At 58.8% G+C, this 909,018-nt stretch carries 791 protein-coding genes, 11 tRNA genes, 6 rRNA genes, 1 other RNA gene, 11 pseudogenes and 1 riboswitch (2 of these 821 running past the window's edge); of the genes and pseudogenes, 454 read left to right on the forward strand and 366 right to left on the reverse strand.

The annotated features are described in order from the left end of the window. The 5 genes from ACMXYI_RS10025 to ACMXYI_RS10045 form a co-directional block, all read left to right on the forward strand. Positions 1-157: the final stretch of an NUDIX hydrolase gene (locus ACMXYI_RS10025; RefSeq protein ID WP_008153742.1), read on the forward strand. It extends 401 nt beyond the left edge of the window; only the last 157 of its 558 coding nucleotides appear in the window; its start codon lies off the left edge, out of view; it ends in the stop codon at positions 155-157. Positions 158-333: 176 nt separating this feature from the next. Beyond that, positions 334-705: a translation initiation factor Sui1 gene (locus ACMXYI_RS10030; protein ID WP_415773097.1), complete on the forward strand. Its 372-nt coding sequence runs from the start codon at positions 334-336 to the stop codon at positions 703-705. Positions 706-923: 218 nt separating this feature from the next. Then, the gene (gene speA, locus ACMXYI_RS10035) at positions 924-2,837 is read left to right on the forward strand and encodes an arginine decarboxylase (RefSeq protein WP_415773098.1); all 1,914 of its coding nucleotides are present in this window, start codon (positions 924-926) and stop codon (positions 2,835-2,837) included. 233 nt (positions 2,838-3,070) lie between these two features. Continuing rightward, positions 3,071-4,399 (forward strand): contractile injection system protein, VgrG/Pvc8 family, encoded by a 1,329-nt coding sequence (locus tag ACMXYI_RS10040; RefSeq protein WP_415773099.1) that lies wholly within the window; start codon positions 3,071-3,073, stop codon positions 4,397-4,399. Next, positions 4,396-5,178 carry a DUF4123 domain-containing protein gene (locus ACMXYI_RS10045; protein ID WP_415773100.1) on the forward strand — a complete coding sequence of 261 codons (783 nt, stop codon included), beginning with the start codon at positions 4,396-4,398 and terminating at the stop codon, positions 5,176-5,178. Before ACMXYI_RS10040 ends, ACMXYI_RS10045 begins: the two co-directional genes overlap by 4 nt. Before the next feature lie 108 nt (positions 5,179-5,286). Here the strand turns inward: ACMXYI_RS10045 and ACMXYI_RS10050 are convergent, their stop codons facing one another. Together ACMXYI_RS10050 and ACMXYI_RS10055 are read right to left on the reverse strand one after the other, a co-directional pair. Next, positions 5,287-6,636 carry an MATE family efflux transporter gene (locus ACMXYI_RS10050; protein ID WP_046054514.1) on the reverse strand — a complete coding sequence of 450 codons (1,350 nt, stop codon included), beginning with the start codon at positions 6,634-6,636 and terminating at the stop codon, positions 5,287-5,289. A gap of 80 nt (positions 6,637-6,716) precedes the next feature. Beyond that, positions 6,717-7,010, reverse strand: coding sequence for a hypothetical protein (locus ACMXYI_RS10055; protein WP_415773101.1), 294 nt, complete (start codon positions 7,008-7,010; stop codon positions 6,717-6,719). A gap of 162 nt (positions 7,011-7,172) precedes the next feature. Here ACMXYI_RS10055 and ACMXYI_RS10060 point away from each other — a divergent pair, with 162 nt between their 5' ends. The 4 genes from ACMXYI_RS10060 to ACMXYI_RS10075 are packed head-to-tail and all read left to right on the forward strand — an operon-like array spanning position 7,173 to position 9,469. Then, complete coding sequence (locus tag ACMXYI_RS10060) at positions 7,173-7,475, forward strand: MazG-like family protein (protein ID WP_129438809.1); 303 nt, start codon at positions 7,173-7,175, stop codon at positions 7,473-7,475. After that, positions 7,475-8,224: a methyltransferase gene (locus tag ACMXYI_RS10065; protein WP_129438807.1), complete on the forward strand. Its 750-nt coding sequence runs from the start codon at positions 7,475-7,477 to the stop codon at positions 8,222-8,224. The genes ACMXYI_RS10060 and ACMXYI_RS10065 overlap by 1 nt, the downstream gene beginning before the upstream one ends. Positions 8,225-8,236: 12 nt before the next feature. Next, positions 8,237-8,851 (forward strand): DUF4136 domain-containing protein, encoded by a 615-nt coding sequence (locus ACMXYI_RS10070; protein ID WP_415773102.1) that lies wholly within the window; start codon positions 8,237-8,239, stop codon positions 8,849-8,851. Positions 8,852-8,905: 54 nt separating this feature from the next. Next, the gene (locus ACMXYI_RS10075) at positions 8,906-9,469 is read left to right on the forward strand and encodes a DUF4136 domain-containing protein (RefSeq protein WP_415773103.1); all 564 of its coding nucleotides are present in this window, start codon (positions 8,906-8,908) and stop codon (positions 9,467-9,469) included. Between the two features lie 66 nt (positions 9,470-9,535). Here ACMXYI_RS10075 and ACMXYI_RS10080 read toward each other — a convergent pair whose 3' ends face one another. Together ACMXYI_RS10080 and ACMXYI_RS10085 are read right to left on the reverse strand one after the other, a co-directional pair. Further along, positions 9,536-10,372, reverse strand: coding sequence for an IS3 family transposase (locus ACMXYI_RS10080; protein ID WP_415773104.1), 837 nt, complete (start codon positions 10,370-10,372; stop codon positions 9,536-9,538). Beyond that, entirely contained in the window at positions 10,369-10,674 is a 306-nt protein-coding gene (locus ACMXYI_RS10085; protein ID WP_415772263.1) for a transposase, read from the reverse strand. The genes ACMXYI_RS10080 and ACMXYI_RS10085 overlap by 4 nt, the downstream gene beginning before the upstream one ends. Positions 10,675-10,898: 224 nt before the next feature. Here ACMXYI_RS10085 and ACMXYI_RS10090 point away from each other — a divergent pair, with 224 nt between their 5' ends. Next, positions 10,899-12,881 (forward strand): pilus assembly protein TadG-related protein, encoded by a 1,983-nt coding sequence (locus tag ACMXYI_RS10090; protein WP_415773105.1) that lies wholly within the window; start codon positions 10,899-10,901, stop codon positions 12,879-12,881. On the opposite strand, the gene ACMXYI_RS10095 is transcribed toward ACMXYI_RS10090, so the two are convergent. Together ACMXYI_RS10095 and ACMXYI_RS10100 are read right to left on the reverse strand one after the other, a co-directional pair. Next, positions 12,851-15,604, reverse strand: a complete 2,754-nt coding sequence (locus tag ACMXYI_RS10095) for an ATP-binding protein (protein ID WP_415773106.1) — start codon at positions 15,602-15,604, stop codon at positions 12,851-12,853. The two genes, ACMXYI_RS10090 and ACMXYI_RS10095, sit on opposite strands and share 31 nt — an antisense overlap. Continuing rightward, on the reverse strand, positions 15,601-16,041 hold the full coding sequence (locus tag ACMXYI_RS10100; protein ID WP_415773107.1) for a TadE/TadG family type IV pilus assembly protein: 441 nt from the start codon (positions 16,039-16,041) through the stop codon (positions 15,601-15,603). Before ACMXYI_RS10100 ends, ACMXYI_RS10095 begins: the two co-directional genes overlap by 4 nt. 75 nt (positions 16,042-16,116) lie before the next feature. Between ACMXYI_RS10100 and ACMXYI_RS10105 the strand changes: the two genes are divergently transcribed. Continuing rightward, positions 16,117-16,587 (forward strand): prepilin peptidase, encoded by a 471-nt coding sequence (locus ACMXYI_RS10105; RefSeq protein WP_008156575.1) that lies wholly within the window; start codon positions 16,117-16,119, stop codon positions 16,585-16,587. A gap of 102 nt (positions 16,588-16,689) precedes the next feature. Then, a complete protein-coding gene (locus ACMXYI_RS10110) occupies positions 16,690-17,472 on the forward strand; it encodes a response regulator transcription factor (protein ID WP_415773108.1) in 783 nt (260 codons plus the stop codon). Positions 17,473-17,814: 342 nt separating this feature from the next. Here the strand turns inward: ACMXYI_RS10110 and ACMXYI_RS10115 are convergent, their stop codons facing one another. From ACMXYI_RS10115 to cpaB, 8 genes are read right to left on the reverse strand one after another with little or no spacing between them, the layout of a single operon-like run. Continuing rightward, positions 17,815-18,090 carry a DUF3613 domain-containing protein gene (locus ACMXYI_RS10115; protein ID WP_415773109.1) on the reverse strand — a complete coding sequence of 92 codons (276 nt, stop codon included), beginning with the start codon at positions 18,088-18,090 and terminating at the stop codon, positions 17,815-17,817. Positions 18,091-18,103: 13 nt separating this feature from the next. Continuing rightward, complete coding sequence (locus tag ACMXYI_RS10120; RefSeq protein WP_415773110.1) at positions 18,104-18,814, reverse strand: hypothetical protein; 711 nt, start codon at positions 18,812-18,814, stop codon at positions 18,104-18,106. 10 nt (positions 18,815-18,824) lie between these two features. Beyond that, on the reverse strand, positions 18,825-19,715 hold the full coding sequence (locus tag ACMXYI_RS10125; protein ID WP_415773111.1) for a type II secretion system F family protein: 891 nt from the start codon (positions 19,713-19,715) through the stop codon (positions 18,825-18,827). Next, positions 19,712-20,596, reverse strand: coding sequence for a type II secretion system F family protein (locus ACMXYI_RS10130; protein WP_415773881.1), 885 nt, complete (start codon positions 20,594-20,596; stop codon positions 19,712-19,714). The genes ACMXYI_RS10125 and ACMXYI_RS10130 overlap by 4 nt, the downstream gene beginning before the upstream one ends. A 10-nt stretch (positions 20,597-20,606) precedes the next feature. Continuing rightward, positions 20,607-21,887, reverse strand: a complete 1,281-nt coding sequence (locus ACMXYI_RS10135) for a CpaF family protein (protein ID WP_415773112.1) — start codon at positions 21,885-21,887, stop codon at positions 20,607-20,609. Further along, positions 21,884-23,080 carry an AAA family ATPase gene (locus ACMXYI_RS10140; RefSeq protein WP_415773113.1) on the reverse strand — a complete coding sequence of 399 codons (1,197 nt, stop codon included), beginning with the start codon at positions 23,078-23,080 and terminating at the stop codon, positions 21,884-21,886. The genes ACMXYI_RS10135 and ACMXYI_RS10140 overlap by 4 nt, the downstream gene beginning before the upstream one ends. Continuing rightward, the gene (locus ACMXYI_RS10145) at positions 23,077-24,348 is read right to left on the reverse strand and encodes a type II and III secretion system protein family protein (RefSeq protein WP_415773114.1); all 1,272 of its coding nucleotides are present in this window, start codon (positions 24,346-24,348) and stop codon (positions 23,077-23,079) included. Before ACMXYI_RS10145 ends, ACMXYI_RS10140 begins: the two co-directional genes overlap by 4 nt. Before the next feature lie 21 nt (positions 24,349-24,369). Next, positions 24,370-25,317 (reverse strand): Flp pilus assembly protein CpaB, encoded by a 948-nt coding sequence (gene cpaB, locus ACMXYI_RS10150; protein WP_415773115.1) that lies wholly within the window; start codon positions 25,315-25,317, stop codon positions 24,370-24,372. A 323-nt stretch (positions 25,318-25,640) separates the two neighbouring features. On the opposite strand from cpaB, the gene ACMXYI_RS10155 reads away from it, so the two are divergent. After that, complete coding sequence (locus ACMXYI_RS10155) at positions 25,641-25,838, forward strand: Flp family type IVb pilin (RefSeq protein ID WP_415773116.1); 198 nt, start codon at positions 25,641-25,643, stop codon at positions 25,836-25,838. A gap of 85 nt (positions 25,839-25,923) precedes the next feature. Then, positions 25,924-26,337 (forward strand): response regulator, encoded by a 414-nt coding sequence (locus tag ACMXYI_RS10160; RefSeq protein WP_415773117.1) that lies wholly within the window; start codon positions 25,924-25,926, stop codon positions 26,335-26,337. Between the two features lie 86 nt (positions 26,338-26,423). On the opposite strand, the gene ACMXYI_RS10165 is transcribed toward ACMXYI_RS10160, so the two are convergent. Beyond that, positions 26,424-27,278: a MaoC family dehydratase gene (locus ACMXYI_RS10165; RefSeq protein WP_415773118.1), complete on the reverse strand. Its 855-nt coding sequence runs from the start codon at positions 27,276-27,278 to the stop codon at positions 26,424-26,426. A gap of 2 nt (positions 27,279-27,280) precedes the next feature. Continuing rightward, on the reverse strand, positions 27,281-28,633 hold the full coding sequence (locus ACMXYI_RS10170; RefSeq protein ID WP_415773119.1) for a 3-oxoacyl-ACP reductase: 1,353 nt from the start codon (positions 28,631-28,633) through the stop codon (positions 27,281-27,283). Positions 28,634-28,752: 119 nt separating this feature from the next. On the opposite strand from ACMXYI_RS10170, the gene ACMXYI_RS10175 reads away from it, so the two are divergent. Then, the gene (locus tag ACMXYI_RS10175; protein ID WP_415773120.1) at positions 28,753-30,030 is read left to right on the forward strand and encodes an acetyl-CoA C-acetyltransferase; all 1,278 of its coding nucleotides are present in this window, start codon (positions 28,753-28,755) and stop codon (positions 30,028-30,030) included. Here the strand turns inward: ACMXYI_RS10175 and ACMXYI_RS10180 are convergent. Further along, complete coding sequence (locus ACMXYI_RS10180) at positions 30,017-31,042, reverse strand: bile acid:sodium symporter family protein (RefSeq protein WP_415773121.1); 1,026 nt, start codon at positions 31,040-31,042, stop codon at positions 30,017-30,019. The two genes, ACMXYI_RS10175 and ACMXYI_RS10180, sit on opposite strands and share 14 nt — an antisense overlap. Positions 31,043-31,126: 84 nt before the next feature. Between ACMXYI_RS10180 and ACMXYI_RS10185 the strand changes: the two genes are divergently transcribed. Continuing rightward, a complete protein-coding gene (locus ACMXYI_RS10185) occupies positions 31,127-31,918 on the forward strand; it encodes an AraC family transcriptional regulator (protein WP_415773122.1) in 792 nt (263 codons plus the stop codon). A 115-nt stretch (positions 31,919-32,033) separates the two neighbouring features. Here ACMXYI_RS10185 and ACMXYI_RS10190 read toward each other — a convergent pair whose 3' ends face one another. Next, a complete protein-coding gene (locus ACMXYI_RS10190; protein ID WP_371916927.1) occupies positions 32,034-32,801 on the reverse strand; it encodes a methyl-accepting chemotaxis protein in 768 nt (255 codons plus the stop codon). Between the two features lie 90 nt (positions 32,802-32,891). After that, a pseudogene (locus ACMXYI_RS10195) lies at positions 32,892-33,980 on the reverse strand (cache domain-containing protein); the annotation flags it as partial. Positions 33,981-34,381: 401 nt separating this feature from the next. Here ACMXYI_RS10195 and ACMXYI_RS10200 point away from each other — a divergent pair. Beyond that, the gene (locus tag ACMXYI_RS10200) at positions 34,382-35,275 is read left to right on the forward strand and encodes a PA4780 family RIO1-like protein kinase (protein ID WP_129438758.1); all 894 of its coding nucleotides are present in this window, start codon (positions 34,382-34,384) and stop codon (positions 35,273-35,275) included. A 305-nt stretch (positions 35,276-35,580) separates the two neighbouring features. Beyond that, positions 35,581-36,801: an MFS transporter gene (locus ACMXYI_RS10205; RefSeq protein WP_415773123.1), complete on the forward strand. Its 1,221-nt coding sequence runs from the start codon at positions 35,581-35,583 to the stop codon at positions 36,799-36,801. On the opposite strand, the gene cueR is transcribed toward ACMXYI_RS10205, so the two are convergent. The 3 genes from cueR to ACMXYI_RS10220 form a co-directional block, all read right to left on the reverse strand. Then, positions 36,755-37,168 (reverse strand): Cu(I)-responsive transcriptional regulator, encoded by a 414-nt coding sequence (gene cueR, locus ACMXYI_RS10210; protein ID WP_415773124.1) that lies wholly within the window; start codon positions 37,166-37,168, stop codon positions 36,755-36,757. The two genes, ACMXYI_RS10205 and cueR, sit on opposite strands and share 47 nt — an antisense overlap. Next, the gene (locus ACMXYI_RS10215) at positions 37,165-39,558 is read right to left on the reverse strand and encodes a heavy metal translocating P-type ATPase (RefSeq protein WP_415773125.1); all 2,394 of its coding nucleotides are present in this window, start codon (positions 39,556-39,558) and stop codon (positions 37,165-37,167) included. Before ACMXYI_RS10215 ends, cueR begins: the two co-directional genes overlap by 4 nt. A gap of 214 nt (positions 39,559-39,772) precedes the next feature. Beyond that, positions 39,773-40,156, reverse strand: coding sequence for a hypothetical protein (locus ACMXYI_RS10220; RefSeq protein ID WP_415773126.1), 384 nt, complete (start codon positions 40,154-40,156; stop codon positions 39,773-39,775). A gap of 147 nt (positions 40,157-40,303) precedes the next feature. Here ACMXYI_RS10220 and ACMXYI_RS10225 point away from each other — a divergent pair, with 147 nt between their 5' ends. Beyond that, positions 40,304-40,501: a heavy-metal-associated domain-containing protein gene (locus tag ACMXYI_RS10225; protein ID WP_046044719.1), complete on the forward strand. Its 198-nt coding sequence runs from the start codon at positions 40,304-40,306 to the stop codon at positions 40,499-40,501. 223 nt (positions 40,502-40,724) lie between these two features. After that, a complete protein-coding gene (locus ACMXYI_RS10230) occupies positions 40,725-41,921 on the forward strand; it encodes a multidrug effflux MFS transporter (protein ID WP_415773127.1) in 1,197 nt (398 codons plus the stop codon). Positions 41,922-41,929: 8 nt separating this feature from the next. Here ACMXYI_RS10230 and ACMXYI_RS10235 read toward each other — a convergent pair whose 3' ends face one another. The 3 genes from ACMXYI_RS10235 to ACMXYI_RS10245 all read right to left on the reverse strand — a co-directional run bounded on the left by ACMXYI_RS10235 (position 41,930) and on the right by ACMXYI_RS10245 (position 43,591). Then, the gene (locus ACMXYI_RS10235) at positions 41,930-42,100 is read right to left on the reverse strand and encodes a hypothetical protein (protein WP_415773128.1); all 171 of its coding nucleotides are present in this window, start codon (positions 42,098-42,100) and stop codon (positions 41,930-41,932) included. Positions 42,101-42,251: 151 nt separating this feature from the next. Beyond that, entirely contained in the window at positions 42,252-43,265 is a 1,014-nt protein-coding gene (locus ACMXYI_RS10240) for a zinc-binding alcohol dehydrogenase family protein (RefSeq protein ID WP_415773129.1), read from the reverse strand. A 32-nt stretch (positions 43,266-43,297) separates the two neighbouring features. Beyond that, on the reverse strand, positions 43,298-43,591 hold the full coding sequence (locus ACMXYI_RS10245; RefSeq protein WP_415773130.1) for a putative quinol monooxygenase: 294 nt from the start codon (positions 43,589-43,591) through the stop codon (positions 43,298-43,300). Between the two features lie 119 nt (positions 43,592-43,710). On the opposite strand from ACMXYI_RS10245, the gene ACMXYI_RS10250 reads away from it, so the two are divergent. From ACMXYI_RS10250 to ACMXYI_RS10260, 3 genes are all read left to right on the forward strand, one after another. Then, positions 43,711-44,640: a LysR family transcriptional regulator gene (locus ACMXYI_RS10250; protein ID WP_008156521.1), complete on the forward strand. Its 930-nt coding sequence runs from the start codon at positions 43,711-43,713 to the stop codon at positions 44,638-44,640. Between the two features lie 316 nt (positions 44,641-44,956). Continuing rightward, positions 44,957-45,691, forward strand: a complete 735-nt coding sequence (locus tag ACMXYI_RS10255; RefSeq protein ID WP_415773131.1) for an ArsR/SmtB family transcription factor — start codon at positions 44,957-44,959, stop codon at positions 45,689-45,691. Between the two features lie 127 nt (positions 45,692-45,818). Next, the gene (locus ACMXYI_RS10260) at positions 45,819-47,195 is read left to right on the forward strand and encodes an MFS transporter (protein ID WP_415773132.1); all 1,377 of its coding nucleotides are present in this window, start codon (positions 45,819-45,821) and stop codon (positions 47,193-47,195) included. A gap of 120 nt (positions 47,196-47,315) precedes the next feature. Here ACMXYI_RS10260 and ACMXYI_RS10265 read toward each other — a convergent pair whose 3' ends face one another. The 3 genes from ACMXYI_RS10265 to ACMXYI_RS10275 all read right to left on the reverse strand — a co-directional run bounded on the left by ACMXYI_RS10265 (position 47,316) and on the right by ACMXYI_RS10275 (position 50,574). Beyond that, positions 47,316-48,269, reverse strand: a complete 954-nt coding sequence (locus tag ACMXYI_RS10265; protein ID WP_074873526.1) for an adenosine deaminase — start codon at positions 48,267-48,269, stop codon at positions 47,316-47,318. Between the two features lie 82 nt (positions 48,270-48,351). Further along, the gene (locus ACMXYI_RS10270; RefSeq protein ID WP_415773133.1) at positions 48,352-49,317 is read right to left on the reverse strand and encodes a 2-oxoglutarate and iron-dependent oxygenase domain-containing protein; all 966 of its coding nucleotides are present in this window, start codon (positions 49,315-49,317) and stop codon (positions 48,352-48,354) included. A gap of 174 nt (positions 49,318-49,491) precedes the next feature. Further along, complete coding sequence (locus tag ACMXYI_RS10275) at positions 49,492-50,574, reverse strand: BMP family ABC transporter substrate-binding protein (RefSeq protein WP_415773134.1); 1,083 nt, start codon at positions 50,572-50,574, stop codon at positions 49,492-49,494. Between the two features lie 298 nt (positions 50,575-50,872). Here ACMXYI_RS10275 and ACMXYI_RS10280 point away from each other — a divergent pair, with 298 nt between their 5' ends. Continuing rightward, complete coding sequence (locus ACMXYI_RS10280) at positions 50,873-51,961, forward strand: calcium:proton antiporter (protein ID WP_415773135.1); 1,089 nt, start codon at positions 50,873-50,875, stop codon at positions 51,959-51,961. 123 nt (positions 51,962-52,084) lie between these two features. Here the strand turns inward: ACMXYI_RS10280 and ACMXYI_RS10285 are convergent, their stop codons facing one another. The 3 genes from ACMXYI_RS10285 to ACMXYI_RS10295 all read right to left on the reverse strand — a co-directional run bounded on the left by ACMXYI_RS10285 (position 52,085) and on the right by ACMXYI_RS10295 (position 54,758). Next, positions 52,085-53,443, reverse strand: a complete 1,359-nt coding sequence (locus ACMXYI_RS10285; RefSeq protein WP_415773136.1) for an 8-oxoguanine deaminase — start codon at positions 53,441-53,443, stop codon at positions 52,085-52,087. 252 nt (positions 53,444-53,695) lie between these two features. Beyond that, entirely contained in the window at positions 53,696-54,382 is a 687-nt protein-coding gene (locus ACMXYI_RS10290; protein ID WP_415773137.1) for an SDR family oxidoreductase, read from the reverse strand. A gap of 25 nt (positions 54,383-54,407) precedes the next feature. Continuing rightward, the gene (locus tag ACMXYI_RS10295) at positions 54,408-54,758 is read right to left on the reverse strand and encodes a MerR family transcriptional regulator (RefSeq protein ID WP_129445079.1); all 351 of its coding nucleotides are present in this window, start codon (positions 54,756-54,758) and stop codon (positions 54,408-54,410) included. A gap of 82 nt (positions 54,759-54,840) precedes the next feature. Between ACMXYI_RS10295 and ACMXYI_RS10300 the strand changes: the two genes are divergently transcribed. Next, complete coding sequence (locus ACMXYI_RS10300) at positions 54,841-55,263, forward strand: hypothetical protein (protein WP_415773138.1); 423 nt, start codon at positions 54,841-54,843, stop codon at positions 55,261-55,263. 84 nt (positions 55,264-55,347) lie between these two features. Here the strand turns inward: ACMXYI_RS10300 and ACMXYI_RS10305 are convergent, their stop codons facing one another. The 6 genes from ACMXYI_RS10305 to ACMXYI_RS10330 form a co-directional block, all read right to left on the reverse strand. Next, positions 55,348-56,274, reverse strand: a complete 927-nt coding sequence (locus ACMXYI_RS10305) for an ABC transporter permease (protein ID WP_134418730.1) — start codon at positions 56,272-56,274, stop codon at positions 55,348-55,350. Then, positions 56,274-57,380 carry an ABC transporter permease gene (locus ACMXYI_RS10310; RefSeq protein WP_415773139.1) on the reverse strand — a complete coding sequence of 369 codons (1,107 nt, stop codon included), beginning with the start codon at positions 57,378-57,380 and terminating at the stop codon, positions 56,274-56,276. Before ACMXYI_RS10310 ends, ACMXYI_RS10305 begins: the two co-directional genes overlap by 1 nt. Before the next feature lie 11 nt (positions 57,381-57,391). After that, positions 57,392-58,957 carry an ABC transporter ATP-binding protein gene (locus tag ACMXYI_RS10315; RefSeq protein WP_415773140.1) on the reverse strand — a complete coding sequence of 522 codons (1,566 nt, stop codon included), beginning with the start codon at positions 58,955-58,957 and terminating at the stop codon, positions 57,392-57,394. 531 nt (positions 58,958-59,488) lie between these two features. Beyond that, positions 59,489-60,070, reverse strand: coding sequence for an IMPACT family protein (locus ACMXYI_RS10320; protein WP_415773141.1), 582 nt, complete (start codon positions 60,068-60,070; stop codon positions 59,489-59,491). 7 nt (positions 60,071-60,077) lie between these two features. Continuing rightward, positions 60,078-60,728: a TetR/AcrR family transcriptional regulator gene (locus ACMXYI_RS10325; protein ID WP_102615727.1), complete on the reverse strand. Its 651-nt coding sequence runs from the start codon at positions 60,726-60,728 to the stop codon at positions 60,078-60,080. Positions 60,729-60,813: 85 nt separating this feature from the next. Next, entirely contained in the window at positions 60,814-61,734 is a 921-nt protein-coding gene (locus ACMXYI_RS10330; RefSeq protein WP_415773142.1) for a LysR family transcriptional regulator, read from the reverse strand. A gap of 123 nt (positions 61,735-61,857) precedes the next feature. Here ACMXYI_RS10330 and ACMXYI_RS10335 point away from each other — a divergent pair, with 123 nt between their 5' ends. Further along, positions 61,858-63,207 carry an aspartate aminotransferase family protein gene (locus tag ACMXYI_RS10335; RefSeq protein ID WP_415773143.1) on the forward strand — a complete coding sequence of 450 codons (1,350 nt, stop codon included), beginning with the start codon at positions 61,858-61,860 and terminating at the stop codon, positions 63,205-63,207. Positions 63,208-63,272: 65 nt separating this feature from the next. After that, complete coding sequence (locus tag ACMXYI_RS10340; protein WP_095127264.1) at positions 63,273-64,766, forward strand: CoA-acylating methylmalonate-semialdehyde dehydrogenase; 1,494 nt, start codon at positions 63,273-63,275, stop codon at positions 64,764-64,766. 201 nt (positions 64,767-64,967) lie between these two features. On the opposite strand, the gene ACMXYI_RS10345 is transcribed toward ACMXYI_RS10340, so the two are convergent. Beyond that, positions 64,968-65,360, reverse strand: a complete 393-nt coding sequence (locus ACMXYI_RS10345) for a hypothetical protein (RefSeq protein ID WP_415767976.1) — start codon at positions 65,358-65,360, stop codon at positions 64,968-64,970. 32 nt (positions 65,361-65,392) lie between these two features. Here ACMXYI_RS10345 and ACMXYI_RS10350 point away from each other — a divergent pair. The 11 genes from ACMXYI_RS10350 (at position 65,393) to ACMXYI_RS10400 (ending at position 82,554) form a co-directional block, all read left to right on the forward strand. After that, positions 65,393-66,931, forward strand: a 16S ribosomal RNA gene (locus ACMXYI_RS10350). 161 nt (positions 66,932-67,092) lie between these two features. Then, positions 67,093-67,169, forward strand: a tRNA-Ile gene (locus tag ACMXYI_RS10355). Positions 67,170-67,196: 27 nt separating this feature from the next. Next, positions 67,197-67,272: transfer RNA gene (locus ACMXYI_RS10360), tRNA-Ala, on the forward strand. Positions 67,273-67,524: 252 nt separating this feature from the next. Beyond that, positions 67,525-70,416 (forward strand): 23S ribosomal RNA (locus tag ACMXYI_RS10365). A 156-nt stretch (positions 70,417-70,572) separates the two neighbouring features. Further along, positions 70,573-70,688 (forward strand): 5S ribosomal RNA (rrf, locus tag ACMXYI_RS10370). The 16S, 23S and 5S rRNA genes sit together here with 2 tRNA genes alongside, the layout of an rRNA operon. A gap of 156 nt (positions 70,689-70,844) precedes the next feature. Next, positions 70,845-74,297: an exodeoxyribonuclease V subunit gamma gene (recC, locus tag ACMXYI_RS10375; protein ID WP_415773144.1), complete on the forward strand. Its 3,453-nt coding sequence runs from the start codon at positions 70,845-70,847 to the stop codon at positions 74,295-74,297. After that, positions 74,294-77,980 carry an exodeoxyribonuclease V subunit beta gene (gene recB, locus ACMXYI_RS10380; protein WP_415773145.1) on the forward strand — a complete coding sequence of 1,229 codons (3,687 nt, stop codon included), beginning with the start codon at positions 74,294-74,296 and terminating at the stop codon, positions 77,978-77,980. Before recC ends, recB begins: the two co-directional genes overlap by 4 nt. After that, on the forward strand, positions 77,977-80,085 hold the full coding sequence (gene recD / locus ACMXYI_RS10385) for an exodeoxyribonuclease V subunit alpha (RefSeq protein WP_415773146.1): 2,109 nt from the start codon (positions 77,977-77,979) through the stop codon (positions 80,083-80,085). The genes recB and recD overlap by 4 nt, the downstream gene beginning before the upstream one ends. Positions 80,086-80,204: 119 nt before the next feature. Next, complete coding sequence (locus ACMXYI_RS10390) at positions 80,205-80,780, forward strand: YfiR family protein (RefSeq protein ID WP_415773147.1); 576 nt, start codon at positions 80,205-80,207, stop codon at positions 80,778-80,780. After that, the gene (locus tag ACMXYI_RS10395; protein ID WP_415773148.1) at positions 80,777-82,045 is read left to right on the forward strand and encodes a diguanylate cyclase domain-containing protein; all 1,269 of its coding nucleotides are present in this window, start codon (positions 80,777-80,779) and stop codon (positions 82,043-82,045) included. Before ACMXYI_RS10390 ends, ACMXYI_RS10395 begins: the two co-directional genes overlap by 4 nt. Positions 82,046-82,050: 5 nt before the next feature. Next, positions 82,051-82,554, forward strand: coding sequence for an OmpA family protein (locus ACMXYI_RS10400; protein WP_415773149.1), 504 nt, complete (start codon positions 82,051-82,053; stop codon positions 82,552-82,554). Here ACMXYI_RS10400 and ACMXYI_RS10405 read toward each other — a convergent pair. Next, positions 82,551-83,498, reverse strand: a complete 948-nt coding sequence (locus tag ACMXYI_RS10405; RefSeq protein ID WP_150658678.1) for a LysR family transcriptional regulator — start codon at positions 83,496-83,498, stop codon at positions 82,551-82,553. The two genes, ACMXYI_RS10400 and ACMXYI_RS10405, sit on opposite strands and share 4 nt — an antisense overlap. Positions 83,499-83,661: 163 nt before the next feature. On the opposite strand from ACMXYI_RS10405, the gene ACMXYI_RS10410 reads away from it, so the two are divergent. Together ACMXYI_RS10410 and mmsB are read left to right on the forward strand one after the other, a co-directional pair. Then, positions 83,662-85,188: a CoA-acylating methylmalonate-semialdehyde dehydrogenase gene (locus ACMXYI_RS10410; protein WP_046055588.1), complete on the forward strand. Its 1,527-nt coding sequence runs from the start codon at positions 83,662-83,664 to the stop codon at positions 85,186-85,188. Between the two features lie 10 nt (positions 85,189-85,198). Further along, positions 85,199-86,086: a 3-hydroxyisobutyrate dehydrogenase gene (gene mmsB / locus ACMXYI_RS10415; RefSeq protein ID WP_415773150.1), complete on the forward strand. Its 888-nt coding sequence runs from the start codon at positions 85,199-85,201 to the stop codon at positions 86,084-86,086. A 111-nt stretch (positions 86,087-86,197) separates the two neighbouring features. Here the strand turns inward: mmsB and ACMXYI_RS10420 are convergent, their stop codons facing one another. Beyond that, on the reverse strand, positions 86,198-86,542 hold the full coding sequence (locus ACMXYI_RS10420) for a cupin domain-containing protein (RefSeq protein ID WP_007946320.1): 345 nt from the start codon (positions 86,540-86,542) through the stop codon (positions 86,198-86,200). A 534-nt stretch (positions 86,543-87,076) separates the two neighbouring features. On the opposite strand from ACMXYI_RS10420, the gene ACMXYI_RS10425 reads away from it, so the two are divergent. From ACMXYI_RS10425 to ACMXYI_RS10475, 11 genes are all read left to right on the forward strand, one after another. Beyond that, complete coding sequence (locus tag ACMXYI_RS10425; RefSeq protein WP_415773151.1) at positions 87,077-87,646, forward strand: acyl carrier protein; 570 nt, start codon at positions 87,077-87,079, stop codon at positions 87,644-87,646. A gap of 8 nt (positions 87,647-87,654) precedes the next feature. Next, positions 87,655-88,929, forward strand: coding sequence for a beta-ketoacyl-[acyl-carrier-protein] synthase family protein (locus tag ACMXYI_RS10430; protein WP_415773152.1), 1,275 nt, complete (start codon positions 87,655-87,657; stop codon positions 88,927-88,929). Position 88,930: 1 nt separating this feature from the next. After that, the gene (locus ACMXYI_RS10435) at positions 88,931-89,989 is read left to right on the forward strand and encodes a beta-ketoacyl synthase (RefSeq protein ID WP_415773153.1); all 1,059 of its coding nucleotides are present in this window, start codon (positions 88,931-88,933) and stop codon (positions 89,987-89,989) included. Continuing rightward, positions 89,986-91,281 carry a beta-ketoacyl-[acyl-carrier-protein] synthase family protein gene (locus ACMXYI_RS10440; protein ID WP_415773154.1) on the forward strand — a complete coding sequence of 432 codons (1,296 nt, stop codon included), beginning with the start codon at positions 89,986-89,988 and terminating at the stop codon, positions 91,279-91,281. Before ACMXYI_RS10435 ends, ACMXYI_RS10440 begins: the two co-directional genes overlap by 4 nt. After that, positions 91,278-92,495 (forward strand): beta-ketoacyl synthase N-terminal-like domain-containing protein, encoded by a 1,218-nt coding sequence (locus tag ACMXYI_RS10445; RefSeq protein ID WP_415773155.1) that lies wholly within the window; start codon positions 91,278-91,280, stop codon positions 92,493-92,495. The genes ACMXYI_RS10440 and ACMXYI_RS10445 overlap by 4 nt, the downstream gene beginning before the upstream one ends. Before the next feature lie 46 nt (positions 92,496-92,541). Continuing rightward, positions 92,542-95,412, forward strand: a complete 2,871-nt coding sequence (locus tag ACMXYI_RS10450; protein ID WP_415773156.1) for an aminotransferase class III-fold pyridoxal phosphate-dependent enzyme — start codon at positions 92,542-92,544, stop codon at positions 95,410-95,412. 9 nt (positions 95,413-95,421) lie between these two features. Beyond that, positions 95,422-96,159: a 3-oxoacyl-ACP reductase family protein gene (locus ACMXYI_RS10455; RefSeq protein WP_415773157.1), complete on the forward strand. Its 738-nt coding sequence runs from the start codon at positions 95,422-95,424 to the stop codon at positions 96,157-96,159. Continuing rightward, positions 96,156-96,920, forward strand: coding sequence for an SDR family NAD(P)-dependent oxidoreductase (locus ACMXYI_RS10460; RefSeq protein WP_415773158.1), 765 nt, complete (start codon positions 96,156-96,158; stop codon positions 96,918-96,920). The genes ACMXYI_RS10455 and ACMXYI_RS10460 overlap by 4 nt, the downstream gene beginning before the upstream one ends. Before the next feature lie 2 nt (positions 96,921-96,922). Further along, entirely contained in the window at positions 96,923-98,221 is a 1,299-nt protein-coding gene (locus ACMXYI_RS10465; protein WP_415773159.1) for a hypothetical protein, read from the forward strand. Between the two features lie 69 nt (positions 98,222-98,290). Then, a complete protein-coding gene (locus tag ACMXYI_RS10470) occupies positions 98,291-99,127 on the forward strand; it encodes an outer membrane lipoprotein-sorting protein (protein WP_415773160.1) in 837 nt (278 codons plus the stop codon). A 33-nt stretch (positions 99,128-99,160) separates the two neighbouring features. Then, positions 99,161-101,767, forward strand: a complete 2,607-nt coding sequence (locus tag ACMXYI_RS10475; protein ID WP_415773161.1) for an efflux RND transporter permease subunit — start codon at positions 99,161-99,163, stop codon at positions 101,765-101,767. A 66-nt stretch (positions 101,768-101,833) separates the two neighbouring features. Here the strand turns inward: ACMXYI_RS10475 and ACMXYI_RS10480 are convergent, their stop codons facing one another. The 3 genes from ACMXYI_RS10480 to ACMXYI_RS10490 form a co-directional block, all read right to left on the reverse strand. Further along, a complete protein-coding gene (locus ACMXYI_RS10480) occupies positions 101,834-102,244 on the reverse strand; it encodes a MerR family transcriptional regulator (RefSeq protein ID WP_415773162.1) in 411 nt (136 codons plus the stop codon). Positions 102,245-102,442: 198 nt separating this feature from the next. Beyond that, on the reverse strand, positions 102,443-103,018 hold the full coding sequence (locus ACMXYI_RS10485; protein WP_415773163.1) for an NAD(P)H-dependent oxidoreductase: 576 nt from the start codon (positions 103,016-103,018) through the stop codon (positions 102,443-102,445). 55 nt (positions 103,019-103,073) lie between these two features. Continuing rightward, on the reverse strand, positions 103,074-103,964 hold the full coding sequence (locus ACMXYI_RS10490; protein WP_415773164.1) for a LysR substrate-binding domain-containing protein: 891 nt from the start codon (positions 103,962-103,964) through the stop codon (positions 103,074-103,076). Positions 103,965-104,185: 221 nt separating this feature from the next. On the opposite strand from ACMXYI_RS10490, the gene ACMXYI_RS10495 reads away from it, so the two are divergent. Continuing rightward, entirely contained in the window at positions 104,186-104,950 is a 765-nt protein-coding gene (locus ACMXYI_RS10495; protein ID WP_415773165.1) for a sulfite exporter TauE/SafE family protein, read from the forward strand. Here ACMXYI_RS10495 and ACMXYI_RS10500 read toward each other — a convergent pair. Further along, on the reverse strand, positions 104,940-105,254 hold the full coding sequence (locus ACMXYI_RS10500; protein ID WP_415773166.1) for a putative quinol monooxygenase: 315 nt from the start codon (positions 105,252-105,254) through the stop codon (positions 104,940-104,942). The genes ACMXYI_RS10495 and ACMXYI_RS10500 overlap by 11 nt on opposite strands. A gap of 160 nt (positions 105,255-105,414) precedes the next feature. Between ACMXYI_RS10500 and ACMXYI_RS10505 the strand changes: the two genes are divergently transcribed. From ACMXYI_RS10505 to ACMXYI_RS10545, 9 genes are all read left to right on the forward strand, one after another. Further along, positions 105,415-106,005, forward strand: coding sequence for an NAD(P)H-dependent oxidoreductase (locus ACMXYI_RS10505; protein ID WP_415773167.1), 591 nt, complete (start codon positions 105,415-105,417; stop codon positions 106,003-106,005). 57 nt (positions 106,006-106,062) lie between these two features. After that, the gene (locus tag ACMXYI_RS10510) at positions 106,063-106,974 is read left to right on the forward strand and encodes a LysR substrate-binding domain-containing protein (RefSeq protein WP_415773168.1); all 912 of its coding nucleotides are present in this window, start codon (positions 106,063-106,065) and stop codon (positions 106,972-106,974) included. A gap of 103 nt (positions 106,975-107,077) precedes the next feature. Continuing rightward, the gene (locus ACMXYI_RS10515; protein ID WP_415773169.1) at positions 107,078-107,971 is read left to right on the forward strand and encodes an NAD-dependent epimerase/dehydratase family protein; all 894 of its coding nucleotides are present in this window, start codon (positions 107,078-107,080) and stop codon (positions 107,969-107,971) included. Between the two features lie 208 nt (positions 107,972-108,179). Then, a complete protein-coding gene (locus ACMXYI_RS10520; RefSeq protein ID WP_415773170.1) occupies positions 108,180-109,625 on the forward strand; it encodes a SulP family inorganic anion transporter in 1,446 nt (481 codons plus the stop codon). A gap of 284 nt (positions 109,626-109,909) precedes the next feature. Continuing rightward, positions 109,910-111,259, forward strand: coding sequence for a GntP family permease (locus ACMXYI_RS10525; protein ID WP_008149082.1), 1,350 nt, complete (start codon positions 109,910-109,912; stop codon positions 111,257-111,259). A 15-nt stretch (positions 111,260-111,274) separates the two neighbouring features. Further along, positions 111,275-112,135, forward strand: a complete 861-nt coding sequence (locus tag ACMXYI_RS10530) for a MurR/RpiR family transcriptional regulator (protein ID WP_415773171.1) — start codon at positions 111,275-111,277, stop codon at positions 112,133-112,135. A 1-nt stretch (position 112,136) separates the two neighbouring features. Continuing rightward, the gene (locus ACMXYI_RS10535; protein WP_415773172.1) at positions 112,137-113,594 is read left to right on the forward strand and encodes an N-acyl-D-amino-acid deacylase family protein; all 1,458 of its coding nucleotides are present in this window, start codon (positions 112,137-112,139) and stop codon (positions 113,592-113,594) included. A gap of 120 nt (positions 113,595-113,714) precedes the next feature. Further along, positions 113,715-114,083 carry a glyoxalase superfamily protein gene (locus ACMXYI_RS10540; RefSeq protein ID WP_415773173.1) on the forward strand — a complete coding sequence of 123 codons (369 nt, stop codon included), beginning with the start codon at positions 113,715-113,717 and terminating at the stop codon, positions 114,081-114,083. A 67-nt stretch (positions 114,084-114,150) separates the two neighbouring features. Continuing rightward, positions 114,151-114,348: a FitA-like ribbon-helix-helix domain-containing protein gene (locus ACMXYI_RS10545; RefSeq protein WP_415773174.1), complete on the forward strand. Its 198-nt coding sequence runs from the start codon at positions 114,151-114,153 to the stop codon at positions 114,346-114,348. 213 nt (positions 114,349-114,561) lie between these two features. Here ACMXYI_RS10545 and ACMXYI_RS10550 read toward each other — a convergent pair whose 3' ends face one another. Both ACMXYI_RS10550 and ACMXYI_RS10555 read right to left on the reverse strand, forming a co-directional pair. Next, positions 114,562-115,425 (reverse strand): methyl-accepting chemotaxis protein, encoded by an 864-nt coding sequence (locus ACMXYI_RS10550; protein WP_411741511.1) that lies wholly within the window; start codon positions 115,423-115,425, stop codon positions 114,562-114,564. Then, positions 115,420-116,508, reverse strand: a pseudogene (locus ACMXYI_RS10555) (methyl-accepting chemotaxis protein); the annotation flags it as partial. The pseudogene ACMXYI_RS10555 and the gene ACMXYI_RS10550, both read right to left, overlap by 6 nt. Positions 116,509-116,742: 234 nt before the next feature. Between ACMXYI_RS10555 and ACMXYI_RS10560 the strand changes: the two are divergent. Both ACMXYI_RS10560 and ACMXYI_RS10565 read left to right on the forward strand, forming a co-directional pair. Continuing rightward, positions 116,743-117,414 (forward strand): histidine phosphatase family protein, encoded by a 672-nt coding sequence (locus ACMXYI_RS10560; protein ID WP_415773175.1) that lies wholly within the window; start codon positions 116,743-116,745, stop codon positions 117,412-117,414. Positions 117,415-117,440: 26 nt separating this feature from the next. Continuing rightward, positions 117,441-118,277, forward strand: coding sequence for a phosphatase PAP2 family protein (locus tag ACMXYI_RS10565; protein WP_415773176.1), 837 nt, complete (start codon positions 117,441-117,443; stop codon positions 118,275-118,277). Here ACMXYI_RS10565 and rimJ read toward each other — a convergent pair. The 4 genes from rimJ to ACMXYI_RS10585 form a co-directional block, all read right to left on the reverse strand. After that, positions 118,190-118,792 (reverse strand): ribosomal protein S5-alanine N-acetyltransferase, encoded by a 603-nt coding sequence (rimJ, locus tag ACMXYI_RS10570; RefSeq protein WP_415773177.1) that lies wholly within the window; start codon positions 118,790-118,792, stop codon positions 118,190-118,192. The genes ACMXYI_RS10565 and rimJ overlap by 88 nt on opposite strands. Positions 118,793-118,849: 57 nt before the next feature. Beyond that, on the reverse strand, positions 118,850-119,839 hold the full coding sequence (locus tag ACMXYI_RS10575; RefSeq protein WP_415773178.1) for a sensor histidine kinase: 990 nt from the start codon (positions 119,837-119,839) through the stop codon (positions 118,850-118,852). A gap of 42 nt (positions 119,840-119,881) precedes the next feature. Next, positions 119,882-121,342, reverse strand: a complete 1,461-nt coding sequence (locus ACMXYI_RS10580; RefSeq protein WP_415773179.1) for an RAD55 family ATPase — start codon at positions 121,340-121,342, stop codon at positions 119,882-119,884. 112 nt (positions 121,343-121,454) lie between these two features. Next, a complete protein-coding gene (locus ACMXYI_RS10585; protein WP_415773180.1) occupies positions 121,455-121,772 on the reverse strand; it encodes a hypothetical protein in 318 nt (105 codons plus the stop codon). A gap of 193 nt (positions 121,773-121,965) precedes the next feature. Here ACMXYI_RS10585 and ACMXYI_RS10590 point away from each other — a divergent pair, with 193 nt between their 5' ends. Beyond that, positions 121,966-122,556: a GNAT family N-acetyltransferase gene (locus tag ACMXYI_RS10590; RefSeq protein ID WP_415773181.1), complete on the forward strand. Its 591-nt coding sequence runs from the start codon at positions 121,966-121,968 to the stop codon at positions 122,554-122,556. 94 nt (positions 122,557-122,650) lie between these two features. Here ACMXYI_RS10590 and ACMXYI_RS10595 read toward each other — a convergent pair whose 3' ends face one another. Next, complete coding sequence (locus ACMXYI_RS10595; RefSeq protein ID WP_415773883.1) at positions 122,651-123,379, reverse strand: DUF2252 family protein; 729 nt, start codon at positions 123,377-123,379, stop codon at positions 122,651-122,653. 519 nt (positions 123,380-123,898) lie between these two features. Between ACMXYI_RS10595 and ACMXYI_RS10600 the strand changes: the two genes are divergently transcribed. Together ACMXYI_RS10600 and ACMXYI_RS10605 are read left to right on the forward strand one after the other, a co-directional pair. After that, a complete protein-coding gene (locus ACMXYI_RS10600; RefSeq protein ID WP_415773182.1) occupies positions 123,899-127,177 on the forward strand; it encodes a metallophosphoesterase in 3,279 nt (1,092 codons plus the stop codon). Positions 127,178-127,445: 268 nt separating this feature from the next. After that, positions 127,446-128,476 (forward strand): annotated as a pseudogene (locus tag ACMXYI_RS10605) (IS110 family transposase). A 633-nt stretch (positions 128,477-129,109) separates the two neighbouring features. Here ACMXYI_RS10605 and ACMXYI_RS10610 read toward each other — a convergent pair. Both ACMXYI_RS10610 and ACMXYI_RS10615 read right to left on the reverse strand, forming a co-directional pair. After that, positions 129,110-129,982, reverse strand: coding sequence for a DUF4435 domain-containing protein (locus ACMXYI_RS10610; RefSeq protein ID WP_415773183.1), 873 nt, complete (start codon positions 129,980-129,982; stop codon positions 129,110-129,112). Next, positions 129,975-131,237 (reverse strand): AAA family ATPase, encoded by a 1,263-nt coding sequence (locus tag ACMXYI_RS10615; RefSeq protein ID WP_415773184.1) that lies wholly within the window; start codon positions 131,235-131,237, stop codon positions 129,975-129,977. Before ACMXYI_RS10615 ends, ACMXYI_RS10610 begins: the two co-directional genes overlap by 8 nt. Before the next feature lie 277 nt (positions 131,238-131,514). On the opposite strand from ACMXYI_RS10615, the gene ACMXYI_RS10620 reads away from it, so the two are divergent. Continuing rightward, positions 131,515-132,513, forward strand: coding sequence for a hypothetical protein (locus ACMXYI_RS10620; protein WP_415773185.1), 999 nt, complete (start codon positions 131,515-131,517; stop codon positions 132,511-132,513). A gap of 312 nt (positions 132,514-132,825) precedes the next feature. Here the strand turns inward: ACMXYI_RS10620 and ACMXYI_RS10625 are convergent, their stop codons facing one another. The 15 genes from ACMXYI_RS10625 to ACMXYI_RS10695 form a co-directional block, all read right to left on the reverse strand. Continuing rightward, positions 132,826-133,389 carry a TetR/AcrR family transcriptional regulator gene (locus tag ACMXYI_RS10625; protein WP_218429190.1) on the reverse strand — a complete coding sequence of 188 codons (564 nt, stop codon included), beginning with the start codon at positions 133,387-133,389 and terminating at the stop codon, positions 132,826-132,828. Positions 133,390-133,638: 249 nt separating this feature from the next. Continuing rightward, positions 133,639-134,340, reverse strand: a complete 702-nt coding sequence (locus ACMXYI_RS10630; protein WP_076030804.1) for a glutathione S-transferase family protein — start codon at positions 134,338-134,340, stop codon at positions 133,639-133,641. Between the two features lie 477 nt (positions 134,341-134,817). Then, positions 134,818-135,111 (reverse strand): hypothetical protein, encoded by a 294-nt coding sequence (locus tag ACMXYI_RS10635; protein WP_223542513.1) that lies wholly within the window; start codon positions 135,109-135,111, stop codon positions 134,818-134,820. Beyond that, complete coding sequence (locus ACMXYI_RS10640; protein ID WP_223542512.1) at positions 135,108-136,088, reverse strand: integrase domain-containing protein; 981 nt, start codon at positions 136,086-136,088, stop codon at positions 135,108-135,110. Before ACMXYI_RS10640 ends, ACMXYI_RS10635 begins: the two co-directional genes overlap by 4 nt. Beyond that, entirely contained in the window at positions 136,066-136,425 is a 360-nt protein-coding gene (locus ACMXYI_RS10645; RefSeq protein ID WP_415773186.1) for a hypothetical protein, read from the reverse strand. Before ACMXYI_RS10645 ends, ACMXYI_RS10640 begins: the two co-directional genes overlap by 23 nt. Beyond that, positions 136,409-137,809 carry a YfjI family protein gene (locus ACMXYI_RS10650; RefSeq protein ID WP_415773187.1) on the reverse strand — a complete coding sequence of 467 codons (1,401 nt, stop codon included), beginning with the start codon at positions 137,807-137,809 and terminating at the stop codon, positions 136,409-136,411. Before ACMXYI_RS10650 ends, ACMXYI_RS10645 begins: the two co-directional genes overlap by 17 nt. Before the next feature lie 1,026 nt (positions 137,810-138,835). Continuing rightward, positions 138,836-140,092 carry an integrase domain-containing protein gene (locus ACMXYI_RS10655; RefSeq protein ID WP_046031904.1) on the reverse strand — a complete coding sequence of 419 codons (1,257 nt, stop codon included), beginning with the start codon at positions 140,090-140,092 and terminating at the stop codon, positions 138,836-138,838. Positions 140,093-140,279: 187 nt separating this feature from the next. Beyond that, positions 140,280-140,673: a transfer-messenger RNA gene (ssrA, locus tag ACMXYI_RS10660) on the reverse strand. Between the two features lie 95 nt (positions 140,674-140,768). Further along, positions 140,769-141,047 carry a hypothetical protein gene (locus tag ACMXYI_RS10665; protein WP_415773188.1) on the reverse strand — a complete coding sequence of 93 codons (279 nt, stop codon included), beginning with the start codon at positions 141,045-141,047 and terminating at the stop codon, positions 140,769-140,771. Between the two features lie 330 nt (positions 141,048-141,377). Then, the gene (locus ACMXYI_RS10670; RefSeq protein ID WP_415773189.1) at positions 141,378-141,650 is read right to left on the reverse strand and encodes a hypothetical protein; all 273 of its coding nucleotides are present in this window, start codon (positions 141,648-141,650) and stop codon (positions 141,378-141,380) included. A 119-nt stretch (positions 141,651-141,769) separates the two neighbouring features. Beyond that, the gene (locus tag ACMXYI_RS10675) at positions 141,770-144,589 is read right to left on the reverse strand and encodes an FAD-binding and (Fe-S)-binding domain-containing protein (protein WP_415773190.1); all 2,820 of its coding nucleotides are present in this window, start codon (positions 144,587-144,589) and stop codon (positions 141,770-141,772) included. Then, the gene (locus ACMXYI_RS10680; RefSeq protein WP_415773191.1) at positions 144,586-145,257 is read right to left on the reverse strand and encodes a LutC/YkgG family protein; all 672 of its coding nucleotides are present in this window, start codon (positions 145,255-145,257) and stop codon (positions 144,586-144,588) included. The genes ACMXYI_RS10675 and ACMXYI_RS10680 overlap by 4 nt, the downstream gene beginning before the upstream one ends. Next, positions 145,257-146,711 carry a LutB/LldF family L-lactate oxidation iron-sulfur protein gene (locus ACMXYI_RS10685; protein ID WP_415773192.1) on the reverse strand — a complete coding sequence of 485 codons (1,455 nt, stop codon included), beginning with the start codon at positions 146,709-146,711 and terminating at the stop codon, positions 145,257-145,259. Before ACMXYI_RS10685 ends, ACMXYI_RS10680 begins: the two co-directional genes overlap by 1 nt. Then, complete coding sequence (locus tag ACMXYI_RS10690; RefSeq protein ID WP_111450476.1) at positions 146,708-147,532, reverse strand: (Fe-S)-binding protein; 825 nt, start codon at positions 147,530-147,532, stop codon at positions 146,708-146,710. The genes ACMXYI_RS10685 and ACMXYI_RS10690 overlap by 4 nt, the downstream gene beginning before the upstream one ends. A gap of 151 nt (positions 147,533-147,683) precedes the next feature. Next, complete coding sequence (locus tag ACMXYI_RS10695; RefSeq protein ID WP_415773193.1) at positions 147,684-149,378, reverse strand: lactate permease LctP family transporter; 1,695 nt, start codon at positions 149,376-149,378, stop codon at positions 147,684-147,686. 262 nt (positions 149,379-149,640) lie between these two features. Here ACMXYI_RS10695 and ACMXYI_RS10700 point away from each other — a divergent pair, with 262 nt between their 5' ends. Continuing rightward, the gene (locus ACMXYI_RS10700; RefSeq protein ID WP_008149047.1) at positions 149,641-150,408 is read left to right on the forward strand and encodes a GntR family transcriptional regulator; all 768 of its coding nucleotides are present in this window, start codon (positions 149,641-149,643) and stop codon (positions 150,406-150,408) included. 116 nt (positions 150,409-150,524) lie between these two features. Here ACMXYI_RS10700 and smpB read toward each other — a convergent pair whose 3' ends face one another. Further along, positions 150,525-151,007, reverse strand: a complete 483-nt coding sequence (gene smpB / locus ACMXYI_RS10705) for an SsrA-binding protein SmpB (RefSeq protein ID WP_008149046.1) — start codon at positions 151,005-151,007, stop codon at positions 150,525-150,527. A 118-nt stretch (positions 151,008-151,125) separates the two neighbouring features. On the opposite strand from smpB, the gene ACMXYI_RS10710 reads away from it, so the two are divergent. From ACMXYI_RS10710 to ACMXYI_RS10720, 3 genes are read left to right on the forward strand one after another with little or no spacing between them, the layout of a single operon-like run. Continuing rightward, complete coding sequence (locus ACMXYI_RS10710; protein ID WP_415773194.1) at positions 151,126-152,529, forward strand: sodium-dependent transporter; 1,404 nt, start codon at positions 151,126-151,128, stop codon at positions 152,527-152,529. 7 nt (positions 152,530-152,536) lie between these two features. Continuing rightward, the gene (locus tag ACMXYI_RS10715) at positions 152,537-152,971 is read left to right on the forward strand and encodes a type II toxin-antitoxin system RatA family toxin (protein ID WP_415773195.1); all 435 of its coding nucleotides are present in this window, start codon (positions 152,537-152,539) and stop codon (positions 152,969-152,971) included. Further along, on the forward strand, positions 152,964-153,278 hold the full coding sequence (locus ACMXYI_RS10720; protein WP_415773196.1) for an RnfH family protein: 315 nt from the start codon (positions 152,964-152,966) through the stop codon (positions 153,276-153,278). The genes ACMXYI_RS10715 and ACMXYI_RS10720 overlap by 8 nt, the downstream gene beginning before the upstream one ends. A 61-nt stretch (positions 153,279-153,339) precedes the next feature. On the opposite strand, the gene ACMXYI_RS10725 is transcribed toward ACMXYI_RS10720, so the two are convergent. Beyond that, positions 153,340-153,867: an outer membrane protein assembly factor BamE gene (locus ACMXYI_RS10725; protein WP_008149042.1), complete on the reverse strand. Its 528-nt coding sequence runs from the start codon at positions 153,865-153,867 to the stop codon at positions 153,340-153,342. A gap of 97 nt (positions 153,868-153,964) precedes the next feature. On the opposite strand from ACMXYI_RS10725, the gene fur reads away from it, so the two are divergent. Then, entirely contained in the window at positions 153,965-154,369 is a 405-nt protein-coding gene (gene fur / locus ACMXYI_RS10730; RefSeq protein WP_003197684.1) for a ferric iron uptake transcriptional regulator, read from the forward strand. A gap of 75 nt (positions 154,370-154,444) precedes the next feature. Here fur and recN read toward each other — a convergent pair whose 3' ends face one another. Further along, the gene (recN, locus tag ACMXYI_RS10735) at positions 154,445-156,118 is read right to left on the reverse strand and encodes a DNA repair protein RecN (protein ID WP_415773197.1); all 1,674 of its coding nucleotides are present in this window, start codon (positions 156,116-156,118) and stop codon (positions 154,445-154,447) included. 241 nt (positions 156,119-156,359) lie between these two features. Here recN and grpE point away from each other — a divergent pair, with 241 nt between their 5' ends. The 8 genes from grpE (at position 156,360) to ACMXYI_RS10775 (ending at position 166,827) form a co-directional block, all read left to right on the forward strand. After that, a complete protein-coding gene (gene grpE / locus ACMXYI_RS10740) occupies positions 156,360-156,926 on the forward strand; it encodes a nucleotide exchange factor GrpE (protein WP_033058135.1) in 567 nt (188 codons plus the stop codon). A 102-nt stretch (positions 156,927-157,028) separates the two neighbouring features. Beyond that, complete coding sequence (gene dnaK / locus ACMXYI_RS10745) at positions 157,029-158,945, forward strand: molecular chaperone DnaK (RefSeq protein WP_415773198.1); 1,917 nt, start codon at positions 157,029-157,031, stop codon at positions 158,943-158,945. A 297-nt stretch (positions 158,946-159,242) separates the two neighbouring features. Further along, positions 159,243-160,367, forward strand: a complete 1,125-nt coding sequence (gene dnaJ, locus ACMXYI_RS10750) for a molecular chaperone DnaJ (protein ID WP_008149037.1) — start codon at positions 159,243-159,245, stop codon at positions 160,365-160,367. A gap of 9 nt (positions 160,368-160,376) precedes the next feature. Continuing rightward, positions 160,377-161,183, forward strand: a complete 807-nt coding sequence (gene dapB / locus ACMXYI_RS10755) for a 4-hydroxy-tetrahydrodipicolinate reductase (RefSeq protein WP_415773199.1) — start codon at positions 160,377-160,379, stop codon at positions 161,181-161,183. 259 nt (positions 161,184-161,442) lie between these two features. Beyond that, positions 161,443-162,579: a glutamine-hydrolyzing carbamoyl-phosphate synthase small subunit gene (gene carA / locus ACMXYI_RS10760; RefSeq protein WP_415773200.1), complete on the forward strand. Its 1,137-nt coding sequence runs from the start codon at positions 161,443-161,445 to the stop codon at positions 162,577-162,579. A gap of 120 nt (positions 162,580-162,699) precedes the next feature. Beyond that, positions 162,700-165,921 carry a carbamoyl-phosphate synthase large subunit gene (carB, locus tag ACMXYI_RS10765; protein WP_415773201.1) on the forward strand — a complete coding sequence of 1,074 codons (3,222 nt, stop codon included), beginning with the start codon at positions 162,700-162,702 and terminating at the stop codon, positions 165,919-165,921. Next, positions 165,918-166,394, forward strand: coding sequence for a transcription elongation factor GreA (gene greA / locus ACMXYI_RS10770; RefSeq protein WP_046045786.1), 477 nt, complete (start codon positions 165,918-165,920; stop codon positions 166,392-166,394). The genes carB and greA overlap by 4 nt, the downstream gene beginning before the upstream one ends. 28 nt (positions 166,395-166,422) lie before the next feature. Further along, entirely contained in the window at positions 166,423-166,827 is a 405-nt protein-coding gene (locus tag ACMXYI_RS10775) for an MFS transporter (RefSeq protein WP_415773202.1), read from the forward strand. Between the two features lie 9 nt (positions 166,828-166,836). Here the strand turns inward: ACMXYI_RS10775 and ACMXYI_RS10780 are convergent, their stop codons facing one another. Further along, positions 166,837-167,145: a YhbY family RNA-binding protein gene (locus ACMXYI_RS10780; RefSeq protein WP_008057408.1), complete on the reverse strand. Its 309-nt coding sequence runs from the start codon at positions 167,143-167,145 to the stop codon at positions 166,837-166,839. Between the two features lie 101 nt (positions 167,146-167,246). Between ACMXYI_RS10780 and rlmE the strand changes: the two genes are divergently transcribed. The 17 genes from rlmE (at position 167,247) to ACMXYI_RS10865 (ending at position 183,205) form a co-directional block, all read left to right on the forward strand. Then, the gene (gene rlmE, locus ACMXYI_RS10785; protein WP_007900501.1) at positions 167,247-167,876 is read left to right on the forward strand and encodes a 23S rRNA (uridine(2552)-2'-O)-methyltransferase RlmE; all 630 of its coding nucleotides are present in this window, start codon (positions 167,247-167,249) and stop codon (positions 167,874-167,876) included. Between the two features lie 202 nt (positions 167,877-168,078). Next, positions 168,079-169,992 (forward strand): ATP-dependent zinc metalloprotease FtsH, encoded by a 1,914-nt coding sequence (gene ftsH, locus ACMXYI_RS10790; protein ID WP_033058123.1) that lies wholly within the window; start codon positions 168,079-168,081, stop codon positions 169,990-169,992. An 8-nt stretch (positions 169,993-170,000) separates the two neighbouring features. Further along, a complete protein-coding gene (gene folP, locus ACMXYI_RS10795; protein ID WP_415773203.1) occupies positions 170,001-170,852 on the forward strand; it encodes a dihydropteroate synthase in 852 nt (283 codons plus the stop codon). Between the two features lie 16 nt (positions 170,853-170,868). Beyond that, a complete protein-coding gene (glmM, locus tag ACMXYI_RS10800) occupies positions 170,869-172,206 on the forward strand; it encodes a phosphoglucosamine mutase (protein WP_415773204.1) in 1,338 nt (445 codons plus the stop codon). Between the two features lie 66 nt (positions 172,207-172,272). After that, positions 172,273-173,028, forward strand: a complete 756-nt coding sequence (gene tpiA / locus ACMXYI_RS10805; protein WP_415773205.1) for a triose-phosphate isomerase — start codon at positions 172,273-172,275, stop codon at positions 173,026-173,028. A 4-nt stretch (positions 173,029-173,032) separates the two neighbouring features. Continuing rightward, positions 173,033-173,416 carry a preprotein translocase subunit SecG gene (gene secG / locus ACMXYI_RS10810; protein ID WP_017336473.1) on the forward strand — a complete coding sequence of 128 codons (384 nt, stop codon included), beginning with the start codon at positions 173,033-173,035 and terminating at the stop codon, positions 173,414-173,416. A 22-nt stretch (positions 173,417-173,438) separates the two neighbouring features. Beyond that, positions 173,439-173,524, forward strand: a tRNA-Leu gene (locus tag ACMXYI_RS10815). 96 nt (positions 173,525-173,620) lie between these two features. After that, positions 173,621-173,697 (forward strand) — tRNA-Met (locus ACMXYI_RS10820). A 138-nt stretch (positions 173,698-173,835) separates the two neighbouring features. Then, complete coding sequence (gene rimP / locus ACMXYI_RS10825; RefSeq protein WP_010463487.1) at positions 173,836-174,294, forward strand: ribosome maturation factor RimP; 459 nt, start codon at positions 173,836-173,838, stop codon at positions 174,292-174,294. Between the two features lie 47 nt (positions 174,295-174,341). After that, positions 174,342-175,823, forward strand: a complete 1,482-nt coding sequence (gene nusA / locus ACMXYI_RS10830; RefSeq protein WP_008024459.1) for a transcription termination factor NusA — start codon at positions 174,342-174,344, stop codon at positions 175,821-175,823. A gap of 27 nt (positions 175,824-175,850) precedes the next feature. Continuing rightward, a complete protein-coding gene (infB, locus tag ACMXYI_RS10835) occupies positions 175,851-178,379 on the forward strand; it encodes a translation initiation factor IF-2 (protein WP_415773206.1) in 2,529 nt (842 codons plus the stop codon). Between the two features lie 159 nt (positions 178,380-178,538). Continuing rightward, positions 178,539-178,940 carry a 30S ribosome-binding factor RbfA gene (gene rbfA / locus ACMXYI_RS10840; protein ID WP_008149016.1) on the forward strand — a complete coding sequence of 134 codons (402 nt, stop codon included), beginning with the start codon at positions 178,539-178,541 and terminating at the stop codon, positions 178,938-178,940. Between the two features lie 3 nt (positions 178,941-178,943). Then, positions 178,944-179,861, forward strand: coding sequence for a tRNA pseudouridine(55) synthase TruB (gene truB, locus ACMXYI_RS10845; RefSeq protein WP_008149014.1), 918 nt, complete (start codon positions 178,944-178,946; stop codon positions 179,859-179,861). A 117-nt stretch (positions 179,862-179,978) separates the two neighbouring features. Then, positions 179,979-180,248, forward strand: a complete 270-nt coding sequence (gene rpsO, locus ACMXYI_RS10850; protein WP_003176135.1) for a 30S ribosomal protein S15 — start codon at positions 179,979-179,981, stop codon at positions 180,246-180,248. 197 nt (positions 180,249-180,445) lie between these two features. Then, positions 180,446-182,551, forward strand: a complete 2,106-nt coding sequence (gene pnp / locus ACMXYI_RS10855; RefSeq protein ID WP_010463478.1) for a polyribonucleotide nucleotidyltransferase — start codon at positions 180,446-180,448, stop codon at positions 182,549-182,551. A 139-nt stretch (positions 182,552-182,690) separates the two neighbouring features. Continuing rightward, positions 182,691-182,763, forward strand: a tRNA-Thr gene (locus tag ACMXYI_RS10860). A gap of 136 nt (positions 182,764-182,899) precedes the next feature. Then, positions 182,900-183,205, forward strand: coding sequence for a DUF6388 family protein (locus ACMXYI_RS10865; protein ID WP_046046051.1), 306 nt, complete (start codon positions 182,900-182,902; stop codon positions 183,203-183,205). Between the two features lie 49 nt (positions 183,206-183,254). On the opposite strand, the gene nadC is transcribed toward ACMXYI_RS10865, so the two are convergent. Beyond that, positions 183,255-184,103, reverse strand: coding sequence for a carboxylating nicotinate-nucleotide diphosphorylase (nadC, locus tag ACMXYI_RS10870; RefSeq protein ID WP_415773207.1), 849 nt, complete (start codon positions 184,101-184,103; stop codon positions 183,255-183,257). Between the two features lie 283 nt (positions 184,104-184,386). Between nadC and ACMXYI_RS10875 the strand changes: the two genes are divergently transcribed. The 4 genes from ACMXYI_RS10875 to ACMXYI_RS10890 all read left to right on the forward strand — a co-directional run bounded on the left by ACMXYI_RS10875 (position 184,387) and on the right by ACMXYI_RS10890 (position 190,372). Further along, entirely contained in the window at positions 184,387-186,597 is a 2,211-nt protein-coding gene (locus ACMXYI_RS10875) for a DUF1631 domain-containing protein (protein ID WP_415773208.1), read from the forward strand. A 64-nt stretch (positions 186,598-186,661) separates the two neighbouring features. Further along, on the forward strand, positions 186,662-187,222 hold the full coding sequence (gene ampD / locus ACMXYI_RS10880; protein ID WP_415773209.1) for a 1,6-anhydro-N-acetylmuramyl-L-alanine amidase AmpD: 561 nt from the start codon (positions 186,662-186,664) through the stop codon (positions 187,220-187,222). Beyond that, on the forward strand, positions 187,219-188,055 hold the full coding sequence (gene ampE / locus ACMXYI_RS10885; RefSeq protein WP_415773210.1) for a regulatory signaling modulator protein AmpE: 837 nt from the start codon (positions 187,219-187,221) through the stop codon (positions 188,053-188,055). The genes ampD and ampE overlap by 4 nt, the downstream gene beginning before the upstream one ends. Positions 188,056-188,341: 286 nt before the next feature. After that, the gene (locus ACMXYI_RS10890; protein WP_415773211.1) at positions 188,342-190,372 is read left to right on the forward strand and encodes a methyl-accepting chemotaxis protein; all 2,031 of its coding nucleotides are present in this window, start codon (positions 188,342-188,344) and stop codon (positions 190,370-190,372) included. A 118-nt stretch (positions 190,373-190,490) separates the two neighbouring features. On the opposite strand, the gene ACMXYI_RS10895 is transcribed toward ACMXYI_RS10890, so the two are convergent. Both ACMXYI_RS10895 and cra read right to left on the reverse strand, forming a co-directional pair. Then, positions 190,491-191,270 carry a TatD family hydrolase gene (locus ACMXYI_RS10895; protein ID WP_415773212.1) on the reverse strand — a complete coding sequence of 260 codons (780 nt, stop codon included), beginning with the start codon at positions 191,268-191,270 and terminating at the stop codon, positions 190,491-190,493. A 3-nt stretch (positions 191,271-191,273) separates the two neighbouring features. Continuing rightward, positions 191,274-192,269, reverse strand: a complete 996-nt coding sequence (cra, locus tag ACMXYI_RS10900) for a catabolite repressor/activator (RefSeq protein WP_046045803.1) — start codon at positions 192,267-192,269, stop codon at positions 191,274-191,276. Between the two features lie 288 nt (positions 192,270-192,557). Here cra and ptsP (ACMXYI_RS10905) point away from each other — a divergent pair, with 288 nt between their 5' ends. The 4 genes from ptsP (ACMXYI_RS10905) to ACMXYI_RS10920 all read left to right on the forward strand — a co-directional run bounded on the left by ptsP (ACMXYI_RS10905) (position 192,558) and on the right by ACMXYI_RS10920 (position 199,820). Next, positions 192,558-195,419 (forward strand): phosphoenolpyruvate--protein phosphotransferase, encoded by a 2,862-nt coding sequence (ptsP, locus tag ACMXYI_RS10905; RefSeq protein WP_415773213.1) that lies wholly within the window; start codon positions 192,558-192,560, stop codon positions 195,417-195,419. After that, the gene (gene pfkB / locus ACMXYI_RS10910) at positions 195,419-196,360 is read left to right on the forward strand and encodes a 1-phosphofructokinase (protein WP_415773214.1); all 942 of its coding nucleotides are present in this window, start codon (positions 195,419-195,421) and stop codon (positions 196,358-196,360) included. Before ptsP (ACMXYI_RS10905) ends, pfkB begins: the two co-directional genes overlap by 1 nt. Before the next feature lie 11 nt (positions 196,361-196,371). After that, entirely contained in the window at positions 196,372-198,111 is a 1,740-nt protein-coding gene (locus ACMXYI_RS10915) for a PTS fructose-like transporter subunit IIB (protein WP_415773215.1), read from the forward strand. A gap of 167 nt (positions 198,112-198,278) precedes the next feature. Further along, positions 198,279-199,820 carry an alkaline phosphatase D family protein gene (locus tag ACMXYI_RS10920; RefSeq protein WP_415773216.1) on the forward strand — a complete coding sequence of 514 codons (1,542 nt, stop codon included), beginning with the start codon at positions 198,279-198,281 and terminating at the stop codon, positions 199,818-199,820. A gap of 124 nt (positions 199,821-199,944) precedes the next feature. Here ACMXYI_RS10920 and ACMXYI_RS10925 read toward each other — a convergent pair whose 3' ends face one another. Beyond that, positions 199,945-200,349, reverse strand: coding sequence for an endonuclease domain-containing protein (locus ACMXYI_RS10925; protein WP_415773217.1), 405 nt, complete (start codon positions 200,347-200,349; stop codon positions 199,945-199,947). Positions 200,350-200,537: 188 nt separating this feature from the next. Between ACMXYI_RS10925 and ACMXYI_RS10930 the strand changes: the two genes are divergently transcribed. Next, a complete protein-coding gene (locus ACMXYI_RS10930; RefSeq protein WP_415772263.1) occupies positions 200,538-200,843 on the forward strand; it encodes a transposase in 306 nt (101 codons plus the stop codon). Continuing rightward, positions 200,840-201,676: an IS3 family transposase gene (locus ACMXYI_RS10935; protein WP_415773104.1), complete on the forward strand. Its 837-nt coding sequence runs from the start codon at positions 200,840-200,842 to the stop codon at positions 201,674-201,676. Before ACMXYI_RS10930 ends, ACMXYI_RS10935 begins: the two co-directional genes overlap by 4 nt. Positions 201,677-201,843: 167 nt before the next feature. Here the strand turns inward: ACMXYI_RS10935 and ACMXYI_RS10940 are convergent, their stop codons facing one another. Together ACMXYI_RS10940 and ACMXYI_RS10945 are read right to left on the reverse strand one after the other, a co-directional pair. Then, positions 201,844-204,372: a PepSY domain-containing protein gene (locus tag ACMXYI_RS10940; RefSeq protein WP_415773218.1), complete on the reverse strand. Its 2,529-nt coding sequence runs from the start codon at positions 204,370-204,372 to the stop codon at positions 201,844-201,846. A 132-nt stretch (positions 204,373-204,504) separates the two neighbouring features. After that, a complete protein-coding gene (locus tag ACMXYI_RS10945; RefSeq protein WP_415773219.1) occupies positions 204,505-206,766 on the reverse strand; it encodes a TonB-dependent receptor in 2,262 nt (753 codons plus the stop codon). A gap of 206 nt (positions 206,767-206,972) precedes the next feature. On the opposite strand from ACMXYI_RS10945, the gene ACMXYI_RS10950 reads away from it, so the two are divergent. The 4 genes from ACMXYI_RS10950 to ACMXYI_RS10965 are packed head-to-tail and all read left to right on the forward strand — an operon-like array spanning position 206,973 to position 209,031. Then, positions 206,973-207,653 carry a Fe2+-dependent dioxygenase gene (locus ACMXYI_RS10950; RefSeq protein ID WP_415773220.1) on the forward strand — a complete coding sequence of 227 codons (681 nt, stop codon included), beginning with the start codon at positions 206,973-206,975 and terminating at the stop codon, positions 207,651-207,653. Further along, on the forward strand, positions 207,650-208,435 hold the full coding sequence (locus ACMXYI_RS10955; RefSeq protein WP_415773221.1) for a tetratricopeptide repeat protein: 786 nt from the start codon (positions 207,650-207,652) through the stop codon (positions 208,433-208,435). The genes ACMXYI_RS10950 and ACMXYI_RS10955 overlap by 4 nt, the downstream gene beginning before the upstream one ends. Before the next feature lie 57 nt (positions 208,436-208,492). Next, complete coding sequence (locus ACMXYI_RS10960) at positions 208,493-208,756, forward strand: CopG family ribbon-helix-helix protein (RefSeq protein ID WP_415773222.1); 264 nt, start codon at positions 208,493-208,495, stop codon at positions 208,754-208,756. Next, entirely contained in the window at positions 208,756-209,031 is a 276-nt protein-coding gene (locus ACMXYI_RS10965) for a type II toxin-antitoxin system RelE/ParE family toxin (RefSeq protein WP_415773223.1), read from the forward strand. The genes ACMXYI_RS10960 and ACMXYI_RS10965 overlap by 1 nt, the downstream gene beginning before the upstream one ends. 81 nt (positions 209,032-209,112) lie before the next feature. Here the strand turns inward: ACMXYI_RS10965 and ACMXYI_RS10970 are convergent, their stop codons facing one another. The 5 genes from ACMXYI_RS10970 to ACMXYI_RS10990 form a co-directional block, all read right to left on the reverse strand. Beyond that, on the reverse strand, positions 209,113-210,276 hold the full coding sequence (locus ACMXYI_RS10970; RefSeq protein WP_059403206.1) for a type III PLP-dependent enzyme: 1,164 nt from the start codon (positions 210,274-210,276) through the stop codon (positions 209,113-209,115). A gap of 466 nt (positions 210,277-210,742) precedes the next feature. Continuing rightward, positions 210,743-211,900 (reverse strand): osmoprotectant ABC transporter ATP-binding protein OsmV, encoded by a 1,158-nt coding sequence (locus ACMXYI_RS10975; RefSeq protein WP_415773224.1) that lies wholly within the window; start codon positions 211,898-211,900, stop codon positions 210,743-210,745. After that, complete coding sequence (locus ACMXYI_RS10980) at positions 211,897-212,550, reverse strand: ABC transporter permease (protein WP_008148960.1); 654 nt, start codon at positions 212,548-212,550, stop codon at positions 211,897-211,899. Before ACMXYI_RS10980 ends, ACMXYI_RS10975 begins: the two co-directional genes overlap by 4 nt. Positions 212,551-212,562: 12 nt before the next feature. Further along, a complete protein-coding gene (locus ACMXYI_RS10985; protein WP_415773225.1) occupies positions 212,563-213,456 on the reverse strand; it encodes a glycine betaine ABC transporter substrate-binding protein in 894 nt (297 codons plus the stop codon). A 20-nt stretch (positions 213,457-213,476) separates the two neighbouring features. Then, positions 213,477-214,193 carry an ABC transporter permease gene (locus ACMXYI_RS10990; RefSeq protein ID WP_415773226.1) on the reverse strand — a complete coding sequence of 239 codons (717 nt, stop codon included), beginning with the start codon at positions 214,191-214,193 and terminating at the stop codon, positions 213,477-213,479. A 489-nt stretch (positions 214,194-214,682) separates the two neighbouring features. On the opposite strand from ACMXYI_RS10990, the gene ACMXYI_RS10995 reads away from it, so the two are divergent. From ACMXYI_RS10995 to ACMXYI_RS11015, 5 genes are all read left to right on the forward strand, one after another. Further along, the gene (locus ACMXYI_RS10995; protein ID WP_033058078.1) at positions 214,683-216,266 is read left to right on the forward strand and encodes a peptide chain release factor 3; all 1,584 of its coding nucleotides are present in this window, start codon (positions 214,683-214,685) and stop codon (positions 216,264-216,266) included. Positions 216,267-216,643: 377 nt separating this feature from the next. After that, positions 216,644-218,029, forward strand: coding sequence for a DUF6002 family protein (locus ACMXYI_RS11000; RefSeq protein ID WP_415773227.1), 1,386 nt, complete (start codon positions 216,644-216,646; stop codon positions 218,027-218,029). Between the two features lie 14 nt (positions 218,030-218,043). After that, positions 218,044-219,078 (forward strand): hypothetical protein, encoded by a 1,035-nt coding sequence (locus ACMXYI_RS11005; protein WP_415773228.1) that lies wholly within the window; start codon positions 218,044-218,046, stop codon positions 219,076-219,078. Continuing rightward, complete coding sequence (locus ACMXYI_RS11010) at positions 219,071-220,255, forward strand: MFS transporter (protein WP_415773229.1); 1,185 nt, start codon at positions 219,071-219,073, stop codon at positions 220,253-220,255. Before ACMXYI_RS11005 ends, ACMXYI_RS11010 begins: the two co-directional genes overlap by 8 nt. Before the next feature lie 174 nt (positions 220,256-220,429). Next, positions 220,430-220,675 carry a hypothetical protein gene (locus ACMXYI_RS11015; protein WP_415773230.1) on the forward strand — a complete coding sequence of 82 codons (246 nt, stop codon included), beginning with the start codon at positions 220,430-220,432 and terminating at the stop codon, positions 220,673-220,675. Between the two features lie 107 nt (positions 220,676-220,782). On the opposite strand, the gene ACMXYI_RS11020 is transcribed toward ACMXYI_RS11015, so the two are convergent. From ACMXYI_RS11020 to ACMXYI_RS11060, 9 genes are all read right to left on the reverse strand, one after another. Continuing rightward, entirely contained in the window at positions 220,783-221,763 is a 981-nt protein-coding gene (locus ACMXYI_RS11020; RefSeq protein WP_282375031.1) for a peptide ABC transporter ATP-binding protein, read from the reverse strand. Further along, a complete protein-coding gene (locus ACMXYI_RS11025; RefSeq protein ID WP_129438545.1) occupies positions 221,763-222,731 on the reverse strand; it encodes an ABC transporter ATP-binding protein in 969 nt (322 codons plus the stop codon). The genes ACMXYI_RS11020 and ACMXYI_RS11025 overlap by 1 nt, the downstream gene beginning before the upstream one ends. 10 nt (positions 222,732-222,741) lie before the next feature. Beyond that, positions 222,742-223,653, reverse strand: coding sequence for an ABC transporter permease subunit (locus ACMXYI_RS11030; RefSeq protein ID WP_046052928.1), 912 nt, complete (start codon positions 223,651-223,653; stop codon positions 222,742-222,744). A 13-nt stretch (positions 223,654-223,666) separates the two neighbouring features. Then, the gene (locus ACMXYI_RS11035) at positions 223,667-224,677 is read right to left on the reverse strand and encodes an ABC transporter permease subunit (protein ID WP_008148942.1); all 1,011 of its coding nucleotides are present in this window, start codon (positions 224,675-224,677) and stop codon (positions 223,667-223,669) included. A gap of 72 nt (positions 224,678-224,749) precedes the next feature. Continuing rightward, positions 224,750-226,345, reverse strand: coding sequence for an ABC transporter substrate-binding protein (locus tag ACMXYI_RS11040; protein WP_415773231.1), 1,596 nt, complete (start codon positions 226,343-226,345; stop codon positions 224,750-224,752). A gap of 79 nt (positions 226,346-226,424) precedes the next feature. Then, entirely contained in the window at positions 226,425-227,840 is a 1,416-nt protein-coding gene (locus tag ACMXYI_RS11045) for an OprD family porin (protein WP_415773232.1), read from the reverse strand. Between the two features lie 173 nt (positions 227,841-228,013). Continuing rightward, complete coding sequence (locus ACMXYI_RS11050; RefSeq protein WP_415773233.1) at positions 228,014-229,615, reverse strand: ABC transporter substrate-binding protein; 1,602 nt, start codon at positions 229,613-229,615, stop codon at positions 228,014-228,016. Between the two features lie 312 nt (positions 229,616-229,927). Further along, positions 229,928-231,553, reverse strand: coding sequence for an ABC transporter substrate-binding protein (locus ACMXYI_RS11055; protein ID WP_150658778.1), 1,626 nt, complete (start codon positions 231,551-231,553; stop codon positions 229,928-229,930). Positions 231,554-232,126: 573 nt separating this feature from the next. Continuing rightward, positions 232,127-232,843: an SIMPL domain-containing protein gene (locus ACMXYI_RS11060; protein ID WP_415773234.1), complete on the reverse strand. Its 717-nt coding sequence runs from the start codon at positions 232,841-232,843 to the stop codon at positions 232,127-232,129. A gap of 335 nt (positions 232,844-233,178) precedes the next feature. Between ACMXYI_RS11060 and ACMXYI_RS11065 the strand changes: the two genes are divergently transcribed. From ACMXYI_RS11065 to ACMXYI_RS11080, 4 genes are all read left to right on the forward strand, one after another. After that, the gene (locus ACMXYI_RS11065) at positions 233,179-234,441 is read left to right on the forward strand and encodes an ATP-binding protein (protein ID WP_149630532.1); all 1,263 of its coding nucleotides are present in this window, start codon (positions 233,179-233,181) and stop codon (positions 234,439-234,441) included. Then, positions 234,434-235,000, forward strand: coding sequence for a response regulator transcription factor (locus ACMXYI_RS11070; RefSeq protein WP_008148925.1), 567 nt, complete (start codon positions 234,434-234,436; stop codon positions 234,998-235,000). Before ACMXYI_RS11065 ends, ACMXYI_RS11070 begins: the two co-directional genes overlap by 8 nt. Positions 235,001-235,096: 96 nt before the next feature. Next, a complete protein-coding gene (locus ACMXYI_RS11075; RefSeq protein WP_415773235.1) occupies positions 235,097-236,824 on the forward strand; it encodes an ABC transporter ATP-binding protein/permease in 1,728 nt (575 codons plus the stop codon). A gap of 176 nt (positions 236,825-237,000) precedes the next feature. Continuing rightward, the gene (locus ACMXYI_RS11080; RefSeq protein WP_046045828.1) at positions 237,001-237,750 is read left to right on the forward strand and encodes a FadR/GntR family transcriptional regulator; all 750 of its coding nucleotides are present in this window, start codon (positions 237,001-237,003) and stop codon (positions 237,748-237,750) included. 128 nt (positions 237,751-237,878) lie between these two features. On the opposite strand, the gene ACMXYI_RS11085 is transcribed toward ACMXYI_RS11080, so the two are convergent. Both ACMXYI_RS11085 and ACMXYI_RS11090 read right to left on the reverse strand, forming a co-directional pair. Continuing rightward, the gene (locus tag ACMXYI_RS11085; protein WP_415773236.1) at positions 237,879-238,070 is read right to left on the reverse strand and encodes a hypothetical protein; all 192 of its coding nucleotides are present in this window, start codon (positions 238,068-238,070) and stop codon (positions 237,879-237,881) included. A gap of 14 nt (positions 238,071-238,084) precedes the next feature. Further along, positions 238,085-239,401, reverse strand: a complete 1,317-nt coding sequence (locus ACMXYI_RS11090; protein WP_415773237.1) for a phospholipase — start codon at positions 239,399-239,401, stop codon at positions 238,085-238,087. 240 nt (positions 239,402-239,641) lie between these two features. Here ACMXYI_RS11090 and kdgD point away from each other — a divergent pair, with 240 nt between their 5' ends. From kdgD to garD, 4 genes are all read left to right on the forward strand, one after another. Continuing rightward, positions 239,642-240,553: a 5-dehydro-4-deoxyglucarate dehydratase gene (gene kdgD / locus ACMXYI_RS11095; protein ID WP_046045831.1), complete on the forward strand. Its 912-nt coding sequence runs from the start codon at positions 239,642-239,644 to the stop codon at positions 240,551-240,553. 61 nt (positions 240,554-240,614) lie between these two features. Further along, positions 240,615-242,060 (forward strand): aldehyde dehydrogenase family protein, encoded by a 1,446-nt coding sequence (locus ACMXYI_RS11100; RefSeq protein WP_415773238.1) that lies wholly within the window; start codon positions 240,615-240,617, stop codon positions 242,058-242,060. Between the two features lie 179 nt (positions 242,061-242,239). Further along, positions 242,240-243,604 carry an MFS transporter gene (locus ACMXYI_RS11105; protein WP_415773239.1) on the forward strand — a complete coding sequence of 455 codons (1,365 nt, stop codon included), beginning with the start codon at positions 242,240-242,242 and terminating at the stop codon, positions 243,602-243,604. Between the two features lie 11 nt (positions 243,605-243,615). Further along, entirely contained in the window at positions 243,616-245,169 is a 1,554-nt protein-coding gene (garD, locus tag ACMXYI_RS11110; protein ID WP_415773240.1) for a galactarate dehydratase, read from the forward strand. 121 nt (positions 245,170-245,290) lie between these two features. Here the strand turns inward: garD and ACMXYI_RS11115 are convergent, their stop codons facing one another. Further along, positions 245,291-246,460 carry an IS4 family transposase gene (locus tag ACMXYI_RS11115; protein ID WP_415768078.1) on the reverse strand — a complete coding sequence of 390 codons (1,170 nt, stop codon included), beginning with the start codon at positions 246,458-246,460 and terminating at the stop codon, positions 245,291-245,293. Positions 246,461-246,636: 176 nt separating this feature from the next. Here ACMXYI_RS11115 and ACMXYI_RS11120 point away from each other — a divergent pair, with 176 nt between their 5' ends. Beyond that, entirely contained in the window at positions 246,637-247,578 is a 942-nt protein-coding gene (locus ACMXYI_RS11120) for an AEC family transporter (RefSeq protein ID WP_415773241.1), read from the forward strand. Here the strand turns inward: ACMXYI_RS11120 and ACMXYI_RS11125 are convergent. The 6 genes from ACMXYI_RS11125 to gatC form a co-directional block, all read right to left on the reverse strand. Then, positions 247,575-247,955: a carboxymuconolactone decarboxylase family protein gene (locus tag ACMXYI_RS11125; RefSeq protein WP_223429876.1), complete on the reverse strand. Its 381-nt coding sequence runs from the start codon at positions 247,953-247,955 to the stop codon at positions 247,575-247,577. The two genes, ACMXYI_RS11120 and ACMXYI_RS11125, sit on opposite strands and share 4 nt — an antisense overlap. Next, a complete protein-coding gene (locus ACMXYI_RS11130; RefSeq protein ID WP_415773242.1) occupies positions 247,952-249,007 on the reverse strand; it encodes a calcium/sodium antiporter in 1,056 nt (351 codons plus the stop codon). The genes ACMXYI_RS11125 and ACMXYI_RS11130 overlap by 4 nt, the downstream gene beginning before the upstream one ends. A gap of 50 nt (positions 249,008-249,057) precedes the next feature. Continuing rightward, positions 249,058-249,432 (reverse strand): septal ring lytic transglycosylase RlpA family protein, encoded by a 375-nt coding sequence (locus ACMXYI_RS11135; protein WP_415773243.1) that lies wholly within the window; start codon positions 249,430-249,432, stop codon positions 249,058-249,060. A 148-nt stretch (positions 249,433-249,580) separates the two neighbouring features. Then, positions 249,581-251,026: an Asp-tRNA(Asn)/Glu-tRNA(Gln) amidotransferase subunit GatB gene (gatB, locus tag ACMXYI_RS11140; protein ID WP_095129458.1), complete on the reverse strand. Its 1,446-nt coding sequence runs from the start codon at positions 251,024-251,026 to the stop codon at positions 249,581-249,583. A gap of 10 nt (positions 251,027-251,036) precedes the next feature. Continuing rightward, positions 251,037-252,488 carry an Asp-tRNA(Asn)/Glu-tRNA(Gln) amidotransferase subunit GatA gene (gatA, locus tag ACMXYI_RS11145; protein WP_123365267.1) on the reverse strand — a complete coding sequence of 484 codons (1,452 nt, stop codon included), beginning with the start codon at positions 252,486-252,488 and terminating at the stop codon, positions 251,037-251,039. A gap of 16 nt (positions 252,489-252,504) precedes the next feature. Next, positions 252,505-252,792 carry an Asp-tRNA(Asn)/Glu-tRNA(Gln) amidotransferase subunit GatC gene (gene gatC, locus ACMXYI_RS11150; protein ID WP_008026876.1) on the reverse strand — a complete coding sequence of 96 codons (288 nt, stop codon included), beginning with the start codon at positions 252,790-252,792 and terminating at the stop codon, positions 252,505-252,507. Between the two features lie 214 nt (positions 252,793-253,006). On the opposite strand from gatC, the gene mreB reads away from it, so the two are divergent. The 8 genes from mreB to tldD all read left to right on the forward strand — a co-directional run bounded on the left by mreB (position 253,007) and on the right by tldD (position 264,432). Next, positions 253,007-254,044, forward strand: a complete 1,038-nt coding sequence (gene mreB, locus ACMXYI_RS11155) for a rod shape-determining protein MreB (protein WP_002555108.1) — start codon at positions 253,007-253,009, stop codon at positions 254,042-254,044. Between the two features lie 142 nt (positions 254,045-254,186). Continuing rightward, on the forward strand, positions 254,187-255,353 hold the full coding sequence (mreC, locus tag ACMXYI_RS11160) for a rod shape-determining protein MreC (protein WP_415773884.1): 1,167 nt from the start codon (positions 254,187-254,189) through the stop codon (positions 255,351-255,353). After that, entirely contained in the window at positions 255,353-255,844 is a 492-nt protein-coding gene (gene mreD / locus ACMXYI_RS11165; protein WP_008148886.1) for a rod shape-determining protein MreD, read from the forward strand. The genes mreC and mreD overlap by 1 nt, the downstream gene beginning before the upstream one ends. A 43-nt stretch (positions 255,845-255,887) precedes the next feature. After that, a complete protein-coding gene (locus ACMXYI_RS11170; RefSeq protein WP_415773244.1) occupies positions 255,888-256,484 on the forward strand; it encodes a Maf family protein in 597 nt (198 codons plus the stop codon). Positions 256,485-256,541: 57 nt separating this feature from the next. Beyond that, positions 256,542-257,999 (forward strand): ribonuclease G, encoded by a 1,458-nt coding sequence (gene rng / locus ACMXYI_RS11175; RefSeq protein ID WP_033058026.1) that lies wholly within the window; start codon positions 256,542-256,544, stop codon positions 257,997-257,999. Positions 258,000-258,074: 75 nt separating this feature from the next. After that, complete coding sequence (locus tag ACMXYI_RS11180) at positions 258,075-261,878, forward strand: YhdP family protein (RefSeq protein WP_415773245.1); 3,804 nt, start codon at positions 258,075-258,077, stop codon at positions 261,876-261,878. A gap of 244 nt (positions 261,879-262,122) precedes the next feature. Further along, positions 262,123-262,971, forward strand: coding sequence for a carbon-nitrogen hydrolase family protein (locus ACMXYI_RS11185; protein ID WP_415773246.1), 849 nt, complete (start codon positions 262,123-262,125; stop codon positions 262,969-262,971). 18 nt (positions 262,972-262,989) lie between these two features. Further along, the gene (gene tldD, locus ACMXYI_RS11190; RefSeq protein ID WP_008148876.1) at positions 262,990-264,432 is read left to right on the forward strand and encodes a metalloprotease TldD; all 1,443 of its coding nucleotides are present in this window, start codon (positions 262,990-262,992) and stop codon (positions 264,430-264,432) included. A 49-nt stretch (positions 264,433-264,481) separates the two neighbouring features. Here tldD and yjgA read toward each other — a convergent pair whose 3' ends face one another. Beyond that, on the reverse strand, positions 264,482-265,006 hold the full coding sequence (gene yjgA / locus ACMXYI_RS11195) for a ribosome biogenesis factor YjgA (RefSeq protein ID WP_033058015.1): 525 nt from the start codon (positions 265,004-265,006) through the stop codon (positions 264,482-264,484). Between the two features lie 108 nt (positions 265,007-265,114). On the opposite strand from yjgA, the gene pmbA reads away from it, so the two are divergent. The 6 genes from pmbA (at position 265,115) to ACMXYI_RS11225 (ending at position 270,355) form a co-directional block, all read left to right on the forward strand. Next, a complete protein-coding gene (gene pmbA / locus ACMXYI_RS11200; RefSeq protein WP_415773247.1) occupies positions 265,115-266,461 on the forward strand; it encodes a metalloprotease PmbA in 1,347 nt (448 codons plus the stop codon). Positions 266,462-266,597: 136 nt separating this feature from the next. After that, positions 266,598-267,005: a FagA protein gene (locus tag ACMXYI_RS11205; RefSeq protein WP_415773248.1), complete on the forward strand. Its 408-nt coding sequence runs from the start codon at positions 266,598-266,600 to the stop codon at positions 267,003-267,005. Then, the gene (locus tag ACMXYI_RS11210) at positions 266,986-268,362 is read left to right on the forward strand and encodes a class II fumarate hydratase (protein ID WP_415773249.1); all 1,377 of its coding nucleotides are present in this window, start codon (positions 266,986-266,988) and stop codon (positions 268,360-268,362) included. The genes ACMXYI_RS11205 and ACMXYI_RS11210 overlap by 20 nt, the downstream gene beginning before the upstream one ends. Positions 268,363-268,389: 27 nt before the next feature. After that, positions 268,390-268,818, forward strand: a complete 429-nt coding sequence (locus tag ACMXYI_RS11215; RefSeq protein ID WP_415773250.1) for a hypothetical protein — start codon at positions 268,390-268,392, stop codon at positions 268,816-268,818. Between the two features lies 1 nt (position 268,819). After that, positions 268,820-269,431, forward strand: a complete 612-nt coding sequence (locus tag ACMXYI_RS11220) for a superoxide dismutase (RefSeq protein ID WP_415773251.1) — start codon at positions 268,820-268,822, stop codon at positions 269,429-269,431. Positions 269,432-269,461: 30 nt separating this feature from the next. Beyond that, positions 269,462-270,355: a ZIP family metal transporter gene (locus ACMXYI_RS11225; protein ID WP_415773252.1), complete on the forward strand. Its 894-nt coding sequence runs from the start codon at positions 269,462-269,464 to the stop codon at positions 270,353-270,355. Between the two features lie 33 nt (positions 270,356-270,388). Here the strand turns inward: ACMXYI_RS11225 and ACMXYI_RS11230 are convergent, their stop codons facing one another. The 10 genes from ACMXYI_RS11230 to ACMXYI_RS11275 all read right to left on the reverse strand — a co-directional run bounded on the left by ACMXYI_RS11230 (position 270,389) and on the right by ACMXYI_RS11275 (position 277,416). Then, positions 270,389-270,664 carry an HPr family phosphocarrier protein gene (locus tag ACMXYI_RS11230; protein ID WP_033058002.1) on the reverse strand — a complete coding sequence of 92 codons (276 nt, stop codon included), beginning with the start codon at positions 270,662-270,664 and terminating at the stop codon, positions 270,389-270,391. A 15-nt stretch (positions 270,665-270,679) separates the two neighbouring features. Then, complete coding sequence (rapZ, locus tag ACMXYI_RS11235) at positions 270,680-271,537, reverse strand: RNase adapter RapZ (RefSeq protein WP_149630552.1); 858 nt, start codon at positions 271,535-271,537, stop codon at positions 270,680-270,682. Between the two features lie 2 nt (positions 271,538-271,539). Continuing rightward, complete coding sequence (gene ptsN / locus ACMXYI_RS11240; RefSeq protein ID WP_008150761.1) at positions 271,540-272,004, reverse strand: PTS IIA-like nitrogen regulatory protein PtsN; 465 nt, start codon at positions 272,002-272,004, stop codon at positions 271,540-271,542. A 12-nt stretch (positions 272,005-272,016) separates the two neighbouring features. After that, positions 272,017-272,325, reverse strand: coding sequence for a ribosome hibernation-promoting factor, HPF/YfiA family (gene hpf, locus ACMXYI_RS11245; protein WP_007941242.1), 309 nt, complete (start codon positions 272,323-272,325; stop codon positions 272,017-272,019). 74 nt (positions 272,326-272,399) lie between these two features. Beyond that, the gene (locus tag ACMXYI_RS11250; RefSeq protein WP_046045855.1) at positions 272,400-273,893 is read right to left on the reverse strand and encodes an RNA polymerase factor sigma-54; all 1,494 of its coding nucleotides are present in this window, start codon (positions 273,891-273,893) and stop codon (positions 272,400-272,402) included. Positions 273,894-274,077: 184 nt separating this feature from the next. Beyond that, positions 274,078-274,803, reverse strand: a complete 726-nt coding sequence (gene lptB, locus ACMXYI_RS11255) for an LPS export ABC transporter ATP-binding protein (protein WP_017336541.1) — start codon at positions 274,801-274,803, stop codon at positions 274,078-274,080. Next, a complete protein-coding gene (gene lptA / locus ACMXYI_RS11260; RefSeq protein ID WP_046052886.1) occupies positions 274,803-275,351 on the reverse strand; it encodes a lipopolysaccharide transport periplasmic protein LptA in 549 nt (182 codons plus the stop codon). Before lptA ends, lptB begins: the two co-directional genes overlap by 1 nt. Further along, positions 275,338-275,910 (reverse strand): LPS export ABC transporter periplasmic protein LptC, encoded by a 573-nt coding sequence (lptC, locus tag ACMXYI_RS11265; protein ID WP_150658803.1) that lies wholly within the window; start codon positions 275,908-275,910, stop codon positions 275,338-275,340. Before lptC ends, lptA begins: the two co-directional genes overlap by 14 nt. Before the next feature lie 7 nt (positions 275,911-275,917). Beyond that, positions 275,918-276,442: a KdsC family phosphatase gene (locus tag ACMXYI_RS11270; protein WP_415773253.1), complete on the reverse strand. Its 525-nt coding sequence runs from the start codon at positions 276,440-276,442 to the stop codon at positions 275,918-275,920. After that, positions 276,442-277,416 carry a KpsF/GutQ family sugar-phosphate isomerase gene (locus tag ACMXYI_RS11275; protein ID WP_008150750.1) on the reverse strand — a complete coding sequence of 325 codons (975 nt, stop codon included), beginning with the start codon at positions 277,414-277,416 and terminating at the stop codon, positions 276,442-276,444. The genes ACMXYI_RS11270 and ACMXYI_RS11275 overlap by 1 nt, the downstream gene beginning before the upstream one ends. Positions 277,417-277,691: 275 nt before the next feature. On the opposite strand from ACMXYI_RS11275, the gene ACMXYI_RS11280 reads away from it, so the two are divergent. From ACMXYI_RS11280 to hisC, 10 genes are all read left to right on the forward strand, one after another. After that, positions 277,692-278,501, forward strand: a complete 810-nt coding sequence (locus ACMXYI_RS11280) for an ATP-binding cassette domain-containing protein (protein WP_008150748.1) — start codon at positions 277,692-277,694, stop codon at positions 278,499-278,501. Further along, the gene (gene mlaE / locus ACMXYI_RS11285; RefSeq protein WP_008150745.1) at positions 278,501-279,298 is read left to right on the forward strand and encodes a lipid asymmetry maintenance ABC transporter permease subunit MlaE; all 798 of its coding nucleotides are present in this window, start codon (positions 278,501-278,503) and stop codon (positions 279,296-279,298) included. The genes ACMXYI_RS11280 and mlaE overlap by 1 nt, the downstream gene beginning before the upstream one ends. Further along, positions 279,298-279,765, forward strand: coding sequence for an outer membrane lipid asymmetry maintenance protein MlaD (gene mlaD / locus ACMXYI_RS11290; RefSeq protein ID WP_046045861.1), 468 nt, complete (start codon positions 279,298-279,300; stop codon positions 279,763-279,765). The genes mlaE and mlaD overlap by 1 nt, the downstream gene beginning before the upstream one ends. Positions 279,766-279,776: 11 nt before the next feature. Beyond that, a complete protein-coding gene (locus ACMXYI_RS11295) occupies positions 279,777-280,433 on the forward strand; it encodes an MlaC/ttg2D family ABC transporter substrate-binding protein (RefSeq protein ID WP_415773254.1) in 657 nt (218 codons plus the stop codon). Then, entirely contained in the window at positions 280,430-280,735 is a 306-nt protein-coding gene (locus ACMXYI_RS11300) for an STAS domain-containing protein (protein WP_008150739.1), read from the forward strand. The genes ACMXYI_RS11295 and ACMXYI_RS11300 overlap by 4 nt, the downstream gene beginning before the upstream one ends. Positions 280,736-280,849: 114 nt before the next feature. Then, on the forward strand, positions 280,850-281,089 hold the full coding sequence (locus tag ACMXYI_RS11305) for a BolA family protein (protein WP_046052891.1): 240 nt from the start codon (positions 280,850-280,852) through the stop codon (positions 281,087-281,089). 22 nt (positions 281,090-281,111) lie between these two features. After that, complete coding sequence (gene murA / locus ACMXYI_RS11310) at positions 281,112-282,377, forward strand: UDP-N-acetylglucosamine 1-carboxyvinyltransferase (RefSeq protein ID WP_415773255.1); 1,266 nt, start codon at positions 281,112-281,114, stop codon at positions 282,375-282,377. Between the two features lie 129 nt (positions 282,378-282,506). Beyond that, the gene (gene hisG, locus ACMXYI_RS11315) at positions 282,507-283,142 is read left to right on the forward strand and encodes an ATP phosphoribosyltransferase (protein WP_007901570.1); all 636 of its coding nucleotides are present in this window, start codon (positions 282,507-282,509) and stop codon (positions 283,140-283,142) included. A 126-nt stretch (positions 283,143-283,268) separates the two neighbouring features. After that, positions 283,269-284,594 carry a histidinol dehydrogenase gene (gene hisD / locus ACMXYI_RS11320; protein ID WP_415773256.1) on the forward strand — a complete coding sequence of 442 codons (1,326 nt, stop codon included), beginning with the start codon at positions 283,269-283,271 and terminating at the stop codon, positions 284,592-284,594. A 2-nt stretch (positions 284,595-284,596) separates the two neighbouring features. Then, positions 284,597-285,649, forward strand: coding sequence for a histidinol-phosphate transaminase (gene hisC, locus ACMXYI_RS11325; protein WP_415773257.1), 1,053 nt, complete (start codon positions 284,597-284,599; stop codon positions 285,647-285,649). 140 nt (positions 285,650-285,789) lie between these two features. Here the strand turns inward: hisC and algW are convergent, their stop codons facing one another. Beyond that, positions 285,790-286,950, reverse strand: a complete 1,161-nt coding sequence (gene algW, locus ACMXYI_RS11330) for a Do family serine endopeptidase AlgW (RefSeq protein WP_129438464.1) — start codon at positions 286,948-286,950, stop codon at positions 285,790-285,792. 102 nt (positions 286,951-287,052) lie between these two features. Between algW and ACMXYI_RS11335 the strand changes: the two genes are divergently transcribed. From ACMXYI_RS11335 to cysN, 3 genes are all read left to right on the forward strand, one after another. Then, complete coding sequence (locus ACMXYI_RS11335) at positions 287,053-287,811, forward strand: Nif3-like dinuclear metal center hexameric protein (protein WP_415773258.1); 759 nt, start codon at positions 287,053-287,055, stop codon at positions 287,809-287,811. A 135-nt stretch (positions 287,812-287,946) separates the two neighbouring features. Beyond that, positions 287,947-288,864, forward strand: a complete 918-nt coding sequence (gene cysD, locus ACMXYI_RS11340; protein ID WP_283182974.1) for a sulfate adenylyltransferase subunit CysD — start codon at positions 287,947-287,949, stop codon at positions 288,862-288,864. Between the two features lie 9 nt (positions 288,865-288,873). Beyond that, positions 288,874-290,772 (forward strand): sulfate adenylyltransferase subunit CysN, encoded by a 1,899-nt coding sequence (gene cysN / locus ACMXYI_RS11345; RefSeq protein ID WP_033057957.1) that lies wholly within the window; start codon positions 288,874-288,876, stop codon positions 290,770-290,772. Between the two features lie 177 nt (positions 290,773-290,949). Here the strand turns inward: cysN and ACMXYI_RS11350 are convergent, their stop codons facing one another. The 3 genes from ACMXYI_RS11350 to ACMXYI_RS11360 are packed head-to-tail and all read right to left on the reverse strand — an operon-like array spanning position 290,950 to position 294,354. Next, entirely contained in the window at positions 290,950-291,855 is a 906-nt protein-coding gene (locus ACMXYI_RS11350) for an acyltransferase (RefSeq protein ID WP_415773259.1), read from the reverse strand. Continuing rightward, positions 291,856-293,955: a phosphate acetyltransferase gene (pta, locus tag ACMXYI_RS11355; protein ID WP_095129433.1), complete on the reverse strand. Its 2,100-nt coding sequence runs from the start codon at positions 293,953-293,955 to the stop codon at positions 291,856-291,858. It abuts the gene before it with no gap. 60 nt (positions 293,956-294,015) lie between these two features. Beyond that, positions 294,016-294,354 (reverse strand): DUF3565 domain-containing protein, encoded by a 339-nt coding sequence (locus ACMXYI_RS11360; RefSeq protein WP_415773260.1) that lies wholly within the window; start codon positions 294,352-294,354, stop codon positions 294,016-294,018. On the opposite strand from ACMXYI_RS11360, the gene ACMXYI_RS11365 reads away from it, so the two are divergent. From ACMXYI_RS11365 to ACMXYI_RS11375, 3 genes are all read left to right on the forward strand, one after another. Continuing rightward, a complete protein-coding gene (locus ACMXYI_RS11365; RefSeq protein WP_007901600.1) occupies positions 294,323-294,808 on the forward strand; it encodes an FKBP-type peptidyl-prolyl cis-trans isomerase in 486 nt (161 codons plus the stop codon). The two genes, ACMXYI_RS11360 and ACMXYI_RS11365, sit on opposite strands and share 32 nt — an antisense overlap. A gap of 124 nt (positions 294,809-294,932) precedes the next feature. Beyond that, positions 294,933-295,415: a glutathione peroxidase gene (locus ACMXYI_RS11370; protein WP_415773261.1), complete on the forward strand. Its 483-nt coding sequence runs from the start codon at positions 294,933-294,935 to the stop codon at positions 295,413-295,415. A gap of 156 nt (positions 295,416-295,571) precedes the next feature. Then, positions 295,572-296,675 (forward strand): NADH:flavin oxidoreductase, encoded by a 1,104-nt coding sequence (locus tag ACMXYI_RS11375; protein ID WP_415773262.1) that lies wholly within the window; start codon positions 295,572-295,574, stop codon positions 296,673-296,675. On the opposite strand, the gene ACMXYI_RS11380 is transcribed toward ACMXYI_RS11375, so the two are convergent. Together ACMXYI_RS11380 and cysZ are read right to left on the reverse strand one after the other, a co-directional pair. Then, positions 296,644-297,867, reverse strand: coding sequence for a glycosyltransferase family 4 protein (locus tag ACMXYI_RS11380; RefSeq protein WP_415773263.1), 1,224 nt, complete (start codon positions 297,865-297,867; stop codon positions 296,644-296,646). The two genes, ACMXYI_RS11375 and ACMXYI_RS11380, sit on opposite strands and share 32 nt — an antisense overlap. Positions 297,868-297,907: 40 nt before the next feature. Further along, positions 297,908-298,660, reverse strand: coding sequence for a sulfate transporter CysZ (gene cysZ / locus ACMXYI_RS11385; RefSeq protein ID WP_415757910.1), 753 nt, complete (start codon positions 298,658-298,660; stop codon positions 297,908-297,910). Between the two features lie 316 nt (positions 298,661-298,976). On the opposite strand from cysZ, the gene trxB reads away from it, so the two are divergent. Further along, the gene (trxB, locus tag ACMXYI_RS11390; protein WP_008150707.1) at positions 298,977-299,933 is read left to right on the forward strand and encodes a thioredoxin-disulfide reductase; all 957 of its coding nucleotides are present in this window, start codon (positions 298,977-298,979) and stop codon (positions 299,931-299,933) included. A gap of 226 nt (positions 299,934-300,159) precedes the next feature. Here the strand turns inward: trxB and ACMXYI_RS11395 are convergent, their stop codons facing one another. The 11 genes from ACMXYI_RS11395 to ACMXYI_RS11445 form a co-directional block, all read right to left on the reverse strand. After that, complete coding sequence (locus tag ACMXYI_RS11395) at positions 300,160-301,446, reverse strand: NAD(P)/FAD-dependent oxidoreductase (RefSeq protein ID WP_415773264.1); 1,287 nt, start codon at positions 301,444-301,446, stop codon at positions 300,160-300,162. A 62-nt stretch (positions 301,447-301,508) separates the two neighbouring features. Beyond that, positions 301,509-302,336: a transporter substrate-binding domain-containing protein gene (locus tag ACMXYI_RS11400; protein WP_415773265.1), complete on the reverse strand. Its 828-nt coding sequence runs from the start codon at positions 302,334-302,336 to the stop codon at positions 301,509-301,511. Between the two features lie 46 nt (positions 302,337-302,382). Further along, the gene (locus tag ACMXYI_RS11405) at positions 302,383-303,111 is read right to left on the reverse strand and encodes an amino acid ABC transporter ATP-binding protein (protein WP_415773885.1); all 729 of its coding nucleotides are present in this window, start codon (positions 303,109-303,111) and stop codon (positions 302,383-302,385) included. 60 nt (positions 303,112-303,171) lie between these two features. After that, positions 303,172-304,146: an amino acid ABC transporter permease gene (locus ACMXYI_RS11410; protein WP_415773266.1), complete on the reverse strand. Its 975-nt coding sequence runs from the start codon at positions 304,144-304,146 to the stop codon at positions 303,172-303,174. A 132-nt stretch (positions 304,147-304,278) separates the two neighbouring features. Then, complete coding sequence (locus ACMXYI_RS11415) at positions 304,279-305,529, reverse strand: 2-aminoadipate transaminase (protein ID WP_415773267.1); 1,251 nt, start codon at positions 305,527-305,529, stop codon at positions 304,279-304,281. A gap of 194 nt (positions 305,530-305,723) precedes the next feature. Beyond that, positions 305,724-306,062 (reverse strand): HopJ type III effector protein, encoded by a 339-nt coding sequence (locus ACMXYI_RS11420; protein WP_415773268.1) that lies wholly within the window; start codon positions 306,060-306,062, stop codon positions 305,724-305,726. Then, on the reverse strand, positions 306,055-306,351 hold the full coding sequence (locus tag ACMXYI_RS11425) for a DUF1244 domain-containing protein (protein ID WP_415773269.1): 297 nt from the start codon (positions 306,349-306,351) through the stop codon (positions 306,055-306,057). The genes ACMXYI_RS11420 and ACMXYI_RS11425 overlap by 8 nt, the downstream gene beginning before the upstream one ends. A gap of 67 nt (positions 306,352-306,418) precedes the next feature. Then, complete coding sequence (gene folX / locus ACMXYI_RS11430; protein WP_129438421.1) at positions 306,419-306,790, reverse strand: dihydroneopterin triphosphate 2'-epimerase; 372 nt, start codon at positions 306,788-306,790, stop codon at positions 306,419-306,421. A 2-nt stretch (positions 306,791-306,792) separates the two neighbouring features. After that, positions 306,793-307,353 carry a GTP cyclohydrolase I FolE gene (folE, locus tag ACMXYI_RS11435; protein ID WP_415773270.1) on the reverse strand — a complete coding sequence of 187 codons (561 nt, stop codon included), beginning with the start codon at positions 307,351-307,353 and terminating at the stop codon, positions 306,793-306,795. Positions 307,354-307,375: 22 nt separating this feature from the next. After that, positions 307,376-308,086: a dihydromonapterin reductase gene (gene folM, locus ACMXYI_RS11440; protein ID WP_415773271.1), complete on the reverse strand. Its 711-nt coding sequence runs from the start codon at positions 308,084-308,086 to the stop codon at positions 307,376-307,378. A gap of 72 nt (positions 308,087-308,158) precedes the next feature. Continuing rightward, positions 308,159-308,728 (reverse strand): antibiotic biosynthesis monooxygenase, encoded by a 570-nt coding sequence (locus ACMXYI_RS11445; protein WP_415773272.1) that lies wholly within the window; start codon positions 308,726-308,728, stop codon positions 308,159-308,161. A 211-nt stretch (positions 308,729-308,939) separates the two neighbouring features. On the opposite strand from ACMXYI_RS11445, the gene ACMXYI_RS11450 reads away from it, so the two are divergent. Further along, entirely contained in the window at positions 308,940-309,899 is a 960-nt protein-coding gene (locus ACMXYI_RS11450) for a MerR family transcriptional regulator (protein ID WP_415773273.1), read from the forward strand. A gap of 1 nt (position 309,900) precedes the next feature. Here ACMXYI_RS11450 and ACMXYI_RS11455 read toward each other — a convergent pair whose 3' ends face one another. Beyond that, complete coding sequence (locus tag ACMXYI_RS11455; RefSeq protein ID WP_415773274.1) at positions 309,901-310,506, reverse strand: hypothetical protein; 606 nt, start codon at positions 310,504-310,506, stop codon at positions 309,901-309,903. Positions 310,507-310,560: 54 nt separating this feature from the next. Then, a complete protein-coding gene (locus ACMXYI_RS11460) occupies positions 310,561-311,037 on the reverse strand; it encodes a PAS domain-containing protein (RefSeq protein ID WP_415773275.1) in 477 nt (158 codons plus the stop codon). Between the two features lie 154 nt (positions 311,038-311,191). Between ACMXYI_RS11460 and ACMXYI_RS11465 the strand changes: the two genes are divergently transcribed. Beyond that, on the forward strand, positions 311,192-311,647 hold the full coding sequence (locus tag ACMXYI_RS11465; protein WP_415773276.1) for a flavodoxin: 456 nt from the start codon (positions 311,192-311,194) through the stop codon (positions 311,645-311,647). On the opposite strand, the gene ACMXYI_RS11470 is transcribed toward ACMXYI_RS11465, so the two are convergent. Continuing rightward, a complete protein-coding gene (locus tag ACMXYI_RS11470; RefSeq protein WP_046052913.1) occupies positions 311,628-312,524 on the reverse strand; it encodes a LysR family transcriptional regulator in 897 nt (298 codons plus the stop codon). The genes ACMXYI_RS11465 and ACMXYI_RS11470 overlap by 20 nt on opposite strands. A gap of 96 nt (positions 312,525-312,620) precedes the next feature. Between ACMXYI_RS11470 and ACMXYI_RS11475 the strand changes: the two genes are divergently transcribed. From ACMXYI_RS11475 to ACMXYI_RS11495, 5 genes are all read left to right on the forward strand, one after another. Then, positions 312,621-313,007 carry a CidA/LrgA family protein gene (locus ACMXYI_RS11475; protein WP_415773277.1) on the forward strand — a complete coding sequence of 129 codons (387 nt, stop codon included), beginning with the start codon at positions 312,621-312,623 and terminating at the stop codon, positions 313,005-313,007. Further along, on the forward strand, positions 312,997-313,683 hold the full coding sequence (locus tag ACMXYI_RS11480) for an LrgB family protein (protein ID WP_056743013.1): 687 nt from the start codon (positions 312,997-312,999) through the stop codon (positions 313,681-313,683). The genes ACMXYI_RS11475 and ACMXYI_RS11480 overlap by 11 nt, the downstream gene beginning before the upstream one ends. 147 nt (positions 313,684-313,830) lie before the next feature. Then, positions 313,831-314,613 (forward strand): class II aldolase/adducin family protein, encoded by a 783-nt coding sequence (locus tag ACMXYI_RS11485; protein WP_415773278.1) that lies wholly within the window; start codon positions 313,831-313,833, stop codon positions 314,611-314,613. After that, a complete protein-coding gene (locus ACMXYI_RS11490; protein ID WP_415773279.1) occupies positions 314,613-315,515 on the forward strand; it encodes an alpha/beta fold hydrolase in 903 nt (300 codons plus the stop codon). The genes ACMXYI_RS11485 and ACMXYI_RS11490 overlap by 1 nt, the downstream gene beginning before the upstream one ends. 112 nt (positions 315,516-315,627) lie before the next feature. Then, entirely contained in the window at positions 315,628-316,539 is a 912-nt protein-coding gene (locus ACMXYI_RS11495; RefSeq protein ID WP_046052916.1) for an SDR family oxidoreductase, read from the forward strand. 85 nt (positions 316,540-316,624) lie between these two features. On the opposite strand, the gene ACMXYI_RS11500 is transcribed toward ACMXYI_RS11495, so the two are convergent. Then, entirely contained in the window at positions 316,625-316,891 is a 267-nt protein-coding gene (locus ACMXYI_RS11500) for a bacteriocin immunity protein (RefSeq protein ID WP_415773280.1), read from the reverse strand. Between the two features lies 1 nt (position 316,892). Next, positions 316,893-318,938 carry an S-type pyocin domain-containing protein gene (locus ACMXYI_RS11505; RefSeq protein WP_415773281.1) on the reverse strand — a complete coding sequence of 682 codons (2,046 nt, stop codon included), beginning with the start codon at positions 318,936-318,938 and terminating at the stop codon, positions 316,893-316,895. A gap of 754 nt (positions 318,939-319,692) precedes the next feature. Between ACMXYI_RS11505 and ACMXYI_RS11510 the strand changes: the two genes are divergently transcribed. The 4 genes from ACMXYI_RS11510 to ACMXYI_RS11525 all read left to right on the forward strand — a co-directional run bounded on the left by ACMXYI_RS11510 (position 319,693) and on the right by ACMXYI_RS11525 (position 328,170). Then, complete coding sequence (locus ACMXYI_RS11510) at positions 319,693-321,486, forward strand: DUF1302 domain-containing protein (protein ID WP_415773282.1); 1,794 nt, start codon at positions 319,693-319,695, stop codon at positions 321,484-321,486. Between the two features lie 23 nt (positions 321,487-321,509). Continuing rightward, on the forward strand, positions 321,510-322,877 hold the full coding sequence (locus tag ACMXYI_RS11515; RefSeq protein WP_415773283.1) for a DUF1329 domain-containing protein: 1,368 nt from the start codon (positions 321,510-321,512) through the stop codon (positions 322,875-322,877). 140 nt (positions 322,878-323,017) lie between these two features. Continuing rightward, entirely contained in the window at positions 323,018-325,573 is a 2,556-nt protein-coding gene (locus ACMXYI_RS11520; protein ID WP_415773284.1) for a LuxR C-terminal-related transcriptional regulator, read from the forward strand. Between the two features lie 191 nt (positions 325,574-325,764). After that, positions 325,765-328,170, forward strand: a complete 2,406-nt coding sequence (locus tag ACMXYI_RS11525; RefSeq protein WP_415773285.1) for a dermonecrotic toxin domain-containing protein — start codon at positions 325,765-325,767, stop codon at positions 328,168-328,170. Positions 328,171-328,256: 86 nt separating this feature from the next. Here ACMXYI_RS11525 and ACMXYI_RS11530 read toward each other — a convergent pair whose 3' ends face one another. Then, positions 328,257-329,054 carry an IclR family transcriptional regulator gene (locus ACMXYI_RS11530; protein ID WP_415773286.1) on the reverse strand — a complete coding sequence of 266 codons (798 nt, stop codon included), beginning with the start codon at positions 329,052-329,054 and terminating at the stop codon, positions 328,257-328,259. Positions 329,055-329,218: 164 nt separating this feature from the next. On the opposite strand from ACMXYI_RS11530, the gene hmgA reads away from it, so the two are divergent. From hmgA to maiA, 3 genes are read left to right on the forward strand one after another with little or no spacing between them, the layout of a single operon-like run. After that, on the forward strand, positions 329,219-330,523 hold the full coding sequence (gene hmgA, locus ACMXYI_RS11535) for a homogentisate 1,2-dioxygenase (protein ID WP_415773287.1): 1,305 nt from the start codon (positions 329,219-329,221) through the stop codon (positions 330,521-330,523). A 3-nt stretch (positions 330,524-330,526) separates the two neighbouring features. Next, positions 330,527-331,831 (forward strand): fumarylacetoacetase, encoded by a 1,305-nt coding sequence (gene fahA / locus ACMXYI_RS11540; protein WP_415773288.1) that lies wholly within the window; start codon positions 330,527-330,529, stop codon positions 331,829-331,831. Between the two features lie 12 nt (positions 331,832-331,843). After that, positions 331,844-332,479 (forward strand): maleylacetoacetate isomerase, encoded by a 636-nt coding sequence (maiA, locus tag ACMXYI_RS11545; protein WP_415773289.1) that lies wholly within the window; start codon positions 331,844-331,846, stop codon positions 332,477-332,479. Between the two features lie 126 nt (positions 332,480-332,605). Here maiA and ACMXYI_RS11550 read toward each other — a convergent pair whose 3' ends face one another. Next, complete coding sequence (locus ACMXYI_RS11550; protein ID WP_415773290.1) at positions 332,606-333,409, reverse strand: SirB1 family protein; 804 nt, start codon at positions 333,407-333,409, stop codon at positions 332,606-332,608. A 183-nt stretch (positions 333,410-333,592) separates the two neighbouring features. On the opposite strand from ACMXYI_RS11550, the gene ACMXYI_RS11555 reads away from it, so the two are divergent. The 4 genes from ACMXYI_RS11555 to ACMXYI_RS11570 all read left to right on the forward strand — a co-directional run bounded on the left by ACMXYI_RS11555 (position 333,593) and on the right by ACMXYI_RS11570 (position 337,927). Beyond that, positions 333,593-334,612 carry a Glu/Leu/Phe/Val dehydrogenase family protein gene (locus tag ACMXYI_RS11555; protein ID WP_056743244.1) on the forward strand — a complete coding sequence of 340 codons (1,020 nt, stop codon included), beginning with the start codon at positions 333,593-333,595 and terminating at the stop codon, positions 334,610-334,612. 115 nt (positions 334,613-334,727) lie between these two features. Then, complete coding sequence (pdhA, locus tag ACMXYI_RS11560; RefSeq protein WP_415773291.1) at positions 334,728-335,822, forward strand: pyruvate dehydrogenase (acetyl-transferring) E1 component subunit alpha; 1,095 nt, start codon at positions 334,728-334,730, stop codon at positions 335,820-335,822. After that, positions 335,815-336,801 carry an alpha-ketoacid dehydrogenase subunit beta gene (locus tag ACMXYI_RS11565; RefSeq protein ID WP_415773292.1) on the forward strand — a complete coding sequence of 329 codons (987 nt, stop codon included), beginning with the start codon at positions 335,815-335,817 and terminating at the stop codon, positions 336,799-336,801. Before pdhA ends, ACMXYI_RS11565 begins: the two co-directional genes overlap by 8 nt. Before the next feature lie 16 nt (positions 336,802-336,817). Next, positions 336,818-337,927: a dihydrolipoamide acetyltransferase family protein gene (locus ACMXYI_RS11570; RefSeq protein ID WP_415773293.1), complete on the forward strand. Its 1,110-nt coding sequence runs from the start codon at positions 336,818-336,820 to the stop codon at positions 337,925-337,927. A gap of 162 nt (positions 337,928-338,089) precedes the next feature. Here the strand turns inward: ACMXYI_RS11570 and ACMXYI_RS11575 are convergent. Beyond that, a pseudogene (locus tag ACMXYI_RS11575) lies at positions 338,090-338,344 on the reverse strand (YebG family protein); the annotation flags it as partial. A gap of 278 nt (positions 338,345-338,622) precedes the next feature. On the opposite strand from ACMXYI_RS11575, the gene ACMXYI_RS11580 reads away from it, so the two are divergent. Further along, positions 338,623-339,123 carry a phosphate-starvation-inducible protein PsiE gene (locus ACMXYI_RS11580; protein ID WP_415773294.1) on the forward strand — a complete coding sequence of 167 codons (501 nt, stop codon included), beginning with the start codon at positions 338,623-338,625 and terminating at the stop codon, positions 339,121-339,123. Here the strand turns inward: ACMXYI_RS11580 and ACMXYI_RS11585 are convergent. The 3 genes from ACMXYI_RS11585 to ACMXYI_RS11595 all read right to left on the reverse strand — a co-directional run bounded on the left by ACMXYI_RS11585 (position 339,120) and on the right by ACMXYI_RS11595 (position 342,395). After that, positions 339,120-339,437 carry a DUF3509 domain-containing protein gene (locus ACMXYI_RS11585; protein ID WP_415773295.1) on the reverse strand — a complete coding sequence of 106 codons (318 nt, stop codon included), beginning with the start codon at positions 339,435-339,437 and terminating at the stop codon, positions 339,120-339,122. The two genes, ACMXYI_RS11580 and ACMXYI_RS11585, sit on opposite strands and share 4 nt — an antisense overlap. Before the next feature lie 217 nt (positions 339,438-339,654). Further along, positions 339,655-340,956 carry an HAAAP family serine/threonine permease gene (locus tag ACMXYI_RS11590; protein ID WP_415773296.1) on the reverse strand — a complete coding sequence of 434 codons (1,302 nt, stop codon included), beginning with the start codon at positions 340,954-340,956 and terminating at the stop codon, positions 339,655-339,657. A gap of 62 nt (positions 340,957-341,018) precedes the next feature. Then, complete coding sequence (locus tag ACMXYI_RS11595) at positions 341,019-342,395, reverse strand: L-serine ammonia-lyase (RefSeq protein ID WP_415773297.1); 1,377 nt, start codon at positions 342,393-342,395, stop codon at positions 341,019-341,021. A 135-nt stretch (positions 342,396-342,530) separates the two neighbouring features. Here ACMXYI_RS11595 and ACMXYI_RS11600 point away from each other — a divergent pair, with 135 nt between their 5' ends. From ACMXYI_RS11600 to ACMXYI_RS11635, 8 genes are all read left to right on the forward strand, one after another. Then, positions 342,531-343,478, forward strand: a complete 948-nt coding sequence (locus tag ACMXYI_RS11600) for a LysR substrate-binding domain-containing protein (RefSeq protein WP_008150625.1) — start codon at positions 342,531-342,533, stop codon at positions 343,476-343,478. Between the two features lie 213 nt (positions 343,479-343,691). Further along, complete coding sequence (locus ACMXYI_RS11605; protein WP_008150614.1) at positions 343,692-344,099, forward strand: HPF/RaiA family ribosome-associated protein; 408 nt, start codon at positions 343,692-343,694, stop codon at positions 344,097-344,099. Between the two features lie 202 nt (positions 344,100-344,301). Beyond that, positions 344,302-344,607 carry a DUF3649 domain-containing protein gene (locus ACMXYI_RS11610; protein ID WP_415773298.1) on the forward strand — a complete coding sequence of 102 codons (306 nt, stop codon included), beginning with the start codon at positions 344,302-344,304 and terminating at the stop codon, positions 344,605-344,607. Beyond that, positions 344,604-346,184 (forward strand): PepSY-associated TM helix domain-containing protein, encoded by a 1,581-nt coding sequence (locus ACMXYI_RS11615; RefSeq protein ID WP_415773299.1) that lies wholly within the window; start codon positions 344,604-344,606, stop codon positions 346,182-346,184. Before ACMXYI_RS11610 ends, ACMXYI_RS11615 begins: the two co-directional genes overlap by 4 nt. Then, positions 346,185-346,511 carry a DUF3325 domain-containing protein gene (locus tag ACMXYI_RS11620; RefSeq protein ID WP_415773300.1) on the forward strand — a complete coding sequence of 109 codons (327 nt, stop codon included), beginning with the start codon at positions 346,185-346,187 and terminating at the stop codon, positions 346,509-346,511. It begins immediately after the preceding gene. Positions 346,512-346,515: 4 nt separating this feature from the next. After that, on the forward strand, positions 346,516-347,079 hold the full coding sequence (locus ACMXYI_RS11625; protein ID WP_415773301.1) for an RNA polymerase sigma factor: 564 nt from the start codon (positions 346,516-346,518) through the stop codon (positions 347,077-347,079). Beyond that, complete coding sequence (locus ACMXYI_RS11630; RefSeq protein WP_415773302.1) at positions 347,076-348,065, forward strand: FecR family protein; 990 nt, start codon at positions 347,076-347,078, stop codon at positions 348,063-348,065. The genes ACMXYI_RS11625 and ACMXYI_RS11630 overlap by 4 nt, the downstream gene beginning before the upstream one ends. 158 nt (positions 348,066-348,223) lie before the next feature. Then, positions 348,224-350,653, forward strand: coding sequence for a TonB-dependent siderophore receptor (locus ACMXYI_RS11635; RefSeq protein ID WP_415773303.1), 2,430 nt, complete (start codon positions 348,224-348,226; stop codon positions 350,651-350,653). 7 nt (positions 350,654-350,660) lie between these two features. Here ACMXYI_RS11635 and ACMXYI_RS11640 read toward each other — a convergent pair whose 3' ends face one another. Continuing rightward, the gene (locus tag ACMXYI_RS11640; protein ID WP_415773304.1) at positions 350,661-351,536 is read right to left on the reverse strand and encodes a helix-turn-helix domain-containing protein; all 876 of its coding nucleotides are present in this window, start codon (positions 351,534-351,536) and stop codon (positions 350,661-350,663) included. A gap of 138 nt (positions 351,537-351,674) precedes the next feature. Between ACMXYI_RS11640 and ACMXYI_RS11645 the strand changes: the two genes are divergently transcribed. After that, positions 351,675-352,577 (forward strand): DMT family transporter, encoded by a 903-nt coding sequence (locus ACMXYI_RS11645; RefSeq protein ID WP_415773305.1) that lies wholly within the window; start codon positions 351,675-351,677, stop codon positions 352,575-352,577. A 27-nt stretch (positions 352,578-352,604) separates the two neighbouring features. Here ACMXYI_RS11645 and ACMXYI_RS11650 read toward each other — a convergent pair whose 3' ends face one another. From ACMXYI_RS11650 to ACMXYI_RS11675, 6 genes are all read right to left on the reverse strand, one after another. Then, positions 352,605-353,114, reverse strand: coding sequence for a DUF2165 family protein (locus ACMXYI_RS11650; RefSeq protein ID WP_415773306.1), 510 nt, complete (start codon positions 353,112-353,114; stop codon positions 352,605-352,607). Between the two features lie 141 nt (positions 353,115-353,255). Beyond that, positions 353,256-354,230 (reverse strand): 2-hydroxyacid dehydrogenase, encoded by a 975-nt coding sequence (locus ACMXYI_RS11655; protein WP_415773307.1) that lies wholly within the window; start codon positions 354,228-354,230, stop codon positions 353,256-353,258. 184 nt (positions 354,231-354,414) lie between these two features. Continuing rightward, positions 354,415-355,719 carry an IS4 family transposase gene (locus ACMXYI_RS11660; RefSeq protein ID WP_415773886.1) on the reverse strand — a complete coding sequence of 435 codons (1,305 nt, stop codon included), beginning with the start codon at positions 355,717-355,719 and terminating at the stop codon, positions 354,415-354,417. Positions 355,720-355,900: 181 nt separating this feature from the next. Beyond that, a protein-coding gene (locus tag ACMXYI_RS11665; RefSeq protein ID WP_415768804.1) for an IS3 family transposase occupies positions 355,901-357,429 on the reverse strand; the annotation gives its coding sequence in 2 pieces (ribosomal slippage) (positions 355,901-356,964 and positions 356,964-357,429; 1,530 coding nt in all). Positions 357,430-357,969: 540 nt separating this feature from the next. After that, positions 357,970-358,347, reverse strand: a complete 378-nt coding sequence (locus ACMXYI_RS11670) for a DUF6124 family protein (protein ID WP_415773308.1) — start codon at positions 358,345-358,347, stop codon at positions 357,970-357,972. Between the two features lie 330 nt (positions 358,348-358,677). Beyond that, positions 358,678-359,646 (reverse strand): LysR family transcriptional regulator, encoded by a 969-nt coding sequence (locus ACMXYI_RS11675; protein ID WP_415773309.1) that lies wholly within the window; start codon positions 359,644-359,646, stop codon positions 358,678-358,680. 192 nt (positions 359,647-359,838) lie between these two features. Between ACMXYI_RS11675 and ACMXYI_RS11680 the strand changes: the two genes are divergently transcribed. Genes ACMXYI_RS11680 through ACMXYI_RS11695 form a run of 4 tightly spaced genes read left to right on the forward strand, consistent with a single transcriptional unit; the run spans position 359,839 to position 364,632 of the window. After that, positions 359,839-361,350: an efflux transporter outer membrane subunit gene (locus ACMXYI_RS11680; RefSeq protein ID WP_415773310.1), complete on the forward strand. Its 1,512-nt coding sequence runs from the start codon at positions 359,839-359,841 to the stop codon at positions 361,348-361,350. Positions 361,351-361,360: 10 nt separating this feature from the next. Continuing rightward, positions 361,361-363,553: an FUSC family protein gene (locus ACMXYI_RS11685; RefSeq protein WP_415773311.1), complete on the forward strand. Its 2,193-nt coding sequence runs from the start codon at positions 361,361-361,363 to the stop codon at positions 363,551-363,553. Further along, a complete protein-coding gene (locus ACMXYI_RS11690) occupies positions 363,543-363,743 on the forward strand; it encodes a DUF1656 domain-containing protein (protein ID WP_214380742.1) in 201 nt (66 codons plus the stop codon). The genes ACMXYI_RS11685 and ACMXYI_RS11690 overlap by 11 nt, the downstream gene beginning before the upstream one ends. A gap of 25 nt (positions 363,744-363,768) precedes the next feature. Further along, on the forward strand, positions 363,769-364,632 hold the full coding sequence (locus ACMXYI_RS11695) for an efflux RND transporter periplasmic adaptor subunit (protein WP_415773312.1): 864 nt from the start codon (positions 363,769-363,771) through the stop codon (positions 364,630-364,632). A 108-nt stretch (positions 364,633-364,740) separates the two neighbouring features. Here the strand turns inward: ACMXYI_RS11695 and ACMXYI_RS11700 are convergent, their stop codons facing one another. The 3 genes from ACMXYI_RS11700 to ACMXYI_RS11710 are packed head-to-tail and all read right to left on the reverse strand — an operon-like array spanning position 364,741 to position 366,460. Continuing rightward, a complete protein-coding gene (locus ACMXYI_RS11700) occupies positions 364,741-365,139 on the reverse strand; it encodes a DUF4440 domain-containing protein (protein ID WP_415773313.1) in 399 nt (132 codons plus the stop codon). Further along, positions 365,136-365,963 (reverse strand): SDR family oxidoreductase, encoded by an 828-nt coding sequence (locus tag ACMXYI_RS11705; RefSeq protein ID WP_046053201.1) that lies wholly within the window; start codon positions 365,961-365,963, stop codon positions 365,136-365,138. The genes ACMXYI_RS11700 and ACMXYI_RS11705 overlap by 4 nt, the downstream gene beginning before the upstream one ends. A gap of 32 nt (positions 365,964-365,995) precedes the next feature. Then, positions 365,996-366,460 carry a multidrug transporter gene (locus tag ACMXYI_RS11710; RefSeq protein WP_415773314.1) on the reverse strand — a complete coding sequence of 155 codons (465 nt, stop codon included), beginning with the start codon at positions 366,458-366,460 and terminating at the stop codon, positions 365,996-365,998. A 182-nt stretch (positions 366,461-366,642) separates the two neighbouring features. Between ACMXYI_RS11710 and ACMXYI_RS11715 the strand changes: the two genes are divergently transcribed. After that, entirely contained in the window at positions 366,643-369,501 is a 2,859-nt protein-coding gene (locus ACMXYI_RS11715; protein WP_415773887.1) for an RHS repeat domain-containing protein, read from the forward strand. Between the two features lie 84 nt (positions 369,502-369,585). Here ACMXYI_RS11715 and ACMXYI_RS11720 read toward each other — a convergent pair whose 3' ends face one another. The 13 genes from ACMXYI_RS11720 to yaaA all read right to left on the reverse strand — a co-directional run bounded on the left by ACMXYI_RS11720 (position 369,586) and on the right by yaaA (position 387,598). Beyond that, a complete protein-coding gene (locus ACMXYI_RS11720) occupies positions 369,586-371,037 on the reverse strand; it encodes a mannose-1-phosphate guanylyltransferase/mannose-6-phosphate isomerase (protein ID WP_415773315.1) in 1,452 nt (483 codons plus the stop codon). Positions 371,038-371,143: 106 nt separating this feature from the next. Then, the gene (locus ACMXYI_RS11725; RefSeq protein ID WP_111450336.1) at positions 371,144-371,797 is read right to left on the reverse strand and encodes an alginate O-acetyltransferase AlgF; all 654 of its coding nucleotides are present in this window, start codon (positions 371,795-371,797) and stop codon (positions 371,144-371,146) included. Positions 371,798-371,814: 17 nt separating this feature from the next. Further along, positions 371,815-372,990, reverse strand: a complete 1,176-nt coding sequence (locus tag ACMXYI_RS11730; RefSeq protein WP_415773316.1) for an alginate O-acetyltransferase — start codon at positions 372,988-372,990, stop codon at positions 371,815-371,817. Between the two features lie 11 nt (positions 372,991-373,001). Then, the gene (locus ACMXYI_RS11735; RefSeq protein WP_415773317.1) at positions 373,002-374,567 is read right to left on the reverse strand and encodes an MBOAT family O-acyltransferase; all 1,566 of its coding nucleotides are present in this window, start codon (positions 374,565-374,567) and stop codon (positions 373,002-373,004) included. A gap of 197 nt (positions 374,568-374,764) precedes the next feature. Next, entirely contained in the window at positions 374,765-375,898 is a 1,134-nt protein-coding gene (locus tag ACMXYI_RS11740) for a mannuronate-specific alginate lyase (protein WP_415773318.1), read from the reverse strand. Positions 375,899-375,909: 11 nt separating this feature from the next. Continuing rightward, positions 375,910-377,358, reverse strand: a complete 1,449-nt coding sequence (locus tag ACMXYI_RS11745; RefSeq protein ID WP_415773319.1) for an alginate O-acetyltransferase — start codon at positions 377,356-377,358, stop codon at positions 375,910-375,912. 10 nt (positions 377,359-377,368) lie between these two features. Next, positions 377,369-378,958, reverse strand: a complete 1,590-nt coding sequence (algG, locus tag ACMXYI_RS11750) for a mannuronan 5-epimerase AlgG (RefSeq protein WP_415773320.1) — start codon at positions 378,956-378,958, stop codon at positions 377,369-377,371. 26 nt (positions 378,959-378,984) lie between these two features. Beyond that, positions 378,985-380,472, reverse strand: coding sequence for an alginate export family protein (locus ACMXYI_RS11755; protein WP_415773321.1), 1,488 nt, complete (start codon positions 380,470-380,472; stop codon positions 378,985-378,987). Beyond that, positions 380,469-381,875 carry an alginate biosynthesis TPR repeat lipoprotein AlgK gene (gene algK / locus ACMXYI_RS11760; RefSeq protein WP_415773322.1) on the reverse strand — a complete coding sequence of 469 codons (1,407 nt, stop codon included), beginning with the start codon at positions 381,873-381,875 and terminating at the stop codon, positions 380,469-380,471. The genes ACMXYI_RS11755 and algK overlap by 4 nt, the downstream gene beginning before the upstream one ends. Positions 381,876-381,887: 12 nt before the next feature. Beyond that, complete coding sequence (locus tag ACMXYI_RS11765) at positions 381,888-383,057, reverse strand: alginate biosynthesis protein Alg44 (RefSeq protein ID WP_415773323.1); 1,170 nt, start codon at positions 383,055-383,057, stop codon at positions 381,888-381,890. Positions 383,058-383,092: 35 nt separating this feature from the next. Beyond that, complete coding sequence (gene alg8, locus ACMXYI_RS11770; RefSeq protein ID WP_415773324.1) at positions 383,093-384,574, reverse strand: mannuronan synthase; 1,482 nt, start codon at positions 384,572-384,574, stop codon at positions 383,093-383,095. 121 nt (positions 384,575-384,695) lie between these two features. Next, positions 384,696-386,012, reverse strand: coding sequence for a nucleotide sugar dehydrogenase (locus ACMXYI_RS11775; RefSeq protein ID WP_415773326.1), 1,317 nt, complete (start codon positions 386,010-386,012; stop codon positions 384,696-384,698). Positions 386,013-386,818: 806 nt separating this feature from the next. Continuing rightward, the gene (yaaA, locus tag ACMXYI_RS11780) at positions 386,819-387,598 is read right to left on the reverse strand and encodes a peroxide stress protein YaaA (protein ID WP_415773327.1); all 780 of its coding nucleotides are present in this window, start codon (positions 387,596-387,598) and stop codon (positions 386,819-386,821) included. A gap of 266 nt (positions 387,599-387,864) precedes the next feature. Between yaaA and ACMXYI_RS11785 the strand changes: the two genes are divergently transcribed. From ACMXYI_RS11785 to moaE, 5 genes are all read left to right on the forward strand, one after another. Next, a complete protein-coding gene (locus ACMXYI_RS11785; protein ID WP_415773328.1) occupies positions 387,865-388,989 on the forward strand; it encodes a polysaccharide deacetylase family protein in 1,125 nt (374 codons plus the stop codon). A gap of 337 nt (positions 388,990-389,326) precedes the next feature. Continuing rightward, the gene (locus ACMXYI_RS11790; RefSeq protein ID WP_129438280.1) at positions 389,327-390,721 is read left to right on the forward strand and encodes a PhoH family protein; all 1,395 of its coding nucleotides are present in this window, start codon (positions 389,327-389,329) and stop codon (positions 390,719-390,721) included. 103 nt (positions 390,722-390,824) lie between these two features. Further along, positions 390,825-391,298, forward strand: coding sequence for a cyclic pyranopterin monophosphate synthase MoaC (gene moaC, locus ACMXYI_RS11795; protein WP_415773329.1), 474 nt, complete (start codon positions 390,825-390,827; stop codon positions 391,296-391,298). Then, entirely contained in the window at positions 391,295-391,537 is a 243-nt protein-coding gene (gene moaD, locus ACMXYI_RS11800; RefSeq protein WP_008010586.1) for a molybdopterin converting factor subunit 1, read from the forward strand. Before moaC ends, moaD begins: the two co-directional genes overlap by 4 nt. Positions 391,538-391,540: 3 nt before the next feature. Beyond that, positions 391,541-391,993, forward strand: a complete 453-nt coding sequence (gene moaE / locus ACMXYI_RS11805; RefSeq protein WP_282479891.1) for a molybdopterin synthase catalytic subunit MoaE — start codon at positions 391,541-391,543, stop codon at positions 391,991-391,993. Positions 391,994-392,135: 142 nt separating this feature from the next. Here moaE and ACMXYI_RS11810 read toward each other — a convergent pair whose 3' ends face one another. Further along, complete coding sequence (locus ACMXYI_RS11810; protein ID WP_415773330.1) at positions 392,136-392,315, reverse strand: hypothetical protein; 180 nt, start codon at positions 392,313-392,315, stop codon at positions 392,136-392,138. Between ACMXYI_RS11810 and ACMXYI_RS11815 the strand changes: the two genes are divergently transcribed. The 7 genes from ACMXYI_RS11815 to cyoE all read left to right on the forward strand — a co-directional run bounded on the left by ACMXYI_RS11815 (position 392,314) and on the right by cyoE (position 399,452). Continuing rightward, positions 392,314-393,090 (forward strand): ABC transporter substrate-binding protein, encoded by a 777-nt coding sequence (locus tag ACMXYI_RS11815; RefSeq protein WP_415773331.1) that lies wholly within the window; start codon positions 392,314-392,316, stop codon positions 393,088-393,090. The two genes, ACMXYI_RS11810 and ACMXYI_RS11815, sit on opposite strands and share 2 nt — an antisense overlap. 190 nt (positions 393,091-393,280) lie before the next feature. Continuing rightward, a complete protein-coding gene (locus ACMXYI_RS11820) occupies positions 393,281-393,790 on the forward strand; it encodes a disulfide bond formation protein B (protein WP_074873894.1) in 510 nt (169 codons plus the stop codon). A gap of 818 nt (positions 393,791-394,608) precedes the next feature. Then, the gene (gene cyoA / locus ACMXYI_RS11825) at positions 394,609-395,553 is read left to right on the forward strand and encodes a ubiquinol oxidase subunit II (protein ID WP_415773332.1); all 945 of its coding nucleotides are present in this window, start codon (positions 394,609-394,611) and stop codon (positions 395,551-395,553) included. A 3-nt stretch (positions 395,554-395,556) separates the two neighbouring features. Beyond that, positions 395,557-397,587 (forward strand): cytochrome o ubiquinol oxidase subunit I, encoded by a 2,031-nt coding sequence (gene cyoB, locus ACMXYI_RS11830; RefSeq protein WP_223429788.1) that lies wholly within the window; start codon positions 395,557-395,559, stop codon positions 397,585-397,587. Positions 397,588-397,590: 3 nt separating this feature from the next. Next, the gene (locus ACMXYI_RS11835) at positions 397,591-398,217 is read left to right on the forward strand and encodes a cytochrome o ubiquinol oxidase subunit III (protein WP_008147627.1); all 627 of its coding nucleotides are present in this window, start codon (positions 397,591-397,593) and stop codon (positions 398,215-398,217) included. Then, the gene (cyoD, locus tag ACMXYI_RS11840; protein ID WP_008147629.1) at positions 398,218-398,553 is read left to right on the forward strand and encodes a cytochrome o ubiquinol oxidase subunit IV; all 336 of its coding nucleotides are present in this window, start codon (positions 398,218-398,220) and stop codon (positions 398,551-398,553) included. A gap of 11 nt (positions 398,554-398,564) precedes the next feature. After that, the gene (gene cyoE, locus ACMXYI_RS11845; protein WP_095132943.1) at positions 398,565-399,452 is read left to right on the forward strand and encodes a heme o synthase; all 888 of its coding nucleotides are present in this window, start codon (positions 398,565-398,567) and stop codon (positions 399,450-399,452) included. Positions 399,453-399,639: 187 nt separating this feature from the next. Here the strand turns inward: cyoE and ACMXYI_RS11850 are convergent, their stop codons facing one another. Beyond that, complete coding sequence (locus tag ACMXYI_RS11850; protein ID WP_415773334.1) at positions 399,640-401,049, reverse strand: PLP-dependent aminotransferase family protein; 1,410 nt, start codon at positions 401,047-401,049, stop codon at positions 399,640-399,642. 149 nt (positions 401,050-401,198) lie between these two features. Here ACMXYI_RS11850 and ACMXYI_RS11855 point away from each other — a divergent pair, with 149 nt between their 5' ends. From ACMXYI_RS11855 to ACMXYI_RS11900, 10 genes are all read left to right on the forward strand, one after another. After that, positions 401,199-402,299 (forward strand): hypothetical protein, encoded by a 1,101-nt coding sequence (locus ACMXYI_RS11855; RefSeq protein WP_415773335.1) that lies wholly within the window; start codon positions 401,199-401,201, stop codon positions 402,297-402,299. A gap of 43 nt (positions 402,300-402,342) precedes the next feature. Continuing rightward, a complete protein-coding gene (locus ACMXYI_RS11860) occupies positions 402,343-403,623 on the forward strand; it encodes a biotin carboxylase (RefSeq protein WP_415773336.1) in 1,281 nt (426 codons plus the stop codon). A gap of 49 nt (positions 403,624-403,672) precedes the next feature. Further along, complete coding sequence (locus tag ACMXYI_RS11865) at positions 403,673-404,167, forward strand: RidA family protein (RefSeq protein ID WP_415773337.1); 495 nt, start codon at positions 403,673-403,675, stop codon at positions 404,165-404,167. An 84-nt stretch (positions 404,168-404,251) separates the two neighbouring features. Continuing rightward, positions 404,252-404,737, forward strand: coding sequence for a cupin domain-containing protein (locus ACMXYI_RS11870; protein ID WP_415773338.1), 486 nt, complete (start codon positions 404,252-404,254; stop codon positions 404,735-404,737). A 206-nt stretch (positions 404,738-404,943) separates the two neighbouring features. Beyond that, on the forward strand, positions 404,944-405,588 hold the full coding sequence (gene yfcF / locus ACMXYI_RS11875) for a glutathione transferase (protein ID WP_415773888.1): 645 nt from the start codon (positions 404,944-404,946) through the stop codon (positions 405,586-405,588). 31 nt (positions 405,589-405,619) lie between these two features. Next, positions 405,620-406,960 (forward strand): KamA family radical SAM protein, encoded by a 1,341-nt coding sequence (locus ACMXYI_RS11880; protein WP_415773339.1) that lies wholly within the window; start codon positions 405,620-405,622, stop codon positions 406,958-406,960. Positions 406,961-406,984: 24 nt separating this feature from the next. After that, positions 406,985-407,857 (forward strand): branched-chain amino acid aminotransferase, encoded by an 873-nt coding sequence (locus ACMXYI_RS11885; RefSeq protein ID WP_415773340.1) that lies wholly within the window; start codon positions 406,985-406,987, stop codon positions 407,855-407,857. 21 nt (positions 407,858-407,878) lie between these two features. Next, a complete protein-coding gene (locus ACMXYI_RS11890; protein WP_046045964.1) occupies positions 407,879-408,637 on the forward strand; it encodes a TauD/TfdA family dioxygenase in 759 nt (252 codons plus the stop codon). 67 nt (positions 408,638-408,704) lie between these two features. Next, positions 408,705-409,664 carry a diiron oxygenase gene (locus tag ACMXYI_RS11895; RefSeq protein WP_415773341.1) on the forward strand — a complete coding sequence of 320 codons (960 nt, stop codon included), beginning with the start codon at positions 408,705-408,707 and terminating at the stop codon, positions 409,662-409,664. Between the two features lie 14 nt (positions 409,665-409,678). Continuing rightward, positions 409,679-410,479, forward strand: coding sequence for an N-acyl homoserine lactonase family protein (locus tag ACMXYI_RS11900; protein WP_415773342.1), 801 nt, complete (start codon positions 409,679-409,681; stop codon positions 410,477-410,479). A 169-nt stretch (positions 410,480-410,648) separates the two neighbouring features. On the opposite strand, the gene ACMXYI_RS11905 is transcribed toward ACMXYI_RS11900, so the two are convergent. The 5 genes from ACMXYI_RS11905 to ACMXYI_RS11925 form a co-directional block, all read right to left on the reverse strand. Then, positions 410,649-412,079: a PLP-dependent aminotransferase family protein gene (locus tag ACMXYI_RS11905; RefSeq protein WP_415773343.1), complete on the reverse strand. Its 1,431-nt coding sequence runs from the start codon at positions 412,077-412,079 to the stop codon at positions 410,649-410,651. A 300-nt stretch (positions 412,080-412,379) separates the two neighbouring features. Continuing rightward, positions 412,380-413,084, reverse strand: a complete 705-nt coding sequence (locus ACMXYI_RS11910; RefSeq protein ID WP_415773344.1) for a hypothetical protein — start codon at positions 413,082-413,084, stop codon at positions 412,380-412,382. 137 nt (positions 413,085-413,221) lie between these two features. Beyond that, complete coding sequence (locus ACMXYI_RS11915) at positions 413,222-413,737, reverse strand: hypothetical protein (protein WP_415773345.1); 516 nt, start codon at positions 413,735-413,737, stop codon at positions 413,222-413,224. A gap of 64 nt (positions 413,738-413,801) precedes the next feature. Continuing rightward, positions 413,802-415,319 (reverse strand): sensor histidine kinase, encoded by a 1,518-nt coding sequence (locus ACMXYI_RS11920; RefSeq protein WP_415773346.1) that lies wholly within the window; start codon positions 415,317-415,319, stop codon positions 413,802-413,804. Further along, on the reverse strand, positions 415,316-416,032 hold the full coding sequence (locus tag ACMXYI_RS11925) for a response regulator transcription factor (protein WP_123365373.1): 717 nt from the start codon (positions 416,030-416,032) through the stop codon (positions 415,316-415,318). The genes ACMXYI_RS11920 and ACMXYI_RS11925 overlap by 4 nt, the downstream gene beginning before the upstream one ends. A gap of 151 nt (positions 416,033-416,183) precedes the next feature. On the opposite strand from ACMXYI_RS11925, the gene msrB reads away from it, so the two are divergent. Genes msrB through msrA form a run of 3 tightly spaced genes read left to right on the forward strand, consistent with a single transcriptional unit; the run spans position 416,184 to position 419,259 of the window. Beyond that, a complete protein-coding gene (msrB, locus tag ACMXYI_RS11930) occupies positions 416,184-416,702 on the forward strand; it encodes a peptide-methionine (R)-S-oxide reductase MsrB (protein ID WP_415773348.1) in 519 nt (172 codons plus the stop codon). Positions 416,703-416,744: 42 nt separating this feature from the next. Continuing rightward, a complete protein-coding gene (locus ACMXYI_RS11935) occupies positions 416,745-418,520 on the forward strand; it encodes a cytochrome c biogenesis protein DipZ (RefSeq protein WP_415773349.1) in 1,776 nt (591 codons plus the stop codon). Between the two features lie 31 nt (positions 418,521-418,551). Continuing rightward, complete coding sequence (gene msrA / locus ACMXYI_RS11940) at positions 418,552-419,259, forward strand: peptide-methionine (S)-S-oxide reductase MsrA (protein ID WP_415773350.1); 708 nt, start codon at positions 418,552-418,554, stop codon at positions 419,257-419,259. Positions 419,260-419,278: 19 nt separating this feature from the next. Here msrA and ACMXYI_RS11945 read toward each other — a convergent pair whose 3' ends face one another. Beyond that, positions 419,279-420,292 (reverse strand): sensor domain-containing diguanylate cyclase, encoded by a 1,014-nt coding sequence (locus ACMXYI_RS11945; protein ID WP_415773351.1) that lies wholly within the window; start codon positions 420,290-420,292, stop codon positions 419,279-419,281. 75 nt (positions 420,293-420,367) lie between these two features. Further along, positions 420,368-421,273 (reverse strand): LysR family transcriptional regulator, encoded by a 906-nt coding sequence (locus tag ACMXYI_RS11950; RefSeq protein WP_415773352.1) that lies wholly within the window; start codon positions 421,271-421,273, stop codon positions 420,368-420,370. 102 nt (positions 421,274-421,375) lie between these two features. Here ACMXYI_RS11950 and ACMXYI_RS11955 point away from each other — a divergent pair, with 102 nt between their 5' ends. Then, positions 421,376-422,551 (forward strand): aspartate aminotransferase family protein, encoded by a 1,176-nt coding sequence (locus tag ACMXYI_RS11955; RefSeq protein ID WP_415773353.1) that lies wholly within the window; start codon positions 421,376-421,378, stop codon positions 422,549-422,551. 8 nt (positions 422,552-422,559) lie between these two features. Here ACMXYI_RS11955 and ACMXYI_RS11960 read toward each other — a convergent pair whose 3' ends face one another. The 6 genes from ACMXYI_RS11960 to ACMXYI_RS11985 all read right to left on the reverse strand — a co-directional run bounded on the left by ACMXYI_RS11960 (position 422,560) and on the right by ACMXYI_RS11985 (position 426,968). Continuing rightward, positions 422,560-422,814, reverse strand: coding sequence for a Txe/YoeB family addiction module toxin (locus ACMXYI_RS11960; RefSeq protein ID WP_415773354.1), 255 nt, complete (start codon positions 422,812-422,814; stop codon positions 422,560-422,562). After that, a complete protein-coding gene (locus ACMXYI_RS11965; RefSeq protein WP_082069261.1) occupies positions 422,811-423,065 on the reverse strand; it encodes a type II toxin-antitoxin system prevent-host-death family antitoxin in 255 nt (84 codons plus the stop codon). Before ACMXYI_RS11965 ends, ACMXYI_RS11960 begins: the two co-directional genes overlap by 4 nt. Before the next feature lie 182 nt (positions 423,066-423,247). Next, the gene (locus ACMXYI_RS11970) at positions 423,248-423,757 is read right to left on the reverse strand and encodes an adenylate kinase (RefSeq protein WP_415773355.1); all 510 of its coding nucleotides are present in this window, start codon (positions 423,755-423,757) and stop codon (positions 423,248-423,250) included. 165 nt (positions 423,758-423,922) lie between these two features. Next, entirely contained in the window at positions 423,923-425,845 is a 1,923-nt protein-coding gene (locus ACMXYI_RS11975) for an alkaline phosphatase D family protein (RefSeq protein WP_415773356.1), read from the reverse strand. A 78-nt stretch (positions 425,846-425,923) separates the two neighbouring features. Continuing rightward, complete coding sequence (locus ACMXYI_RS11980) at positions 425,924-426,187, reverse strand: hypothetical protein (protein WP_415773358.1); 264 nt, start codon at positions 426,185-426,187, stop codon at positions 425,924-425,926. After that, complete coding sequence (locus ACMXYI_RS11985; RefSeq protein WP_415773359.1) at positions 426,177-426,968, reverse strand: MlaA family lipoprotein; 792 nt, start codon at positions 426,966-426,968, stop codon at positions 426,177-426,179. The genes ACMXYI_RS11980 and ACMXYI_RS11985 overlap by 11 nt, the downstream gene beginning before the upstream one ends. A 166-nt stretch (positions 426,969-427,134) precedes the next feature. Here ACMXYI_RS11985 and ACMXYI_RS11990 point away from each other — a divergent pair, with 166 nt between their 5' ends. Together ACMXYI_RS11990 and ACMXYI_RS11995 are read left to right on the forward strand one after the other, a co-directional pair. Continuing rightward, entirely contained in the window at positions 427,135-427,845 is a 711-nt protein-coding gene (locus ACMXYI_RS11990) for a response regulator (protein WP_415773360.1), read from the forward strand. Continuing rightward, positions 427,842-429,239, forward strand: coding sequence for a sensor histidine kinase (locus ACMXYI_RS11995; protein WP_415773361.1), 1,398 nt, complete (start codon positions 427,842-427,844; stop codon positions 429,237-429,239). The genes ACMXYI_RS11990 and ACMXYI_RS11995 overlap by 4 nt, the downstream gene beginning before the upstream one ends. Positions 429,240-429,429: 190 nt before the next feature. Here the strand turns inward: ACMXYI_RS11995 and ACMXYI_RS12000 are convergent, their stop codons facing one another. The 4 genes from ACMXYI_RS12000 to ACMXYI_RS12015 are packed head-to-tail and all read right to left on the reverse strand — an operon-like array spanning position 429,430 to position 434,562. Then, positions 429,430-429,651, reverse strand: coding sequence for a formate dehydrogenase subunit delta (locus ACMXYI_RS12000; RefSeq protein ID WP_095131521.1), 222 nt, complete (start codon positions 429,649-429,651; stop codon positions 429,430-429,432). Then, the gene (fdhF, locus tag ACMXYI_RS12005) at positions 429,648-432,530 is read right to left on the reverse strand and encodes a formate dehydrogenase subunit alpha (protein ID WP_415773362.1); all 2,883 of its coding nucleotides are present in this window, start codon (positions 432,528-432,530) and stop codon (positions 429,648-429,650) included. Before fdhF ends, ACMXYI_RS12000 begins: the two co-directional genes overlap by 4 nt. Continuing rightward, positions 432,527-434,089: a formate dehydrogenase beta subunit gene (locus tag ACMXYI_RS12010; RefSeq protein WP_415773364.1), complete on the reverse strand. Its 1,563-nt coding sequence runs from the start codon at positions 434,087-434,089 to the stop codon at positions 432,527-432,529. The genes fdhF and ACMXYI_RS12010 overlap by 4 nt, the downstream gene beginning before the upstream one ends. Next, a complete protein-coding gene (locus ACMXYI_RS12015) occupies positions 434,086-434,562 on the reverse strand; it encodes a formate dehydrogenase subunit gamma (protein WP_415773365.1) in 477 nt (158 codons plus the stop codon). Before ACMXYI_RS12015 ends, ACMXYI_RS12010 begins: the two co-directional genes overlap by 4 nt. 436 nt (positions 434,563-434,998) lie before the next feature. On the opposite strand from ACMXYI_RS12015, the gene ACMXYI_RS12020 reads away from it, so the two are divergent. Both ACMXYI_RS12020 and ACMXYI_RS12025 read left to right on the forward strand, forming a co-directional pair. Beyond that, the gene (locus ACMXYI_RS12020; protein WP_415773366.1) at positions 434,999-435,358 is read left to right on the forward strand and encodes a potassium channel family protein; all 360 of its coding nucleotides are present in this window, start codon (positions 434,999-435,001) and stop codon (positions 435,356-435,358) included. Positions 435,359-435,370: 12 nt separating this feature from the next. Beyond that, positions 435,371-435,482: pseudogene (locus ACMXYI_RS12025) on the forward strand (PH domain-containing protein); the annotation flags it as partial. Positions 435,483-435,679: 197 nt separating this feature from the next. On the opposite strand, the gene ACMXYI_RS12030 reads toward ACMXYI_RS12025, so the two are convergent. Then, complete coding sequence (locus tag ACMXYI_RS12030; protein WP_415773367.1) at positions 435,680-435,991, reverse strand: DUF3077 domain-containing protein; 312 nt, start codon at positions 435,989-435,991, stop codon at positions 435,680-435,682. A 764-nt stretch (positions 435,992-436,755) separates the two neighbouring features. Between ACMXYI_RS12030 and ACMXYI_RS12035 the strand changes: the two genes are divergently transcribed. Continuing rightward, positions 436,756-437,673: an Abi family protein gene (locus ACMXYI_RS12035; RefSeq protein WP_415773368.1), complete on the forward strand. Its 918-nt coding sequence runs from the start codon at positions 436,756-436,758 to the stop codon at positions 437,671-437,673. A 139-nt stretch (positions 437,674-437,812) separates the two neighbouring features. On the opposite strand, the gene ACMXYI_RS12040 is transcribed toward ACMXYI_RS12035, so the two are convergent. After that, on the reverse strand, positions 437,813-438,142 hold the full coding sequence (locus tag ACMXYI_RS12040; protein ID WP_415773369.1) for a hypothetical protein: 330 nt from the start codon (positions 438,140-438,142) through the stop codon (positions 437,813-437,815). Positions 438,143-438,291: 149 nt separating this feature from the next. Next, positions 438,292-438,376 (reverse strand) — tRNA-Leu (locus ACMXYI_RS12045). Between the two features lie 107 nt (positions 438,377-438,483). Between ACMXYI_RS12045 and queA the strand changes: the two genes are divergently transcribed. The 6 genes from queA (at position 438,484) to ACMXYI_RS12075 (ending at position 444,570) form a co-directional block, all read left to right on the forward strand. Continuing rightward, complete coding sequence (gene queA / locus ACMXYI_RS12050) at positions 438,484-439,533, forward strand: tRNA preQ1(34) S-adenosylmethionine ribosyltransferase-isomerase QueA (RefSeq protein WP_008025479.1); 1,050 nt, start codon at positions 438,484-438,486, stop codon at positions 439,531-439,533. Between the two features lie 14 nt (positions 439,534-439,547). Beyond that, positions 439,548-440,663: a tRNA guanosine(34) transglycosylase Tgt gene (gene tgt, locus ACMXYI_RS12055; RefSeq protein ID WP_161990833.1), complete on the forward strand. Its 1,116-nt coding sequence runs from the start codon at positions 439,548-439,550 to the stop codon at positions 440,661-440,663. A 43-nt stretch (positions 440,664-440,706) separates the two neighbouring features. Beyond that, on the forward strand, positions 440,707-441,042 hold the full coding sequence (gene yajC / locus ACMXYI_RS12060) for a preprotein translocase subunit YajC (RefSeq protein WP_008147715.1): 336 nt from the start codon (positions 440,707-440,709) through the stop codon (positions 441,040-441,042). A 63-nt stretch (positions 441,043-441,105) separates the two neighbouring features. Continuing rightward, complete coding sequence (gene secD / locus ACMXYI_RS12065) at positions 441,106-442,974, forward strand: protein translocase subunit SecD (protein WP_415773370.1); 1,869 nt, start codon at positions 441,106-441,108, stop codon at positions 442,972-442,974. A 9-nt stretch (positions 442,975-442,983) separates the two neighbouring features. Further along, a complete protein-coding gene (gene secF, locus ACMXYI_RS12070; protein ID WP_415773371.1) occupies positions 442,984-443,898 on the forward strand; it encodes a protein translocase subunit SecF in 915 nt (304 codons plus the stop codon). A 120-nt stretch (positions 443,899-444,018) separates the two neighbouring features. Then, on the forward strand, positions 444,019-444,570 hold the full coding sequence (locus ACMXYI_RS12075; RefSeq protein WP_415773372.1) for a glycine zipper 2TM domain-containing protein: 552 nt from the start codon (positions 444,019-444,021) through the stop codon (positions 444,568-444,570). A gap of 157 nt (positions 444,571-444,727) precedes the next feature. Here the strand turns inward: ACMXYI_RS12075 and suhB are convergent, their stop codons facing one another. Further along, positions 444,728-445,543 (reverse strand): type III secretion system regulator SuhB, encoded by an 816-nt coding sequence (suhB, locus tag ACMXYI_RS12080; RefSeq protein WP_033061458.1) that lies wholly within the window; start codon positions 445,541-445,543, stop codon positions 444,728-444,730. Positions 445,544-445,689: 146 nt separating this feature from the next. On the opposite strand from suhB, the gene trmJ reads away from it, so the two are divergent. The 21 genes from trmJ (at position 445,690) to ACMXYI_RS12185 (ending at position 464,445) form a co-directional block, all read left to right on the forward strand. Next, a complete protein-coding gene (gene trmJ / locus ACMXYI_RS12085; RefSeq protein ID WP_010457884.1) occupies positions 445,690-446,460 on the forward strand; it encodes a tRNA (cytosine(32)/uridine(32)-2'-O)-methyltransferase TrmJ in 771 nt (256 codons plus the stop codon). A gap of 2 nt (positions 446,461-446,462) precedes the next feature. After that, positions 446,463-447,239 (forward strand): serine O-acetyltransferase, encoded by a 777-nt coding sequence (cysE, locus tag ACMXYI_RS12090; RefSeq protein ID WP_046054696.1) that lies wholly within the window; start codon positions 446,463-446,465, stop codon positions 447,237-447,239. A gap of 169 nt (positions 447,240-447,408) precedes the next feature. Next, positions 447,409-447,900, forward strand: coding sequence for a Fe-S cluster assembly transcriptional regulator IscR (gene iscR / locus ACMXYI_RS12095; protein ID WP_007903581.1), 492 nt, complete (start codon positions 447,409-447,411; stop codon positions 447,898-447,900). A 50-nt stretch (positions 447,901-447,950) separates the two neighbouring features. Next, the gene (locus tag ACMXYI_RS12100; RefSeq protein WP_415773373.1) at positions 447,951-449,165 is read left to right on the forward strand and encodes an IscS subfamily cysteine desulfurase; all 1,215 of its coding nucleotides are present in this window, start codon (positions 447,951-447,953) and stop codon (positions 449,163-449,165) included. Between the two features lie 84 nt (positions 449,166-449,249). After that, the gene (iscU, locus tag ACMXYI_RS12105) at positions 449,250-449,636 is read left to right on the forward strand and encodes a Fe-S cluster assembly scaffold IscU (protein ID WP_003443374.1); all 387 of its coding nucleotides are present in this window, start codon (positions 449,250-449,252) and stop codon (positions 449,634-449,636) included. A gap of 34 nt (positions 449,637-449,670) precedes the next feature. After that, on the forward strand, positions 449,671-449,994 hold the full coding sequence (iscA, locus tag ACMXYI_RS12110) for an iron-sulfur cluster assembly protein IscA (RefSeq protein ID WP_007903589.1): 324 nt from the start codon (positions 449,671-449,673) through the stop codon (positions 449,992-449,994). Positions 449,995-450,002: 8 nt separating this feature from the next. Further along, positions 450,003-450,524, forward strand: coding sequence for a co-chaperone HscB (gene hscB / locus ACMXYI_RS12115; RefSeq protein WP_008070981.1), 522 nt, complete (start codon positions 450,003-450,005; stop codon positions 450,522-450,524). 51 nt (positions 450,525-450,575) lie between these two features. After that, positions 450,576-452,438: a Fe-S protein assembly chaperone HscA gene (hscA, locus tag ACMXYI_RS12120; protein WP_415773374.1), complete on the forward strand. Its 1,863-nt coding sequence runs from the start codon at positions 450,576-450,578 to the stop codon at positions 452,436-452,438. A 2-nt stretch (positions 452,439-452,440) separates the two neighbouring features. Beyond that, the gene (gene fdx, locus ACMXYI_RS12125; RefSeq protein WP_033061467.1) at positions 452,441-452,782 is read left to right on the forward strand and encodes an ISC system 2Fe-2S type ferredoxin; all 342 of its coding nucleotides are present in this window, start codon (positions 452,441-452,443) and stop codon (positions 452,780-452,782) included. Positions 452,783-452,796: 14 nt separating this feature from the next. Beyond that, positions 452,797-452,997 carry a Fe-S cluster assembly protein IscX gene (gene iscX / locus ACMXYI_RS12130; protein WP_008147746.1) on the forward strand — a complete coding sequence of 67 codons (201 nt, stop codon included), beginning with the start codon at positions 452,797-452,799 and terminating at the stop codon, positions 452,995-452,997. 92 nt (positions 452,998-453,089) lie between these two features. Further along, positions 453,090-453,515, forward strand: coding sequence for a nucleoside-diphosphate kinase (ndk, locus tag ACMXYI_RS12135; protein ID WP_007916882.1), 426 nt, complete (start codon positions 453,090-453,092; stop codon positions 453,513-453,515). Between the two features lie 28 nt (positions 453,516-453,543). Next, entirely contained in the window at positions 453,544-454,692 is a 1,149-nt protein-coding gene (rlmN, locus tag ACMXYI_RS12140; protein WP_059403385.1) for a 23S rRNA (adenine(2503)-C(2))-methyltransferase RlmN, read from the forward strand. A 12-nt stretch (positions 454,693-454,704) separates the two neighbouring features. Next, entirely contained in the window at positions 454,705-455,463 is a 759-nt protein-coding gene (gene pilW, locus ACMXYI_RS12145) for a type IV pilus biogenesis/stability protein PilW (protein ID WP_415773375.1), read from the forward strand. Continuing rightward, a complete protein-coding gene (locus ACMXYI_RS12150) occupies positions 455,463-456,482 on the forward strand; it encodes a RodZ domain-containing protein (protein WP_415773376.1) in 1,020 nt (339 codons plus the stop codon). The genes pilW and ACMXYI_RS12150 overlap by 1 nt, the downstream gene beginning before the upstream one ends. A gap of 3 nt (positions 456,483-456,485) precedes the next feature. Next, positions 456,486-457,595 carry a flavodoxin-dependent (E)-4-hydroxy-3-methylbut-2-enyl-diphosphate synthase gene (gene ispG / locus ACMXYI_RS12155; RefSeq protein ID WP_008147751.1) on the forward strand — a complete coding sequence of 370 codons (1,110 nt, stop codon included), beginning with the start codon at positions 456,486-456,488 and terminating at the stop codon, positions 457,593-457,595. Positions 457,596-457,619: 24 nt separating this feature from the next. Continuing rightward, entirely contained in the window at positions 457,620-458,909 is a 1,290-nt protein-coding gene (gene hisS, locus ACMXYI_RS12160; protein WP_415773377.1) for a histidine--tRNA ligase, read from the forward strand. A 40-nt stretch (positions 458,910-458,949) separates the two neighbouring features. After that, the gene (locus tag ACMXYI_RS12165) at positions 458,950-459,591 is read left to right on the forward strand and encodes a tetratricopeptide repeat protein (protein ID WP_415773378.1); all 642 of its coding nucleotides are present in this window, start codon (positions 458,950-458,952) and stop codon (positions 459,589-459,591) included. After that, entirely contained in the window at positions 459,584-460,735 is a 1,152-nt protein-coding gene (gene bamB / locus ACMXYI_RS12170) for an outer membrane protein assembly factor BamB (protein ID WP_415757788.1), read from the forward strand. Before ACMXYI_RS12165 ends, bamB begins: the two co-directional genes overlap by 8 nt. A 139-nt stretch (positions 460,736-460,874) precedes the next feature. Next, positions 460,875-462,344 (forward strand): ribosome biogenesis GTPase Der, encoded by a 1,470-nt coding sequence (der, locus tag ACMXYI_RS12175; RefSeq protein WP_046046039.1) that lies wholly within the window; start codon positions 460,875-460,877, stop codon positions 462,342-462,344. A 173-nt stretch (positions 462,345-462,517) separates the two neighbouring features. Further along, entirely contained in the window at positions 462,518-463,666 is a 1,149-nt protein-coding gene (locus ACMXYI_RS12180; RefSeq protein ID WP_415773379.1) for a pyridoxal phosphate-dependent aminotransferase, read from the forward strand. Continuing rightward, positions 463,654-464,445, forward strand: a complete 792-nt coding sequence (locus ACMXYI_RS12185) for an amidohydrolase (protein ID WP_095131624.1) — start codon at positions 463,654-463,656, stop codon at positions 464,443-464,445. The genes ACMXYI_RS12180 and ACMXYI_RS12185 overlap by 13 nt, the downstream gene beginning before the upstream one ends. Positions 464,446-464,617: 172 nt before the next feature. Here ACMXYI_RS12185 and leuA read toward each other — a convergent pair whose 3' ends face one another. Beyond that, complete coding sequence (leuA, locus tag ACMXYI_RS12190) at positions 464,618-466,297, reverse strand: 2-isopropylmalate synthase (protein WP_415773380.1); 1,680 nt, start codon at positions 466,295-466,297, stop codon at positions 464,618-464,620. Positions 466,298-466,695: 398 nt separating this feature from the next. Here leuA and ACMXYI_RS12195 point away from each other — a divergent pair, with 398 nt between their 5' ends. Beyond that, a complete protein-coding gene (locus ACMXYI_RS12195; RefSeq protein ID WP_415773381.1) occupies positions 466,696-467,052 on the forward strand; it encodes a hypothetical protein in 357 nt (118 codons plus the stop codon). Between the two features lie 26 nt (positions 467,053-467,078). Here ACMXYI_RS12195 and ACMXYI_RS12200 read toward each other — a convergent pair whose 3' ends face one another. Continuing rightward, the gene (locus ACMXYI_RS12200; protein WP_415773382.1) at positions 467,079-467,900 is read right to left on the reverse strand and encodes a peptidoglycan DD-metalloendopeptidase family protein; all 822 of its coding nucleotides are present in this window, start codon (positions 467,898-467,900) and stop codon (positions 467,079-467,081) included. 3 nt (positions 467,901-467,903) lie between these two features. Beyond that, complete coding sequence (gene xseA / locus ACMXYI_RS12205) at positions 467,904-469,283, reverse strand: exodeoxyribonuclease VII large subunit (protein ID WP_033061484.1); 1,380 nt, start codon at positions 469,281-469,283, stop codon at positions 467,904-467,906. A gap of 246 nt (positions 469,284-469,529) precedes the next feature. Here xseA and ACMXYI_RS12210 point away from each other — a divergent pair, with 246 nt between their 5' ends. The 4 genes from ACMXYI_RS12210 (at position 469,530) to guaA (ending at position 474,170) form a co-directional block, all read left to right on the forward strand. Next, on the forward strand, positions 469,530-470,297 hold the full coding sequence (locus ACMXYI_RS12210; RefSeq protein WP_415773383.1) for a sulfite exporter TauE/SafE family protein: 768 nt from the start codon (positions 469,530-469,532) through the stop codon (positions 470,295-470,297). 60 nt (positions 470,298-470,357) lie between these two features. After that, entirely contained in the window at positions 470,358-470,906 is a 549-nt protein-coding gene (locus ACMXYI_RS12215) for a sugar ABC transporter ATPase (RefSeq protein WP_415773384.1), read from the forward strand. A 117-nt stretch (positions 470,907-471,023) separates the two neighbouring features. Next, a complete protein-coding gene (guaB, locus tag ACMXYI_RS12220) occupies positions 471,024-472,493 on the forward strand; it encodes an IMP dehydrogenase (RefSeq protein WP_123368331.1) in 1,470 nt (489 codons plus the stop codon). A gap of 99 nt (positions 472,494-472,592) precedes the next feature. Next, positions 472,593-474,170, forward strand: a complete 1,578-nt coding sequence (gene guaA / locus ACMXYI_RS12225; RefSeq protein WP_150633823.1) for a glutamine-hydrolyzing GMP synthase — start codon at positions 472,593-472,595, stop codon at positions 474,168-474,170. Positions 474,171-474,249: 79 nt separating this feature from the next. Here the strand turns inward: guaA and ACMXYI_RS12230 are convergent, their stop codons facing one another. Beyond that, complete coding sequence (locus ACMXYI_RS12230) at positions 474,250-477,309, reverse strand: membrane-targeted effector domain-containing toxin (RefSeq protein ID WP_415773385.1); 3,060 nt, start codon at positions 477,307-477,309, stop codon at positions 474,250-474,252. Between the two features lie 137 nt (positions 477,310-477,446). Further along, positions 477,447-478,151, reverse strand: coding sequence for a trehalose operon repressor (gene treR, locus ACMXYI_RS12235; RefSeq protein WP_415773386.1), 705 nt, complete (start codon positions 478,149-478,151; stop codon positions 477,447-477,449). A gap of 236 nt (positions 478,152-478,387) precedes the next feature. Between treR and treP the strand changes: the two genes are divergently transcribed. From treP to ACMXYI_RS12260, 5 genes are all read left to right on the forward strand, one after another. Beyond that, positions 478,388-479,830, forward strand: a complete 1,443-nt coding sequence (gene treP, locus ACMXYI_RS12240; protein ID WP_415757776.1) for a PTS system trehalose-specific EIIBC component — start codon at positions 478,388-478,390, stop codon at positions 479,828-479,830. 118 nt (positions 479,831-479,948) lie between these two features. Then, a complete protein-coding gene (treC, locus tag ACMXYI_RS12245; protein WP_415773387.1) occupies positions 479,949-481,595 on the forward strand; it encodes an alpha,alpha-phosphotrehalase in 1,647 nt (548 codons plus the stop codon). A gap of 106 nt (positions 481,596-481,701) precedes the next feature. Beyond that, entirely contained in the window at positions 481,702-482,925 is a 1,224-nt protein-coding gene (locus ACMXYI_RS12250; protein WP_415773389.1) for a maltoporin, read from the forward strand. Between the two features lie 62 nt (positions 482,926-482,987). After that, entirely contained in the window at positions 482,988-485,516 is a 2,529-nt protein-coding gene (gene ptsP / locus ACMXYI_RS12255) for a phosphoenolpyruvate--protein phosphotransferase (RefSeq protein ID WP_415773390.1), read from the forward strand. 2 nt (positions 485,517-485,518) lie between these two features. After that, a complete protein-coding gene (locus ACMXYI_RS12260) occupies positions 485,519-485,809 on the forward strand; it encodes a PTS glucose transporter subunit IIB (protein ID WP_415773392.1) in 291 nt (96 codons plus the stop codon). 120 nt (positions 485,810-485,929) lie between these two features. Here ACMXYI_RS12260 and ACMXYI_RS12265 read toward each other — a convergent pair whose 3' ends face one another. The 4 genes from ACMXYI_RS12265 to ACMXYI_RS12280 all read right to left on the reverse strand — a co-directional run bounded on the left by ACMXYI_RS12265 (position 485,930) and on the right by ACMXYI_RS12280 (position 492,115). Further along, entirely contained in the window at positions 485,930-486,253 is a 324-nt protein-coding gene (locus tag ACMXYI_RS12265; protein ID WP_415773393.1) for a hypothetical protein, read from the reverse strand. Between the two features lie 280 nt (positions 486,254-486,533). After that, entirely contained in the window at positions 486,534-486,962 is a 429-nt protein-coding gene (locus tag ACMXYI_RS12270) for a hypothetical protein (RefSeq protein ID WP_415773394.1), read from the reverse strand. Between the two features lie 87 nt (positions 486,963-487,049). Beyond that, on the reverse strand, positions 487,050-487,469 hold the full coding sequence (locus ACMXYI_RS12275) for a DUF6896 domain-containing protein (RefSeq protein ID WP_415773395.1): 420 nt from the start codon (positions 487,467-487,469) through the stop codon (positions 487,050-487,052). Further along, positions 487,466-492,115 (reverse strand): RHS repeat-associated core domain-containing protein, encoded by a 4,650-nt coding sequence (locus tag ACMXYI_RS12280; protein WP_415773396.1) that lies wholly within the window; start codon positions 492,113-492,115, stop codon positions 487,466-487,468. The genes ACMXYI_RS12275 and ACMXYI_RS12280 overlap by 4 nt, the downstream gene beginning before the upstream one ends. A 422-nt stretch (positions 492,116-492,537) precedes the next feature. Here ACMXYI_RS12280 and ACMXYI_RS12285 point away from each other — a divergent pair, with 422 nt between their 5' ends. Then, positions 492,538-493,914 (forward strand): multicopper oxidase family protein, encoded by a 1,377-nt coding sequence (locus ACMXYI_RS12285; RefSeq protein ID WP_150658658.1) that lies wholly within the window; start codon positions 492,538-492,540, stop codon positions 493,912-493,914. After that, entirely contained in the window at positions 493,914-494,411 is a 498-nt protein-coding gene (gene tadA / locus ACMXYI_RS12290) for a tRNA adenosine(34) deaminase TadA (RefSeq protein WP_415773397.1), read from the forward strand. Before ACMXYI_RS12285 ends, tadA begins: the two co-directional genes overlap by 1 nt. 156 nt (positions 494,412-494,567) lie before the next feature. On the opposite strand, the gene cmoB is transcribed toward tadA, so the two are convergent. The 13 genes from cmoB to ACMXYI_RS12355 form a co-directional block, all read right to left on the reverse strand. Further along, positions 494,568-495,524 (reverse strand): tRNA 5-methoxyuridine(34)/uridine 5-oxyacetic acid(34) synthase CmoB, encoded by a 957-nt coding sequence (gene cmoB / locus ACMXYI_RS12295; RefSeq protein WP_046049261.1) that lies wholly within the window; start codon positions 495,522-495,524, stop codon positions 494,568-494,570. Then, the gene (gene cmoA, locus ACMXYI_RS12300) at positions 495,521-496,300 is read right to left on the reverse strand and encodes a carboxy-S-adenosyl-L-methionine synthase CmoA (protein WP_177338866.1); all 780 of its coding nucleotides are present in this window, start codon (positions 496,298-496,300) and stop codon (positions 495,521-495,523) included. The genes cmoB and cmoA overlap by 4 nt, the downstream gene beginning before the upstream one ends. A 177-nt stretch (positions 496,301-496,477) precedes the next feature. Beyond that, complete coding sequence (locus tag ACMXYI_RS12305; RefSeq protein ID WP_415773398.1) at positions 496,478-496,945, reverse strand: hypothetical protein; 468 nt, start codon at positions 496,943-496,945, stop codon at positions 496,478-496,480. A gap of 169 nt (positions 496,946-497,114) precedes the next feature. After that, on the reverse strand, positions 497,115-497,756 hold the full coding sequence (locus ACMXYI_RS12310) for a lysoplasmalogenase (protein WP_415773399.1): 642 nt from the start codon (positions 497,754-497,756) through the stop codon (positions 497,115-497,117). A gap of 2 nt (positions 497,757-497,758) precedes the next feature. Further along, positions 497,759-498,151 carry a protease inhibitor I42 family protein gene (locus ACMXYI_RS12315; RefSeq protein ID WP_415773400.1) on the reverse strand — a complete coding sequence of 131 codons (393 nt, stop codon included), beginning with the start codon at positions 498,149-498,151 and terminating at the stop codon, positions 497,759-497,761. A 156-nt stretch (positions 498,152-498,307) separates the two neighbouring features. Beyond that, entirely contained in the window at positions 498,308-498,769 is a 462-nt protein-coding gene (locus ACMXYI_RS12320) for a hypothetical protein (RefSeq protein WP_415773401.1), read from the reverse strand. A gap of 172 nt (positions 498,770-498,941) precedes the next feature. After that, a complete protein-coding gene (gene lon / locus ACMXYI_RS12325) occupies positions 498,942-501,359 on the reverse strand; it encodes an endopeptidase La (RefSeq protein ID WP_415773402.1) in 2,418 nt (805 codons plus the stop codon). A 209-nt stretch (positions 501,360-501,568) separates the two neighbouring features. Continuing rightward, entirely contained in the window at positions 501,569-502,873 is a 1,305-nt protein-coding gene (locus ACMXYI_RS12330; protein WP_415773886.1) for an IS4 family transposase, read from the reverse strand. A gap of 766 nt (positions 502,874-503,639) precedes the next feature. After that, entirely contained in the window at positions 503,640-503,951 is a 312-nt protein-coding gene (locus tag ACMXYI_RS12335; protein ID WP_415773403.1) for a hypothetical protein, read from the reverse strand. A 48-nt stretch (positions 503,952-503,999) separates the two neighbouring features. Then, complete coding sequence (locus ACMXYI_RS12340; protein WP_415773404.1) at positions 504,000-504,395, reverse strand: hypothetical protein; 396 nt, start codon at positions 504,393-504,395, stop codon at positions 504,000-504,002. Further along, the gene (locus ACMXYI_RS12345; RefSeq protein ID WP_415773405.1) at positions 504,392-504,823 is read right to left on the reverse strand and encodes a HEAT repeat domain-containing protein; all 432 of its coding nucleotides are present in this window, start codon (positions 504,821-504,823) and stop codon (positions 504,392-504,394) included. The genes ACMXYI_RS12340 and ACMXYI_RS12345 overlap by 4 nt, the downstream gene beginning before the upstream one ends. A 193-nt stretch (positions 504,824-505,016) precedes the next feature. Further along, positions 505,017-507,428 carry a glucose/quinate/shikimate family membrane-bound PQQ-dependent dehydrogenase gene (locus ACMXYI_RS12350; RefSeq protein WP_415773406.1) on the reverse strand — a complete coding sequence of 804 codons (2,412 nt, stop codon included), beginning with the start codon at positions 507,426-507,428 and terminating at the stop codon, positions 505,017-505,019. A gap of 90 nt (positions 507,429-507,518) precedes the next feature. Beyond that, on the reverse strand, positions 507,519-508,901 hold the full coding sequence (locus ACMXYI_RS12355) for a carbohydrate porin (protein ID WP_415773407.1): 1,383 nt from the start codon (positions 508,899-508,901) through the stop codon (positions 507,519-507,521). Between the two features lie 365 nt (positions 508,902-509,266). On the opposite strand from ACMXYI_RS12355, the gene ACMXYI_RS12360 reads away from it, so the two are divergent. Together ACMXYI_RS12360 and ACMXYI_RS12365 are read left to right on the forward strand one after the other, a co-directional pair. Beyond that, on the forward strand, positions 509,267-509,497 hold the full coding sequence (locus ACMXYI_RS12360) for a VF530 family DNA-binding protein (RefSeq protein ID WP_007944895.1): 231 nt from the start codon (positions 509,267-509,269) through the stop codon (positions 509,495-509,497). 2 nt (positions 509,498-509,499) lie between these two features. After that, entirely contained in the window at positions 509,500-510,156 is a 657-nt protein-coding gene (locus tag ACMXYI_RS12365) for a Pr6Pr family membrane protein (protein WP_415773408.1), read from the forward strand. Between the two features lie 15 nt (positions 510,157-510,171). On the opposite strand, the gene ACMXYI_RS12370 is transcribed toward ACMXYI_RS12365, so the two are convergent. Then, on the reverse strand, positions 510,172-510,957 hold the full coding sequence (locus tag ACMXYI_RS12370) for a siderophore-interacting protein (RefSeq protein WP_415773409.1): 786 nt from the start codon (positions 510,955-510,957) through the stop codon (positions 510,172-510,174). Then, complete coding sequence (locus ACMXYI_RS12375) at positions 510,954-511,532, reverse strand: PadR family transcriptional regulator (protein ID WP_415773410.1); 579 nt, start codon at positions 511,530-511,532, stop codon at positions 510,954-510,956. The genes ACMXYI_RS12370 and ACMXYI_RS12375 overlap by 4 nt, the downstream gene beginning before the upstream one ends. Before the next feature lie 474 nt (positions 511,533-512,006). Here ACMXYI_RS12375 and ACMXYI_RS12380 point away from each other — a divergent pair, with 474 nt between their 5' ends. From ACMXYI_RS12380 to ACMXYI_RS12405, 6 genes are all read left to right on the forward strand, one after another. Next, the gene (locus tag ACMXYI_RS12380) at positions 512,007-512,498 is read left to right on the forward strand and encodes a CS1 type fimbrial major subunit (protein WP_415773411.1); all 492 of its coding nucleotides are present in this window, start codon (positions 512,007-512,009) and stop codon (positions 512,496-512,498) included. Between the two features lie 110 nt (positions 512,499-512,608). Beyond that, on the forward strand, positions 512,609-515,131 hold the full coding sequence (locus ACMXYI_RS12385) for a CS1-pili formation C-terminal domain-containing protein (protein WP_415773412.1): 2,523 nt from the start codon (positions 512,609-512,611) through the stop codon (positions 515,129-515,131). Positions 515,132-515,170: 39 nt separating this feature from the next. After that, positions 515,171-515,911: a molecular chaperone gene (locus ACMXYI_RS12390; RefSeq protein ID WP_415773413.1), complete on the forward strand. Its 741-nt coding sequence runs from the start codon at positions 515,171-515,173 to the stop codon at positions 515,909-515,911. 5 nt (positions 515,912-515,916) lie between these two features. Continuing rightward, entirely contained in the window at positions 515,917-516,417 is a 501-nt protein-coding gene (locus tag ACMXYI_RS12395) for a CS1 type fimbrial major subunit (RefSeq protein ID WP_415773414.1), read from the forward strand. An 8-nt stretch (positions 516,418-516,425) separates the two neighbouring features. Then, positions 516,426-517,685 carry a hypothetical protein gene (locus tag ACMXYI_RS12400; protein WP_415773416.1) on the forward strand — a complete coding sequence of 420 codons (1,260 nt, stop codon included), beginning with the start codon at positions 516,426-516,428 and terminating at the stop codon, positions 517,683-517,685. Between the two features lie 49 nt (positions 517,686-517,734). Next, positions 517,735-519,018 carry a hypothetical protein gene (locus ACMXYI_RS12405; RefSeq protein ID WP_415773889.1) on the forward strand — a complete coding sequence of 428 codons (1,284 nt, stop codon included), beginning with the start codon at positions 517,735-517,737 and terminating at the stop codon, positions 519,016-519,018. Positions 519,019-519,073: 55 nt separating this feature from the next. On the opposite strand, the gene ACMXYI_RS12410 is transcribed toward ACMXYI_RS12405, so the two are convergent. Both ACMXYI_RS12410 and ACMXYI_RS12415 read right to left on the reverse strand, forming a co-directional pair. Next, entirely contained in the window at positions 519,074-524,221 is a 5,148-nt protein-coding gene (locus ACMXYI_RS12410) for an NEL-type E3 ubiquitin ligase domain-containing protein (protein ID WP_415773417.1), read from the reverse strand. A gap of 57 nt (positions 524,222-524,278) precedes the next feature. Next, complete coding sequence (locus ACMXYI_RS12415) at positions 524,279-527,395, reverse strand: transglycosylase domain-containing protein (protein WP_415773418.1); 3,117 nt, start codon at positions 527,393-527,395, stop codon at positions 524,279-524,281. A gap of 629 nt (positions 527,396-528,024) precedes the next feature. On the opposite strand from ACMXYI_RS12415, the gene ACMXYI_RS12420 reads away from it, so the two are divergent. Further along, a complete protein-coding gene (locus ACMXYI_RS12420; RefSeq protein WP_046054651.1) occupies positions 528,025-529,443 on the forward strand; it encodes an amino acid permease in 1,419 nt (472 codons plus the stop codon). Positions 529,444-529,515: 72 nt separating this feature from the next. On the opposite strand, the gene ACMXYI_RS12425 is transcribed toward ACMXYI_RS12420, so the two are convergent. Continuing rightward, positions 529,516-530,640 carry an OpgC family protein gene (locus tag ACMXYI_RS12425; protein ID WP_415773419.1) on the reverse strand — a complete coding sequence of 375 codons (1,125 nt, stop codon included), beginning with the start codon at positions 530,638-530,640 and terminating at the stop codon, positions 529,516-529,518. Positions 530,641-530,879: 239 nt separating this feature from the next. On the opposite strand from ACMXYI_RS12425, the gene ACMXYI_RS12430 reads away from it, so the two are divergent. From ACMXYI_RS12430 to ACMXYI_RS12445, 4 genes are all read left to right on the forward strand, one after another. Further along, complete coding sequence (locus ACMXYI_RS12430; RefSeq protein WP_415773420.1) at positions 530,880-531,254, forward strand: GtrA family protein; 375 nt, start codon at positions 530,880-530,882, stop codon at positions 531,252-531,254. After that, positions 531,251-532,192 (forward strand): glycosyltransferase family 2 protein, encoded by a 942-nt coding sequence (locus tag ACMXYI_RS12435; protein WP_415773421.1) that lies wholly within the window; start codon positions 531,251-531,253, stop codon positions 532,190-532,192. The genes ACMXYI_RS12430 and ACMXYI_RS12435 overlap by 4 nt, the downstream gene beginning before the upstream one ends. A gap of 1 nt (position 532,193) precedes the next feature. After that, positions 532,194-533,702, forward strand: coding sequence for a glucosyltransferase domain-containing protein (locus ACMXYI_RS12440; protein WP_415773422.1), 1,509 nt, complete (start codon positions 532,194-532,196; stop codon positions 533,700-533,702). Positions 533,703-533,850: 148 nt separating this feature from the next. Beyond that, the gene (locus tag ACMXYI_RS12445; RefSeq protein WP_415773424.1) at positions 533,851-534,225 is read left to right on the forward strand and encodes a GtrA family protein; all 375 of its coding nucleotides are present in this window, start codon (positions 533,851-533,853) and stop codon (positions 534,223-534,225) included. An 8-nt stretch (positions 534,226-534,233) separates the two neighbouring features. Here the strand turns inward: ACMXYI_RS12445 and ACMXYI_RS12450 are convergent. Further along, positions 534,234-534,449 (reverse strand): annotated as a pseudogene (locus ACMXYI_RS12450) (putative quinol monooxygenase); the annotation flags it as partial. A 78-nt stretch (positions 534,450-534,527) separates the two neighbouring features. Next, a complete protein-coding gene (locus tag ACMXYI_RS12455; protein WP_415773426.1) occupies positions 534,528-535,328 on the reverse strand; it encodes a helix-turn-helix transcriptional regulator in 801 nt (266 codons plus the stop codon). 125 nt (positions 535,329-535,453) lie between these two features. On the opposite strand from ACMXYI_RS12455, the gene ACMXYI_RS12460 reads away from it, so the two are divergent. Together ACMXYI_RS12460 and ACMXYI_RS12465 are read left to right on the forward strand one after the other, a co-directional pair. Then, positions 535,454-536,275 (forward strand): carbon-nitrogen hydrolase family protein, encoded by an 822-nt coding sequence (locus ACMXYI_RS12460; RefSeq protein ID WP_415773427.1) that lies wholly within the window; start codon positions 535,454-535,456, stop codon positions 536,273-536,275. 185 nt (positions 536,276-536,460) lie between these two features. Then, positions 536,461-537,786, forward strand: coding sequence for an APC family permease (locus tag ACMXYI_RS12465; RefSeq protein ID WP_149419868.1), 1,326 nt, complete (start codon positions 536,461-536,463; stop codon positions 537,784-537,786). On the opposite strand, the gene ACMXYI_RS12470 is transcribed toward ACMXYI_RS12465, so the two are convergent. From ACMXYI_RS12470 to ACMXYI_RS12495, 6 genes and pseudogenes are all read right to left on the reverse strand, one after another. After that, the gene (locus ACMXYI_RS12470; RefSeq protein WP_415773890.1) at positions 537,779-538,453 is read right to left on the reverse strand and encodes an ATP-binding protein; all 675 of its coding nucleotides are present in this window, start codon (positions 538,451-538,453) and stop codon (positions 537,779-537,781) included. The genes ACMXYI_RS12465 and ACMXYI_RS12470 overlap by 8 nt on opposite strands. 57 nt (positions 538,454-538,510) lie before the next feature. After that, positions 538,511-538,597: pseudogene (locus ACMXYI_RS12475) on the reverse strand (hypothetical protein); the annotation flags it as partial. Between the two features lie 590 nt (positions 538,598-539,187). Continuing rightward, entirely contained in the window at positions 539,188-540,999 is a 1,812-nt protein-coding gene (locus ACMXYI_RS12480; RefSeq protein WP_415773428.1) for a DAHL domain-containing protein, read from the reverse strand. After that, a complete protein-coding gene (locus ACMXYI_RS12485; RefSeq protein WP_415773429.1) occupies positions 540,996-541,955 on the reverse strand; it encodes a cytochrome-c peroxidase in 960 nt (319 codons plus the stop codon). The genes ACMXYI_RS12480 and ACMXYI_RS12485 overlap by 4 nt, the downstream gene beginning before the upstream one ends. A 44-nt stretch (positions 541,956-541,999) precedes the next feature. Further along, on the reverse strand, positions 542,000-543,874 hold the full coding sequence (locus ACMXYI_RS12490; protein ID WP_415773430.1) for a putative bifunctional diguanylate cyclase/phosphodiesterase: 1,875 nt from the start codon (positions 543,872-543,874) through the stop codon (positions 542,000-542,002). Further along, positions 543,871-546,177 (reverse strand): putative bifunctional diguanylate cyclase/phosphodiesterase, encoded by a 2,307-nt coding sequence (locus ACMXYI_RS12495; RefSeq protein ID WP_415773431.1) that lies wholly within the window; start codon positions 546,175-546,177, stop codon positions 543,871-543,873. Before ACMXYI_RS12495 ends, ACMXYI_RS12490 begins: the two co-directional genes overlap by 4 nt. A 257-nt stretch (positions 546,178-546,434) precedes the next feature. On the opposite strand from ACMXYI_RS12495, the gene ACMXYI_RS12500 reads away from it, so the two are divergent. The 4 genes from ACMXYI_RS12500 (at position 546,435) to ACMXYI_RS12515 (ending at position 549,487) form a co-directional block, all read left to right on the forward strand. Next, positions 546,435-547,799: an HD domain-containing phosphohydrolase gene (locus ACMXYI_RS12500; RefSeq protein WP_415773432.1), complete on the forward strand. Its 1,365-nt coding sequence runs from the start codon at positions 546,435-546,437 to the stop codon at positions 547,797-547,799. A gap of 90 nt (positions 547,800-547,889) precedes the next feature. Next, positions 547,890-548,324, forward strand: a complete 435-nt coding sequence (locus ACMXYI_RS12505) for an NUDIX hydrolase (protein WP_415773433.1) — start codon at positions 547,890-547,892, stop codon at positions 548,322-548,324. A 24-nt stretch (positions 548,325-548,348) separates the two neighbouring features. Next, positions 548,349-548,987, forward strand: coding sequence for a LysE family translocator (locus tag ACMXYI_RS12510; protein ID WP_415773434.1), 639 nt, complete (start codon positions 548,349-548,351; stop codon positions 548,985-548,987). Positions 548,988-548,989: 2 nt separating this feature from the next. After that, entirely contained in the window at positions 548,990-549,487 is a 498-nt protein-coding gene (locus tag ACMXYI_RS12515) for a GNAT family N-acetyltransferase (RefSeq protein WP_415773435.1), read from the forward strand. 133 nt (positions 549,488-549,620) lie between these two features. Here ACMXYI_RS12515 and metR read toward each other — a convergent pair whose 3' ends face one another. Beyond that, entirely contained in the window at positions 549,621-550,538 is a 918-nt protein-coding gene (gene metR / locus ACMXYI_RS12520; protein WP_415773436.1) for a transcriptional regulator MetR, read from the reverse strand. A 117-nt stretch (positions 550,539-550,655) separates the two neighbouring features. Between metR and metE the strand changes: the two genes are divergently transcribed. Next, positions 550,656-552,968 carry a 5-methyltetrahydropteroyltriglutamate--homocysteine S-methyltransferase gene (gene metE, locus ACMXYI_RS12525; RefSeq protein ID WP_415773437.1) on the forward strand — a complete coding sequence of 771 codons (2,313 nt, stop codon included), beginning with the start codon at positions 550,656-550,658 and terminating at the stop codon, positions 552,966-552,968. 131 nt (positions 552,969-553,099) lie between these two features. Here metE and ACMXYI_RS12530 read toward each other — a convergent pair whose 3' ends face one another. The 3 genes from ACMXYI_RS12530 to ACMXYI_RS12540 all read right to left on the reverse strand — a co-directional run bounded on the left by ACMXYI_RS12530 (position 553,100) and on the right by ACMXYI_RS12540 (position 561,748). After that, positions 553,100-555,793 (reverse strand): Ig-like domain-containing protein, encoded by a 2,694-nt coding sequence (locus ACMXYI_RS12530; RefSeq protein ID WP_415773438.1) that lies wholly within the window; start codon positions 555,791-555,793, stop codon positions 553,100-553,102. 115 nt (positions 555,794-555,908) lie between these two features. Beyond that, positions 555,909-556,064 carry a hypothetical protein gene (locus tag ACMXYI_RS12535; protein ID WP_415773439.1) on the reverse strand — a complete coding sequence of 52 codons (156 nt, stop codon included), beginning with the start codon at positions 556,062-556,064 and terminating at the stop codon, positions 555,909-555,911. A gap of 113 nt (positions 556,065-556,177) precedes the next feature. Continuing rightward, positions 556,178-561,748: a dermonecrotic toxin domain-containing protein gene (locus tag ACMXYI_RS12540; RefSeq protein ID WP_415773440.1), complete on the reverse strand. Its 5,571-nt coding sequence runs from the start codon at positions 561,746-561,748 to the stop codon at positions 556,178-556,180. 204 nt (positions 561,749-561,952) lie between these two features. Here ACMXYI_RS12540 and ACMXYI_RS12545 point away from each other — a divergent pair, with 204 nt between their 5' ends. Together ACMXYI_RS12545 and ACMXYI_RS12550 are read left to right on the forward strand one after the other, a co-directional pair. Further along, positions 561,953-562,972: an alpha/beta fold hydrolase gene (locus ACMXYI_RS12545; RefSeq protein WP_415773441.1), complete on the forward strand. Its 1,020-nt coding sequence runs from the start codon at positions 561,953-561,955 to the stop codon at positions 562,970-562,972. Positions 562,973-563,069: 97 nt separating this feature from the next. After that, the gene (locus ACMXYI_RS12550; protein WP_415773442.1) at positions 563,070-563,735 is read left to right on the forward strand and encodes a DsbA family oxidoreductase; all 666 of its coding nucleotides are present in this window, start codon (positions 563,070-563,072) and stop codon (positions 563,733-563,735) included. Between the two features lie 126 nt (positions 563,736-563,861). Here ACMXYI_RS12550 and ACMXYI_RS12555 read toward each other — a convergent pair whose 3' ends face one another. From ACMXYI_RS12555 to ACMXYI_RS12595, 9 genes and pseudogenes are all read right to left on the reverse strand, one after another. After that, a complete protein-coding gene (locus ACMXYI_RS12555) occupies positions 563,862-564,191 on the reverse strand; it encodes a GlpM family protein (protein ID WP_415773891.1) in 330 nt (109 codons plus the stop codon). An 8-nt stretch (positions 564,192-564,199) separates the two neighbouring features. Then, positions 564,200-565,528 (reverse strand): sigma-54-dependent transcriptional regulator, encoded by a 1,329-nt coding sequence (locus tag ACMXYI_RS12560; protein WP_301308728.1) that lies wholly within the window; start codon positions 565,526-565,528, stop codon positions 564,200-564,202. Beyond that, entirely contained in the window at positions 565,525-567,426 is a 1,902-nt protein-coding gene (locus ACMXYI_RS12565; protein ID WP_415773443.1) for a sensor histidine kinase, read from the reverse strand. Before ACMXYI_RS12565 ends, ACMXYI_RS12560 begins: the two co-directional genes overlap by 4 nt. Before the next feature lie 215 nt (positions 567,427-567,641). After that, positions 567,642-568,376, reverse strand: coding sequence for an amino acid ABC transporter ATP-binding protein (locus tag ACMXYI_RS12570; protein ID WP_415773444.1), 735 nt, complete (start codon positions 568,374-568,376; stop codon positions 567,642-567,644). After that, positions 568,373-569,044 (reverse strand): amino acid ABC transporter permease, encoded by a 672-nt coding sequence (locus ACMXYI_RS12575; protein WP_033053683.1) that lies wholly within the window; start codon positions 569,042-569,044, stop codon positions 568,373-568,375. The genes ACMXYI_RS12570 and ACMXYI_RS12575 overlap by 4 nt, the downstream gene beginning before the upstream one ends. Continuing rightward, on the reverse strand, positions 569,044-569,790 hold the full coding sequence (locus ACMXYI_RS12580; protein WP_095132564.1) for an amino acid ABC transporter permease: 747 nt from the start codon (positions 569,788-569,790) through the stop codon (positions 569,044-569,046). Before ACMXYI_RS12580 ends, ACMXYI_RS12575 begins: the two co-directional genes overlap by 1 nt. 192 nt (positions 569,791-569,982) lie before the next feature. After that, a complete protein-coding gene (locus ACMXYI_RS12585; RefSeq protein WP_415773445.1) occupies positions 569,983-570,897 on the reverse strand; it encodes a glutamate/aspartate ABC transporter substrate-binding protein in 915 nt (304 codons plus the stop codon). A 319-nt stretch (positions 570,898-571,216) separates the two neighbouring features. Next, entirely contained in the window at positions 571,217-571,627 is a 411-nt protein-coding gene (locus ACMXYI_RS12590; protein WP_415773446.1) for a DUF4440 domain-containing protein, read from the reverse strand. Continuing rightward, positions 571,608-572,976, reverse strand: a pseudogene (locus tag ACMXYI_RS12595) (MFS transporter). Before ACMXYI_RS12595 ends, ACMXYI_RS12590 begins: the two are co-directional and overlap by 20 nt. 105 nt (positions 572,977-573,081) lie before the next feature. Between ACMXYI_RS12595 and ACMXYI_RS12600 the strand changes: the two are divergent. Beyond that, positions 573,082-573,969 (forward strand): LysR family transcriptional regulator, encoded by an 888-nt coding sequence (locus ACMXYI_RS12600; protein WP_415773892.1) that lies wholly within the window; start codon positions 573,082-573,084, stop codon positions 573,967-573,969. Between the two features lie 62 nt (positions 573,970-574,031). Here ACMXYI_RS12600 and glpD read toward each other — a convergent pair whose 3' ends face one another. From glpD to ACMXYI_RS12620, 4 genes are all read right to left on the reverse strand, one after another. Continuing rightward, complete coding sequence (gene glpD, locus ACMXYI_RS12605; RefSeq protein ID WP_415773447.1) at positions 574,032-575,570, reverse strand: glycerol-3-phosphate dehydrogenase; 1,539 nt, start codon at positions 575,568-575,570, stop codon at positions 574,032-574,034. A 245-nt stretch (positions 575,571-575,815) separates the two neighbouring features. Continuing rightward, positions 575,816-576,571, reverse strand: coding sequence for a DeoR/GlpR family transcriptional regulator (locus ACMXYI_RS12610; RefSeq protein ID WP_007916700.1), 756 nt, complete (start codon positions 576,569-576,571; stop codon positions 575,816-575,818). 84 nt (positions 576,572-576,655) lie between these two features. Further along, positions 576,656-578,161: a glycerol kinase GlpK gene (glpK, locus tag ACMXYI_RS12615; protein ID WP_129438040.1), complete on the reverse strand. Its 1,506-nt coding sequence runs from the start codon at positions 578,159-578,161 to the stop codon at positions 576,656-576,658. Between the two features lie 75 nt (positions 578,162-578,236). Continuing rightward, positions 578,237-579,088 (reverse strand): MIP/aquaporin family protein, encoded by an 852-nt coding sequence (locus ACMXYI_RS12620; RefSeq protein WP_415773893.1) that lies wholly within the window; start codon positions 579,086-579,088, stop codon positions 578,237-578,239. Between the two features lie 372 nt (positions 579,089-579,460). Between ACMXYI_RS12620 and ybaK the strand changes: the two genes are divergently transcribed. Together ybaK and ACMXYI_RS12630 are read left to right on the forward strand one after the other, a co-directional pair. Beyond that, a complete protein-coding gene (gene ybaK / locus ACMXYI_RS12625; protein ID WP_415773449.1) occupies positions 579,461-579,931 on the forward strand; it encodes a Cys-tRNA(Pro) deacylase in 471 nt (156 codons plus the stop codon). Between the two features lie 106 nt (positions 579,932-580,037). After that, a complete protein-coding gene (locus ACMXYI_RS12630; RefSeq protein WP_415773450.1) occupies positions 580,038-580,820 on the forward strand; it encodes a PhzF family phenazine biosynthesis protein in 783 nt (260 codons plus the stop codon). A gap of 47 nt (positions 580,821-580,867) precedes the next feature. Here ACMXYI_RS12630 and ACMXYI_RS12635 read toward each other — a convergent pair whose 3' ends face one another. Together ACMXYI_RS12635 and argF are read right to left on the reverse strand one after the other, a co-directional pair. Next, on the reverse strand, positions 580,868-581,977 hold the full coding sequence (locus ACMXYI_RS12635) for an ABC transporter ATP-binding protein (protein WP_033057464.1): 1,110 nt from the start codon (positions 581,975-581,977) through the stop codon (positions 580,868-580,870). Continuing rightward, a complete protein-coding gene (gene argF / locus ACMXYI_RS12640; protein WP_129438034.1) occupies positions 581,974-582,894 on the reverse strand; it encodes an ornithine carbamoyltransferase in 921 nt (306 codons plus the stop codon). The genes ACMXYI_RS12635 and argF overlap by 4 nt, the downstream gene beginning before the upstream one ends. A 417-nt stretch (positions 582,895-583,311) precedes the next feature. Here argF and ACMXYI_RS12645 point away from each other — a divergent pair, with 417 nt between their 5' ends. From ACMXYI_RS12645 to grxD, 3 genes are all read left to right on the forward strand, one after another. Then, the gene (locus ACMXYI_RS12645; protein WP_008155590.1) at positions 583,312-583,602 is read left to right on the forward strand and encodes a hypothetical protein; all 291 of its coding nucleotides are present in this window, start codon (positions 583,312-583,314) and stop codon (positions 583,600-583,602) included. Between the two features lie 134 nt (positions 583,603-583,736). Further along, positions 583,737-585,842 (forward strand): molybdopterin oxidoreductase family protein, encoded by a 2,106-nt coding sequence (locus ACMXYI_RS12650; RefSeq protein WP_415773452.1) that lies wholly within the window; start codon positions 583,737-583,739, stop codon positions 585,840-585,842. Between the two features lie 97 nt (positions 585,843-585,939). Then, entirely contained in the window at positions 585,940-586,281 is a 342-nt protein-coding gene (gene grxD, locus ACMXYI_RS12655) for a Grx4 family monothiol glutaredoxin (protein ID WP_046047090.1), read from the forward strand. Positions 586,282-586,359: 78 nt separating this feature from the next. On the opposite strand, the gene bfr is transcribed toward grxD, so the two are convergent. Together bfr and ACMXYI_RS12665 are read right to left on the reverse strand one after the other, a co-directional pair. Then, a complete protein-coding gene (gene bfr, locus ACMXYI_RS12660; protein ID WP_415773454.1) occupies positions 586,360-586,833 on the reverse strand; it encodes a bacterioferritin in 474 nt (157 codons plus the stop codon). Positions 586,834-587,031: 198 nt separating this feature from the next. Then, positions 587,032-587,250, reverse strand: a complete 219-nt coding sequence (locus tag ACMXYI_RS12665) for a bacterioferritin-associated ferredoxin (protein ID WP_008155585.1) — start codon at positions 587,248-587,250, stop codon at positions 587,032-587,034. A gap of 302 nt (positions 587,251-587,552) precedes the next feature. Between ACMXYI_RS12665 and ACMXYI_RS12670 the strand changes: the two genes are divergently transcribed. Then, positions 587,553-588,155 (forward strand): peroxiredoxin, encoded by a 603-nt coding sequence (locus ACMXYI_RS12670; protein WP_064679479.1) that lies wholly within the window; start codon positions 587,553-587,555, stop codon positions 588,153-588,155. A 73-nt stretch (positions 588,156-588,228) separates the two neighbouring features. On the opposite strand, the gene rnt is transcribed toward ACMXYI_RS12670, so the two are convergent. Further along, the gene (gene rnt, locus ACMXYI_RS12675; RefSeq protein WP_415773455.1) at positions 588,229-588,906 is read right to left on the reverse strand and encodes a ribonuclease T; all 678 of its coding nucleotides are present in this window, start codon (positions 588,904-588,906) and stop codon (positions 588,229-588,231) included. Continuing rightward, entirely contained in the window at positions 588,903-589,949 is a 1,047-nt protein-coding gene (pyrC, locus tag ACMXYI_RS12680; protein ID WP_033057474.1) for a dihydroorotase, read from the reverse strand. Before pyrC ends, rnt begins: the two co-directional genes overlap by 4 nt. 159 nt (positions 589,950-590,108) lie before the next feature. Between pyrC and ACMXYI_RS12685 the strand changes: the two genes are divergently transcribed. After that, a complete protein-coding gene (locus tag ACMXYI_RS12685; RefSeq protein ID WP_415773456.1) occupies positions 590,109-591,017 on the forward strand; it encodes a flagellar protein MotY in 909 nt (302 codons plus the stop codon). 129 nt (positions 591,018-591,146) lie between these two features. After that, positions 591,147-592,364, forward strand: a complete 1,218-nt coding sequence (locus ACMXYI_RS12690) for an argininosuccinate synthase (protein WP_415773458.1) — start codon at positions 591,147-591,149, stop codon at positions 592,362-592,364. A gap of 170 nt (positions 592,365-592,534) precedes the next feature. Here ACMXYI_RS12690 and ACMXYI_RS12695 read toward each other — a convergent pair whose 3' ends face one another. Next, entirely contained in the window at positions 592,535-593,167 is a 633-nt protein-coding gene (locus ACMXYI_RS12695; RefSeq protein WP_415773459.1) for a hypothetical protein, read from the reverse strand. A 579-nt stretch (positions 593,168-593,746) separates the two neighbouring features. On the opposite strand from ACMXYI_RS12695, the gene ACMXYI_RS12700 reads away from it, so the two are divergent. After that, positions 593,747-594,373, forward strand: a complete 627-nt coding sequence (locus ACMXYI_RS12700) for a response regulator transcription factor (protein ID WP_008155570.1) — start codon at positions 593,747-593,749, stop codon at positions 594,371-594,373. Between the two features lie 54 nt (positions 594,374-594,427). Here the strand turns inward: ACMXYI_RS12700 and ACMXYI_RS12705 are convergent, their stop codons facing one another. From ACMXYI_RS12705 to metG, 8 genes are all read right to left on the reverse strand, one after another. After that, complete coding sequence (locus ACMXYI_RS12705; protein WP_007898493.1) at positions 594,428-594,607, reverse strand: PA3496 family putative envelope integrity protein; 180 nt, start codon at positions 594,605-594,607, stop codon at positions 594,428-594,430. A 106-nt stretch (positions 594,608-594,713) separates the two neighbouring features. After that, positions 594,714-595,352: an endonuclease III gene (gene nth, locus ACMXYI_RS12710; RefSeq protein WP_008155568.1), complete on the reverse strand. Its 639-nt coding sequence runs from the start codon at positions 595,350-595,352 to the stop codon at positions 594,714-594,716. Positions 595,353-595,377: 25 nt separating this feature from the next. Continuing rightward, positions 595,378-595,965, reverse strand: coding sequence for an Rnf-Nqr domain containing protein (locus ACMXYI_RS12715; RefSeq protein WP_415773460.1), 588 nt, complete (start codon positions 595,963-595,965; stop codon positions 595,378-595,380). Continuing rightward, complete coding sequence (locus ACMXYI_RS12720) at positions 595,958-596,569, reverse strand: RnfABCDGE type electron transport complex subunit G (protein ID WP_415773461.1); 612 nt, start codon at positions 596,567-596,569, stop codon at positions 595,958-595,960. The genes ACMXYI_RS12715 and ACMXYI_RS12720 overlap by 8 nt, the downstream gene beginning before the upstream one ends. After that, positions 596,566-597,558: an RnfABCDGE type electron transport complex subunit D gene (locus ACMXYI_RS12725; RefSeq protein WP_415773462.1), complete on the reverse strand. Its 993-nt coding sequence runs from the start codon at positions 597,556-597,558 to the stop codon at positions 596,566-596,568. The genes ACMXYI_RS12720 and ACMXYI_RS12725 overlap by 4 nt, the downstream gene beginning before the upstream one ends. Further along, positions 597,545-598,555 (reverse strand): electron transport complex subunit RsxB, encoded by a 1,011-nt coding sequence (gene rsxB / locus ACMXYI_RS12730; RefSeq protein ID WP_415773463.1) that lies wholly within the window; start codon positions 598,553-598,555, stop codon positions 597,545-597,547. The genes ACMXYI_RS12725 and rsxB overlap by 14 nt, the downstream gene beginning before the upstream one ends. Continuing rightward, entirely contained in the window at positions 598,552-599,121 is a 570-nt protein-coding gene (locus tag ACMXYI_RS12735) for an electron transport complex protein RnfA (RefSeq protein WP_415773464.1), read from the reverse strand. Before ACMXYI_RS12735 ends, rsxB begins: the two co-directional genes overlap by 4 nt. Before the next feature lie 129 nt (positions 599,122-599,250). Next, positions 599,251-601,302, reverse strand: a complete 2,052-nt coding sequence (gene metG / locus ACMXYI_RS12740) for a methionine--tRNA ligase (RefSeq protein ID WP_415773465.1) — start codon at positions 601,300-601,302, stop codon at positions 599,251-599,253. Positions 601,303-601,632: 330 nt separating this feature from the next. Between metG and apbC the strand changes: the two genes are divergently transcribed. After that, positions 601,633-602,727: an iron-sulfur cluster carrier protein ApbC gene (gene apbC, locus ACMXYI_RS12745; RefSeq protein ID WP_415773467.1), complete on the forward strand. Its 1,095-nt coding sequence runs from the start codon at positions 601,633-601,635 to the stop codon at positions 602,725-602,727. A 109-nt stretch (positions 602,728-602,836) separates the two neighbouring features. Here the strand turns inward: apbC and ACMXYI_RS12750 are convergent, their stop codons facing one another. Then, positions 602,837-603,595, reverse strand: a complete 759-nt coding sequence (locus tag ACMXYI_RS12750; protein ID WP_415773468.1) for an SDR family oxidoreductase — start codon at positions 603,593-603,595, stop codon at positions 602,837-602,839. A 171-nt stretch (positions 603,596-603,766) separates the two neighbouring features. Here ACMXYI_RS12750 and ACMXYI_RS12755 point away from each other — a divergent pair, with 171 nt between their 5' ends. The 4 genes from ACMXYI_RS12755 to groL all read left to right on the forward strand — a co-directional run bounded on the left by ACMXYI_RS12755 (position 603,767) and on the right by groL (position 607,276). Then, on the forward strand, positions 603,767-604,498 hold the full coding sequence (locus ACMXYI_RS12755; RefSeq protein ID WP_415773469.1) for a HugZ family protein: 732 nt from the start codon (positions 603,767-603,769) through the stop codon (positions 604,496-604,498). 66 nt (positions 604,499-604,564) lie between these two features. Continuing rightward, positions 604,565-605,041: an FxsA family protein gene (locus ACMXYI_RS12760; protein WP_008032127.1), complete on the forward strand. Its 477-nt coding sequence runs from the start codon at positions 604,565-604,567 to the stop codon at positions 605,039-605,041. A 248-nt stretch (positions 605,042-605,289) separates the two neighbouring features. Then, on the forward strand, positions 605,290-605,583 hold the full coding sequence (locus tag ACMXYI_RS12765; RefSeq protein WP_007948593.1) for a co-chaperone GroES: 294 nt from the start codon (positions 605,290-605,292) through the stop codon (positions 605,581-605,583). Positions 605,584-605,632: 49 nt separating this feature from the next. Continuing rightward, the gene (groL, locus tag ACMXYI_RS12770) at positions 605,633-607,276 is read left to right on the forward strand and encodes a chaperonin GroEL (RefSeq protein WP_415773471.1); all 1,644 of its coding nucleotides are present in this window, start codon (positions 605,633-605,635) and stop codon (positions 607,274-607,276) included. A 75-nt stretch (positions 607,277-607,351) separates the two neighbouring features. Here the strand turns inward: groL and ACMXYI_RS12775 are convergent, their stop codons facing one another. Further along, entirely contained in the window at positions 607,352-608,095 is a 744-nt protein-coding gene (locus ACMXYI_RS12775) for a phosphatase PAP2 family protein (protein WP_415773472.1), read from the reverse strand. A gap of 218 nt (positions 608,096-608,313) precedes the next feature. Between ACMXYI_RS12775 and colR the strand changes: the two genes are divergently transcribed. The 5 genes from colR (at position 608,314) to ACMXYI_RS12800 (ending at position 612,040) form a co-directional block, all read left to right on the forward strand. Beyond that, a complete protein-coding gene (gene colR, locus ACMXYI_RS12780) occupies positions 608,314-608,997 on the forward strand; it encodes a two-component system response regulator ColR (RefSeq protein ID WP_095132512.1) in 684 nt (227 codons plus the stop codon). Continuing rightward, positions 608,987-610,270 carry a sensor histidine kinase gene (locus ACMXYI_RS12785; RefSeq protein ID WP_415773473.1) on the forward strand — a complete coding sequence of 428 codons (1,284 nt, stop codon included), beginning with the start codon at positions 608,987-608,989 and terminating at the stop codon, positions 610,268-610,270. Before colR ends, ACMXYI_RS12785 begins: the two co-directional genes overlap by 11 nt. 153 nt (positions 610,271-610,423) lie before the next feature. After that, positions 610,424-611,092, forward strand: a complete 669-nt coding sequence (locus ACMXYI_RS12790) for a class I SAM-dependent methyltransferase (RefSeq protein WP_415773894.1) — start codon at positions 610,424-610,426, stop codon at positions 611,090-611,092. 4 nt (positions 611,093-611,096) lie between these two features. Beyond that, positions 611,097-611,810 carry a lipopolysaccharide kinase InaA family protein gene (locus ACMXYI_RS12795; protein ID WP_415773475.1) on the forward strand — a complete coding sequence of 238 codons (714 nt, stop codon included), beginning with the start codon at positions 611,097-611,099 and terminating at the stop codon, positions 611,808-611,810. Between the two features lie 2 nt (positions 611,811-611,812). Beyond that, complete coding sequence (locus ACMXYI_RS12800; protein ID WP_081757450.1) at positions 611,813-612,040, forward strand: hypothetical protein; 228 nt, start codon at positions 611,813-611,815, stop codon at positions 612,038-612,040. 169 nt (positions 612,041-612,209) lie between these two features. Here ACMXYI_RS12800 and ACMXYI_RS12805 read toward each other — a convergent pair whose 3' ends face one another. From ACMXYI_RS12805 to ACMXYI_RS12825, 5 genes are all read right to left on the reverse strand, one after another. Further along, the gene (locus ACMXYI_RS12805; protein WP_415773476.1) at positions 612,210-615,245 is read right to left on the reverse strand and encodes a multidrug efflux RND transporter permease subunit; all 3,036 of its coding nucleotides are present in this window, start codon (positions 615,243-615,245) and stop codon (positions 612,210-612,212) included. A gap of 13 nt (positions 615,246-615,258) precedes the next feature. Beyond that, positions 615,259-616,407: an efflux RND transporter periplasmic adaptor subunit gene (locus ACMXYI_RS12810; RefSeq protein ID WP_415773477.1), complete on the reverse strand. Its 1,149-nt coding sequence runs from the start codon at positions 616,405-616,407 to the stop codon at positions 615,259-615,261. Between the two features lie 240 nt (positions 616,408-616,647). Next, entirely contained in the window at positions 616,648-617,745 is a 1,098-nt protein-coding gene (locus tag ACMXYI_RS12815) for a DUF1513 domain-containing protein (protein ID WP_415773478.1), read from the reverse strand. Positions 617,746-617,759: 14 nt separating this feature from the next. Continuing rightward, a complete protein-coding gene (locus ACMXYI_RS12820; RefSeq protein ID WP_415773479.1) occupies positions 617,760-618,824 on the reverse strand; it encodes an imelysin family protein in 1,065 nt (354 codons plus the stop codon). A 26-nt stretch (positions 618,825-618,850) separates the two neighbouring features. Then, entirely contained in the window at positions 618,851-620,278 is a 1,428-nt protein-coding gene (locus tag ACMXYI_RS12825; RefSeq protein ID WP_415773480.1) for a di-heme oxidoredictase family protein, read from the reverse strand. Between the two features lie 296 nt (positions 620,279-620,574). Here ACMXYI_RS12825 and ACMXYI_RS12830 point away from each other — a divergent pair, with 296 nt between their 5' ends. Then, positions 620,575-621,744 (forward strand): IS4 family transposase, encoded by a 1,170-nt coding sequence (locus ACMXYI_RS12830; RefSeq protein WP_415768078.1) that lies wholly within the window; start codon positions 620,575-620,577, stop codon positions 621,742-621,744. 83 nt (positions 621,745-621,827) lie between these two features. On the opposite strand, the gene ACMXYI_RS12835 is transcribed toward ACMXYI_RS12830, so the two are convergent. The 5 genes from ACMXYI_RS12835 to ACMXYI_RS12855 all read right to left on the reverse strand — a co-directional run bounded on the left by ACMXYI_RS12835 (position 621,828) and on the right by ACMXYI_RS12855 (position 627,625). Then, complete coding sequence (locus ACMXYI_RS12835; protein WP_415773481.1) at positions 621,828-623,174, reverse strand: imelysin family protein; 1,347 nt, start codon at positions 623,172-623,174, stop codon at positions 621,828-621,830. A gap of 209 nt (positions 623,175-623,383) precedes the next feature. Next, positions 623,384-625,435, reverse strand: a complete 2,052-nt coding sequence (locus ACMXYI_RS12840; protein WP_415773482.1) for a putative bifunctional diguanylate cyclase/phosphodiesterase — start codon at positions 625,433-625,435, stop codon at positions 623,384-623,386. 405 nt (positions 625,436-625,840) lie between these two features. Next, positions 625,841-626,437, reverse strand: coding sequence for a superoxide dismutase (locus ACMXYI_RS12845; protein ID WP_095133215.1), 597 nt, complete (start codon positions 626,435-626,437; stop codon positions 625,841-625,843). 176 nt (positions 626,438-626,613) lie between these two features. After that, positions 626,614-627,216 carry a LysE/ArgO family amino acid transporter gene (locus ACMXYI_RS12850; protein ID WP_415773483.1) on the reverse strand — a complete coding sequence of 201 codons (603 nt, stop codon included), beginning with the start codon at positions 627,214-627,216 and terminating at the stop codon, positions 626,614-626,616. Between the two features lie 7 nt (positions 627,217-627,223). Continuing rightward, complete coding sequence (locus ACMXYI_RS12855) at positions 627,224-627,625, reverse strand: ACT domain-containing protein (RefSeq protein ID WP_129437972.1); 402 nt, start codon at positions 627,623-627,625, stop codon at positions 627,224-627,226. Between the two features lie 96 nt (positions 627,626-627,721). On the opposite strand from ACMXYI_RS12855, the gene ACMXYI_RS12860 reads away from it, so the two are divergent. The 4 genes from ACMXYI_RS12860 to ACMXYI_RS12875 all read left to right on the forward strand — a co-directional run bounded on the left by ACMXYI_RS12860 (position 627,722) and on the right by ACMXYI_RS12875 (position 631,753). Further along, a complete protein-coding gene (locus tag ACMXYI_RS12860) occupies positions 627,722-628,615 on the forward strand; it encodes a LysR family transcriptional regulator ArgP (protein WP_348129121.1) in 894 nt (297 codons plus the stop codon). Between the two features lie 54 nt (positions 628,616-628,669). Next, on the forward strand, positions 628,670-629,662 hold the full coding sequence (locus ACMXYI_RS12865) for an NAD-dependent epimerase/dehydratase family protein (protein ID WP_046049716.1): 993 nt from the start codon (positions 628,670-628,672) through the stop codon (positions 629,660-629,662). Between the two features lie 118 nt (positions 629,663-629,780). Then, entirely contained in the window at positions 629,781-630,656 is an 876-nt protein-coding gene (locus tag ACMXYI_RS12870; RefSeq protein ID WP_415773484.1) for an ATPase, read from the forward strand. A gap of 248 nt (positions 630,657-630,904) precedes the next feature. After that, entirely contained in the window at positions 630,905-631,753 is an 849-nt protein-coding gene (locus ACMXYI_RS12875) for a cache domain-containing protein (protein ID WP_415773486.1), read from the forward strand. A 124-nt stretch (positions 631,754-631,877) separates the two neighbouring features. Here ACMXYI_RS12875 and ACMXYI_RS12880 read toward each other — a convergent pair whose 3' ends face one another. Together ACMXYI_RS12880 and pobA are read right to left on the reverse strand one after the other, a co-directional pair. Beyond that, entirely contained in the window at positions 631,878-633,395 is a 1,518-nt protein-coding gene (locus ACMXYI_RS12880; RefSeq protein WP_415773487.1) for an MDR family MFS transporter, read from the reverse strand. Positions 633,396-633,475: 80 nt separating this feature from the next. Then, complete coding sequence (gene pobA, locus ACMXYI_RS12885; RefSeq protein ID WP_415773488.1) at positions 633,476-634,669, reverse strand: 4-hydroxybenzoate 3-monooxygenase; 1,194 nt, start codon at positions 634,667-634,669, stop codon at positions 633,476-633,478. Positions 634,670-634,848: 179 nt separating this feature from the next. On the opposite strand from pobA, the gene ACMXYI_RS12890 reads away from it, so the two are divergent. Further along, positions 634,849-635,745 carry a helix-turn-helix domain-containing protein gene (locus ACMXYI_RS12890; protein ID WP_008156068.1) on the forward strand — a complete coding sequence of 299 codons (897 nt, stop codon included), beginning with the start codon at positions 634,849-634,851 and terminating at the stop codon, positions 635,743-635,745. 9 nt (positions 635,746-635,754) lie between these two features. Here the strand turns inward: ACMXYI_RS12890 and ACMXYI_RS12895 are convergent, their stop codons facing one another. Further along, positions 635,755-635,931 carry a hypothetical protein gene (locus tag ACMXYI_RS12895; RefSeq protein WP_170206612.1) on the reverse strand — a complete coding sequence of 59 codons (177 nt, stop codon included), beginning with the start codon at positions 635,929-635,931 and terminating at the stop codon, positions 635,755-635,757. Between the two features lie 201 nt (positions 635,932-636,132). Continuing rightward, positions 636,133-637,038: a LysR family transcriptional regulator gene (locus ACMXYI_RS12900; protein WP_415773489.1), complete on the reverse strand. Its 906-nt coding sequence runs from the start codon at positions 637,036-637,038 to the stop codon at positions 636,133-636,135. Between the two features lie 114 nt (positions 637,039-637,152). On the opposite strand from ACMXYI_RS12900, the gene ACMXYI_RS12905 reads away from it, so the two are divergent. Further along, positions 637,153-638,034 carry an MBL fold metallo-hydrolase gene (locus ACMXYI_RS12905; protein WP_415773490.1) on the forward strand — a complete coding sequence of 294 codons (882 nt, stop codon included), beginning with the start codon at positions 637,153-637,155 and terminating at the stop codon, positions 638,032-638,034. Between the two features lie 41 nt (positions 638,035-638,075). Continuing rightward, positions 638,076-638,690 carry an NAD(P)-dependent oxidoreductase gene (locus tag ACMXYI_RS12910; RefSeq protein WP_415773491.1) on the forward strand — a complete coding sequence of 205 codons (615 nt, stop codon included), beginning with the start codon at positions 638,076-638,078 and terminating at the stop codon, positions 638,688-638,690. A 163-nt stretch (positions 638,691-638,853) separates the two neighbouring features. Here the strand turns inward: ACMXYI_RS12910 and ACMXYI_RS12915 are convergent, their stop codons facing one another. Further along, positions 638,854-639,735 (reverse strand): LysR substrate-binding domain-containing protein, encoded by an 882-nt coding sequence (locus tag ACMXYI_RS12915; RefSeq protein ID WP_008156058.1) that lies wholly within the window; start codon positions 639,733-639,735, stop codon positions 638,854-638,856. A 159-nt stretch (positions 639,736-639,894) separates the two neighbouring features. Between ACMXYI_RS12915 and ACMXYI_RS12920 the strand changes: the two genes are divergently transcribed. The 6 genes from ACMXYI_RS12920 (at position 639,895) to ACMXYI_RS12945 (ending at position 647,459) form a co-directional block, all read left to right on the forward strand. Then, the gene (locus tag ACMXYI_RS12920) at positions 639,895-641,532 is read left to right on the forward strand and encodes a 5-guanidino-2-oxopentanoate decarboxylase (RefSeq protein WP_415773492.1); all 1,638 of its coding nucleotides are present in this window, start codon (positions 639,895-639,897) and stop codon (positions 641,530-641,532) included. Next, positions 641,529-642,977 carry an aldehyde dehydrogenase family protein gene (locus ACMXYI_RS12925; protein ID WP_415773493.1) on the forward strand — a complete coding sequence of 483 codons (1,449 nt, stop codon included), beginning with the start codon at positions 641,529-641,531 and terminating at the stop codon, positions 642,975-642,977. The genes ACMXYI_RS12920 and ACMXYI_RS12925 overlap by 4 nt, the downstream gene beginning before the upstream one ends. A 218-nt stretch (positions 642,978-643,195) precedes the next feature. Next, a complete protein-coding gene (locus ACMXYI_RS12930; RefSeq protein ID WP_415773494.1) occupies positions 643,196-644,299 on the forward strand; it encodes an ABC transporter substrate-binding protein in 1,104 nt (367 codons plus the stop codon). A gap of 195 nt (positions 644,300-644,494) precedes the next feature. After that, positions 644,495-645,403 carry an ABC transporter permease gene (locus tag ACMXYI_RS12935; RefSeq protein WP_415773495.1) on the forward strand — a complete coding sequence of 303 codons (909 nt, stop codon included), beginning with the start codon at positions 644,495-644,497 and terminating at the stop codon, positions 645,401-645,403. Beyond that, complete coding sequence (locus tag ACMXYI_RS12940; protein WP_008156049.1) at positions 645,400-646,248, forward strand: ABC transporter permease; 849 nt, start codon at positions 645,400-645,402, stop codon at positions 646,246-646,248. The genes ACMXYI_RS12935 and ACMXYI_RS12940 overlap by 4 nt, the downstream gene beginning before the upstream one ends. Before the next feature lie 155 nt (positions 646,249-646,403). Further along, entirely contained in the window at positions 646,404-647,459 is a 1,056-nt protein-coding gene (locus tag ACMXYI_RS12945) for an ABC transporter ATP-binding protein (RefSeq protein WP_415773496.1), read from the forward strand. A 115-nt stretch (positions 647,460-647,574) separates the two neighbouring features. Here the strand turns inward: ACMXYI_RS12945 and ACMXYI_RS12950 are convergent, their stop codons facing one another. Further along, a complete protein-coding gene (locus ACMXYI_RS12950; protein ID WP_415773497.1) occupies positions 647,575-648,504 on the reverse strand; it encodes an AraC family transcriptional regulator in 930 nt (309 codons plus the stop codon). A 335-nt stretch (positions 648,505-648,839) separates the two neighbouring features. Here ACMXYI_RS12950 and ACMXYI_RS12955 point away from each other — a divergent pair, with 335 nt between their 5' ends. Together ACMXYI_RS12955 and ACMXYI_RS12960 are read left to right on the forward strand one after the other, a co-directional pair. Then, on the forward strand, positions 648,840-649,193 hold the full coding sequence (locus ACMXYI_RS12955) for a putative quinol monooxygenase (RefSeq protein ID WP_415773498.1): 354 nt from the start codon (positions 648,840-648,842) through the stop codon (positions 649,191-649,193). Positions 649,194-649,235: 42 nt separating this feature from the next. Then, entirely contained in the window at positions 649,236-649,466 is a 231-nt protein-coding gene (locus ACMXYI_RS12960; protein ID WP_008156042.1) for a hypothetical protein, read from the forward strand. Here ACMXYI_RS12960 and ACMXYI_RS12965 read toward each other — a convergent pair whose 3' ends face one another. From ACMXYI_RS12965 to ACMXYI_RS13000, 8 genes are all read right to left on the reverse strand, one after another. Next, positions 649,467-650,096 (reverse strand): flavin reductase family protein, encoded by a 630-nt coding sequence (locus tag ACMXYI_RS12965; protein ID WP_347803705.1) that lies wholly within the window; start codon positions 650,094-650,096, stop codon positions 649,467-649,469. It lies immediately after the preceding gene. Between the two features lie 154 nt (positions 650,097-650,250). Next, positions 650,251-651,570 carry an MFS transporter gene (locus tag ACMXYI_RS12970; RefSeq protein WP_415773499.1) on the reverse strand — a complete coding sequence of 440 codons (1,320 nt, stop codon included), beginning with the start codon at positions 651,568-651,570 and terminating at the stop codon, positions 650,251-650,253. A gap of 280 nt (positions 651,571-651,850) precedes the next feature. Further along, complete coding sequence (locus tag ACMXYI_RS12975; RefSeq protein ID WP_415773500.1) at positions 651,851-653,176, reverse strand: sigma-54-dependent transcriptional regulator; 1,326 nt, start codon at positions 653,174-653,176, stop codon at positions 651,851-651,853. Next, complete coding sequence (locus ACMXYI_RS12980) at positions 653,170-654,936, reverse strand: sensor histidine kinase (protein WP_415773501.1); 1,767 nt, start codon at positions 654,934-654,936, stop codon at positions 653,170-653,172. Before ACMXYI_RS12980 ends, ACMXYI_RS12975 begins: the two co-directional genes overlap by 7 nt. Before the next feature lie 145 nt (positions 654,937-655,081). Continuing rightward, on the reverse strand, positions 655,082-657,751 hold the full coding sequence (locus ACMXYI_RS12985) for an RHS repeat domain-containing protein (protein WP_415773502.1): 2,670 nt from the start codon (positions 657,749-657,751) through the stop codon (positions 655,082-655,084). A 10-nt stretch (positions 657,752-657,761) separates the two neighbouring features. Continuing rightward, entirely contained in the window at positions 657,762-660,557 is a 2,796-nt protein-coding gene (locus ACMXYI_RS12990; protein WP_415773503.1) for an RHS repeat domain-containing protein, read from the reverse strand. Next, positions 660,554-665,074, reverse strand: coding sequence for a SpvB/TcaC N-terminal domain-containing protein (locus tag ACMXYI_RS12995; protein WP_415773504.1), 4,521 nt, complete (start codon positions 665,072-665,074; stop codon positions 660,554-660,556). The genes ACMXYI_RS12990 and ACMXYI_RS12995 overlap by 4 nt, the downstream gene beginning before the upstream one ends. Before the next feature lie 235 nt (positions 665,075-665,309). After that, a complete protein-coding gene (locus tag ACMXYI_RS13000; RefSeq protein WP_415773505.1) occupies positions 665,310-666,833 on the reverse strand; it encodes a fumarate hydratase in 1,524 nt (507 codons plus the stop codon). A gap of 482 nt (positions 666,834-667,315) precedes the next feature. Here ACMXYI_RS13000 and ACMXYI_RS13005 point away from each other — a divergent pair, with 482 nt between their 5' ends. The 3 genes from ACMXYI_RS13005 to ACMXYI_RS13015 are packed head-to-tail and all read left to right on the forward strand — an operon-like array spanning position 667,316 to position 670,128. Beyond that, entirely contained in the window at positions 667,316-668,422 is a 1,107-nt protein-coding gene (locus tag ACMXYI_RS13005; RefSeq protein ID WP_415773506.1) for a GGDEF domain-containing protein, read from the forward strand. Then, a complete protein-coding gene (locus ACMXYI_RS13010; RefSeq protein WP_415773507.1) occupies positions 668,415-669,350 on the forward strand; it encodes an iron-sulfur-binding ferredoxin reductase in 936 nt (311 codons plus the stop codon). Before ACMXYI_RS13005 ends, ACMXYI_RS13010 begins: the two co-directional genes overlap by 8 nt. 28 nt (positions 669,351-669,378) lie before the next feature. Next, the gene (locus ACMXYI_RS13015; protein ID WP_415773508.1) at positions 669,379-670,128 is read left to right on the forward strand and encodes an enoyl-CoA hydratase-related protein; all 750 of its coding nucleotides are present in this window, start codon (positions 669,379-669,381) and stop codon (positions 670,126-670,128) included. Positions 670,129-670,391: 263 nt separating this feature from the next. Here the strand turns inward: ACMXYI_RS13015 and ACMXYI_RS13020 are convergent, their stop codons facing one another. Continuing rightward, the gene (locus ACMXYI_RS13020; RefSeq protein WP_415773509.1) at positions 670,392-671,723 is read right to left on the reverse strand and encodes a hypothetical protein; all 1,332 of its coding nucleotides are present in this window, start codon (positions 671,721-671,723) and stop codon (positions 670,392-670,394) included. Between the two features lie 194 nt (positions 671,724-671,917). After that, complete coding sequence (gene pyk / locus ACMXYI_RS13025; protein ID WP_415773510.1) at positions 671,918-673,369, reverse strand: pyruvate kinase; 1,452 nt, start codon at positions 673,367-673,369, stop codon at positions 671,918-671,920. Positions 673,370-673,526: 157 nt separating this feature from the next. On the opposite strand from pyk, the gene ACMXYI_RS13030 reads away from it, so the two are divergent. Continuing rightward, entirely contained in the window at positions 673,527-673,913 is a 387-nt protein-coding gene (locus ACMXYI_RS13030) for a tetratricopeptide repeat protein (RefSeq protein WP_415757667.1), read from the forward strand. 231 nt (positions 673,914-674,144) lie between these two features. Next, a complete protein-coding gene (locus tag ACMXYI_RS13035) occupies positions 674,145-674,504 on the forward strand; it encodes a PilZ domain-containing protein (RefSeq protein ID WP_123367856.1) in 360 nt (119 codons plus the stop codon). Between the two features lie 155 nt (positions 674,505-674,659). On the opposite strand, the gene ACMXYI_RS13040 is transcribed toward ACMXYI_RS13035, so the two are convergent. Beyond that, a complete protein-coding gene (locus ACMXYI_RS13040) occupies positions 674,660-675,007 on the reverse strand; it encodes a DUF6124 family protein (RefSeq protein WP_415773512.1) in 348 nt (115 codons plus the stop codon). A gap of 461 nt (positions 675,008-675,468) precedes the next feature. On the opposite strand from ACMXYI_RS13040, the gene ACMXYI_RS13045 reads away from it, so the two are divergent. The 6 genes from ACMXYI_RS13045 to ACMXYI_RS13070 all read left to right on the forward strand — a co-directional run bounded on the left by ACMXYI_RS13045 (position 675,469) and on the right by ACMXYI_RS13070 (position 691,359). Further along, a complete protein-coding gene (locus tag ACMXYI_RS13045; protein ID WP_415773513.1) occupies positions 675,469-675,999 on the forward strand; it encodes a hypothetical protein in 531 nt (176 codons plus the stop codon). 118 nt (positions 676,000-676,117) lie between these two features. Next, entirely contained in the window at positions 676,118-679,135 is a 3,018-nt protein-coding gene (locus tag ACMXYI_RS13050) for a hypothetical protein (protein WP_415773515.1), read from the forward strand. A gap of 150 nt (positions 679,136-679,285) precedes the next feature. After that, positions 679,286-682,903, forward strand: coding sequence for a Tc toxin subunit A (locus tag ACMXYI_RS13055; protein ID WP_415773516.1), 3,618 nt, complete (start codon positions 679,286-679,288; stop codon positions 682,901-682,903). A gap of 55 nt (positions 682,904-682,958) precedes the next feature. After that, positions 682,959-687,029, forward strand: coding sequence for a neuraminidase-like domain-containing protein (locus tag ACMXYI_RS13060; RefSeq protein ID WP_415773518.1), 4,071 nt, complete (start codon positions 682,959-682,961; stop codon positions 687,027-687,029). Beyond that, positions 687,022-690,129, forward strand: a complete 3,108-nt coding sequence (locus ACMXYI_RS13065) for a hypothetical protein (RefSeq protein WP_415773519.1) — start codon at positions 687,022-687,024, stop codon at positions 690,127-690,129. The genes ACMXYI_RS13060 and ACMXYI_RS13065 overlap by 8 nt, the downstream gene beginning before the upstream one ends. Positions 690,130-690,174: 45 nt before the next feature. Beyond that, entirely contained in the window at positions 690,175-691,359 is a 1,185-nt protein-coding gene (locus tag ACMXYI_RS13070; RefSeq protein WP_415773520.1) for a hypothetical protein, read from the forward strand. Positions 691,360-691,420: 61 nt separating this feature from the next. On the opposite strand, the gene ACMXYI_RS13075 is transcribed toward ACMXYI_RS13070, so the two are convergent. From ACMXYI_RS13075 to ACMXYI_RS13100, 6 genes are read right to left on the reverse strand one after another with little or no spacing between them, the layout of a single operon-like run. Next, positions 691,421-692,752 carry a DUF58 domain-containing protein gene (locus ACMXYI_RS13075; protein WP_415773521.1) on the reverse strand — a complete coding sequence of 444 codons (1,332 nt, stop codon included), beginning with the start codon at positions 692,750-692,752 and terminating at the stop codon, positions 691,421-691,423. Then, the gene (locus ACMXYI_RS13080; protein WP_415773522.1) at positions 692,749-693,750 is read right to left on the reverse strand and encodes an AAA family ATPase; all 1,002 of its coding nucleotides are present in this window, start codon (positions 693,748-693,750) and stop codon (positions 692,749-692,751) included. Before ACMXYI_RS13080 ends, ACMXYI_RS13075 begins: the two co-directional genes overlap by 4 nt. Beyond that, positions 693,747-694,910, reverse strand: a complete 1,164-nt coding sequence (locus ACMXYI_RS13085; RefSeq protein WP_415773523.1) for a DUF4350 domain-containing protein — start codon at positions 694,908-694,910, stop codon at positions 693,747-693,749. Before ACMXYI_RS13085 ends, ACMXYI_RS13080 begins: the two co-directional genes overlap by 4 nt. Beyond that, entirely contained in the window at positions 694,907-696,451 is a 1,545-nt protein-coding gene (locus ACMXYI_RS13090) for a DUF4129 domain-containing protein (protein WP_415773525.1), read from the reverse strand. The genes ACMXYI_RS13085 and ACMXYI_RS13090 overlap by 4 nt, the downstream gene beginning before the upstream one ends. After that, positions 696,438-697,415, reverse strand: coding sequence for a stage II sporulation protein M (locus tag ACMXYI_RS13095; RefSeq protein WP_415773526.1), 978 nt, complete (start codon positions 697,413-697,415; stop codon positions 696,438-696,440). Before ACMXYI_RS13095 ends, ACMXYI_RS13090 begins: the two co-directional genes overlap by 14 nt. Then, positions 697,412-698,137 (reverse strand): RDD family protein, encoded by a 726-nt coding sequence (locus ACMXYI_RS13100; RefSeq protein ID WP_415773528.1) that lies wholly within the window; start codon positions 698,135-698,137, stop codon positions 697,412-697,414. The genes ACMXYI_RS13095 and ACMXYI_RS13100 overlap by 4 nt, the downstream gene beginning before the upstream one ends. A 183-nt stretch (positions 698,138-698,320) precedes the next feature. Between ACMXYI_RS13100 and sbcB the strand changes: the two genes are divergently transcribed. After that, positions 698,321-699,751, forward strand: coding sequence for an exodeoxyribonuclease I (gene sbcB / locus ACMXYI_RS13105; RefSeq protein WP_415773529.1), 1,431 nt, complete (start codon positions 698,321-698,323; stop codon positions 699,749-699,751). A 100-nt stretch (positions 699,752-699,851) separates the two neighbouring features. On the opposite strand, the gene mvaT is transcribed toward sbcB, so the two are convergent. Next, positions 699,852-700,229, reverse strand: coding sequence for a histone-like nucleoid-structuring protein MvaT (gene mvaT, locus ACMXYI_RS13110; protein WP_007933316.1), 378 nt, complete (start codon positions 700,227-700,229; stop codon positions 699,852-699,854). A gap of 340 nt (positions 700,230-700,569) precedes the next feature. On the opposite strand from mvaT, the gene purU reads away from it, so the two are divergent. Together purU and ACMXYI_RS13120 are read left to right on the forward strand one after the other, a co-directional pair. After that, positions 700,570-701,418, forward strand: coding sequence for a formyltetrahydrofolate deformylase (gene purU / locus ACMXYI_RS13115; protein ID WP_008147434.1), 849 nt, complete (start codon positions 700,570-700,572; stop codon positions 701,416-701,418). Positions 701,419-701,504: 86 nt separating this feature from the next. After that, entirely contained in the window at positions 701,505-701,681 is a 177-nt protein-coding gene (locus tag ACMXYI_RS13120) for a hypothetical protein (RefSeq protein ID WP_415773530.1), read from the forward strand. 24 nt (positions 701,682-701,705) lie between these two features. Here ACMXYI_RS13120 and ACMXYI_RS13125 read toward each other — a convergent pair whose 3' ends face one another. The 5 genes and pseudogenes from ACMXYI_RS13125 to ACMXYI_RS30880 all read right to left on the reverse strand — a co-directional run. Beyond that, positions 701,706-702,701, reverse strand: coding sequence for a lysylphosphatidylglycerol synthase transmembrane domain-containing protein (locus ACMXYI_RS13125; RefSeq protein WP_150658549.1), 996 nt, complete (start codon positions 702,699-702,701; stop codon positions 701,706-701,708). Beyond that, positions 702,698-703,471: a DUF2334 domain-containing protein gene (locus ACMXYI_RS13130; RefSeq protein WP_415773532.1), complete on the reverse strand. Its 774-nt coding sequence runs from the start codon at positions 703,469-703,471 to the stop codon at positions 702,698-702,700. The genes ACMXYI_RS13125 and ACMXYI_RS13130 overlap by 4 nt, the downstream gene beginning before the upstream one ends. Continuing rightward, complete coding sequence (locus ACMXYI_RS13135; RefSeq protein ID WP_415773534.1) at positions 703,464-704,585, reverse strand: glycosyltransferase family 4 protein; 1,122 nt, start codon at positions 704,583-704,585, stop codon at positions 703,464-703,466. Before ACMXYI_RS13135 ends, ACMXYI_RS13130 begins: the two co-directional genes overlap by 8 nt. A gap of 191 nt (positions 704,586-704,776) precedes the next feature. Continuing rightward, positions 704,777-705,541, reverse strand: coding sequence for a methyl-accepting chemotaxis protein (locus ACMXYI_RS30875; RefSeq protein ID WP_428608872.1), 765 nt, complete (start codon positions 705,539-705,541; stop codon positions 704,777-704,779). Positions 705,542-705,634: 93 nt separating this feature from the next. Beyond that, positions 705,635-706,666: pseudogene (locus ACMXYI_RS30880) on the reverse strand (HAMP domain-containing protein); the annotation flags it as partial. Between the two features lie 189 nt (positions 706,667-706,855). Here ACMXYI_RS30880 and ACMXYI_RS13145 point away from each other — a divergent pair. Then, positions 706,856-708,343: a helicase HerA-like domain-containing protein gene (locus ACMXYI_RS13145; protein WP_415773537.1), complete on the forward strand. Its 1,488-nt coding sequence runs from the start codon at positions 706,856-706,858 to the stop codon at positions 708,341-708,343. A 123-nt stretch (positions 708,344-708,466) separates the two neighbouring features. On the opposite strand, the gene ACMXYI_RS13150 is transcribed toward ACMXYI_RS13145, so the two are convergent. Continuing rightward, complete coding sequence (locus ACMXYI_RS13150) at positions 708,467-708,922, reverse strand: DUF721 domain-containing protein (RefSeq protein ID WP_008147416.1); 456 nt, start codon at positions 708,920-708,922, stop codon at positions 708,467-708,469. A gap of 307 nt (positions 708,923-709,229) precedes the next feature. Here ACMXYI_RS13150 and secA point away from each other — a divergent pair, with 307 nt between their 5' ends. From secA to ACMXYI_RS13170, 4 genes are all read left to right on the forward strand, one after another. Then, positions 709,230-711,965, forward strand: a complete 2,736-nt coding sequence (gene secA / locus ACMXYI_RS13155) for a preprotein translocase subunit SecA (protein WP_415773538.1) — start codon at positions 709,230-709,232, stop codon at positions 711,963-711,965. 122 nt (positions 711,966-712,087) lie between these two features. Continuing rightward, positions 712,088-713,305 carry a bifunctional glutamate N-acetyltransferase/amino-acid acetyltransferase ArgJ gene (argJ, locus tag ACMXYI_RS13160; RefSeq protein WP_415773539.1) on the forward strand — a complete coding sequence of 406 codons (1,218 nt, stop codon included), beginning with the start codon at positions 712,088-712,090 and terminating at the stop codon, positions 713,303-713,305. 98 nt (positions 713,306-713,403) lie between these two features. Beyond that, entirely contained in the window at positions 713,404-714,036 is a 633-nt protein-coding gene (locus ACMXYI_RS13165) for a glutathione S-transferase family protein (protein ID WP_415773541.1), read from the forward strand. After that, on the forward strand, positions 714,033-714,977 hold the full coding sequence (locus ACMXYI_RS13170; protein ID WP_415773542.1) for a Nudix family hydrolase: 945 nt from the start codon (positions 714,033-714,035) through the stop codon (positions 714,975-714,977). The genes ACMXYI_RS13165 and ACMXYI_RS13170 overlap by 4 nt, the downstream gene beginning before the upstream one ends. Before the next feature lie 114 nt (positions 714,978-715,091). Here the strand turns inward: ACMXYI_RS13170 and ACMXYI_RS13175 are convergent, their stop codons facing one another. Genes ACMXYI_RS13175 through ACMXYI_RS13185 form a run of 3 tightly spaced genes read right to left on the reverse strand, consistent with a single transcriptional unit; the run spans position 715,092 to position 718,675 of the window. Continuing rightward, positions 715,092-715,673: a cob(I)yrinic acid a,c-diamide adenosyltransferase gene (locus ACMXYI_RS13175; protein WP_415773543.1), complete on the reverse strand. Its 582-nt coding sequence runs from the start codon at positions 715,671-715,673 to the stop codon at positions 715,092-715,094. A 2-nt stretch (positions 715,674-715,675) separates the two neighbouring features. After that, positions 715,676-717,712 (reverse strand): sensor histidine kinase, encoded by a 2,037-nt coding sequence (locus ACMXYI_RS13180; RefSeq protein WP_415773544.1) that lies wholly within the window; start codon positions 717,710-717,712, stop codon positions 715,676-715,678. Between the two features lie 45 nt (positions 717,713-717,757). Continuing rightward, positions 717,758-718,675 carry a putative 2-dehydropantoate 2-reductase gene (locus ACMXYI_RS13185; RefSeq protein ID WP_415773545.1) on the reverse strand — a complete coding sequence of 306 codons (918 nt, stop codon included), beginning with the start codon at positions 718,673-718,675 and terminating at the stop codon, positions 717,758-717,760. A gap of 141 nt (positions 718,676-718,816) precedes the next feature. Here ACMXYI_RS13185 and ACMXYI_RS13190 point away from each other — a divergent pair, with 141 nt between their 5' ends. Together ACMXYI_RS13190 and ACMXYI_RS13195 are read left to right on the forward strand one after the other, a co-directional pair. Continuing rightward, positions 718,817-719,302, forward strand: coding sequence for a YajQ family cyclic di-GMP-binding protein (locus ACMXYI_RS13190; protein ID WP_007906601.1), 486 nt, complete (start codon positions 718,817-718,819; stop codon positions 719,300-719,302). A gap of 123 nt (positions 719,303-719,425) precedes the next feature. Next, positions 719,426-720,268 (forward strand): mechanosensitive ion channel family protein, encoded by an 843-nt coding sequence (locus ACMXYI_RS13195; RefSeq protein WP_415773546.1) that lies wholly within the window; start codon positions 719,426-719,428, stop codon positions 720,266-720,268. Between the two features lie 77 nt (positions 720,269-720,345). On the opposite strand, the gene ACMXYI_RS13200 is transcribed toward ACMXYI_RS13195, so the two are convergent. Beyond that, on the reverse strand, positions 720,346-721,692 hold the full coding sequence (locus ACMXYI_RS13200; protein ID WP_415773547.1) for an OprD family porin: 1,347 nt from the start codon (positions 721,690-721,692) through the stop codon (positions 720,346-720,348). Positions 721,693-721,786: 94 nt separating this feature from the next. Then, a complete protein-coding gene (locus tag ACMXYI_RS13205; RefSeq protein ID WP_415773548.1) occupies positions 721,787-722,149 on the reverse strand; it encodes a hypothetical protein in 363 nt (120 codons plus the stop codon). Positions 722,150-722,607: 458 nt separating this feature from the next. Between ACMXYI_RS13205 and ACMXYI_RS13210 the strand changes: the two genes are divergently transcribed. Both ACMXYI_RS13210 and ACMXYI_RS13215 read left to right on the forward strand, forming a co-directional pair. Beyond that, on the forward strand, positions 722,608-723,033 hold the full coding sequence (locus ACMXYI_RS13210; RefSeq protein WP_150658534.1) for an HIT domain-containing protein: 426 nt from the start codon (positions 722,608-722,610) through the stop codon (positions 723,031-723,033). A gap of 3 nt (positions 723,034-723,036) precedes the next feature. Next, on the forward strand, positions 723,037-723,243 hold the full coding sequence (locus tag ACMXYI_RS13215; RefSeq protein WP_008147392.1) for a SlyX family protein: 207 nt from the start codon (positions 723,037-723,039) through the stop codon (positions 723,241-723,243). 70 nt (positions 723,244-723,313) lie between these two features. Here ACMXYI_RS13215 and ACMXYI_RS13220 read toward each other — a convergent pair whose 3' ends face one another. Then, a complete protein-coding gene (locus tag ACMXYI_RS13220) occupies positions 723,314-723,916 on the reverse strand; it encodes a cold-shock protein (RefSeq protein WP_008147390.1) in 603 nt (200 codons plus the stop codon). Between the two features lie 308 nt (positions 723,917-724,224). Here ACMXYI_RS13220 and ACMXYI_RS13225 point away from each other — a divergent pair, with 308 nt between their 5' ends. The 19 genes from ACMXYI_RS13225 to nadA all read left to right on the forward strand — a co-directional run bounded on the left by ACMXYI_RS13225 (position 724,225) and on the right by nadA (position 739,365). Beyond that, on the forward strand, positions 724,225-724,695 hold the full coding sequence (locus tag ACMXYI_RS13225; protein ID WP_129437851.1) for a Dps family protein: 471 nt from the start codon (positions 724,225-724,227) through the stop codon (positions 724,693-724,695). 270 nt (positions 724,696-724,965) lie between these two features. Then, a complete protein-coding gene (locus tag ACMXYI_RS13230) occupies positions 724,966-725,304 on the forward strand; it encodes a ribbon-helix-helix domain-containing protein (protein WP_415773549.1) in 339 nt (112 codons plus the stop codon). 137 nt (positions 725,305-725,441) lie between these two features. Then, the gene (locus ACMXYI_RS13235; RefSeq protein ID WP_010457489.1) at positions 725,442-725,663 is read left to right on the forward strand and encodes an FmdB family zinc ribbon protein; all 222 of its coding nucleotides are present in this window, start codon (positions 725,442-725,444) and stop codon (positions 725,661-725,663) included. Positions 725,664-725,758: 95 nt separating this feature from the next. Continuing rightward, complete coding sequence (gene aspS, locus ACMXYI_RS13240; protein ID WP_415773550.1) at positions 725,759-727,534, forward strand: aspartate--tRNA ligase; 1,776 nt, start codon at positions 725,759-725,761, stop codon at positions 727,532-727,534. A gap of 123 nt (positions 727,535-727,657) precedes the next feature. Then, positions 727,658-728,404, forward strand: a complete 747-nt coding sequence (locus tag ACMXYI_RS13245; RefSeq protein ID WP_008072427.1) for a YebC/PmpR family DNA-binding transcriptional regulator — start codon at positions 727,658-727,660, stop codon at positions 728,402-728,404. 127 nt (positions 728,405-728,531) lie between these two features. Beyond that, positions 728,532-729,056 (forward strand): crossover junction endodeoxyribonuclease RuvC, encoded by a 525-nt coding sequence (gene ruvC, locus ACMXYI_RS13250; protein ID WP_008147379.1) that lies wholly within the window; start codon positions 728,532-728,534, stop codon positions 729,054-729,056. A gap of 115 nt (positions 729,057-729,171) precedes the next feature. Continuing rightward, positions 729,172-729,786, forward strand: coding sequence for a Holliday junction branch migration protein RuvA (gene ruvA / locus ACMXYI_RS13255; protein WP_064679388.1), 615 nt, complete (start codon positions 729,172-729,174; stop codon positions 729,784-729,786). Then, complete coding sequence (ruvB, locus tag ACMXYI_RS13260) at positions 729,787-730,848, forward strand: Holliday junction branch migration DNA helicase RuvB (RefSeq protein ID WP_008147374.1); 1,062 nt, start codon at positions 729,787-729,789, stop codon at positions 730,846-730,848. 127 nt (positions 730,849-730,975) lie between these two features. Next, the gene (ybgC, locus tag ACMXYI_RS13265) at positions 730,976-731,443 is read left to right on the forward strand and encodes a tol-pal system-associated acyl-CoA thioesterase (protein WP_008147372.1); all 468 of its coding nucleotides are present in this window, start codon (positions 730,976-730,978) and stop codon (positions 731,441-731,443) included. Next, entirely contained in the window at positions 731,433-732,128 is a 696-nt protein-coding gene (gene tolQ / locus ACMXYI_RS13270) for a protein TolQ (protein ID WP_008147369.1), read from the forward strand. Before ybgC ends, tolQ begins: the two co-directional genes overlap by 11 nt. Before the next feature lie 23 nt (positions 732,129-732,151). Beyond that, complete coding sequence (tolR, locus tag ACMXYI_RS13275) at positions 732,152-732,604, forward strand: protein TolR (protein WP_162556275.1); 453 nt, start codon at positions 732,152-732,154, stop codon at positions 732,602-732,604. After that, positions 732,604-733,683, forward strand: a complete 1,080-nt coding sequence (gene tolA / locus ACMXYI_RS13280) for a cell envelope integrity protein TolA (protein ID WP_348127402.1) — start codon at positions 732,604-732,606, stop codon at positions 733,681-733,683. The genes tolR and tolA overlap by 1 nt, the downstream gene beginning before the upstream one ends. Positions 733,684-733,700: 17 nt before the next feature. Next, on the forward strand, positions 733,701-734,981 hold the full coding sequence (gene tolB, locus ACMXYI_RS13285; protein ID WP_166675809.1) for a Tol-Pal system beta propeller repeat protein TolB: 1,281 nt from the start codon (positions 733,701-733,703) through the stop codon (positions 734,979-734,981). Between the two features lie 52 nt (positions 734,982-735,033). Further along, complete coding sequence (pal, locus tag ACMXYI_RS13290) at positions 735,034-735,531, forward strand: peptidoglycan-associated lipoprotein Pal (protein WP_003178634.1); 498 nt, start codon at positions 735,034-735,036, stop codon at positions 735,529-735,531. Between the two features lie 6 nt (positions 735,532-735,537). Further along, the gene (ybgF, locus tag ACMXYI_RS13295) at positions 735,538-736,389 is read left to right on the forward strand and encodes a tol-pal system protein YbgF (protein ID WP_415766707.1); all 852 of its coding nucleotides are present in this window, start codon (positions 735,538-735,540) and stop codon (positions 736,387-736,389) included. 165 nt (positions 736,390-736,554) lie between these two features. Beyond that, positions 736,555-737,202 (forward strand): 7-carboxy-7-deazaguanine synthase QueE, encoded by a 648-nt coding sequence (queE, locus tag ACMXYI_RS13300; protein ID WP_415773551.1) that lies wholly within the window; start codon positions 736,555-736,557, stop codon positions 737,200-737,202. Between the two features lies 1 nt (position 737,203). Then, a complete protein-coding gene (gene queC, locus ACMXYI_RS13305; RefSeq protein WP_415773552.1) occupies positions 737,204-737,896 on the forward strand; it encodes a 7-cyano-7-deazaguanine synthase QueC in 693 nt (230 codons plus the stop codon). Between the two features lie 63 nt (positions 737,897-737,959). Then, positions 737,960-738,035, forward strand: a tRNA-Lys gene (locus tag ACMXYI_RS13310). 271 nt (positions 738,036-738,306) lie between these two features. Further along, a complete protein-coding gene (gene nadA, locus ACMXYI_RS13315) occupies positions 738,307-739,365 on the forward strand; it encodes a quinolinate synthase NadA (RefSeq protein WP_415773553.1) in 1,059 nt (352 codons plus the stop codon). Between the two features lie 63 nt (positions 739,366-739,428). Here nadA and ACMXYI_RS13320 read toward each other — a convergent pair whose 3' ends face one another. The 8 genes from ACMXYI_RS13320 to ACMXYI_RS13355 form a co-directional block, all read right to left on the reverse strand. Beyond that, complete coding sequence (locus ACMXYI_RS13320; protein ID WP_111451447.1) at positions 739,429-739,917, reverse strand: RDD family protein; 489 nt, start codon at positions 739,915-739,917, stop codon at positions 739,429-739,431. Between the two features lie 96 nt (positions 739,918-740,013). Then, positions 740,014-740,226, reverse strand: a complete 213-nt coding sequence (locus tag ACMXYI_RS13325) for a cold-shock protein (protein ID WP_003175786.1) — start codon at positions 740,224-740,226, stop codon at positions 740,014-740,016. Between the two features lie 403 nt (positions 740,227-740,629). After that, positions 740,630-741,754, reverse strand: a complete 1,125-nt coding sequence (gene gcvT, locus ACMXYI_RS13330) for a glycine cleavage system aminomethyltransferase GcvT (RefSeq protein ID WP_008146923.1) — start codon at positions 741,752-741,754, stop codon at positions 740,630-740,632. 38 nt (positions 741,755-741,792) lie between these two features. Continuing rightward, positions 741,793-743,169 carry an L-serine ammonia-lyase gene (locus tag ACMXYI_RS13335; RefSeq protein ID WP_008146925.1) on the reverse strand — a complete coding sequence of 459 codons (1,377 nt, stop codon included), beginning with the start codon at positions 743,167-743,169 and terminating at the stop codon, positions 741,793-741,795. 202 nt (positions 743,170-743,371) lie between these two features. After that, entirely contained in the window at positions 743,372-746,224 is a 2,853-nt protein-coding gene (gcvP, locus tag ACMXYI_RS13340) for an aminomethyl-transferring glycine dehydrogenase (protein WP_415773554.1), read from the reverse strand. Between the two features lie 11 nt (positions 746,225-746,235). Next, a complete protein-coding gene (gcvH, locus tag ACMXYI_RS13345) occupies positions 746,236-746,619 on the reverse strand; it encodes a glycine cleavage system protein GcvH (protein WP_008027813.1) in 384 nt (127 codons plus the stop codon). A gap of 456 nt (positions 746,620-747,075) precedes the next feature. Then, positions 747,076-748,584, reverse strand: a complete 1,509-nt coding sequence (locus ACMXYI_RS13350) for a sigma-54-dependent transcriptional regulator (RefSeq protein WP_415773555.1) — start codon at positions 748,582-748,584, stop codon at positions 747,076-747,078. Between the two features lie 242 nt (positions 748,585-748,826). Beyond that, positions 748,827-749,192, reverse strand: coding sequence for a DUF5064 family protein (locus tag ACMXYI_RS13355; RefSeq protein ID WP_415773556.1), 366 nt, complete (start codon positions 749,190-749,192; stop codon positions 748,827-748,829). Positions 749,193-749,370: 178 nt separating this feature from the next. On the opposite strand from ACMXYI_RS13355, the gene ACMXYI_RS13360 reads away from it, so the two are divergent. Further along, complete coding sequence (locus ACMXYI_RS13360; protein WP_415773557.1) at positions 749,371-750,234, forward strand: DNA-3-methyladenine glycosylase family protein; 864 nt, start codon at positions 749,371-749,373, stop codon at positions 750,232-750,234. Positions 750,235-750,353: 119 nt separating this feature from the next. Here ACMXYI_RS13360 and ACMXYI_RS13365 read toward each other — a convergent pair whose 3' ends face one another. The 10 genes and pseudogenes from ACMXYI_RS13365 to gap form a co-directional block, all read right to left on the reverse strand. Next, positions 750,354-751,685 carry a CoA transferase gene (locus ACMXYI_RS13365; RefSeq protein ID WP_415773558.1) on the reverse strand — a complete coding sequence of 444 codons (1,332 nt, stop codon included), beginning with the start codon at positions 751,683-751,685 and terminating at the stop codon, positions 750,354-750,356. Between the two features lie 137 nt (positions 751,686-751,822). After that, complete coding sequence (locus tag ACMXYI_RS13370) at positions 751,823-752,578, reverse strand: methyl-accepting chemotaxis protein (RefSeq protein ID WP_371917827.1); 756 nt, start codon at positions 752,576-752,578, stop codon at positions 751,823-751,825. Positions 752,579-752,728: 150 nt separating this feature from the next. Beyond that, positions 752,729-753,961 (reverse strand): annotated as a pseudogene (locus ACMXYI_RS13375) (chemotaxis protein); the annotation flags it as partial. Between the two features lie 178 nt (positions 753,962-754,139). Further along, positions 754,140-754,535: a YbaN family protein gene (locus ACMXYI_RS13380; protein WP_415773559.1), complete on the reverse strand. Its 396-nt coding sequence runs from the start codon at positions 754,533-754,535 to the stop codon at positions 754,140-754,142. Positions 754,536-754,660: 125 nt separating this feature from the next. Further along, positions 754,661-755,269, reverse strand: coding sequence for a biliverdin-producing heme oxygenase (locus ACMXYI_RS13385; protein ID WP_415773560.1), 609 nt, complete (start codon positions 755,267-755,269; stop codon positions 754,661-754,663). Between the two features lie 114 nt (positions 755,270-755,383). Then, a complete protein-coding gene (locus ACMXYI_RS13390; RefSeq protein ID WP_415773561.1) occupies positions 755,384-757,948 on the reverse strand; it encodes a TonB-dependent receptor in 2,565 nt (854 codons plus the stop codon). 179 nt (positions 757,949-758,127) lie between these two features. After that, on the reverse strand, positions 758,128-759,093 hold the full coding sequence (locus tag ACMXYI_RS13395) for a FecR family protein (RefSeq protein ID WP_415773562.1): 966 nt from the start codon (positions 759,091-759,093) through the stop codon (positions 758,128-758,130). A 124-nt stretch (positions 759,094-759,217) separates the two neighbouring features. Next, on the reverse strand, positions 759,218-759,736 hold the full coding sequence (locus tag ACMXYI_RS13400; RefSeq protein ID WP_033056830.1) for an RNA polymerase sigma factor: 519 nt from the start codon (positions 759,734-759,736) through the stop codon (positions 759,218-759,220). A gap of 90 nt (positions 759,737-759,826) precedes the next feature. Next, complete coding sequence (locus ACMXYI_RS13405) at positions 759,827-760,291, reverse strand: methylglyoxal synthase (RefSeq protein ID WP_415773563.1); 465 nt, start codon at positions 760,289-760,291, stop codon at positions 759,827-759,829. 125 nt (positions 760,292-760,416) lie between these two features. Next, a complete protein-coding gene (gene gap / locus ACMXYI_RS13410) occupies positions 760,417-761,418 on the reverse strand; it encodes a type I glyceraldehyde-3-phosphate dehydrogenase (RefSeq protein ID WP_415773564.1) in 1,002 nt (333 codons plus the stop codon). 220 nt (positions 761,419-761,638) lie between these two features. Between gap and edd the strand changes: the two genes are divergently transcribed. The 11 genes from edd to ACMXYI_RS13465 all read left to right on the forward strand — a co-directional run bounded on the left by edd (position 761,639) and on the right by ACMXYI_RS13465 (position 775,085). After that, positions 761,639-763,465: a phosphogluconate dehydratase gene (edd, locus tag ACMXYI_RS13415; RefSeq protein ID WP_046049478.1), complete on the forward strand. Its 1,827-nt coding sequence runs from the start codon at positions 761,639-761,641 to the stop codon at positions 763,463-763,465. Next, on the forward strand, positions 763,462-764,412 hold the full coding sequence (locus tag ACMXYI_RS13420; protein ID WP_415773565.1) for a glucokinase: 951 nt from the start codon (positions 763,462-763,464) through the stop codon (positions 764,410-764,412). Before edd ends, ACMXYI_RS13420 begins: the two co-directional genes overlap by 4 nt. A gap of 177 nt (positions 764,413-764,589) precedes the next feature. Continuing rightward, a complete protein-coding gene (locus ACMXYI_RS13425) occupies positions 764,590-765,321 on the forward strand; it encodes a response regulator (RefSeq protein ID WP_033056827.1) in 732 nt (243 codons plus the stop codon). Then, positions 765,311-766,780, forward strand: coding sequence for an ATP-binding protein (locus tag ACMXYI_RS13430; protein WP_415773566.1), 1,470 nt, complete (start codon positions 765,311-765,313; stop codon positions 766,778-766,780). Before ACMXYI_RS13425 ends, ACMXYI_RS13430 begins: the two co-directional genes overlap by 11 nt. Before the next feature lie 226 nt (positions 766,781-767,006). Next, positions 767,007-768,266: an AGE family epimerase/isomerase gene (locus ACMXYI_RS13435; RefSeq protein WP_415773567.1), complete on the forward strand. Its 1,260-nt coding sequence runs from the start codon at positions 767,007-767,009 to the stop codon at positions 768,264-768,266. Positions 768,267-768,383: 117 nt separating this feature from the next. After that, on the forward strand, positions 768,384-769,685 hold the full coding sequence (locus tag ACMXYI_RS13440) for an ABC transporter substrate-binding protein (RefSeq protein WP_415773568.1): 1,302 nt from the start codon (positions 768,384-768,386) through the stop codon (positions 769,683-769,685). Between the two features lie 92 nt (positions 769,686-769,777). Further along, on the forward strand, positions 769,778-770,686 hold the full coding sequence (locus tag ACMXYI_RS13445; protein WP_046056150.1) for a carbohydrate ABC transporter permease: 909 nt from the start codon (positions 769,778-769,780) through the stop codon (positions 770,684-770,686). Continuing rightward, positions 770,679-771,524: a carbohydrate ABC transporter permease gene (locus ACMXYI_RS13450; RefSeq protein ID WP_415773569.1), complete on the forward strand. Its 846-nt coding sequence runs from the start codon at positions 770,679-770,681 to the stop codon at positions 771,522-771,524. The genes ACMXYI_RS13445 and ACMXYI_RS13450 overlap by 8 nt, the downstream gene beginning before the upstream one ends. 2 nt (positions 771,525-771,526) lie before the next feature. Then, complete coding sequence (locus tag ACMXYI_RS13455) at positions 771,527-772,687, forward strand: ABC transporter ATP-binding protein (RefSeq protein WP_415773570.1); 1,161 nt, start codon at positions 771,527-771,529, stop codon at positions 772,685-772,687. Between the two features lie 88 nt (positions 772,688-772,775). Next, entirely contained in the window at positions 772,776-774,122 is a 1,347-nt protein-coding gene (locus ACMXYI_RS13460; protein ID WP_415773571.1) for a carbohydrate porin, read from the forward strand. Positions 774,123-774,230: 108 nt separating this feature from the next. Then, positions 774,231-775,085 carry a D-hexose-6-phosphate mutarotase gene (locus tag ACMXYI_RS13465; RefSeq protein ID WP_134096451.1) on the forward strand — a complete coding sequence of 285 codons (855 nt, stop codon included), beginning with the start codon at positions 774,231-774,233 and terminating at the stop codon, positions 775,083-775,085. 95 nt (positions 775,086-775,180) lie between these two features. Here the strand turns inward: ACMXYI_RS13465 and ACMXYI_RS13470 are convergent, their stop codons facing one another. Beyond that, positions 775,181-776,041, reverse strand: coding sequence for a MurR/RpiR family transcriptional regulator (locus ACMXYI_RS13470; protein WP_177318169.1), 861 nt, complete (start codon positions 776,039-776,041; stop codon positions 775,181-775,183). Between the two features lie 243 nt (positions 776,042-776,284). Between ACMXYI_RS13470 and zwf the strand changes: the two genes are divergently transcribed. The 4 genes from zwf (at position 776,285) to ACMXYI_RS13490 (ending at position 780,206) form a co-directional block, all read left to right on the forward strand. Next, positions 776,285-777,754, forward strand: a complete 1,470-nt coding sequence (zwf, locus tag ACMXYI_RS13475) for a glucose-6-phosphate dehydrogenase (RefSeq protein WP_008151108.1) — start codon at positions 776,285-776,287, stop codon at positions 777,752-777,754. Then, positions 777,741-778,454 carry a 6-phosphogluconolactonase gene (gene pgl, locus ACMXYI_RS13480; protein WP_415773572.1) on the forward strand — a complete coding sequence of 238 codons (714 nt, stop codon included), beginning with the start codon at positions 777,741-777,743 and terminating at the stop codon, positions 778,452-778,454. The genes zwf and pgl overlap by 14 nt, the downstream gene beginning before the upstream one ends. Positions 778,455-778,471: 17 nt before the next feature. Beyond that, positions 778,472-779,137, forward strand: a complete 666-nt coding sequence (locus ACMXYI_RS13485; RefSeq protein WP_008151112.1) for a bifunctional 4-hydroxy-2-oxoglutarate aldolase/2-dehydro-3-deoxy-phosphogluconate aldolase — start codon at positions 778,472-778,474, stop codon at positions 779,135-779,137. Positions 779,138-779,480: 343 nt separating this feature from the next. Beyond that, on the forward strand, positions 779,481-780,206 hold the full coding sequence (locus ACMXYI_RS13490; protein WP_415773573.1) for an intradiol ring-cleavage dioxygenase: 726 nt from the start codon (positions 779,481-779,483) through the stop codon (positions 780,204-780,206). A gap of 2 nt (positions 780,207-780,208) precedes the next feature. On the opposite strand, the gene ACMXYI_RS13495 is transcribed toward ACMXYI_RS13490, so the two are convergent. Next, the gene (locus ACMXYI_RS13495; RefSeq protein WP_415773574.1) at positions 780,209-781,399 is read right to left on the reverse strand and encodes an aminotransferase class V-fold PLP-dependent enzyme; all 1,191 of its coding nucleotides are present in this window, start codon (positions 781,397-781,399) and stop codon (positions 780,209-780,211) included. A 36-nt stretch (positions 781,400-781,435) separates the two neighbouring features. Next, complete coding sequence (locus ACMXYI_RS13500; protein ID WP_007949456.1) at positions 781,436-781,672, reverse strand: DUF3820 family protein; 237 nt, start codon at positions 781,670-781,672, stop codon at positions 781,436-781,438. 204 nt (positions 781,673-781,876) lie between these two features. On the opposite strand from ACMXYI_RS13500, the gene ACMXYI_RS13505 reads away from it, so the two are divergent. The 4 genes from ACMXYI_RS13505 (at position 781,877) to ACMXYI_RS13520 (ending at position 785,557) form a co-directional block, all read left to right on the forward strand. Beyond that, complete coding sequence (locus ACMXYI_RS13505; RefSeq protein WP_415773575.1) at positions 781,877-782,344, forward strand: ferritin-like domain-containing protein; 468 nt, start codon at positions 781,877-781,879, stop codon at positions 782,342-782,344. 157 nt (positions 782,345-782,501) lie between these two features. Further along, positions 782,502-784,490 (forward strand): FUSC family protein, encoded by a 1,989-nt coding sequence (locus tag ACMXYI_RS13510; protein ID WP_415773576.1) that lies wholly within the window; start codon positions 782,502-782,504, stop codon positions 784,488-784,490. Next, on the forward strand, positions 784,477-784,683 hold the full coding sequence (locus ACMXYI_RS13515) for a DUF1656 domain-containing protein (protein ID WP_008151119.1): 207 nt from the start codon (positions 784,477-784,479) through the stop codon (positions 784,681-784,683). Before ACMXYI_RS13510 ends, ACMXYI_RS13515 begins: the two co-directional genes overlap by 14 nt. 10 nt (positions 784,684-784,693) lie before the next feature. Beyond that, the gene (locus tag ACMXYI_RS13520) at positions 784,694-785,557 is read left to right on the forward strand and encodes an efflux RND transporter periplasmic adaptor subunit (protein ID WP_415773577.1); all 864 of its coding nucleotides are present in this window, start codon (positions 784,694-784,696) and stop codon (positions 785,555-785,557) included. A 120-nt stretch (positions 785,558-785,677) separates the two neighbouring features. Here the strand turns inward: ACMXYI_RS13520 and ACMXYI_RS13525 are convergent, their stop codons facing one another. Continuing rightward, positions 785,678-786,148, reverse strand: a complete 471-nt coding sequence (locus ACMXYI_RS13525; RefSeq protein WP_347804630.1) for a MaoC family dehydratase — start codon at positions 786,146-786,148, stop codon at positions 785,678-785,680. A gap of 40 nt (positions 786,149-786,188) precedes the next feature. Beyond that, positions 786,189-787,133 carry an alpha/beta hydrolase gene (locus ACMXYI_RS13530; protein WP_415773578.1) on the reverse strand — a complete coding sequence of 315 codons (945 nt, stop codon included), beginning with the start codon at positions 787,131-787,133 and terminating at the stop codon, positions 786,189-786,191. Between the two features lie 245 nt (positions 787,134-787,378). Here ACMXYI_RS13530 and fadD2 point away from each other — a divergent pair, with 245 nt between their 5' ends. Together fadD2 and fadD1 are read left to right on the forward strand one after the other, a co-directional pair. After that, on the forward strand, positions 787,379-789,067 hold the full coding sequence (gene fadD2 / locus ACMXYI_RS13535; protein WP_415773579.1) for a long-chain-fatty-acid--CoA ligase FadD2: 1,689 nt from the start codon (positions 787,379-787,381) through the stop codon (positions 789,065-789,067). A 347-nt stretch (positions 789,068-789,414) separates the two neighbouring features. Next, entirely contained in the window at positions 789,415-791,115 is a 1,701-nt protein-coding gene (gene fadD1 / locus ACMXYI_RS13540; RefSeq protein ID WP_415773580.1) for a long-chain-fatty-acid--CoA ligase FadD1, read from the forward strand. Positions 791,116-791,308: 193 nt separating this feature from the next. Here the strand turns inward: fadD1 and ACMXYI_RS13545 are convergent, their stop codons facing one another. Continuing rightward, a complete protein-coding gene (locus ACMXYI_RS13545; protein WP_033056806.1) occupies positions 791,309-791,686 on the reverse strand; it encodes a hypothetical protein in 378 nt (125 codons plus the stop codon). 199 nt (positions 791,687-791,885) lie between these two features. Here ACMXYI_RS13545 and ACMXYI_RS13550 point away from each other — a divergent pair, with 199 nt between their 5' ends. The 3 genes from ACMXYI_RS13550 to def all read left to right on the forward strand — a co-directional run bounded on the left by ACMXYI_RS13550 (position 791,886) and on the right by def (position 793,741). Continuing rightward, the gene (locus ACMXYI_RS13550; RefSeq protein ID WP_123367193.1) at positions 791,886-792,077 is read left to right on the forward strand and encodes a CsbD family protein; all 192 of its coding nucleotides are present in this window, start codon (positions 791,886-791,888) and stop codon (positions 792,075-792,077) included. A 171-nt stretch (positions 792,078-792,248) separates the two neighbouring features. After that, positions 792,249-793,205 carry a YihY/virulence factor BrkB family protein gene (locus ACMXYI_RS13555; protein ID WP_415773581.1) on the forward strand — a complete coding sequence of 319 codons (957 nt, stop codon included), beginning with the start codon at positions 792,249-792,251 and terminating at the stop codon, positions 793,203-793,205. Next, entirely contained in the window at positions 793,202-793,741 is a 540-nt protein-coding gene (def, locus tag ACMXYI_RS13560) for a peptide deformylase (RefSeq protein WP_415773583.1), read from the forward strand. Before ACMXYI_RS13555 ends, def begins: the two co-directional genes overlap by 4 nt. A 137-nt stretch (positions 793,742-793,878) precedes the next feature. Here def and ACMXYI_RS13565 read toward each other — a convergent pair whose 3' ends face one another. Next, positions 793,879-794,295, reverse strand: a complete 417-nt coding sequence (locus tag ACMXYI_RS13565; RefSeq protein WP_415773584.1) for a GNAT family N-acetyltransferase — start codon at positions 794,293-794,295, stop codon at positions 793,879-793,881. Between the two features lie 335 nt (positions 794,296-794,630). On the opposite strand from ACMXYI_RS13565, the gene ACMXYI_RS13570 reads away from it, so the two are divergent. The 4 genes from ACMXYI_RS13570 to ACMXYI_RS13585 all read left to right on the forward strand — a co-directional run bounded on the left by ACMXYI_RS13570 (position 794,631) and on the right by ACMXYI_RS13585 (position 798,148). Next, on the forward strand, positions 794,631-795,575 hold the full coding sequence (locus ACMXYI_RS13570; protein WP_415773585.1) for a fatty acid desaturase: 945 nt from the start codon (positions 794,631-794,633) through the stop codon (positions 795,573-795,575). A gap of 8 nt (positions 795,576-795,583) precedes the next feature. Further along, on the forward strand, positions 795,584-796,375 hold the full coding sequence (locus tag ACMXYI_RS13575; protein WP_415773586.1) for a phosphate/phosphite/phosphonate ABC transporter substrate-binding protein: 792 nt from the start codon (positions 795,584-795,586) through the stop codon (positions 796,373-796,375). A gap of 220 nt (positions 796,376-796,595) precedes the next feature. Further along, complete coding sequence (locus ACMXYI_RS13580; protein WP_415773587.1) at positions 796,596-797,138, forward strand: sigma-70 family RNA polymerase sigma factor; 543 nt, start codon at positions 796,596-796,598, stop codon at positions 797,136-797,138. After that, positions 797,135-798,148: an ABC transporter substrate-binding protein gene (locus tag ACMXYI_RS13585; RefSeq protein WP_415773588.1), complete on the forward strand. Its 1,014-nt coding sequence runs from the start codon at positions 797,135-797,137 to the stop codon at positions 798,146-798,148. The genes ACMXYI_RS13580 and ACMXYI_RS13585 overlap by 4 nt, the downstream gene beginning before the upstream one ends. Positions 798,149-798,150: 2 nt before the next feature. Here ACMXYI_RS13585 and gstA read toward each other — a convergent pair whose 3' ends face one another. Continuing rightward, on the reverse strand, positions 798,151-798,753 hold the full coding sequence (gene gstA / locus ACMXYI_RS13590) for a glutathione transferase GstA (RefSeq protein ID WP_415773590.1): 603 nt from the start codon (positions 798,751-798,753) through the stop codon (positions 798,151-798,153). A gap of 99 nt (positions 798,754-798,852) precedes the next feature. On the opposite strand from gstA, the gene ACMXYI_RS13595 reads away from it, so the two are divergent. Then, entirely contained in the window at positions 798,853-799,725 is an 873-nt protein-coding gene (locus tag ACMXYI_RS13595; protein ID WP_415773591.1) for a LysR family transcriptional regulator, read from the forward strand. Between the two features lie 190 nt (positions 799,726-799,915). Here the strand turns inward: ACMXYI_RS13595 and ACMXYI_RS13600 are convergent, their stop codons facing one another. The 3 genes from ACMXYI_RS13600 to ACMXYI_RS13610 form a co-directional block, all read right to left on the reverse strand. Next, a complete protein-coding gene (locus ACMXYI_RS13600) occupies positions 799,916-800,656 on the reverse strand; it encodes an NAD-dependent epimerase/dehydratase family protein (RefSeq protein WP_415773593.1) in 741 nt (246 codons plus the stop codon). A 40-nt stretch (positions 800,657-800,696) separates the two neighbouring features. Continuing rightward, the gene (locus ACMXYI_RS13605; protein WP_415773594.1) at positions 800,697-801,329 is read right to left on the reverse strand and encodes a glutathione S-transferase family protein; all 633 of its coding nucleotides are present in this window, start codon (positions 801,327-801,329) and stop codon (positions 800,697-800,699) included. Between the two features lie 266 nt (positions 801,330-801,595). Beyond that, on the reverse strand, positions 801,596-802,627 hold the full coding sequence (locus tag ACMXYI_RS13610; protein ID WP_415773595.1) for a LacI family DNA-binding transcriptional regulator: 1,032 nt from the start codon (positions 802,625-802,627) through the stop codon (positions 801,596-801,598). Between the two features lie 215 nt (positions 802,628-802,842). Between ACMXYI_RS13610 and ACMXYI_RS13615 the strand changes: the two genes are divergently transcribed. Then, the gene (locus ACMXYI_RS13615; RefSeq protein ID WP_123367177.1) at positions 802,843-803,376 is read left to right on the forward strand and encodes a gluconokinase; all 534 of its coding nucleotides are present in this window, start codon (positions 802,843-802,845) and stop codon (positions 803,374-803,376) included. An 82-nt stretch (positions 803,377-803,458) separates the two neighbouring features. After that, on the forward strand, positions 803,459-804,811 hold the full coding sequence (locus ACMXYI_RS13620) for a GntP family permease (RefSeq protein WP_046049517.1): 1,353 nt from the start codon (positions 803,459-803,461) through the stop codon (positions 804,809-804,811). A 90-nt stretch (positions 804,812-804,901) separates the two neighbouring features. Here ACMXYI_RS13620 and alaC read toward each other — a convergent pair whose 3' ends face one another. Beyond that, positions 804,902-806,119 (reverse strand): alanine transaminase, encoded by a 1,218-nt coding sequence (gene alaC / locus ACMXYI_RS13625; protein ID WP_415773597.1) that lies wholly within the window; start codon positions 806,117-806,119, stop codon positions 804,902-804,904. A gap of 139 nt (positions 806,120-806,258) precedes the next feature. Between alaC and ACMXYI_RS13630 the strand changes: the two genes are divergently transcribed. The 5 genes from ACMXYI_RS13630 (at position 806,259) to ACMXYI_RS13650 (ending at position 808,760) form a co-directional block, all read left to right on the forward strand. Beyond that, positions 806,259-806,921 (forward strand): LysE family translocator, encoded by a 663-nt coding sequence (locus ACMXYI_RS13630; protein ID WP_415773598.1) that lies wholly within the window; start codon positions 806,259-806,261, stop codon positions 806,919-806,921. Between the two features lie 67 nt (positions 806,922-806,988). Next, the gene (locus ACMXYI_RS13635; RefSeq protein ID WP_415773599.1) at positions 806,989-807,474 is read left to right on the forward strand and encodes a GyrI-like domain-containing protein; all 486 of its coding nucleotides are present in this window, start codon (positions 806,989-806,991) and stop codon (positions 807,472-807,474) included. 97 nt (positions 807,475-807,571) lie between these two features. Next, positions 807,572-808,081 (forward strand): GNAT family N-acetyltransferase, encoded by a 510-nt coding sequence (locus tag ACMXYI_RS13640; protein ID WP_046049520.1) that lies wholly within the window; start codon positions 807,572-807,574, stop codon positions 808,079-808,081. Between the two features lie 78 nt (positions 808,082-808,159). After that, a complete protein-coding gene (locus ACMXYI_RS13645) occupies positions 808,160-808,426 on the forward strand; it encodes a type II toxin-antitoxin system Phd/YefM family antitoxin (protein ID WP_415773895.1) in 267 nt (88 codons plus the stop codon). Then, positions 808,419-808,760 (forward strand): hypothetical protein, encoded by a 342-nt coding sequence (locus ACMXYI_RS13650; RefSeq protein ID WP_415773600.1) that lies wholly within the window; start codon positions 808,419-808,421, stop codon positions 808,758-808,760. The genes ACMXYI_RS13645 and ACMXYI_RS13650 overlap by 8 nt, the downstream gene beginning before the upstream one ends. A 54-nt stretch (positions 808,761-808,814) precedes the next feature. On the opposite strand, the gene ACMXYI_RS13655 is transcribed toward ACMXYI_RS13650, so the two are convergent. Next, the gene (locus tag ACMXYI_RS13655) at positions 808,815-809,420 is read right to left on the reverse strand and encodes a pyridoxamine 5'-phosphate oxidase family protein (RefSeq protein WP_415773601.1); all 606 of its coding nucleotides are present in this window, start codon (positions 809,418-809,420) and stop codon (positions 808,815-808,817) included. Positions 809,421-809,427: 7 nt separating this feature from the next. Further along, complete coding sequence (locus tag ACMXYI_RS13660) at positions 809,428-809,913, reverse strand: GNAT family N-acetyltransferase (protein ID WP_415773602.1); 486 nt, start codon at positions 809,911-809,913, stop codon at positions 809,428-809,430. 141 nt (positions 809,914-810,054) lie between these two features. Here ACMXYI_RS13660 and ACMXYI_RS13665 point away from each other — a divergent pair, with 141 nt between their 5' ends. From ACMXYI_RS13665 to ACMXYI_RS13675, 3 genes and pseudogenes are all read left to right on the forward strand, one after another. Continuing rightward, complete coding sequence (locus ACMXYI_RS13665) at positions 810,055-810,480, forward strand: YybH family protein (protein WP_415773603.1); 426 nt, start codon at positions 810,055-810,057, stop codon at positions 810,478-810,480. Between the two features lie 80 nt (positions 810,481-810,560). Continuing rightward, complete coding sequence (locus tag ACMXYI_RS13670) at positions 810,561-810,911, forward strand: YciI family protein (protein ID WP_008151161.1); 351 nt, start codon at positions 810,561-810,563, stop codon at positions 810,909-810,911. Then, positions 810,911-812,151, forward strand: a pseudogene (locus ACMXYI_RS13675) (RNA polymerase sigma factor). The gene ACMXYI_RS13670 and the pseudogene ACMXYI_RS13675 overlap by 1 nt, the downstream one beginning before the upstream one ends. Positions 812,152-812,290: 139 nt before the next feature. Here the strand turns inward: ACMXYI_RS13675 and ACMXYI_RS13680 are convergent. Continuing rightward, positions 812,291-813,145 (reverse strand): LysR family transcriptional regulator, encoded by an 855-nt coding sequence (locus tag ACMXYI_RS13680; RefSeq protein WP_415773604.1) that lies wholly within the window; start codon positions 813,143-813,145, stop codon positions 812,291-812,293. 90 nt (positions 813,146-813,235) lie between these two features. On the opposite strand from ACMXYI_RS13680, the gene ACMXYI_RS13685 reads away from it, so the two are divergent. After that, complete coding sequence (locus tag ACMXYI_RS13685; RefSeq protein WP_150657202.1) at positions 813,236-813,673, forward strand: multidrug/biocide efflux PACE transporter; 438 nt, start codon at positions 813,236-813,238, stop codon at positions 813,671-813,673. A 109-nt stretch (positions 813,674-813,782) separates the two neighbouring features. Here the strand turns inward: ACMXYI_RS13685 and ACMXYI_RS13690 are convergent, their stop codons facing one another. Further along, entirely contained in the window at positions 813,783-814,541 is a 759-nt protein-coding gene (locus tag ACMXYI_RS13690) for an SDR family NAD(P)-dependent oxidoreductase (protein ID WP_415773605.1), read from the reverse strand. Positions 814,542-814,662: 121 nt separating this feature from the next. Here ACMXYI_RS13690 and ACMXYI_RS13695 point away from each other — a divergent pair, with 121 nt between their 5' ends. Then, entirely contained in the window at positions 814,663-815,559 is an 897-nt protein-coding gene (locus ACMXYI_RS13695) for a LysR family transcriptional regulator (protein WP_415773606.1), read from the forward strand. 135 nt (positions 815,560-815,694) lie between these two features. On the opposite strand, the gene ACMXYI_RS13700 is transcribed toward ACMXYI_RS13695, so the two are convergent. The 3 genes from ACMXYI_RS13700 to ACMXYI_RS13710 form a co-directional block, all read right to left on the reverse strand. Further along, a complete protein-coding gene (locus tag ACMXYI_RS13700) occupies positions 815,695-816,417 on the reverse strand; it encodes a TylF/MycF/NovP-related O-methyltransferase (RefSeq protein ID WP_415773607.1) in 723 nt (240 codons plus the stop codon). After that, a complete protein-coding gene (locus ACMXYI_RS13705; RefSeq protein ID WP_415773608.1) occupies positions 816,414-817,280 on the reverse strand; it encodes a hypothetical protein in 867 nt (288 codons plus the stop codon). Before ACMXYI_RS13705 ends, ACMXYI_RS13700 begins: the two co-directional genes overlap by 4 nt. A 192-nt stretch (positions 817,281-817,472) precedes the next feature. Continuing rightward, positions 817,473-819,086 carry an inorganic phosphate transporter gene (locus ACMXYI_RS13710; RefSeq protein WP_415773609.1) on the reverse strand — a complete coding sequence of 538 codons (1,614 nt, stop codon included), beginning with the start codon at positions 819,084-819,086 and terminating at the stop codon, positions 817,473-817,475. 232 nt (positions 819,087-819,318) lie between these two features. On the opposite strand from ACMXYI_RS13710, the gene ACMXYI_RS13715 reads away from it, so the two are divergent. Continuing rightward, positions 819,319-820,488: an IS4 family transposase gene (locus ACMXYI_RS13715; RefSeq protein WP_415768078.1), complete on the forward strand. Its 1,170-nt coding sequence runs from the start codon at positions 819,319-819,321 to the stop codon at positions 820,486-820,488. A gap of 130 nt (positions 820,489-820,618) precedes the next feature. Here the strand turns inward: ACMXYI_RS13715 and ACMXYI_RS13720 are convergent, their stop codons facing one another. After that, the gene (locus ACMXYI_RS13720) at positions 820,619-821,641 is read right to left on the reverse strand and encodes a transporter (RefSeq protein ID WP_415773610.1); all 1,023 of its coding nucleotides are present in this window, start codon (positions 821,639-821,641) and stop codon (positions 820,619-820,621) included. Positions 821,642-822,061: 420 nt separating this feature from the next. Between ACMXYI_RS13720 and ACMXYI_RS13725 the strand changes: the two genes are divergently transcribed. Both ACMXYI_RS13725 and ACMXYI_RS13730 read left to right on the forward strand, forming a co-directional pair. Next, complete coding sequence (locus ACMXYI_RS13725; protein WP_415773611.1) at positions 822,062-823,684, forward strand: methyl-accepting chemotaxis protein; 1,623 nt, start codon at positions 822,062-822,064, stop codon at positions 823,682-823,684. 73 nt (positions 823,685-823,757) lie between these two features. Continuing rightward, entirely contained in the window at positions 823,758-823,931 is a 174-nt protein-coding gene (locus ACMXYI_RS13730) for a hypothetical protein (protein WP_415774014.1), read from the forward strand. Between the two features lie 97 nt (positions 823,932-824,028). Here ACMXYI_RS13730 and ACMXYI_RS13735 read toward each other — a convergent pair whose 3' ends face one another. Continuing rightward, positions 824,029-824,334: a PepSY domain-containing protein gene (locus ACMXYI_RS13735; protein ID WP_095130939.1), complete on the reverse strand. Its 306-nt coding sequence runs from the start codon at positions 824,332-824,334 to the stop codon at positions 824,029-824,031. A 109-nt stretch (positions 824,335-824,443) separates the two neighbouring features. After that, positions 824,444-825,571 carry a glycerophosphodiester phosphodiesterase gene (locus ACMXYI_RS13740; RefSeq protein WP_415773612.1) on the reverse strand — a complete coding sequence of 376 codons (1,128 nt, stop codon included), beginning with the start codon at positions 825,569-825,571 and terminating at the stop codon, positions 824,444-824,446. 234 nt (positions 825,572-825,805) lie between these two features. Here ACMXYI_RS13740 and ACMXYI_RS13745 point away from each other — a divergent pair, with 234 nt between their 5' ends. Further along, complete coding sequence (locus tag ACMXYI_RS13745; RefSeq protein ID WP_415773613.1) at positions 825,806-826,132, forward strand: DUF2025 family protein; 327 nt, start codon at positions 825,806-825,808, stop codon at positions 826,130-826,132. Positions 826,133-826,273: 141 nt separating this feature from the next. Here ACMXYI_RS13745 and ACMXYI_RS13750 read toward each other — a convergent pair whose 3' ends face one another. Both ACMXYI_RS13750 and ACMXYI_RS13755 read right to left on the reverse strand, forming a co-directional pair. Further along, on the reverse strand, positions 826,274-826,597 hold the full coding sequence (locus tag ACMXYI_RS13750) for an antibiotic biosynthesis monooxygenase family protein (RefSeq protein WP_095130946.1): 324 nt from the start codon (positions 826,595-826,597) through the stop codon (positions 826,274-826,276). After that, on the reverse strand, positions 826,594-827,301 hold the full coding sequence (locus tag ACMXYI_RS13755; RefSeq protein WP_415773614.1) for a CTP synthase C-terminal region-related (seleno)protein: 708 nt from the start codon (positions 827,299-827,301) through the stop codon (positions 826,594-826,596). Before ACMXYI_RS13755 ends, ACMXYI_RS13750 begins: the two co-directional genes overlap by 4 nt. A 15-nt stretch (positions 827,302-827,316) precedes the next feature. Between ACMXYI_RS13755 and ACMXYI_RS13760 the strand changes: the two genes are divergently transcribed. Continuing rightward, positions 827,317-828,258 carry a LysR family transcriptional regulator gene (locus tag ACMXYI_RS13760; RefSeq protein ID WP_415773615.1) on the forward strand — a complete coding sequence of 314 codons (942 nt, stop codon included), beginning with the start codon at positions 827,317-827,319 and terminating at the stop codon, positions 828,256-828,258. Between the two features lie 7 nt (positions 828,259-828,265). Here ACMXYI_RS13760 and ACMXYI_RS13765 read toward each other — a convergent pair whose 3' ends face one another. Further along, on the reverse strand, positions 828,266-828,805 hold the full coding sequence (locus ACMXYI_RS13765) for a DUF1003 domain-containing protein (protein WP_046056205.1): 540 nt from the start codon (positions 828,803-828,805) through the stop codon (positions 828,266-828,268). A gap of 124 nt (positions 828,806-828,929) precedes the next feature. Then, complete coding sequence (locus tag ACMXYI_RS13770; RefSeq protein ID WP_415773616.1) at positions 828,930-829,541, reverse strand: TetR/AcrR family transcriptional regulator; 612 nt, start codon at positions 829,539-829,541, stop codon at positions 828,930-828,932. A gap of 214 nt (positions 829,542-829,755) precedes the next feature. Here ACMXYI_RS13770 and ACMXYI_RS13775 point away from each other — a divergent pair, with 214 nt between their 5' ends. Then, the gene (locus ACMXYI_RS13775; protein WP_415773617.1) at positions 829,756-830,814 is read left to right on the forward strand and encodes an MBL fold metallo-hydrolase; all 1,059 of its coding nucleotides are present in this window, start codon (positions 829,756-829,758) and stop codon (positions 830,812-830,814) included. Between the two features lie 48 nt (positions 830,815-830,862). Here ACMXYI_RS13775 and ACMXYI_RS13780 read toward each other — a convergent pair whose 3' ends face one another. Beyond that, entirely contained in the window at positions 830,863-831,180 is a 318-nt protein-coding gene (locus ACMXYI_RS13780; protein ID WP_033056760.1) for a helix-turn-helix transcriptional regulator, read from the reverse strand. A gap of 277 nt (positions 831,181-831,457) precedes the next feature. On the opposite strand from ACMXYI_RS13780, the gene bglX reads away from it, so the two are divergent. Next, positions 831,458-833,731, forward strand: a complete 2,274-nt coding sequence (gene bglX / locus ACMXYI_RS13785) for a beta-glucosidase BglX (protein WP_415773618.1) — start codon at positions 831,458-831,460, stop codon at positions 833,729-833,731. Positions 833,732-833,989: 258 nt separating this feature from the next. On the opposite strand, the gene ACMXYI_RS13790 is transcribed toward bglX, so the two are convergent. Then, positions 833,990-834,757, reverse strand: coding sequence for an AraC family transcriptional regulator (locus tag ACMXYI_RS13790; protein WP_415773619.1), 768 nt, complete (start codon positions 834,755-834,757; stop codon positions 833,990-833,992). A 111-nt stretch (positions 834,758-834,868) separates the two neighbouring features. Between ACMXYI_RS13790 and ACMXYI_RS13795 the strand changes: the two genes are divergently transcribed. Beyond that, a complete protein-coding gene (locus ACMXYI_RS13795) occupies positions 834,869-835,684 on the forward strand; it encodes a sulfite exporter TauE/SafE family protein (RefSeq protein ID WP_415773620.1) in 816 nt (271 codons plus the stop codon). Between the two features lie 114 nt (positions 835,685-835,798). Next, positions 835,799-836,989, forward strand: a complete 1,191-nt coding sequence (locus ACMXYI_RS13800) for a hypothetical protein (RefSeq protein ID WP_415773621.1) — start codon at positions 835,799-835,801, stop codon at positions 836,987-836,989. A gap of 3 nt (positions 836,990-836,992) precedes the next feature. Here ACMXYI_RS13800 and ACMXYI_RS13805 read toward each other — a convergent pair whose 3' ends face one another. Then, positions 836,993-837,982, reverse strand: a complete 990-nt coding sequence (locus ACMXYI_RS13805; protein WP_415773622.1) for a hypothetical protein — start codon at positions 837,980-837,982, stop codon at positions 836,993-836,995. A 344-nt stretch (positions 837,983-838,326) separates the two neighbouring features. On the opposite strand from ACMXYI_RS13805, the gene ACMXYI_RS13810 reads away from it, so the two are divergent. Next, a complete protein-coding gene (locus ACMXYI_RS13810) occupies positions 838,327-839,424 on the forward strand; it encodes an HNH endonuclease (RefSeq protein ID WP_415773623.1) in 1,098 nt (365 codons plus the stop codon). Positions 839,425-839,601: 177 nt separating this feature from the next. On the opposite strand, the gene ACMXYI_RS13815 is transcribed toward ACMXYI_RS13810, so the two are convergent. The 4 genes from ACMXYI_RS13815 to ACMXYI_RS13830 form a co-directional block, all read right to left on the reverse strand. Beyond that, on the reverse strand, positions 839,602-840,135 hold the full coding sequence (locus ACMXYI_RS13815) for a BRO-N domain-containing protein (RefSeq protein WP_415773624.1): 534 nt from the start codon (positions 840,133-840,135) through the stop codon (positions 839,602-839,604). Between the two features lie 417 nt (positions 840,136-840,552). After that, positions 840,553-841,803, reverse strand: a complete 1,251-nt coding sequence (locus ACMXYI_RS13820; RefSeq protein ID WP_008034875.1) for a ribonucleotide-diphosphate reductase subunit beta — start codon at positions 841,801-841,803, stop codon at positions 840,553-840,555. Between the two features lie 518 nt (positions 841,804-842,321). Next, positions 842,322-842,597, reverse strand: coding sequence for a hypothetical protein (locus ACMXYI_RS13825; protein ID WP_415773625.1), 276 nt, complete (start codon positions 842,595-842,597; stop codon positions 842,322-842,324). Positions 842,598-842,643: 46 nt separating this feature from the next. Then, positions 842,644-842,907 (reverse strand): DUF2790 domain-containing protein, encoded by a 264-nt coding sequence (locus ACMXYI_RS13830; protein WP_038979415.1) that lies wholly within the window; start codon positions 842,905-842,907, stop codon positions 842,644-842,646. A 502-nt stretch (positions 842,908-843,409) separates the two neighbouring features. Here ACMXYI_RS13830 and acs point away from each other — a divergent pair. From acs to argR, 7 genes are all read left to right on the forward strand, one after another. Next, positions 843,410-845,365 (forward strand): acetate--CoA ligase, encoded by a 1,956-nt coding sequence (gene acs / locus ACMXYI_RS13835; RefSeq protein ID WP_282482684.1) that lies wholly within the window; start codon positions 843,410-843,412, stop codon positions 845,363-845,365. Between the two features lie 666 nt (positions 845,366-846,031). Further along, positions 846,032-846,805: an ABC transporter substrate-binding protein gene (locus ACMXYI_RS13840; protein ID WP_415773626.1), complete on the forward strand. Its 774-nt coding sequence runs from the start codon at positions 846,032-846,034 to the stop codon at positions 846,803-846,805. Positions 846,806-846,896: 91 nt separating this feature from the next. Beyond that, on the forward strand, positions 846,897-847,586 hold the full coding sequence (locus tag ACMXYI_RS13845) for an ABC transporter permease (RefSeq protein WP_008154330.1): 690 nt from the start codon (positions 846,897-846,899) through the stop codon (positions 847,584-847,586). Next, entirely contained in the window at positions 847,583-848,281 is a 699-nt protein-coding gene (locus ACMXYI_RS13850; protein ID WP_008154328.1) for an ABC transporter permease, read from the forward strand. The genes ACMXYI_RS13845 and ACMXYI_RS13850 overlap by 4 nt, the downstream gene beginning before the upstream one ends. A gap of 1 nt (position 848,282) precedes the next feature. Further along, a complete protein-coding gene (locus ACMXYI_RS13855; RefSeq protein WP_415773627.1) occupies positions 848,283-849,395 on the forward strand; it encodes a M14 family metallopeptidase in 1,113 nt (370 codons plus the stop codon). Positions 849,396-849,422: 27 nt separating this feature from the next. Continuing rightward, positions 849,423-850,187 carry an ABC transporter ATP-binding protein gene (locus tag ACMXYI_RS13860; RefSeq protein WP_008154324.1) on the forward strand — a complete coding sequence of 255 codons (765 nt, stop codon included), beginning with the start codon at positions 849,423-849,425 and terminating at the stop codon, positions 850,185-850,187. A gap of 245 nt (positions 850,188-850,432) precedes the next feature. After that, positions 850,433-851,413, forward strand: coding sequence for a transcriptional regulator ArgR (argR, locus tag ACMXYI_RS13865; RefSeq protein ID WP_415773628.1), 981 nt, complete (start codon positions 850,433-850,435; stop codon positions 851,411-851,413). Position 851,414: 1 nt separating this feature from the next. Here the strand turns inward: argR and ACMXYI_RS13870 are convergent, their stop codons facing one another. Further along, positions 851,415-856,292 carry a dermonecrotic toxin domain-containing protein gene (locus ACMXYI_RS13870; RefSeq protein WP_415773629.1) on the reverse strand — a complete coding sequence of 1,626 codons (4,878 nt, stop codon included), beginning with the start codon at positions 856,290-856,292 and terminating at the stop codon, positions 851,415-851,417. Between the two features lie 286 nt (positions 856,293-856,578). Here ACMXYI_RS13870 and ACMXYI_RS13875 point away from each other — a divergent pair, with 286 nt between their 5' ends. From ACMXYI_RS13875 to astE, 7 genes are all read left to right on the forward strand, one after another. Further along, complete coding sequence (locus tag ACMXYI_RS13875; RefSeq protein ID WP_415773630.1) at positions 856,579-857,799, forward strand: aspartate aminotransferase family protein; 1,221 nt, start codon at positions 856,579-856,581, stop codon at positions 857,797-857,799. 133 nt (positions 857,800-857,932) lie between these two features. Then, positions 857,933-858,952 (forward strand): arginine/ornithine succinyltransferase subunit alpha, encoded by a 1,020-nt coding sequence (gene aruF / locus ACMXYI_RS13880; protein ID WP_008154316.1) that lies wholly within the window; start codon positions 857,933-857,935, stop codon positions 858,950-858,952. 95 nt (positions 858,953-859,047) lie between these two features. Further along, positions 859,048-860,073, forward strand: coding sequence for an arginine N-succinyltransferase (astA, locus tag ACMXYI_RS13885; protein WP_008154313.1), 1,026 nt, complete (start codon positions 859,048-859,050; stop codon positions 860,071-860,073). Further along, positions 860,070-861,539, forward strand: a complete 1,470-nt coding sequence (astD, locus tag ACMXYI_RS13890; RefSeq protein WP_415773896.1) for a succinylglutamate-semialdehyde dehydrogenase — start codon at positions 860,070-860,072, stop codon at positions 861,537-861,539. The genes astA and astD overlap by 4 nt, the downstream gene beginning before the upstream one ends. A gap of 201 nt (positions 861,540-861,740) precedes the next feature. Continuing rightward, a complete protein-coding gene (astB, locus tag ACMXYI_RS13895) occupies positions 861,741-863,087 on the forward strand; it encodes an N-succinylarginine dihydrolase (protein ID WP_076028317.1) in 1,347 nt (448 codons plus the stop codon). A 20-nt stretch (positions 863,088-863,107) separates the two neighbouring features. Further along, positions 863,108-863,395, forward strand: a complete 288-nt coding sequence (locus ACMXYI_RS13900) for a hypothetical protein (RefSeq protein WP_033056735.1) — start codon at positions 863,108-863,110, stop codon at positions 863,393-863,395. Positions 863,396-863,407: 12 nt separating this feature from the next. Then, complete coding sequence (gene astE / locus ACMXYI_RS13905) at positions 863,408-864,418, forward strand: succinylglutamate desuccinylase (protein WP_415773631.1); 1,011 nt, start codon at positions 863,408-863,410, stop codon at positions 864,416-864,418. Between the two features lie 114 nt (positions 864,419-864,532). Here the strand turns inward: astE and ACMXYI_RS13910 are convergent, their stop codons facing one another. Further along, on the reverse strand, positions 864,533-865,042 hold the full coding sequence (locus ACMXYI_RS13910) for a 6,7-dimethyl-8-ribityllumazine synthase (protein ID WP_007943897.1): 510 nt from the start codon (positions 865,040-865,042) through the stop codon (positions 864,533-864,535). 102 nt (positions 865,043-865,144) lie between these two features. Beyond that, positions 865,145-865,315: riboswitch (FMN riboswitch) on the reverse strand. A 196-nt stretch (positions 865,316-865,511) separates the two neighbouring features. Between ACMXYI_RS13910 and ltaE the strand changes: the two genes are divergently transcribed. The 7 genes from ltaE (at position 865,512) to ACMXYI_RS13945 (ending at position 871,481) form a co-directional block, all read left to right on the forward strand. Continuing rightward, positions 865,512-866,516, forward strand: a complete 1,005-nt coding sequence (gene ltaE, locus ACMXYI_RS13915) for a low-specificity L-threonine aldolase (RefSeq protein WP_415773632.1) — start codon at positions 865,512-865,514, stop codon at positions 866,514-866,516. Positions 866,517-866,662: 146 nt separating this feature from the next. Next, positions 866,663-869,287, forward strand: coding sequence for an alanine--tRNA ligase (alaS, locus tag ACMXYI_RS13920; RefSeq protein ID WP_415773633.1), 2,625 nt, complete (start codon positions 866,663-866,665; stop codon positions 869,285-869,287). A 91-nt stretch (positions 869,288-869,378) separates the two neighbouring features. Continuing rightward, positions 869,379-870,620 carry an aspartate kinase gene (locus tag ACMXYI_RS13925; RefSeq protein ID WP_247291923.1) on the forward strand — a complete coding sequence of 414 codons (1,242 nt, stop codon included), beginning with the start codon at positions 869,379-869,381 and terminating at the stop codon, positions 870,618-870,620. Positions 870,621-870,807: 187 nt separating this feature from the next. Further along, positions 870,808-870,996, forward strand: a complete 189-nt coding sequence (gene csrA, locus ACMXYI_RS13930) for a carbon storage regulator CsrA (protein ID WP_002554426.1) — start codon at positions 870,808-870,810, stop codon at positions 870,994-870,996. Between the two features lie 62 nt (positions 870,997-871,058). Further along, positions 871,059-871,149: transfer RNA gene (locus tag ACMXYI_RS13935), tRNA-Ser, on the forward strand. A 107-nt stretch (positions 871,150-871,256) separates the two neighbouring features. Then, positions 871,257-871,333: transfer RNA gene (locus ACMXYI_RS13940), tRNA-Arg, on the forward strand. Between the two features lie 71 nt (positions 871,334-871,404). Further along, positions 871,405-871,481 (forward strand) — tRNA-Arg (locus ACMXYI_RS13945). Positions 871,482-871,500: 19 nt separating this feature from the next. Here the strand turns inward: ACMXYI_RS13945 and ACMXYI_RS13950 are convergent. Further along, positions 871,501-872,019, reverse strand: a complete 519-nt coding sequence (locus ACMXYI_RS13950; RefSeq protein ID WP_415773634.1) for a cell envelope protein SmpA — start codon at positions 872,017-872,019, stop codon at positions 871,501-871,503. A gap of 319 nt (positions 872,020-872,338) precedes the next feature. On the opposite strand from ACMXYI_RS13950, the gene mgtE reads away from it, so the two are divergent. After that, positions 872,339-873,781: a magnesium transporter gene (gene mgtE, locus ACMXYI_RS13955; RefSeq protein ID WP_415773636.1), complete on the forward strand. Its 1,443-nt coding sequence runs from the start codon at positions 872,339-872,341 to the stop codon at positions 873,779-873,781. Positions 873,782-873,881: 100 nt separating this feature from the next. On the opposite strand, the gene ACMXYI_RS13960 is transcribed toward mgtE, so the two are convergent. Beyond that, positions 873,882-874,208: an Arc family DNA-binding protein gene (locus tag ACMXYI_RS13960; protein ID WP_003178899.1), complete on the reverse strand. Its 327-nt coding sequence runs from the start codon at positions 874,206-874,208 to the stop codon at positions 873,882-873,884. Between the two features lie 110 nt (positions 874,209-874,318). Between ACMXYI_RS13960 and ACMXYI_RS13965 the strand changes: the two genes are divergently transcribed. Both ACMXYI_RS13965 and phnN read left to right on the forward strand, forming a co-directional pair. After that, entirely contained in the window at positions 874,319-874,474 is a 156-nt protein-coding gene (locus ACMXYI_RS13965; protein WP_415757533.1) for a hypothetical protein, read from the forward strand. A gap of 120 nt (positions 874,475-874,594) precedes the next feature. Further along, positions 874,595-875,167, forward strand: coding sequence for a phosphonate metabolism protein/1,5-bisphosphokinase (PRPP-forming) PhnN (gene phnN / locus ACMXYI_RS13970; protein ID WP_415773637.1), 573 nt, complete (start codon positions 874,595-874,597; stop codon positions 875,165-875,167). Here phnN and ACMXYI_RS13975 read toward each other — a convergent pair. Both ACMXYI_RS13975 and ACMXYI_RS13980 read right to left on the reverse strand, forming a co-directional pair. Beyond that, positions 875,142-875,321: a PA3371 family protein gene (locus ACMXYI_RS13975; RefSeq protein ID WP_056741414.1), complete on the reverse strand. Its 180-nt coding sequence runs from the start codon at positions 875,319-875,321 to the stop codon at positions 875,142-875,144. The two genes, phnN and ACMXYI_RS13975, sit on opposite strands and share 26 nt — an antisense overlap. A gap of 22 nt (positions 875,322-875,343) precedes the next feature. Beyond that, on the reverse strand, positions 875,344-875,577 hold the full coding sequence (locus ACMXYI_RS13980) for a hypothetical protein (protein ID WP_415773638.1): 234 nt from the start codon (positions 875,575-875,577) through the stop codon (positions 875,344-875,346). Positions 875,578-875,868: 291 nt separating this feature from the next. On the opposite strand from ACMXYI_RS13980, the gene ACMXYI_RS13985 reads away from it, so the two are divergent. The 5 genes from ACMXYI_RS13985 (at position 875,869) to ACMXYI_RS14005 (ending at position 882,286) form a co-directional block, all read left to right on the forward strand. After that, positions 875,869-875,945, forward strand: a tRNA-Arg gene (locus ACMXYI_RS13985). Positions 875,946-876,571: 626 nt separating this feature from the next. Beyond that, a 16S ribosomal RNA gene (locus tag ACMXYI_RS13990) occupies positions 876,572-878,110 on the forward strand. Positions 878,111-878,427: 317 nt separating this feature from the next. Continuing rightward, positions 878,428-881,319: ribosomal RNA gene (locus ACMXYI_RS13995) — 23S ribosomal RNA — on the forward strand. Positions 881,320-881,475: 156 nt separating this feature from the next. Continuing rightward, a 5S ribosomal RNA gene (rrf, locus tag ACMXYI_RS14000) occupies positions 881,476-881,591 on the forward strand. A gap of 155 nt (positions 881,592-881,746) precedes the next feature. Then, on the forward strand, positions 881,747-882,286 hold the full coding sequence (locus tag ACMXYI_RS14005) for a hypothetical protein (protein ID WP_415773639.1): 540 nt from the start codon (positions 881,747-881,749) through the stop codon (positions 882,284-882,286). 13 nt (positions 882,287-882,299) lie between these two features. Here ACMXYI_RS14005 and ACMXYI_RS14010 read toward each other — a convergent pair whose 3' ends face one another. Then, a complete protein-coding gene (locus ACMXYI_RS14010; RefSeq protein ID WP_415773897.1) occupies positions 882,300-886,430 on the reverse strand; it encodes a CheR family methyltransferase in 4,131 nt (1,376 codons plus the stop codon). Positions 886,431-886,632: 202 nt separating this feature from the next. Here ACMXYI_RS14010 and ACMXYI_RS14015 point away from each other — a divergent pair, with 202 nt between their 5' ends. The 4 genes from ACMXYI_RS14015 to ACMXYI_RS14030 all read left to right on the forward strand — a co-directional run bounded on the left by ACMXYI_RS14015 (position 886,633) and on the right by ACMXYI_RS14030 (position 891,811). Continuing rightward, a complete protein-coding gene (locus ACMXYI_RS14015; RefSeq protein ID WP_415773640.1) occupies positions 886,633-888,237 on the forward strand; it encodes a response regulator in 1,605 nt (534 codons plus the stop codon). Next, positions 888,234-888,926: a sensor histidine kinase gene (locus ACMXYI_RS14020; protein ID WP_415773641.1), complete on the forward strand. Its 693-nt coding sequence runs from the start codon at positions 888,234-888,236 to the stop codon at positions 888,924-888,926. Before ACMXYI_RS14015 ends, ACMXYI_RS14020 begins: the two co-directional genes overlap by 4 nt. 202 nt (positions 888,927-889,128) lie before the next feature. Further along, on the forward strand, positions 889,129-890,370 hold the full coding sequence (locus tag ACMXYI_RS14025; RefSeq protein WP_415773898.1) for a glutamine synthetase family protein: 1,242 nt from the start codon (positions 889,129-889,131) through the stop codon (positions 890,368-890,370). Between the two features lie 70 nt (positions 890,371-890,440). Next, entirely contained in the window at positions 890,441-891,811 is a 1,371-nt protein-coding gene (locus tag ACMXYI_RS14030) for an MFS transporter (RefSeq protein WP_415773642.1), read from the forward strand. Positions 891,812-891,889: 78 nt separating this feature from the next. Here the strand turns inward: ACMXYI_RS14030 and ACMXYI_RS14035 are convergent, their stop codons facing one another. From ACMXYI_RS14035 to flgA, 4 genes are all read right to left on the reverse strand, one after another. Next, positions 891,890-892,636, reverse strand: a complete 747-nt coding sequence (locus ACMXYI_RS14035) for a flagellar brake protein (RefSeq protein WP_415773643.1) — start codon at positions 892,634-892,636, stop codon at positions 891,890-891,892. A gap of 92 nt (positions 892,637-892,728) precedes the next feature. Then, the gene (locus ACMXYI_RS14040) at positions 892,729-893,196 is read right to left on the reverse strand and encodes a flagella synthesis protein FlgN (protein WP_123368748.1); all 468 of its coding nucleotides are present in this window, start codon (positions 893,194-893,196) and stop codon (positions 892,729-892,731) included. 48 nt (positions 893,197-893,244) lie between these two features. Beyond that, the gene (flgM, locus tag ACMXYI_RS14045; RefSeq protein WP_008147951.1) at positions 893,245-893,571 is read right to left on the reverse strand and encodes a flagellar biosynthesis anti-sigma factor FlgM; all 327 of its coding nucleotides are present in this window, start codon (positions 893,569-893,571) and stop codon (positions 893,245-893,247) included. A gap of 166 nt (positions 893,572-893,737) precedes the next feature. Continuing rightward, positions 893,738-894,499, reverse strand: a complete 762-nt coding sequence (gene flgA, locus ACMXYI_RS14050) for a flagellar basal body P-ring formation chaperone FlgA (RefSeq protein WP_415773644.1) — start codon at positions 894,497-894,499, stop codon at positions 893,738-893,740. Positions 894,500-894,581: 82 nt separating this feature from the next. Between flgA and ACMXYI_RS14055 the strand changes: the two genes are divergently transcribed. The 6 genes from ACMXYI_RS14055 (at position 894,582) to flgE (ending at position 899,637) form a co-directional block, all read left to right on the forward strand. Beyond that, entirely contained in the window at positions 894,582-895,514 is a 933-nt protein-coding gene (locus tag ACMXYI_RS14055; RefSeq protein ID WP_415773645.1) for a chemotaxis protein CheV, read from the forward strand. A gap of 46 nt (positions 895,515-895,560) precedes the next feature. Continuing rightward, complete coding sequence (cheR, locus tag ACMXYI_RS14060; RefSeq protein WP_074879171.1) at positions 895,561-896,388, forward strand: protein-glutamate O-methyltransferase CheR; 828 nt, start codon at positions 895,561-895,563, stop codon at positions 896,386-896,388. A gap of 305 nt (positions 896,389-896,693) precedes the next feature. After that, positions 896,694-897,101, forward strand: a complete 408-nt coding sequence (gene flgB, locus ACMXYI_RS14065; RefSeq protein WP_007980125.1) for a flagellar basal body rod protein FlgB — start codon at positions 896,694-896,696, stop codon at positions 897,099-897,101. 3 nt (positions 897,102-897,104) lie between these two features. Then, on the forward strand, positions 897,105-897,548 hold the full coding sequence (gene flgC / locus ACMXYI_RS14070; protein ID WP_046046514.1) for a flagellar basal body rod protein FlgC: 444 nt from the start codon (positions 897,105-897,107) through the stop codon (positions 897,546-897,548). A gap of 15 nt (positions 897,549-897,563) precedes the next feature. Then, positions 897,564-898,286 (forward strand): flagellar hook assembly protein FlgD, encoded by a 723-nt coding sequence (flgD, locus tag ACMXYI_RS14075; RefSeq protein ID WP_415773647.1) that lies wholly within the window; start codon positions 897,564-897,566, stop codon positions 898,284-898,286. 31 nt (positions 898,287-898,317) lie between these two features. Beyond that, positions 898,318-899,637: a flagellar hook protein FlgE gene (flgE, locus tag ACMXYI_RS14080; RefSeq protein ID WP_415773648.1), complete on the forward strand. Its 1,320-nt coding sequence runs from the start codon at positions 898,318-898,320 to the stop codon at positions 899,635-899,637. A 244-nt stretch (positions 899,638-899,881) separates the two neighbouring features. On the opposite strand, the gene ACMXYI_RS14085 is transcribed toward flgE, so the two are convergent. Further along, the gene (locus tag ACMXYI_RS14085; protein ID WP_008147967.1) at positions 899,882-902,776 is read right to left on the reverse strand and encodes a ribonucleoside-diphosphate reductase subunit alpha; all 2,895 of its coding nucleotides are present in this window, start codon (positions 902,774-902,776) and stop codon (positions 899,882-899,884) included. Between the two features lie 739 nt (positions 902,777-903,515). Here ACMXYI_RS14085 and ACMXYI_RS14090 point away from each other — a divergent pair. After that, the gene (locus ACMXYI_RS14090; RefSeq protein WP_046046510.1) at positions 903,516-904,229 is read left to right on the forward strand and encodes a response regulator; all 714 of its coding nucleotides are present in this window, start codon (positions 903,516-903,518) and stop codon (positions 904,227-904,229) included. After that, positions 904,226-905,836: an ATP-binding protein gene (locus tag ACMXYI_RS14095; protein ID WP_095132467.1), complete on the forward strand. Its 1,611-nt coding sequence runs from the start codon at positions 904,226-904,228 to the stop codon at positions 905,834-905,836. The genes ACMXYI_RS14090 and ACMXYI_RS14095 overlap by 4 nt, the downstream gene beginning before the upstream one ends. Positions 905,837-905,962: 126 nt before the next feature. Here ACMXYI_RS14095 and ACMXYI_RS14100 read toward each other — a convergent pair whose 3' ends face one another. After that, entirely contained in the window at positions 905,963-906,688 is a 726-nt protein-coding gene (locus ACMXYI_RS14100) for a 4'-phosphopantetheinyl transferase family protein (protein WP_415766786.1), read from the reverse strand. Between the two features lie 83 nt (positions 906,689-906,771). After that, positions 906,772-907,563: a dienelactone hydrolase family protein gene (locus ACMXYI_RS14105; RefSeq protein WP_415773649.1), complete on the reverse strand. Its 792-nt coding sequence runs from the start codon at positions 907,561-907,563 to the stop codon at positions 906,772-906,774. A 145-nt stretch (positions 907,564-907,708) separates the two neighbouring features. Between ACMXYI_RS14105 and ACMXYI_RS14110 the strand changes: the two genes are divergently transcribed. Both ACMXYI_RS14110 and ACMXYI_RS14115 read left to right on the forward strand, forming a co-directional pair. Then, a complete protein-coding gene (locus ACMXYI_RS14110; RefSeq protein WP_283181321.1) occupies positions 907,709-908,311 on the forward strand; it encodes a hypothetical protein in 603 nt (200 codons plus the stop codon). Between the two features lie 116 nt (positions 908,312-908,427). Continuing rightward, on the forward strand, positions 908,428-909,018 hold the 5' portion of the coding sequence (locus tag ACMXYI_RS14115) for a response regulator (RefSeq protein ID WP_046046505.1). 87 nt of this gene lie beyond the right edge of the window; 591 of the gene's 678 nt are visible here — the first part of the coding sequence; its start codon is at positions 908,428-908,430; its stop codon lies off the right edge, out of view.

A 909,018-nucleotide genomic window follows, 5' to 3' on the forward strand; every position in this document is an offset into this window, starting at 1 on the left:
GTTGATCCTGCAACCCGAAGAAGTTCTTGAGGCGCGCTTCATCCCCGTCGATCAGGTCCTGCTGGAAATCCAGCAAAAGCCATATTGCCCGGACTCTCTGGCCGCATTGAAGCGCTATCTCCGCGCCCGTGGGTCGGACGTCGCAAAAGAGGCATAAATTGGCGCCGATTGGCTCTTAGCAAGTCGGCTTTTTGCCGTTACACTGCGCGACCTTTTCAAGCTGAACCAGCATTGCCTGGCTCAGTAGCGCTGCCCCTGCCTGAGTGGGGCTTCGCGGTCGATAGCCTTGCCCAAGTGCTGCGACCAGTCTTTGTCCTCCCAAGAGGATTGCCGGTGGCCAAAAAAGCCGCATCCTTCGCCGCCCTAGGTGGCCTGGTATTTTCCACCGACGCAGGTCGTCATTGCCCGGATTGCAGTCAACCGGTGGATGCCTGCATCTGCAAACAGACCGTTATCCCGGCCGGCGACGGCATCGCTCGCGTGCGTCGCGAAAGCAAGGGCCGTGGCGGCAAGACGGTGACCACCATCACCGGCGTGCCGTTGGCCGAAGACGCACTCAAGGACCTGGCGACCACGTTGAAGAAACGTTGCGGGACCGGTGGTGCGTTGAAAGACGGAATCATTGAAATCCAGGGTGATCATGTCGAGCTACTCTTGGCCGAGCTGATCAAACAGGGTTTCAAAGCGAAGAAGTCCGGCGGCTAGCAGCCTCTGTGAAAACCACCCTCGGCTTGATCCAGCCCTGATCCGATTCAGGTTTGGCGTCGTCTACATGGTTTTCACAGAGCCTGTTCTGACCGGTTTCTAAACTCACTGCGGTCAGCGAGGTCTATCCCCTCGTTGACGAACCGTCATTTTCATTCTTTAGACTGCGCCGGCCTGAACCCAGGCGACGCTCTATGACTTCTTTATAGGGGACTTCAATGTCCGTACGACGCACACGCAAAGACGATGGCAGCCAATGGACAGTTGCGGACAGCCGCAGTGTTTACGGGATTCGCCATTGGGGGGCCGGGTACTTCGCGATCAATGACGCCGGTCGCGTCGAAGTTCGTCCGAACGGTCCGACCAGTTCGCCTATCGACCTCTTCGAGCAAGTCGACCAGCTGCGTAAAAGCGGCCTGTCCTTGCCGTTGCTGGTGCGTTTCCCTGACATTCTGCAAGACCGCGTGCGTCAGCTGACCGGCGCCTTCGACGCCAACATCGAGCGCCTGGAATACCAGAGCAAGTACACCGCGCTGTACCCGATCAAGGTGAACCAGCAAGAAGCGGTGATCGAGAACATCATCGCGACCCAAGACGTGTCCATCGGTCTTGAAGCCGGCTCCAAGCCTGAGCTGCTGGCCGTACTGGCCCTGGCACCGAAGGGCGGCACCATCGTCTGCAACGGTTACAAGGATCGCGAATTCATCCGTCTGGCGCTGATGGGCCAGAAGCTCGGCCACAACGTGTTCATCGTGATCGAGAAAGAATCCGAAGTCGCGCTGGTGATCGAAGAAGCCGCCTCGCTCAAGGTCAAACCACAGGTTGGTCTGCGCGTGCGTCTGTCGTCCCTGGCGTCCAGCAAGTGGGCTGATACCGGTGGCGAGAAATCCAAGTTCGGTCTGTCGGCAGCGCAACTGCTTTCGGTGGTCGAGCGTTTCCGCGCGGCTGGCCTGGATCAGGGCATTCGCCTGTTGCACTTCCACATGGGCTCGCAGATCGCCAACCTGGCGGACTACCAGCACGGCTTCAAGGAAGCGATTCGTTACTACGGCGAGCTGCGCAACCTCGGCCTGCCGGTGGATCACATCGACGTCGGCGGCGGTTTGGGCGTGGACTACGACGGTACTCACTCGCGTAACGCCAGCTCGATCAACTACGACATGGACGATTACGCCGGTGTCGTGGTCGGGATGCTCAAGGAGTTCTGCGACGCGCAGAACCTGCCGCACCCGAACATCTTCTCCGAAAGCGGCCGTTCCCTGACCGCTCACCACGCGATGCTGGTGGTGCAAGTGACCGACGTCGAGAAGCACAACGACGACGTGCCGCAGATCGACAACAAGGAAGAACTGCCGGAAACCGTGCAGTGGCTGGTTGACCTGCTGGGCCCGACCGACATCGAGATGGTCACCGAAACCTACTGGCGCGCCACGCACTACATGAGCGATGTTGCGACCCAGTACGCCGATGGCAAGTTGACCCTGGCCGAGAAAGCCCTGGCCGAGCAATGCTACTTCGCGGTGTGCCGTCGCCTGCACAACTCGTTGAAGGCTCGTCAGCGTTCGCACCGTCAGGTGCTCGACGAACTCAACGACAAGCTGGCCGACAAGTACATCTGCAACTTCTCGGTATTCCAGAGCCTGCCGGACACCTGGGCCATCGGCCAGGTTCTGCCGATCCTGCCGCTGCACCGTCTCGACGAAGAGCCGCTGCGCCGTGCCGTGCTGCAAGATCTGACTTGCGACTCCGACGGCAAGATCAAGCAATACGTCGACGAGCAGAGCATCGAAACCAGCCTGCCGGTTCACGGTTTGAACGACGGTGAAGACTACCTGCTGGGTATCTTCCTGGTCGGCGCCTACCAGGAAATCCTCGGCGACATGCACAACCTGTTCGGTGACACCGACTCGGTGAACATCTATCAGAACGCTGACGGCAGCGTGTACCACGCGGGTATCGAAACCCACGACACCATCGAAGACATGCTGCGTTACGTGCACTTGTCGCCGGAAGAGTTGATGACCCACTACCGCGACAAATGCGCCAGTGCCCGCATCACCGCCGCCGAGCGTACCCAGTTCCTCGACGCGCTGCGTCTGGGTCTGACCCGTTCCTCTTACCTGTCTTCTTGAGGTAAGGCACCGCTTCCATCAGGTTGTCTGAAAATGTTCCGCACGTAGCGGAAATTTCAGATGACTTGGTGGGATGCCTCTCTGATTTCAAGCGAAATGACTTACATTCTTGGCCATCCAAGCGATGTGGTCTTCTTTTCGCGTAGGTCATTTCCTAAGTTGTACTTCGGCACTCTACTCGGCCAACTCTCTCGGAGAGAATCCCCGGCCGCCCCTCCTGTAGAGAATCGCCGATGTTCGATCCAGTCAACGAGCCGTCATTTCGTCTGGATGTAGAGGGTCTGTCCGACCCCTTTGAGGTCTTGGCGTTTACCGGTAGAGAAGCCATCAGCGAGCCATTTGTGTTCGACGTGGATCTGCTGATCGATGACCCGACACTCGACCTTGCAAGCCTGCTGTACCGTCCGGCCTTTCTGCATGTCGGGCCTGCGGCAAACGGCTTTCACGGACAATTGCATGAACTCTTCCAGCGTGATCATGACCCGGCTGTCAGGCTCTGCCGCGTACGTCTGGGGCCGAAGCTGGCGTGCCTTTCCCTGCGCTTTAGCCAGCGAATTTTCAACGCGCGCTCGGTGCCGCAAATCCTCAGTCAGGTGCTCAAGGAACACGGTATTGTCGGCAAGAGTCGGCGTTTTGAGCTGAGTGGCGATTACCCGCCCCGTGAATTCTGTACGCAGTACCGGGAATCTGACCTGCAATTTATCCAGCGTCTGTGCGCCCAGGAACGGCTTCACTACCATTTCGAACACGGCGCGCGCGGGCATTGCGTGGTTTTCGGTGATAGTCAGGGGCACTTTCGTTTCGGTGAGAGCGCAGTCTTCCAGGTCGAGAGCGAGCAATCGGCCGTGCGTCAGTTCAAGCTTCTGGGGTGCGCTGGGCAACGAACCGCGCCGATTGCCGAAGGTCGGACGGACCTGGCGGCGCTGCGCAGCGGTCAGTTGATGCCGCTGTCTGGTCATCCGATCGCCGACTGGAATCATCTCTGGCTGCTGACTCACGTCGAGCATCAAGGCAGCCAGGATTTAACGGCGTCCTACAGCAACCAGATCCGCGCGACTCACTGGCAGGTGCCTTTTGTAGCGCCTCATTGCGCAGTGAAACCCAGGATGCACAGCCTGCAACGGGCCTGGGTGGTCAACATTGATGAGTCATGTCCCGATCCGTCCAGACCGGTTGCCGTGCAATTTGACTGGCTCTATCAGGGCGAGGGTGCGGCGCCCAGCCACTGTTGGCTGCCGTTGGCCGCTGAACTGGGCGACGCGGCAGTCACGCAGTTGAGTGAGGGGGCTGAGGTAGTGGTGAGCTTTATCGAGGGGGATCCGGATCAGCCGCTGATTACCGGGTTTCTTCACGCCCCTTCGTCCGTTGAAAAGGCTGAGGAGGTCGACCCGCCGCGCACATCCGTGACAGATGATGTCGAGGGCTTGCTGGAGCTTCTGCAATCGAGCGAGCCATTGATGTTGCTATGTCTGCTGCCCGGTGGCGGCAGTTTCAACCATTGCACGCAGGCCCTCTGCACCTGCCGGGCATCGATGCGGTTTGGCCAGAGCGGTGCGGCATGATCGTCGCGACCCCGCAATGGCTATTGCTGGATGTACCGGGTGCGCCACCGGCGGGGGCGATGCTGCAACAGAAGTTTGCGCATGCCCGGTGGTTCTGGTTGTTCGAGGACACTGAGTGGCATGCGTTGCGTGAACACGGCCCGGCCCTGATCGACCTTCGGACATGCCCTGCGCTGGTCGGGTTATGTGACAGCGAAGTGCCTCTCTGGCGCGGCTTGCTGATGGCCAGCGAGGTGTCGTCGTCGCAGTTGCTGGAGCATTTGCGCCGCATGCTCACGGTCACTCTCGGCCTGCATCATCGAGCCTTGTTGAGTTACTACAACCCACACACGGCCAGTTATTTGTTCGATGCCTGCGATGCGCAAGAGCTGAGTCGCTGGCTGGGTCCTATCAGCCATTTGCGCTGGTTCGGCGGGACGTGGGCGGACCGCGCGATCGGCAGTCAGGGCTGGCAGCAGTTGGTCAATCCGGGGCTTTGCGTCAGCCCCTTGGCGGTTGAAGAAAACCTCAGTCCTCGTCAGCAGGAAAAACTGCAAACCTGCCTGCTGGAGCAACATGCCTGGCACTGGAGTCGGTCTACAGGGACTGACTACAACACGCTGTGGTCCCATGTGCAGGAAGGGCTGGCGCTGGATTTTACCGAGCGCCCGGTACTCGATGACTGGTTATGGCTACGCTTGCAGTACCCCGGCGCTTTGCCTGGGCAAGTGTTACCGGGACTCACCCAGCAGGAGCGTCTCGATAGCCTGCGCAACCTGTGGCAGAACGATCAGCCCTGAACACACCGGTGGTCTCGCGCGCAAACTGCGCGAGGCGCTGTCTCGGCCGATGCGCGGTTTGGCTCCGGTGCTGGATGTGGTCACGGCTTTCGTCAAAGCCACGCCGACTCAGTGAGCTTTGCCGGCGAACCAGCCGTCGTTTTTGTGCAGATACCAGGCAAACGCGCCGAGGGTCAGGCTGCGCAGTAACATGAACAACAGAAAGGTTATCCACAATCCATGGTTGCCCAAACCTTGCAGCGCCCAAGCGAACGGCAGCAACAAAACCACCGTCAGCAGCATGCCGTTGCGCATTTCCCGGGCGCGGGTGGCGCCGATAAATAGCCCGTCGAGCAGGTAACTCCCCACCGCGATCAGCGGCAGCGCGGCGAGGTAGGGCAGGTAGATGAACGCCGTGTCGCGCACGCTCTGAATGTTGGTCTGCATCTCGATAAACAGATGCCCGGCGAACAGGAACAGCACGGCAAAACCCAGGCTCGCCAGCAACGACCAACCGCAAGCCACCACCAATGAGCGGCGCAGGGCCTCTCGATCACGAGCACCAATGGCATGTCCACACAGGGCCTCCACGGCGTGGGCCAGGCCGTCCAGCGCATGGGCGGTCAGCAGCAAACCATTGAGCAGCAGCGCGTTGGCGGCGACGGTGGCATCACCCAGCCGAGCGCCTTGCACGGTGATCAGGAAAAACACCGATTGCAGCGCCAGGCTGCGGATGAAAATGTCGCGGTTGACCGCCAATAGCGGGCGCCAGCTCTGCCACAACGCCAGCGCGGCCCAGGCGATGTGACCGGGATAGGCGCGCAGGGCGTTGCGGGTCATCAGCAGGCCGATCAGCGCGCCGGTCCATTCGGCGATCACCGACGCTCGGGCCGCGCCGACCACCCCCCACTCCAACCCAAGAACGAACCACAGGTTCAGCGCGATGTTCACCAGGTTGGTGCTCAGCAGAATGGCCAGCGGCGCCCGGGCGTTTTGAGTGCCGAGGAACCAGCCGACCAGCGCATAACTGGCCAGCGCCGCCGGCAGGCCGAACAGGCGAGTGTGAAAAAATTCGCGGGTCAGCTGATCCAGCTCAGCCGACGGCTGCATGAAATGCAGCGCAACCCCACTCAACGGCACACCCAGTGCTCCCAGGACAATGGCCAGTCCCATGGCCAGCAACAGGCCCTGCAGCAAGATCTGCCGCAATGCTGCGCCGTCCCCACGCCCGGCAGCCTGTGCGGCGAACCCGGTGGTGCCCATGCGCAGAAAACCCATGGCCCAGGCGAGAAAGGTATACAGGCTGGCCCCGACGGCGACGGCGCCCAACTGATGGGCGTGGGGCAAGTGGCCGATGACGGTACTGTCGACCAGCGCCACCAGCGGTACGGAAATGTTCGAGAGAATCATCGGCGCGGCGAGCGCCCACACTCGACGATGGGTAGGGCGGTCGCGCCAGTCGGCGATCAGGTTGGACATGCAGGCTCCTTGGGGGAGCGGCATTGTAGCGACAGTTTGTGGTGATCGTTCCCATGCTCTGCGTGGGAACGATCAGGTTGCTAGTGGATTATCCAGCTCAACAACCAAAGCCCCAGCATCAACCAGATAATCCCCATGATGATCGACGCATTCATGAACGCCCGAATCGCCGACCACAACAGCATCAACCCCAAAATCAGCGCAATGATGCTGATGATCGACGCGTCCATGCCCAGCGCACGGGACAGCCCTTCGACAAAGTTGCTGCCGGCGTGGCTCAGCAGATTGAACAAGCCGCTGAGGCCGTCAACGATGAAGCGGATAACCGAACCGAGTGCCTGGCCGAGCCATTCGAAAAAACTTTCTACCTGCATGTCATGAGCGTCCTTGATGAAAGTGGTGGCGTGGTTGCCGGACTTGAGCCTTGGGCTATCGAGCAGGGTGCCGAGTTCCCTCCAAGCATAGTGGTTTTGCAGCGCTTGCCGCTTGCCTTCATTCCTTATCCCCCCGAAGCTATACGCCTTCAGGAGAGCCCGATGAACCTTGTTGAACTGACCGAACGCCTGCACGCCATCCGTGACCGCAATGACTGGCGGCAATTTCACAGCCCGAAAAACCTGGCCATGGCCGCGAGCGTGGAAATGTCCGAGCTGGTGGAGATTTTCCAGTGGCTGACCGAAGACCAGTCGCGCCAGTTGCCGGCGGACACACTCGCCCATGCCGGGCAGGAAATCGGCGACATCGTGCTCTATCTACTGCTGCTGTGCAGCGAGTTGGGGTTGGACATGAATGAAGTGGTGCGCAGCAAACTCGCGGACAGCGAACGGAGGTTCAGCTGATGAGCGATCGTCATTTCGATCAACTGGCGACCCGCTTCGCCGAAAAAATCTACGGCGGTGCCAAAGGCGCAATCCGTCTGGCGGTGCTTCAGGCCGACCTGGCCGAAACCTTGCCGGACCGGCCGTTGCGCGTACTGGACATCGGCGCCGGCCTGGGCCACATGTCGTTGTGGCTGGCCCAACGTGGACATGAGGTCACACTGGCCGAGCCCGCCGAGCCAATGCTCGAAGGCGCCCGCCAGCGCTTTGCCGACGCCGGGCAAACGGCGACGTTCATTCAGGCGCCGTGGCAGGATCTGCTCGGCCAACTCACCGAACCCTACGACCTGGTGCTGTGTCACGCCGTACTGGAATGGCTGGCCGAACCTCACGCGATCCTGCCGGTGCTGCATCAATTGACCAAGCAGGATGGCTGGTTGTCCCTGGCCTTTTACAACCGCGATGCGTTGATCTATCGCAACCTGCTCAAAGGCCATTTCCGCAAGATGCGCAAGAACGACATGGCCGGCGAGAAACAGAGCCTGACGCCGCAGCAGCCGCTTGATCCACGGGAACTGGCGGCGCAACTTGAAGGCCTGTGGCAGGTCGAAACCCAGAGCGGGGTGCGGGTTTTTCACGACTACATGCCGGTGGAATTCCAGGCCCGCGCCGAACTGGTGGACTTGCTGGAAATGGAACTGGCCCACCGTCGTCACCCAAGCTTTGCCGGGCTTGGGCGCTACTTGCACTGGATCTGTCGGCCGGTCTGATCGGAGCGCGAAATGAACAGTCGTTCGGGGTTATTGGTGATCTGTCTCGGGTTGGCGGCCTGTCAGGGCAGCAACCCTTATGTGGCGTCATCCAACCCCTTGCCACCCGCGCCGCCTCAGGCGGCCAACACCTTTGACCGCAGCGCCTACCCGGCCCCGCCGCGCGACTACGGGCGTTACCGCAGCTGGGCCTGGCTCAATGGGCAGCTGCCGCCGGGCAGCGCCTGGGCGGATTCGGCGCAGGTCGCCGAAGCCGTCAGCAATGCGCTCGATCAACGTGGCTTGCGCCCGCTGCACGATAACCGCCCGGCCGACCTGTTTGTCAGCGCCGAACTGCACCTGGAAACCCGCCTGCGTCAGGTTCGGGACGACTATGGTTATTACGGCGGCGGCTATGGCGGTTACAACCGCTACGGCAGCGGTTACGGCATGTACAACACTGTGCCGATCGTTCGGACTTATCAGGAACAAGTCGTGGTGGTGCGGGTTGATTTGTTTGACGCCCAGAGTGGTCAACCGGTGTGGAGTGCCAGCGCCGAAACCAGCAATCGCGGGAGCCAGAGCGAGCGTGCCGATGCGATACGGGAGGCTGTAGAAAAGGCGATGTCGGCGTATCCTCCTAGTTAGCTTCTGTAGTTAAGAAGCATTACGCAGGTTCATGTCTTCAACCGGAGAAATATCATGTTCCGCCGTCTCGCTTTACTGGCTTTGGCCGTGTTGCTCAGTGCCTGCGCCGGCAGCCAGGTCAATCATGACTTCGATGCCAGCCGCGACTTCGCCGCCTATCGCAGCTGGAGCTGGAAAGAACCCGCCCTGCAATATCGCCCCGATGACCCACGGATCAAGAGCGACCTGACTGAACAACGCATCCGCCAATCGGTGACCGATCAGCTGGATCAGCGTGGCCTGCGTCCGGCTGCGGGTGGTCAAAAGGGAGATTTGAGCGTGCAGACCTATCTGATCGTCGAACAACGCCAGCAACAAGTAACCACCAACTACGGCGGCGGCGCCGCTTGGGGTAATCCATGGAACGGCTACTGGGGCGGGCCGATGTACAACGAAACCCGTAACGTCAGCTACAAAGTGGCGATCATCCAGATCGACCTGCTCGACGGCAAGGACGGCAAACTGGTGTGGCGCGGCAGTGACGAGCAGATACTCAGCCGCACAACGAACCCGTCGGATCGCAGCACGGCGATACGTGAAACGGTGGGGCGAATTCTCGCCAACTACCCACCCAAATAAACACCACCAAACCCTGTAGGAGCACGGCTGAACTGGTCAAGTAATTCCGGACACCGGTTACGGTGTTTATGCTGCCTTTTGCTCCATAGCTATCGGTGATAGGTAACCGTTGTAGCTGTGGAGCCTTGTGCGGTTGTAATACATGAAGAAGCGCACGATATCGGTTTGCGCTTCTTCTGTTGTGTCATAGCCTTTGCCCGGCACCCACTCCGATTTCAAGGTTCCGAAGAAGCGCTCAGTCGGCGCATTGTCCCAACATTGCCCGCGGTGACTCATGCTCTGTTCGATTTCATATCGCTGCAGTTCATTCTGGAATCTTCGACTGGTGTATTGGCAGCCTTGATCAGAGTGAAACATCAGCCCAGATTCCCACGACCGAAGATCGGCCGCCATACGCAGGGCTTTGCTGACCAGGTTTGCGTCATTGACCAGAGAAAACGCCCAGCCAACGACACGGCGCGCATACAGGTCGATCACGATTGCCAGATGGAACCAGCGTTTACCGACCATCAGGCTCGTGACGTCGCCGCACCACACCTGATTGACGGTGTTGGGCGTGAAGTTACGTTCAAGCCGATTCGGCGCCACAAATGCCTCCACCCCTTTGGATCTGAATGGATGAGGTTGGCGCTGTTTACTGACGATGCAGGCTTCCTTCATCAAGGCCGCAGCAAGGCTTCTGCCCACCGGCAACTTCTCGGCCTTCAGACGTTTGGACATCATTCGCGACCCCATGCTCTCACGGCTTTCAGCGTGCAACCTGACCACCTGCGCCTTGAGCTCCTCCCGTCTGACCTTGGGCTGTGAGCGTCGCTGAATCCACTCATAAAAACTGCTGCGCCTGACTCCAAACACACGACATAAAGTGGCAGTCGGAAACAACTCTCTCAGCTCCGCAATCATCGAAAACGAGCGGGATCCGACATCAAGAGAGCGGTAGCCTTTTTTAAGATCTCTGCCTCCAGCTCCATCCGCTTGATTTTGGCTTTCAGCTCCTGGATCTCACGCTGATCCTCGGTAATCGCCTTGGTACCTTTGACTGGCTGTCCTTCGCGCTCCTTGCGAACCTGCTCAACCCACCGCCGCAACGCGGTCGGCCCGATATCCAGAGATGCACACACATCTGGAACCGGGCAGTTATCATCGAGCACCATGCTGGCAGCACGCAGTTTGAACTCGCGGGAATAGACCTTTCTTTCGTTCATGGAACCTCCAAGTTGGCGAAATCATATCGCCCTTAAGAGGTGTCCGGAATTATTAGGCCAGTTCAGGCTTGCCGGCGATGACGTCCTTGAGATCGCCATCTCTGCTCCTACAGGGTTTTTGTTTTCTGCACTGGCATGTTGCCAGCAGTCCAGCCAAGTCTTGTCTACACTGCTGTTCACCCAAGGAGGTAGCCCTCGGCTGTGCACCGGCAAAGGAGTGTGCAATGTCTCCCCGTTCGCAGTTTCGCAGCCCGTCCCGGCAACGGGGGGCGATCGGTTTGATGGCGGCGCTGACATTGGGCATGGCCCTGATGTTCTTGCTGGTCGTGGTCGACAGCGGTCGTTTGTACCTGAAAAAACGTGACCTGCAGCGCGTAGCGGACATGGCCGCACTTGAAGCTTCCACCCGAGGAGGTGATTGCACCGCTGGCAACACCGCTACCGTTTATGCCACCGCCAGCGCAAACCGTAACGGCTTCACCCTTCCTGACCCCAATCACAATCTGCTGGTCGCTTGCGGCGCCTTGACCCTGGATGCCAATAACCTTCGGGTGTTTGGCGCCGACCCGAGCAAGAGCGAAGCCATTCGGGTGATCGCCAGCCATTCGGTCCAGCAGAGCCTCGCCGGCGGTGTCGGCGCCCTGTTCGGTGGCGCTCCACGCGCGGCAACCATCAACCTGACGGCCAGCGCTGTCGCCGCATTACCGCCACCGCAGGCTTCGCTGACCCTGCGCAGCACGACGCTGAGCGTCGACACCAGCAAATCGGCCACGCTCAACGCGCTGTTCGGTGGTTTGCTCGGAGGCAACCTGAACATCAACGCGGCGGGCTGGAACGGACTGGTGAACACCAACATCAGCCTGCTCGGTTACCTTGACCGATTGAAGGTCGACCTTAACCTCAACGCTGCCGGGTATAACCAGGTATTGGGCAATACGATTGCCGTCAGCCAGCTGATCCAGACCGCCGTCAATGTGCTGGACCCCGGCGGCACACTCGGCGCGACCGCAACCATTGCGAGTCTTCAAGCGCTGAAGGTCGCGGCAGGTGCAACCACCGTCGTACTCGGCAACGTGCTGCACGTCGAGGCTGGCAGCACCGTGACGGCGCTGGCGACCAACCTGAAAGTGTTCGACCTGATCGAGGCGGTCGTGCAGCTGGCCAACAAGAAAAACGGCCTGGTGGCGACCCTGCCGATCAACCTCGCGGGGCTGGCGCAAATCACCGCTCGGGTGCAGATACTGGAGCCGCCACAGCTCTCGGCCATCGGCAATCCGAAAAGCGCCGCGCTCGCGCCTTTGGGGCCCAACCGGATCTATGTGAAAACGGCTCAGGTGCGTACATTGCTGTCGATCGACTTGCCCATTCTGAGTGCGATTCAACCCTTGCTCGAGGCGGCGGCTGATCTTGCCGGACCGTTGACCAATACCTTGAACGCCTTGCTGAATCTCAATCTGGTCGGTGTCATTGACTCACTGACCTGCGCGCTCGGGGCGGCCTGTGAAACACCCTCGATCGTGCCGCTTTCCAGTTCCGTAAGCCTCGATGTCGCACTGGACGTCGCGAGCGCCGACAGTTACGTCACCGCCTACAGCTGCGTCAGCGCCACCAACAAATCACTGACCACCAATACCAACACGTCACTGGTGAAGCTGAAAATCGGCAAGATCGATCCGAACACGGCTTTCGGCAACAACACCACGCCGCCCACCGTGGTGGTACAGCCGTTGAAGGTGATCGATATCGGGGTGAAAACCTGCCGCCGGTTCCTGATCCTACCCGTCAGTTGCGACCCGCGAATTCCAGGCGTCGGCGGCGGCATCGATATCAAGGCCGACACCACTGTGGCGCAGAGCGCCAACATGCCGCACGTCTATTCCGCACCGCCGGCCACCAGCCTGCCGGAGATCAACCAGCCACCGTTCTACTATTCCTATTCCACCAGCAATATCGTCAGCAGCCTTACCGACACGCTGACCAATATCAAGGTCAACATGTACGGCCCGACGGGCAGTCTGGTCGGTGGTCTGGGGGCCATCCTCAGCAGTGTCACCACATTGCTGGTCAACGCGATCAACAGCGTGCTCAGCCCGTTACTCGACACCTTGATCAACACACTGCTGCTCAGCCTGGGGATCGATCTGAACAAGGTCGATGTCGGCGCCAACCTCAGTTGTCACTCAGGACGAGCGACGCTGGTGATCTGATCGTCGGCGGCAATCGGCAGTTCGATACAAAACCGTGCGCCCTCTACCGAGTTTCTAACGCTCAGTTTTCCGCCCATGTTTTCGACGATGCCGTAACTCACCGACAACCCGAGCCCCGTGCCGACACCCACGGGTTTGGTGGTGAAGAACGGCTCGAAAATCCGCTCCAGCAACCGCGGATCGATACCGCCGCCGTTGTCCTCGACCCACAGCCGCACCGAATACTCATCACGTTCGGCGTACACCGAGATCCACGGTTTGAACTCGCGGTCGGCCTCGCGTTTGCCGAGCAATGCATCCCGAGCGTTGACCATCAGATTGATCAACACCTGTTCGAGCTGGTCGACGTAACCGCGCACTTGCACGTCAAACCTGGTCTCGCTGACCCGCAGCTCGACCCCTTTGCCGCGCATCCCTTCGGCCAGCAGCGACAGTGTGCCTTCGATGGCTTGCGCCGGATTAAACGGATGTTGCTCGATTTCTGAGCGGCGGCCAAACACCCGCATGTGATCCACCACCCGCGCGGCGCGCTGGACCTGTGCATCGATGCGGTTGAGCTTGTCGGTCAGGTAGTCGATCTGCGCATCGCCGTTGCTCAGACGCTTGAGCACGTTGACGATGGCCATGCGCATCACATTCAGCGGCTGATTGATTTCATGGGCCAGCCCTGTGGCCATTTCACCGAGGGTGGCCATTTTTGCACTTTGGGTGAGCTGCTGCTGGGCGCGGCGGACCTCGGTGTTGTCGCGCCCCACGGCCTGAATCTCCAGCAAATGGCCATGATCATCGAACACCCCGCGATCCGACCACACCCACCAGGCATGTTCCCGTCCCGGCAGTTGCAGGTTGATTTCCGCAGTGCTGACCGGGAATTCCGGGCTGAGTCGGCTGAGCCGCTGGAGAAACGCTTCGCGCTGTTCCTGCGACATCCAGCTGCCCAGATTCACCCCGGGCAGTTGTTCGGGCGGGCACTCCAGGTAAGTCGCCAGCGGGCGGTTGCCGAAGGTCAGGGTCAGGTCCGGGCGGTAGCGGCAGATCATCGCCGGAGAGTCTTCCACCAGGATCCGGTAACGTTCTTCACTCTGCTTCACCTGTTCGGCGGCCAGGGTTGCTTCGGTGACGTCCAGCCATAGGCCGACGGCTTCCACCGGCAAGCCAAGGTCGTCGCGCAGTAGCTTGGCCTCATCGAGTAGCCAGTGGTATTCGCCGCGACTGTCGCGCAGCCGATAGCGGGCGCGCACCGAACCTTCACGCAGCAAATGTCGGGTACGTTCGAAGTACCGATCGCGGTCCTCCGGGTGCACCCTTTCAACCAAGGTCCCCGTCGCGCAATCAGCCAGTGTCCAGCCGAGCAGCGGCAGTAGGCTGTCACTGAAAAACGTCGGTTGCAGTGCACCTTCGACATAGCGTTGCACGTAGATCACCGCCGGTGAGCTGGCGATCAGATTGTCCAGTCGGGCATGGGCCGCCGCGGCGTTTTGCTCCTGGTTTTTGATGTCGCTGATGTCGAGCATGAAGCCCACCAACCGCCGGCTTTTACCGATGCCCAGAACCTGGCCTTGCAGGCGATACCAGTTCGGCGATTGTGCCAAACGCACGCACAGCAGCAGCGGGGTGCCGTCGTCTTGCAAGGCTTGCAGACGACTGCTCAGCTCTTCACGGTCGGCGGGGTGCACCCGATCAAGCCAGTCGTGCAGCGGCAAACGATCGATCGCAAGGTTCAGGTTACTGGCCAGCGACGGCGCCAATTGCACCTCGCGACTGTCGCTGAATACCTCCCACCATCCGGTGCCGAGCAAGGCTTGCAGCGACTCCAGCCGTTCCAGTTGCAGATGGTGCCGGTGCTCGCGCAAGCGCTCAAGCAACGGGCCTGCCAGCGCGGCGGTCAGTTGTAACCAGTCGCGATCATTCAGGTCGGGTGCATGTTGCTGCACCGGATAAAGGCCACACAGTAACCAGGCGACCACACCCTGAGCATCGTGATAGGGCACCGCGTACCCTTCGGCATTACCGAAGATGCCTTGCAAACGGGGATGTTCAGCGGGCGTCAGGCATTGCGGCGCAGAGCCGTTCAGACTGTCGAGCCCCGTGCCCAGGCGCTGAGCGTTTTGCCACAGGTGGGGCGCATCGAAGGCCGTGTAATGCTGGTGTATCTGCCAGCCTTCTTCCTGTTCATCGAGTAACGCCACTGCAATGCATGGCATGTGGAAACGCTGGGCCAGGCCTTGCAGCTGTTCCACCAACACCTCGGGCAGGCGCGTCAGGTTGCACCGGCGCACCTGTTCACCGATCTGCGCTGCGAGTAATTGGCATTGCTCGCGGCTGCGTGATTGGCGGCGATCGAGCAACAAGTCGCCGATGTCCAGCAACTGCAGCAGCCAGGCATCGGCCAACGGCTGGACCCAGCCACGCAGCTGCAGGGGTTGTCCGTTGAGGCTGTGAAAGTCCAGGTCCAGACTCTGTCCCTGCCAGTCGACGGGCGAGCCTTCAACGGCGAGGCAGCTGTGGGGCATGAGGAAGTCGAGCAGGTGCGGTGCTTGCGCAGCGGGTGTCTGCTGGGCCAGCACATGCCGCAGCGGGCCGGTCAGGTGAATCACTCGACCTTCGGCATCCAGATGCATCTGCAAACCGACACTTTGCACGCTCAGGGTGTCTGGCGTGTCCACGGGCTGAGGCGGATGGCGGTTGAGCAGGCGCCCGAAGAGTTTGTCTGCGGAACTCAAAATTGCAGGCTCGAACTGGCGGTGAGGTTTGCCGGCAGATTCGGTACTTGGCCAATTCCCGGCAAGGTCAGAAACGGGATGACCTGCTGCAGTTTGCTGGTGGGGTAGCTGATGCTGACCTTCAACACCCCGCCCACATAGGTGGCGCTGGTGTCGGTGGCGACATTGAAATTCAGTGCGGCAGGAATCCAGGCCAGCTGTCGGCTCAGTTCTGTCGTGGCAACCGTTTTTACCGCGGTGTCGTATCCGGGGGTGCTCGGATCCAGCGCCACGCTTCGGCGCACCGCTTCGGCGGTCGACTGGGTGAACGATTGCATCAGCAACAGCGGCAAGCTGTAAGTGACAATCCCATAGAACACGGCGAAAAAGATGAGAAACACCAAGGCGAATTCAATCGCTACAGCGCCTTTTTGCTTACGGGGGAGGCCTATTTTCATGACTGCGTCTACCCTGATATTCACGACGTGATATCAGCATAGAATCATTCAGCCAAAACGGACGTTTTTTACCGGATGCAGAGCTTTGTATTACTGATCTGGCTGACGCTTTGCGCAGCACAGGATGCTCGAGAACGACACATCGCCAATGGCCTGACCCTTGGCGCAGCGGTGTTGGCGCTGGCGTATCTCCTGTGGACGGGCACTACCTGGCTGGGGGCCGAGGCGGTGCAGGGGGGCTGGGCTTTTTTGCTGGCGCTGGCCTTTACCTTGCCCGGTTATGCGCTGAGACGCTTGGGTGCAGGCGATGTGAAATTGATGACCGGCCTGGGGCTGGCGACAGACGGCATGCACCTGCTCGGCGTGTTCATCGGTGCCGGATTGGCCAGTGTGCTGTGGCTGCTGCTGGCGCCAAGAGTCTGGCTTCATATGGGCCAAGGGCTTAGAAATCATCTTCGATACCTGGGGCCTGGAATGTCAAAGAAACAGCCCTTTGCACCCTTCGTATTGGTGGGCCTGTTGCTCACACTCGCCTGGTTTCACTAGTCGCCCGTTCTATGTACAGAGTCGGAAAGTACGACTACTTTCAATTCAGAAGTTGTACAGCCGTAGAGGAACGGTCAACTTTGACCTTGCAGGGAGTCGCACGTGAACAAGCTTTCTTCGGCTGTAAAAATCCTTGTGGTCGACGACCAACCGTTTATTGCCGCAGAGCTTTGTGAGTTTCTTGAAGGCCGCGGTTACCGTTGCGTTCCTTGCGAGACTGGCAAACAGGCAGTCGAGCGTTTCAATGATGACGAAGCGATCGGCCTGGTGCTTTGCGATTTGCACATGCCCGGTCTGGACGGGATTCAACTGGTTCAGGAGCTGCAACGGTTATCCGGCAAGCACCGTGTGTTTGAAGCAATCATGCTCACTGGGCGTGCGGACAAGCAGGATGTGATCAAGGCCTTGCGGGCCGGGTTTGCCGATTACTACCAGAAACCGATTAATCTGGGTGAGTTGCTCGAAGGGATTGCGCGTCAGGTAGTAGTTTTGCAGGAACGGCAGAAGAGTGTGCAGCTGGGGCATCTGGATCAGAAGCTGCAGTATCTTGCCGAGTCGATCGAGGATCTGTATCAGGATCTGGATAAGGTTCGGCGTGGGCCGCTGTTATCGGTTTCCCCTGATGAGGATGTCAGTGCTGTGGATCGGGTTGAGATTCCGGCGATTTTCAGTCAGCTGTCGCCAAGGCAGTGGGAGGTGGCGCGGTTGGTGGGGAAGGGGCAGACGAACTATCAGATTGCCTGTGAGTTGGGGATTACCGAGAACACGGTGAAGCTTTATGTGTCGCAGGTTTTGCGGTTGACGCATATGCATAATCGGACGCAGTTGGCGCTGGCTTTGTTACCCGGTCATTCTGGAATGCGTCAGGGGGTGACTACGCATTAGGTTTTTGTTGCCCTTACGGCGGCTTACTTTTTTACAAACGCCCGGCATTCCGGGTAATGCCAGTCAGTTAAGCCGTAACGCGATCTGTAGCAGCTGCCGAGCCCGCGAGGCTGCGTTCGGCTGCGAAGCAGTCGTAAAATCAGTCATTGCGGTACGTCAGGCATACCGCGTCAGCCGGACTCACGACTGCTTCGCAGCCGAACGCAGCCTCGCGGGCTCGGCAGCTGCTACAAAGAGTGTCGCGGCTGGAACTGCTTAACTGACTGGCATTACCCGGAATGTCGGCCCGAAAAAAGTCAGCCAAAAAACGCTAGCCCCAAGCGTCCAATTCCCGGATCAAGACTACCCCCCCGTCCCACCGTCCACCTGCCCGCTTTCATACTGATCAAAGTACTCCGGGATCTCATGCTGATAGCTTTTCAACCAACGCTGCATGCTCAGCTCGCGCTCGGTCGCGGTTGAGGTTTGCGGTTTCTGGGACGCAGCCTTGTTGCTGCGTTGCAGTTGCAGCCAGCCTTCGGTTTCCTGTTGTTGGGCCGAAGCGGGGCCGGGGTCGATGGCGTAAGTGGTGAGGGGCAGGGCCAGCAGGCCGATGCAGCAGAGGATGGTCGGTTTCATCAAAAGCCTCTCCTTATTGAAGCGTCGGTGTGGCGACGGCGACCTGGTTTACGGTGGTCGGGCCGGATTTGCTCGGTGTCTTGAGTCTTTGCGCGCGGGCCTGGGCTTCGGTGACTTGGGCGGGGCTCAGGCCGAGACGGCTGACGAGTTCGGCCGCACGACTCCAGTCGTCCTGGTAGATCAGCAGTGTTACCAGATTCAACGCGGCCAGTTGATCGCTTTGCTTGAGTTCCATGGCCGTCAGAAATTCAAATCGCGCATCCTCGACGCGTAATTGATTGAGGTACACCACGCCGAGGTCGTTGCGGATTTTCTCGTCGGTCGGCGCTAGCCGTGCGGCCCGTTGCAAGTGGGCCTGTGCCAGGCCGTTGTCACCCTTGGCGGCGGCGAGTTGGCCGAGGCCGTGTTCGGCTTCGGCGGCCAGGCAACTGCCGAGCAGGCTGCGGTACAACGGTTCGGCTTCGCTGCGGCCCAGCAGTCGATAGACCTTGGCTTTGCGCAGGCGCACGTCGGCCAGGTTGTCGGGCAGGCTTTGCAGGTTGGCGAGGCTGGCGTGCAGTTTGCCGTCATTGGCCATGTCATCGGCAAGGTTCAGCGACAGCTGTTCCTCGGAGGTCAGCTTGCCGCAACTGGCCGTATTGGTCAGGGCGCTCCAGGGCGTCGCACCGTTGCTCGCGCAACCGCCTAACAACAGCAGAGTCAAACCGGCAATTATTGCTTTCATAACGATCCCTCTAAGAACCAAAGGCATGGGACAGGGCGGTGAAGCCCGGGCCGGCCAGTACGATCAATAACGCCGGGAAGAGAAACAACATCATCACGACGGACATTTTGGCGGACATTTTGGAGATGTATTCCTGCAAGCGCGTCAGGCGCCGGTCATCGAGCAATTGCTTGAGGGCCAGCAGGGATTTCATCGCACCGCCCCCCTGATGGATCAACTGCTCAAGGATGACGCAGGTGTCGGTGAACTCGTCGACGGCCAGCAATCGGCTGGCTTTGTGCAATTCTTCGCCCAGTTCCAGGCCGGAATCGACCCGGGCCAATACCAGACGCAATTCATGGGTCAGGGCCGGCAATAATTGTTTGCCTTCATTGCTCAACACTCGCAGCGACTGCTCCACCGCCATGCCCGATTCGAACAGGATGCGCAGCAGCGGAATGAAGGTGGAAATCTCGGTAGCCAGTTGTTTTTGCCGACGCTGCGCGGCAGCGGCCAGCAACCGTTTGGGCAACAGATAGCCGATGCCGGTGGCGAACAGCGGGGCCATCCAGTGGTTGTCGGCATGAGGGAAGAACACGCCCTGGATCAGCAAGGTCAGGGCCAGCGCCAGCACCGGAGCGCCGACCTGAAACGCCGCGAACAGTGAACGTCGCCGGGCGCTGCGCCAGCCGAGACGGTTAAGCAATGCCTGGGTTTCGTTATCCAGGTTGACCGAGCGCTGGCCGATCCGGCTGCTGCCCAGCAGCTCTAGCCACTGATTTACCCGGTTGTCGCTCGCCAGTTTGCCGTCGAGTCGTTGCGCCACCTGGCGAACCCGCCGACGGTGTTCCAGCAAACCGCTGAGCAGCAACAACGTTGCCCCCAGAAACAGCAATGCGCAGATCAGCAATGGCACTTTCATACGCTGCGCAACATATGCCAGAGCGCCAGGCTGCCGACCACCTGCAAGCCGAACGCGGACGCGAGCATGATTTGCCCTGAATCGTCGTGCCACATGGCGAGCAAGTAATGGGGGTTGGTCGCGAGGAAGTAGCCGGCCAGTCCAACCGGCAAACAGCCCAGGACCCACGCGGTCACCCGGGTTTCACCGGTCATGGCCCTGAGTTGGCGCGCAGCCTGCTCGCGCTCCCGGATCATCTTGATCAGGTTTTCCAGCAATTCGCTGGCATTGCCGCCATAGCGGTGATTGACCTTCAAGCCGAGCGCGAACAAGCGAAGTTCGTCTTTCTCATACAGCTCGGCGAGGTCAGCCGCGGCATCCGGCAGGCTGACCCCCAACTGCACGTTGCGCTGAATCCGCCCCATGGCATTTTTCAGCGGGTCTTCAGCGGCGTCGATGGCGCCCAGCACCGCATCGGCCAGGGTGCGCCCGGACTTCAGACTGCGCACGGTGTGATCGAGCATTTGTGGCAGTTGTTCGATCATGCGCTGGAGTCGGCGCTGATAACGCCAACCGACATACAGACGCAGAATCAGCGGCGGCAGCAGTAACAGAACCAGCAAGCCGAGCCAGCCACCGGTAGCAAACCCGAGCAAGATGCCAAAGGCCCAGAGCAGCAGCCATACCCCCAGTCGCTCGGAGGGACGCCCAAGGCCGGCCCGCAGAAAGGCCCGATCCAGACCGACCCAGGAGGTTTTCGTCAGCACCGGCTGCGGTTGCCCCTGGGTCAGGCGTCCCAGTACCCGCTCGGTGCCGGTCTGGCGCAAACCGCGATAAAACAGGCGGATCGACAGTCCGAGCAAGACCAGGCAAACGAGGATGAGCAGCACCGGTTTGAGCATGCCGTGGCCTTCAGTACGCAGAGGGAGAGAGCGCCAACTCACGGCGCAGTTTGTCGCCGGCGGGGTTGACCGCCTCACGCATGAATCCGAAACCGCTGCGCCGGTCGAGCCGGAACAATGTGTTGGTGACATATACGTCATCACGCAAGCCGATCACCTCCACCACTTCGCTGACGCAGCGGCGACCGTCGGGCATGCGCGTCAGCTGGATCACTACGTCCAGTGCGGCGCAGATCATTTGCCGCAAGGTACGTTCGGCGATGGTGCGGCCCGTCAGGCCCACCAATGTCTCCAGGCGCAACAGCGCATCCTGGGCGTTGTTGGCGTGCACGGTGCTCATCGAACCGTCGTGGCCGGTGTTCATTGCGGTGAGTACGTCCACCACTTCGACGCCACGAATCTCGCCGAGGATGATTCGGTCCGGGCGCATCCGCAGGGCGTTGCGAATCAGGTCATTGGCTTTCACTTCACCGTGGCCTTCGGCATTCGGCGGTCGGGTTTCCAGACGCACCACGTGAGGGTGGCCCAGGTGCAGTTCGGCGACGTCTTCGATAGTGACAATTCGCTCGTGAGGGTTGATCAACTGGCTGAGAATGTTCAGCAGCGTGGTTTTGCCGGTGCCGGTGCCGCCGCTGATCAGGATGTTGCAGCGCTTGCTCACGGCCTCCTGAATAAAGTCGAAGATCGCCTGATCGATGGTTTGCATCGCCATCAGGTCTGAGCTTTTGAGCATGTCCTTGCGAAATTTACGTATCGACAGGCAGGGACCATCGAGCGCAATCGGTGGAATGATCGCGTTGACCCGGCTACCGTCGGGCAGGCGTGCGTCGACCATTGGCGACGACTCATCGAGCCGTCGACCGAGGGGCGCGAGGATCCGTTGCATGACCCGCTCGACGTGATGCGCATCGATGAAGCGCAAATCGCTTTGATGCAGTACGCCGTCGCGTTCGATGAACACCCGGTGCGGGCCGTTGACCAGAATCTCCGTCACCGCCGGGTCCCGCAGCAGCACTTCCAAAGGGCCGAAACCGGTGAGTTCGTCGACGATTTCTTCGGCCAGACGCTCCATTTCATAGCGGGAAATCGCCAGGTGCAGCCGGGCGATGTACTCGGCAACCTTGTCGATGACGAACTGCGAGAGCACCTGCCGTGATCCCTCCAGCAGGTTTTGGCCGGACTCTTCGATGGCGTCGATGATGTAGCGGTGCAGCACCAGTTTCAGACCTTCATGGTCGGTGTTTCCAGTGGTGGTGCGCACAGGGGCACCGAAGAGTTTTTCACCGCTCATTGCGCACCCCTCAACCGGTTGAACCATCCAGACTTGGGCTTGGCCACGCCCTCGGAGCGCTTGGCCAGACGATCACCGAGGGCGCGCAGGCTTTGAGTCAGGCCTTCGCGGGGAGCCAGGTCAAACAGCGTCACACCTTGGTTCTTGGCGTTAAGCCGAACTTCCGGGCTGTAGACGAGGGTCGCGATGATCTCCATGCCGAAGCTTTTGCTCAGAGTGTCAGAGTCCGGTGCGACGTTGCGCAGGTAGCGATCCACCAGCAACCTGGCGTGATCGAGCTTCATGCCTTTTTCACGCCACAGGTTGAGTACCGCCAGGTTGCGACGGCAGTCGAGTACGTTCTGATCGGTGTACCACAGCAACTTGTCGCAATGGGTGACGAAGGTGCGTAGCGCTTCGCTGTCCGGCTGGCCAGTCAGGTTCACCACGATGTGCTGGAAGTGTTGGCGCAGGGCGCTGAGCAGCATGTACAACTCGGCGGTGCTGGTGTGTTCCAGCGGCTCATCGTGGTTGGCGTAGGCGAGGATCCGCAACCCGGCGGCGCAGTTGGTGAACGCGCTGTCGATCAGCGTTGAGTCGAGACGCCGCAGGTGCCGGAGTGCATCGCCGAAGTGGAACGAACTCTCTAGCCCGAGCAAGGCCAGGCTGTCACCGCGCGGCAGGCCCAGGTCCAGCAACAGCGTTTGCTGTCCGCTCTTTTGCACCACTTGCGCCATGTGCGTGGCGAGCAGCGCGCCGTCGGCGTTGATCTGCACACCGTAGAGCACCGTCAGGCTACCCAGTTGGGTGTTCGGGGCCACGGGCGGCAGGCGTTTGCTCAGCCGTCGCACCAACCCCGAGACTTCACTGGACCGCGAACCATAGGCCACGAAATCCCGTGCACCGGCGCGCATGGCATTGAGCACGAGCTGGTTGTCCATGCCATCGCCTAGCGCGACGATCGCCAGCATCGGTTTGGCTTCCAGGGCACCTTCGATCAGTGCGCTTTGGGCCACCACGTGTTCGCGGTCCAGGCCGATGAACACCAGGCTGGCGAAGGTCACGTCCACCAGCGCCAGCAATTCGTCGAGGCTGCCACTGCCGGCGCTGACCACTTGGCCCAACGGGGCGAGGGCGCCTTGCAGCCACTCAAGGTCGGTGCTGTTGCGCGTGATCGCGAGGAAGGTCTGGCTCAGGTTCTGGCTCTGGCTCATTGCGATAATCCGCTGCGTTTATCGAAGTTGCCGTTTTCGAGGAAGTACAGGCGATACCAGTTCGGGTCATAGTTGCGCAGCTTTTCACCCGGCAACGATGGCAGTCGTGCGTTGGCAGCCAACGGTTGGACCAGGTGCGGCGTGACGATCATCAGCAGCTCACGCTCTTCGCGGTTGACCGATGAGTTGCGAAAAAACGCACCGAGAATCGGGATATCGCCCAGGCCTGGAAACTTGCTGACTTGCGAACTGTTGTGAGTGCTGATCAAACCGCTGATGACGAAACTCTCGCCATCGGCCAGCGAGACGCTGGTATCGGTGCGGCGAATGGTGAACGCCGGGACGGTGGTGCCGCCGATGGTCACGCCATTGTTGAAGTCGAGTTCGCTGACCTCCGGCGCCACTTTGAGGGTGATGCGGTCGTGGCTGACCACGGTCGGTGTGAGCGTCAGGCGGATACCGAATTCCTTGTATTCGATGGAGTAGCTGTTGCTGTTGGCGCTGGGCACCGGGATCGGAATTTCACCCCCGGCCAGGAAGCTCGCGCTCTGCCCGCTGAGGGCCACCAGGCTAGGCCGTGCCAGGGTGTAGGCGAAGCCGCTGCCTTCCAGGGCGTTGACGATGCCGAGGAATTTGCTGCTGCCACCGCCCCAGACGATGTTGAAACTGTCGTTGAGCAACGGGATGCTGGGCACCGCGATCCGTGGATCAAGGTTGAACAGCGGCACCACGCCCGGCGTCACGGCCGTGTTGGGCACCGTACCGGGTGCGCCGAAGAGGAAATTGTTCGAGCCCTTGCCGAAAATCGATGTGCCGGCCTCTTTCAGTTTGGTCCGGCTGACTTCGACAAAACGAATGTCGGTCTGTACTTGCGACGGTAGCAGTGGGTCATCAGAGGGTAACCGTGTCGCGGTGGTCATCGCCGCGGTGGCCTTGCCCTGAACGAACACCATGCTCTGGCGCGGAGCACTGGCGCAGGCGGTCCAGACCATAAGGCTGGTCGCGCCAGGAGCCATCCCGGTTAGCAAAAACGCTTGATTACCGTTGACTCGCACATCGGCGATTTTCGGGTCACCCACGGCCACCCGAGTGATTGCTACCGGCGATTGCACCTCCTGTTGCAGCCCTTCACTGACTTCCAGCACAGCAGGCAACGAACCTAGCGCGGCGCAATTGCCGGCGGCTGCGAACGTCACGCCAAGCGGCACACCGCTCAGTAAAGAGACCCAGAGCAGGCCTTGAAGCAGGGGCATGGAACGACTGCGCATTTAGATGCGTCCTTGCTCGAATCAGGGGGTTTTTTGGGTTATTTCGTTGCCGCGGATGACTTCCACGCTCGACTTGCGCGGTGCCGTGCTGCCGTAGGTGACGACAGGTTTGGGTGGGGGCGTCATGGCCAGTTGGCTGAACTGGATCAACTCGCGGTTGGTACTGGCAAGGTTGGCCGATGAATCGCTTTCGCCGGCCCAGTAACGAGCCAGACGTTTTTCATCGGCGCTGCGTACGGCCAGGCGCAACACGCCGGCCTGGGCCGCCAACATCAGGCGACTCAATAGTTGTTCGGGGACGGCAAGCAAGACGCTGCGGGCGCTGGTGCGCAATTGTTCTTGCCTGAGCTTTTCTTCGATGCTGCGGGTCGGGCTTGCGGGTTGACCGTCGTTGGTCAACCCCATCTGTTCGCCCACCCCGAGCACCCGCAAGGCCGGCACCACCAGTTGCGCCGACGGCTGAAGGTTGTTGTTGTCCATGCGCAGAAACAGCAGCACATCGACATAGTCCCCCGGTGTCAGTTGCCCACCGGCATTGATCACTTCATCCACCGCAACGGCGAGGGCGCGTTCATCGGGACGAATCATCCGCGCCAGTCTGCCGCCGGCTTCAAAGCTTTCATCATTGAGCCAGGTGCCAGCGCTGAGGGCGCGCCAGGGCGTTCGGCCAATCGCTTGATCGAGACGGCTCAGGCTGCCGGCCGGGACGGTACGGAGTTTTTCCAGGGTCACGTCGGCGGCGCTGATCGGCACGAACGGCGGCACATCATGCAGCAGCACCACCACTGGTTGGCGGGTGGGGTCGTCCACGGGGGGCGGCGTCTGGGCGATGGGTGCAGGCGTGACGATCCCGGGTTGCACGGCAGGCTCGGGAGCGGGTGGGCGGCTCAGCGTGAGGCCCCAGTAACCGGCAATAATGGCGCCCACCAGAAACAAACCGGCCAGGCCCAGAGTGATACGACTGTTCATGACGGCTCTCCCTTTCCTGCTGCTTGAGACCTCGTCGCATCCAACGAGACAACTTCGCAATCAGGCAGCTATGAACATGGAACTATTTCGCTATTTGACGGTAGCTCAGCTAGAGCAAAACGCCATTACGGACCTGAAAATAACGAACGAAAGTAAGTAACTAGAGCGAAAACGTGACTTTTTTGGCGTCAACGAAGCAACTAATACTTTAGTGATAGTTCGTTCTTACAGTTGTGGGGACGGGGAATGCCGACAATGCTGATGGTGGCAAAGGGGAACCATGTTGCGACCGTGCAACACCCGTCGTCTTCAGGAGAACTGCCATGTCCTTTACCAAGATTGCTCAGAAGATCAAATCCCACATCGCTTTTTACAAAGACCTGGCAAAGGATACTGAGGGCGCGTCGGGGATTGAGTACGCGATCATTGCCGCCATGATTGCGGTGGTGATTGGCACCTTCAGCACGACGATCTCTGCTGCGATCACTACCACGTTCAACAGTATCTTGAACGCACTATGACGGTGAGGCGGCGTTCTTGCCGGCTACTTGCTAATGTCCCAAAGGGGTTCTAACGTCAGCGCTTAGTCCATTGCAGGTGTTGCCCATGAACGCTCCCTCACTTCCACGCCAACAGCTTCTTCTGGTCGATGATGAGGAGGATGCGTTACTGGAGTTGGCGGAGTTGCTGGAGGGGGAGGGCTTCAATTGCTTTACCGCCACTTCGGTCAAACTCGCGTTGCACCATCTGACGCGCCACCCTGATATTGCGTTGGTGATCACTGATCTGCGGATGCCGGAGGAGAGTGGCATGTCGTTGATCAAGCGGTTGCGCGAGCATACGTCCCGCCAGCATTTGCCGGTGATTGTGACGTCAGGGCATGCGGACATGGAGGATGTCAGTGACATGTTGCGGCTGCAGGTGCTCGACCTGTTTCGCAAGCCGATTTATCACGTGCGGTTGTTGGAGACGTTGAATAATTTGTTTCCACAGCCTCGCATGGATTTAGTGAGTCCGTGATTGATCGTTCCCACGCTCTGCGTGGGAATGCAGCCAGGGACGCTCTGCGTCCCAAGAGCCGAACGCAGAGCCCGGGAACGGTCGGGTCAGGCAACCGGCCGCCAATGCCCCACCATATGCTCAAGATCCCCCGCACCCACCAACAGCAAATCCCCGCTAGACCCTGCCGCGCTGGCCAGCAATGTCACCTCACTGGGCAATCGCACCGGTTTGCGAAATTGCACCGCAATCTCGACATTCGCCGCGGGCAGATGCTCACTTAACGCCGCCAGCGTACGCGCCTTGTTCCACAACCCATGGGCGATGGCCGTCGGGAAACCGAAGAGTTTGGCGCTGACGGCACTCAGGTGAATCGGGTTGTAGTCGCCGGACACTTTGGCGTACTGCCGCCCAATGTCCGACGGCGCTTTCCAGTGAGCCACTTCCGACATCTCCAGTGTCGACGCCAACACGTCCTCGACGGGCTCGCCTGCGAGTTTGACCCCGCGGCACAGCATCTGGCTTTCAGCTTCCCACAACGCCCCCAACTGATCGTCGAGTGTCGTCACCAGGTCGAACGTCGCGCCCTTTTCATGGGGCTGCAGGTTTTGCACCTGAACGCTGACCCGCACACGATTCACGCCGCCCATTGGGCGAAAGATGCGAATGCGGTTGCTCAGGTGAATCAACCCCAGCAGCGGGAACGGAAATTCCTTGGCCGTCAGCAATTGCATCTGCAATGCGAACGCGAGGATGTGTGGATAGGTTGGCGGCAACAAACCGTTCTCGGCAAAACCGCAGACCTTGCGATAGTCCGCCAGGCGCTTCGGGTCGACATTGATCCAGCAGCGCAAACCCGAATCGGGCAGGGTGGTGCCGGTGATTTTGCGTCGCGTTGCGGCCCGCACGTACAGTCCCGACAGGCTGGGTTCGCGGTTGAGTATGTGCCAATCGATGATCATGCCTAAGCCCCCAAAACACTTTGTCCGCACACTCGCAACGCTTGCCCGGTAAACGCGCCGGTGCCCGGTTGAGCCAGCCACGCCACCGCTTCGGCGACGTCTTGCGGCAGACCGCCCTGGCCCAGCGAACTCATGCGCCGTCCGGCCTCACGCACGCCGAACGGCAGGTGCGCGGTCATCTGGGTTTCGATGAAACCGGGTGCTACCGCATTGATGCTGATACCGCGCTCATTCAGCAGCGGCGCCCAGGCCTGGGCCAGACCGATCAGCCCGGCCTTGCTCGCTGCGTAATTGGTTTGCCCGCGATTGCCGGCGATGCCGCTGATGGACGCCAGCAGGATCACCCGGCCGTTGTCGTGCAGGGTGCCGCTGTCGAGCAGTGCCTTGGTCAGCACTTGCGGCGCATTGAGGTTGACCGCCAGCACCGCGTCCCAGAATTCCGGGGTCATGTTGGCCAGGGTTTTATCCCGGGTGATGCCAGCGTTGTGGACCACGATGTCGATGCCGTCGGGTAGTTGCTCGACCAACTGCGCGGCGGCATCTTCGGCGCAAATATCCAGGGTGATGCTGCGCCCGCCGAGGCGTGCGGCGAGGGCTTCGAGGTCAGTCTTGGCCGGTGCTACGTCGAGCAGGATCACTTCGGCCCCGTCACGGGCCAGGGTTTCGGCGATGGAGGCGCCGATGCCGCGTGCAGCACCCGTGACCAGCGCCTTGCGGCCGGACAACGGACGAGTCCAGTCCAGCACCGGCGTGTTGCAGGCATTCAAACGAATCACTTGCCCGGAAACGAACGCACTTTTTGGCGAGAGGAAAAACCTCAGTGGGCCTTCCAGTTGATCCTCCGCACCTTCGCCGACATAGATCAGCTGCAAGGTGCCGCCGCTGCGCAGCTCTTTGGCCAGAGAACGGCTGAAGCCTTCCAGCGCTCGCTGGGCACTGGCGGCGAACGGATCGCTCAAGGTCTCCGGCGCGCGACCCAGAATCACCAGGTGCGCGCTGTGGTCGAGGTTTTTTATCAGTGGCTGGAAGAACTCGCGCAGCTGTTTGAGTTGATCGGTCTGCACCAGGTCACTGGCATCAAACACCACGGCTTTGAGTTTGGGGCCGTGGCCGGGAATCCACGCGGTGGCCAGGGAAGGATCGGTGCCGTAGCTGTAAATCGCGTCGGTCAGGCGGTTGGCGAAGGTGCCGATTTTCTCCGTCAACGGGCCTCCGCCTATCAACAACGCCCCCTCGACAGGCCGCAGCCGGCCTGCTTGCCAGCGCTCCAGCCGAACCGGTGACGGCAGACCCAGGGCCCCGACCACACGATGGCCGATGGACGAATTGGCGAAGTCGATATAACGGTCAGACATGGAACGCGCTCCAGCAGCTGGGGTTCAAAGTGTGGACCATGAATGGCAATCAGTCGTTCGATCCACGAGATTAGGCCTACGCTTGTGGGTTATGGCCTTCACAGAATAGGAAGCTTTTCATGACTCAGCTGCGCCGCGTTGCGATTATTGGTGGTAACCGTATCCCCTTCGCCCGTTCCAACGGGCCGTACACCACCGCCAGTAATCAGGCGATGCTCACCGCGGCGCTCGAAGGCCTGATCGAACGCTACAACCTGCACGGTTTGCGCCTGGGCGAGGTGGCGACGGGGGCGGTGGCCAAGCACGCCCGGGATATGAGCCTGACCCGCGAATGTGTGCTCGGCTCGCGGCTGTCGCCAACCACCCCGGCCTACGACATCCAGCAAGCTTGCGGCACTGGGCTGGAGGCGACGTTGTTGGTGGCGAACAAAATCGCCCTGGGTCAGATCGAATGTGGCATTGCCGGTGGCGTCGACACCGCCTCGGACGTGCCGATCGGTGTCAACGAAAGCCTGCGCAAGATCCTCCTGCAGGCCAACCGCGCCCGAAGCACCGCCGACAAACTGAAAACCTTCCTGCAACTGCGTCCCCGCCATTTGATACCCGACTTTCCAAGCATCAGCGAGTCGCGCACCGGTCTGTCGATGGGCGAGCACTGCGAGTTGATGGCCCAGGCCTGGAACATTCCGCGCGACGAACAGGACCAACTGGCGCTGGACAGTCACCAGAAAATGACCGCGTCCTACGCCGAAGGCTGGCACAACGATTTGATGACACCGTTCCTCGGCCTGACCCGCGACAACAACCTGCGCCCGGACCTGACCCTGGAAAAACTCGCCTCACTGAAACCGGCCTTCGAGAAAAGCGCCAAGGGCACCCTGACGGCGGGCAACTCGACGCCGCTCACCGATGGCGCGTCGCTGGTGCTGCTGGGCAGTGAAGAATGGGCCAAGGAACGTGGTCTGCCGATCCTTGCCTATTTGCGCGATGGCGAGGTGGCGGCGGTGGATTTCGTCAGCGGTGCGGAAGGATTGTTGATGGCGCCGGTGTATGCAGTGCCGCGTTTGCTGGCGCGCAACGGCCTGACCTTGCAGGACTTCGATTACTACGAAATCCACGAAGCCTTCGCCGCGCAGGTGCTCTGCACGCTGAAGGCGTGGGAGGATCCGGAATATTGCAAAACCCGACTCGGTCTTGATGCGCCACTGGGCTCCATCGACCGCAGTCGCCTCAACGTCAAAGGCAGTTCACTGGCAGCGGGGCATCCGTTTGCCGCTACCGGCGGGCGCATCGTCGCCAACTTGGCGAAGTTGCTGGATGCGGCGGGCAAGGGTCGAGGCTTGATCTCGATCTGCGCCGCCGGTGGCCAGGGCATTACAGTGATTATTGAGCGCTGAGGGCTGGGGTGCTTTGTTGGGCCAGCTGCCGGTTGCGGTTGGCGTAACTCTCGGCCATGACCGAGCAGACGATCAGCTGCAACGGGTGGTAGATCATGATCGGCAACAGGATCAGCCCGAGCCCCGGGTTGGCGCCGAAGATCAGCGCCGCCATTGGCGCACCGGCGGCCAGGGATTTCTTGCTGGCGCAAAATACCGCAGCGATTTCATCGGCCGGGCTGAATTTCAATGCGCGAGCGGTGCGGGTGGTCATCCACAGGATGATCGCCAGCAGGATCGCACTGCCGATCAGTGCCGTGAGGATCACGCTGTTGCCCTGCTTTTGCCACATCCCCGAGACCATCGAATTGCAGAACGCCGCGTAGACCAGCAACAGGATCACCAGCTTGTCGGCAATGTTGGTGTAGCGCTTGTGGCGGGCGAAGAACTTGCCGAGGAACGGCCGAACCAATTGGCCGAGTACCAGTGGCAACAGCAACATGGCGCAGAGGTCGAGCAGGGTTGAGCCCAGATCGATACCGCCCGCGCCGCTGCCGACCACGAAACTCACCAGCAGCGGCGTCAGAAAAATCCCCAGCACGCTGGACAGGCTCGTATTGAGAATCGCCGCCGGTACGTTGCCGCCTGCACTGCCGGTCAGGGCCACGGACGAGGAGATGGTCGAGGGCAGGGCGCAGAGGTACAGGAAGCCGAGCATCAGCAGTGACGGAATGTGCGAACCCAACAGCGTGTCGCTCAGCAGCCAGATCAGCGGAAACACCGCGAAGGTGAACCCCTGGACCATCACGTGCAGCTTCCAGTTTTTCAGACCGTGAGTGATCTGCTCGCTGGACAGGTTGACCCCGTGCAGGAAGAACACCAGGAACACGCCGATGTTGATCACGTATTCAGCGTGCATCCCACCGCCAGTGGCACCGAAGGTCGGGAAGAAATACGCCAGCAGCGTGGCGATCAACATGCCACACAAGAACCAGTCGGTGACCACGCGTTTGAGGTGTTTGAAGGCATGCATAACAGGCACCGAATACATTTGTAAGAATTGGTGACTTAGCCTAACGTCGGCTTCATCAGCCGTCTTGCGACATAAGGCCAATCAATGCCGACTAACGGACAATTTTCCCTCGGGCGGACGATTCCGACACTGACAGCGTTGCCGCGTCCGCTGTATGCCCGTGCGGAAAGTCTCAACGCCGGTTCATGGACGCCGCCGCATCGACACGATTGGGTGCAGTTTTCCTACGCGATCAGCGGTGTTCTCGGCGTGCACACCGCCGAAGGCAGTTTCTTTGCGCCGCCGCAGTGGGGGATCTGGATTCCGGCCGATCTCGAACACCAGGTGGTGACTTCGATGCGTGCCGAGATGCGCAGCCTCTATGTGCGCCGCGAGGATTGTGAATGGGCGGACGGGCGTTGCCGGGTGCTGGAAGTGACGCCGTTGGCCCGGGAGCTGATCAAGAGTTTTTGTTTGCTGCCGGTTGAATATCCACAGGGCGACAGCCAGGAATCGCGGCTGGTGAGTGTACTGCTGGATCAGTTGGCGCATCTGCCGGAGGTCGGCTTCTCTCTGCCGTTACCGCGCCATGAACGGTTGCTCGGGTTGTGCAACGAGCTGATCGAAAGCCCTGAGCGCAATGTGACCTTGCAGGCGTGGGCCGAGCGATTGGGGACGTCGGAGAAGACCTTGATGCGGCTATTTCAGCGGGAAACCGGGTTGAGCTTTCGAGGGTGGCGCCAGCGGATGCGGTTGCTGTCGTCGTTGAGTTTGCTGGAGGAGGGCGACAGCGTGACGAATGCGGCGCTGTCTTGTGGGTATGACTCGACTTCGGCGTTTATTGCGGCGTTCAAAAGCCTCTTCGGATTCACCCCCGGTGAACTCTTTAGACACTGATCGTTCCCACGCTCCGCGTGGGAATGCAGCCCGGGACGCTCCGCGTCCCTTCCAGAGCCGAACGCGGAGCGTCCGTTGAGGCATTCCCACGCGGAGCGTGGGAACGATCAGCATCTCAAGTCCTGAACCGCCGAACCAACCCATCCAGCTCATTCGACAACCCCGCCAGACTCTGCGAGTCCAGCCGCGCCGAGTTCGCCAGTTCCGCCACCAATTGCGCATCACCATGAATCTGGCTGATGTGCCGATTGATGTCTTCCGCCACCTGATGCTGTTCTTCCGCCGCGGTAGCGATCTGGGTGTTCATGTCGCGGATCACATCCACCGACTCCCGAATCAGCCCAAAACTGCTGCGCGCTTCACCGATCCGCGTCACCGATTGCTGAGACACTTCCAGGCTGGCGTGCATTTGCTGAGTCACCTGACTGGTGCGCTTGGCAAGGTTGCCCAGCAACCCGTCGATTTCCGCCGTGGAATCGGCAGTCCGCTTGGCCAGTGCCCGAACTTCATCGGCGACCACCGCAAAACCACGACCCTGTTCACCGGCCCGCGCTGCTTCGATGGCCGCGTTCAGTGCCAGCAGGTTGGTCTGTTCGGCAATCGAGCGAATGGTCCCGAGGATTGACTGAATGTCGTTGCTGTCGCGCTCAAGCTGTTGCATCGACTGGGCCGACTGTTCGATTTCCTGGCTCAAGCGATCAACGCTGGTCACGGCCGCATCAATCTGCTGCTGACCTTCACGCGCCTGGCGCTGGCCGCTGTCGGCCGATTCCGCCGCCTGGCTGCAAGAGCGCGCGACTTCGTTGGCGGTGGCGACCATTTCGTGGAACGCCGTGGAGACCATGTCCACCGCTTCACGCTGACGCCCGGCCGCTTCGGCCATGTCGCTGGAGACCTGGGTCGAACTCTTGGAGGTGGCGAGGATCTTGGTCGCGGCACCGCCAATGCTCTGGATCAGATTGCGAATCGCCGCCAAGAACTGGTTGAACCAGTTGGCCAATTGCGCGGTTTCGTCGCTGCCACGGATTTGCAGGTTCTTGGTCAGGTCGCCTTCGCCTTGGGCGATGCCTTCCAGACCGCTGGCCACGCTGCGGATCGGCCGCACGATAAGGCTGGCGAAACTGGCGCCGACGATGGCGAAGAACACGGCCAGCACGGCGGCGATGATCGCGATCAGCCAGGTCAGTTGGGTGGCCGAACTCATCACGTCGGTCTGCTTGATCAGGCCGATAAAGGTCCAGCCCAGCTGCTCCGACGGCCAGACGTTGGCCATGTAGCGTTCGCCGTTCAGCTCGACTTCCACCAGCCCTTTGCCGGCTTTGGCCAGTTGCGCGTAGCCGTCGCCGAGGCTGCTCAGCGCTTTAAAGTTGTGTTCCGGTTGCTTCGGATCGACCAGCACGGTGCCGGTGTTTTCCAGCAGCATCAGGTAGCCGGTTTCACCGAGCTTGATCTGTTTGACGATTTCGGTGAGCTGCTTGAGCGTCACGTCGATGCTGACCACGCCGCCATTGGTGCCCAATTTGTTGTCGATGGTGCGCACGGTACTGACGTACGTCGCGTCGTCCTGGGCCCAGTAATAGGCCTCAGTGCGGAACGGTTTGCCAGGTTTGGCCTGAGCAGCCTTGTACCATGGGCGCTGGCGCGGGTCGTAATTGCTCAGCTTCGCATCGTCCGGCCAGGACACATAACCGCCCGCCGCGGTGCCGAGGATGGCATAGGCGTAGGACGGGTGACTGTTACCCAGGTCCTGCAGGAGGCCGAAGACCTTCTTGTCCATCTCGCCTTGAGGAATGCTCTCGGCGTTGGCGCTCATGTACGTCTTGAGGCTGTCGTCGGAATTCTTGATCAGCGGTTGGGTCGCCAGGTAATCCACGTTCTGGCTGATGCCGTCAAAGAACAGTTGCATGGCGTTGCTGACCTGACGAATTTCGCGGCCACTGCCGTCGACGAAACTGTCCTTGGCATCACTGCGCAAATTCAGCACAACCAGGGTAGCGACCAGCACCACCGGCAAGCAGGCGATGATTGCAAACGCCCAGGTCAACTTCTGTTTGATGTTCATCCGCACTCCAGATTTTTCTTGTAGGCCCACGCAGTGCAGATGACTCGCGGATATTGGCAGAACGATTGTCGGACAAATCACTTTGTCATTGATAACTTCGGCTGATGGCTGGGGAAATTGAGGCCTATTAAGAAAAATCCTACGAAGGGTATGAATCGAGATGTCAGCTCCTGTCGCAAATACCCGCTTAGCCCTTCAGCAACAAGTGACGCAGGGTCAGCTATGATCTGTGGCGGCCGATGACGACCGGCGGTTGTTGACCGATTAATCCGGCACATTGTGTGCTTGTTGACGGTCACTTGAACGTTCATAGGTCGGCAACCCCTCCCCCGAATGAGTGGATTGCCGTATAACGAATGACTTTCGCGTGTTTGGTAATAAAGGACCCCCAATAAAAGCTGATGAAGACTCCAAAACGCATTGAACCCCTGATCGAGGACGGTCTGGTCGACGAGGTGCTGCGCCCACTCATGAGTGGTAAAGAAGCAGCTGTTTATGTGGTGCGCTGCGGCAACGAGTTACGTTGCGCGAAGGTCTACAAGGAGGCGAATAAACGCAGTTTCCGTCAGGCGGCCGAGTATCAGGAAGGCCGCAAGGTGCGCAACAGCCGTCAGGCTCGTGCGATGGCCAAGGGCTCCAAGTTCGGCAAGAAAGAAACCGAAGACGCCTGGCAGAATGCCGAAGTGGCGGCGTTGTTCCGTCTGGCCGGTGCTGGCGTGCGGGTCCCTCAGCCTTACGACTTCCTTGAAGGCGTGCTGTTGATGGAGCTGGTGGCCGATGAGTACGGTGATGCCGCGCCGCGTCTGAACGACGTGGTGCTGGAACCGGATCAGGCGCGCGAGTATCACGCGTTCCTGATTTCGCAGATCGTGCTGATGTTGTGTACCGGTCTGGTGCACGGTGACCTGTCGGAGTTCAACGTACTGCTGACCCCGACCGGCCCGGTGATCATCGACCTGCCGCAAGCGGTCGACGCGGCGGGCAACAACCACGCGTTCAGCATGCTGGAGCGGGATGTTGGCAACATGGCGTCCTACTTCGGGCGGTTTGCGCCGGAGTTGAAAAAGACCAAGTACGCCAAGGAAATGTGGGCCCTGTTCGAAGCCGGCACCTTGCACCCGGCCAGCATCTTGACCGGCGAGTTCGACGAGCCGGAAGAGTTGGCCGACGTTGGCGGGATCATGCGCGAGATCGAGGCGGCACGCCTTGATGAAGAGCGTAAACAAGCGGTGCGCGCGGCAGACGATGCGCCACCGGGTAAAACCGAAGAGCCGCCTCCGCCCTGGATGCAGTGATCGGTTAACGAAAAACCCGGCTTTGGTCGGGTTTTTTGTGTTTGCTGGAATTTGGTGGTGTGTCATGTGGATCGACCCCTCACCCCAGCCCTCTCCCCACTGGGGAGAGGGGGAAAGGGAGCAGATCTTCATGTTTTTCAAAGCCTGAGTTCGACTCGAGCTCTCAGGTCGCAGATTTTCTTGAGATATCCCCAATCAGTCCCCCTCGCCCCTTTGGGGAGGGGGTTAGGGTGAGGGGTGGCTTCCAGATCCACACAAAATCACGTCTACTGCCCACCGGCAGAACCCACACTCAAGGATTGAATGTGAACACCGCATCCCCCCGCAACGCCCAACTCATCATCACCGCCCGCCTGGTTTCAGACTTCGGCGCCTTCCTCAACATGGTCGCCCTGGCCACCTACGTCTACCTGCTCAGCAACAGCGCCATGAGCGTCGGCATCTTTCTCGCCAGCCGCGTGGCGGGAGGGATCTTCGCCAGTCTCATCGGCACGACGTTTTATCGCCGCTGGGCCGGGCGCCTGCCGTTGATTGCCTTCGACCTGTTGCGCGCCGGGCTGCTGGGCCTGCTGCTGGTGCTACCTGTCGCCCAGCAGATGCTGCTGTTACCGGTGATCGCTTTCGGTCTGGGATTCGGCAACTCGATGTTCGCCATCGGCCTCAACAGCCAATTGCCGCACTTGATCGAGGCAGAGCATTTGCTGAAGACCAACGCCTGGATCACCTCGGCGTCGTCGGCAGCCATGGTCGGCGGAAGTCTGGTGTCGGGGCTATTGGTGGCAGCATTCGGCTTTGAAACGGTGTTTGCATTGAACGTGGTCACTTATTTGTTGGCCGCGCTGTTCATCTTGCCGCTGCGTTTTTCACAACCTGCGCCCAGTGACGAACCCATCCACGAACGTGGTGAATGGGCGGCCCTGCGCCAAGGCCTGCGCAGCACACCGGTGGTGGCGGCGATGCTCGCGGTGGCCATGGCCGACACCCTTGGCAGTGCCGCGCACAACGTGGGCTTTCCGATCATTTCCAGACTGCTGACGCCCGAGTCGGCCAGCACCACGCTGGGCCTGATGTTGGCGGTCTGGGCCAGCGGAAAACTCATCGGTGCGCGCATCGCCAGCCGGCTGAAAGGTTCGGACAACGTGAACCTGGAGCGACGATTTTTCTTTGGTGTGTTGCTGATGTCCTGCGGCTTCATCCTGATGTTTCAGCAGCAAACGCTCTACGGTTTGCTGTTGTTCTCGTTGCCGGCGGGGTTGGGCGACGGTTTCTCGGAAGTCGGCTTGATGTCGCGCCTGCAGCGTGAACCGGACAGCCTGCGCCTGCCGATTTTCAGCTTCCTGACGCTGTTGCAAATGACCGGGTTCGGCGTTGGTATGCTGATCGCAGCGCCGTTCTATTCGTGGTGGGCGCCGGGGGCTGTGGTGCTGTTGTTCCACGGTATTCCCCTCACCACCTTGTTGGTGGTGAAGGGGCTGGCAATCAGGGGCGAGCGGGTTGGGCGCAGCAGCCCGACTCCAGACTCTTGAGGATCGGGCAGTCCGGACGGTGATCACCGTGGCAGTGTTCGACCAGGTCCTGCAGGGTGTCGCGCAGTTGGCCGAGTTCGCGGATTTTCTGGTTCAGCTCATCAATGTGCTGACGGGCCAGGGCCTTCACGTCGGCGCTGGCTCGTTGGCGGTCCTGCCAGAGGGTCAGCAGTTTGCCGACCTCTTCCAGTGAGAACCCCAGGTCCCGGGAACGCTTGATGAACGCCAGGGTATGCAGGTCGTCGTCGCCGTAAACCCGATAGCCGCTGTCGGTACGATGGGCGGCCTTGAGCAAGCCGATGGATTCGTAATAACGAATCATCTTCGCGCTCAGGCCGCTTTGGCGGGCCGCTTGGCCGATGTTCATCGGTTGTCCTCCAGATCCTTGGGTTTCCAGGTTTTCAACAGTAACGCATTGCTCACCACGCTGACGCTCGACAACGCCATGGCCGCACCGGCCAGCACCGGGTTGAGGAAGCCGAAGGCTGCCAGCGGAATGCCGATCAGGTTGTAGACGAAGGCCCAGAACAGATTCTGACGAATCTTCGCATAGGTCTTGCGGCTGATCTCCAGTGCCGCCGGTACCAGCCGTGGGTCGCCGCGCATCAGGGTGATCCCGGCCGCGTGCATCGCAACGTCGGTGCCACCGCCCATGGCGATGCCGATGTCTGCGGCGGCCAGAGCGGGTGCGTCGTTGATGCCGTCGCCGACCATCGCTACCACGCCGGTTTTTTTGAGTTCGGCGACGGTGGCGGCTTTGTCCGCCGGCAGTACTTCGGCGTGGACATCCTTGATGCCCAGCGCCTCGGCAACCACTTTGGCACTGCCGCGATTGTCGCCGGTCAGCAGGTGGCTGCTGATGTTGCGTGCGCTGAGTTGTTGCACAGCTTGCAGCGCGCCGGGTTTGAGGGTGTCGCCGAAAGCGAAGAGGCCTAACACTCGTGGCTCGGAGCTTTGCTCGATCAGCCAGGACAGGGTCCGGCCTTCGGTTTCCCACGCGGCAGCAGATTCAGCCCATTCACCTGCGTTCAAGCCGCTCTCTTCCAACAGACGACGATTGCCCAGCGCCAATCGACAACCGTCGAGAGTGCCCGTGATGCCACGGCCGGTCAGGGACTGGCTGTCGCTGACATCGGCCACGGTCAAACCGCGTTCGGCGCAAGCGTCCAGAACCGCCTTGGCCAGCGGATGTTCACTGCCGCGTTGCAGGGCGCCGGCCATTTGCAGCAACGCCGATTCGTCATGGTTGATTGCGCTCAAATGAGCGATACGCGGAGTACCCGAAGTCAGCGTGCCAGTCTTGTCGAACACCACCGCACTGACTTCATGTGCACGTTCCAGCGCTTCGGCGTCCTTGATCAGAATCCCGTAGCGCGCCGCCACGCCGGTGCCGGCCATGATCGCTGTCGGCGTTGCCAGCCCTAGCGCGCATGGGCAAGCGATCACCAATACCGCCACGGCATTGATCAGCGCCGTTTCCATCGGAGCACCGTACAACCACCAACCGATCAAGGTTGCCAACGCAATCAGCAGAACCGTAGGGACAAACACTTGGCTGACTTTATCCACCAGCTTCTGGATCGGTGCCTTCGCGGCTTGAGCGTCTTCGACCAGACGGATAATGCGCGCCAGCACGGTTTCCGCGCCCAAGGCCAGGGTGCGAACGAGCAACCGGCCTTCGCCATTGATCGCGCCGCCGGTGACCTTGTCGCCGGGTTGTTTGGGCACCGGCAGGCTTTCGCCGCTGATCAGCGCTTCGTCGGCGTGGCTCTGGCCTTCGACCACTTCACCGTCCACCGGGAAGCGTTCGCCGGGTTTGACCATCACCAGATCATTCAGACGCAAGGCGCTGATGGCGACATCCTGCTCGCGGCCATCAATCACCTGAATCGCCCGCTCCGGGCGCAAGGCCTCGAGGGCGCGAATGGCACTGGCGGTCTGGCGCTTGGCGCGGCTTTCCAGGTACTTGCCCAGCAGGACCAAGGCAATCACCACCGCCGAGGCTTCGAAATACAGGTGCGGCATGCGCCCGGCGGCGGTGGCCCATTCATAAAGACTCAAGCCATAACCGGCGCTGGTGCCCAACGCGACCAGCAAATCCATGTTGCCCGCACCGGCCCGCACAGCTTTCCAGGCGGCCACATAAAACCGCGCACCGAAGATGAATTGCACCGGCGTGGCCAACGCGAATTGCACCCAGGCCGGGAGCATCCAGTGCACACCGAACGGTTGCAGCAGCATTGGCAGCACTAGCGGCGAGGCGAGGACGATCGCCATGATCAAGGCCCAACGCTCGCGGTGCAGGCGTTGTTGTTGATTATCGGTTTGCGGGTGTTCGACTTCCCAGACACTGGCGTTATAGCCTGCCTTGGTCACTGCGCCGATCAGGGTTTGCGGATCGATCTGGCCGAGCAGCTCAAGGTGGGCGCGTTCGTTGGCCAGGTTGACGCTGACACTTTTGACCCCCGGCACTTTGGCCAGCGCTCGTTCGACCCGGCCAACGCAGGAGGCGCAGGTCATGCCGTCGATGCTCAATTCCAGACTCTGCTGCGGCACGCTGTAACCCGCCTGCTGAACCGCGTCCATCAAGGCCGGCAGGCTGTCGCTGGGCGCTTGAACCCGGGCCTGTTCGGTGGCCAGGTTGACGCTGACGGCGGAGGCGCCGATGACTTTGCTCAAGGCACGCTCGACACGCCCGGCGCAACTGGCGCAGGTCATGCCGGCAATCGGCAGATCGAAAGTGGTGGATTCGGACATCAGTCACGCTCCCTGTAGAAGATACCTACAGGATCAACCTTGCCATGCTGGCAAGGTCAAGCGCCATGTCTCAGATCAAAAGACCGCTACCTGATCGTTCCCACGCTCTGCGTGGGAATGCCTCAACGGACGCTCTGCGTTCGGCTTTTAAATGGGACGCGGAGCGTCCCGGGCTGCATTCCCACGCAGAGCGTGGGAACGATCGGTGTGGTGATTAATATTCGAGGGCGGCAGGTTTCAGGTACATCCCTTCCTGCGTCATCGCAATCCGGAACTTCAACACATCACCGGCCTTGAGCGTGATGGTCTGCGAACCCGGTGCAAGCATGCCCGGATTGCAACCCGGCGCCTGGCCCGGCAGCAGCTTCAGGCGCAAGGACACATTGCCCGGCGGCAGGTTGAACGAGGTGCTTTGTTCCTGGAACAACCGCGCCGACAGCTGATCGTGAATGTACACGCCAATCTCGCAGGAGGTCGCGACTTCCAGGCGCTCGCGGGAAATGATCAGTACGCCATAGTCCTCCCCGGCGGCTTGAACCGAAGGTGTCGCGGCAAATAGGCTGAGAAAGCCAAACAGGCTGAGAGCTGACCAGCGCATGGCTGAATCTCCTGATGTCGAGTCATTGATGGACGCAGCTTGGCCGAGCGCGACGCCGATTGCCAGCCCGGCAGCTCACTTCAGAACTTGACCTTGCCATGGTGGCAAGCTCGAGACTGCACACAACTTCACGAAAGGAGTCATCTCATGCAAGTGTTCAACGTTCAAGGCATGTCCTGCGGTCACTGCGTCAAAGCCATCACCCAGGCGCTGCAAGCCAAGGATCCGGCGGCCAGCGTGCGTATCGATCTGGCCGCGAAGGAAGTCGGCGTCGAGAGCGCTTTGTCGGCGGATCAGGTGATCGCGGTGATCACCGAAGAAGGCTATGAGGCGAAAGTCGCTTGAAGCGATTGTTGTAGGAGCCGAGCTTGCTCCGGGCGGCGTTCCGACGATAGCGGACTGGCAGACAACACAAGTGTTGAACGTAAAGCCGTCATCGTCGGAACGCCGCCCGGAGCAAGCTCAGCTCCTACAGGGTTTTTAATAGTTAGCGACCTAACGGAATGTTCAAGGCGGCCCTGCGCGGCTAGACTGTCGGCCTGCCGACTCATGCCCAACTGGATGCCTGATGAATTTCCGTACCATTTTGATTCTTGGCGCCTTGAGCGCCTTCGGTCCGCTGGCGATCGATTTCTATCTGCCGGCCTTCCCGGCGATGGCGCTCGCCTTCGCCACCGATGAAAAACACGTTCAGCTGACTCTGGCGGCGTATTTCCTTGGCTTGTCCATCGGTCAGCTGGCTTACGGCCCGGTGGCGGATCGTTTCGGGCGACGGATTCCCTTGCTGACCGGTGTCGGGCTGTTCACCGCAGCCTCCCTGGCCTGCGCCTATGCGCCGAACCTCGAATGGCTGATCGGCGCGCGTTTCGTTCAGGCGTTGGGTGGGTGCGCAGGGATGGTGATCTCCCGCGCGATTGTCAGCGATAAATGCGATGCAGTGGGGTCGGCGAAGGTCTTTTCGCAGCTGATGCTGGTAATGGGCCTGGCGCCGATTCTTGCGCCGATGCTGGGCGGGCTGTTGGTCAACACCACGGGCTGGCAGTCGATCTTTCTCGTGTTGACCGGTTTCAGTGCGCTGGCCGGGTTGGCCGTAGCACTTGGGCTGCCGGAAAGTCTGCCGGCCCATGTGCCGCGTCAACCGTTGTCCGGCGCGTTGCGTCAGTACGGTCGACTGTTGTCGGATCCGGTGTTCCTCGGCCACGCCTTGACCGGTGGCATCGCCATCGCCGGGATGTTTGCCTACATCGCCGGTTCACCGTTCGTCTTCATCAAGCTGTATGGCGTGCCGGCCGAGCATTTCGGCTGGCTGTTCGGGACCAACGCGGCGGGCTTCATTCTGGTCGCGCAACTCAATGCACGACTGCTGGCCAAGCGCGGCCCGGCGTTCTTGTTGGCGCGCACCGTGTGGATCTACGTCGGTGCCGGTCTGGCGCTGCTGGCCGTCAGTTCGCTGCACACTGCGCAACTATGGCCGTTATTGATTCCGCTGTTTGTCTGCATCGCCAGCCTCGGTTGCATCCTCCCTAACGCCTCGGCCTGCGCCATGAACGGGCAGGGCGCTCGCGCCGGCAGTGCGTCGGCGATGCTCGGTTGCCTGCAATTCAGCGTCGCCGCCGGGGCAGCAGCACTGGTGGGGGTTTTACACGACGGCAGCGCCATGCCGATGGCCATGGTCATCAGCCTGTGCGGAATTCTGGTGGTGAGCGTGGCGATGCTCACCCGGCGTTTGCAAAATGCCCGGGCGCTGGCGCAAGCCCAGGTCTGAGGACGGACTCAGCCAGCGGCACGCTGCTGGTGTTCAGTAATTTGATGAGGGGCTTGCAGTCGCGCTTCAAGGGTGCGGGTGAAAGCGCGAGCTTCGGCTTCGCTGCGGAATGTGACGACGTGTTGGTCCAGACGGACCTGCCACTGGGATTTTGCCAATTCTTTTATCAGGATCTTCATTGCTGATCTCTCCTCTCGTAAAAGATGTCACTTAAAGGAATGCGTCACAGAGCTTCACGATTGTAGACCCGAATACGATCGCAATTGTGACAAGAGGCAACTCTCGGACTGACGGTGTCGCCCATCTGGGCGACAACTGTGTCAGTTTGTTTCAGAACCCTTCGAGCACAATCTTGCCCTTGGACTTGCCGCTTTCCAGCAGTTCATGAGCACGGCGCAGGTTCGCCGCGTTGATGGTCCCGAAGTGCTCGCCGACCGTGGTCTTCAGCGTCCCGGCGTCGATCAGCCCGGCAACGCGGTTGAGCAATTTGTGCTGCTCGATCATGTCTGCGGTTTCGAACAGCGAGCGGGTGTACATGAACTCCCAGTGCAGCGACAGGCTCTTGCGCTTGAGCTTGGTCACGTCCAGCGCCTTCGGATCATCGATCAGGGCCAGTTTGCCTTGCGGCGCCAAAGCCTCGACCAATTGATCCAGGTGGTGATCGGTCTGGGTCAGGCTGGCGACGTGGGTCACCTGATCGACACCCGCGCGTTTGAGTTCTTCGCTCAACGGCTGGCTGTGATCGATCACCAGGTCGGCACCGAGTTCACGAACCCAGCTCTGGGTTTGCGGGCGGGAAGCCGTGCCGATGACTTTCAGCCCGGTGAGCTGACTGGCCAGTTGCGTGAGGATCGACCCCACACCGCCAGCGGCACCGACGATCAAAAGGCTCTGGCCTTCATCAGTTTTGCCTTCACGCACTTGCAGGCGTTCGAAGAGTAATTCCCACGCGGTGATCGCGGTCAGCGGCAGCGCGGCGGCTTCGGCGAAACCGAGGGTTTTTGGCATATGGCCGACGATCCGCTCATCGACCACGTGCAACTCGCTGTTGCCGCCCGCGCGGGCGATGGAGCCGGCGTAGAACACGTTGTCGCCGGCCTTGAACAGTGTCACTTCACTGCCGACGGCCTTGACCACACCGGCCACGTCCCAGCCCAGCACTTTCGGCGCGCCCGCTTCAGGCTGGACGTTCTGGCGGACCTTGGTGTCCACCGGGTTGACCGAGATGGCTTTGACTTCCACCAACAGGTCACGCGGGCCGGCAACCGGTTCTGGCAGTTCGATGTCTTGCAGAGATTTTTCGTCGCTGATTGGCAACGAGGCATAGTAGGCAATGGCTTTCATACGGGCTCCTGAGAAGTAATAAAGAAGGCAGATCAGACGATGGAGCGCAGGCGCTTGAGGTCGAAGTGTTCGAGAAAGTCGCCAGCCTTGGCGCGGAAATTCTGGACATGCGCGCTGGCGTCATGGGCCTGCAGGGCTTCGTCACTGCTCCATTTTTCGATCATGTAGAAGGCATGAGGATTGGCGAGGTCCTGGTGCAAGTCGTATTGACTGCAACCGGCCTCGGCGCGGGTCGGTTCCAGCAGCGCTCGCAGATGCTGTTCGAGGGCGTCCTGCTGGCCGGTTTTGGCGATGAGGGTGGCGATGGCGGTAAAAGGCTGGGACATGTTCGGCTCCGGGAACGGGGTGAATTTGATGGGACGGATGATTGGCTATTTCTCTGCAAGATAAAACCCGCTAAAAGAGCAGTCTCTTTCAATATTTTTTTGATAATCGAGGCTGAACAATGCTGCGTTTCGATGACTTGCAGTTGTTTGTCCGGGCGGCGGACCTGGGCAGTTTGTCAGCGGCGGCGCGCGGGATGGACATGTCGGCCGCGGTGGCCAGTGCGGCGTTGAAGCGCATCGAACAGCAGCTCGGCGCCCGGTTGCTCGCCCGTTCAACCCGTAGCCTGCGGCTGACCGCTGAAGGCGAGGGATTTCTTGAATACGCTCGGGCCGCCTTGAGCAATCTCGATGAGGGCCGCCGTTTATTGGCCAGCGGTCAGGACCAGGTCAGCGGGATTTTGCAGCTCTCGGCGCCTTCGGACTTTGGTCGCAATTTGCTGCTGCCCTGGCTGGACGAGTTTCAGCGCGAACATCCGAAACTCACGGTGCGTTTGTTGCTGGGCGACCGCATCGCCGACCTGTTCCGCCAACCGGTGGACATCGCCCTGCGTTACGGCGAGCCGGAAGACTCAAGCCTGGTGGCGCTGCCCATCGCCCCGCAGAACCGCCGCGTGCTCTGTGCCGCCCCGAGTTACCTGGCCCGGCATGGCGAGCCACGGCAACTGGAGCAATTGGCTCAGCACAACTGCCTGCTGTTCATGCTCGGCAGCCGGGTCCACGATCACTGGAGTTTTCACGACGGCAAACGCGAGGTCAGCCTGACCGTCAGCGGCGATCGTTTCAGCGATGATGCCGATGTCGTGCGGCTGTGGGCGGTGGCGGGCGCCGGGATCGCCTACAAATCCTGGCTCGATGTCGCGGCCGATGTGCTGGCCGGTCGATTGAAAGTGCTCATGCCGGAACTGCTCTGTGAGCGCGCACCGCTGAATTTGCTGTGCGCCCATCGCGCACAATTGAGTAAGCCGGTGAACCTTTTGCGGGAAATGCTCGCCAGTCGATGCGCCCGGTTGAGTAGTCAATTTCCGACGTTATCGGGCGCCGATCATTAGTCGCAGGCAAATAGCGAAATTTCACTCAGGAACTATCACCACCAATGGTTTCCCAAGGGCAGGAACCGGCGGTTAACCCGCATATACTAGCGCCCGCCTCATGTACGCACCGTCGATCTCGCAATGGCGAGTCCACGTCCGAGTCAGCCAGGCCCCATGGTCAATCGCCGCGGCTTCGCGAAACCTGCGAGCAATGACCTGTGCGATTGGCCGGCTTTGCCCGGTTTATGGCGGTTTCCACGCCTTGGCCGACGACACATTACTGGTCAAGATGTCTCTGAGCAGTAGACGAAACGATTCAACAGGGAGTGAATACATGGAACATGCACCTTGCATCAGCCAGATCGCCACGTTGCTGGCTGACCCAAAGCGCAGCGCAATGATGTGGGCCTTGATGGACGGCTCGGCGCGGCAAACCGAAGAGCTGGCCTTGTTGGCCGGCCTGTCACCGTCTTCGGCCAGTGCGCATCTGGGGCGTTTGTCCGCCGGAGGTCTGTTGAAAGTCGAATTCCGCGGCCGCAAGCGGTTCTTCCGTCTTGCCGCGCCTGAAGTGGGTGCCGCGATAGAGGCACTGGCCAGCGCCACCCTGGCCAGCACGCCTCGGGAAATCCCGGACATTTTCAAGCGCACGCCCCCCCTCGCCAAACCTCAGGCGGCGCCTTCGTCACTCTTGCGCGCCAGGCTTTGCGACGACCATTTGGGCGGCACCCTTGCCGCCGATCTTTATCAGCGTCTGCTGGATGCGGGCTGGATCGAACAGCTCGATCAGCGGGTCATGATCACCCACAAGGGCGCCACGCAATTGGCGACGCGGGGTGTGTTTATCCAGGCGCTGGCCCATCGCAACAGCCGAGTCGCCTGCGCTTGTCCGGACTGGAGCGAAAGACGCCCGCACATGGGCGGATCTCTGGGTGCGGCGTTGCTGCAATTGTTCATGCAGTCAGGTTGGTTGAGCCTGCCCAACGATTCGCGAGCCTTGCAGATCACCGCCGCGGGGCAGCGTGAAATCCATCGATTCGCCCAGGAAACCGAGCTGGAAATGGCGTTGTAGACGCATCGAGATCGACGTCCGAAGCTTCGGGCGTCGCTCAGAGCTGCGAACAGGTCGCATCCAGCAGTAACCCCCAGCAGCTATCGCGCACACTCGTCCGGGGACTTTCGGATTGGGGGGATGTGGCATGGAAACACGAGGCTTCAGCGCGGCAGAACGACTGGAACGGCTGCCCATCAGCGGTTATCACCGGATCATTTTCATCATCATTGCCCTGGCGTTTTTCTTCGACTCCATGGACCTGGCGATGATGACCTTCCTGCTCGGGTCGATCAAAACCGAGTTTGGCCTGAGCACGGCACAGGCCGGGTTGCTGGCCAGTTCGAGCTTTTTCGGCATGGTCGTGGGGGCGTCGCTGTCCGGCATGCTGGCCGACCGCTTCGGCCGCAAACCGGTGTTCCAGTGGAGCATCGTGTTGTGGGGGATCGCCAGCTACCTGTGCTCCACGGCGCAGAACGTCGAAACGCTGACGTTGTTTCGAATCCTGTTGGGGATCGGCATGGGCATGGAGTTTCCCATCGCTCAGTCGATGCTTTCGGAGCTGATTCCAGCCAAAGGGCGCGGGCGCTACATTGCGTTGATGGACGGTTTCTGGCCGCTGGGCTTCGTCGCTGCCGGCGTACTGTCGTACTTCCTGCTGCCGGTGATTGGCTGGCGGGACATCTTCCTGGTGTTGGCGGTGCCGGCGGTGTTTGTCCTGGCGATTCGCTTTTTCATTCCTGAATCACCGCGCTGGCTGGAACAGGCCGGGCGTCATGACGTGGCAGACAAGGTCTTGCTGCGCATCGAAGATCGGGTCCGGACATCTCTGGGACGTTCGGATCTGCCTGAGCCGATCCGCCTGCCGAGAGTGGCGAGTACGCCGGGCCATTTCTTTTCCGCGTTGCGGCAGATCTGGTCGCCGCTGTATCGCCAGCGCACGATGATGATCTGGAGTGTCTGGTTCTTCGCCTTGCTGGGGTTCTATGGCCTGACGTCCTGGCTCAGTGCCTTGCTGCAGCAGTCGGGTTTTGCCGTGACTCAGTCGGTGTATTACACAGTGCTGATTTCCCTCGGCGGGATTCCCGGTTTCCTGATGGCCGCCTGGCTGGTGGAGCGTTGGGGGCGCAAACCGGTGTGCGTGGTGACGTTGCTCGGCGGCGGGGTGATGGCGTTTCTGTATGGTCAGAGCGCAGTGTTTGGCGGCAATGTCAGCCTGTTGATTGCCTCGGGGCTGCTGATGCAGTTTTTCCTGTTCGGCATGTGGGCGGTGCTTTACACCTACACGCCGGAGTTGTACCCGACATCCGCGCGGGCCACGGGCTCGGGTTTCGCTTCGGCGATTGGCCGCGTGGGTTCGTTGCTCGGGCCAATGGTGACCGGGCTGGTGTTCCCGATGACCGGGCAGGGCGGGGTGTTTGCGCTGGGGGCGATGTGTTTTGCGATTGCGGCAGGGGTGGTGTGGGTGTTCGGGATGGAGACCCGGGGCAAGACGCTGGAGGAGTTGAGCGAGGCAGTTGCTTAATGATCGTTCCCACGCTCCGCGTGGGAATGCCTCACCGGACGCTCTGCGTCCGCTCTTGGGACGCGGAGCGTTCCTGGCTGCATACCCACGCGGAGCGTGGGAACGATCAGCGATCAGTCACTAGGGTTTTACCAACCGCGCATCCAGACTGTTCTGCGCCAATCGCTTGGCCTGATCCTGAGTCATGCCCAGATCGGTGTACAGCGCGTGGAAGTTCTCGGTGACATAACCGCCGAAGTACGCCGGGTCATCCGAGTTCACGGTCACTTTCACGCCACGTTCGAGCATGTCGAGAATGTTGTGCTGAGACATGTGATCGAACACGCAGAGCTTGGTGTTCGACAACGGGCACACGGTCAGCGGGATTTGCTCGTCGATGATCCGCTGCATCAAGCGCTCGTCTTCGATGGCGCGCACGCCGTGGTCGATGCGCTGGATTTTCAGCAGGTCGAGGGCTTCCCAGATGTACTCGGGCGGGCCTTCTTCACCGGCGTGGGCGACGGTCAGGAAGCCTTCGTGACGGGCACGATCGAACACGCGCTGGAACTTGCTCGGCGGGTGACCCATTTCCGAACTGTCCAGACCGACCGCCACAAACGCATCACGGAACGGCAGCGCCTGGTCGAGGGTTTTCTCGGCTTCTTCTTCGCTCAAATGGCGCAGGAAGCTCAGGATCAAACCGCTGGTGATGCCCAGTTGCTGCTCGCCATCCTTCAACGCGGCGGCGATGCCGTTGAGCACCACTTCGAACGGCACGCCACGGTCGGTGTGGGTCTGCGGGTCGAAGAACGGTTCGGTGTGAATCACGTTCTGCGCCTTGCAGCGCAACAGGTAGGCCCAGGTCAGGTCGTAGAAATCCTGAGAGGTGCGCAACACGTCAGCGCCCTGGTAATACAGGTCGAGAAACTCTTGCAGATTATTGAAGGCGTAGGCCTTGCGCAGGGTTTCTACGTCGCTCCACGGCAGGGCGATCTTGTTGCGTTCGGCCAGGGCGAACAGCAGCTCAGGCTCCAGCGAACCCTCAAGGTGCAGGTGCAGTTCTGCCTTGGGCAGGGCGTTCAGCCAGTCGTACATAGTCTTTTCTCATCAGGTGCAGATGGTGAGCATTCTACAGATGCTCGTGGAAACAATTAGCAAAACCTGACCAGCCGGTTCATCACAGCGCTTCCTGTTCCCGTCGATAGGCGTAGGTCTCGGTGAAGCGCGAGAGCAGGAAATCGGCGCAGGTGGTGGCCGGGTACTTTGCCGGGTGCCGTTCATCCTGGCAGCCGGGCAGGCATTCGATGACCGTGTCGGGGTGCGGCTCGGCGAAGAATGGCATCGAGTAACGGTCCACGCCCAGCGGGCTGATCACCCGATGCGGCGTCGACAGATAACGGTCGTTGCTCCAGCGCGCCATCATGTCGCCGAGGTTGACCACGAACGTGCCATCGATCGGTGGTGCGTCGATCCACTCGCCTTTGACGTTTCGCACTTGCAGGCCGCCGGCGGCATCCTGATACAGCAGGGTGATGCAGCCGTAATCGGTGTGGGCGCCGGCGCCTTGTTGCTCTTCGGAACTGGCGGTGTGGCGCGGTGGGTAATGAATCATCCGCAGCACGCTGACCGGCTCAACGAAGCGGGTGTCGAAAAAGTTGCGCTCAATGCCCAGCGCCACGGTCATGGCCCGTAACAGGGTTTGTGCCAAGGCCTGCATGTCGACGTAGTGCTGCTCCATCAGCGATTCCCAACCGGGCAGCGATGGATGACGGTTGGGGCCGCGCAGCGGTTTTTCCGCTAGCACTTGCGGGTGATCGGCCGGCAGGTGCAGGCCCATGTCGAAGGTTTCTTTCAGGTCGCTGGGTTTGCTCGGGTCGAGTTGTTCGGTGGCGATGGCGCCGTAACCGCGGTGGTGACGGGTTTGGGTGATGTCGATCTTGAGTTTTTCGGCGGCGGGCAGGGCGAAGAAACGTTGGGCGCTGTCGAGTACGGCGTCGATGCGCGACGGGCTGATCGGGTGGCCTTTGATGTAGAAGAAACCCCACTCGCGGCAGGCGTGGTCGATTTGCGTGGCGATTGATTGCCAGGCGTGCGCGTCATCACTGTAAAGCGGGGCAATATCGATGATCGGGAGTTGGTTCATGCGGCAGTCCTGAAAGGTGCGCTGGTTGAAGGGCACTGGAGGTCCATTGTGGGAGCGAGCTTGCTCCGGGCGGCGTTCCGACGATGGCGGACTGTCAGTCAACAAAGATGTTGAATGTGAAGGCCTCATCGCAGGCAAGCCCGCTCCCACAGGGTTTTGTGTGTAGTGCAGACATTACTTGGGAATGTCAGCCTTCATGCCTTCGACGTAGTAGTTCATCGCTGCCAGCTCCGCATTGCTCGCCGTCGCGCCCTCCGCGATTTTCTCAACGCCCGCCTGATCCTTGATCGGCCCGGTGAACGGGTGGAATGCGCCGCTCTTGATGTCAGCAATGATCTGCTCTGCCTCGGCTTTCACCGGTGCTGGCACCAGATCGCTGATCGGCAACTCAACCGTACCTTCCTTCAAACCACCCCAGTAATCCTGCGATTTCCACATGTGGTCGAGCACGCTTTGGGTCGCCTGAATGTAGTGCGGCCCCCAGTCGTTGACGATGGACGTCAGCACCGCTTTCGGCCCGAAGTGCGCCATGTCCGAAGCGTAGCCCACGGCATACACGCCGCGGCGTTCAGCCGCTTGGATCGGCGCCGGGCTGTCGGTGTGCTGGAATACCACGTCCACGCCCTGATCGATCAACGCATTGGCGGCATCGGCCTCTTTACCCGGATCGAACCAGGAGTTGACCCACACCACCTTGATCTCGGTGCCGGGGTTGTACTTGTTCAGGGCCAGTTGAATGGCATTGATGTCGCGGATCACTTCCGGGATCGGGAAGGACGCGACGTAACCGATCTTCTTGGTCTTGGTCATCTTCGCCGCGAGGAAACCGCCGACGTAGCGACCTTCATAGGTGCGTGCCAGGTAGGTGCCGAGGTTCTTGTCCTGCTTGTAGCCGGTGGCGTGTTCGAAGGTCACCTTGGGAAATTGTTTGGCGACTTTCAGGGTCGGGTTCATGTAGCCGAAGGACGTGGTGAAGATCAGGTCGTACTTGTCCTTGGCCATGTTGCGGATCACCCGCTCCGCGTCGGCGCCTTCTGCGACGTTTTCCACATAGTTGGTGGTGATCTGGTTGCCGAATTTTTCGGCCAGCGCCTTGCGCCCTTGTTCATGCTGATACGTCCAGCCGTGGTCGCCAATCGGACCGATGTAGACGAAGCCGATTTTCAGCGGGTCGGCGGCACTGGCAGTCAGGCTTGCGCTCAGACCGATGGCCGCCGCAACGGCGCAAAGCAGCTTCTTCAACGGACGTTTGTGCATGAATTCGAACTCCATGTTGTTGTGAGGTTGGCGAGGTCAATGCAAATTGCTGACCAACAGGACAACAAATGGTTCGAAACCTCGTAACGGCCATCGCGGGCAAGCCCGCTCCCACATGGCCTGCGCAAATCCTGTGGGAGCGGGCTTGCCCGCGATGAGGTCCTTGAGGCCGATAAAAGTGCATGGCCTGACACGGCTGCCATCCGCTGGTGCGCTAAGGTGTAACGAAACGTTAGCGCCGCCTCGCAGTCACTAGCTCATCACACTGGTTTCGCTTCACACGGCAAAAAGGCCCGCAATGCTCACACTCATCAAGCAAGAAAAGTTTCTGCTGCTGGCCCTGATTGCCGCATTCATCGCTTACCCGATGGAGCACTGGATGCTGCACAGCGGCCAACCCATTGCGCTGACCGCCGGCCTGGTGCTGATCGCGTTCATCGTCGTTGCCTCCATGCGCGTCGCCCATCACGCCGAACTGCTCGCAGAAAAAGTCGGCGACCCCTACGGCACGATGATCCTGACCCTGGCCGCCGTGCTGGTGGAAGTGGTGATCCTGGCGATCATGATGAGCAACGAAGCCTCGCCGACCCTGGTACGCGACACGATTTATTCGGCGGTGATGCTCGACATCAACGGCATCCTCGGTCTCGCTGCGTTGATGGGCGGGCTCAAGCATGGCGAACAGTCCTACAACGATGACTCGGCGCGCAGTTACAGCGTGATGATCCTCACCGCCATGGGCGTTTCCATGGTGGTGCCGGAGTTCATTCCCGAGGCCAACTGGAAACTCTATTCAGGCTTCACCATCGGCGCGATGATCGTGCTCTACGCCCTGTTCCTGCGTATGCAGGTCGGGCCGCACAGTTATTTCTTCAGCTACAGCTACCCGGAAAAACGCCGCAAGAAAGTCCCGGACGAAGAACCTGAGCCGATCAATCTTGGGCTGAGTATCGGGACATTGGTGTTCGGGGTGGTGGTGATCGGCGCCTTGGCCGAAGTGATGTCCAAGACCCTCGACCTGGGCCTGGAAGGGACGGGCGCACCGCCGGTGATCACGGCGATCCTGGTGGCGGCAATCTCGGCGGCACCGGAGATTCTGACGGCGTTGCGGGCGGCATTGGCCAACCGTATGCAGTCGGTGGTCAACATCGCCATGGGCGCGTCGTTGTCGACGGTGATTCTGACGGTGCCGGTGATGGAAGCGATGGCGCTCTACACCGGCCAGCCGTTCCAGATGGCGATGACCCCGGTGCAGACCGTGATGGTCTTCCTCACCCTGATCGTCAGCGCGATCAACCTCAACGATGGCGAAACCAATGCCATCGAAGGCATGACCCACTTTGTGCTGTTTGCGACATTCATCATGTTGTCGCTGCTCGGTCTTTAGGACCACGACAAACCCTTGTGGGAGCGAGCTTGCTCGCGATAGCGGTGTGTCAGACACCATTAATGCCAACTGACACTCCGTCATCGCGAGCAAGCTCGCTCCCACAGTTTGATTTGTGTTGTGTCAGGTACCGGCGATTAGCTGCCGAGCCGCTTGGCTGTGATCAGCAATCAACCCCTTCAAATCCAGCCCTTCAACCTGCCCATCGATCACCCGCCACTTGCCGCCGACCATCACCCGATCCGCCCGATCAGCGCCGCACAGCAGCAACGCCGACACCGGATCATGACTGCCGGAGAACCGCAGCTCATCGAGCTTGAACAGGGCCAAGTCTGCCTGTTTGCCCACCGCCAGTTCGCCAATATCGGTACGGCCCAGCAACTGCGCCGAGCCCTTGGTCGCCCACCCCAGCACCAACTCCGGCGTGATTTTCTCGGCGCCATAACGCAGCCGTTGAATGTAAAGCGCCTGACGGGTTTCCAGCATCATGTTCGACGCATCGTTAGACGCCGAACCGTCCACGCCCAAGCCCAGCAACGCGCCGGCGGCGGTCAGGTCCAGGGTCGGGCAAATGCCGGAAGCCAGACGCATGTTCGAACTCGGGCAATGGCAAATGCCGGTGCCGGCGGCGCCGAGGCGAGCGATTTCATCCGGGTTGAAGTGGATGCCGTGAGCCAGCCAGGTGCGTGGGCCGAGCCAGCCGACGCTGTCGAGGTAATCCACAGTGCGCAGGCCGAAGCGTTGCAGGCAGAAGTCTTCTTCGTCGAGGGTTTCGGCCAGATGGGTGTGCAGGCGCACGTCGAGTTTGTTCGCCAATTCGGCGCTGGCCGACATGATTTCCGGGGTCACCGAGAACGGTGAGCACGGCGCGAGGGCGATCTGGATTTGCGCACCGTCGCCACGTTCGTGGTACTCGGCGATCAAGCGTTGGCTGTCGGCGAGGATGACTTCGCCTTCCTGCACGGTCTGCTGCGGTGGCAGGCCGCCGTCCTTTTCGCCGAGGCTCATGGAACCGCGCGTCAACATGGCGCGCATGCCCAGTTCGCGAACGCTTTCGACTTGTACGTCGATCGCATTTTCCAGGCCTTGCGGAAACAGGTAATGGTGATCGGCCGCGGTGGTGCAGCCAGACAGCAGCAACTCGGCCAGCGCGACTTTGCTGGCGAGGGCGAGTTTTTCAGGGGTGAGGCGTGCCCAGACCGGGTAGAGGGTTTTCAGCCACGGGAACAACGGCTGATTGACCACCGGCGCCCAGGCGCGGGTCAGGGTTTGATAGAAGTGGTGATGGGTGTTGATCAGTCCCGGCAGGATCACATGCTCGCGGGCATCGAAGACGTGTCCACAGGGCGCGGAAGGTTGCTGGCCAGTCGCGAGCACTTCGACGATCAAACCGTCTTGCAGCACCAGGCCGCCACGGGCATCGAGGCCATTGGCAGTGAAGATCGCGAGGGGATTTTTTAACCAGGTACGGGTCGCAGGCATGTTGGCCGGCTCCTCTGAAAGTTGGGTTCAGGTTAGCCAGCTCAGTGATTACCCTGTCTGCTGATCCAGGGTCGCCGCGGGGACGAAGTGCGAAGTCTCAATCAAAAAAGCTCGGCGGGCAAGCCTCGCCCGACAGGACAACACAAATCCCTGTGGGAGCTGGCTTGCCTGCGATTGCATCTCCTCAGTATCACTGACAGACCGAGGTGCCTGCATCGCGGGCAAGCCCGGCTCCCACAGGTTTTGTGTTTGTTACCAAGGAATGGTTTCACCCCTGTAATTCACGAAGTGATGCCCGCCCTTGCCGGTATACGCATTCACCTGATCAACCAAACCACGCGTACTGGTTTCCACATTGATGTCAGCGCCTTCACCGCCCATGTCGGTCTTCACCCAACCCGGATGCAGCGACAGCACGGTGAGTTTCTGCTCGCCCAATTGAGTGACGAAGCTGCTGGTCATCGAGTTCAGCGCCGCTTTGCTGGCCTTGTACAACGCCAGTTCGGGCGCATCCGGCATGGTCACGCTGCCCAGCACCGAACTCATGAACGCCAGCACGCCGGTATCCGGACGAATCTGCCCGACAAAGCGTTGAGCCAGATTGATCGGCGCCACCGCATTGGTGAAAAACAGTTGCCCGACCTCGGCCAACGTCGCACCGCCCGGTGTCTGAACCTCCGGCCCCTTGACCCCGGCATTCACGAACAACAGGTCAAACACTTCGCCCTTGAGTTGTTGGCTCAGGGCGATGACCGCCTGCTGATCGTCCATGTCGAGTTTTTCGATCCGCACCTTGCCCAAGGCCTGCAAGGCTTCGGCGTTCTGCGGGTTGCGCACGGTGGCGGTGACTTGCCAACCGTCGGCCAGCAGGGTTTTCACCAGACCGAGGCCCAAGCCCCGGGAGGCGCCGATGATGAGTGCGGTTTTTGCCGTAGACATGAGTGGCTTCCTTGATAAATGAGGATCACGGATTCAATGGACAACGTTGACCGAGCCGTTGCTGCAACTCCTGACGCAGCGCGCCGAGTTCGTCCATTCGGGTTTCGATCAGTTTGAGTTTGTCTTGCAGCAATTGCGTGACGGCGCTGTCTGGATCGGGCGACTGCCACAATGCGGCGACGCTGTTGCCGATCTCGCCGAGGGTAAATCCCAATCGCTGAGCGGTCTTGATGTACAGCACCAGCTGCACCATGTCCGCCGGATAGTCGCGATAACCGTTGGCGCTGCGTTGTGCCGCAATCAACCCGCGTTGCTCGTAGAAGCGCAGCGTGTCGCGGCTGACGGCGCTGGCCTGGGCTAATTCACCGATGCGCATCATGACATCTCGAGAGGGCTTGACCCTGGAGCATACTCCAGGCTTTAGCCTTGTTGCTCCCTGAGTTTATGGAGCAAGACGGATGTGGACTTCAACGCAATATCGCCGGTTGGTGAAGGGTAGCGCCTGGTATGACTTGATCGTGACGGCAGCGTTTGCAACGCCGTGGAGTTTTGCGGCGTTGCATGGCGTTTTGTTGAGTTTGAGTCAGGCGTTCAACTTGCCTGGCGAGTTGCCGCCGTTTGAGCCGATGCACATGCTGATGGCCAATCTGTTGGGGTCGATTGTCTGCGTCTGGGCGGTGCTGCGGATTCGTGATCCGCAGCAGGTGTATGGCCGGTATGACGCGGTCGGTAGATTTCTGTTTTCCGCTTGGCAGCTCTATGCCTTGCTCCATGGAGCCAGTTCGCTATTGGTGATTTTCCTGTTCTTTGAATTGGCGTGGGGCGTTCTTCAAATATTGCCTGTGAGGGCCCCATCGCGGGCAAGCCCGCTCCCACAGTAGATCGCGTTGAAGTGAAGATTTTTCGTTCGACACAACACCCTGTGGGAGCGGGCTTGCCCGCGAAGAGGCCGGCCCGGTCGACCTTTAATGCCCAGCCTGCCACGGTTTCCCCAATGACACCGGCGCATACAACCGCGTACGCAGCGCATCCCGCGACAACAGCACCAACACCACAATGGTCGCGACATACGGCAGCATCGCCAACAGACTCGACGGAATCGCCAGCCCCAAACCCTGCGCCACCAAATGCAAGATGCTGGCGAGTCCGAACAGATACGCCCCCAGCAGCAAGCGCCACACCCGCCAACTGGCAAACACCACCAGTGCCAAGGCAATCCAGCCACGCCCGGCGCTCATGTTCTCCGCCCACATCGGCGTATAAGCCAGCGACAAATAAGCCCCGGCCAATCCAGCCATCGCCCCACCAAACAGCACCGCCAACGTGCGCACGCCCAACACCGGCAAACCCATCGCACTGGCGGCATCCGGGTTTTCTCCAACGGCTTGAATGATCAACCCGACGCGACTTTTCACAATCACCCAAGCCACCAGCGCAAACAGCGCGAACGACAGATACACCAACAGATCCTGTGCAAACAGCATCCGCCCGATCAACGGAATCTCACTCAAATAAGGAATCGCCACCGGCTCGAAACCCGCCAACGGTTTACCGACCCACGCCGCGCCAACAAACGTCGATAGGCCCACACCGAAGATCGTCAGCGCCAACCCGGTGGCCACCTGATTGGCGTTGAACACCAGCGCCACCAACGCAAACAGAGACGACAACAGCATCCCGGCAAGCATCGCCAGCAACACGCCGAGCCACAGGTTGCCGCTGTTCAGCGCGACGATAAAACCGATCACCGCACCAAATAGCATCATGCCTTCCTGGCCGAGGTTCAGAACGCCGCTCTTCTCGCAGATCAATTCACCCAACGCCACCAACAGCAGCGGCGTACCGCAACGGACCATGGCGTAGAAAATATTGCTCAGCAGATCGATATCCATCACAGCGCTCCTGCGTGTACGGTGGTGGCTTGTGCACGACGGGCCCAGCGCATATTCAAACGCGGTCGGTAGAGAATCAGCACGTCACTGGCCAGCAGGAAAAACAGCATCATCCCCTGGAACAATTGGGTGATTGCTTGCGGCAGATTCATGCTCATCTGCGCGCTCTCGCCGCCGATGTACAGCAGCGCCATCAGCAGACTGGAAAACAGAATACCGATGGGATTGAGTCGCCCGAGAAACGCCACGGTGATCGCGGCATAGCCGTAACCGGGCGATACCTGCGGCACCAATTGGCCGATCGGCCCGGTGACTTCACATACCCCGGCGAGTCCCGCCAACCCTCCGCTGATCAACAGCGCCAGCCAGATCAACCGTTTCTCGCGAAAGCCGACGAACCCCGCCGCACGCTTGTCCAGCCCGAGCACTTTGATCTGGAACCCGATAAAACTTTTCTGCAGCAACACCCACACCGCCACCAACGCGAGCAAGGCGAAATACACGCCCGCGTGAACCCGGCCGTCCTCCATCAGGAGCGGCAAACGACTGGCATCATCGAACATCGCTGACTCAGGAAAGTTGAACCCCGCCGGATCCTTCAGCGGCCCATGCACACAGAACAGCAACAGGTTCAGGGCGATGTAATTGAGCATGATGCTGGTGAGGATTTCATTGGCATTGAAACGCGTGCGCAACCACGCTGTCAGCCCGGCCCATGCCGCGCCGGCCAATGTGCCGACGAGTAGGATCAACACCAGCGCCCAGCGGCTTTGCAGGTCGATAATGTTCACCGCCAATGCACTGCCGGCCAGCGCGCCAAGCAGCAACTGACCTTCGGCGCCAATGTTCCAGATTCGTGCTTGGTACGCCACGGCCAGGCCCAACGCGCAGAGCAAAATCGGCAGCGCTTTGACCAGCAGTTCGGAGACGCCATACAGGTCGCTGACCGGTGCGATGAGCAAGGTGTGGAGAGTGAGTAGCGGATCATGCCCCAGTGCGATAAACAGCAGCGAGCCACAGCCCAACGTCAGGACAGCCGCCAGCAACGGCGAGCACCACAACATCAAGCGCGATTGCTGGCCACGGGGTTCGAGAGAAAGCAGCATGTGAAACTCCGTTAAACCGTTGCGGGTGCGAGTGATTGAGGCGCGTCGAACTGGCCGGCCATCCAGCCGCCGACCTCGATCAGGCGCGTGTCGACCGTGGCCTTGAGCGGCGATAATCGACCGCTGCACAAAGCGCCGAGCCGGTCGCTGATCTGGAACAGCTCGTCGAGGTCTTCGGAGATCACCAGGATCGCCGCGCCAGCGTCGCGCAAGGCAATCAGCGCCCGGTGAATGGTCGCGGCAGCGCCGACGTCCACGCCCCAGGTCGGGTGTGCGGCCACCAGCAGTTTCGGTTGCTGCAGGATTTCGCGGCCGAGGATGAATTTCTGCAAGTTGCCGCCGGACAGGCTGCGGGCCGGCGTCTGGGTGTCGGGCGTCTTCACCCCGAATCGATGGATGATTTCTTCGGCCAGGGCTTCGACCTTGCTGCGCTGGATCAGGCCATTGCTGACCAGCCCTTGTTGAAAGGCAGTGAGCAGGGCGTTGTCCGCCAGGCTCAAGTCCGGCACCGCGCCATGGCCCAGACGTTCAGCGGGGACGAAGGCCAGGCCGAGTTTGCGCCGTGCATCCGGCCGCAATTGCGCCACCGGTTGCACGCCGAAACTGATCGTTGCGCCGTCGTTGCGGCTGAGCGGTTCTTCGCCGCTGAGCAGGGCCAGCAACTCATCCTGACCATTGCCCGCGACACCGGCGATACCAACGATTTCACCGCTGCGCACTTGCAGGTTGATGTCCTTCAGCGAGCAGCCGAACGGATCCGGGTTGTGCCAGGACAATCCGCTCACACGCAAGAAAACATCACTGCCGATCACCTTCGGATAATCCGTAATCAGCGCGGCGGCTTCGCCGACCATCAACTGCGCCAGTTGCTGATCCGAACACTCGGCCGGCACGCAATGCCCGGCCACCCGACCGCCGCGCAACACCGTAGCGCTATGGCACAGCGCGCGAACTTCACCGAGTTTGTGGCTGATAAACAGAATGCTGCAGCCCTCGGCGGCGAGTCGGCGCAAGGTGACGAACAAATCGTCCGCCTCCTGCGGAGTCAGCACTGAGGTCGGCTCATCGAGAATCAGCAGGCGGATGTCCTGCATCAGGCAACGAATGATTTCCACCCGCTGGCGTTCGCCGATCGACAGGCTGTGGACAAGTCGCTCCGGATCCAGCGCCATGCCGTAGCGCCGGGAGACTTCACGAATTTTCGGCTCAAGCTGCTTCGGTGTACCCGCCGCCGCGCCCATCGCCAAGGCAATGTTCTGCGCCACGCTCAAAGTCTCGAACAGCGAGAAATGCTGGAACACCATGCCGATTCCCAGCCCCCGAGCCTGAGCCGGGTTGCGCATTGTCACGGGTTGCCCTTGCCAGATCATCTCTCCCGAGTCTGCATGGATGACGCCGTAGATGATCTTCATCAGCGTACTTTTGCCCGCGCCGTTTTCGCCAAGCAGGGCATGGATTTCGCCAGGGGCTATGCTCAAATCGATGGCGTCGTTGGCCAGGCAACCGGGGTAGCGCTTGCTGATTCTGCGCAGTTGCAGACGAGGTGTTGGATCGGGGATCGGCACGGGGTTGGGCATGACAGGCTCGGGTCGATTTATGTGATGCCTGTGGATAAAGCAATTTCCTGGCCATTGAGTCAGGAAAAATCAAAAGCGTTACAGATAAAGGCTTTGAGGATGGCGCCTCGCCCTATGTCGATCCCGAACCAGGCACCACTTGAGGGCAAAGCCGTTGATCAGGCTCCGGTTTTGCTCAGGGTGTTTGATCAAAAAACGAGCAACCTGCGGCAAGCCACGCCGGACATGGGGCGGCGACAGCCATGAACGGGTTATCCACAGATTGCTCCACAGTATTTGTGCGCAAGCCCGAAGCTCGGGCATAAGCACTGCGTGGCATTCTTCTAAAGGTGATAACCCGCGCTAACTGATTGTTTTTACGTGGATTTAGCTTTTTTGACGGCGCATTGGACGAAAAGTGAGCAAAGCCCGCAAAGCCGCATGACAGAAGGGTTACAGGCGGATGTGCTCAGGTTATCCACAGGCGGGTGCACAATAGATGTGGGCAAATGCACCGGTTCGACGAAAGGGCTGTGAACGTTGTTGGTGCGATTAGTGCTGCAACAAAATGCGCCCGCGGCTCAAATCCGCCAGCTGCGTTTGCAGGGTATCGATCTGGCTTTCGCCGATCGCCAATTGCAGCTCTACGCCGTTGGCCGTGAACGTTTCTTCCACAATCAATCCACCCAGTTCCGCCACCCGAAGCTTCACCAGCGGCAACTCGCCGAAAGCACAGGCGCAACTCACCGGCACCCGACTGATCAGTTCAACCTTTGCCGCGGCTTGCAGGCACTTGTTGGCGCCGCCGCCATACGCCCGGGCGAGGCCACCGGTGCCGAGTTGAATGCCGCCATACCAACGAATCACCAGCACCGCGACCTGATCGCAATCCTGCGCGTCGATTGCCGCCAGAATCGGTCGGCCAGCGGTGCCGCCGGGTTCGCCATCGTCAGTGCTGCGGTATTGCTCGCCAAGCTTCCAGGCCCAGCAATTGTGCGAGGCATTTAAATCGCTGTGCTGTTCGATGAACGCTTGGGCTTCAGCGGGGCTGCTGATCGGCGCGGCGAAAGTGATGAAGCGGCTTTTGCGAATCTCTTCGCGGTACTCGCAAAAACCGCTGAGGGTAAAAGGCATAAGTGTCTTAGATCGTTGGCGTCAGGCCGCAGCCCTTGAGAATGATGCGGATCAGGTTGTTGCCGGCGTCTTCCATGTCTTGCTTGGTCAACTTGGTGCGCCCGGTGACGCGGCAGATCTGCGTGGCGAAATCGGCGTAATGCTGAGTGCTGCCCCACAACAGGAAGATCAGGTTCACCGGGTCGACCGGGTCCATTTTTCCGGCGTCGATCCACGCTTGGAACACGCCCGCCCGGCCCTGGAACCAGGCGCGATAATCCTGGTTGAAGTACTCGGTCAGGCATTCGCCGCCGCTGATTACTTCCATCGCGAAGATCCGCGAGGCTTGCGGCTGACGACGGGAGAATTCCATCTTGGCGCGGATGTAACGCGTCAGCGCTTCGGCCGGATCATCTTCGGCGGTCAGGGTGTTGAAGGTGCTGTCCCACAACTGGAGGATGTTGCTCAACACCGCCACGTACAAACCGAGTTTGTTGGTGAAGTAGTAATGCAGATTCGCCTTGGGCAATCCGGCATTCAGGGCGATGGTGTTCATGCTGGTGCCTTTGAACCCGTGACGGGCGAACTCGTCTTCGGCGGCTTTGATGATGGTCTCTTCGTTCTTCTGACGAATGCGGCTGGCAGGTTTGCCGCCGTGAGCGGGGACTTCAAAGGTCATAGGCACTTCCGAACAAATGGGTGGGTGCAACCAGTGCGTTGATAGCGCACCCACAGGCATCAGACAAGTCCTGACGCGATAAAACCTAGCGTGTCGCCGCCAGACTCTCCAGAAAACTTTCCAGCACCAAATGCGGGCGACGGCCCTTGCGGGTGACAGATGCGAGGCTCAGGTCATAGAAACGCACGTTTGGTTTCAGCGCACGCAATCGGCCTTGCTGCACCCAGAGGCTGGCGTAGTGGTCCGGTAAGTAACCGATGTAGCGCCCGGTGAGGATCAGGAACGCCATGCCTTCACGGTCCGAGGCACTGGCGGTGCAATTGAGCGCCTGGTAATGCGCTTGAATTTCGGCTGGCAAACGGAAAGTCGGTGCGATGGCGTCCTGGCTATTGAGGCGCTCGTCATCCAGTTGTTTATCGTCGACATAAAACAACGGATGACCCACTGCGCAATACAGTAGCGAGCGTTCGCTATAGAGCGGCTGATATTCCAGCCCCGACAGCGCGCTGGCTTGCGGCACCACGCCGACATGCAATCGACCGTCGAGCACGCCTTGTTCGACTTCATTGGGCGCGATCATGCGGATCTGAATCTGCACGTCCGGCCCGCGTTCCTTCAATTGCGCCAAGGCGTGGGTGATGCGCATGTGGGGGAGGGTGACCAGATTGTCGGTCAGGCCGATGGTCAATTCGCCCCGCAAGTGTTGGTGCAGGCCGTTGACCTCGGTGCGAAAACTTTCCAGCGCACTTAATAGCTGCAAGGCCGATTGGTAAACCTCGCGACCTTCTTCGGTCAGGGAAAACCCGGCGCGACCGCGTTGGCACAAGCGCAAACCGAGGCGCTGTTCCAGATCGCTCATTTGCTGGCTGATGGCTGAGCGCCCGATCCCCAGGACCGATTCCGCTGCTGAGAAACCACCGCACTCCACGACGCTGCGGAAGATCCTCAATAAGCGGATATCAAAGTCACTGACTTGCGCCAGCGGATCGGGGCGACGGCTGCTCATAGTTTAGTGGTGACCTGACTGAACGTTAGAAGAGTTGGATTTCACCGACTTTATCCCCGTGGCAATTTAGCTGCAAGAACGCTTTTGATCTCTGTGCTGCTTATTGCCTGCGAGGTTTTGCCCATGAACTTGCCTGAAAACAACCCGACTTCCCTGGCCAGCCAGCTCAAGCTCGATGCTCACTGGATGCCCTACACCGCCAACCGAAATTTCCAGCGCGATCCGCGACTGATCGTGGCGGCTGAAGGCAGTTGGTTGATCGATGACAAGGGCCGCAAGGTTTACGACTCTCTCTCTGGTTTGTGGACCTGCGGCGCCGGGCATACCCGTAAGGAAATTCAGGAAGCGGTCGCCAAGCAATTGGGCACCCTCGATTACTCGCCGGGCTTCCAGTACGGCCATCCGCTGTCGTTCCAGCTGGCTGAGAAAATCACCGACCTGACCCCGGGCAATCTGAATCACGTGTTCTTCACTGACTCGGGCTCCGAGTGCGCTGACACGGCGGTGAAGATGGTTCGTGCTTACTGGCGTCTGAAAGGCCAGGCCACCAAGACCAAAATGATCGGCCGTGCACGTGGTTATCACGGCGTGAACATCGCCGGCACCAGCCTCGGTGGCGTGAACGGCAACCGCAAAATGTTCGGTCAGGCGATGATGGACGTCGATCATCTGCCGCACACTTTGCTGGCGAGCAATGCCTACTCCCGTGGCATGCCGAAAGAGGGCGGTATCGCCCTGGCGGATGAACTGCTCAAGCTGATCGAACTGCACGACGCTTCGAACATCGCCGCGGTGTTCGTCGAGCCAATGGCCGGTTCCGCTGGCGTACTGGTTCCACCACAGGGTTACCTCAAGCGTCTGCGCGAGATCTGCGATCAGCACAACATCCTGCTGGTGTTCGACGAAGTGATCACCGGTTTCGGCCGTACCGGTTCGATGTTCGGCGCCGACAGCTTCGGCGTTACCCCGGACCTGATGTGCATCGCCAAGCAAGTGACTAACGGCGCAATTCCGATGGGAGCGGTGATTGCCAGCTCCGAGATCTACCAGACCTTCATGAACCAGGCGACGCCTGAGTACGCGGTGGAATTCCCGCACGGCTACACCTATTCCGCGCACCCGGTGGCGTGTGCCGCTGGCCTGGCAGCACTCGACCTGCTGCAAAAGGAAAACCTGGTGCAGAGCGTGGCCGAAGTCGCGCCGCATTTTGAAAATGCGCTGCACGGTTTGAAGGGTTCGAAAAACATCATCGATATTCGTAACTATGGTCTGGCCGGTGCGATCCAGATCGCGCCTCGTGACGGCGACGCCATCGTGCGTCCGTTCGAAGCGGGCATGGCCCTGTGGAAAGCCGGGTTCTACGTGCGCTTCGGCGGTGACACCCTGCAGTTCGGCCCAACCTTCAACAGCAAGCCGCAAGACCTTGATCGTCTGTTCGACGCGGTCGGCGACGTGCTGAACAAGATCGACTGATTTTCCCTTCTATATAGAGGTGCCCTATGACAGGGCGCCTGTGGACAACTTTTCTGGAGCCCCGCATGAGCCTTATCCCGCATTTGATCAATGGCGAACTGGTGACCGAAGACGGTCGCACCGCTGACGTGTTCAACCCGTCCACCGGCCAGGCGATCCATAAGCTGCCATTGGCCAGCCGTGAAACCATTCAAAAAGCTATCGACTCGGCCAAGGCTGCGTTTCCGGCCTGGCGTAACACTCCGCCGGCCAAGCGTGCTCAAGTGATGTTCCGCTTCAAGCAATTGCTGGAACAGAACGAAGCGCGTATCGCTCAGCTGATCAGCGAAGAACACGGCAAAACGCTGGAAGATGCTGCCGGTGAACTGAAGCGCGGGATCGAGAACGTCGAGTTCGCTTGTGCAGCGCCGGAAATCCTCAAGGGCGAGTACAGCCGTAACGTCGGCCCGAACATTGATGCCTGGTCGGACTTCCAGCCGTTGGGCGTGGTGGCCGGTATTACTCCGTTCAACTTCCCGGCCATGGTGCCGCTGTGGATGTATCCGCTGGCAATCGTCTGCGGTAACTGCTTCATCCTCAAGCCGTCCGAGCGTGATCCGAGCTCCACGCTGTTGATTGCTCAATTGCTGTTGGAAGCCGGCCTGCCAAAAGGTGTGCTGAGCGTAGTGCACGGCGACAAGGCTGCGGTGGACGCGCTGATCGAAGCGCCGGAAGTCAAAGCGTTGAGCTTCGTTGGTTCGACGCCGATTGCCGAATACATCTACGCCGAAGGCACCAAGCGCGGCAAACGCGTTCAGGCACTGGGTGGCGCGAAGAACCATGCGGTGCTGATGCCTGATGCGGATCTGGATAACGCGGTCAGCGCACTGATGGGCGCGGCCTATGGTTCTTGCGGCGAGCGTTGCATGGCGATCTCGGTGGCTGTGTGCGTCGGTGACCAGGTGGCGGATGCGCTGGTGGCCAAGTTGGTACCGCAAATCAAGGCGCTGAAAATCGGTGCCGGTACTTCGTGCGGTCTGGACATGGGGCCGCTGGTTTCCGGTCAGGCTCGCGACAAAGTCAGTGGCTATATAGAAGACGGTGTTTCTTCTGGTGCGACCTTGGTGGTGGATGGTCGTGGTCTGAGCGTGGCCGGTCATGAGGAAGGCTTCTTCCTGGGTGGCTGCCTGTTCGACAACGTCACGCCAGAGATGCGCATCTATAAAGAAGAGATCTTCGGGCCGGTGCTGTGTGTTGTCCGGGTTAACAGCCTGGAAGAGGCGATGCAGCTGATCAACGATCACGAGTATGGCAACGGCACCTGCATCTTTACCCGAGATGGGGAAGCGGCACGGTTGTTCTGCGACGAGATCGAAGTCGGTATGGTCGGCGTCAACGTACCGCTGCCGGTACCGGTGGCTTATCACAGCTTTGGCGGCTGGAAGCGCTCGCTGTTCGGCGACTTGCATGCGTATGGTCCGGATGGCGTGCGTTTCTACACCCGTCGCAAGGCGATTACCCAGCGCTGGCCACAACGGGCGAGCCATGAAGCTTCGCAGTTCGCATTCCCTAGTTTGTAATTAGAAGGGAAGAAGGCCGGCCCCTCGGGGCCGGCCTTTGCGTTTCAGGGGCTTTTTTCACCTATATGACAGAATTGTGAAGATAGGTGTTGACGGCAGATTCTGGAAGTCTATAATTCGCCCCACTTCCGGCGCAGTCGAAACGGAAAACTCCTTGGTAAACAATGAGTTACACGGTTTTCGACAGCGGGTTGCTTCAGGTCATCGAAGCCCAGAAGGAGTTGAAAGAGCGAGGTTGTTTGGCTCTTTTAACGGTTCGATCTTCTCGGTCGAAAGCGGGGTAAAAGAGGTGTTGACAGCAGCGAGTAACGCTGTAGAATTCGCCTCCCGCTGACGAGAGATCGCAAGCGCAAGTGGTTGAAGTTGCAAAGGAAACTTTGAAAACTTCGGAAAATAACCGCTTGACAGCAACAGAGGCTGCTGTAGAATGCGCGCCTCGGTTGAGACGAAAGCTCTTAACCAACCGCTCTTTAACAACTGAATCAAGCAATTCGTGTGGGTGCTTGTGGAGTCAGACTGATAGTCAACAAGATTATCAGCATCACAAGTTACTCCGCGAGAAATCAAAGATGTAACCAACGATTGCTGAGCCAAGTTTAGGGTTTCTTAAAAACCCAAAGATGTTTGAACTGAAGAGTTTGATCATGGCTCAGATTGAACGCTGGCGGCAGGCCTAACACATGCAAGTCGAGCGGCAGCACGGGTACTTGTACCTGGTGGCGAGCGGCGGACGGGTGAGTAATGCCTAGGAATCTGCCTGGTAGTGGGGGATAACGCTCGGAAACGGACGCTAATACCGCATACGTCCTACGGGAGAAAGCAGGGGACCTTCGGGCCTTGCGCTATCAGATGAGCCTAGGTCGGATTAGCTAGTTGGTGAGGTAATGGCTCACCAAGGCGACGATCCGTAACTGGTCTGAGAGGATGATCAGTCACACTGGAACTGAGACACGGTCCAGACTCCTACGGGAGGCAGCAGTGGGGAATATTGGACAATGGGCGAAAGCCTGATCCAGCCATGCCGCGTGTGTGAAGAAGGTCTTCGGATTGTAAAGCACTTTAAGTTGGGAGGAAGGGCATTAACCTAATACGTTGGTGTCTTGACGTTACCGACAGAATAAGCACCGGCTAACTCTGTGCCAGCAGCCGCGGTAATACAGAGGGTGCAAGCGTTAATCGGAATTACTGGGCGTAAAGCGCGCGTAGGTGGTTTGTTAAGTTGGATGTGAAATCCCCGGGCTCAACCTGGGAACTGCATTCAAAACTGACAAGCTAGAGTATGGTAGAGGGTGGTGGAATTTCCTGTGTAGCGGTGAAATGCGTAGATATAGGAAGGAACACCAGTGGCGAAGGCGACCACCTGGACTGATACTGACACTGAGGTGCGAAAGCGTGGGGAGCAAACAGGATTAGATACCCTGGTAGTCCACGCCGTAAACGATGTCAACTAGCCGTTGGGAGCCTTGAGCTCTTAGTGGCGCAGCTAACGCATTAAGTTGACCGCCTGGGGAGTACGGCCGCAAGGTTAAAACTCAAATGAATTGACGGGGGCCCGCACAAGCGGTGGAGCATGTGGTTTAATTCGAAGCAACGCGAAGAACCTTACCAGGCCTTGACATCCAATGAACTTTCCAGAGATGGATTGGTGCCTTCGGGAACATTGAGACAGGTGCTGCATGGCTGTCGTCAGCTCGTGTCGTGAGATGTTGGGTTAAGTCCCGTAACGAGCGCAACCCTTGTCCTTAGTTACCAGCACGTCATGGTGGGCACTCTAAGGAGACTGCCGGTGACAAACCGGAGGAAGGTGGGGATGACGTCAAGTCATCATGGCCCTTACGGCCTGGGCTACACACGTGCTACAATGGTCGGTACAGAGGGTTGCCAAGCCGCGAGGTGGAGCTAATCCCAGAAAACCGATCGTAGTCCGGATCGCAGTCTGCAACTCGACTGCGTGAAGTCGGAATCGCTAGTAATCGCGAATCAGAATGTCGCGGTGAATACGTTCCCGGGCCTTGTACACACCGCCCGTCACACCATGGGAGTGGGTTGCACCAGAAGTAGCTAGTCTAACCTTCGGGAGGACGGTTACCACGGTGTGATTCATGACTGGGGTGAAGTCGTAACAAGGTAGCCGTAGGGGAACCTGCGGCTGGATCACCTCCTTAATCGACGACATCAGCTGCTCCATAAGCTCCCACACGAATTGCTTGATTCATTGAAGAAGACGATAAGAAGCAGCCCTAACAGGTTGTAGCTTAGTTGGTTGGAGCGCACCCCATGCTCTGTGGTAAAGAGCAGGGTGAGGTCGGCCTTAAAGCTCGAAATTGGGTCTGTAGCTCAGTTGGTTAGAGCGCACCCCTGATAAGGGTGAGGTCGGCAGTTCGAATCTGCCCAGACCCACCAATTTTGTGTGGGAACCTGTAGAAATACGGGGCCATAGCTCAGCTGGGAGAGCGCCTGCCTTGCACGCAGGAGGTCAACGGTTCGATCCCGTTTGGCTCCACCACTACTGCTTCTGTTTGTTGAAAGCTTAGAAATGAGCATTCCATCGTGATGATGGTGAATGTTGATTTCTAGTCTTTGGATTAGATCGTTCTTTAAAAATTTGGGTATGTGATAGAAAGATAGACTGGACGTTACTTTCACTGGTAACGGATCAGGCTAAGGTAAAATTTGTGAGTAGCTCTTAATTGAGCAAGCATGCGAATTTTCGGCGAATGTCGTCTTCACAGTATAACCAGATTGCTTGGGGTTATATGGTCAAGTGAAGAAGCGCATACGGTGGATGCCTTGGCAGTCAGAGGCGATGAAAGACGTGGTAGCCTGCGAAAAGCTTCGGGGAGTCGGCAAACAGACTTTGATCCGGAGATGTCTGAATGGGGGAACCCAGCCATCATAAGATGGTTATCTTAAGCTGAATACATAGGCTTAAGAGGCGAACCAGGGGAACTGAAACATCTAAGTACCCTGAGGAAAAGAAATCAACCGAGATTCCCTTAGTAGTGGCGAGCGAACGGGGACTAGCCCTTAAGTGGCTTTGAGATTAGCGGAACGTTCTGGAAAGTACGGCCATAGTGGGTGATAGCCCTGTACGCGAAAATCTCTTAGTCATGAAATCGAGTAGGACGGAGCACGAGAAACTTTGTCTGAATATGGGGGGACCATCCTCCAAGGCTAAATACTACTGACTGACCGATAGTGAACTAGTACCGTGAGGGAAAGGCGAAAAGAACCCCGGAGAGGGGAGTGAAATAGATCCTGAAACCGTATGCGTACAAGCAGTGGGAGCCCACTTTGTTGGGTGACTGCGTACCTTTTGTATAATGGGTCAGCGACTTATTTTCAGTGGCGAGCTTAACCGAATAGGGGAGGCGTAGCGAAAGCGAGTCTTAATAGGGCGTCTAGTCGCTGGGAATAGACCCGAAACCGGGCGATCTATCCATGGGCAGGTTGAAGGTTGGGTAACACTAACTGGAGGACCGAACCGACTACCGTTGAAAAGTTAGCGGATGACCTGTGGATCGGAGTGAAAGGCTAATCAAGCTCGGAGATAGCTGGTTCTCCTCGAAAGCTATTTAGGTAGCGCCTCATGTATCACTGTAGGGGGTAGAGCACTGTTTCGGCTAGGGGGTCATCCCGACTTACCAAACCGATGCAAACTCCGAATACCTACAAGTGCCGAGCATGGGAGACACACGGCGGGTGCTAACGTCCGTCGTGAAAAGGGAAACAACCCAGACCGTCAGCTAAGGTCCCAAAGTTATGGTTAAGTGGGAAACGATGTGGGAAGGCTTAGACAGCTAGGAGGTTGGCTTAGAAGCAGCCACCCTTTAAAGAAAGCGTAATAGCTCACTAGTCGAGTCGGCCTGCGCGGAAGATGTAACGGGGCTCAAACCATACACCGAAGCTACGGGTATCACTTAGGTGATGCGGTAGAGGAGCGTTCTGTAAGCCTGTGAAGGTGAGTTGAGAAGCTTGCTGGAGGTATCAGAAGTGCGAATGCTGACATGAGTAACGACAATGGGTGTGAAAAACACCCACGCCGAAAGACCAAGGTTTCCTGCGCAACGTTAATCGACGCAGGGTTAGTCGGTCCCTAAGGCGAGGCTGAAAAGCGTAGTCGATGGAAAACAGGTTAATATTCCTGTACTTCTGGTTATTGCGATGGAGGGACGGAGAAGGCTAGGCCAGCTTGGCGTTGGTTGTCCAAGTTTAAGGTGGTAGGCTGGAATCTTAGGTAAATCCGGGATTCTAAGGCCGAGAGCTGATGACGAGTTACCCTTTGGGTGACGAAGTGGTTGATGCCATGCTTCCAAGAAAAGCTTCTAAGCTTCAGGTAACCAGGAACCGTACCCCAAACCGACACAGGTGGTTGGGTAGAGAATACCAAGGCGCTTGAGAGAACTCGGGTGAAGGAACTAGGCAAAATGGCACCGTAACTTCGGGAGAAGGTGCGCCGGTGAGGGTGAAGCATTTACTGCGTAAGCCCATGCCGGTCGAAGATACCAGGCCGCTGCGACTGTTTATTAAAAACACAGCACTCTGCAAACACGAAAGTGGACGTATAGGGTGTGACGCCTGCCCGGTGCCGGAAGGTTAATTGATGGGGTTAGCTAACGCGAAGCTCTTGATCGAAGCCCCGGTAAACGGCGGCCGTAACTATAACGGTCCTAAGGTAGCGAAATTCCTTGTCGGGTAAGTTCCGACCTGCACGAATGGCGTAACGATGGCGGCGCTGTCTCCACCCGAGACTCAGTGAAATTGAAATCGCTGTGAAGATGCAGTGTATCCGCGGCTAGACGGAAAGACCCCGTGAACCTTTACTATAGCTTTGCACTGGACTTTGAATTTGCTTGTGTAGGATAGGTGGGAGGCTTTGAAGCGTGGACGCCAGTTCGCGTGGAGCCAACCTTGAAATACCACCCTGGCAACTTTGAGGTTCTAACTCAGGTCCGTTATCCGGATCGAGGACAGTGTATGGTGGGTAGTTTGACTGGGGCGGTCTCCTCCTAAAGAGTAACGGAGGAGTACGAAGGTGCGCTCAGACCGGTCGGAAATCGGTCGTAGAGTATAAAGGCAAAAGCGCGCTTGACTGCGAGACAGACACGTCGAGCAGGTACGAAAGTAGGTCTTAGTGATCCGGTGGTTCTGTATGGAAGGGCCATCGCTCAACGGATAAAAGGTACTCCGGGGATAACAGGCTGATACCGCCCAAGAGTTCATATCGACGGCGGTGTTTGGCACCTCGATGTCGGCTCATCACATCCTGGGGCTGAAGCCGGTCCCAAGGGTATGGCTGTTCGCCATTTAAAGTGGTACGCGAGCTGGGTTTAGAACGTCGTGAGACAGTTCGGTCCCTATCTGCCGTGGACGTTTGAGATTTGAGAGGGGCTGCTCCTAGTACGAGAGGACCGGAGTGGACGAACCTCTGGTGTTCCGGTTGTCACGCCAGTGGCATTGCCGGGTAGCTATGTTCGGAATAGATAACCGCTGAAAGCATCTAAGCGGGAAACTAGCCTCAAGATGAGATCTCACTGGGACCTTGAGTCCCCTGAAGGGCCGTCGAAGACTACGACGTTGATAGGTTGGGTGTGTAAGCGCTGTGAGGCGTTGAGCTAACCAATACTAATTGCCCGTGAGGCTTGACCATATAACACCCAAGCAATTTGCTGACCTGAAGAGGCACCAGATTGCGGTGTGTGAAGACGACAGCAGTCGAAAATTCGCAAGGCAACACACAAATCTATCACCTACCCATTCGCTGGAGCGTGAACCTGCAAAGGCCCACGACCTGGCTACCGAATTTCTTGACGACCATAGAGCATTGGAACCACCTGATCCCATCCCGAACTCAGCAGTGAAACGATGCATCGCCGATGGTAGTGTGGGGTTTCCCCATGTGAGAGTAGGTCATCGTCAAGATTAAATTCCGAAACCCCTATCTGCGTATGCAGGTAGGGGTTTTGTTTTGTCCGCAGGAAAGTTCGTACAGCAATACCGGACGGCTCCCGGCTGTCACAGTCTCCCGACAATGCTAAGGTTCGACCCTAGCTTTTGTATTTTCCCAAGGAAGCCTTTATGCCGGACGCGACGTCCCTCAGTGCTGGTTTTATGGTGGTTCACGGCAACCGCCTGGACGAGTTGCGCAGCCTGGTGGTCAGCTGGATGCGGCGTTACCCGTTGGCTCCCTTGGAAAATGAAATTGCCCTGGTTCAGAGCAACGGCATCGCCCAATGGCTGAAGCTGGCACTGGCGGAAGACCCTGAAGACGATGACATGGGCGGTTGCGGAATCGCAGCAGCCATCGACGTGCAGTTACCGGGTAGCTTCATGTGGCAGCTCTATCGCATGGTGCTTGGGCGTGACGAAATCCCGGTCAAATCCCTGCTCGATAAAGCTCCCTTGACCTGGCGTCTGATGCGTCTGCTTCCTCAGTTGATCAACCAACCGCACTTCGAACCCCTGCAGCGCTTCCTTACGAATGACACAGACTTACGTAAACGCTATCAATTGGCGGAGCGACTGGCAGACCTGTTCGACCAATATCAGGTGTACAGGGCCGATTGGCTCGAAGACTGGGCAGAAGGTCGTCATCAATTACGAAATGGCAGAGGCGAAACCAAACCTCTGACCCCGGCAAACTGCTGGCAGGCAGAGTTGTGGCGAGCGCTGTTGCTGGATGTGGGTGAACAAGGCATGGCGCAAAGCCGAGCCGGCGTCCATCAACGGTTTATCGAACGCATCAACAGCCTCGACGTCGCCCCCAGCGGATTGCCTTCACGGGTGATCGTTTTCGGGATTTCTTCACTGCCCGCTCAAGCCCTGGAAGCACTGGCGGGGCTGGCCCGCTTCAGCCAGGTTCTGCTTTGCGTACATAACCCGTGTCGTCACCATTGGGCAGACATCGTCGCCGATAAAGACCTGTTGCGGCATCAGTACAAGCGTCAGGCTCGCAAGAGCGGAATGCCGGTTGTGCTCGACCCGCAAACCCTTCACCAGCATGCCCATCCACTACTGGCGGCCTGGGGCAAGCAGGGGCGGGACTATATCAATCTGCTCGACAGCTACGACGACCCCAACAGCTATCGCTCGGCATTCCGCGATGGCCGTATCGACCTGTTCAGCGATAGCCTGCCGCAGAACATGCTCAATCAATTGCAGGACGACATTCTTGAATTGCGTCCCTTGAACGAGACTCGCGAGCGCTGGCCTGCTGTTGATCCGGCAAAGGACGAGTCGATCCGTTTTCACATTGCCCATAGCGCCCAGCGTGAAGTGGAGATCCTCCACGACCAGTTGCTCGCACGCTTCAGTGCTGATCCGGACTTAAGGCCTCGCGATGTGATCGTGATGGTCCCGGACATCGACAGCTACGCACCGCATATTCGTGCGGTATTTGCTCAGCTTGAACGCCACGACCCGCGTTTCATTCCCTTCACGCTCGCCGATCAAGGCCAGCGTGGTCGTGATCCGCTACTGATTGCTATCGAGCATTTGCTCAAACTGCCCGACAGCCGTTTCCCCGTGAGCGAGATCCTCGATCTGCTGGACGTTCCTGCACTACGCGCTCGCTTCGGTGTAGAGGAACGTGATCTGCCGACCCTGCACCGCTGGATCGAAGGCGCAGGCATCCGCTGGGGCATGAATGCCGAGCAGCGTGCGGGGCTCGGTCTGCCGCAGGAGCTGGAGCAAAACAGTTGGCGTTTCGGTCTGCGGCGGATGCTGCTCGGTTATGCCGTGGGCAGTGCCAGTGCTTGCGAGGGTATAGAACCCTACGACGAAATTGGTGGTCTGGATGCCGCGCTCATTGGGCCTTTGGTCGCGTTGCTGGACGCATTGGAGATTGCCCACCAGGAACTCTCTCAACCCGCAGCTCCCAAACAATGGGGCTTTCGATTGCACGCACTGGTTCAGTTGTTTTTCCTGGCCAGTAACGAGCATGACGACTACGTGTTAGCCCAACTCGAAGAGCTGCGTGAAACCTGGCTTGAGACGTGCGAGTCAGTTGGCTTGCATGATGAACTGCCATTAACCGTCGTCCGTGAAGCCTGGCTCGCCGGCCTCGACCAAGGACGCCTGTCCCAGCGTTTTCTGGCCGGTGCGGTTAACTTCTGCACCTTGATGCCCATGCGCGCGATCCCGTTCAAACTGGTCTGCCTGCTGGGCATGAATGACGGGGACTACCCGCGTGCACAGCCGCCACTGGACTTTGACCTCATGGGCAGTGATTACCGTCCTGGCGATCGCTCCCGACGTGAAGATGACCGCTATCTGCTGTTGGAAGCGCTGTTGTCGGCACGCGACCAACTCTATATCAGCTGGGTCGGTCGCAGCATTCGCGATAACAGTGAGCGCCCTGCGTCGGTACTGATTGGCCAATTGCGAGATCACCTGGCCAGCGGCTGGCAACTGCATGATGTCGACGAAGATCTGCTTGAGGCCATCACTCAGGAACATCCACTGCAACCGTTCAGCGCCCGCTACTTCCATGAAGGCGATGATTTGTTCAGCTACGCGAATGAATGGCAGGTGCTGCATCAAACCAGTGAGCCGTCGACTGATATCGAGGTCCTTGATCCCTACGTTCAGGAGGAGCCGCTGAGTCTCGGTCAACTGCAGGACTTTCTGCGTAATCCTGTGCGGCATTTCTTCAGTCAACGACTGAAGGTGTACTTCGAAGCGGCTGAAGTGCCCTTGGCGGATGAAGAGCCATTTGTACTCGATGCGTTGCAACGTTACAGCCTCAGCGACAGCTTGCTCGAAGCGGCGCTGGGACATCTGGATAGCACCGATCAGATACTGGAAGCACAGGCAAAACGTCTGCAAAACAGTGGGCTTCTGCCTATGGCCGGGTTCGGCGAATGCCTTCAGCGAGAGTTGATCGAACCGTTGCCGGATCTGTTGCAGCGTTACCAACAGCTTTTGGCGTTATGGCCAACGCCGCTCACCAACGCTCTGCCAGTGAATCTGGAGTTGCAGGGGCTGCGCCTGGAAGGTTGGCTCAGCGGCCTGCATCAACGAGCGGACGGTGGTTTGCTATCTGTCACTACAATCCCCAACAGCATCGGCTCGATCAAGTCGCGCAAATGGCATCGCCTGACACGGCCATGGGTCAATCATCTGGTTGCCTGCGCCAGTGGTATGGCGATGACCACCGCGTTGGTGGCCAGCGACGACAGTCTGCTGCTCGGTCCGATGGAGGAGGATGCAGCGTTGCGGATTCTGGGCGACCTGTTAATGGCTTGGCAAACGGGCATGCGTCAACCACTGCCGATTGCGGTGAAGACCGGCTTCGCATGGCTTGGTCAAACGGATCCGGTCAAAGCCCAGGCCGCAGCCCGCAAGGCTTATGAAGGTGATGGGCTGACCACCGATGGCGAGCGTCGGGAAAGCCCGGCACTCGCACGGCAGTTCGCCGACTTCGACTCGCTTACCGCAGACGAAACGTTCCCGGATTGGTGCAACGCATTGTACCGGCCGCTGCTTGAAGCGCCTTGGCGTTCGTTGAACAGCGAGGAGGCTCGCGCATGACCACAAAACCTCTGGCCTTGGCATTTCCCCTGCGCGGCAGCCAACTGATCGAAGCGAGCGCCGGGACCGGCAAGACCTTCACCATTTCCGCGCTTTATCTGCGACTGGTCCTTGGCCACGGCGCAGAGTCGAGCGGCTTCGGACGTGAACTGTTGCCGCCACAAATCCTCGTTGTGACGTTCACCGATGCCGCGACCAAAGAATTGCGCGAACGTATCCGCACGCGTCTTGCTGAAGCAGCGCGATTTTTTCGCGATGAAACACCGGCGCCCGATAGCCTTATCGCGGAGCTTCGTAACGAATATCTACCCGAGCAATGGTCCGGGTGCGCAAACCGCCTGGACATCGCCGCGCAGTGGATGGACGAGGCGGCAGTTTCGACTATCCACAGTTGGTGCCAGCGCATGTTGCGCGAGCACGCGTTCGACAGTGGCAGCCTGTTTACACAAACCCTGGAAACCGATCACAGCGATTTGCTGGGCGAAGTCCTGCGCGATTACTGGCGCCTGTTTTGCTACCCGATGCAAGGTGATGCGCTGAACTGGGTGCGGGGTAATTGGGGCGGCCCAGCAGCATTGCTGCCGCGAATACGTGGTTTGTTCGCCAGTGAGCGAGACAGCGTTGAAGGTAAAGAGCCTGCCGAGCTGATCACGGAATGTCTGCAAGAGCGACGTGCAGCGTTGCTCGAACTCAAGATGCCCTGGCGCCAGTGGGCGGACGAATTGCTTGCCATCTGTCACCAGGGTGTTGCGAGCAAGAGCGTCGACGGTCGCAAGATGCAGGCGCGCTATTTCGAACCCTGGTTCGAAAAGATCAGGGCCTGGGCTGAAGATGAATCTCTTGAGCAACTGGATATCGGCACCGGATTCACGCGCCTGACACCCGATGGTATGGCTGAAGCCTGGAAGGGCGAAGTACCCAGTCATCCCGGGCTGGACGCCATGCTCGGCCTCAAGGCTAGTCTCGATGGATTGCCGACTCCTGATGCCGCCGTGCTGCAACATGCCGCCCAGTGGGTCGGTACACGGTTCGAGGAAGAAAAGCGTCGTCGTGCGGAGATGGGCTTCGATGACATGCTGCTGCGTCTCGATGCAGCGTTGCAGTCCGATGGCGGTGAGCGGCTGGCGACCCTGATTCGCGAGCAGTTTCCAGTGGCGCTGATCGACGAGTTCCAGGACACCGACCCGGTGCAGTACCGGATCTTCGAGAGCATCTATCGCATCGAAGACAACAATCCCGAATGCGGTCTGTTTCTGATCGGCGACCCCAAGCAAGCGATCTACGCGTTCCGCGGTGCCGACATCTACACCTACTTGCGCGCCCGTCAGGCCACCGCTGGCCGACTGCATACCCTGGGTACGAATTTCCGTTCCAGCCATGGCATGGTCAGTGCGGTCAACCATGTGTTCGAGCGTGCCGAGTCTCGAGAGCTGGGACGCGGCGCGTTCCTGTTTCGTGAAAAGAACGGTGAGAACCCGGTACCGTTCCTGCCCGTCGAATCCCAAGGGCGCAAAGAAGTTCTGCACATTGACAGCCAGGTCGTGCCTGCCCTGAACATCTGGCACCTGTCCGCCGATCAGCCGCTGTCCGGCGCGGTGTACCGACAACAACTCGCCGCCGCCTGCGCCAGTGAAATCACCGCTTTGCTCAACGGCGGGCAACAAGGTCGCGCGGGTTTCATACAGGACGGCAAGGACTTCAGAGGGCTGCTGCCAGCGGATATCGCGATCCTGGTCCGCGACGGTAAAGAGGCCCAGGCTGTGCGCGGCGAACTTTCCGCCCGGGGCGTGCGCAGCGTCTATCTGTCGGACAAGGACTCGGTGTTCGCCGCCCAAGAGGCCCACGATCTGCTGACCTGGCTCAAGGCTTGTGCCGAGCCGGATGTCGAGCGTCCACTGCGGGCCGCGTTGGCCTGCATCACGTTGAACCTGTCACTGGCTGAACTGGAACGGCTGAATCAGGATGAACTGGCGTGGGAAGCGCGGGTCATGCAGTTCCGCCATTATCGCGAGCTCTGGCGCAAGCAGGGCGTGTTGCCCATGCTGCGGCGATTGCTGCATGACTTCCAGCTGCCACAGACATTGATCATGCGCAGTGACGGCGAGCGGGTGCTGACCAATTTGCTGCACCTGTCCGAGTTGCTTCAACAGGCGGCCGCCGAACTCGATGGTGAGCAAGCGCTGATCCGTCATTTGTCCGAGCATCTGGCGTTGTCCGGTCAGGCCGGCGAAGAGCAGATCCTGCGTCTGGAGAGCGACGAACAACTGGTCAAAGTCGTGACCATTCACAAGTCCAAGGGACTTGAGTATCCCTTGGTGTTCCTGCCATTCATTTGCTCGGCGAAGCCGGTGGATGGCAGCCGTCTGCCGTTGCATTACCACGACGCAACGGGCAAGGCTCAAGTGACCTTGAAGCCGACGGCCGAGTTGATAGTTCAGGCGGATGATGAGCGTCTTGCCGAGGATCTACGCTTGCTTTACGTGGCCCTGACCCGGGCGCAACACACCTGCTGGCTCGGAGTGACTGATCTCAAGCGCGGCAATAACAACAGCTCGGTGCTGCACCTGTCAGCATTGGGTTATCTGCTGGGCGGCGGAGCACCATTGGCCGAGTCGGCAGGTTTGAAACGTTGGCTGGAAGACCTGCAGCAGGATTGTGCAGCGCTGAGTTGCGGTGAAATGCCTGAAGCGACCGTCGAGCACTACCATCCTCCGCACAACGATGCGACGTTGCTTGCTCCGCTGATACCCAAGCGCAAGGCCAGCGAAAACTGGTGGATTGCTTCCTACAGTGCCCTGCGCATTGGCGACAGCATGAGCGTGGGCACTGATGAAGCGCCGGAGAGCCCGCAGGCGCAAAAGCTATTCGACGACGAACGCCTCGATCCGCAAGCGCCACGAGAAGTGGCGGCCGGTGGTGCTGATATCCATCGATTCCCTCGTGGGCCGAACCCCGGCACCTTTCTCCATGGTTTGCTCGAATGGGCCGGTGACGAAGGTTTTACCGCCACACCGCAAGCGGTGGAAGACGCCATTGCCCGTCGTTGCAATCGACGTGGCTGGGAGGGCTGGATAACCGCCCTGAGCGACTGGCTGCAGCATCTGCTTACGTCCCCGCTGCATATCGGCGGCGGGCAGGCCCCAGTGGTATTCGAGCAATTGACCCAGTACCGGGTTGAGATGGAGTTCTGGTTCGCCAGTCATAAAGTCGATGTGCTCAAACTCGATGAACTGGTGCGCCAATACACCCACAACGGCGTGCCCCGCGTGGCTGCCGAGCCGGTGTTGCTCAATGGCATGTTCAAGGGTTTCATCGACCTGACGTTTGAGCACGACGGCCGCTACTACGTCGCCGACTACAAATCCAACTGGCTGGGCGTCGATGACGCGGCCTATACCGAGCAGGCCATGGAGCAGTCGATTCTCGACAACCGTTACGACCTGCAATACGTGCTGTACCTGTTGGCCCTGCATCGCCAGCTCAAGGCGCGACTTGCCGATTACGACTACGACCGGCATGTCGGTGGCGCGCTGTACCTGTTCCTGCGTGGTACGCGTGCGTCCAGCCAAGGCGTTTATTTCGCCCGTCCTCCAAGAGAGCTGATCGAACGTCTGGACCGACTGTTCCAGGGTAAGCCAGAACCCAAGGCCGAACCCGCCTGGGAACAGGGAGTTTTGTTATGAGTCGCACTTTCGCTGATTTGCTGCCCACTTCGTTGACAACCGAAAGCCTGGCGGATCTGGCGCCATTGAGTCGCGCCGATGACTTGTTGTTGTTGCTGACGCGCTGGGTTGAGCGCGGCTGGCTGCGAGCGCTGGACAAAGCCTTTGTCGCCTTTCTTCATGAGCTCGCTCCCGGCGATGATCCACTGGTGCTGCTGGCCGCCGCGTTGGCCAGTCATCAACTGGGCCACGGCCATGTGTGCCTGGATGTGTTCGAGACGCTCAAGGAACCGGACTTCGCCCTGTCGCTGCCACCGGAAGGTGATGTGCAAAGTGGCGCGATGTTGTTGCCGTCGCAATTGCTTGAGGCGCTGGACGGTGCCCATTGGTGCAAGGTCCTGGCCACCAGCAGTCTGGTCGCATTAGCGGTTGATGGTCGCGAGGCGGCGCAGCATCGGCCATTGGTGTTATCCGGCAAACGCCTGTACTTGCGTCGTTACTGGGCTTACGAACGGCGTATCGACAACTCGCTGCGCCAACGCTTGGTGGAACACGAAACCACGCCGGATGATTTATCCCAACGCCTCACCAGCTTGTTCGGCCCAGCCAAGCCCGGCGAAGTGATTGACTGGCAGAAACTCGCCTGTGCCCTCGCAACCCGCAGTGCATTCAGCATCGTTACCGGTGGTCCGGGGACCGGCAAGACGACGACGGTCGTGCGTTTGCTGGCGTTGCTCCAGGCGCCGGCGGTGGAGGCGGGCAAGCCGTTGCGTATTCGTCTCGCGGCACCCACCGGCAAGGCTGCAGCCCGACTGACGGAGTCCATCAGTCAGCAGGTCAGAACCCTGGAAGTCGATGAAACCGTACGAGTGAAGATCCCGTCAGACGTCACCACCGTACACCGTCTGCTCGGCAGTCGTCCCGGTACTCGACACTTCCGTCACCACACCGGTAATCGCTTGCCGCTGGATGTCTTGGTGGTGGACGAAGCCTCGATGATCGATCTGGAAATGATGGCCAACCTGCTCGACGCGTTGCCGGCCCACGCCCGTCTGGTGCTGCTCGGTGACAAGGATCAACTGGCATCGGTGGAGGCCGGCGCCGTTCTGGGCGATCTGTGCCGCGACGCCGAGGCCGGTTGGTACAGCCCACAGACTCGCCTGTGGCTGCAAGCGGTCAGTGGTGAAAACCTGGATGCCAGCGGTTTGCAGGAAGACACCCAGGGGACTCATCCCCTGGCCCAGCAAGTTGTGATGCTGCGTCATTCACGCCGGTTCGGCGAGGGCAGCGGCATCGGCCAACTGGCTCGTTGGGTCAACCAGCAGCAACCCGAGGAAGCTCGCAAGTTGTTGGCGGCTCGAAGCCATGACGACGTGTTTTCCCTGCCCCTCAAGGGGGAACAGGACCGGGCGTTGGAGCGCTTGCTGCTTGAGGGCCACGGCGATGGACCACAGGGTTATCGGCATTACCTGAGTCTCTTGCGCAGCCTGCGGCCATCGTTCGACAGCACGCTTGATGATCCCTGCTGGACCGATTGGGCTCGCCAGGTACTGCAAGCCTTCGACGCCTTCCAGTTGTTGTGCGCCGTACGCAAAGGGCCGTGGGGCGTGGAAGGTTTGAATCAACGCGTGACCGCCGCGCTGCTCAAGGCTCGGCTGATCGACAGTGACCAGCAGTGGTACGAAGGTCGACCAGTGCTGATGACCCGCAACGACTATGGCCTGGGTTTGATGAACGGCGACATCGGCATTGCCCTCAAGCTTCCGGAACGCGAGGGGCCAGAGGTTGGGAAGCAGGTGTTGCGTGTGGCGTTCCCGCGTAATGATGGTCAGGGCGGCGTACGGTTTGTTCTGCCGAGCCGGCTCAATGATGTGGAAACCGTGTACGCCATGACAGTGCACAAATCCCAGGGCTCGGAATTTGCCCATACGGCGTTGATTCTGCCGGATGCCCTGAACCCAGTACTCACCAAGGAATTGATCTATACCGGAATTACCCGGGCCAAAAACTGGTTCACCCTGATCGAGCCTCGTTCCGGCGTATTCGAAGAAGCAGTGCGACGCAAGGTCAAGCGCTTGAGCGGGTTGATGCTGGAATTGGATGAGGGTGTTGAATCAAGTGATTGAAAGGAACGGCGCCAGACGGCGGAAACTGTCCGAAGTGCCGTAGGGCGCGGCCTCGCTGGCGTTTGAACGCTGTGCTATCGTTGCGGCATCATTTCGCTACGATCGAAGAGAATCCCTGCATGAAGGTCGCTGTCTGGACGACACAGCGCGTTATTGGGTGCAAACAAGTGCTGCTCGCCAGCCTTCTCTGTTTGTTCACCAGCGTCGTTTTCGCTCAGTCGGAAAAGCCTGTGAGCCTGGCCGACCAGCGCGCAAAATCCGTCACGCAGGTTGTACTCGGAATACTCAGTTATGCCCGCTGGTCTGTTGAGCCAGCACAACTGCGATTGTGCATCGTGGGCCCCACCGAATACACCGACGATCTGGTCAAAGGCACAACCCAGGCCACCGGTCGACCCGTCACTGTGCGACGTCTTTTGGCCGACAACCCATCGATTGCCGGTGAGTGCGATGCGGTGTACATCGGCAAACTGACCAGTGATGAACGCAGTCAGCTCTTCGCCTCGCTGACGGGGCGTCCGGTGCTGAGCATCAGCGAAGGCGACGACCCATGCACCGTCGGCAGTCTGTTCTGCCTGCGTGTCAGCGATGAGCAAGTGTCCTTCGAGGTCAACCTGGATTCCGTCGCCCGAAGCGGCGTGCGTATTCACCCCAGTGTGCTGCAACTGTCCCGCCGCAAGCCGGCGGCGCCATGAGTCTATTCAAGTCGGGTAGCCGCCCAACCTTGCGCTCGGTCATCGGGCGCGGACATTTGATCGTCGCACTCGTGGGCGTGGCCATGGCCAGCATCTCGCTGACGTTGCTCGGCGTACTGGCCTTGCGGGTCTATGCCGACCACAACTTGCACCTGATTGCGCGCTCGATCAATTACACCGTGGAAGCGGCGGTGGTGTTCAACGACAAGTCTGCCGCTACCGAAGCGTTGGCGTTGATTGCGTCCACCGAAGAAGTAGCCGATGCCCAAGTGCTGGACGAGCAAGGCGCGTTGCTGGCTCGCTGGGAGCGGCCGGAAACGGGCTTGTTCTCCGATCTCGAAATGCAGATTGCCAAGGCCTTTCTGGAAAAACCGATCAGCATGCCAATCGTCCATCAAGGTCAGGAAATCGGCAGCATCCAGCTCACCGGTCACGGGGGCAGCCTGTTGCGGTTTTTGCTCAGCGGTCTGGTCGGCATCGTCTTGTGTACAGCCGTCAGTGCCTGGGTGGCGCTCTATCTGGCGCGCCGACAACTTCGCGCAATCACCGGCCCATTGCGCAGCCTGGCGTTCGTGGCTCACGCCGCCCGCAGCGAACGAGCCTTCGATCAGCGTGTGCCACCCGCCGACATCGCCGAACTCGACAACCTGGGCAATGACTTCAATGCCTTGCTCGATGAGCTCGAATCCTGGCAGACCCACCTGCAAAGCGAAAACGAAACCCTGGCCCACCAGGCCAGCCATGACAGCCTCACCGGGTTGCCGAATCGGGCTTTTTTCGAAGGCCGGCTGATTCGAGCGCTGCGTAACGCCAACAAGCTCAACGAGCAAGTGGCGGTGCTGTTTCTCGACAGTGACCGGTTCAAGGAAATCAATGATGGCTTCGGTCATGCCGCTGGCGATGCGGTGTTGGTGTCCGTGGCCAATCGGGTTCGTGCGCAGTTGCGCGAAGATGATCTTGTGGCGCGTCTGGGTGGTGACGAATTTGCCGTCCTGCTGACGCCGCTGCATAAGATCGAGGACGCCGAGTGGATTGCCGACAAAATCATCGCCAGCATGGAAGTACCGATCCCGTTGCCGGGTAATACCCAGGTATTGACTTCACTCAGCATCGGCATCGCCGTGTACCCCGACCATGGGGCCACACCGGGTGCTTTGCTTAACGCCGCCGACGCGGCCATGTACCAAGCCAAGCGCCTTTCCCGAGGCGCACAGCACACGGCCGGGTCGGAGCACCCTGTCGCCCATGTTCAGACCAGGAGCTAATTTTTGTGTTCTCACTGACCCGGCGTTCCCTGCGGTTTTTCACATTCACCGTATTGATTGCTTTGCTGGCATTGACCGGTTGCCAGACAGCGCCGCAAAAAGGCCTGACTCCGGCGCAGATCGCTGTGCTTAAGCAGCAAGGTTTCGAATTGACCGATGAGGGCTGGGCCTTTGGCCTGTCTGGCAAAGTGCTATTTGGCAGTGACGACGACAGCCTCAACCCTGCCAGCACCGACATCGTCGAGCGTATCGGCAAGGCGTTGCTGGGTGTTGGAATAGAGCGAGTGCGGGTCGACGGTCACACCGATGCGTCAGGCAAAGAGTCTTACAACGAACAGCTCTCACTGCGCCGCGCAAAAAGCGTTGGCAAGGTGCTGGCCGCTGTCGGGATGAAAGAACAAAACACCCAGCTGCGCGGCCTCGGCAGCAGTGAGCCGGTTGCCTCCAACGACACGCCGGCCGGCCGTACCGAGAACCGCCGGGTGTCGATCGTGGTGAGCGCCGACTAATCGGCGAACAGGGTCTCCCGACTTTCACCCATCAACAGGCCTTGATTCTGCTCAGTGACCGCGCGGATGTAATCCCACAACAGGGTGATCCGCTTGAGCTTGCGCAGGTCTTCACGGCAGTACATCCAGAACTGTCGAGTGATGTTGATCTCTTCCGGCAACACCGGCAGCAATCGCGGATCCTGGGCCGCCAGAAAGCACGGCAGAATCGCCAGCGACCGACCTTGCTGCGCGGCCACGAATTGCGCAATCACGCTGGTGCTGCGCAGATTGGCACTGGCGCCGGGCAACACATTTGCCAGATACAACAGCTCCGAGCTGAACGCCAGATCGTCGACGTAACTGATGAATGAATGTTTACCCAAGTCAGCCGGGCGGCGGATCGGTGGGTGCTTGTCGAGATAATCCTGAGTCGCGTAGAGCTGTAATTTGTAGTCGCAGAGTTTGCAGCAGACGTACGGACCATGCTCCGGGCGCTCCAAGGCGATGACGATATCCGCCTCGCGCTTGGACAGGCTGATGAAGTGCGGCAGCGGCAGGATGTCTACGGAGATTGCCGGGTAGGCGTCGACGAAATGGCTCAGCTGTGGGGTGATGAAAAAGCTGCCGAAGCCTTCGGTGCAACCCATGCGCACATGCCCGGATAACGCGACCCCGGACCCCGAAACCTGCTCGCAGGCCATGTGCAGCGTGCTTTCAATCGACTCGGCGTAACCGAGCAACCGCTGGCCTTCGGCGGTCAGGACAAAACCGCTGGTCCGGGATTTTTCGAACAGCAACGTACCCAATGCCGCTTCCAGCGAGCTGATGCGCCGCGACACGGTGGTGTAGTCGACCGCCAGGCGCTTGGCTGCGGTGCTGGCCTTGCGGGTGCGGGCGACTTCAAGGAAAAACTTGAGGTCGTCCCAGTTCAACGAGCCTAGAGACGTGATGTTTTTTTGCATGATGGACCGGCTTTTATGTGCGTTCTTATTAGAAGTTTGCACATCTATACTCCAAAAACAGTCCGACAACCAATTCGCGACACACGTCTCATCTCAAGGCGACTTTCTCGCCTTGGCTCCCTAGATAGCTCTCTAAATAAGAACAACGTCCCGGAGACCCAACATGAACGCATCGCTCACGCCAAACGAAACCACTGTCCAAACGGTAAAGCTGTTGATCGACGGCGAGTGGGTCGAGTCCCAGACCACCGAGTGGCACGACATCGTCAACCCGGCGACCCAGCAAGTGCTGGCCAAGGTTCCGTTCGCTACCGCACAGGAAGTCGACGCCGCGATCAGCGCCGCCCATCGCGCCTTCCAGACCTGGAAGTTGACGCCGATCGGCGCGCGCATGCGCATCATGCTCAAGCTCCAGGCGTTGATTCGCGAACACTCCAAGCGCATCGCCGTGGTGCTCAGCAACGAACAAGGCAAAACCATCGCCGACGCTGAAGGCGATATCTTCCGCGGCCTGGAAGTGGTCGAGCACGCCTGCTCCATCGGCAGCCTGCAAATGGGCGAGTTCGCCGAGAACGTTGCTGGTGGCGTCGATACCTACACCCTGCGTCAACCGATCGGCGTTTGCGCCGGCATCACGCCGTTCAACTTCCCGGCGATGATTCCGCTGTGGATGTTCCCGATGGCCATCGCCTGCGGCAACACATTCGTGCTCAAACCGTCCGAACAGGACCCGATGTCGACCATGCTGTTGGTGGAACTGGCGATCGAGGCCGGTGTTCCGGCGGGCGTGCTCAACGTCGTTCATGGCGGTAAAGATGTGGTGGATGCGCTCTGCACCCACAAGGACATCAAGGCTGTTTCCTTCGTCGGTTCGACCGCCGTCGGTACTCATGTCTACGACCTGGCCGGTAAACACGGCAAACGCGTGCAATCGATGATGGGCGCGAAGAACCACGCCGTTGTGCTGCCGGATGCCAACCGCGAACAAGCGCTCAACGCGTTGGTCGGTGCCGGTTTCGGTGCGGCCGGGCAACGCTGCATGGCCACCTCCGTCGTGGTGCTGGTGGGCGCGGCCAAGCAATGGCTGCCTGACCTGAAGGCGCTGGCGCAGAAACTCAAAGTGAATGCCGGCAGTGAGCCGGGCACTGATGTTGGTCCGGTGATTTCCAAAAAGGCCAAGGCGCGGATTCTGGATCTGATCGAGAGCGGCATCAAGGAAGGCGCCAAGCTGGAACTGGACGGTCGCGAAATCACGGTTCCAGGCTTCGAGAAGGGCAACTTTGTCGGCCCGACCCTGTTCTCCGGCGTAACCCCCGAGATGCAGATCTACACCCAGGAAATCTTCGGTCCGGTGCTGGTGGTGCTGGAAGTCGATACGCTCGATGAGGCCATTGCACTGGTCAACGCCAACCCGTTCGGCAACGGCACGGGCCTGTTCACCCAAAGCGGTGCGGCGGCGCGTAAATTCCAGACTGAAATCGACGTTGGCCAGGTCGGCATCAACATCCCGATTCCGGTGCCGGTCCCGTTCTTCAGCTTCACCGGTTCGCGCGGGTCCAAACTCGGCGACCTCGGTCCGTATGGCAAGCAAGTGGTGCAGTTCTACACTCAGACCAAGACTGTCACCAGTCGCTGGTTCGATGACAACAGCGTCAACGACGGTGTGAACACCACCATCAACTTGCGTTAAGGAGCCGGACATGAAAATCGCTTTTATCGGTCTCGGCAACATGGGCGCGCCGATGGCGCGCAACCTGATCAAGGCCGGCCATTCGCTACAGCTGGTCGACCTGAACAAAACCGTTCTGGCAGAGCTGGAGCAATTGGGCGGCAGCATCAGCGCTTCCGCACGTGAAGCGGCTCAAGGCGCGGAACTGGTGATCACCATGCTGCCCGCCGCTGTGCATGTGCGCAGCGTGTGGCTGGGTGAAGACGGCGTGCTGGCGGGTATCGCCAAGGGCGTGCCGGCAGTCGATTGCAGCACCATCGATCCGCAGACCGCACGTGATGTTGCCGCGGCGGCGGCCAAGCAAGGCGTGGCCATGGCTGATGCGCCGGTCTCCGGTGGTACTGGCGGTGCTGCGGCCGGGACCCTGACGTTTATGGTCGGCGCTACCCCTGAGCTGTTCGCCACCCTGCAACCAGTGCTGGCGCAGATGGGCCGTAACATTGTCCATTGCGGCGAAGTCGGCACCGGGCAAATCGCCAAGATCTGCAACAACCTGCTGCTGGCGATCTCCATGGTCGGTGTCAGCGAAGCCATGGCGCTGGGTGATGCTCTCGGCATCGACACAACAGTGTTGGCCGGGATCATCAACAGTTCTACTGGACGTTGCTGGAGTTCCGAGATGTACAACCCGTGGCCAGGCATCGTCGAAACGGCGCCGGCCTCACGTGGCTACACTGGCGGTTTCGGTGCCGAATTGATGCTCAAGGATCTGGGGCTGGCCACTGAGGCGGCACGTCAGGCGCACCAACCGGTGGTGCTCGGCGCGGTGGCTCAGCAGTTGTATCAGGCGATGAGCCAGCGTGGGGAAGGTGGCAAGGACTTCTCGGCAATCATCAACAGCTATCGCAAACCCCAATAAGGTCGGGTCTATTGCGAGTGGAGCTTTTGTGGCGAGGGAGCTTGCTCCCTCGCCACAAGGAATGCGTATTTACCGGGAGATCACGTCGGGTGATCTCCCGGTTTTTTTGCATCAGGCAAACACGAAATACTTGCGCACGGTCTCAACCACTTCCCACGTGCCTTTCATGCCCGGCTCAATGACAAAAATATCACCGGCGCGCAGATGGATTGGCTCCTTTCCCTCTGGGGTGATGATGCAGTACCCCTCGCGGAAATCGCAGTATTCCCACTTCACGTATTCCACATACCACTTGCCCGGCGTGCAGATCCAGGTGCCCATGATCTTGCTGCCGTCTTCGCTGGTGTAGGCGTTGAGGTTGACGGTGTGCGGGTCGCCTTCGAGTTTTTCCCATTTGCAGGCGTCGAGCACCGGCAGTGGGTGGGTATCGCGAAGAACGGTAATAGGTGCGGTCATGTGGACTCCGGGGCAGTGGACTAGAGAACTGAAGTCGCACCCTATAGCGCCCGTCCACCGGTCAGTTGTCTGTGCTCGACACTCAGTTACCCAGAAGCGCTGTGCCGGGTGAGCCCGGATTGGCGTGCGAACCCCACGGCACTTTATTTAACCGCTGTGCTGATATTGAACAATGGTTATGAAGTAATAACTATTTTACTTGTCCGGTTTTTATTTTTTATGCGTCTGTCCTGCGGGCCGGAAGTTAATACTTTCGGGCTTCTTCACATTTAGCCCGTCATACAGTACGGGCCCAATCATACCCAGCCTTTGTTAAGTAAATAAGTCGATTGGCGAGATACTTCGCACCAGCCGAGTGCAATGCGCAGGCCCTTTCGGACGCCTGTCCCAAGTGGTTAAAAAACTTTAAAGAGTTCGTTGACTCTCCCCTTAAGGGCAGAGTTTAGATTTCCGCCGCGTGAGAAGTTGCTGTGGGAATAGTTACTTCTCGTATACGGAATTTATGAACCAATCACGACATATAGGGAGATAGAGATGAACAATCCATTGGAGTTGGAAAACGTCATCGCCAGCACCCGCGAGATCCTCGCGCAACTGTTGGTGATGAACGCCGATGATATCGATGAGAACAGCAGTATCGTCGAGGACCTCAGTGCCGATTCGCTGGACATCGTCGACCTGAGCTTTCAACTGGGTCGTCAGTATGGCTGCACCTTGCCCAAAACCAGCGTGCTGGATCACGCCATCACCGTCTGCGGCGACGCCAGCGAGTTCCTGGACAACGGTCGCATTACCGAGAACGGCAAGGCCTTGCTTGAACAGAGCCTGAGCGCCTACTCCCCGGATCAACTCAAGCCCGGCATGCAACCGGCGCAAGTGTTTGCCGCCACCACCGTACGCAACTGGGCGCAACAGTGCCGCAACCTCTTCAACTACCTGCCGCACAGCTGCCCTGATTGCAGCGCTCATCACGCCGTGCTGAACGAACGCCGGCAAGTAGTCTGTGGCGCTTGCAGTGCGCGGCTGGTACCGGATGACGGCGACCAGGTTTCACGCCGACTGGTGGAGCAATTTGTGGCCACTCACACCCAAGAGATGGTGTAGGAGCTCTTATGCGGACACGAGAAGTCTATGTGACCGGATTCGGTCTGGTGGCGCCCATGGCACTGGACGCCGCCACGTTGTTCGAGCGGATCTGCCAGAAGCAGTCCTGCGTCCGCGAACATCCACGATTCAAGGCATTAGGCTTCAACAACAGCGCCGCCGGGTTTATCGCAGACGACCAGTGGCAACAGATCGCCGCAGGTTTCGGCGGCAATGCCGCGCTGTATCCGCGGCAAAGCGTGCTGGCCGACTTTGTCGCCCGACAAGCCTTGCAGCATGCCGGCCTGACCCCGGCAGCCTTTGCTCACACCCGCAGCGGATTGTTCCTGGGGGCCAACAAGTACTGCGCGGACAGTCACGATCTGCATCGGGCCAGTCGCTGCATGGATGAGGCGGGGCGCGTCGATCTGGATCGACTGCTGGATACCCCGGCGACGTCGGGCGCGGTCTTCGGGCGCCGGGTCGATCAGCAGACCCTGCACCTGGCCGAGCGGCTCGGTATCCGTGACCACATTTCGACCCACTCCGATGCCTGCGCCGCCGGCACCATTGCGATCGGCAGCGCCTACCGGGCGATCGAGCGGGGCGAAATCGATCTGGCCATTTGCGGCGCCGTCGAACTGATGGCCAACGAGTTGCCGTATTACATGTTCAACAGCCTCGGCGCGCTATGCCAGGCCGACCTGCCGGCGAGCGAGCAGAGCCGACCGTTCATGCCGGACCGCTGCGGCTTCGTGATCAGCGAGGGCGCGGCCATGGTCATTCTCGAATCCGCCGAGCATGCCCAGCGTCGCAAAGCCGCGCCATTGGGGCGAGTGTTGGGTTACGCGAATGTGTGCGAGGCACAAAAAATGACCTCCAGCAGCCGGGATGGCAGCAAATATGAGGAATGCATGGAAGCCGCAATTGAGGACGCCGGGCTGCTCAGCAGCGCCGTGCAACACGTCAACACCCACGGCACGTCCACTCAGGCCAACGACAGCTGCGAGGCCTTGGCTTTGCAGCGGGTGTTCGGCGAGTGCCAGGAACACGTGACGTTCACCGCCAACAAATCGGCCATCGGTCATTCCCTGGCAGGCAGCGGCGCGATTGAAGCGGTGCTGTCGCTGATCAGCCTGCGGGACGGCGTGCTGTTGCCAACCCTGAACTACGATCATGACCGCGCCGAATACCCCTCCCTGAAATTTCTCAGCGAACCGATGCGCCAGTCGATCAACGTGGTGATGTCCAACTCGTTCGGTTTCGGCGGCGTCAACAGCTCGCTGGTTCTGGGGAGGGCATGACATGAGCATTGCCGTTTACATCCATTCGGCGGCCATATTAAACGCCGCCGGCAGCGAATGTGCCGACCTGCTCGGGACGCCACCCACGCCACAACCATTGGCATTCGACGCGACGCGTCAGGCTTATCCACTGGCAACACCGCGACTGGCCAGCGATCTGTTCGACCGCAAGATCCAGCGCAGCGTCGAACCACAAGGCTTGCGCCTGTTGCATTGCGTGGCGCGCCTGGCGCCTGCGCTGGCGGCCCTGAATCTGCCGCCGGCACGGGTTGCCCTGACGGCGGCCATTCCAGAAGTCGACGCGCCGAGCCCTTGCTGGGATGCGGTGCAAGCGATCGGGGAGCAACCGCAAAAGCCTCTGGCGCAACTGTTGGCCAACACACCGCCACTTCATGCCCTGACGCTGCTCAACAGCAGCGTGATGGCCTACGTCGCCGAAGCGTTGCAATGTCATGGGCCGATGGGCGGGTTCTGTTCCCAGGACAACGCTGGGCTCGATGCCCTGATCGAAGCCTGTCAGCAGATTGTCGAGCAACGTGCCGACGCCGCGCTGGTGGTCAGCAGCAGTCCGAACCTGACGCCGGCCCTGTATCTGCGTGAACCCCGGCAGGCAGACGAGGCGATTTATGGCGAGGGCGCCGCCGCGCTGCTGCTCGGCTCGGCACCTTCGCCCGACACCCTGAACGCCTTGCGTATCGCCGGATTTGGCCGGGGCTACAGCGCTGATCCGCAACGTGGCTCTGCGGTTGCCCGACGGGTGATCGACCAGGCACTTAGCCTGGAAAAACTGTGCCTCGGTGACGTCGAGCAGATCGTCGCCAATCCCGAGGATGCGCAATTGATGAGCCTGTTCGCCGACCACCAACGGGAGCTTCGTAGCGCCCGTTCAATGACTGGCGATCTGGGCGCCAGCGCCTTGCTGACTGAGATTGCGCTGGCCTTGCATCATAGCCACGACGCCTCGGCAACACCGGGCTATACGCTGTTTGTCAGCCATAGCCGCGCCGGTCACTGGGGCGCCTTGCTGCTGGCCAGTGAAACCATGGAGAAGCACACATGAGTGCGACACGGATTGTGATTACCGGCATGGGCGCCGTGACCGGGTTCGGTTTCGAATGGCAGACCCTCTGGGAAAAGATGCTCGGCGCCGAACATTGCGTGCGTCCATGGCAACCCGACGGGGTGGAGGACGGCACGTTCCCGGTGCGCTACGCCGCGGCCGTGGATATGAGGCTGTTGCCCGAGGCCCTGCAGGACCATCCGGCCTGGACCGTTGCATTGGAAAAACGCAGCCGCTTTGGCTGGGTAGCCGCCACCCAGGCAGTGACCGACAGCGGACTTTCTCCTGAGCAACTGCGTGAAGCCGCCGTGCTCTGCGCCTCGGGTGCGCCCCAGCACATGTTGGCCGATATGCTGCTGACCCAGGCACCGGATGGCCACACCCCGGGCTGGCAACACCTGATGCCCCGTGCCGGGCAAGTGAATGCCGAGGGCTCGCTGCGTCAGAGTAATGATCGACTGGCGCGGGTCATTGCCGACGGCTTGGGCTGCGAAGGCCCCGTGATCAATATCAGCAGCGCGTGCGCCGGCGCCTCCCAGGCCATCGGCAATGCCTTCCAGATGATTCGTCGCGGCGAAGTGAGCGTGGCGATTGCCGGTGGCGCCGACTCGGTGCTGAACCTCGACACTATGGCTGCGCTGTACCTGCTCGGCGCAGCGTCGAGCGAACAGCGTTGGGGCGTCGATCTGTGCCGGCCGTTCGACCGTGATCGCAGTGGCCTGATTGCCGGCGAGGGCGGTGGTTTCGTGGTGCTGGAAAGCCTTGAACATGCGCTGGCGCGAGGCGCGACGCCCTATGCCGAAGTGCTCGGCTTCGGTAGCAGCCTGGACGCCTACAGAGTCACCGCCCCGCAACCCGAAGGCCGGGGCGCGGCGCTGGCGATGCAAGCCGCGCTGGACGACGCTGGCCTGCGTGCGCAACAGATCGATCTGATCAACGCCCATGGCACTTCGACGCCGCTCAATGACGTCGCGGAAACCCTGGCGATCAAAAGTGTGTTCGCCGAGCACAAGCACTACCGGTCCCTGGCCGTCAGCGCCAACAAGTCGCAGTTCGGGCACTTGATTGCCGCCGCCGGCGCGCCCGAATGCATGATCACGGCCCTGGCGTGCCTGAACGATCTGGTCACGCCGACGGTGAACCTGCATGACGTCGATGAGCAGTGCGACCTGGATTATTGCGCCGGGCAAGCGGTCAGCCGCCGAGTGGATTTTGCCTTGAGCAATTCCTTCGGTTTTGGTGGCCTCAACACCTCGCTGGCCCTTGGCAAATATCGGGAGCAAGGACAATGACCAGCGCTACTTTGCGTGTCGCCATTGCCGGCAGCGGCTGCGTATTACCCAGTGGCTGGGGCGTGGAGCGCTTCTGGTCGGCAGCCAGTGAGGCCCGCAGCGGCATCGCCCTGCTGCAATCGAAACTGTTTCACAGTAAACGCGTGGCGGCCTTCGGGCATATCGGCGATGAAGACCATCAACGCAGTCGCCAGGACGTGGCCCAGAACCTCCAGCGCTACTGTCCGCCGGCCGTGATCTGGGGTGTCAGCGCAGTGCGCCAGGCCTTGGCCGAAGCCGGGCTTGAACCGGGCAATGACGGCCTGCGCTACGGCCTCTATTGCTGCCAGGGCGGCTACACCCATCCGTCGTTGGCGGCCTATGGCGAGTTGCTTCACGAGTGTCGCGGTGAGTCCGGCTCCGACATGCGTCGCCTCGCTCAACGGGTGTTGCAGGAACGCGCGCTCGACCCGTTTCTGGTGCTCAAAAGCCTGAGCAACGGCTTGCTCGGGATTGTCAGCCTGGCGCTGAAACTGGAGTGTGAGTGCAACGCCTACATGCAAGGCGTGGCCGGCAACCTGGCGGCGTTGCGCGAGGCGTGCGCGGCGCTGCAAAGCGGTCGTATCGATGCGGCGATTGTGGTCGGTGCCGGCAGTGAGCTCGATCCGTTGGCACTGGCCGCACTGGCCGAGGCCGGTGTGATCAGCACCGACGGTGCCCAAACCTTGCGCGCATTCGATCGCCAAGGCACGGGCGGGATTGCCGGTGAAGGGGCGGCGGCATTGATATTGCGCCGGGCCGACGATCTACCGGATGGGCCGCAGACCTGCCTGTCGGGACTCTCCGCCCATCCACGCCTGGCGTCGTTGAACCTGCCGGACAAGCAGGTCGATCTGATGGTCAGCAGCGCCAGCGGCGATCCGCACAAGGACGCCGACCTGGCCCGCACGCTGGCCCGAGCCGGTGCCGCGCACATCACCAGTGGCGTGCCGGTGACCGGCATTCTCAGCGGCGCGCCGAGCCTGGTCGACCTGATCCTGGCGCGCAATGCACTGCGTGCCCAGCGCGTGCCGCCGATCATCGGGTTGCAGCAACCGGTGGATCCGCACCTGCCGTTTGTGCTCGGTGAGGGGCGGGACGCGGTGCTGCGCGACTGCCTGATCATCAACCGCGACGACAACGGTTTCAGCGTCTGTTACCAGCTCGACTATCAAGCGGCCGACGAGCCGTTTTGAGCGCATTGAACCGCTTCTGTTTTTCTACTTAAGGGCTTTGACTGTCATGGATTACCGCGATTATGTACGACCGAAATTCGTTGAACTGATGCAGGCCCTGGGCCTGGAATGCCAGTTCCATCGGGCGTTGGGCAGCAAACTGTTTTACCGCGACAAACAAGGCGCCGAAGTTGACGTCACTGACTTTCTTGGCGGTTACGGCGCTGCGTTGTTTGGCCACAATGACCCGCAGTTCGTCGATCAACTCTGCGGCTTGTTGCGCGCTGATGTGCCGTTCAATGCGCAGATGTCCGTGCGTGGCGCGGCCGGCCTGTTGGGGCGCGAACTCAGCGAGGCGTTCAACCGTGAGCTGAACAACAGCGAGCGCTACATTTCGACCTTCTCCAACAGTGGCGCCGAGTCGGTGGAAATCGCCGTCAAGCATGCCGAATTCCGCCGCCAGAAAACCTTGCAAAAGCAGTTCGACGAACGGGATTTCGCCCTGGCCAATTTGACCGCCAGTGACAAGGCCTATGTTGAACTGGACGTCGACGACCTCGACCTGCCCGCCGGATTGCTGCCAGACAATCTGTCATACGTGACCGTGCGCCAGGTGGTGGAAGCGGTGCGTCAACACAACCTGGCGCAGCTGCATGTCGAGCCGGTTTTCGTCGCCCTGCGCGGCAGCTTCCACGGCAAACTGGTGAACACCGTCCAGCTGACTTACGGCAAACAGTACCGCCAGCCGTTCGCCCGATTTGGTCTCAACGTCGAGTTCATCGACCCGCAACAACCCCAACAACTCCAGGATTTGCCGGCCCGTCACACGCGGCATTGGCTGAGCCTGGAGTGGAGCGGCGAGACCTTGCAGGTGCGCCGTGAAGCCTTCAGTGCGATCACTGCGGTGTTGCTGGAGCCGATCCAGGGCGAGGGTGGCATCAACGAGTTTGCCAGCGAGTTCTACCTGGGCCTGCGTCGCCTGTGCAATGAACAGCAATGCCCGCTGATCATCGACGAAGTGCAATCGGGTTTCGGCCGCACCGGCACTTTGCTCGGCGCCAGCCATTTCAACTTGCAGGGCGATTACTACTGCCTGTCCAAAGCGTTGGGCGGCGGCCTGATGAAAATTGCTGCGACAGTCATCCGCGCCAGCCACTACGAAAACGATTTCAGCTACATCCACAGTTCGACCTTCGCCGAAGACGATGCATCGTGCCATATCGCCCTGTCGGCATTGCGCCGCTTGTTTGCGAACGACAGCGCGATGCTCAAGGACGTGAACAAGAAAGGCGAATACCTCAAGTCGTCGTTGCTCGAACTCAAAGCCGCGTACCCGGACGTGATCGCCGATGTGCGGGGTCGCGGGTTGTTGCTGGGGTTCGAACTGCACGACCTGACCGGCACCAGTTCGCTGGTCCAGGCGTCGGCGCAGTACAACGATGCGCTGGGTTACATCATCGCCGGCTACCTGCTGCAATTCGAGTCGCTGCGGGTCGCGCCGTCGGGCAGCAACGCCAACGTGATTCGACTGGAGCCGCCGGTATGCATCACCCTCGAGGAAATCGACGGCTTGATTGGCTCGTTGCAAAAGGTCTGCGACATGCTGCGTCGCCGCGATGCCTTCCCGCTGGCGGCCGGGGTGTGCGCCGACAGCATCAGCGAAGTTCCGGCTCGCGAGATGAGTTTCAAGGAGTCTGAAAACCTCCCAAAGCCTGACGAGAGCGTTCGCGTGGTGGCGCGTGTGGCGTTCATCAATCACCTGATCGATTCGGACATGCTCAGTGATGTCGACCCGTCGCTGTCCACCCTCAGCGCGGAACAGAAGCGCGAGTTCATCAAGCGCATGGCCCCGGAGCGGCGTGCAGCACCAATCGGCCCGGTGGTGATTCGCTCGAAACTCGGCACCGCCGTGGAGTTCACCTTGTATCCGTTGTGCATGGACTCCGATGCCATGGCCGCGTACATCGCCAGTGGTGACCTGGACACCATCCGCGACGAAGTCGGCAATCGCATCCGTGATGCCCGGGCCGATGGCTACAGCGTGGCCGGTCTGGGCATGTACACCTCGATCGTCACTAACAACTGTCAGGCGCTGAAAATCCCCGACATGGCGCTGACTTCCGGCAACGCGCTGACCATCGGCATGGGCCTGGAAGCGATCGAGCAAGGCTGCAAGCAGCAAGGCCTGGAACTGTGTCAGCAGACGGCGGCGGTGGTCGGCGCTGCCGGCAACATTGCCTCGACGTACGCCTCGTTGCTGTCCACCAGTGTCGAACACCTGATCCTCATCGGTAGCGGTCGCGACGGATCCCTGCGGCGTCTGGAGAAGACCGCCCAGCTGATTTACGCCGAGGCCGCCCGCGCGATTCTCAAGGGTGTCGCCGAGCACGACCGCCTCGCCAGCCGCTTGCAGAAACTCGACGGTATCGACGCGTTGTTGCAGGCCCACGGTGCTGGCGCCGACCTCGGTTTGCGGGTGCAGCGCCTGGTCGAAGAGCACCTGGGTGCGAATGCGTTCATCACGGTCAGCAATGACCTTGATGTGCTGAAACAGGCGCGCATCGTGCTCTGTGCGGCGAACGCGCCTCAACCGTTTCTCGGTGCCGATCACTTCGCCGAAAACAGCGTGATCTGCGACATCGCGGTGCCGCTGAACGTCGATCAGAATCTCTCCAGCCAACGGGCCGACGTGTTGTACATGCACGGCGGGATTGTTCAGACCCCGCTGGGCGATGGCCTGATCCGCAACGTGCGCGCCTACCTCAAGGAAGGTCAGCTGTATGCCTGCATGGCGGAGTCGGTGTTGATGGGGTTGTCCGGGATGAAACAGCACTACTCCTACGGCGATATCAGCCGCGAGCAAGTGCAGCAGATTCGTGCCCTGGCCGCGACCCACGGTTTCAGCCTCGCGCAGTTCAAGACTGACAATTCACTCTAAGGAACGGTCATGCCGAATAAAGTAGCAGTAGTGACCGGTGGCAGTCGTGGCATCGGCCGGGCGATTGTCCTGGCCCTGGCCGGCGCGGGCTATCAGATCGCATTCAGTTATGTACGCGACGAAGTGGCCGCCATGTCCTTGCGTGACGAGGTCCAGGCGTTGGGCCTCGAGTGTCTGGCGCTGCACTGCGATGTCAGCAGCGGCGACAGCATCCAGGGCTTTTTCGAGCGGGTCGACCAGCATTTCGAGCGTGTCGATCTGCTGGTCAACAACGCCGGCATCACCCGTGACGGGTTGCTGGCGGCGATGCCGAGCCGCGACATCATCGAGGTGATCCAGACCAACCTGATCGGCACCTTGCTCTGCTGCCAGCAGGTGGTGCCGGGCATGATGCGCCAGCGCAGCGGTTGCATCGTCAACATCAGCTCGGTGGCCGCGCAGAAACCCGGCAAGGGCCAAAGCAACTATGCCGCGGCAAAAGGGGGCGTCGAAGCGTTGACCCGGGCCCTGGCGGTGGAGTTGGCGCCACGCAACATTCGGGTGAATGCGGTGGCTCCCGGCATCGTCAATACCGAAATGAGCACGGCGCTGATCGGCAGTCAGGAGCAGGAAATCCAGTCGCGGTTACTGATCAAGCGTTACGCCGAACCCCATGAGATTGCCGAGGCAGTGCTGTACATCGCCGAACGCGGTTTGTACCTGACGGGTGAGGTCCTGCCGGTCAACGGCGGGTTGAAAATGCCATGAGCCGGACCATTCTGATTACCGGTGCCGCCAAGGGCATCGGCCGGGCGGTGGCGGAAAATTTTGCCGCCGACGCCGGGCACCGCTTGATCCTGCTGGACCTGGATTTGCCGGAACTGCAACGCTGGGTTGACGAACAACAAGGTCAGATCAAGGCCCGGGTCGAAACCCATGCCGCGAACATTGCCGACCTGCCGGGCATGGAAACGTTCTTCAAAATGCTCGCCAAACAAGTGGATTACGTCGATGTGCTGGTCAACAGCGCCGGCATCTGCAACGAGAATGAACCGGAAGATTTGCACAACTGGCACAAGGTGATTTCGGTCAACCTCAACGGTACGTTCTACGTCACTTCGTTGTGCCTGCCGTTGATGCCGGATCGCGCACGGATCATCAACATGTCGTCGATCCTCGGCCGCGCCGGCAAGGTCCGCAACACCGCGTACTGCGCTTCCAAGCACGGCATCGTCGGCATGACCAAAGCCCTGGCGATGGACCTGGCGCCACGGCTGATCACCGTCAACGCGATTCTCCCCGCGTGGATCGATACGCCCATGCTGCAAGGTGAATTGGCGGCGCAAGCGGCCATTGCCGGGCTGACCCAGGAACAGATCCTGCGCAACGCCAAGAAGAAACTGCCGATGCGTCGCTTCATTCAAAGCGAAGAAGTCGCGGCGATGGTGCGTTACCTGGCCAGCCCCGAAGCGGGCGGGGTGACAGCCCAGAGCCTGGTGATCGACGGCGGTGTCGGGTTGGGAATGTAGCCATGCCGGGATCTTCTTTTAGCCGCACCGCGTGGGCGGTGTTGGCGTGCATGGCCGCGCAACCGGCGTTAGCTGAATTGACGGCCGAGGACTTCAAACCGGATTACGCCGACGCCGAAGTCGGCGTGGCCACCGCGCTGCGCTTGCACGGTGATGACCAGGTCACTCAGAAGGCCGTGTATTTCAAGGCCAACCTGGAAGACAACTGGGACGGCGGTTACTACAAGGCCAAGGGCCGGGTGCGTTACGACGCCCGCTACGACGGCAACAATCCGTACAGCGAACGGGCGCGGGACAAGTACCGCTTCGACGCCGACTGGCGGCATTTGTACTGGGGCCAGTCGGTGGGCGACGGCGAGGTGACTGTCGGCTGGCAGCAAGTGGTCTGGGGTCGTGCCGATGAGTTGCGGGTGCTCGATCAGGTCAACCCTGTGGACTATCGCGATGGCCTGACTCCGCTACTGGAAGACAGCCGGATCGCGGTGCCCATGGTGCGATTTGCGCAACCGGTGGGCGAGTGGGAGCTGGAGGCGCTGTGGGTCACCGATTTTGTGAAAAACCAGCCGCCGGTGGCGGGCAGCGAGTTCGACGCGCCGCTGTTTGCCGTGCCGGATCCGCAGTACTTTCTGCTCGACTCCAAGCCCGGCTACGACGGTGACAAGGGCTTCTCGTATGGCCTGAGCGCCAACGGCCGGATCGGCTCGGTGGACACCAGTTTTGTCGCTCTGAACGCCCGCCAACAGGACCCGGTGTACGCCGTCGAAGGCCTGGCCGAGGACGGCCGCACGCGGCTGGAACGCCAGTTTCCCCGTTACACCATGGGCGGTGCGGGGCTGGCGATCGATGCCGGTCACAGCATCGTGGTGCGTAGCGAAATTGCCTGGTTCGACAACTGGCGGGTGACCAATCCGACCCGTGCCTACGGCGCCGACAGCACCTCGATGGTCAAGTCGTTGCTGGGCGTCGATTACCTGCTGCGCGACTGGCTGATTTCCCTGCAATGGCAGGAGCAGCAACTGCTCGACTGGCAGGACGGCATGCTGCAGGACAAGCGCGAACACTTGTTCACCCTGTCCGCCGAGGGCACCCATTGGCAGGACAGACTCAAGAGCCGGCTGGTAGTCGCCGCCTCGCCACCGTTTAACGACGATGCGCTGTTGCAAGGCATTTTCACTTACAAACCGGTGGACTGGATCAAGCTCGGGCTGGAAGTGGATGTGTTCTTCGGCAAGCCCGACAAACCCTTCGGCGAGTACGACAACCGCGATCAAGTGCGGCTGTCCGCCGGTTACCTGTTTTAACCCCATGACGCCTGCGTGCCCCTGGCGTATTGGCTCGACCATATTCATCTGACGAAAAAGGAAGTTCCCATGTTGCCGCTATTCAAAAGTCTGACCGCCGCCGCATTGATCCTGAGCGGCGCTTGCGCCACCGCCGCCGAAGGCAAGAATGCCGATGAAATCATCCGCCAGGTGCGCGATCGAAACGACGGCAAAAGCTTCATGTCCCAGGTGTCGCTGATCCTCCACGACAAGAAGGGCAACACCCGCGTTCGCGAGTTCACCTACCTGCAAAAGGATTACCCGGACAGCGACAAATTCAGCATGTATTTCTCCGCCCCCACGGACGTGCGCGACGTGGCCTTTCATATCGAAAACCCCCATGAAACCCTGGGACTGGAAGACAGCCAGTGGATGTACTTGCCGGTCAGCCGCCAGACGCGGCGGATCTCCACCACCGACAAGCGCGGTTCGTTCATGGGCAGCGAGTACTCCTACGCCGACCTGGACAAGATCCGGGTCAAGGATTACACCCAGACGCTGATCGGTGAAGAGCAGGTCAAGGGTCGCGACTGCTACGTGATCGAGCGGGAGCCGGCGTCGCCCGAGGTGCTGGCCAAGACGGGCTACAACAAACTGAAAGTGTGGATCGACAAGCAGAATTTTCTGGTCATGCGTCAGGACTTCTTCGACGTCAAAGGCGTGCTGGTCAAGCAGATGCGCACGCAGAAGGTCGACACCATCGACTCGATCGACAGCATCGTGCTGAGCGAAACCGAGCACTTCATCGACGGCACCCGCTCAGAGATGCGCTTCAATCACCTGCAATACAACGTGCAACTGGAAGACCGTTTGTTCACCCAGACCGCCATCAAGCGCGGGCTGAAAACCGGCGATGTGCCGGACTTTGCCGTGTCTGCCCGCTAAGCGCCGACCCTGACGACCCTGGAACGCATGATCATGGAAAGATACCTGAACTTCGTCGAGCGCTATGCGCGGGCGATCGTTTTCCTGCTGGTGGCGGTCACGGCGTATTTTACCTATACGCTGGGCGCGCTGATCTCCGACACCAACCCTTATCTACTCAAGGAAACCCATCCGGCGCGCAAGACCATCATTGATCTGCAAAGCGAGTTCACCGGCACATTCGACTCGGTGATGGTGGCGCTGAACAACCCGCAGACGGTGTTCAACAAGCAGACCCTCAACGCACTGTTTTCGATGTCGCAATCGGTGCGCAAGATGATCCTGGCCAACGACGCCGACAAGGAGCAGTTGACGCAAATCGTCGCCAGGCACCCGGACGACAGCCGGGCGCAGTTGTTGACGCGCGACATTCTGGAGAACGGGTTTTCGCAGAACGACTACGCCCAGGCCAAGGCCCTGCGTGATTACGCCCAGAGCCAGAATTGGGATGCCCATGATCAGCTGTTCCTGACCTTTCTCGCCGAGCGAATTAACCCGATTCGCGAAATGGCGTCCATGGGCGACCTGGAAAACATCGTGCTGACCGACGGTGGCGAGCTGCTGATCCACAAGACCCTCAACGCCTACGACATGGACCCGGCGTTGGTCGAGTCGCAGATCATGGGCAACGAACTGATGGTCGACGGGGTGGTCTCCAAGGACAAGAAAGTCGCGATGCTGGTGGCCGAGCTGGGCACCAAGCAAGACGATGCCCAGGCGCAACTGCGCGCCTACCAGATCGTGCGCGGTATCGTCGCGGACTATCAGGCGGCGCACCCCGAGTTCAAGGACGAGATCTTCATTGCCGGTATGCCGATCTTCATCGCGGCCCAGCAGGAGATCATCGACCATGACCTGGCGGTGCTGTTTCCGATTGTCTTTTTGCTGATCACGCTGCTGTTGGTTTTCTTCTTCCGCAAACCGCTGGGCGTGCTGTTACCACTGTTCAACATTCTGTTCTGCACCATCTGGACCCTGGGCCTGATGGCCCTGTTGCGGGTGCCGTTCGACTTGCTGACCAGCGTGTTGCCGGTGTTTCTGTTCACCATTTGCTGCTCGGACGCGATCCATGTGATGTCCGAGTATTACGAGCAGAAGAACGCCGGTAAAAGTAACCGCGAAGCCAATCGCGAGACGCAACGGCTGATGGTGGTGCCGGTGGTGTTGACGACGGTGACTACCATCGCCACATTCATGATTTCCACCACCAACAACATTGTCAGCATCCGCAATTTCGGCGTGTTCATGTCCATCGGCCTGACGGCGGCGCTGATCATTTCGCTGTTGCTGATTCCGGCCTGGATCTCGATCTGGGGCAAGGACCAAACCCCGAAAACCCTGGCCGCGGTGCACAAGGAATCGATCATCTCGCGCTATCTGGTGGCGTTCTGCGCACGGCTGATTCAGTGGCGCAAACCGATCTTGATGGTGATGCTGCCGCTGCTGGCCTTGATGACGGTGTTTACCTTGCGCGTCGATATCGAAGACTCGGGCATCGCCTATTTCAAGCCCGAGAGTCACATCCGCGTCTCGGACCAATTCATCAACCACGCCAATGTCGCGGGCACGGCGCCGGGCTGGATCGCCATCGACAGCAAAGAGCCGCGCGGCGTGCTGACCACGGAGGTGGTGCAGTTCATCGACAAGCTCGACCACTTCATCAAGCAGCAACCGGATGTCAGTTATGGCTACTCCCTGGCCACGTATGTCAAGCGCATGAACCTGGTGCTCAATGACATGAATCCCGACTACTTGCGCGTGCCCCAAGCGACGGAGCAGGTCACATCGGTCAATGACGAGGGGCAGACCGAGCGGTTCGAGGTGCCGGGCAATTCGCTGATCGAGCAGCACGTGATGCTGTTCGAGAACGGCGGCGGTTCGGACCTCAATAACGTGCTCAACGCCGACTATTCCAAGGCGCTGACGCTGTACACCATGACGTCGTCGGTGGCCAGCGACTACCAGGGCATGCTGGATCGGCTCGATGCCTGGTTGCTGGTGAACAAACCGGCCAACCTCGAAGTGACGCACGCCGGCACGCCAGTGATCTGGACCGGCGTGTTGCAGGAAATCACCCAGGGCCAGGTCCTGAGTTTTTCCCTGGCGTTGCTGGTGGTCACGCTGATGATGATGTATTGGCTCAAGTCGGTACGCTTGGGGATCCTCGGCATGCTGACCCTGTTGACCACCTCGGTGACGGTCTACGGCTTCATGTTCCTGTTCGGCATCGAGCTGAACATCGGCACGACGTTGGTGACGTTCCTGGTCGTCGGCGTGGTCGATTACGCGGTGCACTTGCTGTCACGGATCAAACTGCTGGTGCAGCAAGGGATTCATGTCGATGCGGCTATTTTGCAGGCGATGCACAGCGTCGGCCGTTCAACCGTGGTCAACGTGGTGATTTTCTCCGTGGGCTTCATGGCGCTGCTGTTTTCCGACTTCAAGCCGATTGTCGATCTGGGCGCACTGGTGGCGATGGCGCTGTTTTCCAGCGGTGTCATGACCATTCTGCTGGTGACGCTGGTGTCGCCGTGGTTCTTCGCGGCAATTGTTCCGGTACCTGAACAGGACCGAGCCATGGGGGATCCTGCCTTGAGCTGACCGGACGACCGGGTCCGCAGGCGCCCAGGTGGCCTGCGAGCCTGGTCATCCAGCGCAGCAGGGATTTCAGTTCAGCGTATTGTTCGGGTTTTTTTCGCCATAGCGGGCGATACGCTCGAACTGACATTCCTGTCGGGCATCGTTGAGGCTGCTTTCAAACGCTTCGAGGCCATTGTGCAATTGCTGTAGAGCGCCGATCTGGGAAACCAGTTCGGCCTTTTTTTCGGCGATCGCTTTTTGCGCCATGTCCCACGGGAATTCGTTGCCGTGGTAGTTGTTCAACATCACTTGTAGCTCTTTGAGCTTGAAGCCCAATTGCTGGGCGCACTTGATGAACGTCAACACTTCGACGCTTTGCTGGCTGTAGATGCGGTATTTGCCTTCACGTTTTGGCTCCGGCAACAGGCCGATTTCCTCGTAATGGCGAATGCTTTTGACTGTGGTGCCCGACAGCTGGGCAGCTTTACCGATATACATAAAGATCCGTCTCGATGATCAAACAGGGTATAGCGCGACCAGACTTCATGCCTGACCGGAGGGAATAATATAGGGAATAACATTCAAAGGTTGCAGCAGCGTGTAAATGACGCACGTGCGACGAACGACCACTTGACGGGGGCGTGGAGACGGGCTGACGGCGTCGGGCACGCCGTCAGCAAACAGCGAGGGGGAGCATCAGCTGCCGGCGGTGACCCGGGCTTGTTCCAGCCAGGCGTCGCGCTGGGTCGACTTGGAGCCCAGGATCGGGCCGAAGGTGAGGGTCTTCAATGGCTTGATGCCGCAGAACTCCAGGGTCGTCTTGCGCATCTGGTGCAGGCCGGGCATGCGATAGACCCATTTGTAATACCAGGGCGGCGTGTCCATGGTCACCAGCAGATGCGCCGTCCGTCCTTTGAGCAGTTTGTCGGGGAAGGCCTTGCCCTCACGGTATTTGAAGGCAAAGCCGGGCAGGAAAATGCGGTCGAGAAAGCCCTTCATCAAAGCCGGAATTCCGCCCCACCAGATCGGATAAACGAACGTCAGGTGTTCCGCCCAGGTGATATCGGCCTGGGCTTGCAACAGGTCCGGCTCCAACGGCTGGATCGTGTGATAGCCCTCGTGCAGGACCGGATCGAAGTCCAGCGCATCCAGACGCAGCAGCCGCACGTCATGACCGGCATCCCTGGCGGCCTGGACGTACGTTTCGCTCAGTGCCCCGCAGAAACTGTCGGTGGAGGGGTGCCCCAGAATCACGAGCATTCGTTTGCTCATCGCGTGTACTCCTGAATTGAAGCCCGCAGCATAGAGTCTGCCCCTAACGGTAGAGTCAAGGCGTTCCCGGCGTCAGAGCCTCCAGCAAGGCCCGGGCGTAACCGGGCAGGCTGTCGAAGTCGCGGGCGCAGATTTTCAGGGTGCGGTTGGCCCAGTCTTCGGGAAGAGCGCGGGTCGTGACAGCTTGCGCCGGCAGCCAGCGCTCGATGGCGACCAGCGGCACGATGGCCAGTCCTGCGCCGCGAGCGACCATGCGAATGACCCCGTCGAAGCCGTCGGCGCGAATGCGGATCGGCATGCGCTGGCCAATGTGCAGGGCCTGTTCTTCCAGGTGGATCGCCAATGCACTGCTGGCGCCCAGGGCCACGTAGGCGTGGCTCAAGGTGTGTGCGAAGGTCAGTGACGGGTGTTCGGTCAGGGGATGTTCCGGGGGCAGGATCAGCACCAGCGGGTCATCGCGAAACGGCCGGGTGTGGAGGTCATCGGTGTCCACGGCGTCGGACACGATCCCGAGGTCCGCCGCCCCCTGACGCAACGCATGGGTGATGCGGGCGCTGGGCAACTCTTGAAGGTCGATGTCGAGATTCGGATGCTCGCGCAGAAAGTCTGCGAGCAACTCCGGCAGGTATTCGGTGATCGCGGTGGTGTTGCATAGCAACCGCACCTGGCCTTTGACGCCCTTGGCGTATTCGGCCAGGTCCTGTTGCATGCGTTCGGCCTGTTGCAGCAGGAGGCGGGCGTGTTGCGCCAACGCTTTGCCCGCAGGTGTGGGCGTGACGCCACGGCGACCGCGTTGCAGAAACTCGATCCCCAACGAAGCCTCCATGGCGCGGATGCGCGCACTCGCCGCCGCCAGGGACAAATGGCTGCGAGCTGCGCCGGCGGTGATGTTGCCGCTGTCGAGGATGTTCAAGTAGAGGCGCAGGTCGGTCAGGTCGAAGTGCATCGGCAACCTATTGATCTATGTTGTCTGGAAGGACGCTATCGCGAGCAAGCTCGCTCCCACAGGTGACCGCGTCATCCGCACCGACTCGGTCCACTGTGGGAGCGAGCTTGCTCGCGATAGCGGCCCTCAAAACGACGAAGTTTTCAGCCTATTGCTTGACGAGAGGCTGCCTCAGTATATGGCAGATTTTCAAGCAGCCAATCCGGGCTCACGATAGCGCCATGAATACTCTCGCCGCGTTCTATCAAAACCTCGGTCTGGCCCTTTCATTGATGGTCATCGCAACCTTTCTGCTGGCCGGCATGATCAAGGGTGTGATCGGCCTGGGTCTGCCGACCATCGCGATGGGTTTGCTCGGTCTGGCTATGGCGCCGTCGCAGGCTGCCGCACTGCTGATCATCCCCGCGACGCTCACCAATGTCTGGCAACTGGCATTCGGCGGGCATCTGCGGGGGTTGATCAAACGCCTGTGGCCGATGTTGCTGGCGATCTTCATCGGTACCGGAGCCGGCACGTTGTGGATCGGCATGGCCGGTGGTCATTGGGTCGTGCGGGGATTGGGCGCGGCGCTGTTGCTCTATGCGTTGAGCGGATTGTTACTACCGACCTTGCGTGTCGGGCGTCACACCGAGCGTTGGTTCGGTCCTTTTTGCGGCCTGTTGACGGGCGTCATCACCTCGGCCACCGGCGTCTTCGTGATTCCGGCCGTGCCTTATCTGCAAGCCTTGGGCTTGAGCAAGGATGAACTGGTGCAGGCGCTGGGTCTGTCGTTCACCGTCTCGACCCTGGCTCTCGCCGCCGGCCTGTTATGGCGTGGCGCACTGGGCGGTGGCGAGTTAAGTGCGTCGTTGCTGGCGCTGATCCCGGCGGTGCTCGGCATGTTGCTGGGGCAATGGCTGCGCCAGCGGATCAGCGCCGTGCTGTTCAAGCGTGTGTTCTTCATTGGCCTCGGCGTGCTCGGCGGCCACTTGCTGATCAGCGGGTAACGGACGATGGGCTGAGCATGTCGATGGCGCGGATATCGAAATCCCGTTCCAGGTACTCATCGCGCTGCTCGAGGAACTGCTTCATGTGCGGCAGGTTCGAGTGCACGTCCAAGTGAGCCTGGGACTGCCAGATCTCATAGAAGATAAACAGCGTCGGGTCCTGTTTGTCGCGCAGCATGTGGTATTCGATGCAACCCGGCTCGGCGCGGCTTGCTTCCACATAGCCGCTGAAAAACGCTTCAAAGGCGTCGGATTTTTCCGGGCGGGTCTTGGCGTGCAGGATGAAGCCTTGCATTTCACTCATCAGAAATTTCCCCAAGTTCAGAATCGGCGCAAGTTTATGGCAACAATCGCTTGTCGATTCGTGCGTATTGGTCAAATGAATTTTGTGAATTCAGCGCTTATTCCGCGCGAGGCGGATCGCTACGCTGCCGCCATCGAATTCCAACCTTCCGAGACTTCCCATGAAAAAAGTCCTGTTGCTCAATGGCGGCAAAAAATTTGCCCACTCCGATGGCCGCTACAACGCCACCCTGCATGAAGCCGCGCTGAGCGTGCTGGATCGCGGCGGTGTCGACGTGAAAGCCACCCTCATCGACGAGGGTTACGACGTCGCCGAAGAAGTCGCCAAATTCCTCTGGGCCGACGTGATCATTTATCAGATGCCTGGCTGGTGGATGGGCGCGCCCTGGACCGTCAAGAAGTACATCGACGAAGTTTTCACCGAAGGCCATGGCAGCCTGTACGCCAGTGACGGTCGCACCCGTTCCGACGCTTCGCAAAAGTACGGCAGCGGTGGTCTGTTGCAGGGCAAGCAATACATGTTGTCCCTGACCTGGAACGCGCCGCAGCAAGCCTTCGACGATCCGACCGACTTCTTCGAAGGCAAGGGCGTGGACGCAGTGTACTTCCCGTTCCACAAGGCCAACGAATTCCTCGGCATGACCGGTTTGCCGACCTTCCTGGCCGTCGATGTGATGAAGCGCCCGAATGTCGAAGCCGATGTCGCACGCTATGAGCAGCATTTGACCGAGGTGTTCGGTCTGCCGGCGTGAGGTTCCTTTTGCCCCGCATCCAGCTACTATCAAGCCAGTTTTGAATGAGGGGCATCCGTGAAAGCCAGATCCGATGAGTTGCAGATTTTCATCTGCGTGATTGAGTGCGGATCGATTTCCGCTGCGGCCGAACAGGTCGGGCAAACGCCTTCAGCGGTCAGCCGCACACTGTCGCGGCTGGAGGCGAAACTTGATACCACGCTGATCAACCGCACCACGCGGCGCATGGACCTGACCGAAGAGGGCAAGTACTTCTTCGAGCACGCCAAGCTGATTCTGGATCAGATGGACGAGCTCGAAGAGCGCCTGACCTCACGTCAGCAAACCCCGTCCGGGCGTCTGCGGATCAACGCCGCATCGCCGTTCATGCTGCACGCCATCGTGCCGTACATCGACGAGTTTCGCCGGCTCTATCCGGACATCCAGCTGGAACTCAACAGCAACGATTTGATCATCGATTTGCTCGAGCAAAGCACCGACATCGCCATCCGCATCGGCACGCTCGCCGACTCGACCTTGCACGCTCGATCTCTGGGTTGCAGCCCGCTGCACATCGTCGCCAGCCCGGCCTATCTTGAGAAACACGGTGTACCGGCTGAAGTGGCGGATTTGTCCGGGCACACGCTGCTGGGTTTCACCAACAACGAAGGTCTCAACCAATGGCCGTTGCGCTACGTTCACGGTGATCGTTGGCCGATTCAGGCGTCGATCAGCGCCTCCAGCGGCGAGACGATCAGGCACCTGGCGCTGGAAGGTCAGGGCATTGCCTGCCTGTCGCATTTCATGACGATTGATGACATCCGCGCCGGACGCTTGCAGGTGCTGTTGGCGGATTTCAACAGCGGCTATCGCCAGCCGATCAATGCGGTGTACTACCGTAACTCGCAACTTGCGCTACGGATTCAATGCTTCCTGGACTTCATCCAGGGCAAATTGGCGGCTTACGCGAACGCGGACTTCAAGGGCTGATTCGTGACCTCTGCGCAAGAGTGAATTGGGCAACGCCGTCTGTTTCCGCAGGCATCGGTCCTCGATACTGGCTGCATCACTTATTAACGCAGGGAGTCTCTCCATGAACGTATTCGTTACCGGTGCTGCAGGTTTTATCGGCGGCTCCATCGCCACGGGTCTGGTCCAGGCTGGCCACAAGGTGACAGGCCTGGTTCGCAGCGCCGAACAAGCCAATGAACTGCGCGCTCTGGGCATCACCCCGGTTATCGGCACGCTTGACGACAGCGAATTGCTGGCCGAACAGGCCCGCGCCGCCGATGCCGTGATCAACGCCGCCAGCAGCGACCATCGCGGCGCGGTGGACGCATTGCTCAATGCACTTCGCGGTTCCAACAAAGTGTTCTTGCACACCAGCGGCTCAAGCATTGTTGGCGATGCGTCGGGCGGCAAATCCAGCGACGTTATCTATTACGAAGACAACCTGCCGGAGCCGACCGTCGACAAGGCTGCTCGCGTGGCCATCGACAACCTGATCCTCGCCGCAGCAAAGGACGGGGTGAACTCGGCAGTCATCTGCAACACCCTGATCTACGGTCACAGCCTGGGTGTGAATCGTGACAGCGTGCAATTGCCGCGCTTACTGAAACAGGCGCGTAAAAGTGGTGTGGTCCGGCATGTCGGTACCGGCCAGAACATCTGGTCCAACGTGCACATCGAAGACGTGGCCTCCCTGTACCTGCTGGCGCTGACCAAGAACGTACCGGGCACCTTCTACTTCGTCGAAAGCGGTGAAGCGTCGTTCATCGACATGACCACTGCGATTGCCCAAGCGCTGAATCTGGGTGAGCCACAAGACTGGCCGCTGAAAGATGCCGAAGCTGAGTGGGGTTATGAAATGGCCAACTATGGCCTGGGCTCCAACAGCCGGGTTCGCGGTAAAAAGGCGCGGGAGTTGCTGGGCTGGGCGCCGAAACGGACATCGGTGATTGAATGGATTCGTGACGAGATGGTGTGAGTTCACTCTAAACCGCGTCATCGTTCATCGCGAGCAAGCTCGCTCCCACATTTGATCACTATACGGCACAGATTTTGTGTACGACGAAGATCCACTGTGGGAGCGAGCTTGCTCGCGATTGCGTTTCTGGCGACCCAATAACTGGCCGGGCCGCCCTCAATTCCGTAACATCCGCCCCCTCTTTTCCCGCCTGTATTTTAGGTCAGCCATGAAACCCAAACGTCTGCGCGCCGATACCCTGGCCGGACTCACCACGTCTTTCGCCCTGCTACCCGAATGCATCGCCTTCGCGCTGGTTGCTCACCTCAATCCATTGATGGGGCTTTACGGCGCTTTCATCATTTGCACGTTGACCGCGCTCTTCGGCGGGCGGCCGGGCATGGTGTCCGGCGCCGCCGGATCGATGGCGGTGGTAATCGTTGCGTTGGTGGTGCAGCACGGCGTGCAGTACTTGCTGGCCACCGTGTTGCTGGGTGGGTTGATCATGCTCGCGTTCGGGTTGCTGAAACTGGGCAAGCTGGTGCGCATGGTGCCGCACCCGGTGATGCTCGGCTTCGTCAACGGCCTGGCGATCATCATTGCCTTGGCGCAGCTGGAACACTTCAAGAGCGGTGACGTCTGGCTCAGCGGTCCGCCGCTGTACCTGATGGCCGGGCTAGTTGCCGTGACGATGGCCATCGTTTACGTGCTGCCGCGTCTGACGCGCGCCGTGCCGCCAGCGCTGGTGGCGATTCTGGGCGTTGGTCTGGCGGTTTATCTGCTCGGTCTGCCGACCCGCACCTTGGGCGACATGGCGCACATCGCCGGCGGCTTGCCGACCTTTGCGCTGCCAGACATCCCCTGGAGCCTGGAAACCCTGCGCATCATCGCCCCTTACGCGATTTTGATGGCGTTAGTCGGCCTGCTGGAAACCTTGCTGACCCTGAACCTCACCGACGAGATCACCGAGAGCCGTGGCTACCCGGATCGCGAATGCGTGGCGCTGGGCGCGGCCAACATGGTCTCCGGTGTATTCGGCGGTATGGGCGGTTGCGCCATGATCGGGCAGACGGTGATCAACCTCAGTTCCGGCGGTCGCGGTCGGCTGTCCGGTGTGGTGGCCGGGGTGATGATTTTGCTGTTTATCCTCTTCCTTTCGCCGCTGATCGAGCGCATCCCGCTGGCCGCATTGGTCGGGGTGATGTTCGTGGTGTCGCAGCAGACGTTTGCCTGGGCTTCGTTGCGGGTGGTGAACAAGGTGCCGCTGAACGACGTGTTGGTGATCATCGCGGTAACGGTCATTACGGTGTTCACCGATCTGGCCACCGCCGTGCTCTGCGGGATCATCATTGCGGCGCTCAACTTTGCCTGGCAACAGGCCCGCGAGCTTTATGCAGACAGTCATCTTGAAGTGGACGGCAGCAAGCTCTACCACTTACATGGCACGCTGTTCTTCGCCTCGACTACGCCTTTTCTCAATCAGTTCGACCCCGCCAACGATCCGTCCGTGGTGACGATCGACTGTCGCCACTTGAGCTTCGTCGACTATTCGGCCATCGCCGCGCTCAAGACCTTACGCGAGCGCTATGCAAAAACCGGCAAACAGCTGCGCGTGCTGCACTTGTCCGAACGCTGCAAGAAACTGCTCAAGCGTGCACGCGTGAATCACGACTGAAGTGGATGAGTGATCGTTCCCATGCTCTGCGTGGGAATGCCTCACCGGACGCAGAGCGTCCGCTCTTGGGACGCAGAGCGTCCCTGGCTGCATTCCCACGCGGAGCGTGGGAACGATCATGTAAATAACTCCCCTCGATTTTCATAACACACGACCCCGCATACCTCTGCGCGACAACCCTTATCCCTCAACGAAAATTACTTTCACCTCGTTTGAAAATCACACCTCGAAATGTTTTATGAGTTTCACAACCCATTCGACGTGACCCTTTCGAGGAGTACCGCATGACACCGTCCTTCGGCTATTGGCTGCTGGTTTACGCCGCCATCGCCATCATCGCGCTGATCGTTCTGATCGCCCGTTACCGACTCAATCCGTTCATCGTAATCACCCTGGTCTCCATCGGCCTGGCGCTGCTGGCGGGGATGCCACCGTCGGGTGTGGTGGGGGCGTACGAGGCGGGCGTCGGCAAGACGCTGGGGCATATCGCTCTGGTGGTCGCACTGGGCACGATGCTCGGCAAAATGATGGCCGAGTCCGGCGGTGCCGAGCAGATGGCGCGAACGTTGATCGATCGCTTCGGTGAGAAAAATGCGCACTGGGCGATGGTCTGCATCGCTTTCCTTGTAGGACTGCCGCTGTTCTTCGAGGTCGGTTTTGTACTGCTGGTGCCGATTGCGTTCACCGTGGCGCGGCGCGTGGGCGTGTCGATTCTGATGGTCGGTTTACCGATGGTGGCCGGGCTCTCGGTGGTCCACGCCCTGGTGCCGCCACACCCGGCGGCGATGCTGGCGGTGCAGGCTTATCAGGCCTCGGTGGGGCAGACCTTGCTTTACGCGATCCTGATCGGGATACCGACCGCGATAATCGCCGGTCCCCTGTACGCCAAGTTCATCGTGCCGCGTATTCAACTGCCGGAAGATAACCCGCTGGAGCGTCAGTTCCTCGAGCGTGAACCGCGCGACAGCCTGCCGGGTTTCGGCATCACCATGGCGACCATTCTGTTGCCGGTGGTGCTGATGCTGGTCGGTGGCTGGGCCAATCTGATTTCTACGCCGGGCAGCGGTTTCAATCAGTTTCTGTTATTCATCGGCAACTCGGTAATTGCCTTGCTGCTGGCGACTTTACTGAGTTTCTGGACCCTCGGTCTGGCTCAGGGTTTCAACCGCGAATCGATCCTCAAATTCACTAACGAATGCCTGGCACCGACCGCCAGCATCACCTTGCTGGTGGGGGCGGGCGGCGGCTTGAACCGGATTCTGGTGGACGCTGGCGTCACCGACCAGATCGTCAGCCTGGCCCAGGTATTCCACCTGTCGCCGCTGTTGATGGGCTGGCTGTTTGCGGCGTTGATGCGCATCGCCACCGGTTCTGCCACGGTGGCCATGACCACCGCGTCGGGCATCGTCGCGCCGGTGGCCATTGGTCTGGGTTATCCGCATCCAGAGCTGTTGGTGCTGGCGACGGGCGCGGGGTCGGTTATCTTTTCCCACGTCAATGACGGCGGCTTCTGGTTGATCAAGGAATACTTCAACATGACCGTCGCCCAGACCTTCAAGACCTGGACGGTGCTCGAGACCATTATCTCGGTCGTCGCCTTCGGTCTGACCGTTGGCCTTTCTTATCTGCTTTAGCCGGAGCCGCCTGCCATGGACATCCTCTACCAGATCCGCGCCCGTCAGGATTCCTTCAGCGCCGGCGAAGGACGCATCGCTCGGCTGATGCTCGACGACGTAGGATTTGCCTCCGCCGCCAGCCTCGATGAACTGGCGCTGAGAGCGGAAGTCAGCACCGCCACACTCTCGCGTTTCGCCCGTACGGTCGGCTGCCGCGACTTGCGTGATCTGCGGCTGCAACTGGCTCAGGCCAGCGGCGTCGGCAGCCGTTTTTTGGACCCGGCGGGCACGCCCGAGCAGTCGGCGTTTTATGGGCAAATTGTTGGAGATATTGAATCGACCCTGCGCCAGCATCTGTCGGCCTTCGACGAATCGCGTTTCGCCGACGCGGTGAAACTGCTGGGCAAGGCGCGGATGATTCATGCGTTCGGCATGGGCGGTTGTTCGACGTTGTGCAGCGATGAACTGCAAGTGCGACTGGTGCGGTTCGGCTACCCGATCTCGGTGTGTCACGACCCGGTGATGATGCGCGTCACCGCCGCCAGCCTCGATGCCGAACGCGCAGTCATTGCCTGCTCGCTGACCGGCATCACCCCCGAACTCATCGAAGCCGTCGAGCTGGCGCGCAGCTACGGCGCACGCATTCTCGCCATCACCCGCGCCGACTCGCCGCTGGCGCAATTGGCTGATGTGCTGCTGCCGCTGCAAGGCGTCGAGACCTCCTTCATCTACAAACCCACGGCGGCACGCTACGGCATGTTGCTGGCCATCGACGTGCTTGCCACCGAGCTGGCGCTGGCCAATCCTGAAGACAATCAAGAGCGTCTGCGGCGGATCAAACTCGCCCTGGACGATTACCGCGGCGGCGACGATCACTTGCCGCTGGGAGACTGACATGATGTACGACACGCTGATCCGCAACGCCCTGATTATCGACGGCAGCAACGCGCCCGGTTACCCCGCCGACGTGGCGATTCTGAATGGTCGTATCGAGCGTATCGGCGACTTGCACGATGCCAGCGCCACCGAAGAAATCGACGCCGCCGGCCGCGTGTTGGCGCCAGGTTTCATCGACGTGCACACCCACGACGACACCGTGGTGATCCGCCAGCCGCAGATGCTGCCCAAGCTCAGCCAGGGCGTGACCACAGTGATTGTCGGCAACTGCGGGATCAGCGCCTCACCGGTGAGTTTGCGCGGCGATCCGCCCGATCCGATGAACCTGCTCGGTACCGCAGCAGCGTTCGTTTATCCGAGGTTCAGCGACTACCGCGCAGCCGTCGAAGCGGCGAATACCACGCTGAACGTGGCCGCACTGGTCGGCCATACGGCGTTGCGCAGCAACCACCTCGACGATCTGTTTCGCACCGCCACGCCGGACGAAATCAGCGCGATGCGCGAGCAACTGCGCGACAGTCTTGAGGCCGGTGCGTTGGGCCTGTCCACGGGGCTTGCCTATGCCAACGCCTTCTCTGCTTCCACCGATGAAGTGATGCAATTGACCGAAGAGTTGACCGCCTTCGGCGCGGTCTACACCACCCATTTGCGCAGCGAATTCGAGCCGGTGCTGGAGGCCATGGACGAGGCATTCCAGATCGGCCGTCATGCGAAAACACCGGTGATCATTTCCCACCTCAAATGTGCCGGCGCCGGTAACTGGGGGCGTAGTCCGCAACTGTTGGCTTCCCTCGAACACGCGGCGAAAACCCACCCGGTAGGCTGCGACTGTTATCCCTACGCGGCGAGCTCTTCGACGCTGGACCTCAAGCAAGTCACCGACGCTCATCGCATCACCATCACCTGGTCAACGCCGCATCCTGAAGTGGGCGGCCGTGACCTGATGGACATCGCCGCCGAGTGGGGCGTGCCGCTACTTGATGCCGCTCGACGCCTGCAACCGGCCGGCGCCGTGTACTACGGGATGGATGAGGCGGATGTACGAAGAATCCTCGCGCATCCGCTGTCGATGGTGGGCTCTGACGGCTTGCCGGAAGACCCGTTCCCGCATCCACGCTTGTGGGGCGCATTCCCACGCGTGCTTGGACATTTCAGTCGCGACGTGGGACTGTTTCCGCTGCACACCGCCGTGCACAAGATGACCGGGTTGTCGGCGGCGCGATTTGGATTGAAGGAACGTGGCGAAATCCGTGAAGGACATTGGGCGGACCTGGTGTTGTTCAATCCTGTGACGATACGCGATGTGGCGGACTTCAATGATCCACAACGGGCGGCAGAAGGGATTGACGGGGTGTGGATCAACGGTGTCTTGAGTTACAGCGAAGGCCAGGCAAACGGAAGACGGGAAGGGCGGTTTCTGGCGAGGCAAGGGGACTTGCGTGACGGATTCCAGTAAACATTCCGAGTGCTGCGTCACAGTGATGGCACATTGAGACTAAAGAAAGCCATCGCCAAGCCGAAGCGCTGACATCTCGCCCAGCTACACTCTGGGCCTTATCAGTCTGGGAGCAACTCCATGAGCTTCGGCAAAACCACCCCGATCCTGCGGATTTTCGATGAAATCAAGGCCGTGGAGTTCTACGTCGACTTCCTGGGATTCAAGATCGACTGGCAGCATCGTTTCGAGCCCAACTTTCCGTTGTACCTGCAAATTTCCCGCGGCGAGTGCGTGCTGCATCTGTCCGAACATCACGGCGACAGCACACCGGGCTCGGCATTGCGGATCGAGACCGATGAACTTGAGGCCTTTCAGCAGCAATTGTTGGCGAAGGACTATAAGTTCGCGCACCCGCAGATCCAGGCCATGCCGTGGGGCAGCCAGGACATGACCATCAGCGATCCGTTCGGCAATCGGTTGGTGTTTACCAATGCGATTTGTGTCTGATCGCAGAGGATGCGCGGAGCCCCATGCTAGTCTCGTCGGTCAATTCAGCGAGTACCGGAGGGGGCTTATGGCAAGCTTCACCATTGGCAATCTTGATCATCAGCTCTATGAGCAATTGCGTATCGCGGCAGACAGTAATGGCCGTTCGGTGGAAGAAGAGGCTTGTCTGATTTTGACGAATGCACTTGCTGGTGGTTTGGGGACTCGAATCAGCAATCGATTCGGCGCCGATGTAGGCGTGGAGTTGGAGTTTCCTTCTCGCTAGAACAAACAGAGAAGGGAATGTTGGGGGCAACTCGAAAATATCAGTTGTTTGTTCGATAGCCTTCGCGAGCAAGTCGGATCGCCGCACCGCCGCTCCCACACTGGATTTGTGTCGTACCACGGTTAAGTGGTCGGCATCGATCAAGTGTGGGAGCGGCGGTGCGGCGATCCGACTTGCTCGCGAATGGTTCTTTCATTCACCGCAAAGTGAATGTCAGACCCGGAAGTGACTCACCATCATCTGCAACTGATTCCCCAACCGCGCCAGTTCAACACTGGACGCAGCGGTTTCATCGCTGGCGGCGGCGGTCTGTTCGGACACGTCGCGCACGTTGATGATGCTGCGGCTGATCTCTTCGGCCACGGCGCTTTGCTGCTCGGCGGCGGCAGCGATCTGCTGGTTCATCGACTGGATGTTGGACACCGTGCGGGTGATGTTTTCCAGTGACACGCCAGCCTTGCGGGTCAGCGCGACGCTGCTGTCGGTCAGGGCGCGGCTGTTGTTCATCACCGCCGACACTTGTTGCGTGCCGTTCTGCAGACCGGCCACCAGGCCTTCGATTTCTTCGGTGGATTTCTGCGTGCGCTGAGCCAGGCCACGGACTTCGTCGGCAACCACGGCAAAACCACGACCGGCTTCACCGGCACGGGCCGCTTCGATGGCGGCGTTGAGCGCCAGCAGGTTGGTCTGTTCGGCTACCGCCTTGATCACGTCCATGACGCTGCCGATCTTGTCGCTTTCCTGTTGCAGCACGCTCATGGCTTCGGTGGAACGCGCCACTTCGGTGGCCAGGCGTTCGATCTGGGCGATGGCTTCGTTCACCACCTTGTCGCCTTCGCGGGCTTCGCCATCAGCAGCGGCCGCAGCCTGGGAGGCTTCTTCGGCGTTGCGCGCGACTTCCTGCACGGTGGCAGTCATCTCGTGCATGGCGGTGGCCACTTGATCGGTTTCGATCTTTTGGCTGTTCACGCCGGCGCTGGTTTGCTCGGTCACGGCCGACAGTTCTTCGGCAGCGCTGGCGATCTGGGTGACGCCGTCGCGGATGCCGCTGATCAAGTCACGCAGGGTCACGCCCATGCGAGCGATACCTTGTTGCAACACGCCGAGTTCGTCGCGGCGAGTCACTTTGACGTCCTGGGACAGGTCGCCGCTGGCGATGCGTTCAACCACGGCCAAGGTGTCACGCAGAGGGCCGGTAATCTGACGGGTGATGATCACGGCAGCAATGATGCCCACCAGCAACGCCAGCAAGGTGCTGATCAGCTGCAGGGTGCGAGCCTGAGCGCTTTCGGCGTCGCGGCGGTCGAGCTGGATCTGATACAGCTGGTCGCTCAGGGTCACGATGGCGGCGCCCTGGTCGGTCATTTCCTTGCGCGCCTGCACCGCATCGGTGTTGGCCGCTTTATAAGCCTGCAAGGCGCTGCGGTAGTTGGTCAGTGCTGTTTCCAGCTGACGCAAGGCGTCTTGCTGAGTGTCGGCGAAATGCACATTGAGGGGTTTCAGGCTGGCGATCGCCACGTCCAGTTGGCCGACGGCTTTTTGCTCGGTCTCGGCGTTGGTGGTCGCGGTGTAGCCGCGCACTTCGTAGCGAGCCAGCAAGAAGGCTTCCTTGGCCGCCGTGATGGCCTGGAATTGTTCGAAGCGTTGGTCGCTCAGAGGCATTTGCTGCACGTTGGTGTTGATGGCGTTGATCAGCGTGTTCGCAGTTTCGGCATTGGCGCCCATGGTGTCGCGCGCGCTGTTACCGGTGCGGTAGGCGCTGCGCATTTTGTTCAGGGACGTCTTGTAGGCGTCGATGACGGCGCCTTGCTCTTTGAGCAGCTTGAGGTTTTCCGGGCTCTTGAATTTCACCAGCAGCGCTTGTTGCTGAGCGGAGAACGCCTCGAGCGTGGTCTGGACGTTCTGTGCGGCGGTTTCGTCGCCGTTGGTCAGCATGTATTGCAGGCGAACCACACGCAGCTTGGTCAGGCCGGCATTAAGCTGTGTGATGTCGCTCATCCAGTTGCTGCGGTCAATCAATCCGCCCAGGCTCGTCCAGCCGGTCAGGGCGAGGACGCAGGTCAGCGCCAGGACCAGGCCGAACCCCAGGCCCAGCTTCATGTTCACGCTGATATTGCCGAACCAGCTATTCATCAAAAGTCCTCCAGGAACGTTGTGCATCTTGATCGTCGGTTGGCTGGAAGATTGTTGTTTTTGGTCGCCAGCAAGGTGTGTAGCAGGACTGTATCGGCAGCAATTGCGAGAGCTGAATGGTTTTTGTAGGACCGATGTGTAACAAGGCTTTTGTGCAGGTCTTAAGCTTTTTTTCACATACGTTTCACCGACTGCCGACGCCAGCCTCTTTACTCTCGCCGCACCGAGTGAAAGTGATGCGTGCCGGCGAGGCGGTTTGATGTGGAATTAAGACTGAGTCTGTTCGGGATAAAACGCTCGATTGATCTGAGCCGTTTTGCCCGCTATCGCAATGCGACCGTCGTGCTCGCCTCGACGCTGTTGGTGATTCCGCTGACGGTCTGGCTGTTGCAGCCGGCCGCTGTACCGGACCTGGCCCACGGCAATGTGGCCGGCGCCCGGGCGTTGGCGGCCGATTGGGCCAAAGGCAACGTGATCGTGCTGGTGCGTCACGTCGAACGCTGCGATCACTCCAGCGCCGCCTGTCTGAACGGTAACGATGGCATTACCGATCGCTCTCGCAGCGTCGCGGTGGGTGTCGGTGCGCAGTTCGAACAACTGGGGCTGAACAAGGCTGACATCTACAACAGCCCCATGATTCGTACAGCGCAGACCGCTGGCTACATGTTCAACAAGGTCGGGGTCGGTGAAGAATGGTTGATCAATTGCAAGGGCACGATGCTGCGTGACGCTCTAGCGCACAAGGTTGCCGGGCGAAACCTGATTCTGGTGACCCACAGCGAATGCATGTCGCAACTGGAGAAAGACCTCAAGTTGCCGGCCTCTACGCTAGGCTACGGCGCTTCTTTGTTTATCTCGACCGAAACGCCTCAGGCACCACGCATGCTCGGTTTCATCGAAGCCTCGGACTGGCGCTCGGTGACCGCCCAATGAATTCACTTTCTGGATCAGGACGCACGATGCTGACTTCTTCCCGCTACCGCTTTTACTGGGTGAACTTTGGCATTCCGCTGGCCTGTGCGGTCGTGGTTTTCCTGATGTTCGACCTGACCAAAATCGACATCGCATTCAATGATCTTTTTTATGACCCGGTCACGCAGACGTTTCCGCTGGATCATGTCCACCTGTTCGAAAAGATCACCCATAAATGGGCGCGGATCATCCCGAACTGGACCGGAGAGTTAGCGATCGTCGGCGCCTTGCTGTCGTTTCTCTGGCCGCGTCTGAAGGCCGAAAAGCATTCGAAAATCATCGCATTCCTGGAAAAAATCAAAGTCGCGCCGGTGCTTCGGTTCGCCAGCAAGCACCGCCGGGACTTCCTCTACGTGGTGTTCGCATTCTCCATCAGCACCGGTGTGATCCACTACCTCAAGGGCCACACCAGCGTGTACTGCCCGATCGAAACGACCCAGTACGGGGGGAAAATCGAACACAAGGAGTGGTATGAGAATTTTGATCTGCTGAAAGTCGCTGGGGAAGGTCGCTGCTGGCCGGGCGGACATGCTTCGGGCGGTTTCACCATGCTGGCGTTGTACTTCGTGGCGCGTCGTTACCGCTGGCGCTACTCCAAAGCGGTGATGTACGGCTCGCTGCTGCTCGGTTTCGTCTACGGCACGACGCGGGTTCTGCAGGGCTGGCACTACATGTCCCACACCTTCTGGGCCGGGATCTTCGTATGGCTGGCGTGTTTGCTGACAGCGCTGGCGTTCTATGGGCGAGCGCGGCTGGAGCAACCGCTGGACCAGCGCTCTTCCGGTGTTTCAAAGCGATCATTGATCAACGCCGTCAACACATGATCCTGCCAGCGCCCGGCGATACTCAGGTAGGCCTTGGCATAGCCCTCGCGTTCAAATCCCAGGCGCTCCAGCAGCCGCGCACTGCGTTCATTGCCAGGGATGTAATTGGCCATGATCCGGTGCAGCTTCTGCTCATCGAACATGTAGCCGATTCCCGCTTCCAGGGCTTCCTGCATCAAGCCCCGGCCTTGATGAGATTCGTCGATGTGGTAACCGAGATAGCAGGCCTGAAACGCCCCGCGAGTGATGCCGCTGAAGTTGCAGGCGCCGATCATCTGGCCGTTGTCCGGATCCAGTAGCGCGAAATGCACCGCCAGACCGGCCTGGAAAGCGCTGGCTTGCACCTCAAGGCGCGGGCGGATGCGTTCAGGGCTGTGGTAATCGACGGGGCGAATCGGCGACCACCGGGCGAGATGCCTCAGGTTGCGCCGGTAGAAGTCGCTTTCCAGCGCCGCGTGTTCAGGGTCGAGCACCGCCAGCGTCAAGCGTTTACAGGGCAGGGACAACAGCGGCATAGGGCGCTCCGGTTCGCGGGGATCGTCGCGCAAGCATTACGTGGCCTGCGGAAAAACTCAAACCGCCAGCGGTAACGTCACGATGAAGGTGCTGCCTTTGCTGTCACCGTCACTCATGCCGATCACGGTGCCGCCATGGGCTTCGACCAGCTCGCGCACCACCGTCAGGCCAATGCCGAGGCCCGCGCCATTGAAACCGACCGCGTGAACGTCCTGGACAAAGGGATCGAAGATAAAGGGCAGCGCTTTGACGGAAATACCGATGCCGTCATCGCAAATGCTCATCTGCAGCACGTCGGCTTCAGCGGTCACCGATAGCGTGACATTGCCGCCCGATGGCGTGTATTTGGCCGCGTTGCCCAGCAGATTGCCGAGAATCTGCGTGAGGCGCACCGGGTCGCCGTTCACCGCCAGCGCGCACGTGGGCAACTCGGCGGTGAAGTGTAAATGATGATCCGACATCACCGGGCTGCACACTTCGATGGCCTGATGGATGATCTGCACCATGTCCACGATGCGGCAATCGAGGCGCAACTTGCCGGTACTGGCGCGGGACACGTCGAGCAAATCGTCCACCAGCCGCGACATGTGCTGCACCTGGCCTTCGATCAGCGCCTGCATGCGCGGCAGTTCCTCACTGGGCACACGCACCAGTCGGCCGGCAATCATGCTGATGGGCGTCAGCGGATTGCGCAGTTCGTGGGCCACCAGGGTGAGGATGTTGCGTTGTTGTTCCAGGGTGTGTTCGGCCGAGGCTTGCAGGTCTTGCGCGCTCAGGGCCGCGATCACCAATTGCGCGTTGGCTTCACGCATCTCCAGGAACAGGCGTTGTTCTTCCTGCGTGCGTTTTGGTGTTTCTGCATCTGACTGCGCCAGCAAAATCGCCAGCACCAATTGCTGATTGGCCTCGATCAGTTGGTCGACCTGCTGGCTATCGATCAGCCGGGTGTTGGCCTCATTCAATTCTTTTTGCAGCGCTGCCAGCACCGCCCGTGCCTCAACAGTTTTCTGGCCGAGCAGGAACAGTTCGCGAGCGGCAGTGGCCATCGCTTGCTCGTTCTTGCCATTGGCCTCACTCATGGTTTTTGCTCATCCGTCGTCCTTGCCCAAACGCTGCCGGGTAGGCCGGCCGCCGAGTAAGCCTTCCTGGTCTGGCAACATCTCGCCGATGTGCAGGCCTTTATCGTCGATGTGGTACTGGCGCAACTCATCGGAATGGGCGCTGGCCCGCACCTTGACCACGGCCATGATGCGCAGCAAACGGCTCTGCACTTCAATGTAGCGCTGAACGATGATTGCGTCGGTAAGAAATGCCGTGCCGTAAGGGCTGAAACGCAGGTCGGTGTAGCGGTCTTCCAGCTCTGAGGTCATCAACACGCTGACCCCGGCGCTCGTCAACGCAGTGACCATGCGCGACAGCGACTCGCGGAAGTCTTCGCGGAAGGTCGGCGCGAGCGCCAGTTCGAAGCCCGACAACGAATCGATCACCACACGGGTGGCTTTCAGTCGGCTGATTTCGCTGAGCAGCAATTGCACGATCTCATCGATGGACAGGTCCGGGGCGCGGCTGTCCACCAGACCGACCTGTCCGTTCTGAATCAGGCTCGCAAGGGTGGCGTTCTGGGAGTGATTAGGCCGTTGTTCAAACACCGCGATCACGCCGGTTTCACCATTTCTCGCGCCTTCGGCCAGAAAGGTGGACGCCAGAATGCTTTTGCCCGAGCCCGATGGCCCGGCCACCAGCAAGGAATAACCACGCGGCAGGCCGCCGCCAAGCATCTCGTCGAGCTGTGGCACGCCCATTTTCAGGCGCTTGATCGGGAACTCCAGCGGCGCTTCAACCGAATTGAGTGGCGCAGGCGCAAAGACCTTTATCCCCGACGTCGCGATACGGAAGGTGTGCAGCCCTGGCAGCGTCGGCTGGCCGCGCATCTTCATGATTTCCATCTTGCGCACCATGGAATTGCGCTGAACGCTCTGGCGCAGCCAGATCAGGCCATCGGCCACGGTGAAAATCGGGTTGGTGTCGGTTTCGGTGAAGTATTCGCCGATCAGGAAGGTCGTCGCCTGCCAGGTGGTCATCAACATGCCCAGTTGCTGAACGAACTGCGGCAGGTTGTTGTTCGGGTTGTCCTGGGTCTGGCTGGCCAACACCACCGAACGGAACGAGTCGACAAACACCAGCGCCGGCGAATGAGTCTCCACCTCGCTGACGATGCGCCGCAGCACTTCGTCCAGATTCCCGGCCAGGGTATCGTCAGCCAGGTTGATGTAGCGAATCGACTGGTTGATCGCTTCGCTGTCGAAAAAGTCGAATTGCTGCTGATAACGCAGCATCTTCAGCGGCGGCTCGCCCAGTACGGTAAAGAACAGCGCCGGGCGCTCGGGCGTCGCCAGGGCGAACATCATCTGATGCGCCAGGGTGGTTTTGCCACAGCCGGGGGGGCCTGCGATCAGGTTGAACGAAAACTCCGGCAATCCTCCGCCCAGCACCTCGTCCAGGCCTGGCACGCCGGTGGCCAGACGGTTGATAGTCACTTTGGTGCTCATGGCGAATTTTCCTGCGAAGGGGTGTCGCTCAAAGAAGGTTCCCACATGCCACGAAGCAAACGTGCGGTGAGCGAGGGCCCGATCAGCGTGGTCAGCAGCTCGTAAAACGTGGTCAGCAACACTTCACCGAAAACAGCGCATCGGCTTCGCTTTGCTCAACGAGTACGGACTTGAGGGCAGTCAGATCCATGCCGGGGGGCGCTCTGTCACAGGTGCCGGCCAGACGCGGATGAGTAGAGGCGCACAGATGGAGGCTGCGGCGATAAAGCGCGGCAACCCCTTGATGGCCAATGATGGGCGTGAGGGCTGCGTCCATATCCTGCAAGGTTGAAATGATCGCCTGGGCGATCCTTGCAATGTCAGCGTTAGGGCCAACACGGTGCGCCAGAGAAGCTACGATCTGGCGGCTCTCTTCGCTTAGCGTGGACATGGCTAACTGATATCTGATGGACAGAGCTTGATGGTACACCCTATGGGGGTATTGGGAGCGATTTGCGTCAGGGGATTGCGGCAGGGCCTGGCTCTTACAAGCGCATGGCTCTATAAAAGCCCCCAGTTTGCTGCACAAACAAGGAAACATCGCCTTTTTTGGCGAACATGGAATTTTACTTTAAGGATGATGCATGGAGCTTTCGTTACCCCTGCAATTGCACTCAATGAGCTTGAGGGCGCCCGACCCCCGCCTGTGTAAACCGCTTCAGGAAGCCCTGAATACCAGTTATGTCGCCCACTGCGAGTTTCTGCCGTGGGCCAGGCCCCACACGTCCGAGGAAAAAGCACGCGCGTTTTTGCTGCGGGCGGCCGATGAATTCAACAGCGAAACAGGCGAGCGGCGTCTGTTAATCGTGACCGATGACGAGCAGGCGGTCATAGGCTGCATTGGTTTGAAACCCCGTCGGCGTAATCGCTTTGTCGTGGGTTACTGGGCCAATACCGAGTACTCGGGGAAAGGTTACATGCGACGGGCACTTGAGCTATTAGTCAAAAGCCTGCCAGGTTGTACGTTTTACCTGACCACATCGTCGGCCAATGGGGCGAGTCAGCACCTGGCCAAAGCGTCCGGGTTTGAGCTGATCAGAATGCCCCGGCAATCTCGGCATTCGGACCGCCATGGCGTTCAGGACACGTATTTGTATCGTTTGAAGCGCCCGCAGGAAACAAAACAGCAAGCAAAAAAAAGCCCGCGGGAGGGCGGGCAAACCGTAGTTTCTTGAATGAGCGAGCGCAATGTACCCGTTGGTGAAAGGTCGTGGGGTGAAGAAAAATTCATGTCGATGAGTGCCCGCCGCTTCACGCCCTGAGACATGCCTAAGGCAAGTGATCCGCCGCAAAGTCCGCTTCCGAGCGCGCCCGCAAACGGCCCTTGCGGCAGGCTTGCTGGAATTGTTCGAAGTCGCGCTCATTCTGCGCGGTGTAGCTTTGCGCATATTTGAACAACGCGTCGGCCAGCGCATCGCTTTTACCGATGTAGCCGATGGCGCGCTCTACATGCTCCAGTGTCGCCTTGCTCGCCTGCTGCCGCAGATCGCGGTAACTGATGGACTCGTACCAGGTTTCCATGGCGCTTTGTTCGGCGCATTCGAGCATGGTCTGTTGGTAGGCGCCGACCACCTGGCGGCAGACCGTTTCTTCGACCGTGTCGCCATGGCGCAGGTCGCGCGCCGCCACCACAAAACTTGCCACCCGCCGTTTCAAGTCCCACTCCCAAGGGTCGGGATAGGCTTCGTCGAAATCGTTGACGCTGAACAGCAGATTGCGTTCCGGCGTTGCAAAACCGCCGAAGTTCATCAGGTGACTGTCGCCGCAGATGGGCGATACCAGACCCATGCTGGATGTTGCGGCCAAGTCGTGGGCTTGCAGCAGTGCGTTGCCGCGATAGAAGGTGAAGGGCGAGTCCAGCATGCGGCTGTAACGCAATTCGACCAGCGACTTGATGCGGTCTTGACCAAACCTCAGATGCAACAAAACCCGCACTTGGCGGGTTTTGTTTTGCTTCGTATTTGGTGGGCCGGGGTAATTTGAATCCGTTTTGTAAATTGTTGATTTATAACATTAATATCTAATTTGATTTTTAGTTGGAATACCAACTGGAATACTGCACTCCAGTTGACCACCCGTTTGCATTCGATCTGACTAGCACGTTTCGTAACCATGATTGACAGTGAACTACCCATAGCTGCCGGTTGCGACAGGCAGAAATCGGCCAGATGCGGCCATTCATGAGCGACAGTCTCTGGGCCAAACCAGCTGCTCCTGTGACTACAAAGCCACGGGCAATACATCTTTTAGTAATGCGAGAGGCCCGCCACTGAATTACTATTACTAGACGCAGTCTCAGGAAAGGATGAAACCCTAAAAATATTAGACAAGCGCGACGAGAAATTAAACCGCAACTCACATAGTAAAAGGGAAGGACCAAAGGTCGAGTCTTTGTGAGCGTAAAGATTTAAAACACATCGAAAGACGTTTAGCAATAAAAGATCAACAAGAAACTAAAAGCTGACTCAGTAGTGCTGTTATATTGTTCTCAAAGCTCAAATCAAAGGATATTGTATAATGAGCAGAACCTTTACTTGGTTACACCTTAGCGATCTTCATGTAGGCCAAAAAGGTCAATCTTGGTTATGGCCAAACGTTAAGAGTATTTTTTTACAAGATTTGGCAGCACTGCTTAAGGAATCCGGCACTGTTGATGCTGTAATTTTTTCGGGAGATCTAACACAGAAGGGCTCACAAGAAGAATACGAAGTTCTAACGAAGGTTCTGGAAGAAATTTGGACGGTGCTAAAGCAAGCAGGCAGTGATCCAATCTTATTCCCCATACCCGGAAATCACGACTTGGCGAGACCTGGTGAAAACCCTGTGGGTGAGGTACTGAAAGACTGGTGGGGGAAACCAAAGACAAGGGAGCTCTTCTGGTCTAAGGATAAAGATTATTATCCGCATGTATGCGCAACATTTTCTAATTATATGGTATGGATTGAAAGTCTAAAGGGTCATCCTACGATCCGGTTAGGATCCGCCACTGAGGGCATATTACCAGGTGATTCATCTATCACTCTTCAACTTGACGATATAAAAGTTGGTTTGATAGGTCTAAACAGTGCATTCTTGCAGCTGACAGCTGGCGACTACGAAGGGCAGTTAGACTTAAGTGTACATCAAATTCTTGCGGTCACTGAAGATGCTCCAAGCGAATGGTGCCTACAACATGATGTAAATTTTCTCGTTACACACCATCCAACTTCTTGGCTAAAAGACCAAGCGCACTTTGAAGAGCATATATATCATCCGAATCGATTTACAGCACATTTGTTTGGCCATCTACATGACATTGACGATGTAACTGTTTCACGAGGTGGAGCGGGCCGCAAATCTGTTCAAGCAGCATCGCTGTTCGGCTTAGAGTATTTAATTGAATCAGATCAAACTTTGCGCGCTCACGGTTACTCAATTGGCCAGATTCAAATCGATGATGAGGGCGCGTCATGGAAGCTGTGGCCAAGAAAATCACATGTCGGCAAAGATGGTTCTCGAAAGTTTATCCCAGACCACGACTTACCTCTAGTACGAGGTGAGGAATTTCTAGTGGAAAGGCTAACTGTGCGTGATAAGTCTATTGCTTCTAAGACCGTCACCCCTATTCCGACATTAGTACCCGATCTTGCCTCCCCAGCAGCTGATAGAATCCTACCTATTAGGCAAGTCCTGGATAGCACGGCTTATAGAGTAATTATCCAACCTCCCCATGTAGCAATCCGTGGGCTTGAGCAGCAAGCATGCTGCTTCACACTGAAATCAAAGAGAATATGCTGGATAGTCTCCGACTGGGGGTTGGGAACTGATGGTTTTTTATCATCAGTACTTGGCCGACTGGAGCTAGTAAGCGCTCCTGTATTCAAGATTGATTTGGGGAGTTACGATTCTAGAGATACGTTCTTTTCAGAGTTTTCCACTCGCACTAGATGCTCATTCACCGAATATTGCAAGATGCTTGGGGCGAACGGCACATCCATTTTGATTCTAGATGAGGCCCCAGTACATACAGGTGTTCCTGGCACTGAAAACGATGCTATGAAGCTAGCGGAGCTGGTAACCGATTTCTGCATAGACGTTTTTGTTTTCATTATCAGTCGAACCATCCCCAAATTAATCGGATCTCCATACATTCACCTAGTACCATTGGATGAGGCGGACACACGTGCATATTTAATTGCCCATACTGAGGTTGGGCCAGAGCTAAAAACGAAGTCTGCTGTAAGTGAGATATATCGGCGCACTGAGGGTGTACCTGGGAAGATTGATCGTAGTATAAAACAGTTGAGGGTAGTCAGTTTATCAGACCTTGCCAGTGAGATGATAAGCGACGCTAAGAATACCGGTCTATCCAAGGAGTCCATTCCTCTTTCATTGGTCCAAGCCGTTGACCGTTTACGACTTTCGAAGAACGACCATTCAAAACGAACTTGGGTACTGTTGAAAATTCTCTCTGCGCTTCCTAGCGGTGAAGCACTGCAGAGAATTAAATACTTGGCTTCCCGAACCACACTGCGTTCTGAACATGCTGAGGAATTATTAGAGCTAAATCTAATCGGAGTGCGGGTGGCTTCAACCTTTATGACAAGCGCTGGAGAAACTAAAGAAAAATTTAAGATTTTGTACACGCCACGACAAGTAAGGGATCATGTCATTAGCCTTGTTCCCAGTTCAGAAATAGAGGACCTGACAGGGCGTGCGGTTTCTCTGTATTTTGGAGACAACTGGAGATCAGGAGCCGCTAAACTTCGTACCTTTGGAGATGATCCTAAATCCGACGACAGATCAGTATTGATGAACGCGAGTGTTTTGGCACTTCGCTTATTAGCATTCGCAGTGGCAGCCGAAAAAGAGCATGGGATAAAACAAGCCATTACTATATGTAAAGCCTATTGTGTTCATGGCTTTTCTCACAAACATTTTCGCGACATGGTCACAGTGTGCAAAGATATTCTGGGGCTTTTACCCATAGCAACTTCACCGCATGAAAAAGGATTTTTTGAGCTTACATTGGCAAACGCAATGAGAATGACGGGGGACGGCCAAGAAGCAGTCGAGATTTATGAGCGACTACAACTCCTCAGTTGGTCAAACACTGAAAAAATATCCGTGCTTTTGAATCACGCTTTTTGTTTGCAACAAACGCGCCCCGAAGAAGCAATTTTGATGGCGAAAGAAATCATCAGAACTGACAGACACTCAAATCATGCTCTGCAGGCACATACTTTAATACTCGAAATCGAAGCTGAAGAAAACTCGCACTTCAAATTAGCTAAAATTCAGCGTGATGCTCGCAAGCGAGGAGCAAACGTTGTGGCAAACAATATCGTCCTAAGCCTAGCTAATTCGTCACCTGACTCTGTGGAGCTTGAGCTTTCGTTGATTGAAGTGCGCGACACTGCTGACAAGGAACAAGATTATTATAACTCTGCGCGCGCTGCAATTCAGCTCGCAAGGCTCTACTCTAATCGAGAAGTTGCGTTGCCTCCAGAGGTGCTTGGCAATCTTATCAAGGCTTACCAATATTTGTTTGGACAACGTTTGGCTAGTCTATTCGACTCCGCTCACGCTTTGCTTTGGGATGAGTTTGAAAGTATTCGCGACATCCCTAACCTCCTAACTCTATTTAAGCATAGTTCATTTAACTGGCGCCTTGACAATAAAGAAGAAAAGGAAAAGTCGTACGCTTCGAGACTGATAACTATGGAAAGGAAACTATTAAAAGTCGATATCTTGCAATCTAACGCTGACACAGCATACTTTCTTTCACGCTCAGGAAAACAATTACTACTTAAGTAAGAATTGCTGCGACCAGTGAAGCCGTTGCTCGCTCAGTCGCCTATATAACTCTGTGGAGCTCTGAATCGCCACCAGTTGTATAGACGCCATGCGTGTTTGATATTAGTCACGAGCGGTCTCTCGCGAGCGACTGCTTCTGGCCGATTTCTGCCTGTCGCGAAGGACTGCAATCGGCCAGAAGCAATGGGACGGACTCCTCCTCACCTCGGCATCTTGAGTGCCAGACTGAAGGTGCGAACCACAGTCAACAGTGAGAAGGAGTCCACACATGAAGCTTATGCGCATTGGGGTCTACCTGGCCAAGAACGTGTTTCAGATCCACGGTGTGGATTGCCATGAGAAGCCGGTCTGGCGGCAGCGGCTACCACGTGATCGCTGGCTTCAAACGGTGCTGGAAAAGGTCGAACCTGGTTGTGAGATCGGCATGGAGAGTTGCGGTGGGGCCCATCATTGGGCGCGGCAACTCGAAGCTCGCGGATTTCGAGTCAAGCTGATAGCCCCCCAGTTCGTTAAACCCTATGTCAAAAGCAACAAGAACGACGCAAACGATGCCGAGGCGATCTGTGAAGCGATGAGCCGTCCCAGCATGCGCTTCGTCGCCATCAAGACAATCGAACAACAGGATATCCAGGCGACGCATCGCATTCGGGCCGGTTTAATCGAACAGCGGACGGCCAAAGCCAATCAGATCCGCGGGCTGGTCGCCGAGTACGGCCTCGTTGCACCGAAAGAATTACTGATGCTGCGTCGTGCGATACCGTGCTGGCTAGAAGATGCGGATAACGGTTTGACGGCTCGCTTTCGTTGTCTGCTGGATGGTTTGTGGGGCGACCTTCGTGCGCTGGATGAACGCGTACGTAAACTCGACGGCGAGATCACTGCGATCGCGACAAGCGAGCCGTCCGCCGTCCGTCTCAACAGCTGCGTGGCGTCGGCCCAATGATCGCCACAGCACTCGACGTCGCTCTCGGTGATGCCCGTCAGTTTGCCAATGGCCGACAGTTTGCCGCCTCGCTGGGACTGACACCGAGGCAACACAGTTCTGGGGGTAAGGATCGACTGCTCGGCATCAGCAAGCGTGGTGATGCGTATCTGCGAACGCTGATGATCCATGGTGCTCGCTCGGCACTACGCACGGCCAAATCCAAAGATGACCGGCTCAGCCAGTGGGCCGTCCGTTTAGCCGAGCGATCACATCCCAATGTGGCCGCTATCGCGCTGGCCAACAAAACTGCACGCATGGCTTGGGCGATGCTGCGCAACGACACTGATTACCAACCGGACAAGGCCGCGGCCTGATCCACGAACCTATTACGCCAACGAGTAAAAAACTGTCTACCGCGATTGCGAAGCAACCCGAACGATGGCAAACCGGTCGAACCGGCGTCGGCAAACCCCTCAAGTGTCCAGGTGCGCGAAGCACGTAGAAGCGATTGGGAGCCGGCGCGCGAATAGCCCATCATGGCCCTGCATCGAAACGATGCTGTATCTAGAGGCCGAATATACGTGTGCAGTCGGCACGGGCGCCAAAGCGAAGGAAGCTTGCAACGAGGAGGAGTCCATATACGGACACTCAACAAATCAACAGCCGAAAAAGTCATTGCATAAAGACATTGATTTAGTGGAAAGTTTGCCAGCAAGTGGAGGCTTGGAGCTAAGTTACCTTATTCCATATTTCGAGCTAAAGGTTAGGTAATAGGCCAAGGTACGGCGAGTATAGATTTCATTCGTCACAAATAAATTGCTACCGCTGGCTGGGCCATCAAAACTGAATGGCCCAACCTGTTCAAATTTCAATAGTCAATGGTATCGCTATTAGCCAATGAGAATGACGGAGTCATCCTAAGCCCTAGAAGGTATCGGCTCATGCATACTTTACATGAAAATCAAACAACGATACGCCCCTCCTCATCTGATATTGTACTATATCAATCAAAGATTGATTTCAGATTGTGCTTCGACGGTGTTTGATTTCTCTTTTCCTGAGATTCGAGAAGTCTGCCACGCGGAAAGACGCTGATATAGTTGCGTCTGATGATATTCAGCATCATCAATTCCCGCACGAAGAACACTTTCCACACGAGAGGCATCTAAAGATGAGCCTCGACCAATTTCTGTGAGCAAACCACCGGTAAGAATATTGACTGCATCATGGCCTCGCACATAGTTCCAACAGTCAACGGATGGTAACTGATTAATGCGCTCCACTAGCTCTTCAGTTGTAGGGCATACGCCTTTTTTTACAGCCGCAATGATCGCTGCATCTTGATCGTACTTCCACTTCCCACTAATCATAAAGCTTTGTGGTTTAAACTTCTTAAGTGACACCTTACCGACCAGATCATTAACCGCCCTTATCCTTCCGAAGAAAGAGGCAACATCTCTTACGTAGGACCGCACATCGCACGACTGGAGGGCTTCAAACTGACGAACCTTCTTTTCATCCGAGAATTCAGCCAGCACCTTTACATAAGCGCTAGAACGCAAGAGAAGGCCCTCCAGGTCCCTCGGATCGGTCGTAATAATATTGGGGTGCCGATTATGCTCGGTCAGCAACCAATCAATATCCGCGTCTACAATCCCTAAAATTCTTTTTATCACCCGATCTGAAGCAAGCGCCGTCACTGCGCCAATTACATTGCGCTTACCTCCGCTCAAAATTAACTCAATACCTTCGGGCTTACGAGGAGATAGGAATTTTATATCTGAGGGCCCCTCTAACAGCCAATAGTAATTCTTAGCGCTTGCCTCCATCATTTTAATTTCGCTAACAACTACTCCTACACTCTTGTCCCAGTCACTCATCATCCACCTCAGCGTCAAGCGCAACCATTAGGTCGTGACGATCACCGACTATGAATGGTGAGTGGGTTGCTATAACTGCAGCGAATCCTACCTCGGCCGCTATGGAAATCAATTCTGGTAAAAACGCCTTTTGCCAGCTTACATGCAAGGAAAGCTCTGGCTCGTCAATCAACACTAATGCACCGGCTGGCACTTTGAATAGCAACTCATACATCAACACCAGTTCGTGCTGTTCTCCCGATGACAAAGCCTCAAGGGGGATCTCATCACCAGAATCTAATTGCACATACAAACCGCGTTCTCTGCTAAGTAAAACTTTTTTATTTCGGAGTTTTTTCTTTAGGCTTTCCAACAGCATAGTGACGCGAGCAGCGATAGAATCAAATCCCGCCAGTTTCTTTTCGCTGTCTCTTACATAGAGACTAAGAATGTCAATTTTACTTTGCTCGACCGAGTCTAAGCTACCTAAATCAAATGGATAGAGCGCATCGGCATCTAAAAGATTTATATCACGCAAGCCATTTAGCTTTTTCTCAAGGCCGGCAAGTCTTGACTTAAGCTCATCAACACCAAGTTGCACCGTGGTTTCCGAAAGAAAACGACGCGGAAAAGATTGATCCAGTTTCTGCGACCTCGCACCATAACTCCTAACAGCCGAAGCAATATGAGACACCAAGTCTTTGGCGCACTCTTGAACAGTTAATATTACAATATCCTTATCAGAGGGGCTTCGTTCTCGAGAAGGTCTGAATAGACGATTCGTTTCTACAAAGCGAACCATTACACTGTCCAACGCCGAGTCGATTTTCATCATCGCATGGCGACGAATTGTAGTTTTGGCATCAGGCTCAGCATCATCAAAGCTCAGTTGCCGTGAAATCCGGCTGGCACGTGACCACGGCAGCATGTTCGCGTGGTCTCTCGGTACGTACACTCGCTTGTATGTTTCAGAACCTCGCACTAATGCAATTTCCAGCTTCCGAGCTTCAATATCGTTTTCACCTTCCTTGAGTACCCGATGAATATTGAAAACGTCACCTGAACTCAACATCAAGCTAATAGATTCAAACGGTATATCCAACAACCCCTCAAAATCTTTGGCAAAAAGATATCTAATGCATTTAAGGAACGCAGTTTTTCCGACGCCGTTCGGGCCGTGCAATATAGAAATATTTTCCGGCTGATCAAATAATACTTTATGGTTGTACAGTCCGTACAGCCCATTTACCTTGAACTCTAAGAGACGCACTTCCATTTTACATCCTCAATATTTATTGTTTACATTATGCTATGGAGTATTTTTGATGCTGGGTGACTTTAATCTTATTTGTCGGTTTTATCGACCACGCATCTAATCAAATCACGTTGGCGCGCACAAGCCAAGCATCTCTTTAGCTAAATAAAAGTAAGATTCTCCGGGTACTCAAGGGGGGGCTGCGACGTTGCACTGAGGTGAAATTCTGGTTGCCCCCTGTAGCAGCTACAGGGGAACCCCGCTAACCTAACCTTATAACCCCTTTTGAGCCCACCTCATGAAATGGAAAAGCCGGAGCCTCAGGGAATTAGCGCACTTGGTTTGCGGTGATCCTGCGCAGGATGGCGTCAGCTATTTTCGTTATAGATCAAGCAGCTATTTAACGGAGTTTTTCGAAGACTGCGATTTGGATTTCGTGCATGACGGTTCGACTCGATGGTTATGGGTGGCGGACAGACTTGTCGAGGTGTTGAATCATCCGCAGGCGAGCGCGACGATTCCTCCGGATGCCTTCATAAGGATCATCCGAACTTTGCTAGAAAAAGGCGATGCTCAACCAGGCGATCCAACGCGCACAAAAGCGCTTTCAGTGCTTAATACTGTCCTCGCACGAGAAGGATGGGAGGCCTTTTATGATGAGGCAAAAACGGGTCATCTGCGTCACCTAGCAACGAACACGATCGCGCAGATCGCGAATCCTCATCGCCCTCTGACTGCCGCAGAGCTGGCGCGTAAAGAACAGCTTACAACGTACCTCAATAGTTGCTCTGAAGACGAGTTAATCGAAGACGTGTTGCTCCCATTGTTTCGCCAATTAGGATTCCACCGAGTTACCGCAACCGGCCACAAAGACAAAGCACTGGAGTATGGCAAAGACATTTGGATGAAATACACCCTGCCTACTCTTCACGTTATTTACTTCGGTATTCAGGTAAAGAAAGGCAAGCTCGACTCGTCAGGCGTCGGCAAGGCGGGTTCGGCGAATATTGCTGAGATATACAACCAAGTACACATGATGCTCGGCCATGAGATCTTCGATTCTGAGCTAAATAGGCGCGTGCTTGTCGATCACGCGTTTATAGTGGCCGGAGGCGAGATCACCAAGCAAGCAAGGAACTGGATTGGCAACAAATTAGACGCGGCGAAACGTTCTCAGATCATGTTTATGGACCGGGACGACCTCCTTAATCTCTACACTGTCACGAGCCTAGCGTTGCCCCCTCTTAGCAATCAATCTGTAGTGCTTGATCCATTTGATTTGGATATTCCATTCTAAGATTGGTTTGTTGTGCGCATCACGATCATAGTGAATCGATACGGGTGTTCTCGTTTCACTCGACTGGCTCCTTTTGGCCGATTTCTGCCTGTCGCTACCGACAGCAACGAGCAGCTCTCAGTCGATCATGGTTACTAAGCGTGCTTGGCAGATCGAATGCAAACGCCTGGTCAAGTGCAGTTCAATCGAGCGGTCAGTACCGATGTAATCAGGTGGTCAGGTGGAGTGCAATTTCGCAACAGCTACGCCGCTTCGCATTGGACGCGCATGCGCCGAAGCCGCCCGTTCGCCGAACCGAGTCGCAGTCAGTTGCTAAGTCGGCAGAGGTCCGAACGCGCGGTATGAATCGACCAGGGCATCGAAAAGCGAGATATCCGAGCGACTTCTAGCAAAGAGCTGGGCACCGACAATAGCTGCGAAAATTGCACGTGCTCTAGATTCACTCTCACTTGATTCGCACAACTTCGCAGCCAATAGAAGCTTGCTTAACCATGCAATGTTGACATCAGCAAAGGTCTGAATTTCTTGCGTCATTTCAATGGGTAAAGTATCGGTTTCAGCGCCCATGAAACTGCCCAGGCAGAGACGATTGTCGGCCTCAAGTGATCGGCGGAAAATTTCAGGAAAGCGACGCAGAGCGTCAATCGGAGACGCACTTTCTGATTCGATCATTTCGAGCGCGAGCGCACCGTCCTCCCAATAGCGTTTGGCAACGGCAATACCCAGATCGGCTTTGCTTGGAAAATGGTAGTAAATGCTCGCCGCTTTGATACCTACATCTTGCGCAAGGTCGCGGAAATTCAAACCATTGTAGCCCTGCGATTGGGCAATTTTCTTGGCCGCCAACAGGATGGCTTCCTTGGAGTTGACGCTCATCTTGGTGCCTTTCGTCTTGGGACGATCTCTTAAATAGGGAAAGCTAATTTACAGCAAAGGCCTACCGTGTGACAGGTAGATTGTCAGTGAGAGCAGTGAGTTCAATGCGACTTGGGTGCTCAGGCAGAAGCCGTTCCATCATGGTTTAGCAAGCGGCACCGCCAGCCGACACTAGCGAGATCACTACGGTCACCGAGAAAGCTAGGGGTGTGGCGATCTCGGCGTACCGGAGTTTCCATTGAGAAGCTGTTACTGGGCTGGCGAATCCAGCTCAGGAATGCCGCTGTTGTGATCAGCGTAGGCAGCCTGGAAGCTTGGACGTTTTGTCCAGCGCTGCCAGTACGCATCTAGGAACTCAAAACGCTCGTCCAGTGGAGTGGCATTGACCGGGAATTTCGAGAAGGCGATCGCGGTTGCCAGGGTAATGTCCGAGAAGGTCGGGGCATCTCCGCCGAGCAGCCATTCGCGGCCGTCTGACAGATGACGATTGACCAGTGCAGCGTGAGCCAAAGCTTCCTTCCGGCAGTGTTCGCCCCAAGCCTCATTCTTGGTCAGTTCTAGCTTGAAGCCGAGTCCGGTGTGCAACACGTGGAACGCTGTAACGATGCGGTACAGGATGTGCACCCACACCCGGTTATCCCACATGTTATCCAGACCCTGTTCCAGTGCGGTCTCTCCCATGATCTTGCGACCAGGATACTCTTGGTCAAGATAACGAACGATGGCAGCCGTTTCGGAAATGTAGCTACCGTCAGCCAGTTGGAGGGTGGGAGTTTCGCCCCACGGGTTCATATTCAAATGACGCCAGCCACGCTGTTCGCCTACAGGGGACATGTCATAGATGGTCTCGGCAAATTGGTCAGCGATGCCTTTTTCGTGCATGAACAGACGCAGACGCTGTGGGTTCGGAAAGGCCGAAGGCGAAGTGAAAAGCTGAAGTTTAGTAGTCATGGTCGATCCTACAGGTTGGTGGTTGAGCTACCTAACTAACGTTAGGTAGACAAATCTTAGCGGACGATTCGATGCGCGTCAACACCTATCTAACGATCGTTAGGTAAATTTTTTTATGGGGGGGTTCTGGCTGCATTGGTTCGATTGAGGTGAATCGCTCGCTTCAGCGGGAAAGGGCGCGCAACCTAACATCGGTCGCGAGGCTCACTCGCTTTATCCCAGCTGCGTAAGTGCATGGACTTGACCACCCACCGCAATCGTCAACAAGGGCACCTTGCTCACGCCGTCGCCCTAAGATGAATTCGTCAAGACGTGTCTACCGGACGGTTATCTATTTGAGTCATTTTCGATGATTATTCGACAGTCAGCTATTGGCCGCTTTTTGCCGTTGCCGCGTGTGCTTCGAGCAGGTTTATCAGCAAGAGGATATCCGCGCTGGAGATAGATGACGGCGGACAAGTGTGCCTGGAAGGCTGCCTACTCACGATTCGAGCGATCCATCAGCAATTGCCGGCCGTTGCCTGATCGCTTCCAGATCAGCAGAGCGGTGAGTCGATAGTAATACCGGGTGGCGTCGGAATGGTCTTTCAGGTGCTGAGTGAGAAACCAGCGCACATGCTTGAGCTGCCAGGTCCAGGGATTGTCTCGCTGCCATCGCTGTTGAATGGCCGCTTGCATGATTCGGGCTTGCCGTAGGTGTCGTTGCTGCGTGACCTGCGAGCCGGTCAGTACGCCGCTCAGGAACAGCGCTATATCGAATGGTTTGGTCACTCTCGACCTCCAATGTAGGCCGAAACCACATCGATCCGGTTATGCCCGAGCTCTAGGCTGATTTGTTGGCGCGCCTGTTGATCAAGGTCGCGGTCAATGCGATAGCAGTGGCCACCATTGACTGGTGCGGCGTGCCCCGTGAGCTGTTCGTAGCGCTCGCAGGCGTAGGCTGCTCGCAGTTCATGGAAACCCTTCAGCCCTTGTTCATGCAGCGTTTCTCGGGCGGGGAGCAGGGTCTGTTGCAGAAACGCGGAGTAGCTTTCGTCGCGGGCCAGTAAGTTGCGGCTGCGGGGCGGCGATGCCTTACGAGCAAACTGCAGCGCCGCCTTCACCTCTTCATTTACCGCGACCCATCGCGGCGCTGATGCGCCTGAGCGGCCGCCTTTGGTGCCGTCCTGGATGTTGATGCGGCCTAAGTGTTCGGCTTCGCGGTGCAAGCGTGGCAGGTCGGCCAGGATCGCTTCGCGCAGGCGCATGCCGGTTGTTCGGGCCAACAGGACAATCGCGGCCACCCGCTCGTGTTGCTGTTCGCCAAGCGCCTCGAGTACTCGCCGCACCTGTTGGTGGTCTTGGCCATCCGGCGCACGGGTGCGTACGCTCGAGCGCTGTTGTCCCAACGCCTGACTCGGGCTGGCGATCCTCACTTCCTGATCACCGCGCAGCGCCGCGAGGGCACGGTTGACGCTGCTCAGGCGGTTCTGCGCGGTCGCGATGCAGAGTTCACCTTGCTGGATCTGCTGGCGCAGGTAAGCAGCGTAGTCTTGCAGCGTCCGTCGATCGATCTGGCGCGCATCGTTGTAACCGGGACCGTCCTCTGACCGACACCAACGCACGAACGCTTGCCAGCGATCGCTATGAGCTTTGACCGTGGCAAAGTGGCCGCCGCCAAACAAATCCTTTAGCGCTTGTGGGCCGGCGTAGCTCAGTTGGCGGCCATAGCCAAAGTTGCGACCATCACGCCGACCGACCAGGGCCATCGTCTTCACCGTTTTCGTTTGTTTGCAGAAAGAGCAGTAGGGCTTTCCAGTGGGGGCTGAGCCTGGCCAGCTGCTGCCAGTGTGTCGGGCGAATCAGGAAGGAGTTCCCGTGGTGTTGCAGCAGCGCCCCTTCCTCACGCAGTTGCTTTATCAGCAGAGTGATGTGGGCAGGTTCCAGGGGTGGTGTGGCGACAGCGGCGACAGTGGCGACAACCCGCGTCGTTTCTGGCCTGGCGCGTGGCGACAGGGTGGCGACTGAGGCGGCGACACACCGCGATTCTGGCTGCGGTTGATGTTGCGTCTGGTAGCGGCGCACCGCGTCATTGAGGCGAAACATGGCGAACCTCGAAAGTTTTTCCGTCGCGGCTGGTCAGCCAGCGATGAGTGATCAGCACGACCAATAAAGAGGCGGTATGGTCAGCGCTCTTACGGGCAAAACGAGGGCCGTTGCGATTGACGTCGCGAATGGTGAAGTGAGTCCAGCCTTTCTGTACCAGCCAGCGCAGCAGTCGATCCGCCTCTTCGCATCGGCTATTGACCGGCTCCTGTTCGGTCAGGCGCTGGATCTCGGCCAGGTAGTAATCCATCAGCGTGGAGGCGCGCTGTATGTGTGCTTCTTCCAACGCACTGGCCTCTTCCACCATGGCCAGCACACCTGCGATGCGCAGTACATTCGCCGCGGCTTTGCCTGCGACAGGCTGGACGCCGGCTAGCTCACCGAACTCGCCAGACTGGCACTCGATAGTGTCGTGAATATCAATCCAGGCACGCCGGGCACGGGCAGTCAGCTCCAGCGTGGCGGGATTGAGTGAGCCATCCTGGTGAAGCGACCAGGGCTGTTGCAGCAGGGCGGTGATCCGCTGTTGGTAGCGCTGGACCTTGGCATCTCGGGTCAGGTCGATCGCCTTGTAAAGTCGTTGGCCGGCCAGGCGCTCGGGCCAACTGATCAGGCAACGCCCGAGGATGCCTTGGCCATTGATCACCGGGTCTTTGAACAGTTGGTTGGCCAGGTAGGGCTGCAGCATCAGATGCAGGCTAAGACGGCGGTCATAGGCGCGCAGGCTTTCTCCGGCCATGGAGCGCGCCCGGTCGATGGGGCTGCCATCCCACAGTGTCGACAAGGTGGTGATCGCCTTGAGCAGGTTTTCTTTGCTCATGGTGGTGCTGCCCAAGAACTGGCCACCTTCATCATTGAATAAGCCCATGCTGGGCAAGCCCTGGCATAGACTTTTGACCAGGGCCTCAATGGTGGGCTCGGCAATGATCAGTCTCGGTGGTACCGGCTCGGACAGCTCACCGCCTTTTGCCTCAGCACGCTTTGTTGAGGTTTTGGGTTTGGCCATGATGGTGGTAGCGGCGCGATAGGTTTTGAGCTTTTCCGCATACAGGGCCCACTGCTGCCGTTCCCAGTCGCGCGCCGCCTTCAGTGCCAGATGGTCCACCGCGCTTTTGCGATCACCCGAGGACGCCACCGTCAGTAGGTAGAGGGACAGCGGATAGGTTCGGCCGTCGAGTTGTACATTGGCATGACCCTGGCTCACTAGGGCAGCAGTAGCCAGCACCGATTGTGCAGCCATGGCGTAGGGTACGCCGATCACCTCGGCCAGTCGTTCGACCGCAGGGCCCAACAGATTCCCGAGTGCTTCGACCGGGTACGGCAGTGGCGTCTGCTGGTATTCCAGCAATGGTTGTGGTGGCTCGAACGCTTCGCACAGTTGCATCGCAATTCTCCTGAGATTATCGACTTCGCCCTCGCTCATCCCGCCACGGTTGTTGAGTGTTATCAGGGATCAAGGCCCCTGCGACCTGTGAGGGTTGTCCACTAACGCGGGACTGACGGCTCTTTACGACCGGGAGCTTGGGCATCTCATGATCTGGCCTCCTGAACACCGATAGCGGTGGGCGGGTGGAGGCTGCACTGGCTGACGAGACCAGCGCCGCGAGATCCTGAGTCGGGTGAAGGCAGTGATGCGATGACCGGGGCATGCCTGACTGTCAGTCAGGTGCAGTCCATTCCCTGGGCTGCGGCACCATCATCTGCATCGCTATTGCTGGTGACTTCGGTATTTGTCACGCCGATTGTCACGAGGGGAAATGCCGCAAAGCCTTGTACGAGTTGGGCTGCAGCAGCGGTAGGAGCGCCCGTCTCTTTAGGGGGCAAAGAGACGGGCAAAAGGTTGGCGCAAGAAATGGCCACGCGGATAAGTTGCTGCAGATCAGCCAAGAGGGGGCATGAGTTGCCGCAGTGGGCATTCTGGAAGAAGTGGCATCCATCACATCGCTGTGACCGTGCGAGCCGCCGGACGCTAATCGCACTTAGGGGGAACCACCACGATGTGGCGTAGCCTCAAAGGTTCTGGCTACCTGGGTGCTGTCGAGGACAGCGCTTGTACGGTTCTGGTTTAGCGCTCGTTCTGCTTGCGGTCAACAGCATTTTGGGGGTCACTTTTGCGCCAATCGGTAGCGCTGGAAGACCTTGGAGCCCGGTGGTTTTCCATGGGCGGGTGGTCGTTCGTCGGTTTTTAATGTGAGCCCATGCGAGTGGGAATGCGGAGCCTTCCCGCTCGCGTGGGCTTAGCCGAGAAAGTCCCAAGAGAGAGGCTTACAGCGGCGACAGTCGCCACCTCTGTCGCCATGCTGCAGACCAGGTATTACACGGGTTGTCGCCAGTGTCGCCGCTGTCGCCAAATCAACCATCACTCCATCTGGGGAGTCATTTTCGGTTACCGGCGGCGTTCGGTGAGCGCTCACCGTATCGGCACGACATTGCAGTTCCTGGTGTCATTGATGGCAGCTGCCGACAGACTACCCGTTGCTGCTTTTTGGATGTGCTCACTCCACCAAGCCATCATCGGACGCCGACGCTCAATGTAGTCAGCTCGGTTGTAAGCGCTTCGGACTTCGTCCTTGTCGACATGCGCCAGCGCGACTTCGATCAGCTCCGGATCCCACCCATGCTCGTTCAGGATGGTGCTGGCCATGGAGCGCATGCCGTGGCTGACCAAGCGGTCCTGGAAGCCCATGCGTTTCAACGCCATGTTGGCAGTCTGACTGTTGGCGTGGGTGCGCGGGTTTCTATCTGCCGGGAACACGTATTCCCTGTGGCCGCTGTGGGGCTTGAGCGTCTCTAGTAAGGCGAGTGCCTGTTCGGTCAGCGGGATGGTGTGCGGACGACGCTTTTTCATGCGCTCCGGCGGGATGGTCCAGATGCGTTTGTCGAAGTCGATGTCTGCCCACCGGGTGGTAGCCGCTTCGGCAGGACGGGTCATGGTGTGCAGTTGCCATTCGATCAGGCAGCGGGTGATCCGCTTGATGCTGGCGTTCGCGATTTCGATCATGAGCTCGGAAAGCTCATCGGGTCGTAGCGCGGCCATGTTCTGTTTCTTGGGTTTCTTGAACACTGCGCGAATGCCGCTGAGAGGGTTCGCAAAGATCAGTCCTGAATTGACCCCGTAGGTCATGATCTCGTTGAGCCGTTGGCTCAATCGCTTCACTGTCTCGAGGCTGCCTTTGGCCTCGATTGGGCGAAGCAGTTCGATGACCATCGGTGCGCTGATTTTTGAGAGCGGCGTTGTTTTCAGGTCTGGAAATACATGCAGCGTGAGCGAGCGCCAAATGTCTTCGGCGTACGCCGGCGTGACGGAGTCCTTCTTCAGCTCGAACCAGGCGGTGGCCACGTTCTCGAACGTATGTTCCGTCTCTGCTCGTTTGGCTTCGTCCTGTGCATTGCGTTGCACCTTGGGATCAATGCCTTGTGCAAGCAGCTCGCGCGCTTCCACCACTTTTTTCCTGGCGTTCGCTAGTGAGAGCTCTGGGTACGTGCCCAGCCCCATATTGATGCGATTTTTGGTTACCGGCTCGCGGTAGTTGAAGTTCCACAGCATCGAGCCGTTGCTCCTGACTCGGAGCTGGAGGCCGTCACCATCGCTGAGGACGTAATCCTTGTCTTTTGCCTTGACTGCCTTGAGCTGGCGGTCGGAAAGGCGAAGGGCTGGAGCAGGCATGAGAGCTACCTCTGACACCGTTTTGGTATTCCAAAAAATAGCACCGGATGGCTTGGAATACCATTTGGAATACCCAAACGGCTGGAACTCAAAAACCCTCTGCGGAGCCAAGTAGCGCTTAAACCCTTGATTTTTCTGGATTTCAGGCACAAAAAAAGACGTCCGTGGACGTCTTTAGATGATGAAGTGGTGGAGCCGGGGGGATTTGAACCCCCGTCCGCCAGTACTCCGCTGTCGGTACTACATGCGTAGCCGTGTCTATTAAGTTAACCCTCAGCGACCCGACGGGCAGGGTGCTTTGGGCGAGTTGTGTAAGTTTTAGCCGCTTCGTCCACAACGTACTGCACGGCGATTCTGTTCTATATGACAATCACTTTGGGTTTACAGACATCCCCTGATGATTGCTGGACCCGAAGGTACCAGGAGGGAAGGGCTAAGGCTGCTTACGCAGCGAGAGCGTATTCCCCGTAGGTTTCGTCATTGGCAACTATAGAAAGTTGCAACAGTGGATTTACGAGTTCTGTTACCAACTCGGCATGCACCTAAAGTTTCGCAACCGGCGTCGAATCCTAAACGGCCCCGAGCCTGTTGCTCTGTGAATCAAAGTGAGCAACAAGCCTGCGCAGTGTACGTCAACACGCGTGAGAAGGCCAACCCGAAGGTTGGCCACCACAGATTATGGGGTGGTTTGGTTGCGCTGTTGGTCAGCGAGTGACATTGCCTGGGTGGCCTCGGTGACGCATTTTTTGTCGTCCCCGGAAGCTTTGGACGCTTTGGCGCTGGACATCAGTCTTTTGATCTCCATTGTGGTGTTGTTGGCGCTCGCCGGCAGTGAATTCACTTTGCTTTCGAGCTCTTGCAGCTTGCTCGTACAAAGGTCGTTGTCCGCAGCAAATACGGGAGAGGCCAACATTGCAGCAGAAATGAAAAGACCAGCGAGTGCGGTACGTTTCATGGATATCTCCTTGAACTGATGGTCTCGGTGCTGCCGTATGAGCGGGCGGCTCGGCCGAGGTCGGAAAATAAGCCACGATTGATGGGGGCCTACTTAAAAGACTACGGAGCGGCGCAGGAATTCGGTTTTAACAGAAAGGCTATGAAAAAATTGTTTGCTAGAAGCAATGGCATTAAAAGCGGGCGCACTCGCTTCTTTTCGCTGGTGGCCTCTTCCACATGGCCAACCCCCAGATGCAACAAAACCCGCAATTGGCGGGTTTTGGTTTGCTTCATATTGGGTGGCACCGGAGGGCCACAAGCCCAACCCGAAGGTTGGCCTTGTGCTGGATTACTTCCCGCCTTTGTTCGCGTTCTTGAGTTGCTGGATAGTTTGTTCGGTCTCGGCGATGCAGTCATCAGTCCCTTCCTTGGTGCCTTTTGCCTGATCGGCTTTGGCTTTCGTGACGCTTTCCATTACCTGATCAGTCATCTCCGGAGGAGTCTGTGTCTTGGCATTTTCGATGGTTTTCAAGTTGACCGCACAGAGGTCTTCGGCGGCAAACGAGGTGGACGCCATCAGCGAGACAGTAACGAACAGACCTAACAGTACAGAACGTTTCATGAGTATCTCCTTGAACTGAGGGTCCAGGCATCGCTGGCCGTCAGGACGGGCTGCCGAGTTTGGGTAAAGCCCGGTAACGTCCGGGCTTATTCTGTGGACTATGGCAGCGCATCAGGGTTCTATTTTTCTTGCATAACCTTCGCCTGCGTTACCCGATCCACCAAATAGACTAGCCCGTGGTAATCGATTCCGCCGTGTTGCGTCAGGCCAATCTCACACGTACGGCTGGTAGAAATCCCCTCGCTACACTGCTGAACCGCATCCTTGAGCGTGCGCAGCGAATGAGCATTCAACTCAGGCGTGGTAAAGCCCTTGTCGCCGGCAAACCCACAGCAATGAATGCCTTCGGGGATGACCACCGTTTTGCTGCACTTGCGCGCCAGATCGATCAACGCCTGACTTTCCCCAAGGTGCTGGGTGCTACAGGTGACGTGCACTGCGATCGGCGCTTCCTGCGGCGTGAAATCCAGACGATCCATCAGATGTGTACGAATGAAACGCACCGGGTCGTAAAGGTCCAGGCGAACATCACCCAGGTCCTGGGCCAGGCGCAAGGTGCAGGGGCTGGTGTCGCAGTAGATCGGGTCGAGCCCGCCGCGGCTGGCGTGCAGCAAAGAGCCGATCAGTTCCTGGCGTTTGTGTTCGGCCTGTTCGGCGTAGCCCTTGGAGGCGAACGGTTGCCCGCAGCAGAGGTTGTCCAGGTTGTCCGGGAAGACCACTTGGTAACCGGCCTTTTCCAGCAGTCCACGGGTTTTGTCGTACAGCGACATCTGCTCTTTATCACCCGCCGCCGGGCCCATTACCCGCGACACGCAGGCCGCGAGGTACACCACTCGAGGGCGTTCGTCCGACACGGTCGGGCTGAAGCGAATGGCTTTTTCCGGTTGCGGCATGGCGTTGGTCCACTGCGGGACCTGACCTTTGGATAGGCGCGTCAGTGTTGCCGAAAGCTTTGCCAATCGTGGCGCCCCCAACAGCATTCGCGCACCGTTGGCCACGTGCAGGGTGAAACGTGCACCTTGCAGCGCGGTGGCGAAATTGCCTTCCAGCCAATTGGCGGTTTTTGTATGAGTTGCCTTCCGGCTGCGGAGCTTTTTCACCAGCTCGCCGGTGTTGATTCCTACAGGGCAACGCTGCGCACAGAGTCCCGTGGCGGCGCAGGTATCGATGCCTTGGTATTCGTAAGCGGCTTCGAGTTCGGTAGTGTCCACGCCAGCGCGTTTCTTCGCCTGAATGTCACGCCAGATCACGATGCGCTGGCGCGGGCTCAGGGTAAGGCCTTTTGACGGGCAGACCGGTTCGCAGAAGCCGCACTCGATGCACTTATCCACAATCTCATCGGCGGCCGGCAACGGCTTCAGGTGCTTGAGGTGGATCTGCGGATCCTCGCTGAGCACCACGTCCGGGTTGAGAATGCCATTGGGGTCGAGCAGACGTTTAAGCTGCCACATCAACTGGTAGGCATCGCTGCCCCACTCCAGTTCGACAAAGGGCGCCATGTTGCGACCGGTGCCATGTTCAGCCTTCAGCGAACCGCCGAACTCCACCGCCACCAACTGCGCCACGTCGTCCATGAACGCCTGATAGCGTGCGACTTCTTCCGGGTTGTTGAAGCCTTGGGTGAAGACGAAGTGCAGATTGCCTTCCAGTGCGTGTCCGAAAAGGATCGCTTCGTCGTAGTGATGTTTGTCGAACAGCTCGATCAAGCGGTTTACGCCGATGGCCAGTTGTTCAACCGGGAAGGTCACGTCTTCGATGATCACCGTGGTGCCGGTTTTGCGCACGGCGCCGACGGCAGGGAAGGTGTCTTTGCGGATCGCCCAGAGCCGGGCGTTTTCCACCGGGTCTTCGGTGAAGTCGACTTGTTTTTCCACCGGGAAAGAAGTCAACGACGCCATGATGTGCGCCAGTTGTTCCTGCAGCAATGTGGACGATGCGGCGCGGGATTCGATCAGCAGCGCGCAGGCATTGTTCGACAGCTGTTGTACGAAAGCGGGCATGCCGGGTTTGTCCTGCACTGAACGCAGGCTGCGGCGGTCCAGCAGTTCGACGGCCGACACCGGTTGGCTTTTCAGCACGGTTACGGCGTTGCAGCAGGTCTCAACGTCCGGAAACACGATCAGTGCCGAGGCCTTGTTCGGATGGTCGATCACCGTGTCGTAAGTCACCGCGCTGATGAAACCGAGGGTGCCTTCGGAGCCCACCAGCAAGTGGCTCAAGATATCCACAGGCTCGTCGAAATCCACCAGCGCATTGAGTGACAGCCCAGTGGTATTTTTCAGACGGTATTTGTGACGAATTCTCGCCGCCAGCTCGGCATTGGCGCGGGTTTCGCGGCCCAACGTTGCCAGGCGTTCAAGCAGCGAAGCATGGCTCTCACGAAACGCAGCAACACTGGCCGTATCTTCGGTATCGAGACGGCTGCCGTCGGCCAGCACCAGACGAATGCCAGCCAACGTGTGATAGGTGTTTTGCGCCGTGCCGCAGCACATGCCGCTGGCATTGTTGGCGACGATGCCGCCGATTTTACAGGCATTGATCGACGCCGGGTCCGGGCCGATCTTGCGCCCAAACGGTGCCAGCCACGCGTTGGCCTGCGCGCCGATCACGCCCGGTTGCAGACGGATTTGCGTACCTTGCCCGCGGATCTCGCGACCGTTCCAGTTATCCCCGAGGACGATCAACACCGAATCGCTGATGGCCTGCCCGGACAGGCTGGTGCCGGCGGCGCGGAAGGTCACCGGGACCTGATCCCGTTGCGCCAGTTTCAGCAGCGCGACGACTTCATCTTCGGACTCGACACGAATCACCAGTTTCGGAATCAGTCGGTAGAAACTGGCGTCGGTGCCGAAAGCCAACGTCGACAGCGGGTCGTCGAAACGTCGCTCCTGGGGAATCAGTTGCTGCGCATCTCGCAGGAAAGCCGCGGGTAGATTCATTGGTCCTCCAGGATCATGACCACGAGGTCTTTCGGACCGTGAGCGCCGTAAGCCAGGACCTGCTCGATGTCAGCGGTTTTTGAAGGACCGGACACCAGCAACGCATTGGTCGGCATGCCTTGGGCCCACTCGAATTCCTGTTGCACTTGATAGAAGTTGTCGCGGATTTCACTGGCCTTGAGCAGGGCGAAATGCACCGGCGGCACCAGGCTCATCAAGCGCGGTTCTTCCCGCGTTGGCCAGAGAATCAGACTACCTGTGGCGGCGATCGCGCCGAGGGTGCCGGTCAGGCTGGCCGGCGTGTCGTTGAACAATTCGGTTTTCCACTCTTCAACCGGACGGTCGTAGGATTTGAGCGTTGGCAAATCAGGGTTTTTCGCCCAGTGCTGAGTGACACGTTGACCGTGCGGTGTAGTCGGTGCGATCAACAAACTCGGCAGCTGACGATCCCGCAACAACTGAGCGAGCAACGAAGGCCAACCTCCGCCGGACGTCAGATGGATTTCGGTGTGCACCGCTTCCATCAGCTTGCGCAGCTGTGGGATGCGTTGCTCGGCGGTGTACGTGTAGGGCGCTGTCACCAGCTCGACGTCGAACTCGTCAGGCACCGGCGTGGTGCCCGTCAGACTTTTACGCAATTTGGCGAGGATATTTTGCTTGGCGCTCATCAGCGATCTCCCTGTTTGGCCAGATGCTCGCGGGCCATGTCATGCAGTGAGCGGGCAGCGGGTTTCGGTGCGCTGTGGTTTTGCGTCCAGGGGCCGACGTTGCTCGGCGCCAGCGTGCGCAAGCGAGTGGCGAAGAAGCCGAACAGTCGATAAAGCGTGGGTGAACTGTTGAGCTTCGCCCAGGCATTCCAGATAAACCGTTCTTTGCGCGAGTACTTGCTGCCTTGGCCGCGCATCACTTGATGAGGGCTGTCCGGGGCTTTGACGTTCTCTTCCCGTAGGCGACGCAGCAGTGCCGGAATCGGAATTTTTACCGGACAGACTTCACCGCAGGCGCCACACAGCGACGAGGCGCTCGGGTGGTCCGGGACTTTCGCCAGGCCGACCATGTGCGGGGTAATGATTTTTCCGATAGGCCCAGGGTAAACCTCCCCATAGGCGTGGCCGCCGATTCGGGTGTAGACCGGGCAATGATTCATACAGGCGCCGCAGCGGATGCAGTTTAGGGTCTGGCGTAATTCGCTGTCGGCGAAGGCCTGGCTGCGACCGTTGTCGAGCAATACCAGGTGCACTTCCTGAGGGCCGTCGAGTTCATGCTCCTTGCGCGGGCCGGAGATCATGTTGACGTAGGTGGTGATCGGCTGGCCGAGGGCTGAACGGGTCAGCAACGACAGCAGCGGCACAACGTCCCGCAGGTTTTCCACGACTTTTTCGATGCCGGTGACGGCGATGTGCACCGGCGGTACGGTGGTGGTCATGCGCCCGTTGCCTTCGTTTTCCACCAACAGCAAGGTGCCGGTTTCGGCCACGGCGAAGTTGACGCCGGAGACGCCGATGTCCGCTTCGAAGAATTTCTGCCGCAAGACCTTGCGACCGATCTGAATGAGTTGGTCAACGTCCTTGGTGTATTCCACGCCAAGTTTGTCGTGGAACAAGGACGCGACCTGACCGGCATTCTTGTGGATCGCCGGCATAATAATGTGTGAAGGCTTCTCGTGGTCGAGCTGGACGATGTACTCGCCCATGTCCGATTCCAGGCATTCAATGCCCTGTTCAGCGAGGAAGTGATTCATTTCCATCTCTTCGCTGACCATCGATTTGCCCTTGATCACTTGCCGCCCCTCGTGAGCGCGGATGATCGAGAGGACGATGCCATTGGCTTCGTCCACCGTTTCCGCCCAGTGCACTCTCACACCGTTGCGGGTCAGGTTCTGTTCAAGCTGCTCGAGCAGGTCGGGCAACTTGGATAAAGCACGGGCGCGGACAGCATTGCCCAGCACTCGCAAATGTTCTCTTTCGTGGGCATCGCTGAAGGACGCTGCCCGTTTTGTCATCAGTGAATCCATCGCAGTGCGAAAGTTATTTCGCAGCTGCTTGTCACCCAACGCCTTGTGAGCCCGGGTGCGAAAATCTTCTTCCACGGCAACCGTAGGAATAATCGCGGAAGCGTTCATAGAACACCTCCGGTTCGCTGCCAAAGGAAACTGGCCAGATGTTGGCCGCGCAATGCTTCCTTTTGTTTCTCCAGCGAGCCATTGATGTTCATCAGGCAACCGCAGTCGGCACTCAGTACCTTGTGCGCGCCGGATTCCTTCAACGAGCGGGTCTTGTCAGCCACCATCGCGCCGGAAATGTCTGGCATACGGACGCTGAAAGTCCCACCGAAGCCACAGCATTCACTTTCATGGCTGTGGTCGACTCGCTCCACGTTACGCAGCTGCGCCAACAACTCGCGGCCATGCAAGTGGGTGTTCATCTCACGGCGTGCCGAGCACGACGTGTGCAACGCCACTTTGACTGGCTCGCCACTGTCCTTGAGCTGCACCTTGCAGACAAACAACAGAAACTCGGCCAGTTCATAAGTCCGGGCAGCCAGCGCCTGAACCTGTTTCAGCGTGTCCGGCTCGTCCTTGAACAAGTCGGCGTAGTGTTCGCGCAACATCCCGGCACACGATCCCGATGGCACCACCACCGGATAGTCCCCGGCAAACAGCGCCAGTTGCGAGCGAGCAACGGTCCTCGCCTGCTCGGTGTAACCCGAGGTGTAGGCCGGTTGCCCGCAGCAGCTTTGCCCCTGTGGATACTCGACTCGAATGCCTTCGCGTTCCAGCAAGTGAATCGCGTCCATCCCGGCTTCAGGGTAGAACAAATCCACCACGCAAGTTCCGAACAGGTAGACCCGTGACGGTTTCTCGCTGGGGTATTGCCGAGGCTCGGGCAGTGGCGGGGCGACGCGGGTCGCATTCGGAACAGCGTTGTAAAAAAGCTCGCTCATCAGGTGTGTCTCCGGGTGGTCCCGGTTATCCGTCTGTTGAGGCTGCTGAATATAGAGAGGCAAGCTTTCAGCAGCCTTACAGACCGGGTTGTGGATAGCTGACGCCGGAATCGTGGTCCGGCGTCGGTTTTTGCTTTTTATCGTGTAGTACTTAGTGCACCAGCATGCCGGTGAGCCAATAGGCCTGGATGTAGGTAATCAGGCCGACGATCGTTGCGAAGAATAGGCTGTGCTTGAGGGTGAAGCGGAACAGATCCGATTCCTTGCCTACCAGGCCGGTCGCGGCGCAGGCGACGGCGATCGATTGTGGCGAGATCATCTTGCCGGTCACGCCACCGCTGGTGTTCGCCGCAACCAGCAACACATCACTCACACCGATCTGGTGCGCAGTGGTCGCTTGCAGCGAACTGAACAGTGCGTTGGACGAGGTATCGGAACCGGTCAGGAACACACCCAGCCATCCCAGGAATGGCGAGAAGAACGGGAAGGCTGCACCGGTGCCGGCCAGTACCAGAGCCATGGTGGAAGACATGCCCGAGTAGTTGGTGACGAAAGCGAATGCCAGCACCATGCCGATGGACAAAATCGGCCAGCGCAGCTCGTAGAAGGTCTCTTTCAAAGTGGTAAGACCAGTTTTTACATTGATCTTCAGTACCAGCATCGAGATCAGCGCAGAGAAGAAAATCGCCGTGCCGGTCGCGGAAATCGGGTCGAGCTTGAACACCGCCGGAATAGCGGTCGGGGCGGTCACGATCGGTGCAACCTTGATCACCAATTGATCGAGGTGCGGGATGGCGATGTTAAACACCCAGCTGTACATCGAGCCGCCAGCGGCGAACATTGCCTTGAACGGTTTCAAGGTCCAGATGGTGACCAGCACGGTGAGGATCAGGAACGGCGACCAGGCTTTGAGAATTTCACCGAAGCTGTACGGCGAAGCCACGGTGCTGCGCGGCTGGCCGAAACCGCCGGCGCTGGCGCTCACCACGGAAGCCGAGACGGCACCGACGATGTGTTGGCCTGCGGCGCGCTTTGGCTGCCAGACTTTCAGGAACAGCGTCAGGGAAATCAGGCTTGCCAGCGCCGAGGTGATGTCCGGCAGTTCCGGGCCGATGAAGTTCGACGTGAAGTATTGGGTGATGGCAAAGCTCAAACCGGCTACCAGTGCTGCCGGCCAGGTTTCCCGCACGCCGCGCAGACCATCCATCATGAACACCAGCCAGAACGGCACGAACAGCGACAGCAGCGGCAGTTGGCGGCCAGTCATGGCGCCGATCTTGAACGCGTCGATACCGGTCACTTGCCCTGCGACGATGATCGGAATCCCCAAGGCACCGAAGGCAACCGGCGCGGTGTTGGCGATCAGGCACAGGCCAGCGGCGTACAGCGGGTTAAAGCCCAGCCCTACAAGCAGGGCGGCAGTAATCGCTACCGGCGCACCGAAACCGGCTGCACCTTCCAGGAAGGCACCGAAGCAGAAGCCGATCAGCAGCACTTGCAGGCGCTGGTCGTCGGTGATCGACAGCACCGAGCTGCGGATCACTTCGAACTGACCACTCTTAACCGTCAGTTTGTAGAGGAACACTGCTGCCACGATGATCCAGGCAATCGGCCACAGACCGTAGGCGAAACCATAGCCAGCGGCGGCGAAGGCCATGTCGACCGGCATCTGGAAGGCGAAGATCGCCACGGCAATGGACAAGGCCAGCGTGATGCTGCCGGCCACGTGTCCTTTGAGTCGGAACACGGCCAATGCCAGGAAGAAAAACACGATGGGGATAACGGCCGCGAGCGCGGAAACGCCGAGACTGCCGAGCGGAGAGTAGAGCTGTTGCCAGGTTTGCATATGGGGTGGCCCCTAATTGTTGTTGGTCAGGCACTGGTCAGCGTTCTTGGATAATTGGTAATACCAATTTACAATCGCTGTTGGCTAGGGTAAAAGCCTTGTAGGCGGCGTGTCAATTTGCCGCCCTAAAACTTTTGTCGAATACGCGGTGCAGAAGTCATCTGGTCCGCTCGACCAAATGCCGTCTGGCAGGTGCTGACACAGCCCTGATAGGCCAGAATAGAGACCCCGGCGAGCCGTCGGGATCGTGGAGAAATGAGTTATGGGGTTTGATCAGATTCGTCAGCGCCGTTTGTCTGACGATATTGTCGAGCAGCTCGAGGGGATGATTCTCGAGGGTACGCTGAAGGCGGGTGAGCGCTTGCCGGCTGAACGTGCGTTGGCCGAGCAGTTCGGCGTGTCACGCCCTTCGTTGCGCGAAGCGATTCAGAAACTGGCGGCCAAGGGTTTGCTGGTCAGTCGCCAGGGCGGTGGCAATTATGTGGTGGAGTCGCTGGGGTCAACCTTCAGCGATCCGCTGCTGCATCTGCTGGAAAGCAACCCTGAAGCGCAACGCGATCTGCTGGAGTTTCGTCACACCCTGGAAGCCTCCTGCGCCTATTACGCAGCCATGCGTGCTACGGACGTTGATCGCGAGCGGTTGACCGCGGCCTTCAATGAATTGCAGGACTGCTATACGCGTCACGACGAGGTAAGTCGGGCGGAAGAGGGGGCGGCGGATGCGAAATTCCACCTGGCAATTGCTGAAGCCAGTCACAACGCGGTGTTGCTGCACACCATTCGCGGGTTGTTCGATCTGCTCAAGCGTAACGTGGTGACCAACATCGGCGGGATGTACAAGCAGCGCACCGAGACCCGCGACATGCTTATCACGCAGCATCGTGAGTTGTACCTGGCGATTATTGAAGGAAGGGCCGAGCAGGCGCGGGAAGTCTCCAGCCGACATATCTTGTATGTGCAGGAAGTGCTGGAAGAAGTGCGTCAGGAAGTACAGCGCATGGCTCGGGCGGAGCGGCGCAAAGGAATGTGATTATTTAAAACAAAAGATCGCAGCCTGCGACAGCTCCTACATGGATACGCGATCTATGTAGGAGCTGCCGCAGGCTGCGATCTTTTCGCTAGCGCCACAACACTCAGGCCGAAAGATTAATCTTCCTTGCCCTTGTTGCGCACCGCACGCTGCAACTCGCGACCGGCGTCGCGTTCGCGTTCGGTATCACGCTTGTCGTATTCCTTCTTGCCCTTGCCCAGAGCGATCTCGCACTTGACCATGTGCTTGCTCCAGTACCATGACAGGCACACGCAGGCGTAACCTTTTTGCTGTACGGCAGTGGCCAGCTTTTCCAGCTCGCGCCGGTTGAGCAGCAATTTTCGGGTGCGGGTCGGATCAGCGATGACGTGGGTGCTGGCGGTCATCAGCGGCGTAATGTGGCTGCCGAGCAGCCAGGCTTCGCCATCCTTGAGCAGCACGTAACTGTCAACCAGTTGCAGCTTGCTTGCCCGCAGACTTTTTACTTCCCAGCCGGCCAGGACCAGACCAGCCTCGAACTTGTGCTCGATGAAGTAATCGTGTCGCGCCTTTTTGTTTTGCGCGATGGTCCCTGTTGGGTGTTTCTTCTGTTTAGCCATAGGGGCGGCATTATAGGGAGTTGCACGCGAGTCGGCTACGGTATCGCTACGTGCTTGAGCAGGTTGATTGAATCCCGGACAATGCGGCCTCTTTTTTGAACGCTTGGGCGTGATAACGATGTCGACAGACAAGGTTTCTGTCCACGGCAGTTGGGCTAGCCGCTGGGTCTTCATACTCGCCGCGACCGGTTCGGCCGTGGGCCTGGGTAGTATCTGGAAATTCCCGTACATGGTCGGCGTCTACGGCGGCGGCGCCTTCGTGCTGATGTTCCTGGCCTGTATCGCGCTGATCGGTGTGCCGGTCATGCTGGCCGAAACCCTGATCGGCCGCCGTGCACGGCAGAGCCCGGCAAACGCCCTGAAGGTATTGGCGCTGGAAGCCGGGCATTCGGGTAAATGGTCCTGGGGCGCATTCGCCGGGATGATCACGGCGTTGCTGATCTTGTCTTTCTATAGTGTGGTCGGCGGCTGGTCGCTGGATTACATCATCGACATGGGCCGTGGCGACTTCCAGGGCGTGACGGCTGATCAGGTCGGCGCGTACTTTGGCAACGTTATCTCCGACCCATGGCGCCTGACACTTTGGCACACAATATTTATGCTGCTGTCGGCGGTGGTGATTGCCAAAGGGGTGGTCGCCGGCCTGGAGCGCAGCCTGCGGATCATGATGCCGCTGCTGTTCGTGATGGTGATTGTTCTGCTGGGCTACAGCATGACCACCGGCCATTTCATGGAGGGCGTGCATTTTATGTTCGACTTCCACCCGGAAAAAGTACTCGACGGCTTGCTGCCCGCCATGGGGCACGCGTTTTTTTCCCTGAGCGTGGGCGTCGGTTCGATCATGATCTACGGCGCCTACATGCCAAAGAACTCATCGATTTCCGGCACCATCGTCGGCGTGGCACTGCTCGATACCTTCGTTTCCCTGGTAGCTGGCCTGGCGTTGTTTCCGATCGTGTTTGCCGCGGGCCTGAACCCGAGCGAAGGCCCTGGCCTGATGTTCGTCAGCTTGCCCTTTGCCTTTGGTAACGTAGCGTTTGGCCAGTTGATGGGCGTAGTGTTCTTCGTGCTCGTAGCGATTGCAGCCTGGAGTTCCGCAATTTCCCTGCTCGAACCGATGGTGGCTTACCTGGTTGAACGCACGAAAGTCAGCCGCACCTGGGTGACCTTTTGGCTGGCATTTATCTGCTGGTTTGTCGGTCTGGGCACGGTGTTTTCCTTCAATATCTGGAAGGAAGCCAAGTTTTTCGTGAACGAAGGCGGGATGTTTCACCTCTATCAATGGGGTGCGGCCGGTGGCCTGGACTTCTTTGGTGTGATCGATTTCTTCACCTCGCGGATCATGTTGCCACTCGGTGGTTTGTGTTTCGTGGTGTTTGCAGGCTGGGTGATGGGGCGTGAAGCGGTACGCGACGAGTTGTCGATCCGCAACCCCGTATTGTTCGCCCTGTCCTTGTTCTTGATGCGCTATGTGGCGCCCATCGGCATTCTCGTAGTGTTTGCCGCCCAGCTGTGGAAGTGACGCTGACATGACGACACACATTCAACGTTCGGCCCTGCTGCCGTATCCGGCACAAGCGCTGTATGACCTGGTCAACGACGTGGCGCGTTACCCGGAATTTCTGCCGTGGTGCTCGACGGCCGAAGTGCTGGAGAGCTCACCCGAGCATATGCGCGCTAGCGTCGGCGTGGCCAAGGGCGGTCTCAGCCAGCATTTCGTAACGCGCAACACGCTGGTACCTGGGCATTCGATCGAGATGAACCTCGAAGAAGGCCCGTTCAATCAATTGCATGGCGTCTGGGTGTTCAAGCCGTTGGGCGAGAAAGCCTGCAAGATCAGCCTGGACCTGTCGTTCGATTACGCCGGGCCGATTATCCGCGCGACCCTGGGGCCGTTGTTCAATCAGGCGGCGAATACGCTGGTGGATGCCTTCTGCCAGCGCGCCAAGCAGATGCATGGTTGAGGTCGTGATCGACGTTGAGGTGGTGTATGCCGCCATTGATCGTCAGGTGCTCCTGTCGGTGTTGGTGCCGGCAGGAACAACCGTGCGGGCGGCTTTGCTGATGTCAGGTGTCGGCGAGGCGTTTTCCGAGCTGGATCTGGCCAGTTGTCCGGTGGGGATCTTCGGTAAAGTGATCGCTGATCCGGACAAGCATCCTGTCCAGGCTGGAGATCGCATCGAGATATACCGGCCATTGCTGGCTGATCCGAAAGAAGTTCGTCGGTTGCGCGCAGCCAAGGCTGCTGAGGCCAAAGCCCGGAATCAGTGATTCGCTCAAACGCTGGACAATAAAAAACCCGGACATGCCGGGTTTTTTATTGCGTCGCAAATTATTGCGGCGAGGTTTCCAGAGGTTCTGGAGTCGGGACTGGAACGGTTTCTACACCGTCGACATCCTTCTGGATCTGGTCCAGCAAAGAACCTGGCTTGACCGGTTTTTCTGGTTTCGGCTTCTCGGCGTTTTCTGCTGGCGCAGCAACTGTAGTGCCGCTGTCCTTGCCGAGAATGGCTTCGTCGCGGCTCACGCCTGGCATGAAATCACCAGAGAGGCTGACAAGTTGGTCATTTGGGTTGAAGATAACGCTAATGCGTTCCTGTTGGCGTTCACCGCCACCCGGTTGCAGGCTGTACAGATAATCCCAGCGATCGGCATGGAACGTGTCGGTCAGCAGAGGGTTGCCCATGATAAACCGTACTTGCTTGCGGGTCATTCCCGGGCGTAACTGGTCTATCATGTCCTGCGTGACGACATTGCCCTGCTGGATGTCGATTTTGTAAACCCCGGGGAATGAACAACCGGCGAGTGCGAGCAGTCCCACAAAGGTGAAACTGGTTAGCAAGAGCTTGGTGTTTTGCATCGGTGGGCGACTTCCACTATCTTGGCTGGGACAACGTAAACGCCGATCATACCCGCATTAAGAGAAGCTGCGAAGCAGCATCGCGAGAAAGCTGACCATGGTTGAAAATAGCGAACTACGCAAAGCCGGCCTCAAAGTGACCCTTCCACGGGTCAAAATTCTGCAAATGCTCGATTCCGCCGAGCAACGCCACATGAGTGCCGAGGACGTCTACAAGGCGCTGATGGAGGCTGGTGAGGACGTCGGTCTGGCCACGGTTTACCGTGTCCTGACCCAGTTCGAGGCAGCTGGCCTTGTGGTGCGGCACAACTTCGACGGGGGCCATGCGGTCTTCGAGCTGGACGACGGCAAGCATCACGACCATATGGTCAACGTCGAGACCAGTGAAGTGATCGAATTCTTCGACGAAGAAATCGAGCGACTGCAGAAGGCAATCGTCGACAAGTATGGCTTCGAGATGGTTGATCACAACCTTGTACTGTACGTACGCAAGAAAAAGTAAGGATGTCGCGCGAACTTAAGGTTCGCGAAACGAGCGAAGGCGACCCCAGGGTCGCCTTCGTGCTTTCTGCCGGTCTTAAATTTTCGCGGTGACGACCATTTTCCTGGCATGAGCCAGGGATTCCTTTGTAAGGTCGATGCCGCCCAGCATTCGCGCCACTTCTTCGACACGATCGTTCTTGCTCAGCTTGGAGACGGCTGTGTGAGTGGCATCTTCGCCGCGCACTTTATGTACGAATAGATGTTGATGTCCCTGCGCTGCTACTTGCGGCAAGTGAGTTACCGTCAATACCTGCCCGCGCTCCCCAAGTCGACGCAGCAATTGGCCCACGATTTCGGCGGTCGGACCTCCGATGCCCACGTCCACTTCGTCGAACACCAGGGTCGGTACGCGGGAGGTCTGCGCGGTGATCACTTGAATCGCCAGGCTGATCCGTGACAATTCGCCGCCGGATGCCACTTTTGCCAGGGCTTTCAGCGGTTGCCCTGGGTTGGCGCTAACGAGCAGTTCTACCTGCTCAAGTCCATTCGGCAGGAGTTCATCGCTACTGTTGGGGCGCAGCTCGATAGTGAAGCGCCCACCAGGCATGCCCAGTCGCTGGATTTCCTGCTCCACGGCGCTGGCCAGGCTGTTCGAGGCCTGATGGCGAAAATCGCTGAGCTCGCGAGCCTTCTCCTGATAATGACGGGCATAGGAGGCCAGTTCATCGCTCAGTCGCTCGATGGATTCGTCGTTGGCATTCAGGGTTTCGATTTCATCCAGCAAGCGCTGCTGCATCTCGGCCACTTCGGTCGGCTGGATGCGGTGTTTGCGCGCCATGGTATAGATCGCATCAAGGCGTTCCTCCAGGTACTGAAGACGCGCTGGATCGGCATCGAAGTTATCAAGGAAGCGGTTCAGTTCTCCCACGGCTTCTTCGACCTGGATCTGTGCACTGGTCAGCAGGCTGCTGGCTTCACCCAGGGCCCCAATCGAATTGTTGACGCTCGAAAGGCGATTGAGGCTGGCGGTGAGGGCGTTCAGCACATTTCCGGAATCACTTTCGCTGCATTGCTCGACCACTTGCCGACAAATGCCCAGCAGGGTTTCGGCGTTGGTCAGGTTCTTGTGTTCCTGTTCCAGCTGCTCCAGCTCGTTTTCGCCGAGGCCGAGGTTTTCCAGCTCTTCGAGTTGATAACTGAGCAATTGATGGCGAGCGCGCTGCTCGTCGCCGGAATTGGAAAGGCGTTCCAGCTCCTGGCGGGTCTGGCGCCAGCGTTGGGCGGCCAGGTGTACCTGACGGGCAAGGTCCGTTGCACCAGCGTACTCGTCGAGCAGGCGGCGGTGCGTGTCGGTCTTGAGTAGGGATTGATGTTCATGCTGGCTGTGGATATCGATCAGCAATTCACCCAGGGCTTTGAGGTCGCCGAGGGGGCAGGGCGTGCCGTTGATGTAGCCACGCGAGCGTCCTTCGGCGGTGATCACCCGGCGCAGGATGCACGGGCCGTCGCTCTCCAGGTCACGCTCGGCCAGCCAAGCACTGGCTTCCGGGATATCGACCAGATCGAAGGTGGCCAGGATATCGGCCTTGTCGGCACCGGGACGGACCACGCCGCTGTCGGCGCGATCGCCCAGGGTCAGGCCGAGGGCGTCGAGCATGATCGACTTGCCGGCGCCGGTTTCCCCGGTGATCACGCTCATCCCGCGATCGAGTTCGAGATCGAGATGTTCAACGATGGCGTAGTTATGTACGGACAGGTGCACCAGCATAAAGGCCGCTCCCAGGCTTTAGGTCTGGTTATTTATACAGTGTTTTGTTTCTGGCTGACAATGCCCTCCCTTAGCTCGATTTGCTTGATCCGACGAAATCCTTAGTGCACCCGGGAATGACAATGCAGCTGTTTTTTGTAGGGTTAATAAATAAGCGCCCCTTGAAGCTGAATTTTGCGGCCCCATATAGCTGGGCAGAAGCGCGAGTTGAGCTCGCGGACGATATTGAAAGGAGAAATCTATGGCTGACGAACAGACAGTGGATACGCAAAATCTAGACGCCGATCAGGCTGCCCAGGATTCGGGTGATGAACTGGCGGCTCGTGTTCAAGTGCTCGAAGAGCAATTGGCTGGCGCTCATGATCAGGCTTTGCGTGTAGCAGCTGATCTGCAGAACGTCCGCCGTCGCGCCGAGCAGGATGTCGAAAAGGCTCACAAATTCGCACTGGAGAAATTCGCCGGTGACTTGTTGCCGATCATCGACAGCCTGGAGCGTGGTCTGGAGTTGTCCAGCCCGGACGACGAAAGCATTCGTCCAATGCGCGAAGGCATCGAGCTGACCCTGAAAATGTTCCAGGACACCCTGAAGCGTTATCAGCTGGAAGCGATCGATCCGCATGGCGAACCGTTCAACGCCGTTCAGCATCAGGCAATGGCCATGCAGGAAAGCGCCGACGTCGAGCCGAACAGCGTGCTCAAGGTGTTCCAGAAGGGCTATCAGCTCAACGGTCGCCTGCTGCGCCCGGCCATGGTCGTGGTCAGCAAGGCACCGGCACCGGTTTCGCCTTCGATTGACGAGCAGGCTTGAAATTAGCCGCAAGGCCCCCATTTAGAAGTCAAGCGTTTAAGTGCTACCGCAGTTAGCCACCACTGCTGCGGCAACCAAATCCAAAGTTTCGGGAGAGTGAACATGGGCAAAATTATCGGTATCGACCTGGGGACTACCAACTCCTGCGTCTCCGTGCTTGAAAACGGCGTAGCCAAAGTTATTGAAAACGCTGAAGGCACGCGTACCACGCCGTCGATCATCGCTTACGCCGACGATGGTGAAATCCTCGTTGGTCAATCGGCCAAGCGTCAGGCTGTGACCAATCCGCACAACACCCTGTACGCGGTGAAGCGTCTGATCGGTCGTAAGTTCGACGAAGAAGTCGTACAGAAAGACATCAAGATGGTCCCGTACAAAATCGCCAAGGCTGATAACGGCGATGCGTGGGTTGAAGTGAACGGCCAGAAAATGTCGCCGCCACAAATCTCGGCTGAAATTCTGAAGAAAATGAAGAAGACCGCCGAAGACTACCTCGGCGAGCCAGTGACCGAAGCGGTGATCACCGTTCCTGCCTACTTCAACGACAGCCAGCGTCAAGCCACCAAAGACGCCGGCCGCATCGCGGGCCTGGACGTAAAACGTATCATCAACGAACCAACCGCAGCTGCTCTGGCTTACGGTATGGACAAGGCGAAGGGCGATCACACCGTGATCGTTTACGACTTGGGCGGCGGTACTTTCGACGTTTCCGTGATCGAAATCGCTGAAGTCGATGGCGAGCACCAGTTCGAAGTATTGGCCACCAACGGTGACACGTTCCTGGGCGGTGAAGACTTTGACATTCGTCTGATCGACTACCTCGTTGACGAATTCAAGAAAGAAAGCGGCATGAACCTTAAAGGTGACCCGCTGGCCATGCAGCGCCTGAAAGAAGCCGCTGAAAAAGCCAAGATCGAACTGTCTTCGAGCAATTCGACCGACGTGAACCTGCCGTACATCACTGCAGACGCCACCGGTCCTAAGCACTTGAACGTGAAAATCTCCCGCGCCAAGCTCGAAGCGCTGGTAGAAGACCTGGTTCAACGCACCATCGAACCTTGCCGCATCGCTCTGAAAGACTCCGGTATCGACATTGGCGCTATCAATGACGTGATCCTGGTCGGCGGTCAGACCCGTATGCCACTGGTTCAGAAGCTGGTGACCGAGTTCTTCGGTAAAGAAGCACGTAAAGACGTGAACCCGGACGAAGCCGTTGCCATGGGTGCTGCTATCCAGGGCGCAGTATTGGCCGGTGACGTGAAAGACGTTCTGCTGCTGGACGTTAGCCCGCTGACCCTGGGTATCGAAACCATGGGTGGCGTGATGACCGCGCTGATCGAGAAAAACACCACGATTCCTACCAAGAAATCGCAAGTGTTCTCGACTGCCGACGACAATCAGGGCGCAGTGACCATTCACGTGCTGCAAGGTGAGCGTAAGCAAGCCGCTCAGAACAAGTCTTTGGGCAAGTTCGACCTGGCCGAGATTCCACCAGCACCACGTGGTGTGCCACAAATTGAAGTGACCTTCGACATCGACGCCAACGGCATTCTGCACGTAGGCGCCAAAGACAAGGCTACCGGCAAGACTCAGTCGATCGTGATCAAGGCCAACTCCGGTCTGTCCGAGGAAGAGATTCAGCAGATGATTCGCGATGCTGAAGCCAACGTCGACGCAGATCGCCAGTTCGAAGAGCTGGCAACCGCTCGCAACCAGGGCGATGCGCTGGTTCACTCGACTCGCAAAATGGTCGCAGACGCTGGCGATAAAGTGACTGCTGAAGAGAAGACTGCAATCGAAGCTGCTGTTGTTGCCCTGGAAGCCGCTGTCAAAGGCGACGACAAGGCCGCGATCGAAGCCAAGGTTGAAGAGCTGTCGAAAGTCTCCGCTCCAGTAGCGCAGAAGATGTACGCCGAGCAGGCTCAACCTGCTGAAGGTGCTGCACCGCAAGGCGAATCGGCTGAGAAGGCTGACGACGTCGTCGACGCTGAGTTCGAAGAAGTCAAAGACCACAAGTAAGTTGTTGGTCGGCCGGTTGACTGCCTTTAGGCAGTGACTGGTAGGATGTCGCCGCGCGGGGGCTTGCTCCCGCGTTGGCGTGTCTGGAGTTAGCGAATTTTTACAGCATGCGACAACGCTCGGATGCTGATGGTATGGCCGGGAATGCTCCTGCTTTTCGAGCCGAAAGTACCGCATCGAATCAAAGACCAGGATCGTTGAATTGACGTGAGTTGGGTCCGGGCCTGTATTGGGGCTCAACGAGTTTGGCAAGGCTCAGGAGAGGTTTGCCGGACGTCCTTAAGAGTGCAAAGACTTATGGCAAAGCGTGACTATTACGAAGTATTGGGTGTTGAGCGCGGCTCAAGCGAAGCAGACCTGAAAAAGGCCTACCGTCGCCTGGCGATGAAACACCACCCGGACCGTAATCCCGATGACAAGGCGTCGGAAGATATGTTCAAGGAGGCCAATGAGGCCTACGAAGTACTGTCCGATTCCAGCAAGCGCGCGGCGTACGACCAGTACGGTCATGCCGGTGTCGACCCAAGCATGGGTGGCGGCGGTGCCGGGTTTGGCGGTCAGAACTTCTCCGACATCTTTGGTGATGTCTTCAGTGACTTCTTCGGCGGCGGTCGCGGCGGTTCTCGTGGTGGCGCTCAGCGCGGCAGCGACCTGCGCTACACCCTGGAACTGAATCTGGAAGAAGCGGTGCGCGGTACGACCGTGAATATCCGTGTTCCGACATTGGTCAACTGCAAGCCGTGCGACGGCTCGGGTGCCAAGAAAGGCTCCTCGCCGATCACTTGCCCGACGTGTGGCGGTATCGGTCAAGTCCGTATGCAGCAGGGCTTTTTCTCGGTACAGCAGACCTGCCCGCGCTGCCATGGCCAGGGCAAGATCATTTCCGATCCGTGCGACTCGTGCGACGGTCAAGGTCGTGTCGAAGAGTACAAAACCCTCTCGGTGAAAGTGCCGGCCGGTGTCGATACCGGTGACCGCATTCGTCTGTCCGGCGAAGGCGAGGCGGGTGCTCAGGGTGGCCCGACTGGCGACCTGTACGTGGTGATCAACGTGCGTGAACACGCGATCTTCCAGCGCGACGGCAAGCACCTGTTCTGCGAAGTGCCAATCAGCTTTGTCGATGCTGCACTGGGTGGCGAGCTGGAGATTCCGACCCTTGATGGTCGCGTCAAACTGAAAATCCCTGAAGGGACTCAGACCGGCAAGCAATTCCGTGTTCGCGGCAAGGGCGTTGCGCCAGTGCGCGGCGGCGGTGCTGGTGACTTGATGTGCCGAGTGGCGGTCGAAACCCCTGTCAATCTGGGACGTCGTCAGCGCGAACTGCTGGAAGAGTTCCGTAGCTCGCTGGCGGATGACAACAGCCATTCGCCTAAAACCACTGGTTGGTTCGAAGGCGTGAAGCGCTTCTTCGGCGATTTGTAAGGAGTCGGCATGCGACGTATAGCTGTGATGGGCGCTGCCGGGCGCATGGGCAAGATTCTGGTCGAGGCGGTTCAGCAGCGCGCGCCGCTGACCGGGCTGACGGCAGCCATCGTACGCCCCGGCAGCACGCTGATTGGCGTGGATGCTGGTGAGCTGGCCTCGCTGGGGCGTATCGGCGTTCCGTTGTCCGGCAATCTGGACGCGGTGGCTGATGAGTTCGACGTGCTGATCGACTTCACGCTTCCGGAAGTCATGCTGAAAAACCTGGCGTTCTGCCGTAATACGGGCAAGGCCATGGTGATCGGTACTACCGGGCTGGATGCCGCGCAGAAGCAGTTGCTGGCCGAGGCCGGCAAGGATATTCCGATCGTGTTCGCGGCCAATTTCAGTGTCGGTGTGAATCTGTCGCTCAAGCTGCTCGACATGGCTGCTCGTGTGCTGGGTGATGACGCGGATATCGAGATCATCGAGGCTCATCATCGGCACAAGATCGATGCGCCTTCAGGTACGGCTCTGCGCATGGGTGAAGTCATCGCAAATGCCCTGGATCGTGATCTGCAGAAGGTTGCGGTTTATGGTCGTGAAGGCCATACCGGTGCTCGCGAGCGTGAAACGATCGGCTTTGCCACTGTTCGCGGTGGTGATGTGGTCGGCGATCATACGGTGCTGTTCGCCTGTGAGGGTGAGCGACTTGAGATCACGCATAAAGCTTCCAGTCGCATGACCTTCGCCAAGGGCGCGGTACGTGCTGCGTTGTGGCTGGACGGTCGTGAGCCGGGTCTTTACGACATGCAAGATGTGCTCGATCTACGTTAAGATGCCCCCGAAACCGGGTTCCAACACAGTGTTTGGGCCCGGTTTTATTACGCCAAGCGACGTCCTGTCGCATTCTCCGGCCTTTAAGGCTCATTGGCGGTAGACCAAAAATGCCTTTTTCTGTAAGCTACAGCTTTAGTGTGTCCACTAAAAGCGCGCAGAATTATTCGGTGAAGAAGCGGGGTGACGTGTCCATACGTCACTCCGCTTTTTTACAACCTGCGATCGCCCTTTCAGGCTTTATTTACGGGAGGTCTTCTTGACTAAGCCAGCCATACTCGCCCTTGCTGATGGCAGCATTTTTCGCGGCGAAGCCATTGGAGCCGACGGTCAAACCGTTGGTGAGGTGGTGTTCAACACCGCAATGACCGGCTATCAGGAAATCCTTACCGATCCTTCCTACGCCCAACAGATTGTTACCCTGACTTACCCGCACATCGGCAACACCGGCACCACGCCGGAAGACGCCGAGTCCGACCGCGTCTGGTCCGCGGGCCTGGTTATCCGTGACCTGCCACTGGTTGCGAGCAACTGGCGTAACACGATGTCTCTGTCCGACTACCTGAAAGCCAACAATGTTGTGGCAATCGCCGGTATCGACACTCGCCGCCTGACGCGCCTCCTGCGTGAAAAAGGCGCGCAGAACGGCTGCATCATGGCCGGTGACAACATTTCCGAAGAAGCCGCCATCGCCGCAGCCCAGGGTTTCCCTGGCCTCAAAGGCATGGACCTGGCGAAAGTCGTCAGCACCAAAGAGAAATACGAGTGGCGCTCGACTGTCTGGGATTTGAAAACCGACAGCCACGCGACCATCGAAGCCTCTGAGCTGCCGTACCACGTGGTTGCCTACGACTACGGCGTCAAGCTGAACATCCTGCGCATGCTGGTCGAGCGCGGTTGCCGCGTGACCGTGGTGCCGGCACAGACGCCAGCTGCTGAAGCGCTGGCATTGAAGCCGGACGGCGTGTTCCTGTCCAACGGCCCTGGTGACCCGGAGCCTTGCGACTACGCGATCCAGGCGATCAAGGATGTGCTGGAAACCGAAATTCCGGTCTTCGGTATCTGCCTTGGTCACCAACTGCTGGCCCTGGCCTCCGGTGCCAAGACCCTGAAAATGGGTCACGGCCACCACGGTGCCAACCACCCGGTCCAGGATCTGGATACCGGTGTGGTGATGATCACCAGCCAGAACCACGGTTTTGCGGTAGACGAAGCGACCCTGCCAGCCAACGTCCGCGCGATCCACAAATCGCTGTTCGACGGCACCCTGCAAGGTATCGAGCGTACCGACAAGAGCGCCTTCAGCTTCCAGGGTCACCCTGAAGCCAGCCCCGGCCCGAACGACGTAGCGCCATTGTTCGATCGCTTCATCAACGAAATGGCCAAGCGACGCTAATCGCTCGCCTTGATGCAGCAAAGCTTGAGGGCGGTCCCGACATTGCGGTGGCCCCCTCAAGGCTTCACAGATTGAACAAGACGGCTTGCCGACTGACCTGCGGATTTGAGTGACAAACCCATGCCAAAACGTACAGACATTAAAAGCATCCTGATTCTCGGCGCTGGCCCGATCGTGATCGGCCAGGCCTGCGAATTCGATTACTCCGGCGCCCAGGCCTGTAAAGCCCTGCGCGAGGAGGGTTACCGCGTCATCCTGGTGAACTCCAACCCAGCGACCATCATGACCGACCCGGACATGGCCGACGCCACCTACATCGAGCCGATCAAGTGGCAGACCGTTGCCAAGATCATCGAGAAAGAGCGTCCGGACGCGCTGCTGCCGACCATGGGTGGCCAGACCGCTCTGAACTGCGCACTGGATCTGGAGCGCGAAGGCGTTCTGGAGAAGTTCGGCGTAGAGATGATCGGTGCCAACGCTGACACCATCGACAAGGCAGAAGACCGTTCGCGCTTCGACAAGGCGATGAAATCCATCGGTCTGGACTGCCCGCGTTCGGGTATCGCCCACAGCATGGAAGAGGCCAACGCGGTCCTCGAAAAGCTCGGCTTCCCGTGCATCATTCGTCCGTCCTTCACCATGGGCGGCACCGGTGGCGGTATCGCTTACAACCGTGAAGAGTTCGAAGAAATCTGCGCCCGCGGTCTGGACCTGTCGCCAACCAAAGAGCTGCTGATCGACGAATCCCTGATCGGCTGGAAAGAATATGAGATGGAGGTTGTCCGCGATAAGAAGGACAACTGCATCATCGTCTGCTCCATCGAAAACTTTGACCCGATGGGCGTGCACACCGGTGACTCGATCACTGTTGCTCCGGCACAAACCCTGACGGACAAGGAATACCAGATCATGCGTAACGCCTCGTTGGCGGTACTGCGTGAGATCGGTGTGGAAACCGGCGGCTCCAACGTTCAGTTTGGCATCTGCCCCGACACTGGCCGTATGGTCGTGATCGAGATGAACCCGCGTGTATCCCGCTCTTCGGCACTGGCCTCGAAAGCCACTGGTTTCCCGATTGCGCGTATCGCTGCCAAGCTGGCGATCGGCTACACCCTGGACGAGCTGCAGAACGAAATCACCGGCGGCGCTACTCCTGCATCCTTCGAGCCGTCCATCGACTACGTCGTGACCAAGCTGCCACGTTTCGCCTTCGAAAAATTCCCGAAAGCCGACGCACGCCTGACCACTCAAATGAAGTCGGTCGGTGAAGTCATGGCCATCGGCCGGACTTTCCAGGAATCCCTGCAGAAAGCCCTGCGCGGTCTGGAAGTAGGCGTTTGCGGTCTGGACGAGAAGCTCGACCTGAGCAACCCGGAAAGCATGAGCGTGCTCAAGCGCGAACTGACCGTGCCGGGTGCCGAGCGTATCTGGTACGTGGCTGACGCCTTCCGCGCCGGCCTGTCGGTCGAAGACATCTTCGGCATGAACATGATTGACCCGTGGTTCCTGGTACAGATCGAAGATCTGATCAAGGAAGAAGAGAAGGTCAAGACCCTGGGTCTGGCCAGCATCGACCGCGACTTGATGTTCCGCCTCAAGCGCAAAGGCTTCTCCGACATGCGTCTGGCCAAGCTGCTGGGCGTGACCGAGAAGGCTCTGCGTCGCCACCGTCACAAGCTGGAGATCTTCCCGGTCTACAAGCGCGTTGACACCTGCGCGGCCGAGTTCGCCACCGACACCGCTTACCTCTACTCGACGTACGAGGAAGAGTGCGAAGCCGCGCCGTCGGGCCGTGACAAGATCATGATCCTCGGCGGCGGTCCTAACCGTATCGGCCAAGGCATCGAGTTCGACTACTGCTGCGTACACGCGGCGCTGGCCCTGCGCGAAGACGGTTACGAGACCATCATGGTCAACTGCAACCCGGAAACCGTTTCCACCGACTACGACACCTCCGATCGCCTGTACTTCGAACCAGTGACCCTGGAAGACGTACTGGAAATCTGCCGAGTCGAGAAGCCTAAAGGCGTGATCGTCCAGTACGGCGGCCAGACCCCGCTGAAACTGGCGCGTGCCCTGGAAGAAGCCGGTGTGCCGATCATCGGCACCAGCCCTGACGCCATCGACCGTGCCGAAGACCGTGAGCGCTTCCAGCAAATGGTCGAGCGCCTGAACCTGCGTCAGCCGCCAAACGCCACCGTGCGCAGCGAAGACGAAGCGATTCGTGCTGCCGCCAAGATCGGTTACCCGCTGGTGGTTCGTCCGTCCTACGTACTGGGCGGCCGCGCGATGGAAATCGTTTACGAAGAAGAAGAGCTCAAGCGCTACCTGCGCGATGCGGTGAAAGTGTCCAACGACAGCCCGGTGCTGCTCGACCACTTCCTCAACTGCGCCATCGAAATGGACGTGGATGCGGTCTGCGACGGCACCGACGTGGTGATTGGCGCGATCATGCAGCACATCGAGCAGGCCGGCGTTCACTCCGGTGACTCCGCGTGCTCCCTGCCGCCGTACTCGCTGCCTGCTCACATCCAGGACGAGATGCGCGAACAGGTCAAGAAAATGGCCCTGGAACTGGGCGTTGTCGGCCTGATGAACGTTCAGTTGGCGCTGCAAGGCGAAGACATCTACGTCATCGAAGTCAACCCGCGCGCTTCCCGTACCGTACCGTTCGTATCGAAGTGCATCGGTGTTTCCCTGGCAATGATCGCGGCTCGCGTGATGGCCGGTAAAACCCTGAAGGAAATCGGCTTCACCAAAGAAATCATTCCGAACTTCTACAGTGTGAAAGAGGCAGTGTTCCCATTCGCCAAATTCCCTGGCGTGGACCCGATCCTGGGCCCAGAGATGAAGTCCACTGGTGAAGTGATGGGCGTGGGCGACACCTTCGGTGAAGCGTTTGCCAAAGCCCAAATGGGCGCCAGCGAAGTGCTGCCGACCGGCGGTACCGCGTTCATCAGCGTGCGTGATGACGACAAGCCGCTGGTTGCAGGCGTGGCCCGTGATCTGATCAACTTGGGCTTCGAAGTGGTCGCCACTGCCGGTACTGCCAAGCTGATCGAAGCCGCAGGCCTGAAAGTGCGTCGTGTGAACAAGGTGACCGAAGGTCGTCCGCACGTGGTCGACATGATCAAGAATGACGAAGTCACCCTGATCATCAACACCACCGAAGGTCGTCAATCGATCGCTGATTCGTACTCCATTCGTCGTAATGCCTTGCAGCACAAGATCTACTGCACCACCACCATTGCTGCTGGCGAAGCTATCTGCGAAGCGCTGAAGTTCGGTCCCGAGAAGACCGTGCGCCGCTTGCAGGATCTACACGCAGGATTGAAGGCATGATCAAATACCCAATGACCGTCAAGGGCGCAAAAGCCCTGGAAGAAGAACACGCTCACCTGACCAAGGTCGTCCGTCCGAAGCTCAGCCAGGACATCGGTACGGCCCGCGAGTTGGGTGACTTGAAAGAAAACGCCGAATACCACGCTGCTCGCGAGCAGCAGGGTATGGTCGAGGCGCGGATCCGCGACATCGAAGGCCGTATGCAAAACGCGGTGATCATCGATGTCACGACCATTCCTCACACCGGCAAAGTGATCTTCGGCACCACCGTTGAAATCGCCAACGTCGAGACGGACGAAAGCGTCACTTACCACATCGTTGGTGAGGATGAGGCTGACTTCAAGCTCGGCAAGATTTCGGTCGGCTCGCCATTGGCCCGCGCCTTGATTGCCAAGGAAGAGGGTGATGTGGTTGCCGTGAAAACGCCTGGCGGCGTTATCGAGTACGAGATTGTCGAAGTTCGCCACATCTAAGCGCAGGCGCCCGCTACGTGCGGGCGCCGTGCTTTGGCAACTGGCTCAGATGTTGTGGGTTGGTGGTCTGTGGCTGTTGCACATCGGTCTGCTGCCGGTGCTGGGCAAAATTGGCCTGGCACCGCTGCTGATCGACGAAATCGCAGGCATGCTTGATGCGCTGATGGTGGGGTTCGCCGCAGCGTGTGTGATTTTTCAGGCTTTGGTGCTGATTCAGGCCGAGGGCCTTGCCAGTCTATGGCGCGATATTCGCGGGCAACTGCTGATGATGGCGCTGTATGCGTGTGCGATGTATGCCGCGGTGCGTATCGCTTGGCCAGATGCCGTGCGTTGGCAGGTGTTCAGCTATCTTGTTCTGGGCTTTTCCGGGCTGGTGCTGGTGTTGCAGCCGGTGCCTGGATGGAGTGGCAGGGTGCGCGAAGCACACCCTTGACCCTTGTCATCACTTGAAGCGATGGACGTTCGACAGCTGCTTGTTGACGCTGAAGTTCTTGCGGTAAATCAGTGCCATCTTGCCGATGACCTGAACCAGGTCCGCTTTGCCGACCTTGCACAGTTCTGCAATGTTCGCCAGGCGCGACTCGCGATCGAGGATGTTGAGCTTGATTTTGATCAGCTCGTGATCCGCCAAAGCGCGTTCAAGTTCGGCTAACACACCTTCAGTCAAACCGTTGTCAGCCACGATCAAAACTGGTTTCAGATGGTGGCCAATGGATTTGTACTGTTTCTTCTGCTCTTGAGTGAGCGGCATAATCTGACCCTTTAGTCTGGATTCTGTAAAATGGCGGCCATTTTACCCGAGGGTTCGTGGATCCGCCCAATTAATCACGACCCTTATCATCGAGGTGCCCAATGGCGCGTTCCAAGACAAGCCTTGGTTGGCTGAAAAGACATGTCAATGATCCCTATGTGAAGCAGGCGCAGAAGGATGGTTACCGCTCGCGTGCGAGTTACAAGCTTCTGGAGGTCCAGGAGAAATACAAGCTGATCCGTCCGGGTATGAGCGTTGTCGACCTGGGTGCGGCGCCCGGCGGCTGGTCGCAGGTCACTAGTCGGCTGATCGGTGGTCAGGGGCGTCTGATCGCCTCGGACATCCTGGAAATGGACAGCATTCCGGACGTGACTTTCATCCAGGGTGACTTCACCCAGGACGAAGTGCTCGCTCAGATCCTTGAAGCCGTGGGTAATTCGCAGGTGGACCTTGTGATTTCCGATATGGCCCCCAATATGAGTGGTACGCCTGAGGTGGACATGCCAAAAGCCATGTTTCTATGTGAGCTGGCTCTTGATCTGGCGGCTCGGATACTCAAGCCGGGTGGTAACTTCGTGATCAAGGTGTTTCAGGGCGAAGGGTTTGATGCTTACGTGAAGGACGCTCGTCAGAAATTCGACAAGGTCCAGATGATCAAGCCGGACTCTTCCCGTGGCAGTTCCCGCGAGCAATACATGCTGGCTTGGGGCTACCGCGGCCGTAGTGAGTAAATCGAGGTTTTTTTGCGGGTCGATAGGTTTTTCGTATTTCGCCCCGTGAGCATTAGCGAATATTGTGTAGAAAGTGTTTCACAAAGGGTTACAGACGGCGCCTGCCAGAGCCGTAGGTAATGTAGTAAGTTAGGCCGGTGAATATCATGCGAAGCGCGCGCCATTAGCGGAGCTTGCTTCAGAGGGTAGTTAATTGAACGATATGGCAAAGAATCTGATCCTGTGGTTGATCATCGCGGCTGTCCTGGTGACAGTGATGAACAACTTCTCCAGCCCTAACGAGCCGCAGACCCTCAACTATTCCGACTTCATCCAGCAGGTCAAGGATGGAAAGGTCGAGCGCGTAGCGGTTGACGGCTACGTGATTACCGGCAAACGCAACGATGGCGACAGCTTCAAGACCATTCGTCCGGCAATCCAGGACAACGGTCTGATCGGCGACCTCGTGGACAACCATGTCGTAGTCGAAGGCAAACAGCCTGAACAGCAAAGCATCTGGACTCAACTCCTGGTCGCAAGCTTCCCGATCCTGGTGATCATCGCCGTGTTCATGTTTTTCATGCGGCAGATGCAGGGCGGTGCAGGTGGCAAGGGTGGGCCGATGAGCTTCGGCAAGAGCAAGGCGCGCCTGCTCTCTGAAGATCAGGTGAAAACCACCTTGGGTGACGTTGCCGGTTGCGACGAAGCCAAGGAAGAAGTCGGCGAGTTGGTCGAGTTCCTGCGTGATCCGGGCAAGTTCCAGCGTCTGGGTGGCCGCATTCCACGCGGCGTGCTGATGGTGGGGCCTCCAGGTACCGGTAAAACATTGCTGGCCAAGGCGATTGCCGGCGAAGCAAAAGTACCGTTCTTCACCATTTCCGGTTCCGATTTTGTCGAAATGTTTGTCGGTGTTGGTGCCAGCCGTGTTCGTGACATGTTCGAGCAGGCCAAGAAGCACGCGCCATGCATCATCTTCATCGATGAAATCGATGCCGTCGGTCGTCATCGTGGAGCCGGGATGGGTGGCGGTCATGATGAGCGCGAGCAGACTCTCAACCAGTTGCTGGTAGAGATGGACGGCTTCGAAATGAACGACGGCATAATCGTTATCGCTGCAACCAACCGTCCGGACGTACTGGACCCTGCGTTGCTACGTCCGGGCCGTTTCGACCGTCAGGTTGTCGTCGGTCTGCCGGATATCCGTGGTCGCGAGCAGATTCTCAAGGTTCACATGCGAAAAGTGCCAATGGGTGACGATGTCGCTCCGGCCGTGATCGCTCGTGGTACCCCTGGTTTCTCCGGTGCCGACCTGGCTAACCTGGTGAACGAAGCGTCGTTGTTCGCGGCCCGTGCCGGCAAGCGCATCGTCGAAATGAAAGAGTTCGAATTGGCCAAAGACAAGATCATGATGGGTGCCGAGCGCAAATCCATGGTCATGTCCGAGAAAGAGAAGCAGAACACCGCATACCACGAGGCAGGCCACGCTATTGTTGGGCGCGTCGTGCCTGAGCATGATCCGGTCTATAAGGTGTCGATCATCCCGCGCGGTCGTGCGCTGGGTGTGACCATGTTTCTGCCGGAAGAAGATCGCTACAGCCTGTCCAAGCGTGCATTGATCAGTCAGATCTGCTCGTTGTACGGCGGCCGTATTGCTGAAGAAATGACCTTGGGCTTCGACGGCGTCACCACCGGTGCGTCAAACGACATCATGCGTGCCAGCCAGATTGCACGGAACATGGTGACCAAGTGGGGCTTGTCGGAAAAACTCGGCCCGTTGATGTACGCAGAAGAAGAGGGCGAAGTGTTCCTCGGTCGCGGCGGTGGCGGTCAGGGTGCAAGCTTCTCCGGTGAGACAGCCAAGTTGATCGACTCCGAAGTGCGCAGCATTATCGATCAGTGCTACGGCACGGCGAAGCAGATCCTCACTGATAACCGTGACAAGCTCGACGCCATGGCTGATGCCTTGATGAAGTACGAAACGATCGACGCTGATCAGATCGACGACATCATGGCGGGTCGTACGCCTCGTGAACCTCGCGACTGGTCAGGCGGCGGCACCGGTACCTCCGGAACTCCTCCGGTGGCACAGGATCCGCGTCCGGAAACACCGATCGGCGGTCCGGCTGCTGACGTTTAAGGTTTGAAATGACTTCTGTTCAGTCCTCGACCCGGTTGCCTTGCGGCAATCGGGTTCTTGATTTGGCCCTGACGCACGTCATGGGTATTCTCAATGTCACTCCCGATTCCTTCTCTGATGGCGGCCAATATAGCCAGCTCGATGCGGCCTTGCGCCACGCTGAGGCTATGGTGGCGGCTGGCGCGACGTTGATTGATGTCGGTGGCGAATCGACCCGGCCGGGTGCCAGGGTGGTTTCACCGCTGGAAGAGCTTGAGCGTGTAGCTCCGGTCGTCGAGCGAATACACCGCGAACTGGATGTCATTATCTCGGTCGACACTTCCACGCCAGCTGTCATGCGCGAAGCCGCACGACTTGGTGCGGGGTTGATCAATGACGTGCGCTCTCTGCGGCGCGATGGTGCTCTGGATGCGGCTGCGGCCACTGGCCTGCCGGTCTGTCTGATGCACATGCTTGGTGAGCCGGGCGACATGCAGGACAATCCGCAGTATCAGGACGTCACGAAAGAGGTGGGCGAGTTTCTCGCCGAGCGCATGGCTCAGTGTGCGTCGGTAGGAATTGCGGCGGACCGGATCATCCTTGATCCGGGCTTTGGCTTCGCAAAAACCTTGCAGCACAATCTAAGCTTGTTCAAGCATATGGAGGCCCTGCATGCCTTGGGGCGGCCCCTGTTGGTCGGGGTCTCGCGAAAGAGCATGATAGGTCAGGCATTGAATCGTCCGGTTGGTGAGCGTCTGCATGGTGGTCTGGCGCTTGCAGCGCTGGCTTCGGTCAAGGGGGCGCGTATATTGCGCGTCCATGATGTGGCCGAAACCGTCGATGTGGTGCGGATGATCGCTGCAGTGGAATCAGCTGAATAAGAATGATGGAGCACTTATGACTAAAAAATACTTTGGCACCGACGGCATTCGTGGTCGGGTCGGCGAATATCCGATTACTCCTGACTTCATGCTCAAGCTCGGCTGGGCTGCTGGTATGGCGTTCCGCAAAATGGGCGCCTGCAAGGTATTGGTGGGCAAGGACACGCGGATCTCCGGCTATATGTTCGAATCTGCGCTCGAGGCCGGACTTACGTCGGCAGGTGCCGATGTCATGCTCCTGGGCCCGATGCCGACACCGGCCATCGCCTACCTGACTCGTACCTTCCAGGCCGAAGCGGGCATCGTGATCAGTGCTTCGCACAACCCTCACGATGACAATGGCATCAAGTTTTTCTCCGGGAGGGGCACCAAGCTTCCTGATGAAGTCGAGCATATGATCGAAGAATTGCTCGACACCCCGATGACTGTGGTTGAGTCGAGCAAGATCGGCAAGGTATCGCGCATCAACGATGCTTCAGGCCGCTATATCGAATTCTGCAAAAGCAGCGTCCCGACCGGCACCAGCTTCGCGGGCCTGAAGATCGTGATCGACTGCGCTCACGGTGCGACCTACAAGGTGGCGCCTAGTGTATTCCGTGAGCTGGGGGCCGATGTCGTTGTGCTTTCTGCTCATCCTAACGGCCTGAACATCAATGAAAATTGCGGTTCGACCCATATGGGGCCGCTGCAAGCTGCTGTATTGGCCGAGCATGCTGATTTGGGTATCGCCTTTGACGGTGATGGTGACCGCGTTCAGATGGTTGATCATACCGGTACTGTTGTCGACGGTGATGAGTTGCTGTTCATCATTGCTCGCGACCTGCATGAGCGCGGCAAGTTGCAGGGCGGTGTGGTCGGTACGCTGATGAGTAACCTGGGGTTGGAATTGGCCCTGGCGGATCTGGCAATTCCTTTTGTGCGGGCCAATGTCGGCGACCGTTACGTAATCTCCGAGTTGCTGGAGCGCGATTGGCAGGTGGGTGGTGAAAATTCGGGGCACATTGTCTGCTTCGACCACACCACCACCGGTGACGCGATCATTGCTGCATTGCAGGTATTGATGGCGCTGAAGGCCCGCTCCGAGGGGCTGGCACAATCGCGTCAGGCGCTGCGCAAGTGCCCTCAGGTGCTGATCAATGTACGATTCGGTGGTGGTGCGAGCCCTCTTGATCATCCATCCGTCAGGGAGGCAAGCGAGCGCGTTACCAAGGCTATGGCTGGTCGTGGGCGAGTGTTGTTGCGCAAGTCCGGGACGGAGCCGCTGGTGCGGGTCATGGTCGAAGGCGAGGACGAAACACAGGTTCGCGGCTACGCCGAAGAGCTGGCAAAACTGGTTACTGAAGTTTCTGCCTGATTTCGGCTTGCCAGCCATGATTGTGTTGGGTAACATCTGCGCCCACTTTGACCGACGAGGTACAGCATGCGTCGCCCTATGGTAGCTGGTAACTGGAAGATGCACGGTACCCGCGCCAGCGTCGCTGAGCTGATCAATGGCCTTCGTCATCTGGCCTTGCCGAGCGATGTTGATGTAGCGGTATTCCCGCCTTGCTTGCATATCAATCAAGTGATTGATGGCTTGAAGGAAAAGTCGATTTCGGTCGGCGCGCAGAACTCTGCGGTGGAATCCATGCAAGGTGCGTTGACCGGTGAAGTTGCGCCGAGTCAGTTGGTGGATGCAGGTTGTTCCCTGGTGCTTGTCGGGCACTCCGAGCGCCGCCAGATAATGGGCGAGCAGGACGGAATGCTGATTCGCAAGTTCGCAGCGGCACAGGCAAGTGGCTTGATTCCGGTGTTGTGTGTAGGGGAAACCCTTGAAGAGCGCGAAGCTGGAAAAACTCTTGAGGTTGTCGGGCGTCAGCTAGGCAGTATCATAGAGAAGCTGGGTGTTGGTGCCTTTGCAAAGGCAGTAATTGCTTACGAGCCGGTCTGGGCTATTGGTACCGGGCTGACTGCTTCGCCGCAACAGGCGCAGGATGTGCATGCAGCCATTCGCGCTCAGTTGGCGGCAGAGAATTCTGAAGTCGCACAAGGTGTGCGGCTTCTATACGGCGGCAGCGTGAAGGCGGCCAATGCGGTCGAACTGTTCGGCATGCCGGATATCGATGGGGGGCTCATTGGTGGAGCTTCCCTGAATGCAGATGAGTTCGGTGCGATTTGTCGCGCCGCGGGAAACTGAAAAAATGCTGGAAACAGTCGTAGTCGTTTTTCATCTGCTGGGTGCATTGGGCGTAGTTGCTCTGGTATTGCTGCAGCAGGGTAAAGGTGCGGATGCTGGCGCGTCTTTCGGAGCAGGTGCTTCAAATACTGTGTTCGGAAGCCAAGGTTCCTCTACCTTTCTTAGTAAGTTTACTGCTATACTTGCCGCCGGTTTCTTCATAACCAGCTTAGGGTTAGGTTACTTTGCTAAAGAGAAAGCTCACCAGCTGACTCAAGTAGGTTTGCCAAACCCAGCGGTGTTGGAAGTTCCAAAGCAACAACCGGCTTCTGATGATGTCCCGGTGCTTCAAGAGCAAAAGTCGGCTACTCCAGCGACTGACGTACCTCCAGCTCAAGAGCAAAAGTAAGAAGAGTTTCAAACGTAGTATTGCCGAGGTGGTGGAATTGGTAGACACGCAACCTTGAGGTGGTTGTGCCCATAGGGTGTAGGGGTTCGAGTCCCCTTCTCGGTACCAATTATCAGGAGAGCCCGCTGTTGCGGGCTTTCTTGTAGGTGGAAGGTTACATTGACCCTGTCAGGGATCGGTCGTATACTTCCGCCCCAGCTTTGTCGCGGGGTGGAGCAGTCTGGTAGCTCGTCGGGCTCATAACCCGAAGGTCGTCGGTTCAAATCCGGCCCCCGCAACCAGTTTAAGGAGCCCCTTTTAAGGGGCTTTTTGTTAGCTGGACACTTTCAACGCCGCTGTTCGACGGCGTTTCAAGGATGGGCGTTTCGCCCATTTTTTTATTTTGCACAGCATGCACATACATGCACGAGGGGGTTCAGGTGTCGAGCAAGCTAGAAGAGTTGCAGGCCTTGCTGGCCCCGGTGGTCGTGGCCCTAGGCTATGAATGCTGGGGTATTGAGTTTTCGGCTCAAGGTCGCCACTCAATGTTGCGCGTTTATATCGATAAAGAGGGCGGCGTGCTGGTGGACGATTGTGCCATTGTCAGCCGTCAGATCAGCGGTGTTCTGGATGTTGAAGATCCAATCGCCGTTGAATACACCCTTGAAGTTTCCTCGCCTGGCATGGAACGCCCGCTGTTCACTATTGAGCAGTTTGCAAAATTTGCCGGTGAACAAGTGAAGATCAAGCTGCGCTCGCCTTTTGAAGGCCGACGCAACTTTCAGGGCCTTCTGCGCGGTGTAGAAGAGCAGGACGTCGTGGTGCAGGTAGAAGACCATGAGTTCCTGTTGCCGATCGATATGATCGACAAGGCCAACATTATTCCCAGTTTTGACTGAGACGCGGATCCCGCGGATCCAATGGCTTGCGAAAGGCGAGGCGTACGATGAGCAAAGAAGTACTGCTGGTTGTTGAGTCGGTATCCAATGAAAAGGGCGTACCGGCAAACGTAATTTTTGAAGCGCTGGAGCTGGCTCTGGCCACTGCTACCAAAAAACGTTTCGAGGACGAAGTCGATCTGCGTGTGGAAATCAATCGCCACACCGGTGCTTACGAGACATTCCGTCGCTGGACTGTCGTCGAAGAAGCAGACCTGGACGATCCGGCCATCGAAACCTGGCCGAGCAAGGTTGCAGAAACGCATCCTGGTGCTCAGGTTGGTGATGTAGTCGAAGAAAAGATCGAATCCATTGAGTTCGGCCGTATCGCTGCACAGACTGCCAAGCAAGTCATCGTGCAGAAAGTTCGCGAAGCCGAGCGTGCTCAAGTCGTTGATGCCTATCGCGAGCGCCTGGGGGAAATCATCTCCGGCACCGTGAAGAAAGTGACCCGCGACAACGTGATCGTCGATCTGGGCAATAACGCCGAAGCGTTGCTGGCTCGTGAAGACATCATCTCTCGCGAAACCTTCCGGGTTGGCGTGCGTCTGCGTGCGCTGCTCAAGGAAATCCGCACCGAGAACCGCGGCCCGCAGCTGATCCTGTCGCGTACTGCGCCGGAAATGCTGATCGAGTTGTTCCGCATCGAAGTGCCGGAAATCGCTGAAGGCCTGATCGAAGTAATGGCTGCGTCCCGTGACCCGGGTTCGCGCGCCAAGATCGCGGTCCGCTCCAAAGACAAACGCATTGACCCGCAAGGCGCTTGCATCGGTATGCGCGGTTCGCGCGTTCAGGCAGTGTCGGGTGAGTTGGGCGGTGAGCGTGTGGACATCGTCCTGTGGGACGACAACCCTGCTCAGTTCGTGATCAATGCAATGTCGCCAGCTGAAGTGGCGGCAATTATCGTTGACGAAGATGCCCATGCAATGGACATCGCCGTTGGCGCAGACAATCTGGCTCAGGCCATCGGTCGCGGTGGTCAGAACGTGCGTCTGGCTAGCCAGTTGACTGGCTGGACCCTGAACGTGATGACCGAATCGGACATCCAGGCTAAGCAGCAAGCAGAAACCGGCGACATCCTGCGCAACTTCATCGACGAGCTGGAAGTCGACGAAGACCTGGCACAGGTGCTGGTAGATGAAGGCTTCACCAGCCTGGAAGAGATTGCCTACGTACCGTTGGAAGAAATGCTCAACATCGACGGCTTTGACGAAGAAACCGTCAACGAGCTTCGCGCTCGCGCCAAGGATCGTTTGTTGACCAAAGCCATCGCTACTGAGGAAAAGCTGGCAGACGCCCATCCGGCCGAAGACCTGCTCTCGCTTGAGGGTATGGACAAGGATTTGGCGATGGAACTGGCGGTGCGCGGCGTAATTACCCGCGAAGACCTGGCCGAGCAGTCTATTGACGATCTGCTCGACATCGACGGCATTGACGATGATCGTGCCGGCAAGTTGATCATGGCCGCCCGAGCCCACTGGTTCGAGTAATTAGGCGCGGCCTGAGGAGAGAAGTGCATGACGCAAGTCACGGTGAAACAACTGGCCGATGAGGTCAAAACACCGGTAGAGCGCCTGTTGCAGCAGATGCGTGAGGCAGGTCTGCCGCACACCGCCGCCGATGAAGGTGTGAGCGATAGTGAGAAGCAGTCTTTGCTGACTCACTTGAAGAGCAGCCACAAGGCGAAAGTGGAAGAACCGCGCAAGATTACATTGCAGCGCAAAACCACCAGCACCCTGCGTGTTGCTGGCAGCAAAAGCATCAGCGTTGAAGTGCGCAAGAAGAAAGTCTTCGTACAGCGCAGCCCGGAAGAAATCGAAGCCGAGCGCAAACGCGAACTGGAAGAACGTCGCGCAGTAGAAAATGCTGCACGTCAGAAGGCTGAAGAAGAAGCCAAGCGTCGCGCCGAAGAAGAAGCGCGTCGCCAGCCTGCTGCTGCGCAATCCGCTACTAACGACGCCGTTGCAGCACCTGCTGCAGTTGCCGAACCAGTACGTGAAAGCGCGCCGGTTGTGGCCGCTGCACCAGCGCCGTCTGCCGATGTTCGCAACAAGCAGAACGAACAGCGCCGTCCGGACAAGCCACGTGCCGACGATAACAGTCGTCGTGGCAGTGGCGATGGTGAGCGCAAAAACGCTCCGCATCGTGCTTCGGTCAAAGAGAAAGCGCCTGCTCCACGCGTTGCCCCACGTACTACCGACGAAGAAAGCGATGGCTTCCGTCGTGGTGGTCGCGGCAAGGCCAAGCTGAAGAAACGCAACGCTCACGGTTTCCAGAGCCCAACCGGCCCTGTAGTGCGCGAAGTGAAGATCGGCGAGACCATCACTGTTGGCGATCTCGCCCAGCAGATGTCGGTCAAGGCTGCTGAAATCATCAAGTTCATGTTCAAACTGGGTACTCCAGCGACCATCAACCAGGTACTGGATCAGGAAACTGCCCAACTGGTTGCTGAAGAGCTGGGCCACAAAGTGACCCTGGTCAGCGACACAGCCCTGGAAGATTCCCTGGCCGAGTCCCTGAAGTTTGAAGGTGAAGCGTTCTCCCGTGCACCAGTCGTGACCGTAATGGGCCACGTTGACCACGGTAAGACCTCGCTGCTCGACTATATCCGTCGTGCCAAGGTAGCTGCAGGCGAAGCCGGCGGTATCACCCAGCACATCGGCGCGTACCACGTTGAAACCGAACGCGGCATGGTCACCTTCCTCGATACCCCGGGTCACGCCGCGTTTACCGCAATGCGTGCTCGTGGTGCCAAGGCGACCGACATCGTGATCCTGGTGGTTGCAGCGGACGACGGCGTAATGCCGCAGACCGTTGAAGCCGTTCAGCACGCCAAGGCTGCTGGTGTTCCGCTGGTTGTTGCAGTGAACAAAATCGACAAGCCGGGCGCTGATCTCGATCGCATCCGTAGCGAACTGTCGGTTCACGGCGTGACTTCGGAAGAGTGGGGCGGCGACACCCCGTTCGTATCGGTTTCGGCGAAAGTCGGTACTGGCGTGGACGAGTTGCTCGAAGCTGTTCTGCTGCAAGCTGAAGTTCTGGAACTGAAAGCGACTCCTTCGGCTCCTGGCCGTGGCGTTGTGGTTGAATCGCGTCTCGACAAAGGTCGTGGCCCGGTTGCTACCGTTCTGGTTCAAGACGGTACCCTGCGCCAAGGCGACATGGTGCTGGTCGGTTCGAACTATGGCCGCGTTCGCGCCATGCTCGACGAGAACGGCAAGCCAATCAAGGAAGCGGGTCCTTCCATCCCTGTCGAGATTCTCGGCCTGGACGGTACCCCGGACGCTGGCGACGAGATGAGCGTAGTTGCTGACGAGAAGAAAGCCCGTGAAGTGGCTCTGTTCCGTCAAGGCAAGTTCCGCGAAGTCAAACTGGCCCGTGCTCACGCTGGCAAGCTTGAAAACATCTTCGAGAACATGGGTCAGGAAGAGAAGAAGACGCTCAACATCGTCCTCAAATCCGACGTCCGTGGTTCGCTGGAAGCGTTGAACGGTGCCTTGAACGGCCTGGGTAACGACGAAGTGCAAGTGCGTGTTGTCGGTGGCGGTGTCGGTGGTATCACCGAGTCCGACGCCAACCTGGCACTGGCCTCCAATGCTGTACTGTTCGGCTTCAACGTGCGTGCCGATGCTGGCGCTCGCAAGATCGTCGAGCAGGAAGGTCTGGATATGCGTTACTACAACGTGATCTACGACATCATCGAAGACGTCAAGAAAGCCCTCACCGGTATGCTGGGCAGCGATGTTCGCGAGAACATCCTGGGTACCGCTGAAGTGCGTGACGTGTTCCGTTCGCCGAAGTTTGGCGCGATCGCCGGTTGCATGGTTATCGAAGGTGTTGTTCACCGTAACCGTCCAATCCGTGTACTGCGTGAAGACATCGTTATCTTCGAAGGCGAGCTGGAATCCCTGCGCCGCTTCAAGGATGACGCTTCCGAAGTACGTGCCGGCATGGAATGCGGTATCGGCGTGAAGAGCTACAACGACGTCAAAGTCGGTGACAAGATCGAAGTCTTCGAGAAGGTTCAGGTTGCTCGCAGCCTCTAACTCGCGCACTTCAAGGGCCACGATGAGCCGCCGCATGCAGATGCGCGGCACAGCGTCAGGACTCTAAACGCAACGCCCGGTCTGGCTTTTGTCAGGCCGGGCGTTTGCCGCTTTCAGACCCTTCGGGTTTCACCGTGGGGCAGTAACAGGTAACAAGACATGGCAAAAGAATACAGCCGTACCCAACGTATCGGCGATCAGATGCAGCGTGAGCTGGCCCAGCTGATCCGTCGTGAAGTCAAAGACCCGCGCGTCGGCCTGGTCACCATTACCGCTGTTGAAGTCAGTCGTGACGTCGGTCACGCCAAGATCTTCATCACCGTGATGGGGCAGGACAACGCTGAAGACATCGCGCAAAGCATCAAGGTGCTCAACTCCGCCGCCGGTTTCCTGCGCATGCAGTTGGCTCGCGAAATGAAGTTGCGCAGCGTTCCGCAGCTGCACTTCCACTATGACGAAAGCGTCGTGCGTGGTGCTCATCTGTCGGCATTGATCGAACGTGCAGTAGCTGAAGACAATCAGCATCCGGTTGCGGCAGAAGCCGAAGACACCAAGGAGTAATCGGTGGCTCAGGTCAAACGTATCCGTCGTAACGTCAGCGGCATCATCCTGCTCGACAAGCCACTGGGGTTCACCTCCAATGCGGCGTTGCAGAAGGTTCGCTGGTTGCTGAACGCCGAGAAGGCCGGGCACACCGGCAGTCTCGATCCGCTGGCCACCGGCGTGTTGCCGTTGTGCTTCGGTGAGGCCACCAAGTTTTCGCAATACCTGCTCGATTCCGACAAGGGTTACGAAACCCTGGCGCAACTGGGCAAGACCACCACCACGGCCGATGCCGAGGGTGATGTTTTGCTGGAGCGCCCGGTGACCGTTGGTCGCGCCGATGTCGAAGCAGTACTGCCGAAATTTCGTGGGCAAATCAGTCAGATACCGCCCATGTACTCGGCGCTCAAACGTGATGGCCAGCCGTTGTACAAGCTGGCGCGGGCAGGTGAAGTAGTGGAGCGCGAACCGCGTTCTGTTACTATTACGCGCTTGGAATTACTGGCCTTTGAAGGTGATACTGCGCGGCTTGCAGTGGATTGCACCAAAGGTACCTATATCCGCACCCTGGTGGAGGATATCGGTGAGCAACTCGGTTGTGGCGCTTACGTTGCTGAACTGCGACGTACCCAGGCCGGGCCTTTCACGCTCGCCCAGACGGTCACGCTTGAAGAGTTGGAAGCGGTACATGCCGAAGGCGGCAACGAAGCGGTCGACCGCTTCCTGATGCCATCGGACAGCGGCCTGCTGGATTGGCCACTGTTGCAGTTCTCGGAGCACAGCTCGTTCTACTGGCTTAACGGCCAACCGGTACGAGCCCCGGATGCACCGAAGTTCGGCATGGTACGGGTACAGGATCACAATGGTCGCTTCATCGGTATCGGTGAAGTGAGCGAAGACGGGCGCATCGCGCCACGTCGACTGATTCGGTCAGAATGACCGAACGAGGGTGGCTGTTAACAGGCACGGTCACTACTCATTTTTAGATACAGGGATTTGTCCCTGGCCTGTTGAAGCTGTTTCTTTGAAACAGTTTCCTGATAAAAGGATTGCCTCATGGCTCTCGACGTTCAAGAAAAAGCTCAAATCGTAGCTGACTACCAGCAAGCTGTTGGTGACACTGGTTCGCCAGAAGTGCAAGTTGCACTGCTGACCCACAACATCAACAAGCTGCAAGGTCACTTCAAGGCCAACGGTAAAGATCACCACTCCCGTCGTGGTCTGATCCGCATGGTAAACCAGCGTCGTAAGCTGCTGGACTACCTGAAAGGCAAGGATCTGGGTCGTTACCAGGCTCTGATCGGTCGCCTGGGTCTGCGTCGCTAATAAGCGATTGCGCTAGAGGTTGGTTGTCTGTCGTACGTCAGTGGGTTTCCCGCTGGCGCATGGCAGGCTCCCAGCCTCAAGTTTTATCTGGATACCTGCTTTACCTGGACAATGACAGTCGGGCCGATTCCCGGCGTTGCCCAAGAATTTCGCAAGAAGACAAGTTCCCCAAGAGCCACAAAAGAAGGTAGGACACCGTGAACCCGGTAATCAAAAAATTCCAGTTCGGTCAGTCGACCGTTACCCTCGAGACTGGCCGTATCGCCCGTCAGGCCTCCGGCGCAGTATTGGTCACCGTTGACGACGACGTCAGCGTATTGGTGACTGTGGTCGGCGCCAAGCAAGCCGATCCAGGCAAGGGCTTCTTCCCTCTGTCTGTTCACTACCAGGAAAAAACTTACGCTGCCGGTAAGATCCCTGGCGGTTTCTTCAAGCGTGAAGGCCGTCCTTCCGAGAAAGAAACCCTGACTTCCCGACTGATCGACCGTCCGATCCGTCCGCTGTTCCCAGAAGGCTTCATGAACGAAGTGCAGGTTGTCTGCACCGTCGTTTCCACCAGCAAGAAGACCGATCCGGACATCGCTGCGATGATCGGTACCTCGGCTGCACTGGCCATCTCCGGCATTCCTTTCGATGGCCCGATCGGCGCTGCCCGCGTTGCGTTCCACGAAAGCACCGGCTACCTGCTGAACCCGACTTACGAACAACAGAAAGCTTCGAGCCTGGACATGGTCGTTGCCGGTACTTCGGAAGCCGTGCTGATGGTTGAATCGGAAGCCAAAGAGCTGACCGAAGACCAGATGCTGGGCGCGGTACTGTTTGCTCACGACGAGTTCCAGGTGGTGATCAACGCCGTTAAAGAACTGGCCGCTGAAGCTGCCAAGCCAACCTGGACCTGGGCTCCACAGCCAGAAGCCACTGCTTTGCTGGGCGCTATCCGTGCCGAGTTCGGCGACGCGATCTCCCAGGCTTACACCATCACCATCAAGGCCGACCGTTACGCTCGCCTGGGTGAGTTGAAGGACCAGGTTGTTGCCAAGCTGTCGGGTGAAGAAGGTCAGCCTTCCTCCAGCGAAGTCAAAGCTGCTTTCGGCGAAATCGAATACCGCACCGTTCGCGAAAACATCGTAAACGGCAAGCCACGTATCGACGGTCGCGACACCAAGACCGTACGTCCGCTGAACATCGAAGTCGGTGTTCTGCCGAAGACTCACGGTTCGGCTCTGTTCACCCGTGGCGAAACTCAGGCTCTGGTTGTTGCAACTCTGGGCACCGCCCGTGACGCACAACTGCTGGACACCCTGGAAGGCGAGAAAAAAGACCCGTTCATGCTGCACTACAACTTCCCTCCGTTCTCGGTAGGTGAGTGTGGCCGCATGGGTGGCGCTGGTCGTCGCGAAATCGGTCACGGCCGTCTGGCCCGTCGTTCGATTGCAGCCATGCTGCCTGCCGCCGACGTGTTCCCGTACACCATCCGTGTTGTATCGGAAATCACCGAGTCCAACGGTTCGAGCTCCATGGCTTCGGTCTGCGGCGCTTCCCTGGCTCTGATGGACGCCGGCGTTCCGATGAAGGCACCGGTTGCCGGTATCGCGATGGGTCTGGTTAAAGAAGGCGAGAAGTTCGCCGTCCTGACCGACATCCTGGGTGACGAAGACCACCTGGGCGACATGGACTTCAAAGTAGCCGGTACCGCCAAAGGTGTTACCGCGCTGCAGATGGACATCAAGATCAAAGGCATCACCGAAGAAATCATGGAGATCGCTCTGGGCCAAGCCCTGGAAGCGCGCCTGAACATCCTCGGTCAGATGAACCAGATCATTGGCCAGTCGCGTACCGAACTGTCGGAAAACGCTCCGACCATGATCGCGATGAAAATCGACACCGACAAAATCCGTGATGTCATCGGTAAAGGCGGCGCGACCATTCGTGCGATCTGTGAAGAGACCAAGGCTTCGATCGACATCGAAGACGACGGCTCGATCAAGATCTTCGGCGAAACCAAGGAAGCGGCTGAAGCTGCACGTCAGCGCGTTCTGGGCATCACCGCTGAAGCTGAAATCGGCAAGATCTACGTTGGTAAGGTTGAGCGCATCGTCGACTTCGGCGCATTCGTCAACATCCTGCCTGGCAAGGACGGTCTGGTTCACATCTCCATGTTGAGCGACGCTCGCGTTGAGAAAGTGACCGACATCCTGAAAGAAGGCCAGGAAGTGGAAGTACTGGTACTGGACGTGGACAACCGCGGCCGTATCAAGCTGTCCATCAAAGACGTAGCAGCAGCCAAGGCTTCGGGCGTTTAATCACTCCCCACGCCTGACCGCTTCAACGTTATAAAAAATGCCCCGCAGTGAAAGCTGCGGGGCATTTTTTTGCCTGCAAAAAAATGAGACGAGTCATGAAGTTGCCTGACCCCAAAGTCAGTGCTAGGTTTAGCCCACTGCCCGTGTAGCTCAGTTGGTAGAGCAGCGCACTCGTAACGCGAAGGTCGCAGGTTCGATTCCTGTCTCGGGCACGAGCGACACGTTGTTTTCAGATGATCCCGAATGGTTCTGAAGGCCAGACAAACCGGGCTTCAAACGGTTTTTTGCGTCAGAGAGATCCTTGATGATCCAGATCCATCTTCCATTCCCCAGATCAAAGAGAACGCCATGACCGTTAAAGAATTGACCCAAGAAGCCAGACACGCAGAAGCGCTGAAGAAGTACTTGCTGGAATCGCCTCAGCTAGCCGAAGAGATCAAGGACTTGCCCGCCGACGATCAGAAAGACCAGATCCAGTGGGCGTTCGAAGACGAGGCAGAGTCTCAGGGATTGCAGCCGTGGGAACTGACGCTCAAGTACACCTCAACCCCTGAAGAGTTCGAGGCTGCGCGCCTTGTTCTGCACAAGGAGGCTGCCGAGGTGTTGGGTGTCGAGTGGGAAGAGTACTGCGAGATGAATAATCTGGTGGTCTGATAAAAACGCCAGCCTCACGGGGCTGGCGTTTTTCATTCATGCGGCGCTATCAAAGGCTCAGTCGCATCGACAGATCGACAGCCTTCACATCCTTGGTCATCGCACCAATCGAGATGTAATCCACCCCGGTCTCGGCGATCGGCAGCAGCGTGCTTTCGTTGATACCGCCGCTGGCTTCCAGTTTCGCCTTGCCTGCGTTCAGACGCACGGCTTCGCGCATGTCATCCAGACTCAACTCATCGAGCATGATGATGTCAGCTCCAGCCGCCAGGGCCTCCTTCAGCTCCTCCAGGCTTTCCACTTCGATCTCCACCGGTTTGCCCGGGGCAATCTTGTGCGCGGCTTTGATGGCCTCCGGGATGCCACCGCAGGCGGCAATATGGTTTTCCTTGATCAGGAAGGCGTCGTACAGGCCGATGCGGTGGTTATGGCACCCGCCGCAGGTCACGGCATACTTCTGCGCCAGACGCAGCCCCGGCAAGGTTTTACGGGTGTCGAGCAACTTCACCTGAGTCTCGGCAACGTAATCCGCCAGGTACTGCGCGCGTGTGGCCACGCCAGACAGCAACTGCAGGAAGTTCAGTGCACTGCGTTCGCCCGTCAGTAGCGAGCGCGCCGGGCCTTCGAGGTGGAATAGCACCTGATTGGGTTTCACCCGCTCGCCATCGCGCACCTCCCAGTGCACCGCAACACGTGGGTCCAGTTGCCGAAACACAGCATCAACCCAGGATGTGCCGCAGATGACGGCAGCGTCGCGGGTGATGATGGTGGCTTTGGCCAGGCGTTCGGCCGGGATCAGCTGTGCGGTGATGTCGCCGCTGCCGATGTCTTCGAGCAACGCACGGCGCACGTTGGCTTCGATTTCGGCGGTCAAATCGGCGAGACGTAGATTCGGCATAACGGACTCCACAAACAAAGTGGCCCGATTATAGGGGCATGGCGGCGGGCAACCCAAGGCATCAGAGGCGTTCCCATCGCTCTGAAACCTGCATTTGGTCGATTCGCCTGAGCAATCGGCACTAAGTCAGCGTCTGCCATAAGCGTCTATTTCAATGGGAAGCGCAGAGTCTGCTGGTAGAGGGGACATCTTTTGCAAGATAATCCGCCTTGCTTTTGACGTCATGGCTTTGACGTGGATTTGGATTGACGACTTCGAAGACTCACCTTTTCAGGAGGCCTGAATGCACAACGACGGGAATGTAGTGCCTTTGCACAAGGTCGCTACCGACCAGGCGACTCACTCGCCGCTCGCCCGCCTGCCTGTGATTCTGCTTCAGGTTCGCGACAAGGCCGCCCAACAGCTCAGGCATGGTTTGCAGGAACTGTTCGATAACGCCGACGACACGCTGTTCGAAATGGCCGACCGGGCCCGCAATGACGTCGAACAAAACCTCTTCTTCGAAGCCATGCGCGACTTGCGTCTCAAGCGTAAAAACATCGAACGCGGCTTTCTCGAACAATTCTTCGAGGCTTTTGTCAGCCTCACCCAGTACGACATCACTCAGTCTGCCTTGCCCCAGGCGTTGGCCTTCGACGCCTCGGTGGCGCTGCCCAATGACGACATGGAGCGCGGCGTGGCAGTGGAAGCGATGGTCAGCAAAGTGCTGAACCGCGACGGCTTCTCCCTGGACCAACTGACCGCCCGACTCAGCGCACTGCTGGGCAGGGAACTGCTCGACCAGCACAATCCCATGGGGCCGGCGATGCTCTGCGAGTACTTTATGCAGGCCGGGCGCAACTTGGGGGTGGAGATCAAGGTCAAGCTGATCATCCTCAAACTGTTCGAACGCTATGTGCTCAGGGATTCCAATCAGCTCTACGCCGAAGCCAATCAGTTGCTGGCCGCCACCGGCGTTCTGCCTGACCTTAAGCCCGCCCCTGCGCGTCGGGTCACGGATCGTGCGACTGCCGGCGTTGGTACTGAACCCGCACAGGCCAACACTCGCGTCGGTGGCCCGCCGATCGACGACAGCGTGCAGGAAGTCTTCGCGGCGTTGCAGGAGTTGCTGTTTCACGTGCGTGGCAGTGTCGCGCCAACTCTCGAAGCCAGTGCCCAGACCCAGCCGATTTCCACCCGTGACCTGATGCGGCTGCTCTCGCACTTGCAGCAATATGTGCCGGCGCCGGCAGCCCAGGACGACTTCGATCTGCGAAACCAGCTCGAACAGCTACTGACTCGGGTCAGCGTCAAAAGTGGCAAGTCACGCGTGGTCGGGGTGGCTGACGAAGACGTGATCAACCTGATCGCCATGCTCTTCGAATGCATCCTCGATGACCGCAACCTGCCGGACTCGCTCAAGGCGTTGATCGGCCGTTTGCAGATCCCGATGCTGAAAGTGGCGGTGCTCGACAAGAGCTTCTTCAGCCGCAGCAGTCACCCGGCCCGACGCCTGCTCAATGAAATCGCCACCGCAGCCATGGGCTGGGGTGAGTGCGATGACCATGAGCGCGACAGCCTGTATCTGCGCATCGAGCAAGTGGTGCAACGGTTGCTGAACGATTTTGTCGATGATCCGGCGGTCTTTTCCGAATTGCTCGCGGATTTTCTCGCCTTCACCAGCGACGAGCGGCGTCGCAGTGAGCTGCTGGAGCAACGTACCCGTGACGCCGAAGAAGGCCGCGCCAGGACTGAACTGGCCCGTCAGCGCGTCGAACAGGTGCTGAATCAGGCCCTGTTGGGCAAAGTATTGCCGCAGCGGGTGGTGGTGTTTGTCCAGGAAGCGTGGAGCCAGGTGCTGCTGCTGACCTGTCTCAAGCACGGCGATCAGTCGGCCGAATGGCACGCCGATGTGCGGTCCATGGAGCAATTGATCTGGAGCGTGCAGCGTCATGATGAATTCGATGCGAGCCTGCGCTTGTTGGCGCTGGTGCCTGGATTGCTCAAGTCGTTGCGCGACGGGCTGAGCAGTTCGGCCTTCGATCCGTTCGCCACCAGCGAATTTTTCAGTGAGCTGGAAGCCTTGCACGTTCAGCTGTTCGAACGTCCAGGGCAAAAGCTTGAGCAGTCTGCCGATACACCGGTAATGGTCGAAGTGCTGCAAGAAATCGTCCTGCGAACCGCCGACGAAGGGCCGGTCGATACGGCGCCAGTACGCTTGCCGGAGGACGATGCCGGTCTGCTTCAGGTCGATCAACTGCGGTTGGGGTGCTGGGTCGAGTTTCAGGAAGACGAGGAAAACACCCTTCGCTGCAAGCTGGCGGCGATCATTGAAGCCACCGGCAAGTACATTTTCGTCAATCGCACCGGGATGAAAGTGCTGGAGCGCAGCCGCACCGGTCTGGCGCTGGAGTTCCGTCGTGGCGCGGTGCGCGCGCTGGACGACACCTTGCTGTTCGATCGGGCGCTGGAGTCGGTGATCGGCAACCTGCGGCGTCTCAATCACGGCAAGTGATCGCGTCCCGAGGGTCTATCGCGGCATACTGGGCGCCTACACAGTCGTCGTTGAAGGAACCTGTATGCAGTTGGACCCCGCGAGCGGTTGGTGTCAGGGCGTAGATATTTGTCCCTCGCCCAACTTCAATGCGCGCCCCTCGGGCGAAATTTCCCTGCTGGTGATCCACAACATCAGTTTGCCGCCTGCGCAATTCGCCACCGGCAAGGTGCAGGAATTTTTCCAGAATCGTCTGGATGTCACGGAGCATCCCTACTTTGAAGGGATCGCCGACCTGCGTGTGTCCGCGCACTTTCTGATCGAACGTGACGGCACCGTCACTCAGTTTGTCTCTTGTCTTGAGCGTGCCTGGCATGCCGGTGTCTCGAGTTTCGAGGGGCGGGAAACCTGTAACGATTTTTCCGTGGGCATCGAACTTGAAGGCACGGATGAACTGCCGTTCACCGACGCTCAGTATCAAGCGTTGACGACCCTGACCCGGCAGCTGCAAAACGCCTTCACGGCCATCACCGCACAGCGCATTTGCGGGCATAGCGACATCGCACCCGGGCGTAAAACCGATCCGGGGCCAGCGTTCGACTGGGCACGCTATCGCGCCGCCCTGGCAAAAGAGGAACAACAATGAGTTTTCTGGTGTTGCTGTTGGCGGTCTGGATCGAGAAGTTCTCGGCCCTGCGTCATCGGATTCAGCGCGATGGTGGATGGGTTCGCGAGCTGAACAAGCTTGAGGTCAGTCCGCGTCTGGCGAAAAGTCCGTGGCTGATTTTGCTGATCCTGGTGTTGTTGCCAGTGGCACTGCTGGGGTTGCTGCTGTTGGTGCTGGACCCGGTGGCTTACGGTCTGCTGGCGTTGCCGGTGCACCTGCTGGTGGTGATTTACAGTCTCGGCCGCGGTGATCTGCTGGCCGGTCTCGGGCCGTTTCGCGATGCCTGGCGCCGAGAAGACCTGCAAGCGGCCGCTCATGTGGCGGACCGCGATGTGGGTATCTGCGCCGATAGCGGCGAACAACTGCTGGAACGGGTCGAAGGGCATCTGCTGTGGGAGGCTTATCAGAGCTTTTTCGCGGTGATTTTCTGGTACTTCCTGCTGGGTCCGGTCGCGGCCCTGAGCTATCGACTGCTGGCCCTGGCCGAAGAACACGGGCAGAACCCGGCCGTGGTCGAGCGCGCGGCAAAACTGCGTCATGCGTTCGACTGGGTGCCGGTGCGTTTGTTGGCGGCAAGTTTTGCGTTGGTCGGCAATTTTGTCGCGGTCGGCCGGGTGATGTTGCACGAACTGCTGAACTGGAACATCAGCGCCGCCCAATTGATCGAGAAGGTCGGGCTGGTGGCGGGTGAAATTCCGGCACCGGTGGTCGGGCCTGACGGCATCAACAGCCTCGACCGGATCTGGGAACTGCTGCTGCGCGCGGCGGTGCTCTGGTACGCCGGTTTTGCGTTGTGGACCGTCCTTCCTTGAGTACACCAATCCTGTAGCAGCTGGCGCAGCCTGCGTTCGGCTGCGCAGCAGTCGCCAACTTAGTCACCGCGGTTTGTCAGGCTCACCGCGTAATCAGGGTTTACGACTGCTGCGCAGCCGAACGCAGGCTGCGCCAGCTGCTACCAGTCCGCGTGAATCCCTCCGTTAACCTTAAGTTACAAAACCTCCCGCCGATTTAAGCTATACAGAGACAGCGCCGAATAGTGGCTATCTGCTCTCGACCCGCGCCTGCCAATAAAAATAAGAAATCAAAGGGAGACTTCCAGTGAAGAGCTTGCTCTATCCCGCCGTCGCGCTGATGAACCGCCTGAGCTTCGGCATGAAGTTCAGCCTGATCAGCGTGCTGTTCCTTGTGCCGATGTTGGTGACCAACTTTTATCTGGTGCGCGATTCTTATCGAGAATTCCAGGGCACCCGGGTCGAACTGCAAAGCCTCGACCTGCTGGGCAGCAGCCTGACGTTACGGCGCGATCTGGAAACCCTGAACAACCTGGTGCAGATTAACGTCACCCTCGGTCAGTCCGGCAAGGCCGGCAATGTCGAGTCGCAGGTCAGTACCCTGGGGCAAAGTGTGCTGACCCGTTTGCAAGGGCTGACAGCGATGACCGCTGACCCCGAGCAGATCACGGTTTTCGATGCCAAACGCGATGAAATGATCGCCGCGTTCAAGGCCCAGCAAGCGGAAAACTCCCTGCAAAGCAAAAGCGCGATGATCGGCAAGTTGCTCGGCAACGCGCAAATTTTCAGCCAGATCATCGCCAGTCAGGCCGGCCTCAGTCGCGACACTCAGAGCGACATGCGCCAGCTGAGCGAACTCATCACCAATGTCACCCCTCCCGTGACCCAGCTTCTGGGCGAAGGTCGGGCGATGGGCTCTTTTTCGCTGGGGCAGGGTTTTCTCAACTCGGCATCGAGTACCCGTTTTGATGAATTGCTAGCGCAGATCGAAAAACTGCAGGCCGAATATGCCCTGAAGTTGCAGGACGCGCTGGGTTCCAGCAAAGCGGCACGGGAAACCCTGGCCGCTCAGGCCGATAGCAGCAAGGCGTCGTTGAAAAAAGCCAGTGAACTGTTCGAAGAGCAGGTGGTAATGGCCGACACGCTCGATGCGCCGTGGCAGGGCTTTTACGATCAGGTCACGGGCCTGATGGACCAGACGTACCAACTCAACGAAGCCACGTTGAAGTTTCTCGGCACCCAGTTGCAACAGCGACTGGAGCAGAACCGCACCCACATGGTCTTGCAGGCCGTGGCGCTGTCGGTGGTGTTTGTATTGATTTTCTACCTCTACGGCGGCTTCTACGCCTCGACCCGCACCACCCTCAAGCGTCTTGGCGCGGTGATGGACAAGGTCGCGGCCGGCGACATGACGGTGACTTTCAGCGCCAATAGCCGCGATGAACTGGGCGAGTTGGGTGAGGTGTTCAACGGCACCGTGAAGAAAATCCATGACCTGATCGAGCGGGTCGGCCAGACCGTCAGTGAGGTCGAGCGCCAGGCCGGGCAGGTGGAGAACGTTTCCGCCCAGAGCAACCAGGCGGTGGCGGGGCAGCGCACGCAGATCGAGCAGGTCGCCACGGCCATGAACCAGATGTCGGCCACGTCCCTTGAGGTGGCACGCAGTGCCGCAGCAGCGGTCAGCAGCGCCCATAGCGTCAATGACGAGACCATCAGCGGTCGTGGGCTAGTGGAGTCCCAGCAGGGCAGCATCGCAGCACTGGCCAGTGAGATCGATCAGTCGGTGCTGGTGATCAATCAATTGGCCAGCGACAGCCAGTCCATCAGCCGCGTGCTGGAGGTGATCAAGAGCATCGCCGAACAGACCAACCTCTTGGCGCTCAACGCGGCCATCGAAGCCGCTCGGGCCGGTGAGCAGGGGCGTGGTTTTGCGGTGGTGGCGGACGAGGTCCGGACACTGGCCAAGCGCACCCAGCAATCGACCGAGGAAATCGAGCAGATGATCGCCAAGCTGCACAGCGGTGTCGGCGCTGCGGTGAAGGCGATGGGGACCAGTCATCAGATGGCCAACGGCACGGTGGGGCAGTCGGAAAAGGTTCAGCAAGCGCTGGAAAACATCCTCGGTGCCGTCGGCATGATCGTCGATCAGAACCAGCAAATCGCCGCCGCGGTAGAGCAGCAGACCGCCGTGGCTCACGACATCGACCAGAATATTGTCGAAATCAACCGCGCCGGTGAGCGTACTGCCGAAGGTGCACACCAGACCGAGGACGCCAGTCGCGCGTTGTCGGCCCAGGTGGTGGAGTTGAAGCAGCTGATCAGCGCGTTCCGGGTCTGAGCATGATCGTTCCCACGCTCTGCGTGGGAATGCAGCCCGGGACGCTCCGCGTCCCAAAAGTCGTGACGCAGAGCGTCACAGGAGGCGTTACCACGCAGAGCGTGGGAACGATCGGTGACTAACGCCAGTTGAACAGCTCACAAGCATTGGCGGTGCTGGCGGTGGCCAATTGCTCGGGGCTGATCGCCATGATCCCGGCCAGTGCCGAGCAGATCGCCGGCAGATGCGCCGGGCTGTTGCGTTGGCCGGGGAACATGGCGGGCGCCATGTCCGGCGAATCGGTTTCCAGTACCACCGATTCAAGCGGCAATTCGGCAAGCACACGATGCATGCGTAACGCCTGAGGCCAGGTCGCGGCACCGCCCAGGCCCAGTTTGAAACCGAGCTTGATGTATTCGCGGGCTTCTTCTTTGCTGCCGGCGAAGGCATGAATGATCCCCGCGCGTTTCAAGCGAAACCGTTTAAGCGTGGCAATCACCGCCGCATGGCTGCGTCGCACATGAATCAGCGCCGGAAGATTGAAGTCCGCCGCCAGTTGCAGCTGCGCATCGAACAGTGCCTGTTGGCGTTCACGGTCCAGGGTTTCGATAAAGTAATCCAGACCGATCTCGCCCACCGCGCACAACTGCCGATGACCCGCCAGCCGGGTCAGCCAATTACCCAGTTCGTGTAAATCTTCAGGGCGATGATCATCCAGATACACCGGATGCAAACCGAACGCCGCATGCAGGTCGGGATCGCTCTGCACCAGATCCCAGACTCGCTGCCAATTACCCTGATAAACCCCCAGCACCACCATCCGCCGCACGTAGAGGGCGCGGCTCTCGGCCAACAGCGCCGTGCGATCCTCGTCGAAGTCCGGAAAATCCAGATGAGTGTGGCTGTCGATCAGCTCCACGGTTCAGTCCTGGCGAATACGCTGCTTGAAGGTCCGCGCGATGGCCTGCACGCCGGGTCGGTAATCCGATTGCTCGATGGCGGCCAAGGCCAGTTCCAGAGCCTTGTCGGCGATAAGCTGATGCTGCTGGGCCATGGCGTTGACCGGCAGCGGCAGGAAATCCAGCAACTGCGTATCGCCGAAAGTGCCGAGTCGCAGCGGGCGGGTTTTGAGCGGGAAGTCGTGCAAGGCATCGAATACGCCCTGAAGCAGCACGTAGGACGTGGTCACCAGCGCATCCGGCAAATGGCCCAGACGCTGTAGCAGTTCTTCCATCAACTGTTTGCCGCATTCACGGCTGAACGACTCGCCGTGTTCGATCAGCACCTCGCCTTTGAACCCGTCCAAAGCGTCTTTGAAACCGCCCGCCCGCTCCTGGCTGATGCTCAGTTCGGGGCGTGCGCCGATCAGTGCGATCTGCTTGGGCAGCGGGTCCAGTAGACTGCGGGTCAGTTGCAGGCTGGCCTCGCGGTCATCACTGATCACTGAACAGAAATGCTCAGGCTCCATGACCCGGTCGATCGCGATGATCGGAATGCCCTTGGCCTGCAATTGGCGATAGCTGTCATCGCCGGCCGGCAGGCAACTGGCAACGATCAATGCATCGCAGCGCCGGGCCCGGAACAGTTTCAGCAATTGCCGTTCGCTGTCCGGCGCATCGTCGGAACTGGCGATCAGCAGCTGATAGCCGCGAGCGCGGGCGCCTTGTTCCAGCAGTTTGGCGATTCGCGCGTAACTGGGGTTTTCCAGGTCCGGCAGAATGAAACCCAAGGTGCGGGTATGCCGGCTGCGCAGCCCGGCAGCCTGGGGGTTGGGTGTAAAGCCATGTTGTTCGACGACCGCGCGCACGCGCTCGACGGTGGCACTGCTGATACGTTGTTGTTCTGCCTTGCCATTGATGACATAGCTGGCGGTGGTAACGGACACACCGGCCAACTGGGCGATATCACTGAGTTTCAACCCGGGTTTTCCTTGTTTTTTCGAGCTTGCCTCGACATTTTCGCCAATCCTACCCGATTAAGGCAGACGACCATCGTCGCGACGCATCCGACAATTGGACTTCAAGGATGAGACATTATCGAGTAACGTGCCAATCATTCTAGATTAAACGTTTCAGCAAGCGTATTTTCTACGTTACAGGCTCCTTTGTCGGTTCTGCCGCGAAACCGCCAAAAGTTATGACTAAGAGCCTAAGCTGAATCATTCAAAACAATACCTGGCGTCAAAAGACGCCAAAAAGGAGAAAGCATGCTCGAGCTCACCATAGAGCAGATATCCATGGGCCAGTCGGCTGTGGATAAGTCCGCAGCGTTGCACCTGCTGGCGCAGCATCTGGTCGCCGATGGCCTGGTGGCCGAGGGTTATCTCGCCGGGTTGCAGGCGCGCGAAGCCCAGGGCTCGACCTTTCTCGGGCAAGGTATTGCCATCCCCCACGGTACGCCGGAAACCCGCGATCTGGTGTTTTCCACCGGCGTGCGGCTGATGCAGTTCCCTGAAGGCGTGGACTGGGGTGACGGTCAGATCGTCTATCTGGCGATTGGTATTGCAGCCAAATCCGACGAACACCTGCGTCTGTTGCAACTGCTGACCCGTGCCCTCGGTGAGACCGATCTGGGCCAGGCGCTGCGTCGCGCCAGTTCCGCCGAAGCCTTGTTGAAACTGTTGCAAGGCGCGCCGCAAGAACTGGCGCTGGATGCACAGATGATCGGCCTCGGTGTGTCCGCCGATGACTTCGAAGAGTTGGTCTGGCGTGGTGCACGTTTGCTGCGTCAGGCCGATTGTGTGAGCAATGGTTTCTCCGCCGTATTGCAACAAGTCGACGCGCTGCCATTGGGCGATGGCTTGTGGTGGTTGCACAGCGAGCAAACGGTCAAGCGTCCGGGCCTGGCCTTCGTCACGCCGGACAAACCCATGCGTTACCTCGGCCAGCCGCTCAGCGGTCTGTTCTGCCTGGCCAGTCTCGGTGAAGCCCATCAGGCCTTGCTCGAACGCCTTTGTGCGTTGCTGATCGAAGGTCGCGGCCACGAATTGGGCCGCGCCACCAGCAGCCGTAAAGTCCTCGAAGTCCTGGGCGGTGAGCTGCCGGCCGATTGGCCCAGCGCTCGCATCGCGCTGGCCAACGCCCACGGCTTGCACGCGCGTCCGGCGAAAATCCTCGCGCAACTGGCGAAGAGTTTTGAAGGCGAAATCCGCGTACGCATCGTCGATGGCCAGGACAGCGCGGTGTCGGTGAAGAGCTTGAGCAAACTGCTCAGCCTCGGCGCCCGTCGCGGTCAGGTGCTGGAATTTGTCGCCGAACCGAGCATCGCCGCCGATGCCTTGCCGGCCTTGCTGGCGGCCATCGAAGAAGGCCTCGGTGAAGAAGTCGAGCCGCTGCCCGCCGTGAGCCAACAACGCGAGGTGATCGCCGATGTGGCCGAGGTAATCCTCGCGCCAGCCTCCGGCAGCCTGGTTCAGGCCATCGCCGCCGCACCGGGCATCGCCATCGGCCCGGCGCACATTCAAGTGCTGCAAACCATCGATTACCCGCTGCGCGGTGAGTCTGCCGCGATAGAGCGCGAGCGTCTCCAACAAGCGTTGGCGGACGTGCGTCGCGACATCGAAGGCCTGATCGAACGCAGCAAGTCCAAGGCCATTCGCGAGATTTTCATCACTCACCAGGAAATGCTCGACGACCCGGAATTGACCGATGAAGTCGACACCCGTCTCAAACAGGGCGAAAGCGCCGAAGCGGCGTGGATGGCGGTGATTGAAGCGGCGGCCAAACAACAGGAATCGCTGCAGGACGCCTTGCTCGCCGAGCGCGCCGCCGACTTGCGTGATATCGGTCGTCGGGTATTGGCGCAACTGAGTGGCGTCGAAACCCCGAGCGAGCCTGAGCAACCGTACATTCTGGTGATGGACGAAGTCGGTCCGTCCGATGTCGCCCGCCTTGATCCGGCGCGCGTCGCCGGCATCCTCACTGCCCGTGGCGGCGCCACTGCACACAGTGCGATTGTCGCCCGAGCCCTCGGGATTCCGGCGCTGGTCGGCGCCGGCCCGGCCGTGTTGCTGCTGGCGCCGGGTACGCCGTTGCTGATTGATGGTCAGCGCGGCCGCCTGCACGTGGACGCCGACGCGGCGACCTTGCAGCGCGCCACCGAAGAGCGCGATACCCGCGAGCTACGTCTGAAAGCGGCCGCCGAACAACGCCATCAACCGGCACTGACCACTGACGGCCATGCAGTCGAAGTGTTCGCCAACATCGGCGAAAGCGCCGGCGTGACCAGCGCGGTGGAGCAGGGCGCCGAAGGTATTGGCCTGCTGCGTACCGAACTGATTTTCATGGCTCACTCGCAAGCGCCGGACGAGGCAACTCAGGAAGTCGAATACCGTCGCGTTCTCGACGGTCTGGCCGGTCGGCCGCTGGTGGTTCGTACTCTCGATGTCGGTGGCGACAAACCGCTGCCGTATTGGCCGATCGCCAAAGAAGAAAACCCGTTCCTCGGCGTGCGCGGTATTCGCCTGACCCTGCAACGTCCGCACATCATGGAAGCGCAGTTGCGCGCGTTGCTCCGTGCGGCGGACAACCGTCCACTGCGGATCATGTTCCCCATGGTCGGCAGCGTCGACGAGTGGCGCCAGGCGCGGGACATGACCGAACGTCTGCGTCTGGAAATTCCGGTTGCCGACCTGCAACTGGGGATCATGATTGAAGTGCCGTCGGCTGCATTGCTGGCGCCGGTGCTGGCCAAAGAGGTCGACTTCTTCAGCGTCGGCACCAATGACCTGACTCAATACACCCTGGCCATCGACCGTGGTCATCCGACCTTGTCGGCCCAGGCTGACGGCTTGCACCCGGCGGTGCTGCAACTGATCGACATCACCGTGCGTGCGGCGCATGCCCACGGCAAGTGGGTGGGCGTGTGCGGCGAGTTGGCGGCCGATCCGCTGGCGGTGCCGGTGCTGGTCGGTTTGGGTGTGGACGAACTCAGCGTCTCAGGTCGCAGTATTGCCGAGGTCAAGGCGCGGGTTCGCGAACTCAGCCTGGCGCAGACCAAAATCCTTGCCCAACAGGCCCTGGCCGTGGGCAGCGCAAATGAAGTGCGCGCACTAGTGGAGGCCCTGTAATGGCCAAGATCCTGACCCTGACCCTCAATCCGGCGCTGGACCTCACGGTCCAGTTGCCGCTGCTTACCCCCGGCCAAGTCAACCGTAGCGACGAGATGCACACGCATGCCGCCGGTAAAGGCGTGAACGTGGCACAAGTGCTGGCGGACCTCGGGCATCAGCTCACGCTCAGCGGCTTCCTCGGGGAGGACAACCTTCAAGCGTTCGAAACGCTGTTCGCCAAACGCGGGTTTATCGACGCGTTCATCCGTGTTCCGGGTGAGACGCGCAGCAACATCAAACTGGCGGAAAGCGATGGACGCATCACCGACATCAACGGTCCCGGACCCTTGGTGAGTGAAGCCGCGCAACAGGCATTACTTGATCGACTTGATCAAATTGCGCCCGGTCATGACGCGGTCGTCGTTGCCGGCAGCTTGCCTCAAGGCATCAGTCCTCAGTGGTTGCAGGCGTTGATTGTGCGTTTGAAAAATCTCGGTTTGAACGTGGCGCTGGACACCAGTGGTGAAGCCTTGCGGGCGGCGCTCAACGCCGGCCCATGGCTGATCAAGCCGAACACCGAAGAACTGGCTGATGTGCTGGGCTGCGAGGTGGTTTCGGTGGCTGCGCAAGCGCAAGCCGCGAGCCGTTTGCACGCTCAAGGCATCGAGCACGTGGTGATCTCCGACGGCGCCGATGGCGTGAACTGGTTCAGTGTCGGCTCGGCAATGCATGCCACGCCGCCCAAGGTCAGTGTCGTCAGCACCGTGGGCGCGGGCGATTCGTTACTGGCCGGCATGCTCCACGGTCTACTCAGCGCCGACACGCCCGAACAGACTTTGCGCACCGCCACGGCAATTGCCGCGATGGCGGTCACCCAGATCGGTTTCGGTATAGGCGACGCCACGCAGTTGGCGCGGCTCGAACAGGGCGTGCGCATGCGCTCCCTGACAGAACAATAAGAGGGTTTGTCATGAAGTTAGCCATTGTTACGGCCTGCCCGAACGGCATGGTCACCAGTGTGCTGTGCGCCCGTTTGCTCGATGCGGCGGCCCAGCGTCAGGGCTGGAGCACCAGCGTCGAAGTCAACGATGCCGCGCACCCTGAACGCCAATTGTCGGCGGCCACGATCGAGGCGGCCGAGTGGGTGTTGCTGGTGACCAGCGCGCCGGTGGATATGTCGCGATTCGTCGGCAAGCGGGTGTTCCAGAGTACCCCGGCGCAAGCCCTGCAAGATGTGGAAGCAGTGCTGCGTCGCGGTGCTGAAGAGGCTCAGGTTTACATCGCCCCCGAAGCCGTGGCCGAGCCTGCCGCCCTCGTGAAACATGCCCCGCGCCTGGTCGCGATTACCGCGTGCCCGACCGGCGTCGCTCACACCTTCATGGCCGCCGAAGCCTTGCAGCAAGCGGCCAAGCGTCTGGGTTACGACCTGCAAATCGAAACCCAGGGCTCGGTCGGTGCGCGCAATCCGCTGAGTGCAGCGGCAATTGCCGATGCGGACGTCGTGCTGCTGGCCTGTGATATCGAAGTCGCCACCGAGCGTTTTGCCGGCAAGAAGATTTACCGTTGCGGCACTGGCATTGCGCTCAAACAAGCTGAAGCGACGCTGAATAAAGCGTTGGCCGAAGGCACGCAGGAAACCGCTTCGAGCGGTGCCAAAGGCCCGGCCAAGCAAGAGAAAAGTGGCGTGTACAAACACCTGCTGACCGGCGTGTCGTTCATGTTGCCGATGGTGGTGGCGGGCGGTTTGATGATTGCCTTGTCGTTCGTGTTCGGCATCACTGCTTTCAAGGAACCCGGCACGCTCGCGGCAGCCCTGATGCAGATCGGCGGCGAGACCGCGTTCAAGCTGATGGTGCCGCTGCTGGCGGGTTACATCGCCTACTCGATCGCCGACCGTCCGGGCCTGGCGCCGGGGATGATTGGTGGTCTGCTGGCAAGCACCTTGGGCGCCGGTTTTATCGGCGGGATCATTGCCGGCTTCATCGCCGGTTACGCGGCGCAGGCGATCAACCGTTATGCGCGCTTGCCGCAAAGTCTTGAGGCGCTGAAACCGATCCTGATCATCCCGTTGCTGGCGAGTCTGTTCACCGGTCTGGTGATGATCTACGTGGTCGGCAAGCCGGTGGCCGGGATGCTCGAAGCCCTCACGCATTTCCTCGACAGCATGGGCACCACCAACGCGATTCTGCTCGGTGTGTTGCTGGGCGGGATGATGTGCGTCGACCTTGGCGGGCCGATCAACAAAGCCGCGTATGCGTTCTCGGTGGGGCTGCTGGCGTCACAAAGTTATGCACCGATGGCCGCGACCATGGCGGCCGGCATGGTGCCGCCGATTGGGCTTGGCATCGCCACGTTTATTGCGCGGCGCAAATTTGCCCAGACCGAACGCGAGGCCGGTAAAGCGGCGTTGGTATTGGGGCTGTGCTTTATCTCTGAAGGCGCGATTCCGTTTGCCGCGAAAGACCCTCTGCGGGTGATCCCGGCGAGCATTGCCGGGGGGGCGCTGACCGGTGCGTTGTCGATGTATTTCGGCTGCAAACTGATGGCGCCGCACGGCGGGTTGTTCGTACTGGCGATCCCGAATGCGATCAACCATGCGCTGTTGTATCTGCTGGCGATTGTGGCCGGGAGTCTGTTGACGGCGGTGGTTTATGCGGTGGTCAAGCGGCCGGAGACGGTTGAGCTGGCTCTCGAACCAGCCAAGGCCTGACATCTGACCTTTGTGGGAGCGAGCCTGCTCGCGAAAGCGGTCTGACAGTCAGCATATTTGTTGAATGTTAAATCGTCTTCGCGAGCAGGCTCGCTCCCACAGGAGGTTGCGTTTTCACACGGACGTCATGCGTACATGCTTAAGTTTTCCTTTTCAGGGAGAACACCATGAGCGAATTCGACCTCGGCCGCCGTCGTGTCATACAAGCCGTCGGCGCCGGGCTGTTGTTGCCAGGCCTGGCGCCGGCGGTGATTGCTTCGGTCAAGGATCGTCCGCAACTCACCGATGGCGTGCAGTCCGGCGACCTGCTGGGCGATCGGGCGATGATCTGGAGCCGTTGCGATCGCCCGGCGCGAATGGTGGTGGAGTGGGACACCCGTAGTCTGTTCACCAACCCCCGTCGTTTTGTCTCGCCATTAGCCGATTCCAATACCGATTTCACTGCCCGCGTCGAACTCACTGGCCTGCCCGCCGACCAGGCGATTTTCTACCGCGTGCACTTCGAAGACGCCCAGAGCGGCGTCGCCAGCGAGCCCTGGTTCGGCCATCTGCGCAGCGTGCCGCAAACCCGTCGCGACATCCGTTTCGTCTGGAGCGGCGACACCGCCGGCCAGGGCTTCGGCATCAACCCGGACATCGGCGGCATGCGCATCTACGATGCCATGCGTTTGCGCCTGCCAGACTTCTTTATCAACAGCGGCGACACCATCTACGCCGACGGCCCCGTACCTGCGCAGCTCACCACAGAGAGCGGCCGCGTGTGGCGCAACATCACCACGGAAGCCAAGAGCAAAGTCGCCGAAACCCTCGACGACTATCGCGGCAATTACCGCTACAACCTGATGGACGAAAACATCCGCCGCTTCAACGCCGAGGTCCCGCAGATCTGGCAGTGGGACGATCATGAAGTGGTGAACAACTGGTCGCCGGGCAAGCCGTTGGATGAGCGCTACAAGAGCAAAGATATCCACAGCCTGGTCAGTCGCGCGCGTCAGGCCTGGCTCGAATACGCACCGATGCGATTGCAGAGTGCCGATGGCGGCGGGCGGATTTATCGCAAGCTCGGTTATGGGCCATTGCTTGATGTGTTCGTGCTCGACATGCGCAGCTATCGCGGGGCCAACGACGCCAACCTCGGCGACGCAAAACCCTTCCTCGGCCGTGAACAGCTGGACTGGCTCAAGCGTGAATTGAAGGCCTCCAAGGCCCAGTGGAAAGTCATTGCTGCAGATATGCCGATTGGCCTCGGCGTATCGGATGGCGAAGTCAGCCCCGGTGTAATGCGCTGGGAAGCCGTGGCCAACGGTGATCCGGGACCGGCCCAGGGGCGTGAGCTGGAAATTGCCGAATTGTTGGGTTTTCTGCGGGCGCAGCAGGTGCGCAATTTTGTCTGGCTGACGGCGGATGTGCATTACTGCGCCGCGCACCATTACCATCCGGATCGTGCGGCGTTTCAGGATTTCGAACCGTTCTGGGAGTTTGTCGCCGGACCTTTGAATGCGGGGAGTTTCGGGCCTGATTCGCTGGATAAAACCTTTGGCCCGGAAGTGGTGTTCGAGAAAGCACCACCGGCACAGAACACCTCACCGTTTGCCGGGTTTCAGTTTTTTGGTGAGGTGAATATTGATGGGCAGACGGGGGAGATGAGTGTGGTGTTGCGGGATTTGGATGGGGTTGGGGTGTTTGAGCAGAAGTTGCAGCCAGTCTGAAATCGACCCCTCACCCCAGCCCTCTCCCCAGAGGGGAGAGGGGGAAAGGGAGCCGATCTTCATCGTATCCAAACCTGAGTTCGACTCGATTTTTCAGGTCGATGTATAACGTGAGACACCTCGGTCAGTCCCCTCGCCCCTTGGGGAGAGGGCTAGGGTGAGGGGGCGATGTTCGATCCGCAGCAAACCTCAGGATCTGCTCAAGCACTTCACTCATCCGCTCAATTACCTCCAGATTGCTAAACCGCACAACCTCAATACCTTGCTGCTGAAGGTAAAGCGTTCGACGCTGGTCATGTATTTTTGCCGCCGTCTCGTAATGCTGACCACCATCCAGTTCGATGGCCAACTTCAGTTCCACGCAATAAAAATTCAGGATGTACGGCGGGCATGGAAACTGCCGACGGAATTTCAGATTGGCGATTTGCCGAGAACGAAGTTTTTGCCAGAGCAGCAGTTCGCAGTCAGTTTGGTGGGTGCGCAGGTGGCGGGCGAATTGGCGCTGGTTGAGGGTGGGGCGGGTGGGCATGCTTCACGTCCGTGTGAAGGGGGATGGAGGTTTTACTGTAGCCGAGGTTTTGCGATTCATCTTGAAATCGACCCCTCACCCCAGCCCTCTCCCCACGGGGGAGAGGGGGAAAGGGAGCAGACCTGAACTGGCCTAATAATTCCGGACACCTCTTAAGGGCGATATGATTTCGCCAACTTGGAGGTTCCATGAACGAAAGAAAGGTCTATTCCCGCGAGTTCAAACTGCGTGCTGCCAGCATGGTGCTCGATGATAACTGCCCGGTTCCAGATGTGTGTGCATCTCTGGATATCGGGCCGACCGCGTTGCGGCGGTGGGTTGAGCAGGTTCGCAAGGAGCGCGAAGGACAGCCAGTCAAAGGTACCAAGGCGATTACCGAGGATCAGCGTGAGATCCAGGAGCTGAAAGCCAAAATCAAGCGGATGGAGCTGGAGGCAGAGATCTTAAAAAAGGCTACCGCTCTCTTGATGTCGGATCCCGCTCGTTTTCGATGATTGCGGAGCTGAGAGAGTTGTTTCCGACTGCCACTTTATGTCGTGTGTTTGGAGTCAGGCGCAGCAGTTTTTATGAGTGGATTCAGCGACGCTCACAGCCCAAGGTCAGACGGGAGGAGCTCAAGGCGCAGGTGGTCAGGTTGCACGCTGAAAGCCGTGAGAGCATGGGGTCGCGAATGATGTCCAAACGTCTGAAGGCCGAGAAGTTGCCGGTGGGCAGAAGCCTTGCTGCGGCCTTGATGAAGGAAGCCTGCATCGTCAGTAAACAGCGCCAACCTCATCCATTCAGATCCAAAGGGGTGGAGGCATTTGTGGCGCCGAATCGGCTTGAACGTAACTTCACGCCCAACACCGTCAATCAGGTGTGGTGCGGCGACGTCACGAGCCTGATGGTCGGTAAACGCTGGTTCCATCTGGCAATCGTGATCGACCTGTATGCGCGCCGTGTCGTTGGCTGGGCGTTTTCTCTGGTCAATGACGCAAACCTGGTCAGCAAAGCCCTGCGTATGGCGGCCGATCTTCGGTCGTGGGAATCTGGGCTGATGTTTCACTCTGATCAAGGCTGCCAATACACCAGTCGAAGATTCCAGAATGAACTGCAGCGATATGAAATCGAACAGAGCATGAGTCACCGCGGGCAATGTTGGGACAATGCGCCGACTGAGCGCTTCTTCGGAACCTTGAAATCGGAGTGGGTGCCGGGCAAAGGCTATGACACAACAGAAGAAGCGCAAACCGATATCGTGCGCTTCTTCATGTATTACAACCGCACAAGGCTCCACAGCTACAACGGTTACCTATCACCGATAGCTATGGAGCAAAAGGCAGCATAAACACCGTAACCGGTGTCCGGAATTACTTGACCAGTTCAACCGGGGGCCTTTCAGAACCTGAGTTCGACTCGATTTTTCAGGTCGATGTAACTCTAAGAACAACTCGGTCAGTCCCCTCTCCCTACGGGCGGTCCGACGTTTCGGGAGGGCTAGGGTGAGGGGCTCTTTCAGTAGACGTCACGCCGATACCGGCCTTGCTCGATCAGGCGATCAACCTCCGCAATCCCAAGCACTTCGTTGAGCACGTGATCCACCCCCGACGCCATCCCTTGCAAGCTGCCGCAGATGTAAATGACCGCACCCTCGGCCAGCCATTTTTTCAACTCGCCCGCCGACTCGCGCAGTAGATCCTGCACATAAATCTTATCGGCCTGATCTCGGGAAAACGCCAGGTCCAACCGCTCCAGATCCCCCGAAATCAACCATTCTTCCAGCTCATCGCGACACAGATAGTCATGCTCGCGATTGCGTTCGCCGAACAACAGCCAATGACGTTGCTGCCCATCGGCGATCCGCGCCTTGAGCAAACTGCGCAGCCCGGCCAGGCCGGTGCCGTTGCCCAGCAGGATCATCGGCACTGGCTCGGTCGGCAGGTGGAAACCGCTGTTGCGCCGCACGCGCAAACTGATGGTGCCGCCCACTGGGACGTGTTCGGTCAACCAGCCGGAGCCGACGCCCAGGCTGCCGTCGGGATGCAGTTCCTGGCGCACGATCAGTTCGAGGATGCCATCGGCGGCGATCGAGGCGATGGAGTATTCGCGCATGGCCAGGGGCACCAGCGCATCCACCAGCGCTTGGGCATGCAGGCCGACCAAGTGAGTTCTGTTTTCCGGCAGTTGTCGACTGGCGAGGGCTTGCTCCAGCGGTTGCGACAGGCCATCGAGCGCAACCGTGGCCCGACCGTCAATGCCCAGGCCATCGAGGAAATGTTCGATCGCCCATGGACAATTGCGCGGCAACACTTCCACCAGGTCACCGGCCAGCCAACTGCTGGTGGTGGGGGCGGTGAGGCCCAGTAGGTACACACCAGAACCCGTGCTGTCAGGGTTGAGCAGTTCGCGGCGGGTCAGGTTCCAGTTGTCGTAGCTTGGCGCTTGCCAGGTGTCCACGGGCGCCTGTCCGGTCAGCAGGCCCAGTTGCTGCTGCCAGTGACGCAAGGCGTAAGGGTCGCCGCTGTCGACCTCCACCGGGGCGAACAGGGTCTTGCCGCCGTGCTCGCCCAGCCACGAGTGCAGGCGTCGAGCGAAACCGCAGAAGTGTTGATACTGCCGATCGCCAAGGCCGAGCACGGCGTAGTTTAGGCTTTCCAGGCTCGACGTCCGGCCCAGCACTTTGCGTTCGAAGCTGCGGGCACTGTCCGGTGCTTCGCCGTCGCCAAAGGTGCTGACCACGAACAACGCATTGCTGGATTCACGCAAGTCTTGCTCGCTGACGTCCGCCAGCGGCTGAACCTTCACCGGCACGCCGGCAGCCTGCAATTGCCCGGCGGTCTGCCACGCCAGTTGCTCGGCAAACCCGCTTTGGCTGGCGAAGCCGATCAACCAGGCTGGCGTATTGCTGCCTGTTTGCGCGAAATCTTTGCGCGCGTCCTTGATCTGCTTTTTCTTGCGTCGACGATCGAGGTACAGCAACCAGCCCGTGACAAAGAACAGCGGCATGGTCAGCGCGCTGAGGGTCAGAATAATCCGCCCGACGATGCCGAAGTAGCTGCCGACATGCAGCGCATAAATGCTGGTCAGCAGTTGCGCCTTGAGGCTCTTGTCGCTGTAGCGGTCATGCCGTTTGACGGTGCCGGTCGCCGGATCGAGGGTGATCTGGTTCAGCGCGCGGTCGTGGGGCGAGGTGTTCAGCAGGTAGAACACGGTGGCCGGTTGTCCGGCCACTGCCGGCATACGAATGTTGTAGGCGCTGAGTGCCGGACCGGCTGCGCTATAGATGCTGCTCCACATCAGCGCGTAATCGGCCGTCGGCGCCGGGCCACTTGGCGCAGGGCCGCGACCGCCGCGAACGCGCTCGTTCTGCGGTGAGTCGGAAAGCAATCGGGTCAGGCCCTTGTTGTACCACTCGTAGGACCAGGACAGCCCGGTGAGCGCTGCCAAGAGGTAAAACACCAGGCACCAGGTGCCGGCGACGGAGTGCAAATCCCAGTTGAAGCTGCGGCCCTTTTTCTTCCAGTCGAGGGTCAGCCAGGCGCGCCAGCTTTTCCACTGGCGCGGCCAGCGCAGGTAAAGGCCGGACAGACAGAAGAACACCAGAATCAGCGTACAGGCACCGGTGATTTGCCGACCGCTATCGCCCATGGCGAGGAAACGGTGCAGTTGCAGCATCAGGCCGAAGAAATCCTGGCCGATGGCGTCGCCCATGAACTCGGCGGTGTACGGGTCGAAGTAGCGCATCTGCCCACGGCGTTCGCCCGGTGGCGGAGTGAAGATCACCCGCGCGGCGTTGCCGCTGTCGGTCTCGACCCAGAGCATCGAGACTTTTTTGCCCGAGGCGCCCTCGATTTTCTCCACCAGTTCGACGGGCGGCAGGACGCCGGCGACCTGCTTCTCGACCTGCAGCACAGAAGGGTTCAGCGCGCGCAGGATTTCATCCTGAAACGACACCGTCGCCCCGGTGATGCCCATCAGGGCCAGGACCAGTCCGGCGCTGATGCCGAAAAACCAGTGCAACTGGAACAGGGTTTTCTTCAACACGTCACTCGCCTTGTTCGTTCGAAAATAATGATCACGGCGCGCATTATGCCGTGGGCTGTCGAGAAACATTCTTTTTTACGCACAAAAGCCCCGTTCACCTGGATGAACGGGGCCTTGGTCTTCACGCTTCTATCAGAAGTGGAAGTTGGCGCTCAGCAGGGCGGTACGACCCGCCGCCACGTGGGCGTAGTGGTTCTGCAGTATCTGGTCGAAGTAACGCTTGTCGGTCAGGTTCTGCACGTTGAGTTGCAGGTCGACGTTCTTGGTCAGGGCGTAGCTGGCCATCGCGTCGTAACGCCAGTAGGACGGGATCTCCACCGAGTTGGCGACGTTGCCGAACTGCGAGTCGACGAACGTGGCGCCGGCGCCGACGGTCAACTTGTCCGGTACCAGGTCGTAGGTCGACCAGAACGTGAAGTTGTTCCGTGGGGTGCTTGGCATGTGGTTGCCTTCATCGGCGGCGAGGGTGGTTTTGACCACTTCGCTTTCCATGTAGGTGTAACCGCCGAAGACCCTCCAGTTACGGGTCAGCTTGCCGGCGTAGCTCAGTTCCAGGCCATTGACCTGCTGTTCGCCATCCAGCACTTGAGTGGTGCCGCCGTCCGGATCGTTGATCCGCGCGTTGGTTTTCTCGGTGCGGAACAGTGCGGCGGTCAGCAACAGGTCGTCACCGAAGAAGTCCCACTTGGTACCGATCTCGTAGTTGCGGTTCTTTTCCGGGTCCAGGTCGGTGTTGTTCGCCGCCAGGTCCAGGCCGCCGTTGCCGCTGGTTTCACCAGACGGGTTGCTGGAGGTGGAGTAAGCCGCGTAGATGCTGCCGTTAGGCAACACGTTGTAGACCACGCCGATCTGGTAGTTGACCAGGTCGCTGGTGTTCTCACGGGAGAAGTCGTTCGCGGGCGCTGTGCTGCTAGCGTTGGCATGACCGCTGGATTTGACCTGGTAGTTGTCGTAACGCAGGCCCAGGTTCAGGGACCATTGGTCGTTGAACTTCAGCGTGTCGAACACGTAGGCCGCAGCGGTTTTGGTGTCGGTATCGGTGAACGCGGCGCTGTCGGTGATCGTGCCGTTCCAGTTATCCCCAGGCGTCGGGTTTTGCAGACTGGTGCAGTCGCCGGAGTTGAACAGAGCACGGTTGCAGCGAGTGCCGCTGGCGGTCGAGGTCAGGATGTACGGGCGGTTGTGGGTGTCTTGATAGGAAAACTCAAGGCCGGTGACCAGGCTGTGCTCGATGGCGCCGGTGTTGAACCTGGCGCTCAGGTCGGTCTGGTTGATCCAGCCGCTGGACGTCGAGTTACGGCTTTTTGCGCCGCGATAAACGCTGCCAAGAGCCACGTTGCCCTTGCTGTCGTCCGGGTTGGTGACGATGTAATCGAGCGTGGAACGCGACATGCGGAAGCTGTTCGAGACGGTCAGGTCATCATTCAGATCGTGTTCGATCTTGATGGTGCCGCTGTCATTGCTGGTCTGGCGATAGTCGCGTCCGGTGAGGCCGTAGAAGTTGTCGCGATCGACATGCACAGGTTTATCGACGTTGTACTTGCTGCGGTTGGGGCTCAAGGTCAACGGGAGGCCGTAGTCGGGCATGTCGTCGGTTTCGACGTGGTAGTAGCCGACGGTCAGGCGAGTGTCGGTACCCAGGCCAAACGCGAAGGAAGGTGCCACGCCCCAACGGCTGACGTCCACGGCATCACGGCCGGCGACGTTGGCTTCGTGCTTCATCAGGTTCAGACGGAAGGCCGAGGTGTCGGTCATCTGCTGGTTCAGGTCGAGGGTGGTGCGCTTGGTCTGGTCCGAGCCCCAGGTGAAACCGCCGTTGTAGGCGTTGCCCAGCTTGGCGGTCTTGCTCACCAGGTTCAGGCTGCCACCGGTGGAGCCGGCGCCGGTGAAGGCTGAGCCCGGGCCCTTGCTGACTTCGATCGATTCTACGTTGAAGATCTCGCGGCTCTGGGAGGCCGGGTCGCGCATGCCGTCGATGAACACGTCGCTTTCTGCGTTGAAGCCGCGAATGATCGGGCGATCGCCAGCCGGGTTGCCGCCTTCACCGGCACCGAACGTGATACCCGGTGTGGTACGCAACGCGTCGACCAGACTGGTGGCGCCCGTGTCGCGAATCACTTGTTGCGGAATCACGGTGACGCTTTTCGGCGTCTCACGCAGCGGCGCGGTGTACTTCTTGTTAGCCGAGGTATCAGTCTTGTAGGAGGTCTCGTCCTGGGCTTCGCCATTGATAGCCGTAGCGCCCAGGGAAATCACGTTGCTCGGTGCTTTTTCGTCGGCCTGTTCAGCCGCGAAAGCCATGTGGCCCGCAGAGCTGGCAGTGATCGCCACGCCAATTGCAGACGCGAGCAAACGCGGTGAACTGACTGGTAATTGTAGTTGTTGGCGTGACATGAGAATTCCCCTCCCCAAGGATTTGAGGCCGCGGAATATAGGGTAAACAAGTATTTGTATCAATTGCGAAACGTTACTATTCGCGATGAATTTACATTCTTTACAATTTACCCTTACGGTTTTTGCTGTCTCGTACGTCGCGAGGGTTTTACAGAGTCAATAAGAATCAATACCATTGCCGCCTCTTTGTCTTCAGGTGTCCTCCCATGCTGCTGCACATTCCCGGCGTGTTCGCGAAAGAAGAAGTGCAGCGCATCTGCGAGGCTCTGGAGCAGGCAGATTGGGCGGACGGCAAGATCACCGCCGGCTACCAGTCGGCCAAAGCCAAGCACAATCTGCAGCTGCCGGAAGGTCATCCGCTGGCCAAGGAAGTCGGCGCGGCGATGCTGGAACGGCTGTGGAAAAATCCGCTGTTCATGTCAGCCGCGTTACCGCACAAAGTCTTCCCTCCGTTGCTGAACTGTTACACGGCCGGCGGCAGTTTCGACTTTCACATCGACAACGCCGTGCGCCAGCCCAAGGGCAGCATCGAGCGGGTGCGCACCGATTTGTCGGCCACTCTGTTTTTCAGCGAACCGGACGACTACGACGGCGGCGAGCTGGAAATCCAGGACACCTTCGGCACCCAACGCGTGAAGTTGCCGGCCGGCGACATGGTTCTGTACCCTGGCACCAGCTTGCATAAGGTCAACGCCGTGACGCGCGGCACTCGCTACGCCTCGTTCTTCTGGACCCAAAGCCTCGTGCGGGAAGACAGCCAACGCGCCTTGCTGTTCGAGATGGACGGGGCGATCCAGCATCTGACTCAAGACATGCCCGATCACCCTTCGCTGATTCGCCTCACCGGCACTTATCACAACCTGTTGCGTCGCTGGGTCGAGGTATGAGTTATCAACTGCGCCGCGAGGAAATCCTCGACGGTGATCGTCTCAAATCCATGCTCGACGAAAGCCCTGCACGTGCCGCTCAGGCAATTCTGATCGCCGCCCGCGAAGGTGTACTCGATGCTCAGGCCTTGCTCGGGCAGATTCTGCTGGATGGGCAGGGTATCGAGCAGGATCAGCCGCTGGCCGTACGTTGGTTCGAGATCGCCGCCCAGGGCGGGCATCTGATGGCGCGCAACATGCTCGGTCGTTGTCATGAACATGGCTGGGGTTGCGTTGCCGATGTTTCGGTCGCTGCGGGGCATTATCGCCAGGCCGCCGAAGCCGGGCTGGATTGGGCGTTGTACAACTACGCCAATCTGTTGGCCACCGGACGCGGGGTGACTGAGGATCAGCTGCAAGCGCTGAAGCTGTATCGCCAGGCGGCTGAGCTGGGCCATGCGAAGTCGATGAACCTGCTGGGGCGTTATCTGGAAGACGGGCGGGTTTGCCCGGCAGATCCGCAAGCTGCGCGTGACTGGTATCGACGCTCGGCACTCGGCGGGGATTTTCGCGGGCAGTTCAGTTATGCCGCCGTGCTGGCGGATGAAGGCAAGATCGACGAGGCGTTGGTCTGGTTACGCAAGGCCCTGGACGGTGGGAATCTGAATTTCTTGCGGGTGGCGAGTCAGGCGCTGTCGAGCGCATCGAACCCACACATTCGTGAATTGGCATCCCTTTATCATCAACGCTTCATTCAGCTGAACGATGAACGGGATGTCCTGGGGGTTGTTGAGTTGGTTTAAATCACTATGATTGAAAACTAATCACATCTCATCAAGTTGCTTCCTGGAGACGAAATCATGGCCGCGACCAAAGTACTGACTGCCCATGTACCCATGGAGCTTGCCGATAAAGTCGATCAGATGGCCGCGAAGATGGAGCGTTCACGGGGCTGGATCGTGAAGCAGGCGCTTGCCGACTGGGTCGATTTGGAAGAAGAGCGCAGCCGTCTGACTCGCGAGGCAATGGCTGACGTTGATGCCGGACGGGTGATTGATCATCAATCTGTCCAGGCGTGGGCAGAAAGTTTGAGTACTGAAAATCCGTTACCGGTACCGCGCTAATGGAGTTGAAGTGGACCAGTAAAGCGTTATCGGATCTGGCAAGGCTTTTTGAGTTTCTTGCAGTGGTCAATCGTCCTGCGGCAGCTCGTACTGTGCAATCCCTCACTGTGGCTCCCACGGCGTTACTCAGCAATCCGCGAATCGGAGAGCGAGTCGACGAGTTTGAACCGCGAGATGTGCGACGACTTTTGGTCGGTCATTACGAAATGCGGTATGAGATTCAAGGCTCCACGCTCTACATCCTTCGTCTGTGGCATGTACGAGAACACCGATAACAGCTGCCCCGACAGCCTGGAACGTCAGGCACAAAAAAGCCCATGACTTGTCATGGGCTTTTTGCGTTTCGCGTGTAGCGCTTACACGTAAAACGACTTCAGCGGCGGGAAGCCATTGAATTCAACGGCGCTGTAGCTGGTGGTGTATGCACCGGTCGACAACCAGTACAAACGATCACCAATCGCCAGGTTCAGCGGCAAACCGTACTTGTAGTTTTCGTACATGATGTCGGCGCTGTCGCAGGTTGGGCCGGCGATGACCACTTCTTCCATCTCGCCTTTCTTCTCGGTCCAGATCGGGAACTTGATGGCTTCGTCCATGGTTTCGATCAGGCCGGAGAACTTGCCCACATCCGTGTACACCCATCGTTCAACGGCAGTACGGGATTTACGGGCGACCAGCACCACTTCACTGACCAGGATGCCGGCGTTGGCGATTAGCGAACGGCCCGGTTCCAGGATGATTTCCGGCAGTTCGTCACCGAAGTCTTCCTTGAGGAAACGGATGATTTCTTCAGCGTAGGTTTCCAGGCTGTTGGTGCGGGTGATGTAGTTGGCCGGGAAGCCACCGCCCATGTTGATCAGCTTCAGGTGAATGCCGTCTTCTTCTTTCAGGCGTTCGAAGATCACTTTGACCTTGGCGATCGCCGCGTCCCAGACGCTGATGTCGCGCTGTTGCGAGCCGACGTGGAACGAGATGCCGTACGGCACCAGGCCCAAATCACGGGCGAGGATCAGCAGGTCCATGGCCATGTCGGTCTGGCAGCCGAATTTGCGCGACAGAGGCCAGTCAGCGGTGGTCGAGCCTTCGGTGAGGATGCGCACGTAGACTTTCGAACCCGGTGCAGCCTTGGCGATGTTGCGCAGGTCGGCTTCGGAGTCGGTGGCATACAGACGCACGCCCTTCTCGTAGAAGTAGCGAATGTCTTTGGATTTCTTGATGGTGTTGCCGTAGCTGATGCGATCCGGGCCGACGCCCTGGTTCATCACTTTGTCGAGCTCGTAGATCGAAGCGATGTCGAAGTTCGAACCTTTCTCTTTGAGCAGGTCGATGATTTCGACGGCCGGGTTGGCCTTGACCGCGTAGTAGACCTTGGCGAAATCGAAACCGGCGCGCAGGTCGTCATAGGCCTGGCTGATCATCGCGGTGTCGATCACCACGAACGGGGTTTCTTGTTTGTCGGCGAAAGCCTTCATTTTGTTGAAGGTATCGCGCGCGAAATAGTCTTCGACGTTGATCGACATGCTGGGAACTCCTACTGGCAAACTAGATTAATCAATGGGTGCAAATGAACGTCCTCCGTATCCCCACTTTGGTTCGCCTACTTCCCAAGGCATGTCGCCGAAAGCAAAAAGGCCATGGGAAGCGGTGCTTTCCCTTGGCCTTGCTGTCTCGTCGTCAGTACTTGAGCCGGATGGATCGTTTCCAGCATGGACGTTCGGCGCGAACTTTAGGGCGTGAGGGGCTTGAGATCAACAAAAAATGTCGCGTTTTTACACGCATCCGTCGTGCGGTCCCGGACAACTACTGATGTAACCGACCTGCATGACAGTGTGATGTTCCCCTTGCAGGGAGATTTGCGGTGGTTCAGCGGGATTTGTGGCGCACCCAATCGCGGGCAAGCCCGCTCCCACAGTGGCTTCCGTCGTACACAAATCTTGTGCACACCAAAAAACCTGTGGGAGCGGGCTTGCCCGCGATGGCGTCAGATCAGGCGACAGCCATCTCGGCCGGCGAAACAATACTGGTCTTGCCCCCACGGGACTTGCCGGAGCTCAAATACTCGGCAATCGATTCCTGAGTCACCTCCCCCAGGAACACCCGCTCCGCATCCATCACCGGCAGCCACGAGCGATTGAACTCGTACATGCGCGACAGCAGGATGCGCAAATGCTCGTCGTACGCCGCGGTGGCGTTGAACTCGCGCAGGTATTGCGCGCAGGTGCCGGTCTGACGGTGCAGGTCGCGACGTCGTACATAACCGAGCGCCTTGTTCTCACCATCCGTGACCACCACATAACGACGGTCCAGCTCGTCCATCAGTTCCAGCGCTTCAGCCACTGGCGTTTCCGGGCTCACCGACGGCGCGTTGTCCGCCGCGTCTTCGGCTTTCACCAGCAACAGACGCTTGAGGGTGCTGTCCTGGCCGACGAAGTTGCTGACAAAGTCGTCCGCCGGGTGCGCCAGCAGCGTATCCGGGTGGTCGATCTGCAACAGCTTGCCCGCTCGGAAAATCGCGATCTTGTCGCCCAGCTTGATGGCTTCGTCGATGTCGTGGCTGACCATGATCACGGTCTTGTTCAACGCCCGTTGCATCTCGAAGAACTCGTTCTGGATCATCTCGCGGTTGATCGGGTCGACCGCGCCAAACGGTTCGTCCATCAGCAACAACGGCGCATCCGCTGCCAAGGCACGAATCACGCCGATCCGTTGCTGCTGGCCACCGGACAATTCACGCGGGTAGCGAGTCAGGTATTGCTTGGGCTCAAGCTTGATCATGCTCATCAACTCGCGGGCGCGGTCGTGGCATTTCTGTTTGTCCCAGCCCAGCAGACGCGGAACGATGGTGATGTTTTCCTCGATGGTCATGTTCGGGAACAGACCGATCTGCTGGATCACATAACCGATGTTGCGGCGCAGGGTCACGGCGTCGAGGTCGGTGGTGTCTTCGCCGTTGATCAGAATCTTGCCGGAGGTCGGCTTGATCAGGCGGTTGATCATTTTCAGCGTGGTGCTTTTGCCGCAGCCCGATGGCCCGAGGAACACACAGATCTCGCCTTCATTGACGGTCAGGCTTACCGAGTCCACGGCTTTCACATCTTTGCCGTTGCTTTGGAAGGTCTTGCTGAGGTTTTGAAGTTCGATCATTTCAGGAGTCCTTTTGGAGTCAGCGTGCGTTGCAGCCATTGCAGAAGCAGGTCGGCGAAGATGGCCAGAAGACTGACCAGCACGGCGCCGACGATCAGCATCGACATGTCGCTGCGGCTGATTGAAGCGAGAATAAGTACACCGAGGCCACCGGCGCCGATGGTGGCGGCGATGGTCATGACACCAATGTTCATGACCACGGCGGTGCGCACCCCGGCGAGGATCACCGGCACAGCAATCGGCAGCTCGACCATGCGCAGACGCTGGCCGAAGGTCATGCCGATGCCGCGGGCGGCTTCGCGAATGCCGGGGTCGACGCCGGTCAGGGCGAGGTAGGTGTTACGCATGATGGGCAGCAGCGAGTACAAAAACACCGCGGTGATCGCCGGCATCGGGCCCAGGCCCTGGCCGAATTTGGAGTAGAACGGCAGCAGCAGGCCGAACAGGGCAATCGACGGCACGGTCAGCAGCACCGTGGCGCTGGCTTGCAACGGGCCGGCGAGGGTCGGGAAGCGTGTCATCAGGATGCCCAGCGGCACGCCGACCAGAATCGCCAGGGTCACGGCGATACCGACGAGGGTGATGTGCTGCCCGGTCAGTTGCAGGACCAACGGCCAGTCGAGATGGGAAAAGGCGTTCAGAAATTCCATGTCTTTTCCTCCTTATTTGATGGGGTGCTGGCGCAGGAAGTCGGCGGCAACGGATGAAGGGCTTTCGTGGTCGACATCGACCCGCGCATTGAGCTGGCGCATGGTGACGTCGTCGAACAGTTCGGCCAGCGGTTTGAGTTCTTCCGCGAGTTTCGGATGGGCGTCGAGGTAAACCTGACGCACCACCGGCGCAGCCGTGTAGTCCGGGAAGTAGTGCTTGTCGTCTTCCAGCAGTTTCAGCTTGAAGGCGTTCAAGCGACCGTCGGTGGTGTAGACCAGACCGGCGAACACTTGACCATTGCGCAGGGCGGTGTAGACCAGCCCGGCATCCATCTGGCGGATGTTTTTGCGGGTCAGGTTCATGCCGTAGAGGTCGACCATGCCGTCCAGACCGTCGGAACGGTTGGCGAACTCGGTGTCCAGAGCGACCAGGTGATTGGTCTTCGCCTCAGCCTGCATCACCGTGTTCAGCTCGCTGATGGTGTTGATCTGCGGGTAAGCCTTTGCGGTGTTTTCTGGCAGGGCCAGGGCGTAGGTGTTGCTGAATTTCGACGGGGTGAGCCAGATCAGGCCTTTTTTCGCGTCGAGTTCTTTCACCTTGGCGTAGGACTGAGCGCTGTCGAGCTTGTCAGTGATGTGGTTGTAAGCCACCAGCGACACGCCGGTGTATTCCCACATCAAATCCAGCTGACCACTTTCGTGGGCGCTGCGGGCCAGGTTGCTGCCCAGACCGCCGGTCACTTGGGTGTCGTAACCCTTGGTGCGCAGGTACTGGGAAGTGATTTCCGCCAGCAGGGTTTGTTCGGTGAACACCCGGGCGCCGATGCGGATTACTGGTTTTTCAGCGGCTTGGGCGATTCCTGCGAACAGCAGGGCGCAGCCTAAAAATAAGCATACTTTTTTCATGAATATTCCTTTGCCGAGGCTTAAGACGGGCGCAAGCCGCGTTCGAGCCAGAGGCGGCTGGCGAGTGTCACCAGACCGTCGAGCAGCAAGGCCAGCAGGGCGGTGCAGGCCGCGCCGAGCAGCAGTTGCGACTGATTGTTCAGGGCGATGCCAGGGAAAATCAGGCTGCCCAGACTGTTGGCGCCGATCAGGAAAGCCAGCGGTGCGGTGCCGACGTTGATCGCCAGCGCCACGCGCACGCCACCGATGATGATCGGCACGGCGTTTGGCAGTTCGACCCGCCACAGCACCTGAGTCGGTGTCATGCCGATGCCGACGGCCGCTTCCTTGAGCGAACCCTGGACGTTTTTCAGGCCTTCATAGGTGTTGCGCACGATCGGCAACAGCGAGGCGAGGAACAGGGCGAAAATCGCGGGGCCGCTGCCGATGCCGAGGATACCCAGGGCGATGGCCAGTACGGCAAGAGGCGGCACAGTGTTGCCGATGTTGAAGATCTGCATGAAGCGTTCAGCGCGGCCCACCATGGTCGGGCGGCTGAGAAAGATGCCGGCGGGTATGCCCACAACAAGGGCGGCCAGCATGGAAGCGAGGACGAGAATCAAATGGGCTTGCAGGTAAAACAACAAATCGTCGCGGTAATGTTCGATCGTGTTGATGCCAATCCAGTGGACCAGCAGGGCCAGGAGGGCGACGACAACCGTACCTCCTATCAGCCCTTTGCCATAGCGAATAGCCACAGGCAGACTCCTTTTTCTTTGTCGGCGAACGCAGTCCCGTGGGGCATGCCATTCCTGGCTGCCGGGATTATCAACGTTCGCGAGAAGCAGCTCTTCATGCTGATGAAACCGCATGAGATCGAGCCATAAGCGCAGCCTCGTCAGGCTAACTTGCAGGTTTTTCAAACCCTGCTACGAGAGCTGTAACAGGGGAGTGGACGCCTCCACCTTTTAAAAGGTTCCATATTTAGCAGCAATTAGCTACCACGCATCTCGTTTTGCCCGTGTAGCAGCTGCCGAGCCTGCGAGGCTGCGTTCGGCGGCGCAGCCGTCGTAGAGTCGACACTCGCGGTCGGCCTGATGCACCGCAGAGTCTGGTTTTACGACGACTTCGTCGCCGAACGCAGCCTCGCAGGCTCGGCAGCTGCTACAGGGCGAACGGTGGTCTGTAGATGTCGGTTTGCGCTATACTCGCCGCCCTTTTTTGAATCACCTGCCAGGCGATTTCCCATGACCAAACAGGCCGCCGAAGTCGCGAAACGCCGCACTTTCGCCATTATTTCCCACCCCGATGCCGGTAAAACCACCATCACCGAGAAGCTCTTGCTGATGGGCAAGGCGATTGCGATTGCTGGCACGGTGAAATCTCGCAAGTCTGACCGCCATGCCACCTCCGACTGGATGGAAATGGAAAAACAACGGGGTATTTCCATTACCACGTCGGTCATGCAGTTCCCGTATCGCGACCACATGATCAACCTGCTCGACACCCCGGGCCACGAAGACTTCTCCGAAGATACTTACCGCACCCTGACGGCAGTTGACTCGGCATTGATGGTTCTCGATGGCGGTAAGGGCGTAGAGCCACGCACCATCGCGCTGATGGACGTCTGCCGTCTGCGTGACACGCCGATCGTCAGCTTCATCAACAAACTCGACCGTGACATCCGCGACCCGATCGAACTGCTCGACGAAATCGAAGCGGTCCTGAAGATCAAGGCGGCACCGATCACCTGGCCGATCGGTTGCTACCGCGATTTCAAGGGCGTTTATCACCTCGCCGACGACTACATCATCGTGTACACCGCTGGCCATGGCCACGAGCGGACCGATGTGAAAATCATCGAGAAACTCGACTCCGATGAAGCGCGCGCGCACTTGGGCGACGAGTACGATCGCTTCGTCGATCAGCTGGAACTGGTGCAGGGCGCCTGTCACGAATTCAATCAACAGGAATTCCTCGACGGCCAACTGACCCCGGTGTTCTTCGGGACTGCACTGGGCAACTTCGGTGTCGATCACGTGCTCGATGCCGTGGTCAACTGGGCGCCGAAACCGCTGGCCCGTGTCGCCAACGAGCGCACCGTGGAACCGGTTGAAGAGAAATTCGCCGGCTTCGTGTTCAAGATCCAGGCGAACATGGACCCGAAACACCGCGACCGTATCGCCTTCATGCGTATCTGCTCCGGCAAGTACGAAAAAGGCATGAAGATGCGCCACGTGCGCACCGGCAAGGACGTGCGGATCGGCGATGCGCTGACCTTCTTCTCCTCCGAGCGTGAGCAACTGGAAGAAGCGTTCGCCGGCGACATCATTGGTTTGCACAACCACGGCACCATCCAGATCGGCGACACGTTCACCGAAGGCGAAGTCCTGGGCTTCACCGGTATCCCGCACTTCGCCCCGGAACTGTTCCGTCGCGTGCGCCTGCGTGATCCGCTGAAATCCAAGCAACTGCGTCAGGGCTTGCAGCAACTGGCGGAAGAGGGTGCCACCCAGGTCTTCTTCCCCGAGCGCAGCAACGACATCATCCTTGGCGCCGTCGGTGTGCTGCAGTTCGATGTGGTCGCCAGCCGCTTGAAAGAGGAATACAAGGTTGAGTGCTCTTACGAGCCGATTACCGTTTATTCCGCGCGCTGGATTGATTGCAGCGATAAGAAGAAGCTCGAAGAGTTCAGCATCAAGGCTGTGGAAAACCTCGCGATCGACGGCGGTGGTCACCTGACCTACCTGGCCCCGACGCGGGTGAACCTGGCGTTGATGGAAGAGCGCTGGCCGGATGTGAAATTCCGTGCGACGCGTGAGCACCATTAAGCGTTGAGCTGAAAAACCAAAAGCCCCGGTCGCGAAAGCACCGGGGCTTTTTCATACCCGCCACCATTTCCTGTGGGAACGAGCCTGCTCGCGATGGTCGTCAGTAAGCCACGGGTTGTCAGGCAGACCGCATTATCGTTGACGTTTTTCGCGAGTGCTGGCCGGACGTGAAATTCCGCAAGGCGCGCGAATATCATCAAGCGATGAGTCAGTACGCGTGCGTCAGGAATTTCTGTAGGTGCTTTTACGAAGTTTTGTAGCTTGGCTCTGCTTTTAACTTCTCCGGTCTTTTACCCGAGACATGGAAGTCGTTGACGTCTAGCTTTCTGTGGACGTTTCGCAAGTAGCGACTTTCCACGAGCAGGAGCACAAGACAAATGGATGTAATGAAAACCGATGCGGCTGCACTGACAACCCAACGACCTCTGACTCCGATTTCTGTCATCGAACGTTACTACGATCTGATCGTCAGCAGTGCTCCCGGTTTCGAAGTCAGCACCAGTGACGACGCTTTTGAGCCCTCCATGAAGCTGCCCGCAATGGAGCCGCGTATGCAGGCCTTCCTTTCTGTCACCACTGCGCAGTTTTTTGAGATGGGCCGTTACCGAGGTATGCCGTTGCGTTTGTTCGACCTGAGGCAAAACGCAAATACTCAAACCACAAAAACCTTTGCCTCGACGCTGATCGTTGCACGCGCCATTCGCCATATTCAGGATACCGGCGACAGCATTGTGTTGTTTTCCCCCTCATCCGGAAACAAAGCCATTGCTCTACGTGATGCGGTTCTACGTGCACTGAAAAACAAGCTGGTCCACCCAGAGCAGTTACGCATTGTCACGCTGACGCCTGCCCAGACGACTGGAAAGTTGCGTAGAACCGAACTTTACGACGACCCTCGGTTGCGTGCTCTGAATCCTGTGTTCGTGCTTGATACCGAGTCGCCGGAAGCAGTGAAGGTTGTTGGACAACAGTTCAAGGATCTCTTCAATCGTCGTCCATTGGGCGATTCGAAGTTGTGGCATTCCCTGCGGCTCGAGAACTACCGGTTTTCTGATCAGGCCCGGGCTTTTTTTGATTTTGAGTATGGTGACGCCTGGGACACTGACCGCAAGACCGTGCATGTGCATGCGGTGTCGAGTGCCTATGGTCTTCTGGGATATTGCTCAGGTGTGGACGTGATGAGGCGTCACGGGACACAGGTTTCCACTCCTTCATTTTTGTTGGTTCAACATCTCGCAACCAGCGACATGGTTCTGCACTTGCTCGACGGAAATTTCGAGGGCGCTTCTGCTCCACGCTATACGCAGGGTGCCGATGGTTTATGGGTGCAGTCGGAGTCTGCGCACTTTCCTGCCGCAACATGGAGTCCAGACGAAGTGCTCGAACCCACTTTTTATACACACCTGCCGCCTACCGCGGTGGAAATGACTGCGCAGGTCAGGGCCAATGGCGGCTCGGGAATAGTCGTTTCGCTACATGAATGCATGCAGCGCTACAGTGAATGCGCTCAATTTCTCGCGAATACGCCCGTCCGCTTGCCAGCCGATCCTCGTGATCTGAAAGAGTGGTCATTGGTGATGGCCATGACGGGTTGCCTGAATGCAATTGATCGACAATTACTTGAGGGCATGGACGGTTGCACCATCCACGCGTCGGGCACCTATTGCACAGGGGATTTTGAAGGCATTCCCATAGATGGGTTGTCTTTTATTGATAGTGCTGAAGAGATGATGGAGATCCTTCGCAGTCCTTGTAATCCATGAGCTTTGATCCTCACATGATCAGCAAAGCGCTCTGCCATTTTCGCATTTACCGGGGAGACTCCAGAGCTGGAAAAACGACATGCCTTGTTTATGTAGGAGTGGCGGAAGGTTTGGTTTATATCGCACCGTTTGTGGCGCAATGTTTTTTTGAAAAGTCGTACATAGAGCAGGAAGGAACTCTGGAGTGGCACCAGCTTGAGGATTTCATAAAACAGGATCAAACCGACATGTGTTTGTTGATGGCCCCCATGGAGGTCATTCAGCAATGCCAGCAGCATGGCGACATTGTCGGCGTGAGCAGGATTCACCAGCAGGTTGATGTTTCAGCTGGATGGCAGCAGGTACTGAGCCAATTCTCCCATCGAGAAAACAAGCGTCGCACTCAATTGGCCGGACAAGGTTTTGATTTCGATGTGTCGTTTGAAGATGAAGACTTCTTTGCTTTCTATCGGTCGATGCACGTCCCGACAATGAGCGCCCGTTACGGGTGTTTTGCGCGAAGCGTTCCGGAGCAAGCTGCTTATCTCGACTTGTTTAAACAAGGCGTGTTGTTTCGAGTTCATTTAAAGGGTGAATGGGTGGCGGGAAGTATTTCCCAGATTAATGAATCGACACGCACCTTGAATGCGCGGTTGATCGGAGTAAAGGAGGGTGCCGCCGTCTACCGGGCAAATGGAGCGCAGAATTACGTCTATCACGCGATCCTTGAGTGGGCATCCGGCCATTCAGCCATTGATTGTGTCGACTTCCAGGGCTGCGAGCCATTTTTGAGCAAAGGAACATTCCAGTACAAGAAACGCTTTGGGACGACGGCAGTTGTTCCTGAAAACGCATTCGGCCAATGGCGGTTGTTGATTCGGGCAAGAACACTTTGTGTGTCCACCAGGCACTTTCTGATCAATAACCCTTTACTGGGTCTGGATGCCGAGGGGCGGTTACAAGCGCAATATTTTTTTGATGCAGAGCATGAAGTTCGCTCGGATATTCCTTTCGCGTCAAAGGGCATCCAAAGCGAAGTAAGGCGCAACCTGGATCAATGGGATGGCTGATCGGTACATTTACCTGATTCGACTCAGTGGCTATTTCTGCCCAATGGCCTGGGTGCTTGCTGCGTTGATTTTTATCAGTCGGTTGAGCGCCATGGTGAAGCTGTTCATGGCGTTGTACCTGCGTCAGGCGTTGGCGTTGCCGATTGAAACTGTTGGCTGGTTGTTGTCCGGGTACGGAGTCGGCTTGCTGATAGGGTCGATGGGGGGAGGACTGCTGAGTGAGCATTTTCCGACGGCACGGCTCACTGCCGCGTTGTTTTTTGTCTCGGCGTGGATTTTGGTCTTGTTGGGACTGGTTACAGATGTGCTTTTGTTGGCAGGTCTGCTTCTGTTCAGCGGGGTACTTGATGGTGCGATTCGCACCCTCCATCAGCGTTTGATCATGGAGTATTGCGAGGTTGCACAGCGGACTCGCTCGCAGTCATTGAACCGTGTTGCCAGCAATTTGGGCATGGCAGTTGCCGGCGTGGTGGGTGGCGTCCTGGCGCAGACGGATTTTCGTTGGGTATTTTTTCTCAGTGCCGCCATGTCTCTGCTGGCCTTGGTCTGGTTTGTCCGGGCGACACATCAGCGAGATATTCTGAGGCAGGATGAGGCCTCTGATGGTGCTTCAGGTTCTTGCGTACCCTATCGCGACAAGCCTTTCCTCTGGCTGTTGGGGGCCTCAGTTTTGCTCGGCCTTGCCTTTGAACCGGTCTACAGCATGCTGGGCAACTATTTACTTGATTACTACCGGTTGGGTGCTGAAGTCATTGGTTGGCAATTTGCGCTCAACGCGGTGCTGGTAGTGGTACTGCAAATCCCGATATCTCATTGGAGTGAGCAGTGGAGCGCACGCTGGCGGCTGCTGGCAGGCAGCGTTTTGCTGGCCTGCGGGCTCGGAATGTTGCCCTTGGGCGCCGGTGTGCTTTATCTCTGCCTCTCGACCGCTATCTGGACGCTTGGCGAAATTCTCTTCATGCCTACTTTGAACGTGATGGTTATGAAGCGTGCACAAGCGGGTAAAAGCGGGCACTACTTTGGTCTTTTCTCAACGTGTTGGAGCGCGAGTGTGTTGCTTTCACCGACGCTCGGAAGCCACCTTTATGGCCATTTTGGTGGGCATAGTGTCTGGCTTGGGTGTGCGGCTTTGGCGATCTTGTCCATGCCCCTGGTTTGGCAGGCAACTCGCAGATAGCTCGCGTAATTTAGCTGATCTGGTTATAGGTATTATTCAAATCCGTTCTCCCCACCCACGGCATTTCCCGCGCATCGTTAGGGTCCTATCTGGAGAACTCGCCCCATCGGAACCGGATGTCTATCAGTGCCGTCGGGCTTCCACGTTTTACCTGAAAAAAGGATGGAATCGGCCATGAGTATTTTTCAACGCATAGTGTTGTTGCTGAAGGTTTTGGTACTGCTGTCGGTTGGCATGTCAGCGGCGTGGGCGGAATGCCCGGACCATGGTGAGCAGGCTTCGAGTGGGCAGGTGACGCACACTGGGCTGATGATCGCCAAATCCGAATCAGAACCCGGTGACCAGGGGCAGGGCGGTAGCGCGGACGATGACGACTCAACCACCGACGAACCGGACAGCGACGAGGATGAAGGGGCTTAAATCACAGACAAAAGAAAACCCCTCCTGCCGGACTGATGCGCAGCCCAGGCAAGAAGGGGTTTGGTTAACTCTGAAAAAGCGCGCCTCAGTGTCACAGGCGCGTTTTTTTATGCCGCGCCGTCGAGGAATTGTTCGGCGTAGTGGCAAGCCACTTGGCGGCTGTCGAGCAGGCGCAGGGCCGGCTCTTCAGTGCTGCAGCGCTCGGTGGCATACGGGCAGCGCTTGTGGAATGCGCAGCCGGACGGCGGGTTCAGCGGGTTGGGCAATTCGCCGACGATCTTGATTTTCGGCTTGTTCGGGTCCGGGTGAATGGTCGGGGTGGCCGACAGCAACGCCTGGGTGTAGGGGTGCAGAGGACGCTCGTAGATGTCGTTCTTCGGGCCCATTTCCACAGGACGACCGAGGTACATCACCATCACGTCATCGGCGACGTGTTGCACCACCGCCAGGTTATGGGAGATGAACACGTAGGCAGTGTTGAACTCTTGCTGCAAGTCCATGAACAGGTTCAGCACCTGCGCCTGAATGGACACGTCCAGCGCCGAGGTCGGTTCATCCGCTACCAGCACTTTAGGCTGCAACATCATCGCGCGCGCGAGGGCGATCCGCTGGCGCTGACCGCCGGAGAACATGTGCGGATAACGCTGGTAGTGCTCAGGACGCAAGCCCACCTGCTTCATCATCGCCTGCACTTTCTCGCGACGTTCGGAAGCCGACAGGTTGGTGTTGATCAGCAGCGGCTCGCCGAGCTGGTCACCGACTTTTTGCCGAGGGTTCAACGACGCGTAAGGGCTCTGGAACACCATCTGCACGTCTTTGCGCAGTTGCTTGCGTTCAGCCTTGTTCGCACCGGTGACTTCCTGTCCGGCGATTTTCAAAGAACCGGAGGATGGCTCTTCGATCAGGGTCAGGGCACGGGCCAGGGTGGATTTTCCGCAGCCCGATTCGCCGACGACCGCGAGGGTCTTGCCGGCTTCCAGTTCGAACGACACACCGTTCAGGGCGCGCACGGTCGCATGGCCCTTGAACAGGCCACGGGACACTTCGTAGTGACGGGTCAGGTCGCGGGCGGTAAGTACGACGGCCATTACGCCACCTCCTGATTCAGCGGGTAGAAGCAGCGGGCGAGGCTGTTGCTTTTCGGGTCAAGTGTTGGGCGTTGCTGACGGCAGGTATCCTGCACATACGGGCAACGCGGCGACAGCAGGCAACCCTGCGGACGGTCATAACGACCGGGAACGATGCCCGGCAGCGTCGCCAGGCGCGTGGCGCCCAGACTGTGCTCCGGAATCGCCTTGAGCAGCGCTTCGCTGTACGGGTGCGCCGGAATGTCGAACAGCTGAGGCACCTGACCCACTTCGACCGCTTGGCCGGCGTACATCACGCACACGCGCTGAGCGGTTTCGGCCACGACCGCGAGGTCGTGAGTGATCAGCACCAGGCCCATGTTCTGCTCTTTCTGCAGGGCCAACAGCAGGTCCATGATCTGCGCCTGAATCGTCACGTCCAGTGCAGTGGTCGGTTCGTCGGCGATCAGCAGTTTCGGTTCGCCGGCAATCGCCATCGCGATCGCAACACGCTGGCTCATACCACCGGACAGTTGATGCGGGTAAGCATCCATGCGGCTGGCGGCGCCCGGGATTTCAACTTTTTCCAACAGTTCGATGGCGCGGGCGCGGGCTTGCTTGCCGGACATTTTCAGGTGCAGGCGCAGCACTTCTTCGATCTGGAAACCGACGGTGTAGCTCGGGTTCAGCGCGGTCATCGGGTCCTGGAAAACCATGGCCAGGTCTTTGCCGACAATCTGCCGACGCTGACGGTTGCTCAGCTTGAGCATGTTCTTGCCATCGAAATTCAGGGCGTCGGCGGTGACGATCCCCGGATGTTCGATCAGGCCCATCAGCGCCATCATGGTCACGGACTTGCCGGAACCCGATTCGCCAACGATGGCCAGAACTTCGCCCTTGTCCACGGTAATGTCGAGACCGTCGACCACCGGAACGGCGTTTTTGTCGCCGAAGCGAACGTTGAGATTCTTGATTTCTAACAGTGACATTTGAATCTCCTCAGGCGGCGTTCTTGAGTTTCGGGTCCAGCGCATCGCGCAGGCCGTCGCCCATCAAGTTGATTGCCAGCACGCTGAGCAAAATGGTCAAACCAGGCAGACTTACCACCCACCAGGCGCGTTCGATGTAGTCGCGAGCCGAAGCCAGCATGGTGCCCCACTCAGGGGTTGGCGGTTGTACGCCAAGGCCGAGGAAGCCCAGTGCCGCGGCATCGAGAATCGCCGAAGAGAAGCTCAAAGTAGCCTGAACGATCAGCGGTGCCATGCAGTTAGGCAGCACGGTGACAAACATCAGGCGTGGCAGACCGGCACCGGCCAGGCGCGCGGCGGTCACGTAGTCGCGGTTCAGTTCGCCCATCACCGCGGCGCGGGTCAGACGAACATAGGACGGCAACGAAACCACGGCGATGGCAATAATGGTGTTGATCAGGCCAGGGCCGAGGATGGCGACAATCGCCACCGCCAGCAGCAGGGACGGCAGGGCCAGCATGATGTCCATCAGACGCATGATGGTCGGGCCGAGCAAGCGCGGGAAGAACCCGGCGAACAGACCCAAAAGGATGCCCGGAATCAGCGACATCACCACCGACGACAAGCCGATCAGCAGGGACAGGCGCGAACCGTGGATCAGCCGCGACAGCAGGTCGCGACCCAGTTCATCGGTGCCGAGCAGGAACTGGAGTTGCCCACCTTCCAGCCAGGACGGCGGGGTCAGCAGGAAGTCGCGGTACTGCTCGCTCGGGTTATGCGGTGCCACCCAAGGGGCGAACAGGGCGCAGAAAATCACCAGCAGCATGAACATCAGGCCGGCGACGGCGCCTTTGTTCTTGGAGAACGCTTGCCAGAATTCTTTGTATGGGGACGGATACAGCAGGCTTTGATCGACTGCTACCGCTGGAATTGAAGTGGTCATGGTCATAATGATCTCAGCGCTGGTGACGAATGCGTGGGTTGGCAAAGCCGTAGAGGATGTCCACCACGAAGTTGACCAGAATCACCAGGCAGGCGATTAACAGGATGCCGTTTTGCACCACGGGATAGTCCCGCGCGCCAATGGCTTCGATCAGCCATTTGCCGATGCCGGGCCAGGAGAAGATGGTTTCGGTCAGGACCGCACCGGCCAACAATGTGCCGACTTGCAGGCCGACCACGGTCAGTACCGGAATCAGCGCGTTACGCAGGCCGTGAACGAACACCACGCGCGATGGCGACAGGCCTTTGGCGCGGGCGGTACGGATGTAGTCTTCACGCAGCACTTCGAGCATCGAAGAGCGGGTCATCCGCGCGATCACTGCCAGCGGGATGGTGCCGAGCACAATGGCCGGCAGGATCAGGTGATGCAGGGCATCGAAGAACGCACCGACGTCATCGGCCAGCAGCGTGTCGATGAGCATGAAACCGGTCCGCGGCTCGATGTCATAGAGCAGGTCGATCCGCCCGGACACCGGGGTCCAGCCCAGGGACACCGAGAAGAACATGATCAGGATCAGGCCCCACCAGAAGATCGGCATCGAGTATCCCGCCAGGGAGACGCCCATCACCCCATGGTCGAACAGGGATCCTCGCTTGAGTGCCGCGATCACCCCGGCCAGAAGGCCCAGGATGCCGGCGAACAACAGGGCGGCCATGGACAGTTCCAGGGTCGCGGGGAATAGAGAAGTGAATTCGCTCCAGACACTTTCACGGGTACGCAGGGATTCGCCAAGGTCGCCGTGGGCCAGTTTGCCAACGTAATCCAGGTATTGGGCATACAGGGGTTTGTTCAGCCCCAGGCGTTCCATTGCCTGAGCATGCATTTCGGGGTCGACTCGACGTTCGCCCATCATCACTTCCACGGGGTCGCCTGGAATCATGCGAATCAACGCGAAAGTCAGCAAGGTGATGCCGAAGAACGTGGGGATCAATAACCCCAATCGGCGGGCAATAAAACTAAACATCTTGTGTGGTACCTCATCAGCCGGTTAGGCGTGCCCGGCATTCCTGGGTCAGGAATGCCGGTAGTTTCTTATCTACTTCACCTGGGTGGTGGCGAAGTTATTAGTGGTGAGCGGGCTAATGTGATAGCCCTCTACGTTGTTGCGCATTGCGGTGAACATACGGGTGTGCGCCATGCTGATCCAAGGTTGGTCCTGGTTAAAGACCTCTTGGGCTTGCTCATAGAGCGCTGCGCGTTCGGCCGGGTTCACTTTAGCCCTGGCTTCGTCGATCAGCGCCTGGAACTTCTCGTTGCACCAACGTGCGTAGTTTTCGCCGTTTTTGGCGGCCTCGCAACTGAGCATAGGCGTCAGGAAGTTATCCGGGTCGCCGTTATCGCCCGCCCATCCGGCAGACACCATGTCGTGCTCGCCGTTTTTCGCGCGTTTGAGCATTTCGCCCCATTCCATGACGCGAATATCGACCTTGATCCCGACCTTGGCCAGGTCGGCCTGCATCATCTGTGCGCCGAGCATCGGGTTCGGGTTGGTTGGACCGCCACCGTTACGGGTGAACAGGGTAAACGTAGTGCCATCCGGCACACCGGCTTCCTTGAGCAAGGCGCGAGCCTTGTCCAGATCACGCGGCGGATTCTTCAGGTCGTGGTTGTAGCCCAGCAGGGTGTCCGGGTACGGATTGACCGCCACGGTCGCATTGCCTTTGCCAAACAGCGCGTTGACGTATGCGGCCTTGTCGAAGGCGATATCGATGGCTTTACGTACACGCACATCGCTCATGTACTTGTGCGAGGTGTTCATGGCGATGTACGAAACGGTCATCGCGTTCAGTTCATCGACACTCAGCTTGGCGTCTTTCTTGATGCTCGGGATGTCATCTGGCTTGGGGTACAGCGCAATCTGGCACTCGTTGGCTTTCAGTTTTTGCAGGCGCACGTTGTTGTCGGTGGCGATAGCCAGGATCAGCGAATCAGCCGGTGGCTTGCCACGGAAGTAATCCGGGTTGGCCTTGAAGCGGACTTGAGCGTCCTTGTTGTAACGCTGGAAAACGAACGGGCCGGTGCCGACAGGCTTGTTGTTCAGGTCGCCGGTCTTGTTGGCCTTGAGCAACTGGTCGGCATATTCGGCGGAGTAGATCGAGGAGAAGGCCATGGCGATGTCGGCCAGGAACGGCGCTTCGCGGCGGGTCAGGGTGAAGGTGACCGTGCTGTCGTCGATCTTCTCGACACTTTTGAGCAATTCCTTGAAGCCCATGCTTTCAAAGTACGGGAAGCCCACGCTCGACAGTTTGTGCCACGGGTGATTCGGGTCCAGCTGACGCTGGAAGCTCCAGACCACGTCGTCGGCGTTCATGTCGCGGGTCGGCTTGAAGTATTCGGTGGTGTGGAACTTGACGCCTTTGCGCAGGTGGAACGTGTAGGTCAGACCGTCCTCACTGATGTCCCAGGAATCGGCCAGTGCCGGAATCACTTCAGTGGTGCCGGGCTTGAAGTCCGCCAGACGATTGAAGATGGTTTCGGCCACCGCATCGGCGGTGACTGCAGTCGTGTACTGGACCATGTCGAAGCCTTCCGGACTGGCTTCGGTGCAGACCACCAGGGGTTTGGCCGAGACGCCAACAGCGACACTCAGCAACGCGGCAGCGATGGCCGCACGTAGGGGAAGCATTTTCATCAAAGAACCCTCTGCAATCGGTTGAACTGAAGAAAACCAAACGGCCGACTCGTCATGAGTCAGCCGCAGGCGTGCGTTTTTACAGAATGTTGAACGGGATGGTGGTCACGAGACGGAACTCGTTGATGTTGCCGTCCGACTGGTTTTCACTGGCGCGGTGCGTGGTGTAGGTCGCGCGAACAGTGGTGGCCTTGAGTGGGCCGCTCTGCACGGCGTACGAAGTACCGATGCCGTACTCGTAATGGTGTTCGCCGTCCATAGTCTGCACGCTGGCGTACTCGCCGCCTTTGTTATGAGTACCGTCGATACCCCAGCCGCGAGCCTGGTAGATGTTGAACTTCAGGCCCGGCACGCCGTATTCGGCCATGTTCAAGCCGTAGGCGATCTGGAAGGATTTCTCGTTCGGACCGTTGAAGTCCGACAGGAGGGAGTTGGCCAGGTAGATGCCGTTGGTTTCGTGCAGGTAGTCGAAGTACTCGTTACCGTTCACTTCCTGGTAGGAGAAGGTCAGGCTGTGGGCCTGGTGAGTCAGACCGAACGACAGGGAGTAGGTGTCGTTGTCGATCTCGCCCAGTACGGCTTTGCCTTCGTCGACGGTTTTGTAGTAGTTCAGGCCGGTGGTCAGGCTCAATACCGAGCTGTCACCCAGTACGTGGCTGGCGCCGAAGTAGTACTGGTTCCACATGTCTTCGGCCTGGGTGCCCCACAGGCTGGTAGTCAGGCTGGCGAACGGCTGGTAGGTGATACCGCCGGTGTACACGTGATCGATTTCAACGAGGTGGTCGGCGTATTCCGCGCGGAATTTACGCTGGCTTTCTTCGGTACGCGGTGAGTTGCGATCGAAGGTGGCCAGGTCGAACGACAGGTTCTCCAGCTCTTCGCTGTGGATCGCCACACCTTCGAAGCTCGAAGGCAGTGCACGGTTGCCGATTACATCGACCTGCGGGCTGCTGAAGTTCATGCGGCCGGCGGTCAGGGTGGTGTTGGAGAAACGTGCCTTGACGTTGGCCAGACCCAGTTTGCTCCATTGGCCTTGGGCGTCGCCGCCTTCTTTGGTCAGGGTGCGGTTGTTACCGGCACGCTCACGGTCGAAGGGAACACCGCCGAAACCAGAGGCCAGATCCTTGCGATCACGTTCAAGGGCAACGGCGTTATATACCGCAACTTCGGTGCTCAAACCGACAGCACCCTCGGTGAAGCCCGAGTTGTACTTGAGGATGGTGCCCTGCAGCCAGTTGATACGGCGGTCTGTCGTTTGCAATGCGCCGTTCTTGTTGTAACGGAACACACCGCCGCGCTTCAGTTGCTCGTTGGCATACCAGTTACGCGTGCTCCCTGTGATCGATTGGCCTTCGACAAAGCCGGTGGCTTCGCTTTGGGCGCTCTTTTCTTTCACGGTAACCGGGGTGTACGCCTGGCTTTGGGTTTCTGCGTACGCCGAGGCGGTTACGCTGCTGATGGCCAAGGCCAATAACGCGGTGCTGCTCAGTTTCATGGGGTGAAGCTCCTTTCTTTCTTTTTTTAATGCCGGTCTTTTTTGGTGATCCGGCTATTTGGTTTAGAACTCATACAAGGCATCGCAAACGTTTGCTGTAGGCCGGATTGACGAATTACGGCAATACGCTTGCGTGAGGGCGGAATCCGCCCCCAGCGTTTTTGGCTAATCGGTTATTTTTCTATGCTTACGCCCGAGAACACGTTGCGACCGAAAGGACTCACCTTGAATCCTTCGATTTTGGCGCTCAACGGCTGGTTAACCGTCGAGTGGGCGACTGGCGTAATCGGCACCTGCTGCTTGAGGTACTGCTGCGCCTGTTTGTAAAGCACGGTGCGCTGGTCGCGGTCGGTGACGACCTTGGCCTGCTTGATCAGCTTGTCGTAAGCCGGATCACACCACATGGAGTAGTTGTTGCCGCCAATGGCGTCGCAGCTGTAAAGCGTGCCGAGCCAGTTGTCCGGGTCCCCATTGTCACCGGTCCAGCCAATCAGGCTGACGTCGTGCTCGCCATTCTTGGTGCGCTTGATGTACTCGCCCCATTCGTAGCTGACGATCTTCACTTTGAGGCCGATTTTTGCCCAGTCAGCCTGGAGCATCTCGGCCATCAATTTGGCGTTCGGGTTGTAAGGGCGCTGAACGGGCATCGCCCACAAAGTAATTTCGGTGCCTTCCTTCACGCCGGCAGCCTTGAGCAATTCCTTGGCTTTTTCCGGGTTGTAGGCGGCGTCTTTAATGGTTTCGTCGTAGGACCATTGGGTCGGTGGCATAGTGTTGACCGCCAGTTGACCGGCCCCTTGATAGACTGCGTTGAGAATCCCTTGCTTGTTCACCGCCATGTCCAGCGCCTGACGCACTTCGAGCTGGTCGAAAGGCTTGTGGCGCACGTTGTAGGCGATGTAACCGAGGTTGAAACCGGGCTTCTCGATGAGCTTGAGTGTCGGGTCGTTTTTCAGCGCGGTCACGTCGGCAGGGCGCGGGTGCAGGGTGATCTGGCACTCGTTGGCCTTGAGCTTCTGCACCCGCACCGAAGCATCGGTGTTGATGGCGAAAATCAGGTTCTCAAGCTTGACCCGGCTCGGGTCCCAGTACTGCTTGTTGCCGGTGTAACGGATGTTGGAATCTTTCTGGTAGCTCTTGAACACGAACGGCCCGGTGCCGATCGGCTTCTGGTTGATGTCGCTCGGCTTGCCTTCGGCCAGCAGTTTGTCGGCGTATTCGGCGGACAGGATGGCGGCGAAGCTCATGGCGATGTTCTGGATGAACGCGGCGTCCACGCTGTTGAGCGTCATGACCACGGTCAGCGGCCCGGTCTTCTCGACCTTGGCGATGTTCTTGTTCAGGCTCATCCCGTTGAAATACGGGAACTCGGTCGGATAAGCCTTACGGAAAGGTTGCTGCGGATCGAGCATGCGATTGAACGTGAACAGCACGTCATCGGCGTTGAAATCACGGGTCGGCGTGAAGTATTTGGTCGTGTGAAATTTCACCCCTTCGCGCAGGTGAAAAGTGTACTTGAGGCCGTCCTCGGAAATATCCCAGCGAGTGGCCAGGCCAGGTACGACATTGGTGGCGCCTTTTTCGAACTCTGCCAGTCGGTTGTACAACGGCTCGGCGGCGTCATTGTCGGTCGCGGTCGTGTACTGCGCGGTGTCGAAGCCAGCCGGGCTGCCTTCGGAGCAGAACACCAGGCTGTTATTGGCGGCCTGGCTGATGGAAGTGGCGGCCAACAGGCCGGTGCCCAGCAATGCGGATAAAACCAAGGTATGGCGCATGACGCTCCCTTTTCTCTTTCTCTAAGTGTTTTTCAATGACCCGCCGTCCCGTCCGGGGACGTGGAGGCATCATTGATCTCAAGCCATGACAGGCAGCAGCAATAACCGAGAGCCCACGCACGAACGGGTCAGATCCCGACGGTATGAGCCGCGGGTCTGGCAGTAAATGCGTAGAGTCCTAAAGACTCGTAGGAAATGGCAACGCGTCCGACGCCGCTGCTGTAATGCTCAGCGGAATTGGATGTAGGTGGTTTCCTACTTTCTCGGCAGATAAAGCAGCGGCGACGTCAAAAACGTCGCCGCTGCAAAACCTTACTTGCTGACGCTGACGCCGTAGAAGGAGTTCAAGCCAAACGGGCTGATCTTGAAGTCCTGCACGTTGTCGCGCATGGGTTGGAACACCGTCGAGTGAGCGATAGGTGTCATTGGAACGGCATCTTTGAGGACGTGTTGCGCCTGTTTGTACAGTTCGGTGCGCTTGGACTGGTCGGTCGTGCGCTTGGCTTCTTTCACGATGCCGTCAAACTTCTTGTCGCACCACTTGGAGAAGTTGTTGCCTTGCAGGGAGTCGCAGCCGAACAGCACGTTCAGCCAGTTGTCCGGGTCACCGTTGTCGCCGCTCCAGCCAATCAGCATCGCGCCGTTTTCGCCGCCTTTGGAGCGCTTGATGTACTCGCCCCACTCGTAGGTCACGATCTTGGCCTTGATACCGACCTTGGCCCAGTCGGACTGCAGCATTTCAGCCATCAGTTTGGCGTTCGGGTTGTAAGGACGCTGAACCGGCATCGCCCACAGGTTGATCTCGGTGCCTTCCTTTATGCCGGCTTCCTTGAGCAGCTCTTTGGCTTTCTCAGGGTTGTACGGCGCATCCTTGATGGTGGTGTCGTAGGACCACTGGGTCGGCGGCATGGCGTTGACGGCCAGCTGACCAGCACCCTGGTAAACCGAGTCAATGATCTGCTGCTTGTTGACGGCCATGTCCAGTGCCTGACGCACTTTCAGTTGGGCCATCGGGTTCGGCTGATCGCTGCCCTTGATCTTGTCCATCACGTTGTAGGCGATGTAACCCAGGTTGAAACCAGCCTGGTTAGGCACTTTCAGAGTCTTGTCTTCTTGTAGCGCCTTCAGGTCGGCCGGACGCGGGAACAGAGTGATCTGGCACTCGTTCTTCTTCAGCTTCTGGATACGTACCGACGGGTCGGTGGTGATGGCGAAGATCAGGTTGTCGATCTTGACGTCGTCAGGCTTCCAGTAGTCCTTGTTCCCGGTGTAGCGGATGTTGGAGTCTTTCTGGTAGCTCTTGAACACGAACGGACCAGTGCCGACCGGCTTCTGGTTGATGTCGGCGGCTTTGCCTTCTTTCAGCAGCTGGGCGGCGTACTCGGCAGACTGGACGGAAGCGAAACTCATGGCCATGTTCTGGATGAACGCGGCGTCGACTTCTTTCAGGGTGAACTTGACAGTTTTGTCGTCGACTTTATCGATCTTGGTGATGTTGGTGTCCATCCCCATGTCGGTGAAGTACGGGAATTCGGTTGGGTACGCCTTACGGAACGGATCATCCTTGTTAATCATGCGATTAAAGGTGAACAGCACGTCGTCGGCGTTGAACTCACGAGTCGGCTTGAAGTACGGGGTGGTGTGGAACTTGACGCCTTCACGCAGATGGAAGGTGTACGTCAGGCCGTCATCGGAGATGTCCCACTTGGTCGCCAGCCCAGGAATGACAGCAGTGCCGCCACGTTCGAACTGAGTCAGACGGTTGAACATGGTTTCTGCAGAGGCGTCGAAGTCGGTTCCGGTGGTGTACTGACCAGGATCAAAACCGGCCGGGCTCCCTTCGGAGCAAAACACCAGGTTAGTCGCCGCTTGGGCGAAAGGTGCGGAGGCTAACAAGCCTGCGCCGACTAAAAACGGAATGACCGCGTGTTTAAGCATGGTGGCCTCATGATTTGTTGTCATTTTTGGAATTAGAGGACGACCTCGTGAGTCGTGCCTGCGGATACTTATGCAGGGGCCATACCCAATGCAAGATCCGGAGCGACCACAGGCGTTAAACAGTGGCACGAACGTACCTTAATGTCGCATTTGTATAAATTCAGGCGCATTTGACCGTTTGCGCAGGTTTTTTTCAGTGCATAGGGTGCACCTGCGCGGGGCGATCTGGACGTCTTGCGCACTCGATTGGAGCGCGGTGTTACTTATTTATACCCATCAGTGAGGGGGGTGAATGGGGCTGGCGGGCGTGAATGAGATTGAGTTCTGGTTTGGTGGGTAGGTGTTTGTTGTTTAAAGAGTTGTTGTGTCTGTGGGGGCAGACGGTTGCGTTACTGTTTGTCAGTGGACATCTGTGGGTGATGCTTGAGCTTTGGGATTTGGTGGTGCTGCGTGGGCGTGTTGGTAGTACCGGGGGTGCAACCTTTGCTGCTTGCGGGTCCGACTTGGCTTTGCGCAGGCAATAAAAAACGGCGATCACTTCAGTGATCGCCGTTTCTGTTTACGGGTTATCGATCAAGGCATCAACACTTCAATCGAACCGTCCGCCGTCATGCTGACCTGAGTCGTACCAGCTTCAACTTCCGGCGTAACCGGCGCACCGTCCATGCTCGCCGCTTTCATCATCATCGGCGCGCGCATGTACGGTTGTGGATAACCGTTGCTGTTCAAGTTCAGGTTAACGATTTTGTAACCCTTGCCGCCCAACGCATCGGTCGCCAATTGAGCGCGGGCCTTGAAAGCCGTCACGGCTTCTTTAAGTAGCGCATCTTCGCTGGCCTTGCGGGTTGGCGTCGCAATGGCGAAGTCCATGCCGCCCATTTTCAGGTCGGTGAGCAGTTCGCCGGTCAGTTTCGACAGCGCGGCGAAGTCCGAGCTTTCCAGGCGCAGTTCGGCGCGTTCGCGCCAGCCGGTGATTTTCTGGCCCTTGGTGTCGTAGATCGGATAACTGTTGCGGCTGCCCTGGCGCAGGGTGACTTCCTTGACCTGTTTGGCCTGGGCCAGCGCTTTGTTCATGGTGGTGCTGACGTCGGCGGCGAGTTTGGCCGGGTCGGTGTTTTGTTCTTCGGTGTAGAGGGTCACGATCATCAGGTCGCGGGCGACTTCCTGACTGACTTCGGCGCGCAGGGCGATCTGGTTGTAATGAAGCTCGTCGGCGGCCAGGGCCGGGAGGCTGGCGACGGTGCCAACGCTAAGGGCAAGAAGGGCGGCGCTGCGGCGGAAACTGTGCATGAAAACTCCTTGGACGGTGCGCAGGGGTTAAGGTCCGGGCCTGCGTGAAACAATCAGACTCTAGCTTTTATGATCCGGTTCGCACAGTTACAACTTCCATACAGATAGATAGCCGGTGGCCGCTTCGCGTCCAATCGCGGGCAAGCCACGCTCCCACAGGGGAACGCATTCCAATGTGGGAGCGTGGCTTGGCCCGGGCGGCGATCCGACGATGGCGGTCTTATAGACGCCACAATCCTTTCTGCCATGTGGCCGTTTGCCGCACTTTTGCCTGCCAGCCCCCGTGCTTGGTTATACTCCGTGCGATCCGCCTGGAGCGCTCATCAGGAGAGCTCATGCTCGCCGCCGTTCAAATCACTTCCGCCACTCGCCAGAATCTCTGGCGGCTGACGTTCATCCGCACGTTGGTGTTGGCCGCTCAGGCCGGTTCCGTGGGCCTGGCCTACTGGCTCGACTTGCTGCCGCTGCCCTGGTTCCAACTGGCCGCGACCCTCGGTTGCTCGATGCTGCTGTGCGCGTTCACGGCCATTCGCTTGCGCACCTCATGGCCGGTCACCGAACTCGAATACGCCGTGCAACTGGCTTGCGATCTGTTTATCCACAGTGCCTTGCTGTATTTCTCCGGCGGCTCGACCAACCCCTTCGTCTCTTATTACCTGGTGCCGCTGACCATCGCCGCCGTGACCTTGCCGTGGCGTTATTCGGTGATTCTGTCCGGTATCGCGTTGACGATGTATACCCTGCTGCTGGCGCGCTTCTATCCACTGCAAACCTTCCCGATCGCTCGGGAAAACCTGCAGGTTTACGGGATGTGGCTGAGTTTCGCCCTGGCCGCGGCGGTCATCACCTTCTTCGCCGCACGCATGGCCGAAGAGCTGCGCCGTCAGGAAGAACTGCGCGCCATCCGTCGTGAAGAGGGCCTGCGCGATCAGCAACTGCTGGCCGTCGCCACCCAGGCCGCCGGTGCTGCCCATGAACTGGGCACGCCGCTGGCGACCATGAGCGTGTTGCTCAAGGAAATGCGTCAGGACCATCACGACCCTATGTTGCAGGACGACCTGAGCGTGCTGCAGGATCAGGTCAAACTCTGCAAGGAAACCTTGCAGCAACTGGTGCGCGCCGCCGAGGCCAATCGCCGCTTGGCAGTGGAGATGCAGGACGTCACTGATTGGCTCGACGAAGCCCTGAACCGCTGGCACCTGATGCGCCCGGAAGCCAGTTATCGCTTCCAGCGCTTGGGCCAAGGCACCGTGCCGCGCATGGCGCCGCCGCCGGACCTGACCCAGGCGCTGCTGAATTTGCTCAACAACGCCGCCGACGCTTGCCCCGAAGGGTTGCAAGTGACGCTGGACTGGAATGCCGAAGACCTGACCATCAGCATTCGCGACCACGGCGCCGGTGTGCCGCTGGCCATCGCCGAGCAGATCGGCAAACCGTTTTTTACCACCAAGGGCAAAGGTTTCGGCCTGGGCCTGTTTTTGAGCAAGGCCAGCGTGACACGCGCCGGCGGCTCAGTGAAACTCTACAGTCATGAGGAAGGCGGCACGCTCACCGAGCTGCGCCTGCCCCGTGTCGCCCGAGGAGACGAACATGAGTGACGAGATCCAAGTCGAAGGCGAAGGCGAAGAACTGCCGCATTTGCTGCTGGTAGACGACGACGCAACTTTTACCCGGGTGATGGCCCGTGCCATGGCACGCCGCGGCTTTCGCGTCAGCACCGCCGGTTCCGCCGAAGAAGGCCTGACCATCGCTCAGGCCGACCTGCCGGACTACGCCGCGCTGGACCTGAAAATGGACGGCGATTCCGGCCTGGTGCTGTTGCCCAAGCTGCTTGAGCTGGACCCGGAAATGCGCGTGGTGATCCTCACCGGTTACTCGAGCATCGCCACCGCCGTCGAGGCGATCAAGCGCGGCGCGTGCAATTACCTGTGCAAACCGGCGGACGCCGATGACGTGTTGGCCGCGCTGCTCTCCGAGCACGCCGACCTCGATACGCTGGTGCCGGAAAACCCGATGTCGGTGGATCGCCTGCAGTGGGAGCACATCCAGCGCGTGCTGACCGAGCACGAAGGCAACATCTCCGCCACTGCCCGCGCCCTGGGCATGCACCGGCGCACGCTGCAGCGCAAACTGCAGAAGCGTCCCGTTCGTCGCTGAACGGGCGCTGAACGATTATCGCCAGCCCTCGCGAGGAACCGAACCGATCATCTATGATCGGTTCGTGTGTGTTCTTTTCTTTATCGAGCCTTATCCATGAATCAGAACGCTGAATATTCCGCGGTCAATGATGCTGTGCGCGGGCAGTTTTTTCGCAAAGTCTGGGCGATGACCACCCCTTACTGGCGCAGCGAAGAGAAGGGCAAGGCCTGGACGTTGCTGATCGCCGTGATCGCGCTGTCGCTGTTCAGCGTAGCGATTTCGGTGTGGGTCAACAGTTGGTACAAGGACTTCTACAACGCCCTGCAAAAAAAGGACGAAGCGGCCTTCTGGCAGTTGATCCTTTATTTCTGCGGCATTGCGGCGGTGGCCATTCTTGGCGCGGTGTATCGGCTCTACCTGACCCAGATGCTGACCATCCGCTGGCGGGCCTGGCTCACCGAGAAGCATTTTACCCGTTGGCTCGACAACAAGAATTACTACCAGCTGGAGCAGGGCGGTTACACCGATAACCCGGACCAGCGGATTTCCGAAGACCTCAATAAATTCACCACCAACACGTTGGGTCTGGGGCTCGGGTTGATTCGCAACGTCGTCAGCCTCGTATCGTTCTCGATCATTCTGTGGGGCGTGTCGGGCAGTATCGAAGTGTTTGGTTTCACGATTCCCGGCTACATGTTCTGGTGCGCGCTGGTTTACGCCGCCGTCGCCAGTTGGCTGACGCATTTGATTGGCCGCCGCCTGATCGGCCTCAACAACAACCAGCAACGTTTCGAAGCCGACCTGCGTTTCTCCATGGTTCGGGTTCGCGAGAATGCCGAAAGCATTGCGCTGTACAACGGCGAGCCTAATGAGAACCGCCGCTTGAGCAGCCGTTTCGGGATGGTCTGGCACAACTTCTGGGACATCATGAAAGTGTCCAAGCGCCTGACCTTCTTTACGTCCGGTTATGAGCAGATTGCAGTCATCTTTCCGTTCATGGTCGCCTCGCCGCGTTACTTCGCTGGCAAGATCGAGCTGGGTGAGCTGATGCAAATCAACTCGGCGTTCGCTAACGTCCAGGACAACTTCAGTTGGTTCATCACGGCGTACCAGGACCTTGCCGAATGGCGCGCCACCTGTGATCGTCTGCTCAGTTTCCGCCAGGCCATGACTGACAACGAAGAGCGTGCACCGGCCATCGATGTACAGAATTCGGGGTCGGCGTTGAAGGTGCATAACCTTGGCCTCGATCTGGCCGACGGTCGTCATCTGCTGACCAGCGCCGACATGACCGTGGAAGAGGGCGAGCGCGTCATGCTCAGCGGTCGCTCCGGCAGCGGTAAATCCACTTTGTTCCGAGCGATGGGGCACCTTTGGCCCGCTGGCCACGGCAGCATTCGTCTGCCGACGGGGCGTTATCTGTTCCTGCCGCAAAAACCGTATCTGCCGATTGGCAGCCTGCGTGAAGCGCTGAGTTATCCACAGTCTGGCGATACGTATCCGCACGAGCGCTACGTTCACGTGCTGGAAGCCTGCCGTTTGCCGCACCTCGTTGCCCGCCTGGACGAAGCCAATCACTGGCAGCGCATGTTGTCGCCGGGTGAGCAGCAACGTCTGGCCTTTGCCCGTGCGCTGCTGTATGCACCGCAATGGCTGTACATGGACGAAGCGACCTCGGCGATGGACGAGGAGGACGAAGCGTTGATGTATCAGACCTTGATCGATGAGATTCCGGGATTGAGCATTGTCAGCGTCGGGCATCGCAGCAGCCTGAAGCGGTTCCATCCACGGCATGTGCGTATCGAGAATGGGCATCTGGTGGACCAGACCGTGACCGCCTGAACACCCCAATCCCGTAGGAGCAAAGCTTGCTCGCGATAGCCTTGACGCGGTTTATTTGAAGAACCGCGTCATCGTTCATCGCGGGCAAGCCATGCTCCTACAGGGGTTAGGTGATCGTACAACCGCGTTGAGCTATGATGCGGTTTCAGCCGCAACTTTCGAGAAAGACGTTCACCATGGAAAACCCGATCGACGCACCACGCCTCCCTCGCAAGCGCCGCAGCCTCGCTCAGGAACTGGTGACGGTGCTGTCCGAGCAGATCCGCGACGGTCACCTCAAGCGTGGCGACAAGTTGCCCACCGAGTCGGCGATCATGGATGCCCATGGCGTCAGCCGCACCGTGGTGCGCGAGGCGATTTCCCGTTTGCAGGCGGCCGGGCAGGTTGAAACCCGCCACGGCATCGGTACTTTTGTGCTCGATACCCCGAGCCCGAGCGGCTTCCGTATCGACCCGGCGACCGTGGTCACGCTGCGGGATGTGCTGGCGATTCTGGAACTGCGCATCAGCCTCGAAGTGGAATCCGCCGGCCTCGCCGCGCAACGTCGCAGCCCCGAGCAGCTGGCGTTGATGCGTGCTGCGCTGGATGCGTTGAATGAAAGTGTCTCTCATGCCAGCGATGCGGTGGCGTCAGACTTCCAGTTCCACCTGCAAATCGCCCTGGCGACGGGCAACCGCTATTTCACTGACATCATGACCCACCTGGGCACCAGCATCATTCCGCGTACGCGCCTAAACTCCGCGCGCCTGGCCCATGACGATCAGCAGCACTACATGAATCGTCTGAGTCGGGAGCACGAAGAGATTTACGATGCGATTGCGCGGCAGGATTCGGATGCAGCGCGGGCGGCGATGCGGTTGCATCTGACGAATAGCCGGGAGCGGCTGCGTCATGCGCATGAAGAGGCTGAGGCGCAGCGCGGTTAAGAAGTTATTGATCGTTCCCACGCTCTGCGTGGGAATGCAGCCCGGGACGCTCCGCGTCCCAAAGCGTGACGCAGAGCGTCACAAGAGGCATTCCCACGCGGGAGCGTGGGAACGATCAGGTGAGTGGTTCAGCCAGTTCTCAGGATCGAACGATCCACCCGCACCGCAAAGTCAGTAGCCCCCTGTTTGGCATCGAACGCCACATGCCCATACTCATCAACCACCGCCCGAGCAATCGGTACTCCCTTAGCCAACAACTCCAACGGCGCACCCTTCAGCGATTGCCCCGAAGCCAGTTCCAGTTTCAATTTGATAGTCATCATCGATCTCCTTATCAGGCAACGTTGCCAGTGGGTTTGTAATCCTTGAGCAGCAAATAAGTGCTCCAGCCCCACCAGTCATCCACGGTGGCGGTGTCGTTCAGGTTGTTGACGTCTTTACGCCGCAACACCTTGTTGCCCTCGACCTTGAACAATGGCGAGAAATTACCCGTCGGGTTCAGCACCGCTTGAAGATCAGGCAGTTTTTTCAACGCAGCAAAGCTGCCGGCCGACGGTGCGATCCCGCTGAGATAAGCCGCAAACACTTCATCTGCAGACACTTGCACCGCCTGATTCACCTGGGTGCGATTGGCGCTATCGATGGCGTCGAAGTAGCGTTTGTCCCCATACGCATGCCATTGATCGCCGCTGCCATTGCGCACATTGAGGCCGAACTTGCTGTCTTCGTCGTGCATGAAACGCGTGATCAACGAACCCAGATCGCTGGGTGTAACCACCGCTGCCAATTGTTTGCGCGGCACTCGCAGGTGGCCGGCGGAAAACAGGTCGGTCAGGTAGTGATCGGCAAAAGCGTTCATCGCATAGGCCAGCTCCAACTGCTTTTCATCGCCGCTGGCGTGGGCCAGCACTGCTTGTTGCACAGCCGCGGTGTGACCGGCGATGTAGGCCAGCAGTGCCCATTCGGCGAAGTGATCGGCATTGTTGGCGGCCAGTTTCAGGTAGCGGCCAAATGGGAACAGCGCCGAGACGACACTGCCGCCGCCGGTGATCTTGTTCCACTCTTCCGACAACGTATCACCGAGGGCGTCATAAGCCTCGTGAGGTTGTTTACCGTCCTTGATCGCCTGCTTGATCGCGGCGATTTCCTTTTGCATCACGCCGAGGATCAGCTTGGCCTCAGCGTTAGAAGCAGGCAGCACGGCCAGCGAGTTGAAGGCATTGGTAAAACGCTGGATTCGGTCGGCGGCTGTTGCGCCTTCGCTGATCGGTTGATCGGGAATTCCATAAAAATCTCCCCCCAGCGCAACGACCTGGCCATAAGTCAGCGCCAGCCCATTGGGTAAATGCAGCTCCACCTGCGAAGCCGGGATAGCCGGTGCATCCTTGACGAAACGCAGCAGGGTGCTGTCGCCGATGGCGGTGTGTTCGCCACCCTCAAACCTCAGCTGTGGCTTGCCTTTCAGGGCTTTTTCGGAGGCTGTGGGCAGAGGCGCGGGAAGGGGAGTCGTAGGGCTGTAATGATCAGCAATCTGCAAGACCACGTGTTGGTTATCCCCGATGAGAGGGATGCCATGTTCGGTAAAAAGATCATCCAGCTTGGCAATGACCTGTTTCGGTTTTTCCTTCGGTTGTGCGTGTAGACCTGACATTTCTATCTCCTTGATATGTCGTCGGTACGATCAAAAAATAACTGTATGTATATACAGTTGTCTGGATCATAGATGAGAAATTTCCTACGTCAAGAAAATACCTTTCCGACTCAAATTCTGCGGTTGGCGATGAAATGCAGTTGACGGTTATTATTTAAGTTGTACGATGACCTACAACTTCGGCGAAGGCTGAACGGTTTCCTCACACACACATACGTCGCTATCCAGGGTGTTCGAATAATGAATCCACAAGAACTGAAGTCCATCCTCTCTTCCGGTCTGCTGTCTTTCCCGGTTACCGATTTCAATGCTCAGGGCGACTTCCATCGCGCGGGCTATATCAAACGTCTCGAATGGCTAGCCCCATACGGCGCCTCGGCATTGTTCGCCGCGGGCGGCACCGGTGAGTTCTTCTCTCTGGCGGCCAGCGAATATTCGGAAATCATCAAGACTGCCGTCGACACCTGCGAAACCAGCGTGCCGATTCTGGCCGGCGTTGGCGGTTCCACTCGTCAAGCCATCGAATACGCACAGGAAGCCGAGCGTCTGGGCGCCAAAGGCTTGTTGCTGCTGCCGCACTACCTGACCGAAGCCAGCCAGGACGGCGTTGCCGCCCACGTTGAAGCTGTGTGCAAATCGGTAAAAATCGGCGTGGTGGTTTACAACCGCAACGTCTGCCGCCTGACCGCGCCGCTGCTGGAACGTTTGGCCGAGCGCTGCCCGAACCTGATCGGCTACAAGGATGGCCTGGGCGATATCGAGTTGATGGTGTCGATTCGTCGCCGCCTCGGTGATCGCTTCAGCTACCTGGGAGGTTTGCCGACCGCCGAAGTCTACGCCGCGGCTTACAAGGCCTTGGGCGTACCGGTCTACTCCTCGGCGGTGTTCAACTTCATCCCGAAAACCGCGATGGATTTCTACCACGCCATTGCCCGCGAAGATCACGCCACGGTCGGCAAGATCATCGACGACTTCTTCCTGCCATACCTGGACATCCGTAACCGCAAAGCCGGCTATGCGGTGAGCATCGTCAAGGCCGGGGCAAAAATTGTCGGCTATGACGCAGGTCCAGTGCGTGCACCGCTGACCGATCTGACCGGCGAAGAGTATGAAATGCTCGCCGCGCTGATCGACAAGCAAGGTGCTCAGTAACACACCCGATTAAACAAGGCCGCTGAGTAATCAGCGGCCTTTTGCGTGAGGAGAATATCCAGTGGCAAATGCAAAGCGTTTTGATAACTACATCAACGGTGAATGGGTTGCGGGTAGCGATTACTCCACCAACATCAACCCGTCCGAATTGACCGACACCATTGGCGAGTACGCCAAAGCCGATCTGGCTCAGGTTCACGCCGCCATCGACGCCGCTCGCGCTGCGTTCCCGGCCTGGTCCACGTCGGGCATCCAGGCTCGCCACGATTCGCTGGATAAAGTCGGCACTGAAATCCTCGCTCGCCGCGAAGAGCTCGGCACCTTGCTGGCTCGGGAAGAGGGCAAGACCCTGCCCGAAGCCATCGGCGAAGTAACTCGCGCCGGTAACATCTTCAAGTTCTTCGCCGGTGAATGCCTGCGTCTGTCCGGCGACTATCTGCCGTCGGTACGTCCGGGTGTGAATGTCGAAGTGACGCGCGAAGCGCTGGGTGTGGTCGGTCTGATCACACCATGGAACTTCCCGATCGCGATCCCGGCATGGAAAATCGCCCCGGCCCTGGCCTATGGCAACTGCGTCGTGCTGAAACCCGCCGATCTGGTGCCGGGTTGCGCTTGGGCACTGGCTGAAATCATCTCCCGCGCAGGTTTCCCGGCCGGCGTGTTCAACCTGGTGATGGGCAGCGGTCGAGTGGTTGGCGATGCGCTGGTTCAGAGCCCGAAAGTCGACGGCATCAGCTTCACCGGTTCTGTGGGCGTTGGTCGTCAGATCGCGGTAAGTTGCGTGTCGCGCCAAGCCAAGGTTCAGCTGGAAATGGGCGGCAAGAACCCGCAGATTATTCTCGACGACGCCGACCTCAAGCAAGCGGTCGAGCTGTCGGTACAGAGCGCGTTCTACTCCACTGGCCAGCGTTGCACTGCCTCGAGCCGCTTCATTGTCACTGCCGGGATTCACGACAAGTTCGTCGAAGCCGTGGCTGAGCGCATGAAGTCGATCAAGGTCGGTCACGCGCTGAAAGCCGGCACCGACATCGGTCCGGTCGTCTCGCAAGCGCAGCTTGAACAGGACATGAAGTACATCGACATCGGCCAGTCCGAAGGTGCACGTCTGGTCAGCGGCGGCGGTCTGGTGACCTGCGATACCGAAGGCTATTACCTCGCGCCAACCCTGTTTGCCGACAGCGAAGCCGCGATGCGTATCAGCCGCGAAGAGATCTTCGGCCCGGTGGCCAACGTGGTTCGCGTCGCGGATTACGAGGCTGCGCTGGCCATGGCCAACGACACCGAATTCGGTCTGTCGGCGGGCATTGCCACCACGTCGTTGAAGTACGCCAACCACTTCAAGCGCCACTCCCAGGCCGGGATGGTGATGGTCAACCTGCCGACGGCGGGCGTGGACTACCACGTTCCATTCGGTGGGCGTAAAGGTTCATCCTATGGCTCCCGCGAGCAAGGTCGCTACGCGCAAGAGTTCTACACCGTGGTGAAGACTAGCTACATCGGCTCCTGACAGGAAACATCGCGGTATCGGCATCGATACCGCAACCCTTGTAGGAGCTGTCGAGTGAAACGAGGCTGCGATCTCTGCTTTTAAAGATCAAAAGATCGCAGCCTCGTTTCACTCGACAGCTGCTACAGGGATAAACAGTTTCACCCGCGCATAAAAATAATCAGTGGGAGTACATCTACATGCAAGCGACCAAGCCGACCCACGTCCGCTATTTGATTTTGCTCATGCTTTTTCTGGTGACCACGATCAACTACGCCGACCGGGCTACCATCGCCATCGCAGGCTCCAGCCTGCAAAAAGACCTCGGCATCGACGCGGTCACTCTCGGTTATATCTTCTCCGCATTCGGTTGGGCCTACGTGGCCGGGCAAATTCCCGGTGGCTGGTTGCTGGACCGTTTCGGCTCGAAAAAAATCTACGCGCTCAGCATCTTCACCTGGTCGCTGTTCACCGTGTTGCAGGGCTATGTCGGTGAGTTCGGCATGTCCACGGCGGTGGTTGCGCTGTTCATGCTGCGCTTCCTGGTAGGCCTGGCCGAAGCGCCATCCTTCCCCGGTAACGCGCGAATCGTTGCGGCCTGGTTCCCGACCGCTGAACGCGGTACGGCGTCTGCGATTTTCAACTCGGCGCAATACTTCGCCACTGTGTTGTTCGCGCCGCTGATGGGGTGGATCGTTTACAGCTTCGGCTGGCAGCACGTGTTCATCGTCATGGGCGTGATCGGCATCATCTTCTCGGGGATCTGGCTGAAGGTTATCCACAGCCCGCGCCAACACCCGATGATTAATGACGCCGAGTTCAAGCACATCGCCGATAACGGCGGCATGGTCGACATGGACCAGGACAAAGGCAAAGGCAAAAAGGTCGACGGTCCGAAGTGGGACTACATCCGCCAGTTGCTGACTAACCGCATGATGCTCGGCGTGTATCTGGGCCAGTACTGCATCAACGGCATCACCTACTTCTTCCTGACCTGGTTCCCGGTGTACCTGGTGCAAGAACGCGGGATGACCATCCTCAAGGCGGGATTCATTGCCTCGTTGCCAGCGATCTGCGGCTTCATTGGTGGAGTGCTCGGGGGGGTGATTTCCGACTACCTGCTGCGCAAGGGCCACTCGCTGACCTTCGCCCGCAAGGCGCCGATCATTGCTGGCTTGCTGGTCTCCAGCAGCATCGTGGCCTGCAACTACGTGGACGTTGAATGGATGGTCGTCGGCTTCATGGCCTTGGCATTCTTCGGTAAAGGCGTGGGTGCGCTGGGTTGGGCCGTGGTGTCTGACACCTCGCCAAAACAGATCGCCGGTCTCAGCGGTGGCTTGTTCAACACCTTCGGCAACATCGCTTCGATCACCACCCCGATCGTCATCGGCTACATCATCAGCTCCACCGGTTCGTTCAAATGGGCGCTGGTGTTTGTCGGTTGCAACGCACTGGTCGCGGTGTTCAGTTACCTGGTGATCGTCGGTCCGATCAAACGTGTGGTGCTCAAAGAGCCGCCAAGCACCGGTCCTGAGCTGACCAAATTATCTGAAGCGCATTCCTGAGGAGCGGCGTCATGCAGTTGATTGAACATTCCGACTCGCCGCGCTACATCCGCCTGCACGAGCGGGACAACGTAGTAATCGTAGTCAATGACCAAGGCGTGCCGGCCGGCACCGAGTTTCCGGACGGCCTGGTCACCGTGGACTTCGTGCCACAGAGCCACAAGGTCACCCTGGAAGACATTCCCGAGGGTGGCCAGGTGATTCGTTACGGCCAGACCATCGGCTACGCGTTGCAGCCGATTCCGCGCGGCAGCTGGGTCAAGGAAGATCAACTGCGCATGCCGACCGCGCCACCGCTGGACAGCTTGCCGCTGTCTACCGAAGTGCCGGCGGCGCAGGCACCGCTGGAAGGCTTCACGTTCGAGGGTTATCGCAACGCCGACGGCACCGTCGGCACGCGCAACATTCTCGGGATTACCACGACGGTTCAGTGCGTCACCGGCGTGCTGGATCACGCGGTCAAGCGCATCAAGGACGAGTTGCTGCCCAAGTACCCGAACGTCGATGACGTGGTGGCGCTGACCCACAGTTACGGCTGTGGCGTGGCGATTACCGCGACTGACGCGTACATCCCGATTCGTACCGTGCGCAACCTGGCGCGCAACCCGAACCTGGGTGGCGAAGCGTTGGTGATCAGCCTGGGCTGCGAGAAATTGCAGGCCGGGCAGGTGATGCACGAGAACGACAGCTCGGTGGATTTGAGCGATCCGTGGCTGTACCGCTTGCAGGATTCCAGTCACGGTTTCACCGAGATGATCGAGCAGATCATGTCGTTGGCCGAAACCCGTTTGAAGAAGCTCGATCAGCGCCGCCGGGAAACCGTGCCGGCGTCCGAGCTGATTCTCGGCATGCAGTGCGGCGGCAGCGATGCGTTTTCCGGGATCACCGCCAACCCGGCGTTGGGCTATGCCTCGGACCTGTTATTGCGCGCGGGTGCGACGGTGATGTTTTCCGAAGTCACCGAAGTGCGCGACGCGATTTACCTGCTGACTTCCCGTGCGGAAACAGAAGAAGTCGCTCAGGAACTGGTGCGCGAAATGGACTGGTACGACCGTTACCTGGCCAAGGGCGAAGCGGATCGCAGCGCCAACACCACGCCGGGCAACAAGAAGGGTGGGTTGTCGAACATTGTCGAGAAGTCCCTGGGCTCGATCGTCAAATCCGGCAGCAGCGCGATCAACGGGGTGCTTGGCCCTGGTGAACGGTTCAAGCGCAAAGGCCTGATTTTCTGTGCGACCCCGGCCAGTGACTTTGTCTGCGGGACGTTGCAATTGGCGGCGGGGATGAACCTGCACGTGTTCACCACCGGACGTGGCACGCCGTATGGTTTGGCGATGGCGCCGGTGGTTAAGGTGTCGACCCGGACCGAGCTGGCGCAGCGTTGGCCGGATTTGATCGACATCGATGCCGGACGGATTGCGACCGGGCGGGCTTCGATTGAGGACCTTGGCTGGGAGTTGTTTCACTACTACCTGGATGTGGCCAGCGGCAAGAAGCAGACGTGGGCCGAGAAGCACAAGCTGCATAACGACATCACCCTGTTTAACCCGGCGCCCATCACGTAATGATCGTTCCCACGCTCTGCGTGGGAATGCAGCCCGGGACGCTCTGCGTCCCAAAGCGTGACGCGGAGCATCACAAGAGGCATTCCCACGCGGAGCATCACTAGTGTCCGGTAAAACCTTTTCAAAGCTGAAGGCTGCCTTGGGCAGCCTTCAGCTTTGTTCGCTTTTGCCTTCGCTGTTCAAGGTGTTCAATGCTTAATGGGCGTTCGAACAAGCTGTGGGTTAGCCGAATGGCAAAGTCTGAAATAGATCCCGAGCAACCTGAACGGCGCTGATAAAGATGCAGCAAAAGATAGGTAATCAAGGCGCTGTAGATCTGCAAACGAACGGCATTTTCAGAGAAGCCGAAATACCGTTTGAGCTTGAGGTTTTGCTTGATCCACTTAAAAAACAGTTCGATCTGCCAACGTTGTTTGTACAGATCGGCGATCTCCTCCGCTGAGCGAGAGAAGTCGTTGGTGACCAGAATCAATGGCGTTTCGTGGTCCTCTCGGCGGATCTGAACCCGACGCACAGCCTGATTTTGGTAGAGATTCGGACGTCGAGTGTTCAGGTATTTCTTCCCGAACAATACCGATTCGTCCGCCTCAATGAATTCGGGTGCATCCTTTTCCCTCAAATTTTCTACCGGCTTTAGATTGGCGTTTTTCTTCAGTCGGGTGACGAAGAAAGAACCCATCTGATCAATCTGGTGCCACCAGTTGTAGTCGCAGTAACCCTTGTCGAAAACGTACGTCATACCTGCTTCAAGCGGCATGGTCAGGGCATCGCTCAGATCGTTGACGTTGGCGGCGGTGATGTTTACGTAAGTCGGGGCTGTTTGCTGTGGATCGATGGCCACATGTACCTTCAAGCCTTGGGTTATGCGGGTTTTCGTCGCGGTGGTCCATTCGTCAAAACCGGGTCCGCGCAGGCTGATCGAGGTCGAATCGATCAGGGTGATCATGGCTTCGAGCGACTTGCGCTGCTTGCGGCCAATGCCTTGAAGCAAGTGCTCACAGGCCAGCCGAAACGGCTCTGAGCTGCGCTTGTTCAACGCATCACAAAGGGTCGAACGCACCATGTTCTTGGCGTTGAGGTGGTGGCGATGGGGTTGCAGCGACTGCGAGGCTGTCGCCAACGTACGCAAGCTTTTGGCTTGCGTCAGCTGACCGTAAATCAGCGTGACGAGCAGATCCCAGGACGTGAATTGTTTGGCGTAACGATCAGCGCCACAGCGTTTGACGGCGGCTTTGAAGAGCTGATGAGGAAGGGCTTGAAGCATTTGCGCAAATCGAGTGCTGCTGAACATGGGCGAAAATCAAGTCTGAAAACCTGATTATTGCTTACGAAGCAGGCACAGCAAGGGGGAGCAAGCTCCCCCTTCGGTTTTTACCGGACACTAGTGACGCGGAGCATGGGAACGATCCGGGTGAAAGTGGCTTATCATTAGCCCCCTAACGACGCTCACCCAAGGTTACCCCCGGCATGCTGGCTATCTTCCTCGAAACCCTGAACATCACCGCGCCGGTGTTTGCCATGCTGTTTCTGGGGGCGCTGCTCAAGCGCATCGACTGGATCAACGACAACTTCATCCACACTGCGTCGGCACTGGTGTTCAACGTCACCATGCCGGCATTGTTGTTTCTGGGCATCCTGCATGCCGACCTGCACGCCGCGTTGCAACCGGCGCTGCTCATCTACTTCTCGCTGGCGACGCTGGTGTGTTTTGCCATCGCCTGGGGCTGGGCGATCTGGAAGTGCCCGCGGGAAGACCGGGGGATCTACACCCAGGGCGCCTTTCGCGGCAATAACGGGGTGATCGGCCTCGCACTGGCGGCAAGCATGTACGGCGACTACGGGATTTCCCTCGGGGCGATTCTCGCGGCGTTGGTCATCCTGTTTTACAACACGCTCTCGACCATTGTGCTGGCGGTGTACAGCCCGGTGATCAAGTCCGACCCCTGGAGCATCTGCAAAAGCGTGATGGTCAATCCGCTGATCATCAGCGTGTTTGCGGCGGCACCGTTTGCGTATTTCAAGATCAGCTTGCCGGGATGGCTGGAGACGTCCGGTCAATACCTGGCGCAAACCACCTTGCCGTTGGCGTTGATCTGCATCGGTGGCACGCTGTCGCTGGCGGCACTGCGCAAAAGCGGCAACATGGCGCTCAGCTCAAGCCTGGTGAAGATGATCGGCCTACCGGTACTGGCGACACTGGGAGCGTGGCTCTGGGGCTTTCGTGGTGCGGAGTTGGGGATTCTGTTCCTGTACTTCGGCAGCCCGACCGCCGCGGCCAGTTTTGTCATGGCCCGTCAGGCCAATGGCAATCATGAACTGGCGGCAGCGATCATCGTGATCACCACGTTGATGGCGGCGATCACCACCAACATCGGGATCTTCCTGTTGCAGTGGGGCGGGTGGATCTAGTCGGCTTTCTGGTAGCTGTCGATCACTTCCTGCGCCGCGCGAAACGCATCGATGGCTGCCGGGACACCGGCATACACCGCGCAATGCAGCAGCGCTTCACGAATCTCTTCCACGGTGCAGCCATTGTTCAGCGCACCACGCACGTGACCTTTCAGTTCCTGCGGGCACTTCAACGCGGTCAGGGCGGCGAGGGTGATCAGGCTCCGGGTTTTCAATGGCAAACCTTCGCGGTTCCAGACTCCGCCCCAGGCGTGCTCGTTGACGAAATCCTGCAGCGGTTGAGTGAACTCGGTGGCATTGCCCAGCGCGCGGTCGACGAAGGCGTCGCCCATCACTTGGCGGCGGACTTCAACCCCAGGCTTTTTATCATCGGTCATGGCAATTCCTTATTGTGGTGTTGGCGACGCCAGGCGCGCAGCGACGTGAACAGAAAAAACGCCACCAGCGCCGGCAGGACAAAAAACAGCATCAGGTGTTCAAGCTTGCCGGCCAGCGGCATGCCGGTGGTGAACGACACCACGTGCAGACCGTAAGCCAGATACAAACCCAAAAACATCAGACCTTCGGCGCGGGTTACCCGGTAGCCGGAATAGAACGCCGGCAGACACAACGTCGCGACGCCGAGCATCACTGGCAAATCGAAAGCCAGGGCGTTGGGCGATACCGACAGCGGCGACGGCGCGATCAACGCGGTGAAGCCCAGCACACCCAGGAGGTTGAACAGGTTGCTGCCGATCACGTTGCCCACGGCAATGTCGCGCTGACCGCGCAAGGCGGCAATCAACGAAGTGGCCAGTTCCGGCAGGGAGGTGCTGACGGCGACGATGGTCAGGCCGATGATCCGCTCCGACAATCCCAGATCGGTCGCGACCGAAACTGCCGCGCCCAGCAGCAAGTGCCCGGCGTAGACCAGCATCGCCAATCCCGTGACGATCATCAGCAAGCTGCTGAACCACGGCGCTGGTGTTTTGTCATGGGATGGCGGACGGGCCGAGTGCCGCGACTGGCGCAGCAGCAGGCCCAGATACAGCGCCAGTGCGGCCAGCAGAATGATGCCGTCCACGCGGGTCAGTTCTTCGTTCCACGCCAATATGAACACCAGCAGGCTGGCGCCGATCATCAGCGGAATATCCAGGCGCACCAGTTGCCGTGAAACCCGCAGCGGGATGATCAGCGCCGAGAGCCCGAGGGTGACGAGGATGTTGAAGATGCTACTGCCGATTACGCTGCCGACGGCAATGTCGGCGTTCTGCGCCAAGGTGGCTTGCAGGCTGACCGCCATCTGCGGTGCGCTGCTGCCGAGGGCGACGATGGTCAGGCCGATAATCAGCGGTCGTACATGCAGGCGCGCGGCGAGACGCACGGCGGCGCGTACCATCAGTTCGGCGCCGGCGATGAGCAACAGCAAGCCGCTGAGCAATTCAATCACGCTGATCAGGGGTAAATCGGCAAGTCCGAAAATGGTCAGCGCTCCGTCTATCAGTCGTCGAGGGCCTGCACGCGAACCTTCGCGGTGCCGCTTCTGAGCATACCCAGTTGTTCGGCCGCTTCATGTGAAACATCGATCAGACGCCCACGGGTGTGCGGTCCGCGATCGTTGATGCGAACCACGCATGATTTGTCGTTGTTCAGATTGGTGACCTTCACTCGCGTGCCAAAGGGCAACTGGCGATGGGCGGCGGTCAGGGAGTTCTTGTTGAAACGCTCGCCACTGGCGGTGCGTTTACCTTGGTGTTTGGCGCCGTAATACGAGGCAACACCGGTCTTGTCATAGCCGTGTGGATCGATGGTGTCGGTGCTGGCGCAACCGGCCAGCAGAGAGAGCAGGGCACAGGTACCGAGGAAGCGTTTCATTCGAAGGTTTCCACATACAAATGTGGGAGCGGGCTTGCTCGCGAAGGGGTATCACATCCAACATCAATGTTGACTGAAATACCGCATTCGCGAGCAAGCCCGCTCCCACAGGGATCAGAGCCAGTTTTGAGTGCTGGCTCCATTCTCATCAGCCTTCGAGCTTGCTTTTCAGCAGTTCGTTAACCTGTTGCGGGTTAGCCTTGCCTTTGGAGGCTTTCATGGCCTGGCCGACGAAGAAGCCGAACATCTTGCCGCGTTTGGCTTCGTCTGCCGCGCGGTACTGTTCAACTTGTTCGGCATTGGCCGCGAGCATCTCGTCGAGCACTGCCGAGATCGCGCCCGTGTCGGTCACTTGCTTCAAGCCGCGCTTGTCGATGATCTCGTCCGCGCTGCCTTCGCCGTTGGCCATGGCTTCAAACACCACTTTGGCGATCTTGCCGGAGATGGTGTTGTCGGTGATGCGCAGCAGCATGCCGCCCAGTTGCTCGGCCGAGACCGGCGACTGATCGATGTCCAGGCCCTGTTTGTTCAACAGACTGCCCAGTTCAACCATCACCCAGTTGGCCGCCAGCTTGGCGTCGCCGCCGATGCTCACGACTTTCTCGAAGTAATCGGCTTGCTCGCGGCTGGTGGCCAGGACGCTGGCGTCGTAGACCGACAGACCGAACTGCGCCTGGAAACGCTCGCGTTTCTGCGGTGGCAATTCCGGCAGGGTGGCGCGCACGTCGTCGAGGAACGAGTCTTCGATGACCACCGGCAGCAGGTCCGGATCGGGGAAGTAACGATAGTCGTTGGCTTCCTCTTTGCTGCGCATCGGACGGGTTTCGTCCTTGTTCGGATCGTACAGACGGGTCTGCTGGATCACCCTGCCGCCGTCTTCGATCAGTTCGATCTGACGCTGTACTTCGGTGTTGATCGCCTTCTCGATGAAGCGGAACGAGTTGACGTTCTTGATCTCGCAGCGCGTGCCGAACTCAACCTGGCCTTTCGGACGGATCGACACGTTGCAGTCGCAACGCAGCGAGCCTTCGGCCATGTTGCCGTCGCAAATGCCCAGGTAACGGACCATCGCGTGGACAGCCTTGACGTAAGCCACGGCTTCCTTGGCGCTGCGCATGTCCGGCTCGGAAACGATTTCCAGCAGCGGCGTGCCGGCACGGTTCAGGTCGATGCCGGTGGCGCCGCTGAATTCTTCGTGCAGGCTTTTACCGGCGTCTTCTTCCAGGTGCGCGCGGGTGATGCCGACGCGCTTGACCGTGCCGTCTTCCAGCGCGATGTCCAGGTGGCCTTTGCCGACGATCGGCAATTCCATCTGGCTGATCTGGTAGCCCTTCGGCAGGTCCGGGTAGAAATAGTTTTTACGGGCGAACACGTTGTGCTGGCCGATCTCGGCATCAATCGCCAGACCGAACATTACCGCCATGCGCACCGCTTCCTGGTTCAGCACCGGCAATACGCCAGGCATACCGAGGTCAACCAGGCTGGCCTGGGTGTTCGGCTCGGAACCGAAAGTGGTGGAACTACCGGAAAAGATTTTCGACCGGGTGGTGAGCTGGGTGTGAATCTCCAGCCCGATCACGACTTCCCATTGCATGTGTTTCTCCTCAGAAGCCGGTTGGGGTGCGGGTGTGCCAGTCAGTGTTGAGCTGATACTGGTGGGCAACGTTCAACAGGCGACCTTCCTGGAAATACGGGGCGAGCAATTGCACGCCGACCGGCAGGCCGTCGACAAAACCGGCTGGCATGGACAAGCCCGGCAGACCGGCGAGGTTGGCGGTGATGGTGTAGACGTCTTCCAGGTACGCAGCAACCGGGTCGCTGCTCTTGGCGCCAAGCTTCCAGGCCGGGTTCGGCGTGGTTGGGCCGAGGATGATGTCGACCTCATTGAAGGCAGCCATGAAGTCGTTCTTCACCAGACGGCGAATCTTCTGCGCCTTCAGGTAGTAGGCGTCGTAGTAACCGGCGGACAGCGCGTAGGCACCGACCATGATCCGGCGCTGCACTTCCGGGCCGAAACCTTCGCCACGGGAACGCTTGTACAGGTCGATCAGGTTTTTCGGGTCTTCACAGCGATAGCCGAAACGTACGCCGTCGAAACGCGACAGGTTGGAAGAGGCTTCTGCCGGGGCGATCACGTAGTACGCAGGGATCGCGTGCTGCATGTTCGGCAGGCTGATTTCCTTGACCACGGCACCGAGCTTTTCCAGCTCCTTGACGCTGTTGTGGATCAGCTCGGCAATGCGCGGGTCGAGACCGGCGCTGAAATACTCTTTAGGAACACCGATGCGCAGGCCTTGCAGCGAACCGTTGAGGCCGGCGCTGTAATCAGGCACGGGCTCGTCGATGCTGGTGGAGTCTTGCGGGTCGAAACCGGCCATGCCTTGCAGCAGGATGGCGCAGTCTTCGGCAGTGCGCGCCAATGGGCCGCCCTGATCGAGACTGGAGGCGTAGGCGATCATGCCCCAGCGCGAAACGCGACCGTACGTCGGTTTCAGACCGGTCAGGTTGGTAAACGCGGCCGGCTGGCGGATCGAGCCGCCGGTGTCGGTCGCGGTCGCGGCCGGCAACAGACGAGCGGCAACGGCCGCAGCCGAACCACCGGACGAGCCGCCGGGCACGTGTTCCAGGTTCCACGGGTTTTTCACTGCGCCGTAGTAGCTCGACTCGTTGGCCGAACCCATGGCGAATTCGTCCATGTTGGTCTTGCCCAGCGTCACGGCACCAGCAGCGGCCAGCTTGGCGACCACGGTGGCGTCGTACGGGGCTTTAAAGTTGTCGAGCATCTTCGAGCCGCAGCTGGTGCGGATGCCCTGGGTGCAGAACAGGTCTTTGTGGGCGATCGGCGCACCGAGCAGGGCGCCGCTCTCACCATTGGCGCGGCGTGCGTCAGCGGCTTTCGCCTGCTGGAGCGCCAGGTCTTCGGTGAGGCTGATGAAACTGTTGAGCTGAGGATCGAGCTGGGCGATACGCGCCAGCAGGGTTTTGGTCAGCTCTTCGGAGGAAAACTTTTTATCGGCGAGACCGCGGGCGATCTCGGCCAGAGTCAATTGATGCATTGCAGGCTCTTTCCCTTTAGTCGATGACTTTCGGAACCAGGTACAGGCCGTTTTCGACCGCTGGTGCGATGGACTGATAGGCCTCGCGATGATTGGTCTCGGTCACGACGTCTGCACGCAGGCGCTGGCTGGCTTCCAGTGGGTGGGCGAGCGGCTCGATACCGTCGGTATTGACCGCCTGCATTTCGTCGACCAGCCCCAGAATGCTGTTCAGGGCCGAAGTGATGTGTGGAAGATCGGCATCATTAAGGCCAAGACAGGCCAGATGAGCGATTTTTTCCACGTCGGAGCGTTCAAGCGTCATGGGATTCTCCAGTGGAAGGAAAACAGAACGGATGCTATCCGTGTGTTAGATTGTCGGAACACTACCGCATTTCTACGGTCATAAGGCCGCGATTGTGGGGGTTGGTGCACAGAAAAGCGGCCAATTTAACATATTGGCGCCTTGCCCAAAATCCCTGTCGTTGTTAGAGTTTGCCGCACTTTTTTACCCACGCGTTGCCTAGGGTCCCTTTCCCATGTTCAAGAAACTGCGTGGCATGTTTTCCAGCGATCTTTCCATTGACCTGGGCACTGCCAACACCCTTATTTACGTGCGCGAGCGCGGTATCGTCCTGAATGAGCCCTCGGTTGTGGCTATTCGGACACACGGTAACCAGAAAAGTGTCGTTGCTGTCGGCACCGAAGCCAAGCGCATGCTCGGCCGTACGCCGGGCAACATTGCTGCCATTCGTCCGATGAAGGATGGCGTGATCGCCGACTTCAGCGTTTGCGAAAAGATGCTGCAGTACTTTATCAACAAGGTTCACGAAAACAGCTTCCTGCAGCCTAGCCCTCGTGTGCTGATCTGCGTTCCGTGCAAATCCACCCAGGTTGAGCGTCGTGCCATCCGTGAGTCGGCCCTTGGTGCCGGTGCCCGTGAAGTGTTCCTGATCGAAGAGCCAATGGCGGCGGCGATCGGTGCCGGCTTGCCGGTTGAAGAAGCTCGCGGCTCGATGGTTGTCGATATCGGTGGCGGTACCACTGAAATCGCGCTGATCTCCCTGAACGGTGTGGTTTACGCCGAGTCCGTACGGGTTGGCGGCGACCGCTTCGACGAAGCGATCATCACCTACGTGCGTCGCAACTACGGCAGCCTGATCGGCGAATCCACTGCCGAGCGCATCAAGCAGGAAATCGGTACTGCCTACCCGGGCGGCGAAGTTCGCGAAGTCGACGTTCGTGGCCGTAACCTGGCCGAAGGCGTTCCGCGCGCATTCACCCTGAACTCCAACGAAGTGCTGGAAGCTCTGCAAGAGTCCCTGGCCACCATCGTTCAGGCTGTGAAAAGTGCACTGGAGCAATCGCCTCCGGAACTGGCTTCCGATATCGCCGAGCGTGGTCTGGTACTGACCGGTGGTGGCGCCTTGCTGCGTGACCTCGACAAGTTGCTGGCCCAGGAAACCGGTCTGCCGGTAATCGTTGCCGAAGACCCGCTGACCTGTGTTGCTCGCGGCGGTGGCCGTGCATTGGAAATGATGGATAAACACACCATGGACCTGCTGTCGAGCGAGTGATCTCGCCCGACGCATCTATGCTGTTGGCGCGCAGGCAGCACTTTGCGGTGCTGCCTGTTGACGTTTATCTTCTGTCAGTCTGCATCCAGGCCGGTTTGATGCCGTATGAATAAAGAGAACATTTGCCTGGGAGGAGCGGCTTATTAAACCGCTTTTCACCAAAGGGCCTTCACTGGGCGTGCGCTTGTTGGTGCTGGTCGTGCTATCGGTCGCGCTGATGGTGGTCGATGCCCGCTTCACACTGTTCAAGCCAGTGCGTAGCCAAATGTCGCTGGTACTGATGCAGTCTTACTGGATCACCGACCTGCCGCAGCGGTTATGGCAGGGTGTGGCCAGCCAATTTGGCAGCCGTACCGAGCTCGTCGCCGAAAACGAAAAACTCAAAACCGAAAACCTGCTGTTGCAGGGCCGCATGCAAAAGCTTGCCGCCCTCACCGAGCAGAACGTTCGGCTGCGCGAATTGCTCAACTCCTCCGCGCTGGTCAACGAGAAGGTCGAAGTGGCCGAGTTGATCGGCATGGACCCCAATCCCTTCACTCACCGCATCATCATCAATAAAGGTGAGCGCGACGGTGTGGTCCTCGGTCAGCCGGTACTCGATGCCCGCGGCCTGATGGGCCAGGTGGTCGAGTTGATGCCGTACACCTCCCGTGTGCTGTTGCTGACCGACACCACTCACAGCATTCCGGTGCAGGTGAACCGCAACGGTCTGCGGGCGATTGCCAGCGGCACCGGCAATCCGGAACGCCTGGAGCTGCGTCATGTGGCCGATACCGCCGACATTAAAGAAGGCGATCTGCTGGTCAGCTCCGGTCTGGGTCAGCGGTTCCCGGCGGGTTATCCGGTAGCGACGGTCAAGGAAGTGATTCACGATTCCGGTCAACCGTTCGCTATTGTGCGTGCCGTACCGACCGCCGCGTTGAACCGTAGCCGTTACCTGTTGCTGGTGTTCACTGACGGCCGCACAGCCGAAGAACGCGCCAACGAAGCTGCCCAGGCTCAAGAAGCCCTGGACCAACACGGTGGTGGACCGATCATTCCAGCGACAGTACCGAAACCTGCCATCGTCCCGGCTGCTGTTGCTGCGCCCGTGGCTCCGGTTGCGCCGACGACGGCCCCTGCTGCCCCTGCTGCCACAACCCCGCCCAAACCTGCGGCAACTCATCCTGCTCCTGCGAAACCTGCCGCCAGCAAGCCGCCCGCGACGCAACCTGCGGCCGCTAAACCGCCGGCCACGCCACCCGCTGCCATGAGGCCTGCCGCCAAACCGCCTGTCTCTGCGCCGGCTACCACTGGGGGACGAGAATAATGGTTGGTGCTACTGCCTCCCGAAACGGCTGGATGGTCTGGCTGACATTCGCCATAGGCATGCTGCTCAGCGTTTCGCCGCTGCCACAATTCATGGAAATCCTCCGTCCACTGTGGCTGGCCTTGCTGCTGGCGTTCTGGGCGTTGGCCATGCCGCAGAAAGTCGGGATGGTCACCGCGTGGTGCCTGGGCCTGGCCGAAGACGTGCTTTATGGCACGCTGCTGGGCCAGAACGCATTGATCCTGACGCTGATCACGTACCTGGTGCTGGCGCTGCAACAACGCCTGCGCATGTTCCCGATGTGGCAACAGAGCCTGGTGATCCTGGTGATCTTCGGCCTCGCACAACTTGTTCAACTATGGCTCAGCGCCCTGACCGGCAATCGTCAGCCGACGCTGGCGCTGGTCTTGCCGGCATTGGTCAGCGCATTGCTCTGGCCATGGATCAGCTACGGTTTGCGCGGTTTGCGTCGACGCTACAAAATCAATTAATTCGGTCAGGCATTTGCCCGCACCTCGACAGGGAGATGTCTTGATGAAACTTGTTTACCTTGCCTCAGGCTCGCCGCGTCGGCGTGAACTGCTCACGCAGATCGGCGTGCCGTTCTCCGCCATCAGCGCGGACATCGATGAAACCCCTTTGGAAAATGAATCCCCTTCGGCCTATGTCGAGCGCCTGGCGCGCGGCAAAGCCGAGGCCGGGCGGGGGACCGTCGTGTCCGACGCAGATTTTTGCGTGCTGGGCGCCGACACCGCCGTGGTGCTGGACGGAAAAATTCTCGGCAAGCCGGTTGATGAAGCCGAGGCGTGCGCCATGCTTATGATGTTGTCCGGGTGTGAGCATGAAGTCCTGACGGCGATTGCGGTACTCGACGGCGAACGTTGCGAGTCTCGGGTGGTGAGCAGTCTGGTGCGTTTTCGCAACATCAGTCGCGATGAAGCGATGGCCTATTGGGCCAGCGGCGAGCCGCAGGACAAGGCCGGCGGCTACGGCATTCAAGGACTCGGTGCGGTGTTTGTCGCCGGGCTCAATGGCAGTTACTCGGCGGTGGTCGGACTACCGCTGTGCGAAACCGCTGAGCTGCTGGGCCATTTCGGCATACCCTGTTGGCAAACCCTTAACGCGCGTTGAGCGTCGTACTGACAAGATGCGGCCATTATCGTGAACATGCCTGAACGAGACCCTGCCATGAGTGAAGAGATCCTGATCAACATCACGCCGATGGAATCGCGCGTGGCGGTGGTTGAAAACGGTGTTCTGCAAGAGGTCCACGTCGAGCGCACGCAAAAGCGCGGGATCGTCGGCAACATCTATAAAGGCAAGGTCGTGCGGGTATTGCCCGGCATGCAAGCGGCATTCGTCGACATCGGACTGGATCGCGCCGCGTTCATTCACGCCTCGGAAATCTCCCTGCGCGAAGGCCCGGCGGTCGAGAGCATCAGCGCTCTGGTTCATGAAGGCCAGAGCCTGGTGGTGCAAGTGACCAAGGACCCGATCGGCTCCAAAGGCGCACGCCTGACGACTCAGTTGTCGATTCCCTCGCGTTATCTGGTGTACATGCCGCGCACTGCACACGTTGGCATTTCGTTGAAGATTGAAGACGAAGCCGAGCGTGAACGTCTCAAACAAGTGGTCACTGATTGCGTGGCCAAAGAAGGCATCCAGGAGGCCGGTGGCTTCATCCTGCGTACCGCTGCCGAAGGTGCCGGTGCCGATGAAATCCTCATGGACATTCGCTACCTGCGTCGTCTCTGGGATCAGATCAACGAGCAGATCAAAACCATCAGCGCGCCGAGTGTGATCTACGAAGACCTCGGCCTGGCGCTGCGCACTTTGCGTGACCTGGTGAGCCCGAAGATCGAGAAGATCCGGATCGACTCCCGGGAAACCTTCCAGAAAACCACACAGTTCGTCGCCGAGCTGATGCCGGAAATCGCCGATCGTCTTGAGCATTACCCGGGTGAACGGCCGATCTTCGACCTGTACGGCGTCGAAGACGAAATCCAGAAAGCCCTGGAGCGCAAAGTCCCGCTGAAGTCCGGCGGTTACCTGGTGGTCGATCCGGCGGAAGCCATGAGCACCATCGACGTCAACACCGGGGCGTTCGTCGGTCATCGCAACCTCGAAGAAACCATTTTCAAGACCAACCTCGAAGCCGCGACCGCCATTGCTCGCCAGCTGCGCCTGCGCAACCTGGGCGGGATCATCATCATCGACTTCATCGACATGGAAGATGAGGAGCACCAGCGTCAGGTGCTGCGCACGCTCGAGAAGCAACTGGAACGCGATCACGCCAAGACCAACATCATCGGCATCACCGAGTTGGGCCTGGTGCAGATGACTCGCAAGCGCACCCGCGAAAGTCTTGAACAAGTGCTGTGCGAGCCGTGCAGCAGCTGTCAGGGCCGCGGCAAGCTCAAGACGCCGGAAACCGTTTGCTACGAGATTTTCCGCGAAATCCTCCGAGAGGCTCGCGCCTATCAGGCGGAAGGCTATCGTGTATTGGCAAACCAGAAAGTGGTCGACCGTTTGCTCGATGAAGAGTCGGGCAATGTCGCCGAACTCGAAGGTTTTATCGGACGCACCATCCGGTTCCAGGTGGAAACCATGTATTCCCAGGAACAATACGACGTGGTGCTGCTCTGAATCGCTGTCTTTCAACTCTGCTAGAACGGCTGGCCTCAGCTTTTTGCAGTATTTTTGCCATGGGAGCCAACTGACATGGAACGTCTGACACGCATTTTGGCCGCATTGACCCGTTGGGGTCTGGGGCTGTGTGCGTTGGTGTTGGTGTTGATGGCGTTGTACGTCAGCCTCGGCCGAGAGCTGACGCCGCTGGTGGCCGAGTACCGTGCCGAAGTCGAAGCCAAAGCCAGCGCTGCCTTGGGTATGCCGCTGACTATCGGTGAACTGGAAGGCAACTGGAGCGGCTTTGCGCCGATCATGCTGGCTCACGACGTGATGGTCGGCGAGGGCGCCAATGCCCTGCGTCTGGATCAGGTGCGCGCGGTGCCGGATCTGTGGGCCAGTCTGATGGCTCGTGAAGTGCGCATCGCTCACCTGGAACTCAGCGGCCTGAAGATCAGCCTCAAGGAAGGCGAGGACGGCCATTGGGCGCTGGAAGGCTTGCCGGTGCAGCAGGATCAGCCGCTGGATCCTGAGCAATTGCTCAATCGCATGCAGATGGTTCAGCAACTGTCGGTACTCGATAGCCAAGTCACTTTGCAGCCATTGCAAGAGCAGCCGCTGACCCTGACTTACGTCGGGCTGAATCTGAAAACCGGCGTCTCCCGCCAGCGACTCGACGCCCGATTGACCCTGCCCGACGGACAACCGGTGGCCATCAGTCTGCGTACCCGTCTGCGCGCCAGCGAATGGAAAGACGGCGAGGCCGAAGCTTATTTGAGCCTGCCGCAAAGCGACTGGTCGAAATGGTTGCCTGAGCGCCTGACCCAACAATGGAATTTTTCCGAGCTCAAGGCCGGCGGCGAGCTTTGGGTGAACTGGAACAAGGGCGCCCTGCAGAGTGCTGCAATTCGCTTGAACGCGCCGCAACTCAAGGGCGCGTACGGCGAGCGCAAGCCGATCCAGATCAACAATCTGGCACTCAATGGCTATTTCCAGCGCAGTTCCGAAGGCGCCCTGATCACCCTGGATTCGCTGGCCATGAGCCTTGGCGAGACCCGTTGGGAATCGCATCTGCAACTCAAACAAAACGTGGCGACCGACAAGACTGAAGAGCTTTGGCATCTGCAAGCCGACCGTCTCGATCTCACCCCGATCACCCCGATACTGAATGCCTTGGGGCCGCTGCCTGAAGGCGTTGCTACGGCCGTCGAGCGACTCAAAGTGACCGGTGGCCTGCGCAATGTCCTGATCGACTTCCGGCCCAATGCCACCGACGACAGCAAATTCAGCTTTGCCGCCAACCTGGATCGGGTCGGCTTCGATGCCTATCACGGCGCTCCGGCGGCACGAAATGTCAGTGGCAGCATCAGCGGTGATCTGGGCGGTGGCGAGCTGCGCATGGACAGCAAGGATTTTTCCCTGCACCTGGACCCGATCTTCGCCAAGCCATGGCAGTACATTCAGGCTAATGCCCGACTGACCTGGAAACTCGATAAAGAAGCCTTCACCTTGATCGCGCCGTACCTGAAGGTACTGGGCGAGGAGGGCAAGATTGCCGGCGACTTCCTGATCCGCCTGCATTTCGACCACACCCAGGAAGACTATATGGACCTGCGGGTCGGTCTGGTGGACGGCGACGGTCGTTACACCGCCAAGTACTTGCCGACAATGCTCAGCCCGGGGCTGGACGAATGGCTGCGTACGGCGATTCTCAAAGGTGCGGTGGACGAAGGCTTCTTCCAGTACCAGGGTTCGCTGAACCACGGGGCCGCCGAGACGGCCCGCAGCATCAGTCTGTTCTTCAAGGTTCACGACGCCGAACTGGCCTTTCAGCCTGGCTGGCCACATGTCAGCAACGTCACGGGTGACGTGTTTGTTGAAGACAGCGGTGTGCGGATCCTGGCCAGCAAGGGGCAGTTGCTCAATACCCAGGTCAGCGACATTTACGTCAATATCCCCCATGTGCCAGCGGGGCAAAGCGTCCACCTGTTCCTCGACGGTGGATTCGCCGGCGGGCTGGGCGATGGCCTGAAGATTCTCCAGGAGGCGCCGATCGGCACCGCAGCCACCTTTGCCGGTTGGGAAGGTGAGGGTGATCTGCAGGGCAAACTGAAACTGGATATTCCACTGGTCAAAGGCGAGCAGCCGAAGATCCTCGTCGACTTCAAGACCGCCAAGGCCCGTCTGAAACTGGCCGAGCCAACCCTGGAATTGACTCAGCTCAAGGGCGATTTCCGTTTCGACAGCACCAAGGGTTTGAGCGGGCAAAACATCACCGCGCGCGCCTTTGATAAACCGGTTACCGCACAGATTTTCGCCGATGGCAGCCCCGGCAACCTCAAGACTCGCGTCGCCGCCTCGGGTCAGGTCGAGGTCAAGAAACTGACTGACTGGCTGAGTGTGACTCAGCCGTTGCCAGTGTCCGGTGTGATCCCTTATCAGCTGCAACTGAACCTTGATGGGCCCGACAGTCAACTGATGGTCAGCTCCAACCTGAAGGGCGTAGCAATCGATTTGCCGGCACCGTTCGGCATGGCGGCCGACGTCGGCCGCGACACCACGTTCCGCATGACCCTGCAGGGAGCGGAGCGGCGCTACTGGGTCAACTACGGTGAGCTGGCGAACTTCACGTTTGCGGCACCGCCCGGCAATTTTGCCGACGGTCGTGGCGAGTTGTTCCTGGGTGGCGGTAATGCCGTGCTACCCGGCGCCAAAGGCCTGCGGGTGCGCGGTGTACTGTCGGAACTGGACGTCGGCCCCTGGAAGGACCTGGTAGACAAGTACGCCGGCCAGGATCCGGGCGGCAACGCCAAACAGTTGCTCAGCAGCGCAGATTTCAAGATTGGCAAGCTCAGCGGTGTCGGCACTACGCTCGATCAGGCGTCGGTGCAGTTGAACCGCAAACCTGCCACATGGGCTTTGCAACTCGACAGTCAGCAGGTCAAGGGCAGCGCCAGCATCCCCGATGCGAAGGCCGTGCCGATTGCGATCAATCTGCAATACGTGCGTTTGCCGGCGCCAGACCCGACCGTCCTGGCCGACGAAAACTCGCCAGATCCGCTGGCCTCGGTGGACCCGACGAAGATCCCGGCACTGGATATCACCATCAATCAGCTGTTCCAGGGCAAAGACCTCGTCGGGGCCTGGTATCTGAAAGTTCGTCCGACCGCCAAGGGCATTGCGTTTACCACGCTGGATCTGGGCCTCAAGGGCATTCTCCTGCAGGGCAGCGGCGGTTGGGAAGGCGTGCCCGGTTCCAGCAGCAGTTGGTACAAGGGCCGGATCAGCGGCAAGAATCTTGCCGATGTACTGAAGGGCTGGGGATTTGCGCCGAGTGTCACCAGCGAAGATTTTCATATGGATGTCGATGGTCGCTGGCCCGGTTCGCCGGCCTGGCTGGCCACCAAGCGCTTCTCTGGAACCCTCGATGCTTCGCTGAATAAAGGCCAGTTCGTTGAAGTTGAGGGCAGCGCCCAGGCGTTGCGCGTGTTTGGCTTGCTGAACTTCAACTCCATCGGCCGCCGGCTGCGTCTGGACTTCTCCGACCTGTTCGGCAAAGGCTTGAGTTATGACCGGGTCAAAGGCCTGCTGGTCGGGACCAACGGCGTCTACGTGACGCGTGAGCCGATCCGGCTGACCGGTCCGTCGAGCAACATCGAACTCAACGGGACGCTGGACCTGGTGGGCGATAAGGTCGATGCCAAGTTGCTGGTGACGTTGCCTGTGACCAACAACCTGCCGATTGCCGCGCTGATCGTCGGTGCACCGGCTATCGGCGGCGCGCTGTTCCTGATCGATAAGCTGATCGGTGACCGTGTGGCGCGTTTCGCCAGCGTCCAATACACCGTCAAGGGGCCGTGGAAAGAGCCGAAAATCACCTTCGACAAGCCTTTTTGACTTTCTTTCTCAGAGCCCACGTCCTTGGCTGATGGAGTAGCATGGCCAAAGACTTTTATGTGGCGACGCAAATCCCTTGTAGCAGCTGGCGAAGCCTGCGTCCGGCTGCGCAGCAGTCGTAAAATCAGGCACCTCGGTCTTTCAGATCAACTGTGCATCCCGGATTTACGACTGCTGCGCAGCCGGACGCAGCCTTCGGCAGCTGCTACAGGTCGGTGTACGGATCTCAAGTAAGGAAAAGGCCATGTCTTTTGCGGTGATTCAAATGGTCAGCCAGAGCGATGTGCTGGCCAATCTGGCCCAGGCCCGTCGGCTGCTCGAGCAAGCGGCGGCCGGTGGTGCGCAGCTTGCCGTACTGCCGGAAAACTTCGCTGCCATGGGCCGTCGCGACATTGCCGACATCGGCCGCGCCGAGGCGTTGGGCGAAGGTCCTATCCTGCCGTGGTTGAAACAGACCGCCCGCGACCTCAAGTTATGGATAGTGGCCGGCACATTGCCGTTGCCGCCGGTGGATCAACCGACGGCCAAAGTGCATGCCTGCTCGCTGCTGGTGGATGACCACGGCGAAACGGTTGCACGGTATGACAAGTTGCACCTCTTCGACGTCGATGTGGCGGACAATCGCGGGCGTTATCGCGAATCCGATGACTATGCTTATGGCAGTGGAGTTGTCGTGGCGGACACGCCCGTCGGTCGAGTCGGGCTGACAGTGTGTTACGACCTGCGCTTCCCGGAGCTGTACAGCGAATTACGCGCCGCCGGTGCGGAGTTGATTACCGCGCCGTCGGCCTTTACTGCGGTGACCGGCGCGGCGCATTGGGATGTATTGATTCGCGCGCGGGCCATCGAAACTCAATGTTATGTGCTCGCGGCTGCCCAGGGTGGGACGCATCCGGGGCCGCGGGAAACCTTTGGCCATGCCGCGATTATCGACCCGTGGGGACGTGTGCTGGCGCAACAGGATCAAGGCGAGGCCGTGCTGCTGGCCGAACGCGATAGCAGCGAACAGGCGTCCATCAGGGCGCGGATGCCGGTGTCCAGTCACCGGCGCTTTTTCTCGCAGGGCGCCCGGCGACCTGCCTCAGAACGATGAATTTAAGGCGTAAAGCATATGAGCGAGTTGTTGTCCTCAGTCAGTGAACACCTCCTGGCGCCCGGCGGCGTAACAATCGAGAGCCTGCAAGGTGTGCTCGGCGATCTGGCCGGCCCGGGCATCGATGCTGCCGACCTGTATTTCCAGGGGCAGATTTCCGAGTCCTGGGCGCTGGAAGACGGGATCGTCAAGGAAGGCAGCTTCAACCTCGACCAAGGTGTCGGCGTGCGTGCGCAATCGGGTGAGAAAACCGGTTTTGCCTACAGCAATGCCATTACCCTCGAAGCCCTCGGCGCTGCAGCCCGTGCTGCACGTTCGATCTCCCGCGCCGGTCAGAACGGCACGGTGCAAGCCTTCACGACCCAGGATGTCGCCCAGTTGTACGGGCCGGACAACCCGCTGGAAGTGATGACCCGTGCCGAGAAGGTCGAGCTGCTCAAACGTATCGACGTCGCGACTCGCGCCCTCGACCCGCGTATCCAGCAAGTCACCGTGAGCATGGCCGGTGTCTGGGAGCGAATCCTCGTGGCTTCCACCGACGGTGGCCTGGCCGCCGATGTTCGGCCGTTGGTGCGCTTTAACGTCAGCGTGATCGTCGAGCAGAACGGTCGCCGTGAGCGCGGCGGTCATGGCGGTGGCGGTCGTACCGATTACCGTTATTTCCTCAGCGATGACCGCGCCATGAGCTACGCCCGTGAAGCGCTGCGTCAGGCGCTGGTGAATCTGGAAGCCATTCCTGCGCCGGCCGGTACGTTGCCGGTGGTGCTGGGTTCGGGCTGGTCGGGCGTGTTGCTGCACGAAGCGGTCGGCCACGGTCTGGAAGGCGACTTCAACCGCAAGGGCAGTTCCGCCTACAGCGGGCGCATGGGCGAGATGGTTGCGTCCAAGCTGTGCACCATTGTCGATGACGGCACGCTGGCCGGGCGTCGCGGTTCCCTGAGCGTCGATGATGAAGGCACCCCGACCGAGTGCACGACGCTGATCGAAAACGGCGTACTCAAAGGCTATATGCAGGACAAACTCAACGCCCGTCTGATGGGTGTGGCCCGTACCGGTAACGGTCGTCGTGAATCCTACGCGCACCTGCCGATGCCGCGCATGACCAACACCTACATGCTGGCGGGCGAAAGCGACCCGGCGGAAATCATCGCCTCGGTGAAGCGCGGCATCTACTGCGCCAACCTCGGCGGCGGTCAGGTGGACATCACCAGCGGCAAATTCGTGTTCTCCACCAGCGAGGCGTACCTGATCGAAGACGGCAAAATCACTGCCCCGGTCAAAGGCGCGACGTTGATCGGCAATGGCCCTGAAGCCATGAGCAAGGTGTCGATGGTCGGTAACGATCTGGCGCTGGACAGCGGCGTGGGGACGTGTGGCAAGGATGGGCAGTCGGTGCCGGTGGGTGTCGGCCAGCCAACGCTGAAAATCGATGCGATCACTGTGGGTGGCACAGGATCGTAAAAGGATGGAGCTTCGGGTGAGCCGCTTGGCGACTCACCCGATTCGGGACTTAACGCAGACCGCGTTGAGTCTCGTCCAGCTCACGGATGTATTTGAAGATTTTACGGCTCGATGCCGGTGGCTTGTTGGTCGCCAGTTCGTGCTGGGCCTGACGGATCAGGGAGCGCAATTGCTGACGATCAGCCTCCGGGTAGTCGACCACGAACTTCTCCAGGACTGCATCGTCGCCCGCGATCAAGCGATCGCGCCAGCGTTCCAGGCCGTGGAAACGTTCGTTGTACTGCCGGGTGGAGGCATCGAGTTGATCGAGCAAGGTCAGAATGGCGTCAGTGTCCTGATCGCGCATCAGTTTGCCGATAAACATAAGGTGCCGTTTACGCGCGATATTCGCGGTGTGCTTGGGCGCATCGGCCAGTGCCCGGCGCATAGCGTCGGTCAACGGCAGTTTTGCCAGCAAGTCAGGCTTGAGCGTTGTAAGGCGCTCGCCGAGGTCAACCAGAGCATGAAGCTCGCGTTTAACCTGGGATTTGCTTTTTTCTCCCGTATCGAGGGAGTCGTCGTAAGAATCAACCATGGTGGCCGTCCGCAAAGAAACGCCGCCATGATAACCAGTCGGGGGCCGCTTGTCCGGCCCGGTCGCTCGAAGGCCCTAGCCGAAAGCAGAATTTGAGTGGAGAACAGCATGAGTGCAGTTGAAAGCGTCGGCCCACAAGCGTTGCCGGCACTGCAAGAGCAAGTCGAGCAGATCATCGCTGAAGCCAAGCGCCAGGGTGCCAGTGCCTGTGAAGTGGCGGTGTCCCTGGAGCAGGGCCTGTCGACCTCGGTGCGTCAGCGTGAAGTCGAAACCGTCGAATTCAACCGCGATCAGGGCTTCGGCATCACCTTGTACGTTGGCCAGCGCAAGGGTTCGGCCAGCACATCCGCCAGCGGTCCGGAGGCGATTCGCGAAACCGTCGCCGCCGCACTGGCCATCGCCAAGCACACGTCGGAAGACGAAGCTTCAGGCCTGGCAGACGCCGCGCTGATGGCCAAGGATCTGCAGGATTTCGACCTGTTCCACGCATGGGACATCACGCCGGAGCAAGCCATCGAGCAGGCCCTGGCCTGTGAAGCGGCGGCGTTTGCCACCGACAGCCGGATCAAGAACGCCGACGGCACCACCCTCAGCACCCATCAGGGCTGCCGTGTTTACGGCAACAGCCACGGTTTTATCGGCGGTTACGCGTCGACCCGTCACAGCCTGAGCTGCGTGATGATCGCCGAGGCCGACGGCCAGATGCAGCGCGATTACTGGTACGACGTGAACCGCCAGGGCAACTTGCTGGCCGACCCGGTGAGCATTGGCCAGCGTGCCGCGCAACGGGCGGCGAGCCGTCTGGGCGCGCGTCCGGTGCCGACCTGCGAAGTGCCGGTACTGTTTTCCGCGGAACTGGCCGGTGGTTTGTTCGGCAGTTTTCTCTCGGCGATTTCCGGCGGCAGTCTGTATCGAAAATCCTCGTTCCTTGAAGGCACGCTGGGGCAGAAACTGTTCCCGGAATGGCTGACCATCGATGAGCGCCCGCACCTGATGCGAGCCCTGGGCAGTTCGGCGTTCGATGGCGACGGTCTGGCGACCTACGCTAAACCGTTCGTCGAAAAAGGCGAATTGGTGTCGTACGTTCTCGGCACGTACTCCGGCCGTAAGCTCGGGATGCCGAGCACCGCCAACGCCGGCGGTGTGCACAACCTGTTCGTCACTCATGGCGATGAAGACCAGGCTGCCTTGCTGCGCCGCATGGGCCGCGGCCTGCTGGTGACTGAATTGATGGGGCAGGGCCTGAACATGGTCACTGGCGATTACTCCCGTGGCGCGGCGGGTTACTGGGTCGAGAACGGTGAAATCCAGTTTGCGGTCCAGGAAGTGACCATCGCCGGCAACATGCGTGACATGTTCAAACAGATCGTTGCTGTCGGTAATGACCTGGAACTGCGCAGCAACATTCGTACAGGTTCGGTGCTGATCGAGCGGATGACGGTAGCCGGCAGCTAACGCTTAACCGTTACACAAAAAAGGCGCGCCACCCATCGTTGGGTGGCGCGCCTTTTTTGTGCGTTGATTTTCTTGGGGTTGTTTTGGTTCTTATTATCATCTAATAATAAATCTCATTACCGAATGAGCCCGGATCATGAGTTCTGCCTTGCACGAGCAGCCTTACCTCGAAAGCTGGCGCTGGATGAGTCGCCAGATCCGTTGCGCAATGGACCCTGACGAGCCTCGCCTGATCGAACATTACCTGGCCGAAGGTCGGTACCTCGCCTGTTGCACGGCAACCTCTCCCTGGACCATCGCCGAAACTTCTTTCCGCCTGTTGCTCGACACCGTCGCCGATGTCGCGCTGCCCTGGCATTGGCGCACCTTTTGTCTGGATCAGGCCTGGCGGCCATTGCGCGATCTGGAACGGCTCTCTCTGTGCAAATGCCGCCTCAAGCGCTGGCAGAGCTACACCTGGCAACTGGCGACCTGCGAGTTGCAGCCCTCGATTCCTCTCATAGAACTGGTGCAAGGATTTTCTGATGACCAAGACTCGTATTGAGCGCGACAGCATGGGCGAACTTCAAGTACCGGTGGACGCCCTCTACGGCGCACAGACCCAGCGCGCGGTGGATAACTTCCCCATCAGCGGCAAACCGATGCCCGTGCAGTTCATCCGCGCGCTGATCCTGGCCAAGGCCGCCGCTGCCCGAGCCAACGTCGAGCTCAAGCAAATCAGCGAATCCCAGGGCAAAGCCATCGTCGATGCGGCACTGGGCCTGCTCCAAAGTGACTTCATGCAGCATTTTCCGGTGGATATCTTCCAGACCGGTTCCGGCACCAGTTCGAACATGAACGCCAACGAAGTGATCGCCACCCTGGCCAGCCGCCTGCTCGGCGAGCCGGTGAACCCCAACGATCACGTCAATTGCGGCCAAAGCAGCAACGACATCATCCCGACCACCATCCACGTCAGTGCGGCGTTGGCGTTGCACGAGCAATTGTTGCCGGCGCTGGTGCGTCTGGTTCAGGTGATCGAGCGCAAGGCCGAAGAGGTTCATCACCACGTCAAAACCGGCCGCACTCACTTGATGGACGCGATGCCGGTGCGCATGAGCCAGGTGCTCAACGGTTGGGCGCAGCAGCTCAAGGCCAACATCAGTCATCTGCAGGATCTGCTGCCGAGTCTGCAATCCCTGGCTCAGGGCGGCACGGCAGTGGGCACCGGAATCAACGCTCATCCGGAATTCGCGGCGCGTTTCAGTGAGCAACTGAACAAGCTGACCCAAGTGAAATTCAAACCGGGCGAGGATCTGTTTGCGCTGATCGGCTCTCAGGACACGGCGGTCAGTGTTTCCGGTCAGCTCAAGGCCACTGCCGTTTCGCTGATGAAAATCGCCAACGACCTGCGCTGGATGAACTCCGGCCCGCTGGCCGGTCTTGGTGAAATCGAACTCGAAGCCTTGCAGCCGGGTTCTTCGATCATGCCTGGCAAGGTCAACCCGGTGATCCCGGAAGCGACCGCCATGGTCGCCGCTCAGGTCATCGGCAATGACACGGTCATCACAATCGCCGGTCAGTCGGGCAATTTCGAGCTGAACGTGATGCTGCCGATCATCGCCCAGAACCTGCTGAGCAGCATCGAGTTGCTGACCAACTCCAGCCATCTGCTGGGTGAAAAGGCCATCGCCAGCTTCAAGGTCAACGAAGCCAGGCTCAAGGAAGCGCTGTCGCGTAACCCGATTCTGGTCACCGCACTCAACCCGATCATTGGTTACCAAAAAGCCGCGGAGATCGCCAAAAAGGCCTATCAACAGGGCCGTCCGGTGATCGATGTCGCGCTGGAACACACCGACCTGACACGCAGCCAGCTGGAAGAGTTACTCAACCCAGAGAAGCTCACCGCAGGCGGCGTGTAACCACCGCAACCGCTTTGGAGGCTCACCATGGAGCACTGGAAACGCACGATCGAAAGGGCTAACCGCCATTTCATGCTGGGCGAATTGGTTGATGCCCGCGAGGCTTACTTGCAGGCATTGGCCCTGGCCCAGGTGTTGTTCGAGCGCTGGGCAGATGCCGACGAGGCGGTCGCGGCCTGCGTGATTTCCCACCACAACCTGGCGGATCTGCATTTGCGTCTGAACCAGCCTGAGGAGAGCGCCGAGTACCTGTGCGCCATCCATCAGCGATTGTTGCAGACCATGCAGGACCCACGACTGGCGCCGGCCCTGCGTGAAGCAGCGTTGCGCCAGAGCAGCAAAACCTACGTCGAGCTGCTGAATTTCATCAGCGAACGCGGCGAATACCCGCGTACGCATCGATTGCTGCACATCGATGCCGCCTCGCCTGCGCCCCTACAACATGGAGTTCATTGAAATGGCTTTTACCTTGCCTGCCTTGCCCTACGCCTACGATGCCCTGGAACCGCACATCGATGCGCAGACCATGGAAATCCATTACACCAAGCATCACCAGACCTACATCAACAACCTCAACGCTGCGGTGGAAGGCACCGAGTTTGCCGAGTGGCCGGTGGAGAAACTGGTATCTGCTGTCCAGCAACTGCCGGAGAAGTTGCGCGCGGCGGTGATTAATCAGGGCGGCGGGCATGCCAACCATTCGCTGTTCTGGGAAGTGATGGCGCCTAACGGCGGCGGCAATCCCGAAGGCTCCTTGGCTGAGGCGATCAATGAGCAACTGGGCGGCCTGAGCAGTTTCAAGGAAGCCTTCACCAAAGCCGCGCTGACTCGTTTCGGCAGCGGCTGGGCGTGGCTCAGTGTGACGCCGCAAAAGACGCTGGTCGTTGAAAGCAGCGGCAATCAGGACAGTCCATTGATGAGCGGCAATACGCCAATCCTCGGCCTGGATGTCTGGGAGCACGCTTATTACCTGCAATACCAGAACCGTCGCCCGGAATACATCAACGCGTTCTACAACGTGATCAATTGGCCTGAAGTCGCTGCGCGCTATCAGGCTGCACTGGTTTAAGACTTCTGCAAAAACAATCCAAGGCTGGCTATGGGCACTGAAACACTGGCGATCGGAAGTGGGCGAATGTTTCGTTACGCATTCGGATCGCTGTTACTGCTGGCAGGCATGACGTTATTGGTTGCCCAAGGCTTGGCGTGGCTGGACCTCGAGCCGAAACTGCTGCGCGCGCTGCAAGGCGGGGCGATCTGCGCCTTGGGCACTGCCTTGGGCGCGGTGCCCGTGCTGGTGATTCGACGGATGCCCCAGGCGGTCAGCGATACGCTTCTCGGCTTCGGGGCCGGGGTGATGCTCGCGGCGACAGCGTTTTCGTTGATCGTTCCTGGGATTTCTGCCGCTGAAAACCTGGGGCTGACGCCTTGGGCGGCCAGCGGACTGATCAGTTTCGGCATCATGTTGGGTGCGTTTGGATTGTTCCTGGTTGATCGCAAGGTGTCGGGTGCGTCGCCGGAAATGCTCGTAGGCACGCTGGAGCGACCGGTCATCCCGCCGCGAATCTGGTTGTTTGTGTTTGCGATCATTGCCCACAACATCCCTGAAGGCATGGCGGTCGGTGTGTCGGCGGGAGGTGGCATGCCCGACGCCGATAGCCTGGCCATGGGCATCGCCTTGCAGGATGTGCCGGAAGGTCTGGTGATCGCGCTGGTATTGGCCGGGGCAGGGATGTCGCGGGTCAAGGCGTTCCTGATTGGTGCTGCGTCAGGTCTGGTCGAGCCGGTCTTCGCGTTGCTGTGTGCCTGGCTAGTGAGCCTGGCCGAATTGTTGTTGCCGTTGGGGTTGGCACTGGCGGCCGGGGCGATGTTGCTGGTGGTCACCCATGAAGTCATCCCCGAGTCGCGCCGCAATGGTCACGACAAGCTTGCAAGTCTTGGGTTGCTGATCGGGTTTTGCTTGATGATGGTGATGGATACAGCATTGGCTTAGCTGCAGAGCACGAACTTTGTAGCAGGGCGAGGATTACTCGCCTTCGCCGAAGTAGTCATTGATCAAATTCACCAATGCCTGCAGCGCCTCATCAGCCTGTTCGCCTTCGGTGCTCAGGTGGATTTTGGTACCCTTGCCCGCAGCGAGCATCATCATTGCCATGATGCTTTTTCCGTCGACCGTGGATTCCGGCGTGCGTCCTACTCTGATCGTGCAATCCTTGAACTCACCGGCGACGCCAACGAATTTTGCAGAAGCGCGGGCATGCAGGCCCAGCTTGTTGATGATTTCAATTTCCAGAGCAGGCATCGCGGTGTGAATCCTTTAGCTGAGGTCGCGGTGGCGAACCTGGACGTTCTTCAGGGTTTTTTGCAGGGCCTGGCCCAGACGTTCGGTCAGGTAGACGGAGCGATGATGGCCGCCGGTGCAGCCAATGGCAATGGTGACATAAGCGCGGTTGCTGGCGGCAAAGCGTGGTAGCCACTTGAACAAGTAGGTGGAGATGTCCTGGAACATCTCTTCGACGTCCGGCTGTGCCGCCAGGTACTCGGCAACCGGTTGGTCGAGCCCGGATTGATCGCGCAACTCCGGCTTCCAGTAAGGGTTCGGCAGGCAGCGCACGTCGAACACCAGATCAGCGTCCACCGGCATGCCACGCTTGAAGCCGAAAGACTCCACCAGGAACGCCGTACCGGGTTCCGGCTGGTTCAGCAGGCGCAGCTTGATGGTATCTCGCAGCTGATACAGGTTCAGGTTGGTGGTGTTTACTTTGAGATCGGCGAGGTCGGCAATCGGTCCGAGCAGCGCGGTCTCATCGTTGATGGCTTCGGCCAGCGAGCGATTGGCATTGCTCAGCGGGTGACGACGGCGGGTTTCCGAGAAACGTTTGAGCAAGGTTTCTTCGTCGGCGTCCAGATAAAGCACATCACACTGGATATGCCGGCTGCGCACTTCTTCCAGCAGTTCGGGAAACCGCGACAAGTGACTTGGCAAGTTGCGCGCATCGATGGATACGGCAACCAGCGGTTGCGCCAGCTCGGTGTGAATCAACGCGCGTTCGGCCAGTTCCGGCAGCAGGCCGGCGGGCAGGTTGTCAATGCAGTAGTAGCCGTTGTCCTCGAGAACATCGAGTGCGGTACTTTTACCTGAGCCTGAGCGGCCGCTGACGATGATCAAGCGCATGATTAGTGACCGTTTTGCTCGTCCAGGACAACCTGATACAAGGCTTCATTGCTCGGGGCGCTGCGCAGTTTTTCGCGCACTTCCTTGCGGTCGAGCATGCTGGCGATCTGGCGCAGTAACTCCAGGTGCGCATCGGTAGCGGCTTGCGGGACCAGCAGAACGAACAGCAGGTCAACCGGAGCGCCGTCGATGGCGTCGAAATCAATAGGTGCATCAAGGTGCATCAGGGCGCTGATGGGCGAGGTGCAGCCCTTCAGGCGGCAGTGGGGAATGGCGATGCCGTTGCCAAAACCGGTTGAGCCGAGTTTTTCACGGGCAATCAGAGCCTCGAAGACATCTTGCATCTCCAGATCCGGCACTTCTTTGTGGATAAGGTTGGCAATTTGCTCGAGGGCTTTCTTTTTACTGCCGCCCGGCACGTTCACGAGGGAACGGCCGGGGGTCAGGATGCTTTCAAGTCGGATCATGGGTTGGGAGTGTTAACGACCGGTCGCGCCCTGGAGGAGGCTTTGGGTCTTTTCCTTATGCTTTTTGAGTTGTTTATCCAGCTTGTCGGTCAGTGCGTCGATCGCCGCGTACATATCGGTATGCTCCGCGTTTGCGACCACTTCATTGCCGGGAATATGCAGCGTGGCTTCGATTTTCTGCTTGAGCTTTTCGACCGTCATCGTGACCTGCACGTTGGTGATCTTGTCGAAATGCCTCTCTAATCGTTCGAGTTTTTCGCCGATGTAGGTGCGAAGAGGTTCGGTCACTTCCAGTTGGTGTCCACTGATGTTGACTTGCATACAGCTTCTCCTTCGTTGCCAGTGCATAAAGCGGCAGGCAGAAATGCCTGCCACTGGAACGCTGTGGCGTGGCTCTACATCAACCGCTTGCGTTCGCTCGAAGGCGCGATCCCGAGGGATTCGCGGTACTTGGCGACGGTGCGGCGAGCCACCTGAATGCCTTGTGCCTCCAGTAAACCAGCGATCTTGCTGTCACTCAACGGCTTTTTCTGATTTTCCGCGGCAACCAGTTTTTTGATGATCGCGCGGATCGCCGTGGACGAGCATTCACCGCCCTCGGAGGTGCTGACGTGGCTGGAGAAAAAGTATTTCAGTTCATATATGCCCCGTGGGGTATGCATGAATTTCTGCGTGGTCACCCGTGAAATCGTCGACTCGTGCATGCCCACCGCTTCGGCGATGTCATGCAGGACCAGCGGTTTCATGGCTTCGTCGCCGTATTCAAGAAAGCCGCGCTGATGCTCGACGATCTGAGTGGCTACTTTCATCAGGGTTTCGTTGCGGCTTTGCAGGCTCTTGATGAACCAGCGGGCTTCTTGCAACTGATTGCGCATGAAGGTGTTGTCGGCGCTGGTATCGGCGCGGCGCACGAAACCGGCGTATTGAGCGTTGACTCGCAGTCGTGGCACGGATTCCTGGTTCAGTTCCACCAGCCAGCGTTCGTTGTCCTTGCGTACGATCACGTCGGGAACGACGTATTCGGCTTCGCTGGACTCGATTTGCGAGCCTGGGCGCGGGTTGAGGCTCTGCACCAGTTCAATCACCTGGCGCAGTTCATCTTCCTTGAGCTTCATGCGACGCATCAGCTGGCTGTAATCGCGGCTGCCAAGCAGGTCGATGTAATCGGTGACCAGGCGTTTGGCCTCGACCAGCCAAGGCGTCTTGGCGGGCAACTGGCGCAATTGCAGCAGCAGGCATTCGCCCAGGTTGCGGGCGCCGATACCAGCGGGTTCGAATTGCTGGATGCGGTGCAGGACGGCTTCGATTTCGTCCAGTTCGATGTCCAGTTCCGGGTCGAACGCTTCGAGAATCTCCTCGAGGGTTTCGTCCAGGTAGCCCTGATTGTTGATGCAGTCGATCAGGGTCACGGCGATCAGGCGATCGGTGTCGGACATCGGGGCCAGGTTCAGTTGCCACAGCAGGTGGCTTTGCAGGCTTTCGCCGGCCGATGTCCGGGTGGTGAAGTCCCACTCGTCGTCATCGTTGCTCGGCAGGCTGCTGGCGCTGGTCTGGTAGACGTCTTCCCACGCGGTATCGACGGGCAGTTCGTTGGGGATGCGTTCGTTCCAGTCGCCTTCCTCGAGGTTATCAACCGTCGGGGCGGTTTCCTGGTAGGAGGGTTCCTGAATGTCTACGTTGGGTTGCTGTTCGGCTTTGTCGGCCAAGGGGTCGGCGTTATCGAAGTCGTCGCCTTCTTCCTGGCGTTCGAGCATCGGATTGGACTCCAGGGCCTCCTGGATTTCCTGTTGCAGGTCCAGGGTCGACAATTGGAGCAGGCGGATGGCCTGTTGCAGCTGCGGTGTCATCGTCAGCTGCTGGCCCATTCTCAAGACTAGCGATGGTTTCATGGCAGGGGCTTAACACCTTATTCGCCGGCGCACATGCGCCATCCACTACAGGGCGCCGGAGCGCCAAACATAAGCAAATTATATGCCCGAAACTGCAGCGTTTGCCTAGAGCGCTGTAACAATAAAAAAATGTTGATTTTTTATCGAGACAAGCGCTCGGGCAACCAGCCAGACACCTCAGTGCTTACAGGCGGAACTCATGGCCCAGATACACTTCCTTGACCAGGTCGTTGGCCAGGATGGTGGCAGAGTCACCTTCGGCGATCAGTTGGCCATCGTTGACGATGTAGGCGGTTTCGCAGATATCCAGGGTTTCACGGACGTTGTGGTCAGTGATCAGCACGCCAATGCCCTTGGCCTTGAGGTGATAGATGATCTGTTTGATGTCGCCCACCGAAATCGGGTCCACGCCGGCGAACGGTTCGTCGAGCAGGATGAATTTCGGATTGGTGGCCAGTGCCCGGGCGATTTCCACACGGCGGCGTTCACCACCGGACAGACTCATCCCGAGGTTGTCGCGGATATGGCTGATGTGGAATTCCTGCAGCAGGCTTTCCAGCTCTTTGCGACGATCGGCCTTGTCGAGTTCCTTGCGGGTCTCGAGGATCGCCATGATGTTGTCGGCTACCGAGAGTTTGCGGAAGATCGATGCTTCTTGCGGAAGATAGCCGATACCGGCCTTCGCACGACCGTGCATAGGCTGGTGGCTGACATCCAGGTCGTCAATCAGTACGCGGCCCTGATCGGCCTGTACCAGGCCGACAATCATGTAAAAGCAGGTGGTCTTGCCGGCGCCGTTGGGACCCAGCAGGCCGACGATCTGACCGCTGTCGATCGACAGGCTGACGTCACGCACGACCTGGCGGCTCTTGTAGCTCTTGGCCAGATGCTGAGCTTTCAGAGTTGCCATTACTGGGCCTTTTGCTCGTCGGTTTTCTTCTTCGGCTGGATCACCATGTCGATGCGCGGACGCGACTCGGTGACCTTGTTGCCCGTCGCGCGACCGGCGCTCGCAAGCTTCTTGACCGTGTCGTAGACGATTTTCTCGCCTTGGGTGACGTTGTTGTCCTTGTCGATGACTTTGGCGCGATCGATCAACACGACGCGGTTTTGCGAGGCGTGGTACTGGATGGTCACTCCGTAGCCCTGAACCGGCTTGGTGTCGCCAGCCGTCTGCATCTGCTCGAAGTAGGCCAGATTGCCCACCGAAGTCACCACGTCGATGTCGCCGGCCGGGGTGCGGGTGATGGTCACAGTATTGCCTTTAACAATCATCGAGCCCTGGGTAATGATCACGTCACCTTTATAGGTGGCAACACCATTCTTGTCGTCCAGTTGGGCATCGTCGGCCTGGATGCGGATAGGCTGCTCTTGATCGTTCGGCAGAGCCCAGGCGCTCACGCTTCCCAGTGCTGCGCTCAGACCGAGCAAAATAGGGAGGGTTTTAACGAGCCTCATACTGTCCTCTTACGTTAGATAGCAGGTGTATCCTGCTTTCTTTCAAATACGCTTTCATTCCCTTGCCAGTCGACACACCACCAGCGCCGTCGATTCTAACGGGTTGCTCGGTCTGCGCATATTGCTGCTGCGGGAACACTGTCATGCGGGTGGTGGTAATCAGGGTCTTGCGGTTTTTCTCGTCGAAGCGCGTGATGCGCACCGAGTCAATCAGTTCGACCTGAGTGCCGTCGGGATTCACTTCGCCGTGCTCGCTCTGGACATGCCACGGAAACTCGGTGCCGCGGAACATGTTCAAGTCGGGATTGGTCAGCAGCGTCACTTCGGTGGCTTTCAGGTGTTCAACCTTGTCGGACGTCATTTCGTATTGCAGTTTGCCGTCTGGCAGGTATTGCACGCTGTGGGCGTTGATCGCGTAATAGTCGATCGCGGTTTCATCGATCTTTGCCACCGGCTGATCGAGGAAGCGTTCCGGGCTGATGTTCCAGTAGCCGACCGCCGCGAATATCGCTGCGATGCAACCGAACACCAGGAATTTGCGAATCTTTTTGCTCAGCATGGTTGGCTCACAGGTACGCAGCGTTGGCCGCATCGAGGCGGCCTTGGGCGCGCAGGATCAATTCACAGAATTCGCGAGCGGCACCCTCGCCACCGCGGGCCTGGGTGATGCCGTGGGCGTGTTCACGGACGAAACTGGCAGCGTTTGCCACCGCCATGCCCAGACCGACGCGACGAATCACCGGCAGGTCCGGCAGGTCGTCGCCGAGATAGGCGACTTGTTCATAGCTTAGGTTGAGTTGGGCAAGAAGTTCGTCGAGTACCACCAGTTTGTCTTCGCGCCCCTGGTACACGTGTGGAATACCGAGGTTCTTCGCTCGTCGCTCGACCACCGGGGTCTTGCGGCCGCTGATGATAGCGGTCTGCACGCCGGCTGCCATCAACATCTTGATGCCCTGGCCGTCGAGGGTGTTGAACGTCTTGAATTCGCTGCCGTCTTCGAGGAAGTACAGGCGTCCGTCGGTCAGTACGCCATCGACGTCGAAAACCGCCAGTTTGATGGTCTTGCCGCGTTGCAGCAGGTCGGTGCTCATCACATTACTCCTGCGCGCAGCAGATCGGACAGGTTGAAGGCGCCGATCGGACGGTCCTCCTTGTCCACCACCACCAGCGCGTTGATTCGATGGTCTTCCATGATTTTCAGGGCTTCGGCTGCCAGCATATCGGCCCGCGCGGTCTTGCCATGAACGGTCATGACCTCGTCGATGGTCGTATGGTGGATGTCGATGGTCCGGTCAAGGGTGCGACGCAAGTCGCCGTCCGTGAAGATCCCGGCCAGTTTGCCGTCGGCCTCCACAATCGCGGTCATGCCAAGGCCCTTGCGGGTCATTTCCATCAAGGCGTCCTTGAGTAGCGTGCCACGTTGCACCTGGGGCAGTTCTGCGCCGGCGTGCATGACGGTTTCCACTTTCAGCAGCAGGCGTCGGCCAAGCGCACCACCGGGGTGGGAAAAGGCGAAATCTTCAGCGGTAAAACCGCGGGCTTCCAGCAACGCAACGGCCAGGGCGTCGCCCATGACCAGCGCGGCAGTGGTCGACGAGGTCGGTGCCAGGTTGAGCGGACAGGCTTCGTGCTCGACGTGCACGTTGAGGTTGACCTCGGCAGCCTTCGCCAGCGGTGAATCAGGGTTGCCGGTCATGCTGATCAATTGAATGCCCAGGCGCTTGATCAGCGGCAGCAGGGTGACGATTTCATTGGTGGAGCCGGAATTTGACAGCGCCAGGATGATGTCGTCGCGGGTGATCATGCCCATATCCCCGTGGCTGGCTTCGGCCGGGTGCACGAAAAAAGCCGTGGTGCCGGTACTGGCCAGGGTGGCGGCGATCTTGTTGCCGATGTGCCCCGATTTGCCCATGCCGACCACGACCACGCGCCCTTTGCTGGCCAGAATCATCTCGCAAGCGCGCACGAAATCTGCGTCGATACGGGGCAACAAGCCTTGTACGGCTTCCAGTTCGAGGCGGATGGTGCGTTGTGCTGATTGAATCAGGTCGCTGGATTGGCTCATGTCAGAAATCGTATAGCCTGATGAAAAGGCGGCGATTATAACGGTAATGATCGAAACCCTCACGCAAGTTCGTCGCGCTTTGTCATTCCTTGTTACCGAATCCCCCTGAATGGAAGCTTTTAGCCTGTCATGTTGCTCAACATGGCCCGGCTGGGCCTTGGGCGCTTGGCCTTTGCAGTGATATAGTTCGCCGCCAGTTCGGCCTGCCCGGGAGGTATGTGCTTTCGCCAGAAAGTCAGGCGTCCGAGTGAGAGGCTGCATCGCAAGGAGTTTAGATGAGTGCCGATAAAGCCTACGCGGTCGAGCTGAAGGGACTGACCTTCAAGCGCGGAACGCGCAGCATTTTCAATAACGTCGATATACGTATCCCGCGCGGCAAGGTCACCGGCATCATGGGGCCTTCCGGGTGTGGCAAGACTACGCTGTTGCGGCTGATGGGCGCGCAGTTGCGGCCCACCAAAGGCGAAGTCTGGGTCAATGGACAGAACCTGCCGAAACTGTCGCGCAGTGATCTGTTCGATGCGCGAAAGCACATGGGCGTGCTGTTTCAGAGTGGTGCTCTGTTCACCGATCTCGATGTGTTCGAGAACGTCGCCTTTCCGCTACGCGTTCATACCGAACTGCCGGAAGAAATGATCCGGGACATTGTCCTGCTCAAATTACAGGCCGTGGGCTTGCGTGGCGCCATCGACCTGATGCCTGACGAGTTGTCCGGCGGCATGAAGCGTCGCGTCGCGCTGGCCCGGGCGATTGCCCTCGATCCGCAGATCCTCATGTATGACGAGCCCTTTGTCGGTCAGGACCCTATCGCCATGGGCGTACTGGTGCGCCTGATCCGTCTGCTCAACGATGCGCTGGGCATCACCAGTATCGTGGTCTCCCACGACCTGGCCGAGACCGCGAGCATCGCCGATTACATCTATGTTGTCGGCGAAGGCCAGGTGTTGGGGCAGGGCACTCCCGAGGAACTGATGAACTCGCAGGAGCCACGCATCCGTCAATTCATGACAGGCGAGCCTGACGGTCCGGTCGCCTATCACTTTCCAGCGACGGATTACCGCGCAGATCTTCTGGGGCAGCGTTGATGCGCAAGATTTCACTAATAGAACGGGTTCGCCGGTTCGGCCACTCTGGCATTGACGTGCTGGGGGTGTTCGGCCGTTCGGCGATATTCCTGTTTCATGCCTTGCTTGGCCGTGGCGGCATTGGCGGCGGTTTTGGCTTGCTGATCAAGCAACTGCATTCGGTGGGCGTGATGTCCCTGGTGATCATCGTGGTCTCCGGGGTATTCATCGGCATGGTGCTGGCGCTGCAAGGCTTCAATATTCTATCCAGCTACGGTTCGGAGCAGGCGGTCGGCCAGATGGTTGCGCTGACGCTGTTGCGCGAGCTGGGGCCCGTGGTCACGGCGTTGTTGTTCGCCGGGCGCGCCGGTTCGGCATTGACTGCCGAAATCGGCAACATGAAGTCCACCGAGCAGTTGTCCAGTCTGGAAATGATTGGTGTCGACCCGCTCAAGTACATCATTGCCCCGCGCCTGTGGGCCGGCTTCATTTCCCTGCCGGTGCTGGCGATGATCTTCAGCGTGGTGGGCATCTGGGGTGGTTCGTGGGTGGCCGTCGACTGGCTGGGTGTCTATGAAGGTTCCTACTGGTCCAACATGCAGAACAGCGTGACCTTTGCAGACGATGTGCTCAACGGCATCATCAAAAGCATCGTTTTCGCCTTTGTCGTGACCTGGATCGCCGTATTCCAAGGCTATGACTGCGAGCCCACTTCCGAGGGGATCAGTCGTGCCACTACCAAGACCGTGGTGTATGCCTCTTTGGCTGTACTCGGCCTGGACTTTATTCTGACCGCCTTGATGTTTGGAGATTTCTGATGCAAAACCGCACCCTGGAAATCGGTGTCGGCCTTTTCTTGCTGGCTGGCATCCTGGCTTTGCTGTTGCTGGCGTTGCGGGTGAGTGGCCTGTCCCCGAGCGCAACCACCGACACTTATAAACTTTATGCGTATTTCGACAATATCGCCGGTTTGACTGTCAGAGCTAAAGTGACCATGGCCGGTGTGACCATCGGCAAGGTCACGGCAATCGATCTGGATCGCGACAGTTTCACCGGTCGAGTGACCATGCAGCTGGAAAAGCGCGTAGATAACCTGCCGACTGACTCCACTGCATCTATCCTGACCGCTGGGCTGTTGGGCGAGAAGTACATCGGTCTCAGCGTGGGCGGCGAAGAAGGCTTGCTCAAGGATGGTGGAACCATCCACGACACACAGTCGTCGCTGGTACTCGAAGACCTGATCGGTAAATTTCTGCTCAATACCGTTAGTAAAGACGCCAAATGAGGAGCTTTTAAATGATCTCTACCTTGCGACGTGGCCTGTTGGTATTACTCGCGGCCCTGCCGTTGATGGCTAACGCCGTGGCGGCGCCTTCCGCGCACGAACTGGTACAGGACACCACCAATCGGTTACTTGCCGATCTGGCGACCAATAAAGAGAAGTACAAGCAGGATCCGAAAGACTTTTATGCCGCGCTGGACAGCATCGTCGGACCTGTTGTGGATGCCGAGGGCATTTCCAAGAGCATCATGACGGTCAAATACTCGCGCAAAGCCACGCCTGCGCAAATGAAGACCTTTGAAGAAAACTTCAAAAAGGGTCTGTTCCAGTTCTATGGCAACGCTTTGCTCGAATACAACAATCAGGGGATCGTCGTCGACCCTGCCAAGGATGAGTCGGGAGACCGTACAAGCGTCGCCATGACGGTCAAAGGCAGCAACGGCGCGATTTATCCTGTGTCTTACACACTCGAAAAGATCAATGGCGAGTGGAAACTGCGCAACGTGATCATCAACGGCATTAACATCGGCAAGCTGTTCCGTGATCAGTTCGCTGATGCGATGCAGCGCAATGGCAATGACCTGGACAAGACCATCAATGGTTGGGCCGGGGAAGTCGCCAAAGCCAAGGAAGCCAGTCAGAAGCAAACCACCGAGACGCAAGCTCAATGAGTGTTTCGGCCATTCGCATGAGCGAATCCGGTGAGCTGACACTTAGCGGCATGCTGGATTACCGCACCGGCCCCGGCTTGCGCAAGCAGGGGCAGGCGCTGATCAAATCCAGCAAGGCCGCTGCACTGGTGGTCGATTGCTCGGCAGTGTTGAAATCCAGCAGTGTCGGCTTGTCGCTGCTGCTGTGCTTCATGCGTGATGCAGAGGCGGCCGGCAAGGCGCTGAGCATCCGCGGGATGCCAGAAGACATGCGCGAAATCGCTCAGGTCAGCGAATTGACCGAGCTGTTGGCGCATCCCTAACCGCATCTATAAAGAAGCCCCCCCGTCAGAGTCCTGCTTCGCGGGGTTCGCAGGCGCGGGGCTTTTTTGTATGATGTCCGACCCGTGCGCACAGGGCGCCGATTGAGGTTGAGCATGCAGGCCGTAGAAGTGAAGAGCTTCCTTGAAGGAAAGCTGCCCGGAACTCAGGTAGAAGTTGAGGGCGAAGGCTGCAACTTTCAGCTGAACGTGATTAGCGATGAACTGGCGGCGTTGAGCCCGGTGAAGCGTCAGCAGCAGATCTATGCCCATTTGAACCCATGGATCACCGATGGCAGCATCCATGCGGTCACTATGAAATTTTTCAGCAGCGCGGCCTGGGCCGAGCGCACCTGAGCCCAAGGGCGTCGAGATTCTTATGGATAAATTGATTATTACCGGTGGCGTTCGTCTTGATGGCGAAATCCGCATCTCCGGGGCAAAGAACTCTGCCCTGCCGATCCTGGCTGCAACCTTGCTGTGCGATGGCCCGGTGACTGTTGCCAACCTGCCGCACCTGCACGACATCACCACCATGATCGAGCTGTTCGGTCGTATGGGCATCGAGCCGGTGATCGACGAGAAACTCAGCGTCGAAATCGACCCGCGCACCATCAAGACCCTGATCGCTCCGTACGAACTGGTGAAAACCATGCGTGCGTCGATCCTGGTGCTGGGCCCGATGGTTGCCCGTTTCGGTGAAGCCGAAGTCGCACTGCCTGGCGGTTGCGCCATTGGTTCGCGTCCGGTTGACCTGCACATTCGTGGCCTCGAAGCCATGGGCGCGGTCATCGATGTCGAAGGCGGCTACATCAAGGCCAAGGCGCCTGAAGGTGGCCTGCGCGGTGCGCACTTCTTCTTCGACACCGTCAGCGTGACCGGTACCGAAAACATCATGATGGCCGCCGCTCTGGCCAAGGGTCGCAGTGTTCTGGCAAACGCCGCTCGCGAGCCTGAAGTCATCGACCTGGCGAACTTCCTGAACGCCATGGGCGCCAAGATCACTGGCGCCGGCACTGACACCATCACCATCGATGGCGTCGAGCGTCTGCACCCGACCACTTACAAAGTGATGCCTGACCGTATCGAGACCGGCACTTACCTGGTCGCAGCTGCTGTGACCGGCGGCCGTGTGAAGGTCAAGGACACCGATCCGACCATCCTCGAAGCCGTTCTTGAGAAACTCAAGGAATCGGGTGCCGAAATCACCTGCGGCGAAGACTGGATCGAGCTGAACATGCACGGCAAGCGGCCAAAAGCCGTTAACGTGCGCACCGCTCCGTACCCGGCGTTCCCGACCGACATGCAGGCGCAGTTCATCTCCCTCAACGCCATTGCCGAAGGCACTGGCGCTGTGATCGAGACGATCTTCGAAAACCGCTTCATGCACGTTTACGAACTGCACCGCATGGGCGCTCACATCCAGGTCGAAGGCAACACCGCCATCGTTACCGGCATCGAAAAGCTCAAGGGCGCGCCAGTCATGGCTACCGACTTGCGTGCTTCGGCCAGCCTGGTGATCTCGGCGTTGATCGCTGAAGGTGACACCCTGATCGACCGCATCTACCACATCGACCGTGGTTACGAGTGCATCGAAGAGAAACTGCAGATGCTCGGCGCCAAGATCCGCCGCGTACCGGGCTAGTTTCTGTTACATGGGCACAGGGACGTGCCCGTTGGTTTCGTTTCAAGTCGAGGGTGTTTGCGCCCTCGATGTGTGTCCGGCGCCATTTGCGACCGGGCATCAGTAGCCTGATAAGGACTGACGTTTCCCATGTTGACCATCGCACTGTCCAAGGGCCGCATCCTTGACGACACCCTGCCGCTTCTGGCTGAAGCGGGCATCGTGCCGACCGAGAATCCGGACAAGAGCCGCAAGCTGATCATCCCCACGACTCAGGCCGATGTACGGCTGCTGATCGTGCGCGCCACCGATGTGCCGACTTACGTCGAACATGGTGCCGCGGACCTGGGCGTCGCCGGTAAAGATGTGCTGATGGAATATGGCGGCCAGGGCCTGTACGAGCCATTGGACCTGCGAATTGCCCTCTGCAAGCTGATGACCGCCGGCCGTGTCGGCGATGTCGAGCCCAAGGGCCGCCTGCGTGTGGCGACCAAGTTCGTCAACGTTGCCAAGCGCTACTACGCCGAACAGGGCCGTCAGGTCGACATCATCAAGCTCTATGGCTCGATGGAACTGGCGCCGCTGATCGGTCTGGCAGACAAGATCATCGACGTGGTCGACACCGGCAACACCCTGCGCGCCAATGGTCTGGAACCCCAGGATTTCATTGCCGACATCAGCTCCCGGCTGATCGTAAACAAAGCTTCGATGAAAATGCAGCACGCCCGTATCCAGGCGTTGATCGACACCCTGCGCAAGGCAGTGGAGTCTCGACACCGCGGCTGATTCACCTGCGCGGCCATAAACCGCGCCCGTCTATCCGCCTCATAGCCAGAATTCTCAGGTGCCCAAGCGGAAATGACTGCTAAGTTAGGGCGCCTGAGTTTTTGCCAATTCTATGAGGCTCTCGCTATGACCGCACCGACTGCAATTCGCCGACTCAACGCTGCTGACCCGGATTTCGCACATCATCTGGATCATCTGCTGAGCTGGGAAAGTGTGTCTGACGACTCGGTCAATCAGCGGGTGCTGGACATCATCAAGGCCGTGCGCGAGCGTGGCGATGCGGCGCTGGTGGAATTCACCCAGAAGTTCGACGGCCTGCAGGTCGCGTCCATGGCGGACCTGATCCTGCCTCGTGAGCGCCTGGAACTGGCCCTGACCCGAATCACCGTGCCTCAGCGCGAAGCGCTGGAAAAAGCCGCGTCCCGAGTACGCAGCTACCACGAGAAACAGAAGCAGGACTCCTGGAGCTACACCGAAGCCGACGGCACCGTGCTGGGCCAGAAAGTTACGCCGCTGGATCGCGCCGGTCTGTACGTACCGGGCGGTAAGGCGTCGTACCCGTCCTCGGTACTGATGAACGCGATTCCGGCCAAGGTGGCTGGCGTGACCGAAGTGGTCATGGTGGTGCCGACGCCTCGTGGCGAAATCAACGAGCTGGTGCTGGCCGCAGCCTGCATCGCCGGCGTCGACCGCGTGTTCACCATCGGCGGCGCTCAAGCGGTCGCCGCGCTGGCTTACGGCACCGAAAGCGTGCCGAAGGTCGACAAGGTGGTCGGTCCGGGCAACATCTACGTCGCCACCGCCAAGCGCCACGTGTTCGGCCAGGTCGGCATCGACATGATCGCCGGCCCATCCGAAATCCTCGTAGTCTGCGACGGTCACACCGATCCGGACTGGATCGCCATGGACCTGTTCTCCCAAGCCGAACACGACGAAGACGCCCAGGCGATTCTGGTCAGCCCGGATGCCGAGTTCCTCGACAAGGTCGCCGCCAGCATCGCCAAACTGCTGCCGACCATGGAACGCGCCGAGATCATCGAAACGTCGATCAATGGCCGTGGTGCTCTGATCAAGGTCCGCGACATGGACCAAGCCATCGAAGTGGCCAACCGCATTGCACCGGAACACCTTGAGTTGTCCGTTGCTGATCCGCAGGCCTGGCTGCCGAAGATTCGCCACGCTGGCGCGATCTTCATGGGCCGTCACACCTGCGAAGCCTTGGGCGACTACTGCGCCGGTCCGAACCACGTGTTGCCAACCTCCGGCACCGCGCGTTTCTCCTCGCCGCTGGGTGTGTACGACTTCCAGAAGCGTTCGTCGATCATCTTCTGCTCCGAGCAGGGTGCGTCGGAACTGGGCAAAACCGCTTCCGTGCTGGCCCGTGGCGAGTCCTTGACCGCCCACGCCCGCAGCGCCGAATACCGCATCATTGACGACAAGCAGGGGAACTGAAGATGAGTAAATTCTGGAGCCCGTTCGTCAAGAATCTGGTGCCTTACGTGCCGGGCGAGCAGCCAAAACTGGCGAAACTGGTGAAGCTCAACACCAACGAAAATCCGTACGGCCCATCGCCCAAAGCCTTGGCGGCGATGCAGACCGAACTGAACGACAATTTGCGTCTGTACCCGGACCCGAACAGTGATGTGCTCAAGCAAGCCGTCGCCAAGTACTACGGCGTGCAGAGCAATCAGGTGTTTCTCGGTAACGGTTCCGATGAAGTCCTGGCGCACATCTTTCACGGTTTGCTGCAACACGATCAGCCGCTGCTGTTCCCCGACATCAGCTACAGCTTCTATCCGGTTTACTGCGGGTTGTACGGCATCGCCTTCGACGCGGTGCCGCTGGACGAGCAGTTCCAGATCAACCCGGCGGACTACGCCAAGCCGAACGGCGGGATCATCTTCCCGAATCCGAATGCACCGACGGGCTGCCTCTTGGCGCTGGATGCCGTGGAGCAAATCCTCAAGGCCAGCCCGGATTCGGTGGTCGTGGTGGATGAGGCTTACATCGATTTCGGCGGTGAGACGGCGATCAGCCTGGTGGATCGTTATCCGAACCTGCTGGTGACCCAGACCCTGTCCAAGTCCCGTTCGCTGGCCGGCCTGCGGGTGGGGCTGGCGGTGGGACATCCGGATTTGATCGAGGCGCTGGAGCGGATCAAGAACAGCTTCAACTCCTATCCGCTGGATCGTCTGGCGAATGTCGGTGCAGCCGCAGCGTTCGAAGATCGTGAGTACTTCGACAAGACCTGCCGGTTGGTCATCGAGAATCGTGAGTGGGTCGTTGCGCAATTGGAAGCGAAGGGCTTTGAAGTGCTGCCGTCGGCGGCAAACTTCATTTTCGCCCGTCATCCGCAGCACGATGCGGCAGGGCTGGCGGCGAAGTTGCGTGAGCAAGGCGTGATCGTTCGGCACTTCAAGCAGGAGCGGATTGCCCAGTTCCTGCGGATTTCGATTGGCACGCCCGAGCAGAATCAGGCGTTGATCGACGGCTTGGGCGATCTCTAACTCTACTCACTGATCGTTCCCATGCTCTGCGTGGGAATGCATCCCGTGACGCTCCGCGTCACAGTGGACGCAGAGCGTCCATGGCGGCATTCCCACGCGGAGCGTGGGAACGATCATTACAGTGGTCTTTTGCTGGTTGCTTACTCTTCTTCTTTCTCTTTGACTGGCGCAGGCGGCGGACGCAAACCGATCTCGGCGGTGAGCTTGAGCTCTTTGCCGTTGCGCATCACCTGGATCGTGACCTTGTCGGTCGGTTTGATCCGCGCAACCTGGTTCATCGAACGGCGACCATCGCCGGCCGGTTCGCCGTCGATGCTGAGGATCACGTCACCCAGTTGCAGGCCGGCCTTCTGCGCCGGACCGTCACGGAAAATCCCCGCGACCACAATGCCCGGGCGCCCCGACAGGCCAAACGATTCCGCCAGTTCCTGGCTCAACGGCTGCACTTCGATACCGAGCCAGCCGCGAATCACCTGGCCGTGCTCGATAATCGACTTCATCACTTCCATGGCCAGTTTCACCGGGATTGCGAAACCGATGCCCTGCGAACCGCCAGACTTGGAGAAGATCGCCGTGTTGATGCCGGTCAGGTTGCCGTTTGCATCCACCAGCGCACCGCCGGAGTTGCCGGGGTTGATCGCAGCGTCGGTCTGAATGAAGTCTTCGTAGTTGTTCAGGCCCAGCTGATTGCGCCCGGTGGCGCTGATGATGCCCATGGTCACGGTCTGGCCGACACCGAACGGGTTACCGATGGCCAGGGCCACGTCGCCGATGCGGATGTTGTCGGAACGACCGACAGTGATCGATGGAAGATTCTTCAAGTCGATCTTCAGGACCGCGAGGTCGGTTTCCGGGTCGCTGCCGATCACTCGGGCCAGGGTTTCACGACCGTCCTTGAGCGCCACCACGATCTGGTCGGCACCGGTGGTCACATGGTTGTTGGTCAGCAGGTAACCTTCCGGGCTCATGATCACGCCTGAACCGAGGCTCGATTCCATGCGCTTCTGTTTGGGCGAGTTGTCGCCGAAGAAGCGGCGGAACTGCGGATCCTCGAACAGCGGATGGTTCGGTTTGTTGATGACTTTGGTGGTGTACAGGTTGACCACCGACGGCGCGGCCGTGGTCACCGCGTCGGCATAGGACACCGGACCCTGTTGCATGGTGGTGGTTTGCGGGGCTTGCTGCATGTTGACGTCGAGGCTCGGGAGCCCGACCCACTGCGGGTAACGCTGGATTATCAATAGAGCGATAAGCACGCCGGCCAACAGCGGCCAGCCGGAAAAACGCAGCGCTTTGAGCATTAAGCACGTCCTGAGAGGTTGCAGGCGGTATGAGACCGCCCATAATGTCGCGCATTATACGAGGCGAAGCGTGCCTCTGAACGGGATATTTAGGAGTCTTTTATGGCCGTCGCCTTGAGCACCCTGGTCGAAGAAGCCGACCGTTACCTTAACAGTGCAAAGATTGCCGATTACTGCCCTAACGGGTTGCAGGTCGAAGGCCGGCCGCAGGTCATGCGCATCGTCAGTGGCGTCACCGCCAGCCAGGCGTTGCTCGACGCCGCTGTGGAAGCCAGCGCCGACCTGGTGCTGGTGCATCACGGCTATTTCTGGAAAGGCGAGAATCCGTGCATCACCGGCATGAAGCAGCGTCGGTTGAAAACCTTGCTCAAGCACGATATCAGCCTGTTGTCCTACCATCTGCCGCTGGATCTGCACCCGGAAGTCGGCAATAACGTTCAGCTGGCACGTCAGCTCGATATCACTGTGGAAGGCCCATTGGACCCGGACAATCTCAAAGTTGTCGGCCTGGTCGGTTCATTGAGCGAGCCGGTGACGCCCCGCGATTTCGCCCGCCGCGTACAAGAAGTCATGGGCCGCGAGCCGTTGCTGATCGAAGGCAGCGAGATGATTCGCCGCGTTGGCTGGTGCACCGGTGGCGGTCAGGGTTACATCGATCAGGCCGTGCTGGCTGGCGTCGACTTGTACATAAGCGGTGAGGCGTCCGAGCAGACCTTCCATAGCGCCCGGGAAAACGACATCAGCTTCATCGCCGCCGGCCACCACGCCACCGAACGCTATGGCGTGCAGGCACTCGGGGATTATCTGGCGCGGCGTTTCGCTCTCGAACATATCTTCATTGATTGCCCGAATCCCATCTGACTGCCCAAACGCGGGGGTATATTCATATACCCTTTCGATCTAGTCGGCGTCCTGATTAGAAGAGGTCGCTGTGCTAGGATTCCCCGCTCGAACACGGCCCGCTGGCCGTCCATAAGATCGTTTTCGTGAGTAGCCATGGTCGACAAACTGACGCATCTGAAACAGCTGGAGGCCGAAAGCATCCACATCATCCGCGAGGTCGCCGCCGAGTTCGATAACCCGGTGATGCTGTACTCCGTCGGTAAAGACTCCGCCGTGATGCTGCACCTTGCGCGCAAGGCATTCTTCCCGGGCAAACTGCCGTTCCCGGTGATGCACGTGGACACCCGGTGGAAGTTCAAGGAAATGTACGCGTTCCGCGACCGCATGGTCGAAGAACTCGGCCTGGACCTGATCGTGCACGTGAACCCCGATGGCGTCGCGCAGGGCATCAACCCGCTGACCCACGGCAGCGCCAAGCACACCGACATCATGAAAACCGAAGGCCTCAAGCAGGCCCTCGACAAGTACGGTTTCGATGCCGCTTTCGGCGGTGCCCGTCGTGACGAAGAGAAATCCCGTGCCAAAGAGCGCGTGTATTCCTTCCGCGACACCAAGCACCGCTGGGACCCGAAAAACCAGCGTCCCGAGTTGTGGAACGTCTACAACGGCAAGGTCAACAAGGGCGAATCGATCCGCGTGTTCCCTTTGTCGAACTGGACCGAGCTGGACATCTGGCAGTACATCTACCTCGAAGGCATCCCGATTGTGCCGCTGTATTTCGCCGCCGAGCGCGACGTCATCGAGATGAATGGCACCTGGATCATGATTGACGACGAACGTCTGCTCAATCACCTGAGCGATGAAGACAAGGCGCGCATCGTCAAGAAGAAGGTCCGTTTCCGTACACTCGGCGACTACCCGTTGACCGGTGCGGTCGAGTCCGAGGCCATCAGCTTGACCGACATCATTCAGGAAATGCTCCTGACGCGAACTTCCGAACGCCAGGGCCGGGTCATCGATCACGATGGCGCAGGCTCGATGGAAGAAAAGAAACGTCAGGGTTATTTCTAAGGGGTTGTCATGTCGCACGCATCTGATTTGATCAGCGAGGACATCCTCGCCTACCTGGGCCAGCATGAACGCAAGGAAATGCTGCGCTTTCTGACCTGTGGCAACGTCGACGACGGCAAGAGCACCCTGATCGGGCGCCTGCTGCACGACTCCAAAATGATCTACGAAGATCACCTGGAAGCCATTACCCGCGACTCGAAAAAAGTCGGCACCACCGGCGATGACATCGACCTGGCATTGCTGGTCGACGGCCTGCAGGCCGAGCGGGAGCAGGGCATCACCATCGATGTCGCTTACCGTTATTTCTCCACCGCCAAACGCAAATTCATCATCGCCGACACCCCTGGCCATGAGCAGTACACCCGCAACATGGCCACCGGTGCGTCCACCTGTGACCTGGCGATCATCCTGGTCGACGCCCGTTACGGCGTGCAGACCCAGACCCGTCGCCACAGCTTCATTGCCTCGTTGCTGGGCATCAAGCACATCGTTGTCGCCATCAACAAGATGGACCTCAACGGCTTCGACGAAACAGTCTTCGAGTCGATCAAGGCCGATTACCTGAAGTTCGCCGAAGGCATCGCGTTCAAGCCGACCACCATGGCCTTCGTGCCGATGTCGGCGCTGAAAGGCGACAACGTGGTGAACAAGTCCGAGCGCTCGCCGTGGTACACCGGCCAGTCGCTGATGGAAATTCTTGAAACCGTCGAAATCGCCAACGACCGCAACTACACCGATTTGCGTTTTCCGGTGCAGTACGTCAACCGTCCGAACCTGAACTTCCGTGGTTTCGCCGGTACGCTGGCCAGCGGCGTCGTGCACAAGGGCGACGAAGTCGTCGTGCTGCCGTCGGGCAAGAGCAGCCGTGTGAAATCCATTGTCACCTTCGAAGGTGAGCTGGAGCACGCCGGTCCTGGTCAAGCGGTGACGCTGACCATGGAAGACGAGATCGACATCTCTCGCGGCGACTTGTTGGTGCACGCCGACAACCTGCCGCAAGTGACCGACGCCTTCGACGCCATGCTGGTGTGGATGGCCGAAGAACCAATGCTGCCGGGCAAGAAATACGACATCAAGCGCGCCACGACTTACGTGCCGGGTTCGATCACCAGCATCGTCAACCGCGTTGACGTGAACACCCTGGAAGAAGGTCCGGCCAGTTCGTTGAATCTGAACGAGATCGGTCGGGTCAAGATCAGCCTCGACGCGGCCATCGCGCTGGACGGTTACGCGAGCAACCGCACTACTGGTTCGTTCATCGTCATCGATCGTTTGACCAATGGCACCGTCGCGGCCGGCATGATCATCGCTCAGCCGTTGAGCCATGGCACCAGCACGCATCACGGCAAACTGGCGCACGTCGCCACCGAAGAACGCGCTCAGCGCTTCGGCCAGCAACCGGCCACCGTGTTGTTCAGTGGCTTGTCGGGCGCCGGCAAAAGCACCCTGGCTTACGCGGTTGAACGCAAGCTGTTCGACATGGGCCGTGCGGTATTTGTACTCGATGGCCAGAACCTGCGTCATGACCTGAACAAAGGTCTGCCACAGGATCGCGCCGGGCGTACCGAGAACTGGCGTCGTGCGGCGCACGTTGCGCGTCAGTTCAACGAAGCCGGTCTGCTGACACTGGCAGCCTTCGTTGCGCCGAGTGCCGAAGGTCGTGAGCAAGCCAGGGAGTTGATCGGCAAGGAGCGTCTGCTGACGGTCTACGTCCAGGCCTCTCCGACGGTCTGTGCCGAGCGTGACCCACAAGGCTTGTACGCGGCGGCCGGGGATAACATCCCGGGCGATTCCTTCCCGTACGACGTGCCGCTGGACGCCGACCTCGTGGTCGACACCCAGTCGCTGTCGCTGGAAGAAAGCGTCAAGCAAGTGCTGGATCTGCTGCGCAAGCGTGGCGCGATCTAAGCGTTAGCCGTTAATAAAAAACCCGCCGATGATCACTCATCGGCGGGTTTTTTTGTGTCCCTGAAATGTGATCGTTCCCACGCTCTGCGTGGGAATGCCTCAATGGACGCTCCGCGTCCGCTTCGGCAGGGACGCGGAGCGTCCCGGGCTGCATTCCCACGCAGAGCGTGGGAACGATCAGTTAGACGGGTATTCGCGATGCATTTGCGCAAGTAGCGCATCCTTGTCGTTCCACAACTGGTTGATCCAGCCCTGAAACTGCAAGCGATACTCGCCGTCCTGGTCGTAGTTCTTGCCGATGAACTGCGGCGGAATCTTCAGTTCCTGAAAGTGCACCACCACGTCCTTCACATTCCCGCACAGCAGATCCCAGTAACCGGGACGCCCGGCCGGGTAGTGAATGGTCACGTTGACGATGGCTTCCAGCTGCTCACCCATGGCATCCAGCACAAACGCAATGCCGCCAGCCTTGGGCTTGAGTAGATGCTTGAACGGCGATTTCTGCTGGGCATGCTTGCCTTCGGTGAAACGCGTGCCTTCGACGAAGTTGAAAATTCCCACCGGGTTATGGCGGAACTTGTCGCAGGTCTTGCGGGTGGTTTCCAGGTCTTTGCCTTTCTTCTCCGGGTGCTTCTCCAGGTAGGCCTTGGAGTAGCGCTTCATGAACGGAAAGCCGAGCGCCCACCACGCCAGACCAATCACCGGCACCCAGATCAGTTCCTGTTTGAGGAAGAACTTCAGCGGGCGAATCTTCCGGTTCAGCACGTACTGCAACACCATGATGTCGACCCAGCTCTGGTGGTTGCTGGTGATCAAATACGAGTGCTGATAGTCCAGACCTTCCAGGCCGCTGAGTTTCCAGCGTGTGTGCCCGAGCAAGTCCATCCACGCCTTGTTGTTGCTGATCCAGGCTTCGTGGATGTGGCTCATCAGCCAATCGGTAAAACGCTGGGCGGCGGGGAAGGGCAATAGCAGTTTGAAAATCGCCACGATGAACAGCGGTGTGCAGCAGGCAATCGTGTTCAGCGCCAACAGCAGCGAGGCAATCACGCCTCGCAGCGGTGCAGGTAGGGAATCCAGCATTTAAAGATCCAAAGGTCGGTTGGCAGCTTGAATCGCGGTCAACGCGATGGTGTAGACGATGTCGTCGACTTGGGCGCCGCGCGGCAGGTCGTTCACCGGTTTGCGCAGGCCTTGCAGCATCGGCCCGAGGCTGACGCAATCGGCGCTGCGCTGCACGGCTTTGTGGGTGGTGTTGCCGGTGTTCAGGTCGGGGAACACGAACACTGTGGCGCGACCGGCGACCTGGCTGTTCGGCGCCAGTTGCCGGGCAACGGTTTCGTTGGCGGCGGCGTCGTATTGCAACGGGCCGTCGATCAACAGCGAGTTCTGTTGTTCATGGGCGAGCAACGTCGCTTCGCGCACCTTCTCGACTTCTTCGCCGCTGGCCGATTCACCGCTGGAGTAGCTGATCATCGCCACGCGCGGGGTGATGCCGAAGGCGGCTGCGGAGTCGGCGCTTTGCAGCGCGATTTCAGCCAGTTCGCTGGCGCTCGGGTGCGGGTTCATCACGCAGTCGCCGTAGACCAGTACTTCCTCGGGGAAGAGCATGAAGAACACTGACGACACCAGCGTGCAGCCCGGTGCCGTTTTAATCAGCTGCAGAGCCGGACGGATGGTGTTGGCGGTGGAGTGAATGACACCGGACACGAGGCCGTCGACTTCATCCAGCGCCAGCATCATGGTGCCGATCACCACGGTGTCTTCCAGTTGCTGCTCGGCCATCGGTGCGTTGAGACTTTTGGTTTTGCGCAGGGCGACCATCGGCTCGACGTAGCGCTCGCGGATCAAGTCCGGGTCGAGAATCTCCAGCCCCGGCGGCAGCTCGATGCCTTGGGCGCGAGCCACAGCTTCGACGTCTGCCGGTTTCGCCAGCAAGACACAACGGGCAATGCCGCGCGCCTGACAGATTGCCGCGGCTTGCACGGTCAACGGCTCGCTGCCTTCAGGCAGGACGATGCGTTTGTTGGCAGCCTGGGCGCGCTGGATCAATTGATAACGGAACACGGCGGGCGACAGGCGCATTTCCCGTGGTGTGCCGCAGCGTTGGTGCAGCCACTTGGCGTCGAGGTGGCTGGCGACGAAGTCGGTGATGATCTCCGCGCGCTCGCGGTCGTCGATCGGGATTTCCTTGTTCAAACCGTTCAGCTGGTTGGCGGTGTCGTAGGAACCGGTGCTCACCGACAACACCGGCAGGCCCGCCTGCAAGGCTCCACGGCACAGGTCCATGATGCGTGGGTCGGGCAGGGTGTCGCTGGTCAGCAACAGGCCGGCCAGCGGCACGCCGTTCATGGCGGCGAGGCTGACGGCAAGGATGATGTCGTCGCGATCACCGGGCGTTACCACCAACACGCCGGGCTTGAGCAGCTCCACGGTGTTGCGCATGGTACGGGCGCAGATGATGATTTTGGTCATGCGCCGGGTTTCGTAATCACCGGCATTGAGAATCTGCGCGCCCATCAGATCGGCGACGTCGCGGGTGCGCGGGGCGTTCAATTCCGGCTGGAACGGGATGCAACCCAACAGACGGAAATCGCCACTGCGCAGCAACGGCGAATGCTCTTTCAAGCGCGAGGCAAAGGCCTCCATGCTCTCCTCGGTTTTGACTTTGTTGAGGATCACGCCGAGGACTTTCGGGTCTTTCGGACCGCCGAACAATTGCGCCTGCAATTCCACTCGGCCGGACAGTTCGGTCAGCACTTCGTTTTCCGGTGCCGAGACCAGGATCACTTCGGCGTCGAGGCTTTTCGCCAAATGCAGATTGACCCGTGCGGCGTAACTGGCGCTGCGGGTCGGGACCATGCCTTCGACGATCAGCACATCTTTGCCGACAGCAGCCTGCTGATAGAGGGTGATGATTTCTTCGAGCAACTCGTCCAGCTGTCCGTCGCCGAGCATGCGCTCGACGTGCGCGAGACCGAGCGGCTGAGGCGGTTTCAAACCGTGAGTGCGTGCCACCAGTTCGGTGGACCGTTCAGGCCCGGTGTCGCCCGGATGCGGCTGGGCAATCGGTTTGAAAAAGCCGACCTTGAGACCGGCCCGCTCAAGAGTACGCACCAGCCCGAGGCTGATGGAGGTCAGACCCACACCAAAATCGGTGGGCGCGATAAAAAAAGTTTGCATGCGGATTCTCTGGAGGTGCATGGCAATGGTGACGACCTATGTCTGGCCGTTTACCGAAATTCAGTCGCCAAGGTTATCGCTAACCGAGCCTTGTGCGCACCAACCGCAATCAAAGGGCTGGCCTATTTTTTCAATACGTTGCGCGGGGTCCAGGACCCAGGCGCGCGATTGCCATGGTGGCTGGTGGCGCAGGTGCTGGGTGTGACCGCAGGAAAGCTCGGCCACCCAGTGCCCGTCCTCATCCTGACGGAAGCCTGTGACCGTTGAGCCTTTCGCCGCCACCCGTCTGTCCGGGTTGTGTTCGCTTTCGGACGATTGCTTCGCTAAACTTGGCCATTCTTCATTCTTTTGCAAAAGGTCTCGCCCCATGCTGATCGCCGCCAATAAGGCTGTCTCCATCGACTATACCCTGACCAACGACGCTGGTGAGGTCATCGACAGCTCCGCCGGCGGCGCGCCGCTGGTCTACCTGCAAGGCGCAGGTAACATCATTCCGGGCCTGGAAAAGGCTCTGGAAGGCAAAGCAGTCGGCGACGAGCTGACCGTAGCCGTTGAACCTGAAGATGCCTACGGCGAATACGCTGCCGAACTGGTCAGCACCCTGAGCCGCAGCATGTTCGAAGGCGTCGACGAGCTGGAAGTGGGCATGCAGTTCCACGCATCCGCTCCGGACGGCCAGATGCAGATCGTCACCATTCGCGATCTGGACGGTGACGATGTCACCGTCGACGGTAACCACCCGTTGGCCGGTCAGCGCCTGAATTTCCAGGTCAAGATCATCGACATCCGTGATGCCAGCCAGGAAGAAATCGCTCATGGTCACGTCCATGGCGAAGGTGGCCATCACCACTGATTTTCTGCGCTAAGCTCAGAGAACTGGAGAGGCGCCCGAGGGGCGCCTTTTTTAGTCCGCGGCTGTCCTTGGTGACACCGCCAAGTGGCTGTTTCGAGAAGAACACGGGAATTTGGAGTTCGTCATGAGTGCTTTTCACGACCTTAAATTGACAGCCCTGGATGGTCAGGAGCTACCGCTGGCGCCTTTCAAGGGGCGTGTCGTGCTGGTGGTCAACGTCGCCTCCAAATGCGGCTTGACCCCACAGTACGCGGCGCTGGAAAACCTCTACCAGCAATACAAGGACAAAGGCTTCAGTGTGCTGGGCCTGCCGTGCAACCAGTTTGCCGGGCAGGAACCGGGTACCGAACAAGAGATCCAGGATTTCTGTAGCCTCAACTATGGCGTGACCTTTCCGTTGTCCAGCAAGCTGGAAGTCAACGGTCACGATCGTCATCAGCTGTACCGTCTGCTGGCGGGCGAGGGTGCTGAATTCCCGGGTGACATTACCTGGAACTTCGAAAAATTCCTGCTGGGCAAGGATGGTCGCGTGCTGGCGCGGTTTTCGCCGCGCACGGCGCCGGATGATCCGTCTGTCGTTCATGCGATCGAAAAAGCCCTGAGCTGAACCAAAAAAATCGCAGCCACCGAGCTGCGATTTTTTATGCCTGCCTTTTGACCCTTAATCACCGCAATCAATAGTGCTGTGCATCGCTTGTCGCTCCGCATATTATCGCCGTCATAAAACATCTGTCCCGTCGATACCGTTTTCGTGGAGCGTCCCATGCCCGTCAAAGCCCTGTTCAAACCGTTCCACCTCGGCACCCTCGAACTGCCGACCCGCGTCGTCATGGCGCCGATGACCCGTTCGTTTTCGCCGGGTGGCGTCCCCAATTCCAAAGTGATCGAGTACTACCGTCGTCGCGCCGCTGCGGGTGTGGGTCTGATCATCACCGAAGGCACCACCGTCGGCCACAAGGCCTCCAACGGTTACCCGAACGTGCCGCATTTCTACGGCGAAGCGGCGCTGGCCGGATGGAAAAAAGTAGTCGACGCGGTTCATGCTGAAGGCGGCAAGATCGTTCCTCAACTGTGGCATGTCGGCAGCGTGCGCCGCATCGGCACCGAGCCGGACGCCAGCGTGCCGGGTTACGGTCCGTCGGAAAAATTGAAGGACGGTCAGGTCGTGGTTCACGGCATGACTAAACAAGATATCCAGGACGTGATCGCCGCATTTGCCCAGGCCGCCAAAGATGCCCAGAGCATCGGCATGGACGGCGTGGAAATTCACGGTGCCCACGGTTACCTCGTGGACCAGTTCTTCTGGGAAGGCAGCAACCAGCGCACCGACGAATACGGCGGCAACCTGGCTAACCGTTCGCGTTTCGCCATTGAACTGATCCAGGCTGTGCGTGCTGCGGTCGGCGAGGGTTTCCCGATCATCTTCCGTTTCTCTCAGTGGAAGCAGCAGGATTACACCGCGCGTCTGGTACAAACCCCGGAAGCACTGGGCGAGTTCCTCAAGCCGTTGTCCGACGCAGGCGTGGATATTTTCCACTGCTCGACGCGCCGTTTCTGGGAGCCGGAGTTCGACGGTTCCGAGCTGAACCTGGCTGGCTGGACCCGTAAGCTCACCGGCAAGCCGACCATCACCGTGGGCAGCGTCGGCCTGGATGGCGAGTTCCTGCAGTTCATGGTCAATACCGACAAGATCGCGCAGCCGGCCAGCCTGGAAAAACTGCTGGAGCGTTTGAACAATGATGAGTTCGATCTGGTGGCGGTAGGTCGTGCGCTGCTGGTGGACCCGGACTGGGCGCAGAAAGTGCGTGACGGCCGTGAAGAAGACATCCTGCCGTTCAGCCGTGAGGCGTTGATGACCCTGGTTTAAGCCGAGGCTCAATGCCTGAGGCACGCGGGGTCTGACAAGCCCCGCGCAACTGCCCTTCAAACTGCTCGATAATCGCTGGCCAGCCCTGACGACTCGCATGCTGGCGCGCATTGAGCCGCACGCAGCGCAAGGTTTCACGCTCCTCCAGCAGCCAACACGCCGCATCGCAGAACGCCTCTTCGTCCCCCGGCATCGCCAGTACGCCGTTGTAGCCATGGCGAATGTGCTGAGCCGCTGCCGCCTGATCGTACGCCACCACACCCAATCCCGAGGCCAGCGCCTCAAGCACGACATTGCCGAAGGTTTCAGTCAGGCTTGGAAACAGAAATACATCCCCCGACGCATAGTGACTGGCCAAGGCTTCGCCGCGTTGTGAGCCACAGAAAATCGCTTCGGGCAGTTCTTTCTCAAGTGCCGCTCGTTGCGGGCCGTCGCCAATCACAATCAACCGAATTTTGCGCTGTGGATAAGTGGCTTTCAGTGCGTCGAAGCAGCGCTTGAGCAGGCCCAGATTTTTCTCCGGTGCCAGACGTCCTACGTGGATGACAGCGATGTCGTCATTACCCAATCCCCAGCTCTCACGCAGGGCGTTAATCCGCTTGGTCGGGTGAAACAACTGGCTGTCGACTCCACGCGACAGCAACGCCAGGCGCTCGAAATGCCGGCGCTCCAGTTCCATTCTTTGGCTCACGCTCGGCACCAGGGTCAGGGTCGTACGATTGTGAAACCAGCGCAGGTAGTGGGTCAGCAATCGCGTCAGCAGTCCAAGCCCATACTGACTGGAGTACTGCTGGAAATTGGTGTGGAAGCCGCTGACCACGGAAATCCCCAAGCGCCGCGCCGCGCGCAACGCGGACAATCCCAGCGGTCCTTCCGTGGCGATGTAAAGCACGTCCGGTCGATGACGTTTCCAGCGCCGCAGCAGCTTGTGCATCGACGACTGACCCCATTGCAAACCGGGATAACCCGGCAGCGGCCAGCCCCGACACAGCAACAACGCATCGTCGCTGCCCAACTGCTGATCGCAACCCTGACGCGGTCGCACCAATTCCACCTGATGCCCGCGCGCGCGCAAGCCGTCGCACAAGCGGCCGAGGGTATTGGCCACTCCGTTGATTTCGGGAGGGAAGGTTTCGGTGATCAGAGTGATATGCAGAGCTGTCGTCATGACCTCAGTGTCGGCTGAGGCCATGTCGTCAGTGTGACGGTGGGATGATGAATTTGTGACCGAATCAGCGCTGGACTACCAGGTTTTCCGCGCCGCGTTCACGCACCCAGAACAAGGTCGCGCCCGCCACGGCGGCCGGCATCATGAGGATGTTGACCACCGGAATCAGCAACACCAGATAAACACTGCCGCCGAAACTCATGCTCTGCCAGCGCTTCTCGCGCAGCCAGGCGAGCATCTCGTTCCAGCCGAGTTTGTGGTTGTCCGCCGGGTAGTCGATGTACTGGATCGCCATCATCCACACCCCGAACAGCAGCCACAGTGGCGCCGCGATGATGTTCACCACCGGGATGAACGAGAGGATGAACAACCCGATGGCGCGCGGCAGGAAGTAGCCGAGCTTGCGCATTTCCCGGGCCAGGGTGCGGGGGATCATTTCGATCAGTTCGCCCCAACTGAAGGACGGGAAGTCGTCAGTGCCGCGCACCACGACTTCGACTTTTTCCGCCAGGAAGCCATTAAATGGCGCGGCGATGATGTTGGCGAGCATGGTGAAGGTGAAGAACACCATCAACACCACCAGCACCACGAACAACGGCCAGAGAACATAACTGAGAAAACTCAGCCAGTCGGGCAGGGACGGCATCAACGTATCGACCCATAGGCTGAATTGATGGCTGGCCAGATAGATCAATCCGACGAACAGCACCAGGTTGATCACCAGCGGCAACAGCACAAACAAACGCAGGCTTGGGCTCAGGACCAGCTTGAGGCCTTCGCGCAGGTATTGCGGGCCGGACAGAACGGGGGCGGGCATAACGTGCTCCGAGCAAAGGGGAAACGCGCCGACCTTACCGGCTTTGCCTGACAGGTGAAAGCGCGGTAGCAGCATCGACATTAACTGTAACAAAGGCGCCTATGTATCCATCGTGATGGGATAGAGACCGCCTATGAGCTGGATTGTTAAACCGTATTTCCTTAATCTTCGCCCCCTCGATACGCTGCACCCCATACTTTTTACAGGACTGTCGAGCTCAAGCCTTCCCCAAGTGCTTTCAACGGTCCTTTTTTATTCCCGCCGGCAACCCGGCGTTCCGCGCCAGGTATACCGGGCCGGTTAACAGGAGCAGGTCATGTCTGAAGTCCGTCATTCGCGAGTGATTATTCTCGGTTCCGGCCCTGCCGGTTACAGCGCCGCGGTCTATGCCGCCCGTGCCAACCTCAAGCCACTGCTGATCACCGGCATGCAAGCCGGCGGTCAACTGACCACCACCACCGAAGTCGATAACTGGCCTGGCGACGTCCACGGCCTGACCGGCCCGGCGCTGATGGACCGGATGAAAGAGCACGCCGAGCGTTTTGAAACCGAAATCGTCTTCGATCACATCAATGCCGTGGACTTCGCTGCCAAGCCGTACACCCTGACCGGCGACAGCGCGACTTACACCTGCGACGCCTTGATCATCGCCACCGGTGCCAGCGCTCGTTACCTGGGCCTGCCGTCGGAAGAAGCGTTCATGGGCAAAGGCGTTTCGGCCTGCGCAACCTGCGATGGTTTCTTCTACCGCAACAAGCCAGTGGCCGTGGTCGGTGGTGGCAACACCGCTGTTGAAGAGGCGCTGTACCTGGCCAACATCGCCAGCAAGGTCACCCTGATCCACCGTCGCGAAACCTTCCGCGCCGAGAAGATCCTGATCGACAAGCTGAATGCCCGGGTTGCCGAAGGCAAGATCGTCTTGAAGCTGAACTCGACTCTGGACGAAGTTCTGGGCGACAACATGGGCGTGACCGGTGCTCGCCTGAAGAACAACGACGGCAGCTTCGACGAGCTGACAGTCGACGGCGTGTTCATCGCCATCGGCCACACCCCGAACACTTCGCTGTTCGAAGGTCAGCTGACGTTGAAAGACGGCTACCTGGTGGTGCAGGGCGGCCGTGACGGCAACGCCACTGCCACCAGCCTCGAAGGTATCTTTGCCGCCGGTGACGTGGCTGACCACGTTTACCGTCAGGCCATCACCTCGGCCGGCGCCGGTTGCATGGCGGCACTGGACGCCGAGCGCTACCTCGACGATCTGCAGAACGCTTGATTCTGATTCTGTAGAAACAAAAAAACCGGCCTCGGCCGGTTTTTTTGTGTCCGCAGAGGGACCCTGTAGCAGCTGGCGAAGCCTGCGTTCGGCTGCGAAGCAGTCGCGAAATCAGACAACGCGGTGTGTCAGGCAGAACCCGTACTCAAGTTTTACGACTGCTTCGCAGCCGAACGCAGGCTTCGTCAGCTGCTACAGGGTCTGCGTTTGCCTTGGTGGATACAGTTCAGCCCTTCAGCCGTTCTTGAACGAAGTCCATGACCTTCAACGATTGATAGATGGCATTGGCGGCAATCCGCCCGAACGGTCCGCCGTTCCAGTCCAGCAAGTACGGTTTGAACAGCTGATAACGCGCACTTTCCCCGCACACCGCTTCGGCGATGACCCTGCCGCCAATCGAGCCGGTATTCAAGCCATGGCCACCAAACGAGGTGCACGCCCAGACGCCCGGTTCCAGTAATCCCAGGTTGGGCATCTTGTTGGTGGAGTAACCCATCAGGCCGGACCAGGCCAATTCGATTTTTACCGGGGCCAGTTGTGGATAGACCGACACCATGTCGGCCTTGAGCATGGTGGCGAGGGCTTTTTCGTTCTGTTCGTTGCGGGTGGTGATGCGTCCGCCCCAGAGCAGGCGATCGCCTTCGACCACGCGGTAATAGTCCGAGGCGCGACGGTCGTCGGAGAACGCGGCGCCGGAGTCGAGGACGTTTTTGATCGAGTCGCCCAGGTGTTCGGTCAGCACCACATAGGTAGCGATGGGCAGGAAGGCGCGGCTGAGTTTTTGCAACTCCGGGCCGCCGTAACCGCCGGCGCAGAACACCAGGTCCTGGCAGCACACGGTGCCGTGAGCGGTCTGGACAATTTTGTCGGCGCCGTCGCGACGCCAGGCCAGCATTTTTGATTGTTCGAAAATCCGGCCTCCCGCTGCTTCAATGGCGAGGGCCAGCCCCAGGCAATAATTCAGCGGGTGAAAGTGCAGCGCCTTCGGATCCTCGATGCCTTGGAAATAGCGCAGGGTGTGGGCTCGCTCGCGGACCTGAGGGGTATCGAGGTAGTTGAGTTCATAGCCGAAGTCCCGGCGCATCGTGTCGATGTGGTTTTTCACGCCAGCGCTGTCGTCGTAACGCTTGACCCGAATCGTACCGGCGGAGGGGTCGCAACCGGGCAATGCCAGTTCGGCGATGTTGCGGCGGACAATCTCCACGCCCTCGACCGACATTTGAAACAGCGCCTTGGCCTGTTCCAGTCCCAGTTTCTTGCGGATCGCTCCCGACCCTTCAGCCCACCCCGGCGAGACCACGCCGCCATTTCGACCGGACGCGCCCCAGGCGACGTGTTGGGCTTCGAGGATGATCACGCGTTTGCCGCGCCGGGTCAGCTCCAGGGCGGCGGTAAGGCCCGCGATCCCGGCGCCGATGATGCAGACGTCGCAGCTTTCGTCAGTATTCAGGTCGGACCTGGCCGCGCGGGGTAGCGAGGTTTGGGAATACCAGGTGGTGGGGATGTTGTGCATGGTGAATCCTTAAAAGATCGCAGCCTGCGCAGGTGTGCCAGGCATGCGATCTGGGGATTGGCTTACTTGACGGTCGAATAATCCACGCCGTACCACTTGGTCGACAGCTTGGTCAGCGTGCCGTCCTTGTGCATCTCACCGATGATTTGACCGAGCTTGGCCTTCAACTCCGCGTCACCCTTGTCGGTGGCAATGGCCAGGGGTTCGTAGAACACCACGCCGTTGTCGATGGCACGCAGCGGATAGTTTTTCTTGATGGCCGCTTCCAGCGTGCTGCGCTGAGTGAGGATACCGTCTAGACGAACGCCGTCGCCCAGTCGCAAGTCATCCAATGGTCCAAGGGAGCCGGCATAGGTTTTCATCTTTTTGGTCTGTACGTCGTAGGTGACGGGGGGCATGTCAGTCGCTTCGATGGCCAGCGCCTGGTTCAGGTAATCCTCGGACGTGGTGCCGCCTTCGACACCGATCGTTTTGCCATTGAGCGCTTTGTGGTCGGTGAGTGTGGATTTGTTGTGTACCGCAAACACGTAGGGCACGTAGTAGTAGGTCGCGGGGAAGTCGAGAATTCGCGCGCGACTTTTGGTGGCGGTCATCGAGCCCACGGACATGTCCCAGCGCCCGTTCCACTTGCCCGCCGTGATCACGTCCCAATCAGGGGTGATGAACTTGACCTCGACGCCGAGACGCTTGGCGATCTCCTTGGAGACGTCGATATCAAACCCGTCGATTTCATTCTTGTCGTTGATAAACCCTTGGGGTGGCCAGGTCGCCGACGTGGCGACGGTCATTGTTTTACTGCTCTGGATTTTGTCCAGTACGGCTCCGGCGTTGGCGGCGCCGACGAACATCAGCGACATTGCGGCTGCGATTACGTGTTTTTTGCTGACCATGTCCATCTCCACTTATCGTTATTGTTATGAAGGGGCAAAGCGGTGCTCAGTGACCAATGATCTGTGACAGGAATTTCTGCGCGCGTTCGGTTTGCGGGTTGTTGAAAAACTCGGAAGGGGTGGCTTGTTCGATGACCTGGCCCTGGTCCATGAACAGCACGCGGTCGGCGACCTTGCTGGCAAAACCCATTTCGTGGGTTACGCAAATCATGGTCATGCCGTCGGTGGCCAACTCACCCATCACGTCCAGCACTTCGTGGACCATTTCCGGATCGAGGGCCGAGGTGGGTTCGTCGAACAGCATCACTTTGGGGTGCATGCACAGCGCCCGGGCAATCGCCACGCGTTGCTGCTGGCCACCTGACAGTTGCGAAGGGTACTTGTCGGCGTGTTCGGCAATTCGCACCCGCTCCAGGTAGACCTGAGCGCGCTTTTTGGCCTCGGCAGAAGACACGCCTTGCACCAGTTGCGGGGCCAGGATCAGGTTGTCCATCACACTCAAATGCGGGAACAGGTTGAAGCTCTGGAACACCATGCCGATTTCCCGGCGCACCGCGCTGACACTTTCTGCCTCGCTGGTGAGGGTGATGCCGTTGACCTGGATGTGGCCCTTCTGGAAATTCTCCAGATGGTTGATGCAACGAATCATCGTCGACTTGCCCGAGCCTGAAGGCCCGCACACCACCAGTATTTCGCCCGTGGCGACGTTCAGGTCGACATCGCGCAAGGCGTGAAAGTCGCCGTACCACTTGTTCAAACCGATGATGGAAATCATCGAGGGGCTGGTCTGCGCAACAGGTGCCAGGTCGATTCGTTCTGCCGTAGTCATCACGCATCAGCCCCTTGCAATGGATCGATTGACCCGTTTTTCGATTCGCGCCTGCACCCGTTCGAGGATGAACGACAGGGCCCAGTAAATCATCGCGGCGGTGATCAGCATTTCCAGGTGGCGGAAGTCCGCGCGGCCCTGGGTCTTGGCCAGGTACATCAATTCCCAGACGCCGATCACCGACACCAGCGAACTGTCCTTGAGCATGGCGATGAACTGGTTGCCGGTGGGCGGGATGATCACCCGCAAGGCTTGCGGCATGATCACCCGGCTCAGGGTCTTGAGCGGGCTGATGCCCAGGGCTCGTGAGGCTTCCCACTGACCGACCGGAATGCTCTGGATGCCCGCACGAAAAATCTCGGTCATGTAGGCGCCGTAGCACAGCGACAACGCGAGGATGCCGGCCGGCACTGCGTCCACCACATAACCCAGTTGCGGCAGTCCGAGGTAAATCAGGTAGATCTGGATCAGCAGCGGAACACCGCGAAAGAACGAGGTATAGAACGAGGCGATAGCATTGGCCAAGCCGTTGTTCGACAGCTTGGCCACGGCGCCGATCAATGCCAGCACGAAGGCAATCACAATCGCGATGGCGGAGATGTACAGCGTGGTTGCAGCGCCCTGGATGATCAGGAAGCCGATCTTGTCGAGGATGAAGCTGTAGGAAAGGTCGAAGGTGTCGAAGAACGCCAGGAACAGGACCAGCAGTTCGATCCAGACCACGGTGGTCTGCACCTTGAATTTCAAGCGTCCGAGGACATGAAAGTTCAGCGTGCCCAGTGCGGCAATCGCCAGCCCGATGGCGATATTGCGAGCGATCAGGCTGTCCGGGGCATTGCCCAGCAGCGGATGCAGGAAATGACTGAGGGCGCTGTTACCCAGGTTCATCAGGTAGGAGCCGAGAAACAGCACCACGGCTACGCCAAGCAGGAATTGAGGATCATTGGACTTTTTTTTATAAATTATATTGTCGTGATACATGAATGCCTCAGGCTTGTAGGTGGTAGTGATCTCGCTTGGTAAAAAGGGGTATTTGGCCAGTATTGCGACGCAAAATCGGGGACTACAAGCGAACATAATTCGCTATGTCAGTCCCTGATCGTAGTTTGCTTTTCAGGAAAGCTTTGCGAGGCACGCCTCAAGGATATCCAGCCCTTCTTCCAGCACTGCTGCCTCAGTGGTCAACGGTGCCAAAAGCCGAATGATGTGGCGCGACTTGCCGCTGGGCATCAGCAGTAAACCTGCGTCGCGGGCCAGGGCCAGCAATTGGGTCAACTGCGCTGAGGCGGGTGTGCCGTCGGGATTGATCAGTTCGATACCGCGCATCGCGCCAACGCCGGTCAAACGGCCCAGAAACGGGGAAAGCTTGTTGGCGCGCCAGGCTTCGTAGCGGCTGACGATGGCTCCTTCCTGTTGCGAGCCCCAGGCATGCAGGTTCGCATCGGTCATCTCGTCCAGGGTTGCCAGTGCTGCGGCGCAGGCAATCGGGTTGCCTGAATAGGTGCCGCCCAGTCCGCCCTTGGGCAAGTTGTCGAGCAACGACTTGCGCCCGACCACCGCACCCAGCGGCACACCGCCGGCGATGCTTTTGGCCAGCAGGATCAGGTCCGGCTCAATGCCCAGTCGCGAAAACGCAAAACGCTGGCCGGTGCGACCGAAGCCGGACTGGATTTCATCAGCGATCAGCAGGATGTTTTTTTCATCACAGAAGCGGCGGAGCGCTTGGGCAAATTCCACGTCCAGCGTCAGGAAGCCCGATTCGCCCTGCACCGGTTCGACGATAAAACAGGCGACGTCATCGACGTCGATCTCGACGCTGAACAGGCGGTCCATGGCTTTCAGGGCCTCCGCGCAGGTCACGCCGTTGTCCTTGCTAGGGAAGGGCAGGTGAAAAACCGGACCCGGCAGCACGCCGACTTTCTGTTTGTAAGGCGCGACTTTGCCGTTGAGGTTGAGCGTGGCGAGAGTGCGACCATGGAAGGCGCCGTCGAAGGCGATGACGGCCGTGCGACCGGTGGCGCCACGCACGATCTTCAGGGCGTTTTCCGCCGCTTCCGCGCCGCTGTTGGTGAGCATGCCGCTGACCGGGTAGTCCACCGGAATAAACGCGGTGAGACGATCCATCAGTTCGATGTAGGGCGTATGCGGAGCGGCGTTGAACGCATAGTGGGTCAGCCGGGTGGCTTGTTCGCGAATGGCCTCGACGATGCGCGGATGGCAATGGCCGAGGTTCAATACACCGATGCCGCCGACGAAGTCGATGTAGCGTTTGCCATCGGTGTCCCAGACCTCGGCATTTTTGCCGTGGCTGAGCGTGACGGGATGAACGATGTTGATCGACTGGCTGATGGTTTCGCTGCTCATGGATGACCGACTCTGAAGAAGGGATGCTTCTTTTTATCTAAGCCGTGAGCAGCGGTGCCCGGCAAACGAAATAAAGTTGCCGGGTCAATCTTAAAAGTCGGGATGTGGTGCGCCCCTTGTAGGAGCACGGCTTGCCTGCGATGGCGTCCCTGAGATCGCCATCGCGAGCAAGCTTTGCTCCTACAAAAAAGCGTTTAGTGGCGAGTCAGGGGTTGTTGGGTGAATTTGACGCCGGCCAGGCCATGAGCAATCAACGCGCGGATATTGCCGTGATCGCTGCCTTCAGGCGTCGCCACCACCGAACGGTAATGCTCGCCGAACGCCAGCAGCGCTTCTTCATCGCTCAAGCCTTCCAGCAGCGCCAGACCCAGGGTCTTGCACGAGCCTTCATTCTGCCCGGCTGCGTTTTCCACGCCGCCGTTGTTGAAAGCCTGAGGCTGATAGTCATAGCCGGCGGCGATGAACGCCAGGGTGTCGGCAAAAACGTGTTCGCCGCTCTTGAGGCTGGCGCGCAGGGTGTTCAAATCACTCATTGGGTTTTCCTTTGGCGAACGCCGCTTGTTGTTCGACGTTGGCTTCTTGCTGGTATTGGGCTTTCCACTCGGCGTACGGCATGCCGTAAACCACTTCGCGGGCGTCATCGAGGCTGACCTCGATCTGGCGTTCGTCGGCAGCGGCCTTGTACCACTTGGACAAGCAGTTACGGCAGAAACCGGAGAGGTTCATCAGGTCGATGTTCTGCACATCCTTGCGGCTGTCCAGGTGGGCGACCAGCCGGCGAAAGGCGGCGGCTTCGAGTTCCAGGCGTTGTTGATCGGTCATGGCGGGCTCTGTGCAATCAAATCGTGCGCGGATGATAAAAGTCTGACGAACAATGCGCCAGACGCGGTCAGCGGCTCGCTGCAAGCGTAATAGACACCGACTCGGCGAAACGCAGGGCGTGGGGCTTATCGACTTCGACCTCGGCGTACAACACAGACTCGTTGGCCATGACCAGATCGAGAATTTCCTGAGTCAGGCGCTCGAGCAGGGCGAAGCGATTGCCTTCCACGTGGGCGATGATCGCCTTGGTGATGGTGCGGTAGTTCAGCGCGTGATCGATGTCGTTATCACGCACCGCTTCCTGAGCGGCATACAGGATGGTCAGGTTGATCAGTACATCCTGCTTGTTGAGGATTTCATCCTCGTTGATTCCGATGAAGGTCCGCAGGCACAGGTCCTTGACCCGGATGCGTGCCGTTCCTGGTTGAAGTTGTGGCATTGCTAATTGCTCCGTCCAATCAATTGCAGGAACTCCTGGCGGGTGTTGCTCGACTCGCGGAAGGCGCCGAGCATCACCGAGGTGTTCATGGTCGAATTCTGTTTCTCGACGCCGCGCATCATCATGCACATGTGCTTGGCTTCGATGACCACCGCGACGCCCGCCGCACCGGTCACTTGCTGCACCGCGTCGGCGATTTGCCGGGTGAGGTTTTCCTGGATTTGCAGGCGACGGGCGAACATGTCCACCAGTCGTGCAATCTTCGACAGGCCCAGCACCTTGCCCGTTGGAATATAAGCCACATGCGCCTTGCCGATGAAGGGCAGCATGTGATGTTCGCAGAGCGAGTACAGCTCGATGTTGTCGACGATGATCATTTCATCGTTGTCGGACGCGAACAGCGCGCCGTTGACGATCTCTTCGACGCTTTGTTCGTAACCATGGCAGAGGTACTGCATGGCTTTTGCCGCGCGAAGCGGGGTGTCTTGCAGACCCTCGCGGTCGGGGTTTTCACCGAGGCCGATGAGGATTTCGCGATAGTTCTGGGGCAGGGATAACGTCATGGAACATCCTCGCGGGGGCCGCTTATTTGATGTGCCGTCCGCCGTTGACGGTCAGGGTCGTGCCGGTGACATAAGGGTTGTCGAGCAAATAGCGCAAGCTCTGGTAGATCACTTCGCTGCCGGGTTCGATACCCAGCGCGGACTTGGCCAGTGCCTTGGCGCGGTACGCCGCGTCGTCGTCGGGGTTGAACATTAGCAGGGCTGGCGCGATGCCGTTGACCTTGATTGTCGGCGCGTATTTCGCGGCGAAGGACAGGGTGAGGCTGTCGAGCCCGGCTTTGCTGGCGCAGTAGCCAATGTGCCTGCTGCTGCCCCTGCGGGTCACGTCGTCGCTGATGTGCACGATGTCCGCCGGGCTTGAGCGTTGCAGCAAGTCGACACAATGCAGATTGATCAGGTAGGGCGCCAGCATGTGGACGTTGAACATGCGGGTGAAGGCTGCGGCGTCGGTGTCCGGGGTTTCGGCCAGCCATTCGGAGGCGTTATGGACAATCGCCCGCAGGCTGTCAGTGTGGTTTTTCAGTTCGCTGATGAACGCGAAGATTCCGGCTTCAGTGGAGAAGTCGGCAAACACCGCGGTCGCCCCCAGGTCGCGCAGGACTTGCACACCGGGGCGTTCACTGCGGTAGCTGAAGATCACCGGCTGGCCATCCTCGAGCAAACGCTGCGCACAGTGCAGGCCGACACGTTGGCCGGCACCGGTGATGAGGATTGGAGCTACGAAAGAGGTCATGAACGGCTCGCGTCGCGGTAAGAGCAAAACTATACCAGCGACGAGAGGCGTACACCTATTGTGGTAGCAGGCCTAGCGATTCTGCGTTGAAGGCTCGGCGGGCAGCGGCCGTTGCGGTGTGGTGTTCAGCCAGCTGGCCAGCAGCCGGGTCGACAAAGGAATGAAGAAGTAGACCATCAGCGGGGTCAGGCACAAGGTGCTGATGAACACCCGGCTCAGCAGACCCATGTCGCTCAGCAACGGCCCGAGGATAAAGTTGAACAGCAGGGAAACCGGAAAGAATGCCAGCCAGATCGCCACGGCTTGTTTCCAGCGTGGTGGTCGCTGGCCGGTCGCGCCGAACCAGCCTTCGATGCCGCTGACCCGATGCTCGGTAGGATGGGCAAACAAGTCACTGCCGCGTGCCAGCCATGCGGTGCGCGATACGGAATGCTCCCAGGCGTGCAAAGTCTGCTCGTCAGCGAAGCGGAAAATAATCTGGAATTCGTCATCGTCGGGCGGCGGAGCGAGCACGCCAGAACCGAGATAGCCGGGAAAATCGGTGGCCAGTTGTTCGCCTTCGTGCAACCAGGCGATCAGGTCTTGATAGCGCCCATCGGCGACGCGGCGCGCAACCATCAGCGTGACGGGTGAGGTAGACATTGTGCATCTCCGTATAACAATCGCGTCGCTCCGGGTAGGAGTTTCGCCAGGCGCAGCGCCGGGGTGGTGGGCTGCGTCTTGGGACAAGCAAGGATTATTCCTGATTCTACCGGGTACGTCAGTGATATTCATCGCCATCAATGTCTTGAAGGGTAGGGGGGCGGGGGAGGTAGAATGGGATCCAATTTATACATGGACGTAAAATTAGAAAATGCCTGTCCTGACTGACATTGTCCCTGGGTTGCAGCCCGGTATTCCACTCGAGCAGGAAGAACTGTTTCCGATTCGCGAAGTGGCGCGCCTGACCGGGGTCAACCCGGTCACGCTGCGTGCATGGGAACGCCGCTATGGGTTAATACAGCCCACGCGCACCGAAAGTGGGCATCGTCTGTATTCGATGGCCGATATCGATCAGGTTCGCAGCATCCTTGGCTGGATTGAACGCGGCGTTGCGGTCAGTAAAGTCGGCAAGATACTGGCCAGGACTGCACCGCTTCAGGCGCTGTCGCACCTCATCCCGAATGAACTCGTGCAAGCTGACTACTTGCAATGGCGGCAGCAAGTTCAGGCGGCGGTGAGTGCCTTTGACGAGGTTCAACTGGAGCAGGTCTATGGACAGGTCTTTTCCAGTTACCCCCTGGCTGTTGCGTTTCAGGACATTCTGCTTCCGCTATGGAAGCAATTGCAGCAGCGCCATGACACATTCGGCCAGGCCAGCGAGTGGCTTTTCCTGGATGGTTTTCTGCGTTCTCGAGTGTTGCAACGCTTGCTGCTGGTGCGTGTCCTGCAGCCGCGACGGGTGATTGTCTGCGCCTTGAACGATCAGTGCCGTGAACTCGAACTATTGGTGACGGCGTTGCTTCTGAGCAGTGTCGATTCGGCGATTCAAGTACTGGCTATCGGTCAGCCATTTGATGAGCTGACCCTGGTCTGCGACAGAGTCAAACCCCAGGCGCTGGTGCTGGTTTCCAATCACGCGCCTGCACCCGAGTTGCCACGGCGATTGATGCGCCTGGCCTTGAGCCTGGATTGTCAGTTGATGCTGGCGGGGGATGCGTCCGATCTGCTGCAGGAAAGCCTGGCTGGATCGTCGATTGGATGTCTGGGTAACGAAGGATTGGTCATGCGTCAGCGTTTGAAACAGTTCCTGACGGGCAACCTGGACACTTGAATCACAGATGCATGGCCGGATGCGTCAGCCGATGCTGTTGAAGGATGTACTGGCGCAGACGCTCGGTTTCGTCCTTGTCACCCTGATTCAACTGATAGGCAAAGAAGCCGCTCCCGGTTTCTTTCTCGAAGGTGCCGCGCAACGCGATGCGCTCGTAGCCAGACGGGCTGAACCACAAGGCGAAATGTTTGGGCGGTTTGGTCTTGTTGCGAACTTCCAGCAAGACCCCTTTGAACGACACTTCGTGCACCCACATCGTACCGGGCTGGCCACTGGCATTCTCCAGCGCAACCGGTTCTTCGAGTACCAGGCGCCATGGCCGGACCATCGGTCCGTCTTCATAGATGCTGGGGACGCCGAGGCGTAAATGCAGCGCATGAAACTCGTCTTCCACCAGGTGCAGCGGGAAGGTCATTTGCTGATTTTCGAAGTTGGCCTGAATGGTGACTTGCTCATGAGCGGCAAGGCGCGTGAGCAGGTCACGGATCTGTGAACCACCGTTGACGAGCAGGCTCGACGTCGCATCCCGCACATTGAGTTGCGGGTTGTGTTGCATTGTCTGGATAAAATCCAGCTCATCCTGAGTCAGGAGTGCGTCGCGTTGCATAATCTGCTCGACAGAAATAGTTACAAAGTCACTGGTGATTGTAGTTAATGACAATCAATTCTTCGTTTTGTTTTCGCCGTTCGTCGCTTTTAGTGCGGCAAGTTCGGCCTGGACCTCGGCCAACTGCGCCTCCAATTGCGCGACTCGCTGCTGCGCCTTGACCTGAAGGGTGACGTCTTTCTGCACACCGATGAAATAAGTCTGTCCGTCATCCGGGTTCTTCACCGTCGAAAGGGACAGTTCGTTCCAGAACGGCGTGCCGTCCTTGCGGTAGTTCCTGAGGATTTCCCGGCAAGCCCGGCCATTGCTCAACGCCTCGCGAATCAACGGGAGAGCTTCCTGGTCGCGGTCCCCGGACTGAAGAAAACGGCAATCCTGGTAGAGGATTTCTTCGCTGGTGTAACCCGTCAGGCGTTCGAATGCCGGGTTGACGTAAATCAGGATGTTGTCCTGCTCGCCTTCCTTTTCGGCAATCACGATGCCGTCATTGGAAGCGTTGATCACCATTTGCAGCAGTTGGGCGTTAATCATCGGAGAGTCCTTTCCAATTTGATTGTGGGATGCATTCTAAAAGAACACTGAGAACTTTCTACTGGTCACCAGCGTTAATTGAGAGTCAATCGCAGCTTTTTTGCCACGGCTGTTAATATCCCCCGTCTTTTTACTCAGCTTCAGGATCAGATTGATGAAAGTCGCCATCCTTTCCGGCTCGGTGTACGGCACGGCTGAAGAAGTCGCCCGCCACGCCGCTAGTATTTTGAAAACCGCAGGTTTCGAAACTTTTCACAACCCGCGTGCGAGCCTCGCCGATGTTCAGGCCTTTGGCCCCGAAGCCTTCCTGGCGGTGACCTCAACCACCGGCATGGGTGAGTTGCCGGACAACCTGCAACCGTTGTATTTCGCCATCCGTGATCAGTTGCCGGCTGCCTGGCGTGGCTTGCCGGGCGCCGTGATTGGTCTGGGCGATGCAAGTTACGGCGACACGTTTTGTGGCGGCGGCGAGCAAATGCGTGAATTGTTCGGCGAACTGGGCCTGCGCGAAGTCCTGCCCATGCTGCGCCTGGACGCCAGCGAAAGCGTGACACCGGAAACCGACGCCGAGCCCTGGCTGGCGGAGTTGGTCAGCGCTCTGCGGGGCTGACCGGTCGCTCGCGCAGCAAGGCGAGCCAGGCTTGCGCGGCTTTTGACAAGTACGCGCCCTGACGCCAGATGAACGCGATATCCCAACGCAGATAGCTCGGTGCGTTCAAGGTCAGGCGCACCACGCCTGGCCGCACCAGCCCGCGTGCCACCACGCGCGGCAACAGCACCACGCCCTGGCCGGCAGCCACCAGCGCTGCAAGAAAGTCAGCCTGACCGCTGCGACCGCCTTCCTTCGGCGTAAACCCCAGTTGCTGGCAGGCTTGCAGCAAACGGTCGTTGAGCACGAAGCTGCGCTGATACAGGAGGAATGGCGTGTCGGCCAATTCCTCCAGGCCAATCACAGTCTTCGACGCTAGTGGATGATCGGCGGGCAGCAGGGCGTCCAGCGGCTCATCGCAGAAAGGCTGGAAGGCGAACTGCGGGTCCTTCGTCAACAGGCTGCCACCCAGTTCCAGCTCTCCACTCAAAACGGCCTGTTCGATGTTCAGGCTGCCACCCTCAAGCAATTGAATGCTGATGTTGGGGTAGCGTCGCCGGTATTCGGCGAACAGTCCGGCGAACAGCGCGTCGCTGCCCAATAGAGGCAAACCCAGACGCAATTCCCCGCGGGCCAGCTGGCTCAAGTCATCCAGCTCACTGAGCAGTTCATTGCGCAGCCGCAACATGCCTTCGGCCCGTAGAAGGACCACGCTGCCGGCGGCGGTCAGGCGCAGTTGCGAACCCTGCCGTTCGAGCAGCGCAGTGCCGAGGCTCTGTTCCAGCTGAGCGACTTGTTTGCTCACCGCCGATTGACTGATGTGCAAGGTCTTGGCCGCCTGAGTAAAACCACCCTGATGCATGACCTCGACGAAGCTGCGTAGCTGTTTGAATTCCATCTGCCTGATTCCATTTTGGAATGGCTTCGAGTCTAACAATTCGCTTCGGGTATAGCAGCCCGCTCCTTAAAATGAGCACCTGTGAGGACCGAAGACATGAACGCATCAACCTTAAAAAGCTTGGCTCGACTGGCGGCCGAATTGGCCGTGCTGCTGGCCATCTATCTGCTCGGCTGCCAGATGGCCGTGTGGTTTGCCTGGCCGATTCCCGGCGGTGTCATCGGCATGGTGCTGTTGCTGCTGGCGTTCGCTTTGGGTGTGGTCAAACCGGCGGCGCTGCAAATGGGCGCCGGCCTGTTGATGGCCGAGATGCTGTTGTTCTTCATTCCGGCGCTGATGAGCCTGCTCGATTACGGCGGTCTGCTGCGCAGCGACGGTTGGCGAATTTTGCTGGTGATCGGCGTCAGCACGCTGATGGTGATGCTGGTGACCGCGTTTACCGTGGAACTGGTGGTGCGGCTGAGGAGGTCTCGTGAAGCTTGAGCTGATGCCGATGTTCTGGCTGGCCTTCACGCTGCTGGCCTATCTGTTCAGTCGCTGGATCTATCGGCGCACCGGGCGCTATGTGTTGTCGCCACTGATTCTGGTCCCGGCTCTTTTGTTGGCACTCGCCGTGCCGCTGCACACTGCGTATGCCGAATACTCGAGCAACACCCATTGGCTGATGCTGGTGCTGGGGCCGGTTACCGTCGCTTTTGCAGTGCCAATCTGGCAGCAGCGGCAGATGCTGATGCGGCATTGGTCGGCGTTGTTGCTTGGGATGCTGGCGGGCAGCGCGGCGTCCATCGGCAGTTCGTTCGGGCTGGCCAAGGCGCTGGCGCTGGACAGTTCGGTGACGATGTCGCTGGTGCCGCGTTCGATCACCACGCCTTTTGCCATGCCGCTGGCCCAGGACCTGGGCGGCGTACCGGAACTGACGGCGGTATTTGTGATGTTCACCGGGGTGTTCGGGGCGATGCTCGGCGGCATTCTGCTCAAGTGGTTGCCCCTGCGCAGTGCCTTGGCTCGAGGGGCATTGTTTGGTGTTGGCGCACATGGTGCAGGGGTCAGTCGAGCACATGAAGTGGGGGGTGAAGAGGGCTCGGTGGCGGGGTTAGTCATGGTTCTGACGGGGCTGCTGAATCTGTTCGCCGCACCCTTGTTGGCGGCAGTACTTTGACATGGATCCACGTTCATTGGCGTACTGACTCGCTAGGCCATCAAGCTGGCTGCCAATGCAACTACACGAAGCCCGGGGCGTGACTAGACTGCTGTAACGTCGGTAAACAATAGAAACCCCAAGAATAAAAATTAGAGGTTCCTTGCCGTGAACGTAGCCCCCGTCCCATCGCCACACAGTGTCAAAGACCAGGTCAGCGCCGCCGAGTGGCAGACCCGCGTCGATCTTGCCGCCTGCTATCGTCTGGTCGCCCTGCATGGCTGGGATGACCTGATTTTTACCCACATCTCGGCCAAGGTCCCCGGTACCGAAGACTTTCTGATCAACCCGTTCGGGCTGATGTTCCACGAGATTACCGCCTCGAGTCTGGTCAAGGTCGATCAGGCCGGCAACAAGCTGATGGACAGCCCTTACGAGATCAACCCGGCCGGTTACACCATCCATAGCGCGGTGCACGAGGTTCGTCACGATGTCGTCTGCGTGCTGCACACCCATACGGCGGCGGGTGTCGCGGTGTCGGCGCAGAAACAAGGCATTTTGCCGATCAGCCAACAATCATTGTTTGTCCTGTCCAGCCTGGCTTATCACGCCTACGAAGGTGTTGCGCTTAACCATGAAGAGAAGGCGCGACTGCAAGCCGACCTCGGCGAAAACAATTTCCTGATGCTGCACAACCACGGTCTGCTGACCTGCGGCGCCACCATCGCCGACACGTTCCTGATGATGTTTACCTTCCAGCGCGCCTGCGATATCCAGGTGCTGGCGCAGAACGGTGGCGCCGAATTGATCGCCATCGAACCGCAGATTCTGGCAGGCGCCAAGGCAATGATCGCCGGTGTCACCAAAAGTGCTCAAGGGATGGGTGGCGCACTGGCCTGGCCAGCGCTGTTGCGCAAACTCGATAAACAAGACGCGGGTTATAAACTCTAATGGCACTCGCCGAGATCCCCCTGTGTGTCTGGCGCAAACGTGGCCAGACGTTCGTATTCCGTGGCCAGACCATCCGTTACTGGACGGCGGGGCAGGGTGAGCCGCTGTTGCTCATTCATGGCTTCCCGACCGCCAGTTGGGACTGGCATTTCCTCTGGCAGCCGCTGACCCAGCGCTATCGGGTGATTGCCTGCGACATGCTCGGCTTTGGCGACTCAGCCAAACCGGTGGACCACGAATACAGCCTGCTGGAGCAGGCCGATCTGCAGCAGGCCTTGCTGGAACATGTGAAGGTCGAGCAGCCGGTGCACCTGTTGGCCCATGATTATGGCGACAGCGTGGCTCAGGAACTGTTGGCCCGGCATTACGAAGCGCGCATCCATATCGCCAGCTGTGTGTTCCTCAATGGCGGCCTCTTTCCTGAAACCCATCGTCCGGTACTGATGCAAAAACTCCTGCTCAGCCCCTTGGGCTGGATGATCGGGCGAGCCTTTTCCCGTGATGGTCTGGTGAAGAGTTTCCGGCAGGTCTTCGGTCCGCAAAGTCGCCCCACCGAGAGCGAGATGGATGATTTCTGGAGCTTGATCGAGAGCAATCAAGGGCCACGGATCATGCACAAATTGATCGCCTACATCCCTGAGCGGCGTGCCCAGCGCGAGCGTTGGGTCAGCGCGATGCAGCGTGGTGAAGTGCAGTTGCGGGTGATCGATGGTGAGGTCGATCCGATCTCCGGCGCGCACATGGTCGAGCGCTATCGGGAACTGATCCCGAACCCGGACACGGTCTTGTTGCCCGGCATTGGCCACTACCCGCAAACCGAGGCGCCAGGGCTGGTGCTCAAGCACTATCTGGAGTTTCGCGATCAGCTGGTTTCACCGCCGCGCAAGGCCGCCTGCTCCTGATTATCCCTCTGCCTTATTGCGCACCATTCAGCCTCACCCCTGTTCATTGTGACCCGCATCGCCGTGCCTGACACTCGGACTCATTGTCCCCTGGTCTGCTGGAGTCCCCCCAATGAATGAGTCTGTGCGCTTCGAAGATAAAGTCGTGATCATCACGGGTGCAGGCGGCGGCCTGGGCCGGGCCCACGCGCTGCTGTTCGCCAAACAAGGCGCCAAAGTGCTGGTCAACGATCTCGGCGGCTCGGCTCAGGGCGAAGGCGCAAACGCTTCGGCAGCCGACCGGGTAGTGGCCGAAATCCGCGAGGCCGGTGGCATCGCCGAGGCCAACCATGACTCCGTCACCGACGGCGACAAAATCGTTCAGAACGCCCTCGACACCTTCGGCCGTGTCGATGTAGTGGTCAACAACGCCGGGATCCTGCGGGACAAGACCTTCCACAAAATGGAAGACGGCGACTGGGACCTGGTTTACCGCGTCCACGTCGAAGGCGCCTACAAAGTTACCCGTGCCGCCTGGCCGCACCTGCGCGAGCAAAACTACGGCCGCGTCATCTTCACCGCTTCGACCTCGGGCATCTACGGCAACTTCGGTCAGTCCAACTACGGCATGGCCAAACTCGGCCTCTACGGCCTGACCCGCACACTGGCCATCGAAGGCCGCAAGAACAACATCCTGGTCAACGCCATCGCCCCCACCGGCGGCACCCGCATGACCGAAGGCCTGATCCCGCCGCAAGTCTTTGAGCAACTCAAACCGGAACTGGTCAGCCCGCTGGTGGTGTACCTCGCCAGCGAGAACTGCCAGGAAACCTCCGGGCTGTTTGAAGTCGGTGGCGGCTGGATGGGCAAGGTGCGCTGGGAACGAAGCCTCGGCGCGGGGTTTGATCCGCGGGTTGGTTTCTCCCCGGAAGATGTGGCGGCGCATTGGCAGCAGATCTGCGACTTCGAAGGCGCGGCGCATCCGCAGGACAACCTTGAAGCGCTGAAGGAAATGATGGCGAATTTGCAGAAGTATTCGATTTAATGGAAACCAGCAAGGTCACCGTTTTTTGACCTTGCTGGTTCTTGATAGTCGGAACTGAAGTCGAATGCTTGCTTCTTTGTTTGGATTACTGAGTTTCAGATTTGAAGCCTGGTTTTCCGTTAGCTGCTCGCCAGGTTTTAATGGCTTTCAATACCCCTTCAGGGCTGTCTTCAACACCTTCTTCTGGGTAGTACAAAATATCGGTGCCGTTTGGGTGCTCCGAAGTGCTCACGATGTTGTCAACAATGGCATCGTGTTCTTTCTCTGATGAGTAGTCACCTTCGACTAATCGGTTTATAAGACTTATATATTCAGATTCTGTGTAATCTTCGAATTTGTTTTTTAGGTTCATTTCATATTTCTCCTTTTTTTGAGTGGGTTTCGATGTGCTGCTTTGGTGTTAATACGCGAAGATTATCTATGTCGTAGACCGAGCCGCCCTCACTAATTGGATTGATATGGTGAATTTCAAATTTTTTCCGCCCACCCACTTGCTCCGAGGAGTGAGCGCTGGGTGATAGACCATATCTAATATCAGATTTGTTGAATGAGGTGAATTGATCAATCAAGAATTGGTCGTTTGCTACGGCCCTCCAAAATGCTCTACGAAACGAATTAAAACTCGAAAACTCCCGCCCTCGAAGTTTATCCGCAATCTGCTTGGGAATCGGCGCACCTCCCAGCGTTGAGGCCGCCCCTAACCAGCTACCTGAAACCGACTGTCCGCCACCGCTGACAACACCGGGATCCTGCCGCCGATCCCTGAACATCGTGAATGTCGGAGGGATCTCGGAGTCGATCGGAAAGACGGTGATGAAGCCGCCAAACCCGTAACAATCCAGCTCTGGAAACGGATCGATTCGCCCCGTGTTGGGGGTAACGGTAGCCCCTTCATATATCGGCAGGTCGGCGTCGATCAGCGGAAATTCCGTTGAAGGATTCTGCGGTTCTACCAACGGCGTCCAGGTGATGACGGGACCGTTGGAGACGGTGCTGCCGGAAACGTAAACATTCTTCCGAACGTCAAAGTGAGCAAGCCTCACCGGCACACTGGTGGGAACTGTCACTCCATCAGTGGTAGCAACAAGAATCTCTACCCTGTTGCCCATTGTCTTCGAGCCGAGTGTCAACGGTAGGTTGATTGCTCCTCCGGCGGCTGCCAATTTGTTCAGGTCTGTGGTTGGAACTGGAGCGAGTTCTGACAGTGGAACGCTGACAGAAAAAAGATCAGCATTACCTAGTCTTGAGGGAGCCAGCAGAGTGGCGAACCCGACGAGAACGGGAGCGGTTGCTGTCGAGAGAACTGCGGTAGCAGTGGATACCGCAGTGCGAAGCGCGGACCGTAACGTCAGAGATGTCGTTGGATTAATGCCGGACGTCCCGGTTGCACCGGTAAACACAGGGCCGAACACCGCCGTTGTCCCCGTATTGGCGAACGTCGGACTGTCCCTGGGGCCTTGCGCCTCTTTCTCCGTTTTCTGCTGCTTTTCAACTCGCACTTGCCGTTGGAACTCGGCGAATTTTTTCATAAGCGCCTGCGTGTCCACTTCCCTTTGCACGCGAAAGCGCTCCCATTCGGCTTCCCATTTAGCCTTGGCTTGAGCTTGGAGACGTGCCCGTTCCGCAGCGACCTGCTGCGCTGCCGTTTCTGCTACAACGCGAGCCCGTTCGGCTGCTGCCCGCCGCGCGTTCTCCGTTGCAGCAAGTCGCGCCTGCTCTCGAGCTCGGACCGCGGCCTCTTCGTTTATGCGCGCCAATTCGGCGGCAGCCCTCTGTGCTTCTTCATTGGCCTGCACGACCCTTAAGAGATTCTGCGCATTAACGGTTCGCTGGTTGAGCGACTGGATAGTTTGAGACAGCAATTTGGCGTCGTGAGCGGCTCTGAGCGATTGAACCAAGGCCTGCATGGCAATGCCGTCCGGTCCTGGCCACTTTTTTATCGTCGTCGCTTTTTTCATGAATTCATTGATATGCCGGTTAAACGGGTCGCCCCCATAAAACGCATTGGCAGTGACTGTTTTACTGTGAAACTCAGCAGTTTTCTGCTGTGTAAGTTTATTCAGAACTCCCAGCTCCCTGACTAATGATTGCGAGGGTGGTAGTGGATTAGTTGGGCCTTGAAGTCTGGTCGCTGCCAGTTCAGCTTCGATGGATTCCGGTAATTGACTGGCCTTGATCTGATATTCCTGTTCCAGCGCTTTGGTTGTTTTTTGGACTTTGGTCATGTTTTGATTGTATGCCCCCACACCGTGGCCGAATGGCCCCGCTCTATTGTCATTTGATGTTCGAGGGGCGGGTATCATGTGATCAGGTGCAACACCTATTGTTACAACGGGTGTATCGATTTGATAGACGGGCCTTGGTTGATGTTGATTTGGCGGCGTTGGTGGTTTTTGCATATTCATATCCTTTTGAATGTGCTTGGTGCTTTAAAAAGAACGACTTGCTGGTCAGTCATTACGAAAACGGATGCCAGCTATTGCTTCGTGCCATTTAAAGCTACAGCAGAAGTGGAAGTCATGGATCTGAGAGGTGTGTGGGGCGTTACATATAAGATCGAGGGAAGTTTCTATTGGTCAGGAATAACCGCAGGGATTATCTTTTGCGTAAAAAGATGTTTCTTATAGCGTTATCGGAAACATCCTGTAGGAATGTCTTAAACAAAAGTTGCCCTTCACCACCGCCACAAAACCACCGCCCATAAAAAAGGCCGCTGCAAACGCAGCGGCCAAAGTAAGACGATTGATCAAGGAGCAATAAATCAACGTCAGTGAACACAGGGCGATGAGTCGAACATCTTCAATTCATCTGAAATCTGTCGCTAATGGCGTGGACTGGCCACCGCCATTGCTTCGTGCTTTCCGGCCGATTGCCGTGAAAGCCCGGTAAGAATAAGGCCTTGAGCCAAAAGGAAAAATAGCAATTCATGACATGAACTGTTGCAGTATGAGTAACAGTCGCAACAGGCCCCGCCAACACGCCATGCGCTGCGTTGATAACCCCCCATCCAGCCCATCCATAACCCGCGCAAAACGCCGTCCCATGCGGGCATTCATCCTTTGGAGGTACATCGCGAATACCTCCTTGGTGCGCTTATCGCTCCCAACGTGCGGCAGTAGGGTGTGGCCTTCTGTCACTCACCGGGGAAGACGCATGACAAAAACAACAATGCGCGCCATCTTCACGCCGCAAGCGCTCGCCGCTGCGGTTGCCTTGGGTTGCTATGCCCAGGCGCAGGCTGTTTCATTCAACATCGGGGAAATCGAGGGGTCGTTTGACTCCTCGTTGTCCGTCGGCGCGAGTTGGGGCATGCGCGATGCCGATAAGTCGTTGGTGGGTATCGTCAACGGCGGGACCGGTCAGTCTTCGACCGGTGACGACGGCCGGCTGAACTTCAAGAAGGGTGAAACCTTCTCCAAGATCTTCAAGGGCATTCACGACCTCGAACTGAAATACGGCGATACCGGTGTGTTCGTCCGCGGCAAGTACTGGTACGACTTCGAGCTGAAGGACGAAGACCGCGAGTTCAAGCAGATCAGTGACAGTAATCGCAAGGAAGGCGCCAAGTCCTCCGGGGCGCAGCTGCTCGACGCCTTCGTCTATCACAACTACTCCATCGCCGATCTGCCGGGCACTGTGCGCGCCGGCAAACAAGTGGTCAGCTGGGGTGAAAGTACCTTCATCGGCAACTCGATCAACAGCATCAACCCGATCGACGTTTCAGCGTTCCGTCGTCCCGGCGCTGAGATCAAGGAAGGCCTGATTCCGGTGAACATGCTGTTCGCCTCCCAGGGCCTGACCGATCAACTGACCGTGGAAGGTTTCTATCAACTGGAATGGGACCAGACCGTCGTCGACAACTGCGGCACCTTCTTCGGCAACGACGTGGTGGCAGACGGCTGCAACAAGAATTACACGGTTGCCAGCCCGGCGATTGCACCGTTGCAACCAGTCGCTGCAGCGTTTGGCCAAGGCTTCGAAGTCAGTCGGGAAGGTGTGATCGTCCAGCGCAGTGGTGACCGCGACGCCCGCGACTCCGGGCAGTGGGGGACGGCGCTGCGCTGGCTCGGTGACGACACCGAGTACGGTCTGTACTTCATGAACTATCACAGCCGCAGCCCGACGGTCGGCACCACCACTGCCGGCCTGACAACGCTGGCACGGATCCCGGCCATCGTCGGTGCCGCCAACAGGATCGCGCCGGGCACCGGGTCGGCACTGGCCCAGAGCGTGATGCTCGGTCGCGGCCAGTATTACCTTGAGTACCCGGAAGACATTCGTCTGTATGGCGCGAGCTTTTCCACCACCTTGCCCACCGGCACGGCGTGGACCGGCGAGATCAGCTATCGCCCCAACGCTCCGGTGCAAGTCAACACCAATGACCTGACCCTGGCCTTGCTCAACCCGATCGCAGGCGGCGCAGCATCGCCTATCGCGACCACGCCAGGTGCCGACAACAAAGGCTATCGCCGCAAGGAAGTGACGCAGGTCCAGAGCACCCTGACGCACTTCTTCGACCAAGTGCTGGGCGCCCAACGGCTGACCCTGGTCGGCGAAGCGGCGGTGGTGCACGTCGGTGGCCTGGAGTCGCGATCCGAATTGCGTTACGGCCGTGACTCGGTCTATGGCCAATACGGCTTTCGCGGCGATACCGACGGCTTCGTCACCTCGACCTCCTGGGGCTACCGCGCCCGGGCGATCCTCGATTACGCCAACGTCATCGGCGGGATCAACCTCAAACCCAACCTGTCCTGGTCCCATGACGTCGCCGGCTATGGCCCCAACGGCCTGTTCAACGAAGGCGCCAAGGCCGTCAGCGTCGGCGTCGATGCCGACTACCGCAACACCTATACCGCGAGCCTCAGTTACACCGATTTCTTCGGCGGTGACTACAACACCCTGGAAGACCGCGACTTCCTGGCGCTGAGCTTCGGCGTGAACTTCTGATCTGGCTGAGAAGGATGATTTTAATGCGCAAGATGATTCTGCAATGCGGCGCCCTGGCCTTGAGTCTGCTGGCTGCCAACGTGATGGCGGCGGTCTCGCCTGATGAGGCCAACAAACTGGGCACCAGCCTCACGCCGCTGGGCGCCGAGAAGGCCGGCAACGCCGACGGCTCGATCCCGGCCTGGACCGGCGGCATCCCGAAAAACGCCGGCGCAGTGGATAGCAAAGGCTTCCTGGCTGACCCGTTCGCCAGCGAGAAACCACTGTTTATCATCACCGCCGCGACGGTCGACAAGTACAAAGACAAATTGTCGGAAGGTCAGGTGGCGATGTTCAAGCGCTACCCGGAAACCTACAAGATCCCGGTCTACCCGACCCACCGCACCGTGGCCCTACCCCCGGAGATTTACGAGTCGGCCAAGCGCAGCGCACTGAACGTGAACAGCATCAACGAGGGTAACGGCCTGGCCAACTTCACCGGCAACCGCTACTACGCCTTTCCGATTCCGAAGGCCGGCGTCGAGGTGCTGTGGAACCACATCACCCGCTATCACGGCGGCAACCTGCGACGCATCATCACTCAGGTGACCCCGCAAACGAACGGCAGCTACACGCCGATCCGCTTCGAGGAAGAGATCGCCGTACCGCAACTGATGAAGGACCTGGATCCGGAAAAAGCCGCCAACGTGCTGACCTTCTTCAAGCAATCGGTGACGGCACCTGCACGACTGGCGGGTAACGTGCTGCTGGTGCACGAAACCCTCGATCAGGTGAAAGAGCCGCGTCTGGCGTGGATCTACAACGCTGGCCAACGCCGTGTGCGTCGCGCCCCGCAAGTGGCTTATGACGGGCCGGGTACTGCCGCTGATGGCCTGCGCACGTCCGACAACTTCGACATGTTCTCCGGTGCACCGGATCGCTACGACTGGAAACTGGTCGGCAAGAAGGAAATGTACATCCCTTACAACAGCTACAAACTCGATTCGCCGAGCCTCAAGTACGATGACATTGTGAAAGCCGGGCACATCAATCAGGACCTGACCCGTTATGAGTTGCACCGGGTCTGGGAAGTGATCGGTACGGTCAAGCCGAGCGAACGGCACATCTACGCCAAACGCCACATGTACCTCGACGAAGACAGCTGGCAAGTGGCGCTGGCAGACCATTACGACGGTCGTGGTCAGCTGTGGCGGGTGGCCGAGGGTCACGCTCAGTACTACTACGATCACCAGACCCCGGCCTACACCCTCGAAGCGCTCTACGACATCATTGCCGGCCGATACATTGCCCTGGGAATGAAGAACGAAGAGAAACACAGTTTCGAATTCGGCTTCGAAGCCAAGGCCGCCGACTACACCCCATCGGCCCTGCGCGCCGAGGGCGTTCGGTAAGGGTTTTGATACATCGACAGTACAAAAGGCGACCGGGTGGTCGCCTTTTTTATGGCTGCCAATCAGCGTGCTGAATACTTCTCAACAAGCGGGTTAGAGAGGGCTAGGGTTGCCGGACAATTATAAAAAGGCACGCCGCAATGACCGCCATGATCCCGTGTCTGGACCGTTCTGGATTCCTGCCCCGTCTGTCCACTCATCACCAGTCACGGGCTCGCTTGACCGAGCCGTTACTGGCCTCCACGGCCCGGGTGAAATTACTTTGCGCGCCGGCCGGCAGTGGCAAGACAGCGCTGCTCGCCGAATGCCTGTTGCAGGCACCGCCGCAGTGCCGCGTGTTCTGGTTGCCATTGTCTGGCACGGTGTTGAGCGCGGTGGATTTTCGTCATCGTCTGACAGAAACGCTGGGGTTGGCTTCGTCGGGCGAATCCGAGTTGCTGGGGTATCTGTCACGATTGCAGACGCCAACCTGGCTGTTTCTCGATGACTATTGCCGCCTGCCAAACCCGGAGCTGGACCTGCTGCTGGATCGCATGCTGGCGGTCAGCAGCCCGATGCTGACTTGGTGGCTGGGCACCCGTCGTCGGCCGCCCTGCAACTGGCCAAGGTTGCTGCTCGACGATGAGTTGTACGAGTGCGAAAGCACTTCGCTGGCTTTCACGCCAGGTGAAGTCGAGCAAATACTGCAGCCCTGGGTACCGGAGCAGACCAGCAAGGTGGCCAGTCGGATCATCCAGCGCACCGGCGGCTGGTGTGCCGGTGTGCGGATTGCATTGCTGCAGAAGTGCGACTGGTCGCGTCAGGACAAACCCCTGGGACGGGCGGACACCTTGCTCGATTACCTGGAGCATGAGTTGTTCAGCTCGCTGACGCCTGAGTTGAGCGAGGCCTGGCGCGTGCTGGCCCACTTGCCCCGCTTCAATGCCCGGCTGTGCGATCACCTGTTCGGGGCCGGAGAGGGCGCTCAGTACTTGCGGACCTTGCAATCGCTGGGCTGTTTTATCGAACCTTGGGGGGACTCCAGCGATTGGCTGCAGATATTCACCCCGTTCACGCAGTTGTTGCGCGATGAGCAATGGCCGGCGGGACGCTCCTGGCATCGGCGTGCCTGCCAATGGTTCTGTACCGAACAGGACTGGAAATCGGCCTTCGAACAGGCATTGCTCGCCGAGGAATACGAAGTGGCGGTCAGCCTGTTGCAGCACTTCAGTTTCGAGGATTTGTTCGAGGAGCAAACGGTGGTGCTGTTGTTGCGCTTGCATGAGCAGCAAGGCGAGGAACTGACGCTGGGCAGCCCGCAATTGGTCGGATTGATTACAGCTGCGCTGTTATTCGCCGGACGCTTCGAACAGGCGACTGCCTGTATCGCTCATTTGGCGCATTTCACGCCTCAACCTTCGGCGGTGCTTCAGCGTCAACTGAATGCACGTTGGCAGGCCCTGCAGGGTTGGTTGCTGCATTTACAGGGACGAATGGAGGCTTCGCGCGCGCACTTTCTTGACGCGTTGAGCGCGCTCGATCCCGAATGTTGGACGGCGCGCCTGATGTGTTTGTCCGGTTTGACGCAACAGGCATTGTTAAGGGGCGAACTCGACGTAGCGCAAGCCCACAACCGCGAAGCGCTGTGCCTGGCGCGGGCGCAAGGTTCGCTGGTGTTCGAGGGCCTGATGGAGCTCGATCATGCGCAATGGCTGGAGCAGCGTGGCGCCCCGGCTCGCGCCGAGAGTTTGTTGTTCAACATACATGAACTGCTCTGCCAGCAGGCCGACCGGCCCGCGCCGTTGCTTGGGCGTATCGCTTTGCGACGTGGGCGACTGGCGTTAACCATGGGCCAGGATGAACACGCGCGCGAGTGCTTTCAGCGCGGTCTCGAGTTGTGTCTGCGCAGTCACGACAAGCGTGTGTTATATGGATTTCTTGGTCTCGCGCAACTGGCGGCCAATCAGGGTGATTACACCCAGGCGTTTGTCCAATTGCGCGATGCTGAGCGGCTGATGCAGCAGCGGCAAATTCCGGATACCGTCTATCGTGGCGTCCTGTTGCAAGTCAGCAGTCAGTTCTGGTTGCAGCAGGGGCGACCGCAACTGGCCCATGAGGCACTGACGCGGGTACTGCGTCATTATTGTGGGCCGCAGGCTCGCCAGGCCCCCCCGGCAACACTGGAGCTTATTCCGCGGATTGAGTATCTGTTGATTCTGGCCGAGGTTTATCTGCAACAGCTCAGCAACGCCGCAGCGTTGCTTCAAACTCTGATCGACAATGCGCACGCCAACGGTATGTACGCCCTCGAAGCGGAATTGCATCTGGCGCGGGCCGAAGTGATCTGGCTTCAGGGTGAATCGCATCTGGCCACTGCAGCTTTGCAAGAAGGGGAGCAAATGATCAGCCGTTGCCAAGGGCGGCAAGCGTGGCGCGAATTGCAATTACGACAACCCCAGTGGCTGCGTACATCTGCAGCGCAGGTGTCGATCACCGAACTGTCTGTTGAGGCTCACAGTTCCAGTCCCCTCAGTAAACGGGAACTTGAAGTTTTGCAGTTGATCGCACAGGGCAACTCCAATCAACAGATTGCCGATGTATTGTTCATCTCGTTACACACAGTAAAAACTCACGCCCGTAGAATTAATGGAAAGTTGGGGGTTGAACGCAGAACGCAAGCTGTGGCCAAGGCTAAGTTGTTAGGTGTGTGCTCGTAAATGTGCCTGTATTTGATTTTGTTTATACGTGCTTGCTCTTGTTTGTTTTTGTTTCCGGTAACAAGTTGTTCGTATCTATAATATTTTGTGTTTTTTTTGATCTGTGTTGCTTTGCATTGTTCTGGAGTAAGTTTTCGCTAAATGCTTTGACGCCAAGTCAGGCGTAAGCGTGTTAACAAAGGACGATGAATATGAACAGTTTATTTAATGCAAAGACGTTGATTGCCAACGCAAGACCCTCGTGGCTGGACGGAATAACTCAGGATGATCGCGAACTCTATTTAAGGCAGGAAGCATGGCTGGTTGCGAGTGAGAGTGAATTGAAAAAACAGTTGGGACACTTCAGCTCGCTCAAAGACTATGCCCGTAGTATTGCCAATCAGCTCATTAAACTGGATTTTGACCAGGACCTGGATGCCGATGAAATTGTGTGTAATGCCCGTTATACATTCCAGGTGGGAGGGCTGAAGATCGAGCAGGAAGATACTCGCACCCTGACCGAGCAGTTCATCTACGGCCTTTACGAGGAGGGGCAAAGGGCCAAACTCGTATTCAAGGGTGACGGACTTCCCGCCGAGCTGAATCAGCAATGGTTTGAAGAGATCATGACCACCGATGCCCGGGCTGCCTACGGTGCCCAGTTTCGTTCTCAGTATCAGCGTCAAGAAGTCATGCAAGCCTTGAAGAACGTCATGCGCGAGCGCCTGTTGCTGAGCGCGTTGGCTGCTCGCCATCAGGGGCACATCAACGACAAGAACTTCGCACGGATTGTCTCTGCCTTGAACGGCGACCAGGCACTCACCATTGATGGTGTGCGCCTCATCGACAACACGCGTGCGCTTCAGCAGTTGATTCTGGTCGCAAGACGCGATGGTCGGGACGGTTTCTTGCTGTATGCGCCAGGCTCGCCAGGTGGACAGGACTGGTACGAATGCCAGGATTTACGACGAGTAGGCATGCGGGTTGGCGAATGGACAATAGACGGCAAAGGTCGGGACTATCTGACCTGGCAGTCCCACAGTGTGGATCGAGAAGCCATTGCCACCTATCTGAAACAGGTCGAACGTCTGCCGAATACCTGGAAGGGAGTGAGCCCGGTTGGATGGAATTACAAAAGCGATGCAGTACTGAACGGCTTCATTGAAAACATTCGCGCCTGGCGAGTGGCCGAGGAAGAGTCCCGGACACCTTACGTTTATCGCACGGCTTCCAACGCTCAACGCCAGAACTTTGCCCGCACTCGGTGCGAACTCAAGGCCTTGCAGGTCATTGCCACACGTGAGGGCGGTTTCATTCCCTACGACAAGTTCTGCTTCGATCTGATTAAACAGCGTATCGAGCAAGTGCTGGCTGAGAGGGGGGAGCGGGCAACGGTCAATCCTGATCGCATCTTTGTATCCGTCAGTCCGCAATTGGGTATGACGCTGACCGAACTGATCAGCACCGAAACGCATTTTTACGCCAATGAAAAACAAACGCCTTGGAGCTATCCGCGATTTACCCTGGAACATGATCATCCGCCGATCAGCAAACTTGATATCCGGGATATTGCCGGCTGGTCGCGTACGCTGCGCCCGGGCGAAAAGTATATCGAACTGCTGCGTTCGAAGCATTTGAACAGAAGCCATCCCGAGGGTGCGCTTAAACGAATGGTTCACCTGGAAGTCCAGCGCCGTAAAATGAAAGTGGGGGTGATGCAGGAACGTTTTAACGGTCGTTTGACCTCCGAGCAGTATCAGCAACTGATGAAAGTGATTGAAGCCCTGGAAAAAATTGACACACGACCGTCGAATCCCATGGGTGAATATCCGAGTGGTGTTCGCTTCAGCGCAATGTTCAAGTTGCATTTGCGAGACCGACTGGTGGTTGGCGTATTCGTTTTCCGATTGGTCATTGGTGATCGGATTGAGGAGTTCCTGTATACGCCTGACGCACCTGACGGCCGACTGATTCGTCCGCATTCGGAATTTGTATCCGCCGTCAAGAAACTCAAATTCGGCAACTATTTCTATGACCGGGTTCGTTATACGAATCAGCGGGTGGTGGGTACGTACATCACCGATCTGGAACAGCTTGGCAACTTCAATGAGGCCCCGGTTCTGCAACGCGACAGTCGCGTCAAAGACCTGGGCAGCAGTTATGACGATCTGATTTATCGCACGATTTCCGATGTCGATGAAAAGACCGAAAGCCTTGACGAAATCATCTTCAAGCTAGTGTTCGACGCGGTGCAGGCTGCGGCCACCGTTGTCAGCGTGGTGATTCCGCCGGTGGGCATTGCAATGAGTGTGATGTTGTTCACCAAAAGTGTGCTGGAAGGTGCCGAAGCCTATAACGACGGGGATCGCGCCACTGCGGCAACGCATTTTCTGGATGCGCTGATCGAACTGGCGTCGCTGGGTAAAGCCGGTTACAGCAAGGCCCAGCCAACCAAGTTGCAGCAGGACTTTATCGGATTGTTGGGCGATGCGTATTTGGTTCAGAAGTTTTACAGCCAGGCGACCGGGCAACAGAAATTGCCTTTACAGGCGCTCGAGGCCATTCAAGCTATTCTCGATGATCCACAAGCCCTCGACAGCAAAACGCGTCTGCTGTAACGGCTGTGACAAACGGGATAAGTACCTTGTATTCATCGATCAGGAAATTGGCGTAATACGTTGAATTCCATTGTGCTGCACAAATCTCATGTCGATGAATCCTGGATCGGCTGATAGCCCATCCGCCAACTAACGGCCCGCGTCGCAGCCAACAACCGCTGCGCCGCCGGGCCGTTTTCGTCGGCGTGAAACAACGACGCCGGGCCGACAATGGTCATCACCGCCGCAACATTCCCGACAGCATTGAATACCGGCGCCGACAACGCATCGACCCCCGGCATCAGCAAACCATGCACATGATGCAGACCGCGCTCGCGGATCTGTTCGCACAACGCCTTGTAGGCCTGATCATCCGCCAGCGCATGGGTCGAACCGCTCTGCAGTTCCTGCTCACGCAAGTCCACGGTTTCACGCTTCGGCAGATAGGCGCCGAACACCAGCCCCGTGGACGAACTGAGCAACGGCAACACCGAACCCAATTGCGTCACCACGGTCACTGCGCGCACCGCCGGTTCGATATGCACCACGGTCGCGCCCTGGTTGCCCCACACCGCCAGAAAGCAGGTCTCGTTCAACTCATCGCGCAATTCGGCCAGGGGCAGGGCGCCGACTTTCAGCACGTCCATACTGTTGAGTGCGGCGAGTCCGACGCGCAAGGCTTCGCGGCCCAGGCCGTAATGGTTGGTGGCAGCATTCTGTTCAGCAAAACCGCTGGCAATCAGCGCCTGCAAATAGCGATGAACCTTGCTTGCCGGCATCTGCACGTGTTCGGCCAGGCGCGACAGTGAAGTCGATGGCGACAACTCGGCCAGGGCCTTGAGGATGTCGGTGCCGACCTCGGCCGAGCGGACTTTCTGTTTATCGTTGCTGCGCGGCGTTTCCATGGAGGCGGTCTGATCCCGGGACGAATGGGCGTCTTTATAGCTTGACGGTCAATACCAATCAAATTACGTTAAGCGTAATCGAATTACGATAAAAATAACCCAGGCGTGCCGAGACCTCTTCAACGGAGCGACAGCCATTGCCTACTCCCTGTTCAGGAGGCTCCATGAACCTCGATCCAACGGCGCCAGCGCTGGCTTATCAGTCCGGCTTCGGCAATGAATTCAGCAGCGAAGCGTTGCCCGGCGCACTGCCCGTCGGCCAGAATTCCCCGCAAAAAGCGCCTTACGGTCTCTACACCGAATTGTTCTCCGGCACGGCGTTCACCATGCCCCGCAGCGAAGCGCGGCGCACCTGGATGTACCGCATTCAGCCGTCGGCCAATCACCCGGCGTTCGTCAAACTGGATCGGCAACTGGCCGGCGGCCCGTTGGGTGAAGTGACCCCCAACCGTCTGCGCTGGAACCCGTTGGACATCCCGAACGAGCCAACCGATTTCATCGACGGGCTGGTGAGCATGGCCGCCAACTCGGGCGCGGAAAAACCAGCCGGGATCAGCATCTATAGCTACCGCGCCAACCGCTCCATGGAGCGCGTGTTCTTCAACGCCGACGGCGAACTGTTGCTGGTTCCTGAGCTGGGGCGCTTGCGCATCGCGACCGAATTGGGCGTGCTGGAACTGGAGCCACTGGAAATCGCCGTGCTGCCGCGCGGTCTGAAATTTCGCGTCGAGCTGCTCGACCCGCAAGCGCGCGGCTACATTGCCGAGAACCACGGCGCGCCGCTGCGCCTGCCGGACCTCGGGCCGATCGGCAGCAACGGCCTGGCCAACGCGCGGGACTTCCTGACCCCGGTCGCCCATTACGAAAACCTCAAGCAACCGACCACGCTGGTGCAGAAATTCCTCGGCCAGTTGTGGGGCTGTGAGCTCGACCATTCGCCGCTGAACGTGGTCGCCTGGCACGGCAATAACGTGCCGTACAAATATGACCTGCGTCGCTTCAACACCATCGGCACGGTCAGTTTCGATCACCCGGATCCATCGATCTTCACTGTCTTGACGTCGCCGACCAGCGTCCACGGTCTGGCCAATCTCGACTTCGTGATCTTCCCGCCACGCTGGATGGTCGCCGAGAAAACCTTCCGTCCACCGTGGTTCCACCGCAACCTGATGAACGAATTCATGGGCCTGATCAAGGGCGAGTACGACGCCAAGGCCGAAGGCTTCGTGCCCGGCGGTGCGTCCTTGCACAGTTGCATGAGCGCCCACGGCCCGGACGGCGAAACCTGCACCAAGGCGATCAACGCCGAACTCGCGCCAGCGAAAATCGACAACACCATGGCCTTCATGTTCGAGACCAGCCAGGTGCTGCGCCCGAGCCGCTTCGCCCTGGACTGCCCGCAACTGCAAAACAATTACGACGCTTGCTGGGCGACGCTGCCCGCCACTTTCGACCCGACCCGGAGATAACCCATGACTCAGACTTCCATCACTCGTAGCTGGGTTGCCTCCGCCAACGGCCATGCTGATTTCCCTCTGCAGAACCTGCCGCTGGGCGTGTTCAGCGTGAAGGGTTCGGCACCGCGCAGTGGCGTGGCCATTGGCGAACATATCTTTGATCTGGAAGCTGCACTGGACGCCGGCCTGTTCGATGGCGTCGCAAAAACTGCAGTCGAAGCCACCCGTGGCGGTCAGCTGAACGCGTTCTTTGAACTGGGTCGTGACGCTCGCGTTGCCCTGCGCGAACGCCTGCTGGAACTGTTCAAAGAAGGCAGCACCCTGCACGGCAAGATCGAAGCCCAAGGCGCAAAACTGCTGCCACTGGCGGCGAATTGCGAGATGCACCTGCCAGCGAAAATCAATGACTACACCGACTTCTACGTCGGCATAGAGCACGCGCAAAATGTCGGCAAACTGTTTCGTCCGGACAACCCATTGCTGCCGAACTACAAGTACGTGCCGATCGGTTATCACGGCCGCGCTTCGACCATTCGCCCGTCGGGCACTGACGTTCGCCGTCCGAAAGGCCAGACGTTGCCGGCCGGTCAGACCGAGCCGACTTTTGGTCCGTGCGCACGTCTGGACTATGAGCTGGAACTGGGCATCTGGATCGGCCAGGGCAACGAGATGGGCGACTCGATCGCCATCGGTGACGCTGCCGATCACATCGCCGGTTTCTGCCTGCTCAATGACTGGTCGGCGCGGGATATCCAGGCCTGGGAATACCAGCCGTTGGGGCCGTTCCTGTCGAAGAGTTTCATCACCAGCATCTCGCCGTGGGTCGTGACGGCCGAAGCGCTGGAGCCGTTCCGTCGTGCTCAACCGGCACGTCCGGAAGGCGATCCACAGCCGCTGCCGTACCTGTTCGACAAGCGCGATCAGGCCGCTGGCGCCTTCGACATCGAACTGGAAGTGCTGCTGCTCACCGAAGGTCTGCGCGAACAAAATCTGCCGGCCCATCGCCTGACCCTGAGCAACACCCAACACATGTACTGGACCGTGGCGCAAATGGTCGCGCACCACAGCGTCAACGGCTGCCAGTTGCAGGCCGGTGACTTGTTCGGTTCGGGCACCTTGTCGGGGCCGGAAAACGGTCAGTTCGGCAGCCTGCTGGAAATCACCGAGGGCGGTAAAATGCCGATCGAGCTCGCGTCCGGCGAAGTGCGTAAGTTCCTTGAGGACGGCGACGAAATCATCCTGCGGGCCCGTTGCAGCCGCGAGGGTTTTGCCTCCATCGGTTTCGGCGAATGCCGCGGCAAAGTGCTGCCTGCGCGCTAAGAGGATCGGGGCATGGAACTCTATACCTACTACCGTTCGACTTCGTCCTTTCGGGTGCGTATCGCGTTGGCGCTCAAGGGACTGGATTACCAGGCGCTGCCGATCAACCTGATCGCGCCGCCAGGTGGCGAACATCGACAGCCGCCCTATCTCGCCATTAACCCGCAAGGCCGAGTGCCGGCCTTGCGCACTGACGAAGGTGAGCTGTTGATCCAGTCGCCGGCGATCGTCGAATACCTGGAGGAACGTTATCCACAGGTGCCGCTGCTCTCCAAAGACCTCGCCGCTCGCGCCCATGAGCGTGGTGTGGCGGCGGTGATCGGCTGCGATGTGCATCCGCTGCACAACGTCAGCGTGCTCAACAAGCTGCGGCAGTTGGGGCACGATGAGCCGCAAGTGGTGGAGTGGATCGGGCACTGGATCAGCCAGGGATTGGCGACGGTGGAGCAGTTGCTCGGCGATGAGGGTTATTGCTTTGGTCCGACGCCTGGGCTGGCGGATGTTTACCTGATTCCGCAGCTGTACGCGGCCGAGCGCTTCAGCATTTCACTTGAGGCGTATCCGCGGATTCGTCGAGTGGCGGCGTTGGCGGCGACACATCCGGCGTTCATCAAGGCGCATCCGGCGAACCAGCCAGACACTCCTTGACGCCCTACACCAACCCAATGTGGGAGCGAGCTTGCTCCGGGCGGCGTTCCGACGATAGCGATCTGACTGACACATGAATGTTGGATGCACCACCGCCATCGCGAGCAAGCTTGCTCCCACAAGGGATCAGTGGACGATGGAGTTAGGCGGCAGGTGCCCTAATCGTTCAGTCAGGCGAATCCGCTGGATCGGGTCGTCACTGAGCAGTAGGGCATGCTCCAGGTCAAAGCGCTCGGCGTTCGGGCAATCCAGCCGTTGATAGAGGCTGGCCCGGGCGAGGTAGTCGGAGGCACTGGCGTTGCCCAGTTCCAGCACTCGTTCGGCGTCGATCAGGGCGCCGATGTAGTCATCGTTAGAAAGGTGTAACTGACGCAGGTTGCGCGACAGCCGCTGCAGCATTTGCACCGGTTCGGCGCTGAGCAAATGCTCGGCGCTGAGCTGCATGTTCGGGCCGTACTGGCGTTGCAGTAAATCCCGGCAGTCGTTGGGGTACAAACGACGCCCGCCGCAAGGGTCGAGCAGGTGATCGGCGCCTGGTACCCGCAGCAGGAAATGCCCGGGGAAGTTGACTCCAACCATGGGGATTTCCAGACCTTTGGCCAGTTCCAGGGCAATCAATCCCAGACTCAGCGGCTGCCCACGTCTGCGTTCCAGCACTTTATTGACCAGCGCGACTTGCGGACGCAATGGCGTGGAGTCGTCCTGAGCAAATCCCAAGTCATTCATACGCCGTAACAACGGCTGGGCCAACTCGCTCACCGGCAACATCGGCAAGCCATAACTGACCCGTTGTTGCAGGTCCTTGAAATCGTGCAGCACCGCCTCGGGATTGACCTCACTGTCGTGTTCGGCGGCAATCCACAGCGCCGCCTCGAACAGCGCGGGCGGTGAACGTTGCAGACAGTCGAAAAAACGTTGGCGGGGGGTCATCAAAATCTCCGGGTAATGCCTCGTTTTAGACCCGTCTCAGGCATTCGTCCAGTGCCGAACATAGGCGGTAACAGGTTATGTCCGAAAGTCTGCTTGGCGGCGTCGCTTATTCCGGTGCGCTTCTGCAATTTTCGGGCGCAAGCCTATACTGGCGACTACAAGAAGTGATTCGGGAGCCCTACGATGTTCGCTCTCATGCAAAGCACTCGCCTTGAATCCCTGCATCTGAGCGTTGACTCGGTCACCGGGTTGAAGGCGGTCATTGCCATTCATAACAGCCGTCTGGGGCCTGCCTTGGGCGGGTGTCGTTACCTTGCCTATCCCAGCGACGAGTCCGCCGTCGAGGATGCGGTGCGCCTCGCCCAAGGCATGAGTTACAAGGCGGCGCTGGCCGGCCTGGCTCAGGGCGGCGGCGTGGCGGTGATTGTTCGCCCGGTCCATGTGGAAAACCGCGCCGCGCTATTCGAAGCCTTCGGGCGTTGCATCAATCAGCTCGACGGCCGCTACATCACCGCCATCGACAGTGGCACCTCGGTGGCGGACATGGATTGCATCGCCCAACAGACCCAACACGTCACCAGCACCACCTCGGCGGGCGACCCTGCACCGCACGCGGCGATGGGCGTGTTCACCGGTATTCGTGCCACCGCCATGGCCCGGCTGGGCAGCGATAACCTCGAAGGCCTGCGAGTGGCGATTCAAGGGCTCGGCAACGTTGGCTATGCCCTCGCCGAACAACTGCATGCCGCCGGTGCCGAACTGCTGGTCAGTGACATCGATCACGGCAAGGTCCAACTAGCGATGGAGCAACTTGGCGCTCACCCAATCGCAAACGACGCACTGCTCAGCACCCCTTGTGACATTCTCGCGCCCTGCGGCCTCGGTGGCGTGCTCAACAGCCACAGCGTGACGCAACTGCGCTGCGCAGCGGTGGCCGGTTCGGCGAACAACCAACTGACCCATCTGGAAGTCGCTGATCAACTGGAGCGGCGGGGCATTCTGTATGCGCCGGATTACGTGATCAATTCCGGCGGGCTGATCTACGTTTCGCTCAAGCACCGCGGCGAAGAGCTATCGACCATCACCGCACACCTGTCGAAAATCAGCTCCCGGCTGACCGAAGTCTTCGCCCATGCCCAAGCGGAAAAACGCTCGCCGGCCCGAGTGGCTGACGAGTTGGCGGAGAAAGTGCTGTATCGATGAGGTTGAACCGATGAAGGAGTGAGGGCCTATCCGGCAGACTTGCTCCCAAGGCCTGGCGCCACAAGCGTCAGGCTTGACTGACGCACGCTGACGCGGCGTGCCAGGAGCCCCTGTGATGCCTCACAAGGTTGAGCTGCCTTACACCCGATTTTTATCCCCTGACGGCCAATTGCTCGGCGAACTTCCTGCCTGGGCCGACGATTTCAATTTGCTGACGCGCCTTTATCGGCAGATGGTCCTGACCCGCCTTTTCGATCAGAAAGCTGTCGCCCTGCAACGCACCGGGCGCATCGGCACTTATGCGCCGACGTTGGGCCAGGAAGCCATTGGCGTCGCCGTCGGCAGCGTGATGCACGCCGAAGACGTGCTGATTCCGTATTACCGTGACACCGCCGTGCAGTTGATGCGCGGGGTACGCATGGAAGAAATCCTCCTGTACTGGGGCGGTGACGAGCGCGGCAGCGACTTTGTCGAACCGGCGGCGGCCCAGGACTTTCCGATCTGTGTGCCGATTGCCACCCAGGCCTTGCATGCCTGCGGCGTTGCCAGTGCATTCAAAATCCGCGGCGAACATCGGGTCGCCGTCACCACCTGCGGCGATGGCGCCACCAGCAAAGGCGATTTCCTCGAAGCCCTCAACGTCGCCGGTGCCTGGCAATTGCCGGTGGTGTTCGTGGTCAATAACAACCAATGGGCGATCTCGGTGCCACGACGGATTCAGTGCGGCGCCCCGACGCTGGCACAGAAAGCGATCGGTGCCGGGTTCCACGGTGAGCAGGTCGACGGCAATGACATGCTCGCGGTTTACGACCGAGTGCAAGTGGCCCTCGAACGGGCGCGTCACGGTAAAGGCCCAGTGTTGCTGGAATGCCTGAGCTATCGCCTCGGCGACCACACCACCGCCGACGATGCCACACGATACCGGCCGGCGGACGAGGTCAAGCAGGCCTGGCTCGAAGAGCCGGTCAAACGCTTGCAACGTTTCATGGTCGGCCAGGGTGTGTGGGACGAAGGGCGAGAACAGGCGGTGATCAGCGAATGCCAGGGCTTGGTGCAGCGTGCTGTGGATAACTTCGAAGCGGCGGGTACTCAGGCGCCGGAATCGGTCATGGATTACGTCTACGCCCAATGGCCGGCGTCCCTCGCCGGGCAGCGTGAAGAGTTGCTCGAAAGGGCGGCGCGCCGCGCGGGAGATTCGAGCCATGAGTAACGGCAAAGTCACGTTGCTGGACGCGGTGAACCTCGCGCTGCATCGGGCGATGAGCGAAGACGAGAACGTCATCGTCCTCGGTGAGGATGTCGGAGTGAACGGCGGCGTATTTCGCGCCACCCAAGGGCTGCGCGACAGCTTTGGCTTCAAGCGAGTCATCGACTCGCCGCTGGCGGAAACCATGCTCGGCGGACTGGTGGTCGGCATGGCCGCGCAGGGCCTGAAACCGGTGGTGGAAATCCAGTTCATGGGTTTCATCTACGCCGCCATGGAACACCTGGTTTCCCACGCCAGCCGCATGCGTAATCGCACGCGCGGGCGGATCACTTGCCCGATGGTGATGCGCACGCCGATGGGCGCAGGGATTCGCGCGCCGGAACATCACAGCGAAAGCACTGAAGCCTTATTCGCGCACATTCCAGGGCTGCGGGTGGTGATCCCGTCATCGCCGGCCCGGGCCTATGGTTTGTTACTGGCGGCCATCGATGACCCGGACCCGGTGGTGTTTCTCGAACCGACCCGGCTCTATCGCATGAACCCGCAAACGCTGGTGGATGACGGTAAACGCCTGCCGCTGGACAGCTGTTTCACCCTGCGCGAAGGCAGCGACATCACGCTGATCAGCTGGGGCGCCAGTGTGATGGAAACCCTGCAAGCCGCCACCGCATTGGCCGAGCAGGGCGTCTCGGCGGAAGTGATCGATGTCGCGAGTATCAAGCCGCTGGACCTCGACACTTTGGAAGCCTCGGTGCGCAAGACCGGTCGCTGTGTGATCGTCCACGAGGCGCCGCGTTCCTGTGGCGTCGGTGCGGAAATCGCCGCTAGCCTCTATGAGCGGGTGTTGCTGGAATTGCAGGCACCGATCCAGCGGGTTACCGCGCCGGACATTCCGCCGCCGCTGTATCGACTGGAATCGCTCTATATGCCCAACGTCGAGGACATTCTTCAGGCCTGTGACAACGTTCTTCACTTCGCCTGAACCCAAGGAGGCTGCGATGAAATATTTCAAACTGCCGGATCTGGGCGAAGGTTTGCAGGAGGCGGAAATCGTCCGCTGGCACGTCGCAGTCGGCGATACCGTCAAGGCCGATCAACTGCTGGTGTCGGTGGAAACCGCCAAAGCCTTGGTGGAAATTCCCGCGCCGTATGACGGCGTGGTGGCAAAACTCTACGGCGGCGAGGGCGACATCATTCACGTCGGTGAACCCTTGCTCGGCTACGAAGGCGAAGCCGATGCGGGCACCGTAGTGGGGCGACTCGAAGGCGGCGGCAGCAGTCAGGAGGATTCGTTTTTTATCGGTGCCGCACCTTCGACCCGCGAGCATCTGGCGACCCGTGCTACGCCGGCCGTACGGCAACTGGCCCGGCAACTCGGCGTGGAGTTGAGCGGGTTGACGGGCTCCGGCCACGAGGGGCAGATCACCCGCACGGATGTGGAAAACGCGGCTCAAACTGAACTGGATCGCTTCGGCGGCGAACGGTTGCGCGGTGTGCGGCGCAGCATGGCGCTGAATATGGCCCGGTCCCACGCCGAAGTCGTACCGGTGACGATTTTCGGTGACGCCGACTTGCATCGCTGGGGGCAGGCACGCGAACCGTTGATTCGTCTCGCCAAAGCGATGGCGGCCGCGTGCGCCGTGGAGCCGGTGCTCAACAGTGCCTTCGATGGCAAAAGCCTCTCGCTCAAACAACACGAACGGCTCGATTTGGGTATCGCCGTGGACACCCCGGACGGCCTGTTCGTGCCAGTGCTGCGCGATGTCGGTCATCGCACCCCGGCTGACTTGAAGGAAGGCGTCATGCGATTAAGGGCCGACGTGCAGGCGCGATCGATTCCGCCCAAGGAAATGATGGGGGCGACCCTGACGTTGTCGAATTTCGGCACCTTGTTCGGCCGCTACGCCAACCCGGTGGTGGTGCCGCCTCAAGTGGCAATCCTCGCCGCTGGCGCGATTCGCGACGAACCGGTGGCGGTTGACGGCGCGGTGGTGGCGCATCCGGTCCTGCCGCTGTCCCTGACCTTCGATCATCGCGTGGTGACCGGGGGCGAGGCGGCGCGTTTCTTCAAGGCGCTGGTTGAGGCGCTGGAACAACCCGAAGCTTAAGTTTTTCGCAGGCATGAAAAAGGCCCTGAGCCATTTGACTCAGGGCCTATTCAATTCGGGCGTTGCTTACTTGGCAGCCTTGGGGGCTTTAGCTGGCTTGGTCGGCTCAGCGACTTCAACAGGTGCAGGCGCCTCAACGGGGGCAGCCTTTTCAACGACTTCAGCAGGCGCATTGAGCAATTCGGACAACGCGTCCGGCTGGCTCTTGAACGCCTTGGCGAACACATCGCGGTTCTTCGCCATGTAGATCCCGGCTTCTTCCACTTGCTGTTCGGTCAGGGACGGAACGGCTTTCTGCAACACTTCAGCCAGCAACTCGGCCAGTTCGAGCATTTTGTCATGACGGTCAGCTTCGGCTTTATCCATGAACAAGCGCTCCAGATCTCGGCTGCTGCGGTATACCACTTCGACGGCCATTCACCACCTCACATGCCTTCACATTAAGTTGTCTTATTCGAGCACTGTATTTATATACAGCGAAAAGGATAAGCGAATCCCTGCGCTTTGGGTAGTGGCTTTTTAATGTAGACCGAAATCAGGGTTTGTGAGGTGCAGGTGCGACCAAACGCCACGGAGCGCGTTTTAGAGCACCTCGCCATCATGTGGCAGGCGCCTCTGGCCTTTTTTCTGCATGCAGAACAACCGTCACGTCAAACCCGCATCATCCGCTCGAACCGAGCTAAGGAAGAATCATCGTGAAAATCAACTGGGCCGAGAACCTGCGGCAGAACGTGCACCAACTGGCCGAGTCCTTGGGCAACCTGTTCGTCGAGACCTTCCATTACCTGGCGCTCTTCGCCATCGGTGCAGTCACCGCGTGGGCGGCGGTGATGGAATTTCTGGGGATGATCGAAGAAGGGCACATCAAGATCGATGACATCTTGTTGCTGTTCATCTACCTGGAACTGGGGGCGATGGTCGGGATTTATTTCAAGACCAACCACATGCCGGTGCGTTTCCTGATCTACGTGGCGATCACTGCGCTGACGCGGCTGCTGATCTCTAACGTCTCGCACCACAACCCGCCGGATATCGGCATCATCTACCTGTGCGGCGGGATTCTGCTGCTGGCGTTTGCGATTCTGGTGGTGCGTTACGCCTCGTCGCAATTCCCTTCGGTGAAGATCGAACACCCGCAACGCAAGATCGGTGCGGGTTCCGGTGAGCATCCTGAAGTGGAGAAGGGCGAGCTTTAAAGCCGCATGGCTGGTCGGCTGTGGCCCTTGACGCGTGGCGGCGGCAGGTTGCAATTGTCGCCGTCGGTCATGGCTTCGAGGATGGCCACGGCGCTGTGGCCCTGTTCGATGGCGATGCCGAATTGAATGCTTTGCACCAGGCGTTTGAGGCGCTGGGGGTCATTGCGTTGTTCGGCGCTGATCATCCGTTTGGCGACCACGTGACCGCTGTTGGACAGGGTCAGCATGATGGCGCCATCCAGACCCTGAATGCTCAGGTTGATCTGATAATCCGCTGCAAAAGCATCGGTAATGAGCTGAAAAGGGTTGTCCATGATGCGTCACCGCCTGATTGAACGTGCAGTTGTTGACCGGCCATGATCGGGTTGGTTCGCAATACCAGACCATCGGCAGGCCGTTCGCTGAGATTTTAAAAAGTCCTTTTTGCCTCAGCAGTGACGTAGCAAGTGGCATGCCGGAAAAATTGTCGAACAATAGACACGGCAAAAAAGAGGCGGGCTCTGAGGCCCGCCTTCTTTTTGCCTGCCCGTTTCAGGGCATGAATGAGTAGATGATCGCAGACAGTGCAATCAAACCGATCAACACCACGAACACGTTCGAGGCCTGACCCGAGTACTGGCGCAAGGCCGGCACGCGGCGGATGGCGTACATCGGCATCAGGAACAACAGGCACGCGATGATCGGCCCGCCGAGGGTTTCGATCATGCCGAGGATGCTCGGGTTGAACGTCGCCACGGCCCAGCAGCTGAGGATCATGAACAGCGCGGTCACGCGGTTCAGCCAGCTCGCCGACATCACCCGGCCACGACCGCGCAGGCTTTTCACGATCAGGCCCTGAAAGCCTTCGCTGGCGCCGATGTAATGGCCGAGGAAGGACTTGGTGATTGCCACCAGCGCAATCAGAGGCGCGGCGTAAGCGATTACCGGGGTCTGGAAGTGGTTGGCCAGGTACGACAGGATCGAGATGTTCTGCGCCTTCGCCGCCGCCAAATCAGCCGGGGACAGGGCCAGTACGCAGCTGAAGCAGAAGAACATCACCGTCACCACCATCATCGCGTGGGCGATGGCGAGGATGCCGCCGCTTTTGCGTTCGGCCTGTTCGCCGTAACGCTGTTTCTGATCGACGGAGAAGGCGGAGATGATCGGCGAATGGTTGAACGAGAACACCATCACCGGGATTGCCAGCCACAAGGTCTTGAAGAACAGCGGCATGGCCATGCCTTCACTGGCGGTGGCGAAGAATGCACCGTTCCAGTTTGGGATCAGGCTGAAACCGAGCAGCAGCAACGCCGCGACAAACGGGTAAACCAGCACGCTCATGCATTTGACGATGACACCCTGGCCGCAACGGACGATTGCCATCAGACCGAGGATCAGCACCAGCGACAGAATCGCCCGTGGTGGCGGGGCGATGTGCAACTGATGCTCCATGAAGCTGCTCAAGGTGTTGGTCAGCGCCACGCTGTACACCAGCAGAATCGGAAAGATCGCGAAGAAATACAGCAGCGTGATCAGCTTGCCGGCGCCGATGCCAAAGTGTTCTTCCACGACCTCGGTGATGTCCCCGGAACGCCCGGACAACACGAAGCGGGTCAGGCCGCGGTGGGCGAAGAAGGTCATCGGGAAGGCCAGCACTGCCAGGATGAGCAGCGGCCAGAAACCGCCTACGCCGGCGTTGATCGGCAGGAAAAGCGTGCCGGCGCCGATGGCTGTGCCATAGAGGCCGAGCATCCAGGTGGTGTCGTGTTTACTCCAGCCTTTGTGGGTTATTTCGCTATTGCGTGTCAGGTCTACAGCAGGATTATCGGCAGCAGGTGTACGTACATCGGTCATCGTTTGGCCTCGTTATTGTTCTTGCTCGGGCTCACGTGTTGCAGGCGGTCAGGGAATGCTCCTCAGCACTCCACCCAGCTCACCGCCAGGCCGCCCCGTGAAGTCTCTTTGTATTTGTCATGCATGTCGGCGCCGGTATCGCGCATGGTGCGGATGACCCGGTCCAGGGAAATGAAGTGTTTGCCGTCGCCGCGCAGGGCCATTTGCGTGGCGTTGATCGCCTTCACGGCCGCGATGGCGTTGCGCTCGATGCACGGCACTTGCACCAGGCCACCGACCGGGTCGCAGGTCAGGCCGAGGTTGTGTTCCAGGCCGATTTCGGCGGCGTTTTCCAGTTGCTCGGGCGTGGCGCCGAGCACGTCCGCCAGACCGGCAGCTGCCATGGCGCAGGCGGAGCCGACTTCACCCTGACAGCCAACTTCGGCGCCGGAGATAGACGCGTTTTTCTTGCAGAGAATGCCTACGGCTGCAGCGCCCAAAAAGAACGCCACCACGTCATCGTCCGACGCGTCCGGGTTGAATTTCATGTAGTAGTGCAGCACCGCCGGAATGATCCCCGCCGCGCCGTTGGTCGGCGCCGTGACCATGCGCCCGCCGGCCGCGTTTTCTTCGTTCACGGCGAGGGCAAACAGGTTGACCCACTCCATGGCCGACAGCGTGGAGGTGATGACATTCGGCTTGCCGATTTCCAGCAGGCTGCGGTGCAATTTCGCCGCGCGACGGGGAACATTCAGACCGCCGGGCAGGATGCCTTCATGGCGCAACCCTTGCTCGACGCATTCGCGCATCACAGACCAGATGTGCAGCAGGCCCTGACGGATTTCGGCTTCGCTGCGCCAGGCCAATTCGTTGGCCATCATCAACTCGGAAACGCGCAGGCCATGCAAGTTGCAGAGCTTGAGTAATTCGGCGGCGCTGGAAAAATCGTACGGCAGCACCACGTCGCTGGTTGGCGCGATACCGGACTCGGCTTCGGCCGCTTCGATGATGAAACCGCCACCGATCGAGTAGTACGTTTGCTCCGACAACTCACCGGTTTCGCCGAAGGCTGTCAGGGACATCGCATTGGGGTGGTAGGGCAGGCTCTCGTCGAGCAGCAGGAGATCGTGTTGCCAGTTGAAGGCGATGGTGGTTTTGCCTGCCAGAGACAGTTCGCCGGTTTCGCGCAGGGTCTGGATTCGACTGTCGATAGACGTGGGATCGATGCTGTCCGGCCACTCGCCCATCAGGCCCATGACGCAGGCGCGATCGGTGGCGTGACCGACGCCGGTCGCCGACAGCGAGCCATAAAGCCGGATTTCTACGCGCCGTACGTCGGCCAGCAATTGTTGGTCAATCAGGGCTTGGGCGAAGGTCGCGGCGGCGCGCATCGGGCCGACGGTGTGGGAACTGGACGGACCGATGCCGACTTTGAAGAGATCGAAAACACTGATAGCCATGCTAAAGCCTATACAAGCAATGGAAGAGGAATCGCTGCCATTTTTGTAGGACAAGCGCAATGTCGGCGATACTGCCTACCTCGGTCCTACGTGACCAACGAAACTTCCTAAGACAGCCTTTAGCAGGACTAAACAATGAGTCGCCAATTGCACGCCCAGACTTACGTCTGGCTGCACGTGTTTTCCTGTGCCGCGCGGCACTTGTCGTTCACCCGATGCGCCGAAGAACTGCACATCACGCCGGGTGCGGTCAGCCAGCAGATTCGACAACTGGAAGAGCGACTGGGCTTTCGCCTGTTTCATCGTCGCGCTCGCGGTGTGGAACTGAGCGCCGAAGGCCAGCGACTGGCCATCACGGTCAACGAGGCTTACGGCAGCATCGATGCGGAATTGCGACGACTGGACGCCGGAATGATCAGCGGGATTCTGCGGGTACGTTCGATTCCGTCGTTCCTCAGCAAATGGTTGACCCCACGTCTGCCACGTTTGCAGCAGCGATTCCCGGACATTCAGTTACGCCTGGTGGCCGAGGACAGCAGCGTGCCATTGCACGAAGGTGACTTCGACCTGGCCATCGACCTGAATGACGGCAGCTATCCCGGTTTGTTATCCACAACCTTGCTCGACGAACAGATATTTCCGGTCTGTGCCCCAAGCCTGCTGCGCGGTCGGCCGCCGCTGCATGGCCCGGCGGACCTGATGCATTTCCCGTTGCTGCACGACATCACCGCCTGGCGCGGCAGTTACGAGTACGCGGAATGGGAGTTCTACCTCAACGCCATCGGCTTCGAAGGTGCGGACGTGCGGCGCGGGCACACCTTCAATCGCAATCACCTGACCATCGAAGCGGCGATTGCCGGCATGGGCGTGGCGATTGCGCGGCGAACGTTGCTGAACGATGAGCTGGAGCGGGGGACGTTGATCGTGCCGTTTGGCCTGGCGGTGCCCAATCACAAGCGGTACGTACTGCTCTATGCGCCGGGGGCGCTGAGCCATCCGGGCGTGCGCGCGGTGCATGACTGGCTGGTGGAGGAGGCGGGGATATTTCGAAGCCTGCATCCGCTGGCGGAGCGGCAGATGTGAGCAATTGTGACAAAAGAGTCAGGCGACCCAACTCCCGACCTTAACAGCGCTTTTGCTCCTTGTCCGGCTTTTTTTGCGTATGAAAATTTATCTTTTTTTAGGGGTTGAATTGTTCTGCGAGCAGACCGATTGTGTAACCAAGAGGTCACGGTGATGAAGCCCAAGGGCCAGCCGAAGGGCCTCTCGCGAGCTAGCTGAAATAAGGGATGAACTATGCAAATCCAAGTCAACAGCGATAACCATATTCAAAGCAGCATCCGACTGGAGGAGTGGGTACGTACTACCATTGAGAGCACGCTCGAACGTTATGAAGAGGACCTGACACGCGTCGAGGTTCATCTGCGGGACGAGAACGGCGACAAGCCCGGTCCCCATGACATGCGCTGTCAGCTGGAAGCGCGGCCAAAAGGCCACCAACCGATTTCTGTCACCCACAAAGCCGCAAACCTGGAACTGGCGATCGACGGTGCGGCCGAAAAACTTGAACATGCGCTTGAGCACCTGTTCGGCAAACTGCGGGGCAAACCACGTGCCGCTGTGGTGCCGTTCGAAAGAGTCGCAGCCGATGCGCTGCTGGAAGACGAGTTTCTCGAGAACGAACAGGCTGCGCAAAACGGTTGAAGCCTGATTAATTTTTTACCTTTCCACTACTGAAAACGGGCCTGCTTATGCAGGCCCGTTCTTGTTTGTGCTGACTGACCGCTGACTGCTGTAACAACGATCCCGTCGGATCTCTTTTGCACATGAGAATATTTATCATTAATATTGCGGCCTTGTTGGCTCCGTGACATTCACGAGGCTTCACCCGTTTCAAGGTCGAAACATGAAAGGCAAAATCACCGCGCTCCCCGTTTCCTACCGCCTGGCCGTCACTTCCCGAGTGCTGGCCGCTGTGCTGGGGGGTTACCTCGTCGCGGCATTGGCCAGTGTCAGTCTGACGATGTGGCTGCCCATGGCTCGTGGCGAAGCGGTGGTCACCGGGATGATGACCTCGTTTCTGGTGTATCTGGTCGCCGTACTCTGGTGCTTTGCCTGTCGCAGTGCGTGGCAAGCCTGGTTCGGATTGATCGTGTCGAGCCTGGTTTTGGCAGCGGTGTCGGGGCTGGCCTACTGGATGGGCCACTTATGAAAGAGGGCTTTCGACAGGCCATGGCCTGGCTGCACACCTGGGCCGGGTTGATCTTCGGCTGGCTGCTGTTCGCGATTTTCCTGACCGGCACGCTCGCCTATTTCAAGGATGAGATCAGCCACTGGATGCAGCCGGAAATTCCCGCCCGTTCGCTGTCCTCCGAAGCCAGTCTGACCCTGGCCCAGCACTACCTTGAGCAGCACGCCGCGGGTGCCTCGCGATGGCTCATCGATTTACCGGATGCTCGCGAACCCGGGCTGTCGGTGAGGTGGCAGCAAGCACCGGCCAAGCCCGGCACGCGCGGTCAATTCAGCGAAAAACTCCTCGACCCGCAAACCGGCGCAGAAGTGCAGGGCCGGGACACACGCGGTGGCGAGTTCTTTTACCGCTTCCACTTTCAGTTGCAGATGTCCTATCCGTGGGGGCGCTGGCTGTCGACCATCGCAGCGATGGTGATGTTCGTCGCGCTGATCAGCGGGATCATCACCCACAAGAAAATCTTCAAGGACTTCTTCACCTTCCGACCGCGCAAGGGCCAGCGCTCCTGGCTCGACGGGCACAACGCGGTGGGCGTTCTGGTGTTGCCATTTCATCTGATGATCACTTACAGCAGCCTGGTGATTTTCATGTCGATGGTGATGCCGGCGAGCATCCTTGCCGCGTACAAAGGTGATGCCGAGGCGTTTTACGATGAGGTGTTTCCGGCGTCCAATACGCCCGAAATGGCAGGCAAACCGGGCCAGTTGGCACCGTTGGCACCGCTGCTGGAAAGGGCCAGCGAGCAATGGTCGGGCGGGCGGGCCGGGCGGCTGACGGTCAACAATCCGGGCGATGCGAATGCCTCGGTCATTCTTGCGCGTGACGGCGCCGACCGAGTGGTCCACGACTTTGGCAGCGCGTTGACCTTCAACGGCGTGACCGGGCAGCTACTCAGCACGACGCCGAAGCAAGCACTGCCAATGGCGATTGCCGGCAGTTTCTATGGTTTGCACATGGGCCATTTCGCCGGTCCGGTGTTGCGCTGGCTGTACTTCATTTGTGGTTTGGCGGGCACCGCGATGATCGGTACCGGGCTGGTGATCTGGCTCGGCAAGCGTCAGCTCAAACATGTGAAGAGCGGCGTGATGCCGTTTGAATTGCGACTGGTGGAAGTCCTGAACATCGCCAGCATGTCGGGGTTGATGGTCGCGGTGGCGGCGTTCTTTTGGGCCAATCGATTGTTGCCGGTCGCAATGGCCGGGCGGGCGGATTGGGAAGTGAACAGCTTCTTCATCGTTTGGGGCTTGAGTGTGTTGCACGCCATGGTCCGCCGTGGTCGTGCAGCGTGGATCGAACAGTTGGCACTGGCGGCGTTGCTGTTCTGTGCGGTGCCGCTGCTGAACGCGCTGACCACGCCTTATCACTTGGGCGTCAGCCTGATTCAGGGCGATTGGGCCATGGCCGGTTTCGATCTGACGTGCCTGGGCAGTGGTCTGTTTTTCGCGTGGGCTGCGTGGAAAATGCAGCGCGCGGCGCAGCCTGGAATCGTCACCCGACCGCGGGGGAAATCGATAATGCTTGAGCAAGAGGCGCACTGAATGTTCTTGGCCTTGTTGCTGTGCTACGGCGGTTTCACCGCGCTCTGTTTATCCATGGATTGGCATCACGCCGAACTGTTGGGGCGCAAGCCCTCGGCTCGTCGCCGCCAGGGGATGAAACTCAGTGGCTGGCTGTTGCTGGCGTTATCGCTGTGGGCTGCGGTGTCGTCGACGGGCTGGGGACTTGGATTGGTGGAGTGGTTTGCGGTGTTGATGCTCAGCGCTTTGCTGCTGGTGTTGTTGATGCCGTATCGCCCGCGCCTGGCCTTGGTGTTGGCCGGTTTGAGTCTGCTCGCCAGCCCCGTCGCCGTGTTTGCAAAGGGCTGACCTGATGATCACCAGTCCACCGGAATCCCATGACGATGAACATCACGGTGCGCGTGCGCATTTCCTGCAGGTGTTCCTTTCCCAGCGTTCGCAAATGGAAGCGCTGGTGAGCCGCCGAGTCGGGTGTCGGGCGACGGCCGCGGACCTGGTGCAGGACTTGTTCGTGCGCTTCTGGCGTCGACCGCTGGTGCAGGTCGAAGAGCTCAGTACTTACCTGTTGCGCTGCGCCGGCAACATCGCCATCGACCATTTGCGCAGCGAAGGCACGCGGGTGCGGGTCAACGAGGGCTGGATGCCGGATCAACCGGACAGCCACGGCAGCGAACCGCAAGCGGCGTTGGAGGCCGGCAACGACTTGCGTCACGTCGAAGCGGCGTTGCGCGCGCTGCCCGAGCGCACGCGGCAGATTTTTTTGCTCAACCGTATTCACGGGCGCAAATACGCCGAGATCGCCAAGGCCATGGGTTTGTCCCAAAGCGCCGTGGAAAAACATATGATGCGCGCCCTCGAGGCTTGCAAGGCCAGCCTGCGGGAACCCGAACCGCGCACGCCAGGGAAAGCATTGTGAACAACACCGAACGCGTCACCCCGACGCCTGCTCAGGAACAGGCGGCCTTCGCCTGGCTGAGTCTGTTGCATGATCAGCCCAGCAGCGGCGATCAGGCCACCTTCAGCCATTGGTTACAGGCCGACCCCGCCCATGCCGAGGCTTACGCCCAGGCGCAAGTGGTGTGGGAGTTGACCGAAACACCGGCCCGAACGTTGGCCGATGAAGACGCGTTTGCCTTGCAGGGTTACCTCAACGCCATGAATCGCTCGCGCCGTACCAGCGTTCGGCGTTGGTCCGGTGCGTTGGCGATGGCGGCGTGTCTGGTGCTCATGATCGGCTTCGGTGCTGGCTGGCAACCATCGCGCTGGGTCGATGATCTGGGCGCGGACTATGTGTCGGCGCCGGGGGAGATTCGCACCGTCACGTTGGCGGATCAGTCGCAAGTCACCTTGGACGCCGACAGTGCAATTGCCGTGGATTTCAGTCGTGGCGAGCGGCACGTTCAGCTGCGGCGTGGCGCCGGATTTTTCAGCGTGACCCACACCGGTGAGCCGTTTGTGGTGGATGCTGAAAAGGGTCAAGCGCGGGTGCTGGGGACTCAGTTCGAAGTCCGTCTGCAACCGCACGGCGCGCAGGTCACGGTGTTGTCCGGGCGGGTTGGTGTGACGGCGGACAAGAACGCCGCGCAGCAAATCCTCATCGCTGGCCAGCAAGTGGCCTATGGCGAAGGCTCGGCGGAACAACTCCACAGTGTCGACAGCGAAGCGCAGTTGGCGTGGCGTCAGGGTTGGCTCAATTACTACAAGGCGACACTCGCCGACGTGGTGCAAGACCTGGGGCGGTATTACCCGGGACGGATTGTGCTGTTCAATGATGAACTCGCGGCGCGGCGGGTCAGTGGCAGCTTTCCGAGCAAGGATCCGCAGGCGGTGTTGAGTTCGTTGCGAGGGGTGTTGGGGTTTGAGCAGCACAAGGTTTTGGGGCATCTGATTATTCTTCGTTGAGGCACATAACCGATCGTTCCCACGCAGAGCGTGGGAACGATCGAGGTGTTTTGAAAATATTTTCAGAATTCTGGTGAGGTAAACCCCGACGCCATTCGTGTAGTGACTGAAACTGCGAGTCATTCGCATCCGTAGCGGTTCTACACAGGTCATGAGTAATGAAGTCCAGGGCAAAATCGGGTTCGGTCAAACAATGGTTGGGTACGTGTGCCTTGAGCTTTTCGGCATTGGCATTGCTGCCGTTGAGTGTGGCGGTGGCGGCTGAGGCCGGCAGTGCCAGGCAGAGTGCGCAGTTCAGCTTCGCAATGGCCGCCAAACCGTTGCCCCAGGCCTTGAGCGACTTCAGCCGGATCACCGGCATCAGCGTCATCTACACCGATGAGGCGCCTTACGGTCTAACCGCCCCGGCGATCAATGGTCAGTTGAGCGCCGAACAGGCGATGCAGCGTTTGCTCGGCGGTTCGGGTTTTACCTTCCGCCGTACCGACGGCCACACGTTGGTGCTGGAACCGTTACCTACCGAGGGCGCCTTGAACCTGGGCGCGACCACCATCACCTCGGTGGCCGATCAATCCATGAGCTATCAGCCGCCGCCCACCAGTTTGGTGATGCGCTCCTCGGCCTTGCTTCAGGAAATCCCCCAGACCGTCAACGTGGTTCCGGCCCAGGTCATTCGTGATCAAGCGCCGCGCAATCTGGATGACGCGCTGGCCAACGTCAGCGGCATTACTCAAGGCAACACACTGGCGAGCACTCAGGACTCGGTGATGACTCGCGGCTTCGGCGACAACCGCAACGGCTCGATCATGCGCGACGGCATGCCGATCGTGCAGGGCCGTGGCATGAACGCGACCGTGGACCGGGTCGAAGTACTCAAGGGCCCGGCCTCGCTGCTTTACGGCATTCAAGACCCGGGTGGCGTGGTCAACATGGTCAGCAAGAAACCCGAGCTTGAGCAGTACAACGCGTTGACCCTGCGTGGCTCGACCTATGGTGACGGCAAAAACGGCAGCGGTGGCGGCCTCGACAGCACTGGCGCGTTGGGTGATTCCGGGTTGGCTTACCGCATGGTCCTGGACCACGAAGACGAAGATTACTGGCGCAACTTCGGCACTCACCGCGAGACATTGGTAGCGCCGTCACTGGCCTGGTTCGGCGAAAGCACCAAGCTGCTGTTCGCCTACGAACACCGCGAGTTTCTGACCCCGTTCGACCGCGGCACGATCATCGACCCGCGTGACAACCATCCGCTGGACATCTCCCGCGAGCGTCGCCTCGACGAGCCGTTCAACAACATGGAAGGGCGCTCGGACCTGTATCACTTCGAGGCCGATCACGAGCTCAACGACAATTGGAAAGCCCACTTCGGTTACAGCTGGAACCGCGAAACCTACGACGCCAGCCAGGTGCGCATCACTGCCATCGACACCAAGAAAGGCACCCTGACTCGCAGCATGGACGGCACTCAGAACGCGATCAGCACCGACCGCTTCACCACCGCCAGCCTTGAAGGCAATGTCCAGCTCGCGGGGATGAAACATGACCTGGTGTTCGGCGTCGACGACGAGTACCGCAAGATCTACCGCGAAGACCTGATCCGCCAAAAAAGCCAGAGCACCTTCAGTTACATCAACCCGGTGTACGGCCGAGAAGTCGCCGGCACCACCGTCAGCCCGGCGGACAGTGCCCAAACCGATAAACTGCGCAGCGATTCGATCTTCCTCCAGGACTCGATCCACCTGACCGATCAATGGATTTTCGTCGCTGGCGCGCGCTTCCAGGAATACGACCAGTACGCCGGCAAAGGCGTGCCGTTCAAGGCCAACACCGACAGCAACGGCCAGAAATGGGTGCCTCGCGCCGGTCTGGTGTATCGCTACACCGATGAACTGTCGTTCTACGGCAGCTACACCGAGTCGTTCAAACCCAACTCGACCATCGCGCCGTTGAGCGGCAGCAGCACCGTGCTGGACGGCAGCGTCGCGCCGGAAGAAGCCAAGTCCTGGGAAATCGGCGCCAAGCTCGACATGCCGGGCCGCGTCACCGGTAACGTCGCGCTGTTCGACATCAAGAAACGCAACGTGCTGGTGGCCAACTCCGAAGGTCCGGTGACGATCTACAGCGCCGCCGGCGAAGTGCGTTCCCGTGGTCTGGAAGTGGACCTGAGCGGTCAACTGAGTGATCGCTGGAGCATGATCGGCAGCTATGCCTACACCGATGCCGAAGTTACCGAAGACCCGATCTACAAAGGCAAAAAACTGCAGAACGTAGCGAAGAATAGCGGCTCGCTGTCGGCGGTTTATGACTTCGGCACTATCGTCGGTGGCGATCAGCTGCGGATTGGCGCGGGTGCGCGGTATGTCGGTGAGCGAGCGGGTAACGCTGTAAACGATTTCGACCTGCCGAGCTACACCGTGGCCGATGCATTCGCCACGTACGACACCAAAGTCGAAGGGCAGAAGGTCAAGTTCCAGCTCAACGTGAAGAACCTGTTTGACCGCACCTACTACACCTCGGCGGCGAGTCGGTTCTTTGTGTCGATGGGGGATTCGCGGCAGATTTCGTTGTCGAGCACGTTGGAGTTCTGAGGCAGCGTTAGCGCAAAAACGCCTGCCGATACTCGCCGGGCGTTCCACCCAACACCTGACGAAACCGATTGGTGAAATGACTCGCACTGGCAAACCCACACGCCAACGCAATATCCCCCAACGGCTGCGACGACGAACGCAATAACTCCCGCGCTCGGCTCAGTCTGCGCGCCAACACATACTGATGCGGTGGCAAGCCGAAGCTCTCGCGAAACATCCGCGCAAAGTGGTATTCGGATAGCGCACACAACGCAGCCAACTGCCCCAGGCTGATGGCCTCGGCCAATTGGTTGTCGATGAACTCCACCAACTGCCGCCGCTGATGCGCTGCCAATCCGCCTTTCAGCCGCAAGCCCTCACGCATTCCAACCTGGCCGAGCAAAACGTGGCTGAGCATTTCATGGGCCAGGCTGCTGGTGAGCACGCGTTCGCCGGGCTCGTCCCAGTTGAGTGTGAGCATTTGCCGAAAGCGCCGGGCTTGCGCCGGGTCGTCCAGAAAGGTGGCTTCGCGCAACTGCAGCTCGCGAGGTTCGCGGTCCAGCAGCGTGACGCAACCGAGGGCAAATTGTTCGGGACTGAAATACAAGTGGGCCAGGCGAATGTCGCCGTTGATCACCCAGCCCGATTGATGCTCGGCCGGCAGGATGCACAGCTTGTCGGGGCCGCCCTTGGTGCCGGGTTGGTCGCGGCGAAAGGTTCCGGTGCCGCCGGCGATGTAGCAGGACAGAGTGTGATGGCTCGGAGCTTCATAGTCCTGGGCGTCGTGATGATTGCTCCACAAGGCTGCAGCCATGCCGTCACCGAGCTCGGCGCTGTGCTCGAGGCGAGCATTGGGCGAGCGGTTGAGGGCTTGAAAGACTTGCAGGGTTTCCAGTGCAGGCATGATGGCTTCTCTCCGACGCCTTGCATCCTACTCCGTAGCCGTTCGGCTGCCAGCCTGTGGCCCGACAAAAGCGCAAGTTTATGCAAGTGCGAAAGGCCTTGGCGCAGGACACTGAAGGCCTATTCAGGAGTCTTTGCCATGAACCTTTCGTTGTATCTGCTGACCGTGCTGATCTGGGGCACCACCTGGATTGCCTTGAAATGGCAATTGGGCGTGGTGGCGATTCCGGTGTCGATCGTCTATCGCTTCGGTCTCGCGGCGCTGGTTCTGTTCGTCATGCTGCTGTTGAGTCGCCGCCTGCAAGTGATGAACCGTCGCGGGCATCTGATTTGCCTGGCGCAGGGGCTGTGCCTGTTCTGCATCAATTTCATGTGTTTTTTGACTGCCAGCCAGTGGGTCCCCAGCGGTCTGGTCGCGGTGGTGTTTTCTACCGCCACCCTGTGGAACGCCCTCAATGCACGGGTATTCTTCGGCCAGAAAATTGCTCGCAATGTGCTGATGGGCGGTGCGCTGGGCTTGTTCGGGCTGGGTCTGTTGTTCTGGCCAGAACTGGCGGGCCACACCGCCAGCCCGGAAACCTTGCTCGGGTTGGGCCTGGCGTTGCTCGGCACCCTGTGCTTCTCGGCGGGTAACATGCTGTCGAGTTTGCAGCAGAAGGCGGGACTCAAACCGCTGACCACCAACGCCTGGGGCATGGCCTATGGCGCGGCCATGCTGTCGGCGTGGTGCCTGGTCAAAGGCATTCCGTTCGACATGGAATGGAATGCGCGCTACATCGGCTCGCTGCTGTACCTGGTGATTCCGGGTTCGGTGATCGGTTTCACGGCCTACCTGACGTTGGTCGGGCGGATGGGGCCGGAACGCGCAGCCTATTGCACCGTACTGTTCCCCGTCGTGGCGCTGAACGTGTCGGCGTTTGCCGAAGGCTATCAATGGACCGCGCCCGCCTTGGTGGGTTTGGTACTGGTGATGCTGGGCAATGTGCTGGTGTTTCGTAAGCCCAGGGCGCCGATGGTGCAAGGGAACGGCAAACTGGCGTGAAGGTTTGGTTAATCGAGCGCTGAAACTTCAGCGTTCGACTTTGAGGGTGATGTAAATCATCAGCGGAAACATGAAGTCCACGATGTGCCTGGCCCAATCCTTGGCGTTCCAGATTGCAGATTCATCCATGTTGAACCATTCGGTGCCGATCACTTGCAGGCAGATGTAATAGACAAAAAAGCCGATCAATAGTCCGATGATCGCAAACTTCTTCGCTTCGTGAAAAACGGCTGCAGGTGTATTGATGCTTCGATAAAGATGGTAAGTGCCCAGTAAGCAGAAAGCCGTATAAATAACTTCCAGAGTGATGATGAACCAATAGATGCGGTGGTGGAGCATGGGTGAAGTGATGGCTCTATAACTCAGCTTCAGGTTTTCTCGGGTGGTGTCCATGCTGAGAATGTGGCCGACGTATTCGTAGTTGGATGCGTAGTCGGTAAAGTTGCTGTACATCACCATCAAGCCAAAGAAGCTTATATAGGCCATTAGAATGACTTTGCTGTATCTAATCAGTTTGTCGGTCGTAAGGTGGTTCAATGTGATTGTTCTCCAAAACTAAAGTCCGTAAGTTCGGCTAAGTAATGGGGAGTCTATAGTGAGTATCTTTTTTTTAGCAGTGAACTGAATTGCAAGGTGTGTATATCACGGGCAGACGGTTAAAACGCCTGCCCGTTTTAGTTAGCGTTTCCAGACTTGTGGGTTCACCAGATCTTGCGGTCGCTCACCCAGTAAAGCGCTGCGCAGGTTGGCCAAGGCACGGTTGGCCATGGCTTCGCGGGTTTCATGAGTCGCCGAACCGATGTGCGGCAATGTCACTGCGTTTTTCAGTTGGAACAGGGGGGACTCGGCCAGCGGTTCTTTCTCGTAAACGTCCAGCCCGGCGCCGCGAATCCGGTTGTTTTGCAGGGCTTCGATCAAGGCGGGTTCGTCCACCACCGGGCCGCGGGAGATGTTCACCAGAATCGCGCTCGGCTTCATCAACGCCAGTTCGCGATGGCTGATCAGGTGTCTGGTTTTTTCGCTGAGCGGCACCACCAGGCAGACGAAATCGGCTTCGGCCAGCAGTTGATCAAGGCTGCGAAACTGCGCGCCGAGTTCTTGCTCCAGCTCGGTCTTGCGGCTGTTGCCGCTGTAGAGGATCGGCATGTTGAAGCCCAGTCGGCCACGTCGGGCGATGGCCGCACCGATGTTGCCCATGCCGACGATGCCCAGGGTTTTGCCGTGTACATCGGAACCGAATAGCGGCGCGCCGACGGTGGCTTGCCATTGGCCGGCCTTGGTCCAGGCGTCCAGTTCGGCCACGCGACGGGCGCTGCTCATGAGCAGGGCGAAGGCCAGGTCGGCGGTGCTTTCGGTGAGGACGTCGGGGGTGTTGGTGAGCATGATCCCGCGTTCGTTGAAGTAGGCGACGTCGTAGTTGTCGTAGCCGACCGAGACGCTGGAGACGACTTCGAGTTTGGCGGCGTTTTCAAGTTGTGCACGACCGAGTTTGCGACCGACGCCGATCAGGCCGTGAGCGTGGGGCAGGGCTTCGTTGAATTGGGCGTTGATGTCGCCGCTTTTCGGGTTTGGCACGATGACGTCGAAATCTTGCTTGAGGCGTTCGACCATTTCGGGAGTGACGCGGCTGAAGGCGAGGACGGTCTTTTTCATGGGAGGAGGGCTCTCGGGCGCAGGTGAATGCCAAGCACGCTAACATTCTTCTTTGGATTTGGGCGAGGCCGTTGGGCTCTTTTATCCTTGGCGGCCTTTGGGCCGACCATGTTCCTGTTGGTGGTGTACATATCCGTTTCTGCGGTAACGGCGGCTGGCGGTTTCGCCCTTACGGCCATCCCTTTCAAGGTCTTTTAATTTTGGCGGCCTTGAGCACCCGATCCGTCGACACATGGGCATGCACTGCTTTGCCTTCAAGCCACTCTTTGGATTTGGGTACCTTCGGGCCACGTTTACTTTTGGCGATCTGTTTGGGTGGGATGTTTCTAGCCAGCGCCAACAAACGCTGAGCCAGTCCTTCTGAGGGGGGAGTGATGGGCAAATGCTCTGGCGGCAAGGCAATCTGCATGCCCTCATAACCGCTACGAACCTGTATCACCAAATGGTAAATCGACGCTTCCCAGTCCTCGGGTTGGGTCTGGCGATGGGCCTGTTCAACGCTGCGCTTAAGCACTGATAAAACGTTGTAAGCCAGCACAGCCGAAGCAAACCCCAGCAGGGCTGCCTTGGGGCTGCCCAAGGTTTCGATCTCACTTTCCAGCACCGATTCCAAGCGCTGGAACATGCCTTCGATACTCCAGCGACGACGGTACAAATCGTTGATTTGTACGGCGCTGATGGTCTCGGGCAGGTTGCTCCAGAACAACAGCATGGTGTCGCCTGATTCGGTGGGGGTTTGTAGGTTCAGTTCGACGCGTCGCCACTGACGCCCACCTTTCACGCCAATGGTTTGCTCGCGCACGCTTCCTGTCGAGACTTTGACAGACTCCTGCCATTGGCCTTCCTGAAGCAGGCGCGGATGCTTACTCGGCTCACGAATAATGAACGAAGCCCCGGCATCTTCGCAGGCCTCCATGACCGGGAGGGTGCAGTAGAGTCGATCAGCCATCCACAACTGGCCCGCACTGGCGTTTTCCAGCAACGGCAGCACACCGACGCGCTCACTGGCATAAGCATCTTCACAGGGCTGAAGGTCGACGACCTGGTCAAGATCCGGGTCGTACACTACGATCGAAAAACCAGGCCGGGCGGCGCCCCGTTCACGGCGCAAAGCGCCCAGACGCTTTTCGCTGGAAGGCAGATGGTTACCGTCAACGATCCGCAGTTGCCAGCCAGGTAAAATGGCTGAGCAGCCCAACTCTTCAATCGTCGGAGCCAGGCGTTGCGCACTGCCAGTTACCAGGGCGCGCAGCAGCGCAGGTTCCGTGCGACTGACCTTGTCATACAACGCCGCCAAGCTGACGGGAAGATCATCCATCTGCCGTGCGGCAGCATGTAGCGAAGGTCGCAAGCCCAATGAAACAAGGGACATCAGCTCAACGATGGTCGAGAATAAAAGCTCACGCGGGTACTGTCGTTGACGATGTTCTTCGAACACCTGATCGACCCACTCGGCTGCAACAGCCTGTTCCAACACCAATTTGGCCATGACACTGGCCGGTGCCTTTTTCTCGAACCGCGCTAAAACCTCTGCCCACATCGTCTCGTCGTCCTGACCGGATTTTTAGTGGATTCTAAACGAAGACCTTGAAAGGGATGGCCCTTACGGCGAGGCACTTTTTTCAAACGCGGTACGTGTCAAGGTACCTGTCGCCTTGGTATTCCTACGGCTAACCCATTGCGGCCTTAACGTCAGGGCGTTCGGGGTTCAAATACACCGTATCTGCCAACTTCCAGTTGCGTGTGCTGGTACTCCAGCGGCTCGGATTAGCTTCCCTGGCATCTTCATACAGCGCTGCTCTGGCCTGTAATAGAGCTGTTGCTTTGCCTTCATGGCGCTCGTTCGGCGTCACGTATTTCAAGGCACTATGACGATGGTCTTCGTTGTACCACTCAATAAATTTTTGCACCCAAAGCCTTGCTTGCGTGACCGTATCAAACGGTTGATCCGGCCAGAGCGGGCAGTACTTTGCCGTGCGAAAAAGTGCTTCGGCGTAGGCATTGTCGTTGCTCACACGAGGTCTGCTAAATGACGGCTCGACGCCCAGAGCAACCATGCTTTCACGCAGCAAAGAACCTCTCATGACGTGGCCATTGTCTGAGTGCAGCACCAAGGGACGACCGGCTGTGTGCTCGCGTAAGCAGCCTTTTTCAAGCAGCTCACACGCATGCTCGCTGCACTCCGATTCATACACTTCATTGGCGACCAATTTACGGCTGTAGATGTCCTTGACCATGTACCAGTAGAAAAAACGGCCCTTAACTGTGCTCGGCAACCAGGTGATATCCCAGCACCACACCTGATTGGGGCCGTCAGCACGATGCGTCGTCAGCACCTTGCGTTTCGGGGCTTTGGCACGACCACGGCGCACGTTTTGATTAGCCGCTTTTAACACACGGTAAAAAGTCGATTCCGAAGCCAGATAGATACCTTCATCTGCCAGCTTGGGAACGATTTGGTGCGGTGTGAGGCTGGCATAGCCAGCCTGATTGGCCGCGCCAAGCACCGCTTGGCGCTCTGCCTCGCTGAGCTTGTTTGATGGCGCTACCCGCTGAGCCACCAGGCGCTTGTCGCAGTCAGTGTGTCGCCAACGTTGAACCGTGCGCAGGCTCAGTCCCAGCTCGTTGCACGCCCGATATCGACGAGCTCCACCCAGTACTGCCTCGGCAATCAACTTCATGGCTTGCGTACGATCAGAGGCACTGATCAGTCTTCCTTGTCCTTGCCCCAGATCGCATTGGCTTTTTTTCTGAGTTCCAGCAAAGCCTCCGCCTCAGCACGTCCAGCATCTGATCGAATCAACTGACGTTCCAGCTCTTTGATCCGTAGTTGCTCGGCAGTTTTCTCTGCGCTGGGTTTCAGGTCAGCAAGGGTATTGGCGTTTTGGCAGGCTTCGCGCCACTGCTGGATTTGCTCAGGATAAATACCTTTGATTCGGCAATATTGAGAGATTTCCACCTCGCTCAACGGCGCGGTTTCCATGACGGCATTGAATTTATCGGCGCTGGACCATTGATCACTGGTCTTCCCGTTTCCGGGCACGATCAAACCTTTATCTCTAGCCATTTGCCTCCAATTACGCAGTGCCTGTGGCGTGACATTGAGTGCAACAGCGAGGTCCGCCACTGAACGATTGAGGGGCGGCATCATTTGCTGTACGGCCCAGTCTTTGAAGTCGTCGGTATAACGCATAGGCATTGTCGTGCACCTTCGCCCTCTTGAGTGAATGAGTCAATCAACAAGGGCGACAAGTAGCCTGACACGGAGGGAACGCCAAAAAAGTACCCAAAAAGGCTCGCCCCGAGCGTCCGGCCCCTCGCCTAGGCTCGGCGTTCCTTCGTTCCGGTATCCATCCGGGGACACTGCCCTCCGGTCTGCTTCGCGACGACCTACATGCAGCGTGTTCGACTGCGTCGAACGGCGCTGCGCGCCACTCCCCGGATGCACACCTCCACTCAGCCTCCCGAAGGGGCGGGTGGATCAAGATCAAGGGCTGCAGGCGAGCTAACGCTCGGCCTGTTGAGTGGTGAGAAGCGAAAGGTGTGCGCCGATCCATTGTGGGAGCTGGCTTGCCTGCGATGGCAGCCTGGCAGCCGACCAATCACTCGCAGATTTACACCGTTCCACTGTAGGAGCCGAGCTTGCTCGCGATGACGGCGTGTCAGTCGACATCAATGTTGAATGTTAGACCGCTATCGTCGGAACGCCGCCCGGAGCAAGCTCAGCTCCTACAGTGTATTAGCGGTGTGGCGCAGGTTTTGGCACGTCGATGTTATCCAGCATCCGGTTCGCGGTGATCTCCGCCACCATGATGCTGTTTGAAATGCCCAGCAGGGCATAGCGCGACCCACCCTCTAGACGATCCACCAACTGATGGACCATCACATCGACCGAGGCCAGGGTCTCGACCAAAAAAACTGCCAAGGTTTCGGTCGTCGCCTCTGGGTCCACGGAAAACAGGGTGCTGGGCGTGCGCGGGGTGGCTTTGATGTCGGCAATCGACGGGAAGTGGAAGTCGAGGGCGCGCTCGGCGGCTTCGCTGAGTTTGTTTGAATCGGCGGATTCGTAGGGGGAAACGTCGTCGGTTTCCGGGGGATTCGGGGTTTCTTTGATCATGGGAAAGCTCCTAATGTTATGGAGCTGCCACTTTCGGTTTCCAAGCGAATGGGTGGCCGCTGTGCGTGGGCTGGAAACCCGAGGTAGGAGCTAACCCTGGCAGACCCGAAGGTCTCCCACGCACAGTCGCCATAACGCAGAACTGCGGGCAGAAAAAAACGCCGCAGTATGTCATGTGAACAACTGATTAGCTCCTATACCTCGGGTTTCCAGGCCCGGTCGCTGATGCGCAGCGACCCCAAAAGCCTACCCATTTCCCTTCCGACCCAACAACCGACAGAACCCGTCGGAATCATTCCCCAAAATCACTGCGTCTGTAGGACCGTGAAATCAGTTCGCCACCCGAACCCCACCCATGCTCCCGCTCAACTCATAAGCCACCAATTCCGCCTGATGCGCCGCCAGGATCTCTGGCAACGACCCGCGCAAATACTCGACCCACGTCTTGATCTTCGCATCCAGATACTGCCGCGACGGATAGATCGCATACAGATTCAATTCCTGCGACCGGTAGTTCGGCATCACCCGGACCAGCGTACCGTTGCGCAACCCTTCAATCGCTGCATACACCGGCAACACCCCAACCCCCATGCCGCTGGTGATCGCGGTTTTCATCGCATCAGCCGAGTTCACCAAAAACGGTGAGCTATTGATGGTGACCATTTCCTGGCCTTCAGGACCGTCGAAGGTCCATTTCTCCAGCGGAATCACCGGGCTCACCAAACGCAGGCACGCGTGGTTCAGCAAATCACTGGGCTTTTGCGCACAGCCGTTGGCTTTCACATAAGCAGGCGAGGCGCAAACGATGCTGTAGGTGATGCCCAAACGCTGGGAGACGAAACCCGAGTCCGGCAGTTCGCTGGCCAGCACAATGGACACGTCGTAGCCCTCGTCCAGCAGATCCGGCACGCGGTTGGCCATGGTCAGATCGAAGGTCACGTCAGGGTGTGTCTTTCGGTAGCGGGCGATGGCGTCGATCACGAAGTGCTGACCGATGCCGGTCATGGTGTGCACTTTGAGCTGCCCGGCCGGGCGGGCATGGGCGTCGCTGGCTTCGGTTTCGGCTTCTTCGACGTAGGCCAGGATCTGCTCGCAGCGCAACAGGTAGCGCTTGCCGGCCTCGGTCAGGGCGATGCGACGAGTGGTGCGGTTGAGCAGGCGGGTTTGCAGATGGGCTTCCAGGTTGGAGACCGCGCGCGAAACGTTGGCCGTGGTGGTGTCGAGTTGCACGGCTGCGGCGGTGAAGCTGCCGGCCTCGGCCACGTAACTGAAGGCGCGCATGTTTTGCAAAGTGTCCATGGGGTGCTCTCGGAGGCGATGGCAAATTGTGACACGAAGTTGCTGATTTTTTACAGGCGACTAAAGATGGACCAACGGATTATCGCGTTAACGGTAACAAAGATTCACAGGATTCCCAGCTTATCGCCAACAAAACCGACCCCTAGAATTGCGCACCTCAGGAACAACTCCCCACCTCCGGAAATCGCAGCAGTGCCGCGTCGCATCAACAGAGCGCTTCAGACGCTCAGTGTTTTGGCTTTAACCCTGGCAATCAGCGGCTGCATCGGTACCGGAGGTATTGCCCCGCAGGGCAAGGCACTCGAGGCCAATTCACTGGCCACCGACGAAGCCATTCAGAACGCTGTACAGGACGCTCACTGGCCTACCGCCCAATGGTGGCAGGCCTATGGCGACCCGCAATTGAACCGCTGGATCGACCTCGCCCTGCAAGGCAGCCCGACCATGGCCATGGCGGCGGCGCGAGTGCGTCAGGCCAAATCCATGGCCGGGATCGCCGAGTCCGCCGAGTCGCTGCAGATCAATGGCGAATCCACGCTCAAACGCCACAACTGGCCCACCGATCAGTTCTACGGGCCCGGCGAGTTGGCGAACACCACCACCTGGGACAACAACGCCGCGCTGGGTTTCAGCTATGCCCTCGACCTTTGGGGTCGCGAAAGCAACGCCACGGAGCGCGCCGTGGACATGGCTCACATGACGGCCGCGGAAGCACGTCTGGCCCAGCTCGAATTGCAGAACAACATCGTGCGCGCTTACATCGAACTGTCGTTGCATTACGCGCAGCGAGACATCGTAGCCGCGACCCTGAAACAGCAGCAGCAAATTCTCGACCTCGCGCAGAAGCGCCTGAACGGTGGCATCGGCACCCATTTCGAAGTCAGCCAGGCTGAAACGCCGCTGCCGGAAACCCACCGCCAGATCGATGCGCTGGACGAAGAAATCGCCCTCAGCCGCAACCAGCTCGCGGCACTTGGGGGCAAAGGTCCGGGGGAGGGCGCGCAGTTGCAACGGCCGACATTGTCATTAGGCGCGGCACTGAAGTTGCCATCGACCTTGCCCGCGCAACTGCTCGGCCAACGCCCGGACGTGGTCGTCAGTCGTTGGCAAGTGGCGGCCCAGGCGCGCGGTATTGATGTCGCTCACGCCGGTTTCTACCCCAACGTCGACCTGGTCGGCAGCCTCGGCTACATGGCCACCGGCGGTGGAGCGCTGGATTTTTTGACCGGCAAGAAGCTCAACTACAGCGTCGGCCCGGCCATCTCGTTGCCGATTTTCGACGGCGGCCGTTTGCGCTCGAAGCTGGGCGAAGCCTCGGCCGGTTACGACATCGCCGTGGCCAAGTACAACCAGACGCTGGTCAACGCGCTGAAAAACATCTCCGACCAGTTGATCCGCCGCGAATCCATGGACAAGCAGCAAACCTTCGCCGCCGAGTCGGTGGCCACAGCCCAGAAGACTTACGACATCGCGATGATCGCCTACCAGCGCGGACTCACCGACTACCTCAACGTGCTTAACGCCCAGACCTTGTTGTTCAAACAGCAGCAGGTTCAGCAGCAGGTGCAGGCGGCGCGACTGAGTGCTCACGCTGAACTGGTGACGGCATTGGGCGGTGGATTGGGCGCGGGTAACGATGCGCCGAAAGACAGCCAGACCCAGGCGCCGAAAACCCCGGCCATTCTCCAAGCCCTCAATCATTGAGCAGGATTTCATGACTCCCTTGCCCGCACCTTTGCGCTGGCTGTATTCCCTTGAGTGGCGCCGGGGTTTCTTCGACTGGGCGCGCAGCGATGGCGTGACCTGGGTCTACATTTTCAAGGTGCTGTTCGCCGCGTTTCTGACGCTGTGGCTGGCCATGCGCCTGGAGTTGCCGCAGCCGCGCACGGCGATGATCACCGTGTTCATCGTCATGCAGCCGCAAAGCGGTCACGTGTTGGCCAAGAGTTTCTATCGCTTCCTTGGGACATTGGCCGGCTCGGCGGTGATGGTCGCGCTGATTGCCTTGTTTGCGCAGAACACCGAGCTGTTCCTCGGTTCGCTGGCGATCTGGGTGGGCATCTGCTCGGCCGGTGCTGCGCGGTATCGCAATTTCCGCGCCTATGGTTTCGTGCTCGCCGGGTACACCGCCGCGATGGTTGGTTTGCCTGCCTTGGCGCACCCGGACGGCGCGTTCATGGCGGCGGTCTGGCGGGTGCTGGAAATCTCCCTGGGGATTATTTGCTCCACGCTGGTCAGCGCCGCGATCCTCCCGCAATCCGCCAGCGCCGCCATGCGCAACGCCTTGTATCAGCGCTTCGGCGTGTTCGCGCTATTCGTCACTGATGGCTTGCGCGGTCGCAGCAAGCGGGAGGCTTTCGAGGCGAGCAACGTGCGCTTCATCGCCGAGGCTGTGGGGCTGGAAGGGCTGCGCAGCGTCACTGTGTTCGAAGACCCGCACATGCGTCGGCGCAACGGTCGGCTCAGCCGCTTGAACAGCGAGTTCATGGGCATCACCACCCGTTTCAACGCCTTGCACCAGTTGCTTGAACGCTTGCGCAGCAGTGGCACCGATCACGTGGTTGCGGCGATCAAACCGGGTTTGCAGGACCTCGCCGAACTGCTCGACGGCTTCAGCGGCCGCGCCCTGACCAACGCTGATGCAGGGCGTCTGGTCATCGCGTTGACCGCCTATAAAGAAGGTTTACCGGCACGCGTTCGCAGCCTGCGGGCATTCTTTCAAGAGAGCGACCCGAGCGACGCCGAGCAGCTGGATTTTCATACCGCGTACGAACTGCTCTATCGCTTCGTCGACGATTTGCACAGTTATGCACAGACCCACGCGTCGCTGGCCGATCACAGTCATGCGCGCGAGCAATGGGATGAGCCATTCACCCCGCAAACCAACTGGATGGCGTCAGCCGCCTCGGGGATTCGCGCGGCGTTCATTCTGATGGTTCTGGGCAGCTATTGGGTCGCCACCGCGTGGCCGAGCGGGGCGACGATGACCCTGATCGCCGCCGCTACCGTGGGCCTCTCGGCGGCGACACCGAATCCAAAACGCATGGCGTTTCAGATGGCTTGCGGAACGTTCCTCGGGGCCCTGATCGGCTTCGTCGAGATGTTTTTCATCTTTCCCTGGATCGACGGTTTTCCGTTGCTCTGCGTGATGCTCGCACCGGTGATCGTGCTCGGTTCGTTCCTGACTTCGCGGCCGCAATACGCCGGTGTCGGTCTCGGCTTGCTGATCTTTTTCAGCACCGGTTCGGTGCCGGACAACCTCACCGTTTACAACCCTTACGCTTTCATCAACGACTACATCGCCATGGTGCTCGGCATGCTGGTGTGCGCGGCGGCCGGGGCGATCATTCTGCCGCCCAACAGCCGCTGGTTGTGGCGTCGGCTGGAACAGGATTTGCGCGGGCAAGTGGTGTACGCCATCAGCGGCAAACTCAAGGGCCTGGCGTCGAGTTTCGAAAGCAGCACCCGCGACTTGCTGCATCAGGCTTACGGTCTTGCGGCAGGGCAACCGCAGGTGCAACGGGACTTGCTGCGCTGGATGTTCGTGGTGCTGGAAGTCGGTCACGCGATCATCGAGTTGCGCAAGGAACAGGCGATCCTGCCGGTGCATCCAGCCTATGCCGAATCTCAACCCTGGCGTCAGTCAATCAGGGTGATGGGCCGCTCGCTAGTGCGGCTGTTTCTGCAACCGAGCCAGAGCAATCTGGAGCGTGGACTGATCGCCGTCGATCACGCGATCAGCCGCGTGCAAGCCACCGACGAACCTTTCGCGCCGCACTTTGACACCTCGGCCCTGCGCCGGGTGAAGAGCTACCTGCACTTCATCCGCACTTCGTTGCTGGACCCGCAATCACCGCTTGCCGCCTACGCAATCACTCAGCCCCAAGGAGTTGAACATGCCGCGTGAAATCGCCTTCCACGGCGTGTACATGCCGACCATGACGCTGATGTTTTTCATCGCCGCGGCACTGGCCTGGGCGCTCGACCGGTTTTTGTCCGGGGTCGATCTGTACCGCTTCTTCTGGCACCCGGCGCTGCTGCGCCTGAGCCTGTTTACCTGTCTGTTCGGCGCCCTGGCGCTGACTGTTTACCGTTGACTCTCTATCACTGAAGAAGGCCCTGATGAAAAAGCTTTTCAGCCTGCTCGCCACCCTGTTGGTGCTGGCCCTTGCGATGTGGATCGGCCGGACCCTGTGGGTGCATTACATGGACACCCCGTGGACCCGCGACGGCCGGGTGCGCGCCGACATCATCAACGTCGCCGCCGACGTCACCGGGGAAGTGGTGGACGTGCCGGTGCGCGACAATCAACAGGTTAAAAAGGGTGATTTGCTGATGCGGATCGACCCTGAGCACTACCGCATCGCGGTCAAACAGGCGCAGGCGCTGGTGGCCTCGCGCAAGTCGACGTGGGAGATGCGCAAGGTCAACGCCCACCGCCGCGCCGACATGGACAACCTGGTGATCTCCAGGGAAAACCGCGACGACGCCAGCAATATCGCCGACTCGGCGTTAGCCGACTACCAGCACGCTCAGGCGCAACTGGAAGCCGCCGAACTGAACCTCAAACGCACCGAGGTCAGAGCAGCGGTGGACGGGTACGTGACCAACCTCAATGTGCATCGCGGCGATTACGCGCGCATCGGTGAGGCGAAAATGGCCGTGGTCGACATGAACTCGTTCTGGGTCTACGGCTTCTTCGAAGAAACCAAATTGCCCCACGTGCGGGTCGGCGATAAAGCCGACATGCAGTTGATGAGTGGGGAAGTATTGAAGGGGCATGTGGAAAGCATTTCTCGCGGCATCTACGACCGTGATAATCCGGAGAGTCGCGAGCTGATTGCCGATGTGAACCCGACCTTTAACTGGGTGCGTTTGGCGCAGCGGGTGCCGGTGCGGATTCACATTGATGAAGTGCCGGAGGGGGTGCTGTTGGCGGCGGGGATTACTTGCACGGTGGTAGTAAATCCCACGGCTGATCAGTAACCCTGTGGCGAGGGAGCTTGCTCCCGCTGGACTGCGTAGCAGTCCCATTTAAGGGGCCGCTTCGCTGCCCAGCGGGAGCAAGCTCCCTCGCCACAAAAAGCGACCGCATCAGCCTTTGCAAAACGTCTCATGCAAATGCCGCCAAACCACTTTGCCGTCCACCTGCTTCTCAAACACCACCGTCGACCGCCGATCAGAATGCAATCCCGTCGCATCGGTCTGCTGCTCGCGATAACTCACCGTTGCACCACCGTCGTACAGAGCGATGCCACGCAACTCGCTGAGATGAATTCTGAACCCGAGCTTCTTCCCGCCCGCCATCAAAAACAACTCACTCAACGCGTCGAAATCCAGTACCCGCCCCAACGGCGAGACCATGGAAAACTGCGGCGAAAAACGCGCCAGCAACTGTTCAAGCGCTGGCTCGTCTTGATCCTCGGCCAACCACTGCTCGATGGTGACGTGAGCCTGGATCACTTCATCAAAGTATTCGGTGTAGTCGGTCATGGAAGTTGCCCCTTCAACCCGAACCGCTTCATCAACCCCGCCTCCAGCAGCCCTTTAGGCAACAACCCCGCCAGCAACGGCAACGCCCGACTGCCATTGCCCAGACGAATCAGGCGCGGTGGTTTGCTCTGCTGCACGGCCTTGAGCAAACCGGCGGCAAATTCACTGGCCGGGGTCGGGTTGTCCTGGGAGGCCTTGGCCCGTGCGCGAATACCTTCACGCAACGGAAACCAGGGCGATTGCTCGGTGATCAACTGCTCCGCCTCATGGCCGGCATTCTTGGCAAAACTCGAGGCGATGGCGCCCGGCTGGACTTCCATGACCCGCACGCCAAACGGCGCCAGTTCCATGCGCAACGCATCGGTCAAGGCATGTACCGCCGCTTTCGAGGCGCAATAGGCGCCGGCAAACGGCGTGACCAGAACCCCGGACACGCTGCCGATGTTCACCACCAGACCCTTGGCGCGGCGCAGCACCGGGAACAGGGCGCGGGTGACGCCGACGATGGCGAACACATTGGTTTCGAATTGCCGTTGCATGGCCGGCACGCCGCCGTCGAGCAACGGCCCCATGGCGCCATAACCGGCATTGTTGATCAGCACGTCGAGGCCACCATGTTGCTGGTTGATGCGCTCGCTCAAGTGTTCCAGTGCCGCGCCGTCGTTGACGTCCAGTTGCACGGCGGTGAAACCGGCAGCGGCCAGCGCCGCCACGTCTTCTGTTTTACGGGCGCTGGCCCAGACTTCGTATCCGGCACTTTTGAACACCTCGGCGAGGGCGCGGCCAATGCCGCTGGAACAACCGGTAATCAACGCAACGGGCATGGCGCGGTCCTTGTGCAATAAGAGGAAGATAATTAGTCGGAGAAACTACCCTGCAAACGCTCGGCGCGAAACTCCAGCGTTTGCGGGCGATAGCCGGGGCGCAACGGCGGCAGCGGCAAACAGTCTTCCCAGTTCGCGCCGGCCTGCAGTTCGCCGGGGCCGCGATAGCGCGGTGCGGCGTATTGATTGTCGGCCAGATTGACCGTGTCGCCCGGCGCATAGGCGGCGACGCGCCAGCGCAGTTCGGTCAGCGGCACATCGTTGCCGTTGTTCATTGTCAGATGCAACGGGCGATCGGCCGGGCACTGTTCTGGCGCGTAACTGATGCGCAACTCCAGGCGCGCCAGTTGCTTGACCTCGCGGTTGTCCATCCAGATCACCCACGTTGCCACCACACCCAGTCCGATGGCCGCCGCCACGGAGACTGGCAACGCCTTGGTCGGGTAGCGCAGTAACAAAATCAGCCAGGTGATGACCAGCAGGACGCCGATGAACATGTTTGAACGCTCCTTGAACTCATGACCACCATCCTACCGAAGGGCTGAAGGAATGGACATTCGTCGATCAAGGTCCGTTACCGTTGGTCGGCACTGTAATTTCTGACAGTAGCCTGGCCTGTCCACGAACGGTTAGATGACTGCTGGCAAACACGGACGCGACCGGCATGCAGGCCTTGACGATGGGGATGTACCACAAAACACCCGGATTATCCGTTGTCGACCCGCGAGGTCTGCCGATCCGTTCGGTTGATTACTGGCGTGAGGTCGAAGACGACCCCGCTCAGGCACGCATCAATCGCACCTTTTACGATGCCGCAGGGCGTGCCGTTGAACAGTGGGATCCTCGGCTTTGGGCGCTGCCAAAAGAAGATCCGCTGAGGCGCGCCAACCTCACGACGGTGTTTTCGCTGTCGGGTAACGCGCTGTTCACTGACAGCGTCGATGCCGGTTGGCAGCTCAACCTGCCAGGTCTGGGCAATGAGGTTTTGCAGGGGTGGGACAGCCGAGGCACCGGACGCATGGTCGACTACGATGACCTGCTTCGCCCCGTGGCAGTGTTCGAGCAGGGCGTGACTGAACCGCAAAGGGCTGTTGAACGCATGGCCTATGGCGGTCCCGATCATGGCATCCAGAATCAATGCGGGCAGTTGATTCGTCATGACGACCCGGCAGGGACGGTGCTTTTCGAAGCATTTTCGATTACCAACCAATGTGTGAAACAAGTGCGTCACTTCACCCTGGACCCTGTTGCACCCGACTGGCCGGAGTTGGAAGCCGATCGCCAGCGGCTGCTTGAACCGGGGGAGGGGGCCGCTTCGACGTGGAGTTTCGGTCCGCTCAATGATGTGCTGGAACAGATCGATGCCAAGGAAAACCGCCAGGCCTTCAGCCTGACCCTTGACGGTCGCTTGCGTGAGACGCGTCTGCAACTTCAGGGGCTGACCACCTGGAAAACGCTGGTCAGTGATATCCAGTACAACGCCGAGGGGCAAGTGACGCACGAAACTGCCGGCAACGAGGTACAAACAACCCTCCTTTACCGCCCTGAAGATGGCTTATTAATGGAGCGTCGGGCACAGGACGCGAGTGCTCGGTGGTTGCAGCATCTGATTTACGATTATGACCGGACGGGCAATGTGCTGAGCATCGAGGACAAGGCCCTGCCAGTGCGTTACTTCGCCAACCAGCGTATCGATCCGGTCAGTCGTTATATCTACGACAGCCTTTACCAATTGATCGAGGCCTTTGGCTGGGAGGCGGGCAGCGCCAATCAGGGACCTGCATCGGTGGGGCGGGTCGATCCGGCGGCGGTCAGCAATTACCACCAGACCTACAGTTATGACGAGGGAGGCAATTTGCGCGAGCTGACGCACGTCGGTGCGCAGGGGCCTGGACATAAATTGGAGGCCGCGCGTGACAGCAATCACTGTCTGCCCTGGCGCAACGGTGTGCCGCCCACCGAGGAGGAAATCGCCCTCGCGTTCGACAAAAGAGGCAATTGTCTGGAGCTGGATCAGGGACGGTTTTTGACTTGGGATTTGCGTAACCAGTTGCAATCGGTCACTCCGGTGGAGCGTGAGTCGGGGGTCAATGACCGGGAGTCCTACGTCTACGATGGCGGTGGTCAGCGCGTGCGCAAGATTCGCTCGTTACAGACCAATGCCCGAACCGTAGTGGCTGAAGTGCGTTACTTGCCCGGACTTGAGCTGCGCACCGACAGTGGCACCGCAGAGGTGCTACAGGTCATCACCGCGCAGGCCGGCCTCAACACCGTTCGGCTGTTGCATTGGGAAAGCGACCCACCGTCCGGCACCAACGATCAATACCGTTACAGCCTCGTCGACCATTTGAGTTCTTGCACCTTGGAGCTTGCGGATGACGCGCGAATCATCAGTCGGGAGATCTATTACCCGTTTGGCGCAACGGCCTGGTTTGCCGGGGATGATGTGATTGAGGTCAGCTACAAAGTCATTCGTTACTCGGGCAAAGAACGGGATGCCACAGGGCTTTATTACTACGGCCTGCGGTATTACGTGCCGTGGTTGCAGCGCTGGTTCAATCCCGATCCCAAGGGGTTCATCGATGGGCCGAACCTGTATCAGATGGTCGGTAACTCGCCCATGAATTATGTCGATAGCGACGGCGGTGGAAAGACCGAAGCTTCAGCGTTGAGCCAAAGCCTGGACAAGCAACAAGCCTTGGTCTCATCGGTTGGAGGAGCCGTTTCTGATCTCAAAAATTCAATGCTTAACCACACCTATGCGCAGCATCGGTTCAAAGCGTTGGGCAGGCGAGTCGCTACCCAGCTTGTTAGCAGTGCTGTCAGTGCTGCCGCTACGTCGGCAGGTACTGCGGCAGGCGGTGCCTTGGGTGGGTTGATAGGCCCGGGGGGCGCAGTGCTGGGGGCCAAGGTCGGGGCGAAAGTCGGCTCCAAGGCAGCAGATGCTTTGATTTCCAAGGTGGTGGACACCTATCAGCTGGACCGTCCGATCAACTTCAAGGGTAACGAAATGAACCCTAAAGCATTCATCGAGCGCGTTGAACCCAAAAAGAAACTCAGTCTTGCAACGGCAAAACTTGAACTGTCGGCGGTTGACCCGCGGACACGTGAAGGGCGAAAGCAATTGGGGAAAAAAGTCACCACTGCGGTGGTAGATAAGGCTGTCAAAAAGGCCGCCAGCAAGCTGGGGCCGGAAGCGCCAGGGCTGATCAAGACAGGTCGAGAGTTTTACCAGGCATCGCAAGGACTGAACGCGACATCACTTAGCGAGGCTTACGACGAGACGCCAGCAGTGATCGATATGCTGGAGTTCAGAATGCAGGCAATCAAAACTGAATTCGCCGTTTCCGGTAGTGCAGATTCAGAAACCTTCGAGCGTATCGCCGAGCTCTCGACGCAGACGCAGCAGGTGGTTCAGACGTTGAACAGAAACCAGGATTTCATTGAGCTTGTCGCACCCAAGCCTTACGCCGGACGACGACAATCGCTGAATGGAACGTCCAGGTCCGCCCCGGTTCGGCGAATGTCACTCGGCTGACACAAGAAAAAAGCCCCCACCCAACCCGCTGCGGATAGGGAATACGCAGCGGGCTGGACGGGGGCTTCTTGTGTTACAGATCAATCACTGCGCGATGGTTTTCACCGACACGCCGCGTTCGATCGGGTTGGAGCGACCGTAGATATCTTCAAACCGCTCGATATCGTCTTCGCCCAGGTAGCTGCCCGATTGCACTTCGATGATTTCCAGCGAGATCTTGCCCGGATTGCGCAAGCGGTGGACCGAGGCGATCGGGATGTAGGTCGACTGGTTTTCAGTGAGCAGGAACACGTTTTCGTCGCAGGTCACTTCAGCAGTGCCGCTGACCACGATCCAGTGTTCGGCGCGGTGGTGATGCATCTGCAACGACAGGCACGCGCCCGGTTTGACCGAGATGCGCTTGACCTGGAAGCGGCCGCCCATGTCTACCGAGTCGTAGGAGCCCCACGGACGATAGACTTCGCAGTGGTTCTGGGTTTCGCTGCGGCCCATTTCGTTGAGGGTGTTGACCATCTGTTTCACGCCTTGGACCTTGTCCTTGTGGGCGATCATCATGGCGTCCTTGGTTTCGACGACCACGATGTTTTCCAGACCGATCACCGACACCAGTTTGCCGTTGCCGTGGATCATGCAGTTTTTGCTGTCCTGAATGACCACATCGCCTTTGGTGACGTTGCCGTTGGCGTCTTTTTCATTCACTTCCCACAGCGACGACCAGCAGCCGACATCGCTCCAACCCGCGGTCAGCGGTACAACGCAGGCGCGCTGGGTTTTTTCCATCACCGAGTAGTCGATGGAGTTGTCCGGGCAGCAAGCGAAGGTGGCGGAGTCGATGTCGACTGTGTCGGCATCCTGTTCGCTACGTTCCAGGGTCAGCACGCAGGTGTCGTAGATGTCCGGATCGTGTTTTTTCAGCTCTTCGAGGAAACGGCTGGCGCGGAACAGGAACATGCCGCTGTTCCAGAAGTAACCGCCGGATTCGACGAACTCGGTGGCGCGCTTCACGTCCGGTTTTTCGACGAAGTGCGAAACGCGGCTGACACCTTCGGGCAGCAGCGAATCATTGGCCGACTTGATGTAGCCGTAGCCGGTTTCCGGTTTGGTGGCCGGTACGCCGAACAGCACCATTTCGCCGTTTTCTGCAGCGACCGTGGCCAGGGCCAGCGCGCGTTGCAAGGCTTTCTGATCTTCTAGCACGTGGTCGGCTGGCAGCACCAGCATCAACTCGTCGCGACCTTCGTTGACCAGCATCAGTGCGGTCAAGGCAACGGCCGGCGCGGTGTTGCGGCCGAACGGTTCCATCAGGATGCGCTGCACGTCCAGTTTACGGGCGGCCAGCTGTTCGTTGACGATGAAACGGTGTTCCTTGTTGCAGACCACGATGGGGGTGTCCATGCCTTCGAACACCAGGCGCTCCAGGGTTTGCTGGAACAATGTTTGTTCGCCGGTCAGGGCGAGGAATTGCTTAGGGAACTGCTTGCGCGAAAGCGGCCAAAGACGTGAGCCACTACCACCTGACAAGATCACCGGAATCATGTTGTTACTCCTTGAAAATCGTATGGGTCAGAGCTACTGCGTTCTGTCGTTTCACTCTTGTTCTTATTCCGTGTCCGGGTAGCCCGTGGGCTACCCGACAAAATGATTAGCGCGTCGAAACCGGGCGTTTTACCCAGACTGGCGCCAGGCTGCTGCCGCTGCCAGTGACGTACAGCACCGCGGCTTCACCACGTTCCAGGGCAACCGGTTTCACGTCGCCGACTTTCTTGTCGCCATCGTAAAGCGCCAGGCTGACTTTAACCGGGTTGATTTCACGCTCGCCACGGCCCTTGGCGGCCACGGTAGGGACCACTTCGGTCTTGCCGTCAGCGGTTTTCAGGGTCAGGGCCTTGTCGCTGAGGTTCTGTACGCGAACCAGGGATTTCTGCTTGTTCTTGAACGGCGGTTCTTCGATCAGTTGCGGTGCGCCGCTGGCGTTGTTGACCAGGGTGTAATAGTGATCACCGGCCAGTTTCACCGGCAGGGACTGGCTACCAATCTTGGCGCTGTAGTCGCCGCCCGGCATGAAGCTGAAGTCGGTGCTGGACAGCGGCGCGACTTCGGCCAGGTTGGTGGTGCCGACGGTGGCGCTGACTTCAGCGTTACCGGCGTTGTAGACACGTACGAAGCTCGAGCCTTTCGGTGCAGTCGGGCCGTAGAGTGCGGCGTCGCCAGCGAAGGCGGACATCGACAACACGCTCATGCCAGCAACGAGTGCGAAGGTCTTGGCGAGACGGCGAGGAGTAGTAGTGAAAGTCATGGTAGTACCTCTCTCTTTCAGTTTTGCGCCCGGTCGGGCGTCTCGGATTTAGTGTTTGCTGCTACGTTTTGTTGGCGAGCGCCGGCTTCTTTGAGCTCTGCGACCCACTGCGGGTCGGCGTCACCGATTTCGTTGTTCACAGGCAGATAACGTTCAGGAAACTCCCAGATCAGCACCTGTGGCGGGCTGTTCTTGAAAGCATCACTTTTCAGATAGCTGAGCATCGGCAGAATCGGGCCGTGGCCGTCTTCGGCGTAGTTGACTACGTCGCTGTTCAGCGCTTGTTTCAGCGCACCGACGAAGTTCCAGTTGGGGTTGGCGCTGTAGCTGGTGCCGATCAGGGCCACCGGCACTTCAGTGTTGGCGAACAGCGCGTCATCAGCGGCCGGCTGGTCTTGCGCCGCCACGGTGTTGCGCTTCTGCAAAGGTTCTTGCGCCGGCATCAGGTTTTCGAACAGCGGGTCCAGCGGCAGGAACAACCGCAGGTCGCCCTTGTGCGTCACCTTCTCCGCAGGTTCAGTGACGAAGTGTTGCGGCTCGCCGCTCAGCGGGTATTTGTCGGTAATGGATTTCGCCAGGGTCTCGGCGGCGATTTGTGCGCCTTCCGGGGTCCAGTGGGTGTCGGTGCGCAGGAACACTTGCTGACCGTCCAGCTTGGCTTTCAGCATCGGGCCGTACAGGTCGGGCGCGAGGACCTTGTTGGCCGCCACATGAGCGTGGAAGTCCTCATAGAGGTTGGCGTGGATGCTCGAAGGCTTCACTTCACCCAGGTGTTCCGGGTACAGGCGAGTCTTGGCTGGCACGATCGCCATGACCAGTTTCACGCCCTTGGCTTTCAATTCCTGACGCACGCCTTCTACGAGTGCGTAGTTGCCTTGCAGGTTCAACTCTTCGTTGACGATCGGGTTGAATTCCTCATCGCTGTACAACCATTGATCGCGGCCGAGCACGACGCCCGGACGACCTTCGTTGAATAGTTTGAAATCCAGCGCAGCCCAAAGGTTGGTACCCAGGCGCTTGATCGGGAACTCGTCGTCGTAATGCGTTTCCACGGCTTTGGTCCAGCGGCCGTTGAGCACCGTTGTTTCGGCAGAGGTACTGAAGCCGAGGAAGCTGCGCGTGGACCACAGGCCCAGGACCAACAGCGTCACCATGAACAGGGCGATGTAGAGGATGCGTAATGAGCGGGTCATAGTCAGATCCCTCAGAACTGGAAGTAAAGGAACGGCGAGAAGCTTTGCGCCGAGAGTTTGAAAATCGAGGCGATGAACAGCACCAGTACCAGCGTGCGCATCACGTAACGAGACCAGTCCGCCGTCCAGTAGGCCGGTTGCACAGTCGCTTCAGCGCCGACGGTGTAGCCTGGCTCGTGGATGCTGCCCGGGTTGTCGCCCGGTACGGCTTTGATCATTCCAGGCGTAGCGGCAGCCGGGCCATCGGCCTCGACGTTCACAACAGGCTTGGTCTTCTCAGGCGGCAGGTTGCTGTAGAAGTCACGAATGCCGAAGAACGCCAGGGTCATGTAAGCCACCACCAGAGTCGCCACTTGCAGGCCGGTGAGGCTGGCCGCGTTGAGTTCCGACAGTGACCATTCGCCGAAGCTGAACATCGCGCCGTACATACGACCGGCGACGTGCAGGTTTTCCGAGCGGAAGATCACCCAGCCCATGACCACGAGCAGGAAGGTCAGCGCCCAGCGGATCGGGTTGATGCTGCGCGGCGAGGTATTCAGGCCGAGGGCTTTTTCGATCGCCAGCCACATGCCGTGCCAGGCGCCCCAGACGATGTACGTGATGTTCGCGCCGTGCCACAGACCACCGAGCAACATGGTCAGGAACAGGTTGCGATAGGTCATCAGCGTACCTTTACGGTTACCGCCCAGCGTGATGTACAGGTAGTCACGCAGCCAGGTGGACAGGCTGATGTGCCAGCGACGCCAGAACTCGGTGATCGACTGGCTGATGTACGGCTGTTTGAAGTTTTCCATGAAGCGGAAACCCATCATCAAGCCCAGACCGATGGCCATGTCGCTGTAACCGGAGAAGTCGAAATACAGCTGCGCGGTGTAGGCCAGCGCACCGAGCCAGGCATCGCCCGTGGTCGGGTTCTGCAAGGCGAAGCAATGGTCGGCCACGACCGCCAGAGTGTCGGCGATGAAGACCTTCTTGATGAAGCCCTGCATGAATCGCGTCGCACCTTCGGAGAACTTGTCGAGGGTGTGGGTGCGGTTGTTGAACTGGTCGGCGAGATCGCGGAAGCGCAACACCGGACCGGCGATCAGGTGCGGGAAGATCGCCACGAAAGCGGCAAAGTCGATCAGGTTGCGGGTCGCCGGCGTGTCACCACGGTAGACGTCGATGATGTAGCTGATGGACTCGAAGATGTAGAACGAGATCCCGATCGGCAACAGCACGTGGGTCAGGATGAACGGCGACAGACCGACAGAGGTCATCATCGCGTTGATGCTGTCGACGCCGAAGTTGGCGTACTTGAAGTAGCCGAGAATGCACAGGTCGACGGCCACGCCCAGGAGCAACCAGCGTTGTGCCGGTTTGGTCCGAACGCCTGCGGCACCGACTTTGAGGCCGATCCAGTAGTTCCACAGGGTGACGGCTGCGAACAGCGCAAGGAAGTCCACACGCCACCAGGCATAGAACACGTAGCTGGCGATCAGCAGCAGCAGGTTGCGATAGCGTATTCCGCTTAAGTAGTACATGCCGAGAAAGATCGGCAGGAACAAAAACAGGAACACGTTGGATGAAAATACCATCCCGGTCTCTCCATGTTTAACCAACAGTCAAGGGCCGCAGCCCCCCCAAACCCCCCATCGAAAACCGGGGGATATATGATCGTTCCCACGCTCTGCGTGGGAATGCCTCACTGGACGCTCTGCGTCCGCTTCGGCATGTGACGCGGAGCGTCACGGGCGGCATTCCCACGCAGAGCGTGGGAACGATCACCGATAACTCAACTGCCTTTTTTGCCTTTTTCACTCGCCGGGTCGTAGACCTTGGTCAAATCACCACCCAGTCGAAAAGTCTTGAACGGCTGCATCTCGTGCTTTTTCTCAAGCACATCCGGCGAGCAGGTGTAGAGCGAGCAGAACGGTTCGAGCCAGGCGAATTTCGAGTCGATTTTCAGGTCGGTCATGTCCTGTTCCTTGCCGTTCTTCTTCTCGAATTCTTCCGGGTCTTCGACACCCGCGAGCACTCGATCACCCAAGCGTTTCAATGCGCCGTTGTTTTCCTGACGCAAGTCCACACCGTTGACCTGAGCGAAACTGGCGATCATCGCGAGCGGCGGCAGGGCGTAGTTGTGGTAGGCGAGGGCGCGTTGCTGGCGCTTGAGTTCGTTGGGCAGGAAACCCTGGGCGTCAATCTGATTGGCGCCGACCTTGAATTCCTTCACCGACCAGTCGAACAGATCGCGGCGGTTGGTGGCGATGGACGTTGCCATCACCGACCAGGCGGACCAGTACGAGTGGTTGTTGGTTTTATCCAGCGGCAGGTTGTCCCAATCGCTGACCACCTGATCAGCCATTTTGCTGAACCAGGCTTCAATCAACTGCGACTCTTGCTGGTGGTTCGCCAACGGATGCGAATCGGAGAACTTCAGGCGGATGTAGGACGACGCCATGCTGCCCAACGCCCATTTGCGCATGGACTTGCCGGTGTGGTTGAAGTCCTTGGACATCAACGCATCGGCCTTGGCCCAGGCGGTCAACCAATTCAGGGTGCATTCCAGCTGTTCCGGACGACCGTCACGCATGTACTGCATTACGCGCTTGCTGGTGCCGCGCTCAATCTTGGTGATGTCGGCCGTGGTGTCGCGGAAGGCTTTTTCCGATGCCTCGTTCAGGGTCGAACGGGCCTTGTCGGAACCTTCGTATTTGCTGCGAAATTGCAGCGAGCCGGTGTACGGCGTCGGCATCGCATCACAGCCTTCGCTCTTGTCGCCGGTTTTGACTTTTTCAATCGGCGCGAAGTATCCCTGTGGCGGACGCAATGGCGCGGCGGCCTGAGTCGCACCGGCAAACATGGCCAGGCTCAACAGGGACGGTGCGATCAATCTTTTCAAAGTTCGGGTTTGCATGCATGTCATAAGAGGTTGCCTCACTGCCCGGCCTGAGCGGTACGCTGCCCTAAGCCAGGGAACACGTTGCGTTTGCAGATTTTCGCTTCGACTTTCTGTGGCGCGGCACCTGCTTCAGGGCCCTGGACTTCGACGGCCAGCAGATTCTGCGAGGCCCAGTCTTCGTCCGTGCGCAACTCAAAGGCGAAACGCCCGTCGGTATCGGAGGTTTCCGGTTTTTCGATCTTGATGTCCTCGTGGCGACCGTTCATGTACCAGAGGGTGGCTTGCAGAGTTTTCACCGACGGATCGGCGAAGCGGATATCAACCTGGTGACTGCTGTTTTGCAGATTCAGGTTCTTGCTGTTGACCATCAATTCGTTCTTGCCCGGTTTCAACGTGGTGCTGCCGGTCATCTGTGCATCCTTTCCTTCGCAACCGTTGTCCAGCAGCGCCATCATCTGGCGGTAGATGGTTTCCTGGTCGAGGCGATAGAGCGGCGAGAATTCCCAGATCAGAATCTTCGGCGGCTTGGTCTGGAACTCTTCGCTGCCCAGGTACTGCAGCATCGAACCTTCCAGGCCACCGCCGGGGAACGCCACGTTAAGGATGTCGGCGCCGATTGCCTCTTCGAGGAAACCGGCGAAGTTGTAGTTCTTGCCACTGTGGCTGGTGCCGACCAGGGTGACTTCCGGATTGCCGGAATCACTGAACAGATCGCCATCAGCTGCTTCGCCTTTCGGCTCGGTGGTGAACTGATCCATGTACTGGATCGCGTAGCTGGTGCCACAGAGTTGACCAGCCATGTTGTGTAACGTTCCGGTCTTGCCCATGCGACCCGACTTATGGCTCTCGAATTCGCGTTTCGGCACGTCGGCAAAGGCCGGCATTTTCTTGATTTGCTCACCGACGATTTTCGCCGTTCGCTGGGCGCCATACGGCGTCCAGTGTTGGTCGCCCTGGAAGTAAAAATCGTGGGCCGGCAGGGTGTCAGGCAGCGACTCGTTGGTCAGCGGCGACAGGTCCGGCACGGTGTAGCCCATGGCGGCGAAACGCCCCAGCATGGTCTTGTAGTTCCTCAAGGCCTTGTCGAAATCGTACTTGGCCTTTTCTTCCGGATTGAGCTTGTTGCGGTTCACCAGACCACGGGTCGGCTGGTAAACGATGACCAGTTCAATGCCTTTGCTCTTGAACGCATCGTGCAGTTCTTTCATGCGTTTGTAGCCGACGGGTGTGGTGTCGAACTCGGTGCGCAAGTCTTCTTGCGTACGGAACAGCCAATCGCCCTGAGCCTGCACCAGCGTGGTGAAGTTCTGCTGGTAACGCGTGGTGTAGTTTTTCGGGTCGTGGGCTTCGGGGCACAGGTTGCAGCACGGTTCGGCGTTGAAGGCTGGTGCTTTGGCTTCATCGGCACGAGCGACGCCGCTGGCCGCGAGAATGCCGGCGGTCAGGGCCGACAAGCTGAGTAATTTGATCAAGTGTGAGTGCATAAAATTATCCTCAGTCCCGCATTTCGGTCTGGCGTTCGACAGGGTCGATCAGCACGGCTTTCTGCTGGCGCACCAGCAGGTCGAGAATTTCATCCTGGCGCTCGCCGAGAATCCCCGAGAAGCTGATGCCACTGGTTTTGGTCGGTGCGAGCATGGACACGCGATACAACTCGACGCTCAGCGGCGAGTCGATGGACAGCGGGCCGCTGCCGTTGCCGGCCAGTTCGCCGCCGACCACGATCAGGGACACCTGGGCGTCGAACGGATCGAGCTTGATGTCCCGGTCGGTGTCGCTCAGGTCCTTGATGTGGCCGTAGACGCCGGTCAGGCCGTTGGCCATGGACAGGTTTTCGTAGAGGCGGATGTTTACGCTGTTACGAATCCGGATGCCGTGGCGCTTGTTGCTGATCACTTTGTTGCCCCACAGCAGGTTGTCGCCACTCTCGTAGAGGGTGATGCCGTCGGTGTGGTTCTTGTAAATCTCGTTGTAGGCGATCAGGTTGTTCGTGCTGTTACGGTCGATCACCAGGCCCGACAACTTGTTCTCGTAGCTGCGGTTGTTGAAGATGAAGCTGTCGTTCACTTCACGGGAAATAATGATCCCGTGCTTCTTCTTGGTACCAAACACCGTGTTGTCGGCAATGATCAGACCGTGGGAACGGTCATGCGGGTCAATGCCGTAGACGATGTTGTCTTTGTAGGTGTTGCCCTTGACCACAAAGTCGCGGGTTTCGTAGCAGTAGAAGCCGTACCACATGTCCGAGAACTCGGAGCCGACGATCCAGCCGCTCGGTTCAGGGCGCTTGAGCACCTTGGCCATGTTCGGCGTGTATTGGGAAATACTCACGCCATAGGATTTACTGTTGGCGTAGCCGAAACTGGCGATCTTGCTGTTGGCGATGTAGGTCTCGGTGCCGCCCCAGGACAGCAGGAACGGACGGAATTCCTTGGGCGACTTGAAGGCCGCCGGGCCGTTTGCCTTCTCGCTCCAGCCAGTGATTTTGGTATCGCGCACAAACAACTGGCCGTCGTTGACCAGGAACGAACCGGCCTCTTGGGACAGGCGCAGTTCCTGAGTCTGCTTGTCGATTTCCAGGATGCCTTTCTCACCCACCACGATCGGCAACTTCGCCAGGAACACGCCCGGCGAGGTTTCACTGAAGTACTGCTTGGGTACTTTCTTGGCCAGATCCTTGAGGTTCATGTAGCCGTCGTCGATGAAAATCGCCTGTGGGATACCGTGCTGACGCACGACCCATTCAGCCATCTTGTTATCGCCGCCAATGAAGTCCTTCAGGGCGTTTTCCTGCATCATCCGACGCACGCTGATTTTGCCGGGCTTGGTGCGCACGATTTTCGCGGCGATGGCTTCGGCGGTGTAGCCGGAGGTGTCCGGCAGTTTCGGCTTGGCCAACTCCAGCGGCGCGGTCGGTGCGCTGCTGACGGTGTAGGTCTTGGCCTGTTGCAATCCCTTGGCAATGGTCGCCGGCTGGCCCTTTTGAACGGGCGAGGCCGGCTCCACAGTGGCGAAGACTGCCGTGCTGGCCAGCAACATCGCGCCGGCCAGCAAGGTTATCGAGCCTCTCTTCGGACTGTTCATGTCAGGAACTCCCTTAGCGGTTCGCATCAGAAGCGCCAGATCACGTCGACAAACGCGCGGTGCATGTACGAGTCGACGCCTTTGCCATACGCATCGCCGGGCTTGAACACACCGCCACGCAACCGCACCAGGGCCGAAGGCTCATCGATCGATTGGCTCAAGGAGGCGGGCAGCAGGCCTTGTTTGAAGTACTTGGTGACGACCACGTCCATTTCCTGGCCGAGGTCTTTGTTGCCATCTTCCAGCGGCAGGGACGTGCTGGAAAGAATCGCGCCGGTCGCGTCGTCGGTGTTGTTCTCGACGGCGTTGATGCCGTTGCTGCCGACTGGCTTGTTGCCGTCGACGCGCCAGAATTTGTGGTAGATCACACTGGCGTCGTATTCGTCGTTGAGCATCCACGAACCGAATAAGGTAGCGCTCTGCATGTTGTTCGTTTCGCCACGGAAAGCTTCGCCGAAACGGTGAACCCGCGAGCGAGTACCGGTGTAGTTCGAGCGGTTGCTTTGCAGGCCGTTCTGTTCGTAATCGGCACTGGCACGGGCATAGGCTGCACCGACTTGCCATTGCGGATCGAGGCGCAGACGCACGCCCAGGTCAGTGGCCCAGCCATCAATATCGCCACTGGTTTTGGCTTGTGCCGGAGCGGTGCCATCGGCGTTGAGCGGGTTGACCTTGTCGCGGTCGCCGCTCATGCCTGTGACGCTGCCCCAGTAATTGACGGTGTTGGTGTTGCGCCAGTTGTAGGCATCGCTGTCGGCAGTAAGGCCGATCCAGCTGATGTCGCCATTCTCTTTCTTGTCCAGAGAATCGGCGGGAACACCTGGCTGCGCGGTATCGAGCTTGCCGTCATCGTGAGTGTGATGACCACGAATGCCGACCCAGTTGCCCGGGTTCCACTGATACGCCGCATCGGCGTAAGCGTGCAGGCGATCCTTGTCCTTGGGCGCGAGTTCTGTGAGGTCGGTGCGGTATTCGCTGAAGCGTTCGGCAACACCGGCGTTGGCGCGCAACAGGGTGGTGTCGAAGGTCCAGTTCAGGGCTTCGATGTTGGTGTCGCGCCATTGGCCATCGTCATTGCGCAGACGCTGGCGACCGAGTTTGAGTATTTCGCCGGGGTAGGGCGTAAGGCCGCTGTAACCGACCCAGAACTCGCGCATCGCCAGGTAGTTTTTCTTGCTCTTGCGATCACCGCTGTCGGTGGCCTGGGTGCCGTCGCTGTCGGACTGTTGCAGGGTGTCCGTCTCGATGATGTCGGTGGACGTCACGGCCTGACCCATGGCGTAGCCGCTCCACGCGCCGCTCTCGCCGTAGATCCATGGACGCAGGTCGAGGCCGACGCCGTTGACGTCGCCGCCGCTCGCCGTACCGAGGTCAGTGTCGTCTTCGGACTGGGCGGTGACTTTCACGTCAAGGCCGTAGTTCTTGCTTTCAGTCAGGGCCGCCAGGGTCGGGCACGACCACAGCAGGGCAAATGACAGGCCAATACCGGCCTTAACGAATGGATTCAACTTCATAGGGATTCCTCGCCGTCTTCTTCTTCCAGGGCATGCAGTTCCAGCGTGTTCTGGCTCAAGGCACCACGAACGGCCTGTTCTTGTTTCAACAGGCGTTGGGCCTCGGCGAGCTGGGCAGGCGGCAGTTGGGCTTCGAGTGTTTGCGCAAGCTCGGTGGCTTGCGGGGTGTTCTGGGCCTTGGCCAATTGGCTGAAGACATAAGCGTTAAGCGGGTCGGGCCGGGTGCCCTTGCCTTGGGAGAACAGTTGGGCAATGGCGAAGTCGGCGCTGTTCTGGCCGTTACGCGCAGCCTTGAGCAGATGGTCCAGCGCTTTCTGCGAATAGACCTTGCCCAGGTAACCGCGACGGTAGATCTGGCCGAGGTAGTAATCGGCGGCCACTTCTCTGTCGACGGCTTTCTTGAAGTGTTCTTCGGCGACCTTCGCGTCGGCCGGCACCATTTTGCCTTCGTAGTAGAGCTTGCCCAGCAACAGTTCGGCGCGCGGCTGGTCGGCGGCGCGGCCGTTGTCCAGGTACTTCATCATCTTGTCGACGTCACCCAGTTCCGGGAAGTCGTAGAGCAGTTGCGCCAGGCTGACCCAGGAAGCGGGGTAGCCGGGTGCGATGCCTTCGAGCAGCGACTGCGCGGTTTTCTCGTCGGTCGTGCCCAGGGAGGCATCGCCCAGTACGCGAGCCACGCTGTCCACCCGCTGGGCGGAAACCGCGCCGCGAGCCTGAGCGGCCTGCATTTGCTTGATCAGCTCGGCCTGTTTTTCTGGCTGGGCTTTTTTCTGATAGACCGTGGCCAGTTCGACGTAGCAGATGTCGGTGGTGTTCAACGCGGCTTTGCAGATCGTTTCCACTTCGTCCAGATGCTGGTCGTAAGTGCCTTGGGTGCGATAGAGCAGCACTTGGGCCAGGCCCGCTTCCGGCTTGCCTTCGGCGCGCCATTGGCTGATCTGCTGTTGCGCGTTGACGTTCGGGAAACTGTGCGGGTATTGCAGGTACAGCATCGCCAGCGGGATCAGGGTGTTGCCTTCGCCTGCGGCAGTGGCTTTCTTCAACAGGCCTTCGGCTTCGTGCTGTTCGGCTTCGGTGGAGCCGGGTTTGGCCACCAGCAGACGACCCAGGCGAGCCTGAGCTCGCGGCGAGACACTGGCCGCAGCGCGATAAGTCGCCTCGGCTTTCTTGATCTGAGCCGGGTCACGGCTGTCGACCTGGATATCGGCGAGGCCAACCTGTGCTTCGCTGTAGCCCAGGTCTGCCAGTTGCTGGTAATTCTGCGCCGCCAGCGTGGTATCACCGCGCTTGAGGGCTTCGTTGGCCAGACGCTGGTCGGGCAGGCCGGCGCATCCGGCCAGGGCAATTGCCATGGCCAGAGTCAGCGGGACTGGCAGGATTCTGAGTGGGCTAGTCACGGGCATGTCCTCTTGTTTTTAACGACCGGCGGCCATGGCTTTGTCGATCAGCCAGTTCAGGTTCGGACCACGGGTGGCGTTGACTTCAACCGGGCGACCGGCGAATTTGCTGTCCAGCGGCTCGTCAGGCTTGATCTGCACGCGGATGTCGGACGACAGGTCGGCGCTTTTCAGGCTGGTGCTGCTGATGATCGTGCCGGAGCGGGTTTTGTCTTCGCCGGCGATCTGGAAGCTGACCGAGCTGCCTGGCAGCACGTCGCCGAACTGGCGATAGGAGAAGCGCGCTTCAACGTTGGCTTCGCTGTTACGCGGCACCAGTTGGAAGATCACATCGCCCTTGCTGGCGTACTGACCGTTGGCGACCATTTGCTGCGCTACGGTGCAATCGCACGGCGACGTCAGGGTGCCGGTCATTTGCTTGCCGAACAGTTCTTCAACCTTGGCCGGTTGCAGTTGGTCTTCGTCCAGATGGCCCTTGAGTACGTCGAGCATGCTGGTGCTGAACGTCGCCAGCGGGGCGCCTTTGGCCGCAACGCCGTCGGTTTTGATCAGGCTCTGCACCGTGCCGTCGCGCGGCATGGTGATGTTCATGCCCGCTACGCTGACCAGACCGGCCTGGGCGTGGCTGACGAAGTACATGCCGTACACCGACTTGAAGATGAAGCCGAATGCCGTCAGGCCGACGAGGAAAATCGCGAGGCTGAAGGTCACTGCACGCAGACGACCGAACGGGGTCATGCCGTGGTCGCCATCCTTGACCTTGCGCGCCTTGGTGAAGTTGTCGCGTTGCAGGGTGGCCAGCACTTCACCCATGGTGACGATGTCGCCGGCCAGGTGAGAAGTGATCAGGTGGCGCAGGGTGGAAATGTCCTGAGATTCGAGGTTCTGGAACTGGCAACCGGTACGACCGGTTTCGCGGTCGTGGGAGCGCACCAGTAACTCGACGTCCATGGCCAGGCCGAGGTTATCGATGACGAACTGCAGGCGAGCCTTGTACACGTCGCCGATCTTCAGTGGCAGCTGACCGGCGTTGAAAGCCAGGCCGCCAGCGGAGAGGTCGATGACCCGGGCTTCTACCGGGGTCCGGTCAGGACCGTAGAAACGCAGCTTGGCCGGGATTTTTACCCGGGCGTGCTGGCGCTGGGCTTCTGATTCATGCACTACGTTGGCGTTGACGGCGGTATTCATATGGACGATTTCCTAGTTAATTCAGGCGAGTTCGGTCAGACCATCATCAGCAGCACAGCAACAAAAATGCTGCCGGCGGAGAAGGTCATGGTCCGAGACGACCAAGTGTTGAACCAACCTTGAAAGCTGGCGAGATCACGGGTCAGAGAAGTGGGCTGGCGACTCCAGGACTGTCGGTCGAGGCGGAAGAACACGTAGATCTTCACCAGCGCGCCGACGATCTGGTTGTAATAGAGAATCGCCGGGTAGGCCGGGCCGATCGTGTGACCGGACAAAGACAGCAGCACGGTCAGGATCAGGCGGGTAATGCCGATCCACAGCAGGTAAACCAGGATGAACGCGGCGCCGTATTTGAAGGTGGCGATGAGCGCGACGGTCAGGCCCAGCAGCGACGTCCACATCGACACACGCTGGTCGAACAGCACCACCGACGTGAACAGGCCGAGACGTTTCATCCCCAGGCCCAAGGCGCGGGAGTTCTGCCGCAGGTTGTTGCCGTACCAGCGGAACATCAGTTTGCGACTGGCCTTGATGAAGCTTTTTTCCGGCGGGTGTTCCACGGTGTGAATGGCGGCGTCTGGCACATAAAACGTGTCGTAGCCCAGGCGCATCAAGCTGAACCAGCTCGACTTGTCATCACCGGTGAGGAACTTGAAGCGACCCAGGCGCCAGTGTTGCAGCGAGTCGCTTTCCACGTCGGCGATGAAGTCCGGGTTGGTCACCACAGTGGCGCGGAATACCGACATCCGGCCGGTCATGGTCAGCACGCGCTTGGACAGGGCCATCGAGCACATGTTGATGTGGCGCTGGGCGAATCGCAGTTTGTGCCATTCGCTCATGATGTAGCCGCCGCGCACTTCGCAGAACTCGTTGGTGGTCAGGCCGCCGACATTGCCGAACAGCTGGAACCACGGCACGGTCTTGAGCACGACGCCTTCGGCGAGCACGGTGTCGCCATCGATCACTGCAACCACTGCGCGGTCGTCCGGCAGGTGGCGGGAGATGGCGCGGAAACCGTAGGCCAGGCCATCGCGCTTGCCGGTGCCGGGAATACGCACGAAGTCGAGCTTGACGCGAGCCGGTGGGTTCATTTTGGCCCAAAGGCTCTTCACCAGCTTCTCATCGGACATTTCCACGATGGAGCAGACCATGGTGGTCGGCAGGCCGCAGTCGATCGCTTCGCGAATCACCGAGGCGTAGACCTGGGCGGTGGTCAGCGCGTCGATACGAAAACTGGTGACCATCAGAAACACATGGGACGGGTTTGCCGCTTTACCCAGCTTGCGCACTTTGCGCCGCAGGTGCGGGTAGACCACGTACAGAAACAGCATGCCGCGCAAAAAGTGCGTGGCACCCATCGAGTAGCGCCAGATACCGACGATACCGATCAGGAAGATGAAGTCCTTCGACTCGGAGTCGAACGTGGACGCAGGCAACGCCATGGCGATGCCCATCAAAATACTTAAGTAAAACAGCCAACCGGCGACCTGAAGTAGGCCGTGCTTTAGCCTGTGCATAATCTGCATCCGTCTCTATCTCGGGCGAGCCTGTGGGGTGGCCCGATGGGGTTAAGGCAGGCGAAAAAGCCGGGAGGGTTGCGGGCTTTGTGAGCCCCGCAAACCCTCCCGATGCCGCTTGTTACCAGCAGATGCCTTCAGTCCGGCCACTCACGCTGGTGGCTTGGGACATGAAACCGACCAGGTCGATCACTTGCTTGCCGTGCGGAGCGTTCTGCGCCAGGGCGCGGAATTTCTCGTCACGGTTGCCAAGGATGATCACGTCGGAGTTGTTGATCACGTCGTCGAAATCGGCGTTGAGCAAGGACGAGACGTGAGGGATCTTCGACTCGATGTAATCCTTGTTCGCACCGTGAACGCGGGCGTATTCAACGTTGGTGTCGTAGATGCTCAGCTCGTAACCCTTGCCGATCAGCATTTCTGCCAGATCAACCAGCGGGCTTTCGCGCAGGTCGTCAGTACCGGCCTTGAAGCTCAGACCCAGCAGGGCGACTTTGCGTTTGCCGTGGCTGGAGACGATGTCGAAGGCGTTCTGCACCTGGGACTCGTTACTGCGCATCAGCGAGTTCAGCAGCGGTGCTTCCACGTCCAGGGAACCGGCGCGGTAGGTCAGGGCGCGAACGTCCTTCGGCAGGCAGGAACCGCCGAACGCGAAACCAGGGCGCATGTAGTACTGGGACAGGTTCAGCGTCTTGTCCTGGCAGACCACTTCCATCACTTCGCGACCATCGACGCCGACAGCCTTGGCGATGTTGCCGATCTCGTTGGCGAAGGTCACCTTGGTGGCGTGCCACACGTTGCAGGTGTACTTGATCATCTCGGCCACTGCGATGTCCTTGCGGATGATCGGAGCGTCGAGTTCTTCGTACAGCGATTGCAGAACGTCGCCGGAAGCCTTGTCGAACTCGCCGATAACAGTCATTGGCGGCAGGTCGTAGTCGGCGATCGCGGTGCTTTCACGCAGGAACTCAGGGTTCACTGCAACGCCGAAGTCGACGCCGGCTTTCTTGCCGGAGCAGTCTTCGAGGATCGGGATCACTACGTTTGCCACAGTGCCTGGCAGTACGGTGCTGCGAACCACGATGGTGTGGCGGGTGGTCTTGTCACGCAGGACAAAACCGATCTCGCGGCACACCGCTTCGATGTAGTTCAGTTCCAGGTCGCCGTTCTTCTTGCTCGGCGTGCCGACGCAGATCATCGACAGGTCGGTGTCGCGAATCGCCTCGGCGAAGTTGGTCGTGCCGCGCAATTTGCCCGTCTCGATACCCTTCTGCAGAAGCTCGCCCAGACCCGGTTCAACGATCGGCGATTTACCGGCGTTGATCATATCGATTTTGTCTTTGGCAACATCGACGCCAACGACGTCATGGCCCCGTGCAGACAGGCAGCCGGCACATACTGCGCCGACGTAACCCAAACCAAATATGCTGATGCGCATCGCAATTACCTCTGTGTTTATCAAGCCATTACATGGCCGGAGTTAATGGTGTTCAGCGGTCGTAGCGCACTCGGAAGTGCACCTTAAAGGCGCAACAATGCCGCGTGCAGGCATATAAGTTCCGAGTGTCTAAATAAGTTCACTCAAAATGTGCGCAACTAGGCTTTTATTGTTATGGCGTGCCCTGTTATGCAGCAGATCTTCTAATCAGAAGACATTCGTGCAAAGGTCTTGCGCGCTCAATGCCAGGCCAGAAGCCCGTAAATCAAGCGGTTGGGTGCTCAGGTGAGCACGTTTATAGGGGCGCAGCCTTGGCCTTGTAGGGGATATTTATGATGTTTATCTCCTATCCTTCATGTGTTGCCCAAATCAGGGATCAGTCAGCAGAAGTTAATGTGACAACTTTGCTAGGTGGATCTCTTCTCTGCGTAAGTTATCTCGTACAAGCTCAGGGAGAATGGTTACCGATGGTATGAGCGACGCATTTGGACATAGTTCCTGTCCGCCCATCGCGAATTCTGAAATTTCTTGAAATATTGAAAAAGATGGCACTGCTCTCATATTGATAGCAACGCCTGTTTCGCCCTTGATACATAGGGATATTGTTGGGTTAGATAGTTATGTGCCACTACCGATAAAAAATTTCAGTGCCACTACTGAAAAAATTCAACAAAGTCGAGTGAAACTAAAGTTAGGAAATTGAGTGATTGATTTTTGGCGTCAGTAAAGTGACGAAAGAGGCGGGGGATTGTTGGACGATTGGACATGGCGTACGCCCCTTAATGAGGCGTGCGCCAACCGGGTGTTTACGCGGGTGCGTGATCGCGCAGGAACACCAGATTGTCCGGTTTAGACTGCTCGGCGCTGTAGCGATAACCTTGTACGTCGAACTGCTTGAGGGCTTGCGGGTCGTTGATGCGCTCTTCAATGACGAAGCGACTCATCATGCCGCGGGCCTTTTTCGCGTAGAAGCTGATGATCTTGTACTGGCCGTTCTTCAGATCCTTGAATTCGGTATTGATGATGCGCGCGTTCAGGGCGTTGCGTTTGACCGCCGAGAAGTACTCGTTGGAGGCCAGGTTCAGCAGCACGTCATCGCCTTGATCGGCCAGGGCTTCGTTCAACCATTCGCTGATCCGTGTGCCCCAGAAGGCATACAAGTCCTTGCCACGGGCATTCGCCAGTTTGGTGCCCATCTCCAGTCGATACGGCTGCATCAGGTCCAGTGGGCGCAGCAGGCCGTACAGGCCGGACAACATGCGCAAGTGCTGCTGGGCGTAATCGAAATCGGCCTCGCTGAAGGTTTGAGCATTCAACCCTGTGTAGACGTCGCCCTTGAAGGCGAGCAGTGCCTGCTTGGCGTTTTCCGGTGTGAACGCGGGTGTCCAGCTGCCGAAACGCGCGGCGTTGAGCCCGCCGATCTTGTCGGAGACGTGCATCAACTCGCTGATCTGCGACGGGGCCAGCTCGCGCAATTGCAGGATCAGCTCCTGGGAATGGTCGAGGTATTGTGGCTGGGTGAAGCGCTGGGTCGCCGGCGGTGTTTCGTAATCGAGGGTCTTGGCGGGGGAAATCACCATCAGCATGAAGTCGTCTCCTTTAATCGTGGGGGCGATTCTAGGGGGTTGTTCTGGTTGACTCCAGCTATGGGTGTCATAGGTGATCGGTGGTGTCATGGAACAAGATCGCAGCCTTCGCTTCGCTCGACAGCTCCTACAGGACCGAGTTGACGTGAAATTGGGATAACCCGGAGGCGCCAATCCCTGTAGGCGCTGTCGAGCGAAGCGAGGCTGCGATCTTTTGATCTTCCCGCGATATAGTGCCGCGCGGGTTTTGTTATGGAGACATCCCATTGCGTATCGTTTTTCTATTCTCGGCCTGGCTGTTGAGTTTTGGTGCCATGGCGGCGTCGGGCGATGTGGCGACGCTTGATCGCAGCACCTGGCCCGAACAGCTCAACAGCCCGACCCTGTTTGATGTGGCATCACGGGCCGAGATCCTCATGTTTTCTCGCGTCTTGCTGGCCAGCGAATCCCTGGATGAAGTGAGCCTGGCCCAGCGCCTGGGGTTGCGCACGGTCAATCTGGAATCGATCAACAACCTGCGCCAGCGTATGTGGCAACGGCTGCTGACCAACTACAACTACGCCCAGCAGAGCTGCGATCAGGATGCTTCCTTCTGTTTCCTAGTCGAGGACATGGACACCCTGCGCCAGCAAGCCGCCAAGTTTCAGGTCAGCGATGAGAGCTACTACATAAAGTGGGCCGAGCCGAGCCGACTGTTCCACGCCCAGTACCTGGACGAGCAATTACGCAAGGCAGCGCTGTTTCCGCAAACCAGCAGCGAAGTCGATCGTTTTGGTGACTATGAGCGCAACGGCGATCAGATGCATGACCGGCTGTTTTTGCTGACCTTCGACAGTGCCGCCAATACCGTGCCGGATAACACCGCCTGGGCCACGGAATACCTGCGCAAGTCGAACATGACCGGCACGTTCTTCGTCCTCGGCAAGGACATCCAGGCCCGTCTGGCCGATCGTTCGGTAGCCAGCCTGCAAGCGACGTACTCGAAGCAGTGCATTGGCGCGCAAGGTTGGGAGTTTCGCTCCCACAGCCACTGGCAGGACTGGCAGGACTCGGTGCGACGCAGCGTCGAACTGGTCAAAAGCAAACTGCCCGAGAACTACGTGCCATTGTTTCGGCCGCCCGATGGCCAGCGTCGGTCTGACGCTGAAGGATTCTTCAAATCCCAGGGCTTGCAGGTGGCGCTGTGGGATATCGATGCCCAGGACGGTGCCGGCAAGCTAAAAGCCAATCAGAGCGCGCAACGGGTGTTGAGCCTGATGTTGTTGTGGCGCCACGGGGTGATCAACTTCAACGTGAAGCAGGATGCGCTGAAAACGGCGATGCCCTGGCTCATCACGCAAACGGCGCAAAGCGGAATCGGCTGGGAAGACTGTCAGGACGGGTTTCGCTGAAAACGACGAAAGGCCGTAAACATTGGGGGAGGGGTGGTTTTGGGCGAGAATTCGGTGCAGGCGGACTTCCGACTTTAACGGGGTGATGGCAATCCGCCTAGTGCTATTGGTCACTCTGAAAAATAAACTTCAAAAAAACGTCAAAGTACTTTTTTCTGTCACAGGTTTTGGAGTATTACGAAGACAGACCGCCGAAACCTGCAACACAGGTGGCGTCTTCCAAGACCCAGCTATGGATGCAGTTCACTTGAGTCCCAGCAGGTGAATTCGGTAGTCACTTCGAGGCGCAGCACCGCCAAGGTATTGCGTCGAATGGCTCCCACAAAGGTGACCGAGTATGGATGATCACGGACGTAGTTCTTCCTCCAACCAGCCAATCCTTTATGTACTCGATACCAACGTATTGATTCACGATCCAAACGCCCTGCTTAACTTCGAAGAACACCACGTCGCCATCCCGATGACCGTGCTTGAGGAGCTCGACAAGCTCAAGAGCGGGCATCACAGCGTGGCTGCAGAATGCCGTCAGGCGATTCGCCTGATCGACAAGACCCTGGGCGATGCCAGCCCCGAAGATGTCGAACTCGGTGTTCCGATCCAGCGCGGCAAGAGTGGGCCCAAGGGTTTGCTGTCAATTTTGATGAGCAAACGTGCCGAACCGAACATCATTCTGCCCGAGCACCTGAACGACAACATCATCATCAACCAGTTGATCGACCTGCACGCGCGCGAACCAAAGCTGCCCGTGGTGCTGGTCACCAAAGACATCAACATGCGCCTCAAGGCCCGGGCTTGCGGGATCGCGGCCGAGGACTACAGCACCGACCAACTGGTCGACGACGTGTCGCTGCTGCCCAACGGTTATCACAACATGACCGGCTCCTTCTGGGACCGTGTGAGGAATGTCGACACCCGTCAGGATCATGGCCGCACCTGGCACCAGGTGCAGTTGATCGACAACCTGCCGGCGGTGCACATAAACGAGTTCATCATCGACGAACAGGGTTTTGTCGGCTGGATCAAGGAGATCGAGGAAGACAAGCTGCTGATTCTCGACCTGCATCAGGAACCCCTGTTGCACCAGGAAGCCTGGGGCCTGAAACCGCGTGACATCTATCAAAGCCTGGCGCTGTACGCCTTGCTCGACCCGGATATCCACCTGGTCAACCTGACCGGGGCAGCGGGTTCGGGTAAAACCATCCTCGCACTGGCGGCGGCGATCGAGCAGACCATGGTCAGCAAACGCTATCGCCGGATCATCGCGACCCGTAGCGTGCAGGGCCTGGACCAGGAGATCGGTTTCCTGCCCGGCACCGAAGCGGAAAAAATGGAGCCTTGGCTGGGCGCCATCACCGACAACCTCGAAGCCTTGCACATGGATGACGAAAACACCCATGGCAGTGTCGATTACATCCTCAGCAAAGTGCCGTTGCAGTTCAAATCCCTCAACTACATTCGAGGCCGCAGCTTCCAGCAGAGTCTGATCCTGATCGATGAATGCCAGAACCTCACGCCGCACCAGATGAAAACCATCATCACCCGTGCCGGCGCCGGTTCCAAAGTGGTGTGCCTGGGTAACCTGGCGCAGATCGACACCCCTTACCTGTCCGCGACCAGTTCCGGGCTGACGTACCTGACAGAACGCTTCAAGGATTTCCCCAACGGTGTGCACATCACCCTGCAAGGGGTGCCACGTTCGATTCTGGCCGAATACGCCGAATCGCATTTGTAATCGCCTCGACCGAACCGGGCGGCCTGCACAGGTCGCCCGGTTTTTTATGGCCGAATTTTGACCCACAGGTTTACAATCGGGGCTCCTGATCAGGAGTATCCCTGTGCTGACTCATCTCGATTCCCAAGGTCGCGCCAATATGGTCGACGTCACTGAAAAAGCCGTGACGTTCCGTGAAGCAACGGCCCAAGCGCTGGTGCGCATGCTGCCCGAAACCCTGCAGATGATCGTCAGCGGCGGTCACCCCAAGGGTGATGTATTCGCCGTGGCGCGTATCGCCGGTATTCAGGCCGCGAAGAAAACCAGCGATCTGATCCCTCTGTGCCATCCGCTGCTGCTCACCGGCGTCAAGGTCGAGCTCAGTGCCGAAGGCGACGACACCGTGCGCATCGTCGCGCGCTGCAAGTTGTCCGGACAGACCGGCGTCGAGATGGAAGCCCTGACCGCCGCCAGCGTCGCGGCGCTGACTATCTACGACATGTGCAAAGCCGTGGATCGCGGCATGACCATCGAAAGCGTGCGCCTGCTGGAGAAACTCGGCGGCAAGAGCGGCCATTTCCAGGCGGATCAAGCATGAACGTCACCGTGAAGTTTTTTGCCCGTTACCGTGAAGCGCTCGGTGTGGACTCGGTGAAGGTTGAAGGTGATTTCGCCACCGTCGACGATGTGCGTGCGCTGCTGGCCCAGCGTGACGGTGCCGAAGTGTTGAGCGAGCAAAACTTGATGTGCGCCCGCAACGAAGACCTGTGCCAGCTCGATGAGCCGGTGAGCGATGGCGATGAAGTGGCTTTTTTCCCGACCGTGACCGGAGGCTGAGCCATGGCGATTCGCGTGCAATCCACGGCGTTCGATCCGGGTGCTGAAGTCAACGCCATGCATGCCGCCAATGTGGGCGTCGGTGCGGTGGTGAGTTTTGTCGGCTATGTTCGCGACTTCAATGACGGACTCGACGTCGCCGGGATGTTCCTTGAACACTACCCGGGCATGACCGAAAAAGCCCTCGCCAAGATCGCCACAGAGGCCGAGCAGCGCTGGCCGCTGCTCAAACTTGAAGTGCTGCATCGCATCGGGGCCCTGGAACCGGGTGAGCCGATCGTCTTCGTCGGCGCCGCCAGTGCCCACCGCCAGGCGGCGTTCGACGCCTGCGCCTTTGTCATGGACTACCTGAAAACCCGCGCTCCATTCTGGAAGAAAGAAAACACCCGTGATGGGGCGCGTTGGGTTGAAGGGCGTGACAGTGATCATGCGGCGGCGGATCGCTGGAAGCAGTAAGTAGCCAGTTAGTTCTTCGTTGACTGTCAGTCCGCGTTCGCGAGCAAGCCCGCTCCCACATTGGTTCCGAGTCGAACACAAAACTGGTGTTTGATGGAGATCTAATGTGGGAGCGGGCTTGCTCGCGAAGAGGCCATTCGCATCACCCAATTTCCCACTGATTCATCTCCCGACCATCGGCGGCTACATCTTTAAGGGCCCCGATTGACGAATAATACATAAAAGTCCAGTATGGAATTATAAGTACAAAAAAAGGCCTTGCCCGTTTCTGCTCTTTCTTCTGTCTTGCCAAACCAACAACAACCCGCGAGAGAACGAACATGAAGAAATTCCCCCTCATCACCGGTCTGGCTCTGAGCCTGTTGGCATGCAGCAGCCTGTTCGCCGCCGATAAAACCCTGCGCATCGGTATCGAAGCGGCTTATCCACCGTTCGCGTCCAAAACCGATAAAGGCGAGATTGTCGGGTTCGACTACGACATCGGCAATGCCTTGTGTGCGCAGATGAAGGTCAAGTGCGTCTGGGTCGAAGGTGAGTTCGACGGTCTGATTCCTTCCCTTAAAGTGAAGAAAATCGACATGGCGCTGTCGTCCATGACCATCAACGAAGACCGCAAGAAGTCGGTGGATTTCACCCACAAGTACTACTTCACCTCATCGCGTCTGGTGATGAAGGAAGGCGCAGTCGTGGATGACCAGTACGCGAGCCTCAAGGGCAAGACTATTGGTGTGCAGCGCGCCACCACTACCGACCGTTATGCCACTGAGGTTTTCGAGCCGAAGGGTATTAACGTCAAGCGTTACGGCAACAACGAAGAAATCTACATGGATCTGGCTGCCGGTCGCCTCGATGCCATTTTTGCCGACACCATCCCGCTGAATGACTTCCTGACGATGCCGCGTGGCAAGGGTTATGCCTTTGTCGGGCCGGAGCTCAAGGATCCGAAATACGTGGGTGAGGGCGCCGGGATTGCAGTGCGCAAGGGCAACACCGAGCTGGTCTCCGAGCTGAACACGGCCATCGACGGCATTCGCGCCAGTGGCGAGTACCAGAAGATTTCAGAGAAGTACTTCAAGTCTGATATCTACGGCGACTGATCAATCGCTGGCGGGGGCTTTCTCACGAAAGCCTCTGCGCGGTTCCGATTCCTGAAAAACGCTTGAAAGTTAATCCCTTCTTAACCGGCTTGTCGTCTATTCCCCGATACCCCGCTGTGCGCGCCGGACTCTCAAAGGTCAGGGCCAGCGTGTAGACTTCTGGGCAATCGATATTTAGAAGGGAAACGCAATGAGCGAGGAAACGATGCGGTTGGGCCGCGAACGGCGCTATCTGGTGTTGCTGGGCATCATCTGCCTGGGGCTGATCGGCGGCGCGCTGTACATGCAAATTGTTCTGGGCGAGGCGCCATGCCCGCTGTGCATCTTGCAACGTTATGCGTTGCTGCTGATCGCGCTCTTCGCGTTCATCGGCGCGGCCATGCGCACCCGTCGCAGCATCACGGTATTTGAAACCCTGGTGGTGATCTGCGCCATTGCAGGCGTCGGGGTGGCCGGGCATCACGTCTATACCCAGTTCTATCCGGCGGTCAGTTGCGGCATCGATGTACTGCAACCGATTGTCGACGGTTTGCCACTGGCGAAGATCTTCCCGCTGGGCTTTCAGGTCGACGGCTTCTGTTCCACGCCGTACCCGCCGATCCTCGGTCTGTCGCTTGCACAATGGGCGCTGCTAGCCTTTGTGCTGATCGTGGTGCTGGTGCCGCTGCTCACGTCGCGTAATCGCAAAGCCCTGCGCTGAAGTCATTCGCCGCAATCGCTGCTACACAAAAAAACGCACCGGCCCTCGTTGAGGGGGCCGGGGCGTTTTGCATTTCAGGGCACAGGTAAAAAATGACCTTGATGCGCGACAAGTCTGGGTGCGGCACGTGTGCGACATGTTGTCACAGCGGGAGTGTCGCAAGGCATTTCAGGGCGCCGAATTGGTACATGACTACGCAACAAAATCGGCCTGTTTTAGCGTCTGGAAACTTCAGCCCGAATAATCCGGAACAGGCAGTTTTAACAGGCCTTGGCGAATCGCCGAAGCCCTTGTCACATGGGGGCTTTGGCAGGGTCGAAGGAGGGCGCAGAGCTTTCGATACTGTCTGAACTGCCTGAGGTAGACCTACAATTTTTGGTGTTTTTGTTGAGAATTAATTTCGATACCATGGCGCACTTTTGCAAATACCGTTAATGATTGTTGCTGGAATGGATAAAAATTATTTCGGGATGAGACATGGTTTATAAAACGTTACATATCTACAATCGCCCGCACTGAATTCCCGGCACTGCTCATCCCTGAGCAGGAATAGGGCGTCGAGAGGCCGGTTGGCTTCATGCGACTCCCAGGTGTCGGTGCCTTCCAACTATCCGCACCAAATGGAATTGGTCTGTAACAAGGCCTTTGACCACGAATTCGAATAAGAACTCAACGCTGGCCCAGGATTTGTCGAACAGCGTCTGACGCGCGACGGGCAGCCACTTATTCAATCCAAGAAAAATGCCAACCCTTGGCAGGGTGAAGTGTTGGCGATCAAAACCCAACTGCATTGCGCAAGCTGCTTTAGAGGTCGTGAGATGAGTAAAAACAGGTACCCCAGACTACTAGGCTTATTGCCGCTGATCGGCACATTGTTGCTGTCAGGCTGCAACATGACCTTGCTCGATCCCAAGGGCCAGGTCGGCCTGGACGAGCGAAACCTGATCATCACCGCAACGCTGCTGATGCTGTTGGTCGTGGTTCCGGTCATCGTCATGACCTTCCTGTTCGCCTGGAAATACCGCGCGTCCAACACCGACGCCGTCTACACGCCTAAATGGTCGCACTCCACCAAGATTGAAATCGCGGTGTGGGCTGTTCCAGTGCTGATCATCATTGCCCTGGGTTATGTCACCTACAAGTCGACCCACGCGCTGGATCCTTACAAGCCGCTGGAATCCGACGTCAAGCCGATCACCATTGAAGTCGTCGCGCTGGACTGGAAGTGGATGTTCATCTATCCAGAGCAAGGCATCGCCACCGTCAACAAGATCGTGTTCCCGGCGCACACGCCGATCAACTTCAAGGTGACTTCGGACTCCGTGATGAACTCGTTCTTCATCCCGGCCCTGGGCGGCCAGATCTACGCGATGGCCGGCATGCAGACCAAACTGCACCTGATCGCCAACCAGAACGCTGAAATGGACGGTATCTCCGCCAACTACAGCGGGGCTGGTTTCACCGGCATGAAATTCAAAGCTATCGCCACCTCTCAGGAAGATTTCGACGCCTGGGTCAGCGAAGTCAAAAAGGCACCTAAACAGCTTGAAAAAGCTGAATACGAAGCCCTTTCCAAGCCAAGCCAGAACAACCCAGTCGAGCTCTACTCCTCGGTCACGCCGAACCTGTTCCAGATCATCGTCGACAAGTACGAAGGTATGAATCCGGGCAAGCCGATGCACCACGAGAAGAAAGAGAAAGAAGTGGCCCATATGGAAGGGATGGACATGAGTTCGCATTCAGCTGCCGGGGCAGAGGAGTAAACGATGTTTGGTAAATTAAGTTGGGAAGCGGTCCCGTTCCACGAACCGATCGTGATGATAACCATCGCCATGATCGCGCTCGGTGGTCTGGCGCTGTTCGCTGCAATCACCTATTTCAAGAAGTGGACCTACCTGTGGTCCGAGTGGTTGACCTCGGTCGACCACAAGAAAATCGGCGTGATGTACATCATCGTTGCCATGGTCATGCTGCTGCGCGGTTTTGCCGACGCCATCATGATGCGTACCCAGTTGGCCATGGCCACCGAGGGTTCGCCTGGCTACCTGCCGCCTGAACACTATGACCAGATCTTCACCGCTCACGGTGTGATCATGATCATCTTCATGGCGATGCCATTCTTCACCGGCCTGATGAACCTTGCAGTGCCGCTGCAGATCGGCGCGCGTGACGTTGCCTTCCCGTTCCTGAACTCCCTGAGCTTCTGGCTGCTGGTATCCGGCGTAGTGCTGATCAACCTGTCCCTGGGCGTCGGCGAATTCGCCAAGACCGGTTGGGTTGCCTATCCGCCACTGTCGGGTCTGCAATACAGCCCTGGCGTGGGGATGGATTACTACATCTGGGCGCTACAGCTATCCGGGTTGGGTACGACGCTGACGGGGGTCAACTTCCTGGCCACCGTGCTGAAAATGCGTACCCCGGGCATGAAGCTGATGGACATGCCGATCTTCACCTGGACCTGCACCTGGGCCAACGTCCTGATCGTGGCCTCGTTCCCGATCCTGACCGCTACCCTGGCACTGCTGACGCTTGACCGTTACATGGATTTCCACATTTTCACCAATGAACTTGGTGGCAATCCGATGATGTACGTCAACCTGTTCTGGGCCTGGGGTCACCCCGAGGTTTACATCCTGATTCTGCCGGCGTTCGGGATCTTCTCCGAAGTCATCTCGACCTTCACCGGCAAGCGTCTGTTCGGCCACCACTCGATGGTCTACGCATCGGGCGCGATCTCGATCCTGGGCTTCATGGTATGGCTGCACCACTTCTTCACCATGGGTTCGGGTGCCAGCGTCAACGCCTTCTTCGGTCTGGCGACGATGCTGATTTCGATCCCGACGGGGGTGAAGCTATTCAACTGGCTGTTCACCATTTACCAAGGGCGTCTGCGTTTCACCAGCCAGGTTCTGTGGACCCTGGGCTTCATGGTGACCTTTGCCATCGGCGGCATGACCGGCGTACTGCTGGCCATTCCGGGTGCGGACTTCGTCCTGCACAACAGCCTGTTCGTGATCGCTCACTTCCACAACGTGATCATCGGCGGCGCGGTATTCGGCTACATCGCAGGCTTCGGCTTCTACTTCCCTAAAGCGTTCGGCTTCAAGCTGCACGAAGGTTGGGGCAAGGCAGCGTTCTGGTTCTGGATCTCGGGCTTCTTCGTCGCGTTCATGCCGCTCTATGCACTGGGCTTCATGGGCATGACCCGTCGTCTGAACGCCACCACCAACCCTGAGTGGGTGCCGTACCTGTACGTCGCCATGTTCGGTGCGGTGATGATCGCGGTCGGTATCGCCTGCCAGCTGATTCAGCTGTACGTCAGCGTGCGTGACCGCAACAAGCCGGAAAACATGTGCGAACACGGCGACCCGTGGAATGCGCACACGCTGGAATGGTCGACCTCGTCGCCACCACCGTTCTACAACTTTGCCGTGCTGCCAAAAGCGGACACCATCGATCCGTTCACCGAAGCCAAGGAAAACGGTACCGCGTACAAGGCTCCGGCCAAGTACGAACCGATCCACATGCCAAACAACACCGCGACCGGTGTGGTCATGGGTGCTCTGTTGACCGTGTTCGGTTTCGCGATGATCTGGCACATCTGGTGGTTGGCCATCGTTGGCCTGGTTGGCACCGTGGGCTACTTCGTGATCCACGCTGCACGTGATGATCAAGGCTACATGGTGCCGGTCGACGTGATCGAGCGCATCGAAGCCGAGCAGCACAAGCGTCTGGTAGCGGCCGGGAAAGTTCCAGCCACCGCCACCCGTGTTGAAACCTCGTTGGAACAGGCTTAAACCATGTCGAACTTAGTGACCACTGCTGGACACGCCCATGGCACGGACCATGGGCACGACGACCATCACCACGACTCGGGCGAGATGACCGTATTCGGTTTCTGGCTCTACCTGATGACCGACTGCATTCTGTTTGCGTCGATCTTCGCGGCGTACGCGGTACTGGTTAACAACGTAGCGGGTGGCCCGTCGGGCCACGACATCTTCGAACTGCCGTACGTACTGGGCGAAACCGCTCTGCTGCTGTTCAGTTCGATCACCTACGGCTTCGCCATGCTGGCGTTGTTCAAGGGCAAGAAGAACCAGGTCCTGGGCTGGCTGGGCATGACCTTCCTGTTCGGTGCCGGCTTCATCGGCATGGAGATCAACGAGTTCCACATGCTGATCTCCGAAGGCTTCGGTCCTAGCCGCAGCGGCTTCCTGTCCGGGTTCTTCACCCTGGTCGGCACCCACGGTCTGCACGTGACCAGCGGTCTGATCTGGATGGCGATCATGATGTACCAGGTGCAGAAAAACGGCCTGACGGCGACCAACAAGACCCGTCTGAGCTGCCTGAGCCTGTTCTGGCACTTCCTGGACGTGGTGTGGATCTGCGTATTCACCGTTGTTTATCTGATGGGGACTATGTAAATGGCTAACGCTCATTCCCACGATAGCCACGACGCCAGCCACGGCAGCGTCAAGTCTTACGCTATCGGTTTCATTCTGTCGGTAATCCTGACGGTCATTCCTTTCGGCCTGGTGATGTACCCATCGCTGCCGAAAGCCCTGACTCTGTGGATCGTACTGGCCTTCGCAGTCATCCAGGTGCTGGTGCACCTGGTGTACTTCCTCCACCTGGACCGCTCCGCTGCCCAGCGTAACAACGTGATCGCGTTTGTCTTCGCTGCACTGGTCATCGTCCTGTTGGTAGGCCTGTCGCTGTGGATCATGTTCAGCATCCACTCCAACATGATGGCGCACTGAGGAAAGTCCGGATGTCCTTTAAGCACTTTATCCAAATCACCAAACCGGGGATCATTTTCGGTAACGTGCTTTCTGTGGCAGGCGGATTTTTCCTGGCCTCGAAAGGGCATGTCGATCTGGCCATTTTCCTGGCCGCCATGATCGGCACGTCGCTGGTGGTGGCTTCCGGTTGCGTGTTCAACAACTGCATCGACCGCGACATCGACCTGAAGATGGAACGCACGAAGAACCGGGCGCTGGTCCAGGGCTTGATCTCCCTGAAACTGGCCCTGGCGTTTGCGACCGTCCTGGGTGTTTTCGGCGTTGCACTGTTGTACAAAGTGGCCAACCCGTTGGCCGCGTTGTTCGCGGTGATCGGCTTTGTCATCTACGTCGGTTTCTACAGCCTGTACCTCAAGCGCAAGTCGGTTCACGGCACGCTGGTGGGCAGCCTGTCGGGCGCCATGCCGCCGGTGATTGGCTACGTCGCTGTGACGAACAGCTTCGACATGGCTGCACTGACGTTGCTGGTGATGTTCAGCCTGTGGCAGATGCCGCATTCCTACGCCATCGCGATCTTCCGCTTCAACGATTACCTGGCTGCATCGATTCCGGTGTTGCCGGTGAAGCGCGGGATTCAAGTGGCGAAGAAGCACATCCTGCTCTACATCCTGGCGTTCCTCGTGGCGACCTTGATGCTGACCTTCAGCGGCTACGCCGGCATGAGCTACCTCGCCGTCGCCGCGGCCATGGGCATGTACTGGTTGTACATGGCCTGGACCGGCTACAAGGCAGTGGATGACACGGTCTGGGCACGCAAGCTGTTCGTGTTCTCGATCTTCACCATTACCGCGTTGAGCGTGATGATGTCGCTGGACTTTAAAGTGCCGAGTGAGCTGTTGCTGACGTACGCGCCTTAAGATTCAGAGGCTGCAAAGAAAAGCCCCGCCTTCGAGAGAAGTGCGGGGCTTTTTATTGATCGTTCCCACGCTCTGCGTGGGAATGCAGCCCGGGACGCTCTGCGTCCCAGAAGCGTGACGCAGAGCGTCACAAGAGGCATTCCCACGCGGAGCATGGGAACGATCAACCGCGGTCTATCAGGAAAACTCAGCTATCGAGCAACCGGAAAAACCGCTCACGCACCTGGGTGTTATCGCTGTGCGCCACGTTGAAGCGCAGGAAGTGGCTAGCGTCCGGCGCTTTGCTGAGCAAGGTGCCGGGAGCCAGCACAAGGTCGTTTTCCAGGCCTTTCCTCGCCAGCGTTTCGGCATGCAGTCCTTCGGGCAATCGCGTCCAGATGAACAACCCTTCCCCCGGCAGCGACGACGCCGAGCACCCGGCCTCTTCCAGCCAACCCGCCACCCTGCTGTTGGACTCGTACAGCCTATCCACCGTACGCCGCGCGTGTTTGGCGTAGCTGCCGTCGCTGAGCATGGTGCAGGTGATATGTTCGGCCAGTTCCGAGGTCACGCCGCCGCAGGCCATTTTCAGCGCGACCAGGCGCGCCGCCAGTTGTGGCGATAGCACGGCATAGCTGACGCGGCTGTTGGCGGTCAGGGTTTTAGAGAAGCCGGAGATATAGCTGACATTGTCCAGCCCGCTCGCGGCCAGTCTTGGCGTGCGGCGTTGCTGAATGTCGGCGTACAAATCGTCTTCCAGAATGTGGAAGTTGTGGCGATGGCTCAGTTCCAGCAAGCGGTACACCTGCGCCGGGGTGAACGAGTGCCCGGTGGGGTTATGCAGGGTGCTATTGGTCATGTAGAGCACCGGTTTGTGGGCGATCACCAATTGTTCGAAGGCTTCAAGGTCCATGCCGTCGCAATCCCGGGCGATGGTGATGACCTTGGCGCCATGCAACGCGAGGTTGGCGTGCATGTTGAAGTAGCAAGGGTCGTCGAGCAATACCGTGTCGCCGGGTTTGATCAGCAGGCGCATCAGCAGGTCGATGGCCTGCATGGTGTTGGCGGTGGTGATGATCTGATCCACCGGGACTTCGATGCCGAAGGTCGACAGCTTGACCCGCAACGCCTGGCGCAGCGGCAGGTAACCGCCGGCAACGCCATATTCGCCCATGCGCAGACTGGTGGCGCGCAGGGTGCCGCGCACGGCTTTGAGCAATTCGTCGGCAGGCAGCCACGAGGTCGGCAGGAATCCGCAGCCGGGGCGCAGGGCGCCGTTGTCCAGCAGCAATGCGCGGCGGACCACGCTGAGGGTGTCTTGAGGTTGCAGATCCGGGCCGGTGCCGGTGTGCAGTGTGGTGCTGGTGCGGTGCACGTAATGCCCGGAACCCTGACGTGAAACCACCACGCCCTTGGCCCGCAAGCGGTCCAGCGCATCGACTACCGTGGATTTGCCCACGTTCATCAAGTCGGAGAGTTCGCGAATCGGCGGCAGCTTGGCCCCGTGAGGCAACCCGCCCTGGGCGATCGCCAGCGACAGCTGGTCGACGATCTGCTGGACCAGCGGCACGCCGGGCTGGAATTCGATGGCGGCGATCACTGCACGTTGAGCCTGCATTTTACTGGTCTCTCCGGCAGTAAAGTTCGTTTGATTCTATACGAACTTGCTCTGATCAGAACAAGCGTCTTTCTCTACCATCGCCTTAAAGACTTTTCTGATTGTCGGTGTGCTGTGGCCCCCGCGATCGCTCGGTTCAGAGGTGTTGCATGAGTGTTCAAACAACGGTCGCCATCGCCAAACCGGTGATCAACATCCGCCTGTTCACAATCCGGATCATCACCGCCGTGTCGCTGTTCGCCGTGCTGGGCAAGGCCAACGTCTGGCTCGACACTGCTACCAACAGCATTCTCGCCCTTGGTTATCGGGCCTTGTTGTTGCTTTTGCCGCTGACTTTGCTGGTGCTGGGCCGCCGCTCCCTGAGCGTCACGCTGCTGTGTGCAGCCCTCGGGCTGGTGTTGCTCGCGGTCACCAGCAACCAGGGCATGGTGATGTTTGCTGCGGCGTTGTTTGCCTACGGAATCGCGATTGCCGGGTACCTGATCAAGAGCGAGGCCGCCCAGACCAAAGAGGGCGCGGCGTACAACCGGGTGGCGATGAACATGGGTAGCCTGCTGGCGGGTCTGATCCTGCTGTCGCCGCTGCTGACCCCGACGATGTTCTTCCTCGGCGCAGCGAGTTTCGTCCTGCTGTGCCTGCCCATCGCCATGGGCGCCACCTTTACCACTGATGCAGTGGTTGCCCGCCCTGCGACCCAGGATGGCAGTGGCTGGCGCAACAAACTGCCGTGGGTAATCGCCGGCATCATCATGGGGATCAAGCTGTTCGGCGTGTTCTCGATCCTGCCGCAAGCCATCCTCCTGGAAACCGGTGAATTACCGGCCTGGTATGGCCTGATGCTGATCCTCAACAGCGCCGTGGTGGTGTTCGCCCAGGTGCCGGTGATGAAACTGATCGAGCGCACCGGGCGCTTCAAGGTGGTGGCTGTCATCGGGATCATCATCGGCGGCTTTGCAGTGCTTTCGTCTCCGGCTGCTTTCCACGTCGAAACCCTCGCCGGTGCGCTGATCTGGGTGGCGCTGCTGTCCCTCGCCGAATGTGCGTTCAGCTACCTCGATTACTTCTCCGTCAAACAAAACAACATGTTCGTCAAGGAAGTCTCCCTCGGCGTTGGCGCCGGGTTGACGGTGCTGATCATGCGGGTCGTACCGGCGCCGTACAACGCGCTGGTGCTGGCTGCCATTGGCGCGGGCGGGATCCTGGCCTGGTACTACCTCAACCGTAAATCCAATGCGTCGTTGCACGACTGATTCATCGCGGTTGCGCTATTCACTTTCACAGGTCGGAGGCTTCATGAATACGACATCATGCGTAGTCGTGGTCGGGTACAACGGCAATCGGGTTCACGACATCCAGAAACTGCGCGAGCTCTGCAAAACGCTCTATAACGCCCGGCTCATCCTGCTGGTCGATCAGATTCAGCCCGATGACGAGCAAGTGGCCGATCACGTCTGCAGCACTTCACTGGCGCCCGAAGAGGTAGCGGCCTCCCTCGAACTGGTCGTGGGCTGTCTGAATGCCGATCGATGGAAGCTGATCGGGGTTCTGCCTTTTTCTGATCGTGGCGTGTTGCTCGGCGCCGCGCTGGCTTCCCATTTCGGTCTGCCCGGCATCACCCCGGCCGAGGCGAGGGCCGGGCTGGACAAGCAGGTTTTTCGCAAACTGGAAGCGGCTGCCAGCACCTCACCGCAGGATTACCGTCCGGTGTTTTCCGCACGCATCGAGAGCTTGCCCGAACTGCGCCAGAGGGTCATCGAACTGGGCGGCAAAGCCTTTATCAAACCGGCCTGCGAAGGGGCGAGCAGAGGTTGTCGGGTCATCCATCATCCGTCCGAATGCGACGAGGCCTGGCAGGCACTCAAGCCGTATCGCGAAGGCGGCATCGTGCTCGAAGAGCTGATCCAGAACGCCCAGGAATACAGCTGGGATTACGTGGCCGGCAGCACCTGGGTTACCGAAAAAACCACCACTGAAGGCGCCTATCGCGCGGAAATCCAGCAGGTGGTGCCCGCGCCGTTGACGGCCGACGTGCAGGCTCGATTGACGGCTGCGGGACATCACATGTCCGGGCTGGTCTCGCTGGATAACGGCGCCTACCACAACGAAGTGTTCCTGCGCGCCGACGGCCTGACCTCTGCAGTGGAAACCAACATGCGCCCCGGCGGCATGCACATCTGGGACCTGGCCCGTCTGGCGTTCGTGGATTTCGATCCGTGGGAAAGCTGGGTCAGATGGGCGGTGGAAGGCAAGACCGAACACCAGGATCCCGTCGCCCGGGGTTATTGCGGCATCCGTTTGCTCAGAGCACCGGCTGACGGTCTTTTGCGCGCCACGCCAGACATCGAATCGCTGGCCCGAAAACTGAACATCGAACTGGTGGAAGCGGTGTATGCCAAGCGTGTCGGTGATTCGGTCACGGCATTGGTGAAGGACAACACCTCATTCATCGGCCACATCGTGCTGTTCGGCAAGGACTACGGACAACTCAGCGACAACCTGTTGCGGCTGGCAGAGGTGATCGAGTCACGCGTCGAGGTCACCTGCCTGGTCCCGGCGACGAGGGCCTGCGGCTGAGCCGTGGAGACCTGCATTTTTTGCATTATTGATTCAGAGGGTTTGGTAAATGATTGAGCAAAAGAGCTGTGATGAGCGTTTCATCGACCTGGCAAAAGAGCTCGGCTATGACATCTACGGCGAGAACACTGCTGGCGGGCGTTATGCTCCGCTGATTCGGCATCACGATGAACTGTACATCAGCGGTCTGGTGCCGCGCATGAACGGCGAAATTCAGTACCCCGGCAGAGTCGGCCTGGAATTGAACATGGCAGATGCTCAAGCGGCAGCCAGTATCAGCGCGATGCGCGGGCTGGCGCTGATCGTTGATGCCATTGGTTCGCTGGATAAAATCAAGTCACTGATACGGGTGACGGTCTATGTGAAATCCACTGCGGACTTTGTTGATCTCAGTGAAGTGGCCAACGGAGCTTCGGATGTATTCAGTCATGTGTTGGGGGACGCCGGTAAACATACTCGAACGACCGTGGGTGTTTATCAATTACCGAAAAATGCCGCGATAGAAGTCGACATGATTGCAGCGCTGAAACCGTCAGCGTTATAAGTGTTAGTTGTTCGGCTTTACAGTGCTGAATGGTTGGCCTAAGGTTCCGTCACTCAAGTCGGAAGAATAAGTTGGAACTCGCGGATGAATAATGTTCAGGGTGCATTTTTTTCATACAAGAACTTTCGTCAAAGTTTGCATCATCAACCGGTAAGTCCGCGAGTTTGGAAAGGTGCGGAGCTAACGGATTTGCGTCAGACGCTGGAGGCCAGTGACGTCGATATCGTCGCATTGGCCCACGACAAGAGCATCGAAGGGTGTGAAGTGACGCCCGGCATGGCGGTTGCCATGCAGTGGTTGAAACCCGGCGTGGTGCTTAACGGCCACTCCCATTCCTGGTGGCACCTGTTCATCATTCAGTCCGGCAGCGGCGCGTTAACCCTGGGCGACGCCGATGAGGTGAACGTCAACACCGGCGATGTCTTGCTGGTGCCGGCCTGGACAAGACACGGCTTCGTCAACACTAGCACCACCGAGCCGCTGGCCATGCTGAACATGAGTAACATGCCGCAAATGGCGCTGCTCTCCAATTTTGCCGACAGCCACGGGCTGATCACCCTCCAGCCGTAATCGCCCTGCCTTTTACTTCAGGGAGTCAGCGTTCGCTGACTCCCTTTTTTTTCTGACCCCCTCCAGAATCCGCCTGACGAATTGCGTTTTTCAACTTTCTGTATCGATAGAAACAGATAATTTCTGTATCTGTTCAGCGCTTTGCCAACTAACTACGATTACTTCCAAGGCAACGGATTAATGTGGTTAATGCAAGGGAGCGTTCTATGGAAAGTACAAAGCTTAAACTGTATGTCGGCGCAGATTTTGTCAGTGCTTTTGCGATGTCGGCGTTTGTTGCGTTGAAGGAAAAACAACTTCCATTTGAACTTGTCACGCTGGATTTGAAGGCGCGAGAAAACTACCAAACGAATTACCGTAATCTTTCGCTGACCTGCAAGATTCCCACGCTCATTCACCAGGATTTCGCATTGTCGGAATCTTCGGCCATTGCCGAGTACCTGGAAGAACTAGCGCCGGGGCATAACAGACTATTGCCGCTGGACATCAAGCAGCGAGCGCGCGCCCGTCAACTCCAGGCCTGGTTGCGCAGTGATTTGTTGGTCATTCGCAAAGAACGCCCGGCGGATCTTATTTATTTCGGCAAAAAAGATACGCCGCTGTCCGACGATGCCCTGGCCGCCGTCGACCGGTTGTTTTTTGTCGCCGATCGATTGCTGGAGGGGGGCGCCGAGCATCTGTTCGGTGACTGGAGCATTGCCGATACCGACCTGGCAATCATGCTCAACCGACTGGTCGCCAACGGTGATCAGGTTCCCTCCCGACTCGCCGCGTATGTCCGCCGTCAGTGGGATCGCGACAGTGTTCGGGCATGGATGGACATAGAGCGCGTAGCGCCGGCCATCCAGTAAGAACTGCCAGCTAATCACCAGGAGCGCTGCCATGCAGGGAATGTCGGAGCAGGAACGCTACAAGCCCTATAACTCACGCACCATTCGCGACACGCCGTACTGGCAGAAACTGACGCCAGCGTTGCAGGAAGCCATGACCGTCGTGGCCAGGGTCATGCCGTTTCGCACCAATGAATATGTACTGGGCACGTTGATCGACTGGAACAACATCCCGGACGATCCGATTTTCCGCATGACCTTTCCCCACAAGGACATGCTGCTGCCGGACGAGTACGCGTCGCTCAAGCAACTGATCGAACGGGATGACGCCGTCGCCATCAAGCGGCGGATCGAGGCGATCTGGCTGCGGATGAACCCGCATCCGGCCGGGCAGCTGACCCACAATGGCGCGACCCTCGACGGAAAAGTCCTGCCGGGCATTCAGCACAAGTACCGCGAAACCGTGCTGTTTTTCCCCGGCGCCGGTCAGACCTGTCACGCCTACTGCACGTTCTGTTTCCGCTGGGCGCAGTTCATCGGCGAAGAAGAACTCAAGTTCAATGCGCGCGAATCCCAGGAGTTGGTGAGTTACCTGCGGGTGCACACCGAAGTCACCGACGTGCTGATCACCGGTGGCGATCCGATGATCATGAACACCCGTTCGCTGGCCGGGTACATCGAGCCGTTGCTGGAATTACCCCACCTGAAAAGTATCCGCATCGGCACCAAATCCGTGGCGTATTGGCCGCAACGGTTTGTCAGCGACAAGGACGCGCCCGAGCTGCTGGAGCTGTTTAAGCGGATCGTCGCGGCGGGGAAAAATCTCTCGATCATGGGGCACTACAACCACCCGGTGGAGATCCGTCAGGACATCGCCCGCCAGGCCATCGAACGCATTCGTTCCAGCGGCGCGACGTTGCGCATGCAGGCACCGGTGATTCGGCACATCAACGAGAACCCCGCTGATTGGGCGGCGCTCTGGACCGAAGGCGTGCGGCTCGGCGCGGTGCCTTATTACATGTTTGTCGAACGTGATACCGGCCCCAGCCATTACTTCGCAATGCCGCTGGCCCGGGCATTCGAGATCTTTCAGGCGGCGTACCGAACGGTGTCCGGATTGGCGCGCACGGTCCGCGGTCCGTCCATGAGCACCTTCTACGGCAAGGTGTTGATCAACGGCATCGAAACCGTGGCCGGGGAAAAAGTCTTCGTGCTGCAGTTCCTCCAGGCTCGCGATCCGCAATGGGTGTTGCGCACGTTCTATGCGCGCTTCGATCCGCAAGCGACCTGGTTCGATGAGTTGCGGCCGGCGTTTGGCGAGCGGTTGTTCTTCTTTCAGCCCGAGCCTGTGGCGGCGCCCGAATTAATACCGGTTCTGCTCGAAACGGCGTAGGACGATTCATCAGGAGATATGGATATGAGCGGTATCCCGTTTGATCAGCGAGAAGGTTTCATCTGGCTCGACGGCGAGTTCGTCGAGTGGTCCCAGGCGCGGCTGCATGTGCTGACCCACGGCCTGCATTACGCGAGCACGGTGTATGAAGGAGAGCGTGTCTACAACGGCAAGATCTTCAAACTGCGCGAACACAGCGAGCGTTTGTATCGCTCGGCTCAGTTGATGGATTTCGTCATTCCCTATGAGCTGGCCGAACTGGAAGCGGCCAGTCATGAACTGCTGCAACGCAATAACGTGGTCGACGGTTATCTGCGGCCGGTGGCCTGGCGCGGCAGTGAAATGATTTCCACCTCGGCCCGCTTCAACAGCGTCCATGTGGCGATCGCCTGCTGGCAATGGCCGAACTATTTCGACCCGGCCGGGCACATGGCCGGCATTCGTTTGAAAACCGCCGAGTGGCGTCGTCCGCCACCGAGCTGCAGTCCGTTTGAAGCCAAGGCATCCGGGCATTATCAGATCGCTACGCTGAGCAAGCACGATGCTGAAAACAGCGGTTACCACGACGCCTTGATGCTCGATTGGCGCGGCAACGTTGCCGAAGCCACCAGCGCCAACGTGTTCTTCGTCAAAGGTCGGACGTTGCACACCCCGGTGCCAGATTGTTTCCTCAACGGCATTACTCGTCAGACCGTCATCGAACTGGCCAGGGCGCTGGATTACCAAGTGGTCGAGCGAACCATTGTTCCTACAGAACTTGGCGACTTCGACGAGTGTTTTCTCACCGGTACCGCTGCCGAAATCACACCCGTGCAGCGCATCGATGAACATCGCTATCGACCGGGCAACGCCTGTCGCGAATTCATTGCCGCCTACACCTCAACCGTCAACGCCTGATAAACCGCCAGGAATCTCACCATGTCAGATCAAGGGATTGTCGCGTCTAAACCTTACGTTTCACTGGGCCACCGCCACGAAGAATTGTCGGCGCGAGGCTGGACGGTGCTGACGCCGGACGAGTTCGCCGACGATGTGCTCGGCACGCTACAGGAGTTCGGCCCGGTCATTCCGCAATTCAACGGGCAGACCGCGTTCGCCATCACCCGCAAGCCGGGGTACGAAGACTTGCCGTATTCCCAGAGCATGAACGGAATCGGCCCACACACCGAAGCGCCGGTTTACGGACCGCCGCCGCGCTACCTGGCGCTGCATTGTCATCAACAGGCCACATGCGGTGGCGGGCATACGGGGTTGGTGGATGGTTATGAATTGCTGGCGTTCCTCGAACGCACCGACCCCGAGTTGCGTGAATGGATCGACGACACGCCTGTGGAATTCGTCGCTACCGCCAAACCCGGTGAAGCCGCGCAACGCCGGGTCAAGGAATACATCCTGACGCCTACAGAAGACGGGGATATTTTCCGCTTCAGCTACAACCAGTTTCACTACGGCGATGTGAATCCTTCCAAGGAAGCTCTGCTGCACTCGCAAGTCGCCAATAGCTCGTCGCCACTGGCCAGGTTCGCAGTCCTGGGCGAAGCGTATTTCGTTGAGCACAACACACCGGTGCTGATTCCCGACGGATGCCTGCTGATTTGGGACAACTGGCGAATGATCCACGCCCGCAGCCGATACACTGACCCGGCGCGAAACCTGACCCGCTATTGGCTGGCCTGATTCATCCGTCGCCCTTAATTCTATTGGCGTACCCGTCTTCGGGTACGCGTCCTACAGGTATCGCGTCATGCAAACAGCAATCGAGATCGCCAAGGTCGATCATCAACTGGTCGTGCGGCTCAATCAGGCGTGGACCAAAAGAGCCACCGTGTGTGCACCGGACAAGGCCGAGGCCAGCGAAGCATTCGATCCGGCGCGCCCGGATTACCCGGAGTGCATGGTGCCGTTTTTCCATCATCCGAAATTCCAGGCCCTGAGCGATGAACTCAAAAGCACCGTGGTGACCTGGGGCTGGATCGGCTACAACCTGCGCACGGTGACCGCCGAAGAGCATGTGGTGAACCCGGCGCTGAGCGTCATCGCCAATCAATACCTGGGCAAGGATGACTGGCATTTTCGCGAGGCCATGCAGCAGACGTTGATCGACGAGCACTACCACACGCTCATGCACCTGCGGGCCATCGAACGGACCAAGCTGGAGCGCGCACTCGATCAGGATCTGGATTTGCCGCCGTCGGTCACCTACCTGCGGCTGATCGCCCTGCGCGATGAACTAGCCGAGCCATGGCAGCGCGACCTGGCAGCGATCACTTTTGCGGTGGTGGCCGAGATCAGCGTCAACGCCTATCTGGATTTGCTGGCCGACGATCAAAGCATTCAACCGCAAAACCGCCGCGTGGCCGAACTGCACAACCGCGACGAATATGCCCACAGCAAGATTCTCGCTGAAGTGGCGAAGGTCATGTACGCGAACATGCAGCCGCCCCAACGGGCGTTTTTCGCCCGCACGTTGTCCGTTGCTCTGAGTGCCTTTGTCGCCCAGGACTACTCGATGTGGGAAGCGATTCTGACGCAGCTCGGAGTCGAAGACGCCGCGCTGATCATCGCCGACACCCGGGAGAGCAACAAGAACGCCACGATCATGCGGGACTACAGCGGCCTGCATCGTCTGGCACAGGATCTGGGGATTAGCGACGAGATCGATTTCGACTTCCGTCCGACCCTCAAAACCACCGCAGCGGCCTGAACCAGGAGGTGAATATGTCCGTTCCTGTGTACGAAGTATTCGCGATCCGTGTCGGCGCCAATGCCCAGCGCACCGCCCGGGAAAACTTTCTCTACGACGCCTGCTGCGGTGATCCGAATGCGTCGATGCCGTTGGATTATTACTTTTGGGTCATTCGTAACGAGCAGCAGGTGATCGTGGTCGACACCTGTTTTCAACCGGCCACGGCGGATCGGCGCAATCGTCAGATGTATCGCTTGCCGGAAGAATCCCTACGCCAACTGGATATTGATCCGGCGCAGGTCGACAACCTGATCCTCACCCATTTGCACTGGGATCACGCCGGCAACTTGGGGCTTTTTCCGAAGGCCACGGTGCATCTGCAAGAAGCGGAACTGCGCTTCTGCACCGGGCCGAAAATGGCCCATCACACGGTGAACAAAACCTACGAGGTCGACGACGTGATGTCGGCGCTTCCGCCGCTGTTTGAAGGCCGGATGCGTTTGCACACCGGCACGGTGGAGGTGGTGCCTGGTGTGACATTGCACCCGGTGGGTGGGCATACGCCGGGTAGCCAGGTCGTACGGGTGAACACTGAGCGCGGGTGGATTGTTCTGGCCTCGGATGCTGCGCATTTGTGGGCCAACATCCGTCAGCGCAGTCCGTTTCCGATTCTCGATGATCTGGCGCAGACGCTTGAGGCGTTCAGTCTCATCGATAGCCTGGCTGACGGCGAATACCATGTCATTCCCGGCCATGACCCTCTGATTGCCGAGCGTTTCCCGCATTGGAATGACGATCCGCACATCATCTGCCTGCACCAAAACCCTCTCTGAACCCAACACTGAACCCTGTAGCAGCTGCCGAGCCTGCGAGGCTGCGTTCGGCTGCGCAGCAGTCGTCAATCCGGTCACGGTGGTTTACCTGGAACACTGTGATGGATGGTTTGCGACGGCTTCGCCGCCGAACGCAGCCTCGCAGGCTCGGCAGCTGCTACAGGTGTGTTCAGCCCTGGTTTTTGAGGAGTTGGCCGAGGGTCGTCAGGGCTTCCTCTATGCGGGGTGAATACGGCGCGCCGCAACCAATGCGCACAAAGTGATTGAAACGCTGGCCGTTGGAAAAGATATCCCCAGGTGAAATCTGAATGCCGGCCTTCAACGCCTCATGGAAAAACGCCATGGACGAATGCTGGCGCGGCAGTTCCACCCACAGCAACGTACCGCCCCGAGGATTGGTCACGCAGGTACCGGCAGGAAAGTAGCGAATAATCGCCGCGCTCATTTGCTGGCGTTGGTGAGTCAGGATTTTCCTCAAGCGGCGCAGGTAACGTTCGTAGGACGGCGTCTTCATGAACGCACTGACCGCCAGTTGCGACAACGCCTCACATCCCCGGGACTGAGTGTGTTTGAGCATTTCCACGCGGTCGTGCCATTTCCCCGCGCTGATCCAGCCCAGGCGAATACCCGGTGCCAGGGTTTTGTTAAGGGATGCGCAATAGATCACGTTGTCAGTGCGGTCCCAGTGCTTGAGCGTGGACAGTGGCTGCTCGGTATCCACCAGATCGCCATAGGTGTCGTCTTCGATCAGTACCGTGGCGTGCTCGGCGCACAGTTGCACCAGCCGCGCCTTGTTGGCGTCGGGCATGATGCTGCCCAGTGGATTTTGCAGGTTGGGAATGACGATCAGCGCCTGAATCCGTTCGGGGCCTTGTAGCAATTGTTCGAGGGCGAACAGATTGATTCCGGCGTGCGAAGTCGCCGGGACCTCCAGCACCCGCAGGTTCAGGCTTTCGAGAATTTGCAGCAAGCCGTAAAAGGTCGGTGATTCCACAGCCACTGTGTCACCCGGTTGGGTGACCGCGCGCAAGGCCAGGTTGATCGCTTCGGTCGCGCCGTTGGTGATCACTATCTTTTCTGCTGGCAGGTTGGCCTTTGCGGTCAGCGCCCGTCGCGCAAGGATGTTGCGCAATGTGCTGTTGCCGCAGGTGGAACCCGCCGCGCCGAGCAAGTGCGGATCGTGACGCAGCGCCTTGATCATATGATCTTGCAGGATCTTCAACGGATAGAGTTCCGGCGCGCAGAAGGCACTGGCGAAATTGACCTTGATCGTCGCGCGCTGACTGGCCTTGAGGACCGATGACACCTGCTCGTGAATGCCGACGTAGACGCCGGTGTCCAGCGGTGGGGGAGGCGCGATCGGGACGGGTTTGCGCAACGTATCGGGCTGGCGAATGTAGTTGCCGGAGCGCGGCCGGGCTTCCAGCACGCCACAGTCCTCGAGCTCCCGGCAAACCTGCACCGCGGTCGACAGGCTGACGGCGTGTTTTTCCATCATCAGCCGAATGGAGGGGAATCGTTCACCGGTTTTCAAGGTGCCGCTGCGGATCGCGTCGAGGTAGTGGTTGGCCAACTGACGGTAGAGGGGAGTTGTGTTCATGATGACCTCAGCAATCGCACCACTGAAGTCTTGGGCTGGAAAGTGAGTTGACGCTCCCTGCAGGCGGACCCGTGGTGCTGAAGGGTTAAGGAAAAGTGTTTTTCTGGCGCCGAATCACCGTGGCTTGAGTGCCTTTGGGCATTGATTGCCGAACGGGGTGGCACTTTGCAACTGTCTCGGTGTGGGCGACGACAACAGGAAGGGGAATTGTGGGTTTTATAAAATCACGGGCAATAAAAAGCCCCGCTCTAGGGCGGGGCTCTTGGGTCAGTGGCGCCGAAGCGCCGCTGATGGATCGTGTTACTGCCCGGCGATGCTGTAGCCATCGAACGCGGTTTGCTGCTGAAGCGCGGTGATGATGTTCTTGCGGTTAACCGCTTGTTCGGCCCCGGCATTGTCCAGGAATGTCTCGCTTTCCAGCTCCGCTTCTTCGCCTTCGCCGACGAAGGTGAAGCCCAGGAACTCCAGCGCTTCACGGTCAACGTTCAGTCGCGAACGCGGGGTGCGCAGCGGCAGCGTCACGCTGATACCGTCTTTGCTGATGGTGAACACTTCGACATCTTTCTTGGCGCGAGCCGCCTTGCTTTTGCCGCTGCTCGGGTTGCTGATGGCCTGGTGGGTCTGGTTCAGCACTTTCAGTGCGAGGCCATAGACCAATTCCTGAAATGCCGGGTCGTCCTTGAAGCTGGAGAGAATCCGGCTGATCGGGAATTTGCTGCTCAAGTCTTCCAGGGCTGCAATGTCGGCAGCTTCGGCGTCCTTGAGCTGCTTGAGTTCGCCCATCAAATCGTAGGCTTTATCGTCGTCGAAGCTGTCGTGAGCCTGGCGAATCGCGGCGCGCAGCTCGCGAATCTGGTCGCTTTCCCGGGTGGACTGGAAAGCATCCAGGACCATCTCGCTGATGGTCTTGGCCTGGGGCACGTGCTGTGAAAGATTGATGGAGTTTTCGTATTCCGCTTTGGACGACAAGGTGACTACGGATTCAGCGGTATTGGAATCGGACATTGAAATTTCACTACTTCTTTTAACTTGGATTGAGGCGAGAAAGCTCTGGGCCTTTTCAGGCCGCCTAATCTATTGGACCGAGGCGGCGTTGTCACGGATGAACAGGCGGCTGGTCATCATTTTTGGTACAGCGGCTTTTAACCAGCGGCTATCGGGGGGCGTTTTGCCTGAAGTGTCAGCAGCAGCCGATAAAACTTCAACGCCCGACCGCTGATCAGTCCACAGACAAAACCAGAAGCCGACGCCTTGAGCAGCAACATCTCAAGGGTGGCGGCCATTTCCGGGTGAACGTCATCCTGGTAGCCGAAGTAATAGTTCACCGCAAAAAACAGCAGATACAGCACCAGGGTTTTTGCTGTGCCCGGCACGATCAGGCCGGTTTGCGGATCATCCAGCTCAATGCCCTGACGTGGGAAAATCAGCAGCGCCGCGAGGCTGCCCAGGATGACGGCGGCCAACCAGCAACTGACCGATAGCTGCGGATTCAGCGTCAGGTTCAGCGAAAACAGTGACCAGCCCAGCAAGATCGGCGCTGTGACGAGCAATGAAGTTTTGCTTTCACTGGTCGGGGACAGAGCTTTGACACCGTAGTAGCACAGCAGCAGAAATATCGCGTAAACCCACAGCGGGGTGTTTTGCAGGGTGTTGAGCATCGCGCAGCGTCCTTGCCGAAATGGGTGCCGGGATATTAGCCGTTGCTGCGGCCCAGGCAGCCGACTATTTCCCCAACGTATTCAGATTCATCGACCGCACCGCCAATTGCTCGGCCGTTTGCTGATCCACCGCCAACGAAAAGCGGAAGGTCGCGCCGCGTCCGGGAACATCAATCAGCTGGATCTCGCGGCCGTGCAATTGCAGGATCCGGTGCACGATCCGCAACCCCAGTCCGCCATCACGCCGTGCGCCGCCAATGTTGAACGGGCGCAGGAACAGACCTTCGCGCAATTCGGCAGCAATGCCGGGGCCGGTGTCGCTGACGGTGACTTCGATAAAATGTCCTTGAGGGCGCAGGCTGAGCTCGATTTCTCCCCCTTGCGGGGTGTGGCGCAGGGCGTTGTCGAACAGGTTGGTGAGCACCCGCTCGATCAATCCAAGGTCGGCGCAGGCCGCCGAAACATTGGGTGCGAAGGTGGCCTTGAGTTCGATGTGACGCGCCTCGGCCGTCAGTTCGAACTTCTGGAAAATATCCTGCACCAGATCGGTCAGCGAGAAACGTTCCAGCACCGGCTGCACGAAACCATGTTCCAGGCGCACCAGTTCCAGTAGCGATTGCGCCAGACCACCCACCTTGCGGCTTTGATCCAGCGCGATGCCCAGGTAACGGCGGCGGTCGGCGGGGGACAACGTGGCGTCCTTGAGCGACAAGGTTTCCAGGTAACCGTGCAGCGAGGCCAGAGGCGTGCGCAGGTCGTGGGAGATGTTGGCCACCAGTTCACGGCGTTCCTGATCCTGGCGGGTCAATGAACGCCATTGCTCGCCGAGGCGCGCCTGCATCTGCCGGAAGGTGGCGTCGAGTATGGCAATTTCATCGTGGCTGGCGGCTTTTTCCATCGGGATGGATGCAGGCGGCGTTACCGGAGCGCCATCAATGTCGAACTGGCTGACGGTTTCGGTCAAGCGGCGCAAAGGTCGGGTGATGAGGGCGAATGCCGTGAGACCGGCAATCAGGCACAGCAACGCCACCAGCCCGATCGACAACAGCGCGGTATTCAGGGCGGCGCTGGTGGCGCCGCGTTCGGCGAAGCGGTCGTGCTCTTCGCTCAGCAGCACCACATACAGATAACCCACCGGTTTGCCATCGACCTGTAATGGCGCGGCGCTGAACACTTTGCGGCCATCGACGCTGCGCGGATCGTCGCCGAGAATCGGCAGGGCATCGCCCTTGAGCAGGCGCTGGATCGGCGCCAGATCGACCCGCTCCCGGCGTATCCGACCCTCGGGCGCAGCACTTCCGACAATCCGGCCCTCGGGGTTAAGCAGATAGACCTCGACACTGGGGTTGACCAGCATCAGTTTGCTGAACAGGTCGCGCACGGCGTCGGGCATCAGGCCTTTGGTGTCCATCAGCACGGTGTCATGGGCGATGTGCCGGGCCAGATCCCGCGACAACCCTTGCACCACTTCCAGTTCATGCATCTGGTTGGACCGCACCTGCATCCAGGCCGACGTGCCGCAGCACACCAGCAGCAACACAGCGAAAACCAGAGACAGGCGCTGAGTCAGGGTCAGTCTCACGGCTGCTCCTCCCTGGCCGCGAATTTGTAGCCTCGCCCCCACACCGTGAGGATGCGCGCCGGTTGTGCCGGATCGGCCTCGATCTTTGCCCGCAGGCGGTTGATGTGAGTGTTGACGGTGTGCTCGTAGCCTTCATGGCTGTAGCCCCAGACGGCGTTGAGCAGGTCCATGCGCGAGAACACTTTGCCGGGCTGACGGGCGAAGAAATACAACAGGTCGAACTCCCGTGGCGTGAGGTCGAGGCGGCGACCGTCAAGGGACACATCGCGCGTGATCGGGTCGATGGAGAGGCCGTCCGTGATCAGGCTGCCGGCGTCCATTTTCAGGTTGCGGGCCATGGCGTCGACCCGTCGCAACAGCGCTTTGACCCGGGCCACCAGTTCGAGCATGGAAAAGGGTTTGGCCAGGTAATCGTCGGCGCCGAGTTCGAGCCCGAGAATCCGGTGCACTTCGCTGGAGCGCGCGCTGGTAATGATGATCGGTGTGTAGCGGGCCATGGCGCGGGCGCGGCGGCAGATTTCCAGGCCGTCGACGCCGGGCAGCATCAGGTCGAGGATCAATGCGTCCCAGCTTCCTTGCTGCAGCAGTCGCATGCCTTCATCGCCATCGGCGCAGTGCACCACCTCGAACTGCTCATCGCGTAGATGCAGGCAGATAAGGTCGGCGATATGCAGGTCGTCCTCGACCACGAGGACGCGTTTGGTCTGTTCCATCAAGCTCAATCCTTCGGCGCAATGAGCGCATTGTGCGGGTTTTCCGGGGCCTGAGTTATCACGAATTGTTTAACTTCTCGTGAGGATTTGGCGATCAACCCAAGCCTAGGCTGTGTTCCATGACAGGCACCTGGAATTTTCGGAGACGACCATGTTTTCACGGCGACAGTTTCTCGTAGCAAGCGGCGGGCTAGGCGCTGCAGCCCTGGTCATCGGTGTATTGCCAAAATTTGCCGCGCGTTCTGCACTGGTCAGTGATGCCGACGCGGCGGAGGTGTTCGAGGTGACTCACAGCGACAGCGAATGGCGCGCCATGCTCAGCGCCGAGCAGTACGAAATCCTGCGCGAAGAGGGCACTGAACGGGCCTACAGCAGCCCGCTGAACAACGAGCACCGTGAAGGTACGTTTGCCTGTGCCGGTTGCGGTCTGCCGCTGTTTTCTTCCACGACCAAGTTCGACAGCCGCACCGGTTGGCCTAGCTTCTGGGCACCCTTGGACAAGGCTGTGGCCACTCGTCAGGACCGCTCCTTCGGGGTGCTGCGCGAAGAAGTCCATTGTCGACGTTGTGGCGGTCATCTGGGCCATGTCTTCGACGATGGGCCCAAACCCACCGGCCTGCGTTACTGCATGAACGGCCTGGCGATGACTTTTGTGCCGCAGGCGACTTGATCCGTGGGTACTTCCTTTCACTCATTTTTGCAGGTCGACGTTATGTGGCTTCTGGTCCTCGCTTATCTCGGTGGTGTGCTGACGATTGTCAGCCCGTGCATCCTGCCGGTGCTGCCCTTTGTCTTCGCTCGCACCGGGCAGCCGTTTATGAAGAGCGGGTTGCCGTTATTGGCTGGCATGGCACTGACTTTTGCGCTCGTCGCCTCGCTGGCAGCGGTGGGCGGCGGTTGGGTGGTGCAAGTCAATCAGTACGGTCGCTGGCTCGCGTTGCTGTTCGTTGCTCTGTTCGGGTTGACGTTGTTGTTGCCTCAATTGGCCGAGCGTCTGACCCGGCCACTGGTGGCGGCGGGCAGCCGGTTGTCGGAAGCCGCGGGCGTCGATGCCCGGCCGCGTCCCGGCGCTTCGTTCCTGATCGGCGTCGCCACGGGCCTGCTCTGGGCTCCGTGCGCCGGGCCGATTCTGGGGCTGTTGCTAACCGGAGCAGCGCTGCAAGGGGCAAGCATCGCAACCACCTTGTTGTTGCTGGCCTACGCCGCGGGAGCCGCAACCTCGCTCGCCGTGGCGCTGCTGCTGGGCGGTAAAGTCTTCGCGGCGATGAAGCGTTCCATCGGCGCCGGCGAGTGGCTGCGTCGAGGTCTGGGCGCCGCGATGCTGTCCGGTGTCGCGGCCATCGCCCTGGGGCTCGACACCGGGATTTTGGCGCGGATTTCGACGGCGTCCACCGGCGGTATCGAGCAGGCGTTGGTGGGAAGGCTTGCTGGCAAATCTCCGAGCGGTAGCGGGGCGATGATGGCGCAGGTTCCGGCCTCGGGAAGTGCAATGAAAGCGGCTGACAAAGCGCCGGGCGCACTGCCGATTGAAGGCAACCTTCCACCGCTGGATGGCGCGGTGCAATGGCTCAACTCGCCACCCCTCACAGCGCAGGCCTTGAAAGGCAAAGTCGTGCTGGTGGATTTCTGGACTTACTCCTGCATCAACTGCTTGCGCTCGCTGCCTTATGTGAAGGCTTGGGCCGAGAAGTACCGCGATCAGGGATTGGTGGTGATTGGCGTCCATGCGCCCGAGTTTGCTTTCGAACGAGACGTAGGCAATGTCACCAAAGCGATGAAGGACCTGGGCATCAACTACCCGGTGGCCATCGATAATGACTTCAAGATCTGGCGAGCTTTCAACAACCAATACTGGCCGGCCCACTATTTTGCCGACGCTCAAGGTCGCATCCGTTATCACCATTTTGGTGAGGGCGAGTACGCCGAATCGGAACGGGTGATCCAGCAACTGCTGCGCGAAGCAGGTGCCGCGAAGGTCGCGGACGGTCTGATCAATGCCAGCGCCGAGGGTGTTCAACTGGCCCCGGACATGAACGAAGTGCAATCACCGGAAACCTATATCGGCTACCAGCGTGCCGAGCATTTCGTGCCTGAAACCAGCCTGGTACCGGACAAGGTGTCGGCCTATAGCGCTCCGTCGCAATTAGCACTCAACGACTGGAGCCTGGACGGGCAATGGAATGTCGGCTCAGAGCGAGCGACTTCTAGCGCACCGGCCAGTCGCATCGTTTACCGCTTCCATGCCCGCGATCTGCATCTGGTGCTGGGGCCTGGCGCTGACGGTAAACCGGTGCGCTTCAAAGTGTTGATTGACGGAAAAGCCCCCGGCGATGCCCACGGTACCGACGTGGCGCCCGACGGCAGCGGCAGCGTGACTGAACAACGTTTGTACCAATTGGTGCGCCAAACCGGCGGCGTGACGGATCGGACCTTCAGCATCGAGTTTCTCGATCCCGGAGTGTCGGCGTATGCGTTTACGTTCGGTTGATCGTCATTCCATTCATTCAGGAATCAGCCTCATGAAAACCCTATTCACCTGGCGCCGCACCCTGTTGGGCCTGGCCGCTGCCGGCGTCATCGGCCAATGCCTGGCGTTCTCTTTCGGTGCGGCGGAAGACGCGGTCATCATTCCTCCTCCCACCCTCGACGAAACCACCCAGGCCGACAGCGAAAGGGCGGTCTTTGCCGGCGGTTGCTTCTGGGGCGTCCAAGGTGTGTTCCAGCATGTCAAAGGGGTGAAGAAAGCGGTCTCGGGTTACGCCGGCGGTGCAGCCAACACGGCTCAGTACGAGCGGGTCAGTAGTGGCGATACCGGTCATGCGGAATCCGTCGAAGTTACCTTCGACCCCCGTCAGGTCAGCTACGGTACCTTGCTGCAAATCTACTTCTCGGTGGCTCACAACCCTACCGAACTCAACCGTCAGGGACCTGACCGCGGCACTCAGTATCGCTCGGCGCTTTTCCCGGAAAACAGCGAGCAGCAGCGTATCGCCCAGGCCTACATCGCCCAGCTCGACGCCGCCAAATCGTTCAATAAACCCATTGTCACCAAGCTGGAAACCTACAACGGTTTCTACCCGGCGGAGGAGGAACATCAGGATTTTCTGACCGAGCACCCGACCTATCCCTACATCGTGATCAACGATCTGCCGAAGGTCGCGCAGCTGAAAAAGCTTTATCCGGATCGGTATCAGGAGAAACCGGTATTGGTGAAGGCGGGGATGTGAGCAGTGAAGGGCATAGCCCTTACCCCGAAATCACATTCTTGCCCGCGATTTTCGACCGATACAGCGCCTGATCGGCCCTGGCCAGCAGTCCGGTCTGTTGTTCTTCGTCAAAGCGCTGAACCACGCCAAAACTCATGGTCACTTGAAAGTCCCCCACTGGTAGCAGGCTTGCGAGGCCATGGCGGATACGTTCAGCGAGGGTCCGGGCGTCGGCGAGTGGTGTATTGGGAAGGATCAGGATGAATTCGTCACCGCCCCAACGCGCGAGCAGATCGCCCTCGCGTACGCAGTGCTTCACGCTATCGATCACCTGCACCAATGCCGCATCACCCAGCGCATGGCCATAGTGATCGTTGATGTTCTTGAAGTCGTCGATGTCCATCGCAATCAGCGACAGCGGTTGTCGAAAGCGCTGGGCGCGTTCGCATTCCTGCGGCAGGGCTTTTTCCAGAAGATAGCGATTGGCGATTGAGGTCAGTGTGTCGGTTTCCGCCAGTTTGCGGTTTTCTTCGAGTTGGATTTGCAGTTGCTGATTGACGCGAGACAACTCTCGGGTGCGTTCTTCAACGATCGCTTCAAGGGATTGGTTGCGCCGTTCAAGCGCTTCGTACAGGCGCTTTTTGTCTTCGATGCTGCGGTGCGCGCCGACCATCCGCGCCACCGAGCCGTCGGCATTGCGTGCCAATACGTAGCCACGGTCTTCGATCCAGGTATAGCTGCCATCCCGCATGCGGCAGCGATACTCGGCCTGATAGCCGGGGGCTCGTTGATTCAGGTAGTCATCGAACTGTGCCATGACCTGCGGGTAATCGTCGGGATGGATCACGTTTTCCCAGGTCAACACGTTGTTATCCAGGGAATGAGGCGGGTAGCCGAGCATCTCGTACCACCCTGGGTTGCGATAGACGAACCCGGTGTTGGCGTTCCAGTCCCAGATGCCGTCGCTCACCAGTTCCAGAATGGTGTGCAGCATGTCTTCGTTCAAATCCGACAGATTGAACTTCAACGGCTCGATATTCGACGCTTCACCCATCTCCGCACTCCTTGCCGCCCTGATATCTAAGTGACCCGCCTGTCGAGGAGATTAGTGCATGGGGTATTCGGTCGGCTAGTGCTTGCCCCATCTCTGCAAGGCAAAGTCGACGAAACTACGCAGTTTTGGCAAACGGTAGCGATCCTGGGCATACATCAGGTTCATTGGTCGGCTCGGTGGAAGGTAATCCTGCATCAATGCCACCAGTTTTCCGTCCTTGAGATCTTGCTCCATCAGCGCATCAGGCAACACCACGATGCCCATACCGGTTCGCGCCGCTTGATGCAGTCCTGCCGAACTGTTGATCAACATCGGTCCATTGACCGCTACCGCCACTTCTCCCTCGGGACCGGTCAGGCGCCAATGTTTTTCCACCGACTGCCAGTCATCCCCGGCCGGATAGGCAAAGGACAGACAGTCGTGGTGTTGCAGATCATCAGGTTTCTCCGGTATGCCTTTGCGCGCCAGGTACTCCGGTGATGCACACATGGTCAGGCTGTAGTCGAGGAGTGGACGGGCGATCAAGTTGGTCTCCTCGGTATTGCCCAGGCGAAACGCCACGTCGAAACCGTTTTCGAGCAGGTCCGGACGGCGATTGGTGAGGACCACATCCAATTTGACGCGTGGACACAGCAGGGCGAATTCACTCAGGGCGGGTGCCAGTTTTTCGGTGCCGAACGTCAGCGGTGCGGTGATGCGCAAGGTGCCGCTCGGTTCGTCGAGTGCTTGCTCGGCCAACCGTTCGGAATCGGCCACCAGCCCCAGCACTTCGAGGCAGCGCTGGTAATAAGCGGTACCGAATTCCGTTAACCGCTGGCGTCGTGTCGTACGGTTGAGCAGGCGCACACCCAGGCGTTGCTCCAGCGCTCGCAGGTGATTGCCGACCATGGTGGTGGACATTTCGCACTGCAAAGCGGCGGCGGTCATGCTGCCGGTTTCCACCACTTTGACGTAAACGGTCATTGCCTGGAACAAATCCATTATCAAGCTCAGCTTTAAAATGATTGAAGTGTTGCAGCGTTTATCTAGCTCAGGTGGCTAACCATACTGCAAAAACACCGACTATTGATGGAGCTTGATGTCATGACCGCCGCCTGCCTGATGACCACTTACCAACCCTTGGCCTTGAGTTTCAGCAAGGGCCTGGGCACGCGCCTGTGGGATCAGGCCGGTCGTGAATACCTGGACGCGGTGGCGGGCGTGGCAGTGACCAATGTCGGTCATTCCCATCCGAAAATTGTCTCGGCCATCAGCGAACAGGCGGGGCTGCTGTTGCACACCTCCAATCTCTACAGCATCGATTGGCAACAGCGGCTGGCGCAGAAATTGACGCAATTGGCGGGCATGGAGCGAGCGTTCTTCAACAACTCCGGTGCCGAAGCCAACGAGACCGCGCTGAAACTGGCGCGGCTGTATGGCTGGCAAAAAGGCATCGAACAGCCGCTGGTGGTGGTCATGGAAAACGCCTTTCACGGCCGGACCCTCGGCACCTTGTCCGCCAGTGATGGCCCGGCCGTGCGCCTGGGCTTCAATGAGTTGCCGGGGGATTTCGTCAAAGTGCCATTCGGTGACCTCAAGGCGCTCGACAAGGTGCAGCAAGCCCACGGCCCGCGCATCGTGGCGATCCTGATGGAGCCGATTCAGGGTGAAAGCGGTGTCCAAATGGCCCCGCCCGGTTACCTGAAAGCCATTCGCGAACTCTGCACTCGGCGCTCGTGGCTGCTGATGCTCGACGAAATCCAGACCGGTATCGGCCGCACCGGACAGTGGTTTGCCTTTCAGCACGAAGGCATCGTTCCGGATGTCATGACTCTGGCCAAAGGCCTGGGCAACGGCATACCCATCGGCGCCTGCCTGGCCCGAGGCAAAGCCTCCGACCTCTTCACCCCCGGCAGTCACGGCAGCACCTTCGGCGGCAATCCACTGGCCTGCCGCGTGGGTTGCACCGTGCTAGAGATCATCGAAGAACAAGGGCTGCTGGAAAACGCCAAACTTCAGGGCGAACGTTTGCTGGCCAGATTGCGCATTGAATTGGCGGACGACCCGAACATCCTGGAGATCCGCGGCCAGGGTTTAATGATTGGCATCGAACTCAAACAACCGATTCGCGACCTGACCCTGATCGCGGCGCGGGATCACGGCTTGCTGATCAACGTGACACGGGGCAAAACCATTCGCTTGCTGCCGCCGCTGACGATTGATGAGCGGGAGGTTGAGATGATTGTGAGAGGGGTGTGTCGAGTGGTGAAAGCGGCCTGAGATTTATCTCAGTAGTGGTATCTACACATCACGATGCGTATTTCACCGTCCTCGACTGTGTAGACCAAGCGATGCTCGGCAGTGATTCGGCGAGACCAGAAGCCGCTCAAATTGTGTTTGAGCGGCTCAGGTTTACCCACGCCTTCAAATGGCTCCCGCTGAATCGCTTTAATCAACAGGTTGATTCGTTTGAGGCCGGCCTTGTCGTTTTGTTGGAACCATCGGTAGTCGTCCCAACCTTCTGTAGTGAACTCGATATTCATTCTTCGATGAGTTGCCTTGCTTTGGTTTTCCCTGCTCGCAGGTTGCCGATCGATTTGATCAGACGTTCAGCATTGGCAGGAGAACGAAGCAGATAGGCTGTCTCTTCGAGGGCGTTGTATTCCGCCAGAGACATCATCACCACGGGTTCACCTTTCTGGCGCGTTACCAACAATGGGGCGCGGTCTTCATTAACCCGATCCATGGTTTCTGCAAGGTGTGCACGTGCTGTGGTGTAGTTGATGGTTTGCATGTTGTAGTCCTCGCTCGATGCAAAGAACGTACAGAAATGAGTACAGGATGACAAGGTGATACCTACGAGTGGTCGTTACGCAGACGATGCATCTACGTTTGTACTGAGTATCGCCGATGATTCTTCGAGACGTTTCCGTGATCGATGTAATCCCGATCCGATTAACACGCCATCCCCAGCGCTCAAATGCGCCAGGTGCGGGGTGGAGAATGGATAAAATCATTCATTTTCGCTCGGCTCACGAGTTGCCGTTTCGAACCGCCAAACCCTTCGAACAGACGCTGATGCGCGGCGAATCCACTGGACTCTTCACGCGTACGATAGCTGCCGGCCCAGTCGAGCAACGCTATCAACAACTCGTCATTCTTGTCCCGCTGCGCCTCTCGCTGACGAATATTGGCAACACACTCCTCATCTTCAACACACAGCCAGATCAGTGTTGTCGCCCGGGGCAAGAGTTCGCTGATGATCCAGCCGTAAACGCCTTCGATCACCCAGCGTTCTTCACTGGCCAGTACCCGTGCCATGCCCAACGCCTCGGCACGGTGGCGGGGGATGCTGTGTTCGTCGGACAACCAGTGAATCGAGTCGAGATCGACCCATGGTATGTGCAGGTGCTCGGCCAGTCGTTTGGCCAGCCAGCTTTTGCCGGAACCGGAGTTGCCGATGATCAGGGTTCGAGTGAGGTTCATGAGCGACACCGATCATGTAAGGGAGCCGTAATCCGATCGTTCCCACGCGCAGCAAAGGAACGCCTCAAGGGACGCTCCGCGTTCCAGCTCTCGAAAGGGACGCAGAGCGTCCCGGGCTGCATTCCCACGCAGAGCGTGGGAACGATCAGTGTGAGCGATCAGCCTTCAGTCGCCATTCTCAGGCGCAACCATCCGCGTCTTCGGCGAACCGTTTGAGTTGTGCTGATAGATCTCTTGCGGCTGTCCTTTTTCATTAAAGAACACTTGCCCGATCCCCGCCGAATTCCACAGCCGTTCACCCGCTTCAGCATGTTCCGGGACATGCGGAACAATGCGCATGCGTCGGCGTTTGGTCAGCCAGTTGAGCGGCGAGCGGGGCGAGTAGAGCCAGCGGTTGAGGCGGTCGAACCACTCGAGCAGCGCCGGCGGGAACTCGTTTTTGATGCCGCTGCTGGTGATCTGCCAGATTCGCGGGCCGGCCTTGCGGTGTCGGATCAGTACTTCGTAGACGAAGGAATAATGCACATCGCCCGACAGCACCACGTAGTTACCAGGCGTGCGCGAGTGTCGGAAAATGTTCAGGATCACCTGGGCCGCGCCGCGATGGGCCATCCAGTTTTCGGCATCCACCAACAGGGGATAACCGCACCAGCTGAAGACGCGCTGCACGGTTTCGATCAGTTTGACGCCGAAGATCGGTGCCGGCGAAACGATGATGGCCGAGGGGTGATCGAGCAGTTCCTGTTGCAGTTCGCTGAGGGCTTCCCAGTCCAGCAAACCCGAGGGCTGCTTGAGGTTCATCTCGCTGCGCCAGCGCCGGGTGCGGGTGTCGAGCACCACGATGGCCGGGCGGGTGGGCAGCACGTAATGCCAGTTCTGAAATCTCAGCAGCTCATCGATCAAGTCGTCCTGAATGTCACTGTCGAGGTAGCGGTCATGCCCGGTGGCGCTCAATCCGTCGGCCTTTTTCAGCACAGCGCCGAACGCATCCGGGTTGTTTCCCCAACCTTGGCACAGCATGTAAGCAATCAGCGCGTTGCCGATGATGCGCCTGGAGAACGGATGGCCGTAGGCCGTTTCCTCCCATTGCGCGGAAAGATTCCAGTCATCGGTAATATCGTGGTCGTCGAAAATCATCAGGCACGGCAGGTGAGCGAGTGCTCGGGCGACGCCTCCCAGACCGGCCTTGAAGCCATCGATGCGCGTCTGCTCAAGGGCATAACGTTCGCGTCTTGCAGGCGTCAGTGTCGGTGGTTTCGGGGCGATCAATGTCCAGGGTGTTGGCGACCAGACCAGCAGGTACATGGCCATGACTTCGGCGAACGTCACCAGATGGTTGTCGGCACTGCTGCTGGTGAAAATCGGCTTACGCGCCCCACCGAAAAATCGCTCGCGCAGGGTTTCATTACTCTCCAGCGCCGGTAACAAATCCGCACGATGGTAGTAGCTGGCGGGGTGCTCGTAGAGCTTGGCGCTGTCGCTGACCACCGCACCTTCGATATGCTCTTCGAACAACCCAAGCCGCTTGATCAAGGCATGGATGGCTCGCAGCATCGGCCCCGCGACGTCGTCGGCGTAAACCTGATCGCCACTCATCATCAACAGCGCCGGCCGTTTATGTGCGTCCGGCTCGGCCTCCAGCAAACGGTCGACGCACAGCAAACCGTCCGGGGCCGGATGGTGAGGTTTGCGGCAGGAACCGTGCAGCAGATGATCGGCCCGTTTACGCAGGACGAAGTTTGGGCAACGGGCGTCTCCGTACAGCAAGTGCGGAGCCCAATCGGCGATGCCTGCACCAGCGTCGTCAATCAGCAGGTCGTATTCGATTAACGTGTCGCAGGGCAGGGCGGTGTCCAGCGACACATCGATCAAATGAATAAAGGCCTGGGTGCCCACCGCAATGATCGTGCACTGACTCGCGTCGAGGTGGATAGCGTCGCGATCTTGCAGACGCAACGTCAGCGACAGAGCCCGCGACCCCACCAGCCACATCACCAACCGCGTGGGCTCCAGACGCCGCAACAGCGGCCCGACCAAAACAGGGGGTAAGGATTGATGATCGTCAGGCAGCGGCAAAGACATGGACATCCGGTTTTTTGGAACAGAGAAGCGCGGGATGATAACGCAGCTGACGTCAATGAAACGCAACTGGCTCGAATCCGACAGTCAAGGCAACGGCTGGCCGTCCGCCTGCATTACATCCGTCTCGCCATTGGCCACGAGCCAGCGAAACAGCTCTGTCACCGACACTGTGTGGCTACGCTCGATCCATCGCACCAGCGCCGGGCCATAGTGTTCGGTGTAGCGGCTGAGCACCAGATGGCGACAGTCCGCTGACAGGCGCAGGGTAATTTCCCGACAGTGCAGAGTGGCCGGGTCGGGCTGGATGACCCGTTGCTGCAGAGTCAGGCTATTGCCTTCAGAAACCATCGGCCGGTGCTCCTGTGCATTGATGTTTGGTTGTCTGCGCCGAACCTTGTTTGCCATCGGCCACGTAAGCGGCGCGATGCTCGGCGACTACGTTGCGTAATGCGCTGTAGTAGTCCGGCAGTTTTTGCAGGCTGTCGGTCAGCGGTAAGGCTTCGGCGCGGCCATCGACGATGCCGCCGACTGTGCTGATGGTGGACAGCGTGTCCACGGTGTCGCTGTTGCTGCCGAACGGATCGACCACAAAACCGAGCACGCGGCCGACGGCGTCGCGGCTGTTGGAAGTGCCGAGCAAAGGCAGTTCGACGATCGGACCGTTGCCGATGCCCCACACGCCGAACGTCTGACCGAAGTCCGCGTCGTGACGCGGGATGCCGGCCATGCCGGAGACATCGATCAAGCCCACCACGCCGACCGTGGTGTTGAGCGCGAAACGCCCCACGGTATTGAGCGAGCGCATCGGGTTGCCTTGCAGCAGGTCATTGATGAAAACCTTGGGCTCGCCAAAGTTCGCCACAAAGTTATGCACACCGGTCTGGAAAAAGTCCGGCGAGTAGCGATAGCCGCGAGCGACCGGCGCCAGGGCATAGTCATCGACCACGCGATTGAACGCGAAGACCCCACGATTGAACGGTTCCGCCGGGTCGTTCACCGAATAGGCGATGTCGGCGCAACTCACATCGGTGGCGGACGGAGGCTGACTGCTGCAACCCGCCAGCCCTGCGGTCAGCACGGCAATCGAGGTGTTGCGGGCCAGCCAGGGAGCACATTTGAAAGGCAACATGGACGCGATTCTCGGGAGTAATTCGCCGAGATGCTGAGCCCCAAGCCTTGCGCAAAGATGTCTGGTTTATTGCGGCGCTGACGCTTTATTGCAGGATTGAAATATATGACGCGCTGCCGTGAATGGTTTTAGATGGCGGCTCCATTCGCCCCTTAAGTGACCTTCGGTGAACAGTCTTTTAATTGTGGACGACGACCTTGAAGTCCTCGATCTACTGAAAAAATTCTTCGTGCAGCACGGCTACAGCGTCGAAGTCGCCACCGACGGTGCGTCGCTGTGGGCGGCCATCGAGCGCCAGCCGCCAGACCTGATCATTCTTGACGTGATGTTGCCGGGGGACAGCGGGTTGATCCTGTGTCAGCAACTGCGGATTCGGAACGCAATACCGGTGATCATGCTGACCGCCATGGGCGAACTCAGCGACCGGGTGGTCGGCCTCGAACTGGGCGCCGACGATTACCTGACCAAACCCTTCGACGCCCGTGAACTGCTGGCCAGGGTGCGCGCTGTATTGCGCCGCGTGGACGAGCGCCGTCCCGTATCGCAGGAACGACCACGGCCGCTGATCGACTTCGCCGACTGGCACCTGGACGTCACCCGTCGTGAACTTCGCTCGCCGGACAACGTGATGATTCCGCTGTCGGCCGGCGAATTCGACTTGCTGCTGGTCTTCGTCGAACACCCGCAGCGCATCCTCACCCGTGAACAACTGCTGGACCTGGCGCGCGGGCATTGCCACGACGCGTTCGATCGCAGCATCGACGTTCAAGTCAGCCGCCTGCGGCGCAAACTCGAGTCAGACACCAAACGGCCGGCGATGATTCGCACCGTGCGCAATGGCGGTTACCTGTTCACACCCAGCGTGACGCGGCGATGAGCTGGCTGAAGCGGATTCGCGCCCGAGACTGGCCGCAAGATACGGTCGCGCGCTGGATCGCGTTGACGATCATCCTGGCCATGCTCATTTCACTGGCGCTCAACGGGCTGTTTATCCAACTGGCCGGCGTCTGGGCGCGTCCGCCGCTGACCGAAACCGGCCTGCTGGAAAAAGCCGCGGCCATCAGCCGCATCATCGAGGCCGCCCCGGCGCCCCTGCGTAACTCATTGGCGCAAGCTGCCGGCGAGAACGGCTTCACCGTCAGTTGGCACCCTGACCGGCACGATCTCAATCTGCCGACCGTGGACGATCCGAAGTCCGACATCGGCTCGACCATCCTGCAGCCGATGCTCAGAGCCCCTGACCGGCGCATCGAAGCCTATGAACCGGCCGACTGGACGGAGCACACGGCGGACGCGCATTACGCGCTGCTGATCGAGCTATCGGATTCGACATGGCTGATGTTCTCCGCGCCCTCGCGCAGTTGGGGCCTCGACGAAACGCCACGCTACCTGATCGTAATCCTGCTGGTGCTGATCTCCACCGCCCTGGTCGCGCTGATCGCCACCCGGCGCCTCGCCACACCTTTGCAGCACTTTGCCGAAGGTGCCCGACGCTTCGGCGTGGACTTCCGCGCTCCACCCATCGAACCGCTGGGCCCACAGGAAATCCGCCAGGCCATTCTCGCGTTCAACGCCATGCAAGCCCAGCTGCAGCACTTCATCCGCGACCGCACGCAAATGCTCGCCGCCATCTCCCACGACCTGCGCGCGCCACTGACGCGGATGCGCTTGCGTGGCGAATTCATCGAAGACAGCGAGCAACAGCAGCGTTTGTTTCGTGATGTGGATGAAATGCAGGCGATGATCAACTCGGCGTTGGAGTTCTTCCGCGATGATGCCCGGCTTGAGCCAGCGACCCAGTTTGATCTGGCGGAACTGCTGCAAACGTTGCTGGATGATTATCGGGATCAGGGTTTCGAGATTGCTTTCAGCGGGCCGTCGCGGTGGGTGTATTTCGGGCGACCGTTGGGGCTTAAGCGGGTGATGACCAATCTGCTGGATAACGCGATCAAGTACGGTAGTGAGCCGGCGATTGAACTGATCCCCGGAGCCGGGGAGGTGAGGATCAAAGTGCTGGATCGTGGGCCGGGTATACCGGATGCCAGTCTTGAACAGGTTTTTGCACCGTTCTTTCGCATGGAAGGTTCGCGGAACAAAAGCACGGGGGGCGTTGGGTTGGGGTTATCGGCGGCGCGGGCGATTGTGCTGGAACACGGAGGCGAGCTGACACTGCGTAATCGGTCGATGGGCGGGTTGGAAGCGTTGGTGGTGTTGCCGGTGCATCCAACGCCCAGACAGTTAAGCAATTTCTGCAATGACGCAATCTTGTAGCAGCTGGCGGAGCCTGCGTTCGGTTCGGGCCGCGTTCGGACGTAGCAGTCGTAAAACCTGAGCTTGCGGTCTTCCTGAGACACCGCATCTTCTTATTTCACGACTGCTGCGTCCGAACGCGGCCCGAACCGAACGCAGGCTGCGCCAGCTGCTACAAAAATTGCGTGACGGCTTAACGGATCATCTGAACCTAAGCCTCCCAGCCCGCCCCACTGACCGCCGCCTGCGCCAGTGGATGCAAGTCTGCCCCTTGATGCTCGGTCTGCCAGGCCAGCAATTCCTTGCGCATGCCGGGCGTCCAGTACATCTGCAGGTGATTACGCACGCCGAGCACGGCCTGTTGCTGGTCCGGTTGACTGGCGAAGTACTGGGCGATCTGGTTGGCCATTTTGATCAGATTTTCAGTGCTCATCGGCGTACCTCGGCTTTAGTGCCACGTGCCTGGCGGCGTTCGTTGAGCAGACGGTGCTGGTTGTCGCTGAACTCCTGATAGCGTTTTTGCCACTCGGAAGGGTGGTAGACGCGGCTTACTTCCACGGCGGTGACCTTGTACTCCGGACAGTTGGTGGCCCAGTCGGAGTTGTCGGTGGTGATGACGTTGGCCCCCGATTCCGGGAAGTGGAAAGTGGTGTACACCACGCCCGGGGCGACTCGTTCGGTGACCCGCGCACGCAGTACGGTCTGGCCGGCGCGGCTGCCGATGCCGACCCAGTCACCTTCGTTGATGCCACGGCTCTCGGCGTCGGTCGGATGGATTTCCAGGCGATCTTCGTCGTGCCAGGCGACGTTGTCGGTACGCCGGGTCTGGGCGCCGACGTTGTACTGGCTGAGGATGCGCCCGGTGGTCAGCAGCAGCGGGTAGCGATTGTTGACCTTTTCCTCGGTGGGCACGTAGCCGGTGAGCATGAAGCGCCCCTTGCCGCGCACGAATTCGTCGATGTGCATGGTCGGCGTGCCGTCCGGTGCCGCGGCATTGCACGGCCATTGCAGGCTGCCGTGGCGATCCAGTTCGGCGTAGCTGACGTTGGTGAACGTCGGCGTCAGGCTGGCGATTTCATCCATGATTTCTGACGGGTGCGTGTAGTTCATCGGGTAGCCCAGGGCGTTGGCCAGGGCCACCGTGCCTTCCCAGTCGGCCTTGCCACCCAGAGGCTCCATGACTTTGCGCACTCGGGAAATGCGTCGCTCGGCGTTGGTGAAGGTGCCGTCCTTTTCCAGGAACGAGCTGCCCGGCAGGAACACGTGGGCGAACTTGGCGGTTTCGTTGAGGAAAATGTCCTGCACCACCACGCATTCCATGGCCGACAGCGCCGCGGTGACGTGCTGGGTATTGGGGTCGCTCTGGGCGATGTCTTCGCCCTGGCAATACAAGCCCTTGAAGCTGCCGCCAAGGGCTGCCTCGAACATGTTGGGAATGCGCAGGCCCGGGTCGGGTTGCAGGGTGACGTTCCAGGCCTGCTCGAACTGCGCCCGAACCACCTCGTTGGAGATGTGTCGGTAACCGGGCAGCTCATGAGGGAAGGAGCCCATGTCGCAGGAGCCCTGAACGTTGTTCTGCCCACGCAACGGGTTCACGCCCACGCCTTCGCGGCCGATGTTGCCAGTGGCCATGGCCAGGTTGGCGATGCCCATGACCGCGGTGCTGCCCTGGCTGTGCTCGGTGACGCCCAGGCCGTAGTAGATCGCGGCATTGCCGCCGGTGGCATACAGACGGGCGGCGGCACGGATGTCGGCAGCGTCTACGCCGCAGATGGGGCCAAGGACTTCCGGCGAGTTTTCCGCGCGGCTGACGAACTCGCTCCAGTGAGCGAAATCCGCTCCCTCGCAACGAGCGTCGATAAAGGCCTGGTTGAGCAGGCCTTCGGTGACGATGACATGGGCAAGTGCGTTGAGCATGGCGACGTTGGTGCCCGGGCGCAGGGCCAGGTGCAGTTCGGCGCGGGCATGCACCGAGTCCACCAGATCAATGCGCCGTGGGTCGATGACGATCAGTCGCGCGCCTTCACGCAAGCGGCGTTTGAGCTGGGAGGCGAACACCGGATGGGCGTCGCTGGGGTTGGCGCCCATCACCAGGATCACGTCAGCCTGCATCACCGAGTCGAAACTCTGGGTACCGGCGGACTCGCCAAGGGTTTGTTTCAGGCCATAGCCGGTCGGCGAGTGGCAGACGCGCGCACAGGTATCGACGTTGTTGTTGCCGAATGCGGCGCGCACCAGTTTTTGCACCAGGTAGGTTTCTTCGTTGGTGCAGCGACTGGAGGTGATGCCACCAATGGAGTCGCGGCCGTATTTTTGCTGCAACCGACGGAATTCGCTGGCGGCGTAGGTCACCGCTTCATCCCAGCTGACTTCCTGCCAAGGGTCGTTGATGTGCTGGCGGATCATCGGTTTGGTGATGCGATCCGGGTGGGTGGCGTAGCCCCAGGCAAAGCGCCCTTTGACGCAGGAGTGGCCGTGGTTGGCGTGGCCGTTTTTATCGGGAACCATGCGCACCAGCTTGTCGCCTTTCATCTCGGCGCGGAACGAGCAACCCACGCCGCAATAGGCACAGGTGGTGATCACGCTGCGTTCGGGCTGACCCAGTTCGACCACGCTTTTTTCCATCAGCGTCGCGGTCGGGCAGGCTTGCACACAGGCGCCGCAGGATACGCATTCCGAGTCGAGGAAGTTCTCGCCACCGGCAGCCGCAACGCGGGATTCGAAACCGCGCCCGGTAATGGTCAGGGCAAAGGTGCCTTGGGTTTCTTCGCAGGCGCGTACGCAGCGGTTGCAGACGATGCACTTGCTCGGGTCGAAGTCGAAGTAGGGGTTGGAAGTGTCCTTCACGTCAGCCAGATGGTTGTCGCCTTCATAGCCGTAACGCACCTCCCGCAGGCCGACCTGGCCGGCGACGGTTTGAAGCTCGCAATTGCCGTTGGCCGAGCAGGTCAGGCAGTCCAGCGGGTGATCGGAGATGTACAGCTCCATGACGTTGCGGCGCAGGGTTGCGAGCTTCGGCGTCTGGGTGTGCACGGTCATGCCTTCAGTGACCGGCGTGGTGCAGGACGCGGGATAGCCGCGCATGCCGTCGATCTCCACCAGGCACATGCGGCAGGAGCCGAAGGCTTCCAGGCTGTCGGTGGCGCACAGTTTGGGAATGGTGGTGCCCAGCAGCGCAGCGGCGCGCATCACCGAAGTGCCTTCGGGCACGCTGATGCTGCGGCCGTCGATATTCAGGGTGACTTGCACCTGGCTGTCGCGGGCCGGAGTGCCAAGATCGATATCGGTGTTCGGGTCGAAAAGAGTGATCATTGGTCGGCCTCCGAGGCTTGCAGACCGAAGTCGGCGGGGAAGTGCTTGAGGGCGCTGGCGACCGGAAAGGAAACCATGCCGCCCAAGGCACAGAGCGAACCGTATTGCAGGGTGTCGCACAGGTCCTTGAGGATGATCACCTGTTCATCTCGACCGCTCTGGTCAGGCGCAGCCAGCAGGCGGTCGATCACCTCCACGCCCCGGGTCGAGCCGATGCGGCATGGCGTGCATTTGCCACAGGATTCTTCTGCGCAGAACTGCATGGCGAAGCGCGCCATGTGGGCCATGTCCAGGCTGTCGTCGGCGACCACTACACCACCGTGACCGAGCATCGCGCCGATGGCGGCGAACGCTTCGTAATCCAGCGGCGTGTCGAACTGCGACGGCGGCACCCAGGCGCCGAGCGGGCCGCCGACCTGAGCGGCCTTCAGCGGCCGGCCGCTGGCGGTGCCACCGCCGTAGTCTTCCACCAGTTCCCGCAGGGTCAGGCCAAAGGCCCGTTCCACCAAACCACCATGACGAATATTGCCCGCCAGCTGGAAGGGCATGGTGCCCAGGGAGCGGCCCATGCCGTAATCGCGATAGAACTGCGCGCCCTTGGCGAGAATCAGCGGCACCGAGGCCAGGGTCAGCACGTTGTGCACCAGCGTTGGCAGGCCAAACAAACCCTTCAAGGCGGGGATCGGCGGTTTGGCGCGGACGATCCCACGCTTGCCTTCGAGAGAGTCCAGCAGCGCGGTTTCCTCGCCGCAGATGTAAGCGCCGGCACCGACGCGCACTTCCATATCGAAAGCCTGACCGCTGCCGCCCACATTGGCGCCGAGGTAACCGGCGGTCCGAGCAATGTTCAGCGCCTGGCGCAGTGTGGCCACGGCATCCGGATATTCCGAGCGCACATAGATGTAGCCGTAACTGGCGCCGACGGTGATCCCGGCAATGGCCATGCCTTCGATCAGCAGGAAGGGATCGCCTTCCATCAACATGCGATCGGCGAAAGTGCCGGAGTCGCCTTCGTCGGCGTTGCACACAATGTATTTCTGCGCCGCTTGGGTGGCGCGGACCGTGCGCCATTTGATCCCCGCCGGGAACGCCGCGCCGCCACGACCACGCAGGCCTGAATCGAATACTTCCGTCGCGGTTTGCTCACCGCCAACGGCCACGGCCTTGGTTAAGCCCTCGAAACCGCCATGGGCCCGGTAATCATCCAGCGACAGCGGCCGAGTAATACCGGCGCGGGCGAACAGCAGGCGTTGTTGAGTCTTGAGATAAGGCAGCTCTTCCACTAGGCCCAAGGCCAGCGGATGGGTGGACGGCTCGCCTTGCAGGGCTTCGAGCACGGACGGCACATCGGCAGCGGTCAGCGGGCCGAAACCGATCCGGCCTTGCGGGCTGCCCACTTCCAGCAGCGGCTCCAGCCAATACAAGCCGCGCGAACTGGTGCGCTGCAACTCCAGGGGCAGATTGCGTTCCTGAGCCGCAGTGATCAGCGCCACCGCGACTTCATCGGCACCCACGGCACGGGCAAGAGAATCAGTAGGCAGATAGAGCGACGGCATCATGCGTCCTCCCGGCAAGCATCGAGCAATGCATCGAGACGCTCGGCACTAAGCCGCGCATGCACCCGGCCATCCAATTCCAAAGCGGGCGAGCAAGCACAGGCGCCGAGGCAATACACCGGGCGCAAACTGATGCTGCCGTCGGCGCTACTGCCGTGATCGTCCAGTTGCAGGCGTTCGCGCAACTGCGCGGCGAGCTGCTCGGCACCGCGGCTCTTGCAGGACTCGGCCCGGCACAGACGCAGGATATGCTTGGCCGGCGGCGCAGTACGGAAATCATGGTAAAAACTGATCACCCCGCGAATCTCCGCCTGACTCTGATTGAGGGCGTGGGCAATCTCGGGGACGGCCGCATCGGGGATGTAGCCGATGCGTTCCTGAATATCATGAAGAATGGGCAACAGTGCACCCGGAGAGTCCTTGTGGCGCTCCAGCAGGCTGTTGACCAAAGGCAGGTGCAACATCTCATCAGGCATTCAGCAATCCTCACGGTCACGGACAAACCAGATGGTTGTCGGTCGTCCGAAAGTGTCGGCTGCGGCACTCACACCACGTCACGGTATCGTGGCAATTTCAGGCCGTTGGCCAGGGCACCCTGAGCGGGCATCTTGTTGTGCCCGGCGCGGTCTTTGCCGCACCTCTATAAGGGCATTAAGGCAGCTTGCCACGCTGCTTTTGATTCAACAGCACCAAAGCGACGTGTTCAGTTCTTTCTACGACCTTCTATTGAGTCTAGAAGAGTGCGGCCGGAGGCGTCGTCCCTGAATGGTCGGGGACTATCTGCAGCGCTAGCGCGAATCATGCTTGAACCACCCCCAACCCGCTGCTGATGCACCAGTTTCCAGCGCTTGTGCCAAGCTGATGGGGTGTTAATACGCCTGCCACTCAGGCAAACCTCAGGAAGCCCATGACATGAAGCACACTCATGCATCGAACGTCCGTCGAGAATTCTTCAAAGCAATCGGGTTCTACTTGCGTGTTGTCTGGCCGATCTTTTCCGTACTGTTTTTTCTGATTGTGCTGTTCGGCCTCATCATCAGCTACCTGGAGGGCTGGGATCTTTTTGACGGCATCTATTTCGGCTTCGTGACCGGTTTGACCATTGGCTATGGAGAGCTCGTGCCGAAACTTGGCGTCTCGCGGATTCTGGCGATTTTGCTGGGGTTCAACGGGGTGCTGATGACGGCGATATTTGCGGCGATCAGTGTTCGGGCGATTGAGGTTGCAGTGCGGGCGGCGGGGCGGGAAGAGTCGGATACGCCGACGGCGTGAAGTCAAGCTTGGTTGCTACTGGAAGGGGAGCAAGTCATCGACTCCTGCAAATCCATGCGCGACGGCGTGGTGTTTACCAACAAACGCATCATCGCGGTCAACGTGCAGGGCATCACCAGCAGGTCGAAAGCCCCGAAAGAACTCGGGGCTAACAATGCCAGTCAATTCACCGCAAACCCTGTAGGAGCAAAGCTTGCTCGCGAAAGCGCCAGACCATCCAACATCAATGCTGAATGCCCTACCATCATCCCAAGCAGTCCGCTCCCCCAGACTTCACACCTCACGGACCGACATCAGAACCATCCTGCCATTTCCCAGCCACTACCCTTCAGACTTCGCCCCCGCCCGCTTAGACGCCAGCTCATTGTCCCGATCCCGATTCAGCACCTTCACCGCATCATCCACCACCGCCTTACTCATCGCCGTCAAATAATGCGCGGCCCAGGCGTGACGGTCGGTGTCTGTGGTGTAAGCAGCATCTTCGGTCAGCTTCTTGGCGAGAAAAAGAAAATCAGAAGCCATGGCCAACGCATCGCCGAGCGGGACGCCGCGGGTGACATGGAATAGGGCTTGGTCCGCGCAGTAGATGGCGGGGGTTAGGCCGATGGTTTTGAGTTCGGGTTGTTCGGTCATTGGCCACCTCCGATAACGGATAGGCAGCGGGAGAGGGCGGACGGTGGGGCGTTACGCAACTGAGAGTCACGTTGAGGGAAAAGCCAAATTTTGTACGGATTGATGCTGCGCATTATCAGACTCCTTGATATATGGAGCTGCCATATCCGTTTCCACACGAATGGGTGACAGCTGTGCGCAGGGTGGAAAACCGGGAATCAAGGAAACCGGCACGCCCGAAGACGTCCCACGCACAGCCGCCATAACTCACGCCGCAGACACAAAAAAAGCGCCGGCAGACGTGATGGGGGCGCTGTTGCGCCTTGAATTACACGGGTTTCCACACCCGGTCGCTGAATTGGCAGCGACGTCGGAAGGGTAGCGTGCAAGCCTCATTCCTGCAACGTTCATAAACTCTTTGCTCAGTGCTTTCGCTGGGAAAACTAGCATCGGGTATCGAACAGAATATCCCTACCGAACTCTCGGAATGGCCTGACAACAATCCGCAGCGTACTGTTTTAGGCTGCGCATAAGCGCGCTGCCTCGTCTGTCGAAAATCCGCATAAACCGTAGTGTTTGCCGCGTTTTATGCGACGTACAGATTTGACATGGTCATTAGGCTACGGCAGCATTGACCCCAATCGCGCCCGATCCTCTGGTGCTGGCTCAGTCCGGCATTACGTTCGGGCCTTCTTGTTTCTGGAACATGGAAGTTGTCTACCCCAGCCCCTCCGAAGCCGTTCCGTACATACTCTGATTTGGTCGCGATTTTGGCCAGCAGGGGTATGCAGATCCATGACCCCTCACGTGCAGAGCGCAAGCTTGCGCAGTTAGGCTATTACCGCCTCAGCGGTTATTGGTACCCGGCTCGAGAGTTCAAAATGAACGGCCTGCAGCAAGACGTTTGCCCGGTCACGGGCAAGCCTCTGCGTCTGGACACTTTCCAGGCAGCCACCTGCTTCAACTCGGCCGTAGACCTTTACAAGTTCGATAAACGATTGCGAATGCTTATGCTGGATGCAGTCGAGCGTTTGGAGGTTCACCTCAAGACCGTAATGGCTCACGAGGTTGGGTATCACGACCCAATGGCTTACACCAATGCGAAATTCATCCTGCAAAAATGGACTCAACCGTACACGGACCGCAGCGGCAATAGGCGGAACAAGTGGGTGGAGTGGAGCCAGAAGCAGCAGTCGCACGTTGCTCGGAGCAAAGAGGACTGCATTCAGTGGCACTTTCGAGCCGGTAAGTCCATTCCCGTTTGGGTTGCGGTAGAAGCATGGGATTTCGGTGATCTTTCTGAGTTCTTCGAACTGCTTAGTAGCAAGTATCAGAATCTCATACTCGCGCGCCTCGGTTTGAATAACGCCAGGATGCTCAGCCGATGGATGCAACAAACCAGCCATTTGCGCAACCGCTGTGCGCACCATACGCGTATCTGGAATCAGGCCTCGCCTAACGCGTTGGCGGTACCCGCAGAACCGTATTTTCAGACGCTGGGGCTAGATCAGCACGCGCTCAAGCGGTTGTACGGGTCAGTCGCGGTCATATGGTTTCTGCTGCAGAAAATCGCACCAGCCTCGACCTGGATCAGCGACGTCGCGGATTTGATCGACAGCAAACCTGCTATGCCGGGCTGCACCTTCAAGGCGATGGGGTTCCCGGATGAAACCGGATTCCCTCGGCAACTGTTCGGGATTTAGTTGGCTTTGGCGTAAGTCCATGTCGGGTGTGCCATCCCATCCATCCCAGATCGCATCGAGTAGTCGGCCACCCAATTGAATCCTTACTAGATAGCTTTTCAGTCATGCTAAGCCCACGACTGCCACTCCACTTCATCAATCACAGAATGTGTTTCAGATAATCCTTGAGCCCGATAAGCGGCGCATCGAGTTGCTCCATCGTCCGTGCAGCGCTGAAGTCTTCCGCCAACCTATTCAACTCGCGGCCTAAGACTGTATCCACACCGCCGATAGCGTTCAGCGTCAACTTCAGGCATTCATCCACTTTACTGTGGATCACCTCAACATCCCCCCTACGCACCAGCAACCCAAAAACCTCCCGCTCATAATCACTCATCATCAAATCATCCCGCAGGATCGGACTTGAATCTTCCGTCTCGTAAGCGAGCTTGAGGCAGAACAGGGCGACGGTTTCCAGCAGCAGTTCCATGGGGTGAATCCTTGGGAGGTGTCGGGCCGGCCTAGGGTGCAAAGATCAAAAGATCGCTGGCAAGCCAGTTCCTACAGGACGGCGGTGGGTGAGGGCACTTTTCTACAGACGAAAAAAAAGGCCTTGCTAAGCAAGACCTTTCTTAATTTTGGTGCCCCGAGGGAGACTCGAACTCCCACTTCTTGCGAAAACGGATTTTGAATCCGCCGCGTCTACCAATTCCGCCATCAGGGCTCAATGGCGGCGAAGTATAGAGATGAGATAACCGTCGGTCAATCAGGTACATGGAGAATTTTTGATATTTCCGCTAGACTTCCCGGCCCTGCTAGACGAACCCCATCATGCGCGTTGCTGACTTTACCTTCGAGCTCCCTGATTCGCTGATCGCCCGCCATCCTTTGGCCGAGCGTCGCAACAGTCGCCTGTTGACCCTTGATGGGGTCAGCGGCGCCCTGGCACACCGTCAATTCACTGATTTGCTCGAGCATTTGCGCCCGGGCGATTTGATGGTGTTCAACAATACCCGGGTGATTCCGGCGCGGCTGTTTGGCCAGAAGGCTTCCGGCGGCAAGCTGGAAATCCTGGTGGAGCGGGTGCTCGACAGTCATCGCGTGCTGGCCCATGTGCGGTCCAGCAAGTCGCCGAAACCGGGTTCGAAGATCCTGATCGACGGCGGTGGCGAAGCCGAGATGCTGGCGCGTCACGATGCGTTGTTCGAGTTGGGGTTTGCCGAAGAGGTGTTGCCGCTGCTCGACCGCGTCGGGCACATGCCGTTACCTCCTTATATAGACCGCCCGGATGAAGGCTCGGACCGCGAGCGTTATCAGACGGTGTACGCCGAGCGCCTGGGCGCGGTAGCGGCGCCGACGGCGGGGCTGCATTTCGATCAGCCGCTGATGGAGGCGATTGCCGCCAAGGGCGTCGAGACGGCGTTCGTGACCTTGCACGTCGGCGCTGGCACCTTCCAGCCGGTGCGCGTCGAGAAGATTGAAGATCACCACATGCACAGCGAATGGCTGGAAGTCGGCCAGGACGTGGTCGATGCCGTCGCCGCTTGCCGCGCTCGCGGTGGTCGCGTGGTGGCCGTGGGGACCACCAGCGTGCGTTCCCTGGAAAGTGCCGCACGCGATGGCGTGCTCAAGCCGTTCAGTGGCGACACTGACATCTTTATCTACCCGGGCCGCCCGTTTCATGTGGTCGATGCCCTGGTCACCAACTTTCATTTGCCCGAATCCACGCTGTTGATGCTGGTTTCGGCGTTCGCCGGTTATCCCGAAGCCATGGCCGCTTACAAAGCCGCCGTGGAGCATGAATACCGCTTTTTCAGCTACGGTGATGCGATGTTTATCACCCGTAACCCCGCACCACGTGGCCCTGAGGACAAAGAATGAGTCGCCAAAGTCGTATGTCGTTTGAGTTGCTTGCTACTGACGGCAAGGCTCGTCGCGGTCGTTTGACCTTTCCGCGCGGTACCGTCGAGACCCCGGCCTTCATGCCGGTGGGCACGTACGGCACCGTCAAGGGCATGTTGCCGCGGGATATCACCGCCACTGGCGCGGAAATCATTCTGGGTAACACCTTCCACTTGTGGCTGCGTCCTGGCACCGAAGTGATCAAGAAGCACGGCGACCTGCACGATTTCATGCAGTGGAAAGGCCCGATTCTGACTGACTCCGGCGGTTTTCAGGTGTTCAGCCTGGGCGCCATGCGCAAGATCAAGGAGGAGGGCGTGACCTTCGCTTCTCCGGTCGACGGCGCCAAAGTGTTCATGGGCCCGGAAGAGTCGATGCAGGTCCAGCGCGACCTGGGCTCGGACATTGTGATGATCTTTGACGAATGCACCCCGTACCCGGCTGACGAAGACGTCGCGCGGGTATCGATGGAGCTGTCGTTGCGTTGGGCCAAGCGTTCGAAAGAAGCTCATGGCGATAACACGGCGGCACTGTTCGGCATCGTTCAGGGCGGCATGCACCAGGATCTGCGCATGCGCTCCCTGGAAGGTCTCGACAATATCGGCTTCGATGGTCTGGCCATTGGCGGTTTGTCGGTGGGCGAGCCGAAGCACGAGATGATCAAGGTCCTGGATTACCTGCCGGGTCAGATGCCGGCTGACAAACCTCGTTACCTTATGGGCGTTGGCAAACCGGAAGATCTGGTTGAGGGTGTGCGCCGCGGTGTGGACATGTTCGATTGCGTGATGCCAACCCGTAATGCCCGCAATGGGCATCTGTTCATTGATACAGGCGTGCTGAAGATCCGTAACGCGTTCCATCGCCATGATGATTCGCCGCTGGATCCGACCTGCGATTGCTACACCTGCCAGAACTTCTCCCGTGCTTATCTGCACCATCTGGACAAGTGCGGCGAAATGCTGGGTAGCATGTTGAATACCATCCACAATTTGCGCCATTACCAGGTGCTTATGGCTGGTTTGCGCGAGGCTATTCAACAGGGTACATTGGCCGCCTTTGTCGATGCCTTCTACGCCAAACGCGGGTTACCTGTTCCGCCTTTGGACTGAGTTTTCTGACCCCAAGATTCAACATTTGCAACTGGAGTGCTAAATGAGCTTTTTTATCTCTAATGCCATGGCTGACGCTGCTGCACCTGCAGCAGGCCCAATGGGCGGCGGCTTTGAGTGGATTTTCCTGGTCGGTTTCCTGGTCATTTTCTACCTGATGATCTGGCGTCCACAGGCCAAGCGCGCCAAAGAGCAGAAAAACCTGCTGAGCAGCCTGCAGAAAGGCGACGAAGTTGTGACCACCGGTGGTATCGCCGGCAAGATCACTAAAGTGGCAGACGACTTCGTTGTTCTGGAAGTTTCCGACACCATCGAAATGAAGTTCCAGAAAGGCGCCATCGCCGCCACGCTGCCAAAAGGCACGCTGAAAGCGATCTAAGTTTCAACTTCTACTCAATCGACGGGGCGCGCAAGGCGCCCCGCGTCATAAGCGGGCGGCGTGATGCTGAACAAATACCCTCTGTGGAAATACATTCTGATCCTGGCGGTGCTAGCGGTCGGTCTGATTTATTCCGCTCCCAATCTATATCCTGATGACCCGGCCATTCAGGTCAGCGGTGCAAGCACTTCGCTGCAGGTCACTCAGGCTGATCTGGATCGTGTGGGCACAGCGCTCAAGGAATCCGGGATCAACGTCAAGGCTGCCACCCTGGCAGCAAACGGCAAGGGCGGTCTGATTCGCCTGACCAAGGCTGAAGATCAGCTACCTGCCAAAGACGTCGTGCGCAAGGCATTGGGTGATGACTACGTCGTTGCACTGAACCTGGCACAAACCACCCCGCAATGGCTGCGCAGCCTGGCCGCGCACCCGATGAAGCTGGGTCTGGACTTGTCCGGTGGTGTGCACTTCCTGCTGGAAGTGGACATGGACAAAGCCCTCGACGCTCGCTTGAAAGTGTACGAAGGCGATGTGAAGAGCCTGTTGCGTAAAGAGAAACTGCGCTATCGCAGCCTGCCGCAACTCAACGGTGCGATTCAGCTGGGCTTCACTGATGAAGCAACCCGCGAACAAGCCCGTACGCTGATCCGCAAGAGCTTCAACGATTTCGACATTGTTCCGGCCGACCTCAATGGCCAACCGGTGCTGCGTCTGGCGATGACCCCGGCCAAGCTGGCGGAAATCCGTGAATATTCCATCAAGCAGAACTTGACCACGGTACGTAACCGCGTCAACGAGCTGGGTGTTGCCGAGCCAATCGTTCAGCGTCAGGGCGCCAACCGCATCGTGGTTGAGCTGCCGGGCGTGCAGGACACCGCCGAAGCCAAGCGTATCCTCGGCAAGACGGCCAACCTTGAATTCCGTCTGGCTGCTGAGCCGGGTGCTTCGAAAGCCACTTCCGAAACCTTCGAGTTCCGTGAAGGCAATCGTCCGCCAGCACAGATCGAGCGTGGCTTGATCATCACTGGCGACCAGGTGACTGACGCCAAGGCTGGCTTCGGCGAACACGGCACGCCAGAAGTGAACATCCGTCTGGATGGCCACGGTGGCGAGCTGATGAGTCGTGCGACTCGCAGCAACGTCGGTCGCAGCATGGCAGTGATCTTTATCGAGCAACGTCCGGTTACCACTTACGTCAAGCAAGTGGTTAACGGCGTCGAGAAAGACGTGCCGGTCCAGACGTTCAAGGAAGAGAAAAAGATCATCAGCCTGGCGACCATTCAGTCGCCGCTGGGTGCTCAGTTCCGCATCACTGGCCTGAACGGCCAGGGCGAGTCGTCCGAACTGGCGCTGCTGCTGCGTGCCGGTGGTCTGGCTGCACCGATGTACTTCGCTGAAGAACGTACCATTGGCCCAAGCCTGGGTGCCGACAACATCATCAAAGGTGTTGATGCATCGCTGTGGGGCATGCTGTTTGTCTCGCTGTTCATCATCGCCATCTACCGCTTCTTCGGCATCATCGCCACCGTCGCTCTGGCGGTGAACATGGTGCTGCTGCTGGCCTTGATGTCGCTGCTGGGTGCAACACTGACCCTGCCGGGTATCGCCGGTATCGTGTTGACCATGGGTATGGCTGTCGACGCCAACGTTCTGATCTTCTCGCGGATACGTGAAGAGATCGCGGCGGGCATGACCGTACAACGGGCAATCAACGAAGGCTTCGGCCGGGCATTCACCGCGATTCTCGACGCCAACCTGACCACTCTGTTGGTCGGCGGGATTCTCTTTGCGATGGGCACCGGCCCGGTCAAAGGTTTCGCAGTGACCATGTCCCTCGGGATCTTTACCTCGATGTTCACGGCCATCATGGTGACCCGCGCGATGGTCAACCTGATCTTCGGCGGTCGTGACTTCAAGAAGTTGTGGATTTAAGGGGCTGCCATGTTACGTACAATCAACTTCATGGGCGTTCGCAACTTTGCGTTCGGCGTCACATTGTTCCTCACGGCATTGGCATTGTTCAGCGTCGCCACCAAGGGTATGAACTGGGGGCTGGACTTCACCGGCGGTACGCTCATCGAGCTGACCTACGAGCGTCCGGCCGATGTCACCAAGGTGCGTGAGCAACTGGCCACTTCGGGTTATCACGAGGCAATCGTGCAGAGCTTCGGTGCGACTACCGATCTGCTGGTGCGCATGCCGGGTGAAGATCCGCAGTTGGGTCATCAAGTGGCAGAAGCGCTGCTGAAAGTCGGCGGCGACAACCCGGCGACGGTCAAGCGCGTCGAATTCGTCGGCCCTCAGGTCGGTGAAGAGCTGCGCGACCAAGGCGGCCTCGGCATGCTGATGGCGTTGGGCGGCATCCTGATCTACCTGGCTTTCCGCTTTCAGTGGAAGTTTGCGGTCGGTGCGATCGTTTCGCTGATCCATGACGTGATCGTGACCATCGGTATCCTGTCGTTCTTCCAGATCACCTTCGACCTGACGGTGCTGGCGGCGGTACTGGCGATCATTGGTTACTCGCTCAACGACACCATCGTGGTATTCGACCGGGTTCGTGAGAACTTCCGTGTGCTGCGCAAGGCGTCCTTGATCGACAACATCAACATCTCGACCACGCAAACCCTGCTGCGGACCATGGCAACGTCGATCTCCACTTTGCTGGCGATCGCGGCCCTGTTGTTCTTTGGTGGCGACAACCTGTTCGGCTTCTCCATTGCGCTGTTTATCGGTGTGTTGGCGGGTACCTACTCGTCGATCTACATCGCCAACGTCGTGCTGATCTGGCTGAACCTGAGCACTGAGGATCTGATTCCTACAGTGGCTACCGATAAGGAAGTCGACGACCGCCCATAACGGCTATCGTTTTCCAGCTGTCGGCCGAAAAGGCGCGAGTATTGAACTCGCGCCTTTTTTTATGCTCCAAGGCTGGGAGAAGCGCGGGCTTGTCCCGCATGTGATGGTCAGGAGGTTCATGTGAACAAGTCGATGCTGGTTGGTGCAGTATTGGGTGCTGTTGGTGTGACGGCCGGGGGTGCTGTTGCCACCTACAGCCTGGTCAAAAAAAGCGGCCCTGAGTATGCGCAAGTTCTGGCCGTTGAACCGGTCAAGACACAAATCAAGACGCCACGTGAAGTATGCAAGGATGTTGCAGTAACCCGGCAAGCGCCGGTGAAAGATCAGCACCAGATCGCGGGTACAGTTCTGGGTGCCGTAGCGGGTGGTTTGCTGGGTAATCAGATTGGTGGCGGTACGGGCAAGAAGATTGCCACCGTTGCAGGTGCGGTCGGCGGCGGTTACGCCGGCAACAAGGTCCAGGAAGGTATGCAGAATCGTGATACCTACACCACGACTCAAACGCGCTGCAATACGGTGAATGACATCAGCGACAAGGTTGTAGGTTACGACGTACGTTATTCGCTGGATGGCAAGGAAGGCAAAGTGCGGATGGATCGCGATCCGGGTAATCAGATTCCGGTCGACAAGGAAGGCAAGCTGATCCTGGGGCAGAATGAGCCGGCTCAGTAAATAGCTGAAATTCAGATTCAAAAAGAAGCACCCTGCGGGGTGCTTTTTTGTGCCTGGAATGCAGGTTCGAGTCACCACGAGACCCTGTGGTGTTTTCGGGGTCAAATTTCAGGCATAAAAAAAGCACCCCGAGGGGTGCTTTTTTGTGGCTGCTCGCTTAGCGTTTCAGCGAGGCCGGCAGGTGCGGCTGGATGGCCGTCAGTACTGCTTTGAAGCATTTGGTGTTACCGGCAACAACGTGGCCTTTCTCAAGGAAGTCGTGACCGCCGGTGAAGTCGCTCACCAGGCCGCCTGCTTCCTGAATCAGCAGTGCGCCTGCAGCCATGTCCCACTCGGACAGGCCCGACTCCCAGAATGCGTCGAAACGGCCGGCCGCTACGTAAGCCAGGTCCAGGCTCGCCGAGCCGGCGCGGCGGATGCCGGCAGTCTGGCCAACCAGGGCGCGGAACATGCCCAGGTAGTTGTCGAGGTTGTCCATCTGGTCATCGCGGAACGGGAAGCCGGTACCCAGCAGGGCGCCGTCCAGGCTGGTGCGGCCGCTGACGCGCAGACGACGACCGTTCAGTTGAGCGCCGCGACCACGGCTGGCGGTGAATTCCTCCTGGCGAACCGGGTCCAGAACAACTGCGTGTTCCAGGCGACCGCGGTATTTGCAGGCGATGCTGACGGCGAAGTGAGGAATGCCGCGCAGGAAGTTGGTGGTGCCGTCCAGTGGATCGATGATCCACAGGTAGTCTTCGCCTTCGCCGCTACCCGGGTGCATGCCGGTTTCTTCACCGAGAATGCCGTGGGTAGGGTAGGCCTTGCGCAGCGCATCGATGATTTTCTGTTCGGCGGCGCGATCCACCTCGGATACATAATCCTTGGCGTCTTTTTCGTCGACCTTGATGGTATCCAGGCGCTCGATGGAGCGGAAGATCAATTCACTGGCGCTGCGGGCGGCGCGCAGCGCGATATTCAGCATGGGCTGCATGGATGTGTCACCTAAGGTTGTTAAAGAAAGCCGGGCATTCTATCAGAACTTTTCTACAGGTGAAGGTCGGTGTTCGGTTTCGTAGCTTAACGGTAGGATGAACTGTAAGATTCTGCTCCCCATTTCTGTGTTCGAGAGCGCCTCCCTTGCTGCATAACATTCGTGTCGTCCTGGTCAATACCAGCCATCCCGGGAATATCGGCGGGGCTGCGCGTGCCATGAAGAACATGGGCCTGTCGCGGCTGGTGCTGGTCGAACCGCGGTTGTTCCCGCATCACGAAGCCGATGCTCGTGCTTCCGGTGCCGGTGACATCCTTGAAAACGCGCAAGTCGTCGCCACCTTGGAAGATGCCTTGGTCGGCTGCAATCTGGTGCTCGGTACCAGCGCCCGTGACCGTCGCATTCCATGGCCGTTGCTCGATCCCCGCGAATGCGGTGTGAAAGTGGTCGAGGAGGCCGCATCGGGTGCCGAGATTGCCTTGGTCTTTGGTCGTGAAGATTCCGGCCTGACCAATGAAGAGCTGCAGCGATGTCATTATCACGTGCACATCCCATCAGACCCTGAGTTCAGTTCGCTGAACCTTGGGGCAGCGGTGCAGGTGTTGAGCTATGAAGTGCGTATGTCCTGGCTCGCGGCCCAAGGTCAGCCGAGCAAGGTCGAGAAGGATGAAGTGGCGTCCACCAAAAGTGGTGAGCTGGCGACCATGGATGAGCTGGAGCGATTCTATGAGCACCTGGAGCAAACCCTGGTGGCCATTGAATTCCTTGATCCGGAAAAACCACGGCACTTGATGGCGCGCCTGCGCCGGTTGTACGGACGCAGCTCGGTCAGCCGGGCGGAAATGAATATATTGCGTGGCATCCTCACGGAAACCCAGAAAGCGGCCCGTGGCGAGCTTCTTAAGCGGAAGGATTAAAAATGTTCGAGCGTTTGCGTGAAGATATCCAGAGTGTTTTCCATCGTGATCCGGCAGCGCGCAACGCCTTTGAAGTTCTGACGTGCTACCCCGGTATGCACGCTATCTGGATCCATCGCTTGTCGTCTGCCCTGTGGGGTATGGGTTGGAAGTGGCTGGCGCGACTGGTGTCGAACTTCGGTCGCTGGTTGACCGGGATTGAGATTCATCCGGGCGCCAAGGTCGGTCGTCGATTCTTTATCGATCATGGCATGGGCATCGTCATCGGTGAAACCGCTGAGATCGGCAACGACGTCACCCTTTATCAGGGCGTGACGCTTGGCGGCACCAGTTGGAACAAGGGCAAGCGTCACCCGACTCTGGAAGATGGGGTTGTGGTCGGTGCGGGTGCCAAGGTGCTCGGCCCGTTCACCGTTGGTGCGGGGGCCAAGGTCGGTTCCAACGCCGTGGTGACCAAGGCTGTGCCGGCCGGGGCGACAGTGGTCGGTATTCCGGGGCGGATCATCGTCAAATCCGATGAAGAGCAGGACGCCAAGCGCAAGGCCATGGCCGAGAAGATCGGTTTCGATGCCTACGGTGTTGGTGAAGACATGCCGGACCCGGTGGCGCGTGCCATCAATCAGTTGCTCGATCATTTGCAGGCGGTTGATGGCCGTCTGGAGGGGATGTGCGGGGCGCTGAAGGATCTGGGCAGCAACTATTGCGCCAAGGATCTGCCTGAGTTGCGCGAAGAGGACTTCGCCTGCGTGAAGGATAAAGATGAAAGCAAGGCCAGCTAATTCCGGGCTGGCCCCTTCGCAAGCAATTGCTGGCTGTTCGCGGCCAGCCTTTGCTATGATGCGCGCGCTCTTTTGCGGGTAATCCTGACTAAAGCACTAGGTCTTATAGTTGACTTAAATACTCGGGAATTGCATACTCGCCCCATTCTGAACTCCGTGGTAATTGTCCATGCGACTGACTACAAAAGGCCGATACGCCGTAACCGCCATGCTTGACCTGGCGTTGCACGCGCAGCACGGGCCGGTGTCCCTGGCCGATATCTCCGAGCGCCAAGGCATCTCCCTGTCCTACCTCGAACAGCTCTTCGCCAAATTGCGCCGCAGCAATCTGGTCTCCAGCGTCCGTGGTCCAGGCGGCGGCTATCAGCTGTCGCGCGACATGCAGGGTATCCAGGTTGCCCAGGTGATCGATGCGGTGAACGAATCGGTCGATGCCACCAAATGCCAGGGCCAAGGTGATTGCCATCAAGGCGACACCTGTCTGACCCACCACTTGTGGTGCGATCTGAGCCTGCAGATTCACGAATTTCTCAGCGGTATCAGCTTGGCTGACCTTGTCACTCGCCGTGAGGTACAAGAAGTAGCCCAGCGTCAGGATCAGCGCCGTTGCAACAGCAAGGCGCCACGCCTGGACAAGATTGAAGCGTCCGCCGTCGAATGACAGCCAAAGAGCTAGCGGCACGCCAGCCAGCCTGATTTAGGAGATAGTCCATGAAATTGCCGATTTACCTTGATTACTCTGCGACCACCCCGGTTGATCCGCGTGTAGCGCAAAAGATGAGTGAATGCCTGCTGGTTGACGGAAACTTCGGTAACCCGGCGTCCCGTTCTCACGTGTTCGGCTGGAAAGCTGAAGAGTCCGTCGAAAACGCTCGTCGTCAGGTCGCTGACCTGGTCAACGCCGACCCGCGTGAAATCGTCTGGACCTCCGGTGCCACCGAGTCCGACAACCTGGCAATCAAGGGTGCGGCGCATTTCTATGCCACCAAAGGCAAACACCTGATCACCACCAAGATTGAGCACAAGGCTGTCCTCGACACCATGCGCCAACTGGAGCGTGAAGGCTTCGAAGTCACCTACCTCGAGCCTCGCACTGATGGTCTGGTCACTCCAGAGATGATCGAAGCCGCCCTGCGCGACGACACCATCCTGGTTTCGGTCATGCACGTGAACAACGAAATCGGCACCATCAACGACATAGAAGCCATCGGCGAACTGACCCGTTCCAAGGGCATCCTGTTCCACGTTGACGCTGCTCAGTCCACCGGCAAGGTCGATATCGACCTGTCGAAGCTGAAAGTCGACATGATGTCGTTCTCTGCCCACAAAACCTACGGCCCTAAAGGCATCGGCGCACTGTACGTGAGCCGCAAGCCGCGTGTTCGCATCGAAGCGACCATGCATGGCGGCGGTCACGAACGTGGCATGCGTTCCGGCACCCTGGCGACCCACCAGATCGTCGGCATGGGCGAAGCCTTCCGCGTAGCCAAGGAAGACATGGCTGCCGAGAACATCCGCATCAAGGCCTTGAGCGACCGCTTCTTCAAGCAGGTCGAAGGCCTGGAAGAGCTGTACATCAACGGCAGCATGACCGCTCGTGTTCCGCACAACCTGAACCTGAGCTTCAACTACGTTGAAGGCGAGTCGCTGATCATGGCGCTCAAGGATCTGGCGGTTTCGTCCGGTTCGGCCTGCACCTCGGCTTCCCTTGAGCCTTCGTACGTACTGCGCGCCCTGGGCCGCAACGACGAACTGGCACACAGCTCGATTCGCTTCACCTTCGGTCGTTTCACCACCGAAGAAGAAATCGACTACGCCGCGCAGAAAGTCTGCGAGGCCGTTACCAAGCTGCGCACTCTGTCGCCGCTGTGGGACATGTACAAAGACGGTGTCGACATTTCGAAAATCGAGTGGGCGGCACACTGATTTCAAGTCGCCGCAAACCGGCCCTGTAAGACGCAGGTTTTCAGGGCTTAAGAGCGACTCTCTGATGAGTGAGGATTAAGAATCATGGCTTACAGCGAAAAGGTCATCGACCACTACGAGAACCCGCGCAACGTCGGCAAGATGGACGCGGAAGACCCTGATGTCGGCACCGGCATGGTCGGCGCTCCGGCGTGCGGCGACGTGATGCGTCTGCAGATCAAGGTCAACGAGCAAGGCATCATCGAAGACGCCAAGTTCAAGACCTACGGTTGCGGTTCGGCTATCGCCTCCAGCTCCCTGGCGACCGAGTGGATGAAAGGCAAGACTCTGGATGAAGCAGAGACCATCAAAAACACTCAGCTGGCCGAAGAACTGGCTCTGCCGCCAGTAAAAATTCACTGTTCCGTACTTGCTGAAGACGCTATCAAAGCGGCCGTTCGCGACTACAAGCAGAAGAAAGGCTTGATCTGACTTTCAAGTTTTGGCGACGAGTAAGGAGTCACCGATGGCTATCAGCATGACAGAAGCGGCTGCTCAACACGTGCGACGCTCCCTCAACGGGCGCGGCAAAGGTGAAGGGATTCGTCTGGGTGTTCGCACCACAGGCTGTTCCGGCCTTGCCTACGTGCTGGAGTTTGTCGACGAGGTGGTTGCAGAGGATCAGGTGTTCGAAAGTCACGGCGAGAAAGTGATCATCGACCCGAAAAGCCTGGCCTACCTGGACGGCACCGAACTCGATTTCGTCAAGGAAGGGTTGAACGAAGGCTTCAAGTTCAACAATCCCAACGTACGCGGTGAATGTGGCTGCGGCGAAAGCTTCAACATCTGAGGCTGCGCGTGGGTACTCCTTGTCATTTCGCTTTATTTGAGCTGAAACCGAGCTTCCGTCTGGATCTCGATCAGTTGGCCACGCGCTACCGTGAGTTGGCGCGCGGTGTTCATCCGGACCGCTTTGCAGACGCTTCCGAGCGCGAGCAGCGGCTGGCGCTAGAGCAATCCGCGAGCCTCAACGAGGCCTACCAGACGCTCAAAAGTCCCCCAAAGCGCGCGCGTTACTTGCTCGCCATGGGCGGTCGCGAGCTGCCGCTGGAGGTCACGGTGCATGATCCGGAGTTTCTTCTGCAGCAGATGGAGCTGCGTGAAGAGCTCGAAGATCTGCAAGACAGCGCCGACCTGGCGGGTGTTGCGGTGTTCAAGCGTCGCCTGAAGACTGCGCAGGATGAACTGAACGAAAGCTTCGCAGCCTGTTGGGATGATGCGGCGCAACGTGAGCAGGCTGAACGCCTGATGCGGCGCATGCAGTTCCTCGACAAGCTCACCTACGAAGTGCGCCAGTTAGAAGAGCGCCTCGACGATTAACCCAGTGCCGCTCCGGTCGCACGCCTGATATACAGATAAGTCCTGATAACGATGGCCCTACTGCAGATCGCCGAACCCGGCCAAAGTCCTCAACCGCACCAGCGTCGTCTGGCTGTGGGGATCGACTTGGGCACTACCAATTCGCTGGTCGCTGCATTGCGCAGTGGTCTTTCCGAACCTCTGGCTGACGCTGACGGGCAGGTCATTCTGCCGTCTGCCGTGCGCTATCACGCCGATCGCATCGAAGTCGGCGAGTCGGCCAAGCTGGCTGCTGCCACCGATCCTTTGAATACTGTGCTGTCGGTCAAGCGCTTGATGGGTCGTGGTCTGTCCGACGTCAAGCAATTGGGCGATCAACTGCCGTACCGCTTCGTCGGCGGCGAGTCGCACATGCCGTTCATCGACACGATTCAAGGCCTGAAAAGCCCGGTCGAAGTTTCCGCCGATATCCTGAAAGTGCTGCGTCAGCGCGCCGAAGCGACGTTGGGTGGCGAACTGGTCGGCGCGGTGATCACCGTTCCCGCCTATTTCGACGATGCTCAGCGTCAAGCCACCAAGGATGCGGCCAAACTGGCCGGTCTAAATGTGCTGCGTCTGCTCAATGAGCCGACCGCCGCTGCTGTGGCTTACGGTCTGGATCAACACGCTGAAGGCCTGGTCGCTATTTATGACCTGGGTGGCGGCACCTTTGATATTTCGATTCTGCGCCTGACCGGCGGTGTGTTTGAGGTTTTGGCTACCGGCGGCGACAGCGCGCTGGGCGGCGATGACTTCGACCACGCAATTGCTGGCTGGATCATCGAGGGCGCCGGTCTGTCCGCCGACCTCGATCCGGGTGCGCAACGCAATTTGCTGCAAACCGCTTGTGCGGCCAAAGAAGCGCTGACCAATACCTCGTCCGTTGAAGTCGCTTATGGCGACTGGAAAGCCGAGCTGACCCGTGAAGCCTTCAATGCGCTGATCGAGCCAATGGTTGCTCGCAGTCTGAGAGCCTGTCGCCGCGCTGTGCGTGATTCCGGCATCGAGCTGGAAGAAGTGCATGCCGTGGTCATGGTCGGCGGTTCGACTCGTGTGCCTCGCGTTCGCGAAGCCGTCGCTGAAGCCTTCGGTCGCGAACCGTTGACCGAAATCGATCCGGATCAAGTGGTGGCCATTGGTGCCGCGATCCAGGCCGATACCCTGGCTGGCAACAAGCGCGATGGCGATGAACTGCTGTTGCTTGACGTGATTCCGTTGTCCCTGGGGCTGGAAACCATGGGCGGCTTGATGGAGAAGGTGATTCCACGCAACACCACCATCCCTGTCGCCCGCGCTCAGGACTTCACGACTTATAAAGATGGCCAGTCGGCCATGGCAATTCACGTATTGCAGGGCGAGCGCGAGCTGATCAGCGACTGCCGCTCTCTGGCACGCTTCGAATTGCGCGGCATTCCGGCGATGGTGGCTGGTGCGGCGAAGATTCGCGTGACCTTCCAGGTCGATGCCGACGGTCTGCTCAGTGTTTCCGCCCGCGAGCTGGGGTCGGGCATTGAGGCCAGCATCCAGGTCAAGCCGTCCTACGGTCTGACGGATGGCGAAATTGCCAAGATGCTCAAGGACTCGTTCCAGCACGCCAACGACGACAAGGTCGCTCGGGTGTTGCGTGAACAGCAGGTCGATGCCCAGCGCCTGATCGAAGCGGTGCAGGGCGCCCTCGATGTCGATGGCGAGCGTTTGCTCGACGCCGAAGAGCGCATGGTCATCGAATTGCAGATGCAGGAACTGACCGAATTGATGAAAGGCACCGATGGTTACGCCATCGAGCAGCAGACCAAGCGTCTGTCGCAAGTGACCGACGCCTTTGCTGCCCGCCGCCTGGACTCGACGGTGAAAGCCGCGCTGGCGGGGCGCAACCTGAATGAGATTGAGGAATAACGATGCCGCAGGTCATTTTTCTGCCACACGAGAAGTTCTGCCCGGAAGGTATGGTTGTGGAGGCTGAGCCTGGCACTTCCATTCTCGAGCTGGCCCACGAACACCATATCGAGATGGAAAGCGCCTGCGGCGGCGTCTGCGCCTGCACCACCTGCCACTGCATCATCCGCGAAGGTTTCGACTCGCTGGAAGAAGCGGATGAGCTGGAAGAAGACTTTCTTGATCGTGCCTGGGGTCTGGAGGCGCAATCGCGTCTAGGCTGTCAGGCGATCGTCGGGAATGAAGACCTGACTGTCGAAATTCCGAAATACTCGGTCAACCATGCGGCTGAAGCGCCGCACTGATTCAAGGAACTGAAATGAGTCTGAAATGGGTTGATGTGCTGGAAATCGCGATCCAGCTGGCTGAATCCAAGCCGGATGTGGACCCGCGTTACGTGAACTTCGTCGATCTGCACAAATGGGTGCTGGCATTGCCGGAGTTCAGTGATGATCCGACCCGCGGTGGCGAGAAGGTGCTTGAAGCCATTCAGGCCGCCTGGATCGAAGAAGCAGACTGAGTCTGCGCCGTACGCAGTTAGGCAATACCAAAGAACCCGCGTATAATTCGCGGGTTTAATTTTTCGCAAATTACCGTTTCTGGAGTTACACCATGGCTGTTCAACGTACTTTCTCCATCATCAAGCCTGACGCTGTTGCAAAAAACGTTATCGGCGAGATCACCACTCGTTTCGAAAAAGCTGGCCTGCGCGTTGTAGCTTCGAAACTGAAGCAACTGTCCAAAGCTGAAGCTGAAGGCTTCTACGCTGAGCACAGCGCTCGTGGTTTCTTCGGCGACCTGGTTGCTTTCATGATCTCCGGTCCGGTTGTCGTTCAGGTTCTGGAAGGCGAAAACGCTATCGCTCTGAACCGTGAGCTGATGGGCGCTACCAACCCTAAAGAAGCTGCTGCCGGTACCATCCGCGCTGACTTCGCTGATTCGATCGACGCCAACGCTGTACACGGTTCGGACTCCGAAGCCGCTGCTGCTCGCGAAATCTCGTACTTCTTCGCAGCTACTGAAGTAACCACTCGCTAAGCATTGGCTTAAGAGTGAAGGTGAATCCATGACTACATCGACTGTAAAAACCAACCTGCTGGGTCTGACTCAGCTGGAAATGGAAAAATTCTTCGACTCAATCGGGGAGAAGCGTTTCCGTGCCGGTCAGGTAATGAAATGGATTCACCACCTTGGCGTCGATGATTTCGACGCCATGACGAACGTCAGCAAGGCCTTGCGCGACAAGCTCAAGGCTATTGCCGAGGTTCGTGGTCCTGAAGTTGTCAGCGAGGACATCTCCACCGATGGCACCCGTAAGTGGGTGGTGCGCGTGGCGTCCGGCAGCTGCGTCGAGACCGTGTACATTCCCCAGGGCAAACGCGGCACTTTGTGCGTTTCGTCCCAGGCAGGCTGTGCCCTGGATTGCAGTTTCTGCTCCACCGGCAAGCAAGGATTCAACAGCAACCTCACTGCCGCCGAAGTCATCGGCCAGGTGTGGATTGCCAATAAATCGTTCGGCAGCATCCCGGCGACCGCCGACCGTGCCATCACCAACGTGGTGATGATGGGCATGGGTGAGCCGCTGCTGAACTTCGACAACGTCGTGGCCGCCATGCATCTGATGATGGATGACCTGGGCTACGGGATCTCCAAGCGCCGCGTAACCCTGTCTACCTCGGGTGTGGTGCCGATGATCGATGAGCTGTCCAAGCACATCGACGTCTCCCTGGCGTTGTCCCTGCATGCACCGAACGACGCATTGCGTAACCAATTGGTACCGATCAACAAGAAGTATCCGCTTAAGATGCTGCTCGAGTCGTGCCAGCGCTACATGTCGTCCCTGGGCGAGAAGCGCGTACTGACCATTGAGTACACCTTGCTCAAGGACATCAACGACAAGGTCGAGCACGCGGTCGAAATGATCGAGTTGCTCAAGAACATCCCATGCAAGATCAACCTGATTCCGTTCAACCCGTTCCCGCATTCCGGTTACGAGCGTCCGAGCAACAACGCGATTCGTCGTTTCCAGGATCAGCTTCACCATGCCGGTTTCAATGTCACCGTACGCACCACCCGCGGTGAAGACATCGATGCCGCGTGTGGCCAATTGGTAGGACAGGTGCTGGATCGCACCCGTCGCAGCGAGCGTTATATCGCCGTGCGTGAGTTAAGCGCCGAAAACGATATCGCACAGAACGCTGCGAACAATAATTAAGAGAGGATCTCTATGTCCCTGCGCTTCGCGCTGCTTTTGCTGTTGGCCAGCCTGTGTGCTGGCTGTGTCCTGTCGGGCGATTTCAACCCGATGAAGACCAGCAAGGGCCGCGATGAAGCGCGCGTTGCCTATGTGCAGCTGGGCTTGGGGTACTTGCAGCAGGGCATGACCGAACGGGCGAAAGTACCGTTGAAGAAAGCGCTGGATCTGGATGACTCGGATCCGGATGCCAACGCTGCGCTGGGTCTGGTATTCCAGGCCGAGATGGAGCCGGAGCTGGCGGATCAGCATTTTCGCAAGGCGCTGTCTTCCCGCCCCAACGATGCGCGAATCCTGAACAACTACGGCAGTTTTCTTTTCGAAGAGAAACGCTACAAAGAGGCGTACGAGCGCTTTGAACAGGCCGCCGCCGATACCTTGTATCCTGAGCGTTCGCGGGTGTTCGAGAACCTTGGAATGACCGCTTCGAAGCTGGGGCAGCGCGATCTGGCGCAGCAGCAGCTGGAAAAATCCCTGCGTTTGAATCGCCAACAGCCACGTGCATTGCTGGAAATGGCTGAGTTGTCCTTCGAAGACAGGCATTATGTGCCCGCGCGTGACTACTACGATCGTTTTAGCCTGCTCGCCGAGCAAAATGCACGTAGTCTATTGCTCGGCGTTCGGCTGGCAAAAGTGTTTGAAGATCGCGACAAGGCCGCCAGTTTTGGCCTGCAACTAAAACGACTCTATCCCGGTACGCCGGAATATCAGCAATACCTGTCGGAGCAATGATGAAAGCGGCGCATCCCGAAGTTGTAGCAGCGAATCGCGTTAATCCCGGTGAGACTTTGCGCCAGGCTCGCGAAAGCAATGGCTGGTCGCTGGCCGAAGTGGCCCTCAAGCTCAACCTCACCGTCAATTCCCTGAGCAATCTGGAAGCCGGCGCTTTCGACAAGCTGCCTGGGCATACCTTTGCTCGCGGTTATATTCGCGCCTACGCGAAATTGCTCGGCATGGATCAAACCGTACTGGTCCAACAGTTCGACCAATCCACCGGCACCGACTCCCAGGGTAGCAACGTTCATAGCCTGGGACGTATCGAAGAGCCGGTTCGGGTTTCCCACACCATTTTGCGAATTGTCAGCCTGCTGTTGCTGATCGCAGTGATTGGTGGTGGTTTTGTCTGGTGGCAGGATCAAACCTCATTGCGCACCAAAGACGTGACCAGCCTGAGCCCGGAACACGTTGAAGTCGAAGGCGCTGACGGCACCACCCAGATCCATCCGCTGGACGAGCCGGAAGACCAGGCCGTCGCGGAAGGTCAGGCTGAAGGCGCAACCGCTCTTGCGTTGCCGCAAGCCGAGAATTCCACTGAAGCACCGGCCGAAGCTGAAGCGACTGCACCGGTTGCACCAGCGCCAACGCCTGCGGCACCCGCGCATAGCACTGCGTCGGTTGTATCGACTCCGGTCGCGCCAGCCCCGACTGCTCCTGTTGTATCGACCCCGCCTGCGAGCGCTTCGGTGACTCCGACCATTCCCGCTCCAGCCACGGCGGCTCCGGTTGCCGGCCAGGGCCAGGTTCAACTGCAATTCACTGCCGATTGCTGGACGCAAGTGACCGATGGCACCGGCAAGGTGTTGTTGAGCGGTCTCAAGCGCAAAGGCGAAAACGTTTCCGTGAGCGGCAAGCCACCGTTTACCGTGCGTCTGGGCTTCGCCCGTGGCGCGCAGGTCAGCTACAACGGGCAGGTGGTTGATGTCGCTCCGTTCACCAGTGGCGAGACTGCTCGCCTGAAGTTGGGTCAATAAGTCATGCACGGCGAATCTCCAATCAAACGTCGCGAATCCCGCAAAATCTGGGTCGGTAACGTGCCCGTTGGCGGCGATGCGCCTATCGCTGTGCAGAGCATGACCAACAGCGACACCAATGACGTCGCCGCCACCGTGGCCCAGATCAATCGTCTGGAAGCGGCTGGCGTCGATATCGTGCGAATTTCCGTGCCCGACATGGATGCCGCTGAAGCCTTCGGCAAGATCAAGAAGCTGGTCAAGGTGCCTTTGGTTGCCGACATCCACTTTGACTACAAGATCGCTCTGCGCGTAGCCGAACTGGGCGTTGACTGCCTGCGAATCAACCCGGGCAACATCGGTCGCGAAGACCGCGTGCGTGCGGTAGTCGATGCCGCCCGTGATCGCGGGATTCCGATCCGCATCGGCGTAAACGCCGGTTCCCTGGAAAAAGACCTGCAAAAGAAATACGGCGAGCCGACCCCGGCTGCGCTGGTCGAGTCTGCTTTGCGTCACGTCGAGCACCTTGAACGCCTGAATTTCCAGGACTTCAAGGTCAGCGTGAAAGCCTCCGACGTGTTCATGGCCGTTGCCGCTTACCGCTTGCTGGCCAAGGAAATCGTCCAGCCGCTGCACCTGGGCATCACCGAAGCCGGTGGTTTGCGTTCAGGCACGGTGAAATCCGCCGTGGGCCTCGGTATGCTGCTCGCCGAAGGGATTGGCGATACTATTCGCATCTCGTTGGCGGCCGACCCGGTCGAGGAAGTGAAAGTCGGCTACGACATTCTCAAATCCCTGCATCTGCGCTCCCGTGGCATCAACTTCATCGCCTGCCCGAGCTGCTCGCGGCAGAACTTCGATGTGGTCAAAACCATGAACGAGCTGGAAGGGCGCCTCGAAGACCTGCTGGTGCCGCTGGATGTCGCGGTCATCGGTTGCGTGGTCAACGGGCCGGGCGAAGCCAAGGAAGCCCATATTGGCTTGACCGGCGGCACGCCAAACCTGATTTACATCGACGGCAAGCCGTCGCAGAAACTGACGAATGACAATCTGGTGGATGAGCTTGAACGCTTGATCCGCCAGAAAGCGGCCGAAAAGGTCGAAGCCGACGCGGCTGTAATCGCCCGCGGTTGAGTCGAACGAATTTAAGGATTTTTTGTGAGCAAGTCTCTGCAAGCCATACGTGGCATGAACGACATCCTGCCCGAGCAGACTCCCCTGTGGCGTCATTTCGAAGGCACCGTCTCGCGTTTGCTGGATAACTACGGTTACAAGCAGATCCGCATGCCGATCGTCGAGTTCACCGAGCTGTTCAAGCGTTCCATCGGTGAAGTAACCGACATCGTCGAGAAAGAGATGTACACCTTCGACGACCGCAACGGCGATTCCCTGACCCTGCGCCCCGAAGGCACAGCGGCCTGCGTGCGTGCGGTGCTCGAGCACGGCATCACCGGCGGTGGCCAGGTGCAGAAACTCTGGTACATAGGTCCGATGTTCCGCCACGAACGTCCGCAGAAAGGCCGTTATCGCCAGTTCCACCAGATCGGTTGCGAAGTGTTCAACCTCGACGGTCCGGACATCGATGCCGAGCTGATCGTGCTGACCTGGCGCCTGTGGGGCGAGCTGGGCATCCGTGATGCGGTCAAGCTCGAACTCAACAGCCTGGGCACTGCCGAGTCCCGCGGTCGTTATCGCGTAGCGCTGGTCGAGTTCCTCTCGGCCCGCCTGGACAAGCTGGACGAAGACAGCCAGCGCCGTCTGAAGACCAACCCTTTGCGGGTCCTGGATACCAAGAACGCTGACACTCAAGCCGTGCTGGTCGACGCGCCGAAAATGGCCGACTACCTCGACGAAGAATCCCGCGTGCACTTCGAGGGCCTCAAGGCTCGCCTGGACGCTGCGGGCATTCCTTATGTGATCAACCCGAAGCTGGTTCGCGGGTTGGATTACTACAGCAAGACCGTTTTCGAATGGGTCACCGACAAGCTGGGCGCCCAGGGCACCGTGTGTGCCGGTGGTCGTTACGACGGTCTGGTGGAGCAGATGGGCGGCAAGCCGACCCCTGGCGTTGGTTTCGCCATGGGCATCGAGCGCCTGGTGCTGCTGCTTGAAACCCTGGAGCAGATCCCGGAAGAGATTTTCCGTCAGGTCGACGTTTACCTCTGCGCCTTCGGTGAAGCCGCCGAGTTGGCCGGTCTGGCCCTGAGTGAACGTGTTCGTGATCAATTGCCCAACCTGCGCCTGCAAGTGAATGCCGGCGCCGGCAGCTTCAAAAGCCAGTTCAAGAAAGCCGACAAGAGCGGTGCGTTGTACGCGCTGATCCTCGGTGACGACGAAATGGCCCAGCAAGTGGTAGGTTTCAAACCCCTGCGTGGCCAGGGCGAACAACAAAGCATTGCCTGGGATGCGCTTGCTGCACACCTGGCCACCTGCGTCGTGCAGGGTTGAAGCTGTCAAACAGCCGATTTAGCGATTAAGGAGTATTGGGGTGTCGAGTACCGAAGACGAACAGCTGTCGGATTTGAAGGACTGGTGGACACGCAACGGCAAGCCCCTGGTCACTGGCGGCCTGTTGGCGCTGGTCATCGTGTTCGGCTGGCAGGCCTTTCACAAGTATCAGAGCAATCAGTCGCAAGGCGCCTCGATGCTCTATCAGCAACTGCTGGAAACCACGCTGACGCCAGACGGCAAGCCTGATGCCGCCCGTGTTGCGGACCTGGCCGGCAAGCTCAACAGCGAGTTCGGCGGTAGCGCTTACGCGCAGTACGGCAGCCTGTTCGTGGCAAAAGTCGCGGTCGACAGCGGCAAGCTGGATGACGCAGCCAGCGAGCTGAAAGCCATTGTCGCCAAACCGGCCAACCCGGCGCTGGGCGAAATTGCTCGTCAGCGCCTGGCGCAGGTGCTGGCCGCGCAGAACAAGGCCGATGAAGCCCTGAAACTGCTCGAAGGCGATGCCGATAAAGCATTCCTGGCCACTCGCGAAGAACTCAAAGGCGACCTGCTGGTGCAGTTGGGTCGTACCGACGAAGCGAACACGGCGTATCAAAAAGCCAAGGCGGCATTGTCGGATGAAGCGGCAGTGGGTGGCCTACAAATCAAGCTGGACGACCTGGCCAAAGGGGATGCGTGACGTGATTCGTTGGAAACATGCAGCATTGCTGGCTCTGGCCATATTGGCCGCGGGTTGCAGCAGCAACAGCAAAAAAGAACTGCCACCGGCCGAGTTGACCGACTTCAAAGAAGAAGTGGTTCTGCAAAAGCAGTGGAGTCGTTCGATCGGTGACGGTCAGGGCGATTCGTACAACATGCTGGTTCCGGCGATCGATGGCGATACCATCTATGCCGCCGACGTCACCGGTGTGGTGATGGCGATGGATCGCAGCAATGGCGACGTCAAATGGAAGAAAGATCTCGAACTGCCTGTTTCCGGCGCTGTCGGCGTCAGTTACGGTCTGCTCCTGATCGGTACGATCAAGGGTGAAATCGTTGCCCTGGACGCCATCAACGGTGAAGAGAAATGGCGCGCTCGCGTGTCCAGTGAAGTCCTCGCACCGCCGGCCAACAACGGTGATGTCGTTGTCGTTCAGACTCAGGATGACCGTCTGATCGGTCTGGATGCCGCTACCGGCACCCAGCGCTGGTTGTACGACAGTACTCCGGCGGTATTGACCCTGCGCGGCACCAGTGCGCCGATCGTCACCAACCGCCTCGCGGTGGCTGGCCTGTCGACCGGTAAAGTGGTTGCTCTCGATATTTCCAACGGCGTGCCGGTTTGGGAACAACGTGTAGCGATTCCACAAGGTCGTTCGGAACTGGAGCGCGTTGTCGATATCGACGGTGGCCTGCTGCTTTCCGGCGAAACGCTGTACGTCGCCAGCTACCAGGGTCGCGTTGCGGCACTGGATCTGCAAAGCGGTCGTCAGCTTTGGCAGCGTGATGCTTCCAGCTATGCCGGTGTCGCCCAGGGTTTTGGCAGCGTCTACGTGAGCCTGTCTTCGGGCACCGTTGAAGGCGTCGACGAGCGTTCCACCACAGCCTTGTGGAGCAACGATTCGCTGGCCCGTCGTCAACTGTCGGCTCCGGAAGTGTTCTCCAGCTATGTTGCAGTCGGTGATATGGAAGGTTACCTGCATCTGCTGAGCCAGGTGGATGGTCGTTTCGTCGGCCGCGAGCGCATCGACAGCGACGGCCTGCGTGCCCGTCCGCTGGTGGTGGGTGACACGATTTATCTGTATGGCAACAGTGGCAAACTGGAAGCCCTGACCATTAAGTAAAGGTTTGACTATGCTTGGGGTTAAACCCCAGGCAGCCCCGTAACACGGGGTTCGCAGTGCCCTCAAGCGCTGCCCCGAGCACCAGCCGCTGCCTCGCAGCGGCTTTTGTATTTTCTGAAATAACGAAGTGGAGAGCCGCATGGTTCCCGTAATCGCCCTGGTGGGCCGACCGAACGTCGGCAAGTCCACCTTGTTCAACCGCCTGACCAGGACTCGCGACGCCATCGTCGGCGACTTGTCCGGTCTGACCCGTGATCGCCAATACGGTGAGGCCAAGTGGCAAGGGCGTTCCTACATTCTGGTCGACACCGGCGGTATCTCCGGTGACGAGCACGGTATGGACGAAAAAATGGCCGAGCAGTCGCTGCTGGCCATTGAAGAAGCGGATGTCGTTCTGTTCCTGGTAGATGCCAAGGCCGGTTTCACCGCCGCCGACCAGATGATCGCCGAGCATTTGCGCAAACGTAACAAGCGTTCTTACGTGGTTGCCAACAAGGTCGACAACATCGACCCTGAAATGGCCCGCGCCGAATTCGCCCCGTTGGGCATGGGCCACGCGATCCCGATCGCCGGTGCACATGGTCGTGGCATCACCCAGATGCTGGAAATCGCCCTCAGCGACTTCCCGAAAGACGATGACGAGCTGGAAGAAGGCGAGGAAGAGATCGTTGCCGAAGGCGAGGAAGCCAAGCGCATTCCTGGCCCGAGCGAAAAAGACGGTATCAAGATCGCGATCATTGGCCGTCCGAACGTCGGCAAGTCGACCCTGGTCAACCGCATGCTCGGTGAAGACCGGGTAATCGTCTATGACGAGCCCGGCACCACCCGCGACAGTATCTACATCCCGTTCGAGCGTAACGACGAGAAGTACACGCTGATCGACACCGCCGGTGTGCGCAAGCGCGGCAAGATCCACGAAGAAGTCGAAAAATTCTCCGTGGTCAAGACCCTGCAGGCGATCAAAGACGCCAACGTGGTGATCTTTGTGATGGACGCCCGCGAAGGCGTGGTCGATCACGATCTCAACCTGCTGGGCTTCGCCATTGAGTCGGGTCGTGCGCTGGTGATCGCGATCAACAAGTGGGACGGCATGACGCCGAGCGAGCGCGACTTCGTGAAGGTCGAGCTGCAACGTCGACTGTTCTTCGTTGACTACGCCGACATTCACTTCATCTCGGCCCTGCACGGCACGGGCGTGGGCAACCTCTACGCCTCCGTACAGAACTCGTTCAAGTCTGCGGTCACCCGCTGGCCAACCAACCGCCTGACCACGATTCTGGAAGATGCGGTTGGTGAGCACGCGCCACCGATGGTCAACAACCGTCGGATCAAGCTGCGTTATGCCCACTTGGGTGGTGCTAACCCGCCGATCATCGTGATTCACGGTAACCAGATCGAGAAAGTGCCGAAGTCTTACGTTCGTTACCTGGAAAACACTTATCGTCGGGTCTTGAAGCTGGTCGGTACGCCGATCCGCATCGAGTTCAAGGGCGGCGAGAACCCGTACGAAGGCAACAAGAATTCGCTCACCGACCGCCAGGTCAACAAGAAGCGTCGGATGATGTCGCACCACAAGAAAGCCGACAAGAAGCGCCGCGACAAGCGCTGATTCAGGTTTGATCGTTCCCACGCTCTGCGTGGGAATGCAGTCTCGGACGCTCTGCGTCCAAGTCGGTGAAGTAGAGAGGGCGCCAATGGCGCCCTTTTTCATGCCTGTCGTTTGGGCTATCCTCGGACACTCCCGCGCCGCCGTAGAGCCGGGTGTAGAGCAGGGAATCACCGATGATCACCAGTAAGCTGCCGAATGTCGGCATCACTATCTTCACTCAGATGTCTCAGCTCGCGGCGCAAACCGGGGCGCTGAATCTGTCCCAGGGTTTTCCCGATTTCGATGCGCCGCAGGCCCTGTGCGATGCGGTCGGTCGGCATATCGCCAGTGGCCATAACCAGTATTCGCCGATGACCGGCCTTCCTGCATTGCGTCAGCAGATAGCGGCGAAGATCGCCCGCAGCTACGGCGTCAATGTGGATGCCGACCATGAAGTGACAGTCACGCCCGGTGCGACCCAGGCGATTTTTTGCGCCATTCAAGCGGTTATACACAGCGGCGACGAAGTGATCGTGTTCGATCCGGCCTACGACAGTTATGAACCTTCGGTTGAGCTGGCCGGTGGTCGCTGCGTCCATGTGCAACTGGGTTTGAATGACTTCGCCATCGACTTCCAGAAGCTCGGTGAAGCCATTACGCCGCGCACGCGGATGATCATCCTCAACACCCCGCATAACCCAAGCGGCGCGCTGATCAGTCGTGCTGAGCTGGATCAGTTGGCGGCGTTGATCCGCGACCGCGATATCTATGTCATCAGCGATGAGGTCTACGAACACTTGGTGTTCGATGGCGTGCCTCACGTCAGCGTGCTGAATCACGAAGAGCTGTATCCGCGAGCATTCGTGGTCAGTTCCTTCGGCAAGACCTATCACGTCACTGGCTGGAAAACCGGGTACGTGGTCGCACCGCCGGCCCTCACCGCGGAGCTGCGCAAGGTTCACCAATACGTCAGTTTCTGCGGCGTCACACCGCTGCAATACGCCTTGGCCGACTTCATGGCCGAGCACCCGGAACACGTCGAAGAACTGCCGGCTTTCTATCAGGCCAAGCGCGATCTGTTCTGCGATCTGCTGACGCCGTCGCGCTTCAGTTTCACCCGAGTGGCCGGCACGTATTTCCAATTGGTCGATTACTCGCAGATCCGCCCGGACCTCAATGATGTCGAGATGGCGTTGTGGATGACCCGCGAACATGGCGTGGCGAGTATCCCGATCTCGGTGTTCTACCAGACCCCGCCCGAAGGCCAGCGCCTGGTGCGCCTGTGCTTCGCCAAACGCGAGGAGACCCTGCGTGAAGCAGCGGCAAAACTATGCGTGATCTGAGTGCGCTACCCAATCTGAACATCGCGCTGATCCAGACCACCCTGGCCTGGCACGATCGTCAGGCCAATCTGGAGCATTTCGAGCCGTTGCTGGAACAGGCTCGCGGCGCTGACCTGATCATTCTGCCGGAAATGTTCACCACCGGTTTCTCGATGGAGTCCGAGACCCTCGCCGAGTCGGAAAACGGTCCGACCAGCAAATGGCTTCGGGTTCAGGCAGCGAAATTGGATGCAGTGATCACCGGCAGTGTGATCGTCCAGGCAGCTGACGGCAGCCATCGCAATCGCCTGTTGTGGGCGCGGCCGGACGGGGAGGTGTGGCACTACGACAAGCGCCATCTGTTCCGCATGGCCGGTGAGCACAACCACTTCACCCCGGGTGAGCGCCAGGTGCAGTTCGAACTCAAGGGCTGGCGAGTGCGTCCGCTGATTTGCTACGACCTGCGCTTTCCGGTCTGGAGCCGTGATGCTCAGGACACCGATTTGCTGCTGTACACCGCCAACTGGCCGGGGGCACGGCGTCAGCACTGGAACCGTTTGCTGCCAGCGCGGGCGATCGAAAACCTTTGCTACGTGGCGGCGGTGAATCGCATTGGTACTGACGGCAAAGGTTTTGCCTACACCGGTGACAGCCAAGTGCTGGACTTCCAGGGCGAGACCTTGCTCAGTGCGGGCGAAGCCGATGGCGTGTTTCAGGTCGTTCTGAATGCTGCAGATCTTCAGGCTTATCGAACACGCTTTCCAGCGAATCTGGATGCGGATACCTTCGAGTTCACGTAACCGATCGTTCCCACGCTCTGCGTGGGAATGCTTCTACGGACGCTCTGCGTTCGGCTTCTGATGGGACGCGGAGCGTCCCGGGCTGCATTCCCACGCGGAGCGTGGGAACGATCAGGGCAAACAAAAGGCCCCGAGGTTCGCACCTCGGGGCCTTTTGCGTTTCAGCGAAGGCTTACGCCGCTTTCGCTTCCGGCTGGCTCAGGGAGCGGTTAAGCGCGCTGAACAGGGCCTTGAAGCTGGCGGTGGTGATGTTTTCATCGATACCGACGCCGTGCACCGCACGTTCACCATTCACGCGCAGTTCAATGTAGGCCGCAGCCTTGGCATTGGTGCCCGAACCGAGGGCGTGTTCGTTGTAGTCCATGATTTCAACCGGAATCGGCAGACCGGCCACCAGCGCTTCCAGGGCACCGTTGCCCTTGCCACGCCAGTGCAGGTTGGTTTCACCCTGACCTTTACCAGAGACTTCCACTTCCACGGCGCTGTGACCGTTTTCTTCCTGCAGGCGATGGCTGACCAGCGCATACGGAGTGTTGGCCTGCAAGTACTCGCTGTGCAGCAGCGCGTGGATCTGCTGAGCCGTCATCTCGAGGCCCAGGCGGTCGGTTTCACGCTGCACAACCTGGCTGAACTCGATCTGCATGCGACGCGGCAAGCTGATGCCGTATTCCTGTTCCAGCAGGTAAGCGATACCGCCCTTGCCCGACTGGCTGTTGACGCGGATTACCGCCTCGTAGCTGCGGCCGATGTCGGCCGGGTCGATCGGCAAGTACGGCACTTCCCACAGGGCGTCCGGTTTCTGCTGGGCGAAGCCCTTGCGGATGGCGTCCTGGTGGGAGCCGGAGAACGCGGTGTGAACAAGGTCGCCGACGTACGGGTGGCGTGGGTGCACCTGGATCTGGTTGCATTCCTCGACGACTTTGCGCACGCCGTCGATGTCGGAGAAATCCAGCTCAGGGTGAATGCCCTGGGTGTAGAGGTTCAGCGCCACGGTCACGAGGTCGACGTTACCGGTACGTTCGCCGTTGCCGAACAGGCAGCCTTCGACACGGTCGGCGCCGGCCATCAGGCCCAGTTCGGTAGCCGCAACGCCAGTGCCACGGTCGTTGTGGGTGTGCAGGCTGATGATCACGCTGTCACGACGGTTGATGTGACGGCCGAACCATTCGATCTGGTCGGCATAGATGTTCGGGGTCGCGCATTCGACGGTGGCTGGCAGGTTGAGAATCACCTTGTGCTCAGGCGTCGGGTTCCAGACTTCGATCACCGCGTCGCAGACTTCTTTGGCGAACTCGAGCTCGGTGGCGCTGAAGGTTTCTGGCGAGTATTCGAAGGTCCACTCGGTGTTTGGCTGCTGGGCGGCATATTTGACGAACAGCTTGGCCGCGTTCACGGCGATGGCCTTGACCCCTTCCTTGTCCTGATTGAAGACAATGCGACGGAAGGAAGGAGAGGTGGCGTTGTACAGGTGAACGATGGCTTTCTTCGCCCCGCGCAGGGATTCGAAGGTGCGCTCGATCAAATCTTCACGGCCCTGGGTCAGCACCTGAATGGTGGTGTCGTCCGGGATGTGGTTGCCTTCGATCAGGGTACGCACGAAGTCGAAGTCGGTTTGCGAAGCCGCCGGGAACGACGCTTCGATTTCTTTAACGCCGACCGACACCAGGGTTTTCCAGAAACGCAGCTTCTTGACCGCGTCCATTGGCTCGATCAACGACTGGTTACCATCACGAAGGTCGGAGCTGCACCAGATCGGCGCGGCGGTAATGGTCTTCGACGGCCAGGTGCGGTCCGGGATGTCGATGGTCGGGAACGCGCGGTATTTCGAAGACGGGTCTTTGAGCATGCTCATCGGGAAATCCTTATTGTGTGGGCCGAAAAAAGGCGGCCTGCCGGTGGATCAAATGTTCTGGGGATAAAGCGTAGGACGAGGCACCGCGATTCAGCCTGGCAGTCGTGCACTGACAAGGCACAGGCTGCGGTGCTGGCGAAGCTGAATGAGGGTGTGAGAGGTTTTCATGCCTTCAACCCTAACCGCGAGGGTGAAGGATGGCAAGCGGTCGAAAAAATTTGAGAGGAATCCTCGAAAAGTCGTGGTTATCGAGATTTTATTGCGGTGAAGGGTGGTGATTGTTTTTATGTTTGCGCGAGGTTTGAGCGATGCGCAATTGAAGGCTTTCGGTGATAGGGCGTGTCAGCGCGGCTATTCTTAAAGCCTCACCAAGGACTACTGGCAGGCAGGAGTCGGCAATGAACGAGTCAGATTGGAAGCTTTATAGCGCACTGCGTCCGTTGGCCCATGAGCGGCTATGCATTCGGATCATGGAAGAGGTCGAGCGCATAGTGCTGGATAAAAACATCGCGCCTTACGAGCGTATTGAAGCCAGTGAGGAAAGGCTGAAGGCCGGTCAACAGGAGCTGTATTGGGCGTTCGACGTGTTCAGGCACTCACGCAATGAAGCGCCTGCCCACTTGCTGGGGCTGTGTACTCATGAGTTGATCAGTGCTGAAGAGTTGGCGGGCTTCTCGGAGGAAACTCAGGCGTGGATCAAAGAGTGCCTGGCGCACAGGGAAATCCATGGGATTGAGGACCTTGAGGCTGAATAAGCGGCGCCAGTCGCCTCACTCAATATTCAGGGCTGAAATGCACCTATAAAGATAGCCGGATCCACACGCGCATCATTCAGGCTGACATTCCAGTGCATATGCGGCCCGGTCGCCCGCCCGGTGGCACCCACTTTCCCGACCACTCCACCACGGGCCAATTGCTGGCCAACCTGCACATCAATCTTCGACATGTGGCAGAACATGCTGATAAAGCCCTGCCCGTGATCGACGAACACCGTGTTGCCATTGAAGAAGTAGTTACCGATCAGGATCACCTTACCGGCAGCCGGGGTTTTGATCGGCGTACCGGCAGGCACGGCGAAATCCAGTCCCGCATGCGGATTGCGCTCTTCACCGTTGAAGAAGCGGCGCACGCCGAACTTGCTCGACAGCGGTCCGTTGACCGGTTTGTCCAGCAGCAGATTGCTCGGGGTGTTCGGGCTGAAGCTGCGGTAAGCCTGGATCTGTTCGGCCAACTCACCCTCGATGCGCTTGAGATTCTCCGGGTTCGGATTGACCTGCTGCGTGTTCTTCAACGTGATGTGCTGTTCCGGGTACTTCTTGTTGCCAACGTTGAAGTTCAGAGTGCGACCGCCACTGCTGACCTGCTGAGTGCCCGGTTTAACCGTCAGCGGCACACCGACAATCGCCAGCCAGTTGTTCTGTTCCTTGACCACCAGCACAGGTTTGCCCTGATAACTGGCCTTCGGCGCCTGCGCAGAGGAACCCAGATCCACCACGGCCACGCCGCCCGGCACCGGTTTATTCAACAGGCGGGTGATGTAACTGTCGGCGTGGGCATTGAAGGTCAGGCACAGCAACAGCATCGGAGCTAAAAAACGCGGCATGGATCAATCCAGTAAAGAAAGGGTGACAGGCGTCAGGTGATTGTCTTCGACCCGCACTTGCAGTTCGCCTTCGCCAAGTCTGGCTTTCAGGCGCTGACCATTGTGAGTTTGCGCGGCGTTGCGGATCGCGTTGCCGCGTTCGTCCAGCAAAATGCTGTAGCCACGGCCAAGGGTCGCCAAAGGGCTGACCACATGCAGCGTCTGCATCTGGCTTTGCAGTTGCAGGCGACGGGATTTGAGCCCTTCGCGCATGGCACGGGGCAGGCGTTCGGCAAGGCTGTCGAGGCGCTGACGGAGCATCGCCAGTTGTCGCCCCGGATGTTGCCCGGCGAGGCGGGTTTCCAGACGGATCAACCGTTCGCGACGGGTATTGAGGCTGCGTTCGAACGCGCGGCGCATGCGCATGTCCAGATCATCCAGGCGCTGCGCTTGCTGGCGCAGACGTTCGCCGGGATGGCGCAGGCGGCGGGACATGCCTTCCAGGCGCAGACGGTCACGCATCAAGCGGTCGCGGATACGCATCACCAGCCGTCGATGCAGGCTTTCGACCCGGCGGACCAGGTCACTGGAATCCGGCGCGAGCAGTTCGGCGGCGGCGGATGGCGTCGGGGCGCGGACGTCGGCCACGAAGTCGCTGATCGATACATCGGTTTCATGGCCGACGGCGCTGACAATCGGTGTCACGCAGGCATCCACGGCGCGGGCCACGGCTTCTTCGTTGAAGCACCAAAGGTCTTCCAGCGAGCCGCCGCCACGGGCCAGGATCAACGCGTCGAAACCACGGGCGTCCGCCAGTTTCAGCGCGCGGACGATTTGTGCAGTGGCTTCGCGGCCCTGCACGGCAGTGGGGATCAACGTCAGTTGGATCTGCGGCGCACGGCGCCGGAATACGCTGATGATGTCGCGAATCACCGCGCCGGTGGGCGAGCTGATGATGCCGATGCGTTGCGGATGCGCCGGCAGCGGCACTTTACGCTCGGCGCTGAACAGGCCTTCGGCGCTGAGTTTTTCCTTCAACGCATCGAAGGCCAGACGCAGCGCACCGTCACCGGCCGGCTCCACGGTATCGAGGATCAGCTGATAGTCGCCACGGCCCTCGAACAGCGAAACCTTGCCGCGGACCTTGACCGCCAGACCATCCTTTAACGCCTGACGAACCCGCGCCGCGTTCTGCCGGAACAGTGCGCAACGCACCTGGGCACCGCTGTCCTTGAGGGTGAAGTACACGTGACCGGACGCCGGACGGGCGAGGTTGGAGATTTCGCCTTCGACCCAGATGTTGCTGAACACGTCTTCGAGCAACACCCGCGCGCGGCCGTTGAGCTGGCTGACAGTCAGGACTTCACGGTCCAGGCCGAGTCTTGCAAAGGGATCTTTAATCATGGGGCGCAGTTTAAAGGCATTCGCACGGGAATCTCTACGTTCACGAAATCGTGTAGCAGCTGGCGAAGCCTGCGTTCGGCTGCGTAGCAGTCGTAAAATCGGGTTACGCGTGGTGTCAGTCCCGGCGCAGTGGACGGATTAGCGACTGCTACGCAGCCGAACGCAGGCTTCGCCAGCTGCTACATAGGTCGAGAAACAGCTGAACGACCTGTACAGTCATCAATGGTAATCAGGGAAGACGTGCAGATGAGCGTGCTTGAGTTGTTGAACCAATGGCCCTTCGGCGCTACGGACTGGCTGGTAATCGCGCTGGGCATTGCCCTGGCCTACATCGTGTTCGGTATTGCCGGTTTCGGCACCGCGTTGGTGGCGGGGCCGATTCTGATCCTGTTCATGCCGCTGTCGAAGATCGTGCCGCTGCTGGTGCTGCTGGATTTCGTCGCGGCGTTCGGCAATCTGCTGCCTTCGCGACGGGATGTGGCAAAGCCCGAGTTGCTGCGGCTGCTGCCGTGCATGGCGGTGGGCTGCACGCTAGGGGTTATTTTTCTACTGAATCTGAAATCCGATGTGTTGTTGCTGTTGATGGGGCTGTTTATCAGCACCTACGCGATTTACAGCTTGTGGGTCAAAACCCGTCCGACACAATTGTCCGCCGGTTGGGCCATGCCGATGGGCACGGTGGGCGGGATGTTCGGGGCATTGTTTGGCAGTGGCGGCTTTTTATATGCGATCTATTTGAACAGTCGCCTGCCCAAAGAGGCAGCCCGGGCGACCCAGAGTGCGCTGATCAGTTGCAGCACCGTGGTGCGCTTGAGCCTGTTTGCTGTCGCGGGTGTGTATGCCGAGCTACCCTTGTTGGTATTGGCGCTGTGTTTATTGCCGGCCATGGCATTGGGGCTGTGGATCGGCCGACGGTTGACCATGAGATTGTCCCGCGAGGCGTTTGTGCGGCTGGTGACCTGGTTGGTGCTGGCCAGCGGAATTGCCTTGATCGGACGATACTTGAGTGCTTGACCTCTGAAGCCGGGTGCTTATGCTGCCGGGCTTCGTTAAAGCGTTGCAGCAGGCCGCACCATGAATTCGCAAAGCATTATTGTCCCGAAAATCTCCACACTGCCGGTGCACGAACCCCGGGCCCGGGCGGTCGTGCGTTGGCTGGTGCGCAAGAACATCGTCAAGGAAGAACTGACCACCTGTGGCCGCACGGGTAACCGCATGGCTCATGCCATCGCCGACGGTGCCCGCGCTGTCGTGCTGCATCCTGAAGCGCTGCCGTTCGGCGAACCGGTCAATGGCCTGGAGATCATCACCAAGCGCTGCATCTATACGCCGGCCAAGGGTTTCCTTGAAGAGGCGGGTTGCGCCGAGTGTCGCAAGGAAGTCGGCGAAGCGCTGTTCGAAAGCCTGGAAGACTGGATGCCGGGGCGCACCGATAACTTCACGTGTCCGGAGTGCGGGCATGAAGATGACATCAACGGGTTTCTTTTCCTGCAGGAATGCGGCTTTTCCAACCTGGGTTTTATCTTCAACAACTGGGCCGAGGCCGGGTTCAAACAGAGCTTTATCGACGAATTTGCCGATTGGCTCGATCAGCCTGTCAGTTGGGTGAAAGTCGAGCTGTAGGAAGCGAGAATCTCCGTATATCAGTAATGCTAATAATAGACAGAGTTTTACATTGAACCCGAGGGGGTGTCTGACTATAATGGCGCGCTTCCATTTTCCCGCTCGGGAGCCCCCGCGATGCTGCGTATCAGCCAAGAAGCTCTGACATTCGACGACATTCTCCTAGTGCCTGGTTATTCCGAGGTGCTTCCTAACGAAGTCAGTCTCAAGACCCGCCTAACCCGTGGCATCGAGCTGAATATTCCTCTGGTTTCTGCCGCCATGGACACCGTTACTGAAGCCCGTCTGGCAATTGCCATGGCTCAGGAAGGTGGCATCGGCATTATCCACAAGAACATGACCATCGAGCAGCAAGCTGCCGAAGTGCGCAAGGTCAAGCGTTATGAAGCCGGCGTGGTCAAGGACCCGATCACCATCGAGGCTGACGCCACGGTTCGTGAACTGTTCGAACTGACCCGCATGCACAACATCTCCGGCGTTCCGGTACTGCACGATGGCGACCTGGTCGGCATCGTCACTTCCCGTGACGTACGTTTCGAAAACCGTCTGGACGCCACCGTCCGTGAAGTGATGACGCCTAAAGAGCGTCTGGTCACGGTCAAGGAAGGCGCCGACAAGAACGACGTCCGCGAGTTGTTGCACAAAAACCGTATCGAACGCGTGCTGATCGTCGACGACAAATTTGCCCTCAAAGGCATGATGACCGTCAACGACATCGAAAAAGCCAAGGCTTACCCGCTGGCCAGCAAGGACGACCAAGGTCGTCTGCGTGTTGGCGCTGCTGTCGGTACCGGTAAAGACACCGGTGATCGCGTAGCTGCCCTGGTCAATGCCGGCGTTGACGTGGTGGTGGTCGACACCGCTCACGGTCACTCCAAAGGTGTGATCGACCGCGTTCGCTGGGTCAAACAGAATTTCCCTGAAGTGCAGGTCATCGGCGGCAACATCGCCACCGGCGCTGCCGCCAAGGCTCTGGCCGAAGCGGGCGCCGATGCAGTCAAGGTCGGTATCGGCCCAGGCTCGATCTGCACCACCCGTATCGTCGCCGGTGTCGGCGTCCCGCAAATCAGTGCCATCGCCAACGTCGCCGCTGCCCTTGAAGGCACTGGCGTTCCGTTGATCGCCGACGGCGGCATCCGTTTCTCCGGTGACCTGTCCAAGGCCATCGTTGCCGGTGCTTCCTGCGTGATGATGGGCTCGATGTTCGCCGGTACTGAAGAAGCGCCAGGCGAGATCGAACTGTTCCAGGGTCGTTCGTACAAGGCTTACCGCGGCATGGGTTCGCTGGGCGCCATGTCCCAGGCTCAAGGCTCCTCCGACCGCTACTTCCAGGACTCCTCGGCAGGCGCCGAGAAACTGGTTCCGGAAGGGATCGAAGGGCGTGTTCCTTACAAGGGCACCCTGAGCGCCATCATCCATCAACTGATGGGCGGCCTGCGTTCCTCGATGGGTTACACCGGCAGTGCCGACATCGAAGAAATGCGCACCAAGCCTGAGTTCGTGCGGATCACCGGCGCTGGCATGGCCGAATCCCACGTTCACGACGTGCAAATCACCAAAGAAGCGCCAAACTACCGCGTAGGTTGAGCCTTCCAGCAAAAAGTTAAGTAACCGGGGCTGTTTTATTCAGCCCCGAGTTGTTTCTGAATCACGACTGTTTCTGAATTACTAAGACGAGACTGAATCATGGCCCTCGACATTCACGCTCACCGCATCCTGATCCTCGACTTCGGTTCCCAGTACACCCAGCTGATCGCCCGCCGCGTGCGTGAAATCGGCGTGTACTGCGAACTGCATCCGTTCGACATGGACGACGAAGCGATTCGCGAATTCGCTCCCAAAGGCGTCATTCTCGCCGGTGGCCCCGAGTCCGTGCACGTAGCCGACAGCCCTCGCTGCCCGCAAGCGGTGTTTGACCTGGGCGTACCGGTCTTCGGTATCTGCTACGGCATGCAGACCATGGCTGAACAGCTGGGTGGCAAGGTTGAAGGTTCCGAACTGCGTGAGTTTGGTTACGCCCGTGTCGACGTGGTCGGCAAGAGCCGTCTGCTCGACGGCATCGAAGACCACATCGACGCCGATGGCCTGTTCGGCCTCGACGTGTGGATGAGTCACGGTGACAAGGTCACCAGGATGCCTCAGGAATTCCACATCCTGGCCAGCACCCCAAGCTGCCCGATCGCCGGCATGTTCGACGATGCTCGTGGCTACTACGGCGTGCAGTTCCACCCGGAAGTGACCCACACCAAGCAGGGCGGTCGCATCCTCTCGCGCTTTATCCTCGACATCTGCGGCTGCGAAGCCTTGTGGACGCCTTCGAAGATTGCTGAAGACGCCATCGCCAACATTCGCGCCCAGGTCGGCACTGACAACGTACTGCTCGGCCTGTCCGGCGGCGTTGACTCCTCCGTGGTTGCGGCACTGCTGCACAAAGCCATCGGCGACCAGCTGACCTGCGTCTTCGTCGACAACGGCCTGCTGCGTCTGCACGAAGGCGAGCAAGTGATGGCCATGTTCGCCGAGAACATGGGCGTCAAGGTGATCCGCGCCAACGCCGAAGATCAGTTCCTGAACAACCTGGCTGGCGAAAGCGATCCAGAGAAAAAGCGCAAAATCATCGGCCGTACCTTCATCGACGTCTTTGATGCCCAGTCGAACAAACTGGACAACATCAAGTACCTCGCACAAGGCACCATCTACCCGGACGTGATCGAGTCGGCTGGCGCCAAAAGCGGCAAGGCTCACGTAATCAAGTCGCACCACAACGTGGGTGGCCTGCCGGAAGAAATGAACCTCAAGCTGGTTGAACCGCTGCGCGAGCTGTTCAAGGACGAAGTCCGTCGACTGGGCCTGGAACTCGGTCTGCCATACGATATGGTCTACCGTCACCCGTTCCCGGGCCCGGGCCTGGGCGTGCGGATCCTCGGTGAAGTGAAGAAGGAATACGCCGACCTGCTGCGTCGCGCCGACCACATCTTCATCGAAGAACTGCGCAAGGCCGACTGGTACCACAAGGTCAGCCAGGCATTCGTGGTGTTCCAACCGGTGAAATCGGTTGGCGTGGTCGGCGATGGCCGTCGTTACGCCTGGGTGGTTGCCCTGCGTGCCGTGGAAACCATCGACTTCATGACCGCGCGTTGGGCACACCTGCCTTACGAGCTGCTGGAAACCGTCAGCGGCCGGATCATCAACGAAATCGAAGGCATCTCCCGCGTTACTTATGACGTGTCGAGCAAGCCGCCAGCGACCATTGAGTGGGAATAATCCCGCGCTAGCCTTGATGGCTTGATCGCAGGTAACTGAAAAGGCCGTGTGAACACTGTTCACACGGCCTTTTTGCGTTTTAGACGTCGGGTAGTCGGACGGGGGTCATGCCCATTCTGTGCAGGGCTGAACTCAAGCCCGCTGTGGTTTGAAAGCGTCGACCGTTGATCTGCCAGGAATCCCGTTCGACGTAGAACCCGGCTGCATCATGTTTTATGGGCGTTCGGAGGAGTTTTCCCCGAGTGACGATGCCGTTACTGGTGATGAATCTGCTGGTGAGGGTTCTGCTGCGGTGAACCAGAACGGGTTCGCCGGTACTGGTGCTGAGGGTGTACATGCCAGGCCTGGGTAGCCCATCCTCCAGCCTTTGCGCCAGGATCACGTTTTTCGGCGTCGGGATTTGCAGCAACAAGTCATTTTTGGCAAAACCGGCTGCTTGCCCCGGGCGGGCCCCGTCGGAGACCCCCGGGTCGACCTTGATACCGCCGAGCTCGTCCGGGCCTACGCTTTCAATACGCAGCCCGATGCTGCCTTCAAGCTCGCTGATTCCCGCCACGTCGCCATAGGTGTTGGCGTGGCTGTTACCGACCAACGCCACCCAGCGGTGCGTGCCTCTGGCTGTCTGGTCAGCGCTGATCACCTGTCGGGCGAAGAAATTCATCATTTTTTGCCGAAAGTTAATGGTTGCCCCCTGAATGCCGGTGCTGCGGTAACTGGCAAGACAGTCGATGGCCTGAACGCGGATATTGTTTTTTTGCGCTGTCCTGACCACCTGCTCAAAGGTGAATTGTTCGCTGGGGTCAGTCGAAAAACCTGCGTCAAGGTCCTTGAGATAGCTTTCCAGATCCTCGGACATCACCCCGGTGCGATTGAACACGTCCAGGTCGGCCTGATGGAAATCGGTCAGCAGATGCTCCATGTACAAGGTTTTGACCTTTTGTTTGCGCAGCACGCTCATGTTCTCGACCAGAAACTGTTTGCTGCCCACGCTGGAGTGACTTTCACCGATGACCAGGCTCTGTGACCGCTTGAAAAGAGTCTTGATGATGTCCTTGATCTTTGCATTCGCGATGAACGATGGAATGGTCGGTCTGGGTTGCAGCGGCGGTTGCGAATAGAAGGTCACGGCGTCGTCGTGCAGCGTTCGGCGCAGTCTCTTGAAGGCTTCCAGCTCATTGTCCGGATTGTTGAGATTGACAAAGCCGTCCTTCAAACTCCCCTTCGAGGCCATACCCTTGGCTGCCTGTTTGAGGGCTGGCTTGATGTCCTGTGGAACATCGTATGCAGTCGCGGGGGCATCGAAGTCCGGGAGTGGCGGCTCGGCCCTGGCAAATAGATCGGAAAACTTGCCACCTCCCGCCAGGCCGGGACGCGTGAGGGGCACCCATTCACCCAGTTCATTCAGGCGTACCGGTATGTTGCGGTAAAAGGAGTAGGGGTTGACCGGGTCGATGATTTCCCAGCACTTCAGTTCATTGCGGTAGCGCACCCGGAAAAAACTATCATCGATGGCGATGTAGTTGCCCCCGGTTCCAGGCTGATAAATACCCCGGAACATGCCCTCGTCGCTGACCGGCGCATCGCCGTCGAGAATCTCGTTGGTTTCAAAAGGGGTCAGGATGTCGACGTCGGTCGGGCCAGGAGCAATGGCTTCGATGGCAGGCAGTGGCGCGGTGCCGGTTTCAACGTCTGCGCTCAGCGCTTCCTCGGGCGTGAGGACCTCTTCAACCTCCAGCGCCTCAACCAGTTCGCTCGCGCCGCGCACAAACGGCAAGTTGAATAGCACCTCAACGCTGCCAAGGATGGCGCCAGTCACTGCAGCCTTGCGTTCAGCGGGGGTGTGGTCGTTGATGGCCTGGTCGATGTGCAGGCCGACATTGGCAATGCCTGCGCCAACAACAACCAGCGCTGCCGGCCATGCAAGGGCGGCCATCGGCCCGAACGTGTGGTTGAAAGCATTGAGATAGCCGATCCACAGTTTCTTCCTGATCTCGCCGTTGGAGTGCAACAGGAAGTTGGCATCGCTGAGCATGCGGTCACGGGTGGACTGACTCAGGTGCGTAAACGCATCACCGGCAATTTTCTCGCCGCGATAATGGAGTAAATGATGGTCCGCGACCTCATAGTCGCCAGGTAACACGTCATATGCATGGGTGAGACCGACATTATCGATGGGCGTTTCTTCGAAGTTGTGGATGATCAGGCCAATGCCGGTGAAATTGGCGAGCTTGTGCCCTAGCGAAGTGGGTCTTTCCTGAAGAATGTCCCGCTCTTCCTGTTTGAAGTGCATGAGCATGCGTTCACGGCCTTCGGCGTCCTTGACCTCATTGACCAGCCATTTGTGCAACTCCTCGACCTTGTTAAAGCAGTGAAATCCTCTGGATTCGCCCGGAACGTAAAGAATGTTCAGGTCGCTGTCGTCAGTAATGCTGAGGATGTCCGTCGACACGAATCGGTCGATGTAAAACTTGCGAATCGATAGACCGCTGCCCGTTGGTGCTTCGTCCATCAACATTTGTCGGGTGAGTGGCCGGCTCACATTGCCGACGACAGCCCTGAGCACTGTAGTGAAGTGTTCGCGGGTCAGGTGTCCCTTCTCATAGTCGTCGATGGCCTTGGCAATGAAGGTGCACTTGGCCAGTGCGCGGAAATCGGCGCTGTGTTTTTCCCAGAACGTTGCGATGGCCGTTTTGTAACGGTCGCTGAAGTTGATGTCCCAAAAGGCTTTCAGCGCATCCCTGGCGTGCAGGCGAATTTCGTTGGTCTCATCGTAGTTTCCGGCATCCGCACCGACGCGATAGAAGCCGCTTTCAGCGTCCAGCAGGTCAGCGTTGTCCTGGTCGTGGACACTGAAACGCTGCATGACCAGTTGCGGGAAGGTCATCGATTCCTTGGGTTTTTCAAACATGTGCTCCCAACCGGTGAAGGTTTTCGAGCTGCTTTGAGCGGCATTAAACCGATGCCAGTAGACTTTGTCGGGTTCGATATCCGTGATGTTGTGCTGGATGAGAATGTCTTTGGCGACCTGGTACGCCATGGCGTACATGTCGGGGCAATCGGTTACCAGATCAGGGATCAGGGCCTGGAGGGCCAGCGCATCGGTAGCGTCGGGCAGGGTTATGTCTTGAGTGTCGTCCATGATGCTCGCCTTGAGAGGTTGCTGAGGGGGCGCTCACTATCTCAAGGGGCATCGGTTTCATCTGTAAGGCACTGGGTAGCTGGCAGAGGTCAGTTGCTGACGGAAGATGTAGGAGATGGCAAGTTCCAGAATCAGGCTCAGCGCCGTGCAATGTCAGAAAAGTAAAACTTGTCCAGGGTGTGCCGCGATTCGGTGTACTCGAACTGCCGTCCGTCCTGCAAAAACGTCTGGTTGCTGACCACGATCACATGGCTCTGGCCGTCGAGGTCCAGGTGTTGCTGGTCGTCCTTGCTCCGGGGCACCGCTTCGATGGTGCGCTGGGCGTAGGCGATTTGCAGTTGCAGCGTCTGCTCGATGAAGGCGTAGATTGAGTGCTCGGCAATGTCCCGGGACAGACCGGGGATCACATCGCTGACGAAATGGTTGATGTCGAGGATCACGCGTTTGCCGTCGATCCGCCGCACTCGCTTGATCCGGGTAATGAGGCTGCCTTCTTCAGCCTGGATGTGTTCGAGCAGAGAACCTTCGAGGGGGATCTGGCTGAACTCGACCACGTCGGTGCTGACATCGTTGCCCAGGCGCGGATAGGTCTCCTGGAAGCTGACGATGCCGCCCAACTGGAATTCGATCGGGTTGGTCGACAGCACGAACGTGCCTTTGCCATGGACTTTCTGGGCGAAACCGCGCTCCTGAAGTTGCTCGATGGCCTTGCGCACGGTGCCGCGGCTGGCCTGATAGCTGTCCATCAGTTCCGTTTCGGAAGGCAACCGGGCGCCACGTTCCAGACGTTCGGTCGTGATGCTGGCAAGCAGATCGCTGTAGATCTGGTTGTATTTACTCATGGGGATGGCTCTATGCCGCGCTGTACTCAAGGCTTCGAACCTTAAGGGCAGGGTAGGGGTTTGTCCATGCGGCGTTAGGCTTCTTTGACTTTTGAGGTAGGAAATGTCGCCGCTGGTCGGGTTCAGGATAAACAAATTCAAACTCGTCTGTACGAGTTGTTGCTTTAACTCGTACAGACGAGTACTTTTCGCTTCGGCGTGCTGCCAAAAACAAAAAACTACAGCGGAAGAAAAGCATGAGCCACGACTATCCGAACATCGCCAGCGAGCTGCTGCAAAGCCTCGGTGGCAGCGACAACCTCGAGCAGGCCGCGCACTGCGTCACCCGCCTGCGCCTGGCCCTCAAGGACCCGAGCCTGGTCAACAGCGCCACGCTGAACCAGATCGATCTGGTCAAGGGTTCGTTCTTTACCGGTGGCCTGTTCCAGGTGGTCATCGGCCCCGGCGAAGTGGAAAAGGTTTACGCAGAGCTACGCCGTCAAACCGGTCTCGCGGCTTCAACCATCGCCGACGTCAAACAAAAAAGCGCCGACAAGATCAACGCGATGCAGCGTCTGGTGCGGGTGTTTTCCGACGTCTTCATGCCAATCCTCCCGGCGTTGATCATTGCCGGCCTGTTGATGGGCATCAACAACCTGATCGGCGCCAAGGGCATGTTCATCGAGGGCAAGACCCTGCTGGACGCCTATCCGAAGCTTGACGGGCTCTGGAGCCTGATCAACCTGATGGCCAACACTTCGTTCGTGTTTCTCCCGGCGCTGGTGGGCTGGTCGGCGGCCAAACGGTTTGGGGGCAGCGAAATCCTCGGCATCGTGCTCGGCCTGATGCTGGTGCATCCGGACCTGCTCAATGCCTGGAACTACGGCAAAGCGGTGGCCGGGCTGGACGGGCAGAGCCTGCCGTACTTCGACATCCTGGGGCTGTTCCAGATCGAGAAGGTCGGTTACCAAGGGCAGATCCTGCCGATCCTGATGGCGGCCTATGTGATGAGCGTCATCGAGAAATGGCTGCGGGCGCGGGTGCCTAACGCGGTGCAATTGCTGGTGGTGCCAATCACCACCATCGTTGTGACCGGCGTGCTGGCGCTGGCAGTGATCGGCCCGGTGACCCGGCATCTGGGGATTCTTATCACCGAAGGCGTGGTCATGCTGTTTGACCTGGCGCCAATGGTCGGCGGTGCGATTTTCGGTTTGCTCTACGCGCCGCTGGTGATCACCGGCATGCACCACATGTTCCTCGCAGTCGACTTGCAGTTGATCTCCACCCAGGGTGGCACCTTCATCTGGCCGATGATCGTCATGTCCAATCTGGCCCAGGGCAGCGCGGCACTGGCGGTGTTCTACATGACCCGTAACGTGCGGGATAAAAGCATGGCCTCGACCTCGGCGATTTCCGCCTACTTCGGCATCACCGAACCGGCGATGTTCGGGGTCAACCTGCGCTACAAATTTCCGTTCTACGCAGCCCTGATCGGTTCGGCCCTGGGTTGCATTTTCCTGTCGCTGAACAAGGTCCAGGCCTCGGCGATTGGCGTCGGCGGCTTGCCCGGTTTTATCTCGATCATTCCGCAGTTCATTCCGATGTTCGTGATCGGGATGGTCATTGCCATGGTCGTGCCGTTTGTTCTGACCTGCGGGTTGAGCATGAAGATTGTTCGGCCCGGGTATCGGGTCGCCTGACAGATCGCTATCGCGAGCAAGCTCGCTCCCACATTGGAATGCGATCACCTGTGGGAGCCGGGCTTGCCCGCGATGAGGCCCGCAAGGCCAGTACAAAACTTACTGAAGGAATAGCGCCATGCAAGACTGGCAACGTTCGGTGATCTACCAGATCTACCCGAAGAGTTTTCACAGCCATGCCGGCAACCCCACGGGTGATTTGCTGGGCGTTGTGGCCAAGCTCGATTACCTGCACTGGCTGGGCGTCGATTGCCTGTGGATCACACCGTTCCTGCGTTCGCCCCAGCGCGACAACGGCTACGACATCAGTGATTACTACGCCATTGACCCTAGTTACGGGACCATGGCCGATTGCGAATTGCTGATCGCCGAGGCCGGCAAGCGCGGGATCAAGTTGATGCTCGATATCGTGGTCAACCACACCTCCATCGAGCACACCTGGTTCCAGCAGGCCCGCAGCAGCCTTGACAACCCGTACCGGGATTTCTACATCTGGCGCGACCAGCCGAACAACTGGGAATCCAAGTTCGGTGGTTCGGCCTGGGAGTACGAAGCCCAGACCGGTCAGTATTACCTGCACCTGTTCGATCACACTCAGGCCGACCTGAACTGGGATAACCCAAAGGTGCGCGCCGAAGTCTTCAAGATGATGCGTTTCTGGCGCGACAAGGGCGTAGGCGGGTTCCGTCTGGATGTGATCAACCTGATCTCCAAACCGGCGGATTTTCCCGAGGACAACACCGACGGTCGACGCTTCTACACCGATGGCCCGAACGTCCACGAATACTTGCAGCAAATGCACCGCGAAGTCTTCGAAGGGCATGACCTGATCAACGTCGGCGAAATGTCCTCCACCAGCCTGGAACACTGCATTCGTTACTCGAAACCGGATTCGAAAGAGCTGTCGATGACCTTCAACTTCCATCACCTGAAGGTCGATTACCCGAACCTGCAGAAGTGGATCCGCGCCGATTTCGACTTCCTCGAACTCAAGCGCATTCTCTCCGACTGGCAAACCGGCATGCAGGCCGGCGGTGGTTGGAACGCGTTGTTCTGGTGTAACCATGACCAGCCACGGGTGGTCTCGCGTTTTGGGCATGACGGCGAGTATCGGGTGCTCTCGGCGAAGATGCTCGGCACGGCGCTGCATTTCCTCCAGGGCACGCCGTTCGTGTACCAGGGCGAGGAACTGGGCATGACCAATCCGGGTTTCGATCACATCGATCAGTACCGCGATGTCGAGACGCTGAACATCTTCCGGCTCAAGCGCGAGGCCGGTGCGAGCGACGCCGACAACATGGCGGCGATCATGCAGAAGTCCCGGGATAACGGCCGTACGCCGATGCACTGGAATGCCGAACCCAACGCGGGTTTCAGCGCTGTCGAGCCGTGGATCGGGGTGCCGGCCAACGCTGAGCAGATCAACGTTGCCACTCAGCTCGACGACCCGGATTCGGTGCTGCATCACTATCGTCAACTGATCGCTCTGCGCCGCAGTGAAGCGCTGATGTCTGACGGTGTCTACCGGCAACTGTTGCCCGAGCACACGCAAATCTGGGCGTACGTGCGCGAAGGCGATGGCGAGCGTTTGCTGGTGCTGAATAACTTCTACGGGACACCGCGCGAAGTCGACCTGCCGGATGAAGTGATCAGCGAAACCATGGCCCAACGTCTGGTCATCAGCAATTACCCGGACTGTCCGACGCGAAATCGGCAGGTCCTCTTACGGCCTTATGAGTCGTTCGTGCTGCATATGAGCGACTGACCGACCGCAAAAAAACACCGACTTAAAAAAACACGCAGAACGCTGCGCGGGGGAGTTTTGCGCGCCGATTTTGCCGCTGCACACAATAAAAATAATGGGGTAGCTCTTGAAAACAACAATAAATCGCAGCCTTGTAGTGGCGGGCGCGTGCCTGGCTTTGCCTCTTTCGGCCCAGGCGCTGGAGTTCGCCGGTTACTTGCGCAGCGGCGTCGGGACCTCGGTCAACAGCGGTAAACAGCAGTGTTTCCAGCTGCCGGGCGCGCAGACCAAATACCGCTTGGGCAACGAATGCGAGCAGTACGCTGAACTTGAGTTGCGCCAGGATCTGTACACCCTGGATGACGGTTCGGTGCTGAGCGTCGACGGCATGGCTTCGTTGTACAACCAGTACGACAAGGACCTGACCTTCAATGGTGACAACGGCTCGGTGCGCCTGCCGCAGGCGTACGCGCAATGGTCGAACATGCCCAGCCTCAACGGCGGTTCGCTGTGGGCCGGTCGGCGTTACTACAAACGGAACGATATCCACATTTCCGACTTCTACTATTGGAACCAGAGCGCCACGGGCGGCGGTATCGAGGACGTGCTGATCGGCGATCTGAAATACAGCTACGCCTTCTCGCGCAAGGACAACCTGTACCAGAAGGACTACATCAACCGTCACGACTTCAACGTCGCCGGCTTCAACACCAACCCCGGCGGTGAACTGGAGTTTGGCCTGAGCTACATCGACAAACCCGACAGCCGCGACGCTCACCGTGGCTGGGCGATCACCACCCAGCATGTGCAGAAAGGCTTTCTGGGTGGCAAGAACAAACTGGCTTTCCAGTACGGCGAAGGGCCCGGCACCGGGTTGGGTTATACCGGTAACGTGAAGCTCGATGACAGCAGCAAAAGCTATCGTGTGGTGGAGTTTTTCGACTGGCAGGTGACGCCGCGCTTTGGCGGGCAGATCGAGGCGGTCTATCAGAAAGACATTCGCCAGGACGGCAGTGATCAGAACTGGATTTCCCTGGGCGTTCGCCCGGCCTATGCGATCACCGAGCAGTTCAAACTGGTGACCGAACTGGGGCACGATCAGGTTGAAGCCACGGGCGGCACGCGCAAGCTGAGCAAGTTCACCTTCGCCCCGACCTGGTCGCCCAAAGGTCCGGAATTCTGGGCGCGCCCCGAGGTGCGTTTGTATTACACCTATGCGAGCTGGAACGAGGCGGCCAAACGGGCGGCCAATGAACTGGCGCAGGGTTCGGCGTTGTCCGACACCGGTTCCTTCGGCACGGCGCGACACGGTTCGAATGTCGGATTGCAGGTCGAGTACTGGTGGAAATAAGCGATGCTGTCGGAGCCTCGCGCTCCATCGGCACTTCAAAGAACAAAACAGCAGGTGACGTCATGGCCACACCCCAACAATTGCAACTGCACGCGCCCCTGTCCGGCGTATTGATGCCACTGGACCTCGTGCCCGATCCGGTGTTTTCCAGCCGCGTGATCGGCGATGGCCTGTGCATCGATCCGACTTCAACGACGTTGCGCGCGCCGCTGGCAGGGGTTGTCAGCAATGTGCAGGCCAGTGGGCATGCAGTCAGCATCACCGACGAAAATGGTGTGCAGGTGTTGATGCACATTGGCCTCGACACAGTGAACCTGGCCGGGAAGGGGTTCACGCGGTTGGTGGAGGAGGGCCAGCAGGTTGACGTTGGGCAGGCGCTGATCGAGTTCGATGCCGATTTCATTGCCTTGAACGCTCGCAGTTTGTTGACGTTGATGCTGGTGGTCAGCGGTGAGCCGTTCATTTGGCTGACACCGGAAACGGGTTTGGTAGAAAGTGGCCAGCCGCTACTGAGTTTGAAGCCCATCGAGCAGGCAACAGATGAGCCGGTGCCGGAAGAGGGCGAAGCACTGTTTTCCAAACCGGTGACGCTGGCCAATCCGAACGGCTTGCACGCTCGTCCGGCCGCGGTGTTCGCTCAGGCGGCGAAAGGTTTTTCGGCGAGCATTTTCCTGCATAAACAGCAGGAGAGTGCGAACGCGAAATCCCTGGTGGCGATCATGGCGTTGCAGACGGGGCACGGTGACGTTGTGCAAGTCAGCGCCGCCGGCCCGGATGCTGAAGCGGCGATCAAGACGCTGGCCGAACTGCTGACCGCCGGGTGTGGCGAGACGGTAGCCGTGATAGTAGAGGTTGAGACGGTTGAAGCTTCATCGCTGAAGGTTCTGCGCGGAGTCTGTGCCTCGGCGGGTTCGGCGTTTGGCCAGGTTGTGCAGATCGCCGAGCAAACGCTTGAAGTGAGCGAGTTCGGCGTCGGTCCGCAGCTTGAGCGAGAGCATCTGTCTCGGGCTTTGGCCGCAGCGGCGCTGGCCTTGCAGCTGCTGCGCGATAACGCCACCGGTGACGCCCAGGCAGAGATTTTCAAGGCGCATCAGGAACTGCTTGAAGACCCGAGTCTGCTGGATCAGACCGAGGCGCTGATCATCGAAGGCAAAAGTGCCGGGTTCGCCTGGCGCGCAGCCACCGAGTCTACGGCAACCTTGTTCAAAAGCCTGGGCAATGCCTTGCTGGCGGAGCGGGCGGCGGACCTGGCCGATGTCGGCCAGCGAGTGCTCAAGCTGGTCCTCGGCGTACAGGATCAGGCGATGGAGCTGCCTGAAGGGGCGATCCTGATCGCCGAACAACTGACGCCGTCACAGACCGCCGGGCTCGATACCCGTAAGGTACTGGGTTTCGCCACGGTCGGTGGCGGCGCTACCAGCCACGTCGCGATCCTCGCGCGGGCGTCCGGTTTGCCGGCGATCTGCGGGCTGCCCGTTCAGGTGCTGGGGCTGGCCAACGGCACCCAAGTGTTGCTCGACGCCGACAAGGGCGAGCTGCATCTGGACCCGGATCTGGCGGCCATCGAGCAGCTGCAAGCCAATCGTCAGCGCCAACAGAAGCGCCATCAACATGAGCTGGCGCACGCTGCGCTGGCGGCTTGTACCCGCGATGGTCACCATTTTGAAGTGACGGCCAACATCGCCTCGCTGGCTGAAGCGGAGCAGGCCGTGGCACTGGGAGGCGAGGGCGTAGGCTTGCTGCGTTCGGAGTTTCTTTATCTGGATCGCAATCATGCGCCGAGCCATGACGAGCAAACATCAACCTACAGCGCCATCGCCAAAGCACTCGGGCCGGCGCGCAATCTGGTGGTGCGGACTCTGGATGTCGGCGGCGACAAACCGTTGGCCTACGTGCCGATGGACAGCGAAACCAACCCGTTCCTCGGTATGCGCGGGATTCGATTGTGTCTGGAGCGCCCGCAGCTGCTGCGCGATCAGTTCAAGGCGATCCTGAGCAGCGCCGGGCTGGCCCGTCTGCACATCATGCTGCCCATGGTCACACAGCTGTCGGAGTTGCGACGGGCCCGGCAGCTGCTTGAGGAAGAGGCGCTGGCATTGGGCCTTACCGAGCTGCCGAAACTGGGGATCATGATCGAAGTGCCCGCAGCGGCACTGATGGCCGATTTGTTTGCGCCGGAGGTGGATTTCTTCTCGATCGGCACCAACGACCTGACCCAATACACCCTGGCCATGGACCGCGACCACCCGCGCCTGGCCAGTCAGGCCGACAGTTTTCATCCGTCGGTGCTGCGTTTGATTGCCAACACCGTGAAGGCCGCCCACGCCCATGGCAAATGGGTCGGTGTGTGTGGCGCCATGGCGTCCGAGACACTGGCGGTGCCGCTGCTGCTGGGACTTGGAGTGGATGAACTGTCGGTGAGCGTGCCGTTGATTCCGGCGATCAAAGCGGCGGTTCGCGAAGTGGATCTGGTGGACTGCCAGGCCATCGCCCAGCAGGTGCTGGGCCTGGAAAGCGCCGAGCAAGTGCGCGAGGCGTTGCGGCTGTATCACGAGGCGACGGTCGATACTTCACTGGTACTGGAGAACTGAGCATGTTCGAGAAAATGCAGCGAGCGTTCTGGAAAGCGTTGACCCCGGACCTGATCGTGGATGAACCGAAGGTGGTTGCTCAGCCTGTTTCTGGTCTGGCCCCGGAAATCGTCGCCGCACTGGGCGGAGTGGATAACCTGAAGGCGCAGCAGCCGCTGGCATTGACCCGAGTTCGGGTGGAGTTGCGGGATGTGGGGCGGATGGATCGGCAGGCTTTGAATGTGGCGGGGGTGCCGGGAGTCATGAGGCTGGAAGACGGCGTGGTGCATCTGATCACTGGCCTCCAAGCGTAAACATAACCCTGTGGCGAGGGAGCTTGCTCCCGCTGGGCTGCGCAGCAGCCCCAAGATCTCCCGGCCAACCGAAAACCCGTGGCGAGGGAGCAAGCGCCCTCGCCACAACAGCGCCCGGCGCTACTCCGAAGGCCGAGCCTTCAATCGTCGCCCTAACACATCCAGCACATCACACCCATCCCGCAACGGAATGGCACAGAGCAAAGCAAAATCACTAAGAATGAAGGACTGACACTCGATCGAGCCGCGCATGGACAAGTTCTCCATCACTTGGGTGACGGCGCGAATTCGGTAGTTGGCAGCGTCATACAAAACATCCAGCGGCGCTTGGGTGTCGACGAACAGGGTTGGCATGTCGTCGCAATTGCTGGTGAGCGCCATGAAGCGGTTTTTGGGGTGGGGGATTGGTTTTTCGTAGGGTGGATCGGGGGTAAGGGTTTTCATCAGTTTGAGTCCTAACGTATGGATTGAAGCCGCCAGAAATCACTTCCACGCAAATAGGTGGCGGCTGTACGCAGGTGTGGAAGACCGGGACGTTAGGCACCCGGCGCACTCGAAAGCGCCCCGCGCACAGCCACCATAAAACACAGACGATAAAACACGCCGAACTGGTGGCGCTTGATGCGCCTAACGATAGAAGGGCTTCCACACCCTGTCACTGAATTTGCAGTGACAGCTAAGAGACTATCGATGAGGTCCGTTGCGCACCAGTTCATGAAAACCGCTACGAGTTGAAGGAAACTTCCGACGACCTTGCCCAGAAATTTCGCCTTTCCTGCCCGAACGCCACATCAATCCTTTCCACGCTGACCTTCACATATTTCTCATTGAACTGAGGGAATTCGTAGTGAAGTTCAAGATTCATGAAATCTACGAATGACCGAAGAATGGGTCCGTCCAAGTACCCAGAAACAAAGCAGGAAAATCCAAGATCCGTCATTTCAGCTTTTCGATCAGACCCTGGGGCGAGCATTACGCCGTCGGAGTCAGGTAAAACCAAGTCGAATTCCACGGCATATTGCTTTCCCGCTTCAATCGCAAAGGGACAGTAGCTCGCGAAGCACTTAACCGTCACGCCTTCAACAAGCAATACAACTGCCTCCTCAACGACTTCGTCGATTTCAAGAATTAATGCGTTGTATTTTTTTGTCATTTACAGGCCTCACTGCTTATCTCGCGGGCCGCCATTTATCACGTGACAACCCATAAAAACCGATAGTTCTTAATAACCAATGCAACATCACCAATTAACTTTGTTCTTGAAGTATAGATTCGACATAGAGCCAGATATTCTCTCTACCTTTCCAAGATTCATGTACTCATTGAAATCTCGCTTTAGCGCTTCCTGATCTGTGTATTTAGGATGCAAACGAGGAACTTCGCATGCGTATATGTATAGCCTCCACACATCAAATCCGTCGACCCGCTCACCTGGACCATAATCGAAATCCACGCATACTTCCGGAAAATACACCCTACAACCGACACCATGCAGTTCGTATTTTATGCCTGCTAAAACTTCACCCCGCTGCGGAATTTCCTTTGCTCTCCATAGCCTAAGAATACATTTTTTACCAAATCGCCCCTCAAGCAAGTCTGTAGCTTTTTCCACCTGATCCAGAAAATCATCAATCAAATATTCAAGATCTTTATTCTTCATCTTCTTGGCCTCACCAGCCTGTCATGCCCTACGTTATCAGCAGACTCTTTTATTTCATCAATGTTATTGAAAACACTGTGATGACTCACAATATCTTTTATCAATACGATACTGACTTTGGTGTGAGTTTGCCTGGCCGCAGAAGCCCTATGATGTCCATCGACTATATAGCGGTTACCGTTATGCTCCACAACGTCGATTGGCCAATTGTCGTCATACCCGCTTTTTTGCATTTTGCCAGCTATAGTTTCTACTTGCTTGGTGGAGGTTTTTCCCTCTATCGCATGAGTTCTTTTCAAACTGCCTGGATCTACGCCACTGATCACAGTAGGCAGCGGCGGCTCACCCTCATCGACCTTAGCGCCAGTCGTATCATCCGGCGCGCTACACCCAGGCTTATTCGGCGGCGGGCAATTCCCGCTCAACCCCAACGGATCAACCCACCCCGTCGGATTCGGCGTGTACTGGTACTGGTTTAACCCACCCGCCAACTTGATCGGGTCCGGCGTCAGGTACCGACCAACCTCTGGATCATAGTACCGATGCCGGTTGTAATGCAGGCCGCTCTCAGCGTCGAAGTACTGCCCCTGAAACCGTAACGGTTGCTCGAGCTGTTCTCCCCCGCCGAATGCAAGGCGAGTGACTTTGCCGTAGGCGTTGTACTTCGCCGACCAAACAATCTCGCCACCAAAATCGGTTAGTTCCTGCGGCGTACCCAGGTGATCGAGCTGGTAGTAAAACGGGCACGCCTTGCGCGGGCCTTTGCCATCGAGCATGGCCAATGGGCGGAAAGTGCCCGGTTCGTAGACGTAGCTGCGGTAGTGCTCGCAGCTGCTTTCGGCGATGAGGTTGTCGCCTTTCCAGAAGAACTCGGTGGTGTTGCCGTCGACGGTTTTGGCGATGCGGCGGCCGAAGGCGTCGTAGCGATAATTTGAGCAACGGCCGTCAGGGGCCGTGACGCCGACCAAGCGGTGCTGGCAGTCGTAGCGGTATTCGGTGACGAGTTTTTGCGCGGTGCCGCGGCGTTCGCGGATGAGGTTGCCGAAGGCGTCGTAGTCGTAGTGGCGGTCGCCTTGTATGAGCAGGCGGTTGCCCAGCACCTTCGCTGCGCCGGGGCGGTCCTGCATCAGCAGGTTGCCGGCCGGGTCGTGGGCGAAGGCTTCTGGTGCGTCGTCACGGGTGTGGCGGACGCGGATTAGGTGGTTGAGCGGGTCGTAGTAATAGCTGCGCTGGCCGTGTCGGCTGTCGGCGATGGAAACCAGGTTGCCGTTGACCGCATAGCTGTAATGCCGCATGTACAGCGGGCGGGTTTGCTGGTTGACCGCGTGGGCTTGCAGCCGACCCTGCTCGTCGTAGTGGTATTGGCTGGTGAGCTGGCCTTGCTGGCGCTGCTGTTCGCGGCCGAAGGCGAATTGGTGGGTCGTGAGTCGCGCGCCGTTGAGGTCGATGGCCGTCAGCGCACCGCCCTTGGCGTGGTGGTAATCGAGTTTGCTGTTGTCCGGCAGGCGCAGATGGTTCAGTTGACCGCAGGCGTCATAGCCGTAGCGCAACGTGCCCCAACCCTGATGCTCGGTGATCAGTCGGTCCTGCTGGTCGTACTCGAATTCCAGCGGATGGTCGTGGCCGTCATCGACGCTGACCAGTCGGCCGAGGCTGTCGTAGCGGTATTCAACCTGGATGCCGTCTGGCAGGGTTTTGACCAGCAGACGTCCGGCCGAATCCCGCTGGTAAGCCGTCACCAGCTGCGAACCGTCCTCGCCGAACTCGGTTTTCTCCAGCAGCTGGCCGTTGAGGTCGTAGGCGTACGCCGTGCGTTGGCCGTCGAATCCGGTTTCCTGTCGGATCAAGCCGTTGGGCGTGTAGTCCAGCTGATATTTTTCGCCGGATTCGTTTTCGATTTCCGTGAGCAACAGCTGGGCGTTGTCGTAGCGGTACTTCAGCTGGGTGCCGTCGGCATTGATTCGGCGGCTGACCAGGTGCAGGTCGTCGACGTATTCGTAGCGCGTGACGCGACCCAGTTCATCGCGTTCGGCGGTGATCTTGCCGTAGGCGTTGTAGCTGAACGCGCGGCTCGCGCCTGTGGGAAGCGTGGTCTGGATCAGTCGTCCAACGGCGTCCCATTGGTACTGGGTGACGGCGCCGTGTTCGTCCTGACGGGTAATCTGCCGCCCCAGCGCGTCGTAGGAAAACCGCCGCACACCACCATCCGGTAGCGTTTCCTCAACCAACTGCCCCAAGCCATTCCAGACGAAGACATGCCGACTGTTGTCCGGGTAACGGATCGACAGCAGCTGCCCTTTTTTGTCGTAGTGATAGTGGCTGACATGACCGTCAGGATCGGTCGCTTCCGTGATGTCACCCTGGGCGTTGCGCTGATATTTCCAGACGGCTTTGCCGCGAAACCGTGCGTGCCGGAAACCGTTGCGGTACTCGTAGGCCGTCGGTTCGTCTTCCGGCGGAATCAGCGCAACCAATCGTCCGACTTCGTCGTAACGGTATTCGGTGACGGCGCCGAGTGGGTCTTGCTCGGCAATCAGCCGACCGTTGTCGTCGTAAGCCTTGAGGTGCTCGCCGCCGTCCAGCTCGACTTTGCGCACCAGCCGCGCCCGGTCGTCGTGGGCGTAAACCTCTTCGCTGCCATCGATGTTCTGAACGGTGACGCTGCCCTCGTCATCCCAGACGTAACGCGCGTCCATCTGCGCAAACGACGCCCAGTGTCGGATGCATCGGGCCGCCTTGCCGGACCGTTCCCACTCCCAGAAGAAACTCGCCCCACCGGCCAACTGCCGCTGCAGGATGACGTGCTGATCGTCGTAGTCGTAGCGCTCGCTTTCGCCAGCGGCATTGGTTGCTGCAATCAGTTGATCGCGTTCGTCGTAGCGGTAACTGACCAGTGTCTGCTCGGTGTGCCAAGCCTCGTCGAGGGTCTGGGCCGGGACAAAAACCTGATAGTCGACGGCGACCAAATGGCTGCGGTCAAAGCGCAATCGCAAGGCACGGCCGGCGCCATTGTCGAGGCGTTTGATGCGGTCTTGCCGGTCGCGGGTGATGCGCAGGCGGTTGTCGTAAGCGTCGCTGATCGTTGTCAGTCGGCCGTTTTGAAAGTGATAGAAGCGCGTGTCGTCACCGGCCTGGGCGAGGATCAGTTCTTCGGGTTGATCGCCCAGATAAATCGCCGCCCGCGACAGGCTGTTGTGGATCGCCGGGCGCTCGCTGGTTGGCAATGGGAAGGTGGTGCGGCGGTTTTCGTGGTCGATCCAGAGGACGTTTTCGCCATCGATTTCCAGTCGATGAGACAGCGAATGGCTCCAGCCGAAACCGAGGCCGATATCGATCTCGGCGGCGCTGGTGCGATAGAGCCGGGTGAAGTCGAACGGCAGGATGCCGTCCAACGCACCGTCGGTCAGCGTGAGCAGTTCTTCGCCGGTGACCATCGACACCGGGCATTTATTGGTCGCGGTTTTATCAACGGAATCGGCGCTGTCGCCGTTGGGGTTTTTCGCCTGATCCGGGGCGTTGTCGTGGTGTTCGTCTTTTTTCAGCGTGGTGTTGCGCCTGGCATCCCACCGCAGCTGCATGCGGCCTTTTTTCATACCGGCCGCGATGCCCCGGGCAGCGACTTTTTTGTAGCGGTCGACGTAGCTGATGAAGCCATTGATGATTGTGAAAATCGCTTTAACGAGGCGCAGAACAGCGCTCAGTAATTGCGCAGCTCGATTAGCCAGCCGCATCGTCAAATAGGCGATACCGGCCCCTGCTGCAGCGAACGTCAGAACGATGCCAATCAGGATGTCGATCAACAGCTGCACCACCACCGTCGACACGGCTTCGGCAGTTTTGCCGGCGATCTCACCGGGCGGCAGCATGTCCAACCAGAGGCTGGCGGTGCGTAACAGCAGGCACAGCGCCGCTTCGTCACTGGCTAGCAGCTGGGCTTTTTCCATGACATCGGGGGCGGTTTGCGCGAGGTTCTTCAGCGCTGTGGCGCTCTCGCCCAACCGCTCACCAAACTTCCCGGGATCCTTGAGGATGTCCGAAAGCAGGCCGATGCCGTCCCACACGCCCTCGATCGCCGCCCAACTTCCCGCGAGTATTCCATTGCCTGCAGCAACCGAAGACGATTCCGACCACTTCGGCTTAAATGACTTCCATTCATCACGCAGCCACTTCTCAAGTTCCTTCGTCAGGCCGTTGTAGGAAGAAAAAAGGTCTTCAACGTGCTGCGGTGTGACTTCGTGGTGAACGTGAACGCGGTAGAACCTGCCGGGTGTACCGGTGAACGTTCCCTTGCCGTTTTTATCGAGGGTGACCAGCGTCTTTTCGCCGCTATCGCTGGCAATCACATCGACCTGAATGTTCCCGACGGGAATGTCATAAACCGACTCGAACTTGCTCTCGATCTCTAGCAATCCACCTATCGGGCACTGCACGACGGTGGATAAAAACTCGTCATCGCCGCTGCTGACAGCGGTGCTGGAGTTGCCGAACCGGATGATCCGCTCCATGCCCATCAGCGACGGAAGATCAGCGGCGCGGCTGGCCTTGTCGGCGGCCCGGTTGAACCAGTACTTGAGCTGTTCGCGATAGAGCGAAAGGGTGTGCGGGAAGCTGTCGAGTTCCTGCTCGATGCGGGTGATGTGCTCCATCAACGCCTCGAAAAATACGAAGTTGCTGGAGAAAAGGAGTCGAACATGAGCAATCCCTGGCGCAGAAAATTAGGCGCTGGGACTTTGCGGGGGATCGATCAGGAAAGAAGTCGGGAAAGGTGGAAATGGATGTAGGGTGATTCCCTGATTAACGGCGACTAAATAACGATCAGCGAAGCGGCCACAAATCCAGTAATCGCATTGCATCTGACATATCGCGCTGGATGGTTTCACGACTGCTGCGCAGCCGAACGGGGCGATGCGACATTCCGACAAGCCCCCTCGCCACAGATGCATTGCCAGCCATGCTTTGACTGTGACCATCCGCCGCCCCACCCTTACTGTTTCTCAACCGCAGGTGTATCGTATTCGCCTTTTACAGGCCCACGGGCCTGTCGCTGATACGTGAGGTAGTTGAGTTCATGTCCTTTACCCGTCGCCAAATCCTCGGTGGCCTGGCCGGTCTTGTTGTCGTTGGTGTCGGAGCGGGGGGCGCGTCGCGGTACTGGTTAGGCAAGATGGCCGACGCCGACGCGGGCCACGACTATGAGCTGATCGCCGCACCGCTGGACGTCGAACTGGTAGCCGGGCACAAGACCGAAGCCTGGGCGTTCGGCCCGTCGGCGCCGGGTACCGAGTTGCGGGTGCGTCAGGGCGAGTGGCTGCGGGTACGTTTCATCAACCACCTGCCGGTGGCGACCACCATCCACTGGCATGGCATCCGCCTGCCGCTGGAAATGGACGGCGTGCCCTACGTCTCGCAGCTTCCGGTGCTCCCGGGCGAATACTTCGATTACAAATTCCGTGTGCCCGACGCCGGTAGCTACTGGTATCACCCGCATGTGAACAGCAGCGAAGAACTCGGCCGCGGGCTGGTCGGCCCGTTGATCATCGAAGAACGCGAGCCCACCGGTTTCAAATACGAAAAGACCTTGAGCCTCAAGAGCTGGCACGTCGATGAAGAGGGCGCTTTTGTCGCGTTCAGCATTCCTCGCGAAGCGGCCCGTGGTGGCACGGCGGGGCGTCTGTCGACCATCAACGGTGTCTCGCAAGCGGTGATCGAATTGCCCGCCGGGCAGATCACCCGGGTGCGCCTGCTCAACCTCGATAACACGCTGACGTATCGCCTCAATATTCCCGGCGTCGAAGCGCAGATCTATGCGTTGGACGGCAACCCCATCGAACCGCGCCCGTTGGGCAAGGAATACTGGCTTGGCCCGGGCATGCGCATTTGCCTGGCGATCAAGGCACCGCCGGCCGGTGAAGAACTGTCCCTGCGCAACGGCCCGGTTCGCCTTGGCACGTTCCGTTCGGTGGCGAACACCGATGCACCGACCGAATGGCCGCCCGCGCTGCCCGCCAACCCGGTGGCCGAGCCGGACCTGGCCAATGCCGAGAAACTCAACTTCAATTTCGAGTGGGTAGGCTCAGTGTCGGTGAACGTCGACAATGGCAAGCCGCCGAGCCTGTGGCAGATCAACGGCAAGGCCTGGGACATCACCGACAAGACTTGCGCCGACCGCCCGATTGCCAAGCTCGAGAAGGGCAAGAGCTACATTTTCGAATTGAAGAACATGACTCAGTATCAACACCCGATTCACCTGCACGGCATGAGCTTCAAGGTGATTGCCTCGAACCGGCACAAGGTTATTCCGTACTTCACCGATACATACTTGCTGGGCAAGAACGAACGAGCACAAGTCGCGCTGGTGGCGGATAACCCGGGGATCTGGATGTTCCACTGTCATGTGATCGATCACATGGAAACCGGCCTGATGGCCGCCATCGAGGTGGCCTGATGCGTCAGATACGTCCCGCAGTGATCATCGACCGCAGCCGTGACCGTGACTTCATGCGCGAAGCCCTGGCCCTGGCCGCCCAAGGCGCGGCCCTGGGTGAAGTGCCGGTGGGCGCGGTGTTGGTTCAGGACGGTGAAATCATCGGCCGGGGTTTCAATTGCCCGATCAGTGGCAATGACCCGAGTGCTCACGCCGAGATGGTCGCGATCCGCGCGGCGGCGTTGGCGGCCAGCAACTATCGTCTGCCCGGCAGCACGCTGTACGTGACGCTTGAGCCGTGCAGCATGTGCGCCGGGCTGATCGTGCATTCGCGGATTGCGCGGGTGGTGTATGGCGCGCTGGAGCCGAAGGCCGGGATTGTGCAGAGTCAGGGGCAGTTTTTTACCCAGGGCTTTTTGAATCACCGGGTGCTGTATGAAGGCGGAGTGTTGGCTGAGGAGTGCGGGGCGGTGCTGAGCGAGTTCTTCAAGGCCCGAAGAGCCAAACCGACTGATTGAGCTACGCCGAAGACTCAGTGTGAGAACCCGATCAATGTGGGAGCTGGCTTGCCTGCGATGAGGGCCTGACAGCCGACATCTTTGTCGTCTGACACTGCGCTATCGCAGGCAAGCCAGCTCCCACACTTGATCTTGTCCGGCAGGGAGATCGGGGTTTTATTTACGGGCCACGATCACCGCACGCATCGGCGCCGGCAGCCCTTCAACCGTCTTGCTGTGATCTTCCGGGTCAAGGAAGTCGCTCAACGACTGATACTTCATCCACTCCGTACCGCGCTGTTCCTCGACCGTCGTCACGCTCACGTCCACACAGCGAACATCCGTGAACCCGGCCCGACGCAACCACAGCTCCAGCGCCGGCACCGACGGCAGGAACCACACGTTACGCATCTGCGCATAACGGTCTTCCGGTACCAGCACCTGCTGCTGATCGCCTTCAATCACCAGCGTCTCCAGCACCAGTTCGCCGCCCTTGACCAGGCAATCCTTCAGCGCCAGCAAATGCTCGATCGGTGAACGGCGGTGATAGAACACCCCCATGGAAAACACCGTATCGAAGCCTTCCATGTTCGGCGGCAGGTCTTCGAACGGGAACGGCAGATGCCAGGCATTGGGTTCGGACAGGTAGCGCTGCACCGCCTGGAACTGACAGAAGAACAGCCAGTTCGGGTCAACACCAATCACACTGTCGGCCCCGGCACCGAGCATGCGCCACATGTAGTAGCCATTGCCGCAACCGACATCGAGGATGCGTTTGCCCTTCAAATCCAGATGCGGTGCAACCCGCGACCACTTCCAGTCGGAACGCCATTCAGTGTCGACGTGCACACCAAACAAATCGAACGGCCCTTTGCGCCACGGTGACAAGCCCATCAGCGCGGTGCGCATTTGAGCGCGGGTTTCGTCGTCGCAATCGGTGTCCAGCGTCAGACCGTTGAGCAAATCAACTTCGCTCGGCTGAATCTTCGGCAAGGCGTCCAGCGCACTCTGCCAGCGCTCCAGGTCGCCGTGACCTTTTTCCATTTTCTTGTCGAGTTGCGCTTGCAGGGTGTTGGCCCAATCGGCCAGCGGCGTGCCGGCCAAACGGCGGGCGAGGGGGGACAGATCAATCATGGCAAGGCAATCAACGAGGCAAAGTTAAGACACTGGAACCACGGCACGACTTTCGAGAAGCCGGCGGCCAACAGGCGCTCGCGGTGTTCTTCGAGGCTGTCGGGCTTCATGACGTTTTCAATGGCGCTGCGCTTCTGGGCGATTTCCAGTTCGCTGTAGCCATTGGCGCGTTTGAACGCGACGTGCAGGTCGGTGAGCAGCGCGTGTTCGTCCGGATCATTGAAGCGCAGCTTCTCCGACAGAATCAGTGCGCCACCGGGCAACAGCGACTGGCGGATACGCGAGAGCAACGCGGTGCGTTGCTCCGGGGCGATGAATTGCAGGGTGAAGTTCAGGGCGACCACCGAGGCTGGCTGAAATTCGAGGGCGAGGATGTCACCTTCGATCACTTCCACCGGCAGCAACTCCTGGAACATCGAGTCCTGACCGTTGAGGTACTCGCGGCAGCGTTCGACCATCGCCGCCGAGTTATCCACAGCGATGACGCGGCAGCCGTCAGTGCGTACGTGTCGGCGCAAGGCTTGGGTCACGGCACCGAGGGACGAACCCAGATCGTAGAGCACGCTGTTGGGTTGGGCGAACTGCGCGGCGAGTACGCCGAGGTTTTCAACGATGGTCGGATAACCCGGCACCGAGCGCTTGATCATGTCCGGGAACACCCGCACCACGTCCTCGTTAAAGGCGAAGTCGGGCACCTGGGCCAAAGGCTGGGCGAAAAGGCGATCGGGTTCTTTGCTCACGGCGGTTCCAGCGGCATAGGTGGAAAAGGCCGGCATTTTAGCCAAATTGACGGGGGGATGCGCGGGTTGTCTGATAAAGCGTGAGGAAAGTGCAGTGAAGCTTCTGTCGGGCAAAGTTCAGGGGAAAAAACGGCGAGAGGAAACGCTGAATGAGGGCTGCTTGAGTGGCCAACCCCCGATACTCAAGAAAGGCCATTCAGGATTTAAAGTTTATTACGGCCGGAACAGCACTATAAACTCAGATGTACCCTTGATTTCGAGCTCTTCTTTGGAGTAGTCATTCACGCCTATAAAATTAAAGTGGATTTTATAGTGCAACTTGTCATCGCTATTTTTGATTGTCTCAACAGTAAATTTTCCGCTCTTGGGTCTGTAAAGATAATCAGCTGTCAAATTTGTCGCTTCAACGTAGTCCACCTCGGTAAATGGGAAGTTGTAATCCGTAACGTAATACGTGCCGGACTGAATGTTTTTATCGAATTTCAGGTTAAAGTTTCTGTGGGATTCTTTTGTGTTGTCGTGGCGGTTGGAATAAGTGGTAAGGCGTATCAACGTACTCTCAGGGTAGGCAACGTATTTGGTGTTGTGGTACTTAAAAGACACACGGTCAGAAACAGTAGCGTCAACTACAGAACTGACGGTGTAGGTCCGAACAGCAGGGTTTTGATTAACAATACTCATAAAGTGCCCTCCTTGAGTTAGATAGGGTGGTTTCGTAGAGCTACGCAAATAATAAGCTCGCAGAAACAGGCACGGCTACTGTCAGAACTGACAGGCGTTTATGCTCTTTGGCGATTATGTTTGTATTTTTTATGCTTGTGTTATATGGCCAGCGATCCAGAAACCAATGTCAGTCGATGGACATTTTTTTCGAGAACGCCGACGCCGTAATCCCCCACTGTCCCAGCCAATAGCTGAGGATGATCACGTAAGGTGCGGCATGGAATGGCGCGACAAACCGGTTGATGCCAATCACGCTGTCGGAAAACACAAACGCCACTGCACCTGCCGCCGCCAGCAGCGCCGAGCGTTTGGGCACGTCAGTGCCGAGTCGAGCCAGCGCCCGCCAAAGCATGGCGCTGATGGCCAGGCCGTAGACGATGACCGGGATCAGCAACGGTCCCAGTCCATTGGAAATCAAGATCCCCAACAACACCGCGCCGACGCCTGAAGCGATGACCAGCGGCAACACCGCCACCCGCCGGCAATCGCTCAAATAGGCCTTCAGATACGCCAAGTGGGCGACCAAAAACGCCCCGAGACCGAACACAAACAAATCCCCGGGCCATGCCAGCAACACATCACCGAGCAGGGAGAAAATCAATCCAAGGCTGATCCAGCGACGGTATTCGCTGGGCGGTGCGTCGTGCAACCAGCCGAGCAAGGCCAAAACCGGCAATGGCTTGACCAGCAGGCAGAGCAACGCCGCATGCACACTGACGCCGTAGAGGAACGTCACCGCGCCCATCAGCGCCAGAATCAGCCAGCCCACGATCAGTTAACCGAGATCGCGCAGTCGAAGGTTTCCACTGCCGGTACTTCCGGTGCCCATGGTTGAGAGTAGGTCAGGCGCAAACGGCCCGTGCCAGCGGTGAAGGACTGGAAGCGCCAGGTCGAGAGGCCGGCGCTGCCGACGATCCCCGCGTCTTCCGGGTTGCTGTAAACCTCTGGGCTGAGCGCGCGCAATACGCCACCGGCGGAATCCTGGATGGCCCAGCGGTAACCGGTGGTCGGGTTGCTCGGCAGGGTCAGGATCAAGTTTTGCCCGCTGTGCAGTTTTACCGGGCATTCGCTTTGTTTTTCCACGGTCACGTTCTGTTTCGGTTGCGTGGCACACGCGGCCAGCAGGGAGAGGGCGAGGGGGACAAACAGGCGGGTGGGGGACATAAGGTCAGTGGCTCCGGCATTCACGACGAACGGCGAGCATAACTGAAGATGAGACAAAGTGTGACGGTGCCTGCGTGGATGACCTTGTAGTATTCTCCTGCACAGCCTGCCGGCGTTCTACCGGCCACGGTGTTGCGCGCAGGCAGGCGCTGAAGTCTAAAGTGCCATCGTCTGGTTGGTGATAAAAATATGCCCTCTGCCAGTCAGTTCACGTGTTTCATTGTTATCACGTCTCTTGGCCAGAATTTTGAAATCGATTACGTTATACCTACGTTTGTCCGGCGTTATTTCCATTGTTTCGATGTTGCCGGTGTAGTCGATGATTTCGAAATCATAGAGGGATTTTCCTGTTTCTTTGGTGAAGGCTTCCGAGTATCGCCTGATACGGGGCTCTTCGCCGGTTAGAAAGCTAATAGTCAGCCCTCTTTCGCTGGAAAGGCCTTTGTCTTTATAGCAAATAATAAGAAACGCTGGCTTGGATATGTCGTATGAATATTCCATGGCGGTGGTGGTAAAGGTTGTCATTGTTACGGGGGAGGTCGCATTTGTAATGTCTTTTGTTTCAACGGTCAGTTGGCCGTCTACTAAAACGCCTTCAGTTGCATTGATGTTCGCCATAAGTCACTTCCTGGGAAAGGTAAAAACCGAAAAGAAAGTGTGCTGCGAAAGTCATGGAGGGATAACTGTCAGGAATGACAGTTTTTAGTCTGATTTGTTTGGGGTTTAGTGTTGCTTATAATCAAACGCACTCACTGCCCAAGTCGGTCAGGCAGTGGCGCATTCGAATTATTTAAAACAATATCTTCGCCACATCCGCAAAGCGCTTGGCAAAGTGCACGGTAATACCTTCCTTCAGATAATCCGGCAGTTCTTCAAAGCTACCGCGGTTAGGTTCCGGCAGGATCAATTCAAAGATCTTCTGCCGACGCGCCGCAATCACCTTCTCGCGTACCCCGCCAATCGGCAGTACATGCCCGGTCAGCGTCAGTTCGCCGGTCATGGCGATGCCTTTTTTCGGCGCCTGATTTCGGGCGAGCGAGAGCAGGGCACTGGCCATGGTTACGCCGGCGCTCGGGCCGTCTTTCGGGGTCGCGCCTTCCGGGACGTGCAGGTGAACGAAGGCTTCGTCGAAGAACTTCGGATCACCGCCAAACGACTTCAGGTTGGAGCTGACGTAGCTGTAGGCGATTTCCGCCGACTCTTTCATCACGTCACCCAATTGCCCGGTGAGTTTGAAGCCACGATTCAGGGTGTGGATGCGCGTGGCTTCGATCGGTAATGTCGCGCCGCCCATGCTGGTCCAGGCCAGCCCGGTGATGACGCCGGTGCCAGACAGCACTTGCTCGTTGCGGAACACCGGATGACCGAGTGAGGCTTCGAGGTCTTTCGGGCCGATCTTGATCACCGCTTTCGGCTCGTCGATCAATTTCACCACGGCTTTGCGCACCAGTTTGCCCAGTTCTTTTTCCAAGTGGCGCACCCCGGCTTCACGGGCATATCCGTCGATCAATGCTTTCAACGCGCTGTCGCTGATGCTCAGGCTGCCTTTGGACACGCCGGCCTTTTCCAGTTGCTTCGGCCACAGGTGCCGCTTGGCGATGGCGATTTTTTCTTCGGTGATGTAACCCGACAGGCGAATCACTTCCATCCGGTCCAGCAACGGGCCGGGGATCGAATCCAGGGTGTTGGCGGTGCAGATGAATAGCACTTTCGACAGGTCCAGACGCAAGTCCAGGTAGTGGTCGAGGAATTCGACGTTCTGTTCCGGGTCGAGGGTTTCCAGCAGCGCCGAGGCCGGGTCGCCCTGGTAGCTCTGGCCCATCTTGTCGATCTCGTCGAGCATGATCACCGGGTTCATCACTTCGACGTCTTTCAACGCATGGACGAGTTTGCCCGGCTGCGCGCCGATGTAGGTGCGGCGATGGCCCTTGATCTCGGCTTCGTCGCGCATGCCACCGAGGCTGAAGCGGTAGAACGGCCGGCCGAGGGATTCGGCGATGGATTTGCCGACGCTGGTTTTACCCACGCCCGGCGGGCCGACCAGCAACACGATGGAGCCGCTGATCTCGCCTTTGTAGGCCCCGACCGCGAGGAACTCGAGGATGCGGTCCTTGATGTCGTCGAGGCCGGCATGGTGTTTGTCCAACACCTTGCGTGCGTGCTTGAGGTCAAGTTTGTCCTCGCCGTACACGCCCCACGGCACCGAGGTTGCCCAGTCGAGGTAGTTGCGGGTGACCGCGTACTCCGGCGAACCGGTCTCGAGGATCGACAGTTTGTTCATTTCCTCTTCGACGCGTTTTTGCGCCTGGGGCGGCAGAACTTTGCCTTCCAGGCGCTGTTCGAACTGTTCGATGTCGGCGCTGCGGTCGTCCTTGGTCAGGCCCAGCTCTTGCTGGATGACCTTGAGTTGTTCCTTGAGGAAGAACTCGCGCTGATGCTCGCCGATCTTGCGGTTAACTTCGGCGGAAATCTCTTTTTGCAGGCGCGCGACTTCGACTTCCTTGCGCAGCATCGGCAGGACTTTTTCCATGCGTTTGAGCATGGGTACGCAGTCGAGCACTTCTTGCAGCTCGCTGCCGGTGGCCGAGGTCAGGGCTGCGGCGAAGTCGGTCAGCGGCGATGGGTCGTTGGGACTGAAGCGGTTGAGGTAGTTCTTCAGCTCTTCGCTGTACAGCGGGTTGAGCGGCAGCAGTTCCTTGATCGCGTTGATCAGCGCCATGCCGTAGGCCTTGACCTCGTCGGTCGGCTCGGTGGGCTGGTGCGGGTATTCGACTTCTACCAGGTAAGGCGGGCGATGGTGCTTGAGCCAGGTGCGGATGCGCACGCGAGTCAGGCCTTGGGCGACGAATTGCAGTTTGCCGTTTTCGCGACTGGCGTGGTGCACCTTGACCAGCGTGCCGTAGAGCGGCAGGGCCGAGGTGTCGAAATGGCGCGGGTCTTCCTGGGGCGTGTCCATGTAGAACAGGGCCAGGGAGTGGTGATCGGATTTGCTCACTAGATCCAGTGTTTCAGCCCATGGTTCTTCGTTGACGATGACCGGCAGTACTTGGGCCGGGAAGAACGGGCGGTTGTGGATCGGGATGATGTAGACCTTGTCCGGCAGGTTCTGGCCTGGCAGGGCGAGGCCTTTGCCGGTGGAGTGGTGTTCGGCGTTCTCTGGGTCGGCGTATTCGCTCGGGTCTTCGGGGAATTCTTGCTGGTCGCTCATGGGGCACCTGCGCAATTGGGTATGGGTGTTAGATGGGGCGGGTGGGGGGTGGTTTCAATGGCTCGGGATATTTCTGGGTGTGTGTTCAGGGTTTTGACAGGTGCGTTTGACTTGGCGGCCTTTGGGCCGACCATGTTCTGGGTTGATTGTGTACATATCCGTTGCTGCGGTAACGGCGGCTTAGGGTTTCGCCCTTACGGCCATCCCTTTCAAGGTCTTTTAATTTTGGCGGCCTTGAGCACCCGATCCGTCGACACATGGGCATGCACTGCTTTGCCTTCAAGCCACTCTTTGGATTTGGGTACCTTCGGGCCACGTTTACTTTTGGCGATCTGTTTGGGTGGGATGTTTCTAGCCAGCGCCAACAAACGCTGAGCCAGTCCTTCTGAGGGGGGAGTGATGGGCAAATGCTCTGGCGGCAAGGCAATCTGCATGCCCTCATAACCGCTACGAACCTGTATCACCAAATGGTAAATCGACGCTTCCCAGTCCTCGGGTTGGGTCTGGCGATGGGCCTGTTCAACGCTGCGCTTAAGCACTGATAAAACGTTGTAAGCCAGCACAGCCGAAGCAAACCCCAGCAGGGCTGCCTTGGGGCTGCCCAAGGTTTCGATCTCACTTTCCAGCACCGATTCCAAGCGCTGGAACATGCCTTCGATACTCCAGCGACGACGGTACAAATCGTTGATTTGTACGGCGCTGATGGTCTCGGGCAGGTTGCTCCAGAACAACAGCATGGTGTCGCCTGATTCGGTGGGGGTTTGTAGGTTCAGTTCGACGCGTCGCCACTGACGCCCACCTTTCACGCCAATGGTTTGCTCGCGCACGCTTCCTGTCGAGACTTTGACAGACTCCTGCCATTGGCCTTCCTGAAGCAGGCGCGGATGCTTACTCGGCTCACGAATAATGAACGAAGCCCCGGCATCTTCGCAGGCCTCCATGACCGGGAGGGTGCAGTAGAGTCGATCAGCCATCCACAACTGGCCCGCACTGGCGTTTTCCAGCAACGGCAGCACACCGACGCGCTCACTGGCATAAGCATCTTCACAGGGCTGAAGGTCGACGACCTGGTCAAGATCCGGGTCGTACACTACGATCGAAAAACCAGGCCGGGCGGCGCCCCGTTCACGGCGCAAAGCGCCCAGACGCTTTTCGCTGGAAGGCAGATGGTTACCGTCAACGATCCGCAGTTGCCAGCCAGGTAAAATGGCTGAGCAGCCCAACTCTTCAATCGTCGGAGCCAGGCGTTGCGCACTGCCAGTTACCAGGGCGCGCAGCAGCGCAGGTTCCGTGCGACTGACCTTGTCATACAACGCCGCCAAGCTGACGGGAAGATCATCCATCTGCCGTGCGGCAGCATGTAGCGAAGGTCGCAAGCCCAATGAAACAAGGGACATCAGCTCAACGATGGTCGAGAATAAAAGCTCACGCGGGTACTGTCGTTGACGATGTTCTTCGAACACCTGATCGACCCACTCGGCTGCAACAGCCTGTTCCAACACCAATTTGGCCATGACACTGGCCGGTGCCTTTTTCTCGAACCGCGCTAAAACCTCTGCCCACATCGTCTCGTCGTCCTGACCGGATTTTTAGTGGATTCTAAACGAAGACCTTGAAAGGGATGGCCCTTACGGCGACTCACTTTTTTTACAAGCGCCTAAAAAAAGTAAGCAAAAAAACGCTCGCCCCAAGCGTCCGGCCCCTCGCCTAGGCTCGGCGTTCCTTCGTTCCGGTATCCATCCGGGGACACTGCCCTCCGGTCTGCTTCGCGACGACCTACATGCAGCGTGTTCGACTGCGTCGAACGGCGCTGCGCGCCACTCCCCGGATGAACACCTCCACTCAGCCTTCCGAAGGGGCGGGTGGATCAAGATCAAGAGCTGCAGGCGAGCTAACGCTCGGCCTGTTGAGTGGTGAGGAGCGAAAGGCTTATCCGATCTATTGTGGGAGCGAGCTTGCTCCGGGCGGCGTTCCGACGATGGCGGCCTGACAGCCGACCAATGTCTCGCAGATGTACACCGTTCCACTGTGGGAGCTGAGCTTGCTCGCGATGACGGAGTGTCAGCCGACATTGATGTTGAGTGTTAAGCAGCCATCGCGAGCAAGCTCGGCTCCTACGCTGGGTTAGCGGTGTGGCGCAGGTTTTGGCACGCCGATGTTATCCAGCACCCGGTTCGCGGTGATCTCCGCCACCATGACGCTGTTTTGAAATGCAACCGCTGGGGATGCGCAATGGCTGTGGCCGGCACTTTAGGGGGCCGTCCATGGAGGTCTTCTCGGTCAAGGCAGGTCGAGCCGTGCGTGCAGCTCGCGTTGCGCTTCGGTCAGGCGTGCGGTCAGTTCTGCCAGGGTCTGCGCCTGGCCCGTCCACTGCGGGTGGGCCCAGTCCTGATCCTTGATCACCGCCACACGAAAGGCACCGGCCTCATCGAACTCGGGATACCAGCCCACGTCGAGCAACCACTGCGCGCCGTACTCGACCTGCAACAGGTCTTCCTTGAGCGAATCGATCTGGCCAGCCAGAGGCTGGTCGGTCAGGGGCGACAGGTCGTCGAAGGTGATTTTGCCGGTGAGCGGGCTCAGGTCAAACAACTGGCAGTTCCTGTGTGAGGGGGATGGTAAGGCCATGGGCAAACCATGTCATGCCTCGAACCTGGCCTTGAGCGCCTGACATTTCAACAGGACGTTGTCCCTATCATGCTCGGCGTGGTGGTCGCACCAGGTGCAGATGTAGCGGATGGCTTCCAGGGTCGGCAGGGTGACGAGCTCGTCCATGAATTCGAAGGTGATACCGGGCACGCCGATCAGGTGGTCGGCAATGTTGTCCGGGTCGAGGTCGACGTCAATGGTGATTCCGGACATCTCAATGCCGACGCTGGTCGGTATTAGCAGGCAATCGAGCAAGATCGGGAGAAAGCTGGACGTGTCGAGGGTGCGGCACATTTGAAAATCGGTCAGGCACCAATGCAGGGTGTCGTTTTGCGACTCGTTCAGTTGCGCGATGGAAGGCACCTGGGCGGTGTTCAGGTTTTTCATTGCGCGGCAGTCTCGGCTTTGGCGAGCAAGCTTTTCAGTTCAGGCTCGATTTCTTCAACCGGAAGACCCTGGATGACGGTCCGAATACAAGGCGCGTATTTTTTCTCGATGGGGGTTTCGCACCAGTCGAGTTCGTAGATGGCCTGGATGCGAACGTCCAGGTAAACCGACTCCAGCAGCAGGCGTTTCAATAGGGCGATTGCCGGTGCCGAGCGGTCTTCTCCGAGTGAGACTGTGCAGCGCTGCTGCCAGTACTCCGGTTTACGCAGTAAAGTCTGGTCGAGCAGTGCCCATTGTGTGGCGGTGAAGTCAATAAGCACACATTTGGCCACCATTTCGGTGGTGTACTCGGTCCAGTTGGCGGCTTCAGAGTCGCCAATCCAGTGCTCCAGTTTTTGCCAAAGCTCATCACGTTGATCCCTGTGCAAAATGTTTCTCCTGTGGCGACGGCTCGCATCAGCAAGCGCTGTCCAGTGCCGTAGCCGGCTCGCGATGGCCGATCTTGCCTCATTTAGTCGAGGCTTCCCATCCCAGGCGGTTCAGGCATCAGCGGATTCGCAGGTACAAAAAAGGGCGGCTACCCGAAGGTAACCGCCCTGTTTTTTTAACCGCCGCTAAAACTTACTCGGACAGTTTGTACGCAATCACATAGTCACCCTGCTTGGTGCCCAGCGACCCATGACCGCCAGCAACCACAAGCACGTACTGCTTGCCGTCCTTGCCGGTGTAGGTCATCGGCGTGGTTTGCGCGCCTGCTGGCAGGCGGCCTTCCCACAACTGCTTGCCGTTTTTCACGTCATAGGCGCGCAGGTACTGATCGAGGGTGCCGCTCAGGAAACCAACGCCGCCAGCAGTGACGAAGGTACCGCCCAGGCTAGGCACGCCCATGCTCAAAGGGATCGGAACCGGCGAGCTGTCGCGCACGGTGCCGTTTTTGTGTTTCCAGATAATTTTGCTGGTGGTCAGGTCGACCGCTGTCACGTAACCCCAGGCCGGTGCCTGGCACGGCAGGCCCAATGGCGAGAGCAGGGGTTCGAGGATGACGCCGTATGGCGCGCCTTTGTTTGGCTGCACGCCTTCGGTTTCGCTTTTGCGCGGGCCTTGGGCGGCGATTTCGGCGGCCGGGATCATTTTCGATTTGAACGCCATGTAGTCCGGGTTCATGAAAGCAATCTGACGCACCGGGTCAACCGAGATGCCGCCCCAGTCGAACACGCCGAAGTTGCCTGGATACACGATCGAACCTTGCAGCGATGGCGGTGTGAACGGGCCGTCGTAGCGCATGGATTTGAAGTCGATCCGGCAGATCAGTTGGTCGAACGGGGTGACGCCCCACATGTCGCGTTCTTTCAGCGGCGGTGGCATCAGGTTCAGGTCGGACTTCGGTTGGGTCGGCGAGGTGTGATCACCTTCAACAGCGCCTTGCGGAACCGGCACTTCGTTGATCGGCACGATCGGCTTGCCAGTGCTGCGGTCCAGCACGTAGATGCTGCCTTGCTTGGTGGACGCGAGTACCGCTGGCTTCACGCCGTCAGCGGTTTTCAGGTCCATCAGGGTTGGCTGGCCGCCGACGTCCATGTCCCACAGGTCATGGTGGGTGAACTGCATGTGCCAGCGTACCTGGCCGGTCGCGATGTCGAGGGCGGTCAGGCCGGCGGCGTGCAGTTCCGATTCAGGCGTGCGATCGCCACCGAACTGGTCCGGGGTCTGGTTGCCCATCGGCAGGTAGAGCATGCCGAGTTTTTCGTCGACGGCGAACATGGACCACATGTTCGGCGAGTTGCGGGTGTAGACCTTGCCTTCGGCAATCGGCGTGGTGTCGTCCGGGTTGCCGCTGTCCCAGTTCCACACCAGTTTGCCGGTGTGCACGTCGAACGCGCGGATCACGCCGCTTGGCTCGTCGGTGGAGACGTTGTCGGTGACGTGGCCGCCAATCACCACCAGGTCTTTAGTGACCGCTGGAGGCGAGGTGGAGTAGTAACCGCCGGCGTTGAAGCCGCCGATGTTGGCACTCAGATCAACCTGGCCCTTGTCGCCAAAGTCTTCACACATCTTGCCAGTGTCGGCGTCGAGGGCGATCAGACGGGTGTCGGCAGTCGGCAGGAAGATCCGGCGTGGGCAGACGTTGCTGACCGGCGCAGGGCTGGCAGTGCCAGTCGGGCTTTGCTCGGAGGCGTAGGCGGCGTCATCGTGATAGGTCACGCCACGGCAGGTCATGTGCGCCCAACCCTTGAAGTTCGCCGCGTTTTGCGTGGAGAGCTTCGGATCGAAACGCCAGATTTCCTTGCCGGTGTCCGGGTCCAGCGCGATCACCTGGCTGTGCGGCGTGCAGACGTAGAGCATGCCGTTGACTTTCAGCGGGGTGTTTTCGGCAGTAGTTTCACCCGGGTCGTTCGGCCCTGGCAGGTCGCCGGTGCGGAAGGTCCAGGCCGGAACGAGCTTGTTCGCGTTCTGCGGGGTGATCTGCGCCAGTGGCGAGTAACGATCGCCATGGGCGCTGCGGCCGTAGGAGTTCCAGTCACCGTCGGGCATGGCTGGGGCGGTGTTGGTCATGCCCGGCACGCTGTCGCGGTCCAGTTGGCCTTTGATTTCACCCGGGTTGGTGAACAGGCTGGCCAGCGCGGCGATACCGGCGATGACCACGGCAGCGCTCAGTACACCGGTGCCGACCGGGTTGAACTCACCGCTACGCAACGGGCGACGAAACCACGGCAGCAGCATGACGATACCGAGGGTAAAAAGCAGTGCCAGACGTGGCACCAGTTGCCACCAGTCCAGACCGACTTCCCACAGGGCCCAGACGGTACTGGCGAACAGCACCACCGCGTACAGGCTCAGCGCCGCGTAACGGTCGGCAATCAGCAACACGCCGGTCAGCGCCAGGCCGATACCGGCCAGCAGGTAATACAGCGAGCCGCCGAGCATGCTCAGCTTGATACCCCCGGCCAGCATGGCCAGGCCCATTAGCAGAAGCAGGATGCCGAGCAGGCTCGGCAGCAGACGGCTTCGACTCAAAGCACCATCAGTGCTCATAGTGTGGTTCTCCGTGACGTTTTAAGTAGTCCCGCGCAAGTTCACTGTAGATGACGATCCGGCGCGGGCATGGTTCATTAAGAAACTGGGTTAGAAAGACGATTGCACTTTGATACCGCCAATCAGCGCGTCATCGACCTTGTCCACGCCACCGGGGTGGCGGATGTATTGCAGGTTCGGGCGCACGGTCAGCCAGTTCGTGACGTGCACGCCGTAATAGAGTTCGGCGCTGTATTCGGTGTCCTGCGGTGGCAGGAAGGATGGGTCGTTGTAGTCGAAGACGGCGCGGGCCTGATTGGTCGCCTCGGCGTTCTTGCGATAGGCCGGGTTGACGTGGACGCGGGCCAGGGCGAAACCGATGTCGTCCTTGGCGCGCGCATCGAACAAGCCTTTGTAGACGACGCCTGCCTGGACATAGTTGTCGATGGCGTTGGTCTTCTTGTCGTGCATCGTGCCGTTGGCGAACACGCTCAGGCCGCGGGAGTTGTCGCTGGCGCGGCTGGTCAGTTGCTGCTGCACACCGAGCCACACACCGTGTTTGCTCGACGCGCTGCGGTAAGCCTCGCCGCTCAGTGCAGCCGGCTGGCCGTTGCTGTCCTTGTAGGCATCAGAGGCCTTGGCGTTGCTGTAGTAGTAACCGGCGCGGTATTCACCCGGCAGGCCATTGAGCTTCGGCGACCAGACCAGTTCCACCGGCATGATCGCGCCCTGGGTGCCGCTGCCGCTGAGCTTGAAGCCATTGTCGCGATCGAGGTTCGACGGGTTTTGCTCGTAGACGCCGACCTGCGCGTACAGTTCCGGCGTCAGGTGATATTTGACCCGCATCGCCCACTGGCTGACCGGCCAGTTGTACCAGATGCCACCGACCCAGTTGCCGACCTGCGAGCCGCAGAACGCGAGGTTCTGGAAGTCGCAGGGGAAGCTGTTGAAGTCTTCGCCTTCGCCGAAACGGCCGACCTTGATGTCGAGCTTCTGATCGAAGAATTTCTGCTGATACCACATCTGCGTCAGGCGCCAGGTCTGGCCACGGCCCCAGACTTCCTGAGCCGAGGTGAACCCGCCCACGCGCGGATCGTTGATGCGGTCGTTGCTGATGTTATTGCCGTTGCGCTCGGTGATGGTCAGCTGAAACTCGGCGTCGTCCCAGCCCAGTATCTTCTGCAGGTCCAGGTGCGTGCCGAGGCCAAACTGGTCGCTGTAGCGAGCGGTGCGGTCATGGTCGTAGCCACCGTGCAGATTGCTGCCCATTTCGCCGGTGTAATCGACTTTGAAGTCGTAGCCTTTTTCCGAAAGTTCGGTGCGCGTGCCGTTCCAGTCGCCGAGCATCCACGGTGACTCGCTATCGAAGGCCGGAGCGGCCTGGGTGCAAGTGGCGAGACCCAACGCGGTGAATCCGCCGATCAGGTTCAGGGCTTTTCGACGAGCAATAGCGGTGCAGACAGCGCTGTCTCGCGGAGTTTGAAGATAAGGCATAGGGGAAGTAATTCTTGGTCTTTTTTGGGAAGTGAACTGAAGCGGCAGTATGTCGCGGGCAGCGGAAGCGTTTCAGCTTGACGGGCGCAAGGATAATGTCCTGTTACAAATAGAGAAAGGTCTTTTGCTGACATGCATCCTTTCGGATTTGGTAACAGTCAGTGGGAAAAGATCGCAGCCTCGTTTCACTCGACAGCTGCTACAGGTGAACGCATTCCAATAATGAGGAGCTGTCGAGTGAAACGAGGCTGCGATCTTTTGCGTTTCACCTACATTTAACTGACCGCACACAGATCGCTTCCCCCCAACGAAGCCCTCGGCTAAGGTGCGCGGCTTCCCATTCTTTCACCGCTCGAAGGCCCGGCATGACCGAACAGAACAACAACCCGCTGCACGGCGTGACGCTGGAGCAAATCCTCAACGCGCTGGTTGAACACTACGAATGGTCGGGGCTGGCCGAGCGCATCGATATCCGCTGCTTCAAGAGTGATCCGAGCATCAAGTCGAGCCTGACATTCCTGCGCAAAACCCCGTGGGCACGGGAGAAGGTCGAGCGCTTGTACGTGAAGTTGATGCGCACCAAGCGACCGGTCTGAGCATGGTCAACCCACCGACGCCAGGTTCTGCCGCGAGGCGTCGTTTTGTCGCCGTGGCTGCGGTGCTCGGCTGGGCGGGACTGAGCATTCAGTTGTACCTGATTTTCTACTCACGCTGGACGCTGGCGGCCAGCCTGCTCGGTGGACTGGTCAGCTTTTTCAGCTATTTCACCGTGCTGAGCAATACGCTGGTGGCGACCGTGCTGACGTGTGAACTGACGTCCCGCGAGTCGGCGGCGCGACGCTGGTTTTTGCAGCCGTGGGTAAGTAGCGGCATTGCCGTGAGCATCGCCGTGGTCGGCCTGGGGTACAACGTGTTGTTGCGCCATTTATGGCATCCGCAAGGCTGGCAATGGCTGGCCGATGAGCTGATGCATGACGTCATGCCACTGCTGTTTCTGGCTTATTGGTGGTGCTGTGTGCCGAAAGGCACGTTGCGACTGCGGCATATCGCGGCGTGGGTGATCTATCCGGTGATGTACTTCGCGTACTCGTTGTGGCGCGGGCATCTGCTGGCGGTTTATCCCTATCCGTTCATTGATGTCGGCAAACTGGGTTATCCACAGGTGTTTGTGAATGCCGGGGGGTTATTGGTGGGTTTTGTGGTGATTGCCTTGCTATTGATGGGGATCGACCGCCAGCTTGGGCGGCGCCGATAGCGCCGCCAGCACGAATTACTCTTCGTCGCTTTCATCCAGCCGCCAGTAACCCACGGCTTTGACAGACTGCTCGTTAAGCCCGTGCTCATCCAGCAACACCCGGCGTATCTGCCGCGATACTTTGCTCTCGGTCGCCACCCAGGCGTACAGATTGCCGCTGGGCACCTGCAGCTGCTTCACGGTGTTCAGCAGGTTATTCCTGCCGCCCTCGCGCAATACCCAGATCACGTTGACCTGCGCGGCGCTTTCAAGACGTTGCTGTTCGGCGCCGTTCTCTACTTCCACGATCACCAATGCCCGGCGATTGGCCGCCAAACCTTCCAGCCGCCGAGCGATCGCGGGTAGGGCGGTTTCGTCACCGATCAGCAAGTAGCTGTCGAAGATATCCGGCACGACCATTGAGCCTCGTGGGCCGCCGATGTGCAGAAACTGGCCGGGTTTGGCCTGCTCGGCCCAAGTTGAGGCGGGGCCGTCACCGTGCAGCACGAAGTCGATGTCCAGTTCCAGCGTGTCGAGGTTGTAGCGGCGCGGCGTGTAGTCGCGCATCGCCGGCATCGGCCCGTTGTCTTTGCCGGCACCGAGCACCAGGGTTTCCAGGGCGGCTTGTTCCGCGGCGTTTTGCGGGAACAACAGTTTGACGTGGTCGTCCGTGCCGAGGCTGACGAAGCCCGCCAATTCCGGTCCACCCAGCGTGATGCGGCGCATGCGCGGCGTCAGGTCGACCACCCGCAACACCTCCAGACGACGGCGTTTGATCTCGTGGCTGACACGGTGAATGGTTTGCACGATTACTTCAGTCATTCGGCTTGCTCCTGAGCGGGTTGAACGACAGGGCCATCGACGATGGCTTTGGCGGTGTTGTTAAGCAGGTCGCGTACCCGCAGGATTTCTTCCGGGCTCCAGCGGCCGTGATGCATCTGCAAGGCATGACGCAAGTTGTGCACCGCTTCGTGGATCTCGGCGGGGCGGTCATGGCCGCGCAATGAGCGCTTGCTGACCTCGATGCGCATCCGCACGCCGTCCAGTGCAATCGCCTGATCGCTCAACGACAGACGTCCGGCGTCGGTGATGGTGTAGCGTTTTTTTCCGCCCTCGGCGTCGCCCAGGATCATTTCGCTTTCTTCAAGGAAGGTCAGGGTCGGGTAAATCACGCCGGGGCTGGGGCTGTAGGCGCCGTCGAACATGCTTTCGATCTGGCGGATCAGGTCATAACCGTGGCAAGGCTGCTCGGCGATCAGCGCCAACAACAGCAGTTTCAGATCACCAGGGGCGAATACCCGTGGCCCGCGTCCACCGCGTTCGCGGCCGGGGCCGGGGCGTTTCTCGAAGCCGTCGCGGCCGTCGCTGTGTTCTCTGTGGGAATGATGGTCTCTCATTTTGTGTCTTCTCTCGTCGTGTTTAGATACAACTTAAGATATATCTTTGTGGTGGCGCAAGGGAGCGCGACGAACGGTCGGGGACAAAAAAGGACTCGCAGGCACGTTTTACAGTGAGGTCGGACTCACTATTAAGTGCAGTTGTTTATCATTGGCCTTTTAAAATTTGCCAAGTAGTATTGGTCTTACGGAAGTTCTATAACTTTCTTCATCTGTGTGCTTTTTATATTAAATCTGTGTGTAGTATTTCTCTGACGGTCAAACAGTTGAATTGTTGCTTTTTTAACTTTTTTCGCCGTCTTCATGCGTCGTTGTTACTACATGTTCTTCGGAACTTACGTACTTACTTTCTCAAGCGATTAGCCGATCATTCTCCGGCGTCGAAAGTTGAGTCAAATAGCCATGATCTCCTACAGGGTATTGGCTCATTCAGGCTTTCCTCGGCTCAATCCTTTTAAAAGACAGGTACTCGATATGTTCAAGAAGTTTGCAATCGCCGTTCCGATGACCCTCCTGGCACTGAGCTCTTCGGTAGCGTTCGCTGCGGAAGAAGCGCGCACGACCATCAATATCAGCGCCACCATTCCTAGCAAGGTTTTCCACGCTCAGCCGCGGGACCCAAACTTCGGTAAGGATGAAAAAATGGCCTACGTCCTGGGGGCCGGCACGTTGACGCCGCTGCGTGCGACTTATGACGTGCAACACACCAACGGTTCGGTAGGTGCCTACGTCGAAGGCGGCCCGCAGCCGCTGTCCAACGGCGCCAGCACGATCCCGCTGACCTACACCTTCAATGGCATCACCCTGTCCGGTGTCTCGCAAGAAGTGGTTGGCGACACCGAGTCCAACGGCGGCATGCAGGCTGACCTGGTGATCGCAGCGGCCAAGCCGGCCGACAGCCAGAATGGCCTGTTCACCGCTACACCCGTGGTGATCTTCGACGCCATTCCTCGTATCACCCAGTAATACGGTTATCAAATAAGGCTGGTTCTTATTTAATAATGCTTGCCGATCGACGGGTTAACTTCTGCCCGTCGATCGGGTTTCAACGTATTTATCTTCAGAGTATTTCGTTCATGTTCCCGATGACGCCCATCGCGACGGTGCTTGCCCTTCTATTTTGTGCAAGCGCCTTGGCCGCACCTACGGATAACGGTACTACACCTCGAAGTCTGTTGGCGCAGGCCAAGGGTTTGCCGACCGAGTTCGAAGAACACTTCTTTGATGTGCCGCTGGCAGTGCGCGTGGAACTTGACCAACAATTTCTCGGTGAGGCGATGGTGGTATTAACCCGCGACGATCGCATCACCTTGGTTGACTTCGCTGATGTCAGCGACAGCACGATCAAGCCCAGCGAACGCGACACCTGGTCGAGCTATCTGAAACAAGGTGTGGCGTTGGGCGGCTGCCAGTCCAACTGCCCCGAGCAGCTGCTGGCCGTGCACTACAGCCTCGAAAACTCGCTGGTGTCGATCCTCACGGAAAACGCCGAACGCGACGATCAGGTGCAGCGTTACTACGCGTTGCCCGAAGGTGGCAGCACCGGGTTGATCGTGCGCAACCAGCTGAACCTCAATGGCGGTCAGAACCAGGACCTCGGCGGGCGATATGGTCTGGAAGCCAGCAGCAGCCTGGGTAACTGGACTCAAGCCGTCAACATGCAGCTGTCCCGATTGGGCGGCATGGACAACAAGACCTATCACGCCGTGCATGAGCTCTTCACCCAGCGCGAACTGGAAGGCAGCTTTCTGCGCCTGGGCTATTTCACCCCCACTTCCGAAGGCCTTACCCGACAGCCGCGTACCTTTGGCACCAGCCCCGATACGGCTTTGGGCGTGATGTATGGCAGCTCCGACAGCCTGGCCATGAATAATCCCAAGCCGGCGGTGTATCCGATCTACGTCACCGCCAACCGACTGGGCTCGGTCGAGATCTACCGCGACGGCTTGCTGATCAACACCCAAGCGGTGCCCGCCGGGTTGCAGACCCTCGATACACGGCCGCTCCCGGGCGGTATCTATGAGGTGGAAGTGCGTTTGATCGAAGACGGTCAGATCACCTCCAGCACGCAAGAGCTGGTCTACAAGCCCAACAACTGGCGCAATCATGACGAGCGCTGGCGCTACAACCTGTTCGCCGGCCGTGAATCGAAGTTGCTCAGCAACTGGGAAGAGCAGGCCGATGGCGACATGACCGCCGGCGCCGCGTTCAACTTCCTGTTGCACCCTCGGGTGATCCTCGGCCTGTCGGGTCGCCAGGTGCGCGACAAACTCCAATACGGCACGTCCGTCGATTGGGCCATCGTTAACAATGCCAGCCTCTATGCCAACGTCTATCAAACCGAAGACTACGGCACCGGTCTGGATGTGCAGGGGCTGTATTCCTACGGCAGTGGCAGCATCGTCGCCAGCCATAACCGCAGCTGGCTCGATACGACGCGGCTCTACGACACGCTGCCCGATGGCACGCGGGTGCGGCAGCGCAATGTGTTTGTCGGGCAGACCAGCAACTCGTCGTTGTCGATCAATCACCGGCTCACCAGCAAAAGCTCGGTCAATGCCCGGGTCTCCCACAGCGAGGGCAACACCGAAGGCACGGGCGTGGACCTAGGATGGACCCAGCGCACCCAACTGTTTGGCAGCGATGCCAACTGGCGGCTGTCACTGTTCGACAGGCCGGGCAGCTTCAGCTCGGGGGACGATCGAAATCGCGGCATCGACCTGAGCGTCAACATTGCCTTGGGCGGCCCCGGCGAACAGATCTCCGGCAGTATCGGTTCGCGCACCGCCCGCGATGGCGGTCGCGACAACAACGCCTCGATCACTTACCGCAAAGACCTGCAGGATCACATCCTGCAAAGCGTTTCGGCCACGGCCATCACCGACACCTACGGCGTCGGCATGAACGCGATGGCGACGATGCAATCGGACCTGGTCAACGGCGACGGTTTCATCCAGCGCTCATCCTTCAACAATGACATCACCGGTGGCCTGAACCTGGACAGCACCGTGGCCGTCGGCGGGCAGAAAATGGTCATGACCAGCCAGTACCACCGCAACGGTGCCGGCATGATCATCGATGTGGAATCGGACGTCGACGACATCGTCCTGCGCGCCGATGATTTGAGCGGCGGCAGTGCGGTGCTCAAGCCGGGGCGCAACTTCGTGCCGATCACGGCGTACAAAAGCAGCTCCGTGAGCTTTGATTTCGAGGGCACCGACGTACCGGCAGCGACCATTCAACCGGCCCGGTCCAGCTATCACTTGAACAAGGGCGGCGTGGAATATCGCCAGGTGCGGGTGATGAAAACCCTCACCGTGCTCGGTCGTCTGATCGACCCCCAGGGCAACCCGCTCAAGGGCCACCACATCATCAACCACGCTAGCCGTGGTGTGAGTGAAGTGGACGGCTTCTTCTCCATGGAAATGAACGCCGGCTCACCGACGCTTGAAGTGCGTCATGGCAACCAGTTGTTGTGTCAGTTCCGCCTGGACCCGAACAGTGGCCGCACTGAAAACAACGTGCTGATGATCGGCGATTTGCGCTGCACGCCGGACACGTTGGCGGATGCGACTTTCATGGCTCCGACGGCAGGCTGATGACAGGCCTGAGCACGATTAATCTATGAGGAATGGAAGATGAAACGCCTGTTGGCATTAGTTGGTTTTTATTTTTTCACCCAGGCCACGATCGCCGCGCCGAGCATCAATGTCGGCGGTGTCTATGACTATCTGGACGGCGACAAAAGTACCTTTCTAAAACGCATCTTCAACGGCGGCGACAGCACGGCGTTCGTCAAGGTCAACATCCTCGAGATCCTGTTTGATGCCGACGGTACCGCGCGGGAAGTGCCGCTCAAGACTCAGGCTGACAAAAGTGCCCGTGATGGTTTGATGGCCAGCCCCGCCAGGCTGATCGTGCCGGCCAACGGCATGCAGGGCACGCGTCTGCTGTACATGGGTGAGCGCGACAAGGAACGTTATTTCCGCGTGCGTTTTGTGCCGGTGGTGCCGGAAAAGGAAGACGAATTCGCGGTCTCCAGCGAAGAGCGCGAGGACTACAAGAAAAGCCTGTCCGCCGGAGTCACCGTGTTAGCCGGTTACGGCACGGTGTTTTTCGTGCGCCCCAAGGACACCCGCTTCGACAGCGTGATTGAAAACTCGCCGGGCAACTACCGGATACGCAACAACGGCAACACCGTCGTGGTGATCGACGAGTTCAAAGACTGCTCGGTCAAGAACGAACAGGACTGCCAGCCAACCACCAAGCATCACATTCTCGCGGGGCGTACGTTCAACTTTGAGAAACAGTCTGGCCGGGAGTACCGCTTCACGTTGGTCGAAGGTGAAAAAAGCAAAAAACTCGACGTGAAAGGATAACCCCCATGTTCAAGAAACTGATTTTCGTGCTGGTGTCGGGGGGGACGTTGTGGGCAAGTCCTTGGGCTTTTGCTGCCCGGGAAGTGCACAAGTTCGAAGTGTTCGTGACGATTCCGACCCAGGCGTTTTATGTGATCCCGTCGGACCCGGGCTGGATTCATCGGGAGCAGCAACTGCCGTGGAACCTGACGTCGTCGACCTTGGGCGGCTTGCGCAAATATTTCGATGTTCGCAGTGAGGCCGGTTCCATCGAGGCGCGGCTTGAAGGCCGGCCTTACCTGTCCAACGGCACCGCTGCCCATGACATTGACTTGCGGGTGTTGTTCAACGGCCAGCTGTTGAATGAACGGGAAAGCACGGAAGTGGTGTCGACGGTCGATGCGGCACCCGGTAAACGCGTGTTGCTGGAAATCGTGCCGCAGCCGCCTGCCGATGGGGTTTACAAGCCTGGCAATTATTTCGGTAGCGTCAACCTGATCTTCAATGCGGTGCTGCCGGGGGCTTAGTGGTAGATATGAAACTCACGAAGGCTGAACGAATTCCGAGCCATGTTGCCTGGGTCATTGTGTTGCTCGGATGGGGCATTGAACCGGCGATGGGGGTCTCCATGGATATCAACGCGTTGTTCCGGCCTGATCCATCGAAACCCATGGACAACAAGTTCATCAATCAAACACCGAGCAGTGGTTATTGCCTGTCCAACCCCGTTGAGTGCCAAAGACTGAATATGTTCAGCATTCGGCTGCCTCTGGGTTTTGAGTCAACAAGGCCCATGCAGCCCGACGACAATCCACGCGCCAATGCAATGTTCAATGTGCCGGCGCAGTGGCGTGCATTGTCCGTGAGGAATGCCGATACAGGGGAGTCGGAACAGGTCGAAGTACGTATTGCAGGTATCGGCTCCCAATATGTTCTAAGCGACACGGCCGTCAATCTGACTGGTGCCCCGGACACGCTCCGTGGACACCAGACCTTGTGGAAAAACTCGAGTTGGGTATACGCCCCTCCTCCGTGCGAATACAGCGGCGTCGGCTACTTCAGCGACGACAACTACTCCTTTTTCTGGAGAACCCCCGTCGAAGGCGCCTGTGTCAAAGGGGTCAATTTCCCCATTCCGGCCATGTCCTACACCTACCTCGATTTTGCCTACGAATTGCGAACGCCTAACCCATTGGGCATGTCCTCAGGCCTGTATACGGGGAACCTGAGTTATCGCGTCGGCCCCGGAGCCGATTTCGACATGGGCGATGTGATGGTGCCAAACGATTCCGAGATCTTCCTGAGTTTTGTGCTGGAAGTTCAGCACACCCTGAAAGTCGATATACCACCGGGCGGCAATCGCATTGAACTGGTGCCTCAGGGCGGTTGGCAATCCTGGCTGCAAAACGGCCGCAAACCGACGGGGTTGTTCAGGGATCAAACCTTCACTATTTCCGTAAGTTCACGCTTCAAAATGAACCTTGAATGTCAGTACTCCCGGGACGGCCAAACCTGCTCTGTACTCGATCCCGTTTCCGGTCACACAGTTCCGCTGAACGTCGGTGTGAGCCTTCCCCACGGCCTGACCGATGCCGCCGGGCAACCCGTCAACCGTCGACAGTTGTTGCGTGACGGCAACGGCACGCAACTGTTCCAGCCAGGTATTTATGTGGACAGCAAGCCGGGCACTTTGCACTTCGAAGTTCCGGCGAGCGAAGTGGCCGAGATGATCCAGCCGGGACAACAACGACAGTACTCGGGTGACGTCACGGTGATCTGGGATTCCGAGGTTTAGTGCGCTGCGCGGTGGTGTATTTGTCTGCCGGCGCTTTGAGTGAAAGATGATGAAAACCATGAAAATACAAAGAGTTCGGCGCCGTTGTGCCTGGGTAATGGTGTTGTTTGGATGGGGCATTGAACCGGCGCTGGGCGCCTCCATGGATATCACGGCGGTGTTCCGGCCTGATCCATCGAAACCCATGGACAACAAGTTCATCAATCAAACCCCGGTGACCGGGCATTGCCAGTTTCAACCGCAGTTCTGCAAAGAGTTTGGGCTGTTTTCTTTACTGACGCCGATCTGGTTCGATTCCGTGGCGCCGATTGAAGCCAGGCACACGGACGCGCGCAGGGGCGCGATGTTCCGGGTTCCGGGGGACTGGCGCAGGCTGAGTGTCAGGCATAACGCTACGAATGAAGAGGCCGAGGTTGAAGTGCGCATCGTGTCGATTGGAGGGCGTTATTACCTGAACGATACGGCAGAAAATCTGGTGGGCGAGGGCGAACCTACCGACAACCAGTCAGAGTGGCACCGCCGTTTATGGGGAGGAACCGACTGGACATGGGGGCCCCCAGCACCCTGTGTTGGATCAGGGGGCGGCATGTATGTAACGCCTGCGTGGCGATCTTTTTTCTGGCTGACGTCCTCAACCAATGTATGCGCGGCAACGGCGCATTATCGGATTGGCACGTTAAGGTACGACCAGGTACAGATCGGCTATGAATTAAGGACACCCAACCCGTTGAAAATGTCTTCAGGTCAGTACACGGGGCGTCTTGATTACAGCGTCGGCCCCGGTATGGATTTTGATATGGGCGATATCATGCAGTCGGACGACTCGACATTGACTCTGAGTTTCAACCTCGACGTTGAACACACACTCAAAGTCGACGTACCACCGGGCGGCAATCGCATTGAACTGGTGCCTCAGGGCGGCTGGCAATCCTGGCTGCAAAACGGCCGCAAACCGACGCGGTTGTTCAGGGATCAAACCTTCACTATTTCCGCAAGCTCACGTTTCAAAATGAACCTTGAATGTCAGTACTCCCAGGACGGCCAAACCTGCTCTGTGCTCGATCCCGTTTCCGGTCATACAGTGCCGCTGAACGTCAGTGTGAGCCTTCCCCACGGCCTGACCGATGCCGCCGGACAACCCGTCAACCGTCGACAGTTGTTGCGTGACGGCAGCGGCACGCAACTGTTCCAGCCGGGTATTTATGTGGACAGCAAACCGGGCACCTTGCACTTTGAAATACCGGCGAGCGAAGTGGGCGAGATGATTCAACCGGGACAACAACGACAGTACTCGGGTGACGTCACGGTGATCTGGGACTCGGAAGTGGGTTGAGGAGGGGCCCTGAAGGCATCTTGTACATGCTTTCAGGGCCCGGTTATTCAATCAATTACTGCCCGGCTTTTTGTAGCGCCGTCCGGGTCAACCTTCTGCCGAGTTGCTTTTCCTCGTAGCTGATGTCGTTGAGCAAACCGTTATAAACCTCGTCAGTCATTCGCTCATCGGTGAACACAACGTTCTCCTGGACACCCACTTGCCGGCAGAGGTCTTGCAGTCGTTGTTTGAGTGCCCGTCGTTGCGGTAACGCCGATCCCCTTGAATCGACCCAGGCACGCTGAGCGTCGCGCAGCTCATCGAGCAGGTCGGTCTTGGTCTCAAAGCGTCGGGCATTGCGTTGAAACTCGCTCGGGTGAGTGTCGCGCAAGTATTTTTCCCAGAAAGGCTGGTCGAGCATGTCGTTGACCAGCCCATCGCCTCCTTCCATGGACACAACCGTATTAAAGGCCGACTCAAGCGTGTCGAGGCTTACCCCGGCAATTTCTCGATGCAGCATCGCTTCAGATTGCCAGGGCAAACCGAGACGTTGAGCAAGGCCGGTTTCGTAGGCGAGGTACACCTCAACCTCATCGGGAGCGCCGGACCTGCTGCCGAAATCCGCACGTGCAATGTCATCCACACGCGCCAGGCGGGCGGCACCTTTTGCCAGGAGCACTAACCTGCTTTCAAGCTCCGCGGATGACGTCGACAGGGCATAAGCTTCGCTGGCAAGCACCTTGATCCCCATGTGGTTGAAAACCTGTGCGCCCGCGTCGGCGCAGGTGGTGGGTGCCGTGGCCATTTCGAAAAGCTCTTTGCGCAACTCGCTGTCCAGATCGATGGCCTCGATCATGCGCCAAACCCGTGTCGATAATTGCTTGCGCAACTCACCTCCTGCCCGGTAATCGGCCGAGAGAGTCTGTTTCTGAATCAGTTCGAAGAACCCGTCACTACCGGGTTCGGCCATCAAGTCATGCCAGGCTTCGTGCCGGAAGGTGCCCAACCCTGCCGTGGCGTTATTCCACCATACGGAGTCGTCAGAGATCGGCCATTGATCAATCGCGTGCTCGGCCGCAGGAGAATAGGGGTGGTCGGGGCTAAGCCCTACCGATTTTCGGTAGTCTTCGTAGGCGATGCGGTTTGCGTCCGACAGGTGCGGCCCAACCAGTCGCGCGCGAGCAATGACGCGGGCTTCATCGGACCCAAGGGGCACTCTCGGTATTTCAATGAGAGGGTTGTCCAACAGGTCCAGGAAGAAGCCCTTCGGCCGGCGTTTCTTGAACAGCCCGTCAGGCCAGGTGGTTGTGCCGCTATTGCTCAAGCTCAGGATTCTCAGTTTAGGCATGCGTTCGACATTCGGCAGCATCCCTAACTGAGGGTTGTCATCGAGCCTGATGGTTTCCATACGGGTCAGATTTCTCAGATGCTCTACCGCTGTAGGTGTCAATTTGATCCGGTTGCTCGTCAGGCGTAGCGTTCGAAGGAAATGCATCTTGCCAATCCCTTCCGGTAACTGAGTCAATCGGCAACCCCTGGCACTCAGGTGCGAAAGACGAGGAAAGTCTTTCAACAAACCGTTGGCGTCAGGAGAAAAGCGCGTACGGTCAAGGCTCAGGGTGTTCACCTGGTCGAGGTAGTACTTGATGTCGGGCAGTTTTTTCCACCAGCGCTCCAGATCGTAACGACTGAACTCCGTTGACAAGTCCAGTGCATAACCCGCTTCAGCGGAGGTACTGCGCTCACCGAAGACGGTCGATTTTCGTTCGAAACATTCGATCAGCCGGTCGGTAATGTGCTGTCCGCCATTGTCTCTGAACGAATTGGCGCCTGGCCCCCAGCCATCGGGTTGCTGATAGCGCCACTTGTTGAGCGTCTCCTTCAGGTTGTACAGATCGCGGTCAAGCCGCCGAATGGTCTCAAGTGCCTGATCGTGCGAGCCAAGGGATCGAATAAACGTATTGACCTCCCGTTCGGACAAATGGGGATACAGATCTTGCACACTTTCTTCCAGGGTCGCTGCCGTCCTGGAAATCACGGGACCCCGAAGAAGGATGGCTGTTTGTGGGTCTGCAACCGGGCGAATCGGTGGTTCAAGCAATGCTGTGCGACGCTCGGCGGGTGCCTCGGTTTTTGCCATCACCCATTGTTTGAACTGCCGGCCCTGGCCCGTCCGATAACCCAGTTGAATGCGCTTTTCCGCGGGCAGGGCGTAGAGGATCGAGTCGAAGAAGTCGTCGCCTTCATGCAAGGTACGGTCAGCGCCATCGCGCACCTCGTATTTTGCATGTTCATCTCTAATCAGCAGCCGAACGGTCGTTGCCTTGTCACTGCCAACGCTGCAACGCAACGGACCGTCAAAGGTGCCGTCGCGCACTTCGGTGCGTAGATCGTTAAAGGTATCGGTGTGGATTCTGAGTGCGTTCAGTGCCAGCCTTTCGGTATCGGGTGTCAGCCAGGCATCGCCATACAGCCCTTCATAGGCATGGCTGGCGCGAGCCTCGAATGCAAACTCCCGGGCCTGTGTTTTCAAGTCCAAAGGCAGGCGTTGTTCCTGTTTCATGCGCTCGAGATCAGCGCGACTGGCATGGCCCAGCAGTTTTTCGGCGGCACTTTTTGGGAGCTCGGGCACGCTCTGTGCGAGCTGTTGAAGCTGCGGGTTATCTGACCTTTCACTGGCCTGGTAGTGCTGATTGAAAATATCCATTTTCAGGGCGTCTGCTTTATCAGCCAACCGATTGCGCAACACTTGCAGTTGCTCCTCCTTGGGCACTCGCCGGCCGAACAGGTGCTTGAGTTCTTCCTCATCAAGAAAGGCAATGATGCTCTCTGGCAGCTTGCCACTCATGACGTGGGAGAGGTCGTTGGCAAGCGTGCGATCGGCGGTGGCGGCGGGGTTTCCATACTGGCGAAAGTGTCCGGTCTGGCTGGAATCTGCATACACCTTCAGCGCCTTGTCGGCAGGCCAACCCTCCAGCGAGGTCGGGAGGTTTTCGAACCAATAGGATGTCGGGGCAAGAGGCTTGCCCAAGCGGATCCGCATGCCGGCCTGTGCCACCTCCTTCTGAATGTTGAAACGGTTAAGGCTATCGGTCAGCAGCGGCGGTGGCGGCGCATTGTCCATGTGCATCTTGCGCAGGGCATTGTCCTCGGTGCCGCTGATGGTGCGAATCCGTTCAAGTTCGGCGTCACTCAGGCCCGCCACGCTGTGCCCCAGACGGCGCATCAAGGTCGAGCCTTCCCACTCGCGCGGGTTCTCGGCTTCGTGGGTCCAGGCGCCCATACCGTTGTGTTTCAATTCGGGTCGATAGGCGTCGGCGCGGCGTGGGTGCTTGATGCGGTAGTTGCCCGTGATCGGGTCCTGTTGCACCGCGTAGTGTTTGTTCTCCAGCGGCAGGATGTTCTGGCTTTCGTGGGTGTGCAGACCTTGCTCATCGGGAAGGGAAGTGGCTGGCAACTGGAGGTTCGACTGTTCGTAGGGTTTGAGGTCGGGGTGCCACAGGCGTTGCTGGCCATTGGGCAGTTGCACGGGTTTCATGCCTTCGATCAAGGGTGAAAGTTTCAAGCGAGCGAGCTTGCCAATCTGTGCGCCCGCGGCGAAGTCCGCCAACTGGATAATGTCTGTTACTACCCCGACGATATGCTCGGCGGCTTCGCTCCACTGCCCCTCGGCAAGGTCCACGATGGACGTGATGACTTCGCTGGTGAGCTGATACGCGGTGTACACCATCATCAATTCGCCCAGACCGGGGACGAACGGGGCGACGATCATCAGGGCGACATTGAAGATGTCCGAGATGATTTTTTTGAAATTGTCCCACCAGGCCCAGCGGGCATTGCTGTCCGTGTCGGCGGTGGACACTGCAACATGTTTGGCGTCATTGAGCATCTTGTTGAGCTTTTTCTGGTACAGATGGGTCCAGACATCGCCCGTGATCGGTGCAACGCTCAATTGAATCTTGGGGTTGACCACGGGCTCCTCCCGCCACACTGGGCGTTGGTCCAACGCTTCTTTTTCATGCCGGGTGATCTTGAACAGGCGTTGCTGGAGTTCGGCGAAAAAGTGGCCGCGCTGTGGTTGGTCGACGAACTGGCTGAAGTACTGGCGATAGGTCATTTTTGAGGATTCGATGAAGTCGTTGTCGCGCAGTTGGCGAGTCAGTTCATTCATGAAATCAGTGCTCGAGGCGTATTCCTTGAGCGGATGCTCGGGGTCCTGGGGGACGTAGGCGATCACCGGGACGACTTCCTGTATTCGTTCCAGATCAGCTGATATCAGCACGATGCCGGTCAAGGGTGCGTCCATCAGGGACATCTCGGCGAACTGCACTCTCTTGCCTTTCAGGCGGACGTTGCGCTGGCCATCGAGCATGGCCAGTACCACGTCGCGGGTGTCACGTGCGATGTCGCCGGTCATGGCCGCCAGATGCGTCGCTGCTTTGAACGCGGCCTTCTGACTTTCAATCACCTTGTGTTTCAACCAGGTCTTCGCTAGCGCATCGTCGGGCAGTAAAAAGTTTTCGAGGTGTTCGGTGTAACGAGCGCCAATGTCCAGTTCGCGGCACAGGGTCTGGAACTGGGCAATCGACATTTTGCGTTTAATTGGCTTGATATCGAACAGCCCTCGCCCGTCGGGCTGGCTGATGAAGTCGGAGTCCGCTTCGCAGGTTTCGGATCGGGCGAAGTTATGCAGTGCAGCATCAAGCAGTGAAACTGTACGGGTCACAACGCCCTTGGAGATGTTGATGGCATACCAGGGCCGTTCTTTGGGTAGGTAAAGATGTAAGTAAGTCGTTCTGACATCGTCGTCGACGCCGTATTGTTCTTTTAATGCGGCGCTCAACAAGGGCTCGGCGAATGTATAAATATCCTGTAACTCATTGAGTATTAAATCTACTTTGTTTTGTGATTCCCAAAGTTTCAGGTTGGCGTCTTGTAATGAGTTGTGATTAAAGTTTGAGGCGGTGAACATCCATCGCCCTGAGCCAACGCGCATGGCGTTTAAATCCTTGATTCTCTGGGCTGAAGCGTTTTTGAAAGTGTGAGGGATCCGACTTTTTATAAAGTCATAATGGCGGCCTTTATCGACCGGTGTACGTCCTTGTAAGTCAGGCATCGTTTTAATAAACCTTGAACATTGATGGAGGTCCCAGCCTATCCTCCATCGCTCAAAGTAAAAGTCTGAATTACTGCTGTTAAATAATGGGATGTACTTGCAAAGCATTGAAATTATCAATGCCGAAAATAATTAATTACCACCTCCCCTGATTGTGCGGGCTCCTCAGCGCCGCGCCACCTCGACTGGCAGACACTGCGTGTTACCTCCCGGTTGCAGATACGGCGTCAGAATCGGCGCCATCCCCTTGAGCACTTGCACTGGCAAGGCCGAAGTGAACTTGAACGTTTCGGCCGATTGCCCGGGCACGAACGCAGTCATCGTGCCGAAGTGACGATCGCCAATGTAGAACACGAAGGTCGCGGTGCGGTTAATGGATTTCGAACTCAGAATTCGCCCACCCGAACCGAAGGCTTCGATGCGGTTATCGCCCGTACCGGTTTTGCCGCCCATGGCCAACGGTTTGCCATCAGGCGTGATGAAACTGCCAGAAACACGTTTGGCCGTACCGGCATCGACCACTTGCGACAAGGCTTCGCGCATGGCCGTGGCGACCTCGGAGGGCATGACTCGCTTGCCGGCATCCGGGTCATTAATCAGCTTGGTTTCATACGGCGTGTTCGCTGCGAAGTGCAGGCTGTCGATGCGCAGTGTCGGCATGCGTACGCCGTCGTTGAGGATGGTGCCGATCAGCTCCGCCAATGCTGCCGGACGATCGCCGGAACTGCCGATGGCGGTGGCCAGCGACGGCACCAGGTGATCGAACGGATAGCCGACTTTCTGCCAGCGCTGGTGAATGTCGAGGAACGCCTCGATCTCCAGAATGGTGCGAATGCGGCTGTCGCGGGCACCCTTGTGACGGCTTTTGAACAGCCAACTGTAGACTTCCTGGCGTTCGAACTGGCTGGCTTTGACGATCTGGCTGAACTTGGCGTCGGGGTTGTTCAACAAGTAGCCGATCAACCATAGATCCAGCGGGTGAACCTTGGCGATGAAGCCCTGGTCCGGTAGGTCATAGGCGCCAGGGCCGTAGCTTTCGTAGAGCCGTTGGAGGCGTTCGTCGGTCAGTTTCTCGGTGAGCTTGGCGCCTGTGAGGTGCGAGCGCACGAACATGTTGAAGCTTTGCTGACTGGCCTGTGGCAACAGATAACGATGCACCGCGGCCATGCGGATCGGGGTCGGGTGCATGCTGTCGAGGAAGGTCTCGAGCCGCGCCTGGGTGTCCTTGTTCTTGTACTTCTTCCAGAACTTCAGCAGGAACGACGTGCCTTCGCGGTCGGCAAAAGAAGCCAGGTATTCCTGACGCCGAGGGTCGCGGTCGTCCTTGAGCAGTTCGGCGCTGCTGTTGGGGCCGGAATACGTGGTGTAGCGCACCAGGTCACGCATCAGCCGAATGAACGGCAGGTTGATCGACTCACGCAGGGCATCACGCAGGGTAGGGAGGCGGCCGTTGTCCTCTTTGCGAAAGTTAACGAATGTGTGCAGCCCGCCACCGGTGAAAAAAGCTTCGCCGGGGCTGGCCGAGTATTTGCGATCCAGCGCCGCGCCGAGCATGGCTGGCAAGTTGCGGTCTTTGTTCTGGATCAGGTAATCGACGGCCCAGCGACTCAGGCGGTCCTGATCAGGGACGTCGACCTTCTTCAGTTCCGGGACGGTCATCGTTGCGTACTTATCGTGCAGCTCGGCGATGATCTGCAAATAGGTGGTCAGCACACGCATCTTGGCGGTGGAGCCCAGTTCCAGCTTGCTGCCTTCATTGATATCGAACGGCTGGTCGGTACTGTCGGTCTGCACCCGCACCCGCGAGCCGTCCGGGGTCAGTTCGAACAGCGTGAAGCTGTAGCGCACTTGCGTAGTGCTGGTGGGGGTCAGCAGGCGTTCGCCCATCAAGCCGATCTGCGCCGCAAACGCAGGGTCGGCCAGATGCTTCAGGTACTCGGTAGCCTGGGTTTGCAACTCGCCTTGCAGGGTGCTGGTGGCGGAAAGATCAAGGCGATCGAGGTCGTACAGCGGACGGTTGAGCAACCCGCCCAGACGACTGCGCGCCACGCTGATGCCCTTGTTGGTTTCGATTGGCTGGATGGTTGGCTGTGTCTGCCAGTCGCGATAGGTCACTTTGCTGGCCAATGCCGCTGCTGCGAGTGGCGCATCGATCACGCTATTGAGTGCCAGCAGGCGAATGTGGCTGTCGGTGAGGTCGGCCAGTTCATCGTGGCCCTTGGTCAGGTAGTGGGAAGGGCGGCGCTGGGCAATCATCAAAGACAGCATCTCACGCAGGGCCAGACCTTTTTCCGACATGCTTTTCGGATCTGTCTCCTTGCTGACCAACCGCTCGTTGGCCTGGTTGAAATCGGCGCCGTACCAGACGCGCAAACCTTCGGCCATGCCATGCACTTCACCGTGGCCCGGTACTGCCGACAGGGGCACGCTGTTGAGGTAATCGCGAATCACGTTCTGCCGGGCTTCGAGGGTCTCCGGTCCGGCCTGATAGGCGCGCACGCTGGCGGAAATCATCTGGCGGATTTTTTCCGCCCCCGACACGGTCAGGCCATCGGGCGAATGCCGGTACTTTTCAAGCTGCGTTGCCAGGGTGCTGCCGCCCGCCGACTGGCCCGGCAGGTGCATTAATTTGGCGACCTGGGACCACGCTGCCATGCCGAACCGAGGCCAATCTACCGCGGGGTTGGCCCGGGGCTGACGGGGATCGAGCAGAAAGCGGTTTTCGATGAACAGCAAACTGTTGACCACCACGGGGGGGATCGCCGCAAAGCTTGAATACAGTTGTTGTGGGTATTTGTACTGGTAAAGCGGTGCCGCACGGCAATCGGTGATCGACAATCCAGCCTGGATTTTCTCCGCGTAGGGCACGAAAAAGCCATGGTCGGTGTAGTCCATCAACTTTTGGGAAAACCGGGTCTGTGACGCCACGACGTAGTCACGCTTGATCAGACGCGGCAGGAATTCATCGAGGGAGCTGTAGCCCAGACGCAGGTCGAAAGGACCGGCGCCGGGATAGTGAATGGCATCGCTGGGACCGGGTTTCAGCTCGTAGCTCAGGGTGGCGGCGAATTGGCTGAGTTCACGGGATTGAAACTTCGACGTGCGCATTTCCTTGGCCGCGGCCAGCCCCAGGACAATCAGAATTATCAGCAACAACAACCAGAACGCCCCCCACCCGTGCTTCGTACGACTGCGAGGGGTTTTTTCAGGTAAAGGCGCTTCATCCACACATTCAGTCGGAACCACATTTTTTCTCGGATCGGTTTGCCACAAAACGCCCATAGTCGACTGATCCATTCACGCAGATTGAGAGGACTTGTCTGAAGCTTAGACGGTGGTTGGCCTTGGTGAAAAAATTGTGAACAGGGTTTTCCCGGTTTTTTACGGATCCAAATAGGTCCTGTAGCAGCTGCCGAAGGCTGCGTTCGGCTACTTAGCAGCCGCTAATCCTGTGACCTTGATCTGTCTGTCCTACCGCGGTGTCTGATTTACGTCTGCTGCGCAGTCGAACGCAGCCTTCGGCAGCTGCTACAGGGGGCGGCAGTGTATATGCCCGAGATACTTGGATTAGAGCCATCGGAGCGTAAATGTCACCTAAGTTGGGGACATGACGACGCACCATTACCGTGCAATACTCCGCGCCGTTTCATTGGCGAAAAATCCTACGTAAGGCAGGTAATGCCCCTCCGTAAACCCGACTTTTCCCGAGAGTTCTCGCTGAATGTTGTGGTTTATAGAGTGAAAAACCCTGTCGGAAGCTTTTTATACTGCACGCCCCGCTGATCTTGCAGGTTTTGTCCTGCAAGACGGGTTTGCCCACGAAGCAGGCCCGGTTTCAGAAAGCATTGGCTTACCGGTCAGCGCTTCGACACTCGGTGGTCAATCCAATAACAAGACGAGGTTGTACCCCTATGCCAGGCAATCACCTGCCCAATGGCGAGACCGCTCAAGGCGGCCCGCTCAAACGCGAACTCGGCGAACGGCATATTCGCTTGATGGCGCTCGGTGCCTGTATCGGCGTCGGTCTGTTCCTCGGTTCGGCCAAGGCCATCGAGATGGCTGGCCCGGCAATCATGCTTTCTTACATCATCGGCGGTCTGGCGATCCTGGTGATCATGCGCGCCCTCGGCGAGATGGCGGTGCACAACCCGGTTGCCGGTTCCTTCAGTCGGTATGCTCAAGACTACCTCGGCCCATTGGCGGGCTTCCTGACCGGCTGGAACTACTGGTTCCTGTGGCTCGTGACCTGCGTTGCGGAAATCACTGCGGTGGCGGTGTACATGGGCGTCTGGTTCCCCGATGTGCCGCGCTGGATCTGGGCACTCGCCGCGTTGATCAGCATGGGCTCGATCAACCTGATCGCGGTGAAAGCCTTCGGTGAGTTCGAGTTCTGGTTCGCCCTGATCAAGATCGTCACCATCATTGCGATGGTAGTCGGCGGTATCGGCGTGATCGCTTTCGGCTTCGGCAACGACGGCGTGGCGCTGGGGATTTCCAATCTCTGGGCGCACGGCGGCTTCATGCCCAACGGCGTGCAAGGCGTGTTGATGTCCCTGCAAATGGTGATGTTCGCCTACCTCGGTGTCGAGATGATCGGCCTGACCGCCGGTGAAGCGAAGAACCCGCAGAAGACCATTCCCAATGCGATCGGCTCGGTGTTCTGGCGGATTCTGTTGTTCTACGTCGGTGCGCTGTTCGTGATCCTGTCGATCTACCCGTGGAACGAAATCGGCACTCAGGGCAGCCCGTTCGTGATGACCTTCGAGCGTCTGGGCATCAAGACCGCCGCCGGCATCATCAACTTCGTGGTGATCACCGCGGCACTGTCGTCCTGCAACGGCGGCATCTTCAGCACCGGGCGCATGCTTTACAGCCTGGCGCAGAACGGTCAGGCCCCGGCCGGCTTCGCCAAGACCTCGAACAACGGCGTGCCGCGTCGCGCCTTGCTGCTGTCGATCGGTGCCTTGTTGCTGGGCGTGCTGCTCAACTACCTGGTGCCTGAAAAAGTCTTCGTCTGGGTCACGGCGATTGCCACCTTCGGCGCGATCTGGACCTGGGTGATGATCCTGCTGGCCCAGCTCAAGTTCCGCCAAGGCCTGAGCGCCAGCGAACGTGCCGGCCTGAAATACAAGATGTGGTTGTACCCGGTCAGCTCGTACCTGGCGCTGGCGTTTTTGGTGCTGGTGGTCGGCCTGATGGCGTACTTCCCGGACACCCGCGTGGCGCTCTATGTGGGCCCGGCATTCCTGGTCCTGCTGACGGTGTTGTTCTACGTGTTCAAGCTGCAACCGACCAATGTGTCGCAAGGTGCGGTGCGTTCGGCTTCGTAAGACGTAACGCCTGAAATGAAAAAGCCCCGGTCCATTGGCCGGGGCTTTTGCATTTCAGAGGATCAAAAGATCTTAAGCTGTCGGAACCAAAATCGGGCGATTCAACCGCTTGTTGAAATCCAGCCACGCCCCCAGCAACGCCATCACCCCGGCACCCACCAACGCTGTGAAAACCTGCATGGCAAACGCATCGTCGGTCAGGGCGTTGAGCATGTCCGCCAAGGGCGCCAACAGCACGCCGAGGCAGAAAACTTCCAGTGAGTAGCGCCCCATGCGGCAGCATTGCTGCGCCATCCAGTTTTGCGTCCAGCCGTTGCCGGGCAACAGCCTGGCGGTGACATAAGCCAGCGCCAGGAAGTGCAGCAGACGGACCGGCGACAGATCGGTCTTGCTGATCGGGTACAGCAGGTTGCTCAGGCTGGCTGGCATCACGGCATCGTGTATTTCCGGCCAGCGCCAGGAGACAGTAATCACGCCAGTCACCACCACGTACACTGCCGCGCTGACAAACAAGGGCTGGCGCAACAGCGGGCGAGTGTCGGGCAACCGTGGCCGTTGCCCGTGAATCGCCATAAAGCCGCCGAGGACAAACAGCAGTTGCCAGGTGACGGGGTTGAAGTACCACACACCGTCCTTGATGGCCGCAAGGTTCCAGCCAAACCGCGGTGCCAGCAAGTACACCGCCAATGACACCGCTACGACCGCCCACGGCTTGCGCATCAGCAACGGCAAAACCAGCGGCAATCCCGCCAGCAGCACGATGTACAGCGGCAGCGGGTCCATCAGGTTCGGCTTGAAGCGCAGCAGTAACTCATCCGTCAACGCTTGCTGGGGGTTGGTGATGAAGTGATGCAGGCCCATTTCCTCCACCAGATCGCGGGTTTCCACATGACTGTTGGCGAAGAACACGATGCCCATCAGCATGGCCAGCAGGAAAATATGGACCACGTAGAGCACCCAGGCGCGCCGCAGAATCTTCACGCAGGCGATCAGGTAGCCATCGCGCGCAAGGATTTTGCCGTAGGCCAGAACGGCCGCGTAGCCGGCGAGAAACACGAATATTTCTGCGGCATCGCTGAAACCGACATTGCGCAGGGTGATTTGGCCAAGGGGGTTGTGAGGCACGTGATCCCAAAATATGAAGATCAGTGCCAGGCCGCGAAAAAAGTCGATTCGGTGATCGCGCTCAAACGTCATGACGGCGGGCTCGTGAACGGGTGTTGAGATAAGGAGTAGCCGACGGCGCCAAAGGTTGTGCTCCGCACATCGGCGGCGCGCAGGGTGGCGTGATTCGCAGGTAATTGCAAAACCGGGGTATTACGGGATGTCTCCTGGCGTGAGGAAAGCCTTAACCGCTGGTCTGAAAGGCTGTCCGACCTGTGATTTCTGACAGTAGACAGGTTCAAAGTTTTATGACGTGAGACAGGAGGGTCACCATGAAACTTTTGTGGAAAGGATTTTCCAGCTACACGGTGGTCGGGGTCGCCAACACGCTGATCCACTGGCAAATCTTTTTCCTGCTGAGCGTGGGGGCCGGCTTCAGTCAGGCTGTCAGTAACCTGGCTGCCTTCTGCGTTGCCGCCTCGTTTTCCTTCTACATGAACGCGCTGTATACCTTCGATGCCAAGGCGTCGGTCGGCGGTTATCTTCTATTCTTGGGAACCATGGGGGCGCTGAGTCTGGGCGTCGGCCATGCAGGCGACGTGTGGAGGTTTCACGGCCTGCTGACCGTCTCCCTGTTTTCGGCATTGAGCCTGGTGCTTGGCTTTCTGTTTTCAAAGTACGTGGTCTTTCGCGAGCGTAACGCATGAAAGTCTCGTTGATCGTTCCGGTATTCAATGAAGAACAGGCGATCAGCCTGTTTTATCAGGCCGTGCGTCGCGAGTTGAGGCTTGACCAGGCAGAGGTCGAAATCGTGTTCATCAACGATGGCAGTTCCGACCGGACGGCTGAAGAGGTCAAGGCCTTGGCGCAGGTCGACGAACAGGTATTGCTGATCAATTTCTCGCGCAATTTCGGCAAGGAACCGGCGTTGTTCGCCGGCCTGGAATATGCCACCGGGGATGCGGTGATTCCCATGGATGTCGATTTGCAGGACCCGATCAACGTCATCCCGCGGTTGATTGGCGAATGGCAAAAAGGCGCGGATGTGGTGCTCGCCAAACGCCGGGATCGCACCGCCGAAAGTTACCTGAAACGCCACAGCGCGTCGCTCTTCTACCGTGTGCTGAACCGGATCGCTTACACCCGCATCGAAGAAAATGTCGGGGACTTTCGACTGATGGATCGCAAGGTGGTCAACGTGATTCGCGCACTTCCCGAGCATCAGTTGTTCATGAAGGGCGTGCTGTCATGGGCCGGGTTCACCACCGTGGTAGTGGAATACGAACGAGCCGAGCGAGTGGCGGGCACCAGCAAGTTCAATGGCTGGAAGCTCTGGAACCTGGCGCTGGAAGGCGTGACCTCGTTCAGTACGGTGCCGTTGCGCTTATGGACTTACGTTGGTGGCGGTATTTCGATCTTCGCGGTGCTCTACGCGGTGTACATGGTGCTGGACAAGATTTTCTTCGGCAACAGCGTCCCCGGGTACCCTTCGTTGATGACGGCGATCCTGTTTCTCGGCGGCGTACAACTGATCGGCATCGGCATCCTCGGTGAGTACGTCGGCCGCATCTATATCGAAGCCAAACATCGACCGCGCTATATCGTCAAAGACGTCGTCGGCGGCAAAGACCGGCTCGGGTTTTAGCATGGGCAGGTTCAGCGATTTTTTCAGCAAGGAACTCGGGCGCCGGCAGGTCTGGCTGTTTTTTCTGTTGGCGACCTTTATGTATGTGGTGCCGCTGATTCTCGCGGACTATCCGTATATCGATGACAACTGGCGATCCCTGTCGGCCGGTACGGCCTGGGCGGGGCAGGGGCGGTTATTCACCGAGGTGTTCTACAACCTGCTCACCTTCAGCAATGCTGCGCCGAACATCTTTCCGTTACCGTTGTTGATCGCCACGCTGGTCATTGCGGCGGCGTTGACGAGCTTGACGTTTCATTACTACCCGCAACCGACGATTGCTTGCTGCCTGGTGCTGTTGCCGCTCTGGTACAACCCCTTCTTTCTGCAAAACCTGTCCTATCAATACGACGGCCCCGCCATGGCGTTGAGCCTGGTGGCGGTCATTTACGCCATCACGTTTCATCACCCTTCGCGCATTCTGCAGTGGCTGGTGCCTTCCTTTCTGATTGCCTTGGCGATAGGGCTGTATCAGGTGACCTTCAATGTGTTTCTCGGGTTGTGTTGTCTGGAGGTGCTCAGGAGCGCCAATGACAAACTGGCTTGGTCGAAGTGGTGCGAGTTGATCGGCTGGAAAATCGCTCAGGCCTTCCTGGGCTGCCTGATTTACGCCGTCAGTGCTTATCCGTTCACGCAACAGAATCGCACCCTGCTGCTGAACTGGACCGCGGAGCCGTTGCTGCAATTGCACGTCAACATCGCCAGAGTGCTGGAAAAAGTCGTGCTGCTGTTTCACGGCGGATTTGCCTGGGTGTTCGCCGGGTTGTTGCTGTGTGCCATTGCCGGCGCGGTTCGCCTGGGGCTCAACGTCGCGGCGCGTCAGGACAGCACAGCGAACAAAATGCTGATCGGCCTGATCTGTGTGTTGGCATTACCGGTAGTGACCTTACTGGTGTCGGGTATGGCGCTGTTTTTCAGGGACTTCAATGAAGGCGCCAGGACCCTGATGGGCTTCGCGGTCCTGTTGGTGCTGTTGTTCTATTTGAGTCATCTGGTGCTGACACGAATCCATGAGCGGCTGCCGCTGTTGTTGGTGGTTCCATTGTTGGCGATGCTTTCGATTTCGTATGCCTATGGGCGGGTGCTGACCGTGCAGAAAGCCTTCGCGTCCAGCGCACTATTGAGTCTTGAACACGACATCGCGTCGAATCGACAGCTGCTGGAGGCCAAGCGCATTTACATGTCAGTGACCTATTCCGATCACTGGCTGCTGGGGGCGGCGGGCTCGTTCAAGCAGATGCCGGTGTTGCACTATCTGCTGAACATCGACTTTTTCATGCTGGCCGAGAACCTGCCGAAAGTGGGCATCACCAACGTGGTGGCGGAGAGGGAGCGACGTAACGCGACCCGGGTGGGTTATCAGGGTTATCCACCGGTGCTGGAGAGCCAGTACTACCGGATTTATCTGCTCGGCGATTACGGTTTTATTGTCATGAAAGAACCGGCCCCGATTAAGGCGCTTCACTGGTGAAATGCGAGGGACACGGTTCGCGACGATATCGTTAGAGTGACCGTTGGTCTGGAACCCTCACCTACCTGTTATTTCTGCCAGTAGACCGTTACAGGGTTGTCACTTAGTTTGAAAGGCACGTCAAACAGGGATATTGGCAGGTGCCGGAATGAAAGTGTTATGGAAAGGATTCTCTAGCTACATGGTCATTGGCGTGGTCAATGCACTCATCCTTTGGCAGATTTTTTTCGTACTCACCGTCGCCGCCGATCTCCGTCAGGCCGCCAGCAACCTGGCAGCGTTTTGCGTCGCGGCCAGCTTTTCCGTCTATTTGCATGCGCTTTACACCTTCGAAAGCAAGGCGACGGTGCTTGGCTATCTGTTGTTCAGCACTGTCATGGGCGTCGTGAGCTACGGCGTCGGACGTATTGCCGATCTGTGGCAGGTACAGGGTTTGGTGACAGTGACATCGTTTTGGTTGTTGAACCTGATTGGCGAGTTCTTCTTTTTCAGGTTTGTGGTGTTTCGTGAATGTGAGTCCTGAGGGCTTCTCTGCGGTACCAACCGCCGAAAATGCTCAGACTGGCAATGAGCATCCAGCGTCGCCTGATTCGGCCATTGTTCGACGAAGATAAAGTACCCGGGGTCTTTTTGATCGATGAACAGGTCGTAGGCGATGCACTCAGGTTCCAGTCGAGTCTTCTCGACCAGTTCGGCGTACCACGGGCGGTTTCCTTGGGTTCGGACTTGGTTTTTAAAAGATCGCAGCCTTCGGCAGCTCCTACAAAAGCCCGATCGTGCACAATTCTGTAGGAGCTGGCCGCAGGCTGCGATCTTTTCATGCAATCAGGCGTTCTGTGCCTGGAGAAAAATCGAAAACAGCTCTGACTGGGATTTGATCCCCAGTTTGCTGTACATGTGTTTCTTATGGACTTTCACGGTTTCGACAGAGATTTCCAGCTTGCGGGCGATTTCTTTACTGGAGCAACCGCTGAGCATCAAGCGCCCGACGTCCAGCTCCCGGGCGGTCAATTGCGCGCCTTTGAGTTGCTGCACCGACGCCTCCAGCTGCACGCGCCAGTCGGCTTGCGGCGGTGCGGGCGCGAGGGCCACGACTTCGTTGATTTCGTAGGGCAGGCGCTGGCGCAACAGGCCGAGCACCCAGGGCTGGATCAGCGACAGCAAGGCAATCTCCTGGCCGCTGAAACGTTGCTTGCTGCCCAGTGACAGGCACAGCGTGCGGTCGCCTTCGAGCTGGCAATTGAACTGGATTTCATCGGCCACCACATTCAGACGAAAGTAGCGCTGGTAATACTCGGTCAGCTCGAAATGCTCCGGCGCCACTTCCGACAGGCGATAAAGCCCGGTGCGCGACTGCTCGCGACAGGCGATGTAGAACGGATCGAGCAGGTACAAACCGCGCAGATAGTCCTGGAACAACTGATCGGGACTGCCGTCCGCGCCCGGGCATTCGGCGAACACTTGCGGGTGCTGGTCGGCGCTGAAAAGCAGCGCCACCCAGCTGTCGAAGGTCACGTACTGATCCAGCAAACGCACCAGCTGCGTCCAGAAATTGGGCTTGTCGAGGGCGTCGATCAGTTGCCCGACCGAGCGGTGCCACGCGATGTCGTCTAACGAAAGTGTCATGCCTCTACCCCTATCGGGTTACCCCAGCGGCGTGATTCCCCGGCCGGTGGCTTGCTGCGCATACTGGCGCACAGACACCGACCGGGCAATCTTTCTGCCAGCCTGGTTAAGAACAAGGAATACCCATGAAAGTCGAACTCGCCCAGTTGGCGGGCCGTGACAACGACACGGCTTACAACCTCGAACGCGCTCTGAAGGCGATGGCTGCCTGTGCTGCCGATACGCAGCTGATCGTGTTTCCCGAAACCCACCTGATGGGCTTTCCGTCGCTTGAGGCGCTGGCCGAAACCGCCGAACCGCTGGACGGCCCGACCGTCAGCGCGGTGTTGGCTGCGGCCCGAGAACGCAAGATCGCCGTGGTGATCGGGATGGCCGAGAACGACAACGGCCGCTTCTACAACACCACGTTGCTGATCACCCCCGAAGGTATCGCGCTGAAATATCGCAAGACGCACCTGTGGGCGTCGGATCGCGGGGTGTTCGAGGCTGGCGACCGTTACGCCACGTGTGAGTGGAACGGTGTGCGGGTCGGCCTGCTGATTTGCTACGACATCGAATTCCCGGAAACCGCCCGGGCCCTGGCGCAATTGGGTGCCGAACTGTTGATCGTCACCAACGGCAACATGGACCCGTACGGCCCGACTCACCGCACCGCGATCATGGCCCGCGCCCAGGAAAACCAGGCGTTTGCGCTGATGGTCAACCGGGTGGAAGAGGGCGATGGCGGGTTGGTGTTTGCGGGCGGCAGTGCGCTGGTGGATCCGCTGGGGACTTTGTTGTTCGAGGCCGGGCGTGAGGAAGGACAGTTTGCGGTGGAGTTGGACCTGAATCAGCTGACGGCGGCGCGGCAGGATTATCGGTATCTGGATGATCAGCGGCTGCGGTTGCCGGGGGAGATTGTTGAGCATGCTTGTGGATTGCGGGAGCTGTTGATTCCTGCACGTTAACCGTAAACCCGATCGTTCCCATGCTCTGCGTGGGAATGCAGCCCGGGACGCTCCGCGTCCCAAGAGCGGACGCAGAGCGTCCATTGAGGCATTCCCACGCAGAGCGTGGGAACGATCACGCAACGCCCGTACCTTGCGCCGAACTCGGCTCTGCCATAAATCTAATAAATTCGGAGTAGTCGCTCATGGCTCGTTTGCAACGCACCCTGTCATTGGGTTCGGTGGTGCTGTTCGGCATCGCCTACATGACGCCGATCATCGTGCTCGGCACCTTTGGCATCCTCGCTCAATCCACCGCCGGCATGGTCCCGGCCGCTTACCTGGCGGCGCTGGTGGCGATGTTTTTCACCGCCATGAGTTACGGCCGAATGGCCTCGGCGTTTCCCGTCGCTGGCTCGGCCTATAGCTATGTCCGCAAGGCGATCAGCCCGAAACTCGGTTTCATCGCCGGTTGGGCGGTGCTGCTCGACTACCTGTTCCTGCCGATGGCGATCTGGCTGATCGGCGCGGCCTACCTCAACTCCGCATTCCCGGCCGTGCCGCAGTGGATCTGGGTGCTGGCGTTCATCGGCATTACCAGTGCGATCAACATCGTCGGTCTGAAACTGGCCAACGGCATCAACGCGTTACTGATGCTGGTGCAGTTCCTGGTGCTGATCGCCTTCGTTGCGCTGTGTGTCCATTACGTCGGTGGCGATGCGAGTACGCCGCTGTGGTCAGTCAAACCGTTCTTCAACGGTGACATGCAGATGCCGCTGATCATGAGCGGTGCAGCCATCGCCTGTTATTCATTCCTCGGGTTTGACGCGGTCAGCACCCTGACCGAAGAAACCCGCGACCCGCGCCGCACCATCCCCCGAGCGATCATGCTGATCACCCTGATCGGCGGGTTGATCTTCGTCGGTGTGTCGTACTTCGTGCAGATCGCGCATCCGTCGTTTCAGTTCGACAGCGTCGACTCGGCGGCCTATGAAATTGCCCGCAACATCGGTGGTGACCTGTTCGTGTCGATCTTCCTGATCGGCCTGATCGTCGGCCAGTTTGCGTCGGGCCTGTCGGCTCAGGCCAGCGGCTCGCGGCTGTTGTTCGCCATGGGCCGTGACGGTGTGCTGCCAAAATCGTTCTTCGGCACTTTGCATGAACGCTTTGGCACGCCGGTCAACAGCATCCTGTTGTGCGCCGTGGTCGCTTTGCTGGCACTGAAACTGGATGTCACCACCTCAACCTCGTTCATCAACTTCGGCGCGTTCCTGGCGTTCAGCCTGGTGAACCTGTCGGTGATCTTTCACTACTGGATTGGCGGTGAGCACAAAGGGCTGCGTGAATTCGTATTGTTCCTGCTGTTCCCGTTTATCGGTCTGGCGGCGGATTTGTGGCTGATGGTCAGCCTCGATCACCTGGCGATCTATCTGGGCCTGAGCTGGCTGGCGATTGGCGTGGTGTACCTGGCGGTGTTGACCGGCGGCTTCCGTCGCCAGCCACCGGAGATGGATTTCCAGGAAGCTACGTAGGCGGGAACGGTTTGGATTGGTGAATCGGCAACTGGACCCGAAACGTGGTCCCCACGCCAACTTCACTGCGCACCGTAATATCCCCCCGATGTTTTTTCACGATGCCATAGGACAGGGACAACCCCAGCCCTGTCCCCTGGCCCACCGGTTTGGTGGTGAAGAACGGGTCGAAGATTTTTTGCAGGCAGTCCGGCGCAATGCCGGCGCCGGTGTCTGCGACCTCGATCCATACCGTTTCCGCTTCAAGCCCGGTGCGCAAGGTGATGGTGCCACGCTCCAGGCCGATGGCCTGAGAGGCGTTGACGATCAGGTTCATGATCACCTGATTGATTTGCGAAGGCAGGCATTCGATGTCGGGCAGGTCCTGATATTCCTTGAGCACATCGGCCTTGTACTTGAGTTCGTTGGCGACAATGTTCAAGGTCGATTCGATGCCCTGTTGCAGATTGGCCCACTGCCATTCCTGATTGGAGTCCACCCGGGAGAAGTCCTTCAGGTCCTTGACGATCTGCCCGACCCGGTTGATGCCGTCCTTGGATTCCTTGATCAGCAGCGGAATGTCCTCGCGCAGGAATTCCAGCTCGACCCGTTCGCGCAGTAGGTGCAAACGCTCGACGAGCTCGCTGGAGCCGATCGCCTCTTCCGCATCCCGATAGGCGTCGAGCATTTCCTGCAGCTGTTTGAAGTAGCCATCCAGGGTGCCGAGGTTGGAGGAAATGAAGCCGATGGGGTTGTTGATTTCATGAGCGACGCCGGCCGCGAGTTGCCCCAATGAGGCGAGTTTTTCCGATTGCACCAGTTGGGATTCAAGCTGTTTGCGCTCATCGATTTCCCGCTGCAGTTCAACGCTGGTCTCTGTGAGCTGCCGGGTTCGGTGTTCGACCATTTGCCCTAAATGGTCCATCTGCACGCTGGCCCGTTTGGTCATGTCCCATTTGGTCAGCAGGGTGTTGGCCATCTGCTGGACTTCGATATTGTCGAACGGCTTTTTCAGGATCAGCAGCCGGTCATGGGCCTGCAATCGATCGAGCAGTTCATCCCAGGAATAGTCGGAATAGGCGGTGCACACCACCACTTGCAGGCTCGGGTCGGCCTGCCACAAATGTTCGATGGTCTGCGCACCGTCCCAGCCTTCGGGCATGCGCATGTCGACGAAGGCCAGGGCGTAGGGGCGGTTTTCCTGCAAGGCTTCGTTCAGTTTGCCCAGGCCTTCCTGGCCGCCATAGGCCGAGTCCAGCTCGAACAGTGCGCTGGTCGATTTCACTTCGCTGCCAAACAGCGCGGCCTCCATCTCGTCCAGTTCGACGGTCTCCTCCGGCATGGGCGTGAGAATCTTGCGGAAGTCCACGTGAATGGACGGGGTGTCATCGATCAGCAGAATGCGTCGGTTCGAAAGCTCGCTCATGCTTCCTCCGGTACGGTTTTCAGCGGGATCTGCAACGTGAACATCGCCCCTTTGCCCGGTCCGTCGCTATGGGCGGTGAGGTGGCCATTCATTTCGATGGCGGCCAGGGCGCAGCTGTGCAGGCCGAAGCCATGGCCTTCCTTGCGGGTAGTAAACCCGTGGGCAAAGATGCGCGTCATGTTTTCCTCGGCGATGCCTTCGCCGTCGTCCTTGACGCTGACTTGCAGGGTCTTGTCTTCGACGATTTTGACCCCCAGGGTCATTTGTCGCGGGCGATTGCTGAGGTCGGACATGGCGTATTTGGCGTTGCTGATCAGGTTGATCAGGATCAGCAACAACCGGTGTTTATCACCCATGACTTGCGGCACGTCGCTGTACTCCTTGACCACCGTGACGTGGTGTCGGGTCAGGGCGCCGGAGTTCATGCGCAGGGCGTCTTCCAGCAATTCGCTGATGTGCAGCGGTTCCATCAGGCTGTTGGCGCCCGCGTAGGACTGCTGGGTGGCGACGATGTCCTTGATGTGGTCCACGCTTTTGGTCAACTGGGCCAGTTCGTCGGTCATGCCTTGTTGTTCAAGGGCTATCGCGTCCACCAGTTGATTCAGGTAACCCGGTAGCAACTTGCCTTTTGCGTCCTCGGTCAGAAAGGTGCCGAGGTCGCCTGGGTGTTCGTTGATCAGCTGCATGGCCTTGCCCAGGCCTTGGGCTTTGCTGGCGCGCAGTTTGCGGGTCACCAGGTCGGCTGAAATGTTCACGCTGTTGAGCACGTTGCCGACGTTGTGCAGCACATTGGTGGCGATCTCGGCCATGCCGGCCTGACGCGCGGTGTCGAGCAGTTCGCTCTGGGTATCCTTGAGTTCGCGGGTGCGCTCTTCAACCCGCAGTTCCAGGTCCTCATTGGCGGTTTGCAGGGCTTTGTTGACGCGATTGATCACCGTGAAACTGCGCATCAGGTGAATCGCCAGGTACACCAGCAGCAACACCAGCAGCACCGAAAACAACAGCATGTAGAAGTGATAGCGCTGGTCGACCGCATCGGTCTGCTGCTGGTCCGTGTTCAGCAGGTTGGTAATGTCGTCCAGGCGTTGGGCCACGGGAACATCTTCGATGTTTTCCAGTAACCGATTGACCACGGGTTGTTCGCGCAGGATCAGCGCGATGTGGTTGCTCAGAATATCGATCGGGCTGTGGAACTGCTCCGGCAATCGCAGTTTGTTGACCCCCAGTTTGTTCAGCCCGAGCAGGATGTCGGCGGCCTTGTCGTCGGAGGTGACCTGGGCGAACTCCAGGCTGCTGAGCAGCAAGTCATAGGTGTCGGTGGCGATGTTCTGCAGTTGCAGTTTGTCGCCATCCACCACCTGGGTCAGTTGCCCTTGAATGTCGTCTTCTGCGGTCGGCAGAAATGCCAGCGAGTTGCGCAGCACCGCATTGTGAGACTTGAACTGTTCCACCAGACGGGTCTTTTCCTGGATGGCGGCGAGGTAGGCCTCATGGCTCGCACGCCAGATGGGTGATTGGTTACGACCGTGTTTGGATTCCATGGTGTCGAACCGTTCCCATAGCACCGACATCTGGGTCGGTGGTGTGACCAGTGGATCGTAGTTGTGACTGATGGCGATCCTGGCCTTGAGGATCTCGGTTTCCCACTGCGCGTTCAATTGTTTGATCCGGCCGATCAGGTCCCGGGATTCGGCGTAGGTCGTCGTCTGGTTCGAACTGGATTTGAGGTATAGAAACAGCAACATCGAGGCCAGCAGCACGGCCACCAAACCGAGCAGCATCAGGTTGCGACGAGGGGCAATATTCATAAGGGCTTTCCTCCCCATTCGCCGGTCAGGGTCTTGAGGAATTTGATGATCAGGGTCTTGTCGTCGACAGAGGGGTCACGGCCGAGCTGGAACTTGAACATCACGTCCACCGCCTCTTCGAGGGTTTTGGCCGAACCGTCATGAAAGTACGGCGCGGTCACGGCGACATTACGCAAGCTCGGCACCTTGAACACATTGCGGTCCTCGTCATCCTTGGTGACCAGATAACGGCCCAGGTCAGAGTCGGTAGGGTTGCCACGTTTCTGGAAGTAATCGCCCATGACCCCGAACTTCTGGTACATGTTGCCGCCGATGTTCACCCCTTGGTGGCAGGCGATGCAGCCGTAGTCCTTGAAGCGTTGGTAACCGTACTTTTCGTCTTTGCTGAGAATGTCGGTATCGCCCATCAGGTATTGGTCGAAACGCGAGTTGGCACTGATCAGCGTTCGTTCATAGGTGGCCAGGGCATTTTGCGCATTGTTCATGGTCACGCCGTCGGGGTAGGCGTTACTGAACGAGGTCTTATAAGCCGGGTCAGCGGACAGCACTTCCACCACGTGTACCCAGTTGCTGCCCATTTCGGCGGGGCTCTGCACCACTTCGTGGATTTGGGTTTCCAGTGTGTCGGCGCGGCCGTTCCAGAATTGCCGGAAATTCAGGCTGGAGTTGAACACGCTGGGGGTGTTGATCGTCACTGGAACGCCGTTGAACCCGATGGAAAACGCCTTGTTGTCGGCGCCGCCGTTTTCCAGTCGATGACAACTGGCGCAGGACAGTGAGTTGTTGACCGACAAACGTGTCTCGTTGAACAACTGGCGACCGAGTTCGATCCGCAGCGGATTTTGCTGGGGCACCGCCGGCAGTGGTTTGAGCGGTTCATCCAGTGGCGCGGCACCGGCGCTCAGGCAGAGCCCGAACAACGGCGCTAATAGCAGGCGGTGAAAGGAAGGCGACATCTGATGATTCCTTGGCTTGGGGCCTGTGTGTCGTTGTGCATCGTTCACGTGGCTGCGGATGAAGAGGGCTTCACCGACCCCAGATACCGGACGAAGGCGTCCGGCTCCACGGCTTTGCTGAAGTAGAAACCCTGGCCTTCCTCGCATTGATGGGCCTTGAGGAAATCCAGTTGTTCGAGGGTTTCCACCCCTTCGGCAATGATGGTCAGCTTGAGGCTCCGGCCCAGGCTGATGATGGCGCTGACCAGCGCAGCGTCGTTGCTATCGCTGCTTAAACCGCGAATGAACGACTGGTCGATTTTCAGCACGTCGATGGGAAAACGCCGCAAGTAGCTCAGGCTGGAATAACCGGTACCGAAGTCATCGATAGCAAGTCGCACGCCTATCACCTTGAGCCGGGTCAGGGCGTTCACCGTGGTTTCGACGTTCTGCATCAGCACGCCTTCGGTGATTTCCAGCTCCAGCAAGGCCGGTTCCAGCCCTGTTTGTTTGAGCGTCTGTTCGATGCCGTCGACAAAGTCGCGCTGACGGAAATCGATGGCCGACATGTTCACCGACATACAGATCTTCGGCAGCCCCGCGACCTGCCAGGCGCAGGCTTGTCGGCACGCCTCGGTCAGCACCCATTTGCTCAACGGCACGATCAAACCGCTGTCTTCGGCCACACTGATGAAATCCGAGGGGTAGACCAGGCCGTGTCCCGGTTTTTGCCAGCGAATCAGCGCCTCGGCCCCGACCACCTGGCCACTGCCCAGGTCCAGTTTTGGCTGGTAATGCAGGACAAATTCGTTGCGTTCCAGCGCCAGGCGAATGCCGCTCTCGATGCTTTGCTGATCCCGGGCGCGCTGGTTCATCTCGTCGATGAAAAAACTGAAATCGTTCGGGCCGCTTTCCTTGATGTTGCGCATCGCGGTTTCGGCTTTCTTGATCAGCGCGATGGCATCGAAGCCGTCGTCCGGGTAAATGCTGATGCCCAGGCTGGCGGTCACGCTCAGGTCGTGGCCGGCAATGTGCTGGGGCGCGCGGATGGCGTTCAAGAGTTTTTCGGCGATGCCCTTGGTCTGCTGGGGATGGCGGACATCGGCGAGGATCACCACGAACTCATCGGAACCGTAACGGAACACCGAGTCGGACTCGCGCACCGTCGCCACCAGATTACGGCCGACCTGTTTGAGCATCTCGTCCCCGGCCGGATGCCCCAGGGCATTGTTGATGCGCTTGAAGCGATCGAGGCCCAGAAACATCACGGCCAGTTGCTTGTCATGGCGCCGGGACAGGGCCAGGGACTGGTTCAGCCGGTCACCGAGCAACGTGCTGTTGGGCAGCTCGGTCAGTACGTCGTATTGCAACAGGTGCGACACCTTGAGCAACTCGTGGACCCGCGCCTCGATGGTTTGCTCCAGGCTCAGGACCTTCATCGCCGCGTCCTGCGCCATCTGCCATTTCCAGGTCAGGGCACTGGCCATCTGGCGGATTTCCAGGCTGTCGAAAGGTTTTTTCAGCACCAGTAACTGGTCGCCGAACTCCAGCCGTTCGGCCATGTCTTCCCAGCTGTAATCGGAAAAGGCCGTGCACAATGCGATTTGCAGGTGAGGGTCGGCCTTCCACAGTTGTTCGATGGTTTCCAGACCGTCCCAGCCCGGCGGCATACGCATGTCGGTGAAGGCCATGGCATAGGGACGACCTTCGGCCAGTGCACGCGTGACCAGTTCGAGGGCTTCCTGACCTTGATAGGCCGAGTCGAGCTGGAACGTCAGCCGATCAACCTGCAGCGTGCCGAACAAGGCTTCTTCAGCGCCGGCCAGGGTCTGTTCACCTTCGGTCTCTGGGCCGAGGATCTTGCGAAAATCCTCATGAATCGAGGGCGTGTCGTCGATGATCAAGATGCGCCGGTTAGTCCGCACGAAAGGCGTTTTCATCCTTTGTCCTCCGTGGAGCGTGGCGGGTTATCCCGGATCGGCCCGATGTCGTAGTTCGGGGGCACGATGCTGCCGGCTTTCAGCAGTTCGGCGGCCTGCTGGCTGCTGACCGCTTTGCTGAAGAAGTAACCCTGGGCGTTCATCGGTGAACCGGTGGCCATCAGCGAGCTGCGCTGCTCCTGGGTTTCGACGCCCTCGGCAATGATGCCGATTCCGACTTCACGGGCGAAGTTGATGATGGCGCGCAAGGTGTTTGCGCTGGCCGGATCGCGGGCGGCGGTGTCGATGAAGGCCTGAGCCAGTTTCAGGTGATTGACCTGGTAGGTCTTGAGGTAGTCGAACGAGGAGTACTCGGTGCCGAAGTCGTCGATGGCGATCTTCACCCCCAGCTCACGCAGGCGCGGCAGCACATCGTTGTGGGTCCATTTGGTCTGGGCCAGCGTCGCTTCAGTGACGTCGAAGCGCAGGTCCCAGGGGCAGAGTTCCCAGCGCGCGGTGGTGCGCAGCACGTCATAGATCAGTTCGGGACCACTCTTGAGTTGGGCCAGGGACAGCTTGATCGCAATCACCGGCGGCGCCATGCCTTCGTTGCGCCATTGGCGCATTTGCTGGCAGGCGCGATCCAGCACCCAGTGACCGAGCGCGACGATGGTACCGGTCTTTTCCGCAGCGGGCAGGAACGCCGGGGCTTCCAGTAAACCGCGCTCCGGGTGGTTCCAGCTGACCTGAGCTTCCATGCCGAGGATTTTGCCGCTGCTCAGGTCCACTTCCGGCCAGTAATGCAGTTCAAGTTCTTCGTGTTCGATGGCCGCTCTCAGGTCGCTGGCGATGGTCATGCGTTCGACCACCTCCTGATTGATCTCCTCGGAGTGGAAGTGGTACTGGTTGCGGCCCTTTTCCTTGGAGCGATACAGCGCCATGTCGGCTTGGGTCAGCAGGCCGTCGGCGCTGGTGCTTTCGGGGGTGCAGCTGCTGATGCCGATACTCACCGAGACCCGCACATCATTGCCGGCCAGGGAATAGGGCAGTACCAACGTATCGCGGATCTTGGCGGCCAGGGCCGCGGATTGGGTCGGGTCGCCGACGTCCAGTTGCAAGATCGCGAACTCGTCACCGCCGAGGCGGGCGACCACATCGTTTTCGCGCACGCAGGCTTTGATCCGGCGTGCAACCTCTTGCAGCAACAGGTCGCCCACCGGATGGCCGAGGGTGTCGTTGATGCGCTTGAAGTGATCCAGGTCCAGGTAAAACATGGCGAACGGTGCCGCCCCCCGACGCGCAGAGGCGAACGCCTGGTGCAACCGCTCGATCAGCGTCGCACGGTTGGCCAGCCCGGTCAGCCCGTCGGTGCGGGCCAGCAGGGCGATTTTCTCTTCGGCCACTTTACGTTCGGTGATGTCGATGATGATGCCTTCGACTTCCAGCAAACGGCCTTCATCGTCGCGCACCGGGATGTAGCGGTTTTCGACCCAGCGCCAGGCTCCGTCGCCAGTGCGCATCCGGAATTCGATGGAAGCGCCCGCCGCATGACGGTCCAGCACCCGGGCCATGGCGGTGTCGACCTTGGTTTGATCATCGGGATGGATCAGTTCCTGGGCCCAATTGGCCGAGGCGACCAGTTTCGCCGCGACATGACCGTATTTGGTGATGTTGTGCGAGATATACATCAACGGAAACGACGGCTCGCCGCGCAACCGATACAGAATGGTGGGGCTGTTCTGCACGATGATGTTGGCGTCGGACAGCTCTCGGGTGCGTTCTTCGACCGCCTGTTCGAGCAGCGACATCTTCAGCTCTGCGTCTTCGGTCATTTGCCACTTGGCCGTCAATGCACTGGCCATCTGGCGGATTTCGATGGCATCGAAGGGTTTTTTCAGAATCAGCAGGCGATCGCCCAGTTCCAGGCGTTCGTCGATGTCCTCCCAGGAATAGTCGGAATAAGCGGTGCAGAGCGCCACTTGCAGCTTGGGATCGACCTGCCACAGCCGTTCGATGGTTTGCAGCCCGTCCCAGCCCGGCGGCATGCGCATGTCGATGAAAGCCATCGCATAGGGCATGTCGTTGGCCAGCGCCGTCTCGACCTTGTCGAGGGCTTCGAGGCCCTGAAACGCCGAGTCGAGCACGAAACTCTGCAGCGATATCGCCGCAGGGGTGCCGAACAGGGCGTTTTCGGCGCTGATCAGGCTGTCGTCATCGATCGATGGCGGACTGAGGATCTTGGCGAAGTCCGCATGAATCGAGGCGGTGTCGTCGACGATAAGAATCCGCCGGTTGGTCCGTGCCAGCAGCGTATTTATCGACATACGCCAGTACCGGCAGCAGTTTGATGCGGTTTATTCATAGGGGGCTTCCTTTCCCTGATCACCTGGCCGAACGTACAGATTATGGATCCGAGTCAGCTGAGCATAGTCGTCTGTCCCGCACTTCGCGCAACTCAATGAGCTGAATCATTTCTGTTGGCGGGCTGAAAATCATCTAGCCTGTAGGTCAGGCTCCGGCAATAGGGGATGTTTGCCGGGTCCTGCCACAACGATGTGCCCGTTTTACTTGAGGTGACGCCATGGAAGAGCAACTCCCCACGACTTTGAACGATAAACCCAAGGTGCTGCTGGTCGATGACGAGGAATCAATCCTCAACAGCCTGCGTCGCCTGTTACGCGGCCAGCCCTACGAGTTGCTGCTGGCCACCAGCGGTGCCCAGGCGCTGGAGATCATGGAGCAACACTCCATTGACCTGGTGATGACCGACGCACGCATGCCCAACATGGACGGCGCCACGCTGCTGGCCCGCATCCATCAGCTTTACCCGACGACCACCCGGATTCTGCTCACCGGCTACGCGGACATGCCGACGATCATCAAAGCGATCAACGAAGGGAAGATTCACCGCTACATCAGTAAACCCTGGAACGACGAGGAAATGCTCCTGACCTTGCGCCAGGCCCTGGCTCATCAATATTCCGAGCGCGAACGCCAGCGCCTGGAGCAGTTGACCCGGCTGCAGAACGACCAGTTGAAGTCGCTCAACCTCACCCTGGAAAAACACGTCGCCGCCCGCACTGCCGAACTCCAGCAGACCGCCGACATGCTCGACCTGGCCTACGAAGAGCTCAAGCACAGCTATGTCACCGGCACCGAGGTGTTCTCGCTGCTGGCCAACCTGCGCTTGCCGCCGGCCAAACAGACCAACCGCCAGATCATCGAACTGGTGCGGGTCTACTGCAAACTTCACGGCCTGGACGAGGGCACCAATCGCGACCTGACCATGGCCGCGGCGCTCTACAACATCGGCAAGCTGAGCTGGACCGACAGCATGATGACCGCGCCCGCGGACCTGCTGCACCACAGTGATCGGGAGCGCTATCGCGGTTATCCCAAGCAGAGCGAATCGCTGTTGATGACGCTCGACCCGATGAAGGACGCCGCCCGTCTGATTCTTCATCATCAGGAGCGCTGGGACGGCAGCGGCTTCCCCGACCGGCTCAAGGGCGAGGCGATTCCGTTCGGTTCGCGGCTGTTGAAACTCGCGGTGGATTTCATCGAGTTGCAGCGCGGGCTGATCCTCGAGCGGCAGATGAACAGCGATGAAGCACTGGTCTACATCCGCAGCTATGCCGGGCGACTCTACGATCCCGAGCTGGTGGAGGATTTCATCCAGGTGTGTGCCGCGTACTTGAGCGATGTCTCGTTGGCCGATCCGTCGGTCAAGGTGCTGACCACGCGGGAAGTGACGGCGGGCATGATCCTGGCGCGCAACCTCAACGCCGACAACGGCATGCTGCTGCTCAATGCCGGTAAGGTGTTGAACGGGCCACTGGTGGAGAAGTTGATTGCCTTCGAAGCCATGGAAGGCGCGAAGTACAGCATTTTTGTGAAGTTGCCGGAAGAAGTGGAGGCTGCGCTGCTGGAGCGTGAAACGACATAGACGTTGGTGCCGGATGTGATCTTTTCGGGGTGACGAAGCAGCGGTGGCCATGTGATCCTTGCGCTTTTTATCCAAGGCCAATCCTGATCCATGACGCTTTCATCCGCTGCCTCGCCCCGTCTCATCCGTATCGCCGCTGCCCTGTTGATCGGCCCGGACGGTCGCACGCTGTTGGTCCGCAAGCGCGGCACCGAGGCGTTCATGCAGCCGGGGGGCAAGATCGAAGCCCATGAGCAACCGGTCCACGCGCTGGCCCGTGAACTGGAAGAGGAATTGGGCCTGGTCATCGATCCGGCACACGCCACTTATCTCGGGCAATTCTCGGCACCGGCCGCCAATGAACCGGGTTTTACCGTCCAGGCCGAACTCTTTCAGCTGACCATCGATTCAGACGTATCGCCTGCGGCGGAGATTGAAGAAGTGCGCTGGATCGACCCGGCCACCGACGGTAATGTCACGCTGGCGCCATTGACACGGGACCTGATCCTGCCGTTTTATCGTGCTTTGCTAACCGAAATTGCCTGATTATTCCCGGACAAAGGACTGCCCATGATCCCGCTTCAAGACTTGCTGATTTTTGCCGCTGCCGCGTTGCTGATGGTGCTGACGCCGGGGCCGAACATGATTTACCTGATCTCCCGTTCGATCTGCCAGGGGCGCAGGGCCGGTGTGACCTCGTTGCTCGGTGTTGTCGCGGGGTTTTTCGTGCACCTGTTCGCGGCCGCTGCCGGTTTGACTGCGGTGTTTCTGGCGGTGCCGATGGCCTACGAAGTGCTGAAGTGGGCCGGTGCCCTGTACCTGATGTGGTTGGCCTGGCAAGCCGTCAAACCGGGTGCGCGTTCACCGTTCGAGGCGCAGCAGTTGCCGCCGGACTCGTCGCGCAAACTGATCACCATGGGCTTTCTGACCAGCGCCCTGAACCCGAAGATCGCCGTGTTTTATTTGTCGGTGTTTCCGCAGTTCATTACGCCTGAGCATGGCTCGGTGTTCACTCAAAGCATCATGCTGGGTCTGACTCAGATCAGCGTCAGTTTCAGCGTCAATCTGCTGATCGCGCTGTTTGCCGCGGGCATCGCCTCCTGGTTCGTCAACAACCCGTCCTGGCTGGCGGTGCAGCGCTATTTCATGGGGTTCGTGCTGTCGGCGCTGGCGGTGCGACTGATGCTGGAACAACGACGGATGGCTTGAACATGTGGATTGAACGGCTTGATGCCAGTCATGCTCTGGATTATCGGGCGCTGATGCTCGAAGCCTATGACCTGCATCCCCAGGCGTTTACCTCCAGCGTGCGCGAACGCGCCGTGATGCCGTTGAGTTGGTGGGAATCACGCCTGAGCAGCAAGCTGGACGTGGTGTTCGGCGCGTTCGAAAACGGTGAGTTGGCGGGCATCGTCGGCCTGGCCTTCGAGCCCCGGGAAAAGGCCCGGCACAAGGCGACATTGTTTGGCATGTACGTGTCGGGCAAGGTCCGGCAGCGCGGGGTCGGTTATCACCTGGTGCAGGCCGCCCTGGCTGAAGCGCAGGACCATAAAGGCCTGAGGCTGATCCAGCTGACCGTCACCGCCGGCAATGACGCCGCGTTCAACCTGTACCAGCGTTGCGGCTTCATCCAGTTCGGTCTCGAACCGCTGGCGGTACGGGTGGGCGAGGACTACTTCGACAAGATCCATATGTGGCGCGAGCTCTAAATCCACCACGACCTCTGTAGGAGCAAGGCTTGCCCGCGATGAACGATAACGCGGTCTGTTTGAATGACCGCGCCGCGCCCATCGCGGGCAAGTCGGATCGCCGCACCGCTTGCTCCTACAGGTTTGCGTTGTGCTATCTAACTGCGCTGACCCCATCCAGTGTCGAGAACGACGTGTCCTTGGCCGTCAGCAAAAAGTCGCGCATGTACGGCGCATCCAGCATGTCGGCGCGAATCCCGGCGTACAACGTCGCAAACAAACCTTTCTCGCCCAGCCGCTTGGCCTTCACATAACCCCGTGAGCTGTATTCATGCAGCGCCCAATGGGGCATGCCGCACACGCCGCGGCCGCTGGCCACCAATTGCATCATCATCACCGTCAGTTCCGACGTGCGGACCTGCGCCGGTTCGATGTCGGCCAGTTCCAGGAAACGGGTGAAGATGTCCAGGCGATCACGCTCCACCGGGTAGGTGATCAGCGTTTCGGTGAGCAAATCTTCCGGGACGATGTAGGCCTTGCTCGCCAAACGGTGCTGATTGGCGACCGCGAGCATCGCTTCATAGGTGAACAACGGCACGTAAGTGATCCCGGCCAGTTCCAGCGGATCAGAGGTCACCACCAAATCCAGATCGCCACGGGCCAGCGCAGGCAGCGGGGCGAAGGAGAACCCTGAGGCCAGGTCCAGTTCGACTTCCGGCCAGGCATCGCGGAACTGGTCGATGGTCGGCATTAGCCACTGAAAGCAACTGTGACACTCGATCGCCATGTGCAAACGCCCGGCGGTGCCACCGGCCAGCCGCGCGATATCGCGCTCGGCGCCCCGCAACAACGGCAGGGTGGCGTCGGCCAGTTGCAGCAGACGCAAACCGGCGCTGGTGAAACGCACCGGTTTGGTCTTGCGCACGAACAGCGGCATGCCCATGCGCTCCTCCAGTTCCTTGAACTGGTGGGACAGGGCGGACTGCGTCAGGTGCAAGCGGTCGGCCGCATCCACCAGGCTGTCGGCTTCGCGCAAGGCGTGCAGGGTCTTCAGGTGACGGATTTCAAGCACCGGGGGCTCCATGAGGAAAACTTGTGATCAACACGAAAAGGTTGAGTTTGTCTCATGTTGGGTTGGCTGTCGACAATAGCGCCATGTTTTACAGCCTCTTTAAGGGAGAAACTCACCATGGCTCTGGCACACACACTTGGTTTTCCACGCATCGGCGCGGACCGCGAACTGAAAAAAGCCCTCGAATCCTACTGGAAGGGCGATCTGGATCAGGACGCGTTGAAAAGCGTCGGCCGCCAATTGCGCGCCACCCATTGGCAATTGCAGAAAGACGCCGGCATCGACCTGCTGCCCGTGGGCGACTTCGCCTGGTACGACCAGGTCTTGACCCATTCCCTGACCTTCGGTGTGATCCCCGAGCGTTTCGACAGCACCAAGGACTCGCGCGGCCTGCCGACCCTCGACACCCTGTTCGCCATGGCCCGTGGCGCCACGACTGCCTGCTGCGGCGGCGAGCACAGCAAAGCGCAATACGCCCAGGAACTGACCAAGTGGTTCGACACCAACTACCACTACCTGGTCCCGGAATTCACCGCTGACCAGCAGTTCAAACTGAGTTGGGAACAGCTGTTCGACGAAGTCGACGAGGCGAAGGCCCTCGGCCACAACGTTAAACCGGTGATCATCGGTCCACTGACTTACCTGTGGCTGGGCAAAGCCAAAGGCAACGACTTCGACAAACTCGACCTATTGGAACGCCTGCTGCCGATCTACGGCGAAATCCTCGGTCGCCTCGCCGCTCAAGGCGTGGAGTGGGTGCAGATCGACGAACCGATCCTGACCCTCGACCTGCCACAGGCCTGGAAAAACGCTTTCGAACGCGCTTACCACATCCTTCAATACTCGCCGCTGAAAAAACTGGTGGCGACCTACTTCAGTGGTCTGGAAGACAACCTCGGTCTTGCGGTCAGCCTTCCGGTGCAAGGCCTGCACATCGACGCCGTGCGTGCGCCGGATCAACTCGGCCAGGTGCTGGACCGTCTGCCGACCTACAAGATTCTCTCGGTGGGCCTGGTCAACGGTCGCAACGTCTGGCGCTGCGAACTGGAGCAAGTGCTGGCGCAACTGCAGCCGGCCCAGGAACGCTTTGGCGACAACCTGTGGGTCAGCAGTTCCTGCTCGCTGCTGCACAGCCCGGTGGATCTGGACCGCGAAGACAAACTCGACCCGGAACTGAAAAGCTGGCTGGCGTTTGCCGTACAAAAGTGCGGCGAAATCTCCGTGCTGCGTGATGCCCTGAACGATCCGCAATCGCCCAAGGTGCAAGCCGCCCTCGCCGAGAGCCGTGCGATTCAGGTCAGTCGCGCCGAGTCACCGCGTATCCACAAAGCCGAAGTGCAGGCACGGATAAACGCCATCAGTGACAAGGACAGCCAACGCCATTCGCCGTTTGCCAAACGCATCGAGCAACAACGTGCGCGGTTGAAACTGCCGGCATTCCCGACCACCACCATCGGCTCGTTCCCGCAGACCGGTTCGATCCGTCTGGCACGCCAGGCCTTCAAGCAAGGCAAGCTGTCGGCCAACGATTACACCGACGCCATGCACAGCGAAATCCGCCATGCCGTGCAAGTCCAGGAACGCTTGGGGCTGGACGTACTGGTACACGGTGAAGCCGAACGCAACGACATGGTCGAGTACTTCGCTGAGCAACTGGACGGCTACCTGTTCACCCGTTTCGGCTGGGTGCAGAGCTACGGTTCGCGCTGCGTGAAACCGGCGATCATCTACGGCGACCTGAGCCGTCCGAACGCCATGACCGTCGACTGGATCACCTATGCTCAGAGCCTGACCGACAAGGTCATGAAGGGCATGCTCACCGGTCCCGTGACCATGCTGATGTGGTCGTTCCCGCGTGAAGATGTCTCGCGCAAAATTCAGGCGCAGCAGTTGGCCTTGGCCCTGCGTGACGAAGTGGTGGACCTGGAAACCGCCGGGATCAAGATCGTGCAGATCGACGAAGCCGCCTTCCGCGAAGGCTTGCCGCTGCGCCGGGCGCAATGGCAGGAATACCTCGACTGGGCGGTTGAAGCTTTCCGTTTGAGCGCCTCCGGTGTGCGGGACGAAACCCAGATCCACACCCACATGTGCTACAGCGAATTCAACGATGTGATCCAGTCCATCGCGGCGATGGACGCCGATGTGATCACCATCGAAACCTCGCGTTCGGACATGGAATTGCTGGAAGCTTTTGAAGCGTTCGACTACCCGAACGACATCGGTCCGGGCGTCTACGACATCCACTCGCCACGGGTGCCGGACACGGCCGAGATGGTCAAGTTGATGAGCAAAGCCGTGAAACGCATTCCGGCGGAGCGCTTGTGGGTGAACCCGGACTGCGGGTTGAAAACCCGGGCGTGGCCGGAGACTGAGGCTGCGTTGGTGAACATGGTGGCGGCGGCTCGGCAGTTGCGAAGCCAGTTGGCGTAAATAGCCAGAGTCGATCAAAACATCGATCGGATGATGGACTGACAGCGGGAGCCTGGTCGTATGCCTTCACGACCAGGCCCCCGAGACGATAATGCGGTCTTCAACATTAATGAGTCAGTCCCGTCTCTTTGTTATCCGAACTCAATAGTTGGAAGAAAGTACTGGCCGCCGTTGTACTGAAAGGCGTTTCCGTTAGCGAGGGTGAAAGCCCACGCTACATTTCCAACACAGTCATTGTTGGTGGAAGTCCAATATGTGCTATTTGGCCAGCCCAGATAGGATGCAACATTTCCGCTCAGCGAATAGATGCTCCAGAATCGCTGGAATTGTGCGACCGACAGGCAGCTATGACGCCATGATTGTTCGTGCCAGGAGACTTGGCTTTGCCTCAGTCTCACGTATCTGATCCCCGTAACGATCAGTTGATAGGAGGCGCTTTGACTCCCGTCGGATACGGTAATCGTGGTCGTTCCATTGGCCAACGCACCGACCCTTCCGTCTGCGCTGATTACCTTGGCAACATTCTGATTGGAAGACACGTAGGTGTAACCTCCACTACCGCCCGAGGCTTGCTGCAAACGGGTCGCTTCGTCAGGAATGACAGACGGTGGCCGTCCTGCAACCTGGAAATAGTCGGTGAGGTTGATCGAGAGGTTGCCACCGATTTGCAGCTTGGCCCAGACGGTAAACGTCCAGGGCGGTGACGTCGGTTTATCGCCGCCAAGGACCTGGGCGGTCAAGCTATGGAGCGCGACCGCCAAGTCAGGTACAGCAATAGTCCATTGTCCTTTATCGTCGACAGGAGGCTTGCCGATGGAGGCTGAACCATTGAACACTTCAACCGGCTGGAAAGGGCTGACTCGCCCCGTTACGGTCACATGAGTCGCGAGGGTTGTGCCACCGTTACTGATGTTCGCGCCGGTTGCGGTCTCCTGGACCGAGAGAATCTCCGGGAGAATAAGTTCACCGATTTTCAGCGGCAGTTCTTTGGAGATGCGAATCTGTCCTGTGAATTGATTGGTGACGGTATAAACCAACCTGACTTCCTTGTAACGATTGGCCGCCACGAGCTCAAACGGTACCCGATTCAAAAGGTTATGGCCTACCTGTACGAGGGTCAGGTCCTGTGATATCGACCATGAACTCTCCTGAGTGGCGCCAACGAATTCAAGCTTGACTCTGTCCAGTGCACGCATGCCGGCATAGGGGGCGATGATCACTTCGGCCCCCTTTTGCACCTCTTCGGGTATCAATACACCGTCTGGAGCAGCGTTGACTATTGGCGCTTGCAATTCGCTCAGCGTATCGCCGATATACAACAACAGGTTCTCGGAGGGCTGGGGGCGGGTGAGATCGCGGTACACAATGTAGGAGACCGTCAGCCTGCCACCGTCCCCTGTCGCAATATTTTCGGGCTGAATATCGAACACAATATCTTTATCGATCAAATCCTCGCTGATTCTGCGCTGTCCGATGTATTCGTGCTCGGAGCCATCGTCGCGCAGGATATGCCACAGAATTCGCACCACATCGCCCACGATGATCGCGCCCGGTTGTTTTTTTACGATCACATGGGCCAATGGTGTTTGTGCGGGTACAGCACCGCCAATAGCTTCCGGTACTTCGGGTGGCAGCAGCAGAACCGGCAGGCCAGTCACGGTGACGAAGGTTACTCTGGAGTCGGTTATCACCGCCGCGCGCGTCAGTGTGAAAGCAACTTGAGCGGAGCCCCGTGCAATCAGCTGGACCTTGGAATAGGGGATATGGAAATCATGAGAGCGCGATGACTGGACAGGTTCCCAGATTTGCTCATCCGGAACCTCATGGCCACCCGAGTCAACCCCAACCCAGTTCAGTTTCACTCGGTCCCCGGGTGAAAAGGTGACCTTGCGTGAGCTGATAAACGTCAGCACGTCCTCGCCTTTCAGCGCAACGATATCGAGTTGGTTTTGTTGGTCGGCCTTATCGACGATGGGCGCTTCCAACAAGTCGAGCGTGGGATCGACGTTGAAATGAATCGGAGGAGCGGGTGCTGCGCTGCGGTTTTCCACCACATCGATAATCGAATAGTTGAGCTTCAAGGGTATCGCTCGACCTTCCTGTTCGATGATATTGCGAAGGATCATGAAAGAGATCGGTTTCCCTACCTGGCTTTCTTTCACCCTGGGCATCACCAGGGTTTGCGATCCCCAGTGAACAAGGATTACAGAGTTTTTACGCATCAGGTCGTACGCCGGGACAGTGACGTTCACCCCACCGTATTCATCGAGATAATCTTTGGTGACACCGTTGATGAGGATGTCCTGATCCACTTGTATCGGCGCCAGGTTTTGATGGTAGGGCTCCTTAATGTCCGGATCCGGCCCACCCGGCAACGTCGTTTTAATCAATACGGTCAACGGTGGGGATTGTTCATAGTCACCTCCGGCGTTACTGACTCGACGCACACCCACATGCAGATTGCACACGCCGTCCTTGAGTTGATTGGCTGCGATAGTCCGAAAAATCCGTTGGTTCACTTCGGTGTCTTTAACGGTGTCTGTCAGGACTGTGATCGGTGGCGTCGATCCATAGATGGCTCGTACAACCCATTCATCGCCCAGTGACATTTGCAACCATGGGTCGATCACCACATCCAGTCCGTCATGAAGCATGTCGTAATTGATGCCGCCCTCCACGCCTTCGTCTCCCGGCAGACCGGTAATCAGATTGGCAATGAGCAGTCGATCGATGCTCAAGGATCTCAGCTCTCCGGGTTTGGGGAGTGGCGGCAGCACATCGACTTGCTGATTATCGATAGAGTTCTGGAGGGCAAAGATGGTCATTGCACGTTACCTGTGTGTGATGAACGGGAGGATCTCTCAGGCGCTCGTGACGTGGCGCTGAAACCGGAGAAACCGATGACCCGATTGAATGCCCGGACGTTGTTTTTGGCTACTGTCAGAAATAACAGGTACAGACTGTTTTCTGATCAACGGTAGCCGTCAGCACCAAGGGCGTGGCGGAGACTGACGCGGCGCTGGTGAACAGGGTGGCGGCGGCGCGGCAGTTGCGCAGCCAGTTGGCCTGACGGGCAACCAGAAAAGGAGGGTGCAAGCGCAATCTGGGTGGGAGCGGGCTTGCTCGCGAAAGCGGTGTATCCGTCACCTATAGTTGTTGAATGTGATTGCCCCTTCGTGAGCAAGCCCGCTCCCACATGTTGGACGCCGTCAGAGGTTTTCGAAGTGCGGCAGTGCCGCGGAGTTTTTGCCTATGTCGGAATAGGGCAGTGTGGCATCGTCCGCATGGGTCAGGAACCGGTGTTCAGGCAGCTTCAAATGGGCTTTTTCGAACCCATCGAATGCAGGCGCGGCCTTGGAATAATGAAAATGGGCGTACCACAGTATCTTCGGTGGTGCTTGCGTCAGGTCCCAAATTTCGTATTCCTGCATGTAATCGGTTCGACCGTCCCGGCGTTTGCCCAGGTTCTTGATCGGCGCCGGTTTGCGTACGTCCACCACGTTTTGGCTGACAAGATCGTTCAGCATTCCATCCGTGGGTTTTTTACTCAGCAGCGTCTGTCGGGTGCGCATTGCGCGCCCTGTGGCAATCAGTTCGGTGGCCTTGCCGCGCAGTTGCTGGATGAGGGGATTGCGGGGGGCAATCTCCTCGATGCCGAGGGCGCGGCGGGTAAGTTCATTCGCTTCACTGACCATCATGTGTTCCAGGTCGACCGGCAGCATGTTTTGCGCCGCGTAGGATTGGACGCGGGTCTTGTAAGTGTCCTGCGACTCGAGTCGGTGACGGGCCTCTGTCAGTAACACTTCAAGGTCCCTTCGAAGGGGACGAGCTGGCTGTTCGTGTTGCGGGTTCAGCAGACGAGACTTTCCGTTTGTCCCCTGTTCCCAGATTTCCGTGTAACCGCCTTGACCTGTCAGGGTGTATTGCCGCAATTGAGTAGTCGGTTCCCAGCGCTCCACCCCGATCAGCAATTGGTCATTTTCGGTGGTGAAAACCTTTTTGCTGCCTTGCCCTGCCTGGGCAGGAGGTGCCGGTAGATCAATGGCCTTGCGCGCCCGTTCGGCCATCTTCTCGATTCCGCCCAACAAGGGAGGCACAACTTCCAGATAGAAGTGCTGTGGATAGCTGGCGGTCCACGCATTCATATCCCGACGAAATTGAGTGTATTGCTCGATGCAGTCTTGAAGTATCTGGTTGCGTTGAGTCTTGGTCGCGCTGACGTCCGGCAGACTGTATTGGCTGAACAAGGCCCGGTCGACTCGGGTTCTGATCGGGTGCGCCTGGTTCTGAAGAAGCATCCAGGACACATCGTGGATGCTGTCAAAACATTTGACGGTTTCCAGCAAGTTACCCGTTATCAAATAAAGGATATTCGCCTCGGACAGGCGAGCGTTCAACATCGTCACTTCCTCCGTTATTTGAGCTTTTTCTGCGTTGGCGGTGATGCGTCTGTACCAATGGTTAAGGTCTGTCATGTGGGCTTGCGTATGTTCTAACTCTTTCACCAGTTCCATCCGCAGCTTCCTGATTTCCTCCAGTATGCGCAAACGGGCTGGGAGGGAAGATGCAGGTATTGGCTCCAGGCTGGCCGTCAAGGCATCGATCCTGTCCACCAGGGGGTTGGCCCTGTGATTGGCGAAGAAAACCCGTTGTTTGTATCGATCAGCCAGCAACAGTGCAGAACTGCTTTGTATTTCTACGAGCGCGCGCCTTTTGTTGCCATGGGTCAGTGGGTGTAAATCAACTAGCGTCTGGTAGTGCCGCAGGGACAATTCAATGTCGCCGATACAGGCTGTTTCGGCGGCCTGCAACAGCGCCGGACGGCGCTCCAGCGGGTCGGTGTTGTACGCCTCCAGGGCGGCACTCGAGCGCCTCAACCGTGCATCGATTTGCATGGCCAGATCATCGGCGGCCTCGGTCAGTGCATGATGGCGACGGAAGGTGTGGTCGGTCCACCAACGAGGCAGCCGGTGGCGAATGGCTGCCGGCCACAGCGGATCGAGTGCGTCGGCCATATGCCCGAGGACCCCACCACCGCCGATGCCGCCACCTTCGAAGGCCACACCGTAGACGCCGAAATAAGTGTCCCAATGACCGGTTTCATCAAGGGCGATTGGTTGTTTGTAGGTTTTTTGCCGGGTGCCGCTCAAGCGCCAGTTTCGTGAGTCCTTGCTGCGCTCGACCTGAAAAATCCGTCCCTGACGAACGATAAAGTCACCGTCGGCATGCCGATAGATATTGCAATAAAGCCCATCGGTTGCTGGATGCAACCCTGACAGCGAGAGCGGTTTTTCATACTCGTAGCCCGCGAAACGCTCAACCACATGCCGGGCCTGGCGTGTAGATGGAACGTGCAACGCGTTGGCATTGGTGACCAGCCTGCGAAGTTGACGGGCCCGAGTCAAAGAGCGAGCACCTCTGGAAAGCGCGGACGCGGCGAGTTCACCGGGAAGCAGGTTCATGACCGCGTCGATCAATGCCAACAGCACCGATTCGATTTCTGCCAGACCATCGCCGACTTCGCCGCGCAAGAAGGCCGCAACCGCTTGATTGGCGCTGGTCCAGGCATCGTAGAGCGCGAAAGCAGTGCCAACGAATGGCACCAGGCCTAGCGCCATTTTCAGGTAATTGAACGCGCGGGGACCTTTGAGCGCGTACCGCTCCAGGTACAAGGCATCATTGGAGCGCGAGGTTCCGCGATGGGCTTCGATCAGACGCCCCATGTGAGCATTGAGCAGGTTGTCGGCCAGCGAGGTGGTCGACGGCCAGCGCATGCCCACTCCGATCATGGCATTGAAATGTCTAAGCACGGCCTGGTTGATACGGCTGATATGCGCCGGCACGCTACCCTGCAAGGCGCGTCCTGCCAGGTAACTGACCATTGCGCTGCGCTGGCATAGATTAAACAGGGCCTGGCGAGCTTTCTCCAGGCTGTCGTATCGCCGCAGAAACTGGCCGTCAGGGCTGTCGGGCAGATACAGCAGGGTCATCCCGCTGACCTGTTCTTCAATGAAGCTCACTCCAGACAGGGTGACAGGCCCCTGATTCGGTGTGTCCCTGCCGCCGGCGCTCAAGTACGCCGGCAAGAGCACAATGCGTTTGCCATCAACGTTCCAGGCCTGCGGGGTGTTGGCATCAATGGCGATGTTCAATACCTGCAACGCATCCTGGCCGATTTGTTTCTGCAGATACGCGCACTTGCCCTGTAACTTGAGCATCAGGCGCCAGGGCTCGATCAGGCTTTCTCGTTGATGATCATTGACGAAGGCGGTGTTGTCGATCGAGCCCATGAATGCACGGCGGATCAGATTTTCGTAGACCTGGGGCAGATCGAGTTCGGGCAGTACCTTGCGCAGGTAAGGCCGGGTGATACCGGCCGTTAGGGTCTGGCGTTCGGTTTCATCATCGGCGGTAACCTTGACCCGCATGAAACCCAGTCGCAGCGATAGGGGCTCCAGATTCATCGACGGCGTGTTGTCGATGTTGAGCTGGGCCAGTTCTTCGAGTGTCATCGTGCTGCGTGTCTTGCTGGGTACCGCCACGAGTTTCTGCGGGGTACCCGGGGCCGCACCGTCCGCTAGTTGTTTTTGCAGGATGACCGAGTCAGGCAGATCAAGTTTCAGGTCAAAACTGCCCTTGATCGAGAAGTCCTCGCGCAGGCGGGATTGCAGGTGTTTGCGGGTGAACTCGTCCCGGGCGGGCAACGCGATTTCCAGCTGTGCGTGGCTGCGATGCATCGCCGTGATGTAAGCCTCGATCAGGGTCTTGAATTCAATGCGGTCATTCCCGGACAGCTTACTGAGCCAGCCAGGCAGACCGGAGGCCAAGGTCGCGCTACGGTTTTGCTCCTGCCTGTGCGCGAAGGCCAGGTGTCGGGCGGCATGCACCGGGACCTGCAAAGTGGCCAGGGTTTGCTTGCGCAGTGTTTCCAGTTCATCGGCACGTTGTGTCGCCTGGGTCGCATCGGTGTAGCGCTGGCGAATCTGCCCGGCTTTCTCTTCGAACCCGGTGGTTTGTTGATCCAGGCTGTAATGCAGAGGGTCGGTCGTGATTTTCTTCAGCTGCAACGCTACAAGATCGTTCTGCTGAATCCTGAATAGCTGTCGTTCCAGCGCTTGTCGGCTGGCGAATCGTTGCAGGCCGCCGCCGGTACCGGGCCAATAAAGCAACAGGCTCTGAGACGAGGCAGCATTGAGCAGTGCCTCGGGTTGGGTAATGACAAACGGACCGCTGAGTTCCTGGGTCGTGACTGTTGTTTTTTCGCCATTTTGTACCCTCATCGACAGCGACAGACTGGCGACCACGCTGTCGGGCCTGGAATCGTTGGGTGTATCCAACAGGGCTTTGAGCAGGCGGTGTTCATCACTGCTCATTTGCTCAAGAGCCAGTTGCAGGTCGGCCTCGGCGTGCAGGCCAGCCTTGTGCGCTTGGTAGAGGGCTGTGAACTGGCGATTGAACGTCGTCAGGTCGAGGACGCGTGACCGGTAAAGCAGAGCGGAGGCTGCCGTGTTGGCGGCTTGCTCCGCTGCTTCAAGTGCTGAGAGTGAGTCTTTGAGTTTTTGCTGGCGGTCGCTTTCTGGATCGTTCCCCAGCAGCTTCTCGATCGCATCACGCTGTTTGTCCAGGCTGGCCTGGCGCGGGGACCGCGGGATATCGGCATACAGGCTACCAAACAACGCTTGTTGATATTCATCGGCGCTGTCGGTGGTTACCGCTGTGTTTCCAAGGCTTGGCGGTAAGGCGAAACCGGCGGCACTGCTACGTTGTCGATCGATCTGGTCCGCGTAGGTCAGTGACTGGGCGCCATGGGCGGCCAGTTCGCATACGTCGTTGCTGCTCATGCGCAGACTGGCGAGTTGAGCCTGTTGCTGGTGCAAAAGCAGGTCGGTGATGCCCACCGTCAGGGGCTGGGTTCTGGCGCTGTATTCGAAACGGATGTCCTTGTAGAGCATGCCCTGTGGAACAAGCATTTGTTGAGACAGCCAAGTCTCCATATCGCTGCGTTCAGGGAAGGCTTTGATGGCGACAGGCCGACAGGGCAGATACAGCCATTGAGCATCACCCACGCTGATAACCCAGACGGCAGGGTGTTTCACTTTACTGTTGTTGCTCAGCACCAGCGCCAGTTGTTCCGTGCGCACTGGCTGGTTGTCCAGGTGCAGGTCTGTTGCTGCCGAGTCCGCAAGCAACAACAGCGGCTTCATTTGCTCGGCGGTCAAGGTTCTTTGAGCAAGCGCTATCTGGGCAGTCGCCTCGAAATGGTTGCGGTACAACTGAACAGCTCGGTCACGTCGTGACATCGGTGTGCCGGGAGCGCGGTCTCCCCAATACGCAGCCCAGCTTCCGCTGATCGCTTGCTCCAGGTTCAGCGATTTGAGTCGATCAAGTAGTTGCAGGGGCGTGAGGGCAAACAGAGGATGTGAGCGTCCCAGGCCGGTTACCTGGCAGCGCTGGTCCAGCGTGGTCTCCAGCACCGGATGTTGAAAGACAAAGGCACAGGCATTCGTGAGGCTGACGAAACGTGCCGGGTGTTCATCGGAAGCGGGGAACGCCAGGCCGGCCTGTTGCCCATCCAGACCCCGCTGCTCGAGCAGTCGATTGATTGTGCCTCGCGTTGTCGGCACGTTAGCGAACAGTTCGCACAAGCCTTGGCTGCTGTCGCGCCAGCGGGTCGAGGCGCGGAGCAACAGACTTTCGTCCGGGTTTTCTCGCAAGGACAATGAGGTCGGTATCACGACCGGGGTAGGTGAGGGTAGGTCGGGGAGAAGTCTATCGGTCATGGCAACATGGCTCGATTGATGGAGTAGTGGATCCACTCCTTGAACGAGCCATTTAAGAAAAGTTTTGCGAGGCATTGGCACTACATAGTTACCACACCGACCACTCAGCGATATTCATCAAACTGTCACGCAACTGTGGCAGCGCGCTTGAACAAACTTCATCAGACTCGCGCTCTACTGGAGTTCTGCGTTTCGGTGTTTTTCATGCGTGTTTTCTTTTTCCTGGCCGCGCTGTTGTTCGGCCTGCCGTCCTTGGCGGCGTCTCGTTGCGATATCAATGTTCCGACCGAGCGGGTCGATCTGGCACAGGTGAGCCTGGCGTACCAGAGCATCGGCCGTGCGTCGGACCCTGCGCTGTTGCTGGTGATGGGCCTTGGCGGGCAGTTGATCCACTGGCCGGACGAGGTGGTGGTCGCGCTGTGTCAGCAAGGGTTTCGGGTGATTCGCTATGACAATCGCGATGTCGGGCTCTCGACCTGGCGGCAAGCGCCCGTCGACGCCAACCTGACGTTCGAAGTGCTGCGCTACAAACTCGGTTTGCCGGTGTCGGCGCCGTACACCCTGACCGATATGGCTGACGATGCTTTTGGCTTGATGGATGCGTTGCACGTCGAGCAATTCCACGTGCTGGGCGCGAGCATGGGCGGAATGATCGCCCAGCACATGGCGGCGATGGCGCCGCAACGGGTCGAGAGCCTGACCCTGATCATGACCAGTTCCGGGGCCGAAGGCTTGCCGGCGCCGAGTGCGGCGTTGGTGCAACTGTTGTCGCGCCGTGGGGCGCCCAATCGCGAAGTGGCGCTGGAGCAACAAGCCGATTTGCTGGCGGCGCTGGGCAGCCCGACGGTGAGCGATGATCGGCAAGCGCTACTGCATCAGGCGGCGCAGTCCTATGACCGGGCGTTCAACCCTGAGGGCGTGAAGCGCCAGATCATGGCGATCCTCGCCGAGCGCAGTCGAGTGGCACTGCTCAATCAACTGCGCGTTCCGACGCTGGTGGTTCACGGCACTGCTGATCCGTTGCTGCCGGTCATGCACGGTGTGCACCTGGCGGCGCATATCCGCGGCAGCCAGTTGAAGCTGATTCCGGGGTTGGCCCATCGTTTCCAGGAGGCGTTCAAGGCGCCGTTGCTGGCGGCGGTGTTGCCGTACTTGCAGGCCCACCGCGAAGACACCTCGCATTGGGCGCAGATTGATCCGGTGGCCGAACACAACCTCCTGTAACCCACCGATTAAATGTGGGAGCGGAACGGCTGCCACCTCGGGCACGTCGGGTGTATCGTTCGAGCTTTCCGGTGCGTTCCAGTCTGCGAGGTGAGTGATGAATGCCCCCCTGAAAATCGATTTCGTCAGCGACGTGTCCTGCCCCTGGTGCGTCGTCGGCCTCTACGGCCTGACCCGGGCCCTGGATTTACTGGGCGACGAGGTGCAGGCCGAGATCCGTTTCCAGCCGTTCGAACTGAACCCGAAGATGGGGCCTGAAGGGCAGAACATCACCGAACACATCACCGAGAAGTACGGCTCGACTCCCGAGCAATCCCAGAAGAATCGCGAGATGATCCGCGCACGCGGCGCCGAGGTCGGGTTTGCGTTTCGCACGGACGGCAACAGTCGCATCTACAACACCTTTGACGCGCACCGTTTGTTGTTCTGGGCGGGACTGGAAGGGTTGCAGTTCAATCTGAAAGAGGCGCTGTTCAAGTTGTATTTCACCGAGGGCGGCAACCCGTCCGACCATGGGCAGTTGGCGCAGATCGCCGAAAGCGTGGGACTGGATCGGTCGCGAGCCGAGGCGATTCTGGCGTCGGACGAGTTCGCCAAAGAGGTTCTCGAAGAAGAGCAGTTGTGGCTGTCGCGAGGCGTCAGTTCGGTGCCGACCGTTGTTTTCAACGGGCAGTACGCCGTCACTGGCGGGCAGCCAGTGGAGACGTTTGTCGGGGCGATTCGGCAGATCATGAGTGAAGCGAAGGGCGGGACGGTGAGCTGACCTACGATCGTTCCCACGCTCCCGCGTGGGAATGCCTCAAGGGACGCTCCGCGTCCAGTGACGCGGAGCGTCACGGGCTGCATTCCCACGCAGAGCGTGGGAACGATCAGTTACAGAAGATCGCGATCAGCCGTGAAGGCGAACCCAGACAGTCACGAGCACCGTAGCCGCCATCAACCAAGCCACCGCCGCCACAGCGAGCGAAGCCTCCAGCCGCATCCGGTCCACCATCACATACAACGTCGCCAGGTAGATGAAGTAAGGAATGATCGACCACATCCCGAACACGATGGTGGTCTTCAAATCCTCCAGCGAACGCCCCTTGCCGACGATGTAATGAGCAATCAACGCAAAGGTCGGAAACAGCGGCACCAACCCTGCGATGTAATAGTTTTTGGTCTTGGCCAGCGCGGCGAGGATGACCACCACGGCAGCGCCCAGGGTTGCTTTGAGGATCAGGTCCATCAGTGGCTCAGCCCGTACTTCTTCACTTTGTCGAACAGCGTGGTCTTGGCCATGCCCAGTTCCAGACTGGCCTGGGTCAGGTTGCCGCCGCTGCGCTGCAAAGCGTCGCTCAGCAGGTTGCGTTCAAACGCTTCTACCGCTTCAGCGAAGGCCAGGCCCTGATTGCTGCCACTGGCACCGGATTTCTTGAAGGCTGGCAGACCGAGTGCAAAACGCTCGGCGACATTGCGCAGTTCGCGCACGTTGCCTGGCCAGTCGTGGCTCATCAGGTTCGACAGGGTCTGGTTGTCCAGCTCCGGCACGGCGCGGTCGAAGCGCAGGGACGACTGCTGCAGGAAGTGTTCGAACAGTTGCAGGATGTCTTCGCGGCGTTCGCGTAGCGGTGGCAATTCGAGGGTCACCACGTTCAAGCGGTAATACAGGTCGCTGCGAAACTCGCCAGCTTTGCTCGACTCATCCAGATCAGACTTGGTCGCCGCGATCACCCGGCAATCCACTGCCACGCTCTGGTTCGAGCCGAGGCGTTCCAGGGTGCGTTCCTGCAACACCCGCAGCAGTTTGATTTGCAGCGGCAGCGGCATGCTTTCCACTTCGTCGAGGAACAGCGTGCCGCCGTCGGCGTGTTCGATCTTGCCGATCCGCCGCTTGCCGGCGCCGGTGAAGGCGTTGGCTTCATGGCCGAAGATTTCGCTTTCGAACAGGTTTTCCGGCAGGCCACCGCAGTTCAGCGCGACGAACTGCTTGGTGTGCCGCCGACTGAAGTCGTGCAGGCAACGCGCGACCAGTTCCTTACCGGTGCCAGTCTCGCCTTCGATCAGCACGTTGGCCGACGTATCGGCGACGTTGGCGATCAATTCCCGCAGGTTCTGCATGGCGGGCGAGCGGCCGATGATCCGGCCTTCGAGGGAATCCCGTTCCGCCAGTTGCCGACGCAACGAAGAGACTTCCCGTGCGAGGCTGCGTTGCTCTAGCGCACGGCGCGCCACATCGACCAGACGTTCGGGGGAGAAAGGTTTCTCCATGAAGTCATAGGCGCCTTTCTGCATCGCACCGACGGCCATGGAAATGTCGCCGTGACCGGTGATCAGCACCACCGGCAGGCTGCGATCGCGGGCCTTGAGTCGGGTCAGCAATTCCAGACCGTCGATGCCCGGCAGGCGGATGTCGCTGATGACGATGCCGGCAAAGTTATCGCCGACCCGCTCCAGCGCTTCTTCGGCGCTACCGACGCCCACGCAGGGAATGTCTTCCAGGGTCAGCGCCTGTTGGCAGCCGAGCAGCACATGGGGGTCGTCTTCGACGATCAGCACACTAAGGTCGTTGTTCATATTGGCTCGGCGTGAGTGGGGCTTACCAACGGTAAACTGAGGACGAAGGTGGTGCCACCGCTGGCCGGGTGCTCGACACCCAGGTGCCCGCCGGTGGCGGCGGCCAGGCTGGCGGAAAGGGTCAGGCCGAGGCCCAGGCCCTGTTCGCCGGGTTTGGTGGTGAAGAACGGTTCGAATAGATGTTTACGTGCTTCGGTGTCGATGCCATGACCGTTGTCGCGTACACGAAGGCGATATTTGCCATCGAATTCTTCGCCTTCTAGCCACAGTTCTGGCAGCGGCTGTGTCTGCATGGCGTCGAGGGCGTTGCCGATCAGGTTGACCAGAATCTGCTCCAGGCGCGTCTGGTCGATCTGCACCTGCAGATCGGCGAAGCCTCGGTGCAGTTGCAGATGCGCGCTTTCCACGCGACCACCGAGCAGCTGCAAGGCTGCATCCACCGCTTTGCCAAGGCTGGCCTGACCTTTGTCGTCGCCGCGGCGAGCGAACGAACGCAGGCTGGCGGTGATCCGGCCCATGCGGTCGATCAGTTCGTTGATGGTCTTTAGGTTGGTGCTGGCAACATCCAGTTGACCGCGTTCCAGAAACCGCACGGTGTTGCCGGACAAGGTCCGCAGCGCCGCCAGTGGCTGGTTCAATTCGTGGGCGATGCTGGTGGACATCTGGCCGATGGCCGCGAGTTTACCGGCCTGCACCAGTTCATCCTGGGCGCGGCGTAGCGTCTCTTCGGCCAGACGCCGTTCGCGGATCTGGCCCTTGAGCCGTTCGTTGCTGGCGCGCAGATCAGTGGTGCGTTCGGTAATCCGACGCTCCAGTTGATTGTTGGCTTCCTGCAAGGCTTCCCGGGCGGCGAGGCGTGTGGCAATGACCTTGCGCCGCTCGTTCCAGGCGATCAGCAGGAACGCCACCAGGGCAAACGCCACCGCCACCAGAATCCCCTGATTGATCGCTTCGCGACGCAAATCCTGCAGGGGGGTGAGCAGGGTGAAATTCCACGGGGTATCGCTCAATGGCCGGGTTTGCGAGAGGTAGCTGATGTCCTCCTCATCGGATTCCACTTCGCTGTTGGCGGGGAAGGTGAGTTTTTCCTCGCCTTCGGCCAGTTTTTCCCGGGCCAGTGGTTGCAGTTCGTTCAGCGGGAACCAGTAGTACTGAAGGCTGCGAGCGAGTTTTTCTTTTGTTTCGTCGCTCAGCGGCACAACCGATTTCAGGCGCCGTGCCGGATCGCTGGAAAGAATGATGATGCCGTTTTCATCGCTCACGAAAGCTTCCAGCCGCGCGCGCTGCCAGCGTTCTTCCATGGCTTCGAGGCGGACCTTGACTACTGCGACGCCAATGATCTTGCCGTGTTCTTCCAGGCCATGAGCCAGGTAATAACCGGGCTCGCCGTTGGTGCTGCCGATGCCATAGAAGCGCCCCGGCTGGCCGCGCACGGCATTCTGGAAATAGGCGCGGAAGGACAGATCTTCGCCCAGGTAACTGTCGACATCGCGCCAGTTACTGGTGGCCATTACTCGGCCGGTAGTGTCCATCACATAGATAGCCCGACTGCGGCTGCGCCGGTTCAGGCCTTCGAGGTATTCATTGACCGTCTGCCGGTGTTCCGGCGACGGGTCGGCCAACAGCTTCGAAACGCTGGATTCGAGTTCCAGCAGGCTGGGCAGGTAGGTGTACTTGCTGATCTCGCTCTCGACGGCGCGGGCGTGCAGTTCCAGCTGACGCTGGCCGTTCTCGCTGAGGTTGCGTATCCCGTAGTGTTCACTGACCCAGAAGCCGAGGTAACCCAACCCGATCATCAGGGCGATGACCAGCGGCGGCAGGAACAGATGGCGAATCAGACGGGGTTTCACGGCGAGTGATGGCGGCGCGGCGCGATAGAGAGTGGGGTCGCATTTCATCACAGATGCCTTGGGTCAACCAGTGTGGCAATGGGCTTGCGTCCTGGTTTGGTCGAGCGCAGAACCTGTGGCGAGGGAGCTTGCTCCCGCTCGGCTGCGAAGCAGTCGTAAAACCGGTAAATGCGGTGTGTCAGACAAAATGCATTTGCAGGTTTTGGGGTCGCTGCGCGACCCAGCGGGAGCAAGCTCCCTCGCCACAGAGTTCGGTGTGGTGCTTAGTGCTGCAGAATCTTGGCAAGGAAATGCTGCGTACGCTCGGCGCGGGCATTGATGTCGCCGAAGAACTCCTCTTTCTTGCAGTCTTCGATGATCTTGCCCTGATCCATGAAGATCACCCGGTCCGCCACTTTACGGGCGAAGCCCATTTCGTGGGTCACGCACATCATGGTCATGCCTTCGTGGGCCAGTTGCACCATCACGTCGAGTACTTCGTTGACCATTTCAGGGTCCAGCGCCGAGGTCGGTTCGTCGAACAGCATGACGATCGGGTCCATCGCCAGCGCACGGGCAATCGCCACACGCTGTTGCTGACCACCGGAGAGCTGGCCCGGATGCTTGTGAGCGTGAGCCGAGAGGCCTACGCGCTCAAGCAGTTGCAGGCCTTTCTTGGTGGCTTCTTCCTTGCTGCGGCCCAACACCTTGATCTGCGCGATAGTCAGGTTTTCGGTAATGGTCAGGTGCGGGAACAGTTCGAAATGCTGGAACACCATGCCAACGCGCGAACGCAGTTTCGGCAGGTCGGTCTTCGGGTTGGCAATGGAGGTGCCATCGACCACCACGTCGCCTTTCTGGAAGGGTTCCAGGGCGTTGACGCATTTGATCAGGGTGGATTTGCCGGAACCGGACGGCCCGCACACCACAATCACTTCGCCTTTTTTGACCTCGGTGCTGCAGTCAGTCAGTACCTGGAAGTCGCCATACCACTTGTTGACATTCTTGATAGAGATCATACGGCAAACCTTTTTTGCAGACGCTTGACCAGCAGCGAGGCGGCAAAGCTGATTGTGAAGTACGTGAGACCTGCAAAGATCAGGAACTCGTTGGAGCGACCGATGATGTCGCCACTGGCACGCGAGGCATTGAGGAAGTCCACCAGGCCGACCGCGTAGACCAGCGAGGTATCCTGAAACAGGATGATGCTCTGTTGCAGCAGCAGCGGGGTCATCTTGCGGAACGCTTGCGGCAGGATGATCAAACGCATCATCTGGCCATACGTCATGCCCAAGGCTTGGGCTGCGCCCATCTGGCCCTTGGAAATCGACTGCACGCCGGCCCGGACGATTTCGCAGAAGTACGCCGCTTCGAACATCATGAACGCCACGATGCAGGAGGCAAACGCGCCGATCGGGGTGTCTTCGCCGGTGATCCAGCGCAGTACGAACGGCACCGCCAGGTAGAACCAGGTGATGACCAGCAGCAGCGGAATCGAGCGGAAGTAGTTAACGTAGGCGCCGGCAATGTTCGACAGCAGTTTGCTGTGGGACAGGCGCATCAGCGCCAGGATCGTGCCGAGGATGATCCCGCCGACGACGCCCAGCGCCATCAGTTGCAGGGTCATGACCATGCCGTTCCACAAACCTGGCAGGGACGGGATGATGCCCGAGAAGTCGAATTCCATCATTTACCCCCTACGGAGATCAGGCCCGGTACGGCCACTTTCTTCTCGACCATGCGCATCAGCAGCATCAGGCCCATGTTCAGCGTGAAGTAGATCAGCGTTGCCAGGGTGAAGGCTTCGAACAGGTTGGCGGAAAACTCGGCGGTCTGTTTGGTCTGCGCGAGCAACTCCATCAGGCCGATCAGCGACGCGACGGAAGAGTTCTTGAACACGTTCAGGAATTCCGAGGTGAGCGGCGGAATGATGATCCGGTACGCCTGGGGCAGCAGCACGTTCCAGTAGATTTGCGGCAGCTTGAAGCCCATGGCGCGAGCGGCGGATTCCTGGCCGCGAGGCAGCGCCTGGATACCGGTACGCACTTGTTCGCAAACACGAGCGGCGGTGAACAAGCCCAGGCAGACGACGACGCTGAGGTAAGCCGAGGTGGTCGGATTGAGATCCTGCTTGTACCACTCTTGCAGGTCCGCAGGCAGCAGATCGGGCACCAGGAAGTACCAGATGAACAGCTGAACCAGTAGCGGCACGTTACGGAAGAGTTCGACGTAACAGGTCGCGATGCCCGATACGATGCGGTTCGGTACGGTGCGCATGACACCCAGAATCGAGCCCAGCAGCAGGGCAATGATCCAGGCCACGACGGCGATGGCGATGGTCCAGCCCAAACCGGCGACGTACCAGTCGAGATATGTCTCGCTGCCCACACCGGTGGACTTGAAGAACACGCCCCAGTCCCAGTTGTAATTCATTAGGGTCTCCCCTCAGATCGTTCGATGTACAAGTGCCCGCCTGGGGAAGCTCCGTTCCCGCCCGACCTTGACGGTCAGGCACACACGAGCGGCTCGATAGCCACCGGTTCGAGTGTTTCCAGAAATGCCAGCAGGGAGTGACTATCCCCCGAAAGGGCAGTGGCCCTCTCAGGAGATAAGGTTAGTCAGAAATCAGGATTTCTTTTCGTCAGCCGCTTTATCGGTCGGATTGGCGATCAGGGCCTTGAGCTCGTCGCTCATCGGGAACATCAGGTTCAGGTTTTTTGGCGGGATTGGCTGCATGAACCATTTTTCGTAGATCTTGTTGATCTCGCCCGATTTGTAGGTCGCGATGATCGCGTCGTCTACAGCCTTCTTGAACGGCTCGTCGCCCTTGCGGACCATGCAGCCGTAGATTTCATAGGACTGTGCAGTACCGGTCACGGCCCAATCGGTTGGCTTCTTGGCCTTGGCCATTTCACCGGCCAGCAAGGCGTCGTCCATCATGAAAGCCACGGCGCGGCCGCTTTCCAGCATGTTGAAGGACTCGCCGTGGTCTTTGGCGGAGATGACGTTCATGCCCATCTGCTTGTCGGCGTTCATCGACTTGAGGATGCGCTCGGACGTGGTGCCGGCGGTGGTCACGACGTTCTTGCCTTTCAGATCCGGGAAGTCTTTGTAAGGCGAATCTTTCTTGGCCAGCAGCTTGGTGCCGATTTCGAAGATGCCGACGGAGAAGTCAACTTGCTGCTGACGCTCGACGTTGTTGGTGGTGGAGCCGCACTCGACGTCCACGGTGCCGTTCTGCACCAGCGGGATACGGGTTTGCGAGGTCACCAGGTTGTACTTGACCTGGAGGTTCGGCATGTCCAGGTCTTTCTTGATGGCTTCAACGATTTTCAGCTGGATATCGTGGGAGTAGCCAACCGGTTTGCCGGAAGCATCCGCGATGTAGGAAAACGGAATGGAAGCGTCACGATGCCCGAGGGTGATAACGCCGGACTCTTTGATCTTCTTCAGGGTGCCGGTGAGTTCGGCGGCGAAAACTGGAGTGCTGATCAGAGCGGCAGCAATGGCTGCGCCCAGGAGATGGGGAACGATGCGCATCAAATTTTCCTCGACATTGTTTTTATATGGAGCCAGTTCATCGGCCCTTTTTGTGCTTCGAATGCTTGCCGGCTCCTGAAGGGTTGGCACAGCGTCATTCGTCCAAGAGTGTAGAGCATGACTCGTGCCAGGCCAGGCGGAATAGGTCAAATGATTGATTTATAAGGGTATTTAATATTTATGGCGAGATTTTTGATGTTGGAGAATCCGGTTAACCGAATCGACCGACAGGTCGCGTTCGGAAAACCGAATGGTGTTTGTGGCCGCTAACACCCTATTGGCCAGATAAGAGCCGGTGATCCTGCCGTTCATACGAGAATCAGCTTTCTTGGCTGACCGGCGTTTCATGCAGGTAGGTCCATTGGGCGTTGTGGTGATAGATGCCAATGATCGCCACCGAAACCCGTGAGCTCTCGCTTTGGTTTAGACGATGGGTTTCCTTGTAGCGGATCGCCACGCTGTTGCCTTCTTGCCATACCGTCTGCAGGTCGCTGATGACGATCTCCAGAGCTGGCTTGGCGCCGACCGCACCTTTGAACATCTGTTCGACCATCGCCCGGCTGACGATGGCGGCCGAAGTGGTGACCATGGTGAAGTGCTCGGCGAATGCTGACATCAGCGGCTCGAAAGCGGCCTGCCCCTCACCGTTTGCGTCGGTGAACAGGGTACGTATCAACGCGTGCACGTGATGAACGCTGTGGTGCGCCTGTTCAACTATTTTGCTGTGCATGACAGTCCTTTTTGAGTGTTCAACTGACTCAGTTGAAAGAGTGGAAACAGGCCCGCCAGCGCGGCGATGGCGAAGGTCACGTGGTAGGCCTGGGTGGTATCGAAATGCTTTAAAAGCAAGTTGAAAACCATCAGGAAGAGGGCAGCGCCGATGCTGAATGACATCTGTCGGTTGATGTTCCAGATGACACTGGCCTTGTGGGTGTCGCTGCCCTCAAAGTCCATCAATGACGTGGTTTGTGCTGTGTTGGCACCGATGCCGCCGCCGATCCCCATCAAGCTGTAGGCGATGACAATCATCCAAAGGTCTGACGGATTGTTCACCAGTAACAGGGTGGCAATGCCGGCACTGTGCAGCAGCATGCCGAGGGCAAACAGCCGCTTTGCTCCCATCCGGTTATAGACCCGGCCACAGATCAACATCGCGGTGAATGCGCCGATGGCGTACAGGATCATGAACATCCCTGTCAGTCGGGCGCTGAAGTGCAGGGTGTTTTGCAGGAAGAAGATGCTCATCAAGTTGACTCCGGTGAACACACCTGGAATCGCGTAATAGATAAAGATGGAGGTGCTGAGTTTTTTGCTTTTGAGCAGGCTCAGTTCAATGATCGGTTTTTTGCAGGTGCGGTAGTGCAACCCGTACAGCACGACGAAAGTAACGCCGGCCATGACGAAGAGGGCGGCTACCCATGCCGGAGCGTCGCCGCCATATAGCGACATGCCCATCAGTAGGCTGCCGAGTGCCGCGCTGACCAGCAGCAAGCCCTTGATGTCGGGTCTGGGCAAACTTGTCGGGCGCGCTTCGTTGATCCAGAACCAGGACAGCAAGGCCGCGATCAGCGAGTACGGGATGTTGCTGTAGAACACCCAGCGCCAGGAGCTGCTGTCGACGATGATGCCGCCGATGGTCGGTGAAATGGCGGGCGCTATCAGGGCAACGGCCATGACCAGTGTGGAGATTTTCGCCCGCTGCTCACCCTTGAACAGGTTGAACGTCAGCGCCTGGCCGACAGGAATCAACAGCCCGCCGCCAACCCCCTGGACGAAGCGCCAGATCACAAGCTCGTTGAAACTGTTGGCCAGCCCGCACATCCACACGGAAGCGGTGAATACGATCATCGAGGCGGTGAGGATTTCCCGGCTGCCAAAACGACCGGCCAGCCAAGTGCTGACCGGGATGATCAGCGTCAGCCCGAGAATATAAGCATTAGCCACCCAGGCAACGTCTGAAGTACTAACGTGCAACGCCGCCGATATACTGGGTAGTGCGACCGCGGACATAAAGATATTAATGCAGTCTATAAAAAAGCCGATCAGGAATATCAGCGCAACTTTGTAGCGATAGGTCATGTTGTTTCCCCTTTGTCGCAAAGCATAGGGGCGGTGGACTTGAACTGTCGATACGACTATTCTTGAAACAATGTTTGACGGGATTTAACAGTGAGCCATATTGCTATGCACACTCATCTTAATCGGGTCCAGACATTTCTGGCCGTGGTCGATTTTGGTTCCTATACCAAGGCCGCCAATTACCTGAGCATCAGTAAAGCCATGGCCAGCCTGCATGTCAAGGCGCTGGAGGACGTGCTGTCAGCGACGTTGTTGATTCGCAATACCCGAAATATCTCCCTCACTGAAATAGGTCAAGATTTTTATGAAGAGTTCAAAGGCATTGTCGCGGATATCGATAATGCCTTTGATAATGTATTGAAAGGGCATAATCGGGTGTCCGGTAAGTTGCGGTTTAGTTCCACCAGCGAATACGGTGAGGCGTATATTCTCCCGTTGATCCCGCAATTTATAGAGCACTACCCGGAAATAAAACTCAGTTATAACTTTAACTCGTCACTCAATGATCTGGTCACAGAAAAGTTAGACCTGGTTATCCGTCTAGGCAACTTGGCGGACTCGGCATTCAAGAGCCGTAAACTGGCGGATTATGAGATTGTCCTGGTGGCTACCAAGACGTTCCTAGCGCGTCACCCGGTGCAAAAACCTCAGGACCTGAATGCGGTGCCGTGGATTGCCAATAGCAACCTGCAGGCGCCCACTCAATGGACGCTGCGCCATCCGCAATCGGGGACGGTCGAGATCAACGGGATCAATCAGTTTGAATCCAATTCATCCACGGCCATCCGTTCCATGACGTTGTCGTCGCTAGGTGTTTCGGTGTTGCCCGCGTGGGTGGTCAAGGACGACATCACCAGCGAGCGGCTGATCCGCTTGTTACCCGACTATTCGCTGCCCTCTCAGTCAGTCAACGTGGTGTTCCCCAACAGCCCGCATTTGCCCCACAAATCGAGGGCGTTCATTGATTTCCTGTTGCTGCATCTGGCGCAGTAAGCACCTACAAAAAAGCCCCTGAATCGTGAGATTCAGGGGCTTTGCTTTAACTGGATTGCCGATCAGGCCGCTTCGATCTTGCTGCGGTTCTGCTCGACCTTGCTCAGGTAATCCGCCAGCTTCTGCTGTTCGGCCGGGGTAGTGAACAACCCCAGCTTGCTACGGCGCCACAGAATGTCATGCGCGGTGGTCGCCCACTCTTCGCTGCACAGGTAATCGACTTCCCGGGTGTAGAGCCCGCCGCCGATGTGTTCGCCCATATCGCCGAGATTCTGCACGCCTTCCAGCATGCGCCAGGTGCGGCTGCCGTAGGTGGTGGCCCAGCGGCGGGCGATTTCGGTCGGCACCCAGTCGAACTTGTCGCGGATCAAGGCGCACAAGGCTTGCGGGGTGGTCATGTCTTCGCCGCCCGGCAGGGTAGCGCTGGCGGTCCAGCTCGGCTTGATGTCCTTGAAGTACGGAGCCAGTTGCGCAAGTGCCGACTCGGCCAGTTTGCGGTAGGTGGTCAGCTTGCCGCCGAACACCGACAACAGCGGCGCTTCTTCGCCAGTGCCCGATAGCGCCAGGGTGTAGTCGCGAGTGACCGCCGACGGGTTGTCGGATTCGTCGTTGCACAGTGGGCGAACACCGGAATAGCTGTGCAGGATATCGTCGCGGCTGATGCGTTTCTTGAAATGGGAGTTGACCACTTTCAACAGGTAATCGGTTTCGCCTTCGGTGATCGCAACTGCAGCCGGATCGCCGGTGTACTCGCGGTCGGTGGTGCCGATCAGGGTGAAGTGGTTCAGGTACGGAATGGTGAAGACGATGCGCTGATCTTCGTTTTGCAGAATGTGCGCGTGTTCGCCTTCGTACAGCTTCGGCACGATCAGGTGACTGCCCTGAATCAGGCGGATGCCGTACGGCGATTCCATCTTCAGGTCGTCACGAATGAACTTGGCGACCCATGGGCCGGCGGCGTTTACCAGTGCCTTGGCGCGGATCGAAAACAGACTGCCATCGGCGCGTTCCAGATGCAGGTGCCACATTCCCTTGGTGCGACGGGCGCTGACGCAGCGGGTCTGGGTGTGAACGTGGGCGCCTTTTTCGCGGGCGGCCATGGCGTTCAGGACCACCAGACGGGCATCGTCGACCCAGCAATCTGAATATTCGAAGCCTTTGGTGATTTCGCTTTTCAGCGGGCTGTCCGGACCGAACTTCAGGCTTTTCGAGCCTTCGAGTTTTTCCCGCTTGCCGAGGTGGTCATAAAGGAACAGGCCGGCGCGGATCATCCACGCCGGACGCAGGTGCGGGCGGTGCGGCAGCACGAAGCGCATCTGCTTGACGATGTGCGGGGCCTTGGCCAGCAGCACTTCGCGTTCGGCCAGGGCTTCGCGCACCAGACGGAATTCGTAATGTTCAAGGTACCGCAAGCCACCGTGGATCAGCTTGCTGCTGGCTGACGAGGTGTGGCTGGCCAGGTCGTCTTTTTCGCACAGAAACACCGAAAGACCGCGACCGGCGGCATCCGCTGCGATCCCTACGCCATTGATCCCGCCACCGATGACGGCGATATCGTAGATCTCAGCGAGAGGGGGCGTAGGCAAGGTAGAAGTGGGCATCGGCTAGCCTCGGGCTTTTATGATTTTCGGTATTGGAATTCGAACATTAATGTTCATTTGCGAAAATGGTAGCCCATAAAGTCGCCCACAGCCAGTTAACTTCGATTGAAAATACTGATCGAAGGGCCGAGAAAGGAAAATTTTCGAACATTAAAAGCAAAAGATCGCAGCCTCCGGCAGCTCCTACAGGGGTGAGTGAACCTGTAGGGGCTGCCGAAGGCTGCGATCTTTAGAGGCTGAAAGCCTTAAACGACTTCCAGCCGAATCTTGTGCTGACTCAACAACTGCGCCAACGCCGGCACAGGTTGCTGATCGGTGACCAGGCAATCAATCAAGCTGATCGGTCCCAGACGAATCATGGCGTTGCGCCCGAATTTGCTGGAGTCAGCCGCGAGGATGACCTGCCGGGCATTGGCGATGATCGCCTGGGACACCCGAACTTCCTGATAGTCGAAGTCCAGCAGACTGCCGTCTTCATCGATACCGCTGATGCCGACCAGGGCGAAATCAACCTTGAACTGGTTAATGAAGTCGACACTGGCCTGACCGACCACACCACCGTCACGCCGCACATTGCCACCCGTCAGCAGGACATCGAAGTCGTCCTTGGCGCTGAGCATCGAAGCCACATGCAGGTTGTTGGTGATGATCTTCAGGTGATTGTGATTGAGCAACGCCCGGGCGATGGATTCGGTGGTGGTGCCGATATTGATGAACAGCGAGGCGTGATCGGGGATTTGAGCCGCAATGGCTTCACCGATACGCTGTTTTTCATCACGCATCTGGTCGGCACGCATGGCGTAGGCGGTGTTTTCGACGCTGGAATCGTAGGCTGCGCCGCCGTGGTAGCGACGCAACAAATTAGCTTCCGCAAGCTGATTGATATCGCGGCGGATGGTTTGCGGTGTAACGACGAACAGCGTAGCCATTTCCTCGATGCTGACATAGCCGCGTTCGCGGACCAGTTCGAGGATTTGCTGCTGACGGGGAGGCAGATTCATGGGGCTTCCTTTGGGCTGCCGTGCAAAATTTGCCCATGATGCCGCAGGAATCTGCTCCCGACCAGTTACAACCCTGCTGTTGGCTTATTCAGCGCCTTCATGCGGTTCCCAGTCGCGGGTGCGGCTGACGGCTTTTTTCCAGCCGGCGTAGAGTTTTTCCTTCGCGGTTTCGTCCAGGGTCGGTTCGAATTCGCGCTCGATCACCGCCTTGCCGCGCAACTCATCCAGGCTGCCCCAGAAGCCACACGCCAGACCGGCCAGGTAAGCCGCTCCGAGTGCGGTGGTTTCGCGCATTTGCGGACGCTCGACCTGAGTGCCGAGGATGTCGGCCTGGAACTGCATCAGGAAGTTGTTCGCCACCGCACCGCCGTCCACACGCAGGGATTTCAAGCGTTCGCCGGAATCCTGTTGCATGGCATCCAGAACGTCGCGGGTCTGGTAGGCAATCGACTCCAGGGCTGCACGAATGATGTGATCCACGCGTACGCCGCGAGTCAGACCGAACAGCGCGCCACGGGCATACGGGTCCCAGTACGGCGCGCCCAGGCCGGTAAAGGCTGGCACCAGGTACACGCCGTTGCTGTCCTTGACCTTGTTGGCGAAGTACTCGGTGTCGTGGGCGTCGTTGATGATCTTCAGTTCGTCACGCAGCCACTGAACGGTCGAACCGCCGTTGAACACCGCACCTTCCAGCGCGTAAGCCACTTCGCCGCGCGGGCCGCACGCGATGGTGGTCAACATGCCGTGCTTGGATTTCACGGCTTTGTCGCCGGTGTTCATCAGCAGGAAGCAGCCAGTGCCGTAGGTGTTTTTCGCCTGGCCTGGCTCGACGCACATCTGGCCGAACAGGGCGGCCTGTTGGTCACCGGCGATACCGCCGATGGCAATGCCGCTTTTGGTGTGGCCATAAATTTCGGACGAGGATTTAACTTCCGGCAGCATCTCGCGCGGAATATCCAGCACCTCCAACATCTTCGCGTCCCACTCCAGCGTGTGGATGTTGAAGAGCATGGTGCGCGAGGCGTTGGTGTAGTCGGTGACGTGCACTTTGCCGCCGGTAAATTTCCAGATCAGCCAGCTGTCGATGGTGCCGAACAACAGCTCGCCTTTGCGCGCACGTTCGCGGCTGCCTTCGACGTTGTCGAGGATCCACTTGAGCTTGGTGCCGGAGAAGTACGGGTCGGTAACCAGGCCGGTGGTTTCGCTGATGTATTGCTCGTGACCGTCGCGTTTGAGCTGCTGGCAGATCTCGGTGCTGCGGCGGCACTGCCAGACGATCGCGTTGTAGATCGGGCGGCCGGTGGTCTTGTCCCAGACCACGGTGGTTTCGCGCTGGTTGGTGATGCCGATGGCCGCAACCTGGTCGTGATGCAGGCCGGCTTGAGCCAGGGCCTCGACCATCACGGCGCTTTGAGTGGCGAAGATTTCCATCGGGTCGTGTTCGACCCAACCGGCTTGCGGGTAATGCTGTGCGAATTCGCGCTGGGCGGTGCAGACCACATTCGCGTCGCGATCGAAAATGATCGCGCGGGAGCTGGTCGTACCCTGATCGAGGGCAATGATGTAGTTCTTATTCTGAGTGTCGGTCATGTCGATTGCCTTGGACGAAAAAAGGGAGTGAGGTCCGGCGCGTGATCTTATGGGCAGGATCACACGCCAACGGTATCAAGAAGTTCTTGGTTTGCCGTCAATGGCCGGTGCTGCGTCCTTTGTAGCAGGTAGGGCGCTGGGCAGATGACGGGCAATCAGCCCGCGATACGCTGCAGCACCGAGGCAGGCACCGACAATCGGTGCAAAAATCGGAATCAGGAAGTACGGGATATCGCGCCCGCCGGTGAAGGAAATTTCACCCCAGCCAGCGAAGAAAGTCATCAGTTTAGGACCGAAGTCGCGCGCCGGGTTCATCGCAAAACCGGTCAGCGGCCCCATCGAACTACCAATCACGGCAATCAGCAGGCCGATCAGCAGCGGAGCGAGCGGACCCTTTGGCAAGCCATTGTTGTCGTCGGTCAGGGACATGATCACGCCCATCAGGATGGCAGTGATGATCACTTCAACCAGGAAGGCTTGGGCTGTGGACAAGACCGGGTTGGGGAAGGTGGAAAACACCGACGCCAATTCGAGGCTGGCCTGAGTACCACGAACCATATGGTGAGTTTGTTCGTAATCGAAGAATAAATTGCTGTACAGCGTGTAAACCAACAACGCTCCACAGAAGGCGCCAGCGATCTGGGCGAGAATATAAAAAGGCAGTTTGCGCTTTTCGAAGTCAGCGAAAATGCTCAGGGCAATGCTGACGGCGGGATTGAGATGAGCCCCGGAAACGCCGGCGGCCAGGTAGATCGCCATGCTCACGCCGACCCCCCAGATGATGCTGATTTCCCAAAGGCCGAAGCTGGCGCCCGCGACCTTGAGCGCGGCAACACAACCTGTACCAAAAAATATCAGCAGCGCAGTGCCCAGGAATTCGGCCATGCATTGGCTTGAGAGAGACGGTTGTTGTAAAGCAGTTGTCATTGAAAACCTCATTTTTGTTGTTGTCTGGCGCTTTTGCATCATGGTCAAAAGCGCGATTTTCACCGAGGCAGGATCCCCATCCTGTTCTCGGCCTGCTGCTGGGTGCTGCGATAGGAACATTTCGTACAGTATTCAGATTCGAAAAAATATAGACAAGAAACGCTGCTGTCAAAGGTCGAAAGTGAACCGTCAGTCACAATCGAACTATTAGTCACGTGAATGACCGCATCGTTCACGCGGCAGACTGAAGGTGGACGAACGGCATAAGGCGCCGCCAAGCCTTTGAAATAGCGCCGCAATAGAGCCTTTTATTGATCGATGACCTAGAATCCAGCGCAGTATTTTTCTTCTGCCGCCCAGTCTGGAGCTGTCATGACCCCCGCATTGGATTTGTTGAAAAAAGTTCGTGCCGAACATCGCGTGCACAGTTACGAACATGATCCGAAGGCATCGTCCTACGGGCTGGAGGCCGCGGAGAAGCTGGGGCTGGATCCGGCGCAGGTGTTCAAGACCTTGCTGGCGGCGAGCGAGAAAGGTGAATTGCTGGTGGCCGTGGTGCCGGTCGTCGGAAGTCTGGACTTAAAGGGCCTGGCGCATGCTGCGGGCGTGAAAAAAGTCGAAATGGCCGATCCTGCCGCTGCGCAACGATCCACCGGTTACCTCTTGGGTGGGATCAGTCCGCTGGGACAGAAAAAGCGTTTGCGCACCTTTATCGATAATTCGGCTCAGCCCTTCGCCAGCATTTTTGTCAGCGCGGGGCGACGAGGGTTGGAAGTCGAATTGGCCCCCGCGGTGCTGGCCGAGCATACCCAGGCGAAGTTCGCTGATATCGGCCGTGTCTGACGCGGACTATCAGCCCGGCGCTGTATGGTGCAAATTTACGGGCTCTGTCACTGGTGCCGGGTTGTCGGCAGCTTCATGCTCCGTGGCCTGACAAAGGGAGAAGGTTATGCAGCTTGAGTTTCATCAGGTCGATGCGTTCAGTGATCGGCCGTTCAGTGGCAACCCGGCGATGGTCTATCGCCTCGATGCCTGGCTTGCCGATGAGTTGATGCAGAAGATCGCCGCCGAGCACAACCTCGCCGAAACCGCTTTCGTGGTTCGCGAAGGGCAGGGCTGGCACATCCGCTGGTTTACCCCGACCACCGAAGTGCCGTTGTGCGGTCATGCAACCCTGGCCAGCGCTTACGTTCTGTTTGAAATCTACAAAGAGCCGGTCGAGCGCCTGGACTTCGTCTGCAAGTCCGGCCCGCTGAGTGTGAGCCGTGAGGGTGAGCGCTTGTGGCTGGATTTCCCGGCGCTCATTCCGTCGGAAGTGGGCGTGACCCTGGACGTCGAGCGCGCGCTCGGTGTGGAAGCGGTTGATGTGCTGGGGTCGAACGAGTTGTTCGTGGTGCTGGAATCCGAGCAGGCGGTGCTCGAATGTCAGCCGGACATGGCGGCGCTGGCGAAGCTGCCTTGGCCAGGAGCAATTGTCACGGCCAGGGGCAGCCAGCATGATTTTGTTTCCCGTTACTTCGCACCGGCGATCGGCATCAACGAAGACCCGGTGACCGGTTCGACCCATTGCAGCCTGATTCCGTACTGGTCGAAACGTTTGGGCAAGTCGAGCCTGACGGCTTGTCAGCGTTCGGCTCGAGGCGGGGAGTTGTTCTGTCGGCTGGAAGGGGATCGGGTGAAAATCGGCGGGAATGCGACGCTCGTTGCAAGCGGAACGCTAATGCTGGGTTAAACGAACACCCAATGTGGGAGCTCGCTCCCACATTTTATTGTGTGTGCTTAGTGGGCGCTGCTGTAGCGGCGCACGCCGGATTCGACGACCGGAATCTGCGCCGCCGTACTGCCCGATGCCTGAAACAGCACCAGGTGTTCAGCCGCGACACGAATGCCGACCTCTGAACCCACCTGATGATCGGCATGGCTCGGGAAAATCGATTCCAGCTGCGCGCCGGTCGGCAACTGCAAGCGATACAAGGTGGACGCACCCTGGAAAGACTTGCCGACAATCCGCGCCTTCAGCGTGCTGTCCGGTGCATAAACGATATCGTCCGGACGCAGCAACACATCCACCGCACCGCCAACCGGCCAGGTGTAGGCACGATTACCGCGTAACTCACCCAGTTCGGTCTGCACCGACTCGGGGCTACTCAGCTGACCGCGAATGAAATAACCCTGACCAATGAAGCTGGCCACAAACGGTGTCAGCGGTTCGTGATACAGGTTGTAGGGCGTGTCCCACTGCTCCAGGCGACCCTCCTTGAAAACCCCCACATGGTCGCTCACAGCGAAGGCTTCTTCCTGGTCGTGGGTCACCAGAATCGCGCTGGTGCCACGGGCCTTGAGGATGTCGCGCACTTCATGGCTGAGCTTGCGTCGCAGCTCGCCATCAAGGTTCGAAAAGGGTTCGTCGAGCAGCAGCAGTTGCGGTTCGGGCGCCAGGGCGCGGGCCAGTGCGACGCGCTGCTGTTGACCACCGGACAGCTCATGCGGGAAGCGCTTGCCGAGGTTTTTCAGGTTGACCAGTTCGAGCAACTCTTCGGTGACGCGATCCTTTTGCGGATGCTTGCGGATCCCGAAGGCGATGTTCTCGGCCACGCTCAGGTGCGGAAACAGTGCGTAATCCTGGAACACCATGCCGATCCGGCGTTTCTCCGGAGCAAGGGTGAAACCGGCGCGGGAGATTGTCTCGCCCGCCAACTGGATTTCACCTTCGTGTACCGGTTCGAAACCGGCAATCGCCCGCAGGGTAGTGGTTTTTCCGCAACCCGAAGAACCCAGCAAGCAGCCGATGTCGCCGGCATTCAAATGCAGGTTGAGGTTCTGCACGACGCGCTGGTCTTGATAGCCGCAGGCGAGGTTGCGCAGGTTCAGCAGTAATGGATGGCTCATGCGTGGTGGTACGCCGGTTCGACGAGAAATTCGAGCAGGGCCTTTTGTGCGTGAAGACGGTTTTCGGCTTGATCCCATGCGACGGAGCGCTTGTCATCGAGCAGGTCGACGCTGATTTCCTCGCCACGGTGGGCCGGCAGGCAGTGCATGAACAGCACGTCCGGTGCGGCCAGGTCGAGCAGGGCGCGGTTGACCTGGAATGGCGCGAACAGTTTAAGGCGTTTGGCGGTTTCCTCTTCCTGGCCCATGGAGGTCCAGACGTCGGTGCTGACCAGGTGGGCGCCGCGTACGGCATCCTTCGGATCGCGGACGATGGTGACCCGATCACCGGCCTTGGCCACGAATTCAGGATTGGGCTCAAAGCCTTCCGGGCACGCGATACGCAACTGGAAGTCGAACTGGATCGCCGCTTCTATATAGCTGTTGCACATGTTGTTGCCGTCGCCGATCCAGGCCACGGTTTTGCCCTGGATCGAGCCGCGGTGTTCGAGGAACGTCTGCATGTCTGCCAGCAACTGGCACGGGTGCAGGTCATCGGACAGGCCGTTGATCAGCGGGACGCGCGAATTGGCGGCGAATTCGGTCAGTGTGCTGTGGGAAAACGTACGGATCATCACCGCATCGAGCATGCTCGACATGACAATGGCGGCATCGCCGATCGGCTCGCCACGGCCCAGCTGCGTATCGCGCGGCGACAGGAAGATCGCCTGGCCGCCCAGCTGGATCATGCCGGCTTCGAACGAAATACGGGTGCGGGTCGAGGACTTCTCGAAAATCATCCCGAGCACGCGGTTTTTCAGAGGCTCGAACAGTACGCCGCGGTTACGCAGGTCTTTGAGCTCAACGCCTCGACGGATCACGCTGACCAGCTCTTCGGGCGTGCAATCCATCAGGGAGAGAAAGTGCCTTGCGCTCATCATTGACTACCTTTTTGCAACAGACCGCAGATACTCAAAGCCTTGTTTAACTGAAAAACGGGCGAGACCTGCGGCGTAAGCCGCACGGGGCGACGAAATAGGGGAAGGCGCGATCTTATAATTAAATGTCGCGTCTTACCAATAGGGCTACGGTTTTTAGGGGAGTTCAGAGGGGCTACGGGATGACCGCAGTAGCGCTTTTGAAGCCTGTTTCCTGACAGCAGCCCGTCATTTGTACACTGGGGTCGCGGGGCTTTGCAATCAAACGGGGCGGGGAAGGCGCAGCAACGGTCGGTTTCTGACCTGTCATTCGAAACATTTGTACTCAGGATTGAGGGATGTGTCTGGTCTGAAACATTTGCTAATGCAAGGTGGCGGGTTATAACTAACGCACGAACGACGCAGGAAGCCTTCGGAATGGAATCGAAAGAACGACAGTTAATGGAATTACTCGGCCTCACGGCTCGCTCGCTGACCCACCTCACCGCGTCCATGACCTCGATGTCCTTCGAGTTGATGCGCAGTGAAGACGAAGTGACCAAGGCCGCCGGCCGGCGGATGATCGACCGCATGGCAACCATCAGCACCGGGCTCGACGAGCACTGGCGGCTGATCGGCGAACTCACCGGTGTTCATGTTGCTCAAGAGCAGATCGAAACCATCCAGGAGATCCAGTTGCAGGCGCCGCCGAGGCTGCCGCCGAACTGATCCCCAACGGTCATCGGCTGGCCTGATGGCCGCCGATTCACAAGACGAACGTCGCTGGCGCAGCAGTGGATCAGGCGCCATAGTTTTGTTCCCGCGGCCGATATTGCCCGCCCAGAACAAGACAGAGACTGGCCATGACCAAGACTCTCCATCACCGTGCGTGCCACTTGTGCGAAGCCATCTGCGGCCTGACCATCGAAACCACCGAAGCCGAAGGCGCGGTGCAGATCACGTCGATCAAGGGTGACGCTCAGGATACATTCAGCCGCGGGCACATCTGCCCCAAGGCTGTTGCCTTACAAGATATTCAGAATGATCCAGATCGTTTGCGACAGCCGATGCTACGTGTCGGCAGTGAATGGCAACCCATCGAGTGGGAAGACGCCTTCAACCTTGTAGCCGAACGTCTGGCGGCGATTCAAGAGCGTCATGGGCAAAACGCGGTGGCGGTCTATCAAGGCAACCCCAGCGTGCACAACTATGGGCTGATGACCCACAGCAATTACTTTCTCGGCCTGTTGAAAACCCGCAACCGGTTTTCCGCGACCTCGGTCGATCAGTTGCCTCATCACCTGACCAGCCATTTGATGTACGGCCACGGTTTGCTGTTGCCGATTCCGGACATCGATCACACCGATTTCATGCTGATCCTCGGCGGTAATCCGCTGGCCTCCAACGGCAGCATCATGACCGTGCCGGATGTGGAGAAGCGCTTGAAGGCTATACAGGCCCGCGGCGGCAAAGTGGTGGTGGTCGATCCGCGCCGCAGCGAAACCGCGGCGATTGCCGACCAGCATCTGTTCGTGCGCCCCGGTGGCGATGCCGCGTTGTTGTTCGGACTGCTCAATACCTTGTTCGCTGAAGGCCTGACCCGCGACAGTCATTTGCCGGTGGACGGTCTGGATGAGGTGCGGGAGGCGGTCGCGAATTTCACCGCCGAGGCCATGAGCCCACTGTGCGCAGTACCCGCCGAACAGATCCGCCAACTGGCGCGGGACTTTGCGGCGGCGCCGACGGCGGTCTGTTACGGCCGCATGGGTGTCTCGACCCAGGCGTTCGGCACCTTGTGTCATTGGGTTGTGCAACTGATCAACCTGGTCACCGGTAATCTCGATCGCGTAGGAGGGGCGTTGTGCACCGAACCTGCGGTGGACCTGGTGGCGTCCACCTCGGGTGGGCATTTCAATCTGTGGCAGAGTCGGGTCTCCGGGCGTCCTGAATATGGTGGAGAATTGCCGGTCTCGGCGCTGGCCGAAGAGATGCTTACCGAAGGGGAAGGGCAGGTCCGCGCGCTGATTACCGTGGCGGGTAATCCGGTGCTGTCGACGCCCAATGGCCGACAACTGGAACAGGCTCTGGACGGTTTGGAGTTCATGGTCAGCATCGACCTGTACATCAATGAAACCACGCGTTATGCCGACCTGATTCTGCCGTCCACCTCGGCCCTGGAAAACGATCACTACGACACCACATTCAACATGTTTGCGGTGCGCAACGTCAGTCGGTTCAACCGCGCGATCCTGGCCAAGCCCGAAGGTGCGTTGCATGACTGGGAGATTTTCGTGGGGCTGGCCAAGGCCTTTGCTGAGAAGACTGGCAAAGCATTGAAACCCACCGTCGCTCCGGCGCAGATGATTGATCATGGCTTGCGGATGGGACTGTATGGCGATGCTTCGGAGCACAAGCTATCGCTGGCGACGTTGTTTGATCACCCTCACGGTGTCGATCTTGGGGCATTGAAATCCAATCTGGCTCCCCGTCTGAAAACGGCTAATCAGCGAGTCCTGGCAGCGCCTGCCGTGATCCTTGCTGACCTCGCCCGCTTTGCAGCCTTGCAAGCACCAGCGGCCGATGAGTTGCTGATGATTGGCCGTCGTCATGTGCGCAGCAACAACTCGTGGATGCACAACTATCACCGCCTGGTGAAGGGCAAGCCGCGCCATCAATTGCTGATGCACCCGGATGACCTCGCCAGCCGTGGGCTCAACGACGGGCAGCGCGTGCGGGTCAGTTCGCGGGTCGGTGAGATCGAAGTTGAAGTGCTCAGCAGTCTGGATATGATGAAAGGTGTGGTCAGTCTTCCTCACGGTTGGGGCCATGCGCGGCCGGGCGTGCAGATGACCATTGCCAGTGGTCAGCCGGGTTCCAGCGCCAATGACTTGACCGACGAGTGTCAGCTCGATGAGTTGTCGGGCAATGCCGCATTGAACGGTGTGCCAGTGACCGTGGCGGCGGCTTGATCAAGTCTGTCGGGGAGACCGAGCAGGGTGCTCGGGTTTCCGTTACAATGCGCCACCGTGCCGACCCCTGAGTCGGAAAGTTCAGCCGAGGTGCTCCATGGATATCATCGAAACGATTAAAGAGCAGATTGCTAACAACACCATTCTGCTTTACATGAAAGGCTCGCCGAATGCCCCGCAGTGTGGCTTCTCCGCGAAAGCCGCGCAGGCCGTGATGGCGTGTGGTGAAAAATTTGCTTACGTGGACATCCTGCAGAACCCGGAAATCCGCGCCAACCTGCCAAAATACGCCAACTGGCCAACCTTCCCGCAACTGTGGGTTGGCGGTGAGCTGGTCGGCGGTAGCGACATCATGACTGAAATGTCTGCTGATGGTTCGTTGCAGGCCACGATCAAAGCCGCTGTTGAAAAAGCGGCTGCTGGCAAGACCGAAGCCTGAAACCCGGGCATTAAAAAAGCCCCGCCTCTTCAAAAGAGCGCGGGGCTTTTTATTGTCTCGAATTTAGTGGGCGCTAACTTACTCTTCACCCATCTGCGATTGCAGATAGTTCTCAAGACCGACTTTATCGATCAGACCCAGTTGGGTTTCCAGCCAGTCGATATGTTCTTCTTCGGATTCAAGAATATCTTCAAGCAGTTCACGGCTACCAAAGTCGCCAACGGTTTCGCAATGAGCGATAGCGACTTTAAGGTCGGCATGGCCGGTTTTTTCGATACGCAGGTCGCACTCAAGCATTTCCTGGGTGTGTTCGCCAATCTGCAGCTTGCCCAAGTCCTGGACGTTCGGCAGGCCTTCAAGGAACAGAATGCGCTTGATCAGCTTGTCCGCGTGCTTCATCTCGTCGATGGATTCGTGGTATTCGTGCTTGCCGAGCTTGTTCAGGCCCCAATCTTCGTACATGCGTGCATGCAGGAAGTATTGATTGATCGCGACCAGTTCATTGGCAAGGATCTTGTTGAGATGCTGGATGACTGTAACGTCGCCTTTCATGATGGGGTCCTGCCCTAAGTAGCTGTCTATAAGGCTGAGTTTGAGCTGCGTAATTAACAGTGTCAAACCTAAGTTATTGAAACTTAAGTGAAAATTAATCGGAATAAGAATGTTTGTGTTCCGCGTCTAGAGCGTAAGCGATTGATTTTCAGACATAAAAAAACCGGACATCAAGTCCGGTTCTTTGAAATACGTTACTTACGCGGCAGTAAATTCTACAGGGTACGGAATCGCGGCCTGGGCCGATTGCAATTTGGTCAGGGTTTCGCGGACCACTTCCTTGGCAAGGCAGGCACATTTGCCGCATTGGCTGGCTACGCCGGTGGCCTGACGGACTTCCTTATAGCTGCAGCAACCTTCATAGATCGCTTCGCGGATTTGACCGTCGGTGACGCCAGTGCAGAGGCAAACATACATAAGTGAAAACCGTCGCTGGTTGTGACTCAATTGCGATGGATCTTAATGTTAACGAGAATGATTGTCAAAGTGGTTTCTGAAAGCTTTGATCGGGGCTGACGAACGGTTTCCTCTCGGCATCGATCACGAGGAAAATCCATCGACTGCATTTCCCCTGACAAAAAAACCGTTAAGGACAGGGCAAAAACGCAGTGTATGATGGCCGGTCCTTATGAAGCGGGTTCGTGTCACAGGGCTGTCGCCTGAAGGTGGCAGGCTGGCGCAAACCCGGAACTTCACGTTTTTACACCAGGAGATATCCAATGAGCGTACTCGTAGGCAAACAAGCCCCAGACTTCACCGTACCGGCCGTACTCGGCAATGGCGAAATCGTAGACAGCTTCACCCTGTCGTCGGCCATCAAAGGCAAATACGGCCTGGTGTTCTTCTACCCACTGGACTTCACCTTCGTTTGCCCGTCCGAGCTGATCGCTCTGGACAACCGCATGTCTGACTTCAAGGCACGCAACGTTGAAGTGATCGCCGTTTCGATCGACTCGCACTTCACCCACAACGCCTGGCGCAACACCCCGGTCAACAATGGTGGCATCGGCGAAGTTCGCTACACCATGGCTGCCGACCTGAAGCACGAAATCGCCAAGGCCTACGACGTTGAGTCCGAAGGCGGCGTGGCTTTCCGTGGCGCGTTCCTGATCGACGACAAAGGCGTTGTCCGTTCGCAGATCATCAACGACCTGCCGCTGGGCCGTAACATTGAAGAGCTGATCCGTCTGGTCGACGCTCTGCAATTCCACGAAGAGCACGGCGAAGTTTGCCCTGCCAACTGGAAAAAAGGCGACAAAGGCATGACCGCTTCGACCGAAGGCGTCGCGGCTTACCTGACCGAGAACGCTGCTGCGCTGTAAGGCACGTTTGAGGCATAAAAAAACCGGCCGTTGAGGCCGGTTTTTTTATGGGCGGGATAAATCCAACGATGGATCAGTCGTTGTAGTCTTCCCAACCGCCCATTTGTTTCCAGCGATTGACGATGCCGCAGAACAGCTCGGCGGTCTTCTCGGTGTCGTAGCGAGCCGAGTGGGCCTCACGACCGTCGAAGTCGATGTCGGCTGCCGAACAGGCCTTGGCCAGTACGGTTTGGCCGTAAGCCAGACCGGCCAGGGTCGCGGTATCGAAACTGGAGAACGGATGAAACGGGTTGCGCTTCATGTCCAGGCGCGCGACGGCGGCGTTGAGGAAACCCAGATCGAAGCTGCTGTTGTGCCCGACCAGGATCGCCCGTTTGCAACCGTTGGCTTTCAGGGCCTTGCGGATGCCGCGGAAGATGTCGGTCAGCGCTGTTTCTTCACTCACTGCCATGCGCAGCGGGTGATCGAGTTTGATCCCGGTAAATTCCAGAGCAGCCGCTTCGATGTTTGCGCCTTCAAAAGGCTCTACGCGAAAGAAGTAGGTGTGGTCGGGGTACACAAACCCTTTTTCGTCCATGCCGATGGTAGTTGCGGCAATTTCCAGCAAGGCGTCAGTGGCAGAGTTGAAACCACCGGTTTCAACGTCGACAACGACTGGCAGGTATCCACGGAAGCGCTCAGCCATCGGGTGGCGCGAACCACCTCCGCCGCCTTGACCGTCCTGTTCGTCGTCGAAATGGTCTTCACTCACGCGTGTTCCTCCAGCAGGCGCCAGCGCAGTTTTTCACCGGCGCGCAGCGGGATTACGGTCAGCTCGCCAAATGGCAGGCTGGTTGGGGCGGTCCACTCTTCGCGGACCAGGGTAATGCGATCGGTGTTCACCGGCAGGCCGTAGAAACGCGGGCCGTTCAGGCTGGCGAAGGCTTCGAGCTTGTCCAGCGCGTTGCGCTGTTCGAAGGCTTCGGCATACATCTCGATCGCTGCATAAGCGGTGTAGCAACCGGCACAGCCGCAAGCGGCTTCTTTGGCGTGCTGGGCATGGGGCGCCGAGTCGGTGCCGAGGAAGAACTTGTCGCTGCCGCTGGTGGCGGCGTCGAGCAGGGCTTCCTGATGGGTGTTGCGCTTGAGGATCGGCAGGCAATAGAAGTGCGGCCGAATCCCGCCCACCAGCATGTGGTTGCGGTTGTACAGCAGGTGATGCGCGGTGATGGTCGCGCCAACATTGGCCGAAGCCTCGTTGACGAACTGCACGGCGTCAGCGGTGGTGATGTGTTCGAACACCACTTTGAGCGTCGGGAAACGCTCGACGACACGACGCATGTGCTCATCGATGAAGATTTTTTCGCGATCGAACACGTCGACATCGCCACGGGTGACTTCACCGTGAACCAGCAAGGGCATCCCGACTTCGGCCATGGCCTCGAGTGCAGGGAAAATCTTGTCGATGCTGGTGACACCGGAGTCCGAGTTGGTGGTCGCGCCGGCCGGGTACAGCTTGGCGGCGTGAATGAAACCGCTGGCCTTGGCCTCGCGAATTTCTTCGGGCTGGGTGCGGTCGGTCAGGTACAGCACCATCAACGGTTCGAAGCGGCTGCCAGCCGGGCGTGCAGCGAGAATCCGCTGGCGATAGCCGTCGGCTTCAGCGGTGTTACGCACCGGAGGTACCAGGTTGGGCATGATGATGGCGCGACCAAAGGTGCGCGCGACATCCGCGACTGTATTGGGCAACACAGCACCATCGCGAAGATGAATATGCCAGTCGTCGGGACGCAGCAGGGTCAGGCGGTCGGACATGGGGGGATTCCAGGCGGGTCAAACTGAGGGGAATGCTACCGGAAAAGACTCTTCCAGGCACTCGCTATCAAGTTTTGCTGGAAGCTTCCGATATCCAACAGGTATGCCGTAAACATCTGTGTGTCGGTCTTTTTGTTGTAGAAACCAGTGGAGCCTCCCGTGCGCCAGCGTTATTTAGCCTTGCTCAGCGTGTTTGCCAGCCTTCCAGCGATGGCGCTCACTTTCCAGACCCGTCTGGAGAGCATCGAGTGGATGGTCGAAGGAGACAAGTTCGAGTGCCGCCTGAGTCAACCGATCACCGATTTTGGTTCGGGTGAGTTCGTGCGCCGCGCTGGCGAGCAAGCGACGTTTCGTCTGAAGGCCTATAACTCGATGATCGGCGGCGGTTCGGCCACCTTGCTGGCGGCGGCTGCACCCTGGCAGCCGGGACGTGGCGACATCAACCTCGGTTCTGTGCGAATCGGCAGCGGCAATGTGTTGTTCAACAGTTCGCAAGTTCAGGCCGGCCGCTTGATCAGTGGCCTGATGGATGGCCGCAGTCCGGTCGTTCGACATTACTCGGGCGATGGCCGGGTGTCGGAAGTGCGTCTGTTGCCAGTCAAGTTCAGCAAGGCCTTCAACGACTATCAGGGCTGCGTGGCGAAGCTGCTGCCGAAGAATTTCGAGCAGGTCAAACAATCGCAGATCGGCTTCCCCGGCGAAGGCATCGATCTCGACGCGCAGGCCAAGGCGCAATTACAAGTGATGCTGGAGTTCATGAAGGCCGACCCGACGGTCAACCACATCGAACTCGATGGCCACTCCGACAACAGCGGCAACCGCCTGACCAACCGTGACCTGTCGCGGCGTCGGGCCCTGGCAGTCATGGAGTTCTTCAAGGCCAACGGCATTCAGGAATCGCAGATCACCGTGCGCTTTCACGGCGAGCGTTATCCACTGGCGCCCAATACCAATTCCGCCAACCGGGCGAAGAACCGTCGGGTCAATGTGCACCTCGCGCGTGTTGCCCCCACCGAAACGCCGGCCCCTCAGGCCACTGCATCGGCGAGCGCCGCGTCGACCTCCTGAACCCGCTGTTATCGTCGCTCACTCGACATAATCTGTCGCTTCGTCGTCATAAGCTGTCGCGCCTCTGTAAATTATCCTGCATGAGCGGTAGACTTGACGGCTTTCCGTAGAACCCCGTGGAGTGATGGCATGGCGGACGTAAACAAGGTCGTTCTGGCGTATTCCGGCGGCCTGGACACTTCGGTGATCCTCAAGTGGCTGCAGGATACTTATAACTGTGAAGTCGTGACCTTCACCGCTGACCTGGGTCAGGGCGAAGAGGTCGAACCTGCACGCGCCAAGGCACAGGCCATGGGCGTGAAAGAGATCTACATCGACGACTTGCGCGAAGAATTCGTGCGCGATTTCGTTTTCCCGATGTTCCGCGCCAACACCGTTTACGAAGGCGAGTACCTGCTGGGTACTTCCATCGCTCGTCCGTTGATCGCCAAACGCCTGATCGAAATCGCCAACGAAACCGGTGCTGACGCCATTTCCCACGGCGCCACCGGCAAGGGCAACGACCAGGTTCGTTTCGAACTGGGCGCCTATGCCTTGAAGCCAGGCGTGAAAGTGATTGCTCCGTGGCGCGAATGGGACCTGCTCTCCCGTGAAAAGCTGATGGATTATGCTGAAAAGCACAACATCCCGATCGAGCGTCACGGCAAGAAAAAGTCCCCGTACTCGATGGATGCCAACCTGCTGCACATCTCCTATGAAGGCGGCGTGCTGGAAGACACCTGGACCGAGCACGAAGAAGACATGTGGAAATGGACCGTCTCCCCGGAGAAGGCTCCAGATAAAGCGCAATACCTGGAACTGACCTACCGCAACGGCGATATCGTCGCACTGGACGGCGTCGAAATGACCCCGGCTACCGTGCTGGCGACCCTGAACCGTATCGGCGGCGAACACGGTATCGGCCGTCTCGACATCGTCGAGAACCGTTACGTGGGCATGAAGTCCCGTGGCTGCTACGAAACCCCTGGCGGCACCATCATGCTGCGCGCTCACCGTGCGATCGAATCGATCACCCTCGACCGCGAAGTGGCTCACCTCAAAGACGAGCTGATGCCTAAATACGCCAACCTGATCTACACCGGTTACTGGTGGAGCCCTGAGCGTCTGATGCTGCAACAGATGATCGATGCATCCCAGGCCCACGTGAACGGCGTTGTGCGCCTGAAGCTGTACAAGGGCAATGTGATCGTCACCGGTCGCAAGTCCGACGAATCGTTGTTCGATGCCAACATCGCGACCTTCGAAGAAGATGGCGGCGCCTACAACCAGGCCGACGCGGCGGGCTTCATCAAGCTTAACGCCTTGCGCATGCGTATTGCAGCGAACAAAGGCCGGAAGCTTTTCTGAGATCTTTGAAGCCGTAGTGGAACGACGTTAATAGAGTTGTGGCCTTGTCGGTGACAAGGCCACAATTTTGAATAGGGGGGAATTTTCCTGCCGGACATCGTGTTATCAGCGCTCTTTTTGTATCTGTAATACCTTCCTTCTGTTTCCTCTCTCTGAATGCTCTTCAAGCGTTACCTGCTGCATGTCAGGTAAAAAGAGTGATCAAGAATCGTCAGACCGTGCGAGTTCAAATTGTAAGCAATGCAAAGCGTTGGTCCGCTGCGATTCTTTGCCTGTTTTGATTGCTTGCTTGCGCTTTCCTTCAGTAATGCCTCCGAATCGGTACAGGTGAGAAATACGATCACTTGTGCAGGGCTTCCCTGTGGGTGCCGGTTTTTTTCAATCCATGCACCGAATTCCATTTTTTTGTTTAGCCACTGCGCATCGACGATGTGCAGGTTTTTTAGCGGCTCTGCCAGGCAAACGTGCTGTAGAGCCGAGAGGCCCGTCTGGATACCTATCCGGACGGGAGGGTCCTTCAGGTTATCGGGCCGCTGACCGCGTTCAGCGTTGTCCATCACTTTTATAAAATGCTTTCCCTTGCCGAAATCGGATGGCGCGTACAGCGACCGGTAGTTGAAGTTGAGTGTGGCGAAGAAAAGAAAAAGCAAATAAAAAGGAAAACTGATCAGGAACCAGACATAGAGCTCCCGCTCCTTATTGTCGAGAAAGGGCAGTGAGACGGCGGCCGACGTTTCAGAAATAGCGGCAAATATTGCAATAACTGTCATGGGGTTGATGATTTTTTTCTTTAATTTGATCATGTTTTTTGCTCATTGGAATATTGTCTTTTCTCGGTTGATTGATGTTTTTGATTTTCGTTTTAATAATTAAGTGGTCGATGTTTGTGTTTGTGCGGTAGTCCTTTTTAATTTTGGGTTTCGAAGATTTTATAGTAACGGTATTGGGCGTGCTGCGGGTACCTCTGTTGTTGGGTTTTAGGGTGTGTTGGGTTGAGTTTGTTGTTGAAGTGTTGCCTGGTGTGATTTTTTATTACATCCTTGATGTGCGGTGTTTGTAGTATGGGGATTCAAGTGGTAAATATCAGTTACTTTTAAGGGTAGCTCAATAGTCGGTATTCGTTGGATCTCTTGCGACGAACCCTGTTATTTGGTTTTCTGGTTGTAAACAGAAACAAAAAAACTGCGAATAATCGAAATGTTTTCAGGTTGATAAAACGTTTACCCCCACGGTATTTTTGGGAATTTTGTAAGACAATTCTTTAATGTCTGTAGGGAATGTCTCTCGGTGTGGGTGGCCGAGGGGGGCGGCATGCCATGGGTGAAACGACTAGGCTATCGTGCGGGCTCTAAAAATTCGAACAGCGAAAATTGGACTTGCCCATGAATAAAGTGCTGATCGTGGATGATCACCCCGTCATTCGTCTTGCGGTACGTATGCTAATGGAGCGTCACGGCTACGAAGTTATTGCAGAGACAGATAATGGCGTGGATGCGTTGCAACTTGCCCGTGAGCATATGCCGGATATTGTCATCCTGGATATTGGAATACCGAAACTTGATGGGCTGGAAGTCATTGCGCGTCTGACATCGACAGCGATGCCCATGAAAGTACTGATATTAACTTCCCAGGCCCCTGGGCATTTTTCCATGCGTTGCATGCAATCCGGTGCCGCCGGGTATGTCTGCAAACAACAGGATCTCACGGAGTTGCTCAGTGCAATAAAGGCAGTATTGTCGGGCTACAGTTACTTTCCGAATCAAGCCTTGCATACCGTACGTTCCAGTTTGGGGAACGCCAGTGAAGCCGATATGGTGGATCGACTGTCGGGACGGGAGATGATGGTCTTGCAACAATTGGCCCGAGGCAAGACCAACAAGGAGATCGCCGATGGAATGTTCCTCAGCAATAAGACCGTTAGTACTTACAAGACTCGTCTGTTGTTGAAGCTCAATGCTCGCTCCCTGGTCGATCTGATCGAATTGGCTCAACGCAATGGTCTGGTGTGACTGTCTCAGCGTTTGACTTAGTAAAAAGCCTCCGTTTCGGGAGGCTTTTAGGTGTCACAGGTCAAAATCGTAATCGGCCAATTGCTTTTGCAGTCGGCGCTCCTCCAGCAGATTGTCGATGGTGCGGCGTTTGCTCAGGTTGGTCTTCGCCACTTCAACCACCGGTTCAGCATCATCTGCCTCAACAGGGGTGAAGTCGTCTTCTACGTCCAATTGCTCTTTGCCAGTGCTCATAGTGTTACTCCAGGCTAAGACTGCCTTTGGCGCTCCTTATATCGATAAACTCCCGGCGGGTAAAAAAGATTTTTTCAATCGATAAATCGAAAAACCAAATAGCGCCTCAATCGTCCGATGTCTTTTGCTTGTATTCGCACAAGTCTTCGATCCGGCAACTGCCGCAGCGAGGCTTGCGAGCAAGGCAAACGTAGCGTCCGTGGAGGATCAGCCAGTGATGGGAGTCGAGCAGATATTCCTTCGGCACGAACTTCATGAGTTTTTGTTCAACCTCGACCACATTTTTGCCAGGAGCTATGCCGGTGCGGTTGCTGACCCGGAAAATATGCGTGTCCACGGCCATGGTGAGCTGACGGAATGCGGTGTTGAGCACCACGTTGGCGGTTTTGCGGCCGACGCCGGGTAACGCTTCCAGCTCTTCACGGGTTTGCGGCACTTCGCCTCCATGACGCTCCATCAGCAAGCGACAGGTCTCGATCACGTTTTTCGCTTTGCTGTTAAACAGGCCGATGGTCTTGATGTATTCCGACAGTCCCTCGACACCCAAGGCATAAATTGCCGCCGGTGTATTGGCCACCGGGTAGAGCTTGGCGGTGGCCTTGTTGACGCCGACATCGGTCGACTGCGCCGAGAGAATCACGGAGATCAGTAATTCGAACGGCGAGGAGTAGGCCAGTTCGGTCTTCGGTTCCGGGTTGTCTTCGTGAAATCGGCGAAAAATTTCCAGACGTTTTGCGGCATTCATGAGCAATGCGTTTCCTTGAAGGCGGTCAGTGTGGGGGCGTCGAGCGGATCCAGGCCTGACGTGCGGCGAACAGCAGTCCCAGCAGAATGAATCCACCAGGGGCCAGGGTGGCCAGGCGCAAGCCACCGTCGGCGGTCAGTACCCAGCCTTGCCAGTCCGCTTGCGCAGTGCCAGCCAGCCATGGCAGATGGCTGCCGAATGTTCCACTGCCGATGAATTCGCGCAGCAAGCCAAGGCCCGCCATCAACGCGCCGAACAGGCCACACAGGCGCAGGCGATCACGCCAGGCGCTCTGGAGAAAACCGGTGTGTTCCAGCACAACGCATTGCAAGGCAATCAATCCTGCATAGAACCCCACATGTTGGTGCCATTGCAGCGACCAGACTTGCGCGGCGAGTTCCGTGCAGCTGGTCAGCGTGGCCGCCAGCAGGACGCTGGCAAGCAAATGTGTCGCCGGGACAAGTCGGGATCGCAACGCGCCCATGCTCACTCCAAAGGCACTGATCACCACGATGAACATCAGCCACAAGCCCAGGGCGGACACCAATGAGTCCGTGGCACCGATCAGCGGTGCAAGCATCAGTGAATTCTGCAGCGTCGATGACTTATTCATGAGCGCTGCTCCCGATCAACTGTTGCTGATGTTCGTCGAAGTAGCGCAACGCGTCATGGATGGCGTTGATGACCGCTCTCGAAGTAATGGTCGCGCCCGCCATTTGATCGAATTGCCCCTGATCTTTTTTCAAGGCCCAGCCATTGTCAGCGGGTTCGGTTCGGGACGTTCCGGAAAAAACCTGAAGCCAGGTATTGGGCCAGTCGGCGAGTCGACCGCCCAGCCCCGGTGTTTCCGATTGCTTGAGCGTTTTGACGCCCAGTACCTTGCCGTTTGCGCCGATGGCGATCAGCAATTCGATGGAACCCTCGTAGCCCAGGGTCTGGCTGCGCAGCAACACGGCGCTGGGTTGGCCAGTCTTGGTCGCCAGGTAGCCACCCAGCAGCGTGCTGTTGGCCAGCCCGGTATTTTCTAGGGCGAGTGGCTGTTCCAGCGGCTGATTGTCGTAGCTTTCAGCAGGGAGCAGGTCCAGCAGGTTACGACTGTCGATCAGGCGCTGTTCGGCCGCAATGCGCGGCGCGCTGGTGTGTTGCACGAGGTAAGTCGCACCAATCCCCAGGCCTGCCAGCACCACCAGGATCACAACGCTCGACGCTCGGCTCATGGCGCACCCCGTTCCAGTCTGGAGGCGGCAAACCGCTCCAGCGCCGGCACACAGAGGTTCATCAACAGCACGGCAAAGGCTACGCCGTCCGGATAACCACCCCAGGTACGAATCAGGTACGTCAGCAGCCCGACGCCCGCGCCGAACAGCAGTCGCGCGCCGGGGCTTTTTGCGCCGGACACCGGTTCCGTGACGATGAAGAATGCACCCAGCATGCTCGCGCCAGTGAGCAGATGAAACAGCGGCGTACCATGGGAGTCAGAGCCCGAGCCGTTCCAGCACAGCAGGCTGATGATGAACAGGCTGGCGAGCATGCCGACCGGCGCATGCCAACTGAACACCCGTCGTTGCAGCAGAAACGCGCCGCCCGCCAGAAAGGCCAGGTTGACCCATTCCATGCCTCGGCCGCCGAAATGACCGAACGCCGGGTTAGCGGCAAACAGTTCATCCATGGTCAGGCTTTTGTTGATCCGCAGGCTGTCCAGCGCCGTGGCCTGGACCCAGGCATCTGGCGTCTGCCCGAGGCTGAACCCGAACACCTGCTGCAAACCGCCGACCAGGTCCAGCCCATGGGATGACGGCCAGTGGGTCATCTGTTGGGGAAAGGTCACCAGCACCAGGGCGAAGCCCAACATTGCCGGGTTGAACGGATTCTTGCCAACGCCGCCATACAGGTGTTTGCCGAACACCATCGCGAACGCCGTGGCACAGACCGTCAGCCACCACGGGCAATAAGGCGGCAAGGCCAGAGCCAACAGCGTCGCGCTGACCAGCGCACTGCCGTCGCTCAAGGTCGGCTTGAGCGCAAGCTTGCGCAAGCGCAACACGGTCGCTTCAACGGCCAGTGCGGTAACACCCGTCAGAATCAGGTTGATCAACACGCCCCAGCCATACAGCCAGAAAAACACCAGCATTCCCGGCACGGTGGCCAGCAATACCAGCTTCATGGCCTGCTGAAGGCGCTCGTCGACCGATTCAAGGGGCGGCATAGGCATCCACCTGACGCTCGGCTTCATTCACCGCGAGTTCCAGGGCTTCGATCTGCTCAGTTGGCGCTTCGCTGGCTTGGGCTTTCTTGAGTTCGGCGCGGCGCATGGCCAACTGGATTTTTGCCCGATTCAGCTGCGCATTTTTCGCCGGAACTACGGGAGCCGCGGCTGGCGGTGCAGTACTTTCCAGTATCGCCAAAGCCTGTTCGGCAACCTCGAACTGCTGTTGCAGGACGATCAGTTGCGATTGCTGTTCGAAGGTCGGCGGATGCCCGAACGCCTTGAGTGACTTGTTCAGTTGCGCCCGACTCATCGCCAGATCGATCTTGGCCTTTTTCAGCGCCGCATCCGCGTTCGCTGCCTTCTGTGCACGGACTCGTTCAAGAGCGGCCTGAACCGGATCGAGCGTCGCCACTTCACTGTGTTGGACGGCGCGCTGGGCGCGGGCCTGACGTTCGGCGATTTTCTGTTCTTCTTCGCGATGCAGACGAGCGTTGCGCTGTTCGAATCGGCGTCGTGCGTGATCGCGCTTAGCCTTCCGGGCGCGTTGTTCCTCAAGGCTGAATGCCAGGCCGCCGACAATCGGCAGCACGGTGTTCAGCGGCAACGGCCGCATCTCGATGCAATCCACCGGGCAGGGCGCTACGCACAGGTCGCAACCGGTGCATTCATCGACGATTACCGTATGCATCAATTTCGCCGCGCCGACAATGGCATCCACCGGGCAGGCCTGGATGCACTTGGTGCAGCCAATACACTCCGCTTCACGAATGTAGGCGATCTGCGCCGGGGCCGAACCACGACTGACGTCCAGTTCCAGCACCGGCACTTTCAACAGATCGGCCAGGGCCGCGATGGTCTCGCTGCCGCCCGGCGGACATTTGTTGATCGGTTCGCCGCTGGCAATGCCTTCGGCGTACGGTTTGCATCCGGGGTGGCCGCACTTGCCGCATTGGGTCTGCGGCAAGAGGGCGTCGATGCGTTGAATCAGACTCATGTTTTGATCAGTCCGCTGAATCCGAGAAAGGCCACTGCAATCAGTCCGGCGCCGATCAGGTCGATCGGCAGGCCGCGAAAGGGCAGGGGGATATCATTTTCGATTGTGCGTTGGCGCAAGTCGCTGAACAGGCTCAGTACCAGCCAGAAACCCAGGCCGGCACCCAGGCTCAGGGCCAGGGCGTGGAAGAAGCCTTTGTCGTCCTGAGCGTTGAGCAGCGTCAAGCCAAGTACGCCGGCGTTGCCCAGCAGCAGGGGCCAGAGGCCATCGAACGCAAGCTTTGGAAGTAACCGGGAAAGCACTTTCAGCAGCGGGCCAATCAGCAGAACGCTTAATGGCAGGAAGACGAAAAGGCGCAGCGACGTCAGCTCCAGTGGGACCAGCAACCAACGGTAGGCCGAGTAGCCCAGCGTGCCGACGATCAGCATCAAGCAAGCCGTCGCAAGGCCCAGCGCGTGGACCTGCCGGTGCTCGTTGCCCAACAGCGGATCGACGCCCAGCGGCCAGTGCAACATGAGGTTGTTGATCAGGGCAGTGCTGATAAGCGTAACAAGCAGTTCGGTCATGATCGTGCCGGAAAGAGCAGGCCTGTGTAACAAGGTTAGGCATTATCCGGCAAGGACGGAGGGTGGGCCAGACATGAAAATCCCACAGTCGCGCCAGGCACGACTGTGGGATCGGTTTACTGCAGAACCTTACTTGATGCGCTGACCTGGCTTGGCGCCGCTGTCAGGGCTGAGCAGGTAGATTTCTTCACCGCCAGGGCCGGCCGCCATCACCATGCCTTCGGAGACACCGAACTTCATTTTCCGTGGCTTGAGGTTGGCGATCATCATGGTCAGACGACCATTGAGCTTGGACGGGTCCGGATAAGCGCTCTTGATCCCGGAGAACACGTTGCGTTGCTCGTCACCGATGTCCAGGGTCAGGCGCAGCAGTTTGTCGGCACCTTCCACGTGTTCGGCCTTGAGGATCAGGGCGACGCGCAGATCGACAGCGGCAAACGCATCGAACTCGATTTCCGGCGACAGCGGATCCTTGGCCAGTTCGCCATTGCCGGCAGGTGCAGCGTCGCCGGTGTCGGTAGCGCTGGCGGTCAGGTCTTCTTTCGAGGCGTCGCTCATGGCTTGCACTTTTACCGGGTCGATACGGGTCATCAACGGTTTGAACTCGTTCAGCTGATGGTTGCTGAGCAAGGTGGCGTGGTCGTTCCAGGTCAGCGGCGCGACGTTGAGGAACGCCTCGGCGTCGGCGGCCAGCAACGGCAGCACCGGCTTGAGGAAGATCACCAGCTGGCGGAACAGGTTCACGCCCAAGGCGCAGATGGCCTGGACTTCGTCCTGCTTGCCTTCCTGTTTGTTCAGCGACCACGGCGCCTTGTCGGCGATCCAGGCATTGGCACGGTCGGCCAGGCCCATGATCTCGCGCATGGCACGGGCGAAGTCGCGAGCCTCGTAGGCTTCGGCGATGCTCGGCTCTGCAGCCAGGAACGCTTCTGTCAGTTCCGGCGCGGCATTACCCGCCACCAGTACACCGGCGTTGCCTTTGTGGATGAAACCGGCGCAACGGCTGGCGATGTTGACGACTTTGCCAACCAGGTCGGAGTTGACCTTCTGCACGAAGTCTTCGAGGTTCAGGTCCAGGTCATCGACGCCACGGCTCAGCTTCGCCGCGTAGTAGTAACGCAGGTATTCCGGCGACAGGTGGTCGAGATAGGTCCGGGCCTTGATGAAGGTACCGCGGGATTTGGACATTTTCTGACCGTTGACGGTCAGGTAGCCGTGCACGTTGATGCCGGTCGGTTTACGGAAACCGGCGCCTTCGAGCATGGCTGGCCAGAACAGGGCGTGGAAGTTGACGATGTCCTTGCCGATGAAATGGTACAGCTCGGCGGTGGAGTTCTTACCCCAGAACGCGTCGAAATCAAGTGTAGGCGTGCGGTCGCAAAGGTTCTTGAAGCTGGCCATGTAGCCGATCGGCGCGTCCAGCCAGACATAGAAATACTTGCCTGGCTCGTCAGGGATTTCGAAACCGAAGTACGGCGCATCGCGGGAGATGTCCCACTGTTGCAGGCCGGCGTCCAGCCATTCGGCGATCTTGTTCGCCACGGCCTCTTGCAGGGTGCCGCTGCGGGTCCAGGCTTGCAGCATTTCCTGGAAGTCCGGCAGCTTGAAGAAGAAGTGCTGGGAATCCTTGAGCACCGGAGTGGCGCCAGAGATAGCCGACTTCGGATCCTTCAGGTCGGTCGGCGCGTAGGTCGCACCGCATTTTTCGCAGTTGTCGCCGTACTGGTCTTCGGTGCCGCACTTCGGGCAGGTACCCTTGATGAAGCGGTCGGCCAGGAACATTTTCTTTTCCGGGTCGAAGTACTGAGTGATCGAACGCTGGGCGATGTGCCCGGCGTCGCGCAGCTTCAGGTAGATCTGGCTCGACAGCTCACGGTTTTCTTCGGCGTGAGTGGAGTGGAAGTTGTCGAAGTCCACCAGGAACTCGGCAAAGTCGGCGCTGTGTTCAGCCTGGACGTTGGCGATCAGTTGTTCCGGGGTGATGCCTTCCTTTTCCGCGCGCAGCATGATGGCCGAACCGTGGGCGTCGTCGGCGCAGACATAAATGCATTGATTGCCGCGGTGCTTCTGGAAGCGCACCCACATATCGGTCTGGATATATTCCAGCATGTGGCCAAGATGGATCGAACCATTGGCATAGGGCAGGGCGCTGGTGACGAGGATCTTGCGTGGCTCGGACATGGGGCTCGGCTACTTGATGAAACGGAGGTCGGCCACTATAAAGCGCCGGCGCATATTTTTCACCCCCGCGACCCGTATCCACGGTCCATGTAGCAGCTGGCGAAGCCTGCGTTCGGCTGCGCAGCAGTCGTGAATCCGGGCAACTCGAACTACCTGAAACACCGCGGTGTCTGGTTTTACGACTGCTGCGCAGCCGAACGCAGGCTTCGCCAGCTGCTACAGGTTGCGATCAGCCACAGGAAATTTGTCACATCCTGAAAGCATGCCGTCCACGCCGGAGAACAGGTACGATACCCGCCTGATTTTCCAGTCTTGCTATCGGAGTTGCCCATGAGCGCCGTCAATCGCGCAGCGGTGGAAGCCGTCCTTCGCCAATACACCGACCCTTACCTGAACCAGGACCCGGTCAGCGCCGGGTGCGTACGCGGCATCGACATTCAGGGGGATCGCGTCAGCGTCCAGCTTGAGCTGGGTTACGCCGCCGGCCTGTTCAAGAGTGGCTGGGCGCAGTTGCTGCAAATGGCCATTGAAGGGCTGGACGGCGTGACCATCGCGCGCGTCGAGATCACCAGTGTCATTGCCGCGCACAAGGCTCAAGCGCAGATCCCGGGGCTGGCCAACGTCAAGAACGTGGTGGCCGTGGCGTCCGGCAAGGGCGGTGTGGGCAAATCAACCACCGCCGCCAACCTGGCCCTGGCCCTGGCCCGCGAAGGCGCCAAGGTCGGGATTCTCGACGCGGACATTTACGGACCGAGCCAGGGCATCATGTTCGGCATCCCTGAAGGCACCCGACCGAAGGTCAAGGATCAGAAGTGGTTTATTCCGATCGAGTCCCACGGTGTCGAAGTCATGTCCATGGCGTTCCTGACCGATGACAACACGCCGATGGTCTGGCGCGGGCCGATGGTTTCCGGTGCCTTGTTGCAACTCGTCACTCAAACCGCCTGGGGCGACCTGGATTACCTGGTCATCGACATGCCGCCAGGCACCGGCGACATCCAGCTGACCCTGGCGCAGAAAGTCCCGGTGGCCGGCGCTGTGATCGTTACAACGCCGCAAGATCTGGCATTGCTGGACGCGCGCAAGGGCGTGGAAATGTTCCGCAAGGTCAACATTCCAGTGCTGGGTGTGGTGGAAAACATGGCCGTGCACATCTGCTCCAACTGCGGACATGCCGAGCATCTGTTCGGTGAGGGTGGTGGTGTGAAGCTGGCCAGCCAGTACGGCGTCGAGCTGCTGGCTTCGTTGCCGCTGGCGATGGCCATCCGCGAACAGGCCGATGGCGGCAAGCCAACGGTGATCGCCGAGCCTGACAGCCCGATTGCGATGGTTTACCAGGAACTGGCTCGCCATGTCGGCGCGCGGATCGTGTTGCAGGAAGCGGTATCGCCAGCGATGCCGAATATCACGATCAGCGACGATTGATTCGCTGAAAAAGATCGCAGCCTCGCTTCGCTCGACAACTCCTACATGGATTGGGTTGCACCTGTAGGAGCTGTCGAGCGAAGCGAGGCTGCGATCTTTTGATCTTCCTTTAAATCCGCAACCCGCCATCCAACTCCATGATCCGACCGGTGTAGTAGTCGTTTTCGAAAATGTACGCCGCCGAATGGGCGATCTCTTCAGGCGTGCCCATGCGCTTGAGCGGAATCACGGACGTTATCTTCTCCAGCGCCTCAGGCTTCATGCTCAGCGTCATTTCGGTTTCGATAAAGCCCGGTGCAATGGCTGCCACGCGAATACCATAGCGTGCCAATTCCTTGGCCCAGGTCACGGTCGCCGCGGCGACACCGGCCTTGGCGGCGGAGTAGTTGGTCTGGCCGGCGTTGCCGGCGCGGGAGATCGACGAGATATTAATGATCGCGCCGCTGTTGTTCAGCTCGATCATTTTGGCCGCGACTTCACGGGTGCACAGGAATACGCCGGTCAGGTTGACGTCGATGACCGACTGCCACTGGGTCAGGCTCATCTTGGTCATCTCGCCGTCCTTGACCTTGATCAGCAGACCGTCGCGCAGAATCCCGGCGTTGTTGATCAGGCCATGGATCGCCCCGAAGTCCTCGGCAACCTGGGCGACCATGTGGGTCACTTGCTCTTCATTGGCGACGTTGCACAGGTAGGCGCGGGCTTCGACTCCCTTCGCCTTGCAAGCGGCGACGGTGTCGTCAAGCTTTTCCTGGTTCAGGTCCACCAGCGCGAGCTTCGCGCCTTTACCGGCGAAATACTCGGCCATGGAACGGCCTAAACCCTGGCAACCGCCAGTGATAATGATTACTTTGTCAGTGAGTTGCATTCGCATGCCCCAATAGCAGATCAGAGGAGTGGTTTCCTTTTAGAGAGTAGCCTCTCGATCTGCACCTGATGCGGCCTGGCTGCACATGAGAGCTGCCCCCGATGGCGTACTGGAACCTATCCCCAGGCGCCTGTCCGTTTTTTTGACGGATTCTATATAAGGAGTCATAAATTGAGCGTTGAAGCGGCCAAGAATGCCCGAGAATTGCTTCTCAAGGAATACCGTGGAGTGCTCTCGACACACTCCAAGGCGATGCCCGGTTTCCCGTTTGGCTCCGTGGTTCCGTACTGTCTGGACGAACAGGGCTGGCCGCTGATCCTTATCAGCCGCATCGCCCAGCACACCCACAACCTGCAGAAAGATCCAAAATGCTCACTGTTTGTGGGCGAGCGCGGGGCTGAAGATGTGCAAGCCGTTGGTCGCCTGACCTACCTCGCCGAAGCGGAAAAGCTCGGGGACGAGTCAGCCATCGAAGCGGCGGCTGAGCGTTACTACCGCTATTTCCCGGATTCGCAGAGCTACCACAAGGCCCACGATTTCGATTTCTGGGTGCTCAAACCGGTACGTCACCGTTACATCGGCGGCTTCGGTGCGATTCACTGGGTCGATCAGTTAACGCTGGCCAACCCGTTCGCCGGAAAAGCCGAAGCGAGCATGGTCGAGCACATGAATGCCGATCACGCCAAAGCCATCGCCCACTACGTCGAACTGGCGGGCCTGCCGAAAACCGAGCCGGCGCAACTGGCGGGTATCGACACCGAAGGCATGCACCTGCGAATTGGCCAGGGGCTCTATTGGTTGCCGTTTCAAGCGCCATGTAATACGCCGACACAAGTGCGCGAAGCCTTGGTTTTCCTGGCTCACGCCGAACATTGGCCGAAAAATGAAGTGGCCGACGCTTGAATTCACGAATCGGCGACGTCATCTAGGGAAGACTGGCAAGGCATTCTTGCGTTGAGGAACCATTTGATGCGCCCTTTTTTATTGCTCTTTGTACTGTTTCCGGTGTTGGAGCTGTTCGTATTCGTCAAGGTCAGCGGGGCAATCGGGTTTTTCCCGGCCCTGCTGCTGGTCATTCTCGGCTCGATGCTCGGCGTATTCGTGCTGCGTATCGCTGGTCTGGCAACCGCATTGCGTGCTCGTGAAAGCCTGAACCGCGGCGAGTTGCCGGCCCAGACCATGCTCGAAGGTTTGATGCTGGCACTGGCGGGTGGTCTGTTGATCCTGCCGGGCTTCGTCACTGACGTGCTGGGTCTGATCATGTTGCTGCCGATCTCTCGTCGACTGTTGGCCAATAAAATGCGCCAGCGTGCCGAAGAGGCGGCAATCCGTCAGCGTGCGTTTGCCGACGACCTTCAGCCACGTGGCGGTCCTGCTCCACGCGAACCGCTGGGCCGTGAGCCCAACGTGATCGAAGGCGAATTCGAACACCGCGATTCCAAGTAAAGCGTTTCAGCTGCACGGCACCTTCGGGTGCCGTGTTCGTTTGTGGGGCTGCAACCTGAAAAAATTTGCTTCCTCGCCCTTGTAATAAGCTTATGCGCCCTTATGTAACGGTCACCGCAAGGTTTCTGGCGATTACGCCAGACAGACTTCCGCGTCTCGCTTGTCGAGCCGCACCCGGCACCGCCGGATTTGTTAAACCCGCCGGGAATACACCGGCCGATGAAAACCACAATTAGGAGAGATCGACAATGAAGCTTCGTCCTCTGCATGACCGCGTCGTCGTCCGTCGCAGCGAAGAAGAAAAGAAAACCGCTGGCGGCATCGTCCTGCCAGGTTCGGCTGCTGAAAAGCCAAACCAGGGTGAAGTCCTCGCTGTAGGCCCAGGCAAAGTGCTGGACAACGGTGAAGTGCGTGCACTGTCCGTGAAAGTGGGTGACAAGGTTGTGTTCGGCCCTTACTCCGGCAGCAACACCGTGAAAGTCGACGGCGAAGACCTGCTGGTAATTGGCGAGAGCGAAATCCTCGCCGTTGTCGAAGGCTGATTCCCCGCTCATTTTCCCGCTACTACAAAGTATTTAAGGAATATCGATCATGGCTGCTAAAGAAGTTAAATTCGGCGATTCCGCCCGCAAGAAAATGCTCGCCGGTGTCAACGTCCTGGCTGACGCAGTAAAAGCGACCCTGGGCCCTAAAGGCCGTAACGTGATCATCGAGAAGAGCTTCGGCGCTCCGACCATCACCAAGGACGGCGTGTCCGTTGCCAAAGAAATCGAGCTGAAAGATCGCTTCGAAAACATGGGCGCGCAGCTGGTCAAAGACGTTGCCTCCCGTGCCAACGATGACGCAGGCGACGGCACCACCACCGCTACCGTTCTGGCTCAATCGATCGTCAACGAAGGCCTGAAAGCCGTCGCTGCCGGCATGAACCCGATGGACCTCAAGCGTGGTATCGACAAAGCGACCATCGCTATCGTCAAAGAGCTGAAAGCCCTGTCCAAGCCTTGCGCTGACACCAAGGCCATCGCTCAGGTCGGCACCATCTCGGCCAACTCCGACAGCTCCATCGGCGACATCATTGCCGAAGCCATGGAAAAAGTCGGTAAAGAAGGCGTGATCACCGTTGAAGAAGGTTCGGGCCTGGAAAACGAACTGTCGGTTGTTGAAGGCATGCAGTTCGACCGTGGCTACCTGTCCCCGTACTTCGTCAACAAGCCAGAAACCATGACTGCCGAGCTGGACGGTCCGCTGATCCTGCTGGTCGACAAAAAGATCTCGAACATCCGCGAACTGCTGCCAGTGCTGGAAGCCGTTGCCAAAGCCGGCCGCCCACTGCTGATCGTGAGCGAAGACGTTGAAGGCGAAGCCCTGGCGACTCTGGTTGTGAACAACATGCGCGGTATCGTTAAAGTGGTTGCCGTCAAGGCGCCAGGTTTCGGCGATCGTCGCAAGGCCATGCTGCAGGACATCGCTGTTCTGACCGGCGGTACCGTTATCTCCGAAGAGATCGGTCTGAGCCTGGAAAGCGCTACCCTGGAACACCTGGGTAATGCCAAGCGCGTCACCGTGACCAAGGAAAACACCACCGTGATCGACGGTGCCGGCGTTGAAGCTGATATCCAGTCTCGCGTTCTGCAAATCCGTCAGCAAGTGGCCGACACTTCGTCCGACTACGACCGTGAAAAACTGCAAGAGCGTCTGGCCAAACTGTCCGGCGGCGTTGCAGTGATCAAGGTTGGCGCTGGTTCCGAAGTTGAAATGAAAGAGAAGAAAGCCCGCGTTGAAGACGCCCTGCACGCAACCCGTGCAGCCGTTGAAGAAGGCGTGGTACCTGGCGGCGGCGTGGCACTGGTTCGTGCTCTGCAGGCCATCAGCGAGCTGAAAGGCGACAACGATGACCAGAACGTTGGCATCCAGTTGCTGCGTCGCGCTGTTGAAGCGCCACTGCGCCAGATCGTTGCCAACTCCGGCGACGAGCCAAGCGTAGTTGTCGACAAGGTCAAGCAGGGTTCGGGTAACTACGGTTACAACGCTGCTACCGGCGAATACGGCGACATGATCGAAATGGGTATCCTGGACCCGGCTAAAGTGACTCGTTCGGCTCTGCAAGCGGCTTCGTCGATTGCCAGCCTGATGATCACCACCGAAGCCATGATCGCTGAGATCAAGGAAGACGGTCCAGCTGGCGGCGGCATGCCAGACATGGGCGGTATGGGCGGTATGGGCGGCATGATGTAAGCCAGCCTTACCCCGTACGAAAAAACCCCGCCTGCGATAAGCAGGCGGGGTTTTTTATTGCCCGTCATTCAAGGGTCACGCGCCAACAGGTTCTGCCTTGGTCACTCGATCAGCCTTGGAAGCCGGCCGATAAAGGATGTAGTAATACGCCCCCAGGCAAATCAGCCAGCAGAAAATCGCGGTCCACACGTTGTGCGAAAAGAAGTGCGCGCCCTGCATCATCCGGCTGATGGAAAACACCGTGCCCAACGCGAAAGCGAACACAAACGCCTTGCGTGCCAGACGCGGACGACGGTCACGCAGGACAAAGAACAGCGCAAACAGTGTGAAACCCGTCGCCGCATGACCGCCGGGCCAGCAACGGCCCGGTTTATCGGTGTGCGGGCGAGGGCTGAGCAGTTCGCTATAGGTCTCGTGACCACCGAATTGCTCAAGGCTCCACGGGCATTGCACGGCCGTCACCGCTTTGACTGGCGTCACAAAGGAGGTCGCCAGCGCCAGAGACAGCACCAGACAGCCCAGTTCCCGCTTGATCGGTTTGAGCCTGTCCATGAAAAAGGAGGCGATGAAACCGAAGATGGCCAACACCGAGAAGACGATAACCACCTGCTTGGCGCGGTCATGCAGGATCTCTTCCAGGAAGTAACTGTGCCGCCCGATGAAATCCCCCGCGACCGGGTCATAGAACAGCTTGGCAAGGTCCATGTCCAGGGACGTCAGTTCGAGCAGCATCAAAACGATCGCCGCGATGGCGGGAACGCCCAGGCACACCCAGAAATTCAGCGGGCGGGAGGCGGGGCGGACAGCAGTCGAAACCATGGCAGTTCCTTGGTCGGTGAAATGTTCTGAAAACGCAGCCGCGCGGAGTTTGAGCCTGATCCTGTCGTCGGCGTGTGAATCGATAGTGAAAAAGTCGTTAAAGCCGTCCCGGGTTTATGGGGTGGATTTACAACTGCACGCAGTCCTAGCCCTCAGCCACACTTGGCCTTAAGCTGCGCGGGCCAAGACGGCCGTTACTGTGTACGCAGGAGATACCCATGCGAATTCTATTGGTTGAAGACAACCGCGATATCCTGGCCAATCTGGCCGATTACCTGGGGCTCAAAGGTTATACCGTGGATTGCGCGCAGGACGGCTTGTCAGGTTTGCACCTGGCGGCCACCGAGCATTACGACTTGATCGTGCTCGACATCATGTTGCCTGGCATCGACGGTTACACCCTGTGCAAACGCCTGCGCGAAGACGCGCGCCGCGACACACCGGTGATCATGCTCACCGCTCGCGATCAATTGGACGACCGGCTGCAAGGCTTCAAATCCGGCGCCGATGATTACCTGATCAAACCCTTTGCCCTGTCTGAATTGGCGGCGCGCATCGAGGCGGTCATGCGTCGCGCCCAGGGTGGTGGTCGCCGCACCCTGCAGGTCGGCGATCTGATCTACGACCTCGATACCCTGGAAGTGACCCGAGAGGGGCGTCTGCTGAAACTCAACCCGGTGGGCCTGAAGTTGCTGGCCGTGTTAATGCAAAAAAGTCCGCACGTACTGCGCCGCGAAATTCTCGAAGAGGCGCTGTGGGGTGATGACTGCCCGGACAGCGACAGCCTGCGCAGCCACGTCCATCAATTGCGCCAGGTGATCGACAAGCCGTTCGCCAAACCGTTGCTGCAAACCGTGCACGGTGTGGGTTATCGCTTGGCCGAGGGCCGAGATGGAGTTTAAACAGAGCCTTGCTCAACGGATCATCATTGCCTTTGCGCTGATGAGCGCATTGGTGGCAGGGGCCTTCGCCATGGGCATTGTGGCGACCGTGCACCTGGTCGAAGAAAAACTGATTTCGGCAGGGCTGGGCGGCGATTTACAACGTCTGTTGCTGATGGACAGCGTGTCGGACTGGAGCCACCGTCCCGAGCCGGACCAGTTGTTCTATTTCAGCGGCGGGCCGGGCGACTTCGAACTCCCCAAGGACCTGCGGCACCTGGACCCGGGCTTTCACGAAGTATTTCGCGAACAGCTGTCGTATCACGCGATGGTCGAAGTCGTCGACGGCCGGCATTATGTGCTGTTACAGGATCAGAGCGATTTCGAAGAGCGTGAACGGGTGCTGTTTGCCGTGGTGCTGGTGGGCTTCGTCCTGAGTCTGGCATTGGCGGTGTTTCTCGGTTGGATACTGGCGCGCAAAGTGATGGCGCCCGTGGTGCGACTGGCCCGTCAGGTCCGTCACCGTGATCAATTATTAGGTCTGGCGCCACCGCTGGCGCCGGACTATGCCGCTGATGAGGTGGGCGAGTTGGCCGTGGCTTTCGACGCCACCCTCGGGCGCTTGCGCCAGGCATTGACCCGCGAACGGTTGTTCACCAGTGACGTCAGTCATGAGCTGCGCACGCCATTGATGGTGCTCGCCAGTTCCTGCGAGCTGCTGCTGGAAAACCCCGGCATCGATCAGCGTGGACGTGCACAGGTCCAGCGAATCGCCCGCGCTTGTGAAGAGATGCGCGAGCTGGTGCAAACCTTCCTGATGTTGGCTCGCGCACAACGTGAAGACGCCAGCATGTCGCCCCAGCAGAGCGTGAGCCAGGTAGCTGATGGACTGCTCATTTTGTGGCGCGAGCCGATCGAGGCCAAAGGGCTGGCGCTGATCTTTGAACCGGGAAATCCGGCCAACACCTGCTACAACGCAACTCTACTGCACGCGGTCATGGGCAACCTGCTGCGTAACGCGCTGCATTATACCGAGCGCGGGTTCATCCGCCTGACCCTGACAGCCACGGGTTTCATGGTCGAGGACAGTGGCGTGGGCATTCCCGAGGAAAAACGCGAGGCGATGTTCGAGCCATTCGTGCGGGGTAACGAGAAACGCGGTGAGGGCTTGGGGCTTGGGCTGTCACTGGTGCAGCGGATCTGTGAAAACCAGGGTTGGAATGTCAGCCTGACGAACATGGAGCCCAACGGCTGTCGTTTTCAGGTGGAGTTGTGTTCGTCGGATGTGAGCTGATCGGTCGCGACGGCCTAGAGCTATCGTTGCCGCCCTGCAAAACCTCGAAATAATTTGGGGTTTTACATGACGTTTTTTTCACAAAGGAATGACCTGTCGCTGACACGGCGCTGCCTATCGTGGGTGCCATCAGCAGCTAAGGAGACCTTGGTGATGGCCGGCCCGATCAAACTGGATTTTTCCGAAAAATACGACGATCAACACGCTCAACGATACCTGCGCAAACACCAGGATGGTCTTGGCCGCCGCCTGTCTCACTGGCGTGAGGAGCAACTGGCGCGCAAGGCGCTGTCACTGGTCGGGGAGCCGGGGCTGATCCTCGATTTGCCCTGTGGTGCGGGACGTTTCTGGCCATTGCTGGCGGAAAAAACCAATCGTGCGATCATTGGCGCCGACAACTCCGAATCCATGCTGAAGATTGCCATGCAGGCGCAACCTCCCGAGGTGGTGAAACGGGTACAACCCTTGCACACTTCTGTATTCGACATCGCCTTGCCTGATAACGCCGTCGACAGCATTTTTTGCATGCGTTTGCTCCATCACATCGGTGAAGCCGAGCATCGACTGGCCATTTTGCGTGAATTCGAGCGCGTCACGCGTGATAGCGTGATCCTTTCTCTGTGGGTGGACGGCAATTTCAAGGCGTGGAAACGCAAGCGCCTCGAGAAAACCCGTGAGCAGGAAGGTTACCAAAATCGATTTGTGTTACCGGCTGCTACGGTTGAAAAGGAATTTGAGCAGGCGGGTTTTCGTATCCAGGAACAACTGGACTTTTTACCGCTCTATGCCATGTGGCGGGTCTACGTATTACGCAAGAGGTAACAGAATGGCAGTGCAATGTGCAGCAGAAACGGACGTCGCTCCTCAGGACCGCTTCGACTATTTCTGGAATCAGCGCGGTGAGTGGGTAGAAGAACCCAACGTCCGTCGCGGTGGAGAAAGTGGCGTGCAGCGCGTCCTGAGCAGCAACGGACAGTTGCTTTACGTTAAACGTCAGACCGGGCATATCCATCGCAGCTTGCTGCACCCGTTCGGTCGACCGACGGTGTTGCGCGAGCGCGATGCGCTCACTGGCCTGCAGCTGCTCGACGTTCGTGTGCCGGAAATTGTTTACTGCGGTGCGCAGCGCGATCCTGTCCACAAATGGCGCGCATTGCTGGTCACCAAGTCGCTGGACGGGTTCGAGGAAATCGACCACTGGTACGCCGGCGGCGGTCGCGAGCGTCACGGTGAGGCCGTGCATGATCGAGTGTTGAAGGAACTGGCCGAGAACCTGGCCCGGATGCACAAGGGCCGCTGGCAGCACGGCTGCCTCTACAGCAAGCACGTCTTCGTGCGCGTCACCGGCGAAGGCGAGGCTGCCAAAGTCGAAGTGGCGTTGATCGATCTGGAGAAAGGCCGGAAGCGTTTGACCGCCCGTCGCGCGGCGACCAATGACCTGAAGCAACTGCGTCGCCACTCGTCGTTCAGCACGACGGACTGGCAGAAACTCGTCTACTTTTATAAGACGGCGTTTGGCAGCGCTATCAAGGGTTTATAGCAATGAAACTCGAAATTGCACGAGGTGTATTTTTAATAGGAGCCTTGGCAGTTGCTTCACTAGCGGTGGCGGCTTGGGAGCAGCCCCGCACGCAAGTCCTCAGTTCAGTGAACGGCGACGCACACTGTCCATTGCCACGCGTTGCGAAGGCATCCGTGGCATCCCAACCCGATCATGATTTATTGCTGTTCATGTTCGGCCTTTCTCAAGGATTGAGGCCACAGAGTTGAACAGATTGAAGCCAAAATAAAAGGCCTCGCAAATGCGAGGCCTTTTTTATTCCCTACGCTGATCGTTCCCACGCTCTGCGTGGGAATGCAGCCTGGGACGCTCCGCGTCCCATCAACAGCCGAACGCGGAGCGTCCATAGAGGCATTCCCACGCAGAGCATGGGAACGATCATCCGCGTCGGGGTTTATCGGGTTTTGCCAAAAGCGTGTAAACGCACGGCAGCACAAACAACGTAAACAACGTCCCGATCGACATCCCCGTGGCGATCACCATGCCGATGTCGAACCGGCTGACGGCGCCCGCCCCCGTGGCGATGATCAACGGCACCATGCCGAACACCATCGCGGCAGTGGTCATCAACACCGGACGCAGACGAATGGCCGCCGCTTCCTCCACGGCTTCGCGCGGCGTCAGGCCTTTGTCCTTGCGTAACTGGTTGGCGAATTCGACGATCAGGATTCCGTGCTTGCTGATCAGCCCGATCAACGTCACCAGGCCGACCTGGGTGTAGATATTCATGCTCGACCAGCCCAGGAACAGCGGGATCAACGCGCCACAGATCGATAGCGGCACGGTCACCAGAATCACCAGCGGATCGCGGAAGCTTTCGAACTGGGCCGCCAGCACCAGGAAAATGATCGCCAGCGCCAGGGCGAAGGTGACCCACAGCGCACTGCCTTCCTGGACGTATTGCCGGGATGCGCCGGCATAGTCGAAGGCATAACCCACCGGCGCCTCTTCCCGAGCGATCTGGCGCACGGCGTCGATGGCTTCACCCATGCTGACCAGCGGAACCCCGGACAGGATGGCCGAGTTGAGTTGCTGGAACTGGTTCAACTGCCGAGGACGCGCCCGGTCGGTCACGGTGATCAGGGTCGACAGGGCCAGCAGTTCGCCTTGGGTGTTCTTCACGTAATAATTGTTCAGCCAGTCGGGGTTATCCCGGAAGGGTCGTTCGACCTGCGCGATGACTTTGTAGCTGCGACCTTCAATGGTGAAACGGTTGATCTCGGCCTCACCCAGCAATGTCGCGAGCGTCCCGCCCAGGTCCTGCATGGAAACACCCATCTGTGCGGCCTTGGCGCGATCGATATCCACCACCACTTCAGGTTTGTCGAACGCCAGGTCGAGGTCGACGAAGGCGAACTTGCCGGATTCCATTGCCCGCTTTTTAACCCGGTCGGTGACTTGCAGCAGCGACTCGTAATCGTTGGCGGAGTTGATGACAAACTGAAACGGCAGCCCCTCGCCAGTTCCGGGCAGGGACGGCAAGTTGAAGCCGAAGATCTGCAGCCCGGAAATGCTCTCCAGTTTGCTCTGGACCTCGGGCAGGATTTGCATCTGGGTGCGGCTGCGTTCGTTCCAGGGTTTGAGCAGGAAGCCGCCGATCCCCGATTGCACGCCGTTGAAGCCATTGATCTGGAACGACGAGTAGTACTCGGGAAACGTCTTGAAGATCGTGACGAACTCGTCTGTGTAGGCGCTCAGATAGTCGAGGTTGGCCGGTTGCGGGGCGTTGGCCATCATGAAAATGATGCCCTGGTCCTCGTCCGGCGCCAGTTCCGACTTGGTGAACGTGAGCAGCACCGGAATCAGGCACAGCACGATCACCGCGAACACCAGCACCACCGGCCGGGTGTTGAGGGTGCCGTGGAGCATGCTCTGGTAACGGCGCTTGAGGCCTTCGAAAATCAGGTCCAGGCGATGGGCCAGACCGCTGGGATTTTCGTCGTGACGCAGCAGGAAGGCGCACATCATTGGCGACAGGGTCAGGGCGACGATGCCGGAGATCACCACCGCGCCGGCCAGGGTCAGGGCGAACTCCTTGAACAGCGCCCCCGTAAGCCCCGTCAGGAAGCCGATCGGCGCATAGACCGCCGCCAGGGTGATGGTCATCGAGACCACCGGCATGGCGATTTCCCGGGCGCCTTCGATGGCTGCATCCAGCGGAGTCTTGCCTTCTTCGATGTGCCGGTGGATGTTTTCCACCACGACGATGGCGTCGTCCACCACCAGGCCGATGGCCAATACCATCGCCAGCAACGTCAGCAGATTGATCGAGTAACCCATCATCTGCATGAAGAACATCACGCCGATCATCGACAGCGGAATGGTGACCACCGGGATCACCACCGAACGCAGCGCGCCGAGGAACAGGAACACCACCACGATCACGATCAGCACCGCTTCGAACAGGGTTTTCACCACTTCGTCGATCGAGGCCTGGATGAACAGCGTGGCGTCGTAGGCGATTTCACCTTTGAGGTTCGGCGGCAGCTGGGCTTCCAGGTCCGGCATGATCTTGCGCACTTCCCTGATCACGTCCAGCGGGTTGGCGCCCGGCGTGGCCTTGATGCCGATGTACACCGAAGGGGTGCCGCCGAAAGAGCTGATCGAATCGTAGTTTTCCGCACCCATTTCAACCCGCGCCACATCGCTGAGCAGCACGCGACTGTCGCCCTCGACCTTGAGCGGAATCGCGGCAAAGGCTTCGGCGGACTTGAGCTCGGTATTGGCGTTGATGCTGGTGACGACGTACTCGCCTTTCACTTCGCCGGCGGCGGAGAGGAAGTTGTATTTGCGCACGGCATCGGTCACGTCGCTGGCACTCAGGCCGAAACCGGCGAGCTTGACCGGGTCCAGCCATAGACGCATGGCAAATACCTGATTGCCGAGAATCTCGGCTTCGGCCATGCCTGGCAGGGTCGCCAGTTTTGGCTGGATGACTCGCGACAGGTAGTCGGTAATCTGCGGGTTGCTCAGCTCCTTACTGAAGAAGCTGATGTACATCAGTGCCGAGGCGTCGGCGGCTTCCTTGCTCAGTACCGGGTCTTCGGCGTCCTGAGGCAGCTGGTTCTTCACCTCGTTGGCCTTGGCCAGCAGTTCGGTGAACAAGCGGTCGCTGTTGGAGCCGATGCGCGCGTAGATCGAGATCACCGAGAAGTTCTGGCGACTGACCGAGGTCATGTAGTCGATGCCTTCGGCACTCGCCAGACTTTGTTGCATCGGTTGGGTGATGTAGCCCTGAATGGTTTCGGCGTTGGCCCCGGGGTAAGCGGTGGTCACCGTGATCAGGGCGTTTTCCATTTGTGGGTATTGGCGCAGCGGCAACTTGCTCCAGGCCTGGAAGCCCAGCAGCACAATCAACAGGCTGACCACGGTGGCGAGCACCGGGCGGCGGATGAACGGGTCGGTAAAAGCCATGGGGGTTCCTTGATCAGTCCGCGCGCGGCGGGCTGTTCTTCTCGGCTAAGGTCTTGTCGTCGCTGATCGCAATGTGTGCGCCGTTGTCCAGTTTGATCTGGCCGGCCGTGACCACTTTTTCGCCGTTCTGCACACCTTTGGTGATTATCACTTGCCCATCGCGGCGCTCGCCGGTTTCGATGAAACGCCGTTCGGCGATCAGGATCGGTTGGCCCTTGTCGTCCTTTTCAACGCTGCCGTCTTCGGCTTTTTTCTGCGCGACGACATAGAGCGAGTTGCCGTACAGCGTGTAAGTGATCGCACTTTCCGGCACGACGATGCGCGGCTGCGGGTCGGGCAACAACACTTGCAGGCTGGCGAACATCCCCGGTAGCAGTTTGCCGTCGGGATTGGCCAGGGTCGCGCGGACCTGGACGTTGCGCGTGCTGTTTTCGACTTTCGGGTTGATCGCGCTGATGGTGCCGGGGAAGGTTTGTGTCGGGTAGGCCGCGACAACGATCTGCACCGGTTGGCCGAGGGCGATCTTCGGTACCGACTGCTCGGGCACGAAGAAGTCTACATAGAGGCTGCTGAGGTCTTGCAGGGTGGCAATCATGGTGCCGCTGGCGAGATAGTCACCGATGTCCACCTGACGAATGCCGATGGTCCCGCTGAACGGTGCGAGCAAGCGTTTTTTGGCCAGCGCCGCCTTGAGCTGATTGACCGTGGCCTGGCTCTTTTTCAACACTGCCGAGAGCCGGTCGAATTCGCCTTTGGAAATGGCCTGGCTGCCCACCAATTGGCTGCCGCGACCGTAATCGAGCTGTGCCAGACCCAGGTCGGCCTGAGCGGTTTCGAGCAGGGCGGTTTCCACAATGCTATCTAGTTGCAGCAGCGGTTGGCCGACTTTGACCTTCTGACCTGACTCGAACTGCAAATCGATGACGGTGCCGTCGGTCTCCAGGCTCAGGTCCACGCCTTGCAGCGCCTTGAGCGTGCCGACGGTGGGCAGGCGGGCTTGCCACGGCCGTTCGGTGGCAGTGGCCACGGCGACACTGATCGCCGGTTTCGGCACAGCAAAGCCCTGAATCATCGTATAGATGGAAAAGGCTTTGTAACCAGCCAGGACCAGCACGATCAGCAAAACAACACCCAACATGATCAGCATGCGGCGACGCAGCATATTTCCACTTCCTTGGAGAAAATCAGGTGAGACAGTCGGGCACATTACTCCGAGTGGGAGGGGGTTTCCAACTGGCAGAACTTACAGCGCGATCCCTGTAGCAGCTGGCGAAGCCTGCGTTCGGCGGCGGAGCCGTCGTAAACCCTGACACCTCGGTTTGCCTGACACACCGAGGGGGCTGATCTCACGACGGCTTCGCCGCCGAACGCAGGCTGCGCCAGCTGCTACAAAGGGCCGTGTTTAGATGAGGTGAAGGTGGTTATCCCAGAGCCCTGCGGGTAGATCGAGGGGTTTTGCAACAAGGCTTGTCTGGCGGCAGTCGTAGAACCGGCAGCGCCCCTGACCCGAGGTCACGACAAAGCCATCGGCTACCGCGCCGACCCCGGCGCAATCGGGAAGCGGCGCGTCCAGGCGCACTTCACCGCTGTCCAGGTCCCAGATGAAAAAGCGGTTGCCCCGGGGAGCGGTCAACGCCACCAGGCGCAGTTCGCTGTGCACCGCGACGCTGGCGGTGTAATGCCCCATGGCCTGCAACTGATGCTCAGGCACCGGGAAGGCCACGAACGGCTGACCGGGACGCTTGATCGCCAGCAGCTCCGAAGACTCGTGAGACGGCCCCATGAACTGCTGACCGGCGACGATGGTGCCGTCGCTGGCAATCCCCAAGTGGCGCACGCTGTTCATCTGCTGGGCGAGGGTTTCCTTGCTCAGCAGGGTGCCGTCGCGTTGCATCAGAACCAGGCTCGGTTCCATGGCGTTGAGGTTCATCTCGACGCGGCTTTCGGCCTCGGTGCGAATGCCGCCGTTGGCCACCACCAGGGTTTCGCCATCGGGCATCCACGACACCTGATGCGGGCCGACGCCGTGGGTCGAAATCTCGCCGCTGTGCACCAGCCGCTCACCTTCGAACTTATACACACCGAGCAAGCCGCGACCCGGATCGGAGGTGTCGTTCTCGGTGGCGTACAGCCAGTCGCCGCTCTTGTGAATCACCGCGTGACCGTAGAAGTGCCGGTTCGGCAGCGAGGTCACGGTTTGCAGCAACGTGCCGTCGCGCAGATCGATCAGGTAACTCTCGGTGCCAGGACGACGGGCGACGAACAGCGCAATCGCCAGCGTCGGGTGGTTGATGATGTCGTGGCAACGCTGGCCGACCTGGGTGGCAAACACCCGGGTGCCGTCCAGCCGGTAACCGACGGCGTAGTGTTTGCCGTCGGTATCGTCCCGCGCCGAGAGCAGCAGCGGGCTTTTGTCCTTTTGCTTGAACAGCGTCCAGCCGCCCAGTGTCACCGCACCCAGCAGCAAACTACCTAACGTCAGAGCCTGGCGTCGCAGCATGGAACTTACCCTCATCAGTCACCGTCGTTGGCGTTGAAGCCCAGTTGGATGCCCAGCGCCTTGGCCAGTTCGCCTTCGTGCAGGCGGTGGACGACGTTGAGGCTGTCGTAGATATCGTTGAGTTGCTGGCGACCGGCGTCATCGCCGAGCATTTCAGTCAGCGAGCGCTGGTTGCTGGCGAACAGTTTCAGGGCCGCGGCGTAAGCGGCGTCGATCTTGTCGGCCAACGGTTTCTGCTCGTTTGGCAACAGACCACGCAGGCCTTTGTTGTCGACGCCTTCCCACACCGTTTTGGCGGCGGCGAGGCTGGCTTCGAGGCCGGTCAGGGACGACTGGCTGCGCCATGCGTCGGCCTGGAACGGTTGCGGCACCCCCTTCGTCTGACGGCCCATCGGCGTGCCGAGTTTTTTCTTCAGGCTGTCGATGGCGGTGACTTGCACGCGCAACAGATCGGCGATGGCTTCGTGGGAATCGGCGTAGCGCTGGTTCGGGAATTTGCTCATCTGCGCGAGCATGCCGTCGGTGTTATTCCAGCTTTTCAGAATCTCTTCGGCCAGTTGTTTCTGACGCTCGCCAATCGCGATCAGCAGCGGGCAGTACTTGGCTTTCTGTTCAGCGTTGGCCACATCAGGCTTGCTGTCGAACAGGATGTATTCGTAGGCGGAAAGGCCTTGAACCACAACGCTGGACTTGGCCAGGGCAGCGGCATCGATCTGCGGCTGTGCGGTGACCAGTTGCTCGACCTGACGGCCGACGAGGTTTTTCTTGTCCGGCCAGAACTGCACCTGCCAGGCGCGATTGCCCTCGGCCAACGGCCCGATCAGCAGCGGTTGCAGCTCGGCCCAGGCTTTCTGCGCGTGCAGGAAGTCGGCACGGGCGGTGTCGAGGTTTTCCTTGCCTTCGCAGTAAGCCAAAGCACTGACGGCCAGTTGGCGATCGGCTTCAACCCAGCGCGTGTAGGTCGGCAGGATCACCGACTTGGCGATCGCCGCCGACGTGACGGCCTGCGGATCCTGAGGCGAACAGGCGCCCAAGGCTAGCGCGGCAAGGCTGGTGAACAACAATTTGGGACGGAACATGTCGGGCTCCCGCTATGGAATATGTATTAAAGGGAATTCAAGAACGCCAGCAACGCAGCGCGCTGCTCGGCATTGAAAGACAAAACCTGTTGCTGCGCCGCTGTTGCTTCGCCGCCATGCCAGAGCACGGCTTCGAGCAGATTGCGGGCGCGGCCATCGTGCAAAAACTGGGTGTGGCCACTGACCGCCTGCGTCAGGCCAATGCCCCACAACGGCGGGGTGCGCCAGTCGCGGCCGCTGGCCTGGAATTCGCTACGGTTGTCGGCCAGCCCGTCGCCCATGTCATGCAGCAGCAGATCGCTGTAAGGGCGAATCACTTGATTGGCCAGTTCAGGTTCTGCGGCGTTGGCGGCGGTGGTGTATTTCGGGGTGTGGCAGGACTGACATCCGGCCTGGAAAAACAGAGTCTTGCCGGCCAGCACCTCGGGGGCGCTGACATCGCGGCGAGCCGGTACGGCGAGGTTACGGCTGTAGAACAGCACCAGACGCAGGATGTTGTCGCTGACTTCCGGCTCGCCATCCGGGCCATTGCCGTTGGGCGCTTGCTTGCAAGCGGTTTGCGCGTCAGTGCAGTCGTCGACGGGCCTCAGGCTTGTGGTCAGGCCCATGTCACCGGAAAACGCGTGAACGTTCTGTTGATTAAGGTTGGGTTGCCCGGCCTTCCAGCCAAATCGCCCGAGAACGGTTTTTTGCTGCGCGTCATCCCAGACCCGGTTCGGACGCCCGGCGATGCCGTTTTTGTCTTTTGCCTGAGCCTCGGCATTGGCCAGTATCGCCTCGTCGGGAATCGCTTCGAGCAGGCCCAGGCCAATCATTGGCGGTGCAACCCTGGCCGAGAAACGCGTGTCAGGGTGCATCGGGCCGTAGCCAAGCTGGGTGATCTGCAACGTCGGCTTGCGCAACTCGACTTCGGTGCCGTCCTTGAAACGAATCGGAACGGGCCTGTAATCGACGCGCACTTTGCCTTCCGGCACGACACCCGGCACGGACATGTCCTGGAATTGCCCACCGTAGACCGGCTCCGGGACGACACCGAGCTGCTCGATGAGCTTGGCATAGGCCGGCGTATCGGGAATCGACAGGCGCACCAGCATCGACACGGCGTTCTGCGCATCAGGCGTGGGCGGATGACCGCGTCCGTCCTTGATGTGGCAGTTCTGGCAGGCGTTGGTGTTGAACAATGGGCCGAGTCCGTCCCTGGCGGTAGTGGTCGACGGGGCGATCACCCAGGGATTGCGGAAAAAGCTGTTGCCGACACTGAAGTCCACGCGCCGTGACGGCGGCAGGTTGGCGGACGGCAGGGAAAATGCGTTCTGATCGGTCTTGCGCACGGTTGCGCTGCCACCGGAGCGGGCTTCACCGGGTTCGGCCTGGGTAAAACGCGGGGCGTCATCGCAGGCACTCAGGCCCAGGGCCAGCAACAGTGCGGACAAGCGAAGAGGCAGCGAGGGCATCAGACATCCTGCAAGACGAGCAAAACAAGGGGCGCAAAGTCTAACAGGGCGGGGGAGTTTGAATAAGAGGAATTATCGTTTGGTTGATCTGAGGCAACTGATCGTTCCCACGCTCTGCGTGGGAATGCAGCCCGTGACGCTCCGCGTCACATCCAGAGCCGAACGCGGAGCGTCCGTTGAGGCATTCCCACGCTCCGCGTCACTAGTGTCCGGTAAAAACCGAAGGGGGAGCTTGCTCCCCCTTGCTGTGCCTGCTTCGTAAGCAATAATCAGGTTTTCAGACTTGATTTTCGCCCATGTTCAGCAGCACTCGATTTGCGCAAATGCTTCAAGCCCTTCCTCATCAGCTCTTCAAAGCCGCCGTCAAACGCTGTGGCGCTGATCGTTACGCCAAACAATTCACGTCCTGGGATCTGCTCGTCACGCTGATTTACGGTCAGCTGACGCAAGCCAAAAGCTTGCGTACGTTGGCGACAGCCTCGCAGTCGCTGCAACCCCATCGCCACCACCTCAACGCCAAGAACATGGTGCGTTCGACCCTTTGTGATGCGTTGAACAAGCGCAGCTCAGAGCCGTTTCGGCTGGCCTGTGAGCACTTGCTTCAAGGCATTGGCCGCAAGCAGCGCAAGTCGCTCGAAGCCATGATCACCCTGATCGATTCGACCTCGATCAGCCTGCGCGGACCCGGTTTTGACGAATGGACCACCGCGACGAAAACCCGCATAACCCAAGGCTTGAAGGTACATGTGGCCATCGATCCACAGCAAACAGCCCCGACTTACGTAAACATCACCGCCGCCAACGTCAACGATCTGAGCGATGCCCTGACCATGCCGCTTGAAGCAGGTATGACGTACGTTTTCGACAAGGGTTACTGCGACTACAACTGGTGGCACCAGATTGATCAGATGGGTTCTTTCTTCGTCACCCGACTGAAGAAAAACGCCAATCTAAAGCCGGTAGAAAATTTGAGGGAAAAGGATGCACCCGAATTCATTGAGGCGGACGAATCGGTATTGTTCGGGAAGAAATACCTGAACACTCGACGTCCGAATCTCTACCAAAATCAGGCTGTGCGTCGGGTTCAGATCCGCCGAGAGGACCACGAAACGCCATTGATTCTGGTCACCAACGACTTCTCTCGCTCAGCGGAGGAGATCGCCGATCTGTACAAACAACGTTGGCAGATCGAACTGTTTTTTAAGTGGATCAAGCAAAACCTCAAGCTCAAACGGTATTTCGGCTTCTCTGAAAATGCCGTTCGTTTGCAGATCTACAGCGCCTTGATTACCTATCTTTTGCTGCATCTTTATCAGCGCCGTTCAGGTTGCTCGGGATCTATTTCAGACTTTGCCATTCGGCTAACCCACAGCTTGTTCGAACGCCCATTAAGCATTGAACACCTTGAACAGCGAAGGCAAAAGCGAACAAAGCTGAAGGCTGCCCAAGGCAGCCTTCAGCTTTGAAAAGGTTTTACCGGACACTAGTGACGCAGAGCGTGGGAACGATCGGCGACCCGAAGGTCGCCTTTTTATTCCGCCAGCGTTGATCAGAATTCGTGATCAGCGTTGTCCGGGTTCAGGTCACTGATGCCCAGTTTGCCAGCGGCGGCTTCGATCGAACCGGTCTGCTTGACCAGGGAAGCGATAGCATCGCGGACGATCTGGTTGCCAGCGGTGTTGCCGGCGGCGATCAACTGGTCGTAGTGCTCACCCTTGTTGGCGTGATCGACGATGACCTGCATCTTGGCTTCGGTCGCTGCCAGGTCGGCTTTCAGCGCGGTGTCGGCAGCCGGGTCAGCCTTGGCCACCAGGGACGACAGGCTTGCACCGGTCATTTTGGTGCCGTCGACGCGGGTGTATTCGCCCAGGTACACGTTACGAACGCCTTTGGCATCGTAGAACTGCGAATTGTGGGTGTTGTCGCTGAAGCAGTCGTGTTCGTCTTCCGGGGAGTTGGCTTCCAGGGAAACCTTCATGCGCTCGCCCGCCAGTTCGCCCAGGGACAGGCTGCCCATGCCGAACAGCATTTTGCGCAGGCCGGATTCAGCTGGCTCGGCTTCCAGGGTGGCGCGGTAGTTGTCGGCCACGTTCGGCTTCCAGTTACCGACCATTTCTTCCAGGTCGCTGACCAGCAGTTGGGTCACGGACTTCAGGTAAGCGCGACGACGATCGTTATGACCGCCGGTTGCGCCTTTGCCTTCCAGGTAGTCGGAAGCTGGACGTTTGCCGGCGCCAGGGCCGGTACCGTTCAGGTCCTGGCCCCAGAGCAGGAATTCGATGGCGTGGTAGCCGGTGGCAACGTTAGCCTCGGAACCACCCAGCTCGTTCAGGCTGGCGAGTTTTGCCGGGGTAATGTCTTTCACGTCGATCTTGTCTTCGCCGACCTGAACCTGGGTGTTTGCGATGATGTTGGCCGTGGCGCCCGGGTTACCCAGTGCGTGCTCGTAGGATTTGTCGACGTAGTCGATCAGGCCTTCGTCCAGTGGCCAGGCGTTCACCTGACCTTCCCAGTCGTCGATGATGGTGTTGCCGAAGCGGAACACTTCGCTCTGCAGGTAAGGAACGCGGGCAGCGATCCAGGCAGCCTTGGCAGCTTTCAGGGTGTCGGCGTTCGGCTTGGCGAGGAAGGCGTCGACGGCGGTTTGCAGGGTCTTCGCGGTGGATTCGGCATCGCTGTAAACGGCGAAGACGATGTCGGCGTAATGCGCGACAACGGCTTTGGCCGCGGCTTCATCGACTTTACTGGCAGCGGCAGGTGCAGCAGCCGGGGCCGTGGTGCTGGCGGCCGGAGTCGGTGCTTGCGCAGCGACAGCTTTGTCTTTGCCTTCGCCACAACCGGCGAGGGAAATAGCGATGGCCAATAGACTGGCGGTAGCCAGAGGCATACGAATCATGGCGAACATCCTGCTTCGAGAAGGGGTGGAATGGCGCAGCAAGCGCGCAAAACTGCGACATAATGCAAATCTTTCGCATTATCTGTAAAGGGTTGTACCTGGAAATATTTCTTATTCACGGGGACACGTGAGGTAGATCAAAAGATCGCAGCCTCGTTTCACTCTGTAGCAGCTGTCGAGTGAAACGAGGCTGCGATTTTCTTGATCTTCTACAAAATAGCCGCGTTACTGCGCTGGGCCTGTTTCAGATACGCGCTCAATTCCCGCGCCGGCAGCGGCTTGCTGTAGAGATAGCCCTGACCTTCGTGACAGCCCTCGGAGATGATGTAGGCCTCTTGCTCGGGGGTTTCCACGCCTTCGGCAATCACCTGCATGCCCAGGCTCTTGCCCAGCTGGATGATGGCCCGAACGATGGTCGCGTCGTCGTCGTCATCGAGCAGGTCCTGAACGAAGCTCTTGTCGATCTTGATCTTGTCCAGCGGCAGGCTTTTCAGATAACTCAATGACGAGTAACCGGTGCCGAAGTCGTCGATCGCGATCAGCGCACCGGAGCGGCGCAGGCTCAGCAGATGCTGGGCGGCCGTGCTGATGTCTTCCATCAGACCGGTTTCGGTGACTTCCAGCTCCAGGCTGCGCGGTGGCAGGCGGTACATCTGCAGGAGGTTGTTGACCACCCGTGGCAACTCGGCGTGGTGCAGTTGCACCGTGGACAGATTCACCGCCATGCGCAGGTCGACAAAACCCTGGTCATGCCAGTCGCGCAATTGCTTGCACGCCTGATCCAGCACCCATTCGCCAATGGCGATGATGGTGCCGTTCTGCTCGGCCAGGGGGATGAACAAGTCCGGCGGAACCAGCCCATGCTCGGGATGCTGCCAGCGAATCAGCGCCTCGACCCCCACCACCCGGTGATCGCGATAGCTGATCTGCGGCTGGTAGACGAGGTAGAACTGGCCACGGGCCAAGGCGTCGCGCAGGTCTTTTTCCAGCTCGCGACGGCGGCGCATCTCGGTGTCGACGCTGGCGATATAGAACTGATAACGGTTGCGCGAGCGAGTCTTGGCCAGGGTCATGGTCTGCTCGGCTTTTTGCAGCAGTTTCTCGGTGCTGTCACCGTCCTCAGGGAACAGGGTGATGCCGATGGTGGCACGCAGGCGAATCTCTTGATGATCGAGGGCAAATGCCGCTTCCAGGTCATCGAGAATGCTTTGGGCCAGTTCGGCCGCTTCGTAGGGTTGTTCGATGTCGGCCTGAACCAGGGCGAACTGGTCGCCGCCGAGGCGGGCGAGGGCGCCAAGGCGTCCACTGTGAGCTCGCAGGCGATCGGCCAGGGCCAGCAGCAGTTGGTCGCCGGTCTGGTAGCTGAATTGTTCGTTGATGCCCTTGAAGTCGTCCAGGCCGACCACCAATACCGCGACCCGACGTTGCAACCTGCCGGCGTCTACCAGGATTTTGTCCAGTTGCTGCTGTAATTGCTGGCGGTTTGGCAGGCCGGTGAGGAAGTCGTACTGGGCCATGCGAAGCAGGCTGTTTTCCGCTTCGTGGCGCAAATGGGTGTTGCGTTCGATGGACTCGAGCAACTGGTTGGCGGTGTTGATCCAGATTCCCAGTTCGTTCTTTTCATGCCCCTTGAGCAGCGGGATTTTGTGTTCGCTGGGGCGATCCGGATTGATTTCCGTGAGGTGTTCGATGATCCGCGACAGCGGCTTGGTCAGCAGCCAGTGATAGACCAGGTACAGCACCAGCCCCATGGCCATGGCACGCAACACGCCGGAGATGAAGATGATCACCGAGCTGACGATGAAACCTTGGCCATAAGTGGCGGTATCGAGGGTGATGCTCAAGTCGCCGTAATACTCGCTGTAAGGGCCGCGACCCACCAGTTGGGTGGTGAAGGTGCGTTCCTTGCCGAGGATCAGGTCGGTCAGCCAGCGACTCTCGGAATGCTGCAACTCGCGAGACTTTTGCGCGAGCATGGCTTCGTTGGGATGGCCAATGGAGGCCTTGCGCACAGCATCGTCCTGAAACAGGCCTTCGATCACCTGCATACCCATTTCCCGGTCCAGGCTGTAGACGGCCTGGGTCGAGGGGTCGCGGAACATGTCGAGGATGCGTTGGGCATCGCTGGCCACGGCCTGGCGTGTTTTATAGGCATCGAAAACGATCTGCGCGCAGCTCAAGACCACGCCGACGATCAATGCCGACAGGAGCACGACCCGAAGCAACTTCACCGACAAGCTGTTCTTGAGTTCCAGCTTCAAAGAGTCATTCCTTGTTCCGTGCGGGTAGCGTCAAGTTGCCATGAGTATTGGCAATCCGGTGATGGCAGTCAAAGGGACAATCAATCACTTGGGGTTTTGCCTGTAGCTTGGCCGAAATGCTGTGGTTTGGAGTGTTTGCCTATTCGTACTGTGTCGGTTGTTGGGTCCTTCAACTTGAGGGGGATTGAGACTATTTTTCCTTTTGGTTGATGTTAGACGGCTGTGGCGTTGGGGCAAGGGGCTGAAGGCAGGTTTCATCGTGGGAAATCGCCCTGGATTCTGCGGATGCACCCTGAGCGATTGTAGGAGCTGAGCTTGCTCGCGAAGACGGTCTGACAGGCAACACATTTCCAGCACCCATAAAAAAACCCGACCTAAGCCGGGTTTTTTTGACTGGCGTCGATCTTAAGCAGTGAAGGTTTTGCCTTCGAACTGCTCAGCCACGAATTTCCAGTTGACCAGGTTCCAGAACGCTTCGACGTATTTTGGACGAAGGTTGCGGTAGTCGATGTAGTAAGCGTGTTCCCAGACGTCGCAGGTCAGCAGCGGGGTGTCGCCGTTGGTCAGCGGGTTGCCGGCGCCGATGGTGCTGGCCAGGGCCAGGGAACCGTCAGCCTTTTTAACCAGCCAGCCCCAACCGGAACCGAAGGTGCCGATGGAAGTCTTGCTGAATTCTTCCTTGAACTTGTCGAACGAACCGAAGGCTGCGTTGATCGCGTCAGCCAGTGCGCCGGTTGGTTGACCGCCGGCGTTTGGCGCCAGGCAGTTCCAGTAGAAAGTGTGGTTCCAGACCTGAGCGGCGTTGTTGAAGATACCGCCCGAGGAGGATTTGACGATTTCTTCCAGAGTCTTGCCTTCGAACTCGGTGCCTGGCACCAGGTTGTTCAGGTTCACGACATAGGTGTTGTGGTGCTTGTCGTGGTGGTATTCCAGAGTTTCCTTGGAAATGTGCGGCTGCAGGGCATCGTGTGCGTAAGGCAGCGGCGGCAATTCGAAAGCCATGATGATTCTCCTAATCAGGTCAGTTGCGGTGAGCGCAAGGCCGATCACGGGCGGCCAGACAAGCGCCGGGGAGTTTGTACTCTTTGCGGCGCATCGAACCGGATCATAGCACCGGGGGTGCGGCATAACCACGCAACAACTGTGTGGAATAGAGGTTCCAGAGCCTTTTGGAATAATCAGGAGGCGACGATTAATTGAAACGCCACTGTGAACATCATGACCGCTACCAACAGATCAAGGATTCGCCAGGTACTTGGCCGAGCCAGCCATGGCGCCAACCACGCCGCGCCGAGCGCCAGGGTGAAAAACCACAGCAACGACGCACTGGCCGCGCCCACGACATAAGCGCCGGGCTCGGTTTGTTGTGCGCCGAGGGAGCCAATCAGCAACACAGTGTCCAGATAAACGTGCGGATTAAGCAGCGTAACGGCCAAAGCACTGAGCATCACCGCGCGCAGTGAACGCACGGTCTGGCTTTCGCCTTGTTGCAGGCTCTGTTTCGAGCAGGCCCGACGCAATGCCAGGCTGCCATACCACATCAGAAACGCCGCGCCACCCCAGCGGGCGACTGCCAGCAACGTCGGGTTCTGCGCCAGCACCGTCGCCAGGCCGAATACCCCGGCTGCCACCAGCAAGGCATCGCAGGTCACGCAAAGTGCCGCCACGGGCAGGTGATGTTCGCGTCGAAGGCTCTGAGCCAACACAAACGCATTTTGAGTACCGATCGCCATGATCAGCCCCGCGGCCACCAACAGGCCGTTCACATAGCTTTGCCACATAAGATGTTTACTCCGCGTTGGCCGCCAGATCCCGCAGCACGTGCAGGGCGCGTTCGGCATCGGCCTGGCCGACGAATAAATGGTCGTGGTAATAGCCGGCAATCACGTTGCAGCTGATGCCCGCTTGGCCTAATGCCGTAGCGAACGCGGCGGTCAGGCCGACGGCTTCGAGGGCCGAGTGCACGTTCAAGGTGATCCAGGCCGCGACGTAATCGAAACTGAAACCCGCCTTCTCGGCGTGGGAACGTTCCAGAATCACCGTCAGACCTTCCTGCTCGCGGAAACTGCCGACGATCTCCAGGCCTGCCGGCAACTGGCCGTCGCGCAGGGTGCAGAACACGTATTCGCCGACGTTGAGTTGCGGGCTCATGCTGCGCAGCAAGGTTGCCAATGATGTTTCGCCAGCCATGTCGATGATCCTTGTTCAAGAGTTCTTGCTGGCCATTCTCCGGTGTCAGGCTGTATAAGAAAAACCAATCATGCTGATCGCTCATTAGGAAAACTGATGTTCGACTATAAATTGCTTTCTGCCCTGGCCGCGGTGGTCGAGCAGGCCGGGTTCGAACGTGCGGCTCAGGTGCTCGGCTTGTCGCAATCGGCGATCTCCCAGCGCATCAAATTGCTCGAGGCACGCGTCGGCCAACCGGTGCTGGTGCGGGTGACACCGCCGGCCCCGACCGAAATCGGCCGACGGCTGCTCAACCACGTGCAGCAGGTGCGTTTGCTTGAACGGGACTTGCAAACACTGGTGCCGGCACTCGACGAAGAAGGTCTGCCGGAACGTCTGCGCATCGCCTTGAATGCCGACAGCCTCGCCACATGGTGGGCCGTAGCGGTCGGGGATTTTTGCGCGGAACAGCATTTGCTGCTGGATCTGGTGGTCGAAGACCAGACCGTCGGCCTCAAACGCATGCGCGCCGGTGAAGTCGCGGCGTGCGTCTGCGCCAGCGAGCGCCCGGTGGCCGGCGCGCGCAGCGTTTTGCTGGGGGCCATGCGCTACCGTGCGTTGGCCAGCCCGGCCTTTATCGCCCGGCATTTTCCTGAAGGCGTACGCGCCGATCTGTTGTCGAAAACCCCCGCGTTGGTGTTTGGCCCGGACGATTTCCTACAGCATCGCTACCTCGCGTCCCTCGGCGTCGATGGCGGATTCGAACACCATTTATGCCCCTCGTCCGAAGGCTTCATCCGCCTCACGGAAGCGGGACTCGGTTGGGGCCTGGTACCTGAACTGCAGGTGCGCGAGCAACTGGAGCGCGGTGTATTGGTAGAGCTTTTGCCCGATAAGCCGATCGATGTGCCGCTGTACTGGCATCATTGGCGCAACGGCGGTCAGTTGCTGGGGTTACTCACCGATCAGTTGGTGGGTTCGTCGAAGCAATGGCTGGTGCCGTTGGACTGACGGGCAGCGTCAAGACCTGACGAAATACGCAAAACGAAATATTCGGAGCAATTCATGAAGATTCTGGTTACCGGCGCAAGCGGCTTCATTGGCGGGCGCTTTGCGCGTTTCGCCCTGGAGCAGGGCCTGGACGTGCGGGTCAACGGTCGCCGGGCCGAAAGTGTGGAGCATCTGGTGCGCCGTGGCGCCGAGTTCATCCAGGGTGACTTGAGCGACCCGGAACTGGCACGCGATCTGTGCTCAGACGTCGAAGCCGTGGTGCATTGCGCCGGTGCGGTCGGTTTGTGGGGGCGTTATCAGGACTTCCATCAAGGCAATGTGCAGGTCACGGAAAACGTGGTCGAGGCCTGCCTGAAACAGCGGGTTCGGCGACTGGTTCACTTGTCGTCGCCGTCGATCTACTTCGATGGCCGCGATCATCTGGGGCTGACCGAAGAACAGGTGCCCAAGCGCTTCAAGCATCCCTACGCCGCGACCAAATACCTGGCCGAGCAAAAAGTTTTCGGCGCTCAGGAGTTCGGCCTCGAAACCCTGGCCCTGCGCCCGCGTTTCGTGACGGGGGCTGGCGACATGAGCATCTTCCCGCGGCTGCTGAAAATGCAGCGTAAAGGACGGCTCGCGATCATCGGCAATGGCCTGAACAAGGTTGATTTCACCAGCGTGCAAAACCTCAATGAAGCGTTGCTCAGCAGTTTGCTGGCCAGTGGTTCAGCGTTGGGCAAGGCCTACAACATCAGCAACGGCGCGCCGGTGCCGTTGTGGGACGTGGTCAACTATGTGATGCGCAAAATGGACGTCCCACAAGTCACCCGCTACCGTTCCTACGGTTTGGCCTACACCGTGGCGGCGCTCAACGAGGGCGTTTGCAAATTGTGGCCGGGTCGTCCCGAACCGACCTTGTCGCGTCTGGGCATGCAGGTGATGAACAAAAATTTCACCCTGGACATCAGCCGCGCCCGGCATTATCTGGACTACGATCCCAAAGTCAGTCTCTGGACCGCCCTCGATGAATTCTGCGGCTGGTGGAAGGCCCAGGACATCCGCTGACGCGCGGGTTAGCGCCGCCACACTGAACCGAGTTCGGGGTCGAGGGTCAATCGATGTGGCAGTGGGGGTTATACTGCGCCGCATCAAGCCATCACCGCGTTCCACAAAGGTTGACTCAATGTCCATGCGTAACGATGCCAACGACGACTTCGACGATGTACCGAGCCTGCGTGCCGACAGCCTCGACGACGATGATTTTCCGACCACCGCTCGTAACTCCGTGCATTCGCGGCCCGCGCCAGTCGTCAAAGTCAAAAGCGCGAGCACCGGCCCGCTGTGGGCGCTGGTAGGCGCCTTGTTCTTTGCATTTGCAGGCCTTGCCTGGTGGAGCTTCCAGCAGCTCTCGCTGATGGAACAGCAATTGGTGGCGACCCAGGAAAGTTTCGCGCGTATCAGTGAGGAAGCGGCGGGGCGCTTGCAGGACATTTCCGGCAAGGTTGTCGCCAGTCAGACCAACGTCAGCAGCGACAGCGAAGCCTTGAAGCTGCAAATCAAGCAGCTGGAAAGCAAGCTCCAGGATCAAAGTAAACAGCAGCAAGGCGTTGTCGGTCAGACCACCGATCTGGACAAACGCCTGGCGCAGATGAGTGCACAGACCACTGATCTGGATAAGCGCTTGGCGCAGATAGCCGAGCAAGGCACCGAACAACAGACCGCCACCATTCAGTTGCAGGCTCAGGTCAAAGTCTTGAACAGCGATGTAGCCGTGCTGAAAAGCAACCCGGCGGACACAGACAAATTCGACGCGCAACTTAAAAGCCTTGGCTCCGACATCGTTGCACTGAAGAAACAAGGCAACCCGAGCGCCGCTATCGAGCGTCTGGAGCAGGAGGTCATCATCCTCAAAAGCCAACAGGATAATCGCCCGGCCGCGACGCCAGGCGGGACCAATACCGCCGAGTTCGACGCCTTCCGTAGCCAGGTCACCCGCAACATCAACACCCTTCAGGCGCAGATCCAGAATTTGCAGCAGCAGCTACGCGCCCGGCCGTAAGAGTCGGCCAGCTACACCTGAACCCCTGAAGCAGCTGGCGCAGCCTGCGTTCGGCTGCGCAGCAGTCGTGAAATCAGACACTGCGTTTTATCAGCCGAACCGCAGTGTCTGGATCACGACTGCTGCGCAGCCGAACGCAGGCTTCGCCAGCTGCTACAGGGGACCGTCTTCTGTGCTTTCCTGAATATCCATACATACCCCATTGCCGTCTACGCTCTTGAAACACCAACAAGAACGAGGGATGCGCAATGGGGTTTTTGCATAGGTTGGCCTTGCTGGGCGTGATGCTTTTGCTGTGTCTTGGCCAGGTTCAAGCTGCCGGCACGGAAAAGGACGACAGCCAGGCTGCCAAAGCCCTGCTGGAAAAAGCCCTGGCGTACTACCACGACCATGGCGACAAGGCCTTCGCTGCTTTCAGTCGTCAGGGCGAGTTTGTCGACAAGGATCGTTACGTGTTCGTGGTCGACACCAAGGGCGTGATGCTCGCCAGCGGCGGGCCGTCTTCGGCGTTGATTGGCCGTGATGTGTCCGATGTGCTCGGGCCGGATTTGCAGAAAGCCTTCAAAGACGCCTTGAACGTGCCGGAGGGCAATGGCATTCAGCAAGCCGAATATCGCTGGCAGAACTGGTCCGACGGCAAGGTCGAACGCAAGCATGTGTTCTACCAGCGCATCGGTCAGCGGATCCTGGCGGTGGGTTACTACTTGCCACGGGCCTCAGCGGAACAGGCGATGGCGTTGCTGAACAAAGCAGCGGCCGATCTGGCCAAGGACGAGAAGGGCACGCTCACGGCCATCAACTCCCTCAAGGGCGGGTACTTGCAGGATGATTTGTACGTCTTCGTCGTCGACCTGGATAACCAACGGTATGTCGCCCACGGCACCAACCTGCGGTTGATCAATACCGACTTCAGCAAGATCAAGGATCCGGAAGGCAAGCCGGTTGGGGAGCCGATCCTGGCGCTGATGGCCAAGCAGGACGATGGCGAATACGAATACCGCTGGAAAAACCCGGTGACCGGCAAGATCGAGGACAAGCATGCCTACCTGAAAAAGGTCGGGCATTTTCTGGTGGCTGTCGGGTATTACAGCCCTTGAGCAATGATCGTTCCCACGCTCCGCGTGGGAATGCCTCAATGGACGCTCTGCGTCCGCTTTTGGGACGCAGAGCGTCCCGGGCTGCATTCCCACGCAGAGCGTGGGAACGATCGGGGTGGTGGGGTTAGCGGACTTTATCCTCGCGCCCACGCAACACCATATTCGGCATGGCAATCGCCGCCGCCAGCCCCAGCAGCGACACCGCCGCGCTGACCATCAGCAAATGCCGGAAGGTCAGCAGCAGCTCAGCGCGCAAGGCGTTCTGCGCATCCCCCGGCGCGGCGTTCAAACCATCGAGCAAGACGTTCCCGGAACTGCCCTCGGCAATCATCGAAGAGCCGGCCAGGTGGGCAAAACTTGAGTCCTGCAACAATGCCAACAGCAGTGCGGACATCAACGCCACACCCACCGCGCCGCCCAGTGAGCGGAACAGGTTGGTGGTGCTGGTGGCGACACCGATGTCCCGTTGTGCCACCGCGTTCTGCGTACCGACCAAGGACGTCGGGAACTGCATGCCGCTAGCAATCCCGCTGAGCAACATGAACAGACTACTGAGCACAAATGCCTGGGGAGGACTGAACGCCATACCGAGAATCGAGATCGGCATGATTAGGGCCCCGGTCAGAATCATGGGTTTGTAGCGCCCGGTCACCGAGGTTCGGCGGCCGGCGAAATACGCGCCGATCGGCAAGCCTATCGCCAGCGGCAACAGGTGCAACGCGGCGCTGTCGGCCCCGGCACCGGTGACGCTCTGGAAGCGCAGTGGCATCAACACAATCAGCGAGATCGCCTGGAAGCTGGTGAAGAAGATCGTGCACCAGCACAGGATCGCATTGCGGTTGGCGAACAAATGCATCGGCAGCAGCGGCTCCCGCGCCCGGCGTTCATGCCAGACGAACAGTGCCAGTACCAACACCGCACAACCGAGCAGGCCCAGCACTTCGGCGCTGCGCCACGAATGGCCCTGACCTACCTGGGTGATGCCCAGCAACAAAGCGGTCAAGCCGATGATCATCAGCATCGTACCGAGGTAATCGATGATCGGTTTGCGTTGTGGCACTGGCAAACCCACCAGTGTTCGATTGGCCACCAGCCAGGCACCGAGCCCCAACGGAAGATTGATCAAGAACACCCAACGCCACGACAGGTACTCGGTCATATAGCCACCGAGCACCGGGCCGGTCACGCTGGCCACTGCGTACATGCTGCTGAAGTAACCTTGATAGCGGCCGCGTTCCCGGGGCGGCACGATGTCGCCAATGATCGCCTGGCTGACCGAAATCATCCCGCCAGCACCGATGCCTTGAAGAATCCGCGCCAGCACCAGCTGCTCCATGCTCTGGGCCATGCCGCAGAAAAACGAAGCGACCGTGAACAACCCCATGCCAAACAGCATCAACTTGCGGCGACCGTACAGATCACCCAGTTTGCCGTAGATCGGCACGGCCACCGTCATCGCCACCATGTAGCCGGAAATCACCCAGGCCAGCAGGCTGACGTCCTTGAATTGTGCGGAAATGGCCGGCATCGACACGGCGACGATGGTCTGGTCCAGCGCGCCCAGAAAGATTGCCAGCATCAGGGCGATCAACACGCTGCGAATGGCCGGTTTGGGCGTTTCAGGCTGGTTGAGATTGGTCACGGGTTAGAACCTGCGGACAGTGATTGACCCGCAAGAAGCAAGGCGAGCGGGGATGCTCGCCAGTGTAAGTCGATAGCAGGCTATTCGATAGCCTCGTATGGAAGGCCGACGTAATTTTCTGCAATGGTTTTTCGACCGGCCTCGGAGTCGACGAAGTACTCCAGTTCCGACTCGGCAATCCGCTGGCTGAAGGCGTCGTTATCGTCAAAGCGGTGCAGCATCGAGGTCATCCACCAGGAAAACCGTTCGGCTTTCCACACCCGGCGCAGGCAGACCTCGGAGTATTTCTCCAGCAAATCCACACGGCCTTCTCGGTAAACCTTCAGCAGAATAGTGAACAGCGTACTGACGTCGCTGGCCGCCAGGTTCAGGCCCTTGGCGCCGGTGGGTGGGACGATGTGCGCGGCGTCGCCGACCAAAAACATCCGCCCGTACTGCATCGGTTCGACGACAAAACTGCGTAACGGCGCGATGCTTTTTTCGATGGAAGGCCCAGTGACCAACGACGCTGCCAACGCGCCAGGCAGACGGGATTTGAGTTCATCCCAGAAGCGCTGATCAGACCAGTTCTCGACGTGCTCGCCGGCCGGCACCTGGAGGTAGTAGCGGGTGCGGGTGGCCGAACGCATGCTGCACAGGGCAAAACCGCGTTCATGGCGGGCGTAGACCAGCTCTTCGTGAACTGGCGGGGTATCGGCAAGAATCCCCAGCCAGCCAAACGGATAGACCCTCTCGAACACTTTCAGGCACTCGGCAGGAATCGACTGCCGGGCCACGCCATGGAAACCGTCGCACCCGGCGATGTAGTCGCAATCGAGTTGATACAGCTCGCCGTCCTTCTCAAAAGTCACGAACGTCTCATCGGTTTTCATCCCGTGAGGAACGACGTTGCCGGCTTCGTAAATCGTCTGCGCACCGGCCTCCCGACGAGCGGCCATCAGGTCGCGGGTGAGCTCGGTCTGACCGTAGATCATCACCGTTTTGCCACCGGTCAGGGCTTGCAGATCGATGTGTACGCGGCGTGCGTCGAGGGCCAGTTCGAAGCCTGTGTGGACCAGCCCTTCGGCGTCCATGCGCTGACCCACTCCGGCTTGGCGCAACAGCTCTACCATGCCTTGTTCGAGGACGCCGGCACGGATTCGTCCGAGCACATAGTCCGGGGTCTGGCGTTCGAGAATGAGGGTGTCGATGCCGGCGTTGTGCAGCAATTGGCCGAGCAATAAACCGGACGGACCGGCGCCGATGATGGCGATTTGGGTTTTCAGCGTTTTCATTGTTTTTATGACTCGCAAGCTTCACGCGACCAGGGCCGGTGAATAATTTTTATGGATCGAGTGCTTGCATTTTTCTCTCGCGAGTCTGTCAATTGAAGGGGAAAACTGAGCCGATACCTGTACATTCTGCCAATCGGTGCGATTATCGCCCGCCTACCCCCGAGGCCTGGATTGAAGTGATGAACAAGCCTGACCTACCTTCGATTCCAGTGTTCAAGCTCTACGGTGAAAGCCTGGATTGGCCGACCCCGGACTTGCTGCACTGTGAAACCATTTCCAAACGCAGCCGCGAACACCAGTGGGAAATCAAACCCCACCGCCACGCCGATTTGTGCCAGTTGCTCTTCGTATTCAAAGGTCAGGCAGAGCTTGAAATCGAAGGCAAACGTACGCAATTGACCGAGCCGGCGATCCAGATCCTGCCACCGCTGTCGGTGCACGGCTTCCGGTTTTCCGAGGACGTCGAAGGGTTTGTGGTGACCCTTGCCGCGCCGCTGGTCGCCCATCTTCAGGCGCAACTGGGCAACTCGGTGAACGCCCTGGCCCAGGCCGAAAGTTATCCGGCGGGCAAGGAAGGCGAGTACCTCAACAGCCTGTTTTCAGCGCTGCAAGACGAATACACCGGCCACCAGCCGGCTCGCGAAATGCTCATGCATTCGCTGGTCAGCGTGATCATGGTGTGGGTCAGCCGCCAGGTGATTTCCCGCCGCAACGCCAGCCAGCGTCCGCAGCGTGCCCGGGAATACCTGAACGGTTTTATCCAACTGGTGGAAGAGACCTATCGCCAACACGTCAAGGTCGAAGACCTGGCCCATCGGCTGGGGATTTCCGTGTCCCACCTCAACGGCACGTGCCGTGAGCTGGCGGGGCAACCGGCGTTGCAGATCATGCACGAACGTCAATTGCTGGAGGCCAAGCGCTTGCTGACCTATACCAGCATGACCATTTATGAAATGTCCGACGTGTTGGGGTTCTCTGATCCGACCAACTTCACGCGCCTGTTCCGACGTCGAGTGGGGATCTCGCCCAAGGCATTTCGCGACCGCTTGAAGGCCGATCAGGACAACGAGGCCTGATCCCCTTCGTTACTTGAGGGCGTTGAGGGTCGCGTTGTGGGGAATGCAGCGTTCGAAGTTACAGCTCGCGTATTCACGGGGCAGTTGTCGCAACTGCTCGACGCGCCAGGCCGCGGTGCCATACAGCGCGAGCGTGGCCGCGCAGGTGATGAAAATCGCGAGGTATCTTCTTGTTTTGATGTTCATGGCGTTGACCTCTGAACGAATACCCTTCGGTATTACTTTGAGCATAGGTCAGCGCCAGTGAGTTGCCACCAACGCGGCCTCTCTGGTCGTTCCCACGCTCCGCGTGGGAATGCAGCCCGGGACGCTCCGCGTCCCATCTAAAGCCGAACGCGGAGCGTCCGTTGAGGCATTCCCACGCGGAGCGTGGGAACGATCATTCGGTTACAGGCCGATATCCCACGCCGGTTCTTCCGGAAATCTGAGCACCAGAAAATCCAGCATGCTGCGCAACGTCGCCGGCATGTGTTTGCGTGAGGTATACACCGCGTAAACGTTCATTTGCCGGGGTTCGGCGTGTGGCAGCAGGCGGATCAGTTCGCCGCTGTGGATATGCACACCGGCCTGATAACTGGGGAGCATCGCCACCCCGGCGCCAGCCATCGTCGCGCGCAACAATGTGCTGGCTTCGTTGGCGCTGATGTTGCCCTGCACCGGCACTGACACCTGCTCACCGTCCTCCTCGAAATGCCAGAGACTTTTGCCGAAGTAGGAGTGGGTCAGGCAATTGTGCTGGCTCAGATCCTCGACCCGCAGCGGCGTCGCGTGCTCGAGCAGATAAGCGGGGGAGGCGCAGATCACCGAACGGCAGACCGTCAACCGCCGCGCGATCAGGTTCGGGTCCAGGTCATTGCTGGTGCGGATCGCCAGATCGATGCGCTCATCCACCAGGTTCACCGTGCGGTCGAGCATCTGCATGTCGATGCTCACGCCGGGGTAACGTTTGACGTAAGCGGCCATGGCATCCGCCAATTGTGCCTGACCAAATGAAGTGCTGACGCTGATCCGCAACACGCCGCGTGGTGCCTCGTCCGGTTCGCTGACGGCGGCTTGCATGTCCGTGGACAGGTCGAGCATCTGCCGACATCGAGGCAGGATTTCACTGCCAGCGGCGGTCAGGCTCAGCTTGCGCGTGGTGCGGTGCATCAGGCGTGCGCCGACCCAATCCTCCAGCTCCGCCAGATAGCGCGAAACCACGGGCCGTGACAGGTCCAGGTGATCGGCGGCGGCGGACTGGCTGCCGAGGTCAACCACCGTGACGAACACTCGCATTGCTTGTAGACGATCCATGATTTGCCCACTTTCAGAAACAAACTATGTCCCAGCATCGCATTTTTTGTACTGCGTCATGCAACTAAGCTCTGTCCCATCGCCAAGCACGGCATTCGGACAACGGAGCAACAGATGATCGGCTTCACCTCGCTTAAACGTATTTTGCTGGCCACCGCCACCCTAGGTTTCGCCGCCCACGCAGCGGCTGCCTCGAGCCTGACCCTGGACGTCTATAACCCGGGCGACAAGGCGATCTTCCCGGTGACCTCGGTGTTGGTCAGTGGCGAGAAAGACGCGATTTTGGTGGATGCACAATTTGGCAAATCCCAGGCCGAGCAAGTGGTCGAGAAGATCCGCGCCAGCGGCAAGCAACTGACCACCATCTACATCAGCCACGGTGACCCGGATTACTACTTTGGCCTCGACACCCTGACTGCCGCATTCCCCAACGCCAAAGTGCTCGCCTCGCAGCCGACCGTGGATCACATCCAGAAAACCGTCGACGGCAAACTGGCGTTCTGGGGGCCGAAAATGGGCACCGACGTGCCTGCCAAAACCATCGTGCCGCAGGTACTCAAAGGCGACAGCCTGATGCTCGAAGGGCAGAAATTGCAGGTGGTGGGGTTGGACGGCAAGCAACCGGATCGCACCTTTGTCTGGATTCCGTCGATCAAGGCTGTGGTCGGTGGCGTCGTCGTCGCGGAAAACATCCACGTGTGGATGGCCGACACCCAGACGCCGCAGTCCCACGCCGATTGGCTGACCACATTGCACGCCATCGAAACCCTGAAACCGAAAACCATCGTGCCGGGTCATTACCTTGGTGAGAGCGCCCGTTCGCTGGCCGCCGTGCAGTTCACCGCCGATTACATCAAAGCCTTCGACGAAGAAACCGCCAAGGCAAAGGACGCTGCCGCGCTGATCGCCGCGATGAAAAAACGCTACCCGAAGCTGGGAGAAGAAAGCTCGCTTGAATTGAGCGCCAAAGTCGCCAAGGGCGAGATGAAGTGGTAACCCGATTCACTCACTCACACTGATCCACACTGGAGAACGTCATGAGCAAGATCGCAATCATTGGTGCCACCGGTCGTGCCGGTAGCCAACTGCTGGAAGAAGCCCTGCGTCGTGGTCACAGCGTTACGGCGATCGCCCGCGACACCTCGAAAATCGGCCAGCGTGCTGGTGTGGTCAGCAAAAATGTTGATGCCCTGGACGCTGAAGCCTTGCAAGCGGCAGTCGCTGGCCATGACGTGGTGATCAGCGCTGCGCATTTTTCGACGCTTCCTGCCAGTGCCGTGATCGGGCCGGTGAAACAGGCTGGGGTGAAACGTCTGCTGGTGGTGGGCGGTGCCGGTTCGCTGTTGCTGCCGGATGGAACCCGCGTCATCGACAGCGAGGGTTTTCCGCAGGCGTACAAGGCTGAGGCCAGCGCGGGTGCGAAGTTTCTGGAAAACCTGCGGCAGGAAAAAGAGCTGGACTGGACTTTTGTGTCGCCGTCGGCAGAGTTTGTCGAAGGTGAGCGCACGGGGACGTTTCGGATCGGCAAGGATGATTTGCTGGTGAGTAGCGAAGGGCGGAGCTGGATCAGTTTTGCCGATTATGCGATTGCGTTGCTGGATGAAGTGGAATCGCCGAAGCACCCTCGGCAGCGGTTCACCGTCGGGTACTGATCCTCGTAACACCACAAACCTGTAGCAGCTGGCGAAGCCTGCGTTCGGCTGCGCAGCAGTCGTAAACCCGGTATCCACAGTTTTGCTGACACACCGCGGTGGATGGTTTTACGACTGCTGCGCAGCCGAACGCAGGCTTCGCCAGCTGCTACATGGTTTCGACTCAGCGCGCCTGAGCCTGCTCCACCAACCACCCCATCAACTCGCGCAACTTCGGCGAAGGCCCGGGTTTTTCAGGGAAAACCAGGTAATACGCCAACCCGGTCTTAACCTTCAATTCAAACGGCATGACCAGCCGCCCCGCACTCAAATCATCGCCAATCAGCGACCAATCCCCGATCGCCACGCCTGTCCCCTGTGACGCCATCGACATCGCCAGGTCCAGCGTTTCGAAATGCTGACCCTTGCCGACATTGCTCAAGCGAATATCCGCGGTGGCCAGCCAGGCCTTCCAGTCCCGTTCATCCCTTGTCGGGTGCAGCAACATGTGCTGCTCCAGATCCTCCGGCGTCATCAGCGGCACTGGACCTTCCAGTAGAGGTTTGGAACAGACCGGTGTCAGTTGCTCATCGAACAAATGAAAAGAAGCCAGCGCGCTGTCCGGCGGTGCGCCGTACATCACCGCAGCATCGAACTGCTCGCGATGAAAATCCACGCCATGTTTGACCGTGGTGGTCAATTCCACCGGCACATCCGGGCGCTCCCGTTGCCACTGCAACAGCCGTGGCAACAGCCAGCGCATGACACACGTCGGGGCCTTGAGTTGGAGGGTTTCGCGCTTCTCGCCGATCTGCTCCACGGCTTCGTCGATCAAGCCGAAAATCTGCTGGACCCGTGGCAGCCATTCCCGTCCTTCGGCCGTCAGGTCAAGGCCCCGGGCCTGGCGAATGAACAGTTCATAACCCAGATGTTCTTCCAGCCCGGCGATCTGCCGACTCACCGCACCTTGGGTGATGTACAGCTGTTCAGCAGCACGGGTGAAGTTGCAGCACTGCGCGGTAATCAGAAAAGTGTGCAGCGCCGGCAGGGGAGGCAATCGTTTCATTGGGATCCAAGGTATGACGTGAGGACATGGCTAGTATGACTTTTTATCCATTGTTGCGGCTACGTGTCGCCCGTTCCAATGAGGCCATCCCTGGACCTGCCCACTCATCATAAACACTGCGCAGGTCCGGCGTCTCAAACGAACAAGAAGGGCAAAGACATGGCGACGTGCGGCGAAGTATTGGTCAAGTTACTCGAAGATTACGGAGTTGAGCAGGTGTTCGGCATTCCCGGGGTTCACACCGTGGAGCTGTATCGCGGGCTGGCCCGTTCGAGCATCAACCACGTCACTCCGCGTCACGAACAGGGCGCCGGTTTCATGGCCGACGGTTACGCTCGCACCAGCGGCAAACCGGGTGTGTGCTTCATCATCACCGGCCCTGGCATGACCAACATCACCACCGCCATGGGCCAGGCCTACGCCGACTCGATCCCGATGCTGGTGATCTCCAGCGTGCAATCGCGCAGCCAGTTGGGCGGCGGTCGCGGCAAGCTGCACGAGCTGCCGAACCAGAGCGCATTGGTCGGCGGTGTGGCGGCGTTCTCTCACACCTTGATGTCGGCGGCTGAATTGCCGGGCGTCCTGGCGCGTGCCTTTGCTCTGTTCCAGGCCGGCCGTCCGCGCCCGGTTCATATCGAAATTCCGTTGGACGTATTGGTCGAAGAGGCCGATGACTTGCTCGCCAGTCTTCCGGTGAACATCGACCGTGCCGGTGCCGCGCCGAGTGCAGTTGCCCGCATGACCGCGTTGCTGGCCGGTGCCAAGCGCCCACTGATTCTCGCCGGTGGTGGCGCCATCGATGCCTCCGCCGAGTTGACTGAACTGGCCGAACTGCTGGACGCCCCGGTGGCCCTGACCATCAATGCCAAGGGCATGCTCGAATCCAACCATCCATTGCTGATCGGCTCGACCCAAAGCCTGGTCGCGACTCGCGCTTTGGTGGCTGAAGCTGACGTGGTGTTGGCGATCGGCACCGAACTGGCCGAGACCGATTACGACGTCACCTTCGCCGGCGGTTTCGAGATTCCTGGCGTACTGCTGCGGGTGGACATCGACCCCGACCAGACCGTGCGCAACTACCCGCCGAAAGTCGCGTTGGTAGCCGACTCGCGCAACGCGGCTCAAGCCTTGCTGAGCGAACTGTCCCACCACTCGCTGGCCGAGCGCCGTAACGATTGGGGCCAGGTTCGTGCCGCACGCTTGCGCGACGAACTGGCTGCCACCTGGGATGCGCCGACCCTGGCCCAGACCCGTTTCCTCGAAACCGTCTTGCACGAACTGCCAAACGCAGTCTTCGTCGGCGATTCGACCCAACCGGTGTACACCGGCAACCTGACGTTCAACCCGGAACGCCCGCGTCGCTGGTTCAATTCGTCCACCGGTTACGGCACCCTCGGTTACGCCTTGCCGGCAGCGATTGGCGCCTGGCTCGGCGGCAGCGTTGAAAACGGCGCGCGGCCTCCAGTGGTGTGCCTGATCGGCGACGGCGGCCTGCAATTTACCTTGCCGGAACTGGCCAGCGCCGTTGAAGCGCGCACCCCGGTGATCGTCCTGCTGTGGAATAACCAGGGCTACGAAGAGATCAAGAAATACATGGTCAACCGCGCCATCGAGCCGGTCGGCGTGGACATCTACACCCCGGACTTCATCGGCGTGGCCAAGGCGCTGGGCTGTGCCGCCGAAGCCGTCTGCGGTGTCGAGCAACTGCGCAGCGCACTGCGCGCCGCTGCCGATCGCCAGGGTCCGACCCTGATTGAAATCGATCAGACTGTGTGGATGAAGGCGGTGTCGAAATGAGTTTCCCTACGACGCTGGATGGCCTGTTCATCGACGGCCAATGGTCCGCCGGCAACGAACACCTGCGCGTGATCAACCCGGCCACCGAAGCCTTGTTGACCACCGTGAATGGCGGCGATGAACATGCTGTCGATCAAGCCGTCACTGCCGCGACCAACGCCTTCAAGGAGTGGTCGAAATCCACCGGCGCCGAGCGCGGCGCGATCCTGCGCAAAATTGCTGCGGGCGTGCAGGCCGGTCGTGAACAGTTGATGCATTTGCAGTCGAGCAACAATGGCAAGCCGCTGTTTGAAGCCGCCATCGATGTCGACGACGTGATCGCCACCTTCGAGTACTACGCCGGTTTAGCCGAAGGGCTCGATGCCAAGCAAGACAGCAATGTCGAGCTGCCAACCGACGACTTCAGCGCTCGTGTGCGTCGTGAACCCGCAGGTGTTGTCGGCCTGATCGTGCCGTGGAATTTCCCGATGGTCACCACCGCCTGGAAACTCGCCCCGGCCCTGGCCGCCGGTTGCTGCGTGGTGCTCAAGCCGTCCGAAGTCACGCCGCTGCCGGAACTGGAACTGGCGGCGATCATCGCGGAGGCCGGTCTGCCCAAAGGCGTGTTCAACCTGGTCTGCGGCACTGGCCTGGCGGTTGGCGCGCCGTTGTCGGCTGACCCGCGCATCGCCAAGATTTCCTTCACCGGCAGCAACGCCGTCGGTGTTCAAGTCATGCAACGTGCCGCAGAAACCGTGAAGGGCGTGAGCCTGGAACTGGGCGGCAAATCCTCGCTGCTGGTGCTCAAAGACGCAGACATCGAACTGGCCGTGGAAGTGGCCTGTGGCGGCGGTTTCTTCAACGCCGGGCAGATGTGTTCGGCCACCAGCCGCGTGCTGATCGCCGATGAACTGGCCGATGAATTCCTCATCCGTTTGAAGGCCCGCGCCGAAGCCATTTGCGTGGCCGACCCGTTCGACCCGAACGTGGAAATGGGCGCACTGGTCAATCAGGCGCAATACCAGCGCGTGCTGGGGCACATCGATCGCGGTTTGAGTGCTGGCGCCAAGCTGGTTTGCGGCGGCAATCGTCCGGCGGACCTGCCGCGCGGCTATTTTTTGCAGCCGACGATTTTCACCGAAGTGCCCCTCGACAGTGCGCTGTGGTGTGAAGAGATCTTCGGCCCGGTGATCTGCGTGCGCAGTTTTGCCACCGAAGCCGAGGCGATTGCCCTGGCCAATGACAGCCAGTTCGGTCTGGTGGCCAGCGTGGTCACCCGCGACGCCGAAGCGGCAGATCGGGTCGCCAACGCTTTGCAGGCGGGGCTTGTGTGGATCAACGCGCCGCAAGTGATCTTCCCGCAGACCGCTTGGGGTGGCTACAAACAGAGCAGCATCGGCCGCGAATTGGGGCCGTGGGGCTTGCAGGCTTTCCAGGAAATCAAACACGTGATTCGAGCGGTCTGACGGCTCGAAAAGGGTCAACGCATGCCTCGTGATGAGGCATGCGCTGGCGTCATGGCTTCAATGAGTTTTTATCGATAGTCAGGTGTTTTGCACGACCTCAGGATGAAGCGGTCGGCTCAACTCAAGCCCTTTGAAACCGGGGGTTTGGTGCTGATCTGGGCGCGCGGATGCAACGGTTGCGACCAACCTCATACTTACAAAAACAAAGGGAGTCCTTCATGGGCGAGCATGATTTAAACAGACGTCAATTCATTAAAACCGTGGGCGTGGCGTCCGTAGCCGCGGCGGCCATGAGTTTGCCCTTCGTCAAGGCCAATGCCAGCGACACACGCTTCCAGGGCAAAACCCTGCGTTTGCTGACCTGGTCGGATGACACCGGTCTTGCCGCACTGCGCAACATCGCGGCAACCTTCGAAGACAAATACGGCTGCAAGGTCATCGCTGACCGCACCGGCAGCACCTCGGAAATGGTCGCCAAGCTCAAGGCCGGCGGTGATCGTCCGCAGTACGACATCATCACCCTGGCAGGCGTCGGCGCCGAAGGTCTGGCCGCGGCCAACCTGCTGGAAAAGCCCGACCTCAACCGCATTCCCAACCTGGTCGACGTGCCGGAGAAATACCGCACCGGCGCCAATGGCCACGGTATCGGTTACCTGCTCTGGTGCAACAGCCTGGTCTACAGCACCCGCACCATCAAGGAAGCGCCGGACAGCTACGCCTCCCTGTGGGATCCCGAGCTGGCGCCGAACATTTTCCTGCCGCCGCCGAACTGGACCGAAGCGATGGACCTGATCATCATCGCCGCCAAACTGGCCGGTGGTGACGAACACAACATCGAGCCGGGCTTCAAGAAACTCGCCGAGCTGAAAGATCGCGTAGTGACCCTGGGTGAAAACCCGAACCAGATCGCCGAACTGTTCCGTACCGGTTCTCTGGACATGGGCGGCTTGTACGCACCGGCATTCTTCCCGAAACAGATCCGCGATCCGGCATACGGTCTGGGCGCCACCTTCGGCATGAAGGAAGGTTTCTACACCGACCTGATGCTCTCGGTGATGCCGAAGAATCGTCCGGGCGATACTGACCTGGCCTACGCCTTCATCAACCACTCTCTGGACCCACTGGTGCAGGGCAAGATGGCTGAGGACATCTACAACGGTCCGGTCAACGCCAAGGCGATCATCTCCGCCGAAGCGCGCAAGAGCCCGTACATCCTCACGCCTGAGCAGATTGCCGAGAAAGCGATCATGCACGACAACGCCTTCCTGGCCTCCGTGCATGACCAATGGATTCGTCGTTACACGGAAATCTTTTCTTCCTGATCGAGTGACGAACACAAGCCCTCAGAGCACCACAAATCTAAATGTGGGAGCGGGCTTGCTCGCGAATGCGGTGTGACATTCAACATTGATGTCGACTGACACGGCCCCTTCGCGAGCAAGCCCGCTCCCACACTAGAACGTCGTCGCTTCAAGTCTTGTGTTTGTCAGCTGCTTTCCATTGACGAGACCCTTGCTATGGAACACCAACCTCTGACTCATCCGGTCGCCGTCGCTGCATCGCGCGCTCCCCGGGGTGTTTCGCCGACGACGCGTGCCTGGTTTTTCCTCTCGCCGTCGATGCTGTTTCTGGGCGTATTGATCGCCGCCAGCCTCCTGGTTCTACGCATGAGCGTGGGCACCAAAGGCGCGGAATGGACCGGGTTCAGCCTGGCCAGTTACGCCCAATTGCTGGAACCGTATTACCTCAAATCCTTGCTGCTGACCCTGCGCCTGGCCTTGATCAGCGCGGTGATCGCGGTCGTGCTGGCGATCCCGGTGGCCTACACCATGTCGCGGCTGACCTCACCGTTTGTGCGACGGATCTTCCTCGCCGCGGTGCTGCTGCCATTGCTGGTCAACCTGTTGCTGCAAAGCTACGGCTGGCTGGTGATTCTCGGCCCTGGCGGAATGCTCAATCAGGCGCTGATGGGCCTGGGCCTGATCAAGCGCCCGATCATGTTGCTCTACAACCAGAACGGCGTACTGATGGGCCTGGTGCAAACCGCGTTCCCGCTGGCCGTGCTGCCGATTGCCAGCGCCATGCGCGGCGTCGCCCGTACTTATGAAGAAGCTGCTGCAACCCTGGGCGCCAGCCGTTTTCAGGTGTTCCGCCAGGTGGTGCTGCCGATGAGCATGCCGGGGATCATCACTGGCGCGACGTTGGTGTTCGCCTACAACGCCAGCAGCTTCGTGGTGCCATTGCTGCTCGGTGGTCGACGCGTGCCGATGCTGGCCGTGATGGTCCATGACCAGATCGCTCCGCTGATGAACTGGCCTGCCGCCTCCGCTGCCGGTGTGGTGCTGATTGTCACTACGCTCGCGATCATGACCTTGTCCGAATACATCACTGGCCGTCGTCGGCGCATGCTGGAGGCTTCCCAATGAGCACCCTGATCAAGAAACGTTATGGGCTGCTGCCCGGCGAGACCGGCAAGTTTGCCGGCATCCTGTCGGGCTTCATCCTGCTGCTGGCGGTATTGCCGATCCTGACCATGATCGTGATGTCGTTCAGCGGTGCGTCGAACCTCGACTTCCCGCCGAGCAGCTACAGCCTGCAATGGTACAAAGCCGCCTGGAATACCTTCGTGTCGCCGGATTCCAGCGATGTGCTGAGCCTCGGCAAAGCCATGACCACCAGCCTGATGGTGGCGTGCCTGACCATGGTCTTCGCCACGATTGTCGCCGTGCCGGCAGCTTACGCGCTGACCCGTTGTGAGTTCCGTGGCAAAGCCGTGGCGCTGCAACTGATGTCGCTGCCCTTGGTGTTTCCGATGGTGGTGTTGGGGCTGGCGCTATTGCTGGTGTTCGACAGCCTGCCATTTCAAATCACCACGTCGCGGCTGGTGATTGCCCACGTGATCCTGGCGCTACCGTTCGTGGTGAAAAACTGCACCGCCGCGATGCTCTCCATCGGCAGCGAAGTCGAAGAAGCCGCGCAGATGCTCGGTGCTTCGCCGACCCGCGCGATTATCGATGTGGTGGTGCCGTTGATGAAGTCGGGGATTCTGGCGGGGATGCTGCTGGCGTTCATCGTCTCGTTCAACGAATTCACCGTGACCTACTTCCTCTACACCATCGACGTCATGACCGTGCCGATCTGGATGTACAGCCGCACCGTGTCATCGCTCGACCCAACCGTTTTCTCGTTTGCCGTGCTGATCGTGCTGATCGACTTCGTCCTGATCTGGGCGTTGGAGAAGCTAGTCGGTGAAGGTGGCGTTTCGTTCTAGCTTCTGCCTGGAGGTGCCTGCGCTCGATCATGCTGCGTTAAAAGTCCACTCAGAATGCTCATTGACTAAAGTCAACTCCGCTTCTTCGCAGACTTTTGCCTTGCCTGATCTTCGCTCGGCGACCTCCAGCCAGAACCTTATTCTTGAGGTGCAACATGACTGGTCTGATTCTGGAAAACGTCGAGAAACATTACGGCTCGGCCTGCGCGGTAAAGGATGTAAACCTGCATTTACCTGAGGGCAAACTGGTGTGTTTCCTCGGCCCTTCGGGCTGCGGCAAAACCACCTTGCTGCGAATGATCGCAGGGCTCGAAACCCTGAGCGGCGGCGAGATTCGCCTGGACGGTGAAGACATCGGCCACACGCCTGCGCATCAACGTAATTTCGGCATGGTGTTTCAATCGCTGGCGCTGTTTCCGCACATGACGGTAGGGGAGAACATCGCCTATCCGCTGAAACTGCGTGGGGTCAGCAAGGCTGATCAGCAGGCGCGGGTGGTGGAGTTGCTGGAACTGATTCAGCTGAGCGAGATGATTGATCGTCCAGTGGCGAAGCTGTCTGGCGGTCAACGTCAGCGCGTGGCGATTGCCCGTGCGATTGCCAATCACCCGAAAATCCTCCTGCTCGACGAACCGCTGTCGGCGCTGGACGCCAAGCTGCGTGAATCGATGCAGGTGGAAATCCGTCAGCTGCAACAACGCTTGAACATCACCACCATCATGGTGACCCACGACCAGCGTGAAGCCATGACCATGGCGGATATCGTCGTGGTATTGGGTGAACATCGCGTGCAGCAAGTGGGCACGCCGATTGAGATTTATCGTCACCCGGCCAACGAGTTTGTTGCGGACTTTATCGGCTCGGGGAATATCTTCCCGGCCACGGCGCTGGGTAACGGCAAAGTGGGCTTGCCGGGTGGCGATGCGCTGGAAGTGCCGATCTGCAGCAGCATCGTGGTGGGTGAGAAGGTGAAGATGCTGATTCGCCCTGAGGACCTGCAACTGTCGCATCCGCAGGCGACGGCGGGGAATCGGTTGCTCGGTAAGGTGACGTTCGTGCGCGATATCGGCGCGACGATTGAGACGACCGTGGAGTGTTCCGGGGTGTCGTTTACGGCGTTGAGTACGCCGTGTCAGGGGTTTGGGTTGAGCATTGGCAATCCGGTGTCGGTGACCCTTCCGGCTGAGGCTTGCCGCGTACTCGGCGCCTGACTGACTGGCCCCATCGCGAGCAAGCTCGCTCCCACAGGGTTCTGGTGTACACCGATCCAATGTGGGAGCGAGCTTGCTCGCGATGAGGCCGGCAAAGCCAGCACAAAAAATCAGATCAAACCGTCAACCGCAACCGCGCCAAATCCCTTAACGGCGGCGCCCCGAACAACCGGCTGTACTCCCGGCTGAATTGCGAAGGGCTTTCATACCCGACCCGATACCCCGCCGCCGAAGCCTCCAACCCTTCCGCCAGCATCAACCGCCGCGCTTCTTGCAGGCGCAGTTGCTTCTGATACTGCAACGGACTCATCGCCGTCATCGCCTTGAACCGGTGATGCAACGTCGACACGCTCAGGTTCACTTCCTTCGCCAGATCATCGATGCGCAGCGGCTGCTCATAGTTGCCGTTGAGCCATTTGATCGCCTGGCTGATGCGATGGCTCTGGCTGTTGGCGATAGCGATTTCGTACAGCCGATGGCCCTGCTGGCTGCGCAACAACCGATAAAGAATCTCCCGGCGAATCAGCGGTGCGAGCATGGCGATGTCTTTCGGCGCATCCAGCAAACGCGCCAGACGCAGCACCGCGTCGAGCATCGCGGTGTCGATCCGTTCGACATACAAGCCGCGTCCCGTTGGCCGGGTGGGCACACCGAGAGGGCCGGCGTCGGCAATCAGCGCGGTGATTTCCGCCGGGTCGATATCCAGCCGCACCGCGAGGATCGGTTCTTCAGAAGTGACGTTCACCACGCGTCCGCTCAAGGGCATCGAGACCGACACCACCAGGTAATTCAACGGATCGTAATTGAAGTATTCATCGGCCAGCCTGACCTCTTTACGGCCCTGCGCCATGATGCACAGCGCGGGTTGCGCCAGTACCGGGGCAAACTCATGGGATTTACTGTGGCGAGACATGAAGAGCGAGCCGACGGCAGTCGCATAAGTGCCATCCTCCGCCGTGTTTTGGCGAATGATAGCGGCCAGTTCCGCGCGCTGTTTCTCCATGTCGGCGTCCAGCGGGGCTTGAAAATGATCGAGCGACGACATGCTAGGCATCCTCGGTGAGGCGTTGGTAATGAGCTGAGCTTAAGTTTGTGCAAGACGAAGCGGTAGACACATCCTGCCTCAACCTTGCCTGATTCTGCATGGCGTGAATTAACGGTGCCTCTATGACAGGGCAACCCAAGGAAAACTTGCTTGAAAGCCCTGTTTCATTGGCACGAAAGCTTTTACAGGTTGTTACAGGTTTTTCGAGAAGCCGCGCAGGATTGTGCAACAAGCCGGCAGGAATCGACTAACCGCGATGGAAGGGGCGCGCTTAACCTTGGATCCTGTCGCAGCCCGTCCCACGGCTGCCACTCGAGTACCTGGGAGGGTTGAACATGTCTACGCAGATCCCCGTCAGTCATATGGCCTTTGTCCGCGCCCGCGCCGGGCGTTCGGCAGAGCTCGGTGCGCGCCTGAGCGCCTTGATCGAGCCGTCCCGCAGCGCACCGGGTTGCCTGAATTTTGCCCTGCAACATTCGCAGTGCGATCCGGAGTTGTGGCTGGTGTCCGGTTTCTGGATGAACCAGCAGGCCATGACCGCTTATTTCAACACCCCGGCCATGCAGGTTTTTGCCGGGTTGGTGCAAGACCTGGTGGTCAACAGCCTGGATTTTCATACCTTCAAGGACGTGTCGGCCGCCCAGGCGCTGGGGCAGTCCCAGTCGTGGGTACACAAAATGGCGGGTTGAGGGTTTAATGGCTCAATTCTCCATTCAGCCAGGATCCACGACATGGCACGCAAAGCCTTTGAAACCTTCGAAGCCGTATCTGCCGTAGTACCCCGTGAGGGCGGCTATCACGCCGCAATCGCCACCAAAGCCATCGGTGGTTCGGGTGCACCGCGCTTTCACAAGCTGCTCGAAGAACAGACCTTCAAAACTGCCCATGAGGCCGATGAGGCCGCAGCCAAAGAACTGACCCGTCTCAGGGACGTCAGCGAAGACGGCGACCTGATCTGGTAATTACTTGACCGCCCCCGGGCGATACATCTTGAACAACGCCTCAGGCCCCAGCTGGAAATAATCCGCTGGCCCGCCGCCGCGCAGAATCGGTTCTGCCGCGGCGGTGTCGTACACCCCATCCTTCAACAGCCACTTGGCGATATGCACGGCGACCACTTCGCCGAGAATCAGCCAGCTCGGCACCACGTTGCCATCGGCCCGCTGCAACTGAATGATCTGCGTGACCTTGCACTCGAAGGACACCGGGCTTTCGGCGACGCGTGGCACCTGAATGATTTTCGACGCTGCCGGCGTCAGCCCGGACAGCTCGAACTCGTTGACCTCAGGCCCGACCATGGCAGAGCACTGGTTCATCTGCTCGGCCAGCGGACGGGTCGCCAGGTTCCAGGCGAATTCGCCGGTTCGCTCGATGTTATTCAGGCTGTCTTTGCGCCCGACACTGGAAAATCCAATGATCGGCGGAATGTAGTTGAAGGCGTTGAAGAAGCTGTAGGGCGCCAGGTTCAAGCGGCCATCGGCATCCTGAGAGGAAATCCAGCCAATGGGACGCGGGCCGACGATGGCATTGAACGGGTCATGCGGCAGGCCGTGGCCGTTGGCGGGTTCGTAGAAATGGATGTCGTCGGGCATGGAGGGGATTCCTGAACGCTGGGGAGTCGGTCATGGTGCAAGGACCCGCGGCATATTTCCAGCACAACCTCCTACAGGTTCTGTGGTGTTTTTTCAAAAAGCAAAAGGGGCAGACCTTGGCCAGGTCTGCCCCTTTTTTGTGTTGCCGGCGGACTTAGTCCGTCTCGATCCGCGAATGCGTGCGGGTGTCTTTCATGGTCACGTAGACCAGCAACGACACGGCAATACACGCGGTGACATACCAGTAGTAACCGGTTTCCATACCGATGCTCTTGAACCACAGCGCGATGTATTCAGCGGTGCCGCCGAAGATCGACACGGTCAGCGCGTACGGCAGGCCGACGCCCAGTGCACGGATTTCGGTCGGGAACAGTTCGGCTTTGACCACCGCGTTGATCGAGGTGTAGCCGCTGACGATGATCAGCGCCGCCATGATCAGGAAGAACGCGCCCCACCAGGTCTGGACGGTGTGCAGGGTGGTCAGGATCGGCACGGTGAACAGTGTCCCGAGAATACCGAAGGCAATCAGGATCGGCCGGCGACCGACTTTATCCGAGAGCCCGCCAACGAGCGGTTGCAGGCACATGAACAGGAACAGCGTGGCGGCCGAAATAGTGGTGGAGTCGGAGATGCTCATGCCGACGGTGTTCACCAGGTATTTCTGCATGTACGTGGTGTAGGTGTAGAACGCCAGGGTGCCGCCCATGGTCAGGCCGACCACGGTCATCAGTTCCTTCGGATGACGCATCAAGGTGCGCATCGCACTTTCCTTGGCCTTCTCTTTCTTGGTGAAAGATTCGGTTTCTTCCATGCCACGACGCAGGTACAGCGCGACCACGGCACACAGCGCGCCGATGGCGAACGGGATGCGCCAGCCCCAGGCGTACAGCTCTTCAGTGGTCAGGGTCTGTTGCAGCACGATCAGCACCGCCAACGCGATGAGCTGGCCGGAGATCAGGGTCACGTACTGGAAGCTGGAGTAGAAGCCGCGACGATCCTTGGTCGCCATCTCGCTGAGGTACGTTGCCGAGGTGCCGTACTCGCCACCGACCGACAGGCCCTGCAGCAGGCGGGCGAAAATCAGCAGGATCGGTGCGCCAATGCCAATGGTTTCATAACCAGGGCTCAGGGCAATCAGCAGCGAGCCGAAACACATCAGATACACCGAAGCCATCAGTGCTTTCTTGCGACCGGCCTTGTCGGCGTAGAGGCCCATCAGCCAGCCACCGATCGGGCGCATCAGGAAGCCCACGGCGAAGATCGCGGCGGTGTTCAGCAGTTGTGCGGTGGTGTCGCCTTTGGGGAAAAAGGCCTTGGCGAAGTACAGGGAGAAGGCGGCGTAGACATACCAGTCGTACCACTCGACCATGTTGCCGACCGAGCCGCTGAAGATCGATTTGATGCGACTGGCAGTGGTTCTTTCTTTGGCAGGCGAAGCTGCCGACCCAAGAGGCAGGGTTTGTGAGTTATCCATGACGGATCCTTCATTTAATTGTTTTTGTGGAGCGCGTTGAAACGCAGCCTGCTTGGGCTATAGCAGGAGGTGTGCCAAAGAGAGGAGGGCCGGTTTAGAGGGGGTAGGACGTTTTGTTGAGCGGATAGTTGCTCAGGGTTTGCCTATGGATGAGCGGATTTCCGCCGATTGATCGTTCCCACGCTCTGCGTGGGAATGCCTCAACGGACGCTTCGCGTTCGGCTTTTGGGACGCAGAGCGTCCCGGGCTACATTCCCACGCGGAGCGTGGGAACGATCGGTTAGATGAACATCTCGCGGGTCAGGCCATGCCGTTGCATCTTTTCATTAAAGGTCCGGCGCGGCAGTTGCAGCTCTTCAAGCACCGCTTTCACATCACCCTTATGCCGGGTCAATGCCGCGCGCAAACAATGCGCTTCAAACGCTTCCTGCTGCGCCGCCAGCGATTGCCCAGGATCGATCCCCACCGGTTCCGGCTCGCCCAGTCCCAATACCTGACGTTCGGCAACGTTCGCCAATTCGCGCACATTTCCCGGCCAGTCGTGGCTCAGCAGGTGGCTCAACTGCGGGCCGCTCAGCGGTGGGAAAGTGCGCCCCAAACGCTCGGCGGCATTTTGTGCAAACGACTCGAACAACAACGGAATGTCTTCACGCCGCTCGCGCAACGGCGGCAACCGCAACTCGGCCACGTTCAACCGATAGGCCAGGTCCTCGCGAAAGCGTCCGGCCCGTGCTTCGTCCAGCAAGTCGGGTTTGGTTGCGGCGATGATCCGCAAATCCACGCGGATGCTCTGATTCGAGCCCAACCGCTCCAGCTTCTGCTCCTGCAACACCCGCAGCAATTTCACCTGCTGGGCCAAAGGCATGCTTTCGATTTCATCGAGAAACAGCGTTCCGCCATCGGCGTATTCGAGCTTGCCGATGCGTTTGCCCGAGGCGCCGGTGAACGCGCCGCTCTCGTGACCGAACAGCTCGGCCTCGAACAACTGCTCGGGGATCGCCGCACAGTTCAATGCCACAAACGGTTTGTCGGCACGCGGACCGAAGTCGTGCAGGCAACGGGCGACCAATTCCTTGCCGCTGCCGGTTTCACCGCGAATCAACACATTGACCGGCAGCGTCGCCAGATCCAGCACTTGCCGACGCAGCGTCTGCAAACCACGGGACACGCCCAGCAACGTCGCATCGAGTTTGGCGCGGTTGTCTGCTTGCTCATGCAGGGCGCGGTTTTCCAGCACCAGCCGCCGCTTGTCCAGCGCACGGCGCAGGCTGCCGAGCAGGGTTTCGGGGCTGAAAGGTTTTTCAAGGAAGTCGTAGGCGCCATCGCGCATGGCTTCGACCGCCATCGGCACATCACCGTGACCGGTCAGCAGAATCACCGGCAAGTCGGCATCGCGGCGCTGAACCTCGGCCAGCAATTCCAGGCCGGTCATGCCCGGCATGCGCACGTCGCTGAGGATCACTCCGGGGAAATGCTTCGGCAGCTGCGCCAGGCACTCATCGGCGCGGCTGAACAACTGCACCTCGAACCCCGACAGGCTCAGCCATTGTTCAACGGCACTGCGAATACTGCTTTCGTCGTCGACCACCATCACTGAATTCAACATGAGCCAGGGGCCTCCAGGTCGATGGGCAAGGTCACGGTGAACACCGCGCCGTTTGCATGATTGTCGGCGCTCAGGCGTCCGCCCGATTCGTGAACGATGGCAAAGGATACGGCCAGCCCGAGACCCAGGCCATCACCCACCGGTTTAGTGGTGAAGAACGGATCAAACACGTTGGCCAAGTGCTCTTTGGCAATACCGCCACCGTTGTCGGTGACCGTCAGGCGCCAGAGTTGTTCATCGGCTTCGAGACGGATTTCCAGGCGTTTGCAGGGCTTGTCCTGCATGGCGTCCAGGGCATTGCGCAGCAAATTGATCAGCACCTGTTCCAGACGAATCGCATCGCCACGCACCCACGCCGGGCGCGTCAGGTGCAGCACCGTGCTGACCTGTTCATCGCGCAACCTTGTGTCGAGCAGCTGCAATGATTGGTCGACCACCGCTGCCAGGTCCAGGCGTTCGCGCAGACCACTGGGGCTTTTGCGGGCGAAGGTTTTCAGGTGGCCGGTCAGGGCGGCCATGCGCGTCAGCATGTCATCCACCGGTTTGAGTGCCTTGTAAGCGTCGTCAACCCGGCCGTGATCGAGCAGCAGCCTCAGAGTAGCAAGCTGCATGCGCTGGGCGGTCAGCGGCTGGTTGATTTCATGGGCCAGCGCGGCAGACATCTGGCCGAGGGCGGCGAGCTTGGCCGATTGCACCAGACCGTCCTGAGCGGTGCGCAGGTCGCGAGTGCGCTCTTCCACCAGTTGTTCGAGCTCTTCGCGACTGCGCTGGCGCAGTTTGGCCAGACGCCAGCGCTGATTGAGGAACAGCAACAGAAACACCATCGCCAGCCACAACCCGGCGGCGGCGAGCCCGGCGTTGCGGCTGTCTTCGAACGCGACTTGCGGGCGGCGCAGCAGGTGCAGCGTCCAGCCTTCAGTGCTCAGCGGCAGCGATTCCCACAGGTAATTCGCCGTCCCGTCAGGCCCCACGACCCGCGTCAGATCACTGTTGTCGTCAAAGCGCCGCACCGATTGATACTCGAGCGGGGTCAGCGGTTGTTTGTCGTATTGGCGGGTGGTCTTGAGTTCAGCGTGATCGCTGTCACTCAGCGGTTTCAACAGCCGATAGCGCCAGCCCGGCTGATTGGCGATGAAGATAATCCCGCGCGCATCGCTGACCAGCAGCGTGTCGCTGCCCTGACGCCACTCGCGCTCCAGTTCCGGAAATTCGAGCTTCACCACCATCGCGCCGAGGAACTGACCACTGTCACCGGTGACCGCGCTGGACAGGAAGTAACCGGGAATGCCGCTGGTCACGCCTACCGCGTAAAAGCGCCCGGTGCCCTGGGTGCGGGTCTGGCTGAAGTAGGGGCGAAAGCCATAGTTGTGGCCGACGTAACTGCTGGGCAAACGCCAGTTGCTGGCGGCCACGGCGAGGCCGGTATGGTCGAGCAATTCGAGGGTCGAGGATTGCGCCGCGCCGTTGATCTTTTCCAGTTTGCGGTTCAGTGCGTCCTGCTGTTCAGCGGATACCGGGCCGTTGAGGGCGCCACGCAACTCAGGGTCTAGCGCGAGCACGGCGGGCAGGGCGCGGTAGCGATCGATCAGGGTGTGCAGGGAATTGGCATAGAGCGCCAATTGCTGATTGGCGCGGGCGGCGTCTTCAACCAGGGCCTGGCGTTCGGCGTGACGCACGGCGAGCCCTGCTGCCAGCGCGGCACCGGCGAGGATCAGCAAGGTGTACAACGTCAGACGCAAGGTACGAGAGGTCGGCAGCATGCTTGTCGCAAACGCATAGAAGGTCGGGGCCGGCACCATAACATGGAGTGACGGCGGCCAATCGGTTTTTGCCGGGCACATCAGGCTGCGCGCTTCTCAATGAGGTGCCGCGAGACTCATACGGCAGGCTCGCTGGTGTGCCGTTCTACGCGGTTGATTCGCTGTTTTTGCGGTGAAGCTTCTGTACCAGTTTTCTGGGTTTGGGGACGGGCCTGCTGGATGCATGGGTCGCGATTTCGTTAGCCCGTTGTGCGAGCCGCTGGCTAGCGCCCTCTGCCTCGATTGGCACGTCAACAATGGCTTGTGCTTTCTCCAGCACCTGAGTGATTGCCTCAAAAGGATCGATACCGCTATGGAGCAGCTTCATCGCTTCACGTTGATTTTCGGAGGTGAGTTCCCCCAGCTGCTTGTAAAACAGGTCCTGAATTTGCACTGGGTAGGTATTGATGCTGTCTGCGAAATTTTTGATTTTGTCGATCAGATCCCTGCCTCCGTTGGCAATACTTTGGGCCCCATCGATGACTTTGTTCGTGGTATCGACAGCAGTGTTCAAGCCATCTTTGATTTCTTGGGTATGTAGCGTCTCCGCCAGCTTCAGGCCTTTCTTGAAAAAGTGATACCGCAGCAATGGCATCGCTATGGCGCCGACAACCATGCCGACAGCAGCGCCAATTCCGGTGCCGATACCGGGTACGACACTGCCAAGTGCCGAGGCCACTGTGGCTCCCGCAATCACACCTTTTACAACGGATTTGACGCCGTGTTTGGACCGAAGGAATTTACCCAGCGTCATGCTCTGCCGGACCTGGGCAATATCGGCGCCTTCGGGAATGAGGCCGTCGAATTCAGTCGCGAGGTTGTGTATCTGATCGACAGCATTTTTGGCTTTACCGAGTACGCCTACGAAATCCTTCGCCAGTTCAAACACCGCTTTGAATGTGCCCGACTTGTCGACGTACAGAAGCGGGTTGTTGCCTACAAATCCATACAAATTCAGCCCGTCCACAGCCCCCGCCGGGTCGGCACTGACCCAACGTTGCAGCCACGGTGCGTAATAACGGGCGCCGTAGTAATACAACCCGCTGTCATCCATTTCCTTACCCGAATAGCGGATGGTTTTGTAATCGACGCCTACCTCACTTCCTCGCGCGAACCAGGCCGTGGCGCCGAACGGGTAATAACCTTCCTGGCTGATCACTTGCGCATCTTGATCGAGTTCCAGCGCGCAGGAACCCAAGTGATCGTCGAGGCTGTAGCGCAATTGATCGGCAGCGATGTTGGCGGGTTTGTCGCTGACCCAGTGCAGGCAACGTACGCTGCCGTGCCCGGTGGGCAGGGTGATCACGTGCAGTTCTTCGCCGTTGTCGCGGGTGCGGATTTCCAGCCCCGGCAGGTAGGTCACCTCCTGGAAATGGCTGAGCGACGAGGTGTGGGTTTCATGACGTTTGTACACGCGTACGCCCTGGCTGTAGCGGTAGAACTCTTCGTCATCGGGGCCGTTGGCGCGTTTGACCAGCGTCACCGATTCCAGTTGGTCGAGGCTGTTCCACCGCAAGGCCTTGCCCGGCTGCAAGGCCTGGAGATTGCCGTGGTGGTCGAACAACTCGGGAAAGTCGGGTACAGGATCTCCCTCTTTCCAGCGCACACCGCGGTTGCTGGCAGGGTCGATGAACATCTCGCGGGTGTGTGAGGCGCCCGCCCGCCCGTGACGCAATTTCTTCAAATTGCCGCCGGGGTCGTACTCGTAGTGTTGCGTGTAGTTGAGCCGATTGTTGGGGTCGCCGGGCGAGGGCCGGCCCGGAATGTCCGACGGTGGCGCATCGTCGTAACCGGTGGCGCTGGTCAGCCGGTACAGCGAGTCATAGGTGAAGTCGCGGTGGCCGTCGATGAGCTGGTTGGCGAAATAGATCGGCTTGAAGGCGTGGTCTTCGATGCGGGTGATGTTGCCCACAGAATCGTAGAAGTACTCGACATCCTGCAGCGCCGGTTCGGCGTTTTTTTGTGCGCGTTGTGTAGACAGGCGTCCAGTGGCCGGGTCGTAGGTCCAGGTGCTCAGCACGTCGTTGGCGGGGCGTTGTTCGATGATCTGGCCGGCGGCATTGTACTGCGCGTCTTTCAGAACCGATTCCCAACTCAAGCCATCTTTGATCCGCAGCTGAACCTGCTGGAGCTGCCCGGCGACGTCGTAACGCAACTGTTGCTGGTGATCACCGGCATCGGTCTGGCTCAGCAGTGTGCCGAGCGGGCTATACATTCGGCTGCTGCGGTAGGGCTTGCCCTCGACCAGGGTTCGGGTTTCGCGCAGTGGCTGGCCCAGCAGGCTGTAGCTGTCGAGACTCAAGGTGCCGGAGCGGTCGACCTGCTCGGTCAATTGACCACGCAGGTTGAAAGCAGGATCGGCGGAGGCATCGGCATAGGTAAAGGATTCGACGTGCGGCTCACCGTTTTCCTCGATGGCAACCGGGCGCAACTGAGGGTCGTAGGTGGTGCGCCAATGACTGCCGCGTTGATCCCAGCGCTGGAGTTCTTCACCGGCGAGCCCTGGCAGGCTCAGACGCCAGCCGGCATCGACGCTGTCGATCTTTAGTGGCTCACCGGAAAGGCGGTAAACCGTGGTCAGGTTGGGGGCGATACCGAACAGTCGTGGGTCCGATTGCTCGACCATTCGCCCGGCCACATCGTGCCGTTGGCGGGTAATGAGCGCCTCCACGGGGCCGTCGGCGACAGCGCGCAGATAAGCGACCTGGCGGACCGACAGCCCCCGGCTTTCATTCACAGTGAGCGAGGGCGTGCGGCGGTGCACTGAGCTATCCATTCTTGGTCCACTAGTTGTGCTGTCTGGAATGTTTGTTGGAGGCCAGATGAGCACGCTGTAGTAAATACTGATTATCCGTGGTGCCCATTTCTTTATAGGCGGCCAACCCTCTTTGTGCGTGTGTGATGTTGGCAAGGGTGGCACTGGTCTGCTGGCGCAAGGCTGACCGGCTAATCGGTGCCAGGTCTTCTTTAGGGGTCATGTTGTTGACGTTGGGGAGCAGGTCGCCCGGGTGGATAACGTCGGTGCCCAATGCATCGAAAGCCGCTTCAGCCCAAGCGAAACGTTGTTCGACAGCGTCTTTCCAGTCACTGAGCATCGTCTCGATTTTGCCGATCTTCACCGGATCGAGCCGGTTGCTGATGTCTTCGGCTTCGATTGCTCGAGCAAACATATTGAGGGCGCCGGGGATGATCGATATCCACGAGGCCATCACCCTGTTCATCAGAAACTCAGGGTTGAGCACTGAGTTGAGTGCCGGATGGATCACCTCATTCTTGAAATCTTTCCAGGAGTTGATTTCCTTGACTGGATCAGTGACACCCAAGGCGCGGTCGATCGCTTCAACTGACATCTTCGAGGTTTGCGGTATAAGTGCGCCGAATCGCCCAATACTGTTCATGACCGGAGCGGCCATCGCACCGGCCACATCCCCGCCGACGTTGCCACCGACCAGCCCCCCGGCCGTCGTGTATGGAGTCGTAAAAGGCATGCCGGGAACAACAAGGTCGACTTGTCCGCCGCCTGCAACTCCGCCCTCATAGCCGATGATCCCGGCGACCACCTCGCCCGCCATATTCATCGCCAGATTTCTTTTGATGTGCTTTTGATCAATGATGTTGTGAAGTTGTCCGAGTGTCCGCTCGGCATGTTCACCGACTGCGGAAATAAAGCCCGAGTAGAGCTTGATGACACCTTCCGCTCTGCTCCCTCCCTCGGGATCCACATAACGCAGTGGATTGTTCCCCACAAACCCATACAAATTCAGCCCGTCCACAGCCCCCGCCGGGTCGGCACTGACCCAACGTTGCAGCCACGGTGCGTAATAACGGGCGCCGTAGTAATACAACCCGCTGTCATCCATTTCCTTACCTGAATAGCGGATGGTTTTGTAGTCGACGCCTACCTCACTTCCTCGCGCGAACCAGGCGGTGGCGCCGAACGGGTAATAACCTTCCTGGCTGATCACTTGCGCCTGTTGATCGAGTTCAATCGCGCAGGAACCCAAGTGATCATCAAGGCTGTAGCGCAGCTGATCGGCTTCGATTCCGACAGGTTTGCCGCTCTTCCAGTGCAGGCATCGCACGCTGCCGTGCCCGCCGGGCAGGGTGATCACATGCAATTCTTCGCCGTTGTCGCGGGTGCGGATTTCCAGCCCCGGCAGGTAGATCACCTCCTGGAAATGGCTGAGCGATGAGGTGTGGGTTTCATGGCGTTTGTACACGCGCACGCCCTGGCTGTAGCGGTAGAACTCCTGGTCATCGGGGCCGTTGGCGCGTTTGACCAGCGTCACCGATTCCAGTAGGTCGAGGCTGTTCCACCGCAAGGCCTTGCCCGGCTGCAAGGCCTGGAGATTGCCGTGGAGGTCGAACAATTCGGGAAAGTCGGGTACAGGATCTCCCTCTTTCCAGCGCACGCCGCGGTTGCTGGCAGGGTCGATGAACATCTCGCGGGTATGCGAGGCGCCCGTCCGCACGTGACGCAGTTTGATCAGGTTGCCGCCGGGATCGTACTCATAATCTTGTTGGTAGTTGAGCCGATTGTTGGGGTCGCCGGGCTGGGGCCGTCCCGGAACATCCGACGGCGGGGCATCGTCGTAACCGGTGGCGCTGACCAGCCGGTACAGCGAGTCATAGGTGAAGTCGCGGTGGCCGTCGACGAGCTGGTTGGCGAAATAGATCGGCTTGAAGGCGTGGTCTTCGATGCGGGTGATGTTGCCCACAGAATCGTAGAAGTACTCGACATCCTGCAGCGCCGGTTCGGCGTTTTTTTGTGCGCGTTGTGTAGACAGGCGTCCAGTGGCCGGGTCGTAGGTCCAGGTGCTCAGCACGTCGTTGCCGGGGCGTTGTTCGATGATCTGGCCGGCGGCATTGTACTGCGCGTCTTTCAGAACCGATTCCCAACTCAAGCCATCTTTGATCCGCAGCTGAACCTGCTGGAGCTGCCCGGCGACGTCGTAACGCAACTGTTGCTGGTGATCACCGGCATCGGTCTGGCTCAGCAGTGTGCCGAGCGGGCTATACATTCGGCTGCTGCGGTAGGGCTTGCCCTCGACCAGGGTTCGGGTTTCGCGCAGTGGCTGGCCCAGCAGGCTGTAGCTGTCGAGACTCAAGGTGCCGGAGCGGTCGACCTGCTCGGTCAATTGACCACGCAGGTTGAAAGCGGGATCGGCGGAGGCATCGGCATAGGTAAAGGATTCGACGTGCGGCTCACCGTTTTCCTCGATGGCAACCGGGCGCAACTGAGGGTCGTAGGTGGTGCGCCAATGACTGCCACGTTGGTCCCAGCGCTGCAGCGCTTCCCCGGCCAACCCTGGCAGGCTCAGACGCCAGCCGGAGTCGATACTGTCGATCTTCAGTGGCTCACCGGAAAGGCGGTAGACCGTGGCCAGGTTGGAGGCGACCCCGAACAGTCGCGGGTCCGATTGATCGAGCAATCGCCCGGCAGCGTCGTAGTGCTGGCGGGTGATCAGGGTTTCCACGGGGCCGGCAGCGACCTTGCGCAAGTACTCGATCTGGCGAATCGGCAAGCCCCGACTATCAATAACCGCCAGTTTCGGCGTGCGCCAATGGACCCCGGTCGTCATGGCTTGCCTGCCTTCAACTCACCTCCAGGCGGCGCAACGTAGGTGTCATTAAAGTCCAGGCTGGTGGTGTACCAGGGATGGATGATCTCGAGCGCGACATCTCCTTTGGCGTTGATGACTTTGTGCTGGCGACCCAGCACATCGTAAAAGTTCTGATCGTGATGGCCGAACTCACGGAAGGAATGGTCATTGATATAGCGATGCCCATTGGCGAAGTAAGGGCGAAATACCCGAACAGCCAGGCCTTTGTTGTTGTATTCCACACGTTCGCTGACGCGCCAGCGCGAGTCGGCGTGCGCGACCTTTGGTTTGCCGTCTTCAATCACCAGCTCACCGTTTTCCACCACAAACGCCGGACCGGGTTCGACCAATTGTTTGGTCTGCAGTGGCCGGCCGAAACCATCCACAAAGGCTTTGACGATCTGGATTTGCTGCAGCGCATCATCAAAGTAGCGGTCGGCGGTGAGGACAACGCTGTGCACCGGTTCGCGAGGAACTGTGTGGATCAGCTCGAGCAGCGCTTGCTCCGGCTCGCTCAGGGAGGTGAGTCGGGACAGGCGACGTCGGGCGCTGGCGCGAATGTGCAGGCTGGGTAGCACGTCACCTTGCGCAATCCAGGTGGTCAGCCAGTCAGGTGTCTGCCTGACGGAATGGGGGAGTTCGCCCATCCAGCTGAACAGGTCCTTGCGCAATACGCTGGCCGCTTTTTGCAGGGCGCCTTTCGGATCTTCGATGGCCGGGTCCGGACGATGGTCCACGGGACGTACGTGTTCATCGAGGGGGCGAAAACCAATGTCTTTGCCGTCTTCAGTTCCATAAAAACTGATGGCAAGGGGTTGTCCGGACGGCTCGTAAAGGGCTTCCTCGACATTGTCATTGGCATCGATGCTGCGCATGAGTTGCAGCGCGTGATAGTCATATTCGAAACGGGCTTCGCACCCGTCCGGCTGCGTGATGCTTTTCGGCAACAGACAGTAGGCGTCGTAGCGGGCGGTCGTGATGCCGTAACTGGGCGTTTCGTTGTACTCCATCACTTTGTAAAAACTATCGAGCTCGCCGTACTTGGCAAAACCATACCGGGACGACCATAGATTTCTCTCCTTGTCCTCTTCCTTGTCTGCCTCCTCGTCTATCCCCAGAACCAGAGGCATGGCCGAATAGCCGATTTTTTCCAGTTCGTCCCGAATAACGAGCGACGGCACCGTGTCGTAGGCTTGCAGTGCGGTCTCGTCCAGTTGGGCAATTTCCAGCGGTGCCCGCAGTGCCTCGAAATCGGCCTTGCCGTCGGCAAGCACTGTTCGGTCGTCAGTCTTGAAGTAGCGATATACCGACTGCGTGGTCAGTAGCCGCTGAGCGGCCCATTCGGGTGAGGCGTACAGCTCGATAAACCGTTCATGGGAGATATCTGCCGGAGAAAGTCCTGCGGGTGCCGTCCCCTTGGGCAAGACCATTGCGTTGCCCCGTTGCAGATAGGGCAGACCCAGTCGCCAGCCTTGCAGGTCTTCCTTCAAGTGAATGAACCTGGCGCGGGTTTCGTTCAGGTAATACGACTGTTGCGCCGGGTCATGGGCATCAAGCCACCATTTCTGTTCATCGACATCGTCGAAGGGCGGTTCATCGCTGGCGGTTCTGCGCCGTGCATAACTGACCGTGATGGCATGCACAGGCAGACCGAACTCGTCATGGCCCAACGCGATTTCATGGCGGCACAGCGGGTCATTCTCGAAGCGTTCGTACTGATAGCTGATCGTTTCCAGTTGCAAGGGCAGCATGATCGGGTAAGCGTCATGGTCTCCCTTTTTGCGCAGTTCGCGGACCTTGTAACGACTTTCCTCCACTGCAAAAGGTACCGCCGTGGCCAAGTCATCGTCGGCGGCGTAGGTCTCCACGCGCAGCACCGAACCGGCGAGGGCATGGGCGATTTCGTAGGCGGTGGCTTCGTCGGCGGGTGGGACGGGATCATCAAAATGGTCGTTGCGGTGATACCGGCAAAACAACGTGGGCTTCAAGGCAATGGCTTCAGGATCGCGATTGAAGTAGCCATCGCGTGGCAGATCGATCAGCCGTCCGGTATGAAACCAGGTGCAGACCAGCGCCGGGGCGGTAAAGCCGATGTCGTCTGCACGTGCGGCAGTTTCGCTGTCTGTCTGGCGCAGCAGGCCAAAGCCGCGAAACTCCCGGTTCTGGCCATCGTAATAACCCTGCGAATACTGGAAAAACTGGTTCAGGCGGTTGCCGGTGATTTCATCGAGCTGACTTTGTTGCTTGACCACAGGCACCGGGAACGGCAAGTAGCACACCGGGTCGATCGCCGGTTTTTCATCCAGCCATTCCTGCGCGGAACTGCGATACACCACCTGGGTGCTGCAGCCCATGTTGTTGTTACTGGCGACCAGCATGTAAGGCTTGGCGCTGACGAAATCGTAGCGCCAGTGCCGTGGTTTCATGTGCGGCACGGTCAAAATCAGGCTCGCGCACCCCAGGCCTTGCAGGTCGGCGAGGGTGACCTGGCACAGGCGGTCGTAACGAATGCCGTCGGGCCACGCAATGCTGACCGGGGTTTGCTCCAGACCATTGCCGCCGTGATTGAAATAGATCTCGAAACAGTCGGACTTCAGATAAATCAGTGCCGGTGCGCCAGAGCCGTCCAGGTCGGCAATCCGCACCCGCGCCGCATCGAATGTCGCGTAATCGAAGGGCAGGGCACTCATGACAAAACCTTCGCCGAACCGACCGTGGCCGAGGTTCGGCCAGCATTTGATTTCGTCGTGCCGGATGCGGCACAGCTCGGTCATGTCGCTGCCCAGCAAGTTGCCCAGCATCACCAGTTCGCTGCGTGAGTGGCTGAACAGCGGCAGGCGATCGGTGTCCGGTTTGTGCTCGACCTCCTGACCCGGTGCGAAACCTTCCTCACGCCGATTGGCGTACAGGCGCACGCTGCGCGGACCGATCAGCGCCATTGAGCTGAGCCCGTCGCCCATCAAGTCGCCAGACTGTGAAAGTGTGTGGAAGAACTCCACCGGGAACGCCGTAAAGGGAATGAACCCTGACCAGCTGCGATCGGGGTTGAGGGTGTGGAAACCGCTCATGCCCGGTGAGGCGAGGATCCAGTCCAGCCGGCCGTCGCCGGTCAGATCGGTCAACGCCTGATAGGTTGGTTGATTGCGATCGGCCACGGGGATGCGGTTCAGTTCAGTCCATGGGCCATAGCGGATGTCATCCGCCCCCGTCGGTGCTCGCAAGGGTTCGCGGTAATACCAGCTTTGGTCGTAACGACAGAGAAAACCCGGCACGCCTTCACCGAACAAATCAACGCACTGATGGAGCGCGCCGTCTTCGATACCGGGCATGTTTTCGAACGGGAAGAACGGGCTCGACTGCTGGTTGAGTTCGAAGCCTGAATAGTCGAATTCCACCGGTGGCATGTTTTCCACGGCGCCGCTGGCGTCGTACGCCTGATAGTGCGCTGCTGCCAGTTGGGTGTAGGACAGTGATGTTGTTTGGTATTCCAGCAGCAATCGACGAACCAGCGCTGGTTTCGGGCCCAACTGCTCGGGGAAGTGGTGAAACATCAGAACTTGATGGCACAGGCGTCGGGTACCCAGTTCGAATCCATAGGTGTAGCTGTGGAAGGGGTCGCTGCGCAACTGCCACTCGCCATAACCCTCGCCGGGAGTATCAAACGGCGGTCCGTAGAGCGGTTTCTTGTCAAGAGCGAGGGGGCGTTCACCGTAGTCGAACACCAAGTGGAAATGCCACGCAGGCGGTGCCAGCTTCAGTACGTTCCAGCCGTACAAGTGGCGGCTTGCCTCAAAATTGCCATAAAGCACACGCTGCAAGTAACGCTGCGAGCTGTAGTCATGTGCATTGTCTGGATCATGAGATTCTTCTGGTTTGTATTCGAAGCAGATGTGCTCGCCATGGGCATTCATGCTTTCCTGCAGAAGCCAAGCGCCCACCCGGTCTTCGGCCTGAGGGGCTACCCGACGGGATGCTTCGGTTTTGCCATAAAGATGCAGGCTGCCGTCCGCACCGTGCACCAGCCAGAATCCTTGAGGGGTGACGTCAGAACGCCACAGCTCGATCAGATCGAACGAACTCTCGACCCGTGGCCAGTAGCGCACAACGCGGTGCTCACCAATGGGGAGGCCGCGATAATGGGTTTCTGTTCTGGACGTTGGCTTGCCCTCGTCATCCAGCTCGGGCATCAACTCCTCGCCACCGGGGCCGACCATAATGTCGGTGGCGAGATAATCGGGCACGCCCTTGCTGGTCCGGCGAGTGATGGCACTGGAGCTCAAACGCCAGCCAATACCGAACGGACCGTTACCGCCCTGGCTGTCATAGCTCAGCACCATGGCGGGGTCGAAACCGCGTCCTCCTGAAAGGGGCAGCGGCAACTCGAACGAGGCACTGCCCGTCACACCGACCGATCCCCAGCTTTTGCCAATCGTGGCAATGGAAGCACTCTTGGCGATGGAGGGCTCAGTGATGCTCAGGGACGCTTGCTCTTCCATGGGGCTGATCCTGTGTCGGCTTGGCGCTCTCCCGTAACAACGGTATGGCGTGATGGAGCGACGCTAACAAAATCAGGGGGCGGCGTGACCTGTCAGATGTGACAGGTAAGGCCGGTTTTTTTAGACCGAATAAGGTGGACGGCACGGCGCTTTATCGCGAATGGTAAAATCGTTGCCAAAAAAAACGGCCGGGTCATCTATAAGACGACCCGGCCGTAGTGGCGGGCTGAAGCGCTTACTGCACTTCTACCGCCAGGCTTTCACTGATCTTTTTCTGCCAGATGGCAGGACCGGTGATGTGTACCGACTCGCCCTTGCTGTCGACTGCAACAGTCACAGGCATGTCTTTCACGTCGAACTCGTAGATCGCTTCCATGCCCAGTTCGGCGAAAGCCACCACGCGGGATTTCTTGATGGCTTGTGCCACCAGGTAAGCCGCGCCGCCGACCGCCATCAGGTAAACGGCTTTGTGGTCCTTGATCGCTTCGATCGCGATCGGGCCGCGTTCGGATTTGCCGATCATGCCCAACAGGCCGGTTTGCTCGAGGATCTGACGGGTGAACTTGTCCATCCGCGTCGCGGTAGTCGGGCCGGCAGGGCCAACCACTTCTTCGCGCACCGGATCAACCGGGCCGACGTAGTAGATGAAGCGACCCTTCAGGTCCACCGGCAGGGTTTCACCCTTGTTCAGCATCTCGACCATGCGCTTGTGCGCGGCGTCGCGACCGGTGAGCATCTTGCCGTTGAGCAGGACGGTTTCGCCCGGCTTCCAGCTCTGCACGTCTTCCGGGGTCAGGGTGTCGAGGTTGACGCGACGAGCCGACGGGCCGGCTTCCCAGACGATTTCCGGGTAGGCGTCCAGCGGTGGTGCTTCCAGCGAAGCCGGGCCGGAACCGTCGAGCACGAAGTGCGCGTGACGGGTGGCGGCGCAGTTCGGGATCATGCACACCGGCAACGAAGCGGCGTGGGTCGGGTAATCCATGATCTTCACGTCGAGCACGGTGGTCAGGCCACCCAGGCCCTGGGCGCCGATGCCCAGTTGGTTGACCTTCTCGAACAGCTCCAGGCGCATCTCTTCGATACGATTCTGCGGGCCGCGTGCTTTCAGCTCGTGAATGTCGATGGACTCCATCAACACTTCCTTGGCCATGACGGCGGCTTTCTCGGCGGTACCGCCGATGCCGATGCCGAGCATGCCCGGTGGGCACCAGCCAGCGCCCATTTCCGGAACGGTTTTCAGCACCCAGTCGACGATCGAGTCGGACGGGTTGAGCATGGCCATTTTCGACTTGTTCTCGGAACCGCCGCCCTTGGCCGCCACGTCCACTTCCACGGTGTTACCCGGAACGATGGAGTAGTGGATAACGGCCGGGGTGTTGTCCTTGGTGTTTTTACGAGCGCCCGCCGGGTCGGCGAGGATCGAGGCACGCAGGACGTTTTCCGGCAGGTTGTAAGCCCGGCGCACGCCTTCGTTGATCATGTCGTCCAGGCCCATGGTGGCGCCATCCCAACGTACGTCCATGCCCACGCGAACGAAGACGGTAACGATGCCGGTGTCCTGGCAAATCGGGCGATGGCCGGTGGCGCACATCCGCGAGTTGATCAGGATTTGCGCCATGGAGTCACGGGCCGCTGGCGATTCTTCGCGCAGGTAGGCTTCGTGCATCGCCTGGATGAAGTCAACGGGGTGGTAATAGGAAATGAACTGCAGGGCGTCGGCAACGCTCTGAATCAGGTCGTCTTGCTTGATCACGGTCATGAGTCGCGCTCCTCTAAAAGACGGGAACATTCAATAAGGTGCTTGCAGCTTGGGTGCATCGGTCGGTTGCAAGCACCTTCCAAGGCACGCCGGGGCTGCTGGCGCGACGCTAAAAAGGCGCGGCAGTATACCGCGCCTCGGTTCCGGGCACACCCGCCGGTAGTCAATCGTTGGTCGCATATCGCACACGATCCCTGTAGCAGCTGGCGAAGCCTGCGTTCGGCTGCGTAGCAGTCGTGAAATCATGCACCGCGATATGTCAGGTAAACCGCGGTGTTTGTTTTAACGACTGCTGCGCAGCCGAACGCAGGCTTCGCCAGCTGCTACAAGGAATGTGGTGTCTACGGAAATCGGGTCATGGCATTGACGCCAGTTTTCCGCCCTTAAAATTGAATGGTCATTTATCAGGCACGCTACTAAAGTGGCATTCGGTCTGTAGAGTAGGACACTCAAGCAGCCTCCTTCGCACGGTGAGTCAACGATTGACCCATAACGCCATCCAGCGCTTGTTGCTCAAACGCTTTGCCCTCGCAGCCGGCACCTACGCTCTGGCTTTGTTGCTGTTGTGGCTGGCGTTTTTTACCGGTCATTACGATGAATCCCTGCCCAACGTGGCTATCGGCAGTGCGCTGGTGGTCATCAGTCAGGCCGCGTTGTTTGCGGTGTTTTACAGTGGCTGCAACCTGCGTTTTTCCGACCCCAGCCTGACTGAAGCGCAAGTGTTGCTGGGGCTGGGTTGGCAAACCTGGCTGATCGCCAATCTGGACGAGGCACGCGGCGCGTTCCTGGTGTTCTACGTGCTGATTCTGCTGTTCGGGTTGTTCCATCTTTCGCGCATGGCTTTTTTGCGGTGCGCGCTGTTGGTGTTTTTCAGTTTCAGCGCGATCACGCTGTGGGAGGGCTACCACTTCCAGTTACCCGACCCGGCGCTGGCCGCATTGCAGGTGTGCGTGCTGCTCATCGTGTTGGTCTGGCTGGAACTTTATGCCCGTCACGTCCAGGCCTCCCGTCAACGCATGCGTCAGCGCCGATTTGCCTTGCAGGCGCATCAGGACACCCTGCGCGGGATGATGCGCCAGCTCGAAGACCTGGTGGCCACTGACGAACTGACCGGGCTGTTTAATCGCCGGCATTTCCTGCGCCTGGCCTCCCGTGAGCTGAAGGCCATGGACGCCGGTGTCCTGCATGGCCTGGCGCTGATCGACCTCGACCATTTCAAACGGATCAACGACGTGCACGGCCATGCCGCCGGTGATCAGGTGCTGCAAGCCTTTGCCGCCGTGGCCACCGCCTGCTTGCGCGATGGCGATGTTCTGGCCCGTTACGGTGGCGAAGAATTCGTCGTGCTGTTGCCCGATTGCAACCCCGAGCGCTTGACCTCCTGTTGCGAGCGGCTGCGCATTGCGTTCACCGATGTAGAACTGATCGGACTCAACGTCGCCCATCTCAGCTTGTCGGCAGGCATGACGTTGCTCGAACTGGGCGACGATCTTGATGAAGCCTTGCAGCGCGCCGATCAGGCGCTTTATCGCGCCAAGCGTGACGGCCGCAATCGTTGCGCAGCCGCGTGGGAGAACGTCGATGCCTGAGTTACGGGTCGGCGAACGCCAATGGTCGGTGGCGGCGGGCAGCAACCTGCTCGATGCGTTGAATCAGAACGGCGTGTCTGTGCCCTACAGCTGTCGCGCCGGCAGTTGCCACGCCTGTCTGGTGCAATGTGTCCAAGGGCTGCCGAGTGACAGCCGACCCGATGCCTTGAGCGCGGAGCAGCGTCAGCAAGGCTGGCGCCTGGCGTGTCAGTGTCAGGTGGTCGAGGACTTGCAGGTGCACACCTTCGATCCGCAACAGGATGGCCGCCCGGCCGAGGTGGCGGCTGTCGATTGGTTAAGCACCAGTGTGTTGCGTTTGCGCCTGATTACTCAGAGCCCTTTGCGCTACAGCGCCGGGCAGCATCTGGTGTTGTGGGCGGGCAACGTGGCGCGTCCGTATTCACTGGCCAGCCTGCCGGACGAAGACCGCTTTCTGGAGTTCCATCTCGATTGTCGCCAGCCGGGGGAATTCAGCGACGCGGCCCGCCAGTTGAAAATCGGCGATTCGATCCGCCTCGGCGAGTTGCGCGGCGGGGCCTTGCATTACGACCCGGACTGGAACACCCGGCCGCTTTGGCTATTGGCCGCCGGCACGGGTTTGGGGCCGTTGTTCGGTATCTTGCGTGAAGCGCTGCGGCAAGATCACCAAGGTGCCATTCGCGTCATTCATCTGGCCCATGATGCCGAGGCGCATTACCTGGCCAAACCGCTGCAGGCCATGGCCGCCAGCCGCCCGAACCTGAGCATTGAGCTGTGGACAGCGGCCGAGTTGCCAGAGGCTTTGGCGCAACTGCGGCTTGTCTCCCGGCAAACCCTGGCCTTACTCTGCGGGGCCCCTGACAGCGTCGACGCCTTTGCCCGGCGCTTGTATCTGGCGGGATTGCCGCGCAATCAACTGCTGGCGGACGTCTTTGTTCTCCGCGGTTGAGTGCTGACTTTCAGACGCGAGACCGACCATGAGCGATGCCATCCAATTTGAACGTGAGCGCGGCCTGCTGACCCTGCGCCTCAACCGCCCCAACAAGAAAAACGCCCTGACCCGCGCCATGTACAGCCACTTGGCCGAAGCGCTTAAACTGGCCGATACCGACCCTGAAATCAACGCCGTGCTGATCACTGGCAGCGCCGAGTGTTTCACCGCTGGCAACGACATCGCCGACTTCATCCAGCAACCACCGAGCAACCTCGACAGCCCGGTGTTTCAGTTCATGCTCACCTTGCTCGAATGCCGCAAACCGGTGATCGCCGCCGTGGCCGGCGCTGCGGTCGGCATTGGCACGACGATGCTGCTGCATTGCGATCTGGTGTATGTCAGCCGCGATGCGCGTCTTCGGATGCCGTTCGTTAATCTCGGTCTCTGCCCGGAGTTCGGTTCCAGCCTGATCCTGCCGCGACTGCTCGGACAGGCCAAAGCCGCCGAGTTGTTGCTGCTTGGCGAAGGTTTCAGCGGTGAACAAGCCGCGCAGTGGGGCATTGCGACCGAAGCCTTGGACAGTGGCGAAGCGGCGCTGGCCAAGGCGCGGGAGATGGCGTTGCGTTTCGAGTCGCTGCCACCGGAAGCGGTGCGCATCAGCAAGCAGCTGATGAAAGCGCCGGACCGCGAACAACTGCGCAAGGCAATAGAAGAAGAGAGCGCACAGTTCACCCAACGACTGCGCTCGCCTGAGGCGATTGCGGCGTTGTCAGCGTTTATCAACCGTCACTAAACTCGCGTTGACCGGGCTGACGCTATCGCGAGCAAGCTCGCTCCCACAGGGGGGTTGTGTACGCCACAGATCCGATGTGGGAGCGAGCTTGCTCGCGATGAGGCCCGCCCAGGCAACACATCTTCCGGATCCAGAAAGCAAAAAGCCCCGCCATTCACATGGCGGGGCTTTTGTTTTTCAGCAACCGATCAATCAGACCATTGGGTCGCCAACGTGCAGGATTTTCATCCTTAGGCGATCCGGCGATCCGGCGATGCAAGGTTTCAGGCGTGGTAGCGCACTACAATACCCTTCGACTGGGACAGGCCGGCAATGACAATTTTGTCGGGCTGCAGGGCTATGGCATAGGCCCCGTCGGTTTTGGAACTTAAACGTGTTCGTGCCCAGCCGGGCCCATCATTGAAGTGCGGATCCAGCTTGCCCGTTTTATCAAAACGGGCGACAACGATGTCGAAAACGAAAGAGTTCTTTTGTTGGTCTATTGCCCCTGCAACGACAAGCTTGCCGTCGGCTTGGCGCGTGAGCGTTTTCCAGAGAGTGCTGCTTTCAGCCAACTGTGTATTGTGCGGTTCGCCCCGGTTGAAATCAGGATCCGGTTCACCGTTTTCTTTCAGTTTCATCAATTGACCGACGTAAGGGTCATGGACGGAACCGCCCAAGCTCAAAATACTTCCACTCTCCAGGGGGATAAGCACCTCGGCTCTTGCTCCACCAGAGAGGCCGTCCGGGTTACCTCCAATCCGGAAACCCTGCGGCCCGAACGTGCTATCGGGTTCACCCTCGGAACTGTAGCGAGCAAAGAACGTTTTTACCGGCGATGACCCAAGGTCATAGAGGCTGCCGCAGGCCACGTATCGACCTTCTGAATCAACGGTGACACTTTGAATCTGCGTTTGGGCGTTTTTATACCCGGGAGCGATGACTGCTAGATAGCCAACCCCAACGAAATCCGTGTCTAGCGAACCATTGGCGAGCGTGCGCAAGATCACCCCATAACTTGGAGCACCAGGTCTGAAAAAATAGTGAGAAAGCAAGATTTTCCCGGCACCAAGCGCAGTCACTGACCCTATTTGTGTGCCATCGCTGCTCGTCGAGTCGGGTTTAAAGGTGTCTGAATAACCCTGGTCAGATGATGTACCTGGCGGGCCGGGAAGATGGATGACAATTTTGCCTTGCCCGTTTTCGCCGAACGTCGTGTCAAAGTTTCCCAGTAAGTCAATCTGGGCCAGTGCGGGGTACGGATCGGCGCCGATGTAAGAAGCACCGACGAGCAACAGCTTGTTACCTGACAGAAGAAGTTCAGTTGCGTGTGATTCTTCTTTTGCCTCACCGAACTCACCGATGACATAACCGTTGTCGCCAAATTCGCTGATGACATTGCCTGTCGAGTTCAATGCAGTGATAAAAAACTTTGAAGTGCCATGGATTTGCGCGGTCCCACACACATAGAGTTTGTCGCCAGGGCCGTTGATAACCCCCACAGCAATAGAACCCGTTGCTCCAGGTACGTCGATTGTTGCTACGCCGTTTACCCCGAAGGCCAAATCGATCTTACCGGCCATGGTTGTCGATTGAGCCGAATCTGAAATGGACATTTTTACTCTCCTTGTGTGTGCTGGAAAACATCTGCAGGGATTGCAGAGGCTCATCAGTAAAACTGTGGAGGCAAGAAAGATACTGTCATAGTTGACAGCTGGCGCATGGCTATTAATGCAGGTGCGCGTTCCACTAATGCAAAAAAGCCCCGCCATTCACATGGCGGGGCTTTTGTTTTTCAGCAACCGGTCAATCAGACCATCGGGTCGCCAACGTGCAGGATTTTCATCCCGTTAGTGCCGCCGATGGTGTGGTAACTGTCGCCCTTGGTCAGGATGACCCAGTCGCCTTTTTCGACTACGCCGCGCTTGAGCAACTCGTCGATCGCGGCCTGGCTGACTTGCTCAGGCGGCAGCGATGCCGGGTCGAACGGTACGGTGTAGACGCCACGGAACATGGCCGCGCGGGCCTGGGTTTCGCGGTGCGGGGAGAACGCGTAGATCGGCACCGAAGAACGGATGCGCGACATGATCAACGGCGTGTAGCCACTTTCGGTCAAGGCAATGATCGCCTTCACGCCCGGGAAGTGGTTGGCGGTGTACATGGCCGCCAGGGCGATGCTCTGGTCGCAGCTTTCGAAGACCTTGCCGATGCGGTGGCTGGAGGTCTTGCTGGTCGGGTGCTTTTCAGCGCCGATGCAGATGCGCGCCATGGCTTGCACCGCTTCCAGCGGGTACAGGCCGGCAGCACTTTCAGCCGAGAGCATCACGGCGTCGGTGTAGTCGAGCACGGCGTTGGCTACGTCGGACACTTCGGCGCGGGTCGGCATCGGGTTCTGGATCATCGACTCCATCATCTGGGTCGCCACGATCACAGCCTTGTTGTGGCGGCGTGCGTGCAGAATGATTTTCTTCTGAATGCCCACCAGCTCGGCGTCGCCGATTTCCACACCCAGGTCACCACGGGCAACCATCACGGCGTCGGAGGCATTGATCAGGGCGTCGAGGGTTTCGTCGTCGGCCACGGCTTCTGCGCGTTCGATCTTCGCCACCAGCCAGGCAGTACCGCCGGCTTCGTCGCGCAGTTGACGGGCGTATTCCATGTCGGCGGCGTCACGCGGGAAGGACACGGCGAGGTAATCGACCTGCATCTCGGCAGCGAGCTTGATGTCGGCCTTGTCTTTTTCAGTCAGGGCCGGTGCGGTCAGGCCGCCACCGCGACGGTTGATGCCTTTATGGTCGGACAGCGGACCGCCGATCAGCACGGTGCAATTCAGCTCGGTGGCATTGGCGGTATCAACGCGCATGACCACGCGGCCGTCGTCGAGCAGCAGCTCGTCGCCCACGCCGCAGTCCTTGACCAGATCCGGGTAGTCGATGCCGACGATGGTCTGGGTGCCTTCGGTCAGAGGATGGCTGGTGGAGAAGGTGAATTGATCACCGATCTTCAGCTCGATCTTCTTGTTGGCGAATTTGGCGATACGGATTTTCGGGCCTTGCAGGTCACCCAGCAGGGCGACGAAGCGGCCGTGCTTGGCAGCGAGGTCACGCACCAGCTTCGCGCGAGCCTTGTGCTCGTCGGGGGTGCCGTGGGAGAAGTTCAGGCGGGCGACGTCCAGGCCAGCCAGAATCAGCTGTTCGAGAACTTCCGGCGAGTTACTGGCCGGGCCAAGGGTAGCGACGATTTTGGTGCGACGGACGGACATGCATAGACTCCTGAGTTCAAGCGCTGAGTGAGGCTACTATGCTCTGCGGGTGTAGTCATTGTTCATGTGCACTACTTATTCGTTTGTTTATTGAAACGAACATTCCTGAAGATTTCGCGCCACGGGTCGATACAGAGCTCAAGACAGGAGAACCCCCATGCGATTCGTGCTCATTGCCGCCCTTGCCATCAGTGCCCTCAGCGTCACGGGCTGCACCCGTTGGTCGATGAACCATCATTTGAATAACGCCTACAGCGCCTATGACCGTGGCAATTGCGAGCAGGTGATGCTCGAACTGTCCAAAGTCGAACGCGCCAGCCGAGCCCGGCCTTACGTGTGGCCGGAAGCATCGATGATGCGCGGGTTGTGCCTGGAACGGCAGAAACTGTTTGTCGATGCGGCACAAACCTACCAGTTCATCATCGCCTCGTACCCGCAAAGTGAATACGCCTACCGCGCCCGCGCCCGCCTGGAAACCTTGCAGTCGCTGGGCCACTACCCGCTGCGCAGTGCGGCTGCGGTCGTACGCCCGACGCAGTTCTAAAGGTCAAAGGCTGGCTCACCGGCGGTGGTGAGCTATAGTCGAATAGATCGGTTTAGAGCCTTGCCTCTAATCGACGCAACACCTGAGATCGGCAGGAGTAAGCGGCAGCGGCGTTGTGGACTGTCGCACCGGGATCGGGGAGAGCGTGCCCATGCCTCTGTATAAAAGAAGCAGGCCCGTTCCGAAGCATTAGTGCGGCTCTGCTTAAGAGCCTTGCTGGGCCATTTGCACATGTTTACCGACCGCCGGATCGAGCGGCATCAACTGCCGTATTTTCTAAGAGTGTTCAACAGCGTCACCGACAAACCCATCGGCTTTCTGGGCAACGTGTCCGAAGACGGGCTGATGCTGATCAGTCAGTTGCCGATGATGATCGGCGCCGATTTCGATTTGCGCCTGAAAATCCCCGCCAGCGATGGCTGCATGCAGGTCATTGATCTTCAGGCGTGTTGCCTGTGGTGCCATGAAGACACAACCCCTCACCACTATGACGCCGGGTTCAGCCTGCAACGGGCACCGCCGGAATATGGGCAATTGGTCAGCGCCTTGAAGCAATACTTCAGTTTTCAGCCGTTGCCTGCCTCTGCCTGAACGTCCACAACCTGTAGCAGCTGGCGCAGCCTGCGTTCGGCTGCGCAGCTGTCGTAAACCCGAGATGCACGGTCTACCTGATCACCGCGAGCTTTGATTTTACGACTGCTGCGCAGCCGAACGCAGGCTGCGCCAGCTGCTACATGGGTTCATCGTTAGGTCGTTTTGATCGCCATCTCGTTCTCCAACAACCTCTCCACCAGCAACAACCCCAACTCACTCAACTGATAAATCGCCATCGCCAGATGCCGCGGTTTGTCGTCCAGGCTTTCGGCCAGGTCGAGCAGCAGAATGCTGACCGACGAAAAGGTTTCGTAGGTCTGGATGGTCAGGGCTTCGGCGTTTGCTTCGGGGACGACGGTGAACATTTCCATGGCGCGGCCCTGGGATGAACGGAGGTGGTTGATGTCGGGTTTGAGGTAATGGTCCAGTTTTTTTGAATCGAGAGTGGCGTTGGGGGAAACCGGGTCGGTTTCGGGGGGATTGGGTGTGGCTTTGAACATAATCGATCTCCGTGATGGAGCCTCCACCGTCTCGCGACTAAACGAGGGGTGGCGGCTGGACGCAGGTTAGTCGACCGGCGGAGATACGAAATCCGGCGCGCCCGAGGGCGCCCTGCGTACAGCCACCATCAAGTGCGGGGATAGGGAATACCCGACTGGATGACGCTTATGCGCATCGTATCGAACCGCCGGGCGACTAAACCCGATCGCTGATTTGCAGCGACGCGGATCAAGTTACGGGGCAGGGCCAAGGCGCACAAGCCGGCGGATTCTGGCGGATCTGTAGTCCGTTGCGCAAGGCGGTGTAGTCACTCGACCAGCGCCTGAAGGACCCGCACGAAAGGACTCGTGGTGGTGCTTACCGTTCGTCGGGACTGTCAGATTTTACAGGTGGTTAAACTCTCTGCTAGCGCGTTTAATCGTTTAGCGTTTTTAGATTAATTATGTATTGGAGCTTAATCATGAAGAGTAATGAGCAAGATGACTTTAGCGATGAAAAATTGACTGGGGAAGATCTTAAAAAAAGAACAGCTCAAAAGGAGAAACTTAGAAAAAAGAACAATGCGGGCGGACTGATTGATGTTAGCTCGGTTAATAATCTCAGCGTTAAAGATATTCAAGAGTTGAGTGCGGGGCGTGCAATAACTGATACGATAGCAGCGAGTGTCGATAATTTTAAAGGGGAGGTGACTTACTCTTACTGGTGGGATAACGATGGTGGGCGTTTCAATTTACATACTTCTCAGTATAGAATTACGAAGTTCAATGGGCAGTCGGGTGGGAATAAAGCCAACTTGAATTTGTTTTTAATGTCAGGCGAGTTATGGGGGAACGCATCTCCTGATGCTATGTGGCAGGATGGTGATTGGCACAGCTATGTCCGCGGTGGATCTGTTTTGGCATTACCAACAGTCTACGTTATTGCTGAATTTATTTTTGATAAGTCCGGTAATGATCCGAGCGCAGGTGATATTAGAGTATATAACAAATAACATTATCCAGAAGTTAGTATCGGTCGATGTTTTTGTTGGTTCGTTTTTAAACGCTACGGTGATGAGCAGCAATTCTTGGTCTGAGTAAGAGTCTGGCTGTTCGTGCAGGGAGATTATTGTGGAACAAGAACAAATTTCATCGGTGCAAAGTGTTTCAATTCTTCGGTCGACCAATAATGCTTATATCAGGAATGCTGAAATTGATGTGGTTGGCACTACGGCTATTACATTGCCTATTGTCTTGCGTATGTTTAAGGGCAGTGCGCAGGTTGCAACAGAAACAGCTAATCGGAACGGTAACAACTGGTCAGCAAAAATCAGGGGTATTTTCGAGCCAGGCCAGTACAGGATTGAAGTCACTCAATCGGGGCCCGTGAATGTAACAGTTAATCTTCATGTCCCACCCGTTGTCATTACCTCGCCCCCCTCCGGCGTTTTACCAGCCATGCAGTTTTCGGTCAAAGGGAGCGGTGGCGAACTTGGACCGGGTACGGTCACTCTTCATAACGCTTCCGGCGATGGAGTTTTGAGCGCTGCCACCATCAAGGCTGATGGTACTTGGGACGCGACTGTCACGTTGCCGAGTGAGACGCAGCCCCTGACGTTTTACGCCAGGCAGAAAATCGGAAACTACTCATCCCCGAATTCCAAGCAGGTGACGGTGTTCTTCGCCCCAACTCCCCAGATAACTGCCCCCGTCTCTGGAACAGTGCCCAACAGGCAGTTTCCGGTCAGCGGAATCGGTGGCAAGTATGGTTCGGGTACCATCACCCTTCATAATGCTGCTGGCAACGCGCCTTTGAGCACTGCCACCATCAAGACTGATGGTAAGTGGGACGCGACTGTCACGTTGCCGAGTGAGACGCTGCCACTGACGTTCTACGCCAAACAGAAAATCGGCAACAACTCATCTCCGAATTCAAACCAGGTAACTGTGCAGTTGGCTGCTCTTGCCATCCCTGGCATCACCGCCCCCGCAAACGACTCGGTTCAAGCCACGGCATTTACGCTGACAGGCAACCTGGGCACTGTGGGCGGCAAGGTTCAGGTTTTCAAAGATCTGACTGATGATAAAGTTGGCGAATCCGACGTGTTAACTGCAGCTACCTGGAGCTGTTCCGTTGCGGTTCCCGTCGGTCCAGTGTCGCTTGTTGCAAAACTGGTCAAGGATGGGCGAGAGTCGGAGCGCAGTGCACCTCGAGCCTTCAAAATCCGTCCTCCCAAGTTGACGGCTGTCACTTTCACCATTCCAACCGAAACCACTGTGAAGTTCTCGGGTACCGGCCATACCGGCGCCACGGTGGAGATCACGGTTGTCAGCGGGCCGGGGGGATCAGCACCACCCGCAGCACAAGTGAAAGATGGCAAATGGGAAACGACGGCGACGAACTGGAAGTTCGGCACGTATACCCTGAGCGCGATTCAGAAGGTTCTTGACAATGCCAATGCCTGGATTGAGTCGGAGTCGTACACGTTCACCGTCGACAAGGTGTTTCCGGATCCGAGCGATGTGACGTACACGAAGGACTACCAGCCGACCTTCTCTGGTGAAGGGTTGACCGGTGCGATGGTGATCCTTTACAACCCCGGCGGTGCAAGCAAAGCCGCACCTGATGCCAGAGTGTCCAACGGTGTATGGTCGAGCAGGGCCTCCGAAGTCTGGGGGCCCACCTTCGAACGCGAAGTGCATATCCACCAAACGCTGAATGGTCAGGCTTCGCCGAACTGGGTCGTGTCCAAGGTCACCATCCCGCCATTGCCTCCTGGGATGAACGAACCGGTAGAGAATGGTCTCTCACCGAACCTCGGTGGCACGTGCTGGCCGGGTGCTCTCCTGAAACTCAAATACAGCGACAGCGCCACCGAGCATTCAGTCGACAATCATAATGGCACCTGGAGTTATCGGCGCGTCCAGCCGTTTGAGCCTGGGAAGACCCACACCGTAACCCTCACTCAAACTGCCGCCAGCCAAACCTCGTTGCCCACGTCCAAAACCTTCGAGGTGTCCGCACCTATTCCCCAACCGGTGATTACGTTACCCGCAGCAAACGCTGAGGTCGGCCGCGACATGACGGTCAAGGGAACGAGCGGCATGGCCGGGGCCACGATGCAGCTGCGCGACGCTCAGTTCGGCAGGGATCTGGGCGAGCCCAAATTGCTGACTGTCGACGGTGAGTGGTCAATCGAACTCATCGGGCTGGAATTTCGTTCGTACACCATTGACGCGCAACAGACGCGTAATCAGCAACAGTCTGAACGCAGTGGCATGCGTGCTTTCAAGGTGGTACTGGTACCACCGGTCATTGCGGTGCCGGTGGAAAACGGGAAGCTCCCGCGAACTTCGACACTTGAGGGGCGGGCCATGCCGAACGGGCGGGTCGAGGTTTGGCTGGAGGGCGTCGCCGAGCCTTTGCTCACGAACATCCTGGTGGGTACAGACGGTCGCTGGAAAGGCGACGTGACCTTGCCGGTGGGGGTCAAAACCATCTGGGCCAGGCAATTCTTTGAGGGTCAGACATCCAAAGACAGTCGGCCTTTGAATTACAACGTCGTGCCGGCGGCACCGTTTATCGAAACTCCGGCCACGGGCGAGCACATCGGTCGGCGGGTGGTGGTGTCAGGCTTCGGCGTGCCGGGGGACACGGTCGCAGTGAAGCTGGGTGGTGCCGCAGGCACAGTGCTGGCGCAAAGCCCGGTGCTGGAGGACCGCACCTGGTCGATGACGGTGGCGTTCGATCAGCCCGGTGGCCTCTATGGTGTGGTGGCCGTGGCGTCTTGCGACGGCTTCGATTCTGCCGACTCCCCCGGGCGACCGGTCACGCTGGGTACTTATACGCCCGCCTTTGAGCTGCCGGCAGCGGGGCATTGGGTCAGTCACCCGGTCGGATTCAAAGGCCAGGGCAGACCGGGCAGCGGGCAGGTGGTGAGCTGGTTCAACCCTGATCAAGTGTGGGCGCCGGATGTTCCCGTCACAACCGGCGGCTGGCAGGGCGAGGCGGCACAGTTGCTGCCCGGTGGCGGCAATTGGTGTCGGTTCAAGCAAACCATCACTGACAACGCGGATGGCGCAACGAGTTCCGACTGGGTCGAAAGCAAGCGCTTCGAAATCCCGCCGGCGCCGCCAGCAGAATCCTGACGTCTAACTTCCGATGAACGGTCATCGCTACTGTCATTTTTGACAGTAGACGATGGCCGCCTTCAGGCGCCAAATCTCTCCAACCGAACGCATGGCCTGACAAAGTTTGTCAGGCTGTTCAGGGCCGTTATCGACTCAAGGAACCTGACCATGGCTGACCCCCGCCCTGCCTCACAACTGCTAAACCAGGTGTTTAGTGAAGATCAACGCACACAATACGCCACCCTCGAGACTTACCTCGAAGAAGGAGGTTCGATCTTTCCTCTGGTGGAAAAGGGCGTGCGGGGGCTGGTGAGGGACTACAGCATGAGCCCGGAGGACGCCCGTCAGTTTTTGCGGCGGGCCAACAGCATGGCCATCTATGTGCGACGCCAGTTTATCGAGCATAGTCTGTGCAGTCATAAAGCAGAGGGTGCAGCACCGGGCAGTGGTTTGTTGTCGATGGTCCAGGGGCCCAGCTTTGAGCGGCTGTTCACCCCCAACTTCGACAGCTTTTGCCCACCGCAGGCGCTGGAGTCTCTCGCCTCGCCAGTGGCGTATTTGATCGAGCTGTTGAGGTGGATCGAGCAGCGTATCGAGTCCGTTCCAAATACTCAGGACAAGCTGCCACTGCATGACCGTCGCAAAGACCTGAAGCCGCTGTCCGTCGATTTCAACGCGGTGCATCAATCGGTGTCTTCGGTCGACATCATCGTCCCGGTGCTGGAAAAGTTCATCAAGGAGCATGGGGCTCAACCAGACCTTGAGCAGGCGATGATCGAGGCGCGGTATCCCAACGGGCTCCCTTATTATCAGCACTGGGTCACCCTGGATGGGGTCGCCCGCCACCATGGTCTGTCGGTCGGTAATTTTGCGCACATGGTGGATATCTCCTTTCCCTATTTTTTGCGGGATCAGGCCTGGGATGACGATGCGGGTCGGGCCCTGGCCCACGCGTCCCGGTTGGGGCCTTATCAGCGGCGGTTACTGACGGAGGGTCCCGCAGCGATCGAAGGTCGGGACGATTTTTATTTGCAGAACTTCGGTACCGAGGAACTGACGTGGCAGAACCTCAACCAGGTGCCGTTCTTCGGTGAGCGAACCAAACTCGACACTCAAGGGCTCGAGGCGTTGCTGTCGGTTCGCGTTTTTGCGCCGGTGCGCTCTGCCAACGTGACGTACACGGGAGCGGCACCTGCAGAGCCGGAAAGCGGGCGTTCCGGTTCGGTTTATCTCAATGCCAATGCTCACCCGGCTGTCAGTGTTACAGGTAGCGGAACGGGTCCTTCGTTCCTTCATAGATTGTCAGTCGCCCCCGACGTCGCCGAGGGGCTTGACCTATACGACCGGATGAACCGCAAGTTGCGTCTGGATCAGTGGCTGGAGCTGCCCAGCGAGCAGGTGGATGCACTGCTGGTGGCGGCGATCAGGGCAGAAAAACGGGGTGGTGCACCAGCCAATTCGTGGTGGATTACGGAAAAAGTCGTGCACGCACTGGGCCTGTTTCAGTCGTTACGCGAGCGCTACGGGTGTACGGCGCAAGACTTTGCCGCGTTTCTCGACGAGTTGTCGATTTACGGTCGTGGTGAAGCGCTCTCGCAGTTTGATCAGGTCTTCAACGGTCAAGGAGATTATCGCGAACCCTTGAGGCTCGATGGCGAACCGTTCCCGGTTTTGCCGGTACAGGGCGTGCCCGATTTGACGGTCACCCAGCTGTGCAGCGCTTTGGGCATCGATCTGCAAACTTACCATTACCTGGCCTTGGTGATTGCCGGTGCACATAACGTCAAGGACAACAACCTGCTGCGTAACGCGGCGACCCTGTCCAGTTTTTATCGCCTGGTGAAGCTGCCTCGGCTATTGGGCATTACGCCGGTCGAGGGCGCTCTGATGCTGACGTTGTTGGGCGGGGAGCCTTGGCTCTATGGCCTGGCGGGTGTTCCCCGGATCAATTCGACCAGAGTGGACACGCCCGATGTGCTGAACCTCATCTATGCCCTGCATTCCTGTGTGGGGTGGTGTGCCGATCGCAACATTGCGGTGCTCTGGATGTTGCAGCAGGTCTCGGAGCCGCAGGCCCTGGCCGACGCCTCTGACACTGAGCGGCAGTTGTTTGAGCAGGTGCGCAACCTGTTGCCCGGTGCACTGTTTTCCAACTCGGCGTTATTGATGGCCGGAGTACCACCGCTGGCGGGCGCCAGTTGGCTGGATCTGCTGACGATGCTGGTCGATCCCGATGGTCTGGTCATGGATCATCCGGGAACCGAGACCGAGTATCTGGCATTTGTCCGGGAAGAGCTCGATCGGGCTGTCAGGGATGGTCTCGGTGAAAGCAATGAAACGCTGCGCGCTGCCATCGTCGAGAAAATGCTCACCGTGCTCTTGCAGGCCCAAGAGGCTCAGGTATCGGTGGCCAAGGAGTGCCTGGCGGTTTATGCGGGCATCAACGCCGAACAGGCGTTACAGGTGCTGGCCTGGGCCAATGCAACGGTGTACCGACTGCTGCGTCAGGTGCTCGAGCGCACCTTTTCGGATCACGAAGAATCCATGAGGGGGCGCAACGAACAGCCTGATCCACTGCTCGCGTTGTTGGCCGATGTGCGCCGCCGCAGTGCGGTGGTGGCGAAACTGGATCTGGGCGCTGAGCTGTTGCAGGACTATCTGGATTACGGTCATAAAGCCTGGCTGGGCCAGGACAACAAACACGCGTTCACGGTGCGGACGCTTTACTACCTGACCTCGCTCACCCGGGCATTTGAGCTGGGCAAACAGCCGGCACAGAAACTGCTCGATTATCTGCGCGAGGTCAACGCTCTGCCTTTCCCGCTGACGGGGGATGCGCTGCGTCTGGCCCAGCAAGCGGCGTCAATCAGACTGGCGGAGTTTTTCGACTGGAGCGTTCAGGAGGTACGCGAGTGCGTCAACCGCATCGATCCGACACTCAAGATTCTGAAAAACCTGACCCAGCTTGATCTGTTGATGCGCATTCGGGTGATGGCGGCGCACACCGGCATGGATGCCTTGACGATCTTCCTGATGGGTACTTTGCCGGAAGCTGTAGACAAGCCGAAGTACAAGGATGCCGCGGAGCATGCGTTGCTGAGTCTGTCCGAATCCCGTGCGCCGCTGATTGCCTTCACCGAGGATCTGAAGCAACTCGTCACCCTGACCTGTGTTGTCGACAACAACCAGGTGGTAGCCAACAAGCCAGGGGCGAAAATCACCTTCACCGTGACCCTCAAGGACAGCGACGCAAACCCGCTGAGCGGTGTCAACGTCTACTGGAGCGCCACCCTGGGCAATATTGCCACCCAGGCAACGGGTATCGACGGTACGGTAAAGGCGCAGTTCACACCGGGCAAGGTCACGGGCACGGACACCCCGCTGTTCTGGCTGGATCTGTTCGAGCCGGAGTATGCACCCACCATCAACATCGTTGCCGACTTCCTTACCTTGCAATTTCCTCCACCGCTCATGTCGCGAGTGCCATTGGGAAGCGTGCCATACGGCCAGGAAATTGAACTCTACGCCACGCTGATGGACCGGTATCAAAATCTCGGGAAAAACAGCCTCGTACGCTGGGCTTTCGAGGCGCTGGATCCCGGCATCGAGCCACTTGCATTGGTTATCCGGCCGGCTCAGGCCTACACCAATCAGGAGGGCCTGACGCGAGTGTTTGTCTCCAGCCCTACTGGCGGAAGGTTCCGTATCACTGTCTGGACTGAGTCCGGTGAATCGTCCGCTGATTTCGACCCCATCACTTTCGACGGCCAGGAGGCAGAAAAATGAACGGTATCGCTTGCTGGTCGTGCGTTTGCGGGTCACACCCTCAGGAGGAAGGATCATGGCACTGAACAATATGGGCGGCCTGCTCGAAAAGCGTCGCAGCGCGTTGGTCGAGTACTGCATCGGGCAAGTCGGGAAGGGAGCTGACGGTCAATACAACTTTCTGAGAACGCCGGCAGACCTGTTCGAACTGTTGCGCATGGATCCGCTGGACAACTACCCGGTTCAGAGCTCCTGGGTTGCCGAAGCGACGAGCTGCGCCCAGCAGTTCATTCATGCCGCGTACCGCAAGCTGGAACCCGGCTATGCGGCGATCGAGTTCGACAAGCGGGATCTGCTCACCTGGGAGCTTTACAGCAATTACCCGGATTGGGCTGCGCTGCAACTGATCGAGCTCTACCCGGAAAACTTCATCAACCCCTTTGTGCGACAGCGCAAGACCAGCCTGTTCAAAGCCCTTGAAAACAACCTCAACCAGACACGCTTGAACATCGATTCGGTTCAGGCGGCGCTGCAGGACTACCTGCAAACGTTCGAGCAGACCTGCAATCTGGACGTGATCAGCAGCTACATGGACGGTGCCACGCCCGCTCGTGCCGATTATTACTTCGTCGGTCGCCAGCGGGTGCCACCCTTCCAGTATTTCTGGCGCAAGGCTGAGGTGGAGCTCTCTCCCAGTTGCAAAGCCATCAACCCGGCGGCGTGGAGTGAGTGGCAGGCTGTGGATATTCCCACCGGCGCGAAAGTGTTGGACATTCGGCCGGTGTTTTGGAGCGGACGGTTGTGTCTGGTTTGGGCCGAGTGGCAGGACGAGGTGCCGGGTCAGGATGGCAACAAAGGCATACCGCACCGGCTGGACATCAATGTGGCCTTCATGACCCAGAACGGCCAGTGGTCGGCACCGCTGAGCATGCACAGTTCCACGCAGGTCGAAGACCGTTCCCAAGGGGCTCGGCTAATTGCGACCGTATGGGCTGACCATCACAATCCCAAGGGCAAGCTGGGGGTTTTGTTGACTAACGGGGGTTCCCTCAAGGTGTCTGCGGTTCGTGATGTGTTGTTCCGTCCCTTGACCGAAGATGATGGCGGCTGGCTGGGGCATGCGGCGGACAAGCGTTTTGTCGCCGCTGAGACGGTTCAGCATCCACTGATGAATCAGCCGACCATCGTCGCCACCTTGGAAACGGCGGGTCCCCTGACGTCTTATCTGGATCTGCAGGCTGTGGTGTTTCGCGAGGGTAACGATGATGTTCTGATTGTTCAGGGCGTTTTGAGGCCTACAGGTATAACCGGTAGCGCTGAGTTTGATTTGACGTTGGTAGACAAAACGTCCGACGACCCGGAACCGATTAAAATCACCCAGCCGGTTGCCGGTGGCTGGAGTACCGAGTGGCAGGTCTTCAAACGGACGAAAGGTTCATGGGCGAATGCGACCTTTTCTTTTGGTACTACCACAGGTGGCTATGGACGTAAAAAATTTGCATTGACGATCGCCAACGTGACGGACTTCATCCCTCCCGCATTGCTCAAAAACACCGCCGATGCGGCGCAATTTCTCGCCCTCAACCAGCAAGGTCTGACGCTTAAATTCACTCGTCTGAACTCGCTGTTCGGTCCCGAACTGGTGCAGCGCTCCAATATTTCCGTCGATGCCGTACTCGATTGGGATACGCAGTTTCTGCCGGAGCCGCCCCCAGGCACTGGAACGATCGAGGAGCCGAACGGTGCATTCAACGGCGCCAACGGGCTGTTTTTCTGGGAGCTGTTTTTTCATCTGCCCCACTTGGTGTCCGCACGTTTGCGCGCCGAAGACCGTTTTCTGGAAGCGCAGAACTGGCTGCATTACCTGTTTGACCCACAAGCGCCTGCCGACCCTGCGCAACCTCCGCGTCCGAATCCCAAGCCTTTGTATTGGCGCTGCCGGCCCTTGAATGGCCCCGGTAATCTGGGCTGTGAAACCGAGGCACCGACCGACCCCGACGCCATCGGCTATTCGGCGCCCCGGCATTTTCAGATTCTGGTGTTCACTGAGTACGTGAAAAACCTGGTGACCTGGGGGGACTGGTATTACCGCCAACTCACCCGTGACAGCCTGGTGGCGGCCAAATTGTGTTACGTCCAGGCCGAGTTTCTGATGGGTAAGGCACCCACGGTGCGAACGGTGAACCGTTGGAAAACAGACACGGTGGGAAGTCTTTTGAACAAGAGCGCTTCGCGACCGGCGCTTGAGCAGTTTGAACAAACCCTTGCGTTCAACCTGGCGGACTTTCCTGCCGCAGCCGAAACGCCACCGCTGCTCGGGTTGTTGGCAAACGAGCCCTTCGAACAACCGATCAATGAACAGTTGCTCGCGCTGTTCGACTTGCCCGGCCAGCGCCTGCATAACCTGCGCAACAACCTCACCCTGGACGGCAAGCCACTGCAGATCCCGCTGTTCAGTCCACCGACAGACCCCAATCAATTGTTGCGCGACCTGGCGGCCGGTGGCGTCGGCGCACCCAGACCGATGGGCGGGCGATTGGTGGTCGGTGCCTTCCGCTGGCGCATTACGTTCGAGGCCGCATTGCGTGCGGTGCAGACCCTGCAGGATTACGGCAACCAGGTGCTGCGTTTGCTCGAGCAACGGGATCGGGCCGAGCAGGAGGAAATGCAGCAAAACCATCTGGTGGAATTGGGCACCTACGCCCAGACCGTGCAGGAACAGACCATCACCCAACTGCAAGCGAATGTGACCGCGCTGGAGCAGAGCCGGGCCTTGGCGCAGGAGCGGGCTGATGCTTATGCACGACGCTATGACGAAAACGTCTCGGCGGTTGAATACGAGGTCATGGAGAGTCTGCATCGATCAAAAGTGCTGTCACTCGTGGCCTCAAGCATCAAGCCCGCAGGTGCCGTGATTGCCTCTTTACCCAACATTTTTGGTGTGGCAAATGGTGGACATCGCCTCGATAAAATTGCCGATGCGGTTGTCTTCGGACTGGGAGTCGCCTCATCGGCACTGCAACTGGACGCGGATAAACAGGCCACCACCGAAGGCTACCGCCGTCGCCGCGAAGACTGGCAATTGCAACGGGATCAGGCGCTGGCAGAGGTTCGCGCAGTCGATGAGCAAATCGTCGCACAGACCCATGCCGTGCAAGCGGCCCGAACCAGCCTGGAGCAAACCCTCAGGGCCAACAGTCAGGCAGTGACGGTTTACAACTTTCTCAAAAAGCGTGCGACCAATGTCGAGCTGTTTGGCTGGTTGCTCGGTCAGCTCAAGGCTTTGCATTACCAGGCATACGATGCGGTCGTCAGTTTGTGCCTCAACGCTCAGGCCTCGCTGAGTGCCGAAACCGGCGATTACGATTCGCAGATTCCCTTGCCCCAGGTCTGGCTGGACAACCGCCACGGCCTGACTGCAGGCGAACACCTGCGCGAGCATTTGCTGCGCATGGAACGTGAGTACCTGCAACGTCATGAACGACGGCTGGAGCTGATCAAAACCGTTTCGCTACGGCAATTGTTCGAGGACACGGTCGATCCTCAGACGGGTGTGACCGGCTGGACAGAGGCGCTGGAGCGGTTGCAGAACAACGGCACGCTGGAGTTCAAGCTCACGCAGTTGCACTTCGATCGCGATCATCCGGGCCATTACTGCCGGCAGATCAGTTCGGTTGAGGTCGATCTGCCGGTATTGACAGGGCCTTTCCAGGATGTGCGGGCCACCTTGCTCCAGATCAGCAGCATGATCGCGACCAAGGCATCAGCCCAGTCGGTGAGGTACTTGCACGAACCGGACGGCGCCGTGGCCCCTGCCGACGTGCAAATCAACCTGCGCAGCGGTCAGCAAATAGCCTTGTCGGCAGGACTGGCCGACAACGGTATGACCGCGATGAAACCTGATGAAGGCTTGCTCAATCCCTTTGAAAATACCGGGGTGGTGTCTCGCTGGAAGTTGAACTTTCCATGGCCGAAAAAAGAGCCGCAACTCGCCATGCTGCTCTCTTTGACGGACATCATTGTGCGCATCCGTTACACGGCCAAAGCCGGCGAGCCGATCTTCACGCGAACCGTTGAAGACCTGGTGACCCGAGCCGAAATGCAAGCCCAGAGCTTTAACGTCGAAGGAGCAAGCCGTCATGAGTAAACCGATCATCCTGGCCAATGAGAGTCTGGTGCTCAACGGTGCTTTTGCTGAATGGCCAAAGCATTGGAAATCGAACCCTTCCGATCAGGGCTGGCTGGGTACGGCGAGCGAATCCTATGAGGGCTTGCCGATTCGCTTTCTGAAGGTCGGCAATGAGGCCTCGTTCAGTCAGGCTCTGATCGTTCCCAAAGATCCGGGTGCTCAAGCTCGCTATGTTCTCAGTTTCCTGTGCGAGACGCGGCATACCCAAGCGGGCAGGTTTGTTATCAGTATCGATGGGCAGCAAGAGACATTGGAAATCCCGTTGCCGCCGGGTGAACCACGTGATCGCGAGGACGATCAGGCGCGCCTGAAGAGCGGTCAGCCGCTTGTGTTCATACCGCTCAAGTACGAAGTCGAGTTGGACCTACCGTTCAACGGTCAAGACACGATCACCGTCGGTGGGTTCAGCCCACCCAACGAACTGGGCGACTACATCTCGCAGATCTGCATCACCCGCATCAATCTGCAGTTGCATCTGCCACCGGCGCAGATGCAACGGCTGATGGTTGACGAGGAACCGGTGCCACCGTCGGGGACTTTGCACCTATGCCTGGGGGCTTCCGCGACCCTTGCTCACCGTCTGAAATTTGTGCTCGCGCCGGACAACGCCTGGCTAGGTACCAAAGCCGCGTTGACCAGCGACGATAACCCGCTAGGTGCGATTGTCGCGTCGCCTGCCTGGGGCGTGGATCACCCGCTTGAGGATCAATGGCTGCTCGATTGCCCGTGGATCGGGGATGAAGAGCCCTACCTCTTCTCGATGAACCTGCTTAACCAGTACACCGCCGAGCCTTACCCGGTGAACGTGTCACTTGGGCACCATCGGTTGGTGTTCCGTGATGCGCTCGAGGCGGCTTATTACCCTGTGCTTGAATACGACCAGAGTGTGCGTCTGGGCGTTAAGGTGGCTTCGTTTTATACCGGGCAACCCCTCAGCGGGCGGACGGTGAACTGGATGCTCGCGGGGCAGCAGGTTAAAGGGGCCGCCTTTACCAATGATGAAGGCTGGGCATACTTTGATTATCAGCCGACGGAGGCGGGCAAATTCGACATCGAGGCATCGGTCGAGAGTCTGTATTACGCTACGGGTGTCGTGACTCAAACATTCGAGGTCCGGGTGTTGGCGACGGACCCGTGGAAGGACGTATTGGCGGTCACCGAGGGGGTTGAGACGCGCTGGGAGGAAAAAACCGGTTACCCCAATCGGGGCACGGACTATCCGGTCAACGTGAAACTGCCTGCGGACAGTCCGCTGCTGAGTACGGAGCTCTCGTTGCATTGGAGCGGTGATTCCCATGAGCAACTGGGTGTTGCCATCAGCCCGGCGCTTGAGCATCCGGTGCCGGTCACTGGCGCTGAATCGGTATGGACCTTGACGAGCGAAGACCGACTGGACGGCCGGTTCGATCTGTCGCTGGTCTGCTCGAAACTGCTGCTGCCTTCGCCGAAAAAACGCATGTCGCTGGCGCGCAATCTGGTCAGGGTCGGCGAGGTGCGTGAGGCCAACAAGTTTCCGGTGGTGGATGAAAACGAAAGTGTGTTGTTGCGGGTGCAGGTGGTGCATGTCGTGGTCAGCGGTGATGGTGATCCCGTACGCAATGCGCTGGTTGACTGGAGGACTCCCCTCGGAACTGTTTCCACTGTTACCGGGGCCGGTGGCTGGGCCAGTTTGCTGTATACACCGAACAGCGACGGGGATCAGATTGTCACGGCCAGCATCAAGGCCCATGCGGAAGCCGTTGCGGTGGAGCAGCCTTTCAATGTGAAGGCTATTGCGACCAGCCCCTGGAAAAATGAAGTCAGGATTGTGCTCGATGAGGTGGAGGTCGACCGCAATACGCTCGGCGTACTCTGTCGGCGTGGCGGGACACATACCCTGAAGGTTGTGCCTGTCTCCGGCAGCGCTTGGATCGGCAAAAACATCAGTCTGCACTGGCGCGGTGCGGCACCGGATATCGGACTGGTGCCCAATGACCTTGGTGCGCCCAAGCCTCTACGGGCAGAAGGTGCGGAATGGAAGCTCGTCTCAGAGGTGAATACCAGCCTCAGCAGTCTGTTTGAGCTGGAGCTACGCCTTGAGGGTGTTTCAATCGTTCGAGAGTTGTTTGGGCGATTGGTGTCCACGGATCTGACAGCAGAAATGAGCCTGGTGCTGGATCAGATACCGGCAGCGCTGGACGGTCAGACGCTCTATCCCTGTCTGGGTGCACTTCACCGCTTTAACGTTTTGCCCAATGCGCTGAGCCCGCTGGTGGGCCTTACGTCATCGCTGACGTGGTCGGGGACGCCCGCCGATCAGTTGGGTGCCACCGTCAAACCTGCTTTGAATCTTCCTCAACCCATTACCGATGGTGGCGCGCTCTGGGCGTTGGACTTTACCGCCAGTGAGAAGCCGGGACAGTTTGCCCTGACGTTGGCACTGCCTCAGTTGAGTTTCGTCAAAACCGCCACTCCGATGACGCTGGCGCATAACAAGGTCAGGATTGAGGAGTGGCGTGAATCGCCGGTGGATCCGGTCGTGGGGCAGGATCCTGCGTGGCTGTGGATACAGGTGTTTTCCCATTTCACCGGTCGCGCCGTGGATCAGGTTCCGGTGATATGGTCGGTATCGGGGAGCTCGAGCGTGGTGAAAACCGGCGCCGATGGCTGGTCCGGCTTTGCCTTTGCACCCGCAACTGCTCATCCGGAGCATCGGGTGGAGGCGTTGGTGGCGAATCCTTACGACGGTTATTCAGACCAACACGCCATGACAGTCACTGCGCTGGCGAGCGATCCGTGGGAGGGGCTGAAGGTCAGTTTTGACAAGCAAGCGTTCCAGCCCTGGGGTCAGAAAACCTACTTCCCGCGTCGCAAAGGCGATCACACTGTTGCCCTAGAGGCGTCCTGCAACAGCTCATTGTTTGGTCATGACTTGACACTAGGGTTGACCGGCACCGGACCAGCCGAACTGGGTATCAGGTTTTTGTCGGAAGGGCTCGGGGTGCCAAGACCGTTTTACGAAACGGGATTGCAGTACAACTTTAAAGCGGGTGATCTGAAGGACGGAAGCTTCGCGTAGCGTCTTTCGTCGAAGCGGTTGGCGAGCCTGTCACCGGCGAACGCGATGTCTTTGGGCGAAGGTTCACAGGTGCTGAAAATCACCGGGAACAGCAGCGTTTATCAGACACTGGATTGGGGGCAGGAACTTGTTGAGCAGGTCACCGTGGTGTCGGCTATCAGTGGCCGGCCGATGGTGGGGTGGACGGTGACATGGCGTAATCCTGATCTTGGGGTTGTGACTTCCGTGACTGATTATTACGGTGTGGCGAGAGTGCGCTTTATCCCCACGACGTCCGGCCCGGCTGAATTGACGGCGACAGTGGGTGAGGGGATCTATGCACAGGTGCTTTCGTTCCCGTTCGAGATGAGCCAGCCGCGGGAAATCAGTGCATTGATAATTGCTCAGCCCGGCACTTATCCGGGGGACGAGGTCGAGGCGCAGGCCACCATTATTTCGACGGTCAGCGGTCTGCCGCTCGACAACATTGAGGTCATGTGGGAGTTCGATGGTGTCTGGCTCACGCCGACTCCGACTGATGTCGATGGTAACGCGACGGTTCGTTTCAGGCTCGAGGCGTCTGGTAGTAAGGTGTTGACGGCTTCGGTGCGCGGTGGTGAAGGTGGATGGGATGCTGCGCAGTTGCTGTTTACGGTGTTGGAAGATGAGTGGGTGATTGAGGAGCTCACATCTACCAAGCCGATTATTTATCAGGGAGAGCAGGTGAATGCAGTGGCGAAGGTGGTTACTCGTCGTCACGGGGTTGCGGTGGAGAAGGCTGTCGTGTCCTGGAGTTTCCCCTCGCTCGAATTGTCGCCGTCGAATTCTGATGCGCAGGGTTTCGCCAGTGTCGAGTTCTCGCCAACTCAACTCGGGGAATATGACCTGACCGCTAGCGTTTCTGGAGTCACCCCGAGCTCGAAAACTATGGCGGTGAAGGTTCTGGATCCGGTTACGCCGGATCACGCCACAATCCAAAGCTTCGTGGCATCGAAGAACCCCTGCTCACCATGGGAATATGTAACTGTTACAGCTTCGATCATTTCCACGTTATCTAAAGAACCGATGCCAAACAGAGAGGTTTTCATGTCTTTTGATGGCGGTGCTTATTTTCCGACTAAAACTGATGGGGCAGGGAAGGTATCGCACACTGCCAGGTTGGCGACGTCTGGTAGTTTGAGGTGGGATATCAAAGTCCAAAACCTGGGTGGAACTTCCCAGCATCGCCAAGTGGTCGTTATCTATAAATAATAGCGATCCCAGATAGCCGCAGGATGGGAGGTTTGATTTTGCTCTGTGGTGGACTGTATCTCTAAAAGGTCCCAGCCTTCTTCCAACTCAAATACCGCGTCACCAACTCCGCGCCCAGTTCACTGGGCCGCACATCCAGCACCGGCACTCCATGAGCACTCAACCGCTCATGGAGTTCAGCCCGTTCATTCAAATAATCCACCGTCCCGCAATAAGCCAGCGCCTCCGACAAGGTTTGCACCGGCGTGTGCCGCTGCGTGTCGAGCAAGTCTTCGCGCAGACTCGCCACCAACACTCGATGCTGTTTGCTCAGGCGTTTGACGGCGGTCAGCAGTTCTTCATCGACTTCATCCCGCAAGTTAGTCACCAGCACCACCAGCGCCCGACGCTTTTGCCGGGCCAGCAGTTGGTTGGCGGCGGCCTGGTAATCAGCGGGGCGTTGGGTGTTGTTGAGGTCGTAAACGGTGTTGAGCAGAACCTTGAGTTGTTCAGTGCCTTTGACCGGGGCGAGGTAATGCGGCCGGTCGCTGGCGAAGGTGCTCAGGCCCACGGCGTCGCCTTGGCGCAGGGCGATGTAGCTGAGCAGCAGGCAGGCATTCAGTGCGTGATCGAAATGGGCGAGCTCGCCATCCTGGCTGCGCATTCGCCGACCGCAATCGAGCATGAAGATGATCTGCTGGTCGCGTTCGTCCTGGTACTCGCGAGCAATCGGTGTGCGCTGACGGGCGGTGGCTTTCCAGTCGATCTGGCGCAGGCTGTCGCCTTCGCGGAATTCACGCAGTTGATGAAACTCCAGACCCAGACCGCGTCGTTGGCGTTGGCGCACGCCGAGTTGGCTGAGCCAGTTGTCGACTGCCAGCAGTTGGCCGCCGTATAGGCGGGCGAAGTCCGGGTAGACGCGGGTGTTGTCGACCACGTTGAGCAAGCGTTTGTCGGACCACAGCCGCAATGGGCTCGGCAGGTTGATTTCGCAGAGTTCGAAACTGAAGTGCCCGCGCTTGAGAGGGCGCAGTCGATAACCGATCTGGCTGTGCTGGCCGGGTTGCAGGTCGACCGACAGAGGAAGGTTTTCGAAGCTCAGGCCTTCCGGCACATGGTCGAAAATCTGTACGGTCAGTGGCTGAGCGAAGTCATGTTCGAGCTCCAGTCGTACTTCACCCCATCGACCGAGTGCAAGGCTACCGGGCATTTGTCGCTGGAGGCGGGGTGAGGGCAGGCGTTTGAGGCGGATGGCGTCGAGTATTGCCAGGGCCAGCAGTGCCAGCAGCAGTCCCCAGTTGATCGACAACAGGCTCGATGGAACCGCGAACTCCAATGCCCGCAACGCGCCCAGCACGATGCCGATGGCTAGCAGCAATGCAAGCCAGATCAGTAACAGGCGCGAGGGTTTCACAACCGTGGCGCCGGCACTTGATCGAGCAGTTGCTTGAGCACCTGATCGACGTCCAGCCCTTCGATGTCCAGCTCCGGCGCAATCCGCACACGGTGACGCAACACCGCGAGGGCGCAGCCTTTGATGTCATCCGGAATCACAAACTCGCCACCGCGCAACAACGCTCGCGCCCGCGCGCAGCGCACCAGCGCAATGGAGGCACGAGGTCCGGCGCCGAGGGTCAGGCCCGGCCAGGTGCGGGTGGTGCGAGCCAGTCGTACGGCGTAATCGAGCACCTGATCGTCCAGCGGCAGATCGCTGGCAATGCGCTGCAAGGCCAGCACGTCCTTGGCTTGCAACACCGTGCGCAGGGGTTGCACATCAAGCATGTCGGCCCGGGTCGAGCGACTGACCTGGCGGACCATGTTCAGCTCCTGATCGGCGTCGGGGTAGTCCATGCGCACCTTGAGCATGAAGCGATCAAGCTCGGCTTCCGGCAGCGGGTAAGTGCCTTCCTGTTCGATGGGGTTTTGTGTGGCGAGCACCATGAACGGTTGCACGATGGGCAGGGCGCGGCCTTCGAGGGTGACTTGCCGTTCCTGCATGGCTTCGAGCAGCGCGGCCTGGGTTTTCGCCGGGGCGCGGTTGATCTCGTCGGCCAGCAAAAGGTTGGTGAACAACGGACCTTTGCGCAGTTTGAATTGCTCGGTCTGCATGTCGTACACCGCGTGCCCGGTGACGTCGCTTGGCATCAAGTCCGGGGTGAACTGGATACGTGCGAACTCACCGCCGAAGCAGCGGGCGAGGGCGCGCACAAGAAGTGTCTTGCCCAGCCCCGGCACGCCTTCGAGCAGCACGTGGCCGCCGGCGATCAGCGCGGTGAGGACGTCGTCGATCACGGTGTTTTGGCCGATCACGGCTTTCTGCAATTCGGTCCGTACCGCTTGGGCCAGTTGGCTGGCACGCTGGCGTTGCTGCGCAGCGTGGCTCTGTACGCCGGGCTCGATCTGTTCACTCATAAGGCGTTCCTCAAGGTTTGCAGGTGGGCGACCTGACGGCTGAATTCAGCGCTGGACAGCCGCTGCTTCGGTCGCGGGCTCATGGCCTGGCTGATAGCGCGTGTGGGTTGGCCGGTCAGGCGTGCGAGCACCAGCCATTGTTCGGCAACGCCGAGTTGTTCGAAACCGGGATGACGGCGCCGCACACGACGCAAGATGTCGTGCTGCAAGGCTTGCAGCAGATGCTGCTGACCGTTTCGGCGCAACATGAAATCGGCGCTGGCGCGCAGGTGTTCCTGAAGTTGGCGGCGGGCCCTTGGGGCCGGTTCCAGCAGCGGACCCTGGCGTACGCCGACGTGCCAGAGGCCAAGGCCGATCAGGGCAAAAAGGGCGACTAGCGCCTGAGGGAAATAGCGCAGGAGCAACATCAGCAGACTGTCGTGATCGGTGTCGAACAGCAGGGTCACGTTCGTGTCCGCGGTCAGGTACCACAGCAGCCAGGCGTTGTCGTACTGGCCGATGGCCGGGGTTTTCCACAGGTCGGCGTCGGTGACCACGGTGATCGAACCGAGCCCGTGATTGAGCTGCATCATGTGCGTGGCCTTGCCGCTGTTGGCCCAGGCTTGCGCGAGGTTTTTCGGGTCTTCGAGATGGAACGCGGTATCGAAACTGGCGTAGGCCGGTGCGTTTTCGTCTTCCAGGTACAGCTTGGTCAGTTTGGGGTATGGGTCGTCGTCGCTATCGGGCGGCGGGTCCTTGAGGTCCTTGCTCAGCGACTGGTGAATCTGCACCCGGTCGAGCAACAGGTCATTGCTTTGGCCGGTCTTTTCATCCCACAACGACTGGGCGACAAATAAAAGACGCCCGCCGGCCCGGGTCCAGTTCAACAGCTGATCGATCTGGCGCGGGGTCATGTTGTACCGGTCCCCGAGCAACAACAGGCTGTGCTGATGCGGCTCCAGGGTTGGCAGGATGTCGAGGCTATTGGCGTGGCTGACGGTCAGGTTCTGTTTGCGCAGAAAATGCTCGGCAGCGAGGTAAGGATTGGCCTGGGCTTCGGGCGAGGGGCCGTGATCGATGTCTGTCTGGTAGGGCGTCGCCTTGACGTACAGATAAACACTCAGCGCGATCAATAGCACGGCGATGAACACGCCGACCGCCAGCCAGCGTTGCCGGTTCAACGCAATGCTCCCGGGCCGAACAGGGCTCGCCAGCCGTCACAGAGTTCCTGTTGCAAATGCGCGGGAGGCAGGCGATGCCCGTAGGCCATGTTCTGCCAGTGCCCGGTCAGGTTTTTACTGAAGGCCAGCAAGGCCGGTTGTTGCAGGTGTTCGATGCGCTCCAGGACCTGGCCTTCGGTGTCGGCGGGTTTCAGCGCCATGTTGAAGTCGTGCAGCAAATGACTGAGCAGACCGCGATAGAGCAACCCGAGGGCCTCGCGAGGGTGGGTTTGCCAGAGGCGTTCGGCGCTGGCGGCGATGTCGGCGGGCAGGGTTTCGCGGTTGAGGTCCAGGCCGAAAGCCTGTTGCGGTAACGGCCGCACGACCTTGCTGTTCAAGGCCGGTCGACGGCTGACGAAGGCCTGCAACCAGTCACGGTAATGCCAGATCAATAAACCAATGGCACCGATCACGACACCCCACAACACGACTTCAATCAGCGTGGCCGCTGCGCCGAAGCGTTGGTTGTCCAGAAGCTTGAGCAGCGCCTCCAGCCATTCGGTTGTTTGGTCATCGTCCGCCGTTTCGGCGGCTGGTTTTTCTTCGCCAAACCGATAGCGCGTGACCGATTCCTTGTTCTTGAACGGAGGCTGATCGAGGATCGCCTTGATGCTGTCCCGGGATGCCTGACTGGTCAGCGGCTGGTCCAGCAGACGCGGGCTGTCGGGTGAAATGACTGGCTCGGCGGCCCACACGGTTTGCGCTGTCGGCATCAACAGGAACGCTGCCAGCAGCAGGGGGACGGCAGCGCTGCTCAAGCGTTGGCGCATGCGGCGGAACACCAGCTCGATATCCCACGCCTCCAGCACCGTGCGCCGATTCAGATAAAGGCTGAAGCCGCAGGCGACATAAACCGGTTCCCAGACAATCAGCACCAGTGCGTAAAAGGCGTTGGTCAGGTGTTCCAGCCATCGCCAGTCCTGTGTGGCGGCGGTGATCAAGGTCTGCCAGCTCCAGTCGAGTTCGACCTGTTGTGGCAAGAACATATAGAACAGCACCATCAGACCGATCCATAACGCGCTTTCCAGGTGTACGCCGATGATGGTCAGCCACCGCGTGGCACCGGCGTTGCGCTGCAACAGCACCTGTAAGCGCTGTTGTCGTGGCTCCCCACTCAACCCTTCGAGTTGCACCACTGGCATCAGGAAACTGCGACTCAGGCTCAAGCGTCGCCAGGTCAGACTCGCCAGCAGTTGCGGTTGGAGCAGCCGCGGAAATTGGCGCAGCGCCTGCTTCAGCGTGGGCGTTTCGCCGAACATGGCTTTGGACAGTATGTACAGCGGCAGGCGGTCGAACGCCGGTTTCAGCCACCAGAAAATGAACACGGCGAGGGAGGGCGAATCCCACAGCACCCAACTGAGCAGGGCGAAAATCGGCAAGGTCACGATGGCCCAACTGGTCATCAGCAGGCGCCGGTGTCGCTGGCTCAGCAGGACCCCGAGGTCCATGGCTTCCCAGGTCGTGCGCGGGCGGATCACTACCGTGGCGTCACTCAGGCGCATGGCGGGTCCGTCCGGCAAACAGCAGATAAACCGCCACCAACAACCAGAGCGCTGCGCCGACCAGGTATTTGGTCATGGGTGCGACCCCGATCGTGGACGACCAGTAAGCTTCGATAAACGCCGCAATCAGCAGAAACAGCATGACCCCGCAAATCAGCAGCACGCTCTTGCGTGCCGCCAATCGCAGGGCTTCGGAGCGGGGCAGGCGTCCCGGCGCGATCAATGCCCAACCCAGTTGCAGGCCGGCGGCACCGGCCAGGGCGATAGCACTCAGTTCGAAGGCGCCGTGGCCAACCACGAATGACCAGAAGGTTTGCCCGTAGCCGATGTGCGTCAGGTGCCCGGCCACCGCACCAATCATCAACCCGTTGAAGAACAGGAAAAACGCGCTGCCCAGGCCAAACAGCACACCGCTGGCGAAGGTCTGAAAGGCGATGCCGATGTTGTGCATGATGTAGTAACCGAACATCACCCAGTCTTCACTGGCCGCCCGTTCCGCCGAACGCCCCAGGTGACCGGCCTCGGGGTCGTACATGCCTTGCATCTCGCTGACCTGCTCGGCCGGGATCAGGTTGTAGACCAGGTCGGGGAACAGATACACCAGCAGCGCGATGCCGATCAGGCTGCCAAAAAACATCAGGCCGGCGGCGAGTACGAAGCGCCACTGTTCGCGAACCAGTCGCGGGAAGTCAGCCAGGATGAAGCCCAGCACGTTGGCACCCAGTCGACTGCGGTGGCGATAAAGCTGTTGATGCCCGCGCAGCACTTGTTGCTGTAACGAGTCGATCAGAAAACTGCTGTAACCACGTTCCTGGGCCAGCGCCAGATGCTGGCAGAGACGACGATAATCACTGGGGAAACCGGCGACTCGTTCGGCTTCCTTGCCTTGCTCCAGCTGTTCAAGCGCGAGAGCAAATTGCTCCCATTCGGCCTTGTGGCGACTTTCGAAAAGGCTTTGCTTCATGTGGGGCCCAACAAGCCGCGGGCGATGCCATTGAGTTCGTCCACGGCCCCTGGCGCCGACACCCGCAACGGTTGCGCGAGTATGGCCGCCAGCTCTTTGACCCGTGCGTCAGAGAGTTCACCCTGGCGCTCGGCAAACCCGAGGATGGCGCGTTGTTCGGTCAGCGTCAGCGCAAAGGCCGGGCGCCGGGGCTGGGCGGTGGGCAGTTGTGGTCGGGCGAGCGGTTGTTCGCGGTAGATCACCAGCGTGCCGGCTGCCAGGTCACCGAGGCGTTTGAAGGTGGGATGTTGCAGGCAACTGATAGCCCCGAGGAAATAGCCGAACGGCAGCATGTCGACAAATCGCAGCAGGTTGCGCAGCAGCGAAGCAGACCAGCCGATCGGCGTGCCATCGTCCTGCACCACCCGCAGGTCCATCCATTGCTTGCCTGGCGAACGACCCTGATTGAGCACTTCGAACAGCACCATGTACCACCAGCTCACCACGAACAACAGAATCGAGCCGAGCCCTGCACCGAGTTTCCCGAGGAATGCCAGGACAATAAACAGCAGGCCGACGATCAACCCGCGCAGCCCGAGATCGATGGCGAACGCCAGCGCACGAACCATCAACCCGGCCGGGCGCAGTGGCAGGTCGATGCCTTCCGGCGTTTCGACTTGATACCGCGTATCCAGTGGCGGGGACAGCGTCGCTTTCCTTGGCAGTGCTGTGGTCTCGAGCATGGGCAACCTTGATGTGGCCTGTTCGGGATTCGATGTCCGTCCGATGCTAGCAGCCTCTCGGGGGAAAACGACATAACTATGTATTGCACGACAAGTGGCCAGAGGTGATTGAATGACGAGATTACTGGCCGGGGCGGGATGTGAACGCCTAGACTTCGCCGATCTTCAGTTCAGGAATAGCCCGTGACCTCTATCTTCTGGTACGACTATGAAACCACTGGCATCAACCCCCGTTGCGACCGCCCGCTGCAAATGGCGGGGATTCGCACTGACTTCGATCTCAATGAAATAGACGAGCCGGTCAACCTTTACTGCCAGCCCGGTGAAGACATCCTGCCCCATCCGGCAGCCTGCGTTATCACGGGTATCACGCCCGGCCGACTGGCCGAGCAAGGCTTGAGCGAAGCCGATTTCATGACCCGGGTGCATGCCCAACTCGCTGCGCCCGGCACGTGTGGTGCGGGGTACAACACGTTGCGTTTCGATGACGAGATGACCCGTTACAGTCTTTACCGAAACTTTTTCGACCCTTATGCGCGCGAGTGGCAGGGCGGCAATAGCCGCTGGGACCTGATCGATGTGGTGCGTGCAGCGTATGCCTTGCGCCCTGACGGCATCGTTTGGCCGACGGACGACGAGGGGCGGATAACGCTCAAACTCGAACGCCTGACCGCCGCCAATGGCATTGATCACGGAAATGCTCACGAAGCGCTATCGGACGTTCGCGCCACCATCGCCCTGGCGCGTCTGATCCGGGAAAAGCAGCCGAAGTTGTATGACTGGTTGTTTCAGTTGCGCGGTAAACAAAAGGTGATGGATCAGATTCGGCTGTTGCAGCCGATGGTGCACATCTCCGGGCGCTTTTCAGCGGCGCGCAGTTATGTCGGTGTGGTGCTGCCATTGGCTTGGCATCCGCGCAACAAGAACGCCTTGATTGTCTGTGACCTGCACCTGGACCCTCAGGGCTTGCTCGATCTTGATGCCGACACCTTGCGTCAACGGTTGTATACCCGTCGCGATGACTTGGCCGAGGGCGAGTTGCCGGTGCCGCTCAAACTTATCCACATCAATAAATGCCCGGTGGTGGCGCCGTTGTCGGTACTTCGCTCTGAAGATCAGCAACGTTTGGGGCTGGATATGTCGCTCTACCAAGAGCGCGCGCTGCGGCTAAGTGACGCACAAACAGTTTGGCGAGATAAAGTTCAGGCGATTTATGCCAGCGAAGATTTCACCTCGAGCCAAGACCCTGAGCAACAGTTATACGATGGTTTTATCGGTGATCGGGATCGGCGTCTTTGTGAGCAAGTCAGGTCTGCCGACCCGGCTCAATTAGCGCAACAACAATGGCCTTTCGATGATGAACGATTGCCTGAATTATTGTTTCGATATCGCGCACGCAACTTCCCCGATACGTTGAATTTCGAAGAGCAAGAACGCTGGAGAATATTCTGTCAGCAACGTTTGTCAGCGCCCGAGTGGGGGGCGCCAAATACGCTGGAAACTTTTGTAGAAGCCGCAGCCCAATGGAGCATTACTGCTACATCGTTTCAGCGAGAGGTGCTGAATGAATGGCAGAATTATGTCCAGGAATTATGCAAACGTTTGAATCTTTGAAATCGAAAATGTTCGGGTGCTGAATGCCGGGCATAAAAAAACGCCAGCAGATGCTGGCGTTCTTTTTTGTCGCGGATGAGTCTGCGACAAGCGCTACGGCTTAGCCCAGCAGGGTAGCCCAGCCTTCAACCACGTCACCGCCCCACTTGGCTTTCCACTCTTTCAGAGTTTTGTGGTTGCCACCTTTGGTTTCGATGACTTCGCCGTTGTGCGGGTTTTTGTATTGTTTAACTTTGCGAGCACGCTTGGTGCCAGTAGTTTTTACTGCGCCGCCGCGTGGTGCTTTGGTTTTGGACTCTGGATCCAGTAGCGCAATGATGTCACGCAGAGACTTGGAGTACTCGCCCATCAGGGTGCGCAGTTTGCCTTCGAATTCCAGCTCGGTTTGCAGTTTGTCGTCTTGGGACAGGTTCTTCAAACGGGCTTGCAGCTCTTTGATAGCTTCTTCGGTGGCGCGGTATTCGTTGATCAAGGACATGAGGACTACCTTATGTTGGGGCGCTGGATGGCAGGTGACAGTGCGGCAATAATAGTCAGGGTGTTTCATCAAGTAAACATTTAACCGAAGTTTTATTTAAATTAGTTACGGTGAATAGGGCATAAATTGCCGGTGTAGTTAAATAGTGTGATGCAGTCATCACGAATATTCACAATTGGGTACTTGAAGATTGGCAACAGGAACACCATCGCGCGGGTTGCAGGTGCTGCCAGAAGCCGTGCCGCTTACCTTTGTGTCGGGCAAAACGTCATCAATACTGCAGTTTTGCTGCGCAATCGCTAGAATGGCCGCCTTTGCGAAGTTCTGGAGTTTGACCCTCATGCGCACTTTTCGGCTGGTGATTGCTTGCCCGGACCGCGTCGGCATCGTTGCTAAAGTCAGTAACTTTCTGGCGTCACATAACGGCTGGATCACTGAAGCGAGCCATCACTCGGACAATCTCAGTGGCTGGTTCTTCATGCGTCACGAAATTCGTGCCGATTCGCTGCCCTTCGGTATCGATGCCTTTCGCGAAGCGTTTGCACCGATTGCCGAAGAGTTCTCGATGAACTGGCGCATCACCGATACCGAGCAGAAAAAGCGCGTGGTACTGATGGCCAGTCGCGAGTCTCACTGCCTCGCCGACTTGTTGCACCGCTGGCACAGTGATGAGCTGGATTGCGAAATTTCCTGCGTGATCTCCAACCATGACGACTTGCGCAGCATGGTCGAGTGGCACGGGATTCCGTATTACCACGTACCGGTCAATCCGCAGGATAAAGAGCCGGCATTCGCCGAAGTCTCGCGCCTGGTCAAACAGCACGATGCCGAAGTGGTCGTACTTGCCCGCTACATGCAAATCCTGCCGCCCGAGTTGTGCCGCGAATATGCTCACAAGGTCATCAACATTCACCACAGCTTCCTGCCGTCGTTCGTCGGTGCCAAGCCGTATCACCAGGCATCGATGCGTGGCGTGAAGTTGATCGGCGCTACTTGCCACTACGTGACCGAAGAGCTGGATGCCGGTCCGATCATCGAACAGGACGTCGTTCGCGTCAGCCACAGTGACAGCATCGACGACATGGTGCGTTTCGGTCGGGACGTCGAGAAGATGGTACTGGCCCGTGGTCTGCGTTATCACCTGGAAGATCGGGTGCTGGTGCACGGCAACAAAACCGTCGTGTTCTGATAGCCATTCAACACCGTTGAAATTCGAAGGGCCTGGGCGTTCAATCGCTTCAGGCCTTTCGCCGTTTCTGCACTGAGGACATGACCATGGCCGATCCACTGGACAAAGCGACATCCAAAGCGCCCTCCACGTTGGGCGAAGGATGTTTGAGTCGTTACGACCCGGATGACATGAGCCCGGAAGATGGGACGGAGTTTCCCGGTGCCGCCGAGTTGTGGGAGCAGTTGAATCCGGAGTCCGACGATGAAATCGGGGAGGCCTAAAAAGATCGCAGCCACCGGCAGCTCCTACGCCTGTTTGAACTTCATCAACTTCTTCAGCAGCGGCCGCCCAAGCATCAGTAAAAATACCGGCCCGCCGACTACCAGATAAAAGTAATAAGTCACCGCTCGCCAGATCAGAATCGCCGCCGCCGCGGTGGATTTCCCCACCATCGGCGCCAGCAGCGCCGCGGACGTCAACTCCGCCGCCCCGGCACCGCCCGGCAACAGGCTGAACTGCCCCGCGCTCAGCGAAAGCATCTGGATCAGAAAGCTCCAGGCCCACTGCAAATCCGCCCCGAGCCCACGCAAGGCCAGATACAGCACGCTATAGCGCAAGATCCAATGCAGGCAGGTCAGGGCAAACACCGTGATGAGCGTCTGAAAGGGCAGTTTCAATGTGTCCGTGAACGCCGCCAGAAAGTGCAGGAGTTTTCGCGCCCAGCGCAGGCGCGTGGTGGTTTTGACATTCAGGCGAGCGAGCAATCGACCGCTCAGACGAATCAGCATTCGGTGGTAGCGGGCAACTACGACGCAACTGAACAACCCGCCGAACATCGAAATGGCGCTGACGGTCAGCAGCCATTCCATGCGTTGGCTGAGGTGCTGGAACAACGCATAAATCAGGATCCCGCTCAGCGCACAAAGAAAAAACAGCAGATCGCTCAGTTGATCCATGGCAAACACGGCGCTGCCCCGGGCCGGACGCACGCCATTGCGCGCCAACAGCGCCATGATCGTCAGCGGACCGCCGCTGCCACCGGGGGTGGCGCAGTAAGCGAACTCGGCGGCCATCACCACCCCGAGACTTTTTAGCGGGCCCACCTTGTCACGCTGATCCCCGAGCAACAGGCGCAAGCGCATCGTGTTCAGCACCCAGCACAGCAGGATCATGCCGAACATGATCAGTAACCATGTCAGCGGAAAGCTTCGCAGCCGATACCAGGTTTCGTTACCGCCCAGCAGCGACGGAATCAGCACCGCAGCGAGCAGCGCGACGAGCAGCAGAATCCCGCGACTCATGCGGCGCGACCCATACGGTCGCTTTGCAACAGCCAGCGTGCCTTGGTCATCGGCACACGTCCCTCGTCGAGCAAGCGCTTGAGGGTTTGCAGCCAGTAAGTGCGCGAAAATTCATGGCGCATATCCACCGGGTGCAGGCCGAGACGAATCACCGGTGCTTGCCGCCAGCGTTGTTCGCGTTGATCGCTGACCAGCTTCGACACCCCCCGGCGCCAGGCACTGCGCGCGCTCCAGACCAGGCCTGGTGCATCAACTGCTGTGAAGTCCGGTAGACGATACAGATGCTGCGAATCGCTGGTGTAACTCAGGGGTAACTGGCGCAAGGCCTGGCGCGTCCCTTCGCTCATCAACCAGGCCGGGGCGACAAAGCCCTCGAGCGGCCAGTGATAACGGTGGAACACTTCGATGCCGGCGCGCAGGCGGGCGAGGGCGGCTTCTTGAGACAGGCTGTAAAACTCGCCTTCGTGGGTGTAGATCCGGCGCATGAACCAATCTCGTGGTGTGTGGGGGGGCGGCTCTTCATCGCAATGAAAGTAACCGTGCAATGCCAGTTCGTCACCTCGGGCGATCCGATGGGTGAGCAAGCGTCGAAATCCCGGATGCTCCTCCAGATCGTTGTGCTTGTGGAAATTGGGCACCACCAGCCAGGTCATCGGCACCTCGCCCAAGGCGTCAACGGCGTCGACAAAGGGTTGATAATCGGCCCAGGTTTGCGGTGCGACGTCGTGCAGCACGAGTAACAGGCTGGGCGGGTTCATGGGCTCAACCATTGGCCGTCAGCGGCCAGTGGCTGCCGAGCACGGCGTGATAGTGCCCCAGCAGGCTGTTGACCACCGTGTCCCAGGAGTAATGCCGCTCGACATGGCTGCGGGCCTGTTTGCCCAAAACCACGCTGCCCGAACTGAACAGCTCGCGTACCGCGTTGGCCATCGCCAATGAATTATTCGGCGGGCAGAGCAGGCCGCATTGTTCGGTGATGATTTCCTGAAAGGACCCGGCCGCCACGGCCACCACCGGAATGCCACTGGCCATGGCTTCAAGAACCACCAGGCCGAATGTTTCCTGATCGCCGGCATGCAGCAGCGCATCGGCGCTGGCCATCAATCGCGCCACGTGTGCCGCCGGACAGAACTCACCGATCACGGTGACGTTGTCCGGCACCACGGCGGGCATCGACGAACCTACCAGCAGCAGGTGATAGCGTCGGCCCAGGCGTTTCATGCAGTCGAGCAGCACCGGCAGGTTTTTTTCCTTGGAGCCGCGCCCGGCGAAGATCAGCAAATGAGTGTTTTCATCAATGCCCAATTCGGCCCGCAGGCCCGTGTCTCGTGCAGTGGGATTGAAGGTTTGCAAGTCGACGCCCAGCGGTTGCACGAAAACGTTCTTCACCCCCAGCCCGATCAGTTTGTCGGCCATGACCTGGCTTGGCGCCAGAACCCGATCGAAGTTGCCATAGAGCTTGCTGACATAGGCTTCGACGTTGGTGGTGACCCAGTTGCCCATGCGATTGCTGACCAGCAGCGGCAGGTCCGAATGATAAAAGCCGATTACCGGGACATCGAGTTGCCGCCGGGCGTCGAGCGCCGCCCATGCGGTGAGGTAGGGGTCGCCGACCTCGATCAGGTCGGGCTGTAAATCCTGCAGAACATTGCGCCATGGCGCGAGACGGAGGGGGAAACGATAACCCTTGCCGAAGGGCAGGGCGGGGGCCGGAACCGTGTAAACGCCATCCTGTTCACTCAAGTAAGCCCCAGGAATCAGCAGACTGTGGCGAATGCCCGGCTTGATGCTCAGGCGACGGTGCTTTGCATCCAGATAAGTGCGCACGCCACCGCTGGCAGGGGCGTAGAACATGGTTATGTCAGCGATATGCATGATGAACATCCCTCCGGTCCGTTGGGCTCCCTTGGTTGACCTTTATGAAGGATAGATGTTCGGTTGGGGTTTTGTGGCGGGGGTGTCAGTGAGGTTTATCGATGTTTGATAGACCGCCATCGCGGGCAAGCCATGCTCCTGCAGGGTTTAGCGTGAACCTGTAGGAGCCGAGCTTGCTCGCGATGAGGCCTTATCAGACACTAAATACGGAAACTACCTACCAACTGTTTAAGCCGCGCCGCCTGCTGCTCAAGATCCGAGCACGCCCGCAACGTCGACTGCAGGTTTTCCACCCCTTCCTGATTCAGTGTGTTGATCTCGGTAATGTCCACGTTGATCGATTCAACCACGGCAGTCTGTTCCTCGGTCGCCGTGGCCACCGACTGGTTCATCCCGTCAATCTCGCCAATACGCAACGTCACGCTGTTCAACCGCTCGCCGGCCAGGTTGGCGATTTCGACGCTGTCCTGACTGTGGCGCTGGCTGTCGCTCATGGTGCTGACCGATTCGCGGGCGCCGACTTGCAGCTCCTCGATCATGGTCTGCACTTGTTGCGCCGATTCCTGAGTGCGGTGCGCCAGGTTGCGCACTTCATCGGCCACCACGGCAAAACCACGCCCGGCTTCACCGGCGCGCGCCGCTTCGATGGCCGCGTTCAGCGCCAGCAGGTTGGTTTGCTGGGAGATGCTGGTGATCACTTCGAGAATCTGCCCGATGTTCACTGTTTTGCTGTTCAGCGATTCGATGTTGGTGCTCGAGGCGCTGAGCATGCTCGACAGCTGATTCATCGCGACAATGCTGCGATCCACCACTTGCTGGCCATCTTCGGCCAGGCTGCGGGCATCGCTGGCCTGACTCGATGCTTGCGCTGCATTGCGGGCGATTTCCTGAGCGGCGGCGCCGAGCTGGTTGATCGCCGCGGCCACGCTGCTGGTGCGCGAAGCCTGTTGGTCGGAATTGAACATCGACGAGTTCGAGGCAGCCACGACACGCAGGGCCACTTCGTTGACTTGCCCGGTGGCCGACGACACTTCGCGGATCGAACCGTGGATGCGTTCCACGAAACGGTTGAACGCGGTACCGAGGACACCGAATTCATCGTTGTTCACGATGGTCAGGCGTTTGGTCAGGTCGCCTTCGCCGTCAGCGATGTCTGCCATGGCGCGGGTCATGACGTGCAGCGGCTGGATCAGGATGCGGATCAGCATGCCCAGCAGAGCGATGATGATGGCTACGGCAATGACCGTCGCAACGACCGCCGAGGCGCGGAATTCGGTGAGCATCGAGAAGGCTTTGTCTTTGTCCACCGACAGACCGATGTACCAGTTGACCGATGGCAGGCCTTTGATCGGGGTGAAGGTGACGATGCGGGTTTTGCCGTCGACTTCCACCTCACTGAAGTCGCTGCTCAGGCGCGGGGTATTTTTCGGGTATGCCTCGCTCAGGGACTTCATCACCATGGCTTTTTCCGGGTGAACCAGAATCTTGCCGTCGGCGCTGACCAGGAACGCGTAACCCATGCCATCGAAGTCGCGGGCGCTGAGGGTGTCGATCAGGGTTTGCAGGCTCAGGTCGCCGCCCACCACACCGACGCTTTGCCCGGCCTTTTTCGAGGCGGTGGCGATCGAGATGATGGTCTGGCCGGTGGCTGCGTCGATGTAGGGTTCGGTCAGGGTGGCGGTGCTGCTGCTTTCGGCGCCTTTGTACCAAGGGCGGACCCGTGGGTCGAAGCCGTCGGGCATCTTCGCATCCGGGCGGATGGTGAAGTGGCCGGTGGCGTCGCCCAGGTAGGACGCCATGAAGGTCGACGTCAGGGCTTTCTGCTCAAGCAGGCTGGAGACGGTGGCCTGTTCGGGGTTGATGGCGATGTTCTGGGCGAGGTTGTCGATCAGCAGGATACGGCCGGCCAGCCAGGTCTGGATGTTGTTGGCGGTGACGTCTCCCATCTCATTGAGGTAGTTATCCAGGTCTTCGCGAATGGCGTTGCGCTGCAAATAGTCGTTGTACAGCGTGAACGAGGCGAAGGCGGCAATGACGATGAGGGCGGCGGCAAGCAGGATTTTATGGCTGAAGCGCAGATTTTTGTTCATGGCTCGAGGGGTCCGCTAAGGTCTTATTGTTCGGGGCGCGTTGCTGCTAATGCGCGCAAAATGAGTGCGCAACGGAGCGAGTCGGTAATTCCTGCTCTCCATAGGGGAATGTCGGACCTTGCTTTCAATTGGGTCTCTCGCTTATTTCTATCGGCCGTGAAGGATCAAAGATTAACCATGGGTGACAAAATGCCTGACTCATTGCAACTCGTTATCGGTGCCGATCTCGCCGGGCAGCCCATTGCCCAGGCCATGCGTCTGGCGAACCGTCATGGTTTGGTCGCGGGCGCTACCGGGACGGGCAAAACCGTCACCTTGCAACGAATGGCCGAAGCATTCAGCGATGCCGGCGTGGCGGTGTTTGCCGCGGATATCAAGGGTGACCTGTGTGGTCTGGGCGCCGCCGGCAACCCTCAAGGCAAAATCGCCGAGCGGATTGCCGGGATGCCCTGGCTGAACCACACGCCTCAAGCGTATCCGGTGACCTTGTGGGACATTCACGGTCAGTCCGGTCATCCGTTGCGCACAACCTTGAGCGAAATGGGGCCGTTATTGATTGGCAGCCTGCTGGAGCTGACCGACAGTCAGCAGTCGGCGCTGTACGCCGCGTTCAAGGTGGCGGACCGTGAAGGGCTGTTGCTGCTGGACCTCAAGGACTTGAAGGCACTGCTCAATCACCTGCGCGACAACCCCGAATTGCTCGGTGACGACGCCGCGCTGCTGACCACCGGTTCCAGTCAGGCGTTGTTGCGGCGTCTGGCGACCCTGGAACAGCAGGGCGCCGAAGCGCTGTTCGGTGAGCCGGCGCTGCAACTCGAAGACATTCTGCAGCCGACCGTCGAGGGCCGCGGGCGCATTCACTTACTCGATGCCAGCCGTCTGGTGCACGAAGCGCCGAAGGTCTACGCAACGTTCCTGTTGTGGCTGCTGGCTGAACTGTTCGAGCAACTGCCAGAGCGCGGCGATTCGGACAAACCGCTGCTGGCGTTGTTTTTCGACGAAGCACATTTATTGTTCGCCGGTACGCCCAAGGCGTTGCAGGATCGTCTTGAGCAAGTGGTGCGGTTGATTCGCTCGAAAGGCGTTGGCGTGTATTTCGTCACCCAATCGCCGGGCGACTTGCCGGATGACGTGCTGGCTCAGCTCGGTTTGCGCATTCAGCATGGCTTGCGCGCGTTCACTGCCAAGGAGCAGAAATCCCTGCGAGCGGTGGCCGAAGGCTTCCGGCCGAACCCGGCGTTCGATGCCTTGTCGGTGCTGACCGAGCTTGGGATTGGCGAGGCGTTGGTCGGTACGTTGCAGGACAAGGGCACGCCGGAGATCGTCCAGCGGGTGTTGGTTGCGCCGCCGCAATCGCGGATCGGGCCGTTGAGCGAGACTGAACGCACAGTGCTGATCGCGGGGTCGCCGTTCAAGGGGCGGTATGACAAACCCGTTGATCGCGAATCGGCTTATGAAGTGTTGATGGGGCGCAAAGGGTTGGCGCCAGAGCCTGACGCTGTTCCGGGCAAACCGACAGCCGAAGAACCAAGCTTCACCGACAAGGCCGGGGAATTCCTCGGCACCGCGGCGGGGCAGGCACTGAAGTCAGCGATGCGCCAGGCGGCCAATCAATTGGGCCGACAGTTGGTACGCGGCTTGATGGGCTCGCTGCTCGGCGGCAGCAAACGTCGCTAACCAGATCGTTCCCACGCTCTGCGTGGGAATGCAGTCAGGGACGCTCCGCGTCCCAAAGCGTGACGCAGAGCGTCACAAGAGGCATTCCCACGCAGAGCGTGGGAACGATCGGTATCAGTGAGCTCAGGTTTTGGGTTTGGCGTGAGCCGCCAGCCGTTCCAGCGCCGCCCGCAGATTCGGATCGCTGATCCCGTCGGCTGTGGCCTGAATGGTCGCGCCTGCATCAGTCGACAAGCTGATGGTATGGCCGGCCGCCCCTTGCTGAACCGTGGGCGGCTGAACCTTGAACAGAATCCGCGTCAGGCTGGCGAATTCGTCGAACATCTGTAATTGCCGTTGCAGACGCTTTTGCTGATAACGCAGGCGGGTTGCCCAATGACCGTCGGTCACTATCAGCAACAAACTGCCTTCGCGCCACGACGCCACATGGCAATGTTCGCGGGCGGCGGGCTGCAATTGGCTTTCCAGCAGACGTTGTAAATGCCCCAGGCGTTGAGCGTGGCCGAAGATGGCTTTCAGCGGTTTGGCTTCGCGAAGCAGGACGGCGGGTGCTCTGGCCGTAAGAGGGCGAAATGCCATGATCAGACACCTGAAGTAACAGAGCTGCCATGGTAGCAGAAAGCACCGGATGCACCCGAGCCATTGCTTTGCGAGCGCTTTACCCATTAAATCAACAAGTAACTTCTGTCGTGAATGGCTTGAAGTTGAGCAAAAAGCCCTTATTTTAAGTGAGCCCCGTCACAGCGCTGTGCCAGCATCGTGGAATAACGCCACTTTCCTCACCATCGTTTCCGGGTAGAATGCTCGTTCGCATGCGGCCATGAGGGCTGCTCGGGCGACTCACGGGGCCGCCCTCCATCCCTTTAGTGTGGAAGATCCTGCCGATATGTTTGCGCCTTTGTTAAAGAAACTTTTTGGAAGCAAGAACGAGCGTGAAGTCAAACGCATGCTCAAGACGGTGCAACTCGTCAATGCCTTCGAAGAGCAAATGGTGGCCCTTTCGGACGATCAATTGCGTGCCAAGACAGATGAGTTCAAGGCCCGCATCGCCAAAGGGGAAACCCTCGACAAGCTGCTGCCAGAAGCCTTTGCGGTCGCCCGCGAAGCCGGTAAGCGCGTCATGGGTATGCGCCACTTCGACGTCCAGCTGATTGGCGGCATGACCTTGCATGAAGGCCAGATCGCGGAAATGCGTACCGGTGAAGGCAAGACCCTGGTGGCAACACTGGGCGTTTACCTCAACGCGCTGTCCGGCAAAGGCGTGCACGTTGTGACGGTGAACGACTATCTGGCCCGTCGTGACGCCAACTGGATGCGTCCGCTCTACGAATTCCTCGGAATGTCGGTCGGTGTTGTCACGCCGTTCCAGCCGCCGGAAGAGAAACGTCTGGCTTACGCTGCCGACATTACCTACGGCACCAACAACGAATTCGGTTTCGACTACCTGCGCGACAACATGGCGTTCAGCATGGAAGAAAAATTCCAGCGCGAACTCAATTTTGCCGTGATCGACGAAGTCGACTCCATCCTCATCGACGAAGCCCGTACCCCGCTGATCATTTCCGGTCAGGCCGAGGACAGTTCCAAGCTGTACATCGAGATCAACAAACTGATCCCGCAGCTTGAGCTGCACATCGAAGAAGTGGAAGGCGAAGTCACCAAGGCCGGCCACTACACCGTCGACGAGAAGACCCGTCAGGTCGAGCTCAACGAAGCCGGTCACCAGTTCATCGAAGACATGCTGACCCGCGTTGGCCTGCTGGCTGAAGGCGAGAGCCTGTACTCGGCGCACAACCTCGGTCTGCTGACTCACGTTTATGCCGGTCTGCGCGCTCATAAACTGTTCAATCGCAACATCGAATACATCGTGCAGGATGGCCAGGTCGTACTGGTCGACGAACACACCGGTCGTACCATGCCGGGTCGCCGTCTGTCCGAAGGTCTGCACCAGGCCATCGAAGCCAAGGAAAACCTGAACATCCAGGCCGAAAGCCAGACCCTGGCCTCGACCACGTTCCAGAACTACTTCCGTCTGTACAACAAGCTGTCCGGCATGACCGGTACCGCCGACACCGAAGCGTTCGAATTCCACCAGATCTACGGTCTGTCGGTGATGGTTATCCCGCCGAACAAACCGCTGGCGCGTAAAGACTACAACGACCTGGTGTTCCTGACCGCCGAAGAGAAATACGCGGCGATCATCAATGACATCAAGGAATGCATGACCCAGGGCCGTCCGGTACTGGTGGGTACTGCAACCATCGAAACTTCCGAGCACATGTCTGCGCTGCTGCAGAAGGAAGGCATCGAACACAAGGTTCTGAACGCCAAGTTCCACGAAAAAGAAGCCGAGATCATTGCCCAGGCCGGTCGCCCAGGCGCACTGACCATCGCCACCAACATGGCCGGTCGTGGTACCGACATCCTGTTGGGCGGTAACTGGGAAGTGGAAGTGGCCACCCTGGAAGACCCGACCCCTGAGCAGATTGCCCAGATCAAGGCCGACTGGCAGAAACGTCACCAGCAAGTGCTCGAGTCGGGCGGTTTGCAGGTGATTGCTTCCGAGCGTCACGAATCGCGCCGTATCGACAACCAGCTGCGTGGTCGTGCCGGTCGTCAGGGTGACGCTGGTTCCAGCCGTTTCTACCTGTCGCTGGAAGACAGCCTGATGCGCATCTTCGCCTCTGATCGGGTGAAGAACTTCATGAAGGCCCTGGGCATGCAGCCTGGCGAGGCGATCGAGCACCGCATGGTGACCAACGCCATCGAGAAGGCTCAGCGCAAGGTTGAAGGCCGCAACTTCGACATTCGTAAGCAACTGCTCGAGTTCGACGACGTCAACAACGAACAACGTAAAGTGATCTATCACATGCGTAACAGTTTGTTGGCCGCCGACAACATCGGTGAAACCATCGCCGACTTCCGTCAGGACGTGCTCAACGCAACCGTCAGCGCGCACATTCCACCGCAATCGTTGCCTGAGCAGTGGGACGTGGCCGGTCTGGAAGCGGCGTTGCAGAGCGACTTCGGTGTGGCGCTGCCGATCCAGAAATGGCTCGACGAAGACGATCACCTGTACGAAGAAACCCTGCGCGAGAAGCTCATGGCCGAGCTGCTGGCCGCGTACAACGAGAAAGAAGAGCAGGCGAGCGCCGAAGCGCTGCGCACCTTCGAGAAGCAAATCGTTCTGCGTGTGCTCGACGACCTGTGGAAAGACCACCTGTCGACCATGGATCACCTGCGTCACGGCATCCACTTGCGTGGTTATGCACAGAAGAACCCGAAGCAAGAGTACAAGCGCGAGTCCTACACGCTGTTCTCCGAGCTGCTGGATTCGATCAAGCGCGACTCGATCCGTGTGCTGTCCCACGTTCAGGTTCGCCGCGAAGATCCGATCGAAGAAGAACAACGCCTGCGTCAGGAAGCCGAAGCACTGGCTGCACGCATGCAGTTCCAGCACGACGAAGCACCGGGTCTTGAGCAACCGGAACTGCTGGGTGAAGAGGTCGATGTTGCCCTTGCCACTGCGCCGGTACGCAATGAACAGAAGCTGGGCCGTAACGAACTTTGCTACTGCGGTTCGGGCAAGAAGTTCAAGCATTGCCACGGGCAGATCCAGTAAAACCCGTTTCATACGCTGAAATACCCGCGCCGCGACCGGCTTATGCCGTCGCGGCGTTTTGCCATTTAAACCACCGTTCTTCCTGAAAGCGGTGCTGACATCATTTATTAAGGAGCGCATTCATGGCTGTTGGTCTTGGTCCTTTGCCAACGTTGCACCCGGTTGCCGGTTTTGAACTCGGTATCGCCTCGGCTGGCATCAAGCGCCCGGGGCGCAAGGATGTTGTGGTCATGCGCTGTGCCGAAGGTTCCACGGTCGCAGGCGTGTTCACCCTGAACGCCTTTTGCGCGGCTCCCGTGATCCTGGCCAAGCAGCGTGTGCAAGGTCCGGTGCGTTACCTGTTGACCAATACCGGCAATGCCAACGCCGGCACTGGCGAACCAGGCCTTGCTGCCGCCGAGCGCACGTGCGCCAAACTGGCTGAGCTGACTGGCGTCGACGCCAGCCTGGTGCTGCCGTACTCCACCGGTGTGATCGGCGAGCCGCTGCCGGTCGAGAAAATCGAAGGGGCTCTGCAAGCCGCCCTCGACGACCTGTCGGTCAACAACTGGGAAGCTGCCGCCACCGGCATCATGACCACCGACACCCTGCCCAAAGGTGCCTGCCGCCAGTTCCAGCATGACGGCGTGACCATCACCGTCACCGGTATCAGCAAAGGCGCGGGCATGATCCGCCCGAACATGGCGACCATGCTCGGCTACATCGCCACCGACGCCAAAGTCTCCCGCGACGTGCTGCAAAACCTGCTGCTGGACGGTGCCAACAAGTCGTTCAACCGCATCACCATCGACGGCGACACTTCGACCAACGACTGCTGCATGCTGATCGCCACCGGTCAGGCAGCGCTGCCGGAAATCACTGAAGCCAGCGGTGATTTGTTCGCCAAGCTGAAACAGGCCGTGTTCGAAGTGTGCATGGACGTGGCCCAGGCCATCGTTCGTGACGGCGAAGGCGCGACCAAGTTCGTGACCGTTGAAGTCAACGGCGGCGGCAATCATCAGGAATGCCTGGACGTCGGTTACACCGTGGCTCACTCGCCGCTGATCAAGACCGCACTGTTCGCCTCCGACCCGAACTGGGGCCGCATTCTGGCCGCCGTCGGCCGTGCCGGCGTACCGAACCTGGACGTGAGCAAGATCGACGTGTTCCTCGGAGAGGTGTGTATCGCCAGCCGTGGCGCTCGCGCATCGACCTACACCGAAACCCAGGGCGCGGCCGTGATGCAGCAGGAAGAAATCACGATCCGTATCGAACTGGGTCGCGGTGATTGCAGCGAAACCATCTGGACCACTGACCTGTCCCACGAATACGTGAAAATCAACGCCGAATACCGCACGTAAGACCGAGTCGCTCCCATCGCGGGCAAGCCTTGCCCGCGATGACGGACAGCCAGACGCTAGAGATTCTGGCCTGTACCCCTCATCAAAAGGTCCCGAACATGAGCCTTCACCTGATCATCGGCGACAAACTGATTTCCTCCTGGTCCCTGCGCGGCGCGTTGGCCCTCGACCTGGCCGGCGTTCCTTACACCGAAGAACTGATCAAGTTGAACCAGCCGGATACGCGTGAGCGTCTGCTCAAGCACTCGCCGACTGCAAAAGTCCCGTTGCTGAAAACCGAACACGGCACCATCGCCGACTCCCTGGCGATTGCCGAGTATCTGGCAGAGCAGTTCCCCGACGCCGGCCTCTGGCCCAAAGACACCGCCGCCCGCGCCCAGGCCCGTTCGGCCTGCGCGCAGATGCACAGTGGTTTCTTCGCCATGCGCGGCAACATGCCATTCGACTTGAGTCACGACGCTGCGCTATCGCAAACACCGGCAGACGTCCAGGCCGACATTGAGCGTATGTTGGCGTTGTGGGCAGAGTGCCGCGCCGCCGCCACCGAAACCGGTCCGTTCCTGTTCGGCGGTGCGACCCTGGCCGATGCCTTCTTCGCACCGATCGCCGTGCGCCTGCGCACCTATCAGGTGAGGCTGCCCGCAGCGGACGCGGCCTATGTTGAAACCATCTACCAATGGCCGGCCTTCAAGGCTTGGCAGAAGGCGGGTCTGGAGGAGGTCGGGCAGTGAAGCGAGTACACGTAGCTGCCGCTGTCATCCGCGATGGCAGTGGCAAGATCCTCATTGCCCGCCGTGCCGACACCCAGCATCAGGGTGGCCTGTGGGAATTTCCCGGTGGCAAGGTCGAGGCAGACGAGTCCGTCACAACCGCTCTTGGCCGCGAGCTTCATGAAGAGTTAGGCATTGTCGTCGATGTCGCTCGCCCGCTGATCAAGGTCCGGCACGATTATCCGGACAAGCAAGTGTTGCTGGACGTTTGGGAAGTGTCGGCCTTTACCGGCGAACCGCACGGCGCCGAAGGCCAGCCGCTGGAATGGGTCGCGCCTCGCGATCTGGTGAACTACGAGTTCCCGGCGGCCAACCAGCCGATTGTCGCGGCTGCGCGGTTACCCGCGCAGTATTTGATTACCCCGGAAGACCTGGAAACCCCGGTCTTGCTGCGAGGTATTCAAAAAGCCATTGCGGGCGGCATCAAGCTGATCCAGTTGCGGGCGCCCAATGGCTACGATCCGAAGTACCGTGATCTGGCGGTGGACGCGGCGGGGCTGTGTGCCGGCAAGGCGCAGTTGATGATCAAGGGGCCGTTCGAGTGGCTGGGAGATTTCCCGTCCGCCGGTTGGCACATCACCTCCGCGCAACTGCGCAAATACGCAGCGGCTGGCCGCCCGTTACCGGCGTCGCGCTGGCTGGCGGCGTCCTGCCATAACGCTGAAGAGCTGGCGTTGGCCGAGCAGATGGGGGTGGATTTTGTGACCCTGTCACCGGTGCAACCGACCCTGACTCATCCGGGGGCTCAGCCGCTGGGTTGGGAACAGGCTTGCGCGTTGATCGAAGGTTTCAGCAAGCCGGTGTTCTTGCTCGGTGGTGTTGGCCCGGCGGATCTTCAGAAAGCCTGGGAGGCAGGGGCTCAAGGTGTGGCGGGGATTCGAGCGTTCTGGCCTGAGGCGTAGCACCCGATCATTCCCACGCTCCGCGTGGGAATGCCTCAACGGACGCTCCGCGTTCGGCTCTTGATGGGACGCAGAGCGTCCCGGGCTGCATTCCCACGCAGAGCGTGGGAACGATCAGTTAAAGGGTTTGGCAGCCGGCTGCCAAAGTATTTCGGTAATCCCTTGCCGCTTGGCAATCAACCGCGCCACCACAAACAACAAGTCCGACAACCGATTGATATACGCCAACCCAACCCCGGCCAACGGTTCGACGGCGTTCAAATGCTGACACCGACGCTCGGCACTGCGTGCCAGGCTTCTGCACACATGGGCCTGGGCAATCAACGCCGAGCCACCCGGCAGAATGAAATTCTCCAGCGGCCCCAGTTCTTCATTCCACATATCAATCGCGGCTTCCAGACGTTCGACTTCTGCCGAGTTCAGCGCCTGATAAACCGGCATCGCCAGTTCACCACCCAAGTCGAACAACCGATGCTGGCAAGGCGCCAAAACCTCGATCACCTCGTTCAATCCTGGGTAGGTGCCACTTTCCGCCGCCAACCCGGCCAGCAGCACACCCACCTGACTGTTCAGCGTATCGACCTCGCCAATGGCTTCGATCCGCGGATGATCCTTGGGCACGCGGCGGCCGTCGCCCAGCCCGGTTTCGCCTTTGTCGCCGGTGCGGGTGTAAATCTTCGACAAGCGAAAGCCCATGGTTACCTCGATAGCTGATTGAATTCTTGAGAGACGAGCGGGGTGCCCGCCAAGGGCAGGCGCAAGGTGAAACAGGTGCCTTGGCCCAGGGTCGATTGCACTTCCATCTGACCCTTGTGGTTGTTGGTAATGATGAAATACGAGACCGACAGGCCAAGGCCGGTGCCCTGACCGATTTCCTTGGTGGTGAAGAACGGCTCGAAGGTGCGTTTGCGTACGCTCTCGCTCATGCCGATGCCGTTGTCTTCAACCTGGATTTCCGCCCACGGCGGATTCAGCTTGGTGCGCAGAATGATCCGTCCCGGCTCGCGGTCGTCTTCACGTTGGTGAATCGCCTGAGCGGCGTTTTTCAACAGATTGAGCAGCACTTGCTCCAGTTCGTTCGCAGTGCCGGGCACGGGGCCCAACGCTGGATCGAACTGGCGAATGATTGCCTGGCCCTTGAAGTCGAAACCAATCGCCAGGTCGAAGTCGTTGCCGGCGATTTCCACCGCCTGATCGATCAGCGCCGGCAGGTCGCAGGGGGCCATTTGCCGGGTACTGCGGCGACTGAAACTGAGCATGTGCGTGACAATCTTTGCCGCGCGGGCGCCAGCCTGTTGAATGCCGTCGAGCAACTGTGGCACTTCGCGCGCTTGCAGGTATTTGTTGACCGTTTCCAGCGCGATCCCGATTTGCTCGGCTTGTTCGAGGTTCTTCGGCAGATCAGGCGAAAGGCGTCGGCGAATGTTCTGCACGTTGTGCAGGATCGCGCCTAACGGGTTGTTGATCTCGTGGGCCATGCCCGCGGCGAGGCCACCGACCGAGAGCATTTTTTCCGACTGCACCATCATTTCTTCCAGCGACAGGCGCTGAGTGATGTCGTCGATCCGGATCACCACACCACGCCCGGCGCCGCCCATCAGCGGGTAGAACGTCAGCGCGTAGTGCTTGGGTTCTTCGTCCTTGAGCCACGTCACTCGTTCAATCTTGGCCACTGTGTGCTGCTCGACGGTTTGCTTGAGTTGCGGCAGAAACGGCTTGAGCGGTTCGAAGGCAAGGAAGATCGGCTGGTTCAAGGCTTCGTCGAGGCGCGTGCCGGAGAGGGCGCTGGCCTCCTGATTCCACTGCGTCACGTAGAGCTGTTCATCAAGGGCGATCAGCGCCGAGGGCATGGAATCGATGATGCTGTTGAGGTAGTTCTGGAAACCGGTGAGCTTCTTCTCGATCTTGCTGCGCACCTGGACTTCGAGTTCCAGTTTGCGATTGGTATGGCGGGTCTCTTCGGCCAGACCCTGAGCCTGGTCATACGCAGCCTGGGAATCGTCCCGGGCCCGCTTGAGTTGCTGCTCCCGGGCTTCGATCCGCGAGAGCATGGTGTTGAACGCCTCGGCGAGGCTGCCGATTTCGTCATGGTTGCCTCGGGAGGCGCGCAGGGCGTAGTTCTCTTCCCGGGTCACTTGTCGGGACAACTCTTCCAGCTGATGAATTGGCCGGGTGATCAGGCGTTTGATCTGCCGGGCGATCACCAGCCACAACAGCACACTGAAGATCAGAATCCCGAGGCTGGCGGTCAGGGTCCCGGTGTAGAACGCCATCGGCAGTTCGCTGCTGGCGACCAGTAACAGGTGACCGGGCGCGGTGCCTGGGCGGGGCAGGGTGATGATTTGATTGCTGCGAAACTCGGTGGCTTGCCAGGATTCAATGTGTCGATAACGCGTTGGCAGGCTCAGATTTTCGCCATGCTGCAACTGCGCCAGACGCTCGCCCTTGCCGTCATAAAGAGCCGCCGCGCGCAGCGGAGAATAGCTGTTGAGTTCATTGAGCAGGCGTTCGGCGCTTTGCGGTGACTGCAAGGCTTCGGACACCAGGCTGGGGTTGGACACCAGGCGGCCGATGGTCTGCAAGGCCTGAGGTGCCATGCTTTCCTGGGAGATGTAGTACGCGGCGCTGATAAAGGTCAGGTTGGCGACCAGCAGGACGGTGGTCAACAGCACCAGCAGGGCGGCCAGCAATTTCTGGCCGACCGGGAGGTTTTCAAGGCGCTGGCGCAATGGCATCAGGTTCATCGCTGAAAAGGAACAAGTGGCCAGCGTAGCCGCTGCTCAGTCGCTGGGCAATCCAAGGCTGTGCAGATGGGTAATCAACCTTTGCTCAAGTTGATTGAGGTGCGGCAGGTTGAGTTGATGCCTCGCGGCGACTTTGCAGGCATGACCCAATAGATAGCTGATCTCGGTCCGTCGCTGGTTCGCGACGTCCTGGTACATCGAAGAGTAGTTGGCAGCGGTCGCGTGAATCACCCGCTCGACTTCCTGTTGTAGGTCCTCGGCCGCTGCCGGTTGACCGCACCGCTCAAGCAACTCGGTCAATTCGCCGCAAAGGGTGGCGACTTCGCAGTGGTGTTCCTGTAAACCGCCATTACGGCAATCGTGCAGCACGGTCAGCGGATTGATCGCACAGTTGAGCGCCAGTTTTCGCCACAGCCGGGTCAGAATGTCGGTGCTCCACTCGTGGGGAATACCGGCGGCGCTCACGTCATCCAGCCAGATCGGCGCCACGGGATGCCCGGTATCCCCCAGCCAGGTGTAACCGTGGCCGGCGAATACCACGCGCCAGTCGCCATCGCGAAAGGCGCCTTCGGTGCTCGACGCACAAATGCAGCGAGCCTGCGGCACCTGCGTGGCGACGGCGTCCTGGCTGCCAAGACCGTTCTGCAACAGGATCAGCTCGGCGTCGGGGGCCAGGCGCGGCGCCAGTTGGGCCACGGCTTTCTCGGCATCGTAGGCTTTGCAGGCCACCAGCAGACGGTTGATCGGTTCATTGTTGTCGGGTGTCTCGGCGGGCACCGGATAGCACTGCGCTTTACCGTGTTCGACCAGCGTCAACCCACCCGCCGCCTCATACGCCTGCAAGCGTGCAGTGTCCCGCACGATCAGCTTGACCGGCACGCCGGCCCGCGCCAGTCGAGTGGCCCATAAGGTGCCAAGGCTGCCGGCGCCCAGAACATGCCAGGTGGTGGACATCAGCTTTTTGCTCTGTTTATCGCGCGCATGGGAGGCTCGCAGTGAATGATGGGAAAGACCCGTTATAATCAGCGCGGATTTTAACCGCAAGCCAGGCGTGCTCCATCGTGATCGAGCATGCCCTTTTATTGGAGAGATTACATGCCGTCGTTCGACGTGGTATCCGAACTGGACAAACACGAAGTCACCAACGCGGTCGAAAACGCCGTCAAGGAACTCGATCGTCGTTATGACCTGAAAGGCAAAGGCACCTTCGAGTTCAAGGAAAAGGACCTGACCGTCAACCTGACAGCTGAAGCCGATTTCCAGCTCGAAGCGATGATTGAGATCCTCAAGCTGGCCCTGGTCAAGCGCAAAATCGACGTGCAGTGCCTTGAAGTCAAGGATGCCTATGCGTCGGGCAAACTGATGAAGCAGGAAGCGGTCCTCAAGGAAGGCATCGACAAAGAGCTGGCGAAGAAAATCGTCGCTCATGTCAAAGATGCCAAGCTCAAGGTTCAGGCTGCCATTCAAGGCGAGCAAGTGCGCATTACCGGTAAGAAGCGTGACGATTTGCAGGAAGCCATCGCGGCCCTGCGCGCCAAGACGTTCGATATGCCGCTGCAGTTCAACAACTTCCGCGACTGACCTTTCAGGCGGGACCTGTGGGAGCGAGCAAGCTCGCTCCCACAGGGATTGTGTTTATTCCGGCGGGTCTTTTTCTGCCGCTCATTTTCGCGTGCCAGATGGCCGGAAATCAGGAGAATGTAGATGGATTTGAATACTGAAGTGGACAACCTGGTCAAGGCGTCTCAAGCCTGGATTCCGATGATCATGGAATACGGCAGCCGCGTGCTGCTGGCGGTGATCACCCTGGCCATCGGCTGGTGGCTGATCAACAAGGTGACGCAAAAGCTCGGCGGCCTGTTGGCGCTGCGTAACGCCGACCTCGCGCTGCAAGGCTTCATCAGCAGCCTGGCAAACATCATTCTCAAGGTTCTGCTGATCGTCAGCGTGGCATCGATGATCGGGGTGGAAACCACTTCGTTCGTCGCGGCCATTGGTGCGGCAGGTCTGGCCATCGGTCTGGCCTTGCAGGGCAGCCTGGCGAACTTCGCCGGTGGTGTGCTGATTCTGTTGTTCCGCCCGTTCCGCATTGGTGACTGGATCGAAGCCCAAGGTGTTGCCGGCACTGTCGACAGCATCCAGATCTTCCACACCGTACTGCGTACCGGCGATAACAAAACCATCATCGTGCCTAACGGCAACCTGTCGAACGGCATCATCACCAACACTAATCGTCAACCGACGCGCAAAGTTGTGTTTGATGTGGGCGTTGATTACGAAGCGGACCTGCAGAAGGCCCGTCATGTTTTGCTGGACCTGGCCAACGATGAGCGTGTTTTGGCTGATCCGGCACCTCAGGCAGTGATTTCTACCCTGGGCGACAGTTCGATTACTGTTTCCCTGCGAGTGTGGGTGAAGACGGCTGATTACTGGGATGTGTTGTTCATGTTCAACGAGCAATCCCGTGACCGGCTCAAAACGGCCGGTATCGATATCCCGTTTCCACAGCGGGTGATTCGAGTGGTTCAGGAATCTGCGGTGCAGTAAGTAACAAACAGGCAACAAAAAAAGGCCCATCCGAAGATGGGCCTTTTTGTTTGTTACCGCAAACTAACTGAATGCGATTACAAGATCGACAGCGGGTAGTCAACGATCAGACGGAACTCGTTGATATCGCCTTCAGCCTGGTCGGTATTGGCGCGGTGCCATGCCTGACGCATGCGGAAGGACAGGTCCTTCGCTGGACCGGTTTGAACTACGTACTTGGCTTCAACGTTGGTTTCGTGGTGCTTACCATCTGCACCGTAGCCGTACGAGTTGTATGGGCTGTCGGCGTCCATTTTGGTGCCGTCGATATCCCAACCTTTAACGTAACGGGTCATGAAGCTCAGGCCCGGTACGCCGTACTCAGCCATTTTCAGGTCATAACGAACTTGTGCAGACTTTTCGTTTGGACCGTTGAAGTCAGAGTACTGGATGGAGTTGGCGAGGAAGATCGAGTCGCCACCACGGTTGTTGTCACCCACACCGACGTAGTCGAACGGGGTGTCGCCGTTAACTTTCTGGAAGCCGAGAGTTACGGTATGAGCCTTCAAGAACGAGTAAGCGGCTGCCAGCGAGTACGTGGTGTTGCTGATGTCGCCCGCTTTGGCATCGCCAGTGTCGGTGGTGCGGTAGATGTTACCGTCCAGGTTAACCGACTGATCGCTACCCATTGGGATGGTGTAGTTCACGTTGGCGTAGTACTGGTTCCAGATGTCTTTGAACTTGGAACCGTAGAGCGAAACGCTCAGCTCGTCGGTAATGCCGTACTTGCCGCCGGCATAGTCCATGGTCTTGCCGGTTACAGGGTTGTCGGAGGTGCTGGAGTACTGGGAATGCAGCTCGCCGTCGCTGTTCATCTCATCCTGGCTGGAGGCCGAGTAGAAGTGACCGGCTTCCAGGTCCAGGTTGTTGATTTCGCTGCTCTGCAGTTGGAAACCGGTAGCGGTTTGAGGCAACAGACGGGAACCGCCGACAGCGAACACTGGGGAGGTGCTTGGCTGCATCTGGCCGAACTTCAGTTCAGTCTTGGAGAAGCGAGCTTTGATGGCTCCACCGGCTTTGCCGAAGCTGTCGCTGTTTTCGCCTTCGCTGTTGGTTGACAGGTTGCCCGAGCCGGAAAACTTGTCGCGGGCGTCCAGCTTGATACCCAGGTAGCCGAATGCGTCAACACCTACACCGATAAGACCTTGGGTGTAGCCGGAACTGAATACACCATGGAAACCCTGGGTCCAGTCTTTGTCATCGACTGAACGGTCTTTCTTGTCACGGTTGAAATAGTAGTTGCGAAGCAGCAAGTCGAACTTGGCGTCTTCAACAAAACCTTTGGCTTCAGCCTGGTCACTTACAAAAGGTGCGGCCGTAGCCATTTGAGTACTGGCTGCTGCTGCAACTGCCAGTGCGATCATGCTCCACTTCATCACGCGCATCGTGATTTGCTCCTTTGGTTTTAGAAGAGTACTGCCGTCCCACCTGATTTATTATCTGGGCGGCTCTTTCTTTTTGTGTCGGCGCAAACTTATATCACGCCGACCATGTTGGCGATACTTGCGCATCTAACCTTTCAGCTTCTTTACGACCCTGTCGCAAATGGCTTGGTAGATGTCGCAAATTTACAGCCCCGACGCAAGCGGACTGACAACTTTTAGCGTTGTTTTCCAAGGCCTGAGCATCGGTAAAAAGAGTCCCTGGTGAAACGCTTGAATCTCCATCGGGCAACCCTGCCACTGTTTTTATTTGCCTTAAAGCTTCCACTTCCAGCGGACGCTTTAGAGGCGATGTGGGTGTGAATGCAACAAGCGTGCACAAATCAGAATCCTGCTGGTTTTTTTTCTGAAAGCCTGCCTGTCGCTGTAAAAACCTCATAAAACCGGGGGGTTCAAGCACGTTTTGTTCGGGCTTGACGCCATGGTTTGCATCGTGTTGTACCTTCGTGGCCGACTGCGTGACAACGAAAAATGTTACCGGTTCACCCCATCGGTGAGTAAATGGGGGATGCCTGACCGACTCAGCGTAGACGCACTGTGCGGTTTTGGTGCAAAAAATTTTAATCGCTGTACTGAATTCATACAGTGCGGCCGTTTGCCAAATTCGAACGCGTCGTTGTTTATCAGTCAGTTCGGCGTTTTTTGTGTGGCTGCTGGTTCTGTAATGGTGCGCCCTGAACGAAAATGACTCATGTCGGGGCGCGTGACCGGTCGTTTGTAGTTTTTCGGGTTGGCTTCGACCATGGTTCGTCGTGAAGCCTGCGGCGTTCGCAGGTATGCTGCCGTCCTGTCGCTTGGTGCGCCGTCTCTCGGGATGGACGCTAAGCTGAAATTGATGACCAGGCGGGAGTGCGCGCAGTGTTCGCTTTAGATCCACGGCTTCAACAAGACACGTTACCGATCGGGGATTTCCCACTCTGCCGGTTGCTGCTGTCCAATGATTCGAACTACCCCTGGTTCATTCTGGTGCCACGTCGCGACGATATCAGTGAGATATTTCAGTTGGATGTCGCAGATCAACAGCAGCTGTGGCAGGAAACGACCGCACTGGCGGAAATGCTCAAGGACTCGTTCGACGCGGACAAGTTGAATGTCGCGGCCCTGGGTAACGTCGTCAGTCAGTTGCACATGCATGTGATTGTGCGCAAGCGTGAGGACGCCGCCTGGCCAGCGCCGGTCTGGGGTAAACACCCAGCCAAGCCTTATAACTCAGAGCAGATCGCGTTGATTCGCGAGCGGTTGCGCCTGGTATTGACCGATGATTTTACGTTTCTGGAGGGTTGAATCATGAGCCTGGAAGCACGCGTTACCGATCTGGAGAGCCAGCTGGCGTTTCAGGATGACACCATCCAGGCATTGAGTGATGTGCTGGCGACGCAGCAGCGTGCGGTTGAGCGCCTGCAACTGCAAATGGCCGCCTTGCTCAAGCGGCAAGAGGAAATGGCCGGTCAGTTCGAGACGTTTGAAGAAGAAGCGCCACCGCCGCATTACTGAGTGTGACCAACAGACGGGCAACAAAAAACCGCGAACAGCCAGGCTGTTCGCGGTTTTTTTTAGCCTTGAATCAGCGACGCGGCAGAGCGGCGATCACATCTTCGGCTTGCAGGCCTTTGTCACGATTCATGACGGAGAACTCCACGCGCTGGCCTTCGACCAGAACACGATGACCTTCGCCACGAATGGCCCGGAAATGCACGAAAATATCATCGCCGGAATCACGGGAAATAAAGCCGAAGCCTTTAGAGGTGTTGAACCACTTTACGGTACCGGTATCGCGGTTGCTCATGTCATAGCTTGGCGAGGCGGCGGCCGGTGAAGATTTGTAGAAGCTGATGGCCAGGTGCAGAAGAACGGCAATCAGGGCAGCGACCAGGCTGAACAGAACAGCAGGTTGACCGGCAATGACGGGCATCGGCGCGATCAGCGTCAGGGTTTGCAGGACGACGGTCAGAACCAGCAGGGCGCTGACCAGGTTTTGCAGTTGATGACGCGGGCCTTTGTTCCAGTAAGGGATAACAGGAGCGAGGGTGAGGTTGAGCAGGCCGAAAAAGGCCAGGTACAGCGCATCAGGTTGTTGCAGGTAAGGTACGGCTTCGGATCGCAGGCTAGGGATGAAGGACAACAGCAAGGCTGCTGCGCCCATTAGCAGGTGGACAATTTTCAACATTTTGAGTAACTCACGTTAAGACGGATCACAAGGAAGAGCTGATTGAGCACGGTTCGCTTCAGAACAATAAGAGGCGTTGGACACGTACCCGGTACCAGCCTATGCGCAGCCCCCGGAAAATAGGCGGTAGCGACACACTGTCTATTTAACAGCAAAGCCTGCAGCTACTCAAATCAGGCAGTCCAGCGGTGCCCTGAGGGTCGATTTGTCGCAGGTAGCCGGAGAATCCGGGGCTGCGGGGTGCCGGAAGGCTTGCTAGAGTGGTCCTGCACCTGCTGGATGAATTTCATCACCTTTAGGGGAAACGCATGGCAATCGATATCGGTATCAGTGAAGAGGATCGCAAGTCCATCGTCGACGGACTTTCGCGTCTGCTGTCGGACACTTATGTACTTTATTTGAAAACCCACAACTTCCATTGGAACGTTACCGGTCCGATGTTTCGGACCCTGCACTTGATGTTCGAGGAGCAATACAACGAGTTGGCCCTGGCCGTCGATTCGATTGCCGAGCGAATTCGCGCTCTCGGATTTCCTGCCCCGGGTGCCTATTCCATTTATGCGCGCCTTTCTTCCATTAAGGAGGAGGTGGGTGTGCCCAGTGCCGAAGACATGATCAAGCAACTTGTCGAAGGCCAGGAGGCGGTCACGCGTACTGCACGCGGGATCTTTCCACTGCTCGACAAGGTCAGTGACGAGCCAACGGCTGACCTTTTGACCCAGCGTATGCAAGTCCACGAGAAAACCGCGTGGATGCTGCGCTCCCTGCTGGACCAGTAACAATGTCGGTGCGCGGATGGCGCCCATGAGGTGTTGTTCGCGCCCGGTCTTCTCGTAACTTTAAATGTCTTTCTGTTGAATGATATTACGCCCAAGCGTGTAGGAAACTATCTGGAGTAGGACGGTCTCCATGATCGCCCTTCAGTTGTTGGCTTATCCTACGTTGATGGTCATAAAGTCATCTGGATATAACTTTGCGCCTGCGCTTTTATAGAGAAACAGCTTGTTGCTCTTATAAAAAAGCAAGGATGGCAAAGGAGTGTCAACGATATGGATTACGAAGACAGGCGAAGCGAGGGGAGTGGCGGTCCAGTCAAGGATATAAGGATTGATCCATTTGTCAGCGAATTTGATATGGGCCTGGCCCAGCCTTTATCCCGGTCAGTGCGGCTGAATGGCTTTGCAACCTGCTTGCGGCTTGAACAGGTCTATTGGGATATTTTGGGCGACATGGCCAAGGTCAACTGCTGTACGGTCAGTGCGTTGTTGTCCCATGTGGACCGCGAGGTGCATTTACGTCACGGCGGGGTCAAGAACTTCACCGGGCTGGTGCGGGTTGTGTGCGTCGTGCACAGCCTGAAGGAAGGCGGCTGCGTCGCCATGCCTTAGCCACAAGGGGTGGAATGGGTAGAGTGTCGGTCTGTGCAGTCTTACGGCTGCACAGGCTGCATTTAATGGATATAATCCCGCTCTTTGCCGCAAAACCCAGCGTGTGCGGTAGCAATCTGATCGCCGAGACAACCCCCATGCCGATGTACGACTATCAATGTGCTTCCTGTGGTCATCAGTTGGAAGCCATTCAAAAGATCAGCGCAGCACCGCTGGTCGACTGCCCTGCCTGCCAGGCGCCAGAGCTTAAGAAGATGCTGTCCATGCCGGGCTTCCGCCTTAGCGGCACCGGCTGGTACGAAACCGATTTCAAGACCGGTTCCAAGAAGAATCTGGCCGGCGGCGACAAAGCTGACTAGGGTCTTGAACCTGAGTTGAACGACACGTGCGAGCTCTTGCAACCTCAGCAAGGCCTCCAACCGAATTTCGAATTACGAGAAGCGAAACCACTACCATGATGCGCAGCCATTATTGCGGCCAACTGAACGAAAGCCTGGAAGGCCAGGAAATTACCCTTTGCGGATGGGTTCACCGTCGCCGTGACCACGGTGGGGTGATTTTCCTCGATATCCGTGATCGTGACGGTCTGGCCCAGGTGGTGTTCGACCCGGACCGCGCTGAATCCTTCGCCGCCGCCGATCGCGTGCGCAGCGAATACGTGGTCAAGATCACTGGCAAGGTTCGCCTGCGTCCGGCCGGTGCCACCAACGCCAACATGGCGTCGGGCATGATCGAAGTGCTGGGCTACGAGCTTGAAGTGCTGAACGAATCGGAAACCCCGCCGTTCCCGCTCAACGAGTTCTCCGACGTCGGCGAAGAAACCCGTCTGCGCTATCGCTTCCTCGACCTGCGTCGCCCGGAAATGCTCGAGAAGCTGCGTCTGCGTTCGCGTATGACCACCAGCATCCGTCGCTTCCTGGACGAGAACGGCTTCCTCGATGTCGAGACGCCGATTCTGACCCGCGCCACGCCAGAAGGCGCTCGCGACTACCTGGTGCCGAGCCGTACTCACGCAGGTAGCTTCTTCGCCTTGCCGCAATCGCCACAGCTGTTCAAGCAACTGCTGATGGTTGCCGGCTTCGACCGTTACTACCAGATCGCCAAGTGCTTCCGCGATGAAGATCTGCGCGCCGACCGTCAGCCGGAATTCACCCAGATCGACATCGAGACCAGCTTCCTCGATGAAAAAGAGATCATGGGTATCACCGAAAAAATGATCCGCAACCTGTTCAAGGAAGTGCTGGACCTGGAGTTCGGTGACTTCCCGCACATGACCTTTGAAGAGGCCATGCGTCGTTACGGTTCCGACAAGCCGGACCTGCGTAACCCGCTGGAACTGGTTGACGTTGCCGATCAACTGAAAGAAGTCGACTTCAAGGTGTTCAGCGGCCCTGCCAACGACCCGAAATGCCGCGTTGCCGCTCTGCGCGTTCCTGGCGCAGCAAGCATGCCGCGCAAGCAGATCGACGACTACACCAAGTTCGTCGGTATCTACGGTGCCAAGGGTCTGGCGTACATCAAGGTCAACGAGCGCGCCAAAGGCGTTGAAGGTCTGCAATCGCCGATCGTCAAGAACATCCCTGAAGCCAACCTCAATGTGATCCTTGATCGCGTTGGTGCGGTTGACGGTGACATCGTGTTCTTCGGTGCCGACAAAGCCAAGATCGTCAGCGAAGCCCTGGGCGCGTTGCGGATCAAGGTCGGTAACGATCTGAACCTCCTGACTTGCGAGTGGGCACCGATGTGGGTTGTCGACTTCCCGATGTTCGAAGAGAACGACGACGGCAGCTTCACTGCTTTGCACCACCCGTTCACCGCGCCGAAGTGCACCCCGGAAGAACTGGAAGCCAACCCGGCGACCGCTCTGTCCCGTGCCTACGACATGGTCCTGAACGGCACCGAGTTGGGTGGCGGTTCGATCCGTATCCACCGCAAGGAAATGCAACAGTCGGTGTTCCGTCTGCTGGGTATCAGTGAAGCAGAACAGGAAGAGAAATTTGGCTTCCTGCTCGACGCCCTGAAATACGGCGCGCCGCCGCACGGTGGCCTGGCCTTCGGTCTGGACCGTCTGGTGATGCTGATGACCGGCGCCCAGTCGATCCGTGAAGTGATCGCCTTCCCGAAAACCCAGAGCGCCGCTTGCGTCATGACTCAGGCCCCGGGTGTGGTTGATGCCAAGGCACTGCGCGAACTGCACATTCGTCTGCGCGAAACGCCTAAAGCTGAGTAAGGCTGACCAGAAGGGCGCATCTTCGGATGCGCCCTTTCTTTATAGAATGGTCGAGATTTTTATTTGCCGGCTGGCGCGTCATGGCGCGGCGGGCAATGTTTCAAAGAGAATTCGGAGCGAGATATGGCGGGTCATTCCAAGTGGGCGAACATCAAGCACCGCAAAGAACGTCAGGATGCCAAGAAGGGCAAGATTTTCACCAAGTGGATTCGTGAGCTGACCGTTGCTGCCCGTCAGGGCGGTGGTGATCCGGGTTCCAACCCGCGTTTGCGTCTGGCGCTGGACAAGGCCCTCGGCGCGAACATGAGCCGCGACATCATTGATCGCGCGGTCGCCCGCGGTGCCGGTGCTGCCGATACCGACGACATGGTCGAGCTGACCTACGAAGGCTACGGCCCGGGCGGCGTGGCGGTGATGGTTGAGTGCATGACCGACAACCGCAACCGCACGGCAGCCGCTGTTCGCCATGCGTTCAGCAAGTGCGGCGGCAACCTCGGTACGGACGGCTCGGTGGCCTATCTGTTCGAGCGCAAGGGGCAGATTTCCTTCGCGCCGGGCGTCGATGAAGATGCGCTGATGGAAGCGGCGATGGAGGCCGATGCCGATGACGTGGTGACCCACGAAGACGGTTCCATCGACGTATTCACCTCGTTCGCCGGTTTCTACTCCGTGCGTAACGCGCTGGAAGCGGCCGGTTTCAAAGGTGATGACGCGGAAATCGTGATGTTGCCGACCACCAGTGCCGAACTGGACCTGGAAGGCGCCGAGAAGGTTCTCAAGCTGATCGACATGCTTGAGGACCTGGATGACGTGCAGAACGTTTACTCCAACGCGGATATTCCTGAGTCGGTAGCCGCGCAGCTCGGTTGATTGATCTGCAATACTCTTGAAGCCGGAAGTGCAGGCCGTGATGAACTCATCGCCACGCGCGTCCGGCTTCTGCCTTTACGCCGTGCAAGTGTTTGCCGGCGGGCATCATTTTGAAGCTGCAGGCGTTATGACTTTAATTCTTGGTATCGACCCCGGTTCGCGCATTACCGGTTATGGCGTAGTACGTGATACCGGGCGTGGTTGCGTGTACGTGGCGTCGGGCTGCATTCGGACAGGTTCCGGCGAGCTGCATGAACGCTTGCAAATCGTCTATCGCGGCGTGCGCGAAGTCATCCAGACCTACGGCCCGGTGACCATGGGCATCGAAAAGGTCTTCATGGCGCGCAACGCCGACTCTGCGCTGAAACTTGGCCAGGCCCGCGGCGCAGCTATTGTTGCCGGGGCGGAAGAAAGCCTGGAAATCGCTGAATACACCGCGACCCAGGTCAAGCAGGCGGTAACCGGAACCGGCGCGGCGAATAAAGAGCAGGTGCAAATGATGGTCATGCACATGCTGAAACTGACCAGCAAGCCGCAAATCGATGCCTCGGACGCCCTGGCCATTGCCATTTGCCATGCTCACACCCGCTCCAGCCTGTTGCCCCATGGCCTGGGAACGGCACGCAGTCGTGGCGGGCGCCTGCGTCTCTGATAGCATCAGCAATCATTTTTTATGGAGCGAGGGTTTTGCGCCTGTGTCGTCGGCGCAAAACCTTTGTTCTGTCAGTCGCCAGCACTGATCTGGCCAACGCTCAAGGATCTGAAACGTGATTGGACGCTTGCGCGGCACACTGGCTGAGAAACAGCCGCCGCACCTGATTCTGGATGTAAACGGTCTGGGGTATGAGCTGGAAGTGCCCATGACCACGCTTTATCGCTTGCCGTCGGTCGGTGAACCGCTGACCTTGCACACCCATTTGGTCGTACGCGAAGACGCGCAGTTACTCTATGGCTTCTTCGGCAAGCGTGAGCGAGACTTTTTTCGCGAGTTGATCCGTCTCAATGGTGTGGGGCCGAAATTGGCCCTGGCCCTGATGTCGAGCCTGGAAGTCGATGAATTGGTCCGCTGCGTGCAGTCCCAGGACACCTCGGCCCTGACCAAGGTGCCGGGCGTGGGCAAGAAGACCGCCGAGCGTTTGCTGGTGGAACTCAAGGATCGCTTCAAGGCGTGGGAGACTGTACCGGCGATGTTCGCCCTGGTACCGAACCAACCGGGTGGGCCAGATGCGGCTCCGGTCGCCACCGCCGAAAATGACGCGGTCAGCGCGCTGATCTCCCTGGGCTACAAGCCGCAGGAAGCCAGCAAGGCGATTTCTGCGATCAAGGAGAAAGGTTTGAGCAGTGAAGACATGATTCGTCGTGCCCTGAAGGGAATGATCTAAGTGATTGAAGCTGATCGTCTGATTGCCGCCACACCTGGCCCTCGTGACCGCGAGGAAGTCCAGGACCGGGCGATTCGCCCTGTCAGCCTGGCCGAGTACATTGGCCAGCCGACCGTTCGCGAGCAAATGGAGTTGTTCATCCAGGCTGCCCGTGGGCGCAATGAATCCCTGGACCACACGCTGATTTTCGGCCCGCCGGGCCTGGGTAAAACCACCCTGGCCAACATCATTGCCCAGGAAATGGGCGTCTCGATCAAAAGCACTTCGGGCCCGGTGCTTGAGCGCCCGGGTGACCTGGCGGCGCTGCTGACCAATCTTGAGCCTCACGATGTGCTGTTCATCGACGAAATCCATCGGCTCTCACCGATCGTCGAAGAAGTGCTGTACCCGGCCATGGAAGATTTCCAGCTCGACATCATGATCGGCGAAGGACCGGCCGCGCGCTCGATCAAGCTTGATCTGCCGCCGTTCACCCTGGTCGGTGCAACGACCCGTGCCGGCATGCTGACCAATCCGCTGCGCGACCGTTTCGGCATCGTCCAGCGTCTGGAGTTCTACAACACCGCGGATCTGGCAACGATTGTCAGTCGTTCGGCTAACATCCTTGGCTTGCCGCTGGACCCGGAAGGCGCTTTCGAAATCGCCCGCCGTGCCCGTGGTACGCCGCGGATCGCCAACCGCTTGCTGCGCCGGGTTCGGGATTTCGCCGAAGTACGCGCCAAGGGCCACATCACCAAACCGATCGCCGACCTGGCCTTGAACCTGCTGGATGTCGACGAGCGCGGCTTCGATCACCAGGATCGACGTCTGTTGTTGACCATGATCGAGAAGTTCGACGGTGGGCCGGTCGGGGTCGATAGCCTCGCCGCAGCCATCAGTGAAGAGCGCCACACCATTGAAGACGTGCTGGAGCCGTACCTGATCCAGCAGGGCTACATCATGCGTACGCCGCGGGGGCGAGTGGTGACCCGGCATGCGTACCTGCACTTCGGTTTAAACATCCCGTCACGATTGGGCGAGATGCCCGTGGTAGACGAATTCCTCGATGCCGTGGACGATTAATAACCTTTGCGCGCTGATTTATTCGGGGTTTGTGCGGTCTCAGGACCGTACTTTCGCCAGAAAGCCGTGAATCAATGAAAAACAGTTGCCTGGCCGGATTGGCAACCTGAGGAGTAAGCACTAGAGTATGCGCGCGCAAAACGGGCTTGAGCCTTTCGCACTTCGTTGTCGCGTTTATTACGAGGACACCGATGCGGGCGGCATCGTGTATTACGTCAATTACCTCAAGTTTATGGAACGGGCTCGAACCGAGCGGCTCCGGGAGCTGGGCTTTGCCCAATCCCAGCTTGCAGGTGAGGACCTGTTGTTCGTCGTGCATTCCAGCGAAGCGCGTTACCACGCGCCGGCGCGACTGGATGACGAACTGCTGGTAAGCGCTGAAGTAATCGAATTGAACCGTGTCAGCCTGCGCTTCAAACAGCAGGTCAGGCGAGCCACGGATAATGCGCTGCTCTGCGAAGGGCAGTTTTTGGTGGCCTGTGTGCGCACTAACAGTTTGAAACCCCGGGCCATTCCCGAAGCTCTACGTGCGGCCTTTGCCGACGTGAGCGGCGCGGGTACACACTCAAAGCAGGAGATAAAGCGTGGAAGCTAACGTCGTCGACCATTCCTCCATGTGGAGCCTGGTCAGCAATGCCAGTATCGTGGTGCAACTGGTAATGCTGATCCTGGTAGCCGCATCGGTGACCTCATGGATCATGATCTTTCAGCGCAGCAACCTGCTGCGCGCCGGTCGACGTGCCCTGGAGAGCTTTGAAGAGCGCTTCTGGTCGGGTATCGACCTGTCCAAACTCTACCGTCAGGCCGGCAGCAACCCTGATCCGGATTCGGGTGTAGAGCAGATTTTCCGTGCCGGTTTCAAGGAATTCTCCCGTCTGCGCCAGCAGCCAGGCGTTGACCCTGAAGCGGTCATGGAAGGCGTGGCCCGTGCCATGCGCGTCGCCATTTCCCGCGAAGAAGAAAAGCTCGAGCAGAGCCTGCCGTTCCTCGCGACCGTAGGTTCCGTCAGCCCGTACATCGGTCTGTTCGGTACCGTCTGGGGGATCATGAACTCCTTCCGTGGTCTGGCAACTGCCCAGCAAGCGACGCTGGCCACTGTGGCTCCAGGTATCGCCGAGGCACTGATTGCAACCGCGATCGGTCTGTTCGCCGCCATCCCGGCCGTTATCGCTTACAACCGTTTTGCTGCTCGCAGTGAAACCCTGCTGGGCCGTTACTACACCTTCGCCGATGAATTCCAGGCGATCCTGCACCGCAAAGTGCACACCAGCGAAGAATAAGCAGGTAATTTCCAATGGCTTTAATCGCTCGAGCTCGCAAAAAGCGCAAGCCGGTTGCCGAGATGAACGTGGTGCCTTACATCGACGTGATGTTGGTGCTGCTGGTCATCTTCATGGTGACCGCTCCGATGCTCAATCAGGGCGTGAAAGTTGATCTGCCCAAGGTTTCCAGCGAAGCCTTGCCGCAGGACAACAACACCCAGGTCCTGACCATTTCGATCAAGTCTGACAAGACCTACTACTGGAACCTTGGCAGCGAAGTCGACACTGAAAAGCAACAGGACAAGGCCATGACCTTGCCGCAGATGACGGACGCCGTGACCAAGATCATTCGCGCCGGCACTGAAGGTGGCAAGCGTACTCAGGTGTTCATCCGCGGCGACAAGACCGTCGACTACGGTTCCGTCATGGGCGCCATGGGCGGGTTGCAAAAAGCCGGGGTCGGTAATGTTGGCTTGATTACCGAGGCACCCTGATGCAGCAAATGCGAGAGCCGTCCGCCTCGGAAAGCTACTTCTGGCCTAGTGTCTGGGCGCTTGTCTTGCACGTGCTGGTTTTCGGCATGCTGTTCGTCAGTTTCGCCTTCACGCCCGAACTGCCGCCGGCCAAGCCGATTGTCCAGGCGACCCTGTACCAACTGAAATCGAAAAGTCAGGCGACCACCCAGACCAATCAGAAGATTGCGGGTGAGGCGAAGAAATCCGCCGCGCGCCAGACCGAAGTCGAACAGATGGAACAGAAAAAGATCGAGCAGGAAGCGATCAAAGCCGCGGAACAAAAGAAGGAAGATGCGGCTCAAAAAGCCGAAGAATCCAAAAAGGCCGACGAGACGAAGAAAGCGGAAGAGGCTAAAAAGGCTGATGAAGCCAAGAAAGCCGATGAAGCGAAGAAGACCGCCGAAGCTAAAAAGGCCGAAGAGAAACAATTGGCTGATATAGCCAAGAAGAAGTCTGAAGAAGAAGCCAAGAAAGCAGCTGAAGAAGAGGCCAAGAAAGCGGCCGCTGAAGAAGCGAAGAAAAAGATCGTCGAAGACGCGAAGAAGAAAGCCGCGGAAGACGCCAAGAAGAAATCTGAAGCTGAAGACGCGAAGAAGAAAGTCGCCGAAGACGCGAAGAAGAAAGCTGCTGCCGATGCTGCGAAGAAAAAATCGCAGGAAGCGGCACGTAAATCCGCCGAAGACAAAAAGGCCCAGGCCCTGGCAGATTTGCTTTCCGACACGCCGCAGCGTCAGCAGGCCTTGGCGGATGAGCAGGGTGACGAAGTCGCCGGTAGTTTCGATGATCTGATCCGTGCTCGTGCAGCGGAAGGCTGGGCTCGTCCACCTTCGGCCCGCAAAGGCATGACAGTCGTGTTGCAAATCGGCATGTTGCCGGACGGTACGTTGACTTCGGTCAGCGTGGCCAAGTCCAGTGGCGATGGTCCATTTGACGCTTCGGCTGTAGCAGCGGTGAAGAATATTGGACGTTTGACAGAAATGCAGGGAATGAAGCCGAGCGATTTCGCTCCGTATCGTTCATTCAAGATGACATTCACACCTGAGGATCTAGCCTTGTGAGAAACCTTCTTCGAGGAATGCTTGTCGTTATCTGCTGCATGGCAGGGATAGCGGCAGCAGATGAGAAAAACATTCTGGTCACCAGCGGCAGTGATCGGGCCACCCCGATCGCAGTCGTTCCGTTTGGCAACCAGGGCGGCAGCGTGCTGCCGGACGACATGGCCGAAATCATCGGTAACGACCTGCGCAACTCGGGTTACTACTCGCCGATTCCAAAACAGAACATGATCAGCCAGCCAAGCCAGGCCAGCGAAATCATCTTCCGTGACTTCAAGGCGCTGGGTGCCCAGTACGTCATGGTCGGCAGCATTGCTCCAGCGGGCGGTCGCCTGCAGGTTCAATACGCACTGTTCAACGTCGCCACCGAGCAGCAAGTGCTGACCGGCAGCGTGTCGGGCAGCGTCGATCAACTGCGTGACATGTCGCACTACATTGCGGACCAGTCGTTCGAAAAACTCACCGGTATCAAAGGTGCGTTCTCGACTCGTCTGCTGTACGTGACAGCCGAGCGTTTCTCCGAGAAGAACACTCGCTACACGCTGCAACGTTCGGACTATGACGGTGCCCGTGCTGTGACCCTGCTGCAATCGCGCGAGCCGATCCTGTCGCCGCGTTTCGCACCGGACGGCAAGCGCATCGCTTATGTGTCGTTCGAGCAGAAGCGTCCGCGTATCTTCATGCAGAACATCGACACCGGTCGCCGTGAGCAGATCACCAACTTCGAAGGCCTGAATGGCGCGCCAGCATGGTCGCCGGATGGCAATCGTCTGGCATTCGTACTGTCGAAAGATGGCAACCCGGACATCTACGTGATGAACCTGGGTTCGCGTCAGATCACTCGTGTCACTAACGGTCCGGGCATCAACACCGAACCGTTCTGGGGTAAAGATGGTTCGACCATCTACTTCACCTCGGACCGTGGCGGCAAGCCGCAGATCTACAAAACCAGCGCAGGCGGTGGTGGTGCGGAACGTGTGACCTTTATCGGTAACTACAACGCCAACCCTAAGCTTTCGGCTGATGAAAAGACCCTGGTGATGATCCATCGTCAGGAAGGTTTCACTAATTTCAAGGTGGCGGCCCAGGATTTGCAGCGCGGAAGCGTAAAAATCCTCACTGATAGCACTCTGGACGAGTCGCCTACTGTTGCGCCCAACGGCACCATGGTAATCTACGCCACCCGCCAGCAGGGCCGGGGAGTCTTGATGCTCGTGTCCATTAATGGACGCGTAAGGCTCCCGCTTCCTACCGCACAAGGCGAAGTCAGAGAACCTTCCTGGTCCCCTTACCTGAACTGACGCGGCGCTACACGTTGTACTTAACACATTGGGGTTCATTAGGAGTTTCACGATGGAAATGCTGAAGTTTGGTAAATTTGCTGCGCTGGCTCTGGCCATGGCTGTAGCTGTAGGTTGCTCGTCCAAAGGCGGCGACAATGCCGGTGAAGGCGCTGTTGATCCAAACGCTGGTTACGGCGCTAACACTGGTGCTGTTGACGGCTCCCTGAGCGAAGAAGCTGCTCTGCGCGCAATCACCACCTTCTACTTCGAATACGACAGCTCGGACCTGAAGCCAGAAGCCATGCGCGCTCTGGATGTTCACGCCAAAGACCTGAAAGCAAACGGCGCTCGCGTTGTTCTGGAAGGCAACACCGACGAACGTGGTACTCGTGAGTACAACATGGCACTGGGCGAGCGTCGTGCGAAAGCCGTTCAGCGTTACCTGGTACTGCAAGGTGTTTCCCCAGCTCAGCTGGAACTGGTTTCCTACGGCGAAGAGCGTCCAGTTGCTACCGGCAACGACGAGCAGTCCTGGGCTCAAAACCGTCGCGTCGAACTGCGTAAGTAATTCGTCATGCGAACGTGCCGTCGTGCTGTAACTGTTTTGGCTCTCAGCCTCGCACCGCTTGCGGTGTGGGCTGCGGTTCCTGTGGTCGATAACGACTCCGGCTATACCAATAGCGGGACTAGTAATCCGCCTGCAGGTTACGGTACGAACGGCGCCTATGCCGGGGGAGGGGTTTCGGCCCCTGTCTCGGCACAGGGCGAGCTGTTCAACCAACTGCAATCAATGCAGGAGCAGATCTCGCGCCAACAAGGCATCATCGAAGTTCTGCAAAATGATGTAGCGCGCATGAAGCAAGAGAACCTGGAGCGATATCAGGATCTTGATCGGCGCATAGGAACCGGCGTTGCACCAGCCGCGACTCCTGATAATTCTTCCACCGGTGGCAGTTTGAATGCCCCCGGTGCAGCAGCGGGCGCAGCCGCAGGAGCGGCAGCCGCTGCCACTTCCACACAAGCGCCTGCCGCGGGTAGCGAGCCGGCAGATCCAGCGAAGGAAAAACTGTATTACGATGCAGCCTTCGACCTGATCAAAGCCAAGGATTTCGACAAGGCCAGCCAGGCTTTTGCCGCATTCCTGCGCAAGTACCCGAACAGTCAGTACGCGGGTAATGCCCAGTACTGGCTGGGCGAAGTGAACCTGGCCAAAGGCGATCTGCAAGGTGCAGGTCAGGCGTTTGCCAAGGTTTCACAGCTGTACCCTAAGCATCCAAAAGTGCCTGATTCGCTGTACAAGCTGGCTGATGTAGAGCGCCGCCTTGGTCATCCCGACAAGGTCAAAGGCATTCTGCAACAGGTAGTGTCCCAGTATCCGGGCACCTCCGCTGCTCAGCTGGCTCAGCGTGACCTGCAGAAAATGTAAGGCTGCTTGAGCTGTTTCGAAGAAACCCGCGCTTGTCGCGGGTTTTTTCGTTAGAATTCACACCCTTTTTTGAAACACGCTTTTTGGGATCTGCGCGGTGGCGGGGTTCCTTGAAGTGCCTGACGGAGGCGGACAGCCTGTTTAGCTGTTATGCCCGTGGCGACTATGCAAGACACATTGAGAATCACCGAAGTTTTCTACTCGTTGCAGGGTGAAACGCGGACTGCCGGGCTGCCCACTGTTTTTGTGCGCCTGACCGGTTGCCCATTGCGTTGCCAGTACTGCGACAGCGCCTACGCGTTCACTGGCGGAACCATTCGCACGCTCAACGACATCCTCGAGCAAGTGGCCGGTTTTCGCCCGCGTTACGTCTGTGTCACCGGCGGCGAGCCGCTGGCACAACCCAATGCCATCCCATTGCTCAAGCAGTTGTGTGACGCCGGTTACGAAGTGTCACTGGAAACCAGTGGTGCGCTCGACATCTCGGCGGTAGATTCCCGGGTCAGTCGCGTTGTCGACCTGAAAACGCCGGGTTCGAAAGAAGCTCACCGCAACCGCTACGAGAACATCGAACTGCTCACGCCCAACGACCAGGTGAAGTTTGTCATCTGCTCGCGGGAGGACTATGACTGGGCTGTATCCAAGCTGATTCAGTACGGTCTGGAACAGCGCGCCGGTGAAGTCCTGTTCTCGCCAAGTCACCATGACCTCAATGCTCGGGACCTGGCTGACTGGGTGGTGGCAGACAACCTGCCAGTGCGCCTGCAATTGCAGCTGCATAAATATCTTTGGAATGACGAGCCGGGGCGCTGAAATGACTGAACAACTGAACACTACCGAAAAACGTGCAGTCATCCTGCTGTCCGGCGGCCTGGACTCGGCGACCGTCGTGGCCATGGCCCGTGCTGAAGGCTATAGCTGCTACACCATGAGCTTCGACTACGGTCAGCGGTCTCACGCCGAATTGCACGCCGCCGAACGTGTTGCGCGCGACCTGGGTGTGGTCGAACACAAGGTGATCGGTCTGAACCTGAACGGCATCGGCGGTTCGGCACTGACCGATAGCAGCATTGATGTGCCGGAAGTGCCGGGTGAAGGTATTCCGGTGACTTACGTGCCGGCGCGCAACACCGTGTTTCTCTCCCTGGCGTTAGGCTGGGCCGAAGTGCTGGGCGCGCGTGACATCTTTATTGGTGTGAACGCCGTGGATTACTCCGGTTACCCGGACTGCCGTCCTGAGTTCATCGAGTCTTTCGAGCGCATGGCCAATCTGGCGACGAAGGCCGGTGTAGAGGGGAATGGTTTTCGCATTCAGGCGCCATTGCAGAACCTGAGCAAGGCGCAGATCGTCCAGGCAGGCGTGAAGCTGGGTGTTGATTACGGGCTGACTGTTTCCTGCTATCAGGCCGACGATAACGGCCGCGCATGCGGTAAATGCGACAGCTGCCGCCTGCGTGCGGAAGGCTTTGCGGCAGCCGGAATCAGCGACCCAACACCTTATTTTTGATTTATTTCAAATTAGGTGTTGAATAGTCCTTAAAAATCAGTATTATACGCGCCACCACACAGCGGGTCGTTAGCTCAGTTGGTAGAGCAGTTGGCTTTTAACCAATTGGTCGTAGGTTCGAATCCCACACGACCCACCATTTTTGTAGCAGTTTTAAAAGTCTGGAAGGCCCACGCAAGTGAGGATTTCCGGATTTTTTTTTGCCCGCGATTTGAGCTCGCCCAGTTCCGGGCTGCAACCCGTGACGCAGGTCAGAATCATCTTTTGCATCCACGGGATATTCTGTAGCCTTGCGCAGCTTCAATGTTGTCCGTGCCTGATGATACTCACTCTCCCGGCGGTACCCTGAAGGGTCCGGAGCCGGGTGTATACTCGACTTTCGCGCGAAAGCGCCTGCAGGTCTTGCGAACATGACGCAGATTTCCGAACGCCTTCTGGTTCAAGCCCACCTCGACGCCAAGCAGCCCAAGCCGCTGACTGCCGAGGAGGAGGCCTATTACCGTGCCGCCATCGCTGCCGAGCTCAAGGCTCAGGATGCGGTGCTGGTTGCTCACTTCTATTGCGATCCGGTTATTCAGGCCCTGGCCGAAGAAACCGGAGGCTGTGTCTCCGACTCGCTGGAGATGGCCCGCTTCGGCAATGCTCACCCGGCCAAGACCGTGGTGGTCGCCGGTGTGAAGTTCATGGGCGAGACCGCCAAAATCCTTAACCCTGAAAAACGCATCCTGATGCCGACCCTGGAAGCGACCTGCTCGCTGGACCTGGGTTGCCCGGTGGACGAGTTCTCGGCGTTCTGCGATCAGCACCCGGAACGTACCGTGGTGGTGTATGCCAACACGTCGGCGGCGGTCAAAGCCCGGGCGGATTGGGTGGTGACTTCAAGCTGCGCGCTGGAAATCGTCGAAAGCCTGATGGATAACGGCGAAACCATCATCTGGGCCCCGGACAAACACCTGGGCACCTACATTCAGCGCCAGACCGGCGCGGACATGCTGCTGTGGGATGGTGCCTGCATCGTTCACGAAGAGTTCAAGTCCAAGCAGCTCGAAGACATGAAGGCGCTGTACCCGGACGCAGCGATTCTGGTGCACCCGGAGTCGCCGACGGCGGTGATCGAGTTGGCGGATGCCGTCGGCTCCACCAGTCAGTTGATTGCGGCAGCGCAGAGCCTGCCGAACAAGACCCTGATCGTCGCCACTGATCGCGGCATCTTCTACAAGATGCAGCAGCTGTGCCCGGACAAGGTCTTCATCGAAGCGCCAACGGCCGGTAACGGCGCAGCGTGCCGCAGTTGCGCACATTGCCCGTGGATGGCGATGAACACCCTTGAGCGCCTGCTGAAGAGCTTGAAGGAAGGGACTAACGAGATCTTTGTCGATCCTGCGTTGATCCCGCAGGCGATTCGCCCGCTCAAGCGCATGCTCGACTTCACACAGGCAGCGCGGATGAAATTAGCCGGCAATGCCTGATTCGCCGACAGTGAGCCAAAAAAAACGCCCCGATTTGATCGGGGCGTTTTTGCATCTGCTGGATTACTTGGTTTTCTTTGGAATCCGCACGAGCTGGGTATTGGAGTAGATGTCATGCCAGCTGCGTTTCTGTTTGTCGAACAGCGACCAGAAGAAACCCAGCCCGACGCACAGCAAGGACGCGATCGACACCACAAAGCGCAGCAACGCTTGCCACAGGCTGATGGATGAGCCATCGGCGTTTTGCACGCGTATGCACCAGACCTGCATCCCCAGGGTCTGACCGGACCAGGTCCAGAATTTGGCAAAGAAACCGAACAGCACAAACAGCAGCACCGTCGACAGCAATGGATCGCCGTCCAGCGCGCCGGCTTCGGTCAGGGTGCGCATCTTGTCTTCGCCGATGATCGCCATCTGGATCATCTTGTAAATGCCGCTGGTGACAATCAGCAGGGCGGTACACAACAAGAAGTCGTAGAACATCGCTGCCAGGCGACGACCCAGGGTGACGGCGGGAAAGTCGCCCTGGGGTTTGAGAAGATGTTTCGACATGGCAGCCTCTGGATGGAAAAAAGAAGCCATTTTACGGATTTACGCGCACAAAAAAGCCCCTGATGTCAGCATCAGGGGCTTTTTCGTTACAGAAGATCAGGCTTCTGCTTGTACTTCGTCAGCCTGCATGCCTTTCTGGCCTTGCACAGCAACGAAAGTCACTTTCTGGCCTTCTTTCAGGCTCTTGAAGCCGTTGCCCTGAATAGCGCGGAAATGCACGAACAGATCCGGACCGCTTTCTGGAGTGATAAAACCAAAACCTTTCTCGTCGTTAAACCACTTGACGGTACCGCTCTGACGTTGGGACATTTCTTATTTCCTTTGACGCAAAAATTAATGACAGCCTCCTTCTTGTGAAAGAGTACTGGGGCTGGTTGCAGGAGAGTAAGAAGACGTCGAACGGGATGTAGCTAACTTGTAGGCTACTGCCCAGGTCACGATTCCAAGCGACCCATGCAAACACAGTGAACAAACTCTACGCCAACTACGGGAGAAAAAACAAGCCCTGTGGAGGGCCCGTATTTGCTCGCGCCGGGGCGTTTATGCCGCAACTAGTGTTGGCTTGTGAAATCGCCGTGTTCAATTGTTTTCGATCGTTATAAGCAAAGTTCATAAGCGAAGCGTACAGGCAAAGTTATGCACTATTTTATGGCGGTTGCGTTACACATTAGTGCGCTGTTAACGCAACCGCGTTACTTATAGAAACAGTCAATCAGCCACGGTAGTAGCGTTGTGGAACAAATGGCATTTTGCTTACAAGCAAAGGCACCTTTTTCCCACGAACAATCGCCCATACCGGCGTATCGAGAGCGATGTAAGCACTGTCGACGTAACCCATCGCCAAAGGGCCGCCCAAGGTCGGACCGAAGCCACCACTGCAAACTGCACCAATGATGTCGCCTGCTTCATTGACGATCTCTGCACCTTCGCGCACCGGCGTGCGTTCCTGAGGCAACAGGCCAACGCGTTTGCGGCTGACACCGGCTTGTTGCTGTCCGAACACGGTTTCTGCGCCGGGGAAGCCGCCAGCCCGAGCGCCGTCAGCGCGACGAGGCTTGGAGATGGCCCACAGCAGGCTTGCTTCGATCGGGGTAGTCTCGGTGTTCATGTCGTGGCCGTAGAGGCACAGGCCGGCTTCCAGGCGCAGGGAGTCGCGAGCGCCAAGGCCGATGGCCGCTACTTCAGGTTCGGCCAGCAGGGCGCGAGCCAGGGCTTCAGCATTGGCGGCCGGCACGGAGATTTCGTAACCGTCTTCACCGGTATAGCCCGAACGGCTGACAAAGCAGTCCACACCCAGCAGTTTCACGCGGGCGAATTGCATGAACGTCATCTTCGCTACTTCAGGCGCCAGGCGCGCGAGTACGGTGACGGCGGCCGGACCCTGCAGAGCGAGCAGGGCGCGTTCTTCGAACAGCGGCTCAATCGTGCACTGGTCACCGATGTGCTTGCGCAGATGCGCCAGGTCCTGGTCCTTGCAGGCGGCGTTGACCACCAGGAACAGTTCGTCGTTACCCAGGTTGGCGACCATCAGGTCGTCGAGGATGCCGCCGGTCTCGTTGGTGAACATCGCGTAACGCTGCATGCCCACCGGCAGGTCGATGATGTCGACCGGCACCAGGCTTTCCAGCGCCTTGGCGGCGTTGGCGCCGGTCAGGCGGATCTGGCCCATGTGCGAGACATCGAACAGCCCGGCCTGATCACGGGTGTGCTGGTGTTCTTTCATCACGCCGAGCGGGTATTGCACCGGCATGTCGTAGCCGGCAAACGGCACCATGCGGGCGCCGAGTTCGATGTGCAGTGCGTGCAGCGGGGTTTTCGACAGTTGTTCGGTGGACATATTCAGCTCCTGAAAAAGTGTGCAGATGCGCGTAAGCATCAGCACTCGATAATGTTGACCGCCAAACCGCCACGGGCGGTTTCCTTGTATTTGCTTTTCATGTCGGCGCCGGTCTGGCGCATGGTGCGGATGACCTTGTCGAGGGAGACGAAGTGTTGACCGTCGCCGCGCAGGGCCATGCGTACCGCGTTGATGGCTTTCACCGACCCCATGGCGTTGCGCTCGATGCAAGGCACTTGCACCAGTCCGCCAATCGGGTCGCAGGTCAGGCCGAGGTTGTGTTCCATGCCGATTTCCGCGGCGTTTTCCACTTGCTGCACGGTGCCGCCGAGGACTTCGCACAAAGCACCGGCGGCCATGGAACAGGCCACGCCGACTTCACCCTGACAGCCGACTTCTGCGCCGGAGATCGAGGCGTTTTCTTTATAGAGAATGCCGATCGCGGCCGCCGTCAGCAGAAAACGTACGACGCCGTCTTCGTTGGCCCCGGGGATGAAGCGCATGTAGTAATGCAAAACAGCGGGGACGATCCCTGCCGCACCGTTCGTAGGCGCAGTCACCACGCGCCCGCCGTTGGCGTTTTCTTCGTTGACCGCCAGTGCGTAGAGGTTGACCCAGTCAAGCACCGACAGCGGATCGCGCAGTGAAGACTCCGGGTTCTTGCACAGTTGTCGATGCAGTGCAGCCGCCCGACGTTTGACCTTCAAGCCACCGGGCAGGATGCCTTCGTTACGGCAACCGGCGTCGACGCAATCCTGCATCACTTGCCAGATTTTCAGCAGGCCGGCGCGGGTTTCCGCTTCCGGGCGCCAGGCGCTTTCGTTGGTCAGCATCACTTGGCTGATCGACAAGCCATAGGTGGTGCAGTGACCGAGCAGGTCCTTGGCGCTTTTGAACGGGAAGGTCAGTGGTGTGGCGTCTTCGACGATGCGGTCGGCGCCGGCGGCGTCTTCATCGACCACAAAACCGCCGCCGACCGAGTAGTACTCGCGGCTGCGGATTTGTATGCCCGCCGCATCGAAGGCGCGAAAGATCATGCCGTTGGGGTGATAGGCCAACGGTTTGCGGATCATCGCCAAATGTTCTTTCTCGTTGAACGCAATGCTGTGTTCGCCGAGCAGGTTCAAGCGACCGTTGCCACGGATTTCTTGCAGACGGGCGGCGACGGTTTCGGTGTTCACGGTGTCCGGGTGTTCGCCTTCCAGGCCCAGCAACACAGCCTTGTCGCTGCCGTGGCCTTTACCGGTGGCGCCGAGTGATCCGTAGAGCTCGACTTTGACGCAGGTGGTTGCGGCCAGCAGCCCTTCACGGCGCAAACCTTCGGCGAAACGTGCCGCAGCACGCATCGGGCCGACGGTGTGGGAGCTGGAGGGGCCGATGCCAATCTTGAACAGGTCGAACACGCTTAAAGACATGGTTGTTCTCCGGTTTCTTGTTATAGGAATTCACGGAATCTGGGGCTTTGCACGGACCCCTGTGGGAGCGGGCTTGCTCGCGAATGCGGTGGGTCAGGCAATGTTGATGGTGACTGATCCACCGCATTCGCGAGCAAGCCCGCTCCCACAAGGGGTATGCGGTGTTCTTGAGTAGGGCGAGTAAACCCGCCCCCTTATACGTTTAAGCGTAGCTTTCGATCGACGGACAGGCGCAGATCAGGTTGCGGTCGCCAAACACGTTGTCGACGCGACCGACCGGTGGCCAGTACTTGCCGTCGATCAGCGACGCAACCGGATACACCGCTTGCTCACGGCTGTACGGATGCGTCCACTCGCCGACGATTTCCGCCGCGGTGTGCGGGGCGTTTTTCAGCGGGTTGTCGTCCTTGTCCAGGGTGCCGTTTTCCACCGCGCGGATTTCTTCGCGGATGCGGATCATGGCGTCGCAGAAGCGGTCCAGTTCTTCCTTGGATTCGCTTTCGGTCGGCTCGATCATCAGCGTGCCGGCGACCGGGAACGACATGGTCGGGGCGTGGAAGCCGAAGTCGATCAGGCGCTTGGCGACGTCATCGACACTGATGCCGCTGCTGTCTTTCAGCGGACGCAGGTCGAGGATGCATTCGTGTGCCACCAGGCCGTTGCTGCCGGTGTAGAGCACCGGGTAATGCTCTTCGAGGCGGCGGGAAATGTAGTTGGCATTGAGGATCGCCAGTTGCGACGCGCGCTTCAGACCCGCGCCACCCATCATCCGAATGTACATCCAGGTGATCGGCAAAATGCTCGCGCTGCCGAACGGTGCGGCGCAGACCGCGCCTTCTTTACGCTCCATGGTGCCGTGACCCGGCAGGAACGGCGTCAGGTGCGACTTGACGCCAATCGGGCCGACGCCCGGGCCGCCACCGCCGTGGGGGATGCAGAAAGTCTTGTGCAGGTTCAGGTGCGACACGTCGCCGCCGAACTTGCCCGGGGCGCAGAGGCCGACCATCGCGTTCATGTTGGCGCCGTCGATGTACACCTGGCCGCCGTGGTCATGGATGATGCCGCAGATTTCGCGGATGCCTTCTTCGAACACGCCGTGGGTCGACGGGTAGGTGATCATCAGCGCGGCGAGGTGTTCGCGGTGCTCGATGGCCTTGGCGCGCAGGTCTTCGATGTCGACGTTGCCGCGGGCGTCGCAGGCGGTGACGACCACGCGCATGCCGGCCATGTTGGCGGTGGCCGGGTTGGTGCCGTGGGCGGAGGAGGGGATCAGGCAGATGTCGCGACGGTCTTCGCCACGGCTCTGGTGGTAGGCGCGAATCGCCAAGAGGCCGGCGTATTCACCTTGCGAACCGGCGTTCGGTTGCAGCGAGATCGCGTCGTAACCGGTGGCGGCGCAGAGCATCGCTTCCAGCTCAAAGGTCAGTTGCTGGTAGCCGGCGCTTTGCGCGGCCGGGGCGAACGGGTGCAGGGCACCGAATTCGGCCCAGGTCACCGGGATCATTTCGCTGGCGGCGTTGAGTTTCATGGTGCAGGAGCCCAGCGGGATCATGGTGCGATCCAGCGCCAGGTCCTTGTCGGCGAGCTTGCGCAGGTAGCGCATCAGCTCGGTTTCCGAGTGGTAACGGTTGAACACCGGGTGGCTGAGGATCGGCGACTGGCGCAGCAGCGCGGCCGGGAGGGTGCTGTGCACGGTGGCAGCCAATGCCGCGAAGTCCGGCAGGTTTTGGCCGTCGGCCAGCAGGGCCCACAGGGTTTCCACATCGGCCTGGCCGGTGGTTTCGTCGAGGGACAGGCCCAGACGTTCAGCATCGATTACACGCAGGTTGATCTGCTGGGCGCGCGCCTGGTCGTGCAGCTTGGCGGTGTTGGCGCCAGTGTTCAGGGTCAGGGTGTCGAAGAAGCTTTCTTGCTCGACGTTCAGACCGATGGTTTTCAAGCCTTGGGCCAGAATCGCGGTCAGGTGATGCACGCGATTGGCGATCTGGGTCAGGCCTTTCGGGCCGTGGTACACGGCGTACATGCTGGCGATGTTGGCCAGCAAGACTTGCGCGGTGCAGATGTTGCTGGTGGCCTTCTCGCGACGGATATGTTGCTCGCGGGTCTGCATCGCCAGGCGCAGGGCCGGCTTGCCGAAACGGTCCACGGAGACGCCGACCAGACGGCCCGGCATGTCGCGCTTGAACGCATCTTTAGTCGAGAAGTAAGCAGCGTGCGGACCACCGAAGCCCAGCGGCACGCCGAAGCGTTGCGCACTGCCGATAGCCACGTCAGCGCCGAATTCGCCCGGCGGGGTCAGCACGGTCAGGGCCAGCAGATCGGCGGCGACCGCCACCAGCGCATTGGCGGCGTGGAAGCGTTCGGTCAGGTCGCGGTAATCAAACACATCACCGTTGCTCGCCGGGTATTGCAGCAGGGCGCCGAAGAAGGCACTGACGTCAGTCAGTTCAAGTTCATCGCCAACCACCACGTCGATGCCCAGCGGCTCGGCGCGGGTGCGCAGCACGTCGAGGGTTTGCGGGTGGCAATGCACCGAGGCGAAGAACGCGTGGCTGCCCTTGTTCTTGCTCAGGCGTTTGCAGAAGGTCATGGCTTCGGCGGCGGCGGTGGCTTCATCCAGCAAGGACGCGTTGGCGATCGGCAGGCCGGTGAGGTCGCTGATCAGGGTCTGGAAGTTCAGCAGCGCTTCGAGACGGCCCTGGGAAATTTCCGGTTGGTACGGGGTGTAGGCGGTGTACCAGGCCGGGTTTTCCAGCAGGTTGCGCAGGATCGGCGACGGCGTATGGGTGCCGTAGTAGCCCTGGCCGATGTAGGTCTTGAACAGCTGGTTTTTGCCGGCGATGGACTTGATCAAGGCCAGGGCATCGGCTTCGCTCAGGCCGTCTTCGAGGCCGAGGACGCTGGTGCCCTTGATGCTGTCCGGAATGACGCTGGCGCTCAGGGCTTCCAGGGAGTCGAAGCCCAGGCTATTGAGCATGGCTTGCTCGTCGCCGGCACGCGGGCCGATGTGGCGCGCGATGAATTCGTTGGCAGTGGTCAGATTGACTTGAGTCATGTGTGCGCTCCTCAGGCTTCGGCGTTGGCTTTGATCAGACGGTCGTAGGCGTCTTGATCCAGCAGTTTGGCGACAGCCGAGGCGTCGGTTGGCTGGAAGCGGAAGAACCAGCCTTCGCCCAGCGGATCTTCGTTGACCAGTTCAGGGCTGCTGTCCAGCGCCGGGTTCACTTCCAGCACTTCACCGTCCAGCGGCATGTACACGCCGCTGGCGGCTTTTACCGATTCCACGGTGGCGGCTTCAGCGCCTTTGTCGTAGGACTGCAGCTCAGGCAGTTGTACGAAAACCACGTCGCCCAGAGCGTTCTGGGCGAAAGCGGTGATGCCGACTGTGACGCTGCCGTCAGCTTCGGTACGCAGCCATTCGTGATCTTCAGTAAAACGCAACTCGCTCATGGAAACTCCTAAGGGGGCCAGACTCGTCTGGTGGACGCGATTGAATGCTTGGGCAAAAGCCCTGCTTATAAGCGGTTACTAAGCAAAATTGCGGCCAATGTCATTTAATCTATATAAATCAATTGTTTAGTAGTTATTTCAAAAGACGCGGCTCCCTTGTCTGTAGCGAAATCGCTACAGGAGGAAGCGAAGAAAAAAGCGTAATGGGATCAAAGCCTTGCACAGCGGTGATCAGGAGAGGGTGTAGCGATATCGTTCCGCTGTAGCGCTTTCAGTACAGATGGAGGTCGCTTTTGAACAGGTTCCCGGGTTGGACACAAAACCTGTGGGAGCGGGCTTGCCCGCGATGAGGTCATCACATCCAACATCGATGTCGAATATTAGATCGCTATCGCGGGAAAGCCCGCTCCCACAGGGTTCTATGGTGTTGGGGAAATTGTATTTCAGCCACAAGCCTCAGGGCTTGTTGGGAATGCCGTATTTGCGCAACCGATGGGCAATCGCGGTGTGAGAGGTTTGCAAGCGGCTAGCCAGTTGGCGGGTCGAGGGGTAGCTGACGTAGAGCTTTTCCAGCAGGGTCTTCTCGAACTCTTCCATCGCCTGTTCGAGACTGTCGACGTCGCTGTCACTCTGACGCGCCACGGAGGTACCGGCGATATCGAGGTCGCCAATGTCGACCAGGCTGCTTTCGCAAATGGCAGCGGCGCGGAAGATCACGTTCTGCAATTGCCGCACGTTGCCCGGCCAGCGATTGCCGAGCAGCGCCGTATAGGTGCCGGGCGCCAGACGACAGACCGGGCGCTGGATCTGCGCGCAGGCCTGCTGCATGAAGTAGCGGGCCAGCAGCAGGATGTCCTGGCCGCGTTCGCGCAGGGGCGGGACTTCGACGTTCAGGACGTTGAGGCGATAGAAGAGGTCTTCGCGGAACGAACCTTCGCTGACCATTTTTTCCAGGTCGCGGTGCGTCGCGCTGAGGATCCGCACATTGACCTTCACCTCACGATCCCCGCCCACCCGGCGGAAGCTGCCGTCGTTCAAAAAGCGCAGCAACTTGGCCTGCAAGTACGGCGACATCTCGCCGATCTCATCGAGAAACACCGTGCCCTGGTTGGCCAGTTCCATCAGCCCCGGTTTGCCGCCCCGTTGTGCGCCGGTGAAGGCGCCGGGGGCGTAGCCGAACAGTTCGCTTTCGGCGAGGTTCTCCGGCAATGCCGCGCAGTTGAGCGCCAAAAATGGCGAACTGTGCCGGGCGCTGATGGCGTGGCAGGCCCGCGCCACCAGTTCTTTGCCGGTGCCGGTTTCGCCCTGGATCAGCAACGGCGCATCAAGGGCCGCAACGCGCTGGGCGCGGGCCTTGAGGGTCCGAATCGCCGGGGACTCACCCAGCAGCGCATCGAAACCTTCGGCATGGTCGTGGTGCAGCGCCGACAGGCGTTCGCCGATGCGGTTGGGTTGATACAGGGTCAGCAGGGCGCCAGCGTCGGTAATCGGTGTGGCGTCCAGCAGCAATGTCTGGCCGTTGACGGTGACTTCCCGCAGCGGCAGGCGGAAGCCGTTTTCCAGCAGGGCTTCGAGCAGTGCCGGGTCGGCGAACAGGTCCGCGATGCTTTCACCGTCAGGCTCGCAACCGTACAAGGCGATCAGTGCCGGGTTGGCCAGCAGCACCTTGCCAGCACTGTCCAGCGCCAGGACCGGGTCGGTCATGGCCGCGAGCAACGCATCAAGCTGCAGATGCCGGCGCTGACCGGGAAGAATGTCGACCACCGTCACCGCTTGCACGCCGCGCACGCTGAACAACGCATCGCGCAGCTCTTCGAGGACTTCCGGGCTCAGGGTCGGGGCGTCGATGTAGACGTTGGGCGGGACCATTTCCACCGCATCCAGATTGAGATTGCGCCCACCGAGCAGAGCCAGGACTTCCTGGGTAATGCCGACGCGGTCGATGAAGCTGACGTGGATACGCATGGGGCGTTGTTGGGTTCTGGAGTGCGGAGGGTGGCAAGTATGCCTTGGAGGAGGGCTGGGGTGAAATCTTGAGATTGGTGTTGGCTGGAAGATCGACCCCTCACCCCAGCCCTCTCCCCATAGGGGAGAGGGGAAAGGGAGCAGATTGGGGGCTTTTCAAAACCTGAGTTCGACTTGATATTTCAGGTCGATGTAACTCGAAAGAGCAACGCGGTCAGTCCCCTCGACCCTCGGGGTGGCCTTCAGATTCGATCCAGATGCTCAGGTTTTATCGGATCACCGGATTTGACGTCGAGCTGCGCCCGCACATCTTCAAACATGGCGTCGTACTCCTTGTGTATCGAGCCGATACTGGCCTCTTTGGGCATACCGTACTTCTGCGCGATGCGCGTGGCATGCCGGGCGAAATCGAACGCCTGATCTTTGGGCAGGAAGAATTCTTCCTTCAACTCCTTGTCCCCAACTGTGCCATGCATCTTGAACAGCATACCTTCGCCTTCCTTGGGGTCCTGGCTGACCTCATAGTCGATGCTCAGGCTGTAACTGTAATCGTCCTTGTTCAGCGCATGGCGCTCGATGTGCAGGTGACCGGGCTCGAACGTTGCCATTGGCATCTCTCCTTCAAAAAGGCATTGAATCAGGGCAGACCTCAAGCCTGCCCTCGGAGTTTCTTTTATTGATAGCTTATCCGGGTGTCGCCGTGTCCGAGAGTGGACCGATCACCGCGACTTTTCCAGTCTGTCGGGCGAACTTGGTTCATCTTGGTCAGCGTAAATCGGAGGCGTTATGAAGGTGCTGCTGGAGTACCAACCACCTTATGACTGGTCGGCGATGCTGGGTTTTTTGTCGGCGCGGGCGATTGTCGGGATCGAGGTGGTGGTTGACGGCATTTACTCGCGCAGCATCGGGTTGAACGGTGTTCATGGCACGCTTTCGATCAAGCCCGCAGCGACGGATGCACTTGAAGTGACGCTGGATTTTTCTGATTCAGCGGCGGTGCCAGAGATCATCGCGCGGCTGCGGCGGATGTTTGATCTGGATGCGGACCTGGCATTGATTCATCGGCAACTGGCGGTTGATCCGTTGATGGCGCGGTTGATTGCCGAGCGTCCGGGGTTGCGGGTGCCGGGGGCGTGGGATGGCCTGGAGTTGGCGATTCGTGCGGTGTTGGGGCAGCAGATCAGCGTGGGTGCGGCGATTAAATTAGCGGGGAAACTGGTGGCGCAGCATGGCGAGCCGCTGGCTTCGTCGTTGCCCGGCGTGATCCATGTGTTTCCTCAGGCCGCCGCTTTGGCGTCAGTGGATCTGGCAACGTTGGGGATGCCGAAAAGCCGTGGTCGAACGCTGTCGGGTGTGGCTCAGGCGTTGCTCGATGATCCTTTACTGTTTGAGCCGGATCGGGAGGGCTGCGTTGCGCGGCTGTTGGCGTTGCACGGGATTGGTGACTGGACGGCGCAATACATCGCCTTGCGGCAGTTGCGTGATCCGGATGCGTTTCCGAGCGGGGATGTGGGGTTGATCAATGCGCTGGCGGCGCTTGAAGGTGAGGCGGTGACGGCTCGGCAATTGTTGCAACGAGCTGAAGCGTGGCGACCTTATCGAAGCTATGCGGCGCAGCTGCTTTGGACATCACTCTCCCGGCCTGACTGATCGACTGATCGTTCCCACGCTCTGCGTGGGAATGAATCCCGTGACGCTCTGCGTCACAGTGGACGCGGAGCGTCCATGGCTGCATTCCCACGCAGAGCGTGGGAACGATCATCCGGCAGTCACCACCACTGCGGGCGATGTGAACCTAATTCTCCAGCAGCAAGTGCCCACTGCAACGGTGTGCCCGTTATTTTCAATGGCACATGAAGTCGATGCGCCGGTCCCCAAGGCGTCTGTTCAACCAACAGCCCCTGATCGTTGTCATCCTCCGCCCGCAACGGCTCATCTGTTCCCCGGCCGTTTTCAATCAACAACTTCGCCGTACGCGCCAACGACAACCGCGCCGATCCACTACGCCCCAACAATCGAATCGCACTGGCCGCCATCAAATACCCGGTGGCATGATCGAGCGCTTGCAAGGGTAATGGCGTCGGCTTGTCCGCGCGCTTCCACTGCATGCCGGCGTCGGCGATTCCGCTGCTCATTTGTACCAGGCTGTCGAAGCCGCGGCGGTTCTGCCACGGGCCGCTCCAACCGTAAGCATTGAGGCTGACGTCGATCAGGCCGGGCGCCAGTTTCTGGCGTTCGGCGACGCCGTAGCCCAGGCGTTCCAGTGCATCGGCGCGGTAGCCATGGAGCAGAATGTCAGCGTCCTTGAGCAGGCTTTCGAACACCGCGCGATCCGTCTTGTCGTGCAGGTCCAGGTGCGCGCAGCGTTTGCCCAGGGTGACTTCCGGCACCACGCCGGGTTCGTTCCAGGTCGGTGGATCGATGCGCAAAACGTCGGCACCGAGGCCTGCCAGAAAACGGCTGGCGATCGGTCCGGCGAGCACTCGGGTCAAATCCAGCACCTTGATCCCGGCCAGCGGTTGCGCCACCGAGCCTTGCCACGGTTTCGCGTTCTGGCGGCTGTTTTCAGCAAACTGAATCAGCGGTTCGGCGTTCACCGCCTGACCTTGGGGATGCGCCTGCCATTGCGCCCAGCTACGCATCTCGGCGGCGCAGCCACCGGCATCGACCACGGCCAGCTCCAGATCGCTTTTAGCCCATTGAGCAACCTTGCTCGCCATCGCGGCACGGTCGGCACAGGCGCCGAGCACTTTTTCGGCAGCGGCGCGGTGATGGGGCGCGTTGGTGTGCAGGCGGATCCATCCGTCTTTGGCCGCGTAGTCACCGGCGACCGGATCCCACAGCGGTGGGACGCTCCAGCCTACCGGGCGGATCGACGTGGCGAACCAGAAAGAGGCCAGTCGGCGGTCGACCTCAAGGCTGGGCAAGCGACCGGTTTGTTGCTGCAACCATTCGCTGACAGCCTGGCCGGCAGCGGCAATGCTGGCGCACGCCAGGTCAGTGACGGCAAACGCTGAGGGCAGGGCGCCGCTCGAGGTGAACTTGACCTGGGTGTGAGGCAAGCCGAGTGCGGCTTGAATGGACGTGAGTAAATCAGTCATCGAAGGCCCTCCGGAAGAGGGCTTTATGATAGATCGTTCCCACGCTCTGCGTGGGAATGCCTCAATGGACGCTCTGCGTCCGCTTGGGACGCGGAGCGTCCCGGGCTGCATTCCCACGCGGAGCGTGGGAACGATCACTACACGCGAAACTGATCCATCAATTTCATCTGGTGGGAGGTCAACGAGTTGAGATGGCTGCTGATCTGCGCAGACTCGGTGGCCTGGCCGGTCAGGGTTTCGGTGACGGTGCGGATCGCCGAGACGTTGCGGTTGACCTCTTCGGCCACCGCGCTTTGCTGTTCGGCGGCGCTGGCGATTTGCAGGTTCATGTCGCTGATGACCGTCACCGCGTCGCTGATTTTGCTCAAGGCCTGGACGGCTTGCTGGATCTGCCCGGCATTGCTGTGAGCTTGAGTCTGGCTCGAATGCATCGTGGCCACCACGCCGCGAGTGCCGGTCTGGATGCGCTCGATCACGATGCGGATTTCTTCCACCGAATCTTGCGTACGTTTGGCCAGGTTGCGCACTTCATCGGCGACCACCGCAAACCCGCGACCGCTCTCGCCGGCCCGCGCCGCTTCAATCGCCGCGTTGAGCGCCAGCAGGTTGGTTTGTTCGGCGATGCTGCGGATCACTTCCAGCACCGAGCCGATCTGCTCGCTGTTGACCGCCAACGCTTCGACTTCGGTCACGGCCTTGCTGACTTCGTCGGCCAGTTGATTGATGTCGCGGGTGCTGCGTTCGATGATCTGCATGCCGTCGCGAGCCGACTGGTCGGCACCCTTGGCCGCGTTAGCCGCGTTCGAGGCACTGTTGGCGACGTCGTGGGCGGTGGCGCTCATTTCGTTGGACGCGGTGGCGACCTGGTCTATTTCGCGGAACTGCACCTGCATGCCTTCGCTGGTCTGGCGGGCGATTTCCGAAGACTGGTCGGCGGTGCCGCGTGCATCGGTGATGCTTTGTTTGATCTGCGCGATGGTCGGTTGCAGCTTGTCGAGGAAACGGTTGAACCAGCTCACCAGTTCGCCCAGTTCGTCTTTCTTGCTGTAGTGCAGACGTTGCGTCAGGTCGCCGTCGCCGCTGGCAATCGCCTTGAGCATCTCGGCCACGCTGTTGATCGGCCGGGTCACGCCGGACGCCGTGAGCCAGATCAGCAACAGTCCGACCAGACCGGCAATCACCGCCACCAAAACGGCTTGGATCGTGCCGCTTTGCTGGGCGTCATCGAGTACGGCTTGCAACTTCACCGAGTCGGCCAGCAACACTTGTTTCGGCAGGTCGATCACCACACCCCAGGCTTTGGACTCGGCAATCGGACTGACCGGGTACACCGCGCGGATCAGGTCGCCCTGTTCAAGAATCTTCGGCGTGCCAGCGCTGAGCAATTGCAGGACGTCCTTGCCGTCTGCGCCCAGGGTTTCACCAATGCTTTTGCCGACCTTGCTCGCGTCGACGCTGTAACCGGCGAGTACGCCGCTGCCGGAGACAATCAGCATGTGCCCGGCGCTGTTGAACAGATCACGATGGGAATCGACAGCCGCCGCTTGCAGCGCGTCGAGGGCAATGTCCACACCGACCACGCCGATGGATTTGCCATCCACCAGCAGCGGTACAGAAATGGTGGTCATCAGCATTTCCTTGCCGGCGACGGTATCGGCATATGGGTCCAGCAGGCAGGTGCGCTTGCTGTCGCGAGGGCAGGTGTACCAGCTGTTATAGGGTGTGCCGCTGAGGCTCAAGGTGGTTTTGGTCATGTCGTCTTCGACCATGATCGTGTTGATCCCGACACCGCCGGCACGGCTCCAGTAGCTGGCGAAACGACCGGCTTCGTTGGATTGGCGAGCGGCATCGTTGGCGAACTCGCTGTCCTTGCCGTCGAGGCCGTTGGGTTCGAATGCCAGCCAGATGCCGAGCACTTTGCTGTTGCGCTCGAAGGCGGTTTTCAGGCTCTGGTTCAACTCTTCACGCAGGGCGCCGGCGTCAAGGGAGCGCTTGCTCGCCATGTTGCGCATGTCCTCGATCTGATCGGCCAGGGCGGTCACCACCAGCAGGCTTTCGCCGAAGGTCTTCTGCACCCGCACCGCTTGCTCGGCGGCCTTGGCCTGGAGCAGGTTCTGCACGCTGGCGGTGAGCATCTTGCTGCTGGAGGCGCTGACCAGTTCATCGTTCTGATCGGTCTGGTAGATGTTCATGCCGACGATCAGGACGACCACGCCCAGCAGGCACAGACCGGACAGCAGGACGGTTTTCAGGCGGATGGAGAGAGAGTCGAACATAGGACGAGCTCGCGAATGGATGAGGTGTTGGCTGTGAGTCGGGATCGACCCAATTCGCCAAGTCCATTCAGCGCCATTTAATGCACATCGGCGTGGGCGCAGGTTGCATGAACGCGAAGCCGACGAACGGTAATAGGTGAACGTTTGCGCAGGAAAATGCCCTGAAAAGGGCAGAAATTCAGGAGATTTTCGGCAGCGATTCCGGCCGCGACCAGATCCACAGATTGCCCAGGCTCATGCCCGCAATCGCCAGAAATATCGGCCAGCCAGGATCGAGCATCACCAGCATCAACGCGGCGCACAGCAGCATGCTGACGGTGGCGCTGACCTTGGCTCGGCGGGCGATGATTTTGCCGTTGCGCCAGTTGCGCAGGATGGAACCGAACAGCCGATGGTTTTCCAGCCAGGCGCTCAAGCGCGGAGAACTTTTGGTCGCGGCCCAGGCGGCCAGCAGGATGAACTCGGTGGTCGGCAGGCCGGGTACGACGATGGCGATCAGGCCGATGCCCAGGCTGATGTAGGCGAGCAGACCGAACAGTAGGCGGGCAAGTTTTGAAGAGGCTGGTTGAGGCATTGGCTCAGTCGGCAAGAACCCTGTGGGAGCGAGCTTGCTCGCGATGGCGGACTAACATTCCCCCTTTCAGTGATTGACAGATTGCCATCGCGAGCAAGCTCGCTCCCACAGGGAAATGCATTCAGTCAGGCGAGTTCAGGGGTGCTGGTGTAAGCCTGTTCCAGCAAAACGGTAAAGCGGTTGAACGCGTCGATAGCGCCTTTATCCAACTCGGCTTCTTCTTGCGCGCTGAGTTCCAGCCCGTCGAGGGTTTTGACGAAGCTCTTCCAGCCTTCAGCGCGACCACCGGCCGGTTCACCGAGATGGCGGGCACCAAAGGTTTCGCTCAAGCCGAGACCGATAGCACGCTTGATCAGGAAGGCCGCGCCAAGTTTCGAACCCTCCGAGACGAACAGCCAACCCAGCGCCTCGGCTTTGGTTGGATTCTTCACGGCACCGGCGACTGGCGCTGGAACTTCAGTTTCCAGGTCCGCCAGATCCGCCTTGGCCGCTTCAGCACGGCAGCGAGCTGGCAGGTCCGGGGCGATGGCGGTCAATTCGGCATCGTTGTACAGCGACACCAGTTCTGACTGAAACAAATATTGAGCCACCACGAAACGCGCGAAGTTGGCCTGGGATTCAAACGGTGCGTGGGCTTTGACCAAGGCATCGAGCTTGGTGTGAGGCTCGTTTGTGATCTGGTTCAAACGTTGCGAACGCAGAGCAGGGCGTTGAGCAGTGTCCTGAGTGGTCATGAGAAGTCCTTGAGAAAAAGAGGCGCTTGGTAACGAGACGAATGACGTGGCGCCAGACAGTAAAAAAACCTCACTGCGCCACTTCTCTAAAAGCAGCGCAGTGAGGTGGCAGGGTCAGATATCCCAGACCAGATTGATCGCGAAGTTGCGGCCCGGTTGAGTCAGGCGATCGAGGTTGGCCGGTTGAGTGACCGAGGCTTCGCCGACGCTGTCGTAACCGCGCACGTCATCCCACTGCCAGTACTTCTTGTTGGTCAGGTTGTACAAACCGGCGTTGACGGTTACGTCGTCGGTAACCTTGTAGAAGCCGGTCAGGTCGAGCACGCCATAACCCGGCGTCTTGAACTGAGTGCTGGTGCCGTCAGGGGTTTTGAAGCTGGTGCTGTCGACGCGGGTTTTGCGCTTGACCAGTGTCCAGCTCAACAGGGCGCCGTAGTTGTTCTGGTCGTAACCCAGGCCGAACACGCCGGTCAGCGGGTTAATGCTGTTCAGCGGCTGGCCGCTGTCATCGTTTCGGCCATACAGGTAGGCCACCGAGCCTTGGGTATAGAGACCAGTCGGGGCGCCAAAGCTGTCCAGGTTCAGGCGACCCTTGAGCTCCACGCCTTTGATGGTGGCGTGCGCGATGTTGTTGCTCTGGAATGTGGTCTCGGTGTAGCCAGGCGTGATGGCGTTCTCGTCGATGAAGTCGCGGTATTTGTTGTAGAACACCGCCACATCGAAAGTGCCTGCCTCGAACTGGCCGCGCAGGCCGGTTTCATAGCTCTTGCTCTTTTCCGGTTCCAGGTCGGGATTTGGCGCGACCTGATAACCGCCGGCCAGGTTTTCAAAGCGACCGTAAAGGGCTTTGGCGGTCGGCGTGCGGAAGCCTTCGGCGTATTGGCCATACCAGGTGTAGTTGTCGTTGAAACTATAGGTGGTGCCGAATTTTGGCGACAGACGATGCCAGGTCTTCGTCTTGTCACTCACCACGCCGTTGCCGCTTTGGTCGGCGGTGACCAGGAACTCGTCGGTGATGTGCGGCTTGAGCTCGGTGTAGTCGTAGCGTGCGCCGGGCAGGAAGGTCCAGTTGCCCCAACTGATCTGATCCTGGGCAAACAGGCTGTAGCTGTTGATGGTCGGATCCGGGAAGTCGCTGGCCGGTTTCAGTGTGTCCGCGGCGCTGGCGGCACCGATGACCCGGCAAGCGCCGGCTACGGTCAGGCAGGTGCCGCTACCGGTACGCAGACCAGTGACTTTGTCCTGTTTGATGGTCGTGCCATAGGTGATGCGGTGGTCGGTGTCGGCGATGGCGAACGACTTGTCAGCCTGGGCATCAAACACCCATTGGCGATCCTTGTAGGTGGTATCGCGGTTGCGCAGCACGGTGCGTGACGGCGCGTAGATTTCTTCGGTGCTCTGGTCGGTCTTGGCGATCTGGTAGTTCAGCGTCCACTTGATGTTGTCAGCCAGGACGCTGTCCAGGCCGAAGCTGTGTTCCAGACCGAAGCGTTCGCGGGTGACCGTGTCGTTGCCGGTACGGGATTTGTAGAAGCCGAAACCGCGTCCTGCGTTGAACGGTCCGCCCACCGCGCTCAGCTGGTTGGTGTCGCGGTCGTCCTTGTAGTGTTCGTAGGTCAGACCGAAGCGCGCATCGTCGGCGTAGTCCCAGCCCAGTTTGGCCAGCACGTTGGTGGTGCGCACGTCCTCGGGGTTGGCCTCGGTGCGGTTCAGGCCGGTTCCGCCGGTTTCACCGTAGGACTCTGTTTCATGACCATTGCGCTGACTCAAGTGCAACAGCCCGTCGAAGTCGCCGGTGCGGCCGGCCACCGTGCCAGAGGTCAGCCAGCTGTCGTCGGCCGAGCTGTAGCCGGTTTTCAGGCGCGCGCCGACATCCTTGCCCGGCTTGATGATGTCGTCCGGGTCCAGCGTGTAGTAGCTGACCGCGCCGCCGATGGCGTTGCTGCCGTAGAGCACCGACGCCGGGCCACGCAGGATCTCGACGCGCTTGACGATCTCGGGGTCGACGTAGTTGCGGTTGGTCTGGGCGTAAGGACCGTTGAAGAAGCTATCGGGCACCTGCACACCGTCGATCTGGGTCAGTACGCGGTCGCCGTCGATGCCGCGGATGTTGTAGCCAGTGAGGCCGGCGCGTTGGCCGGCGCCGCCCACCGAAACACCGGGCTCGTAGCGCACCAGATCCTTGATGGTATTGACGTTGTTGCGGTCCAGCTCTTCGCGGGTCTGGACAGTGACGGTGCTAGGCACGTTGTTCACATCCTGTTCCTGGCGAGTGGCGCTGATGGTCACCTGGTCCAGGTTGAGCGCGTTGCTGTTGCTGCGCTTCTCCAACACGATGTTGTTGGTGCCCAGTTTGCGATAGCTCAGGTTGGTCCCCACCAACAGGCGATCGAGGGCTTTCTCTGGCGGCAGCGAACCCCGTACGCCCGGCGAGGCTACGCCTTCAGCCAGTTCTGCCGGCAAGCCGACCTGCCAACCGGTCACGGCGGTAAAGGCATTGAGTGCCGAGACCAGCGACTGCTGAGGGATGGCGAACGCGTAATCGCCCATGTTGCGGGTCGGTTGCTCTGCAGCGGTGGCGGCGCAGAGCTGCGCGCTGCCGGCCATCAGGATGGCGGCGGTCAGCAGCGACAGCACGCGAGAAGGTGAAGAAGGTTGGCGGGTAAGGCGAGAGGACATCGATAGCGCTCCGTGTCGCACGAATCTTTATAGGTGCTGATTGGCATCTGAAGATGCGAATCAATTGCATTGGCTATAACGAGACGTACGGGGTTCGGCTATCGAGTAAAAATAATTCTCATCTAGGGGGTGTTCTCAATTAGTTTCCCCACCGCGGGGAAACTAATTGAGAACGCCCCCTAGTTCAAAATCACCAGCGCCGGGAATTCCTGAAGTCGTGCCGAGGTGATGTGGGCCAGCGAACGGACCACGTCCAACGGCTGGTCGAGGCGGTAATTGCCGGTGACGGCGATGTCGGCCAACTGCTCGTTGTTGTTGATGATCCAGCCTGGGTAGTAACGACGCAGCTCCGCCAGGACCTGGCTCAGCGGGCAGTTTTCGAACACCAGTCGACCCTGGACCCACGCCAGGTCGGTCGCGGCATCGAGTTTGGTGGGCCGATCAAAACCGTTGGGGCCGATGCGGATGCTTTCTCCGGCGGACAAGCGAATTCGCGCGTCGTCGCGGGTCGCTCGCAAGTCGACGTCCCCACGCTGCACTCGAACCTGTGCCACGCCGTCCAGATAGCGCACCGCAAAGGCGGTGTCCCGCACGCTGGCCTTGACCGGCCCGGCGTCGATTTCCAGCGGCTGGCCGCGATTGGCCGCCACCTCGAAAAATGCCTCGCCCTGATACAAACGGGCCATGCGCTGTTGATCGTTGATGGTGCTGGAGAAGGCCGAATTGGTATTGAGCAGGACCTTCGAGCCATCCTCCAGTTGCAGCCGCTGGCGTTCACCGACCACGGTCAGGTGATCAGCCTGCAGGCGTACCGGCAGATTGCTGAAGCTGAACAAACCGAGGATCAGCACGGCGGCGGTGGCCAAGGGTTTCCAGTGGGGGCGCAGGCGCGACAGGACGGTCACTTTCGTCGGCCGGGCGGCCAGGCTTTGCGCGCACTGCACGACCTGCGGGCCCTCCCAGATCGCCTGAGCCTTGGCGAACGCTTCGGCATGCGACGGATGGGCGGCCAGCCAATCGTGAAACTGTCGGGTCTGTTCCTCGCTCGGACTGTCCAGCACGATCAGCCAGTCCAGGGCCTGGTCCATCGCGCTTGCGGGGTCCCGCGCCGGGGAGGGCGGAAGGGAGCGGTGGGTGTCCGTCACGGTGTTTCCTCGGCAGTGTCTTGGCACCGCTGTTTTTTTAGTGAAGCTTGAAAGTGGGGCAAGGGTACCAAAGCCCGATTGTCAGTGCAGGTCATCCTCTCGCATAGAGAATAAACCTACAGATTCAGTCGCCGTTTAACCGTTCGGCCACGCCGATGCAGATCGCCATGATCAGTTTCAGCTCCTTTTGCACCGTGCTCAATGACACGCCGAGCTTCTCGGCGATCTCCAGATAGCTGTGCCCGTGCAGACGACTGAGGATGAAAATCTGCTGCTGACGGGCGCTGAGTTCATTGAGGCTCACGTTCAAACGCTCGAGCAATTGTTCGGCATGGGCGGCGTCCTCGGCACTGCTGGCGGGGGCGGCGACGCTTTCCACCACGTCCAGCGGCACGTCGTCGAGCATCGTGCGGGACTGGATGCGCCGCGCACGCAAATGGTCCAGCGCCAGGTTGCGGGCGGTCTGGAAAACGAAGGGCTCAAGGTGATCGATGGCCCGCTCACTGAGCGCCCGGGTCACTCGCAGGTAGGTCTCCTGCAGGAGGTCTTCGGCGGTGCTGTGATTGTTGACCATCCGCTCCAACGTGCGCAGCAGAGAGACTCGCTGGGCAATGAAGACGTGATTGAAGCGAGATTGACTCACGGGAGGACCTGATCCATTTCGAGCGAATGATAATGCTTATCATCCGCTCGAGTGGTCAAGTATTGATTTGTGAAGCTGATTTTCGAAGGGCTAGGCGCGGCCCAGCAGATAGGTCGCGTAATCGGGGATCCGATGTTCGTGCGCCTGCTCCATCATCGGGCTGCTGAGCAGGTAGTCGGCGCTGCATTCGTTGCAGGCGACGGGAATGTTCCAGACCGCCGCGACTCGCAGCAACGCCTTGATGTCCGGGTCGTGCGGCTGTGGTTCGAACGGGTCCCAGAAGAACACCAGCATGTCGACCCGCTGCTCGGCGATTCGCGCGCCGAGTTGCTGGTCGCCGCCTAACGGACCGCTGATCATGCTCTCCACAGGCAAATCCAGGCGTTGTTGCAACAACAACCCGGTGGTGCCGGTGGCGACCAGTTCATGCTGTGCGAGCCTTTCTTTCTGCCGCTCGGCCCAGTCCAGCAAAAACACCTTGCAGTGGTCATGGGCGACCAGGGCAATACGCTTGCGCGCTGCCATGGTCTTTTGCGTAAAGCTGATACCGATCATCGGTGCTGCTCCGAGGCGTAATGCGCTGCGTAGGAGCTGCCGAAGGCTGCGATCTTTTCGGCGGGACGCCGACGCTTAAGATCAAAAGATCGCAGCCTTCGGCAGCTCCTACAGGTCCGCGTGGCTTACTCTGCGTTGCACAGCGCCAGGCAGTTATCGAGCATGCGGTTGGAGAAGCCCCATTCGTTGTCGTACCAGGCCAGTACCTTGAGCAGCTTGCCGCTGACCTTGGTGTGGTTGGCGTCAAAGATCGACGACAGCGGGTTGTGGTTGAAGTCGCTGGAAACCAGCGGCAGGGTGTTGTAGCCAAGAATCTTCGAGTGCTGGCTGGCTTCTTTCAGCAGCGCGTTCACTTCATCGGCCGACGCTTCGCGTTTGAGTTGCACGGTCAGGTCCACCAGCGACACGTTGATCACCGGCACGCGCACCGACATACCGGTCAGTTTGCCCGCCAGTTCCGGCAGCACCAGACCGACTGCTTCAGCCGCGCCGGTTTTGCTCGGGATCATGTTCTGGGTGGCCGAACGCGCACGATACGGGTCGACATGATAGACGTCGGTCAGGTGCTGATCGTTGGTGTAGGCGTGGATCGTGGTCATCAGACCGCTTTCGATACCCAGCTCGCGGTGCAACACCTGGGCCACCGGGGCCAGGCAGTTGGTGGTGCACGACGCATTGGAAATGATCTGGTGCGATTGGCGCAGAATGTCGTGGTTAACGCCATACACCACCGTGGCGTCGGCGCCTTTGGCCGGGGCCGAGATGATCACTTTGCGTGCGCCGGCCGTAATATGCGCGGCGGCTTTGTCGCGGTCGGTGAACAAACCGGTGCATTCGAATACGACGTCGACCTTCTCGGCAGCCCAAGGCAGTTCGGCCGGATTACGAATGGCGCTGACAGAAATACGGTCGCCGTTGACGGTCAGGCTTTCCTGATCGTGCTGGACATCGGCATCGAACGTGCCATGAACAGTGTCGTACTTGAGCAGATGAGCGTTCATCGCGCTGTCGCCCAGGTCATTGATGGCAACGATCTGCAGATCCTGGCGATACCCTTGGGTATACAGTGCGCGCAGGACGTTACGGCCAATTCGGCCAAAACCATTGATTGCGATTCGAAGAGTCATTTAACAGGGCCGCCGTCGTTTTGTTGTTGGAATTACAAGATTATTCGCATAAAAATAGAAAACAAGCCTTTTTAATGGCAATATTTTGTTCAATCTACAACGAGTGACCTGAATCAACTGGTCCGACCGATCAAGAAAACCGTCTGTCATCCCATCGACAACGGCTCTTGTTCAGCATAGACAATCAGGTCGCCACATCCGTTAGCCTGGAGTTCTAAACATGCATCCCCGCGTCCTTGAGGTCACCGAACGGCTTATCGCCCGCAGCCGCGCCACGCGTGAGGCTTACCTTGCACTGATTCGTGGTGCTGCCAGCGACGGTCCCATGCGCGGCAAGCTGCAATGCGCCAACTTCGCCCACGGCGTAGCCGGTTGCGGCACCGACGACAAAAACAGTCTGCGGATGATGAACTCCGCGAACATTGCGATTGTGTCGTCCTATAACGACATGCTCTCGGCGCACCAGCCGTACGAAGTCTTTCCTGAACAGATCAAAAAAGCCCTGCGCGAAATCGGCTCCGTTGGCCAGTTCGCCGGCGGCACCCCCGCCATGTGCGATGGCGTGACCCAAGGCGAGCCGGGCATGGAACTGAGCCTGCCGAGCCGCGAAGTGATTGCGCTGTCCACCGCCGTGGCGCTGTCCCACAACATGTTCGATGGCGCGCTGATGCTCGGCATCTGCGACAAGATCGTGCCGGGCCTGATGATGGGCGCGTTGCGTTTCGGTCATCTGCCGACGATCTTCGTGCCGGGCGGGCCGATGGTTTCGGGCATTTCCAACAAGCAGAAAGCCGACGTGCGTCAGCGCTACGCCGAAGGCAAGGCCAGCCGCGAAGAGCTGCTGGAATCGGAGATGAAGTCCTACCACAGCCCGGGTACCTGCACCTTTTACGGCACCGCCAACACCAACCAGTTGCTGATGGAAGTCATGGGCCTGCACTTGCCGGGCGCCTCTTTCGTCAACCCGAACACCCCGTTGCGTGATGCCCTGACCCGCGAAGCGGCGCATCAAGTCACGCGTCTGACCAAGCAGAGCGGCGACTTCATGCCGATCGGCGAAATCGTCGACGAACGTTCGCTGGTCAACTCCATCGTGGCCCTGCACGCCACCGGCGGCTCGACCAATCACACGCTGCACATGCCGGCGATCGCCATGGCGGCGGGCATTCAACTGACCTGGCAAGACATGGCCGACCTCTCCGAGGTGGTGCCGACCCTGAGCCACGTCTACCCGAACGGCAAAGCCGACATCAACCACTTCCAGGCGGCGGGGGGCATGTCGTTCCTGATCCGCGAACTGCTGGAAGCCGGGCTGCTGCACGAAAACGTCAACACGGTGCTGGGCCACGGCCTGAGCCGCTACACCATGGAACCGTTCCTCGAAAACGGCGAGCTGGTTTGGCGCGAAGGTCCGATCGAAAGCCTCGACGAAACCATCCTGCGTCCGGTCGCTCGTGCGTTCTCGCCAGAGGGCGGCTTGCGGGTGATGGAAGGCAACCTCGGCCGCGGTGTCATGAAAGTGTCCGCCGTCGCGTTGGAAAACCAGGTCGTCGAAGCACCGGCCATGGTGTTCCAGGATCAGCAGGATCTGGCCGATGCATTCAAGGCCGGTTTGCTCGAGAAGGATTTCGTCGCGGTGATGCGCTTCCAGGGCCCGCGTTCCAACGGCATGCCGGAGCTGCACAAGATGACGCCATTCCTTGGCGTGCTGCAGGATCGCGGCTTCAAAGTCGCGCTGGTCACCGACGGGCGCATGTCCGGTGCGTCGGGGAAAATCCCGGCGGCGATTCACGTCAGCCCCGAAGCGTATGTGGGCGGCGCTTTGGCGCGGGTGCAAGAGGGCGATATCATCCGCGTCGATGGCGTCAAAGGCACCCTGGAGCTTAAGGTGGACGCCGACGAATTCGCAGCGCGCGAACCTGCCAAGGGCCTGTTGGGCAATAACATCGGCAGCGGTCGCGAACTGTTTGGTTTCATGCGCATGGCCTTCAGCTCCGCAGAGCAGGGCGCCAGCGCCTTTACTTCTGCCCTGGAGACGCTTAATTGAAACTGGCTTTGGTCGGTGACATCGGTGGGACCAACGCACGTTTCGCGTTGTGGAAAAACCAGCAGCTGGAATCGATCCAGGTGCTGGCAACGGCCGACCACGCCAGCCCGGAAGAGGCGATTGCTCTCTACCTGAGCGGGCTTGGCCTGGTGCCGGGTTCGATCGGTTCGGTGTGCCTGTCGGTGGCCGGCCCGGTGAGCGGCGATGAATTCAAGTTCACCAACAATCACTGGCGACTCAGCCGCAAGGGTTTCTGCAAGACCTTGCAGGTGGATCAACTGTTGCTGGTCAACGACTTCTCGGCGATGGCGCTGGGCATGACCCGTTTGCAGCCGGACGAGTTTCGGGTGGTCTGCGAAGGCACGCCGGAACCATTGCGGCCGGCGGTGGTGATCGGTCCGGGGACTGGCCTCGGTGTAGGCACGTTGCTCGATCTCGGTGAAGGGCGGTTTGCCGCGTTGCCGGGGGAGGGCGGTCACGTCGATTTGCCGCTGAGCAGTCCGCGGGAAACTCAACTGTGGCAGCACATCTTCAATGAGATCGGCCATGTCAGCGCTGAAACGGCGTTGAGCGGCAGCGGTTTGCCTCGGGTTTACCGGGCGATTTGTGCGGTGGACGGTCATGAGCCTGTGCTGGATTCCCCCGAGTCGATTACCGCGGCCGGCCTGGCCGGCGACCCGATTGCCCTGGAAGTGCTTGAGCAGTTCTGCTGCTGGCTGGGTCGCGTGGCCGGCAACAACGTGCTGACCACGGGCGGACGGGGTGGCGTGTACATCGTCGGTGGGGTGATTCCGCGGTTCGCCGATTTCTTCATCGAAAGCGGCTTTGCCCGGTGCTTTGCCGACAAGGGCTGCATGAGCGATTACTTCAAAGGCATCCCTGTGTGGCTGGTGACGGCGCCGTATTCCGGCTTGATGGGCGCGGGTGTGGCGCTCGACCAGGCCTAAGACCGAGTCGCCTTCATCGCGAGCAAGCTCGCTCCCACAGGATTACTTACATTTTCAGAATATGTATTTATCCCTTGTGGGAGCGAGCTTGCTCGCGATGAGGCCAGAACAGACAACAAATATTCAAGGTCCATCAGGCATAATCCGCCCAATTCAAACAACAAGGATGCCGCCCCTGTGAGCTCAGTCAACAAGTCGATTTTGTTGGTCGATGACGATCAAGAGATACGCGAGTTGCTGGACACCTACCTGACCCGCGCCGGTTTCCAGGTTCGCACCACGCCCGATGGTGCAGGCTTTCGTCAGGCGATGAACGAGGCACCGAGCGATCTGGTGATCCTCGACGTGATGCTCCCGGACGAAGACGGCTTCAGCCTCTGCCGCTGGATCCGTCAGCACCCGCGTCAGGCGCAGGTGCCGATCATTATGCTCACCGCCAGTTCCGACGAGGCCGACCGCGTCATCGGTCTGGAATTGGGCGCCGACGATTACCTCGGCAAACCCTTCAGCCCACGTGAATTGCAGGCGCGCATCAAAGCCTTGTTGCGCCGCGCGCAGTTCGGGCAGGAACGTTCCGGCAGTGAAGTGCTGGCCTTCGATGACTGGCGGCTGGACATGGTCAGCCATCGCCTGTTCCACATCGACGGCGAAGAAGTGATTCTCTCCGGCGCCGATTTCGCGCTGCTGAAACTGTTCCTCGATCACCCTCAGGAAATCCTCGACCGCGACACCATCGGCAACGCCACCCGTGGCCGCGATTTGATGCCGCTGGATCGCATCGTCGACATGGCCGTCAGCCGTTTGCGCCAGCGTCTGCGCGACACCGAAAAACCAGCGCGGCTGATCCGTACCGTGCGCGGCAGTGGCTACCAACTGGCCGCCAATGTGGTTGCCAGCAATGGCCACTGAGTTTTTCCGCAAGCTCGTCGCACGGATTCCCGTGCCGCGTTCTCTGCTCGGGCGGATGTTGCTGCTGACGCTGTTGGCGGTGCTGTTCGCCCAGACGCTGTCGAGCGTGATCTGGGTCTCGCAACTGCGCGCCACCCAGCTTGAAGGCCTGGTCACCAGCGCCCGAAGCCTCGCTCATTCGATGACGGCCAGCGTCAGTTACTTCCGCTCTTTGCCGGTAGCGTTTCGGCCATTGGTACTCGACCAGTTGCGCAGCATGGGCGGTACTCGTTTTGTGGTGACGCTCAACGACAAACCCTTGGGCATGGAAGTGCTGCCGATCACCCCGCGCAAAGAAGCGGTGCTCAAAGCGGTGGACGAAGTGCTGCGCCAGTCCCTGGGCCAGGACACGGACATCTCGGTGACCTTCGTTAGCCCCGAAGACCTGCGGATCTTCAACAGCGGACTGAAGCTCGATGAATTGCCGCGCTCCTGGGCGCATTACGCGCTGACCCTGGAGCCGGTGAACCCGCCGGTATTGGTCACGCAAATCCAGATGGCACCGGGCGAGTGGCTGTACATCGCCTCGCTGTTGCCCGAGCCCTACACCAGTCTTGAAGAACAAGGCCTGCCGGCGCAGCAAGTCTGGTTCATCGTGCTCACCAGCGGCTTCTTGCTGTTGTTTATTGGCCTGCTGGTGCACTGGCAGAGCCGGCCGCTCAAGCGTTTGGCGCGGGCTGCCCGGGACATGTCCCTGGGCGCGGAAGTCGAGCCAGTGGCCGAGGGGGGGGGCAGTGAAGTGGTCGAGGTCGGCCGCGCCTTCAATGCGATGCGCGAACGCATCAGCCGTTACCTGACCGAGCGCAGCCAGTTGTTCAGCGCGATTTCCCATGACTTGCGCACGCCGATTACCCGCTTGCGGTTGCGGGTTGAATTGCTCGAAGACGAAACGCTGCAAGCCAAGTTCGGCCGTGATCTGGATGAGCTGGAGCTGCTGGTCAAAGGCGCGCTGCAATGCGTGAAAGACACCGACATCCACGAAAACATCGAACCGGTAGACCTCAACCATGTACTTGATTGTCTGGTGGAGCCGTATCTGGCACCCAACGGCAATGGTCGCGTTACCCAGCAAGGGCGTGCGCTGGCGGCGTATCCGGGGAAGCCACTGGCGCTCAAGCGTTGCATCGGCAACCTGATCGACAATGCCCTGAAGTATGGGCAGAAAGCGCATTTGCACATTGATGACGACCAGAGTGCGTTCATCCTGCATGTGGACGATGAAGGGCCCGGGGTGCCGGAACAGCGGATGGAGCAGGTGTTCGAACCGCACTTCCGCCTGGCCGGGCAGCAGCAGGGTTATGGGTTGGGGTTGGGGATTGCGCGAAATATTGCGCATAGCCATGGGGGGGAGGTCAGCCTGCAGAATTTGCGTGAGGGTGGGTTGCGGGTGACGTTGCATTTGCCTCGTAGTGTTGATTAGTTAGACCGCGTCGCGCCCATCGCGAGCAAGCTCGTTCCCACAGGGGAGGCGCGTCGTACACAAATCCAATGTGGGAGCGAGCTTGCTCGCGATGACGTCAGACCCTTCACCACATTCCTCAAGGTGAATGTCACGAGTCAGTGACATAACTCGCCCCCTTCGTTACAAGCCCACCACCGCCCGTTGTTTAGACTGCCCCCAGTCATAACAACAAAAAAGGCACCCCATGGACACCTTCCAACCCGCATTCAGCAGTTGGGTGAACGCCCCCGCCCATCAGCAATGGCTCGCCGCCGAAGGCCTGCGCCTGTTGGCGTTTGCCAAGGCTTCAAAGCTTCCTGAAGGCTTCGGCAATCTTGATGAAAAGGGCTGCCTCCCGGCCAACGCTCAAGCTGAAACCATGAACACCGCGCGCATGACCCACAGCTTCGCCATGGCCCACATCCAGGGCTTGCCGGGTTTTGCGGAACTGGTGGATCACGGCATCAAAGCCCTCAGCGGCCCATTGCGTGACGCCGAACACGGTGGCTGGTTCGCTGCCCCCGAACATCGCGACGGCAACACCGGCAAGGCGGCCTACCTGCACGCCTTCGTCGCGCTGGCTGCGAGTTCTGCGGTTGTCGCTCAGCGTCCCGGCGCACAGGCCTTGCTCGACGATGCCATCGACATCATCGACGCGCATTTCTGGAGTGAGGAGGAGGGCGCGATGCGCGAATCCTTCAACCGCGACTGGAGTGAAGAGGAAAGCTATCGCGGTGCCAACAGCAACATGCACGCCACTGAAGCATTTCTCGCATTGGCCGATGTCACCGACGACAACCGCTGGCTGAGCCGCGCCCAGCGCATCGTCGAGCGGGTTATCCATGGTCACGGCGCCGCCAACGATTACCTGGTGGTCGAGCATTTCGACCGCGACTGGCAACCCTTGCGCGAATACAATCATGACAACCCGGCCGATGGTTTTCGCCCCTACGGAACCACGCCGGGCCACGGTTTCGAATGGGCCCGGTTGATGCTGCATCTTGAAGCGGCGCGGGTTAAGGCCGGGATGCTCACACCGGGCTGGCTCGCCACCGACGCGCAAAAACTCTTCGACCACAACTGCCGTCACGGCTGGGATGTCGACGGGGCGCCGGGGATTGTCTACACCCTCGACTGGGACAATCGCGCCGTGGTTCGCCATCGTCTGCACTGGACCCATTGCGAAGCCAGCGCCGCCGCCAGTGCGTTGCTTAAACGCACAGGCGATGCGCAATACGAAAGCTGGTACCGACTGTTTTGGGAATTCTGTGACGGTCATTTCATCGACCGATGTGATGGCAGCTGGCATCACGAACTCGATCCCCAAAATCGCCCGAGTGCCGATATCTGGGCCGGCAAACCCGACCTTTATCACGCCTGGCAAGCGGTGCTGATCCCGCGCCTGCCTCTGGCACCGAGCATGGCGACTGCCCTGGCACAGTTATCCCGGAGCGCTCCTGTGTAACCATGTGGTGACATTCGAACGTCCCTTCGTTACCTGCGAGGGGATCACTCCTGTTTAAAATCCTATGCAGCGCAAGCACCAGACTTGCATGCATAACAACAAGAAAGGTACTACACGATGAATGCGATTTCTCGCCTCGCTACTGTCATTTCTCTCGCCTCACTGCTTCCTCTGTCTGCATTCCCGCTGAGTACGCTTGCTGCCGATTCCAAAGGTTCGGTGGAAGTCGTTCACTGGTGGACCTCTGGTGGTGAAAAGGCAGCGGTCGATGTTCTGAAGGCCCAAGTCGAAAAAGACGGCTTTACCTGGAAGGACGGCGCAGTCGCCGGTGGCGGCGGTGCTACGGCCATGACCGTACTCAAAAGCCGCGCCGTTGCCGGTAACCCGCCGGGCGTAGCGCAGATCAAAGGCCCGGACATCCAGGAATGGGCGTCTACCGGTCTGCTCGACACCGACGTTTTGAAAGATGCCGCCAAAACAGAGAAGTGGGACAGCCTGCTCGACAAGAAAGTCTCCGATACCGTGAAGTACGACGGTGATTACGTGGCCGTGCCGGTGAACATTCACCGCGTCAACTGGCTGTGGATCAACCCGGAAGTCTTCAAGAAAGCCGGCATCGAAAAAGCACCAACCACCCTTCAGGAATTCTACGCGGCCGGTGACAAGCTCAAGGCTGCGGGCTTCATTGCGCTTGCTCACGGCGGCCAGCCTTGGCAGGACAGCACCGTGTTCGAAGCGGTGGTCCTTTCGGTCATGGGCGTCGACGGCTACAAGAAAGCCCTGGTCGACCTGGACAACGCTGCACTGACCGGTCCTGAAATGGTCAAGGCGTTGACCGAGCTGAAGAAAGTCGCGACCTACATGGACGCCGACGGCAAAGGTCAGGACTGGAACCTGGAAGCGGCCAAGGTCATCAACGGCAAGGCCGGCATGCAGATCATGGGTGACTGGGCCAAGAGCGAGTGGACAGCGGCCAAGAAAGTCGCCGGCAAGGACTACGAGTGCGTAGCCTTCCCGGGCACCGACAAGGCCTTCACCTACAACATCGACTCCCTGGCCGTGTTCAAGCAGAAAGACAAGGGCACTGCTGCCGCTCAGCAGGACATTGCCAAGATCGTGTTGGGTGAGAACTTCCAGAAAGTCTTCAGCATCAACAAGGGCTCGATCCCGGTTCGAAACGACATGCTGAGCGACATGGGCAAGTACGGTTTCGACTCTTGCGCCCAGACCGCTGCCAAGGACTTCCTGGCGGACGCCAAGTCCGGCGGCCTGCAGCCGAGCATGGCGCACAACATGGCGACCACGCTGGCGGTACAAGGTGCGTTCTTTGATGTCGTGACCAACTTCATCAACGATCCGAAAGCCGATCCTGCCGTTGCCGCCAAGCAGCTCGGCACGGCCATCAAAGCTGCCAAGTAACCGTTAGCTGCGCAGACTTGCGTGGGAGCGGGCAACCCCGCTCTCACGCAGGCAGGCGCTTGTAATCCTTTCTCTTCGTACGGGATCTTCCCATGAGTTCTGTTGCTGTGTTCAGCAAGGCCTCGCCGTTCGATGCACTGCAGCGCTGGCTCCCCAAACTGGTGCTGGCGCCCAGCATGTTCATCGTCCTGGTCGGCTTCTATGGCTATATCCTGTGGACGTTCGTCCTGTCGTTCACCACGTCGACCTTCCTGCCGACTTACAAATGGGCGGGCCTGGCGCAATACGAGCGGCTTTTCGACAACGACCGTTGGTGGGTAGCGAGCAAGAACCTGGCGGTTTTCGGCGGCATGTTCATCGGTATCACCCTGGTGATCGGTGTGCTGCTGGCGGTGTTTCTTGATCAGCGCATTCGTCGCGAAGGTTTCATTCGCACCATTTACCTGTACCCGATGGCGCTCTCGATGATCGTCACCGGTACCGCCTGGAAGTGGCTGCTCAACCCGGGCATGGGCCTGGACAAATTGTTGCGTGACTGGGGCTGGGAAGGCTTTCGCCTGGACTGGCTGATTGACCCGGACCGCGTGGTGTACTGCCTGGTGATCGCTGCGGTATGGCAAGCCTCGGGCTTTATCATGGCGATGTTCCTCGCCGGCCTGCGTGGCGTTGATCAATCGATCATCCGTGCCGCCCAGATCGATGGCGCGAGCATGCCGCGGATTTACCTGAAAGTGGTGTTGCCCAGCCTGCGTCCGGTGTTCTTCAGTGCGGTCATGATCCTGGCCCACATCGCGATCAAGAGTTTCGACCTGGTGGCGGCAATGACCGCCGGTGGCCCGGGTTACTCCTCCGACCTGCCTGCGATGTTCATGTATTCCTTCACCTTCAGTCGCGGCCAGATGGGCATGGGTTCGGCCAGTGCGATTCTGATGCTCGGTGCGATTCTCGCAATCATCGTGCCTTACCTGTACTCCGAGCTGAGGACCAAGCGTCATGACTAATTTCGCTGCCAAACCTTCCATCAGCCTGAGTCGCATCGCGATCTACGGTGTGCTGATCCTTGCCGTATTCCTTTACCTGATACCGCTGGTGGTCATGCTGTTGACCAGTTTCAAGACGCCCGAAGACATCAACTCCGGCAACCTGCTGAGCTGGCCGACCGTGGTCAGCGGCATTGGCTGGGTCAAGGCCTGGGGCACTGTCGACGGGTATTTCTGGAACTCGATCAAGATCACCGTTCCGGCGGTGATGATCTCCACTGCCATCGGTGCGCTGAACGGCTATGTGCTGTCGATGTGGCGCTTCCGAGGCTCGCAACTGTTCTTCGGTTTGCTGCTGTTCGGGTGCTTCCTGCCGTTCCAGACCGTCCTGCTGCCGGCCTCGTTCACCCTCGGCAAGATGGGCCTGGCGAGCACCACCACGGGCCTGGTGTTCGTGCACGTGGTCTACGGCCTGGCGTTCACCACGCTGTTCTTCCGTAATTACTACGTCAGCGTTCCCGATGCGCTGGTGAAAGCGGCGCGGCTCGATGGCGCGGGTTTCTTCACCATCTTCCGCTTGATCATCCTGCCGATGTCCACCCCGATCATCATGGTCTGCCTGATCTGGCAGTTCACCCAGATCTGGAACGACTTCCTGTTCGGTGTGGTGTTCTCCAGCGGTGACTCGCAACCCATTACGGTGGCGTTGAACAACTTGGTCAACACCAGTACCGGGGCCAAGGAATACAACGTTGATATGGCGGCGGCGATGATCGCCGGGCTGCCGACCCTGCTGGTCTATGTGGTCGCAGGCAAGTATTTCGTGCGCGGGCTGACGGCCGGCGCAGTCAAGGGGTAATCATGGCTACGCTCGAACTTCGCAATGTAAACAAGACTTATGGCCCCGGCCTGCCGGACACCCTCAAGAACATCGAACTGTCGATCAAGGACGGTGAGTTCCTGATCCTGGTCGGACCTTCGGGTTGCGGCAAATCGACCCTGATGAATTGCATCGCCGGTCTGGAGACCATCACCGGCGGCGCGATCATGATCGGTGACCAAGACGTCAGCGGCATGAGCCCGAAAGACCGGGACATCGCCATGGTGTTCCAGTCCTACGCGCTGTACCCGACCATGAGCGTGCGCGAGAACATCGCCTTTGGCTTGAAGATCCGCAAAATGCCCGCCGCCGACATCGAAGCGGAAGTGGCGCGGGTAGCCAAGCTGCTGCAGATCGAACATTTGCTCAACCGCAAACCCGGCCAGCTCTCCGGTGGTCAGCAACAGCGCGTGGCGATGGGCCGTGCCCTGGCGCGGCGGCCGAAGATTTACCTGTTCGACGAACCGCTGTCCAACCTCGACGCCAAGCTGCGCGTCGAGATGCGCACCGAAATGAAACTGATGCACCAGCGCCTGAAAACCACCACGGTCTACGTGACCCACGACCAGATCGAAGCGATGACCCTGGGCGACAAAGTGGCGGTGATGAAGGACGGGATCATCCAGCAGTTCGGCACGCCGAAAGACATCTACAACAACCCGGCCAACCTGTTCGTGGCGAGCTTCATCGGTTCGCCGCCGATGAACTTCATCCCCCTGCGTTTGCAACGCAAGGACGGTCGTCTGGTGGCGCTGCTCGACAGCGGTCAGGCGCGCTGCGAATTGCCAATGGGCATGCAGGACGCCGGTCTTGAAGATCGCGAAGTGATCCTCGGTCTGCGTCCGGAGCAGATCGTGCTGGCGGGCAGCGAGCCGAACGGTTTGCCGACGATTCGCGCCGAGGTTCAGGTCACTGAGCCGACCGGTCCTGACACCCTGGTGTTCGTCAATCTCAACGAAACCAAAGTCTGCTGCCGTCTGGCACCGGACGTTGCACCGGCCGTGGGCGAGACCCTGACCCTGCAATTCGATCCATCGAAAGTGCTGTTGTTCGATGCCAATACCGGGGAGCGCCTGGGGGTGGCCGGTCAGTCTAAAACAGAGACTCACAGTGCCAATGTGGCGCAGTTCAAGGGCCGTTGATTCCGTGGCGGGCGGTCTGTCGCCCGTCGCAACCGATGTCACCGCGTTAAATAAAAACAGTTAATAACAATAAAACGAGGATGTAGGGATGAAGAAGAAGAACAACGCTCAGCTTATCTGCCAGTTGTCAGCCATTGCGGCAATGATGCTGGCCGGTAGCGTGCACGCGGCTGACGCGTTCAGCGCCGATTCCGAATGGATGACCGGTGATTGGGGTGGCGAGCGGACCAAGCTGATCGAGCAGGGTATCGACATCAAGATGGACTACGTCGGTGAAGTGGGCGGCAACCTCCACGGCGGGTTCAATGATGACAAGACCGCACGTTACGCCGACCAGTTTGGTCTGGGCGTGGCGCTGGACCTGCAAAAACTGTGGGGCTGGGATAACACCCAGGCCAAGATCCAGTTCACCAACCGTAATGGTCAGAACATCTCCAATGACCGTGTCGGCGATCCGCGTGCCGGCACCTTGAGTTCCTCCCAGGAAGTCTACGGTCGTGGCCATATGGTCCGTCTGACCCAATTGTGGATCAAGCACCAGTTCCTCGACGGTAAACTGGACGTCAAGGCCGGTTACTTCGGCGAAGGCGAGGACTTCAACACCTTCCCTTGCGAGTTCCAGAACCTGGCATTCTGCGGTTCCCAAGTGGGTAACTGGGCGACCAACGTCTGGTACAACTGGCCGATCAGCCAGGCCGCGATCCGCGTGAAGTACAACATCTCGCCTGAGTTCTATGCACAGATCGGCGCGTACAACCAGAATCCGACGCAACTGGAGCACGGTAACGGCTTCAAGCTCAGCGGCAGTGGTACCGAGGGCACCGTCTTGCCGGTCGAACTGGTCTGGTCGCCGAACCCTAACAACCTGCCGGGCGAATACCGTGTCGGTTACTACAAAAGCACGGCCAATGCCGATGACGTCCGCAAAGATGAAAACGGCGATGATGCAGCCACCAGCCGTAATGCCTATCGCAGCCACGACAGCAAGCACGGTTACTGGTTCGTGGCGCAGCAACAGCTGACCGACCACAACGGTGACAAGAGCCGCGGTCTGACCGTTTCGGCCAACGCCACTTTCCACGACAAGGACACCAACTTCGTCGACAACTACCAGTCGCTGATGTTTGTGTACAAAGGCCCGTTCGATGCACGTCCAAAAGATGACGTCGGTATCGGTTTCGCCCGTATCCATGTCAACGATGACGTGAAGAAAAACGCCGAGCTGGTCAACGCCTCCAATGGTGTCACCGAATACGAGGATCCACTGTTCTCGCCGCTGCGTAGCACCGAGTACAACTACGAGATCAACTACGGCTTCCACGTTACCAACTGGCTGACCGTGCGTCCTAACCTGCAATACATCACTCACCCGGGTGGTGTTGATGAAGTCGACAACGCGCTGGTCGCCGGCCTGAAAATTCAGTCGGTGTTCTAACGCTGTTGCGATAAGCTCCTCTCTATGTGCGCATTTTTGCGGACAGCCTTGGCTGTCCGCTTTTTTTTGGGGGCGGCGCACCCCGGGTGATTTTCAGGACCGTGGCACATGCATGAGCATCCGCTACAACGCTTCTTCAAATCCTTGCGCGAACGTCCGGTGTTTGCGTGGGAGCGCTATCAGAAGCGCGACGTGCTGGTGATCGACCATCCGCTGTGTCAGGCGGTGTTCAGTCGGCAGGGGGCGCAGTTGCTGCACTTCCAGCCAAAGGGTCAGAAACCCTGGCTCTGGTGCGCGGCGAAGTGGCCGCAGGTCGGCGCGATACGTGGTGGCGTTCCGGTGTGCTGGCCGTGGTATGGCCGTCATCCGAGCGAAAACGCTTGGCCTTCCCATGGCTGGGCACGGTTGATCGACTGGAAGCTGCTGGACAGCAGCACTGATGACGATGGTGTGCGCCTGCACTGGCAACTTCAGTTGTGTGACTGGCAAGTGGACCTGCACGCGCACTTGGGCGAACGCATGGATTTACGCCTGAGTACCGAGCATCAGGACAGCCTGCCGTGCCAATTGAGTCAGGCGTTGCACGCCTATTGGCGTATTGGCGATGTCGGTGAGGTAGCGCTGTCTGGACTCGACGGGGCGCAGGGTTACGACCAGTTGAACCGTCAGATTTGTCATCAGGAAGGCGAGTTGCGGGTAGAGGGTGGCTGTCAGCGGGTGTTCCAGCATGACGGCGAATTACAGCTCAAGGACCACGCCTGGCAGCGCGAGTTGTGCATCGATACGGGAGACAGTGCGGACACGGTGGTCTGGCATCCGGGCTCGCGACCGTTGCTTGGGGTGAGCTGGAATGAGATTTCGGAGTTTGTGTGTGTAGAAGCCGCGAGTGGCGGGACCGATAGCCTGAGCCTGGCGCCGGGGGAGAGGGCGCATTTGAGTTTACAGGCGCGGGTTGGGGCTTAGGTGTGTGGGAATGCAGCCCGTGACGCTCCGCGTCACTGGACGCGGAGCGTCCCTAGAGGCATTCCCACGCAGAGCGTGGGAACGATCGGAGTGGGTTAGTTAAACTCATCCCCAATCGGATACCGACTGGCATTCAGGCTTTCCTTGATCTTGCGCAAATGCGGCTGGAAGTCCACGCCTCGGCGCAAGGTCATGCCGGTTGCGAGCACATCCAGCACGGTCAGCTGAATGATCCGCGACGTCATTGGCATATAGATGTCGGTGTCTTCCGGCAGCGGAATGTTCAGGCTCAAGGTGCTGGCCTTGGCCAGTGGCGAACCCTCGGCCGTCAAACCCAGTACCGAAGCACCGTTTTCCCGGGCAATACGCGCCACTTCCACCAGTTCGCGGGTACGGCCGGTGTAGGAAATGATCACGAACAACTCGCCGGTGTGCGCCACCGACGCAATCATGCGCTGCATCAGCACGTCGGCATGGGCGGTGACCGCCAGGTTGAAGCGGAAGAACTTGTGCTGCGCATCCAGCGCCACCGGGGCCGAGGCGCCGAGGCCGAAGAAGTGGATCTGCCGGGCCTGGATCAACAGGTCGACGGCGCGGCTGATCAGGTTCGGGTCAAGCGCCTGAAGCGCACTGTCCAAAGAGGCGATGGCGCTGCCGAAAATTTTCTTGGTATACGCTTCCGGATTGTCGTCAGCCTCGACCGCACGGCTGACATACGCCGCGCCGCTGGCCAGGCTCTGGGCCAATTGAAGCTTGAGTTCCGGATAGCCGCTGACGCCGAACGAACGGCAGAAACGGTTGACCGTCGGCTCGCTGACCTTCGAGGCCTGGGCGAGGGCGGCGATGCTGAACCGGGTGGCCTGCTGTGGGTTAAGCAGGATCACCTCGGCGACTTTGCGTTCTGCCTTGTTCAGGTCTTCAAGGCGATTCTGGATCTGTTCCAGTAAATTTCGCACGCGGTCCATATGGTTTCCTTGGTTCGCCTACAAGAGTGCATCTGCGATGCAAACAAGCGTGTTGCTATGCAAATTGGGCCTTTGATGCGGCCCCAAACGGTGGCCTATCCTACTGATGGCTCCGACCGTCCACCACTCGGAATCTGTATTTTGCGAAAATGTTGTGGTTATTACTACATTTTCCCTTGAGTGATGCCTTGAAAAAAGGTATTTGTAGCTTAACTTGATAAAAGAACAAACATCATGCCTTCGATTACGGTTGAACCGTGCACCTTTGCCTTGTTCGGCGCCCTCGGCGATCTGGCCCTGCGCAAGCTGTTTCCTGCCCTTTATCAGCTCGATGGCGCAGGCCTGTTGCACGAGGACACGCGAATTATCGCGCTGGCCCGTGAGCCGGGCAGCGAGCAGCAGCATTTGGCGTTCATCGCCTCCGAGCTGCGCCGCTACGTCGTCGCCAAAGAGCTGGACGAAGCCGTGGTCGAACGCTTTCTGGCCCGCCTGAGTTACCTGCACGTCGACTTCCTCAAGGCTGACGATTACGTCGCCCTGGCCGAAATGGCTGGCAGCGCCCAGCGGGTGATTGCCTACTTCGCGACACCGGCCGCCGTCTACGGCGCGATCTGCGAGAACCTGTCGAAGGTCGGTCTGACCGAAAACACCCGCGTGGTGCTGGAAAAACCCATTGGTTCGGACCTGGAATCCTCGCGCAAGGTGAACGACGCCGTGGCGCAGTTCTTCCCGGAGAACCGCACCTACCGCATCGACCACTACCTGGGCAAAGAAACCGTCCAGAACCTGATCGCCCTGCGTTTCGCCAACAGCCTGTTCGAAACCCAGTGGAACCAGAATTATATCTCCCACGTGGAAATCACCGTGGCCGAGAAAGTCGGGATCGAAGGTCGCTGGGGTTACTTCGACAAGGCCGGCCAGCTGCGGGACATGATCCAGAATCACCTCCTGCAACTGCTCTGCCTGATCGCCATGGACCCGCCGGCCGACCTGTCCGCCGACAGCATCCGTGACGAGAAAGTCAAAGTGCTCAAGGCGCTGGCGCCGATCAGCCCGGAAGGCCTGACCACTCAGGTCGTGCGCGGTCAGTACATCGCCGGTTACAGCGAAGGCAAATCGGTTCCCGGTTACCTGGAAGAGCCAAACTCCAACACCCAGAGCGACACCGAAACCTTCGTTGCGCTGCGTGCCGATATCCGCAACTGGCGTTGGGCCGGTGTGCCGTTTTACCTGCGTACCGGCAAGCGCATGCCGCAGAAGCTGTCGCAGATCGTCATCCACTTCAAGGAACCGTCCCACTACATCTTCGCTCCCGAGCAGCGCCTGCAAATCAGCAACAAGCTGATTATCCGCCTGCAACCGGACGAAGGCATTTCCTTGCGCGTGATGACCAAAGAACAAGGCCTGGACAAGGGCATGCAGCTGCGCAGCGGTCCGTTGCAGCTGAATTTTTCCGACACTTATCGCAGCGCACGGATTCCCGATGCCTACGAGCGGTTGTTGCTGGAAGTGATGCGCGGCAATCAGAACCTGTTTGTCCGTAAAGATGAAATCGAAGCCGCGTGGAAGTGGTGTGACCAGTTGATCGCCGGGTGGAAAAAATCCGGTGATGCGCCCAAGCCGTACGCGGCCGGGTCCTGGGGACCGATGAGCTCCATTGCTCTGATCACGCGGGATGGGAGGTCGTGGTATGGCGATATCTGAATTGAAACTGCCTCAGGGCGTCAGCGCCCATGAGTTCAAAAGCCCGGTGCTGCTGGCCGAAGGCCTGGCGCTGAATGTGGCCAAGCAACTGAGTGACGCGATCGACGCGCGCGGCACCGCGACCTTGGTGGTTTCCGGTGGACGCAGCCCGGTGGCGTTTTTCCAGCACTTGGCCAAGCAGACGCTGGATTGGTCCAAGGTTTTTGTCACCCTGGCCGACGAGCGCTGGGTGCCGGTTGAACACGCCGACAGCAATGCCGGTCTGCTCAAGCGTTACCTGTTGCAAGGTCCGGCGGCCAAGGCTCAGTTCCTGAGTCTGTACAGCGCCACCGCGAACCTTGAACTGGCCGCCGAGCAGGCCGACCGTTTGCTCGCCGAGTTGCCGCCGATCGATGTGCTGATACTCGGCATGGGCGACGACGGTCATACCGCTTCGCTGTTCCCGAACAGCCCGAACCTGGCCGATGCCTTGAAAGTCGACGGCACACGTCGTTGCTACCCGATGCTGGCGCCCACCGTGCCGCATCAGCGACTGACCATGAGCCGCGCGCTTCTGGCCTCGGCCAAGACCACCGTTCTATCGATTTCCGGTCAGTCCAAACTGACCACCTTGAGTGCCGCATTGGCCGGTGACGATGTCGCCGCCATGCCGATTCGCGCGTTTCTGCAACCTACGTTAGAGATTTACTGGTGCCCATGAGCCAAGGAACAGCCGCTATGACAACCCCATCCCCGACCGTTTCCATGGCGGACAAAGTTGCCCTGATCGATAGCCTCTGCGCCAAGGCGCGGATCCTGCCGGTGATTACCATCGCTCGCGAGCAGGACATCCTGCCGCTGGCCGACGCCCTCGCGGCCGGTGGCCTGACAGCCCTGGAAGTGACCCTGCGTTCACAGTTCGGCCTCAAGGCTATCCAGATTCTGCGCGAGCAACGCCCGGAACTGGTGACCGGTGCCGGCACTGTGCTGGATCGCAACATGCTGGCGGCTGCCGAAGCGGCCGGTTCGCAGTTCATCGTCACGCCGGGCATCACCCGTGACCTGCTGGAAGCCAGCGTCAACAGCCCGATTCCGCTGTTGCCAGGCATCAGCAACGCCTCCGGCATCATGGAAGGCTATGGCCTGGGTTATCGCCGCTTCAAGCTGTTCCCGGCGGAAGTCAGCGGCGGCGTCGCGGCTATCAAAGCCTTGGGCGGCCCGTTCGGCGAAGTGAAATTCTGCCCGACTGGCGGCGTCAGCCCGGCCAACATCAAGAGCTACATGGCGTTGAAAAACGTGATGTGCGTGGGCGGTAGCTGGATGCTTGATCCTGAGTGGATTAAGAACGGCGACTGGGCCCGCATTCAGGAATGCACCGCCGAGGCGTTGGCGCTGCTGGACTGATCGGCTTTTTACCAAACACTTCGTTGTGTGTTCTACGGCTTTACGGTGCGCTTGGTCGGTGCACCGTTTTTTTTGCCCGGTGAAAACCCTTTTGGCTGTCGACTCGCTCTTTGTAGCAGCTGCCGAGCTTGCGAGGCTGCGTTCGGCTGCGTAGCAGTCGTGAATCCGGCTTACGCGGTATGCCTGACGTACCGCAATCTCTGGTTTTACGACTGCTTCGCAGCCGAACGCAGCCTCGCAAGCTCGGCAGCTGCTACAGATCGACATCATGCGATACATAGTTACCGCATCTCGCTGCTTGGCCAGCGTTAACCTGCGTTCATCTTATGGAAGAGAGAATGTCATGGACGACAACACTCCGGTTTCACCCGCACCAGCGGTTTACCTGCTTTCCCCCGAACAGATCGCCGGGCCGTATTTCCGAAATCCGAAATTGATCAGACGAAACATCAGCGAAGGCATGGACGGTATTCCCTTGGTGCTGAGGCTGACGATCGTCGATGCCATGACCGGTCAACCGGTGACTGACGCGTTAGTGGATATCTGGCATTGCAATGCACGCGGGTCGTATTCGGGCTGGAGCAAGGTCAATCCCGACAAGCAAGTCGACGTCGGTGACATCGGTTCGATCCCGCGCACCGACGACGACACTTACCTGCGAGGCGGGCAATTTACGGACAAGAACGGCATCGTGCGGTTTACCACGATCTATCCGGGGTTCTACGCTGGCCGTGCCCTGCACATTCACGTCGTGGTACGCATTACCGAAGGCAACAACTACCTGGAAGAGCGGCATGTTGCCTGGGTCGGTCAGCTCTACTTTCCCGAGGTGGCCTCGCGCTCGGTACTCAACGCCAGGGAGTACCGCGGTCGAGCCGTTTCGCCGCTGACCAACGATCAAGACTTTTTCTATGAAAACATGGGCGGCGAAGCTTCGACCTTGAACGTTCACACCCTGAGTCGAGACTCGAATAAAGACGGCTACTTCGGGCACACGACCATCGGTATCGACACCTTCGCGGTATCGACGCAGATCAAGCCCGAGGACTTCGACAAACACACCGTGTGACATCAGCGCAGTTCGGTCAACGCCCGTGCCAGCAAATCCATGTCTGCACCCGTGGTGGTAAGCCCCGGGGTTATGCGAATGCACGGACCACTCGCGGCACCACTGCGCGCCACGGTAAACAGGTTGTAGTCCTTGAGCAGCCGCTCGACCATCGCCTGTTGATCAGCATGCCGGGTAAAGCGCATCGAAGTGATGCCGCAATACAGTCGCGGGTCGTCCGGGGTCATGACTTCGATCCCCGGCAACTCGCGTACCGCGCTCACCCAGCGGTTGCGCAGGTAATTGAGCCGAGCGCCCTTGGCGGCGGATCCGCCCATGGCCTGATGTTCCTCGAACACCAGCGGCAGGGTCAGCAGCGCCGGGATGTTGGGTGTGCTGTACGGCGTGCGGGCGCGAATATCGGTAACCGGAAAATGCATCTCGCCCATGTCCGGGTCGATGTCGGCCAGGCGCTCGGGGGCGATATAAATGAAGCCCAGAGTCAGCGGTGCACCGATCCATTTGTGCAGGTTGTAGCCAGCAAAGGCGATGCCCAGTTTATCGATATTGAACTCGAGCTGGCCGAGCGCATGGGCGCCGTCGAGGATCACGTCGATGCCATGTTCCCTGGCGGCTGCGGCAATGGCCTGCACCGGCATCACCAACCCGGAGCGATGGGTGACGTGGGTCAGGGGCATCATTTTGAGTCGCGGATAACGCACGAAGGCTTCGCGGTAAGTGCCCAGCAAACTGTCGAAACTGGCAGGGTGCGAGTGTTCGATCTCGATCACCTCGATCACCTCGACGCCCCGATTGCGCGACAGCCAGCGCATGGCCCCTTTGACCGTGTCGTATTCCAGATCAGATATCAGCACCTGATCGCCCGGCGTCAGGCGGTTGTAGTTGCGGATCAGCGATTGCAGGCCGTCCGAAGCGTTGCGGGTGAGGGCGACGGTGTCGGCGGGTACGCCCATCAGCTCGGCGAGCTGCGCGCGAATCTCCAGGCTTTCGCCCTGTTCGAAGCGTTGTCGCACGTGCACCGAGTTGCTGCGATTGATCAGTTCGATGTTGCGCTGATACTCCTCGACCACCGTGCGCGACATGCGCCCGAAGTACCCGTTTTCGAGGTTGACCGGGCCGGGTTCAACCGCGTATCGGTCGGCAAAGGTACGCCAGAAAACTTCATCACGGGCGCGGCGGGTGTTATCGGGCATGGGCTACTCAATCAGGGGCCAGGTATGGGTATCGGGTCAATGGCGAGGGGCGGGTTTGCCATGTTTGGCGCGTAGCGGTTCGAGCAGCTCCGACAGGCCGTTGTGATCGATTTCCTGCATCAAGGCCAGCAAGCCGCCGAGTTCGCCGTGGGGGAACCCTTCCCGAGCGAACCAGTTCAGGTATTGGCCGGGGAGGTCGGCAATGATCCGGCCCTTGTATTTGCCGAAGGGCATTTCACGGGTAATCAACAGTTCGAGCTTTTCAGGGTTCATTCAATCAGTCGTCTTGATTCAAACAGTCTGGAAAATACAGGCATTCTGCATGCAGGCCAAATGACAGATCATGCAAATAAAGCGGATACAGTTTTCGCGTTAATCGATAAGCGATTGAAATATAAGGAATAACTTATCAATTCAACACTGGCATGCGGGATGCAACACCTATTGCATCTTTCATCAACCCGCGAGGAATTGAAAATGATCGACATGAATAAAGAAGCCATCTCTGTACTCAACGACCTGATTGAAACCAGCAAAGACGGTCAGGAAGGGTTCAAGACTTGCGCTGAAGACATCAAACACCCTGAACTCAAAAACGTGTTCGTGCAGCGCTCGGCTGACTGCGCAACGGCTGCTTCTGAGTTGCAGGCCGCCGTGCGTTCGATGGGCGGCGATCCGGAAACGTCCACCAGTGTCAGCGGTGACCTGCACCGTCGCTGGGTCGACGTGAAAGCGATGTTCACCGGCAAGGATGAAGAAGCCGTGCTGAACGAAGCCGAGCGGGGTGAAGACCATGCACTGAAGGCTTACAAAGAAGCCATCGAAAAAATCAACAAACACAACCTGGTGGGCATTCGTGACCTGGTTGAACGTCAGTACCACGGCGTGCAACGCAATCACGATCAGGTAAAAGCCCTGCGTAACCAGGCTCGTGCACGCTCGTAAGCGTTCGTTGTCTGTCAAAAACGCCAGCCAGTCTGGCGTTTTTTTGTGTCCGGGAATTAGCACTGGACGGATGTTAGTTAGCTAGCTAATAATTTGTTTATCAAGTGACTGAACCGATCCCGACTATCGTTAAATCGCCTTTCCAAGAGTCCATTACGTGCCTATCACCCTGCAGGCTTTGTTTGCGCCTGACCGCCGCGCCTTACAGTTCGCAATCAAGACCTTGATCGGTGGCGGCCTGGCGCTGTGGCTGGCATTGCGCTGGGGCCTGGAGCAACCGTCCTGGGCGTTGATGACGGCGTTCATCGTCGCCCAGCCCTTGTCCGGGATGGTGGTGCAGAAGGGCCTGGCGCGGTTGCTGGGGACTCTGGTCGGGACGATCATGTCAGTGGTGTTCATGGGGTTGTTCGCCCAGACGCCTTGGTTGTTTTTGTTGGCCTTGGCGTTGTGGCTGGGGTTGTGTACGGCAAGTTCGACCTTGCTGCGCAGCGCCTGGTCCTATTCATTCGTGCTGGCGGGTTATACGGTGGCGATCATCGCGCTGCCGGCCATTACTCATCCGCTGACGGTGTTTGATCAAGCCGTGGCTCGCTGCACAGAAATCTGCCTGGGCATTCTTTGCGCCACCGCCGCCAGTGCGCTGCTCTGGCCGATGCGGGTCGAACGGCAGTTGGCGGATCAGGCGCGGGCAGCGTGGCAAAGCGGTATGAACGCCGCGCGTGCGACCCTGGCCGGTGATGGTCAGGCGCGTAAAGGCTTGCTGGAAATCCTCGGGAGAATCGTCGCCGTCGATGCCCAGCGCGAGCATGCCTGGTTTGAAGGAAGCCTGGGTCGGCAACGAGCGCGGGCGATCAGCGGTTTGAGCCAAAAGCTGTTGATGCTGTTGCGCATCGCCCGTTCGGTGCGCCGTCAGTGGAAGCAATTGGAGCCTCAAGAAGCCGAGCAACTGTTGCCCTGGATGACTGAGGTTCAAGAGGCGCTCAACAGCCCGGATACCGCGACCCTGCAAGCACTGCGACCGAGGTTGCTCGACGCTTCCCACGATCCGCACATCAGCTCCGCGCAAAGCTACTGTCTGGTCCGTTTCACCTTGCTGATCGATACCGCCATGGCAGCGACTGCAGCATTGAAAGCGGTGGAGGAGGGCAAGGAAACGGTCGATCCACCGAGAACCCTGACCCCGCACCGCGACCTGTCATTGGCGCTGATGTTCGGTACCCGCAGTGCCTTGGCGTTTCTGGTGGTCTCGTGCTTCTGGTTAGCGACCGCCTGGCCCGCTGCCTCCGGCGCGCTGCTGTTGACGTGCGTGGTGTGTAGTCTGTTCGCCAGTCGCGAGAACGGCGCTCAGATCGGCATGAGTTTTATGCGAGGGATCTTCCTGGCAATTCCGGCTGCGTTTATCGTGGGGCAGATTCTGCTGCCGCAATGGAGTGGTTTTGCCTTGCTGTGCATGGGCATGGGCGTGCCGTTGTTTCTCGGTGCGCTGGGCATGGCCAAACCGCAGATCGGTGCGACGGCTACCTCATTTTGTTTGCACTTCATCGTGCTGGTCTCGCCGCTCAACGCGATGAAGTTCGATGTCGCGACGTTCCTCAACAGCGCTCAATCCATCGTGGTTGGTGTCGGCGCCGCAGTGCTGGCGTTCCATTTGTTGATCCTGCGCAACCCGACGTGGCATGGCCGACGTTTGCTGGCGGCAACCCTCGACGATCTGGTGCGCCTGACCCGGCGCAATCTGCGCGGTGCCGAAAGCTGGTTTGGCGGGCGCATGGCCGACCGCTTGCTGCAATTGGCGCGACACTACCCCGAGTTGCCGGAACCGGCGCGCAGTCGCTGGGACGATGGCCTGCTCGGCCTGGACATCGGCGACGAATTGCTGCATTTGCGTTTGAGTCTGGCGGTGGCGCAGGTGCCGGTCAGTGCGCCTCAGCGGCGTTATCTCGAACAGCTGGAAAAAATCCTCGAGCAAGGCCCGGCCGGCAGTCGCGCCGAGGCGTTGGCGCAGCCGAGCGAAGAATTCTTGAAGACCTTGTACGCGTTGCCCCCCAGCGATGCGGTGAAACTGGCCCAAGGCGCAGTGCTGCAATTGCAAAGCAGCTGGCGCGCCTGGTGTCGTCAACAGGAGCAAAGCCATGGGCTTGCGTGAGTGGTCGGTGGGTGGCGTGCTGCTCAGTCCGTTTCTGATTTATGTGCTGCTGGCGCTGCTCGTCACTGGAGCCTTGCGCATGCTCTTGCGCCTGACGCCGGTGGGCCGCTGGATCTGGCACGAAGCATTGTTTGATTGCGCCTTGTACGTCTGTGTATTGACCTTGATCACCGTCGTCCTCGGACCTTTATAAGGAGTTGAAAATGCGTACACCGATACGTGTCGCGGTGACCTTGTGCCTGGTGGCTGCGGCGATTTTTGCCGGCTTCCATTTGTGGCAGTACTACATGCTCACGCCCTGGACTCGGGATGCGCGGATCCGCGCCGACGTGGTGGTCATCGCCCCGGACGTCTCGGGTTGGGTGCGTGAGCTCAAGGCTTTTGATAACCAGCAGGTCAAGGCTGGCGATTTATTGCTGAGCATTGATCGTGACCGTTTCGAAGCGGCGCTGGAGAAAGCCCAAGCGGTGGTGCAGACCCGTCAGCAGCAACTCAGCCTGCGTGAGCATGAAGCCAGCCGCCGCGCTGCCCTCGGTCCACAGGCCATCAGCGCCGAACTGCGTGAGAACGCGCAAATCAACGCCGGCATCGCCCGTGGCGAACTGCGTGAGGCTCTGGCCGAAGCCAAGGTTGCGGAACTCAACCTCGCCCGTAGTCAGGTCCATGCGCCCCGCAACGGTCACATCACCAACCTGCGTCTGGCCGAAGGCAACTACGTGAATGCCGGGCAATCGGTGATGGCGTTGATCGACGATTCGACTTTCTATGTGCAGGCGTATTTCGAAGAAACCAAGCTGCCACGGATTCGTGTTGGCGATCCGGTGAAGGTCTGGTTGATGAGTGCGGGGGAGGCGTTGCAGGGGCATGTGGAAAGCATCAGTCGCGGGATTACCGATCGCAACACCACGCCGGATGGGCAGTTGTTGGCGGAGGTGGAGCCGACGTTTAACTGGGTGAGATTGGCGCAGCGGATTCCGGTTCGGATCAAGATTGATAAGTTGCCGGAGGGGATGAATTTGAGTTCGGGGATGACGGCGAGTGTTCAGGTGCAGGAGGGTAACCGCTGATCGTTCCCACGCTCTGCGTGGGAATGCATTCAGTGACGCTCCGCGTCACATAACGGCTGGACGCAGAGCGTCCGGGGCGGCATTCCCACGCGGAGCGTGGGAACGATCAGTGTCAGGCGTTCAGCCGATGCTGATTGCCGGCAACTTAGGCAACGTCACTGTCTGTTGCTTACGCGGCGCCAGAATCTCCGCCTCGCCATCCACTACCAATTCATCACGCTGGTTAAACACGCGAGTGGCAATCCGCACACGAAACTTCGGCAGCTTCTCGAGAATCTCCAGACGCACGGTCAGGGTGTCGCCAATCTTCACCGGCTTCTGAAAGCTCATTTGCTGACCGATATAAATAGTCCCCGGCCCAGGCAACTCGCAGGCAACGGCAGCGCTGATCAACGCACCGCTGAACATGCCATGAGCGATACGCTCCTTGAACATGGTGCCGGCGGCAAATTCAGCGTCCAGGTGCACCGGGTTGTGATCGCCGGACATCTCGGCGAACAACTGAATGTCGCGCTCTTCGACCGTCTTGCTGTAGCTGGCGGTCTGGCCGACTTCAAGGGCTTCGTAAGGGGTGTTGGTAACCTGGGTCATCTGTTTCAATTCCTGTCACGAATAAATAAATTCAAAAAAACTATTCCGATCTGGGTGGCCGACGGTGGCTCAGCGCCTGGGCGATCCAGCTCAACACGTCATTGATCACTTCATCGCGGTTGCTCTCGTTGAACAGTTCATGCCGTGCCTGCGGGTAAATAGTCAGTTGCAGGCTCTGGCTGCCGGCCGCGCGCAGCGCATGGGCCAGATCTTTCAGACGCTTGCCTTCGCTCACCGGATCACATTCACCGCCGATGACCAGCAACGGCAGGCCCGGATCAATCTGAGCGAGATTGGACGCTTTGCTGATTTGCTGCAACCCACCGAGCAAATCGATCCACAGTTGATTGGTGCAGCGAAAGCCGCAGAGCGGGTCGTTGGCGTACAGGTCGACCTCCGCCGGATCGCGGCTGAGCCAGTCGAACCGCGTGCGTGCCGGTTTGAATTTCTTGTTGAACGAACCGAACGACAGCCATTCGATCAGCGCGCTGCGACCCTTCGGGCCCTGGCGCAAACGTTCTAACCGCGCAATCTGCCGCGCCGCGCGATAGAGCGCCACCGGTTGGAAGTTCGACCCGCTGAGAACGGCCCCATGCAGGCTGGCGCTGTGGTGCAGCAGATAAGCCTGGGCGATGTAGCTGCCCATGCTGTGACCGAGCAGCACGATCGGCGCGCCGGAATGTTGTTGGCCGATGTGCTGGTTGAGGCTCGCCAGGTCGCCGACCACCTTGCACCAACCGTCATCGTCGGCGAAATGGCCGAGGGTCCCGTTTTCGGCAGTTTTGCCATGTCCACGCAGGTCCGGCGCGTACACACCGTAGCCCTGATCACAGAGTTTTTCCGCCAGACGGGCGTAGCGACCACTGTGTTCCGCCATGCCGTGGGCCAGCAGGATCACTGCTTTTAAAGGCGCGGCGGGCAGCCACTGGTTGACGAAGAGGCGGCTGCGGTCGCTCGCGGTCAGCCAGAAAGTGTCGTGGATCATGGCGGTTCCTTTGCATAGGGCTGCATGTGGCATGGGCGTCGTTGCATTGTATAGCGCATCCAAAGCGTGCCGTCTGATCAGGCCACGCCACGGCAGCAAGATTCACACGATCAATGTCGACCGTGCGCATATTTGCCTGATTCGCCATAGCTGCTAGTGTCCGTGGAGCCCCGCTTTTCGCTCTTTGTTTTGAAGAAGGACAGAAAAGCGGCCCCGGATAGGTTCAGGTAAAGAGGACAAGAACAATGCAACCTGATTTCTGGAATGACAAACGCCCGGCCGGCGTGCCCCTGGACATCGATCAAGGGGCCTATAAGTCGGTGATCGAGGTGTTCGAGCGTTCCTGCAAGAAATTTGCTGACCGCCCGGCATTCAGCAACATGGGCGTAACCCTGACCTACGCCGAACTGGAACGCTACAGCGCAGCGTTCGCCGGTTACCTGCAAGCCCACACCGATCTGGTGCCGGGGGATCGCATTGCGGTGCAGATGCCCAACGTCCTGCATTACCCGATTGCCGTGTTCGGTGCCTTGCGCGCCGGGCTGATCGTGGTCAACACCAACCCGCTGTACACCGCGCGGGAGATGCGTCATCAGTTCAAGGACTCCGGTGCCCGGGCGCTGGTGTACCTGAACATGTTCGGGGCCAAAGTCCAGGAAGTGCTGCCCGACACCGACATCCAGTACCTGATCGAAGCCCGGATGGGCGACCTGATGCCCGCCGCCAAGGGCTGGCTGGTCAATACGATGGTGAGCAAGGTCAAGAAGATGGTCCCGGCGTACTCCTTGCCCCAGGCCACTTCCTTCAAGAGCGCGCTGCGTCTGGGCCGGGGCCTGGGCATCAAGCCGCTGAAAGTCGGGCTCGACGACATCGCCGTGCTGCAATACACCGGCGGCACCACCGGCCTGGCCAAGGGCGCGATGCTGACCCATGGCAACCTGGTAGCCAACATGCAGCAAGTGCGGGCGTGCCTGGAGCAGTTCGGCAATGACGGCCAGCCGCTGTTGCGCGAAGGGCAAGAGGTGATGGTCGCGCCGCTGCCGCTGTACCACATCTATGCGTTCACCGCGAATTGCATGTGCATGATGGTTTCGGGCAACCACAACGTGCTGATCACCAATCCGCGGGACATCGGCGGCTTTATCAAGGAGCTGAAGAATTGGCGGTTCTCGGCCCTTTTGGGGCTCAACACGCTGTTCGTCGCGCTGATGGACCACCCGGATTTCAAGACCCTGGATTTCTCCAGCCTGAAACTCACCAACTCCGGCGGCACCGCGCTGGTCAAGGCCACCGCCGAGCGCTGGGAACAGCTCACCGGTTGTCGCATCACCGAAGGTTACGGCCTGACCGAAACCTCGCCGGTGGCTTGCACCAACCCGTACGGCGACAAGTCGCGGCTCGGCACGGTCGGCCTGCCGGTGCCGGGCACCACGCTGAAGGTCATCAACGATGAAGGCGTCGAGCAACCTCTGGGCGAGCGCGGCGAACTGTGTATCAAGGGCCCGCAGATCATGAAGGGCTACTGGCAGAAACCCGAAGCCACCGCCGAAGTGCTGGATGCCGAAGGCTGGTTCAAGTCGGGTGACATCGCCGTGATCGACCCGGACGGATTTGTGCGCATCGTCGATCGCAAGAAAGACATGATCATCGTCTCGGGCTTCAACGTGTACCCGAACGAGATCGAAGACGTGGTCATGGCTCACCCGAAAGTCGCCAACTGTGCGGTGATCGGTGTGCCGGACGAGCGTTCGGGGGAGGCGGTGAAGCTGTTCGTGGTGGCCCGTGAAACGGGTGTCAGCCTTGAAGAGCTGAAGGCTTACTGCAAGGAAAACTTCACGGCGTACAAAGTGCCCAAGCACATCGTCTTGCGTGAGTCGTTGCCGATGACGCCGGTGGGCAAGATATTGCGGCGGGAGTTGCGCGATATCGCGTAATGAATTGTTAGCGACGCAGCATCAAAAAGGGGCGACCAAGTACGGACGCCCCTTTTTTTGTCTTTGGAATTTGGCTGTAAGCCCTGTTCTAGAGCGATTTCTGCCTATATAGAATTTTTGCTCTAAAAAAGACCATTGAGCGGTCTTGAGTCACAAATGTGACCGTAGAGGCTGTTTTTGGCTCTGGTCGACCTCTGGCAAAGCTGCTACTCTCGGCGCGCTTTGTGACTTCTCGGCCTATATATAAAGCCAGACTCACCAACACACAGACACCAATAAAAAACACACACCAATAATAATCGCATCAAATGCGGTGATGAATTCGCGTTGCTGAGGAGTGGGCTTCCATGATCGAAGACTTTTGGAAGGATAAGTACCCTGCCGGGATTGCTGCCGACATCAATCCAGACGAGTATCCGAATATTCAGGCGGTGTTGAAGCAGTCCTGCCAACGCTTTGCCGACAAACCGGCGTTCAGCAACCTGGGCAAGACAATCACCTACGGTGAACTGTACGAATTGTCCGGTGCCTTTGCCGCGTACCTGCAACAGCATACCGACTTGCAGCCGGGTGATCGAATCGCCGTGCAGCTGCCCAACGTGTTGCAGTACCCGGTCGCCGTCTTCGGTGCCATCCGCGCCGGGCTGATCGTGGTCAACACCAACCCGCTGTACACCGCGCGGGAAATGGAACACCAATTCAACGACTCCGGTGCCAAAGCCCTGGTCTGCCTGGCCAACATGGCGCACCTGGCCCAGCTCGTCGTGCCGAAAACCGGCGTCAAGCACGTGATCGTCACCGAAGTGGCCGACCTGCTGCCGCCGCTCAAGCGCCTGCTGGTCAACAGCGTCATCAAGTACGTGAAGAAGATGGTCCCGGCGTATCACTTGCCCAAGGCCATCAAGTTCAACGACGTACTGCGCAAGGGCCACGGCCAGCCAGTGGCTGAGGCCAACCCGGCCAGCAGCGACGTTGCGGTGCTGCAATACACCGGCGGCACCACCGGCGTGGCCAAGGGCGCGATGCTGACCCACCGCAACCTGGTGGCGAACATGCTGCAGTGCAAGGCGCTGATGGGTTCCAACCTCAATGAAGGTTGCGAGGTCCTGATCACGCCGCTGCCGCTGTACCACATCTATGCCTTCACCTTTCATTGCATGTCGATGATGCTGATCGGCAACCACAACATCCTGATCAGCAACCCGCGCGATTTGACGGCGATGGTCAAGGAACTGTCGAAGTGGAAGTTCAGCGGTTTCGTCGGCCTCAACACGCTGTTCGTCGCCCTGTGCAACAACGAAGGCTTCCGCAAGCTGGACTTCTCGGCGCTGAAAGTCACCCTGTCCGGTGGCATGGCCCTGCAACTGGCCGCCGCCGAGCGCTGGAAAGCGGTCACCGGTTGCGCCATCTGTGAAGGTTACGGCATGACCGAAACCAGCCCGGTGGCCACCGTCAATCCAATCCAGAACATCCAGATCGGCACCATCGGTATTCCGGTTCCGTCGACCCTGTGCAAAGTCATCGACGATGCCGGCGTTGAACAGCCAATGGGCGCAATCGGCGAGCTGTGTGTGAAAGGTCCGCAAGTGATGAAGGGCTACTGGCAGCGTCAGGACGCCACCGATGAAATCCTCGACAGCGAAGGCTGGTTGAAGACCGGTGACATCGCGCTGATCCAGCCTGACGGTTACATGCGCATCGTCGATCGCAAGAAAGACATGATCCTGGTCTCCGGTTTCAACGTGTACCCGAACGAACTGGAAGACGTGCTGGCGACCCTGCCGGGCGTGCTGCAATGCGCAGCCATCGGCGTGCCGGACGAGAAGTCGGGCGAGGCGATCAAGATCTTCATCGTCGCCAAACCGGGCGTGACGCTGACCAAGGAACAGGTGATGGAGCACATGCGCGCCAACGTCACCGGCTACAAAGTGCCGAAAGCCGTGGAGTTCCGCGACGCGCTGCCGACCACCAACGTCGGCAAGATCCTGCGCCGCGAGCTGCGCGACGAAGAGCTGAAGAAGCTCGGCGTCAAGAAGGTAAGCGCGTAACAAACAAAAGCCCCGCAGATGCGGGGCTTTTTGTTGGTGCTGATATGAGTGGGCTTCTGTGGCGAGGGGATTTATCCCCGTTCGGCTGCGAAGCAGTCGTAAATCCAGACAACTTAGTCTGTCTGAAAAGACGCTGGGGCCGCTTCGCAGCCCAACGGGGATAAATCCCCTCGCCACAGGTGCTCAGTGATATTTAGAGGCGGAACTGCGCGAAATTGACGTTGGTACCCGCCGGGCGCATGTCCTGGAGGTACGAGTCCTTGTCGGCGCTCAGTTCCAGGCTCAAGGCTGCTTTACGCTTGCCTTCGTTGCGCACCACCAGGCCTTCGAGCTTCTCGCGCAGGAATACCGTCGGCACTTTCAGGTGCAGCAGTTCGTCGGTATCCGGGGTGTGCATCAGCAGGTGAACCCACTCGTACTGACCAATGGCCAGGCGTGCGACCGGAATATCGAACCACCAGATGTTGCGGTTGCGGTTCAATTCGGTGAAATGGCAGTTGTTGACGCCAAGCACAGCACCGCCAAGTTCCTGGTTTCTGCGGGCAATGGCCTGCTTTTTATCGAGTTTCATAACATTCCTACGGGATTGGATCTTCAGCGCCATGGCCTGAATACGTTGCGCATTCTCGGGGGTTGGTCGGCAAACATAAAGCCCAACCTGCACTGAACGATGAAATGTCGCCGTGAAAATAAATGAAACTCCGCGCAAACGCCTCCGGTCAACCTTGTGTAGCGACTTTCCCCGTTGAATTGTTCAGAGGAGAAACACCATGAGCAGCACTGGCGATAAAGCAAAAGGCTTGGCCAACGAAGCAGTCGGCAATGTCAAACAAGGCGTCGGCAAGGCCACCGGCAACGACAAAATGCGCGCCGAAGGCGTCGTTCAGGAAAGGAAAGGCGAAGCCCAGCAAGCGGTCGGCAAAGCCAAGGACGCGATCAAGAAAGGCATCGACAAGGCGTGATCCGGCCTTTAATGAGCAACCGAAACGGCCATCCGCGGATGGCCGTTTTTGTGTCAGCCTGAACTTGCACAAGGAAATTGTTTCAAACTCGCCAAGTAGGCTACTTTGATGTAGAAAACGGCCCCTGAGTCGCCATGACTTCGACCAAATTTGCGGCGAAAGGAGACGCTAATGTTTTTCCCACACATGAAAGGCCTGCGCCTGCACCGTGTCATGGTGCGCACGATCACCGAGTTCGTCGACGACGAGATGTCGACCTATGCCTCGGCGCTGGCCTATCAGATGCTGTTTTCGCTGTTTCCCTTCATTCTGTTCCTGATCGCCCTGATCGGTTTCCTGCACCTGCCGGACTTCTTCTCCTGGCTGCGCCTGCAATCGGAACTGGTCCTGCCGCCCCAGGCGCTGGAACAGGTGAACCCGGTCATCGACCAGCTCCAGCAATCCAAGGGTGGCTTGCTGTCGGTCGGTATCGTGATTGCCCTGTGGACCGCGTCCGCCGGTGTGCGGCTGATGATGAGCGCGATGAACGCCGCCTACGACGTGGTCGAAGGCCGGCCGGCATGGAAGCGTTTCCCGCTGTCGATTTTCTACACCATCGGCATCGCCGGCATGCTGCTGGTGGCCGCCGCGCTGATGGTGCTTGGGCCGCAGGTGATGGAATGGATCGCCTCGCAAGTCGGCCTTGAAGAGTTCATCGTGACCCTCTGGACCATCGTGCGCTGGCCGGTGGTCGTGATTCTGTTGATGATGGCGGTGGCGCTGATTTACTACGTCATGCCCGACGTCAAACAGGAGTTTCGCTTCATCACCCCGGGCTCGGTGCTGGCGGTGGTGGTGTGGATCATCGCGTCGCTGGGCTTCGGTCTGTACGTCAAGATGTTCGCCAACTACAACGCCATGTATGGCAGTATCGGCGCGATCATTGTGCTGTTGCTGTACTTCTACATTTCCGCCGCAGTGCTGTTGCTCGGCGCGGAGATGAATGCCGTGATCGAACACATGTCGACCGAGGGCAAGAATGATGGCGAAAAAGTCCCCGGCGAACTCGACCACGAACCCAAACACCACGTGTCGGGACTGGGTCGGGACCACTCGATCAAGCCGACCACTGACGAAGTCATCAAATGATCCGTGAAATTCTGAAAATGGGTGACGAGCGCCTGCTGCGCATTGCCCCGCCGGTGCCCGCCGAAATGTTCGACAGCCCTGAGCTGTGGCAACTGATCGACGACATGTTCCAGACCATGGAAAGCGTCGGTGGCGTTGGCCTGGCCGCACCGCAGATCGGCGTCGACCTGCAACTGGTGATCTTCGGTTTCGAGCACAGCGAACGCTATCCGGACGCCGAAGCCGTGCCGCAAACGATTCTGATCAACCCGTTGATCACGCCGTTGAGCCCGACGCTGGAAGAGGGTTTCGAAGGCTGCCTGTCGGTGCCCGGCCTGCGTGGCGCGGTGGATCGCTATCAGCACATTCGGTACGAAGGTTTCGATCCCAAGGGCAATCCGATCGTGCGCGTTGCCGAGGGCTTCCATGCGCGGGTTGTGCAGCATGAATGCGATCACCTGATCGGCCGGTTATACCCGTCGCGCATCAGTGACTTCAGCAAGTTCGGGTTTACCGAAGTGATGTTTCCGGATCTCGATCCGAACGCAGACGACTGATTCGAAAACACCTCAAACCACTGTGGGAGCGAGCTTGCTCGCGATGGCGGTGTGTCAGTCGATATCAATGTTGACTGTTCTGACCCCTTCGCGAGCAAGCTCGCTCCCACATTTGATCTTCATAAGGAGTTAGTGCGTTATCTGGCCGGTTCCAACCCCATGGCGATCATCGGCTTGCTGCGCGCATAGCGGCTCAAGCGTTCCGCCATGGAGTAGGGCAGTGGCGGGTCGAAGGTAAAACCGCGACGTTCATAAAACCCGCGCAAGTCCGGATGACAAAACAGCCACACCCGGCCTTCAAGATCCTTGAGCGCCTCGGCGATCAGCGTCGCAGCGATGCCCTGTTCACGGCAGGCCGGATCGACAAACAAACCCGTCAGCCAATGCCCGTCCGCCACCGGTCGCAAACACAGCGCGCCAATGATCTCGTCGCGCCTGGCCACCCAGAGCTGAGCGTCGCGGACCGCTTTCATCGACGATTGGTGAGCGCGATAAAACTTGTTCATCAAGGGCCATAAAGGCTCGGCGAGCAAGGTGTATTGGGTGTTGGGCATGGTCTTCGACTGTCGGTACGCAAAGCGGGCGATTATAAAAGAACGCGCGCGCAGCGATAGGTGTATACCTGATCTCACATCCCGTATGAGTGGAGTACGTATCATGGCCAAAGGCATGGATTCAAAAAAAGCGGCAAAGAAAAAACCGGCAAAAACCGCCGATGAAAAGCGCGCGGACAAGAAGGCCAAGAAGGTGGATGTGTTCGGTCATTGATCCCGTGACAAGGGAGCCCGGCCTCGGGCTCCCGCTGCTTCTGACGTAGTAACCAAATAATCTGCAAGAAAACCCTGCGCCATTGCACAGAAGGGGATTGGTCCCCGATCTGAGCAACGCCATGCCCCATTACTTCGATACCGCCCACCGTGAAGAAATCGACACCCTGCGCCAACGCCTGACCGCTCGCACTGAGTGGCCGACCTGGCTTTTGCTGGTCGGCGTGTACGCTGGTTGGTTCAGCATTGTTTTGGGGAGCCATCGGCTGGGGCTCTGGTGGAGCACGGTGTTGCTGATTCCGTTGGTGGTGCTCTGGTTATCGGTGCAGCACGAATTGCTGCACGGGCATCCCACCCGCTGGGCATCGCTGAACAAGATCCTCGGCTACGCTCCGTTCGCCGTCTGGTATCCCTACACCCTGTATCGCGACAGCCATTTGCTGCATCACCGCGACGAAGACCTGACCCTTCCGGGTCGCGATCCGGAAAGCCGTTACCTGAGCGCCGAGCAATGGCAGGACAGTTCACTGTTCGAACAAGGCCTGCACTGGCTGAACAAAACCGTGCTGGGGCGTTTCATCCTTGGCGCTCCGCTGGCCTTGCTGGCGCTGGCCCGGGAAGAGCTGCAGCGTCTACTGAAAACAGGTGAACGACAGGCCTGGTTGATGTGGCTGACCCACGGCACATTGACCCTGCTGATGTTGCTGTTTATCGCCCGCTACAGCGTGCTGCCGGTGTGGCATTACCTGTTGCTGATCAGCGTGCCGGCGCTATCGATTGCCATGATTCGCTCCTACTATGAACACCGTCCCCACGCCGAGCCCGAGCAAAGGACGGTCATCAATGAAGCCGCCTGGCCGTGGCGCTGGCTGTTCCTCAACCTCAATCTGCATTTGGTGCATCACGACTTGCCAGGGCTGCCCTGGTACGACTTGCCCCGCGCCTACCACGCGCGTCGCGAGCAATGGCTGGCGCGCAGCGGCGGGTTTCTGGTGCAGGGTTATGGCCAGTTGTGGCGCCGGCATGGGGTGAAGGCTATCGACAGCCCTCGGCATCCGTTCAGTTGAGAAATCCAATGACTTCAGCCTACGCAGAACTTTTGATGTACGTCGCCCCCGAGCCGATCCGCGAGGCCAACGAGCGCTGGCTGACGCGAATTATCGAGCGACTGGGTGCCACCCGCCGCAACGCCGAAGGCCTTTCGCTGATGGACCTCTGGTTGTCCCCGAACTTGCTGTTGACCCAAACCTGCGGCTATCCGCTGATGACCGCGTTGCGCGGTCGGGTTCGGGTCATCGGTCGTCCTCGTTATGAACTGCCGGACGCCAACGGTGGCAACCATTGCAGCCTGTTGCTGAGTCGCTCCGATGATCCACGGCGCAGCCTGCCGGCCTTTCGCGACAGTCGGGGGGTGATCAATGGCGAAGATTCCAACAGCGGCATGAACCTGCTGCGTCACCGCCTGGCGCCGTTGCATCGAGACGGGCAGTTCTTCTCCAGTGTCGGTATCAGCGGCAGCCACCGTGAAAGTCTGCGCGGGTTGCGTGAAGAAACAGCGGACCTGGCGGCCATCGACAGCGTCACCTTTGCCTATCTGGCGCGGCACGCCGAAGAAGAAGTGGCCGGCCTGCGGGTCATTGCGCGAAGTGCGTTCAGTCCGACCTTGCCGTTTATCACCGCCGCGACTGTCACCGATGAACAGGCTGAAGAGCTGCGTCAGGTGATGAACACGACGTTGTGGGAATTGCCCGAGGTCAGCGAAATCCTCGGTCTGCGAGAGGTATTGCCGGCCAGCGAAAGCGACTATCAGATTGTGCTCGCCTATCAGCAAGAGGCTGAGGCGTTGGGGTTTGGGCGATTGCGGTAGGGGGGAAGATCGCAGCCTCGTTTCACTCGACAGCTGCTACAGATATACACCGATTTCCTGTAGCAGCTGTCGAGTGAAACGAGGCTGCGATCTTTTAATGGTTAATTCTAAAATAGAATATAAAAATGCTTTTTAAGTATTATTAATGAATAAGGCTCCTTGCTAGGATCGCGTCACCGGATCACCGGACATTCAGCGACCCCTCACCCTTGGAGCCTCTATGTCCGGCACCGACCTTTCCCATCGCAACGACGTGGGCGGATTGTTCCGCGCGCATTACCCCTGGCTGTGCGCACGGTTGCGCCGGCATCTGGGGGCCAGTTCCAGCGTCGAAGACATCGCTGCCGAAACCTTTTTACAACTGCTCGAATCGCCGGGGCTGACCCCGATCCGCGAGCCTCGCGCCTTGCTCACCACCATTGCCCAGCGGTTGATCTATCAGCTCTGGCGCCGCCGTGACCTGGAACGCCAGCACCTCGATCAGTTGCAACACCTCGATCAGCAGCAAGCGATATCGCCCGAAGAACGGGTGCAACTGACCCAGGCATTGCATGGCCTGGATCGTACGCTTGAGCGCTTGCCGGGCAAGGTTCGCGCAACTTTCCTGTTGTCGCGAATCGACGGTCTGACCTACCCGCAAATCGCCGCCGAACTGGGCATTTCCCAACGTTCGGTCAGCGTTTACATGACTCGTATCCAGGCCCTGTGCGCCCGGCACAGCGCCAACCAATCCTTGAATTCCCTGACCCGGAGGTCCGCATGAGATCGATCAAAACCCTGCTTGGCAGTTCGCTTCTGGCCCTGAGCCTTGTGGCAACCCACGTTCCCGCCGCGGAGAAAACCGCGCCGATCCACTTCGGCGACATCACCTGGGAAAGCGGCAGCCTGATCACCGAAATCCTGCGATTGATAGTCGAGAAAGGTTACGGCTACCCGACCGATACCTTGCCGGGCAGCACCGTCAGCCTCGAAGCGGCACTGGCCAAGAACGATATTCAAGTGATCGGCGAAGAGTGGGCCGGGCGCAGTCCGGCGTGGGTCAAAGCCGCCTCGGAAGGCAAAGTGTTTGGGCTGGGCGACACGGTCAAAGGCGCCACCGAAGGCTGGTGGGTGCCGGAATACGTGATCAAGGGCGACCCCGAACGCGGCATCAAACCCCTGGCCCCGGAGCTGAAATCCGTCGCCGACCTGGCGCGCTACAAGGACGTGTTCCGCGACCCGGAAGACCCGAGCCGTGGCCGCTTCCTCAACAGCCCGACCGGCTGGACCTCGGAGATCGTCAACAGTCAGAAACTCAAGGCTTATGACCTGACCGGCAGCTTCGTCAACTTCCGCACCGGCTCCGGGGCGGCGCTGGATGCCGAGGTGGCTTCGTCGATCCGTCGTGGCAAACCGGTGCTGTTCTACTACTGGTCGCCGACGCCGCTGTTGGGGCGTTTCAAACTGGTGAAACTCGACGAGCCGGCCTTCGACGCTGAAGCCTGGAAGACCCTGGCCGACGCCAACAACCCGAATCCAAAAGGCACCCGTTCGATGCCGGCAAACCTGGCGATCGGCGTGTCCGCGCCGTTCAAGGCGCAGTACCCGGACCTGGTGGCGTTCTTCGAAAAGGTCGACCTGCCGATCGATCTGCTGAACCACACGCTCGGTCAGATGAGCGAAAAGCGCCTGCAACCGCGTCAGGTGGCCGAAGCGTTTTTGCGTGATCAACCGCAGATCTGGAAGGGCTGGGTGCCCGGTGAAGTGGCCACCAAAGTGAGTGCAAGTTTGTAGCCTTAATCCGACTCAGCGGCCAATGCAGCCTTCACGGCTGGCCGCTGATCAACCCGTGCCTGAAACCGCGCCAACGCCGGCCACTCATTCAAATCGATGGCAAACAGGTGCGCCCAGCGCAACACCGTAAACAAATACGCATCGGCAATGCTGAACCCGTCAGCCATCAAATAGTCCTGGCGCTCCAGCGTCTGACACAACACCGCAAACCGCTTGAACAGTTTCTCTTTGATGAGGGCTTTCACCTCATCCGGGAACTGCGAACTGAACAGCCAACCCAATCCGCCATGAATCTCGGTCGAGATGAAATTCAGCCACTCCTGCAATCGCACTCGCTCGAACGTCCCGCTCACGGGTGCCAGGTTCGCTTCGGGTCGCAGGTCTGCCAGGTATTGCAGGATCGCCGGGCCTTCGGTCAGTACTTGGCCATTGTCCAATTGCAGTGCCGCGACGTAACCCTTTGGGTTGATGGCGAGGAAGTCGTCGCCGTTGGCGGTTCGCTTGGTGGTGTTGTCGACGCGGATCAATTCGAACGGCAGATCGAGTTCGCGCAGCACGATATGCGGCGCCAGCGAGCAGGCGTGTGGGGCGTAATACAACTTCATTGGCAGGGCTCTGGCTGGGGATTTGCGCCAGTGTCATAGTGCGCGGCACCCTCGGTAAAATTAATCTTTCAGAAAGCCGCCATAAGGAAAGCTACTGCCATGATGAATCTGATGCACTGGCGAATGGTGGTGGCCGTGGCTGATACGGGCAACATTACCCGGGCTGCCGAGCGGGTCGGCATGACCCAGTCCGGTGCCAGCCAGGCCTTGGCGTTGATTGAAGAAACCCTGGGCGTTCCACTGTTCAGTCGGGAGAATCGCCAGACCTTGCCGACGGCAATCGGCCTGTCTGTGATCGAACACGCGAGAACGATGCTTGGTGCTCTGGAAGCCATTCGCAGTACTGTCGATTCCACCAAAGACATTCAGCGCGGGACGATTCGCCTGGCCAGTTTCCCCATGGTGTTGGCGACTTTCCTGCCGCCGCTGCTGCGTCAGTTCAACCGGCTTTATCCCGGCATTCAGGTGGTCGCGCTGGAGGTCAGTGACGATGAAGTGGAAACGCTGCTCGGCGCCGGGCTGGTGGATGTCGGCGTGGTGTTGAACCCGGCGCCCGAGCGCAATGCCGGTCGCCTGGGACGTGATGCCTGGATGGCGGTGGTGCCCGGCGGCCATCCTTTGGCTCGCCGTTCGAATGAAGAAGGCGTCTCCCTGGCAGAGTTGGCAGAGCAGCCTTTTGTACTGGCCACGGGCGGTTGTTCGACCAACGCTCGCAGCCTGGCGGAGGATGCCGGACTGCAGCTGCGCGACGTTCGGGTCGAGGTTCGTGAATGGAGCAGTGCGTTCACCCTGGTGCGGGAAAACATCGGCGTGACGCTGGTGCCGGAGATGACACTGCCGAGCCAACTTCAGGGTCTGCGGGTGGTGCCGGTCAAACCACGTATCGATCGAGAGTTTGCTTTGGTGGCCGCTGCGAATAAGCCACCTTCGTCGGCGGTGCAGGCGTTGATGGGCATGCTCGCTGAGAAATGACTCATACCGCAGATAAACGGATACCGGCAATGTAGAAAGGGTCCCTTTAGAGGCACCCTTTTTAGGCAGAGGTCGACCGCACGATGGATCAGCGATGGGCGATGTTTTCCAGAGCCAGGTTGCGGGTTCGCTCGCGCCAAGGAACAACCCGAGAAACGTCGCCGAGGCGAAGGCAGCCTGATCGGAGGGTTTATGGCGCAATCGGGATATCGAACGTCTGAAACGCATCATCCACCGGCCGGTAACCCAGCACCCGCATGGTTTCGCTGAGGTCCAGGCGCTTGAAGCGGTTGTTGGAAATGCCGTGGGCGATCAGGTGTTGCACGCCTTCGACCTCCACCGAACGTTGCAGCAACTGCACCGCATCGAGCGGGCTCAGCCAGGCGCTCAGGTCTCGGGCATTGGTCAGTTCATGACGGTCCGGGAATTCGAAAGCGCCGATCCGTATCGCGATGGTCGAAAGGTTGCGTTTGGCAGCATAGAACGCACACAACGCTTCGCCATAACACTTGCTGACGCCATACAGATTGGCCGGCATGACCTGCATGCCCGGGGTGATCTGCCGGTCCACCGGGTAGCCTTCGATGGTTTGCGCACTGCTGGCGAACACCAGTCGTTTGCAGCCAGCCGTTGCCGCGGCTTCGAACAGGTAAGTGGTGGCCAGGATGTTATTGGGCAGCAGCTCATTGAAAGTGGCAGTGGCGTGAGGAATGCCGGCCAGGTGCACGATGACGTCGATCCCTTTCAATACTTCGCCCATGGCCGCGGGGTTGGACAGGTCCAGGCTAACGAAACGGTGAGGCGCATCGACCACAAAGTCGGGCTCGACGCGATCCGTCAGGACGAAGGTGTAGCGGTCTTTTGAGGCTTCGAAAAAGGTTTTGCCGATTCTGCCGCAGGCACCGGTCAGCAGTACGTTGAGTCCGTTCATGAGTCTCTCTTTTCAGGGAAGGAGCGTTGCGGGTTTGGCGTTATGGCAGGCCGTTGCAGCCATGTTTCAGGAATCCCGGACGTTGTGCCAACCGTTGGAAATACTCGTCGATGGCCGGGTAGTCGGGGCGCTCCATCGGTGTCATCAGCCAGCGGTTGATCGACAACCCGATGACGATGTCCGCCAGCGTGAAGTGTGGCCCGGCGACATACGCTTTGGTGGTCACGAGCTGATGCTCGAGGATGCCCATTTTCTGATTCCAGCCGTGTACACCGGCGGCAATGTGATGCGGGTCCTGGAACTCCGGATCTTTGCGTACCAACGCCGTGAACGCATAGCTCCAGGAGGCATTGAGTTCAGTCGCTTGCCAATCCATCCACTGTTCCACCCGAGCGCGGGCCGCGGGATCGTGGGGTAGCAGATCGGTGTTGTGGTGTTTGCCGGCCAGATAGCGACAGATGGTGTTGGACTCCCACAGCACGCCGGCCTCATCGATGATCACCGGCACCAGTGCGTTGGGATTGAGCCTGAGAAACTCTGGCGTGTGGGTCGACGCATAACCGCCGCCCCAGTCTTCACGTTCGTAGGCAACACCCAGTTCCTCACAGGTCCACAGGACTTTTCTGACGTTGATGGACGAGGCTTTACCCAGAATCTTCAGTGCATGTTCCATGGAGCTACTCCGTTAGCAGTTCGAGGCTTCGGGAATTAATAGTGTGCCTGCCAACGGGCGACATCAAGCACCTGTGGCGAGTGGGATCGCGAAACACGCTCTTTGTAGCAGCTGGCGAAGCCTGCGTTCGGCTGCGAAGCAGTCGTAAAACCTGAGAGTGCGGTCTTCCTGAATCACCGTGCCGGTTGAATTGACGTCTGCTGCGCAGCCGAACGCAGGCTTCGCCAGCTGCTACAGATCGCGCTACGGCTTGCCCACTCGCCACGTCAGGTACTCTCGCGCACCTTCAACTCAAACCCCATGTCCTGCACCGGTTTCGCCACCGTATTACCAGCCATCAACGTCAACATCTGCTCCGCTGCACGCCGGCCAATCGCCTCGCGCGGCGTGCTGATGCTGCTCAGGCGCGGCACCATGTGCGCCGAGGCCGGCAGGTCGTTGAAGCCGAGGATCGCCACTTGTTCGGGGATCTTGATCCCGCAGCGCATGGCTTCGAGCAATGCGCCCTGGGCCAGGTCGTCGTTGCCGAAGAAAATGGCATCGACATCAGGATGAGTGGCGAGCAGTTGCAGGAACAGTTCGCCACCGAGACCGACGGAGGAGGCACGAGGTGTCAGCACTTCCAGATCCGGGTCATACAAACCGGCCTTTTGCAGGGCTTTGCGGAAACCTTCACCGCGCAGCAGCGTGCGTTGATCCAGTTGCGCGCCGATGTAGGCCAAGCGTTTACGACCCCGTGACAGCAAATGCCCGGCCGCTGTCTCGCCGGCAGCGAGTTGCGAAAAACCCACGCAATTCACGCCGGCTGCGCTGTCCAGTTCCATCATGTACACGCAGGGAATGTTGCTGGCCTCGATCATCCGTCGTGAACTTTCGGTGCGGTCGAAACCGGTCAGCAGCAAACCGCGCGGTTGATACGCCATGTAGTTGCGCAGCAGGTTTTCTTCTTCATCACGTGAGTAATGGAAGTTCCCGATCAGCACTTCGAAGCCTTTTGGGCGCAAAACCTGATGAATGGCTTCCAGCGTGTCGATGAACAATAAGTTGGACAGCGATGGCACCAAAACCACCACCGAATGGCTCTGGGCCGAGGCTAACGCGCGGGCGGCAGGGTTGACCACGTAGTTGAGGTCGAGGGCGGCTTTCTGCACCTTTTCCACCAATTCGGTGGCCACCGTGCTGACCCCGCGCAGGGCGCGAGAGGCGGTGATCGGGCTGACACCGGCCAGGCGTGCGACTTCGTTCAAAGTGGGGCGGCCAGTGGTGCGCGTATTTTTATCGTTTTTAGGGGAGATCATCGGACGGCTTGCCAAACAAAATTCGAGGCACTAAGGTAGCGCTGTCTCGATGCAGCTGCAAATGCGTGAGCGGGGTTTGCCTGAACCTCGCTTTTTGGCCTTGGGTCCGAACATGCTGCAACCCACAAAAATGACAAGAAGGCGTCGGCAACTTCTGCTTTTGTTCTAGTGTCATAACTGGCAAAGGTAGCGCTGTCTGCGCGCTGAGGTGTTACATGAATCATCCCATCACCGCCCTGGTCATCATGGGCGTTGCCGGTTGCGGCAAGACTTGCGTCAGCGAGGCCTTGTGCCAACTCAGCGGCGCGACCGCCATTGAAGGCGACACTTTCCACCCTGCCGCCAATATCGAAAAGATGAGCGCAGGAATCCCCCTGAACGACGACGACCGTGCCGGCTGGCTCGACAGCTTGTGCGATGAATTGCGCCGCATTGACGCCAAGGGCGAACGCCCGGTGCTGACCTGCTCGGCCCTCAAACACATTTACCGTGAACGTCTGCGCAGCGCCTTGCCGGGCCTGGGCTTCGTGTTCCTTGAGCTGACCCCTGAAGTTGCCGCCGATCGTGTCTCCCATCGGCCGGGCCACTTCATGCCGTCAACGTTGATCGACAGCCAGTTCGCCACCCTTGAATCACCTATTGGCGAGCCCCTGACCCTGGCTCTGGACGCGTCGAACCACAGCGTCGACCAATTGGCGAAGCAAGCTCATGACTGGTGGCAGGCTCATGGCCTGAAACACGCCGTATGAGTTTTGCCAGAAGAGATAGCGCTGTCCTGTTGGCTTGCGAATTACCCGCTTTAATAACAACAACAACCAGGAGACACCCCTAATGTTTGGCATGTCCCACGAGACGTTCCTGCTGCTCGATGCAGTGGTCACGGTGATCGGGCTTATCGTCCTGATCACCAAGTTCAAGTTTCACCCGTTCATTGCCCTGATCATCGCCGCCGCTTTTCTCGGGCTGACCTCCGGCATGCCGATCGGCACCATTATCAAGGCGTTCCAGGACGGCTTCGGTGGGGTGCTTGGTTTCGTCGGGATCATCCTCGCGCTGGGCACGATGCTCGGCAAAATGATGGCCGAGTCGGGCGGGGCGGATCAGATTGCCCAGACCCTGATTCGCGCGTTCGGCAAGGACAAGGTGCAGTGGGCGATGATGTTCGCCGCGTTCCTGGTCGGCATTCCGCTGTTCTTCGAAATCGGCTTCGTGCTGCTGATCCCGCTGGTGTTCATCGTGGCCCGGCGTACCGGCGTGTCGATCATCAAGATCGGTATCCCGCTGCTGGCCGGTCTGTCCGCCGTGCACGGTCTGGTTCCGCCGCACCCGGGTCCGTTGCTGGCCATTGGCGTGTTCGGTGCCGACATCGGTAAAACCATTCTGTACGGTCTGATCGTTGCGCTGCCGACCGCCATCATCGCCGGCCCGATCTACGGCACGTTCATCGCCAAGTACATTCCGGGTCATCCTAACCAGGAACTGGTCGATCAACTGGCTCGCGAGCCAGAGGCGGCTGAGTTGCCGAGCTTCAGCATCACCCTGATCACCGTGCTGTTGCCGGTGTTCCTGATGTTGCTCAAGACCTTTGCCGACGTGGTGCTGCCGGAAGGCAATTTCTTCCGCTCGTTCATGGACCTGATCGGTCACCCGATCTCGGCGTTGCTGCTGGCGTTGCTGCTGTCGCTGTACACCTTCGGCCACCGTCAGGGCATGGGCTCCAACAAGATCCTCAAGTTGCTCGACGCGAGCCTTGCACCGACCGCCGCGATCATTCTGATCATCGGTGCCGGTGGTGGCTTCAAGCAGATGCTGGTGACCAGCGGCGTGGGTGATGTCATCGGCCACATGGCGGTGAACGCACAGATCTCGCCGATCCTGCTGGCTTGGCTGGTGGCGGCGGTGATCCGTATCGCGACCGGTTCGGCAACCGTGGCGACCATTACCGGCGCCGGCATTGTGGTGCCGGTGGTGGGGATGATTCCAGGTGTGAACCGTGAGCTGCTGGTACTGGCGACCGGTGCCGGTTCGTTGATCCTGTCTCACGTCAACGACGCGGGTTTCTGGCTGGTGAAGCAGTACTTCAACATGACCGTGGCGGAAACCTTCAAGACCTGGACCGCGATGGAAACCATCCTGTCCGTGGTGGGCCTGGGCTTCATTCTGCTGTTGTCGCTGTTCGTCTAATGATCGACTGATGGTTCCCACGCAGAGTGTGGGAACCATCAAGCACAAAAAAACCGCATCGCTGCGGTTTTTTTGTGTCTGCTTGAAAAATCAGGCGTTGGTTTTCTGAACCAACCCATCCGCCCGGAACATCCCGCGAATCCCGCGGATGGCCTGACGAATCCGGTCCTGGTTTTCGATCAGCGCGAAGCGCACGTGATCATCCCCATACTCACCAAACCCTACGCCCGGCGAGACGCAAACCTTGGCCTCGGCCAGCAGTTTCTTGGCGAACTCCAGTGAGCCCAAGTGCGCATAAGCCTCGGGAATCTTCGCCCAGACATACATCGACGCTTTCGGGTTCTCGACCATCCAGCCCAGTTCATGCAGGCCTTTGACCAGCACGTTGCGACGCTGCCGATACTGCTCGGCGATGTCCTTGACGCACTGCTGATCACCTTCCAGCGCCGCAATGGCTGCGACCTGCAGCGGGGTGAACGTGCCGTAGTCGTGGTAGCTCTTGATCCGGGCCAGGGCATTGACCAGTTCGGCGTTGCCGACCATGAAACCAATGCGCCAGCCTGCCATGTTGTAGCTCTTGGACAGGGTGAAAAACTCCACCGCGATGTCCTTGGCGCCCGGCACTTGCATGATCGACGGGGCTTTCCAGCCGTCGTAGACGATGTCGGCGTAAGCCAGGTCGTGCACCACCAAGACGTCGTACTGCTTGGCGAGGGCGATCACTCGCTCGAAGAAGTCCAGCTCCACGCATTGAGCCGTGGGGTTGGACGGGAAGCCGAGGATCATCATTTTCGGTTTCGGGATCGAGCCGCGAATGGCGCTTTCCAGTTCGGCGAAGAAGTCCACGCCCGGAATCAACGGCACCGAACGCACCTGGGCGCCGGCAATCACCGCGCCGTAGATGTGAATCGGGTAGCTCGGGTTCGGCACCAGCACGGTGTCGCCCTGGTCGAGGGTGGCCAGCATCAAATGCGCCAGGCCTTCCTTGGAACCGATGGTGACGATGGCTTCGCTTTCCGGGTCGATGTCGACCTCGTAGCGATCCTTGTACCAATTGGAAATCGCCCGGCGCAGACGCGGAATGCCCTTGGACGTCGAATAACCGTGGGTGTCTTCGCGCTGGGCGACGGTCACCAGTTTTTCGACGATGTGCGGCGGAGTCGGGCCATCAGGGTTGCCCATGCTGAAGTCGATGATGTCTTCGCCACGACGACGGGCGGCCATCTTCAGCTCGGCAGTGATGTTGAATACGTAAGGGGGGAGTCGATCTATGCGCGCAAAGCGGCGCGGCGAACCTGGGTTAGCCATTGTTGCCTCGGATAACGTGAGCGCCCGGAACCGTCCGAGCGACGCTGGTCACTGCGGTGACCTGTGGCGGAATGTAAGGGCTGATGTGGCAAACTGTCCAGCGACTATGTAAACAAATTTGTCCGAAGGAAATCGGTTGATGGAATTTACCAGTGGCTTCTTGCTGAGCCTTTCGCTGTGCCTGGACATCGGCGTGGCCAACATCGCGATGATCACGTTGGCGATGCAGCGCGGCTATTTTCAAGGGTTTGCGCTGGGTTTGGGGACGTGTGTCGGCGACCTGATTTACGCGGTGCTGGCGCTGGCCGGGATGACCGTTTTGCTGCAATACGAAAGCGTGCGCTGGGTGCTGTGGATCGGCGGTTCAGCGCTGTTGGTGTATTTCGCGGCGAAGATGATCTACTCGGCGATCCACCATGAAGCGGTGCTGGCACAGACCGCAGAGGTGGGGCAGAACTCTCACCGGAAGGAGTTTTTTCGCGGGATCTTCCTCGCCGTGTCGTCTCCCAGCGCCATTCTCTGGTTCGCTGCGGTGGGCGGCACATTGATCGCTCGTTCCGGTGGCGGCGGTGCTCTCAGCTCGGCGTTGTTTCTTGGCGGGTTTCTGTGCGCCGGGGTGCTCTGGTGCGTCGCTTTGTGCTTCGCAGCGAGTCACGGCGGCAAGTTGCTGGGTGACAAACTGCTGCGTTACTCCTATCTGGCGTCGGCGGCGATCTTCTGCTATTTCGCGGTCTACGTGATCCTATCGGGGTATAACGAGTTCGTCGGCGCAGGTGCCGTCGAGCAGTTGCACGCACTGTAACTGGGCGAATCGGGTTTGAGTTCTATACTCCCAGCCGAACCCACTTTTTTGTTCCAGGAGTTGAGCCATGGATGAGCAAACAGGCGTCGAAACCGCCAAGCCACGCTTCGAGCACGGGCACTTCCTGCTCATTGCAGGGCTTGGCGGACGATTTACCGCAGACACCACTAAAGGCATTCCCGATCTCTGGGAGAAATTCATTCCCGAGATTGGCAAAATTCCCGGTCAAAAAAGCGAAGTGACCTACGGCATCTGTTGCAATCCGGATGGCAAGGGCGGCTTCGAATACATTGCCGGCGTCGAGATCGACAAACTCGACGACCTGCCGGATAAATACCGTTGGGTCGAGGTCCAGCCTCAGCACTATGCGGTGTTCGAGCACAAAGGCTCTCTGGATATGTTGCCCCAGACATTTCAGTACATCTGGAAAACCTGGCTTCCGCAGTCCGGTTATCAGGCGGCGGACGCCCCGGAATTCGAACGCTACAGCGAAGACTTCAATCCGAAGCTCAAGACCGGTGTACTGGAAATCTGGCTGCCGCTCAAACCGTAATGACTGCATCGAGAGGCGGATCGGTGATTCGCCTCTCGATGTCGTGGTGGCGCTGATTTATGATCCCCAGCCTTCCTCTCGCTGATTTCGAGCTGCCATGAACACCGTCATCCGCCACGTCACACCTGCTGATCTGGACCGCTGCTACGCCATCGAAACCGTTGCCTACGAAGGCGACGAGGCCGCCACCCGCGAAAAAATCGCCACGCGCATTGCCACCTGGCCCGAAGGTTTCATCGTGGCCGAAGTCGATGGTGTTGTAGCCGGTTTCATCAATTCCGGTGCGGCGTTTCAGGTAGAAATGTCGGATGAAGCGTTCAAGGAACTGATCGGCCACGATCCGGCCGGCCCGCACGTGGTCATCATGTCGGTGGTGGTGCACCCGGATTATCAGGGGCAGGGGTTGGCGAAACGGTTGATGGGCGAATTCATCGAGCGGATGCGCGCGTTGGGCAAGACCCACATCCATCTGATGTGCAAGGAGCGGCACATTCCGCTGTATGCCGGGTTTGGGTTTGCCTATATCAAGCCTTCTGCCTCTGACCATGGCGGGATGGCGTGGCATGAGATGGTGTTGGAGTTGGGACAAGAGCAAATGAGTTCTTGAGATAAGTTTTTTAATGGCCTAAATTCAGACCTTGTTGCATTGGCCATCCTGTTCGGGTGGTGAGCAGAGGAATGAATGATGCGAGTTGAAACAATCAGTTTTGTAAAAAAGAACGCGGCATCGCTGGATCTTTCCGAGCCGATGCTCGTCACTCAGAATGGCGTCCCGGCTTATGTGATCGAATCCTACGAGGAGCGTAAGCGGCGAGACGAGGCCATCGCGCTGATCAAACTTCTTTCGTTCTCCTCTCGCGACAAAGAGCAGGGGAAACTGATTTCTGCCGACACTTTGCTGGCCAGACTGGCGCAGCGGCGCCAATTGCAGCAAGACGATAACGATGCCTGAGGCCTTCAGGGTAGAGTTTGCGACCGCTGCGGAGCATGGGGTTATTTCGCTTGAGCACTATCTCACGCAGCAATGCGGTCAAAAAAAAGCGGCAGAGATGGTTGATCAGCTGGTGATGCAGATCGTTACGGCTCTGAGCAATCAGGCCCATGTTTACGGTGTTTGTCAGGAAGCAGCGTCGCTTGGGGTCACTCATTTTTGTGAGTACTTGCCCATGGGGCAGCGGGTTTTGTATGAGGTGTTCCCGAGTGAAAACCTTGTAGTGGTCGCTTTGGTTATCGGCCAGCGTCAAAGTATCGAGAAGCAGTTGCTCGATTACTGTCTTCTCCTCTAACAGCTAGTCAAATCTCAAAAGGGTTGCCTCAAGGCAACCCTTTTTCGTGTTCGATCAGTAAAGGTTGTCCCGCACCCTGGCCGGCGCTTCCCGGTCATAAGTCTCGGCATCGAACTGCCCATCGTTCAACCGCTTGTGAAAGGCACCCGCCGTCGGCAGCGCCGAGCGCTCCAGATGTTTCTCAGGGTTCCACAAGTCTGAGCGCACGATCGCTTTTGAACAGTGAAAAAACGCTGCTTCCACCGTCACCAGCATCACCGTGCGCGCCGGTTTGCCATTCACCGCAAAGCTCTCCAGCAACCCAGGTTCGGCGCTGATCTGTGCCGTGCCGTTAACCCGCAACGTTTCGCCAATCCCGGGAATGATGAACAACAGCGACACCCGCGAATCGAGCACGACGTTACGCAGCGTGTCGATGCGGTTGTTGCCCGGCCGATCCGGGATCGCCAGGGTGCGCTCATCAATGATCCGCACGAAACCCGGCGTGTCGCCCCGTGGCGAACCGTCCATGCCGTCCGGGCCCACCGAGCTGACGATCACCAGCGGCGAAGCGCGGACCATCGCCTGATAGTCCTCGTTAAGAAAGGGGATCTGCTTGCGCACGGCGCGGTCGTGGGGTTGGCCGTAGAGGGCTTCCAGTTCTTCGATGCTGTTGAGCATAACCACCTCAGAAAATCAGACCCATGCGCCGTTCATAACCGATCCGGCCCCTGTAGGCTTCGCCGCTGTCGACCCAGCCGAATTTTGCGTAGAGCGCGATGGCTGATGCGTTATCCGCATCCACCGACAACTCCAGCCCCTTTATTTCCGGAAACGCCTGACGCGCCACGTCGGGCAGGGCTTGCAGGCAGGCCTTGCCATAGCCTTTGCCCTGAGCCCGATGATCGACTTGCAGTGCGTGAAGGGTGGCGCTGTGTTCATCGGCCCAGACCGGTAACACGGGCGGGCGCTTGAGCAGCAGAAAGGCCACGGGAACATCCTCGACCAGCAGGGCAAATCCTTTGACGCCGGGGCCGGGTTTGGACAGTAAGGTGTGCAATGCACCGTGAATGTCGCCGGAGAACTTGATTTGTTCTTTGTGAACTTCAATGGCCTCGACCTGCTGGCGCTGGAGCGCATTCAGGCTTTCGTAAGGCACGAGTCGGGCTGTCACTGGAGTGTCCTTTTTCCAACATAAATGTGTTTCGAATTCTAACGAGTTTGCGTCCATGGATTATTTTTATTTCGACTGTCGATTTGGCTTTTCGCCAGACGACTAAGGGTGTCTTCACAACAAAAACCACGGAGAACCACCATGAACGCTACCCACGAAATCCAGGCCCTGATCGACACCTATCGTCAGGCGGTCATCGCCAAGGATATCGAGAAACTCATGCCCCTGTATGCCGAGGACATCGTCTCCTACGACGCGGTCAAAGCCCTGCAATTTCGGGGCAAGGCGGCCTACCGCGCGCATTGGCAGGAATGCATGGAAATGTGCCAGGGCGCGCACAAGTTCGACTTCGATCATATGAACATCGTCGCGGACGAGCACATCGCCTTCGCCCATTGGCTGGCCCATTGCGGCGGCACCAACGAGAAGGGAGAAACCCAGGCCTGCTGGATGCGCGTGACCGCCTGCTATCGGCGCGACGATGGGCAATGGCGCATCGTCCACGAGCACTGGTCGGCCCCGTTCGACATGATGAGCGGCACGGTGCTGTTCAACCTGGAACCCTGAGCGTCAGGCCGATTCGTCGGGAATGTCGCGAAAGCGTCAATCAGCAGCCATAGTTGATCCGTTCGATTCAGGAGAGCCCCATGAAGTATTTATGCCTGGTCTACAGCAACGAGCACGAGTTGCACTCGCTGCCCGAAAGCCCGAATGACGCTGAATGCATGGCCTACGCCGAGGCGATCCAGGGCAGCGGCCGAATGGTTGCCGCCGAGGCGCTGGAATCGGTGCAGACCGCGACCACGGTGCGCATGCGCAACGGGAAAATGTCGATCACCGACGGCCCGTTCGCCGAAACCAAGGAGCAATTGGCCGGCTTCTACCTGATCGATGCCAAGGACCTCAATGAAGCCATCCAGGTCGCCGGCAACATCCCGGCGGCCCGGGTCGGCTGTGTCGAGGTGCGTCCCGTTCGCCAGTTGAATCCCGGCGCCTGATGTCGGCCGAGTCGGTACGGGCGCAGGTCGAGCAGGTTTACCGCGAGGACTCACGGCGGATTCTGGCGACCCTGATCCGTTTACTCGGCGATTTCGACCTTGCCGAAGAAGCCTTGCACGAGGCGTTTTTCGTCGCGGTCGAGCGCTGGCAGCGTGACGGGGTGCCGGACAATCCGCGTACCTGGCTCGTGTCCACGGGGCGCTTCAAAGCCATTGATGTGTTGCGGCGGCGCGCACGCTTCATCGCGTCGCAACCGATGTTGATCGCTCAACTGGAGGCGCTGGAGCAGGCCGACTGGAGTGACGAAGACGTGGAAGACGATCGCTTGCGCCTGATCTTCACCTGTTGTCACCCGGCACTCGCGGCGGACGCCCAGGTGCCGTTGACGCTACGGGAAGTCTGCGACCTGACCACGGAAGAAATCGCTCGAGCCTTTCTGTCGGCGCCAGCGACCATCGCCCAGCGCATCGTGCGCGCCAAGGCCAAAATCCGTGACGCGAAAATTCCTTATCAAGTGCCGACCCTGGCGGAATTGCCCGAGCGCCTGGACAGCGTGCTGCGGGTGATTTACCTGGTGTTCAACGAAGGCTATTCCGCGTCCATGGGCGCGGAACTGACCCGTGAGGATTTGACCCGCGAGGCGATTCGGCTCGGTCGTTTGTTGATGGAACTGCTGCCCGAACCCGAGGTGATGGGGCTGCTGGCGCTGATGCTGCTGCACGAGTCCCGACGCCCGGCCCGGACGTCGGCGAGCGGAGAGTTGATCGTACTGGATGAGCAGGACCGTTCGTTGTGGGACGCTTCGATGATCGAAGAAGGTTGCGCATTGGTGGAGCGGGCGCTGACGACTCGGCAATTCGGTCCATATTGCCTGCAAGCAGCGATAGCGGCGTCGCATGCCGAAGCGCCCACGGCGGCGGAAACGGACTGGCTGGAGATTGTGGGTCTGTATGACGTGCTATTGCGGGCGGCGCGGCGCCTTCGCCAGTGATCGAATTGAACCGTGCGGCGGCGATCTCCAAACGGGATGGGCCGTCGGCGGGGCTGACGTTGGTTGAAGGGATTCTGGCGCGGGGTGAGTTGCTGGATTACCACTTGGCGCACGCGGCGCGGGCAGAGTTTTGTCGGCAGTTGGGAAGAGTTGATGAGGCGCGGGCGGCTTATGAACGGGCGCTTGAGTTGACACAACAGATGCCGGAGCGGCGGTTTATTGAGGCCCGGATCAAGGCGTTGAAGTGACGATCGTTCCCACGCTCTGCGTGGGAATGCATCCTGTGACGCTCTGCGTCACGCTCGCGAAGGGACGCGGAGCGTCCCGGGCGGCATTCCCACGCGGAGCGTGGGAACGATCAATTCGGCGGTAAGGGCCGAAGGACCTTCATTCCAGCATCTTGCCAAGCAACCAACTCCCCGCCGGCCCCGGCGGATGCAGCCGCGACCACAGCGCATCGACGAACACCGGTTTCGGCCAGCCGCGCACGTCCAGTTCCTGCAACGTCCCTGGCCCGAACCGCTCCACCAGCCACCGGGGCAACGGCGCCCAGCCGAACCCGCCCTGGGCCATTTCCAGCAGCATCAGATAACTCGGCGCCGACCAGACGCGCCCCTTTGCCCGGCTTTCATACGGATTGACGATCGTCGCCAGGCGCAGCTCCCGGTGTTGTTGCAATACGTCTTGATCGATGTGGCTCAGCGCTGCCAACGGATGTTCACGGGACACGAACAGGGCGATCTCGGTCCGTTCCTCGACGGTCGAACTGACCAGGTCCGGCGGGTAACTGTCTTGCTTTTCGGCAAAGGCCACATGCGCCCGACCCCGTTGCACCAAGGCCACCAGGTCATCGCACTCGGCGATCAGGCATTCAAGTTCCAGGTCCGGATAGCGCTGCTCGAAGGCGCTGAGCGCCGCTTCGAATCGGTCGGACTGATACGTGTCGGAAATCGCCACGGTCAGTTTTGGCTCGACCCCTTGGGACAGTTGGCTGGCGGTCATTTCCAGTCGGCTGGTGGCGGCCAGAATGTCCTCCGCCCGTTGCAGCATCACGTGCCCGGCCGGGGTCAGGCTTGGCTTGCGGCTGCTGCGGTCGAAGAGGGTCAGGTTCAAGTCGATTTCAAGGCTGGCCACGGCGGCGCTGATGGTCGATTGACTGCGGCCCAGTTTGCGCGCCGCGGCGGAAAACGAGCCTTGAGTCGCTGCCTGAACGAAGGCCTGCAACACTTCTTGAGAAGCCATGAACTATCGCCTTGATCGATGGTTATTGGTTATGAAGTATCGGTGTGAAGAAGGATCATGGCAACCACAGTCACTCAGAGGAGTCTGGCCATGAGCGCCAACAAATCCATCACTGAACGTATTTTCCAGGCCATTGGTTTCGAATTGCTGGCCATCCTGATCTGTACCCCGTTGCTGGCGTGGATCATGGACAAACCGATGCTCGATATGGGCGTCGTGACCATGGCTATCGCGGCACTTGCCCTGGCCTGGAACGTGGTCTTCAACGGATTGTTCGACCGTGCGCTCAAACACTACGGCATCGTGCACAACGCGTGGGTACGTGTTGTCCATGCGTTGTTGTTCGAAGGCGGTCTGGTCGCGGTGGGTGTGCCGTTGATTGCCTGGTGGCTGAAGGTCAGCCTGTGGCAAGCGTTCGTGCTGGATATCGGTGTGTTGCTGTTTTTCCTGCCGTACACCTACGTCTACCACTGGACGTATGACGTGGTGCGTGAGCGGGTGGTGATGCGCCAGGCTGTCTCGGGATAAAAGCAAAAGATCGCAGCCTCGTTTCACTCGACAGCTCCTACAGGGATCGCATTCCAATGTAGGAGCTGTCGAGTGAAACGAGGCTGCGATCTTTTGATCTTGTTGGCGTTTACAAAAACATCCCGCCCGACGCCTCGATGCGCTGGCCGTTGATCCACTGACTGCCCGGTGACAAAAGTAGAGCAATCGCAGCACCGATGTCATCCGGCTGACCAACTCGCCCCAACGCGGTATTGCCGGCGACATAGCTGTTCACGTCACTGTTATCACGCACCGTGCCGCCGCCGAAATCGGTTTCGATCGCGCCAGGCGCCAGGGTGTTCACGGATATACCGCGGGCACCGAGTTCTTTCGCCTGATAACGCGTCAGCACTTCCATCGCGCCCTTCATCGCCGCGTAAGCGCCGTAACCCGGCAAGCTGAAGCGGGTCAGACCGCTGGAAACGTTGAGGATGCGGCCACCGTCTGCCATCAGCGGCAGCAGGTTCTGGGTGAGAAAGAACGGCCCCTTCAGATGGATGTTCATCAGCAAATCGAACTGGGCGACGGTGGTGTCAACGAAGGTCGCATTCAGGCCGATGCCAGCGTTGTTGAGCAAAAAGTCGAAGTGTTCGCGATCGAAACGGCTGCGCAATACATCAGCGACTTGCGTGGCGAAATCTGCGAAGCCTTCACTCTGGCCAACGTCCAGTTGCAGCATGACGGCACGAGCGCCGAGGCTTTCAATTTCTGCGACCAGTGCTTGTGCCTCATCGGCGCGGCTGTTGTAAGTGCCGATGACGTCGATGCCTTGGGCTGCCAAATGCAGGGCTGCGTTTTTGCCAAGGCCGCGGCTGGCGCCGGTGATCAGTGCGATTTTACGGTTCATGGGCGTTCCTCAAGGAGCAGTGGGTGATGACGTGGAGGAAGTTTATTTATCCGTCCTGAAGTGATAAACAGACTGAAATCGGAATCACTGGTCGGTTAATCCGAACAATAAAGGTCGGCCCATGAACAAGCTGGAACTGCTGCGTACCTTCGTTCGCGTCACCGAGATGTCGAGTTTTACCCTCGCGGGTGAAAGCCTGGGTTTGCCCAGGTCCACCGTATCCGAGCACGTCCAGGCCCTCGAACTGCTGGTCGGCACGCGGTTACTGCAACGCACCACGCGCAAGGTTCAGGCGACTCAGGACGGCCTGGTGTTGTACGAGCGCAGCAAGGACTTGCTGTCGCACATGGATGAAATCGAAGGGCTGTTTCGCCAGGACGAGGCGTCGCTCGTTGGGCGGATTCGCATCGACATGCCGAACATTCTGGCCCGTCGGGTGGTGATGCCGCGTCTGCCCGAGTTCATGGCTCAGCACCCCCATCTCGAGCTGGAAATCAGCAGCACCGACCGCCGGGTCGATTTGCTCAGCGAAGGGTTTGATTGCGTGGTGCGAGTCGGCGCGCAGCCGGATCAATCGGTGGTCGCTCGCCACTTGTGCGATTTCACCATGGTCAACTGCGCGAGCCCCGAGTATTTGCGGCGTTATGGCGTGCCTGAACGGCTCGAAGACCTGGCGCAGCATCGGCTGGTCCATTACGTCGGCGTACTGGGTGCACGGTCGGAGGGTTTTGTGTACGAGCAAGAGGGTACGTTGCGTCGAGTGCCGATGGCGGGCAGCGTCACGGTCAACAACACCGATTGTTACGAGTCGGCGTGTCTGGGCGGTTTTGGTTTGATCCAGGCGCCGCTGATGGGCATGCAGCCCCACCTGCTCAGCGGCGAGCTGGTGGTGGTGCTGCCGCAATTCAATGCGCCGTCGATGGAGGTTTCGTTGCTCTACGCCCGGCAACGGCATTTGCCGTTGCGGGTGAGAGCGTTCATGGACTGGCTGGGAAACGTCATCCACTCCACAACTTGAAAAACAACACATAACCTGAAGGACAACACTTAACCCGTGGGAGCGGGCTTGCCCGCGATGGGGCCATCACATTCGACATCATCATTGAATGTAAGACCGCTATCGCGGGCAAGCCCGCTCCCACAGGGTTTTGTGTCAAACGTGGAAGTAGCCTACACAGGAATCAAACGGCAAACGCTTAAGCTCGATCTTGTTCAGGTCGAGTACTTCGCGCAGGGCTTTGGTTTCGCCCGGGAAGTTGCGGTAAGCGACTTCGTCGAGCACCACGACCGCGCCTTTTGGCATGTACGGCAGGAAGGTTTCCAGCGCGACTTTGGTCGACTCGTACAGGTCGGTGTCGAGGATCAGCATGGCCACGACCAGGTCCGGACGGGTTTTGACCCACTCGGGCACGGTCTTGACGATGTCGCCTTTGACCAGCTCGCAACGCGGGATGCGGTTGACCGGGCGCAGCAGGTCGTTGGCGTCGATCATGTCCTGGATCAGCGACTGGTCGGTGTCGGAGAACATGGTCTCGTTGACGTCGGCCGGGTCTTCGTTTTTGTCGATGCTCTGGAAGCCTTCGAAGGTGTCGAAGCCAACGATCGAACGGTTGATCGCGTACGGCTCGAGAATCATCGACAGGTGCATGTAGAGCATCAGCGAGTTGCCCTTGTACACGCCGCACTCGATGATCGCGCCCGGTACTTCGGCAACTTTCTTGAACAGCTCCATGCGCGACAGTGCAGCGGTCACGCCGATGCGGTTGGCGAAGACGAACGGCGCGTCGGCCACGTACTCGGCATCGACCCGTTTCAGGACGCTGGCACGGGTTTCGTTGTACTGGGCCTCGGCGGGCGTGATGCGACGCTTGGTCATTGCTGGATTCCTTGGAAATTCGAGAAGTCGTGGGCGTGGAAATAGTCTTTGAAACCGGCGCCGACGTCAGGGCAGGCGCTGTCGACGTTGATCGCGCCACGCTTGTGCTTGAGGTCGTCGAGGTGCATCAGGCGGAAGTCCACGCTGAAGCGGGTTTGATCGGTGTGGTTGGCGACCGTGCCGTGCAAGTGCGAGCCGGAGAAGATCAGCATCTCGCCGGTATTGCCGGCGATGCGCACTTCAGACGCGGTGTTGATCGCCTCCAGTGGCACCGGGTGCATACGGACTTCCTCTTTGAGGTTGTCCTTGGCTTTATGCCGCTGGTTGTTGATCCAGTCGTTGAGGCTCCATTCGTTGGAGGTGTTCTTCACCGGCACGTCGAAGTAGCCGGCGTTGATCATCATGGTCTGGTCGGGGCGAATGGTGTGCACCGGCATCCAGGTGTTGATCTGGCAATCGACGCCGCCGTACCAGGTATCGCGATGAGGTTTGTAGGCGTAGCTGACACCAGCGTGCAGGTAGTCATAGTTCGGCACCACGCGAATGCGCGGCACGTCGAAAATGTACTCGCGCGGGTCGACACCGATCTCGTCGATAAACGACAGGATCAGGTCCTTGGCGCGCTGGCTGTTGGTGAACTGGCCCTTGAGGCGCGTCACCAGTACCACGAATTCTTCCACCGGCATCAGCGTGTGCAGGGCCTGGTGGTTGGTCTCGCCATCGAAGGCGGCGGTGATGCTTTCCTGGGCGAATGCACACAGCTCTTTGGCGGCGCGCAGCTGAGTGTTCAGGAAGATGTCGCCGGCGTAGATAGCTTCTTTGAAGTCAGCTTTGTGCTGAAGCTGATTGATATACAGATTCACGATTCCACCCCTGAATACATCGAGTCTCTTAAGAGTCGGCCACACGTTAGCAAACTGAAGTGCAATCTGGCGGGTGGCGCATCAATAAAAACGCAATCCCCTGAATTTGCGACGAAATGCTTTCTATAGGCGATAAAAAACCCTGTAGCAGCAGGCTTCGCCAGCTGCTACAGGGTTGGGTGTTGAGGCCGGCTAGAAGATTTGGGTGAATAACCAATACAAACTGCCCGACAACAGAATCGCCGCTGGCAAGGTCAGCACCCAGGCCATCAGCAGGTTGCGGATGGTCTTCATCTGCAAGCCGCCGCCGTTGGCGACCATGGTCCCGGCCACGCCCGATGACAGCACGTGAGTGGTTGAGACCGGCAGGCCGAACATGTCCGCCGCGCCGATGGTCAGCATCGCAACGGTTTCCGCCGAGGCGCCTTGCGCATACGTCAGGTGGGTCTTGCCGATCTTCTCGCCAACCGTCACCACGATACGTTTCCAGCCGACCATGGTGCCCAGCCCCAGGGCGATGGCCACCGCGATTTTCACCCACAGCGGAATGAACCGCGTGGCGTTGTCGATCTGTTGCTTGAACAGTTGCAGCTTGCCGGTGGTGTCGGCGTCAAAGTTGCCGACCTTGTTCTTGTCCATCAGGCGAATGGTTTCGCTGGTCAGGTACATGTCGTTACGCACGTTGCCCATGGCCTCGGCCGGGACTTTCGAGAGCGAGCCGTAGCCCTTGACCTGTGCACCAATGCTGCCAGCGAGGGCGGAGAGGGCCGGGACCAGTTGCGGCGTGACTTCCTTGCTGCGCACGTAATCGGACAGCACTGGACGCGGGTCGGCCGGCGCTGGCAGCGGGGCACTTTTGACCAGCGCTTGCTGGGTGACTTCGGCCACGGCGGCAAACTGCAGCGCCTGGTCCGCCGGCATGGTGCGGTTCAGCGCGTAAGCCATCGGCAGCGTGCCGACCAGAATCAGCATGATCAGGCCCATGCCTTTCTGGCCGTCGTTGGAACCGTGGGCGAAAGACACGCCGGTGCAAGTCAGGATCAACATGCCGCGAATCCACCACGGTGGCGGAGTGTCTCCCTTCGGTGCTTTATACAGCGCACGATTCTTGACGAAGGCACGCAAGGCCAGCAGCAACAGCGCGGCAAAGCCGAAACCGATCAGCGGCGACAAGAGCAGCGCGTAACCGATTTTAGTCGCCTGGGCCCAGTCCACACCGCTGGTGCCGTCGCGGCCGTGCATCAGGGCATTGGCCACGCCGACGCCGATGATCGAGCCGATCAGGGTGTGCGACGAAGACGCCGGCAAGCCCAGCCACCAGGTGCCGAGGTTCCACAGGATCGCGGCGATCAACAGGGCGAAGATCATCGCGAAACCGGCGGAGGAACCGACTTGCAGAATCAGCTCCACCGGCAGCAGGGCGATGATGCCGAACGCCACCGCGCCGCTGGACAGCAGCACCCCGAGGAAGTTGAAGAACCCGGACCAGGCCACCGCGAAATTCGGTGGCAAGGAGTTGGTGTAAATCACCGTGGCCACGGCGTTGGCGGTGTCGTGGAAACCGTTGACGAATTCAAAGCCGAGGGCAATCAACAGCGCTACGCCCAACAGCAGAAACGGCGTCCAGGTGGTGACCACGGTGCCGAGTTCGTTCATGTCGTGCATCAGGCTGTAGGCGGTGAACAACAGCCCGCTGCCCAGCACGGCGAAGAAAATCACGATGGTCAGCAGGCCGGGCTTTTTATCGAATTGCGGTTTGGCGCTACTGGCGGGCGCCTGTGCGGCGGAGAAGGAAGGAGTAGCCATGACGGACAATCCTGAGGGGAGAAGGAGTGTCGCCCATGATCGTTGCTGAATGTTACAGAGAGGCTGCGCTGGGTCAGGGTTTTGGGTTTTTGCTAATGCCGTCCGTCCCCATACCGATCGTTCCCACGCTCCGCGTCACTAGTGTCCGGTAAAAACCGAAGGGGGAGCTTGCTCCCCCTTGCTGTGCCTGCTTCGTAAGCAATAATCAGGTTTTCAGACTTGATTTTCGCCCATGTTCAGCAGCACTCGATTTGCGCAAATGCTTCAAGCCCTTCCTCATCAGCTCTTCAAAGCCGCCGTCAAACGCTGTGGCGCTGATCGTTACGCCAAACAATTCACGTCCTGGGATCTGCTCGTCACGCTGATTTACGGTCAGCTGACGCAAGCCAAAAGCTTGCGTACGTTGGCGACAGCCTCGCAGTCGCTGCAACCCCATCGCCACCACCTCAACGCCAAGAACATGGTGCGTTCGACCCTTTGTGATGCGTTGAACAAGCGCAGCTCAGAGCCGTTTCGGCTGGCCTGTGAGCACTTGCTTCAAGGCATTGGCCGCAAGCAGCGCAAGTCGCTCGAAGCCATGATCACCCTGATCGATTCGACCTCGATCAGCCTGCGCGGACCCGGTTTTGACGAATGGACCACCGCGACGAAAACCCGCATAACCCAAGGCTTGAAGGTACATGTGGCCATCGATCCACAGCAAACAGCCCCGACTTACGTAAACATCACCGCCGCCAACGTCAACGATCTGAGCGATGCCCTGACCATGCCGCTTGAAGCAGGTATGACGTACGTTTTCGACAAGGGTTACTGCGACTACAACTGGTGGCACCAGATTGATCAGATGGGTTCTTTCTTCGTCACCCGACTGAAGAAAAACGCCAATCTAAAGCCGGTAGAAAATTTGAGGGAAAAGGATGCACCCGAATTCATTGAGGCGGACGAATCGGTATTGTTCGGGAAGAAATACCTGAACACTCGACGTCCGAATCTCTACCAAAATCAGGCTGTGCGTCGGGTTCAGATCCGCCGAGAGGACCACGAAACGCCATTGATTCTGGTCACCAACGACTTCTCTCGCTCAGCGGAGGAGATCGCCGATCTGTACAAACAACGTTGGCAGATCGAACTGTTTTTTAAGTGGATCAAGCAAAACCTCAAGCTCAAACGGTATTTCGGCTTCTCTGAAAATGCCGTTCGTTTGCAGATCTACAGCGCCTTGATTACCTATCTTTTGCTGCATCTTTATCAGCGCCGTTCAGGTTGCTCGGGATCTATTTCAGACTTTGCCATTCGGCTAACCCACAGCTTGTTCGAACGCCCATTAAGCATTGAACACCTTGAACAGCGAAGGCAAAAGCGAACAAAGCTGAAGGCTGCCCAAGGCAGCCTTCAGCTTTGAAAAGGTTTTACCGGACACTAGTGACGCTCCGCGTGGGAATGCATCCATTGACGCTCCGCGTCAACGCTGGACGCAGAGCGTCCGGGGCGGAATTCCCACGCAGAGCGTGGGAACGATCGGCGGGAAAGGCTCAATAATCCTGGCGTTTACGAAACGCCCAACGCCCCGCAATCACGGTAAACGTCGCGACCAATGCCACCAGAATCCAGAATCCCTCCGGGTCACCCGCAAGCGGCACCCCACCGACGTTCATGCCAAAGAACCCGGCAATGATGTTGATCGGCAACGCCAGCACCGTCACCACGGTCAGGGTGAACAGTGTGCGGTTGCTCTGTTCGTTGAGGTTGGCGGCGATTTCTTCCTGCAACAGCTTGATCCGTTCGCCCAGCGCCGTGAGGTCGTTGATGATCAGCGCGAACTCCTCGGTGGATTTGCGCAATTCCTTCACATCCTCCTTCTGCAACCACTGCGGCGGGCGATTGAGCAGGCGCAGCAACGAGCCCGGTTCCAGCGCCAGCAAGCGTTGCAGGCGCACCAGCACCCGACGATTGGCGCCCAGTTCGGCGCGGTTGGTCGACAGCCGCGAGGACAGCAACTCATCTTCGATCTGATCGACACTGAGGCTGGTCTTGCGCACGATCTGGGTCAGCACTTCGCCCTGATCGCGCAGTAGATGCACCAGCAATTCCAGCGGCGAGCGAAAGCATTCACCGGCCTTCACCGACGAGCGCAGCTTGTCCACCGAGTGCAGCGGTTGCAGGCGTGCGCTGATGATCAGCCGACTGCGGGCGCAGACCCACAGCGTCGAAACATCCGAGGAGACCATGCTGCTGAGGTTGAACACCACATCGTTGACCACCGCCAGCAACGCCGAATCCACATGCTCGATGCGCGTCGAACGCGAACCTTCATGCAGTGCTTCGAAAAATTCGTCGGGCAATTCCAGATGGCTTTTCATCCAGCGCTCGCATGCGGCGTGGGCCAGGTTCAAGTGCAGCCAGAGAAATTCGTCGTTGTCGCCGGGTTGTTGCAGGCACTGCAAGGCCTTGGCTGAATCCAGCTCGCGGCCGCGCTCACCGGGGCGAAAACTGAAACCGTACAGCAGACCGAACAGGTCCGTGTCGCGATGACTTTGGTCGATGCTGTGGTTCATGAGGTCTCACTGAGGAGGCGCTTATCGTTATGTAGCAGCCGGCGAAGCCTGCGTTCGGCTGCGTAGCAGTCGTCAAACCTGAGCACGCAGTCTTCCAATGGCAATGCATTGCCTGATTTCACGACTGCTACGCAGCCGAACGCAGGCTTCGCCAGCTGCTACAGGTCGCGTTACGGCGTTAACAGGTTCACTTGAGCCGCATCATCGCAAGGAGTTTTGACGGTTTTGTGACAGAGCAGTGAAGGCTAAATAGTGGCGCTACCGACGGTCGGAATTGATTAAAGAACCGCTCTGGCACGCCGATCTTGCTGACGTTAACTTGCACGGCTTTGGCCACGAACCAAGGTCGCAGACAGGGATGTCCGGACACCTTTCACGCCTTGTTGCGGCGTGCCTCATCCCTGTCATGAGTATCACTCGATGCTGCAAAAGTCCCTGAGAGCACAAATCCTTGCCTTGTTGAGCGGCAGTCTGTTCGCGATGCTGTTGATCGCCCTGGCCTGCTTTCATTTTCTGTCCAGCGGTGTGCAGAACTACGCGAATCTGATCGTAGGCCCGCTGCACACCTCGCAATTGATCGATGAAGCCAACCTGCAATTCAAGGTTCAGGTTCAGGAATGGAAAAACGTCCTGCTACGCGGCAAGCAGCCTGCGGACCTGGACAAATACTGGAAGCAATTTGAAGACCGTCAGCGTGACGTGCAGGGCATCCTCGGTGAACTGGCCGGGCAGAAGGGTATCGAGCCGCAGCTGAAAACCCGCATCGAACGCCTGCGAGACGAACATCGTCTGTTGGGCGCGTCTTATCAGAAGGGCCGTGACGCCTACGTGGCGGCAGGCGCCGACCCAGCGGTTGGCGACACGGCGGTCAAAGGTGTTGACCGCGCAACCAGCGATCAGATGAGCGAGTTGGTCAGCGAATTGCGCAAGCAGGGTGCCGAGCAATCGAAGCTGATCAGCGCCGACGCCGACCGTACCGTATTGCTGGGGATCATTGTGATGCTCGCTTCGGGTCTGTTGATCGGGTTGCTGAGCCTGTGGCTGGTCAACCGCAACCTGGTCGAACCGATTCGCAAACTGATCGAGTACGTGGCGCAACTCAGCCAGGGTCGTTTCGCCGAACGTGTGGCCAGCACCCGACAGGATGAGCTGGGCAAACTGGCAATGGCCGCGAATACCCTGCGCGATTTCCTTGCCGAAACCTTCAACCGTTTGCAGCGCAGCGCCAAGGATCTGGACAGCGCCAGCGGTGAACTGAATTCCATCGCCACCCTGATGGCCAGCGGCACTAACGAGCAGTTCAACCGCACCGATCAGGTGGCCACGGCAATGAACGAAATGTCCGCCACCGCGCAAGAAGTCGCACGCCACGCTGCCGATGCGGCACGTGCTGCCGACGATGCCGATCAGTCCGCCCAGCAGGGCGAAAAGGTCATGCAGGGCACCATTCACACCATCACCCAAATGCGCGGCGAAATCGCCAATACCGCCACGGTCATCCGTCGTCTGGAAACCGACAGCGGGCGCATCGGCAAGGTACTGGAAGTGATTCGCGGCATCGCCGAGCAGACCAATCTGCTGGCGCTCAACGCGGCCATCGAAGCGGCCCGTGCCGGTGAAGCCGGGCGCGGTTTTGCGGTGGTGGCCGATGAAGTCCGCAGCCTGGCCCAGCGCACGGCGGCGTCGATCATCGAGATCAACCAGATCATTCAAACGGTGCAAACCGGTGCGGTGGACGCCGCTCAGGCGATTGAAAGCGGTCAGTCGCGCAGTGAGGAAAGTGTCGAGCAAGTGACTCAGGCCGGCGCCATGCTGGAGCGCATCACCCTGGCCGTGGAAGCCATCCGCGACATGAACCGCCAGATCGCCACCGCCGCGGAAGAGCAGACGTCGGTGGCCGAAGACATCTCGCGCAACCTCACCGAAATCACCAGCATCGCCAGCACCAATCTGGACAACGTGCAGCGCACCGAAGCGGCCAGCCACAACCTGCACGGGTTGTCGGGGCAGTTGAATGAAGTGACGGCACGTTTAAGCGCGTAACGGGAAGGTCTGTGTACCGGTTTGCTTACCGAGTCGGTACACAGTCGATCTCAATTCAGCGCAGGGGGTGTCGATGATGACGGTATTCCCAAAATCCCAATGGAAAACCGCCATGGTCAGCATCACTTCCGTTTCGATCACCCCGACGACTTCGGGCTCGTTGCAGACGGCAACGGCGGCGTTGTTGCAGGCGTTGCAGGATTCCGGTTTCAGCGCTTCGGGTTCTTTGGTCAGTACGACTGTTTAAATCCGTGCGGGAAGGCTGAAGGCGCGACTTCATTGCCTGAATTTGACGTGCAAAAAAGCCGCACGATCCGAAGATTGTGCGGCTTGGTGTTTGTGCATCAGGTGTCTTGTTTGTCGCTCAGGACTTTGCCGGTGGCGGCATCGAAATCCACGTCCCACTCTTTGCCGTCAGCGGCTTTCAGTTCGACTTCGTATTCATAGTTATTGAAATGGTTATCCAGATCCGTGTCGGTGATGGTCGCACCCGGGTGCAGTTTCAGCGCAGCCTGGTTCATTTCTTCCAATGGCTTGATCTTGCCGCTTTTGACCAGCTCAGGGATCTGGTCGACGCGGACATCGGCCTGGGCCAGGCCAGCGGTGAGGGTCAGGGCTGCAGCAGTGAACAGGGCAGTCAGGGTTTTCATGAGGTTCTATCCTTGGGTGATCTGTTTAAGTGGGATCAGGCTAACCGGCGCAACTTAATCCACCCTTAATTCTCCGAACGCGACTGAGCGAAGATCGTTCCCTGGTTCATCAGTAACCGTTGTTCTGCAGCAACTGCGCAACACTGGCCGCCGCCGGGCGTTTGTAGAACTTGAGCAGTTCGCTGGCGCGGTTAGTGAAGATGCCGTCGACGCCGGCGTCCATGACTTTCTGGTAATCCACGGCATCGTCGATGGTGTACACGTGCACCAACAAGCCCTGATCGTGGGTGTACTGGTTCATCCACGGTTGCACCAGATCCGAGTAACTCTGATCGCCACCCTTGGTCAGCGCCGCAGAAGGGCCGGTGCCGATCGCGCCCTGGGCTTTGGCGTACTCGACCCATTGCTGGAATTCGGCTTTGTCTTTCGGTTGCTGTTTGGCGTAGTAAGTGGCTTTGTCCTTGTCGCCGGACTCGGCAAACGTCACCTTGGATTTTGGCTCGATGCTGCCTTCACCGACCCACAGCAGGAGGATTTTCGGCACTTTCGGCATTTCCTTCTCGAGCAGTTCGAGGCTGCTCTTCTCGAAGGTTTGCAGCACGACTTTACCTTTGCCCTGGCCAACCGCCAGGTCGCTCTTCGCCAGTTTCGAACCTGCCGGGCTCAACCAGCCGCGGTCCTGGAGTTTTTCCTTGAGGTCGCGCTCGATCCCGGGAAACTGCTTCGGTTCTTTGGTTTCGATGTACAGGCCGGGCTTGTGCAGCGGATTGCCTTGGGCAATATCGATGATTTCGTCCAGTGTCAGGATTTTCAGACCGACGTACGCAGGTCGCGCGCGATCCGGGTAGGCGGTGTTGAACCAGCTTCCAGCATCCAGGGTTTTCAGCTCGGCGATAGTGAACTCGTTGGCCGGGCGGTCCTTGCGTTCAGGGAATTTGCTGGCGACGTCGGTGGTGCGTTGCAGGTTGTCGTCGTGCAGGGCGAACAGCACGCCATCCTTGCTGCGTTGCACGTCCATTTCCAGGTAGTCGGCACCCAGATCGCGGGCCAGTTTGTAGGCGGCGGCGGTGGATTCCGGTGCATCGAAGGACGCGCCACGGTGGGCGATCACGGCCGGATGCGGAATGCCCATGCGGGTGGCCAGTGCGGTGGGGCTTGGCTCGCTGGCGGCCTGTGCCTGGCCGAGACCCAGCATCAGACTCAGCAGCAGGGCACTCTTGGTGAAGGTAACAGGCATGGTCGAGGTCCTTTCGCAGATTTTCAAAGACGTATCTTTTAACAACTGAGCGCCGCTTGCGCTATCGCCAGACCGACATAAACGTGTTTAAAGCAGATTTTTTCAGCGCTTTTGTGCGCTTCTTTGCAGTACTCTTGGCCCCGGCAGTTACCCCGGCAGAGGGAACGCCCATTCGCTTGCCCTGCGTGTAAACCATCGATCACCGGTCCTTTGCGACCTTCTGTGAGGTTTATCATGCGCATCACTTCCGAGCTCATCTGCCAGGCCGCCGACCAACTCAAAGGCTTCGTCGGCCTCAATCGCAAGACCGGCCAGTACATTGTTCGTTTCAGCGAAGACTCTTTCGGCATGGACGTGGCGGATGACGGCATTATTCCCACCAGCGAATTCGTCTGGGCCCCAGGTTCCGCGCAGGCCATGACGCTCAAGCGTGAGTTGATTCAGTTGTTGCTGGATCACAACATCGATGACCGGATCAACATCACCGAGCCGTTGCGGGTGTACATGAATCGGCGGGAAGTGCCGGAGATTTTGGCGGTTCGCAGTCTGGTGCAGAGCTGATTTTTGCAGTGACTGTGCGGGCCCTATCGCGAGCAAGCTCGCTCCCACATTTGATCTGTGCATCAACACAAATCCAATGTGGGAGCGAGCTTGCTCCGGGCGGCGTTCCGACGATGGCGGCCTTAAGAGCACCACAACCACTTACTGCTTGAACGCATACGCCCGCTCAACCTTGCACACCCGTGTATGACAAGACGAATACCAGGTCGAGCGCCCGCGCTCGCGAATTTCACTGTGCTCGGGATGATGTTTCCACGCCAGGATCGCCGCTTCGCTGGCCCAGTAGGACACCGTAATCCCGAGCCCGTCTTCACCCCGAGCCGATTCCACACCCAGGAAACCGGGTTGCTCACGGGCCAGTTCGACCATGCGCGTGGCGGCCTGCTCGTAACCATGATCACCGTCGGTACGCAGGGAGGTAAAAATCACCGCGTAGTAAGGCGCTGGCGGAGTCTTGGCGATCATGACTTCTGCCTCTTGCAGGCTGCGATCAACGCACGGACCGGCGGCGGCAGCTTGCCTTTGAGCGCGGCGCGTTCAGGTTGGAACAGCGTTGCGACGAAGAACGGATGACCTTTGAGTTCCACCGCCCGCAAGTCGCCCGAAGAGTCGTGTCCAACGGCATACAGCTGCTGGGTCAACAACTCACGTTCGAACGCTGGATTAACACCGTAACGGCAGCGATAGCCTTCGACAATCTCAGCGCTTTCGTACGCCTTGGCGATCAACGAGCCTTCAACCAGATGAATGTTGTCGACGGCCTCCACCAGCGAGCAGGTCAGTGGCGTGAGTAATGCTCGTGCCGCATCAGGTGAAGTCTCTCCGTGTTCGGCATCGTCCCAGCCCAGAACATTTCGGGCGTATTCGAGTACGGCGTGTTGAAAACCGCCACAGGTGCCAAGGAATGGCCGTTGCTGTTCACGGGCAAAACGAATCACCCTCAACGCACCGTCCATATCGCGGTAAGGGCTGGCGGGCACGCACCAGAAACCGTCGAAATCAGCCAATGGCGCATCGGCGCTGATGCGGTCGGTGGCCAACCACTGGAACTGCACGTCTGTGTTCGCATGTTCAGCGGCCATGCCGAGGGCGATGGGGATGGCTTGGTGAGCGGTGACTTGCGGATCGTAATCGCCGATCAGGGCGATGCGGATTGGGCGGGTTTCCATGAGTGCGCTCCACGCTTGTTGATTCCTGGCACCCACTATAGATTGGCGTTCACGCACTCAATATTGGCGTTATCCCAATTGATCAATGCACCGACGCACTATCGACTGGATTACCCCGACCTGTCCCTGATCCTCGCGCTGGTGCGCGGTGGCTCTCTGGCCCGAGCGTCGACACTGTTGAAGGTCGATGTCTCGACCGTATTTCGCGCCGTGCGCCGACTGGAAGCCGCGCTGGGCCAGCAATTGTTCGAAAAGAGCCGCGCCGGCTACTTGCCCACCACCTTGGCGCAAACCCTGGCCGAGCAGGCTGAGCGGGCCGAACAGGCGCTGGAGGCGGCGCGCATTGGCGTGGAGCAGGGCGGTGAAGTCATCAGCGGCACGGTGCGCCTGACTTGTACTGATTCGGTCCTGCAGAGTTTGCTGTTGCCGGCGTTGGCGAAGTTCATGCCCAGCTACCCGGCGCTGACCATCGAGTTGAGTACCTCCAACGACTTCGCCAACCTCAGCCGCCGGGATGCCGACATCGCCTTGCGCCTGACTCGCACACCGCCCGAGCACTTGGTGGGTCGGCGATTGGCCCAGGTTTCCTATCGAGTCTGCGCCAGCGAGGCGTATCTGAAATCGGTCGACTCCGAAGACTTGGCTTCGCTGACCTGGATTGCCCCGGACGACTTCCTTCCCGATCACCCCACCGTCGTGTGGCGCCGTCAGCAGTTGCCCGGCGTCACGCCGGGTTATCGCTGCAACAGCATGTTGTCGGTGACTGAACTGGTGCGGGCCGGGCTCGGTGTCGCGGCATTACCGGACTTCCTCATCGGTGAAGGGCTACAACCGTTGAGTGAGCCGCTACACGGTTACGACACGGCGCTCTGGTTGCTGACCCGCCCGGATTGCCGCGCCTTGCGCTCGGTGGTGACGTTGTTTGATGAGTTGGGGCGGGCGCTTCGATTGCCTTGACCGAGCGCTAAACCTTCGGCTGATCCTTGCGCACGAAGTGCTGATGCATTTCCGAGGTCAGGCTTTCGATGCGTTCGGTGAGGGCCTTGGTCATTTCGGTGAGCCGGGTGTTTTGCTCGAGCAACTCCAGCAATTGCGCGGTGTTCTGCGCCGCTTGCGCCTGACGCTCACTGTTGGCGACGGCCAGGGTTTCGCGGTGTAGGGCGTCGGCGTCGGACTGGGCTTTATCCCGCGCCGCCTGACGGGTCTGGGCCAGCAGAATCAACGGCGCGGCATACGCCGATTGCAGGCTGAACGCCAGGTTGAGCAGGATGAACGGGTAGAGATCGAAGTGCGCCACGCCAAACAGATTGAGGCAAACCCATAACACCACGATCAGCGTCTGCGCACCGAGAAAGGTCGGCGTGCCGAAGAACCGCGCGAAGGCCTCGGCGCGCAGGGCAAACTTGTCGTTGCCAAAGGTAGGCGCCAGGTGGGCGTGGGGGCGATGAAAACGCAGATGGTCGACGGGGAGGGCGGGTTGAGTGTCGGAAGTCGTGGTGGTCATGGTGCTCTCTGCATGGCGCTGGGACTGAGGCTCACTATAGCCCCAGCGCCAGTTTCATTCTGAAACACATTGCAGTGTTTTATTTAGAGCGACCTGTGATCGGTAAATCGGCAGACCTTGTCATTTATTGCAGCTGATAACAGGCCAGAAACATGTCCAGCGCCGACTCCACCACGGTGGTCTGCATCTCGGCTGACAAGCCGGGCAGGCCCATGGAAATCTGTGGCCAGAACGCAAAGGATTTGAGCATTCCCTGAATCTGTTGTGCAGCGAATTCGGGGGCGACCGGTTTCAAACGACCGTCGGCCTGAGCGGCGCGGATCCACACCGTCAGGCCTTCTTCGCGCTCCCCCATTCGGGCAACCATATTCTGCGCGCGCTCGGGGGAGTGGATGGTGGCGGCGATGGCCACTCGCGCCAGGTCGAGAAAATTGTCATCGCCCAGCATCTGCATTTTCGCCATCAGCATCAGGCGCATCTGGTCGCGCAGCGGCAAATCAGGGTGGTAGGGCGTTTCCTGTTCTGACGTCACTCGCGCCCACAATTGATTGAGGATTTCGGCGAACAACTCTTCCTTGCTGGGGAAGTGGTTGTACACCGTGCGCTTCGACACGCCGGCGGTGGCAGCGATCTTGTCCATGCTGGTGATGTCGAAACCGTTGGCACGGAATTCGGCAATCGCAGCCTGAATGATGGCTTCGCGTTTTCGGTCGGTGAGGCGCTGTGGAGCTGTCATAAGTACGCTTCGGCAAGAAGAAGTGAGAATTACACTTGGCAGTTTACTTGTGATCGGCTTTGATGCAACCTAGAAACTACACTGTGCAGTGTAATGTTTTGTTAATCCTGTGCAGCGAACAATAGAATCTCCGGCTGATGCGTGCGTGCCTTGGCCATTTATCGTCCCAAGCGGAAAACCGCGAATCATGCGGTTTTCCTGGAGTCATTCAGTCATGGCCACTTCAACTTCCCCTGCGGACAACGCCTCCACGCCTGAAGCTTCCCGTCAAGCAGAAGGGCACTTCCGAAACCATGCGCCCGTGCAACGTGAAGGCTTTCGCAAAATGGTGCGCATCATGTGGAACATGATCTTCCACAAACCGCGTAACACCCGCCCGACGGCGCCTGTCCCGGTGCAAACCCTGACTCAGGCAGCGTTGATCGCCGCACCTAACCACAGCGTTTACCGCCTCGGCCATTCCACCGTACTGCTGAAACTGCGGGACAAATTCTGGATCACCGACCCGGTCTTTGCCGAGCGCGCCTCACCCGTGCAATGGGCGGGGCCCAAGCGTTTTCACCAGCCGCCGATTAGCCTTGAAGAGCTGCCGCCGATCGAAGCGGTGATCCTGTCTCACGATCACTACGACCACCTCGATTATCAAGCGGTGCTCAAACTGGCGGACAAGGCCAAGTACTTTCTGACGCCGCTGGGCGTGGGCGACACCCTGATCAAATGGGGCATCGACGCCGACAAAGTCCGACAACTGGACTGGTGGCAAGGCACTGAGGTCGACGGTATTCAGTTCATCGCCACGCCTTCGCAGCACTTTTCCGGTCGCGGTCTGTTCGATGGCAACAGCACACTGTGGGCCTCGTGGGTGATGATCGACGGCGACACGCGAATCTTCTTCAGCGGCGACAGCGGTTATTTCGACGGCTTCAAGCGCATCGGCGAACAGTACGGCCCGTTCGACCTGACACTCATGGAAACCGGTGCCTACAACGTCGAGTGGCCGCATGTTCACATGCAGCCGGAGCAAACCCTGCAAGCGCACATCGACCTCAAAGGTCGCTGGCTACTGCCGATCCACAACGGCACGTTCGATTTGTCGATGCATGCCTGGTTCGAACCTTTCGACCGCATTCTGGCGTTGGCCTGGGAGCGGAATGTTTCGATCACCACGCCGCAAATGGGCCAGGCGTTCAATGTGATGTATCCGCAGCGGGGTAGTGCTTGGTGGGCGGAGATGGAAAACGTAGGCGATCAGGTGGAACCTCAGAACGCATAACGTTGTGAAGCCGGGCTGCTTACCCAGCAAGCGGCCCGGGCCGACACCTCACTCAACCATCGCATAATCCGCCCGCCCCACCGGATCAGGCGTCGACCCTTTCACATTCATCCCTCGACCCGGCGCAAACCCCGGGAAGAACACCAACCCCTCCGATTCAAACCGATAAGCCAACGCCAGCCGCGTAACATCCAGCACATCGCGTTCATCCTCAAATCGCTGAATAGCGTCCACCGAAACCCCGGATTCCCGAGACAGTTCCTCCACACTCCAACCCAGCATCGCTCGGGCCTGAACGCTATGCGCAGGGGTGAATTGGAAAAGGGCGATACGTTCCAGGGTGATTTTCATCGCAAGAGAGGCCATGGTGTTCTCCGGGCTCAAGAGTGCTGATTCAAAAAAATACTGTGTTTTTGTACAGTTGTTTTGAGCCCGAATCAAACTCATTTTTTGATCGGTTCTATTTTTCCTCTCAGGCAGGGGCGTTGGACCGACTACGCTATTTTAAGCGGCTCCTGAAAGCTCAATGGGTTTTCAACACCCGTCAGCAGCAATGTTTGAACGTCAGCTTTCTGATTTTCAATACAAGGAAAGGTGGCGTTTCAGAGGCTGTGCGCCACAGCGTTATGCAGGGAAGGGAATCATGAAAAGACTACGTCTGCTATGTACCCTGATCGGTTTTACAAGTCTGCCCGTCCTGGCCGATATGGCATCGTCAAACAAAGATGCCTTTGTGACCAGCCTGATGAATCAGATGACCCTGGAGGAAAAAATCGGCCAACTGCGGCTGATCGCGATTGATGAAAACATGACACCCGAAAGGATGCGCCAAGAAATCACTGCCGGGCGTATTGGGGGTACGTATGGCTCTGTGAGCCGTTACATAAACCGCCCCATGCAGGACGCGGCTCAACAAAGCCGCCTGAAAATACCGATGTTTTTCGGCTGGGACGTGATACACGGTCATCGAACCATTTTTCCCATTGGCTTGGCATTGGCCTCCAGCTGGGATATGGACGCCATCGAGTTGAGCGGTCGAACGGCGGCGAAAGAAGCCAGTGCGGACGGTATCGATTTGACCTTTGCACCGATGATAGATATCGCCCGTGATCCTCGCTGGGGGCGTACATCCGAAGGCTTCGGTGAAGACACCTATCTGGTTTCGCGCATTGCCAAAGTGATGGTTCAGGCCTACCAGGGCAAAAGCCTGAATGCACCCGACAGCATCATGGCCAGCGCCAAACACTTCGCGTTGTATGGTGCTGTCGAGGGTGGACGCGACTACAACAGCGTCGACATGGGCCTGGCCAGAATGCACCAGGACTACCTGCCACCTTATCGTTCGGCGATTGAGGGTGGCGCGGGAGCGGTGATGGTGGCGCTTAACTCGATAAATGGCGTGCCAGCCGCTTCCAATGCATGGTTGATGCAAGACCTGCTTCGCAAAGCATGGGGCTTCAAGGGGCTGGTCATCAGCGACCACAATGGGATAAACGATCTGGTTCAGCATGGTGTTGCGAAGAATCACCGCGATGCGGCCAAGCTCGCGATCAGGGCCGGTGTTGATATGAGCATGAACGACTTCTCCTATGGTCCGGAGCTACCCGGGCTGCTTGAGGCTGGCGCTGTTTCCCAGAGCAATATCGATAACGCCGTGCGGGAAGTCCTGGGGGCCAAGTACGACATGGGGCTGTTCGAAGACCCTTACCGGCGCATCGGCGTTGCCAGTGAAGACCCCGCTGATAACAATGCCGAAAACCGTCTGCACAGAGCGACAGCCCGTGAGGTGGCACGCAAGACATTGGTGCTGCTGAAGAATGAAAACGGGCTCTTGCCGCTAAAAAAAGAGAGCATGATCGCGCTCATAGGCCCGTTGGCAAAAAGTACCGTCGACATCATGGGCAGTTGGTCTGCAAGCGGCGTGGCCGCGCAATCGGTGACGATCTACGACGGCCTGAAAAGCGCCATGAACCAGGGCTCGCTGATCTATGCCCGAGGCGCCAATCTCGAGGAGGATCAGGAGGTTGTTAAATACCTGGAATACCAGGGAGTGTCCGAAATCGCGAACGACGCTCGTCCGGCAGCAGAAATGATTGACGAAGCGGTCAAGGCTGCACAGCAAGCCGATGTTGTGATTGCAGTAGTGGGTGAGCCCCGCAGTATGTCTCATGAAGCGGCCAGTCGAACCAGCCTCGATCTGCCAGGACGCCAGAGTGAATTGATCACCGCCCTGAAAGCTACCGGCAAGCCGCTGGTACTGGTATTGATGAACGGCCGCCCACTTTCCATCGGCAAGGAGCAGAAGCAGGCCGATGCAATTCTGGAAACCTGGTACAGCGGCTCTGAGGGAGGCAACGCCGTTGCCGATGTATTGTTCGGTGACTACAACCCCTCCGGCAAGTTACCCATCACCTTTCCACGCTCCGTGGGGCAGATCCCGAATTACTACAGCCATTTGAACACCGGCCGCCCCTACCTGCCGGGTGGGCTTCGCAACTACACGTCTCAATATTTCGATCAATCCCATGGTCCGCTTTATCCCTTCGGCTATGGGCTGAGTTATACCGATTTCAGCCTGACCGACATGGCCCTGTCTTCGACCACACTGAACAAGACCGACAAGCTCATCGCCAGCGTCATAGTGAAAAATACCGGCCAGCGCGACGGCGAAACGGTGGTTCAGCTGTATATCCGCGATGTCGTTGGCTCCCTCAGCCGTCCGGTCAAAGAACTGAAGAACTTTCAAAAAATCATGCTCAAGGCCGGAGAAGAGAAAGCGGTCCACTTCAGCATTGATGAGAACGACTTGAAGTTCTTCAACGCTCAGTTGGAATACGTCGCCGAGCCGGGCGAGTTCCAGGTGCAGATCGGTCTGGATTCTCAGGATGTGAAGGCGCAGAGTTTTGAGTTGCTATAAGGCCGAGGCACTAGCGGCAGTGGCTAATGCCAGTCAGTTGAGCAATTTCCGCCGCGACGCACTCTTTGTAGCAGCTGGCGAAGCCTGCGTTCGGCTGCGAAGCAGTCGTAAAACCAAAGATTGCGGTACGTCAGGCAGACCGCGTCAGCCGGATTCACGACTGCTTCGCAGCCGAACGCAGGCTTCGCCAGCTGCTACAGATCGCATTACGGCTTATCTGACTGGCACTAGCGGCAGTGGCCTCTCTTTTTGGGCTAACTACTTCGCCCCCTCCAGCCAGACGGACGGTGCCTGCCCCAGTACGCGGCGGAACATCGTTGAGAACGCGGCCGGGCTGTCATAGCCAAAATCCAGGGCAATGCGCGTCACCGGTTCGCCCGCCACCAGCCGCGCCAGAGCCAGCACCACGCAGGCCCGCTGCCGCCATTGGCTGAAACTCAGGCCCGTCTGTTGGCGGAACAGCCGATTGAAAGTACGCAGGCTGATATGCAGCTGATCGGCCCATTGCTGTGGCGACTGATGCGCGTCGGGCCGCTGCACAAAGCCCTGGCACAGCGCGAGCAGCCGCGCATCGACGGGCAGCGGAATGTGCAACGGCAGGTGAGTGCTGCGCGCCAGTTCATGCAGCAGCAAGTCGATCAGCGTACCGTCGCGCCCGCGTTCGTCATACGCCAGCGGGATCTCCACCGCCTCCATCAGCAAGTGCCGCATCAACGGCGAAACGCTGATCACCTGGCAGCGATCCCCCAGATCCACCGCCCCCGGCTCGATATACAAACTGCGAGTACTCACCCCCAGCATCAGCACCTCGTGCGCCACCCCCGGCGGAATCCACACCGCCCGTTGTGGCGGCACCACCCAACTGCCGTCGTGCGTGCTGACCTGCATCACCCCGGTGGCGCCGTATAACAATTGCGCCCGCCGATGCGTATGACGAGGCAACACATGGCCGTAGGAGTAATCCGTACCGATGGCCACCACCGGCCGTGGCGTGTGGTCCAGCAGATCAATCGAAACATTGCGCATCGAGCAGTCCCAGCGGTTGGCGTAAACGCGAACATTATTGGCTGACTTGCTGAAGCAGGCCAAGACGCATCGTTCTATCGTCGACCGCTCTCAACCAACGGACGACACGCAATGTTCTATCTCCTGCTAGCACTCTTCGGCTGCATGACCGGCATCACCGCGGTGCTGTTCGGCTTCGGCGGCGGTTTCGTCGTCGTGCCATTGCTGTACCGCATGCTCATGACCAGCCACGGCACAGACGACCCCGTCGGCCAATCGGCGATGCACATTGCTGTGGCAACCTCGACCTGCGTGATGATCGTCAACGCAACGATCGCCACCGGAAAACACCGACGCGCCGGTAATCTCATTCGCCATTACCTGTGGCCGTTGGGCGGATTTATCGGCGTGGGCGCGGTAGTCGGCGCCGTAGCGGCGATGTGGGCAAGTGGCGAGGTGATTCGCTATGCCTTCATCGCGTACCTGGGCGTGACCATCGCTGATTGCCTGTTGCGACGCGGCTTTCTTACAGCGTCTGACACCGCCATCCCACGGCGATTGGGAAGGGCAGAAGTGTCTGGCGGGGGCGTAGGAATCGGCACCATCGCCACGTTTCTCGGCGTAGGCGGCAGCGTCATGACCGTACCGTTATTGCGGCGTTGTGGGTTGAGCATGTCCCAGGCGACGTCCATGGCCAATCCGCTGAGTTTGCCCGTGGCGTTGGTCGGGACGATGACTTACATGGCGATGGCTGGTTTCACCGAGTTTGATCTTGGGCCGTGGTTTGTCGGTTATGTGGATCTGCTGGCGTTTGCGGTTTTGACGGTGGGGTCGCTGGTTGGGATTCGGTTGGCTACGCCTTGGATTGGGCGGATACCGGATCGGGTGCATGCGCGGGTTTATATTGGTTTGCTGGTGGTGGTGATGCTCAGCATGGCGATGAAGTGAGGCTCGCGATGAGGCTCGATTCCCGCCTGCAACCTCGCCATAATCCGTCCTCGTTCAACCTGCGCCGCATTCAATCTGCCCGGCGCTGCTTCCGACTCATTCAGGGATCGATCAATGCTCAAAGGATTGTTACGCCTGGCGCCAGTCGCCGCGTTATTACTCATGTTGTGTTCCACTGCTCATGCCGAGGACGGGAGACGAGTGTTCACCGGCACGCTGGGCAAGATGCCAATCGTGCTGGAACTGAACCTCTTTCAGCCAGACGAAGTCACCGGCCGCTACTTCTATGAGAAATACCATCGCGACCTGGAACTGAGCGGCTCTCTGCAAGAAGAAACCCTGACGCTAACCGAAGGTAACAACCGCTACGGCGAAGACAAACCCCTGCCAACCCTGAAGCTGCAAGAAACGGCCAACGGCTGGCAAGGTGAATGGGAAAGCCCCAAGGGCAAAATCCTGCAAATGCAGTTGACCGAGGCCAGGCTCCCGACACCGGCGGCGGAAGCCTTGCCCTTCATCGCCGCGCTGCCGAAAAGCGATCCTTATGAATATCTTCGCCTGCAAGGTTTGACGCTCAAACCGGGCAAGAAAGAGTCCTTCATGGGTTACGACCTGCAATGGTGGACGCAGCCTGAGTCAAGTCTCTCTATGTTCAGCGTCGAGTCCGGCTACCCGAAAGCCGACCAGCAGCGGGTCAATCAGCAATTGTTGGAGCGGCTCTGGAGCGAAGTCATCAGCTATCACGGCTGTTTGCTGCAAGGTGGGCAATATGCCGAGTTCGACCAAGGCGTCAGCCCCCAATTCCTATCGCCCGACGTAGTCAGCCTGAACATCTCCACCAGCTACAGCTGCGGCGGCGCTCACCCGGATTTTGGCAATTCGCCGATCAACCTCGACGTTCACACCGGTCGTAACCTGTCGCTGGAAGACGTGCTGTGGGTTGGCAAAGGCAAGCCGCTGCTGCACGCCGATCGCGACAGCGCGGGCGACACATCCTTGACCGAGGAAGAGGGCAACGCGCGATTCACCTATCATCGTGAAGTGTTCGCACCGTGGCTGATCAAGCAATTCGCCGCGCTGTACCCCGACGAAATGCAGAAGCCGACGGACGAGGACAGCTGCGACTACACCGACGAAAGTGTTTGGGGTTATTCCAACTGGCACTTCACCGCCAAAGGACTGTACCTGGGACCGTACTTCGCCCGCGTGCAACGCAACTGCGATGATCCGGGCTGGTCAGTGTTGCCGTACGCCGTGGTCAAGCAACATCCCGGCGCGGTCAAACTCGAACTGCCTCAGAACTAATCCCTACCCCGCCGCCAACCCCGGCGCTTCACGAACAATGAAGTGATCCAGGTTCTCAATATTCGCACTGAACACCCCGAACGTCTGCTCGGGGTTTTTCTTGCTCGGCACCTGCTTCAACTCCGGCGTCACGCCATAAAAGAAGCAATACAACTCTTTCCCGCTCTCGCTGGCGTACTTGATCTCTTCCAGAAACGCTTTGCGCTTGCGGTAGTTGTCGATCAGCTTTTTGCTCAGGTAAACATTGACTGAATAAGGCTTCTTCTTCGCCTCGTCCGCTTGCTTGAACCAGACCTTCTGTTCGAAGTCGATGCGAAAGCTCTGCGTGTAATCTTTGATCTCCTTGATCTTGCCCCAGTAAATCAGCCCCTTGTTGTCCTGCAGATACTCGATCTTCTTGAAGAACGACCCATAAGGCGCCGTGTGCTCGCCAATCTTCAGCGGCATGCGCTTGAGCAACTCCTTGTCCTCGAAGTTCGACACAAAGCACTCCACCGGATGGGCGAAGACACTGGTCTTGTCTGGTGCCGATTCGCGGCTCGGGTGTTCGACGTCACTGGCCGCTGAAGAGGGTTTCGGATCGTCCCGCATCACATCAGCGGCCACCGCCGGGTTCGACGGCTTACGCACATACTCACGTCGAGTCAGCAACAACTCCGACGGGAAATGCTCCTCACGACTGTCATCCGTTTCCGCACTGTCCGCGTCCACACCTGACGCCGACGCCTTGAGACTGACATAAGGACAATCCGCAACATGCCGAGTGCTGGGCGTGTTCTTGAAGTGCGGGGTGCGAACGTAATTCACGTTTTTGGCATTGAGCGTCGTCAACACATTCGCCGCATCGAACGCCAAACGACAGGCGTCGTTGGGGCATTGGAAATGTTCTTTGGCGGAATCGAATTCCATGGTCTCGTCGAAATTCAAATCGCGCACGTCATAGATCGACAGCTTGTCGTCGAGGCTGAGGCAGTAGGCGAGGTCGAATTTCATGGGGGGCTCGGGTCCTTGAGGGGGGAAGGGTATTAATAGCGGGAGGCGGGACAAGTTGCACTGACTGTTTTCAACCCCCGCAAAACCCGTAGCTATCCACCGGGCTCTGTAGGAGCGAGCTTACTCGCGAAAAACTGAGTATCTGGTTTTACGCACCATCATTCACAACCTTCAATGGCACACCGCCAAGAGCAGACGCGCCACGGCTATCGAATCTCAGTCTTCAGCTAGCGTGACCAACGCTAGAAATAGTGGCTATGCGCCCTGTTACGTATTGAAACCCTTTGCTACTTTGACGGTGGTAGGAATTTTCCTACGGCAATTGTCGATAAAGGGCAGCGCTCGTGGCGATCAAAGCGGTTTCGAAGGAACGAATAGACAAAGCGATGCTGGAGTTTGATCATAAATTTCGGAGTAGGGGTGAGTGGCAAGGCTGGGAAAACAACCTAGCTCACCGTTATGCGGTTCATGCGGGCGGTGAACTGTATCCGGCGAAGAAAATCGTCTCTTTGGCGACCGGTATTGCCGTAGGCGAGTTCTCCGGTGGACACCCGACCAACAGTTACCTAGAAAAGCGAGGCTTCACTATTGTGGAGTTGCCGCGTGGGGAGGGCGCCCCCGTATTGAAGTTCACGCCGGGGGCTGTTTACGACCGAAAAACTGAGATCAATGGACCGTTCGGCGGGAGCCTGCAAAGCGGCATTGCAGCGTCCGCTACCTACCCTGCGATATTTTTGTTCACGGGCGATAGCGGTGAGCAATATGGGTATGCCGACGATTGGGACAACGGCGCCTATCTTTACACCGGTGAAGGACAACGCGGGCCGATGACTTTGATCCGAGGCAACCGAGCGATCGCTAATCATGCTGAGGATGGCCGAGCGCTTCACTTGTTTAAATCCCTCGGCAAAAGTAAAGGCAATGAATACTTGGGTGAGTTTTCTTGCGCCGACATGTTTGAACGAACCCAGCCGGATGTGAACGGCCAGGATCGGACGGCGATTGTTTTTCGGTTAGTTCCTGTGGGCATTCCTGGTGAACTAATTGAAGCTGAAGAGCTGGATGAAGATGAGGCTGACCTTTCCGGTTCTCTGGCTGCCGCGCGGTTGGCTGCGCTGGCTGCATGTAAGCCTAGCAGCGATGATTTAGGGCAATCGGCTCCTCGTAAGATCTATCAGCGTAGCCGTAAGGTTGCGCACTATGTGCTGATGCGAGCTGATGGTGCATGCGAGAGCTGTGAGAGGCCAGCCCCTTTTACGAAAAAGGATGGCAAGCCTTACCTAGAGCCGCATCACGTCAACCGGCTCTCAGACGGTGGTTTAGATCACCCACGCTATGTGGGGGCTGTATGCCCAAGTTGCCATCGGGAAATTCATTCTGGAGTGCACGGGGAGTTGGTGAATGAGAGGCTGAAGCAGCGGTTGGAAGTAATCGAACGCTGATTGAGCTATGCGCCAAGGCTAATTGACCCAAATCTCAAGAGCGCTCCAGTCGCTTTCTTTCTTCATTTACGCTCATAAAATCTCCGAGGGTTGAAACCCTCGGAGGATACTGAGTGGACTGTCTACGAAAATTCCTATGGCGAATTGCGACGCTTCTTTCTGTCGATCCTAAAACGTCTAACCGACCGAATGCTTTGAAAACTGAAACACCTCCCAAACCTTCCGCCACCAAGGCTTAACCACCGGCACCCTGCGCCGTGTGCGATTCAGCAACAGATAAGGCATGTCCCGCAGCCGAATCCAGCCTTCATCCTGCCAATGCAACAGACTCAACGACATCTCCGGCCAATCCAACAAACTCAACATCGGTCGATCTGCATTCTTCGACTGCCCCGCGTCGCGCAAGGCTGGTACTACTTGATGAGTCAACCATTCACGCAACAACCGATTCCCCGGCGCGTAGTGATACACCAGCAACGCATACGCACCGGATTCGCTGATCATCAACCGCTTCTCCGGTTGGCCGTGGTACTCAATCAACAACGTATGTCTCTGATCCTCGTCCAGTTTGCTGACCACACGATCATTCAGATGGAAACCCATTAAACGACCCAGATCGCGGGCGCAGAACCATGGCTGGTTTTCTAGTAGGAGGGCATGGAGGGCAAGGTTGTGGCGAGTGAAGACTGTTACAGAGAAGGGATCAGTCATGACTGATCTCCAGAATGGTGAGAGTGCGGGGTAGATCGTGTTCAGGCATATCCATTACCTCTACGTGTAGATTTAGGAGGGCCTGACCCCAACGTAGAGTGGACTTAAAAAATCCCAACGAGCAAAGCCTTCGCACATCCGAACGACAAATCACCCAAGGGTGAGTTGCGTGTCTGTGTGATTGACAAAGCTTCTACGTTGGGCGTTTCTTAGGCACCTGCAATGGAGCTTAGAGGTGCTTTGAATGGGCATCAATGCGGAAGCAGCTGTAAGTGCTGTAGGAGTTTTAGCGTTGTCGCGTAGGGATGAAAAATGGATATTCATTTCCCAATAAAAAAGCCCCGATCAGATCGGGGCTTTTGCTTTTTCGATTCAACGATTCAGATTGCAATCATCAAATCGCGGCGAGCTTGGAAATCAATCCCAGCTCAACGCCCCACCAGTCTGATACTCAATAACCCGAGTCTCAAAGAAATTCTTCTCTTTCTTCAAGTCCATAATCTCGCTCATCCAAGGGAACGGGTTAGTCGTCCCTGGATACTCTTCTTTCAAACCGATCTGCGACAGACGACGGTTAGCGATGAACTTCAGGTAGTCCTCCATCATCGCCGCGTTCATGCCCAACACCCCGCGAGGCATGGTATCCCGAGCGTATTCGATTTCCAGTTGAGTGCCCTGCAGAATCATCTGCGAAGCTTCTTCCTTCATTTCGGCATCCCACAAGTGTGGGTTTTCGATTTTGATCTGGTTGATCACGTCGATGCCGAAGTTCAGGTGCATGGATTCGTCGCGCAGGATGTACTGGAACTGCTCGGCGACGCCGGTCATTTTGTTGCGGCGGCCCATGGAGAGGATCTGGGTGAAGCCGCAGTAGAAGAAGATGCCTTCCAGAACGCAGTAGTAGGCGATCAGGTTGCGCAGCAATTCTTTGTCGGTTTCGACGGTGCCGGTTTCGAACTTCGGATCGGATATCGAACGGGTGTATTTCAGGCCCCAGGTGGCTTTTTTCGCGACCGATGGGATCTCGTGGTACATGTTGAAGATCTCGCCTTCATCCATGGCCAACGATTCGATGCAGTACTGGTAGGCGTGGGTGTGGATCGCCTCTTCGAAGGCCTGGCGCAGGATGTACTGGCGGCATTCCGGGTTGGTGATCAGGCGGTACACGGCCAGCACCAGGTTGTTGGCAACCAGGGAGTCGGCGGTGGAGAAGAAGCCGAGGTTGCGCATCACGATGCGGCGCTCGTCGTCGGTCAGGCCTTCCGGGTCTTTCCAGAGGGCGATGTCGGCGGTCATGTTGACTTCTTGCGGCATCCAGTGGTTTGCGCAGCCGTCCAGGTACTTCTGCCAGGCCCAGTCGTACTTGAACGGGACGAGCTGGTTGAGGTCGGCGCGGCAGTTGATCATGCGCTTTTCGTCGACAGCTACACGGGCGGAGGCGCCTTCGAGTTCGGCGAGGCCTTCGGCGATGTCGAGGTTGTCCAGGGCAGCTTTTGCACGGGCGATTGCGGCGGAGTCGGACGCGGTTACAGCGCGGGCTTCTTGAGCCGCGACGCCGCCAGCGGTGTCGAGGCGGTCCATGTTGGCTTCAGTTGCGTGCCCAGCGTTGGCGCCTTTTACAACGGTTTCGCCGCTGTCTTCTTTGTCGAATTCGTCCCAGCTCAGCATGACGTGTCGTCTCCTGCGTGAGGGCCAGATGCCCGTGTGAAAACTGATTGGTTGGTTTTTCACACGACCGTACTGGCCGCGTTGGATAGCGTTTTTTGCAGCGGTACACGCAGGCAAATAAACATAATTTTGTACGGGGTTCCGAGAGCCTCTGACGGGCGCAGAAATCGGTGAAGACTTCGGCGTGGGCTTCAGACTGGCTGTTATCCCTGTAAGGGAATATTGCAGGCCCGTTTAAGCCGGCATTATAGGGAAATTTTTGCGGTCGTGGTGGGGCGAATCCGCGCATGTAGCGGACGAGACGGAGGGTTTTTCGGTCGGAGCGAGGGTTTACAGGGCTTTGGCTGGATGTCGCGGGTGCAGATTTTTTTTCATAAATTTTGGCGGGCAATTTTTTTGTTCAAAAAACAGCCAGAAAATCGCCTTTTTCACTACATGTTGTGTTTTGAGTCGGTTTTCGATGGCTCCAGACACAACTAAGCCCGACCGAGGTCGGGCTGTAAAGTCACGCTCGATGATCAGCTGAGGCGAGCTGCACCCACGTGGTCCGCACCATCGGCAGCGACTTTGGCAGCGCCGGTGCGATCAAAACCGTCAGAAGCGAGTTTGGCAGCGCCCGTGTGATCGGAGCCATCGGAGGCAAAAGACGCCGAGCCGGTATGGTCGTAACCGTCAGAAGCGACAGCCGCTTGCGTGTTGTAAGCAGCCGAGCCAGTGCGGTCGTAGCCGTCTGCGGCGAAGGTGTTAGCGGCCAGGGCGGAAAGGGTCAGGGCGAGGATCAGTTTGGTTTTCATAGTAGTGGCTCCAGGTTCGTTGGCGTTGTGTGCCTTGGGCGGGTGATTAGCCGTTAGAGCAGCCGTTACCCATAACGCTGTAGCGCAGAATGTGGCGTTGGCCTTTGGAGTCGTCGTATTCCATTTTCGCCGGAACAACTTCACACACATTCGGGATTTCGCTCATGGAGATAACTTTGGCGATGTCCAGGTGAGTGGAGTAAGTGTATTCCTCGATGGCGGGTTGCTGCTGTGCGACATCAGTCGGGACCTCGTCTGCCATGGCGGTTGCGCACAGGCTGCTGAGGGCCAGAACTAATAAAGCTTTCATTTCAGATTTACCTTTTAGAGGTCGAGTGGGGTCACGCAACCTTTTTGGGGTTGCGTGTAGAACTTAAGTACTAGGTTTTGGATTAACTGCCTTCGTGGGGGCTGCAACTTGGTTAATCACGTTGCCTGGTTGGCGAGGCTGATTTTAGGCGTGGGGTTTACATTCATATAGGCGTGCTTTTGATAAACACTATTGGCAGATCCTGTAACAATCCTCGAAAAGCGACCTTTGGCTCGCTGATGAGCCAATGATCGTTCCCACGCTCCAGCGTGGGAATGCCTCAAGGGACGCTCCGCGTCCAGTGACGCGGAGCGTCACGGGCTGCATTCCCACGCAGAGCGTGGGAACGATCAAGCCCCTGAAATCACCGCTCTTGAGCGCGTCGGCGAGGTATAGCCACATTTTGTAGGGGCTTGTTACTACCATCGTCGAATGGTTCTATAGGCCCGGCCCGGCTACAACTGGGTCATACAAAAACAACTATTCCACCGAGGTAACAAAGATGAGTGCGGCTTCTCTGTATCCCGTTCGTCCCGAGGTTTTGGCCAACACGCTGACTGACGAGGCGACCTACAAGGCCATGTACCAGCAGTCCGTCGTTAACCCGGACGGCTTCTGGCGCGAGCAAGCCAAGCGCCTCGACTGGATCAAGCCTTTCACCACGGTGAAACAGACTTCCTTCGACGATCACCATGTCGACATCAAATGGTTCGCCGACGGCACCCTGAACGTTTCCTACAACTGCCTCGACCGTCATCTGGCCGAGCGCGGCGATCAAATCGCGATCATTTGGGAAGGGGATGACCCTGCCGAAAGCCGCAACATCACCTATCGCGAGCTGCACGAACAAGTCTGCAAGTTCGCCAACGCCCTGCGTGGCCAGGATGTGCACCGCGGCGACGTGGTGACTATCTATATGCCGATGATCCCCGAAGCCGTGGTCGCCATGTTGGCCTGCACCCGGATCGGCGCGATTCACTCGGTGGTATTCGGTGGTTTCTCGCCGGAAGCCCTGGCGGGTCGGATCATCGACTGCAAATCCAAAGTGGTGATCACGGCCGACGAAGGTGTTCGTGCCGGCAAGAAGATCCCGCTCAAGACCAACGTCGACGACGCCTTGACCAACCCGGAAACCAGCAGCATTCAGAAAGTCATCGTGTGCAAGCGCACCGGCGGCAACATCAAGTGGAACCAGCATCGCGACATCTGGTACGAAGACCTGATGAAAGTGGCGGGCAGTGTCTGCGCGCCGAAAGAGATGGGCGCTGAAGAAGCACTGTTCATCCTTTATACCTCCGGTTCGACCGGTAAGCCGAAGGGTGTACAGCACACCACCGCCGGCTACCTGTTGTACGCGGCGATGACTCACGAACGCGTGTTCGATTACCGTCCGGGCGAAGTCTACTGGTGCACCGCCGACGTCGGTTGGGTCACCGGCCACAGTTACATCGTCTACGGCCCGCTGGCCAATGGCGCGACCACGCTGCTGTTCGAAGGTGTGCCGAACTACCCGGACATCACCCGGGTGGCGAAAATCGTCGACAAGCATAAGGTCAACATCCTCTACACCGCACCAACGGCGATCCGCGCGATGATGGCGTCGGGCAAGGCCGCCGTTGAAGGCGCTGATGGCAGCAGCCTGCGCCTGCTCGGTTCGGTGGGTGAGCCGATCAATCCGGAAGCGTGGGATTGGTACTACAAGAACGTCGGCCAGTCCCGTTGCCCGATCGTCGATACCTGGTGGCAGACCGAAACGGGCGGCAACATGATGAGCCCGCTGCCGGGTGCGCACGCGCTCAAGCCGGGTTCTGCGGCACGTCCGTTCTTCGGTGTAGTGCCGGCGTTGGTGGACAACCTGGGCAACATCATCGAAGGCGTTGCCGAGGGCAACCTGGTGATTCTCGATTCGTGGCCAGGCCAGGCGCGCACGCTGTATGGCGACCATGACCGCTTCGTCGATACCTACTTCAAGACGTTCCGCGGCATGTACTTCACCGGTGACGGTGCGCGTCGTGACGAAGACGGTTACTACTGGATTACCGGTCGCGTGGATGACGTGCTCAACGTGTCCGGCCACCGCATGGGGACTGCCGAGATCGAAAGCGCGATGGTCGCCCACCCGAAAGTCGCCGAAGCGGCGGTGGTCGGCGTGCCGCACGACATCAAGGGGCAAGGCATTTATGTCTATGTCACGTTGATCGGTGGCGAAGAGCCGAGCGAGCAACTGCGCCTGGAACTGAAAAACTGGGTCCGTAAAGAGATCGGTCCGATTGCTTCGCCGGATGTCATCCAGTGGGCGCCGGGCCTGCCGAAAACCCGTTCGGGCAAAATCATGCGCCGCATTCTGCGCAAGATTGCCACGGCCGAATACGATGGGTTGGGGGATATCTCCACCCTGGCCGATCCGGGTGTGGTGCAGCATTTGATTGATGAACACAAGATCATGAACGTCGCGTAAGCACAGTTCTTGAGTCACCAAAGCCCCGCCGGCATTGCGCCGAGCGGGGCTTTTTCGTACCGATCGTTCCCACGCTCTGCGTGGGAATGCCGCCCGGGACGCTCCGCGTCCCTTACTGCATGTGACGCAGAGCGTCACTGGATGCATTCCCACGCGGAGCGTGGGAACGATCAGCAGCTCAACCAATAATTATCGGCTTCGGTTGTAGGCGCTTTCCCACTGTTACCTGCCTTCGTTCAAGTAACTGAATGTGTAACCGCTCGCTCCCATGCGGGGCGTTGGGAAACGCAAAGCCCTGTCATCGGGCCGTTCCAGTCCCTGCAAAAAATAAGACACAACGCTACGCTTGCCGGATTAGAAGGGTTTGCCAATAATAGGCCCGCAATTTGCAGCATAGATCGGTTCACTGTCTTTTGCTCTTGCATGAATTTGCAAGGCTGTCAACGCGCCCAAGCGGCTTTCTCGGTGCTTCTGTAATTAGTTGTCGCATTGAAGAAATATCGGCTTCGGGCCTGTCGTTAGAATGCCGATCACTCGCTCGTTGTTGCTCGCGTTGAAAAAAGCGCGCGATTCCTACAACGCAGCACCGCTTTGCGGTTCCACTCATTCGCATATTGGGCTGTCGCTCACTCTGCCGTTTTAGCCCTTTACCGATGGAGTCCCAAGATGAAGAAACTCGTGCTGCTTGGCGCCCTGGCACTGTCCGTGCTGTCCCTGCCGACTTTCGCCGATGAAAAGCCTCTGAAAATTGGTGTCGAAGCGGCTTACCCTCCGTTCGCTTCCAAAGCGCCGGACGGCAGCATCGTTGGTTTCGACTACGACATCGGCAATGCTCTGTGCGAAGAGATGAAGGTCAAGTGCGTTTGGGTCGAGCAAGAGTTCGACGGTCTGATCCCTGCACTCAAAGTGCGCAAGATCGACGCGATCCTGTCGTCCATGTCGATCACTGAAGACCGCAAGAAGTCCGTGGACTTCACCAACAAGTACTACAACACCCCGGCTCGCCTGGTCATGAAGGCCGGCACTCCAGTCAGCGACAGCCTGGCTGAGCTCAAGGGCAAGAACATCGGCGTGCAACGTGGTTCGATCCACGAGCGTTTCGCCCGTGAAGTGCTGGCCCCGCTGGGTGCCGAGATCAAGCCTTACGGTTCGCAGAACGAAATTTACCTCGACGTCGCTGCCGGCCGCCTCGACGGCACCGTGGCAGACGCTACGCTGCTGGATGACGGTTTCCTGAAAACCGACGCTGGCAAAGGTTTCGCCTTCGTTGGCCCGGCCTTCACCGACGTCAAATACTTCGGCGACGGCGTAGGTATCGCAGTTCGCAAGGGTGACGCGCTGAAAGACAAGATCAACACCGCGATCACCGCCATTCGCGAGAACGGCAAGTACAAGCAAATCCAGGACAAATACTTCGCCTTCGATATCTACGGCAAGTAACACGTCCCGGCGACAAGTCCGAAATGGCGCAAGCAACAGGATCTCTGAGGTTTGCGCCATTTTTTCATCCCCCTTTTCGAGGACCTGAATCATGTTGAAAGGCTACGGGGCTGTCATCCTCGATGGCGCATGGCTGACGCTTCAGCTCGCCTTGTCGTCCATGGTCTTGGCCATTGTTCTGGGTCTGATCGGCGTTGCGCTGCGTCTGTCCCCGATTCGCTGGCTGGCCTGGCTGGGCGACCTGTATTCCACGGTGATCCGCGGGATTCCCGATCTGGTGCTGATCCTGCTGATTTTCTACGGTGGTCAGGACCTGCTCAACCGCGTCGCGCCGATGCTCGGTTTTGACGATTACATCGACCTGAATCCATTGGCCGCCGGTATCGGCACCCTGGGCTTCATCTTCGGTGCGTACCTGTCGGAAACCTTCCGTGGTGCCTTCATGGCGATCCCGAAAGGTCAGGCAGAAGCCGGCATGGCGTACGGCATGAGCAGTTTTCAGGTGTTCTTCCGGGTGTTGGTGCCGCAGATGATTCGCCTGGCGATTCCGGGTTTCACCAACAACTGGCTGGTACTGACCAAGGCCACCGCGTTGATTTCGGTGGTGGGTCTGCAAGACATGATGTTCAAGGCCAAGCAGGCGGCAGATGCCACCCGCGAGCCTTTCACCTTCTTCCTCGCAGTGGCGGCGATGTACCTGGTGATCACCAGTGTCTCGTTGCTGGCATTGCGTCACCTTGAGAAGCGCTACTCGGTAGGCGTAAGGGCGGCTGATCTATGATCTTCGACTACAACGTCATTTGGGAGGCCCTGCCGCTGTACTTCGGCGGCCTGGTGACCACCCTCAAATTGCTCGCGCTGTCGCTGTTTTTCGGCCTGCTGTGCGCCTTGCCACTGGGTTTGATGCGCGTCTCGAAAAACGCGGCCGTCAACATGAGCGCCTGGCTCTACACCTACGTGATCCGCGGCACACCGATGCTGGTGCAGCTGTTCTTGATCTACTACGGTCTGGCGCAGTTCGAAGCGGTACGTGAAAGCTTCCTTTGGCCGTGGCTGTCCAGCGCGACGTTCTGTGCGTGCCTGGCCTTCGCGATCAACACCAGCGCCTACACCGCTGAAATCATCGCCGGCAGCCTGCGCGCCACGCCGAACGGTGAGATCGAAGCGGCCAAGGCGATGGGTATGTCGCGCTACAAGATGTACAAGCGCATCCTGCTGCCGTCGGCCCTGCGCCGGGCGCTGCCGCAGTACAGCAACGAAGTGATCATGATGTTGCAGACCACCAGTCTGGCGTCCATCGTGACCCTGATCGACATCACCGGTGCCGCGCGCACGGTCAACGCGCAGTTCTACTTGCCGTTCGAAGCCTACATCACCGCCGGCGTGTTCTACCTGTGCCTGACCTTCATTCTGGTGCGGATGTTCAAACTGGCCGAGCGCCGCTGGCTGGGCTATCTGGCCCCGCGGAAGCACTGATATGGAACGCATCGATCATTCATTGCCGTGGAGCCACTTGGGCAGCGAACGCCAGATTTCGGTGTTCCGCTTCGGCAGTGGCGAGCGCAAGGCCTACATCCAGGCCAGCCTGCACGCCGATGAATTGCCGGGCATGCGCACGGCTTGGGAGCTGAAAAAGCGCCTGGCCGAACTCGAAGCCCAAGGCTTGCTCAACGGTCTGATCGAACTGGTGCCGGTGGCCAATCCACTGGGCCTCGGCCAACTGCTGCAAGGCAATCATCAAGGGCGTTTTGAGGCGGGCAGCGGCAAGAACTTCAACCGGGATTTCGTCGAGCTGAGCGCGCCAGTGGCCGCCGAGCTGGAAGGGCATCTGGGTGATGATCCGCACGCCAATGTTCAGCTGATCCGTCAGGCCATGAGCGATGTGCTCGCCGCATTGCCGCCAGCCGCCAGTCAGTTGCAAGGCATGCAGCGCATTTTGCTCAGCCATGCCTGCACCGCTGACGTGGTGCTGGATCTGCATTGCGATGCCGAAGCGGCGCTGCACATGTACGCCTTGCCGCAACACTGGCCGCAATGGCGTTCGTTGGCCGCGCACCTGGACGTGAAGGTGGGGTTGTTGGCGGAAGATTCCGGCGGCAGCTCCTTTGACGAAGCCTGTTCGCTGCCATGGTTGCGTCTGTCGCGTCAGTTTCCTGATGCGCAGATTCCCTTGGCCTGCCTGGCAACTACCATTGAATTAGGTGGTCAGGCCGATACCGGTCGCGCTGAAGCCTGCGCTTACGCCGAAGGCATTCTGGCGTTCCTCGCCGAGCAAGGCTTGATCAGCGGCGAATGGCCAAAACCTGCGCAGGATGCTTGCGAAGGCATGCCGTTCGAAGGCACCGAATTACTGTTTGCGCCACACCCTGGCGTGATCAGTTTCTTGCGTAAACCCGGTGAATGGATTGAAGCCGGCGATGAGATTTTCGAAGTGATCGATCCGTTATCGGATCGGGTCAGCACGGTGTGTGCTGGTACGTCCGGGGTGCTGTTTGCCATTGAACGGCTGCGTTATGCCCAACCCGGTTTCTGGCTGGCCAAGGTGGCGGGGCGCGAAGCGCTGCGTCACGGGCGCTTGCTCAACGACTGACTGACTGTTTTTGTGAGAACCGACCGCATGTACAAACTTGAAGTCCAAGACCTGCATAAACGCTATGGCAGTCACGAAGTGCTCAAGGGCGTGTCCCTGAAAGCGGCGGCTGGCGATGTGATCAGCATCATCGGCTCCAGTGGCTCCGGCAAAAGTACCTTCCTGCGCTGCATCAACCTGCTGGAGCAACCGCACGCGGGCAAGATTCTGCTCAACAACGAAGAGCTGAAACTGGTCGCCAACAAGGACGGCGCGCTGAAGGCGGCCGACCCGAAACAGCTGCAACGCATGCGTTCGCGCCTGTCGATGGTGTTCCAGCATTTCAACCTGTGGTCGCACATGACCGCGCTGGAAAACATCATGGAAGCGCCGGTCCACGTGCTCGGCATGTCCAAGGCCGAAGCCCGCGAGAAGGCCGAGCACTACCTGAACAAGGTCGGGGTGGCGCATCGTAAAGATGCTTACCCGGGCCACATGTCCGGCGGCGAGCAGCAGCGTGTGGCGATTGCCCGTGCACTGGCGATGGAACCTGAGGTGATGCTGTTCGACGAACCGACGTCGGCGCTCGATCCGGAACTGGTCGGCGACGTGCTGAAAGTCATGCAGGCCCTGGCGCTGGAAGGCCGGACCATGGTGGTGGTGACACACGAAATGGGCTTCGCCCGTGAAGTGTCGAACCAGCTGGTGTTCCTGCACAAAGGTGTCGTCGAAGAAAGCGGCAACCCGCGTGAGGTGCTGGTCAATCCACAGTCCGAACGTTTGCAACAATTCCTCTCGGGCAGCCTGAAGTAATCAGGGCTGCCGTTGTGCACCGGGATAGTGCATGCTTCGCAATTTAGAGGCTGGCTCCTATCCCCTGTGGGAGCTGGCTTGCCTGCGATGGCGGTGGGCCAGTTTGCATCTCTGGCACAGACATACCGCTATCGCAGGCAAGCCAGCTCCCACATTTGATCTCTGTTGGTTTTCAGATATGCGTTCATTTACGGGCTAGCATTGGCCCATGCCTTCATCACTGTTTTCGTTTCGGATTGCCCGCCATGACTGCCCATCGAATTGGTTTCCTGATTTGGCCCAGCACTAAAGCACTGACGCTTGCGCTGGCTGAGGAGGCCTTGCGTGTTGCCCAGCGTGTGCATCCGGACGTTGTCTACGAACTGTCGTTTTTGCAGGCCGAACCGCCGACTGAAGGCGCCTGGCAATTGCCGGGTGAGCCCTGGGCCGGCAAGCTCGAAAACTTTCAGAAACTGTTTCTGCTCGCCGATGAGCCGCCGACCACACTCGCACCAGCACTCAGTAGTTCGCTGAAACAACTGGTGCGTGCTGGTTGCGTGATTGGCGGTTTGTCTGCCGGTGTATACCCGTTGGCCCAACTGGGTTTGCTCGACGGTTACCGCGCTGCCGTGCATTGGCGCTGGCAGGACGACTTCACCGAGCGTTTCCCGAAAGTCATTGCCACCAGTCATCTGTTCGACTGGGATCGCGATCGCCTGACCGCGTGCGGCGGCATGTCAGTACTCGACTTGTTGCTGGCCGTGCTGGCCCGTGACCATGGCGCCGAACTGGCTGGTGCGGTGTCGGAAGAACTGGTGGTCGAGCGCATCCGCGAGGGCGGCGAACGCCAACGCATTCCGCTGCAGAACCGTCTCGGCTCCAGCCATCCGAAGCTCACGCAAGCCGTGTTGCTGATGGAAGCCAACATCGAAGAGCCGCTGACCACCGACGAAATCGCCCAGCATGTGTGCGTGTCCCGTCGGCAGCTGGAGCGGATCTTCAAGCAATACCTCAACCGCGTGCCGAGCCAATACTACCTGGAACTGCGCCTGAACAAGGCCCGGCAGATGTTGATGCAAACGAGCAAGTCGATCATCCAGATCGGCCTGTCGTGTGGCTTCTCCTCGGGGCCGCATTTCTCCAGCGCCTACCGCAACTTCTTCGGTGCCACGCCGCGGGAAGATCGCAACCAGCGGCGCAGCAGCAGCCCGTTCGAATTGTCGTCGGTGCCTTCAGAGCGCGGCTGATTTATTCTTCCATCTCGGAACTTTCAGAGGTGGAAACCTCCATCTCTCCTCGATTGATCACCTCTTCCAGGCCGAAATCAACGCCCGTGCGTTCAAAGTAATTGATCAGCATTAACAGGCTTTCCTCCGACAGCGGGTTACCTCTCAAGGTGATGTTCTCTGCAATTTCAAGGGGCAGTTCCATCAGGTCGCTGGGCACTTCGGTGATTGCGTTCATGCTCAAGTCTGTCCAGTCCAGATCAGTCAGCTGGATCAGGCCATCGGGTATTTCGGTGATAGCGGTGTGATCCAGCAGTACGGTTGCCAAGTCCGGCATCTGACTCAGGTCAGGCGTTAGCATCAGCGGGTTGCCACCCAAATCCAGGTAGTCGAGCTGTTCCATGCCGGCCAACGCATTGACCGACTGCGATGACAAGCTGATGCGGCAATTGGGAAGCGACAGGGATCGCAATTGACCCATCTTGAACACAGCATCGGGAATGTTGCCCAGATTGCAGTCACGCAGCCTGAGGCTTTTGAGTCTGGGGAAGCCTTCCAGGAATCGTCCGATACGTGTCACGCCATCCGTACTATTAATCTCCAGCGCCGTTACATGGCTGAAATCAGCGCTCAGGGTCGGCAGTTCTCCATTGATGATCGGGCGGATAGTGAGTTCAAAAGTCGGCTCCAGCGCCTCATTGAAATCATCCTGTTCGCTTTCATGCCGCCAGCACTGCTCCAGCGCCTGTTTGAATTCATCACGGTTTGCATGCTCGATGAACTGCTGTTGCGCAGTGAAGGGTTCGCCCGTCACTGGGTGCCGGGCCGGAAGGTTGGCGGTCCAGACAGACAGATCGTCGCGCAGTTGCGATAACTCAGCCTCCAGTTTTGTCAGCTCTGCACGACCATTTTCCAGTGTGCCGGGCAATTGGTAGACGAACTCGCTCGCTTGCTCGACTTCCAGATTTGGGTACAGCGTCCTGACCCGATCAATATCCGCTTCGGGAGCATAGACACCCATGTCGTAAGAGGTCTCAAAGTGGTGCAGCTTGATCAGTTCTCGCGCCCTGCTGGAAACCGGGTTGTGGGTGAGGGTCACGCCGTGTTTGTTGTACAGCGGGCTCTCGAACAACCCGACAGGCAACTCGGTAATTGCGTTGTTCATCAACAAGAGGGTATCGAGTTTCGGGTGGTGCAAGGCACCGACCGGGATTTCGGTCAGGTTGGTATGGCTCAGATTCAGGTGAACCAGTTCGCTCAGCGAGTCGATGCGGGGCACCGATTCAAATGGATTTCGGTACAGATCGAGCATGACCAGTTTGTTCAATGAGGTCAGTTTTGACCACGCGGCCGCGTCGATCTTGATGCCGCAGTCACTTAGAACCAATGAGTTAAGGTCAGGCATTCGGGTAATGGCGTCGGGGAGGGTGGTCAGGGAGAAACGACGCAACTCCAGGCGGTGCAGTCCACTGAAACCCTGTAGAAACCCGGGAATACCCTGCACGCCGCGGTTGCCTTCCAGGGACAGCATCGACACATGACTGAAATCGGCAGTCAATGACGGTAAGTCACCTATGATCGGCTCCGCGAACCAGAGCAAATACCGGCTTATCCCCTCCGGGGTATCAAGCTCCCGCTCGGTCTGTCGCCGCCAGGCGCGCTGGATTTCCTGAGCCAGCAATCTGCGATTATTTCTTTCGGCTGCTTGATCAATTTCGCTGAGCGGGCGTCCGGTTTCAGGATGAACAGTGGGCGCCTCATTCATCCAGAGGCCCAGATCCTGATGCAGCCGGCTCAACTCTCTGTTCAGGCGTGAGAGTTCTACGCGAGCGCCATCGGGATGGCGCTGCAATGCCTCGACAACCGATTGAAGTTCATCCTGGGACAGGCCGGGATAAACCTCGCGAACCCTGTCGTCGAGGGTGGGTGTCGAGTGGTAGCCGCGACTGTGCCTGCGACTGTAGCCCTCGGTGCCACCGGGCAGGCGCATGGTCGTTGGGTCATAGAAGGGTTTTCGATTGGGATTTTTTGCGAACAGCTTGCGTAGTGCCGGTTGGTCCAGGGCATGTTCGGTGATGTGTTGTTTGAGTGTTTGAGCATCAGTGATCGATGGGCTCAATGCAGTACGCTGTGCTTGCGGCAACGCTTGAAAGAGTCCCTGATAAAAATCACCGGGCGCCGATTCATTGTCTTGATAAACCTGATAGGTGCCGTCTTCGGCGCGCACCAGTGTTTTCACGATCGGTGCATCGGACTGGCCAATGCTGTCGCGCACAAGACCGTCATGGGCATAATCCCTCACTTCAATACGCAGCTCGGCGGGAAAACCGGGCAACGAGTTCAGGCTTTGCAAGGCCAGTCGGTGGGTGTCGGTGTTGTCCAGAGCGTCGGAGTAAAGGCCTTCGCAGGCTCGGGCTGCGCGCACGGCCTCCATGGCTTTTAGTGCGGCTTCCTTGAGCCGTTGGGGCGCGCGACCGTTGTGCAGCTGGCGTAACTCGGTCCCGGTTGCATTGCTCACCAGCTCTTGCGCGACATCGGTCGGCAATCCCTTCACGTCATCGAGCAGTCGCTGAAGGTGCTGATCATCGGTTTTTTCCTGTGCGCGATAACGTGTATCGAACAGCGATTTTTGGCGCTTTCGGGCGAGTTCGGCCGTTTGTTTTCTGAAGGCTTGCGTTTGGGTTTCCGGTGCCGGCATTGGCGCGTCGACAGGCCATGAATCGAATCCGGTCAGCAGTTGGTGTTGCAGGGTCACATCGGCCTTCCGATAGCGCTCGGGTTGGTCGCTACCGATCAGTTCGATAAAGGTTTCGATGTCCCGGTTGATCCTGAAGCGCTTGATCGTGTCTGTCAGCAGCGAAGGCGGGCGATAATGTTCGACATGCATTTCGCGCACTACGTTGTCGTGGTAACCGCTGATCCGCAGGATCCGTTCGCGCTCGGCACTGGTGAAAGACTCGACACTATGGCCGAGACGGCGCATGACCTTTTCCCGGTCCCAGTTCAGCGGTTGCTCCAGTTCTGTGTGCCAGGCGCCGTGGTTGTTATGCAGCAGAGGCGGCTGATAGGCATCGGTTCGGTTCGGATGCTCAATCTGAAACGTGCCTGGCACGCGGTCGGGCTTCACGGCATACAGTTTTCCCTCCAGTGGCAGCAGCGTCTTGCCCTCGTTTTGATAGAGGCCGAGATGATCGGGTTTTGCTCCTTCGGGCAAAATGAGTGCTTGTTCGTAAGGCTTGAGATCCGGCTTCCAGTAACGGGTTTTTCCTTCGGGCGTTACGACGGGTTTGAGTGGGTCGACAAATGCGACAGCTTCACGAGAGAGCAGACGGCTGAAGGCTCCGGCAGCGATGGCGCCGCCCACCGCAAATGTCCCCACCTGAATCACCGTTTCGACGAGCGTCATCAGATGTCTGAACGCTTCTGTTTTCAGCCCTTCGGCCAGGTCCACGATGCCTTCGAAGGTTTCGTCGAGTAACTGGTAGGCCATGTAGGCCAGCATCAATTCGCCGAGAAACGGGACGAAAGGCAACGCAACGAACGTCGCGATTTCAAGGAGCGTCGAGGCCACTTTGCTGAAGGCATCCCACAATGCCCAACGCGCGTTGCTGTCGGCAGTGGCGGTGGAAACGGCGAGCGTGCTGGCATCGTTGAGGATCTTGTTCAGCTGTCGCTGATAGAGATGGTTCCACAGGTCCGCTCTGAACGGGATCGCCGAAAACCGCAAATCAGGCTTGTCGATGGGCGTTTCGCGCCAGCTCGGCAGTGGGTCGCCCTGTCGGTGTTGATGCCAGGTCACGCTCTGGAGGCGACGGTTGAGGTCCGCGAAAAAATGTCCTCTTTCCTTGTGGTCGACGAAGCGACTGAAGAACGTTTGATAAGCGGGCGAGCGCAGTTTGCGGGTCAGTTCGGCCATGAACGCCAATGTGTTCGGGTATTCCTTGAGAGGGTGCTCTGGATCATCGGGAATGTAGGCAATGATCCGTGTTGCCGTGCGTGCGCGCTCCAGGCTCGCCGCGAAAATGACAATGCCGGTCAGCGAGGAGGACATCATTGTCAGGTCGTGACCATACAGCGGCTGCCCATCCAGTCGAGCGCCCGGACGCCCATCCAGAATGCGCAGGATCGAGAGATGGGCATCCGCTGAAATATCCTTTCGGACTTGCGCCATCTGCAGCGCAGATTGGAGTGCTGTTTTGTGCGAGCCGATCACCTTCGATTTCAACACCGCACCGGCCACCGGGTTGGACAGCCCCAGATTGTCTTTGAGGTAAGCGTTGTACCGGGCGCCGATATCCAGTTCCCGGCATAACCGGGCAAAGGCCGGGATAGTGAGCTTTTGCTTGACCGCCGGTAGCGTATCGAACTGTCCTGTGGGCGAAGGTTTGGTGATGAACGTGGAGGCTGACTCGTAAGCCCCTGCCGCTGTTTCCGATTCCTGAAAGTTATGCAGGGCGGCGTCGAGCATCGACACGGTCCAGGTGCGCGCGGCGCCAGACTTGATTCTGAAAAGCGGCACGGTTTGAGGGATGTACAGGCGCAGGAAGGTGGTTTTGACGTCCAGATCCAGGCCAAACCGGGTTTTCAGGGCGTCGCTCAGCAGCGGTTCGGCGAAGGCCTGTGCGTTTTGCAGCTTCGACAGCATCGAGTCCAGGCGATTTCGATGGGTCCAATGTTCCTGACTGCGCTTTTTCAGCGACTGGTGCTGCAGGGGTGTTGCGGTGCCATGCCAGTCCGGCGTCCTAAGCGTGGCGTTCTTGAGGGCGCTGTGCGTACTGGAAGATGCTTCTAATACCCAGACTGGCAGATTGTTGAACAGGTGATGGTAGTGATCGTCCGGCTGCGTAGCGGATTCATTGCCCTCAATAGTGGAAAGGCGATCGTTTTCGTGTCGGCTCATGCGCTATTCCCTTAGCGTTTGGATAAGCCGCCAGCAAAACAGACGATGATCGGTTCCGTGCGGTACATATTTACCGCACCGCTCGAGAACCCTGCCTATAACCTGTGCCGGCGGTTTAAACTGCGCCTTTGCGACCCTATATGTCGCATTGCCGTAAACCCGGGAAAAACCGGGGTTTGCGCTATAAGAAGTTGTCGCTTGGCGGCAAGGCCGGGCTGAAAACTGTCCTTACAATCCCCCCATCGCTCGCCAGTTTCAGGCGAGTGTTCCTCATCAGGAGACTCCGATGTCCGTTGAGCACGCTGCGGTACAACGCGCCGATTTCGACCAGGTAATGGTTCCCAACTACGCGCCTGCCGCTTTCATTCCTGTTCGTGGCGCCGGTTCCCGCGTCTGGGACCAGTCTGGCCGCGAGCTGATCGACTTCGCCGGCGGGATTGCCGTTAACGTATTGGGCCATGCGCACCCGGCGCTGGTCGCTGCCTTGACCGAGCAGGCGAACAAGCTGTGGCACGTGTCCAACGTCTTCACCAATGAGCCGGCCTTGCGCCTGGCCCATAAGCTGATCGACGCTACGTTTGCCGATCGCGCGTTCTTCTGCAACTCCGGCGCCGAAGCCAACGAGGCCGCCTTCAAGCTGGCCCGTCGCGTCGGTTTCGATCGTTTCGGCAGCGAGAAGTACGAAATCATCGCCGCGCTCAACAGCTTCCACGGTCGTACCCTGTTCACCGTGAACGTCGGTGGCCAGTCGAAGTATTCCGATGGCTTCGGTCCGAAGATCACCGGTATCACCCACGTGCCGTACAACGATCTGGCCGCGCTGAAAGCCGCCATTTCCGACAAGACTTGCGCTGTGGTTCTGGAGCCGATCCAGGGCGAGAGCGGCGTCATCCCGGCCGAACTCGAGTACCTGCAAGGCGCCCGTGAACTGTGCACCGCGCACAACGCGCTGCTGATTTTCGACGAAGTGCAAACCGGTATGGGCCGCAGCGGAAAGCTGTTCGCCTACCAGCATTACGGCGTTATCCCGGACATCCTGACCAGCGCCAAGAGCCTGGGCGGTGGTTTCCCGATCGCCGCGATGCTGACCACCGAAGACCTGGCCAAACACCTGGTCGTCGGCACTCACGGCACCACCTATGGCGGCAATCCGCTGGCGTGCGCTGTCGCTGAAGCCGTGATTGACGTCGTGAATACCCCCGAAGTGCTGGCCGGCGTCAACGCCAAGCACGACAAGTTCAAGGCCCGCCTGGAACAGATCGGTGAGAAGTACGGCCTGTTTACCCAGGTCCGTGGTATGGGCCTGTTGATCGGTTGCGTGCTGAACGATGCCTGGAAAGGCAAGGCCAAGGACATCTTCAACGCCGCTGAAAAAGAAGGCCTGATGATTCTGCAAGCCGGCCCGGACGTGGTTCGTTTCGCGCCAAGCCTGGTGGTTGAGGACGCCGATATCGATGCCGGTCTGGACCGTTTCGAACGCGCCGCAGCCAAACTGACTCAAGCCTGATTCATGCAGTGCTCCTCAACGCCTATCGTTATAGGTAGGCGCTGAGACAATTTTCCTGTGCCGGGCCTGCCCGGCATTTTTTTCCCCGAGTTGGCGCAAATCGCCAACCTGAAGTTAAGTAAGGAGTGACACCATGCTGGTGATGCGCCCCGCGCAAATGGCTGATCTGGGCGAGGTACAGCGTCTGGCTGCGGACAGCCCGATTGGTGTCACTTCCTTGCCGGATGACGTTGAACGCCTGAGCGACAAGATCGCGGCAAGCGAAGCCTCGTTCGCCGCCGAAGTCAGCTTCAACGGTGAAGAGAGCTATTTCTTCGTCCTCGAAGACACCGCCACCGGCAAACTGGTGGGCTGCTCGGCCATCGTTGCGTCGGCCGGTTATTCCGAGCCGTTCTACAGCTTTCGTAATGAAACCTTTGTGCACGCCTCCCGCGAGCTGAAGATTCATAACAAGATCCACGTGCTCTCCCAGTGCCACGACCTGACCGGCAACAGTTTGCTGACCAGTTTCTACGTGCTGCCGGAGCTGGTGGGATCGGCCTGGTCGGAGCTCAACTCCCGGGGTCGCTTGTTGTTCGTGGCCAGCCATCCGGAGCGTTTCGCCGATTCTGTGGTGACCGAGATCGTTGGTTACAGCGATGAAAACGGTGATTCGCCGTTCTGGGATGCCATCGGTCGTAATTTCTTCGACCTCAACTACGCCGCTGCCGAGCGTCTGTGCGGTCTGAAGAGCCGGACGTTCCTGGCCGAGCTGATGCCGCATTACCCGATCTATGTGCCGCTGCTGCCGGACTCCGCTCAAGAGGCGATGGGCCAGGTGCACCCACGGGCGCAGATCACCTTCGACATACTGATGCGCGAAGGCTTCGAGACCGATCACTACATCGACATTTTCGACGGCGGCCCGACCCTGCACGCCCGAGTCTCGGGGATCCGTTCGATCGCCCAGAGCCGAGTAGTCCCGGTGAAAATCGGCGAGCCGGTCAAAGGTGCCGGTCGTCAGTACCTGGTGGCCAACGCCCAGTTGCAGGATTACCGCGCCGTTTTGCTTGAGCTCGATTACGCGCCGGGCAAACCCGTGACCCTGGATCTTGAGGCGGCCGAAGCCCTGGGTGTCGGTGAAGGTGCCAGCGTGCGCCTGGTGGCGGTTTAACACCTGCTGCTACGCCTGGAAAGAATGCTTGGAAAGAATGCCTAAAAAGCAGCGAGTTTCACGGGTGGCGCAAGCGGCCCGTTTGAGGAGATAGCATGATCGTTCGTCCCGTACGCAGCAGCGATTTACCCGCTCTGATCGACCTGGCCCGCAGCACCGGCACCGGCCTGACCACCTTGCCGGCCAATGAGGAACGTCTGGCCCATCGGGTCGGCTGGGCCGAGAAGACCTTCCGCGGCGAAGCCGGGCGGGGCGATGCGGATTACCTGTTCGTGCTCGAAGACGATGACGGCCGCGTGGTGGGTATTTCCGCTATTGCCGGCGCCGTTGGTCTGCGTGAGCCTTGGTACAACTTCCGGGTTGGCTTGACGGTCAGCGCTTCGCAAGAGCTGAACATCTACCGCGAAATCCCGACGCTGTTTCTGGCCAACGACCTGACCGGCAATTCCGAGCTGTGCTCGCTGTTCCTGCACGCCGACTACCGCACGGGCCTCAACGGTCGCATGCTGGCCAAAGCGCGGATGCTGTTCATCGCCGAGTTCCCGCAGCTGTTCGGCAACAAGATCATCGCCGAGATGCGCGGCATGTCCGACGAAGCCGGGCGTTCGCCGTTCTGGGAAAGCCTGGGGCGTCACTTCTTCAAGATGGAATTCAGCCAGGCTGACTACCTGACCGGCGTGGGCAACAAGGCGTTCATCGCCGAACTGATGCCGAAATTCCCGTTGTACACCTGCTTCCTGTCGGAAGATGCGCGCAACGTGATCGGCCAGGTTCATCCGGACACCGAGCCGGCGTTGGCCATGCTCAAAAGCGAAGGCTTCAGCTATCAAGGCTACGTCGACATCTTCGACGCCGGTCCTGCGGTGGAGTGCGAAACCGGCAAGATCCGCGCAGTGCGCGACAGCCAGGCGCTGGTGCTGGCCATCGGCACGCCGGGTGACGACGCCACTCCGTTCCTGATTCATAACCGCAAGCGCGAAGACTGCCGGATCACTGCTGCTCCTGCACGTTTCGCCGCCGGTACGCTGGTGGTCGATCCGCTGACCGCCAAACGTCTTCAACTCAACGCCGGCGATCAAGTGCGCGCCGTTCCGTTGTCCGCTGCCAGGGAGTCGAAATAATGAATTCGCTATACATCGCAGGTGAATGGCTGGCCGGCCAGGGTGAAGCCTTTCAGTCGCTGAACCCGGTAACCCAGCAAGTGCTGTGGGCCGGCGAAGGCGCTACCACTGCTCAGGTTGAATCGGCCGTGCAAGCCGCGCGCCAGGCATTCCCGAGCTGGGCCCGGCGCACCCTGGAAGAGCGCATCACCGTGCTGGAGGCCTTTGCCGCCGCGCTGAAGAACAATGCTGACGAACTGGCTCGCACCATCGGTGAGGAAACCGGCAAGCCGTTGTGGGAAGCGGCGACCGAAGTCACCAGCATGGTCAACAAGATTGCGATCTCGGTGCAGAGCTACCGCGAACGTACCGGCGAGAAGAGCGGCCCGTTGGGCGACGCCACCGCCGTGTTGCGCCACAAGCCACATGGCGTGGTTGCGGTATTCGGGCCTTACAACTTCCCGGGTCACTTGCCGAACGGTCACATCGTGCCAGCGCTGCTGGCCGGTAATAGCGTGCTGTTCAAACCAAGCGAGCTGACGCCGAAAGTCGCCGAACTGACGGTCAAGTGCTGGATCGAAGCCGGTCTGCCGGCAGGCGTGTTGAACCTGCTGCAAGGCGCTCGTGAAACCGGTATCGCCCTGGCGGCGAACCCGGGCATCGATGGCTTGTTCTTCACCGGCTCCAGCCGCACCGGCAATCACCTGCATCAACAGTTTGCCGGTCGTCCGGACAAGATCCTCGCGCTGGAAATGGGCGGTAACAACCCGCTGGTCGTTGATCAGGTCGCAGACCTCGATGCTGCCGTTTACACCATCATTCAGTCGGCGTTCATTTCCGCCGGTCAGCGTTGCACCTGTGCACGCCGCTTGCTGGTGCCGCAGGGCGCCTGGGGCGACACACTGCTGACGCGTCTGGTCGCGGTCAGCCGTACGATTGAAGTCGGCGCGTTTGATCAGCAACCGGCACCGTTCATGGGCTCGGTGATTTCCCTCGGCGCTGCGAAAGCACTGATGGATGCGCAGGAACATCTGCTGGGTAACGGCGCAGTAGCATTGCTGGAAATGACTCAACCTCAAGCTCAAGCCGCCTTGCTGACCCCAGGCATTCTGGACGTCACGGCAGTGGCTGATCGCCCTGACGAAGAGCTGTTCGGCCCACTGCTGCAAGTGATCCGCTACGCTGATTTTGAGGCGGCGATCGCTGAAGCCAACGACACTGACTATGGCCTGGCGGCCGGTCTGCTGTCGGATTCCGAAGCGCGTTATCAGCAGTTCTGGCTGGAAAGCCGTGCTGGCATCGTCAACTGGAACAAACAGCTGACCGGTGCTGCGAGCAGCGCGCCATTCGGCGGTGTCGGCGCCTCGGGCAACCACCGCGCCAGCGCCTACTACGCGGCAGATTACTGCGCGTACCCGGTTGCTTCGCTGGAAACGCCGAGCCTGACCTTGCCGAATACGTTGACGCCAGGCGTGAAGCTTTCGTAGGACTTATGTAGCAGCTGCCGAAGGCTGCGTTCGGCTGCGCAGCAGTCGTTGAATCGATACACCGTGTTTCTGAATCAGAATCATGGATACCGCAATCGCGACTGCTTCGCAGCCGAACGCAGCCTTCGGCAGCTGCTACACAGACCGCATTCCAGTCATTTTACTGATGCCTATAAAAAACAGATTCGTGGAGCCTCGCTGATGAAATCCTATGAAGTCAATTTTGACGGTCTAGTGGGGCCGACCCATAACTACGGCGGTTTGTCCTACGGCAACGTCGCGTCCCAGAGCAATAGCCAGCAGTCTTCGAACCCGAAGGAAGCCGCGCTGCAAGGCCTGGCGAAAATGAAATCGCTGATGGAAATGGGCTTTCAACAGGGCGTGCTGGCACCACAGGAACGCCCGGACGTGGCAGCCCTGCGTCGTTTGGGTTTCAGCGGCACCGACGCTCAGGTGATCGAGCAGGCGGCTAAAGATGCAATGCCGTTGCTGGTGGCCAGCTGCTCGGCGTCGAGCATGTGGGTGGCCAACGCCGCCACCGTCAGCCCGAGCGCCGACACCGCGGATGGCCGTGTGCATTTCACTGCGGCCAACCTGAACTGCAAATATCACCGCAGCATCGAACACCCGACCACCAGCCGCGTGCTGGGCGCCATGTTCGCTGATCAGAAGCACTTCGCTCACCACGCGGCATTGCCGGCTGTGGCGCAGTTCGGTGACGAAGGCGCAGCCAACCACACCCGTTTCTGCCGTGAATACGGCGAAGCGGGCGTCGAGTTCTTCGTGTTCGGTCGCAGCGCGTTTGACACCCGTTACCCGGCACCGCAGAAATACCCGGCCCGCCAGACCCTCGAGGCCTCCCAGGCGGTTGCCCGTCTGCACGGTCTGAGCGATGACGGTGTGGTCTACGCTCAGCAGAACCCTTCGGTGATCGATCAGGGCGTGTTCCACAACGATGTGATCGCGGTGGGTAATGGCGAGGTGCTGTTCTATCACGAGGACGCGTTCCTCGACACCGAGCAGATGCTTGCTGAACTGCAAAGCAAACTCGCCAAAGTCGGTGGGAAATTTCAGTCAGTCTGCGTACCGCGTTCCGCGGTAACCGTGGAAGATGCCGTTCGTTCCTACCTGTTCAATAGCCAACTGCTGTCGCGTCCTGACGGCTCGATGCTGTTGATCGTGCCGGAAGAATGCCGTGGCAATGAGCGTGTCTGGCAGTACCTGCAAGGTTTGACCAGCTCCGGCGGCCTGATCCGCGAAGTTAAAGTGTTCGATTTGAAGCAGAGCATGCAGAACGGCGGTGGCCCGGCTTGCCTGCGACTGCGCGTCGCGCTCAACGAAACCGAACTGGCGGCCGTCAACCCAGGGGTTATCATGACGGCACCGTTGTACGGCACGCTGACCGAATGGGTCGACAAGCACTACCGCGACCGCATGACCGAAAACGATCTCGCGGACCCGCAATTGCTGCTTGAGTGCCGGACGGCACTGGATGAACTGACGCAAATCCTTAAACTGGGCGCGGTTTATCCATTTCAGATCAATTGAACGTCGAGAGCGTAAAAAACATGAGCGATACCCTGCAGCTGATCCTTGAAGACACCGACGGCACGCAACTGGAAACTTCCTGCACCCGCGTCGCGGTCATGTGGCAAGGCAAAGAGCTGTGGATCCAGCAGGACGGCCGCGGCCAACTGCTGATCGGCGTGGACGTCGAAGAAGGTGACGCTGAATACGCAAACCTGCTGCTGCGCCCATTGGCGACTAATCTGGTAAGTCTGCAACTGGAAATGGAACCGGCTGAAGTCGGTGACGAAGACCACGTGCACGGCCCGGATTGCGCACACGACCACTAAGGAAATCGCTCTATGCTCGCCCTCGGCAAATTGCTTGAACTGACCCTCGCCGGCCGCGAACCGGCGGAGAAGACTCAACTGACTGTCGAAGGCGTGCGCATGCGCTGGTTGAGCGAAGGTGCGCTGGAAGTCCGGCCACCTGAAGCTCGCGATAATGGCCTGGACCTGCTGCTATCGGCCGGCATCCATGGCAACGAAACAGCCCCGATCGAGTTGCTCGATCGCCTGTTGCATGACATCGCCCGCGGCGACTTGAAACCGCGCGCACGCATTCTGTTCCTGTTCGGCAACCCCGAAGCGATTCGCAAGGGCGAGCGTTTCGTCGAGCAGGACGTCAACCGGCTGTTCAACGGCCGTCACGAACAAACCAGCGGTTCCGAAGCCCTGCGCGCCTGTGAACTGGAGCGGCTGGCAGCGAGTTTCTTCAGCCTGCCGGATCGCAATCGTCTGCACTACGACCTGCACACGGCCATTCGCGGCTCGAAAATCGAGCAGTTCGCGCTGTATCCCTGGAAAGAAGGTCGCCAGCATTCACGCCTGGAGCTGGCGCGCCTGCGCGCCGCCGGCATGGAGGCGGTGCTGCTGCAGAACAAGCCGTCCATCGTTTTCAGCTCCTACACCTACGACAAGCTCGGTGCGGAGGCTTTCACGCTAGAACTGGGTAAGGCGCGGCCATTCGGGCAGAACGACGGGGTCAACGTTGATCTATTGGAAACCCGCCTCAAACAGATTATCGAAGGCAACGAGCCGGCCCAGACCGAAGAGGCGCTGGACGGTTTGCAGCTGTTTAGCGTGGCGCGAGAAATCATCAAGCACAGCGATAGCTTCCGCTTGAACCTGCCAGCGGACATCGAGAACTTTTCGGAGTTGGAAGTGGGTTACCTGCTGGCCGAAGACATCGCCCAGACGCGTTGGATCATCGAGGAAGAGGGCGCCCGGATCATTTTCCCGAACCCCAAGGTCAAGAATGGATTGCGTGCCGGCATCCTGATTGTGCCGACTACCGACGAAAACCTCGCCTGACGATCGTTCCCACGCTCTGCGTGGGAATGCAGCCCGGGACGCTCTGCGTCCCAACAGCGGACGCAGAGCGTCTATTGAGGCATTCCCACGCAGAGCGTGGGAACGATCATTCAACTAGACGGCTACCGCGCGAGGCTCGCTACGACGCAACGCACGCATCTTGTGCAGCGTATCCGCGCAAGTTTTCGCCGCTTCCTGGCCTTTATGCACGAAATGCTCGAAGAAGAACTTCTGATGTTCTTCGCCGGCATGGAAGTGGTGCGGGGTCAGGACTACCGAGAACACCGGCACTTCGGTTTCCAGCTGAACCTGCATCAGCCCGCTGATCACCGACTGGGCGACGAATTCGTGGCGGTAGATCCCGCCGTCGACCACCAGGCCCGCCGCGACGATGCCGGCATAACGACCGGACTTGGCCAGCAGCTTGGCGTGCAACGGAATTTCAAAGGCGCCGCCGACTTCGAAGAAGTCGATCTCCGATTCCTGATAACCCTGAGCAATCATTTCGGCCACAAAGCCTTTACGGCTCTGATCGACGATTTCCTTGTGCCAGCAGGCCTGGATGAACGCAACGCGCTCGCCCTGATGGTTTTTGCTTTTGCTATCGATTGCGGTGGGTTGCATGTTCTGACTCCTGTTTATGTAAAAAACAGGGCATATGAATCGAATGGGATTTAAGGGTACGCACGCTCGCACGAATGCCTGCGGACGGCCCTTTGGCGCCAATCCCGTTCTCTCTTCATCCGGACTATGACCGTCGGCCCCGGGATCACACCGGGTCTGCTGACCTTGTCGCCATCACAGCCATTGCCGTGCCTGTCGCCAAGCGCTCGCGGGCTATGCGCATTGCGCGCAATTACCGCCGGTGGGGAGTTGCACCCCGCCCTGAGAACGTTTTGCCGCCAGATTGTTTGGCGGCGAAGCGTTTTTAACACATATTTCTCACCTGTGCATTGCTGCTATCTGATGATTGCTATCGACTTTTTCGTCGGTTCAGAAAGCCTTTTCCTACCGAAGGGTTGATTATTCGTCTGCATGACCGCAGTAACTCCTGACTGAAAGGGATTTTCCCCTGCAAACCGAGGCCAGATTCATGAGCGTTATCGATCTTCGCAGCGACACCGTCACCCAACCGTCCGCCGGGATGCTCGACGCGATGGCCAGCGCGGCCACCGGTGACGACGTTTACGGGGAAGATCCGACGGTCAATCGACTGGAAGCCGAATTGGCGAAACGGCTGGGTTTTGCCGCGGCGCTGTTTGTGCCGACGGGCACCATGAGTAATCTGCTGGGTTTGATGGCCCACTGCGAACGCGGTGACGAATACATCGTCGGCCAGCAGGCTCACACCTATAAGTACGAAGGCGGCGGTGCGGCGGTGCTGGGTTCGATCCAGCCACAGCCACTGGAAGTGCTGGCCGATGGCTCGCTGGACCTGGCGCACGTCGCGGCGGCGATCAAACCGGATGATTTCCACTTCGCCCGCACCCGTTTGCTGGCGCTGGAAAACACCATGCAGGGCAAGGTTTTGCCGCTGGAGTATCTGGCGCGGGCTCGAAGCTTTACCCGTGAACATGGGTTGCAGTTGCACCTGGACGGCGCGCGGCTGTACAACGCGGCGGTCAAATTGGGTGTCGATGCCTGGGAAATTACTCAGCACTTTGATTCCGTCTCGGTCTGCCTGTCCAAAGGCCTGGGCGCGCCGATCGGTTCGGTGCTGTGCGGCTCGGTCGAGTTGATCGGTAAGGCACGACGTCTACGCAAGATGGTTGGCGGTGGCATGCGCCAGGCCGGGATTCTGGCAGCAGCAGGTTTGTACGCGCTGGATAACCATGTTCAGCGTCTGGCTGACGACCACGCCAATGCGCAGTTGCTGGCCGAAGGCTTGCGAGCCGCGGGGTACGAGGTCGAGCCGGTGCAGACCAACATGGTTTACGTGCAAATGGGCGACAAGGCCGAAGCCATCAAGGCGTTTGCCGCCGAACGCGGGATCAAACTCAGTGCTGCTGGCCGCCTGCGCATGGTCACGCACATGGACGTCAGCCGCGCTCAAATCGAGCAGGTCGTCGCGGCATTCGTCGACTTTTCGCGCAACTGATAGCGTTAGCGGTCCAATTGACTGTTTCTATCGTATAAACACGCTGTACCCCGCGCGCAGGGCCGATATAATGCGGCCCTTTGCCGTCGCTTCGTCTGTTGACGTTTCGCACAGGCCTTTGGCCGCAGCCTCCGTGGAAGAACCTAATGAAAAGCGCAGAAATCCGTGAAGCCTTCCTTCGCTTCTTCGAAGAGCAAGGCCACACCCGTGTAGCCTCCAGCTCTTTGATTCCGGGCAACGACCCAACCCTGCTGTTCACTAACGCGGGGATGAACCAGTTCAAGGACTGTTTCCTGGGCCAGGAAAAGCGCGCGTACACCCGCGCCGTCAGCAGCCAGAAATGCGTGCGCGCCGGCGGCAAGCACAACGACCTGGAAAACGTCGGTTATACCGCCCGTCACCACACATTCTTCGAAATGCTGGGTAACTTCAGCTTCGGTGATTACTTCAAGCGCGATGCGATCACCTACGCCTGGAACTTCCTGACGTCCGACCAGTGGCTGAACCTGCCGAAAGAAAAGCTCTGGGTCACCGTCTACGCCAGCGATGACGAGGCCTACGACATCTGGACCAAGGAAATCGGCGTTCCGGCCGAGCGCATGGTTCGTATCGGTGACAACAAAGGCGCGCCGTACGCTTCCGATAACTTCTGGACCATGGGCGATACCGGCCCGTGCGGTCCTTGCACCGAGATTTTCTACGATCACGGCGCCGACATCTGGGGCGGCCCACCGGGCTCGCCGGAAGAAGACGGCGATCGTTACATTGAAATCTGGAACAACGTGTTCATGCAGTTCAACCGCACCGCCGATGGCGTGTTGCACCCGCTGCCAGCGCCGTCGGTCGATACCGGCATGGGCCTGGAGCGGATCAGTGCCGTGCTGCAGCACGTTCACTCGAACTATGAAATCGACCTGTTCCAGAGCCTGCTGAGCGCATCGGCCAAGGCCATCGGCTGCACCAACGACAATCAGGCTTCCTTGAAAGTCGTCGCCGACCACATTCGCTCGTGCGGTTTCCTGATTGCCGACGGCGTGCTGCCGTCCAACGAAGGTCGCGGCTACGTGCTGCGCCGGATCATTCGTCGCGCCTGCCGTCACGGCAACAAGCTGGGCGCCAAGGGCAGCTTCTTCTACCAGATCGTTGCGGCACTGGTCGCCGAGATGGGCGAAGCCTTCCCTGAGCTGAAATCCCAGCAAGCGCACATCGAGCGCGTACTGAAAGCTGAGGAAGAGCAGTTCGCCAAGACCCTGGAGCAGGGCCTGAAAATCCTCGAGCAGGATCTGGCCGAGCTCAAAGGTGACGTGGTGCCGGGCGACGTAGTGTTCAAACTCTACGACACCTACGGTTTCCCGATGGACCTGACCGGCGACATCGCTCGCGAACGCAGCCTGACCATCGACGAAGAAGGCTTCGAGCGCGAAATGGAAGCTCAGCGCGTCCGTGCCCGTTCCGCCAGTTCCTTCGGCATGGACTACAACAGCCTGGTCAAGGTTGATGTAGCCACCGAATTCACCGGCTATGAAGCGACTAAAGGTTCGGCGAAAGTCGTTGGCCTCTATAAAGATGGCCAGTCGGTCGACGTCCTCAGCGAAGGCGAGGAGGGTGTGGTCGTACTGAACCAGACGCCGTTCTACGCCGAATCCGGCGGTCAGATTGGCGATTGCGGTTACCTTCAGGTCGGCAACGCACGCTTTGACGTACGCGATACCACCAAAACCGGTGGCGCCTTCTTGCATCACGGCGTACTGGCGTCGGGTAGCCTGACCATCGGCGCACCGGTAGAAACTCATGTTGATGCCGAAGTGCGTCACGCGACTTCGCTGAACCACTCGGCGACTCATTTGCTGCACGCAGCATTGCGCCAGGTGCTGGGCGATCACGTTCAGCAGAAAGGCTCGTTGGTCGACAGTCAGCGCCTGCGCTTTGACTTCAGCCACTTCGAAGCCATTAAACCTGAGCAGTTGAAGGCGCTGGAAGACATCGTCAACGCCGAGATTCGCAAGAACTCCGAAGTTGAAACCGAAGAAACCGATATCGAAACCGCTAAGCAGAAGGGCGCCATGGCGCTGTTCGGCGAGAAGTACGGCGACAATGTGCGCGTACTCAGCATGGGTGGTAGTTTCTCCGTCGAGCTTTGCGGTGGTATCCACGCCAATCGTACCGGCGACATCGGCCTGCTGAAGATTATCAGCGAAGGCGGTGTGGCTTCCGGCGTGCGTCGTATCGAAGCGGTCACCGGCGCCGCGGCGCTGGCATACTTGAACGCTGCTGAAGAACAACTCAAGGAAGCGGCCAACCTGGTCAAGGGTAGCCGCGACAACCTGATCGACAAGCTGTCGGCTGTGCTGGAGCGCAACCGTCTGCTGGAGAAGCAGCTCGAGCAGTTGCAGGCCAAGGCTGCCAGCGCGGCAGGCGACGATCTGTCGGCTTCTGCCCTGGATGTCAAAGGCGTGAAAGTGTTGGCCGTGCGTCTGGACGGTCAGGACGGCAAGGCGCTGCTGGCGCTGGTCGATCAACTGAAAAACAAACTCGGCCGCGCAGTGATCCTGCTCGGCAGTGTCCATGAGGAAAAGGTCGTTCTGGTTGCAGGCGTAACCAAAGACCTGACTGGCCAACTCAAAGCCGGTGATTTGATGAAGCAAGCCGCTGCGGCAGTGGGCGGGAAGGGCGGTGGTCGTCCAGACATGGCGCAAGGCGGTGGTACTGACGCTGGCGCACTGGATGCGGCATTGGCCCTGACTGTTCCATTTGTAGAGCAGGGTTTATAAGGCAGTGTGTCCGGCCCGCAGTCTAGTGGCGGGCCCGAACGCTGTTTGAGTGATTATTTGGGCGCCCTTCATGGGCAGAGGCGGCTTTGAAATGGCTTTGATCGTACAGAAATTTGGAGGCACCTCGGTCGGCACTGTCGAGAGAATCGAGCAGGTCGCCGACAAGGTTAAGAAATTCCGCGAAGCCGGCGATGACCTGGTGGTTGTGCTGTCTGCAATGAGCGGCGAAACCAACCGTCTGATCGATCTGGCCAAGCAAATCAGTGGTGACGGCCAGCCAGTTCCTCGGGAGCTGGACGTGATCGTCTCCACCGGTGAGCAGGTGACGATTGCACTGTTGGCCATGGCGCTGATCAAGCGCGGCGTGCCAGCGGTGTCCTACACCGGCAACCAGGTGCGGATTCTGACGGATAGTGCGCACAATAAAGCGCGTATCTTGCAGATTGATGACCAGAAGATTCGTGGCGATCTGAAGGCCGGTCGTGTGGTTGTTGTCGCCGGTTTCCAGGGCGTCGACGAGCACGGCAACATCACCACCCTCGGTCGTGGCGGTTCCGACACCACCGGCGTGGCGCTGGCGGCAGCCTTGAAGGCTGACGAATGCCAGATCTACACCGATGTCGACGGCGTCTACACCACCGACCCGCGTGTGGTGTCCGTGGCTCAGCGCCTGGACAAGATTACCTTCGAAGAGATGCTGGAAATGGCCAGCCTCGGTTCCAAGGTGTTGCAGATCCGTGCGGTGGAATTCGCCGGCAAGTACAACGTTCCGCTGCGCGTACTGCACAGCTTCAAGGAGGGTCCGGGCACCCTCATTACTATTGATGAAGAGGAAACCATGGAACAGCCGATCATTTCCGGCATCGCTTTCAACCGCGATGAAGCCAAGCTGACCATCCGTGGCGTGCCAGACACCCCGGGCGTTGCATTCAAGATTCTCGGCCCGATCAGCGCCGCGAACATCGAAGTCGACATGATCGTGCAGAACGTTGCGCACGATAACACCACCGACTTCACCTTCACCGTGCATCGCAATGACTTCCAGGCAGCGCAAACCGTGCTGGAAAACACCGCTCGCGAGATCGGTGCCCGTGAAGTCGTTGGCGATATCAAGATTGCCAAGGTGTCGATCGTCGGTGTCGGCATGCGCTCCCACGCAGGTGTGGCCAGCCGCATGTTCGAATCCCTGGCCAAGGAAAGCATCAACATCCAGATGATCTCGACTTCGGAGATCAAAGTCTCCGTAGTGATCGAAGAGAAGTATCTGGAACTGGCTGTGCGCGCTCTGCACACGGCTTTCGAACTGGACGCACCAGCCCGTCAGGGCGAGTGATGCGTTAACCGAAGGGCGCGGTCTGACCGCGCCCTTTTGTTTTTTTGAATGGTGCGACCCGAGGCTGTTCTTTTGCTCGCGCTAGTCAATACTCAGGCATGTAGGGCTGCGATCGTTCCGGTTGTAGGTCGAGTGCCTTTTTTTTGCAGACTGTTGTCCCTGAAATGAAATGCGTGAGGAGAAAGGTATGCTGATTCTGACTCGTCGGTGCGCAGAAAGCCTGATTATTGGTGATGGCGAAATCACCGTGACCGTGCTCGGCGTCAAAGGAAATCAAGTGCGTATCGGTGTCAACGCCCCGAAAGAGGTTGCGGTCCACCGTGAGGAAATTTACCTGCGTATAAAGAAAGAGAAGGACGAAGAACCAAGCCATTAATTTTTATCGTTTTTTATGTTTGCAAACGGGGAAGAAGCTGGTTAATATACGCCCCGTGTTGCGGAGAGCTGGCCGAGTGGCCGAAGGCGCTCCCCTGCTAAGGGAGTACACCTCAAAAGGGTGTCGGGGGTTCGAATCCCCCGTTCTCCGCCATTATTTGCGTAGTACGTTGTAATCTAGCTTCTTCGGTAAGTGTTTGAAATTACTAGAAAAAGTGTTTGACATAGAGATTAGACGGCCTATAATGCGCGGCAACAAATGCACTCGTAGCTCAGCTGGATAGAGTACTCGGCTACGAACCGAGCGGTCACAGGTTCGAATCCTGTCGAGTGCACCATTTAAGAGTCATCTGCAGTAATGTGAATGACTTGGCTTCAACCAGTTGTGATCTGGTATAAAAACACAAATGCACTCGTAGCTCAGCTGGATAGAGTACTCGGCTACGAACCGAGCGGTCACAGGTTCGAATCCTGTCGAGTGCACCAAACACCAAAAAGCCCGCGTTTAACGCGGGCTTTTTGCCGTCTGGGATTTGGCTTTTCCTTTGGTGCATCCTCTCTCATCGAACTCGACGTGCGCGCTACGACCTCGCTTGGTGTCGTAACGGTAGCTCGTGGCCGAATTGCGAATACTGATCTTGTCTGGCTTGCCAAGGGCGCTCTCGACATCCTGCTGACTCATGCCGGCAACAACCCGCTGATTGATGATGGCTTCGCGGCGCTCTCTGGCGCTGATCAGGTTTCCACATTTGTCCTCGCTCTTGCCGACAACAGTCGGATCTCTCCTTTTGATTTTCATACCTGATGTTTCGCGATTCCCGGCTTCCGGCATGAGAGCGCTTGTGCTGCCTGGTGTGAAGGTGCGGATGTCCTGAAGCGAAAGGCTGTCTCCGGCCGTACAGCTCAGCGTAGTGAAGGTAATGCGCCCGTCGACCGCCTCGCAGCGGTGAACGGTCGTGGCAATCGCCCAGGGCGACGGGCAGAGCAGGGTAATCAATAAAAAATAATATGCATTCGATCGCATCAAACGTCCTCCATGACGGTCAATCTCAAGGGTAGTCGTTACATTTTTCAGTCGTGGTGTGTTTTCTTTTCAGGATGAGTCGTCGCAGTTTGATGGATCAGGCGGCGCTCAGGTTTGTCTTGCAAGCGCTTGTTTCAGCCGCGATTTTTTAACGTTTTAAACCGTCGGGCGGTGTATCATTGCGTCCGTCAGCCCCGCCGGGGCTTGTGGAATACCTCCATGGACTTACCCAGTAGTTACTCAGTACCCCGTTTTTCCAATCATGAATTGACTGATTGATCCTTCCGGCGTGCCCCGCTGCTGGGAGTGGAGTTCGCCTATGTCTGAAGTTGAAGTAAAGAAAACGCAGGAAAGCTTGCAAGACCGCCTCGCTCAAGTTGTTGAGCTGCTGCAGCGTCAGCGGGTGGTCGAAGACCTGACTCACCGCCAGGAAGGTCCGCATCACGACCGGGTCGAGAACCTGGTTCACCGGCAAAACCTCGTCGAGTTGCAACGCAAGCTCGATGATCTGCACTCCGCCGACGTCGCCTACATCCTTGAAGCCTTGCCGCTGGGCGATCGTCTGACGCTCTGGCAGTTGGTCAAGGCGGATCGCGACGGCGACATTCTGCTCGAAGTATCCGATTCGGTTCGTGAAACGCTGATCGCCGACATGGACGATCACGAGCTCCTGGCTGCCGCCAAGGACATGGACGCCGACGAACTTGCTGACCTGGCCTCCGAGCTGCCGCGAGACGTCGTCCACGAGCTGATGGAAACCCTCGATGGTCAGCAGCGTGAGCGCGTACGCTCTGCGTTGTCCTACGACGAGGATCAGGTCGGTGCGCTGATGGACTTCGAGATGGTGACGATCCGTGAGGACGTCAGTCTCGAAGTGGTTTTGCGTTACCTGCGGCGCCTCAAGGAGTTGCCGAGCCACACGGACAAATTGTTCGTGGTCGATTACGACGGTGTGCTCAAGGGCGTATTGCCGATCAAGCGTTTGCTGGTCAACGACCCGGAAAAACAGGTTTCTGACGTCATGGCCAGTGACCCGGTGAGTTTTCACCCGGACGAAGACGCCTATGACGCTGCTCAGGCGTTCGAACGTTACGACTTGATCTCGGCGCCCGTAGTCGACAAAAACGGCAAGTTGATCGGCCGTCTGACCATCGACGAAATGGTCGACCTGATTCGTGAAGAGAGCGAAAACGAAGTTCTCAACATGGCAGGTCTGCGTGAAGAGGAAGATATTTTTGCGTCGGTCTGGAAATCCCTGCGTAACCGTTGGGCCTGGTTGGCCGTGAACCTGATTACCGCGTTTATCGCATCCCGGGTAATCGGTCTTTTCGAAGGCTCCATCGAGAAACTGGTGGCGCTGGCGGCATTGATGCCGATCGTGGCAGGTATCGGTGGCAACTCGGGTAACCAGACGATCACCATGATCGTTCGGGCCATGGCGCTGGATCAGGTCAGTACCGGCAATACTTCGCGCCTGATGCGCAAGGAATTGGCGGTAGGGCTGATCAATGGCCTGGTGTGGGGTGGTGTGATCGGCGTCGTCGCCTATCTGCTGTATGGCAGTTGGTCTCTGGGGGTGGTGATGACCGCTGCCATGACGCTCAACCTGTTGCTGGCGGCATTGGCGGGGGTATTGATTCCCATGACCCTGGCGCGGCTTGGGCGTGATCCTGCGATGGGCGCCAGTGTGATGATCACCGCCATGACGGACAGTGGCGGGTTCTTCATCTTTCTCGGGTTGGCGACGATCTTCTTGCTCTGACTTATCGACATAAAAAACCCGCCAATCGGCGGGTTTTTTATGCCTGAATTTCAGGCAAAAAAAAGCCAGCGATTAAGCTGGCTTGAGCTTTCGGATGAAATCAGGAAGCGTCTGCGGCCATTTCGGCATCATGCGCAATCAGCGAAACAAGAGCGTTCTGCTGACGGTGGGAGAGTTGGCGGAAGCGTTGCAGCAGTTCACGTTCGTGCAATGACAGCTCCGGGCTGTCCAGGCGCATGCTCAATTCTTCGCCCAGCGCGCCTTCCTGAATAAGGCTTTGCTCAAGGCGCGCGATGATTTCGGAGTTCATGCTGCGATGATGATTGCGAGCCACCTCGGCAATGCGTTCACGCATTCCGTCTGGCAGACGTACGACGAACTTGTCAGCCGTACGGCTGGAATAAATTGCCTGTTTCAATGGGCGCATATATTTAACCGGTTAGTTCAGGGGAGCGGTTCTCGGGATTGGCCGCAGGATGTCTGATAGGACAAGCGGTCTGGCCAAATGTTCAACCTGAATTGATAGAGGCTCGCATCATGCCTCAAAGTAGCCAGTTCATTGGCGTCAATTCTGTGACAAATATTGAACTGGATAAAGGCGTTATGCCAGCACCAATTATCAGAAATGCGGACTGGTTTGAAAAGTTTGCTCAGGTCCGTATTACTGACCGCATCCTCTTGCCCGGCAGGTGATGTCCCGGGACGCCTGAAGGCGCATGCTGTGCAGATTCGATCAGTGTTCCTTACTTGTACAGAATAGTGGCAATTGGCCGATTTACTAGGGGAAAACATGCAGTGCGAGGTGATTTCAAGATGGATGGCAGGCTGATTTACTTGATGGGGCCTTCTGGGTCCGGCAAGGACAGCCTCATCGAAGCCGCTCGAGAGCCGTTGCGGACGCTCAATTGTGAAGTGGTGCGTAGGGTCATCACACGGTCGGCCGAATCAGTGGGCGAAGATGCGATTGGTGTTTCGCGGGAAGAGTTCGAGCAACACAGGGTCGAGGGCGATTTCGCGCTGTGCTGGAACGCCAATGGCCTGGATTACGGTATTCCGATCGAAATAGATCATTGGCTCAGTGAAGGTCGGCATGTCTTGGTCAACGGCTCTCGCGGCCATCTGGCTCAGACGCTGCATCGGTATCCAACGCTGTTGCCGGTTCTTTTGACGGTCAAGGATGAAGTCCTGCGAGAGCGCCTGCTGCGCCGTGGTCGCGAAAGTTTTGCTGAGATTGAAGCGAGGCTGCACCGCAATGGGTTATTCACGGCAGAGGGTTCAAATGGAGACGCGCGGATCCATCGGCTCGACAATTCAGGCGAACTGTCCGCCACAGTTGCCAATTTGCTGGACCTGTTGAGGGTTAACGCAGTACCGGATCGAACTTGATCTTGCGCCCGGCAATCAGTGCCAGCACAAACAGCGCACCGAACACGCCGCTGGCGATCAAAGGCAGGGTAAGGACCGTATCCTGGACCACTGACAGATGAAGAATGCCGCTCAGTAAGGCGAGGATGAAAAAACCTGCGGCTGATTTGGACATGCGGTGCTCCTGATGGGGTGATTCAAAATACTAAACGTTCTGAAGACTGGGCCGGCAGCAGAATGCCTTCCTGGCTCACCTCTTGGCTGACAAAGCTGTGCTGATCGCTCATTACCGCCAGTTGAGGTGTTCTTTGCACCTGAAGGTAATGAGGCATGCGTTGAGCAATCGGCTCAACACCGCTCTCGGGGACAAAATGAAAGCCCAACAGAATCGCCAGAGCGATCGCGATCGAGAGTAAAAGGGCGCTGTTCATGAGGCTTGCCTCCGTTGTTCTTCGAGAACAGCTAAAGCAGCCCGCATGCCAAGAGTCTATCGGCAATTAAATCCTTTAAAAACAACGAATTAAGATATTTTATCGAAATGCCTGCATTGCATTTTGCAATGATGGCTTTTTGCGGCGATGCAATTTGCACGGTAAACAAAGCCACCTCTTGCGAGGCGTCTGCCTACACTTAAAAAGCCCAACGGACGACATGACAAAAGCAGGCCTGCCCGTTAACATGCACGCCGTCTATCGCGCCGCGTTTCTTCGTGGTCGATCTGTGTCTCAGTAGCTCAATTGGATAGAGCATCCCCCTCCTAAGGGGAAGGTTGGCAGTTCGAACCTGCCCTGGGACACCATATAATTCAAGGCCTCTAGAAATTCATGGCCCCTCCGATAAACCCTCATGGGGGCAGGGAGGGCGCAAACGGATTGCTTCAGGCATAAAAAGCCCCGCTCAGATAAATATCTGGCGGGGCTTTTTCGTGACCGTTCCTTCATATTAAGGAAAGGTATGGATATGCTGATGGGTTCGCTCTGGCCACAATTGCGTCTGCCAGGGGGGCAGTGCTGTTGACCCAAAGCTGACGCTCGCCAAGGGCTGAATTCGACCTAGGCACTTTGGTAAGGAAAAGAATTTTCAGGCGGGGGTTGACCACGTATTTTAATCCTGTACTATTCGCCTCCCGCTAACGAGCAGCTTGAAGCTGGTCTTGGCCTAAGTGATTGATTTTATTAATAAAATCAGAAGCTTTTAAGGTTGCTACTTGAGGATGTGTGCTGTAGAGTGCGCACCTCGGTTGAGACGAAGCTCTTAACCAACCGCTCTTTAACAACTGAATCAAGCAATTCGTGTGGGTGCTTGTGGAGTCAGACTGATAGTCAACAAGATTATCAGCATCACAAGTTACTCCGCGAGAAATCAAAGATGTAACCAACGATTGCTGAGCCAAGTTTAGGGTTTCTTAAAAACCCAAAGATGTTTGAACTGAAGAGTTTGATCATGGCTCAGATTGAACGCTGGCGGCAGGCCTAACACATGCAAGTCGAGCGGCAGCACGGGTACTTGTACCTGGTGGCGAGCGGCGGACGGGTGAGTAATGCCTAGGAATCTGCCTGGTAGTGGGGGATAACGCTCGGAAACGGACGCTAATACCGCATACGTCCTACGGGAGAAAGCAGGGGACCTTCGGGCCTTGCGCTATCAGATGAGCCTAGGTCGGATTAGCTAGTTGGTGAGGTAATGGCTCACCAAGGCGACGATCCGTAACTGGTCTGAGAGGATGATCAGTCACACTGGAACTGAGACACGGTCCAGACTCCTACGGGAGGCAGCAGTGGGGAATATTGGACAATGGGCGAAAGCCTGATCCAGCCATGCCGCGTGTGTGAAGAAGGTCTTCGGATTGTAAAGCACTTTAAGTTGGGAGGAAGGGCATTAACCTAATACGTTGGTGTCTTGACGTTACCGACAGAATAAGCACCGGCTAACTCTGTGCCAGCAGCCGCGGTAATACAGAGGGTGCAAGCGTTAATCGGAATTACTGGGCGTAAAGCGCGCGTAGGTGGTTTGTTAAGTTGGATGTGAAATCCCCGGGCTCAACCTGGGAACTGCATTCAAAACTGACAAGCTAGAGTATGGTAGAGGGTGGTGGAATTTCCTGTGTAGCGGTGAAATGCGTAGATATAGGAAGGAACACCAGTGGCGAAGGCGACCACCTGGACTGATACTGACACTGAGGTGCGAAAGCGTGGGGAGCAAACAGGATTAGATACCCTGGTAGTCCACGCCGTAAACGATGTCAACTAGCCGTTGGGAGCCTTGAGCTCTTAGTGGCGCAGCTAACGCATTAAGTTGACCGCCTGGGGAGTACGGCCGCAAGGTTAAAACTCAAATGAATTGACGGGGGCCCGCACAAGCGGTGGAGCATGTGGTTTAATTCGAAGCAACGCGAAGAACCTTACCAGGCCTTGACATCCAATGAACTTTCCAGAGATGGATTGGTGCCTTCGGGAACATTGAGACAGGTGCTGCATGGCTGTCGTCAGCTCGTGTCGTGAGATGTTGGGTTAAGTCCCGTAACGAGCGCAACCCTTGTCCTTAGTTACCAGCACGTCATGGTGGGCACTCTAAGGAGACTGCCGGTGACAAACCGGAGGAAGGTGGGGATGACGTCAAGTCATCATGGCCCTTACGGCCTGGGCTACACACGTGCTACAATGGTCGGTACAGAGGGTTGCCAAGCCGCGAGGTGGAGCTAATCCCAGAAAACCGATCGTAGTCCGGATCGCAGTCTGCAACTCGACTGCGTGAAGTCGGAATCGCTAGTAATCGCGAATCAGAATGTCGCGGTGAATACGTTCCCGGGCCTTGTACACACCGCCCGTCACACCATGGGAGTGGGTTGCACCAGAAGTAGCTAGTCTAACCTTCGGGAGGACGGTTACCACGGTGTGATTCATGACTGGGGTGAAGTCGTAACAAGGTAGCCGTAGGGGAACCTGCGGCTGGATCACCTCCTTAATCGACGACATCAGCTGCTCCATAAGCTCCCACACGAATTGCTTGATTCATTGAAGAAGACGATAAGCCAGCCTCTAGGGTGGCTTGTGTCGTTAGAGTTTAGAAATGAATTTCGAAAATGAATATTGATTTCTAGTCTTTGGATTAGATCGTTCTTTAAAAATTTGGGTATGTGATAGAAAGATAGACTGAACAACACTTTCACTGGTGTTGGATCAGGCTAAGGTAAAATTTGTGAGTAGCTCTTAATTGAGCAAGCATGCGAATTTTCGGCGAATGTCGTCTTCACAGTATAACCAGATTGCTTGGGGTTATATGGTCAAGTGAAGAAGCGCATACGGTGGATGCCTTGGCAGTCAGAGGCGATGAAAGACGTGGTAGCCTGCGAAAAGCTTCGGGGAGTCGGCAAACAGACTTTGATCCGGAGATGTCTGAATGGGGGAACCCAGCCATCATAAGATGGTTATCTTAAGCTGAATACATAGGCTTAAGAGGCGAACCAGGGGAACTGAAACATCTAAGTACCCTGAGGAAAAGAAATCAACCGAGATTCCCTTAGTAGTGGCGAGCGAACGGGGACTAGCCCTTAAGTGGCTTTGAGATTAGCGGAACGTTCTGGAAAGTACGGCCATAGTGGGTGATAGCCCTGTACGCGAAAATCTCTTAGTCATGAAATCGAGTAGGACGGAGCACGAGAAACTTTGTCTGAATATGGGGGGACCATCCTCCAAGGCTAAATACTACTGACTGACCGATAGTGAACTAGTACCGTGAGGGAAAGGCGAAAAGAACCCCGGAGAGGGGAGTGAAATAGATCCTGAAACCGTATGCGTACAAGCAGTGGGAGCCCACTTTGTTGGGTGACTGCGTACCTTTTGTATAATGGGTCAGCGACTTATTTTCAGTGGCGAGCTTAACCGAATAGGGGAGGCGTAGCGAAAGCGAGTCTTAATAGGGCGTCTAGTCGCTGGGAATAGACCCGAAACCGGGCGATCTATCCATGGGCAGGTTGAAGGTTGGGTAACACTAACTGGAGGACCGAACCGACTACCGTTGAAAAGTTAGCGGATGACCTGTGGATCGGAGTGAAAGGCTAATCAAGCTCGGAGATAGCTGGTTCTCCTCGAAAGCTATTTAGGTAGCGCCTCATGTATCACTGTAGGGGGTAGAGCACTGTTTCGGCTAGGGGGTCATCCCGACTTACCAAACCGATGCAAACTCCGAATACCTACAAGTGCCGAGCATGGGAGACACACGGCGGGTGCTAACGTCCGTCGTGAAAAGGGAAACAACCCAGACCGTCAGCTAAGGTCCCAAAGTTATGGTTAAGTGGGAAACGATGTGGGAAGGCTTAGACAGCTAGGAGGTTGGCTTAGAAGCAGCCACCCTTTAAAGAAAGCGTAATAGCTCACTAGTCGAGTCGGCCTGCGCGGAAGATGTAACGGGGCTCAAACCATACACCGAAGCTACGGGTATCACTTAGGTGATGCGGTAGAGGAGCGTTCTGTAAGCCTGTGAAGGTGAGTTGAGAAGCTTGCTGGAGGTATCAGAAGTGCGAATGCTGACATGAGTAACGACAATGGGTGTGAAAAACACCCACGCCGAAAGACCAAGGTTTCCTGCGCAACGTTAATCGACGCAGGGTTAGTCGGTCCCTAAGGCGAGGCTGAAAAGCGTAGTCGATGGAAAACAGGTTAATATTCCTGTACTTCTGGTTATTGCGATGGAGGGACGGAGAAGGCTAGGCCAGCTTGGCGTTGGTTGTCCAAGTTTAAGGTGGTAGGCTGGAATCTTAGGTAAATCCGGGATTCTAAGGCCGAGAGCTGATGACGAGTTACCCTTTGGGTGACGAAGTGGTTGATGCCATGCTTCCAAGAAAAGCTTCTAAGCTTCAGGTAACCAGGAACCGTACCCCAAACCGACACAGGTGGTTGGGTAGAGAATACCAAGGCGCTTGAGAGAACTCGGGTGAAGGAACTAGGCAAAATGGCACCGTAACTTCGGGAGAAGGTGCGCCGGTGAGGGTGAAGCATTTACTGCGTAAGCCCATGCCGGTCGAAGATACCAGGCCGCTGCGACTGTTTATTAAAAACACAGCACTCTGCAAACACGAAAGTGGACGTATAGGGTGTGACGCCTGCCCGGTGCCGGAAGGTTAATTGATGGGGTTAGCTAACGCGAAGCTCTTGATCGAAGCCCCGGTAAACGGCGGCCGTAACTATAACGGTCCTAAGGTAGCGAAATTCCTTGTCGGGTAAGTTCCGACCTGCACGAATGGCGTAACGATGGCGGCGCTGTCTCCACCCGAGACTCAGTGAAATTGAAATCGCTGTGAAGATGCAGTGTATCCGCGGCTAGACGGAAAGACCCCGTGAACCTTTACTATAGCTTTGCACTGGACTTTGAATTTGCTTGTGTAGGATAGGTGGGAGGCTTTGAAGCGTGGACGCCAGTTCGCGTGGAGCCAACCTTGAAATACCACCCTGGCAACTTTGAGGTTCTAACTCAGGTCCGTTATCCGGATCGAGGACAGTGTATGGTGGGTAGTTTGACTGGGGCGGTCTCCTCCTAAAGAGTAACGGAGGAGTACGAAGGTGCGCTCAGACCGGTCGGAAATCGGTCGTAGAGTATAAAGGCAAAAGCGCGCTTGACTGCGAGACAGACACGTCGAGCAGGTACGAAAGTAGGTCTTAGTGATCCGGTGGTTCTGTATGGAAGGGCCATCGCTCAACGGATAAAAGGTACTCCGGGGATAACAGGCTGATACCGCCCAAGAGTTCATATCGACGGCGGTGTTTGGCACCTCGATGTCGGCTCATCACATCCTGGGGCTGAAGCCGGTCCCAAGGGTATGGCTGTTCGCCATTTAAAGTGGTACGCGAGCTGGGTTTAGAACGTCGTGAGACAGTTCGGTCCCTATCTGCCGTGGACGTTTGAGATTTGAGAGGGGCTGCTCCTAGTACGAGAGGACCGGAGTGGACGAACCTCTGGTGTTCCGGTTGTCACGCCAGTGGCATTGCCGGGTAGCTATGTTCGGAATAGATAACCGCTGAAAGCATCTAAGCGGGAAACTAGCCTCAAGATGAGATCTCACTGGGACCTTGAGTCCCCTGAAGGGCCGTCGAAGACTACGACGTTGATAGGTTGGGTGTGTAAGCGCTGTGAGGCGTTGAGCTAACCAATACTAATTGCCCGTGAGGCTTGACCATATAACACCCAAGCAATTTGCTGACCTGAAGAGGCACCAGATTGCGGTGTGTGAAGACGACAGCAGTCGAAAATTCGCAAGGCAACACACAAATCTATCACCTACCCATTCGCTGGAGCGTGAACCTGCAAAGGCCCACGACCTGGCTACCGAATTTCTTGACGACCATAGAGCATTGGAACCACCTGATCCCATCCCGAACTCAGCAGTGAAACGATGCATCGCCGATGGTAGTGTGGGGTTTCCCCATGTGAGAGTAGGTCATCGTCAAGATTAAATTCCGAAACCCCTATCTGCGTATGCAGGTAGGGGTTTTGTTTTGCCCGCAGGAAAGTTCGCACAGCATTACCGGACGGCTCCCGACGATCTACATGGAAAGTCTGTCATTGCTGTGCCTTACTCCAGACACAACTCATGGAGCGACGTCGATGCGGCGTAGAGGCACAAAATTCTGGTTATGGACCAACACGCAGTTACCCCTCCATACGCATGAAGAGGTGCTTAGCAATGGCCTGCACATCGAGGTGCAGGCACGGGTCAGTCATGAGGGGGTTACCCAGGTATTTATAGGCGTCTACGGCACCGATGGCTGGGCTGTTTGCGAGGAGTTTCATGACCGGCACGCCGGTGAGCATTACTGCGCGGCGTTGAAGTGGGGTTCTCAGCGGGCGCGGGAGATTGTCGCGGACACCCAGGAGTTCGTCGCGCCGCACCGGGTGCAGTTGACTTTGAGTCCGGTGATTACCGATGAGTCGGAACTGGCCCTGCGGCGGATGGAAATGACCGAGCGCGAGTCTTTGAAACTCAGGTCCGACGATGCCTGGTCGGAGTACATGGCTGCGAAGGCAGCCATGCTGGCGCTGATGCGCTCAACCAAAGTCGACCCCAAGGTCTGGGCTGATCACAAAGATCGGCTCAGGCAGGCCATCGATCGACGAGCCTGCGTACAACGCGCCTATCTGCGCTGACTCTGTCTCAGGTCTAGGAGCGTCGCAGAGCCTCAATGGTTTCGATCAGCTCATCGTAGGACACCGGTTTTCCAATGTGCTGGTCAAAGCCCGATTGCTGTGACTTTTGAATGTCGCTGTGGGCGCCATACCCGGTCAGCGCAATGGCCGGCACATCTTTGACGAGCGGCAACTGACGCAATGCGTTTATCAGCTCGTGGCCGTTCATGACCGGCATACCCAAGTCAGAAATGATCAGGTCGAAACGGGTGCTTTTTGCGGCGTCCAAAGCCGCCGCCGGACGGTCGAACGCAATCACTTGTGCGTCTTCCATTTCAAGCAGCATCTTCAAGGTTTCCAGCACGTCGGCGGAGTCGTCGACCAGCAGGATTGTCAAACCGCTCAGCCGGCCAGAGGCTTCTTCGACCTGGGTCAGGGATTGAGCTTCACCGTTGGTCTGGGCCATTGGCAGATAAATCGTGAAGGTACAACCTGCTCCCACCCCGGCAGAGTTCACCTCAACCGTTCCCCGTTGGGCCTCGGTCAACTGGCGGACCAGTGACAAGCCGATCCCCAGCCCTTCACGGTTGTGGGTGGTGTGCTGCTTTTCAGCCTGACCGAACAGATCGAACACGTGATCGAGGTTCTCGGTCGCGATGCCGACACCGTTGTCTTTGACGTCCAGTCGCACCATGTTTCCAACCTGGCTGGCGATCAATTGCACGCGGCCATTGGAGGGCGTGAATTTCAGCGCGTTATTCACCAGGTTCCAGATGATTTGTTCCAGGCGTGTCGGGTCGGCGTGGACCATCAAGGCGCCTGAAGGCACGTGCAGCTCGACGGTGGCGTCGTGTCGGTCGTTGAGCACGACGGCGTGAATATCGCGCAACACACCGGCCAGATCCACGGCGATTGGTTTCAGTTTGAGTTTGCCAGTACGGACCCGAGCGACATCCAGCAGATCATCGATGATCCGTGCCTGGCTGTTGACGGCGTCGCAGATGGTGTTGACGGCCTTGGCGGCCGGCGCCACCGATTTGGTCACCGGCAAGCGACGCAGCAGTTCTGCATTGAGTTGAATCAGGTTCAACGGATGCTTGAGTTCGTGGGACATGACCGCGAAGAACTCATCCTTGAGGTAATTGGTGTTGCGCGTTTCCGCCAGTTGTTGGCTCTGCTCTTCATGCTGGCGTTTATGGCCGGTCAGGTCGCGCGCGATCTTGACGTAGCCTCTGAGATTGTCGCCGCTGAGCAAGGTCACCTCGCCGCTGCAAAAGAAGCGGCTGCCGTCCTTGCGCAGATGCCAGCGCTCATCTTCGCTGCGGCCATGGGTGCGCACTGACAACAGTTCGTTTTCAGGTACGCCGGATGCACGATCTTCAGGCGAGAAAATGAAGTCGTAATAGGCGCCCTCGGCTTCGGCCTTGCTGTAGCCGAAAATCAACTCGGCACCTTTGTTCCAGGTGGTGATCACGCCCTGCTCATCGAGGGTGATGATGGCGTAGTCGCGAGTGCTTTCAGCGACCAGGCGCATGCGTTCTTCGCCCAGTCGCAGCTCTTCTTCAGCGGCTCGACGTTTGGTGATGTCGATGAACGTCAGCACGGTGCCGTCGATGTGGTCTTCATTGGAGCGATAGGGCAGCAGGCGGGCGATGTACCAGCGGTTGTCGGTGCTGCTGACTTCGCGTTCGATCATGTTCAGCGATTCGAACACCTGAGCTGCGTCTCCCACCAGATCCTCATAATGCAGGCGATGGGTAATGTCGAGCAAGGAGCGCCCGGTATCGACCGGCAACATGCTGAAGATGTCAGTGGCGCGCGGGGTGAACCACTTGATACGCATGCTGCGGTCGACAAACACCGTGGCGATGTCGGTGGAGGCAATCAGGTTGGTCAGGTAGTCGTTGATCTTGTCGGTTTCTTCGACTTTGGTTTTCAGCTCGTAGTTGACCGTCAGCAGCTCTTCGTTGATCGACTGCAGCTCTTCCTTGCTGGTCTCCAGTTCTTCGGTGGCCGAGCGCAGTTCTTCGTTGATCGCCTGCATTTCTTCGTTGGAAGCCTTGAGCTCTTCGCTGGAGACTTCCGATTGTTCGATGGTGTCCTGCAAGTGCAGCTTGGTGCGTTGCAGTTCGCGCTCAAGGTTGGACAGCACCTGGCTTTCGGTCTGTAGCGTGGTGGTGGCCGCTCGCTCGGAAGGGTCGACCTCCACTTCCTCGAAAATCACCAGGATGTATTCGCCGTCCGATTCTTCATCCTTGTAGGGATGCGCGACCAGATCAATCAGGTAACTGCGCTCATCACGCTTGATCGGCACTTCGCGGGACTTGACCGGCAGGTCGCTCTGCTGGACCTGGAACAGCGTGGTGCGGATTTCCAGGCGCAGTTCCGGAAGAATCAGCGTCAGCAAGTTACGCGACAATTCACCGCCGACATGGCGCAAGAAACGCCCGGCACTCTCGCTCATGTGCAGGATGTCGGCGTTGGCATCGACGATCACGCTCGGTGGTGCGGACTGTTCGAGGGCGCGTTGATGGATATCGCCAAATGACAGTTTGCGCGGCGCGCTGCTTTGCGGGGCCTGTTGGGAAATGTTGGTCCGCACATAACCCCCACGCGGCATGGTCGGTGTGCGCCGACTGTTGGCCGTGCCGGTTTTGGCGCGAAAGATCCGGTTGCGTTTATCCGCCGGGGCGAACAGTTCGTGGCACGCGTCCGCGCTCTCGGAAGAGCCGAGGAACAAGAAGCCGCCGGGACGCAGGGCAAAGTGGAACATCTGGAGAATTTCGCGTTGCACTTCGCGATCCAGATAGATCAGCAGGTTGCGGCAAACAATCAGATCGATCTGCGAGAAGGGCGGGTCGGACAACAGGCTGTGTTTGGCGAACAAGACCTTTTCGCGGATTTCCTTGCGGATCCGATAATGATCGTCTTCCTTGATGAAGTAGTGGCGCAGCCGCGAGGGTGGCACATCGGTGATGATCGCTTGTGGATACAGACCGGCTCGGCCGACGCTGATGGCGCGTTCGTCGATGTCGGTGGCGAACAGCTGCATCGACGCCGCGCTGGCATCCAGTTGCAATTGATCATTGAGCAGCATTGCCAGACTGTAGGCTTCTTCACCCGTGGAGCAGCCCGCGGACCAGACCCGGATTTCTTCTTTCTCGGGTTGCGCGGACACGACAGCGCTGACCAATTGCGGCACGACATCCCGTTCGAGGGCTTCGAAAGCCTCTCTGTCACGGAAGAAGTTGGTCACGCCGATCAGCATGTCGCCCAGCAGCGCCTTGGTTTCTTCGGGGTTGGCTTGCAGATACTGGTAATAGGCGCTCAGGTCCGGCTGGCCGGTGACCTGCATGCGGCGTTCGATCCGGCGCAACACGGTGGCGCGTTTGTAGTGCTTGAAGTCATGGCCGGTACCGGTGCGCAACTGAATCAGGACGTCGCGCAGCACTTGTTCGGCAAGCGCCGCGTCACGCTCGGACACCGCAGCAATGGTTTGCAGTTCCGGATCGTTGGCGGTGGGCAAACAGATTTCCCTGGAATTGCGCCAAAGCTCCAGAAGCTTTTGCGGCATTTCCACCACGGGCAGCACCAGGTCAACCATGCGGGTTTCGATGGCGGCGCAAGGCATGCCATCGAATTCGGCGTCTTCCGGTGCCTGGGCCAGTGTGATGCCACCTTGTTCCTTGATCCGTGACAAGCCAACCGCGCCGTCCGAACCGGTGCCCGACAACACCAGGCAAAAGGCGCGCTCGCGGTGCACATCGGCCAGGTCGCGGAAGAACAGATCGATGGACGCGTGGCGACCTTCGCGCGGGTCTGTGGCGCTGACCTCCAGAAAGCCATCGTTCATTGCCAGCCGTTGCGCCGGTGAAATGACGTACACCCGGTTTTTCTCGATGGCCACCGTTTCGGTCACCTGCAGAACCGGCATCTTGGTCGATTCCTGGATGATCTTGTCAGCGATGCTCTGGTGATCGGGTGACAGATGGAGAATGATCACGAACGCCATGCCATTGTCTTGAGGCATGTTTTCAAAGAACAGTTTGATCGCTTGCAACCCGCCCGCCGACGCACCAATGCCCACCACCGGAAAGTCCAGGGTGCTGGGGCGCAGGGCCTTTCGCTCAGGAGCAGGGGCCGAGTGCTTGGGAGTGGTGGTCATACCGTTGCCTTTGGCGAGGGGAAACGCCTCGAATTCAAGTGGGGTGTTGGTGCGCTCTAACAAGTCAGGATAATCCTGTTTTTTGATAACACCTTCAAATATTTAGCTCGTACTAAACGGCATGACTTCTCAAGGGAACGCCACTACTGGCCGATAACCCGAACAGTCATGGTCTTCTTCTTAAATTGCCTGGAAATCTTCGATGCTGTCGTATCACCAAAAGCGTTTTTTGATCGTCGATGATTTCTCGGATTTCCGCAGTTCCGTCAGGTCCATGCTGCGCGAGCTGGGCGTCAAGGATGTCGACACCGCCGACACCGGTGAACAGGCGCTGCGTATGTGTTCGCAGAAGGCCTACGATTTCATCCTGCAGGACTTTCACCTGGGCGATGGCAAGAAGAACGGTCAGCAGGTGCTTGAAGACCTGATGATCGAGAAGCTGATCAGCCATGAGGCCGTGTTCGTCATGGTCACCGCCGAGACCAGTCAGGCGATGGTGCTCAGTGCGTTGGAACACGAACCCGATGCGTACCTGACCAAACCGTTCAACCGTTCCGGCCTGGCTCAACGCCTGGAGCGGCTGGAGCAACGCAAGACCTTGCTCAAGCCGATTCTGCAGGCCCTTGACCGGGGCAAACCGGTTGAAGTGCTCAATGCCTGCATCGCCCTGTGCAAGCAAGACATCCGCTACTCGCCGTTGTGCCTGCGCTACCGCGCCGATGCCTTGCGCGACCTGAATCAGAACGAGGCGCTGGAGCGTCTGTACGACAGCATCATTGCTGATCGGCCTTTGCCGTGGGCGTTTGCCGGTCTGGGCAAATTGCTGTTCAAACGTGGCCAGGTCGGTCAGGCCAAAGGCGTCTACGAAAAAGCCCTGAAAGTGTTCCCGATGATGCCGGCGCTCTACGACGGCATGGCCGATGTGCTGGTCGCTGAAGGCGACACCAAGGCGGCCCAGAGTGTGCTGGAAGAGGCGATCCGCTTGTCGCCGCTGGCGGTGCGCCGGCAAGCGCAGCTGGGCAAGTTGGCGATGGCCAACGAAGATTTCGACACCGCCTCCAAAGCCTATCGTCAGGCCGTGGCGCAGGGCGCGCAGTCACGTTTCAAGGATGCGGAGAGCAACCTTGGCCTGGCCCACGCCTTGATCAGTAAAGGCAGCGAAAAAGGCCTGGATACCCGGACTCGACTGGAAATCAATACGACGCTGAGTGCGGTGGCCAAGGAAAACCCTTCCGACCCGGGTCTGCAGATTCGTGCGCGATTGATGAAAGCCACCAGCCTGTTGCTCAACGATGCCGAAACTGCCGAGAAGCTCACCGAGCAGGCGATGATGCGCCTCGATGGCATGGAACAGTTCATGAGCGCCGAAGCGGCACTGCTGGTGGCCAAGCAACTGCAGATGCTCGGGCAGGCCAGCGCCGGTGCATCGATGTTGAAAAACTGCGCGGAAATCTACGGCGACGACCCGACGGTGATGAAGGGCATCGCCAAGTTGACCGACGATCCGACCATTCTCAACTCCGGCAACGCCGCTGCGGACCTCAACCGTCAGGGCGTGCGGGTCTACAAGACCGGCAACCTGGTGGAGGCGCGGCAGGTATTCCGCAAGGCTCTGGCGCTGCAACCCAAGAACATCAGTATCGCGCTGAACATGGCGCAGTCGCTGCTGCACGGCACCGACACCAGTGTCCCTTCGGCGGAGCTGGAGGAATGTCGGACGTGCCTGAAAATGGTCGGCCTGATGCCTGACACCGATGCGCGTTTTCCCCGTTATCAGAAGTTGCGAAGCAAGGCGTTTGGCGAATGAACAACAGCGAACAGGCACTCGATTTTTCCACGGTGATTGCCTCCACCGTGCACGACATGAAGAACTCCCTGGCGATGCTGATGCAGGCTCACAGCCAATGGCTGGCGCGCTTGCCGGATCCGCAGCAGCACACCCCGGAGCAGGGCGTCATCGACTTCGAGTTCGCACATCTCAATGGCATGCTGGTGCAGTTGCTGGGGCTGTACAAACTCGGCGTCAACCAGATGCCGTTGCAACCGGCCTACCATGAACTGGATGACTTCATCGAAGCGCAATTGGCCTGCCACCAGGACGTGTTCGCCAGTCGCGGCATCATGGCGACCTATGAAGTGGACCCGTTGAGCCCTCTGGGTTTCTTCGACCGCGAGCTGATTGCTTCGGTGCTGGGCAACAGCATCAACAACGCCATTCGTTACGCTCGCCACGCGGTGTTGATCAGCGTCAGCGATGAAGCCGGGCAACTGGTGCTGACCGTCAACGACGATGGCGAGGGTTATCCACCCGAGATGATCGAGCGTCAGGCCGAATACGTGCAGGGCATCAACCACAGCAGCGGAAGCACTGGCCTGGGCCTGTACTTTGCCGGGCGGATTGCCGCCCTTCATCAACGCAATGGCGTGGGCGGACGCACCGAAATCAGAAATGGCGGCCCCCTGGGCGGCGGCGTGTTCAGTCTCTATCTGCCCTGACCGGTTCTTTTTGTTGGCCGCTGCTTGATATTCCGAACAGGCGAAGCCTATTTTGTACGGGTCGCCGTTCGCGGCTCGTACAACAACAAAGGATTGCGTCATGACAACCGATGGCCATAGTTCACTCGCGGAGCGATTGACGGGCATTGATGAGATTGAATGTGTCACGCCGGATTTGAATGGCGTACCCCGTGGCAAGGTAATGACCGCCGAAGGCTTTCTCGAGGGGCGGCGTTTGCAGATGGCGCGGGGGGTGCTGCTGCAATGCATCATGGGCGGATATCCGCCTGCGCGCTTTTACGGCAGCGATGATGGCGACTTGGCGCTGGTGCCCGACCCTGCACAGATCCATCGCTTGCCGTGGAGCCAGCAGCCGCGAGCCTTGGCCATTTGCGATGCGCACGAGCTGACCGGCGAAAGCTCGTCTCTGTCGACCCGCGGTCAACTCAAAGCCGTGATCGCGCGTTACGCGGCCCTCGGCCTGGCGCCGGTGGTGGCGACCGAGCTGGAATTTTTTGTCTTCGCACCCAATACCGACCCGACTCAACCGTTCCAGCCGCCGCTGGGCCTGGACGGTCGTCGCGAGGACGGTCATTCGGCGTTCAGTGTCAGTTCCAATAATGGTTTGCGGCCGTTCTTCAGTGAAGTCTATGCATGCATGGCGGCCCTGGGCTTGCCGCGCGATACCTTCATGCACGAGATGGGCGTCAGCCAGTTTGAGATCAACTTGCTGCACGGCGATCCGCTGCTGCTGGCCGACCAGACACTCCTGTTCAAACATTTACTTAAAGAAGTCGCGCTCAAGCATGGCCTGACCGTGGTTTGCATGGCCAAGCCGCTGGCGCACACGCCGGGCAGTTCGATGCATATTCACCAGAGCATCATCGAGATCGGCAGCGGGCGTAACGTGTTCAGCGACAAGGCCGGTGAGCCGACCGCGACCTTCCGTCATTTCATCGCGGGTCAGCAGGCCGGCATGGCGGATTTCACTGCGTTATTCGCACCGAACGTGAACTCGTATCAGCGCTTGTGCCATCCGTATGCGTCGCCGAATAATGCCTGCTGGTCCCACGACAACCGTGCGGCAGGTTTGCGTATTCCTGCGAGTTCGCCCGCCGCTCGTCGGGTCGAGAACCGCTTGCCGGGGGCTGATGCAAATCCTTACCTGGCGATCGCGGCCAGCCTTGCCGCAGGGTTGTATGGCATTGAACACAAACTGGAGCCGAGCGAACCGATCCAGGGTGAATTCGAAGTGCCGGACAATCTTTCGTTGCCGTGTACCTTGCATGCTGCTCTTGAGCGTCTGAAACGTAGCCAATTGGCGAAGGAACTGTTTGGCAAGGAGTTCATCGAAGGCTACATCGCCTCGAAGACCATGGAATTGACCAGCTTCTTTGATGAAATTACTCCCTGGGAGCGCCGTGTCCTGGCAGCCCAGGCCTGACGATCCATCGTCTTCGGGCTATCTTTTCGGGTAGCCCGATTCTCACTGCAAGGAGCCGCTCGGAACGCCGATGCGCCAAATCTGGAAACCCTTTCGAGCGCTTTATTTTGCCTCGCTGATGATGTTGATCGGCTCTGGCCTGCTGAGTACTTACCTGGCCTTGCGCCTGGCTGCCGATCACGTCGACAGCCTGTGGGTCGGTGCGTTGATGGCAGCCAACTATTGCGGCCTGGTGCTGGGAGGCAAGATCGGCCACCGGCTGATTGCCCGGGTCGGGCATATTCGCGCCTATTCGGCCTGCGCCGGGATTGTCGGTGCGGCGGTGCTGGGCCATGGCCTGGTGGACTGGTTGCCTGCCTGGATCTTCCTGCGGGTCATCGTCGGCCTCGGCATGATGTGCCAATACATGGTCATCGAAAGCTGGCTCAATGAGCAGGCCGAAGCCTCGCAGCGCGGAACGGTGTTCAGCGGCTACATGATCGCCTCGTACCTGGGGCTGGTGCTGGGGCAGTTGATTCTGGTCATGCACCCGGGCCTGGGTCTTGAGCTGCTGATGCTGGTCGCCTTGTGCTTCGCGCTGTGCCTGGTGCCGGTGGCCCTGACCCGGCGGATTCACCCGGCACCGTTGCACCCGGCACCGATGGAGCCGCGGTTCTTCATCAAGCGCGTGCCGCAGTCGTTGAGCACGGTGCTGGGGGCGGGGCTGATCATTGGTTCGTTCTACGGTCTGGCACCGCTGTATGCCTCACAGCAGGGGTTGTCCACGGAGCAGGTCGGTCTGTTCATGGGTAGCTGCATTTTTGCGGGCTTGCTGGTGCAATGGCCGTTGGGCTGGCTGTCCGACCGTTATGACCGGGCGCTGTTGATCCGTTGTTTTGCGCTGGTTCTGGCGCTTACCGCGTTGCCGCTGGCAATCATGCAGCAGGTACCGCTGGAGATTTTGTTTATCACCGGGTTCTGCTGTTCGCTGGTGATGTTCTGCCTGTATCCGCTGGCGGTGGCATTCTCCAACGACCACGTCGAGGGTGATCGCCGGGTGTCCCTGACAGCGATGCTGTTGGTGACCTACGGTGTCGGCGCCAGTATCGGACCGCTGGTGGCCGGGGTGCTGATGAAGCTGTTCGGCAGCCACATGCTCTATGCCTTCTTCAGTTTCTTCGCGTTGGTGCTGGTGTGGCGGATCCGCCCGAAAGCGGTGACCAACCTGCATCAGGTCGACGATGCACCGCTGCATCACGTCGCCATGCCGGACAGTATGTCGAGTTCGCCGTTGGTGGCTTGCCTTGACCCGCGGGTCGATGAGCAGGTGGTTCAGGATCAGATGCAGAACCCGATCAACCCTGAGCCGGACCCGGAACCCGAACCAGAGCCCGAAACCGATCCGCCGCCCAAAGACCCTGACGTGGGTCGCGAACAAAGTTTTACCGAGGCCAGACCTTAAATCCGACGCATAAAAACAACGCATAAAAAAACGGGCAGTCACCGCAAGGGACTGCCCGTTTTCTATTGAAGCGTTGTATTACATGTCGTCTTTGTCGAAGCGTCGCGCTTCGCGCTGAAGCTGATAGACGAACCGCTCGACCTGCCGCTGCACCAGCCCGCTCATGTTGTGAAAGCGTACGCCGGCGAAGGTGATGGAGATCCTTTCTTCGAAGTGCAGGTAACGCAATTCGACCGGTGCCGTCATGTTGCCAAAGGGTAGGGCGGCGACGAACCGGTCATAGACCTGGCCCAGTTGCAGGCTGCCCGTGATGTCGCCTTCGAAGCGCAACTTGCAGCCGGTGGCGGAGATGTCCAATAGCTTGCCGCTGATCGGCGACTTGAGCTTTTCACCGCCCAGATCGACGTTGACCAGTTGTGCCAGCTTCAATGCTGCGCGGAATGCATTACGACGCTGGTGGTAAACCACCTCGGCGGGCAGGGCGCCACGGTAGCAGCGACCGCCACCGGATTCGTCGATGGTCAACGGGCCGTTGCTTTCCCAGGCAATACGCACGCCGTCATGAAAGCCTTCGACCTTGAACGGTTCGCCGGCGAGCAGGAAGCGTTCGCCATCGCGGGGAATCATTTCGTCCAGGGCAATCATGTTGCTGTCACGGTCAAGGTCCACCAGATAACTCTGGAAGCGCTGGCTGCGCTCATGGAACGTGATGATCAGCGGATCATGGCTGTCTTGCAGCTGGCGCAGGTTGCCGGAGATCTCCAACGGCGTGGTGAGCACCTTGGGTGGCTGCGGAGCATCTTCCGCGCTTAAGGCATTGAACACGGTTCATCAATCTCCAGACAAAATATGACTACGGCTGGCCAGCATATTGCCAGTATGTTGCGCGTCTTGATAGTGTGCGCTTTTCAGCAGGCTCAAGCCTGACTGAGCGGGCGTGGCTTCGCAAGCATGGAGGTTGATCCGCGCGCATCGTAGAGCGCTGGCGGCTCGCCGCCGTTGAGGATTTTCAGCTGATTGGCCGTCGCAGCCTGTTGTACCAGGATCGACTGGCCATTCTTGACGTTGGCCGCCTGGCACTGAGCCAGGAGATCGGTCAATACATCGCTCTGCTCCAACAGCTGATCGCCAATGCTCGAATGGCTGGCAAGTTGCTCCAGGCCGTTGCGATTGGTCGGCAGGTTGAGGCTGGCGAGGATTTCACTGCGCTTGCGGCCATGCTGATCGAGCAAAATGATCAATGCCTGTTTCTGCGCCAGAATCTCTTCGAGCAGTGGCATGTCGCGACCGTGCAAGGCGAGGGACTCGGTTTGCAGTAACTCCAGCAAGTGCTGTGCTGGAGCGAAATCGTCGGTGATCAGTTGCAGTAAATTAGTGTCGTGCATGGCTGGCCTTGGGTTTTAAGCGTCCAAAAGCCTGGCGCAGGCCTTGGCCTAGCGCTGGGCTTCGAAGTTGAGCAGTTTGCTGGCTACACGGTTGCTGTCGACTTTGTAGCTGCCATCGGCAATCGCTGCTTTCAACTCGGCCACGCGGGCGTTGTCGACGGCAGGCTGATCGCGCAGCTTGTCAGTGACCTTCTGCAACTGTTGAGCCTCATTGCTGAGATGTACCGATTCCCCGCTTTTGACGGTACTGGCCTGTTCGGCCGGGGTATTCAGCGGCGCGGGTTTGCCGGCTTCGGCGGTTTCCTTCGCGGTGCTGGTACGTGTACTACCGGTAAGTGACGAGGAACTGTTCAAACGGCTGAAATCGATGACCATGACAAAAAACCTCTGGGTATTTGGACGCTTGCCATGTTTTCGGCCATACCCGGAAAAACTTTAGGCCCAATTATCAATGAGCTTGCGCGCGTCAGCGCTTGCCCTGCATAGGGCACAGTCTAGGGAACAGTCGAGTGGCGCGCCACTTCTTCACAAACAGAGAGTTCTACATGGCCACTTCAACCTGACCGGGCGCGATGACTTGCGCCTTGATGACCCGCTGGGAGTTGAGGTTTTTCACCCGAATCTGTTCGCGCAAGCCGCCGTTGGACAGCGCTTCACCCGGCATGCGCACGCTGAGCGTTCCACTGCGGGCGGTAATCACCACTTGGTCGCCTTTGCTGATGACTTCTGCCTGTTCCATGTGCACCAGGGTCATGACCTGGTCGGCGACCATTGGTCGGGTAAGTTTCTGCCCGATCGCCTGGTCGACGGAAGTCAGGTAACCCTGGCTGATCAGGCTGATGTCACGCTCGCGCAGGGTCACATCCTGGGGCTCGACGATACCGGCGCGTCGCAGCGGGCGGGTGGTGGTCACAATGTCGCGAAACAGGCGCACTTGAGCGGGTACGAAGACCGTCCAGGGCGAGGCGCCCTCGCAGCGCACCTTGACCGTAACCCGCCCCAGCGGCGTCGCCGGGCTCTCCAGGGACGCTGTCAATTCCTTGTCGCACATGGGCATGCGCAGCCGCGGATCGAGCTGCTTGACCTCGATCTCGTAGCGGCCTTCCGTTTGACTGGTGGCCAGATAGTCTTCTACGGTGAATTCAAGAAAGCCCTGAGTGACGCCGATAAGCATGTCAGGCAAGGTAACCGCGTCAGCAAGGGCAGGGCTGCCAGCGTTGAACAGGCAGACGGCCGACACCGCGCAAAGCAATTTGCGGGCGTTTGATGTCAGGCGTCGGAAAAATGTCGGTTCTGTGTTCATAAGAGTTAAAAAGCAAGCGCCGTGCCGTTTAGTGATGAATGCGCGTCGCAACACACTTAAGCGTTGGTGTAGGAGTCTGTGCATGGCTGGTGTAATGGATGCGGTAAACCAGCGCACGCAACTGGTAGGGCAGAATCGCCTTGAGCTGTTGTTGTTCCGTCTCGACGGCCAGCAGCTGTATGGGATCAACGTGTTCAAGGTTCGGGAGGTGCTGCAATGCCCCAAACTGACGCTGATGCCAAAATCCAGTCCTGTCGTGTGCGGTGTGGCAAATATTCGGGGGGCGACCATTCCGATTCTTGATCTGGCCATGGCGACCGGTTCCGGTGAGCTGAAAGATCAAAGCAATCCCTTCGTGATCATCACGGAGTACAACACCAAGACCCAGGGTTTCCTGGTGCGGTCGGTGGAACGCATCGTCAACATGAACTGGGAGGAGATTCATCCGCCACCCAAGGGCACGGGACGCGATCATTACCTGACGGCTGTGACTCGGGTCGACAATCAGTTAGTCGAAATCATCGACGTCGAGAAAGTGCTGGCAGAAGTCGCGCCGACACCGGAAGCGATTTCCGTTGGCGTGGTGGATGTCGAAACCCAGCACAAGGCGCTCTCTTTGCGAGTACTGACGGTCGATGACTCGTCGGTGGCGCGCAAGCAGGTGACCCGTTGCCTGCAGACGGTCGGTGTCGAAGTGGTGGCGTTGAACGACGGTCGGCAAGCGCTGGATTACCTGCGCAAGCTGGTCGACGAGGGCAAGAAGCCGGAAGAAGAGTTCCTGATGATGATTTCCGACATCGAGATGCCGGAGATGGACGGGTACACCCTCACGGCCGAGATCCGCAACGACCCTCGCATGCAAAAGCTTCACATCATCCTGCATACTTCGTTGTCGGGTGTATTCAATCAGGCGATGGTCAAGAAGGTCGGTGCCGATGACTTCCTTGCCAAATTCCGTCCTGATGACCTGGCATCCCGGGTAGTCAACCGGATCAAAGCAGCAGACATCAGCTAGGGGCCTTTTGCCCCTAACGGTTAATACGATTTAAGAGGCGGCATCTTTGTCTACGGGTAATTTGGATTTCGAACAGTTCCGGGTCTTCCTGGAAAAAGCCTGTGGCATTTTGCTCGGTGAAAACAAGCAGTACCTGGTCTCGAGCCGTCTCAACAAACTGATGGAACAGCAAGGCATCAAGTCCCTGGGTGAGCTGGTCCAGCGCATCCAGACCCAGCCGCGCAGCGGTTTGCGCGAGATGGTGGTGGATGCCATGACCACCAACGAAACCTTGTGGTTTCGTGACACCTATCCGTTTGAAGTCTTGAAGAACAAGGTGCTGCCGGCAGCGATCAAGGCCGCCCCTGGCCAGCGTCTGCGGATCTGGTCGGCGGCCTGTTCGTCGGGTCAGGAACCGTATTCGCTGTCGATGTCGATCGATGAGTTCGAGCGCGTGAACATGGGCCAGTTGAAGATGGGCGTGCAGATCGTTGCCACCGACCTGTCCGGCACCATGCTGACCAACTGCAAGACCGGCGAGTACGACAGCCTGGCCATCGGCCGTGGTCTGTCGCCCGAGCGCCTTCAACGTTACTTCGACCCGAAAGGGCCGGGGCGCTGGGCAATCAAGGCACCGATCAAGAGCCGGGTGGAGTTTCGCTCGTTCAACCTGCTGGACAGTTACGCGGCGCTGGGCAAGTTCGACATCGTATTCTGCCGCAACGTGCTGATCTACTTCTCCGCCGAGGTGAAGAAGGACATCCTGTTGCGCATTCACAGCACGTTGAAGCCAGGCGGTTATCTGTTCCTCGGTGCTTCCGAGGCGCTGAACGGTTTGCCGGATCATTACCAGATGGTCCAGTGCAGCCCGGGGATCATTTACCAGGCGAAGTGATTCGTTGGCGTCATCAAAAAAACGGGAGTCCTCAGGGGCTCCCGTTTTTTTTGCCTGCTCATTCCTCAAACTCACCGCCCATCCCCTGTGGGAGCGAGCAAGCTCGCTCCCACAGGGTCCGGTGTTGTTCTCTGGGTCGTTGGAAAGCGGCAGAAAAGCGGCAGGCGGCGGAAATCGGTTGCCGCTTTTCTGGCATTGCCACATTGCCACTGCCCGCAAAGCCCCGGTTTACGGGCTTTTTTCAATTGGCACGACGCTTGCTATGTTCATGTTACGAAAAATCAGGTCACCCGAAGGTTTCCGACATGAGCATCAGCTTCGATAAAGCGCTCGGTATCCACGAACAAGCCCTGGGCTTCCGCGCTCAGCGTGCTGAAGTCCTGGCCAACAACATCGCCAACGCCGACACCCCGAACTACAAGGCTCGGGATCTGGACTTCTCGAAAGTGCTTGCCGAGCAGAACGAGAAGACCAAGAGCGGCACTTTCGCCTTGAACATGACCAACAGCCGTCATATCGAAGCCGAAGGCCTGGGCAATGGCGACGAGTCGCTGCTGTATCGCACGCCGATGCAACCGTCGATCGACCAGAACACCGTGGACGCCCAACTGGAACAGTCGAACTACGCGGAAAACGCGGTCAACTTCCAGGCCAGCTTCACCCTGCTCAACAGCAAATTCAAAGGGCTGGTGTCAGCCCTTCGTGGAGAGTAAGTCATGTCTCTAGCCAGTGTTTTCAACATTGCCGGTAGCGGCATGAGTGCCCAGACCACTCGCTTGAACACCGTCGCCTCGAACATCGCCAACGCCGAAACCGTCTCGTCGAGCATCGACCAGACCTACCGTGCACGGCACCCGGTGTTCGCCACCATGTTCCAGGGTGGCCAGAGCGGCGGCAGCGATTCGCTGTTCCAGAACCAGGATGCCGCCGGCCAAGGCGTGCAAGTACTGGGCGTGGTCGAAGACCAGAGCAACCTTGAAGCGCGCTACGAGCCGAACCATCCGGCGGCCGACGCCAAGGGCTACGTCTACTACCCGAACGTCAACGTGGTGGAAGAAATGGCTGACATGATTTCCGCGAGCCGTTCGTTCCAGACCAACGCCGAAATGATGAACACCGCCAAAACCATGATGCAAAAGGTCCTGACCCTGGGTCAGTGATAAGGGGCGACTCAGATGAGTGTTACCGATACCACCAGTGGTTTGAGCCTCAAGGACATCCTGGCCAACTCCTCGATCAAGACCAACACCAGTGCCGACGGCCTGGCGTCGGCGACGAATAGCGCCACCGGCAACAAGGCCCTGGGCAAGGACGCGTTCCTGCAGTTGCTGGTAACGCAACTGAAAAACCAGAACCCGCTGGAACCGCAGGACAACGGCGAGTTCGTCGCCCAGTTGGCCCAGTTCAGTAGCCTGGAAGGCATCACCACGCTCAACGACACCGTCAGTGGCCTGGCGAGCAACTACAACTCGTCCCAGGCGTTGCAGGCGTCGTCGCTGGTCGGGCGTTCGGTTATTGCACCGGGCGACAAGGCTGTGGTCGACACCTCCAAGAGTTTCAGCGGCACCATCGCCGTACCGGCGTCGGTGGACCCGGTCAAGGTCAAGATCACCGATGCCGATGGCAAGGTTGTCCGCACCATCGACCTGGGCAGCGAGGTCGCCGGTACTTCCACTTTCATCTGGGACGGCAAAAACGATGCAGGCGAAGTGGCCACGGCGGGGACCTATACCTTCGGCGCTACGGCGACCTACGACGGCAAGGCGACCTCGCTGGTGACTTACCTGCCGGCCACCGTCAACAGCGTGACCATCAGCCAGACCGGCGGTGAGTTGATGCTCAACCTGGCCGGGGCGGGCAGCATCGCTCTGTCCAAAGTACAAACCATTGGTATGTAGAGCCGACTAACACGGCACAAAGGAGTGGAATATGTCTTTCAATATCGGCCTTAGCGGTCTCTATGCAGCCAACAAACAACTGGACGTGACCGGCAACAACATCGCCAACGTCGCGACCACCGGTTTCAAATCGTCCCGTGCGGAATTCGAAGACGTTTACTCGGCCACCAAGCTGGGTTCCGGCAGCAAAACCATCGGTAACGGCGTGCGCCTGGCCAACGTTTCCCAGCAGTTCACCCAGGGCGACGTCAACAACACCGGCAACGTGCTGGACATGGGCATCAACGGTTCCGGCTTCTTCGTGCTGAGCGAGAACGGTTCGATGTCCTACACCCGTGCCGGCACGTTCAAGGTCGACAAGGACGGATATGTCACCAATAGCGATGGCTCTGCGCGTCTGCAGGGGTATGGCGTGGATGCCAATGGCAAGATCCTCAATGGCGTTTTGACTGACCTGCGCATCGATACGTCGAACCTGGCGCCAAAAAACACCTCCACGGTTTCGTCGACGATCAACCTGAACTCCACAGCTCCCATCATCAACCAGACTACCAATCCGTTTGACCCGTCCAAGGAAGCGTCCTTCACCAAGCAGTTCAGTACCCCGATTTACGATACCCAGGGTAACAAGCACACCATGGATCAATACATGGTCAAGACTGCTGACAACACCTGGAAGACCTACACCCTGATCGAGGGTCGCAACCCGGATGGCAGCGACCCTACTCTTACTCCTCCTGTCGCTTCGACCATGAACTTCGACAGCGCCGGCAAGCTGACTTCGGTCACCACACCGGTTGTTCCAGCGACCGTTCCGCCATCCGTGATAACCAGCCCTGACCTGAAGGTCACCGGCTGGGTTCCGGGTACCGTGACCAATGGCGTGTGGACAGCCAACGGCGCTGCCTCCGGCGTCGTTACGGTCTCCATGGACAAAACCACGCAGTACAACGCTGACACCGCGCGTTCGATTCCTTCGCAGAACGGCTACGCCACCGGCCAGATCACCAACCTGACCATCGACACCAGCGGTGTCATGCTGGCCAACTTCAGCAACAGCCAGACCAAGCCCATCGGCCAGATCTCGCTCGCCAGCTTCACCAACGAACAAGGTTTGCAGCCTGTAGGCGGCACCAGTTGGAAAGAAACCTACGCGTCGGGTATCCCGGGCTACGATGCGCCGAACACCGGTACCTTGGGCGAGATCAACTCCAACTCTCTGGAAGAGTCCAACGTCAACCTGACCAATGAACTGGTCGACCTGATCAAGGCGCAGAGCAACTACCAGGCGAACGCCAAGACCATCTCGACTCAGAGCACCATCATGCAGACCATCATTCAGATGACCTGATGTTTGATAGTACTGCATAAAAAGCCCCTCGGAAGAGGGGCTTTTTTATGGCTGGCAAAAAGATCGCAGCCTCGTTTCACTCGACAGCTCCTACAGGAAATAGCGGTCCCCTGTAGGAGCTGTCGAGTGAAGCGAGGCTGCGATCTTTTGATCTTGAAAGGCAGGCAAAAGAAAACCCCCGACAATCCAGAGGACCGATCGGGGGTTATCCAGGTAAGCGCCTTTCAGCGCTCACCGGCTCAGCTTATTGGCAAGCTTCGCAATCCGGCTCGTCGATGGCGCAAGCCTTCGGCACTGGAGCAGGACCGGCAGGAGCAGCCAGGACCGAATCTTCACCGTGGTTGCCGCCGCTGGAAACAGCGTTCAGCTTGCCGGTGTTGATGGTCGACTTCTCGGTGCTGGTCGCGGCCAGGGCACGGAGGTAGTAAGTGGTTTTCAGACCACGGTACCAGGCCATGCGGTAGGTCACGTCCAGCTTCTTGCCCGATGCGCCAGCGATGTACAGGTTCAGCGATTGAGCCTGGTCGATCCACTTCTGACGACGGCTTGCCGCGTCAACGATCCACTTGGTGTCCACTTCGAAGGCAGTCGCGTAGAGCTCTTTGAGTTCTTGCGGGATGCGCTCGATCTGTTGCACCGAACCGTCGTAGTACTTCAGGTCGTTGATCATGACCGAGTCCCACAGACCGCGAGCCTTCAGGTCGCGAACCAGGTACGGGTTGATCACGGTGAATTCGCCCGACAGGTTCGATTTCACGTAGAGGTTCTGGTAGGTCGGTTCGATCGACTGCGATACGCCTGTGATGTTGGCGATGGTCGCGGTCGGTGCGATGGCCATGATGTTGGAGTTACGAATGCCTTTCTGCACACGGGCACGAACCGGTGCCCAGTCCAGGGATTCGTTCAGGTCAACGTCGATGTACTTCTGGCCACGTTGCTCGATCAGGATCTGTTGCGAATCCAGCGGCAGGATGCCTTTGGACCACAGCGAACCCTGGAACGTCTCGTAGGCGCCGCGCTCGTCAGCGAGGTCGCAGGAAGCCTGGATCGCGTAGTAGCTGACCGCTTCCATCGACTTGTCGGCGAACTCGACGGCAGCGTCGGAACCGTAAGGAATGTGCTGCAGGTACAGCGCGTCCTGGAAGCCCATGATGCCCAGACCGACCGGACGATGCTTGAAGTTGGAGTTCTTCGCTTGTGGCACCGAGTAGTAGTTGATGTCGATAACGTTATCGAGCATGCGAACGGCGGTGTTCACGGTGCGTTCCAGCTTGGCGGTGTCCAGCTTGCCGTTGGTGATGTGGTTCGGCAGGTTGATCGAGCCCAGGTTGCAAACGGCGATCTCGTCCTTGTTGGTGTTCAAGGTGATCTCGGTGCACAGGTTCGAGCTGTGAACCACGCCGACGTGCTGCTGCGGGCTGCGCAGGTTGCACGGGTCTTTGAAGGTCAGCCATGGGTGGCCGGTTTCAAACAGCATGGACAGCATTTTGCGCCACAGGTCTTTGGCCTGGATGGTCTTGAACAGCTTGATCTTGCCCGGGTATTCGGACAGCGCTTCGTAGTACTCGTAACGCTCTTCGAAGGCCTTGCCGGTCAGGTCGTGCAGGTCCGGCACTTCGGACGGCGAGAACAGGGTCCATTTGCCGTCATCGAAGACGCGCTTCATGAACAGGTCAGGGATCCAGTTGGCGGTGTTCATGTCGTGGGTACGACGACGATCATCACCGGTGTTCTTGCGCAGTTCGATGAACTCTTCGATGTCCATGTGCCAGGTTTCCAGGTAGGCACAGACAGCGCCTTTGCGCTTGCCACCCTGGTTAACGGCGACGGCGGTGTCGTTCACTACTTTCAGGAACGGAACAACGCCCTGGGATTTGCCGTTGGTGCCCTTGATGTACGAACCCAGTGCACGAACCGGGGTCCAGTCGTTGCCCAGGCCGCCCGCGAATTTCGACAACATGGCGTTGTCGTGGATCGCGTGATAGATGCCCGACAGGTCATCCGGCACGGTGGTCAGGTAGCAGCTCGACAGCTGTGGACGCAGGGTACCGGCGTTGAACAGGGTCGGAGTCGACGACATGTAGTCGAAGGACGACAACAGGTTGTAGAACTCGATCGCACGGTCTTCTTTGTTCTTCTCTTCGATCGCCAGGCCCATGGCCACGCGCATGAAGAAGATCTGCGGCAGTTCGAAGCGGATACCGTCCTTGTGGATGAAGTAACGGTCGTACAGGGTTTGCAGGCCCAGGTACGTGAACTGCTGATCGCGCTCGTGGTTGATCGCCTTGCCGAGTTTTTCCAGGTCGAAGGTGGCCAGGACCGGGTTCAGCAATTCGAATTCGATACCTTTGGCGATATACGCAGGCAAGGCCTTGGCGTACAGGTCGACCATTTCGTGGTGGGTCGCGCTTTCGGCGACTTCCAGGAAGCTCAGGCCTTCGGCACGCAGGGTGTCCATCAGCAGGCGAGCGGTCACGAACGAGTAGTTCGGTTCACGCTCGACCAGGGTACGGGCGGTCATCACCAAAGCGGTGTTGACGTCGGTCAGGGCCACGCCGTCGTACAGGTTTTTCAGGGTTTCGCGCTGGATCAGGTCGCCGTCGACTTCTGCAAGGCCTTCGCACGCTTCGGTGACAATGGTGTTCAGGCGGCCCATGTCCAGAGGCGCAAAGGTACCATCGGCGCGGGTGATGCGGATCGACGGGTGAGCGTTGACGGCTTCTTCGGCCGGTGCGTGGGCGGCGCGTTCTTTCGAACGACCGTCACGGTAGATCACGTAGTCGCGGGCCACTTTCTGCTCGCCGGCACGCATCAGGGCCAGTTCGACCTGATCCTGGATTTCTTCGATGTGGATCGTGCCGCCCGATGGCATGCGACGCTTGAAGGTCGCGGTGACTTGTTCGGTCAGACGGGCAACGGTGTCGTGGATTCGCGACGAAGCGGCAGCGGTGCCGCCCTCAACTGCGAGAAACGCTTTGGTGATAGCGACGGTGATCTTGTCATCGGTGTAAGGAACGACAGTGCCGTTACGCTTGATCACGCGCAGTTGGCCAGGCGCGGTGGCGGACAGATCCGAAGTCGAATCAGCGGCCTGCGGCAAGGTGCCCTGCGGGTTCTCGCGAGTTGTGTCGGTTTGCATGGGGGGTTGTCTCCACATTCTCTATGTTTGTTTGGGCACCATCACGGTGCCCACCGTTCCGTCCTGAAGCACTACAACCGGCGAGGGGCCGGGCATACCAACTTCGGGACAGATCAGGAAGGGGCAATTGGTGCGCCGCTTCCATGCCGAAGTCTTTGGTCCCAGGCCTTGAACCTGAAACCGGGATCCTTTTGGGTGACAGCAATTGACTGCAACACCCGTACCGTTAACGCCGTTTCCGGTTCAAAAACAGTAGCCATCCGCACGCGCGGTTTGGTCTTTCGAAAATACGTTTGGTTCAACCGGAAAGAGGCAATAAAAGCGCTTGAAATCGGTATCCGGTTTGTGTTTGGTTTTTGGCGTAAAACCCTACATGTAGGGTTTTTTTCGCGCCGAGGTACAAGATAATGCGTTTTGGAGGGTGTTGCAACGTACTACCTGTGGATAAACCTGTGCGTAAATTGTGTGTGAAACGTGGAACGGGCGTGTAGGCCGCGACCTAGCTGGAGCGGACCGTTTTTGACCGATTTTCAGCGATTGAAAACAGTCATTTGGATTTTTAAGGGCGCGAACCCTATCACAAAAAACCGCGTTGTCCGAACGCATTCACCGGCTTGTGTTCTTGGCGAGCGGCGTTTATACAATCGGCCAGTGCGTACGCATTCTTATCCTCCCCAATCATTACAAAAAGACGGGCGGATCCTTCCTTATTAAGTGTTGTTGGCAAGCAGAGGTCACCGTGGAGCAAGAAGCCTGGCAGGTATTGATTGTCGAGGACGACCAGCGTCTGGCCGAACTGACCCGCGACTACCTGGAAGCCAATGGTCTGCGCGTATCGATCGAGGGCAATGGCGCCTTGGCCGCGGCACGGATCATCAAGGAGAAACCGGACCTGGTGATCCTCGACCTGATGTTGCCGGGCGAAGACGGACTGAGCATCTGCCGCAAGGTCCGCGACAAGTATGACGGCCCGATCCTGATGCTCACCGCCCGCACCGACGACACCGATCAGATTCTCGGCCTGGACCTGGGCGCCGACGACTACGTGTGCAAACCGGTTCGCCCACGCCTGCTGCTGGCGCGCATCCAGGCCCTGTTGCGACGCAGTGAAACTCCTGAAGTGGCGCCGGAAAAACAACGGCGTCTGCAGTTCGGTCCATTGGTGGTCGACAACGCATTGCGCGAAGCCTGGCTGAACGACAATGGCATCGAGTTGACCAGCGCCGAGTTCGACCTGCTCTGGCTGCTGGTGGCCAACGCCGGACGCATTCTGTCCCGGGAAGAAATTTTCACTGCATTGCGCGGTATTGGCTATGACGGCCAGGACCGTTCCATCGACGTGCGCATCTCGCGCATTCGCCCGAAAATCGGCGATGACCCGGAGCATCCGCGGCTGATCAAGACCATCCGCAGCAAAGGTTATCTGTTCGTTCCGGAAGCCTGCACGCTGTGAACTCGATCTTCCTGCGCATCTATGGCGGCATGTGCGCGGCGCTGATTCTGGTGGCGGTACTCGGCGTGCTGGCCTTGCACCTGCTCAATCAGGTGCGCGGCGAGCAATACCGCGAACGCCTCGCTCACGGCACCTTCTCGCTGATGGCCGACAACCTGAACCCGATGAACGAAACCGAGCGCCACCGTGCCTTGCTGGTGTGGGAGCGGTTGCTGGGGATTCCTCTGGCGCTGAAGACCTTTGCCCAGACCGACCTCGACCTCACCCAGCGCACCCGCGTGCTGCGCGGTCAGGCGCTGGTGGAACAGACCGGTCCGCATGCGGCGAAGGTTTACCGGTTGGTCAGCGACAAGGAACAGCTAGTGCTGACCGGCGAAGTCCAACAGATCAGCGAGCAATTGGCCCGGGCGACTATTTACCTGCTGGCCGATGAACTGGTGCGTTACCCGGTGGCCGAGCAACCCGAGCGCCTGGCGCAGTTGAAGCGCGATAAAGGGTTTGGTTTCGACTTGCGGCTGGTGACGATCGAACAGGCGGACATGGACGAGGACCAGAGTCGCCGGGTGTCCGAGGGCGACACGGTGATGGCGCTGGGCAAGGGCGGCGATTCGATCCGGGTGTTTGCCGGCATGGTCGGTACGCCGTGGGTGCTGGAAATCGGTCCGTTGTATCAGATGAATCCTTATCCGCCGGAGTGGCTGGTGCTGATCGCCGCCCTGGGTTTGAGCCTGATCGGTTTGATCGTCTATCTGCTGGTGCGCCAACTTGAGCGCCGTTTGCGTGGCCTGGAAGCGGCCGCCACCCGCATCGCCAAGGGCAGCCTGGAAACCCGCGTGCCGGCACGCGGCGCGGATTCGGTGGGACGACTGGCTTCGGCGTTCAACGGCATGGCCGAGCACTTGCAGCAATTGCTGGCGATCCAGCGTGAGCTGGTGCGCGCCGTGTCTCACGAACTGCGCACGCCGGTGGCGCGGTTGCGTTTTGGTCTGGAAATGATCGGCTCGGCCACCACGCCACAGGCGTTGGAAAAATACTGTGAAGGCATGGACCACGACATCGAGGATCTCGATCGACTGGTGGACGAGATGCTCACCTACGCACGACTGGAGCAGGGGTCGCCGGCGCTGAATTTTCAGCGGATCGATCTGGATGCGTTGGTCAATCAGGTGATCGAAGAACTGGCGCCGTTACGCGCCGAGGTCACGGTGCAGCGCGGTTTGTGTTTGTCTGCCGCTGACAACGACGACGCCTGGGTCGAGGCCGAGCCCCGTTACCTGCATCGGGCGTTGCAGAACCTGGTGAGCAACGCCATGCGCCACGCTCAATCACGGGTGACCGTCAGCTATCAGGTCGGGCAGCAGCGCTGTCGGGTGGATGTCGAGGATGACGGGCCGGGCGTGCCGGAAACGGCCTGGGAGAAGATTTTCACACCATTCCTGCGCCTCGATGACAGCCGCACCCGCGCCTCCGGTGGGCATGGGTTGGGGCTTTCCATCGTGCGGCGAATCATCCATTGGCATGATGGCCGGGCGTTGATCAGCAAGAGCAAGAGTTTGGGTGGGGCGTGTTTCAGCCTGAGCTGGCCGAGGAATCAGGAGAAGCGGTGAGATCTGTGTTGAATGATCTGCCGCCATCGCGAGCAAGCCCGCTCCCACAGGGATTTGTGGGGTGACATAGAACCAATGTGGGAGCGAGCTTGCTCGCGATGAGGCCCTCCCAAACACTGAACATCCTCAGGCCTTGATGCTGACCAGACTCAACAACTGCCCATCCACCACCCCAAACTGCGCATCCAGCTCAGTGCCATTGCGCCACTCGCTGGACAAATCAGTCAGCAGCCGCAGCCGCACTTCACCGCTTTCGGCCCACTCCAGCACTTCGGCATGTTCAAAATAAAAGCGCTGCTGAACGATCGGATACAGCGCCTTGAACAGGCTTTCCTTCACCGAAAACGTCAGGGTCACCAGCATCGCCAACTGATCGCGACGGCCAGCGGTCATGCGTTGCAACTCGGGCGGAGTGAGAATTTCCCCGGCCAGACGTTCGGCCCGTTCGGGGTTGAGCAGGTTTTCCAGGTCCATCCCCAGGCCGCGCCAGTGGGTTTTCTTCGCAACAATCGCCGAGGCCCGGCCGGTGCTGTGGGTGATCGAGCCCGTGATGTGCGTCGGCCACACCGGTGCCCGATCCTCGCCGATGGCCGGGATAAAGCTCAGCCCTTCCAACTGTTGCAACGCCGCCCGAGCGCAAACCCGCCCGGCGAGGAACTCCGCCTGACGCTTGGCGACCGAACGCTGGATGGTGGGCGGCGGCTCAATGGCGCTGCGCTGGAAATCATCGCTGGCCAGTTGCGAGGTATCGAAATGAGTGCTCAACAGCACCGTATCGGGCAGCGCAAAGGGCAGCGGCCAATGGGCATCGAGTGGAGTGCAGCAGACGGGGAGGGCGGGGGCGCGATTCATGTGGGGCATTTTGCCGGGTTGCTCTCAGGCTGGGTAGCCCCACACTGATCGTTCCCACGGGGACCGTGGGAACGATCACCGTGTCAGGCAAAGATTTTTTTGAAGAACGCCTGCATGTCCGCCCAGGACTTCTCATCCGCTGCCTTGTTGTAGCCAATATCCGGCCCGCCATGATCGCCATGGCTCAACCGATCCGCATCAGGATTGCTGAACCCATGCTTGGCGCCCTCCAGGCTGACGAACTTATAGTCAGCCCCGGCCTTGTCCATTTCAGCCTTGAACGCTGCCACGTTATCCGGCGTGATCATGCTGTCCAACGCCCCATGTTCAACAAGGATTTTCGCTTTCACACTGCCCGGCGCCGCAGGCGTCTTGGTCGCCAGCGCGCCGTGAAAACTCACCACGCCCGCCAGCGGTAAACCCTGACGCGCCGCATTCAGCACCACGCCACCGCCGAAGCAATAACCGATAGCGGCGATTTTGTTCGGATCGGTTTGCGGCTGTTTCTTCAGCAGATCGAGCCCGGCCTGAAAGCGTGCACTGGACGCGGCGCTGTCTTTCAACGCTGCCTGCATGAAGGCCATGGCGTCCTTTGGATGTTCGGTGTTCTTGCCATCGCCATACATGTCGATGGCCAGCGCGCTGTAACCCAGACCGGCCAGGTCGCGGGCGCGGCGCTTGGTGTAGTCGTTGAGCCCCCACCATTCGTGCACCACCACAACGCCAGGGCGTGCGCCTTTGATGGCGTCGTCATAGGCGAAGTAGCCGATCATCTGGGTGCCGTCAGTACTTTGATAGGGGATTTCCTGAGTCTTGATAGCGGCTTGGCTGAGCCCGCTCAAGGCCAGTAATACGAGGGCGAGGAAAATGCGCATCGTCGGATCTCCTGCAAAAAGTCATCAAACCAGCCGAGTCGATTTGATTCAGCTCAGGTTCAGAGTGCGTTCAGGGGGAGTTCAGGGCCGGGTGAGTAACCTTGCCCCGTACCCAAATAGCACATAGCGCATAAGGAACTCCCCTATGACTGGCTTCAAAAAACTGCTTCTGGCTTTCACTGTCCTGAGCGCGAGTACCGCGGCTTTCGCTTCCGACGACAATTTCGCCAGCCTTACTTTTGGACAGACCAGCGACAAGGTCAAAAAGTCCCATGCCCTGAACGACAACCTCAACAGCCCCAACGCCGACGGCGTGATCGGCAAGGACAACACCTGGGGTGTGCGTCTGGGCCAGCAAAACAGCCAGGGCCGCTACTACGCCACTTACGACAACGTGTCGGGCTCACACAATGGCATTAAACTGCGTCAGGAAAACCTCCTGGGCAGCTACGATCTGTTCTACCCGGTGGGCGGCAGCACCAAGCTGTTCGGCGGCGCCACAGCCGGTTTGACCAAAATGACTCAGGATTCCCCAGGTTTCAGCCGCGACAGCGACATCGGTTACGCCATCGGCGGCCAGGTGGGTGTCCTGCAACAGGTTTCGCAAAACACCTCGGTGGAACTGGGTTACCGTTATCTGCGCAGCAACGCCAGCACCGAGATGAGCGAGCGCGGTGGCAGCAAACAGGGTTCGCTGGACCTGACCAGCAGCGCCCAGACCTACCTGTCGGCGAACTACGCTTTCTAAGAAGCGCGTCCGAAAAGGCCTGAGCCGGATCAACCCAAGTGGCTGATCCGGCGTTGCCATGTTAGCCATCGAGGTACGCGTGCCTCTGGAGATGTTGATTTGCGTAGGAGAGCGTTATGAAACTGCTGGTCGTCGAAGATGAAGCGCTGTTGCGCCATCACCTGCAAACCCGCCTGACGGACAGCGGCCACGTGGTCGAGTCCGTGGCCAATGCCGAAGAGGCGCTGTACCAGACCGAGCAGTACAACCATGACCTGGCGGTGATCGACCTCGGCCTGCCGGGCATGGGCGGGCTCGACCTGATCCGCCAACTGCGCTCGCGCGGCAAGACCTTCCCGATCCTGATCCTCACCGCCCGCGGCAACTGGCAGGACAAGGTCGAAGGCCTCGCCGCCGGCGCCGACGATTACGTGGTCAAGCCGTTCCAGTTCGAAGAACTCGACGCGCGCCTGAATGCCTTGCTGCGCCGCTCCAGCGGTTTCACCCAATCGACCATCGTCGCCGGGCCGTTGCTGCTGGACCTCAATCGCAAACAGGCGTCCCTCGATGAACAACCGCTGGCGCTGACCGCTTACGAGTATCGGATCCTCGAGTACCTGATGCGGCATCACCAGCAAGTGGTGGCCAAGGACCGTTTGATGGAGCAGCTCTATCCGGACGACGACGAGCGCGATCCGAACGTGATCGAAGTGTTGGTCGGCCGTCTG

This window comes from Pseudomonas lyxosi, assembly GCF_047758685.1.
Classification (GTDB): Bacteria; Pseudomonadota; Gammaproteobacteria; order Pseudomonadales; family Pseudomonadaceae; genus Aquipseudomonas; species Aquipseudomonas lyxosi.

What these genes read in the sequence shown, in the direction of transcription:
- speA (WP_415773098.1), top strand. Translation starts at nt 924, where the DNA reads ATGTCCGTACGACGCACACGCAAAGACGATGGCAGCCAATGGACAGTT.
- ACMXYI_RS10040 (WP_415773099.1), top strand. Translation starts at nt 3,071, where the DNA reads ATGTTCGATCCAGTCAACGAGCCGTCATTTCGTCTGGATGTAGAGGGT.
- ACMXYI_RS10045 (WP_415773100.1), top strand. Translation starts at nt 4,396, where the DNA reads ATGATCGTCGCGACCCCGCAATGGCTATTGCTGGATGTACCGGGTGCG.
- ACMXYI_RS10050 (WP_046054514.1), bottom strand. Translation starts at nt 6,636, where the DNA reads ATGTCCAACCTGATCGCCGACTGGCGCGACCGCCCTACCCATCGTCGA.
- ACMXYI_RS10055 (WP_415773101.1), bottom strand. Translation starts at nt 7,010, where the DNA reads ATGCAGGTAGAAAGTTTTTTCGAATGGCTCGGCCAGGCACTCGGTTCG.
- ACMXYI_RS10060 (WP_129438809.1), top strand. Translation starts at nt 7,173, where the DNA reads ATGAACCTTGTTGAACTGACCGAACGCCTGCACGCCATCCGTGACCGC.
- ACMXYI_RS10065 (WP_129438807.1), top strand. Translation starts at nt 7,475, where the DNA reads ATGAGCGATCGTCATTTCGATCAACTGGCGACCCGCTTCGCCGAAAAA.
- ACMXYI_RS10070 (WP_415773102.1), top strand. Translation starts at nt 8,237, where the DNA reads ATGAACAGTCGTTCGGGGTTATTGGTGATCTGTCTCGGGTTGGCGGCC.
- ACMXYI_RS10075 (WP_415773103.1), top strand. Translation starts at nt 8,906, where the DNA reads ATGTTCCGCCGTCTCGCTTTACTGGCTTTGGCCGTGTTGCTCAGTGCC.
- ACMXYI_RS10080 (WP_415773104.1), bottom strand. Translation starts at nt 10,372, where the DNA reads ATGATTGCGGAGCTGAGAGAGTTGTTTCCGACTGCCACTTTATGTCGT.
- ACMXYI_RS10085 (WP_415772263.1), bottom strand. Translation starts at nt 10,674, where the DNA reads ATGAACGAAAGAAAGGTCTATTCCCGCGAGTTCAAACTGCGTGCTGCC.
- ACMXYI_RS10090 (WP_415773105.1), top strand. Translation starts at nt 10,899, where the DNA reads ATGTCTCCCCGTTCGCAGTTTCGCAGCCCGTCCCGGCAACGGGGGGCG.
- ACMXYI_RS10100 (WP_415773107.1), bottom strand. Translation starts at nt 16,041, where the DNA reads ATGAAAATAGGCCTCCCCCGTAAGCAAAAAGGCGCTGTAGCGATTGAA.
- ACMXYI_RS10105 (WP_008156575.1), top strand. Translation starts at nt 16,117, where the DNA reads ATGCAGAGCTTTGTATTACTGATCTGGCTGACGCTTTGCGCAGCACAG.
- ACMXYI_RS10115 (WP_415773109.1), bottom strand. Translation starts at nt 18,090, where the DNA reads ATGAAACCGACCATCCTCTGCTGCATCGGCCTGCTGGCCCTGCCCCTC.
- ACMXYI_RS10120 (WP_415773110.1), bottom strand. Translation starts at nt 18,814, where the DNA reads ATGAAAGCAATAATTGCCGGTTTGACTCTGCTGTTGTTAGGCGGTTGC.
- ACMXYI_RS10125 (WP_415773111.1), bottom strand. Translation starts at nt 19,715, where the DNA reads ATGAAAGTGCCATTGCTGATCTGCGCATTGCTGTTTCTGGGGGCAACG.
- ACMXYI_RS10130 (WP_415773881.1), bottom strand. Translation starts at nt 20,596, where the DNA reads ATGCTCAAACCGGTGCTGCTCATCCTCGTTTGCCTGGTCTTGCTCGGA.
- ACMXYI_RS10135 (WP_415773112.1), bottom strand. Translation starts at nt 21,887, where the DNA reads ATGAGCGGTGAAAAACTCTTCGGTGCCCCTGTGCGCACCACCACTGGA.
- ACMXYI_RS10140 (WP_415773113.1), bottom strand. Translation starts at nt 23,080, where the DNA reads ATGAGCCAGAGCCAGAACCTGAGCCAGACCTTCCTCGCGATCACGCGC.
- ACMXYI_RS10145 (WP_415773114.1), bottom strand. Translation starts at nt 24,348, where the DNA reads ATGCGCAGTCGTTCCATGCCCCTGCTTCAAGGCCTGCTCTGGGTCTCT.
- cpaB (WP_415773115.1), bottom strand. Translation starts at nt 25,317, where the DNA reads ATGAACAGTCGTATCACTCTGGGCCTGGCCGGTTTGTTTCTGGTGGGC.
- ACMXYI_RS10155 (WP_415773116.1), top strand. Translation starts at nt 25,641, where the DNA reads ATGTCCTTTACCAAGATTGCTCAGAAGATCAAATCCCACATCGCTTTT.
- ACMXYI_RS10160 (WP_415773117.1), top strand. Translation starts at nt 25,924, where the DNA reads ATGAACGCTCCCTCACTTCCACGCCAACAGCTTCTTCTGGTCGATGAT.
- ACMXYI_RS10165 (WP_415773118.1), bottom strand. Translation starts at nt 27,278, where the DNA reads ATGATCATCGATTGGCACATACTCAACCGCGAACCCAGCCTGTCGGGA.
- ACMXYI_RS10170 (WP_415773119.1), bottom strand. Translation starts at nt 28,633, where the DNA reads ATGTCTGACCGTTATATCGACTTCGCCAATTCGTCCATCGGCCATCGT.
- ACMXYI_RS10175 (WP_415773120.1), top strand. Translation starts at nt 28,753, where the DNA reads ATGACTCAGCTGCGCCGCGTTGCGATTATTGGTGGTAACCGTATCCCC.
- ACMXYI_RS10180 (WP_415773121.1), bottom strand. Translation starts at nt 31,042, where the DNA reads ATGCATGCCTTCAAACACCTCAAACGCGTGGTCACCGACTGGTTCTTG.
- ACMXYI_RS10185 (WP_415773122.1), top strand. Translation starts at nt 31,127, where the DNA reads ATGCCGACTAACGGACAATTTTCCCTCGGGCGGACGATTCCGACACTG.
- ACMXYI_RS10190 (WP_371916927.1), bottom strand. Translation starts at nt 32,801, where the DNA reads ATGGCCGAAGCGGCCGGGCGTCAGCGTGAAGCGGTGGACATGGTCTCC.
- ACMXYI_RS10200 (WP_129438758.1), top strand. Translation starts at nt 34,382, where the DNA reads ATGAAGACTCCAAAACGCATTGAACCCCTGATCGAGGACGGTCTGGTC.
- cueR (WP_415773124.1), bottom strand. Translation starts at nt 37,168, where the DNA reads ATGAACATCGGCCAAGCGGCCCGCCAAAGCGGCCTGAGCGCGAAGATG.
- ACMXYI_RS10215 (WP_415773125.1), bottom strand. Translation starts at nt 39,558, where the DNA reads ATGTCCGAATCCACCACTTTCGATCTGCCGATTGCCGGCATGACCTGC.
- ACMXYI_RS10220 (WP_415773126.1), bottom strand. Translation starts at nt 40,156, where the DNA reads ATGCGCTGGTCAGCTCTCAGCCTGTTTGGCTTTCTCAGCCTATTTGCC.
- ACMXYI_RS10225 (WP_046044719.1), top strand. Translation starts at nt 40,304, where the DNA reads ATGCAAGTGTTCAACGTTCAAGGCATGTCCTGCGGTCACTGCGTCAAA.
- ACMXYI_RS10230 (WP_415773127.1), top strand. Translation starts at nt 40,725, where the DNA reads ATGAATTTCCGTACCATTTTGATTCTTGGCGCCTTGAGCGCCTTCGGT.
- ACMXYI_RS10235 (WP_415773128.1), bottom strand. Translation starts at nt 42,100, where the DNA reads ATGAAGATCCTGATAAAAGAATTGGCAAAATCCCAGTGGCAGGTCCGT.
- ACMXYI_RS10240 (WP_415773129.1), bottom strand. Translation starts at nt 43,265, where the DNA reads ATGAAAGCCATTGCCTACTATGCCTCGTTGCCAATCAGCGACGAAAAA.
- ACMXYI_RS10245 (WP_415773130.1), bottom strand. Translation starts at nt 43,591, where the DNA reads ATGTCCCAGCCTTTTACCGCCATCGCCACCCTCATCGCCAAAACCGGC.
- ACMXYI_RS10250 (WP_008156521.1), top strand. Translation starts at nt 43,711, where the DNA reads ATGCTGCGTTTCGATGACTTGCAGTTGTTTGTCCGGGCGGCGGACCTG.
- ACMXYI_RS10255 (WP_415773131.1), top strand. Translation starts at nt 44,957, where the DNA reads ATGGAACATGCACCTTGCATCAGCCAGATCGCCACGTTGCTGGCTGAC.
- ACMXYI_RS10260 (WP_415773132.1), top strand. Translation starts at nt 45,819, where the DNA reads ATGGAAACACGAGGCTTCAGCGCGGCAGAACGACTGGAACGGCTGCCC.
- ACMXYI_RS10265 (WP_074873526.1), bottom strand. Translation starts at nt 48,269, where the DNA reads ATGTACGACTGGCTGAACGCCCTGCCCAAGGCAGAACTGCACCTGCAC.
- ACMXYI_RS10270 (WP_415773133.1), bottom strand. Translation starts at nt 49,317, where the DNA reads ATGAACCAACTCCCGATCATCGATATTGCCCCGCTTTACAGTGATGAC.
- ACMXYI_RS10275 (WP_415773134.1), bottom strand. Translation starts at nt 50,574, where the DNA reads ATGCACAAACGTCCGTTGAAGAAGCTGCTTTGCGCCGTTGCGGCGGCC.
- ACMXYI_RS10280 (WP_415773135.1), top strand. Translation starts at nt 50,873, where the DNA reads ATGCTCACACTCATCAAGCAAGAAAAGTTTCTGCTGCTGGCCCTGATT.
- ACMXYI_RS10285 (WP_415773136.1), bottom strand. Translation starts at nt 53,443, where the DNA reads ATGCCTGCGACCCGTACCTGGTTAAAAAATCCCCTCGCGATCTTCACT.
- ACMXYI_RS10290 (WP_415773137.1), bottom strand. Translation starts at nt 54,382, where the DNA reads ATGTCTACGGCAAAAACCGCACTCATCATCGGCGCCTCCCGGGGCTTG.
- ACMXYI_RS10295 (WP_129445079.1), bottom strand. Translation starts at nt 54,758, where the DNA reads ATGCGCATCGGTGAATTAGCCCAGGCCAGCGCCGTCAGCCGCGACACG.
- ACMXYI_RS10300 (WP_415773138.1), top strand. Translation starts at nt 54,841, where the DNA reads ATGTGGACTTCAACGCAATATCGCCGGTTGGTGAAGGGTAGCGCCTGG.
- ACMXYI_RS10305 (WP_134418730.1), bottom strand. Translation starts at nt 56,274, where the DNA reads ATGGATATCGATCTGCTGAGCAATATTTTCTACGCCATGGTCCGTTGC.
- ACMXYI_RS10310 (WP_415773139.1), bottom strand. Translation starts at nt 57,380, where the DNA reads ATGCTGCTTTCTCTCGAACCCCGTGGCCAGCAATCGCGCTTGATGTTG.
- ACMXYI_RS10315 (WP_415773140.1), bottom strand. Translation starts at nt 58,957, where the DNA reads ATGCCCAACCCCGTGCCGATCCCCGATCCAACACCTCGTCTGCAACTG.
- ACMXYI_RS10320 (WP_415773141.1), bottom strand. Translation starts at nt 60,070, where the DNA reads ATGCCTTTTACCCTCAGCGGTTTTTGCGAGTACCGCGAAGAGATTCGC.
- ACMXYI_RS10325 (WP_102615727.1), bottom strand. Translation starts at nt 60,728, where the DNA reads ATGACCTTTGAAGTCCCCGCTCACGGCGGCAAACCTGCCAGCCGCATT.
- ACMXYI_RS10330 (WP_415773142.1), bottom strand. Translation starts at nt 61,734, where the DNA reads ATGAGCAGCCGTCGCCCCGATCCGCTGGCGCAAGTCAGTGACTTTGAT.
- ACMXYI_RS10335 (WP_415773143.1), top strand. Translation starts at nt 61,858, where the DNA reads ATGAACTTGCCTGAAAACAACCCGACTTCCCTGGCCAGCCAGCTCAAG.
- ACMXYI_RS10340 (WP_095127264.1), top strand. Translation starts at nt 63,273, where the DNA reads ATGAGCCTTATCCCGCATTTGATCAATGGCGAACTGGTGACCGAAGAC.
- recC (WP_415773144.1), top strand. Translation starts at nt 70,845, where the DNA reads ATGCCGGACGCGACGTCCCTCAGTGCTGGTTTTATGGTGGTTCACGGC.
- recB (WP_415773145.1), top strand. Translation starts at nt 74,294, where the DNA reads ATGACCACAAAACCTCTGGCCTTGGCATTTCCCCTGCGCGGCAGCCAA.
- recD (WP_415773146.1), top strand. Translation starts at nt 77,977, where the DNA reads ATGAGTCGCACTTTCGCTGATTTGCTGCCCACTTCGTTGACAACCGAA.
- ACMXYI_RS10390 (WP_415773147.1), top strand. Translation starts at nt 80,205, where the DNA reads ATGAAGGTCGCTGTCTGGACGACACAGCGCGTTATTGGGTGCAAACAA.
- ACMXYI_RS10395 (WP_415773148.1), top strand. Translation starts at nt 80,777, where the DNA reads ATGAGTCTATTCAAGTCGGGTAGCCGCCCAACCTTGCGCTCGGTCATC.
- ACMXYI_RS10405 (WP_150658678.1), bottom strand. Translation starts at nt 83,498, where the DNA reads ATGCAAAAAAACATCACGTCTCTAGGCTCGTTGAACTGGGACGACCTC.
- ACMXYI_RS10410 (WP_046055588.1), top strand. Translation starts at nt 83,662, where the DNA reads ATGAACGCATCGCTCACGCCAAACGAAACCACTGTCCAAACGGTAAAG.
- mmsB (WP_415773150.1), top strand. Translation starts at nt 85,199, where the DNA reads ATGAAAATCGCTTTTATCGGTCTCGGCAACATGGGCGCGCCGATGGCG.
- ACMXYI_RS10420 (WP_007946320.1), bottom strand. Translation starts at nt 86,542, where the DNA reads ATGACCGCACCTATTACCGTTCTTCGCGATACCCACCCACTGCCGGTG.
- ACMXYI_RS10425 (WP_415773151.1), top strand. Translation starts at nt 87,077, where the DNA reads ATGAACAATCCATTGGAGTTGGAAAACGTCATCGCCAGCACCCGCGAG.
- ACMXYI_RS10430 (WP_415773152.1), top strand. Translation starts at nt 87,655, where the DNA reads ATGCGGACACGAGAAGTCTATGTGACCGGATTCGGTCTGGTGGCGCCC.
- ACMXYI_RS10435 (WP_415773153.1), top strand. Translation starts at nt 88,931, where the DNA reads ATGAGCATTGCCGTTTACATCCATTCGGCGGCCATATTAAACGCCGCC.
- ACMXYI_RS10440 (WP_415773154.1), top strand. Translation starts at nt 89,986, where the DNA reads ATGAGTGCGACACGGATTGTGATTACCGGCATGGGCGCCGTGACCGGG.
- ACMXYI_RS10445 (WP_415773155.1), top strand. Translation starts at nt 91,278, where the DNA reads ATGACCAGCGCTACTTTGCGTGTCGCCATTGCCGGCAGCGGCTGCGTA.
- ACMXYI_RS10450 (WP_415773156.1), top strand. Translation starts at nt 92,542, where the DNA reads ATGGATTACCGCGATTATGTACGACCGAAATTCGTTGAACTGATGCAG.
- ACMXYI_RS10455 (WP_415773157.1), top strand. Translation starts at nt 95,422, where the DNA reads ATGCCGAATAAAGTAGCAGTAGTGACCGGTGGCAGTCGTGGCATCGGC.
- ACMXYI_RS10460 (WP_415773158.1), top strand. Translation starts at nt 96,156, where the DNA reads ATGAGCCGGACCATTCTGATTACCGGTGCCGCCAAGGGCATCGGCCGG.
- ACMXYI_RS10465 (WP_415773159.1), top strand. Translation starts at nt 96,923, where the DNA reads ATGCCGGGATCTTCTTTTAGCCGCACCGCGTGGGCGGTGTTGGCGTGC.
- ACMXYI_RS10470 (WP_415773160.1), top strand. Translation starts at nt 98,291, where the DNA reads ATGTTGCCGCTATTCAAAAGTCTGACCGCCGCCGCATTGATCCTGAGC.
- ACMXYI_RS10475 (WP_415773161.1), top strand. Translation starts at nt 99,161, where the DNA reads ATGGAAAGATACCTGAACTTCGTCGAGCGCTATGCGCGGGCGATCGTT.
- ACMXYI_RS10480 (WP_415773162.1), bottom strand. Translation starts at nt 102,244, where the DNA reads ATGTATATCGGTAAAGCTGCCCAGCTGTCGGGCACCACAGTCAAAAGC.
- ACMXYI_RS10485 (WP_415773163.1), bottom strand. Translation starts at nt 103,018, where the DNA reads ATGAGCAAACGAATGCTCGTGATTCTGGGGCACCCCTCCACCGACAGT.
- ACMXYI_RS10490 (WP_415773164.1), bottom strand. Translation starts at nt 103,964, where the DNA reads ATGCACTTCGACCTGACCGACCTGCGCCTCTACTTGAACATCCTCGAC.
- ACMXYI_RS10495 (WP_415773165.1), top strand. Translation starts at nt 104,186, where the DNA reads ATGAATACTCTCGCCGCGTTCTATCAAAACCTCGGTCTGGCCCTTTCA.
- ACMXYI_RS10500 (WP_415773166.1), bottom strand. Translation starts at nt 105,254, where the DNA reads ATGAGTGAAATGCAAGGCTTCATCCTGCACGCCAAGACCCGCCCGGAA.
- ACMXYI_RS10505 (WP_415773167.1), top strand. Translation starts at nt 105,415, where the DNA reads ATGAAAAAAGTCCTGTTGCTCAATGGCGGCAAAAAATTTGCCCACTCC.
- ACMXYI_RS10515 (WP_415773169.1), top strand. Translation starts at nt 107,078, where the DNA reads ATGAACGTATTCGTTACCGGTGCTGCAGGTTTTATCGGCGGCTCCATC.
- ACMXYI_RS10520 (WP_415773170.1), top strand. Translation starts at nt 108,180, where the DNA reads ATGAAACCCAAACGTCTGCGCGCCGATACCCTGGCCGGACTCACCACG.
- ACMXYI_RS10525 (WP_008149082.1), top strand. Translation starts at nt 109,910, where the DNA reads ATGACACCGTCCTTCGGCTATTGGCTGCTGGTTTACGCCGCCATCGCC.
- ACMXYI_RS10530 (WP_415773171.1), top strand. Translation starts at nt 111,275, where the DNA reads ATGGACATCCTCTACCAGATCCGCGCCCGTCAGGATTCCTTCAGCGCC.
- ACMXYI_RS10535 (WP_415773172.1), top strand. Translation starts at nt 112,137, where the DNA reads ATGATGTACGACACGCTGATCCGCAACGCCCTGATTATCGACGGCAGC.
- ACMXYI_RS10540 (WP_415773173.1), top strand. Translation starts at nt 113,715, where the DNA reads ATGAGCTTCGGCAAAACCACCCCGATCCTGCGGATTTTCGATGAAATC.
- ACMXYI_RS10545 (WP_415773174.1), top strand. Translation starts at nt 114,151, where the DNA reads ATGGCAAGCTTCACCATTGGCAATCTTGATCATCAGCTCTATGAGCAA.
- ACMXYI_RS10550 (WP_411741511.1), bottom strand. Translation starts at nt 115,425, where the DNA reads ATGGGCGTGACCCTGCGTGACTTGATCAGCGGCATCCGCGACGGCGTC.
- ACMXYI_RS10565 (WP_415773176.1), top strand. Translation starts at nt 117,441, where the DNA reads ATGCTGACTTCTTCCCGCTACCGCTTTTACTGGGTGAACTTTGGCATT.
- rimJ (WP_415773177.1), bottom strand. Translation starts at nt 118,792, where the DNA reads ATGCCGCTGTTGTCCCTGCCCTGTAAACGCTTGACGCTGGCGGTGCTC.
- ACMXYI_RS10575 (WP_415773178.1), bottom strand. Translation starts at nt 119,839, where the DNA reads ATGGCCACTGCCGCTCGCGAACTGTTCCTGCTCGGCCAGAAAACTGTT.
- ACMXYI_RS10580 (WP_415773179.1), bottom strand. Translation starts at nt 121,342, where the DNA reads ATGAGCACCAAAGTGACTATCAACCGTCTGGCCACCGGCGTGCCAGGC.
- ACMXYI_RS10585 (WP_415773180.1), bottom strand. Translation starts at nt 121,772, where the DNA reads ATGTCCACGCTAAGCGAAGAGAGCCGCCAGATCGTAGCTTCTCTGGCG.
- ACMXYI_RS10590 (WP_415773181.1), top strand. Translation starts at nt 121,966, where the DNA reads ATGGAGCTTTCGTTACCCCTGCAATTGCACTCAATGAGCTTGAGGGCG.
- ACMXYI_RS10600 (WP_415773182.1), top strand. Translation starts at nt 123,899, where the DNA reads ATGAGCAGAACCTTTACTTGGTTACACCTTAGCGATCTTCATGTAGGC.
- ACMXYI_RS10610 (WP_415773183.1), bottom strand. Translation starts at nt 129,982, where the DNA reads ATGAGTGACTGGGACAAGAGTGTAGGAGTAGTTGTTAGCGAAATTAAA.
- ACMXYI_RS10615 (WP_415773184.1), bottom strand. Translation starts at nt 131,237, where the DNA reads ATGGAAGTGCGTCTCTTAGAGTTCAAGGTAAATGGGCTGTACGGACTG.
- ACMXYI_RS10620 (WP_415773185.1), top strand. Translation starts at nt 131,515, where the DNA reads ATGAAATGGAAAAGCCGGAGCCTCAGGGAATTAGCGCACTTGGTTTGC.
- ACMXYI_RS10625 (WP_218429190.1), bottom strand. Translation starts at nt 133,389, where the DNA reads ATGAGCGTCAACTCCAAGGAAGCCATCCTGTTGGCGGCCAAGAAAATT.
- ACMXYI_RS10630 (WP_076030804.1), bottom strand. Translation starts at nt 134,340, where the DNA reads ATGACTACTAAACTTCAGCTTTTCACTTCGCCTTCGGCCTTTCCGAAC.
- ACMXYI_RS10640 (WP_223542512.1), bottom strand. Translation starts at nt 136,088, where the DNA reads ATGGCCCTGGTCGGTCGGCGTGATGGTCGCAACTTTGGCTATGGCCGC.
- ACMXYI_RS10645 (WP_415773186.1), bottom strand. Translation starts at nt 136,425, where the DNA reads ATGTTTCGCCTCAATGACGCGGTGCGCCGCTACCAGACGCAACATCAA.
- ACMXYI_RS10650 (WP_415773187.1), bottom strand. Translation starts at nt 137,809, where the DNA reads ATGCAACTGTGCGAAGCGTTCGAGCCACCACAACCATTGCTGGAATAC.
- ACMXYI_RS10655 (WP_046031904.1), bottom strand. Translation starts at nt 140,092, where the DNA reads ATGCCTGCTCCAGCCCTTCGCCTTTCCGACCGCCAGCTCAAGGCAGTC.
- ACMXYI_RS10665 (WP_415773188.1), bottom strand. Translation starts at nt 141,047, where the DNA reads ATGAAACGTACCGCACTCGCTGGTCTTTTCATTTCTGCTGCAATGTTG.
- ACMXYI_RS10670 (WP_415773189.1), bottom strand. Translation starts at nt 141,650, where the DNA reads ATGAAACGTTCTGTACTGTTAGGTCTGTTCGTTACTGTCTCGCTGATG.
- ACMXYI_RS10675 (WP_415773190.1), bottom strand. Translation starts at nt 144,589, where the DNA reads ATGAATCTACCCGCGGCTTTCCTGCGAGATGCGCAGCAACTGATTCCC.
- ACMXYI_RS10680 (WP_415773191.1), bottom strand. Translation starts at nt 145,257, where the DNA reads ATGAGCGCCAAGCAAAATATCCTCGCCAAATTGCGTAAAAGTCTGACG.
- ACMXYI_RS10685 (WP_415773192.1), bottom strand. Translation starts at nt 146,711, where the DNA reads ATGAACGCTTCCGCGATTATTCCTACGGTTGCCGTGGAAGAAGATTTT.
- ACMXYI_RS10690 (WP_111450476.1), bottom strand. Translation starts at nt 147,532, where the DNA reads ATGAGCGAGCTTTTTTACAACGCTGTTCCGAATGCGACCCGCGTCGCC.
- ACMXYI_RS10695 (WP_415773193.1), bottom strand. Translation starts at nt 149,378, where the DNA reads ATGCAAACCTGGCAACAGCTCTACTCTCCGCTCGGCAGTCTCGGCGTT.
- ACMXYI_RS10700 (WP_008149047.1), top strand. Translation starts at nt 149,641, where the DNA reads ATGGGGTTTGATCAGATTCGTCAGCGCCGTTTGTCTGACGATATTGTC.
- smpB (WP_008149046.1), bottom strand. Translation starts at nt 151,007, where the DNA reads ATGGCTAAACAGAAGAAACACCCAACAGGGACCATCGCGCAAAACAAA.
- ACMXYI_RS10710 (WP_415773194.1), top strand. Translation starts at nt 151,126, where the DNA reads ATGTCGACAGACAAGGTTTCTGTCCACGGCAGTTGGGCTAGCCGCTGG.
- ACMXYI_RS10715 (WP_415773195.1), top strand. Translation starts at nt 152,537, where the DNA reads ATGACGACACACATTCAACGTTCGGCCCTGCTGCCGTATCCGGCACAA.
- ACMXYI_RS10720 (WP_415773196.1), top strand. Translation starts at nt 152,964, where the DNA reads ATGGTTGAGGTCGTGATCGACGTTGAGGTGGTGTATGCCGCCATTGAT.
- ACMXYI_RS10725 (WP_008149042.1), bottom strand. Translation starts at nt 153,867, where the DNA reads ATGCAAAACACCAAGCTCTTGCTAACCAGTTTCACCTTTGTGGGACTG.
- fur (WP_003197684.1), top strand. Translation starts at nt 153,965, where the DNA reads ATGGTTGAAAATAGCGAACTACGCAAAGCCGGCCTCAAAGTGACCCTT.
- recN (WP_415773197.1), bottom strand. Translation starts at nt 156,118, where the DNA reads ATGCTGGTGCACCTGTCCGTACATAACTACGCCATCGTTGAACATCTC.
- grpE (WP_033058135.1), top strand. Translation starts at nt 156,360, where the DNA reads ATGGCTGACGAACAGACAGTGGATACGCAAAATCTAGACGCCGATCAG.
- dnaK (WP_415773198.1), top strand. Translation starts at nt 157,029, where the DNA reads ATGGGCAAAATTATCGGTATCGACCTGGGGACTACCAACTCCTGCGTC.
- dnaJ (WP_008149037.1), top strand. Translation starts at nt 159,243, where the DNA reads ATGGCAAAGCGTGACTATTACGAAGTATTGGGTGTTGAGCGCGGCTCA.
- dapB (WP_415773199.1), top strand. Translation starts at nt 160,377, where the DNA reads ATGCGACGTATAGCTGTGATGGGCGCTGCCGGGCGCATGGGCAAGATT.
- carB (WP_415773201.1), top strand. Translation starts at nt 162,700, where the DNA reads ATGCCAAAACGTACAGACATTAAAAGCATCCTGATTCTCGGCGCTGGC.
- greA (WP_046045786.1), top strand. Translation starts at nt 165,918, where the DNA reads ATGATCAAATACCCAATGACCGTCAAGGGCGCAAAAGCCCTGGAAGAA.
- ACMXYI_RS10780 (WP_008057408.1), bottom strand. Translation starts at nt 167,145, where the DNA reads ATGCCGCTCACTCAAGAGCAGAAGAAACAGTACAAATCCATTGGCCAC.
- rlmE (WP_007900501.1), top strand. Translation starts at nt 167,247, where the DNA reads ATGGCGCGTTCCAAGACAAGCCTTGGTTGGCTGAAAAGACATGTCAAT.
- ftsH (WP_033058123.1), top strand. Translation starts at nt 168,079, where the DNA reads ATGGCAAAGAATCTGATCCTGTGGTTGATCATCGCGGCTGTCCTGGTG.
- folP (WP_415773203.1), top strand. Translation starts at nt 170,001, where the DNA reads ATGACTTCTGTTCAGTCCTCGACCCGGTTGCCTTGCGGCAATCGGGTT.
- glmM (WP_415773204.1), top strand. Translation starts at nt 170,869, where the DNA reads ATGACTAAAAAATACTTTGGCACCGACGGCATTCGTGGTCGGGTCGGC.
- tpiA (WP_415773205.1), top strand. Translation starts at nt 172,273, where the DNA reads ATGCGTCGCCCTATGGTAGCTGGTAACTGGAAGATGCACGGTACCCGC.
- secG (WP_017336473.1), top strand. Translation starts at nt 173,033, where the DNA reads ATGCTGGAAACAGTCGTAGTCGTTTTTCATCTGCTGGGTGCATTGGGC.
- nusA (WP_008024459.1), top strand. Translation starts at nt 174,342, where the DNA reads ATGAGCAAAGAAGTACTGCTGGTTGTTGAGTCGGTATCCAATGAAAAG.
- infB (WP_415773206.1), top strand. Translation starts at nt 175,851, where the DNA reads ATGACGCAAGTCACGGTGAAACAACTGGCCGATGAGGTCAAAACACCG.
- rbfA (WP_008149016.1), top strand. Translation starts at nt 178,539, where the DNA reads ATGGCAAAAGAATACAGCCGTACCCAACGTATCGGCGATCAGATGCAG.
- rpsO (WP_003176135.1), top strand. Translation starts at nt 179,979, where the DNA reads ATGGCTCTCGACGTTCAAGAAAAAGCTCAAATCGTAGCTGACTACCAG.
- ACMXYI_RS10865 (WP_046046051.1), top strand. Translation starts at nt 182,900, where the DNA reads ATGACCGTTAAAGAATTGACCCAAGAAGCCAGACACGCAGAAGCGCTG.
- nadC (WP_415773207.1), bottom strand. Translation starts at nt 184,103, where the DNA reads ATGCCGAATCTACGTCTCGCCGATTTGACCGCCGAAATCGAAGCCAAC.
- ACMXYI_RS10875 (WP_415773208.1), top strand. Translation starts at nt 184,387, where the DNA reads ATGCACAACGACGGGAATGTAGTGCCTTTGCACAAGGTCGCTACCGAC.
- ampD (WP_415773209.1), top strand. Translation starts at nt 186,662, where the DNA reads ATGCAGTTGGACCCCGCGAGCGGTTGGTGTCAGGGCGTAGATATTTGT.
- ampE (WP_415773210.1), top strand. Translation starts at nt 187,219, where the DNA reads ATGAGTTTTCTGGTGTTGCTGTTGGCGGTCTGGATCGAGAAGTTCTCG.
- ptsP (WP_415773213.1), top strand. Translation starts at nt 192,558, where the DNA reads ATGCTCGAGCTCACCATAGAGCAGATATCCATGGGCCAGTCGGCTGTG.
- pfkB (WP_415773214.1), top strand. Translation starts at nt 195,419, where the DNA reads ATGGCCAAGATCCTGACCCTGACCCTCAATCCGGCGCTGGACCTCACG.
- ACMXYI_RS10915 (WP_415773215.1), top strand. Translation starts at nt 196,372, where the DNA reads ATGAAGTTAGCCATTGTTACGGCCTGCCCGAACGGCATGGTCACCAGT.
- ACMXYI_RS10920 (WP_415773216.1), top strand. Translation starts at nt 198,279, where the DNA reads ATGAGCGAATTCGACCTCGGCCGCCGTCGTGTCATACAAGCCGTCGGC.
- ACMXYI_RS10925 (WP_415773217.1), bottom strand. Translation starts at nt 200,349, where the DNA reads ATGCCCACCCGCCCCACCCTCAACCAGCGCCAATTCGCCCGCCACCTG.
- ACMXYI_RS10930 (WP_415772263.1), top strand. Translation starts at nt 200,538, where the DNA reads ATGAACGAAAGAAAGGTCTATTCCCGCGAGTTCAAACTGCGTGCTGCC.
- ACMXYI_RS10935 (WP_415773104.1), top strand. Translation starts at nt 200,840, where the DNA reads ATGATTGCGGAGCTGAGAGAGTTGTTTCCGACTGCCACTTTATGTCGT.
- ACMXYI_RS10945 (WP_415773219.1), bottom strand. Translation starts at nt 206,766, where the DNA reads ATGTCACGCCAACAACTACAATTACCAGTCAGTTCACCGCGTTTGCTC.
- ACMXYI_RS10950 (WP_415773220.1), top strand. Translation starts at nt 206,973, where the DNA reads ATGCTGCTGCACATTCCCGGCGTGTTCGCGAAAGAAGAAGTGCAGCGC.
- ACMXYI_RS10955 (WP_415773221.1), top strand. Translation starts at nt 207,650, where the DNA reads ATGAGTTATCAACTGCGCCGCGAGGAAATCCTCGACGGTGATCGTCTC.
- ACMXYI_RS10960 (WP_415773222.1), top strand. Translation starts at nt 208,493, where the DNA reads ATGGCCGCGACCAAAGTACTGACTGCCCATGTACCCATGGAGCTTGCC.
- ACMXYI_RS10965 (WP_415773223.1), top strand. Translation starts at nt 208,756, where the DNA reads ATGGAGTTGAAGTGGACCAGTAAAGCGTTATCGGATCTGGCAAGGCTT.
- ACMXYI_RS10970 (WP_059403206.1), bottom strand. Translation starts at nt 210,276, where the DNA reads ATGTCGATCAACGTCGAAGACTATTTCGCGCGCGATACCTTCAACAAA.
- ACMXYI_RS10975 (WP_415773224.1), bottom strand. Translation starts at nt 211,900, where the DNA reads ATGATCGAACTTCAAAACCTCAGCAAGACCTTCCAAAGCAACGGCAAA.
- ACMXYI_RS10980 (WP_008148960.1), bottom strand. Translation starts at nt 212,550, where the DNA reads ATGGAATTTCTGAACGCCTTTTCCCATCTCGACTGGCCGTTGGTCCTG.
- ACMXYI_RS10985 (WP_415773225.1), bottom strand. Translation starts at nt 213,456, where the DNA reads ATGAAAAAAGTATGCTTATTTTTAGGCTGCGCCCTGCTGTTCGCAGGA.
- ACMXYI_RS10995 (WP_033058078.1), top strand. Translation starts at nt 214,683, where the DNA reads ATGACCAAACAGGCCGCCGAAGTCGCGAAACGCCGCACTTTCGCCATT.
- ACMXYI_RS11000 (WP_415773227.1), top strand. Translation starts at nt 216,644, where the DNA reads ATGGATGTAATGAAAACCGATGCGGCTGCACTGACAACCCAACGACCT.
- ACMXYI_RS11005 (WP_415773228.1), top strand. Translation starts at nt 218,044, where the DNA reads ATGATCAGCAAAGCGCTCTGCCATTTTCGCATTTACCGGGGAGACTCC.
- ACMXYI_RS11010 (WP_415773229.1), top strand. Translation starts at nt 219,071, where the DNA reads ATGGCTGATCGGTACATTTACCTGATTCGACTCAGTGGCTATTTCTGC.
- ACMXYI_RS11015 (WP_415773230.1), top strand. Translation starts at nt 220,430, where the DNA reads ATGAGTATTTTTCAACGCATAGTGTTGTTGCTGAAGGTTTTGGTACTG.
- ACMXYI_RS11020 (WP_282375031.1), bottom strand. Translation starts at nt 221,763, where the DNA reads ATGGCCGTCGTACTTACCGCCCGCGACCTGACCCGTCACTACGAAGTG.
- ACMXYI_RS11025 (WP_129438545.1), bottom strand. Translation starts at nt 222,731, where the DNA reads ATGTCACTGTTAGAAATCAAGAATCTCAACGTTCGCTTCGGCGACAAA.
- ACMXYI_RS11030 (WP_046052928.1), bottom strand. Translation starts at nt 223,653, where the DNA reads ATGACCACTTCAATTCCAGCGGTAGCAGTCGATCAAAGCCTGCTGTAT.
- ACMXYI_RS11035 (WP_008148942.1), bottom strand. Translation starts at nt 224,677, where the DNA reads ATGTTTAGTTTTATTGCCCGCCGATTGGGGTTATTGATCCCCACGTTC.
- ACMXYI_RS11040 (WP_415773231.1), bottom strand. Translation starts at nt 226,345, where the DNA reads ATGAAAATGCTTCCCCTACGTGCGGCCATCGCTGCCGCGTTGCTGAGT.
- ACMXYI_RS11045 (WP_415773232.1), bottom strand. Translation starts at nt 227,840, where the DNA reads ATGAAACTGAGCAGCACCGCGTTATTGGCCTTGGCCATCAGCAGCGTA.
- ACMXYI_RS11050 (WP_415773233.1), bottom strand. Translation starts at nt 229,615, where the DNA reads ATGCGCCATACCTTGGTTTTATCCGCATTGCTGGGCACCGGCCTGTTG.
- ACMXYI_RS11055 (WP_150658778.1), bottom strand. Translation starts at nt 231,553, where the DNA reads ATGCTTAAACACGCGGTCATTCCGTTTTTAGTCGGCGCAGGCTTGTTA.
- ACMXYI_RS11060 (WP_415773234.1), bottom strand. Translation starts at nt 232,843, where the DNA reads ATGCACAGTTTCCGCCGCAGCGCCGCCCTTCTTGCCCTTAGCGTTGGC.
- ACMXYI_RS11065 (WP_149630532.1), top strand. Translation starts at nt 233,179, where the DNA reads ATGCTCGCCGCCGTTCAAATCACTTCCGCCACTCGCCAGAATCTCTGG.
- ACMXYI_RS11070 (WP_008148925.1), top strand. Translation starts at nt 234,434, where the DNA reads ATGAGTGACGAGATCCAAGTCGAAGGCGAAGGCGAAGAACTGCCGCAT.
- ACMXYI_RS11075 (WP_415773235.1), top strand. Translation starts at nt 235,097, where the DNA reads ATGAATCAGAACGCTGAATATTCCGCGGTCAATGATGCTGTGCGCGGG.
- ACMXYI_RS11080 (WP_046045828.1), top strand. Translation starts at nt 237,001, where the DNA reads ATGGAAAACCCGATCGACGCACCACGCCTCCCTCGCAAGCGCCGCAGC.
- ACMXYI_RS11085 (WP_415773236.1), bottom strand. Translation starts at nt 238,070, where the DNA reads ATGACTATCAAATTGAAACTGGAACTGGCTTCGGGGCAATCGCTGAAG.
- ACMXYI_RS11090 (WP_415773237.1), bottom strand. Translation starts at nt 239,401, where the DNA reads ATGTCAGGTCTACACGCACAACCGAAGGAAAAACCGAAACAGGTCATT.
- kdgD (WP_046045831.1), top strand. Translation starts at nt 239,642, where the DNA reads ATGAATCCACAAGAACTGAAGTCCATCCTCTCTTCCGGTCTGCTGTCT.
- ACMXYI_RS11105 (WP_415773239.1), top strand. Translation starts at nt 242,240, where the DNA reads ATGCAAGCGACCAAGCCGACCCACGTCCGCTATTTGATTTTGCTCATG.
- garD (WP_415773240.1), top strand. Translation starts at nt 243,616, where the DNA reads ATGCAGTTGATTGAACATTCCGACTCGCCGCGCTACATCCGCCTGCAC.
- ACMXYI_RS11115 (WP_415768078.1), bottom strand. Translation starts at nt 246,460, where the DNA reads ATGTTCAGCAGCACTCGATTTGCGCAAATGCTTCAAGCCCTTCCTCAT.
- ACMXYI_RS11120 (WP_415773241.1), top strand. Translation starts at nt 246,637, where the DNA reads ATGCTGGCTATCTTCCTCGAAACCCTGAACATCACCGCGCCGGTGTTT.
- ACMXYI_RS11125 (WP_223429876.1), bottom strand. Translation starts at nt 247,955, where the DNA reads ATGACCGATGATAAAAAGCCTGGGGTTGAAGTCCGCCGCCAAGTGATG.
- ACMXYI_RS11135 (WP_415773243.1), bottom strand. Translation starts at nt 249,432, where the DNA reads ATGAAACGCTTCCTCGGTACCTGTGCCCTGCTCTCTCTGCTGGCCGGT.
- gatB (WP_095129458.1), bottom strand. Translation starts at nt 251,026, where the DNA reads ATGCAATGGGAAGTCGTGATCGGGCTGGAGATTCACACCCAGCTCACC.
- gatA (WP_123365267.1), bottom strand. Translation starts at nt 252,488, where the DNA reads ATGCATCAATTGACTCTGGCCGAGATCGCCCGCGGTCTCGCCGATAAA.
- gatC (WP_008026876.1), bottom strand. Translation starts at nt 252,792, where the DNA reads ATGACGCTTGAACGCTCCGACGTGGAAAAAATCGCTCATCTGGCCTGT.
- mreB (WP_002555108.1), top strand. Translation starts at nt 253,007, where the DNA reads ATGTTCAAGAAACTGCGTGGCATGTTTTCCAGCGATCTTTCCATTGAC.
- mreD (WP_008148886.1), top strand. Translation starts at nt 255,353, where the DNA reads ATGGTTGGTGCTACTGCCTCCCGAAACGGCTGGATGGTCTGGCTGACA.
- ACMXYI_RS11170 (WP_415773244.1), top strand. Translation starts at nt 255,888, where the DNA reads ATGAAACTTGTTTACCTTGCCTCAGGCTCGCCGCGTCGGCGTGAACTG.
- rng (WP_033058026.1), top strand. Translation starts at nt 256,542, where the DNA reads ATGAGTGAAGAGATCCTGATCAACATCACGCCGATGGAATCGCGCGTG.
- ACMXYI_RS11180 (WP_415773245.1), top strand. Translation starts at nt 258,075, where the DNA reads ATGGAACGTCTGACACGCATTTTGGCCGCATTGACCCGTTGGGGTCTG.
- ACMXYI_RS11185 (WP_415773246.1), top strand. Translation starts at nt 262,123, where the DNA reads ATGTCTTTTGCGGTGATTCAAATGGTCAGCCAGAGCGATGTGCTGGCC.
- tldD (WP_008148876.1), top strand. Translation starts at nt 262,990, where the DNA reads ATGAGCGAGTTGTTGTCCTCAGTCAGTGAACACCTCCTGGCGCCCGGC.
- yjgA (WP_033058015.1), bottom strand. Translation starts at nt 265,006, where the DNA reads ATGGTTGATTCTTACGACGACTCCCTCGATACGGGAGAAAAAAGCAAA.
- pmbA (WP_415773247.1), top strand. Translation starts at nt 265,115, where the DNA reads ATGAGTGCAGTTGAAAGCGTCGGCCCACAAGCGTTGCCGGCACTGCAA.
- ACMXYI_RS11205 (WP_415773248.1), top strand. Translation starts at nt 266,598, where the DNA reads ATGAGTTCTGCCTTGCACGAGCAGCCTTACCTCGAAAGCTGGCGCTGG.
- ACMXYI_RS11210 (WP_415773249.1), top strand. Translation starts at nt 266,986, where the DNA reads ATGACCAAGACTCGTATTGAGCGCGACAGCATGGGCGAACTTCAAGTA.
- ACMXYI_RS11215 (WP_415773250.1), top strand. Translation starts at nt 268,390, where the DNA reads ATGGAGCACTGGAAACGCACGATCGAAAGGGCTAACCGCCATTTCATG.
- ACMXYI_RS11220 (WP_415773251.1), top strand. Translation starts at nt 268,820, where the DNA reads ATGGCTTTTACCTTGCCTGCCTTGCCCTACGCCTACGATGCCCTGGAA.
- ACMXYI_RS11225 (WP_415773252.1), top strand. Translation starts at nt 269,462, where the DNA reads ATGGGCACTGAAACACTGGCGATCGGAAGTGGGCGAATGTTTCGTTAC.
- ACMXYI_RS11230 (WP_033058002.1), bottom strand. Translation starts at nt 270,664, where the DNA reads ATGCCTGCTCTGGAAATTGAAATCATCAACAAGCTGGGCCTGCATGCC.
- rapZ (WP_149630552.1), bottom strand. Translation starts at nt 271,537, where the DNA reads ATGCGCTTGATCATCGTCAGCGGCCGCTCAGGCTCAGGTAAAAGTACC.
- ptsN (WP_008150761.1), bottom strand. Translation starts at nt 272,004, where the DNA reads ATGATCCGACTTGAAAGCATCCTGACCCCCGGCCGTTCCCTCGTGAAC.
- hpf (WP_007941242.1), bottom strand. Translation starts at nt 272,325, where the DNA reads ATGCAAGTCAACATCAGTGGACACCAACTGGAAGTGACCGAACCTCTT.
- ACMXYI_RS11250 (WP_046045855.1), bottom strand. Translation starts at nt 273,893, where the DNA reads ATGAAACCATCGCTAGTCTTGAGAATGGGCCAGCAGCTGACGATGACA.
- lptB (WP_017336541.1), bottom strand. Translation starts at nt 274,803, where the DNA reads ATGGCAACTCTGAAAGCTCAGCATCTGGCCAAGAGCTACAAGAGCCGC.
- lptA (WP_046052886.1), bottom strand. Translation starts at nt 275,351, where the DNA reads ATGAGGCTCGTTAAAACCCTCCCTATTTTGCTCGGTCTGAGCGCAGCA.
- lptC (WP_150658803.1), bottom strand. Translation starts at nt 275,910, where the DNA reads ATGCTGAGCAAAAAGATTCGCAAATTCCTGGTGTTCGGTTGCATCGCA.
- ACMXYI_RS11270 (WP_415773253.1), bottom strand. Translation starts at nt 276,442, where the DNA reads ATGAGCACCGACCTGCTGCAACGCGGCAAGACCATCAAACTGGCGGTT.
- ACMXYI_RS11275 (WP_008150750.1), bottom strand. Translation starts at nt 277,416, where the DNA reads ATGAGCCAATCCAGCGACCTGATTCAATCAGCACAACGCACCATCCGC.
- ACMXYI_RS11280 (WP_008150748.1), top strand. Translation starts at nt 277,692, where the DNA reads ATGAGTGCCGATAAAGCCTACGCGGTCGAGCTGAAGGGACTGACCTTC.
- mlaE (WP_008150745.1), top strand. Translation starts at nt 278,501, where the DNA reads ATGCGCAAGATTTCACTAATAGAACGGGTTCGCCGGTTCGGCCACTCT.
- mlaD (WP_046045861.1), top strand. Translation starts at nt 279,298, where the DNA reads ATGCAAAACCGCACCCTGGAAATCGGTGTCGGCCTTTTCTTGCTGGCT.
- ACMXYI_RS11295 (WP_415773254.1), top strand. Translation starts at nt 279,777, where the DNA reads ATGATCTCTACCTTGCGACGTGGCCTGTTGGTATTACTCGCGGCCCTG.
- ACMXYI_RS11300 (WP_008150739.1), top strand. Translation starts at nt 280,430, where the DNA reads ATGAGTGTTTCGGCCATTCGCATGAGCGAATCCGGTGAGCTGACACTT.
- ACMXYI_RS11305 (WP_046052891.1), top strand. Translation starts at nt 280,850, where the DNA reads ATGCAGGCCGTAGAAGTGAAGAGCTTCCTTGAAGGAAAGCTGCCCGGA.
- murA (WP_415773255.1), top strand. Translation starts at nt 281,112, where the DNA reads ATGGATAAATTGATTATTACCGGTGGCGTTCGTCTTGATGGCGAAATC.
- hisG (WP_007901570.1), top strand. Translation starts at nt 282,507, where the DNA reads ATGTTGACCATCGCACTGTCCAAGGGCCGCATCCTTGACGACACCCTG.
- hisD (WP_415773256.1), top strand. Translation starts at nt 283,269, where the DNA reads ATGACCGCACCGACTGCAATTCGCCGACTCAACGCTGCTGACCCGGAT.
- hisC (WP_415773257.1), top strand. Translation starts at nt 284,597, where the DNA reads ATGAGTAAATTCTGGAGCCCGTTCGTCAAGAATCTGGTGCCTTACGTG.
- algW (WP_129438464.1), bottom strand. Translation starts at nt 286,950, where the DNA reads ATGCTCAAAGCGCTGCGTTTTTCCGGCTGGCCGCTGTTGGCCGGCGTG.
- ACMXYI_RS11335 (WP_415773258.1), top strand. Translation starts at nt 287,053, where the DNA reads ATGGCCGTCGCCTTGAGCACCCTGGTCGAAGAAGCCGACCGTTACCTT.
- cysD (WP_283182974.1), top strand. Translation starts at nt 287,947, where the DNA reads ATGGTCGACAAACTGACGCATCTGAAACAGCTGGAGGCCGAAAGCATC.
- cysN (WP_033057957.1), top strand. Translation starts at nt 288,874, where the DNA reads ATGTCGCACGCATCTGATTTGATCAGCGAGGACATCCTCGCCTACCTG.
- ACMXYI_RS11350 (WP_415773259.1), bottom strand. Translation starts at nt 291,855, where the DNA reads ATGCTGGATTCCCTACCTGCACCGCTGCGAGGCGTGATTGCCTCGCTG.
- pta (WP_095129433.1), bottom strand. Translation starts at nt 293,955, where the DNA reads ATGCAAACTTTTTTTATCGCGCCCACCGATTTTGGTGTGGGTCTGACC.
- ACMXYI_RS11365 (WP_007901600.1), top strand. Translation starts at nt 294,323, where the DNA reads ATGCTGATCGCCGCCAATAAGGCTGTCTCCATCGACTATACCCTGACC.
- ACMXYI_RS11360 (WP_415773260.1), bottom strand. Translation starts at nt 294,354, where the DNA reads ATGGAGACAGCCTTATTGGCGGCGATCAGCATGGGGCGAGACCTTTTG.
- ACMXYI_RS11370 (WP_415773261.1), top strand. Translation starts at nt 294,933, where the DNA reads ATGAGTGCTTTTCACGACCTTAAATTGACAGCCCTGGATGGTCAGGAG.
- ACMXYI_RS11375 (WP_415773262.1), top strand. Translation starts at nt 295,572, where the DNA reads ATGCCCGTCAAAGCCCTGTTCAAACCGTTCCACCTCGGCACCCTCGAA.
- ACMXYI_RS11380 (WP_415773263.1), bottom strand. Translation starts at nt 297,867, where the DNA reads ATGGCCTCAGCCGACACTGAGGTCATGACGACAGCTCTGCATATCACT.
- cysZ (WP_415757910.1), bottom strand. Translation starts at nt 298,660, where the DNA reads ATGCCCGCCCCCGTTCTGTCCGGCCCGCAATACCTGCGCGAAGGCCTC.
- trxB (WP_008150707.1), top strand. Translation starts at nt 298,977, where the DNA reads ATGTCTGAAGTCCGTCATTCGCGAGTGATTATTCTCGGTTCCGGCCCT.
- ACMXYI_RS11395 (WP_415773264.1), bottom strand. Translation starts at nt 301,446, where the DNA reads ATGCACAACATCCCCACCACCTGGTATTCCCAAACCTCGCTACCCCGC.
- ACMXYI_RS11400 (WP_415773265.1), bottom strand. Translation starts at nt 302,336, where the DNA reads ATGGTCAGCAAAAAACACGTAATCGCAGCCGCAATGTCGCTGATGTTC.
- ACMXYI_RS11405 (WP_415773885.1), bottom strand. Translation starts at nt 303,111, where the DNA reads ATGATTTCCATCATCGGTTTGAACAAGTGGTACGGCGACTTTCACGCC.
- ACMXYI_RS11410 (WP_415773266.1), bottom strand. Translation starts at nt 304,146, where the DNA reads ATGTATCACGACAATATAATTTATAAAAAAAAGTCCAATGATCCTCAA.
- ACMXYI_RS11415 (WP_415773267.1), bottom strand. Translation starts at nt 305,529, where the DNA reads ATGAGCAGCGAAACCATCAGCCAGTCGATCAACATCGTTCATCCCGTC.
- ACMXYI_RS11420 (WP_415773268.1), bottom strand. Translation starts at nt 306,062, where the DNA reads ATGAGTGATTTGAACACCCTGCGCGCCAGCCTCAAGAGCGGCGAACAC.
- ACMXYI_RS11425 (WP_415773269.1), bottom strand. Translation starts at nt 306,351, where the DNA reads ATGACCGATCAACAACGCCTGGAACTCGAAGCCGCCGCCTTTCGCCGG.
- folX (WP_129438421.1), bottom strand. Translation starts at nt 306,790, where the DNA reads ATGCCACAACTTCAACCAGGAACGGCACGCATCCGGGTCAAGGACCTG.
- folE (WP_415773270.1), bottom strand. Translation starts at nt 307,353, where the DNA reads ATGACGTTATCCCTGCCCCAGAACTATCGCGAAATCCTCATCGGCCTC.
- folM (WP_415773271.1), bottom strand. Translation starts at nt 308,086, where the DNA reads ATGACCTCTTTCGTAGCTCCAATCCTCATCACCGGTGCCGGCCAACGT.
- ACMXYI_RS11445 (WP_415773272.1), bottom strand. Translation starts at nt 308,728, where the DNA reads ATGTCTACCTCACCCGTCACGCTGATGGTTGCGCGCCGCGTCGCCGAT.
- ACMXYI_RS11450 (WP_415773273.1), top strand. Translation starts at nt 308,940, where the DNA reads ATGCCTGTCCTGACTGACATTGTCCCTGGGTTGCAGCCCGGTATTCCA.
- ACMXYI_RS11455 (WP_415773274.1), bottom strand. Translation starts at nt 310,506, where the DNA reads ATGCAACGCGACGCACTCCTGACTCAGGATGAGCTGGATTTTATCCAG.
- ACMXYI_RS11460 (WP_415773275.1), bottom strand. Translation starts at nt 311,037, where the DNA reads ATGATTAACGCCCAACTGCTGCAAATGGTGATCAACGCTTCCAATGAC.
- ACMXYI_RS11465 (WP_415773276.1), top strand. Translation starts at nt 311,192, where the DNA reads ATGAAAGTCGCCATCCTTTCCGGCTCGGTGTACGGCACGGCTGAAGAA.
- ACMXYI_RS11470 (WP_046052913.1), bottom strand. Translation starts at nt 312,524, where the DNA reads ATGGAATTCAAACAGCTACGCAGCTTCGTCGAGGTCATGCATCAGGGT.
- ACMXYI_RS11475 (WP_415773277.1), top strand. Translation starts at nt 312,621, where the DNA reads ATGAACGCATCAACCTTAAAAAGCTTGGCTCGACTGGCGGCCGAATTG.
- ACMXYI_RS11490 (WP_415773279.1), top strand. Translation starts at nt 314,613, where the DNA reads ATGGCACTCGCCGAGATCCCCCTGTGTGTCTGGCGCAAACGTGGCCAG.
- ACMXYI_RS11495 (WP_046052916.1), top strand. Translation starts at nt 315,628, where the DNA reads ATGAATGAGTCTGTGCGCTTCGAAGATAAAGTCGTGATCATCACGGGT.
- ACMXYI_RS11500 (WP_415773280.1), bottom strand. Translation starts at nt 316,891, where the DNA reads ATGAACCTAAAAAACAAATTCGAAGATTACACAGAATCTGAATATATA.
- ACMXYI_RS11505 (WP_415773281.1), bottom strand. Translation starts at nt 318,938, where the DNA reads ATGCAAAAACCACCAACGCCGCCAAATCAACATCAACCAAGGCCCGTC.
- ACMXYI_RS11510 (WP_415773282.1), top strand. Translation starts at nt 319,693, where the DNA reads ATGACAAAAACAACAATGCGCGCCATCTTCACGCCGCAAGCGCTCGCC.
- ACMXYI_RS11515 (WP_415773283.1), top strand. Translation starts at nt 321,510, where the DNA reads ATGCGCAAGATGATTCTGCAATGCGGCGCCCTGGCCTTGAGTCTGCTG.
- ACMXYI_RS11520 (WP_415773284.1), top strand. Translation starts at nt 323,018, where the DNA reads ATGACCGCCATGATCCCGTGTCTGGACCGTTCTGGATTCCTGCCCCGT.
- ACMXYI_RS11525 (WP_415773285.1), top strand. Translation starts at nt 325,765, where the DNA reads ATGAACAGTTTATTTAATGCAAAGACGTTGATTGCCAACGCAAGACCC.
- ACMXYI_RS11530 (WP_415773286.1), bottom strand. Translation starts at nt 329,054, where the DNA reads ATGGAAACGCCGCGCAGCAACGATAAACAGAAAGTCCGCTCGGCCGAG.
- hmgA (WP_415773287.1), top strand. Translation starts at nt 329,219, where the DNA reads ATGAACCTCGATCCAACGGCGCCAGCGCTGGCTTATCAGTCCGGCTTC.
- fahA (WP_415773288.1), top strand. Translation starts at nt 330,527, where the DNA reads ATGACTCAGACTTCCATCACTCGTAGCTGGGTTGCCTCCGCCAACGGC.
- maiA (WP_415773289.1), top strand. Translation starts at nt 331,844, where the DNA reads ATGGAACTCTATACCTACTACCGTTCGACTTCGTCCTTTCGGGTGCGT.
- ACMXYI_RS11550 (WP_415773290.1), bottom strand. Translation starts at nt 333,409, where the DNA reads ATGACCCCCCGCCAACGTTTTTTCGACTGTCTGCAACGTTCACCGCCC.
- ACMXYI_RS11555 (WP_056743244.1), top strand. Translation starts at nt 333,593, where the DNA reads ATGTTCGCTCTCATGCAAAGCACTCGCCTTGAATCCCTGCATCTGAGC.
- pdhA (WP_415773291.1), top strand. Translation starts at nt 334,728, where the DNA reads ATGCCTCACAAGGTTGAGCTGCCTTACACCCGATTTTTATCCCCTGAC.
- ACMXYI_RS11565 (WP_415773292.1), top strand. Translation starts at nt 335,815, where the DNA reads ATGAGTAACGGCAAAGTCACGTTGCTGGACGCGGTGAACCTCGCGCTG.
- ACMXYI_RS11570 (WP_415773293.1), top strand. Translation starts at nt 336,818, where the DNA reads ATGAAATATTTCAAACTGCCGGATCTGGGCGAAGGTTTGCAGGAGGCG.
- ACMXYI_RS11585 (WP_415773295.1), bottom strand. Translation starts at nt 339,437, where the DNA reads ATGGACAACCCTTTTCAGCTCATTACCGATGCTTTTGCAGCGGATTAT.
- ACMXYI_RS11590 (WP_415773296.1), bottom strand. Translation starts at nt 340,956, where the DNA reads ATGACCGATGTACGTACACCTGCTGCCGATAATCCTGCTGTAGACCTG.
- ACMXYI_RS11595 (WP_415773297.1), bottom strand. Translation starts at nt 342,395, where the DNA reads ATGGCTATCAGTGTTTTCGATCTCTTCAAAGTCGGCATCGGTCCGTCC.
- ACMXYI_RS11600 (WP_008150625.1), top strand. Translation starts at nt 342,531, where the DNA reads ATGAGTCGCCAATTGCACGCCCAGACTTACGTCTGGCTGCACGTGTTT.
- ACMXYI_RS11605 (WP_008150614.1), top strand. Translation starts at nt 343,692, where the DNA reads ATGCAAATCCAAGTCAACAGCGATAACCATATTCAAAGCAGCATCCGA.
- ACMXYI_RS11610 (WP_415773298.1), top strand. Translation starts at nt 344,302, where the DNA reads ATGAAAGGCAAAATCACCGCGCTCCCCGTTTCCTACCGCCTGGCCGTC.
- ACMXYI_RS11615 (WP_415773299.1), top strand. Translation starts at nt 344,604, where the DNA reads ATGAAAGAGGGCTTTCGACAGGCCATGGCCTGGCTGCACACCTGGGCC.
- ACMXYI_RS11620 (WP_415773300.1), top strand. Translation starts at nt 346,185, where the DNA reads ATGTTCTTGGCCTTGTTGCTGTGCTACGGCGGTTTCACCGCGCTCTGT.
- ACMXYI_RS11625 (WP_415773301.1), top strand. Translation starts at nt 346,516, where the DNA reads ATGATCACCAGTCCACCGGAATCCCATGACGATGAACATCACGGTGCG.
- ACMXYI_RS11635 (WP_415773303.1), top strand. Translation starts at nt 348,224, where the DNA reads ATGAAGTCCAGGGCAAAATCGGGTTCGGTCAAACAATGGTTGGGTACG.
- ACMXYI_RS11640 (WP_415773304.1), bottom strand. Translation starts at nt 351,536, where the DNA reads ATGCCTGCACTGGAAACCCTGCAAGTCTTTCAAGCCCTCAACCGCTCG.
- ACMXYI_RS11645 (WP_415773305.1), top strand. Translation starts at nt 351,675, where the DNA reads ATGAACCTTTCGTTGTATCTGCTGACCGTGCTGATCTGGGGCACCACC.
- ACMXYI_RS11655 (WP_415773307.1), bottom strand. Translation starts at nt 354,230, where the DNA reads ATGAAAAAGACCGTCCTCGCCTTCAGCCGCGTCACTCCCGAAATGGTC.
- ACMXYI_RS11660 (WP_415773886.1), bottom strand. Translation starts at nt 355,719, where the DNA reads ATGGCCAAATTGGTGTTGGAACAGGCTGTTGCAGCCGAGTGGGTCGAT.
- ACMXYI_RS11670 (WP_415773308.1), bottom strand. Translation starts at nt 358,347, where the DNA reads ATGATCAAAGAAACCCCGAATCCCCCGGAAACCGACGACGTTTCCCCC.
- ACMXYI_RS11675 (WP_415773309.1), bottom strand. Translation starts at nt 359,646, where the DNA reads ATGGACACTTTGCAAAACATGCGCGCCTTCAGTTACGTGGCCGAGGCC.
- ACMXYI_RS11685 (WP_415773311.1), top strand. Translation starts at nt 361,361, where the DNA reads ATGACTCCCTTGCCCGCACCTTTGCGCTGGCTGTATTCCCTTGAGTGG.
- ACMXYI_RS11690 (WP_214380742.1), top strand. Translation starts at nt 363,543, where the DNA reads ATGCCGCGTGAAATCGCCTTCCACGGCGTGTACATGCCGACCATGACG.
- ACMXYI_RS11695 (WP_415773312.1), top strand. Translation starts at nt 363,769, where the DNA reads ATGAAAAAGCTTTTCAGCCTGCTCGCCACCCTGTTGGTGCTGGCCCTT.
- ACMXYI_RS11700 (WP_415773313.1), bottom strand. Translation starts at nt 365,139, where the DNA reads ATGACCGACTACACCGAATACTTTGATGAAGTGATCCAGGCTCACGTC.
- ACMXYI_RS11705 (WP_046053201.1), bottom strand. Translation starts at nt 365,963, where the DNA reads ATGCCCGTTGCGTTGATTACCGGTTGTTCCAGCGGCATTGGCCGCGCC.
- ACMXYI_RS11710 (WP_415773314.1), bottom strand. Translation starts at nt 366,460, where the DNA reads ATGTTCATCGGCGTCCTGCTGGTCATCACCTGGCTGATTTTGTTACTG.
- ACMXYI_RS11715 (WP_415773887.1), top strand. Translation starts at nt 366,643, where the DNA reads ATGGGGATGTACCACAAAACACCCGGATTATCCGTTGTCGACCCGCGA.
- ACMXYI_RS11720 (WP_415773315.1), bottom strand. Translation starts at nt 371,037, where the DNA reads ATGATTCCGGTGATCTTGTCAGGTGGTAGTGGCTCACGTCTTTGGCCG.
- ACMXYI_RS11725 (WP_111450336.1), bottom strand. Translation starts at nt 371,797, where the DNA reads ATGACTTTCACTACTACTCCTCGCCGTCTCGCCAAGACCTTCGCACTC.
- ACMXYI_RS11730 (WP_415773316.1), bottom strand. Translation starts at nt 372,990, where the DNA reads ATGACCCGCTCATTACGCATCCTCTACATCGCCCTGTTCATGGTGACG.
- ACMXYI_RS11735 (WP_415773317.1), bottom strand. Translation starts at nt 374,567, where the DNA reads ATGGTATTTTCATCCAACGTGTTCCTGTTTTTGTTCCTGCCGATCTTT.
- ACMXYI_RS11740 (WP_415773318.1), bottom strand. Translation starts at nt 375,898, where the DNA reads ATGACATGCATGCAAACCCGAACTTTGAAAAGATTGATCGCACCGTCC.
- ACMXYI_RS11745 (WP_415773319.1), bottom strand. Translation starts at nt 377,358, where the DNA reads ATGCACTCACACTTGATCAAATTACTCAGCTTGTCGGCCCTGACCGCC.
- algG (WP_415773320.1), bottom strand. Translation starts at nt 378,958, where the DNA reads ATGAACAGTCCGAAGAGAGGCTCGATAACCTTGCTGGCCGGCGCGATG.
- ACMXYI_RS11755 (WP_415773321.1), bottom strand. Translation starts at nt 380,472, where the DNA reads ATGAAGTTGAATCCATTCGTTAAGGCCGGTATTGGCCTGTCATTTGCC.
- algK (WP_415773322.1), bottom strand. Translation starts at nt 381,875, where the DNA reads ATGCCCGTGACTAGCCCACTCAGAATCCTGCCAGTCCCGCTGACTCTG.
- ACMXYI_RS11765 (WP_415773323.1), bottom strand. Translation starts at nt 383,057, where the DNA reads ATGAATACCGCCGTCAACGCCAACGTAGTGCATGAATCAGAAGCCCAG.
- alg8 (WP_415773324.1), bottom strand. Translation starts at nt 384,574, where the DNA reads ATGCACAGGCTAAAGCACGGCCTACTTCAGGTCGCCGGTTGGCTGTTT.
- ACMXYI_RS11775 (WP_415773326.1), bottom strand. Translation starts at nt 386,012, where the DNA reads ATGCGCATCAGCATATTTGGTTTGGGTTACGTCGGCGCAGTATGTGCC.
- yaaA (WP_415773327.1), bottom strand. Translation starts at nt 387,598, where the DNA reads ATGCTGATGGTGATTTCCCCCGCCAAGACCCTCGATTACGAAACACCG.
- ACMXYI_RS11790 (WP_129438280.1), top strand. Translation starts at nt 389,327, where the DNA reads ATGGATGATCACGGACGTAGTTCTTCCTCCAACCAGCCAATCCTTTAT.
- moaD (WP_008010586.1), top strand. Translation starts at nt 391,295, where the DNA reads ATGAACGTCACCGTGAAGTTTTTTGCCCGTTACCGTGAAGCGCTCGGT.
- moaE (WP_282479891.1), top strand. Translation starts at nt 391,541, where the DNA reads ATGGCGATTCGCGTGCAATCCACGGCGTTCGATCCGGGTGCTGAAGTC.
- ACMXYI_RS11815 (WP_415773331.1), top strand. Translation starts at nt 392,314, where the DNA reads ATGAAGAAATTCCCCCTCATCACCGGTCTGGCTCTGAGCCTGTTGGCA.
- ACMXYI_RS11810 (WP_415773330.1), bottom strand. Translation starts at nt 392,315, where the DNA reads ATGTTCGTTCTCTCGCGGGTTGTTGTTGGTTTGGCAAGACAGAAGAAA.
- ACMXYI_RS11820 (WP_074873894.1), top strand. Translation starts at nt 393,281, where the DNA reads ATGAGCGAGGAAACGATGCGGTTGGGCCGCGAACGGCGCTATCTGGTG.
- cyoA (WP_415773332.1), top strand. Translation starts at nt 394,609, where the DNA reads ATGAGTAAAAACAGGTACCCCAGACTACTAGGCTTATTGCCGCTGATC.
- cyoB (WP_223429788.1), top strand. Translation starts at nt 395,557, where the DNA reads ATGTTTGGTAAATTAAGTTGGGAAGCGGTCCCGTTCCACGAACCGATC.
- ACMXYI_RS11835 (WP_008147627.1), top strand. Translation starts at nt 397,591, where the DNA reads ATGTCGAACTTAGTGACCACTGCTGGACACGCCCATGGCACGGACCAT.
- cyoD (WP_008147629.1), top strand. Translation starts at nt 398,218, where the DNA reads ATGGCTAACGCTCATTCCCACGATAGCCACGACGCCAGCCACGGCAGC.
- cyoE (WP_095132943.1), top strand. Translation starts at nt 398,565, where the DNA reads ATGTCCTTTAAGCACTTTATCCAAATCACCAAACCGGGGATCATTTTC.
- ACMXYI_RS11850 (WP_415773334.1), bottom strand. Translation starts at nt 401,049, where the DNA reads ATGCAGGCTCAACGTGCAGTGATCGCCGCCATCGAATTCCAGCCCGGC.
- ACMXYI_RS11855 (WP_415773335.1), top strand. Translation starts at nt 401,199, where the DNA reads ATGAGTGTTCAAACAACGGTCGCCATCGCCAAACCGGTGATCAACATC.
- ACMXYI_RS11860 (WP_415773336.1), top strand. Translation starts at nt 402,343, where the DNA reads ATGAATACGACATCATGCGTAGTCGTGGTCGGGTACAACGGCAATCGG.
- ACMXYI_RS11865 (WP_415773337.1), top strand. Translation starts at nt 403,673, where the DNA reads ATGATTGAGCAAAAGAGCTGTGATGAGCGTTTCATCGACCTGGCAAAA.
- ACMXYI_RS11870 (WP_415773338.1), top strand. Translation starts at nt 404,252, where the DNA reads ATGAATAATGTTCAGGGTGCATTTTTTTCATACAAGAACTTTCGTCAA.
- yfcF (WP_415773888.1), top strand. Translation starts at nt 404,944, where the DNA reads ATGGAAAGTACAAAGCTTAAACTGTATGTCGGCGCAGATTTTGTCAGT.
- ACMXYI_RS11880 (WP_415773339.1), top strand. Translation starts at nt 405,620, where the DNA reads ATGCAGGGAATGTCGGAGCAGGAACGCTACAAGCCCTATAACTCACGC.
- ACMXYI_RS11885 (WP_415773340.1), top strand. Translation starts at nt 406,985, where the DNA reads ATGAGCGGTATCCCGTTTGATCAGCGAGAAGGTTTCATCTGGCTCGAC.
- ACMXYI_RS11890 (WP_046045964.1), top strand. Translation starts at nt 407,879, where the DNA reads ATGTCAGATCAAGGGATTGTCGCGTCTAAACCTTACGTTTCACTGGGC.
- ACMXYI_RS11895 (WP_415773341.1), top strand. Translation starts at nt 408,705, where the DNA reads ATGCAAACAGCAATCGAGATCGCCAAGGTCGATCATCAACTGGTCGTG.
- ACMXYI_RS11900 (WP_415773342.1), top strand. Translation starts at nt 409,679, where the DNA reads ATGTCCGTTCCTGTGTACGAAGTATTCGCGATCCGTGTCGGCGCCAAT.
- ACMXYI_RS11905 (WP_415773343.1), bottom strand. Translation starts at nt 412,079, where the DNA reads ATGAACACAACTCCCCTCTACCGTCAGTTGGCCAACCACTACCTCGAC.
- ACMXYI_RS11910 (WP_415773344.1), bottom strand. Translation starts at nt 413,084, where the DNA reads ATGTCCGATTCCAATACCGCTGAATCCGTAGTCACCTTGTCGTCCAAA.
- ACMXYI_RS11915 (WP_415773345.1), bottom strand. Translation starts at nt 413,737, where the DNA reads ATGCTCAACACCCTGCAAAACACCCCGCTGTGGGTTTACGCGATATTT.
- ACMXYI_RS11925 (WP_123365373.1), bottom strand. Translation starts at nt 416,032, where the DNA reads ATGGAACAGACCAAACGCGTCCTCGTGGTCGAGGACGACCTGCATATC.
- msrB (WP_415773348.1), top strand. Translation starts at nt 416,184, where the DNA reads ATGTTTTCACGGCGACAGTTTCTCGTAGCAAGCGGCGGGCTAGGCGCT.
- ACMXYI_RS11935 (WP_415773349.1), top strand. Translation starts at nt 416,745, where the DNA reads ATGTGGCTTCTGGTCCTCGCTTATCTCGGTGGTGTGCTGACGATTGTC.
- msrA (WP_415773350.1), top strand. Translation starts at nt 418,552, where the DNA reads ATGAAAACCCTATTCACCTGGCGCCGCACCCTGTTGGGCCTGGCCGCT.
- ACMXYI_RS11945 (WP_415773351.1), bottom strand. Translation starts at nt 420,292, where the DNA reads ATGGGTGAAGCGTCGAATATCGAGCCGTTGAAGTTCAATCTGTCGGAT.
- ACMXYI_RS11950 (WP_415773352.1), bottom strand. Translation starts at nt 421,273, where the DNA reads ATGGATTTGTTCCAGGCAATGACCGTTTACGTCAAAGTGGTGGAAACC.
- ACMXYI_RS11955 (WP_415773353.1), top strand. Translation starts at nt 421,376, where the DNA reads ATGACCGCCGCCTGCCTGATGACCACTTACCAACCCTTGGCCTTGAGT.
- ACMXYI_RS11960 (WP_415773354.1), bottom strand. Translation starts at nt 422,814, where the DNA reads ATGAATATCGAGTTCACTACAGAAGGTTGGGACGACTACCGATGGTTC.
- ACMXYI_RS11965 (WP_082069261.1), bottom strand. Translation starts at nt 423,065, where the DNA reads ATGCAAACCATCAACTACACCACAGCACGTGCACACCTTGCAGAAACC.
- ACMXYI_RS11970 (WP_415773355.1), bottom strand. Translation starts at nt 423,757, where the DNA reads ATGAACCTCACTCGAACCCTGATCATCGGCAACTCCGGTTCCGGCAAA.
- ACMXYI_RS11975 (WP_415773356.1), bottom strand. Translation starts at nt 425,845, where the DNA reads ATGTCCATGTCTTTGCCGCTGCCTGACGATCATCAATCCTTACCCCCT.
- ACMXYI_RS11980 (WP_415773358.1), bottom strand. Translation starts at nt 426,187, where the DNA reads ATGGTTTCTGAAGGCAATAGCCTGACTCTGCAGCAACGGGTCATCCAG.
- ACMXYI_RS11985 (WP_415773359.1), bottom strand. Translation starts at nt 426,968, where the DNA reads ATGTTGCCTTTCAAATGTGCTCCCTGGCTGGCCCGCAACACCTCGATT.
- ACMXYI_RS11995 (WP_415773361.1), top strand. Translation starts at nt 427,842, where the DNA reads ATGAGCTGGCTGAAGCGGATTCGCGCCCGAGACTGGCCGCAAGATACG.
- ACMXYI_RS12000 (WP_095131521.1), bottom strand. Translation starts at nt 429,651, where the DNA reads ATGAGCACTGAAAATCTGATCAAAATGGCCAACCAGATCGCCCAGTAC.
- fdhF (WP_415773362.1), bottom strand. Translation starts at nt 432,530, where the DNA reads ATGATCACTCTTTTCGACCCGAACACCGATATCGATCTTGGCACTCCG.
- ACMXYI_RS12010 (WP_415773364.1), bottom strand. Translation starts at nt 434,089, where the DNA reads ATGATGCCGTCGCTCTATCTGCCTACTGATTCTCTTGCCCGTGCCGTG.
- ACMXYI_RS12015 (WP_415773365.1), bottom strand. Translation starts at nt 434,562, where the DNA reads ATGCCTGATGAGATGTTGCACCTGCCTTTGGTCAACAGCCTGCTGGAG.
- ACMXYI_RS12020 (WP_415773366.1), top strand. Translation starts at nt 434,999, where the DNA reads ATGAAGCACACTCATGCATCGAACGTCCGTCGAGAATTCTTCAAAGCA.
- ACMXYI_RS12030 (WP_415773367.1), bottom strand. Translation starts at nt 435,991, where the DNA reads ATGACCGAACAACCCGAACTCAAAACCATCGGCCTAACCCCCGCCATC.
- ACMXYI_RS12035 (WP_415773368.1), top strand. Translation starts at nt 436,756, where the DNA reads ATGCAGATCCATGACCCCTCACGTGCAGAGCGCAAGCTTGCGCAGTTA.
- ACMXYI_RS12040 (WP_415773369.1), bottom strand. Translation starts at nt 438,142, where the DNA reads ATGGAACTGCTGCTGGAAACCGTCGCCCTGTTCTGCCTCAAGCTCGCT.
- queA (WP_008025479.1), top strand. Translation starts at nt 438,484, where the DNA reads ATGCGCGTTGCTGACTTTACCTTCGAGCTCCCTGATTCGCTGATCGCC.
- tgt (WP_161990833.1), top strand. Translation starts at nt 439,548, where the DNA reads ATGTCGTTTGAGTTGCTTGCTACTGACGGCAAGGCTCGTCGCGGTCGT.
- yajC (WP_008147715.1), top strand. Translation starts at nt 440,707, where the DNA reads ATGAGCTTTTTTATCTCTAATGCCATGGCTGACGCTGCTGCACCTGCA.
- secD (WP_415773370.1), top strand. Translation starts at nt 441,106, where the DNA reads ATGCTGAACAAATACCCTCTGTGGAAATACATTCTGATCCTGGCGGTG.
- secF (WP_415773371.1), top strand. Translation starts at nt 442,984, where the DNA reads ATGTTACGTACAATCAACTTCATGGGCGTTCGCAACTTTGCGTTCGGC.
- suhB (WP_033061458.1), bottom strand. Translation starts at nt 445,543, where the DNA reads ATGCAGCCCATGCTGAATATCGCGCTGCGCGCCGCCCGCAGCGCCAGT.
- cysE (WP_046054696.1), top strand. Translation starts at nt 446,463, where the DNA reads ATGTTCGAGCGTTTGCGTGAAGATATCCAGAGTGTTTTCCATCGTGAT.
- iscR (WP_007903581.1), top strand. Translation starts at nt 447,409, where the DNA reads ATGCGACTGACTACAAAAGGCCGATACGCCGTAACCGCCATGCTTGAC.
- ACMXYI_RS12100 (WP_415773373.1), top strand. Translation starts at nt 447,951, where the DNA reads ATGAAATTGCCGATTTACCTTGATTACTCTGCGACCACCCCGGTTGAT.
- iscU (WP_003443374.1), top strand. Translation starts at nt 449,250, where the DNA reads ATGGCTTACAGCGAAAAGGTCATCGACCACTACGAGAACCCGCGCAAC.
- iscA (WP_007903589.1), top strand. Translation starts at nt 449,671, where the DNA reads ATGGCTATCAGCATGACAGAAGCGGCTGCTCAACACGTGCGACGCTCC.
- hscA (WP_415773374.1), top strand. Translation starts at nt 450,576, where the DNA reads ATGGCCCTACTGCAGATCGCCGAACCCGGCCAAAGTCCTCAACCGCAC.
- fdx (WP_033061467.1), top strand. Translation starts at nt 452,441, where the DNA reads ATGCCGCAGGTCATTTTTCTGCCACACGAGAAGTTCTGCCCGGAAGGT.
- iscX (WP_008147746.1), top strand. Translation starts at nt 452,797, where the DNA reads ATGAGTCTGAAATGGGTTGATGTGCTGGAAATCGCGATCCAGCTGGCT.
- ndk (WP_007916882.1), top strand. Translation starts at nt 453,090, where the DNA reads ATGGCTGTTCAACGTACTTTCTCCATCATCAAGCCTGACGCTGTTGCA.
- rlmN (WP_059403385.1), top strand. Translation starts at nt 453,544, where the DNA reads ATGACTACATCGACTGTAAAAACCAACCTGCTGGGTCTGACTCAGCTG.
- pilW (WP_415773375.1), top strand. Translation starts at nt 454,705, where the DNA reads ATGTCCCTGCGCTTCGCGCTGCTTTTGCTGTTGGCCAGCCTGTGTGCT.
- ACMXYI_RS12150 (WP_415773376.1), top strand. Translation starts at nt 455,463, where the DNA reads ATGAAAGCGGCGCATCCCGAAGTTGTAGCAGCGAATCGCGTTAATCCC.
- ispG (WP_008147751.1), top strand. Translation starts at nt 456,486, where the DNA reads ATGCACGGCGAATCTCCAATCAAACGTCGCGAATCCCGCAAAATCTGG.
- bamB (WP_415757788.1), top strand. Translation starts at nt 459,584, where the DNA reads ATGCGTGACGTGATTCGTTGGAAACATGCAGCATTGCTGGCTCTGGCC.
- der (WP_046046039.1), top strand. Translation starts at nt 460,875, where the DNA reads ATGGTTCCCGTAATCGCCCTGGTGGGCCGACCGAACGTCGGCAAGTCC.
- ACMXYI_RS12180 (WP_415773379.1), top strand. Translation starts at nt 462,518, where the DNA reads ATGATCACCAGTAAGCTGCCGAATGTCGGCATCACTATCTTCACTCAG.
- ACMXYI_RS12185 (WP_095131624.1), top strand. Translation starts at nt 463,654, where the DNA reads ATGCGTGATCTGAGTGCGCTACCCAATCTGAACATCGCGCTGATCCAG.
- leuA (WP_415773380.1), bottom strand. Translation starts at nt 466,297, where the DNA reads ATGAGCATGCTCAAAGACCCGTCTTCGAAATACCGCGCGTTCCCGACC.
- ACMXYI_RS12195 (WP_415773381.1), top strand. Translation starts at nt 466,696, where the DNA reads ATGAACGAGTCAGATTGGAAGCTTTATAGCGCACTGCGTCCGTTGGCC.
- ACMXYI_RS12200 (WP_415773382.1), bottom strand. Translation starts at nt 467,900, where the DNA reads ATGCCGCGTTTTTTAGCTCCGATGCTGTTGCTGTGCCTGACCTTCAAT.
- xseA (WP_033061484.1), bottom strand. Translation starts at nt 469,283, where the DNA reads ATGATTAAAGATCCCTTTGCAAGACTCGGCCTGGACCGTGAAGTCCTG.
- ACMXYI_RS12210 (WP_415773383.1), top strand. Translation starts at nt 469,530, where the DNA reads ATGAGCGTGCTTGAGTTGTTGAACCAATGGCCCTTCGGCGCTACGGAC.
- ACMXYI_RS12215 (WP_415773384.1), top strand. Translation starts at nt 470,358, where the DNA reads ATGAATTCGCAAAGCATTATTGTCCCGAAAATCTCCACACTGCCGGTG.
- guaB (WP_123368331.1), top strand. Translation starts at nt 471,024, where the DNA reads ATGCTGCGTATCAGCCAAGAAGCTCTGACATTCGACGACATTCTCCTA.
- guaA (WP_150633823.1), top strand. Translation starts at nt 472,593, where the DNA reads ATGGCCCTCGACATTCACGCTCACCGCATCCTGATCCTCGACTTCGGT.
- ACMXYI_RS12230 (WP_415773385.1), bottom strand. Translation starts at nt 477,309, where the DNA reads ATGGACGACACTCAAGACATAACCCTGCCCGACGCTACCGATGCGCTG.
- treR (WP_415773386.1), bottom strand. Translation starts at nt 478,151, where the DNA reads ATGAGTAAATACAACCAGATCTACAGCGATCTGCTTGCCAGCATCACG.
- treP (WP_415757776.1), top strand. Translation starts at nt 478,388, where the DNA reads ATGAGCCACGACTATCCGAACATCGCCAGCGAGCTGCTGCAAAGCCTC.
- treC (WP_415773387.1), top strand. Translation starts at nt 479,949, where the DNA reads ATGCAAGACTGGCAACGTTCGGTGATCTACCAGATCTACCCGAAGAGT.
- ptsP (WP_415773390.1), top strand. Translation starts at nt 482,988, where the DNA reads ATGGCCACACCCCAACAATTGCAACTGCACGCGCCCCTGTCCGGCGTA.
- ACMXYI_RS12260 (WP_415773392.1), top strand. Translation starts at nt 485,519, where the DNA reads ATGTTCGAGAAAATGCAGCGAGCGTTCTGGAAAGCGTTGACCCCGGAC.
- ACMXYI_RS12265 (WP_415773393.1), bottom strand. Translation starts at nt 486,253, where the DNA reads ATGAAAACCCTTACCCCCGATCCACCCTACGAAAAACCAATCCCCCAC.
- ACMXYI_RS12270 (WP_415773394.1), bottom strand. Translation starts at nt 486,962, where the DNA reads ATGACAAAAAAATACAACGCATTAATTCTTGAAATCGACGAAGTCGTT.
- ACMXYI_RS12275 (WP_415773395.1), bottom strand. Translation starts at nt 487,469, where the DNA reads ATGAAGAATAAAGATCTTGAATATTTGATTGATGATTTTCTGGATCAG.
- ACMXYI_RS12280 (WP_415773396.1), bottom strand. Translation starts at nt 492,115, where the DNA reads ATGGAGCACATCACCCGCATCGAGCAGGAACTCGACAGCTTCCCGCAC.
- ACMXYI_RS12285 (WP_150658658.1), top strand. Translation starts at nt 492,538, where the DNA reads ATGTCCTTTACCCGTCGCCAAATCCTCGGTGGCCTGGCCGGTCTTGTT.
- tadA (WP_415773397.1), top strand. Translation starts at nt 493,914, where the DNA reads ATGCGTCAGATACGTCCCGCAGTGATCATCGACCGCAGCCGTGACCGT.
- cmoB (WP_046049261.1), bottom strand. Translation starts at nt 495,524, where the DNA reads ATGATTGATCTGTCCCCCCTCGCCCGCCGTTTGGCCGGCACGCCGCTG.
- cmoA (WP_177338866.1), bottom strand. Translation starts at nt 496,300, where the DNA reads ATGCCGGCCTTTTCCACCTATGCCGCTGGAACCGCCGTGAGCAAAGAA.
- ACMXYI_RS12305 (WP_415773398.1), bottom strand. Translation starts at nt 496,945, where the DNA reads ATGAGTATTGTTAATCAAAACCCTGCTGTTCGGACCTACACCGTCAGT.
- ACMXYI_RS12315 (WP_415773400.1), bottom strand. Translation starts at nt 498,151, where the DNA reads ATGTCCCCCACCCGCCTGTTTGTCCCCCTCGCCCTCTCCCTGCTGGCC.
- ACMXYI_RS12320 (WP_415773401.1), bottom strand. Translation starts at nt 498,769, where the DNA reads ATGGCGAACATCAATGCAACTGAAGGCGTTTTAGTAGACGGCCAACTG.
- lon (WP_415773402.1), bottom strand. Translation starts at nt 501,359, where the DNA reads ATGAGCGACCAGCAAGAATTCCCCGAAGACCCGAGCGAATACGCCGAC.
- ACMXYI_RS12330 (WP_415773886.1), bottom strand. Translation starts at nt 502,873, where the DNA reads ATGGCCAAATTGGTGTTGGAACAGGCTGTTGCAGCCGAGTGGGTCGAT.
- ACMXYI_RS12340 (WP_415773404.1), bottom strand. Translation starts at nt 504,395, where the DNA reads ATGAAAAACCTGAACACCGCCCAGGTGCCTTCCATCGCGCAACTGAAC.
- ACMXYI_RS12350 (WP_415773406.1), bottom strand. Translation starts at nt 507,428, where the DNA reads ATGAGCACTGATGGTGCTTTGAGTCGAAGCCGTCTGCTGCCGAGCCTG.
- ACMXYI_RS12355 (WP_415773407.1), bottom strand. Translation starts at nt 508,901, where the DNA reads ATGCCTTATCTTCAAACTCCGCGAGACAGCGCTGTCTGCACCGCTATT.
- ACMXYI_RS12360 (WP_007944895.1), top strand. Translation starts at nt 509,267, where the DNA reads ATGACCGAACAGAACAACAACCCGCTGCACGGCGTGACGCTGGAGCAA.
- ACMXYI_RS12365 (WP_415773408.1), top strand. Translation starts at nt 509,500, where the DNA reads ATGGTCAACCCACCGACGCCAGGTTCTGCCGCGAGGCGTCGTTTTGTC.
- ACMXYI_RS12370 (WP_415773409.1), bottom strand. Translation starts at nt 510,957, where the DNA reads ATGACTGAAGTAATCGTGCAAACCATTCACCGTGTCAGCCACGAGATC.
- ACMXYI_RS12375 (WP_415773410.1), bottom strand. Translation starts at nt 511,532, where the DNA reads ATGAGAGACCATCATTCCCACAGAGAACACAGCGACGGCCGCGACGGC.
- ACMXYI_RS12380 (WP_415773411.1), top strand. Translation starts at nt 512,007, where the DNA reads ATGTTCAAGAAGTTTGCAATCGCCGTTCCGATGACCCTCCTGGCACTG.
- ACMXYI_RS12385 (WP_415773412.1), top strand. Translation starts at nt 512,609, where the DNA reads ATGTTCCCGATGACGCCCATCGCGACGGTGCTTGCCCTTCTATTTTGT.
- ACMXYI_RS12390 (WP_415773413.1), top strand. Translation starts at nt 515,171, where the DNA reads ATGAAACGCCTGTTGGCATTAGTTGGTTTTTATTTTTTCACCCAGGCC.
- ACMXYI_RS12395 (WP_415773414.1), top strand. Translation starts at nt 515,917, where the DNA reads ATGTTCAAGAAACTGATTTTCGTGCTGGTGTCGGGGGGGACGTTGTGG.
- ACMXYI_RS12400 (WP_415773416.1), top strand. Translation starts at nt 516,426, where the DNA reads ATGAAACTCACGAAGGCTGAACGAATTCCGAGCCATGTTGCCTGGGTC.
- ACMXYI_RS12405 (WP_415773889.1), top strand. Translation starts at nt 517,735, where the DNA reads ATGAAAACCATGAAAATACAAAGAGTTCGGCGCCGTTGTGCCTGGGTA.
- ACMXYI_RS12410 (WP_415773417.1), bottom strand. Translation starts at nt 524,221, where the DNA reads ATGCTTTGCAAGTACATCCCATTATTTAACAGCAGTAATTCAGACTTT.
- ACMXYI_RS12415 (WP_415773418.1), bottom strand. Translation starts at nt 527,395, where the DNA reads ATGGGCGTTTTGTGGCAAACCGATCCGAGAAAAAATGTGGTTCCGACT.
- ACMXYI_RS12420 (WP_046054651.1), top strand. Translation starts at nt 528,025, where the DNA reads ATGCCAGGCAATCACCTGCCCAATGGCGAGACCGCTCAAGGCGGCCCG.
- ACMXYI_RS12425 (WP_415773419.1), bottom strand. Translation starts at nt 530,640, where the DNA reads ATGACGTTTGAGCGCGATCACCGAATCGACTTTTTTCGCGGCCTGGCA.
- ACMXYI_RS12430 (WP_415773420.1), top strand. Translation starts at nt 530,880, where the DNA reads ATGAAACTTTTGTGGAAAGGATTTTCCAGCTACACGGTGGTCGGGGTC.
- ACMXYI_RS12435 (WP_415773421.1), top strand. Translation starts at nt 531,251, where the DNA reads ATGAAAGTCTCGTTGATCGTTCCGGTATTCAATGAAGAACAGGCGATC.
- ACMXYI_RS12440 (WP_415773422.1), top strand. Translation starts at nt 532,194, where the DNA reads ATGGGCAGGTTCAGCGATTTTTTCAGCAAGGAACTCGGGCGCCGGCAG.
- ACMXYI_RS12445 (WP_415773424.1), top strand. Translation starts at nt 533,851, where the DNA reads ATGAAAGTGTTATGGAAAGGATTCTCTAGCTACATGGTCATTGGCGTG.
- ACMXYI_RS12455 (WP_415773426.1), bottom strand. Translation starts at nt 535,328, where the DNA reads ATGACACTTTCGTTAGACGACATCGCGTGGCACCGCTCGGTCGGGCAA.
- ACMXYI_RS12460 (WP_415773427.1), top strand. Translation starts at nt 535,454, where the DNA reads ATGAAAGTCGAACTCGCCCAGTTGGCGGGCCGTGACAACGACACGGCT.
- ACMXYI_RS12465 (WP_149419868.1), top strand. Translation starts at nt 536,461, where the DNA reads ATGGCTCGTTTGCAACGCACCCTGTCATTGGGTTCGGTGGTGCTGTTC.
- ACMXYI_RS12470 (WP_415773890.1), bottom strand. Translation starts at nt 538,453, where the DNA reads ATGCTCGACGCCTATCGGGATGCGGAAGAGGCGATCGGCTCCAGCGAG.
- ACMXYI_RS12480 (WP_415773428.1), bottom strand. Translation starts at nt 540,999, where the DNA reads ATGAATATTGCCCCTCGTCGCAACCTGATGCTGCTCGGTTTGGTGGCC.
- ACMXYI_RS12485 (WP_415773429.1), bottom strand. Translation starts at nt 541,955, where the DNA reads ATGTCGCCTTCCTTTCACCGCCTGCTATTAGCGCCGTTGTTCGGGCTC.
- ACMXYI_RS12490 (WP_415773430.1), bottom strand. Translation starts at nt 543,874, where the DNA reads ATGAAAACGCCTTTCGTGCGGACTAACCGGCGCATCTTGATCATCGAC.
- ACMXYI_RS12495 (WP_415773431.1), bottom strand. Translation starts at nt 546,177, where the DNA reads ATGTCGATAAATACGCTGCTGGCACGGACCAACCGGCGGATTCTTATC.
- ACMXYI_RS12500 (WP_415773432.1), top strand. Translation starts at nt 546,435, where the DNA reads ATGGAAGAGCAACTCCCCACGACTTTGAACGATAAACCCAAGGTGCTG.
- ACMXYI_RS12505 (WP_415773433.1), top strand. Translation starts at nt 547,890, where the DNA reads ATGACGCTTTCATCCGCTGCCTCGCCCCGTCTCATCCGTATCGCCGCT.
- ACMXYI_RS12510 (WP_415773434.1), top strand. Translation starts at nt 548,349, where the DNA reads ATGATCCCGCTTCAAGACTTGCTGATTTTTGCCGCTGCCGCGTTGCTG.
- ACMXYI_RS12515 (WP_415773435.1), top strand. Translation starts at nt 548,990, where the DNA reads ATGTGGATTGAACGGCTTGATGCCAGTCATGCTCTGGATTATCGGGCG.
- metE (WP_415773437.1), top strand. Translation starts at nt 550,656, where the DNA reads ATGGCTCTGGCACACACACTTGGTTTTCCACGCATCGGCGCGGACCGC.
- ACMXYI_RS12530 (WP_415773438.1), bottom strand. Translation starts at nt 555,793, where the DNA reads ATGACCATCTTTGCCCTCCAGAACTCTATCGATAATCAGCAAGTCGAT.
- ACMXYI_RS12540 (WP_415773440.1), bottom strand. Translation starts at nt 561,748, where the DNA reads ATGACCGATAGACTTCTCCCCGACCTACCCTCACCTACCCCGGTCGTG.
- ACMXYI_RS12545 (WP_415773441.1), top strand. Translation starts at nt 561,953, where the DNA reads ATGCGTGTTTTCTTTTTCCTGGCCGCGCTGTTGTTCGGCCTGCCGTCC.
- ACMXYI_RS12550 (WP_415773442.1), top strand. Translation starts at nt 563,070, where the DNA reads ATGAATGCCCCCCTGAAAATCGATTTCGTCAGCGACGTGTCCTGCCCC.
- ACMXYI_RS12560 (WP_301308728.1), bottom strand. Translation starts at nt 565,528, where the DNA reads ATGAACAACGACCTTAGTGTGCTGATCGTCGAAGACGACCCCCATGTG.
- ACMXYI_RS12565 (WP_415773443.1), bottom strand. Translation starts at nt 567,426, where the DNA reads ATGAAATGCGACCCCACTCTCTATCGCGCCGCGCCGCCATCACTCGCC.
- ACMXYI_RS12570 (WP_415773444.1), bottom strand. Translation starts at nt 568,376, where the DNA reads ATGATCTCTATCAAGAATGTCAACAAGTGGTATGGCGACTTCCAGGTA.
- ACMXYI_RS12575 (WP_033053683.1), bottom strand. Translation starts at nt 569,044, where the DNA reads ATGGAATTCGACTTCTCGGGCATCATCCCGTCCCTGCCAGGTTTGTGG.
- ACMXYI_RS12580 (WP_095132564.1), bottom strand. Translation starts at nt 569,790, where the DNA reads ATGAATTACAACTGGGACTGGGGCGTGTTCTTCAAGTCCACCGGTGTG.
- ACMXYI_RS12585 (WP_415773445.1), bottom strand. Translation starts at nt 570,897, where the DNA reads ATGCGCATCGTTCCCCATCTCCTGGGCGCAGCCATTGCTGCCGCTCTG.
- ACMXYI_RS12590 (WP_415773446.1), bottom strand. Translation starts at nt 571,627, where the DNA reads ATGCACAGCAAAATAGTTGAACAGGCGCACCACAGCGTTCATCACGTG.
- ACMXYI_RS12600 (WP_415773892.1), top strand. Translation starts at nt 573,082, where the DNA reads ATGCACACTCATCTTAATCGGGTCCAGACATTTCTGGCCGTGGTCGAT.
- glpD (WP_415773447.1), bottom strand. Translation starts at nt 575,570, where the DNA reads ATGCCCACTTCTACCTTGCCTACGCCCCCTCTCGCTGAGATCTACGAT.
- ACMXYI_RS12610 (WP_007916700.1), bottom strand. Translation starts at nt 576,571, where the DNA reads ATGAATCTGCCTCCCCGTCAGCAGCAAATCCTCGAACTGGTCCGCGAA.
- glpK (WP_129438040.1), bottom strand. Translation starts at nt 578,161, where the DNA reads ATGACCGACACTCAGAATAAGAACTACATCATTGCCCTCGATCAGGGT.
- ACMXYI_RS12620 (WP_415773893.1), bottom strand. Translation starts at nt 579,088, where the DNA reads ATGACAACTGCTTTACAACAACCGTCTCTCTCAAGCCAATGCATGGCC.
- ybaK (WP_415773449.1), top strand. Translation starts at nt 579,461, where the DNA reads ATGACCCCCGCATTGGATTTGTTGAAAAAAGTTCGTGCCGAACATCGC.
- ACMXYI_RS12630 (WP_415773450.1), top strand. Translation starts at nt 580,038, where the DNA reads ATGCAGCTTGAGTTTCATCAGGTCGATGCGTTCAGTGATCGGCCGTTC.
- ACMXYI_RS12635 (WP_033057464.1), bottom strand. Translation starts at nt 581,977, where the DNA reads ATGAGCCATCCATTACTGCTGAACCTGCGCAACCTCGCCTGCGGCTAT.
- argF (WP_129438034.1), bottom strand. Translation starts at nt 582,894, where the DNA reads ATGAGCGCAAGGCACTTTCTCTCCCTGATGGATTGCACGCCCGAAGAG.
- ACMXYI_RS12645 (WP_008155590.1), top strand. Translation starts at nt 583,312, where the DNA reads ATGGAATCGAAAGAACGACAGTTAATGGAATTACTCGGCCTCACGGCT.
- ACMXYI_RS12650 (WP_415773452.1), top strand. Translation starts at nt 583,737, where the DNA reads ATGACCAAGACTCTCCATCACCGTGCGTGCCACTTGTGCGAAGCCATC.
- grxD (WP_046047090.1), top strand. Translation starts at nt 585,940, where the DNA reads ATGGATATCATCGAAACGATTAAAGAGCAGATTGCTAACAACACCATT.
- bfr (WP_415773454.1), bottom strand. Translation starts at nt 586,833, where the DNA reads ATGAAAGGCGACGTTACAGTCATCCAGCATCTCAACAAGATCCTTGCC.
- ACMXYI_RS12665 (WP_008155585.1), bottom strand. Translation starts at nt 587,250, where the DNA reads ATGTATGTTTGCCTCTGCACTGGCGTCACCGACGGTCAAATCCGCGAA.
- ACMXYI_RS12670 (WP_064679479.1), top strand. Translation starts at nt 587,553, where the DNA reads ATGAGCGTACTCGTAGGCAAACAAGCCCCAGACTTCACCGTACCGGCC.
- pyrC (WP_033057474.1), bottom strand. Translation starts at nt 589,949, where the DNA reads ATGTCCGACCGCCTGACCCTGCTGCGTCCCGACGACTGGCATATTCAT.
- ACMXYI_RS12690 (WP_415773458.1), top strand. Translation starts at nt 591,147, where the DNA reads ATGGCGGACGTAAACAAGGTCGTTCTGGCGTATTCCGGCGGCCTGGAC.
- ACMXYI_RS12695 (WP_415773459.1), bottom strand. Translation starts at nt 593,167, where the DNA reads ATGATCAAATTAAAGAAAAAAATCATCAACCCCATGACAGTTATTGCA.
- ACMXYI_RS12700 (WP_008155570.1), top strand. Translation starts at nt 593,747, where the DNA reads ATGAATAAAGTGCTGATCGTGGATGATCACCCCGTCATTCGTCTTGCG.
- ACMXYI_RS12705 (WP_007898493.1), bottom strand. Translation starts at nt 594,607, where the DNA reads ATGAGCACTGGCAAAGAGCAATTGGACGTAGAAGACGACTTCACCCCT.
- nth (WP_008155568.1), bottom strand. Translation starts at nt 595,352, where the DNA reads ATGAATGCCGCAAAACGTCTGGAAATTTTTCGCCGATTTCACGAAGAC.
- ACMXYI_RS12715 (WP_415773460.1), bottom strand. Translation starts at nt 595,965, where the DNA reads ATGAATAAGTCATCGACGCTGCAGAATTCACTGATGCTTGCACCGCTG.
- ACMXYI_RS12720 (WP_415773461.1), bottom strand. Translation starts at nt 596,569, where the DNA reads ATGAGCCGAGCGTCGAGCGTTGTGATCCTGGTGGTGCTGGCAGGCCTG.
- ACMXYI_RS12725 (WP_415773462.1), bottom strand. Translation starts at nt 597,558, where the DNA reads ATGCCGCCCCTTGAATCGGTCGACGAGCGCCTTCAGCAGGCCATGAAG.
- rsxB (WP_415773463.1), bottom strand. Translation starts at nt 598,555, where the DNA reads ATGAGTCTGATTCAACGCATCGACGCCCTCTTGCCGCAGACCCAATGC.
- ACMXYI_RS12735 (WP_415773464.1), bottom strand. Translation starts at nt 599,121, where the DNA reads ATGACCGAACTGCTTGTTACGCTTATCAGCACTGCCCTGATCAACAAC.
- metG (WP_415773465.1), bottom strand. Translation starts at nt 601,302, where the DNA reads ATGTCCGAGCCACGCAAGATCCTCGTCACCAGCGCCCTGCCCTATGCC.
- apbC (WP_415773467.1), top strand. Translation starts at nt 601,633, where the DNA reads ATGAGCGCCGTCAATCGCGCAGCGGTGGAAGCCGTCCTTCGCCAATAC.
- ACMXYI_RS12750 (WP_415773468.1), bottom strand. Translation starts at nt 603,595, where the DNA reads ATGCAACTCACTGACAAAGTAATCATTATCACTGGCGGTTGCCAGGGT.
- ACMXYI_RS12760 (WP_008032127.1), top strand. Translation starts at nt 604,565, where the DNA reads ATGCGCCCTTTTTTATTGCTCTTTGTACTGTTTCCGGTGTTGGAGCTG.
- ACMXYI_RS12765 (WP_007948593.1), top strand. Translation starts at nt 605,290, where the DNA reads ATGAAGCTTCGTCCTCTGCATGACCGCGTCGTCGTCCGTCGCAGCGAA.
- groL (WP_415773471.1), top strand. Translation starts at nt 605,633, where the DNA reads ATGGCTGCTAAAGAAGTTAAATTCGGCGATTCCGCCCGCAAGAAAATG.
- ACMXYI_RS12775 (WP_415773472.1), bottom strand. Translation starts at nt 608,095, where the DNA reads ATGGTTTCGACTGCTGTCCGCCCCGCCTCCCGCCCGCTGAATTTCTGG.
- colR (WP_095132512.1), top strand. Translation starts at nt 608,314, where the DNA reads ATGCGAATTCTATTGGTTGAAGACAACCGCGATATCCTGGCCAATCTG.
- ACMXYI_RS12785 (WP_415773473.1), top strand. Translation starts at nt 608,987, where the DNA reads ATGGAGTTTAAACAGAGCCTTGCTCAACGGATCATCATTGCCTTTGCG.
- ACMXYI_RS12790 (WP_415773894.1), top strand. Translation starts at nt 610,424, where the DNA reads ATGGCCGGCCCGATCAAACTGGATTTTTCCGAAAAATACGACGATCAA.
- ACMXYI_RS12795 (WP_415773475.1), top strand. Translation starts at nt 611,097, where the DNA reads ATGGCAGTGCAATGTGCAGCAGAAACGGACGTCGCTCCTCAGGACCGC.
- ACMXYI_RS12800 (WP_081757450.1), top strand. Translation starts at nt 611,813, where the DNA reads ATGAAACTCGAAATTGCACGAGGTGTATTTTTAATAGGAGCCTTGGCA.
- ACMXYI_RS12805 (WP_415773476.1), bottom strand. Translation starts at nt 615,245, where the DNA reads ATGGCTTTTACCGACCCGTTCATCCGCCGCCCGGTGCTCGCCACCGTG.
- ACMXYI_RS12810 (WP_415773477.1), bottom strand. Translation starts at nt 616,407, where the DNA reads ATGCTGCGTCGCCGCATGCTGATCATGTTGGGTGTTGTTTTGCTGATC.
- ACMXYI_RS12815 (WP_415773478.1), bottom strand. Translation starts at nt 617,745, where the DNA reads ATGCTGCGACGCCAGGCTCTGACGTTAGGTAGTTTGCTGCTGGGTGCG.
- ACMXYI_RS12820 (WP_415773479.1), bottom strand. Translation starts at nt 618,824, where the DNA reads ATGTTCCGTCCCAAATTGTTGTTCACCAGCCTTGCCGCGCTAGCCTTG.
- ACMXYI_RS12825 (WP_415773480.1), bottom strand. Translation starts at nt 620,278, where the DNA reads ATGCCCTCGCTGCCTCTTCGCTTGTCCGCACTGTTGCTGGCCCTGGGC.
- ACMXYI_RS12830 (WP_415768078.1), top strand. Translation starts at nt 620,575, where the DNA reads ATGTTCAGCAGCACTCGATTTGCGCAAATGCTTCAAGCCCTTCCTCAT.
- ACMXYI_RS12835 (WP_415773481.1), bottom strand. Translation starts at nt 623,174, where the DNA reads ATGATTCGTATGCCTCTGGCTACCGCCAGTCTATTGGCCATCGCTATT.
- ACMXYI_RS12845 (WP_095133215.1), bottom strand. Translation starts at nt 626,437, where the DNA reads ATGGCTTTCGAATTGCCGCCGCTGCCTTACGCACACGATGCCCTGCAG.
- ACMXYI_RS12850 (WP_415773483.1), bottom strand. Translation starts at nt 627,216, where the DNA reads ATGTGGCAAAGCTATGTGAACGGCCTGTTGGTGGCCGCGGGGCTGATC.
- ACMXYI_RS12855 (WP_129437972.1), bottom strand. Translation starts at nt 627,625, where the DNA reads ATGGCTGGCGAAACATCATTGGCAACCTTGCTGCGCAGCATGAGCCCG.
- ACMXYI_RS12860 (WP_348129121.1), top strand. Translation starts at nt 627,722, where the DNA reads ATGTTCGACTATAAATTGCTTTCTGCCCTGGCCGCGGTGGTCGAGCAG.
- ACMXYI_RS12865 (WP_046049716.1), top strand. Translation starts at nt 628,670, where the DNA reads ATGAAGATTCTGGTTACCGGCGCAAGCGGCTTCATTGGCGGGCGCTTT.
- ACMXYI_RS12870 (WP_415773484.1), top strand. Translation starts at nt 629,781, where the DNA reads ATGTCCATGCGTAACGATGCCAACGACGACTTCGACGATGTACCGAGC.
- ACMXYI_RS12875 (WP_415773486.1), top strand. Translation starts at nt 630,905, where the DNA reads ATGGGGTTTTTGCATAGGTTGGCCTTGCTGGGCGTGATGCTTTTGCTG.
- pobA (WP_415773488.1), bottom strand. Translation starts at nt 634,669, where the DNA reads ATGAAAACGCTGAAAACCCAAATCGCCATCATCGGCGCCGGTCCGTCC.
- ACMXYI_RS12890 (WP_008156068.1), top strand. Translation starts at nt 634,849, where the DNA reads ATGAACAAGCCTGACCTACCTTCGATTCCAGTGTTCAAGCTCTACGGT.
- ACMXYI_RS12895 (WP_170206612.1), bottom strand. Translation starts at nt 635,931, where the DNA reads ATGAACATCAAAACAAGAAGATACCTCGCGATTTTCATCACCTGCGCG.
- ACMXYI_RS12900 (WP_415773489.1), bottom strand. Translation starts at nt 637,038, where the DNA reads ATGGATCGTCTACAAGCAATGCGAGTGTTCGTCACGGTGGTTGACCTC.
- ACMXYI_RS12905 (WP_415773490.1), top strand. Translation starts at nt 637,153, where the DNA reads ATGATCGGCTTCACCTCGCTTAAACGTATTTTGCTGGCCACCGCCACC.
- ACMXYI_RS12910 (WP_415773491.1), top strand. Translation starts at nt 638,076, where the DNA reads ATGAGCAAGATCGCAATCATTGGTGCCACCGGTCGTGCCGGTAGCCAA.
- ACMXYI_RS12915 (WP_008156058.1), bottom strand. Translation starts at nt 639,735, where the DNA reads ATGAAACGATTGCCTCCCCTGCCGGCGCTGCACACTTTTCTGATTACC.
- ACMXYI_RS12920 (WP_415773492.1), top strand. Translation starts at nt 639,895, where the DNA reads ATGGCGACGTGCGGCGAAGTATTGGTCAAGTTACTCGAAGATTACGGA.
- ACMXYI_RS12925 (WP_415773493.1), top strand. Translation starts at nt 641,529, where the DNA reads ATGAGTTTCCCTACGACGCTGGATGGCCTGTTCATCGACGGCCAATGG.
- ACMXYI_RS12930 (WP_415773494.1), top strand. Translation starts at nt 643,196, where the DNA reads ATGGGCGAGCATGATTTAAACAGACGTCAATTCATTAAAACCGTGGGC.
- ACMXYI_RS12935 (WP_415773495.1), top strand. Translation starts at nt 644,495, where the DNA reads ATGGAACACCAACCTCTGACTCATCCGGTCGCCGTCGCTGCATCGCGC.
- ACMXYI_RS12940 (WP_008156049.1), top strand. Translation starts at nt 645,400, where the DNA reads ATGAGCACCCTGATCAAGAAACGTTATGGGCTGCTGCCCGGCGAGACC.
- ACMXYI_RS12945 (WP_415773496.1), top strand. Translation starts at nt 646,404, where the DNA reads ATGACTGGTCTGATTCTGGAAAACGTCGAGAAACATTACGGCTCGGCC.
- ACMXYI_RS12950 (WP_415773497.1), bottom strand. Translation starts at nt 648,504, where the DNA reads ATGTCGTCGCTCGATCATTTTCAAGCCCCGCTGGACGCCGACATGGAG.
- ACMXYI_RS12955 (WP_415773498.1), top strand. Translation starts at nt 648,840, where the DNA reads ATGTCTACGCAGATCCCCGTCAGTCATATGGCCTTTGTCCGCGCCCGC.
- ACMXYI_RS12960 (WP_008156042.1), top strand. Translation starts at nt 649,236, where the DNA reads ATGGCACGCAAAGCCTTTGAAACCTTCGAAGCCGTATCTGCCGTAGTA.
- ACMXYI_RS12965 (WP_347803705.1), bottom strand. Translation starts at nt 650,096, where the DNA reads ATGCCCGACGACATCCATTTCTACGAACCCGCCAACGGCCACGGCCTG.
- ACMXYI_RS12970 (WP_415773499.1), bottom strand. Translation starts at nt 651,570, where the DNA reads ATGGATAACTCACAAACCCTGCCTCTTGGGTCGGCAGCTTCGCCTGCC.
- ACMXYI_RS12975 (WP_415773500.1), bottom strand. Translation starts at nt 653,176, where the DNA reads ATGTTGAATTCAGTGATGGTGGTCGACGACGAAAGCAGTATTCGCAGT.
- ACMXYI_RS12980 (WP_415773501.1), bottom strand. Translation starts at nt 654,936, where the DNA reads ATGCTGCCGACCTCTCGTACCTTGCGTCTGACGTTGTACACCTTGCTG.
- ACMXYI_RS12985 (WP_415773502.1), bottom strand. Translation starts at nt 657,751, where the DNA reads ATGGATAGCTCAGTGCACCGCCGCACGCCCTCGCTCACTGTGAATGAA.
- ACMXYI_RS12990 (WP_415773503.1), bottom strand. Translation starts at nt 660,557, where the DNA reads ATGACGACCGGGGTCCATTGGCGCACGCCGAAACTGGCGGTTATTGAT.
- ACMXYI_RS12995 (WP_415773504.1), bottom strand. Translation starts at nt 665,074, where the DNA reads ATGGAAGAGCAAGCGTCCCTGAGCATCACTGAGCCCTCCATCGCCAAG.
- ACMXYI_RS13000 (WP_415773505.1), bottom strand. Translation starts at nt 666,833, where the DNA reads ATGACCGTGATCAAGCAAGACGACCTGATTCAGAGCGTTGCCGACGCC.
- ACMXYI_RS13010 (WP_415773507.1), top strand. Translation starts at nt 668,415, where the DNA reads ATGCCTGAGTTACGGGTCGGCGAACGCCAATGGTCGGTGGCGGCGGGC.
- ACMXYI_RS13015 (WP_415773508.1), top strand. Translation starts at nt 669,379, where the DNA reads ATGAGCGATGCCATCCAATTTGAACGTGAGCGCGGCCTGCTGACCCTG.
- ACMXYI_RS13020 (WP_415773509.1), bottom strand. Translation starts at nt 671,723, where the DNA reads ATGTCCATTTCAGATTCGGCTCAATCGACAACCATGGCCGGTAAGATC.
- pyk (WP_415773510.1), bottom strand. Translation starts at nt 673,369, where the DNA reads ATGTCCGTCCGTCGCACCAAAATCGTCGCTACCCTTGGCCCGGCCAGT.
- ACMXYI_RS13030 (WP_415757667.1), top strand. Translation starts at nt 673,527, where the DNA reads ATGCGATTCGTGCTCATTGCCGCCCTTGCCATCAGTGCCCTCAGCGTC.
- ACMXYI_RS13035 (WP_123367856.1), top strand. Translation starts at nt 674,145, where the DNA reads ATGTTTACCGACCGCCGGATCGAGCGGCATCAACTGCCGTATTTTCTA.
- ACMXYI_RS13040 (WP_415773512.1), bottom strand. Translation starts at nt 675,007, where the DNA reads ATGTTCAAAGCCACACCCAATCCCCCCGAAACCGACCCGGTTTCCCCC.
- ACMXYI_RS13045 (WP_415773513.1), top strand. Translation starts at nt 675,469, where the DNA reads ATGAAGAGTAATGAGCAAGATGACTTTAGCGATGAAAAATTGACTGGG.
- ACMXYI_RS13055 (WP_415773516.1), top strand. Translation starts at nt 679,286, where the DNA reads ATGGCTGACCCCCGCCCTGCCTCACAACTGCTAAACCAGGTGTTTAGT.
- ACMXYI_RS13060 (WP_415773518.1), top strand. Translation starts at nt 682,959, where the DNA reads ATGGCACTGAACAATATGGGCGGCCTGCTCGAAAAGCGTCGCAGCGCG.
- ACMXYI_RS13065 (WP_415773519.1), top strand. Translation starts at nt 687,022, where the DNA reads ATGAGTAAACCGATCATCCTGGCCAATGAGAGTCTGGTGCTCAACGGT.
- ACMXYI_RS13070 (WP_415773520.1), top strand. Translation starts at nt 690,175, where the DNA reads ATGTCTTTGGGCGAAGGTTCACAGGTGCTGAAAATCACCGGGAACAGC.
- ACMXYI_RS13080 (WP_415773522.1), bottom strand. Translation starts at nt 693,750, where the DNA reads ATGAGTGAACAGATCGAGCCCGGCGTACAGAGCCACGCTGCGCAGCAA.
- ACMXYI_RS13090 (WP_415773525.1), bottom strand. Translation starts at nt 696,451, where the DNA reads ATGCGCCTGAGTGACGCCACGGTAGTGATCCGCCCGCGCACGACCTGG.
- ACMXYI_RS13095 (WP_415773526.1), bottom strand. Translation starts at nt 697,415, where the DNA reads ATGAAGCAAAGCCTTTTCGAAAGTCGCCACAAGGCCGAATGGGAGCAA.
- ACMXYI_RS13100 (WP_415773528.1), bottom strand. Translation starts at nt 698,137, where the DNA reads ATGCTCGAGACCACAGCACTGCCAAGGAAAGCGACGCTGTCCCCGCCA.
- mvaT (WP_007933316.1), bottom strand. Translation starts at nt 700,229, where the DNA reads ATGTCCTTGATCAACGAATACCGCGCCACCGAAGAAGCTATCAAAGAG.
- purU (WP_008147434.1), top strand. Translation starts at nt 700,570, where the DNA reads ATGCGCACTTTTCGGCTGGTGATTGCTTGCCCGGACCGCGTCGGCATC.
- ACMXYI_RS13120 (WP_415773530.1), top strand. Translation starts at nt 701,505, where the DNA reads ATGGCCGATCCACTGGACAAAGCGACATCCAAAGCGCCCTCCACGTTG.
- ACMXYI_RS13125 (WP_150658549.1), bottom strand. Translation starts at nt 702,701, where the DNA reads ATGAGTCGCGGGATTCTGCTGCTCGTCGCGCTGCTCGCTGCGGTGCTG.
- ACMXYI_RS13130 (WP_415773532.1), bottom strand. Translation starts at nt 703,471, where the DNA reads ATGGTTGAGCCCATGAACCCGCCCAGCCTGTTACTCGTGCTGCACGAC.
- ACMXYI_RS13135 (WP_415773534.1), bottom strand. Translation starts at nt 704,585, where the DNA reads ATGTTCATCATGCATATCGCTGACATAACCATGTTCTACGCCCCTGCC.
- ACMXYI_RS30875 (WP_428608872.1), bottom strand. Translation starts at nt 705,541, where the DNA reads ATGTTCAATTCCGACCAACAGGCTTCGCGCACCAGCAGCGTGGCCGCG.
- ACMXYI_RS13145 (WP_415773537.1), top strand. Translation starts at nt 706,856, where the DNA reads ATGCCTGACTCATTGCAACTCGTTATCGGTGCCGATCTCGCCGGGCAG.
- ACMXYI_RS13150 (WP_008147416.1), bottom strand. Translation starts at nt 708,922, where the DNA reads ATGGCATTTCGCCCTCTTACGGCCAGAGCACCCGCCGTCCTGCTTCGC.
- secA (WP_415773538.1), top strand. Translation starts at nt 709,230, where the DNA reads ATGTTTGCGCCTTTGTTAAAGAAACTTTTTGGAAGCAAGAACGAGCGT.
- argJ (WP_415773539.1), top strand. Translation starts at nt 712,088, where the DNA reads ATGGCTGTTGGTCTTGGTCCTTTGCCAACGTTGCACCCGGTTGCCGGT.
- ACMXYI_RS13165 (WP_415773541.1), top strand. Translation starts at nt 713,404, where the DNA reads ATGAGCCTTCACCTGATCATCGGCGACAAACTGATTTCCTCCTGGTCC.
- ACMXYI_RS13175 (WP_415773543.1), bottom strand. Translation starts at nt 715,673, where the DNA reads ATGGGCTTTCGCTTGTCGAAGATTTACACCCGCACCGGCGACAAAGGC.
- ACMXYI_RS13180 (WP_415773544.1), bottom strand. Translation starts at nt 717,712, where the DNA reads ATGCCATTGCGCCAGCGCCTTGAAAACCTCCCGGTCGGCCAGAAATTG.
- ACMXYI_RS13185 (WP_415773545.1), bottom strand. Translation starts at nt 718,675, where the DNA reads ATGTCCACCACCTGGCATGTTCTGGGCGCCGGCAGCCTTGGCACCTTA.
- ACMXYI_RS13190 (WP_007906601.1), top strand. Translation starts at nt 718,817, where the DNA reads ATGCCGTCGTTCGACGTGGTATCCGAACTGGACAAACACGAAGTCACC.
- ACMXYI_RS13195 (WP_415773546.1), top strand. Translation starts at nt 719,426, where the DNA reads ATGGATTTGAATACTGAAGTGGACAACCTGGTCAAGGCGTCTCAAGCC.
- ACMXYI_RS13200 (WP_415773547.1), bottom strand. Translation starts at nt 721,692, where the DNA reads ATGCGCGTGATGAAGTGGAGCATGATCGCACTGGCAGTTGCAGCAGCA.
- ACMXYI_RS13215 (WP_008147392.1), top strand. Translation starts at nt 723,037, where the DNA reads ATGAGCCTGGAAGCACGCGTTACCGATCTGGAGAGCCAGCTGGCGTTT.
- ACMXYI_RS13220 (WP_008147390.1), bottom strand. Translation starts at nt 723,916, where the DNA reads ATGTTGAAAATTGTCCACCTGCTAATGGGCGCAGCAGCCTTGCTGTTG.
- ACMXYI_RS13225 (WP_129437851.1), top strand. Translation starts at nt 724,225, where the DNA reads ATGGCAATCGATATCGGTATCAGTGAAGAGGATCGCAAGTCCATCGTC.
- ACMXYI_RS13230 (WP_415773549.1), top strand. Translation starts at nt 724,966, where the DNA reads ATGGATTACGAAGACAGGCGAAGCGAGGGGAGTGGCGGTCCAGTCAAG.
- ACMXYI_RS13235 (WP_010457489.1), top strand. Translation starts at nt 725,442, where the DNA reads ATGCCGATGTACGACTATCAATGTGCTTCCTGTGGTCATCAGTTGGAA.
- aspS (WP_415773550.1), top strand. Translation starts at nt 725,759, where the DNA reads ATGATGCGCAGCCATTATTGCGGCCAACTGAACGAAAGCCTGGAAGGC.
- ACMXYI_RS13245 (WP_008072427.1), top strand. Translation starts at nt 727,658, where the DNA reads ATGGCGGGTCATTCCAAGTGGGCGAACATCAAGCACCGCAAAGAACGT.
- ruvC (WP_008147379.1), top strand. Translation starts at nt 728,532, where the DNA reads ATGACTTTAATTCTTGGTATCGACCCCGGTTCGCGCATTACCGGTTAT.
- ybgC (WP_008147372.1), top strand. Translation starts at nt 730,976, where the DNA reads ATGCGCGCGCAAAACGGGCTTGAGCCTTTCGCACTTCGTTGTCGCGTT.
- tolA (WP_348127402.1), top strand. Translation starts at nt 732,604, where the DNA reads ATGCAGCAAATGCGAGAGCCGTCCGCCTCGGAAAGCTACTTCTGGCCT.
- tolB (WP_166675809.1), top strand. Translation starts at nt 733,701, where the DNA reads ATGCTTGTCGTTATCTGCTGCATGGCAGGGATAGCGGCAGCAGATGAG.
- pal (WP_003178634.1), top strand. Translation starts at nt 735,034, where the DNA reads ATGGAAATGCTGAAGTTTGGTAAATTTGCTGCGCTGGCTCTGGCCATG.
- ybgF (WP_415766707.1), top strand. Translation starts at nt 735,538, where the DNA reads ATGCGAACGTGCCGTCGTGCTGTAACTGTTTTGGCTCTCAGCCTCGCA.
- queE (WP_415773551.1), top strand. Translation starts at nt 736,555, where the DNA reads ATGCAAGACACATTGAGAATCACCGAAGTTTTCTACTCGTTGCAGGGT.
- queC (WP_415773552.1), top strand. Translation starts at nt 737,204, where the DNA reads ATGACTGAACAACTGAACACTACCGAAAAACGTGCAGTCATCCTGCTG.
- nadA (WP_415773553.1), top strand. Translation starts at nt 738,307, where the DNA reads ATGACGCAGATTTCCGAACGCCTTCTGGTTCAAGCCCACCTCGACGCC.
- ACMXYI_RS13320 (WP_111451447.1), bottom strand. Translation starts at nt 739,917, where the DNA reads ATGTCGAAACATCTTCTCAAACCCCAGGGCGACTTTCCCGCCGTCACC.
- ACMXYI_RS13325 (WP_003175786.1), bottom strand. Translation starts at nt 740,226, where the DNA reads ATGTCCCAACGTCAGAGCGGTACCGTCAAGTGGTTTAACGACGAGAAA.
- gcvT (WP_008146923.1), bottom strand. Translation starts at nt 741,754, where the DNA reads ATGTCCACCGAACAACTGTCGAAAACCCCGCTGCACGCACTGCACATC.
- ACMXYI_RS13335 (WP_008146925.1), bottom strand. Translation starts at nt 743,169, where the DNA reads ATGTCTTTAAGCGTGTTCGACCTGTTCAAGATTGGCATCGGCCCCTCC.
- gcvP (WP_415773554.1), bottom strand. Translation starts at nt 746,224, where the DNA reads ATGACTCAAGTCAATCTGACCACTGCCAACGAATTCATCGCGCGCCAC.
- gcvH (WP_008027813.1), bottom strand. Translation starts at nt 746,619, where the DNA reads ATGAGCGAGTTGCGTTTTACTGAAGATCACGAATGGCTGCGTACCGAA.
- ACMXYI_RS13350 (WP_415773555.1), bottom strand. Translation starts at nt 748,584, where the DNA reads ATGCGTATCCACGTCAGCTTCATCGACCGCGTCGGCATTACCCAGGAA.
- ACMXYI_RS13355 (WP_415773556.1), bottom strand. Translation starts at nt 749,192, where the DNA reads ATGGCAACGTTCGAGCCCGGTCACCTGCACATCGAGCGCCATGCGCTG.
- ACMXYI_RS13360 (WP_415773557.1), top strand. Translation starts at nt 749,371, where the DNA reads ATGAAGGTGCTGCTGGAGTACCAACCACCTTATGACTGGTCGGCGATG.
- ACMXYI_RS13365 (WP_415773558.1), bottom strand. Translation starts at nt 751,685, where the DNA reads ATGACTGATTTACTCACGTCCATTCAAGCCGCACTCGGCTTGCCTCAC.
- ACMXYI_RS13370 (WP_371917827.1), bottom strand. Translation starts at nt 752,578, where the DNA reads ATGCAGGTGCAGTTCCGCGAAATAGACCAGGTCGCCACCGCGTCCAAC.
- ACMXYI_RS13380 (WP_415773559.1), bottom strand. Translation starts at nt 754,535, where the DNA reads ATGCCTCAACCAGCCTCTTCAAAACTTGCCCGCCTACTGTTCGGTCTG.
- ACMXYI_RS13385 (WP_415773560.1), bottom strand. Translation starts at nt 755,269, where the DNA reads ATGACCACTCAGGACACTGCTCAACGCCCTGCTCTGCGTTCGCAACGT.
- ACMXYI_RS13390 (WP_415773561.1), bottom strand. Translation starts at nt 757,948, where the DNA reads ATGTCCTCTCGCCTTACCCGCCAACCTTCTTCACCTTCTCGCGTGCTG.
- ACMXYI_RS13405 (WP_415773563.1), bottom strand. Translation starts at nt 760,291, where the DNA reads ATGATCGGTATCAGCTTTACGCAAAAGACCATGGCAGCGCGCAAGCGT.
- gap (WP_415773564.1), bottom strand. Translation starts at nt 761,418, where the DNA reads ATGACTCTTCGAATCGCAATCAATGGTTTTGGCCGAATTGGCCGTAAC.
- edd (WP_046049478.1), top strand. Translation starts at nt 761,639, where the DNA reads ATGCATCCCCGCGTCCTTGAGGTCACCGAACGGCTTATCGCCCGCAGC.
- ACMXYI_RS13430 (WP_415773566.1), top strand. Translation starts at nt 765,311, where the DNA reads ATGGCCACTGAGTTTTTCCGCAAGCTCGTCGCACGGATTCCCGTGCCG.
- ACMXYI_RS13435 (WP_415773567.1), top strand. Translation starts at nt 767,007, where the DNA reads ATGGACACCTTCCAACCCGCATTCAGCAGTTGGGTGAACGCCCCCGCC.
- ACMXYI_RS13440 (WP_415773568.1), top strand. Translation starts at nt 768,384, where the DNA reads ATGAATGCGATTTCTCGCCTCGCTACTGTCATTTCTCTCGCCTCACTG.
- ACMXYI_RS13445 (WP_046056150.1), top strand. Translation starts at nt 769,778, where the DNA reads ATGAGTTCTGTTGCTGTGTTCAGCAAGGCCTCGCCGTTCGATGCACTG.
- ACMXYI_RS13450 (WP_415773569.1), top strand. Translation starts at nt 770,679, where the DNA reads ATGACTAATTTCGCTGCCAAACCTTCCATCAGCCTGAGTCGCATCGCG.
- ACMXYI_RS13455 (WP_415773570.1), top strand. Translation starts at nt 771,527, where the DNA reads ATGGCTACGCTCGAACTTCGCAATGTAAACAAGACTTATGGCCCCGGC.
- ACMXYI_RS13460 (WP_415773571.1), top strand. Translation starts at nt 772,776, where the DNA reads ATGAAGAAGAAGAACAACGCTCAGCTTATCTGCCAGTTGTCAGCCATT.
- ACMXYI_RS13465 (WP_134096451.1), top strand. Translation starts at nt 774,231, where the DNA reads ATGCATGAGCATCCGCTACAACGCTTCTTCAAATCCTTGCGCGAACGT.
- zwf (WP_008151108.1), top strand. Translation starts at nt 776,285, where the DNA reads ATGCCTTCGATTACGGTTGAACCGTGCACCTTTGCCTTGTTCGGCGCC.
- pgl (WP_415773572.1), top strand. Translation starts at nt 777,741, where the DNA reads ATGGCGATATCTGAATTGAAACTGCCTCAGGGCGTCAGCGCCCATGAG.
- ACMXYI_RS13485 (WP_008151112.1), top strand. Translation starts at nt 778,472, where the DNA reads ATGACAACCCCATCCCCGACCGTTTCCATGGCGGACAAAGTTGCCCTG.
- ACMXYI_RS13490 (WP_415773573.1), top strand. Translation starts at nt 779,481, where the DNA reads ATGGACGACAACACTCCGGTTTCACCCGCACCAGCGGTTTACCTGCTT.
- ACMXYI_RS13495 (WP_415773574.1), bottom strand. Translation starts at nt 781,399, where the DNA reads ATGCCCGATAACACCCGCCGCGCCCGTGATGAAGTTTTCTGGCGTACC.
- ACMXYI_RS13500 (WP_007949456.1), bottom strand. Translation starts at nt 781,672, where the DNA reads ATGAACCCTGAAAAGCTCGAACTGTTGATTACCCGTGAAATGCCCTTC.
- ACMXYI_RS13505 (WP_415773575.1), top strand. Translation starts at nt 781,877, where the DNA reads ATGATCGACATGAATAAAGAAGCCATCTCTGTACTCAACGACCTGATT.
- ACMXYI_RS13515 (WP_008151119.1), top strand. Translation starts at nt 784,477, where the DNA reads ATGGGCTTGCGTGAGTGGTCGGTGGGTGGCGTGCTGCTCAGTCCGTTT.
- ACMXYI_RS13520 (WP_415773577.1), top strand. Translation starts at nt 784,694, where the DNA reads ATGCGTACACCGATACGTGTCGCGGTGACCTTGTGCCTGGTGGCTGCG.
- ACMXYI_RS13525 (WP_347804630.1), bottom strand. Translation starts at nt 786,148, where the DNA reads ATGACCCAGGTTACCAACACCCCTTACGAAGCCCTTGAAGTCGGCCAG.
- ACMXYI_RS13530 (WP_415773578.1), bottom strand. Translation starts at nt 787,133, where the DNA reads ATGATCCACGACACTTTCTGGCTGACCGCGAGCGACCGCAGCCGCCTC.
- fadD2 (WP_415773579.1), top strand. Translation starts at nt 787,379, where the DNA reads ATGCAACCTGATTTCTGGAATGACAAACGCCCGGCCGGCGTGCCCCTG.
- fadD1 (WP_415773580.1), top strand. Translation starts at nt 789,415, where the DNA reads ATGATCGAAGACTTTTGGAAGGATAAGTACCCTGCCGGGATTGCTGCC.
- ACMXYI_RS13545 (WP_033056806.1), bottom strand. Translation starts at nt 791,686, where the DNA reads ATGAAACTCGATAAAAAGCAGGCCATTGCCCGCAGAAACCAGGAACTT.
- ACMXYI_RS13550 (WP_123367193.1), top strand. Translation starts at nt 791,886, where the DNA reads ATGAGCAGCACTGGCGATAAAGCAAAAGGCTTGGCCAACGAAGCAGTC.
- ACMXYI_RS13555 (WP_415773581.1), top strand. Translation starts at nt 792,249, where the DNA reads ATGTTTTTCCCACACATGAAAGGCCTGCGCCTGCACCGTGTCATGGTG.
- def (WP_415773583.1), top strand. Translation starts at nt 793,202, where the DNA reads ATGATCCGTGAAATTCTGAAAATGGGTGACGAGCGCCTGCTGCGCATT.
- ACMXYI_RS13565 (WP_415773584.1), bottom strand. Translation starts at nt 794,295, where the DNA reads ATGCCCAACACCCAATACACCTTGCTCGCCGAGCCTTTATGGCCCTTG.
- ACMXYI_RS13570 (WP_415773585.1), top strand. Translation starts at nt 794,631, where the DNA reads ATGCCCCATTACTTCGATACCGCCCACCGTGAAGAAATCGACACCCTG.
- ACMXYI_RS13575 (WP_415773586.1), top strand. Translation starts at nt 795,584, where the DNA reads ATGACTTCAGCCTACGCAGAACTTTTGATGTACGTCGCCCCCGAGCCG.
- ACMXYI_RS13580 (WP_415773587.1), top strand. Translation starts at nt 796,596, where the DNA reads ATGTCCGGCACCGACCTTTCCCATCGCAACGACGTGGGCGGATTGTTC.
- ACMXYI_RS13585 (WP_415773588.1), top strand. Translation starts at nt 797,135, where the DNA reads ATGAGATCGATCAAAACCCTGCTTGGCAGTTCGCTTCTGGCCCTGAGC.
- gstA (WP_415773590.1), bottom strand. Translation starts at nt 798,753, where the DNA reads ATGAAGTTGTATTACGCCCCACACGCCTGCTCGCTGGCGCCGCATATC.
- ACMXYI_RS13595 (WP_415773591.1), top strand. Translation starts at nt 798,853, where the DNA reads ATGATGAATCTGATGCACTGGCGAATGGTGGTGGCCGTGGCTGATACG.
- ACMXYI_RS13600 (WP_415773593.1), bottom strand. Translation starts at nt 800,656, where the DNA reads ATGAACGGACTCAACGTACTGCTGACCGGTGCCTGCGGCAGAATCGGC.
- ACMXYI_RS13605 (WP_415773594.1), bottom strand. Translation starts at nt 801,329, where the DNA reads ATGGAACATGCACTGAAGATTCTGGGTAAAGCCTCGTCCATCAACGTC.
- ACMXYI_RS13610 (WP_415773595.1), bottom strand. Translation starts at nt 802,627, where the DNA reads ATGATCTCCCCTAAAAACGATAAAAATACGCGCACCACTGGCCGCCCC.
- ACMXYI_RS13615 (WP_123367177.1), top strand. Translation starts at nt 802,843, where the DNA reads ATGAATCATCCCATCACCGCCCTGGTCATCATGGGCGTTGCCGGTTGC.
- ACMXYI_RS13620 (WP_046049517.1), top strand. Translation starts at nt 803,459, where the DNA reads ATGTTTGGCATGTCCCACGAGACGTTCCTGCTGCTCGATGCAGTGGTC.
- alaC (WP_415773597.1), bottom strand. Translation starts at nt 806,119, where the DNA reads ATGGCTAACCCAGGTTCGCCGCGCCGCTTTGCGCGCATAGATCGACTC.
- ACMXYI_RS13630 (WP_415773598.1), top strand. Translation starts at nt 806,259, where the DNA reads ATGGAATTTACCAGTGGCTTCTTGCTGAGCCTTTCGCTGTGCCTGGAC.
- ACMXYI_RS13635 (WP_415773599.1), top strand. Translation starts at nt 806,989, where the DNA reads ATGGATGAGCAAACAGGCGTCGAAACCGCCAAGCCACGCTTCGAGCAC.
- ACMXYI_RS13640 (WP_046049520.1), top strand. Translation starts at nt 807,572, where the DNA reads ATGAACACCGTCATCCGCCACGTCACACCTGCTGATCTGGACCGCTGC.
- ACMXYI_RS13645 (WP_415773895.1), top strand. Translation starts at nt 808,160, where the DNA reads ATGCGAGTTGAAACAATCAGTTTTGTAAAAAAGAACGCGGCATCGCTG.
- ACMXYI_RS13650 (WP_415773600.1), top strand. Translation starts at nt 808,419, where the DNA reads ATGCCTGAGGCCTTCAGGGTAGAGTTTGCGACCGCTGCGGAGCATGGG.
- ACMXYI_RS13655 (WP_415773601.1), bottom strand. Translation starts at nt 809,420, where the DNA reads ATGCTCAACAGCATCGAAGAACTGGAAGCCCTCTACGGCCAACCCCAC.
- ACMXYI_RS13665 (WP_415773603.1), top strand. Translation starts at nt 810,055, where the DNA reads ATGAACGCTACCCACGAAATCCAGGCCCTGATCGACACCTATCGTCAG.
- ACMXYI_RS13670 (WP_008151161.1), top strand. Translation starts at nt 810,561, where the DNA reads ATGAAGTATTTATGCCTGGTCTACAGCAACGAGCACGAGTTGCACTCG.
- ACMXYI_RS13680 (WP_415773604.1), bottom strand. Translation starts at nt 813,145, where the DNA reads ATGGCTTCTCAAGAAGTGTTGCAGGCCTTCGTTCAGGCAGCGACTCAA.
- ACMXYI_RS13685 (WP_150657202.1), top strand. Translation starts at nt 813,236, where the DNA reads ATGAGCGCCAACAAATCCATCACTGAACGTATTTTCCAGGCCATTGGT.
- ACMXYI_RS13690 (WP_415773605.1), bottom strand. Translation starts at nt 814,541, where the DNA reads ATGAACCGTAAAATCGCACTGATCACCGGCGCCAGCCGCGGCCTTGGC.
- ACMXYI_RS13695 (WP_415773606.1), top strand. Translation starts at nt 814,663, where the DNA reads ATGAACAAGCTGGAACTGCTGCGTACCTTCGTTCGCGTCACCGAGATG.
- ACMXYI_RS13700 (WP_415773607.1), bottom strand. Translation starts at nt 816,417, where the DNA reads ATGACCAAGCGTCGCATCACGCCCGCCGAGGCCCAGTACAACGAAACC.
- ACMXYI_RS13710 (WP_415773609.1), bottom strand. Translation starts at nt 819,086, where the DNA reads ATGGCTACTCCTTCCTTCTCCGCCGCACAGGCGCCCGCCAGTAGCGCC.
- ACMXYI_RS13715 (WP_415768078.1), top strand. Translation starts at nt 819,319, where the DNA reads ATGTTCAGCAGCACTCGATTTGCGCAAATGCTTCAAGCCCTTCCTCAT.
- ACMXYI_RS13720 (WP_415773610.1), bottom strand. Translation starts at nt 821,641, where the DNA reads ATGAACCACAGCATCGACCAAAGTCATCGCGACACGGACCTGTTCGGT.
- ACMXYI_RS13725 (WP_415773611.1), top strand. Translation starts at nt 822,062, where the DNA reads ATGCTGCAAAAGTCCCTGAGAGCACAAATCCTTGCCTTGTTGAGCGGC.
- ACMXYI_RS13730 (WP_415774014.1), top strand. Translation starts at nt 823,758, where the DNA reads ATGATGACGGTATTCCCAAAATCCCAATGGAAAACCGCCATGGTCAGC.
- ACMXYI_RS13735 (WP_095130939.1), bottom strand. Translation starts at nt 824,334, where the DNA reads ATGAAAACCCTGACTGCCCTGTTCACTGCTGCAGCCCTGACCCTCACC.
- ACMXYI_RS13740 (WP_415773612.1), bottom strand. Translation starts at nt 825,571, where the DNA reads ATGCCTGTTACCTTCACCAAGAGTGCCCTGCTGCTGAGTCTGATGCTG.
- ACMXYI_RS13745 (WP_415773613.1), top strand. Translation starts at nt 825,806, where the DNA reads ATGCGCATCACTTCCGAGCTCATCTGCCAGGCCGCCGACCAACTCAAA.
- ACMXYI_RS13750 (WP_095130946.1), bottom strand. Translation starts at nt 826,597, where the DNA reads ATGATCGCCAAGACTCCGCCAGCGCCTTACTACGCGGTGATTTTTACC.
- ACMXYI_RS13755 (WP_415773614.1), bottom strand. Translation starts at nt 827,301, where the DNA reads ATGGAAACCCGCCCAATCCGCATCGCCCTGATCGGCGATTACGATCCG.
- ACMXYI_RS13765 (WP_046056205.1), bottom strand. Translation starts at nt 828,805, where the DNA reads ATGACCACCACGACTTCCGACACTCAACCCGCCCTCCCCGTCGACCAT.
- ACMXYI_RS13770 (WP_415773616.1), bottom strand. Translation starts at nt 829,541, where the DNA reads ATGACAGCTCCACAGCGCCTCACCGACCGAAAACGCGAAGCCATCATT.
- ACMXYI_RS13775 (WP_415773617.1), top strand. Translation starts at nt 829,756, where the DNA reads ATGGCCACTTCAACTTCCCCTGCGGACAACGCCTCCACGCCTGAAGCT.
- ACMXYI_RS13780 (WP_033056760.1), bottom strand. Translation starts at nt 831,180, where the DNA reads ATGGCCTCTCTTGCGATGAAAATCACCCTGGAACGTATCGCCCTTTTC.
- bglX (WP_415773618.1), top strand. Translation starts at nt 831,458, where the DNA reads ATGAAAAGACTACGTCTGCTATGTACCCTGATCGGTTTTACAAGTCTG.
- ACMXYI_RS13790 (WP_415773619.1), bottom strand. Translation starts at nt 834,757, where the DNA reads ATGCGCAATGTTTCGATTGATCTGCTGGACCACACGCCACGGCCGGTG.
- ACMXYI_RS13795 (WP_415773620.1), top strand. Translation starts at nt 834,869, where the DNA reads ATGTTCTATCTCCTGCTAGCACTCTTCGGCTGCATGACCGGCATCACC.
- ACMXYI_RS13800 (WP_415773621.1), top strand. Translation starts at nt 835,799, where the DNA reads ATGCTCAAAGGATTGTTACGCCTGGCGCCAGTCGCCGCGTTATTACTC.
- ACMXYI_RS13805 (WP_415773622.1), bottom strand. Translation starts at nt 837,982, where the DNA reads ATGAAATTCGACCTCGCCTACTGCCTCAGCCTCGACGACAAGCTGTCG.
- ACMXYI_RS13815 (WP_415773624.1), bottom strand. Translation starts at nt 840,135, where the DNA reads ATGACTGATCCCTTCTCTGTAACAGTCTTCACTCGCCACAACCTTGCC.
- ACMXYI_RS13820 (WP_008034875.1), bottom strand. Translation starts at nt 841,803, where the DNA reads ATGCTGAGCTGGGACGAATTCGACAAAGAAGACAGCGGCGAAACCGTT.
- ACMXYI_RS13825 (WP_415773625.1), bottom strand. Translation starts at nt 842,597, where the DNA reads ATGAAAACCAAACTGATCCTCGCCCTGACCCTTTCCGCCCTGGCCGCT.
- ACMXYI_RS13830 (WP_038979415.1), bottom strand. Translation starts at nt 842,907, where the DNA reads ATGAAAGCTTTATTAGTTCTGGCCCTCAGCAGCCTGTGCGCAACCGCC.
- acs (WP_282482684.1), top strand. Translation starts at nt 843,410, where the DNA reads ATGAGTGCGGCTTCTCTGTATCCCGTTCGTCCCGAGGTTTTGGCCAAC.
- ACMXYI_RS13840 (WP_415773626.1), top strand. Translation starts at nt 846,032, where the DNA reads ATGAAGAAACTCGTGCTGCTTGGCGCCCTGGCACTGTCCGTGCTGTCC.
- ACMXYI_RS13845 (WP_008154330.1), top strand. Translation starts at nt 846,897, where the DNA reads ATGTTGAAAGGCTACGGGGCTGTCATCCTCGATGGCGCATGGCTGACG.
- ACMXYI_RS13850 (WP_008154328.1), top strand. Translation starts at nt 847,583, where the DNA reads ATGATCTTCGACTACAACGTCATTTGGGAGGCCCTGCCGCTGTACTTC.
- ACMXYI_RS13855 (WP_415773627.1), top strand. Translation starts at nt 848,283, where the DNA reads ATGGAACGCATCGATCATTCATTGCCGTGGAGCCACTTGGGCAGCGAA.
- ACMXYI_RS13860 (WP_008154324.1), top strand. Translation starts at nt 849,423, where the DNA reads ATGTACAAACTTGAAGTCCAAGACCTGCATAAACGCTATGGCAGTCAC.
- argR (WP_415773628.1), top strand. Translation starts at nt 850,433, where the DNA reads ATGACTGCCCATCGAATTGGTTTCCTGATTTGGCCCAGCACTAAAGCA.
- ACMXYI_RS13870 (WP_415773629.1), bottom strand. Translation starts at nt 856,292, where the DNA reads ATGAGCCGACACGAAAACGATCGCCTTTCCACTATTGAGGGCAATGAA.
- ACMXYI_RS13875 (WP_415773630.1), top strand. Translation starts at nt 856,579, where the DNA reads ATGTCCGTTGAGCACGCTGCGGTACAACGCGCCGATTTCGACCAGGTA.
- aruF (WP_008154316.1), top strand. Translation starts at nt 857,933, where the DNA reads ATGCTGGTGATGCGCCCCGCGCAAATGGCTGATCTGGGCGAGGTACAG.
- astA (WP_008154313.1), top strand. Translation starts at nt 859,048, where the DNA reads ATGATCGTTCGTCCCGTACGCAGCAGCGATTTACCCGCTCTGATCGAC.
- astB (WP_076028317.1), top strand. Translation starts at nt 861,741, where the DNA reads ATGAAATCCTATGAAGTCAATTTTGACGGTCTAGTGGGGCCGACCCAT.
- ACMXYI_RS13900 (WP_033056735.1), top strand. Translation starts at nt 863,108, where the DNA reads ATGAGCGATACCCTGCAGCTGATCCTTGAAGACACCGACGGCACGCAA.
- astE (WP_415773631.1), top strand. Translation starts at nt 863,408, where the DNA reads ATGCTCGCCCTCGGCAAATTGCTTGAACTGACCCTCGCCGGCCGCGAA.
- ACMXYI_RS13910 (WP_007943897.1), bottom strand. Translation starts at nt 865,042, where the DNA reads ATGCAACCCACCGCAATCGATAGCAAAAGCAAAAACCATCAGGGCGAG.
- ltaE (WP_415773632.1), top strand. Translation starts at nt 865,512, where the DNA reads ATGAGCGTTATCGATCTTCGCAGCGACACCGTCACCCAACCGTCCGCC.
- alaS (WP_415773633.1), top strand. Translation starts at nt 866,663, where the DNA reads ATGAAAAGCGCAGAAATCCGTGAAGCCTTCCTTCGCTTCTTCGAAGAG.
- ACMXYI_RS13925 (WP_247291923.1), top strand. Translation starts at nt 869,379, where the DNA reads ATGGCTTTGATCGTACAGAAATTTGGAGGCACCTCGGTCGGCACTGTC.
- csrA (WP_002554426.1), top strand. Translation starts at nt 870,808, where the DNA reads ATGCTGATTCTGACTCGTCGGTGCGCAGAAAGCCTGATTATTGGTGAT.
- ACMXYI_RS13950 (WP_415773634.1), bottom strand. Translation starts at nt 872,019, where the DNA reads ATGCGATCGAATGCATATTATTTTTTATTGATTACCCTGCTCTGCCCG.
- mgtE (WP_415773636.1), top strand. Translation starts at nt 872,339, where the DNA reads ATGTCTGAAGTTGAAGTAAAGAAAACGCAGGAAAGCTTGCAAGACCGC.
- ACMXYI_RS13960 (WP_003178899.1), bottom strand. Translation starts at nt 874,208, where the DNA reads ATGCGCCCATTGAAACAGGCAATTTATTCCAGCCGTACGGCTGACAAG.
- ACMXYI_RS13965 (WP_415757533.1), top strand. Translation starts at nt 874,319, where the DNA reads ATGCCTCAAAGTAGCCAGTTCATTGGCGTCAATTCTGTGACAAATATT.
- phnN (WP_415773637.1), top strand. Translation starts at nt 874,595, where the DNA reads ATGGATGGCAGGCTGATTTACTTGATGGGGCCTTCTGGGTCCGGCAAG.
- ACMXYI_RS13975 (WP_056741414.1), bottom strand. Translation starts at nt 875,321, where the DNA reads ATGTCCAAATCAGCCGCAGGTTTTTTCATCCTCGCCTTACTGAGCGGC.
- ACMXYI_RS13980 (WP_415773638.1), bottom strand. Translation starts at nt 875,577, where the DNA reads ATGAACAGCGCCCTTTTACTCTCGATCGCGATCGCTCTGGCGATTCTG.
- ACMXYI_RS14005 (WP_415773639.1), top strand. Translation starts at nt 881,747, where the DNA reads ATGCGGCGTAGAGGCACAAAATTCTGGTTATGGACCAACACGCAGTTA.
- ACMXYI_RS14010 (WP_415773897.1), bottom strand. Translation starts at nt 886,430, where the DNA reads ATGACCACCACTCCCAAGCACTCGGCCCCTGCTCCTGAGCGAAAGGCC.
- ACMXYI_RS14015 (WP_415773640.1), top strand. Translation starts at nt 886,633, where the DNA reads ATGCTGTCGTATCACCAAAAGCGTTTTTTGATCGTCGATGATTTCTCG.
- ACMXYI_RS14020 (WP_415773641.1), top strand. Translation starts at nt 888,234, where the DNA reads ATGAACAACAGCGAACAGGCACTCGATTTTTCCACGGTGATTGCCTCC.
- ACMXYI_RS14025 (WP_415773898.1), top strand. Translation starts at nt 889,129, where the DNA reads ATGACCGCCGAAGGCTTTCTCGAGGGGCGGCGTTTGCAGATGGCGCGG.
- ACMXYI_RS14030 (WP_415773642.1), top strand. Translation starts at nt 890,441, where the DNA reads ATGCGCCAAATCTGGAAACCCTTTCGAGCGCTTTATTTTGCCTCGCTG.
- ACMXYI_RS14040 (WP_123368748.1), bottom strand. Translation starts at nt 893,196, where the DNA reads ATGCACGACACTAATTTACTGCAACTGATCACCGACGATTTCGCTCCA.
- flgM (WP_008147951.1), bottom strand. Translation starts at nt 893,571, where the DNA reads ATGGTCATCGATTTCAGCCGTTTGAACAGTTCCTCGTCACTTACCGGT.
- flgA (WP_415773644.1), bottom strand. Translation starts at nt 894,499, where the DNA reads ATGAACACAGAACCGACATTTTTCCGACGCCTGACATCAAACGCCCGC.
- ACMXYI_RS14055 (WP_415773645.1), top strand. Translation starts at nt 894,582, where the DNA reads ATGGCTGGTGTAATGGATGCGGTAAACCAGCGCACGCAACTGGTAGGG.
- flgB (WP_007980125.1), top strand. Translation starts at nt 896,694, where the DNA reads ATGAGCATCAGCTTCGATAAAGCGCTCGGTATCCACGAACAAGCCCTG.
- flgC (WP_046046514.1), top strand. Translation starts at nt 897,105, where the DNA reads ATGTCTCTAGCCAGTGTTTTCAACATTGCCGGTAGCGGCATGAGTGCC.
- flgD (WP_415773647.1), top strand. Translation starts at nt 897,564, where the DNA reads ATGAGTGTTACCGATACCACCAGTGGTTTGAGCCTCAAGGACATCCTG.
- flgE (WP_415773648.1), top strand. Translation starts at nt 898,318, where the DNA reads ATGTCTTTCAATATCGGCCTTAGCGGTCTCTATGCAGCCAACAAACAA.
- ACMXYI_RS14085 (WP_008147967.1), bottom strand. Translation starts at nt 902,776, where the DNA reads ATGCAAACCGACACAACTCGCGAGAACCCGCAGGGCACCTTGCCGCAG.
- ACMXYI_RS14100 (WP_415766786.1), bottom strand. Translation starts at nt 906,688, where the DNA reads ATGAATCGCGCCCCCGCCCTCCCCGTCTGCTGCACTCCACTCGATGCC.
- ACMXYI_RS14105 (WP_415773649.1), bottom strand. Translation starts at nt 907,563, where the DNA reads ATGCGCATTTTCCTCGCCCTCGTATTACTGGCCTTGAGCGGGCTCAGC.
- ACMXYI_RS14110 (WP_283181321.1), top strand. Translation starts at nt 907,709, where the DNA reads ATGACTGGCTTCAAAAAACTGCTTCTGGCTTTCACTGTCCTGAGCGCG.